This is a genomic window from Enterobacter sp. H2G27 (genome assembly GCF_054403075.1).
Genome location: NZ_JBSVSI010000001.1, coordinates 2,873,065 through 3,784,748 on the forward strand (window position 1 = coordinate 2,873,065; position 911,684 = coordinate 3,784,748).

General features: G+C 55.9%; 864 protein-coding genes, 21 tRNA genes, 3 rRNA genes, 3 other RNA genes, 3 pseudogenes, 1 riboswitch and 1 other annotated feature (2 of these 896 only partly in view). Of the genes and pseudogenes, 354 read left to right on the forward strand and 540 right to left on the reverse strand.

What is annotated here, in order from left to right; genetic code table 11:
* The 14 genes from nuoN to lrhA form a co-directional block, all read right to left on the reverse strand.
* Positions 1–734, reverse strand: the 5' portion of a protein-coding gene (gene nuoN, locus ACW9E7_RS13550) for an NADH-quinone oxidoreductase subunit NuoN (RefSeq protein ID WP_023312531.1). The gene continues 724 nt to the left of window position 1, outside the view; only the first 734 of its 1,458 coding nucleotides appear in the window; it begins with the start codon at positions 732–734; its stop codon lies beyond the left edge, outside the window.
* A 6-nt stretch (positions 735–740) separates the two neighbouring features.
* The gene (nuoM, locus tag ACW9E7_RS13555; protein ID WP_023312532.1) at positions 741–2,270 is read right to left on the reverse strand and encodes an NADH-quinone oxidoreductase subunit M; all 1,530 of its coding nucleotides are present in this window, start codon (positions 2,268–2,270) and stop codon (positions 741–743) included.
* A 76-nt stretch (positions 2,271–2,346) separates the two neighbouring features.
* Positions 2,347–4,188, reverse strand: coding sequence for an NADH-quinone oxidoreductase subunit L (nuoL, locus tag ACW9E7_RS13560; RefSeq protein ID WP_333017316.1), 1,842 nt, complete (start codon positions 4,186–4,188; stop codon positions 2,347–2,349).
* Complete coding sequence (nuoK, locus tag ACW9E7_RS13565) at positions 4,185–4,487, reverse strand: NADH-quinone oxidoreductase subunit NuoK (RefSeq protein ID WP_003861496.1); 303 nt, start codon at positions 4,485–4,487, stop codon at positions 4,185–4,187. Before nuoK ends, nuoL begins: the two co-directional genes overlap by 4 nt.
* Positions 4,484–5,038, reverse strand: a complete 555-nt coding sequence (gene nuoJ / locus ACW9E7_RS13570) for an NADH-quinone oxidoreductase subunit J (RefSeq protein ID WP_008500212.1) — start codon at positions 5,036–5,038, stop codon at positions 4,484–4,486. The genes nuoK and nuoJ overlap by 4 nt, the downstream gene beginning before the upstream one ends.
* A gap of 10 nt (positions 5,039–5,048) precedes the next feature.
* On the reverse strand, positions 5,049–5,591 hold the full coding sequence (gene nuoI / locus ACW9E7_RS13575; protein WP_003861491.1) for an NADH-quinone oxidoreductase subunit NuoI: 543 nt from the start codon (positions 5,589–5,591) through the stop codon (positions 5,049–5,051).
* 13 nt (positions 5,592–5,604) lie between these two features.
* On the reverse strand, positions 5,605–6,582 hold the full coding sequence (gene nuoH, locus ACW9E7_RS13580; RefSeq protein WP_008500211.1) for an NADH-quinone oxidoreductase subunit NuoH: 978 nt from the start codon (positions 6,580–6,582) through the stop codon (positions 5,605–5,607).
* Positions 6,579–9,302 (reverse strand): NADH-quinone oxidoreductase subunit NuoG, encoded by a 2,724-nt coding sequence (nuoG, locus tag ACW9E7_RS13585; RefSeq protein WP_458727924.1) that lies wholly within the window; start codon positions 9,300–9,302, stop codon positions 6,579–6,581. The genes nuoH and nuoG overlap by 4 nt, the downstream gene beginning before the upstream one ends.
* Before the next feature lie 55 nt (positions 9,303–9,357).
* On the reverse strand, positions 9,358–10,695 hold the full coding sequence (gene nuoF, locus ACW9E7_RS13590) for an NADH-quinone oxidoreductase subunit NuoF (protein WP_008500209.1): 1,338 nt from the start codon (positions 10,693–10,695) through the stop codon (positions 9,358–9,360).
* Positions 10,692–11,192, reverse strand: a complete 501-nt coding sequence (gene nuoE, locus ACW9E7_RS13595) for an NADH-quinone oxidoreductase subunit NuoE (protein WP_006176513.1) — start codon at positions 11,190–11,192, stop codon at positions 10,692–10,694. Before nuoE ends, nuoF begins: the two co-directional genes overlap by 4 nt.
* A gap of 2 nt (positions 11,193–11,194) precedes the next feature.
* Complete coding sequence (gene nuoC / locus ACW9E7_RS13600; protein WP_023312537.1) at positions 11,195–12,997, reverse strand: NADH-quinone oxidoreductase subunit C/D; 1,803 nt, start codon at positions 12,995–12,997, stop codon at positions 11,195–11,197.
* Between the two features lie 89 nt (positions 12,998–13,086).
* Entirely contained in the window at positions 13,087–13,761 is a 675-nt protein-coding gene (nuoB, locus tag ACW9E7_RS13605) for an NADH-quinone oxidoreductase subunit NuoB (protein WP_003861482.1), read from the reverse strand.
* Between the two features lie 15 nt (positions 13,762–13,776).
* The gene (gene nuoA, locus ACW9E7_RS13610) at positions 13,777–14,217 is read right to left on the reverse strand and encodes an NADH-quinone oxidoreductase subunit NuoA (RefSeq protein ID WP_014171000.1); all 441 of its coding nucleotides are present in this window, start codon (positions 14,215–14,217) and stop codon (positions 13,777–13,779) included.
* Between the two features lie 630 nt (positions 14,218–14,847).
* The gene (gene lrhA / locus ACW9E7_RS13615) at positions 14,848–15,786 is read right to left on the reverse strand and encodes a transcriptional regulator LrhA (RefSeq protein ID WP_111965271.1); all 939 of its coding nucleotides are present in this window, start codon (positions 15,784–15,786) and stop codon (positions 14,848–14,850) included.
* Positions 15,787–16,723: 937 nt separating this feature from the next.
* Here lrhA and alaA point away from each other — a divergent pair.
* Complete coding sequence (gene alaA / locus ACW9E7_RS13620) at positions 16,724–17,938, forward strand: alanine transaminase AlaA (RefSeq protein ID WP_008500204.1); 1,215 nt, start codon at positions 16,724–16,726, stop codon at positions 17,936–17,938.
* Positions 17,939–18,032: 94 nt separating this feature from the next.
* Positions 18,033–18,632: a 5'-deoxynucleotidase gene (gene yfbR / locus ACW9E7_RS13625; protein ID WP_010433329.1), complete on the forward strand. Its 600-nt coding sequence runs from the start codon at positions 18,033–18,035 to the stop codon at positions 18,630–18,632.
* A gap of 54 nt (positions 18,633–18,686) precedes the next feature.
* Here the strand turns inward: yfbR and ACW9E7_RS13630 are convergent, their stop codons facing one another.
* The 4 genes from ACW9E7_RS13630 to yfbV form a co-directional block, all read right to left on the reverse strand.
* The gene (locus tag ACW9E7_RS13630; protein ID WP_271368591.1) at positions 18,687–20,519 is read right to left on the reverse strand and encodes an SLC13 family permease; all 1,833 of its coding nucleotides are present in this window, start codon (positions 20,517–20,519) and stop codon (positions 18,687–18,689) included.
* 75 nt (positions 20,520–20,594) lie between these two features.
* Positions 20,595–21,254, reverse strand: coding sequence for a sugar phosphatase (locus tag ACW9E7_RS13635; protein WP_115875897.1), 660 nt, complete (start codon positions 21,252–21,254; stop codon positions 20,595–20,597).
* A gap of 11 nt (positions 21,255–21,265) precedes the next feature.
* Positions 21,266–21,760 (reverse strand): YfbU family protein, encoded by a 495-nt coding sequence (locus ACW9E7_RS13640; RefSeq protein WP_023617380.1) that lies wholly within the window; start codon positions 21,758–21,760, stop codon positions 21,266–21,268.
* A 91-nt stretch (positions 21,761–21,851) separates the two neighbouring features.
* A complete protein-coding gene (gene yfbV / locus ACW9E7_RS13645; RefSeq protein WP_023312543.1) occupies positions 21,852–22,307 on the reverse strand; it encodes a terminus macrodomain insulation protein YfbV in 456 nt (151 codons plus the stop codon).
* A 337-nt stretch (positions 22,308–22,644) separates the two neighbouring features.
* On the opposite strand from yfbV, the gene ackA reads away from it, so the two are divergent.
* Positions 22,645–23,847 (forward strand): acetate kinase, encoded by a 1,203-nt coding sequence (gene ackA, locus ACW9E7_RS13650; protein ID WP_023312544.1) that lies wholly within the window; start codon positions 22,645–22,647, stop codon positions 23,845–23,847.
* A gap of 76 nt (positions 23,848–23,923) precedes the next feature.
* Positions 23,924–26,065 (forward strand): phosphate acetyltransferase, encoded by a 2,142-nt coding sequence (pta, locus tag ACW9E7_RS13655; RefSeq protein ID WP_045327913.1) that lies wholly within the window; start codon positions 23,924–23,926, stop codon positions 26,063–26,065.
* A gap of 72 nt (positions 26,066–26,137) precedes the next feature.
* Here the strand turns inward: pta and ACW9E7_RS13660 are convergent, their stop codons facing one another.
* From ACW9E7_RS13660 to ACW9E7_RS13680, 5 genes are all read right to left on the reverse strand, one after another.
* Positions 26,138–27,091, reverse strand: a complete 954-nt coding sequence (locus tag ACW9E7_RS13660) for a transketolase family protein (RefSeq protein ID WP_458727925.1) — start codon at positions 27,089–27,091, stop codon at positions 26,138–26,140.
* The gene (locus ACW9E7_RS13665; RefSeq protein WP_458727926.1) at positions 27,084–27,914 is read right to left on the reverse strand and encodes a transketolase; all 831 of its coding nucleotides are present in this window, start codon (positions 27,912–27,914) and stop codon (positions 27,084–27,086) included. The genes ACW9E7_RS13660 and ACW9E7_RS13665 overlap by 8 nt, the downstream gene beginning before the upstream one ends.
* Complete coding sequence (locus ACW9E7_RS13670) at positions 27,911–29,302, reverse strand: PTS ascorbate transporter subunit IIC (protein ID WP_115875900.1); 1,392 nt, start codon at positions 29,300–29,302, stop codon at positions 27,911–27,913. The genes ACW9E7_RS13665 and ACW9E7_RS13670 overlap by 4 nt, the downstream gene beginning before the upstream one ends.
* 21 nt (positions 29,303–29,323) lie before the next feature.
* Positions 29,324–29,596 (reverse strand): PTS sugar transporter subunit IIB, encoded by a 273-nt coding sequence (locus ACW9E7_RS13675; RefSeq protein ID WP_003861447.1) that lies wholly within the window; start codon positions 29,594–29,596, stop codon positions 29,324–29,326.
* A gap of 80 nt (positions 29,597–29,676) precedes the next feature.
* The gene (locus ACW9E7_RS13680) at positions 29,677–30,120 is read right to left on the reverse strand and encodes a PTS sugar transporter subunit IIA (RefSeq protein ID WP_111965265.1); all 444 of its coding nucleotides are present in this window, start codon (positions 30,118–30,120) and stop codon (positions 29,677–29,679) included.
* Positions 30,121–30,354: 234 nt separating this feature from the next.
* Between ACW9E7_RS13680 and ACW9E7_RS13685 the strand changes: the two genes are divergently transcribed.
* Entirely contained in the window at positions 30,355–31,374 is a 1,020-nt protein-coding gene (locus tag ACW9E7_RS13685) for a LacI family DNA-binding transcriptional regulator (RefSeq protein ID WP_127731794.1), read from the forward strand.
* Positions 31,375–31,377: 3 nt separating this feature from the next.
* Here the strand turns inward: ACW9E7_RS13685 and yfcD are convergent, their stop codons facing one another.
* The 3 genes from yfcD to yfcF are packed head-to-tail and all read right to left on the reverse strand — an operon-like array spanning position 31,378 to position 33,240.
* A complete protein-coding gene (gene yfcD / locus ACW9E7_RS13690) occupies positions 31,378–31,932 on the reverse strand; it encodes an NUDIX hydrolase YfcD (RefSeq protein WP_127731796.1) in 555 nt (184 codons plus the stop codon).
* A 55-nt stretch (positions 31,933–31,987) separates the two neighbouring features.
* The gene (yfcE, locus tag ACW9E7_RS13695; protein WP_458727927.1) at positions 31,988–32,539 is read right to left on the reverse strand and encodes a phosphodiesterase; all 552 of its coding nucleotides are present in this window, start codon (positions 32,537–32,539) and stop codon (positions 31,988–31,990) included.
* Between the two features lie 56 nt (positions 32,540–32,595).
* Positions 32,596–33,240, reverse strand: a complete 645-nt coding sequence (yfcF, locus tag ACW9E7_RS13700) for a glutathione transferase (protein ID WP_458727928.1) — start codon at positions 33,238–33,240, stop codon at positions 32,596–32,598.
* A gap of 140 nt (positions 33,241–33,380) precedes the next feature.
* Here yfcF and yfcG point away from each other — a divergent pair, with 140 nt between their 5' ends.
* The 4 genes from yfcG (at position 33,381) to ACW9E7_RS13720 (ending at position 35,915) form a co-directional block, all read left to right on the forward strand.
* Positions 33,381–34,010, forward strand: coding sequence for a GSH-dependent disulfide bond oxidoreductase (gene yfcG / locus ACW9E7_RS13705; protein WP_023312554.1), 630 nt, complete (start codon positions 33,381–33,383; stop codon positions 34,008–34,010).
* Positions 34,011–34,085: 75 nt separating this feature from the next.
* The gene (gene folX, locus ACW9E7_RS13710) at positions 34,086–34,454 is read left to right on the forward strand and encodes a dihydroneopterin triphosphate 2'-epimerase (protein WP_023312555.1); all 369 of its coding nucleotides are present in this window, start codon (positions 34,086–34,088) and stop codon (positions 34,452–34,454) included.
* A gap of 13 nt (positions 34,455–34,467) precedes the next feature.
* Positions 34,468–35,361 carry a TIGR01777 family oxidoreductase gene (locus tag ACW9E7_RS13715; protein ID WP_127731804.1) on the forward strand — a complete coding sequence of 298 codons (894 nt, stop codon included), beginning with the start codon at positions 34,468–34,470 and terminating at the stop codon, positions 35,359–35,361.
* A gap of 44 nt (positions 35,362–35,405) precedes the next feature.
* Positions 35,406–35,915: a GNAT family N-acetyltransferase gene (locus ACW9E7_RS13720; protein ID WP_133294862.1), complete on the forward strand. Its 510-nt coding sequence runs from the start codon at positions 35,406–35,408 to the stop codon at positions 35,913–35,915.
* Positions 35,916–35,962: 47 nt separating this feature from the next.
* Here the strand turns inward: ACW9E7_RS13720 and hisP are convergent, their stop codons facing one another.
* From hisP to pdxB, 15 genes are all read right to left on the reverse strand, one after another.
* On the reverse strand, positions 35,963–36,736 hold the full coding sequence (hisP, locus tag ACW9E7_RS13725) for a histidine ABC transporter ATP-binding protein HisP (RefSeq protein ID WP_458728395.1): 774 nt from the start codon (positions 36,734–36,736) through the stop codon (positions 35,963–35,965).
* A gap of 8 nt (positions 36,737–36,744) precedes the next feature.
* Positions 36,745–37,461: an ABC transporter permease gene (locus ACW9E7_RS13730; RefSeq protein ID WP_008502590.1), complete on the reverse strand. Its 717-nt coding sequence runs from the start codon at positions 37,459–37,461 to the stop codon at positions 36,745–36,747.
* Entirely contained in the window at positions 37,458–38,144 is a 687-nt protein-coding gene (locus ACW9E7_RS13735; protein WP_014832782.1) for a histidine ABC transporter permease HisQ, read from the reverse strand. The genes ACW9E7_RS13730 and ACW9E7_RS13735 overlap by 4 nt, the downstream gene beginning before the upstream one ends.
* Before the next feature lie 88 nt (positions 38,145–38,232).
* Positions 38,233–39,015, reverse strand: coding sequence for a histidine ABC transporter substrate-binding protein HisJ (gene hisJ, locus ACW9E7_RS13740; protein ID WP_023336423.1), 783 nt, complete (start codon positions 39,013–39,015; stop codon positions 38,233–38,235).
* Positions 39,016–39,241: 226 nt separating this feature from the next.
* On the reverse strand, positions 39,242–40,024 hold the full coding sequence (gene argT / locus ACW9E7_RS13745) for a lysine/arginine/ornithine ABC transporter substrate-binding protein ArgT (RefSeq protein WP_023616063.1): 783 nt from the start codon (positions 40,022–40,024) through the stop codon (positions 39,242–39,244).
* 291 nt (positions 40,025–40,315) lie between these two features.
* The gene (locus ACW9E7_RS13750; RefSeq protein ID WP_136195498.1) at positions 40,316–40,885 is read right to left on the reverse strand and encodes a UbiX family flavin prenyltransferase; all 570 of its coding nucleotides are present in this window, start codon (positions 40,883–40,885) and stop codon (positions 40,316–40,318) included.
* An 89-nt stretch (positions 40,886–40,974) separates the two neighbouring features.
* A complete protein-coding gene (gene purF, locus ACW9E7_RS13755; RefSeq protein ID WP_021241570.1) occupies positions 40,975–42,492 on the reverse strand; it encodes an amidophosphoribosyltransferase in 1,518 nt (505 codons plus the stop codon).
* Between the two features lie 33 nt (positions 42,493–42,525).
* A complete protein-coding gene (gene cvpA / locus ACW9E7_RS13760; RefSeq protein WP_000262116.1) occupies positions 42,526–43,014 on the reverse strand; it encodes a colicin V production protein in 489 nt (162 codons plus the stop codon).
* 165 nt (positions 43,015–43,179) lie between these two features.
* Positions 43,180–43,878, reverse strand: a complete 699-nt coding sequence (gene dedD / locus ACW9E7_RS13765; protein WP_045402682.1) for a cell division protein DedD — start codon at positions 43,876–43,878, stop codon at positions 43,180–43,182.
* Positions 43,868–45,136, reverse strand: coding sequence for a bifunctional tetrahydrofolate synthase/dihydrofolate synthase (folC, locus tag ACW9E7_RS13770; RefSeq protein WP_271368491.1), 1,269 nt, complete (start codon positions 45,134–45,136; stop codon positions 43,868–43,870). Before folC ends, dedD begins: the two co-directional genes overlap by 11 nt.
* 70 nt (positions 45,137–45,206) lie before the next feature.
* Positions 45,207–46,112 (reverse strand): acetyl-CoA carboxylase, carboxyltransferase subunit beta, encoded by a 906-nt coding sequence (gene accD / locus ACW9E7_RS13775; RefSeq protein WP_111965256.1) that lies wholly within the window; start codon positions 46,110–46,112, stop codon positions 45,207–45,209.
* 154 nt (positions 46,113–46,266) lie between these two features.
* A complete protein-coding gene (locus ACW9E7_RS13780; RefSeq protein WP_008502599.1) occupies positions 46,267–46,926 on the reverse strand; it encodes a DedA family protein in 660 nt (219 codons plus the stop codon).
* Positions 46,927–46,954: 28 nt separating this feature from the next.
* A complete protein-coding gene (gene truA / locus ACW9E7_RS13785; protein ID WP_111965254.1) occupies positions 46,955–47,767 on the reverse strand; it encodes a tRNA pseudouridine(38-40) synthase TruA in 813 nt (270 codons plus the stop codon).
* On the reverse strand, positions 47,767–48,780 hold the full coding sequence (locus ACW9E7_RS13790; RefSeq protein ID WP_458727929.1) for an aspartate-semialdehyde dehydrogenase: 1,014 nt from the start codon (positions 48,778–48,780) through the stop codon (positions 47,767–47,769). Before ACW9E7_RS13790 ends, truA begins: the two co-directional genes overlap by 1 nt.
* Before the next feature lie 67 nt (positions 48,781–48,847).
* Positions 48,848–49,984: a 4-phosphoerythronate dehydrogenase PdxB gene (gene pdxB, locus ACW9E7_RS13795; RefSeq protein ID WP_111965253.1), complete on the reverse strand. Its 1,137-nt coding sequence runs from the start codon at positions 49,982–49,984 to the stop codon at positions 48,848–48,850.
* Positions 49,985–50,097: 113 nt separating this feature from the next.
* On the opposite strand from pdxB, the gene flk reads away from it, so the two are divergent.
* A complete protein-coding gene (flk, locus tag ACW9E7_RS13800) occupies positions 50,098–51,102 on the forward strand; it encodes a flagella biosynthesis regulator Flk (protein WP_458727930.1) in 1,005 nt (334 codons plus the stop codon).
* 42 nt (positions 51,103–51,144) lie between these two features.
* Here flk and ACW9E7_RS13805 read toward each other — a convergent pair whose 3' ends face one another.
* Positions 51,145–52,323 (reverse strand): MFS transporter, encoded by a 1,179-nt coding sequence (locus tag ACW9E7_RS13805; protein ID WP_032659215.1) that lies wholly within the window; start codon positions 52,321–52,323, stop codon positions 51,145–51,147.
* 207 nt (positions 52,324–52,530) lie between these two features.
* A complete protein-coding gene (gene fabB / locus ACW9E7_RS13810) occupies positions 52,531–53,748 on the reverse strand; it encodes a beta-ketoacyl-ACP synthase I (RefSeq protein ID WP_014832795.1) in 1,218 nt (405 codons plus the stop codon).
* 158 nt (positions 53,749–53,906) lie between these two features.
* Between fabB and mnmC the strand changes: the two genes are divergently transcribed.
* Positions 53,907–55,904 (forward strand): bifunctional tRNA (5-methylaminomethyl-2-thiouridine)(34)-methyltransferase MnmD/FAD-dependent 5-carboxymethylaminomethyl-2-thiouridine(34) oxidoreductase MnmC, encoded by a 1,998-nt coding sequence (gene mnmC / locus ACW9E7_RS13815; RefSeq protein WP_458727931.1) that lies wholly within the window; start codon positions 53,907–53,909, stop codon positions 55,902–55,904.
* Between the two features lie 58 nt (positions 55,905–55,962).
* Here the strand turns inward: mnmC and ACW9E7_RS13820 are convergent, their stop codons facing one another.
* Genes ACW9E7_RS13820 through prmB form a run of 6 tightly spaced genes read right to left on the reverse strand, consistent with a single transcriptional unit; the run spans position 55,963 to position 60,514 of the window.
* Entirely contained in the window at positions 55,963–56,241 is a 279-nt protein-coding gene (locus ACW9E7_RS13820; RefSeq protein WP_048029667.1) for a YfcL family protein, read from the reverse strand.
* A gap of 13 nt (positions 56,242–56,254) precedes the next feature.
* Positions 56,255–56,800: an elongation factor P hydroxylase gene (locus ACW9E7_RS13825; RefSeq protein ID WP_111965248.1), complete on the reverse strand. Its 546-nt coding sequence runs from the start codon at positions 56,798–56,800 to the stop codon at positions 56,255–56,257.
* Positions 56,800–57,609 (reverse strand): sulfite exporter TauE/SafE family protein, encoded by an 810-nt coding sequence (locus tag ACW9E7_RS13830; protein ID WP_136195504.1) that lies wholly within the window; start codon positions 57,607–57,609, stop codon positions 56,800–56,802. Before ACW9E7_RS13830 ends, ACW9E7_RS13825 begins: the two co-directional genes overlap by 1 nt.
* Complete coding sequence (gene mepA, locus ACW9E7_RS13835) at positions 57,609–58,433, reverse strand: penicillin-insensitive murein endopeptidase (RefSeq protein WP_458727932.1); 825 nt, start codon at positions 58,431–58,433, stop codon at positions 57,609–57,611. Before mepA ends, ACW9E7_RS13830 begins: the two co-directional genes overlap by 1 nt.
* Before the next feature lie 2 nt (positions 58,434–58,435).
* Positions 58,436–59,521 carry a chorismate synthase gene (aroC, locus tag ACW9E7_RS13840; protein WP_115875913.1) on the reverse strand — a complete coding sequence of 362 codons (1,086 nt, stop codon included), beginning with the start codon at positions 59,519–59,521 and terminating at the stop codon, positions 58,436–58,438.
* A 60-nt stretch (positions 59,522–59,581) separates the two neighbouring features.
* A complete protein-coding gene (prmB, locus tag ACW9E7_RS13845; RefSeq protein ID WP_008502612.1) occupies positions 59,582–60,514 on the reverse strand; it encodes a 50S ribosomal protein L3 N(5)-glutamine methyltransferase in 933 nt (310 codons plus the stop codon).
* Between the two features lie 145 nt (positions 60,515–60,659).
* Here prmB and smrB point away from each other — a divergent pair, with 145 nt between their 5' ends.
* Positions 60,660–61,211 (forward strand): endonuclease SmrB, encoded by a 552-nt coding sequence (gene smrB / locus ACW9E7_RS13850; RefSeq protein WP_008502613.1) that lies wholly within the window; start codon positions 60,660–60,662, stop codon positions 61,209–61,211.
* 46 nt (positions 61,212–61,257) lie between these two features.
* On the opposite strand, the gene sixA is transcribed toward smrB, so the two are convergent.
* From sixA to ACW9E7_RS13870, 4 genes are all read right to left on the reverse strand, one after another.
* A complete protein-coding gene (gene sixA / locus ACW9E7_RS13855; RefSeq protein WP_260659200.1) occupies positions 61,258–61,743 on the reverse strand; it encodes a phosphohistidine phosphatase SixA in 486 nt (161 codons plus the stop codon).
* A 209-nt stretch (positions 61,744–61,952) separates the two neighbouring features.
* Positions 61,953–64,100 (reverse strand): fatty acid oxidation complex subunit alpha FadJ, encoded by a 2,148-nt coding sequence (fadJ, locus tag ACW9E7_RS13860; protein ID WP_133294869.1) that lies wholly within the window; start codon positions 64,098–64,100, stop codon positions 61,953–61,955.
* Positions 64,100–65,410, reverse strand: a complete 1,311-nt coding sequence (gene fadI, locus ACW9E7_RS13865) for an acetyl-CoA C-acyltransferase FadI (RefSeq protein WP_458727933.1) — start codon at positions 65,408–65,410, stop codon at positions 64,100–64,102. Before fadI ends, fadJ begins: the two co-directional genes overlap by 1 nt.
* A gap of 246 nt (positions 65,411–65,656) precedes the next feature.
* Positions 65,657–65,941: a YfcZ/YiiS family protein gene (locus tag ACW9E7_RS13870; RefSeq protein ID WP_023294142.1), complete on the reverse strand. Its 285-nt coding sequence runs from the start codon at positions 65,939–65,941 to the stop codon at positions 65,657–65,659.
* Positions 65,942–66,313: 372 nt separating this feature from the next.
* Here ACW9E7_RS13870 and fadL point away from each other — a divergent pair, with 372 nt between their 5' ends.
* Positions 66,314–67,597: a long-chain fatty acid transporter FadL gene (gene fadL, locus ACW9E7_RS13875; protein WP_115875916.1), complete on the forward strand. Its 1,284-nt coding sequence runs from the start codon at positions 66,314–66,316 to the stop codon at positions 67,595–67,597.
* A 44-nt stretch (positions 67,598–67,641) separates the two neighbouring features.
* On the opposite strand, the gene mlaA is transcribed toward fadL, so the two are convergent.
* On the reverse strand, positions 67,642–68,394 hold the full coding sequence (gene mlaA, locus ACW9E7_RS13880) for a phospholipid-binding lipoprotein MlaA (protein WP_115875917.1): 753 nt from the start codon (positions 68,392–68,394) through the stop codon (positions 67,642–67,644).
* 313 nt (positions 68,395–68,707) lie between these two features.
* Here mlaA and ACW9E7_RS13885 point away from each other — a divergent pair, with 313 nt between their 5' ends.
* Positions 68,708–69,637 carry a formate/nitrite transporter family protein gene (locus ACW9E7_RS13885; protein WP_133294871.1) on the forward strand — a complete coding sequence of 310 codons (930 nt, stop codon included), beginning with the start codon at positions 68,708–68,710 and terminating at the stop codon, positions 69,635–69,637.
* A gap of 75 nt (positions 69,638–69,712) precedes the next feature.
* Positions 69,713–69,784, forward strand: a tRNA-Arg gene (locus tag ACW9E7_RS13890).
* A gap of 47 nt (positions 69,785–69,831) precedes the next feature.
* On the opposite strand, the gene ACW9E7_RS13895 is transcribed toward ACW9E7_RS13890, so the two are convergent.
* From ACW9E7_RS13895 to tssF, 6 genes are all read right to left on the reverse strand, one after another.
* Positions 69,832–71,163 carry a VasL domain-containing protein gene (locus ACW9E7_RS13895; RefSeq protein WP_458727934.1) on the reverse strand — a complete coding sequence of 444 codons (1,332 nt, stop codon included), beginning with the start codon at positions 71,161–71,163 and terminating at the stop codon, positions 69,832–69,834.
* Between the two features lie 103 nt (positions 71,164–71,266).
* Entirely contained in the window at positions 71,267–71,737 is a 471-nt protein-coding gene (locus ACW9E7_RS13900; protein WP_252093272.1) for a hypothetical protein, read from the reverse strand.
* Positions 71,738–71,751: 14 nt separating this feature from the next.
* Positions 71,752–72,207, reverse strand: coding sequence for a type VI secretion system baseplate subunit TssE (tssE, locus tag ACW9E7_RS13905; protein ID WP_059355594.1), 456 nt, complete (start codon positions 72,205–72,207; stop codon positions 71,752–71,754).
* Positions 72,207–72,752 carry a type VI secretion system lipoprotein TssJ gene (tssJ, locus tag ACW9E7_RS13910; RefSeq protein ID WP_143345366.1) on the reverse strand — a complete coding sequence of 182 codons (546 nt, stop codon included), beginning with the start codon at positions 72,750–72,752 and terminating at the stop codon, positions 72,207–72,209. Before tssJ ends, tssE begins: the two co-directional genes overlap by 1 nt.
* A complete protein-coding gene (gene tssG, locus ACW9E7_RS13915) occupies positions 72,730–73,815 on the reverse strand; it encodes a type VI secretion system baseplate subunit TssG (RefSeq protein WP_458727935.1) in 1,086 nt (361 codons plus the stop codon). Before tssG ends, tssJ begins: the two co-directional genes overlap by 23 nt.
* A complete protein-coding gene (gene tssF / locus ACW9E7_RS13920; RefSeq protein ID WP_458727936.1) occupies positions 73,779–75,533 on the reverse strand; it encodes a type VI secretion system baseplate subunit TssF in 1,755 nt (584 codons plus the stop codon). Before tssF ends, tssG begins: the two co-directional genes overlap by 37 nt.
* Before the next feature lie 258 nt (positions 75,534–75,791).
* On the opposite strand from tssF, the gene ACW9E7_RS13925 reads away from it, so the two are divergent.
* Positions 75,792–75,977, forward strand: coding sequence for a hypothetical protein (locus tag ACW9E7_RS13925; RefSeq protein WP_458727937.1), 186 nt, complete (start codon positions 75,792–75,794; stop codon positions 75,975–75,977).
* 77 nt (positions 75,978–76,054) lie between these two features.
* Here the strand turns inward: ACW9E7_RS13925 and ACW9E7_RS13930 are convergent, their stop codons facing one another.
* The 22 genes from ACW9E7_RS13930 to ACW9E7_RS14035 all read right to left on the reverse strand — a co-directional run bounded on the left by ACW9E7_RS13930 (position 76,055) and on the right by ACW9E7_RS14035 (position 106,654).
* Complete coding sequence (locus ACW9E7_RS13930) at positions 76,055–76,483, reverse strand: DUF1240 domain-containing protein (RefSeq protein ID WP_229226194.1); 429 nt, start codon at positions 76,481–76,483, stop codon at positions 76,055–76,057.
* A gap of 137 nt (positions 76,484–76,620) precedes the next feature.
* Entirely contained in the window at positions 76,621–77,055 is a 435-nt protein-coding gene (locus ACW9E7_RS13935) for a hypothetical protein (protein WP_229226195.1), read from the reverse strand.
* Positions 77,055–78,329, reverse strand: coding sequence for a PAAR domain-containing protein (locus ACW9E7_RS13940; RefSeq protein ID WP_458727938.1), 1,275 nt, complete (start codon positions 78,327–78,329; stop codon positions 77,055–77,057). The genes ACW9E7_RS13935 and ACW9E7_RS13940 overlap by 1 nt, the downstream gene beginning before the upstream one ends.
* Positions 78,330–78,359: 30 nt before the next feature.
* Positions 78,360–79,961, reverse strand: coding sequence for a type VI secretion system protein TssA (gene tssA, locus ACW9E7_RS13945; RefSeq protein ID WP_458727939.1), 1,602 nt, complete (start codon positions 79,959–79,961; stop codon positions 78,360–78,362).
* On the reverse strand, positions 79,961–83,428 hold the full coding sequence (locus tag ACW9E7_RS13950) for an ImcF-related family protein (protein WP_458727940.1): 3,468 nt from the start codon (positions 83,426–83,428) through the stop codon (positions 79,961–79,963). Before ACW9E7_RS13950 ends, tssA begins: the two co-directional genes overlap by 1 nt.
* Positions 83,425–84,633, reverse strand: a complete 1,209-nt coding sequence (locus ACW9E7_RS13955; RefSeq protein ID WP_458727941.1) for a hypothetical protein — start codon at positions 84,631–84,633, stop codon at positions 83,425–83,427. The genes ACW9E7_RS13950 and ACW9E7_RS13955 overlap by 4 nt, the downstream gene beginning before the upstream one ends.
* A gap of 96 nt (positions 84,634–84,729) precedes the next feature.
* On the reverse strand, positions 84,730–85,287 hold the full coding sequence (locus tag ACW9E7_RS13960) for a hypothetical protein (RefSeq protein WP_458727942.1): 558 nt from the start codon (positions 85,285–85,287) through the stop codon (positions 84,730–84,732).
* A gap of 49 nt (positions 85,288–85,336) precedes the next feature.
* On the reverse strand, positions 85,337–86,041 hold the full coding sequence (locus ACW9E7_RS13965; protein ID WP_458727943.1) for a hypothetical protein: 705 nt from the start codon (positions 86,039–86,041) through the stop codon (positions 85,337–85,339).
* A 3-nt stretch (positions 86,042–86,044) separates the two neighbouring features.
* The gene (locus ACW9E7_RS13970; RefSeq protein ID WP_458727944.1) at positions 86,045–88,333 is read right to left on the reverse strand and encodes a M23 family peptidase; all 2,289 of its coding nucleotides are present in this window, start codon (positions 88,331–88,333) and stop codon (positions 86,045–86,047) included.
* Between the two features lie 14 nt (positions 88,334–88,347).
* Positions 88,348–90,699, reverse strand: a complete 2,352-nt coding sequence (locus ACW9E7_RS13975; RefSeq protein WP_458727945.1) for a type VI secretion system Vgr family protein — start codon at positions 90,697–90,699, stop codon at positions 88,348–88,350.
* A gap of 703 nt (positions 90,700–91,402) precedes the next feature.
* A complete protein-coding gene (locus tag ACW9E7_RS13980) occupies positions 91,403–91,762 on the reverse strand; it encodes a hypothetical protein (RefSeq protein WP_458727946.1) in 360 nt (119 codons plus the stop codon).
* 71 nt (positions 91,763–91,833) lie between these two features.
* On the reverse strand, positions 91,834–92,307 hold the full coding sequence (locus ACW9E7_RS13985) for a hypothetical protein (protein WP_458727947.1): 474 nt from the start codon (positions 92,305–92,307) through the stop codon (positions 91,834–91,836).
* A 3-nt stretch (positions 92,308–92,310) separates the two neighbouring features.
* Positions 92,311–94,386, reverse strand: a complete 2,076-nt coding sequence (locus ACW9E7_RS13990; RefSeq protein WP_458727948.1) for a kinase — start codon at positions 94,384–94,386, stop codon at positions 92,311–92,313.
* A gap of 11 nt (positions 94,387–94,397) precedes the next feature.
* Positions 94,398–96,749, reverse strand: coding sequence for a type VI secretion system Vgr family protein (locus ACW9E7_RS13995; protein ID WP_458727949.1), 2,352 nt, complete (start codon positions 96,747–96,749; stop codon positions 94,398–94,400).
* Entirely contained in the window at positions 96,746–99,400 is a 2,655-nt protein-coding gene (tssH, locus tag ACW9E7_RS14000; protein ID WP_458727950.1) for a type VI secretion system ATPase TssH, read from the reverse strand. Before tssH ends, ACW9E7_RS13995 begins: the two co-directional genes overlap by 4 nt.
* A 158-nt stretch (positions 99,401–99,558) precedes the next feature.
* A complete protein-coding gene (gene hcp / locus ACW9E7_RS14005) occupies positions 99,559–100,050 on the reverse strand; it encodes a type VI secretion system effector Hcp (protein ID WP_023325816.1) in 492 nt (163 codons plus the stop codon).
* 4 nt (positions 100,051–100,054) lie between these two features.
* Complete coding sequence (locus ACW9E7_RS14010) at positions 100,055–101,761, reverse strand: OmpA family protein (RefSeq protein WP_458727951.1); 1,707 nt, start codon at positions 101,759–101,761, stop codon at positions 100,055–100,057.
* A complete protein-coding gene (tssL, locus tag ACW9E7_RS14015) occupies positions 101,758–102,447 on the reverse strand; it encodes a type VI secretion system protein TssL, short form (RefSeq protein ID WP_458727952.1) in 690 nt (229 codons plus the stop codon). Before tssL ends, ACW9E7_RS14010 begins: the two co-directional genes overlap by 4 nt.
* On the reverse strand, positions 102,444–103,784 hold the full coding sequence (gene tssK, locus ACW9E7_RS14020; protein WP_032652888.1) for a type VI secretion system baseplate subunit TssK: 1,341 nt from the start codon (positions 103,782–103,784) through the stop codon (positions 102,444–102,446). The genes tssL and tssK overlap by 4 nt, the downstream gene beginning before the upstream one ends.
* Before the next feature lie 17 nt (positions 103,785–103,801).
* The gene (tssC, locus tag ACW9E7_RS14025; protein ID WP_045909385.1) at positions 103,802–105,346 is read right to left on the reverse strand and encodes a type VI secretion system contractile sheath large subunit; all 1,545 of its coding nucleotides are present in this window, start codon (positions 105,344–105,346) and stop codon (positions 103,802–103,804) included.
* Positions 105,347–105,378: 32 nt separating this feature from the next.
* On the reverse strand, positions 105,379–105,876 hold the full coding sequence (tssB, locus tag ACW9E7_RS14030; protein ID WP_045909386.1) for a type VI secretion system contractile sheath small subunit: 498 nt from the start codon (positions 105,874–105,876) through the stop codon (positions 105,379–105,381).
* A gap of 640 nt (positions 105,877–106,516) precedes the next feature.
* Positions 106,517–106,654, reverse strand: coding sequence for a hypothetical protein (locus tag ACW9E7_RS14035; protein WP_159427010.1), 138 nt, complete (start codon positions 106,652–106,654; stop codon positions 106,517–106,519).
* Positions 106,655–106,666: 12 nt separating this feature from the next.
* Here ACW9E7_RS14035 and lpxP point away from each other — a divergent pair, with 12 nt between their 5' ends.
* Complete coding sequence (lpxP, locus tag ACW9E7_RS14040) at positions 106,667–107,587, forward strand: kdo(2)-lipid IV(A) palmitoleoyltransferase (RefSeq protein ID WP_458728396.1); 921 nt, start codon at positions 106,667–106,669, stop codon at positions 107,585–107,587.
* A 358-nt stretch (positions 107,588–107,945) separates the two neighbouring features.
* On the forward strand, positions 107,946–108,017 hold the full coding sequence (gene ypdK, locus ACW9E7_RS14045; RefSeq protein WP_099458937.1) for a membrane protein YpdK: 72 nt from the start codon (positions 107,946–107,948) through the stop codon (positions 108,015–108,017).
* Between the two features lie 52 nt (positions 108,018–108,069).
* On the opposite strand, the gene alaC is transcribed toward ypdK, so the two are convergent.
* Positions 108,070–109,308, reverse strand: a complete 1,239-nt coding sequence (gene alaC / locus ACW9E7_RS14050) for an alanine transaminase (protein WP_023308710.1) — start codon at positions 109,306–109,308, stop codon at positions 108,070–108,072.
* Positions 109,309–109,694: 386 nt separating this feature from the next.
* On the opposite strand from alaC, the gene ACW9E7_RS14055 reads away from it, so the two are divergent.
* Positions 109,695–111,401, forward strand: coding sequence for a LytS/YhcK type 5TM receptor domain-containing protein (locus ACW9E7_RS14055; RefSeq protein WP_458727953.1), 1,707 nt, complete (start codon positions 109,695–109,697; stop codon positions 111,399–111,401).
* Positions 111,402–111,404: 3 nt separating this feature from the next.
* The gene (locus tag ACW9E7_RS14060) at positions 111,405–112,136 is read left to right on the forward strand and encodes a LytR/AlgR family response regulator transcription factor (protein WP_458727954.1); all 732 of its coding nucleotides are present in this window, start codon (positions 111,405–111,407) and stop codon (positions 112,134–112,136) included.
* A gap of 35 nt (positions 112,137–112,171) precedes the next feature.
* Here the strand turns inward: ACW9E7_RS14060 and glk are convergent, their stop codons facing one another.
* On the reverse strand, positions 112,172–113,137 hold the full coding sequence (glk, locus tag ACW9E7_RS14065; protein ID WP_115875942.1) for a glucokinase: 966 nt from the start codon (positions 113,135–113,137) through the stop codon (positions 112,172–112,174).
* 205 nt (positions 113,138–113,342) lie between these two features.
* Between glk and ACW9E7_RS14070 the strand changes: the two genes are divergently transcribed.
* Positions 113,343–114,578, forward strand: a complete 1,236-nt coding sequence (locus ACW9E7_RS14070; RefSeq protein ID WP_133294874.1) for an ion channel protein — start codon at positions 113,343–113,345, stop codon at positions 114,576–114,578.
* Here ACW9E7_RS14070 and ipdC read toward each other — a convergent pair whose 3' ends face one another.
* The gene (gene ipdC / locus ACW9E7_RS14075) at positions 114,579–116,237 is read right to left on the reverse strand and encodes an indolepyruvate decarboxylase (RefSeq protein ID WP_458727955.1); all 1,659 of its coding nucleotides are present in this window, start codon (positions 116,235–116,237) and stop codon (positions 114,579–114,581) included. It lies immediately after the preceding gene.
* A 185-nt stretch (positions 116,238–116,422) separates the two neighbouring features.
* On the opposite strand from ipdC, the gene mgrA reads away from it, so the two are divergent.
* Positions 116,423–117,421 carry an L-glyceraldehyde 3-phosphate reductase gene (mgrA, locus tag ACW9E7_RS14080; protein WP_458727956.1) on the forward strand — a complete coding sequence of 333 codons (999 nt, stop codon included), beginning with the start codon at positions 116,423–116,425 and terminating at the stop codon, positions 117,419–117,421.
* A gap of 127 nt (positions 117,422–117,548) precedes the next feature.
* Complete coding sequence (locus tag ACW9E7_RS14085; RefSeq protein WP_111965213.1) at positions 117,549–117,890, forward strand: DUF2502 domain-containing protein; 342 nt, start codon at positions 117,549–117,551, stop codon at positions 117,888–117,890.
* 32 nt (positions 117,891–117,922) lie between these two features.
* Here the strand turns inward: ACW9E7_RS14085 and ACW9E7_RS14090 are convergent, their stop codons facing one another.
* The gene (locus ACW9E7_RS14090; RefSeq protein WP_143345377.1) at positions 117,923–119,161 is read right to left on the reverse strand and encodes an Nramp family divalent metal transporter; all 1,239 of its coding nucleotides are present in this window, start codon (positions 119,159–119,161) and stop codon (positions 117,923–117,925) included.
* A 348-nt stretch (positions 119,162–119,509) separates the two neighbouring features.
* Between ACW9E7_RS14090 and nupC the strand changes: the two genes are divergently transcribed.
* Positions 119,510–120,697: a nucleoside permease NupC gene (gene nupC, locus ACW9E7_RS14095; RefSeq protein ID WP_059386333.1), complete on the forward strand. Its 1,188-nt coding sequence runs from the start codon at positions 119,510–119,512 to the stop codon at positions 120,695–120,697.
* A gap of 44 nt (positions 120,698–120,741) precedes the next feature.
* On the opposite strand, the gene ACW9E7_RS14100 is transcribed toward nupC, so the two are convergent.
* The 3 genes from ACW9E7_RS14100 to ACW9E7_RS14110 all read right to left on the reverse strand — a co-directional run bounded on the left by ACW9E7_RS14100 (position 120,742) and on the right by ACW9E7_RS14110 (position 123,339).
* Positions 120,742–122,931 (reverse strand): sensor domain-containing phosphodiesterase, encoded by a 2,190-nt coding sequence (locus ACW9E7_RS14100; RefSeq protein ID WP_458727957.1) that lies wholly within the window; start codon positions 122,929–122,931, stop codon positions 120,742–120,744.
* Positions 122,932–123,146: 215 nt separating this feature from the next.
* Positions 123,147–123,222, reverse strand: a tRNA-Ala gene (locus ACW9E7_RS14105).
* A gap of 41 nt (positions 123,223–123,263) precedes the next feature.
* Positions 123,264–123,339: transfer RNA gene (locus ACW9E7_RS14110), tRNA-Ala, on the reverse strand.
* A 217-nt stretch (positions 123,340–123,556) separates the two neighbouring features.
* Between ACW9E7_RS14110 and ACW9E7_RS14115 the strand changes: the two genes are divergently transcribed.
* Both ACW9E7_RS14115 and ACW9E7_RS14120 read left to right on the forward strand, forming a co-directional pair.
* On the forward strand, positions 123,557–123,919 hold the full coding sequence (locus ACW9E7_RS14115) for a YfeC-like transcriptional regulator (protein WP_115875947.1): 363 nt from the start codon (positions 123,557–123,559) through the stop codon (positions 123,917–123,919).
* 1 nt (position 123,920) lies between these two features.
* Positions 123,921–124,313: a YfeC-like transcriptional regulator gene (locus ACW9E7_RS14120; protein WP_111965210.1), complete on the forward strand. Its 393-nt coding sequence runs from the start codon at positions 123,921–123,923 to the stop codon at positions 124,311–124,313.
* A gap of 44 nt (positions 124,314–124,357) precedes the next feature.
* On the opposite strand, the gene gltX is transcribed toward ACW9E7_RS14120, so the two are convergent.
* Complete coding sequence (gltX, locus tag ACW9E7_RS14125) at positions 124,358–125,773, reverse strand: glutamate--tRNA ligase (RefSeq protein WP_458727958.1); 1,416 nt, start codon at positions 125,771–125,773, stop codon at positions 124,358–124,360.
* A 258-nt stretch (positions 125,774–126,031) separates the two neighbouring features.
* Between gltX and ACW9E7_RS14130 the strand changes: the two genes are divergently transcribed.
* The 5 genes from ACW9E7_RS14130 to ACW9E7_RS14150 all read left to right on the forward strand — a co-directional run bounded on the left by ACW9E7_RS14130 (position 126,032) and on the right by ACW9E7_RS14150 (position 126,936).
* Positions 126,032–126,107: transfer RNA gene (locus ACW9E7_RS14130), tRNA-Val, on the forward strand.
* A 41-nt stretch (positions 126,108–126,148) separates the two neighbouring features.
* Positions 126,149–126,224 (forward strand) — tRNA-Val (locus ACW9E7_RS14135).
* 29 nt (positions 126,225–126,253) lie between these two features.
* Positions 126,254–126,329 (forward strand) — tRNA-Val (locus ACW9E7_RS14140).
* A gap of 4 nt (positions 126,330–126,333) precedes the next feature.
* Positions 126,334–126,409, forward strand: a tRNA-Lys gene (locus ACW9E7_RS14145).
* A gap of 188 nt (positions 126,410–126,597) precedes the next feature.
* Positions 126,598–126,936, forward strand: a complete 339-nt coding sequence (locus tag ACW9E7_RS14150) for a FlxA-like family protein (protein WP_458727959.1) — start codon at positions 126,598–126,600, stop codon at positions 126,934–126,936.
* Here the strand turns inward: ACW9E7_RS14150 and ACW9E7_RS14155 are convergent.
* Entirely contained in the window at positions 126,933–127,868 is a 936-nt protein-coding gene (locus ACW9E7_RS14155) for a LysR family transcriptional regulator (RefSeq protein ID WP_458727960.1), read from the reverse strand. The two genes, ACW9E7_RS14150 and ACW9E7_RS14155, sit on opposite strands and share 4 nt — an antisense overlap.
* Positions 127,869–127,957: 89 nt before the next feature.
* Here ACW9E7_RS14155 and ACW9E7_RS14160 point away from each other — a divergent pair, with 89 nt between their 5' ends.
* On the forward strand, positions 127,958–128,953 hold the full coding sequence (locus tag ACW9E7_RS14160; protein WP_111965206.1) for a bile acid:sodium symporter family protein: 996 nt from the start codon (positions 127,958–127,960) through the stop codon (positions 128,951–128,953).
* A gap of 1 nt (position 128,954) precedes the next feature.
* Here ACW9E7_RS14160 and ACW9E7_RS14165 read toward each other — a convergent pair whose 3' ends face one another.
* The 3 genes from ACW9E7_RS14165 to zipA form a co-directional block, all read right to left on the reverse strand.
* Complete coding sequence (locus tag ACW9E7_RS14165) at positions 128,955–129,170, reverse strand: DUF3820 family protein (RefSeq protein WP_003861328.1); 216 nt, start codon at positions 129,168–129,170, stop codon at positions 128,955–128,957.
* Position 129,171: 1 nt separating this feature from the next.
* Complete coding sequence (gene ligA, locus ACW9E7_RS14170) at positions 129,172–131,187, reverse strand: NAD-dependent DNA ligase LigA (RefSeq protein ID WP_271368396.1); 2,016 nt, start codon at positions 131,185–131,187, stop codon at positions 129,172–129,174.
* A gap of 69 nt (positions 131,188–131,256) precedes the next feature.
* The gene (zipA, locus tag ACW9E7_RS14175; RefSeq protein WP_458727961.1) at positions 131,257–132,252 is read right to left on the reverse strand and encodes a cell division protein ZipA; all 996 of its coding nucleotides are present in this window, start codon (positions 132,250–132,252) and stop codon (positions 131,257–131,259) included.
* Positions 132,253–132,482: 230 nt separating this feature from the next.
* Between zipA and cysZ the strand changes: the two genes are divergently transcribed.
* From cysZ to crr, 5 genes are all read left to right on the forward strand, one after another.
* Entirely contained in the window at positions 132,483–133,244 is a 762-nt protein-coding gene (cysZ, locus tag ACW9E7_RS14180; RefSeq protein WP_111965203.1) for a sulfate transporter CysZ, read from the forward strand.
* 163 nt (positions 133,245–133,407) lie between these two features.
* Complete coding sequence (gene cysK, locus ACW9E7_RS14185) at positions 133,408–134,379, forward strand: cysteine synthase A (protein ID WP_014884739.1); 972 nt, start codon at positions 133,408–133,410, stop codon at positions 134,377–134,379.
* Positions 134,380–134,696: 317 nt separating this feature from the next.
* Entirely contained in the window at positions 134,697–134,954 is a 258-nt protein-coding gene (gene ptsH / locus ACW9E7_RS14190) for a phosphocarrier protein Hpr (RefSeq protein WP_045909449.1), read from the forward strand.
* 44 nt (positions 134,955–134,998) lie between these two features.
* Positions 134,999–136,726 (forward strand): phosphoenolpyruvate-protein phosphotransferase PtsI, encoded by a 1,728-nt coding sequence (ptsI, locus tag ACW9E7_RS14195; protein ID WP_023332954.1) that lies wholly within the window; start codon positions 134,999–135,001, stop codon positions 136,724–136,726.
* 40 nt (positions 136,727–136,766) lie between these two features.
* A complete protein-coding gene (gene crr, locus ACW9E7_RS14200) occupies positions 136,767–137,276 on the forward strand; it encodes a PTS glucose transporter subunit IIA (RefSeq protein WP_003861316.1) in 510 nt (169 codons plus the stop codon).
* A gap of 44 nt (positions 137,277–137,320) precedes the next feature.
* Here the strand turns inward: crr and pdxK are convergent, their stop codons facing one another.
* The 10 genes from pdxK to ACW9E7_RS14250 form a co-directional block, all read right to left on the reverse strand.
* The gene (pdxK, locus tag ACW9E7_RS14205) at positions 137,321–138,157 is read right to left on the reverse strand and encodes a pyridoxine/pyridoxal/pyridoxamine kinase (protein ID WP_133294881.1); all 837 of its coding nucleotides are present in this window, start codon (positions 138,155–138,157) and stop codon (positions 137,321–137,323) included.
* Between the two features lie 5 nt (positions 138,158–138,162).
* Positions 138,163–139,074 (reverse strand): cysteine synthase CysM, encoded by a 912-nt coding sequence (cysM, locus tag ACW9E7_RS14210; protein WP_458727962.1) that lies wholly within the window; start codon positions 139,072–139,074, stop codon positions 138,163–138,165.
* A gap of 118 nt (positions 139,075–139,192) precedes the next feature.
* Entirely contained in the window at positions 139,193–140,287 is a 1,095-nt protein-coding gene (gene cysA / locus ACW9E7_RS14215; RefSeq protein ID WP_008501607.1) for a sulfate/thiosulfate ABC transporter ATP-binding protein CysA, read from the reverse strand.
* Entirely contained in the window at positions 140,277–141,152 is an 876-nt protein-coding gene (gene cysW / locus ACW9E7_RS14220; protein ID WP_045325891.1) for a sulfate/thiosulfate ABC transporter permease CysW, read from the reverse strand. The genes cysA and cysW overlap by 11 nt, the downstream gene beginning before the upstream one ends.
* Positions 141,152–141,985, reverse strand: a complete 834-nt coding sequence (gene cysT, locus ACW9E7_RS14225; RefSeq protein WP_115875956.1) for a sulfate/thiosulfate ABC transporter permease CysT — start codon at positions 141,983–141,985, stop codon at positions 141,152–141,154. Before cysT ends, cysW begins: the two co-directional genes overlap by 1 nt.
* A complete protein-coding gene (locus ACW9E7_RS14230) occupies positions 141,985–142,998 on the reverse strand; it encodes a sulfate ABC transporter substrate-binding protein (RefSeq protein ID WP_458727963.1) in 1,014 nt (337 codons plus the stop codon). The genes cysT and ACW9E7_RS14230 overlap by 1 nt, the downstream gene beginning before the upstream one ends.
* A gap of 171 nt (positions 142,999–143,169) precedes the next feature.
* Positions 143,170–144,069, reverse strand: a complete 900-nt coding sequence (locus ACW9E7_RS14235; protein WP_111965199.1) for a Dyp-type peroxidase — start codon at positions 144,067–144,069, stop codon at positions 143,170–143,172.
* Positions 144,070–144,161: 92 nt separating this feature from the next.
* The gene (locus ACW9E7_RS14240) at positions 144,162–144,737 is read right to left on the reverse strand and encodes an RpoE-regulated lipoprotein (protein ID WP_458727964.1); all 576 of its coding nucleotides are present in this window, start codon (positions 144,735–144,737) and stop codon (positions 144,162–144,164) included.
* A 63-nt stretch (positions 144,738–144,800) separates the two neighbouring features.
* Entirely contained in the window at positions 144,801–145,250 is a 450-nt protein-coding gene (locus ACW9E7_RS14245) for a DUF2919 domain-containing protein (protein WP_115875958.1), read from the reverse strand.
* Entirely contained in the window at positions 145,237–145,662 is a 426-nt protein-coding gene (locus ACW9E7_RS14250) for a GNAT family acetyltransferase (RefSeq protein WP_014884750.1), read from the reverse strand. The genes ACW9E7_RS14245 and ACW9E7_RS14250 overlap by 14 nt, the downstream gene beginning before the upstream one ends.
* Before the next feature lie 212 nt (positions 145,663–145,874).
* On the opposite strand from ACW9E7_RS14250, the gene amiA reads away from it, so the two are divergent.
* Complete coding sequence (gene amiA, locus ACW9E7_RS14255; RefSeq protein WP_023308739.1) at positions 145,875–146,750, forward strand: N-acetylmuramoyl-L-alanine amidase AmiA; 876 nt, start codon at positions 145,875–145,877, stop codon at positions 146,748–146,750.
* On the forward strand, positions 146,750–147,649 hold the full coding sequence (hemF, locus tag ACW9E7_RS14260) for an oxygen-dependent coproporphyrinogen oxidase (protein ID WP_133294884.1): 900 nt from the start codon (positions 146,750–146,752) through the stop codon (positions 147,647–147,649). Before amiA ends, hemF begins: the two co-directional genes overlap by 1 nt.
* A gap of 56 nt (positions 147,650–147,705) precedes the next feature.
* Here hemF and maeB read toward each other — a convergent pair whose 3' ends face one another.
* Positions 147,706–149,985, reverse strand: coding sequence for an NADP-dependent oxaloacetate-decarboxylating malate dehydrogenase (gene maeB, locus ACW9E7_RS14265; protein ID WP_133294885.1), 2,280 nt, complete (start codon positions 149,983–149,985; stop codon positions 147,706–147,708).
* A 289-nt stretch (positions 149,986–150,274) separates the two neighbouring features.
* Between maeB and tal the strand changes: the two genes are divergently transcribed.
* Together tal and tkt (ACW9E7_RS14275) are read left to right on the forward strand one after the other, a co-directional pair.
* Positions 150,275–151,225: a transaldolase gene (tal, locus tag ACW9E7_RS14270; protein ID WP_458727965.1), complete on the forward strand. Its 951-nt coding sequence runs from the start codon at positions 150,275–150,277 to the stop codon at positions 151,223–151,225.
* Positions 151,226–151,244: 19 nt separating this feature from the next.
* A complete protein-coding gene (tkt, locus tag ACW9E7_RS14275) occupies positions 151,245–153,233 on the forward strand; it encodes a transketolase (protein ID WP_458727966.1) in 1,989 nt (662 codons plus the stop codon).
* A 42-nt stretch (positions 153,234–153,275) separates the two neighbouring features.
* Here the strand turns inward: tkt (ACW9E7_RS14275) and ACW9E7_RS14280 are convergent, their stop codons facing one another.
* From ACW9E7_RS14280 to aegA, 3 genes are all read right to left on the reverse strand, one after another.
* Positions 153,276–154,319 (reverse strand): DUF1176 domain-containing protein, encoded by a 1,044-nt coding sequence (locus tag ACW9E7_RS14280; protein WP_458727967.1) that lies wholly within the window; start codon positions 154,317–154,319, stop codon positions 153,276–153,278.
* A gap of 101 nt (positions 154,320–154,420) precedes the next feature.
* Positions 154,421–155,014 (reverse strand): GDP-mannose pyrophosphatase NudK, encoded by a 594-nt coding sequence (nudK, locus tag ACW9E7_RS14285; RefSeq protein WP_252093286.1) that lies wholly within the window; start codon positions 155,012–155,014, stop codon positions 154,421–154,423.
* 66 nt (positions 155,015–155,080) lie between these two features.
* Complete coding sequence (aegA, locus tag ACW9E7_RS14290) at positions 155,081–157,045, reverse strand: formate-dependent uric acid utilization protein AegA (RefSeq protein ID WP_458727968.1); 1,965 nt, start codon at positions 157,043–157,045, stop codon at positions 155,081–155,083.
* Between the two features lie 152 nt (positions 157,046–157,197).
* Here aegA and narQ point away from each other — a divergent pair, with 152 nt between their 5' ends.
* Positions 157,198–158,892, forward strand: a complete 1,695-nt coding sequence (gene narQ / locus ACW9E7_RS14295) for a nitrate/nitrite two-component system sensor histidine kinase NarQ (RefSeq protein ID WP_458727969.1) — start codon at positions 157,198–157,200, stop codon at positions 158,890–158,892.
* Between the two features lie 142 nt (positions 158,893–159,034).
* Positions 159,035–162,148 (forward strand): multidrug efflux RND transporter permease AcrD, encoded by a 3,114-nt coding sequence (gene acrD / locus ACW9E7_RS14300; RefSeq protein ID WP_127731904.1) that lies wholly within the window; start codon positions 159,035–159,037, stop codon positions 162,146–162,148.
* 109 nt (positions 162,149–162,257) lie between these two features.
* Here the strand turns inward: acrD and ypfM are convergent, their stop codons facing one another.
* Positions 162,258–162,317 carry a protein YpfM gene (ypfM, locus tag ACW9E7_RS14305; protein ID WP_015572204.1) on the reverse strand — a complete coding sequence of 20 codons (60 nt, stop codon included), beginning with the start codon at positions 162,315–162,317 and terminating at the stop codon, positions 162,258–162,260.
* Positions 162,318–162,704: 387 nt separating this feature from the next.
* Here ypfM and ACW9E7_RS14310 point away from each other — a divergent pair, with 387 nt between their 5' ends.
* Genes ACW9E7_RS14310 through ACW9E7_RS14320 form a run of 3 tightly spaced genes read left to right on the forward strand, consistent with a single transcriptional unit; the run spans position 162,705 to position 164,415 of the window.
* Positions 162,705–163,055 carry an ArsC family reductase gene (locus ACW9E7_RS14310; RefSeq protein ID WP_458727970.1) on the forward strand — a complete coding sequence of 117 codons (351 nt, stop codon included), beginning with the start codon at positions 162,705–162,707 and terminating at the stop codon, positions 163,053–163,055.
* A 10-nt stretch (positions 163,056–163,065) separates the two neighbouring features.
* Positions 163,066–164,193 carry a succinyl-diaminopimelate desuccinylase gene (gene dapE / locus ACW9E7_RS14315; protein WP_458727971.1) on the forward strand — a complete coding sequence of 376 codons (1,128 nt, stop codon included), beginning with the start codon at positions 163,066–163,068 and terminating at the stop codon, positions 164,191–164,193.
* Positions 164,194–164,217: 24 nt separating this feature from the next.
* Positions 164,218–164,415 (forward strand): YpfN family protein, encoded by a 198-nt coding sequence (locus ACW9E7_RS14320; RefSeq protein ID WP_008501627.1) that lies wholly within the window; start codon positions 164,218–164,220, stop codon positions 164,413–164,415.
* 38 nt (positions 164,416–164,453) lie between these two features.
* On the opposite strand, the gene ypfH is transcribed toward ACW9E7_RS14320, so the two are convergent.
* From ypfH to dapA, 6 genes are all read right to left on the reverse strand, one after another.
* Complete coding sequence (gene ypfH / locus ACW9E7_RS14325; RefSeq protein ID WP_023615683.1) at positions 164,454–165,149, reverse strand: esterase; 696 nt, start codon at positions 165,147–165,149, stop codon at positions 164,454–164,456.
* Between the two features lie 73 nt (positions 165,150–165,222).
* Positions 165,223–167,169, reverse strand: a complete 1,947-nt coding sequence (locus ACW9E7_RS14330; protein ID WP_458727972.1) for a tRNA(Met) cytidine acetyltransferase TmcA — start codon at positions 167,167–167,169, stop codon at positions 165,223–165,225.
* Positions 167,169–168,035, reverse strand: a complete 867-nt coding sequence (gene ypfJ / locus ACW9E7_RS14335) for a KPN_02809 family neutral zinc metallopeptidase (RefSeq protein WP_458727973.1) — start codon at positions 168,033–168,035, stop codon at positions 167,169–167,171. The genes ACW9E7_RS14330 and ypfJ overlap by 1 nt, the downstream gene beginning before the upstream one ends.
* A 120-nt stretch (positions 168,036–168,155) precedes the next feature.
* Positions 168,156–168,869 carry a phosphoribosylaminoimidazolesuccinocarboxamide synthase gene (gene purC, locus ACW9E7_RS14340; RefSeq protein WP_008501631.1) on the reverse strand — a complete coding sequence of 238 codons (714 nt, stop codon included), beginning with the start codon at positions 168,867–168,869 and terminating at the stop codon, positions 168,156–168,158.
* Between the two features lie 109 nt (positions 168,870–168,978).
* Positions 168,979–170,013, reverse strand: coding sequence for an outer membrane protein assembly factor BamC (gene bamC / locus ACW9E7_RS14345; RefSeq protein ID WP_111965182.1), 1,035 nt, complete (start codon positions 170,011–170,013; stop codon positions 168,979–168,981).
* A gap of 16 nt (positions 170,014–170,029) precedes the next feature.
* Entirely contained in the window at positions 170,030–170,908 is an 879-nt protein-coding gene (gene dapA, locus ACW9E7_RS14350; protein WP_458727974.1) for a 4-hydroxy-tetrahydrodipicolinate synthase, read from the reverse strand.
* 145 nt (positions 170,909–171,053) lie between these two features.
* Between dapA and ACW9E7_RS14355 the strand changes: the two genes are divergently transcribed.
* Entirely contained in the window at positions 171,054–171,623 is a 570-nt protein-coding gene (locus ACW9E7_RS14355; protein ID WP_023308758.1) for a glycine cleavage system transcriptional repressor, read from the forward strand.
* Positions 171,623–172,093, forward strand: coding sequence for a thioredoxin-dependent thiol peroxidase (bcp, locus tag ACW9E7_RS14360; RefSeq protein WP_014171119.1), 471 nt, complete (start codon positions 171,623–171,625; stop codon positions 172,091–172,093). The genes ACW9E7_RS14355 and bcp overlap by 1 nt, the downstream gene beginning before the upstream one ends.
* 95 nt (positions 172,094–172,188) lie before the next feature.
* Here the strand turns inward: bcp and ACW9E7_RS14365 are convergent, their stop codons facing one another.
* A complete protein-coding gene (locus ACW9E7_RS14365; RefSeq protein ID WP_033146172.1) occupies positions 172,189–173,253 on the reverse strand; it encodes an AI-2E family transporter in 1,065 nt (354 codons plus the stop codon).
* Positions 173,254–173,474: 221 nt separating this feature from the next.
* Between ACW9E7_RS14365 and bepA the strand changes: the two genes are divergently transcribed.
* Positions 173,475–174,938, forward strand: coding sequence for a beta-barrel assembly-enhancing protease (gene bepA, locus ACW9E7_RS14370; protein ID WP_111965181.1), 1,464 nt, complete (start codon positions 173,475–173,477; stop codon positions 174,936–174,938).
* Between the two features lie 18 nt (positions 174,939–174,956).
* Positions 174,957–175,313: an arsenate reductase (glutaredoxin) gene (gene arsC, locus ACW9E7_RS14375; protein WP_127731910.1), complete on the forward strand. Its 357-nt coding sequence runs from the start codon at positions 174,957–174,959 to the stop codon at positions 175,311–175,313.
* Here arsC and ACW9E7_RS14380 read toward each other — a convergent pair.
* Positions 175,310–176,134 (reverse strand): transposase family protein, encoded by an 825-nt coding sequence (locus ACW9E7_RS14380; protein ID WP_458727975.1) that lies wholly within the window; start codon positions 176,132–176,134, stop codon positions 175,310–175,312. The two genes, arsC and ACW9E7_RS14380, sit on opposite strands and share 4 nt — an antisense overlap.
* Before the next feature lie 145 nt (positions 176,135–176,279).
* Between ACW9E7_RS14380 and celB the strand changes: the two genes are divergently transcribed.
* The 3 genes from celB to ACW9E7_RS14395 are packed head-to-tail and all read left to right on the forward strand — an operon-like array spanning position 176,280 to position 179,980.
* A complete protein-coding gene (gene celB, locus ACW9E7_RS14385) occupies positions 176,280–177,599 on the forward strand; it encodes a PTS cellobiose transporter subunit IIC (RefSeq protein ID WP_115875973.1) in 1,320 nt (439 codons plus the stop codon).
* Positions 177,600–177,602: 3 nt separating this feature from the next.
* The gene (locus ACW9E7_RS14390; RefSeq protein WP_248174853.1) at positions 177,603–178,559 is read left to right on the forward strand and encodes a N(4)-(beta-N-acetylglucosaminyl)-L-asparaginase; all 957 of its coding nucleotides are present in this window, start codon (positions 177,603–177,605) and stop codon (positions 178,557–178,559) included.
* Entirely contained in the window at positions 178,559–179,980 is a 1,422-nt protein-coding gene (locus ACW9E7_RS14395) for a leucyl aminopeptidase family protein (RefSeq protein WP_458728397.1), read from the forward strand. The genes ACW9E7_RS14390 and ACW9E7_RS14395 overlap by 1 nt, the downstream gene beginning before the upstream one ends.
* 20 nt (positions 179,981–180,000) lie before the next feature.
* Here the strand turns inward: ACW9E7_RS14395 and ACW9E7_RS14400 are convergent, their stop codons facing one another.
* The 4 genes from ACW9E7_RS14400 to ACW9E7_RS14415 all read right to left on the reverse strand — a co-directional run bounded on the left by ACW9E7_RS14400 (position 180,001) and on the right by ACW9E7_RS14415 (position 184,459).
* Positions 180,001–180,702, reverse strand: coding sequence for a DnaA inactivator Hda (locus tag ACW9E7_RS14400; RefSeq protein ID WP_211438414.1), 702 nt, complete (start codon positions 180,700–180,702; stop codon positions 180,001–180,003).
* 96 nt (positions 180,703–180,798) lie between these two features.
* Positions 180,799–182,088, reverse strand: a complete 1,290-nt coding sequence (uraA, locus tag ACW9E7_RS14405) for a uracil permease (protein ID WP_045399708.1) — start codon at positions 182,086–182,088, stop codon at positions 180,799–180,801.
* A gap of 86 nt (positions 182,089–182,174) precedes the next feature.
* Complete coding sequence (gene upp, locus ACW9E7_RS14410) at positions 182,175–182,801, reverse strand: uracil phosphoribosyltransferase (RefSeq protein ID WP_111965178.1); 627 nt, start codon at positions 182,799–182,801, stop codon at positions 182,175–182,177.
* A 227-nt stretch (positions 182,802–183,028) separates the two neighbouring features.
* Positions 183,029–184,459: a 6-phospho-beta-glucosidase gene (locus ACW9E7_RS14415; protein WP_252093292.1), complete on the reverse strand. Its 1,431-nt coding sequence runs from the start codon at positions 184,457–184,459 to the stop codon at positions 183,029–183,031.
* Positions 184,460–184,725: 266 nt separating this feature from the next.
* Between ACW9E7_RS14415 and purM the strand changes: the two genes are divergently transcribed.
* The 4 genes from purM to ppx all read left to right on the forward strand — a co-directional run bounded on the left by purM (position 184,726) and on the right by ppx (position 190,211).
* Entirely contained in the window at positions 184,726–185,763 is a 1,038-nt protein-coding gene (purM, locus tag ACW9E7_RS14420) for a phosphoribosylformylglycinamidine cyclo-ligase (RefSeq protein WP_008501643.1), read from the forward strand.
* A complete protein-coding gene (gene purN, locus ACW9E7_RS14425) occupies positions 185,760–186,401 on the forward strand; it encodes a phosphoribosylglycinamide formyltransferase (protein WP_271368344.1) in 642 nt (213 codons plus the stop codon). Before purM ends, purN begins: the two co-directional genes overlap by 4 nt.
* A gap of 207 nt (positions 186,402–186,608) precedes the next feature.
* The gene (gene ppk1 / locus ACW9E7_RS14430; RefSeq protein WP_111965176.1) at positions 186,609–188,669 is read left to right on the forward strand and encodes a polyphosphate kinase 1; all 2,061 of its coding nucleotides are present in this window, start codon (positions 186,609–186,611) and stop codon (positions 188,667–188,669) included.
* Between the two features lie 3 nt (positions 188,670–188,672).
* Positions 188,673–190,211: an exopolyphosphatase gene (gene ppx, locus ACW9E7_RS14435; protein ID WP_023308773.1), complete on the forward strand. Its 1,539-nt coding sequence runs from the start codon at positions 188,673–188,675 to the stop codon at positions 190,209–190,211.
* A 4-nt stretch (positions 190,212–190,215) separates the two neighbouring features.
* Here ppx and ACW9E7_RS14440 read toward each other — a convergent pair whose 3' ends face one another.
* Entirely contained in the window at positions 190,216–192,456 is a 2,241-nt protein-coding gene (locus tag ACW9E7_RS14440) for an EAL domain-containing protein (RefSeq protein WP_458727976.1), read from the reverse strand.
* A 371-nt stretch (positions 192,457–192,827) separates the two neighbouring features.
* On the opposite strand from ACW9E7_RS14440, the gene ACW9E7_RS14445 reads away from it, so the two are divergent.
* The gene (locus ACW9E7_RS14445; RefSeq protein WP_008501648.1) at positions 192,828–192,998 is read left to right on the forward strand and encodes a YfgG family protein; all 171 of its coding nucleotides are present in this window, start codon (positions 192,828–192,830) and stop codon (positions 192,996–192,998) included.
* Here the strand turns inward: ACW9E7_RS14445 and ACW9E7_RS14450 are convergent.
* A complete protein-coding gene (locus ACW9E7_RS14450; protein ID WP_458727977.1) occupies positions 192,995–193,885 on the reverse strand; it encodes a LysR family transcriptional regulator in 891 nt (296 codons plus the stop codon). The two genes, ACW9E7_RS14445 and ACW9E7_RS14450, sit on opposite strands and share 4 nt — an antisense overlap.
* Before the next feature lie 97 nt (positions 193,886–193,982).
* Here ACW9E7_RS14450 and ACW9E7_RS14455 point away from each other — a divergent pair, with 97 nt between their 5' ends.
* From ACW9E7_RS14455 to ACW9E7_RS14465, 3 genes are read left to right on the forward strand one after another with little or no spacing between them, the layout of a single operon-like run.
* Entirely contained in the window at positions 193,983–195,212 is a 1,230-nt protein-coding gene (locus ACW9E7_RS14455) for an MFS transporter (protein WP_458727978.1), read from the forward strand.
* A gap of 51 nt (positions 195,213–195,263) precedes the next feature.
* Complete coding sequence (locus ACW9E7_RS14460; RefSeq protein WP_458727979.1) at positions 195,264–195,731, forward strand: DUF6130 family protein; 468 nt, start codon at positions 195,264–195,266, stop codon at positions 195,729–195,731.
* Positions 195,732–195,742: 11 nt separating this feature from the next.
* Entirely contained in the window at positions 195,743–196,486 is a 744-nt protein-coding gene (locus tag ACW9E7_RS14465) for an alpha/beta fold hydrolase (protein ID WP_458727980.1), read from the forward strand.
* A gap of 54 nt (positions 196,487–196,540) precedes the next feature.
* Here ACW9E7_RS14465 and iolB read toward each other — a convergent pair whose 3' ends face one another.
* The 10 genes from iolB to ACW9E7_RS14515 all read right to left on the reverse strand — a co-directional run bounded on the left by iolB (position 196,541) and on the right by ACW9E7_RS14515 (position 209,668).
* Positions 196,541–197,365, reverse strand: a complete 825-nt coding sequence (iolB, locus tag ACW9E7_RS14470; protein WP_143345391.1) for a 5-deoxy-glucuronate isomerase — start codon at positions 197,363–197,365, stop codon at positions 196,541–196,543.
* 9 nt (positions 197,366–197,374) lie between these two features.
* On the reverse strand, positions 197,375–198,265 hold the full coding sequence (gene iolE, locus ACW9E7_RS14475) for a myo-inosose-2 dehydratase (protein ID WP_133294903.1): 891 nt from the start codon (positions 198,263–198,265) through the stop codon (positions 197,375–197,377).
* 11 nt (positions 198,266–198,276) lie between these two features.
* Positions 198,277–200,181: a bifunctional 5-dehydro-2-deoxygluconokinase/5-dehydro-2-deoxyphosphogluconate aldolase gene (locus ACW9E7_RS14480; RefSeq protein ID WP_133294904.1), complete on the reverse strand. Its 1,905-nt coding sequence runs from the start codon at positions 200,179–200,181 to the stop codon at positions 198,277–198,279.
* Positions 200,182–200,193: 12 nt separating this feature from the next.
* Positions 200,194–201,327 (reverse strand): Gfo/Idh/MocA family protein, encoded by a 1,134-nt coding sequence (locus ACW9E7_RS14485; protein ID WP_458727981.1) that lies wholly within the window; start codon positions 201,325–201,327, stop codon positions 200,194–200,196.
* A gap of 8 nt (positions 201,328–201,335) precedes the next feature.
* Complete coding sequence (locus ACW9E7_RS14490) at positions 201,336–202,364, reverse strand: ABC transporter permease (protein WP_008502116.1); 1,029 nt, start codon at positions 202,362–202,364, stop codon at positions 201,336–201,338.
* 11 nt (positions 202,365–202,375) lie between these two features.
* On the reverse strand, positions 202,376–203,923 hold the full coding sequence (locus ACW9E7_RS14495; protein WP_021241823.1) for a sugar ABC transporter ATP-binding protein: 1,548 nt from the start codon (positions 203,921–203,923) through the stop codon (positions 202,376–202,378).
* Positions 203,924–203,977: 54 nt separating this feature from the next.
* Positions 203,978–204,907: a sugar ABC transporter substrate-binding protein gene (locus ACW9E7_RS14500; protein WP_008502118.1), complete on the reverse strand. Its 930-nt coding sequence runs from the start codon at positions 204,905–204,907 to the stop codon at positions 203,978–203,980.
* Positions 204,908–204,938: 31 nt separating this feature from the next.
* A complete protein-coding gene (iolG, locus tag ACW9E7_RS14505) occupies positions 204,939–205,925 on the reverse strand; it encodes an inositol 2-dehydrogenase (protein WP_127731936.1) in 987 nt (328 codons plus the stop codon).
* Between the two features lie 300 nt (positions 205,926–206,225).
* Complete coding sequence (gene iolD, locus ACW9E7_RS14510) at positions 206,226–208,151, reverse strand: 3D-(3,5/4)-trihydroxycyclohexane-1,2-dione acylhydrolase (decyclizing) (RefSeq protein WP_458727982.1); 1,926 nt, start codon at positions 208,149–208,151, stop codon at positions 206,226–206,228.
* 11 nt (positions 208,152–208,162) lie between these two features.
* On the reverse strand, positions 208,163–209,668 hold the full coding sequence (locus tag ACW9E7_RS14515; RefSeq protein ID WP_325813827.1) for a CoA-acylating methylmalonate-semialdehyde dehydrogenase: 1,506 nt from the start codon (positions 209,666–209,668) through the stop codon (positions 208,163–208,165).
* A 292-nt stretch (positions 209,669–209,960) separates the two neighbouring features.
* On the opposite strand from ACW9E7_RS14515, the gene ACW9E7_RS14520 reads away from it, so the two are divergent.
* Complete coding sequence (locus ACW9E7_RS14520; protein WP_325813828.1) at positions 209,961–210,791, forward strand: MurR/RpiR family transcriptional regulator; 831 nt, start codon at positions 209,961–209,963, stop codon at positions 210,789–210,791.
* Between the two features lie 56 nt (positions 210,792–210,847).
* On the opposite strand, the gene guaA is transcribed toward ACW9E7_RS14520, so the two are convergent.
* Positions 210,848–212,425, reverse strand: coding sequence for a glutamine-hydrolyzing GMP synthase (gene guaA, locus ACW9E7_RS14525; protein ID WP_325813830.1), 1,578 nt, complete (start codon positions 212,423–212,425; stop codon positions 210,848–210,850).
* Positions 212,426–212,492: 67 nt separating this feature from the next.
* Positions 212,493–213,959, reverse strand: a complete 1,467-nt coding sequence (gene guaB, locus ACW9E7_RS14530) for an IMP dehydrogenase (protein ID WP_008502128.1) — start codon at positions 213,957–213,959, stop codon at positions 212,493–212,495.
* Between the two features lie 158 nt (positions 213,960–214,117).
* On the opposite strand from guaB, the gene xseA reads away from it, so the two are divergent.
* The 3 genes from xseA to ACW9E7_RS14545 are packed head-to-tail and all read left to right on the forward strand — an operon-like array spanning position 214,118 to position 216,920.
* Entirely contained in the window at positions 214,118–215,491 is a 1,374-nt protein-coding gene (gene xseA, locus ACW9E7_RS14535) for an exodeoxyribonuclease VII large subunit (protein ID WP_367896862.1), read from the forward strand.
* Between the two features lie 58 nt (positions 215,492–215,549).
* Positions 215,550–216,569 (forward strand): M4 family metallopeptidase, encoded by a 1,020-nt coding sequence (locus ACW9E7_RS14540; RefSeq protein WP_111965157.1) that lies wholly within the window; start codon positions 215,550–215,552, stop codon positions 216,567–216,569.
* Positions 216,570–216,920, forward strand: coding sequence for a protealysin inhibitor emfourin (locus ACW9E7_RS14545; RefSeq protein WP_024908659.1), 351 nt, complete (start codon positions 216,570–216,572; stop codon positions 216,918–216,920).
* Here ACW9E7_RS14545 and ACW9E7_RS14550 read toward each other — a convergent pair.
* The 12 genes from ACW9E7_RS14550 to ACW9E7_RS14605 all read right to left on the reverse strand — a co-directional run bounded on the left by ACW9E7_RS14550 (position 216,917) and on the right by ACW9E7_RS14605 (position 235,455).
* Positions 216,917–217,138, reverse strand: coding sequence for a zinc ribbon domain-containing protein (locus ACW9E7_RS14550; protein ID WP_115875994.1), 222 nt, complete (start codon positions 217,136–217,138; stop codon positions 216,917–216,919). The genes ACW9E7_RS14545 and ACW9E7_RS14550 overlap by 4 nt on opposite strands.
* A 58-nt stretch (positions 217,139–217,196) precedes the next feature.
* The gene (locus tag ACW9E7_RS14555) at positions 217,197–218,738 is read right to left on the reverse strand and encodes a peptide MFS transporter (RefSeq protein WP_458727983.1); all 1,542 of its coding nucleotides are present in this window, start codon (positions 218,736–218,738) and stop codon (positions 217,197–217,199) included.
* Positions 218,739–219,038: 300 nt separating this feature from the next.
* A complete protein-coding gene (gene der / locus ACW9E7_RS14560; RefSeq protein ID WP_115875996.1) occupies positions 219,039–220,511 on the reverse strand; it encodes a ribosome biogenesis GTPase Der in 1,473 nt (490 codons plus the stop codon).
* Positions 220,512–220,623: 112 nt separating this feature from the next.
* Positions 220,624–221,802 (reverse strand): outer membrane protein assembly factor BamB, encoded by a 1,179-nt coding sequence (gene bamB / locus ACW9E7_RS14565; RefSeq protein WP_008502135.1) that lies wholly within the window; start codon positions 221,800–221,802, stop codon positions 220,624–220,626.
* Between the two features lie 10 nt (positions 221,803–221,812).
* The gene (locus ACW9E7_RS14570) at positions 221,813–222,433 is read right to left on the reverse strand and encodes a YfgM family protein (RefSeq protein WP_115875997.1); all 621 of its coding nucleotides are present in this window, start codon (positions 222,431–222,433) and stop codon (positions 221,813–221,815) included.
* A gap of 13 nt (positions 222,434–222,446) precedes the next feature.
* Positions 222,447–223,721 carry a histidine--tRNA ligase gene (gene hisS / locus ACW9E7_RS14575; protein ID WP_032622984.1) on the reverse strand — a complete coding sequence of 425 codons (1,275 nt, stop codon included), beginning with the start codon at positions 223,719–223,721 and terminating at the stop codon, positions 222,447–222,449.
* Between the two features lie 80 nt (positions 223,722–223,801).
* Positions 223,802–224,920 (reverse strand): flavodoxin-dependent (E)-4-hydroxy-3-methylbut-2-enyl-diphosphate synthase, encoded by a 1,119-nt coding sequence (gene ispG, locus ACW9E7_RS14580; protein ID WP_133294915.1) that lies wholly within the window; start codon positions 224,918–224,920, stop codon positions 223,802–223,804.
* Positions 224,921–224,946: 26 nt separating this feature from the next.
* Positions 224,947–225,960 (reverse strand): cytoskeleton protein RodZ, encoded by a 1,014-nt coding sequence (rodZ, locus tag ACW9E7_RS14585; protein WP_111965151.1) that lies wholly within the window; start codon positions 225,958–225,960, stop codon positions 224,947–224,949.
* A 292-nt stretch (positions 225,961–226,252) separates the two neighbouring features.
* Entirely contained in the window at positions 226,253–227,419 is a 1,167-nt protein-coding gene (locus tag ACW9E7_RS14590) for a bifunctional tRNA (adenosine(37)-C2)-methyltransferase TrmG/ribosomal RNA large subunit methyltransferase RlmN (RefSeq protein WP_014171168.1), read from the reverse strand.
* 169 nt (positions 227,420–227,588) lie between these two features.
* Complete coding sequence (gene ndk / locus ACW9E7_RS14595; protein ID WP_003860625.1) at positions 227,589–228,020, reverse strand: nucleoside-diphosphate kinase; 432 nt, start codon at positions 228,018–228,020, stop codon at positions 227,589–227,591.
* A gap of 156 nt (positions 228,021–228,176) precedes the next feature.
* Positions 228,177–230,501 carry a peptidoglycan glycosyltransferase PbpC gene (gene pbpC / locus ACW9E7_RS14600; protein ID WP_458727984.1) on the reverse strand — a complete coding sequence of 775 codons (2,325 nt, stop codon included), beginning with the start codon at positions 230,499–230,501 and terminating at the stop codon, positions 228,177–228,179.
* Position 230,502: 1 nt separating this feature from the next.
* Positions 230,503–235,455, reverse strand: coding sequence for an alpha-2-macroglobulin family protein (locus ACW9E7_RS14605; RefSeq protein WP_458727985.1), 4,953 nt, complete (start codon positions 235,453–235,455; stop codon positions 230,503–230,505).
* 286 nt (positions 235,456–235,741) lie between these two features.
* Here ACW9E7_RS14605 and ACW9E7_RS14610 point away from each other — a divergent pair, with 286 nt between their 5' ends.
* The 4 genes from ACW9E7_RS14610 (at position 235,742) to ACW9E7_RS14625 (ending at position 240,372) form a co-directional block, all read left to right on the forward strand.
* Positions 235,742–237,286, forward strand: coding sequence for a PTS transporter subunit EIIC (locus ACW9E7_RS14610; RefSeq protein WP_458727986.1), 1,545 nt, complete (start codon positions 235,742–235,744; stop codon positions 237,284–237,286).
* Positions 237,287–237,298: 12 nt separating this feature from the next.
* Entirely contained in the window at positions 237,299–238,666 is a 1,368-nt protein-coding gene (locus ACW9E7_RS14615; RefSeq protein WP_458727987.1) for a 6-phospho-alpha-glucosidase, read from the forward strand.
* Between the two features lie 90 nt (positions 238,667–238,756).
* Positions 238,757–239,602: a 3-mercaptopyruvate sulfurtransferase gene (sseA, locus tag ACW9E7_RS14620; RefSeq protein WP_458727988.1), complete on the forward strand. Its 846-nt coding sequence runs from the start codon at positions 238,757–238,759 to the stop codon at positions 239,600–239,602.
* A complete protein-coding gene (locus ACW9E7_RS14625) occupies positions 239,602–240,372 on the forward strand; it encodes a MurR/RpiR family transcriptional regulator (protein ID WP_271368298.1) in 771 nt (256 codons plus the stop codon). Before sseA ends, ACW9E7_RS14625 begins: the two co-directional genes overlap by 1 nt.
* 17 nt (positions 240,373–240,389) lie before the next feature.
* Here ACW9E7_RS14625 and sseB read toward each other — a convergent pair whose 3' ends face one another.
* The 11 genes from sseB to trmJ all read right to left on the reverse strand — a co-directional run bounded on the left by sseB (position 240,390) and on the right by trmJ (position 249,106).
* Positions 240,390–241,166, reverse strand: coding sequence for an enhanced serine sensitivity protein SseB (gene sseB, locus ACW9E7_RS14630; protein ID WP_271368297.1), 777 nt, complete (start codon positions 241,164–241,166; stop codon positions 240,390–240,392).
* Positions 241,167–241,244: 78 nt separating this feature from the next.
* Complete coding sequence (gene pepB / locus ACW9E7_RS14635; protein ID WP_149366375.1) at positions 241,245–242,531, reverse strand: aminopeptidase PepB; 1,287 nt, start codon at positions 242,529–242,531, stop codon at positions 241,245–241,247.
* A 60-nt stretch (positions 242,532–242,591) separates the two neighbouring features.
* Positions 242,592–242,792, reverse strand: a complete 201-nt coding sequence (gene iscX / locus ACW9E7_RS14640) for a Fe-S cluster assembly protein IscX (protein ID WP_003860650.1) — start codon at positions 242,790–242,792, stop codon at positions 242,592–242,594.
* 1 nt (position 242,793) lies between these two features.
* Positions 242,794–243,129: an ISC system 2Fe-2S type ferredoxin gene (fdx, locus tag ACW9E7_RS14645; RefSeq protein WP_003860652.1), complete on the reverse strand. Its 336-nt coding sequence runs from the start codon at positions 243,127–243,129 to the stop codon at positions 242,794–242,796.
* 1 nt (position 243,130) lies between these two features.
* Positions 243,131–244,981, reverse strand: coding sequence for a Fe-S protein assembly chaperone HscA (hscA, locus tag ACW9E7_RS14650; protein ID WP_458727989.1), 1,851 nt, complete (start codon positions 244,979–244,981; stop codon positions 243,131–243,133).
* A 14-nt stretch (positions 244,982–244,995) separates the two neighbouring features.
* Entirely contained in the window at positions 244,996–245,511 is a 516-nt protein-coding gene (gene hscB, locus ACW9E7_RS14655; protein WP_115876009.1) for a co-chaperone HscB, read from the reverse strand.
* 79 nt (positions 245,512–245,590) lie between these two features.
* Positions 245,591–245,914 carry an iron-sulfur cluster assembly protein IscA gene (gene iscA / locus ACW9E7_RS14660; protein ID WP_003860659.1) on the reverse strand — a complete coding sequence of 108 codons (324 nt, stop codon included), beginning with the start codon at positions 245,912–245,914 and terminating at the stop codon, positions 245,591–245,593.
* A gap of 13 nt (positions 245,915–245,927) precedes the next feature.
* Positions 245,928–246,314 carry a Fe-S cluster assembly scaffold IscU gene (iscU, locus tag ACW9E7_RS14665; protein WP_003860661.1) on the reverse strand — a complete coding sequence of 129 codons (387 nt, stop codon included), beginning with the start codon at positions 246,312–246,314 and terminating at the stop codon, positions 245,928–245,930.
* Positions 246,315–246,338: 24 nt separating this feature from the next.
* Positions 246,339–247,553, reverse strand: a complete 1,215-nt coding sequence (gene iscS / locus ACW9E7_RS14670) for a cysteine desulfurase (protein ID WP_008502157.1) — start codon at positions 247,551–247,553, stop codon at positions 246,339–246,341.
* A gap of 119 nt (positions 247,554–247,672) precedes the next feature.
* Positions 247,673–248,164: a Fe-S cluster assembly transcriptional regulator IscR gene (gene iscR, locus ACW9E7_RS14675; protein WP_045399615.1), complete on the reverse strand. Its 492-nt coding sequence runs from the start codon at positions 248,162–248,164 to the stop codon at positions 247,673–247,675.
* Between the two features lie 216 nt (positions 248,165–248,380).
* A complete protein-coding gene (gene trmJ / locus ACW9E7_RS14680; RefSeq protein ID WP_111965142.1) occupies positions 248,381–249,106 on the reverse strand; it encodes a tRNA (cytosine(32)/uridine(32)-2'-O)-methyltransferase TrmJ in 726 nt (241 codons plus the stop codon).
* A 131-nt stretch (positions 249,107–249,237) separates the two neighbouring features.
* Between trmJ and suhB the strand changes: the two genes are divergently transcribed.
* Positions 249,238–250,041, forward strand: a complete 804-nt coding sequence (gene suhB, locus ACW9E7_RS14685; protein ID WP_003860668.1) for an inositol-1-monophosphatase — start codon at positions 249,238–249,240, stop codon at positions 250,039–250,041.
* A gap of 40 nt (positions 250,042–250,081) precedes the next feature.
* Here the strand turns inward: suhB and ACW9E7_RS14690 are convergent, their stop codons facing one another.
* Both ACW9E7_RS14690 and ACW9E7_RS14695 read right to left on the reverse strand, forming a co-directional pair.
* Positions 250,082–251,062 (reverse strand): nickel/cobalt transporter, encoded by a 981-nt coding sequence (locus tag ACW9E7_RS14690; protein WP_458727990.1) that lies wholly within the window; start codon positions 251,060–251,062, stop codon positions 250,082–250,084.
* Positions 251,053–251,691, reverse strand: coding sequence for a DUF1007 family protein (locus tag ACW9E7_RS14695; RefSeq protein ID WP_458727991.1), 639 nt, complete (start codon positions 251,689–251,691; stop codon positions 251,053–251,055). Before ACW9E7_RS14695 ends, ACW9E7_RS14690 begins: the two co-directional genes overlap by 10 nt.
* Positions 251,692–251,816: 125 nt before the next feature.
* Here ACW9E7_RS14695 and csiE point away from each other — a divergent pair, with 125 nt between their 5' ends.
* The gene (csiE, locus tag ACW9E7_RS14700; RefSeq protein ID WP_133294930.1) at positions 251,817–253,094 is read left to right on the forward strand and encodes a stationary phase inducible protein CsiE; all 1,278 of its coding nucleotides are present in this window, start codon (positions 251,817–251,819) and stop codon (positions 253,092–253,094) included.
* Here the strand turns inward: csiE and ACW9E7_RS14705 are convergent, their stop codons facing one another.
* Positions 253,095–254,234 carry a 3-phenylpropionate MFS transporter gene (locus ACW9E7_RS14705; RefSeq protein WP_045908544.1) on the reverse strand — a complete coding sequence of 380 codons (1,140 nt, stop codon included), beginning with the start codon at positions 254,232–254,234 and terminating at the stop codon, positions 253,095–253,097.
* 173 nt (positions 254,235–254,407) lie between these two features.
* Between ACW9E7_RS14705 and ACW9E7_RS14710 the strand changes: the two genes are divergently transcribed.
* Positions 254,408–254,830: a DoxX family protein gene (locus ACW9E7_RS14710; protein WP_023615984.1), complete on the forward strand. Its 423-nt coding sequence runs from the start codon at positions 254,408–254,410 to the stop codon at positions 254,828–254,830.
* Positions 254,831–254,883: 53 nt separating this feature from the next.
* On the opposite strand, the gene glyA is transcribed toward ACW9E7_RS14710, so the two are convergent.
* The gene (glyA, locus tag ACW9E7_RS14715) at positions 254,884–256,137 is read right to left on the reverse strand and encodes a serine hydroxymethyltransferase (RefSeq protein WP_008502165.1); all 1,254 of its coding nucleotides are present in this window, start codon (positions 256,135–256,137) and stop codon (positions 254,884–254,886) included.
* A gap of 304 nt (positions 256,138–256,441) precedes the next feature.
* On the opposite strand from glyA, the gene hmpA reads away from it, so the two are divergent.
* Complete coding sequence (gene hmpA, locus ACW9E7_RS14720) at positions 256,442–257,632, forward strand: NO-inducible flavohemoprotein (RefSeq protein WP_458727992.1); 1,191 nt, start codon at positions 256,442–256,444, stop codon at positions 257,630–257,632.
* Between the two features lie 72 nt (positions 257,633–257,704).
* Here hmpA and glnB read toward each other — a convergent pair whose 3' ends face one another.
* The 5 genes from glnB to purL all read right to left on the reverse strand — a co-directional run bounded on the left by glnB (position 257,705) and on the right by purL (position 266,036).
* Positions 257,705–258,043 (reverse strand): nitrogen regulatory protein P-II, encoded by a 339-nt coding sequence (gene glnB, locus ACW9E7_RS14725; RefSeq protein WP_003860685.1) that lies wholly within the window; start codon positions 258,041–258,043, stop codon positions 257,705–257,707.
* Positions 258,044–258,123: 80 nt separating this feature from the next.
* The gene (gene glrR / locus ACW9E7_RS14730; RefSeq protein ID WP_021241871.1) at positions 258,124–259,461 is read right to left on the reverse strand and encodes a two-component system response regulator GlrR; all 1,338 of its coding nucleotides are present in this window, start codon (positions 259,459–259,461) and stop codon (positions 258,124–258,126) included.
* A complete protein-coding gene (qseG, locus tag ACW9E7_RS14735) occupies positions 259,448–260,185 on the reverse strand; it encodes a two-component system QseEF-associated lipoprotein QseG (RefSeq protein WP_143345405.1) in 738 nt (245 codons plus the stop codon). Before qseG ends, glrR begins: the two co-directional genes overlap by 14 nt.
* Before the next feature lies 1 nt (position 260,186).
* Complete coding sequence (gene qseE, locus ACW9E7_RS14740) at positions 260,187–261,614, reverse strand: two component system sensor histidine kinase QseE/GlrK (protein ID WP_136195571.1); 1,428 nt, start codon at positions 261,612–261,614, stop codon at positions 260,187–260,189.
* A gap of 534 nt (positions 261,615–262,148) precedes the next feature.
* Entirely contained in the window at positions 262,149–266,036 is a 3,888-nt protein-coding gene (gene purL, locus ACW9E7_RS14745; protein WP_458727993.1) for a phosphoribosylformylglycinamidine synthase, read from the reverse strand.
* Positions 266,037–266,303: 267 nt separating this feature from the next.
* On the opposite strand from purL, the gene mltF reads away from it, so the two are divergent.
* A complete protein-coding gene (mltF, locus tag ACW9E7_RS14750; RefSeq protein ID WP_271368273.1) occupies positions 266,304–267,854 on the forward strand; it encodes a membrane-bound lytic murein transglycosylase MltF in 1,551 nt (516 codons plus the stop codon).
* Here mltF and tadA read toward each other — a convergent pair.
* Genes tadA through murQ form a run of 4 tightly spaced genes read right to left on the reverse strand, consistent with a single transcriptional unit; the run spans position 267,742 to position 271,210 of the window.
* The gene (gene tadA, locus ACW9E7_RS14755) at positions 267,742–268,248 is read right to left on the reverse strand and encodes a tRNA adenosine(34) deaminase TadA (protein WP_325849382.1); all 507 of its coding nucleotides are present in this window, start codon (positions 268,246–268,248) and stop codon (positions 267,742–267,744) included. The two genes, mltF and tadA, sit on opposite strands and share 113 nt — an antisense overlap.
* Positions 268,249–268,304: 56 nt before the next feature.
* Positions 268,305–268,940: a phosphatidylglycerophosphatase C gene (gene yfhb, locus ACW9E7_RS14760; RefSeq protein WP_133294939.1), complete on the reverse strand. Its 636-nt coding sequence runs from the start codon at positions 268,938–268,940 to the stop codon at positions 268,305–268,307.
* Between the two features lie 3 nt (positions 268,941–268,943).
* Positions 268,944–270,305: a PTS transporter subunit EIIC gene (locus ACW9E7_RS14765; RefSeq protein WP_133294940.1), complete on the reverse strand. Its 1,362-nt coding sequence runs from the start codon at positions 270,303–270,305 to the stop codon at positions 268,944–268,946.
* An 11-nt stretch (positions 270,306–270,316) separates the two neighbouring features.
* Positions 270,317–271,210 (reverse strand): N-acetylmuramic acid 6-phosphate etherase, encoded by an 894-nt coding sequence (gene murQ / locus ACW9E7_RS14770; RefSeq protein ID WP_367896869.1) that lies wholly within the window; start codon positions 271,208–271,210, stop codon positions 270,317–270,319.
* Positions 271,211–271,327: 117 nt separating this feature from the next.
* Between murQ and ACW9E7_RS14775 the strand changes: the two genes are divergently transcribed.
* Together ACW9E7_RS14775 and ACW9E7_RS14780 are read left to right on the forward strand one after the other, a co-directional pair.
* Positions 271,328–272,176 (forward strand): MurR/RpiR family transcriptional regulator, encoded by an 849-nt coding sequence (locus ACW9E7_RS14775; RefSeq protein ID WP_136195575.1) that lies wholly within the window; start codon positions 271,328–271,330, stop codon positions 272,174–272,176.
* A 46-nt stretch (positions 272,177–272,222) separates the two neighbouring features.
* Complete coding sequence (locus ACW9E7_RS14780; RefSeq protein WP_008502177.1) at positions 272,223–272,483, forward strand: YfhL family 4Fe-4S dicluster ferredoxin; 261 nt, start codon at positions 272,223–272,225, stop codon at positions 272,481–272,483.
* Here the strand turns inward: ACW9E7_RS14780 and acpS are convergent.
* The 12 genes from acpS to rseD form a co-directional block, all read right to left on the reverse strand.
* A complete protein-coding gene (acpS, locus tag ACW9E7_RS14785; protein ID WP_023294331.1) occupies positions 272,480–272,860 on the reverse strand; it encodes a holo-ACP synthase in 381 nt (126 codons plus the stop codon). The genes ACW9E7_RS14780 and acpS overlap by 4 nt on opposite strands.
* Positions 272,860–273,591, reverse strand: coding sequence for a pyridoxine 5'-phosphate synthase (gene pdxJ, locus ACW9E7_RS14790; protein ID WP_143345406.1), 732 nt, complete (start codon positions 273,589–273,591; stop codon positions 272,860–272,862). Before pdxJ ends, acpS begins: the two co-directional genes overlap by 1 nt.
* A 33-nt stretch (positions 273,592–273,624) precedes the next feature.
* Entirely contained in the window at positions 273,625–274,332 is a 708-nt protein-coding gene (gene recO / locus ACW9E7_RS14795; protein ID WP_133295452.1) for a DNA repair protein RecO, read from the reverse strand.
* An 18-nt stretch (positions 274,333–274,350) separates the two neighbouring features.
* Positions 274,351–275,256 (reverse strand): GTPase Era, encoded by a 906-nt coding sequence (gene era, locus ACW9E7_RS14800; RefSeq protein ID WP_087449597.1) that lies wholly within the window; start codon positions 275,254–275,256, stop codon positions 274,351–274,353.
* Positions 275,253–275,933 carry a ribonuclease III gene (rnc, locus tag ACW9E7_RS14805; protein WP_003860711.1) on the reverse strand — a complete coding sequence of 227 codons (681 nt, stop codon included), beginning with the start codon at positions 275,931–275,933 and terminating at the stop codon, positions 275,253–275,255. The genes era and rnc overlap by 4 nt, the downstream gene beginning before the upstream one ends.
* Positions 275,934–276,155: 222 nt before the next feature.
* Positions 276,156–277,130: a signal peptidase I gene (gene lepB, locus ACW9E7_RS14810; protein WP_048978831.1), complete on the reverse strand. Its 975-nt coding sequence runs from the start codon at positions 277,128–277,130 to the stop codon at positions 276,156–276,158.
* A gap of 15 nt (positions 277,131–277,145) precedes the next feature.
* The gene (gene lepA, locus ACW9E7_RS14815) at positions 277,146–278,945 is read right to left on the reverse strand and encodes a translation elongation factor 4 (RefSeq protein ID WP_008502183.1); all 1,800 of its coding nucleotides are present in this window, start codon (positions 278,943–278,945) and stop codon (positions 277,146–277,148) included.
* A gap of 185 nt (positions 278,946–279,130) precedes the next feature.
* Positions 279,131–279,607 carry a SoxR-reducing system protein RseC gene (rseC, locus tag ACW9E7_RS14820; RefSeq protein WP_023308850.1) on the reverse strand — a complete coding sequence of 159 codons (477 nt, stop codon included), beginning with the start codon at positions 279,605–279,607 and terminating at the stop codon, positions 279,131–279,133.
* Complete coding sequence (rseB, locus tag ACW9E7_RS14825; RefSeq protein ID WP_023308851.1) at positions 279,604–280,557, reverse strand: sigma-E factor regulatory protein RseB; 954 nt, start codon at positions 280,555–280,557, stop codon at positions 279,604–279,606. Before rseB ends, rseC begins: the two co-directional genes overlap by 4 nt.
* Positions 280,557–281,207: an anti-sigma-E factor RseA gene (rseA, locus tag ACW9E7_RS14830; protein ID WP_008502186.1), complete on the reverse strand. Its 651-nt coding sequence runs from the start codon at positions 281,205–281,207 to the stop codon at positions 280,557–280,559. The genes rseB and rseA overlap by 1 nt, the downstream gene beginning before the upstream one ends.
* Before the next feature lie 31 nt (positions 281,208–281,238).
* The gene (rpoE, locus tag ACW9E7_RS14835; RefSeq protein WP_006176728.1) at positions 281,239–281,814 is read right to left on the reverse strand and encodes an RNA polymerase sigma factor RpoE; all 576 of its coding nucleotides are present in this window, start codon (positions 281,812–281,814) and stop codon (positions 281,239–281,241) included.
* Positions 281,811–281,894, reverse strand: coding sequence for a rpoE leader peptide RseD (gene rseD / locus ACW9E7_RS14840; RefSeq protein WP_223605340.1), 84 nt, complete (start codon positions 281,892–281,894; stop codon positions 281,811–281,813). Before rseD ends, rpoE begins: the two co-directional genes overlap by 4 nt.
* 343 nt (positions 281,895–282,237) lie before the next feature.
* Between rseD and nadB the strand changes: the two genes are divergently transcribed.
* Positions 282,238–283,857, forward strand: a complete 1,620-nt coding sequence (nadB, locus tag ACW9E7_RS14845) for an L-aspartate oxidase (protein ID WP_143345407.1) — start codon at positions 282,238–282,240, stop codon at positions 283,855–283,857.
* Here nadB and trmN read toward each other — a convergent pair.
* Positions 283,842–284,579, reverse strand: coding sequence for a tRNA(1)(Val) (adenine(37)-N(6))-methyltransferase TrmN (gene trmN, locus ACW9E7_RS14850; protein WP_458727994.1), 738 nt, complete (start codon positions 284,577–284,579; stop codon positions 283,842–283,844). The two genes, nadB and trmN, sit on opposite strands and share 16 nt — an antisense overlap.
* A gap of 132 nt (positions 284,580–284,711) precedes the next feature.
* On the opposite strand from trmN, the gene srmB reads away from it, so the two are divergent.
* Positions 284,712–286,040 carry an ATP-dependent RNA helicase SrmB gene (srmB, locus tag ACW9E7_RS14855; RefSeq protein ID WP_023344704.1) on the forward strand — a complete coding sequence of 443 codons (1,329 nt, stop codon included), beginning with the start codon at positions 284,712–284,714 and terminating at the stop codon, positions 286,038–286,040.
* Between the two features lie 51 nt (positions 286,041–286,091).
* Here the strand turns inward: srmB and grcA are convergent, their stop codons facing one another.
* Positions 286,092–286,475 carry an autonomous glycyl radical cofactor GrcA gene (gene grcA, locus ACW9E7_RS14860; RefSeq protein WP_008502190.1) on the reverse strand — a complete coding sequence of 128 codons (384 nt, stop codon included), beginning with the start codon at positions 286,473–286,475 and terminating at the stop codon, positions 286,092–286,094.
* A gap of 314 nt (positions 286,476–286,789) precedes the next feature.
* Between grcA and ung the strand changes: the two genes are divergently transcribed.
* Positions 286,790–287,479 carry a uracil-DNA glycosylase gene (gene ung, locus ACW9E7_RS14865; protein WP_111965122.1) on the forward strand — a complete coding sequence of 230 codons (690 nt, stop codon included), beginning with the start codon at positions 286,790–286,792 and terminating at the stop codon, positions 287,477–287,479.
* A gap of 40 nt (positions 287,480–287,519) precedes the next feature.
* Here the strand turns inward: ung and ACW9E7_RS14870 are convergent, their stop codons facing one another.
* Positions 287,520–288,653 (reverse strand): tRNA/rRNA methyltransferase, encoded by a 1,134-nt coding sequence (locus ACW9E7_RS14870; protein ID WP_248174888.1) that lies wholly within the window; start codon positions 288,651–288,653, stop codon positions 287,520–287,522.
* Positions 288,654–288,857: 204 nt separating this feature from the next.
* Between ACW9E7_RS14870 and trxC the strand changes: the two genes are divergently transcribed.
* The 5 genes from trxC to ACW9E7_RS14895 all read left to right on the forward strand — a co-directional run bounded on the left by trxC (position 288,858) and on the right by ACW9E7_RS14895 (position 294,579).
* Positions 288,858–289,277 carry a thioredoxin TrxC gene (gene trxC, locus ACW9E7_RS14875; RefSeq protein ID WP_111965120.1) on the forward strand — a complete coding sequence of 140 codons (420 nt, stop codon included), beginning with the start codon at positions 288,858–288,860 and terminating at the stop codon, positions 289,275–289,277.
* 69 nt (positions 289,278–289,346) lie between these two features.
* Positions 289,347–290,045, forward strand: coding sequence for a tRNA-uridine aminocarboxypropyltransferase (gene tapT, locus ACW9E7_RS14880; protein ID WP_458727995.1), 699 nt, complete (start codon positions 289,347–289,349; stop codon positions 290,043–290,045).
* A gap of 35 nt (positions 290,046–290,080) precedes the next feature.
* Positions 290,081–292,744, forward strand: a complete 2,664-nt coding sequence (locus ACW9E7_RS14885) for a bifunctional acetate--CoA ligase family protein/GNAT family N-acetyltransferase (RefSeq protein WP_458727996.1) — start codon at positions 290,081–290,083, stop codon at positions 292,742–292,744.
* A gap of 110 nt (positions 292,745–292,854) precedes the next feature.
* A complete protein-coding gene (gene pssA / locus ACW9E7_RS14890; RefSeq protein WP_115876029.1) occupies positions 292,855–294,210 on the forward strand; it encodes a CDP-diacylglycerol--serine O-phosphatidyltransferase in 1,356 nt (451 codons plus the stop codon).
* Positions 294,211–294,255: 45 nt separating this feature from the next.
* Positions 294,256–294,579, forward strand: a complete 324-nt coding sequence (locus ACW9E7_RS14895; protein ID WP_032643716.1) for a YfiM family lipoprotein — start codon at positions 294,256–294,258, stop codon at positions 294,577–294,579.
* Here the strand turns inward: ACW9E7_RS14895 and ACW9E7_RS14900 are convergent.
* The 8 genes from ACW9E7_RS14900 to rluD form a co-directional block, all read right to left on the reverse strand.
* Positions 294,576–295,871, reverse strand: a complete 1,296-nt coding sequence (locus ACW9E7_RS14900; RefSeq protein WP_115876030.1) for an MFS transporter — start codon at positions 295,869–295,871, stop codon at positions 294,576–294,578. The two genes, ACW9E7_RS14895 and ACW9E7_RS14900, sit on opposite strands and share 4 nt — an antisense overlap.
* A 209-nt stretch (positions 295,872–296,080) precedes the next feature.
* Positions 296,081–296,196: ribosomal RNA gene (rrf, locus tag ACW9E7_RS14905) — 5S ribosomal RNA — on the reverse strand.
* 69 nt (positions 296,197–296,265) lie between these two features.
* Positions 296,266–299,170, reverse strand: a 23S ribosomal RNA gene (locus ACW9E7_RS14910).
* 183 nt (positions 299,171–299,353) lie between these two features.
* Positions 299,354–299,429 (reverse strand) — tRNA-Glu (locus ACW9E7_RS14915).
* 85 nt (positions 299,430–299,514) lie between these two features.
* Positions 299,515–301,056 (reverse strand): 16S ribosomal RNA (locus ACW9E7_RS14920).
* Together the 16S, 23S and 5S rRNA genes with 1 tRNA gene alongside form the textbook arrangement of a ribosomal RNA operon.
* Before the next feature lie 427 nt (positions 301,057–301,483).
* Positions 301,484–304,057 (reverse strand): ATP-dependent chaperone ClpB, encoded by a 2,574-nt coding sequence (gene clpB / locus ACW9E7_RS14925; protein WP_045909253.1) that lies wholly within the window; start codon positions 304,055–304,057, stop codon positions 301,484–301,486.
* A 129-nt stretch (positions 304,058–304,186) separates the two neighbouring features.
* On the reverse strand, positions 304,187–304,918 hold the full coding sequence (gene yfiH, locus ACW9E7_RS14930) for a purine nucleoside phosphorylase YfiH (RefSeq protein ID WP_458727997.1): 732 nt from the start codon (positions 304,916–304,918) through the stop codon (positions 304,187–304,189).
* Positions 304,915–305,895, reverse strand: a complete 981-nt coding sequence (gene rluD / locus ACW9E7_RS14935) for a 23S rRNA pseudouridine(1911/1915/1917) synthase RluD (RefSeq protein ID WP_111964900.1) — start codon at positions 305,893–305,895, stop codon at positions 304,915–304,917. The genes yfiH and rluD overlap by 4 nt, the downstream gene beginning before the upstream one ends.
* Before the next feature lie 131 nt (positions 305,896–306,026).
* Here rluD and bamD point away from each other — a divergent pair, with 131 nt between their 5' ends.
* The 4 genes from bamD to pheA all read left to right on the forward strand — a co-directional run bounded on the left by bamD (position 306,027) and on the right by pheA (position 308,801).
* Complete coding sequence (gene bamD, locus ACW9E7_RS14940; protein WP_023308867.1) at positions 306,027–306,764, forward strand: outer membrane protein assembly factor BamD; 738 nt, start codon at positions 306,027–306,029, stop codon at positions 306,762–306,764.
* A gap of 268 nt (positions 306,765–307,032) precedes the next feature.
* A complete protein-coding gene (gene raiA / locus ACW9E7_RS14945; protein WP_003863162.1) occupies positions 307,033–307,374 on the forward strand; it encodes a ribosome-associated translation inhibitor RaiA in 342 nt (113 codons plus the stop codon).
* Between the two features lie 110 nt (positions 307,375–307,484).
* Positions 307,485–307,610 (forward strand) — a sequence feature (Phe leader region).
* Entirely contained in the window at positions 307,486–307,533 is a 48-nt protein-coding gene (pheL, locus tag ACW9E7_RS14950) for a pheA operon leader peptide PheL (protein ID WP_100249759.1), read from the forward strand. (Overlaps the previous feature by 48 nt.)
* 30 nt (positions 307,611–307,640) lie before the next feature.
* Positions 307,641–308,801, forward strand: a complete 1,161-nt coding sequence (pheA, locus tag ACW9E7_RS14955) for a bifunctional chorismate mutase/prephenate dehydratase (protein WP_021242003.1) — start codon at positions 307,641–307,643, stop codon at positions 308,799–308,801.
* Here pheA and ACW9E7_RS14960 read toward each other — a convergent pair.
* Genes ACW9E7_RS14960 through aroF form a run of 3 tightly spaced genes read right to left on the reverse strand, consistent with a single transcriptional unit; the run spans position 308,798 to position 311,933 of the window.
* Positions 308,798–309,670 (reverse strand): SMP-30/gluconolactonase/LRE family protein, encoded by an 873-nt coding sequence (locus ACW9E7_RS14960; protein ID WP_133294953.1) that lies wholly within the window; start codon positions 309,668–309,670, stop codon positions 308,798–308,800. The genes pheA and ACW9E7_RS14960 overlap by 4 nt on opposite strands.
* 60 nt (positions 309,671–309,730) lie before the next feature.
* Positions 309,731–310,852: a bifunctional chorismate mutase/prephenate dehydrogenase gene (tyrA, locus tag ACW9E7_RS14965; RefSeq protein WP_133294954.1), complete on the reverse strand. Its 1,122-nt coding sequence runs from the start codon at positions 310,850–310,852 to the stop codon at positions 309,731–309,733.
* Positions 310,853–310,862: 10 nt separating this feature from the next.
* Complete coding sequence (aroF, locus tag ACW9E7_RS14970) at positions 310,863–311,933, reverse strand: 3-deoxy-7-phosphoheptulonate synthase AroF (RefSeq protein ID WP_111964897.1); 1,071 nt, start codon at positions 311,931–311,933, stop codon at positions 310,863–310,865.
* A 214-nt stretch (positions 311,934–312,147) separates the two neighbouring features.
* Here aroF and ACW9E7_RS14975 point away from each other — a divergent pair, with 214 nt between their 5' ends.
* From ACW9E7_RS14975 to ACW9E7_RS14990, 4 genes are all read left to right on the forward strand, one after another.
* Positions 312,148–312,522, forward strand: a complete 375-nt coding sequence (locus tag ACW9E7_RS14975; protein ID WP_115876094.1) for a DUF2799 domain-containing protein — start codon at positions 312,148–312,150, stop codon at positions 312,520–312,522.
* A 138-nt stretch (positions 312,523–312,660) separates the two neighbouring features.
* Positions 312,661–313,212: a YfiR family protein gene (locus tag ACW9E7_RS14980; protein ID WP_458727998.1), complete on the forward strand. Its 552-nt coding sequence runs from the start codon at positions 312,661–312,663 to the stop codon at positions 313,210–313,212.
* Positions 313,205–314,425, forward strand: coding sequence for a diguanylate cyclase DgcN (dgcN, locus tag ACW9E7_RS14985; RefSeq protein WP_288460791.1), 1,221 nt, complete (start codon positions 313,205–313,207; stop codon positions 314,423–314,425). The genes ACW9E7_RS14980 and dgcN overlap by 8 nt, the downstream gene beginning before the upstream one ends.
* A gap of 12 nt (positions 314,426–314,437) precedes the next feature.
* Entirely contained in the window at positions 314,438–314,923 is a 486-nt protein-coding gene (locus tag ACW9E7_RS14990; RefSeq protein ID WP_115876096.1) for an OmpA family protein, read from the forward strand.
* Between the two features lie 2 nt (positions 314,924–314,925).
* Here the strand turns inward: ACW9E7_RS14990 and ACW9E7_RS14995 are convergent, their stop codons facing one another.
* From ACW9E7_RS14995 to ffh, 7 genes are all read right to left on the reverse strand, one after another.
* The gene (locus ACW9E7_RS14995) at positions 314,926–316,296 is read right to left on the reverse strand and encodes a PepSY-associated TM helix domain-containing protein (protein ID WP_458727999.1); all 1,371 of its coding nucleotides are present in this window, start codon (positions 316,294–316,296) and stop codon (positions 314,926–314,928) included.
* A 39-nt stretch (positions 316,297–316,335) separates the two neighbouring features.
* Entirely contained in the window at positions 316,336–316,740 is a 405-nt protein-coding gene (locus tag ACW9E7_RS15000; protein ID WP_111964891.1) for a DUF2946 domain-containing protein, read from the reverse strand.
* Positions 316,741–316,872: 132 nt separating this feature from the next.
* Positions 316,873–317,220, reverse strand: coding sequence for a 50S ribosomal protein L19 (rplS, locus tag ACW9E7_RS15005; RefSeq protein ID WP_002914145.1), 348 nt, complete (start codon positions 317,218–317,220; stop codon positions 316,873–316,875).
* Between the two features lie 43 nt (positions 317,221–317,263).
* The gene (gene trmD / locus ACW9E7_RS15010; protein WP_014832949.1) at positions 317,264–318,031 is read right to left on the reverse strand and encodes a tRNA (guanosine(37)-N1)-methyltransferase TrmD; all 768 of its coding nucleotides are present in this window, start codon (positions 318,029–318,031) and stop codon (positions 317,264–317,266) included.
* A 31-nt stretch (positions 318,032–318,062) separates the two neighbouring features.
* Entirely contained in the window at positions 318,063–318,602 is a 540-nt protein-coding gene (gene rimM / locus ACW9E7_RS15015; RefSeq protein ID WP_164850638.1) for a ribosome maturation factor RimM, read from the reverse strand.
* Between the two features lie 15 nt (positions 318,603–318,617).
* Entirely contained in the window at positions 318,618–318,866 is a 249-nt protein-coding gene (rpsP, locus tag ACW9E7_RS15020) for a 30S ribosomal protein S16 (protein WP_003863133.1), read from the reverse strand.
* A 116-nt stretch (positions 318,867–318,982) separates the two neighbouring features.
* The gene (ffh, locus tag ACW9E7_RS15025; RefSeq protein WP_458728000.1) at positions 318,983–320,344 is read right to left on the reverse strand and encodes a signal recognition particle protein; all 1,362 of its coding nucleotides are present in this window, start codon (positions 320,342–320,344) and stop codon (positions 318,983–318,985) included.
* Between the two features lie 166 nt (positions 320,345–320,510).
* On the opposite strand from ffh, the gene ACW9E7_RS15030 reads away from it, so the two are divergent.
* Positions 320,511–321,302, forward strand: a complete 792-nt coding sequence (locus ACW9E7_RS15030) for a cytochrome C assembly family protein (protein ID WP_014884879.1) — start codon at positions 320,511–320,513, stop codon at positions 321,300–321,302.
* A gap of 18 nt (positions 321,303–321,320) precedes the next feature.
* Positions 321,321–322,607, forward strand: a complete 1,287-nt coding sequence (locus ACW9E7_RS15035) for an HlyC/CorC family transporter (protein ID WP_039263458.1) — start codon at positions 321,321–321,323, stop codon at positions 322,605–322,607.
* A gap of 52 nt (positions 322,608–322,659) precedes the next feature.
* Here ACW9E7_RS15035 and grpE read toward each other — a convergent pair whose 3' ends face one another.
* Positions 322,660–323,253, reverse strand: coding sequence for a nucleotide exchange factor GrpE (gene grpE, locus ACW9E7_RS15040; protein WP_136195203.1), 594 nt, complete (start codon positions 323,251–323,253; stop codon positions 322,660–322,662).
* A 122-nt stretch (positions 323,254–323,375) separates the two neighbouring features.
* Here grpE and nadK point away from each other — a divergent pair, with 122 nt between their 5' ends.
* The 3 genes from nadK (at position 323,376) to bamE (ending at position 326,478) form a co-directional block, all read left to right on the forward strand.
* The gene (gene nadK / locus ACW9E7_RS15045) at positions 323,376–324,254 is read left to right on the forward strand and encodes an NAD(+) kinase (RefSeq protein WP_008502500.1); all 879 of its coding nucleotides are present in this window, start codon (positions 323,376–323,378) and stop codon (positions 324,252–324,254) included.
* Between the two features lie 85 nt (positions 324,255–324,339).
* Positions 324,340–326,001, forward strand: coding sequence for a DNA repair protein RecN (gene recN, locus ACW9E7_RS15050; protein WP_023616819.1), 1,662 nt, complete (start codon positions 324,340–324,342; stop codon positions 325,999–326,001).
* 138 nt (positions 326,002–326,139) lie between these two features.
* On the forward strand, positions 326,140–326,478 hold the full coding sequence (gene bamE / locus ACW9E7_RS15055; protein WP_008502502.1) for an outer membrane protein assembly factor BamE: 339 nt from the start codon (positions 326,140–326,142) through the stop codon (positions 326,476–326,478).
* A gap of 98 nt (positions 326,479–326,576) precedes the next feature.
* Here the strand turns inward: bamE and ACW9E7_RS15060 are convergent, their stop codons facing one another.
* Together ACW9E7_RS15060 and ACW9E7_RS15065 are read right to left on the reverse strand one after the other, a co-directional pair.
* Positions 326,577–326,864, reverse strand: coding sequence for an RnfH family protein (locus tag ACW9E7_RS15060; RefSeq protein WP_023325903.1), 288 nt, complete (start codon positions 326,862–326,864; stop codon positions 326,577–326,579).
* Complete coding sequence (locus tag ACW9E7_RS15065) at positions 326,854–327,291, reverse strand: type II toxin-antitoxin system RatA family toxin (protein WP_458728001.1); 438 nt, start codon at positions 327,289–327,291, stop codon at positions 326,854–326,856. The genes ACW9E7_RS15060 and ACW9E7_RS15065 overlap by 11 nt, the downstream gene beginning before the upstream one ends.
* A gap of 156 nt (positions 327,292–327,447) precedes the next feature.
* On the opposite strand from ACW9E7_RS15065, the gene smpB reads away from it, so the two are divergent.
* The 4 genes from smpB (at position 327,448) to ACW9E7_RS15085 (ending at position 330,618) form a co-directional block, all read left to right on the forward strand.
* Positions 327,448–327,930 carry an SsrA-binding protein SmpB gene (gene smpB, locus ACW9E7_RS15070; protein WP_458728002.1) on the forward strand — a complete coding sequence of 161 codons (483 nt, stop codon included), beginning with the start codon at positions 327,448–327,450 and terminating at the stop codon, positions 327,928–327,930.
* 89 nt (positions 327,931–328,019) lie between these two features.
* Positions 328,020–328,383, forward strand: a transfer-messenger RNA (tmRNA) gene (gene ssrA / locus ACW9E7_RS15075).
* A gap of 204 nt (positions 328,384–328,587) precedes the next feature.
* Positions 328,588–329,829, forward strand: coding sequence for an integrase (locus ACW9E7_RS15080; RefSeq protein WP_348850692.1), 1,242 nt, complete (start codon positions 328,588–328,590; stop codon positions 329,827–329,829).
* A gap of 246 nt (positions 329,830–330,075) precedes the next feature.
* On the forward strand, positions 330,076–330,618 hold the full coding sequence (locus ACW9E7_RS15085; protein WP_458728003.1) for a 3'-5' exonuclease: 543 nt from the start codon (positions 330,076–330,078) through the stop codon (positions 330,616–330,618).
* Positions 330,619–330,631: 13 nt separating this feature from the next.
* On the opposite strand, the gene ACW9E7_RS15090 is transcribed toward ACW9E7_RS15085, so the two are convergent.
* The 6 genes from ACW9E7_RS15090 to ACW9E7_RS15115 form a co-directional block, all read right to left on the reverse strand.
* Positions 330,632–331,129, reverse strand: coding sequence for a Mov34/MPN/PAD-1 family protein (locus tag ACW9E7_RS15090; protein ID WP_267695344.1), 498 nt, complete (start codon positions 331,127–331,129; stop codon positions 330,632–330,634).
* The gene (locus ACW9E7_RS15095; RefSeq protein WP_458728004.1) at positions 331,126–332,889 is read right to left on the reverse strand and encodes a HesA/MoeB/ThiF family protein; all 1,764 of its coding nucleotides are present in this window, start codon (positions 332,887–332,889) and stop codon (positions 331,126–331,128) included. Before ACW9E7_RS15095 ends, ACW9E7_RS15090 begins: the two co-directional genes overlap by 4 nt.
* A gap of 1 nt (position 332,890) precedes the next feature.
* Positions 332,891–334,138, reverse strand: coding sequence for a nucleotidyltransferase domain-containing protein (locus ACW9E7_RS15100; protein ID WP_088498139.1), 1,248 nt, complete (start codon positions 334,136–334,138; stop codon positions 332,891–332,893).
* Positions 334,135–335,310 (reverse strand): HNH endonuclease, encoded by a 1,176-nt coding sequence (locus tag ACW9E7_RS15105; protein ID WP_251893910.1) that lies wholly within the window; start codon positions 335,308–335,310, stop codon positions 334,135–334,137. Before ACW9E7_RS15105 ends, ACW9E7_RS15100 begins: the two co-directional genes overlap by 4 nt.
* 217 nt (positions 335,311–335,527) lie before the next feature.
* The gene (locus ACW9E7_RS15110) at positions 335,528–336,406 is read right to left on the reverse strand and encodes a restriction endonuclease (RefSeq protein WP_458728005.1); all 879 of its coding nucleotides are present in this window, start codon (positions 336,404–336,406) and stop codon (positions 335,528–335,530) included.
* A 453-nt stretch (positions 336,407–336,859) separates the two neighbouring features.
* Positions 336,860–337,477 (reverse strand): hypothetical protein, encoded by a 618-nt coding sequence (locus ACW9E7_RS15115; protein ID WP_458728006.1) that lies wholly within the window; start codon positions 337,475–337,477, stop codon positions 336,860–336,862.
* Between the two features lie 124 nt (positions 337,478–337,601).
* Between ACW9E7_RS15115 and ACW9E7_RS15120 the strand changes: the two genes are divergently transcribed.
* The 3 genes from ACW9E7_RS15120 (at position 337,602) to ACW9E7_RS15130 (ending at position 339,440) form a co-directional block, all read left to right on the forward strand.
* Positions 337,602–337,814, forward strand: coding sequence for an AlpA family phage regulatory protein (locus tag ACW9E7_RS15120; RefSeq protein ID WP_071602232.1), 213 nt, complete (start codon positions 337,602–337,604; stop codon positions 337,812–337,814).
* A 154-nt stretch (positions 337,815–337,968) separates the two neighbouring features.
* Positions 337,969–338,541: a recombinase family protein gene (locus ACW9E7_RS15125; protein WP_458728007.1), complete on the forward strand. Its 573-nt coding sequence runs from the start codon at positions 337,969–337,971 to the stop codon at positions 338,539–338,541.
* Between the two features lie 296 nt (positions 338,542–338,837).
* Positions 338,838–339,440, forward strand: a complete 603-nt coding sequence (locus tag ACW9E7_RS15130) for an inovirus Gp2 family protein (RefSeq protein WP_214577146.1) — start codon at positions 338,838–338,840, stop codon at positions 339,438–339,440.
* Positions 339,441–339,481: 41 nt separating this feature from the next.
* Here the strand turns inward: ACW9E7_RS15130 and ACW9E7_RS15135 are convergent, their stop codons facing one another.
* From ACW9E7_RS15135 to ACW9E7_RS15170, 8 genes are all read right to left on the reverse strand, one after another.
* Positions 339,482–340,396 carry a hypothetical protein gene (locus tag ACW9E7_RS15135; protein WP_458728008.1) on the reverse strand — a complete coding sequence of 305 codons (915 nt, stop codon included), beginning with the start codon at positions 340,394–340,396 and terminating at the stop codon, positions 339,482–339,484.
* 28 nt (positions 340,397–340,424) lie between these two features.
* The gene (locus ACW9E7_RS15140) at positions 340,425–343,097 is read right to left on the reverse strand and encodes a hypothetical protein (protein ID WP_458728009.1); all 2,673 of its coding nucleotides are present in this window, start codon (positions 343,095–343,097) and stop codon (positions 340,425–340,427) included.
* Between the two features lie 3 nt (positions 343,098–343,100).
* Positions 343,101–344,279, reverse strand: a complete 1,179-nt coding sequence (locus ACW9E7_RS15145) for a hypothetical protein (RefSeq protein WP_458728010.1) — start codon at positions 344,277–344,279, stop codon at positions 343,101–343,103.
* A 40-nt stretch (positions 344,280–344,319) separates the two neighbouring features.
* On the reverse strand, positions 344,320–345,291 hold the full coding sequence (locus ACW9E7_RS15150; RefSeq protein WP_458728011.1) for a reverse transcriptase family protein: 972 nt from the start codon (positions 345,289–345,291) through the stop codon (positions 344,320–344,322).
* Positions 345,272–345,562, reverse strand: a complete 291-nt coding sequence (locus tag ACW9E7_RS15155; protein ID WP_004104673.1) for a helix-turn-helix domain-containing protein — start codon at positions 345,560–345,562, stop codon at positions 345,272–345,274. The genes ACW9E7_RS15150 and ACW9E7_RS15155 overlap by 20 nt, the downstream gene beginning before the upstream one ends.
* Positions 345,563–345,613: 51 nt before the next feature.
* Positions 345,614–345,853 (reverse strand): hypothetical protein, encoded by a 240-nt coding sequence (locus ACW9E7_RS15160; protein ID WP_144839644.1) that lies wholly within the window; start codon positions 345,851–345,853, stop codon positions 345,614–345,616.
* Positions 345,854–346,639: 786 nt separating this feature from the next.
* On the reverse strand, positions 346,640–347,881 hold the full coding sequence (locus tag ACW9E7_RS15165) for an RES family NAD+ phosphorylase (protein WP_144839646.1): 1,242 nt from the start codon (positions 347,879–347,881) through the stop codon (positions 346,640–346,642).
* A 38-nt stretch (positions 347,882–347,919) separates the two neighbouring features.
* Positions 347,920–348,042 (reverse strand): hypothetical protein, encoded by a 123-nt coding sequence (locus tag ACW9E7_RS15170; protein ID WP_260985654.1) that lies wholly within the window; start codon positions 348,040–348,042, stop codon positions 347,920–347,922.
* A 536-nt stretch (positions 348,043–348,578) separates the two neighbouring features.
* Here ACW9E7_RS15170 and ACW9E7_RS15175 point away from each other — a divergent pair.
* The 12 genes from ACW9E7_RS15175 (at position 348,579) to ACW9E7_RS15230 (ending at position 357,641) form a co-directional block, all read left to right on the forward strand.
* Entirely contained in the window at positions 348,579–349,871 is a 1,293-nt protein-coding gene (locus ACW9E7_RS15175) for an AAA family ATPase (RefSeq protein WP_144839648.1), read from the forward strand.
* Positions 349,872–349,874: 3 nt separating this feature from the next.
* Positions 349,875–350,612 carry an HNH endonuclease gene (locus ACW9E7_RS15180; RefSeq protein ID WP_144839650.1) on the forward strand — a complete coding sequence of 246 codons (738 nt, stop codon included), beginning with the start codon at positions 349,875–349,877 and terminating at the stop codon, positions 350,610–350,612.
* Between the two features lie 258 nt (positions 350,613–350,870).
* On the forward strand, positions 350,871–351,740 hold the full coding sequence (locus ACW9E7_RS15185) for a GTPase family protein (RefSeq protein WP_458728012.1): 870 nt from the start codon (positions 350,871–350,873) through the stop codon (positions 351,738–351,740).
* 260 nt (positions 351,741–352,000) lie between these two features.
* Entirely contained in the window at positions 352,001–352,690 is a 690-nt protein-coding gene (locus ACW9E7_RS15190; RefSeq protein WP_458728013.1) for a WYL domain-containing transcriptional factor, read from the forward strand.
* Positions 352,691–352,712: 22 nt separating this feature from the next.
* Positions 352,713–353,342 (forward strand): hypothetical protein, encoded by a 630-nt coding sequence (locus ACW9E7_RS15195; RefSeq protein WP_248260977.1) that lies wholly within the window; start codon positions 352,713–352,715, stop codon positions 353,340–353,342.
* Positions 353,318–353,839, forward strand: coding sequence for an IrmA family protein (locus ACW9E7_RS15200; RefSeq protein ID WP_248260976.1), 522 nt, complete (start codon positions 353,318–353,320; stop codon positions 353,837–353,839). The genes ACW9E7_RS15195 and ACW9E7_RS15200 overlap by 25 nt, the downstream gene beginning before the upstream one ends.
* A gap of 130 nt (positions 353,840–353,969) precedes the next feature.
* Positions 353,970–354,389 carry an antirestriction protein gene (locus tag ACW9E7_RS15205; protein WP_144839658.1) on the forward strand — a complete coding sequence of 140 codons (420 nt, stop codon included), beginning with the start codon at positions 353,970–353,972 and terminating at the stop codon, positions 354,387–354,389.
* A gap of 14 nt (positions 354,390–354,403) precedes the next feature.
* Positions 354,404–354,871, forward strand: coding sequence for a RadC family protein (gene radC, locus ACW9E7_RS15210; protein WP_458728014.1), 468 nt, complete (start codon positions 354,404–354,406; stop codon positions 354,869–354,871).
* A gap of 10 nt (positions 354,872–354,881) precedes the next feature.
* Positions 354,882–355,208, forward strand: a complete 327-nt coding sequence (locus ACW9E7_RS15215; protein WP_144839661.1) for a type IV toxin-antitoxin system YeeU family antitoxin — start codon at positions 354,882–354,884, stop codon at positions 355,206–355,208.
* A 31-nt stretch (positions 355,209–355,239) separates the two neighbouring features.
* Entirely contained in the window at positions 355,240–355,620 is a 381-nt protein-coding gene (locus ACW9E7_RS15220; RefSeq protein ID WP_144839663.1) for a TA system toxin CbtA family protein, read from the forward strand.
* Positions 355,617–355,826 (forward strand): DUF5983 family protein, encoded by a 210-nt coding sequence (locus ACW9E7_RS15225; protein WP_458728015.1) that lies wholly within the window; start codon positions 355,617–355,619, stop codon positions 355,824–355,826. The genes ACW9E7_RS15220 and ACW9E7_RS15225 overlap by 4 nt, the downstream gene beginning before the upstream one ends.
* 519 nt (positions 355,827–356,345) lie before the next feature.
* Positions 356,346–357,641, forward strand: coding sequence for an HsdR (locus ACW9E7_RS15230; protein WP_458728016.1), 1,296 nt, complete (start codon positions 356,346–356,348; stop codon positions 357,639–357,641).
* Positions 357,642–357,760: 119 nt separating this feature from the next.
* Here the strand turns inward: ACW9E7_RS15230 and ACW9E7_RS15235 are convergent.
* Both ACW9E7_RS15235 and ACW9E7_RS15240 read right to left on the reverse strand, forming a co-directional pair.
* Positions 357,761–358,077: pseudogene (locus ACW9E7_RS15235) on the reverse strand (hypothetical protein).
* A complete protein-coding gene (locus ACW9E7_RS15240) occupies positions 358,077–358,316 on the reverse strand; it encodes a hypothetical protein (RefSeq protein ID WP_458728017.1) in 240 nt (79 codons plus the stop codon). The pseudogene ACW9E7_RS15235 and the gene ACW9E7_RS15240 overlap by 1 nt, the downstream one beginning before the upstream one ends.
* A 200-nt stretch (positions 358,317–358,516) precedes the next feature.
* On the opposite strand from ACW9E7_RS15240, the gene ACW9E7_RS15245 reads away from it, so the two are divergent.
* Positions 358,517–359,524 carry an acyltransferase family protein gene (locus ACW9E7_RS15245; protein WP_458728018.1) on the forward strand — a complete coding sequence of 336 codons (1,008 nt, stop codon included), beginning with the start codon at positions 358,517–358,519 and terminating at the stop codon, positions 359,522–359,524.
* 48 nt (positions 359,525–359,572) lie between these two features.
* Here the strand turns inward: ACW9E7_RS15245 and ACW9E7_RS15250 are convergent, their stop codons facing one another.
* The 3 genes and pseudogenes from ACW9E7_RS15250 to ACW9E7_RS15260 all read right to left on the reverse strand — a co-directional run.
* Positions 359,573–359,890 carry a tail fiber assembly protein gene (locus tag ACW9E7_RS15250; RefSeq protein WP_458728019.1) on the reverse strand — a complete coding sequence of 106 codons (318 nt, stop codon included), beginning with the start codon at positions 359,888–359,890 and terminating at the stop codon, positions 359,573–359,575.
* Between the two features lie 348 nt (positions 359,891–360,238).
* Positions 360,239–360,565 (reverse strand): annotated as a pseudogene (locus ACW9E7_RS15255) (hypothetical protein); the annotation flags it as partial.
* An 11-nt stretch (positions 360,566–360,576) separates the two neighbouring features.
* A pseudogene (locus tag ACW9E7_RS15260) lies at positions 360,577–360,720 on the reverse strand (YmfQ family protein); the annotation flags it as partial.
* A 26-nt stretch (positions 360,721–360,746) separates the two neighbouring features.
* On the opposite strand from ACW9E7_RS15260, the gene ACW9E7_RS15265 reads away from it, so the two are divergent.
* Together ACW9E7_RS15265 and ACW9E7_RS15270 are read left to right on the forward strand one after the other, a co-directional pair.
* Entirely contained in the window at positions 360,747–361,055 is a 309-nt protein-coding gene (locus ACW9E7_RS15265; RefSeq protein WP_239689085.1) for a helix-turn-helix domain-containing protein, read from the forward strand.
* A 101-nt stretch (positions 361,056–361,156) separates the two neighbouring features.
* Positions 361,157–361,903 (forward strand): SDR family oxidoreductase, encoded by a 747-nt coding sequence (locus ACW9E7_RS15270; protein ID WP_458728020.1) that lies wholly within the window; start codon positions 361,157–361,159, stop codon positions 361,901–361,903.
* Between the two features lie 53 nt (positions 361,904–361,956).
* On the opposite strand, the gene ACW9E7_RS15275 is transcribed toward ACW9E7_RS15270, so the two are convergent.
* A complete protein-coding gene (locus ACW9E7_RS15275; RefSeq protein ID WP_458728021.1) occupies positions 361,957–362,679 on the reverse strand; it encodes an SDR family oxidoreductase in 723 nt (240 codons plus the stop codon).
* A gap of 98 nt (positions 362,680–362,777) precedes the next feature.
* Between ACW9E7_RS15275 and ACW9E7_RS15280 the strand changes: the two genes are divergently transcribed.
* The 3 genes from ACW9E7_RS15280 to ACW9E7_RS15290 all read left to right on the forward strand — a co-directional run bounded on the left by ACW9E7_RS15280 (position 362,778) and on the right by ACW9E7_RS15290 (position 365,008).
* Complete coding sequence (locus ACW9E7_RS15280; RefSeq protein ID WP_458728022.1) at positions 362,778–363,695, forward strand: LysR family transcriptional regulator; 918 nt, start codon at positions 362,778–362,780, stop codon at positions 363,693–363,695.
* 203 nt (positions 363,696–363,898) lie between these two features.
* On the forward strand, positions 363,899–364,255 hold the full coding sequence (locus ACW9E7_RS15285) for a hypothetical protein (RefSeq protein ID WP_008502540.1): 357 nt from the start codon (positions 363,899–363,901) through the stop codon (positions 364,253–364,255).
* Positions 364,256–364,450: 195 nt separating this feature from the next.
* Complete coding sequence (locus ACW9E7_RS15290) at positions 364,451–365,008, forward strand: YceI family protein (protein ID WP_458728023.1); 558 nt, start codon at positions 364,451–364,453, stop codon at positions 365,006–365,008.
* Here the strand turns inward: ACW9E7_RS15290 and ACW9E7_RS15295 are convergent.
* The 3 genes from ACW9E7_RS15295 to ACW9E7_RS15305 are packed head-to-tail and all read right to left on the reverse strand — an operon-like array spanning position 365,000 to position 366,853.
* Positions 365,000–365,791 (reverse strand): anti-sigma factor family protein, encoded by a 792-nt coding sequence (locus ACW9E7_RS15295; RefSeq protein WP_458728024.1) that lies wholly within the window; start codon positions 365,789–365,791, stop codon positions 365,000–365,002. The two genes, ACW9E7_RS15290 and ACW9E7_RS15295, sit on opposite strands and share 9 nt — an antisense overlap.
* The gene (locus tag ACW9E7_RS15300; protein ID WP_458728025.1) at positions 365,788–366,318 is read right to left on the reverse strand and encodes a sigma-70 family RNA polymerase sigma factor; all 531 of its coding nucleotides are present in this window, start codon (positions 366,316–366,318) and stop codon (positions 365,788–365,790) included. The genes ACW9E7_RS15295 and ACW9E7_RS15300 overlap by 4 nt, the downstream gene beginning before the upstream one ends.
* Positions 366,319–366,325: 7 nt before the next feature.
* On the reverse strand, positions 366,326–366,853 hold the full coding sequence (locus tag ACW9E7_RS15305; RefSeq protein ID WP_023294382.1) for a tetratricopeptide repeat protein: 528 nt from the start codon (positions 366,851–366,853) through the stop codon (positions 366,326–366,328).
* A 760-nt stretch (positions 366,854–367,613) separates the two neighbouring features.
* Here ACW9E7_RS15305 and ACW9E7_RS15310 point away from each other — a divergent pair.
* The 6 genes from ACW9E7_RS15310 to ACW9E7_RS15335 all read left to right on the forward strand — a co-directional run bounded on the left by ACW9E7_RS15310 (position 367,614) and on the right by ACW9E7_RS15335 (position 383,436).
* Positions 367,614–377,681: a BapA/Bap/LapF family large adhesin gene (locus ACW9E7_RS15310; RefSeq protein WP_458728026.1), complete on the forward strand. Its 10,068-nt coding sequence runs from the start codon at positions 367,614–367,616 to the stop codon at positions 377,679–377,681.
* A gap of 79 nt (positions 377,682–377,760) precedes the next feature.
* The gene (locus ACW9E7_RS15315; RefSeq protein ID WP_458728027.1) at positions 377,761–379,164 is read left to right on the forward strand and encodes a TolC family outer membrane protein; all 1,404 of its coding nucleotides are present in this window, start codon (positions 377,761–377,763) and stop codon (positions 379,162–379,164) included.
* Entirely contained in the window at positions 379,161–381,359 is a 2,199-nt protein-coding gene (locus tag ACW9E7_RS15320; protein WP_133295003.1) for a type I secretion system permease/ATPase, read from the forward strand. The genes ACW9E7_RS15315 and ACW9E7_RS15320 overlap by 4 nt, the downstream gene beginning before the upstream one ends.
* 10 nt (positions 381,360–381,369) lie before the next feature.
* Positions 381,370–382,539, forward strand: coding sequence for an HlyD family efflux transporter periplasmic adaptor subunit (locus tag ACW9E7_RS15325; RefSeq protein WP_086374946.1), 1,170 nt, complete (start codon positions 381,370–381,372; stop codon positions 382,537–382,539).
* 239 nt (positions 382,540–382,778) lie between these two features.
* Positions 382,779–383,078, forward strand: a complete 300-nt coding sequence (locus ACW9E7_RS15330; protein ID WP_136195161.1) for a type II toxin-antitoxin system RelE/ParE family toxin — start codon at positions 382,779–382,781, stop codon at positions 383,076–383,078.
* A 10-nt stretch (positions 383,079–383,088) separates the two neighbouring features.
* Positions 383,089–383,436 carry a HigA family addiction module antitoxin gene (locus ACW9E7_RS15335; RefSeq protein ID WP_063408808.1) on the forward strand — a complete coding sequence of 116 codons (348 nt, stop codon included), beginning with the start codon at positions 383,089–383,091 and terminating at the stop codon, positions 383,434–383,436.
* Positions 383,437–383,456: 20 nt separating this feature from the next.
* Here ACW9E7_RS15335 and ACW9E7_RS15340 read toward each other — a convergent pair whose 3' ends face one another.
* From ACW9E7_RS15340 to ACW9E7_RS15350, 3 genes are all read right to left on the reverse strand, one after another.
* Positions 383,457–383,975 carry a DUF6622 family protein gene (locus tag ACW9E7_RS15340; RefSeq protein WP_271369187.1) on the reverse strand — a complete coding sequence of 173 codons (519 nt, stop codon included), beginning with the start codon at positions 383,973–383,975 and terminating at the stop codon, positions 383,457–383,459.
* An 85-nt stretch (positions 383,976–384,060) separates the two neighbouring features.
* On the reverse strand, positions 384,061–385,242 hold the full coding sequence (locus ACW9E7_RS15345) for an aminotransferase-like domain-containing protein (RefSeq protein WP_115876109.1): 1,182 nt from the start codon (positions 385,240–385,242) through the stop codon (positions 384,061–384,063).
* 20 nt (positions 385,243–385,262) lie between these two features.
* Positions 385,263–386,150 (reverse strand): LysR family transcriptional regulator, encoded by an 888-nt coding sequence (locus ACW9E7_RS15350; protein WP_458728028.1) that lies wholly within the window; start codon positions 386,148–386,150, stop codon positions 385,263–385,265.
* A gap of 97 nt (positions 386,151–386,247) precedes the next feature.
* On the opposite strand from ACW9E7_RS15350, the gene ACW9E7_RS15355 reads away from it, so the two are divergent.
* Positions 386,248–386,850 (forward strand): short chain dehydrogenase, encoded by a 603-nt coding sequence (locus tag ACW9E7_RS15355; RefSeq protein ID WP_023308908.1) that lies wholly within the window; start codon positions 386,248–386,250, stop codon positions 386,848–386,850.
* 116 nt (positions 386,851–386,966) lie between these two features.
* Here ACW9E7_RS15355 and ACW9E7_RS15360 read toward each other — a convergent pair whose 3' ends face one another.
* The 6 genes from ACW9E7_RS15360 to ACW9E7_RS15385 all read right to left on the reverse strand — a co-directional run bounded on the left by ACW9E7_RS15360 (position 386,967) and on the right by ACW9E7_RS15385 (position 394,536).
* The gene (locus ACW9E7_RS15360; RefSeq protein ID WP_458728029.1) at positions 386,967–388,346 is read right to left on the reverse strand and encodes an amidohydrolase family protein; all 1,380 of its coding nucleotides are present in this window, start codon (positions 388,344–388,346) and stop codon (positions 386,967–386,969) included.
* 1 nt (position 388,347) lies between these two features.
* A complete protein-coding gene (locus tag ACW9E7_RS15365; RefSeq protein WP_458728030.1) occupies positions 388,348–389,304 on the reverse strand; it encodes a carbamate kinase family protein in 957 nt (318 codons plus the stop codon).
* A complete protein-coding gene (locus tag ACW9E7_RS15370) occupies positions 389,301–390,854 on the reverse strand; it encodes a xanthine permease (RefSeq protein WP_458728031.1) in 1,554 nt (517 codons plus the stop codon). The genes ACW9E7_RS15365 and ACW9E7_RS15370 overlap by 4 nt, the downstream gene beginning before the upstream one ends.
* Positions 390,855–390,865: 11 nt before the next feature.
* Positions 390,866–392,281, reverse strand: coding sequence for a YlbE family protein (locus ACW9E7_RS15375; protein ID WP_458728032.1), 1,416 nt, complete (start codon positions 392,279–392,281; stop codon positions 390,866–390,868).
* The gene (gene fdrA, locus ACW9E7_RS15380) at positions 392,281–393,822 is read right to left on the reverse strand and encodes an acyl-CoA synthetase FdrA (protein ID WP_271369192.1); all 1,542 of its coding nucleotides are present in this window, start codon (positions 393,820–393,822) and stop codon (positions 392,281–392,283) included. The genes ACW9E7_RS15375 and fdrA overlap by 1 nt, the downstream gene beginning before the upstream one ends.
* A gap of 108 nt (positions 393,823–393,930) precedes the next feature.
* On the reverse strand, positions 393,931–394,536 hold the full coding sequence (locus ACW9E7_RS15385; RefSeq protein WP_458728033.1) for an ankyrin repeat domain-containing protein: 606 nt from the start codon (positions 394,534–394,536) through the stop codon (positions 393,931–393,933).
* Positions 394,537–394,856: 320 nt separating this feature from the next.
* On the opposite strand from ACW9E7_RS15385, the gene ACW9E7_RS15390 reads away from it, so the two are divergent.
* Positions 394,857–395,786, forward strand: a complete 930-nt coding sequence (locus ACW9E7_RS15390; protein ID WP_115876116.1) for a LysR substrate-binding domain-containing protein — start codon at positions 394,857–394,859, stop codon at positions 395,784–395,786.
* Here ACW9E7_RS15390 and ACW9E7_RS15395 read toward each other — a convergent pair.
* On the reverse strand, positions 395,783–395,941 hold the full coding sequence (locus tag ACW9E7_RS15395; RefSeq protein ID WP_115876117.1) for a YqaE/Pmp3 family membrane protein: 159 nt from the start codon (positions 395,939–395,941) through the stop codon (positions 395,783–395,785). The genes ACW9E7_RS15390 and ACW9E7_RS15395 overlap by 4 nt on opposite strands.
* Positions 395,942–396,122: 181 nt before the next feature.
* Here ACW9E7_RS15395 and ACW9E7_RS15400 point away from each other — a divergent pair, with 181 nt between their 5' ends.
* The 3 genes from ACW9E7_RS15400 (at position 396,123) to ACW9E7_RS15410 (ending at position 397,212) form a co-directional block, all read left to right on the forward strand.
* Positions 396,123–396,422, forward strand: coding sequence for an ArsR/SmtB family transcription factor (locus ACW9E7_RS15400; RefSeq protein WP_115876118.1), 300 nt, complete (start codon positions 396,123–396,125; stop codon positions 396,420–396,422).
* Between the two features lie 9 nt (positions 396,423–396,431).
* Positions 396,432–396,953 carry a rhodanese family protein gene (locus ACW9E7_RS15405; RefSeq protein ID WP_111965891.1) on the forward strand — a complete coding sequence of 174 codons (522 nt, stop codon included), beginning with the start codon at positions 396,432–396,434 and terminating at the stop codon, positions 396,951–396,953.
* Between the two features lie 79 nt (positions 396,954–397,032).
* Positions 397,033–397,212, forward strand: coding sequence for a YodC family protein (locus tag ACW9E7_RS15410; protein ID WP_133295013.1), 180 nt, complete (start codon positions 397,033–397,035; stop codon positions 397,210–397,212).
* 38 nt (positions 397,213–397,250) lie between these two features.
* Here ACW9E7_RS15410 and stpA read toward each other — a convergent pair whose 3' ends face one another.
* Positions 397,251–397,655, reverse strand: coding sequence for a DNA-binding protein StpA (gene stpA, locus ACW9E7_RS15415; RefSeq protein WP_127732086.1), 405 nt, complete (start codon positions 397,653–397,655; stop codon positions 397,251–397,253).
* A 495-nt stretch (positions 397,656–398,150) separates the two neighbouring features.
* Between stpA and alaE the strand changes: the two genes are divergently transcribed.
* Complete coding sequence (alaE, locus tag ACW9E7_RS15420; RefSeq protein WP_458728034.1) at positions 398,151–398,600, forward strand: L-alanine exporter AlaE; 450 nt, start codon at positions 398,151–398,153, stop codon at positions 398,598–398,600.
* A 35-nt stretch (positions 398,601–398,635) separates the two neighbouring features.
* Here alaE and ACW9E7_RS15425 read toward each other — a convergent pair whose 3' ends face one another.
* Entirely contained in the window at positions 398,636–398,977 is a 342-nt protein-coding gene (locus tag ACW9E7_RS15425) for a DUF2002 family protein (protein ID WP_458728035.1), read from the reverse strand.
* Positions 398,978–399,137: 160 nt separating this feature from the next.
* Between ACW9E7_RS15425 and ACW9E7_RS15430 the strand changes: the two genes are divergently transcribed.
* The 13 genes from ACW9E7_RS15430 to leuA all read left to right on the forward strand — a co-directional run bounded on the left by ACW9E7_RS15430 (position 399,138) and on the right by leuA (position 413,891).
* Positions 399,138–399,464: a DUF883 domain-containing protein gene (locus ACW9E7_RS15430; RefSeq protein WP_008502569.1), complete on the forward strand. Its 327-nt coding sequence runs from the start codon at positions 399,138–399,140 to the stop codon at positions 399,462–399,464.
* 252 nt (positions 399,465–399,716) lie between these two features.
* The gene (gene nrdH, locus ACW9E7_RS15435; RefSeq protein WP_249576864.1) at positions 399,717–399,956 is read left to right on the forward strand and encodes a glutaredoxin-like protein NrdH; all 240 of its coding nucleotides are present in this window, start codon (positions 399,717–399,719) and stop codon (positions 399,954–399,956) included.
* Entirely contained in the window at positions 399,953–400,363 is a 411-nt protein-coding gene (gene nrdI / locus ACW9E7_RS15440; protein WP_133295016.1) for a class Ib ribonucleoside-diphosphate reductase assembly flavoprotein NrdI, read from the forward strand. The genes nrdH and nrdI overlap by 4 nt, the downstream gene beginning before the upstream one ends.
* The gene (gene nrdE / locus ACW9E7_RS15445) at positions 400,336–402,480 is read left to right on the forward strand and encodes a class 1b ribonucleoside-diphosphate reductase subunit alpha (RefSeq protein ID WP_458728036.1); all 2,145 of its coding nucleotides are present in this window, start codon (positions 400,336–400,338) and stop codon (positions 402,478–402,480) included. Before nrdI ends, nrdE begins: the two co-directional genes overlap by 28 nt.
* Before the next feature lie 9 nt (positions 402,481–402,489).
* The gene (gene nrdF / locus ACW9E7_RS15450; protein WP_133295018.1) at positions 402,490–403,449 is read left to right on the forward strand and encodes a class 1b ribonucleoside-diphosphate reductase subunit beta; all 960 of its coding nucleotides are present in this window, start codon (positions 402,490–402,492) and stop codon (positions 403,447–403,449) included.
* Positions 403,450–403,780: 331 nt separating this feature from the next.
* Complete coding sequence (proV, locus tag ACW9E7_RS15455; RefSeq protein ID WP_458728037.1) at positions 403,781–404,983, forward strand: glycine betaine/L-proline ABC transporter ATP-binding protein ProV; 1,203 nt, start codon at positions 403,781–403,783, stop codon at positions 404,981–404,983.
* The gene (gene proW, locus ACW9E7_RS15460) at positions 404,976–406,040 is read left to right on the forward strand and encodes a glycine betaine/L-proline ABC transporter permease ProW (protein WP_458728038.1); all 1,065 of its coding nucleotides are present in this window, start codon (positions 404,976–404,978) and stop codon (positions 406,038–406,040) included. The genes proV and proW overlap by 8 nt, the downstream gene beginning before the upstream one ends.
* A gap of 9 nt (positions 406,041–406,049) precedes the next feature.
* Positions 406,050–407,045, forward strand: coding sequence for a glycine betaine/L-proline ABC transporter substrate-binding protein ProX (proX, locus tag ACW9E7_RS15465; protein ID WP_458728039.1), 996 nt, complete (start codon positions 406,050–406,052; stop codon positions 407,043–407,045).
* A 170-nt stretch (positions 407,046–407,215) separates the two neighbouring features.
* On the forward strand, positions 407,216–408,400 hold the full coding sequence (locus ACW9E7_RS15470) for an MFS transporter (protein ID WP_458728040.1): 1,185 nt from the start codon (positions 407,216–407,218) through the stop codon (positions 408,398–408,400).
* Positions 408,401–408,713: 313 nt separating this feature from the next.
* On the forward strand, positions 408,714–409,244 hold the full coding sequence (mprA, locus tag ACW9E7_RS15475; RefSeq protein ID WP_023333174.1) for a transcriptional repressor MprA: 531 nt from the start codon (positions 408,714–408,716) through the stop codon (positions 409,242–409,244).
* A 125-nt stretch (positions 409,245–409,369) separates the two neighbouring features.
* Positions 409,370–410,542 (forward strand): multidrug efflux MFS transporter periplasmic adaptor subunit EmrA, encoded by a 1,173-nt coding sequence (gene emrA / locus ACW9E7_RS15480; protein WP_045909303.1) that lies wholly within the window; start codon positions 409,370–409,372, stop codon positions 410,540–410,542.
* A gap of 16 nt (positions 410,543–410,558) precedes the next feature.
* Positions 410,559–412,106 (forward strand): multidrug efflux MFS transporter permease subunit EmrB, encoded by a 1,548-nt coding sequence (gene emrB / locus ACW9E7_RS15485; protein WP_115876129.1) that lies wholly within the window; start codon positions 410,559–410,561, stop codon positions 412,104–412,106.
* Between the two features lie 129 nt (positions 412,107–412,235).
* Complete coding sequence (gene leuA, locus ACW9E7_RS15490) at positions 412,236–413,891, forward strand: 2-isopropylmalate synthase (RefSeq protein ID WP_458728041.1); 1,656 nt, start codon at positions 412,236–412,238, stop codon at positions 413,889–413,891.
* On the opposite strand, the gene ACW9E7_RS15495 is transcribed toward leuA, so the two are convergent.
* The 19 genes from ACW9E7_RS15495 to mltB form a co-directional block, all read right to left on the reverse strand.
* The gene (locus ACW9E7_RS15495) at positions 413,878–414,642 is read right to left on the reverse strand and encodes an AraC family transcriptional regulator (RefSeq protein WP_115876131.1); all 765 of its coding nucleotides are present in this window, start codon (positions 414,640–414,642) and stop codon (positions 413,878–413,880) included. The genes leuA and ACW9E7_RS15495 overlap by 14 nt on opposite strands.
* A 42-nt stretch (positions 414,643–414,684) precedes the next feature.
* Positions 414,685–415,200: an S-ribosylhomocysteine lyase gene (gene luxS, locus ACW9E7_RS15500; protein ID WP_014833019.1), complete on the reverse strand. Its 516-nt coding sequence runs from the start codon at positions 415,198–415,200 to the stop codon at positions 414,685–414,687.
* Positions 415,201–415,353: 153 nt separating this feature from the next.
* A complete protein-coding gene (gshA, locus tag ACW9E7_RS15505; RefSeq protein ID WP_115876132.1) occupies positions 415,354–416,898 on the reverse strand; it encodes a glutamate--cysteine ligase in 1,545 nt (514 codons plus the stop codon).
* Between the two features lie 83 nt (positions 416,899–416,981).
* Positions 416,982–417,410 carry a YqaA family protein gene (locus ACW9E7_RS15510; RefSeq protein WP_008499541.1) on the reverse strand — a complete coding sequence of 143 codons (429 nt, stop codon included), beginning with the start codon at positions 417,408–417,410 and terminating at the stop codon, positions 416,982–416,984.
* Positions 417,407–417,973 carry a fructose-1-phosphate/6-phosphogluconate phosphatase gene (yqaB, locus tag ACW9E7_RS15515; protein ID WP_032648006.1) on the reverse strand — a complete coding sequence of 189 codons (567 nt, stop codon included), beginning with the start codon at positions 417,971–417,973 and terminating at the stop codon, positions 417,407–417,409. The genes ACW9E7_RS15510 and yqaB overlap by 4 nt, the downstream gene beginning before the upstream one ends.
* A gap of 117 nt (positions 417,974–418,090) precedes the next feature.
* Positions 418,091–418,167 (reverse strand) — tRNA-Arg (locus tag ACW9E7_RS15520).
* 28 nt (positions 418,168–418,195) lie between these two features.
* Positions 418,196–418,272, reverse strand: a tRNA-Arg gene (locus tag ACW9E7_RS15525).
* Positions 418,273–418,301: 29 nt separating this feature from the next.
* A tRNA-Arg gene (locus ACW9E7_RS15530) sits at positions 418,302–418,378 on the reverse strand.
* 64 nt (positions 418,379–418,442) lie between these two features.
* Positions 418,443–418,519, reverse strand: a tRNA-Arg gene (locus tag ACW9E7_RS15535).
* Positions 418,520–418,523: 4 nt separating this feature from the next.
* Positions 418,524–418,616 (reverse strand) — tRNA-Ser (locus ACW9E7_RS15540).
* A 342-nt stretch (positions 418,617–418,958) separates the two neighbouring features.
* The gene (gene csrA, locus ACW9E7_RS15545) at positions 418,959–419,144 is read right to left on the reverse strand and encodes a carbon storage regulator CsrA (RefSeq protein WP_000906486.1); all 186 of its coding nucleotides are present in this window, start codon (positions 419,142–419,144) and stop codon (positions 418,959–418,961) included.
* 241 nt (positions 419,145–419,385) lie between these two features.
* On the reverse strand, positions 419,386–422,013 hold the full coding sequence (gene alaS, locus ACW9E7_RS15550; protein WP_127732104.1) for an alanine--tRNA ligase: 2,628 nt from the start codon (positions 422,011–422,013) through the stop codon (positions 419,386–419,388).
* A gap of 131 nt (positions 422,014–422,144) precedes the next feature.
* Entirely contained in the window at positions 422,145–422,645 is a 501-nt protein-coding gene (gene recX / locus ACW9E7_RS15555) for a recombination regulator RecX (protein WP_111965498.1), read from the reverse strand.
* Between the two features lie 69 nt (positions 422,646–422,714).
* Positions 422,715–423,773 (reverse strand): recombinase RecA, encoded by a 1,059-nt coding sequence (recA, locus tag ACW9E7_RS15560; protein WP_024907698.1) that lies wholly within the window; start codon positions 423,771–423,773, stop codon positions 422,715–422,717.
* An 89-nt stretch (positions 423,774–423,862) separates the two neighbouring features.
* A complete protein-coding gene (pncC, locus tag ACW9E7_RS15565; RefSeq protein WP_032643004.1) occupies positions 423,863–424,360 on the reverse strand; it encodes a nicotinamide-nucleotide amidase in 498 nt (165 codons plus the stop codon).
* Positions 424,361–424,489: 129 nt separating this feature from the next.
* Positions 424,490–425,368, reverse strand: a complete 879-nt coding sequence (locus tag ACW9E7_RS15570; protein ID WP_111965497.1) for a metal ABC transporter substrate-binding protein — start codon at positions 425,366–425,368, stop codon at positions 424,490–424,492.
* A gap of 14 nt (positions 425,369–425,382) precedes the next feature.
* Positions 425,383–426,243 (reverse strand): metal ABC transporter permease, encoded by an 861-nt coding sequence (locus ACW9E7_RS15575; protein ID WP_032660373.1) that lies wholly within the window; start codon positions 426,241–426,243, stop codon positions 425,383–425,385.
* Complete coding sequence (locus tag ACW9E7_RS15580) at positions 426,240–426,893, reverse strand: metal ABC transporter ATP-binding protein (protein ID WP_115876137.1); 654 nt, start codon at positions 426,891–426,893, stop codon at positions 426,240–426,242. Before ACW9E7_RS15580 ends, ACW9E7_RS15575 begins: the two co-directional genes overlap by 4 nt.
* Before the next feature lie 269 nt (positions 426,894–427,162).
* A complete protein-coding gene (mltB, locus tag ACW9E7_RS15585) occupies positions 427,163–428,263 on the reverse strand; it encodes a lytic murein transglycosylase B (RefSeq protein WP_458728042.1) in 1,101 nt (366 codons plus the stop codon).
* 252 nt (positions 428,264–428,515) lie between these two features.
* On the opposite strand from mltB, the gene srlA reads away from it, so the two are divergent.
* The 7 genes from srlA (at position 428,516) to gutQ (ending at position 433,425) form a co-directional block, all read left to right on the forward strand.
* Positions 428,516–429,079: a PTS glucitol/sorbitol transporter subunit IIC gene (gene srlA / locus ACW9E7_RS15590; protein ID WP_003862164.1), complete on the forward strand. Its 564-nt coding sequence runs from the start codon at positions 428,516–428,518 to the stop codon at positions 429,077–429,079.
* Positions 429,076–430,035, forward strand: coding sequence for a PTS glucitol/sorbitol transporter subunit IIB (gene srlE, locus ACW9E7_RS15595; protein ID WP_458728043.1), 960 nt, complete (start codon positions 429,076–429,078; stop codon positions 430,033–430,035). Before srlA ends, srlE begins: the two co-directional genes overlap by 4 nt.
* A gap of 12 nt (positions 430,036–430,047) precedes the next feature.
* Positions 430,048–430,410, forward strand: coding sequence for a PTS glucitol/sorbitol transporter subunit IIA (srlB, locus tag ACW9E7_RS15600; RefSeq protein ID WP_367896894.1), 363 nt, complete (start codon positions 430,048–430,050; stop codon positions 430,408–430,410).
* Between the two features lie 14 nt (positions 430,411–430,424).
* Positions 430,425–431,204, forward strand: coding sequence for a sorbitol-6-phosphate dehydrogenase (gene srlD / locus ACW9E7_RS15605; protein ID WP_248260409.1), 780 nt, complete (start codon positions 430,425–430,427; stop codon positions 431,202–431,204).
* Positions 431,205–431,270: 66 nt separating this feature from the next.
* A complete protein-coding gene (gene gutM, locus ACW9E7_RS15610; protein WP_045908515.1) occupies positions 431,271–431,630 on the forward strand; it encodes a transcriptional regulator GutM in 360 nt (119 codons plus the stop codon).
* 63 nt (positions 431,631–431,693) lie between these two features.
* Complete coding sequence (gene srlR, locus ACW9E7_RS15615) at positions 431,694–432,467, forward strand: glucitol operon DNA-binding transcriptional repressor SrlR (protein ID WP_458728044.1); 774 nt, start codon at positions 431,694–431,696, stop codon at positions 432,465–432,467.
* Positions 432,460–433,425, forward strand: coding sequence for an arabinose-5-phosphate isomerase GutQ (gene gutQ / locus ACW9E7_RS15620; protein ID WP_111965491.1), 966 nt, complete (start codon positions 432,460–432,462; stop codon positions 433,423–433,425). The genes srlR and gutQ overlap by 8 nt, the downstream gene beginning before the upstream one ends.
* Here gutQ and norR read toward each other — a convergent pair.
* Positions 433,422–434,936, reverse strand: coding sequence for a nitric oxide reductase transcriptional regulator NorR (gene norR, locus ACW9E7_RS15625; RefSeq protein WP_136195147.1), 1,515 nt, complete (start codon positions 434,934–434,936; stop codon positions 433,422–433,424). The two genes, gutQ and norR, sit on opposite strands and share 4 nt — an antisense overlap.
* Positions 434,937–435,122: 186 nt before the next feature.
* Between norR and norV the strand changes: the two genes are divergently transcribed.
* Positions 435,123–436,568 (forward strand): anaerobic nitric oxide reductase flavorubredoxin, encoded by a 1,446-nt coding sequence (gene norV, locus ACW9E7_RS15630; protein WP_133295033.1) that lies wholly within the window; start codon positions 435,123–435,125, stop codon positions 436,566–436,568.
* Complete coding sequence (gene norW, locus ACW9E7_RS15635; RefSeq protein ID WP_458728045.1) at positions 436,565–437,698, forward strand: NADH:flavorubredoxin reductase NorW; 1,134 nt, start codon at positions 436,565–436,567, stop codon at positions 437,696–437,698. The genes norV and norW overlap by 4 nt, the downstream gene beginning before the upstream one ends.
* Before the next feature lie 449 nt (positions 437,699–438,147).
* Here the strand turns inward: norW and ACW9E7_RS15640 are convergent, their stop codons facing one another.
* The 4 genes from ACW9E7_RS15640 to ACW9E7_RS15655 all read right to left on the reverse strand — a co-directional run bounded on the left by ACW9E7_RS15640 (position 438,148) and on the right by ACW9E7_RS15655 (position 443,087).
* A complete protein-coding gene (locus tag ACW9E7_RS15640) occupies positions 438,148–439,170 on the reverse strand; it encodes a HoxN/HupN/NixA family nickel/cobalt transporter (protein WP_133295035.1) in 1,023 nt (340 codons plus the stop codon).
* Positions 439,148–441,388, reverse strand: a complete 2,241-nt coding sequence (gene hypF, locus ACW9E7_RS15645) for a carbamoyltransferase HypF (RefSeq protein ID WP_458728046.1) — start codon at positions 441,386–441,388, stop codon at positions 439,148–439,150. The genes ACW9E7_RS15640 and hypF overlap by 23 nt, the downstream gene beginning before the upstream one ends.
* Positions 441,389–441,393: 5 nt before the next feature.
* Positions 441,394–441,939 (reverse strand): electron transport protein HydN, encoded by a 546-nt coding sequence (gene hydN, locus ACW9E7_RS15650; RefSeq protein ID WP_023308960.1) that lies wholly within the window; start codon positions 441,937–441,939, stop codon positions 441,394–441,396.
* 134 nt (positions 441,940–442,073) lie between these two features.
* The gene (locus ACW9E7_RS15655) at positions 442,074–443,087 is read right to left on the reverse strand and encodes a LacI family DNA-binding transcriptional regulator (RefSeq protein ID WP_458728047.1); all 1,014 of its coding nucleotides are present in this window, start codon (positions 443,085–443,087) and stop codon (positions 442,074–442,076) included.
* Between the two features lie 214 nt (positions 443,088–443,301).
* On the opposite strand from ACW9E7_RS15655, the gene ascF reads away from it, so the two are divergent.
* Positions 443,302–444,753, forward strand: a complete 1,452-nt coding sequence (gene ascF, locus ACW9E7_RS15660; protein ID WP_458728048.1) for a PTS cellobiose/arbutin/salicin transporter subunit IIBC — start codon at positions 443,302–443,304, stop codon at positions 444,751–444,753.
* A gap of 18 nt (positions 444,754–444,771) precedes the next feature.
* On the forward strand, positions 444,772–446,196 hold the full coding sequence (locus ACW9E7_RS15665) for a 6-phospho-beta-glucosidase (protein ID WP_023618131.1): 1,425 nt from the start codon (positions 444,772–444,774) through the stop codon (positions 446,194–446,196).
* 67 nt (positions 446,197–446,263) lie between these two features.
* Here ACW9E7_RS15665 and hycI read toward each other — a convergent pair whose 3' ends face one another.
* From hycI to hycA, 9 genes are all read right to left on the reverse strand, one after another.
* Positions 446,264–446,719, reverse strand: a complete 456-nt coding sequence (hycI, locus tag ACW9E7_RS15670; protein WP_133295040.1) for a hydrogenase maturation peptidase HycI — start codon at positions 446,717–446,719, stop codon at positions 446,264–446,266.
* Positions 446,712–447,122 (reverse strand): formate hydrogenlyase maturation HycH family protein, encoded by a 411-nt coding sequence (locus tag ACW9E7_RS15675; RefSeq protein WP_111965483.1) that lies wholly within the window; start codon positions 447,120–447,122, stop codon positions 446,712–446,714. Before ACW9E7_RS15675 ends, hycI begins: the two co-directional genes overlap by 8 nt.
* Positions 447,119–447,886: an NADH-quinone oxidoreductase subunit B family protein gene (locus tag ACW9E7_RS15680; RefSeq protein ID WP_021241938.1), complete on the reverse strand. Its 768-nt coding sequence runs from the start codon at positions 447,884–447,886 to the stop codon at positions 447,119–447,121. Before ACW9E7_RS15680 ends, ACW9E7_RS15675 begins: the two co-directional genes overlap by 4 nt.
* Positions 447,886–448,428: a formate hydrogenlyase complex iron-sulfur subunit gene (locus tag ACW9E7_RS15685; protein ID WP_458728049.1), complete on the reverse strand. Its 543-nt coding sequence runs from the start codon at positions 448,426–448,428 to the stop codon at positions 447,886–447,888. The genes ACW9E7_RS15680 and ACW9E7_RS15685 overlap by 1 nt, the downstream gene beginning before the upstream one ends.
* A 9-nt stretch (positions 448,429–448,437) precedes the next feature.
* Positions 448,438–450,147, reverse strand: a complete 1,710-nt coding sequence (hycE, locus tag ACW9E7_RS15690) for a formate hydrogenlyase subunit HycE (protein WP_115876151.1) — start codon at positions 450,145–450,147, stop codon at positions 448,438–448,440.
* Positions 450,148–450,162: 15 nt separating this feature from the next.
* On the reverse strand, positions 450,163–451,086 hold the full coding sequence (locus tag ACW9E7_RS15695) for a respiratory chain complex I subunit 1 family protein (RefSeq protein ID WP_248175194.1): 924 nt from the start codon (positions 451,084–451,086) through the stop codon (positions 450,163–450,165).
* A gap of 1 nt (position 451,087) precedes the next feature.
* Positions 451,088–452,902 carry a formate hydrogenlyase subunit 3 gene (gene hycC / locus ACW9E7_RS15700; RefSeq protein ID WP_458728050.1) on the reverse strand — a complete coding sequence of 605 codons (1,815 nt, stop codon included), beginning with the start codon at positions 452,900–452,902 and terminating at the stop codon, positions 451,088–451,090.
* On the reverse strand, positions 452,899–453,507 hold the full coding sequence (locus ACW9E7_RS15705) for a 4Fe-4S dicluster domain-containing protein (RefSeq protein WP_115876154.1): 609 nt from the start codon (positions 453,505–453,507) through the stop codon (positions 452,899–452,901). The genes hycC and ACW9E7_RS15705 overlap by 4 nt, the downstream gene beginning before the upstream one ends.
* A gap of 70 nt (positions 453,508–453,577) precedes the next feature.
* Positions 453,578–454,042: a formate hydrogenlyase regulator HycA gene (hycA, locus tag ACW9E7_RS15710; protein ID WP_252077788.1), complete on the reverse strand. Its 465-nt coding sequence runs from the start codon at positions 454,040–454,042 to the stop codon at positions 453,578–453,580.
* Between the two features lie 210 nt (positions 454,043–454,252).
* On the opposite strand from hycA, the gene hypA reads away from it, so the two are divergent.
* From hypA to ACW9E7_RS15760, 10 genes are all read left to right on the forward strand, one after another.
* Entirely contained in the window at positions 454,253–454,603 is a 351-nt protein-coding gene (gene hypA, locus ACW9E7_RS15715; RefSeq protein ID WP_039265546.1) for a hydrogenase maturation nickel metallochaperone HypA, read from the forward strand.
* Between the two features lie 3 nt (positions 454,604–454,606).
* A complete protein-coding gene (hypB, locus tag ACW9E7_RS15720) occupies positions 454,607–455,470 on the forward strand; it encodes a hydrogenase nickel incorporation protein HypB (RefSeq protein ID WP_234085030.1) in 864 nt (287 codons plus the stop codon).
* Positions 455,461–455,733, forward strand: coding sequence for a HypC/HybG/HupF family hydrogenase formation chaperone (locus tag ACW9E7_RS15725; RefSeq protein ID WP_047650282.1), 273 nt, complete (start codon positions 455,461–455,463; stop codon positions 455,731–455,733). The genes hypB and ACW9E7_RS15725 overlap by 10 nt, the downstream gene beginning before the upstream one ends.
* Before the next feature lie 2 nt (positions 455,734–455,735).
* Complete coding sequence (hypD, locus tag ACW9E7_RS15730; protein WP_458728051.1) at positions 455,736–456,857, forward strand: hydrogenase formation protein HypD; 1,122 nt, start codon at positions 455,736–455,738, stop codon at positions 456,855–456,857.
* Positions 456,854–457,864 carry a hydrogenase expression/formation protein HypE gene (gene hypE, locus ACW9E7_RS15735; RefSeq protein ID WP_111965473.1) on the forward strand — a complete coding sequence of 337 codons (1,011 nt, stop codon included), beginning with the start codon at positions 456,854–456,856 and terminating at the stop codon, positions 457,862–457,864. Before hypD ends, hypE begins: the two co-directional genes overlap by 4 nt.
* Before the next feature lie 56 nt (positions 457,865–457,920).
* A complete protein-coding gene (gene flhA, locus ACW9E7_RS15740; RefSeq protein ID WP_458728052.1) occupies positions 457,921–459,993 on the forward strand; it encodes a formate hydrogenlyase transcriptional activator FlhA in 2,073 nt (690 codons plus the stop codon).
* Between the two features lie 153 nt (positions 459,994–460,146).
* Positions 460,147–461,145, forward strand: coding sequence for a siderophore ABC transporter substrate-binding protein EitA (gene eitA / locus ACW9E7_RS15745; RefSeq protein ID WP_458728053.1), 999 nt, complete (start codon positions 460,147–460,149; stop codon positions 461,143–461,145).
* Complete coding sequence (locus tag ACW9E7_RS15750; RefSeq protein WP_111965470.1) at positions 461,145–462,182, forward strand: FecCD family ABC transporter permease; 1,038 nt, start codon at positions 461,145–461,147, stop codon at positions 462,180–462,182. Before eitA ends, ACW9E7_RS15750 begins: the two co-directional genes overlap by 1 nt.
* On the forward strand, positions 462,182–462,943 hold the full coding sequence (eitC, locus tag ACW9E7_RS15755; RefSeq protein ID WP_111965469.1) for a siderophore ABC transporter ATP-binding protein EitC: 762 nt from the start codon (positions 462,182–462,184) through the stop codon (positions 462,941–462,943). Before ACW9E7_RS15750 ends, eitC begins: the two co-directional genes overlap by 1 nt.
* A 16-nt stretch (positions 462,944–462,959) precedes the next feature.
* Positions 462,960–464,180, forward strand: coding sequence for an MDR family MFS transporter (locus tag ACW9E7_RS15760; protein ID WP_458728054.1), 1,221 nt, complete (start codon positions 462,960–462,962; stop codon positions 464,178–464,180).
* A 5-nt stretch (positions 464,181–464,185) separates the two neighbouring features.
* On the opposite strand, the gene ACW9E7_RS15765 is transcribed toward ACW9E7_RS15760, so the two are convergent.
* Positions 464,186–464,530, reverse strand: coding sequence for a nitrous oxide-stimulated promoter family protein (locus ACW9E7_RS15765; RefSeq protein WP_458728055.1), 345 nt, complete (start codon positions 464,528–464,530; stop codon positions 464,186–464,188).
* Between the two features lie 175 nt (positions 464,531–464,705).
* Between ACW9E7_RS15765 and ACW9E7_RS15770 the strand changes: the two genes are divergently transcribed.
* Positions 464,706–464,936: a SymE family type I addiction module toxin gene (locus ACW9E7_RS15770; RefSeq protein ID WP_008499591.1), complete on the forward strand. Its 231-nt coding sequence runs from the start codon at positions 464,706–464,708 to the stop codon at positions 464,934–464,936.
* 113 nt (positions 464,937–465,049) lie between these two features.
* A complete protein-coding gene (gene mutS, locus ACW9E7_RS15775; protein ID WP_458728056.1) occupies positions 465,050–467,611 on the forward strand; it encodes a DNA mismatch repair protein MutS in 2,562 nt (853 codons plus the stop codon).
* A gap of 45 nt (positions 467,612–467,656) precedes the next feature.
* Here the strand turns inward: mutS and ACW9E7_RS15780 are convergent, their stop codons facing one another.
* Genes ACW9E7_RS15780 through ACW9E7_RS15790 form a run of 3 tightly spaced genes read right to left on the reverse strand, consistent with a single transcriptional unit; the run spans position 467,657 to position 469,908 of the window.
* Positions 467,657–467,878, reverse strand: a complete 222-nt coding sequence (locus ACW9E7_RS15780; RefSeq protein WP_003862116.1) for a non-oxidative hydroxyarylic acid decarboxylases subunit D — start codon at positions 467,876–467,878, stop codon at positions 467,657–467,659.
* 10 nt (positions 467,879–467,888) lie between these two features.
* Positions 467,889–469,316 carry a non-oxidative hydroxyarylic acid decarboxylases subunit C gene (locus ACW9E7_RS15785; protein ID WP_458728057.1) on the reverse strand — a complete coding sequence of 476 codons (1,428 nt, stop codon included), beginning with the start codon at positions 469,314–469,316 and terminating at the stop codon, positions 467,889–467,891.
* The gene (locus tag ACW9E7_RS15790) at positions 469,306–469,908 is read right to left on the reverse strand and encodes a non-oxidative hydroxyarylic acid decarboxylases subunit B (protein WP_458728058.1); all 603 of its coding nucleotides are present in this window, start codon (positions 469,906–469,908) and stop codon (positions 469,306–469,308) included. Before ACW9E7_RS15790 ends, ACW9E7_RS15785 begins: the two co-directional genes overlap by 11 nt.
* Positions 469,909–470,080: 172 nt before the next feature.
* Between ACW9E7_RS15790 and ACW9E7_RS15795 the strand changes: the two genes are divergently transcribed.
* Positions 470,081–470,488, forward strand: a complete 408-nt coding sequence (locus ACW9E7_RS15795; protein ID WP_008499596.1) for a MarR family winged helix-turn-helix transcriptional regulator — start codon at positions 470,081–470,083, stop codon at positions 470,486–470,488.
* Here ACW9E7_RS15795 and ACW9E7_RS15800 read toward each other — a convergent pair.
* Positions 470,485–471,372 carry a LysR family transcriptional regulator gene (locus tag ACW9E7_RS15800; protein ID WP_458728059.1) on the reverse strand — a complete coding sequence of 296 codons (888 nt, stop codon included), beginning with the start codon at positions 471,370–471,372 and terminating at the stop codon, positions 470,485–470,487. The two genes, ACW9E7_RS15795 and ACW9E7_RS15800, sit on opposite strands and share 4 nt — an antisense overlap.
* A gap of 108 nt (positions 471,373–471,480) precedes the next feature.
* Here ACW9E7_RS15800 and ACW9E7_RS15805 point away from each other — a divergent pair, with 108 nt between their 5' ends.
* Positions 471,481–472,683: an MFS transporter gene (locus ACW9E7_RS15805; protein WP_458728060.1), complete on the forward strand. Its 1,203-nt coding sequence runs from the start codon at positions 471,481–471,483 to the stop codon at positions 472,681–472,683.
* On the forward strand, positions 472,680–473,057 hold the full coding sequence (locus ACW9E7_RS15810; protein WP_115876167.1) for a DUF4440 domain-containing protein: 378 nt from the start codon (positions 472,680–472,682) through the stop codon (positions 473,055–473,057). Before ACW9E7_RS15805 ends, ACW9E7_RS15810 begins: the two co-directional genes overlap by 4 nt.
* Positions 473,058–473,109: 52 nt before the next feature.
* Here the strand turns inward: ACW9E7_RS15810 and rpoS are convergent, their stop codons facing one another.
* The 13 genes from rpoS to cysG form a co-directional block, all read right to left on the reverse strand.
* The gene (gene rpoS, locus ACW9E7_RS15815) at positions 473,110–474,102 is read right to left on the reverse strand and encodes an RNA polymerase sigma factor RpoS (protein WP_008499600.1); all 993 of its coding nucleotides are present in this window, start codon (positions 474,100–474,102) and stop codon (positions 473,110–473,112) included.
* A gap of 59 nt (positions 474,103–474,161) precedes the next feature.
* On the reverse strand, positions 474,162–475,286 hold the full coding sequence (nlpD, locus tag ACW9E7_RS15820) for a murein hydrolase activator NlpD (protein WP_039024138.1): 1,125 nt from the start codon (positions 475,284–475,286) through the stop codon (positions 474,162–474,164).
* Between the two features lie 116 nt (positions 475,287–475,402).
* A complete protein-coding gene (locus tag ACW9E7_RS15825; protein ID WP_458728061.1) occupies positions 475,403–476,029 on the reverse strand; it encodes a protein-L-isoaspartate(D-aspartate) O-methyltransferase in 627 nt (208 codons plus the stop codon).
* Positions 476,023–476,784 (reverse strand): 5'/3'-nucleotidase SurE, encoded by a 762-nt coding sequence (gene surE / locus ACW9E7_RS15830; protein ID WP_458728062.1) that lies wholly within the window; start codon positions 476,782–476,784, stop codon positions 476,023–476,025. The genes ACW9E7_RS15825 and surE overlap by 7 nt, the downstream gene beginning before the upstream one ends.
* Positions 476,765–477,814, reverse strand: a complete 1,050-nt coding sequence (gene truD, locus ACW9E7_RS15835; RefSeq protein ID WP_133295057.1) for a tRNA pseudouridine(13) synthase TruD — start codon at positions 477,812–477,814, stop codon at positions 476,765–476,767. The genes surE and truD overlap by 20 nt, the downstream gene beginning before the upstream one ends.
* Positions 477,811–478,290 (reverse strand): 2-C-methyl-D-erythritol 2,4-cyclodiphosphate synthase, encoded by a 480-nt coding sequence (gene ispF / locus ACW9E7_RS15840; protein WP_008499607.1) that lies wholly within the window; start codon positions 478,288–478,290, stop codon positions 477,811–477,813. Before ispF ends, truD begins: the two co-directional genes overlap by 4 nt.
* Positions 478,290–479,000 (reverse strand): 2-C-methyl-D-erythritol 4-phosphate cytidylyltransferase, encoded by a 711-nt coding sequence (gene ispD / locus ACW9E7_RS15845; RefSeq protein ID WP_458728063.1) that lies wholly within the window; start codon positions 478,998–479,000, stop codon positions 478,290–478,292. Before ispD ends, ispF begins: the two co-directional genes overlap by 1 nt.
* 19 nt (positions 479,001–479,019) lie before the next feature.
* Positions 479,020–479,331, reverse strand: coding sequence for a cell division protein FtsB (gene ftsB / locus ACW9E7_RS15850; protein WP_008499609.1), 312 nt, complete (start codon positions 479,329–479,331; stop codon positions 479,020–479,022).
* Between the two features lie 166 nt (positions 479,332–479,497).
* On the reverse strand, positions 479,498–479,824 hold the full coding sequence (locus tag ACW9E7_RS15855) for a DUF3561 family protein (protein ID WP_008499610.1): 327 nt from the start codon (positions 479,822–479,824) through the stop codon (positions 479,498–479,500).
* Positions 479,825–479,882: 58 nt separating this feature from the next.
* Positions 479,883–480,488 carry an adenylyl-sulfate kinase gene (cysC, locus tag ACW9E7_RS15860; RefSeq protein ID WP_021241908.1) on the reverse strand — a complete coding sequence of 202 codons (606 nt, stop codon included), beginning with the start codon at positions 480,486–480,488 and terminating at the stop codon, positions 479,883–479,885.
* Positions 480,488–481,912, reverse strand: a complete 1,425-nt coding sequence (gene cysN / locus ACW9E7_RS15865) for a sulfate adenylyltransferase subunit CysN (protein WP_458728064.1) — start codon at positions 481,910–481,912, stop codon at positions 480,488–480,490. The genes cysC and cysN overlap by 1 nt, the downstream gene beginning before the upstream one ends.
* 9 nt (positions 481,913–481,921) lie before the next feature.
* Entirely contained in the window at positions 481,922–482,830 is a 909-nt protein-coding gene (cysD, locus tag ACW9E7_RS15870; RefSeq protein WP_006811770.1) for a sulfate adenylyltransferase subunit CysD, read from the reverse strand.
* Between the two features lie 9 nt (positions 482,831–482,839).
* Positions 482,840–484,189 carry a siroheme synthase CysG gene (gene cysG, locus ACW9E7_RS15875; protein ID WP_458728398.1) on the reverse strand — a complete coding sequence of 450 codons (1,350 nt, stop codon included), beginning with the start codon at positions 484,187–484,189 and terminating at the stop codon, positions 482,840–482,842.
* Between the two features lie 246 nt (positions 484,190–484,435).
* On the opposite strand from cysG, the gene ACW9E7_RS15880 reads away from it, so the two are divergent.
* Positions 484,436–485,479, forward strand: a complete 1,044-nt coding sequence (locus tag ACW9E7_RS15880; protein ID WP_458728065.1) for an aminopeptidase — start codon at positions 484,436–484,438, stop codon at positions 485,477–485,479.
* A gap of 47 nt (positions 485,480–485,526) precedes the next feature.
* Here ACW9E7_RS15880 and cysH read toward each other — a convergent pair whose 3' ends face one another.
* The 3 genes from cysH to cysJ are packed head-to-tail and all read right to left on the reverse strand — an operon-like array spanning position 485,527 to position 489,794.
* The gene (gene cysH / locus ACW9E7_RS15885) at positions 485,527–486,261 is read right to left on the reverse strand and encodes a phosphoadenosine phosphosulfate reductase (protein WP_023344813.1); all 735 of its coding nucleotides are present in this window, start codon (positions 486,259–486,261) and stop codon (positions 485,527–485,529) included.
* Positions 486,262–486,276: 15 nt separating this feature from the next.
* Complete coding sequence (gene cysI / locus ACW9E7_RS15890) at positions 486,277–487,989, reverse strand: assimilatory sulfite reductase (NADPH) hemoprotein subunit (protein ID WP_008499617.1); 1,713 nt, start codon at positions 487,987–487,989, stop codon at positions 486,277–486,279.
* Complete coding sequence (cysJ, locus tag ACW9E7_RS15895; protein ID WP_458728066.1) at positions 487,989–489,794, reverse strand: NADPH-dependent assimilatory sulfite reductase flavoprotein subunit; 1,806 nt, start codon at positions 489,792–489,794, stop codon at positions 487,989–487,991. Before cysJ ends, cysI begins: the two co-directional genes overlap by 1 nt.
* A gap of 306 nt (positions 489,795–490,100) precedes the next feature.
* Here cysJ and queD point away from each other — a divergent pair, with 306 nt between their 5' ends.
* Positions 490,101–490,463: a 6-carboxytetrahydropterin synthase QueD gene (gene queD / locus ACW9E7_RS15900; protein ID WP_111965448.1), complete on the forward strand. Its 363-nt coding sequence runs from the start codon at positions 490,101–490,103 to the stop codon at positions 490,461–490,463.
* Here queD and ACW9E7_RS15905 read toward each other — a convergent pair.
* Positions 490,448–492,796, reverse strand: a complete 2,349-nt coding sequence (locus ACW9E7_RS15905; RefSeq protein WP_458728067.1) for a helix-turn-helix domain-containing protein — start codon at positions 492,794–492,796, stop codon at positions 490,448–490,450. The genes queD and ACW9E7_RS15905 overlap by 16 nt on opposite strands.
* Positions 492,797–492,967: 171 nt before the next feature.
* Here ACW9E7_RS15905 and ACW9E7_RS15910 point away from each other — a divergent pair, with 171 nt between their 5' ends.
* Together ACW9E7_RS15910 and ACW9E7_RS15915 are read left to right on the forward strand one after the other, a co-directional pair.
* The gene (locus ACW9E7_RS15910) at positions 492,968–494,137 is read left to right on the forward strand and encodes a M20 aminoacylase family protein (protein ID WP_458728068.1); all 1,170 of its coding nucleotides are present in this window, start codon (positions 492,968–492,970) and stop codon (positions 494,135–494,137) included.
* Between the two features lie 27 nt (positions 494,138–494,164).
* Positions 494,165–495,562 carry an MFS transporter gene (locus ACW9E7_RS15915; RefSeq protein ID WP_136195128.1) on the forward strand — a complete coding sequence of 466 codons (1,398 nt, stop codon included), beginning with the start codon at positions 494,165–494,167 and terminating at the stop codon, positions 495,560–495,562.
* A gap of 17 nt (positions 495,563–495,579) precedes the next feature.
* Here ACW9E7_RS15915 and queE read toward each other — a convergent pair whose 3' ends face one another.
* Genes queE through ACW9E7_RS15930 form a run of 3 tightly spaced genes read right to left on the reverse strand, consistent with a single transcriptional unit; the run spans position 495,580 to position 498,572 of the window.
* Positions 495,580–496,251: a 7-carboxy-7-deazaguanine synthase QueE gene (gene queE / locus ACW9E7_RS15920; RefSeq protein ID WP_023333236.1), complete on the reverse strand. Its 672-nt coding sequence runs from the start codon at positions 496,249–496,251 to the stop codon at positions 495,580–495,582.
* A 54-nt stretch (positions 496,252–496,305) separates the two neighbouring features.
* Entirely contained in the window at positions 496,306–497,013 is a 708-nt protein-coding gene (locus ACW9E7_RS15925; protein ID WP_115876178.1) for an N-acetylmannosamine-6-phosphate 2-epimerase, read from the reverse strand.
* Positions 497,013–498,572, reverse strand: coding sequence for a PTS transporter subunit EIIC (locus ACW9E7_RS15930; protein WP_458728069.1), 1,560 nt, complete (start codon positions 498,570–498,572; stop codon positions 497,013–497,015). The genes ACW9E7_RS15925 and ACW9E7_RS15930 overlap by 1 nt, the downstream gene beginning before the upstream one ends.
* A gap of 165 nt (positions 498,573–498,737) precedes the next feature.
* Between ACW9E7_RS15930 and ACW9E7_RS15935 the strand changes: the two genes are divergently transcribed.
* Positions 498,738–499,562: a MurR/RpiR family transcriptional regulator gene (locus tag ACW9E7_RS15935; RefSeq protein ID WP_024909265.1), complete on the forward strand. Its 825-nt coding sequence runs from the start codon at positions 498,738–498,740 to the stop codon at positions 499,560–499,562.
* 358 nt (positions 499,563–499,920) lie between these two features.
* A complete protein-coding gene (locus ACW9E7_RS15940; protein ID WP_115876180.1) occupies positions 499,921–501,030 on the forward strand; it encodes an SDR family oxidoreductase in 1,110 nt (369 codons plus the stop codon).
* Between the two features lie 52 nt (positions 501,031–501,082).
* Here ACW9E7_RS15940 and eno read toward each other — a convergent pair whose 3' ends face one another.
* From eno to rlmD, 5 genes are all read right to left on the reverse strand, one after another.
* Positions 501,083–502,381, reverse strand: a complete 1,299-nt coding sequence (eno, locus tag ACW9E7_RS15945) for a phosphopyruvate hydratase (protein WP_024909267.1) — start codon at positions 502,379–502,381, stop codon at positions 501,083–501,085.
* An 82-nt stretch (positions 502,382–502,463) separates the two neighbouring features.
* The gene (pyrG, locus tag ACW9E7_RS15950; protein WP_032648095.1) at positions 502,464–504,101 is read right to left on the reverse strand and encodes a glutamine hydrolyzing CTP synthase; all 1,638 of its coding nucleotides are present in this window, start codon (positions 504,099–504,101) and stop codon (positions 502,464–502,466) included.
* Positions 504,102–504,324: 223 nt separating this feature from the next.
* Positions 504,325–505,116 carry a nucleoside triphosphate pyrophosphohydrolase gene (mazG, locus tag ACW9E7_RS15955; RefSeq protein WP_115876181.1) on the reverse strand — a complete coding sequence of 264 codons (792 nt, stop codon included), beginning with the start codon at positions 505,114–505,116 and terminating at the stop codon, positions 504,325–504,327.
* A 66-nt stretch (positions 505,117–505,182) separates the two neighbouring features.
* On the reverse strand, positions 505,183–507,414 hold the full coding sequence (gene relA, locus ACW9E7_RS15960) for a GTP diphosphokinase (RefSeq protein WP_008499628.1): 2,232 nt from the start codon (positions 507,412–507,414) through the stop codon (positions 505,183–505,185).
* A gap of 51 nt (positions 507,415–507,465) precedes the next feature.
* Entirely contained in the window at positions 507,466–508,764 is a 1,299-nt protein-coding gene (gene rlmD, locus ACW9E7_RS15965; RefSeq protein WP_458728070.1) for a 23S rRNA (uracil(1939)-C(5))-methyltransferase RlmD, read from the reverse strand.
* A 57-nt stretch (positions 508,765–508,821) separates the two neighbouring features.
* On the opposite strand from rlmD, the gene barA reads away from it, so the two are divergent.
* Positions 508,822–511,581 carry a two-component sensor histidine kinase BarA gene (barA, locus tag ACW9E7_RS15970; RefSeq protein ID WP_143345464.1) on the forward strand — a complete coding sequence of 920 codons (2,760 nt, stop codon included), beginning with the start codon at positions 508,822–508,824 and terminating at the stop codon, positions 511,579–511,581.
* An 89-nt stretch (positions 511,582–511,670) separates the two neighbouring features.
* Here barA and ACW9E7_RS15975 read toward each other — a convergent pair whose 3' ends face one another.
* From ACW9E7_RS15975 to syd, 8 genes are all read right to left on the reverse strand, one after another.
* Positions 511,671–512,810 carry a glycerate kinase gene (locus ACW9E7_RS15975; RefSeq protein WP_458728071.1) on the reverse strand — a complete coding sequence of 380 codons (1,140 nt, stop codon included), beginning with the start codon at positions 512,808–512,810 and terminating at the stop codon, positions 511,671–511,673.
* Between the two features lie 77 nt (positions 512,811–512,887).
* A complete protein-coding gene (gene gudD / locus ACW9E7_RS15980; protein ID WP_458728072.1) occupies positions 512,888–514,225 on the reverse strand; it encodes a glucarate dehydratase in 1,338 nt (445 codons plus the stop codon).
* A 15-nt stretch (positions 514,226–514,240) separates the two neighbouring features.
* Positions 514,241–515,581, reverse strand: a complete 1,341-nt coding sequence (locus ACW9E7_RS15985) for an enolase C-terminal domain-like protein (protein WP_274243295.1) — start codon at positions 515,579–515,581, stop codon at positions 514,241–514,243.
* Entirely contained in the window at positions 515,581–516,936 is a 1,356-nt protein-coding gene (gene gudP, locus ACW9E7_RS15990; RefSeq protein ID WP_090418491.1) for a galactarate/glucarate/glycerate transporter GudP, read from the reverse strand. Before gudP ends, ACW9E7_RS15985 begins: the two co-directional genes overlap by 1 nt.
* A gap of 294 nt (positions 516,937–517,230) precedes the next feature.
* Positions 517,231–517,680 carry a flavodoxin gene (locus tag ACW9E7_RS15995; RefSeq protein WP_029741558.1) on the reverse strand — a complete coding sequence of 150 codons (450 nt, stop codon included), beginning with the start codon at positions 517,678–517,680 and terminating at the stop codon, positions 517,231–517,233.
* A 24-nt stretch (positions 517,681–517,704) separates the two neighbouring features.
* Entirely contained in the window at positions 517,705–518,481 is a 777-nt protein-coding gene (gene truC / locus ACW9E7_RS16000) for a tRNA pseudouridine(65) synthase TruC (protein ID WP_458728073.1), read from the reverse strand.
* On the reverse strand, positions 518,478–518,807 hold the full coding sequence (locus tag ACW9E7_RS16005; RefSeq protein WP_023309024.1) for a YqcC family protein: 330 nt from the start codon (positions 518,805–518,807) through the stop codon (positions 518,478–518,480). The genes truC and ACW9E7_RS16005 overlap by 4 nt, the downstream gene beginning before the upstream one ends.
* 632 nt (positions 518,808–519,439) lie before the next feature.
* The gene (gene syd / locus ACW9E7_RS16010; RefSeq protein WP_458728074.1) at positions 519,440–519,985 is read right to left on the reverse strand and encodes a SecY-interacting protein; all 546 of its coding nucleotides are present in this window, start codon (positions 519,983–519,985) and stop codon (positions 519,440–519,442) included.
* A 69-nt stretch (positions 519,986–520,054) separates the two neighbouring features.
* On the opposite strand from syd, the gene queF reads away from it, so the two are divergent.
* From queF to xni, 5 genes are all read left to right on the forward strand, one after another.
* Positions 520,055–520,897: an NADPH-dependent 7-cyano-7-deazaguanine reductase QueF gene (queF, locus tag ACW9E7_RS16015; RefSeq protein WP_458728075.1), complete on the forward strand. Its 843-nt coding sequence runs from the start codon at positions 520,055–520,057 to the stop codon at positions 520,895–520,897.
* A 116-nt stretch (positions 520,898–521,013) separates the two neighbouring features.
* The gene (gene ppnN, locus ACW9E7_RS16020) at positions 521,014–522,378 is read left to right on the forward strand and encodes a nucleotide 5'-monophosphate nucleosidase PpnN (protein WP_023309027.1); all 1,365 of its coding nucleotides are present in this window, start codon (positions 521,014–521,016) and stop codon (positions 522,376–522,378) included.
* A gap of 514 nt (positions 522,379–522,892) precedes the next feature.
* Entirely contained in the window at positions 522,893–524,188 is a 1,296-nt protein-coding gene (locus ACW9E7_RS16025) for an HAAAP family serine/threonine permease (protein WP_111965430.1), read from the forward strand.
* A gap of 65 nt (positions 524,189–524,253) precedes the next feature.
* Complete coding sequence (locus ACW9E7_RS16030; RefSeq protein WP_111965429.1) at positions 524,254–525,621, forward strand: L-serine ammonia-lyase; 1,368 nt, start codon at positions 524,254–524,256, stop codon at positions 525,619–525,621.
* Positions 525,622–525,733: 112 nt separating this feature from the next.
* Positions 525,734–526,489, forward strand: a complete 756-nt coding sequence (xni, locus tag ACW9E7_RS16035) for a flap endonuclease Xni (RefSeq protein ID WP_458728076.1) — start codon at positions 525,734–525,736, stop codon at positions 526,487–526,489.
* Positions 526,490–526,551: 62 nt separating this feature from the next.
* On the opposite strand, the gene rlmM is transcribed toward xni, so the two are convergent.
* From rlmM to ACW9E7_RS16055, 4 genes are all read right to left on the reverse strand, one after another.
* A complete protein-coding gene (rlmM, locus tag ACW9E7_RS16040) occupies positions 526,552–527,652 on the reverse strand; it encodes a 23S rRNA (cytidine(2498)-2'-O)-methyltransferase RlmM (RefSeq protein WP_111965427.1) in 1,101 nt (366 codons plus the stop codon).
* Positions 527,645–528,040, reverse strand: coding sequence for a DUF423 domain-containing protein (locus ACW9E7_RS16045; protein WP_023309031.1), 396 nt, complete (start codon positions 528,038–528,040; stop codon positions 527,645–527,647). The genes rlmM and ACW9E7_RS16045 overlap by 8 nt, the downstream gene beginning before the upstream one ends.
* 39 nt (positions 528,041–528,079) lie before the next feature.
* Entirely contained in the window at positions 528,080–528,997 is a 918-nt protein-coding gene (gene gcvA, locus ACW9E7_RS16050; protein ID WP_032643156.1) for a glycine cleavage system transcriptional regulator GcvA, read from the reverse strand.
* Positions 528,998–529,346: 349 nt separating this feature from the next.
* The gene (locus ACW9E7_RS16055) at positions 529,347–529,574 is read right to left on the reverse strand and encodes a YgdI/YgdR family lipoprotein (RefSeq protein ID WP_115876192.1); all 228 of its coding nucleotides are present in this window, start codon (positions 529,572–529,574) and stop codon (positions 529,347–529,349) included.
* A 192-nt stretch (positions 529,575–529,766) separates the two neighbouring features.
* Here ACW9E7_RS16055 and csdA point away from each other — a divergent pair, with 192 nt between their 5' ends.
* On the forward strand, positions 529,767–530,972 hold the full coding sequence (csdA, locus tag ACW9E7_RS16060; protein WP_458728077.1) for a cysteine desulfurase CsdA: 1,206 nt from the start codon (positions 529,767–529,769) through the stop codon (positions 530,970–530,972).
* The gene (gene csdE / locus ACW9E7_RS16065) at positions 530,972–531,418 is read left to right on the forward strand and encodes a cysteine desulfurase sulfur acceptor subunit CsdE (protein ID WP_115876194.1); all 447 of its coding nucleotides are present in this window, start codon (positions 530,972–530,974) and stop codon (positions 531,416–531,418) included. Before csdA ends, csdE begins: the two co-directional genes overlap by 1 nt.
* Here csdE and tcdA read toward each other — a convergent pair.
* Both tcdA and mltA read right to left on the reverse strand, forming a co-directional pair.
* On the reverse strand, positions 531,409–532,215 hold the full coding sequence (tcdA, locus tag ACW9E7_RS16070) for a tRNA cyclic N6-threonylcarbamoyladenosine(37) synthase TcdA (protein ID WP_003862764.1): 807 nt from the start codon (positions 532,213–532,215) through the stop codon (positions 531,409–531,411). The genes csdE and tcdA overlap by 10 nt on opposite strands.
* Positions 532,216–532,290: 75 nt before the next feature.
* Positions 532,291–533,388, reverse strand: a complete 1,098-nt coding sequence (mltA, locus tag ACW9E7_RS16075; protein WP_111965423.1) for a murein transglycosylase A — start codon at positions 533,386–533,388, stop codon at positions 532,291–532,293.
* Positions 533,389–533,596: 208 nt separating this feature from the next.
* Between mltA and ACW9E7_RS16080 the strand changes: the two genes are divergently transcribed.
* From ACW9E7_RS16080 to ACW9E7_RS16090, 3 genes are all read left to right on the forward strand, one after another.
* Positions 533,597–533,673 (forward strand) — tRNA-Met (locus tag ACW9E7_RS16080).
* A gap of 45 nt (positions 533,674–533,718) precedes the next feature.
* A tRNA-Met gene (locus ACW9E7_RS16085) sits at positions 533,719–533,795 on the forward strand.
* Between the two features lie 44 nt (positions 533,796–533,839).
* Positions 533,840–533,916, forward strand: a tRNA-Met gene (locus tag ACW9E7_RS16090).
* 88 nt (positions 533,917–534,004) lie between these two features.
* On the opposite strand, the gene amiC is transcribed toward ACW9E7_RS16090, so the two are convergent.
* A complete protein-coding gene (gene amiC, locus ACW9E7_RS16095) occupies positions 534,005–535,258 on the reverse strand; it encodes an N-acetylmuramoyl-L-alanine amidase AmiC (protein ID WP_023309036.1) in 1,254 nt (417 codons plus the stop codon).
* A 227-nt stretch (positions 535,259–535,485) separates the two neighbouring features.
* Between amiC and argA the strand changes: the two genes are divergently transcribed.
* The gene (argA, locus tag ACW9E7_RS16100) at positions 535,486–536,817 is read left to right on the forward strand and encodes an amino-acid N-acetyltransferase (protein ID WP_023294467.1); all 1,332 of its coding nucleotides are present in this window, start codon (positions 535,486–535,488) and stop codon (positions 536,815–536,817) included.
* A gap of 34 nt (positions 536,818–536,851) precedes the next feature.
* Here argA and recD read toward each other — a convergent pair whose 3' ends face one another.
* The 12 genes from recD to rppH form a co-directional block, all read right to left on the reverse strand.
* Positions 536,852–538,672: an exodeoxyribonuclease V subunit alpha gene (recD, locus tag ACW9E7_RS16105; RefSeq protein ID WP_458728078.1), complete on the reverse strand. Its 1,821-nt coding sequence runs from the start codon at positions 538,670–538,672 to the stop codon at positions 536,852–536,854.
* Complete coding sequence (recB, locus tag ACW9E7_RS16110; RefSeq protein WP_458728079.1) at positions 538,669–542,211, reverse strand: exodeoxyribonuclease V subunit beta; 3,543 nt, start codon at positions 542,209–542,211, stop codon at positions 538,669–538,671. The genes recD and recB overlap by 4 nt, the downstream gene beginning before the upstream one ends.
* Entirely contained in the window at positions 542,208–545,090 is a 2,883-nt protein-coding gene (ptrA, locus tag ACW9E7_RS16115) for a pitrilysin (protein ID WP_458728080.1), read from the reverse strand. Before ptrA ends, recB begins: the two co-directional genes overlap by 4 nt.
* A gap of 139 nt (positions 545,091–545,229) precedes the next feature.
* Positions 545,230–548,604: an exodeoxyribonuclease V subunit gamma gene (gene recC, locus ACW9E7_RS16120; protein ID WP_458728081.1), complete on the reverse strand. Its 3,375-nt coding sequence runs from the start codon at positions 548,602–548,604 to the stop codon at positions 545,230–545,232.
* Positions 548,605–548,616: 12 nt separating this feature from the next.
* On the reverse strand, positions 548,617–548,940 hold the full coding sequence (locus tag ACW9E7_RS16125) for a prepilin-type N-terminal cleavage/methylation domain-containing protein (protein WP_133295081.1): 324 nt from the start codon (positions 548,938–548,940) through the stop codon (positions 548,617–548,619).
* Positions 548,925–549,326 carry a DUF2509 family protein gene (locus tag ACW9E7_RS16130; protein ID WP_458728082.1) on the reverse strand — a complete coding sequence of 134 codons (402 nt, stop codon included), beginning with the start codon at positions 549,324–549,326 and terminating at the stop codon, positions 548,925–548,927. The genes ACW9E7_RS16125 and ACW9E7_RS16130 overlap by 16 nt, the downstream gene beginning before the upstream one ends.
* Complete coding sequence (locus ACW9E7_RS16135; RefSeq protein WP_458728083.1) at positions 549,323–549,883, reverse strand: prepilin peptidase-dependent protein; 561 nt, start codon at positions 549,881–549,883, stop codon at positions 549,323–549,325. The genes ACW9E7_RS16130 and ACW9E7_RS16135 overlap by 4 nt, the downstream gene beginning before the upstream one ends.
* Positions 549,874–550,338: a prepilin peptidase-dependent protein gene (locus ACW9E7_RS16140; RefSeq protein ID WP_111966104.1), complete on the reverse strand. Its 465-nt coding sequence runs from the start codon at positions 550,336–550,338 to the stop codon at positions 549,874–549,876. The genes ACW9E7_RS16135 and ACW9E7_RS16140 overlap by 10 nt, the downstream gene beginning before the upstream one ends.
* 184 nt (positions 550,339–550,522) lie before the next feature.
* A complete protein-coding gene (gene thyA, locus ACW9E7_RS16145) occupies positions 550,523–551,317 on the reverse strand; it encodes a thymidylate synthase (RefSeq protein WP_111966081.1) in 795 nt (264 codons plus the stop codon).
* A 6-nt stretch (positions 551,318–551,323) separates the two neighbouring features.
* On the reverse strand, positions 551,324–552,196 hold the full coding sequence (lgt, locus tag ACW9E7_RS16150) for a prolipoprotein diacylglyceryl transferase (protein WP_458728084.1): 873 nt from the start codon (positions 552,194–552,196) through the stop codon (positions 551,324–551,326).
* Between the two features lie 193 nt (positions 552,197–552,389).
* On the reverse strand, positions 552,390–554,636 hold the full coding sequence (ptsP, locus tag ACW9E7_RS16155) for a phosphoenolpyruvate--protein phosphotransferase (RefSeq protein ID WP_458728085.1): 2,247 nt from the start codon (positions 554,634–554,636) through the stop codon (positions 552,390–552,392).
* Between the two features lie 12 nt (positions 554,637–554,648).
* On the reverse strand, positions 554,649–555,179 hold the full coding sequence (gene rppH, locus ACW9E7_RS16160) for an RNA pyrophosphohydrolase (RefSeq protein WP_013098553.1): 531 nt from the start codon (positions 555,177–555,179) through the stop codon (positions 554,649–554,651).
* 683 nt (positions 555,180–555,862) lie between these two features.
* Here rppH and mutH point away from each other — a divergent pair.
* From mutH to ACW9E7_RS16175, 3 genes are all read left to right on the forward strand, one after another.
* A complete protein-coding gene (mutH, locus tag ACW9E7_RS16165; protein ID WP_111966083.1) occupies positions 555,863–556,555 on the forward strand; it encodes a DNA mismatch repair endonuclease MutH in 693 nt (230 codons plus the stop codon).
* A 128-nt stretch (positions 556,556–556,683) separates the two neighbouring features.
* The gene (locus ACW9E7_RS16170; protein WP_008499668.1) at positions 556,684–556,902 is read left to right on the forward strand and encodes a YgdI/YgdR family lipoprotein; all 219 of its coding nucleotides are present in this window, start codon (positions 556,684–556,686) and stop codon (positions 556,900–556,902) included.
* Between the two features lie 131 nt (positions 556,903–557,033).
* Entirely contained in the window at positions 557,034–558,074 is a 1,041-nt protein-coding gene (locus ACW9E7_RS16175) for an NADP(H)-dependent aldo-keto reductase (protein ID WP_115876203.1), read from the forward strand.
* 92 nt (positions 558,075–558,166) lie between these two features.
* On the opposite strand, the gene lplT is transcribed toward ACW9E7_RS16175, so the two are convergent.
* Both lplT and aas read right to left on the reverse strand, forming a co-directional pair.
* Positions 558,167–559,360 carry a lysophospholipid transporter LplT gene (lplT, locus tag ACW9E7_RS16180; protein ID WP_111966085.1) on the reverse strand — a complete coding sequence of 398 codons (1,194 nt, stop codon included), beginning with the start codon at positions 559,358–559,360 and terminating at the stop codon, positions 558,167–558,169.
* A complete protein-coding gene (gene aas / locus ACW9E7_RS16185; RefSeq protein WP_133295087.1) occupies positions 559,353–561,512 on the reverse strand; it encodes a bifunctional acyl-ACP--phospholipid O-acyltransferase/long-chain-fatty-acid--ACP ligase in 2,160 nt (719 codons plus the stop codon). The genes lplT and aas overlap by 8 nt, the downstream gene beginning before the upstream one ends.
* A gap of 425 nt (positions 561,513–561,937) precedes the next feature.
* Here aas and galR point away from each other — a divergent pair, with 425 nt between their 5' ends.
* Positions 561,938–562,954: an HTH-type transcriptional regulator GalR gene (gene galR, locus ACW9E7_RS16190; protein ID WP_458728086.1), complete on the forward strand. Its 1,017-nt coding sequence runs from the start codon at positions 561,938–561,940 to the stop codon at positions 562,952–562,954.
* Here galR and ACW9E7_RS16195 read toward each other — a convergent pair.
* Positions 562,915–563,400 carry a GNAT family N-acetyltransferase gene (locus tag ACW9E7_RS16195; protein ID WP_458728087.1) on the reverse strand — a complete coding sequence of 162 codons (486 nt, stop codon included), beginning with the start codon at positions 563,398–563,400 and terminating at the stop codon, positions 562,915–562,917. The two genes, galR and ACW9E7_RS16195, sit on opposite strands and share 40 nt — an antisense overlap.
* A 220-nt stretch (positions 563,401–563,620) precedes the next feature.
* On the opposite strand from ACW9E7_RS16195, the gene ACW9E7_RS16200 reads away from it, so the two are divergent.
* Positions 563,621–564,658, forward strand: coding sequence for a LacI family DNA-binding transcriptional regulator (locus ACW9E7_RS16200; protein ID WP_127732220.1), 1,038 nt, complete (start codon positions 563,621–563,623; stop codon positions 564,656–564,658).
* Here the strand turns inward: ACW9E7_RS16200 and lysA are convergent.
* Positions 564,628–565,890, reverse strand: coding sequence for a diaminopimelate decarboxylase (lysA, locus tag ACW9E7_RS16205; protein ID WP_458728088.1), 1,263 nt, complete (start codon positions 565,888–565,890; stop codon positions 564,628–564,630). The two genes, ACW9E7_RS16200 and lysA, sit on opposite strands and share 31 nt — an antisense overlap.
* A gap of 121 nt (positions 565,891–566,011) precedes the next feature.
* Between lysA and ACW9E7_RS16210 the strand changes: the two genes are divergently transcribed.
* Positions 566,012–566,944 (forward strand): LysR family transcriptional regulator, encoded by a 933-nt coding sequence (locus ACW9E7_RS16210; protein ID WP_458728089.1) that lies wholly within the window; start codon positions 566,012–566,014, stop codon positions 566,942–566,944.
* Between the two features lie 19 nt (positions 566,945–566,963).
* Here the strand turns inward: ACW9E7_RS16210 and ACW9E7_RS16215 are convergent, their stop codons facing one another.
* Entirely contained in the window at positions 566,964–567,512 is a 549-nt protein-coding gene (locus ACW9E7_RS16215; RefSeq protein ID WP_143345483.1) for a flavodoxin family protein, read from the reverse strand.
* 190 nt (positions 567,513–567,702) lie between these two features.
* On the opposite strand from ACW9E7_RS16215, the gene ACW9E7_RS16220 reads away from it, so the two are divergent.
* Positions 567,703–568,095 carry a winged helix-turn-helix transcriptional regulator gene (locus tag ACW9E7_RS16220; protein ID WP_458728090.1) on the forward strand — a complete coding sequence of 131 codons (393 nt, stop codon included), beginning with the start codon at positions 567,703–567,705 and terminating at the stop codon, positions 568,093–568,095.
* A 14-nt stretch (positions 568,096–568,109) separates the two neighbouring features.
* On the opposite strand, the gene ACW9E7_RS16225 is transcribed toward ACW9E7_RS16220, so the two are convergent.
* The 6 genes from ACW9E7_RS16225 to ACW9E7_RS16250 form a co-directional block, all read right to left on the reverse strand.
* Positions 568,110–568,802 carry an aspartate/glutamate racemase gene (locus ACW9E7_RS16225; RefSeq protein WP_458728399.1) on the reverse strand — a complete coding sequence of 231 codons (693 nt, stop codon included), beginning with the start codon at positions 568,800–568,802 and terminating at the stop codon, positions 568,110–568,112.
* A gap of 132 nt (positions 568,803–568,934) precedes the next feature.
* On the reverse strand, positions 568,935–570,350 hold the full coding sequence (gene araE / locus ACW9E7_RS16230; RefSeq protein WP_458728091.1) for an arabinose-proton symporter AraE: 1,416 nt from the start codon (positions 570,348–570,350) through the stop codon (positions 568,935–568,937).
* 312 nt (positions 570,351–570,662) lie between these two features.
* Positions 570,663–571,424 (reverse strand): 2-dehydro-3-deoxy-D-gluconate 5-dehydrogenase KduD, encoded by a 762-nt coding sequence (gene kduD / locus ACW9E7_RS16235; RefSeq protein ID WP_136195110.1) that lies wholly within the window; start codon positions 571,422–571,424, stop codon positions 570,663–570,665.
* Between the two features lie 63 nt (positions 571,425–571,487).
* A complete protein-coding gene (gene kduI / locus ACW9E7_RS16240; RefSeq protein ID WP_458728092.1) occupies positions 571,488–572,324 on the reverse strand; it encodes a 5-dehydro-4-deoxy-D-glucuronate isomerase in 837 nt (278 codons plus the stop codon).
* A gap of 232 nt (positions 572,325–572,556) precedes the next feature.
* Entirely contained in the window at positions 572,557–573,735 is a 1,179-nt protein-coding gene (locus ACW9E7_RS16245; protein WP_111966096.1) for an acetyl-CoA C-acetyltransferase, read from the reverse strand.
* A 93-nt stretch (positions 573,736–573,828) separates the two neighbouring features.
* Positions 573,829–574,695, reverse strand: a complete 867-nt coding sequence (locus ACW9E7_RS16250; RefSeq protein ID WP_115876213.1) for a LysR family transcriptional regulator — start codon at positions 574,693–574,695, stop codon at positions 573,829–573,831.
* A 105-nt stretch (positions 574,696–574,800) separates the two neighbouring features.
* Between ACW9E7_RS16250 and ACW9E7_RS16255 the strand changes: the two genes are divergently transcribed.
* A complete protein-coding gene (locus tag ACW9E7_RS16255) occupies positions 574,801–575,262 on the forward strand; it encodes a multidrug/biocide efflux PACE transporter (protein ID WP_115876214.1) in 462 nt (153 codons plus the stop codon).
* A gap of 119 nt (positions 575,263–575,381) precedes the next feature.
* Positions 575,382–576,611, forward strand: a complete 1,230-nt coding sequence (locus ACW9E7_RS16260) for an amino acid permease (protein WP_458728093.1) — start codon at positions 575,382–575,384, stop codon at positions 576,609–576,611.
* A 38-nt stretch (positions 576,612–576,649) separates the two neighbouring features.
* On the opposite strand, the gene ACW9E7_RS16265 is transcribed toward ACW9E7_RS16260, so the two are convergent.
* Positions 576,650–577,120 (reverse strand): Lrp/AsnC family transcriptional regulator, encoded by a 471-nt coding sequence (locus tag ACW9E7_RS16265; RefSeq protein ID WP_127732234.1) that lies wholly within the window; start codon positions 577,118–577,120, stop codon positions 576,650–576,652.
* A gap of 115 nt (positions 577,121–577,235) precedes the next feature.
* Between ACW9E7_RS16265 and ACW9E7_RS16270 the strand changes: the two genes are divergently transcribed.
* Positions 577,236–577,847, forward strand: coding sequence for a LysE family translocator (locus ACW9E7_RS16270; RefSeq protein ID WP_458728094.1), 612 nt, complete (start codon positions 577,236–577,238; stop codon positions 577,845–577,847).
* A 28-nt stretch (positions 577,848–577,875) separates the two neighbouring features.
* Here ACW9E7_RS16270 and ACW9E7_RS16275 read toward each other — a convergent pair whose 3' ends face one another.
* On the reverse strand, positions 577,876–578,148 hold the full coding sequence (locus ACW9E7_RS16275; protein WP_008499687.1) for a GNAT family N-acetyltransferase: 273 nt from the start codon (positions 578,146–578,148) through the stop codon (positions 577,876–577,878).
* Between the two features lie 10 nt (positions 578,149–578,158).
* On the reverse strand, positions 578,159–578,389 hold the full coding sequence (gene yjdI, locus ACW9E7_RS16280; protein ID WP_008499689.1) for a 4Fe-4S mono-cluster protein YjdI: 231 nt from the start codon (positions 578,387–578,389) through the stop codon (positions 578,159–578,161).
* Positions 578,390–578,565: 176 nt separating this feature from the next.
* Between yjdI and ACW9E7_RS16285 the strand changes: the two genes are divergently transcribed.
* From ACW9E7_RS16285 to ACW9E7_RS16305, 5 genes are all read left to right on the forward strand, one after another.
* Positions 578,566–580,206, forward strand: a complete 1,641-nt coding sequence (locus tag ACW9E7_RS16285) for an ATP-binding protein (protein ID WP_133295097.1) — start codon at positions 578,566–578,568, stop codon at positions 580,204–580,206.
* A complete protein-coding gene (locus tag ACW9E7_RS16290) occupies positions 580,190–580,885 on the forward strand; it encodes a response regulator (protein WP_032638033.1) in 696 nt (231 codons plus the stop codon). Before ACW9E7_RS16285 ends, ACW9E7_RS16290 begins: the two co-directional genes overlap by 17 nt.
* Positions 580,886–581,053: 168 nt before the next feature.
* The gene (locus ACW9E7_RS16295; RefSeq protein WP_045909906.1) at positions 581,054–582,142 is read left to right on the forward strand and encodes an ABC transporter substrate-binding protein; all 1,089 of its coding nucleotides are present in this window, start codon (positions 581,054–581,056) and stop codon (positions 582,140–582,142) included.
* Between the two features lie 80 nt (positions 582,143–582,222).
* Entirely contained in the window at positions 582,223–583,992 is a 1,770-nt protein-coding gene (locus ACW9E7_RS16300; RefSeq protein ID WP_023333293.1) for an ABC transporter permease, read from the forward strand.
* A complete protein-coding gene (locus ACW9E7_RS16305; protein WP_248207285.1) occupies positions 583,985–585,055 on the forward strand; it encodes an ABC transporter ATP-binding protein in 1,071 nt (356 codons plus the stop codon). The genes ACW9E7_RS16300 and ACW9E7_RS16305 overlap by 8 nt, the downstream gene beginning before the upstream one ends.
* Positions 585,056–585,265: 210 nt before the next feature.
* Here ACW9E7_RS16305 and ACW9E7_RS16310 read toward each other — a convergent pair whose 3' ends face one another.
* The gene (locus ACW9E7_RS16310; protein ID WP_136195108.1) at positions 585,266–585,718 is read right to left on the reverse strand and encodes a hypothetical protein; all 453 of its coding nucleotides are present in this window, start codon (positions 585,716–585,718) and stop codon (positions 585,266–585,268) included.
* Positions 585,718–588,285: a hemagglutinin repeat-containing protein gene (locus tag ACW9E7_RS16315; protein WP_458728095.1), complete on the reverse strand. Its 2,568-nt coding sequence runs from the start codon at positions 588,283–588,285 to the stop codon at positions 585,718–585,720. Before ACW9E7_RS16315 ends, ACW9E7_RS16310 begins: the two co-directional genes overlap by 1 nt.
* 298 nt (positions 588,286–588,583) lie before the next feature.
* On the opposite strand from ACW9E7_RS16315, the gene ACW9E7_RS16320 reads away from it, so the two are divergent.
* The 4 genes from ACW9E7_RS16320 (at position 588,584) to ACW9E7_RS16335 (ending at position 591,327) form a co-directional block, all read left to right on the forward strand.
* Positions 588,584–589,144 carry a tyrosine-type recombinase/integrase gene (locus tag ACW9E7_RS16320; protein ID WP_032937054.1) on the forward strand — a complete coding sequence of 187 codons (561 nt, stop codon included), beginning with the start codon at positions 588,584–588,586 and terminating at the stop codon, positions 589,142–589,144.
* Positions 589,145–589,468: 324 nt separating this feature from the next.
* Entirely contained in the window at positions 589,469–589,930 is a 462-nt protein-coding gene (locus ACW9E7_RS16325; RefSeq protein ID WP_455507775.1) for a hypothetical protein, read from the forward strand.
* A 10-nt stretch (positions 589,931–589,940) separates the two neighbouring features.
* Positions 589,941–591,074, forward strand: a complete 1,134-nt coding sequence (locus ACW9E7_RS16330; protein ID WP_458728096.1) for a PAAR domain-containing protein — start codon at positions 589,941–589,943, stop codon at positions 591,072–591,074.
* Positions 591,064–591,327 (forward strand): hypothetical protein, encoded by a 264-nt coding sequence (locus tag ACW9E7_RS16335; RefSeq protein WP_458728097.1) that lies wholly within the window; start codon positions 591,064–591,066, stop codon positions 591,325–591,327. Before ACW9E7_RS16330 ends, ACW9E7_RS16335 begins: the two co-directional genes overlap by 11 nt.
* Before the next feature lie 526 nt (positions 591,328–591,853).
* Here the strand turns inward: ACW9E7_RS16335 and ACW9E7_RS16340 are convergent.
* Both ACW9E7_RS16340 and actS read right to left on the reverse strand, forming a co-directional pair.
* Positions 591,854–591,927, reverse strand: a tRNA-Gly gene (locus ACW9E7_RS16340).
* 80 nt (positions 591,928–592,007) lie between these two features.
* On the reverse strand, positions 592,008–592,751 hold the full coding sequence (actS, locus tag ACW9E7_RS16345; RefSeq protein ID WP_115876225.1) for an amidase activator ActS: 744 nt from the start codon (positions 592,749–592,751) through the stop codon (positions 592,008–592,010).
* A 163-nt stretch (positions 592,752–592,914) separates the two neighbouring features.
* Between actS and idi the strand changes: the two genes are divergently transcribed.
* Complete coding sequence (gene idi, locus ACW9E7_RS16350) at positions 592,915–593,457, forward strand: isopentenyl-diphosphate Delta-isomerase (RefSeq protein WP_133295107.1); 543 nt, start codon at positions 592,915–592,917, stop codon at positions 593,455–593,457.
* Between the two features lie 38 nt (positions 593,458–593,495).
* Here idi and lysS read toward each other — a convergent pair whose 3' ends face one another.
* The 5 genes from lysS to xerD all read right to left on the reverse strand — a co-directional run bounded on the left by lysS (position 593,496) and on the right by xerD (position 599,589).
* On the reverse strand, positions 593,496–595,013 hold the full coding sequence (gene lysS, locus ACW9E7_RS16355) for a lysine--tRNA ligase (protein ID WP_458728098.1): 1,518 nt from the start codon (positions 595,011–595,013) through the stop codon (positions 593,496–593,498).
* Between the two features lie 9 nt (positions 595,014–595,022).
* A protein-coding gene (gene prfB, locus ACW9E7_RS16360; protein ID WP_096151315.1) for a peptide chain release factor 2 occupies positions 595,023–596,121 on the reverse strand; the annotation gives its coding sequence in 2 pieces (ribosomal slippage) (positions 595,023–596,045 and positions 596,047–596,121; 1,098 coding nt in all).
* Between the two features lie 90 nt (positions 596,122–596,211).
* On the reverse strand, positions 596,212–597,945 hold the full coding sequence (recJ, locus tag ACW9E7_RS16365; protein WP_248175088.1) for a single-stranded-DNA-specific exonuclease RecJ: 1,734 nt from the start codon (positions 597,943–597,945) through the stop codon (positions 596,212–596,214).
* 5 nt (positions 597,946–597,950) lie between these two features.
* On the reverse strand, positions 597,951–598,664 hold the full coding sequence (dsbC, locus tag ACW9E7_RS16370; RefSeq protein ID WP_458728099.1) for a bifunctional protein-disulfide isomerase/oxidoreductase DsbC: 714 nt from the start codon (positions 598,662–598,664) through the stop codon (positions 597,951–597,953).
* A 28-nt stretch (positions 598,665–598,692) separates the two neighbouring features.
* Positions 598,693–599,589, reverse strand: a complete 897-nt coding sequence (xerD, locus tag ACW9E7_RS16375; protein WP_115876228.1) for a site-specific tyrosine recombinase XerD — start codon at positions 599,587–599,589, stop codon at positions 598,693–598,695.
* A gap of 101 nt (positions 599,590–599,690) precedes the next feature.
* On the opposite strand from xerD, the gene fldB reads away from it, so the two are divergent.
* Entirely contained in the window at positions 599,691–600,212 is a 522-nt protein-coding gene (gene fldB / locus ACW9E7_RS16380) for a flavodoxin FldB (RefSeq protein ID WP_458728100.1), read from the forward strand.
* 6 nt (positions 600,213–600,218) lie between these two features.
* On the opposite strand, the gene ACW9E7_RS16385 is transcribed toward fldB, so the two are convergent.
* Together ACW9E7_RS16385 and sdhE are read right to left on the reverse strand one after the other, a co-directional pair.
* A complete protein-coding gene (locus ACW9E7_RS16385) occupies positions 600,219–600,629 on the reverse strand; it encodes a protein YgfX (RefSeq protein ID WP_021242050.1) in 411 nt (136 codons plus the stop codon).
* Entirely contained in the window at positions 600,610–600,876 is a 267-nt protein-coding gene (gene sdhE / locus ACW9E7_RS16390; protein ID WP_006178375.1) for an FAD assembly factor SdhE, read from the reverse strand. Before sdhE ends, ACW9E7_RS16385 begins: the two co-directional genes overlap by 20 nt.
* A 294-nt stretch (positions 600,877–601,170) precedes the next feature.
* Between sdhE and ygfZ the strand changes: the two genes are divergently transcribed.
* Entirely contained in the window at positions 601,171–602,151 is a 981-nt protein-coding gene (ygfZ, locus tag ACW9E7_RS16395; protein WP_274240739.1) for a tRNA-modifying protein YgfZ, read from the forward strand.
* 110 nt (positions 602,152–602,261) lie between these two features.
* Here ygfZ and trhA read toward each other — a convergent pair whose 3' ends face one another.
* Together trhA and yqfB are read right to left on the reverse strand one after the other, a co-directional pair.
* The gene (gene trhA, locus ACW9E7_RS16400; protein WP_127732244.1) at positions 602,262–602,921 is read right to left on the reverse strand and encodes a PAQR family membrane homeostasis protein TrhA; all 660 of its coding nucleotides are present in this window, start codon (positions 602,919–602,921) and stop codon (positions 602,262–602,264) included.
* 165 nt (positions 602,922–603,086) lie between these two features.
* The gene (yqfB, locus tag ACW9E7_RS16405) at positions 603,087–603,398 is read right to left on the reverse strand and encodes a N(4)-acetylcytidine aminohydrolase (RefSeq protein WP_458728101.1); all 312 of its coding nucleotides are present in this window, start codon (positions 603,396–603,398) and stop codon (positions 603,087–603,089) included.
* A gap of 51 nt (positions 603,399–603,449) precedes the next feature.
* Here yqfB and ACW9E7_RS16410 point away from each other — a divergent pair, with 51 nt between their 5' ends.
* Positions 603,450–604,181 carry a MurR/RpiR family transcriptional regulator gene (locus ACW9E7_RS16410; protein ID WP_032660101.1) on the forward strand — a complete coding sequence of 244 codons (732 nt, stop codon included), beginning with the start codon at positions 603,450–603,452 and terminating at the stop codon, positions 604,179–604,181.
* Between the two features lie 116 nt (positions 604,182–604,297).
* Entirely contained in the window at positions 604,298–605,731 is a 1,434-nt protein-coding gene (gene bglA / locus ACW9E7_RS16415) for a 6-phospho-beta-glucosidase BglA (protein WP_458728102.1), read from the forward strand.
* Positions 605,732–605,792: 61 nt separating this feature from the next.
* Here the strand turns inward: bglA and ACW9E7_RS16420 are convergent, their stop codons facing one another.
* From ACW9E7_RS16420 to ACW9E7_RS16455, 8 genes are all read right to left on the reverse strand, one after another.
* A complete protein-coding gene (locus ACW9E7_RS16420; RefSeq protein ID WP_115876234.1) occupies positions 605,793–606,536 on the reverse strand; it encodes an SDR family oxidoreductase in 744 nt (247 codons plus the stop codon).
* Between the two features lie 70 nt (positions 606,537–606,606).
* Positions 606,607–609,480, reverse strand: coding sequence for an aminomethyl-transferring glycine dehydrogenase (gene gcvP, locus ACW9E7_RS16425; protein ID WP_458728103.1), 2,874 nt, complete (start codon positions 609,478–609,480; stop codon positions 606,607–606,609).
* Between the two features lie 126 nt (positions 609,481–609,606).
* The gene (gene gcvH / locus ACW9E7_RS16430; RefSeq protein ID WP_008499718.1) at positions 609,607–609,996 is read right to left on the reverse strand and encodes a glycine cleavage system protein GcvH; all 390 of its coding nucleotides are present in this window, start codon (positions 609,994–609,996) and stop codon (positions 609,607–609,609) included.
* A 23-nt stretch (positions 609,997–610,019) separates the two neighbouring features.
* A complete protein-coding gene (gene gcvT / locus ACW9E7_RS16435; RefSeq protein ID WP_133295114.1) occupies positions 610,020–611,114 on the reverse strand; it encodes a glycine cleavage system aminomethyltransferase GcvT in 1,095 nt (364 codons plus the stop codon).
* 519 nt (positions 611,115–611,633) lie between these two features.
* Positions 611,634–612,836, reverse strand: a complete 1,203-nt coding sequence (gene ubiI / locus ACW9E7_RS16440; RefSeq protein ID WP_458728104.1) for an FAD-dependent 2-octaprenylphenol hydroxylase — start codon at positions 612,834–612,836, stop codon at positions 611,634–611,636.
* A gap of 12 nt (positions 612,837–612,848) precedes the next feature.
* Complete coding sequence (gene ubiH / locus ACW9E7_RS16445) at positions 612,849–614,027, reverse strand: 2-octaprenyl-6-methoxyphenyl hydroxylase (protein WP_458728105.1); 1,179 nt, start codon at positions 614,025–614,027, stop codon at positions 612,849–612,851.
* On the reverse strand, positions 614,024–615,337 hold the full coding sequence (gene pepP, locus ACW9E7_RS16450) for a Xaa-Pro aminopeptidase (RefSeq protein ID WP_136195215.1): 1,314 nt from the start codon (positions 615,335–615,337) through the stop codon (positions 614,024–614,026). The genes ubiH and pepP overlap by 4 nt, the downstream gene beginning before the upstream one ends.
* A gap of 31 nt (positions 615,338–615,368) precedes the next feature.
* Positions 615,369–615,947 carry a YecA/YgfB family protein gene (locus tag ACW9E7_RS16455; protein ID WP_029739212.1) on the reverse strand — a complete coding sequence of 193 codons (579 nt, stop codon included), beginning with the start codon at positions 615,945–615,947 and terminating at the stop codon, positions 615,369–615,371.
* Positions 615,948–616,115: 168 nt separating this feature from the next.
* Between ACW9E7_RS16455 and zapA the strand changes: the two genes are divergently transcribed.
* From zapA to ACW9E7_RS16470, 3 genes are all read left to right on the forward strand, one after another.
* Complete coding sequence (gene zapA / locus ACW9E7_RS16460; protein ID WP_006811891.1) at positions 616,116–616,445, forward strand: cell division protein ZapA; 330 nt, start codon at positions 616,116–616,118, stop codon at positions 616,443–616,445.
* A gap of 41 nt (positions 616,446–616,486) precedes the next feature.
* A non-coding RNA gene (gene ssrS, locus ACW9E7_RS16465) (6S RNA) lies at positions 616,487–616,670 on the forward strand.
* Between the two features lie 24 nt (positions 616,671–616,694).
* Positions 616,695–617,291 carry a 5-formyltetrahydrofolate cyclo-ligase gene (locus tag ACW9E7_RS16470; RefSeq protein ID WP_458728106.1) on the forward strand — a complete coding sequence of 199 codons (597 nt, stop codon included), beginning with the start codon at positions 616,695–616,697 and terminating at the stop codon, positions 617,289–617,291.
* A gap of 96 nt (positions 617,292–617,387) precedes the next feature.
* Here ACW9E7_RS16470 and serA read toward each other — a convergent pair whose 3' ends face one another.
* Entirely contained in the window at positions 617,388–618,620 is a 1,233-nt protein-coding gene (gene serA, locus ACW9E7_RS16475) for a phosphoglycerate dehydrogenase (protein ID WP_127732258.1), read from the reverse strand.
* 266 nt (positions 618,621–618,886) lie between these two features.
* On the reverse strand, positions 618,887–619,546 hold the full coding sequence (rpiA, locus tag ACW9E7_RS16480) for a ribose-5-phosphate isomerase RpiA (RefSeq protein ID WP_003860091.1): 660 nt from the start codon (positions 619,544–619,546) through the stop codon (positions 618,887–618,889).
* Positions 619,547–619,673: 127 nt separating this feature from the next.
* Between rpiA and argP the strand changes: the two genes are divergently transcribed.
* Positions 619,674–620,567: a DNA-binding transcriptional regulator ArgP gene (gene argP / locus ACW9E7_RS16485; RefSeq protein ID WP_008499727.1), complete on the forward strand. Its 894-nt coding sequence runs from the start codon at positions 619,674–619,676 to the stop codon at positions 620,565–620,567.
* Between the two features lie 43 nt (positions 620,568–620,610).
* Here argP and ACW9E7_RS16490 read toward each other — a convergent pair whose 3' ends face one another.
* The 7 genes from ACW9E7_RS16490 to tkt (ACW9E7_RS16520) form a co-directional block, all read right to left on the reverse strand.
* Complete coding sequence (locus tag ACW9E7_RS16490) at positions 620,611–621,342, reverse strand: oxidative stress defense protein (RefSeq protein ID WP_008499728.1); 732 nt, start codon at positions 621,340–621,342, stop codon at positions 620,611–620,613.
* 91 nt (positions 621,343–621,433) lie between these two features.
* Complete coding sequence (gene argO, locus ACW9E7_RS16495; protein ID WP_136195098.1) at positions 621,434–622,069, reverse strand: arginine exporter ArgO; 636 nt, start codon at positions 622,067–622,069, stop codon at positions 621,434–621,436.
* Between the two features lie 145 nt (positions 622,070–622,214).
* The gene (locus ACW9E7_RS16500) at positions 622,215–623,069 is read right to left on the reverse strand and encodes a small-conductance mechanosensitive channel MscS (protein WP_111963216.1); all 855 of its coding nucleotides are present in this window, start codon (positions 623,067–623,069) and stop codon (positions 622,215–622,217) included.
* A 186-nt stretch (positions 623,070–623,255) separates the two neighbouring features.
* Positions 623,256–624,335: a class II fructose-bisphosphate aldolase gene (gene fbaA, locus ACW9E7_RS16505; protein ID WP_008499731.1), complete on the reverse strand. Its 1,080-nt coding sequence runs from the start codon at positions 624,333–624,335 to the stop codon at positions 623,256–623,258.
* Positions 624,336–624,427: 92 nt separating this feature from the next.
* Positions 624,428–625,591 (reverse strand): phosphoglycerate kinase, encoded by a 1,164-nt coding sequence (pgk, locus tag ACW9E7_RS16510; protein ID WP_023309116.1) that lies wholly within the window; start codon positions 625,589–625,591, stop codon positions 624,428–624,430.
* Between the two features lie 49 nt (positions 625,592–625,640).
* On the reverse strand, positions 625,641–626,660 hold the full coding sequence (gene epd, locus ACW9E7_RS16515) for an erythrose-4-phosphate dehydrogenase (protein ID WP_127732263.1): 1,020 nt from the start codon (positions 626,658–626,660) through the stop codon (positions 625,641–625,643).
* Between the two features lie 325 nt (positions 626,661–626,985).
* Positions 626,986–628,977 (reverse strand): transketolase, encoded by a 1,992-nt coding sequence (gene tkt, locus ACW9E7_RS16520; RefSeq protein ID WP_045355615.1) that lies wholly within the window; start codon positions 628,975–628,977, stop codon positions 626,986–626,988.
* A 272-nt stretch (positions 628,978–629,249) separates the two neighbouring features.
* Between tkt (ACW9E7_RS16520) and loiP the strand changes: the two genes are divergently transcribed.
* Together loiP and ACW9E7_RS16530 are read left to right on the forward strand one after the other, a co-directional pair.
* On the forward strand, positions 629,250–630,008 hold the full coding sequence (loiP, locus tag ACW9E7_RS16525; RefSeq protein ID WP_021242066.1) for a metalloprotease LoiP: 759 nt from the start codon (positions 629,250–629,252) through the stop codon (positions 630,006–630,008).
* 210 nt (positions 630,009–630,218) lie between these two features.
* The gene (locus ACW9E7_RS16530; protein ID WP_458728107.1) at positions 630,219–631,487 is read left to right on the forward strand and encodes an OprD family outer membrane porin; all 1,269 of its coding nucleotides are present in this window, start codon (positions 630,219–630,221) and stop codon (positions 631,485–631,487) included.
* 52 nt (positions 631,488–631,539) lie between these two features.
* Here ACW9E7_RS16530 and speB read toward each other — a convergent pair whose 3' ends face one another.
* From speB to ACW9E7_RS16550, 4 genes are all read right to left on the reverse strand, one after another.
* Positions 631,540–632,460, reverse strand: a complete 921-nt coding sequence (gene speB, locus ACW9E7_RS16535) for an agmatinase (protein WP_008499737.1) — start codon at positions 632,458–632,460, stop codon at positions 631,540–631,542.
* A 286-nt stretch (positions 632,461–632,746) separates the two neighbouring features.
* Entirely contained in the window at positions 632,747–634,723 is a 1,977-nt protein-coding gene (gene speA / locus ACW9E7_RS16540; protein WP_008499744.1) for a biosynthetic arginine decarboxylase, read from the reverse strand.
* 8 nt (positions 634,724–634,731) lie between these two features.
* A complete protein-coding gene (gene yqgB / locus ACW9E7_RS16545) occupies positions 634,732–634,863 on the reverse strand; it encodes an acid stress response protein YqgB (protein WP_127312443.1) in 132 nt (43 codons plus the stop codon).
* A 94-nt stretch (positions 634,864–634,957) separates the two neighbouring features.
* Complete coding sequence (locus ACW9E7_RS16550) at positions 634,958–635,101, reverse strand: hypothetical protein (protein ID WP_420314984.1); 144 nt, start codon at positions 635,099–635,101, stop codon at positions 634,958–634,960.
* A gap of 425 nt (positions 635,102–635,526) precedes the next feature.
* Between ACW9E7_RS16550 and metK the strand changes: the two genes are divergently transcribed.
* From metK to ruvX, 8 genes are all read left to right on the forward strand, one after another.
* Positions 635,527–636,681 (forward strand): methionine adenosyltransferase, encoded by a 1,155-nt coding sequence (gene metK, locus ACW9E7_RS16555; protein WP_014885184.1) that lies wholly within the window; start codon positions 635,527–635,529, stop codon positions 636,679–636,681.
* Between the two features lie 346 nt (positions 636,682–637,027).
* Positions 637,028–638,425: a galactose/proton symporter gene (galP, locus tag ACW9E7_RS16560; RefSeq protein WP_111963220.1), complete on the forward strand. Its 1,398-nt coding sequence runs from the start codon at positions 637,028–637,030 to the stop codon at positions 638,423–638,425.
* A gap of 58 nt (positions 638,426–638,483) precedes the next feature.
* A complete protein-coding gene (locus ACW9E7_RS16565; protein ID WP_021242073.1) occupies positions 638,484–638,981 on the forward strand; it encodes a SprT family zinc-dependent metalloprotease in 498 nt (165 codons plus the stop codon).
* A gap of 94 nt (positions 638,982–639,075) precedes the next feature.
* The gene (gene endA / locus ACW9E7_RS16570; protein ID WP_111963221.1) at positions 639,076–639,783 is read left to right on the forward strand and encodes a deoxyribonuclease I; all 708 of its coding nucleotides are present in this window, start codon (positions 639,076–639,078) and stop codon (positions 639,781–639,783) included.
* 51 nt (positions 639,784–639,834) lie between these two features.
* Positions 639,835–640,566: a 16S rRNA (uracil(1498)-N(3))-methyltransferase gene (gene rsmE, locus ACW9E7_RS16575; protein WP_136195093.1), complete on the forward strand. Its 732-nt coding sequence runs from the start codon at positions 639,835–639,837 to the stop codon at positions 640,564–640,566.
* A gap of 19 nt (positions 640,567–640,585) precedes the next feature.
* Positions 640,586–641,533 carry a glutathione synthase gene (gene gshB / locus ACW9E7_RS16580; protein ID WP_047173570.1) on the forward strand — a complete coding sequence of 316 codons (948 nt, stop codon included), beginning with the start codon at positions 640,586–640,588 and terminating at the stop codon, positions 641,531–641,533.
* An 87-nt stretch (positions 641,534–641,620) separates the two neighbouring features.
* Positions 641,621–642,181, forward strand: coding sequence for a YqgE/AlgH family protein (locus tag ACW9E7_RS16585; RefSeq protein WP_020883695.1), 561 nt, complete (start codon positions 641,621–641,623; stop codon positions 642,179–642,181).
* On the forward strand, positions 642,181–642,597 hold the full coding sequence (gene ruvX / locus ACW9E7_RS16590) for a Holliday junction resolvase RuvX (protein ID WP_021242076.1): 417 nt from the start codon (positions 642,181–642,183) through the stop codon (positions 642,595–642,597). Before ACW9E7_RS16585 ends, ruvX begins: the two co-directional genes overlap by 1 nt.
* Before the next feature lie 9 nt (positions 642,598–642,606).
* Here ruvX and ACW9E7_RS16595 read toward each other — a convergent pair whose 3' ends face one another.
* Positions 642,607–643,587 (reverse strand): type IV pilus twitching motility protein PilT, encoded by a 981-nt coding sequence (locus ACW9E7_RS16595; RefSeq protein WP_111963224.1) that lies wholly within the window; start codon positions 643,585–643,587, stop codon positions 642,607–642,609.
* A gap of 17 nt (positions 643,588–643,604) precedes the next feature.
* Between ACW9E7_RS16595 and ACW9E7_RS16600 the strand changes: the two genes are divergently transcribed.
* The 5 genes from ACW9E7_RS16600 to hemW are packed head-to-tail and all read left to right on the forward strand — an operon-like array spanning position 643,605 to position 646,919.
* On the forward strand, positions 643,605–644,306 hold the full coding sequence (locus tag ACW9E7_RS16600) for a YggS family pyridoxal phosphate-dependent enzyme (protein WP_115876245.1): 702 nt from the start codon (positions 643,605–643,607) through the stop codon (positions 644,304–644,306).
* Positions 644,307–644,327: 21 nt separating this feature from the next.
* On the forward strand, positions 644,328–644,894 hold the full coding sequence (locus tag ACW9E7_RS16605; protein WP_111963226.1) for a YggT family protein: 567 nt from the start codon (positions 644,328–644,330) through the stop codon (positions 644,892–644,894).
* Positions 644,891–645,187 carry a DUF167 family protein YggU gene (yggU, locus tag ACW9E7_RS16610; RefSeq protein ID WP_023309131.1) on the forward strand — a complete coding sequence of 99 codons (297 nt, stop codon included), beginning with the start codon at positions 644,891–644,893 and terminating at the stop codon, positions 645,185–645,187. The genes ACW9E7_RS16605 and yggU overlap by 4 nt, the downstream gene beginning before the upstream one ends.
* Before the next feature lie 3 nt (positions 645,188–645,190).
* A complete protein-coding gene (locus ACW9E7_RS16615; protein WP_458728108.1) occupies positions 645,191–645,784 on the forward strand; it encodes an XTP/dITP diphosphatase in 594 nt (197 codons plus the stop codon).
* Positions 645,777–646,919, forward strand: coding sequence for a radical SAM family heme chaperone HemW (gene hemW / locus ACW9E7_RS16620; RefSeq protein WP_458728109.1), 1,143 nt, complete (start codon positions 645,777–645,779; stop codon positions 646,917–646,919). The genes ACW9E7_RS16615 and hemW overlap by 8 nt, the downstream gene beginning before the upstream one ends.
* 208 nt (positions 646,920–647,127) lie before the next feature.
* Here hemW and ACW9E7_RS16625 read toward each other — a convergent pair whose 3' ends face one another.
* The 3 genes from ACW9E7_RS16625 to trmB are packed head-to-tail and all read right to left on the reverse strand — an operon-like array spanning position 647,128 to position 648,946.
* A complete protein-coding gene (locus ACW9E7_RS16625) occupies positions 647,128–647,844 on the reverse strand; it encodes a YggN family protein (protein WP_008499762.1) in 717 nt (238 codons plus the stop codon).
* Positions 647,845–647,900: 56 nt separating this feature from the next.
* Complete coding sequence (locus ACW9E7_RS16630; protein WP_003862421.1) at positions 647,901–648,227, reverse strand: YggL family protein; 327 nt, start codon at positions 648,225–648,227, stop codon at positions 647,901–647,903.
* Entirely contained in the window at positions 648,227–648,946 is a 720-nt protein-coding gene (trmB, locus tag ACW9E7_RS16635) for a tRNA (guanosine(46)-N7)-methyltransferase TrmB (RefSeq protein WP_127732277.1), read from the reverse strand. Before trmB ends, ACW9E7_RS16630 begins: the two co-directional genes overlap by 1 nt.
* A gap of 144 nt (positions 648,947–649,090) precedes the next feature.
* Here trmB and mutY point away from each other — a divergent pair, with 144 nt between their 5' ends.
* From mutY to ACW9E7_RS16655, 4 genes are all read left to right on the forward strand, one after another.
* On the forward strand, positions 649,091–650,143 hold the full coding sequence (gene mutY, locus ACW9E7_RS16640; protein ID WP_458728110.1) for an A/G-specific adenine glycosylase: 1,053 nt from the start codon (positions 649,091–649,093) through the stop codon (positions 650,141–650,143).
* Positions 650,144–650,169: 26 nt separating this feature from the next.
* Complete coding sequence (locus ACW9E7_RS16645; protein ID WP_023309138.1) at positions 650,170–650,442, forward strand: oxidative damage protection protein; 273 nt, start codon at positions 650,170–650,172, stop codon at positions 650,440–650,442.
* Positions 650,443–650,498: 56 nt separating this feature from the next.
* Positions 650,499–651,575, forward strand: a complete 1,077-nt coding sequence (gene mltC, locus ACW9E7_RS16650) for a membrane-bound lytic murein transglycosylase MltC (protein ID WP_111963230.1) — start codon at positions 650,499–650,501, stop codon at positions 651,573–651,575.
* Between the two features lie 237 nt (positions 651,576–651,812).
* Positions 651,813–653,069, forward strand: a complete 1,257-nt coding sequence (locus tag ACW9E7_RS16655) for a nucleoside permease (RefSeq protein WP_115876247.1) — start codon at positions 651,813–651,815, stop codon at positions 653,067–653,069.
* A gap of 79 nt (positions 653,070–653,148) precedes the next feature.
* Here the strand turns inward: ACW9E7_RS16655 and citG are convergent, their stop codons facing one another.
* From citG to ACW9E7_RS16695, 8 genes are read right to left on the reverse strand one after another with little or no spacing between them, the layout of a single operon-like run.
* Positions 653,149–653,952: a triphosphoribosyl-dephospho-CoA synthase CitG gene (gene citG / locus ACW9E7_RS16660; protein ID WP_458728111.1), complete on the reverse strand. Its 804-nt coding sequence runs from the start codon at positions 653,950–653,952 to the stop codon at positions 653,149–653,151.
* Positions 653,930–654,469, reverse strand: a complete 540-nt coding sequence (gene citX, locus ACW9E7_RS16665; RefSeq protein WP_111963233.1) for a citrate lyase holo-[acyl-carrier protein] synthase — start codon at positions 654,467–654,469, stop codon at positions 653,930–653,932. Before citX ends, citG begins: the two co-directional genes overlap by 23 nt.
* Before the next feature lie 2 nt (positions 654,470–654,471).
* Positions 654,472–655,989, reverse strand: a complete 1,518-nt coding sequence (gene citF / locus ACW9E7_RS16670; protein ID WP_458728112.1) for a citrate lyase subunit alpha — start codon at positions 655,987–655,989, stop codon at positions 654,472–654,474.
* 10 nt (positions 655,990–655,999) lie between these two features.
* Positions 656,000–656,875, reverse strand: coding sequence for a citrate (pro-3S)-lyase subunit beta (gene citE, locus ACW9E7_RS16675; RefSeq protein WP_039269783.1), 876 nt, complete (start codon positions 656,873–656,875; stop codon positions 656,000–656,002).
* Complete coding sequence (gene citD / locus ACW9E7_RS16680; RefSeq protein ID WP_008499773.1) at positions 656,872–657,165, reverse strand: citrate lyase acyl carrier protein; 294 nt, start codon at positions 657,163–657,165, stop codon at positions 656,872–656,874. The genes citE and citD overlap by 4 nt, the downstream gene beginning before the upstream one ends.
* Positions 657,166–657,181: 16 nt before the next feature.
* A complete protein-coding gene (citC, locus tag ACW9E7_RS16685; RefSeq protein WP_458728113.1) occupies positions 657,182–658,204 on the reverse strand; it encodes a [citrate (pro-3S)-lyase] ligase in 1,023 nt (340 codons plus the stop codon).
* 10 nt (positions 658,205–658,214) lie between these two features.
* Positions 658,215–659,078 (reverse strand): fumarylacetoacetate hydrolase family protein, encoded by an 864-nt coding sequence (locus ACW9E7_RS16690; protein WP_458728114.1) that lies wholly within the window; start codon positions 659,076–659,078, stop codon positions 658,215–658,217.
* Between the two features lie 17 nt (positions 659,079–659,095).
* Positions 659,096–660,457, reverse strand: coding sequence for a 2-hydroxycarboxylate transporter family protein (locus ACW9E7_RS16695; protein ID WP_115876255.1), 1,362 nt, complete (start codon positions 660,455–660,457; stop codon positions 659,096–659,098).
* Positions 660,458–660,802: 345 nt separating this feature from the next.
* Here ACW9E7_RS16695 and ACW9E7_RS16700 point away from each other — a divergent pair, with 345 nt between their 5' ends.
* Together ACW9E7_RS16700 and ACW9E7_RS16705 are read left to right on the forward strand one after the other, a co-directional pair.
* The gene (locus tag ACW9E7_RS16700) at positions 660,803–662,428 is read left to right on the forward strand and encodes an ATP-binding protein (RefSeq protein ID WP_164850639.1); all 1,626 of its coding nucleotides are present in this window, start codon (positions 660,803–660,805) and stop codon (positions 662,426–662,428) included.
* Positions 662,418–663,110: a response regulator gene (locus ACW9E7_RS16705; protein ID WP_458728115.1), complete on the forward strand. Its 693-nt coding sequence runs from the start codon at positions 662,418–662,420 to the stop codon at positions 663,108–663,110. Before ACW9E7_RS16700 ends, ACW9E7_RS16705 begins: the two co-directional genes overlap by 11 nt.
* 54 nt (positions 663,111–663,164) lie before the next feature.
* Here ACW9E7_RS16705 and ACW9E7_RS16710 read toward each other — a convergent pair whose 3' ends face one another.
* Positions 663,165–665,300: an ornithine decarboxylase gene (locus tag ACW9E7_RS16710; protein ID WP_458728116.1), complete on the reverse strand. Its 2,136-nt coding sequence runs from the start codon at positions 665,298–665,300 to the stop codon at positions 663,165–663,167.
* A 181-nt stretch (positions 665,301–665,481) separates the two neighbouring features.
* On the opposite strand from ACW9E7_RS16710, the gene ACW9E7_RS16715 reads away from it, so the two are divergent.
* Together ACW9E7_RS16715 and ACW9E7_RS16720 are read left to right on the forward strand one after the other, a co-directional pair.
* Complete coding sequence (locus ACW9E7_RS16715) at positions 665,482–666,195, forward strand: DUF554 domain-containing protein (RefSeq protein ID WP_047173584.1); 714 nt, start codon at positions 665,482–665,484, stop codon at positions 666,193–666,195.
* Between the two features lie 95 nt (positions 666,196–666,290).
* Positions 666,291–666,366: transfer RNA gene (locus tag ACW9E7_RS16720), tRNA-Phe, on the forward strand.
* Positions 666,367–666,506: 140 nt separating this feature from the next.
* Here the strand turns inward: ACW9E7_RS16720 and ACW9E7_RS16725 are convergent.
* Both ACW9E7_RS16725 and ACW9E7_RS16730 read right to left on the reverse strand, forming a co-directional pair.
* The gene (locus ACW9E7_RS16725; RefSeq protein WP_458728117.1) at positions 666,507–666,929 is read right to left on the reverse strand and encodes a hypothetical protein; all 423 of its coding nucleotides are present in this window, start codon (positions 666,927–666,929) and stop codon (positions 666,507–666,509) included.
* A gap of 262 nt (positions 666,930–667,191) precedes the next feature.
* The gene (locus ACW9E7_RS16730) at positions 667,192–667,719 is read right to left on the reverse strand and encodes a helix-turn-helix domain-containing protein (RefSeq protein WP_164850663.1); all 528 of its coding nucleotides are present in this window, start codon (positions 667,717–667,719) and stop codon (positions 667,192–667,194) included.
* Between the two features lie 278 nt (positions 667,720–667,997).
* Here ACW9E7_RS16730 and ACW9E7_RS16735 point away from each other — a divergent pair, with 278 nt between their 5' ends.
* From ACW9E7_RS16735 to pgaD, 5 genes are all read left to right on the forward strand, one after another.
* Complete coding sequence (locus ACW9E7_RS16735; protein ID WP_458728118.1) at positions 667,998–668,246, forward strand: hypothetical protein; 249 nt, start codon at positions 667,998–668,000, stop codon at positions 668,244–668,246.
* A gap of 145 nt (positions 668,247–668,391) precedes the next feature.
* Complete coding sequence (gene pgaA, locus ACW9E7_RS16740; protein WP_458728119.1) at positions 668,392–670,830, forward strand: poly-beta-1,6 N-acetyl-D-glucosamine export porin PgaA; 2,439 nt, start codon at positions 668,392–668,394, stop codon at positions 670,828–670,830.
* 8 nt (positions 670,831–670,838) lie between these two features.
* Positions 670,839–672,776, forward strand: a complete 1,938-nt coding sequence (pgaB, locus tag ACW9E7_RS16745) for a poly-beta-1,6-N-acetyl-D-glucosamine N-deacetylase PgaB (protein ID WP_458728120.1) — start codon at positions 670,839–670,841, stop codon at positions 672,774–672,776.
* Positions 672,769–674,100, forward strand: coding sequence for a poly-beta-1,6-N-acetyl-D-glucosamine synthase (gene pgaC / locus ACW9E7_RS16750; protein ID WP_458728121.1), 1,332 nt, complete (start codon positions 672,769–672,771; stop codon positions 674,098–674,100). Before pgaB ends, pgaC begins: the two co-directional genes overlap by 8 nt.
* Positions 674,097–674,528: a poly-beta-1,6-N-acetyl-D-glucosamine biosynthesis protein PgaD gene (gene pgaD, locus ACW9E7_RS16755; protein ID WP_458728122.1), complete on the forward strand. Its 432-nt coding sequence runs from the start codon at positions 674,097–674,099 to the stop codon at positions 674,526–674,528. The genes pgaC and pgaD overlap by 4 nt, the downstream gene beginning before the upstream one ends.
* Before the next feature lie 52 nt (positions 674,529–674,580).
* Here pgaD and gss read toward each other — a convergent pair whose 3' ends face one another.
* The 6 genes from gss to ACW9E7_RS16785 all read right to left on the reverse strand — a co-directional run bounded on the left by gss (position 674,581) and on the right by ACW9E7_RS16785 (position 681,937).
* Positions 674,581–676,443, reverse strand: a complete 1,863-nt coding sequence (gene gss, locus ACW9E7_RS16760; RefSeq protein WP_325795042.1) for a bifunctional glutathionylspermidine amidase/synthase — start codon at positions 676,441–676,443, stop codon at positions 674,581–674,583.
* Positions 676,444–676,553: 110 nt separating this feature from the next.
* Positions 676,554–677,531, reverse strand: a complete 978-nt coding sequence (locus ACW9E7_RS16765; protein ID WP_115876265.1) for an ABC transporter ATP-binding protein — start codon at positions 677,529–677,531, stop codon at positions 676,554–676,556.
* Positions 677,528–678,505, reverse strand: coding sequence for an ABC transporter ATP-binding protein (locus ACW9E7_RS16770; RefSeq protein WP_458728123.1), 978 nt, complete (start codon positions 678,503–678,505; stop codon positions 677,528–677,530). Before ACW9E7_RS16770 ends, ACW9E7_RS16765 begins: the two co-directional genes overlap by 4 nt.
* Positions 678,498–679,343 carry an ABC transporter permease gene (locus ACW9E7_RS16775; RefSeq protein ID WP_115876267.1) on the reverse strand — a complete coding sequence of 282 codons (846 nt, stop codon included), beginning with the start codon at positions 679,341–679,343 and terminating at the stop codon, positions 678,498–678,500. The genes ACW9E7_RS16770 and ACW9E7_RS16775 overlap by 8 nt, the downstream gene beginning before the upstream one ends.
* A 5-nt stretch (positions 679,344–679,348) precedes the next feature.
* Positions 679,349–680,302 carry an ABC transporter permease gene (locus ACW9E7_RS16780; RefSeq protein ID WP_111963259.1) on the reverse strand — a complete coding sequence of 318 codons (954 nt, stop codon included), beginning with the start codon at positions 680,300–680,302 and terminating at the stop codon, positions 679,349–679,351.
* A 45-nt stretch (positions 680,303–680,347) separates the two neighbouring features.
* Positions 680,348–681,937 carry an ABC transporter substrate-binding protein gene (locus ACW9E7_RS16785; RefSeq protein ID WP_458728124.1) on the reverse strand — a complete coding sequence of 530 codons (1,590 nt, stop codon included), beginning with the start codon at positions 681,935–681,937 and terminating at the stop codon, positions 680,348–680,350.
* A gap of 245 nt (positions 681,938–682,182) precedes the next feature.
* On the opposite strand from ACW9E7_RS16785, the gene yghU reads away from it, so the two are divergent.
* The gene (gene yghU, locus ACW9E7_RS16790; protein ID WP_458728125.1) at positions 682,183–683,049 is read left to right on the forward strand and encodes a glutathione-dependent disulfide-bond oxidoreductase; all 867 of its coding nucleotides are present in this window, start codon (positions 682,183–682,185) and stop codon (positions 683,047–683,049) included.
* A 160-nt stretch (positions 683,050–683,209) separates the two neighbouring features.
* Positions 683,210–683,542 (forward strand): hypothetical protein, encoded by a 333-nt coding sequence (locus ACW9E7_RS16795; protein WP_029740720.1) that lies wholly within the window; start codon positions 683,210–683,212, stop codon positions 683,540–683,542.
* A 105-nt stretch (positions 683,543–683,647) separates the two neighbouring features.
* Here ACW9E7_RS16795 and ACW9E7_RS16800 read toward each other — a convergent pair whose 3' ends face one another.
* Both ACW9E7_RS16800 and ACW9E7_RS16805 read right to left on the reverse strand, forming a co-directional pair.
* Positions 683,648–683,902, reverse strand: a complete 255-nt coding sequence (locus tag ACW9E7_RS16800; RefSeq protein ID WP_115876271.1) for a hypothetical protein — start codon at positions 683,900–683,902, stop codon at positions 683,648–683,650.
* Positions 683,903–684,029: 127 nt separating this feature from the next.
* Entirely contained in the window at positions 684,030–685,577 is a 1,548-nt protein-coding gene (locus tag ACW9E7_RS16805; RefSeq protein WP_127732308.1) for a methyl-accepting chemotaxis protein, read from the reverse strand.
* A 231-nt stretch (positions 685,578–685,808) separates the two neighbouring features.
* Between ACW9E7_RS16805 and ACW9E7_RS16810 the strand changes: the two genes are divergently transcribed.
* On the forward strand, positions 685,809–686,849 hold the full coding sequence (locus tag ACW9E7_RS16810; protein ID WP_133295141.1) for an aldo/keto reductase: 1,041 nt from the start codon (positions 685,809–685,811) through the stop codon (positions 686,847–686,849).
* Positions 686,850–686,913: 64 nt separating this feature from the next.
* On the opposite strand, the gene ACW9E7_RS16815 is transcribed toward ACW9E7_RS16810, so the two are convergent.
* Both ACW9E7_RS16815 and ACW9E7_RS16820 read right to left on the reverse strand, forming a co-directional pair.
* Complete coding sequence (locus ACW9E7_RS16815; RefSeq protein ID WP_008499805.1) at positions 686,914–687,402, reverse strand: TIGR00645 family protein; 489 nt, start codon at positions 687,400–687,402, stop codon at positions 686,914–686,916.
* An 81-nt stretch (positions 687,403–687,483) separates the two neighbouring features.
* On the reverse strand, positions 687,484–687,987 hold the full coding sequence (locus tag ACW9E7_RS16820) for an ESA_00282 family adhesion-associated protein (protein ID WP_111963268.1): 504 nt from the start codon (positions 687,985–687,987) through the stop codon (positions 687,484–687,486).
* Positions 687,988–688,090: 103 nt separating this feature from the next.
* On the opposite strand from ACW9E7_RS16820, the gene ACW9E7_RS16825 reads away from it, so the two are divergent.
* Both ACW9E7_RS16825 and ACW9E7_RS16830 read left to right on the forward strand, forming a co-directional pair.
* Positions 688,091–688,495: a hypothetical protein gene (locus tag ACW9E7_RS16825; protein ID WP_032659974.1), complete on the forward strand. Its 405-nt coding sequence runs from the start codon at positions 688,091–688,093 to the stop codon at positions 688,493–688,495.
* Between the two features lies 1 nt (position 688,496).
* Complete coding sequence (locus tag ACW9E7_RS16830) at positions 688,497–688,946, forward strand: cytoplasmic protein (RefSeq protein WP_143345546.1); 450 nt, start codon at positions 688,497–688,499, stop codon at positions 688,944–688,946.
* A 41-nt stretch (positions 688,947–688,987) separates the two neighbouring features.
* On the opposite strand, the gene exbD is transcribed toward ACW9E7_RS16830, so the two are convergent.
* Together exbD and exbB are read right to left on the reverse strand one after the other, a co-directional pair.
* Positions 688,988–689,413: a TonB system transport protein ExbD gene (gene exbD / locus ACW9E7_RS16835; protein WP_023309173.1), complete on the reverse strand. Its 426-nt coding sequence runs from the start codon at positions 689,411–689,413 to the stop codon at positions 688,988–688,990.
* 4 nt (positions 689,414–689,417) lie between these two features.
* Positions 689,418–690,149, reverse strand: coding sequence for a tol-pal system-associated acyl-CoA thioesterase (gene exbB / locus ACW9E7_RS16840; protein WP_023333405.1), 732 nt, complete (start codon positions 690,147–690,149; stop codon positions 689,418–689,420).
* Positions 690,150–690,400: 251 nt separating this feature from the next.
* On the opposite strand from exbB, the gene metC reads away from it, so the two are divergent.
* Together metC and yghB are read left to right on the forward strand one after the other, a co-directional pair.
* Entirely contained in the window at positions 690,401–691,588 is a 1,188-nt protein-coding gene (metC, locus tag ACW9E7_RS16845) for a cystathionine beta-lyase (protein ID WP_458728126.1), read from the forward strand.
* A gap of 143 nt (positions 691,589–691,731) precedes the next feature.
* Positions 691,732–692,391, forward strand: a complete 660-nt coding sequence (yghB, locus tag ACW9E7_RS16850; protein ID WP_023309176.1) for a DedA family general envelope maintenance protein YghB — start codon at positions 691,732–691,734, stop codon at positions 692,389–692,391.
* Positions 692,392–692,439: 48 nt separating this feature from the next.
* Here yghB and ACW9E7_RS16855 read toward each other — a convergent pair whose 3' ends face one another.
* On the reverse strand, positions 692,440–693,339 hold the full coding sequence (locus tag ACW9E7_RS16855; RefSeq protein ID WP_325795033.1) for an AraC family transcriptional regulator: 900 nt from the start codon (positions 693,337–693,339) through the stop codon (positions 692,440–692,442).
* Between the two features lie 194 nt (positions 693,340–693,533).
* Here ACW9E7_RS16855 and yqhD point away from each other — a divergent pair, with 194 nt between their 5' ends.
* Both yqhD and dkgA read left to right on the forward strand, forming a co-directional pair.
* Complete coding sequence (yqhD, locus tag ACW9E7_RS16860) at positions 693,534–694,697, forward strand: alcohol dehydrogenase (RefSeq protein ID WP_458728127.1); 1,164 nt, start codon at positions 693,534–693,536, stop codon at positions 694,695–694,697.
* A 105-nt stretch (positions 694,698–694,802) separates the two neighbouring features.
* Positions 694,803–695,630: a 2,5-didehydrogluconate reductase DkgA gene (gene dkgA, locus ACW9E7_RS16865; protein WP_021242117.1), complete on the forward strand. Its 828-nt coding sequence runs from the start codon at positions 694,803–694,805 to the stop codon at positions 695,628–695,630.
* An 83-nt stretch (positions 695,631–695,713) separates the two neighbouring features.
* Here the strand turns inward: dkgA and ACW9E7_RS16870 are convergent, their stop codons facing one another.
* Positions 695,714–697,885, reverse strand: coding sequence for a YgiQ family radical SAM protein (locus ACW9E7_RS16870; RefSeq protein ID WP_458728128.1), 2,172 nt, complete (start codon positions 697,883–697,885; stop codon positions 695,714–695,716).
* A 198-nt stretch (positions 697,886–698,083) separates the two neighbouring features.
* Here ACW9E7_RS16870 and ACW9E7_RS16875 point away from each other — a divergent pair, with 198 nt between their 5' ends.
* On the forward strand, positions 698,084–699,559 hold the full coding sequence (locus tag ACW9E7_RS16875; RefSeq protein ID WP_458728129.1) for a TrkH family potassium uptake protein: 1,476 nt from the start codon (positions 698,084–698,086) through the stop codon (positions 699,557–699,559).
* 30 nt (positions 699,560–699,589) lie between these two features.
* On the opposite strand, the gene ftsP is transcribed toward ACW9E7_RS16875, so the two are convergent.
* The 4 genes from ftsP to ACW9E7_RS16895 all read right to left on the reverse strand — a co-directional run bounded on the left by ftsP (position 699,590) and on the right by ACW9E7_RS16895 (position 704,741).
* Entirely contained in the window at positions 699,590–701,002 is a 1,413-nt protein-coding gene (gene ftsP / locus ACW9E7_RS16880) for a cell division protein FtsP (protein WP_023309186.1), read from the reverse strand.
* Positions 701,003–701,060: 58 nt separating this feature from the next.
* Positions 701,061–701,798 (reverse strand): 1-acylglycerol-3-phosphate O-acyltransferase, encoded by a 738-nt coding sequence (gene plsC, locus ACW9E7_RS16885; RefSeq protein WP_045404006.1) that lies wholly within the window; start codon positions 701,796–701,798, stop codon positions 701,061–701,063.
* A gap of 164 nt (positions 701,799–701,962) precedes the next feature.
* Entirely contained in the window at positions 701,963–704,221 is a 2,259-nt protein-coding gene (gene parC, locus ACW9E7_RS16890; RefSeq protein ID WP_111963276.1) for a DNA topoisomerase IV subunit A, read from the reverse strand.
* Between the two features lie 118 nt (positions 704,222–704,339).
* Complete coding sequence (locus ACW9E7_RS16895; RefSeq protein ID WP_111963277.1) at positions 704,340–704,741, reverse strand: YgiW/YdeI family stress tolerance OB fold protein; 402 nt, start codon at positions 704,739–704,741, stop codon at positions 704,340–704,342.
* A 138-nt stretch (positions 704,742–704,879) separates the two neighbouring features.
* Here ACW9E7_RS16895 and qseB point away from each other — a divergent pair, with 138 nt between their 5' ends.
* From qseB to ACW9E7_RS16915, 4 genes are all read left to right on the forward strand, one after another.
* Entirely contained in the window at positions 704,880–705,539 is a 660-nt protein-coding gene (gene qseB, locus ACW9E7_RS16900) for a quorum sensing response regulator transcription factor QseB (protein ID WP_458728130.1), read from the forward strand.
* Positions 705,536–706,885, forward strand: a complete 1,350-nt coding sequence (gene qseC, locus ACW9E7_RS16905; RefSeq protein WP_288462694.1) for a quorum sensing histidine kinase QseC — start codon at positions 705,536–705,538, stop codon at positions 706,883–706,885. The genes qseB and qseC overlap by 4 nt, the downstream gene beginning before the upstream one ends.
* A 104-nt stretch (positions 706,886–706,989) precedes the next feature.
* Positions 706,990–707,571: an NAD(P)H-dependent oxidoreductase gene (locus tag ACW9E7_RS16910; protein WP_023333418.1), complete on the forward strand. Its 582-nt coding sequence runs from the start codon at positions 706,990–706,992 to the stop codon at positions 707,569–707,571.
* Between the two features lie 31 nt (positions 707,572–707,602).
* A complete protein-coding gene (locus ACW9E7_RS16915; protein WP_008502984.1) occupies positions 707,603–707,917 on the forward strand; it encodes a putative quinol monooxygenase in 315 nt (104 codons plus the stop codon).
* Positions 707,918–708,005: 88 nt separating this feature from the next.
* Here ACW9E7_RS16915 and ACW9E7_RS16920 read toward each other — a convergent pair whose 3' ends face one another.
* From ACW9E7_RS16920 to ACW9E7_RS16940, 5 genes are read right to left on the reverse strand one after another with little or no spacing between them, the layout of a single operon-like run.
* Positions 708,006–708,893, reverse strand: a complete 888-nt coding sequence (locus ACW9E7_RS16920; protein WP_039025548.1) for a MurR/RpiR family transcriptional regulator — start codon at positions 708,891–708,893, stop codon at positions 708,006–708,008.
* Positions 708,890–709,840, reverse strand: a complete 951-nt coding sequence (locus ACW9E7_RS16925; protein WP_458728400.1) for an iron-siderophore ABC transporter substrate-binding protein — start codon at positions 709,838–709,840, stop codon at positions 708,890–708,892. Before ACW9E7_RS16925 ends, ACW9E7_RS16920 begins: the two co-directional genes overlap by 4 nt.
* 9 nt (positions 709,841–709,849) lie before the next feature.
* Positions 709,850–710,890 (reverse strand): FecCD family ABC transporter permease, encoded by a 1,041-nt coding sequence (locus tag ACW9E7_RS16930; RefSeq protein WP_458728131.1) that lies wholly within the window; start codon positions 710,888–710,890, stop codon positions 709,850–709,852.
* Entirely contained in the window at positions 710,887–711,870 is a 984-nt protein-coding gene (locus ACW9E7_RS16935) for a FecCD family ABC transporter permease (protein ID WP_458728132.1), read from the reverse strand. The genes ACW9E7_RS16930 and ACW9E7_RS16935 overlap by 4 nt, the downstream gene beginning before the upstream one ends.
* The gene (locus ACW9E7_RS16940; protein ID WP_458728133.1) at positions 711,867–712,679 is read right to left on the reverse strand and encodes an ABC transporter ATP-binding protein; all 813 of its coding nucleotides are present in this window, start codon (positions 712,677–712,679) and stop codon (positions 711,867–711,869) included. The genes ACW9E7_RS16935 and ACW9E7_RS16940 overlap by 4 nt, the downstream gene beginning before the upstream one ends.
* 384 nt (positions 712,680–713,063) lie before the next feature.
* Here ACW9E7_RS16940 and ACW9E7_RS16945 point away from each other — a divergent pair, with 384 nt between their 5' ends.
* On the forward strand, positions 713,064–715,205 hold the full coding sequence (locus ACW9E7_RS16945; protein WP_274240865.1) for a TonB-dependent siderophore receptor: 2,142 nt from the start codon (positions 713,064–713,066) through the stop codon (positions 715,203–715,205).
* A gap of 83 nt (positions 715,206–715,288) precedes the next feature.
* Here ACW9E7_RS16945 and parE read toward each other — a convergent pair whose 3' ends face one another.
* The 5 genes from parE to nudF are packed head-to-tail and all read right to left on the reverse strand — an operon-like array spanning position 715,289 to position 719,697.
* Positions 715,289–717,181: a DNA topoisomerase IV subunit B gene (gene parE, locus ACW9E7_RS16950; RefSeq protein ID WP_111963285.1), complete on the reverse strand. Its 1,893-nt coding sequence runs from the start codon at positions 717,179–717,181 to the stop codon at positions 715,289–715,291.
* Positions 717,182–717,209: 28 nt separating this feature from the next.
* Complete coding sequence (gene yqiA, locus ACW9E7_RS16955) at positions 717,210–717,791, reverse strand: esterase YqiA (RefSeq protein ID WP_047173609.1); 582 nt, start codon at positions 717,789–717,791, stop codon at positions 717,210–717,212.
* Entirely contained in the window at positions 717,791–718,618 is an 828-nt protein-coding gene (gene cpdA, locus ACW9E7_RS16960; protein ID WP_458728134.1) for a 3',5'-cyclic-AMP phosphodiesterase, read from the reverse strand. The genes yqiA and cpdA overlap by 1 nt, the downstream gene beginning before the upstream one ends.
* A gap of 27 nt (positions 718,619–718,645) precedes the next feature.
* Positions 718,646–719,068 carry a DUF1249 family protein gene (locus ACW9E7_RS16965; RefSeq protein ID WP_014833293.1) on the reverse strand — a complete coding sequence of 141 codons (423 nt, stop codon included), beginning with the start codon at positions 719,066–719,068 and terminating at the stop codon, positions 718,646–718,648.
* Positions 719,065–719,697, reverse strand: coding sequence for an ADP-ribose diphosphatase (nudF, locus tag ACW9E7_RS16970; protein WP_008502974.1), 633 nt, complete (start codon positions 719,695–719,697; stop codon positions 719,065–719,067). The genes ACW9E7_RS16965 and nudF overlap by 4 nt, the downstream gene beginning before the upstream one ends.
* Positions 719,698–719,901: 204 nt before the next feature.
* Between nudF and tolC the strand changes: the two genes are divergently transcribed.
* The 3 genes from tolC to ACW9E7_RS16985 all read left to right on the forward strand — a co-directional run bounded on the left by tolC (position 719,902) and on the right by ACW9E7_RS16985 (position 723,402).
* Positions 719,902–721,380, forward strand: a complete 1,479-nt coding sequence (gene tolC, locus ACW9E7_RS16975) for an outer membrane channel protein TolC (protein ID WP_111963287.1) — start codon at positions 719,902–719,904, stop codon at positions 721,378–721,380.
* Between the two features lie 190 nt (positions 721,381–721,570).
* Positions 721,571–722,239, forward strand: a complete 669-nt coding sequence (locus ACW9E7_RS16980; RefSeq protein ID WP_048028997.1) for a DUF1190 family protein — start codon at positions 721,571–721,573, stop codon at positions 722,237–722,239.
* Between the two features lie 2 nt (positions 722,240–722,241).
* Positions 722,242–723,402 (forward strand): glutathionylspermidine synthase family protein, encoded by a 1,161-nt coding sequence (locus ACW9E7_RS16985; RefSeq protein ID WP_136195072.1) that lies wholly within the window; start codon positions 722,242–722,244, stop codon positions 723,400–723,402.
* Positions 723,403–723,495: 93 nt separating this feature from the next.
* Here ACW9E7_RS16985 and ygiD read toward each other — a convergent pair whose 3' ends face one another.
* On the reverse strand, positions 723,496–724,284 hold the full coding sequence (gene ygiD / locus ACW9E7_RS16990; protein ID WP_458728135.1) for a 4,5-DOPA-extradiol-dioxygenase: 789 nt from the start codon (positions 724,282–724,284) through the stop codon (positions 723,496–723,498).
* Between the two features lie 196 nt (positions 724,285–724,480).
* Between ygiD and zupT the strand changes: the two genes are divergently transcribed.
* Entirely contained in the window at positions 724,481–725,254 is a 774-nt protein-coding gene (gene zupT / locus ACW9E7_RS16995; protein ID WP_024906487.1) for a zinc transporter ZupT, read from the forward strand.
* A 32-nt stretch (positions 725,255–725,286) separates the two neighbouring features.
* On the opposite strand, the gene ribB is transcribed toward zupT, so the two are convergent.
* Positions 725,287–725,940: a 3,4-dihydroxy-2-butanone-4-phosphate synthase gene (gene ribB / locus ACW9E7_RS17000; RefSeq protein ID WP_028017147.1), complete on the reverse strand. Its 654-nt coding sequence runs from the start codon at positions 725,938–725,940 to the stop codon at positions 725,287–725,289.
* A gap of 106 nt (positions 725,941–726,046) precedes the next feature.
* Positions 726,047–726,197: riboswitch (FMN riboswitch) on the reverse strand.
* A 119-nt stretch (positions 726,198–726,316) separates the two neighbouring features.
* On the opposite strand from ribB, the gene ubiK reads away from it, so the two are divergent.
* Positions 726,317–726,613: a ubiquinone biosynthesis accessory factor UbiK gene (gene ubiK / locus ACW9E7_RS17005; protein ID WP_014071796.1), complete on the forward strand. Its 297-nt coding sequence runs from the start codon at positions 726,317–726,319 to the stop codon at positions 726,611–726,613.
* Between the two features lie 78 nt (positions 726,614–726,691).
* Here ubiK and hldE read toward each other — a convergent pair whose 3' ends face one another.
* The 3 genes from hldE to ACW9E7_RS17020 are packed head-to-tail and all read right to left on the reverse strand — an operon-like array spanning position 726,692 to position 732,341.
* Positions 726,692–728,122, reverse strand: coding sequence for a bifunctional D-glycero-beta-D-manno-heptose-7-phosphate kinase/D-glycero-beta-D-manno-heptose 1-phosphate adenylyltransferase HldE (gene hldE, locus ACW9E7_RS17010; RefSeq protein WP_032642099.1), 1,431 nt, complete (start codon positions 728,120–728,122; stop codon positions 726,692–726,694).
* 40 nt (positions 728,123–728,162) lie between these two features.
* Positions 728,163–731,018, reverse strand: a complete 2,856-nt coding sequence (gene glnE / locus ACW9E7_RS17015; protein ID WP_458728136.1) for a bifunctional [glutamate--ammonia ligase]-adenylyl-L-tyrosine phosphorylase/[glutamate--ammonia-ligase] adenylyltransferase — start codon at positions 731,016–731,018, stop codon at positions 728,163–728,165.
* Between the two features lie 21 nt (positions 731,019–731,039).
* Complete coding sequence (locus tag ACW9E7_RS17020; RefSeq protein ID WP_458728137.1) at positions 731,040–732,341, reverse strand: CYTH domain-containing protein; 1,302 nt, start codon at positions 732,339–732,341, stop codon at positions 731,040–731,042.
* 229 nt (positions 732,342–732,570) lie between these two features.
* On the opposite strand from ACW9E7_RS17020, the gene ACW9E7_RS17025 reads away from it, so the two are divergent.
* Together ACW9E7_RS17025 and ACW9E7_RS17030 are read left to right on the forward strand one after the other, a co-directional pair.
* Positions 732,571–733,191 (forward strand): TIGR04211 family SH3 domain-containing protein, encoded by a 621-nt coding sequence (locus tag ACW9E7_RS17025; RefSeq protein ID WP_024906484.1) that lies wholly within the window; start codon positions 732,571–732,573, stop codon positions 733,189–733,191.
* A gap of 60 nt (positions 733,192–733,251) precedes the next feature.
* Positions 733,252–734,493 carry a multifunctional CCA addition/repair protein gene (locus ACW9E7_RS17030; protein WP_458728138.1) on the forward strand — a complete coding sequence of 414 codons (1,242 nt, stop codon included), beginning with the start codon at positions 733,252–733,254 and terminating at the stop codon, positions 734,491–734,493.
* 10 nt (positions 734,494–734,503) lie between these two features.
* Here the strand turns inward: ACW9E7_RS17030 and bacA are convergent, their stop codons facing one another.
* Positions 734,504–735,325 (reverse strand): undecaprenyl-diphosphate phosphatase, encoded by an 822-nt coding sequence (bacA, locus tag ACW9E7_RS17035; protein ID WP_115876294.1) that lies wholly within the window; start codon positions 735,323–735,325, stop codon positions 734,504–734,506.
* Positions 735,326–735,430: 105 nt separating this feature from the next.
* Positions 735,431–735,799 (reverse strand): bifunctional dihydroneopterin aldolase/7,8-dihydroneopterin epimerase, encoded by a 369-nt coding sequence (folB, locus tag ACW9E7_RS17040; protein WP_023333447.1) that lies wholly within the window; start codon positions 735,797–735,799, stop codon positions 735,431–735,433.
* A 107-nt stretch (positions 735,800–735,906) separates the two neighbouring features.
* On the opposite strand from folB, the gene plsY reads away from it, so the two are divergent.
* Both plsY and ACW9E7_RS17050 read left to right on the forward strand, forming a co-directional pair.
* Positions 735,907–736,521, forward strand: coding sequence for a glycerol-3-phosphate 1-O-acyltransferase PlsY (gene plsY / locus ACW9E7_RS17045; RefSeq protein WP_111963295.1), 615 nt, complete (start codon positions 735,907–735,909; stop codon positions 736,519–736,521).
* A gap of 91 nt (positions 736,522–736,612) precedes the next feature.
* Complete coding sequence (locus ACW9E7_RS17050; protein ID WP_458728139.1) at positions 736,613–738,079, forward strand: MFS transporter; 1,467 nt, start codon at positions 736,613–736,615, stop codon at positions 738,077–738,079.
* A gap of 42 nt (positions 738,080–738,121) precedes the next feature.
* Here ACW9E7_RS17050 and ACW9E7_RS17055 read toward each other — a convergent pair whose 3' ends face one another.
* Complete coding sequence (locus tag ACW9E7_RS17055) at positions 738,122–738,544, reverse strand: MarR family winged helix-turn-helix transcriptional regulator (protein WP_458728140.1); 423 nt, start codon at positions 738,542–738,544, stop codon at positions 738,122–738,124.
* 147 nt (positions 738,545–738,691) lie between these two features.
* Between ACW9E7_RS17055 and ACW9E7_RS17060 the strand changes: the two genes are divergently transcribed.
* The 9 genes from ACW9E7_RS17060 (at position 738,692) to ureG (ending at position 745,333) form a co-directional block, all read left to right on the forward strand.
* Positions 738,692–739,705 carry an alpha/beta hydrolase gene (locus tag ACW9E7_RS17060; RefSeq protein WP_458728141.1) on the forward strand — a complete coding sequence of 338 codons (1,014 nt, stop codon included), beginning with the start codon at positions 738,692–738,694 and terminating at the stop codon, positions 739,703–739,705.
* 148 nt (positions 739,706–739,853) lie between these two features.
* Positions 739,854–740,681: an urease accessory protein UreD gene (locus tag ACW9E7_RS17065; protein ID WP_458728142.1), complete on the forward strand. Its 828-nt coding sequence runs from the start codon at positions 739,854–739,856 to the stop codon at positions 740,679–740,681.
* Positions 740,682–740,691: 10 nt separating this feature from the next.
* On the forward strand, positions 740,692–740,994 hold the full coding sequence (locus ACW9E7_RS17070; RefSeq protein WP_003862556.1) for an urease subunit gamma: 303 nt from the start codon (positions 740,692–740,694) through the stop codon (positions 740,992–740,994).
* 10 nt (positions 740,995–741,004) lie between these two features.
* A complete protein-coding gene (locus ACW9E7_RS17075) occupies positions 741,005–741,319 on the forward strand; it encodes an urease subunit beta (protein WP_136195067.1) in 315 nt (104 codons plus the stop codon).
* On the forward strand, positions 741,312–743,015 hold the full coding sequence (gene ureC, locus ACW9E7_RS17080) for an urease subunit alpha (RefSeq protein WP_288462731.1): 1,704 nt from the start codon (positions 741,312–741,314) through the stop codon (positions 743,013–743,015). The genes ACW9E7_RS17075 and ureC overlap by 8 nt, the downstream gene beginning before the upstream one ends.
* Positions 743,016–743,024: 9 nt before the next feature.
* Positions 743,025–743,483: an urease accessory protein UreE gene (ureE, locus tag ACW9E7_RS17085; RefSeq protein ID WP_458728401.1), complete on the forward strand. Its 459-nt coding sequence runs from the start codon at positions 743,025–743,027 to the stop codon at positions 743,481–743,483.
* A gap of 9 nt (positions 743,484–743,492) precedes the next feature.
* The gene (locus tag ACW9E7_RS17090) at positions 743,493–744,032 is read left to right on the forward strand and encodes a HupE/UreJ family protein (RefSeq protein WP_143345560.1); all 540 of its coding nucleotides are present in this window, start codon (positions 743,493–743,495) and stop codon (positions 744,030–744,032) included.
* Complete coding sequence (locus ACW9E7_RS17095; protein ID WP_458728143.1) at positions 744,032–744,706, forward strand: urease accessory protein UreF; 675 nt, start codon at positions 744,032–744,034, stop codon at positions 744,704–744,706. The genes ACW9E7_RS17090 and ACW9E7_RS17095 overlap by 1 nt, the downstream gene beginning before the upstream one ends.
* 9 nt (positions 744,707–744,715) lie before the next feature.
* Positions 744,716–745,333 (forward strand): urease accessory protein UreG, encoded by a 618-nt coding sequence (ureG, locus tag ACW9E7_RS17100; RefSeq protein WP_008503187.1) that lies wholly within the window; start codon positions 744,716–744,718, stop codon positions 745,331–745,333.
* A 44-nt stretch (positions 745,334–745,377) separates the two neighbouring features.
* Here ureG and tsaD read toward each other — a convergent pair whose 3' ends face one another.
* Complete coding sequence (tsaD, locus tag ACW9E7_RS17105) at positions 745,378–746,391, reverse strand: tRNA (adenosine(37)-N6)-threonylcarbamoyltransferase complex transferase subunit TsaD (RefSeq protein ID WP_136195065.1); 1,014 nt, start codon at positions 746,389–746,391, stop codon at positions 745,378–745,380.
* Positions 746,392–746,627: 236 nt separating this feature from the next.
* On the opposite strand from tsaD, the gene rpsU reads away from it, so the two are divergent.
* The 3 genes from rpsU to rpoD all read left to right on the forward strand — a co-directional run bounded on the left by rpsU (position 746,628) and on the right by rpoD (position 750,717).
* Positions 746,628–746,843 carry a 30S ribosomal protein S21 gene (gene rpsU / locus ACW9E7_RS17110; protein ID WP_001144069.1) on the forward strand — a complete coding sequence of 72 codons (216 nt, stop codon included), beginning with the start codon at positions 746,628–746,630 and terminating at the stop codon, positions 746,841–746,843.
* A gap of 115 nt (positions 746,844–746,958) precedes the next feature.
* Positions 746,959–748,704 carry a DNA primase gene (dnaG, locus tag ACW9E7_RS17115; RefSeq protein ID WP_003862574.1) on the forward strand — a complete coding sequence of 582 codons (1,746 nt, stop codon included), beginning with the start codon at positions 746,959–746,961 and terminating at the stop codon, positions 748,702–748,704.
* Between the two features lie 165 nt (positions 748,705–748,869).
* Positions 748,870–750,717, forward strand: coding sequence for an RNA polymerase sigma factor RpoD (gene rpoD, locus ACW9E7_RS17120; RefSeq protein ID WP_023309228.1), 1,848 nt, complete (start codon positions 748,870–748,872; stop codon positions 750,715–750,717).
* Between the two features lie 102 nt (positions 750,718–750,819).
* On the opposite strand, the gene mug is transcribed toward rpoD, so the two are convergent.
* The gene (mug, locus tag ACW9E7_RS17125; protein ID WP_006812011.1) at positions 750,820–751,326 is read right to left on the reverse strand and encodes a G/U mismatch-specific DNA glycosylase; all 507 of its coding nucleotides are present in this window, start codon (positions 751,324–751,326) and stop codon (positions 750,820–750,822) included.
* A 124-nt stretch (positions 751,327–751,450) separates the two neighbouring features.
* Between mug and ACW9E7_RS17130 the strand changes: the two genes are divergently transcribed.
* A tRNA-Ile gene (locus ACW9E7_RS17130) sits at positions 751,451–751,526 on the forward strand.
* A 120-nt stretch (positions 751,527–751,646) separates the two neighbouring features.
* Here the strand turns inward: ACW9E7_RS17130 and ACW9E7_RS17135 are convergent.
* The 9 genes from ACW9E7_RS17135 to ACW9E7_RS17175 all read right to left on the reverse strand — a co-directional run bounded on the left by ACW9E7_RS17135 (position 751,647) and on the right by ACW9E7_RS17175 (position 759,775).
* The gene (locus ACW9E7_RS17135) at positions 751,647–751,862 is read right to left on the reverse strand and encodes an ogr/Delta-like zinc finger family protein (protein ID WP_032681944.1); all 216 of its coding nucleotides are present in this window, start codon (positions 751,860–751,862) and stop codon (positions 751,647–751,649) included.
* Between the two features lie 68 nt (positions 751,863–751,930).
* The gene (locus ACW9E7_RS17140) at positions 751,931–753,031 is read right to left on the reverse strand and encodes a phage late control D family protein (protein ID WP_058682974.1); all 1,101 of its coding nucleotides are present in this window, start codon (positions 753,029–753,031) and stop codon (positions 751,931–751,933) included.
* Positions 753,028–753,513, reverse strand: a complete 486-nt coding sequence (locus ACW9E7_RS17145; protein WP_017441048.1) for a phage tail protein — start codon at positions 753,511–753,513, stop codon at positions 753,028–753,030. Before ACW9E7_RS17145 ends, ACW9E7_RS17140 begins: the two co-directional genes overlap by 4 nt.
* Positions 753,513–756,956 (reverse strand): phage tail tape measure protein, encoded by a 3,444-nt coding sequence (locus tag ACW9E7_RS17150; protein WP_058682975.1) that lies wholly within the window; start codon positions 756,954–756,956, stop codon positions 753,513–753,515. The genes ACW9E7_RS17145 and ACW9E7_RS17150 overlap by 1 nt, the downstream gene beginning before the upstream one ends.
* On the reverse strand, positions 756,949–757,068 hold the full coding sequence (locus tag ACW9E7_RS17155; protein ID WP_058682976.1) for a GpE family phage tail protein: 120 nt from the start codon (positions 757,066–757,068) through the stop codon (positions 756,949–756,951). The genes ACW9E7_RS17150 and ACW9E7_RS17155 overlap by 8 nt, the downstream gene beginning before the upstream one ends.
* Before the next feature lie 14 nt (positions 757,069–757,082).
* Positions 757,083–757,385 carry a phage tail assembly protein gene (locus ACW9E7_RS17160; RefSeq protein WP_007848877.1) on the reverse strand — a complete coding sequence of 101 codons (303 nt, stop codon included), beginning with the start codon at positions 757,383–757,385 and terminating at the stop codon, positions 757,083–757,085.
* Between the two features lie 54 nt (positions 757,386–757,439).
* Entirely contained in the window at positions 757,440–757,955 is a 516-nt protein-coding gene (locus ACW9E7_RS17165) for a phage major tail tube protein (RefSeq protein ID WP_007848874.1), read from the reverse strand.
* A gap of 9 nt (positions 757,956–757,964) precedes the next feature.
* Positions 757,965–759,137 (reverse strand): phage tail sheath protein, encoded by a 1,173-nt coding sequence (locus tag ACW9E7_RS17170; RefSeq protein WP_007848866.1) that lies wholly within the window; start codon positions 759,135–759,137, stop codon positions 757,965–757,967.
* An 80-nt stretch (positions 759,138–759,217) separates the two neighbouring features.
* Positions 759,218–759,775 carry a recombinase family protein gene (locus tag ACW9E7_RS17175; RefSeq protein WP_058682977.1) on the reverse strand — a complete coding sequence of 186 codons (558 nt, stop codon included), beginning with the start codon at positions 759,773–759,775 and terminating at the stop codon, positions 759,218–759,220.
* 209 nt (positions 759,776–759,984) lie between these two features.
* On the opposite strand from ACW9E7_RS17175, the gene ACW9E7_RS17180 reads away from it, so the two are divergent.
* Positions 759,985–760,242, forward strand: coding sequence for a hypothetical protein (locus ACW9E7_RS17180; protein WP_223998064.1), 258 nt, complete (start codon positions 759,985–759,987; stop codon positions 760,240–760,242).
* A complete protein-coding gene (locus ACW9E7_RS17185) occupies positions 760,229–760,423 on the forward strand; it encodes a hypothetical protein (RefSeq protein WP_063408912.1) in 195 nt (64 codons plus the stop codon). Before ACW9E7_RS17180 ends, ACW9E7_RS17185 begins: the two co-directional genes overlap by 14 nt.
* 86 nt (positions 760,424–760,509) lie before the next feature.
* On the opposite strand, the gene ACW9E7_RS17190 is transcribed toward ACW9E7_RS17185, so the two are convergent.
* The 18 genes from ACW9E7_RS17190 to ACW9E7_RS17275 all read right to left on the reverse strand — a co-directional run bounded on the left by ACW9E7_RS17190 (position 760,510) and on the right by ACW9E7_RS17275 (position 770,918).
* Positions 760,510–761,109, reverse strand: coding sequence for a tail fiber assembly protein (locus ACW9E7_RS17190; protein ID WP_063408911.1), 600 nt, complete (start codon positions 761,107–761,109; stop codon positions 760,510–760,512).
* Entirely contained in the window at positions 761,109–762,617 is a 1,509-nt protein-coding gene (locus ACW9E7_RS17195; protein WP_458728144.1) for a phage tail-collar fiber domain-containing protein, read from the reverse strand. Before ACW9E7_RS17195 ends, ACW9E7_RS17190 begins: the two co-directional genes overlap by 1 nt.
* Entirely contained in the window at positions 762,614–763,219 is a 606-nt protein-coding gene (locus ACW9E7_RS17200; RefSeq protein WP_014884893.1) for a phage tail protein I, read from the reverse strand. The genes ACW9E7_RS17195 and ACW9E7_RS17200 overlap by 4 nt, the downstream gene beginning before the upstream one ends.
* Positions 763,212–764,120, reverse strand: a complete 909-nt coding sequence (locus ACW9E7_RS17205; RefSeq protein ID WP_458728145.1) for a baseplate assembly protein — start codon at positions 764,118–764,120, stop codon at positions 763,212–763,214. Before ACW9E7_RS17205 ends, ACW9E7_RS17200 begins: the two co-directional genes overlap by 8 nt.
* Complete coding sequence (locus tag ACW9E7_RS17210) at positions 764,107–764,466, reverse strand: GPW/gp25 family protein (RefSeq protein ID WP_033487477.1); 360 nt, start codon at positions 764,464–764,466, stop codon at positions 764,107–764,109. The genes ACW9E7_RS17205 and ACW9E7_RS17210 overlap by 14 nt, the downstream gene beginning before the upstream one ends.
* The gene (locus ACW9E7_RS17215) at positions 764,463–765,041 is read right to left on the reverse strand and encodes a phage baseplate assembly protein V (protein WP_458728146.1); all 579 of its coding nucleotides are present in this window, start codon (positions 765,039–765,041) and stop codon (positions 764,463–764,465) included. The genes ACW9E7_RS17210 and ACW9E7_RS17215 overlap by 4 nt, the downstream gene beginning before the upstream one ends.
* A 68-nt stretch (positions 765,042–765,109) precedes the next feature.
* Positions 765,110–765,556 (reverse strand): phage virion morphogenesis protein, encoded by a 447-nt coding sequence (locus ACW9E7_RS17220; RefSeq protein WP_100170900.1) that lies wholly within the window; start codon positions 765,554–765,556, stop codon positions 765,110–765,112.
* Positions 765,549–765,980: a phage tail protein gene (locus tag ACW9E7_RS17225; protein WP_232964248.1), complete on the reverse strand. Its 432-nt coding sequence runs from the start codon at positions 765,978–765,980 to the stop codon at positions 765,549–765,551. The genes ACW9E7_RS17220 and ACW9E7_RS17225 overlap by 8 nt, the downstream gene beginning before the upstream one ends.
* Positions 765,943–766,191 carry an Rz1-like lysis system protein LysC gene (lysC, locus tag ACW9E7_RS17230; RefSeq protein WP_232964263.1) on the reverse strand — a complete coding sequence of 83 codons (249 nt, stop codon included), beginning with the start codon at positions 766,189–766,191 and terminating at the stop codon, positions 765,943–765,945. The genes ACW9E7_RS17225 and lysC overlap by 38 nt, the downstream gene beginning before the upstream one ends.
* Entirely contained in the window at positions 766,076–766,504 is a 429-nt protein-coding gene (gene lysB, locus ACW9E7_RS17235) for an Rz-like lysis system protein LysB (protein ID WP_232964264.1), read from the reverse strand. The genes lysC and lysB overlap by 116 nt, the downstream gene beginning before the upstream one ends.
* A complete protein-coding gene (locus tag ACW9E7_RS17240; RefSeq protein ID WP_232964249.1) occupies positions 766,501–766,878 on the reverse strand; it encodes a DNZ54_00345 family protein in 378 nt (125 codons plus the stop codon). The genes lysB and ACW9E7_RS17240 overlap by 4 nt, the downstream gene beginning before the upstream one ends.
* Positions 766,879–766,882: 4 nt before the next feature.
* Positions 766,883–767,392: a lysozyme gene (locus ACW9E7_RS17245; RefSeq protein ID WP_336243031.1), complete on the reverse strand. Its 510-nt coding sequence runs from the start codon at positions 767,390–767,392 to the stop codon at positions 766,883–766,885.
* On the reverse strand, positions 767,373–767,588 hold the full coding sequence (locus ACW9E7_RS17250) for an HP1 family phage holin (protein WP_039029573.1): 216 nt from the start codon (positions 767,586–767,588) through the stop codon (positions 767,373–767,375). The genes ACW9E7_RS17245 and ACW9E7_RS17250 overlap by 20 nt, the downstream gene beginning before the upstream one ends.
* Positions 767,589–767,591: 3 nt before the next feature.
* Positions 767,592–767,795 (reverse strand): tail protein X, encoded by a 204-nt coding sequence (locus tag ACW9E7_RS17255; RefSeq protein ID WP_039029574.1) that lies wholly within the window; start codon positions 767,793–767,795, stop codon positions 767,592–767,594.
* Entirely contained in the window at positions 767,795–768,259 is a 465-nt protein-coding gene (locus tag ACW9E7_RS17260) for a head completion/stabilization protein (protein ID WP_336243032.1), read from the reverse strand. Before ACW9E7_RS17260 ends, ACW9E7_RS17255 begins: the two co-directional genes overlap by 1 nt.
* Positions 768,260–768,352: 93 nt before the next feature.
* Entirely contained in the window at positions 768,353–769,003 is a 651-nt protein-coding gene (gene gpM, locus ACW9E7_RS17265; RefSeq protein ID WP_325802150.1) for a phage terminase small subunit, read from the reverse strand.
* 3 nt (positions 769,004–769,006) lie between these two features.
* Complete coding sequence (locus ACW9E7_RS17270) at positions 769,007–770,068, reverse strand: phage major capsid protein, P2 family (protein ID WP_458728147.1); 1,062 nt, start codon at positions 770,066–770,068, stop codon at positions 769,007–769,009.
* Positions 770,069–770,084: 16 nt separating this feature from the next.
* A complete protein-coding gene (locus ACW9E7_RS17275) occupies positions 770,085–770,918 on the reverse strand; it encodes a GPO family capsid scaffolding protein (protein WP_336243033.1) in 834 nt (277 codons plus the stop codon).
* Positions 770,919–771,060: 142 nt separating this feature from the next.
* Here ACW9E7_RS17275 and ACW9E7_RS17280 point away from each other — a divergent pair, with 142 nt between their 5' ends.
* Together ACW9E7_RS17280 and ACW9E7_RS17285 are read left to right on the forward strand one after the other, a co-directional pair.
* Positions 771,061–772,827, forward strand: coding sequence for a terminase ATPase subunit family protein (locus tag ACW9E7_RS17280; RefSeq protein ID WP_336243034.1), 1,767 nt, complete (start codon positions 771,061–771,063; stop codon positions 772,825–772,827).
* Positions 772,827–773,864 carry a phage portal protein gene (locus ACW9E7_RS17285; protein ID WP_309264428.1) on the forward strand — a complete coding sequence of 346 codons (1,038 nt, stop codon included), beginning with the start codon at positions 772,827–772,829 and terminating at the stop codon, positions 773,862–773,864. Before ACW9E7_RS17280 ends, ACW9E7_RS17285 begins: the two co-directional genes overlap by 1 nt.
* Positions 773,865–773,911: 47 nt before the next feature.
* Here ACW9E7_RS17285 and ACW9E7_RS17290 read toward each other — a convergent pair whose 3' ends face one another.
* Genes ACW9E7_RS17290 through ACW9E7_RS17300 form a run of 3 tightly spaced genes read right to left on the reverse strand, consistent with a single transcriptional unit; the run spans position 773,912 to position 776,752 of the window.
* Positions 773,912–774,607 (reverse strand): hypothetical protein, encoded by a 696-nt coding sequence (locus tag ACW9E7_RS17290; protein ID WP_309264429.1) that lies wholly within the window; start codon positions 774,605–774,607, stop codon positions 773,912–773,914.
* Between the two features lie 19 nt (positions 774,608–774,626).
* Positions 774,627–775,691, reverse strand: a complete 1,065-nt coding sequence (locus tag ACW9E7_RS17295; RefSeq protein ID WP_309264430.1) for a hypothetical protein — start codon at positions 775,689–775,691, stop codon at positions 774,627–774,629.
* A complete protein-coding gene (locus ACW9E7_RS17300) occupies positions 775,688–776,752 on the reverse strand; it encodes a hypothetical protein (RefSeq protein WP_309264431.1) in 1,065 nt (354 codons plus the stop codon). Before ACW9E7_RS17300 ends, ACW9E7_RS17295 begins: the two co-directional genes overlap by 4 nt.
* A 392-nt stretch (positions 776,753–777,144) precedes the next feature.
* Here ACW9E7_RS17300 and ACW9E7_RS17305 point away from each other — a divergent pair, with 392 nt between their 5' ends.
* Positions 777,145–777,726, forward strand: a complete 582-nt coding sequence (locus ACW9E7_RS17305) for a ComF family protein (protein WP_126814935.1) — start codon at positions 777,145–777,147, stop codon at positions 777,724–777,726.
* A 2-nt stretch (positions 777,727–777,728) separates the two neighbouring features.
* A complete protein-coding gene (locus ACW9E7_RS17310; RefSeq protein ID WP_126814937.1) occupies positions 777,729–778,286 on the forward strand; it encodes a hypothetical protein in 558 nt (185 codons plus the stop codon).
* An 89-nt stretch (positions 778,287–778,375) separates the two neighbouring features.
* Here the strand turns inward: ACW9E7_RS17310 and ACW9E7_RS17315 are convergent, their stop codons facing one another.
* From ACW9E7_RS17315 to ACW9E7_RS17365, 11 genes are all read right to left on the reverse strand, one after another.
* Positions 778,376–778,609 (reverse strand): DinI family protein, encoded by a 234-nt coding sequence (locus tag ACW9E7_RS17315; protein ID WP_048702820.1) that lies wholly within the window; start codon positions 778,607–778,609, stop codon positions 778,376–778,378.
* Positions 778,610–778,619: 10 nt separating this feature from the next.
* Positions 778,620–778,808, reverse strand: coding sequence for a hypothetical protein (locus ACW9E7_RS17320; protein ID WP_014884914.1), 189 nt, complete (start codon positions 778,806–778,808; stop codon positions 778,620–778,622).
* A gap of 159 nt (positions 778,809–778,967) precedes the next feature.
* The gene (locus ACW9E7_RS17325; RefSeq protein WP_309264432.1) at positions 778,968–779,663 is read right to left on the reverse strand and encodes a DNA adenine methylase; all 696 of its coding nucleotides are present in this window, start codon (positions 779,661–779,663) and stop codon (positions 778,968–778,970) included.
* 151 nt (positions 779,664–779,814) lie between these two features.
* Positions 779,815–782,109: a replication endonuclease gene (locus ACW9E7_RS17330; protein ID WP_458728148.1), complete on the reverse strand. Its 2,295-nt coding sequence runs from the start codon at positions 782,107–782,109 to the stop codon at positions 779,815–779,817.
* Between the two features lie 42 nt (positions 782,110–782,151).
* Positions 782,152–783,009, reverse strand: coding sequence for a DNA adenine methylase (locus tag ACW9E7_RS17335; RefSeq protein WP_458728149.1), 858 nt, complete (start codon positions 783,007–783,009; stop codon positions 782,152–782,154).
* A complete protein-coding gene (locus ACW9E7_RS17340; RefSeq protein ID WP_252093475.1) occupies positions 783,006–783,233 on the reverse strand; it encodes a TraR/DksA family transcriptional regulator in 228 nt (75 codons plus the stop codon). Before ACW9E7_RS17340 ends, ACW9E7_RS17335 begins: the two co-directional genes overlap by 4 nt.
* A complete protein-coding gene (locus ACW9E7_RS17345) occupies positions 783,233–783,466 on the reverse strand; it encodes a DUF2732 family protein (RefSeq protein ID WP_017382389.1) in 234 nt (77 codons plus the stop codon). Before ACW9E7_RS17345 ends, ACW9E7_RS17340 begins: the two co-directional genes overlap by 1 nt.
* Before the next feature lie 69 nt (positions 783,467–783,535).
* Positions 783,536–783,736 carry a hypothetical protein gene (locus tag ACW9E7_RS17350; protein WP_032678740.1) on the reverse strand — a complete coding sequence of 67 codons (201 nt, stop codon included), beginning with the start codon at positions 783,734–783,736 and terminating at the stop codon, positions 783,536–783,538.
* A complete protein-coding gene (locus ACW9E7_RS17355; RefSeq protein ID WP_252093476.1) occupies positions 783,723–783,950 on the reverse strand; it encodes a phage filamentation protein Fil family protein in 228 nt (75 codons plus the stop codon). Before ACW9E7_RS17355 ends, ACW9E7_RS17350 begins: the two co-directional genes overlap by 14 nt.
* A gap of 7 nt (positions 783,951–783,957) precedes the next feature.
* Entirely contained in the window at positions 783,958–784,467 is a 510-nt protein-coding gene (locus ACW9E7_RS17360; RefSeq protein WP_252093477.1) for a phage regulatory CII family protein, read from the reverse strand.
* Between the two features lie 34 nt (positions 784,468–784,501).
* Positions 784,502–784,738 carry a regulator gene (locus tag ACW9E7_RS17365; RefSeq protein WP_252093478.1) on the reverse strand — a complete coding sequence of 79 codons (237 nt, stop codon included), beginning with the start codon at positions 784,736–784,738 and terminating at the stop codon, positions 784,502–784,504.
* A 94-nt stretch (positions 784,739–784,832) separates the two neighbouring features.
* Here ACW9E7_RS17365 and ACW9E7_RS17370 point away from each other — a divergent pair, with 94 nt between their 5' ends.
* The gene (locus ACW9E7_RS17370) at positions 784,833–785,459 is read left to right on the forward strand and encodes a phage repressor protein CI (protein WP_252054868.1); all 627 of its coding nucleotides are present in this window, start codon (positions 784,833–784,835) and stop codon (positions 785,457–785,459) included.
* A gap of 3 nt (positions 785,460–785,462) precedes the next feature.
* A complete protein-coding gene (locus tag ACW9E7_RS17375; protein WP_252093479.1) occupies positions 785,463–786,482 on the forward strand; it encodes a phage integrase in 1,020 nt (339 codons plus the stop codon).
* Positions 786,483–786,519: 37 nt separating this feature from the next.
* On the opposite strand, the gene ACW9E7_RS17380 is transcribed toward ACW9E7_RS17375, so the two are convergent.
* Complete coding sequence (locus ACW9E7_RS17380; RefSeq protein WP_252093480.1) at positions 786,520–787,869, reverse strand: hypothetical protein; 1,350 nt, start codon at positions 787,867–787,869, stop codon at positions 786,520–786,522.
* A 482-nt stretch (positions 787,870–788,351) separates the two neighbouring features.
* The gene (locus ACW9E7_RS17385) at positions 788,352–788,606 is read right to left on the reverse strand and encodes a hypothetical protein (protein WP_223580538.1); all 255 of its coding nucleotides are present in this window, start codon (positions 788,604–788,606) and stop codon (positions 788,352–788,354) included.
* A 71-nt stretch (positions 788,607–788,677) separates the two neighbouring features.
* Here ACW9E7_RS17385 and ACW9E7_RS17390 point away from each other — a divergent pair, with 71 nt between their 5' ends.
* Positions 788,678–789,388 (forward strand): hypothetical protein, encoded by a 711-nt coding sequence (locus ACW9E7_RS17390; RefSeq protein ID WP_252093481.1) that lies wholly within the window; start codon positions 788,678–788,680, stop codon positions 789,386–789,388.
* 803 nt (positions 789,389–790,191) lie between these two features.
* On the forward strand, positions 790,192–791,361 hold the full coding sequence (locus tag ACW9E7_RS17395; protein ID WP_111964916.1) for a coiled-coil domain-containing protein: 1,170 nt from the start codon (positions 790,192–790,194) through the stop codon (positions 791,359–791,361).
* On the opposite strand, the gene ACW9E7_RS17400 is transcribed toward ACW9E7_RS17395, so the two are convergent.
* Positions 791,362–792,126 (reverse strand): siderophore-interacting protein, encoded by a 765-nt coding sequence (locus ACW9E7_RS17400; RefSeq protein ID WP_458728150.1) that lies wholly within the window; start codon positions 792,124–792,126, stop codon positions 791,362–791,364.
* A 147-nt stretch (positions 792,127–792,273) separates the two neighbouring features.
* On the opposite strand from ACW9E7_RS17400, the gene ACW9E7_RS17405 reads away from it, so the two are divergent.
* Positions 792,274–792,768 (forward strand): PadR family transcriptional regulator, encoded by a 495-nt coding sequence (locus ACW9E7_RS17405; protein WP_133295165.1) that lies wholly within the window; start codon positions 792,274–792,276, stop codon positions 792,766–792,768.
* On the opposite strand, the gene ACW9E7_RS17410 is transcribed toward ACW9E7_RS17405, so the two are convergent.
* Together ACW9E7_RS17410 and ACW9E7_RS17415 are read right to left on the reverse strand one after the other, a co-directional pair.
* Complete coding sequence (locus ACW9E7_RS17410; protein ID WP_136195059.1) at positions 792,765–794,324, reverse strand: methyl-accepting chemotaxis protein; 1,560 nt, start codon at positions 794,322–794,324, stop codon at positions 792,765–792,767. The genes ACW9E7_RS17405 and ACW9E7_RS17410 overlap by 4 nt on opposite strands.
* Positions 794,325–794,661: 337 nt before the next feature.
* On the reverse strand, positions 794,662–796,182 hold the full coding sequence (locus tag ACW9E7_RS17415; protein WP_458728151.1) for a methyl-accepting chemotaxis protein: 1,521 nt from the start codon (positions 796,180–796,182) through the stop codon (positions 794,662–794,664).
* A gap of 436 nt (positions 796,183–796,618) precedes the next feature.
* Here ACW9E7_RS17415 and ygjG point away from each other — a divergent pair, with 436 nt between their 5' ends.
* Positions 796,619–797,998: a putrescine aminotransferase gene (ygjG, locus tag ACW9E7_RS17420; protein WP_458728152.1), complete on the forward strand. Its 1,380-nt coding sequence runs from the start codon at positions 796,619–796,621 to the stop codon at positions 797,996–797,998.
* Positions 797,999–798,037: 39 nt separating this feature from the next.
* Here the strand turns inward: ygjG and ACW9E7_RS17425 are convergent, their stop codons facing one another.
* Positions 798,038–798,640, reverse strand: coding sequence for a helix-turn-helix domain-containing protein (locus ACW9E7_RS17425; protein ID WP_136195057.1), 603 nt, complete (start codon positions 798,638–798,640; stop codon positions 798,038–798,040).
* A 42-nt stretch (positions 798,641–798,682) separates the two neighbouring features.
* Between ACW9E7_RS17425 and ACW9E7_RS17430 the strand changes: the two genes are divergently transcribed.
* Positions 798,683–799,369, forward strand: a complete 687-nt coding sequence (locus tag ACW9E7_RS17430) for a B3/B4 domain-containing protein (protein ID WP_458728153.1) — start codon at positions 798,683–798,685, stop codon at positions 799,367–799,369.
* A 12-nt stretch (positions 799,370–799,381) separates the two neighbouring features.
* Entirely contained in the window at positions 799,382–800,230 is an 849-nt protein-coding gene (locus ACW9E7_RS17435; protein WP_143345569.1) for a dihydrodipicolinate synthase family protein, read from the forward strand.
* Positions 800,231–800,284: 54 nt separating this feature from the next.
* Here the strand turns inward: ACW9E7_RS17435 and lsrG are convergent, their stop codons facing one another.
* The 6 genes from lsrG to lsrA are packed head-to-tail and all read right to left on the reverse strand — an operon-like array spanning position 800,285 to position 805,970.
* Complete coding sequence (lsrG, locus tag ACW9E7_RS17440) at positions 800,285–800,578, reverse strand: (4S)-4-hydroxy-5-phosphonooxypentane-2,3-dione isomerase (RefSeq protein ID WP_111964924.1); 294 nt, start codon at positions 800,576–800,578, stop codon at positions 800,285–800,287.
* Positions 800,575–801,462, reverse strand: coding sequence for a 3-hydroxy-5-phosphonooxypentane-2,4-dione thiolase (gene lsrF, locus ACW9E7_RS17445; protein ID WP_248174996.1), 888 nt, complete (start codon positions 801,460–801,462; stop codon positions 800,575–800,577). Before lsrF ends, lsrG begins: the two co-directional genes overlap by 4 nt.
* Before the next feature lie 11 nt (positions 801,463–801,473).
* A complete protein-coding gene (gene lsrB, locus ACW9E7_RS17450) occupies positions 801,474–802,475 on the reverse strand; it encodes an autoinducer 2 ABC transporter substrate-binding protein LsrB (RefSeq protein ID WP_367896930.1) in 1,002 nt (333 codons plus the stop codon).
* A 1-nt stretch (position 802,476) separates the two neighbouring features.
* Positions 802,477–803,454: an autoinducer 2 ABC transporter permease LsrD gene (lsrD, locus tag ACW9E7_RS17455; protein WP_133295170.1), complete on the reverse strand. Its 978-nt coding sequence runs from the start codon at positions 803,452–803,454 to the stop codon at positions 802,477–802,479.
* Positions 803,455–804,486 carry an autoinducer 2 ABC transporter permease LsrC gene (gene lsrC, locus ACW9E7_RS17460; protein WP_367896931.1) on the reverse strand — a complete coding sequence of 344 codons (1,032 nt, stop codon included), beginning with the start codon at positions 804,484–804,486 and terminating at the stop codon, positions 803,455–803,457.
* Complete coding sequence (lsrA, locus tag ACW9E7_RS17465) at positions 804,483–805,970, reverse strand: autoinducer 2 ABC transporter ATP-binding protein LsrA (protein ID WP_367897315.1); 1,488 nt, start codon at positions 805,968–805,970, stop codon at positions 804,483–804,485. The genes lsrC and lsrA overlap by 4 nt, the downstream gene beginning before the upstream one ends.
* A gap of 215 nt (positions 805,971–806,185) precedes the next feature.
* Here lsrA and lsrR point away from each other — a divergent pair, with 215 nt between their 5' ends.
* The 3 genes from lsrR (at position 806,186) to ACW9E7_RS17480 (ending at position 811,016) form a co-directional block, all read left to right on the forward strand.
* Positions 806,186–807,157: a transcriptional regulator LsrR gene (gene lsrR / locus ACW9E7_RS17470; protein ID WP_008503156.1), complete on the forward strand. Its 972-nt coding sequence runs from the start codon at positions 806,186–806,188 to the stop codon at positions 807,155–807,157.
* 33 nt (positions 807,158–807,190) lie between these two features.
* Positions 807,191–808,819, forward strand: a complete 1,629-nt coding sequence (gene lsrK, locus ACW9E7_RS17475) for an autoinducer-2 kinase (RefSeq protein ID WP_458728154.1) — start codon at positions 807,191–807,193, stop codon at positions 808,817–808,819.
* A 175-nt stretch (positions 808,820–808,994) separates the two neighbouring features.
* Positions 808,995–811,016, forward strand: coding sequence for an oxidoreductase (locus ACW9E7_RS17480; RefSeq protein ID WP_458728155.1), 2,022 nt, complete (start codon positions 808,995–808,997; stop codon positions 811,014–811,016).
* Positions 811,017–811,098: 82 nt separating this feature from the next.
* Here ACW9E7_RS17480 and rlmG read toward each other — a convergent pair whose 3' ends face one another.
* Positions 811,099–812,235, reverse strand: coding sequence for a 23S rRNA (guanine(1835)-N(2))-methyltransferase RlmG (rlmG, locus tag ACW9E7_RS17485; protein WP_133295174.1), 1,137 nt, complete (start codon positions 812,233–812,235; stop codon positions 811,099–811,101).
* Between the two features lie 208 nt (positions 812,236–812,443).
* On the opposite strand from rlmG, the gene ACW9E7_RS17490 reads away from it, so the two are divergent.
* From ACW9E7_RS17490 to sstT, 4 genes are all read left to right on the forward strand, one after another.
* Complete coding sequence (locus ACW9E7_RS17490) at positions 812,444–812,947, forward strand: YgjP-like metallopeptidase domain-containing protein (protein WP_458728156.1); 504 nt, start codon at positions 812,444–812,446, stop codon at positions 812,945–812,947.
* A gap of 70 nt (positions 812,948–813,017) precedes the next feature.
* Positions 813,018–814,016: a Gfo/Idh/MocA family protein gene (locus ACW9E7_RS17495; protein ID WP_458728157.1), complete on the forward strand. Its 999-nt coding sequence runs from the start codon at positions 813,018–813,020 to the stop codon at positions 814,014–814,016.
* 251 nt (positions 814,017–814,267) lie between these two features.
* Complete coding sequence (locus ACW9E7_RS17500; RefSeq protein WP_023309283.1) at positions 814,268–815,236, forward strand: TerC family protein; 969 nt, start codon at positions 814,268–814,270, stop codon at positions 815,234–815,236.
* A 218-nt stretch (positions 815,237–815,454) separates the two neighbouring features.
* Positions 815,455–816,696 (forward strand): serine/threonine transporter SstT, encoded by a 1,242-nt coding sequence (gene sstT, locus ACW9E7_RS17505; RefSeq protein ID WP_115876320.1) that lies wholly within the window; start codon positions 815,455–815,457, stop codon positions 816,694–816,696.
* A gap of 94 nt (positions 816,697–816,790) precedes the next feature.
* Here sstT and ACW9E7_RS17510 read toward each other — a convergent pair whose 3' ends face one another.
* Together ACW9E7_RS17510 and uxaC are read right to left on the reverse strand one after the other, a co-directional pair.
* Positions 816,791–818,278 carry a UxaA family hydrolase gene (locus ACW9E7_RS17510; protein ID WP_458728158.1) on the reverse strand — a complete coding sequence of 496 codons (1,488 nt, stop codon included), beginning with the start codon at positions 818,276–818,278 and terminating at the stop codon, positions 816,791–816,793.
* A gap of 17 nt (positions 818,279–818,295) precedes the next feature.
* Complete coding sequence (gene uxaC / locus ACW9E7_RS17515) at positions 818,296–819,708, reverse strand: glucuronate isomerase (protein ID WP_458728159.1); 1,413 nt, start codon at positions 819,706–819,708, stop codon at positions 818,296–818,298.
* Positions 819,709–820,183: 475 nt separating this feature from the next.
* On the opposite strand from uxaC, the gene ACW9E7_RS17520 reads away from it, so the two are divergent.
* From ACW9E7_RS17520 to ACW9E7_RS17570, 11 genes are all read left to right on the forward strand, one after another.
* Entirely contained in the window at positions 820,184–821,482 is a 1,299-nt protein-coding gene (locus tag ACW9E7_RS17520) for an MFS transporter (RefSeq protein ID WP_024906406.1), read from the forward strand.
* A 115-nt stretch (positions 821,483–821,597) separates the two neighbouring features.
* Positions 821,598–822,374: a transcriptional regulator ExuR gene (exuR, locus tag ACW9E7_RS17525; protein ID WP_023615584.1), complete on the forward strand. Its 777-nt coding sequence runs from the start codon at positions 821,598–821,600 to the stop codon at positions 822,372–822,374.
* A 344-nt stretch (positions 822,375–822,718) separates the two neighbouring features.
* Positions 822,719–823,381 (forward strand): DedA family general envelope maintenance protein YqjA, encoded by a 663-nt coding sequence (gene yqjA, locus ACW9E7_RS17530; protein WP_008503144.1) that lies wholly within the window; start codon positions 822,719–822,721, stop codon positions 823,379–823,381.
* A 2-nt stretch (positions 823,382–823,383) separates the two neighbouring features.
* The gene (mzrA, locus tag ACW9E7_RS17535) at positions 823,384–823,767 is read left to right on the forward strand and encodes an EnvZ/OmpR regulon moderator MzrA (protein ID WP_458728160.1); all 384 of its coding nucleotides are present in this window, start codon (positions 823,384–823,386) and stop codon (positions 823,765–823,767) included.
* 143 nt (positions 823,768–823,910) lie between these two features.
* Positions 823,911–824,279, forward strand: a complete 369-nt coding sequence (locus ACW9E7_RS17540) for a DUF1090 domain-containing protein (protein ID WP_149367590.1) — start codon at positions 823,911–823,913, stop codon at positions 824,277–824,279.
* A gap of 31 nt (positions 824,280–824,310) precedes the next feature.
* Complete coding sequence (locus ACW9E7_RS17545; RefSeq protein WP_008503141.1) at positions 824,311–824,616, forward strand: DUF883 family protein; 306 nt, start codon at positions 824,311–824,313, stop codon at positions 824,614–824,616.
* Between the two features lies 1 nt (position 824,617).
* Positions 824,618–825,016 (forward strand): phage holin family protein, encoded by a 399-nt coding sequence (locus ACW9E7_RS17550; protein WP_014885329.1) that lies wholly within the window; start codon positions 824,618–824,620, stop codon positions 825,014–825,016.
* Positions 825,013–825,309 (forward strand): YqjK-like family protein, encoded by a 297-nt coding sequence (locus ACW9E7_RS17555; protein WP_111964937.1) that lies wholly within the window; start codon positions 825,013–825,015, stop codon positions 825,307–825,309. The genes ACW9E7_RS17550 and ACW9E7_RS17555 overlap by 4 nt, the downstream gene beginning before the upstream one ends.
* Positions 825,310–825,516: 207 nt before the next feature.
* Positions 825,517–825,909, forward strand: coding sequence for a DoxX family protein (locus tag ACW9E7_RS17560; RefSeq protein ID WP_023309292.1), 393 nt, complete (start codon positions 825,517–825,519; stop codon positions 825,907–825,909).
* Between the two features lie 71 nt (positions 825,910–825,980).
* A complete protein-coding gene (locus ACW9E7_RS17565) occupies positions 825,981–826,967 on the forward strand; it encodes a glutathione S-transferase family protein (protein WP_136195046.1) in 987 nt (328 codons plus the stop codon).
* Between the two features lie 106 nt (positions 826,968–827,073).
* Positions 827,074–827,439 (forward strand): DUF805 domain-containing protein, encoded by a 366-nt coding sequence (locus tag ACW9E7_RS17570; protein ID WP_023294635.1) that lies wholly within the window; start codon positions 827,074–827,076, stop codon positions 827,437–827,439.
* Positions 827,440–827,480: 41 nt separating this feature from the next.
* Here ACW9E7_RS17570 and yhaJ read toward each other — a convergent pair whose 3' ends face one another.
* On the reverse strand, positions 827,481–828,383 hold the full coding sequence (yhaJ, locus tag ACW9E7_RS17575) for a DNA-binding transcriptional regulator YhaJ (RefSeq protein ID WP_008503135.1): 903 nt from the start codon (positions 828,381–828,383) through the stop codon (positions 827,481–827,483).
* A gap of 104 nt (positions 828,384–828,487) precedes the next feature.
* On the opposite strand from yhaJ, the gene ACW9E7_RS17580 reads away from it, so the two are divergent.
* Positions 828,488–829,189 (forward strand): pirin family protein, encoded by a 702-nt coding sequence (locus ACW9E7_RS17580; protein WP_115876325.1) that lies wholly within the window; start codon positions 828,488–828,490, stop codon positions 829,187–829,189.
* An 89-nt stretch (positions 829,190–829,278) separates the two neighbouring features.
* Here ACW9E7_RS17580 and ACW9E7_RS17585 read toward each other — a convergent pair whose 3' ends face one another.
* The 9 genes from ACW9E7_RS17585 to garL form a co-directional block, all read right to left on the reverse strand.
* The gene (locus ACW9E7_RS17585) at positions 829,279–829,689 is read right to left on the reverse strand and encodes a Spy/CpxP family protein refolding chaperone (protein ID WP_115876326.1); all 411 of its coding nucleotides are present in this window, start codon (positions 829,687–829,689) and stop codon (positions 829,279–829,281) included.
* Between the two features lie 146 nt (positions 829,690–829,835).
* Positions 829,836–832,130, reverse strand: coding sequence for a formate C-acetyltransferase (gene pflB, locus ACW9E7_RS17590; protein WP_458728161.1), 2,295 nt, complete (start codon positions 832,128–832,130; stop codon positions 829,836–829,838).
* Between the two features lie 15 nt (positions 832,131–832,145).
* Complete coding sequence (gene tdcD / locus ACW9E7_RS17595) at positions 832,146–833,354, reverse strand: propionate kinase (protein ID WP_458728402.1); 1,209 nt, start codon at positions 833,352–833,354, stop codon at positions 832,146–832,148.
* A 30-nt stretch (positions 833,355–833,384) separates the two neighbouring features.
* Positions 833,385–834,716, reverse strand: a complete 1,332-nt coding sequence (gene tdcC, locus ACW9E7_RS17600; RefSeq protein ID WP_143345576.1) for a threonine/serine transporter TdcC — start codon at positions 834,714–834,716, stop codon at positions 833,385–833,387.
* Positions 834,717–834,725: 9 nt separating this feature from the next.
* Entirely contained in the window at positions 834,726–835,715 is a 990-nt protein-coding gene (tdcB, locus tag ACW9E7_RS17605; RefSeq protein ID WP_133295183.1) for a bifunctional threonine ammonia-lyase/L-serine ammonia-lyase TdcB, read from the reverse strand.
* 101 nt (positions 835,716–835,816) lie between these two features.
* Positions 835,817–836,737 (reverse strand): transcriptional regulator TdcA, encoded by a 921-nt coding sequence (gene tdcA / locus ACW9E7_RS17610; protein WP_008501504.1) that lies wholly within the window; start codon positions 836,735–836,737, stop codon positions 835,817–835,819.
* Positions 836,738–837,424: 687 nt separating this feature from the next.
* An RNA gene (gene rnpB, locus ACW9E7_RS17615) (RNase P RNA component class A) lies at positions 837,425–837,801 on the reverse strand.
* A gap of 59 nt (positions 837,802–837,860) precedes the next feature.
* Positions 837,861–838,751: a 2-hydroxy-3-oxopropionate reductase gene (gene garR / locus ACW9E7_RS17620; protein WP_127732385.1), complete on the reverse strand. Its 891-nt coding sequence runs from the start codon at positions 838,749–838,751 to the stop codon at positions 837,861–837,863.
* Between the two features lie 21 nt (positions 838,752–838,772).
* Positions 838,773–839,543 carry a 2-dehydro-3-deoxyglucarate aldolase gene (gene garL / locus ACW9E7_RS17625; protein ID WP_458728162.1) on the reverse strand — a complete coding sequence of 257 codons (771 nt, stop codon included), beginning with the start codon at positions 839,541–839,543 and terminating at the stop codon, positions 838,773–838,775.
* A 374-nt stretch (positions 839,544–839,917) separates the two neighbouring features.
* On the opposite strand from garL, the gene garD reads away from it, so the two are divergent.
* Positions 839,918–841,489 carry a galactarate dehydratase gene (gene garD / locus ACW9E7_RS17630; protein ID WP_458728163.1) on the forward strand — a complete coding sequence of 524 codons (1,572 nt, stop codon included), beginning with the start codon at positions 839,918–839,920 and terminating at the stop codon, positions 841,487–841,489.
* Positions 841,490–841,561: 72 nt separating this feature from the next.
* Here the strand turns inward: garD and ACW9E7_RS17635 are convergent, their stop codons facing one another.
* Positions 841,562–842,365 carry a DeoR family transcriptional regulator gene (locus tag ACW9E7_RS17635; protein WP_133295187.1) on the reverse strand — a complete coding sequence of 268 codons (804 nt, stop codon included), beginning with the start codon at positions 842,363–842,365 and terminating at the stop codon, positions 841,562–841,564.
* Between the two features lie 251 nt (positions 842,366–842,616).
* Here ACW9E7_RS17635 and kbaZ point away from each other — a divergent pair, with 251 nt between their 5' ends.
* From kbaZ to ACW9E7_RS17680, 9 genes are all read left to right on the forward strand, one after another.
* The gene (kbaZ, locus tag ACW9E7_RS17640; protein WP_458728164.1) at positions 842,617–843,912 is read left to right on the forward strand and encodes a tagatose-bisphosphate aldolase subunit KbaZ; all 1,296 of its coding nucleotides are present in this window, start codon (positions 842,617–842,619) and stop codon (positions 843,910–843,912) included.
* A 20-nt stretch (positions 843,913–843,932) separates the two neighbouring features.
* On the forward strand, positions 843,933–844,406 hold the full coding sequence (agaV, locus tag ACW9E7_RS17645) for a PTS N-acetylgalactosamine transporter subunit IIB (protein WP_458728165.1): 474 nt from the start codon (positions 843,933–843,935) through the stop codon (positions 844,404–844,406).
* Positions 844,407–844,416: 10 nt separating this feature from the next.
* On the forward strand, positions 844,417–845,196 hold the full coding sequence (gene agaW / locus ACW9E7_RS17650) for a PTS N-acetylgalactosamine transporter subunit IIC (protein WP_023309308.1): 780 nt from the start codon (positions 844,417–844,419) through the stop codon (positions 845,194–845,196).
* Positions 845,186–846,064: a PTS N-acetylgalactosamine transporter subunit IID gene (agaE, locus tag ACW9E7_RS17655; RefSeq protein ID WP_458728166.1), complete on the forward strand. Its 879-nt coding sequence runs from the start codon at positions 845,186–845,188 to the stop codon at positions 846,062–846,064. Before agaW ends, agaE begins: the two co-directional genes overlap by 11 nt.
* A gap of 16 nt (positions 846,065–846,080) precedes the next feature.
* On the forward strand, positions 846,081–846,515 hold the full coding sequence (agaF, locus tag ACW9E7_RS17660; RefSeq protein ID WP_045355421.1) for a PTS galactosamine/N-acetylgalactosamine transporter subunit IIA: 435 nt from the start codon (positions 846,081–846,083) through the stop codon (positions 846,513–846,515).
* Positions 846,512–847,645, forward strand: a complete 1,134-nt coding sequence (nagA, locus tag ACW9E7_RS17665; RefSeq protein ID WP_458728167.1) for an N-acetylglucosamine-6-phosphate deacetylase — start codon at positions 846,512–846,514, stop codon at positions 847,643–847,645. The genes agaF and nagA overlap by 4 nt, the downstream gene beginning before the upstream one ends.
* Positions 847,646–847,891: 246 nt before the next feature.
* Positions 847,892–849,040 carry an SIS domain-containing protein gene (locus ACW9E7_RS17670; RefSeq protein ID WP_133295189.1) on the forward strand — a complete coding sequence of 383 codons (1,149 nt, stop codon included), beginning with the start codon at positions 847,892–847,894 and terminating at the stop codon, positions 849,038–849,040.
* A gap of 12 nt (positions 849,041–849,052) precedes the next feature.
* Positions 849,053–849,925: a tagatose-bisphosphate aldolase subunit KbaY gene (kbaY, locus tag ACW9E7_RS17675; RefSeq protein WP_023309313.1), complete on the forward strand. Its 873-nt coding sequence runs from the start codon at positions 849,053–849,055 to the stop codon at positions 849,923–849,925.
* A gap of 20 nt (positions 849,926–849,945) precedes the next feature.
* Positions 849,946–851,835 carry an alpha-galactosidase gene (locus tag ACW9E7_RS17680; RefSeq protein ID WP_458728168.1) on the forward strand — a complete coding sequence of 630 codons (1,890 nt, stop codon included), beginning with the start codon at positions 849,946–849,948 and terminating at the stop codon, positions 851,833–851,835.
* Positions 851,836–851,902: 67 nt separating this feature from the next.
* Here the strand turns inward: ACW9E7_RS17680 and rsmI are convergent, their stop codons facing one another.
* Positions 851,903–852,766 (reverse strand): 16S rRNA (cytidine(1402)-2'-O)-methyltransferase, encoded by an 864-nt coding sequence (rsmI, locus tag ACW9E7_RS17685; RefSeq protein WP_133295191.1) that lies wholly within the window; start codon positions 852,764–852,766, stop codon positions 851,903–851,905.
* A 62-nt stretch (positions 852,767–852,828) separates the two neighbouring features.
* Between rsmI and ACW9E7_RS17690 the strand changes: the two genes are divergently transcribed.
* The 4 genes from ACW9E7_RS17690 to dolP are packed head-to-tail and all read left to right on the forward strand — an operon-like array spanning position 852,829 to position 856,556.
* A complete protein-coding gene (locus ACW9E7_RS17690; protein ID WP_458728169.1) occupies positions 852,829–855,006 on the forward strand; it encodes a penicillin-binding protein activator in 2,178 nt (725 codons plus the stop codon).
* On the forward strand, positions 854,964–855,359 hold the full coding sequence (locus ACW9E7_RS17695) for a YraN family protein (protein WP_111964949.1): 396 nt from the start codon (positions 854,964–854,966) through the stop codon (positions 855,357–855,359). The genes ACW9E7_RS17690 and ACW9E7_RS17695 overlap by 43 nt, the downstream gene beginning before the upstream one ends.
* A 21-nt stretch (positions 855,360–855,380) precedes the next feature.
* On the forward strand, positions 855,381–855,971 hold the full coding sequence (gene diaA, locus ACW9E7_RS17700) for a DnaA initiator-associating protein DiaA (RefSeq protein WP_003861754.1): 591 nt from the start codon (positions 855,381–855,383) through the stop codon (positions 855,969–855,971).
* A 9-nt stretch (positions 855,972–855,980) separates the two neighbouring features.
* Positions 855,981–856,556, forward strand: coding sequence for a division/outer membrane stress-associated lipid-binding lipoprotein (gene dolP, locus ACW9E7_RS17705; protein WP_111964950.1), 576 nt, complete (start codon positions 855,981–855,983; stop codon positions 856,554–856,556).
* 50 nt (positions 856,557–856,606) lie between these two features.
* Here the strand turns inward: dolP and ACW9E7_RS17710 are convergent, their stop codons facing one another.
* Together ACW9E7_RS17710 and ACW9E7_RS17715 are read right to left on the reverse strand one after the other, a co-directional pair.
* Complete coding sequence (locus ACW9E7_RS17710) at positions 856,607–857,644, reverse strand: permease (protein ID WP_115876339.1); 1,038 nt, start codon at positions 857,642–857,644, stop codon at positions 856,607–856,609.
* Between the two features lie 39 nt (positions 857,645–857,683).
* On the reverse strand, positions 857,684–858,328 hold the full coding sequence (locus ACW9E7_RS17715) for an NAD(P)H-binding protein (protein WP_127732393.1): 645 nt from the start codon (positions 858,326–858,328) through the stop codon (positions 857,684–857,686).
* 128 nt (positions 858,329–858,456) lie between these two features.
* Here ACW9E7_RS17715 and ACW9E7_RS17720 point away from each other — a divergent pair, with 128 nt between their 5' ends.
* A complete protein-coding gene (locus ACW9E7_RS17720; RefSeq protein ID WP_115876340.1) occupies positions 858,457–858,975 on the forward strand; it encodes a type 1 glutamine amidotransferase domain-containing protein in 519 nt (172 codons plus the stop codon).
* Here ACW9E7_RS17720 and ACW9E7_RS17725 read toward each other — a convergent pair.
* The gene (locus ACW9E7_RS17725) at positions 858,955–859,389 is read right to left on the reverse strand and encodes a YhbP family protein (protein WP_008501485.1); all 435 of its coding nucleotides are present in this window, start codon (positions 859,387–859,389) and stop codon (positions 858,955–858,957) included. The two genes, ACW9E7_RS17720 and ACW9E7_RS17725, sit on opposite strands and share 21 nt — an antisense overlap.
* Before the next feature lie 14 nt (positions 859,390–859,403).
* On the opposite strand from ACW9E7_RS17725, the gene ACW9E7_RS17730 reads away from it, so the two are divergent.
* Positions 859,404–859,733 (forward strand): GIY-YIG nuclease family protein, encoded by a 330-nt coding sequence (locus ACW9E7_RS17730; RefSeq protein ID WP_325814179.1) that lies wholly within the window; start codon positions 859,404–859,406, stop codon positions 859,731–859,733.
* On the opposite strand, the gene ACW9E7_RS17735 is transcribed toward ACW9E7_RS17730, so the two are convergent.
* Positions 859,720–860,223 carry a GNAT family N-acetyltransferase gene (locus ACW9E7_RS17735; RefSeq protein WP_111964955.1) on the reverse strand — a complete coding sequence of 168 codons (504 nt, stop codon included), beginning with the start codon at positions 860,221–860,223 and terminating at the stop codon, positions 859,720–859,722. The two genes, ACW9E7_RS17730 and ACW9E7_RS17735, sit on opposite strands and share 14 nt — an antisense overlap.
* Entirely contained in the window at positions 860,217–860,741 is a 525-nt protein-coding gene (ubiT, locus tag ACW9E7_RS17740) for a ubiquinone anaerobic biosynthesis accessory factor UbiT (RefSeq protein WP_458728170.1), read from the reverse strand. Before ubiT ends, ACW9E7_RS17735 begins: the two co-directional genes overlap by 7 nt.
* Before the next feature lie 211 nt (positions 860,742–860,952).
* Here ubiT and ubiU point away from each other — a divergent pair, with 211 nt between their 5' ends.
* The 3 genes from ubiU to ACW9E7_RS17755 all read left to right on the forward strand — a co-directional run bounded on the left by ubiU (position 860,953) and on the right by ACW9E7_RS17755 (position 863,920).
* Entirely contained in the window at positions 860,953–861,948 is a 996-nt protein-coding gene (gene ubiU / locus ACW9E7_RS17745; protein ID WP_111964956.1) for a ubiquinone anaerobic biosynthesis protein UbiU, read from the forward strand.
* Positions 861,949–861,955: 7 nt separating this feature from the next.
* Entirely contained in the window at positions 861,956–862,834 is an 879-nt protein-coding gene (locus tag ACW9E7_RS17750) for a U32 family peptidase (protein WP_111964957.1), read from the forward strand.
* 78 nt (positions 862,835–862,912) lie between these two features.
* Positions 862,913–863,920 (forward strand): luciferase-like monooxygenase, encoded by a 1,008-nt coding sequence (locus ACW9E7_RS17755; RefSeq protein WP_143345582.1) that lies wholly within the window; start codon positions 862,913–862,915, stop codon positions 863,918–863,920.
* 62 nt (positions 863,921–863,982) lie between these two features.
* Here the strand turns inward: ACW9E7_RS17755 and mtr are convergent, their stop codons facing one another.
* The 12 genes from mtr to ACW9E7_RS17815 form a co-directional block, all read right to left on the reverse strand.
* The gene (gene mtr, locus ACW9E7_RS17760; RefSeq protein WP_458728171.1) at positions 863,983–865,227 is read right to left on the reverse strand and encodes a tryptophan permease; all 1,245 of its coding nucleotides are present in this window, start codon (positions 865,225–865,227) and stop codon (positions 863,983–863,985) included.
* 142 nt (positions 865,228–865,369) lie between these two features.
* Positions 865,370–867,265 carry a DEAD/DEAH family ATP-dependent RNA helicase gene (locus tag ACW9E7_RS17765; protein WP_021242253.1) on the reverse strand — a complete coding sequence of 632 codons (1,896 nt, stop codon included), beginning with the start codon at positions 867,263–867,265 and terminating at the stop codon, positions 865,370–865,372.
* Entirely contained in the window at positions 867,258–867,338 is an 81-nt protein-coding gene (gene yrbN / locus ACW9E7_RS17770) for a protein YrbN (RefSeq protein ID WP_100122156.1), read from the reverse strand. The genes ACW9E7_RS17765 and yrbN overlap by 8 nt, the downstream gene beginning before the upstream one ends.
* A gap of 107 nt (positions 867,339–867,445) precedes the next feature.
* Complete coding sequence (nlpI, locus tag ACW9E7_RS17775; protein ID WP_023309331.1) at positions 867,446–868,330, reverse strand: lipoprotein NlpI; 885 nt, start codon at positions 868,328–868,330, stop codon at positions 867,446–867,448.
* Between the two features lie 108 nt (positions 868,331–868,438).
* Positions 868,439–870,577, reverse strand: a complete 2,139-nt coding sequence (gene pnp, locus ACW9E7_RS17780) for a polyribonucleotide nucleotidyltransferase (protein WP_458728172.1) — start codon at positions 870,575–870,577, stop codon at positions 868,439–868,441.
* Between the two features lie 242 nt (positions 870,578–870,819).
* On the reverse strand, positions 870,820–871,089 hold the full coding sequence (gene rpsO, locus ACW9E7_RS17785; protein ID WP_003861789.1) for a 30S ribosomal protein S15: 270 nt from the start codon (positions 871,087–871,089) through the stop codon (positions 870,820–870,822).
* Between the two features lie 154 nt (positions 871,090–871,243).
* A complete protein-coding gene (gene truB, locus ACW9E7_RS17790; protein WP_458728173.1) occupies positions 871,244–872,209 on the reverse strand; it encodes a tRNA pseudouridine(55) synthase TruB in 966 nt (321 codons plus the stop codon).
* Entirely contained in the window at positions 872,209–872,613 is a 405-nt protein-coding gene (rbfA, locus tag ACW9E7_RS17795) for a 30S ribosome-binding factor RbfA (protein ID WP_003024988.1), read from the reverse strand. The genes truB and rbfA overlap by 1 nt, the downstream gene beginning before the upstream one ends.
* An 89-nt stretch (positions 872,614–872,702) precedes the next feature.
* Positions 872,703–875,390 carry a translation initiation factor IF-2 gene (gene infB / locus ACW9E7_RS17800; RefSeq protein ID WP_133295203.1) on the reverse strand — a complete coding sequence of 896 codons (2,688 nt, stop codon included), beginning with the start codon at positions 875,388–875,390 and terminating at the stop codon, positions 872,703–872,705.
* Between the two features lie 24 nt (positions 875,391–875,414).
* Complete coding sequence (gene nusA / locus ACW9E7_RS17805; protein ID WP_003861798.1) at positions 875,415–876,917, reverse strand: transcription termination factor NusA; 1,503 nt, start codon at positions 876,915–876,917, stop codon at positions 875,415–875,417.
* 28 nt (positions 876,918–876,945) lie between these two features.
* Positions 876,946–877,398: a ribosome maturation factor RimP gene (gene rimP / locus ACW9E7_RS17810; protein ID WP_014833432.1), complete on the reverse strand. Its 453-nt coding sequence runs from the start codon at positions 877,396–877,398 to the stop codon at positions 876,946–876,948.
* Between the two features lie 207 nt (positions 877,399–877,605).
* Positions 877,606–877,682, reverse strand: a tRNA-Met gene (locus tag ACW9E7_RS17815).
* A gap of 287 nt (positions 877,683–877,969) precedes the next feature.
* Here ACW9E7_RS17815 and argG point away from each other — a divergent pair.
* Positions 877,970–879,316: an argininosuccinate synthase gene (argG, locus tag ACW9E7_RS17820; protein WP_023309336.1), complete on the forward strand. Its 1,347-nt coding sequence runs from the start codon at positions 877,970–877,972 to the stop codon at positions 879,314–879,316.
* A 185-nt stretch (positions 879,317–879,501) separates the two neighbouring features.
* Here argG and ACW9E7_RS17825 read toward each other — a convergent pair.
* From ACW9E7_RS17825 to rlmE, 6 genes are all read right to left on the reverse strand, one after another.
* Positions 879,502–879,588: transfer RNA gene (locus ACW9E7_RS17825), tRNA-Leu, on the reverse strand.
* Between the two features lie 9 nt (positions 879,589–879,597).
* A complete protein-coding gene (gene secG, locus ACW9E7_RS17830; protein ID WP_023309338.1) occupies positions 879,598–879,930 on the reverse strand; it encodes a preprotein translocase subunit SecG in 333 nt (110 codons plus the stop codon).
* Between the two features lie 223 nt (positions 879,931–880,153).
* Positions 880,154–881,491, reverse strand: coding sequence for a phosphoglucosamine mutase (gene glmM, locus ACW9E7_RS17835; RefSeq protein WP_023309339.1), 1,338 nt, complete (start codon positions 881,489–881,491; stop codon positions 880,154–880,156).
* Positions 881,484–882,332: a dihydropteroate synthase gene (folP, locus tag ACW9E7_RS17840; RefSeq protein WP_458728174.1), complete on the reverse strand. Its 849-nt coding sequence runs from the start codon at positions 882,330–882,332 to the stop codon at positions 881,484–881,486. Before folP ends, glmM begins: the two co-directional genes overlap by 8 nt.
* A 98-nt stretch (positions 882,333–882,430) precedes the next feature.
* On the reverse strand, positions 882,431–884,365 hold the full coding sequence (gene ftsH / locus ACW9E7_RS17845; RefSeq protein WP_029739626.1) for an ATP-dependent zinc metalloprotease FtsH: 1,935 nt from the start codon (positions 884,363–884,365) through the stop codon (positions 882,431–882,433).
* Positions 884,366–884,467: 102 nt separating this feature from the next.
* Positions 884,468–885,094, reverse strand: a complete 627-nt coding sequence (gene rlmE, locus ACW9E7_RS17850) for a 23S rRNA (uridine(2552)-2'-O)-methyltransferase RlmE (protein WP_003861812.1) — start codon at positions 885,092–885,094, stop codon at positions 884,468–884,470.
* Between the two features lie 127 nt (positions 885,095–885,221).
* On the opposite strand from rlmE, the gene yhbY reads away from it, so the two are divergent.
* Positions 885,222–885,515 carry a ribosome assembly RNA-binding protein YhbY gene (gene yhbY, locus ACW9E7_RS17855; RefSeq protein ID WP_003861814.1) on the forward strand — a complete coding sequence of 98 codons (294 nt, stop codon included), beginning with the start codon at positions 885,222–885,224 and terminating at the stop codon, positions 885,513–885,515.
* Positions 885,516–885,666: 151 nt separating this feature from the next.
* Here the strand turns inward: yhbY and greA are convergent, their stop codons facing one another.
* Complete coding sequence (greA, locus tag ACW9E7_RS17860; protein ID WP_014171793.1) at positions 885,667–886,143, reverse strand: transcription elongation factor GreA; 477 nt, start codon at positions 886,141–886,143, stop codon at positions 885,667–885,669.
* Positions 886,144–886,371: 228 nt separating this feature from the next.
* On the opposite strand from greA, the gene dacB reads away from it, so the two are divergent.
* From dacB to pmrB, 3 genes are read left to right on the forward strand one after another with little or no spacing between them, the layout of a single operon-like run.
* Positions 886,372–887,805, forward strand: a complete 1,434-nt coding sequence (dacB, locus tag ACW9E7_RS17865; RefSeq protein WP_033146743.1) for a serine-type D-Ala-D-Ala carboxypeptidase — start codon at positions 886,372–886,374, stop codon at positions 887,803–887,805.
* 2 nt (positions 887,806–887,807) lie between these two features.
* The gene (gene pmrA / locus ACW9E7_RS17870; protein WP_115876349.1) at positions 887,808–888,470 is read left to right on the forward strand and encodes a two-component system response regulator PmrA; all 663 of its coding nucleotides are present in this window, start codon (positions 887,808–887,810) and stop codon (positions 888,468–888,470) included.
* The gene (gene pmrB / locus ACW9E7_RS17875) at positions 888,467–889,510 is read left to right on the forward strand and encodes a two-component system sensor histidine kinase PmrB (RefSeq protein ID WP_111964966.1); all 1,044 of its coding nucleotides are present in this window, start codon (positions 888,467–888,469) and stop codon (positions 889,508–889,510) included. Before pmrA ends, pmrB begins: the two co-directional genes overlap by 4 nt.
* A 33-nt stretch (positions 889,511–889,543) precedes the next feature.
* Here pmrB and cgtA read toward each other — a convergent pair whose 3' ends face one another.
* The 4 genes from cgtA to rplU all read right to left on the reverse strand — a co-directional run bounded on the left by cgtA (position 889,544) and on the right by rplU (position 892,385).
* Positions 889,544–890,719 (reverse strand): Obg family GTPase CgtA, encoded by a 1,176-nt coding sequence (gene cgtA, locus ACW9E7_RS17880; protein WP_021242261.1) that lies wholly within the window; start codon positions 890,717–890,719, stop codon positions 889,544–889,546.
* 15 nt (positions 890,720–890,734) lie between these two features.
* Positions 890,735–891,700, reverse strand: coding sequence for a DMT family transporter (locus tag ACW9E7_RS17885; RefSeq protein ID WP_023309346.1), 966 nt, complete (start codon positions 891,698–891,700; stop codon positions 890,735–890,737).
* A gap of 96 nt (positions 891,701–891,796) precedes the next feature.
* Positions 891,797–892,054: a 50S ribosomal protein L27 gene (gene rpmA / locus ACW9E7_RS17890; protein ID WP_004385076.1), complete on the reverse strand. Its 258-nt coding sequence runs from the start codon at positions 892,052–892,054 to the stop codon at positions 891,797–891,799.
* Between the two features lie 19 nt (positions 892,055–892,073).
* Entirely contained in the window at positions 892,074–892,385 is a 312-nt protein-coding gene (gene rplU / locus ACW9E7_RS17895; RefSeq protein ID WP_003025032.1) for a 50S ribosomal protein L21, read from the reverse strand.
* A 257-nt stretch (positions 892,386–892,642) separates the two neighbouring features.
* On the opposite strand from rplU, the gene ispB reads away from it, so the two are divergent.
* Together ispB and sfsB are read left to right on the forward strand one after the other, a co-directional pair.
* On the forward strand, positions 892,643–893,614 hold the full coding sequence (gene ispB, locus ACW9E7_RS17900) for an octaprenyl diphosphate synthase (RefSeq protein ID WP_024906360.1): 972 nt from the start codon (positions 892,643–892,645) through the stop codon (positions 893,612–893,614).
* 229 nt (positions 893,615–893,843) lie between these two features.
* The gene (gene sfsB, locus ACW9E7_RS17905) at positions 893,844–894,131 is read left to right on the forward strand and encodes a DNA-binding transcriptional regulator SfsB (RefSeq protein ID WP_111964968.1); all 288 of its coding nucleotides are present in this window, start codon (positions 893,844–893,846) and stop codon (positions 894,129–894,131) included.
* A 61-nt stretch (positions 894,132–894,192) separates the two neighbouring features.
* On the opposite strand, the gene murA is transcribed toward sfsB, so the two are convergent.
* From murA to mlaF, 7 genes are all read right to left on the reverse strand, one after another.
* Entirely contained in the window at positions 894,193–895,452 is a 1,260-nt protein-coding gene (gene murA / locus ACW9E7_RS17910) for a UDP-N-acetylglucosamine 1-carboxyvinyltransferase (protein WP_115876352.1), read from the reverse strand.
* A 50-nt stretch (positions 895,453–895,502) separates the two neighbouring features.
* Positions 895,503–895,757, reverse strand: a complete 255-nt coding sequence (gene ibaG / locus ACW9E7_RS17915; RefSeq protein WP_008501458.1) for a BolA family iron metabolism protein IbaG — start codon at positions 895,755–895,757, stop codon at positions 895,503–895,505.
* 126 nt (positions 895,758–895,883) lie between these two features.
* Positions 895,884–896,177 (reverse strand): lipid asymmetry maintenance protein MlaB, encoded by a 294-nt coding sequence (mlaB, locus tag ACW9E7_RS17920; RefSeq protein ID WP_127732410.1) that lies wholly within the window; start codon positions 896,175–896,177, stop codon positions 895,884–895,886.
* Complete coding sequence (mlaC, locus tag ACW9E7_RS17925; RefSeq protein ID WP_045403542.1) at positions 896,177–896,812, reverse strand: phospholipid-binding protein MlaC; 636 nt, start codon at positions 896,810–896,812, stop codon at positions 896,177–896,179. The genes mlaB and mlaC overlap by 1 nt, the downstream gene beginning before the upstream one ends.
* 18 nt (positions 896,813–896,830) lie before the next feature.
* On the reverse strand, positions 896,831–897,379 hold the full coding sequence (gene mlaD / locus ACW9E7_RS17930) for an outer membrane lipid asymmetry maintenance protein MlaD (protein WP_111965012.1): 549 nt from the start codon (positions 897,377–897,379) through the stop codon (positions 896,831–896,833).
* Between the two features lie 4 nt (positions 897,380–897,383).
* The gene (gene mlaE, locus ACW9E7_RS17935; protein ID WP_115876354.1) at positions 897,384–898,166 is read right to left on the reverse strand and encodes a lipid asymmetry maintenance ABC transporter permease subunit MlaE; all 783 of its coding nucleotides are present in this window, start codon (positions 898,164–898,166) and stop codon (positions 897,384–897,386) included.
* Positions 898,167–898,173: 7 nt separating this feature from the next.
* Positions 898,174–898,986, reverse strand: coding sequence for a phospholipid ABC transporter ATP-binding protein MlaF (gene mlaF, locus ACW9E7_RS17940; protein ID WP_024906354.1), 813 nt, complete (start codon positions 898,984–898,986; stop codon positions 898,174–898,176).
* Between the two features lie 227 nt (positions 898,987–899,213).
* Here mlaF and ACW9E7_RS17945 point away from each other — a divergent pair, with 227 nt between their 5' ends.
* The 11 genes from ACW9E7_RS17945 (at position 899,214) to npr (ending at position 907,133) form a co-directional block, all read left to right on the forward strand.
* Positions 899,214–900,191, forward strand: coding sequence for a calcium/sodium antiporter (locus ACW9E7_RS17945; RefSeq protein WP_039260412.1), 978 nt, complete (start codon positions 899,214–899,216; stop codon positions 900,189–900,191).
* 13 nt (positions 900,192–900,204) lie between these two features.
* Positions 900,205–901,191, forward strand: coding sequence for an arabinose-5-phosphate isomerase KdsD (gene kdsD / locus ACW9E7_RS17950; RefSeq protein WP_032659705.1), 987 nt, complete (start codon positions 900,205–900,207; stop codon positions 901,189–901,191).
* A 14-nt stretch (positions 901,192–901,205) separates the two neighbouring features.
* Entirely contained in the window at positions 901,206–901,772 is a 567-nt protein-coding gene (gene kdsC / locus ACW9E7_RS17955) for a 3-deoxy-manno-octulosonate-8-phosphatase KdsC (protein ID WP_048981180.1), read from the forward strand.
* Positions 901,769–902,344 (forward strand): LPS export ABC transporter periplasmic protein LptC, encoded by a 576-nt coding sequence (gene lptC, locus ACW9E7_RS17960; RefSeq protein ID WP_115876356.1) that lies wholly within the window; start codon positions 901,769–901,771, stop codon positions 902,342–902,344. The genes kdsC and lptC overlap by 4 nt, the downstream gene beginning before the upstream one ends.
* Positions 902,313–902,867: a lipopolysaccharide ABC transporter substrate-binding protein LptA gene (gene lptA, locus ACW9E7_RS17965; protein WP_033146750.1), complete on the forward strand. Its 555-nt coding sequence runs from the start codon at positions 902,313–902,315 to the stop codon at positions 902,865–902,867. Before lptC ends, lptA begins: the two co-directional genes overlap by 32 nt.
* Before the next feature lie 6 nt (positions 902,868–902,873).
* A complete protein-coding gene (gene lptB, locus ACW9E7_RS17970; protein ID WP_023309359.1) occupies positions 902,874–903,599 on the forward strand; it encodes an LPS export ABC transporter ATP-binding protein in 726 nt (241 codons plus the stop codon).
* A 47-nt stretch (positions 903,600–903,646) separates the two neighbouring features.
* A complete protein-coding gene (rpoN, locus tag ACW9E7_RS17975) occupies positions 903,647–905,080 on the forward strand; it encodes an RNA polymerase factor sigma-54 (protein WP_458728175.1) in 1,434 nt (477 codons plus the stop codon).
* Positions 905,081–905,102: 22 nt separating this feature from the next.
* On the forward strand, positions 905,103–905,390 hold the full coding sequence (gene hpf / locus ACW9E7_RS17980; RefSeq protein WP_111964975.1) for a ribosome hibernation promoting factor: 288 nt from the start codon (positions 905,103–905,105) through the stop codon (positions 905,388–905,390).
* 82 nt (positions 905,391–905,472) lie between these two features.
* Positions 905,473–905,964 carry a PTS IIA-like nitrogen regulatory protein PtsN gene (ptsN, locus tag ACW9E7_RS17985; protein WP_008501443.1) on the forward strand — a complete coding sequence of 164 codons (492 nt, stop codon included), beginning with the start codon at positions 905,473–905,475 and terminating at the stop codon, positions 905,962–905,964.
* A gap of 45 nt (positions 905,965–906,009) precedes the next feature.
* Positions 906,010–906,864: an RNase adapter RapZ gene (rapZ, locus tag ACW9E7_RS17990; protein ID WP_008501442.1), complete on the forward strand. Its 855-nt coding sequence runs from the start codon at positions 906,010–906,012 to the stop codon at positions 906,862–906,864.
* Entirely contained in the window at positions 906,861–907,133 is a 273-nt protein-coding gene (gene npr / locus ACW9E7_RS17995) for a PTS phosphocarrier protein NPr (RefSeq protein ID WP_003861872.1), read from the forward strand. The genes rapZ and npr overlap by 4 nt, the downstream gene beginning before the upstream one ends.
* Before the next feature lie 39 nt (positions 907,134–907,172).
* On the opposite strand, the gene mtgA is transcribed toward npr, so the two are convergent.
* The 4 genes from mtgA to lptG all read right to left on the reverse strand — a co-directional run.
* On the reverse strand, positions 907,173–907,898 hold the full coding sequence (gene mtgA / locus ACW9E7_RS18000; RefSeq protein ID WP_115876357.1) for a monofunctional biosynthetic peptidoglycan transglycosylase: 726 nt from the start codon (positions 907,896–907,898) through the stop codon (positions 907,173–907,175).
* Positions 907,895–908,548 (reverse strand): isoprenoid biosynthesis glyoxalase ElbB, encoded by a 654-nt coding sequence (gene elbB / locus ACW9E7_RS18005; RefSeq protein WP_458728403.1) that lies wholly within the window; start codon positions 908,546–908,548, stop codon positions 907,895–907,897. The genes mtgA and elbB overlap by 4 nt, the downstream gene beginning before the upstream one ends.
* 233 nt (positions 908,549–908,781) lie before the next feature.
* Positions 908,782–911,115: an aerobic respiration two-component sensor histidine kinase ArcB gene (arcB, locus tag ACW9E7_RS18010; protein ID WP_111964978.1), complete on the reverse strand. Its 2,334-nt coding sequence runs from the start codon at positions 911,113–911,115 to the stop codon at positions 908,782–908,784.
* A gap of 135 nt (positions 911,116–911,250) precedes the next feature.
* Positions 911,251–911,684, reverse strand: the end of a protein-coding gene (gene lptG / locus ACW9E7_RS18015; RefSeq protein WP_115876359.1) for an LPS export ABC transporter permease LptG. 649 nt of this gene lie beyond the right edge of the window; 434 of the gene's 1,083 nt are visible here — the last part of the coding sequence; the start codon falls outside the window, past its right edge — the gene reads right to left on this strand; it ends in the stop codon at positions 911,251–911,253.

Below are 911,684 nucleotides of genomic sequence, written 5' to 3' on the forward strand. Positions count from 1 at the left end.
GCCGTCGCCAGGAAGGTCGACACCGGAGCCGGAGCGCCCTGGTATACGTCTGGCGTCCACAGGTGGAACGGCACCAGAGAGAGTTTGAAGCCGAGGCCAACAATCATCATGCCCAGACCCGCCAGCAGCAGCGGCTCATGCAGCATGCCGTCGCCTAGGCTCTTGCCGAGCGCCATGAAGGAGAGATTACCGGACTGTGCGTACAGCAGCGCAATACCAAACAGCAGGAACGAGGATGCAGCAGCAGACAGAATAGTGTACTTGATGCTTGCTTCCAGGGAGCGCTTCTGACGGAAGGCGTAACCAATCAGGCCGAACAGCGGCAGAGATATCAGCTCAATGCCGAGGAACAGCGCGGCCAGGTGGTTCGCATTCGCCAGCAGAATGCCGCCCAGCGCGGCAATCAGAACCAGCAGGTAAAACTCTTCTTTATTGTCGTTGTAGCCTTCGAGCCACGGATACGCAAAGGTACAGGTTGCCAGGCTTGCCAGCAGCACCAGTCCGGTATACAGCATGGCGTAACCGTCAACGCGCATCAGCGGGGTGACGTCCATCGCACCCCCCTGGCCAACAAACCAGAGAGAGACTAACGCGGCGTTCAGGCCGATGACCGACAGCGTGGCATTCAGGAAGTGATTGCGTCGCCACGCAATGGAGAGCATCACAACCACCACCGTCAATCCGACGATCAGCAGCGGTAGCAGCGCGATCAGTTGTTGTGGAGTTATTGTCATGGCGAATTACGGCCTTGTAGTAGAAGCAGAATTAACAAACCACTGCTGGATGTTACCCATCGCGCTGTGCGAGGTATCCAGAATCGGCTGCGGGAAGAAGCCCAGCAGCACCAGCAGTACGACCAGCAGCAGGATGATGAACAGCTCACGCAGCGACATCCCCGGCAGTTCTTGTGCAGCAATTTCGCTCTTCGCTTTACCGAAGTAAGCGCGATGCAGCATCGCCAGCGAGTATACGGAAGCGAACACCAGACCAAACGTGGAGATCACGGTAATCACCGGTACCACTTTGAAGCTGCCGAACAGAATCATAAATTCGCCGACGAAGTTACCGGTACCCGGCATCCCCAGGGTAGCCACCGCGAAGAACATGGACAGCGCTGGCAGCCACTTAATTTTGCTCCACAGACCGCCCATCATACGCATATCGCGGGTATGCAGACGTTCGTACAGCTGACCGCACAGGATGAAGAGGCCGGCTGCAGACAGACCGTGCGCAATCATCTGGATCACCGCGCCCTGGTACGCCAGCTGGCTGCCGGTGTAGATAGCAATCAGCACGAAGCCCATGTGGGAAACGGAGGTGTAGGCAATCAGGCGCTTGATGTCGTACTGCGTGAAGGCCATCCAGGCACCGTAGAAGATACCGATCACACCCAGCCACATGGCAATCGGTGCGAACTCTGCGGAGGCGTTCGGGAACAGCGGCAGAGCGAAACGCAGCAGACCGTAGGCCGCCGTTTTCAGCAAGATGCCCGCCAGGTCGACGGAACCCGCCGTTGGTGCCTGAGAGTGCGCGTCTGGCAGCCAGCCGTGCAGCGGAACGACCGGCATTTTCACTGCGAACGCGATGAAGAAGCCCAGCATCAGCAGATATTCCACACCGTGCGACATTGGGGTCTTCAGCAGGTCTTCGTAGTTGAAGGTCCAGGTGCCGGTCGCGTTGTGGTGAACAAACACCAGCGCCAGAATGGCAATCAACATCACCAGACCACTCGCCTGGGTATAGATGAAGAACTTGGTTGCCGCCGTGATACGCGTTTTACCGTCGGACGCCTTGTGGCCCCACAGCGCGATCAGGAAGTACATCGGCACCAGCATCATCTCCCAGAAGAAGAAGAACAGGAACATGTCGATGGCAAGGAACACGCCGATTACGCCGCCCAGGATCCACATCAGGTTCAGGTGGAAGAAGCCCTGGTATTTTTCGATTTCTCGCCAGGAGCAGAGTACCGCCAGAACGCCGAGCAGACCGGTCAGCACCACCATCAGCAGTGAGAGACCGTCAATCGCCAGGTGGATCGTAATGCCGAAACGCGGGATCCACGGCAGGATGAACTCAGACTGCCACTGCGGAATGCCCGCAGACTGGGTCAGTGAGTAACCGCCCTGCAACCACAGTTGCAGGCCAAGCGCGAGCGTCAATCCCATGGTGATCAGCGCAATCCAGCGCGGCATCTTCACGCCAAAGCGTTCAGTCTGCCAGCACAGGAAGCCGCCGATGAAGGGAATTAATATTAGCCAGGGTAGTAACATGGCGATTTACATTCCTTTTTAAGGCCCCCAGCAGGGGCCTGATTTTCAACGAATTCGAATAAAATTCACTTAACGATCAACGCAACACCATCAGCAGCGCAAGCACGACAACCGCACCGATGCTCATGGACGCCACATACCAGCGCAGGTAACCGTTCTCGCTGTACAGCAGGCCTTTACCTGCAAAGCGTGAAAGGATCGCCGGGATGTTCATCAGGCTGTTCAGCGGGTCGCGCTTCAGCAGCCACGCGATGCCCAAGAACGACTTAACGAAGATCATGTCGTACAGCCAGTCGAAGCCCCACGCGTTGTACCACCAGGTGCCCAGCAGACGGCCCGGCGCGCTGTTGGCCACGGCAGTGACCAGCGTACGTTTGCCCAGCCACAGCCATGCAGCGATCAGGATGCCCGCGATAGCGACCACACCGGAGGTGATTTCAAGCGTCAGAACGCGACCGTGCTCAAGCTCGGTGGTGTCTGGCAATACGCCCTGCAGCGGTGGCACAATCATCGCGCCAACGAAGGTGGACAGTACCAGCAGCACAATCAGCGGCAGGTGATGGGTAATCCCCTTCCCTGCGTGAGCGTGAATTTGTTCTTTACCGTGGAATACGATGAAAATCATACGGAAGGTATACAGGGAGGTCATGAACGCGCCGACCAGACCCGCAACCATCAGATTGATATGACCATTCGCCATGGCACCCGCAAGGATTTCGTCCTTACTGAAGAAGCCCGCGGTGATCAGCGGCAGTGCCGCCAGCGCCGCGCCGCCCACCAGGAAGCAGACATAAACCAGCGGAATGGACTTACGCAGTCCGCCCATTTTGAAGATGTTCTGCTCGTGGTGGCAGGCCAGAATCACGGAACCGGATGAGAGGAACAGCAGCGCTTTAAAGAACGCGTGCGTCATCAGGTGGAAAATGGCCGCGTCCCACGCCTGAACGCCCAGCGCCAGGAACATGTAACCAATCTGGCTCATGGTGGAATACGCGAGAACGCGTTTGATGTCGGTCTGCACCAGCGCGGCAAAGCCTGCCAGCACCAGCGTGACCGCACCGACGATACCCACCAGATGCAGAATTTCCGGGGTCATCAGGAACAGGCCATGGGTACGCGCAATCAGGTAAACACCGGCGGTTACCATGGTCGCAGCGTGGATCAGCGCGGAGACAGGGGTTGGACCCGCCATCGCGTCGGCCAGCCACGTCTGCAACGGCAGCTGCGCGGATTTACCCACGGCACCACCCAGCAGCATCAGCGTTGCCCACCACAGCATGTTGTTGCCTGCCGCGAAGTGCGCCGGCGCTAGTTCCACCATTTCGCGGAAGTTCAGCGTGCCCAGTTCGTTGTAAAGAATGAACAGCGCGAAAGCGAGGAAGACGTCACCCACGCGGGTCACGACGAATGCTTTCATGGCCGCTGCGCCATTCTTCGGATCGGTATAGTAGAAACCGATCAGCAGGTAAGAACACAGACCTACGCCTTCCCAGCCCAGATACATCAGCAGCAGGTTATCGGCCAGCACCAGAACCACCATGCTGGCGATAAACAGGTTGGTGTAGGCGAAGAAGCGGGAGTACCCCTCTTCACCGCGCATATACCAGGAGGCGAACATGTGGATCAGGAAGCCGACGCCAGTGACCACGGAGAGCATGGTCAGCGAGAGGCCGTCCAGCACCAGGTTGAAGCCGATGTTGAAATCACCGACCGACATCCAGGTCCACAGCGGTACGCTGAAAGGCTGACGCCCGTTGTTAAAGAAGTCGATACCCGCATACGCTGTCACCAGCGCGGCCAGGCCAACAGAGCCCATGCCGACGGTCGCAGACAGATTCTCAGACCAGCGGCCGCGAGAAAACGCCAGCAGCACGAAGCCAATCAGCGGAAAAATAATGGTTAAGGCAAGCATGTTCATCCACGCAACTCACTTACTGAATCGATGTTCAGATTCTGGCGGCGACGATGGAGCTGCAGCAACAGCGCCAGGCCAATACTCGCTTCGGCAGCCGCGAGGCTGATGGCGAGAATGTACATCACCTGACCATCGGTCTGGCCCCAGTAGCTTCCGGCGACCACGAAGGCCAGCGCGGAGGCGTTAATCATGATTTCCAGCCCGATCAGCATAAACAGCAGATTGCGGCGGATAACCAGACCGGTCAGACCCAGAACGAATAAAATCGCAGCGAGGATCAGTCCATGTGTTAAGGGGATCATGCGCGCTCCTCCGTTTTTCTTTTCGCGCGGTCGTCAGTGCGGTTGCTCAGCACCTCGCCAGCACGCTCTTCGCGGCCAACGTGGAAAGCCACAACCAGACCTGCCAGCAGCAGCATTGAGGCCAGTTCAACCGCCAGAACGTATGGGCCAAAGAGCGTGATACCTACCTCTTTCGCGCCAATCGGCGTGCCGTCGATGCCCTGATCGTTAACACCCAGAATGGCGTACACGATCACCACCAGCATGATGGCCGACAAAATTGCCGGGCCGATCCACACCTGCGGTTTTAACCACTGACGTTCCTGCTCAATTTCAGAGCCGCCCAGGTTCAGCATCATCACCACGAACACGAAGAGCACCATGATGGCCCCGGCGTAGACGATGATTTCCAGCGCACCGGCGAAGTGCGCGCCCAATGCGAAGAACACCCCGGAAATGGCCAGCAGCGAGATGATTAAGTACAGCAGCGCATGCACCGGGTTGGTGTGCGTGATCACTCGCAGCGTAGCCAGGATGGCGATAAGGCCACAGATATAAAAAGCGAATTCCATTGCCCTCTCCTTACGGTAACAGGCTCTTGACGTCGATAGGCTTAGCTTCGTTCTCTGCTTCACCCTTATCTTTGCCGTCGATTGCCATACCCGCCATCCGGTAGAAGTTATATTCCGGGTATTTGCCCGGACCGGAAATCAGCAGATCCTCTTTCTCGTACACCAGGTCCTGACGCTTGTACTCACCCAGCTCGAAGTCTGGAGTCAGCTGAATCGCCGTGGTTGGGCACGCTTCTTCACACAGACCGCAGAAAATGCAGCGTGAGAAGTTGATGCGGAAGAACTCAGGGTACCAGCGGCCGTCTACCGTCTCTGCTTTCTGCAGAGAGATACAGCCTACCGGACACGCTACCGCACACAGGTTACAGGCAACGCAGCGCTCGGAACCGTCCGGGTCGCGCGTCAGCACGATACGGCCACGGTAGCGCGGCGGCAGATATACCGGCTCTTCCGGGTACATCCGGGTTTCGCGTTTGGCAAACGCGTGCAGGCCGATCATCCAGATACTGCGTACCTGGGTACCAAAGCCTACCAGTAATTCTTTTAAGGTCATGGTCTATAGCCCCTTATGGCTGCTGCCAGAGAATGACAGCCGCCGTTACCAACAAGTTGACGAGCGTCAGCGGCAGGCACACTTTCCAGCCGAAGGACATTACCTGGTCATAACGCGGACGCGGTAACGCTGCGCGAATCAAAATGAACATCATCATGAAGAACGCGGTTTTCAGCGCGAACCAGATGAACGGCGGTAAGAACGGGCCATGCCAGCCACCGAAGAACAGCGTTACCATCAACGCGGAAATGGTGACGATACCGATGTACTCGCCCACGAAGAACAGACCGAATTTCATACCGGAATATTCGATGTGGTAACCGTCGGCCAGTTCCTGTTCGGCTTCAGGCTGGTCAAACGGGTGACGGTGACACACTGCCACGCCCGCGATGGCAAAGGTAATAAACCCAAAGAACTGCGGAATAACGTTCCAGATGTCGGCCTGGTTGTTGACGATGTCGGTCATGTTGAATGAACCGGCCTGCGCCACCACGCCCATCAGGGAAAGACCCAGGAACACTTCGTAGCTCAGGGTCTGCGCGGAAGCACGCATCGCACCCAGAAGCGAGTATTTGTTGTTACTGGACCAGCCTGCGAACAGGACCGCGTAAACCGCGAGGCCTGCCATCATCAGGAAGAACAGAATGCCGATGTTCAGGTCAGCGACCACCCAGGTCGGGCTGACCGGAACGATAGCAAACGCCAGCAGCAGCGAGGTGAAGGCGATCATCGGTGCCAGAGTAAAGATCACGCGATCCGAGAAGCGCGGGATCCAGTCCTCTTTAAAGAACATCTTGATCATATCCGCGACCAGCTGGAGTGAACCACCCCAGCCCACGCGGTTCGGTCCGTAACGGTTCTGGAACAGACCGAGCAGACGACGTTCACCAAAGCTCATGAACGCGCCGCAGGTGACCACCACCAGCAGGATAACAATCGCTTTCAGAATGCTCAGCAGGATGTCGATAAGATCCGGCGTTAACCAACTCATGCTTTTGCCTCCTGCAGATTATCAAGACGCGCACCTGCCAGAACCGGCGCGATGCCTGGCATACCCATCGGCAGACCCACCTGCCCTGCTGTCAGACTTTCAGAAATAATCAGCGGCAGGCTGATGGTCTGGCCGTCATAGCTAAAGGCGATGTTTGCACCCGCGTTAACGCCAAGCTTCGCGGCATCAGCCGGGTTAAGCTTGATGTACGGCTGCGGCATACGGGTCTGGAAGACCGGTGAACGCTGGGACAGCTCGTCGCTACCGAACAGGTGGTAGTACGGGGCAATACGCCAGCTACCGTCCTGCGCCTGGAAGCGCGCCGGTACGGTGGTGAAGAAGTCCAGACCGGTTTCGGAGGCTTCAATCAGACGCACGCCCGGATCGCCGTGGCGCAGGGAGCCGCCCACTTCAGCCTGGAACTTGTTCCATGCCTGCGGGGAGTTCCAGCCCGGTGCCCATGCGAACGGGATTTGCGAACGCGGCGCAGACGGCTGGTTGTTCCCTTCCATCGAGAAGGCGAACATGGTGTCTTTATCCTGCGGCTGGCGCGGTTCGTGCACGCTGATGTTGGCACGCATCGCAGTACGGCCACTGTAACGGTGCGGTTCACGCGCCAGTTTCTGGCCGCGAATGCGGAAGCTTGCTTCAGGCGCGGCATCTTTAATGCCTGCCAGCTGAGGCAGTTTTTCGACTACCGCGTCGATAACGTGGTCGAGCTGCGTCCAGTCCACTTCACGGCTCTGCACGGTGCTGTGCAGGGAGTGCAGCCAGCGCCAGCTTTCCAGCATCACGGTGTTGCTGTCGTAGTACGCCGGGTCGTAAACCTGGAAGAAACGCTGCGCGCGGCCTTCGTTGTTGATAACGGTACCGTCGCTTTCTGCGAAGCTTGCCGCAGAGAGCACCAGGTGCGCTTTGTCCATAATCGCGGTGCGCTGATGGTCAATCACCATCACCAGCGGCGCTTTGGAGAGCGCAGTGTCAACGCGAGCGGCAGAGGCGTGGCGATGCAGATCGTTTTCCAGCACCACAACGGCGTCAGCGGCACCGGACTCCAGTTCGCTTAACGCTGCTTCCAGCGAGCCGCCGCCAATCATGCCCAGACCAATGCTGTTCACCGCACGGGCAATCATGGTCACACCGACGTCAGCACCGCGGCCTTTCAGAGCTTTGGCCACGTTGGCTGCTGCCTGAATGATCTCTGCGCTACCGGCGTTGGTACCGGAAATAATCAGCGGTTTCTTCGCACCGGCCAGGGCCTGAACAATCACGTCGACCTTGTTTTGCAGGTCGCGATCCAGCTCAACGGCCGGTGAGTTGTTGTCCAGCGCGTGGGCAATGGCAAAGCCAAGACGCGCCTGATCTTCAACCGGTGCGCAGTAGGTCCACGCCGCAATATCGTCCAGACGGGTATTGTCGACGTTGGTCACAAACAGAGGATGCTTCGCGCGCTGACCGATGTTCAGGATCGCCGCAATCTGCCAGTCAGCCACTTTTTGCGCCGCTGCCATTTCACGTGCTTTACCCTTCACCGCCTGGCGAACCGCCAGAGCCGCGCGTGCGCCGGTCTGCGTCAGGTCTTCACCCAGCACCAGGACCGCATCATAGGATTCGATTTCGCGCAGCGCCGGGGTATGGATACCGCCTTCACGCAGCACTTTCAGTACCAGCTGCAGACGTTCCTGCTCGCCCTGGGCGATACCGGTATAGAAGTTTTCCGCCCCGACCAGCTCGCGCAGCGCGAAGTTGCTTTCGATGCTGGCACGCGGGGAGCCAATACCAATCACTTTCTTCGACTGGCGCAGAATGTCTGCCGCACCCTGCATCGCCTGTTCAGCGTTTAGGGTAATGAAGTCGTCGCCACGGCGCTGAACCGGCTGACGCGGACGGTCCTTCAGGTTCACATAGCCATAGCCGAAACGACCGCGGTCGCAAAGGAAGTAGTGGTTAACGGTGCCGTTGTAACGGTTTTCGATACGACGCAGCTCGCCGTAACGCTCACCCGGGCTGGTGTTACAGCCGAGGGAACACTGCTGGCAGATGCTTGGCGCAAACTGCATGTCCCATTTACGGTTGTAACGCTCGGAGTGAGTTTTATCCGTGAATACGCCGGTCGGGCAGATTTCTACCAGGTTACCAGAGAATTCGCTTTCCAGCGTACCGTCTTCCGGACGACCGAAGTAGACGTTATCGTGCGCGCCATATACGCCCAGATCCTGACCGTCTGCGTAGTCTTTGTAGTAACGCACGCAGCGGTAGCAGGCGATGCAGCGGTTCATTTCGTGAGAGATGAACGGCCCCAGGTCCTGGTTACGGTGGGTACGCTTGGTAAAGCGATAGCGACGGAAGCTGTGGCCGGTCATCACGGTCATATCCTGAAGGTGGCAGTTACCGCCCTCTTCACAGACCGGACAGTCGTGCGGGTGGTTGGTCATCAACCATTCCACAACGCTTTCGCGGAACTGTTTGGCTTCTTCGTCATCAATCGAAATAAAAGTGCCTTCGGTGGCTGGCGTCATACAGGACATCACCAGGCGACCACGCGTGTCTTCCGCGTTTTGATATTGCTTCACCGCACACTGGCGGCAAGCACCGACGCTGCCCAGCGCCGGATGCCAGCAAAAGTACGGAATATCGAGGCCAAGAGACAGACAAGCTTCCAGCAGGTTGTCCGCCCCGTTGACTTCGTATTCTTTGCCGTCTACATGAATCGTAGCCATTAGCATGCTTCCAGTTGGCTCGGTCGAAACCGAGCGTTAATCAAAATTCTTGTCGTTACCAGCGCGCTTTTAGCAGGTTCGGCTGAATCCCATTGATGGCATGGGTATTGCTGAACGGCTGCTTGATGCCTGCTTCGAACTCGTCGCGGAAATATTTGATCGCGCTCTGCAGAGGTTCGACGGCACCCGGTGCGTGGGCACAGAAGGTTTTACCCGGGCCTAAGAATCGACACAGTTGCTCAAGCGTCTCGATATCGCCAGGCTGGCCTTCGCCACGTTCGATTGCACGCAGGATCTTCACGCTCCACGGCAGACCATCACGGCACGGTGTGCACCAGCCGCAGGACTCGCGGGCGAAGAACTCTTCCAGGTTACGCACCAGCGAGACCATGCCGATCTCGTGGTCGACGGCCATCGCCAGCGCCGTACCCAGACGGCTGCCTGCTTTACCAATGCTTTCGAATTCCATCGGCAGGTCAAGGTGGGCTTCGGTCAGGAAGTCTGTCCCTGCCCCACCCGGCTGCCAGGCTTTGAATTTCAGGCCATCGCGCATGCCGCCAGCGTAGTCTTCAAGAATTTCACGTGCGGTGGTACCGAACGGCAGCTCCCATACGCCAGGGTTTTTAACGCGACCGGAGAAGCCCATCAGCTTGGTACCGGCATCTTTGCTTGAGGAGATGCCCTGATACCACTCCACGCCGTTGGCGAGGATAGCCGGAACGTTACACAGGGTTTCGACGTTGTTTACGCAGGTCGGTTTACCCCATACGCCGGAGCTTGCCGGGAACGGTGGCTTGGAACGCGGGTTCGCGCGGCGGCCTTCCAGGGAGTTAATCAGCGCGGTTTCTTCACCGCAGATATAACGCCCGGCGCCGGTGTGCACGAACAGTTCGAAGTCAAACCCGGTGCCCAGGATGTTTTTACCCAACAGGCCCGCTTCGGTGGCTTCGGCAATCGCGCGACGCAGGTTTTCTGCCGCTTCGATGTACTCACCGCGCAGGAAGATGTAGCCACGGTAGGCTTTCAGCGCAAACGCGGAGATCAGCATGCCTTCCACCAGCAGGTGCGGCAGCTGCTCCATCAGCAGACGGTCTTTATACGTACCCGGCTCCATTTCATCGGCGTTACACAGCAGGTAACGGATGTTCATGGATTCGTCTTTTGGCATCAGGCTCCACTTCAGACCGGTGGAGAAGCCCGCGCCGCCGCGGCCTTTCAGGCCAGACTCTTTTACCGCGTTAACGATGTCGTCCGGCGCCATGCCGCCCAGGGCTTTACGCGCACCGGCATAGCCGTTTTTGCTCTGATATTCGTCGAGCCATACCGGCTGTTTGTCATCACGCAGACGCCAGGTCAGCGGATGCGTCTCAGCAGTACGAATTACAGTTTTCATTTGTACTGCTCCAGCAGGTCAGGAATCGCTTCCGGCGTCAGATGGCTGTGAGTGTCCTCATCAATCATCATGGTCGGCCCCTTGTCGCAGTTACCCAGGCAGCAGGTTGGCAGCAGAGTAAAGCGTCCATCGAACGTGGTCTGGCCCGGCTTGATATTGAGCTTCTTCTCAATCGCAGCCTGGATGCCCTGATAACCGGTGATATGGCAGACAACGCTGTCACAGTAGCGGATCACATGGCGGCCAACCGGCTGACGGAAGATCTGGCTGTAGAACGTGGCTACGCCTTCTACGTCGCTTGCCGGAATACCCAGCACTTTCGCGATCTCATAGATCGCCCCATCCGGCACCCAACCACGCTGTTTCTGTACGATTTTCAGCGCTTCAATGGACGCCGCACGCGGGTCTTCGTAGTGGTGCATCTCGTGCTCAATGGCGGCACGTTCTGCTTCACTCAGCTCAAAAGCCTCGGTTTGTGGTTGTTGATTCTCGTGCATAATTAGCGGTCCACATCTGACATAACAAAATCGATACTACCCAGATACACAATCAGGTCGGAGACCAGACTGCCGCGGATGGCGGACGGGATCTGCTGCAGGTGCGCAAAGCTCGGCGTACGCACGCGGGTACGGTAGCTCATGGTGCTGCCGTCACTGGTCAGGTAGTAACTGTTAATACCCTTGGTCGCTTCAATCATCTGGAAGGATTCTTGCGCCGGCATGACCGGACCCCAGGAAACCTGCAGGAAGTGGGTGATCAGGGTTTCGATATGTTGCAGCGTGCGCTCTTTCGGCGGCGGCGTCGTCAGCGGGTGATCCGCCTTGAACGGGCCTTCCGGCATGTTGTTGAGGCACTGCTCAAGGATGCGCAGACTCTGGCGCAGCTCTTCCACTTTCAGCATCACGCGGGTGTAGCAGTCGGAAACACCGCCGCCCACCGGGACTTCAAAGTCGAAGTTCTCGTAGCCAGAGTAAGGACGGGCTTTACGCACGTCGAAATCAATACCGGTCGCACGCAGACCTGCACCTGTTGTCCCCCACTCCAGCGCTTCTTTCGCGCCGTAGGCAGCAACGCCCTGGGAACGGCCTTTCAGGATGGTGTTACGCAGCGCGGCTTTCTCGTAAGACGCCAGACGTTTTGGCATCCAGTCGAGGAATTCACGCAGCAAACGGTCCCAGCCGCGCGGCAGATCGTGTGCCACACCGCCGATACGGAACCAGGCCGGGTGCATACGGAAACCGGTAATCGCTTCCACCAGATCGTAGATTTTCTGACGGTCGGTAAAGGCGAAGAAGACCGGGGTCATCGCGCCGACGTCCTGAATGAACGTGGAGATGTACAGCAGGTGGCTGTTGATACGGAACAGTTCTGACAGCATAACGCGAATCACGTTAACGCGATCCGGCGTAACGATACCCGCCAGTTTCTCAACGGCCAGCACGTATGGCATCTCGTTGACGCAGCCGCCGAGGTACTCGATACGGTCCGTATACGGAATGTAGCTGTGCCAGGACTGACGCTCGCCCATCTTCTCAGCACCACGGTGGTGGTAACCAATGTCAGGCACGCAGTCGACAATCTCTTCGCCATCGAGCTGAAGAATAATACGGAATGCACCGTGCGCAGACGGGTGGTTTGGACCGAGGTTGAGGAACATGAAGTCCTCGTTGTCGGTACCGCGCTTCATGCCCCAGTCTTCCGGTTTGAAGGTCAGCGCTTCCATTTCCAGATCCTGCTTGGCTTTAGTCAGCTCAAACGGATCGAATTCGGTTGCACGTGCCGGGTAGTCTTTACGCAGCGGGTGGCCGGTCCAGGTCTGTGGCATCATGATGCGCGTCAGATGCGGGTGGCCGTCGAAGGTCATGCCGAACATTTCCCAGGTTTCACGCTCATACCAGTTGGCGTTCGGGAAAAGTTTGGTGATCGTCGGCAAATGCATGTCGTTTTCAGACAATGCCACCTTGAGCATGATATCCGTATTACGGTCTATTGAGATCAGGTGGTAGAAAACGGAAAAGTCCGCAGCAGGGAGACCCTGGCGGTGGGTACGCAGACGTTCATCCATGCCGTGTAAGTCAAACAGCATGACGTACGGTTTTGGCAATTTCTTGAGGAAATCGACAACTTCCAGCAATTGCTCACGCTTCACCCAAACAACGGGTACCCCGGTGCGGGTAGCCTGAACAGTAAAGGCATCCGGCCCAAAACGGTTGCGCAGTTCGCCAATGACTGGGTCATCCAGATGATCCCGGGTCTGCCAGGCGGCTTCTTGCGCGGTTAAGTCGGTCATATTGTTCACCATTGCAAATGGTCCGTGGTGACTGTTGAGCCTGGCTTCGCGCTATTTGAGTAGTGATATGCGAAGGTGTTCTCCAGGCCTACAGGCGCAATTTAAATTTCGTCAGGCGTGCGCAGATTGGTGACGGCAATACGTTCACCACGTTTACGCTCGCGCTCAGACTGCATGTTCGCGCGATACACACCCTGATCGCCAACAACCCACGACAGTGGGCGACGTTCTTTACCGATAGACTCCTGCAGCAGCATCAATGCCTGCATGTAAGCTTCCGGACGTGGCGGGCAACCCGGGATGTACACATCCACTGGGATAAATTTATCTACGCCCTGTACGACGGAATAGATGTCGTACATACCGCCAGAGTTAGCACATGCCCCCATGGAGATAACCCATTTAGGCTCCAGCATCTGGTCATAAAGACGCTGAATAACAGGTGCCATTTTGGTAAAACACGTACCGGCTACCACCATCAGGTCAGCCTGACGTGGGGAAGCACGCAGTACCTCTGCCCCAAAACGCGCAACGTCATGCACCGCAGTGAATGACGTCACCATTTCAACGTAGCAGCAAGAAAGGCCAAAGTTGTAAGGCCAGATGGAGTTCTTACGACCCCAGTTGACCATATCGTGCATGGCATGTTCGAGCTTGCCCATGTACACGCTTTTATTGACTTCTTGCTCCAGGGGGTCGGTTACGATCTCCTGTTTTTGCAGGGGGTAACGGTCATTCTCACCGTTAGGATCTATGCGGGTGAGCGTATAATCCATCTTATTGCCTCGCTGTTACTGCTGACGATTAGAGATACTGTTTTCCGGGTTGATGTGTTCACGACGTGAACGCGCAGGCGTCCAGTCAAGCGCGCCAATACGCACCAGATAAACCAGACCGGCCAGTAGCACTAAAATGAAAATTGCGGCCTCGACAAAGCCCACCCAACCACTTTCGCGGATGGACGTCGACCATGCGAAAAGGTAAAGCGCTTCCACGTCGAAGATGACGAAGAACATGGCTACCAGATAGAACTTGGCAGACAGGCGTAAGCGAGCGGAACCTACTGAATCAATACCTGATTCGAAAGGTGTGTTTTTGTGCCTTGCACGGGCGCGACCGCCCAGGAACCAGCCGCCGACTAACATCAGGCAGCACAGGCCAATGGCTACAATAAGAAAGATTGCGAATGCCCAGTGATGAGCGATGACTTCTGTGGATGTTGACATACTCATTGCTTACTCATCAAAAGTGATACCAACGACACTGCTCTTGCTGGCAGATGGGCATCACATCGATTCATGGGGAGGAACAAATAACCTTACACTAACTGTCAGAAATGAGACGTAGACAGCAAAATGATGGGTTTTTTTACTCCTTTCTATAACCTATTGTCAACTTTAACAAAGGTTTCTTCACATTAAATTACATCGAGCGATTCTCATTAACATTTGGTGCCCTTTAACCCTGGTGGGTGCATGACTTTCCGTCAAATGTATGTTGTTGAATCGTGTCCGTTTCGGAAGTAAAAAAAATAACCCTCCTATTTTGACAGGATTTGCCAACGATTCCTCCCCCCAAATAGGAGTATTTTCTTGATCTGTGACACGCTTTTGTTAATTCAACCAGGAAAACGGCAACATATTTCCTGTTTTTTTAACATGAGAGGGATATGGATGAAGTTAGAACGGAAAACGGACAATATGTAAGCAAAATCATTTAGCTTATTGATAAATAGAGAGTATCCTGAAAATCCATATGCTATAAGCGGATATTATTGCTAAAAAAAAGCCACTGCATGCGAAAATCACACGAGTGGCTTTTTTTTACACTTACATTTTGTTACCAGAATTTTGAGCTGGCGATCACTCAAAATCCCCTTCAACGATCAGGGAATCATCCCCCCCTTCGGAGGTAACGCGCTCGAACTGCCACGGGTTATGGTAGTTTTCCATCGCGTCGAACACCACCTTTGCCAGCTCGTTATGGCTGGACGAATTGTGGCAGAGCAGATATTCCGTATCCGGCAGCGCAGGCAGGCCATCGGACTTCCCCAGAACGCGCAGATCGGGGCTCATCATCTCTACCGGACGCGCCGTTACACCCAGACCGGCCTTCACGGCTGCACGGACCGCTGGTAACGTGGAAGCCACATACGCCAGACGCCACGGAATGTTGGCCTCATTCAGCGCCGTGAGCACCATATCGCGAAACGGGCTCGGGTCATCCAGTAAGACCAGTGGCACCGGTTCCCCTTTTTGCAGCACGTATTCGGCTGCACAATACCAGTGCGTAGGCGATGTACGCAGCGTCAGGCAATCAAACTGCCCGGGACGATGCGTAGTCACCACCAGGTCGACTTTATTCTCATTTAACATCTCAACCATAAAAGCATTACGCTTTACGCTAACGTCCAGTGCAAGCTTCGGATAAACCGAACTGATACGATTGAGAAGAAACGGCAATATTGTATCCGCTGACTCATCAGATGCGCCTAACGTTAGCACCCCTTGTAGGTTGCTAAACATTAATGACATACATGCTTCATCATTAAAGCGAAGAATTTTCCTGGCATAACCCAGAAGCTGAATACCGTGTTCCGTTAAGAGCTTATTACGCCCATGACGCGCAAAAAGCTCTTTACCAACCAGCTGCTCCAGCCGCTGCATTTGCTGGCTGACGGCGGACTGAGTTCGGCAAACGGCGGCAGCAGCTGCTGCAAAAGTGTTGAGATCGGCGACCGCAACAAACGTTCTCAGCAGATCGAGGTCGAGATTCATTATCGGACGATTTGCATTTATCATATCTATTCACTTTCAGGTTGCTCGTGCGGAGCTGCCCGGGTTGAAGCTGTGTGTAACAGTTAAGCAATTCCCTCTGAAGGTTTTCCCTCGCATCCCGGCCCGGCAGACTGCCTGACAGATAGTTATTGTGCTGCTTTATATCAACAGTCAGAAAGCACGTTTCATGACGTTATTTTTATTCTCTTAAACGTTCAGGATATTTAGATGTTCGCAGGTTTATGTAAATTACATTAAAGGTATAACACCTTTTCTGCCATCTTTATCGCAGCGCTGTCAACGTAGCAGGAGATGTTCGACACATTCCAGCCAGAGATAACTCCAACAATAACAATCAATTAATTCGGAAAATCAGTTGCAGATATACAAAAACCGTGTATCTGCCCCCTGCTTTCCTGTAAGACATCTTAACCCAAATCCACTTTATTTATAAGTCTTATTGCAATATTGAGGATTAAAGAAGAATGTTAAGCTTCTAAACTAATTTTATTAAAATTAACTAAAGTTGCATTTTATAGGTTAATAATAAATAAATTTTAATTTAGATTAAGACCATTCATTAATGGCACTTAACATTAATTTCACATGAGTAACTTTTAGCCACATTATGCTTTTACAGGAACATTCCTCAAGCATTCAGGATTTACGAAAAGTCACTCAGGGTGATTGCTACCGTCGTCCGGCTCACCACTTATTTTATTCAGCACAATATACAGGATTTTGAAAAATTAATAGCACATTCGACCCATCTTGGTACCGTAAGTGCAACTTTAAGCCAGTATAAAAGCGAATGTGCAGCGAAAAAGATTTATCAATTTTTTGCTGCTGGCACAAAATCTTCTACTGCACACCCTTCAAAACGAAGCGAGGGGGGAGTACATTATTCCGTGCTGACTTCCACGGCAGGGAGCGGCAATAATAGCGAAAAGGTTAAAGGTTCATGTCCCCTATCGAAAAATCCAGCAAGCTAGATAACGTCTGTTATGACATCCGCGGCCCGGTTCTGAAAGAGGCAAAACGCCTTGAAGAGGAAGGCAACAAGGTTCTGAAACTCAACATTGGTAACCCTGCGCCATTTGGTTTTGAAGCGCCGGATGAAATTCTGGTTGATGTGATCCGCAACCTTCCTACTGCACAAGGCTATTGCGATTCAAAAGGACTTTACTCCGCACGTAAAGCCATCATGCAGCACTACCAGGCACGCGGCATGCGTGATGTTACCGTTGAAGATATTTATATTGGCAACGGCGTCTCCGAACTGATCGTGCAGGCGATGCAGGCGCTGCTGAACAGCGGGGACGAAATGCTGGTTCCCGCACCGGACTATCCGCTGTGGACGGCTGCAGTATCCTTGTCCAGCGGTAAGGCCGTGCACTATCTTTGCGACGAGTCCTCCGACTGGTTCCCGGACCTCGATGATATTCGCGCAAAAATCACGCCCCGCACGCGCGGCATCGTGATCATTAACCCGAACAATCCAACGGGTGCGGTATACTCAAAAGAGCTGCTGATGGAGATCGTCGAGCTCGCCCGCCAGCACAACCTGATCATCTTTGCCGACGAAATTTACGACAAGATCCTGTACGACGCGGCACAGCACCACTCAATCGCAGCGCTGGCCCCGGATCTGCTGACCGTCACCTTTAACGGCCTGTCTAAAACCTACCGCGTGGCCGGTTTCCGTCAGGGCTGGATGGTATTAAACGGTCCGAAAAAGCACGCCAAAGGCTATATTGAAGGGCTGGAGATGCTGGCCTCCATGCGTTTATGTGCCAACGTTCCGGCGCAGCACGCAATCCAGACGGCGCTGGGTGGTTATCAGAGCATTAGCGAGTTCATCGTGCCCGGTGGACGCCTGTACGAACAGCGTAACCGCGCGTGGGAGCTGATCAACGATATTCCGGGGGTTTCCTGCGTGAAGCCGAATGGGGCGCTCTATATGTTCCCGAAAATTGACGCGAAGCGCTTCAATATTCACGATGATCAGAAAATGGTGCTTGATTTCCTGCTGCAGGAAAAAGTGCTGCTGGTCCAGGGCACGGCGTTTAACTGGCCGTGGCCGGATCATGTGCGTATCGTGACGCTGCCGCGCGAAGATGACCTCGAAATGGCCATCAGCCGCTTTGGTCGCTTCCTCTCTGGATACCATCAGTAATCTTAAAATCAGGCTACTTCGGTAGCCTGATTTGCATCTTCCCTCCCCTCCCCGCACAATGAACGCCTGTCGCAGTGAAGACAAAAGGTATCCTATGAGTCAGAGTCATTTCTTTGCCCACCTCTCCCGCCTGAAACTCATCAACCGCTGGCCGCTGATGCGCAACGTGCGCACAGAGAACGTGTCAGAGCACAGCCTGCAGGTTGCCATGGTCGCTCACGCGCTGGCCGCCATTAAAAACCGCAAATTCAACGGTCAGGTCAATGCAGAGCGCATTGCCCTGCTGGCGATGTACCACGATGCGTCAGAAGTGCTGACCGGCGACCTGCCTACGCCGGTGAAATATTTCAACTCGCAAATTGCGCAGGAATATAAGGCCATCGAGAAGATTGCCCAGCAGAAGCTGATCGACATGGTGCCGGATGAGTTGCGCGACATCTTTGAGCCGCTCATCGATGAGCATCAGTACACGGAAGATGAAAAGTCGCTGGTCAAACAGGCCGACGCGCTCTGCGCCTATCTGAAGTGTCTTGAAGAGTTGTCCGCAGGGAATAACGAATTTTTACTGGCAAAAACGCGCCTGGAAAAAACGCTGGAATCCCGCCGCAGCGAAGAGATGGATTATTTTATGCAGGTGTTCGTACCGAGCTTCCATTTATCGTTGGATGAGATCAGTCAGGATTCGCCGTTGTAATTTTTCGCCGGGTGGCGGCTTCGCCTTACCCGGCCTACGTTTCTGCGCTCACGCTTAAAACGGGAACAGGACCGGTATCAATACCACGCACACCACCATCACCAGCACGGTGAACGGCACGCCCAGCTTCACGAAATCGCTGAACTTATAATTCCCGGGCCCCAGCACCAGCGTGTTCACCGGTGAAGAGACCGGCGTCATAAATGCCGCGGAAGCGGCCATCGCCACCATCATCGCAAACGGGTACGGCGATACGCCCATGGACTTTGCCATCGCCAGCGCGATAGGCGCCATCAGTACCGCCGTCGCGGTGTTGGAGATAAACAGACCGATGGTGGCGCACATGATAAACAGGCAGACCATCATCATGTACGGCCCATACCCGCCGCCGACGTCCATTAAGCCTTTAACGATCAGATCCACGCCACCGGTTTTTTGCAACGCCAGGGCGAAAGGCATCATCCCGACGATGAGAATAATGCTCGGCCAGTGAACGGCTTTATAGGCGCTTTCGGCGTCAATACAGCGGAATTTACCCATCAACAGGCAAGCGATGATTGCCGCGACCGGATTGGGAATTTCATCGGTCAGCATCAGTGCCACCATCAGCACCAGACAAAAAATAGCGTGAGGCGCCTGGCTGTGCGCAGGCGACGCGTCGCTCTCCTCAACAGGCATGTTGAGCACCACAAAATCACGCCCTTTTTGCCCGAGCTGGCTTATCAGCTTCCAGTTACCGACAACCAGGAAGATGTCGCCCAGCAGGATCGGCTCATCAACTACCGCCCCTTCCATCGCCACGCCATCACGCTTCAGCCCCACGACGTTCAGGCCATAGCGGGTACGGAATCCCATTTCCCGCACGGTTTTACCCAACAGTTCTGACTCCGGGATCAGCGACACCTCGGCCATGCCGACATCCAGCGCCTGATCGGAGAAATACTCCCCGCGAAGCACCATAGGTTCCAGCAGCTGTTCGCTGCAAAAATCGCGCAGATCCACGTCCGCGGTGGACATATCAATCAGCAGGACGTCACGCGCGCGGAATTCCGACACCCCGTTGACGTTAACAATCACCCGACGAAAACGACGCCAGCGCTCTACGCCAATCACATTCGCGCCATAGCGCTCACGCAGTTTCAGATCATCAAGCCGCTGCCCAACCATCGGCGAGCCGGGGCGAATAGCCAGACGGCGCGCGCGCCCGGTAAGGCGGTACTCTTTAATCAAATCGCGGAAGGTGCGTCGCTTCCATCCTTCTTTATTTTTGTCCTGTTTTTCACCGTTAAGGGCAAAACGGGTCATCAGCATGTAGACCACGCCCATTACAAGAATAACCAGCCCAAGCGGGGTGACGCTGAAAAAACTGAAGCCCTCAAATCCTTCCCGGATCAGCTCGCTGTTGACGACCAGGTTCGGCGGCGTTGCCACCAGCGTCATCATTCCGCTGATCAAACCGGCGAAACTCAGGGGCATCATCAGGCGCGACGGCGAGCTCTGCATCCGCATGGAAACGCTCAACACCACTGGGATGAAGATGGCGACCACGCCCGTGGAGCTCATAAACGCCCCCAGTCCGGCGACGGTCACCATCAGGTAGATCAGCATTTTGGTTTCGCTGCTGCCCGCCACTTTCACTAGCCACGACCCCACAATGGTCGCCACGCCGGTGCGCACCAGCCCATCACCAATAATAAACAGGGCTGCAATCAGGATAACGTTGGGATCGCTAAACCCGGAGAAGGCTTCCGGCAGCGTGAGCGTACCGCTCAGCACAAACGCGACGATGACAAACAAGGCGACGGCGTCCATGCGTACCTTGCCCGTTGCAAAAAGAAGGATGGCGATTAAAAGCAGGCTCAGGACCCAAATCAGTTCACCGTTCACAACATGTCCTTGTCAGTGGGAGATGAGAGATTTTGCCATAAAAAAGCCCCATCAGCGTGGGGCTATATCATGGGTTTACATTTTTAGCGAGACGGTTACAACACCATCAGAGGCTTTCGAAACAGCCAGTGCCGTCAGGGAATCGAGCACCAAATCTGCCTCCTCCAGGCGGGGAGATCCCGCCGGAACGTTAACGGCGATGACGTGGCTCCCTGCGTTCAGCCCGGCCAGTACGCCAGCCGCCGCATCTTCCACCACCACGCACTCTGCCGGGTCGAGGCCCAGCAGTTCAGCGCCCAGTAAAAATGCATCAGGCTCCGGTTTACCCCGCTTCACGCGCTCCGCCGTAATAAACACGTCAGGCGTCGGCAACCCTGCCGCCTTGTGTCGGGCGTGGGCAACCGGTACGGAACCGGAGGTGACGATAGCCCACGGGATCTGCGCCTCGTTCAAATGCTCAAGCAGTTCGCGCGCGCCCGGTAATGCGGTGATACCGTCAGTATCGGTGGCTTCAATATGCTCCAGGTATTTGAACTCCGCCTGAATTTCGTCCTCAGTGCGTCCGGCCAGGAAGTGCCGTAGCGAGGTAATGGCCTGTTTGCCATGGATAAAATTCAGCACGTCCTGATGGTCGATGCCATGTCTGTCAGCCCAATGGCACCATGAACGCTCAACAACCGGCAGCGAGTCCACCAGCGTACCGTCCAGATCAAACAGAAAACCTCTACACTGCACACGCACCTCCGTCAGGCATTAATGATTTGTTGAATTTCGTTGCTGCTTAAATGGTACTGACGCGGACAGGCATGCCACGCGCTCAGCATGCGCTGATACTTATCCCACATCGGGGTCTGCGCGTTGAAGCCGTGGGTGCCCGCGTCAAAGTGGGTATAACGCCCTTCCGTATTCACCATAAAACGAACATAGCTCAGATAACGCGCTTCCGTTGCGGCATCAAAGCCTAAAAAGGTCACGCGGCGCTCGTCAATGGACTGCCGATCTTTGAGATTCGTCCAGGACACGTGCAGAGCGTGATACATCTCCATAATATCGATCACGATGCGGCAGGTTTCTTCTTTTAGCTCGCCAAACTCGCGGTCCAGTTCACGCATTTGCAAACCAAAGCCGCGTTCGACGATGGTTTGCAGGCGGCTGTAGCGCGCAGCGTTATCGGGATCAAGCATAGTCATCATCTTGTACTGGTTAGACAAAATCAGACGTTGAGCATGGGTCATTTCCATCTTTCGACTCCTGTAGCGCATTGCACTTAAAAAAAAGACACGGTAACTGATTGTTACTGTGCCTTCTTTTCGTCGTCGTTTCGATGATCAATCACAAATCATCGAGGAATGTTTTATCCAGTTGCTTAAAAGCACGCTTTAACGTGTCCGCCAGCGCCTGGTAATCCGGCTTGCCTTCAACCGGAGCGAGCGCCTGCCCGGCCTCTTCCAGCTTACCGCGCACTTCATAAAACCAGTGTAAAATAGAAGGTGGAAGTGGGGTGATGGACCGTTTACCTAACCACCACAGGCCCTGCATCGGCAGGCTTAATGCGAAGAGCGCCGTGGCGACGGCAGGTCCAAGCTGCCCACCCAGCGCAATCTGCCAGCACAGCGTAAAGACAGCGACAGGCGGCATAAAGCGAATCGCATAGCGCGTGGCACGGATGGTGCGATTCTCAATAAACATCGGCGCAAGGCGCTTTTCCATTGGCCACGTCTTTGCATAATGCTGTCCCCGACGAAACAGACTGAAGAAATTTACGGACGGGTTCTCTGGTGTCGACATGGCTGTACCTCAACTTCACATATAAAAATTAAAATTTTCGTGCAAAACCACAACAAGCTATGACAACGTTCAAAATATTTTGTCATCTCTACCCCGTATCGGGTATCCTGTGCCAGCCTGATAGGGCCATAGACGAGAATCATTAGCTCGTCAAATTATTGCATATTATGCCATTGGCTGAAAATTGTGCAAAATGGCATAAAATCATAGTTATTTCTTCCATCATGCCACAATGTTCGTTTGGCATGATGTTAATCATAAATGTCCGAGTCATCATGCGTTACGCTGTTAGACTCACTGACGTTTTTTTAGCCACGTATCAATAATAGGTACTTCCATGTCGAGTAAGTTAGTACTGGTTCTGAACTGCGGTAGCTCCTCACTGAAATTCGCCATCATCGATGCGCTCAACGGTGACGAATACCTCTCTGGTTTGGCCGAATGTTTCCATCTGCCTGAAGCACGTATCAAGTGGAAGATGGACGGCAGCAAACAAGAAGCGGCTTTAGGTGCAGGCGCCGCTCACAGTGAAGCGCTGAACTTTATCGTTAACACTATTCTGGCACAAAAACCAGAACTGTCTGCTCAGCTGACTGCGATTGGTCACCGTATCGTCCACGGCGGCGAAAAATACACCAGCTCCGTGGTGATCGACGAATCTGTGATCCAGGGCATCAAGGACTCTGCGTCCTTCGCACCGCTGCACAACCCGGCTCACCTGATCGGTATCGCTGAAGCACTGAAATCCTTCCCGAATCTGAAAGACAAAAACGTGGCCGTATTCGATACCGCGTTCCATCAGACCATGCCGGAAGAGTCTTACCTCTATGCCCTGCCATACAGCCTGTACAAAGAACATGGCGTACGTCGTTACGGCGCGCACGGCACCAGCCACTTCTATGTGACTCAGGAAGCGGCAAAAGTGCTGAACAAGCCGGTTGAAGAACTGAACATCATCACCTGCCACCTGGGCAACGGTGGTTCTGTTTCGGCTATCCGCAACGGTAAATGTGTTGATACCTCCATGGGTCTGACCCCGCTGGAAGGTCTGGTGATGGGTACCCGTTCCGGTGACATCGACCCGGCGATCATCTTCCACCTGCACGACACCCTGGGCATGAGCGTTGACCAGATCAACAAAATGCTGACGAAAGAGTCTGGCCTGCTGGGTCTGACCGAAGTCACCAGCGACTGCCGTTACGTTGAAGACAACTACGCAGAGAAAGAAGACGCTAAACGTGCAATGGACGTTTATTGCCACCGTCTGGCGAAGTACATCGGCTCTTACACTGCGCTGATGGAAGGCCGTCTGGACGCGGTTATCTTCACCGGTGGTATCGGTGAGAACGCGGCAATGGTTCGTGAACTGTCCCTGGGCAAACTGGGCGTTCTGGGCTTCGACGTTGATCACGAGCGTAACCTGGCTGCCCGCTTCGGCAAGTCTGGCTTCATCAACAAAGAAGGCACCCGCCCTGCTCTCGTTATCCCAACTAACGAAGAACTGGTCATTGCGCAAGACGCGCACCGCCTGACTGCCTGATTCCACACCGCCAGCAATGCTGGCGGTGCTGTTTTGTAACCCGCCCAATTGCGGCGGTAACGAAAGAGGATAAACCGTGTCCCGTACTATTATGCTGATCCCTACCGGAACCAGCGTCGGCCTGACCAGCGTCAGCCTTGGTGTGATCCGTGCTATGGAACGCAAAGGCGTTCGTCTGAGCGTCTTTAAGCCAATCGCCCAGCCACGTGCCGGGGGCGATGCGCCAGACCAGACCACCACCATCGTGCGCAAAAACTCCAATCTGCCAGCGGCCGAACCGCTGAAGATGAGCCACGTTGAATCTCTCCTCTCCAGCAACCAGAAAGACGTGCTGATGGAAGAGATCATCGCCAACTACCATGCTAACGCGCAAGACGCGGAAGTGGTGCTGGTTGAAGGTCTGGTGCCAACCCGCAAACACCAGTTTGCGCAGTCTCTGAACTTCGAAATCGCGAAAACCCTGAACGCAGAGATCGTTTTCGTGATGTCTCAGGGCACTGATACCCCAGAGCAGCTGAACGAGCGTATCGAGCTGACGCGCAGCAGCTTCGGCGGCGCGAAAAACACCAACATCACCGGCGTGATCGTCAACAAGCTGAACGCGCCAGTGGATGAGCAGGGCCGTACTCGCCCTGACCTGTCCGAGATCTTCGACGACTCGTCCAAAGCGAAAGTCATCAAAGTTGACCCGGCTAAGCTGCAGGAATCCAGCCCGCTTCCGGTTCTGGGCGCGGTGCCATGGAGCTTCGATCTGATTGCCACCCGTGCAATCGATATGGCGCGCCACCTTAACGCCACCATCGTTAACGAAGGTGACATCAACACTCGCCGCGTGAAGTCCGTAACCTTCTGTGCGCGCAGCATTCCGCACATGCTGGAACACTTCCGCGCAGGTTCCCTGCTGGTGACCTCCGCAGACCGTCCAGACGTGCTGGTTGCAGCGTGCCTGGCCGCGATGAACGGTGTGGAAATCGGTGCGATCCTGCTGACCGGTGCCTACGAGATGGACCCGCGCGTGAGCAAGCTGTGCGAACGCGCGTTCGCCACCGGTCTGCCGGTCTTCATGGTGAACACCAACACCTGGCAGACCTCCCTGAGCCTGCAGAGCTTCAACCTGGAAGTGCCGGTTGATGATCACGAGCGTATCGAGAAAGTTCAGGAATACGTTGCTGGCTACATCAACGCAGACTGGATCGAATCCCTGACCGCGACCTCCGAGCGCAGCCGTCGTCTGTCTCCTCCAGCATTCCGTTACCAGCTGACCGAGCTGGCGCGCAAAGCGGGCAAACGCGTTGTTCTGCCAGAAGGCGATGAACCACGTACCGTTAAAGCAGCGGCTATCTGTGCAGAGCGCGGCATCGCGACCTGTGTGCTGCTGGGTAACCCGGATGAGATCAACCGCGTAGCGGCCTCTCAGGGCGTTGAGCTGGGTGCTGGCATCGAAATCGTTGACCCAGAAGTGGTTCGCGAAAGCTACGTGGCCCGTCTGGTTGAGCTGCGTAAGAGCAAGGGCATGACCGAAGCCGTTGCGCGCGAGCAGCTGGAAGACAACGTAGTGCTGGGCACGCTGATGCTGGAGCAGGACGAAGTTGACGGTCTGGTTTCCGGTGCGGTTCACACCACGGCGAACACCATCCGTCCACCGCTGCAGCTGATCAAAACCGCGCCAGGCAGCTCTCTGGTTTCTTCCGTGTTCTTCATGCTGCTGCCTGAACAGGTTTACGTTTACGGCGACTGCGCGATCAACCCGGATCCAACTGCAGAACAGCTGGCCGAGATCGCTATCCAGTCCGCAGACTCCGCGACCGCTTTCGGTATCGAGCCGCGCGTGGCTATGCTCTCCTACTCCACCGGCACCTCAGGTGCAGGTAGCGATGTAGAGAAAGTGCGTGAAGCGACCCGTATTGCGCAGGAAAAACGTCCTGATCTGATGATCGACGGCCCGCTGCAGTACGACGCCGCGGTTATGGCTGACGTTGCAAAATCTAAAGCGCCGAACTCGCCGGTTGCAGGCCGCGCTACCGTGTTCATCTTCCCGGATCTGAACACCGGTAACACCACTTACAAAGCGGTACAGCGTTCTGCCGACCTGATCTCCATCGGGCCAATGCTGCAGGGCATGCGTAAACCTGTGAACGACCTGTCTCGTGGCGCACTGGTAGACGATATCGTTTACACCATCGCGCTGACGGCGATCCAGTCTTCGCAGCAGCAGTAATGTTAAAAAGCCCGGTGGCGCTAGCGCTTACCGGGCAAGAAAGGCGACCACTTAACCGGTCGCCTTTTTTATTTACAGCAGCTCGCGCGCCGCCGATAAAATGTCATGTGCCGTCAGGCCATACTCTTTCTGCAGAAAATCCTGCGTCCCCACCTGGCCGTAACGCTCCTTAACGCCCACCCGCCGCATCGGCACCGGGCAGGTTTCCACCAGCACTTCCGCCACCGCCGACCCGAGGCCGTTGTGAATGCTGTGGTTTTCACAGGTGACGATGCGCCCGGTCTTCTCGGCGTAGTTTTTCACCAGCATCCGGTCGATAGGCTTCAGGGTAAACATGTCGATGACCGCCGCGCTGACGCCCTCCTGCTCAAGCTGGCGCGCGGCTTCCAGCGCTTCCGACACCATGATGCCGTTGGCAATCAGGGTAATATCGGTTCCTTCGCGCAGCACGTTGCCTTTGCCAATGGTGAAGGTCGAGCCAGGCGCATACACGCTCGGTGCCTGCTTACGGATGGTCCGCACCCAGAAGAAGCCGTCGAGATCGATAAGCTGTCGCAGCACGTCCTCGAACATCACCGCGTCGGTCACCTCCAGCACCACCGAATGCGCCAGCCCGCGCACGATGCCCATATCCTCAAACGACATATGCGTTCCGCCGTTGTGGCAGGCCGTCACGCCCGCATCCGACGCTATCACCTTCACGTTGTTGCGCTGATAGTCCAGGGACATAAACAGCTGGTCAAAACAGCGGCGGCTGGCAAAGGCGGTGAAGGTGTGAACGAACGGCTTGCGTCCGGTAAGCGACAGCCCCGCCGCCGTGCCGATGACGTTGGCCTCCATAATGCCGCAGTTAATCACGTGCTGCGGATAATCGCGCGCCACGCCGTCCATCGCCATCGAGCTCATCAGATCTGCTTCGAGCGCAATGATGTCACTTCCGGCCTCAATCTGTTTTGCCACGAAGCCAGCGTAAACTTTACGCATCTCAACGGCGTCTTTCTGTCCTGCCGGTGCAACCTTAATCATGTGAAGCCTCCAGTTGGCGAATCGTCTCGTTGAGGGCCGCTTTGCTCTCCGCGGTCAATCGCAGGTGGTGCGAGTTGCTGAGCTGCTCCAGATACGGCACCCCCTGGCCTTTGATGCTGTCGAGGATGACGACTAACGGACGCGCATCGGCTGCCAGGATCCGCGACGTCACTGCCAGCAGACCCGGAATGTCGTCCCCCTTCACCGTCGCCACGTCAAAGCCAAAGGCGCGGAATTTCCCCTCCAGGTCGAACGCGCTGATGATCTCGTCCAGCTCGCCGTCGAGCTGCTGTTTGTTCCAGTCGACAAATACCGTCAGGTTGTTCAGGCGATGGTGAGCAATAAACTGGAATGCTTCCCAGCACTGCCCCTCGTTCAGCTCGCCGTCGCCGACGATGCAGAAGACCCGATTCGGTCGCCCGGCCAGCCTGTGCGACAGCGCCATACCGCCGGCGATGGAAATCCCCTGTCCCAGCGAACCGGTAGTAGCATCTACGCCACGCGTTTTCAGGCGGTCCGGGTGGCTCGGCAGGCGCGTGCCGTTCTGGTTCAGCGTGCTTAGCTCTTCCACCGGGAAGTAGCCCTTGATTGCCAGCGTGCTGTAGAGCGCCGGGCCCGCATGGCCTTTCGACAGGACAAAATAGTCTCGCTCCGGCCAGTCCGGATCCGCCGGGTCGATTTTCATCACCGCGCCGTAGAGCACGGCCAGCGTTTCAATCACCGACATGCTGCCGCCATAGTGTCCAAAGCCCAGCTGCGTCAGCGACTTCAGCGTCTCAAGACGGATCTGACGCGCGAGTTCGGTTATCTCTTTCTCATTCATGATTTGGCTCCGGTGTTTTCCTGCGCGTTACCGCCTGCAGGTTTGTTTTTCGCGAAGATGTTGTACGCCACCAGCAGCGCAAACAGCGCCACGACCAGCCCGGTGATGGCCAGCGGCGACAGGAAGCGCGCCAGGTTGCCGAGCACAATCCCGACCGCGCCGAAGTCGGCGTCCGAGAAGGTGGTGTTGGCAAAACCAATGGCGCCCAGTACCGGCAGCAACAGGACCGGCAGGAAGGTAATCAGCAGGCCGTTGGCAAACGCACCGATCATCGCCCCGCGACGTCCACCGGTGGCGTTACCGAACACGCCCGCCGTTGCGCCGGTGAAGAAGTGCGGCACCACGCCCGGGAGGATCAGCACCCAGCTAAACTGACCGCAGATGAACAACCCCACAATCCCGCCGAGGAAGCTAAACAGGAAACCAATCAGCACCGCGTTTGGCGCATAGGGGTACACCACCGGGCAGTCCAGCGCAGGACGCGCGTTCGGCACCAGTTTCTCCGAGAAGCCGGTAAAGGCCGGAACGATCTCAGCCAGAATCAGGCGCACGCCCTGCAGGATGATGAACACGCCCGCCGCAAAGGTGATTGCCATGATGATGGCGTAGACGAGGTAGTTCTGGCCGGCACTGAAGGTAGCCTCGACGTACTCGCGCCCGGCGCTCACCGCCATGATCAGGTAGATAATCATCATGGTCAGGGAAATGGAGATCGAGCTGTCGCGCAGGAAGCTCAGATTCTTCGGCAGGTTCATCTCTTCGGTTGAGCGGGAGCCTTTGCCGACCTTGCTGCCAATCCAGCCTGAAAGCACGTAGCCCAGCGTGCCGAAGTGGCCGAAGGCAATCTCATCGTTGCCGGTAATGCGCTTCATGTAGCGCTGCGCAATCGCCGGGAAGAAAGCCATGATCAGGCCGAGGATCAGCGAGCCGGTAAAGACCAGTCCTACGCCTTCAAAGCCCGCCACCGTCAGGATCACGCCAATCATGCACGCCATGTAAAACGTGTGGTGCCCGGTCAGGAAGATGTACTTCAGGCGAGTAAAGCGCGCGACGATAATATTTGCCACCATGCCGAAGGCCATAATCAGCGCGGTCGCTGCACCGTATTTTTCCAACGCAATGGACACAATGGCTTCATTGTTTGGAATAATGCCCTGAATCGTAAAGGCGTGTTCGAACATACCGCCTAACGGATTTAATGACCCGACCAGCACCGTGGCGCCGCCGCCCAGCACAATAAAGCCCAGAATAGTTTTAATGGTTCCTTTCACCACGTCCGAAAACGCTTTTTTCTGCGCAACCAGACCAATAAGCGCAATTAAACCGACCAGCACCGAAGGGACTTTTAAAATATCAACAACGAAATTCAGCGTTTCAAGGATAAACATATCCACCTCGCCTTATCAGGGTTATTGTCTTTCGAACCAGGCGCGCAGCTGCGCTTCAAGTTCATTGATGTCGATGATGTTGTTGATCACCACCAGCTGGCTTTCCGGCACGCTGGCGCTGGCCGCAATGTCTTTTGCCATCACGAACAGATCGGCCGCGCCCGGCGTGGCCGAGGAGAGATCGGAATGTTCAACCTCAGCCTCAATCTCCAGCTTTTTGAGCACCTTTTTTATATTCATTTCGACCATAAAACTGCTGCCCAGGCCAGAACCGCAAATAGCCATGATTTTCATTGTTGTCCCCTTATTTTGAGTAGAGTACGCCCCATCACGCTGACGCATAATGTTGTGAAAAACCGGATTACAGAATTAAATCAGAAGCGGTTAATAATTGTTTTAATTTCCTCCCGCGTATTCGCCTGATGCAGTTTCTCCATATCCTCGTCGCTGGAAAATAATTCCGCGAGTGCGGATATCATTTCAATATGGCTATGTTTGTCCGGTGCCGCGAGCATGATAATCACATCGACAGGGTCAAACTCACCGGCACCAAACGAGACGCCCTGTTTTAGTTTTAATAACGACAACCCCAGTCCTTTGGCGCCTTCCTCCGGCCGCGCATGCGGCATCGCCAGCCCTGGTGCCAGCACATAATAAGGTCCTAACGTGTGGTGCTGCTGAATGATGGCCGTGACGTATTCAGGCTCAATCACCTGCAAATCCAGCAGCGGCTTCGCGCACAGCTCCAGCGCCTGCGGCCAGTTTTCCACGCTATCCTGCAGCGTGATGGTTGTATCATATATCCATTTTTTGAGCACTTTTTACTCCCGCGACACGCTAAAGATGAGCAAACTTTATTCAACACATCGCTGGATGACTGCGATCGGGATCACAAAGATAGCGCTACCAATCGTTAACATGCAGAAATGTGATAGCGCTATCAAATTACATTCACGGCGCTAAATCACAGCAAAAAAAGGGATTTAAGGCGTATACTGCCTGTCACGTGAAGCGAAGGAAATGAAGAACGCGTCTGGTCAGCAGGAAGGTGTATGTCTCTAACCCGAAAACGGCGCAGTACTGGTAAAGTGACACTCGCCGATGTCGCACAGCTTGCCGGTGTGGGCACGATGACCGTGTCCCGTGCACTCCGCACGCCCGAACAGGTTTCCGATAAATTACGAGAAAAAATTGAAGCTGCCGTGCAGGAGCTGGGTTATATGCCTAATCTTGCCGCCAGCGCGCTTGCCTCGGCGTCGTCGTGGACGATAGCCATGGTGGTGCCCAACCTCTCCGAAGCCGGCTGCTCGGAGATGTTCGCCGGGCTACAGCAGGTGCTGCAGCCTGCCGGGTATCAGATCATGCTGGCAGAATCCCAGCATCGCCTGGAGCAGGAGGAGAAACTGCTGGAGACGCTGCTGGCGTCGAACATTGCCGCCGCTATCCTGCTCAGCGTTGAACATACCGATACCGTTCGCCACTGGCTGAAAAACGCCTCTATTCCGGTGATGGAGATGGGCGCCATGCGCGCCGACCCGATTGATATGAATATCGGGATTGATAACGTAGCGGCCATGTATGAGCTCACGGAAATGGTGATTAAGCGCGGCTACCAAAATATTGGCCTCCTGTGCGCCAACCAGGAGCAGTGGATTTTCCAGCAGCATCTGCAGGGCTGGTACAAGGCCATGCTTCGCCACCATATGTCGCCGAACCGGGTCATTAACGCGGCGATGCCGCCGAGCTTCTCGACCGGCGCGGCGCAGCTGCCTGAATTCCTGCTGGCGTGGCCGGAGCTGGATGCGCTGGTGTGCGTCTCTGACGAGCTGGCCTGCGGCGCGCTGTACGAGTGTCAGCGCAGGCGAATCAAGGTGCCGGACGATCTGGCGGTGGTAGGGTTTGGCGATAGCGACGTGAGCCGCGTCTGTCAGCCGCCGCTGACGACGATGGCGGTACCGCATCGTAAGATTGGAGTTGAAGCCGGGAAAGCACTACTGGAGCGACTGAATGGCGGCGACTGGCGCGATCAAAAGCCCATCGCGTCCAGTCTGTGTCTGAGAGAGAGTTGCTGAAGCTTACTCAGCCTCTTCCTCTTTCTCTGATTTGGTCGATTCGTTTTTGGCGTTGCGGGTCATCCACAGCGCCAGCGCTTTTAATGAATCCGGCGTAAACTCGTCGCAACGCGCGGTAATTTCTTCCGGTGTCATCCAGCAGACTTCACTCACCTCTTCTTCCTGCAGGGCAAACGGGCCGTGAGAAACGCAGCTAAACAGCCCGCCCCAGACGCGGCAGTTTTCGTCTTCGAAATAGAACTGACCGTGCTCGGCAAACGGCACACCGGCGATGCCTAACTCTTCTTCTGCTTCGCGACGCGCGGAATCCAGCAGCACTTCATCTGCCTGGACAACACCGCCTGCGGTGGCATCCAGCATACCCGGGAGAAAATCTTTGGTGTTCGTGCGGCGCTGGACCAGAATTTTGCCCATACCGTCATGCACAACGATGTACGTTGCACGGTGACGCAGACGCTCCGCACGCATTTGTTCGCGACTGGCCTGCGCGATCACTTCATTCTCTTCGCTGACAATGTCAACCCACTCTGTACTTGCCAAATGACTCTGCTCCACCATCGGGAAACCTTCTCTTCTAAGCGCTCTTTCGGCGCGTTTGCAGTTGAGGTGTAACTTACGGATTAATCGCTACCTGCGCAATAACTTGCTGATCATTAAGTGCGATAACGCTCAAGGTATTTCCTTCCAGCATGCCGTAGCTCGCAGGATATCCGCCTTTTGGGATGCTGACCGAGCCCGGATTAAAGTGATAAATCTCACCGCGTTTTTCCGCAACCGGAATATGAGTATGACCGTAAACCAGGACATCGCCAGCCGCGAGAGCCGGGAGATTATCCGGGCTGAAAAGATGTCCGTGGGTCAGGAACAGGCGGTGTTGTTCGAGCAGCACCTGCTGCCACGGCGCGGTAATGGGAAAATGCAGCAGCATCTGGTCCACTTCGCTGTCGCAGTTGCCGCGAACGGCAATGATGCGCGAGGCGAACTGGTTGAGTTTTTCCGCGACCTGCGCAGGGGCATAGCCCTCCGGCAGCGCGTTGCGCGGGCCGTGATTCAGCACGTCGCCCAAAATAATCAGCCACTGCGCACCGCTTTGTGCAAACAGGGAAAGGACACGCTCGGTTGCGGGCAGCGATCCATGGATATCCGACGCAAACATCAGTTTCATCAGTCACTCCTCGGTAAAACAGACTGCCCCAATCATACCTTAAGCGTCGGGGCTTATCAGCCCGCGCGCTTAGCCGAGAGTGCCACATAGCGCTGCACGGAGGCACGCTGCCACTGAAACGCAGCATAATCCACCAGCAGCTGCGGCACCTCATCACCGTTGAGGATCAGGCGGTTTAGCATCAACGCCAGATCGGCGTCGGCAATGCACCACTCGCCAAAAAGATTCGGGTTGCCATGGGCAAGCAGCGAGGTGGCGGTTTCAATGAGTTTTTGCGCGCTTTCTACACCTTCTGCGCTCAGCGCTGGCTTTTTCACCCCGGCGAACACGACGTCCGTTGAGCGTTCCACGCGAATTGGCACCAGATCGCTACGCAGCCACGCCTGGATCTGCCGCGCCCGCGCGCGCTTTTGCAGATCGTGAGGATAGATACGTTCCCACTCCGGGGGGGCGAACCGATCTTCCAGATACTCATCGATCGCCGACGATTCGCTCAGGGCAAAACCGTCAATCTCCAGCACCGGCACGCGTCGGGTCAGGTCGTAACCCTGCCACTGTGGTTTGAGATGTTCACCGCCGTCGAGATCAACGGTCTTCAGCGTAAAGGTGAGCCCTTTTTCGGCCAGCGCAACGTATACGCTCATAACATAGGGAGAAAAGAAATTCGCATCGGACCACAACGTGATGACAGGCTGGTTCATAACATCCTCATAGGCTGATCGGTTTTTACTCAACATATAATCTCTTTGCCTCGCTGTCACTTGATGAAAACTCACGATTTACAACAACCACCTATACTCATTTGTCATGGCACCACTATTCGCATGGACAGGAGTTGAGAATGATCGACCTTTATTACGCCCCTACCCCAAACGGCCATAAGATCACCCTCTTTCTTGAAGAAGCCGAGCTGGATTACAGGATCATTCGCGTGGATATCAGCAAAGGCGAACAGTTCAGCCCTCTCTTTCTGGCTATTTCGCCGAATAATAAAATCCCGGCCATTATTGATAACCAGCCGGCGGACGGGGGCAGACCATTGAGCCTGTTTGAATCCGGTGAAATTTTGCTCTATCTGGCGGAGAAAACCGGCAAGCTGCTGAGCGGCGAACTGCGCGAGCGTCACCATACCCTGCAATGGCTTTTCTGGCAGGCAAGCGGGCTGGGCCCCATGCTGGGACAAAATCATCATTTTACCGCTTACGCCCCGCAGCCTATTCCTTACGCGATAGAACGCTATCAGGTTGAGACTCAACGGCTCTATGACGTTCTGAACCGTCGGCTGAAGAAAACGCCGTGGCTCGGGGGCGATCATTACAGTATTGCCGATATCGCCTGCTGGCCGTGGGTGAATACGCATGAAAAACATCGCATTGACCTGGCCGCTTACCCGGCGGTGAACAACTGGTTTGAGCGCATCCGGACCCGCCCGGCGACCGAGCGGGCGATGCAAAAAATCCAGCAAATTTAACCCGGTATGAGGCTGGGTGCCTGTGAAGCTCTCATGTATTATGGGCAGGAAATACTGACACGGAGAAGACCTGCAATGTCACAGCCAGACGCTATTATTCGCATAAAAAATTTACGCCTGCGTACCTTCATCGGCATCAAAGAGGAAGAGATCGCCAACCGTCAGGATATTGTCATTAACGTGGTAATTCACTACCCCGCAGACAAAGCGCGGGCCAGCGAAGACATCAACGACGCGCTGAACTACCGCACAATCACCAAGAACATCATTCAGTACGTTGAGAATAATCGCTTCTCTCTGCTGGAAAAATTAACTCAGGATGTGCTCGATATCGCACGCGAACATCACTGGGTCACTTATGCTGAAGTTGAGATCGATAAACTTCACGCCCTGCGCTATGCCGACTCCGTCTCCATGACGTTAAGCTGGCGGCGCCAGGCGTAAACCTGGAGGTTGTATGAAGATTTTGCTGACCGGCGGTACAGGCCTGATTGGTCGTCACCTCATTGCGCGTCTGCAGGCCTTGCATCACGACATTACCGTGGTCACGCGCAGCCCGGAGAAAGCGCGCCAGGTGCTGGGGGCAGGTGTTGATATCTGGAAAAATCTGGCCGAGCAGCAAAATCTGGACGGCTTCGACGCCGTCATTAACCTCGCGGGTGAACCCATCGCCGATAAGCGCTGGACGGAAGAGCAAAAACAGCTGTTATGCAGCAGCCGGTGGAACATTACCGAAAAGCTGGTCGAGCTGATCCGCAATAGCCACACGCCGCCTTCGGTGCTGATTTCGGGTTCCGCAGTGGGCTACTACGGCGATCTTGGCGAGGTGGTGGTGACCGAGGAAGAGCCGCCCCATAACGAGTTTACCCATAAGCTCTGCGCCCAGTGGGAGCGTATCGCCTGCGCGGCGCAGAGCGAGCGGACCCGCGTCTGCCTGCTGCGGACCGGTGTCGTTCTCGCGCCGAAAGGCGGCATTCTGGCTAAGATGCTTCCCCCTTTCCGGCTCGGACTCGGTGGCCCCATCGGTAATGGTCGTCAGTACCTGGCCTGGATCCATATCGACGATATGGTCAACGGGATTCTCTGGCTGCTGGATAACGATCTGCGCGGGCCGTTCAATATGGTTGCGCCGTATCCGGTGCGTAATGAACAGTTTGCCCACGCGCTGGGGCATGCCCTGCACCGTCCGGCAATTTTGCGCGTGCCTGCGACGGTTATTCGCCTGATGATGGGTGAAGCGTCTGTTCTGGTATTAGGCGGGCAGCGGGCACTGCCCAAACGGCTGGAAGCGGCCGGGTTTGCGTTCCGCTGGTATGAATTAGAAGAGGCGCTGGGGGATGTGGTGCGGTGAATATGGTACAGTGACAGGCCGTGTTCCGAAGATATGGCGTAACAATGGCAACCATCACCACACCCCGGCTTTACCTCACCCCTTTCGAACCCACTGACTGGGCCTTCTTCCGCTCGCTACGAGAAGATCGCAGTATCATGCGCTACATGGCCGCCATCGCGCCGGAAAAAGAGAATCGACGCGTGTTTGCCGCGCGACTCGCTGCTGCTCATGTGTTTGTCATTCGCTCCCGGAATGATGATACGCCGCTGGGCGATATCGGCCTGCAAATCAGCGCAGAGAATCGTGAAGAGGCGGATATCGGCTATACGGTTGTACCTGCCGCGCAAGGGAAAGGTATCGCCAGCGAGGCGCTGCGCGCGGTGTGTGATTATGCGTTCAACCAGACCGGCGTGAAAGCGATTAACGCGTATGTCCTGGCGGACAACGGCGGGTCGGTGCGGGTGCTGGAGAAAGTCGGGTTCGTGCGTACGCAGGTGCTGGAAAAGGCGTATGAGATTGACGGCGTGCGCTATGACGACTGGGTGTACAGGTTGGAGTGCGGTGCGGCCTGATGCCCTCACCTCGCCCCTCTCCCACAGGGAGAGGGGAAAGACAAAATCTACTTCAACGACCCCTTCAGGAACTGTTGCAAACGCGGGCTTTGTGGGTTCGCCAGCACTTCGTCCGGGTGCCCCTGCTCTTCAATTTTCCCCTGATGCAGGAAGATAACGTGGTTCGAGACGTTACGGGCGAAGCTCATCTCGTGCGTCACCACCACCATCGTTTTGCCCTCTTCGGCCAGCTTCTGCATGATGCGCAGCACTTCGCCAACGAGTTCGGGGTCCAGCGCGGAGGTCGGTTCGTCGAACAGCAGCACCTCGGGTTCCATCGCCAGCGCGCGTGCGATGGAGACACGCTGCTGCTGACCGCCGGAGAGATGCACCGGGTATTTCATCTGCTGGCGCTCGTCGATGCCCACTTTCGCCAGGTATTTCACCGCGCGCTCGCGAGCTTCATGCTTGCTCAGGCCCAGCACCTGAACCGGCGCTTCCATCACGTTCTCCAGCACCGTCATGTGGCTCCAGAGGTTGAAGTGCTGAAAAACCATCGTCAGGCGGGTACGCAGCAGGCGTAGCTGATTTTTATCCGCAACCTTCAGCTGTCCGTCTTTGTCACGGACCAGGTTAATATTCTGCCCGCTCACCACAATCGAGCCTTCGCTCGGCTTTTCGAGGAAGTTAATGCAGCGCAGGAAGGTACTTTTCCCCGAGCCGGATGAGCCGATGATACTGATTACGTCGCCAGCATTTGCCTGCAGCGACACCCCTTTCAGCACTTCATGTTCGCCGTAGCGTTTGTGCAAATCAATAACGTTTAATTTGTTCTCAGCCATCATCTTTCTCAGTGCGTCGAAGAAGGTTTTATATGCTGCAACCAGCGTTTTTCAGCCTTACGGAACAGGCTAATCAGAACATAAGAGATAATTAAATAGAGCACCGCCGCAATGCCAAACGCGGTAAACGGCTGATAGGTCGCGGAGTTAATATCGCGCGCGATTTTGAGCAGATCCGGCACCGTCGCGGTAAAAGCGAGCGCGGTGGAGTGCAGCATCAAAATCACTTCATTACTGTACGCCGGTAACGCAATACGCAGGGCCGACGGCAGAATGATGCAGCGGTAGAGTTTCACCGACGAGAAGCCGTAGGCCCGCGCAGCTTCTATCTCACCGTAAGGGACAGAACGAATCGCCCCCGCGAAAATCTCGGTGGTGTAGGCGCAGGTGTTGAGCGTCAACGCCAGCACCGTACAGTTCAGACCGCTGCGGAAGAACGCATTCAGCATCTCAGTGCCTTTTACGATCTCAAGCGTATACATCCCCGAATAGAACACCAGCAGCTGCACGTACAGCGGCGTACCGCGAAATACGTAGGTGAACAGCCAGATCGGGAACTGGATGAATTTATTGTTCGACACGCGGCCAATGGCGAGAAACACCGCCAGAATACCGCCCATCACCACGGAGGAGATCAGCAGCCAGAGGGTAATCGCCACGCCGGTAAAGCGGTAGCCATCTGTCCACAGCAGCGATTTCCAGTATTCCTGAATAATCTCAATCACAGGTCAGCCCTCTTCACACCCACGGAGTAGCGACGCTCGAGAAGAAGCAGCACACCATTGGAGACGGTCGTAAAGACCAGATAGATCACGCCGCAGACCACCGCAAAGTAGAACGGCTCCCAGGTGCTCTTGCCGGCCAGCTGAGTCGCTTTCACGACGTCTTCCAGACCGAGCAGCGAGACCAGCGCCGTGGCTTTAAGGATAACCTGCCAGTTGTTGCCTATGCCCGGGAGCGCATAGCGCATCATGGCCGGGAACATAATCCGACGAAACGTTTGTGAAGAGGTAAAACCAAATGCGGTTGCCGCCTCAATGTGGCCTTTCGGCACGGCCATGTAGGCGCCGCGGAAGGTTTCGGTGAAGTAGGCGCCGTAGATAAAACCGAGGGTAATAATACCGGCCACCATCGGATCGATATCAATTTGTCCCATGCCCATCGCGTCCGTTACGCTGTTCAGCGCAATCTGCAGACCGTAAAAGATAAGCAGCATCAGCACCAGATCGGGAACGCCGCGAATAAGCGTGGTGTAGCCTTCAAAAATCAGCGCCAGCGGTTTGTTAGCCGAAAGCTTCGCCCCTGCGCCTGCCAGACCTATCAGCACCGCCAGCACCACGGAGCTGATAGCCAGCTCAAGGGTGACAAGCGCGCCCTGTAAAATAACGCCAGAAAATCCGTACAGCATACCGCGAGCCCTGTCGTATCGTGAGTGGTGGAACCGTGTCTTTTCCCCTCCCGCAGCGGGAGGGGCCGCACGTTATTTGACGGGGCGATTAGCCGCCGTAAACATTAAAATCAAAGTACTTTTTCGCCAGCTTGTCGTAGGTACCGTCAGCACGCATTTCAGCGAACGCTTTGTTCAGCGCCTCACGCAGCTCGTTGTCTTCTTTGCGCAGGCCCATACCGGTGCCCACACCAAACAACTTCACGTCCTTAATGGACGGGCCGCCAAACTTGTAATCTTTACCCACCGGCGTTTTCAGGAAGCCTTCGCTTGCCGCGACTTCATCCTGGAATGCCGCATCAATTCGGCCTGCCGTCAGGTCAGCGTAGATATTTTCCTGGCCCTGATAGGAGACGATTTCAATCCCCTTCGGCGCCCAGTGTTCGTTGCCGTAGGTTTCCTGCGTGGTGCCCTGCAGCACGCCGACGCGTTTGCCTTTTAGCGACTCCAGCGTTGGCTGAATGTCAGAAGCTTTAGCTACCACCAGACGTGAATCGGCCGCATAGAGTTTGTCGGTGAAGGCAATCTCCTGCTGGCGTTTTTCGGTGATGGAGAGCGAGGACATGATTACGTCGATTTTTTTCGCTTTCAGGGACGGGATCAGCGCATCCAGCGGGTTCTCAACGTAGGTACACTGTGCTTTGATGCGTTTGCACAGCTCGTTGGCCAGATCGATGTCAAAACCGACCAGTTCACCCTTTGAATTCTTCGATTCGAACGGCGCATAGGTTGGATCGGTACCAATTCGGATTTTCTGCGGAATGGCTGCGAATGCCGCGGTGGCGCTGGAAAAGGCCAGTACCAGAGATAGTGACAACACGAGTTTTTTCATATTTATCCTCAACAAACTGTCTTCATACGGGATTTTTACGACGACGGGGTGGTGCTAATGTGCCATTAATCCCCTCTGCCAGGCAAAGACTAATGCCCTTCAGGCGGGAATTTTTGCATTATAAATGCGTAAGTATGCACAAAGCGATCCAATACAGTGCATTTAACGCACTGTATTGGGTCAACCGCTCCCGCAACGCACCTCTCCGGTGCGTTACAGCCAGGTGTTATTCACCGTATACGTTGAAGTCGAAGTATTTCTTCGCCAGTTTGTCGTAAGTACCGTCTTTACGCAGCTCTGCAAAGGCTTTGTCGAAGGCGGCTTTCAGCTCGGTATCATCCTTACGCAGGCCAATACCGGTGCCGTCACCAAAGTACTTTTTGTCTTTTACAGACGGGCCAGCAAACGCGAATTCTTTGCCCGCAGGCTGCTTCAGGAAGCCTTCGCTCGCGGCGACTTCATCCTGGAATGCAGCATCCAGACGGCCTGCCGCCAGGTCAGAGTAAATCAGATCCTGGTTCTGGTAAGCCACCACGTCTACGCCCTTCTCACGCCAGTTAGCATTGGCATAGCCTTCCTGCGTCGAGCCCTGAAGCACGCCGACGTGTTTGCCCTTCAGAGAGTCGATGGTGGGCTTAATCGGGGAGCCTTTCGGCGCAATCAGGCGAGAATCCGCGGCGTAGAGCTTGTCAGAGAAGGCAATCTCCTGCTGACGTTTTTCGGTGATGGAGAGAGAAGAGATAATGGCGTCAATTTTCTTGGCTTTCAGCGACGGGATTAACGCGTCAAAGTCGCTGCCCACCCATGTGCATTTCACCGCAATGCGCTTGCACATTTCATTACCCAGATCGATATCAAACCCTACGAAATCACCTTTCGCATCCTTGGAAGAGAATGGCGCGTAGGTTGCGTCTGTACCGATACGAACCGTCTGTGGAAGCGCTGCGTAGCTACCTGCTGCCGCACTTAACCCCACGAGCAAAGACAGAGCCAGAACCGTCTTCTTCATACATTTACCCTCAAGTACCGTGATTTTATTATGTATTGTGTTGTGTGTTGTGTTGCAGGCTTCATCTTGCAGGTCTTATGCCACATTGCCGTCTGGTCAAAACTTCGACGTTAAATATGTTAATAAAACGTTGCGATATTGCCTTAATGGTGAAAGATAGCAGGTCTGCCGAACGAACCGGAAAGAGAAAAAGGGAAAAAACGAATTAAATGTCGAGGATATGATCGCCGTTGCATAATTGCCCTGAAACAGGGCAACTTGTCTTTTCATGCACCTGTTTTGTGCACAGATTCAGGCTCCCTGCCAGCGGCTGAAGAGATCTTCGGGCAGGTCGATGTCAAACTGATCCAGCACGCGGTTAACGGTCTGATTAATCACGTCATTCAGCGAGGTCGGGCGATGATAGAACGCGGGTACCGGCGGCATGATGACAGCCCCCAGCTCCGCAGCCTGCGTCATTAAGCGCAGATGGCCCAGGTGCAGCGGCGTTTCCCGCACGCACAGCACCAGGGGACGCCGCTCCTTCAGCACCACATCCGCCGCGCGCGTCACCAGGGTGTCCGTATAGCTGTTCACAATGCCGGAGAGCGTTTTAATTGAACAGGGCAGGATAACCATGCCGGCCGTTTTAAACGAGCCTGAGGAGATGCTGGCAGCGATATCACGGGCATCGTGAACGACATCCGCCAGCGCCTGAACATCGCGCAGGGAGAGATCGGTTTCCAGAGAGAGGGTCTGCCGCGCCGCCTGGCTCATCACCAGATGGGTTTCGACGTCCGCCACGCTACGCAGAACCTGTAACAAACGTACGCCGTAAATCGCGCCGCTGGCGCCGCTGAGCCCAACAATGAGTCGTTTCATGATTTTTGCCCTTACTGATTTCAGGGCAGACTGTGCAGGATTTTGCGGGGAGTTGCAAGTGAGGGCATTCGCCCTCACCTGCCGGAGCATCAACCTTCGTTGTGCATCTCTAAGCTTTCGAGATCGTTCTGCAGCTGGACGGCTTTGGCGTCGTCGTTGCGCAGTGAATCAAGATAGTCGAGGTACTGCTGGTCAACGTCTTTGGTCACGTAAATACCGTTAAACACGGAGCATTCAAACTGCTGAATTTCCGGATTCTCGGCACGCACCGCGTCGATGAGATCGTTCAGATCCTGGAAAATCAGGCCGTCGGCACCGATGATCTGGCGAATTTCATCCACTTCACGACCGTGAGCGATCAGCTCGTTGGCGGTTGGCATATCAATACCGTACACGTTCGGGAAGCGAATCTCCGGCGCAGCAGAGGCCAGGTAGACTTTCTTCGCACCCGCTTCGCGCGCCATCTCGATAATCTGCTCAGAGGTGGTGCCGCGAACGATGGAGTCATCCACCAGCAGAACGTTCTTGTCGCGGAACTCCGCGCGGTTGGCGTTCAGCTTGCGGCGCACGGACTTACGGCGCAGATGCTGCCCCGGCATGATAAACGTGCGGCCAACGTAGCGGTTCTTCACGAAGCCCTGACGGTATGGCTTGTCCAGAATGCGGGCGATCTCCAGCGCGATATCGCAGGAAGTTTCCGGGATAGGAATAACCACGTCGATGTCGAGATCGTCCCACTCACGGGCAATCTTCTCGCCCAGCTTGGTGCCCATGTTGACGCGCGCGCTGTAGACGGAAATCTTGTCGATGAAGGAATCCGGACGGGCAAAGTAAACGTATTCAAACAGGCACGGGTTGCTGACCGGGTTATCGGCACACTGGCGGGTAAACAGCTGACCCTTCTCGGTGATGTAGACCGCTTCGCCCGGCGCAACGTCGCGCAGGAATTCGAAGCCCAGGGTATCCAGCGCCACGCTTTCAGAGGCAACCATATATTCAGTACGGCCATCGCCAAGGTCGCGCTTACCGAGCACCAGCGGACGAATGCCGTTTGGATCGCGGAAGGCGACCATACCGTGACCGATGATCATCGCAACGCAGGCGTACGCGCCGCGGATCTGACGGTTTGTCGCGGCAATCGCGGCAAAGATGTTGTCTGCTTCCAGCGGGTAGTGACGGAAGTTATCCAGCTCGCTGGCAAACACATTGAGCAGGATTTCAGAATCAGAGGTGGTGTTAATGTGGCGACGTTTCTCTTCGAACAGCTTTTTACGCAGCTCATGTGCGTTCGTCAGGTTGCCGTTATGGGCAAGGGTGATGCCATACGGTGAGTTGACGTAGAAAGGCTGTGCCTCGGAGGCGCTGGAACTGCCAGCAGTAGGATAACGAACGTGACCGATCCCCATATTACCTTGCAGACGCTGCATATGGCGGGCTTCAAACACATCGTTTACCAGGCCATTCGCCTTGCGTAAACGGAAGCAGTTGTTTGCATCAATGGTGATGATACCCGCAGCATCCTGCCCACGGTGCTGAAGCACCGTTAACGCGTCATAAATCGACTGGTTTACCGGCATGAAACCGGCGATACCGACAATACCGCACATTCGTCTTTTCCTCGTTAAGCCACATCTCAGGGTTTATGCCCTGGGCAAAAAACTCGACGAGCTTTGCAGATAGTCAAAGAACCATCTGATGATGAAGCTGAACTCTGGAATGAGCTGCGATTTCTGCCAGTCTTCGCTTTTGGAGAACCCGGTGAAGGTATCCAGGAAGAACAGGATCGCGGCCACAATCAGCACGCCTCGCAACGCTCCGAAACAGATCCCGAGCACCCTGTCCGTTCCTGACAGACCGGTTTTCTCGACCAGCTGACCTATCACGTAATTCACGATAGCGCCGACAATCAGCGTTGCGATAAACAGCACCGCGATGGCAATTCCGTTTCGGACCAGTTCATCTTCAAAGCCCGTGAACCAGACAGACAGGTAAGTGTAGTAATGACTGGCGACAAAGAAAGCACAACCCCAAGTCACCAGCGATAACGCTTCACGAACAAAGCCACGGATCAGGCTAACCAGACAGGAAAAACCAATCACCGCTATGATGGCGTAATCAATCCAGACCATATGTGTCCCACGATTAAACGCCCTGTCATCCAGTTCGGGGCGAATTCTAACAGAAAAAGAAAACGTTTGCGTAGGGATTTCCTTCCCGCGCGTAAATAAAAAAGGCGCTGAAAAAATGTTCAACGCCGTGGCTTATCGCCTCTCTCTTAAAGGAGCAGGTCGTACTTAGTTTGCGCTGTAGCCCATCACCACACCGCTCAGACCGGAGATCTGCTTCAGCTCACCCAGCGACCCTTTCAGTTTGTCTTTAGACGCTTCTGGCCCCACGAGGATACGGGTAATTTTACCCTGCACCGGCGTGGAAGGTGAAGTGTAAACACGGTATCCCGCACTTCTCAGTTTGCTCACGACCTCGTTGACTTTGTCGGCGTTTTTCAGCGCACCGAGCTGCACCACGTAGGCTTTACCCGTTGGGGCAGCAGCTTCCTGCTGCGCCGGTTTTGCTGGCGGTGGGGTTTCTGACGCCGCGGCGAGCTGTTCTGCCGTTTTATCGCGCTGCGGTTTCGGCTGCGGCTTCTCAACCGGCTTCGGTTTTTCAACCGGTTTAGGCTGCTCTACCGGCACCGGATCGATATCGCTGCTGCTCGCTGCCGCCAGGCGAGACGGATCGAGCGACGGTGCTGCGGCATCGCCCGCGCGCACCTCTTCCGCCGCGCCTTCCGGTGGCTGAGCAGGCAGCGCCTGCGTCGCCGCGGGCAGCATATCCGGCTCATCGCGGTCACCCGGTTTAGGCACCAGCGGAATAGCGGCAAACTCATCCTGATAATGCTTTTTCTGCCCGTCGAGCAGCCCGGGAAGAATAATCACCCCGAGCGCGACCAGCACAATGGTTCCTGTTAAACGGTTCTGAAACTTACTCGCCACCGGTTCTCCCCGCGTCCATCACTTCCATGACATGTGCCACCGTGTGGAATGAACCACACACCAGCACGGTATCTTCTGGTTTAGCATCCGCCATCGCGGCATGCCAGGCCTGAGCCACGCTACTGTAGATTGCGCCTTTGCCGAGATGTTCCATCAACTGCTCGGCCGTCGCGCCGCGCGGCCCTTCCAGAGGAGCACAATACCAGCTATCGACCACACTCTCCATGCAGGCCAGCGTCCCGCCGATATCTTTATCATGAAGCATACCGATAACCGCCAGCACGCGCCCGGTTTTTGGTAACGATTTGAGACGTCCCGCGAGATACGCCGCCGCATGCGGGTTATGCGCCACGTCCAGAATCAGGCGCGGTGACTCGCTGACAATCTGGAAACGCCCGGGCAGAATTGCGCTCTGAATGCCGTTGCGGATTGCCTGCTCGCTCACCACCAATCCGCTGGCGCGCAGTGCCGCCAGCGCGGTGGCCGCGTTCGGCTGCGGAACCTGCGGCAACGGCAAGTTATCCAGTGCCCCCTGCGCGTCGCTAAAGCGCCAGCCGTTGTTCTGAACCTCATACTGCCAGTCAACGCCGCGGCGCAGCAGACGCGCGCCCTTCTCGTTTGCTACGTCAGCAATGGTGTGTGGCATATCCGGCTCGCCGACCACGGCGGGTTTATTTGCGCGGAAAATACCGGCCTTCTCGCGGCCAATGCTTTCACGATCCGGACCCAGCCAGTCGATATGATCCAGCGCGATGCTGGTGACCACCGCCACATCTGCATCCACGATATTGGTTGCATCAAGACGTCCCCCGAGGCCAACCTCAAGGATCACCACATCCATCTGCGCCTGTTTAAACAGCCACAGGGCCGACAGGGTGCCGTATTCAAAATAGGTTAATGAGATCTCACCGCGCGCGGCTTCAATTTCCGCGAACGACGCCGTATGCGCGGATTCCGGTAGTTCGCGATTTTGCACGCGAACCCGCTCGGTGTAGCGGACCAGATGTGGAGAGCTATAAACGCCTACCCTGTAACCGGCCGACATCAGGACGGACTCCAGCGTGCGGCAGGTCGTGCCTTTACCGTTGGTCCCTGCGACGGTGAACACGAAAGGTGCCGGTTTGAGCACATCAAGACGCGCGGCAACCTGGCTCACCCGTTCAAGCCCCATATCGATGGTTTTACTGTGCAGGTTTTCCAGATAAGAAAGCCACGCGGCCAGGGGCGACGTGGCTTGGGGAATGCTTTTATTTTCCATAATGCCCGGTTGTCATTAACAGATTAGAAAGCAAAAGGGCAGCGCCAACCGGCCCTGCCCTTTTCAGTTATCAGGCCTCGGGTTCCTGATCCGGTACCACCACGCCTTCGCGCGGCTCATCCGGGTTTGGCGCTGGCAGATTCATCAGCTTCGCCAGGATGCTCGCCAGCTTCAGGCGCATTTCCGGACGGCGGACGATCATGTCGATGGCGCCTTTCTCGATGAGGAACTCACTGCGCTGGAAGCCCGGCGGCAGTTTTTCACGAACGGTCTGCTCGATAACGCGAGGACCCGCAAAGCCGATCAGCGCTTTTGGCTCAGCGACGTTCAGGTCGCCCAGCATCGCGAAGCTCGCGGAGACGCCTCCCATGGTTGGGTCGGTCAGCACGGAGATGTACGGCAGACCGCGCTCCTGCATCTTCGCCAGCGCTGCAGAGGTTTTAGCCATCTGCATCAGGGACATCAGCGCTTCCTGCATACGTGCTCCGCCGGAGGCAGAGAAACAGATCAGCGGACAGTTGTCTTCCAGCGCCTGCTCAACGGCACGCACGAAGCGCGCACCAACCACGGAGCCCATTGAGCCGCCCATAAAGGAGAACTCAAACGCAGCGGCAACAACCGGCATCCCATGCAGGGTGCCTTTCATGACGACCAGCGCGTCTTTCTCGCCGGTCTCTTTCTGTGCGGAGGCCAGACGATCTTTATATTTCTTGGAATCGCGGAACTTCAGCACGTCTTTTGGCTCAAGCTCGCTGCCCAGTTCTACCAGAGAACCTTCGTCCAGCAGGCTATGCAGGCGGTTGCGCGCCGACATACGCATATGGTGGTCACACTTCGGACACACCTCAAGGTTGCGTTCCAGCTCTGCGCGATACAGAACCTGACCGCAGCTATCACACTTCGTCCATACCCCTTCAGGAATGCTCGCTTTGCGCGTTGGGGTAATGTTGCTTTTAATTCGTTCAATCCAGCTCATTGATAACCTTTCTGCCTGAACCTGGTCGTATGCCAGTTTTGCTATAAGAGGCGAATAATGCCATTTTTGCCTCCAACAGACCATGAATGTTGCACATTAAAACATAACAGCCCGAAACTTTGGATAAAAAAGTGGTCGAACCGCCAGCGTGCATTTACTTCGCTTGTTTTGCCGCCGCACGTTTGTGACGAATAATTTCGATAACGCCAGGCAGTACGGAAAGCACAATAATCGCTACAATCAGTAACTTAAGGTTTTCCTGAACCACAGGGAGATCGCCAAACAGGTAGCCTGCGTAGGTAAACAGCAGTACCCACAGCAGCGCCCCCACGACGTTATACATGGCAAAATGACGATAGGACATATGTCCCATTCCCGCCACAAACGGTGCAAATGTGCGCACAATAGGCACAAAACGCGCAAGGATAATGGTTTTACCGCCATGGCGTTCATAAAACGCATGGGTTTTATCTAAATAGCTGCGACGGAAAATTTTCGAATCCGGATTGCTGAAAAGCCGCTCACCGAATACGCGACCAATCGTATAGTTGACCGCATCACCGACAATGGCGGCAATTACCATCAGCACAACCATAAGATGCACGTTCAGGTCATTGGTGGGTAACGCCGATAACGCCCCGGCAACGAACAGCAGTGAATCCCCTGGCAGGAATGGGGTAACGACCAGACCGGTTTCACAAAACAGAATGAGGAACAGAATGGCGTAAACCCAGACGCCGTACTGCGCGACCAGCTCCGCCAGGTGAACATCAATATGCAAAATGAAATCAATCAGAAAACGTATTACGTCCATATTGTCTAAGCCCTTATTGCACCTTTGTTTAGTCCGCTAAAAACAGCGGGCCCATTGGCGGTTTCGGCAGGTCAAATCGTTCCGGATAGTCTACTGAGACCAGATACAATCCTTCCGCTTTCGCCGTGGCTGCCGCAAGCGTTCTGTCCTTCGCTGCCAGCAGGTCTGCAATCCAGCTCTCCGGCTGGTGTCCGGCACCTACTTCCATCAGGCTGCCCACAATATTCCGAACCATATGATGTACAAAGGCATTGGCTTTGATATCCACCACCACATACGCGCCAAAACGGCTGACGTTGATGTGCATGACGTTGCGCCACGGCGTACGGGATTGACACTGCACCGCACGAAACGACGTAAAGTCATTTTCACCAATCAGACACTGCGCCGCGCGATGCATACGTTCTGCGTCGAGCGGTTCATAAAAATGCGTCACGCCCTGGCTTAACACAGCCGGACGCAGGCGCTGATTGTAGATGACGTAGCGGTAACGGCGCGCCGTGGCGCTGAAGCGCGCGTGAAAATCATCCGGCACAGCTTTCACCCAGCGCACCGCAATGTCACCAGGTAAATTCGCATTTACGCCCAGCGTCCAGGCGGCATCCTTACGCACGGCGGTGGTTTCAAAGTGAACCACCTGCCCCGTGCCGTGAACGCCGGCATCCGTACGGCCTGCGCACAGGACGTTAATCGGCTCGTTTGCCACCTGAGAGAGCGCTTTCTCCAGCTTCTCCTGAACGCTGCGCACCTCATTTTGACGCTGCCATCCATAATATTTACTGCCGTCGTATTCAATACCGAGGGCAATTTTATGAACCGGCGTTTGTTCCACGTCTGACATCAGTACAGGTACTCCTGCACCAGTTTTTCAGCGATCTTGACCGCCATCAGCGCGCCGCCGAAGCGAACGTTGTCGGCAACGGACCAGAACTGGACCTGCTCCGGCATACCGTAGTCGTTACGCACGCAGCCAACGGAAAGATGCGCGCTACCGGTAGCATCGCCTACCTGGGTCGGGAACTCGCTCTCTTCAGAGAGGACGATGTCTTCCCCGCGGCCAAACGCATCGCTCGCCTCTTCTGCAGCCAGCGGACGCAGCGCTTCAAAGCCGACCATCTGCGCATGACCGTAGAAGACCGGGGACTGTACGACGCTTGCGGAGATCATCAGGCCATCGTCCTGCAGAATTTTACGCACCTCATCGACGATACGGCGCTCTTCGCGCACGGAGCCCTCGCGATCCGGCAATAGCGGCAGCATGTTGAACGCCAGCTGGCGGCCAAAGAAATCATCTTCATCAATTGGAATGCCGTTCAGCAGCTTCGCGCTCTGCCCGGCCAGCGCGTCAACGGCCTTTTTGCCGTTTGCGGACGCCGACAGCAGGCTGGTGACGGTAATGCGCGACAGGCCGCCGTCGTCGATCAGCGGTTTCAGTGCAGTCAGCAGCTGGCTGGTCAGGCTGTTCGGCACCGCAATGACGTTACGGTTGCGGTAGTCAGCCAGCACAAACGTGTTCACGTCCGGCACCACCAGCGGCACATCCGGCTCCATGGAGAACAGGCCGCTCAGGTCAATCACCAGGCAGCCTGCGTTGGTCGCCTCTTCAACGTACGCCGCAGTGGCTTCAGCACCTGCAGCGAAAAACGCCAGCTGCGCCTGCGTCCAGTCGAACGCCGCCGCATCCTGAACCATGACGGATTTACTGTTAAAACGCAGATGCTCACCCGCGCTATCGGTACGCGCCAGCGCATAGATATCGCCCACCGGGAACTGACGCTCAGCAAGCGTTTCGAGCAGGGCTTCGCCCACGGCACCCGTGGCACCTAAAATGGCAATGTTCCAGCCTTCAGACATGGTGGTTTACTCCAGAAATAAAAAAGCGTCCCTGTCGGAGTATCCGACAGGGAGCATTAAGAAGACATTAATGCGCCGGGTGATGAACGGCGTTAAACCCCAGCTTGTGCAGCAGCGTCGCCGCCGGGGCGTCGTCGCACATCACATACAGGGAAGACCACTCGCGGCGCTCAACGTAGTTCTTGCGCAGCTTATCAAACTCGCCCGGGATCCCCGCCACTTTACGCAGCAGCGCATCATCGCGGCGCACATCATACACCAAATGCACCAGCCTTTTCAGCGTTGCCTGATCGAGCGGGCCGTGGAGAGTAATGCGGCCAAATTCAGGTGCGGGGAGTAAGGTATCCAGCGCCACCTGCTGCGGATGGCCGATAAACGCGCTGTAGGCCTCGAAGACCTGCGTCGTGCCGCGGGCTTTCCCTTCGAGGGTATAACCGGCGATATGCGCGGTGCCCACGTCCACCTTGTTAAGCAGCTCAACGTTGAGGTCCGGCTCCGGCTCCCAGACGTCCAGCACCACGCTGAGATCTTGTCCTTCGTTCAGACACGTCAGCAAGGCGGCGTTATCGACTACCGGACCACGACAGGCATTTATCAGAATAGTGCCAGCCTTCAGACGGCGAATGAGCGCCTCATCGGCAAGATGCAGCGACTTATACGGACCCTCTTTAAACAGCGGCGTGTGGAACGTCAGCACGTCACACTGTTCAACCAGCTCGTCCAGCGAGCGGAAATCCCCGTCCTCGCCGTTGTCTTTGCGCGGCGGATCGCACAGCAGCGTGCGGATCCCTAACGCTTCCAGGCGCTTTTGCAGGCGCCCGCCGACGTTACCCACGCCGACAATCCCCACGGTGCGGTCTTTCAGCGCAAAACCGTCGCGCTCGGCCAGCATCAGCAGCGAGGAGAAAACGTATTCCACGACTGCAATGGCGTTGCAGCCCGGTGCGGCGGAAAAACCGATTCCGGCCTGCTTCAGCCATTTATCATCCACATGATCGGTCCCTGCCGTTGCGGTCCCAACGAACTTAATCGCCTTACCGGCGAGCAACGCCTCATTTACTTTGGTCACCGAGCGCACCATCAGGGCGTCGGCATCGTCCAGTTCGTTGACCGGGATCGGGCGACCAGGAACAGCCTTTACGTTACCCAGGCGGCTAAATAGCTCACGGGCGTAAGGCATATTTTCATCAACGAGGATTTTCACGTCTGAGTACCTGTTTGAGAGGAAGAAAACCTGCCAAGTGTGCCATAATCTGGCCGCCAGGCATATACGTCTGCCAGGTTTACGCTGAGTTTTGACTTTAAGGATTTTTGACGATGCAGCCCATTTCAGGTACGCCGCCACGCCCTCCGGGTGAAGGCCCGGTCACGCCAAACGTTGCCGGTGAACAACCGCTATCCACGCAACAGCGCACCGTGCTGGAGCGACTGATCACGCGCCTGATTGCGCTGACTTCGCAGCAGAACGCGGAAGTCTGGGCCGGGGTAAAGCATGATTTAGGCGTGAGAAACGACGCACCGCTGCAGTCGCGCCATTTCCCGGCGGCCGAACAAAATCTGAACCAGCGTATTACGACCGCGCAGCAGAACCACACCACCCGCCAGATTGTTTCTCAGCTGACGGAGCTGCTGGGTCAGGGAAATAACCGCCAGGCGGTAAGTGATTTTATTCGCCAGCAGTATGGTCAGACCGCGCTGGGCCAGCTGACGCCCGACCAGCTCAAAACCGTGCTGACCCTGCTGCAGAATAACGAGCTGTCTATTCCGCAGCCACAGGTGCGCCCGGCGACCGAGCGTCCTCTGCTGCCCGCCGAGCACAATACGCTCAAGCAGATGGTGACGAAGCTGGCCGCGGCCACCGGCGAGCCGACGAAGCTTATCTGGCAATCCATGCTGGAGCTGTCCGGCGTGAAGGCGGGTGAGTTAATCCCGGCCAAACAGTTTACTCATCTGGTGACCTGGCTTCAGGCGCGCCAGACGCTCAGCACCCAGAGCGCCCCTACCCTGCATACCGTCCAGGCCGCGCTGAAACAGCCGCTTGAGCCGCACGAGTTCGAGGTGATTCGGGATTACGCCCAGCAAAACTGGCAGGCCACGCCGCAGACGGTACTGACCACCGCGCAGGTGCAGGATCTGCTCAACCAGATCTTCGTTCGCCGCGCAGAGCGTGAAGGCGGCGTGCCGGAGGTAAGAAACATTCAGCCGATCTACAGCCCGCTGTTTGCGCCGGTCGTGGAAACCTTCAGAACGCTCTCCGCGCGTCCGGGGTTGATGTTTATTGCGCTACTGACTGCACTGGCGATTTTCTGGCTGGTTGTCTGAGGTTTGGCCCGGTGGCGCTGCGCTTACCGGGCCTACAACGGCTCAAGTCCTGCGAAACGCCACCAGCGTCACCACAATCCCAACCACCGCGGAAACCGCACCTGCCAGGAAGACGGACGGATAGCCAAACGAGGTGGCTAACACCCCGGCCAGCGGTCCGGTTACCCCGTATGAGATATCCTGAAACGCCGCATAGCCGCCCAGCGCCGTACCGCGCACCTGCGGGGCCACGCGCTTCACCACTTCAACACCCAGCGCCGGGAAGATCAGTGAACAGCCGCAGCCGGTCAGCGCCGCACCAAGCAACGCAACGGAAGCCACGGGAGCATTCCACAGCAGCAGCAGACCGATGGTCTCAATCACCAGCGACGCCACCGCCACCTTCACGCCGCCAAAGCGATCCGGCATCCAGCCGAAGAAGACGCGCATTAGCACAAACGCGCCGCCAAAAGCGGTGAGCGTAAAACCGGCCATCGCCCAGCCACGGCTCATAAAATAGAGCGAAACGAACGTCCCAATCACCGCAAAACCCACGCCCTGCAGCGCCAGGCCAAGACCCGGCTGCCAGATTTGGCCTACCACGCTCCACAGGGAAGGACGCTCGCCTTTGTGCGCGGGCACCTTACGCACCGAGCCGTTAAACGCCCACGCCAGCAGAGGTAAAACCATGGTGGTTGCGGCCAATGCCGCAAATCCAAACTGGCTATTGATAAGCAGCCCAAGCGGCGCACCGGCAGCCAGCGCGCCATAGATGGCCATACCGTTCCAGGACATCACCTTACCGGAACGAGCAGGCCCCACCAGCCCCATTCCCCAGGTCAGGGTGCCGGTCAGCAGCTGGCTTTCACCGAAGCCAAGAATTAAACGGCCCAGCACCAGCAGCGCAAATTTATACGCGGCATCGACCGGCAGTAGAGCCGCCAGCAGCCAGGCGCCGCCCGCCAGCCCGCAGGCAAACATGCCCTGCAGCGCCGAGCGCTTGGCACCGTGCTGATCCGCCAGCCGTCCGGCGTAGCCGCGGGTTAATACCGTGGCTAAAAACTGAATGCCCACGGCAATGCCGACCATGGTGTTGCCATAGCCCAGCTCCTGATGAACGAAAAGCGGGATCACCGGCAGCGGCAGGCCAACGGTCATGTAGGTCAGGAATACCGCAAAGGCGATACGGAACAGCGAAACGTTCGCTGAAGGGGTTGTTTCTGTTTGAGTTACTGCAGTCATGCTTTACTCCGAAATGAAGAGTAAGGCGGGAAAATGCCACGCCCCCTCTACCTGGTTATCAGGATTAAGGCGCGTTGGTTGACGTTAAACGCTTACGCATTATCGTGAGGATAATGTTGAGGGGGGAAGTTTGCCTGTGAGATCAGCCGCTTGTCAATGCATAAAAAAGGGAGCCTTATGGCTCCCTTTCGGAATCAAACTTAAAACTTATGCTTTCAGCTTACGCATAACCAGCGTGGCGTTGGTACCACCGAAGCCGAAGCTGTTTGACATGACGGTAGTCAGCGTCGCTTCCGTTGGTTTGGTCACGATGTTCAGGCCGGCAGCCTGCTCGTCCATCTCTTCAATGTTGATGCTTGGCGCGATAAAGCCGTTTTCCAGCATCAGCAGAGAGTAGATCGCTTCCTGCACGCCAGCCGCACCCAGAGAGTGACCGGTCATGGCTTTGGTCGCGGAGATTGCCGGGCTGTTGTCGCCGAAGACTTCACGGATCGCACCCAGCTCTTTCACGTCGCCTACAGGAGTAGAGGTACCGTGGGAGTTCAGGTAGTCGATTGGGGTGTCAACGCCGTGCATCGCCATCTTCATGCAGCGCACCGCGCCTTCGCCGGATGGCGCAACCATGTCGGCGCCGTCAGACGTTGCACCGTAGCCCACGATCTCAGCGTAGATATGCGCGCCACGTGCCAGGGCGTGCTCCAGCTCTTCAACCACAACCATACCGCCGCCGCCCGCGATAACGAAACCGTCACGGTGCGCATCGTAGGTACGGGAAGCTTTGTCCGGAGTCTCATTATACTTGGTAGACAGTGCGCCCATCGCGTCGAATTCACAGGCCATTTCCCAGCCCAGCTCTTCGCCGCCGCCAGCAAATACGATGTCCTGTTTACCCAGTTGGATCTGCTCAACAGCATTACCGATGCAGTGCGCGGAAGTCGCACACGCGGAGCTGATGGAGTAGTTCACACCGTGGATTTTGAACGGGGTCGCCAGGCATGCGGAAACCGCAGAACCCATGGCTTTAGTCACCACGTACGGACCTACCGCTTTCAGACCACGCGGGCTACGCATTGCGTCAGCACCGAATACCTGCGCTTTAGATGAGCCGCCGGAACCGGCGATCAAACCCACGCGCGGGTTGTTCTGATAAACCTCTTCACTCAGGCCGGAATCTTTGATCGCTTCCTGCATGGAGAGATAAGCATAAATAGAGGCATCGTTCATGAAACGAACCACTTTGCGGTCAATCAAACCGGTGGTGTCCAGTTTGACGTTACCCCATACGTGGCTACGCATACCTGAATCTTTAAACTCTTCAGAGAAAGTGATCCCGGAGCGTCCTTCACGCAGAGATGCCAGGACTTCCTGCTGGTTATTACCGATGCTGGAAACAATGCCCAGGCCAGTAATCACTGCACGTTTCATTCAATACCTCTGTAAGTCGCACTATAGTAAGTTTCGAGTCGCACAATAGCGTACACTTGTACGCCGAACAAGTCCGATCAGACATTTTCTGCGGAAATTTGCACCGATGGACTCACATCGTTAAGATCGTGCCACTGCCTGTCAGACGAGTAACTTACGTGAAACAAAACGCTATACAACCCGCAAACCTCGAATTCAACGCTGAGGGTACACCTGTTTCCCGAGATTTTGATGACGTCTATTTTTCTAATGATAACGGACTCGAAGAAACTCGCTATGTTTTCCTCGACGGAAACCAGCTCAGCACCCGCTTCCCGGCGCACCCGCGGAGCCTGTTTGTGGTCGCGGAAAGTGGATTCGGCACCGGGCTGAATTTTTTAACCCTCTGGCAGGCGTTTAACCAGTTCCACGCTGCTCACCCCGAGGCTACGCTACAAAGATTACATTTCATCAGTTTCGAAAAATTCCCGCTCACCGCGCACGATCTGCGGCTTGCCCACCAGCGCTGGCCGGAGCTTGCGCCCTGGACAGAACAGCTTCAGGCGCAGTGGCCGGCCCACACCGGCGGCTGTCACCGTCTGATTCTGGACGGTGGACGCGTCACGCTGGACTTATGGCTCGGCGACATCAACGACCTGACCGACAGGCTCGATGATTCGATGAATCAGAAGGTCGACGCGTGGTTCCTGGACGGTTTTGCCCCTGCCAAAAACCCGGACATGTGGAGCCAGCATCTGTTTAACGCGATGGCGCGGCTGGCGCGCCCTGGGGCTACCCTTGCCACCTTCACCTCGGCGGGCTTTGTCCGCCGTGGGCTGCAGGAGGCGGGCTTTACCATGCAGAAGACCAAAGGCTTTGGCCGCAAGCGCGACATGCTGGTCGGCAGGATGGAGCAGACGCTGGACATCCCCGCTCAGACGCCCTGGTTTGCGCGCCGCGCCAGCGCATCGCGCGACGTAGCAATCGTTGGCGGCGGGATCGCCAGCGCCCTGCTCTCGCTCGCCCTTCTCCAGCGCGGCTGGCAGGTCACGCTCTACTGTGCTGACGACGCGCCCGCCAGCGGCGCGTCCGGCAACCGTCAGGGGGCGCTCTATCCGCTTTTAAGCGCGCACGACCCGGCTCTGTTCCAGTTTTTCCCGGCAGCGTTTACCTTCGCTCGTCGCCTTTATGACGCGCTTCCGGTGGCCTTCGACCATGACTGGTGCGGCGTCACGCAGCTCGGCTGGGATGAGAAGAGCCAGCAGAAGATCGCGCAGATGCTGTCTCTGGGCCTGCCCGAAGAGATTGCCCGCGCGGTAAGTGCGCAAGAGGTGGAAGACACCGCTGGCGTGGAAACCGGGTGTGGGGGCATTCAGTATCCGCTCGGCGGCTGGCTGTGCCCGGCTGAACTGACCGCGGCGGTCATTGCCCTGGCGCAGTCGCGCGGGCTGACGGTGCAGTATGCCTACAAGGTTGAATCGCTGAGCCGGACAGAATGCTGGGATCTGCGTTTTGCTAATGGCAAAGAGGCACGCCATGCCAGCGTTGTGCTGGCAAACGGACATCACATCAGCCAGTTTGCCCAGACGGAGTCGTTGCCGGTTTATCCTGTTGGCGGCCAGGTAAGCCATATTCCCACCGCGCCTGAGCTCGGCAAACTGCGCCAGGTGCTGTGCTATGACGGCTATCTGACGCCGCAAAATCCGTCTAACGGCCATCACTGCATCGGGGCCAGCTATCATCGTGGCGAAACGGATATGCGCTACAGCGAAGTGGATCAGGCGCAGAACCGCCAGCGTCTGATTGACTGCTTCCCGGATGCGGCGTGGGCGAAAGAAGTCGACGTCAGCGCCGCAGACGCGCGCTGCGGCGTGCGCTGCGCCACCCGCGATCATCTGCCGATGGCGGGCAATGTGCCGGACTATGAGGCAACGCTTGAGGTTTATCAGAACCTTGCTGATAACCGGGATAAAGCGGTGAGCGCTCCGGTTTATCCGGAACTGTATATACTCGGCGGGCTGGGTTCTCGCGGGCTGTGTTCTGCGCCGCTTCTGGCCGAAGTCTTAGCCTCGCAAATGAGCGGAGAGCCGATTCCGCTGGACAGAATTACGCTTGCGGGCCTGAATCCGAATCGATTGTGGGTGCGGAAACTGCTGAAGGGGAAGAAGATTAAATAGGGTGCGTTCCGGGGCCCTCACCCCGCCCCTCTCCCACAGGGAGAGGGTGGTGAAACACTTACTTCGCTTTTGCCTGCTGGAACAGGTTGTCCCACATGCCCAGCACCAGAGACTGGTCGCGCGGAGAGAGTTCCCCGGCCTGAATGGCTTTCTCCAGACTGCGGGTCACTTCTTCGTGAACGGCGTCGGCAGAGTGATCGTCCCCCGCTTCAAGCTCGGCTACCGCGAGCGTCAGGTGACCACGCAGATAACCGCTGGCGAACAGCTCATCATCGCTGGCGTGTTCCACCATGTCATCAATTAACGCCAGAATGCGTGATTCAAATTCTGCGATCATCTTCTTTCCTCTGTTAAAGATCTTCCGGCCAAGGGAAGCATTCCGCCGCGATCGCCGGCGTGTGGTAATAATTCTGTAAGGCCTCGATCAGGCGCGCCGGACGTTCCGGGATGCCTTTCTCAAGATATTCCATCACCTGCGCATGCACGCGGCGCTGGAAGACGATACGGTCTGGCTCGAAGTCGCCTTCGAGGTTGTCACAGCTGACGTTGAACGGGAAACCCGCCGCGACGCAGAACAGCCATTCCAGCGCCTGCGGTTTGACTTCCACATCTTCAAACTGCCCCTGCGTCGCGGCGTCACGTCCGTCCGGGCAGTACCAGTAACCAAAGTCTACCAGCTCGCGCCGCGCTTTTCCGGCGATGCACCAGTGCGAAATCTCGTGCAAGCCGCTGGCGTAAAAGCCGTGGGCAAAGACGATGCGGTTATACGGAACCTCGTCATCTGCAGGAAGATAGATCGGTTCGTCGTCGCCTTTAATCAGACGGGTATTAAAATCGTCAGCAAAACAGCCGTCGAAAATCTCAATCAGCTGTTCGTATTTATGCGTACTGTTCATTAGTGTATCCCCAACCAGGTGAGGATCTCCTGTCCATGGCTGTCATAAAGTAGTTTGGCGCTCATCACGGCCGAGACGATGACGATCATCGGGCGAATCAGTTTTTGCCCTTTGCTTAATACCAGGCGCGAGCCCGCGCGCGCGCCCAGGAACTGCCCTGCCATCATCACAAACCCGGTTGCCCAGATAACCTTGCCACCAATGATAAACAGCAGCAGGCCGCCGACGTTCGAGGTGGCGTTGAGCACTTTGGCATGGGCGGTGGATTTGGCGAGGTTAAACCCGGCCAGCGTCACGAACGCCAGCGCGTAAAACGAGCCTGCCCCCGGGCCGAAGAAACCGTCGTAAAAACCGACGCAGCCCCCGGCAATCAGGGCAAACGGCAGGCCGTGAAGACGACGCTGGCGGTCTTCCTCGCCGAGCTTTGGCATCAGCAGGAAGTAGAGACCGATGCAGATAACCAGAACCGGCAGGATCTGGCGCAAAATATCCGACTGCACGTGCTGCACCAGCAGCGCGCCCGACGTGGAACCAATAAAGGTCATCAGGATATTGAGCTTCTGATCGGCCAGGCTCACCACCTTGCGGCGGATAAAATAGAGCGACGCCGAGAGCGAGCCGCCGCAGGCCTGAAGCTTGTTGGTGGCAAGCGCCTGCGCCGGGCTCATGCCCGCCGCCAGCAGCGCGGGTACGGTTAATAACCCGCCGCCGCCCGCAAGGGCATCAATAAAACCGGCCAGCATGGCCACGAAGAACAGCACCACCAGCAGCAGCGGTGACACCATAAACAGATCGACGAAATTATCCATTAAAGTACATGCTCATCCAGTAGCGCCTGGCAGGAAGGCGGCAGCGGAGGCGGTGTCTTCTTCTCAGGCTTAGAGGTTCCAGGTTTTGCCGGTTCAAACCAGCTTTGCAGTTCCGCACCGCAGCCATCGCCCGGCGGAGGTAGCGGCTGATCTTCACATTCCAGGCTATTCGCCGGGCAGCGCAGACGAACGTGCATGTGCGCGCGATGCTGGAACCACGGCCGCACTTTGCGCAGCCAGTCGCGATCGGTTCCGGCATCCAGGCAGAGCTGCTGCTTGATGGCCGGGTTAACGAAAATCCGCGTGACGTCGTTATCTTCTGCCGCCAGCTTGATCATGCTGGATACGTCCCGCGTCCACAGGGACGGCACAACGCGCTTGCCGTCGCTCGCCACCAGATCCAGCGCCTGCGGTTTCAGCAGTTGGGCGGCGGTCCAGCGGTCTTTCGGCAGCTGCAGGAAGATATCCACATCCAGTCCGGTCTGGTGACTGGCGTGTCCACCGTTAAAACGACCGCCGGCAGGCATCCCCATATCGCCGATCAGCATCGTGCCCAGCCCCAGGTTATGAACCTGGTTTCCCAGTCGCTGAATGAACAGCACCAGATCCGGGTGGCCGAAGTAACGACGCTGGTCGGTACGCATCACCTGATAGGTCTCCGATTGCAGCGGAAGTTCCTGCGCGCCCACGATACAGCCGTTGGAAAAAGCGCCGATCGACTGCGCGCTCCCCGCCACCGGATGGGTGATTTTTTGCCACGGTGTGGCGGCCAGACTGGCTCCACTGGCCAGCAGCGCCAGCAGAGCAATTGCGGTTTTTTTCATGTTTACCAGCGTGGAATGGTGGTCGTCACATCCGCATTCTGCGCGCGCTGGCGCAGGAAGTGATCCATCAGCACGATCGCCAGCATCGCTTCTGCGATCGGCACCGCGCGGATCCCCACGCACGGATCGTGACGTCCTTTGGTGATCATTTCAACTTCTTCGCCATCGCGGTTAATCGTGTGGCCCGGCACGGTAATGCTGGAGGTTGGCTTCAGCGCGATGTTGGCAACAATCTGCTGCCCGCTGCTGATCCCGCCCAGGATGCCGCCCGCGTGGTTGCTCTGGAAGCCCGCTTTCGTGATTTCGTCGCGGTTCTGGCTGCCGCGCAGGGATACCACGTCAAAACCGTCGCCAATCTCAACGCCCTTCACCGCGTTGATGCTCATCAGCGCGTGGGCGATGTCGGCGTCGAGACGGTCAAATACCGGCTCGCCCCAGCCTGGCGGGACGCCATCGGCCACCACGGTCACTTTCGCCCCGATGGAGTCGCCCTCTTTTTTCAGGCCGCGCATCAGTTCGTCCAGCGCGTCCAGCTTGTCGGCATCGGCACAGAAGAACGGGTTTTGCTCGACCAGATCCCAGTCTTTGATCGCCAGCGGAATGTCGCCCATCTGGGTCAGACAGCCGCGGATAACGATGCCAAATTTCTGCTGCAGGTATTTTTTGGCAATGGCGCCAGCCGCCACGCGCATTGCGGTTTCACGGGCGGAAGAGCGTCCGCCGCCGCGATAGTCGCGGAACCCGTACTTTTGTTCGTAGGTATAGTCGGCGTGGCCCGGACGGAACACGTCTTTGATGGCGCCGTAGTCCTGGGAGCGCTGATCGGTGTTTTCAATCAGCAGACCAATGCTGGTGCCGGTGGTGCGGCCTTCAAAGACGCCGGAGAGAATTTTGACCTGGTCCGGCTCGCGACGCTGCGTGGTGTAGCGAGAGGTGCCCGGACGACGACGGTCGAGGTCGTGCTGTAAATCGGCTTCGGTCAGTTCGATGCCTGGCGGTACGCCATCAACGATACAGCCCAGCGCCAGCCCGTGTGACTCGCCAAAGGTGGTCACGCGGAATAACTGTCCAATAGTGTTTCCTGCCATCACGGCTCCGATGTTGTTGTTTGTGTTTGAGCGTTGTGAAACGGGCCGAAGCCCGCTGGATTAATCTTTATAGATGCTGAAGTGTTCGCGCGCGTCGAGCAGCTGCGCTTTGGTCAGCATAAAGACGCCGTCACCGCCGTTGTCGAACTCAAGCCAGGTGAACGGCACATCCGGGTACTGCTCTATCAGATGTACCATGCTGTTGCCCACTTCACAAATCAGAACGCCGTCGTCGGTCAGATAATCCGGCGCGCAGGCCAGAATGCGGCGGGTCAGCTTCAGGCCGTCAGAGCCAGAAGCCAGACCCAGCTCAGGCTCGTGGCGGTATTCGTTCGGCAGATCGGACATATCTTCCGCATCGACGTACGGCGGGTTGGTGACGATCAGATCGTACTGCAGCGTCGGCAGATCGCGGAACAGATCGGAGCGAATTGGCGTAACGTGATGGATCAGGCCGTGCTCTTCGATGTTGTGCTCGGTCACGGCCAGCGCGTCGGTGGAGATATCGACGGCATCGACTTCCGCTTCCGGGAAGGCGTAAGCGCAGGCGATGGCGATGCAGCCGCTGCCGGTACACATATCGAGAATGTGCTGCGGCTGATGGCCGATCAGGCCTTCAAAGTGGTTGTTAATCAGCTCACCAATCGGCGAGCGCGGCACCAGCACGCGTTCATCGACATAGAACTCGTGGCCGCAGAACCAGGCTTTGTTGGTCAGATAGGCGACCGGAATGCGTTCGTTCACGCGGCGGATCACGCGCTCAACGATGCGGTGTTTTTCGCTGGAGGTCAGGCGCGCGGTGCGCATGTCTTCCGGGATATCCAGCGGCAGGTAGAGTGACGGCAGCACCAGCTGCACGGCTTCATCCCACGGGTTATCGGTACCGTGTCCGTACCAGATATTGGCGGCGCTGAAGCGGCTAACCGACCAGCGCAACATGTCCTGTATGGTATGCAGCTCGTTTACTGCTTCATCGACAAATATTTTATCCACTCTTTCCTCCAGGGCATGCTCGCATAATTTTCGGCGGCTAGTTTGCCATGAAGACGGCGATAAATCAGCAATGACGCGTACCGCTTGAGGTTAAAAAATGCGTTTAGTCGGGTACACTATCGGAAATACGAGATGAGAATGACGAATGAAAAAGAAAACATCGCTCAGCGAGGAGGATCAGGCGCTCTTCCGACAGCTGATGACCGGGACGCGGAAAATCGCTCAGGACACCATCGTTCATCGCCCGCAGCGTAAAAAAATCAGCGAAGTCCCGGTCAAACGCCTGCTGCAGGAGCAGGCCGATAACAGCCACTATTTTTCAGATGAATTTCAGCCGCTGCTTAATACGCAAGGGGCTGTTAAGTATGTACGCGAAGACGTCAGCCATTTTGAGCTGAAAAAATTACGCCGCGGGGATTATTCGCCGGAGCTGTTTCTCGATCTCCACGGCTTAACGCAGATGCAGGCGAAACAGGAGTTGGGGGCATTGATCGCCGCCTGCCGTCGCGAACATGTTTTTTGCGCCTGCGTAATGCATGGCCACGGTAAACATATTCTCAAGCAACAGACGCCCCTGTGGCTGGCGCAGCACCCGCACGTGATGGCTTTTCATCAGGCACCGAAAGAGTACGGCGGAGATGCCGCGTTGCTGGTGTTGATTGAAGTGGAAGAGTGGCAACCGCCAGAGTTGCCCTGACAGAATGGCGGGAAGCACATTGCACCCCGCCATATCGCACGTCACGTCAGATCGCTTTTGCCATCTTCAGGTTGCACGGGCTCATTTGCCAGTTGAAGACCCCTTTGCCGGTTTCGTCGAGGGTGACGTTGGCAATCGCGGAAGTGGTGAACATAGGCGGCGTTTCGCCCGGGCACAGCTCAGATACCAGATAGCCGACCAGCGGCAGGTGGGAAATGACCAGTGCGGAAGCGACACCTTCATTGCATAGCGCCTGAAGATAAGCGCTGACAAGGCCGACATCACCGCATGGTGTCAGTTCGGGGAGAACATCCACACTGGACGGCAGGTTCATACACTCCCCTACCACATCCAGCGTCTGTTCTGCACGCAGGAACGGACTCACAAGAACGCGTTCGATGTCCACTTTTTGACCGTTAAGCCAGGTCGCCATCAGACGAGATTCGTCGCAGCCACAGACGGTCAAAGGACGTACTGAGTCACTGGCGGCATCGAGTGCCGCGTCGCCGTGACGCATGATAAAAACTTGCATATTGCACCGCTTTTGTTAACCAGAATCACCGGCGTTAACTACCCGCGATAAATGCTGAGAGGTAGAAAACCCGATGGCCGGGCATTGTGCCTGATCCATTCGGTGAATGAAACGCTGTTTTTTACCTCAATGGCGTAAGTATAGTCAATCTCTGTTTACAAAATCGCCAGAACAGGTTCCTTCACTTCAGGATTTACCCTTCTTTGACCTCAGCTTACGAGGACAGTTTCCCTTGCTGGCCAAAATGTCTGGCCCCTTTCCGCCATCTGCAATAATTGGTCACACGGTGTAAACCGTGGACCATACTGCGAAGCCAGACGCTGCAGGATTGCAACCACTTCACCCGCGCCGAGCGTATCCATGTAACGGAACGGGCCGCCAAGGAACGGCGGAAAACCAATGCCAAATACCGCGCCGATGTCGCCATCGCGCGCGCTTTTGATTACCTGTTCACCAAAGCAGCGCGCCGCTTCATTGAGCATCATCATCACGCAGCGCTCAGCGCACTGAACGGCGGAGAGTTTTCCCTGACCAGAAGTCGTAATAAGTCCATAAACCGAAGGGTCGACCTGTTTCCTGCTTTTACGCCCTTTCGCGCCGTAAAGATAGAAACCGCGTTCATTTTTTCTGCCTTTGCGATCGTCCTTCAAAATCGCAGAAACAATGTTTGCAGGTGGGCTGAAACGATCGCCATATGCGGCTTCCAGCACTGGTATAATTTTAGTGCCGGTGTCTATTCCCACCTCATCCAAAAGTTGGATGGGACCTACGGGGAAACCAAACTTTACCAGCGCCTCGTCGACGTGCTCGATCTTCTCCCCCTCCGTCAGCAACCGCATGGCTTCATTAATATAGGGAGCCAGAATGCGGTTGACGTAGAAGCCGGCCTTATCTGCTACTACGATCGGCGTTTTCCCCTGCTTCTTCGCAAGCTTGACTACCGTGGCGATGGTTTGCGGACTGGTCGTCGCGTGTGGAATAACTTCCACCAGCGGCATTTTTTCGACCGGGCTAAAGAAGTGCAGCCCAATCACCTGCTCCGGACGCGCGGCTTTCGCCGCGATATCGCCAATCGGCAATGACGACGTATTGGAGGCAAAAATGGTATGCGGGGCGCAATGCTGCTCAACGTCTGCCACCATCTGCTGCTTAAGCGCCAGATCTTCAAACACGGCTTCAATCACCAGATCGCGGTGCGCAAAACCGCTGTAATCCGTCGTGCCGGAGATCATCGCCAGGGTTTTATCACGCTCGCTTGCCTTGATATGGCGGCGCTTGACCTTTTGATCAAGGTTCTGCCAGCTGTACTGCAGCGCGTGGTTGATACCCTTCGGATTGATGTCTTTGATTCGTACAGGTAATTTGCCTTTGCTGGCGGTAACAAAAGCGATACCGCCGCCCATGAGCCCCCCACCCAGTACGCCAATGGCACGCAACGGTGCAGGCTCAGCCTCGCTGCCAGGATCTTTTTTCACGTCCGTGCTGGCGAAGAAGATGCTGCGCAGAGCCTGTGACTGCGGCGTCATCGCCAGTTCGCCGAAGGCTTTGGCCTCCGCGGCATAGCCGCTGCTGCTTCCCTGCGACAGCCCGGTTTCGATCACGTCCAGGATCCGCTTTGCCGCCGGGTAGTTGCCTTTGGTTTTTTGTTCAGTCTTTTTGCCCACCATGTTGAACAGAAGCGTTCTTCCCAGCGGAGCAGCCAGAACGCGCTCGCGGACCGGCAGAGGTCGTTTTGCCTGACGCCCTTTCAGCGCAAGCTCGACGGCGGCTTCCAGTAAAATAGACTGCGGCACGACGTCATCGACCAGACCGGCTTTCAGCGCCTGACGGGCACGCAGCTGTTTACCGGTTAAGATCATCTCCAGCGCCGTGCTGACGCCCACGAGGCGCGGCAGTCGTTGCGTTCCGCCGGAGCCAGGCAGCAGGCCCAGCTGCACTTCCGGCAGGCCCAGAATGGTTTTTGCATCGTCAGTACAAATCCTGCTGTGACATGCCAGCGCCAGCTCAAGCCCGCCGCCCAGACAGGCGCCGTGGATCGCTGCGATAACCGGGATCGGCAGGCTGTTGATCTCCGACATTACCTGCTGGCCCTGACGCGCCAGCTCTTCGGCTTCCAGTGCGTTTTGCGCCCGGTCGATCATGTTGATATCCGCCCCGGCGATAAAGTTGTCGGGTTTGGCAGAGATAAACACCAGGCCGCGAATGGCTTTGTTTTCGCGGATCTGCTTTAGCATCGCGCGCACCTGAACACCAAATTCGGCCTTCAGGGTATTCATCTTTTCATCAGGCACATCAATAGTGATAACGGCCACGTTATCGAGGCGAACCGTCAGATTAAATGCAGATGGCATATCCATTATTCAGCCTCCAGAACCATTGCTGCGCCAAGGCCACCCGCCGCACAGGCGGTAACGAGGCCAAACCCGCCGCCCCGGCGACGGAGTTCATGTAATGTTTGCGTGATCATTCGCGCACCGGTGGCGGCAAACGGATGACCGTAGGCGATAGAACCACCCAGCACGTTGAACTTACTCTGATCCACTTCGCCTGTGGCATGGGCGCGGCCCAGCACATCGCGCGCGAAACGCTCGCTTGCCAGTAGCTGAACGTTTGCCAGAGTCTGCGCGGCAAACGCTTCATGCATATCAATCAGGGTTAAATTAGCCATCGTCAGCCCCGCGCGCTCCAGCGCCAGCGGCGTCGACCATGCCGGACCTAACAACATGTCTTGCCAGACATCAATGGCGGTGAAGGCATAGCTGCGTAAATAGCCCAGGGGAGTGATGCCCAGCTCTTTCGCGCGGGATTCGGTCATCAGGATCACGGCGGCGGCCCCGTCCGTCAGCGGCGTACTGTTCGCCGCCGTCACCGTGCCGTGCTTGCGGTCAAACGCCGGGCGCAGCTTTGCGTAATCCGCCAGCGTCGAGGTGCCGCGAATATTGTTATCTTCCGCAAGCGGTTCGCGATAGGGCGGAATGTAGGCGGTCATGACCTCGTCGGTCAGCTTGCCTTCCGACCAGGCTTTTGCCGCAAGCTGATGCGAGCGATGCGCCAGCGCATCCTGCTTTTCACGGGTAATGCCGTAGGTTTTCGCCATCTGCTCGGCGGTATCGCCCATGCGCAGGCCAGTGGAGTATTCCGCTACGGCAGGTGGCACGGGCATCAGATCGCGCAGACGTAAACGCGAGAAGAGTTTGAGTTTCTGACCCGTCGTACGGGCTTTGTTGGCATCGACCAGGATACGCGCCAGCTTTTTACTGACCCCAATCGGCAGCACCGAAGAGGAGTCTGCCCCGCCCGCAATCCCGGCGCGGATAGTCCCCGCCATCAGGCTTTCGGCGACGTTCGCCACGGCCTGGAAACTGGTTGCGCAGGCGCGACTGACGCTGTAGGCATCGGTGTGCACATTCATCCCGGTACCAAGGACGATTTCCCGCGCAATGTTGGGGGCTTCAGGCATCTGCACGACCTGACCGAACACCAGCTGTTCGATGACCTCAGGCGGAATTTCGCTGCGAGCCAGCATCTCCCCCACTACCATTTTCCCCAGGTCAACGGCCGGTATGCCATGAAACGCCGTTGCCTGACGCGCAAATGGCGTTCGCAATCCACTGACTATGGCAATGCGATCGCCCTGACGGGTAATTAGCGGTAATGCCTGACTCATAACACTCCCCTGTAAAAAATTTTTCGCAAACATAAAGTGGTCTGACCTGATAATAGTCTTAACCATTTTTTTACATTCAGCCAATCGGGGAAACGAAAAAGTGCGAGCTAAAACACAGAGAAGAAAAAGAAAATGCCCCTGCATGGCAGGGGCATTTGTGCGGTTTGTTGCCGGGTGGCGGCGTTGCCTTACTCGGCCTACACAATCGTAGGCCCATGCAAGCGAAGCGCCGCCGGGCAAAAAGGATTAACGCAGACCCAGCTGGAAAATCAGCGTTTCTGCTTCGCAGGCGAAAACAAAGTCGATGTCCAGCTTCACGCCGCCTTCCACTTCGGTGAAGGTCGACTTGATTTCACACGGATCGGATTCAACATCACGCGCACGCTTGCTCAGCGCGGCCAGGGTCTCTTCCGCTTCGGCACGGTTAGTGAACACACGGCTGTAAGACGCGGTGCAATCGGAGTTGTCCATGATGGTCCCAACATCCATACAGCAGCAAACCGGGGTTTCATCAGCACTGCATTTACTCATAGCTCAATTTCCTCTGTATTCGCGCAGCGCGCGAGATAAACACGATGCTGATATTTTACGCCCCGGCGCGGGCTCTCTCCAGCCGTTAATGGTGCAAAAACGGATAAGTGACCAATATCACACTAAAAAATGATCCAGAACAAAAACCACCCTTTTGGGTGAGTCGCGATGGTCACAATTTTGCCAACCAGATCTCGTTTCGCGAAACATGTTTGAAAATATTAATAAACAAACTTGCAACATTCTGGCTGGTCAGACCTATACTCTGGCCACTGGTCTGATTTGTCTGTCATACCTCAGACCCTACACTTCGCGCTCCTGTTACGGTATGTAACAATTATTGAATAAAAATAACTCAATGAGGTTATGGTCATGAGCCAGAAAACCCTGTTCAACAAGACTGCGCTGGCAGTCGCAGTGGCACTCGTCTCCACTTCCGCCTGGTCAGCGGGCTTTCAGTTAAACGAATTTTCTTCCTCTGGCCTTGGCCGTGCGTATTCCGGGGAAGGCGCTATTGCTGATGATGCGGGTAACGCGAGTCGTAACCCCGCGTTGATCATGATGTTCGATCGTCCGACTTTCTCTGCCGGTGCGGTTTATATCGACCCTGATGTCAACGTTTCTGGTAAGTCGCCTTATACGGGTGCGAGCCTTAAAGCGGACAACATTGCCCCAACAGCATGGATCCCCAACCTGCACTTCGTTGCGCCTATTAACGAACAGTTTGGCTGGGGTGCATCCGTAACGTCTAACTACGGCCTGGCTACCGAGTTCAATAACAACTACCCGGCTGGTGAATACGGCGGTAAAACAGACCTTACTACGCTGAACCTCAACCTGAGCGGTGCGTATCGCCTGAACGATAACTGGAGCTTTGGTCTGGGCTTTGATGCCGTCTACGCCGATGCCAAAATCGAACGTTATTCCGGGGAACAGACTGCGCGCCTGCCTAAAAACAGCAATAAAATTGCCAGTCTTGAAGGTGATGAATGGGGCTATGGCTGGAACGCCGGTATCCTGTACGAGCTGGACAAAAACAACCGTTGGGGCCTGACCTATCGTTCCGAAGTGAAAATTGACTTCGACGGCGATTACAAGAGCGGCATCCTGACGCCTGTGAACAACCTGGTTCCTGGTGCGGGTACAACCATTCCTTGGGGAACGTCCAACCAGACCGTTCCAGGTTCACTGTCACTGCATTTGCCAGAAATGTGGGAAGTGTCCGGTTACAACCGTGTTGCGCCGCAATGGGCTATCCACTATAGCCTGGCCTATACCAGCTGGAGCCAGTTCCAGGAGCTGAAAGCGACCGGAACCAATGGCCAGACGCTGTTCTATAAGGACGAAAGCTTCCACGACGCCTATCGTATTGCGTTGGGTACCACCTACTACTACGATAAAAACTGGACATTCCGCTCCGGTATCGCATTTGACGACAGCCCGGTTCCGGCAGACAAACGTTCCATTTCCATTCCGGATCAGGACCGTTTCTGGTTAAGCGCGGGCGCGACGTATGCGTTCAACGAGAATGCATCCATCGATGCGGGCGTATCTTATATGCACGGTCAGAAAGTGACGTTCCAGGAAGGCCCTTACGAGTTTACCTCTGAAGGTAAAGCCTGGCTGTTCGGTACGAACTTCAACTACGCGTTCTAATCGCGACAGAATCAAAAAAGGTGAGCATTGCTCACCTTTTTTATTTACTCAGAATCGATATCTTTTAGTTCGTTCTCGATCGCCTTCGCGTTTGGATTCTCTTCCGGCTTCAGCTTACCGCCGTTGGCAATAAAGTCATGATTCTGGAAGTACGCTTCACGTACCATAATGTACGGGTCAGAAGACTGGCGCAGCAGGCCATCAGAGTCGAGCAATTGCGCGCGGGTTTCAATCCCTTCTACCGTCCATTTACCCACCGACAGCGGCCAGGTCAGCCATGACAGAACCGGATACAGCGTATCGACCATATCACCGCCGTCATCACGCACGGTGAAGCTGCCATAGAACGGCAGATGAACGTAAGGGCCGTAACCGACACCATAATGCCCCAGCGTACTACCAAAACGGTGCGGCTGTTCACGCTGAAGTTTCGGGTTCGCCATGCCTGCGACGTCAATAAAGCCGCCCATCCCCAGAATGGAGTTCAGGAAGAAGCGGGTAAAGTGGACCATCCCCTGGTAGGGGTCGCCCTGCAGGAAGTAGTTCACCATTACCGCAGGCTCTTCGAGGTTGCTGGTAAAGTTACTTAACCCGTTACGCGCGGGCTGTGGAACATAATCGCGCCATGCCACTGCCACCGGGCGAACCACATACGGGTCCAGCACGTTGTAGTTTAAGCTATACATGGAGCGGTTAAATCCTTCGAGAGGATCGGAGCGGCCCGTTTGCTCCCCAGAGCTGGCGCAGCCCACAAGCATCGTCGCGCCCAGCGCAAGCGCCGACAGCCGAAGTTTCATAAATATCTCCCTGTTCAGTATGGCTATCGTTGATTGCCATCCGTAACGGAGCCTGATGCTCCGTCTGTAAACGTGCAAGCGATTGTAACAGCACGTTTACCGATGTCTATGAGCACAATTACGGGCAGTAACCAGCGTGACTCTGATCTCAGCATAGCCTGGCTTTTAGAATTCGTTTCGCTGGCAATTTTATAATGCCTTTGAAAGAGATGTATCACCTTTGTTGTCATTGCTGCCAATTTAAGAGCATCCCCACAGGCATCCCGACAAAAGCCGCTACGCTTAACAGAAAGATCAATCTCCGGGAGCATATATGAAAGAAGTGGGCGAAGAAAAAATTGGCGAGAGCAATGAGGAACTTGAAATTGAAAGCGAGGAGAAAGCGCGCGGCGAGAAAATAGAAATTGACGAAGATCGCCTCCCTTCCCGCGCGATGGCCATTCACGAGCATATCCGCCAGGACGGTGAAAAAGAGATGGAGCGCGACGCGATGGCTCTCTTCTGGTCAGCCATCGCTGCAGGGCTCTCAATGGGAGCATCTCTGCTTGCGAAAGGGATATTTCATGTGCAGCTGGAGGGCGTACCCGGCGGTTTTTTACTCGAGAACCTCGGTTATACCTTCGGCTTTATTATCGTCATCATGGCCCGCCAGCAGCTATTTACTGAAAACACGGTGACCGCGGTTCTGCCGGTGATGCAAAACCCCACACTCGGGAATTTCGGTTTATTGATGCGGCTCTGGGGCGTGGTCCTGCTGGGAAATATCATCGGCACGGGCATCGCGGCCTGGGCGTTTGAATATATGCCGATATTTGATGAACCCACACGGGATGCGTTTGTAAAAATCGGCATGGATGTAATGAAAAACACGCCGGTCGAGATGTTCTCGAATGCCATCATCTCCGGCTGGATTATCGCCACGATGGTGTGGATGTTCCCTTCAGCAGGCAGCGCCAAAATTGTCGTGATCATACTGATGACCTGGCTGATTGCGCTGGCGGACACCACGCATATTGTGGTCGGGACCGTTGAAATCCTCTATCTGGTCTTTAACGGTACGCTTCACTGGAGCGATTTCTTCTGGCCGTTTGCCCTTCCGACGCTGGCGGGAAACATCTGCGGCGGAACGTTTATCTTCGCGCTGTTAAGCCACGCCCAAATCCGTAACGACATGTCGAACAAACGCAAAGCTGAGCTTAAGGCACGGGAAAATGATGATAAATCGACAAAAAAATCGACCTGAATGGTGACTCTTTGAGCAGTCAGGCGGCGATGCGCTTAACGCAAAGTGTAAATAAGGCTATACTCGTGCCGCCTCGTCCCCTTAGTTAAATGGATATAACGAGCCCCTCCTAAGGGCTAGTTGCAGGTTCGATTCCTGCAGGGGACACTTTACCCTCCCGCTTATTTCTGCACATCGTTTCTCCACACCCGCATTCACTGAGCAGAAAAATCCTGTTTGATTTGAGCATAACGCGTTGCCAGCTGTCTTAGACGCAACTCCAGCTGGGTTTTTTCGGCTTCAGGAAGCGCACTTTCAGCACTATGCTCTGACAGGCGCCGGAGTTGTTCTTCAGCCGGTATGGTTTGGTTAAAGGACTGTATTGTCGAAAAAACCACCGATTTAAGCTCACTTACCGTGATATATTTTCCTTTTTGCTTATCCAGACTACTCAGCCTATGGCTCAGTTGCTGAAGCTTCATCATTCCCTGATACCAGCTGTTCATGGAATCGACAGGTAACGCTGCCGCGTTAATTTTTTGCTTCCACTGCACGGTGAGCGACTTCGCTTCCTCCGGCTGCAATGTCTGGAGTTGCGCTAACAACTGAAGGCTGTAGGAAATATTCCAGTCAGGTGGCAGCTTATCCAGTCGGGCAAGCTGCTGCTGCGTTTCGGTGATAAACGTGGACGGAATGGTGCCTCGCTGCGCTAACGCGTCTTGCTGAACAGGAGTAAGCACTTCAGGTAACGGCGCCAGCGAGGCAATGGCCTGAGTCGTTAAGGGATCCGGTCTCGACAGAAAGCCCCCTCCCCACGCCACGGCGAGGCTGACCATCAGCACAGAACACATCCCGGCAACAAAGGGTTTCCATGGTCTGACAGACCCGTGCGCAGTCGGACGATCCTTTGTATCCGGCTGATTTTCCTGCTGCACAACGTAGACCCATTTCACTTCGTCAATCGGTTCAGCCCTCTCTTGAGGTAACTCGCTACCGGGCATTATGATCGCATTCAAATCTGATGCGTCATTACCGCTTTCCAGCCGTGCAGCACTTGAACGTATCAACGTTCGTAACGTATCGAACTGGCTAAGGTGTTTGAGTTCGAGACGCTGGAACACCGCGCTCAGGCTGGTAAGCAACGCTTCAGCACTATAAAGCTCACGTAGATGGCTGTTGTTCAATGCAAGCATGCGCATGCGCTGCTGCAGGCGCTGGCTCAGGCCACTAAGGATTTCCAGACGAGCGTGTAGCGTCTTCGGCCAGAAAACGTCCCACTGGCGGCTAATCAGGGCCTCCAGAATTGCCAACCCTTCGTTCAGGCCAGCTAATCCAGACAGGTGAGTACGGGCAAGGGTGTACCAGGCCGCAGTCTGCAACTCCACACCGTTTTGTTCAAACAGAGAGAGACCGAGTTTTTCGACATATTGCCAGTTCACATCCGGGCGAGCAGGATGCGTAAGCTTACTGAGTTCATCGCGAAGGGCGGCGTAATCTGGCAGCGTACGCGGGTCGCCGCCGGTTTTTAACGTTATATGTGTGGTCATCCTGAAGGGCCTGCATATCCGTGTAGTTAATTTCGTCAGTTGAGATGTAAGGCTATTTTGCGATTAAAAATGCAGTGACTAATAAAAGGAATGAATGTTATCGCTATGGCAGCAGCGCTAAAATCAGGCTGTAAAAAATGCCTTCATCAAATAGTTGTCCTGAACGGGATGAGATATCAGGGGGCGTAAAGATCCAGCCATTTACGCTCCCCACACGCATGAACAGGCGTCCCTGAGAAATCACCTTATCCCCGGAACAGAAAGTCACCTCGACACAACCAGCTACGCCCTGTCCATACAGAAAGATCGGCATAAATCTGACCGCTCGGCTGCCATAATGCAGAACGATACCGGAAATCTCAAAAGCCCCGCCCTCCACCAGCAGATCCGGAACGGATACCGTCAGTGGCTCCACATTCAGTCCCGTATCTGTCAGCCACGCGTTCATCTCATCCTGAAGCTCAGCCATTCGCTGGCGAAACTCTGCAATATCAGCCTGACTCCTGCTGATTGCAGGAACAGGTGCAGGTTGTCTTGCCTGCAACTTCTTCAGGAACTGTGATTTTACGGACATGATGTTATCGGACCTTATATACGGAGAGTGGTGTCGAGATACTGCTGTTGCCTGAGATGCCTTAACAGGACCCGCCCTTCGGGCATAAATTCAGTCCCGTAGCGCACCAGGCCAATCCCTTTAAGTTCAGCGTCAATGGCATAGCGCAGTTCACCGGGGACATTCTGTTCCAGCAGGACAACGGTTATTTTTTTCAGGCGTGGTTCATATTTGAGCAGGACAGCAGACAATGTTCCCATAAGCTCATGGGCCGTTCCCGGCATGCCCTGCAGGATTTTGGTCATGTCCGGAAGGCCGTAGTCAGGCAGATGCGCCAGCGTGCCGGCGCGGCAGTTAAGGATACGCTGCATGTTATCAAGTACCGAGAGGATGACCTGATTTTCCTCACTGACCTGGTTGAGGTTGAGGCCGCCTGTAAAATTTCCGGTCAGCATTTCATACAGCGAAGGCGTGTTATGTCCGTAGGGCATCAGTCGTCCTTAAGCGGTTGCAGCGTCAGAGAGTTATCGCCTGCTTCCAGAATTCGCGGTTTATCCGGATCCAGGTCACTGCGTTTAATAACCTGCTTCCAGGCGTTGTTGTCCATATCCGGATGGCGGAACAGCCCTACCACCGCGACAAACTGCGTCTCTTCTTCCATTGGCATATCAAGGTTTGCATCGCCACCCGGTTTCACCACGACATCACGACTGGCCAGCATGTCGTCTTTCAGGATGGTGGCATCATCCTGAAGCAACTGCTGATATACCACCTTATCAAAGGTTTTGCGGTCTTTGAGCTGATAAACCCTTACCACCACCGGCTGAGACAGCGAGTTACTTTCACGGGAGTCGGTGTTCAGCGCCTCGCGCGCGGTGAAATCCAGATGCAGGATTTTAATTTTTTTATAGAACACTGAATTGAACGCCGATTTGGTACCGTCGGTGACGCTCTGCGTTACCCCACAGCCAGTCAGAGTGAGTGCTATCAGCGGCATCAGCCAGCGCGTAGTCTTAATTAAACTTGTACGTAACACGTCGGTTTCCTTGTTGTGGTTTTGCAGGCTCCAGACCGCTGTAATAACCCAGCTCTGTCGTAAAGGTCTCAGGAAAATCATCCGGAAGGCTATCACCGTCAGCGCCCAGCACGCCGTTCAACCCCAGCCAGAAAGGATTTTCTCCAAGCGGTGGAACGGCCAGCAGACGAACTGAAGTGGTCAGGGTAATTCTGGCTTTAAACCGCCAGCCCAGATATACCCGCAGCATTACCAGGAAATCCAGGTACAACTGACCATCCGGTTTCCAGCCCTGCGCTTCCTGTTCGTTGTCCGTCGCGAGAGCAACCAGCAGTTGGCTGCCGGCATCCATCGCTTCGTCACCCAGAGGCGTATTGCCATCAAGCAGAAACTCTTCGTCACCGTAAAAACCCAGCGGCCTGTCAATCTCCAGAGGCCGGAGGCAATACGGACTCACCTGCACCGTCGTCTCGGGCGCCAGCAGGCGCACCAGTGCCTGCATCCCTTCCTGAGTTTTACCCGGCTGCTGCAAAACCCCCAGCAGAGCCAGAAAGCGCGACACTGGCGTGGCAATATGATTTGCCGTGCCCGGTATCCCCAGCCCCACCAGTCCCAATAACGACTGCGAAATGCTGTCGGTCCCTCCAGGCTCAAACGTGGCCGGATACGAGTATTTACGCCAGACGCGATAAAACTGCGTCAGGATGCGGTGACTGAAAATATCCAGAAAGCCCTGCAGCGCCTCGTGCCCTTCCCGGCGCTGGGTGATGTCATCGAGGTAGGCCGTTGGTAAAGGCGAATCAACGCCGTACATCCCCATAAAGGTTGTGCGGATGAGCGGTGGCCTGCTGTCATCATCCTCGTCATACTCGACAGCCTTCAGCTCGCTCGCCGGGAACCCCATCCCCGGATGCGGCGCAAACCGCACCGGGTCATCCGCCGGATGGCTGGTAGAGCCCATCAGCGGCCTGCCCGGATTACGCTTCTCCAGTAGCTGGCATAAACGATAAAAGTTGATGCGGTGAAGATCGGCCTCCAGCCGCGGGGTCAGCCGGGAATACGGCGATTGTGCTTCTCTTCCCATTCCAGGCGCTCTCCGGTCGGTTGCAGAATAATAATCAGGCGGTTAAACAGATAGATATCGGTGTAGAGCGCGAAGAAGCGGCTCAGCATCTCGCCAAACAGACAGATATCGCCGCGCCCGGCAAAGCCGTTGCTCTCAAGCGTCACCTCAATCTGCACGCCGCGTACCAGGTAGCCCTGCTCAAAGCGTTCCGTTTCACTGTGCTTCACATCGATAATCGCCTCCAGACGACGGCGGTTCATCTCGCTGTCAGTCCACTCGTAAAGCGCCAGCGTGCCGCGCAGCACGTCGGCATTGTCCATCATCGACAGGAAACCGCTGCCGAGATGGCTCAGCACGCGCCAGTGAAAGCGATCCTGTGCCGGGGGATAACAAGGCAGCGTCGGCGCACACAGGTTACGCAGGGCGATACTGGCTGAAGTGGTTTTCATCACTGTATCAAGCACGGTACTTTGCAACGCTCTGCGAGGCAGTTGGCCATTGGTGCCGGTTAGCGTCAGCGACAGGCTTTCATCCTCCGGCACCGTGTGGTTATCAAACGCTTCCCCCCCCAGGATAAGCCAGGTGTTATGCAGTCCGGAGGGACCTCGGCGCACGCGGGTGTGGTAGTAATATTCCGGGGCTTCATGGCGCATCATTCCGCCTTTGTGACGGAAGCTGGAGAAAGGCACGTAGGTATGCTGGCTCGATGACATCACAGAATCGACCGCGTATATCTCGGTATGGCCATCCTGCACGCGCATCGGGCGCAGCATGTATTCGGTCTGCAGGGAGTTGAGCGTCAGCGGGTCAGATTCCAGCGGGAACAGGTTGATCACCGGCACACAGTTCAGGCGCAGATGCTTTTCGGTAAAGCTGAAATCATGCTCCCAGCGTTCTGCCAGCACCACGTCGATTTCAAACCAGGGGAGCTCGGCCGGAAAAGCTACGGTCTCCAGCCCACGCAGCCCCGTGAACATGAATTTCTCACGGAAGGTGAAATACTCCAGCAGCAGCTGATAGCCGCTAAAGCTGCTGCTGCCTTTCGGCCAAAGGTCATCATCATCACCGAAGCCCAGCGCGGTGAAATACCCGTCGAGCGGTCTTCTGTCCATGTCGCCCGGCATCCGCAGCCAGAGGCGCGCTGTGTTCATGGTAAAGGCTTCATGCATGGCGCAGGCCAGCGGTGCATCAGCGTTGAAGTAGAGCGGGATCTGGCTGAGATCGATACGACTCCAGTCGGCAAGATGGCTACAGTTAAAGCGCAGGCTGATAACCGAACGCCCGTCAGGGTCAGTCGACAGGCGGGCTTGCTCCAGCGACAACGGCAGGAGCGTGATCTCTTTGGTTGTGGTGTACCGACAACGCGTGGCCTTCTCGCCGATCGGCCGCGAGTTCACTTCGAAACCTTTGGCGATGCGCATCTGCTCTTTCATCTCGCGCCAGTCAGAGGTGAACTCCACCACCGACATCGACGGTATGGTGCGCAGATAATGCGGCCACAGCAGGCTGACCAGCCCTTCGGTCAGTTCAGGCAGGTCGTCATCGAGCTTTTCACGCAAGCGCCCCATCAGGAAGGCAAAGCCCTCGAACAGGCGTTCAACATACGGGTCGCGCGCTCCGGCTTTATCAAGGTTGAGCATTGCTGCCTGCTCGGGGTGAGCACGGGCAAACTCTTCGCCGGCTTCCAGCAGATAGCGCATTTCAGCGTCATAATAACGCAGGGTTAAATCATCCATATTTATTCTGCTCAGTAAATTGCTGCGTGTTAAACACTGAAGCAGACTCCGGGAGTCTGGCACAGGTAATCATAGAGTTAAGAGAACCATCAATGCTGAGTACAAAGGGATGGTTCTATGGAATATTTTTTTGCCATGCCAGGCATTCAACCCGAAGGGATCCCCTGGCATTCTGTGTAACCTTTATGCATTAAAGATGTTGTGTATTTTTCTTGAAAGATAAACATTCCCAGGGCAGTTAACCCTAAGATGATAAACGTGGTTTTCAGTAATTTTTTACCTGATGCAATGGTTATCTGCTTCCCGGTAAAAATAACAGGAAAAATCATCGCCAATAACGGTGAAAAAAAAGAAAAATGCGGCAGCAAAAGTTACCCAAAAAGAGAAATTAACGACATCGGGGTAAGAAAGGTATTCACGCAACTTAAAAATACCGAGATATGAAATCCCGATAGAAATCACCAGGAAGAATACCACCCCGAGAAATGCGATGACTCGTTGTTTAAAAGGATACATTGTATTTACTTGTCACTTACATTGCACAAAGACGAATCACGGACATAACGAGTTGCCGTTCCAGGCATCCATCCTGACGGGATGCCACTACACCGAAGATATCCTTTTTTTACCAGAACTGTTGGGTAAAAAACTGAATACATAACCCCAATAATTACTAAAGCAATACAGCCCCACTTTAAATATACCACATACACATCCATCGTTTTGAATGCATATTCTTTACCTTTTAATAAAAGCAAAATGAAATATATAAATGGAAAGATCATTACCACAGGTAAAGCGATAAAAGAAACCGTCAACCACGAAAAAACGATGTTATCACCAAACGAAAAATACTCATTAAATGTATCGTTCCCAAGGTAAACACTAAAACTACACAACCCCAGTATGAGCAATATGGCTAAAACAGGCCGAACCTTTGTTTCAAACATCAATACAACCTCCGCTGGATACTCATTAGATATTTTCTGATATAGCGTTGAGTTTTTCCACAACAACTTCCTTACCGTTTTCAAGAAACTCCCTTTAAGTACATTAAACTCACATTGCGAAATGCACTTCTATAAAATCACTTATCACAAGTCACAGGAGGCATTACATATTTTGTTGCCATCCCAAAAAACCAAGCATTAGGAGTGGTTTGACAGGCAACATATCCTTTAGCCTCAAGCTTATTTGAAAAATAAACTTTAAATCCAATCTGAAAGGCGACAGTAATAATAAACATCGCAATCATGTATTTGGTTAAATATCTTTGTATTTCAATTGAAACTCTGCGCCCAAAAAAAATAGGCCATAAAGAAAAAAATGCGACAGGAGTCAAGATGAATGCAGCAGAAAAACCATAAACAAAAAAAGATGAGAATGATAATTCAGATGGAAATGCAAAATATTCTTTAAGCGTAGTTAAGGAAAGCAACCCACCGCCCAAGATCAGAGGCACATAGAGACACAGCATCCCCAAAAACATTCCAACCCTGCGTTTAAATGGAAAGTTCTGCATTAAAACCACTCCTTTGAGAAATTGTCTAATGATTGTCTAATGTATTTTTTTACCTCGTATTCAACAACCATTTTCCCACGAGTAAGCATACCATCAACATACATTGCTCCCAAATCCCATATGCCTTTCTCCATTTCTTTTGCTTTCTCAACAAATTCCTGCTGCGCCGATTCAATGAGAGAAATCACTTTGTCTGTAATTTTATACTCATCATCTAATTTATTGAGTGCCCATGCGGATAACGCACCAGCAACCAGTACAACAACTATTGGCGCTGCAATTGTTGAGAACACCCCTATAGCATACGCCCCAGCCCCCCAAGTAATCGCTGACGAAATACCAACTTTAACCACATCAACAGCCCACTTTCCTATAAACTTTGCCAACGTAGTCTCATCATTAAAAATAAAGTCTACGGAATCAGCCACTGATACATAAATCAGACCAAAAAGAAAACCTTCTTTTATAGCATTATTCAACCCATATTTCCCTATTCCATATTTGATGATTTTAGGATTTTTTGCAGCGAATACTGGAGCATTTAATATCTTCCGAATTCCCGCATAACCACTTATTTTTATTAGCTCTGTTCCCTTGTGGTTAACATACACAGTTGCAGTTATACCAAGGCTACCTAACTGATATAATACTTTCGAGGTGGAATACGCATCTTTTATACTTGCGCCATAGTTAACAACAAATTCACCGGGTTTGCTTTGGGAAATAAATGACCACCCTGACTTATAGAATCCCATAGATGTCAAATACTCAAACACTTCCCCCAACGTAAGTAACATGACGTTATTGTTATTCGCATTCAACATTGCCCTCAAATTGCCGTCAGGTAGATCATGTGTATTCCTTAATACAGGATAATCAGGCACAAACCCTGTCAGCTTTTGCTCACCGGTCAGATAACCAGGCAGCTCAGGAGAAGTCTGCGTCGGAGCCGCTGTAAAGCCTGCTGCCGATTCTCCAGAGGAAGCACCACTGCTCTTCTCATACGTATCATCCATCATCGACGGAATAAACTTAGCCTTACAGGGGCATGTACTGTAGCTGTCGAGGGTTCCGGCCATTCGCCGGCCATGAATGGTATCGTTGTCGATGCCACCGGCTATCTTGAAAAGCCCGGCATGTTTACCGCAGGTCACGCTGTCCTGTTCCCGGGCAACCGGTTTATCAAACAGAGTGTGATCCTCTGCGCCCGTGGTGATTTTCCCGCCGCAGGTCGTCTTGTCGCCCTGCACCAGGTAAAAGCCTTCTGCTGCCATATTTTTCCCTCTAGCTGAATTCAGTCCGGATTATCCGCAAAGCACTGCACTGCTTGCCGGATCGAGCGCAATCAGACCGGACAGAAGTAAATCCATCTCGGGCTGAAGTCGTGATTTATCGGTTTCACTGCGTGTGGCTTTCATGCGCAGCAGTCTGAGGCGACGCGATTTCACTTCAAACAGCAGTGCCGGTGTCCACTGCGTGAGGGTGATTGACTGTGCGGCACTGTCGAGCTCACCCAGCAAATGCAGCGCCAGTTCATTTTTGCCCTTCTGCTCGGCTATGCGGGCCATCAGCAGGCGCAGCAGCCATTTGTCTTTTGTAGAGTCGCAACCAGGACGGTTCTGGAGCCAGTGAAGTGTGGCATCCAGACCGTCAGTGTCCGCTTTATCCAGCGCTTCCGGCTCGAGGAGCAGGATATCGTTATCTGTCTCACCAGCAGCACTGACCGGCTCATCCCGCCAGTTGGACAAATCGTCCAGCACGCTCTGATTTATCCAGTTGAGCGTGACCTCATCGGCAAACGGCGTTCCGTCATTAAAGGCCAGCGTTTCAAGTCCTGTGAGACGGCTCAGCAGCCCTTTCAGATCGGCGATGATGATATCGGCCAGCACATCGTCCCCCAATTTCACCAGAGCCTGGTGGATATACCACTGCAAATCCAGCCAGAGGTGATTAGCGCCACGCGAGAAGGTGCTGTCCGCCTGCTCCAGTATCTCCAGCCAGCTCTGTTGCAGGTACAACCGTTTAAGCATGGCCCGCTGGTCAGCCCGCGGTGGTTCGATACGTGTTTTCCCTTCGGCATCCGGTGCAGGGATCGCTCTCAGCGTGTCATGGCGCAAGCTTTTCATCAGCCGATGTGCGGCTAGCCAGCCATCAGGCTGCTCGCGCAGATATCCCGTCAGGGTACGGGCCTGGGCCAGCAAATCCTGACCGGAGGTGATGCGGTTCAGAACCGGCGTATCTGACTCGGTCGCATGCGTAAAGGGCTGTGACTGCGCCTTATTCCCTGCGTTCTGCGGTACCACGGCATCCACACCACCTGCCTTCATCAGGCGAGACTCCAGCCCGCTGTACAGGGCATTCAGCTCTGGCCGCGATGCTTCCGGCTCGGTCTCCAGACGGGTACTGATGAGCAGCAAGGCCCCGGCGGTACGCTGTGCATCCTCGCGTATGACTTCCGGGAACAGTGACAGACTGTCCAGGACACGGCTACCGGCAAGCCATTCCAGTGCAGCCTTGCGGCTTCGGTCCCGCTGCGGATGAAGCTGCATGCCGTAGCGCTGCAATAATCCGGCAAGCAGTTCAAGCCCTTCGGCAAAGCCAGCTTCGCCATCCTGGTGCAGTCGCGCCCAGCAGTAATAGGTCGCAATACGGATGTCTTTGGCCGTGGTGGTCAGTAACTTTTCAGCAAGCATGCATATCAGTTCGGTATCAATCCCGGAGAGCTTATTAACCTCTTCGCGGATACGCTGAAAATCATCGTCATATCCCGGGTCTTCCCCAGTCGGACAGGCTACGCTTACCGGAGCAAGCCAGGGCTGCCAGTTATCCGTGCGCGTCTGCGCCTGTTCACGCAGCTGAGCATCGTCAGCCTGACAGGCGGTAACCAAATTCTGCAATGTGCTCATTATTCGACGCCCTCCATGTCATTGTTTTCCGTATTAGTCATCAGCGCCTGAGCGGTGGCCGCGCTGTCGACACTGAATATGTGATCCGGCAGCGTGAAACCACGCAGATCCAACAGCGCCAGCGGGCCTTTTCCGAGTTGTGAGCGCAGCACCCACTGCAGGGTGCGACCGTCCGGTGCGGTAAAGCTCATCATCCACTGGCTGCGGTCAAGCTGCTGACGCTTGCTCAAGTCCAGCCAGCGGATAAAGCCCCAGGTCCCGCTGTAATCCCCGAACAGGCGCGCACCGGCGTTGACCGTGGTCCATGTCAGCATCGTTCCCGGCTTGTAAGTCTCTCCCGGCCAGCGGAAGCTTTGCCAGTCGGCCATCTGGTTGAAGTAGTGCAGCTTTTGTCCATCAATGGTTAGCTGCGTCTCCACCACCTGTGGCACAGGACGCGCCTGCAGCTCAAAGCTGATGCCCTGACTGCCATCGGTGAACAGGATGTCTGACAGCTGGCTCAGTTGGTTAATGGCCCGCAGGAAGGCCGGGTTAAAGTTCAGTCCCTGGCTGTTGACCTTATCCGGTACCCACTGGCTGCCCTCTTTGTGCAGCACGCCGTTGAGCTCTGTCGACAAGAAGCGCTCTATCCGTCCACTGTCCTTACGCACAAATTCAGCCAGCATCGGTAAAGAGGCATCGCTTTTGCTGGCAGCAAACGGGAAACGACCGTCAAAGGCAGTTTGCCAGTTCGCGACAACCGAACGGCTCCATTTGTCATTCAGACTGGCTGCCGACGGCTGAAGTACAGTCTCCCAGGCCTGGGTCAGCGGCTGAACAAACATTGTGCTGCCAAACCCGCTCCACTCCTCGCCAAGACTTGCCGAAATCAGGCTGCCGTATTGCTGAGTGTCGGTGAGGTCCACGCTTTTGCCCTGGAATACGGTCTGCGCCAGAGTCTGCATCATTGCCTGCGGGTCAGAAGCGCTGGCCACCTGCTGCAGTCGCAGACGCACGCGGGTGATACGGGTCAGATACGTCTGCAGACTCAGGGAGTTGTCCGCCGACATGACGTTACCGCCTTTGTTTTTACCCAGAAGCTGCAGCAGCGGACCAAAGGTATCGTCCAGCGGCCCCTGCGGCCCTGACGCAGACTGATCAATGGCAGGTTTATCTTTTCCACCGACGAGATCTTTCGCTGATTTGATGATGGAGTCCGAAAGACCTTCGCTTTGCTGGCCTGTCTGTCCCTGCCAGGCGAGGGTATTCATCAGGGCAATCAGTGGCGACTGGCGGACATCGCTCATCAGCGTAAGCTGGTCGGTAACGTCCGCAATATTGTTTGCCGGATTAAGTCGCAGGCTGTTAAGGAAGCTCAGCCAGCTGCCGGCAAAGTCGGTGAAGTAGCGTTGCGTCAAACGCGCTTTCAGAGCTTCCGGCGACAGGTCTGAGGAAACGGCTTTCCGGCTGTCACTCAGCACCCAGTCAATTTCATCGCGGCGCGACGTTGCCGCCTTCTCAATGGCCTGCTGAATGCCCCCTTCCCAGGCCTGGCGGGTAAACATGCCCGGCACCACTTCGTCGGTAGTGAACAGCCGACGCGCATCGGTACCGCTGGTCATATCCTCCAGGGAGACATCGGCGAAGTTACGACGCACTGACTTGAGCATATTTTCATACAGTGTGCTTTCAGCGTTACGACGCCCGATTTGCTGCAGCAGCACCTGTCGACTCTGGCTGACCAGCTGCGCATCCGGTGTGATTTTCCACTGCGGCTGCTCAGGCAGTTCGGTGATGTAGAAGGCCCACAAATCCGGCGCCAGGCTTTGCCACAGACCGGTAGAAATACCCATTCGTGTCGGCTGCACGGTTTTCAGGGTCTGCGCATAAAACGCGCCGTCGACTTTATCCGGACGGGCCATCATCAGCCAGGCTTTAAGCTGGTCATAACCTGGCTTCGCCAGCTGTGCACGCTGGTCGCTGTTGGGGGCAGAGTTTGCCAATGCGCTGAGTTTTTGTGTCAGCGCCTGATTCGCCGGGTCGCGTATCAGGCGGTTGTTTGCCACGCCGTACCAGGGCAGCAACGCATCGAGCAGCTGCTGGTTATGGTCCAGACCGAAGCGCTGGTACCAGGGCGCTCCATCCTGAATACGGTGCTGCAGGCGGCCAGCGTCATTACGCAGGGTATGCAGAGCCGTGAGCTGGTAATCCGATACGGAAGGATGCTCCACCAGCGCATGCGCCTGCTCGGCAACAGAGACTATCTGCATGCGGTTGACCGCGAACGACAGCAGTGTACCCGCTCCCCAGATACCGATGATGGTCATCAGCGTCCAGGCCAGCGTCTGTTCCCAGGCCATACCGACACGGCGGCCACGCACACGGATGCAGTCATCAACGATACCCTGCCAGGTTACCGGCAGGGTCAGCGCATGGCGTTGTGATTCGGGGATATATTTCTCAGGTTCGGCTGTCCCCTCAGTAGTATGAACAGGGTAACTGTCCGGCAGGCTGAACATCAGACCACGCAGCGGAACACGCTGCTGGGAGGCAGCCAACCATGGAACCAGTTGTTGATTCCAGCGGACAATACCGCCGTCTTGGAGATGCTGGCTCAGGCGCAGCAGGAAGTCGTGGTCATTGTTCTCAATGACCTGACTCACACCCTGCGTCCGCAATTCAGGCAGCATCAGTTCAAGCTGACGGGTAATATCGTCTGCAATGGCACGCAGCGGGAAAATGGCCCCTACCGCCTGTTCAGTGCGTTTCTCCTGCGGCCATTTGCTGTCACACAGTTTCCACAGCCAGACCGGCGGGGAATAACGCAGCAGATCGCTGATTTTTTCCAGTCCACGTAAATCGCTATCGCTAATCTGAGGGGTGAGGTTAAGCGACTGCGGTATGACGCGAATTATTCCGTCCAGAGGACGACCGCGACGCAGTTTACGCAGCGCGGCGTATTTCTCCTTATCTGGTTCAGCAGTCAGACTGCCACCGTAAATCAGAACGGTACGGTTACCTTCAAGCCACTGGTTTTCCTGCAGGCCAGGTACCAGCTGTTCGATTGCCACCTCATCCCCAGTGATTAACAACAGACGGGTTTTACGACGCCAGTACAGGCCAACACGGGAGCGAAGATGTCCCCGAATCTTGTTACACATGGCCACCGCAGGGTGAACAGGCGCTTTTTCACTTTCCCGTTTCTTTTTCTCATCATCACCGTTGGTGTTGTCGACAAGCGCATTAAACTCCTGCTTACCGGCACTGCGTACCGCTGCCAGGAGAACTAAGGATACGATAAGGGCACAGCCTGAAATACATCCGCCGGCGATAAGCCAGTAAATTTGCTGCTGACTTCCGTCTTCAATCCCGGCTATATCCGGATGCTTCCAGACCATGAAAGTCATAACGGCTAACAGCAAAAAGAAAATCAATGCGACAGCAAGATAGCGGCCTTCCGTAGTCTTCGGTGCTAAAGGTAGCTTCACGGATCCATCTCCTGTCGGGAAGCAATCGGGGTAATGAGCGTGCTCCAAAGCACATTCTGTGTGGTATCACCGCAGATAATCATCTGTGGCGACTGAGTTTGTCGGGCGATTTCGGTGGCGGCAGCAATAGCCAGCCAAGGGGCCGCGGCGCCGGCATGTCCCATGGATATATCGAGCGAAACGACCGCTTCGTCCTCTACAGACTGTGCAGGGTGTGCATTCTGGCACTCGATAACTTCTGCGCGCTGCTCACCCGTCAGCCCGGCAAGCCATAAATTTTTTACGATGTTTTCTTTGAGCGGGACGTTCCAGGCGGCCATTTTCATCCCCTCACTCAGTTCGCCTGATGGAGCAGCATCTGGCCGATGCAGCAGCGCGAGAGGTTCGAGTGCCTCCTGCGTCAGGCGGTTGCCAAGAAGCAGAGCAACGGCTGCTTCAGCAGTATTGTTTGAAACAACCGGATCAATCTGGAGGCCTACAATCAATAACATCGCATCATCTTTAATGCGGTGATCCAGCCAGTGGTTGACTACCCCAAGCCCATTGCTGTCTGTGTACTCAAGCGCGCAGGTTATGCCACTCTCCTGCCAGGCTTCCTGCCAGATATCCCTGACCGCTGGAAATGACAGAGATGACGAGACATCTAAGATGACAACAAGCGAAGCGGTCTCCGGAAACTGGTGAACTGGAAGTTCAGCAATCAGCTCGGAAAACAGACGTGAGATGACCAATCCAGGAGTATCTTCTGGTTCAGCCAGGATACGGCTCAGCCTCCTGCTTTCTTCGCCTTTCCAGTCCGACTGCGAAATGATAATGCTATGGTTATTGAGCATTCCAACAGCGACAGAATGCTGTTTGTCTTCCTGATGGGGCGTAATAAATGTCATATTCAGCACCTGAAGCGCACGACGAGCCCTACGGGTCTCACTCAAGATCCATTGCTCCCGACGCCGGTCAAAACCATTCGCTTTACTGTCCTGTAATGACCAGGTCCACATGCGAATAGTGAAACTCACAATCCATATAACGACGGGTGTGCCTATGGCAATTAACCAAAAGTGCCGGGTATCAATGTAACGTCCGAATATGCGCATGAGGATCACGCTAATGACCAACATTGCTGCCAGGACGGCAAACCAGCGCAATACTTTTGGTTGATCTGGACGTGGATAACAATCAGGAAGATGTTTAAGGGAATACAACATTAATTATCTCGATATGAAAATACCACAAACGAATTTTTTGATTATGAGGAATTCTCATCGCAATAAAGCTTGGTCAATAATGAGTTACCAAAGCTTCTACTCAGTAGAAATATTGGACAAAACACTTTTAGGGAAGTGGCTCAGGCATTCAGGGCTTACAGTTACATTAAAATGGCTAACGTGACCTGCATCACTAATATACATAACACTTACATCAGACGATCCATCTTTAGCAATGTTACGATAAAACATCCCTCCAACCCCGCGATTAGATTTGCTTAAATATATAACTTCGTCAGTTGGGTTGCCATTTTCCATACTATATATAATCAAGGAGTCTAATTTTAAAAGAGTTTCACTTAAAATATATGCATACCCATCGATAGCTAACCTGTCGTCACCCCAAGAATAATTAGCTTCACTGACACTCGTAAGAAGAAGGTATGAATTATCTTTACTGGTTTTAGTACTCATACTTTCATAAACATCAGAAATGGCATTAGTGGGAATCATAGCACATATTGAAATAGATTCTTTGTCGATGTTATCATTTGCAAGGCAATAAGTTGTCGGAAAAATAATGCATAGACCACAGAATATTAAATTTGATACCAACCCACTAAATATTGAAGAAAAATTGATTATCAATTTCATTATTCACACCCTTCCAATTAACAGTAGAACGACATAATCGGCAATACCCCTAATTGACCTTTTGCTTGCTACTGTCATTCAATATTTTTTCATTTGCTTTATTATCCAAGCCTATTTCCATACTTTCAAAAGTCTTTAGAATGTAGGGGATTTGACTACTATCTGAGGCAAGGCTACCTGAACCGCAAAGTGCACTATAAGTAGACTTTTGAACTAAGCAAAAACTAACCAGCTCTTTTGCATTCTTATAGATTTCTTTATCATCCTTTGTAATATTCTCATCAAATACAACATATCCCTCAGCATTCTTTGCTTTGATATTGTATAATTTCAGCGACTTGTAAGGTCCATCTTGATCTGAAGGAATAATGTCAGATTTTTTGTTGTTTGCTTTAACCCATAAAGATTTGCTTCTCGAATACACAATTTTTTCACTCATACTTCTGTCATACCCGTTACTGTAAACAGTATCTGACGATAAACAGACCCAAGTATTGACAGGGAATGTGTTAGCGGGGTTATTTTCTTCGTCGCTTACTTTATTTTTAGGTGATACCCTATACTCTTTAAATCTTATAATGCTGCAACCGCTAGACTCTACAGTATTATAAGAAACTGACGAATTATTATTAATTTCTCTTGCTATGAAATTATCACCATTAAAATCAGCGGGCATGTTTATTTCAGGATTGATATCTGCAAAAGTGAACTTACAAATTGAAAACATGAACAAAGCAAAACATTTCGTTTTCATCTCTTATCTCCTTAACACAATGCCTTCAGGCTTATCTAAAGTAAACGCATTATTTTCATCTGGGAATTTGATTTCTGTCAACACAGCCAAGGCACAAGTATATGCGCAGCAACGTTCTATAAATCCATTTATCCCTTGATAATTTCGTCTGCTGATAGCTCCTGGCAAATTCACAGTTGCACTCGCCCGCCAGAAAGCTGGGCTACGATAATAGATCTTAATATCATGCCCTGCAGTCACTGCCTGTCTCTGTATCTCATGAGCTTCATCGGCATATTTTGCCATGCCGGTTAATGACCAATAAAACCCTGCGCTATCAGATGGGTCGAATAGTCCAACATCGACATCTTCACGCCAAGACACCACATCTTGCTCAAGCCCAGGATGTTGTCCATCATATAGAATCCTGTTATCTAATTTTTTTTCCCGTTCCCTGAGAGCACGGTCACCTTGGACCCTTCTATAGTCACTGACCAATTCGTCTCGAACATCTTTATTAAATGTTCTTCCCCGATATGTAAAATATTTATAGAAATTATCAGGATTAGTTAATTGCAAGAATCCCCTGCCGTACCACGGAAAATACCAGATGTTATAATGGTATCTATGCCCATGCTCGTCTGTAGCGGAATATCGATAATCCTCTCTAGTTACATTCAGCCATTTAGTTTCCTGTACCGAATTCCCTAAAAAACTCACTAATCTGGAAGGTGTGTTAATGCAATACTTCCTAAACATCTTATTCAGCATTGGATAATGTCTGGAGAAGACAGATGTATCACTTTCATGAAACGTGACTGGCTCCCAACTATAGCGAGAACCCGAAGGCCTTATTATATTATGTGGTACAACTTGTTTAAATTCTTCTCGACTGAGCCAGTTACATTTACGAAAGTGAGAAATAAATACTCTAGGTTCTATATGCCACAATTTTCCGCTGCCGAGCGCCCCTGAATCAAAACACAGCGCTTCTGCGTGCTGTTTGAACTTGCCATAATCTGCCTCATTCATCAGAACGCGGTCCTTTTTTTCCTGCGTCCCCGGGACCGTCCATATGGCCGTTTTTTCCGGCGTACATTGCTCCCAGGGCAGACCGGTCATCAACCATTTATACCTGGCATCTATTGTGCTTTTTTCCCACTCGAATGGTAAACAGCAGATAAGCCTGTTGCTTTGAGTTCCGTAACTGCCTTCTTCCTGCAACTTTCTTATGATCGCCGAATTACACTGACTGTGTATATCGTTGTCATCATCAACCAGCAGCCATCCTGTCCAGTGCGGGAAATCTGCATCGCTAAACTTTTTGATATCGGGAGCGGCAAGATTTACCACCCCTGTTCCACCTGGATACCTGACTGTCATCCATAATGGCGCATCTGCTGGCACCAGCGTTTCATTTTCCGTATTGATAACCCGGCCAAAACGAAGCAACTCAAATCCGGCACTGGGGCTCTCCTTATAATTCCGCATAGCGGTTTTATAAAGATTGTATTCATAATCTTCACCATCGGCGTTAACCAGCGACTCGCCCAGCAGATCATACTTCCCGTCAGTCTGCGTATTCTGCTGTCGGGTCACCATCGTACAGTTGCCTTGTGTCAGAGTCATGCTGACATACAGAGGCGCACTGCTGGTATACAGCTCAGAAAGCCCGGCCAGGGAAGTACTGTTATCTGCCGGCGCCTTGTCGTAAAACGTTGTTCCTGCTGGCAGATAAAAATGAATATCACCGTAAACCGCATCAGTGCGACCATCTTTCGAAATATCCAGTTCCTTCGTTTTTCGTCCCGTCAGTTTACTGATGTTGTCATCATCGCAGAAAACCTGGAAGTGAAATTCATTCTGGCCGTCAGTCATTCCGGAAGAACCAAGCGGGTCTTTCCGGTAAATTTTGGCGTCAGCTTTTATCTCTGCTTCCAGAAACTTCAGATGCATATACAAAGAGTAAAAAACGACCTTACCGTCCTCTCCGGAACCTATTTCTGTCTCATGTTTCAATAAAACATAGCCATCATCCGTTCCCCTGACAGGGGCATACTTCAGCGGGAACTGATCTCTTTTCTCTGGCGGAGAGGGCTTGCGGAATGATACGACCGTCCCGTCAGCGATTGCCCTCACCTTCTCCGGCATTGTGCCTGTATCCGTATGTGATATATGGATGCCTCCATGCCAGGACTCTGATGCATTGAGAGGATATCCCCGGCGAGCATTGACAGGCATCATCGCTTCAATCCAGTCTGCTTCAGACTGAGTCGCCTCTTTATCTCTCAGAAACGGAGGACTGATAATCATGTGTTGACTCCTTGTCAGGAAAAGCTGAAGTTACTGGAAGGTTCGGTCGTTTCAGGTGCCACATTCGGGAAGTCTTTTGGCTCATTGGCCCTATCTTTTCGCCCGTAATGCCCGGCTTTGGTCCGGTACTCCCCCTGAGTGGCAGACTCAATGCCATTGGCATCAAGCGTGATATAACTTCCGCCCCCGTTGATCGTGACTTTTTTCTTCGCAGTAAGATGGATTTCATCCTCCGTGCTAACAATGCTGATTTCTTTACGTGCCAGCAATTCCATCAGGTCGTTCTGCGCCTGTACCTGCACCGGTCCCTGGTTTGCTATCAGCTTTATGCCCTGCTTACGAACAAACACGCTCAGGGCATTGCCCACCCCGATGAACAGATTTTTCACCACGCTGACGTCGGCATTTTTACCGGCCGTGGCTATAAGGTTCTGCCCGGCAGATACCTGCAGATGTTGTCCGCTGGTCAGTGCCATTCCATCCGGCGCGCTGAGCAGCAGCACTGATTTTTTGAGGTCTGTCAGCTGCTGTTCCAGCAGTTTGATTTGCGCCTGGAGATCGGCCGGGTTCGCGGTCGCCTTCTGCGCATCACCGGAGATGGACGTCATCTGCTCCCGGGCATCACCCAGATTGCTGACCGCTGGCTGCATCTCCAGCACCAGGCCCTGTGCTTTCGTCTGGCCATCAGCGCTGATGAACATCCCTTTCTGTGCCCGGATGGCCCCCCAGCTATCAGTCCTGAGTTCAAACCCCTCACCGCGCTGCTGTTTCTCACTGTCGACCAGATGCCCGAGATTGAGCTGGCTCTTGCCGCCGTACTCCGTGCTGACCTTGATATGCTCTTTTCCGCGCTCGTCATCGAGGCGGATTTTGTTGTTCGCCGGGGTACGCAGGACGTTGCGTTTGTAGTTGCGGATGGTGACGTGGTCGCCGTGCGCCGAGTCGTGCAGCACGCCGGCAATGTACGGCCGGTCCGGGTTACCATCCTCAAAGCCAATCGCCACTTCGGTGCCCGCCAGCAGCGGCAGGTGCAGGCCATAGGTGTCCCCTGCATACGGACGGGACTGACGCACCCACAGGCTCTCGAACCCCGTTTCCCAGTTATCACGGTCAAACAGCATGTTGACGCGGTAACGACCGTCTTTATCGATATGCCCGTAGGTGTCGTTCTCGGTGGTGCTGGTGACGCGGGCCGGTAAGGTGCCAGCCATCACCGGGCGTGAGCCAGGTTCCGGGCGGAAACCAAAATCGGTGCTGTCCGGGATGCCGTCAAAATCAACCGCAAAGTCCTTATCACGGCGGGCATACGTATGCATCGCCGTGATGACCACGCCCTGCGCAAACACATCGGCCACTTCATACCCGCCGGTGACTTTCAGTACCTGACCCGGCGAGAGGGTCGGACAGCTGGTGATGCCCTGCGCCCGGGTCTGACCATTCAGGTAGCGTTCGTGACGAAGGCGGGCATAAAACGCCCCGGACTCCGGGGCCGGATTGCGGTCATAGGTGCTGCCCGGCGTCAGGTAGTTATCCGCCCAGTGATAGGCATCACCGTACGTGGTGACATCCCCGCGGGTCGCATCCACCAGGGTGTTCATGTCCTGCGTGGCCTGACGGTAGTTGTAGTCCCGGGTGCTGACCTGCTTCTGCACCACGTTGTGATGGCATTCCATTCCCCAGACTGAATCCACGCCTTTTGAATGCTGGCCCGATGGCGGTACCGACGGCAGCGTCAGCCCTTTTTCATACCCCTGCTGGCTGTCGTAAAACTCCACCACGTCAATGTTGAGGCGCGTGTCGGTGGTGAAGCGAAACCAGATACCGACCTCACCCAGCAGGCGGGTGATAAAGTGCAGGTCGTCCTCATCGTACTGCATCACCTGTTCACGGCGTGGATATTCTTTTGACAGCGAGAACAGAAAATCCTGACCGCGCATACCGTGGCGCTCGCGCAGGATTTTTTCCACGATTTGCGGAACCGACATGTCCTGGTAAATGGCGTTCTGGTGCGAGCGATCGAGCAGCGCCAGACGTGGCCGGAGCGTCAGGGCGTAGCGGGTTTCATCTTTTGACGTGCTGAGGCGTTCAAAACCGGTCACCACACCCTGAAGGGTGCGCACGGCCTGCTGCACTTTAATGCCGTAACCCTGGTCTACCGGGGCCTGCAGCGTCAGCGAACCGGGCTTCATCAGCATCGCCTCTCTGGCGATAGCGTGGTCGCTGCTGGTGAATTCAATACGGTAGCGGAACGGCGTGCTCAGGGCTTCATCGCCTTCAAACGCCAGCACGTCGAGCGCGGACCCACAGTCTTTCACCGCCAGCAGGTGGTGGTTATGGCTGAATCTTATAGGAGGATTGCTGCTCATTGTATTCCTTCACATCGGCAGAGAAATTATGTTCTGAAAGACCAGACATGCATTAAGTAGTTAATTACTACTTGATCTTTATTGTATATTTTCTATAAAAGTCTTTACCAGAATGCATAGTGCCAAGAGTAAACCCAGAAAAAGTTACGCTATAATCATCGGATTTTTCGCGATATCAGATTCCATTTTCTCCATCAAAAGTGGATTTTACTTCTTCCGGATTCCATACCAACCCTGAATCGTTCGGGGTTATACTTACCGATACGCTGGATTCATTAACAGCTCCACCTTTTATTTCAACAAAATCCTGGCACTTGTGATTAACCGTTGCAACTTTAAGAATATTTTTTCAGGAAGGACTGTTGGGTCAGTACCGGTGTAGCCAGACGCAATAAGAATTAAAACATAAATTAAATATTTTATTTCGCTCAATGGCTTGAATACCTCGTCTCAAAAAAACGCCTAGCAAAGTAGTTGAGACTGCTATAATTTTTATTTACCAATCAACTCTTACCCAAGAGGCAAGCTTCAACTCAGTTGGAGCATCACTATCGATATTTCTGCATTACCTATAAAATTTCACCTTAGACTTCCCAGTAATTCTTTGGCAACGAATCATTTTTTTCTCAATGACCTTTTAACGCTCATGAAGATAAAATACATGACTCATTAAAATTGCTTAACATACCAAATCAAGATTTTATTATTTCTGAACATTAATCTCATATTGTTTTTCAAAACATTGCCCCGCACTAGCAACAATCCCGCCCCTAATACTAATTGTTACAATCCCTTGTAACTGTGGCTTACCTTCTATAGCAAAATTATTATATATATTTTGTGTAATATTTTTTTCAGCGAATACTAGTTTCAGCCCAGAATGTGATGGATGAATTTCATAACTCAGATCAACAACTGGTCCTGTACCTCCAGAGATGGTGATTGGAACATAATATTCCTGATCTATATATCCATCTGGTAACTTATTGGGCTCAAATACAATGTGATTGCCACATCCAGTCAGAAACAAAGAAATTACAAAAGCAGTTAGATAGTGATTCATTTTTAATCATGGTATTTTTGTAAATACCATCCCCCCAAAAGTATGGCTTAACGAAATACTCTCAAGCAATTTCAAGGATATCTATTAAACTCCCATGAGCTATTTTTTTCGCAATTCTCAAAATTATTATAATCCGTAGGATCAAATTGCGGCCCTACTGATTTCAAATTCCCATTTGCAAGATTTAAAAACAACCCCTGACTGGTTCCGATATAGGCGAGATCCTTCCCTTTTATAAAATCAATGCTAAAAACACCTTCACTCACACTCTTTTCAATCTTTTTATATCCGTGCGCCAAATCTACAAGAATCACATTTGTATCCTGAGGATTGCCTTCATTAATTACTTTCGGCTTACCCCAGAGAATTATTTTATCACCACTACATTTAACACTAAAGCCATTGATAACAATATCAAACTTAAGAGTCTTTGTATGATTGTTAATGTCAACGGTTATCGAGTCAGTACTATTTAATGTAACTCCTGATGCATATGCATTAAATGAAATAAAAAAACCGGCAATTATTGAAATAATAAGATTCATCTGTTAGTCCATCAAAATATGAGAGATTCTAGTTGTTTCTTTCCATCGGCGCTCTTCGTCAGTATACGCACCATTAATAGCTTTAGTTATAACCTTTGAGTGTTCATGTGAAACATCCAACTCCACAATTTTTGCATTTATTGGACGAAAACCGGCGGTACGAGCACCGGCAATCCAGTACCACGCCCCTGCGTCAATACAATTGTATGGGGAAATGGATAGAAGCTGTGGGTCGTCAATGGCAGGAGCTTTGCTCAAATTAACAGGTCTCCACCATCCATTTATAAATCCTTTGTAGTTCATAGGGTATTTTTCTAAGTCAATCCATCCCCTGTAACCCCAGTATTTACTGTAGTTTTCGCGGCCTGTAAGCTGTTTCATCCCCCGGCCTCTAAATTTCGGACCATCTCCTGGCTCAATGTTTCCAAGTCGCCCATTAAGATAATCAAGATAGCCTCCAGGCGGAGGGTTATAGTACCCATTTATCTCAGAAGCAAAACTTGAATGGGTAGGGTTTCGCGAAAAACTTGCAGCCCCTTCAATCATTAGCGATAACATCCCTGACTCAATTGCACCCTGCCCAAAAAAATGTGATTTTCTTGTTGGCGTGGTAATGAAGTATTTTTCAAGGCAGCGGTTGATAATCTCTCTATATTTTTCTCTAACCTCCTTTGGAGACGAGCCTATCTTTTGCAACGCATTAAGAGGATAGAGGTTATCTGGATAGACTTTTTCAAATTCTTCTGCTGAAAGCCAATTACATTTCCGAAACAATGTAATAAATGCTCTGGGGTCAAAATGCCATACCCTATTTTTAGGGACATCTCCACTTATGCATAGAGCTCGGGCATGAGCTAGTAATTTAGCCCAAGAGTCATTATCTAATGGAGGATCAACAGTTTCGTTTCTCTCCTGCAACCATCCAAGTCGCTGCTCTAACGTATTTTGATCCCATTCAAAGGGGAATCGACAAATTAATCGGCTTCTGCATTCATTTTTTGAATTGAGTACAATATTTGAATTGCACTGGCTATCCATATCTGAATCATCTGTTACTAAAATCCAACCCAACCAATGGGGAAAATCCGCATCACTATATTTTTTTACTAAATCTGATGCTATATTTATGAAACCGCACCCACCAGGATAATTCACCTTTAACCAGTAGTTATTGCTTTTATCGGACAAAGGTTTATTTTCAGAATTTAGAACACGGCCAAACCTGAGCAATTCATAACCTGATGAAATGGAATCTGGATGCCATTTAAGGGCATATTCATACATATTATTTTCATTCAAACCACTGGCATCATTAATAGGCTCGCCAACGATATCAAACTGCCAATCTTCTTTCCCATTCTGCCTAGTGGTTATTACACGCACATCTCCTTTAGTTTCGATAGTTACAAATAATTCAGAACTATTAGTGTATATTGGTGTACTTTCGTCAACGACAATAACACCATCTATGCTTTTACCATTATAAAAAGAGGTACCTGACGGAATGTAGAAATGAATATCACCAAAACATACATCAACCCTTCCGTTTTTGGATGTATCAAGGTGCGGTTGTGATCTCCCAGTGATTTTTTCTATATACTGGTCTTCACAGTATATTTGCACGTGTGTAGCATTCACACCATCGACCATGCCGGTTGTGCCTAATGAATCTTTTCTTCTGACCGCTCTCCCAACAGAAAGCGTGTTCGATATGAAATTCAAATGCATATACATTGAAAAAAACGTAATTTTACCGTTTTCTCCAGAACCGATTTCAGTTTCATGTTTTATAACAATACAACCATTATCCGTATAACCATTATAATTCAAAGGTTCTTTCTTTGTTTTTTCTTTTTCGGCAGGTTCTCTAATGAACACTATAGTCCCATCAGCTATCGCACGTAACATTTCTGGAGGATAGCTCGAATCATTATGCTTTATATGTACGCCGCCGTGCCATGATTCCTTCCCATTAATCGGAAACCCACGACTAACATCAACGGGCATCATTTTGCCCACCCATTCTTCATCAGTTTCATTTTTTGAATGAGGCCTTAAATATGGAGGACTAATAATCATGTTTAAATCCTTTATGAAAATGTAAACTTGCCAGATGGTGTATTTTGCTCTGGAGTTAATGCCGGCACAGCTTCTTTATTATTGGCTTTATTCTTTCGTCCATAATGCCCTGCTTTTGTTCTGTACTCACCCAACGTGGCTGATTCAATAGCATTACCATCTAAAGTAATGTAGCTTCCCCCACCGTTCAGGGTCAGCTTCTTCTTCGCGATGATTTTGATTTCATCTTCTGTACTTACGATACTAATTTCCTTACGAGCAAGCAGAGCCATCAGCTCGTTCTGCGCCTGTACCTGTACCGGTCCCTGGTTTGCTATCAGCTTTATGCCCTGCTTACGAACAAACACGCTCAGGGCATTGCCCACCCCGATGAACAGATTTTTCACCACGCTGACGTCGGCATTTTTACCGGCCGTGGCTATAAGGTTCTGCCCGGCAGATACCTGCAGATGTTGTCCGCTGGTCAGTGCCATTCCATCCGGCGCGCTGAGCAGCAGCACTGATTTTTTGAGGTCTGTCAGCTGCTGTTCCAGCAGTTTGATTTGCGCCTGGAGATCGGCCGGGTTCGCGGTCGCCTTCTGCGCATCACCGGAGATGGACGTCATCTGCTCCCGGGCATCACCCAGATTGCTGACCGCTGGCTGCATCTCCAGCACCAGGCCCTGTGCTTTCGTCTGGCCATCAGCGCTGATGAACATCCCTTTCTGTGCCCGGATGGCCCCCCAGCTATCAGTCCTGAGTTCAAACCCCTCACCGCGCTGCTGTTTCTCACTGTCGACCAGATGCCCGAGATTGAGCTGGCTCTTGCCGCCGTACTCCGTGCTGACCTTGATATGCTCTTTTCCGCGCTCGTCATCGAGGCGGATTTTGTTGTTCGCCGGGGTACGCAGGACGTTGCGTTTGTAGTTGCGGATGGTGACGTGGTCGCCGTGCGCCGAGTCGTGCAGCACGCCGGCAATGTACGGCCGGTCCGGGTTACCATCCTCAAAGCCAATCGCCACTTCGGTGCCCGCCAGCAGCGGCAGGTGCAGGCCATAGGTGTCCCCTGCATACGGACGGGACTGACGCACCCACAGGCTCTCGAACCCCGTTTCCCAGTTATCACGGTCAAACAGCATGTTGACGCGGTAACGACCGTCTTTATCGATATGCCCGTAGGTGTCGTTCTCGGTGGTGCTGGTGACGCGGGCCGGTAAGGTGCCAGCCATCACCGGGCGTGAGCCAGGTTCCGGGCGGAAACCAAAATCGGTGCTGTCCGGGATGCCGTCAAAATCAACCGCAAAGTCCTTATCACGGCGGGCATACGTATGCATCGCCGTGATGACCACGCCCTGCGCAAACACATCGGCCACTTCATACCCGCCGGTGACTTTCAGTACCTGACCCGGCGAGAGGGTCGGACAGCTGGTGATGCCCTGCGCCCGGGTCTGACCATTCAGGTAGCGTTCGTGACGAAGGCGGGCATAAAACGCCCCGGACTCCGGGGCCGGATTGCGGTCATAGGTGCTGCCCGGCGTCAGGTAGTTATCCGCCCAGTGATAGGCATCACCGTACGTGGTGACATCCCCGCGGGTCGCATCCACCAGGGTGTTCATGTCCTGCGTGGCCTGACGGTAGTTGTAGTCCCGGGTGCTGACCTGCTTCTGCACCACGTTGTGATGGCATTCCATTCCCCAGACTGAATCCACGCCTTTTGAATGCTGGCCCGATGGCGGTACCGACGGCAGCGTCAGCCCTTTTTCATACCCCTGCTGGCTGTCGTAAAACTCCACCACGTCAATGTTGAGGCGCGTGTCGGTGGTGAAGCGAAACCAGATACCGACCTCACCCAGCAGGCGGGTGATAAAGTGCAGGTCGTCCTCATCGTACTGCATCACCTGTTCACGGCGTGGATATTCTTTTGACAGCGAGAACAGAAAATCCTGACCGCGCATACCGTGGCGCTCGCGCAGGATTTTTTCCACGATTTGCGGAACCGACATGTCCTGGTAAATGGCGTTCTGGTGCGAGCGATCGAGCAGCGCCAGACGTGGCCGGAGCGTCAGGGCGTAGCGGGTTTCATCTTTTGACGTGCTGAGGCGTTCAAAACCGGTCACCACACCCTGAAGGGTGCGCACGGCCTGCTGCACTTTAATGCCGTAACCCTGGTCTACCGGGGCCTGCAGCGTCAGCGAACCGGGCTTCATCAGCATCGCCTCTCTGGCGATAGCGTGGTCACTGCTGGTGAATTCAATACGGTAGCGGAACGGCGTGCTAAGAGCCTCATCACCTTCGAAAGACAGCACGTCGAGCGCGGACTCACAGCCTTTCACCGCCAGCAGGTGGTGGCTATGACTGTATCTTAATGGAGGATTATTACTCATGCGTCCACTCCCTGTTTCACATCAAATTCCAGCCCGATCCCCTCTTCCTCACTCCAGCTAAAGCGTAATGACTGTGGTTTCAGTTTTGCGGCCATATGGGTCAACAGTTGCTGACTGAGCACCGGCAGAATTTGCTGATTGAGCAGGCTATCGACGTTACGCGCACCGGTATCTGGCAGCAGGCAGGCTGAAGTCAGCGCATCATAAAGACTTTCATCAATCTGCGTGCTCAGGCCGTAGTGTCGATGCAGGCGCTTGCTGACCTGTGAGAGTTTCATTTCCACGATGGTACGCATGGCTGCTTCCGAGAGGGGGCGGTAAATCACGGTCTGGAAGCGGGCCAGCAGCGCTGGCTGGAAGTGATCGCGCAGTATCGGACGCAGCAGTTCGTGCAGGTCGCCTTCGGTGGATTCTGGTTGTTCGTCCAGCAACTGCATCAGGTGATCGCTGCCGAGATTAGAGGTCATCAGAATGACGGTGTTACGGAAGTCGATTTCACGCCCTTCGCCGTCGCGCATAAAGCCGCGGTCAAAGACCTGATAGAACAGGTTCATCACGTCGCGATGGGCTTTTTCGACTTCATCGAGCAAAACCACGCTGTACGGACGCTTGCGCACGGCTTCGGTCAGGATCCCTCCCTGGCCATAACCGACGTAACCCGGAGGGGAGCCCTTCAGCTGGGAAACCGTATGCGGCTCCTGGTATTCGGAGAGGTTAATCGTAATGAGTGACTTCTCACCGCCGTACATGACATCGGCCAGCGCAAGCGCGGTTTCGGTTTTCCCCACCCCGCTCGGTCCTACCAGCAGAAACACGCCCTGCGGACCATTCTCGGAGGTGAGACCCGTTTTTGCCGCACGCAGACGCTGGGCAATGGCCTCGAGCGCCACATCCTGCCCGACCACACGTTTACCCATTTCATTTTCCAGGGTCAGCAGTTCGGTCTGCTCATCTTTCATCAGCGATGACAGCGGAACGCCTGTCCAGTCAGCAATCACGTTGGCAACGGTGCGTACGTCAACATCCAGAGAGAGCAGCGGGTTGCTGTGCTGCATGCCGTTCAGTTCCTGCTGCAGCGTGCGCGTCTCGCTTTGACGGGAGATGTCCTGGCGGCTTTCCAGCAGTTGTTCGGTGAGTTTCAGTTCCTGCCCGTACTGCGTTTCAAGCTCGTCGAGAGCAACGATAAGAGCGTTCTCTTCCTGCTCAATGACGGTCAGGCGTTCACCATGGCTCTGATTGCCGACAGCAATATCTTCCAGCAGCGCCTGCTTCTCCATTTCAAGAGAGGTAATCTGCGAGCGAATGCAGGTCAGCTGTTCCGGTACCGTGTCGAGGCTCATTCGGACACGCGCTGCGGCGGTGTCGAGCAGATCAACCGCCTTATCCGGCAACTGGCGGCCCGTGAGGTAGCGGCGGGAAAGCGTAACAGCAGCGCGCACCGCATCGTCGGTAATGTGCACGTTATGGTGCTCGGCGTAACGGGATTTCAAACCACGGAGCATCAGGCAGGCGGTGTCATCGTCAGGCTCATCGACTTTTACCATCTGGAAACGACGCTCCAGGGCCGCGTCGCGTTCGAAGTACTGCTTGTACTCGCTCCAGGTAGTGGCCGCAATGGTACGCAGTTCACCACGCGCCAGCGCCGGTTTTAGCAGGTTCGCTGCATCGGCACCTCCCGCCTGGTTGCCCGCGCCGATGATGGTATGCGCTTCATCAATAAATAGCAGGACCGGGGACGGGGATTGCTGCACCGCATCGATGACGTTTTTCAGCCGCTGTTCGAACTCGCCTTTTACGCCTGCACCGGCCTGCAGCAGGCCCAGGTCAAGGGTACGCAGAGTGACCGTTTTCAGTGATTCAGGCACATTACCCTCGGCAATACGCAATGCCAGACCTTCAACCAGTGCGGTTTTCCCTACGCCCGGCTCACCGACCAGAATCGGGTTGTTTTTGCGGCGACGAGAGAGGATATCCACCATCTGACGGATTTCTGTGTCACGGCCAAACACCGGATCGATCTTCCCTTCCTTCGCTTTGGCGGTGACATCGAGGGTGAATTTATCCAGCGTGTTCTGCAGCGCAGGGCTCAGTTCCCCCTCTTTCATTTCCACACCAGCCGGACGCCCGACAAACTCCACCTCACCACCATGGTTCTGTGCCAACTCGGCTTCGCGCTGCATTTCCGGACGCTCATCCGATTGCGCATCCAGCAACGGTCGCAGGCGCTCCAGCTGGCTCTGAGCAAGCGTTAAAAACGGCCAAAGGCCGTCACAACGTGCCAGTTTTGGTTTTTCCACCAGGGCCATCAGCAGATGGATGCTGCGAATGTGCTCTTCGCCATTGAGTGAGGCAAGTAGCCAGGCTTGCTGCATCAGAGTCTGGATGTCATCAGAGAGCTGGGGCCGATGGCGCACGGATCGAGGTTGTCTGTCGAGCCAGCCAAGTAAATCCTGCCAGATGCCATCCATATCCCATTCATAGCGACGCGCCAACACCGTCAGGTCACCTTCCCCCTGCTCCAGCAGCTTCAGCAGCCAGTGCTCCGGCAGAATTTCGGCATGGGCACGGGTCTGACAGAGCGAAGCTGCGCCTTCCATCGCTCGGGCACAGTAAGGGTTCAGACGACGTAACAGGATGGCTGGATTTTCCATGAGATTCTCTCTTTGTCGGTTCCTGGACACGCTACCGCCCCTCGCTGTTCACCAAAGCGCATAAGGTCAGGCAGGCAGATTGTTTTTTCTTTGCTGAGTGCCCGCATCTCAGGCACTCAGCAAAAAACTGCGGACAGGAAAACCTGCCCGCATCAGGATTACGCCGTGGCGCGTTCGTTCCAGGAATCGGAATGAATGATGTTGCCGTCTTTGTAGGTCCAGGTGATTTTTTCGTAACGCAGTTCAACGCGCTCAAGGTGGTTGTGTTTCTCTTTAGAAGGATCCTTGATGTCATACATTTCAGGATTCACTTTCACTACCTTCACGTTTTCCAGTTTGGTGTTGAAGTACTCCACTTCCTGGCCCGCGTCGTTGATTTTGTACCACTTGAATTCAGCGGATTTCAGGGTCTGACCGGTTGTCACCGCCTTGTACAGATACGGGCTGGAGGAATCGATTTCCTTCGTGAACAGGAACGGCGTGTGGATACGGGTGCCGGTCAGCTTGCCGGTGTTGTTGTCGGTTGGGATGTACAGGTTATGCTCCTGTGCAACCACTTCGATGCTGCCTTCACGATCCTGAACGTCAACAGACCCTTTGATGTCCGCGCCGCCGTCGTCCTTCAGCCAAAGATAAACAGGAATTGCCATGGAATTACTCTCCATTGTGTAGTGAAGCGCCATCATCCTGCGATGGCGCCGGGTGTTTGCCGGGTATCTGACAGGCGTTGGCCTGCGGTACCAGACTGATTTCGACACGGCGGTTGAGCGCACGCCCTTCCAGGGTGTCGTTGGTTGCGACAGGACGGCTTTCGCCATAGCCCTGCACCGCAAAACAGCTTTCGGGCACGTCGCCCGTGTCCCGCATCCAGTTGCGCACCGCTTCGGCGCGTTTCAGAGACAGCGTCTGGTTCAGCTGCGGATTGCCGGTGTTATCGGTATGCCCAGACACGACAATCAGCCAGCCCGGTTTCGCTTTGATGCCAACCAGTGAATTCACCAGCATCCTGGTGGAACCCGCTTTCAGCACGGACTTGCCGGAATCGAACAGCGACATGCTGTCGAGCCTCACTATTTTCGGTACTGGTTTTGGGGTTGGCTGCGGTTTAGGAGGCGGCGGCATATACGAGCGGATCGCTTCCAGTAGGGGTATCCGTAGACGTTCCCCCTGATAAAGCCCCAGGCTCAGCCGGACCGGTACGCCGTTACGTGCATAGTCATCCAGCAGTGCCGCATTCTCACGAAGGGCCGCAACGGCGCCAGCTTTCGGGCCGTAGTCATCCATGGAGAGATTGTCGTAACGGGCTATATCGAAGCTCACGCGATGCAGCAACTGGCGATTGTTCCAGCCACTGCTGAGCAACGCGGCGATGGCCGCTAGGGTGAAAAGACCAAGGGCACAGCGCCAGGTGCGGGCGCGGGGAGTAAGTCCACTTCCTTCCGGTAGCAGCGGCAGGATGAAATCCGGTAAGGGTGAGATCACCGTGCTGTCCGTCCCTACCGGTTGCCAGCCGGCTACCTGCTGCATGGCAGTATGACGCGACAACCATGCCGTCCAGGCAGAGGACGCAAGGCTTCCGGCAAGAATCGGTCCCATTCCCCACAGCAGCGCTGCAGGTGCAATGACCGGAACATCAGGATTCTCATCGATGAATACCGCCTGGACATGCTGATGGAACCAGCTCATCAGGCTGTTCATCAGCACCTGCTGCTGCATCACAGGCCCACCGCCAGTGGTGACCCACGCGGCGATCGAACAAGGCGCATTCGACTCACGCCAGACAGTCCACCCTTCACCCGGAATAGCGGCCTGCCAGAGCATGTCATCCGTCATCGCGCTGCCAATCTGACCATTCAGAATGAGTGGCACAGACTGTCCCGTTTCTTTACGCAACTGGCTGATTTGCCAGCGCAGAGACAGCAGACGACTTGTCAGGGCTTCGCTGTCGACATGTTTCTGCGGGCAGACACTGACCATCACCGACAGCTGACGCCCCCAGTCCGGGCGCTGCCACAGAATCTGACGGGCAACCTGCTCCAGATCCTGATGGTCCTCAACGCGGATCCAGCATCCCTGCGTGACGATCAGTACTGGTGACTGCTGCGGCCAGGTCAGAGGCATATCGCCACAAACCAGCACCACAGGTTGACGGTAAGTGGTTTCAGGAAGGTCATCCAGACGCAGGTTGACGTCATGCTCCGCACGAGGTCTGGCGATATACCAGAACGCGACGATAAACCCGATCATCGCCAGCAGAACGAGCACTGAAGCCAGCCGGGATAACGGCAGAAAAGCCAGGCAGACCACAGCACTCAGCAGGGCAGCCCACAGCGCAAGCCCGCGCTGTTGTACAGGACTCATTTTACGACTCCCGGCAACAGGGTCAGCAGCATCTGATCGAGCCAGCGATCCAGTCCCCACCAGAGTGCGGCAAGAACAATCACGCTCAGGCCGATACGCGCGGGCCATGACGCCAGCCAGCCTCCCGCTCCTCGTCCGCTGCGGCTCTCTGCCAGAACGGGATGGGTCTGCGGGTAGCTGAACGGTGTAACGCGCTCATTGAGGGCGCTGACCAGCTTCTGGCGTTCCGGATCGTTTAGCGCACGAAAATCTCCCAGGAATCCGAGCATCATTACCCTCTGGAAGCAGGTCAGTACGGCATTATCTGGTGCAGGTTCACGCAGCACATCGCGCATCCTGTCACACAAAGTGTCACCCGCGTCCATTGTGCCGAGGAAGTATCCCTGCAGAGGAATGTCATACCACTGCACACAGGCATCATCCTCTACACCGCGCCCTTTGACTGCCTCATCAAGCAATGCACATTGTGCAGTGAGGATATGCTTACAGCTGGCTTCATCAAGTTCACTCGCTTTCAGTTCACGCTGAACGCGTTCCACATCAGCGATACAGTGTTCCCACAAGACCCGACCTTCTCCTTCCTGAAACTGCGGGCCATAGCGAAGGCTGATGACCTGAAGCCAGGTATCCTGCAGCAGTGCGTCAATATCAACAGACACGACAGCGCCGTGTTTACGTTCACTCATGTTCTCAATACCGCAAAGAGTTCAAGTTCAGGCTCGCCGAGCATGCCCGGGACGTAAAACATACATGTCCCACTCTGGAGCATTTCAGTCGCCAGAGGATGGGAGAGATCGAGACTGAAATACTGATTTTCCAGGCGCAGTGGAATAGCTGCTGGCACATGGCGCAGCGGCGTCAGCGGCACGCCCACGCGGGAAGAGTTGACGATCCCCCGCACATGGTCAGGGCTGCCCACCTTACACTGGCGCGGAAACTGCTCCTGCAGTTGCGCCACCGGGATCGGTGAGCGCACAGAAAGATAGTAATCAGCCCCTTCGCGCAGACGCGGGTCATGCAGGCGAGCCTGCCAGAAGTGCAGCCGTGGGTCATAGTCGAGTGCCAGGGCCACCACGCGTGACGGCAGGCTGGCTTCAAGCAGATCGCCAAGCAAATCAAACAGCGGTGGAAATACCGCATTGAGTTGCTCGTGATGCCAGGCAGGTATGGCGCTCACCTGATGTTCCAGGGAAAAGGTCAGCAGGCTCCCCGCAAGGCGAGAAAGTTCCGGATACAGACGTTCCGGTGGGCTTTGAAGATTACGCTGGAACTGACCCAGCACGGGCTCGGCGCTGTTCAGCGCGTTGAGCAGCCAGAACAGTGATACATCTGCCACGGCGAAATCAGCCATGCGCTCATTGCTTTCACGCCGCATTGCCATCAGACGGCACAGTCGCGCCCGCAGTTGTGTCAGTAGTTGTTCCAGTTGGGTAACCAGCCAACGGCTGCCCTGGAGGGTCAACAGCGGAGGAAGAAATGTTTCATCCAATAGCCATGTACCCTGCGAGTCTTGCTGCAGCCGGGCGACCGGACAAGTCAGATAATCGCTGTTGTTCTGATGGGCAAAACGCAGCGTCAGTTCAGGCTGCATCACGGCAATCTGACGAGTGTCTTCCCCAAAGGTATTGCGTACATCCCGCCAGCGCTGACGATATCGCACCGGACGCTCGGCCACCTCATCGGGTTTCAGGCAGTTGCCGCCGTTCGCCCGCAGTAGCGGGAGTGCCAGCACCACCGTCACCTCCTGCGATTCGCTTTCAAGCGACAGTACCGGTGGCAGCGAATCAGCATTGTCTGTATCAATCAGCGTACCGTCCTGAAAACGGACATGCAGATGACGGGCCTGAAGACGTCCAAGCCTGAGAGCTTCCGGCTCGAAGGTAGCATTTATCACCCCCCACGGGCAGGAGAGGCCCAGCCGGGCTATACACTCGGCAGACCAGGCCGCATACGCGACCTGTTGCTGAAAATGCTGGGGAGCGACCATAATGCCCCTACCCCATAACGGTTGTTCCGTTTTCATCGGCTTCCTGCCTGTTATTACGATTTCGCTTTCGGCATCTGGGAAACCAGCGACAGGTTGACGTCCATCCCTTCCACCTGGAAGTGCGGAATCGCATACAATTTCACGCGGAAGAAGCCCGGGTTATCCTCAATATCTTCCACCACCACTTTTGCATCACGCAGTGGATGAGATGCCTGAAGTTCGTCGCCCGGATCGGTCATTTCGGTCACCAGACTGCGGACCCAGGTGTTCAGCTCAAGCTCCAGCAGTCGGCGATCCTTGGTGGTACCGATGTTCTCGCGCTGAATCAGCTTCAGGTAGTGGGCAATACGCGACAGCAGGAAGATGTACGGCAGACGTGCGTTGATGCGGCTGTTGGCCGTTGCATCTGCGGTGTCATACAGCGCCGGTTTCTGGGCGGAGTTGGCTGAGAAGAAGCAGGCATAGTCGCGGTTTTTATAGTAGGACAAAGGAATAAAGCCCAGATTCGCGAACTCGAATTCACGCGTTTCAGGGATCATGACCTCAGACGGGATTTTTACCTGATTGCCGGTACCCAGGTCATACAGATGGATAGGCAGATCCTGAACCGCCCCCCCGGCCTGCGGGCCACGGATTTGTACACACCAGCCATTATTGATGAAGCTACGCACCATGTTGGACGCGAAGGCAAACGACGCATTCGTCCACAGATATTTGTCGTGATCCGGACCTTTGACTTCTTCAACATAGTTAAAGCTGCGAACCGGAACGGTATCCGGGCCATACGGTAAACGTCCCAGTACGCGGGGCATCACCAGACCGATGTAGCGAGCGTCGTCCGTATCGCGGAACGATTTCCACTTGATGTACTCCGCGCGGTCAAAATAGTTACCAATATCTTTAATCGCCGCGACGTCTTCCATGGACTCCTTGAGGAAGAATTTCGGGCCTGCCGAGCCGATAAATGGCATATGTGCAGCCGCAGATACTTTAGAGATGTTGCGCAGCAGAGCGACATCCTGCGCTGAAGCATCGAACTCATAAGCGGAAATCAGCGCCGCAATCGGCTCGCCGCCCGGGGTATCGTATTCATCAATGTAGGCGTGTTTATAGAGACCACTCTGGATGATTTCCGGGCTGTCTTCAAAGTCCTGGCGCAGGTCTTCTTTAGACATGCTCAGAAGCTCAATTTTTACGTTCTGGCGAAAATCCGTTTTATCAACCAGCGACTTCACGCCGCGCCACAGGCTCTCAACCGCCTGAAATTCTTCATGGTGCATAACGGCGTCGAGCTGGCGGCTTATCTGGTAATCGAGCTCAGCGATGTGGTGATCGATCAGGCTTTTATCCAGTTTTTCGACCTTCGAGCCTGCCTTGGTCAGGCATTCCAGAAAGACCTGCATACCTGCGGTGAGACGCTCGTCAGCGGTCGCATCCGACATCGCCTGCGCATCTTGCCAGATATCCAGCGCGCTCAGTTCGGAGACCGGGTTCAGATTGATTTTCTCAAACAGTGAAGCGTATACCCCACCCACAGCAGGGCGTTCCAGCACCACGCTTTCCCCGCCAGCAGTATTATTTTGTACAGACATGAGCATTCCTTGATTAATCCGTTAAAACAGCATGATGGTTAAGGTTTTTTTGAAGCCAGTGCGGATAGTTCATTTCGCAACTCAGCACTAAGTGACTGGTCAAGAACGATTTTCTCCAGCTCTTTTCGGAAAGTCTGGTTATCCAGCAGGTTGGCTTTCAGATCGCGGAGCAAGTTGCGCATTGCCAGCATCGCCTTCAGCTGTGGAATTTGGGCAGCCACCTGCTCTGGCGTGAAATCTTTCATGCTCTGGAAAGTCAGCTGAATGTTGTCCTCACCACCATCGTCAGACAGCGTATTTTTAACGGCCAGGTTAACTTTTGGGGAATATTCGGAAAGAACGCTGTCAAAATTATTTTTGGTGATGTTAATCTTTTCGCGCTCAGATATTGTCGCAGATTCCTGCCCATTACTGAAATCACCCGCAACAAGCAATTTCAAGGGTAATTCCATTTTCTTGCTTGCTCCGCCAGTATGCAGGTCAAGCTTCAGGTTAATACGTGCCTTAGGCACCTCATTCTGAAAACTGTCAGCCATCTAATCATCCCTCTTTGTTTTGCTATGCCAACTTCACGGTATCGTTCTTGATGCGCAATAATAGAATAATGATCGGAACAAAATCAAATACACAGATCATTAATCCGATACAAGAATTTTCTTAAGAATTTTCCACTAAGACATTATCGTAAATAGGACAACTAAATCAGGAAAAGAAACTGCTCTTTTCGCACAAATCGAATATTTGTATCGCAGAAGGGGTTGTAGCCAGAGAGATGTTTATAAAAACATCATGTTTTGATTTGCATCACAGCATAACGTCAAAAAGCGCGAAAGAACGACAATATCTTATTGCGGCACGATTAAAAGAAGACAGGAATGGATGAAAGCAGATGGCTATTCCATTGATGGTATGAATAACGCTTAAGAATTTTCACGAAGAAATTTCTTATTTATTATGCGGAGGAATAAATAAAGGCGTAAATGTTTAATTTGGCGCAAATCAACAATACCGTTTTTTTTCTTTACGCCTTCCCTATGAGCGCTAACGCTTTTGCCTTCCGCTCAGGCAGGAAAGGCGCTTTCATGCGACTGCCTATAAAATCTGTAAAATCAATCACCTTCCGAACTGCCGCTTTTTTAATCAAAAACGAGTAATAGCACATATCGTATAACGGTGCTACATTACGCCGCCCGCCCAAATCAGCAGTGGCCAGGCAACGCCGTAAAGTTCGGTAAAGCCTGCAACCATCACCTTGAAGAACGGTCTTATCGGCACGTCGTATCGCAAACTCTGCGCTACCTTTACAGGCTTCACATAGGTTTCACTATTTTGTCTCAATCCAAATTTCAACGCGCGTTTTTACACCCGCGTTACTGGTTTACATGGTTTGGTCTTGGCGTTCTCTGGCTGCTGGTTCAACTTCCGTACCCTGTACTGCGTTTGCTGGGGTCGAAACTGGGCAGCGCTTCGCGCGTCTTCCTGAAACGTCGCGAATCTATCGCGCGGAAAAATATTGAGCTTTGCTTTCCTCAGTACAATGCCGAAGAGCGCGAGAAGCTCATCGCTGAAAACTTTAAGTCTATCGGCATGGCGCTGCTTGAAACCGGCATGGCCTGGTTCTGGCCGGATGAGCGTGTCCGTAAGTGGTTTGATGTAGAAGGACTGGATAATCTGAAACGCGCGCAGATGCAAAATCGCGGCGTGATGGTCGTCGGCGTTCACTTTATGTCGCTGGAGTTGGGTGGGCGCGTGATGGGGCTTTGTCAGCCAATGATGGCAACTTACAGACCGCACAATAGCGCTCTGATGGAGTGGGTGCAAACGCGTGGCCGCATGCGTTCCAATAAGGCGATGATCAGTCGTAATAACCTGCGCGGTATGGTCGGCGCTCTCAAGAAAGGAGAGGCCGTCTGGTTTGCACCCGATCAGGATTATGGACGTAAAGGCAGCAGCTTTGCCCCCTTCTTTGCGGTGAAAGACGTTGCGACGACTAACGGTACCTTTGTCATTTCTCGATTATCGGGCGCCTCCATGCTGACCGTGACGATGGTGAGAAAAGCAGATAAATCAGGCTACCGTCTGCACATCTCCCCTGAAATGGCTAACTATCCGGAAAACGAGTGCGAAGCCGCAGCGTTTATCAATAAAGTCATCGAAATTGAAATCATGCGTGCTCCAGAGCAGTATCTGTGGATGCATCGTCGTTTCAAAACACGCCCTCTTGGCGAAGCCTCGCTCTATATTTAAGCTCTTCATGAAGGTTAGTTTCGCTAAGAAACTAACCTTTTCAATCACCTGTCTTCCCGCTGAAAACCCGTCACTCATTGCGTCGCTCAAAGTGAATTTATTGCGTTGTGAAATCAAACTGTCGCCGTTCCACGACACTCGTAAGTAGCGGAAATTATTTAAAAAAATCCCTCTTGTCACCCTTCATTTTTAGGCGTACATTAGCGCCGTCTGGCAACAGGAAAGCACAGAATTCTGAGCTGGAGTCGGCGGCGTAACGGGAAAATTCTCATTTTCGTTTTGACCGGATTTCAGCTCTCTATAATCAGGTGGACTCTGTTTTTATATGCGTACCACAAGATACGCGGAGCGATGAAACGTGAAATATTTCTTTATGGGCATTTCGGTGATTGTTTTAGTCTGGGCCGGAACCTTTGCCCTGATGATTTAGTGAAGAACATGCAGTCAAAAAAACAGGAGCCATCGGCTCCTGTTTTTTTATGTCATGACGATGCGGGATGTTCTGCGACGCTCTTTGAGGTGAGAAGACCATCGGCACGGAACATACTCTTGATGCCCCTCACCGCCTGACGAATACGGTCGCTGTTTTCAATCAGGGCAAATCGCACATGGGTGTCGCCATAATCACCGAATCCAATGCCAGGCGAGACACACACTTTTGCATCCTGGAGCAGTTTTTTGGCAAACTCCAGCGATCCCATCGCCGCGTACGGTTCCGGAATTTTTGCCCAGACGTACATAGACGCCTTCGGCATTTCCACCATCCAGCCCGCTTCATGCAAGCCTTTTACCAGCACGTCACGGCGGCGCTTATACTGGGCGGCAATCTCGTGAACGCACTGCTGGTCGCCCTCCAGGGCAGCGATAGCCGCGACCTGCAGCGGCGTGAAGGTGCCGTAATCGTGGTAACTCTTAATGCGCGCCAGTGCGCTCACCAGCGTTTTGTTACCCACCATAAAGCCAATACGCCAGCCCGCCATGTTGTAGCTTTTCGACAGGGTAAAGAACTCTACCGCCACGTCACGCGCGCCCGGGACCTGCATAATCGACGGGGCTTTCCAGCCGTCATAGACGATGTCAGCATAGGCTAAATCGTGAACCACCAGCACGTCATAACGCTTAGCCAGCGCAACAACTTTCTCGAAGAAATCAAGCTCCACGCACTGCGCCGTTGGGTTCGACGGGAAGCCGAGGATCATCATCTTCGGTTTCGGATAACTTTCACGAATCGCACGTTCCAGTTCGTTAAAGAAATCGACACCTTCCACCAGCGGCACAGAGCGGACCTGGGCGCCGGCAATCACCGCGCCGTAGATATGGATCGGATAGCTTGGATTAGGCACCAGCACCGTATCGCCATGATCCAGCGTAGCCAGCATCAGGTGTGCCAGCCCCTCTTTCGAGCCGATGGTGACAATCGCTTCACTTTCCGGATCGATATCAACCTGATAGCGATCCTGATACCAGCGCGAGATCGCGCGACGTAACCTGGGAATACCGCGAGAGGTTGAGTAGCCGTGCGTATCCGGACGCTGGGCAACCGTGCAGAGCTTCTCAACGATATGCGGTGGCGTTGGGCCGTCAGGGTTACCCATGCTGAAATCAATAATATCTTCGCCGCGCCGACGCGCAGCCATTTTCAGTTCAGCAGTGATATTGAAAACATAAGGGGGGAGACGATCGATACGCGTAAAACGGCGTTCAGGACTGAATTCAGCCATAGATTCCTCAGATTAACGTTAGCGCCCGGACCGTCCGAGCGACGCTGCCACCGATGTGGCATGCTTAGAAAATAACCTGAAAAAAATGATGCTGTCGAGAGGGAAGTGAAAAAAAAGCGATCGACTAAAAACCGGAACCCGGCTGCGCCTAAAAGCGGAAGCCCCTGTTTCAGGATCGGCTGTCTGATAGCCGTTATTTAACAGGATGATATCAAAACAGTTACCTGACGATACGCAGGCTATAAAAAATCAGGACGTGTCCGTTACCGACAGACAATCCCCTTTAGAAATTATGGTTTTTCCTCATTTGATAAACCTGTCGGATAGCTGGTCAATACGCGTCAGGTTTTTTATCATGGCTCTTTCCCGTTTTCCCAGGTCTACTCGTGCACGAAATATTTACTATGCTGCTGGCGGTTTTTGACCGTGCGGCATTAATGCTGATTTGCCTGTTCTTCCTCATTCGCATTCGCCTGTTTCGCGAGCTGTTGCACAAATCCGCACACTCGCCAAAAGAGCTGCTGGCCGTTACCGCTATCTTTTCCCTGTTCGCCCTGTTCAGCACCTGGTCAGGCGTGCCGGTAGAGGGTTCGCTGGTTAACGTGCGCATTATAGCCGTGATGTCCGGCGGAATTTTGTTTGGCCCGTGGGTGGGCGTCATCACCGGCGTGATTGCCGGAACCCATCGCTATCTGATTGATATCGGCGGCGTGACGGCGGTACCCTGCTTTATCACCAGCATTATCGCCGGGGTGCTATCCGGCTGGATCAGCCGCAAAATCCCGAAAAAACAGCGCTGGCGCGCCGGGATCGTGGCGGGCATGGTGTGCGAAACGCTGACCATGATCCTGGTCGTCGTCTGGGCCCCCACCACCGCGCTGGGGCTGGATATCGTCTCGAAAATCGGTATTCCGATGATCCTGGGCAGCGTGTGCATCGGCTTTATCGTGCTGCTGGTGCAAAGCGTTGAAGGCGAAAAAGAAGCAAGCGCCGCACGTCAGGCCAAGCTGGCGCTGGATATCGCCAATAAAACGCTGCCGCTTTTCCGTCACGTTAACGCGGAATCATTGCGTCAGGTCTGCGAGATCATTCGCCACGACATTCATGCTGACGCTGTCGCCATCACCAATATTGACCACGTGCTGGCCTACGTCGGCGTGGGGGAACACAACTATCGCGACAACGATGACACCATTAGCCCGACCACCAGACAGGCGATTAACTACGGTAAAATCATTATTAAAAACAATGATGAAGCCCACCGAACGCCGGAAATCCACTCCATGCTGGTGATCCCGCTGTGGGAGAAAGGCGTCGTGACGGGCACGCTGAAAATTTATTACTGCCACGCGCATCAGATCACCTCCACGCTGCAGGAGATGGCCATCGGCCTGTCGCAGATTATCTCCACCCAGCTGGAGGTTTCGCGGGCAGAACAGCTGCGTGAGATGGCAAATAAGGCAGAGCTTCGCGCGCTGCAGAGCAAAATCAATCCCCATTTCCTGTTTAACGCGCTGAACGCGATCTCCTCGTCCATTCGTCTTAATCCGGACACCGCGCGCCAGCTGATTTTTAACCTGTCGCGCTATCTGCGCTACAACATCGAGCTGAAAGATGACGAGCAGATCGACATCAAAAAAGAGCTGTATCAGATAAAAGATTACATCGCGATTGAGCAGGCGCGCTTTGGCGACAAGCTCACGGTCATTTACGATATTGATGAAGAGGTCAACTGCGTGATCCCGAGCCTGCTTATCCAGCCGCTGGTCGAAAACGCGATTGTTCACGGCATTCAGCCCTGCAAAGGCAAAGGCGTCGTCACCATCAGCATCACCGAAAGCGGCAACCGGGTGCGAATTGCCGTGCGCGATACCGGCCACGGAATTGATCCTAAAGTCATTGAGCGCGTCGAGTCTAACGAGATGCCCGGAAATAAAATCGGCCTCCTGAACGTGCACCACCGGGTCAAGCTGCTTTACGGCGATGGACTGCACATTCAGCGTCTTGAACCGGGTACCGAAATTGCTTTTTACGTCCCGAATGAGCGCTCTCCGGTCCATTCGACAACATCACTGTTGCCCCAGGTTGAGTAACCCATGAAAGTAATTATTGTCGAAGATGAAATTCTGGCTCAACAGGAGCTAACCTGGCTTATCAACACCCACAGCCAGATGGACATTGTGGGTACGTTTGATGACGGTCTGGACGTGCTGAAGTTTCTGCAGCATAACCGGGTCGACGCCATCTTCCTGGATATCAACATTCCGTCGCTGGATGGCGTACTGCTGGCGCAAAACATCAATCAGTTTGCCCATAAGCCGTTTATTGTGTTCGTTACCGCATGGAAGGAGCACGCCGTAGAGGCCTTCGAGCTGGAGGCGTTTGACTACATCCTTAAGCCTTACCAGGAATCGCGGATTGTCAGCATGCTGCAAAAGCTGGAGGCTGCATGGCAGCAGCAGACCGCTCCCGCTAACGCCAGCCCAACGGTAAGGGACAACGACACCATCAATCTGGTCAAAGATGAGCGCATCATCGTGACGCCGGTCAATGATATCTACTATGCCGAAGCTCATGAAAAGATGACGTTTGTCTATACGCGGCGGGAATCTTACGTGATGGCGATGAACATCACCGAATTTTGCAGCAAGCTGCCGGCTACCCACTTTTTCCGCTGCCACCGCTCGTTCTGCGTGAATTTAAACAAGATCCGCGAGATCGAACCGTGGTTTAACAATACCTATATCTTGCGCCTGAAGGATCTGGATTTTCAGGTGCCGGTGAGCCGCAGCAAGGTGAAAGAGTTCCGCCAGCTTATGCACCTGTAAAGAAAAAGCCCTCTCCCGCGGGAGAGGGCCATGCATCAGAGAATCTGACCGAGAACCTGACGCAGGTGGGCGCCCGAACCCAGCAGACCCGGGTTATCATGCACGATCAGATAAACCGGGATGTCCTGCACGTAGCTTCTGAAGCGCCCTTTATCCTCAAACCCGCCGCGGAAGCCGGAAGCTTTGAAGAACTCCAGGAAGCGCGGCACAATTCCGCCCGCGATATAAACGCCCCCGAAGGTGCCCAGCGTCAGCGCCAGATTGCCGCCGAAGCGTCCCATAATCACGCAGAACAGCGACAGGGCACGACGGCAGTCAATGCAGCTGTCCGCCAGCGCGCGTTCGGTAACGTCTTTTGGCTGCAGATTTTCCGGCAGACGACCGTCTGATTTCACAATCGCCCGGTACAGGTTCACCAGTCCCGGACCTGAAAGGACGCGCTCGGCGGAGACGTGGCCGATCTCAGCGCGCAATTCTTCGAGGATAATGCCCTCTTCTTCGCTGTTAGGCGCAAAGTCCACGTGACCACCTTCACCCGGCAGGCTCACCCAGCGCTGAGCGACATGCACCAGATGTGAAACGCCCAGGCCGGTACCGGCCCCGTAGACCGCAATCGGCTTACCCTCGACCGGTTCAGCGCCGCCAAACTGGATCAGATGCTCCGGCTTCAGCATCGGGATCGCCATGGACACCGCGGTGAAGTCATTGATGATTTCAAGATGCGCAAAGCCGAGGTTTTTTCTCATTTCGGCGATGGAGAATGCCCAGGTATGGTTGGTCATGGCGACCCAGTCGCCGGTTATCGGGCAGGCAATTGCGATGCAGCCATCTTCAACGCTCACCTGATGTTCTTCCAGATAGACGCGGACAACGGCCTCAAGGCTTGGATAATCCAGCCCGGAATAGGTTTTCGCCCGGGAAATTTCACCACTACTTACATCGCATAATGCGAGGCGCGCGTTCGTGCCGCCCACATCACCTACCAACGCATACTTTGTCATTCTTCAACTGCTCCGCTAAAGTCAAAATAAATCTTTGGGACACTGTAAATTCAAGGCGTGATAACAACAACGACCGGAAGGTGAATGCCCATGGATTATCGATCTTCGTCACAGAATAACTTTACCGTTTCAGCACCTTTTGCACTATTGCCATAAGGCTTAATGTGCAAAGTAACGTAATACCGTTTTGTACAAGGAAATCATCATGCTCCACCCGCGAGCCAGAACCATGCTGTTGCTGGCCATTCCGGCGCTCATCATTGGCGTGGTTTCAAGTCTGGTGCTCATCGTCGTGATGAAAGTCGCGTCGGTGCTGCAAACACTATTATGGAACGCGCTTCCTGCAGGACTGGGCGTCCCCGTTGATTCTCCTGCCTGGATCGTTGGAATGCTGACGTTAACCGGTATAGCGGTGGGTCTGGTGATCCGTTTCAGTCCCGGCCATGCCGGCCCCGATCCGGCACAGGAACCGTTGATTGGTGCCCCGGTTGCGCCCTCGGCGTTGCCAGGGCTAATCATTGCGTTGATTCTGGGCCTTGCCGGCGGCGTCAGCCTGGGGCCAGAGCATCCGATTATGGCCGTGAATATTGGCCTGGCGGTTTTTCTCGGTTCACGCATTTTGCCTCGCGTCGGCGCGCTGGACTGGACCATTCTCGCCTCCGCAGGCACCATCGGGGCGCTATTCGGCACGCCCGTTGCGGCAGCACTGATCTTTTCGCAGACGCTCAGTAGCAATAACGATGTCCCGCTGTGGGATAAGCTGTTTGCGCCACTGATGGCCGCCGCCGCCGGGGCGTTGACCACCAGCCTGTTTTTCCATCCCCATTTTTCACTCTCCCTGCCCCACTACGGCCAGATGCAAATCGCTGATATTTTCAGCGGCGCCATCGTCGTCGCCATCGCCATTGCGCTGGGCATGGTGGCGGTATGGTGTCTTCCACGTCTGCACCGGCTAATGCACAGACTCAAACACCCGGTGTTGATTCTGGGAGCCGGCGGTTTGATCCTCGGTATCTTAGGGGCAATCGGTGGGCCGGTGACGTTGTTCAAAGGTCTGGACGAGATGCAGCAGCTGGCCTTCAGCCAGGTATTTAGCGTCTCCGACTATCTGCTGTTTGCCGTAATCAAGCTGGCAGCGCTGGTGGTGGCCGCCGCCTGTGGTTTCCGCGGTGGACGCATCTTCCCGGCGGTCTTTGTCGGCGTCGCGCTGGGGCTGATGCTGCACGAGCATGTCGATGCGGTCCCTGCGGCGATTACCGTCTCTTGTTCTATTCTGGGGCTGGTTCTGGTGGTCACGCGCGACGCCTGGCTAAGCCTGTTTATGGCGGCGGTAGTCGTACCGGATTCGACGCTTTTCCCTCTGCTTTGTATCGTGATGTTGCCCGCCTGGCTCCTGCTGGCGGGCAAACCGATGATGATGGCCTGGCGAAACGACAAATAATCAGGCGCTATTGCGCGCCTCCAGCGCTTTGGTAATCGCCCCCAGCAGCGGCGGAATATCCGCTTTCGGCAGCATCACCTCAATCAGCGAGAGCCGCTCGTGGTGCGCTACTTTTTCAAGGACGTCCACCAGCTGCTCCGCTTCACTGACCCGCCAGCACTGGGCCTGAGGATCAAGGCTGAGTGCCTGCGGGATTTGCGTCCAGTTCCATAGCGCAATGTCGTTATAACGTTGCTCAGGCCCATGGATCGCTCTTTCCACCGTATATCCTTCGTTGTTAAGAACCAGAATGATGGGGTGTTGTTTATCCCGCAGCATCGAGCCGAGCTCCTGGATGGTGAGCTGCGCCGCGCCATCCCCCGTCAGAACAATCACGCGCCGGTTCGGGCAGGCCGTCTGTGCGCCAAATGCCGCCGCCAGCGTGTAACCGATCGATCCCCACAGCGGCTGGACGATAAAATTCACGTCCGCCGGCAGACGAAGGTCGATCGCACCGAAGGCCGAGGTGCCCTGATCCGCAAGAATGATGTCTCCCGGACGAATAAACGTCTGCAGCGTTTGCCAGAAATTCGCCTGCGTCAGCGAGCCATCCGGCTGCGGGTAGGCCATCGAGCTTTGAGAGGACGGTACCGGCGTACCGTGCACGTGCTGTTTACACAGCTCCACCAGCGTTTCGATTGCCTGAAGCATGGGGATGCCGGTAAACCAGATATCACCAACGCGTGAAGCATGAGGCTGAACTTCTATCGTTTGTGCCGGGGTGAGCTGATGCGTGAAGCCGGCGGTAAGGGTATCGGTAAATCGCGTCCCGATGCACAGCACGATATCAGCCCCTTCAATCGCCTCTTTTACCGCGCCGGCGCTCGCCGAGCCGCTGTAGGTGCCGTAAAAACCAGCGTGACGTTCGTCAAATATTCCTTTGCCCATCAGCATGGTGGCATGTGCCATCGGCACGTCTTTAACCCATTTCTGTAGCGCATGCTTCAGGCCATGGCGCAGGACAAGGAAATCGGCCAGCAGCGCAGTACGCTTGCTTCTGGCAAGCTTGTTCTCAGCGGCCTCCCGGAACGCTTTCAGGCAGGCGCTATCGGCATGCGCATGGCGGAGCGTGAGAGCGCTTACAGGAGGCGTGGCGGCCTTTTTTGCCACGTCGGCAGGCAACATCAGATAGCCGGGGCGACGCTCCCGGAGCATAGTGGTTAACACCCGGTCGATTTCATAGCAGGCGTTTTGTTCGGTCAGGATCGCCTGTGCAGCAGTAATCGGCTCGCTCATATGATAAAAATGACGAAACTCACCGTCGCCCAGCGTGTGGTGCAGTAGCTCCCCTCTTTGCTGTGACGCCATACCCGGCGCCCCCACAATATGCAGTACCGGAACATGTTCGGCATAGCTGCCCGCAATGCCGTTCATGGCGCTTAACTCTCCTACGCCAAATGTCGTCAGCAGCGCGGCGAAGCCCTTACATCGGGCATATCCGTCCGCGGCATAAGAGGCGTTTAACTCGTTGGCACAGCCCACCCAGCAGATATCGGGGCTGTCTATCACGTGGTCGAGAAACTGCAGGTTATAGTCGCCCGGCACGCCAAACAGATGATCGGCTCCACAATCTGTAAGACGGTCCAGCAGGTAATCGGCGACGCAGTATGGGGTACGCATGAACAGGTATCCTTCTAATGTTGACCTCACCTTGAGTATTAAATAAGCGTGATGGCTGTCCAGAATTGGCGATAAGAAGGGCATGGAAAGAATGCTTTACAAAAAAGGCTGCGCTATGCTGCTTTTTTTCACGTAAATGTAAACGCATACACTGATTTTACACTTCAGCGCCAGAGGTTACGAAAATGGGTTATCAGCCGGACAAAAATCGTTACGGGACAATGGAGTATCGCCGCTGTGGGCAAAGCGGGCTCAGGTTGCCCGCCATCTCGCTCGGGCTGTGGCATAACTTCGGTGATACCACCCTTATCGAAAACAGCCGTCAACTTTTACAGCGTGCGTTCGATCTGGGCATTACGCATTTCGACCTTGCCAACAACTATGGCCCGCCACCGGGATCGGCCGAACGTAATTTCGGCCGTATTTTACAGGAGGACTTCCTGCCCTGGCGCGACGAGCTAATCATCTCAACCAAAGCGGGCTATACCATGTGGGAGGGTCCTTACGGCGACTGGGGGTCACGCAAATACCTGCTGGCAAGCCTCGATCAAAGCCTGAAGAGGATGGGGCTGGAGTATGTGGATATCTTCTATCATCACCGTCCTGACCCACAGACGCCGCTGCTGGAAACCATGAAAGCGCTTGACCATGCGGTGCGTCAGGGGAAGGCTCTGTATGTTGGATTATCCAACTACCCCGCTGACCTGGCCCGCAAGGCGATTGATATCCTTGACGATCTCGGTACGCCCTGCCTGATCCACCAGCCGAAATATTCCCTGTTTGAGCGTGCGCCGGAAGAAGAATTGCTGGACGTGCTGCAGGAAAAAGGAGTCGGCTGTATTCCCTTCTCGCCGCTGGCCGGTGGGCAACTGACCAACCGCTATCTGAATGGCATTCCCACAGACTCACGCGCGGCAAGCGGCAGTCAGTTCCTTAACCCCGACCAGCTCACCGAAGAGAAGCTGGAGAAGATTAGAAAGCTGAACGCCATGGCGGAAGAGCGCGGCCAGAAGCTGTCCCAGATGGCGCTGGCCTGGGTATCGCGTCATGAGAGTGTGACCTCAGTGCTGATAGGGGCGAGTAAAGCGGCTCAAATTGATGACGCCGTGGGGATGCTGGCAAACCGCCATTTCTCTGTGGATGACTTGGCCCGTATAGACGCGATCCTGAGCAGTTCAATATAAAACCGTTTTTAGCAAAAAGTGCTCTCCCCCAGGAATTCGGAGTTGAGGCGATGATACGAAGCTTTACCAACTCGTAAAATTGCGTTAACAGGCCCACCTAAGGCCCCGATCGTGAAGGAGAAAGAGTATGTTCAGGTCACTGATTCTTGCAGCGGTATTACTGGCTTCGGCGCCGCTGATCGCCACTGCGGGCGAAATCACCCTGTTGCCATCAGTAAAATTACAAATTGGCGATCGTGACGACTACGGCAGATACTGGGACGGCGGCTACTGGCGCGACCGTGACTACTGGCACCGTCATTATGAATGGCGCGGCGATCGCTGGTGGAAACATGATAACGGCAGACACCGCGGCTGGTATAAAGACAACGCGTATGAGCGCGGCTACCGTGAAGGCTGGAACGATCGTGACGACCGTCGCGGCGGCTGGGGTCGCGGGAAAGGTCATGGTCACGGCCATCACCACTAATAAAAAAGGAGCCATGGAGGCTCCTTTTTTTGTTAAAGACCCAGTGCGGTTCCCACCAACAACCACAGGTTCAGCGCAACGACCACCACCACGATGGCCCATCCGGTTCGTTTTACCAGCGTTGAGTTAGCCAGCTCGCCCATCAGAGTTTTGTTGCTGGTAAAGATCAGCAGCGGCACCAGCGCCAGCGCGATACCAAAACTCAGCAGAACCTGGCTCATGACCAGAATTCGCGTTGGGTCGAGACCCATCAGAATCACCACAAATGACGGCAGCATGGTGACGGAGCGACGAACCCACAGCGGAATGTGGAAGCGGACAAACCCCTGCATCACAACCTGGCCTGCCAGCGTGCCCACCACCGTAGAAGAGAGGCCGGCAGCTACCAGGCTGAGACCAAATATCGTGGCGGCAGCATGGCTCAGTAACGGCTCCAGCGTGAGATACGCCTGGTCGAGATCGGCAATACCGGTATGACCGTTAAAGTGGAAAGCCGCGGCTGCAGTCGCCATCATCGCCAGGTTTACAAACCCTGCGATGGTCATAGCGATCGCGACGTCCCACTTGGTAGCGGAGTAACGCTCTTTACGCGTCCCACCGTGGAGATGCTGCGTCAGCGAGGAGTGCAAATAAATCACGTGCGGCATGATGGTCGCCCCGAGCACCCCGGCGGCCAGGAACACCGCTTCCGACGTTGGCAGGCTTGGGATCGCCATCCCTTTACCGAGCTGTGCCAGATTCGGCTGTGAGAAAATCAGCTCGACAATGTAGGCCGCCGCCACAAAAAGCAGCAGACCACCAATCACCTTCTCCAGCGGCTTTTGACCCCGACGCTGCAGCATCAGGATGAGGAAAGTGGCAATCCCGGTCAGCACCGCCCCTTGCAACAGCGACACGCCCAGAATCAGCTTAAAGCCGATCGCTGCACCGATAAACTCAGCGAGGTCAGTGGCCATGGCGATGATTTCAGCCTGAACCCAGTAGAGCCAGACGGCGGGACGCGGGTAATGGTCGCGAATTTGCTCCGCCAGGTTTTTACCCGTCGCAATCCCCAGCTTTGCGGAGAGCATCTGAATCAGCATCGCCATCAGGTTAGCCCAGACCACCACCCACAGCAGCTTATAGCCGAAGCTGGCCCCGGCCTGAATATTGGTCGCAAAGTTTCCTGGATCGATATAGCCAATGGCAGCGATGAACGCAGGTCCCATTAATGCGAACCGCAACTTGCGCGCGGCTCTGCCACTGCTACCCTCTACGCGACTGTTTGTCATTTCTGCCTCTGAAATATAGCCTTTGCTATGTTTAATGCTATCAAAATGAGAATGATTATCAAGATCATTTATAAAGTTTGCAGTGATTTCTCTGATAGCTTTGAACGATAGACGGGCGGGTAAGTGGGGCGATCTAACCGAAACTGAAATCGCGCATGCTTTTGTGAAGACTAGCACACAAACTTAACTTTTCACGCATTTACCGAACATAACAAAAATGTATTGTGGATCACTATTTTTGAGACTCGTCACAGGATGTAACTATAGTGTGTCCTCGATCTCGTTTTCTTTTCGGTTGTTACATAGAATGTGCACGAAAATTAAACCTGCCTCATATTTGGAGCAAATATGGACCGCGTCCTTCATTTTGTCCTGGCACTTGTTGTCGTTACTGCACTTGCATTGCTGGTCAGCACAGACCGCAAAAAAATTCGTATCCGTTATGTTGTTCAACTGCTGGTCATTGAAGTTTTACTTGCGTGGTTCTTCCTGAACTCCAACGTAGGCCTCGGCTTCGTGAAAGGCTTCTCCGAAATGTTCGAAAAACTGCTCGGATTCGCCAACGAAGGGACCAACTTTGTCTTCGGTAAAATGAACGACGAAGGTCTGGCGTTCTTCTTCCTGAAGGTTCTCTGCCCTATCGTCTTCATCTCCGCGCTGATCGGTATTCTGCAGCACATCCGCGTTCTGCCGTTCGTGATTCGTGGAATTGGCTTCCTGTTATCCAAAGTGAACGGTATGGGCAAGCTGGAATCCTTCAACGCCGTCAGTTCCCTGATCCTCGGTCAGTCTGAGAACTTCATCGCGTATAAAGATATTCTCGGCAAGATGTCCCGCAACCGCATGTACACCATGGCGGCAACCGCAATGTCTACCGTTTCCATGTCTATCGTGGGCGCGTATATGACCATGCTGGAACCAAAATACGTGGTTGCTGCGCTGGTTCTGAACATGTTCAGCACCTTTATCGTTCTGTCGCTGATCAACCCGTACCGCGTTGACGCAAGCGAAGAGAACATTCAGATGTCAAACCTGCACGAAGGCCAGAGCTTCTTCGAAATGCTGGGTGAGTACATTCTGGCCGGTTTCAAAGTCGCGATTATCGTTGCCGCCATGCTGATCGGCTTCATTGCGCTGATTTCTGCGCTGAACGCCCTGTTCGCTGCGGTGCTGGGTATCTCCTTCCAGGGGATTCTCGGCTACATCTTCTATCCGATTGCATGGGTGATGGGTGTTCCGGCTCACGAAGCGCTGCAGGTGGGCAGTATCATGGCAACCAAGCTGGTTTCTAACGAATTCGTTGCAATGATGGATCTGCAGAAAATTGCCAGTACGCTTTCTCCGCGTGCGGAAGGCATTCTCTCCGTGTTCCTGGTCTCCTTCGCGAACTTCTCGTCCATCGGGATTATCGCGGGTGCGATTAAAGGTCTGAACGAAGAACAGGGTAACGTGGTATCTCGCTTCGGCCTGAAGCTGGTTTACGGCTCTACGCTGGTGAGCGTCCTGTCAGCGTCCATTGCGGCACTGGTCCTGTAACGTTTACCGTGAAACAAAAACCGGGAGCCTGGCTCCCGGTTTTTTTATGTCCGTAATTCTTCCAGCGGTTTGGGTTTGCCTATCAGGTAGCCCTGCAGGTAATCCACACCGAAGCGGAGCAGCATCTCCCGCTGCGCCGGTGTTTCCACATATTCCGCGACGACGCAGAGCGATTTTGTCTTTGCCAGATTACACATCGACTGCACAATCATTGCATCCATGTCGTCTGTACAAATGTCTTTCACAAAGCAGCCGTCGATTTTAATGATGTCCGCCTGCAGGCGTCTGAGACGCTCATAGTTAGCGTAGCCAGTACCAAAATCATCGATGGCGATCCGGAAACCATACTCCCGCAATTGCTGAATATTATTGATACTCGTGCCTGAATTTGAGAAAGCCTGCTCTTCAGTAATCTCGATCACGACGGCCTGCGGTGCCACGCCGTACCGTTCAAACAGCGCGCAAATCTCGGTCGCCACCTCTTTTTGCATCAGCGTCAGCGGCATCAGATTGACGGAAAAACGGGCGCCAGCGTGCGTTGCAGGGTTATCTCGCAGCCATACCAGTAATTTTTCCATGACGCACATATCAAACCGGTGGCTGAGGTTGAACTGCGCAATCAGCGGAATAAAGCGGTCAGGGGTAATAATCTCCCCCTCGCTCTCCATTCGCGTCAGGATTTCATAGTACCCGCTCCCGTCAGCCTTCTGGATCGGCTGCGCATACAAATGGAACTGCCCCGCCTCAAGCGCATGCTTAATCCGGGCCAGCATCAGGACACGCTCTGTCGTTTGCCCTGATGCCACCTCAAGACTATTCGTGAGCGCGAGTACGTTTTGCTCTCCGCAGGCCTGTTCTGCCAGCCAGCTTAGCTGCCCCAGCGTGTGATGCAGTTTCTCACCGTCTTCGACCATTCCCCATGACGCGCCAAACTCAATATCCAGCCCGGTGTTGTTCCAGAAAATCTTATTGCTGTTGAGCCGATCGACCATATGCTGGAGACGTTCAGCAATTTCCGGCCCGAGCAAGACCAGCACCAACTCGCTTCCGGGCAGCTGGAAGAGCAGCTCATCTTTTTGCAGGAGCGGCTGAAGCGACGTGGCGATCGTTCGTTTGCAGTGGACCCGCATGATAATCCCGTAGTGGCGGCTCAAAAACTCCAGATTATCCATGCGCAAAATGCACACTTTGGCATCCGGATGAATTTCAAGGTAATCCTCCAGCGCACGAATATTAGGCAGACCGGTAAGAGGATCGGTCAGCGCCCTGTCCTGCCAGCCCCGCTTCAGCCACTCGCTGCGCTGGTAAATGCGAGACATGTAAAGCAAGCAGATGGCGAAAGAAATCAGCACGGAGAGGATAAAGGAGAGCGAATGTCCCGATTCCACCCCGTTAAGGAAATTATAGTTGTATGTCAGCAGCAGGAGCGCTGAGGTGGCCCACAGCAGAGAAATCAACGCATAGGTCAGGCGGCTTATCGCTAAGGTAAAAAGAATAAATATCAGCGGCATCAAATAGCCCGCAATGACCGGTGACTCAAAAGGACCACATAAAATGACAAGAATGAAGCTTAAAAGCGCTAACCAGACAAAAATATATAATGGATTCTTGTGATAAAACATGGGCTTCACGCTTCGCCGCCAGAAGGTGACGGCATAACGAGGATTAATTATCATTCTTAGCGGGTAATAGAACATCATGGTAAAAATCAGCGCCGCGCATATCAGGCTTTGTATATCCACTACGTTATAAATTACCGTGCCTTCGCCGAAATAGGTCGAAATTGTCACCGGAAAATCAAAGAAATAGCCTGCCATATACATCGACAGCTTAATACCTAATGGCACGACAAAACCGAGCCAGAATATACGAAGCCCGATGTGTTTGTTAGGGATACTGTAGCGCCAGCGCTTGCCCAGCATAAGGCGTAGCAGACCGCATCCTGCGAACAACGCAAAGGTCTGACAGAACAGTAAAACTGGATATTGTAGCGGCGCTAAATTAATATAGAATAAATTAGTGACAGTAAAACCTAACAGAATGGGAAGAATTGCTCTGCGCCCAAATATCAGAATGACCGCCAGCATAACGCTGAGTGGCAACCATGCTAAATAAACGTCGTGACCATTAACAATTGCGCGTGGAGAAAGATAACGGGAGACAGGCACCGCAATCAGGCAAAGTGCCAGGGCAATCATAAATATCTTTACATTATCATACGTTTTTTTATTCATTAATCAGGAACGTTATTTTCCAGGAGAATCATTGACCGGATGGATAATAGGTTTATTAATTGCGCGAATCAAGTTCAAGTCTATTTATAGACCGGTTTATTGATTACGATTGAGGTGAGGTACAGAAATACCTTCTTTTTGATAACAAAATGCGGTAAAGGGCGTTACAAACAGATAAAAAAAAACCCCCGTCATTCGACGAGGGTTTACAATTTTGGTGGAGCTAAGCGGGATCGAACCGCTGACCTCTTGCATGCCATGCAAGCGCTCTCCCAGCTGAGCTATAGCCCCACATATGACTTTACTGACCGCACTCTGTTGGGTTCAGAGTTTGGTGGAGCTAAGCGGGATCGAACCGCTGACCTCTTGCATGCCATGCAAGCGCTCTCCCAGCTGAGCTATAGCCCCATCGTAAAGCTGTCATGTTGACGGGCGGCATAATATGAATTCCGCTGCGGAGTGTCAACGGCAAAATCAATTCCAGCTATTCAATCGCCGAAAAATCATGCAAATGAATCACTTTGCGAGCCTGCTCGCAGTCAGGAGTTAAGCCTGTCACGTTTTCACGTTAAAGGGTGCTATAAAATGAGCCGCTAATTAACCCCACAGATATTCAGGAAATTGCATGATCAAGGAACGAATGACGCCAGAAGAGTTAGCCCTCCTCACTGGCTATAGCCGACAGACCATCAATAAATGGGTACGCAAAGAGGGTTGGATTACGTCACCAAAGCCAGGCGTCCAGGGCGGGAAAGCGCGTCTGGTACATGTGAACGAAAAAGTCCGTGAATTTATCCGCAGTGCACGTCGGGCAAGCGAAACGTCCGAACTGCCAGAAGGCGTGAGTCATGATAGTTCACTTCACACCCTGCTCCTGACGCTAGCCAATGAAATGACGCCGGAAGAGCAGAAGCAGATGACATCGCTATTACTGCGGGAAGGGATCACCGGATTATTGCAACGTTTAGGGATTCGCGATCGGGACTGATATGAAAAGATTACGGAGCAAAATGACCACGGAAGAGCTGGCGGAGAGTTTGGGCGTCGCCAGGCAAACGGTTAATCGTTGGATACGCCAGCAGGGATGGAAAACCGAAGGGCTCAACGGCGTGAAAGGCGGTCGCGCGCGACTCATTCATGTCGATGCGCGCGTGAAGGAACATATTATGAGCCTCCCGGCAATTCGCACCCCTCACGAGGTTTACCATCTCGCGGAGGCCACGTCTTCCTACAATACCCCCTCTTCAAACCTGTATCCGGGCATTATTGAGACGCTGGAGAGTATGACTAAGCCGGAGCAGAAGCGTCTGGATGCGTTATTGAAGCGCGAAGGCATACACGGATTTCTTAAGCGTCTGGGTATTGCAGAAGAAGAAGCATAAAAAAACGGCAGGTTCCCCTGCCGTTTGTTTTATCTGAGACGTTATTACTGCTGATTTTCTCGTTCAGCGATAAAGTCCAGCGCCTTGTTAATGCGCGAAACGCTGCGTGATTTGCCGATGGCATGAACCGTTACGTCCAGCGCCGGAGACTGACCCGCACCGGTCACCGCAACGCGCAGTGGCATACCGACTTTACCCATGCCGACTTCCAGCTCGTCTGCCGTCGCCTGAATGGCGTGATGCACATTCTCAGCGGTCCATTCGGTGAGCGCAGCCAGCTTGTCACGCACCACTTCCAGCGGCTGACGCGCAACCGGACGGAGGTGTTTCTTCGCGGCGTCCGCGTCGAACTCAGCAAACTCTTCATAGAAGTAGCGGCAGCTTTCAGCAATCTCTTTCAGAGTTTTGCAGCGCTCGCCGAGCAGTTTCACCAGATCCGCCAGCTCAGGGCCAGTGCGGGTATCAATATTTGCCTGCTCAATGTGCCACTGCAGGTAAGTCGCTACATATTCTGGCTGCATGGTATTGATGTAGTGATGGTTCAGCCACAGGAGCTTGTCGGTATTAAACGCGCTCGCTGATTTGCTGACAGAGCTCAGAGAGAACAGTTCGATCATCTCTTCGCGGCTGAAGATCTCCTGGTCACCGTGAGCCCAGCCCAGACGCACCAGATAGTTCAGCAGCGCTTCTGGCAGATAACCGTCGTCGCGATACTGCATGACGCTAACCGCGCCGTGACGTTTAGACAGTTTTTTCCCGTCGTCGCCGTTGATCATGGAGACGTGCGCATAAACAGGCACAGGGGCGTTCAGCGCCTTCAGGATGTTGATCTGACGTGGCGTGTTGTTGATGTGGTCTTCACCACGGACAACGTGAGTAATTTCCATATCCCAGTCGTCAACCACCACGCAGAAGTTGTAGGTTGGGGAACCATCGGTGCGGCGGATGATCAGATCGTCCAGCTCATGGTTGCTGAATTCGATCGGGCCACGGATCTGGTCGTCAAAGATCACAGACCCCTCTTGCGGGTTAGCAAAACGCACAACGCAAGGCTCATCAGCAGCGTGCTCGCTGTGGTCATGGCGGCAGCGGCCGTCATAACGCGGCTTTTCACCATTCGCCATCTGCTCTTCGCGCAGCGCATCCAGACGCTCTTTAGAGCAGTAGCATTTATACGCCGTGCCCGCGACCAGCATCTCATCAATGACAGCGTTATAGCGGTCAAAGCGTTTGGTCTGGAAGTAAGGACCTTCATCCCATTCCAGATTCAGCCAGTTCATCCCATCCATAATGGCTTCAATTGCTTCTGGCGTGGAGCGCTCAAGATCGGTGTCTTCAATACGCAGTACGAACTCACCTTTGTTGTGGCGTGCGAAAAGCCAGGAATAGAGAGCGGTACGTGCACCACCGACGTGCAGATAGCCTGTCGGGCTCGGCGCGAAGCGAGTTTTGATTTTCATGAAATGGCCTTACGTTATAAAGATGCCGGCAATCGGCAAATCCTGGGGAAAAAACGATGGGCAATATTCTATCACTGTGCGGCGATTCCTCAATGTTGATCCCTTTATCGTGACCGAGTTTGCGATTTTTGTTTAGAAATCATGCGCCATTGCCCGTTTCGCGATCGTTTTGTTTAATTTTACGACGAACGAATAAAAACTTTAGAAAATGCGTTGACTCATTTTCAACTCTCCCTATAATGCGACTCCACACAGCGGGGGTGATTAGCTCAGTTGGTAGAGCATCTCCTTTACACGGAGGGGGTCGGCGGTTCGAGCCCGTCATCACCCACCATCTACTTCGGTAGACTCGCAGTGTAGATAAGAATTGAGATTGGGCGATTAGCTCAGTTGGTAGAGCATCTCCTTTACACGGAGGGGGTCGGCGGTTCGAGCCCGTCATCGCCCACCATTCTCACCTTATCGCAGCAGTTCCGAAATGGGCGATTAGCTCAGTTGGTAGAGCATCTCCTTTACACGGAGGGGGTCGGCGGTTCGAGCCCGTCATCGCCCACCATTTCGGGTCGTTAGCTCAGTTGGTAGAGCAGTTGACTTTTAATCAATTGGTCGCAGGTTCGAATCCTGCACGACCCACCAATGTAGAAAGGCGCCCTAAAGGCGCCTTTTTGCTATCTGCAGTTTGTCTACTTCCGCCTTCCAGTACACTTTCACCGCATCATCAATACTGATTGTGTATCGATGTAACTCCCTGCCAGATATGGCAGTTTTGCTCAAGCTAATCCCGTTGGTGCCGATACCTCTGTTTTATAACGCGAGGAAAAAGTATGACGACCATTCAGGCTTCAACCCAACAGATTCAAACCAGCGGCGCGAGTGGCACTTCGAGCAGTAACGATATCTCTGCGCAAATCACCCGCATTCTCGATAAGATCAAAAAGCTGACTCAGCAGTTAAAAGAGCTGGCGAACAGCACCGGCAGCGCTGATGAGAAGAAGAAGCAGCAGGAACTTATTCAGACCCAGATCAAAGTGCTTCAGGCGCAGCTCGCCTCACTGCAGCGCCAGCAGGCCGAAGAGGCCCAAAAGAAGCAGGATCAAAAGCTGGGCAAAGTGGAAGGTGTGAATAACCCTTCAGACAATAATCAGATTGATATCTACATCTAATCTTCTGATGCGTTAAACAGTGGGTCGCGTATGCGGGCTTCGGTTAATCGTTGTGCCTGAATACGCACCACTTCCCAGATAGCCTGCGCCGCCCCCGAGAGTGAGCGATTTTTTCGCCGCACCAGCATCAACTTTCGCTCAACAACGGGCGCTAATCGCCTGACGGCCAGCCGGCTTCCCTGCGGTAGGGGAAGCGCCAGGGCGGGCAACACGCTGATGCCAATGCCGGCTTCCACCATGGGAAACAGCGTCGCCGGGTGACCAATCTCCTGCACGATTGTTGCCTTTACGCCCTGATTCATCAGCGCGGAATCAATCAACGGACGGCTGCCCGAGGCATAATCCTGTAATACCAGATTCGCGCCCTGCAGGGACTGCCAGCTGACCTCCGGCAACGAGGCCAGCGGATCGTCGTCACGGCAGAGCAGCAAAAAAGGCTCAGAAAGTACGCTTTCGCACGCCAGATCGCTTGCCTGACCGGGATCGATAACAATACCAAAATCGACATCCCCCTGGCGGATGCTCTCCAGCACCCACTGTTGCGGCCTGTCATGCAGCACAAAATCAATGTCCGGGTAGCGATGGCTTCCCTCGGCAATACACTGAGGTATAAGGTGTGCGGATATCGTCTGGCTGGCCGCGACCCGCACGGTACCCGAAAGCTGCTGGCCCAGCCTTCCCACGTCTCTGAGCGTGCTGTTGAGCTCATCCAGCAACCGTTCAAGGCGCAGAGCCAGCTGCTGCCCGGCTTCGGTCAGCACCACTTCGCGCGTGGTGCGGTCAAGCAACCGGACGCCAGTCTGATTTTCCAGCTCTTTCACGCTGTGGCTAACCGCCGACTGGCTCAGGCCAATCATCTCTCCTGCCCGGCTAAAGCTACGAGCCTGCGCCACGGTGACAAAAACACGAAGCTGACGGAGTGAATAATTCATCTGTTTAATTCATGAATGGATGCAATAAATCAATTTTATTTCTCAAATGGAAAAAAGCACAATAGCGTCATCTGTTTTCAGGAGTCATTATGAAACTATTTCGTATTGTTGATCCGTTTACGCTCACCCTGGTAGTTACCGTTTTACTGGCCTCTTTCTTCCCCGCTCGCGGCGGTTTCGTTCCGTTTTTTGAAGGGCTGACGACGGCCGCCATCGCGCTACTGTTCTTTATGCACGGCGCAAAGCTCTCCCGCGAAGCCATTATCGCGGGCGGTAGCCACTGGCGACTACACCTGTGGGTGATGTGCAGCACGTTCATTCTGTTTCCGATCCTCGGGGTGCTGTTTGCCTGGTGGGCGCCGGTTAACGTCGACCCGGCGCTTTACACCGGTTTCCTGTATCTCTGTATTCTTCCGGCCACGGTGCAGTCCGCGATTGCCTTTACCTCTCTCGCGGGAGGGAACGTGGCGGCCGCGGTCTGCTCGGCATCGGCATCCAGCCTGTTAGGGATTTTCGTTTCGCCGCTGCTGGTAGGCCTGCTGATGAACATGCACGGTGCGGAAGGTAACCTTGAGCAGGTCGGCAAAATCTGTCTGCAGCTGCTGCTGCCGTTTGTGCTGGGGCATCTTTCCCGACCGTGGACCGGCGCGTTTGTGGCGAAGCATAAAAAATGGATTTCAAAAACCGACCAGACCTCGATTCTGCTGGTGGTTTACTCCGCCTTCAGCGAAGCGGTCGTAAACGGGATCTGGCACAAGGTGGGGGCAGGCTCGCTGCTGTTTATCGTGGTGGTCAGCATCGTCCTGCTGGCGATTGTTATTGCCGTTAACGTCTTTGTGGCACGCAAATGCGGCTTCAACAAAGCGGATGAAATTACGATCGTATTCTGCGGTTCGAAAAAGAGCCTGGCGAACGGCATCCCGATGGCCAACATTCTGTTCCCGACCTCGGTGATTGGGATGATGGTGCTGCCGCTGATGATTTTCCACCAGATCCAACTGATGGTCTGCGCGGTGCTGGCGCGTCGCTACAAGCGCCAGACCGAAAAGCTGGCACAGGAAGAGACCCGCGCCGCGAAGGCTTAAGTTAAGGACGTTTCAGGGGCTGCACCAGCTGAGTCAGCCCCTCGGTTTTGATCAGTAACGTGATAGCCATCAGCTCGCCCAGTCGCCCTGCCGGGAATTCATCCTTACGGGCAAACCACAGCAGATACTCCTCCGGCAAATCAATCAGCCTGCGGCCCTTGTATTTACCGAACGGCATCTCGGTATTGGCGATCTCAACGAGCTGCTCTTTCTCCACGTTACTCTCCTAACAGACGCATCATTTCCACTTCGTCGATAACCTCAATGCCGAGCTCCTGGGCTTTCGCCAGCTTCGAACCCGCCGCTTCACCGGCGATCACCAGGTCGGTTTTCTTCGACACGCTGCCCGCCACTTTTGCCCCCAGCGCCACCAGACGCGCTTTTGCATCGTCGCGTGAAAGCTGGCTCAGGCTGCCGGTCAGCACCACCGTTTTACCGGCGAACGGGCTGTCGATCTCTTCAGCGTTAACCACCACCGGCGCGGGCCATTTAATGCCCTCTTCCAGCAGTTCGCCGATGACGTTACGGTTGCTCTCTTCGGCGAAGAAGTTAAAGACGTGCGTGGCGACGACAATACCTACGTCCGGGACTTTCTGCAGCTCCTCGATGCTCGCCTTTTCCAGCGCCTCCAGCGTACCAAAGTATGCTGCCAGACCTGCTGCGGTTGCTTCACCCACTTCACGAATGCCCAGCGCGTAGAGGAAACGGGCGAAAGTCGTCTCTTTTGCGGCTTCCAGCGCGTTAACCACATTCTGGGCAGACTTTGGTCCCATGCGGTCCAGACCGGTCAGTTTACCAGCGGTCAACCTGAAGAGGTCCGCTGGCGTGTGGACGTACTCTTTCTCAACCAGCTGATCGATAATCTTGTCGCCCATGCCGTCAACGTCCATTGCGCGACGGGAGACGAAGTGCTTCAGTGACTCTTTACGCTGCGCGCCACAGATTAAGCCACCCGTACAGCGCGCCACCGCTTCACCTTCTACGCGCTCAACGTCCGAGCCGCACACCGGACAATGGGTCGGGAAGACAACTTCGCGCGTATCGTCAGGACGTTCTGACTCAACGACGTTAACCACCTGCGGGATCACGTCCCCTGCGCGGCGAATCACCACTTTGTCACCAATGCGCAGGCCCAGGCGTTCGATTTCATCGGCGTTGTGCAGCGTGGCGTTACTCACCAGCACGCCCGCCACCTGCACTGGTTCCAGACGGGCGACCGGTGTAATAGCCCCCGTTCGACCGACCTGGAACTCCACGTCGCGAACGAAGGTCATCTGCTCCTGAGCCGGGAACTTAAACGCCACCGCCCAGCGCGGCGCGCGCGCCACAAAGCCCAGCTGCTCCTGCAGCGCCAGTGAATTCACCTTGATGACGACACCATCAATATCAAAACCGAGCGTCGGACGGTCCTCTTCCACCTTGTGGTAGAACGCCAGCACCGCTTCCGGCGAGTCGCAGAGCTGAACGCGGTTGCTCACCGGCAGGCCCCACGCTTTAAACTGCAGCAGGCGTCCAAGGTGCGTATCCGGCAGCTCGCCGCCCTCAAGAATACCCACACCGTAGCAGAAGAAAGTAAGCGGTCGCTTCGCGGTAATACGTGGGTCAAGCTGGCGCAGCGAGCCCGCCGCCGCATTACGCGGGTTAGCAAACACTTTCCCGCCGGTACGACGAGCCTCTTCGTTAATTTTCTCGAAGCCCGCCTGCGGCAGGAACACTTCGCCGCGCACTTCCAGACGCGCAGGAATGTTGTCACCCTGCAGCCTCAGAGGGATCGCGCGGATGGTACGCACGTTGGTGGTGATGTCTTCGCCCGTCGTGCCGTCGCCACGCGTCGCGGCACGCACCAGCACGCCGTTTTCATAGAGAAGACTGACCGCCAGGCCATCCAGCTTGAGCTCGCAGCACCAGGTGAGAGAGTCGCTGCTTTTCAGGCGATCCTGCACGCGCTTGTTAAACGCGAGGAAGCTCTCTTCATCGAAGACGTTATCCAGCGACAGCATCGGCACTTCATGACGCACCTGGCTGAAAGCGCCCAGCGGCTCAGCGCCGACGCGCTGGGTGGGGGAATCCGGCGTGATGAGTTCAGGATGCTGCGCCTCTAGTTCGCGCAGCTCGCGCATCAGGCGGTCATACTCCGCATCCGGCACTTCCGGCGCGTCCATAACATGATAGAGGTATTCATGATGGCGAAGCGTGGTTCGCAGTTCAGTGAGTTGTTGTTCGATTGAGTCCATATCGCACCATCAATGAGAAAAAACCCCCGACATGCGGGGGTTGAGGAGGAGTTGAAGTCAACGCGGCGATTACGCGTTAGCTTCCTTAACTTCGCGGATGCGGTCTTGATACTCGCGCAATTTCTGCGGGGTCATCATTCGACGCTGATCGTCGAGCACCACGCCACCGACTTCGTCAGCGATGTGCTGAGCGGACTGCAGCATCAGCTTAAAGTTTTGCAGTTCATCACCGTAGGACGGCACCTGCATAAAGATAGTGACGCCCGGGGTCACGAAATCACCGGTCATTTCCGGATCGAAGGTGCCAGGGTTAACCATGTTGGCCAGGCTGAACAGCGCCGGACCGCTACCGTCAGGGCTCAGGTGGCGATGGAAAATATTCATATCGCCAAACTGGAAGCCTGCCTGTTGAATACTGTTAAGCAGCACATCGCCATTGAGATGGCTACCGTGATGCGCGGCCACGTTCATGATGATCACCGCTTCTTTACGCTGCGGTTTTTCAACAACCGGCTCTGGCTCTGCAACGGGCTCAGGCTCAACGTGCGGGGCCGGAGCAGGCTGAGGCGCAGGCTGTACGTGAACAGGCTGCTGCGGTTGTTGTACTGGCTGAGCAGGTTGTTGATGCACGGGCTGCTGAACCGGTTGCTGTACCGGTTGCTGTTGAACCGGCTGTGGCGCAGCAGGCTGCTGATAGACAGGCTGTTGCGGCGGCTGGCGCACCGGCTCTTCCACAGGCTGCGGCGCTGGCTGGCGCGGCTGTGCAGAAGCATACGGCGGTTGATACTGGTGCTGCGAAGGACGAGGCGCTTCATGCTCCCCATGGCCTGCGCCGGGCGCAGTATTGACCCGATGAACACGAACTTCACCCACGCCGTCGTCATCGCTACCGTCGATGTCATCTTCACTGTCATCGTCGTCACGACTGGACTTCATGCGCTTCAGTGGGCGATCGCGAAACATCGAGGAACGCTCTTTACGGCTGGTCCAGAAACCATGTACCAGTAAAGCGATTATGGCGATCGCGCCAACAATGATTAATATCAGACGCAAATCCTGCATCATTATATTCTCTGTTGTTCTAACACCTTGCCACCACGGCAAACATTTACTCACTAAGAGTATTTGCCGTTTACGTCAAGTGCAAGTGTGTGCAGAGCATTCACAGCATAAAGATGAAGGAAATCGTGCTTTTTGCTGGTTTTTCGAACATTTCCGAACTGGTCATTGCTCAGTAAGTGGATAATATAGGCGGGCAATTCCACTGGTTGTGTAAAAAGGAGTACAGCCTGGCTATGGTTTCAACATCTTCTTCCCCCCCGCGCAGCGGCGTCTGGTATTTTTCTCAGGGCTGGAAACTGGTCTCCCTGCCGGGGATTCGACGCTTCGTCATTCTGCCGCTGTTGATCAACATTATTCTTATGGGCGGCGCGTTCTGGTGGCTGTTTACAAAGCTGGAGAGCTGGATCCCGTCGCTGATGAGTTACGTGCCGGACTGGCTGCAGTGGCTTAACTACCTGCTCTGGCCGGTGGCGGTGATCTCCGTGCTGCTGGTGTTTGGCTACTTCTTCTCGACAATTGCAAACTGGATAGCCGCACCGTTTAACGGTCTGCTGGCGGAACAGCTGGAAGCGCGGCTTACCGGTGCGACGCCGCCGGACACAGGGATATGGGGGATCATGAAAGACCTCCCTCGCATTATGAAGCGCGAATGGCAGAAGTTTGCCTGGTACCTGCCCCGCGCGCTCGTGCTGCTTATCCTCTATTTTGTGCCAGGCATTGGCCAGACCGTGGCACCAGTGCTGTGGTTCCTGTTCAGCGCCTGGATGCTGGCCATTCAGTACTGCGACTATCCTTTCGATAACCACAAGGTACCGTTTAAAGAGATGCGCACCGCCCTGCGCAGCCAGAAGGTCGCCAATATGCAGTTTGGCGCACTGACCAGCCTGTTCACCATGATTCCCTTCCTGAATCTGTTCATCATGCCCGTCGCCGTTTGCGGCGCGACGGCGATGTGGGTCGACTGCTACCGTGCTAAGCACGCGTTATGGAAATAATGCAAAAATGTGTAAAGCAGGGGTGGCTTATGCCGCCCCTTATTCCATACTGATCCCCATTATTTCCTTGCAGTATATAGATATGCGAATTCCTTACTTCCCCCTACCTGCTCAACAGGTATGCTGGGTCGGTATCCCAATTTCATACAGTTAAGGACAGGCCATGAGTAAGATTTATGAAGACAACTCGCTGACTATCGGTCATACGCCCCTGGTTCGACTGAACCGTATCGGTAATGGACGCATCCTGGCGAAGGTCGAATCACGTAACCCGAGCTTCAGCGTTAAATGCCGTATCGGTGCAAACATGATTTGGGATGCTGAAAAACGTGGCGTACTGAAGCCTGGCGTTGAGCTGGTGGAACCAACCAGCGGTAACACCGGTATTGCTCTGGCCTATGTTGCTGCTGCGCGCGGCTACAAGCTGACGCTGACTATGCCAGAAACGATGAGCATCGAGCGTCGTAAGCTGCTTAAAGCGCTGGGCGCGAACCTGGTGCTGACCGAAGGCGCGAAGGGCATGAAGGGCGCCATTCAGAAAGCCGAAGAGATTGTGGCCAGCGATCCGGCGAAATATCTGCTGCTGCAGCAGTTCAGCAACCCGGCAAATCCGGAAATTCACGAGAAGACCACCGGTCCGGAAATCTGGGAAGATACCGACGGCCAGGTTGACGTCTTTATCTCCGGCGTGGGTACCGGCGGTACGCTGACCGGCGTGTCACGCTATATTAAAGGCACAAAGGGTAAAAAAGACCTGATCACCGTTGCCGTTGAGCCGACTGACTCACCGGTTATCACCCAGGCCCTGGCCGGTGAAGAGCTCAAACCAGGCCCGCATAAAATCCAGGGTATTGGCGCAGGCTTCATTCCGGGCAACCTGGATTTGAAGCTGATCGATAAAGTGGTCACCATCACTAACGAAGAGGCCATCTCTACCGCGCGTCGCCTGATGGATGAAGAAGGCATTCTGGCGGGTATCTCTTCCGGTGCGGCCGTTGCGGCAGCGCTCAAGCTGCAGGAAGACGAAGCCTTTACCAATAAGAATATTGTGGTTATCCTTCCGTCCTCGGGTGAGCGTTACTTGAGCACCGCACTGTTTGCCGATCTGTTTACCGAAAAAGAGCTGCAACAGTAGTGCCAGCATGTTAATAACGCGTAAAAAAGCACCTTTTCAGGTGCTTTTTTGTGGCCTGCTTCAAACTTTTACCCCTCCTGGCATTGCTTCACCCCGTTGGGTCTGGTATTTAAACCAGCAATTATTTTGATGCGTGAAATTAATCGGTGAATGAAATAGCCTTGCTGAATCGATTTTATGATTTGGTTCAAGTCTTGCTTTCGCTGCATAATGTTTAATGACGATCGAAACGTCAGCGCTAACAATACAGGCTAAAGTTCAGTCGCCAGGCTAGACTTTAGTTCCACAACACTAAACCTATAAGTTGGGGAAATACAATGTTCCAGCAAGAAGTTACCATTACCGCTCCGAACGGTCTGCACACCCGCCCTGCTGCTCAGTTTGTTAAAGAAGCAAAAGGCTTTTCTTCTGAAATCACTGTGACTTCCAACGGCAAAAGCGCGAGCGCAAAAAGCCTGTTCAAACTGCAGACTCTGGGCCTGACTCAGGGCACCGTTGTCACCATCTCTGCGGAAGGTGAAGACGAGCAGAAAGCAGTTGAGCATCTGGTAAAACTGATGGCTGAGCTCGAGTAAGTTTCCGGGTTCTTTTAAATATCAGTCACAAGTAAGGTAGGGTTATGATTTCAGGCATTTTAGCATCCCCGGGTATCGCTTTCGGCAAAGCACTGCTGCTGAAAGAAGACGAGATCGTCATCGACCGGAAAAAAATTTCTGCCGACAAGGTTGATCAGGAAGTTGAACGTTTTCTGAGCGGTCGTGCCAAGGCATCTGCGCAACTGGAAGCAATCAAAACTAAAGCTGGCGAAACTTTCGGTGAAGAAAAAGAAGCCATCTTCGAAGGGCACATCATGCTGCTCGAAGATGAGGAGCTGGAGCAGGAAATCATAGCCCTGATTAAAGATAAAGGCATGACGGCCGACGCGGCTGCGCATGAAGTTATCGAAGGTCAGGCAACTGCCCTGGAAGAACTGGATGATGAATACCTGAAAGAACGTGCGGCTGACGTACGTGACATCGGTAAGCGCCTGCTGCGCAACATCCTGGGTCTGGCCATTATCGACCTGAGCGCAATTCAGGATGAAGTGATCCTGGTTGCCGCGGACCTCACCCCGTCTGAAACCGCACAGCTGAACCTGAAAAAGGTCCTCGGTTTCATCACCGACGCGGGTGGCCGTACCTCCCACACCTCTATCATGGCGCGCTCTCTGGAACTGCCTGCCATCGTGGGTACCGGTAGCGTCACCTCTCAGGTGAAAAATGGCGACTATCTGATTCTGGATGCCGTAAACAATCTGGTTTACGTCAACCCAACTAATGAAGAGATCGATAAACTGCGCGCGGTTCAGGAGCAGGTTGCGACTGAAAAAGCGGAACTCGCTAAGCTGAAAGACCTGCCAGCTATCACCCTTGACGGCCATCAGGTAGAAGTATGCGCAAACATCGGTACCGTTCGCGACGTTGATGGCGCTGAGCGCAACGGTGCGGAAGGCGTAGGTCTCTATCGTACAGAATTCCTGTTCATGGACCGCGACGCGCTGCCAACGGAAGAAGAGCAGTTTGCTGCCTATAAAGCCGTGGCTGAAGCGTGTGGCTCTCAGGCGGTTATCGTCCGTACTATGGACATTGGTGGCGACAAAGAGCTGCCGTACATGAACTTCCCGAAAGAAGAGAACCCGTTCCTGGGCTGGCGTGCGATTCGTATCGCGATGGATCGTAAAGAGATCCTGCGTGACCAGGTTCGCGCGATCCTGCGTGCCTCTGCTTTCGGTAAACTGCGCATCATGTTCCCGATGATCATCTCTGTTGAAGAAGTGCGTGCACTGAAGAAAGAGATCGAAATTTACAAGCAGGAACTGCGCGACGAAGGTAAAGCGTTTGACGAGTCAATCGAGATCGGCGTAATGGTGGAAACACCTGCGGCGGCGACTATTGCTCGTCATTTAGCCAAAGAAGTTGATTTCTTTAGTATCGGCACCAATGATTTAACGCAGTACACCCTGGCAGTTGACCGTGGTAATGATATGATTTCACATCTCTACCAGCCAATGTCACCGTCCGTACTGAACTTGATCAAGCAAGTTATTGATGCTTCTCATGCAGAAGGTAAATGGACTGGCATGTGTGGTGAGCTTGCAGGCGACGAACGTGCTACACTTCTGTTGCTGGGTATGGGTCTGGACGAATTCTCTATGAGCGCCATTTCCATCCCGCGCATTAAGAAGATTATCCGTAACACGAACTTCGAAGATGCGAAGGTGTTAGCAGAGCAGGCTCTTGCTCAACCGACAACGGACGAGTTAATGACGCTGGTTAACAAGTTCATTGAAGAAAAAACAATCTGCTAATCCACGAGATGCGGCCCAAATTACTGCTTAGGAGAAGATCATGGGTTTGTTCGATAAACTGAAATCTCTGGTTTCTGATGATAAGAAAGACTCCGGAACTATTGAGATTGTTGCTCCGCTCTCCGGCGAGATCGTCAACATCGAAGACGTGCCGGATGTAGTGTTTGCTGAGAAAATCGTTGGTGATGGCATTGCTATCAAACCAACTGGCAACAAAATGGTTGCTCCAGTTGACGGCACCATCGGTAAAATTTTTGAAACCAACCATGCGTTCTCTATCGAATCTGATAGCGGTATCGAACTGTTCGTTCACTTCGGTATCGACACCGTTGAACTGAAAGGCGAAGGCTTCAAACGTATCGCGGAAGAAGGCCAGCGTGTTAAAGTTGGCGACCCGGTAATTGAATTCGATCTGCCACTGCTGGAAGAAAAAGCCAAGTCTACCCTGACGCCGGTTGTTATCTCCAACATGGACGAAATCAAAGAACTGATCAAACTGTCTGGCAGCGTCACCGTGGGTGAAACCCCGGTTATCCGCATCAAGAAGTAATTCTTGCCGCACAGAAAAATGGCGCCTTCGGGCGCCATTTTTGTTTATGCCGGTAGGATAAGCTCGTCGTAGCCTTTCGACTGGGTATAGAGCATCACATCAGTCACCCGATCGCCCGCCATGCGAATGGCGTCGGCAACGGTTTTCCCCTCAACAATTCCGCTCACCAGTTCTGAACAAAACAGGTCTCCCGTCCCTTTCAGATCGGTTTCTACCCGTGGATGCGCGCTGACGGTCACGCCCTCATTCGTCACCAGCACCACGTGGATATTCTGCGGATCATCGGCCACCGGCGCGCTGGTAATCGCCACCCATTTCAGGCTGTCAGAGAGCAGTCCCTGTGCCGCCGCGATGGCGCTTTCCGGCGTGCGGCACGGTTTGCCGCTTAACACTTCCAGCTCGTAGACGTTTGGCGTAATCCCCTGCGCCAGCGGCAGCAGGTGCTCCCGATACGCCTGCGGGATATCCGGCTTCACGTACATCCCGCTGTCGATATCTCCGATAACCGGGTCGACCAGCACCAGCAGATCAGGATGCTGAGCTTTGACCGCCTTCAGCCACTGCGCCAGCAGGACGATCTGGCTGGCATTTCCCATATAGCCGGTGGTAACCGCCTTAAGCTCGCGCAGGATCTCGCGCTCTTCCAGCGCCTTCAGGTAGCCGCTGAACCACTCATCGGGGATCACGCCACCATAGAAGGTGTCATAGTGTGGCGTGTTGCTGAACAGTACCGTTGGCACGGCGGTGACGTTCAGCCTGTGGGTTCGAATATTAGGAACCGCAATGCTGTTACCCACGCTGCCGTACACCACCTGCGACTGTACCGCGACAATATCAGTTTGCTGCGCCCGGGTATTATCCCGGAATAGAATCATCTCCATGACGCTTAAATCCCCGCCCCCTGCGAATAACTCTCTTCACCAAAGACGCCGGTAGACAGATAGCGATCGCCTCGATCGCAAATAATCGCCACCACCACAGCACCCGGGTTTGCCTGCGCTACCCGAATCGCGCCCGCTGCCGCGCCGCCCGAGCTGACGCCGCAGAAGATACCTTCGCGTACGGCCAGCTCACGCATGGTATTTTCCGCCTCGCGCTGGTGAAGATCCAGCACCTGGTCCACCAGCTGCGCATTAAAGATGCCGGGCATATACTCCGCCGGCCAGCGGCGAATGCCCGGAATGCTGCTCCCCTCTTCCGGCTGCAGGCCCACAATGGTGACGGCTTTGTCCTGCTCGCGCAGAAAACGCGATACGCCGGTAATGGTGCCGGTGGTGCCCATGCTGGAGACAAAATGGGTGATTCGCCCGTCGGTTTGCTGCCAGATTTCCGGGCCGGTGGTGGTGTAGTGCGCGTACGGGTTGTCCGGGTTATTAAACTGATCGAGCAGTTTACCTTCGCCGCGCTCGGCCATTTCTAACGCCAGGTCGCGCGCGCCTTCCATCCCCTGCTCTTTGGTCACCAGAATCAGCTCGGCCCCGTAGGCACGCATCGCGGCGCGGCGCTCCTGGCTCATATTGTCCGGCATCAGCAGCTTCATGCGGTAGCCTTTCAGCGCCGCAATCATCGCCAGGGCGATACCGGTGTTGCCGCTGGTGGCCTCTATGAGCACGTCGCCTGGCTTAATTTCTCTGCGTTTTTCGGCCTGGACAATCATCGACAGCGCCGCGCGGTCTTTCACCGACCCCGCCGGGTTATTGCCTTCGAGTTTGACCCAGATTTCACTGCCGTTGTCCGGCCCCATGCGCTGAAGCTTGACCAGAGGAGTGTTGCCGATGGTGTGTTCGAGTGTATTCACGATTTTTACTCAATAAAAAAGCCGGCGCGCGCGCAGCGATCCCGGCCTACAAGACGCAGTGATAACTGTAGGCCCGGTCAGCGCAGCGCCACCGGGCGATAAACATCCTAATAACCTATCAGGCTGACTCCGCCAGAGCAATATCCTCGCGCGTCTCGATGCGCTCCTTCCCGTGATAAATCCGGGCATGCTGCAGCCCGACAAACAGACGCTCACCCCGGTGCGGCGGCACGTCGTCGCGCATGACCACGGTCAGCGGCTCGGTATACCAGCCCAGCGGCTGTACCACCAGTTGGGTGTAGTGACCTTTAGGGCTAGCTTCCAGCACCTGCACCGGCAGCGGTGAATCCAGGCTGGTTCGGCGGCTCACGTCCACTTCCCACGGACGCAGGAACAGATCGACCGGCCCCTGATGCGCGGAGGTATAGCCCAGCGGCCAGCGGTGCGCGCCCACGTGGAACTGTCCACCGCGAATAGTACCCTGAAGACGGTTTACCTCGCCCATAAACTCCAGCACGAAGCGGGTCGCCGGTTCACGCCAGAGCTGCTCCGGCTCGTCAACCTGCTCAATGTTGCCCTGGCTCATGACCACCACGCGATCCGCAACTTCCATCGCCTCTTCCTGATCGTGGGTCACGAAGACGCTGGTGAATTTCAGCTCTTCATGGAGCTGACGCAGCCAGCGGCGCAGCTCTTTACGCACCTGCGCATCCAGCGCGCCGAAGGGCTCATCCAGCAGCAGAATTTGCGGTTCAACGGCCAGCGCGCGAGCCAGCGCCACGCGCTGTTTCTGCCCGCCGGACAGCTGGGCCGGAAAACGATCCGCCAGGTGAGCCAGCTGCACCATCTCCAGCAGTTTGGTCACCTTCGCCTTAATGGTTGCCGCATCCGGGCGCTCGCGACGCGGCAGCACGGTAAGCCCAAACGCGATGTTGTCAAACACGGTCATGTGGCGGAACAGCGCGTAATGCTGGAACACAAAACCCACTTTACGATCGCGGGCGTGCAGGCGGCTCACGTCGGTGCCGTGGAAGCGGATGTGCCCGCTGGTCTGGTGCTCAAGCCCGGCGATAATACGCAGCAGCGTGGTTTTGCCCGAGCCGGACGGCCCCAGCAGCGCCACCATTTGTCCGGAAGGGATATCCAGCGAGATATCATTCAGCACCTGGGTGCGACCAAAAGACTTCTTAATATTGGCAATCTCAATGCTCATGATTTCCCTCCTGATGCTGACGTTTTTCCTGATTTTCTAAACGCCACTGCACCACACTCTTCAAAAACAGGGTCAAAATGGCCATCAGCGTCAATAACGCTGCGGCAGTAAACGAGCCGATGGTGTTGTAGTCCTGCTGCAGCAGTTCAATCTGCAGCGGCAGCGACAGGGTTTCACCCCGGATAGAGCCGGAAACAACGGAAACGGCACCGAACTCGCCAATCGCGCGGGCGTTGGTCAGCACCACGCCATAAAGCAACGCCCAGCGGATGTTCGGCAGCGTCACGCGGCGGAACATTTGCCAGCCCGAAGCACCCAGCAGCACCGCCGCTTCGTCTTCGTTGCTCCCCTGGCTTAACATCACCGGCACCAGCTCGCGCACCACAAACGGGCAGGTCACGAAGATGGTGACCAGCACCATGCCCGGCCAGGCGAACATGATCTGCAGGTTATGCGCATCCAGCCAGCCGCCCAGTGGGCCGTTGGAGCCGTAAAAGAGCAGGTACACCAGGCCCGCCACCACCGGCGACACGGCAAACGGAATATCCAGCAGGGTCAGCAGCAGCTGACGTCCGGGGAAGTTAAAGCGCGTCACCAGCCACGCCAGCAGGGTCCCGAACACCAGGTTCACCGGGACGGTGATCAGGGCAATCAGCACGGTGAGCCAGATGGCATGGAGCATATCCGGGTTCGCCAGGTTTTCCAGCGCGGGCATCAGACCCTTGCTGAACGCCTGAACGAAAATATAAATCGTCGGCACGACGAGAATGAGGGCGGAAACCAGCACGCCCGCCCCAATCAGAAACCATTTACCCCAGTTGATGCGGGGCGCATCGTATCGCTTCAATTGCGTAACTTCCGCCATCAGTGACCTACCACACGTCGACCAAAGCGACTTTGCAGAGTGTTAATCGAGTACAGCAGCAGCAGCGAGGCGGCGAGGATCACCGAAGCAATCGCGCTCGCCGCCGGATAATCAAACTCCTGCAGGCGGATGAAAATCATCAGCGAGGTCACTTCCGTTTTCCAGGCGATGTTCCCGGCGATAAAAATCACCGCGCCGAACTCACCGAGGCTGCGGGTAAACGACAGCGCGACACCTGCCATCAGCGCTGGAGAGAGCTCCGGCAGCACCACCTTGCGGAAGCTCTGCCAGCGCGTGGCGCCCAGCGTTTCCGCCGCTTCTTCGTATTCCGGACCCAACTCTTCCAGCACCGGCTGCACGGTACGTACCACAAACGGGATGCTGGTGAAGGCCATCGCCACCGCGATACCGAGCCAGGTATAGGTTACTTTGATATCAAATCTCGCCAGCCACTCGCCGTACAGCCCGTTTACAGAGAAGAGCGACGCGAGGGTTAAGCCTGCCACCGCCGTCGGCAGCGCAAACGGCAGATCCATCAGGGCGTCAAGCAGCGTGCGACCCGGGAAGCGATAGCGGGTCAGGATCCACGCCATCAGCAGGCCAAACACGCCGTTAAAAATGGAGGCGACAAACGCCGACAGCAGCGTCACCTTATAGGCCGCCACCACCTGCGGGTTGGTGACCACGTCCCAGTACTGCGCCCAGCTCATCTGAGCAAGCTGCATCACCAGCGCGCTGAGCGGCAACAGCAGGATCAGGCAGACGAACAGCAGGCTGGTCCCGAGGCTTAAGGTAAAGCCCGGCAGGACGCGTTTTGTCGAGACAGCAAACATTACTTATGCCCCGCCGCCAGCAGTTTGTCTAACTCACCGCCGCTGGCAAAATGCGTTTTCATCACATCAGGCCAGGAGCCAAAATGGTCTTCCACGCGGAACAGCGCGGTCTGCGGGAATTTATCTTTCAGCTTGTTCATCACGTCCGGGTTGTTCACGCGGTAGTAGTAATCGGTAATGATGGTCTGCGCCTGAGGGCTGTAGAGGTAGTTGAGATAGGCTTTTGCCGCTTTCTCGGTACCGTTCGCCTGCACGTTTTTATCCACCCATGCGACCGGGAACTCGGCCAGAACGTTGGTTTTCGGGATAACCACCTCAAAGCCCTGCGCTTCATACTGCTTGCGGATGTTATTCACTTCCGATTCAAAGCTGATCAGAACATCGCCGAGACCTCGCTCCGCGAAGGTCGTTGTCGCCCCGCGGCCGCCGGTATCAAATACTTCGACGTTTTTCAGGAACTGGGTCATGAACTGCTCGGTTTTGGCTTTATCGTTACCGTCAGCCTTGTCCGCCGCGCCCCACGCGGCTAAATAGGTATAACGCGCGTTACCGGAGGTTTTTGGGTTCGGGAAAATCAGCTTCACGTCGGAACGCACCAGGTCCCTCCAGTCGTGGATATTCTTAGGGTTGCCCTTACGCACCAGGAAGCCCATGGTGGAGTAGAACGGCGAGCTGTTGTTCGGCAGTCGGCTCTGCCAGTCCGCCGGGATGAGCTTGCCTTTGTCGTGCAGGATCTGCACGTCAGTCACCTGGTTGTAGGTCACGACGTCCGCTTTCAGTCCCTGAAGAATGGCCAGCGCCTGCTTGGACGAGCCGGCGTGGGACTGCTTGATGGTGAGCTTATCGCTGTTATTGTCTTTCGCCCACTGCTGTTCGAACGGGGGATTAAGGGCGGCAAACAGCTCGCGGGAGACGTCATACGAACTGTTCAACAGTTCAGTCGCCTGCGCCTGTGCCACCAGCAGTAAACCTGCCAGCGCCAGAGTTCCTTTTTTCAGTACAGTAACGGCCATTGCGCACCCTTATAAATGTGATGACTATCTTATAGTCATAATATTTATAACGGGGATGAAAGGAGTAACGGTTTTATATACCGTTTGGTGATTTAGAAGCAGAAAAGGGAATAAGGGTGAGGCCTGGTGCCCTCACCCCGCCCTCTCCCGCAGGGAGAGGGAGAAATGCCATTACAGCGCCAGCAGACGCTCAACGGACGGCGCAAAGTAGTAGCCGCCGGTCACCGGTTTGGTGAAGCGCAGCATGGCGTCGCGCTTGCCGTCGGTATCGCCGAACATGCTCAGCAGCTGCTGCTCGATGTTATACAGGCGCGCGCAGTAGGCGCAGAAGTAAAGGCCGTGCGTTCCGCTTGCCGTACCGTACGGCAGGCTCTGGCGGACAATCTTCAGCCCTTTGCCGTCTTCTTTGAGGTCAACGCGGGTCAGGTGCGAGGTAACGGGACGGTCGTCGCCGTCGATCTCTTCGTTAGCCTCTTTCGTACGGCCAATCATCATCTCCTGGTCGTGCACGCTCATGCGGTTAAGCTGCTTGAGGTTGTGCTCCCAGCGCTGCACGAACACGTAGCTGCCGCCCGCGTCCACGCCGTCTTTAATCACCGCCACCTCACGACGCGTCTCTTCCCCCGCCGGGTTTTCGGTACCGTCGACGAAGCCGCTCAGATCGCGCTCTTCGACCCAGCGGAAGCCGTGAACCTCTTCCTGCACATCAATGCTGTCGCCAAAAGCCGCTACCGCCGCCTGGGCAACGGAAAAGTTCACATCGTGACGCAGGGAGAGAATGTGGATCAGCACGTCGTATTGGGTTGCCGGAGCCAGACCTTTGCCGTATGGGATGAAGTCTTTCAGCTCTTCCGCCCCTTCGCCACCGCTCAGCTGACGCCAGACGTTATTGCCAAAGGCGACAACGGCGCCGAGGTGCGCTTCCGGGAATTTGGCCTGGAAGGTCGCCAGTTTATCAATAAACGCTTTGCTGGCCGCACGCAGGGCATCCACGTCCCCTTTAACATTGGCTTCAATCCAAATCGCCGCGCGGCAATGTTCTGGCAAAATGCCACTCTGAACCTGAGACATCGCTCCTCCTGAAATAAAGATGCCACGTCAGCGTGGCATTGATGGCGGGTATTATACCCGGATTTCAGCGAGGCGGTTTGCTCAGGCGCAAATTACTGCTTCCAGAGTATTTTGCTCACTTTCCAGCTCTTAAGCGTGTCGTCAGACGGCATCAGTCCTTCCGGGCCGCTCCAGGTGCCGGTGAAGACATAGCTGATGTGCTGGCTGCCTTCAGCCTTACATTCCACCGCAACCTTGTCGTCAGACGGCACGCTGGCGCAGTTGCCAAAGGCCTGCTTATAAAGATCGCTAAACGGGGTCCCCACCTTCACACCGCTCGCCGTCGGAATATCTTCATCCATCACCGCAATTCGGTTGACCGTGCCTTTGTCACCGTTGATCACCAGCGCCAGCTTGTCGCCGTTCAGCGCCTCGTAGTAGCGAACAATATTGCCATTCTCGGTTTTCATGCCGCTGCGCAGGCGGTAATCACTGCTGAGCGCATCCTGGATAGCATTCTGATCCAGCGCCGTCGCGGCGGTAATGTTCCCCACGCCCTGCTCGGTTACTTCCGTTGATGAGCCAAACCAGTTCCACGGATACGCAGCGGACCAGTTAATGGAGGAGAGCGTCGAACAGCCGGTCAATGCCAGCGGGAGAGCGCATAAGAGTAAACGCAGCGATTTCATTGAAACGTCCTTACTTGTTAAATCAACGCTTGTTGGAGTGCGACATCGGCAAAAAGTGCCGGATTAATCATCCTGAGGCGCAAAACAGGCGCGAAGACGCGGGTTGGTCATCAGCCACAGCAGCGCCACAATATCAGCAACCACCAGCGCAACGCCGGAGCCCGTCAGCGGTTCACCGTACCACCAGAGAACCGGCTGCCATAAGAGCAGCGCAGTCTGGGCAAGGATTAGCAGCCAGCGAAGCGTGCGCCAAAAACGAGGGATCAGGTGCCGTCGTCCGCTACACAAAAAAGCCACCACCGCCGGTACGCCCGGCAGTAAGCCGAGCCAGAAAGCATCGTGATCGGGATAAAAAAGATTCAGCAGCGTATCGCCCTGCCCGCGCGACGCGGCGGCCATCACAAACAGCACCCAGGTACGGGCCTGGAGCAGCAGAACGCACCAGAATAAAAAGGGCAGCCTGACGCGGCCCTGCGCGTCATAGTCTGCCGGATGAATCTCAGTACTCTTCATCTTCGATCAGACGCTTTCCCAGATTCAGCACGTCAGAATGCTCGTAGCCCAGACGCTCATACATGCCCAGCACCACATCGTTATCTTCCCGAACCATAATCTGGATTTTCGGGCAGCCGCGGGCGATCAGCTTCTTCTCGAGCCGGTTAAGCAGCGCATTGGCAATGCCGCGACCACGGTATTCCGGATGGACGCCCAGATAATAGGCCGAGCCGCGGTGGCCGTCGTAACCGCCCATTACCGTCCCCACAACCTCACCGTTGACTTCCGCGACCAGGAACAGACTGACGTCGTGATTCACCTTACGTTCGATATCCATTTCCGGATCGTTCCACGGACGCAGCAGATCGCAGCGCTCCCAAAGGGTAATCACCTCTTCGAAATCTTCCTGGCGAAAAACGCGTATCTCCATGGTATTAACCGCCTTTTCGGGTTTAAAAACTGTGATTATGGCGCGAAGCTCGCCTTTAGCCAATAACCGGGGAAAATCTCGCCAAAATTTGGCATAATGTCACTTTGTCACGTATTGAAATGAAAAGTAAAACAATTCTCAACATGGACTGTCGTAACGGGAAACACGATACGATATAACACCAGGACCCCATTTTTTAGTATTCAGGCCGCATGAGCACATTCAAACCATTAAAAGCACTCACATCGCGTCGTCAGGTTCTCAAAGCGGGGCTGGCGGCCTTAACGTTAACGGGTATCGCAAAGCAGGCTCAGGCGAAAGACGAGAGCACGCTTAAAACCAGTAACGGACACAGCAAACCGAAAACCAAAAAGCCGGGCGCGAAGCGTCTGGTGATGCTCGACCCTGGGCACGGCGGCATTGATACCGGCGCCATCGGCAAAAACGGGTCGAAAGAAAAACACGTCGTGCTGGCGATTGCAAAAAATGTGCGGGCGATTTTACGCAGTAACGGCATTGACGCCCGTCTGACGCGCTCTGGCGATACCTTTATTCCGCTGTATGACCGCGTAGAGATCGCCCACCAGCACGGTGCGGATCTGTTTATGTCGATTCACGCGGACGGCTTTACCAACCCTTCTGCGGCAGGTGCCTCGGTATTTGCGCTTTCCAACCGCGGCGCCAGTAGCGCCATGGCGAAATACCTCTCCGACCGCGAAAACCGGGCGGATGAAGTCGCCGGGAAAAAAGCCACCGACAAAGACCACCTGCTACAGCAGGTGCTGTTCGACCTCGTGCAGACGGATACGATCAAAAACAGCCTGACGCTTGGCTCGCACATCCTGAAGAAGATTAAGCCGGTGCATCGCCTGCACAGCAAAGGCACCGAGCAGGCGGCGTTCGTGGTCCTGAAATCACCGTCCATCCCGTCCGTGCTGGTGGAAACCTCCTTCATCACGAACCCGGAAGAGGAGCGACTCCTTGGCACCACGGCATTTCGTCAGAAGATCGCCAACGCTATCGCCTCCGGCATTATCAGTTATTTCAACTGGTTCGATAACCAAAAAGCGCACTCCAGGAAACGTTGATGAAACCCGATGCACAACTGGTCAAAACTTTCCTGCTGCAGCTGCAGGATGAGATTTGCCAGAAACTGGCCGCCGCAGACGGCGGAGAATTTCAGGAAGATACCTGGCAGCGCGAGGCCGGCGGCGGCGGGCGCAGTCGCGTGCTGCGTAACGGCGGCATCTTCGAACAGGCTGGCGTGAATTTTTCCCACGTTCACGGCGACGCCATGCCCGCGTCTGCGACGGCACATCGTCCTGAGCTGGCGGGCCGCAGCTTCGAAGCGATGGGCGTCTCGCTGGTGGTGCACCCGCACAACCCGTTCGTGCCAACCAGCCACGCCAACGTGCGCTTTTTCATTGCGGAAAAGCAGGGGGCCGATCCGGTCTGGTGGTTTGGCGGCGGTTTCGACATGACGCCCTACTACGGCTTCGAAGAGGATGCCGTACACTGGCACACCACCGCGCGGGATCTTTGCCTGCCGTTTGGCGAAGACATTTACCCGAAATATAAAAAGTGGTGCGACGACTACTTTTACCTGAAGCATCGCGACGAGCAGCGCGGCATCGGCGGACTGTTCTTTGACGATCTCAACACGCCTGATTTTGATACCGCGTTCAGCTTTATGCGCGCGGTGGGTGAAGGCTATACCGACGCCTATCTGCCCATCGTCGAACGCCGTAAAAACACCGACTACGGCGTGCGCGAACGCGAGTTCCAGCTCTACCGCCGCGGGCGCTACGTGGAGTTCAACCTGGTGTGGGATCGCGGGACGCTGTTCGGCCTGCAGACCGGCGGGCGCACGGAGTCAATTCTGATGTCGATGCCGCCGCTGGTGCGCTGGGAGTACTGCTACGAGCCAAAAGAAGGCAGCCCGGAGGCTGCCTTAAAAGAGTTTATTCAGGTTCGGGACTGGGTGTAACCCTCCCCTCACCCCGGCCCTCTCCCTTTGGGAGAGGGTTAGGGTGAGGGTAAAAATTACAGCGGCTGCGTCTGCGCCTCAACCACCGCCAGCGCCACCATGTTCACGATACGACGCACGGAGGCAATCGGCGTTAACACGTGCACCGGCTTCGCCACGCCCATCAGCACCGGTCCTACGGTCACCCCTTCAGAGCTGGAGACGCGCAGCAGGTTATAGCTGATACGCGCCGCTTCCACGTTCGGCATAATCAGGATGTTTGCCGATCCTTTCAGCGGGCTGTCCGGCATACGTTCGTTACGGATGCTCTCCACCAGCGCGGCATCGCCGTGCATTTCCCCGTCAATCATCAGCTCCGGCGCACGCTCGCGCACCAGCGCCAGCGTCTCACGCATTTTGCACGCCGCCGCTGATTTGGACGAACCGAAGTTAGAGTGCGACAGCAGTGCCACCTTCGGCTCGATACCGAAGCGGCGCACGGTCTCGGCGGCCATCACGGTGATCTCCGCCAGCTCGTCCGGGCTCGGATCGTCGTTAACATAGGTGTCAGCGATAAAGGTGTTCCCGCTCGGCAACAGCAGGGCGTTCATCGCCCCGGCGGTATGGACGCCGTCGCGATAGCCGAAGATCTCCTGCACCACGCTAAAGTGCTCGTGATAATCCCCGATGGTACCGCAGATCAGCGCATCCGCCTCGCCGCGATGGACCATGATCGCGCCGATCACCGTCGTGTTGCTGATGACGGCTTTCTGCGCCTGCTCCTGGGTGATCCCCCGACGCTTCATGATCGCGTAGTATTCGCTCCAGTACTCTTTGAAGCGCGGATCGGATTCGTTGTTGACGATCTCGAAGTCGACGCCCGGCTTAATCTGCAGGCCCAGCTTCTGGATACGCATTTCAATCACGCTCGGACGACCAATCAGGATCGGTTTCGCCAGGCCTAATGTGATCAGCTCCTGGGTGGCGTGCAGCACGCGCGCCTCTTCCCCTTCCGCCAGCACCACGCGCTTCGCGTCGGCGCGCGCCTGAGAGAAGATCGGCTTCATGAACAGGTTGGTTTTATAGACAAACTCGGTGAGCTTATCGACGTAAGCGTCGAAGTCTTGAATCGGACGCGTCGCCACGCCGGAGTCCATTGCCGCTTTGGCAACCGCAGGGGCAATTTTGACAATCAGACGCGGGTCAAACGGTTTTGGAATGATGTAGTCAGGGCCAAAGCTCAGATCCTGATCGCCATAGGCTGAGGCAACCACTTCGCTCTGCTCGGCGTGGGCCAGCTCCGCGATGGCGTGAACGGCTGCAAGCTTCATCTCTTCGTTGATCGCCGTTGCGCCGACGTCCAGCGCGCCGCGGAAGATGAAAGGGAAGCAGAGCACGTTGTTGACCTGGTTCGGGTAGTCCGAACGGCCGGTACAGATGATGGCGTCTTCACGCACCGCTTTCGCCAGCGGCGGCAGAATTTCCGGTTCCGGGTTGGCCAGGGCCAGGATCATTGGCGCACGCGCCATCTTCTTCACCATCTCCTGGGTCAGCACCTTCGGACCCGAGCAGCCGAGGAAGATATCCGCGCCGTCAATGACGTCCTCAAGCGTGCGCTTGCCGTCGTCTTCTACCGCATACGCCGCTTTGGTTTCCGCCATGTTCGGCTCGCGGTCTTTATAAATAACGCCCTTGGAGTCGCAGACCACAATGTTGTGTTTCTGCATACCCAGCGCCACCAGCAGGTTCATACAGGCGATGGCCGCGGCGCCGGCGCCGGAGACCACCATGCGCACGTCGGAGAGGTTTTTCTCTACCACGCGCAGGCCGTTGAGAATCGCAGCGGTGCTGATAATGGCCGTACCGTGCTGGTCATCATGGAACACGGGAATGTTCATACGCTCGCGCAGCTTCTGCTCGATATAGAAACATTCCGGCGCTTTGATGTCTTCCAGGTTGATCCCGCCGAAAGTCGGCTCCAGCGCGGCCACTACGTTGATGAACTTGTCAGGATCGAGTTCATCCACCTCGATATCGAACACGTCGATACCGGCGAATTTCTTGAACAGCACCCCCTTGCCTTCCATCACCGGCTTACCGGCCAGCGCGCCGATGTTGCCCAGCCCCAGCACCGCCGTGCCGTTAGAGATCACGGCGACAAGATTGCCGCGCGCGGTGTATTTGTAGGCCGCCAGCGGGTCTTTTTCGATTTCCAGACACGGGGCAGCTACGCCCGGGGAATAGGCCAGCGCCAGATCGCGCTGGGTTGCCAGCGGCTTGGTTGGGGAGACCTGGATTTTGCCCGGGACAGGGAACTCGTGAAAATCGAGGGCACTCTGTTTCAACTGCTCATCCATCTTATTTTTCCTTTCACGTATCGGTCAAAAGGGTGACGTAAGCGATCCTGATGCACACCCTGGTGTGCCACCTAGTATCGCCTCAGGCCGCCTCCTAAACTTTGAAGGCAGCCAAACTCTCACCATCACACATTAAAAATTGTTATCAATTTATAACAGCCATGTTACCCGTCTCAAAAGCAATGCCTCCCCCGTCTGCTATGCTTTTTTGTTAAGTCCATCATGATTTTTCCAGAAGTGTGAACTAACGCACTCATCTAACTCTTTTATTTCCAAGGAGTAATCATTTATGAACCAGCTAGACGGCATCAAACAATTCACCACGGTGGTGGCAGACAGCGGCGATATCGAGTCGATTCGCCACTATCAGCCGGAGGATGCGACCACCAACCCTTCGCTACTGCTCAAGGCAGCCGGGCTTACCTATTTTAGTCATCTGATTGATGACGCCATTGCCTACGGTAAAAAGCGCGGGAAGACGCAGGAGCAGCAGGTCGCCGAAGCCAGCGACAAGCTGGCGGTTAATTTTGGTGCGGAAATTCTTAAAAGCATCCCGGGCCGCGTCTCGACCGAAGTCGACGCCCGCCTCTCTTTCGATAAAGAAAAGAGCATTAACAAGGCGCGTCGCCTCGTGGAACTGTACGAGGAACAGGGGATCGATAAATCACGCATTCTGATCAAGCTCGCCTCCACCTGGGAAGGCATCCGCGCGGCAGAGGTACTGGAAAAAGAGGGCATCCACTGCAACCTGACGCTGCTGTTCTCCTTTGCCCAGGCGCGCGCCTGTGCCGAAGCGGGCGTGTTCCTGGTGTCACCGTTTGTCGGGCGCATCTACGACTGGTACCAGGCGAAACAGCCGATGGATCCGTACGTGGTGGATGAGGATCCGGGCGTGAAATCGGTCCGTAATATCTACGACTACTACAAGCAGCACCGCTACGAAACCATCGTGATGGGTGCCAGCTTCCGCCGTACCGAGCAGATCCTCGCCCTGGCAGGCTGCGACCGCCTGACAATTTCACCCAACCTGCTCCAGGAGCTACAGGACAAAGAAGAAACGGTGATCCGCAAGCTGGTGCCGACCTCCACCGTTCTGCCAAAACCGAAAGCCATGACCGAAGCGGAGTTCCGCTGGGAGCACAACCAGGACGCCATGGCCGTGGAAAAACTGGCGGACGGTATCCGCCAGTTCGCCGTCGACCAGCGCAAACTAGAAGATCTTCTCGCCGCCAAACTTTAACCTTGCCACGGAGTGAACTATGTCCCGTAAAGAGCTAGCCAATGCCATCCGCGCCCTCAGCATGGATGCCGTGCAGAAAGCCAATTCCGGCCACCCCGGCGCGCCGATGGGCATGGCTGATATAGCCGAAGTACTGTGGAACGACTTTCTGAAGCACAACCCCAATGACCCCACCTGGTACGATCGCGACCGCTTTATTCTCTCCAACGGTCACGCCTCAATGCTGCTCTACAGCCTGTTGCACCTTTCCGGCTACGATCTGCCGCTTGAGGAGCTGAAAAACTTCCGCCAGCTGCACTCCAAAACGCCGGGGCACCCGGAGATCGGCTATACGCCGGGCGTGGAGACCACCACCGGGCCGCTCGGCCAGGGGCTGGCAAATGCGGTCGGGCTGGCGATTGCCGAACGCACGCTGGCGGCACAGTTCAACCAGCCGGACCACGAGATTGTCGATCACTACACCTACGTGTTTATGGGTGACGGCTGTCTGATGGAGGGGATCTCCCATGAGGTCTGCTCCCTGGCGGGCACGCTGGGGCTCGGCAAGCTGATCGGGTTCTACGATCACAACGGCATCTCCATCGACGGGGAAACCGAAGGCTGGTTTACCGACGACACGGCAAAACGCTTCGAAGCCTACCACTGGCACGTGGTGCATGAAATCGACGGTCACGACCCGGAGGCGGTGAAAAAAGCGATTCAGGAAGCGCAGAGCGTGAAGGATAAACCGTCCCTGATTATCTGCCGCACCACGATCGGCTTCGGCTCGCCGAACAAGGCGGGCAAAGAGGAGGCGCACGGCGCGGCGCTGGGCGAGGAAGAAGTCGCGCTGACCCGGCAGAAGCTGGGCTGGAAACATCCGCCGTTTGAGATCCCGAAAGAGATCTACCGGGCATGGGATGCACGCGAAAAGGGTGAAAAAGCGCAGCACGCATGGAACGATAAATTTGCCGCCTACAAAAAAGCGCATCCTGAACTGGCGGCCGAGTTTTCCCGCCGCATGAGCGGCGGCCTGCCGGAAGACTGGGACGATAAAACCCAGGCGCTGATTGAAAATCTGCAGTCCAACCCGGCGAAAATTGCCACCCGTAAGGCGTCGCAAAATACCCTGAATGCAATCGGCCCTCTTCTGCCCGAACTGCTTGGCGGCTCGGCGGATCTGGCGCCGAGTAACCTGACCATCTGGTCGGGATCGAAATCGCTGAAGGAGGACATCGCCGGGAATTACATCCATTACGGCGTGCGCGAGTTCGGGATGACCGCGATTGCCAACGGCATCGCCCATCACGGCGGCTTCGTGCCCTACACCGCCACCTTCCTGATGTTCGTCGAGTACGCCCGTAACGCGGCGCGCATGGCAGCGCTGATGAAGGCGCGGCAGATTATGGTCTATACCCACGACTCCATCGGTCTGGGAGAAGACGGCCCCACCCACCAGGCGGTTGAACAGCTGGCGAGCCTGCGTCTGACGCCGAACTTCAGCACGTGGCGCCCTTGCGATCAGGTCGAAGCGGCGGTGGGCTGGAAGCTGGCGGTAGAACGCCATAACGGCCCGACGGCCCTGATTCTGTCACGCCAGAACCTGGCGCAGATTGAGCGTACGCCGGAGCAGGTGAAAAACATCGCCCGGGGCGGTTACATCCTCAAGGACAGCGGCGGCAAGCCGGACGTGATCCTGATTGCGACCGGGTCCGAGGTGGAAATCACGGTGAAAGCGGCGGAGAAACTGACCGCCGAAGGTCACGCTGTGCGCGTGGTGTCCCTGCCTTCTACGGATATTTTCGATGCCCAGGACGAGGCGTACCGCGAATCGGTACTGCCTTCAAACGTCGCAGCGCGCGTGGCGGTGGAAGCCGGTATTGCCGACTACTGGTACAAATATGTGGGTCTGAAAGGGGCGATTGTCGGCATGAGGGGCTACGGTGAGTCCGCCCCTGCCGACAAGCTGTTCCCGTACTTCGGCTTTACCGTTGAGAACGTGGTTGAGAAGGCGTTAAGCGTGCTGTAGCGCGGTCTGCGTGCCCGGTGGCGCTACGCTTACCGGGCAAAACTAGCGCGTGATCCACAGCGTGGGCCAGGCATCTGGCCCGTTCCAGTTATCACAGCTGGGCTCCTCGGCGTAGCGCACCAGGCGGAATCGCTGTCCGTCAAAACGCCAGCGCGTCTGGACTCCGCAATCGCCCAAACCGCGCCCCAGCGCCAGCGTTGTCAGCTCGCGCGTCTTTTCATCGAAGCTGGCATTCATCAACTCCATTTCGCTCCCGTCGCCTGACGGCGTAAACGGCAGACGAAGCCTGACGCTGCGTGCGGTGAACGGTTTTTTACGTGATACCAGCCACGCCAGATCGACCGTGTTATAGGCCCCCGCCTCGCAGCTGACGATCAGCAGCGCTTTCTCATCGGTTAACGCGGTGACGCGCACTTCCCGGCGGTTAGGATCCAGCGAGCACTGGCTGCTGTTCATCCGTCCGGTACCATAGTCCAGCAGGTCGTTCAGTTCGGCGTGGGAGAGTGGCGTCGGGGTCGGATTGACGACCGCCACCTTTTTTAAGGCGGGTGCAGGCGGAACGCTTAACGGCGGATCGTCACCTTTCTTGATCCACGCGGTTTCGCTGCCGACGCGCTTTTGCTGCGCATCAATGAACAGTAGCGCGGCCTTAAGCCCGGTCAGTGAAATGACCTGCTTACCGCCGCGCAGAGTCATGGCCTTCCCTTCCTGGATATTTTTCAGAAAGGCGGTGATGGTGGCCGCATCGTCCGTTTTCAGATGCCATGGCGTGAGCTGCCAGCGCTGTTTGTCCAGCTTCAGAGGAACGCTATCCAGCAGCAGCCGGGGGGCAATCTCTGGCTCTTTGATCGAGGGTGTATCAAGACCGCCAAGATCGATACGCAGCGTGGCATCCGTTTTCGCCCCGGCGCTACGGGTGAGCGTCATGACCAGACCACGGTGTTCACCCGTGTTGCGTGCAAGGCAAAAATTCTGGTTATTGCAGGTTACCTGCCAGTCGGAGAAGGCTTGCTGGGCAGGTGCAGCCCGCACCTGCGGCGCGAGGAGCACACAAAACAGGTAAAACAAAAAGACGCTGTAGCGCATGAATGACACAATCCCGGAACGAAAACGCTTAACTGGGCAGTATCTTCGTGTTCCCGGCGGGGTTGCTCAATCGGATTTATCAGATATACCCGAAAAATGCACTACATCCGCTCGAAAGCAGCGTTCATCAACCCGGTCGTCTGTAAATACTGCAGTAATATCACTGCCTTACCATCCCTGATTTCGCCTGAACGCATCATCTCCAGCGCCCGGGCAAAAGGAAGCTCCAGCACTTCAATATCTTCATCCTCTACGCCACCGCCCCGGTGCGTGCGCTGGGCGTCGCTGTATTCGGCAATGAAGAAATGCACAATTTCCGTTACGCCGCCCGGCGACATAAACAGCTCGAAGACCTTTTTGACCTCACCCACTTCGAAGCCGGTTTCTTCCACGGCCTCTTTGCGGATACAAACTTCCGGCTCATCGTCATCGAGCAGGCCCGCGCAGGTTTCAATCAAACGTCCATCAGGGTTGCCATTAACCCATGTCGCCACCCTGAACTGACGGATTAGCACCACGCTCTGCTTGTCACGGTTATAGAGCAGAATGGTCGCTCCGTTGCCGCGGTCGTAGACCTCGCGTTTGTGGCGGATAACCTCACCATTGCTACGTGTAAGATCATAGGTGATGTTACGCAGGACAAAGTAGTTTTCAGAGAGAATTTTGTCTTTGATAACGTCAATTTTCAGGGTCATACGGGCTCCACAACACAATGAGTCGTCCTATACTACGCCGTGAATCCCGCTTTGTCGCCCGCCGGTTTAATGATGTTTTGGCGCGTTAACTCCAAGCCAGTCGAGTATCCCCTGCGCCGCATGACGTCCTTCCGCCATTGCGGTCACCACCAGATCCGCACCGCGTACCGCATCGCCTCCGGCGAAGATCTGTGGGTTAGTCGTCTGATAACGGTAGCGGCTCTCAACCGAAGCAACGATCCGCCCCCGGTCATCCGTTTCGACACCCTGCGCCTGCAGCCACGGCATCGCGTGCGGGTTAAAACCAAACGCCATGATGACCGCATCCGCGGCCATCACAAACTCGCTGCCCGCCACCGGAACCGGTCGCCGCCGTCCCTGCGCATCCGGCTCTCCGAGCTCGGTTCGCAGCATTCGGATACCGTTGACCTTTCCGTTCGGATCCAGCGTCAGCTCAACCGGCTGGACGTTAAATTCAAACGCCGCCCCCTCTTCACTGGCGTTCTTCACCTCTTTCTTCGAGCCCGGCATGTTGGCCTCATCCCGACGATAGGCGCAGGTCACCTTCGCCGCCCCGTGGCGTAACGCGGTTCGGACGCAGTCCATCGCGGTATCGCCCCCACCAAGCACCACCACGTTCAGGCCATGGGCGTCGATGAACGGTTCGCTGGCCGTTGCCTCCAGCCCCATAACATGGCGCGTGTTGCCCACCAGGAAAGGCAGCGCGTCGTAGACACCTGGCGCGTCTTCATGTGGGATACCCGCCTTCATCGAGCGATAGGTTCCCACGCCAATAAACAGGGCGTCGTAATCGTGCTTTAACTGCGACATCGACACGTCCTGGCCCACCTCGCAGTTAAGCTCGAAGCGGATCCCCATCGCGGTAAATATCTCTCTGCGCCGCGCGAGCAGCGATTTGTCCAGCTTGAACGCCGGGATGCCAAAGGTCAGCAATCCGCCAATTTCCGGGTGCCGGTCATAGACCGTCACGCTCACGCCGCGGCGCGCCAGCACGTCGGCGCACGCCAGCCCGGCAGGCCCCGCGCCGACGATCGCGACGCGTTTACCTGACGGCGTGACGGCGGACATATCCGGCCGCCAGCCCATCGCCAGCGCCCGATCGGAGATATAGCGCTCGATGTTGCCGATGGTCACGGATCCTGCCTCTTCACGTATTGTGCAGGCACCCTCGCATAATCGATCCTGCGGGCAGACGCGGCCGGTAATTTCAGGTAAACAGTTAGTCTGATGAGAAAGCTCGGCCGCGCCGGCGATATCTCCCGCGTTGAGGCGCTCGATCCATTGCGGAATGTGGTTGTGCAGCGGGCAGGTCCACTCGCAAATGCTATGCTCTCCGCACTTCAGGCAGCGCGACGCCTCGCGGGCGGCCTGTTCGGCCCGGAATGGCAGGTAAATTTCGTTAAAATGGCCCACGCGTTCTGCGGTAGCCAGCTTGTCGGGCTCGCCGCGTGGCACCGTCGCCTGCATCTGCTGCAGTTTGGTGCGCGGAGCATCTTCTCCGACGACCTCCGCATGCCAGGGCTGCGCCTCCAGGCAGGCCGTGCGCTGTCGGCGTGATTTCGTCAGATTGTCCAGCACGGCAGACGTCGCCAGGGAGAGGACATCCGCCGGGCAATTTTCGATACAGGCCGGGCCGTGTGGACGCGTCAGACAGAGATCGCATTTATTCGCCGAAGCCTTCACGCTGCCGTTGTCGAGCGGGGTGACGATAATCTCCATCGTGCCAAACGGGCAGGCCTTACAGCCGATGCATTTTTGTTGATTCACCTGTACGCTGTCATCGCATTTGCTGATGGCGCCGTTCGGGCAGCTTTGCGCGCAGGGCGCGTTTTCGCAATGATGACAGGTCACGGGGCGGCTCCTCTCGCCAGCTCTCAGGACCGTGATACGCGGATGAAAATGGCGCTCGCTCACGACATGCTGCTCATCGTTGTGCGCCATCACGCAGGCCACTTCGCAGGCGTGACACCCAATGCACTGCTGGCTGTTAGCCATAATAAAACGATTCATAACCACACCTGTTTTTGGTTCAATAACCTTTCTCTTTATAAGAGTATGGTATTTACGCATCACGGTGCGATCGGGCAACGTTCACATGACTGAAGCGCCCAATTATTTCCAGTGAACCTGTGGCAGATCAATTTTATTCAGAGAGCCGTTCTGTGACCGTTAAACGACCCGTTTCCGGAAGCCTTGCCTGGGCTTTCTTTTCGATCATAGCCCTGTCCGTGCTGACCAGCACCGTCGCGCTGCTGACGCTGGCAAGCAGCCAGCGCGATGCCGAAGCCATTAATATCGCCGGTTCGCTGCGCATGCAGAGCTATCGTCTGGGCTACGAAATGCAGCGCAACAGCCCTTCCCTTGCGGCACATCGCGAGAGCTGGCAACAGACGCTCGGCGCGCCTGCCCTGCAGAAGCTGAACCGCTGGTACGTCCCGGACAATGTGAAAGCACGCTATCAGCAGCTGCATGTGGCCTGGCAGGAGATGGATGCGCGCATCGCCCGCGGCGACAGCGCGTGGTATCAACGCAATATTGAAGATTTTGTCGGCCGCATTGATGCCTTTGTGCTCGCCCTGCAGCACTACACTGAACATAAAATTCAGACGGTCACCCTGCTCTCGCTGGCTGGCGCACTCGGGATCCTGCTGCTGACGCTGTTTACCCTGCGACGCATCCGCCGCCAGGTGGTGCTACCGCTGAATAACCTGGTAGCGGCCAGCGAACGCATTGAGCGCGGCGAGTTTGCCACGCCTGCGCCGGATAGCGCCCTGCCGAACGAGCTGGGCCAGCTTTCGCGCGCCTTTAACCACATGTCAGCCGAGCTGGATACGCTCTACCGTTCTCTCGAAGCCTCGGTCGCGGAAAAGACGCGACATTTGCATGAAGCCCACCAGCAGCTCGACATGTTGTTTAAGTGCTCTCAGGCGCTGAATACCGGCCAGATAGACAGCCACTGCTTCCGGCATATCCTGCAGATTGTCCATGACTATACGCAGATGAATTATCTGGAACTGCGCACCAGCGACGACTGGCGGCTGTGCGAAGGGACGGAGGCACATGGCACTCCTCTGCAAAACCTGCCGGTACTGATGCAGGATACCCTTTACGGCGAGCTGCGCTGGCAAAGCGAGGCGGACAGCGTCCCCCTTCCGCTGATGAGAAGCGTGGCGACTATGCTCGGGCGCGGACTGTACTTTAACCAGGCGCAAAAGCATTACCAGCAGCTGCTGCTGATGGAAGAGCGCGCCACCATTGCCCGCGAGCTGCACGATTCGCTGGCGCAGGTGCTGTCGTATCTACGCATTCAGCTTGCGCTGCTCAAACGCGCCGTGCCCGAGGAAAATACCCCGGCGCAGACCATCATCACCGACTTCTCCCGCGAGCTGAACAATGCCTGGCAGCAGCTGCGCGAGTTGCTGACCACCTTCCGCCTGACGCTGAACCACGCGAACTTACCCGCGGCGCTGCAGGAGTCCCTCGACGTGCTGCAGAGCCAGACGCAGGCCAAACTGCATCTGGACTGTCGTCTGTCCTCGCTGGCGCTCGATGCGCAAAAGCAGGTGCATTTGCTGCAGATCGTCCGCGAGGCGGTGTTGAATGCCATTAAGCACGCGCAGGCCAGGGAGATCACCGTAAGCTGCGTGACCTCAGTGGACGGGACGCACAGCGTCAGCATTCGTGATAACGGCATTGGGATTGGCGAGGCCAGCGAGCCGCCGGGACATTACGGCCTGAATATTATGCGCGAACGCGCGCAACGGCTCGGCGGGATGCTGCACTTCTCGCAGCCGCAAAACGGCGGCACGCTGGTCAGCGTGACGTTCCCGGCACCCACGCCGATAACGGGTAAATAACGGTAAAGAGGGAGGCGCAGGGAAAAGCGCATGATAATTTACATTATCTCCTTTATTTCTCCACGTTTGACCTGGGCCTTACCGCTAAAGTTATGCGGGCAATAAACAATAATGACGTGCAGCAAAACGAGGTCACACTTTCATGGCGAATTTTTTTATCGATCGCCCCATTTTTGCCTGGGTGCTTGCCATCCTGTTGTGTCTGACAGGCGTCCTGGCGATTACTTCACTTCCCGTTGAGCAATACCCCGACCTGGCACCGCCGAACGTGCGCGTCACCGCAAACTACCCCGGCGCTTCCGCACAGACGCTGGAAAATACCGTCACGCAGGTTATCGAGCAGAACATGACGGGTCTGGATAACCTGATGTACATGTCCTCGCAGAGTAGCGCCACGGGACAGGCGACGGTGACCCTGAGCTTCAAGGCGGGCACCGACCCGGACGAAGCGGTGCAGCAGGTCCAAAACCAGCTGCAGTCGGCCATGCGCAAGCTGCCCCAGGCGGTGCAGAACCAGGGCGTAACCGTGCGTAAAACCGGTGATACCAACATATTGACCATCGCGTTTGTCTCGACAGATGGCTCAATGGATAAACAGGACATCGCGGACTACGTCGCCAGTAATATTCAGGATCCCATCAGCCGTATTAACGGCGTCGGGGATATTGACGCCTACGGCTCACAATACTCCATGCGCATCTGGCTCGATCCCAACAAGCTCAACAGCTATCAGATGACGGCGACCGACGTGACGAATGCCATCAAAGCCCAGAACGCCCAGATTGCGGTGGGACAGCTGGGGGGAACACCTTCCGTTGATAAGCAAGCCCTGAACGCCACCATCAATTCGCAATCCCTGCTGCAGACGCCGGACCAGTTCCGCAACATCACCCTGCGCGTGAATCAGGACGGGTCGGAAGTGCGTCTGGGCGATGTCGCCACGGTGGAAATGGGGGCCGAAAAATACGACTACCTGAGCCGCTTTAACGGCAATCAGGCCTCCGGTCTGGGGATAAAGCTTGCCTCGGGCGCAAACGAAATGGCCACGGCGAAACTGGTGCTGGACCGTCTGGATGAGCTGTCACAGTATTTCCCGCACGGGCTGGAGTACAAAGTCGCCTATGAAACCACCTCCTTCGTTAAAGCGTCGATCGAGGACGTGGTGAAGACCCTGCTGGAAGCCATCGCGCTGGTGTTCCTGGTCATGTACCTGTTCCTGCAAAACTTCCGCGCGACGCTGATCCCCACCATTGCAGTCCCCGTGGTGCTGCTTGGGACCTTTGCGGTGCTTTACGCGTTCGGGTACAGCATTAATACCCTGACGATGTTTGCGATGGTGCTGGCAATCGGCCTGCTGGTGGATGATGCCATCGTAGTGGTTGAAAACGTCGAGCGCATCATGAGCGAAGAAGGGCTCTCTCCGCGCCAGGCGACGCGTAAATCCATGGGTCAAATTCAGGGGGCGCTAGTCGGTATCGCGATGGTACTGTCGGCTGTCTTTATCCCGATGGCCTTCTTTGGCGGCACCACCGGGGCGATTTATCGCCAGTTCTCGATCACCATCGTCTCGGCGATGGTACTCTCCGTGCTGGTCGCGCTGATCCTCACCCCCGCGCTGTGCGCCACCCTGCTGAAACCGCTGCATAAAGGAGAGCATCACGGGCAGAAAGGGTTCTTCGGCTGGTTTAACCGCATGTTCGACCGCAACGCCGCGCGATATGAATCTGCCGTTGGGCGTGTACTCCACCGCAGCCTGCGCTGGATGATGGTTTACGTCGTGCTGCTGGGCGGGATGGTGTGGCTGTTCCTGCACCTGCCCACCTCGTTCCTGCCGATGGAAGACCGGGGGATGTTCACCACCTCGGTGCAGCTGCCGAGCGGCGCAACGCAGCAGCAGACGCTGAAAGTCGTCCAGAAAGTGGAGCAGTATTTCTTTACTAAAGAGAAAGATAACGTCGTATCCGTCTTCTCTACCGTCGGCTCCGGGCCGGGCGGGAACGGGCAGAACGTCGCCCGCATGTTCGTCCGCCTGAAGGACTGGGACGAGCGCGATACCAGAACGGGAACATCATTTGCCATCATTGAACGCGCGACCAAAGCCTTCGCGCACATCAAAGAGGCGCGCGTCTTTGCCAGCAGCCCGCCGGCAATCAGCGGCCTTGGCAGTTCCGCCGGGTTTGACATGGAGCTGCAGGATCACGCCGGTGCGGGACACACGGCGCTGATGGCGGCACGCGATAAGCTGTTAGCGCTGGCGGGCAACGATCCCGGCCTGACCCGCGTTCGCCATAACGGTCTGGATGACAGCCCGCAGCTTCAGGTAGATATCGATCAGCGTAAGGCGCAGGCGCTGGGCGTGTCGATCAACGATATCAACGATACCCTGCAAACGGCGTGGGGCTCGAGCTATGTGAATGACTTTATGGATCGTGGCCGCGTGAAAAAAGTCTATGTCCAGTCCGCCGCGCCGTTCCGCATGCTGCCGGATGATATTAACCGCTGGTTTGTGAGGAATAACGCTGGCGGCATGGTGCCGTTTTCTGCCTTTGCGACTTCGCACTGGGAGAGCGGTTCGCCACGCCTGGAGCGCTATAACGGCTACTCTGCGGTTGAAATCGTCGGGGAAGCCGCGCCGGGCGTCAGCACCGGTACCGCCATGGACACTATGGAAAAACTTGTGCAACAGCTGCCCGCCGGCTTTGGTCTGGAGTGGACGGCCATGTCTTACCAGGAGCGTCTCTCCGGAGCGCAGGCTCCCGCACTTTACGCACTCTCTCTGCTGGTGGTCTTCCTCTGCCTTGCCGCCCTGTATGAAAGCTGGTCGGTCCCGTTCTCCGTCATGCTGGTCGTGCCCCTTGGCGTCATTGGTGCCCTGCTCGCGACCTGGATGCGCGGTCTGGAGAACGATGTTTACTTCCAGGTGGGTCTGCTCACCGTGATTGGGCTGTCGGCGAAAAACGCCATTCTGATCGTTGAGTTTGCCAACGAGATGAATGCCAAAGGCCACGAGCTGATGGCGGCCACGCTGCACGCCTGCCGTCAGCGCCTGCGCCCGATCCTGATGACGTCACTGGCGTTTGTCTTTGGCGTACTGCCGATGGCAACCAGTACGGGAGCAGGCTCCAGCAGCCAGCATGCCGTCGGGACGGGGGTCATGGGCGGCATGATTTCGGCCACCATTCTGGCCATTTATTTCGTTCCGCTGTTCTTTGTGCTGGTGCGTCGTCGCTTCCCGCTAAAGGAACGTGCTGAGTAAGTGATTGAAATAAAAAAAGGCGGCTTTATCGGCCGCCTTTTTACTGTGTGATTAATTCACACTATGGTTATTTTACTTATTTTAGTGCTCTTGCAATTCTTACTGAATGTCATTTACGAAGCATGCCTTCGATAAAATCTTTCCAGTTCCCCAGTTCACGTTCAATCATAACTACCTCTCTTATTATTATGCGCATTCTACAAAAACGGGCCATCATTGTGAAGACTATTTAACCAATTGCTGTGATTGTACCCCACGTCCTGCGGGGATTTATGATAAATATGAACGGTGAGACCTCAATTTTTTGTGACGGCCAGCAATATTTTGAAATAACCCTACGGATGGGTGAGTTTTATTTTATTTGCTGAGTTTATTGGGTTTTTAAAGTTTATGGACATCTATGCTTAAATGGTGAAAGAATATTCAGCGTACAGATGTGAGTTGAATTAATATAAAGTGTAAATCCAGACGATTCCTGAATGTGTTATATTCCACTTAAGGATATATCTTCGAATTTACTGAACATTTAATCATCATAAGGTCAAAAGGATTCACCATGGTTGTGATGTACGGCATTAAAAATTGCGACACCATCAAAAAAGCCCGTCGATGGCTGGAAGCGAACGGCGTGGAGTACCGTTTCCACGATTACCGCGCCGATGGGCTTGATGCAGAATTTCTGCATAGCGCTATCCGCGAAGTGGGCTGGGAAGCTCTGCTGAACACTCGCGGTACCACCTGGCGTAAACTGGACGAATCTCTGCGCGCCAGCATCACCGATGCCGACAGCGCGGCAAAACTGATGCTCGAGATGCCGGCAATTATCAAACGCCCATTGCTCTGCGCGCCAGGGCAGCCTATGCTGCTGGGTTTCAGTGAAACCCTTTATTCCGACTTTTTTCGTTGAGGTGTAGTTTATGTCATGCCCGGTCATTGAGCTGACTCAGCAGCTTATTCGCCGTCCTTCCCTTAGCCCGGACGACGCAGGTTGTCAGGCTCTTATGATTGAACGCCTGCGCGCCATCGGTTTTACCATTGAACGCATGGATTTTGGCGATACCCAGAACTTCTGGGCGTGGCGCGGACAGGGCGAAACGCTGGCCTTCGCCGGGCATACTGACGTTGTTCCCGCCGGTGACGCGGACCGCTGGATTAACCCACCGTTTGAACCGACCATTCGCGACGGCATGCTGTTTGGTCGCGGCGCGGCAGACATGAAAGGCTCTCTGGCGGCGATGGTCGTGGCGGCAGAGCGCTTTGTGGCGCAGCATCCGAACCACAAAAACCGTCTCGCGTTTTTGGTAACCTCCGACGAAGAAGCCAGCGCGCACAACGGTACCGTGAAGGTTGTTGAAGCGCTGATGGCACGCAACGAGCGTCTCGACTACTGCCTGGTCGGTGAGCCGTCCAGCACCGAAGTGGTGGGTGACGTCGTCAAAAACGGACGCCGTGGCTCGCTGACCTGTAACCTGACCATTCACGGCGTTCAGGGGCACGTTGCGTATCCGCATCTGGCCGATAACCCGGTCCACCGCGCCGCGCCAATGCTGAGCGAGCTGGTGGCGATTGAGTGGGATAAGGGCAACGAGTTCTTCCCGCCGACCAGCATGCAGATTGCGAACGTCAAGGCCGGGACCGGAAGCAATAACGTGATCCCGGGGGATTACTTCGTCCAGTTCAACTTCCGCTTCAGCACGGAACTGACCGATGAGATGATCAAGGCACGCGTTGTTGCCCTGCTGGAAAAATATCAACTGCGCTACACCGTGGAGTGGTGGCTTTCCGGCCAGCCGTTCCTGACGCAGTGCGGCAAACTGGTGGATGCGGTGGTGAACGCCATCGAGCACTATAATGAAATTAAGCCACAGCTGCTGACAACGGGTGGCACCTCAGACGGACGCTTTATCGCCCGTATGGGTGCTCAGGTTGTCGAACTGGGGCCAGTGAACGCAACCATTCATAAAATAAATGAGTGTGTCAATGCGGCAGATTTGCAACTGCTGGCCCGTATGTATCAACGTATTATGGAGCAACTCGTCGCCTGACGAACGCTCTGAGAGGAATAGCGAATGGATTGGCTTTCAAAGTACTGGTGGGTTCTGGTGTTGGTTTTTCTGGTCGGCGTACTGCTTAACGTGATTAAAGACCTTAAGCGCGTGGACCATAAAAAATTTCTCGCCAACAAACCGGATCTTCCCCCGCACCGTGATTTCAACGACAAGTGGGACGATGACGACGACTGGCCGAAGAAAGACCAGAAGAAGTAACCGGTCCGTATCCCCTCTCCTGTGGAGAGGGGATAACCTCACATAAACTCAACAATATCATCGTTATCCGGCTTACCGCCGCTGAGCGCTTCATCAAAGTAGTGCTTCGGTACGGTATAGCGTAAACGATCGAGCGCAAACTGCATGCTGCGGTCGTCAATGGCGTGGCCCAGATCGTCAACGATATCCAGCGTCACATCCCCACCTTCCCGAATCAGCGCTTCCTGGGCAGCAACCGCATGCGAGAGTTCAATCACCCGGTCTTCACCGCCGTGGATTAAGTGGATCGTGGTCTGCGTGGTTGCGCTTGTTGGTAACGTCGCAAAACGACCGTTAAACGCGATCACCCGTGAAACCAGACCCGGGTGCGCCTTTACGCTTTCCAGCGACATGATTGACCCCTGCGAGAAGCCAATCAGCGCGGTGGCATCGGCTCCTACACCGCTCTGCTGCTGCCAGTAGCGGACGACCTCGATAAAGGTCGGCATGATGGCATCAATGCGCGCCTGACGGTTCTCTTCCGTCACGCCCTGAACCGAGAACCACTGGCGTCCGTTCGGGCCGCATGGCTCTACGCCACCGATGCTGACAATCAGCGCTTCGGGGAAAACGGGCGCAAACCAGCTGCCAATCTGCCCCATATTGACGGCATTATCGCCAACCCCATGAAACAGAAGCAGTAACTGTTTAGCCGGTTTGTCAGGGCTTTGAACAACAAAATGATCGTGTTTCATGGTGGTCTCCTTAATAGATGACCTGGATTCTACGCCTCCCGACGTGAATGACCATGCCACTTTACTGAAGAAGTCATTGAAAAAATTGCCATTGCAAAATGTCTTCCTTCAACTGCTGGCAGCGGGGATAATCAAGGCTTTCAAGCGCTTGCGCGGTTTCACTGCGCAGCTTTGCCAGCAACGCTTTTCGACCGACGTCTTCCGTTTTTCCAGCCATTTTCCCACGCAGGGCCGGAAGCGGCATGTCCACGGCTAACAACAGCCGCGTCAGCGCGGCAGCCGAGGTTGAAAACGCACGGTGTGCAAACGCAAACCCCGCCAGCTCCAGCCAGTCGTCACTATTAAGGGTAGCTTCCCATCGGTCTTCCACGGGGATCTTTTCACCGTTCCAGGCAGACAGGACGCGCATATCCCGGCACAAACGCTGATGTTCCTGCGCGCACAGCCGACGCCCTGCCTCGCTAAGCGGCAGCAGCGCCATCGCCGTGTAGCAGCCGCTGCTGGCTTCACGATGGCTGCCCATCCGCACCAGCACAAAGCCGCACTGCTGCCAGAAATGCCACAGCTCATCGGTATAACCAAAGCTCACCGACAGATAATCTTCGCCGCGGGCGCTACGGATAAGCTGTTGCCCGATGCCTTCCCGCTGGCGCAGGGGGTGAACCGCAATGCGGCTAACCCGTCGCCCTTTCAACGTCGCCGCGAGCGGAGAGCCGCCGTGCGCCGCCAGGGACTGCGCCACGAGATTCCCGCGCGGACGCCGGTATCCCGCCCACACGGCGCGGCTAAGTTCAGGGGACAACCCGCCCTCTTCCACCAGCCAGAGCGCGCCTGCAATCTCTGCCTCCGTCCCGGCAACAGCAAAGTGCTGGCCGGGCGCGTCCATCATCCGGCGTAAATCGAGCGGTGAAGTACGGTAGTGTGCAGCACACAGCAGTTCATAAACGCTTGCCACGCGTGCCGGGTCGCTCTCCCACATCCGCGGCGCCAGCGGCGTTATACGCACGTCGCCTTCCGGTTTGCGGTCGATAAGCGCATCATCAAATAACAGAGCATTCGCCACGAACCGCTCAAGCGGACATCCGGCAGCCCAGCGAATGGGGGTCGATAAGGCATAATGCCGCAGTCCGCTGAAACGGGCGCAAAACTTCAGCAGGAACCCCCTGCCCGTCCCTTCATAGCCCTGCACCGTGGTGGTTAACACTACGCGCGGAAAGCGCGTGACCAGCTTCTCCAGCAGCGGGCCCGGGATGGCAGCCGCTTCATCGACAATCAGCCAGTCGGCCTGCAGCGTGGAGGCCAGCAGCGCATCCGGGGCCATAAAGCGGAAATGCTCGCCCGCAAAGCGCGCTATGACATCCGTTGCCCCTTTAGCCGGTGCCGTGACCACCGCACTCCCCTGAATGCTACTGAGCAGCATCCCCGCCAGCGCTGACTTTCCGCGCCCGCGCGGTGCCGTTACCGCGGCAATGCCCGCAGGCATGGTCAGAAGCGCGTCGAGGATCTCCGCCTGCTCACGCTGCGGTGCGCCACTGGCAGGCTGCCAGGACGGTAAATCCGCCGCAACGGAAACGGACAAGGGACGATGCTGTTGCCAGACAATCGCATCCGAATCGGCGGCAAGCGTCCGGCAGAAGTGGAGCACAAAGTGTGGAGTGGCGATCGGCTCCGCGCTGTCGCTCCAGCGCAGTGAATCTATGTCTGGCAACCTGGCCCACGCGTCGAGTGGCGGAACCCGCAGCACCAGAAGGCTTCCGGCGCTCAGCGTTCCGCTCAGGGCGGCAAACGCGGCGACATCAAACCCGGCGCTGGCGTCAAAAACAGCATGCCGGAACTCGCGTCCCAGCAGGCCGCTGATGGCTTTTGAAGGGTGTTCGTCAAGCCTTACCCAGTCTCCGGGCAAGGCGTCACGCAGAGCAACCGCCTGGGTTAGCGTCCACTGCGCCTCGCCGCTGAGCACCACCAGCCGACGATAGCCGGTGCGTTCAAGCTCGCGTATCAGCTGTTCAAACGCCAGCATTACATCGCTTTGCCGAAGGTATTGCACTGCGCCGGGTCGCCGCTGTCGAAGCCGCGTTTAAACCAGCTGTAGCGCTGCTGTGAGGTACCGTGAGTGAAGCTGTCCGGCACGACGCGCCCCTGGCTCTGCTGCTGAAGACGGTCGTCACCGATCGCCTGAGCGGCATTTAACGCCTCTTCAAGATCGCCGGATTCCAGAACGCCCTGCTGCTGCATGCTGTGGCCCCAGACGCCCGCGAAGCAGTCCGCCTGCAGCTCCATTTTGACTGACAGTCGGTTCACTTCAGTCTGAGAAGCATTTTGCTGAAGCTGGCGTACCTTAGGCTCAATCCCCAGCAGCTTTTGCACGTGATGGCCGACTTCATGCGCGATCACGTAACCCTGGGCAAAATCACCGTCAGCGCCAAGCTTGCGTTTCATGTCATCGTAAAAGGAGAGATCGATATAGACGGTGCCGTCTGCCGGGCAGTAGAACGGCCCCATCACGGACTGTCCGGTGCCGCATCCGGTGCGGGTTGCGCCCCGGTACATCACCAGCTTCGGCTGCTGGTAGGTACGCCCCATCTTCTCAAACAGCTGACCCCAGGTGTCTTCCGTTGTGGCGAGAATAACGGAGGTAAATTTGGCCGCTTCATCTTCATTCGGACTGATGGAGCGTTGAGAATGCTCCTGCTGTTGCAGCGGCTGACCGGTCATCAACCCTGTGAGGTCAACGCCGTAATAACCCGCGACTAAAACCACAATCAGCAGGATGATGCCGCCCTTACCGCTGGGTAACCGGAAGCCGGGTCCACCCATTGAAGGACCGCCGCCATCACTGCGTCTGTCTTCTACATTGTCACTTTCACGACGCCCTTGCCAGCGCATAACCACCTCTAACTATTCCATTTATAATAGCTATGATCGTAGGCGGTTAACGGCAAGATTACCATAGGAAACAAAGGTAAGACGCCAAAGGATGCGAACATCCTTTGGCAAGTGAGGGAGTTAGTCGAGCTTAACGCCTAAACGGTGAGCAACCGCTTCGTACGCTTCAATCAGGCCACCCAGGCTCTGACGGAAACGGTCTTTGTCCATTTTATCCAGCGTTTCTTTATCCCACAGGCGGCTACCGTCTGGTGAGAACTCATCGCCCAGCACCACTTCGCCTTTGAACAGACCAAACTCCAGCTTGAAGTCGACGAGGATCAGGCCCGCGTCATCAAACAGTTTTTTCAGCACGTCGTTGGCTTTGTAGGTCAGCTCTTTCATGCGTGCCAGGTTCTCTTTGTTCACCCAGCCGAAGGTTTCGCAGTAGGAATCATTGACCATCGGATCGTGCATGGCATCGTTTTTCAGGAACAGGTCGAACAGCGGTGGATTCAGTTCGATACCTTCTTCAATGCCGAGACGCTTCACCAGGGAGCCCGCCGCACGGTTACGAATAACGCACTCAACCGGAACCATATCCAGTTTTTTCACCAGACATTCCGTATCGGACAGCAACGCTTCCATCTGGGTCGGGATACCCGCTTCGGCCAGTTTGGTCATAATGAAGTGGTTGAACTTGTTGTTCACCATGCCTTTACGATCGAACTGCTCAATGCGTGCGCCATCCCCTGCTGACGTATCATTGCGGAACTCGAGCACCAACAGATCCGGGTTTTCCGTGCTGTATACGGTCTTCGCTTTGCCACGATACAACTCAGCTTGCTTCTGCATCTTCATTACTCCTGGTGTGATGATTTGTGTTCAAAACTGGGGATATTATGCCACGCACACGTTTGCGTGGCACTAAAATAAAAAGGGCTGGATTCACCAGCCCTCGTATTTATTTGCTGAATGCTGCCTGGAAGACAGCGACCAGCGCATCGTTCTGCGACTGGGTCAGCGTGTGACCTTTTGGATCGATAAACTGCAGACTGCTGCGGTTATCTAGGTCGCCTACCTGAATCTTATAGTCACCGGAGGCAAGCTGAGGATCTTTCGCACCCAGTTCCTGCCACGCGCTGTCGGAGAGCGGCTTATAGGTTGCCGTCATGCTGCCGGTTGAACGCGTGCTGTCGGTCACTTTCATGCCCACTTTTTCCAGCGTCGCTGGCAGACGTTGCCAGGTCTGGTTAAACGGTGCACGCACCACCAGCATTGGCAGGCCGGTATCATCCGCGCCGCTCTGAACATCGAAGGTTACACCGTTACGGCTCTGCGCAGCGTTGGCGGCATCGGTAGCGGTCTTATCCAGACCTGCGGCAATCACGTTCAACATTTCGGTACTGTAACGCTGCAGGGACGCGGCATCCGCAACCGGTTTACCCGCCTGCTCCAGGTTCAACAGCTTAACGTTGACCGCCTGCTGATAACCCTGTGGTTTAACGGAGACTTGATAGCGACCGCGGTACTGCTGGTCTTCATCCAGACGGTTCCATTCGATCCAGTCGGTGGTTAACGTCTGGCTGGCGTCATCGCGTTTATCGATGGTGTAGTTCTTCGACTGAATGACGCTGACAACCTGCGGCCAAAGATTGCTACCGCGCGCGCTCTCAACCATCAGAGACGCCGTATCACCGGTGAACTGGGTACGCGCCCCGCTAACCAGCGCCAGAGGCTGTGCTGGCGGACGAATATCAAGCGCTTTACCGACCAGGCCGCTGCCGTTGGTCACGGGAATATTATAATCGCCGTTCTGAATCGGCAGGATCATACCAGCCGGTGCGTGAAGTTCAGCAAGCGGGGTTGCATCCAGATAGGATTCATCACCGCTCACCTGGCGCTTGTAGCGCGAGTCTGAACTACAGGCAGCGAGCAGCATAACAAGCGAAACACTCGCAACCTTCGCCAGGCGCGACTTCTGTACTGAATAAGCCATCAAATCTCCCTAAACTCTACAGCAAACCGGCATGCTTCAGCGCAGCCCTGACGATATCACGACCGTGGTCGGTGATCGGTGTCATTGGCAGACGCAGCGTATCGGTTGCTACAAGACCCAACTCCTTGCATGCCCATTTCACTGGGATCGGATTGGGTTCGACAAATAATTTATTGTGCAGCGGCATCAGACGCTGATTAATGACGCGCGCTTCATCAAAATGACCTGCTGCGGCCAGTTTGCACATTTCAGCCATGTCGCGTGCCGCAACGTTTGCCGTTACGGAGATCACGCCATGGCCACCGAGCTGCATAAAGTCCAGCGCGGTCGCGTCATCACCACTCAACAGGATAAAGTCGTCTAAAACCAGCTCTTTGATCTGATGAACGCGGCTTAAGTTCCCTGTCGCCTCTTTAATACCGATAATATTTTTTACTTCCGAGAGACGACCAACGGTTTCCGGCAGCATATCGCAACCGGTACGGGACGGCACATTATACAGAATTTGTGGCAAGTCAGTATGTTCAGCGATGGCTTTGAAGTGCTGGAACAAACCTTCCTGAGTAGGACGGTTGTAGTAAGGAGTCACCGTCAGACAGCCAACGATGCCGCTGTCGTTAAAACGTTTGGTCAGGCTGATAGCTTCTGCGGTTGCATTAGCCCCTGTGCCCGCGATGACCGGAATACGTCCGTCAGCCAGTTCCAGGGTCAGCATCACCACATCGCCGTGCTCGTCGTGGCTCAGCGTTGCGGATTCACCGGTAGTCCCTACCGAAACGATCGCCGAGGTTCCGTTGGCGACATGGTAATCAATGAGCTTCTTCATGCTTGACCGGCAGACATTACCTTTTTCATCCATCGGTGTAACAAGCGCGACAATACTTCCCGTGAACATGAGCCATCCTCTGTGCGAACAAGAGCCTCAATGTTACGTTTGGAACTGTAATAAAAGCAAGCGACCTGAGGCTGTCAGGCGGTTGTATGCATGTTTTTTTTATGCTTTCCTTAGGAAGACTTAACCATGCAAAGGAAGAACAGGTTTGACAACCTCATCACAACATTACCTGGTTATCACTGCGCTGGGTGCCGACAGGCCGGGTATCGTGAACACCATCACCCGCCACGTAAGCAGCTGCGGCTGTAATATCGAAGACAGCCGTCTGGCGATGCTCGGCGAAGAGTTCACATTTATTATGTTACTTTCCGGGACATGGAACGCCATCACGTTGATTGAATCGACCCTGCCGCTGAAAGGGGCCGAACTGGATTTGCTGATTGTCATGAAGCGCACCACTGCGCGTCCGCGTCCGGCACTGCCTTCTACCGTCTGGGTACAGGTTGAAGTGCCTGATTCTCCGCATCTGATTGAGCGTTTCACGGCGCTTTTTGACAGTCATCAGATGAATATTGCCGAACTGGTTTCCCGTACGCAGACAAGCGATGACCATGGTCTTCCGGTGCTGTTTATTCAAATTACCGCGCACAGCCCTGCCTCACAGGATGCGTCAAATATCGAGCAAGCGTTCAAAGCCCTCTGTACAGAATTAAACGCGCAGGGCAGTATAAGCGTCGTCAATTATTCGCAGCACGAACAGGATGGAGTTGAGTAATGAACCCACTGAAAGCCGGTGACATCGCACCGAAATTTAGCTTACCGGATCAAGACGGCGAGCAAGTAAATTTGACCGACTTCCAGGGACAGCGTGTTCTGGTCTATTTCTACCCGAAAGCCATGACCCCCGGCTGCACCGTACAGGCCTGCGGCTTACGCGACAACATGGACGAGTTGAAAAAAGTCGGCGTGGAAGTGCTGGGTATCAGCACCGATAAACCAGAAAAGCTGTCACGATTTGCTGAAAAAGAGCTGCTGAACTTCACGCTGCTTTCTGATGAAGATCATCAGGTATGCGAGCAGTTCGGCGTCTGGGGCGAGAAGACGTTTATGGGTAAAACCTACGACGGCATCCACCGCATCAGCTTCCTGATTGACGCTGACGGTAAAGTTGAACACGTGTTTGACGACTTCAAAACCAGCAACCACCACGACGTGGTGTTGAACTGGCTGAAACAAAGCGCCTGATAAACAGCAAAACGGCAACCCAGGTTGCCGTTTTTCATGTTTTCTCCCTCTCCCCGTGTGAAGGGGTCGGGGTGAGGGCATCAGGCCGCCCCCCTCTACTTCTCTTCCACCGCCGGCACATCCGGCCACGCGTGGACGACCGCTTTAATCAGCGTAGCCAGCGGAATAGCGAAGAACACGCCCCAGAATCCCCACAGCCCGCCGAAAATCACCACGGATAAGATAATCACCAGCGGATGCAGGTTCACCGCTTCGGAGAACAGCACCGGCACCAGCAGGTTACCGTCCAGGCCCTGAATAATCAGGTACACCGCGAAGCAGCTCCAGAACTCAGTCCCCAGCCCAAACTGGAACAACGCGACCCCAACAACCGGAATGGTCACCACAAACGCGCCTATGTACGGGATCAGAACCGACAGCCCCACCAGCACCGCCAGCAGCAGCGAGTAGTTCAGGCCGAAAATCAGGAAGCCAATCCAGGTCGCTACCCCCACGACAATCATCTCCAGCACCTTGCCGCGAATGTAGTTGGTGATCTGCTGGTTCATCTCTTCCCAGACCTGCCCTGCCAGCCCGCGGTTGCGCGGCAGAATACGGCGCACGGCGTTGAGCATTTGATCTTTATCTTTCACCAGGAAGAAGACCATCAGCGGCACGAGCACAAGGTAAACCGCCAGCGTCAGCAGTCCTACCAGCGAGGCCAGAGAGTATTTCACCACCGAATCACCCATCGTCATGATGCGGGCGCGCATATTTTCGGCCATCGCGTCGATAATTCCGGCATCCATCAGGGCCGGATAACGGCGCGGCAGCGTGGCGGCAAAATCAGACAGCTTGTTCAGCATGCCGGGCATGTCGCGGATCAGGTTAATTCCCTGCTGCCAGGCGACCGGCATCACCACAAATGCCATTAACAGCAGGATGCCGACAAACAGCACCAGCACGATGCTGGTCGCCCAGCGGCGGGAACAGCCGATATGTTCCAGACGCGCCGTGGGCCACTCCAGCAGATACGCCAGCACAATCGCCACCAGCAGAGGGGCGAGCAGGCCGCTGAAGAAGAACAGAATACCGAACCCGGCAACCAGAATAACCAACAAAGCAATGGCTTCCGGGTCGCTGAACCGACGCCGGTACCACTGCATTAACATTTCGAGCATACAACCCTTCCCTGAATCGAATGGCGGGAGTGAGACGGTGAATTGTATCTAACTGTCACAAAAAAGACTTTCGCTTTTTGTATCCCGATCGCAATCCGCAAAACCCTGATGAATGGGATTTTCTTCATGCTACAACACGGCTACACTCGCAGGGCAGCAGAGATGAACGATATGCCGGTTCATCGGTCAAATTAGCACATCCAACATACAGGACAGTGGTTATGTTCAGGCAATTGAGAAAAACACTGGTTGCAACACTGATTGCCGCGGTGACGGTCGGTCAGGTGTTGCCCGCTTTTGCTGACTCGTCCGATTCATTGCCGGACATGGGCACCACAGCAGGAAGCACGCTCTCTATTGGGCAAGAGATGCAAATGGGGGATTACTATGTTCGCCAGCTGCGCGGCAGCGCCCCGCTGATCAACGACCCTTTGCTGGTGCAGTACATAAACGGGCTGGGGATGCGTCTGGTAGCACACGCCGACTCGGTAAAGACCCCCTTCCATTTCTATTTAATCAATAATGACGAAATCAACGCCTTCGCCTTCTTTGGCGGTAACGTGGTGCTGCATTCGGCGTTATTCCGATATTCAGACAACGAAAGCCAGCTGGCCTCGGTAATGGCGCACGAAATTTCGCACGTCACACAGCGTCACCTGGCGCGTGCGATGGAAGACCAGAAACGTAACGCTCCCCTCACCTGGGTGGGTGCACTGGGATCGATTCTGCTGGCGATGGCCAGCCCGCAGGCCGGGATGGCAGCCCTGACCGGTACGCTGGCGGGAACACGTCAGGGGATGATCAGCTTTACCCAACAAAACGAGCAGGAAGCGGACCGCATCGGGATTCAGGTGCTGCAGCGCTCGGGCTTTGACCCGCAGGCCATGCCGAGCTTCCTGGAAAAACTGCTCGATCAGGCGCGTTACTCTTCCCGTCCGCCGGAAATCCTGCTGACGCACCCGCTGCCTGAAAGCCGACTATCGGACGCGCGTAACCGTGCAAACCAGATGCGTCCTGTGGTGGTCCAGTCTTCGCAGGATTTCTACATGGCGAAAGTGAGAACCCTGGGAATGTACAATTCCGGGCGTAACCAGCTCACCAGTGACCTGCTGGATACCCTGGCGAAAGGCAACGTGCGTGAGAAAAACGCGGCGCAGTATGGTCAGGCGCTTCAGGCGATGGAAGCCAGCAAATACGACGAGGCGCGTAAAGCGCTGCAGCCGCTTCTTGCTGCCGACCCGAACAACCCGTGGTATCTCGATCTGTCGACGGATATCGATCTGGGGCAGAAGAAAACCGCCGATGCGATTAACCGTCTGAAAGGGGCGAAAGACGTCCGTACCAACCCGGTGCTGCAGCTTAACCTGGCGAACGCTTATCTGCAGGGCGGCCAGCCGGGTGAAGCGGCGACTATCCTGAACCGCTACACCTTTAATAATAAAGACGATCAAAACGGCTGGGATCTGCTCGCTCAGGCGGAAGCCCAGCTCGGCAACCGCGATCAGGAGCTTGCGGCGCGTGCCGAAGGCTTTGCCCTGGTGGGCCGCCTCGATCAGGCGATTTCCGCTCTCAGCAGCGCCAGCTCGCAGGTCAAGCTCGGTAGCCTACAGCAGGCCCGTTACGATGCGCGTATCGATCAGCTGCGCGGCCTGCAGCAGCGCTTTAAGCCGTACGAGAAGATGTAATAAAGGAGAATTCACGTCATGACAGACGCCGTAAAAATTTATCACAACCCTCGCTGCTCCAAGAGCCGCGATACCCTGAGCCTGCTGAAGTCTAACGGCGTTGAGCCGGAAGTGGTGCTTTACCTTGATACACCACCTGACGCGCAAACCCTCCGCCAGCTGCTGCGCATGCTGGGAATGGGCAGTGCTAGAGAGCTGATGCGTCAGAAAGAAGATCTGTATAAGTCGCTCAACCTGGATGATAGCCGTCTCACCGAGGCTGAGCTGATCCAGGCGATGGTTGAAAATCCAAAGCTGATTGAGCGCCCGATTGTGGTGGCGAACGGCCAGGCGCGCATTGGACGTCCGCCGGAAGACGTGCTCGAGATCCTCTAATCGTTACGCCGCAGCGCTTCAAGAAAGGCCTGCGGCGTACTCTCTCCTAACTTTTTCTGCGCTTTTCCCCGGTTGTAAAATTCGCACAGCTGGATCAACAGCTCGCCTGCCGGCTCACTGTTCAGGCGTGGAATGATTTCACAGAGCGGCTGAGCAACCTGAACGGCGGAGTATTGCTGTGGATGCACCGTAACGGTGGCATTACGCTCCTCTGGCTTCACTTCGAAACCAAAAGTCTCAATAGATTGAATATCAGCCGGACAGGCTTCCAGCGCGTCGTGCGCCCAGCGGGCCAGCAGTTGCGGAGAAGTGCCCGCGTACAGCCGGGCGTAGCACCAGCCGCTCACCGGTTCACGCGCCCAAAGCAGATGCTGTTCTCCGCCATCGTCCATATGCAGAGACAGAGGCTGATGATGTAACAGAAGTTTTTGCGGCACGATACCTGCCTTGAGCGCCTTTTTCCCCTGCAACGGAGCCCCTTTTTGTTGCGCAGAGGTCGGTTTGAGGTAGCGGTTCAATGTCGCCCGGGATACGGGGATCCCCAGCACGCCGTTTACAATCTGCAGCAGTTCATCAAGCGGCGCTCCCGAGACGTCACGCAGGACATTCACCAGTGCGATCTGCTCTTGTCTCAACGCTTTGTGTATCACTTTTGGCGTTGTGTGGTTGTCCGAAATCTGCTCGCGGTTGCGCCAGCGCCTGACGGTAGTGACCGAAATGCCCAGCTCAGCGGCAAGCTCTCTGTCGCTTTTATCTGACTGCTGAAGATAGCGACGGATGCGCGGCGTCGTGGTGGCATTAGCATGCAGTTTAATTTCCATCGCAAATCCTCAGAACTAATCTTATGAGATTTATACTACAGCAGCGATTGCTTTGTGACCGATTTCACCTTTCGCTCGCCACGCTTCACTGATAATTCCCAGACATAACACAACCAACACCCCTCAATCTTGTACGGAGTTCACAATGAACAATGTTCTGGGATTTCTTGAAGCAAAACTGATGCCGCTGGCGGCCAAAACGGCCCAGCAGCGTCATCTCGGGGCCATTCGCGGCGCCTACGTATCCTTCATGCCGTTTATCATCGTCGGCTCCGTTCTGCTGGTGATCTCGTCATTCCCGAATCAAGCCTATCAGCAGTTTATGTCTCAGGCCTTTGGTGAGAGCTGGAGCGCCATTATTGAAATTCCGTTCAACGCGGTGTTCTCCACCATGTCGCTGTTCATCAGCTTCCTGGTGGCCTTCCGCCTGGCGGAACACTACGGCGAGGATCGCATCTCCTGCGGCATCCTGGCGCTGGTCGCCTTTCTCATCCTGACGCCCTTTATCAAAGTGGCGGAAAACGGCGGTATTACCGTCATTCCGGTGGAGTGGATTGGCAGCAAAGGGCTGTTCGTGGCGATGATTGGTTCTCTGCTGTGGACGGAACTGTTCTGCTGGCTCAAGCGCAAAAAACTGGTCATCAAAATGCCGGACGGCGTGCCGCCGGCGGTGCAGGAGTCGTTCGCGGCATTAATCCCGGCCCTGCTGGTGATGATTCTGGTGCTGGGTATCCGTATCGTGTTTGAAAACACCCACTACAACACTATCCACCAGTTTATTTACGAAGTAGTGGCCACGCCGGTGCGCCACTACGGTACCTCTTACTTTGGCGCGCTGATGACGGTCTTCAGCATCACCATTCTCTGGTCAGTGGGCATTAACTCCGGCTCGATGATTAACGGCATCATTCGCCCGCTGTGGATGGAGAACCAGACCGACAACATCGCGGCCATTCAGGCTGGCGCCACGCCGCCGCACATTATCACCGAACAGTTTTTTGACATGATCTGGATGGGCGGCGCGGGGGCCACGCTGTCGCTGGTCATTGCGATGCTGATTTTCGCCCGCAGCAAAAACATGCGGGAAGTGGCGCGCCTCGGCGCCGGGGCGTCAGTGTTTAACATCAACGAACCGATCCTGTTTGGCCTGCCGGTGATCATGAACCCAATCATGCTTATCCCGTTCAATCTGGTGCCGCTGGTGCTGGTTACCGTGCAGTATGCAGCGATGAAGATTGGCGCGGTTGCCGTCACCACCGGGGTGTTTATTCCCTGGACGCTGCCACCCGTTATCAGCGGTTTTATCGTTACCGGGCACCTGAGCGGCAGCGTGATGCAGCTTATCAACCTGCTAATTGGCGCCATGCTGTACCTACCTTTCATGCGTATCGTGGACAAACAGTACCGCGCGGCGGAAATGGTCACCGTTACGCAAACCGACACCACCCTTGCAAAACAGGAGTAAAGCATGTGGGGAATTATCGCGACCTGGAGAATGGCGCTTGAAGGCGTCACCGAGTCTGCATCTGCGCTGGCTGCGGGGAAACCGGTCTCGGCAGCGGTGGTGGATGCCGTCGCCGCCGTCGAAGATTTTCCGTTTTATAAATCCGTCGGCTACGGCGGGCTGCCCACCGAAAATGGCGAAGTGGAGCTGGACGCCGCCTACATGGACGGCGATACGCTGGCGTTTGGTGCCGTGGGCAACCTGGTGGATATCGCCAACCCGGTGCGGGTGGCGCATGCGTTAAGCCGCCAGCGCTACAACAGCCTGCTGGTGGGCCAGGGCGCGCGCGAATGGGCGCTGAGCCAGGGCTTTGCCGACAAAACCATGCTCACTGACCGCGCCTTGCAGCACTACCGCAAACGCTGCCGTGAAACGCTGGATAAGGGCTTAAGCCCTTACGACGGGCATGACACCGTCGGCATTATCGGCCTCGATAAGCAGGGCTCGATGAGCGTCGCCACGTCCACCAGCGGCCTGTTCATGAAAAAGCGCGGTCGACTCGGGGATTCGCCCATTATTGGTTCCGGATTTTACTGCGACAGTGAAACCGGCGCTGCCACCGCCACGGGCGTCGGTGAAGATCTGATGAAAGGCTGCACCAGCTACGAAATCGTCCGCCGCATGGCGCAGGGCATGACGCCCCAGCAGGCTGCCGATTCGGTAGTGTTCGAACTGGAAGACAAGCTGATGTCGCGCTTTGGGCGCGCGGGCGATCTCTCAGTGGTGTGCATGAACAACAAAGGCGAATTTGGTGCCGCCACCAACATCAAAACCTTCTCGTTTGTGGTGGCGACGGCTCGCCAGCCTCTCACCGTTTTTCGTACCGAACGCCTGCGGGAGAAAACGCATTATCACGCGGTAGACGATGAGTGGATGCAGGCCTATGCCGCGCGGATCCGCGCGCCGATTGAGGAGTCATGATGATTACGTATCAGTTTATCAACGCGCTTTCTGACGCGGCTCCGCAGAGCCATTTGATTGCGTCCGCCTCCTGTACGCATTTGCCCGAAACGGCGCTGGTCGCAGAAATGCGCGAGTCTGCCAGCATCGCTGACACCCGCTTTGGCTGCGCCCCGTTTGCCCGGATCACTCTGCTGCCAGATGCCCTCTGGCAGGATAGCCTGACCGAAGGATTGCTGACGGCGCTGCGCCCGCTGCTGGCCTCGCCCGTCAGCCCCGAGCTGATACTGGACGTTACCAATATCGACGATGTGGTGCTGGCGCAGGTGCTGCGTTTTCTTTTTAATCAGGCGCACAGGCTAAGCGATCTGAAGCTGAAGAAAACGGATGAATCGACGGTGCGCCTTACGCACATTACTGCCCTTTGCCTGCCGGAACAGCAGGCAAAACTGGAGGGAATCTTCCGCCAGCAGCAGGCCATCGCCCACGGAATGGTCGCTGCGCGACGGCTGGCGGATATCCCGTCCGACCGATGCACGCCGCAGTTTGTGGTGGAAGAGGCGCAAAAACTGTGTGCCGCCTTCCCTTTTCTGCGCTGCGAGGTGTTGGATGAAAAGCAAATCGTTGAGCAGAGTCTGGGGCTGCTGCACGCCGTTGGCAAAGGGGCGACCTGTCCGCCGCGCCTGCTGGCGATCCATTATGACGGCGTCAACGACGGCCCGGTGCGCTGCTATGTGGGAAAAGGCATAACCTTTGATACAGGCGGCCTGTGGCTGAAGGAAGGCGCGGGCATGTATACCATGAAATACGACATGTGCGGTGCGGCTAACGTGCTGGGCCTGATGCTGACCGCCGCAGAGCTGGCGCTGCCCGTACGCATTATGGGCGTGCTGGCACTGGCGGAAAACGCCATTGGCCCGGACGCCATGCAGCCCGGAACGGTGGCGACGGCCTGCAACGGCACCACGGTTGAAATCAACAATACCGATGCCGAAGGCCGACTGGTGCTGGCAGACGCCATCGCCTGGGCCAGCCAGCGGCACCCACAGGCTCAATATATTATTGATATAGCAACGCTAACCGGTGCAGTGGTTAAAGCGCTGGGGTATGAATTCAGTGGTTTAATGACGCAAAATGAGTTGATGCGCGATTTTCTCACCCGAGCAGGGAAAAGAAGCGGTGACGAAGTGTGGTCTTTACCCCTGGATGCCCGCTTGAAAAAGCAGACCGAGAGTACCATCGCCGATCTGTGCAACACGCCGACCAATAATGCAGCAATCAGTGCTTCGGCAGCGTGGCTGCTGCACCACTTCTGCCCGCCAGCCATTCCGTGGGCGCATCTGGACATCAGCGGTACGGCGCTGTGGCGCGAAAACGGACGGAGCGTGGCATCGGGAAGACCGATTCCACTTCTGGTTGAGCATCTAATTGGGGATATTTAGCCGCCACCGGGCGAGAAAATTCAAAGCTTGAGAATATCTTTCACAAACGGAATGGTCAGCTTGCGCTGGGCGGTAATGGAGGCGCGATCGAGCTGATCGAGCGTGTCAAACAGCGTACGCATTTCGCGATCCAGCCGCTTGAGCAGAAAGCGGCCCACGTCTTCCGGCAGCTCAAATCCGCGCTGTTTTGCGCGCAGCTGTAACGCCTGAAGCTTATCTTCATCCGACAGCGGCTGGAGCTTGTAGATTTGCCCCCAGTCCAGACGAGACGCCAGATCCGGCAGCCCCAGATTCAGCTGTCGCGGTGGACGATCGCCGGTGATCAGCAGCCGGGTTTTGCCCGACTCCAGGATGCGGTTGTAGAGGTTGAAGATCGCCATTTCCCACGGCTCGTCCCCCGCCACGCACTCGATATTATCGATGCAGACCAGCGAGAGATGTTCCATTCCCTCCAGCACCTCAGGCACGAACCACGTACGTTTATCCAGCGGCACGTAGCCTACTGCATCACCGCGCGCTGAAAGCTCCGCGCAGGCGGCATGCAGCAGATGGCTGCGCCCCGCGCCTTCGCGTGACCAGATATAGATGTATCCGCTGTGATCCTGGCGCAGCACGTTTTGCAGTGCAGCCAGTAAAGAGGGGTTATCACCCGGCCAGAAACTCGCGAAAGTTTCGTCGTCAGGGAGATAAAGTGGCAGAGAGAGCTGTGCCGGTCCGTTCAGAAATACCTCAACCAGAGATCCTACGTAAAATCGGAAAGGAGTTTAACACGGAACCTGCAAGGAGAGAACCGGGCGATCCCTCGCCCGACTTTTCGATCAATGTGACGCTTTTTCGCTTTCGTCAGCGTCCAGTACCACCTCTTCAGGGCGGATCACCGAGATCAGCTTGAAGATCAGGCTCAGGCCAACGCCGACGATGGTCGCCAGCGCCATGCCCTTCAGCTCGGCCGCACCGATGTGCACCTTCGCGCCGCTCACGCCGATAATCAGGATTACTGAGGTCAGGATCAGGTTCTGCGCCTTGCTGTAATCCACTTTGGATTCAATCAGCACGCGAATACCGGATGCCCCAATTACCCCGTACAGCAGCAGAGACACGCCGCCCATCACCGGCACCGGGATAATCTGAATCGCTGCCGCCAGCTTGCCGACGCAGGAGAGCAGAATGGCGATGATCGCCGCGCCGCCGATAACCCAGGTACTGTAGACACGGGTAATCGCCATCACGCCGATGTTCTCACCGTAGGTGGTGTTTGGCGTGGAGCCAAAGAAACCGGAGATGATGGTGGAGAAACCGTTCGCAAACATGGAACGGTGTAGACCCGGGTCACGGATTAAATCGCGCTTAACGATGTTCGCCGTCACCACCAGGTGGCCGACGTGCTCCGCAATCACCACCAGCGCCGCAGGCAGAATGGTGAAAATCGCAAACCATTCGAAGCGAGGGGTGTAGAAGGTTGGCAGCGCGAACCAGTGCGCCTCGGCAATCGGAGTGGTGTCCACCACGCCCATCGCGAAGGAGAGCGCGTAGCCCGCCAGCACGCCGATCAGGATCGGGATGATCGCCATAAAGCCGCGGAACAGGACGGAGCCAAACACCGTTACGCCCAGCGTAACCAGCGAGATGATAATGGTTTTGGAATCCGGTGACTGGCCGTCAGCAGGCAGCAGACCGGCCATATTCGCCGCCACACCCGCCAGTTCAAGACCGATGACCGCAACGATGGCGCCCATCGCCGCAGGCGGGAACATGACGTCCAGCCAGCCGGTACCGGCTTTCTTCACAATGAAGGACACTACGCAGAACAGGACGCCACACATGATAAAGCCGCCCAGCGCGACTTCATAACCCAGCGGCAGCAGCAGCAAAACCGGCGAGATAAACGCGAAGCTCGACCCGAGATACGCCGGGATTTTGCCTTTACAGATAAAGAGGTACAACAACGTACCGATGCCGTTGAACAACAGCACGGTTGCCGGGTTAATGTGGAACAGGATTGGCACCAGCACGGTTGCGCCAAACATGGCGAACAGGTGCTGCAAACTAAGCGGGATAGTCTGTAAAAGCGGCGGTCTTTCACTCACCCCGATAGCACGGCGCGTCATAGTGTTTTCCTCTGAGTAGTATTGTTGTTGGTGTTTTATTCAAAAAAAAGCCGACTATCAAAGTCGGCTTATTTATCGTTATTCGATTATTTCGTACCAAAGATCTTATCGCCGGCATCGCCGAGCCCCGGAATGATGTATCCGTGCTCGTTCAGGCCCTGGTCGATAGAGGCGGTATACAGCTCAACGTCCGGGTGCGCTTTTTCCAGCGCCGCGATCCCTTCCGGTGCCGCAACCAGCACCAGCACCTTAATGCTGCTACAGCCCGCGTTTTTCAGCAGGTCGATGGTGGCGATCATCGAACCACCGGTCGCCAGCATCGGATCAACCACCAGCGCCATACGCTCGTCGATGTTAGAGACCAGCTTCTGGAAGTAAGGAACCGGCTCAAGGGTTTCTTCGTTACGGTAGATACCCACCACGCTGATACGCGCGCTTGGCACGTGCTCCAGCACGCCTTCCATCATGCCGAGACCGGCACGCAGAATTGGCACCACGGTAATTTTCTTACCTTTGATCTGCTCAACCTGCACCGGGCCGTTCCAGCCTTCGATGGTGACTTTTTCCGTTTCCAGATCGGAGGTCGCTTCGTATGTCAGCAGGCTGCCGACTTCAGATGCCAGTTCGCGAAAACGCTTCGTGCTGATGTCATGCTCACGCATCAGGCCCAACTTGTGTTTAACGAGTGGGTGTTTCACTTCCACAATCTTCATTCTCTTTCTCCTCTGAGGCGGCGTCCGCAAAAAAATCGCGGGATTATACCGCTTTTTTCGGATTAGGCCATACCCATCTTGCTTGACGTATATCAAGCAAAGTGATTTAGAGACAAAAAAAACCGGAGGCGAGACTCCGGCTTGGGTGCGGGTTCTGCCCGGTGGCGCTGCGCTTACGCGGACCTACGTGTAGTGTAGGTCGGGTAAGCGTTAGCGCCACCCGGCAATTACAGGCTATCGCCGTTGCTCGCAATTACCTGCTTATACCAGTCGAACGATTTCTTCTTGCTGCGGTTCAGCGTGCCGTTGCCTTCATTGTCTTTGTCGACAAAGATAAAGCCGTAGCGTTTTTTCATTTCGCCCGTACCGGCAGAAACGAGGTCGATACAGCCCCACGGGGTGTAACCCATCAGATCCACGCCATCTTCCTCCACCGCTTTTTTCATCTCGCGGATGTGGGCGGACAGGTAGTCAATGCGGTACTGGTCGTTCACCGTGCCGTCGCTCTCCTGCACGTCGATCGCGCCAAAGCCGTTTTCAACGATAAACAGCGGCAGCTGATAGTGATCCCAGAACCAGTTGAGGGAGTAGCGCAGCCCCACCGGGTCAATCTGCCAGCCCCAGTCCGATTTCTGCACGTACGGGTTAGTGACCAGGCTCTTGCTCTCGTCGTAATCCAGCTGCGGGTTATCCGCCGTCGCCTTGGTGGCGAAGGACATATAGTAGCTGAAGCCGATGTAATCGACGCAGCCCTGCTTCAGCGCGGCTTTATCTTCTTCGGTAATATCCAGCGTGAAGCCGCGACGCGCAAAGTAGTTGAGCAGATGCTGCGGGTACCTGCCGCGCACGTGCACGTCGGTGAACCAGTAGCGGCGGTGCATGGCATTCATCGCCATCATCATATCGTCCGGCGCGCAGGTGAGCGGGTAGATAGGACACATGGCAATCATGCAGCCAATCTGCAGCGACGGGTTAATCTCGCGCCCCGCCTTCACCGCCAGGGCGCTGGCCACCAGCTCATAGTGCGCCGCCTGGAACATCACCGGCTCACGGTCTTCACCCGGCGCGTACTTCAGCCCGGAGTTAGTGAACGGCGCAAAATCTTCGTGGAAGTTGGCCTGGTTGTTGATCTCGTTGAAGGTCATCCAGTACTTCACTTTATGCTGATAGCGCTGGAATACCACTTTTGCAAAACGAACGAAGAAGTCGATCAGCTTACGGTTGCGCCAGCCGCCGTATTCCGTGACCAGATGGAAAGGCATCTCGAAGTGAGACAGGGTGATAACCGGTTCGATGCCGTACTTCAGGCATTCGTCGAACAGGTTGTCATAGAATTTCAGGCCAGCCTCGTTAGGCTCAAGCTCGTCGCCTTTCGGGAAGATCCGCGTCCAGGCAATAGAGGTGCGGAAGCATTTGAACCCCATCTCAGCAAAGAGTTTGATGTCTTCTTTATAGCGGTGGTAGAAATCAATGGCTTCATGGTTAGGGTAATTTTTCCCTTCCAGCACGCCGTTGGTGATTTCACGCGGCACGCCGTGCGCGCCCGCGGTCATGACGTCGGCCACGCTCACGCCTTTTCCGCCCTCTTTCCAGCCGCCTTCCAGCTGATGCGCCGCAACGGCCCCACCCCACAGAAAATCTGCTTTAAATCCTGACATTCGCTTTCCCTCATTCTGCGTTATTATCTGCAAAAACAATTACAGAAACCGGTTTCAGTTCGATGATGTGCAAAGGGAATAACCGTTGCAAGCAGTTCTCAGAAACCGGTTTCATTTTCGTGAACAGAGTCAAGTTTGGCTGCATTCACGGGGTGCACAGAAAAAAAGATCTCCACGTCCAGAATAGGCTCGCAAACGTTTGCCTGGACTGTTAGAATTGCGCCGATTTTTCTTACTAGCTATGCAATCGCGTGGGGATTTAAGCCGTGACCAACAAAACTTCTCTCAGCTACAAAGATGCCGGTGTTGATATTGACGCAGGTAATGCGCTGGTTGACCGAATCAAAGGTGTGGTGAAAAAAACCCGCCGCCCGGAAGTGATGGGTGGTCTGGGTGGATTCGGCGCACTGTGCGCGCTGCCGCAAAAATATCGTGAACCTGTTCTGGTCTCGGGTACTGACGGTGTAGGCACCAAGCTGCGCCTGGCGATGGATTTAAAACGTCACGACACGATCGGTATCGATCTGGTCGCGATGTGCGTGAATGACCTGGTGGTTCAGGGCGCAGAGCCGCTGTTCTTCCTCGATTACTACGCGACTGGCAAACTGGACGTGGATACCGCGGCAAGCGTGATCAACGGTATCGCCGAAGGCTGTCTGCAGTCTGGCTGCGCGCTGGTCGGTGGCGAAACCGCAGAAATGCCGGGCATGTATCACGGCGAAGATTATGACGTCGCGGGCTTCTGCGTCGGCGTAGTAGAAAAATCAGAAATTATCGACGGCAGCAAAGTGGCCGATGGCGATGTGCTGATCGCGCTGGCCTCCAGCGGCCCGCACTCTAACGGCTACTCCCTGGTGCGTAAAATCCTCGAAGTGAGCGGCTGTGATCCGCTGACCACCGAGCTTGACGGTAAACCACTGGCTGACCATCTGCTTGCGCCAACACGTATCTACGTGAAGAACGTGCTCGAGCTTATCGAGAACGTCGACGTTCACGCCATTGCCCACCTGACCGGCGGCGGCTTCTGGGAAAATATTCCGCGCGTTCTGCCGGACAACACCCAGGCGGTGATCGACGAATCCTCATGGCAGTGGCCAGCCGTGTTTAACTGGCTGCAGACCGCGGGCAACGTGAGCTCTCACGAAATGTACCGCACCTTTAACTGCGGCGTGGGCATGGTTATCGCCCTGCCAGCGAGCGAAGCGGATAAAGCAGTGAAGCTGCTGACGGAGAAAGGTGAAAACGCGTGGAAAATCGGTACGATTAAAGCCTCCGATTCCGAACAGCGTGTGGTCATTGAATGAAAAACATCGTGGTGCTCATTTCCGGCAACGGAAGCAATTTGCAGGCCATCATAGACGCCTGCAAGCAGAAGAAAATCAACGGCACCATTCGGGCAGTATTCAGCAACAAGGCCGACGCGTTCGGCCTTGAGCGCGCGCGGGAAGCCAACATTCCCGCGCACGCGCTGGAAGCCAGCCAGTTCGCCGGACGTGAAGCCTTTGACCGCGAGCTGGTGCATGAGATTGATGCCTACGCGCCGGACGTAGTCGTGCTGGCAGGCTATATGCGTATTCTGAGCCCGGCCTTCGTCGAACACTTCGCCGGACGTCTGCTGAATATCCACCCTTCTCTTCTGCCGAAATATCCCGGCCTGCATACCCATCGTCAGGTTCTGGAAAATGGCGATGAGGAGCACGGCACCTCCGTGCATTTCGTTACCGACGAGCTGGACGGCGGTCCGGTTATCCTGCAGGCGAAAGTCCCGGTCTTTGACGGCGATAGCGAAGAAGACGTGACCGAACGCGTGCAGACCCAGGAACACGCCATTTACCCGCTGGTGGTAAGCTGGTTTGTCGACGGACGTCTCGAGATGCGCGACGGCGCTGCCTGGCTGGACGGCGTTAAGTTACCTCTGCAAGGTCATGCGGCGGAAGAGTAGTTTATTATGTCGGGTGGCGCTTCTGCGCTTACCCGACCTGCCTGATGCATTACCCGAATATCCCCTCCCCAACCCTTTAAATTCCCCAACAAAAAAAATAACTGTCATACTTTTCTGGCACTGTTGGACATATCGTGGAAATGCTCGCCATAATAAGGACGAGACGGATTTACCACGTCCTGTGATTGAACTGGAGTGTGAGCTGTAATGGGTCAGGAAAAGTTATATATCGAGAAAGAGCTAAGCTGGTTAGCATTCAACGAACGTGTACTCCAGGAAGCGGCAGACAAAAGTAACCCGCTGATCGAGCGCATGCGTTTTTTGGGTATTTATTCGAACAACCTGGATGAGTTCTACAAGGTTCGCTTTGCCGAGCTGAAAAGACGCATCATCATCAGCGAAGAACAGGGCTTAAACTCGCACTCGCGGCATCTGCTGGGCAAAATCCAGTCCCGCGTGCTGAAAGCCGATCAGGAATTTGACGGCCTGTATAACGAACTGCTGCTGGAGATGGCGCGCAATCAAATCTTCCTGATTAACGAACGCCAGCTTTCCGTTAACCAACAAAACTGGCTGCGCCACTACTTCAAACACTATCTGCGCCAGCACATTACCCCGATTCTGATCAACCGCGAAACCGATCTGGTGCAGTTTTTGAAAGATGACTACACCTACCTTGCGGTGGAAATTATTCGCGGTGAATCTATCCGTTACGCGCTGCTGGAGATCCCATCCGACAAGGTGCCGCGCTTTGTGAACCTGCCGCCGGAAACCCCGCGCAGACGCAAACCAATGATCCTGCTGGATAACATCCTGCGCTACTGTCTGGACGACATCTTCAAAGGCTTCTTCGATTACGATGCGTTAAACGCCTACTCGATGAAAATGACTCGTGACGCCGAATATGACCTGGTGCACGAGATGGAAGCCAGCCTGATGGAGCTGATGTCATCCAGCCTGAAACAGCGCCTGACGGCTGAACCGGTGCGCTTCGTCTATCAGCGCGATATGCCGGACGCCATGGTGGAGATGCTGCGTGAGAAACTGACCATTTCGCGCTATGACTCCATCGTTCCGGGTGGTCGTTACCACAACTTTAAAGATTTTATTGGCTTCCCGAACGTCGGCAAAGCCAACCTGGTGAACAAGCCGCTGCCGCGCCTGCGCCATCTCTGGTTCGATAAATTCCGCAACGGATTCGACGCCATCCGCGAACGCGATGTCCTGCTCTACTATCCGTACCACACCTTCGAGCACGTGCTGGAACTGCTGCGTCAGGCCTCGTTCGACCCGAGCGTGCTGGCGATCAAAATCAACATCTACCGCGTGGCAAAAGATTCCCGCATCATCGATGCGATGATCCACGCGGCGCACAACGCCAAAAAAGTCACCGTGGTGGTTGAGCTGCAGGCGCGCTTCGACGAAGAGGCGAACATTCACTGGGCGCGTCGTCTGACGGAAGCCGGTGTGCACGTCATTTTCTCCGCGCCAGGGCTGAAAATTCACGCCAAGCTGTTCCTCATCTCTCGTAAAGAGGGCGATGAGGTGGTGCGTTATGCCCACATCGGTACCGGGAACTTTAACGAGAAAACCGCGCGAATTTATACCGACTACTCGCTCTTAACTGCCGATGCCCGCATCACTAATGAAGTGCGCCGGGTCTTTAACTTTATCGAAAACCCGTACCGTCCGGTGAGCTTCGACTATCTGCTGGTCTCGCCGCAGAACTCGCGCCGTCTGCTGTACGATATGATCGATAAAGAGATCGCCAATGCCCAGAAAGGGCTGTCGTCCGGCATCACGCTGAAGCTTAACAACCTGGTCGATAAAGGGCTGGTGGACAGGCTGTATGCGGCGTCCAGCTCCGGCGTACCGGTTAATCTTCTGATCCGCGGCATGTGCTCGCTGATCCCGGAACTGGAAGGCATCAGCGACAATATTCGCGTGATCAGCATTGTTGACCGCTACCTGGAGCACGATCGGGTCTATATTTTCGATAATGCGGGTGATAAGCAGGTCTATCTCTCTTCGGCAGACTGGATGACGCGCAATATTGACTACCGAATTGAAGTCGCGGCACCGCTGCTGGATCCGCGCCTGAAGCAGCAGATCCTCGACATCATCGAGATTCTGTTCAGCGATACCGTGAAAGCACGCTATATCGACAAAGAACTCAGTAACCGCTATGTACCGCGCGGCAACCGCCGTAAAGTGCGGTCGCAACTGGCGATTTACGACTATATCAAATCACTCGAGCAACCCGATTAACCTATGCCGATAAATGATAAGACCCCACGCCCGCAGGAATTCGCCGCGGTCGATCTTGGCTCTAACAGTTTCCACATGGTCATCGCCCGTGAGGTGGATGGCGCGTTGCAGATCATCGGTCGTCTGAAGCAGCGCGTACACCTGGCGGATGGTCTTGATGAACGCAGCATGCTCAGCGAAGAGGCGATGGAGCGCGGGTTAAACTGCCTGTCGCTGTTTGCTGAGCGCCTGCAGGGCTTCTCGCCCTCCAGCGTGTGCATCGTGGGTACCCACACCCTGCGCCAGGCCCTGAACGCACCTGAGTTTCTCAAGCGGGCCGAAAAGGTGATCCCCTACCCGATTGAGATCATCTCCGGCAACGAGGAAGCGCGTCTGATCTTCATGGGCGTTGAGCACACCCAGCCGGAAAAAGGCCGCAAGCTGGTTATCGATATCGGCGGTGGCTCAACGGAGCTGGTGATCGGCGAAGACTTTGAGCCGCGCCTGGTGGAAAGCCGCCGTATGGGCTGCGTCAGCTTCGCGCAGATGTATTTCCCGGGCGGCACCATCACCCGCGAGAACTTCCAGCGCGCGCGTATGGCGGCTGTCCAGAAGCTGGAAAACCTGGCCTGGCAGTACCGTATTCAGGGCTGGAACGTGGCGCTGGGCGCGTCGGGCACCATCAAGGCGGCGCATGAAGTGCTGCTGGCGATGGGTGAAAAAGACGGGTTTATCACGCCCGAACGCCTGACGTTGCTGACCGAAGAAGTGCTGAAGCATAAAAGTTTTGACGCCTTAAGCCTGCCGGGTCTTTCCGACGAGCGTAAAGCGGTATTCGTGCCGGGGCTTGCTATTCTCTGCGGCGTGTTTGATGCCCTCGCCATAAAAGAGCTGCGTCTGTCGGACGGCGCGCTGCGTGAAGGCGTGCTGTATGAGATGGAAGGCCGCTTCCGCCATCAGGATATTCGCAGCCGCACCGCGCAAAGCCTGGCCAACCAGTACAACATCGACCGTGAACAGGCGAAGCGCGTGCTGGACACCACGGTACAGATGTACGAACAGTGGCAGGAGCAGAATCCGAAGCTCGCGCACCCGCAGCTTGCCGCGCTGTTGAAATGGGCCGCGATGCTGCACGAGGTGGGGCTGAACATCAACCACAGCGGGATGCACCGCCATTCGGCCTATATTCTGCAAAACAGCGATCTGCCTGGCTTCAACCAGGAGCAGCAAACCATGATGGCGACCCTGGTGCGTTATCACCGCAAAGCCATCAAGCTCGACGACCTGCCGCGCTTTACGCTGTTCAAGAAAAAACAGTTCCTGCCGCTTATACAGCTGCTGCGTCTGGGCGTACTGCTCAATAACCAGCGCCAGGCCACCACCACGCCGCCCACGCTGAAGCTTAAAACCGACGACCATCACTGGACGCTGAGCTTCCCGCACGACTGGTTCAGCCAGAACGCGCTGGTCCTGCTGGACCTGGAAAAAGAGCAGCAGTACTGGGAAGCCGTCACCGGCTGGCTGCTTAAAATTGAAGAAGAGAGCGCCGACGTCGCCGCGTAACGGCTCAGGCGTCCGCGGTGGACGCCTCTGCTTCCAGCAGTGACTCAAGCGGTGCCGGTCTGCCAATCAGATAACCCTGCACATAATCGATGCCTAGCGCGTGAACCGCGCTACGTATCTCTTCGCTTTCAACATACTCCGCCACCACCAGCATTTTCTTCATGCGCGCAAGATGGCAGATAGACGCCACAATCTGATAATCCAGGCTGTTGTTGACGATATTACGAATAAAGCTGCCGTCAATCTTGAGAATATCCGCGTCCACGCTTTTCAGCCGCGCATAGCTCGCATAGCCGGTGCCAAAATCATCAATCGCAATACGTACCCCCATTTTCTGCAGCTGCCGGAGGATGTGTTGCGCCTGCTCCGCATTGCAAAAGGTGCTGCACTCCGTCACTTCAAAGATTAGCTGCCACGGCTCAATGGCGTATTTCGCCAGCAGGCGGCTCACCTCAAGCGGAAACTGCACCCGACACACGGTCGACGGGGCCAGATTAATGGCAAAGCGCTGGCCGGGCAGTCTTTCGCGATGCGCGGCGAGAAAGCGCAGGGTGTGCTCCAGCACCCACAAATCTACCCGGGAAGAGAGACCAAACTCCTGCGCGACGGGCAGGAACTGGTCGGGGGAGATCAATAGCCCGTTTATATCCGACATCCGGAGCAGGACTTCGTGATAGCAATCGCCACGCATGCCGCGAACGGGTTGAACCAGCAGGGTGAATTCGTCGTTATCAAGCGCCTTTTGCAGGCGGCTCATCATCGCGACCTTATCCTTCAGGTTGCGCTGCAAATGGACGGCACCCCGCTGCTGAAGATTTTCCGGATGGTTGGAGGAGAGCGAAAGGTCGGCAACCACGCCCAGCTCGCCCAGCACCAGGTAAAGATGGTTAACCGGGGACCGGACATAGCAATAGCTCACGCCCACCTGCGGCTGCAGCGGCATGCCGTCCCAGACAAAGCGGAACTGCTTGATATGCTCGTCCAGGGCTTCAATCCGCTGCTGGTGCGATTCCGCGTTGAGCCGTACCGCCAGGTCATACCCGGTCAGGTGATACACCAGCTCATTGGGCTGGAGAATGCCATTCACCCACTGCGCCAGCTGCTGCTTGTACTGAATCCGCAGCAACACGCCGTAATTTCGGCCCAGAATTTCCAGCTCCGGAATGCGCAGCAGACAGAGCGCCGACCACGGGTTTTTCGCCAGATCGCGCGACAGCGCCCGCAGGTTAGGCATATGGACGACCGGATCGAGCAGCGCCAGCCTGCGCGAGCGTTTGTTCACCGCGCGCTGCCGGGTTGCCAGCATCGACATATAAATCACCACGAACGAGAAGACCAGGTAACTGGAAGAGGTGATCGCCAGCTGAATGTCATACCCCGGGTTCACCGGGATATAGCGGTAAAAATAGTGAATAGATACCAGCAGTATCGGCGTCCAGATTAGCGAAATCAGCTTATAGCCAAAACGCATCGCGCCCCAGAGCATCACCGGCATGAGCAGCGACAGGGTGTAGTTCGTGGTGAAAATGGAGCTGTTTTCATTCATCGGGAGCAGCAGCAGCGTAAGCAGCCCGCCTAGCGCAATCGCCCACATTAGAAACTCAATGACCGTCACCTTTTTATCTATCTGGGAACGGATCTGCGAGAAAAGGCTTTTGAGATAGCGCGGATGGCGAATCAGGCGGATCAGCAGATAGCTCAGCGGCACGCCCGTCAGCCCGCTGACCAGCAGCGTCTGATAGTTGATGAGCGAGCGAATATTAAGAGGGTTTAATCCCGCAAGGCTCTGCCGGCTCTCATACACGCCTAAATACACCGCAAACTGAAACAGCACCAGGAATAGCGTCGCGGGGCAGAAGACCTGCCAGAAGATGCGCTGCGCCATCAGCCGGATGTCGCCGTATGCGGTCATATTCCGTCTGGGCGCAAACACCCGGTAGCCGCCCCAGCTCAGCACTAAAGGGACGACAAAATGGAGCATACCAGCGACCGTTTCGAACATGCCGACCGAGGGGTAATAGCGGATAAACAGCGACAATACGATCCCGGGCAGCGCTTCCAGCCCAAAGAACATCATCAGCGAAAGCAAAAATGAGAGGGGTAAATAATAGAGTGCCGCAATACCGTCTCCCAGCTGCGTGAAGGTATTCGCGATGCTCAGCACGGGAAGTAAAACCACAGGCAAAATAAGCGGCAATGCCCACCAGCGGTTTTCATTTTTTTTCAGGAAAGCGAGAATGTTCATAGATGCCCGGTTAAACCCCTTTCGCTCCAGAGGGAAAATAAAGACAGGCATCCAACCTGACGTACGCGCCGCCCGGCGGCGTGCGGGGCGAACTGTGTGGAGGAAGGATTTTAAATATAAGGGCCGGGAATCCGTTGACTTAAATCAAACTACTTTACGCAAATTACTCTTTGTGGCGTTTTTTTTGAAATAATTTTCTTCATATTATCAATATGGTAAATGCATTAATTAAATTCAATAACATTAATTAATGTATACATTGACGGTTATTTACACACTGCAGAATTGACCCCTTCTTCCCGCTGTGCCTTAATATCCTTATCGCCCAAAAGGGCTTACCCAGGATAAACAGAGTGAGTCAGGTCACGCGTATGCGCAAACGACATCGATTTAACACCCGAATGACCCGCATCATACTGCTCATCAGCTTTCTGTTTTTCTTTGGCCGCTTCGTTTACTCCTCGATTGGCGCCTGGTACCACCATCAGGACAAAACCCAGTCGCAGCAATCCAGCCTCACCGTCGACACCGCTGACCGCTAAACCGCCGAAGGATGCTGCACGAGCCGAATAATGGCCGCTATCCCTTTGCTGAGGATTTTATCCTGTCGCATCACCACCGCCAGCTGCCGCTGCAGCATGGGCGTAAGCGACATCACGCATAGCCCTTCGCGATCGGCATCCTGTTCGACCGCCATTCGAGGCACGATGCTGTAGCCCAGCCCCGCGCGAACCATGCGTTTGATCGCCTCGATGCTGCCAAGCTGCATCACCGGTGCGATCGTTAATCCATTAGCCGCAAACCAGCCATCGATCAGCGTCCGGGTTCCGCTACCTGATTCAAAGGCAATCAGCGGCTGAGCGTGCAGCGCCTCCGGGGTAAAGTCTCTGAAAACATCCTTCAGCTCCGGCGAGGCGATAAAAACAAACTCTTCGTCCATCACCGGCATGACGTCCAACGCCTTGCCACTCACCGGCAGCGTGACCAGCCCCATATCGAGACGGTTCTCTTCGATGGCCCTGACGATATCGCGGGTGTTGCCCGTCGTCACCCCCACGTTCAGGAGCGGATAGTCGCGTCGTAGCTGCTCCAGCAGAGGCGGCAGAAAATGAATGCAGGCCGTTGCCCCCGTGCCAAGCGTAATAGTGCCGCTCACATCGTGGCTGAATGCGCTCACCGACCGAATGGCGTCATCCACCACCTGCTGAATACGCTCCCCATGCGCCAGCAATGCCTCTCCGGCTGCCGTCGCCTTTATCCCTCGCCCAGTACGCTCCACCAGCCGCGTTTGCAGAAACTGCTCCAGCTGGCGTATTTGCAGGCTGACGGCGGGCTGGGAGATACCCAGCACATCCGCTGCCGCTGAAAAGCTGCCGCGCTGGATCACCAGACGGAAGGTGGCGAGATAGCCCAGATTAAGCGTCGTCATTCAAAGTTTCTCTTATACCGCGCATAAGGTTGCTGCCCTGCCAGCACAATACCGCGCCCGTTATGCTCAGGACAACTGCATAGCGGAATGAAAAATAATGGAAACACCTGCCCTGCCACGCCGCCTCGCCCTCACAGCCGGATGTAATCAACTCATCAACTGGGGGATCTCGTTTTATATGCCGGGCACCTTTGCGCTGGCCATTTCAGCCGACCGGGGATGGTCTTCACCGCAGATTTACCTCGGCCTGACGCTGGCGATGCTGGTGATGGCGGCGGTATCCCCTTTTGTCGCCCGCCTGCTGGCACGCTTTGGCGGTCAGACGGTGGTGATGAGCGGAACGTTGCTGATCGCCGCAAGCTGCGCAGGGATGGCGTATACCCAGACGCTTTTTGGCTGGTACTGTGCCTGGCTGGTCGCCGGCACAGGCATGCGCCTGTCGCTTTACGATGCGCTGTTCGCCGCGCTGGTGAACCTCTACGGGCAGCAGGCGCGCAGAATAATCTCACGCGTCACGCTGGCGGGCGGACTGGCCTCCGCCGTCTTCTGGCCGCTGGGCGATGCTCTGCTTCAGGTTATGCGCTGGCAGGACGCGCTGCGCGTCTATGCTCTGTTCGGCCTGCTGAGCGCGGCGCTGATAAGAACGCTTCCCCGTCAGCGGCTAACGGTGACGACAAAGGTCACCGCGCCGCCTTTGAGCAGCGAGCGGCGTAACGGCTGGCTTTATGCCATCTTCATTGCCCTCATTACCTTTGTTTCGAACGGCACGTCCACCCATCTGCCGGAGTTTATTGCCCACTTCGGTCTGCCTGTCGCCATCGGCATGCTGTGGGGGATCGGCCAGACGGGTGCTCGCTCGCTGGAAGTGCTGGCGGGCGCCCGCTTAACCCCCTTCAAACTCACGCTTTTTACCGCGCTCGCCATGCCGCTCTGCTTTCTGGTTGGGCTAAGCAGTTCCCAGTTTGTCTGGTGCGCGGCCGGATTTGTGTTGGGTTACGGTGCCATCAACGGGCTGGTCACCATCGTGAAAGCCACGCTGCCGCTGGAACTGTTTAACACCGAAAGCTATGCCCGCCGTACGGGCATGCTGCTTATCCCGGGCCAACTTATGGCCGCAGCCTCACCGTTTGCCTATGCGTGGCTAAATAAAACGCTGGGGATCGCTGGCGCAATGGGGGTGTCGACGGGGCTGACGCTGGTGATTGCCGGGCTGGCGATAGCGATCGTGCGCTGTCCCGGGAAGCAAACTGTATCGCACTGTATCCAGAGCGCCACGCTGACAAACGGGTACAAAACGCCGCCTCCGGCAAATATCTCCGATACATAAAAATGGTTTTCTTTCCCTGTCGCCATTCAGAACCGATGAGGAGAGAGACCGATGACCCGTCGTTATGCACTTATCACCCTGCTTATCCTGGCATCTGTAGCCCATGCCCAGGCCACGCCGCTGGACAACCTGAGCGCCGGGGACGTTAACGGCCCCGCCGCCGTTGCCCCGCTGGCGCAGCCGCAACCACCCGCAAAGCTGATCGTCGATCCCCCGCTTGCCGGGCCGCTGAGCAAAGGCGCGGTATTTATCCAGTACCGTGCCGAAAACCTGCGCATCGAGCCGGTATTCGGACCTGAAGCGCTCAAGGTCACCCCGCGCATCGGACACATTCACGTGGTGGTGGATGACGCGCCCTGGCACTGGGCTGACGCCAGCGGAGAGCCGGTGATTCTGGTGGGACTCCCCGCCGGTAAACACAAGGTGACGATTATTCTGGCCGACCCGACACACAAGCCGCTCGACCACAAAACCATTGAATTCACCGTACCGCCCCACGCGGCGGTCCACCATTTTTAAGGAGTCTCAAGATGAAAGCACTGACTGTACTAACGGCAGGCCTGCTGGCGCTTTCCGCCAGCGCCTTTGCACAGGGTAAAACCAGCGTCGTGCTGGTTCACGGCGCGTTTGCCGACGGCAGCAGCTGGAATAAGGTGATTGCCCTGTTGCAGAAGCAGCACGCCGAGGTCATTGCCGTCCAGCTCCCGCTCACGTCGCTCAACGATGACGTTGTCGCCACAAAGCGGGCCATCGCCCGTGCGCAGGGTGACGTGGTGCTGGTGGGCCACTCCTGGGGCGGCACCGTGATTAGCGAGGCGGGAAACGATGCGCGGGTAAAATCGCTGGTGTACGTGGCGGCGTTCGCCCCGGATTCCGGCCAGTCGACGGCGGACCTGGCAGGAAGCTACCCTGCACCGCCGGGTAGCGCGGGCATTGCCAAAACGGCGGACGGCTATTTATACCTGCCGACGGAAGCCGTCAGGAAGGATTTCGCGCCTGACGTGAAGCCAGCCATTCAAGATACGATTGCAGCCACGCAGGGGCCAATTAAGGCAGAGGCGTTTGGTGAAAAAGTCGTCCACGCGGCGTGGCATGACAAACCGAGCTGGTATGTGGTCAGCAAGAATGACCGAATGATCAACCCCGATCTTGAACGGGCGATGGCGAAGACGATCCACGCGAAAACCACCGAGGTGGCGGCAAGCCACGTATCGATGGTGAGCCAGCCGCAGATCGTTGCCCGGACGATTGAGCAGGCGATTGAAGCAAAATAATATTTTGTAAATTGTAGGCCGGGTAAGCGCAGCGCCACCCGGCAAATAATAGCCTCAGTGCCCGCTATCCCCGGGATAATCGCGATTAATCCACGCGTGGTCCTCCTCCCAGGTGAACATCCATTTGCGCACCGGCCCGGCCATCACGTTGAGGTAGTAGCTGTCATACCCGGCCATCGTCGCCACCGGGTGGTAGCCCTTCGGCACCATCACCACGTCACGGTTATAGACCGCCATACACTCATCCAGCGTTCTGTCGTCGGTGTAGACGCGCTGCATGCAGAACCCCTGCTCCGGGTTGAGGCGATGGTAGTAGGTCTCCTCCAGATAGGTTTCCTGCGGCGGGTTATCCGTGTCATGCTTGTGGCTCGGGTACGAGCTGGTGCAGCCCTCGTTAGTCCAGACCTCCACCACCAGCAGGCTATCGGCGGGCCTGTCTTCCGGCAAAATGTTGTGCACATAGCGCTGGTTGTGACCTTTGCCGCGCGCTTCACCGTCGATATCCTGCGGCGCAATCAGCCGCGTCGGATACGTGCCCTTGCCAGGCGCGGCGCAGACCGCCAGCTCAAGCTTCGTCAGCGCCTTCACCTGCACCGTCTCCTGCGGGGTGACGTACACCGCCCACGGCTTGATGCGCTCGAACAGGCTCATTCGCCCGCCAATGTCGGTAAACTGCGCGGAGGGCGTGCTGATGGAGGCGCGTCCGGCGACCAGCACCAGACAGCGCTCTTCGCTGACGGCGGGCAGCGTCAGCGTCTGCCCCTCCTGCAGCTCATACGCCTCAAAGCCGACGTACCCCCACCCTGCGCTTTCCGGCGTGACGGACTGGGTGCGTCCCTCCGCGTTCGGCTGTTGCCAGCGTGATAGCAAACGTGACATGTCGCCTCCTCAGATAAGCCCGGCGTCGCGCGCCAGGCGGCTCAGGTTGTTGTACCCCAGACGGGCGTAGGTAAGCGGATGGGCAATGGCCGGATCCTGCTCCGCCTCGACCACCAGCCAGCCGTGATAGTCCTGCGCCTTCAGCAGCTGCATAATCGGCGGATAATCCACGCAGCCGTCGCCCGGCACCGTAAACACGCCGCTCAGTACCGCATCAAGGAAGCTGGTTTTACGGTTTTTCACGTCCGCCAGCACGTCGGCACGCACGTCTTTGCAGTGAACGTGGTTGATACGCGACGCCCAGCGCTGCGCCACCGCCAGCGGATCGGCCCCGGCAAAGGTCAGATGGCCGGTATCGAGCAGTAGCCCCACCGCGTCGCCGGTGTGGGTCATCAGGTTGTCCACGTCGTCGGCGGACTCAATCACCGTGCCCATATGGTGATGGTAGGCAATCTGCACGCCCTGCTGCTGGGTGTAGCGGGCAAATTCGGTAAGCTTCTCGCCGTACTCCTTCCAGCGTGACTGCGGGAAGCGCGGGCGCAGATGCACCGGCGTCTGCTGCTCGCCGTGAATGCAGCCGCTCACTTCCGCAAAGACCAGCACCTTCGCCCCCAGCTCGCGCAGCAGCGTCAGGTGGGACTGCACGGCGGCGATCTCCTCCTCCACGCTGCGATCCAGCAGGCGGCCGGAGTACCATCCGGAGACCAGCTGCAGGTCATGGCGCTGAAGGATGGGGCCGAGCAGGCGCGCTTCGCGCGGGAACTTATTGCCCAGCTCGAAGCCGGCGAAACCGGCCTCTTTACCTTCGCTCAGGCAGGTCTCCAGCGACGTCTCTGCGCCAAGAGAAGGCAGATCGTCGTTCGTCCACGTCAGCGGGTTAATGCCCAGTTGTACACTCATTGTCGTCTCCATTATGCGTGTCCGCGCTCGCGCCACCAGGCGATAAGCTGCAGGTAGTTGTCCCTGATGCGCGCCACCAGCTGCGCATCGTCAATATCGTGTTTCAGCCACGCGCGGGAGGCATCGCCAAACAGCGTGCGCCCTACGGCGAAGCCTTTCACCAGCGTCTGACCCGCTGCGGCTTTAAAGTCAGCGCGCAGCTGTTCCGCCGGGGCGTCCAGGCCGAGGATCACTACCCCGCGGCAGTGCGGATCCCGGCGTTCGATAATCTCGCTCAGCGCCGTCCAGCCGTCGGCGGAGAGCGGCGGCAGCTTCCACCAGTCCGGGTAAATGCCGAGGTTGTAGAAGCGGGAGATAGCGCGCAGGTAGAGCTCGTCGCTGCGCGGCATGGTCGCGGGCAGGATCACCTCCAGCAGCAGCTCGTGCCCGGACCGGCAGCAGGCGTGGTACACCTCGGCAATTTTCTGCTCCTGCTCCAGGCGCAGGCCGTGGGCGTCTTCCGGATGGAAAAAGACCAGGCATTTCACCACGTGCTCCTGCGGCCAGCTGATGAGCTGGGTGCCGATGTTGCCATGCTCCATCTCCAGCGGACGCGAGCCCGGCAGCTCAATGGGGCGGCCAATCCACCACCCTTCGCCGGTAATGGCGTTCAGCGCGTCCTGACCAAAGGTGCCGTCGCACAGCAGACCGGCTTTGCCCTCCAGCCCGGCGCGGCTCGCCGCCTCGCGGCTGGCCTGCAGGATCAGCTGCTTCAGCGCCGGAATGCGCTTAAGCGACGCGCCGCACTGCATCGCCATATCCTCAAGCTGGCTGCGGTGGTCGAAGGCCATCACGCACAGCTCCGGCCACTCGCGGCGTCGGGTGGTCACCCGGTGGAGATGGTTAAGACGCGGGTCGAGATCCGGGCGCGGCACATCTGCAGCGCGCGACAGATAGTCATCCAGCTCGATTTTGCTCGGCATCGCCGGGGCGCAGCCGTGGCGCGAGACCACCAGCGCGCCGCAGGCGTTGGCGTAGCGGCACGCCTGCTCCCAGCCCTCGTCGTTCAGATAGCCGCGCAGCAGGCCGGACATAAACGCGTCCCCCGCGCCGAGGACGTTCAGCACCTCCACGCGCACGCCGGTCACCGTCAGGCCGTCGTCCAGCCGGGACGGAATGGCGTCGGTGTAGACCGAGCAGCCGAGCGCGCCGCGTTTGCAGACCAGCGCTGCTTCACTGACGGCGCGCACCTGCTCCAGCGCCTGCAGGGTATCCGTGCTGCCGCCCGCAATGTGAAACTCCTCTTCGGTGCCGACAATAACGTCGAAGAGGTGAAGCACCTCCTGCAACTCGCGGGTGACCTTATCGGCGGCGATAAAGCGCGTTTCCCCGTCGCCTAAGGCGGTCAGCCCCCACAGCACCGGACGGTAGTCGATGTCCAGCACCGTGCGCACGCCGTGACGGCGGGCATAGCCCAGCGCCGTCAGCACCGCCTCGCGGGTCTGCGGATGAGAAAGGTGGGTCCCGGTGATGGCAAGACAACGTGCGGAGGCAATGTAGCTTTCGTCCACATCGCTGGCGGTAATCGCCATGTCCGCGCAGTTATCGCGATAAAAAATCAGTGGAAAGGTGTCCCGGTCTTTAATGCCGAGTAGCACCAGCGCCGTTAGGCGTTGTTTATCGGTAATCAGATGGCTGGTATCGCAGCCCACCTGGTTGAGCTCTTCGCGCAGGAAGCGGCCCATATGTTCATCGCCGACGCGCGCCAGCATCGACGAGCGTAAACCCTGACGGGCGGTGCCGTACGCCACGTTGCCGGACGACCCGCCGAGATATTTGGCGAAGCTCGACACATCCTCCAGACGGGCACCAATCTGCTGGCTGTAGAGGTCTACCGCCACGCGGCCCATGCATATCACATCAAACTGCTTTTCCACGTTGATACCTCATCAGACAATGTCGTTCACGTTCAGCCAGCGGCCTTCCCGGTGCGAGAGCGCAATCGCGTCCAGCACGCGCGACACCTTCCAGCCCTCTTCGAAGTCCGGCCACATCGGCGCGTCGGCGGCAATCCCGTCCACCAGATCGCGCACCTCCACCGTTTTTTGATCGTTAAAGCCAATCCCGTGTCCTGCGCCCATGCAGAACGCGGCGTAGTCCGGGTGCGCCGGGCCGACGAGCAAGGTGCGGAACCCCTGACGGTTAACCGGATCGTCATGCAGATAGAGCTTCAGCTCCGCCATGCGCTCCTGGGTGAAGCTGATAGCGCCTTTCGTTCCGGTTATCACATATGACAACCCCATTTTGCGGCCGCAGGCGACACGGGAGGTTTCAATCACCCCCTGCGCCCCGCCCGCGAAGCGCACCATTGCGTGGGCCTGATCCTCGTTTTCGACGGCAATCATGTCCGACGCTCCAGCCTTCGCCGGGCGCTCCGGGACCACGATCTTCAGATCGCCGCAGACCTGCTCGATATCCCCCACCAGGTACTGGGCCATGTTGACGATGTGCGCCGCGAGGTCGCCCAGCGCCCCCAGCCCGGCGGTCTCTTTAAAGCAGTGCCAGTGAATAGGCGACAACGGGTCGGCCATATAGTCTTCGTTGTGGGTGCCGTAGAAGTGGATCACCTCGCCTATCTCGCCGCGGGCGATAATCTCCTTCGCCAGCTGCGCCGTCGGGTTCTTCATGTAGTTGAACCCCACCAGCGTTTTCACCCCGGCCTGCTTCGCGGCGTCAACCATCTCCCGCGCGTCGTGGGCGTTCAGCGCCAGCGGCTTCTCCGAGTAGACGTGCTTGCCGTGGCGGATCGCCTCCAGCGCCATCTCTTTATGCAGATGGTTGGGTGAGCAAATATCCACCACGTCAATAGCCGGGTCGGCCACCAGCGCCCGCCAGTCGCCGGTGGAGCGGTTGAAGCCAAACGCCTGCGCGCGCTCTGACGCCAGCTCCGGCGTGACTTCAGCCACCATCTCGCGCACCAGCCTGCCGCGCAGGTTGAACACCGTTGGGGCCTGGGCATAGGCGATAGCGTGCGCCTTGCCGATATACCCGGTGCCAATTAATCCAATACGAACCTCTTTCATCGTGATCCTCACAGTGCGCCGCGACGGCTCTTGGCGTAGGTATCAAACGCCACCGCCAGAACGATAATTAATCCGGTGATAATCTGCTGGTAGTAGGCCGAGACGTTCATCAGCACCAGGCCGTTAATCAGAATCCCCATGATGATGGAGCCGATAATGGTGCCGCCGATGCGCCCGTAGCCGCCCATCAGCGAGGTACCGCCGATCACCACCGAGGCGATGACGCGCAGCTCAAAGGAGATCCCGGCCACCGCCTCGGCGCTCCCCAGACGCGCGCTCAGGATGAAGCCCGCCAGTCCCGCCAGACAGCCGATCAGCACATAGACGCTGACCAGCACGCGCTTGACGTTCACCCCCGCCAGGCGCGCCGCCTCCGGGTTACCGCCGATGGCGTAGACGAAGCGGCCCCAGCGGGTTTTATGCAGCGCCAGATAGCCGCCGAGGGCGACGATGGCGAAGATCCAGATCGGAATGGAGATGCCGAGCAGCTCCCCGCGCCCCCACCAGCGGTAGCCCTGATCGAAACCGGCAATCGGCGCGCCGTCGTTGATCACCAGCGTCAGGCCGCGCCAGATGGTCATCCCGCCGAGGGTCACGATGAACGGCGGCAGGCGCAGGCGTGTTACGCCCAGACCGTGCAGGAATCCAATCGCCGTGCCCATCGCCAGACAAATCCCCAGACCAATCAGCCAGCTCATGCCGCCCCAGGCGTTCGGGTCGACGGTGGTGAAGTTGTCGCCCTTAATCACGTACGCCGCGGTCATGGCGCAGACCGCCAGAATGGAGCCGACGGAAAGGTCGATCCCGGCGGTCAGGATGACAAAGGTCATCCCCACGGCCATGATCCCGTAGATGGAGACTTCGGTCAGGATGTTGAAAATATTGCGTTCAGAGAAAAAATTACTGTTCTGCGACTGGAAGAAGATCAGCAGCAGGATCATGAAAATCAGCACCCCGAAGCGCTCGAAGAAGGCGATGGGATCGATGCGTCCGGCGCGTTTGACCGGGGCCTGCGTTTTAGAAATCATCTGCGTCATGAGAAACTCCGTTATGCCGCGTTCAGGGCGTTGTGGTTGATGGCCATCATCGTCATCAGCCGTTCTTCGTTAGCGTCGTCACCGTGGATCTCGCCGGTCACTCGCCCTTCGCTCAGGGTGATGATCCGGTCTGACACCGCCATCACTTCAGGCAGATCGGAGGAGATCACGATCACCGCCACGCCCTTTTTCGCCATGTCAAACAGCACCTGGTGCACTTCTGATTTGGTCCCCACGTCAATGCCGCGCGTCGGCTCATCTACGATCAGCACCCGCGGGTTGAGCGCCATGCAGCGCGCGAGGATCACCTTTTGCTGGTTACCGCCGGAGAGCTTGCGCACCTCCTGCGCGCTGTTGACCATTTTGATCTGCAGCGCCTTGCGATAGGACTCGATCAGATCGTCCTCTTTGCGGGTGTTCACGAACCAGCGCCACTGCAGCAGCGAGGAGAGGCAGGAGAGCGACAGGTTGTCGCGAATCGACAGCCCCAGCACCGCCCCCTCTTTTTTGCGGTCTTCCGGCACCAGCGCCACGCCCTGATCGAGCGCATAGAGCGGGTCGCGCGGCTGGTACGGTACGCCGTCCAGTTCAAAGCTGCCCGAGGTAAAGGCATCTGCGCCAAACAGGCAGCGGGCCACTTCGGTGCGCCCGGCGCCCACCAGTCCGGCAATGCCTAAGACCTCCCCGGCGTGGACGTGGAAGCTGATGTCGTGCAGGGCGATGCCGTGCGGATCCAGCGGCGGCTTTTCGCGGCTCAGCCCCTTCACCGCCAGGCGGACGGGTTTGTCCTCATGATGGGTTTCGCTGGCGGGACGGCGATTAAAGGCCACGTCGCGCCCGACCATCAGGCGGATCAGCTGTTCGACGTTGGTCTCCGCCACCGCGCCGGTGCCGGTGAAACGGCCGTCCTGGAAAACGGTGAAGCGATCGCAGAGCTGGAAAACTTCGTGCAGACGGTGGGTGACATAGATAATGCTCACGCCACGGTTTTTAAGCTCGCGCACCACGCGGTGCAGGCTTTCCACCTCGCTGTCGCTCAGCGCGGCGGAAGGTTCGTCCATAATGATTAGCCGGGCGTTGAGGGTCAGCGCCCGGGCGATCTCCACCATCTGCTGCTGGGCCACGCTCAGGCGGGCGACCGGGGTGGTCGGCGCAACGTTCAGCTGCAGATAGTCGAGAATGACCTGCGCCTCCTGATTGACCGCCTTTTCGTCGACGATCAGGTTACGTTTACGCGGCTCGCGCCCGAGAAACATGTTTTCCGCGACGGTCATGTTGGGCAGCAGGTTGAATTCCTGATAGATGGTGATAATGCCCTTGTTCTGCCGTTCCACCGGGGAGTCGTCCACCGGCAGCGTTTCGCCGTTGAACCAGATCTCCCCGCGGGTTTGCGGCTGCGCCCCCGCGAGCGCCTTCAGCAGCGTGGATTTACCCGCCCCGTTTTCCCCCAGCAGGGCGTGGATCTCGCCCGCGCCGACGGTCAGCTGGGCGCTGCTTAACGCCCAGACGCCGGAAAAGCTTTTTGCCAGGTCGGTCACTTTCAGTAAGGGTTGCGACATCGGTCTGCTCCTCCTTTAGAGTGAGCCGCCGCGCCAGCGGCGGCTGCGGATAAATCAGTTACCGGCCTCACCGATACGCTCAGCCTGCTGCAGGTTTTCTTTGGTGATCAGCGTCGGCGGGTAGTCGGCCCCGGTGATGGCTTTTTTCTCGCGCACGTTGGCCACCAGCTGGCTCATCGCCGTCTGCACCGCAAAGCCCGGACGCTGATCCGCCGTCACCGCCAGCCAGCCGTCGCGCACGCGGGCCAGCGCTTCCGGTACCGCATCAAAGCCGGTGACCAGAATTTCGCCCGGCTTCACGCCCTGGCTCTGCAGCGCTTCGATCGCCCCCAGCGCCATGTCGTCGTTGGCGGAGAGGATCACCTGAGGACGCTTCGGCAGCGAGGGCAGCACGCTTTCCACGATGCGCATCCCTTCAGAACGCATCCAGTTGCCGGTCTGATCGGCGACGATCTTGTACTTATCCCCGCCTGCCTTCAGGCTGTCGCGGATCCCTTTGGTGCGTTCGATGTTGGAGGAGGAGCCCGGCTGGCCGGTCAGCAGAATGATCTCCGCCCCGTCGGGGAATTTGGTTTTGACGAAGTCGCCAATCGCCTGGCCGCCTTTGTAGTTGTTGGCGCCAAAGTGCGGCACCTTCTTCTGGCTGTCGACGGAGCGGTCAAGGGTGACCACCGGCAGCTTCGCATCCTGAATTTCATCCACCGCGCTGGAGACCGCGTTCACGTCGTTCGGGGAGACGATAAAGCCCTGCGCGCCGCGGGTGATGGCGTTTTCCAGGTCAGCCACCTGCTTCGGTGAACTGCCCTGCCCGTCCAGTACCTGAAGCTTCACGCCCATCTCTTTTGCGGCTTTTACCGCCGTGCGCTGCATGTGAACTTCAAACGGCATGGCCAGGTTTGGCGTACTGAAAACGATTTGCTCGTTTTCGGCGAGGGCGGCCCCGGACGTCATGGCGATGAGGGCGGCTACGATCAGTTTTTTCATTATTATGTCTCTCTGTGTAGGGTTGTGGTGTTTAGAGGACGATCTCGCGCTGGCTGCGCAGTGACTCCAGCGCTTTATCCGCGAGGTACAGCGCACGTTCACCATCATCGCCGCTGCAGTCAGGCACCGCTTCGCCGCGCAGGACCGCGACAAAGTGTTCCCATTCCGCGGCGTAAGCGGATTTGTAGCGCTGCAGGAAGAAGTGTTCCGGCAGCGCGCTGGTGCAGCCCTGTTTGCCGTAGTGCTGCACCTGGTTTTCCAGAATGTTGCCCGCGCACAGCAGCCCTTCAGAGCCGTGCAGCTCCAGGCGCTGGTCGTAGCCGTAAGATGAGCGGCGGCTGTTGACGATGGTCGCCATCGCGCCGGAAGCGTATTTCAGGACGATAAACGCAGTATCGATGTCCCCCGCCTCGCCAATCGCCGGATCCACCAGGTTACTGCCCTGGGCATACACCGACACCGGCTCTTCGCCCATGATGAAGCGGGCCATGTCAAAGTCGTGAATGGTCATATCGCGGAACATGCCGCCGGAAACGCGCACGTACTCCGCAGGCGGCGGAGACGGGTCGCGGGAGATGATGAGCAACGATTCCGGTTTGCCGATGCACCCGGCCTGCGCGTCGGTTTTCACGCGGCGGAACTGCGGATCAAAGCGGCGGTTAAAGCCGATAAACAGCGGCACGTCATACTCTTTTACCACCTTCAGGCAGTCGCGCACGCGGGCGAGGTCGAGGTGTACCGGCTTTTCACAGAAGATGGCCTTGCCGTGGCGGGCGGCCATTTCAATCAGGTCCGCGTGGGTATCGGTGGCGGAGGCGATCAGCACGGCGTGAACGTTAGGGTCGGTCATCGCTTCATCCAGGCTCTGCTGGCGGGCCTGATACTGCGTGGCGAGGCGGGTGGCAAATTCCTGATTCGGGTCAACCACGGACCAGAGCGTGGTCGCGCCGTGGCTGGCGATGTTAGCTGCATGTACCTGGCCAATTCGGCCAGCGCCCAGTAAAGCAATGTTAAACATAACGGCTCCCGGTGTTGGTGAATGCTGTGAACTAACGACCCTATAAATAAAACATTTATTTCATTTTTATAAATAGTGAAAATTATGTTTTTGAGTGCAGGTTAACACTTTTGAGATGAATGAGATAAATTTTGTTATCAATCTCACAACATGGAAGAAGGTGCTGCTAGCCCCTCACCCCGGCCCTCTCCCCAAAGGGGCGAGGGGGAAAAGAGCGCACCGACCCTAACCCTCTCCACATTGGGGAGAGGGTTAGGGTGAGTGGAAAATGAAATGAAAATTTCGTTACTTCGGGAAAACTCAATACTGACGGGCTTTTTTCACCTGCGCCTGCGTTTGCTCCGCGGCTTCACGCACGGCAGACGATTCTGCCACCTGCGCATCACCGGTTCGCCACCAGGAGGCGTAGTCGTGGGTCATGGTCTTCGGTAGCACCTTGATGTCCAGCAGCGTTGGGCCGGGATGCGCCCGCGATGCCTCGAGCGCCGCCAGCAGGCTTTGCTCATCGTTCACCCGCCACGCGCGGCAGCCGTAGCTCTCCGCATTTTGCGCAAAATCGACCTTCACCAGCGGACCGTCAAGGCGTCCGGTTTCCGGGTTGCGGTGGCGGTTTTCCGTGCCAAAGCTGCCCATGCCGTGCCCCATCTGCAGGTTGTTAATGCAGCCGAAGCCGGCGTTATCAAACAGCAGAACGGTGACCTTAATGCCCTCCTGCACCGCGGTTTGCAGCTCGGAGTGCAGCATCATGTAGGAGCCATCCCCCACCATGGCGTATACCGGCTGCTCGGGTCGGGCAAGCTTCGCGCCGATGGCTGCCGCAATCTCGTAACCCATGCAGGAGTAGCCGTACTCCAGGTGATAGCTGTCCGGCGTTTTGACCTGCCAGAGGCGCTGTAAATCGCCCGGCAGCGAACCGGCCGCGCCCACCACGATGGCGTTATCTTCAACATGCTGGTTGATCAGCCCCAGCACCCGCGTCTGGGTCAGGCGGGTATTGAGCGCCTCGCCGTACTCCGCCAACTGCGCGTCCAGGTGCCCCGCCACTTCGGGCGCGTCGTCAGGACGCCACTGGCGATCCCACAGGCGGCGGCACTCGTCGCGCCAGGCGGATTTCGCCTCAGCGATCGCCTCTCCCCAGCCGCTGCGGTAATCACCGAGCGCGTGGGTCAATGCCTCGAGCCCGGTTTGAGCGTCGGCAATCAGCGCCGTAGCGTCCAGCTTCAGAGCGTCAAACTCGGCCACGTTCAGCAGCAGAAATTCGACGTCCGGATGGGAAAAGAGCGCCTTGGAGCCGGTGATAAAGTCGGTCAGGCGCGTGCCGATGCCAATCACCAGGTCAGCCTGCGGCGCGAGCTGGTTGGCCGCCATTCCGCCCGTCACCCCTACGCCACCGAGGTTAAGCGGGTGGTCACTTACCAGCGCCCCCTTTCCGGCCTGAGTTTCGGCAAACGGCAGCTGCAGCGTCTCGACAAAATCGCGAAACGCCTCATGCGCGCCGGAATAACGCACCCCGCCGCCGCACACCACCAGAGGGCGACGCTTGCGGGCGATCAGCGCCCGCGCCTGCGCCAGACGCTGCGGATCGGGTGGACGACGCTCGATGTGGTGCACGCGACGCGCAAAGAAGCTTAGCGGGTAATCCCACGCTTCCCCCTGCACGTCCTGCGGCAGGCAAATCGTAACCGCACCGGTATCTGCCGGGTCAGTAAGCGTTCGCATCGCGCTAAGCATTGCGCTCATCAGCTGCTCGGGACGGTTGATGCGGTCCCAGTAGCGGGAGACCGGGCGGAAGCAGTCGTTGGTGCTGATGCTGAGATCGTGATACAGCTCGATCTGCTGCAGTACCGGGTCCGGCTGGCGGCTGGCGTAGATATCGCCCGGGAGCAGCAGCAGCGGGATGCGGTTCGCCGTGGCGGTTGCCGCCGCCGTGACCATATTGGCGGCACCCGGCCCGACGGAGGAGGTGACGGCAAAAATGCGCTGACGGCGGTGCTGTTTGGCGAATCCCGTCGCCATATGGGCGATGCCCTGCTCGTTGCAGCCCTGCATCACCTGCAGATGGCCGGGATCCTGCTCCAGCGCCTGGCCAATGCCCAGCACGTTGCCGTGCCCAAAGATCGTGGCGACGCCCTCCACGAAGGGAGTTTCGTTGCCGTCCACGCTGACGTACTGTTGATTAAGGAACCGGACCAGCGCCTGGGCCATGGTCATACGTTCGGTTTGCATAAAACCTCCTGTCAGCCCAGCGTTGGCATAGAGAACGCAGCGCCTGTCTCCTGCTGCATTTCCGGCCAGCGCGCGGTGATGGTTTTCATTCGGGTGTAGAAGCGCACGCCGTCGCTGCCGTGAACGTTGAGCGCGCCGAAGATGGAACGCTTCCAGCCGCCGAAACTGTGGAATGCCATCGGCACCGGAATCGGCACGTTGACCCCCACCATGCCCGCCTGCACCTCTTCGCAGAAGCGGCGCGCGCAGCCGCCGTCGCGGGTGAAGATCGCCGAACCATTACCATATTCATGGCGGTTAATCAGATCCACCGCGCTGGCGTAATCTGCTACGCGCACCACAGAAAGCACCGGGCCAAAAATCTCTTCTTTATAGATGGTCATCTCAGGAGTGACGTTATCGAACAGCGTCGGCCCGACAAAATAGCCCTGCTCGTGGCCCTTCACGCTGAAGCCGCGGCCGTCCGCGCGAAGCGTCGCCCCCTGCGCTTCCCCGCTGTCGATGTAGCCCAGCACCTTGCTGCGGTGCGCGGAGGAGATGAGCGGTCCCATTTCGTTTTCCGGCGACTGGTCCAGGCCCGGCCCGACGCGCAGCGCGGCAATCTGTTTTTCCAGCCGGGTGCAGAGCTCATCGGCAGTTTTATCCCCCACCGCCAGCACCACCGAGAGTGCCATGCAGCGTTCGCCCGCCGCGCCGTAGGCCGCGCCCATGATGGCGTTGGTCGCCATCTCCATGTCGGCATCCGGCATTAAAATGCAGTGGTTTTTCGCGCCGCCCAGCGCCTGGCAGCGCTTACCGTGGGCGGACGCGGTCTGGTAAATGTATTCCGCAATTGGCGTGGAGCCGACAAAGCTCACCGCCTGCACGCGCGGGTCGGTCAGGAGTACGTCAACGGACTCTTTATCGCCCTGCACCACGTTGAACACGCCGTCCGGCAGGCCGGCCTCTTTAAGCAGCTGCGCCAGCGCCAGCGCCAGGGAAGGATCTTTTTCCGACGGCTTCAGCACGAAGGTGTTGCCGGTCGCCAGCGCAATCGGGAACATCCACATCGGCACCATCGCCGGGAAGTTAAACGGGGTGATCCCGGCGCAGACGCCGAGCGGCTGCATCAGCGAGTGGCTGTCGACGCCGGTACCGACGTTCGCAGAATGTTCACCCTTTTGCAGATGCGGAATACCGCAGGCAAACTCCACCACTTCCAGGCCGCGGGTCAGTTCGCCCACCGCGTCGGAGAAGACCTTACCGTGCTCTTCGCTGATGAGGCGGGCCAGGCGATCCATGTTCTCTTCAAGCAGCGCTTTGAAGCGGAACATCACGCGCGCGCGCTTAAGCGGAGCATGACGCGCCCACGCCGGAAACGCCTGCTGCGCGGCGGCAATGGCCTGCTCCGTTTCCTGTGCCGTACTCATCACCACCTGGCGGATCTGCTCGCCGGTGGCCGGGTTGAAGATCGCCTGAACGCGCTGGCCTGAACCGGTGACACATTCGCCGTGAATAAAATTCGCTACCGTCTCCATCCTTAACCTCTCGCTGTTGATACGTGACTGTTACCTGAACACTCGGTACTGAACACTATATATGAAACAAATATTCCATTTTAAGTTGAAATAAAATAAATGATGATTATTGTGATCAAGGATGGATTTTTATGTTAACAGGCAACAACACTGACGCAGCGTGCGCTATTAAGGGATTTCGGGCGAGGAAATGACTGAAGTTTCTGTTTCATTTTTGCTGCCAGATGGATGGCCGACATTTAAAAGACGCGGTTTTGCGTTTAGAATCATAAGACTGTATTTGGGGGATAAGATGACGACAGCAACCAGCCTGAACGAACTGCAGCAGCAAATCCGCGATCGCTACGATAGCCTGAGCAAGAGGCTGCAGCAGGTCTCCCGCTACGTGCTGGACAACACCAACAGCGTGGCCTTTGATACGGTTGCCGTCATTGCAGAACGCGCCGACGTGCCGCCCTCGACGCTGATCCGCTTTGCCAACGCCTTTGACTTCACCGGCTTCAACGAAATGAAACAGCTGTTTCGCATGAACCTGGTGGAGGAGACCGCCAGCTACAGCGACCGCGCCCGGCTGTTCCGCGAGATGGAGAGCGAGGCCGTGCCGGAAACGCCGCTCGATATCCTGCAGGAGTTTGCCCGCTCGAACGCGCAGGCGCTGCAGCAGCTGGCCGCCCGCGCCGAGCCGGAGATGCTGGAGCGCGCAGTACAGCTGCTGGCCGAGGCCGACACCATCTACATCGCCGGGCTGCGCCGCTCCTTTAGCGTCGCGGCCTACCTCACCTACGCTCTAAGCCATCTGGAGTGCCGCCCTATCCTGCTCGACGGTATGGGCGGCATGCTGCGCGAGCAGATCAGCCGCATTAAGGCGCGCGACATCGTGGTGTCGATCAGCTTCTCGCCGTACGCGGAAGAGACGGTGATGGTCAGCGAAACCGCCGCCAGCGTCGGCGCACGGCAGATCGTGATTACGGACAGCCAGATTAGCCCGCTGGCGACGTTCAGCGATCTCTGCTTTGTGGTGAAGGAGGCTCAGGTGGATGCGTTTCGCTCGCAGTCGGCGACGCTGTGCCTGGTGCAGTCGCTGGTGGTGGCGCTGGCGTATCGGCTGGGAGAGGGGAAGTAAGGCAATAAAAAAACCCCCTGCACAGGCAGAGGGTTTTGGGTTAATTCAGAGGGACATTATTCCCACTCAATCGTAGCCGGTGGTTTACCGCTAATGTCATACACCACGCGGGAAATACCGTTCACTTCGTTGATGATGCGGTTAGACACGCGGCCTAAGAAGTCATACGGCAGATGCGCCCAGTGCGCGGTCATGAAGTCAATGGTTTCCACCGCACGCAGGGAAACAACCCAGTCGTACTTACGGCCATCGCCCATCACGCCGACGGAGCGAACCGGCAGGAACACGGTGAACGCCTGGCTTACCTTGTTGTACAGGTCAGCTTTGTGCAGCTCTTCGATGAAGATAGCGTCCGCGCGACGCAGCAGGTCGCAGTACTCTTTCTTCACTTCACCCAGCACGCGCACGCCCAGACCCGGGCCCGGGAACGGGTGACGGTAGAGCATGTCGTACGGCAGACCCAGTTCCAGACCGATCTTACGCACTTCGTCTTTGAACAGCTCGCGCAGCGGTTCAACCAGGCCCATCTTCATCTCTTTCGGCAGGCCGCCCACGTTGTGGTGAGATTTGATGACGTGTGCTTTACCGGTGGCGGAAGCCGCAGACTCGATCACGTCAGGGTAGATGGTACCCTGCGCCAGCCACTTCACGTCGTCCAGCTTCAGCGCTTCTTCGTCGAACACTTCCACGAACACGCGGCCGATGATCTTACGTTTTGCTTCCGGATCGTTCTCGCCTTTCAGCGCGGCCAGGAAGCGCTGCTCGCCTTCCACGTGAACGATGTTCAGACCGAAGTGGTCACCGAACATGTCCATAACCTGCTGGGCTTCGTTCAGACGCAGCAGACCGTTGTCCACGAAGACGCAGGTCAGGTTTTTGCCGATGGCGCGGTGCAGCAGCATCGCGGTCACGGAGGAGTCCACGCCGCCGGAGAGGCCGAGGATCACTTTGTCATCGCCAACCTGCTGGCGGATACGCTCAACGGCGTCGTCGATGATTTTTGCCGGGGTCCACAGAGCTTCACACTGGCAGATGTCGCGCACGAAGCGCTCCAGCATGCGCATACCCTGACGGGTGTGGGTCACTTCCGGGTGGAACTGCACGCCGTAGAAGCGCTTTTCTTCGTTCGCCATGATGGCAAACGGGCAGCTTTCGGTGCTGGCAACGGTCACGAAGTCAGACGGGATGGCGGTAACTTTGTCGCCGTGGCTCATCCATACGTCCAGCAGCGGTTTGCCGTCTGCGGTCAGGGAGTCTTCGATACCGCGCACCAGCGCGCTGTCGTTAACCACTTCAACCTGCGCATAGCCGAACTCGCGCTCGCTGGAGCCTTCTACGTGGCCGCCCAGCTGCATTGCCATGGTCTGCATACCGTAGCAGACGCCAAATACCGGCACGCCAGCTTCGAACACGTACTGCGGCGCGCGCGGGCTGTTCTCTTCGGTGGTACTTTCCGGGCCGCCGGACAGGATGATGCCGCTTGGATTGAATTCGCGAATCTGTGCTTCCGTGACATCCCACGCCCACAGCTCACAGTAAACGCCCAGTTCACGCACGCGACGCGCCACCAGCTGAGTGTACTGAGAACCAAAGTCCAGGATGAGAATGCGATGTTTATGAATGTTTTCCGTCATTGACGCTAATTCCGAGGCAAGTGAAACAAAAACAGAGCGCCCGGCAGAAGCCGGGCGCGGAAACTTATCAGGAGCCCAGACGGTAGTTCGGGGACTCTTTGGTGATCGTCACGTCGTGAACGTGGCTCTCCTGGATACCCGCACCGCTGATGCGTACGAATTCCGCTTTAGTACGCAGCAGGTCAATGGTACCACAGCCGGTCAGACCCATACAGGAGCGCAGGCCGCCCATCTGCTGGTGAATAATTTCTTTCAGACGGCCTTTATAGGCAACGCGACCTTCGATACCTTCTGGCACCAGTTTGTCTGCGGCGTTATCGGTCTGGAAGTAACGGTCAGAGGAGCCTTTGGACATCGCGCCCAGGGAGCCCATACCGCGGTAAGATTTGTAAGAACGGCCCTGGTAGAGTTCGATTTCACCCGGGGATTCTTCGGTACCGGCCAGCATGGAGCCTACCATTACGGCAGCTGCGCCCGCTGCGATCGCTTTCGCGATGTCGCCAGAGAAGCGGATACCGCCGTCAGCGATAACCGGAATACCGGTGCCTTCCAGCGCTTCAACCGCGTCAGACACCGCGGTGATCTGCGGAACGCCCACGCCGGTCACGATACGGGTAGTACAGATAGAGCCAGGGCCGATACCCACTTTCACCGCGCTGCAGCCGGCGTCAGCCAGCGCGCGAGCACCTGCGCCCGTCGCCACGTTACCGCCGATGATCTGCAGGTCAGGGTATTTGGCACGGGTGTCACGGATACGCTGCAGAACGCCTTCGGAGTGGCCGTGAGAGGAGTCAATCAGCAGGACGTCAACGCCCGCTGCAACCAGCGCGTCAACGCGCTCTTCGTTACCGGCACCTGCGCCTACCGCAGCGCCAACGCGCAGACGGCCATGCTCGTCTTTACAGGCGTTAGGCTTACGTTCTGCTTTCTGGAAATCTTTAACGGTGATCATGCCGCGCAGGTGGAAGTTGCTGTCAACAACCAGCGCTTTTTCAACGCGTTTTTCGTGCATTTTTGCCAGCACCACATCGCGGGTTTCACCTTCGCGAACGGTGACCAGACGCTCTTTTGGCGTCATGTACACGCTAACAGGCTGGTTCAGGTCAGTCACGAAACGCACGTCACGACCGGTAATAATACCGACCAGCTCGTTCTCTTCGGTCACCACCGGGTAACCGGCGAAGCCGTTACGTTCGGTCAGGGCTTTCACTTCGTGCAGCGTGGTGGTTGGCAGAACGGTCTGTGGGTCAGACACGATGCCGGATTCATGCTTCTTCACGCGGCGAACTTCTTCTGCCTGACGTTCGATGGACATGTTTTTGTGGATAAAGCCAATGCCGCCTTCCTGTGCCAGGGCAATAGCCAGGCGCGCTTCAGTCACGGTGTCCATTGCCGCAGAGAGCATAGGAATGTTCAGGCGAATGGTTTTCGTCAACTGCGTGCTGAGATCGGCAGTATTCGGCAGAACGGTGGAGTGAGCGGGAACGAGGAGGACGTCGTCAAACGTCAGTGCTTCTTTAGCGATACGTAGCATGGGCAATATCTCTGACCTGGGTGGTTAAATATTGCCGTGGCATTATACAGAGCGTAACCGATTGCATCTACACTTTTTTATAAAAAAGCTTGCGATTGCCTCTCAGCAGGTTACTATCGACTGAATAACTTGCTGATTTAGAATTTGATCCCGCTCACATGTTATCCTCTCAATCCCCCTCAATTTATACCGTCAGCCGCCTGAATCAGACGGTGCGTTTGCTGCTTGAACAGGAAATGGGGCAGGTCTGGATCAGCGGTGAGATCTCTAACTTCACGCAGCCGTCCTCCGGTCACTGGTACTTTACCTTAAAAGACGACACCGCCCAGGTGCGCTGCGCGATGTTCCGCAATAGCAACCGTCGCGTGACGTTTCGCCCTCAGCACGGCCAGCAGGTTCTGGTTCGCGCCAATATCACCCTGTATGAGCCGCGCGGCGACTATCAGATTATCGTCGAGAGCATGCAGCCTGCGGGCGAAGGCCTGCTGCAGCAGAAGTATGAACAGTTAAAAGCACGGCTTTCTGCCGAGGGGCTGTTCGACAAGCAGTACAAAAAGACGCTGCCCTCCCCCGCCCACTGCGTTGGGGTCATCACCTCGAAAACCGGTGCGGCACTGCACGATATTTTGCACGTCCTGAAGCGTCGCGACCCTTCCCTGCCCGTCATCATCTACCCGACCGCCGTGCAGGGTGAAGATGCGCCGGGCCAGATTGTGCGCGCCATTGAGCTGGCGAACGCGCGTCAGGAGTGCGACGTCTTAATCGTCGGACGCGGCGGCGGCTCGCTGGAAGACTTGTGGAGCTTTAACGACGAGCGCGTGGCGCGGGCAATCTTTGCAAGTCAGATCCCCGTGGTGAGCGCCGTCGGCCACGAAACGGACGTAACGATCGCCGATTTTGTCGCGGATCTCCGCGCGCCTACACCGTCCGCGGCGGCGGAAGTGGTCAGCCGCAACCAGCTTGAGCTGCTGCGTCAGATTCAGAACGGCCAGCAGCGTCTTGAGATGGCGATGGACTACTACCTCGCCAACCGGACCCGGCGCTTTACCCAGCTTCACCACCGTCTACAGCAGCAGCACCCGCAGCTGCGTCTGGCGCGTCAGCAGACCGTTCTGGAACGTCTGCGTCAGCGCATGAACGTTGCGGTGGACGCGCAGCTTAAGCGCGCGATATCGCGCCAGCAGCGCGCGACCCAGCGCCTGAACCAGCAGAACCCGCAGCCGAAAATTTATCGCGCGCAAACGCGAATTCAGCAGCTGGAGTATCGTCTGGCGGAAACTATCCGTGCGCGACTGAGCACCACCCGCGAACGCTTTGGCAATGCGGTGACCCACCTTGAAGCGGTTAGCCCCCTCTCCACGCTGGCGCGCGGCTATAGCGTGACGACGGCGACGGACGGCAAAGTGCTGAAGCAAACCAAACAGGTGAGTACAGGCGATATGCTGACGACGCGCCTGTCAGACGGCTGGGTAGAAAGCGAAGTGAAATCAATTAAACCGGTGAAAAAAACGCGTCAGCGTAAAACCGGATAATTCTTCGCCGGTTACTTACTATACTGCTGCTATTCCCTTTTTTAATAAGGAGAGCAGCATGACCCATCTTAATAGCGTTATTCCGCCGTATATTCTTCGTCGTATTATCGAAAGCGGTTCCGAACCGCAGCAGCGCTGTGCCCGCCAGACCTTAACCCATGTCCAGACGCTGATGGCCCATATGCCGGGGAAACCCGCCGCGCCGCACGTGAATAAAGCCGGACAGCTCGAGCGTGATATTTACGACGCGAAGCAGACTCAGGAACTACCGGGCACGCAGGTGCGTTACGAAGGCCAGCCGTCGAACGGCGATATAGCGGTGGATGAGGCCTACGAGTATTTAGGTATTACCCATGATTTCTTCTGGAAAGAATATCAGCGCGATTCGCTCGATAATAAAGGACTTATTTTGACCGGCACCGTTCACTATGGCCGGGAATATCAGAACGCCTTCTGGAACGGTCAGCAGATGGTATTCGGCGACGGTGACGGAGAAATATTTAACCGCTTTACCATCGCCATAGACGTCGTGGCGCACGAGCTGAGCCACGGCGTAACCGAGACCGAAGCCGGGCTTATCTATTTTGAGCAATCCGGCGCGCTGAACGAGTCGCTGTCGGACGTGTTTGGCTCACTGGTGAAGCAATACCATCTGAAGCAAACCGCCGATAAAGCGGACTGGCTGATTGGTGAGGGATTACTGGCAAAAGGTATCAACGGCAAAGGGCTGCGCTCGATGTCTGAACCGGGCACTGCCTACAACGATCCGCTGCTTGGCAAAGACCCGCAGCCCGCGCACATGAAAGATTTCATTAAAACGCGCGAGGATAACGGCGGCGTGCACTTGAACTCCGGCATCCCCAACCGGGCATTTTATCTGGCGGCAACGGCGATCGGCGGCTACGCCTGGAAAAAAGCGGGTTATGCCTGGTACGATACGGTTTGCGATCGCAATCTGGCGCAGGATGCGGATTTTGAGGCCTTCGCAAAACTGACGATCGCGCACGGAGAGAAACGTTCCGGCGGCGACGTGGGGGCGGCCATTAAACAAGCCTGGGAACAGGTGGGAGTGTTGTAAATGCAGGTTCCGGAACTGACGGATGACGCCGTTGTTGAGCTGGCCCGGGAAGGCGGCGTCGCTTTTATTCCCAAGCTGAGCGGACAGCGCACCATCGCGCTCTCCTCGCTCAATGAGGCCCAGCGCCAGCGCCTGGTAAGCATCCTGGAGCAGGCCTTTCCGCGCGGTCAGCCGCCGGGACAGGCCTCGTCACCCGGCAGCGGCGACCAGCGCTATTTCCGCATCCAGATTATCTGGACCGGGCAAAATCAGGCGCACTACGCCGATATCATCGTGCTGGTACCGGAGCAGGAAGCGCCCGAGTCGCTGGTCGAGCTGTGGAAGAAAGGCGAAGGCTGCGTGTGCGATTAACCTTCGGCCCGAACGAACTCCACGCGTTTTTTGGAGATAAGACCGTGGCCGTTCTGGCAGAAATAATCCACCGCCCCACAGGCTTTTAAGACCTGGAGTGGCTGATGGCACTCCGGGCAGCGGGCTTCAAGCGCAATATCCTTATTACAGCTCTCGCAGTGTGCCACCCCATTCAGAGGCTCAAGCGGTGCCCGGCAATCCGGGCAGGTAATCGTCATATTCTCTCCTGTTGGGTTTTATCGGGGCAAGATAACTGCCCCGCCAGGGTGAATTTTATCAGGCTTCAGCCGCCGGTTTAGTCTGCGCATTTTCCAGCATGCGGCGTACCGGAACAATGAGGACGATCAGTATCGCTGCACAAATCAGCAGCGCGATGGAGCAACGCGCAAAGAGATCCGGCAGCATATCAAGCTGGTCGGCCTTCACGTGGCCGCCAATAAGACCCGCCGCCAGGTTACCCAGCGCGCTCGCACAGAACCACAGCCCCATCATCTGGCCACGCATTCTTTCGGGCGCAAGCAGCGTCATGGTCGCCAGGCCAATCGGGCTGAGACACAGTTCGCCGAGCGTCAGCATCAGGATGCTGCCCACCAGCCAGAACGGCGATACGCCCGCCCCACCGCTGCTCAGCACGTTCTGTGCCGCCAGCATCATCAGGCCAAAGCCCGCTGCGGCACACAGGATACCGATAACAAACTTGGTGATACTGCTCGGACGAATGTTCATGCTCGCCAGCTTTGGCCACGCCCAGCTGAACACCGGTGCCAGCAGGATGATGAACAGGGCGTTGATTGACTGGAACCACACCGCCGGAATTTCGAAATCGCCGATCATGCGGTTAGTGTAGTCGTTGGCAAACAGGTTGAACGAGGTTGGCTTCTGTTCAAACGCGGACCAGAAGAACGCCGCGGAGATCAGCAGAATAAAGCAGACCAGCAGCCTGGCGCGCTCTGTACGGTTCAGGCCTGCAAAAACAAACAGATAAATAAAGTAGAGGGCAACGGATGCAGCAATCACGTAGACCAGCACGCTGGCTACCGCGACCGGGTTAATTACAATCACGCCCTGCGCAATGAGCGTCACGAGCGTTGCCACGCCTGCCGCCAGCGCCAGCAGCCAAACGCCCACGCCGTTACGCTTCACAACCGGGCTGTTCCAGGTGGAGTCGAGGCCAACTTCGCCGTCATAGCGTTTCATGGCCGGAACGGCAAACACGCGGAAGATAATCAGCGCTACCAGCATCCCGATACCGCCAATGCCAAAGCCCCAGTGCCAGCCGTGGGTTTTAATCAGCCAGCCGGAAATCAGCGGCGCGATGAACGAGCCCATGTTGATGCCCATGTAGAACAGCGAGAAACCGCCGTCACGACGCGCGTCGCCTTTTTTATATAGGGTACCGACCATGACCGAGATACAGGTCTTAAACAGCCCGGAGCCGAGCACGATGAACATCAGGCCGATAAAGAACAGGTTGTTCCCCATCACCGCCGAGAGCGCAATCGACAGGTGACCGAGCGCAATCAGAATCGAACCGTACCAGACGGCTCTCTGCTGACCGAGCCAGTTATCCGCCAGCCAGCCGCCCGGCAGCGCGGCCAGGTACATGGTACCGGCAAAGATACCGACAATCGCCGAGGCGTTTTCTCGCGCCAGGCCCATCCCGCCGTCATAGACTGTGGCGGCCATAAACAGGATCAGTAACGGACGAATGCCGTAAAACGAGAAACGCTCCCACATCTCGGTGAAGAACAACGAACCGAGCGGATACGGGTGGCCGAAGAACGTTCGGCTCTCTTTTTGATTAACAGTGGATTGCATAATTCTCCCGAAAGGTATGTCGTCGTGCTTGTAAACACCAGCAGGTACGCCGGCCAGTTACGTATCTGGCCGATTTTTTACATGCGGCGAAAAGTTAGTTAACCATTTGATAACCAGGCGCTAGTTTTGTCTAGTACCGGATCCTGGACTTTAAGATGAAAATTCGACGATTGTCTACTTTCTTAGATTTAAACTTGGTTAAAAGTGAATAGTGATTGACTTCACACAGAGAAAACCGGCGGTATGATTGGGCAAAAAAAAGCCCGCGATAGTCGCGGGCTTTTGTGTGTTCAGCAAAGCTTATTTGCTTTTCTTAATGTGCTTAATCAGACGCTTACGCTTGCGCATCTGGTTTGGCGTCAGGGTGTTGCGCTTGTTGGCGAACGGGTTTTCCCCTTCCTTAAACTGGATACGGATAGGCGTGCCCATCACGTCCAGCGATTTACGGAAGTAGTTCATCAGGTAACGCTTGTAGGAGTCCGGCAGGTCTTTCACCTGGTTGCCGTGGATCACCACGATTGGCGGGTTATAACCACCGGCGTGGGCGTATTTCAGCTTCACGCGACGACCGCGCACCAGCGGCGGCTGATGGTCTTCCGCAGCCATGTTCATGATACGGGTCAGCATGGCGGTGCTCTGACGACGGGTGGAGCTGTCGTAAGCTTCACGCACGGATTCGAACAGGTTACCCACACCGCTGCCGTGCAGCGCAGAGATGAAGTGTACGCGGGCAAAGTCGATAAAGCCCAGACGGAAGTCGAGGGTCTCTTTCACCTGCTCACGCACTTCGTTGCTCAGGCCATCCCACTTGTTGACCACGATAACCAGTGAGCGCCCACTATTGAGGATAAAGCCGAGCAGAGAGAGGTCCTGATCGGAGATACCCTCGCGTGCGTCGATGACGAGCAGCACTACGTTAGCATCTTCGATCGCCTGCAGGGTTTTGATAACGGAGAATTTCTCCACCACATCGGTGATTTTCCCGCGCTTACGCACCCCGGCGGTGTCGATGAGGACATATTCACGCTCATCGCGCTGCATCGGGATGTAGATGCTGTCGCGGGTGGTCCCCGGCATATCGTAAACGACCACGCGCTCTTCACCCAGAATACGGTTAGTAAGCGTAGACTTACCTACGTTTGGACGACCCACGATGGCCAGCTTGATCGGCAGGTCCTGCGGGTTGAAGTCGTCTTCAGGCTCTTCTTCGCCCTCTTCTCCGTCTTCGAACTGCGCCCAGTATTCAGCGTCTTCGTCTACTTCTTCCGGCGGGTTTACTTCGTCCACCCACGGCAGCAGAACGGTTTCCAGCAGGCTGGTAACGCCACGGCCATGCGATGCCGCGATAGGATAGATTTCACCCAGGCCCAGAGACCAGAAATCCGCGATGGCCTGATCGGCATCGATGCCGTCGGTTTTGTTCGCCACCAGGAAGGTTGGTTTTTCGCGTGAACGCAGGTGTTTAGCGATAGCGGAGTCCGCCGGCATCAGGCCAGCGCGTGCATCCACCATGAACAGCACCACGTCCGCTTCTTCAATCGCCAGCAGCGACTGTTCCGCCATGCGGGTTTCCACGCCGTCTTCCGTGCCGTCAATACCGCCGGTATCAATACAGATGAACTCGCGTCCTTCCACCTCTGCACGACCGTACTTACGGTCACGCGTCAGCCCCGGGAAATCCGCAACCAGCGCATCACGGGTGCGTGTTAAACGGTTAAAAAGAGTGGATTTTCCAACGTTAGGGCGCCCGACAAGCGCGACCACAGGTACCATGTTTGAAGCCTCATAAAATTCAAAATAACGTCGCTTTCGCGGCGTTTTTAAAAATGTCAAAACGGCTCCTGAGTGAACAGGAGCCGTTTAGTATACTACAACCGCCGGGTAATTAACGCGTGATCGCGTACAGCGTGCCGTCTTTTGCCTGAATCAGCAGTTTGCCGTCGGCCACAACCGGGTCGGTCAGGAAACCAGAGCTGTCGACTTTTTGCTGCGCAACAAAGCGGCCGTTATCCGGATCGATCCAGTGCATATACCCTTCGCTGTCGCCGACAACCAGGCTACCGTTGTACAGCGCCGGTGCGGTCAGCAGACGGTGCAGCAGGTCGCTTTGCGTCCACAGCGTTACGCCGCCTTCGGTGCTCAGGGCCAGCAGACGGTCGTTCTGGTCTACCATATAGATACGGTTACCCTCAACGATGAAATCGTTCACCGAGCCCAGCTCACGTTTCCACATGATCTGGCCGCTGCGCAGATCCAGCGCGGTCAGGTTGCCGTTGTAGGCCAGCGCGTAAACCACACCGTTAACGATAACAGGCGTTGTATCCACGTCGCTCAGACGGTCAATTTCCGTTGAGCCAGTGGCCTGAGAGATACGCTGCTGCCAGATCATCTGGCCCTGCTGCATCAGCACTGCGCTCACGCGACCGTTATCACCGCCCACAATGGCAGCACCAAATGCGGTAGCCGGGGCAGATTCGCCGCGCAGAGAGAGCGCAGGCATATCCAGGTTAACGGTCCATTTCACCAGGCCGTCCGCTTCGTTCAGCGCCTGCAGCTGGCCGTTGCTGGTATGAATCAGTACCAGGCCGTCGCTCACCACCGGACGAGACAGGGATTCACCCGCCACGGTTGTTTGCCAGGCAATGGAGCCGTCGCTGCTGTTCAGCGCATACACCTGCGCCTTTTCGCTGCCCACGTAAACATGGCCACCGGCAACGGTCAGACCGCCAGACAGCAGTGCAGGCTTACGGGAGAACCAGCCGTCTTTTTCCGCCAGGTTAACGGACCACACTTCTTTCCCGTCATCGGCGTTCACCGCTTTCACGGTACCTTTGCGGTCAGCGGCATAGACAACGCTGTCTGCATACGCTGGATGAAGGTTGGAATAGAAATCACCAATCCCATTGCCCACGGAGACATCCCACGCGGTGGATGGGGTAAACTGGTTTTCAACCGTCGGCAGTGGGGACATTTTCACAACGTCTTCTTCGCCACTGAACAGTGAACAACCACTCAATAACGTAACAGAAAGCAGTCCTGGCAGAAGTAATTTACGCAATTGCATCGGGTCCCTCTCAGACGGACAAATTATTTATTTTCATCTGCATCATTTCGCTCAGCGCAGGTGAAGCATTGCTCTCTACGCCAGCTTGCCACGCTTTACGCGCGCCCGCTTTGTCACCTTTGCTCAGCAGTGCTTCACCGCGCAGATCGGCAACGATGGCAGCAAAGCCTTCGCCTTTGATGGTATCGAGCGTTTTCAGCGCATCGTCAGCTTTCTTCTGCTGAACCTGAATACGTGCCAGGCGCAGATTGATCACCGCTTTCAGGTTTTCATCACTGGCGGCAGCAAGGCCCTGAGACAGCTGTGCAGCGGCTTTATCCAGTTCGTTCTTATCAACGTACTGCTGAGCCACTTCCAGCGCAGCCAGTGCACCGTAGGTGTTTTTGTTGTCAGCCGCAAACTTTTCTGCCGCCGTCAGCGTTTGAGGCTGATCGGCACGAATTGCGCTCACGGTATTTTCATAGGACAGAGACGCGCCGCGCGCGGAATCTGCCTGATGATTGTTCCAGTAACGCCAGCCCACCAGCGCACCGATACCTAAAACAACCCCAACAACCAGCGCTTTGCCGTTTTCAACAAAGAAGCGCTTAATCGCGTCGACCTGATCGTGTTCGTTCTCGTAAATTTCCACGCAGTCCTTCTCCTTAGCCCAATAGAGTGCGCAAGTGCGCCGCAACGCCGTCCTGCGTTACCGTTGTCTGCTCACCAGAGCGCAGGTCCTTCACCACCACTTCGCCGTTAGCCACTTCGGACTCGCCCAGCACCAGTGCAATACTTGCGCCCCACTTATCGGCACGAGCAAACTGTTTTTTAAAGTTGCCGCCGCCATGGTTGGTCATCAGCTTAACGCCCGGCAGCGCATCGCGCACGCGTTCGGCAAGCTGCATCGCCGCAGACTGCGTTTCCGCGCCTGAGGCCACCAGGTATATATCGACAACGGAATCTGCTTTAAATTCCGGATTAACTGCCTGAACCAGCAAAACAAGTCGCTCAAGACCCATCGCGAAGCCAACAGCAGGTGCTGCGCGACCGCCAAGTTGCTCTACCAGACCGTCATAACGACCGCCCGCGCACACGGTGCCCTGAGAGCCGAGGCTCGTGGTCACCCACTCAAACACGGTACGGTTGTAGTAGTCCAGACCGCGTACCAAACGCTGGTTTACGGTGTAGGCGATGCCAGCCGCTTCAAGGAGCTTGCACAGGCCCGCGAAGTGTTCGCGAGATTCTTCATCCAGATAGTCACCCAGCGCAGGCGCATCGTTCAGCAGAGCCTGAACATCGGCGTTTTTGGAATCCAGAACGCGCAGCGGGTTGCTGTACATGCGACGTTTGCAGTCTTCGTCCAGCTTCTCTTTATGCTGTTCCAGGAACGCCACCAGCGCATCGCGGTAGTTAGCGCGGGCTTCCAGAGAACCGATAGAGTTCAGCTCAAGGGAAACGTGATCGGCGATACCGAGGGCGCGCCACCAGCGGGCGGTCAGCATAATCAGTTCGGCGTCGATGTCCGGGCCCTGCAGACCAAAGACTTCCACACCCAGCTGATTGAACTGGCGATAACGACCTTTCTGAGGACGTTCGTGGCGGAACATCGGGCCGATATACCACAGGCGCTGCTCCTGATTGTACAGAAGACCATGTTCGATGCCGGCGCGTACGCAGCCCGCCGTACCTTCCGGACGCAGGGTCAGGCTGTCGCCGTTGCGGTCCTCAAAGGTGTACATCTCTTTTTCAACCACGTCGGTGACTTCACCGATCGCGCGTTTGAATAACGGGGTCTGCTCTACAATCGGCAAACGGATTTCGCTGTAACCGTAGCTGCCGAGCACCTGCTTCAGCGTGCCTTCAATGCGCTGCCAGATGGCGGTTTCGCCAGGCAGATAATCGTTCATTCCGCGGATGGCTTGAATGTTTTTTGCCACGTTTATTCTCTTTCTATATACAAAAAAAACCCAAAGAATGGGTTCAATCATACATGGGAAGCGGCACGCTTCCCATCACGTTATTTTTCAACCTGCTGGATGCTGATACGCTGTGTCTCGTCCATCATGGCGGCTTTGGCGCGGATGCGGGCTTCAAGCTGGTCGATCATGTCGCTATTATCCAGACGATCTTTACGAACGCCATCTTCATAGAGACCACTTTTCTTGTTACCGCCGGTCACGCCCAGGGTTGACACCAGCGCTTCACCCGGACCGTTTACCACACAGCCGATGATGGAGACGTCCATCGGGGTGATAATGTCTTCCAGACGTTGCTCCAGGGCATTCACCGTCCCGATCACATCAAACTCCTGACGTGAGCAGGTTGGGCAGGCAATGAAGTTGATCCCACGCGCGCGAATACGCAGCGACTTCAGGATATCGAAACCGACCTTGATCTCTTCGACCGGATCGGCCGCCAGCGAGACGCGCAGGGTGTCACCAATCCCTTCTGAGAGCAGTAGCCCAAGACCGATCGCGGATTTTACCGAGCCGCTGCGCAGGCCGCCCGCTTCGGTGATCCCGAGATGCAGAGGCTGGTCGATCTGCTTTGCCAGCAGGCGATAAGACTCTACCGCCAGGAACACGTCGGACGCTTTTACGCTGACTTTGAACCGATCGAAGTTAAGACGATCGAGATGATCGACGTGACGCATAGCGGATTCGAGCAGCGCCTGTGGCGTAGGCTCGCCGTATTTTTCCTGCAGGTCTTTTTCCAGGGAACCGGCGTTAACGCCAATACGGATAGGGATATTTTTATCGCGGGCGCAGTCCACGACCATGCGGATACGCTCTTCGTTACCGATGTTGCCCGGGTTAATACGCAGGCAATCGACGCCGTATTCGGCCACTTTCAGTGCGATGCGGTAGTCGAAGTGAATATCCGCCACCAACGGAACGCTGACCTGCTGTTTGATCAGTTTGAACGCCTCAGCGGCATCCATGGTCGGGACGGAGACGCGAACAATGTCCGCGCCTACACGTTCTAATGCTTTGATTTGGTTGACCGTCGCTTCCACATCGGTGGTGCGCGTGTTGGTCATCGACTGAACGGCGATAGGTGCCCCATCGCCGATTGGCACATTCCCAACGTAAATCCGTTTCGATTTTCTACGTTGAATCGGAGCCTGGTTATGCATGAAAAATCTCCCGCGTTGCCCGTCTGTTACTGTGCTGCTGATTGTTCGGCATTAACGGTAAGACGTGCAACCTGGTTAGTTCTGATAAAGCGGCTCAGGTCGACAGGTTTTCCTTGATACTGGATCTGTACCGCTGCCGGAGCGCCGATTTTAAGTTTATAAGGAGCCTGGCCGATTAGATTTAACGTGCCATCTTTACGCTGCAGGCCGCTGAACAGTTTTTTACCTGTCGCGTCAGTAACTTCCAGCCAGCAGTCGGCGCTGAAATTCATCACCAGTGCGTTAGGATCGGCTGCTGTCGCAGTATCCGCCGGGCTGGTTGGCAGAGACGCTGCGGTATTGTCTGCAGGCTGAGTAGCCGCAGGCGCGTTCGCCGCCGTATCAACATTTGCCTGAGAAGGGGCAACAACCGCGTTTTGATCCTGAGCCTGCGGCGCAGTGGTGTCAGCCGTTGCTGCAGGAGCCTGTGCCGCACCGGTTGCAGACGCGTCTGGCGCTGCGGTCTGTGGTTCGCTGGAGGACGCCGCACCGTCGGTATTCAGCGGCACGCTCTGGGCGTTATCATTTCCGGCCTGGTTGAGTTCAGCAGACGATTGATCGGCCATGGTGGTGATCTCTTCCTGCTGCGCCTTGTGGTTTTGCCACCACCATGCACCGGTCAGACCGATCACCACAAACAGCACCAGCCAGGTAAAGCTCATCAGCCAGCCATCACGTTTTTTACGACGTTTCCCCAGAGAGAAGGTCTGCATCGGCGCAACTTTTGCTGCACGGACCGGCGCCTGCTTCTCCATCATTGGCAGTAATTCGTTTTCGGGGATATGCACCAGTTTTGCGTAAGAGCGGATATAACCGCGCAAGAACGTTGAAGCCAGATCGGCAGGTGCCTTATCTTCTTCAATATCGCGAACCGTGGAAACCTTCAGGCACAAGCGTTCCGCAACGGCTTGCTGGCTGAGTCCGAGTTGTTCACGGGCGTTGCGAAGACGAACGCCAGTGGAGAGTGCTTCATGTTGGTCGTGAGTGGCTTCAGTATTCATTCGCTACAACTACTGGTACGTGAAAAATAAGGGTTCAGGTGCCGGTGAGTCACAATGCTACCCGCACCGCGAAACTTCTGGTCAGTTAACCTTGAACAGAGAGTATAAGACTGTCAGCCCGGAGATGACAGTACAGCCCTGCCCGTACGGCTAAACTGTTGTTACGTCGTTACATACTGCCCGAAACTCGGATGAAACGCACCGTAATTATTGTTCAGTCATCACGAATCTGACTGATTATTCATAAGACTATGCCTCACGGCGCAGATAATGCGCCGTGAGTGCATAATAATCAAACAGCTTTAACCGCGATCGTCTCGCCCTGCATGCGTTTACGCAGGGTACGTTTGGTACGGTCAATAACATCGCCCGCCAGCTGTCCGCATGCGGCATCAATGTCATCACCACGGGTTTTACGCACGATGGTGGTGAAACCATATTCCATCAGCACCTTGGAGAAACGGTCGATACGGCTGTTCGAGCTACGGCCATACGGCGCGCCCGGGAACGGGTTCCATGGAATCAGGTTGATTTTGCATGGCGTATCTTTCAGCAATTCAGCCAGCTGATGCGCATGTTCAGTACCGTCGTTGACGTGGTCAAGCATCACGTACTCGATAGTGACGCGGCCCTGGTTGGCGTTGGATTTCTCCAGGTAGCGACGCACCGCAGCGAGGAAGGTTTCGATATTGTACTTTTTGTTGATCGGCACAATTTCGTCACGAATTTCATCGTTTGGCGCGTGCAGGGAGATCGCCAGCGCGACGTCAATCATGTCGCCAAGCTTGTCCAGCGCAGGCACAACGCCAGAAGTAGACAGCGTGACGCGACGCTTGGACAGACCAAAACCGAAGTCATCCAGCATGATTTCCATCGCCGGAACGACGTTGGTCAGGTTCAGCAGCGGCTCACCCATCCCCATCATCACCACGTTGGTGATAGGACGCGTACCGGTTACTTTTGCCGCGCCCACGATTTTCGCGGCACGCCAGACCTGGCCAATAATTTCTGAAACGCGCAGGTTACGGTTAAAGCCTTGCTGCGCGGTTGAGCAGAATTTGCACTCCAGCGCGCAGCCAACCTGGGAGGAGACGCACAGCGTAGCGCGGTCTTCTTCCGGGATGTAGACGGTTTCAACGCGCTGATCGCCAACCGCAATCGCCCATTTGATGGTGCCATCCGCGGAGCGCTGCTCTTCCACCACTTCCGGCGCGCGGATTTCAGCCACTTCTTTGAGCTTGTTGCGCAGGACCTTGTTGATGTCAGTCATGTCATCAAAATTGTCGCTGCAGTAATGGTACATCCACTTCATGACCTGATCGGCACGAAACGGCTTTTCGCCCATCTCTTTAAAGAACTCGCGCATCTGCTGACGGTTCAGATCCAGCAGGTTGATTTTTCCATTTTTATTGGGAACCGCAGGAATGGCGACTTCGGAGGTATTCACTAATTCAGACATAATATTTACCGGCCTCGTTGTTACACGTTATGGCCCATGGAGGGTTGAATAGAAACGCCCCGGAAAGCGGTCTGCTCGTCCGGGGCGTTGCATTGTACAAAGTCTGGCGCAGGGATGCCACGTCTGGACGCGGCATTTACGAAAATAATGTGTAAACGAAACCGTTAAATTAACGGGTACGTGGACACACTTCGCCTTCAGCGAAGAAGAAAGCGATTTCGCGTGCAGCAGATTCAACAGAGTCAGAACCGTGGGTGCCGTTCTCGGTGAAGCTGTCTGCATAATCAGCGCGCAGAGTACCAGCCAGCGCGTTGTCCGGGTTGGTTGCGCCCAGCAGATCGCGGTGACGCTGCACTGCGTTTTCGCCTTCCAGCACGGAGACCACGATTGGACCGGAGGTCATGAACTCAACCAGGCCGTCAAAGAATGGGCGACCTTCGTGCTCAGCGTAGAAGCCGCGAGCCTGCTCAACGGTCAGGTGCAGCATTTTGGTGCCAACAATTTTGAACCCTGCAGATTCAAAGCGAGCGAAGATGCTGCCAATAACGTTTTTTGCCACCGCGTTTGGTTTGATGATGGAAAAAGTACGTTCAATAGCCATGATAACCTCTGTCAATGTTCTGTTGTTTTGCATACCTGAGTATGGTGTGGCGCGGATTATAATGAGCAATGGCGCCATTGCCTATGGATTCAGGTAACATTTTTTTAAAATAAGACGAGTTTTAGCAACAGCTCACATCAGAAAGCTATTTTCAGGTCACTGCAGCGTAAAATTCACCGTCGCGACCTGCCCGGTCTCATCCATAACGAGTAACTGATAATCGCCCGGTTTATCAAGCTGTAATGTGTAAACTCTTCCCTTCACATTCAACGGTTCACCGTTCAAAAACCACCAGCGCTCACCGCTATTGCCGGTCGCCTGAAGCGGCAGCGAAACGCGGGGTTCCCCCGGCAGACGTTTGATGACGGCCCCTTCGCGCACGCCGGTCAGAATGAGTGGCGCAGGTGCGTCCTGCGACAGCGGAGGGCAGGTTGTTGATGAAGGAGGGACCCGTACCGCACGACGCTCGGTTGCAGGCAGCCACGGCTCCAGCGGCAGCGGCCAGACATCCAGGACCTTCTCTGTAGCATCCGGGCAATCTGCCGCCACGCGTTTACCTGATTTATCCAGCCAGACCGGGAAACGGATCCCGCGTATGCCTTCCTGTTCGGGCAAGAGCAGCGTGGGCGGTTCACTCCCATCCAGCAGCCAGGTCGACAGGCGACGTCGACAGTTTTCACTGCCTTCAGGCAGCGACTGGCCGCCCGGCCAGCAGATCACGCCCCGCCCGACGCTTGCCGGACGCGGATCGCGCGGCAGGCGGGCTTCGTCTACCGTTGAGCGCGACTGAAGCAGGTTATTGACCTGGTTTAATAGCGGCACCGCACTGGCAAACCCAAACTGTCCCGCCACGGGCGTGCCGTCCGGTCGCCCGGTCCAGATGCCTATCACGTAACGGGCATTCAGACCGATGGCCCAGGCATCACGATAGCCGTAGCTGGTGCCGGTTTTCCACGCCAGCGGCGCAAGCTGCGGTAGCGCATTATCCGGCAGCGGCTGCGCTTCATTGGCCAGAATACGGCGAATAATCCACGCCGAGCCCGGTGATAACAGCGGACGTTCAGTCAGCGGATCGCCCGGCTGCAGGCGCAGCCTTCCCGCCTTACCGTGTCGGGCAAAGGCGCTGTAGGCAGCGGCGATATCTGCCAGCCGCGCGCCTGCCCCGCCGAGGATCAGAGACAGATTCGGCTGCGCCCCCGCGGGCAGGATCAGCGGCAAGCCTGCATTGCTCAGCATCCCGGCAAATCGTTTTGGTCCGTAGGCTTCCAGCACCTGTACGGCCGGCAGGTTGAGGGAGCGCACCAGCGCTTCACTCATGCTGACCGGTCCGTGGAAACCGCTGTCAAAATTTCCCGGGCGATAATCACCGGTTTTTCTGGGAACGTCCTGAAGCAGCGAGGCGGGATGGATCAGGCCATCATCCAGCGCCATGCCGTAGATAAAGGGTTTTAACACCGATCCCGGTGATCGGATCGCATTGACCATATCTACGTGGCTAAAACGCGTGTCATCGTTGATATCCATCGATCCTACCCAGCCGCGCACTTTCATATCGGTATGATCGACCACGATCATCGCCAGCGAGCTGCGTGCCGGCAGGCGGGATTTCCAGTTCATTGCCAGCTCTTCCAGCTGCCGCTGCAGTCCGGCATCCAGCGTGGTGACAATTTTCGTGTCGCGACTTTTGCCGAGCATCATCCGTGCAAAGAGCGGCGCCAGCTGCGGCATCTGCCGGGGCGCCAGCCATACTGATTCTTCACGGGATTCTTTGACCTGCTTTGCGGACCAGACGCCCTGCGTCGCCATGCGGTCGAGCACTTTGTTGCGCGCCGCTTCGGCCCGTTCAGGCCAGCGGTCCGGGCGTAAACGACTCGGTGCCTGCGGCAGCACCGCCAGCAGCGCCGCGTCGGAATAGCTGAGCTGCGACGGCGGCTTGCCCAGATACGTCCAGCTTGCAGCCCCCACGCCCTGCAGCGTACCGCCAAACGGGGCGCGGTTGAGATAGAGCGTGAGGATCTCACACTTGGAAAGATGCCACTCCAGCTGCATGGCACGCCAGAGCTGGCGAATTTTGCCGCCAACGGTGCGCGGATGCGGGTCCAGCAGTCGCGCGACCTGCATGGTGAGCGTGCTGCCGCCAGAAACCACTCTTCCGGAAGTGAGATCCTGCCAGGCAGCGCGCAGAACAGAAAGCGGGTTTACGCCGGGGTGATCCCAGAACCAGCGATCTTCATACTGGATCAGCGCCTCAAGATAACGGGGAGATACCTCTTCGATCGTCACCGGATAGCGCCAGATCCCATCGCTATCGGCAAAACGCCAGAGCGGCGTGCCCTTCTCATCCACCACCACCCGGGCAGGGTTAACCTCTTTCAGAGGCAACGGCCACAGGCGGTCGGCGGCGACAATTAGCCCCCATAAAACGAGAAGCGCTCCCGCCAGCCAGAGCCAGCGGGAGCGTGTCAAACGTGCCATTCGCATATTACGGAACAACAATCAGCGGGCCACTGGCCGCCCCCGTTGCCCGCCACTGCGGCACATACATGGACTCGACCATCGGAGCCGGCACCTGGTAGGTTCCCGGCGTCACGGCGCGCGCCAGATAGACCAGCGTGACTGGCTGACCTTCATTTACCGGCACGGCGGCCACAAAGCGGTCGTCGCGGAATTCCATATGCTGAATGTCCGCCTGCTGCATCTGGCTGAGCAGGTTCTGTACTTCGCTACCGCTGTCCTGCAGGCTGGCGCTGCTGCTTGCCAGGTTCTGGTTTTCCAGCTCCAGACCCGCAGGGAGGAGATCCACCACCAGCGCATCCGGCACGTTCTGGCTGGCTTTAACTTCCAGCCACACCAGCACCAGCTCACCGCTCTTCAGGGAAGAGAGTGATTTAGTGCTGCCGTCGGTTGCCAGGATATGACGTTCAACCTGCAGCACGTTCGCGCTCGGCAGAGGGGCGTATTCCGGATAGCCGATGCTGTCCAGACGCACCCACAGCGGAGTCGTGCCGGTATTGGTCACCTGCAGCGCGCCAAGCTGGTCGCCGCTCACGTTTTGTACCAGTGACTTATCGCCGCCTGATGCGGTCTCAGACAGAGAGGTTTTCGCCTGCCATGTACCGGACAAGGTTTGCAGCGAACGTCCGGCCAGGAACAGCGCGTTGCTCTCCTGCGTTGACAGCCAGCGCTGGCTGAAGGCCTGTTCAGACAGAGCATTCAGCAGCGTATTCTGCGCATCCGGCAGCAGCTTGTACTCCTCCAGCAGGGAGAGCATCAGCGCGTTATCGCGAAGCTGGCTGCCGTAATCGGCCATCCAAGTTTTGCTGTCCTTACGCGGTGTTTTGAGCGCCAGATCCAGCGCCTGCTGGCTGCGCGGCGCATCGCCCATCAGCTTGAGCGCCATGCCCAGCTGCATCAGCGGTAGCCCGGACGCCGCCTGAGCGTGACGTTCCCAGATTTCACGCAGAGCTCCCAGCGGTGCTTTTTGCTGACGTGCCAGCACCAGAGCGGCATAGGCCTGCACGGCAAATTTACTGGCCTGAGTATCGTCGCTGTAGCGAATGGACATCATGCCCGGATCCTGCAGGTAGCGCAGCAGGCGGCTATTGGCGTTATTCACCGCATCGGCAGGTACGCTGTAACCCTGCTCGCCCGCGCGCACCAGGAAGTCGGTCACGTAGGCCGTCAGCCAGTACTCTTCCGGACCGTTTTTATCCCACAGCGCGAACCCGCCGTCTTCACGCTGCATCTGCAGCAGACGGGAAATACCGATATCAATGGCGGCACGGCGTTTATCGTCCGTATCACCTTTGATGCCAAGCGCCGTAAGCTGCGCCGCGTTGGTGTAGAGCGACGGGAACAGGCCGCTTGCGGTCTGCTCCAGGCAGCCATACGGATAGGCCTGCAGCTCACGAATGTAGCGCGCCAGGTTGAGCGGTGGTTTTCCGCTCAGCAGCAGTTGCCCCTGCAGGGTGGCAGGAGAGAAACCGTTACTGTGCTGCGCCGGTGCGGTCCAGGATTCGCCAGGGTTCAGCATGGCACCGGTATTGACCGTCTGCGCCGGGACCGCCGGACGCACGCCGATTTTCCAGCTCTTCTGCTGTGGCGCAAAGGTCTCGCCCGGAAGCTGCAGGCCGGTAACCTGTGCTGTCACCTCACCGTCACCATAGCCTTCCAGCGCACGCACCGGAATAAAGAGGGTGGTTCGTGCCCCCGGAGGCAGTTGCACCGGCTGCGGCTGCCCGCCTTCCAGCGATAGTTTGCCTGTTGCGGTCAGGGCAACGTCCAGCGTTTGCGGCTGGTCGGTCAGGTTGGTTAGATCCAGCGTCAGCCGCGAGGTGTCTCCGCTTGCCAGGAAGCGTGGGGTATTCAGCTCGGTAATAACCGGCGCAGCTACAATAATCTTGCTTTCACTGCTGCCGAAATCGTCCTCCGTCCAGGCCTGCGCCATCAGACGCAGCTCACCGTTGAAGTCTCCAATCGGCAGCGTAATCGTGCCTTCCCCGTTGGCATCCAGCGTGACCGGCTGTGCCTGCTGGGCAATGATGGTGACGTGGTTCACCGGCGGTTTGCCGCCGCGCTTCAGTTCATCCCCATCGCCACCGAAGCGCAGCGCGGCCAGGCGGCCCTGCCCTTCAATGACCTGGCCATAAATGTCGTAGATATCCGCGCCGTAGCGCTTCTGACCAAAGAAAGCCTGCCAGGGATCAGGCGTCACGTAATCGGTAATGTTCAGCACGCCGCTGTCCACCGCCGATACCAGGACGTTCACCTTCTGCGGCACGGCCCCCTCTTTCACGCTGGCTTTCACCTTCACCGAGAGCGTCTGGTTTGGACGCATTTTCTGTGGGTTATCGAGCGCAATATTCAGGCGACGGTTTTCGTCGCCCATCGGCAGATGTAGCAGGCCGACCGCGCGTTTCGGCGTAGCGGATTTTGATTTATCCCCAGGACGCACCACCAGCGTACTCAGATAAAGATCGTGACGTTTCCAGGCTTTGTCGACCGGGATAGCGAGATCAAGCCCGTTTGCCGGTACGTCGATCTCCTTCCACCACAGCGGCCCTTCACTGGACTCGATCATCGCATAGCCCTTGCCTGCGGCTGGCGCGGCAATGTGCAGGTTGATGGTGTCGCCTGGCTGATAGGCTGGCTTATCCAGTTTCAAGGTCACGCGGTCAGGGCGTGCAGCGCCGGTGCCGTCGCTGTTATCCTGCCAGCTGTACCCCGCCCAGAAGCGCACGCTGCTGACCATCTCATCAGGTGCTTTCACCTCGAGACGATAAGAGCCCCACTCCACCGGGAAGGTGACTTTACCCGTCTCATCTGCCTTAAGCGTCAGCTCCTGCTCGCCTTCAACCAGGTCTTTCTGATCGAACTGAGACTGCCAGCCCTCGCTCTCAGACCAGTTCCAGAAGTAGTCGCGGCGCTCGCGGATCAGGCGAACCTGCAAACCGGACACCGGTTTTTTCGCGCCGCTGGCATCGGCGTAAACGATATCGAAGCTGGCGTTGCCGTTCTCATCAACAATCGGCTGGTTGACGGTGGTATCGGTGCGGTAATCGTAAACCGCCTTGCTGGCGAACTGAGGACGGATACCCGGCAATTCCGCTGCGGGCCAGATGGCCTGCTCAGCACGACGCGTCACTGGGCGACCGCCCGACTCCAGCAGGCTGGCCTGCAGGATAAGCTGCAGCGGAGAGTGCACCTCTTTCCACTGGCTTTCGGTAGAAACCTGCCCACGCCCCTGCTCATCAAGCGTAAGCTGCACTTCATCCAGACTGCGGCTCAGGTTCTCTTCGGCGATATCGCCAAACTGGAAGCCCGGCAGCGCAGACACCGCGTCACGCAGCGGACGCAGGAAAAGCTGGCCCTGCAGAGAATTACCGTTGGCCGGTGCGCCATACAGGTAATAGCCCACCACGTTAAAGTCGACGTTATCCTGCGGTGATAGCGGCGTTTTTTGTCCGCTCAGGTTGAGCGCCATGCGCTCTGGCATGAAGTCTTCGACATGGAAGTCCCACAGACGCTGCAGGTTATCGCCCGTGTTGGCGCGTATATGCCACATGCCGGTCTGCGCTCCGCTGTCCAGCGTATAGTTAAAGCGATAGAGCCCGTTCTCTGGCTTGACGACAATGGTACGCGCGACCTGTCCATCCGGACGCAGCACGTCAAGCTTCACGGGCTGATCGGGAAGTGGCTTACCGTCACTGTCGCGCAGCAGGCCGTTGAGGATCACCGTTTCACCCGGGCGGTAGAGATCGCGCGGGCCAAACATAAAGAACTGCTTGCTGTAGCCGGGGCTACCGGCAATATCGAACTCCGCCAGATCGAGCGCCGGCAGCTTGAGGTCAAGCAGCGTGGTCTGGCCGTCTTTGCTGGCCAGAATCAGCGCGGCCTCTTTGTCGGTTTCAAGCTTCGCATGGCCGTCGGCATCGCTGTTTGCTTCGGCAAGGGTCTGCCCTTTGTCATTCAGCAGGGTAACGGTAACCCCGGACTGCGCCGCCCCGTTTTCCAGGCTCTGGGTGAAGATGTCCAGGCGGTTATGATAACGGTGAGCGGACAGTCCAATATCGCTTAAGGTAAAGAGCGTCGCGGCGTTGCTGTAGTTGTAGTGCCCGGCCTGGTTCATGACCGCGATATAAACGCCAGACTGCTGGAGCGGTTTAATATCCTTCAGAGGCAATAGCAATTTTTCGCGCGTGTTGCGCGCCGGATTAAGATCGAATCGACCGGTGTAAACCAGTTCCGCCATCTTCAGCAGGTTGTCGGATTCCCAGTTGGTCAGCGAGTTACGGTACTCCCACTGACTAACAAGGGAGGCCAACGATTCAGGCTTCACGCGGTAAAAGTTGACATCGACATTGTTGACGTTGAGCGCCATAACCGGCAGCCCTTCCACCACTTTACCCGGCAGCAGCGAGCCGCGGCTGGCAAAACCGACGGTGGGTTCAACGTCCCGGGTGGTCAGGGCTTTCTCATAATCAGTACCAAACGTCGCTTTGTTCAGCGCCTGCAGGCCAGGTTCAACGGTGACGACCAGGTTGCGGTTAGGCTCCAGATGGCGCAGGCGAAGCTCTTTCAGGTTAGGCGCAAGTTCCCACGCCCCGTCAACCTTGCCGCTTTTCTTATCCACGACATGCACTGTTCTCGCGAAATCCTGTTCAGGATTCAGCGGAACAGAAAAGGTCAGCACCAGCGTGGCAGCACCGTCTAGCTGGACTTCAGAGGCATCCAGCAAGGTCAGCGCTTTTCCCTGACTCTGGGCAGCCAGTTTAGCCAGCGTTTCAGCATTGGGCTTTTCCGCGGCTTTTGGTGTGGATGCGGTGGATGCCGCGGGAGCCGCAGCCTGAGGTTTATCGTCGCTGTTATCACAGCCGACAAGCGTAAACGTGGTAAGCAGCGCAAGAGAGAGCGCGGCTAAGCGAAACGGTTTCATCCTTTGTCCCTGGCCCAGGGGGCCTGTTGGTCGTCGTCCGGATAAGTATTATCCGCAAGTTTCATTAATTCAAAAAGTCCAATTTTAGAGTCTGGAAAGCGCCTCGCAGAGTGGCATCACGCCGCTACGCCGCGATGGAACCGCGATCACAAGACATAACGTCACATGTTACCTTCCAAGTCATTTGTTTTTAAAACAATAAGATAGCTGGATAAACGTGCCTGAAGACTGCTAGTTTTATGACCATGACGCACCCCGAGTGCGCGGTTCAATAAGAGAGAAAGCCATGAAACGAGCCGTGAACGCCCTACAAAATTTCGGAAAATCATTGTACGGACCGGTACTTATCTTACCGATCGTCGGTCTGTTTATCGCCTTTGGTAACGTGCTGGGTAACGGTAATCTCGCGGAGTACCTGCCGTTTCTTGGACATCCTCTGATTCAGCATACTGGTCAGCTTATCGCGAAATCTGCCGTGTCGGTGCTGGTTAACCTGGCGCTGGTGTTTGGCGTCGGTATTCCGATTGGTCTGGCGACGCGTGATAAAGGCTATGCCGCACTGATTGGCCTGGTCACCTTTATCGTGTTCATCAACGCCATGAACGTCACGCTGCAGCTGCAGGGCGCGCTGGCGCCAGTTGCCCAGATGAAAGCGGCCGGACAGACAATGGTGCTGGGCGTGCAGGTGCTAGAGATGGGGGTCTTTGCCGGGATCCTGACCGGAGCGCTCTCCGGATATCTGTACAATAAATACTCCGGCGTACAGTTTAACGGCGCGATGGCGATTTACTCCGGCCACTGTTTTGTCGCCATTGTAATGCTTCCGGTCTCCATGCTGCTCGGCGTGGTGATGAGTGAACTGTGGCCCTTTGCCCAGCACGGCATCAGCGCCCTGGCGCTTGCCATCAAAGGCTCCGGGCCGTTTGGCGTGGCCATCTACGGCTTCCTGGAACGCATTCTGGTTCCCACTGGCCTGCACCATCTGGTTTATACGCCGTTTCTCTATACCGAGCTGGGCGGTACGCAGGAGGTGTGCGGCGCAACATATCAGGGCGCGCGCAATATCTACTTCGCCGAGATGGCTTGCCCGAACGTGAAGCAGCTCAGCAGCACGGTGGTGTGGGACGCGCGCGGCATCAGCAAAATGTTCGGCCTGCCTGCCGCCGCGCTGGCGATGTATATGACCGCAAAGCCGGAGCGTAAAGTCATTGCGAAAGCCATTCTTATCCCCGCGGCGCTGACCTCGCTGCTGGTCGGCGTGACCGAGCCGATTGAGTTTTCATTCCTCTTCGTCGCCCCGCTGCTGTTCGTGGTGCACGCGGTGCTGACCGGCATCGGCATGATGCTGTTCTCGCTGCTGGGCGTTCACGCCATCGGCGCCAACGGGATTATCGACTTCATCCTTTACAACCTGCCGCTCGGCACGGAGAAGTCCAACTGGCCGATGTACATCGTGGTGGGGCTGGTCGTGTTTGCCCTCTACTTCGTGGTGTTCCGCTTCCTGATCCTGCGCTTCAACATGAAAACGCCGGGCCGTGAGGATGACGACAAGGAAACGCGTCTTTACAGCAAGCAGGAGTACCAGGCGAAGGGGAATAACGACGGGCTCGGCGAATCCATCGTGGTAGGTCTCGGAGGCCGGGAAAATATTCAGGTCGTGGATAACTGCTACACCCGCTTACGCGTCACGGTGAAGGACGTCGCCATTATCGACGAGCCGCGGCTGAAGGCGACCGGCGCGAAAGGGATTATCAAACAAGGTAACAACGTTCAGGTGGTCTACGGGCTGCACGTCAAAAAAATGCGAGAAGCCGTTGAGACGTTTCTCTGAAAGGAGCTAAAGATGTTTACACCCCCATTCATTCTGTCGATTGCCGGCGGCGGCAGCACCTACACGCCGGGTATTGTGAAAAGCCTGATGGTGCGCCTGCAGGATTTCCCTCTGGCCGAAATCCGCCTTTATGACATCGACGAGGCGCGTCAAAACACCATTGCGCCCGTCGTCGAGAAAGTGATTCGCGACCACAGTCAGAGCATCAAATTTACCGTCACCAGCGATCCGGAAGTGGCCTTCAGCGGCGCGCATTTCGTCTTCGCCCAGATGCGCGTCGGCCAGTACAAAATGCGCGAGCAGGATGAGAAGATCCCGCTGCGTCACGGCGTGGTGGGCCAGGAAACGTGCGGACCCGGCGGGCTTGCCTACGGCCTGCGCACGATCCTGCCGATGGTGGAGCTTATCGATCTGGTCGATCGCTACGCGCATGAAAAAGCCTGGATCGTGAACTATTCCAACCCGGCGGCGATCGTCGCGGAGGGCGTGCGGCGTCTGCGCCCGAACGCGAGGGTGCTGAATATCTGCGATATGCCGGTGGCCGCGATGCGCAATATGGGGGCAATTCTGGGTGTCGATCGCCACAAGCTGGAGGTCGACTACTTCGGCCTGAACCACTTCGGCTGGTTTACCCGCGTGCTGGTGGACGGCGAAGACAAGCTGCCCGAGCTGCGTAAGCATATCGCAAAGTTTGGCCTGCTGACGGAAGACGCGGCTAAAACCGATCCGCAGCATTCCGATCCTTCATGGGTGAAGACCTGGCGCAATATCAAGCCGATCATGGACAACTTCCCGGAGTATCTGCCGAACCCGTATCTGCAGTACTACCTGATGCCGAACCAGATTGTGGAGCATCAGAACCCGGACTATACCCGCGCCAATGAAGTGATGGACGGGCGTGAGAAAAAGCTGTTCGCCGCTGCCGAAGAATATAAGCGAACCGGGATCCTACCGGATGCCTTCCACGTGGGCGTCCACGGCGAGTTTATTGTTGATGTCGCCTGCTCGCTGGCCTTTAACCTGCGCAGCCGACATCTGGTAATGGTGGAAAACCGCGGGGCGATCGCCAACCTGCCGTACGATGCCGTGGTGGAAGTGCCCGCTTATATCACCGCCGAAGGCCCGGAACCGATTCGCGTCGGTCAGGTGCCGCTGTTCCATCAGACCCTGCTGCAACAGCAGCTCGCCTCGGAACAGCTTCTGGTGGAGGCGACCATCGAGGGCAGCTATGAGAAAGCCCTGCAGGCGTTCACCCTCAACCGCACCGTGCCGACCATGGAACATGCGAAAGCGATTCTCGACGAGATGATCGAGGCCAACCGCGACTACTGGCCTGCGCTGCAAAAAGCCTGGCAGGACGGCGAACCGGTGAAAAAATAGGGGCTTGCTCGCGAGTTGAACGTGGTTTGCTTGTCGGTGTCAGAAAAAACACCGACAATCCTTTTTTACGGAAAAGAATGGAGGCAACCCATGTCCACCTCATATTTTGTCGCTGCCGACTGGCTGATTGAGCACGGCGACGATCCGGAAGTTCAGATTATTGACGCGCGTATGGCCCCTCCGGGACAAGAGCATCGTGACGTGCCCGGTGAATACCGTGCCGGGCATCTGCCTGGCGCGGTATTTTTTGATATCGAAGCCCTTTCCGATCGCAACTCTACCCTGCCGCACATGCTGCCGCGCCCGGAAGCGTTTTCCGTGGCGATGCGCGAGCTGGGCATCAGCAAAGATAAGCACCTCGTTGTGTATGATGAAGGTAACCTCTTCTCCGCACCGCGCGCGTGGTGGATGCTGAAAAACTTCGGCGTAGAAAAAGTCTCGATTCTGGCGGGCGGGCTGGCGGGCTGGAAACGTGACGAACTGCCGCTTCAGCAGGGTGACGTCACGCTGCCGGAAGGCGAATTCGACGCGACCTTTGACGCCCACGTGGTAAAACGCCTGACCGACGTGCTGGTCGTGAGCCATGAAAAAACGGCGCAAATCGTTGATGCCCGTCCTGCTCCGCGCTTCAATGCCCAAGCGGATGAACCACGTCCGGGGCTGAAGCGCGGACATATTCCGGGCGCGCTGAACGTGCCGTGGGGCGATCTGGTGTTTGAGGGCGAGCTGAAAACCACCGACGAGCTGCGCGCTATTTTTGACCAGTCAGGGGTTGATTTACATCGTCCGATTATTGCCAGCTGCGGTTCCGGCGTGACGGCCTGCGTAGTGATTCTGGCGCTCGCCACGCTCGGCGTAAGCGACGTCACGCTCTACGACGGCGCCTGGAGCGAATGGGGTGCGCGAGACGATCTGCCTGTCGAACCGGAAAAATAATGGATAACCGCCTGGCCACGCTGTTAACGCGCGGGACGTCTCTGACCCGCGCGGAGTATCGCGTCCTCGCCCACCTCACGGAGCATCCGCTGCTGGTGGGCAACACCACGGTTCGCGAGCTGGCGCAGGCGACGTTCGTTTCTACCGCCACCATTATGCGGCTGTGTCAGAAGCTGGGGTTCAGCGGCTTTAGCGAGTTTATCTGGCACTGCAAGCAGCTGCTCTCCGACACGCCGCATATTGCCGCTCAGGCGCAGTCGCGTCCTGAACTCCCGGTGCTGTTTAATCAGTTTATAGCCAACTATCAGCATACCTTTCAGTGGGTTACCCAGGAGAAACGCCAGCAGTTTGCTAACCTGCTGCGCCAGAAAGAGAGTTTCTTTCTCTACGGCGCCGGGTTTTCTTATCTGTTTGCGGAGTACCTGACCAAGAAGCTGCAGGTACTGGGCAAAACGGCGTTTATCTCCGGGCCGGGTGACAGCCGGAATATTTTCCTCAGTAACGCCGCCCGCTATCAGGTGTTTATTGCCGTCTCGCGCAGCGGCGAAACGGAACAGGTGCTGGATAAAGCGAGGATAGCCAAAAACGTCGGTATGACGATCGTCGCGTTTACCCGCGCCTCAGCCAATACGCTGGCGGGAATGGCGGACGTGCATTTTGCTCTCTATGACGAAGCGGTACACTTCGCCGCCGAAGCGGCAGGGGTGACGTCGTTTGAGTCGAATCTGGTGCTGCTGATGGATTTACTGCTGCTGGAAGCAACGGGGTGATATTCACCCCGCCGTAATCAGATGATGCGGTTAGTTTTAAGATCGCGCAGGAAACCGCCCCAGCGACGCTCGTAGAACGGGGTGATGTGCTCGGTAATAAAGTGGCTGATACCCTTCTCACCGTTTTTCACCTGGCAGATATCAATCGGCTCATCGCCCGGTAGCGTGTCGGTCGCCACGCTGCCCGCCGCCTGAATGATTTCGTCGATACCGCCATCGGCTTCAATACCGATCAACAGCACCGGCTGTTCGTCCGCACGCTCTTTAATGGAGCAGAGAAACGCGCGCCGGACGGGCTTGAGCGTTTTGAACAGCGTCGTCAGGGAATCAATCATCTGCGCGGGCGGCTCGGCCACCTCAGAGAGCAGCAGCGTTTCGCCCCCTTCCAGCACTTCCTGCGTGCTGAGCGGGTTGCCCTCTTCGCCAATCAGGTGGCTGATTTCACGCGGCGTAAACTCTTTCCCGGTCGGCAGCTTCGCGTTGAGGAATAGCGTCTGGCCGAGCGTCATTTCAAACAGGGTACGCACCGGCATCACCACGAACGCCTGTTCGTCTTCTACCGCTTTCTGAAGCGCTTCCAGCGAGGTGAAGAACGGGATCACCGACGTGCCGTCGTCTTTCTCCCAGTGCAGCAGATCCAGCGCGCTGTCTTCTACGACCTGCTCACCTTCCGCGGCGGTACCCGGCACCCAGACGGTGGATTCCAGCAGGGTGCGGAAAAATGCCGGACGGTGGGCGGGCTCGGTCGCCGCCTGCTCCAGCAGGGTTTCTAATTCGTTTTTGGTTTCGGACATAGCAATTCCAGATGATGCATTTCCCCCTCCCCCCGGCCCTCTCCCCGTGGGAGAGGGTTAGGGTGAGGGCAATGAAGATTACTCAGCCGTCAGCAGGTTCGCCACGGTACGCACGCCCAGACCGGTCGCGCCCGCGGACCACTGCTCCACCGCCGCTTTACGGTAGGTTGCGGAGCAGTCAATGTGCAGCCAGCCTTCGTGATAATTCTCAACGAAGTGGGACAGGAAGCCTGCCGCCGTACTTGCACCCGCCGGGTACGCCGCGCTCGCGGTGTTGTTCAGCTCGGCAAAGTTGGACGGCAGCTGGCTGCGGTGGAACTCGGCCAGCGGCAGACGCCAGAACGGTTCGTTTTCCGCAGCGGCGCTTGCCAGCAGGCGAGCAGCCAGCTTGTCGTCGAAGCTGAACAGCGCATGGTAATCGTTGCCCAGGGCGGTTTTCGCCGCGCCGGTCAGGGTCGCCATGTCGATGATCAGCTCAGGCTTCTGGGCAGACGCGTCGATCAGGCCATCGGCCAGCACCAGACGGCCTTCGGCGTCGGTGTTCATCACCTCAACGTTTTTACCGTTGCGGTAGCGAATAATGTCGCCCAGCTTGAAGGCGTTACCGCTCACCATGTTGTCCGCGCAGCACAGATACAGCTTCACGCGCTTTTTCAGACCGCGGGTAATCGCAAACGCCAGCGCGCCGGTGATGGTTGCCGCGCCGCCCATGTCGGACTTCATGGAGTCCATGAACGCGCTCTGCTTCAGGCTGTAGCCGCCGGTGTCGAAGGTGATGCCTTTACCTACCAGGCAGGCAAAGACCGGCGCTGCTTTATCGCCGGTTGGGTTGTAGTCCAGCGCCAGCAGGACCGGAGGACGCTCGGAGCCGCGGCCCACGGTGTGGATACCCATGTAGTTCTGCTCGCGCAGGTCTTCACCCTTGGTGATGCGGTAGGACATTTTGTCTCCCGCCACGCCGCACAGCAGGTCAACCGCGCGCTGCGCCAGCTGCTCAGGGCCTAACTCTTCCGCCGGAGCGTTAATGGTGTCGCGTACCCAGTCGATGATTTGCAGGCGGCTTTCCAGCTCTTTCTGACCGGCTTCGTCGAGGTTCGCCCACTCAATTTTGCGGCTGCCTTTCGGCCCTTTGTAACCCGCCCAGAATGCCCAGCTGCGGTCGGTGTCCCAGCCTTCGCCTTCCAGAGAAACATGCTTAATGCCCAGACCGTCGATTTTGCGGGCAGCACGCTGGATCAGGCCCAAATCATCGTTGCCCGTCAGGTGCAGGGTAATACCGTCGTTGTTGATGCTGTAGGTGGCTTTTTCGCCCCAGCGCGCGTCGGCGGGCTGCGTAGAGAGCGTAATCTTCATCGCTTCGGTCATTTTATTTTTCCTTATTAGCAACTAGCAAACGGGCCGCCTGAAGGCAGCCCGTTTTGTTATTTATTCTGCTTCATCTAACCAGACTAACAGAATCGCCTCCAGAATTTTTTCATTCGATGCGTTTGGATCGTCGTCGAAATCCTCTAAATCGCAGATCCACTGATGCATATCGGTGAATCGTACGGTCTTCGGATCGAGATCCGGGTTCGCGTCGTAGAGCGCTTCGCCGATTTCACGGCTGTCTGTCCACTTCAGTCCCATATTAATGCTCGCGTGCGTGGTTGATGGTGTAGCGTGGGAATTCCACGACCAGATCTTCATCGGTCACCGCGGCCTGGCAGCTCAAGCGACTGTCTGGCTCCAGACCCCATGCTTTATCCAGCATGTCGTCTTCATCTTCGGTGCTCTCGGCGAGAGAGTCGAAACCTTCACGCACGATGCAGTGGCAGGTGGTGCAGGCACAGGATTTTTCACAGGCGTGTTCCACTTCGATACCTGCACGCAGGGCTACATCGAGAATGGTTTCACCGGTCTTCGCTTCCAGAACAGCGCCATCCGGACAGAGGTCCGCATGAGGCAAAATAACAATCTTTGGCATATTAAACCTCGTCCACGGACTGGCCTTTCAGCGCGACGCGGACAGATTTGTCCATGCGGCGAGCAGCGAAGTCCTGGGTTTGTTTATCAACGTTTTTAATGGCTTCTTCTATTGCGTCAGCGTCATTGCCTTCGGCCACGGCGCTTAAGCGCGCGGCGGCTTCGTCAATCACCTGGCGCTCAGCGGCACTGAGCAGCGCGGCGTCGGCAGCGAGCGCGCCGTTCAGGCTCTCCAGCACGCGTGCGGCTTCCACTTTTTGTTCAGCCAGCATACGCGCCTTCACATCCTGCTCGGCGTAGCTCATTGAGTCCTGAATCATGGAGGCGATTTCGCCATCGGTCAGGCCGTAGGATGGCTTGACCTGAATGGACGATTCCACGCCGGTGGATTTTTCCATCGCCGTGACGCTCAGCAGACCGTCGGCGTCCACCTGGAAGGTGACGCGAATGTGCGCCCCGCCCGCAGGCAGCGCAGGGATACCGCGCAGCGCAAAGCGCGCCAGAGAGCGGCAGTCCTGCACCAGCTCGCGCTCGCCCTGCATTACGTGGATGGACATCGCGGTCTGGCCGTCTTTGAAGGTGGTAAACTCCTGCGCGCGCGCCACCGGAATGGTGGTATTACGCGGGATCACTTTCTCCACCAGGCCGCCCATGGTTTCTAAGCCCAGCGACAGCGGGATGACGTCCAGCAGCAGCATTTCGCTGTCCGGCTTGTTGCCGACCAGAATATCGGCCTGGATCGCTGCGCCCACGGCAACCACTTTGTCCGGGTCGATGGAGGTCAGCGGCGTGCGGCCAAAGAATTCGCCCACGCGCTCGCGCACCAGCGGCACGCGGGTCGAACCGCCCACCATGACCACTTCCAGCACCTCGTTCGCCTCAACGCCCGCATCTTTCAGTGCGCGACGGCAGGCCAGCAGGGTGCGTTTAACTAAAGGCGCAATAAGTTCGTTGAACTGGTCGCGGGTGATCTCTCCCTGCCAGCCCGCAACGTTCACACTTACGGACTGCGCATCGCTCAGGGCGATTTTGGCGTCAATGGCCGCATCCAGCAGTTCACGCTGTACGCGCGCATCGCTGCGATCGCTGATGCCCGCCTGCTCGCGGATGTAGTCCGCCAGCAGGTGGTCGAAGTCATCGCCGCCCAGCGCGGAATCCCCGCCGGTCGCCAGTACTTCAAACACCCCGCGGCTCAGGCGCAGGATAGAGATATCAAACGTCCCGCCGCCGAGATCGTAAACCGCGATCACCCCTTCCTGACCGGAATCGAGGCCGTAGGCAATCGCAGCCGCCGTCGGTTCGTTCAGCAAACGCAGCACGTGCAGGCCCGCCAGACGCGCGGCGTCTTTGGTGCCCTGGCGCTGTGCGTCGTCAAAGTAGGCAGGAACGGTGATCACCACGCCGTCCAGATCGCCGCCGAGCGTCGCCGTGGCACGCGCCGCCAGCGCTTTGAGGATGTCAGCAGAAACACGAATCGGGTTCAGCAGACCGGCCGCGGTCGCAATCATCGGCAGGCCGTTTTCACTGGCCTGCAGCTGATACGGCAGATGCGGGTAGCGGGTCTGAATATCGGCCAGCGAGCGGCCCATCATGCGCTTGACGGAGCTGATGGTGTTGGCCGGATCGCGCGCGGCGTTAGCGCGGGCGTCATAGCCTACCGCGTGACCCTGCTGCTGGTAGTGGACCACGGAAGGCAGCAGATGGCGGCCCTGCTCGTCAGCCAGCGTTTCCGCCTGGCCGCTGCGCACGGTCGCCACGAGGGAATTGGTGGTGCCCAGATCGATACCCACCGCCAGACGACGCTGGTGCGGTGCGGCACTTAAGCCAGGCTCACTAATTTGTAATAAGGCCATAATTGCTTCCGAAATTAAAAATCGAGCAGCTTTTCTTCGAGTTGTTCAGCACTGCTTCGCAGTTTATCGAGAAAACGGAGTTTGCGCACAGTATCTGCCGCCACGTCCCAGGTCTCGTTGTTCAGTTGCTCCACCATCTGCTGATGGCGGGTATCGAACATGCCCTTCACGCGCGTAATAAAGCTTTCCAGACGCACTTCGTCTTTGGCCTGTTCAATCTCATCGAGCTCTTCGCGAAGCTCCAGCTGCTCCATCAGAAACGCCGTGTCGCGCACGGTGTGCTGTTCGCTCGCCAGATCAAAACCGTGGAGCGAGAGCAGATATTCAGCGCGCGCCAGCGGGTGGCGCAGCGTCTGCCAGGCCTGGTTGATGGTGGCAGAGTGGGAAACCGCCGCCAGCTGCTCTGCCTGAGTACCGCTCGCGAATTTGTCCGGATGGTACTGACGCTGCAGATCCTGAAAACGGATCGTCAACGCCTGGAGATCGATCGGGTATTGAGCGGGTAGTCCGAAGAGAGTGAAGTAATCCATAACAATCTCAGGGGTAGCCTGTTAGAACAAACCCCACGCGCAGCGGGTACGCCACGGTGGGGTTTCGGATGACGCGCGGTTAAACGTGGAAGCTTTCGCCGCAACCACACTCGTCTTTGACGTTCGGGTTCGTGAATTTAAACCCTTCGTTCAGGCCTTCTTTAACGAAGTCCAGCTGAGTGCCGTTGAGGAATTGCAGGCTTTTGCCATCGACCACCACCTTCACGCCCTTGTCTTCAAACACGGTGTCGTCAGACGCCGGTTCATCAACAAACTCCAGTACGTAAGCCATACCAGAACAGCCGGAGGTACGTACGCCCAGTCGCAGGCCAAAGCCTTTACCACGGTTCGCCAGAAAAGAGCTTACTCGCGCGGCAGCGCTGTCGCTAAGGGTAATCGACATACTCAAACCTCAATTATTTTGCTTCACGTTTGCTTTTGTAATCCGCAATGGCGGCTTTGATCGCGTCTTCTGCCAGAATTGAGCAGTGAATTTTCACCGGTGGCAGTTCGAGTTCTTCAGCAATATCCGTGTTCTTAATTGCCTGTGCTTCGTCCAGAGACTTGCCCTTCACCCATTCGGTAACCAGGGAGCTGGACGCAATTGCAGAACCGCAGCCGTAGGTCTTGAAGCGCGCGTCTTCAATGATACCTTCATTGTTGACTTTAATCTGCAACTTCATCACGTCGCCACACGCTGGCGCACCGACCATGCCGCTTCCAACAGATTCGTCGCTGTTGTCAAAAGAGCCAACGTTGCGTGGGTTTTCGTAATGATCGATGACTTTTTCGCTGTATGCCATGATTGAATTCTCCTTATGTACCGATTAGTGATGTGACCATTCAATGCTGTTCAGATCCACGCCCTGCTTGAACATTTCCCACAGTGGAGAAAGGTCGCGCAGACGGCCAATGGAGTTGCGAACCAGCTTGATGGTGTAGTCAATCTCTTCTTCGGTAGTGAAACGACCTAAAGAGAAACGGATAGAACTGTGTGCCAGCTCGTCAGTCATACCCAGCGCACGCAGCACGTAGGATGGCTCAAGGCTTGCAGACGTACAGGCAGAACCGGAAGAAACCGCCAGGTCTTTCAGCGCCATGATCAGCGATTCGCCTTCAACATAGTTGAAGCTGACGTTGAGGATGTTCGGAGCACCCTGCTCGAGATCGCCGTTCAGATACACTTCTTCCATATCTTTCACGCCGTCCCACAGACGGTTACGCAGCGTGCGCAGGCGTGCCATCTCAGTTTCCATCTCTTCTTTTGCAATGCGGTAGGCTTCGCCCATGCCCACGATCTGATGAACAGGCAGCGTACCGGAACGCATGCCGCGCTCGTGACCGCCGCCGTGCATCTGTGCTTCGATGCGGATACGTGGTTTACGACGAACGTACAGCGCGCCGATCCCTTTCGGGCCATAGATTTTGTGGCCGGAGAAGGACATCAGGTCCACTTTCAGCTGGCTCAGGTCGATAGGCAGTTTGCCCACGCTCTGAGTCGCGTCCACATGATAGATGATACCGCGCGCGCGGCACATTTCGCCGATGGTCGCGATGTCCTGAACGACGCCGATTTCGTTGTTAACGTGCATGATGGAGACCAGAATGGTGTCATCACGCATGGCCGCTTCGAGCTCTTTCAGATCGATAATGCCGTTGCTCTGTGGCGCCAGATAGGTGACTTCGTACCCTTCACGCTCCAGTTGACGGCAGGTGTCCAGCACGGCTTTGTGTTCGGTTTTGCTGGTGATGATGTGCTTGCCTTTTTTCTGATAAAAGTTGGCTGCACCTTTGATCGCCAGGTTGTCGGATTCGGTCGCGCCGGAGGTGAAAACAATTTCACGCGGGTCGGCACCGACCAGGTCAGCAATCTGATTACGGGCGATATCAACCGCCTCTTCAGCATGCCAGCCAAAACGGTGTGAACGGGAAGCTGGGTTACCAAAGTTTCCGTCCAGGGTCAGACACTGCATCATTTTCTCGGCAACACGCGGGTCCACCGGCGTGGTTGCGGAGTAGTCGAGATAAATCGGTAATTTCATTGCTCTATAAACTCCGTACATCGCTTCAATGCAAGGAATCAGGCAACCGGCTGGATGTACGACCGAGTACACGGGGCGAGTCTTCGCCCCGGCCTGATTCTGAAATACTTATCGTTTTATTACGCGCGCAGTTTGACGTCGATAGCGTCCTGCGCGCGGGTGCTGCGTTGGGAATCATGGCCGTGCTGACGGCCCGATACGTCCAGAACTTCCTGGTTATTCACCAGCTCACCGAGGGTGATGTTGTTGAGGAAGCCGGTCAAACGGTCGCTCAGATCGCGCCACAGCGCGTGGGTCAGGCATTTGTCGCCGCCCTGACAGCCGCCTTTACCCTGGCAACGGGTCGCGTCAACGGATTCGTCAACTGCGCTGATCACTTCGCCAACTGCAATACTGCCCGCGTCTTTACCCAGCAGATAACCGCCGCCTGGGCCACGAACGCTGGAAACCAGTCCATTTTTACGCAGTCTGGAGAACAGCTGTTCCAGGTAAGAGAGGGAGATCCCTTGTCGTTCAGAAATATCAGCCAACGGAACCGGGCCCGCTTCGGAGTTGAGCGCAACGTCCAGCATCGCGGTCACGGCATAACGCCCTTTAGATGTCAGTCTCATGTCTTACTTAACCTCAAACTCGCCCCTGCCCGGGGTTTTTTATTGTAAAATGGGGGTATTGCATAGCAGGGCCAAGTCTGACATTCCTGACTAAAATGGTCAACTATTTACTTGACTGTTTTAGTCAGGTATTTAACCTTCTGTGCCTTCAAAACCCAGGTGCGGGCTGATGCCCTCATCCCGGCCCTCTCACACAGGGAGAGGGGGAAATCGACACTACTCTTTATTCTTCTGCTCAATCGACGCCAGAATCCCGCGCAGGATGTTCAGCTCCTGGCTTTCCGGACGCGCGCGGGTAAACAGACGGCGCAGCTTGTTCATCACCTGCCCCGGGTGGCCTTCGCGAATAAAGCCGGTTGAGAGCAGCGTCTGCTCCAGATGACCGTAGAAGCGCTCAAGGTCATCCACCAGCGGGTAAGCCGTCTCTTCTTTTGGCTCGACCTCTTTCTCCTGCGTCGCCAGCCACGCCATTCGTACTTCGTAAGCGATAACCTGCACCGCCATCGCCAGGTTCAGCGAGCTGTACTCCGGGTTTGCCGCAATCGCGACGTGATAATGACACTTCTGCAGCTCGTCGTTAGTCAGGCCTACGCGCTCGCGGCCAAACACCAGCGCAACCGGTGCCTGTGCTGCTTCCGAGACACTTTTCAGGCCGCATTCACGCGGATCGAGCATTGGCCACGGCAGCGTGCGTGAACGCGCGCTGGTCCCGACAACGAGGCTGCAGCCGGCCAGCGCTTCGTCAAGGGTATCGACGATCTGGGCATTGCCGATTACGTCGCTGGCACCTGCCGCCAGCGCGATAGCCTGCGAGTCAGGCTTCACCAGCGGGTTAACCAGCCACAGGTTCGTTAAGCCCATGGTTTTCATAGCGCGGGCAACGGAGCCCATGTTGCCGGTATGCGATGTTTCAACCAGCACAATTCGAATGTTTTGCAGCATAATTTTTAATGTCTGAATTCAGTGTCTGAAGAATATTCGGGCATATTATCATAAACGGGAGACATAATCCGATCCCGCTGCTATACTCTGCGCCGATTTTCCTGTTCTTTAACATCCAGTGAGAGAGACCGATGCATCCGATGCTGACCATCGCCGTGCGCGCAGCGCGCAAGGCGGGTAATGTAATTGCCAAACACTACGAAACGCCAGACTCCGTAGAAACCAGCCAGAAAGGCAGCAATGATTTCGTGACTAACGTCGATAAAGCCGCAGAAGCGATTATTATCGAAACGATCCGCAAATCTTACCCACAGCACACCATCATCACCGAAGAAAGCGGTGAACATGAAGGTACCGATCAGGATGTTCAATGGGTTATCGATCCACTGGATGGCACCACCAACTTCGTTAAACGCCTGCCACACTTCTCTGTGTCTATCGCAGTACGCATTAAAGGCCGTACTGAAGTCGCCGTTGTGTACGATCCAATGCGTAACGAACTGTTCACCGCGACCCGTGGTCAGGGCGCACAGCTGAACGGCTACCGTCTGCGCTGCAGCAACGCACGCGATCTGGACGGCACCATTCTGGCGACCGGTTTCCCGTTCAAGGCGAAACAGCACGCGACCACCTACATGAATATCCTGGGCAAACTGTTCACCGAATGCGCGGACTTCCGTCGCACCGGTTCTGCTGCGCTGGATCTGGCCTACGTGGCAACCGGCCGCGTTGACGGTTACTTCGAACTCTCACTGAAGCCATGGGATTTTGCAGCGGGCGAGCTGATCGCACGTGAAGCAGGCGCCATTGTGTGTGACTTCACCGGCGGCCATAACTATATGTCTACCGGCAACATCGTTGCGGGTAACCCACGCGTTGTTAAAGCCATGCTGGCAAACATGCGTGATGAACTGAGCGATGCGCTGAAGCGTTAATCCCGGTAATTCCCTCTCCCTGTGGGAGAGGGGATCCCAACTAAAACGGCCGTAATCCCCTTCCCACCGGCACCGCACTCATCCACATTGTTACCGCCGCCACCAGCAGAATGACCCCGCCCGCCAGCGCAAGCGTGGTCCACCCTACCTGTCGCCACAGCACCGGCGTTTTATTGCCGCTGAGTTTGACCGCCAGCTGACGGAAGCTGTGTACCAGCAGCGCTAACGACGAAATAGTGAGAGAGGTTCCTGCCGCCATCGCCAGCGCGGACAGCATGCCCCAGCCGAACACGCCAATCACCTTACTGAACAGCAGCACCATGATGGCACCCGAGCACGGGCGCATACCCATCGAGAGAACAATCATCAACCGCGCGCGCCAGTCGTCGCCGTTCTGCAACTGTTCCTGCGTGGGCAAATGCTGATGTCCGCAGCCGCAGTGTGCATCATGAACGTGGTGCGGCGTAAAGGTTTTGAATTTCGGTTTTTGCAGCAGCACGCGCAGCTTTTTCAGCGCCCGCCAGCACAGGATCAGCCCCAGCACGCCCACCAGCGCGTAGCTGCCCTTCTCAAGCCAGAAACTGCTCATGTGCAGCTGGCGCGCGGGAAGCTGTAACAGCGAAAGGACGACCACGACCAGCGCAATCGCCACGCCGCCCTGAAGCAGCGAGGAGGCCAGCGTCAGGCCGATACTTGATTTCAGCTTTGACGGATGCGTGGCGAGCCAGGTTGTGATGACAATTTTGCCGTGCCCCGGCCCCAGCGCGTGCAGCACGCCATAGATAAAGCTGAACGCCAGCAGGGAACCGCCCGCCTTTGTCGGATTCTCCGCCACCGCCTTCAGCAGACCACTCATCTGCTGGTTGACCTCACGCTGCCAGATAATGCTTTTCATCATGACCTGCGGCCAGGCCTGCCAAAGCCACATCGCGCCGCAAAGGGCGAACAGCAAAAAGATCGCCAGCGGCCAGAGGTGAAGCCAGCGGCGCTGTTTTCGAACCGGAGAGGAGATCACTGACATTGTAACGTCACCTCCTGCGCGAACTGTTTACCCAATTCCATGTCCTCAGGCGGGGCATCTTCCTTGTCGAGAGAGACCGCAAAGTTCAGCGTCTCTTCGCTGGGTTTGGGAGTATGCACGCCGATTTTGCAGCTTTTTTGCAGCGCGTCCGGCAGCCGCACGTCGCTGTCTTTGTGATAGCGCATGTCGACATAATAGGTAGGGTCAAAGGTGGAAAAGCGATACGTTTGCCCCGCCAGCGGCTGAGGGTGCGCCAGCGGGAGCACGAACGTCAGCACCGCCCGGTGCCCGTCGCGCGTCATCCCGTATTCCGTGGGTCGATTCAGAAATTTGACCTTTTGCCCGTTATGCCAGAACTCGGTGAAATAGTGCTGGCCGAGCACGTTGGCCATCACTTCTGCCGCCAGCTTTTTCCATATTTCGTCACCGGGCTTCGCGTTTCCCGCATCATAGAGCAGATCGGCCGAGGTGATTTCATCCATCGTCCAGCGCATTTTCAGGCCGCTGAGCTGCGTGCCGTCGGTGACCAGCTCGGTCTGGAGGTCAATAAAACTGTGAGGATGTGCGCTGGCGGTGAAGCTGATAACCGCCAAAAATAACGCCATCGCACTTTGTTTAACTGTTTGCATCAATTCCTCACGTCAAAAATTCTGTGATGTTCCCCAGCAATCCTGAATGAAAGGCCTGCCGGCGCGCTTTTCAGCGTTCATCCTTTAGCTATTCTTATCAAACATTCACACTGGATACCCGACAGATGATGACGACGCTTGAAATTCCATCTGTGCTTTCCAGTTCGCAGCGCCGCTGCCAGGTGCTTTTGATGCTTTACCTGCCCGATGCTGCCGTCACCGCACAGAGCATAATTGCTGCCAACGGCGTGGACGACGCGATGGCACGGCAAGATATAGCCGAGACGCGCGATGAAATCCAGCGCTATCACCGGCTGGATATCGTCACGCACCACGACGGCAGCTACCGGATTGAAGGTACAGCCCTGAATCAGCGTTTATGCCTGCTGCACTGGCTGCGCCGGGCGCTGCGGCTTTGCCCGCAGTTTGTCTCGCACCAGTTTACCCCCGCATTAAAAACCGCGCTTAAACAACACGGCATCGCGCGTCCGCTTTACGACGATGCGAACCTGCGGGCGCTGATCGGCTTCTGCTCTCGCAAGCTTCAGCGCCAGTTTGAATGCCGCGACGTCCAGTTTTTACAGCTCTATCTGCAATACTGCCTTATTCAGCACCAGCTCGGGAATACGCCGCAGTTTTCCCACGTTCAGCGCAGCTGGACCCAGTCGAGAGGGGAGTATTTTACGGCGCAGGAGATCGTGCGCCACTGGAGACGGCGCGTCCCGCAGGGTGCCCACGGGGATGAACAGCTGTTTCTGGCGCTGCTGTTTATGATGCTCCGCACGCCCGACCCGGTGCTCGATAAACACCAGCAGGATCAGCGATTGCGCCGGGCCATCGTACGCATGGTCGCCCGCTTTCGCTCGCAGACCGGGATGAACTTCAGCGATGAGCAAGGGCTCACCGATCAGCTGTATATCCACCTTGCTCAGGCGCTGGACCGCTCGCTGTTTGAGATCGGCATCGATAATAGCCTGCCGGAGGAGATCCACCGTCTCTATCCCCGGCTGTTACGCACCACGAAGGAAGCGCTGTTTGAGCTGGAAGCGGAGTTTGGGCTGCGTTTTTCCGATGAAGAGATGAGCCTCGTGGCGGTGATTTTCGGCGCCTGGCTGATGCAGGAGACCGATCTGCACGAAAAACAGGTGATCCTGCTGACGGGAGAGGATAAAGCCAGTGAGGACCTGATTGAACAGCAGCTTCGCGAGCTGACGCTGTTGCCGCTCAACATTCGCTATCTGACGCTACAGGCTTTCCAGAAAGAGGGGGCACCCCGCGAAGCCGCGCTGGTTATCACCCCCTACCCTACGGCCCTGCCGCTGTTCTCACCGCCGTTGATTCATGCCGTTGAGACATTAAACGCGCAGCAGCAAGAACATATTCGCGCCATGCTGGAATCGTAGTTACGCGCGTGCGGCCACTTTCGGTCGAACAAACATTGCCGGTAGCGCCACCAGCGCCATTACCCAGAACACGCCGTGCCCCAGATGCTGATAGAGGAACCCCGCAAACACCGTCATGATCGCGATACTGCCCCCCATTGCCACTGCCGAATAGACGGCCTGCAGGCGAATCACGTCCCCACCCTCGCGCGCAGCGATATAGCGCATGGCCGCCAGATGGCACACGGTAAAGGTGCCGCAGTGAAGGATTTGCGCCACAATCAGCCACGGCAGATCGGTCGTCCAGCCCATAATCCCCCAGCGCGCCACGCCGCACACGGCGGAAAGCAGCAGCAGGTCACGTGCGCCAAAGCGTCTAAACAGCTTCTTGCTCAGGGCGAAAATAATGACTTCGGCCACCACACCCAGCGACCAAAGATAGCCCACTGCAGAAGCAGAATATCCCGCTCCCTGCCAGTAGATGGCGCTGAAGCCATAGTACGCCGCATGTGCCCCCTGAAGCAGACAGACACACGCCAGAAAACGCCAGCTCTGTGCAACCAGGCTCCGCCACGCGGGCCAGCCCGCGCTCTCCTGATGGCGACTTTCCCCTTGCGGCATCACCGACGGTCGCAGCAGCATGCCCAGCAGCATTGAGGCAATACCGATACTCAGCAGGGCAAGAATGGCGCGGTAATCGTAAAGGCTGACCAGTTTCCCCACCAGCGCAGAGCCAATCACAAAGGCGATAGAGCCCCACAGGCGCACGCGACCGTAGTCCATGGTGATCTGCTTTTGCCAGGTGTTCGCAAGGGCATCCGTCAGCGGTACCAGGGGTGAGAAGAAAAGGTTAAAGCCAACCATCACCACCATCAGCCAGGCAAACTGGTGGCTGACCCAGAAGCAGGCCACAAAGACCAGGGTCAGCAGAGCAAGAATGCGCACGGCCTTGATCAGTAAGGAGGGATCGCTGACGCGCGGGGCAATCAGCAGGCTGCCCAGGAAACGCGCCACCAGCCCGGCCCCGAGCAGGACGCCGATGGTCTCGGGCGTCAGGCCGATACCCTTAAGCCAGACGCTCCAGAAAGGCAGAAAAATGCCGTAGCTAAAGAAATAGGTGAAATAACTGAGCGCCAGCCAGCGCGTGGAATGCAAGACCATGAATCCCTCCCGAAATCGAGGCCATAGTCTGGCGAGAATATAAAAATTAAGCAAGTAGATAGCCTGCTATAAATTAACGAAAATTTAACATCTTGTGCAATCGTCTGGCTTATGGCAGGGAATGAAAATATGTATTACGTTTAAATTACTCCACTTGCAGAGGTTTTTCTGCCATGAACTCACTACGTTATCTCGATTTCGGCCAGTCACGTCACCTGCTGCTGCTCATTGGCCGCATCGCACTTGTCGTGCTGTTTATTATCTTTGGTTATCCAAAACTGACGGGGTTTAGCGGCACCGTACAATACATGACCTCGCTGGGAACGCCGATGCCCATGCTGGCGGCCATTATTGCGGTAGTGATGGAAGTGCCTGCCGCCATTCTGATCGTACTGGGCTTTTTCACCCGTCCTCTCGCGGTACTGTTTGTGTTCTATACCCTGGGCACGGCGATTATCGGTCACCATTACTGGGATATGACCGGTGATGCGGTCGTGCCGAATATGATTAACTTCTATAAGAACGTCAGTATTGCTGGCGCCTTTATTTTGCTCGCCATTGTTGGGCCGGGAGCTATTTCCCTGGACCGGCGTTAAGCCATAAAAAAGGCCGCAAGCGCGGCCTTTTTTATTTCTGGAGGGCAGAGGAATTATGCGTAGACCGGGAAGCGTGCGCAGATATCCAGAACTTTACCTTTGACGCGCTCGATAACCGCTTCGTCATTGATGTTGTCCAGAACGTCACACATCCAGCCAGCCAGCTCTTTCACTTCCGCTTCTTTAAAGCCGCGGCGAGTTACGGCCGGAGAACCGATACGAATACCGGAGGTCACGAACGGGCTCTTCGGATCGTTTGGCACGCTGTTTTTGTTCACGGTGATGTTGGCGCGGCCCAGGGCAGCGTCAGCTTCTTTACCGGTCAGGTTCTTATCAACCAGATCCAACAGGAACAGGTGGTTTTCAGTACCGCCGGATACCACTTTGTAGCCACGGTTCAGGAACACTTCCACCATCGCTTTGGCGTTCTTAGCAACCTGCTGCTGGTAAACCTTAAACTCTGGCTCCATCGCTTCTTTCAGCGCTACCGCTTTTGCCGCGATAACGTGCATCAGCGGGCCACCCTGCGCGCTTGGGAACACCGCGGAGTTCAGTTTTTTGTACAGCTCTTCGTCACCGCCTTTCGCCAGGATCAGGCCACCGCGTGGACCCGCCAGGGTTTTGTGGGTGGTGGTGGTCACAACGTGAGCGTGTGGAACCGGGTTCGGGTAAACGCCTGCGGCGATCAGACCCGCAACGTGCGCCATGTCAACGAACAGGTAAGCACCGATGCTGTCTGCGATTTCGCGCATTTTTGCCCAGTCAACGATACCGGAGTAAGCAGAGAAGCCACCGATGATCATCTTCGGCTTGTGCTCTTTAGCCTGCTTCGCCATGTCTTCGTAGTCAATTTTACCGGACTCATCAATACCGTAAGGGATGATGTTGTACAGTTTGCCGGAGAAGTTAACCGGGGAGCCGTGAGTCAGGTGGCCGCCCTGCGCCAGGTTCATCCCCAGAACGGTATCGCCCGGCTGCAGCAGCGCGGTGTAGACCGCGAAGTTAGCCTGAGAGCCAGAGTGCGGCTGCACGTTTGCGTAGTCAGCGCCAAAAAGTTCTTTCGCACGGTCGATAGCCAGCTGCTCAACGATATCAACATACTCGCAACCGCCGTAATAGCGTTTGCCCGGGTAACCTTCAGCGTATTTATTGGTCAGCTGAGAACCCTGCGCCTGCATAACGCGCGGGCTGGTGTAGTTTTCGGAGGCGATCAGTTCGATGTGCTCTTCCTGACGTACTTTTTCCTGCTCCATAGCCTGCCACAGTTCGGCATCATAATCGGCAATGTTCATTTCACGCTTTAACATCCGCATCTCCTGACTCAGCTAACAAGTAAATTTTGGCCTGAAAAGGCAGTCCTGTTGGACGACGGGCAACAGTATAACTGATTAGTTCTGTGATAACAGGTCTTGACAAACGATTTTACGCAAACGTTTTCCTACCCGCCACGCAAGGGTTTGAGGAATAAAGCTCTCGCCCTTTCCAGCGGATTTCTTTTCAGGTTTGTGATGCATATTTTTCATCTTGCAAAGAACCATTTACAACGCAGGGGTATTTTTTATAAGATGCATTTAAAATACATCATTAAAGTCACATCGGAAGGAAGCAGCTATGCTCGACGCTCAAACCATCGCTACCGTAAAGGCCACCATTCCCCTGCTGGTGGAAACCGGCCCTAAACTCACCGCCCATTTCTACGATCGCATGTTCACGCACAACCCGGAGCTCAAAGAAATTTTCAACATGAGCAACCAGCGTAACGGCGATCAGCGTGAAGCGCTGTTCAACGCCATCGCGGCCTACGCCAGCAATATTGAAAACCTGCCAGCATTGCTGCCTGCGGTGGAAAAAATCGCGCAGAAACATACCAGCTTCCAGATCCAACCTGAACAGTACAACATTGTGGGCGGACACCTGCTGGCAACCCTGGACGAGATGTTCAGCCCGGGTCAGGAGGTGCTGGACGCCTGGGGTAAAGCCTACGGGGTACTGGCAAACGTGTTTATCAACCGTGAAGCGCAGATCTACAGCGAAAACGCCAGCAAGAACGGCGGCTGGAAAGGCACGCGCGCGTTCCGCATCGTTGAGAAAACGCCGCGCAGCGCGTTAATCACCAGCTTCGAATTTGAGCCGGTGGACGGTCAACCGGTGGCCGATTACCAGCCAGGGCAGTATCTGGGCGTGTGGCTGAAGCCTGAAGGATTCCCGCATCAGGAGATCCGCCAGTATTCCCTTACCCGCAAGCCAAACGGCAAAGGCTACCGCATTGCGGTGAAGCGTGAGGACGGCGGTCAGGTTTCCAGCTGGCTGCACAACGAAGCTAACGTGGGCGACGTGGTGCATCTGGCCGCGCCGGCGGGCGATTTCTTTATGGCCGTTGACACCAATACGCCGGTCACGCTGATCTCTGCGGGCGTCGGCCAAACGCCGATGCTGGCGATGCTCGATACGCTGGCAAGATCACACCACGGGGCGCAGGTTAATTGGTTCCATGCAGCCGAAAACGGCGACGTGCACGCTTTTGCGGATGAGGTGAAAACGCTCGGGGCCTCCCTGCCGCGCTTCACCGCGCACACCTGGTATCGCCTGCCGACGGAAGCTGACCGCGTAGCTGCCCGCTTTGACAGCGAAGGTCTGATGAATCTTAGCCAGCACGAAGGCCTATTCAGCGCACCGGAGATGCAGTTCTACGTCTGTGGACCGGTGGCGTTTATGCAGTATGCCGCGAAGCAGCTGGTTGAGCTGGGCGTGAACAAGGACAACATTCATTACGAATGCTTCGGCCCGCATAAGGTGCTGTAATGCAAAAAGCCCCTCGTTTGAGGGGCTTTTTTCGTCGGATGGCGGCTGCGCCTTACCCGGCCTGGAAAATATTTAAATCGCCGCGTCGTCTTCTTCGCCGGTACGGATACGGATCACGCGCGCCACGTCGAAGACGAAGATTTTACCATCGCCAATCTTGCCGGTCTGCGCCGTGCGGATAATGGTGTCCACACAGGTATCGACGATATCGTCGCTGACCACGATTTCAATTTTCACTTTCGGCAGAAAGTCGACCATGTACTCTGCGCCACGGTAAAGCTCGGTGTGGCCCTTCTGACGACCAAAACCTTTCACTTCCGTCACGGTCATCCCGGTGATGCCGACTTCCGCCAGCGCTTCACGCACATCATCCAGTTTGAAAGGTTTAATAATCGCATCAATCTTTTTCATGGTGGGTCCTTAAACTCTTGCCTGTAAGCTGCCTCGTAATCGATTGCTCACAGTATCATATTCAAGCGAATTTTGCGGTACTACTCTTTAAAATCGTTCGCTTCAAGCTCATGACGTGACAGCAGCTTGTAGAATTCGGTGCGGTTGCGTCCGGCCATGCGCGCCGCGTGGGTCACGTTGCCTTTAGTGATCTGCAATAGCTTGCGCAGATAGTTCAGTTCGAACTGATTGCGCGCTTCTGCAAACGTCGGCAGAGCCGTGTTTTCCCCTTCCAGCGCCTGCTCCACCAGCGCGTCGCTGATCACCGGTGACGAGGTCAGCGCCACGCACTGCTCAATCACGTTCACCAGCTGACGCACGTTACCCGGCCAGCTTGCGGCCATCAGCCGCTTCATCGCATCGGTGGAAAATGCGCGCACGAACGGTTTATGGCGGTCGGCCGCCTGGCGCAAAAGATGGTTCGCCAGCAGCGGAATGTCTTCCGCACGTTCCGCAAGCGCAGGGATCTTCAGATTAACCACGTTCAGACGGTAGTAGAGATCTTCGCGAAACTCGTTGCGGGCCATCACTTTTGGCAGATCGCGATGGGTCGCCGAAATAATTCGCACGTTAATATCGATATCGCGGTTGCTGCCCAGCGGGCGCACTTTGCGCTCCTGCAGCACGCGCAGCAGCTTGACCTGCAGCGGCGCGGGCATGTCACCAATCTCGTCCAGGAACAGCGTGCCACCTTCCGCGGCCTGGAATAGCCCTTCCCGGCTGCTTACCGCCCCGGTGAATGCGCCGCGGGCGTGACCAAACAGTTCGGATTCAAGCAGCTGCTCCGGGAGCGCGCCACAGTTAATCGCAATAAAAGCGTTCTTGCTGCGCGGGCTGGCGTTATGGATCGCCTGCGCCAGGATCTCTTTCCCGGTTCCGCTCTGGCCGTTGATGAGCACGCTGACGTCAGACTGCGCCACCATCCTCGCCTGCTCTAGCAGGCGCAGCATCACGGGGCTGCGGGTGACGATAGACTCCCGCCACGCTTCATCCCCCGCCGGGGCGGCATGTTCCAGCGCGCTGTCGATAGCCTTATACAGCGCGTCTTTGTCCACTGGCTTGGTCAGAAAGCTGAATACCCCCTGCTGCGTCGCGGCAACCGCATCCGGGATAGACCCGTGCGCGGTCAGGATAATCACGGGCATACCCGGCTGCTGCTTCTGGATCTCCGCGAACAGCTGCAGGCCGTCCATTTCATCCATCCGCAGGTCGCTTATCACCAGATCGATTTTCTCGCGGCTGAGAATTTTCAGCCCCTCCAGCCCGCTTTCCGCGGTCACGACGCTGTAGCCCTCACTCACCAGACGCATCCCCAGCAGCTTTAATAGCCCGGGATCGTCATCCACCAGTAAGAGATGGGCTGGTTTACGGCTCGTCATGCTTCACGTCCTCTTGTTTCGGCGTATCGCTGTCCGGCGCAGCGGATGAACTCCCCGGCTGATATTTACGCGACGAGAGCTGTCTTTCGATATCGGTCAGGTTCTCCAGCTTACGCGTCGTGGTATCCAGCTGGGTACGTAAATGTTGCTGCTGCTGACGCAGCGTATCAAGCTCGCTGTCGGTTGACTGTTGCAGCTTGCTGTAGCGGGAGCGCTCTTCAGAAAGCTGAAGCTGTAGCGTCTGGCCATCGCGCCAGAGCTGGTATACCGGGCGTACCTGTACGGGTAGATTGACCACAAACGTGTCCAGTCGGGTTACATTGACGCGGCGTTCGACGGGGGTGATTTTGGCATCAGCCAGCAAAATGCCGCGCTTGAAAGCGTCCTGCCAGGTGTCGTCGTCCAGCATCGCCGCCTTCGAGCGGGCGTCTACCGGCGCCAGACGCTGGGCGCAATCTATTCCACGCAGCCAGAACAGCGGGTTGCTTTCGACGTCATGCCCTGACAGGTTCCAGATGTCTTCGCAGCGGGTCGAGAGGAAATCGGCCAGCTGGTTATCGGGCCATTTATCTTCTTGTTTATCGCTAATGGCACTTTGCGGCACATGGGAAACACACCCTGCCAGAAATAAACAGGGCAGGCTCAGGCGAAGCGTGCTGCGGGAAAACACCGCGCGTACGGCGCGGGAAAAGACGTGTGACATACTCACCAGACATAGATTCATTTTATTGATTTTTCCGGCTCAGGGGCAGTTCAATACGGAAGCAAACATCCGAACGTTCGTCCGTGGCAATGTTTAGCTCACCCTGCATGCGTCGTATGCAGTCCCGGGCAATGCTCAAGCCCAGACCGCTTCCTTTCACCGCACCTTTCCGCTGATGACTCCCCTGGAAAAAGGGCTCGAAGATCATGGTTTTTTCGTCATCGGGGATCGGGGTGCCGGTGTTAGCGACGTCGATAAACACCCGGGAACCCTTCGTATAGCTTCGGATATAAATGTTACCGGATTCAGTACCATAGTGCACCGCATTGGAATAAAGATTATCCAGCACGCTCATTAGCAGCATGGGTTCAGCCAGACAGGTCGGCGCATTCAGCTCTACACCGGTATGCATCATTTTAGCTCTTGCTGGCAAGCTATGGGCGGATAACACCATATCCACCAGCGGTTCAATTTCGACGTTTTCCAGTACGACCGCCCCGTCAGCCAGCTTGCGGTTGTAATCCAGCAGTTGCTCAATCAGCTTCTGTAGATTCCGGCTGCTGTTATCCAGGATCTCGACAATTTCTTTCTGTTCGGGCGTAAGTGGCCCTGCCACTTCATCCGCCAGCAGCTCCGTTCCTTCGCGCATGCTGGCCAGGGGCGTTTTAAGCTCATGGGAGATATGGCGCAGGAACTGATGGCGCTGTGATTCGAGCCATGCCAGGCGCTCGGACAGCCAGATAATGCGCTGGCCTACGGATCGCAGCTCGCGGGGACCTTTAAAGGCGACCGTATCCCCGAGCGATTTCCCCTCCCCCAGGCGGTTGATCATCCGCTGGATACCCTTCACCGGGCCGATGATCATGCGGGTAAAGAGCAGAACCAGCCCGAGGCTCACCAGGAACAGCACCAGCGCCTGCCAGCCGAAGAACTGGCCGCGCTCGGCAATCTCCTGCTGAAGCTGCTGACCGCGGGAGAAAATCACCGTACGCGTTGACTGCACCATCTCGGTGTTGGCACTGGCAAAAGCTTCGAGGCGTGCGGCGGCCGCCGCATCCGGGCCGCTGTTACTGCATTGCAGTTGCGCGAGATCGTTCAGATCCTGACGTAACGCCTGATACAGCCTGTCGTCAGGCAAAACCCCCGCATGAGCGTCCAGCATTTCGCTGTAGCGTTTGCGCTGACTCTGATAAACCTTTTCCAGCGTTCGATCGTCAAGCACGCAATACTGACGATAGCTACGCTCCATCTCCAGGGCGGCGTTGGTCATCGCTTCACTGCGTCTGGCGTCGATGAGCGTCGTGCGGTTGGTCAATGCCGCCTGCGCGCTCAGCGCGTTCAGACTTTGCCACGCCTGCCAGGCAAGGATCAGCAGCGGCAGCAGAATCAGCAGGAAGGCCATCATGACGAGCTGCCGCAGGGAGCGGGGGAAAACGGGCCAGCGTTTCAACGCATTACTCTCTTAATGGGGGTTTACGCAGAGCGTAACTGAGTCTGCCCTTCAGATACAACAAAGCCGGGTAAAAACCCGGCTTTGTCATGGAATGAGGCGGTGCCTAACTCGACGTTTCGCCCTGGCCTGATAAAGCATCGCTATGATCAGTAGTTGGACGGCAGGCACCTTTTTGTGCGTCATTCGAAGTTTATGTAGCGCTTCCCGAAGGGGCTGACATAAGAAGGTGAATGAGCCACTGGCTAATATTATGCAACACCCGTGCCAGAATGCAAAACAAAATATTAACATATTGAAATATATGATTTTTACTCGTTGAACTTGTTAATTATCGGTTGAATGATTTTCAGGCTAAGTGTCGCTATTAAGCAACACCTTAACGGAAACCTTTCCTGCCATATATAAATCAATAGTTTAAGTGTCTCTTTTTGGAGACACTAAAATTGCCGGTCTGTCGCAATTATGCGACACAAATAAAAAAGCCCGGTTGAGCTTTCGCTTACCGGGCCTGGAAGAATGTGGGACTAAAACTTAACCCAATTGCTTACGCGCATTGCGGAAGATACGCATCCATGGGCTGTCCTCGCCCCAGTTTTCCGGGTGCCAGGAGTTGCTCACGGTGCGGAACACGCGTTCCGGGTGCGGCATCATGATGGTCGCGCGACCGCTTTCGCTGGTCACCGCCGTAATACCGTTGGCGGAGCCGTTCGGGTTAGCCGGGTAGGTTTCCGTGACTTTGCCGAAGTTATCGACAAAGCGCAGTGCCACCAGGCCTTTGCTCTCCAGCTGAGCCAGATGCGCAGCATCACGCACTTCTACCTGACCTTCGCCATGGGAAACGGCGATTGGCATCTGTGAACCGACCATTCCCTGCAGCAGCAGAGACGGGCTCTGGGTCACTTCCACCAGGCTAAAGCGCGCTTCGAAGCGGTCAGACTGGTTACGCACAAAGCGCGGCCAGGCTTCGCTGCCCGGGATCAGTTCACGCAGGTTAGACATCATCTGGCAGCCGTTACACACGCCCAGCGCCAGGGTCTGCGGACGGTGGAAGAAGGTTTCGAACTCGTCGCGCACGCGGCTGTTAAACAGGATGGACTTCGCCCAGCCTTCGCCTGCGCCCAGCACGTCGCCGTAGGAGAAGCCGCCGCACGCCACCAGCGCCTGGAAATCTTCCAGACCGGTACGTCCGGCCAGCAGATCGCTCATGTGGACGTCGATAGCGTCAAAGCCCGCGCGGTGGAAGGCCGCAGCCATCTCAACGTGGGAGTTAACGCCCTGCTCGCGCAGCACCGCCACTTTTGGACGCGCACCGGTCGCAATGTACGGCGCAGCGATGTCTTCGTTAATATCGAAGGAGAGCTTCACGTTCAGGCCTGGATCCTGGTCATTGGCCTTCGCGTTGTGCTCCTGATCGGCACATTCAGGGTTATCACGCAGGCGCTGCATCTGCCAGGTGGTTTCCGCCCACCACATGCGCAGCGTGGTGCGGCTTTCGCTGAACACGGCGTGACCGTCAGCTTCAATGACGAAGCGGTCGCCCTGAACGGCTTTACCCAGATAGTGCACGCAGTCTGCCAGACCGTGCTTCGCCAGAATCGCTTCAACCACATCGCGATCCGCCGCACGCACCTGAATCACGGCGCCCAGCTCTTCGTTGAACAGCGCAGCCAGACGGTCTTCGCCAAGCGTCGCAATGTTCGCTTCCACGCCGCAGTGGCCGGTGAAGGCCATCTCAGCCAGGGTCACCAGCAGGCCGCCGTCGGAACGGTCATGGTAGGCCAGCAGCTTACGCTGCGCCACCAGCGCCTGAATCGCGTCGTAGAAGCCTTTCAGCTGCGCCACGTCGCGCACGTCGGCTGGCTTATCGCCAAGCTGACGGTAAACCTGCGCCAGCGCGGTAGCGCCCAGCGCGTTGTGGCCTTTACCCAGGTCAATCAGCAGCAGGGCGTTGTCTTCGGTCGCAAGCTGCGGCGTAACGGTGTGACGCACGTCTTCCACGCGGGCAAACGCGGTGATCACCAGCGACAGTGGAGAGGTCATCTCGCGCTGCTCGTTACCTTCCTGCCAGCGGGTTTTCATCGACATGGAGTCTTTACCCACCGGAATGGTCAGGCCGAGGGCTGGACACAGCTCCTCACCCACCGCCTTCACGGCTTCATACAGGCCAGCATCTTCGCCAGGGTGGCCGGCTGCGGCCATCCAGTTTGCGGAGAGCTTGATACGTTTAATGTCGCCAATCTGCGTCGCGGCGATGTTGGTCAGCGCTTCACCGACCGCCAGACGGGCAGATGCGGCGAAGTCCAGCAGCGCCACCGGGGTGCGTTCGCCCAGCGCCATCGCTTCGCCGTAGTAGCTGTCGAGGCTCGCGGTGGTCACGGCGCAGTTCGCCACCGGGATCTGCCAAGGGCCGACCATCTGGTCGCGGGATACCATACCGGTCACGGTACGGTCGCCGATGGTCACCAGGAAGGTTTTCTCTGCCACAGCAGGCAGGTGCAGCACGCGGTTAACCGCTTCTGCCACGGTGATGCCCTGGCGATCCAGCGCTTTTCCCGCAGCCTTGCGGGTCTGCACGTCGCGGGTCATCTTCGGCGTTTTACCGAGCAGGACGTCGAGCGGCAGATCGATCGGCTGGTTGTCGAAATGTGTATCGCTCAAGGAGAGATGCTGCTCTTCGGTCGCTTCACCGATGACGGCATACGGCGCGCGCTCGCGGCGGCACAGCTCGTCAAACAGCGGCAGCTGGTCCGCCGCAACGGCCAGCACGTAGCGCTCCTGGGATTCGTTACACCAAATTTCCAGCGGGCTCATGCCCGGTTCATCGCTCAGGATGTCGCGCAGGTTGAAGCGACCGCCGCGGCCGCCGTCGCTCACCAGCTCCGGCATGGCGTTGGACAAGCCGCCCGCGCCCACGTCGTGGATGAAGAGGATTGGGTTGGCATCACCCAGCTGCCAGCAGCGGTCGATCACTTCCTGGCAGCGGCGCTCCATCTCAGGGTTGTCACGCTGCACGGACGCGAAGTCGAGATCCGCATCAGACTGGCCGGAGGCCATCGAAGAGGCCGCACCGCCGCCCAGACCGATGTTCATCGCCGGGCCGCCGAGTACGATCAGCTTCGCGCCGACGACGATCTCGCCTTTCTGCACGTGATCGGCACGGATGTTGCCGATCCCGCCTGCCAGCATGATCGGTTTGTGGTAGCCGCGCAGCTCTTCGCCGTTGTGGCTGTCCACTTTCTCTTCATAGGTACGGAAGTAACCGTTCAGCGCCGGACGGCCAAACTCGTTGTTAAACGCCGCGCCGCCCAGCGGACCTTCGGTCATGATATCCAGGGCGGTTACAATGCGCTCTGGCTTGCCGAAATCTTCTTCCCACGGCTGTTCAAAGCCCGGGATACGCAGGTTGGAGACGGAGAAACCGACCAGACCCGCTTTTGGTTTTGCACCACGACCAGTCGCCCCTTCGTCACGGATTTCACCGCCGGAGCCGGTAGCCGCACCCGGCCACGGGGAGATTGCCGTCGGGTGGTTGTGAGTTTCAACCTTCATCAGGATATGCGCGGGCTCCTGATGGAAGTCATAGCGCCCTGCTTCGCGATCGGCGAAGAAGCGGCCCACCTCGGAGCCTTCCATCACCGCGGCATTGTCTTTATAGGCAGACAGCACGTGGTCAGGGGTTTGCTCCATGGTGTTTTTGATCATTTTGAACAGCGACTTCGGCTGCTGTTCGCCGTCAATAATCCAGTCGGCGTTGAAAATCTTATGGCGGCAGTGCTCAGAGTTAGCCTGCGCGAACATGTAAAGTTCGATGTCGTTCGGGTTACGGTTGAGCTTAACGAACGCATCCTGCAGGTAGTCGATTTCGTCTTCTGCCAGCGCCAGGCCGAGACGCAGGTTGGCGTCGATCAGTGCCTGACGGCCCTGCCCCAGCAGGTCCACGCTCTGTACCGGCGCAGGCTGATGGTGGGAGAAAAGCTTCTGCGCGTCATCAAGAGAGGCAAATACGCTCTCCATCATGCGGTCGTGCAGCTCAGCCGCAACCGCCTGCCACTGCGCGTCGCTCAGGGTAGAGGCTTCCACGTAGTACGCTACGCCGCGCTCCAGACGGTTAATCTGGCTCAGGCCACAGTTGTGGGCGATGTCGGTGGCTTTGGAAGACCAGGGGGAGATGGTGCCCGGACGCGGCGTCGCAAGGATCAGTTTGCCGGTTGGCGTATGGCTGCTGAGGCTTGGGCCATACTTGAGCAGGCGTTCCAGCTGTACGCGCTCCTCTGCATTCAGGGGGGCATTCAGGTCAGCAAAATGGACATACTCAGCGTAAATATTGCTTACCGGAAGGTCGGCCGCCTGAAAACGTGCCAGCAGTTTAGTGATACGGAAGGCAGACAGTGCAGGCGAACCACGCAGAATTTCCATCATAAGTCTCTCGTCTTCGAAGCGCCGGGGCGCTTACAGTGTGCGCAAGGGGGGAAAACGGGCGTCATTATAGAGAATCCTGAGCGCCGACGAAACCGTTTGCGTCGAAATAAAATTTGCCCAGAGGTTTAACAATAGATGTGACCTGTCTCTCTAATTGGTTGCCAAGTGGCGCAAGTTTACGCAAAATGCCGCTCATTCAATGGCAAACCTTATTATTAACATGGCTACAGCAAACTGAGGCAACCGGCGTCGCAGAGAATTAACTAATTGAAAAAATTAAAGATTAATTATCTGCTCATCGGCATTGTAACGTTGCTGTTGGCAGTGGCCCTCTGGCCTTCTATCCCCTGGTTCGGCAAAGCCGAAAACCGTATCGCCGCCATTCAGGAGCGGGGGGAATTGCGCGTCAGTACCCTCAACTCCCCGCTCATTTACAGCGACATCAACGGCAAAATCATTGGTCTGGATTATGAGCTGGCACAACAGTTCGCCGATTATCTTGGCGTGAAGCTTAAAATCACCGTCCGCCAGAATATCAATCAGCTTTTTGACGACCTCGATAACGACGATGCCGATATGCTTGCCGCCGGGCTGGTGTATAACAGCGAGCGCAGCAAGAACTACCAGCCGGGCCCGACCTACTACTCCGTTTCGCAGCAGATGGTTTACCGCGTCGGGAGCCTGCGCCCGCGCTCGCTGGCTTCGATTAACGACCGGCAGCTGACGATTGCGCCCGGCCACGTGGTGATTGACGACCTGCGTGAGCTCAAGGAGAAAAAATATCCCGACCTGAGCTGGACGGTGGATCCGAAACTCGGCACGACGGAGCTGCTTGAGCAGGTAAAAGACCAGAAAGTGCCCTACACCATTGCCGATTCGGTCGCAATCAGCCTGTTCCAGCGCGTGCACCCTGAAATCGCCGTGGCGCTGGACGTCACCGACGAGCAGCCCGTGACCTGGTTTAGCCAGCTTGATGACGATCAGACCTTCTCTGCCGCGATGCTTGATTTTTTCAACACCATCAATGAAGACGGTACCCTGGCGCGTCTGGAGGAGAAGTACCTCGGGCACGGCGATGACTTTGACTACGTTGACACCCGCAGCTTCCTGCGCGCGGTAGACAGCGTCCTGCCGGACCTGCAGCCGCTGTTCGAAAAATACGCCCAGGAAATTGACTGGAAACTGCTGGCGGCCATTTCGTATCAGGAATCCCACTGGGATACCCAGGCCACGTCCCCGACTGGCGTACGTGGTTTGATGATGTTAACCAAAAATACCGCGCTGAGCCTGGGCGTGAATGACCGTACCGATGCCGAACAAAGCATCAGCGGCGGTGCGCGTTATCTGCAGGATATGATGGCCAAAGTACCGGAAACGGTGCCGGAAGAGGAGCGGATCTGGTTCGCGCTGGCGGCCTACAATATGGGCTATGCGCATATGCTGGATGCGCGAGCATTGACGGCCAAAACGAAAGGCAACCCGGACAGCTGGTCAGACGTAAAACAGCGCCTGCCGCTGCTGAGCCAGAAGCCATGGTATAACAAACTGACCTACGGCTACGCGCGCGGGCATGAAGCCTACGCCTACGTGGAAAATATCCGTAAATATCAGATTAGCCTGGTCGGGTATCTGCTGGAGAAAGAGAAAGAGGCGACGGAGGCCAAACGGCTGGCTCAAAGCTACCCTGTCGTGGCGCCGGACGAACTTAATCGCCCGACAGCTTCAATTCTGCCTTTTGCTGCTTTTTCTGCTGACGGCGCATTCGAAAGAAATCACTTAATAGCCCCGAACACTCTGGTGCAAGCACCCCGCCGATAGTCTTCACCTGGTGGTTCATCCCCGGGTGACCCAGCACGTCCATCAGTGAACCGGCCGCGCCGGTTTTTTCATCCCGCGCCCCGAAAACCAGAGTCCCGATCCGGCTGTGCACCATCGCCCCGGAACACATCACGCACGGCTCCAGCGTCACATACAGCGTGGTATCAAGCAGGCGATAGTTTTGCAGCACCAGACCGCCCTGACGAAGCGCCATAATTTCGGCGTGCGCGGTAGGATCGTGGCGGCCAATGGGACGGTTCCACCCTTCACCAATCACCAGGTTATTGTGGACCAGCACGGCGCCTACGGGCACTTCGCCCTCGTCCCAGGCACGCTGAGCGAGCGTTAGCGCGTGGCGCATCCAGTATTCATGATTGTATTCAGGGTTGGACAACGGTTGATACTCCAGTCGAAAAGCGGCGGCATTATACACACCCCTTATGGATAAGACTATTCGAGTTGCTGGAGTTCACCTGACGGCGTGACGCGCCAGCGATGCTGGCAAAAATAGAGCAGCGGGTTGTCCTGTTTGCTGTCGCTGTAGCCGCTGTACAGGCGCAGCGGCGTACCGATGCGTTTCTCCAGCTGGACCACTTTTTCATGCCCCAGACAGCGCAGGGTTAGCACCCAGCCGCCGTAACCGCGGGCAATTTGCGTGGCGATAAGATTCACGCGCGGAAGCCAGGGGGTATCAAAGTAGACATGCTCCACAAGCGTCTGCGGGGAACCTGTAATCAGCCAGATGTCGGCATCGTTCGCGTCGAGGTAGCTGGTCAGGCGCGCCTGTACAACAGGAAAGGCCGCAACGTGACCGCGAAACCAGTGCGCAAAATCCTTTTCGAGCTGTTTGAGCCGCGCTTCGCTGTGCCCAAAGGTACATCCCCACAGCAGCAGACTCATCGGCCATCGCGCCGCACGGCCTTTCACCAGCAGCGCGATACCGATAACCGGTAAGAGCGGTAGCACGAGCAGCGCATTCAGAGGCTGACGCCGCAGCAGGTAACGCATAAACGTACCAAACATATCCTGCTGATGCAGCGTTCCATCCAGATCGAAAAAGACAACGCGACGCGCGTGATTTGCCAAACCTTACTCCTCTGGGTCGTTGAATCCTAATAGCCAGGTAAAAAGGAACCCGGCGATCACCGCTACTAAATAGCCTAACAGATAGAGCATCACTTTTCCGGTCACGATGGTTAATGCCAGCGGTAAACCGGAAAGCCCAAAGGTGATCACGGTGGCGACTTTCCAGTAGCTGATCAGCGCCCCGCCTACCGCGCCCCCCAGACAGGCCGCGAGGAACGGTTTACCCAGCGGCAGCGTAACGCCGAAAATCAGCGGCTCGCCGATGCCGAGCAGGCCGACCGGGAGCGCGCCTTTAATCATTTTCTTCAGACGCGCGTTGCGGGTTTTCATCAGGACGGCAATCGCCGCGCCGACCTGCCCCACGCCCGCCATCGACAGGATAGGCAGCAGCGCGTTATAGCCGTGCGCCTGCACCAGCTCGACGTGGATCGGCACCAGCCCCTGGTGCAGGCCGGTCAGTACCAGCGGCAGGAAGGTACCCGACAGCACCGCGCCAACCAGCAGCCCGCCGCGGTCAATCGCCAGAGACGCACCGTGAGCGATGGCTTCAGAGATCCACCCGCCTAACGGCTGGAGGGCCACAATCGCTACGCTACCGGTAATCAGGGTGGTCAGCAGCGGGTTGAGGATAAGCTCAATCGAGCCGGGCAAAATCGCTCGCAGCCTTTTCTCGATCCAGCACATCAGGATGACCACCAGCAGCACCGCAATCACCCCGCCGCGGCCAGGCTGAAGCGCCTCACCAAACAGCGTGATCTGCGCCAGCTGCGGGCTGGACAAGATGCCCGCCATCACGCCGCCCATCGCCAGCGATCCGCCAAACACCTTCGCGGTATTCACCCCAACCAGAATGTTCATGATGGCGAAAACAGCGCTGCCGAAGATCCCGAGAATCCCCAGCAGGTTCGGATACTGCGTGGCGAAATCCCCCACGATATCCGGTCGCTTGAGGATATTGATGATCCCGGTGATCAGGCCCGAGGCAATAAACGCCGGGATCAGCGGAATAAAGACGTTGGCCAGCTGTCGCAGCGCATCGCTCATCGGGGCTTTGTATTTGGCTTTCGCCTGCGCTTTAGTGCGCTCAGTATCGTCAATCGACACGCTCGCGCTAACGCCCATCAGCGCGCGCATGGCGTCAACAACCTGCGCCGCTTTCCCCGGCCCGACGATCAGCTGATGCTGCTGGCCCTGTTTCACGTAGCCGCTGACCCCAGACAATTGCTTCAGACGCGACACGTCAAGCTGGTCGTCGTCATGCACCTCGACGCGCACGCGCGTCATGCAGTTTTCGAGACGCTGAATATTTTTTTCCCCGCCGATCCCCTGCAGGATATCGCTGGCGAGCGCTGCTGTTTTGTCCATAGACGCCTCTGTTAGTTTTCTAATGCCGCCCGTAAGAAACCGTTATGCGCATCGAGTTTGGCTCTTGCGGTCGCCGCATCCAGCCCGCTTAAGATCATCAGAATGGCAGGTTTAACATCATGATCGGTTTGTTTGAGTACCGCTTCGGCCTCTTCACGGCCTGCGCCCGTCGCCTCCATCACCATGCGGCAGGCTCTGTCCACCAGCTTGACGTTGGTGGCCTGCATATCCACCATCAGGTTCTGATACACCTTACCGAACTTCACCATCGCGCCGGTGGAAATCATATTGAGCACCAGCTTTTGCGCGGTCCCGGACTTGAGGCGCGTGGAGCCGGTGAGCGCTTCCGGCCCGACCACCGGAGAGATAGCGATAGCGGCCACCTGCGCAATCGGGGAGCCCGGATTACAGGAGATGGCCACCGTCGTGCAGCCGGTCTGGTTGGCGTATTCCAGGCCGCCAATGACGTACGGCGTGCGCCCGGATGCCGCCAGACCGACCACCAGATCCTTCTCCGTCAGATTCAGCGCCTTCAGGTCATCCTCGCCCAGCTGTTTGTTATCTTCCGCCCCTTCAACGGCTTTCAGCAGCGCACCGGGTCCACCGGCAATTAACCCAACGACCAGACCATGCGGCACCCCAAAGGTGGGCGGACATTCTGACGCGTCCAGAACTCCAAGACGCCCGCTGGTCCCCGCGCCCATGTAAATAATGCGTCCACCGGCCTTGAGGGCTTCCGCCGCCGCATCGACCGCTTTCGCCACATCGGGTAATGTCCCTTTCACTGCCTGCGCGACCAGCGTATCCTGTTGATTAAAGCGGTTAACCAGCTCCAGGGTGGAGAGCGCATCCAGATCCATGGTTTGCGGGTTACGCGTTTCAGAAACAAGTGAGCCAAGATTCATTTTTGTACCTCAAGAATTTTTAATTCATAATAATCACACTATAATGGAATATAAAATTCATTCAGGCGAGCAAAATTCGTATTTGCGCAGATAATCACATTTTCGCCAGGAGACCGTATGAACTGTTTAATTCGCATTCGCCAGCGCTACGCAGGCTTTGCCCAAAGCGACAAGAAGCTGGCGGATTTTCTGCTTTCTCAACCCGATCGCGCGCGCCACCTCAGCTCGCAGCAGCTGGCGAGTGAAGCCGGCGTGAGCCAGTCCAGCGTGGTGAAATTTGCCCAGAAGATTGGCTTTAAGGGCTTCCCCGCCCTCAAGCTGGCGATCAGTGAAGCGCTGGTCAGTAACCCTAACCCGCAGTCCATGCCGGTGCATAATCAGATCCGCGGCGATGACCCGATGCGGCTGGTTGGAGAAAAGCTGATCAAAGAGAACGTGGCGGCCATGCATGCGACGCTTGATGTGAATACCGAAGAGAAGCTGCTGGAGAGCGTGGCGATGCTGCGCGGCGCGCGGCGAATCATTCTGACCGGCATCGGCGCGTCCGGACTTGTGGCGCGTAACTTTGGCTGGAAGCTGACGAAAATTGGCCTTAACGCCATCGTCGAACAGGATATGCACGCCCTGCTGGCGACCGTACAGGCGATGGATCCTGACGATCTGCTGCTGGCCATCTCCTATTCCGGCGAGCGCCGCGAGATCAACATGGCCACCGACGAAGTCCTGCGCGTCGGCGGTAAAATTCTGGCGATCACCGGTTTTACGCCAAATGCCCTGCAGCAGCGGGCCACGCGCTGTTTATATACCATTGCCGAGGAGCAGGCCACGCGCAGCGCGGCTATCTCGTCCACCAGCGCACAAATGATGCTGACGGACCTGCTGTTTATGGCGCTGGTGCAGCAGGATCTGGAGCGAGCGCCAGAGCGCATTCGCCACAGCGAAGAACTGGTAAAGAAACTGGTTTGACGCGTATAATGCCCGCCCAGTTTGTGTTGTTTCTGAGAATTTCCTGATGGCGCTGTTAATTACCAAAAAATGCATTAATTGCGATATGTGCGAGCCCGAATGCCCGAACCAGGCCATTTCGATGGGCGACAGCATTTATGAGATTAACAGCGACCGCTGCACCGAATGCATCGGCCACTATGAAACGCCGACCTGCCAGAAGGTGTGCCCGATCCCGAATACCATTCTGAAGGATCCGGCGCACGTCGAGAGCGAAGAGCAGCTGTGGGATAAGTTTGTCCTGATGCACCACGCGGACAAACTTTAACTTTCGATGATCACCGTTGCGCTGGCATAGTGGCGTTCATCCGCGATCGTCACGTGCATGTGATTCACGCCCAGCTTCTCTGCAAGCTTTTGCGCCTCGCCCCATAAACGCAGGCTTGGCTTACCCAGCTCATCGTTAAACACTTCAAACTGGTTGAACGCCAGACCGTTACGAATGCCGGTCCCGAAGGCTTTGGCCGCCGCCTCTTTTACCGCAAAGCGCTTTGCCAGAAAACGCACCGGCTGCTGATGCGCTTCCCAGATGGCCCATTCGTTATCGCTCAGCACGCGCCTTGCGAGGCGATCGCCGCTGCGGGCGATCACCGCTTCAATGCGGGCTATTTCAACGATATCGGTACCCAAGCCCAGAATGGCCATTACTGACGCGCTTCCTGCATCAGGCGTTTCATTTCTGAAACCGCCTCTTTCAGGCCGCTCATCACCGCGCGGCCAATGATCGCGTGACCGATGTTCAGCTCGTGCATTTCCGGAATGGCGGCAATGGCCTTCACGTTATGGTAGGTCAGGCCGTGACCGGCATTGACCTTCAGGCCCAGGCTCGCCGCGTAGGTGGACGCTTTAGCAATACGCTCCAGCTCTTTCGCCTGCTCGGCATCGTTTTTGGCATCAGCATAGCAGCCGGTGTGAATTTCGATATACGGCGCGCCCACGTCGGCTGCCGCTTTAATCTGGGCGAAATCAGCGTCAATAAACAGAGAAACCAGGATACCGGCATCCGCCAGGCGCTTGCAGGCATCGCGCATTTTGTCGAGCTGGCCGGCCACATCCAGACCGCCTTCGGTGGTCACTTCCTGGCGTTTTTCCGGCACCAGGCAGCAGAAGTGCGGCTGAGTCTCACAGGCAATGGTCAGCATCTCTTCGGTGACCGCCATCTCCAGATTCATACGGGTGTCCAGCGTCTGGCGCAGAATGCGCACGTCGCGGTCAGTGATGTGGCGGCGGTCTTCGCGCAGATGAACGGTAATGCCGTCGGCGCCAGCCTGTTCAGCGATAAATGCCGCCTGAACCGGATCGGGATACGCCGTGCCGCGCGCATTACGCAGCGTGGCGATATGATCGATGTTGACGCCTAACAGTAATTCAGCCATGACAATCCTCGGTTTTCTTTTCGATTCTGTGGTCTAACGTTTCGGCACAAACTGCCTGAATAATTCGCGGCTCTTTAAGGGCTTGCCGCCAAGATACGGCTTGAGGGCAATCCGGGTAAAGCGTTTTGCTGCGCGCAGGGTATCCTGATCGGGAAATTCGCGCTCATACAGCGCCCGGAGCTGGCGCCCGGTAAAGGTGCTGTTGTCGATCACGACGCTGGCAATAAAGCCTTTTTCTTCGCGGTAGCGGTAGGTCATGGAGTCTTCCACTTCGTCACCGCTGCCCGCACAGTGCAGAAAATCGACCCCGTACCCAAGATGACCCAGCAGCGCCAGCTCAAAACGCCGCAGCGCAGGCTCGGGCGTGCCGGTTGCGCCAGCTAGCGCCTGGATACAGTGCAGATAATCAAAGAAAAGTTCAGAGAAGCGAGTCTCATGTTCAAGAACGCGAGAGATGAGTTCATTGACATACAGACCGCTGTAGAGCGTGATGCCGGAGAGAGGAAGCGCCAGGGAGACGGCTTCGGCGCTGCGCAGGGTTTTAACTTCCCCTCGCCCACCAAAGCGAACCAGCAGCGGCGTGAAAGGCTGTAGGGCGCCTTTCAGGTTAGAACGTTTGGAACGTGCGCCTTTGGCAACAAGGCGCACGCGGCCCGACTCTTCCGTGAAGACGTCCAGCATCAGGCTGGTTTCGCTCCAGGGACGACTATGCAGAACGAAGGCGCGCTGCCATCCTTCCATCATACTCGTCGTCTTGAGTTACTGGTCTTCGCCGTAACCGAGGCTGCGCAGAGCACGCTCATCATCGGCCCAGCCAGATTTCACTTTCACCCACAGTTCGAGGTGAACCGGCGCTTCGAACATCTCCATCATGTCCTTACGGGCTTCAATGCCGATGGTTTTGATCTTGGCGCCTTTATTGCCGATCACCATCTTCTTCTGCCCTTCACGCTCAACGAGGATCAGGCCGTTGATGTCGTAGCCGCCACGCTCGTTGCTCTGGAAACGCTCGATCTCCACCGTCACAGAATACGGCAGTTCAGCGCCCAGGAAACGCATCAGCTTTTCACGAATGATTTCAGACGCCATAAAGCGCTGAGAGCGATCGGTGATGTACTCTTCCGGGAAGTGATGAATCGCTTCCGGCAGATGCTTACGCACGATGCCCGCGATGGTGTCCACGTTCAGACCCGTCTCCGCAGACAGCGGAACGATGTCGAGGAAGTTCATCTGGCTACCCAGCCACTGCAGATGCGGCAGCAGATCGGCTTTTTCCTGCACGTTGTCCACTTTGTTGACCGCGAGGATGACCGGCGTTTTGCCGTCACGCAGCTTGTTCAGCACCATCTCGTCGTCCGGCGTCCAGCGGGTGCCTTCCACAACGAAGATCACCAGCTCCACGTCGCCAATTGAGCTGCTCGCCGCCTTGTTCATCAGACGGTTGATGGCACGCTTCTCTTCCATGTGCAGGCCCGGGGTATCGACGTAGATCGCCTGATACGCACCTTCAGTATGGATACCGACGATGCGGTGACGCGTGGTCTGCGCCTTACGCGAGGTGATAGAAATCTTCTGCCCAAGCAGATTATTCAGCAGAGTGGATTTGCCAACGTTCGGACGTCCGACGATGGCAATAAATCCGCAATAGGTCTTTTCTTCGCTCATTCCAGCTCCAGCATTTTTAACGCCTGTTCGGCGGCAGCCTGTTCAGCCTTACGACGGCTTGAACCTGTGCCCACCACCGGTTCACTCAGGCCACTGACCTGGCAATGGATGGTAAATTCCTGATCGTGCGCTTCACCACGAACCTGCACCACCAGATAAGACGGCAGCGGCAGATGACGGCCCTGCAAATATTCCTGCAGACGCGTTTTCGGATCTTTTTGTTTATCGCCCGGGCTGATTTCGTCCAGACGGGTCTGATACCAGTTAAGGATCAGCTTTTCTACGGTCTGGATATCGCTGTCCAGGAACACACCACCAATTAATGCTTCGACCGTATCGGCAAGAATAGATTCACGACGGAAGCCGCCGCTTTTCAGTTCACCCGGCCCAAGACGCAGACATTCGCCCAGTTCAAATTCGCGCGCGATTTCCGCAAGGGTATTACCCCGAACCAGCGTGGCGCGCATGCGGCTCATATCCCCTTCATCCACACGCGGGAAACGATGATAAAGCGCATTCGCAATCACGAAACTTAAAATAGAGTCGCCTAAAAACTCGAGACGCTCATTATGTTTGCTGCTGGCACTGCGGTGGGTTAATGCCTGTTGCAACAACTCCTGATGATGAAAAGTGTAGCCCAGCTTCCGTTGAAGCCGATTAATTACGATGGGGTTCATGCGATACCAATAAATGAATGCGTCAAAAATGCAGCACACGAAACCGACCTGAGAAAACCAACGCGGTTTCGTGTGCCGTGGCACCCTTGCAGGGCCAACCTTAAACTTCGGGGGAATATTCTATACACAACGACAGGGGATGTCGTTAGTTCGAAGAGATTTATCGTGGAAATAATTCACGTAGCCGCTAATTAAAGCGGCTACGCGTTCATTTATTGAGAATTAATGGATTCCGCCGATACGATTCAGGCGTACACCGGTCGGCCATTCGCCTTCCTGCTTCTCAAAACTCATCCAGATGGCGGTAGCTTTACCGACCAGATTCGCTTCCGGCACAAAGCCCCAGTAACGGCTGTCCGCTGAGTTATCGCGGTTGTCACCCATCATGAAGTAATGCCCTGGCGGTACAATCCAGCTCGCGAGCTGCTGGCCCGGCTGACGATAGTACATACCCAGCTGATCCTGCGCGATCGGCACGGTGAGGATTCGGTGCGTCACATCGCCCAGCGTCTCTTTACGCTCAACCAGACGAATGCCGTCCTCTTTGGTTTCACCTTTCGGTACCTGGAAGAATCCGCTGGTCGCTTCGCCGCCGTTACGACGAGCAAAGGTCTGCACAAAATCACTTGGCTCAACGTTTGAGTAGGTGATTGGCAGCGCGTTTTCGCATGCGGTACCGGAGCTGCAGCCCGGCTGAACGGTGACTTCTTTCGCAACCGGATCGTAAGTCACTTTATCACCCGGAAGACCTACCGCGCGCTTGATGTAGTCCAGGCGCGGATCTTCCGGATATTTGAACACCACGATGTCGCCGCGTTTCGGATGACCCGTTTCGATCAGCGTTTTCTGGTAGATCGGATCTTTAATGCCGTAGGCAAACTTCTCTACCAGAATAAAATCACCGATCAGCAGCGTTGGCATCATTGAACCTGATGGGATCTGGAACGGCTCGTAAATAAACGAACGTACGACCAGCACAATCGCCAGCACCGGAAATACCGAGGCGCCCGTTTCCAGCCAGCCCGGTTTCGGGCCGACTTTCTTCAGGGTTTTCGCGTCAATCTCATCGCCAGTGGCTGCCTGTGCGGCAGCCTGACGTTCGCGACGTTTTGGGGCGAAGATAAACTTATCCAGACACCACAGCAGACCTGTCACCAGGGTAGCAATGACCAGGATCAGGGCAAACATGTTCGCCATGCCAACTCCTTAAGGTTATTTGCCGTCTTTACCAACATGAAGGATGGCAAGGAATGCTTCCTGCGGCAGCTCGACGTTACCGACCTGCTTCATACGCTTCTTACCTTCTTTCTGCTTCTGCAGCAGCTTTTTCTTACGGCTGACGTCACCGCCATAGCACTTCGCCAGAACGTTTTTACGCAGCTGTTTCACGGTGGAACGCGCGATAATATGGTTGCCAATGGCCGCCTGAATCGCGATATCGAACTGTTGACGCGGGATCAGATCTTTCATCTTCTCAACCAGCTCGCGGCCACGGTATGGCGCATTGTCGTTGTGGGTGATCAGCGCCAGCGCATCCACACGCTCGCCGTTGATCAGCACGTCCACACGCACCATGTTGGAGGCCTGGAAGCGTTTGAAGTTGTAATCCAGTGACGCATAGCCACGGGAGGTCGACTTCAGACGGTCGAAGAAGTCGAGTACCACTTCCGCCATCGGGATTTCGTAGGTCAGCGCCACCTGGTTACCGTGGTAAACCATGTTGGTCTGCACACCGCGCTTCTCAATACACAGCGTAATGACGTTGCCCAGGAACTCCTGCGGCAGCAGCATGTGACATTCGGCAATCGGCTCACGCAGCTCGTGAATATTGTTCAACGGCGGCAGCTTGGATGGGCTGTCGACGTAGATCACTTCTTTCGAGGTGGTTTCAACTTCATACACTACCGTCGGCGCGGTGGTGATCAGGTCCAGATCGTATTCACGCTCCAGACGCTCCTGAATGATCTCCATGTGCAGCAGACCAAGGAAGCCGCAGCGGAAGCCGAAGCCCAGCGCCGTTGAGCTTTCTGGCTCATAGAACAGGGAGGCATCGTTCAGGCTCAGCTTGCCAAGGGCATCACGGAAGTTTTCGTAGTCGTCAGAGCTGACCGGGAACAGGCCCGCGTAAACCTGCGGCTTCACCTTTTTAAAGCCTGGCAGCGCTTTTTCTGCCGGATTACGCGCACCGGTCAGGGTATCGCCCACCGGCGCGCCGAGGATGTCTTTGATGGCGCAGACCAGCCAGCCTACCTCGCCGCATGTCAGCTCGGTGCGATCAACCTGTTTTGGCGTGAAGATACCCAGACGGTCGGCATTGTAGACCTGTCCGGTACTCATTACCTTGATTTTGTCGCCTTTGCGCATGGTGCCGTTTTTAATACGCACAAGGGAGACAACGCCCAGATAGTTATCGAACCAGGAGTCGATAATCAGCGCCTGCAGCGGGGCATCCGGATCGCCTTCCGGGGCCGGAATATCACGCACCAGGCGCTCCAGCACGTCGGTGACGCCGACACCAGTTTTCGCGGAGCAGCGCACGGCATCGGTCGCGTCAATACCGACAATATCTTCAATCTCTTCCGCTACGCGCTCAGGATCGGCGGCTGGCAGGTCGATCTTGTTCAGAACCGGCACAACTTCGAGATCCATTTCCATCGCGGTGTAGCAGTTTGCCAGGGTCTGGGCTTCAACGCCCTGCCCGGCATCCACCACCAGCAGCGCGCCTTCACAGGCCGCGAGCGAGCGTGAAACTTCATAGGAGAAGTCAACGTGGCCTGGGGTGTCGATAAAGTTCAGTTGATAGGTTTCACCATCAGCCGCTTTGTAATCAAGCGTAACGCTCTGCGCTTTAATGGTGATACCGCGTTCGCGTTCCAGGTCCATGGAGTCCAGAACCTGGGCTTCCATTTCACGATCAGACAGGCCACCGCAAATCTGGATAATACGGTCAGACAGCGTCGACTTACCGTGGTCAATGTGAGCAATGATCGAAAAGTTACGTATGTTCTTCATATAGTTAAATAATTATGCCTTACGAATTCCTGGAGGCCGCTGTTCTTAGCCTGACGTTTTTCAGTGCGAAAACGCAGCATTCTACACTACATCCTCGCTACCTGGAAATGCACTTAGAGACTGGTATAGCGTGAAGAAAGGACGTTTTCTGTTTTAGGGTGTAAAAAAAGATAAAGCCCGATGGATCACCGGGCCTCAGAAGAGAGCGTTTCAACACGAAGCTGGTCTGGCGCCAGCCCAACGCTGAGAATGACAGGCTGCCACTCCTCGCGCGCGGCGAGTGTTGGGGAGAGACCTTTGGCAAGCCAGAATCCCCCTACGCCACCCAATGCGGCACCGCACATAGCGGCCACATCGGTACCAAACAGCATCTGAAACAGACCACCCATGATAAACAGACCGACCAGCGGAGAGAGATACACCAGCATAGCGGAGCTGAGCAGGCTGCCTTCCGCGATGCCCAGTTCCACCTTCTGCCCGGCCATCAGCGGCTGTTCGCTTGGCACTGAAATCGTGTGCGATGTTTGTGGCCCGAGCTTGTTCAGCACGCGGCTGCCACAGCCAGCGCGGGATGCACAGCTATTACATGAGGCTTTAACATCGCAGCTCACCAGCGCAATGCCGTTCTGCCATGAGACAACTGTCGCCCACTCTTTGATCATTGTGCAGCCCTGAATTTAATGCTGTCGGAAATACGCTTCGCCGTTTGCGGAGGGAGTTCTCCCACAATGGTGATCTCTGCATTATCGCGTACCGTTGTACTCACCGTACGGCGCCCGGTACGCAGCATTTGTTCAGCGCTGTTTGCCGTTGCGCGATTGATATTCACCGAGAAGCTAAACAAACCATCTGAATAGAGGCGCGATTCCACCGGCGTTTCAATCGTTGGCAGCTGACGACGGCTGCTGGACACTTCGCTAAACCCTTGTGGGATCCAGGCAGGTACCCAGTTGAAATTAACGGAATCCCCGGCAGGAACAGAAAGCAGCGGCGGCAGGCTGGCCTTAGCCAGATTCTGCATGCTGTTGCCAACCTGATTGTTCACGCTGAAGGAGATAACCCGGAACTGTTCCAGCGTTTCACCGTCACGGTCAAGCAGGTCTACACGCATCGGGAGTTTAGTTTCAGCGTCGATCCAGACAATATAGCTGTAACGCGTTCCATCCCGGGCGACAACGCGGATCACCTCGCAAAGTCTGTCCGCAATACGCGTACGCCCTACCGAAATAAAATCGTAGTAAGGGGCAAGCCGTTTGAAGTCGGTGTAAATGAGTGACGGCAGGGAATCAACGATATAGTCGCCATTCAGCGTGAAAGGTTCCAGGCCGGGCTCGAAATAGCTGATTTCGTTACCACGCTGGACAACTTCCCGACGCGGACCATCCATCTGTAAAAGCTGGGCGAGCGGCTGGTTATCAAGACGGGCATGGCGATAGCGTAACGACTCGACGCCCTGCTTGTTGATGCTGATAAATGCCAACTCGTAATTGAGTGACTGGCTGGCCAGATTCATTTGCTGCAACAACGCCCCGGATGATACATCAGCCGAGGCGTTGGCAGAGAAGAACAGGCTACCCGCCATCAGAGACATGGCGAACCAAAGTTGCTTCATTACTGCGATTGCGTTCCTAAAGTTTGGTTTCCGGGCACCTGCACAGCAGCTTGCTGTGTCTGCGCCTGCTCAAACTGAAGCTGTTCAGAGTGCAGACGACGCTGCAACTCATAATCCTGCAACATCGCATTAATGCGACGGCGCTGCTCCTGAACCTGCTGTTGCTGGCCGCCGCTGGCGGAAGCATCAGCCGGTACGCCCAGGCTTACCGGGCTGGCTTTGCCCATCATCGGCAGTGTGTTAAACACTGGCGCTTCTGGCTGCTGATTAGTTTCAGACTGAGTATTATAGTGCTGGACGCCAACAATAACTGCAAGCGATACGCATGCAGCCACACCCATTTGGGTAAGCTGGCTGGCCCACGGGCGCACCTTTTGCCAGAATGGCATTTTCTGCCACTGGTGAGGTGCGGGTTGAGCTTCAGGAATCAGCGGAGTGGTCTGATGAACAGGCTCATTCTCAATCGCCGCCATGACGCGGGCTGAGATATCGAAATGGAGAACCTCGCCGGTGTCACCGCGAAGGGTGTCACGGATGAGATGGTAACTCTCCCAGGTCTCTTGCATTTCGGGAGAATGAGACAGCTCGTTGAGCAGCTCACTATCTACCGTTTCACCATCCATTAAAGCGGAAAGTTTTTCTTTCTGCATGCCTAATACCTTTTCCAGTATCCCGCTATCGTCAACGCCTGATAAGCGGTTGAACTTTATTATCAATAGCTTCTCGCGCACGGAAAATTCGTGAACGTACCGTGCCGACCGGACAATCCATGATAGCGGCTATCTCTTCATAGCTCAGACCATCAAGCTCCCGTAACGTAATTGCCATGCGTAAATCTTCCGGGAGCGACTCGATCGTGCGAAAAACGATTTGTCTCAGTTCTTCTGACAACATTAAGTTCTCAGGGTTCGAAATTTCTTTCAATGCGCCGCCACTTTCGAAGTTTTCGGCGTCAATTGCGTCCACATCACTTGAAGGCGGACGACGACCCTGAGCGACCAGATAATTCTTTGCCGTATTGACCGCAATACGGTACAGCCAGGTATAAAAAGCACTATCTCCCCGGAAAGAATCCAGCGCGCGATAGGCCTTAATAAAAGACTCTTGCACCACATCAGGCACATCGCCTGACGGTACATAGCGGGAAACCAGGCTCGCCACCTTATGCTGGTAGCGCACCACCAGTAAGTTAAAGGCTTTCTGATCTCCCTTCTGGACCCGTTCAACCAGGACCTGGTCCGTTAACTGCTCGCTCATCCGAGGTAATGTCTCCCCAAACCTAAATTCCACGCGTTATCGAAACGCCACTCTAAAAATACCGCACTTTGAGCAAGCACAAATTAGAGTGTCTGATCTTTAATAAGTTCCGTAACGCCTTTGTTTTTGTTCATCGCGCCGCAGACTGTTCATTTTCTCTCATTATAAGTCTGTTCACGATACGCACCAGTTTCTGACAAGAAACATCTTTTTCCCGCCAGAAGAGTAACGCAACACAGGCTTTATTTCACCACAAAATCTGACGCTAACGATCTGCTTCGCAAAATAATTTCACTCATTTACCCTCCGTTTACCTCAACTTAAGCGTTTAGCCATTGCAACAGTCGCTAAAAAAATACGTGCGATAAATCGCATTCGAGTGCTATTCTGACTCAACACTGTTTAGTAAATTAAACAACAATCATGAACACAACACCTGAACTCCATTGTGATGTACTGATCATCGGCAGCGGTGCTGCCGGTCTCTCTCTGGCGCTGCGCCTGGCCGAGCATCAAAACGTTATCGTTCTGAGTAAAGGGCCGATAAGTGAGGGTTCCACGTTTTATGCCCAGGGTGGCATTGCCGCGGTGTTTGATGAGACAGACAGCATTGCATCCCACGTTGAAGATACGCTGATTGCCGGGGCTGGGATCGTGGATGCACACGCCGCTGAGTTTGTCGCCAGCAATGCCCGTCATTGCGTGCAGTGGCTCATCGACCAGGGCGTCTTATTCGATACGCAGGTTCAACCCAACGGTGAAGAGAGCTACCACCTGACGCGCGAAGGCGGCCATAGCCACCGCCGCATCCTGCACGCAGCAGATGCCACCGGAAAAGAAGTGGAAACCACGCTGGTCGGTAAAGCGCTGAACCATCCTAATATTCGGGTTCTTGAGCGGAGTAATGCCGTTGACCTGATTATCTCTGACAAGATTGGCCTGCCCGGCACGCGTCGCGTGGTGGGCGCCTGGGTCTGGAACCGTAATAAAGAGAAGGTTGAAACCTGTCAGGCAAAGGCTGTGGTACTGGCTACGGGCGGCGCCTCCAAAGTGTATCAGTACACCACGAACCCGGACATTGCCTCCGGAGACGGTATCGCTATGGCCTGGCGCGCCGGCTGCCGGGTGGCGAATCTTGAGTTCAATCAGTTTCACCCAACCGCCCTGTTCCACCCTCAGGCGCGCAACTTCCTGTTGACGGAAGCCCTGCGCGGCGAAGGCGCCTATCTGAAACGCCCTGACGGCACCCGCTTTATGCCGGACTTTGACGCCCGTGGCGAACTGGCCCCCCGCGATATCGTTGCTCGCGCCATCGATCATGAAATGAAGCGCCTTGGCGTGGACTGCATGTATCTTGATATCAGCCATAAGCCAGCAGCGTTTATTCGCCAGCATTTTCCGATGATTTATGAAAAGCTGCTCAATCTTGGCATTGATTTAACGCGCGATCCGGTGCCGATTGTGCCAGCCGCCCACTATACCTGCGGTGGCGTAATGGTTGACGATCATGGGCGTACCGATGTGGACGGTCTGTATGCTATCGGTGAGGTCAGCTATACCGGGCTTCACGGCGCGAACCGTATGGCTTCTAACTCGCTGCTTGAATGTCTGGTGTACGGCTGGTCGGCCGCAGAAGACATCACGAAGCGCATGCCCTACGCCCGTGAGACTGAGCACCTGCCAGCCTGGGATGAAAGCCGCGTGGATAACCCGGACGAGCTGGTCGTGATCCAGCATAACTGGCATGAGCTACGGCTGTTTATGTGGGACTACGTCGGAATTGTGCGCACCACGAAACGTCTTGAACGCGCATTGCGCCGCATCACTATGCTGCAGCAGGAAATTGATGAGTATTATGCCAATTTCCGCGTATCGAATAATCTGCTGGAGCTGCGCAATCTGGTGCAGGTTGCCGAGCTGATTGTTCGCTGCGCGATGATGCGTAAAGAGAGCCGCGGGCTGCACTACACCCTGGACTACCCGAATCAGCTTGCTGAGTCCGGCCCGTCGATACTCGCCCCGCAGGTTTACATAAACAGATAAAACGCCTGGGTCAGGGCAGTGTAATCTTCGGAATAACGCTGGTCTGGCCCACGGATCACCATTCGATCGTTAAAGCATTCCCCCTCTTTCGGCGAGAGCGCCAGCAGCACGCGGTGCGGCAGTCGTCCTTCCGTATCCGAAATATCGGTACGCAGGCGTAACGTCCAGCCGATCTCCTGCGCGATACCGATGAACGTGTTGCCGGTACTCTCAGGCAGGACCACGCAGAAAAAACCTTCTTCGGAGATAAGCTCGGCAGCACTGGTGAGCAGGGCCTTGTGATCGAGGGAACCGGTATAACGCGCCTGCTCACGCTCGGGGGTACCGCACTCAACGCCGGGCTCGTAGTAAGGAGGGTTGCTGACGATCAGATCGTAACGCGCGGTTTGTTCAGGCGCCCAGGCGAGCACATCTGCGCATTCCACTTTCATGCGGGCAGCCCAGGGGGATTCGGCCATATTTTCATTCGCCTGCTCTGCCGCCTGCGCATCCAGCTCGACGGCATCGATGGTGACATGCTCTTCCGTGCGCTGCGCCAGCATTAACGCCACCAGCCCGCTGCCGGTACCGATATCAAGAATACGCTTAACCCCTGCGACAGGCGCCCATGCACCCAGTAAAATACCGTCCGTACCGACCTTCATGGCACAGCGATCGTGAGCGACAAAAAATTGTTTAAACGTAAAACCATCGCGGCGCAGCTGCGCTTTGAGTTGAGACATGTCGGAGCAACCTTCTAAGTGAAACTGGAGTAGCATAGGGGAAAGCGAAGTGGCCGAAAAGCGATATCCATACAAACAGATGAAGATTACAGCCGTAACGTCTATAATCAGCGCCCCACACAGAGGTAGAACATGACTGTAACGACTTTTTCCGAACTTGAACTCGATGAAAGCCTGCTCAATGCACTTGAGAGCAAAGGCTTTACACGCCCGACCGCCATTCAGGCAGCGGCCATTCCGCCTGCGCTTGAGGGCCGCGATGTGCTCGGTTCTGCCCCAACCGGCACGGGGAAGACAGCAGCCTATTTGCTGCCTGTGTTGCAGCATCTGCTCGACTTTCCGCGTAAAAAATCTGGCCCGCCGCGTATTTTGATCCTGACGCCGACGCGCGAACTGGCTATGCAGGTGGCCGATCACGCGCGTGAACTCGCGGCAAATACCCATCTGGATATCGCGACCATCACCGGCGGCGTTGCGTATATGAACCACGCCGAAGTGTTCAGCGAAAACCAGGACATCGTCGTTGCGACGACGGGCCGCCTGCTGCAGTACATTAAAGAAGAGAACTTCGACTGCCGCGCGGTTGAAACGCTGATCCTCGACGAAGCCGACCGTATGCTGGACATGGGCTTCGCACAGGATATCGAGCATATTGCGGGTGAAACGCGCTGGCGTAACCAGACGATGCTGTTCTCTGCCACCCTCGAAGGTGAAGCGATTAAAGACTTCGCAGAGCGTCTGCTGGAAGATCCGGTAGAAGTGTCGGCGACGCCGTCCACCCGTGAGCGTAAGAAGATCCACCAGTGGTACTACCGCGCGGACAACCTTGAGCACAAGGTTGAATTGCTGAAACACCTGCTGAAGCAGGAAGATGCGCTGCGCACAATCGTGTTTGTGCGTAAGCGCGAGCGCGTGCACGAGCTGGCAGAAATGCTGCGTAACGCCGGGATCAATAACTGCTATCTTGAAGGCGAGATGGCGCAGATCAAGCGTACCGAAGGCATTAAGCGCCTGACCGATGGCCGCGTTAACGTGCTGGTTGCCACAGACGTGGCCGCTCGCGGGATCGACATTCCGGACGTCAGCCACGTGATTAACTTCGATATGCCGCGCAGCGGCGATACCTATCTGCACCGTATTGGCCGTACCGGTCGCGCGGGCCGCAAAGGTATTGCTATCTCACTGGTTGAAGCGCATGACTACCTGCTGCTGCAGAAAATTGGCCGCTATGTTGACGAGCCGCTGAAAGCGCGCGTTATTGATGGCCTGCGCCCAACCACGCGTGCGCCGAGTGAAAAAATGACGGGTAAACCGTCAAAGAAAGCGCTCGCGAAACGTGCTGAGAGAAAAGAGAAAGAAAAAGAGAAACCGCGCGTGAAGCAGCGCCACCGCGATACCAAGAATATTGGTAAGCGACGTAAGCCAAGCTCTGCCGCACCAGAGACGAAAACTGAAGAGTAAAAAAAAGCCGGGGAAATCCCCGGCTTTTTTATTCCCCCCCTGCAGAAGCCGTTACAGGCTTTCAGTAAAGGTACGGGCGATGACGTCGCGCTGCTGTTCTGGAGTCAGTGAGTTAAAGCGGACCGCATAGCCGGACACGCGAATCGTCAGCTGTGGATATTTTTCTGGGTGCTCTACCGCGTCCATCAGCGTTTCGCGACGCAGTACGTTTACGTTCAGGTGCTGACCACCTTCCACACGCACTTCCGGTTTTACTTCCATTGGAATTTCACGGTATTCGATTTCGCCCAGTTTGCTCACCGGCACGATTTCATCTTCAGCAAAACCCGCTTTCGCAACGACACAGCGCGCTTCGTTTTTCTCACTGTCCAGCAGCCAGAAAGAGTTGAGCAGATCGTCATTTGCAGCTTTAGTAATCTGGATACCTGTAATCATGTGTTGCCTCCCTTAGGCTACATTAGCTGATGTCGGCCTCTCGCGGCCAATTGGTAAAACCATTGTTTCTTGTGTGTATATATATCATTCACACCACGGTGATTTATTGATTTAAATCAACAAAAACACCAACCACATAAAGAGTGTGGTTTGAATTTATTGCTTTAGATCAATTTCACGACCTTACCAATTCAATTTTACCTGCACATTTTCAACATAAATTTAGCCACTTAGCGCGCATTTCAGCGTGTAATTTTGCTCACCGGGCTTTAGAAGGTAAGCTAGTAAGAGATTGAGATTCGCAGGAGAGCGAGATGACGACACCTTTAACCTGGCATGACGTGCTGGCAGAAGAAAAGCAGCAGCCATATTTTATCAATACGCTCAGCACCGTTGCCGCTGAGCGTCAGTCCGGACAGACGATTTACCCGCCGCAGAAAGACGTGTTCAACGCCTTTCGCTACACCGAACTGAGCGATGTGAAAGTGGTTATTCTGGGCCAGGATCCCTATCACGGCCCGGGCCAGGCGCATGGGCTGGCATTTTCCGTACGTCCGGGCGTGGCGATCCCTCCTTCTCTGCTCAACATGTATAAAGAGCTTGAAGGAACCGTGCCCGGGTTTACCCGGCCAAACCACGGCTACCTGGAAAGCTGGGCGCGTCAGGGAGTGCTGTTACTGAATACGGTACTCACCGTACGGGCGGGCCAGGCGCACTCGCACGCCAGCCTGGGCTGGGAGACGTTCACCGATAAAGTCATCAGCCTGATCAACGAGCATCGTGAAGGGGTCGTGTTTTTACTCTGGGGATCGCATGCGCAGAAGAAAGGGGCGATTATTGACCGTCAGCGCCATCACGTATTGAAAGCGCCACACCCGTCACCGCTGTCTGCGCATCGCGGTTTCTTTGGCTGTAATCATTTTGTTCTGGCGAATGAATGGCTGGAAAAACGTGGCGAAACGCCAATTGACTGGATGCCCGTGCTACCGGCTGAGAGCGAGTAATAATTGAATGTGCCGGGTATGACCCGGCACATGAAGAGGCTTATGCCTTATTCTGACGCCACCACTCGGCCAGCAGTACGCCGGTCGCAACGGATACATTCAGACTTTCCACATTGCCTGTCCCATCAATAGAGACGCTCAGATCCGCACTGGAGAGCGCCGCGTCAGACAGACCATCGCGTTCCTGACCCAGCACCAGCACCATTTTACGCGGCAGCGTCGCTTTAAACAGCGGCGTACCGGCATGGCTTGAGGTGGTCACGATGGAATAGCCCGCTTTACGGAACTGCTCAAGAGCATCCAGCACGCTGTCGCCGGTGATCGGCTGCACGTGCTCGGCTCCGCCTTCCGCAGTACGGATCGCGGCACCGGATTCCAGCAGTGCAGCATCCTGCAACAGCACGCCTTTCACGCCAAAGTGCGCGCAGCTGCGCATCATTGCGCCCAGGTTATGCGGGTTGCCCACATCTTCCAGCGCCAGCACGCAGTCATCGGCATCCGCCTGACTGACCCACTGCTGAACGGTGGTGCCGTTACGTTTTTTGATCAGGAAGCAAACGCCGCCGTGGTGTTCAGTACCGGAGGCTTTGGTCAGCTCAGCATCATCAACCACGTGGTAAGCTTTACGGTTCGCGGCCATCCAGCGCAGCGCTTCTTTAAAGCGCGGGGTTACGCTCTGAATAAACCAGGCGCGGACGATACATTCAGGACGGCTCAGGAACAGCGCCTGGCAGGCGTTTTCACCATACACGCGGGTCTCTTCCGCACGCTGACGGCGCAGCACTTCCGGGTCGATAAAGCTTTTACCGCTGATACCGCCGTGATCGGCTTTTTCCGGCGTCTCATCGCCAGGGGCGCGAGAAACGGTACGCCACGGGGAGGCATTATCACGTGAGAAGTCTTCCCGCGGACGGTCATCGCGTGGACGGTCACTACGTGGGCGGTCGGAACGCGGACGGTCATCGCGTTTGCGATCGTCACGTTTGCGGTCATCACCGCGGTTATTTCTGTCATCGCGGGCGGGGCGACGGCCACCGTCAGCACGAGAAGAAGACGCCGGACGCCCGCCACCTTTTCCGGTACGCGGATTTTGGGTGCGTTTATCAGAGTCATCATCACTGCGGACATACATCACTTTGACCTTGCCGCTTTTGTTTTTCATTTCGTCGTTCATGCTTTTCTCCACCAGCGCTGCGCGAAGCGCGCAGATTACCCGATGTGCCAGCGCATAGCCATAATTTCGTACAAAAGCCTGTGACTATTGTTCTCATTGAATAAAACGCATTGTTGTTTCAAACAGGCTCATTGATAATATGTAACATATTAGAAACATTATCGGCGTTCCGCCGCTGTCCCGCGGCTCTATCAGAGGTTAGTTATGAATACCGTATGTGCCAACTGTCAGGCTCTTAACCGCATTCCGGACGATCGGATGGAAGATGGTGCGAAATGCGGACGTTGCGGCCATGAATTGTTTGATGGCGACGTCATTAACGCAACGGGTGCTACGCTGGACAAACTCCTCAAGGACGATCTTCCTGTCGTGGTCGATTTCTGGGCGCCATGGTGCGGCCCTTGCCGTAGCTTCGCGCCAATCTTCGAAGATGTGGCCGAAGAGCGAAACGGAAAAATGCGGTTCGTTAAGGTCAACACTGAAGCTGAGCCCGAACTAAGCGCCCGTTTTCGCATCCGCAGCATCCCGACCATTATGATTTTTAAAAATGGTGAGGTGATCGATATGCTCAACGGTGCAGTTCCAAAAGCACCTTTTGAAAGCTGGTTAAACGAGTCGCTGTAACATTCACGGGGCACATCTTGTGCCCCGCTGCCGCCTCTGCGAAAATAGGGTTTTTCCTGCATTTCGCCCATGACTGATAACGCTGTTCTTCAACTACGCGCCGAACGCCTTGCGCGCGCCACTCGACCGTTCCTTGCCCGAGGCAACCGTATTCGCCGCTGCCAGCGCTGCCTGCTGCCGCTGAAGGTTTGCCTGTGCGAGACGCTGGCCCCGAGTTCGGCACAGAGCCGTTTTTGTCTGGTCATGTTCGATACCGAGCCGATGAAACCCAGCAATACGGGACGCCTTATCGCCGATATTCTCCCGGATACCGCGGCGTTTCAGTGGTCCCGCACGGAGCCCCCTCAGGCCCTGCTCGACTTAGTGGCTAGCCCGGACTATCAGCCGATGGTCGTTTTCCCCGCCTCTTATGCAGGCGTGGATCGCCACGTGCTTTCGACGCCGCCCCCCGGTAAACCGCCGCTATTTATTATGCTGGACGGCACCTGGACCGAAGCACGAAAAATGTTTCGCAAAAGCCCGTATCTCGACGCGCTGCCGGTAATTTCTGTCGACCTTTCCCGCGTCTCCGCCTACCGCCTGCGAGAGGCGCATGCTGACGGGCAATACTGCACCGCCGAAGTGGCAATTGCGCTTCTGGATCTGGCGGGTGATACCGCTGCGGCTGGCGCCCTGGGCAACCATTTCTCCTGTTTCCGGGAACGCTATCTGGCGGGAAAAACCGTTCATAAGGGCAGCGTCACAGCAGCCGAGACGGAAAGCGTTTAAAATCATCAGGTCGCTTGCATTCACAGGAGGCCTGCATGAGCCAGCGAGGGTTAGAAGCGCTACTTCGTCCTAAATCCATTGCCGTCATTGGCGCATCAATGAAACCGGATCGTGCTGGCTATCTGATGATGCGCAACCTGCTGGCCGGGGGATTTAATGGCCCCGTCATGCCCGTCACACCGGCGTATAAGGCCGTTCAGGGAGTCCTTGCATGGCCTGATGTACAGAGCCTGCCTTTCGTACCGGATCTTGCCGTACTTTGTACAAACGCGAAGCGTAACCCGGAACTGCTGGAATCACTCGGTAAGAAGGGATGTAAAACCTGCATTATTCTCTCGTCTCCGCCTGAACAGAAAGCCGAGCTTCTGGCCTGCGCCAGCCGCTATCAAATGCGTATTCTTGGGCCAAACAGCCTGGGTCTGCTCGCTCCCTGGCAGGGCTTAAATGCCAGTTTCTCTCCGGTTCCGATCCGCAAAGGTAAACTCGCGTTTATCTCGCAGTCGGCTGCGGTATCGAACACTATCCTCGACTGGGCGCAGCAGCGTGAAATGGGATTCTCCTACTTCATTGCTCTCGGCGACAGTCTGGATATCGATGTTGATGAGCTGCTGGATTTTCTGGCGCGCGACGGTAAAACCAGTGCGATCCTGCTTTATCTTGAGCACCTCAGCGACGCGCGTCGTTTTGTCTCGGCTTCTCGAAGCGCTTCGCGCAATAAGCCGATCCTGGTGATCAAAAGCGGGCGAAGCCCTGCGGCACAGCGCCTGCTGCATTCGCATTCCGGCATGGATCCCGCCTGGGACGCCGCCATCCAGCGCGCGGGGTTGCTGCGGGTGCAGGATACACACGAACTTTTTTCCGCCGTTGAGACGTTAAGCCATATGCGCCCGTTGCGCGGCGAGAAGCTAATGATCGTCAGTAACGGTGCCGCCCCCGCCGCACTCGCCCTGGATGAGCTATGGCGGCGCTTCGGCAAGCTGGCAACGCTAAGTGAAGAGACGCTGCAGCGCCTGAAAGAAGCGCTTCCGACCAGCGTGACGCCCGGCAATCCGCTTGATTTGCGCGATGACGCCAGCAGCGATCGCTACATCAAGGCGATCTCCATTTTGCTGGATAGCCAGGATTTCGATGCGCTGATGATTATCCACTCACCCAGCGCGGTCGCGCCGGGCAGTGAAAGCGCGCGCGCGCTCATTGAGGCCGTACGCAACCATCCGCGAGGCAAATATGTCACCCTGCTCACCAACTGGTGCGGTGAGTTTTCTTCTCAGGAGGCGCGGCGCTTGTTCAGCGAGGCCGGGCTGCCAACCTACCGCACGCCGGAAGGCACCATCACCGCGTTTATGCATATGGTGGAATATCGCCGTAACCAGAAACAGCTCCGCGAGACGCCGGCGTTGCCCGGGAATTTGACGGCCAATACCGTTGACGTTCACAGGCTGTTGCAGCAGGCCATTGAAGAAGGCGCGACCTCGCTGGATACACATGAGGTCCAGCCGATTCTGGGCAGCTACGGGATGCAAACCCTGCCGACCTGGATCGCCAGCGACAGCGCTGAGGCCGTGCATATTGCCGAGCAGATTGGCTATCCGGTTGCCCTGAAGCTGCGCTCCCCGGATATCCCGCATAAGTCGGATGTGCAGGGGGTCATGTTGTACCTGCGCACGGCAACGGAGGTGCAGCAGGCAGCTGATGCCATCTTCGATCGTGTGAAAATGGCCTGGCCGCAGGCGAGGATCCACGGATTGCTGGTGCAAAGTATGGCCAACCGCGCTGGTGCTCAGGAATTACGGGTGGTGGTTGAACACGATCCCGTCTTCGGTCCGCTCATCATGCTGGGAGAAGGCGGCGTTGAGTGGCGCCCGGAAGAGCAGGCCGTGGTGGCGTTGCCGCCTCTGAACATGAATCTGGCGCGTTATCTGATCATTCAGGCGATTAAAAGTAAAAAAATCCGCGGCCGGAGTGCGCTGCGTCCGCTCGATATTGCCGGGCTAAGTCAGTTCCTGGTGCAGGTCTCTAACCTGATTGTGGATTGTGCCGAGATCCAGCGGCTGGATATTCATCCGCTGCTCGCCTCCGGCAATGAGTTTACGGCGCTGGACGTGACCCTGGATATCGCACCATTCGAAGGAGACAGCGAGAGCCGTCTGGCGATCCGCCCGTATCCTCTGCAGCTGGAGGAGTGGGTTGAGATGAAAAATAGTGAACGCGCCTTGTTCCGCCCTATTCTGCCGGAAGATGAGCCCCAGCTGCGAGCCTTTATCTCTCAGGTCACGAAAGAGGATCTTTATTATCGCTATTTTAGCGAAATCAACGAATTTACCCACGATGATTTAGCCAATATGACCCAGATCGACTACGATCGAGAAATGGCGTTTGTTGCCGTTCGTCGCGCCGATAAGGGTGATGAGATCCTCGGCGTCACGCGTGCGATTTCTGACCCGGATAACGTCGATGCGGAGTTTGCGGTGCTGGTGCGCTCCGATCTTAAAGGCCTGGGTCTGGGAAGACGACTGCTGGAAAAACTCATCAGTTATACGCGAGATCACGGATTGTTACGCCTTAATGGCATTACTATGCCTAACAATCGCGGTATGGTGACCCTGGCGCGAAAACTTGGGTTTGACGTTGATATTCAGCTTGACGAAGGTATTGCTGCCTTATCCCTTAGTCTGACATCAGCAAGCAAACGCGAGTAAGCTACTGGAAATGTTACCCACTTTGGACGGGACTGGTGGTATCATTGTCCGCTTATGTTGTTTGCATGGTACAGACAACCCTTCAATGAACAGAGAAGATACGCACTGTGATGTTGTCAAAATTTAAGCGTAATAAACATCAACAACACCTTGCTCAACTACCGAAGATTTCTCAGTCAGTTGATGATGTAGAGTTCTTTTACGCTCCCGCTCATTTTCGGGAGACGCTTCTGGAAAAGATTGCCAGCGCCACACGACGCATTTGCATTGTGGCACTGTATCTTGAACAGGATGAAGGCGGGCGCGCGATCCTGAACGCGCTCTATGATGCGAAACGTCAGCGCCCGGAACTTGATGTTCGCGTGCTGGTAGACTGGCATCGAGCTCAGCGTGGCCGTATTGGCGCTGCCGCGTCAAACACCAATGCTGACTGGTATTGCCGTACGGCGCAGGAAAATCCTGGCGTCGATGTGCCTGTTTATGGCGTCCCGGTTAATACCCGTGAAGCGCTCGGCGTCCTTCATTTCAAGGGATTTATCATTGATGACAGCGTGCTGTACAGCGGCGCCAGCCTCAATGATGTCTACCTTCATCAGCTCGATAAATATCGCTACGACCGCTACCATCTGATCCGTAATCCGCAGATGGCCGATATCATGTTTAACTGGGTTGATAAAAATCTGGTCCACGGCCGTGGCGTTAACCGCCTTGACGATCCCGAGCGTCCTAAAAGCCCGGAAATCAAAAACGATGTTCGCGCCTTCCGCCAGGAGCTGCGTGATGCGGTCTATCATTTCCAGGGCGATGCGAACAACGAAGAGCTATCCGTTACACCGCTGGTAGGACTCGGCAAATCAAGCCAGCTGAACAAAACGATCTTCCATCTGATGCCGTGTGCGGAGCAGAAACTCACCATCTGTACGCCGTACTTCAACCTTCCTGCCGTGCTGGTGCGTAATATCATTCAGCTGCTGCGCGACGGTAAAAAAGTGGAAATTATCGTTGGTGATAAAACGGCAAACGACTTCTTCATTCCTGAAGATCAGCCGTTCAAAATCATCGGTGCGCTGCCTTATCTCTATGAGATTAACCTGCGTCGTTTCCTGAGCCGCTTACAGTATTACGTCAACACTGACCAGCTGGTTGTGCGTCTCTGGAAAGATGAAGACAATAGTTACCATCTGAAAGGCATGTGGGTCGACGATGAGTGGATGCTGCTGACCGGTAACAACCTGAACCCGCGCGCGTGGCGACTGGATCTGGAAAACGCTATCCTGATTCATGACCCGCAGCATGAGTTAGCCGCCCAACGTGAACGCGAGCTGGAGCTGATTCGCACCCATACGACCGTGGTGAATCACTACCGCGAACTGCAGAGCATTGCCGATTATCCGGTAAAAGTTCGCAAGCTTATTCGCCGCTTACGTCGTATCCGTATCGACCGACTTATCAGCCGTATTCTGTAATATCCAGGCCCTGTCACCCGCAGGGCTTTTTTATGGAGCCCGTTGATGCGTATTCCTCTGTTACTGAGCGTCCTTTTCCTGAGTGGCTGTAGCCATATGGCCAACGATAGCTGGTCCGGACAGGATAAAGCACAGCATTTCCTCGCTTCCGCGATGTTGTCCGCAGCCGGTAATGAATATGCCCAGCATCAGGGATACAGCCGGGACCGTAGCGCGGCGATCGGGCTGATGTTCTCAGTAGGTCTTGGGGCATCAAAAGAACTGTGGGATAGCCGCCCCGCAGGGAGCGGCTGGAGCTGGAAAGATTTCGCCTGGGATGTTGCCGGCGCAACGACCGGCTACGCCGTGTGGCAAATGGCGCGCTATTAAAGTCGGATACCTTTCCCTTTGCGATGCAGCATCAGGGAAACAATAAAAGCCAGAGCCCCCATACCCGTTACGTACCAGAAGAATGTCGTTTCGCTTCCCCATGACTTAAGCGACAACGCAACGTACTCCGCCGATCCGCCAAACACCGCGTTGGCTACCGCATAAGAAAGCCCTACTCCTAACGCACGAACCTGCGCCGGGAACATCTCGGCTTTCAGTATCCCGCTGATTGAGGTATAGAAACTGACAATCACCATCGCCACCATCACCAGCGCAAAGGCGGCATACGGTGAAGAGACATGCTGAAGCGCAGTCAGAATAGGAACGGTACATAACGCCGACAGCCCGCCAAAAATCAGCATCGACGTACGTCGACCAATTTTATCCGAGAGCGCACCGACGATCGGCTGTATGAGCATAAAGACAAACAGCGCCACGGTCATGACCACGCTGGCGACGTTGGCGTGCATACCGGTGGTGTTCACCAGGTACTTTTGCATATAGGTGGTGAACGTGTAGAAACTAAGAGAACCGCCCGCGGTGAAGCCCAGCACCATCAGGAAAGCTTTGCGGTTACGCCACAACCCTTTGAATGTTCCCGCCTCCTTCAGCATCCGGACCTCTTTCTGAGAGGTTTCATCTAGCTGACGGCGTAGCCAAAGTGCAACGACCGCCAGTACTGCGCCCATTGCGAAAGGGATCCGCCATCCCCAGGCATGAAGCTGTTCGTCCGTCAGAATTTGCTGCAGGATCACCACCACAAGAATGGCCAGCAGCTGACCGCCAATCAGCGTGACGTACTGGAATGACGCGTAAAAACCTTTACGACCTTCCAGTGCAATTTCACTCATGTAGGTTGCACTGGTACCGTATTCACCGCCCACCGATAATCCCTGGAATAAGCGGGCCAGCAAAAGTAGCGCCGGTGCCCAGGTACCAATCGATGCATATCCCGGTAAGCAGGCGATCACCAGCGAGCCAAAGCACATCATGCACACCGAGATCAGCATAGAGGCCTTACGCCCGCGACGATCCGCAATGCGGCCAAACAGCCAGCCCCCGATGGGTCGCATCAAGAATCCTGCGGCAAATACCCCTGCCGTTTGAAGCAGCTGCGTTGTGGTGTTGCCGGAGGGGAAGAAGATATGTGCGAAGTAGAGTGAACAGAATGAGTAGACGTAAAAGTCGAACCATTCAACCAGATTCCCTGAAGAGGCGCTGACGATTGCCCATACCCTTCTTCGGGTATCACTGTGACCCAGCGTCCCGTTTGATGTCATGCTTTCTGTCATTGTGATTATGCTCCTGCCATAAACTGCGGCGTATTGAGCCAGGAGACTCAATAACCTCGTAAATGAAATGTTATAATTTTGTTATAAATCACATTGAGACAGAGATCACACATTCCATTAGCAGGATAAGGGATTAAGAGAAAGGCCAGAGTGGGAAAACAAAAGCAAAAAACCCCGCACCTTTCGGTACGGGGTTCTTCTATTTTGATGCCTGGCAGTTCCCTACTCTCACATGGGGAGACCCCACACTACCATCGGCGCTACGGCGTTTCACTTCTGAGTTCGGCATGGGGTCAGGTGGGACCACCGCGCTAAAGCCGCCAGGCAAATTCTGTTAAATCTGTATCAAAGCTAAAAATATCGCGTCTCTTCGCCAAAACACCTTCGGCGTTGTAAGGTTAAGCCTCACGGTTCATTAGTATCGGTTAGCTCAACGCATCGCTGCGCTTACACACCCGACCTATCAACGTCATAGTCTTTAACGTTCCTTCAGGAGACTTAAAGTCTCAGGGAGAACTCATCTCGGGGCAAGTTTCGTGCTTAGATGCTTTCAGCACTTATCTTTTCCGCATTTAGCTACCGGGCAGTGCCATTGGCATGACAACCCGAACACCAGTGATGCGTCCACTCCGGTCCTCTCGTACTAGGAGCAGCCCCCCTCAATTCTCCAGCGCCCACGGCAGATAGGGACCGAACTGTCTCACGACGTTCTAAACCCAGCTCGCGTACCACTTTAAATGGCGAACAGCCATACCCTTGGGACCTACTTCAGCCCCAGGATGTGATGAGCCGACATCGAGGTGCCAAACACCGCCGTCGATATGAACTCTTGGGCGGTATCAGCCTGTTATCCCCGGAGTACCTTTTATCCGTTGAGCGATGGCCCTTCCATTCAGAACCACCGGATCACTATGACCTGCTTTCGCACCTGCTCGAGCCGTCACTCTCGCAGTCAAGCTAGCTTATGCCATTGCACTAACCTCCTGATGTCCGACCAGGATTAGCTAACCTTCGTGCTCCTCCGTTACTCTTTGGGAGGAGACCGCCCCAGTCAAACTACCCACCAGACACTGTCCGCAACCCGGATCACGGGTCTACGTTAGAACACCAGCCATTAAAGGGTGGTATTTCAAGGACGGCTCCACGCAGACTGGCGTCCACGCTTCAAAGCCTCCCACCTATCCTACACATCAAGGACCAGTGTTCAGTGTCAAGCTATAGTAAAGGTTCACGGGGTCTTTCCGTCTTGCCGCGGGTACACTGCATCTTCACAGCGAGTTCAATTTCACTGAGTCTCGGGTGGAGACAGCCTGGCCATCATTACGCCATTCGTGCAGGTCGGAACTTACCCGACAAGGAATTTCGCTACCTTAGGACCGTTATAGTTACGGCCGCCGTTTACCGGGGCTTCGATCAAGAGCTTCGCGTTGCCGCTAACCCCATCAATTAACCTTCCGGCACCGGGCAGGCGTCACACCGTATACGTCCACTTTCGTGTTTGCACAGTGCTGTGTTTTTAATAAACAGTTGCAGCCAGCTGGTATCTTCGACTGATTTCAGCTCCACCCGCAGGGGCTTCACCTACATATCAGCGTGCCTTCTCCCGAAGTTACGGCACCATTTTGCCTAGTTCCTTCACCCGAGTTCTCTCAAGCGCCTTGGTATTCTCTACCTGACCACCTGTGTCGGTTTGGGGTACGATTTCGTGTTACCTGATGCTTAGAGGCTTTTCCTGGAAGCAGGGCATTTGTTACTTCAGCACCGTAGTGCCTCGTCATCACACCTCAGCGTTAATAAGGTACCGGATTTACCTGGAACCTCCGCCTACATGCTTAAACCGGGACAACCGTCGCCCGGCTAACATAGCCTTCTCCGTCCCCCCTTCGCAGTAACACCAAGTACAGGAATATTAACCTGTTTCCCATCGACTACGCCTTTCGGCCTCGCCTTAGGGGTCGACTCACCCTGCCCCGATTAACGTTGGACAGGAACCCTTGGTCTTCCGGCGAGCGGGCTTTTCACCCGCTTTATCGTTACTTATGTCAGCATTCGCACTTCTGATACCTCCAGCATGCCTCACAGCACACCTTCAACGGCTTACAGAACGCTCCCCTACCCAACAACACATAGTGTCGCTGCCGCAGCTTCGGTGCATGGTTTAGCCCCGTTACATCTTCCGCGCAGGCCGACTCGACCAGTGAGCTATTACGCTTTCTTTAAATGATGGCTGCTTCTAAGCCAACATCCTGGCTGTCTGTGCCTTCCCACATCGTTTCCCACTTAACCATGACTTTGGGACCTTAGCTGGCGGTCTGGGTTGTTTCCCTCTTCACGACGGACGTTAGCACCCGCCGTGTGTCTCCCGTGATAACATTCTTCGGTATTCGTAGTTTGCATCGGGTTGGTAAGCCGGGATGGCCCCCTAGCCGAAACAGTGCTCTACCCCCGAAGATGAGTTCACGAGGCGCTACCTAAATAGCTTTCGGGGAGAACCAGCTATCTCCCGGTTTGATTGGCCTTTCACCCCCAGCCACAAGTCATCCGCTAATTTTTCAACATTAGTCGGTTCGGTCCTCCAGTTAGTGTTACCCAACCTTCAACCTGCCCATGGCTAGATCACCGGGTTTCGGGTCTATACCCTGCAACTTAACGCCCAGTTAAGACTCGGTTTCCCTTCGGCTCCCCTATACGGTTAACCTTGCTACAGAATATAAGTCGCTGACCCATTATACAAAAGGTACGCAGTCACACCACGAAGGTGCTCCCACTGCTTGTACGTACACGGTTTCAGGTTCTTTTTCACTCCCCTCGCCGGGGTTCTTTTCGCCTTTCCCTCACGGTACTGGTTCACTATCGGTCAGTCAGGAGTATTTAGCCTTGGAGGATGGTCCCCCCATATTCAGACAGGATACCACGTGTCCCGCCCTACTCTTCGAGTTCACAACCTGTGTGCTTTCGTGTACGGGACTGTCACCCTGTACCGTGCGACTTTCCAGACGCTTCCACTAACACACAAGCTGATTCAGACTCTGGGCTGCTCCCCGTTCGCTCGCCGCTACTGGGGGAATCTCGGTTGATTTCTTTTCCTCGGGGTACTTAGATGTTTCAGTTCCCCCGGTTCGCCTCGTTAACCTATGTATTCAGTTAACGATAGTGCAACGAATTGCACTGGGTTTCCCCATTCGGACATCGCCGGGTCAAAGGTTCATATCACCTCGCCGGCGCTTTTCGCAGATTAGCACGTCCTTCATCGCCTCTGACTGCCAGGGCATCCACCGTGTACGCTTAGTCGCTTAACCTCACAACCCGAAGATGTTTCACTTCTGATTGCGAAAATTTGAGAGACTCGAACACACCATTAAAGATGTGTCGTTTCAATTTTCAGCTTGATCCAGATTTTTAAAGAGCAAATATCTCAAACGTGACTCGTAAGTCAGTTTTGAGATATGACGGCAGGTGACTTTCACTCACGAACCAGCAAGTGGCGTCCCCTAGGGGATTCGAACCCCTGTTACCGCCGTGAAAGGGCGGTGTCCTGGGCCTCTAGACGAAGGGGACACTGAAGTCTCAATCGCAAGACGCCTTGCTATTTACTTTTCATCAGACAATCTGTGTGAGCACTACAAAGGCAGGTTCTTTAAGGTAAGGAGGTGATCCAACCGCAGGTTCCCCTACGGTTACCTTGTTACGACTTCACCCCAGTCATGAATCACAAAGTGGTAAGCGCCCTCCCGAAGGTTAAGCTACCTACTTCTTTTGCAACCCACTCCCATGGTGTGACGGGCGGTGTGTACAAGGCCCGGGAACGTATTCACCGTAGCATTCTGATCTACGATTACTAGCGATTCCGACTTCATGGAGTCGAGTTGCAGACTCCAATCCGGACTACGACGCACTTTATGAGGTCCGCTTGCTCTCGCGAGGTCGCTTCTCTTTGTATGCGCCATTGTAGCACGTGTGTAGCCCTACTCGTAAGGGCCATGATGACTTGACGTCATCCCCACCTTCCTCCAGTTTATCACTGGCAGTCTCCTTTGAGTTCCCGGCCTAACCGCTGGCAACAAAGGATAAGGGTTGCGCTCGTTGCGGGACTTAACCCAACATTTCACAACACGAGCTGACGACAGCCATGCAGCACCTGTCTCAGAGTTCCCGAAGGCACCAATCCATCTCTGGAAAGTTCTCTGGATGTCAAGAGTAGGTAAGGTTCTTCGCGTTGCATCGAATTAAACCACATGCTCCACCGCTTGTGCGGGCCCCCGTCAATTCATTTGAGTTTTAACCTTGCGGCCGTACTCCCCAGGCGGTCGACTTAACGCGTTAGCTCCGGAAGCCACGCCTCAAGGGCACAACCTCCAAGTCGACATCGTTTACGGCGTGGACTACCAGGGTATCTAATCCTGTTTGCTCCCCACGCTTTCGCACCTGAGCGTCAGTCTTTGTCCAGGGGGCCGCCTTCGCCACCGGTATTCCTCCAGATCTCTACGCATTTCACCGCTACACCTGGAATTCTACCCCCCTCTACAAGACTCTAGCCTGCCAGTTTCGAATGCAGTTCCCAGGTTGAGCCCGGGGATTTCACATCCGACTTGACAGACCGCCTGCGTGCGCTTTACGCCCAGTAATTCCGATTAACGCTTGCACCCTCCGTATTACCGCGGCTGCTGGCACGGAGTTAGCCGGTGCTTCTTCTGCGGGTAACGTCAATCGACAAGGTTATTAACCTTATCGCCTTCCTCCCCGCTGAAAGTACTTTACAACCCGAAGGCCTTCTTCATACACGCGGCATGGCTGCATCAGGCTTGCGCCCATTGTGCAATATTCCCCACTGCTGCCTCCCGTAGGAGTCTGGACCGTGTCTCAGTTCCAGTGTGGCTGGTCATCCTCTCAGACCAGCTAGGGATCGTCGCCTAGGTGAGCCATTACCCCACCTACTAGCTAATCCCATCTGGGCACATCTGATGGCAAGAGGCCCGAAGGTCCCCCTCTTTGGTCTTGCGACGTTATGCGGTATTAGCTACCGTTTCCAGTAGTTATCCCCCTCCATCAGGCAGTTTCCCAGACATTACTCACCCGTCCGCCGCTCGCCGGCAAAGTAGCAAGCTACTTTCCGCTGCCGCTCGACTTGCATGTGTTAGGCCTGCCGCCAGCGTTCAATCTGAGCCATGATCAAACTCTTCAATTTAAGTTTGATGCTCGTGAATTAAACTTCGTAATGAATTACGTATGTTCACTCAGAGACTTGGTATTCATTTATTGTCCGAAGACATTAAGAATCCATGTCACTTTGAGTGCCCACACAGATTGTCTGATAAATTGTTAAAGAGCAGTGCCGCTTCGTTTTCGCTGCGGCGCGGGGTGTGCATATTACGCTTTCCCGCTTCAGAGTCAAGCGTTTATTTTCGCTATTCTCTGCTGACCCGGCGGCGTGTGCGCCGTTGTTCCGTGTCAGTGGAGGCGCATTATAGGGAGTAATTCTGAACCTGCAAGGATAAAGTGAAATTTATTTACTGACTGCTCACTTTCCAGGCAAAACCGACTCCAGACCTCAATTTTCGCCTGGTTTTTAAACAAAAACGAGCCGCAAGCGGCTCGTTTTTGCGTTTTGTGACTTACTGCACTGCCACAATGCGATCGTCGTTGGCTTCCAGACGGATAACTTTGCCAGGAACCAGCTCCCCGGAGAGGATCTGCTGCGCCAGCGGGTTTTCGATCTGCTGCTGGATAGCGCGTTTCAATGGACGCGCACCGTACACCGGATCGTAACCGTTCTTACTCAGCAGCTTCAGCGCATCGTCGGAGATGTGAATTTCATATCCACGCTCTTCCAGACGTTTGTACAGACGCTGCAGCTGGATCTGCGCAATCGACGCAATGTGTTTCTCACCCAGAGGATGGAATACCACCACTTCATCAATACGGTTGATGAACTCCGGACGGAAGTTATGGCTTACCACACCCAGCACCAGATCCTTCATGTGGCTGTAGTCCAGTTCACCGAAACGTTCCTGAATCAAATCGGAACCCAGGTTCGAGGTCATAATGACAACCGTATTACGGAAGTCGACCGTTCTCCCCTGCCCGTCGGTCAGACGACCATCATCCAGCACCTGAAGCAGGATGTTGAACACATCCGGATGCGCTTTTTCCACCTCATCCAGCAGGATGACGGAGTAAGGACGACGGCGCACCGCTTCCGTCAGGTACCCACCTTCTTCATAACCCACATATCCCGGAGGCGCCCCGACCAGACGCGAGACGGAGTGTTTCTCCATAAACTCGGACATGTCGATACGCACCATCGCATCGTCGCTGTCGAACATAAAGTTAGCCAGCGCTTTGCACAGCTCGGTTTTACCGACACCGGTCGGCCCCAGGAACAGGAACGAACCAATCGGACGGTTTGGATCGGACAGCCCTGCACGGCTACGACGAATAGCATTCGATACCGCTTCAACCGCTTCGTTTTGACCAATCACACGATTGTGGAGATCGTTCTCCATGCGCAGCAGTTTTTCACGCTCGCCTTCCAGCATGCGCGCCACGGGAATACCGGTCCAGCGCGCCAGGACTTCCGCGATCTCGGCATCCGTCACTTTATTACGCAACAGACGCATCGTTTTACCTTCTGACTGCGTCGCTATCTCAAGCTGTTTTTCCAGCTCAGGAATTTTGCCGTACTGCAGTTCTGACATTCGCGCCAGGTCGCCCACGCGTCGCGCCTGCTCAATGGCAATTTTTGCCTGTTCGAGTTCAGCTTTAATGGTCTGCGTACCGGAAAGGGAGGCTTTCTCGGCTTTCCACTCTTCCTCCAGCTCAGAATACTGGCGCTCTTTATCGTCCAGCTCTTCATTGAGCATATCGAGGCGTTTCTTACTGGCTTCATCAGACTCTTTCTTCAGCGCCTGCTGTTCCAGCTTGAGCTGAATGATGCGTCGGTCGAGTCGGTCCAGCTCTTCCGGCTTCGAGTCAATCTGCATACGAATGCTCGACGCCGCTTCATCAATCAGGTCGATCGCTTTATCCGGCAGCTGACGGTCAGCAATATAACGATGCGAAAGCGTCGCCGCCGCAACGATGGCCGGGTCAGTGATCTGTACATGGTGGTGCAGTTCATAGCGCTCTTTCAGACCACGCAGGATCGCGATGGTATCTTCAACGCTTGGCTCGGCAACAAACACTTTCTGGAAACGACGTTCCAGCGCAGCATCTTTCTCAATATACTGACGGTACTCATCCAGCGTAGTGGCACCGACGCAGTGAAGTTCACCGCGCGCCAGCGCAGGTTTCAGCATGTTCCCGGCATCCATCGCGCCATCCGCTTTACCCGCGCCGACCATGGTGTGCAGTTCATCGATAAACAGAATGACGTTGCCTTCCTGCTTCGCCAGGTCGTTAAGCACGCCTTTAAGGCGCTCTTCGAACTCGCCGCGGTATTTCGCACCGGCCACCAGCGCGCCCATATCCAGCGCCAGTACGCGACGGCCTTTCAGGCCTTCCGGCACTTCACCGTTGACAATACGCTGCGCCAGCCCTTCAACAATCGCAGTTTTACCGACACCCGGTTCACCTATCAGCACCGGGTTGTTCTTGGTACGACGTTGCAGTACCTGAATGGTACGACGAATTTCTTCATCACGGCCGATCACCGGATCAAGTTTGCCCTGTTCAGCACGCTCGGTCAGATCGACCGTAAATTTCTTCAAAGCCTGACGTTGGTCTTCGGCTCCCTGATCGTTCACGCTTTCACCTCCGCGCATGTTCTCAATCGCCTGAGTCACGTTGGCGGTGGTCGCACCGGCAGATTTCAGCAGGTCGGTCAAGGTACCGCGTGATTCAAGCGCCGCCAGAACAAACAGCTCTGACGAAATAAAGTTGTCCCCACGTTTTTGCGCCAGCTTGTCGCAAAGGTTCAGGACGCGCACCAGATCCTGCGACGGCTGAACGTCGCCGCCGGTCCCTTCGACCTGCGGTAAACGGCTCAGCGCCTGATCGATAGCGGTGCGTAACTGGCCAGCATTAATGCCAGCGGACGTTAATAAAGGACGTACCGATCCCCCTTCCTGATTCAGCAAGGCGCTCATTAAATGAAGAGGTTCGATAAATTGGTTGTCGTGCCCCAGTGCGAGGGACTGGGCATCGGCGAGAGCAAGCTGGAATTTATTAGTAAGACGATCCAGACGCATAACTCCTCCCATAACAGGTCAAATTTGCTACTGGAGATTAAATGAGGTCATCCCTCAATTATTCAAGGTTAATGACCTGAATTATGTGAAAAGAAAACGGCACGTGCCGGATCGTCTTGATTCTTTAGGTTATATCAGCCAAATGAAACTTGCCATACGGCCCGTCGTCTTGTCGCGGCGATAAGAGAAAAAATCATCCTTTTCGGTGAATGTACAGCGATCGCCGCCGAAGATCTGCGTTATGCCGACGCTGTTCAGCCGCTGACGAGCAAGCTGGTAAATATCGGCCAGATATTTATCTCCGGAAGGCAGGAAGGCGTCCACCGCTTGCGGATCTTTAACCATAAAGGCTTCGCGAACCTCCGGCCCCACTTCAAAAGCGCGAGGACCAATGGCCGGGCCAAGCCAGGCCATAATATTGGCGGGCTCATCCTTAAAGCAGGCGACGGTTTCTTCCAGCACGCCTTCACACAGTCCACGCCAGCCCGCGTGTGCTGCAGCCACCTCGGTGCCTGAACGGTTACAGAAAAGCACCGGCAGACAATCGGCGGTCATTACGGCACAAACGGTTCCCGGAGTATTGCTGTAAGAGGCATCAGCACGTTTAGAAGCATAGGGTTCTCCCGACAACTTCAGCACCGCCTTGCCATGAACCTGTTCCAGCCAGACCGGTTTTGAAGGCAGGTTCCCCGCAGCAAACAGACGCCTGCGGTTCTCTTCCACGTGTTCCAGGTTATCGCCACAGTGTGCGCCGAGGTTCAACGACTCCCACGCGCCCTGGCTAACACCGCCAGTGCGGGTTGAACTGCAGGCAGCCACGCCGGCAGGCAATGGCCACTCCGGGACAATCAGTTTGGTCATAACCAGTCCACTTGATCCTTATGTTCTTCGAAATCAACACGCATCGCGTCAATAAGGTCCACCATATCCTGCGGGATAGGCGCATGCCACTCCATCTGAATGCCGGTGATCGGATGGTAAAGGCGCAGCATGGTCGCGTGTAGCGCCTGACGGTCGAATTTACGCAATACGCTGATGAACTCATCCGACGCGCCCTTAGGCGGACGTGGACGACCACCGTAGACCTGATCCCCCACCAGCGGATGGGTGATGTGGGCCATATGCACACGAATCTGGTGAGTACGCCCGGTCTCCAGACGCAGACGCAGACGCGTATGAATGCGGAAATGCTCCATAATGCGATAGTGCGTCACCGCCGGTTTACCCATCGGATGCACCGACATATGGGTTCGCTTGGTCGGGTGACGGCTGATAGGCTCTTCTACCGTCCCGCCAGAGGTCATATGCCCAATGGCTACCGCCTCATACTCACGGGTGATTTCGCGCAGCTGCAGCGATTCTACCAGACGGGTCTGCGCAGGAACGGTCTTCGCCACCACCATCAGACCGGTAGTGTCTTTATCCAGACGGTGCACGATGCCCGCGCGCGGAACATCCGCGATCGGCGGATAGTAATGGAGAAGTGCGTTAAGTACCGTACCGTCAGGGTTCCCCGCGCCCGGATGAACAACCAGGTCGCGCGGCTTGTTGATCACCAGAATGTCATCATCTTCATAGACGATGTCCAGTGGGATATCCTGCGGCTCGAAGCGGATTTCCTCTTCGATTTCAGCATTGATGGCGACAGCTTCCCCACCTAACACTTTCTCTTTTGGTTTGTCCCAGATTTTGCCGTTTACCATCACGCGCTGGTCAAGGATCCATTCTTTTATGCGTGAACGCGAATAATCAGGGAACAATTCGGCCAATGCCTGATCTAAGCGTTGACCGAGCTGATTTTCGGAGACTGTTGCGGTGAGTTCTACTCGTTGTGCCATAAACTGCTTCTTCGTTTAACGTTGGGTTTTACGGCTTTGCCGTTTAATATAGTGTGCTATTGTAGCTGGTCTTAATCGGGAGCAGGAACAGAGTTTCTCCCGGACAAACATTTGAGGAAAGTCAAAACGTCATGACGCGCATGAAATATCTGGTGGCAGCGGCCACGTTGAGCCTGGCTTTGGTGGGCTGCTCCGGTTCAAATGAACAGGTCCCTGACAATCCGCCGAATGAAATCTATGCGACTGCACAACAAAAGTTGCAGGACGGTAACTGGAAACAGGCGATAACGCAACTGGAAGCGTTGGATAATCGCTATCCATTTGGTCCGTATTCGCAGCAGGTACAGTTAGATCTCATCTACGCATACTATAAAAATGCCGATCTGCCGCTGGCTCAGGCAACCATCGATCGTTTCATGCGTCTGAACCCGACTCATCCTAACATCGACTACGTGATGTACATGCGCGGCCTCACCAACATGGCGCTGGACGACAGTGCGCTGCAGGGCTTCTTCGGCGTGGATCGTTCCGACCGTGACCCGCAGCATGCGCGTGATGCCTTCAATGACTTCTCCAAGCTGGTGCGCGGCTATCCAAACAGCCAGTACGTGACTGACGCCACCAAACGTCTGGTGTTCCTGAAAGATCGTCTGGCGAAATATGAATACTCCGTGGCGGAATATTATACCCGCCGTGGCGCATGGGTTGCCGTGGTTAACCGCGTAGAAGGTATGCTGCGCGATTACCCGGATACTCAGGCAACGCGCGACGGCCTGAAGCTGATGGAAAATGCTTACCGTCAGATGCAGATGACCGCTCAGGCTGAAAAAGTGGCGAAAATCATCGCCGCGAACAGCAGCAACACCTGATTTTGCCTCAATGCAAAACGGCAGCCCGCAGGCTGCCGTTTTTTTATTCGTTTCTGAGCATTGCTGAAGCGCCTTAGCCTCAACACATCCTGTCAACTATGGCCCCAATTTATGCCTTCTACAAGGTAAATCTCACCTCTTCCTGCCCTGCCTCACAAAAAAGATTCCCTGACAAAAACCGACAAAATAACGTGATATAAATCACACATTTTGACATTGGGTCGGGTATGCTGGAATCACCAAGACGGAAAGACAAGAGGTAAAATTTATGACAATGAACATTACCAGTAAACAAATGGAAATTACTCCGGCAATTCGCCAGCACGTCGCAGACCGTCTCGCCAAACTGGATAAATGGCAAACTCATTTGATTAATCCACATATCATCCTGTCCAAGGAGCCGCAGGGTTTCATCGCTGACGCAACTATCAATACTCCAAACGGCCATCTGGTCGCCAGCGCAAAACACGAGGATATGTACACAGCTATTAACGATTTGATCAACAAGCTGGAACGGCAGCTCAATAAAGTGCAACACAAAGGTGAAGCCCGTCGCGCCGCAACGTCGGTGAAAGACGCCAGCTTCGCGGAAGAAGTTGAAGAAGAGTAATCCTTTAAATTGAGTGTACCGCCAACGCGCCTTCGGGCGCGTTTTTTGTTTTTTATTGACAGGGTGAAAACAGTACAGGTACTTTAACGGTATCAATCGCAGGATGACTTTATGAAACTTACGCCGTTCTTCTTCGCATTCTTTTTTACCTTCCCCTGAACGGGAGGCGTTTCGTCGTGTGATAAAGAATGCGAAGACGAACAACAAGGCCTCCCACACCGGGGGGCCTTTTTTATTGATAACGATAAGATGAGACAGGCAACACTATGACACCGGAAAACCCGTTACTGGATCTGCGAGTAAAAATCAGCGCGCTGGATGAGAAACTGCTGGCGCTGCTGGCCGAACGCCGCGCCCTTGCCGTTGAAGTAGGCAAAGCCAAGCTGGACTCCCATCGTCCGGTCCGTGATATCGACCGCGAGCGGGATCTTCTGGAACGTCTCATTCAGCTCGGCAAAGCGCATCACCTCGATGCCCACTACATAACCCGGTTGTTCCAGCTCATCATTGAAGACTCCGTTCTGACCCAGCAAGCGTTACTCCAGCAGCACCTCAATAAAACCAATCCACACTCTGCGCGTATCGCCTTCCTGGGACCGAAGGGCTCTTATTCTCACCTGGCCGCACGTCAGTACGCTGCACGCCATTTCGAAGAATTTATTGAGAGCGGCTGCGCGAAGTTTGCCGACATTTTTAACCAGGTCGAGACCGGCCAGGCGGATTACGCCGTGGTGCCGATTGAAAACACCAGCTCCGGCGCCATCAACGACGTCTACGATTTGCTGCAGCACACCAGCCTGTCGCTGGTCGGCGAGCTGACGATCCCTATCGATCACTGCGTACTGGTCTCCGGCTCAACGGACCTGAACACGATCGAAACGGTTTACAGTCATCCGCAGCCGTTCCAGCAGTGCAGCCAGTTCCTGAACCGCTATCCGAACTGGAAAATTGAGTACACCGAAAGCACCTCGGCGGCGATGGAAAAAGTGGCGCAGGCTAATTCCCCCACCGTCGCGGCGCTCGGCAGCGAAGCGGGCGGCGCGCTGTATGGCCTGCAGGTGCTGGAACGCAACCTGGCAAACCAGACGCAAAACATTACCCGCTTCGTGGTGCTGGCCCGCAAGGCAATCAATGTGTCTGACCAGGTACCGGCCAAAACCACGCTGCTGATGGCAACCGGCCAACAGGCCGGTGCGCTGGTTGAAGCCCTGCTGGTGCTGCGTAATCACAACCTGATCATGACCAGGCTGGAATCACGCCCAATCCACGGTAACCCGTGGGAAGAGATGTTTTACCTCGACATCCAGGCCAACCTGGAGTCCGCTTCCATGCAGAAAGCTCTCCGCGAGCTGGGCGAGATCACGCGTTCCATGAAGGTGCTGGGCTGCTACCCGAGCGAAAACGTCGTGCCGGTCGATCCAATCTAACGTTCGATAAAGCGGCTTTTCTTCATCCCTGCCACGCTCACCGGCAGGGTGAAGATAGCTCCGGAGAGAGGATATCTCGCCACCTCCTCCGCATCCATATTTTCCCGTGTGGTAGTAATAAACAGCGTTTTCATGTCATCGCCGCCAAAGCAGACCATCGTCGGGCAACGTACCGGCATGCGATACTCTTCCAGCTGCTCCCCTTGCGGTGAAAAACGCGCGATGCGCCAGCCGTCAAACAGCGCGCTCCAGTAGCAGCCTTCCACATCCATCGCCGCGCCGTCAGGTATCCCCTCGCCCTCTTTAAACTGACGAAACACCTCTCGCTTACCCGGCTCGCCCTGCTCATCAAGCGGGGTACGGTAAATAACACCGTTGGGCGTGTCTGAGGTAAACATCCACTGCTTATCAGGGCTAAACGCTAAGCCATTGTGACCGTGAATATCGCACTGGATCACCTTCGGCGTCAGGTCGTTGTCGATGCGCATCAGCAGGGCGCCGTTGTAATCTCCCGGTCCCCAGAACGTACCCGCATAGAACCGGCCCTGGTGATCGGTACCTCCATCGTTAAAACGCGCCAGCTGCGGGTTAGAGGGGTTATCACACACCTTGCGGCGCAGCAGGCCGTGTTTATCGGTCAGCCAGATACCCGTTCTCATCGCAACGATAAAACCACCCTGCTCGCGCAACGCGAAACAGCCCACCTCCTCGTGGAAAGAGAGTACGGTATGTTCCGCCGTCGGCAGATGGTAGCGGTGGATCTCTCCTTCCAGAATATCGGCCCAGTAGAGCGCCTGCTCTTCGGCGCTCCAAGTCGGGCATTCAGGCAAATGCCCGGTGTAATTCAACAGCAGCTGCGGTTCGGCCATGACAGTTCCCCAAAATGAAAAAAGCCAGCATTGCTGGCTTTCAGTATATACATCATCGCATTACTGGCGACTGTCATTTGCCTGGCGCAATAAAGTCCGACTCTCATTCTGGAAACGCTGCGCGTAATCGCCAAACCAGTGTTCGACCTTGCGGAAGCTATCGATAAACGCCTGCTTATCTCCGTGCTCCAGCAGCGTAATGGCTTCACCAAAGCGCTGATAGTAGCGCTTGATCAGCGCCAGGTTGTTTTCAGAGGACATAATAATGTCCGCGTACAGCTGTGGATCCTGCGCAAAGAGACGCCCGACCATCGCCAGCTCAAGACGATAGATAGGTGAAGAGAGCGCCAGAAGCTGTTCAAGCTGTACGTTCTCTTCCGCCAGATGCAGACCGTAGGCAAACGTGGCAAAGTGGCGCAGCGCCTGAATGAACGCCATGTTCTGGTCGTGCTCAACCGCGCTGATGCGGTGCAGTCGTGCCCCCCATACCTGAATCTGTTCCAAGAACCACTGATAGGCTTCCGGCTGACGACCGTCGCAGTAAACCACCACCTGCTTAGCAAGGCTGCCGCTGTCCGGGCCAAACATCGGGTGCAGACCCAGCACCGGACCCGTATGAGCAGCCAGCATTGCCTGCAGCGGACCATTTTTGACGGAGGCCAGATCCACCAGGATGCAATCTTTCGGTAAAGGAGGCAGCTTCCCGATGATTTGCTCCGTCACGTGGATCGGCACGCTGACGATAACCATCCCGGCATCTTTCATGAGTTCCGGAGCATGCGCCCAGTCCTCTTTTTCCAGAATGCGCACCTGATAGCCAGAAAGCGTAAGCATCTTTTCAAACAGGCGCCCCATCTGCCCAGCACCGCCGACAATCACGACCGGACGCAGGGTCGGACAGAGGGTTTTGAAGCCCTTGTCGTTTTCACTGGAATAGGACTCCCGCATCACGCGACGCAGAACATCTTCAATCAAATCCGGCGAAACGCCCAGCGCCTGCGCCTCTTTACGGCGGGAGGCGAGCATAGAGGCTTCGCGCTCCGGGACGTAAATCGGCAGGCCGTATTTGCTTTTCACCTCACCGACTTCGGCAACCAGCGACATGCGTCGCGCCAGCAGATCCAGCAGCGCCTTATCCACTTCATCAATTTGATCGCGCAGTGCGGTCAATTCAGCAACCATAACTACCCTCTTAAGCCAGACGCGTCGCCAGCTGGCCGTTTAAATCTTTATGGATCTCACGCAGCAGTGCATCGGTAGTCTCCCAGCTGATGCAGGCATCCGTCACGGAGACGCCGTGCTTCATGGCACTGCGCGGTTGTTCAGATGACTGATTGCCTTCATGAATGTTGCTCTCAATCATCAGACCGATAATCGAACGATTGCCATCTTTGATCTGTGCGACCACGGATTCCGCAACCGCAGGCTGGCGACGGTAATCTTTATTCGAGTTACCATGACTGCAATCTACCATCAGTGCCGGGCGCAGTCCCGCCTGCTCCATCTCTTTTTCACACTGGGCCACGTCCGCCGGGCTGTAGTTAGGGGCTTTACCGCCGCGCAGGATCACGTGGCCGTCCGGGTTACCCTGCGTTTGCAGGAGGCATACCTGGCCTGCCTGGTTGATACCGACGAAACGGTGCGGCATGGCGGCAGCGCGCATGGCATTAATCGCCGTCGCCAGGCTGCCATCGGTACCGTTTTTAAAGCCAACCGGCATCGACAGGCCAGACGCCATCTCGCGGTGGGTTTGCGATTCCGTGGTACGCGCGCCAATCGCGGACCAGCTGAACAGATCGCCCAGGTACTGCGGGCTGTTCGGATCCAGCGCTTCGGTTGCCAGCGGCAGCCCCATGCTGACCAGCTCCACCAGCAGGCGACGCGCAATCTTCAGGCCTGCTTCCACATCAAACGAGCCATCCATGTGCGGATCGTTAATCAGCCCTTTCCAGCCGACGGTAGTACGTGGCTTCTCAAAATAGACGCGCATCACCAGATAGAGGCTATCGCTGACCTCCTCCGCTAATGCTTTAAATCGACGAGCGTACTCAATGGCGGTTTCAGGATCGTGAATGGAGCAAGGACCACACACCACCAGCAGGCGCGGATCGCGGCCGGCGATGATATTTGAGATGGTCTGACGCGAGTGCTCAATCTGAGCCTCCTGCGCGACGCTCAGCGGAAATTCTGCTTTCAGTTGATCCGGGGTAATTAAAACCTGTTCGTCAGTGATATGTACGTTGTTCAGCGCGTCTTTTTGCATGATGGCGATCCTGTAAAGCTCATTTGCGATAGTTGTTTTCCTCAATGAGGTGAAACCACGATACCATAAAAAGTAAACATTTCAATCCAAAATACGTACACATTACTTTACACGAGCCAATTTATTGCAAAAATCAGACGTCAAAAACGTAAAGTTTAAATTACAGACATATATTCTTAAGCCAGGCTATGCTGAAGAAAAAAGGAGAATGGCTATGCGTTCAATTGCTCTCATGCTGTTGTCGCTGTTTTTAACGGGCTGCCAGATCAATCCTTATACCTTCCAGCCCGACTGGACCAGTCCCTCCTGGTTTGATGCAGGTAAAGAAGACGCCATGAATGGCCTGCCGGTTAAAGATAACCAGACCCTGGCCGATAGTTTTAACGACACCCACGTTGATCGTAGTGAATATCTTCGCGGCTACGCTGACGGCCAAAAGAAAGTCTGCGAAGAAGGGTTTATTCATGCCTGGGGATTAGCGGGCAAATCTTTCCCTGCCAGTTGCGATACTGCCGAAAACGCGACAAAACTGCGTGCGTCATGGCAGGAAGGGATGGATGAAAGTATGCGTTCCAGCAGACTTAATTAAGTCTATTTTTATCCACCGAAAAATAAACAACTGTAGGATTTAGCTTAGGTTGGCCTGATGCTATTTCTGACATAATGACGGCTCTGATAAACAATGGTATTCTGCCCGCAACTCTCAAGGACATCTATTTCCGGAGCGATGTGGCGGATTCTGGTGAGAAATTTATTCTTGATCTCTTTTTTCCGACTCACTCTGGTGTTAATGCTGTTCCTTATGGTGGGCCCTGCGGCGGCAGGCACGCTTACGGAAACGGATAAATCGGTACGCTCGATTGTCTCAGGCATTGTGAGCTATACGCGATGGCCGTCACTTTCCGGGCAGCCTAAACTTTGCGTCTATGCCACTTCTCACTATACGCACGCGCTCAGCGGCGACGAAGGGCACAACGAGTTACCCTATACTCCCGTTATTGTACGTAACGATCGGGAAGCCCTGGCCGCGACGTGTGATGCGATTTATTTCGGGTCTGAATCACCGGCAAAACAACTTGAATTAATAAGTCAATATCAGGGCAGAGCGTTGCTATTAATCTCAGAGCAAAATCCGGAATGTGTAATTGGCAGTGCCTTTTGCCTGATGATCGATCGCGGCCAGGTACGGTTTTCCGTCAACCTGGATGCGTTGACGCGCAGTGGCGTAAGAGTCAATCCGGATGTATTAATGCTGGCACGGAATAAGCAGCATGGATAAAGATTTCACTTCAACGCCACGTCCGACGTTTAAAAGAACGTTGAGGCGAAACAGCATGATAAGCGTCATTATCACAATGACGTTAATATGGCTGTTGCTCTGTTTTGCTTCCGTCGTGACGTTAAAACAATATGCGCAAAAGAACCTCGAATTAACCGGCGCCACAATGAGCCACAGCCTGGAAGCTTCGCTGGTTTTCAACGACTCGCTGGCGGCCAACGAAACGCTTGCAGCCCTGGGCAAACAGGGGCAGTTTGCCGCGGCGGAGGTGATTAACGCGCATAAAAAGCGGTTTGCCTACTGGTCATGGAACCCGGAAGATAACAACGACACGCTGGGCGCACTGGTCAGCCGCTGGCTTTTCCCCGTACCGGTTGCGCAGCCCATCATGCATAACGGCTTAAGGATCGGCGAAATCCGCCTTACCGCGCGTGACAGTTTGATCAGCCACTTCATCTGGACGTCGTTTGCCGTACTTACCGGCTGCATTCTCTTTGCCGCCGTCGTCGCGCTTATCATTACCCAGTCTTTGCATCGTGGGATGGTTATGGCCCTGCAGAACATTACCGACGTCGTGCATGACGTACGCACAAACCGCAACTTCTCCCGCCGGGTGAAAGACGGGCGTATCGAAGAGTTTCACCAGTTTGGCGAAGACTTCAACAGTCTTCTGGATGAAATGGAAGAGTGGCAGCTGAAACTCCAGGCGAAAAACGCCCAGCTGTTGCGGACCGCCATGCACGACCCGCTCACCGGTCTTGCCAACCGCGCAGCGTTTCGTAACAGCATTGCGGCCTTAATGAACGACCCTTCAGCCAGAACAAACTCGGCCTTGCTCTTCCTCGACGGTGATAACTTTAAGTTTATTAACGACACCTGGGGCCACGCGGCAGGAGACTGCGTGCTGATCGAAGTCGCCAGCAGGATGATGGAGTTTGGCGACAAACGTCATCAGTCTTACCGTCTTGGCGGTGACGAATTTGCCATGGTGCTGTACGGCGTTCACTCTGAGCTTGAGGTTCAACACATTTGTGCTGCGCTTTCGCAGCAGTTTATTCGTCCGTTTGATCTTCATAACGGGCAAAAAGCATCGATGTCATTCAGCATTGGCTTTGCTCTGGCGTGGGAAAATGCTTCCGTGGAAGCATTACTGGAGAGGGCTGACCGCAATATGTACCAGGTTAAAAACCAGCGTACGAAAACAATAAGTTAGAAAGGATACACTATGTTAAAACGTTACTTCGCGCCGTTAGTACTGGCCTCACTGGTTCTGGCAGGCTGTCAGTCGCCGCCGGAAGGAAAATTCACTCCTGAGCAAATTGCGGCGATGAAGTCTTACGGTTTTAACGAACTGAACGGTGACTGGTCGCTTGGCATGTCGGACACCATCCTGTTTGATAAAAATGACGCCAGACTGCGTTCTGAGAGTGAAACGCAGATCCAGTCCATGGCCTCTCGCCTGGCTGAAACCGGCCTGACCCATGCGCGAATGGACGGTCACACGGATAACTACGGGGAAGAAAGCTACAACGAAGCGCTGTCGTTAAAACGCGCCAACGCCGTGGCCGATGCCTGGGCAAAGGGGGCAAATATCCCGCGCAGCAATCTCACCACGCGAGGATTAGGTCAAAAATACCCGGTGGCGAGCAACAGTACCCCGCAAGGGCGCGCTGAAAACCGCCGCGTCGCAGTGGTGATCAGCACGCCATAGGGTTATTTAGCGGATGATTCGGCGAGCGTCACCCTGGTTGCCGCTCGCCAGCGCAGCCAGTCCACCAGAATAAACAGCGCCAGACTCACGCCCATCACCGGCAGGGCCAGCCCCAGCAGTACGCTGATTATCAGCGTAACCCCTCTTCCCCATCCTGACAGCGCAAGCCAGCTCTGACAAAGCGTCTGTACCGGACTCACTGCCGATTGCGCAGGACGACGCATCCACCACATCCGGTATCCCCAGATAATGAGCACGCACAGGGCGAGGCCGAACGCCACGAGCAGCAGCTGATTTGCCAGGCCGAATAAGATCCCCATATGGAAATCCACGCCCCAGCGGGTCAGTTTTGCCATTAACGGGAAATCCTCGAATCGGGTTCTGTCCATGACCTGCATCGTATGGGGATCTACCGCAACGGCGTCCACCTGGGTCGGCCAGCTGCGATCGATTTCCGTCACGGTCCAGGCACGATCCATTGTTTTCGCCGGGCGGATCTCCAGCTTGCTGGCATTAATCCCCGCGTTACGCGCCGCGCTTAATACCCCGTCAAACTGCGTCAAATCCATCGCCATTTCCGGCATCATCATCCCACCGTGATGACCGCGATGTTCGGCATGTTCATCCATAACCTCATGTTGGCCGGATAGCGTCGTGTTCACCTGCGGGGTGAGCCAGTTCATCTCTGCACGCAGCTTATCCACGTTCCCGCCAGCCCACTGGGACCACGTCAGGCCGGTTGCGGAGAACAGCAGCATTCCACCCAGCAGAACCCAGCCCAGCGTCACGTGCACCCGACGCCGGTTCTGGAAGTGATTGTTGATCCGCCGTTTGGGTCGGGTATAAAACCACAGGGCAACACCGCCCAGCGCTGCAACCCACATCCACGAGGCCGCAAGCTCGCTGTAGAGGCGCCCAATGTCGCCCAGCATCAGGGACGTATGCAGGTAATCAATAGTCTGACGCAGCGGTAAAATCCCGCTGGTGCCGTATACCGTCATATCTCCCAGTACCGTCAGGCTTACCGGATCCACGAAGATAGCGCGGTTCTCCGATGACCCAAGTTTCGGGTCAGCGAACATCACGCGGGTGGTTTCGCCTTCAGCCAGCCCCGGACGAACGGCGTGCAAACGTAAATCTGATCCAACGGTTTTTTCCGCCACGGCGATTTGTTCGGCCAGAGGCTGCGGCTCGCCAACGGAATCCGCGTGGAGCGCGTGTCGGTAGAGCGCATTCTCCAGCTGCGGGGTCGCCACATACAGCGTCCCGGTCAGCGCGGCGAAGAAGATAAACGGGCCGACAAACAGCCCAACGTAGAAATGAAGGCGACGCAGCAGGTTTCCCCATGCCGCGCGCGAGGTGCAGGTAGTCATACTTTTCCTTTTTAAGGCAAAAAGTTATCGATTTTGTTTTTAAAGGGAAAAAGCAGACTGCCGCGGCGGCGCGCGGGTATCCGGGTAAAGCCAGGGGAAGAAGTGCCAGTGGTTGACCGCCTGACGCGGCGGCTTAACGCGAAGCCTCTGCAGCACCACGCTGAGCAGGACGATCAGCGCCAGCATCACGCCAGGGACATGCGCTAACAGCACGCAGTAGCCGCACGCTTCCGCATGGTCGACAGGCATCGAGTGCGGCATATCGCCGTGATGCTCGTCCATCGACATCATGCTCATGTCATGATGCATGCCCGGCATGGCGCTCATGGGATCTTTCTGCAACGAGACGGAGATCAGCGGCGCCACCACGATCAGCAGGATCGCAAACAGCGCGATCAATGCCGCTGCGCGTTTCCGGTCAGGCTGATGCAGTACGTTATCCACTTCCCCTCCACTCAAGAGGCAAGCATTGTAAATGATTTATGACGAAAGGGTTAACTCGAGAGGTGCGATGGGATAAAAAAAGGGCCAGCCTTTCGGCCAGCCCTTTCTAACAGGATGTCGCTTAAGCGAATCTTAGTTCAGACGCTCTTTAATACGAGCAGACTTACCAGTACGCTCACGCAGGTAGTACAGTTTAGCTTTACGTACAGCACCACGACGTTTAACAGCAATGCTGTCAACTACCGGAGAGTGAGTCTGGAAGACACGCTCAACGCCTTCGCCGTTGGAAATTTTACGAACAGTGAATGCAGAGTGCAGACCGCGGTTACGAATAGCGATAACCACGCCCTCGAATGCCTGCAGACGTTTTTTGGAACCTTCAACAACCCATACTTTCACTTCCACGGTGTCACCTGGACGGAAGGAAGGTACGTCCTGCTTCATCTGCTCTTGTTCAAGTTGCTTAATAATGTTGCTCATAATTTAATCTCTTATCCTGGGTAAACTGATATTCGGGAGCGTATTACGCATTCCCATCATGTTCATGCTGCTGGTGCGCGTGTTCAGTTTTGAACTCGGCCAGCAACTTTGCTTGCTCTTCAGTCAGAGCCAGGTTTTCCAGAAGTTCAGGTCTTCTAAGCCAGGTTCGGCCCAGCGACTGCTTCAAACGCCAGCGACGTATCTCGGCATGGTTTCCAGACAGTAACACTGCCGGGACTTCCATCCCTTCTAACACTTCAGGACGAGTATAGTGTGGACAGTCCAGCAACCCATCGGCAAAGGAATCTTCCGTTGCCGAAGCTTCATGGCCCAGAACCCCCGGAATAAACCGGGCGACGGAGTCAATCAGCGTCATTGCCGGTAACTCACCACCGCTGAGAACGTAATCGCCGATAGACCATTCTTCGTCAATCTCGGTTTGAATTACGCGCTCATCTATCCCTTCGTAGCGCCCACAGACCAGAATCAGCTTTTGATTCGTCGCCAGTTCGCTCACGCCCGCTTGATCAAGCTTGCGTCCCTGAGGTGACAGATAAATCACCTTTGCGCCTTCACCTGCCGCGGCTTTTGCTGTGTGAATGGCGTCCCGTAAGGGTTGCACCATCATTAGCATCCCCGGTCCGCCGCCGTAAGGACGATCGTCCACGGTACGGTGCCGGTCATGAGTAAAGTCACGAGGACTCCAGCTCTGGATGCTCAGCAGGCCATTCTTTACTGCCCGGCCAGTTACCCCGTAATCGGTAATCGCGCGGAACATTTCAGGAAACAGGCTAATTATGCCAATCCACATAGCGCCGTCTTTTACCGTTTATCCGGAGAATTTAAAAACCAGGATCCCAATCTACTTCAATGGTTTGAGTAGTGAGATCGACTTTCTTGATAACCTGTCCATCGAGGAACGGGACCAACCGCTCCTTGATGCCAAATGCATCTTTCAGGTTTGCCTTAATGACGAGAACGTCATTTGACCCGGTTTCCATCATATCGATGACTTTCCCCAGGCTGTAGCCTTCGGTAGTGACCACCTGGCAACCCATAAGGTCTTTCCAGTAGTAGTCGCCCTCTTCCAGCTTTGGCAACTGCGACGAATCCACGACAATTTCACAATTAGTCAGCGCATTCGCGGCATCACGATCGTCAACGCCTTTCAGCTTGATGATGATGTCCTGATTGTGGTGACGCCAGCTTTCCAGCTCGACCTCTTCCCACTTACCGCCTTTCTGGATAAACCAGGGCTGGTAATCAAAAATGCTATCAGCGTCTTCAGTGGAGGAAAACACTCTGAGCCAACCACGGATACCGTAGCAAGAACCCATTTTTCCCAATACGATCGGTTCAACAGGTGCTTTACTGCTCATCATGACCACCGTGACAGATTAAGCTGCTTTGTTTGCTGCTTTGATCAGCGTAGCAACGCGATCGGAAACAGTAGCGCCCTGGCCAACCCAGTGAGCGATACGATCCAGATCCAGACGAGTTTCTTCTTCCGCGCCAGCGGCCAGTGGGTTGAAGAAACCAACGCGCTCGATGAAGCGACCGTTGCGTGCATTACGGCTGTCAGTCACAACAACCTGGTAGAACGGACGCTTTTTAGCGCCGTGACGTGCTAAACGAATAGTTACCATAACATCCTCTTGTGTGAATAAAACAACCGGGCCCCATCGAGGAACGGAGCCCGGGTGTCATATTAAAAGCCCGAAAATTTTACTCATTTTCGGGCAAAAAGCAATCTCAAAAGCGATTAACGCCCTGGAAAACCGGGAGGCATCATGCCTTTCATCCCGCGCATCATCTTCGCCATGCCGCCTTTCTTCATTTTCTTCATCATGCGCTGCATGTCGTCGAACTGTTTCAGAAGGCGGTTAACGTCCTGCACCTGCATGCCGCAACCGGCTGCGATACGGCGTTTACGGGAACCTTTGATGATGTCCGGGTTAGCGCGCTCTTTCAGCGTCATCGAGTTGATGATCGCCTCCATACGCACCAGCACCTTGTCATCCATCTGCGCTTTCACGTTGTCAGGGATCTGGCCCATGCCCGGCAGTTTGCCCATCAGGCTGGCCATGCCGCCCATGTTTTTCATCTGACGCAGCTGCTCAAGGAAGTCGGTGAGATCGAACCCGTCGCCTTTTTTCAGCTTACTGGCGAGTTTCTCAGCCTGCGCGCGGTCAACCTTGCTCTCGATATCTTCGATCAGCGACAGCACGTCGCCCATGCCGAGGATACGGGAGGCAATACGGTCCGGGTGGAACGGCTCGAGCGCTTCGGTTTTCTCGCCCACGCCGAGGAATTTGATCGGCTTGCCGGTGATGTGGCGAATCGAGAGGGCCGCACCGCCGCGGGCGTCACCGTCCACTTTGGTCAGCACTACGCCGGTTAACGGCAGCGCTTCGTTAAATGCTTTCGCGGTATTCGCCGCATCCTGACCGGTCATGGCGTCGACAACAAACAGGGTCTCTACCGGGTTGATAGAGGCGTGCACCTGCTTGATCTCGTCCATCATCGCTTCGTCAACGTGCAGACGACCGGCGGTATCCACCAGCAGCACGTCGTAGAATTTCAGCTTCGCCTCTTTCAGCGCCGCATTAACGATGTCGACAGGCTTCTGCGCCACGTCGGACGGGAAGAAATCCACGCCAACCTGCTCGGCCAGAGTTTCCAGCTGCTTGATCGCCGCCGGGCGATAGACGTCCGCAGAGACCACCAGCACTTTCTTCTTGTACTTTTCGCGCAGGAATTTACCCAGCTTACCGACGCTGGTGGTTTTACCCGCACCCTGCAGGCCCGCCATCAGCACCACGGCCGGAGGCTGAGCGGCCAGGTTAAGCACCTGGTTCTCTTCGCCCATCGCCGAAACCAGTTCATTACGAACGATTTTGACGAACTCCTGACCCGGGGTCAGGCTCTTGTTAACTTCATGACCAACCGCCTTCTCTTTTACGCGGTTGATAAAATCACGAACAACCGGCAACGCGACGTCTGCTTCCAGCAGCGCCATGCGCACTTCGCGCAGCGTTTCCTTGATGTTCTCTTCAGTAAGGCGTCCGCGGCCGCTGATGTTGCGCAGCGTGCGCGACAAACGATCGGTTAAATTATCAAACATTGTCTCTCGCCTGAGTAGAAACGTTGGGTCGCATTGAGCGACACATACACAGAATTTTGCCGGAGTATAACATGAAGGCGCCTTTGTTGTTATGCAACGGTTGGAGCAGGCGTCACGTAACGTTATACTGCTTCTCTTTCTTATTAAGACAACTGTCGATGCCTATATGCCTGTTTTCGCACTGATCGCCCTTGTTGCCTACTCTGTCAGCCTCGCGCTGATCGTTCCCGGACTGCTGCAAAAAAACAGCGGCTGGCGGCGCATGGCTATTCTTTCTGCGGTCATCGCACTGATTAGCCACGCCTTTGCGCTGGAATCACGCATCATCCCCGGCGACGGCAGCGTGCAAAACCTGAGCGTCCTCAACGTCGGCTCGCTGGTCAGCCTGATGATCTGTACGGTAATGACCATCGTCGCGTCTAAAAATCGCGGCTGGCTGCTGCTGCCGATTGTCTACACCTTCGCGCTGATCAATCTGGCCCTCGCCACCTTTATGCCTAATGAGTTCATTACGCATCTGGAGGCGACGCCGGGGATGCTTGTGCATATCGGCCTGTCGCTCTTTGCCTACGCGACGCTGATTATCGCCGCGCTTTACGCCATGCAGCTCGCCTGGATTGACTACCAGCTGAAAAACAAAAAGCTGGCGTTTAACCATGAAATGCCGCCGCTGATGGTCATTGAGCGTAAGATGTTCCACATCACCCAGGTGGGTGTGGTGCTGCTGACGCTCACGCTCTGCACGGGGCTGTTTTACATGAAGAACCTGTTCAGCGTGGAGAATATCGATAAAGCGGTGCTCTCCATCATCGCGTGGTTTGTCTATATTGTCCTGTTATGGGGCCATTATCATGAAGGCTGGCGCGGTCGTCGCGTGGTCTGGTTCAACGTCGCGGGTGCGGGCATTCTCACCCTTGCCTATTTTGGCAGCCGCTTCATACAGCAATTTGCTGGCTAAGAAACAAAGGAGTTCCCCCTGGAACACATCTCTACCACCACGCTGATCGTTATCCTGATCGTCATGGTGGTCATCTCCGCCTATTTCTCCGGCTCGGAAACCGGCATGATGACCTTAAACCGCTACCGGTTACGTCATCGTGCTAAACAGGGTAACCGTGCCGCACGTCGCGTTGAAAAGCTGCTCCGCAAGCCGGATCGCCTGATAAGCCTGGTGCTCATCGGCAACAACCTCGTCAACATTCTGGCCTCTGCCCTCGGCACCATCGTCGGGATGCGCCTCTACGGCAACGCCGGGGTGGCGATTGCCACTGGCGTGTTGACGTTCGTGGTGCTGGTGTTTGCCGAAGTGCTGCCGAAAACCATCGCCGCGCTTTATCCTGAGAAAGTTGCCTACCCGAGCAGCTTCCTGCTGGCACCGCTGCTGATCCTGATGATGCCGCTGGTCTGGCTGCTGAACATGGTGACGCGCGTCCTGATGCGGATGGTGGGAATCAAAGCCGACGTCACCATCAGCAGCGCACTCAGCAAAGAGGAGCTGCGCACCATTGTGAATGAATCCCGCTCGCAGATCTCCCGGCGCAATCAGGACATGCTCCTGTCGGTGCTGGATCTGGAAAAGGTGAGCGTGAACGACATCATGGTGCCGCGTAACGAAATCGTCGGTATCGACATCAATGACGACTGGAAAGCCATCGTTCGCCAGCTGACGCACTCCCCGCACGGGCGCATTGTGCTCTATCGTGATTCACTGGATGACGCCATCAGCATGCTCCGCGTGCGCGAAGCCTACCGTCTGATGACCGAGAAAAAAGAGTTCACCAAAGAGGTGATGCTGCGCGCCGCCGACGAAATTTACTACGTGCCGGAAGGAACGCCGCTCAGCACGCAGCTGGTAAAATTCCAGCGAAACAAGAAGAAGGTCGGCCTGGTGGTCAACGAGTACGGCGATATCCAGGGGCTGGTGACGGTTGAAGATATTCTGGAAGAGATTGTCGGGGACTTTACCACCTCAATGTCGCCTTCCCTCGCGGAAGAGGTCACCCCGCAAAACGATGGCTCGGTGCTGATTGACGGCAGCGCGAACATTCGTGAACTCAACAAAGCCTTTAACTGGCATTTACCGGAAGATGAGGCTCGCACCATTAACGGGATGATTCTGGAAGCGCTGGAAGAGATACCGGCAGCGGGCACGCGGGTGCGCATTGAGCAGTACGATATTGATATCCTGGACGTGCAGGACAATATGATTAAGCAGGTGAAAGTCCTGCCCGTAAAACCCCTGCGCGAAAGTATCGCGGAGTAAGGTTGTAGGCCGGGTAAGGCGAACGCCGCTACCCGGCACTACGGATTGCGAATTACGCTTTCGCTTTCGCCACGGTCACCATCGCCGCGCGGATGGTACGGCCGTTCAGGGTGTAACCTTTCTGCATTACGCCCAGCACTTTACCGGCTTCAATCTCTTCAGATTCAACCATCGCAATCGCCTGGTGAACGTTTGGATCCAGCGGAACGTCGGTATCGGCAATCACTTCCACGCCAAACTTACGCACCACGTCGAGCATGGATTTCAGCGTCAGCTCGATACCTTCGATCATCGCCGCGTTGTCCGGATTCGCTTTGTCAGCCACTTCCAGCGCGCGATCGAGGCTATCGATCACCGGCAGCAGTTCGTTGACGAATTTCTCCAGCGCGAACTTGTGCGCCTTCTCAACGTCCTGCTCGGTACGACGACGCAGGTTTTCCATTTCCGCCTTGATGCGCAGAACACTCTCGCGTTCGCGATTCTGTGCTTCTACCAGCTGGGCTTCCAGATTCGCAATTTTTTCATCGCGCGGGTCCACCTGCTCAGCAGATGCGTCTGGCTCTACAGCCTCAACTTCATCGTGCTGTTCCGTGATAATTTCTTCAGGGGCTTGCCCCTCAGGCGTTTTCTGTTCTTTACTACTCATGAATTTCTCCGCGTTTTTCTGCATTCATCTCGCTAACTTCGCTTATTATGGGGATCAGTTTCCGGGATTCAAGGGAACAAGACAGATTGTCATCATTCATCAGGCACAAGGACCTCCAGAAAATGAATAATCATTTCAGGTGTATTGGGATCGTCGGGCATCCGCGTCACCCTACCGCACTAACGACACATGAAATGTTGTATCGCTGGTTGTGTAGCAAAGGCTATGAAGTGATGGTCGAGCAGCAGATTGCTCAGGAGCTGCAGCTGAAGAGCGTCAAAACCGGCACGCTGGCGGAAATTGGCCAACAGGCCGATCTCGCCGTGGTGGTGGGCGGCGACGGCAACATGCTAGGCGCGGCACGCACGCTGGCGCGTTATGACATCAAGGTCATAGGCATCAACCGTGGCAATCTCGGTTTTTTAACCGATCTCGACCCGGACAATGCCCAGCAGCAGCTGGCCGACGTGCTGGAAGGCCACTATATCAGTGAAAAACGTTTTTTACTGGAGGCACAGGTGTGCCAGCAGGACTGTCAGAAGCGCATCAGCACCGCGATTAACGAGGTCGTGCTTCATCCCGGAAAAGTGGCGCACATGATCGAGTTTGAAGTCTATATCGACGAGATCTTTGCCTTCTCCCAGCGTTCTGACGGGCTGATTATCTCCACCCCGACCGGCTCAACCGCCTACTCGCTGTCTGCCGGCGGCCCGATCCTGACGCCATCGCTGGACGCCATTACCCTGGTGCCGATGTTTCCGCACACGCTCTCCGCCCGCCCGCTGGTCATCAACGGCGACAGCACGATTCGTCTGCGCTTCTCGCACCGCCGTAACGACCTGGAGATCAGCTGCGACAGCCAGATAGCGCTGCCAATTCAGGAAGGTGAAGATGTGCTTATTCGCAGGTGTGATTACCACCTGAACTTGATTCATCCGAAAGATTACAGCTATTTCAATACATTAAGTTCAAAGCTAGGCTGGTCAAAAAAATTGTTCTGATTTTGCATCCAGGACTTTACTGTATATAAAACCAGTTTATACTGTATGAAAACACAGTTATGGTTTTTCATACAGGAAAACAATTATGCTGGCACAACTGACCATCAGCAACTTTGCCATTGTTCGTGAGCTTGAGATCGATTTCCACAGCGGCATGACGGCGATCACCGGGGAAACCGGTGCAGGTAAATCCATTGCCATTGATGCCCTCGGCTTGTGCCTTGGCGGCCGCGCCGAGGGGGACATGGTGCGCATGGGCGCAAACCGTGCCGACCTGTGCGCCCGCTTCTCCCTGAAAGACACCCCTGCCGCCCAGCGCTGGCTGGAACAGAACCAGCTTGAAGATGGACGTGAGTGTTTACTTCGCCGCGTGATCAGCAGCGACGGTCGCTCCCGCGGCTTTATCAACGGCACGGCGGTCCCGCTCTCCCAGCTTCGTGAACTCGGCCAGCTGCTTATTCAGATCCACGGTCAGCACGCGCATCAGCAACTCGTCAAACCCGAACAGCAGAAAGCGCTGCTGGATGGCTATGCGGGTGAGTACGCGCTTACTCAGCTTATGGCCGAGCACTATCGCCAGTGGCATCAGAGCTGCCGCGAGCTCGCTCAGCACCAGCAGCAAAGCCAGGAGCGTGCCGCCCGCGCGGAGCTGCTGGAATACCAGCTCAAAGAGCTGAATGAATTTAACCCGCAGGCGGGTGAGTTTGAGCAAATCGACGAAGAGTACAAACGCCTGGCGAACAGCGGGCATCTGCTCTCAACCAGTCAGAATGCGCTCAACCTTCTGGCCGATGGCGAAGACGTGAACCTGCAGAGCCAGCTGTATAACGTCCGCCAGCTGCTTACCGAACTGGTCGGTATGGATAGCAAACTGTCTGGCGTCCTGGACATGCTGGAAGAGGCGGCCATTCAGATCTCTGAAGCCGGTGACGAACTGCGCCACTACTGTGAGCGTCTGGATCTCGACCCGAACCGTCTGTTTGAGCTGGAACAGCGTATCTCCCGTCAGATCTCGCTGGCGCGCAAGCACCACGTTACGCCGGAAGAGCTGCCGGGCTACTATCAGTCTCTGCTGGAAGAACAGCAGCAGCTCGACGATCAGGCTGACTCGCTGGAAACCCTCTCCCTGGCGGTGAGCCTGCACCATGAACAGGCGCTGGCCACAGCGCAAAAGCTGCATGAAATCCGTCAGCACTATGCTCAGGAGTTAAGCCAGCATATTACCGATAGCATGCACACGCTGGCGATGCCGCACGGCGTCTTCACCATTGACGTTCGCTTTGAAGAGAATCACCTGACGGCGGAAGGTGCGGATCGCATCGAATTCCGCGTCACCACCAACCCGGGGCAGCCGCTGCAGGCGATTTCCAAAGTGGCCTCCGGCGGTGAACTGTCGCGTATTGCGCTGGCGATTCAGGTGATCACCGCGCGTAAAATGGACACCCCGGCGCTGATTTTCGATGAAGTGGATGTCGGCATCAGCGGCCCGACGGCGGCGGTGGTGGGTAAACTGCTACGCCAGCTCGGCGAATCCACGCAGGTGATGTGTGTCACCCACCTGCCGCAGGTCGCGGGCTGTGGCCATCATCACTTTATCGTCAGCAAAGAAACCGACGGTGAAATGACCGAAACGCACATGAAGCCGCTGGATAAACGTGCGCGTCTGCAGGAGCTGGCACGCTTGCTCGGCGGCAGCGAAGTCACGCGTAATACGCTTGCGAACGCGAAAGAACTGCTGGCGGCATAAACTTTTTCGGGATCTCAGGGTCATAGAGAACAACAAAAACGCCGCCAGACCGGTTTCAAAGTGGGGCAAGGTCTATTATCATCGGCATATTACATATGAGCCGCGTTCTGCTCGGGCCCGAAAAGGAATCAAATCACTATGCGTTGTAAAATGCTGACCGCTGCCGCAGCGGTTCTTCTGATGTTGACCGCAGGCTGTTCCACTCTGGAGAAAGTGGTTTACCGTCCTGACATCAACCAGGGGAACTACCTTACCCCTAACGATGTGTCCAAAATCCGCGTGGGGATGACACAACAGCAGGTCGCTTATGCACTGGGAACCCCGATGATGTCCGATCCGTTCGGCACTAACACCTGGTTCTATGTATTCCGTCAGAAGCCGGGGCATGAAGATGCGACCCAGCAGACCCTGACGCTGACCTTCAGCAGCGCCGGTGTGTTGACCAACATCGACAACAAGCCTGCCCTGACCAAATAATCCGGTGTCAGAAATGCAAAAAGGTGCTCATTGAGCACCTTTTTTGTTTTGTGTTGATCCCCTCGCCCCTTTGGGGAGAGGGTCAGGGGAAGAAAGCGCTACTTACTGGCCTTCTCCGCGCGCTGACGACGCAGCTCTTTCGGGTCGGCAATCAGCGGACGATAAATCTCCACCCGGTCGCCCTCTTTCAGCACATCGCCCAGCTTCACCGGACGGCTGTAAATCCCGACCTTGTTCTTCGCCAGGTCGATATCGCTGCGAAGCTCAAGTATGCCGGAAGCGCGGATGGCCTCTTCTACGGTTGCACCCTCTTCCAGCGTCACGCGCTGCAGATACTGCTTCTCCGGCAGCGCGTAGACCACTTCTACAGCAATCTTATGCGACACTGTAAACCTCTTTGGCGCGGGAGGTGAACGCCTGAACCATATTGGACGCCAGCTCTTTAAAGATGCGGCCAAACGCCAGCTCAATCAGCTTATTGGTAAATTCAAAGTCCAGCTGGAACTCGATGCGACAGGCGTCAGCGCTCAGCGGCGTAAACTTCCAGCCCCCCATCAGGGTTTTAAACGGACCATCCACCAGATGCATCAAAATACTCTGATTGCTGGTCAGCGTATTGCGGGTGGTGAACGTCTTGCTGATCCCCGCTTTGGAGACATCCACCGCCGCGGTCATCTGCGTCGGGCCAGACTCCAGAACGCGGCTCCCGGTGCATCCCGGAATAAACTCTGGATAAGACTGAACGTCGTTCACTAACTGATACATTTGTTCCGCGCTGTAAGGCACAAGCGCAGTACGGCTAATCTGAGGCATAGCATTTCCCATGGTCACACAACGGACAAATAATAACATTTATCACCTGTTAAAAAAACGCTAAGCCTCATCTCGTGCTAAGATAGCGCGTTAGACCTCACAGGACGCAATGAGGTGACTTTTTGAAATCAGATTACCGACGGCTTTACGACACTTATGACGAAGAAAAAAGCACATAAACCAGGCTCGGCGACCATTGCGCTCAACAAGCGTGCTCGCCACGAGTATTTCATTGAAGAAGAATTCGAAGCTGGCCTTGCGTTGCAGGGCTGGGAAGTAAAATCGCTGCGTGCCGGGAAAGCCAACATCGGCGATAGCTACGTGCTCCTGAAAGATGGCGAAGCCTTCCTGTTCGGCGCAAACTTTACACCGCTGACCGTCGCCTCCTCACACTACGTGTGTGACCCAACGCGCACCCGCAAGCTGCTGCTGAACAAGCGTGAGCTGGAATCCCTCTACGGACGCATCAACCGTGAAGGTTTCACCGTGGTAGCCCTGTCGCTGTACTGGAAAAACGCATGGTGCAAAGTGAAAGTTGGCGTCGCGAAAGGTAAAAAACAGCACGACAAACGTACTGACCTGAAAGAGCGCGAGTGGCAGCTTGATAAAGCGCGCATTATGAAAAACGCAGGACGTTGATTCTGCACACTTATTGTACTATTCAATAAGTTAGCGTTCCGGGCTGGTATCCAGGAAGTGAAATCTGGTATACTTAGTTCAACACTATTGGGGCTGATTCTGGATTCGACGGGATTTGCGAAACCCAAGGTGCATGCCGAGGGGCGGTTTGCCTCGTTAAAAGCCGCAAAAAAATAGTCGCAAACGACGAAAACTACGCTTTAGCAGCTTAATAACCTGCTCTGAGCCCTCTCTCCCTAGCTTCCGCTCTTAAGACGGGGATCAAAGAGAGGTCAAACCCAAAAGAGATCGCGTGGAAGCCCTGCCTGGGGTTGAAGCGTTAAAACTAATCAGGCTAGTTCGTTAGTGGCGTGTCTGTCCGCAGCTGGCGTGCGAATGTAAAGACAAACTAAGCATGTAGTACCGAGGATGTAGAAATTTCGGACGCGGGTTCAACTCCCGCCAGCTCCACCAAAATTCTCCATCGGTGATTACCAGAGTCATCCGATGAAGTCCTAAGAGCCCGCACGGCGCAAGCCTTGCGGGCTTTTTTGTGCCCTCAGTTTGTCCCCCGAAGTCTGAACTCGACTAATTAAATCCGAACCTTTTAGGCACCTTGTTAGGCACCTCATAAAGCTTTATTGTTTTTGAGGTGCCTAAAACTATGGAAACCCGGCAATGGCAAGACAAACTAAACCTCTCTCCGTTAAGGAAATCGAATCTGCCAAACCTAAGGAAGTAGACTATGTGCTCTATGATGGCGATGGCCTTGAGCTACTGATCAAATCCAGCGGAAGTAAAATCTGGCAATTTCGCTACATTCGCCCTGTCACTAAGAAACGAGCGAAGAAGAGCATTGGTCCCTACCCGTCAGTTACCCTTGCCGATGCCAGAAACTACAGAGCAGAGTCTCGCTCACTCCTGGCGAAACAAATCGATCCACAGGAACATCAGCAGGAACAACTTCGCAGTTCGCTGGAAGCCAAAACCAATACTTTCCAGCTCGTGGCTGAACGTTGGTGGAATGTGAAGAAGGCCAGTGTGACAGAGGACTATGCGGAAGATATCTGGCGCTCTCTTGAAAGAGATGTCTTTCCTGCGATTGGCGACGTTAGCGTTACAGATATCAAAGCTCATACACTGGTTCAGGCCGTGCAACCGGTTCAGGCCAGAGGCGCACTGGAAACCGTCCGTCGCCTTTGCCAACGTATCAATGAAGTCATGATATATGCTCAGAATACAGGCCTGATTGATGCTGTTCCCAGCGTTAATATCGGTAAAGCCTTCGAGAAGCCTCAGAAAAAGAACATGCCCAGCATTCGACCGGATCAGCTACCTCAACTGATGCAGACAATGCGAACAGCCAGCATTAGCCTTTCCACACGCTGCCTGTTCATGTGGCAACTTCTTACTATTACCCGCCCTGCTGAAGCGGCTGAAGCTCGCTGGGAAGAGGTAGACATAGAAGCGCGAGAGTGGAAGATTCCTGCAGCACGCATGAAAATGAACCGCGACCATACTGTTCCATTGTCAGATGAAGCCATTGCTGTTCTGGAAATGATGAAACCGTTAAGTGGCAATCGGGAATTCATTTTCCCAAGTCGTTTGAAGCCTACTCAGTCAATGAATAGCCAAACGGTAAATGCTTCGCTTAAGAGAGCAGGATTCGGCGGTATCCTCGTGTCACATGGTCTGCGATCTATTGCAAGCACAGCTCTTAATGAGCAAGGCTTTCCACCCGATGTGATTGAGGCTGCGCTTGCCCATGTTGACAAGAATGAAGTACGTCGAGCCTATAACCGAAGCGATTACCTTGAGCAGCGCCGCCCGATGATGCAGTGGTGGGCTGATTTTGTAATGGCTGCGGATCGTGGAAATATGATTGGAGATGGTATTCGAGGTATAAGGCTCGTCGGATGACATAGTTACAAGCGCCAGCCATAGGCGCTTTATCTGTATTAGCTCAGACTTGACCTGACAGTTTTATTTGGCAGCAGACTATCAAATCTGACAGTCTGCTTTGAGCGAACAGCGGAAGTTCGCATATGGTTTAAGTCTGATAAAGGCATTAGTTAAAGGGTGGTGTGGTAGATACTTACCACCCGTAATAGCGTATCGTTTTCTTTTACAAGCCAAATAGCAGTGCCCTCAATCGCAGGAGTGATTATGAATGCTAGCGAGATTTTCGTTTCAGTCGATATTGAAACATCCGGCCCGGTCCCGGGATTATTTAGTCTGCTTTCCATTGGGGCCTGTCTGGTGCATGCGCCCGACGTGCGTTTTTATGCCGAGTTGAAGCCTGACTGCACTGGCTTTGATCCTGAGGCGCTGGCAGTGACGGGATTTAACCTTCAGGCACTGGCTACCACCGGCATAGCCCCCGCGGACGCCATGCTTCAGTTATCCACATGGCTCACAACCCACCTTCAACCGAGCCAGAAGCCGGTCTTTACGGGACTGAATGCCCCCTTTGACTGGTCATTCATCAATTACTACTTCCATAAATATACGGGGAACAACCCATTTGGCTTCAGTGCATTAGATATTAAAGCTTACTTTATGGGGGCAACAGGCTGTACGTGGTCTGAGGCCAAATCATCAATGATGACACAGCGTTTATCTGCCAAAGGAAGACCCAGCCATAATGCTCTGGATGATGCATTATTTCAGGCAGAGCTTTTTGCGATGATGCAAAATAAAGGGTCTTGATGAGTTGGGTCCGTTAAGGCCGCGACAAGGATGCTGTATACACTGCCTCCTGATACCTGCCCTCCCGAAATATCCAGGCTTTAATGCCTGTGCTCGATGGTGACGTGCCGACAATCACCGCCACGGGATGTGGAAGATCACGTGCATTTTGCCTCGCGAATCGCGCAAAACTGGCAATGTCAGTCCCTGAGATGTGAGGAACTGCCTGCGGATGCGTATGCCAGTATCCAACCAAGCGTAATCCCTTCCTGTTTGCGTTCTCGATTTCAGTGCGGCAGCGATCGTTGTTCAGTTCGAGCCACGTTCTGCCAGCGCGGTCCGCAGGATGTGGCGCTGAAGCATGACACAGTACAATGCCGACGGGATCGGCGGGATCGACAAACAGCTGCCCGCCTCGCTCATTTTCTCCCTGTGACTGCCGGTAGTGACCGAACATCTCAGAGACCTGCCGCCCAACCTGCAGCTCCGCATTCATATCTGGCCAGGCCCAGCGCCATGCTATTTCATTCATGCGTTTTGCCCGGGTTTCGGCCAGTTACGTTCAAAAACACTCTGGACAACTCCTTCAGGAAGTACAGGTCCCGTATAGCGTCCCCCCAACACTCCGGCCTCATCAGGGCGATACACACTGGAATGCCATTGAGTGACATCCCCTACAGTCGTCAGGTAACGTATTGCGGCCTGAGTGACCATTGTTGCAACACCATTCATTCCCGCCGAGCCTCCCGGTATAAAACTTTCACCACAGGCAGGAAGAGGCACAACGCCCCCATCCGGCCAGTCGGTAAACTGGTGCCTGAAGTCACCTCTATCGCTAAAAAGATATCTTGCATCAAAGCGGCCTTCAGGTGCGATCAGTGCATGCCCGACAAGTGTATGCGGCTCACTCCAGGCCTGTATCAGCCCCCATTTCGCTCCGGAGGCTTTCTTTTCCCAGAGGGCAGACTCTGATTCCCAGTCCGCTGTCGTGATAATAACCAGATCAACATCCTCGAAAATATCGGGTTTTTGACCCATAACCCATTCGATGTATGTATCCAGCGCGGTGACATCAAGCACAGGCAGATCCTGAAGCAGTCTATGGCGCATGGCCTGAGACTTAAATTTGCCTAAATCCTCAGCACCCAGCATATGCCGCCCCAGATTGGGTGACTCCAGTCTGTCAGGATCGATAAGGGTCAGCCTGCCCAGACCGGCCCTGGCGAGTTGAATACTTACAGCAGATCCCAGCGACCCTACACCGACAAAGACAACATGCGAGTTCTCAAGTATTTTTGCTGTGTTACTTCGATCCCGTGAAAAAAATGCTCCACGATCAATAATGTTCACACGCGATGACAGAATACTGGCCGGAGGTCCTTCTTTCTTTAACCCGGACTGACGGCGTGAGGATCTCAGGCCGTAAAAATGTGTACGGTCTGTTTCCTTCTTTCTGGTGCACAGGTTAACAGTAAATCTTGCCGCCCCGTCCCCACCCGGTAATGCCATGACAACCCATCGGGAAAGCAAAGCACTACTCTTTTCTGACCATTCAGACATCGCGGCCAGGGATTCTTCAGAAATATGGGGAGCAAGCCATTCGAGAAACGCGTGAGGTTCAGGCACCTTAATGCCAGGGAAAGACGTCAGTTTGACAAAGAAACCTGCTTCATGGGGGCTTCTTATCACAACCGAACGGCCAGTGGCACGTCTGAAATGCTGGCGGATAGCGTTCTTGTCAGACGAAACCCATACCGGGTTGAGGCCAGTATGACCGGTATACCTCGGATCGCTTACAACATACAAAACTGAATCCGATTCAGGCTCCCCCAAAAGAATCAGGTTACGTGCCGATCGTTTAAGCTGCCAGAGCCAGTAAGTGGAAATTTCATTCTGAAACTCCGTTTCCCGCCGTGCAGGATCTGCGTTTTCCAGAGAAAAAGACACAATGCTCGCAAAACGGGATAAGCTGTCCTGAACAATTTTCTCAGGCGAGCCCGTAACGGGCTTTTCCCTGAATCCATGGAGACACAACCCGGACGCCATGGCATGGGGCCAGACTAACCACGGTGAAGGTTCAACCTGAAGGCTAGGGGATTCAGACGGGAAATTGTTGGGAAAACCAATCCGTAGTCTTCGCTCAAGGCCGGTGTAATCAACGGGTAAAGGAAAATAAAAGGCGGCCGCCTCACCGACCCGCAGTTCAGCGGGCCTGAGTAGAGCCGAAGCATTGTCCGCGCCCAGACAGTCTTTAAGGGCGGAAATGCCGCGTTGTATCATCTCATCCTTCATATCAGCCGAGTCGCCCGACAGGTGCAACATTTGCCTGAGACTGGTTACTGCTGACTGAACTCCCGAACAGAGCCCCCATTGCGACAGAGTTTCGTGTCACACCATCTTGCCGCCCGGGCATCGTCCAGTTTGCCGGAATGCTCTCGTTAACTTCGCGAACGAATGTCGGACCAATACCGAACTGCTCCTGGACCGCCTTCGCAAAGGTTTCTGTCGACGCGTGGCTGTCGAGCCCCAGCGTCAGCGCCGAACGGGCACTCGCATGCCATTTATTAAAGGCATCAACGTATTTATAACCTTCATCCGGACGATTCCATTTTTCCGCAAAATTCTCGCCGTTATCTTCAGGATTGCAGACGTAATACTCATTACTGTAACGATGAATATGGTCAGGCATCCTGTTCACGATTGCCAGGATAGCCTGAAGCGGGGTGAAGGCGGTATATTCTGACTGCGCGACAACATCCAGATAAGCGTGAGTCGCAAGCGTGGTGATAACTGCCGAAATAGGCCGGTATCTTTCATTTTTCGTCCTGATCGCCCATTCATCCCTGTGCCTTTTCATCAGTTTAATGCTCGCACGTAACGGATCATCTTTTTGATATTCTTTATATTCAGGCAGCGGGGCCTGGGTCGCAGAGTCCATTACTGCATGACTTTTATTAAACTCAACAACATGTTCAAGCATAATGTCCTGCTTTGACGCATCATGCAGCCAGTCTGCATAAGGAATGGGACTGCTTGCCTTCCAGCCGTGCTCCCTGTCGGGTACTTCGAGCATGCCCAGTCCGTCGCTTTGCTCATTATGATGGCAGGGACGTGCAGGTGTGACATCAATGTGGAAACCCGGATTTTCATCGGCGTAAACAATCCTGACACCGCGACGAAGTTGTTGAATATCCTCCTGAACCCTACTGCCCTCCTGGAAGCGACGTTCAATGACCTCTAATACAGTCCGGGCATCGATCCCTCTGGCATGGGGCAACCAGACAATCGCATCAGCATCAATTGTCCCGAGATCTGCTGGCGCCCCAGGCACCGGGTTAATCGTTGTCTGAAGACGCATAGAACCCTGGGGAAAAATATGGGCATCCGCCAGCAGGGGATCATCGGCAGCAGAAAGAATTTTTTCCAGCTGAGAGTAGCGAGCATCAATAACACTGTACTGAGCTGCTGATAACGAAATTTTTCGGGCTGCACGGAGAAGAAAATACTCCCAGCTGCGGTGTTTAGTCTGTTCGTTACTCATGGACGTTGCTCCTCTGTACATCCGATGCTAAGCATGGGGCGAAACTGGTTTGCGTTATTTTTGTCACGGTCAAAGATGATGTAGGGATGCTGATGCTGAGTCGTCAGCAAAGCCCCAAATTCAATGGCCAGCGCAGCAGGCACCGCGGCAAAAACATGAATGGCCTGGGTCGTGGTGGCTTCTAACTGACTGAGCAGCTTCTGTAGCTCATCTCTGAACGCATGGATGACCCTGCGGTTTGTCACCATGGCGTAGCTGGGTTCAGGTACAGTGAATTCTACAATTCGGGCACCCGGCAGTGCGGCGGTAACATCGCCTCGCGGTACCGCTGCGGAAAGAGACAGCACCAGAGCAACTGGCCCCTCACCTTGCGGAAGTTCAGAAGAGATAAACACCGGCGGCAGGGCATCTGTATCCGGCCAGCGCAATATATGTTCCCTGTTAAATGAATACTGAAAGCGTTTATAGCGGTCGCCAATGGTCTGGCCGAGGAAAAACAACGCCGGAATATCCGCAAGCCCAACCATGGCCAGAGCCGGCTTATCGCCAAATTGCCCCCCGCGGCGGGCAAGCCCGGCCTCGAGTTTTTCAGTGATTAAATCCTTAATCGCCTGCCAGTAACCCGCATCCCTTCCCCGTGAACTGGGCTCAGGGAACACAACCGTAACCGGATGGCACTGTGCCGTAAGCCCTTCTGCAGACATGGCGGTGAGAAGGGCCTGCGCCGGAATTGCAACCAGAGTCTGATGATGCTGGCTTTGAACGATAACCGGTATGGCGCGTTCCTCCCCGGGCGTGGAAGCCGCTAAGCGAATTCTGGTCAGGCAGGCAGAGTGAAGTCCGCTAAGATCGTCTTCAGGATAATTATCGCCGTCACGATCAACCCGGTCATGGCATCCCGGACACAGTAGCATAAGATTCTCGCTGTCATTCGTCAGTGCCAGGGCCTCTTCTTCGCTGTGTGTGGCGTTTCCCCTGGGGCCTTTCGGGCTGGCAGGAAGAATATGGGCCACTTCTCCCCATTTCATCGGCGTACCGATACGAAAATCATGGGTCAGATCGGTTCCGCAGAGTTCACAATGACCCGCTGCACGGATCCAGACCAGAATTTTCACTTCAGGGCTAGTGTTAAAACGCCCACTCGAATCATCCGCCTTTTTTTTCGCATTCACGTAAGGGTACTCCTGAAAAGGAAAAACCATTAACACGGGAAATACTGAAATAGGTGCTGTTCATCTTTTTTCAATACGCAACCGCGAAAAATATAACTCGCGAAACAAAATACGGAGCGGACCGCCTATAGCGCTGCCAGGTTTTCATTGAGCGATATGCGGACATTACTAACAGCATTCTGTGTGAAACGGGGAGAAGTCACCGCTTTCCAACCCATTATTTCAGCGTGCCGAACTGTTTGTTCTTCAGTGCATATAGTCGGTCGAACTCAGCATAGGGCTCTCCCGTTTCAGCGGCGTGCCGGGTTTTAGCGTCCAGAAGGTCGGGCAAAGGGATCCCATGACTCAATGAGTGGTAAAGATCATAACCACTGACACAGATAACCCGCTTCCCTTTACCAAAAGCCGTCAGACCTTCAGGCGTAAATCCCATCCAACTGATAAAAATGCCGCGTGTCCAAGTTGCCTTGGTACTGAGCTTTCCTTCAAATACATGGAGATCGGCAGCCGACGTTCTTTTCTGATGCCATTTTGCCTCCATCAGGTAAAATTCATCATTCAGTCGGAAACTTCCGTCAATCTGTTCGCCTGTATTTCGGAAAGACGAACGGGGAGCAAGCTTAAAGATACTGAACAGTTCAGCAAGCCAAGTTTCAAACCGAAAACCACGTAGTTGTGGCGGCAGAGATTTCATCTCGTTCATTTCAGCGATAAGTGAAGGCCAGTCAACACCATGCCATGCCTGGACAGGCTTTACGCCTTTGGCTTCATTGGTGTCAGCGTTTTCTAAGCGGGAAATCAGTGCAAGATAGTCATTACGGCTTTGTTCAGCCTGTTCAGGCATGGATTCTGTTTTATACTGCCAGAGAGCGCCAAGAACCCGCAGAGCGGTCTCACGATCAGTCTGTTTCAGCAAGCATCTAACTCGTTTGGCTTTTGATGTCCCCTCTTCCTGATAACGTTTATCATCAATATCAATGTTCAGTTCTTCATCAAAAAAAGCAGACAAGGTGCGGTTAGAGAAATCAAGTATCCAGCCAGGATCGCTCTCAAACACGAGATTAAACAGCCTCAAATCCTGCATTTTCAGTTTCACACCTACCTCCTTTTTTTCACAGTATAACGGGATGAAAGTGGAGGAGGAAATGAGTCAGCACCTGTACACCAGCATTAGCGTGTTCCGCTATTGGCACTGAGCGGACTGTCAGTTTAGGTTAAGCCCTGTGCAGCAACAGTGCCAGTCAAGTTTGAGCTAATTCACTTTATCTAAATTACAAAGCAGAGCTTCAGCTACGAGGTGATTATTTTTTTCTGTGTACATGAGAATCGAATGCTAGTCTGACACTCTCAACGTTTCGTGACCAATTTTTTAGAATAGTATCCGCTAATGCATCTTGGCTTGCATTTGCTAATCGGTATTTTTTACTTTGATTGTTAATCACAAAATCTGATTCTTCAACATATTCCCATAAGGGGTCAATAAGGTCATTCACTGCCGCAGCTTTACTTTTCCAACCACCTTGTGGTGCAAGTTCATTTATAAGGTCTACTAATTTCCTCTGAATAACAATGTATACCTCTGTTTTCTTCTCCCCCCCTTCTTTCCAGCCTTAACTCTAACGCCTGATAGTTCTGATTGTTTATCAATGTAAACCTTGAACCAAACCATTCCGATACACTTATCAAATAGACTAAAAGAGGTATTTAATGCCCTTAGCGCGATGCATTCATTTTCCGATGCTACCGACTGCCCCCATTGATACAACATTGAAGCATTAAAAAGATGCGCAAAAAATATGTCATCAATTCTGATGGGCTCGATAATTAATGGAAAAAAAGTCTCCCGATAAATACGACTCTGTAAGTCTCGCCAGCACTCCTGTACAGGATCATATAATTCTGTGTACTCCTCTTTGAGCTGTAACATCCCATTAACAGTGTGACTTTGATAATCCCGAAGATGAGGTTCTGAGTACAACCTTACACGCGTACCCACTTTTGCAGATTTCCAGTACTGTTCTCTCATTCTGGCTAGTTCTTCTTGCATTACCGAGTAGCTTTCATCAAGTATTTCAGCATATCTCTCCCACTTGCAGTGTGACATCTCCTCAGAGACTTCCTTTCTTTTCTGGCTAATTTCTTCACAAATTTCAGATACAGAAAACATTAATCCACCATATATCAACAAGTTAAGTCTTGTAAAAAATGTCTTTTTGCTACCCGGATTTTTTGCAAAATCCTTTGATCATACTCTTACACAACCAAACTGAACTAATGCAAGGTAACTTAACATGAACACATCCAACGTCAGAATCCTTCGTTTAACCGACGTCGTCAGCAAAATGGGCATAAGCCGCTCCACCATCTATGATTGGCTCAATCCAAAATCTTCGCGCTACGATGCATCGTTTCCCAAACAGCGTCGACTGGGTAAGCAATCTATCGGCTGGCTGGAAGCTGAGTTAGACGAGTGGCTTTTACTCCGTAGTCAAGTGGGTTACTGAGTCTTAATGAATTGCAAGTAAAGGCCATTAAATTTTTGGTCTTAGACTGATAACACTGTGAGGATGCCAATTGTCATCAAATGCTTTTTTGCGCCCTCAAAGCCAGAGGCGTCTGACGTGTCAAAAAATAATTAATGATACCGGATTCAAATCAATGAAATTTTTTGCTTACTTCGCTTGTGTTGACTCTGCTGGAGCAAAAGGAGTTAGAGAGCATACTGTTTTTCAAGAAATATGCGATTTTTTCCATGTAGACTCAGAGAATATTGTTATTGAAATTGTTGACATTAAACGACCATTTTCAGAACAACGGCTTTTAAAGGAGCTCATTAATACAAAAATGAACCGTGGTGACACCATTGTAATTACTGATTTAAGCTGTCTGGGAAGAAATGTTGAGGACATAGAGGAGGCTTTATTTTTATTTTTTCGAAAGGAGATAAATGTCTACTGTTACCATCCTCGCACTAGAATTGAGCCAGCAATTGAATGCTGCATGTCATTTCTGATAACAGTCCAAAAAAAAGTCGACATTCATAATCTTAAGTCAACAAGGAGTCGGCATCGGACAATGAAAAAAGCGTTAGGAAGAAAAAAGGGAAGTAAATATAAGATGGAAATATTAAAACTTAAGCTAAAAGGACATACACAGATACAAACAGCTAAAACTCTAGGAATCAGTATTTCAACAGTCAAACGCCACTGGAAAAAAACATTTATTACTTAGCAAAAACAAGCTAATTAGAGAGTAACTTTAATATAGCCACCACAGGCCAGGACTGTCTTTGTCTAAAATTTAGATGTTGGAAAGGTATTATAATGGCAATCTACTCTTAGCTATGACTAATAGTCATCTAAGAGCAGTATTATTAATCAAGTAATTATCAGATCACAACAGTATGGGGATACGATGCTCTGATGCCTGAATATATCTGAATCAAAGACAATGTACAGTCTTATCTGTGTGGCAATCATTAATATGGTCTTTAAAGACCGTAGGACTAACCACATAGGAATTCTGATATGAGTTATGTTGAACTTTACCGATCAATAATCAATCAATCATTGAATTTGATTACGAACAGGCACCAAAGAGTTGTTGCATTCAGAGTTGATACTCATTTTCCGGGGATAGTTGACAACGGTGATAACATTTGCTGCTTTCATAACCTGAAACCTGGTGAAATTAGCCGTATGTGCAAATCAATGGAGGCTAAGCTCATAGCCGATATTCAGAGAAAAGAGCGAGAAGGGAAACGTGTACACCGAGGAACAGTAATTATTATATGGGCGAGAGAATTTTCATTATCGGGTAAATGCCATTACCACCTTTGCCTGCTGTTTAACAAAGATGCCTATTACCATCTCGGGGATTATGAGCAAGAAAATACGCTAAGAGCAATGATCACCGGATCTTGGTATAGCGCGATGGGCCTACATCTGGACGATTATCGAGGCTTGGTGCATTTTCCAGAGAACTGCCGTTATGTACTAAACTCTAATCATCCAGACTTCCAATGCCACTATCAGGAGCTGCTGAACCGCCTTGATTATCTCGCTAAAATAGAGACCAAGATTTTTGGTGAAGGATATCGTAATTTCGGTTCTTACCAAATCGATCTTTAATTTCAATGTGGCCTTCCTGTTTAGGGAAGGCCTTTTTCACATCAGGGATAAGTGATGTGCCCTACAATCGCGCAGATGAGTCGATAATCGCTAACGTAAAAGATCTCCGGATTTTCTGCATTTTGCTCGCCGATAAAAAAGATCCAAGCTTTATCTTTCAGCCCTTTACCTTTAGCTTCGATAGCCTCTGTGCGAGCTGCTTCCAGCTCTTTACGAACCACGGTACGCTTGGCTTTAGACCAGCTAGCCCATTCGATGTAGATCTGGTAGCTTCGGGTAGGTTTAGGTTTACCTTCCTCATCTTTTCCCCATTCACCAGACAGCGGAATGATTAGGTTTTCATCATTTTCAGTAAATTTATTCCAGAGCAGTGATGCATAAAAGATCTTCGGCTCAGGGTAAGGTTGAACCTCATTCCGGAGCTTTTTAAATGCCGTCATGTAGATTTGACCACTGATTCCGGGAACGTTAAGCGACATTCCCCGGTCATGCGGGAAACGGATGAAGGCACGGCAAATATTGCGAATAGCATTCACTTGACGCCGGGATTGTCGTTCGGGTGAATTACCTTCACCAGATTGTGAGGATGCTGAACGTGTCGAACTGGATTTACTTTCATCACCAGAGAAACTTGATTCAACAACTGGGCGTTTTTCGATCAACTTTAGCCCCGAGGGCATTAACCCCGGAGCACTGTCCAGTATGTTGCGGACACTGGCCTTCTGGCCTTGGCGAATTACTGTGCTTTCAGCATCAGCATCACATTCTGGATGATGCTGAATATGGCGTTTCTTTTTAAAATAGGCTCTGACTTTTTTATCTTTTTCCCATGCAGCAGGATGCATGGTTATACCACACCCCCAGCACACGTAACCTTCAGTATCAACGCTATCAAGTAGCCACAGATCCTCTGCTTCTACAATCTCACGGGTATGTTTATCACGTGCAGACTCCATTACTTTCTCCTTGTTAGGCTTTTAACCGTCATTCAAACTTCTGTTCCCTCTCACTATCTTCCCGTAACTCGCGTTCTTTTTGACGTTCCACCCACTTCTTCATTTTTTCGCAAACTACTTTCGCAGCCTCGGCGATATCTGGACGCTCATGTTGGCTCAGTGTACTGATAGTCCTTGATCTAGCTTGCATTATGTTCGCAAGGCTACCAGTCCAGGATGATGGAGTAATGCGCTCAGCAAAAGACTCCAGTACAGCTAGTGGCTCAGGTGACGCCTCTAGAAGTTCTATAGCCGTTTCGTGTATGGTCAGTGCACTCTGCTCACCATTTTTTGACCAAAGATTTATTCCACCAGCTACAACGGGCCAAACAAAGGGATCATTTCTGGCGCGGCACCATGCAATTAGAACGCTTGTATTTATTTTTGCTAGGGGATAAGTGCGTAAGCCACCACGATTAATAAAGAATTGTCTTCTTTGCCGCTGTTCCTCAGTACCTTCAAAAATGCGATTGAGAAATGCTTCTGTCATCGATGCAGCAGTTGTAGCTATAGTTTTATGAAATCCAGACACATATCCATAATGTTCATCAATGACGCTGAATATGGTGTCCAACCACTCTATTTTTCTTGAGTCATTACCATCGAAACGCAATGCAGCATGGATAACTTGTTCCATGCGATAATCGATTGCCCCCCCTTGGTCTCTGTCGCTGTTTTGAATCCTCTGGATAGCTGCTGCGAGACCGATTAATCGAAAGTCTGCACCGAGCGTATCTGCAGATTCATCTTTACCATGAAGCTTCATGGATAGTGCATCCAAAATAACATCGTCGCCGCTAACTTTATTTAGGAGGCGCTTAGCAAGATCAAGTAAACGGACTCTCGGTAAATTGGCGTATTGGTCTCGCCAGAGAATTGGCTCATACATAAAAGGGCTAATGTCTGGATCATCCAAATGCTTCATGCAGCGATCCAAATCATTTACTGTAAATTTCCCCCAAGGATGCAAGCCAACCAATACCTGTCGCAGTTCAGGATGCTGCGCACATTGGTCGAGAAACTTCTGTGCTAATGATGGATCGACAGAGTCAACTTCTTCGATGAATCCCCCAATAACTCCAAAGTCTTTGTTAGCATCTGGCTGTTTTTCAATTTGTTCAACAAGTCGCTGCCAGCCAATACGTAGATCATGTGCCCCTCGAGCAAGTCCTCGACCAAAGCCAGCACGATAAGGCATTCCACCGATGGAGAACAGATCTGCTCCTAACTCCTCAAGTACATGATTTGATGAGGCAAAGTTTTGTCCCAATTGAAGTGCTTTAGCTTCAAGTCGTTTTCCAGCTGCGGTATATTTATCGGAGTCCTCATGATCAAAATCCGCATCCAGTGCCCAATAATCATGATTTTTACTCAACACGTATGTCTTTATTGTTGGAATTAACGCAATGGGCTCCAACTCCTTCTCTAAGGCAGCAAGATTATCCGGCAACTGCTCAACATCATCTCCATCGCTACGCTTGGTATAGTCAAAATAAACCGTTGAACGAACGGCTTTCCAACCTTCCCCCCAAGGACTTAAAACATTTAATGTACGGGCAGCATCGATGAGTTTGTCTCGCATTGCTTCTTGAAACCAAATTCCCCTGAATTTGTCAGCCAGGATTGATCTTGCAGGCTTTTCAAGCTCAGGATCTCCGGATGCCGCTAATTGGATAATGACGTCAATAAAGGCGCTGCGCCATTCAACAAGTTCATCATAGTTGGGTTCGTATCCATAGTCTCTTGGTCGAGCTCCAAACTCACTAACTCCAAACCCTGACCACGGAGGGCCATCCAAGGCGGTTGACAGCATCTTGAAGCCCAAAGATCTACGCGTAAGAGTGCTTGATGCAATGCATTCGTTCATTAAAGCAATACGCTGGCTCAGGGATGCATGAGTACCAGACAGATACGCCTGGAAAAACCTTGGGACCATGTTTAGAGCAGAATCCAGATTATTATTATCGGCTTCGTCCTCTGCCATTTGGATAAGAAGCCTGGCGCATCGCTCAAAGGCATTCGGTTCGTATGCCATCAATTGTAAAAGACGCAGAATACTACGTCGCTGCGGATTGTAGCCCGGCTCCATACCTTTGAAATCAGATGATGAGAGTACGGCAGCCTCAATTCTGTTGAGCAATGCTTCAGGTGCAACCGGTCCGATATACCCAAGTATTCGTAACGAAATATCATTTAACTCGGCTATTCTTCCTAACATCCCTTCAGGCTGAAGCCAGGCTTCTACAATTTCTTTCGCAACAGGATGGTCATGCAACAACCCCAAGCGATGCGAAAAAGACATTAATAAACGCTCACAATCCGGAGCTTCAAAAGTCGCCCTAAGTTGATCAACGGGAATACTGTCGAGTGCGGATGCTGCCAATCTGTTAGCAATGGCATGAGGTAAGATAGCTCTCCAGTGAGATCTTTTCTGAACGATATGACGTTCCATCAACTTCGTAACGGCTTTAAATAACTGGGTTCTGGAATACTCAAAGAGCGCCCCTAATATTTCCAGTTCATCGGTAGCAGCATCTTGACTAGATACCGAGAATGAATACACCAGTGACAATATTTCAGCTTGCTCCCGTAAATTACCGTCGGGTTGATTACGCTGTTCAAACAAACGATTAAACAACTGCGCATCAGAAAGTAGAGCCAAACTCTAGCCTTCCTCCCCTCTCTCCGCTATAGCCAAAGCAACTCTTGCATTCCCATCTGCGAACTCAGCAATACGACGGGCATTATTCTGACCAATAGATGGGAAGCGACGGATAAGAAGTTGCTCAGCCACCTCTGGACCATCTGTCTCAATATGGATGACCTCAGTTGTCTGTGGTTTGTCATCCCTAATGTCGTACTCGATCGTGATGAGACTTACTTCTTTTCCTGCAGCTGATACCTTGCTAGCAAGTGAAGCATGGAGTTCTGATGGGCAATTATCAAGGATCATAATTGCTCGTCGGTCCTCAGCGATCAGCTTATCAAGCATTGCTGTCGCCGACGGTACTGGCTCAGAGCCAGTATCAACATAAATAGCTACTGTCCGGTCAAGCGCATCTGTTCCAATAGATTCATCAAAGAGTGCCTGAACGATTCGAGTCTTCCCAACCCCAGACAATCCTGTAATACGAACCGCCTTATTCGTCGAGCGGATAAGTGCTCGCATTGGGCTAATTGCTTCATCAATTTTGAGTTTTTGTCCCCTTCCCGACGGTAAAGTAATGGTTACGCCTGGGGCTGAGATTAGAGTGTCTGTAACACCTTGTGGCGGATTGCTCCAAGCTCCGTAGGGTTGCCAGCCGGAATACCCTTGCCCAAGCTTCCCTTTTACCCACAGCATGACTGATGGATATTGGCGCAACCATTGAATGAGTTTGGAACGGTCGTAGAAATCAAGATGAAGAGTGCTTTTATTAGGATCATCTTTTACTGCATCCCTCATCGCTTTGAGACGATCCGCCTTTCCTGACGGCGAGCAATCATCACCTAGGCTGACAATTATGTAGCTGCCTTGTTTTCTGGCTTGTTCAGATATGATGGGTGAAAGCGCTTCGCCGATGCCCATTTCCTTCTCAATTGCAGCCTTTGGCATCTTATATTTCTTTGCCTGAAAGACCGTATCAGGCCTAACAAGAAAGCCAGCCTTCAGCTGATCAACTGGAATCTGAACATGGATGTCAATTCCTCCGTCAGGGGCTGTAATTGAACCAGACCAATTTACACATGCTGGGCTATGACCATGTATTGCCACTTCAGCTTCCGCTAGCCGAGCTATCAGCTCTTCTAGCTGAGTATCGGAGAGCCGAAGTAATTCGTCCTTTTCAATGTCAAAGATTGCCACGCCTTCACCTTAGTAAAAAATATCTGTCATTGTTCTTACACTATGGATACATATTCGTGCGCCCCGCACTCTTAAGAGCAAGCAAGCGCTGTTTAAGTTTTTTTGCTTTGCCAGGATGGAATCTGGCCAATAAATGAACTAGCCCCAATGTTTGTGCATAAGGGCCCTTATCGAACTCGATAATTTCCCCCCTAAGAATGGCTTGCTCCAAATGATGGACTGCCGATCGTATCTGACTTTGCTTAGCGGAAGAGAGACCGGGTTTTGAATTCACCGAAAGCTTGGTAACTTCCATCCGTTGCCCAGATGTTCTGATTTCGTGTTTAGCTCGTTTAGGCTGGTAGCCGTGCCTAGAAAGCATGCCATAAATCGAGGCTATCACATTCGTTTTATCCGGTTTATCAAGAAAGTTTACTGACGAGACGGCGATATCATCAACGTAGCGGGAATAAATTATTCCTCTTGCCCGAAAACTGGCTTGCAGTGCCGGTTCATCTTTCCAAAACGCCAGGTTAGCCAGAAATGAACTAGTGATGGCACCCTGAGGTAGCTCCCCTTGTCGGGTCGTCAGCCAGGTCAAACATTCAGCTACTTCATTACCGAAGCCAAAGAAATGTTGCCATATGTTATGCACTATTGTGTCTGAAGTTGACGGGAAAAAACGCGTGATATCTTCATTAATAACAATCGAAGAACCAGCGTGTAAAGTTGCATTGGTTTTATAATCACAGCCTTTCAGACTACCTGTCAAATATGCTGGATAAACAACGTAATCAAGAATATTGCGCCTGATATTGCGTTGTACTTTTTTTAGAGGTGCATATGCATCCCAAGTCTGGCGCGTACTTCCGTCAGGCTTAGTGATCGAGCTGGCGAGTCGGTACATATGGTCCGCACGATTGGCTAGATTAAGGAGTTCGATAGGAGAGATGTTCAGCGCTTTTGATAGCGCTGTCATACTGCTGATGCGTCGTTTGCTATAGAAGGGCGAGTCAGACGGAGTGTGAATCATTAAGCAGCTCCAACGCAGTACGCGCAAGTTCTCCTTGGAGTCCTTTATCAATACCGTTAAGATCACCGGCCTCTGCTGCAATAAAGAAAATAATGCTGACAGGAATGTTGAGAGCAGAAGCAATGCTGTTAAGGGTTGAAAGCGTCGGATCTCGTTTATTGTTTTCGAGCATGGAAAGATAAGAAACAGAACATTCTGCCTTCCGAGCTAAATCCGTCTGTGATATTCCCCTTCTGGTTCGGCATAACTTGATAGCCTGTCCGATATTCATAATTAACTCCGCAAATAAATATTGGGCCTGCTGCGTCTTGGCTCTGCTGCATTATTTCATCCAATCATCAATGTTTGTGATCAGACGAACCACAACGTCAATAATACGCAGTGCCCGGAAGACGATATCGTCAAACCGGAACCCGCTTCTTACCGGGCTGTCACGATGTATGCGTAACTGATGCAATACATCTTCCAGCTCTGCCAGAGCGCCAGCATCGAGTTGGCTGCAGTGAGCATCGCGCAGCTTTTCAAGCGTTGCGATGGTGTTCTTTAAAGTATCGTGTTTCATATTGCTCTCCTTTGAATCGGCAAAACGCCGAAGCCCCGTAACAAGGCGATGGCCGAAAGGAGCCAACCCGATGCGCAAGCCCAACACCAGTCTTCGCGACGATGAAGCCCCGTTTATTCCGATAGCGCACTAGCCCAGTAGCCGCATATCGCGACTGGCTACGAATCACCATCATTACGAACGTGCTTCAGACTGACCGATGACGCTGGTCTGCCCGTCAAAATCTCCAACACCGGATGAAGGAGCGGCCTGATAAACAGGCAATTACGCTAGACCTTCGCTGTTACGATGAGAACAATCATTTTAAAGAACACAGCTCAGGCGGAACGCCTGACCTGTGATGATTAGACCATACACTTCGACTAAAAGCAATTAAATTTCACTGTCAGTGAAATTTAATTGCTTATTAAATACACCTTATACACACAATTTCATGTTGGATAGACAGCTCCCTATAATTGATTGCAATTGATACAGAGCTATTTCTTCAATTAGCTTACACCGCAAGTTGAACTGGCGCAGACAAGATTCTCACCGTTTCAATTGGCTCGGTCTGCACTACCTATGAAGCTTCAAGCAACAGGGATATAGGTATGTAATTGTCAACTAGAATGTGCCATCACGTCCGCAATGTCAGCTTATTGTCCAAAGCTGGCCGCCATTTAGGGCATATGGGTATGTTGCCGGTATACCCGTTTATCTCATTTCTCGGCGCAGCCGAAAAGCCACAAACTTGGCAGAAATCAGGTTTTAAATGACGAAAGGACGCAACATCAGCCTCATGTTTCATGAGAAAATCGGGTGCGAATGCGGCACTACTTCTGCCTGAGCGCGCATTTCTTTTATACAGTACAGCCTCACGCCTTGCTCATGGTTAAACTCAACGTGATGCTTATTATTTTTTCCATTCTGGCCGTCAGTGACTGTACTTTCCCCGAAAATGACATAGTTACGTCCATCAGTTCTCTGTGTTGAACCAAAAATGATGCCATCATATTTCTCACGCGGGTAGCAACGAATGAGTTCAGCAAAGACCTGCGTCTCAATATAACTGATGTCATTCGCGCGCAAGGGCCTTGAGATCAAGCGATGAAGTGTATTCACCAAGTATCTGTTCTTGAAAGTTTTATCCATTACCGGCTTGTCGAGAATATGGGCGTCAGCGTAAGAAACATTATCCAGAAGCGTAAAATCAAAAAAACGCAGCTCTCGGGTGGTAACAAACTGCCCTATGGCAACGATGTCATTGATAAACGGATGGAGTTCTGCGATGGCGGTTTCAGCGTCGCCTGCGGTATATAAAAAAGAGATGCCCGGAGGGCTCATGCGGCTATTGGTGGCCAAGTGACTCGGCGGTGCGGATAGTTCCTTAACCGGATCTGAAAGGAAAGCCATTTTTTGTTCATTATCCCTAGCGATACGCCCTCGATACAATACCTCTCCTTTTTGAAGGACCGTCAATGCGGTGTTGAAGTCTTCCTGCTCCTTCTCAACACTGTGGAAACATGAATCAATGAGGTCAGTATAATATTTGTATGCCCCTGAATGGCTAAAACGCCGGACATGCTTCAGTTCATAGGCCATATCTTCCCATCCCCGGATTGCGTTGTCTCTGCACGTGGCTATAAAAGCCTCATCGACGATATTTCTGTACCAAGCGCCCTCCCGGAAGAAGGTATCGCCTGGCTGACAGAGTAATGCGGCAAGCAGCCCCAGGAAGTCCTCATTATCATAAGTAAATCGTTTCAGTACGTCCTTCAGCGGGAGTGTGTCTGTCGAATGACAGTCCGCAAGGGCATAGTGGTCACGTAGATGGCCCCTCAGGGTGAACTCGAAATCTTCCACCAGAATGCCATCAGACCGGCTTTCTGAACATATCAGACATTGTTTACCGGAATTCAGCTGACTGTTTTTTTTATTGAAGTAGTAGGCACTGCGATTGCATTCAGCACATATATAACCACAGGATGACTGAATTTCATGCTCTCGCATTTCTGCGAACATATTTTTAATTAATCGATTTACCATCTGTCACTATTCCTAAGTCTTGAGTTGGGTCGGAAATGTCAGCATTTCCGGTCGGCGGCGTCGACAAACAGGGTGCAGGTCAGAGAGATCCCCTGTGGCAGCAGCGTGCCCCCTGTGTCCAGTTGCTGCACACGCATCGTCAGCAAGGATACGTCAGCCATCAGGATACACTGCAGACCTGCATTGAGAGAGTCCTAGTTATTCTGCAACAGATGAAGGCTTGCTAACGTAGTACGTTGTTCTGGGGAAACAGGTCAACTTAGTGTCTCACCCAGAACTGCAATTATCTCTCTCGCTAAATATCCGCATGATGTTAACGATTTGGCCTTATCACTTATCAACACTGCAATTTCAAGATGTGGTACCTAAAATTTTGATGTTGACGCCGTTGTGGCGGGTGTACTTATTGTTGTTCGTCCCACTCGTGCACTACTGCTAACAATGGTGCTGACGCTGCTTGCGGGCCATCTGCTCCGGTTCGCCATGAAGCTTCATTCAGCCGTATTGAGCCAGATGCGAGACTGTGAACGCTTCGCTACCGTGTGCAGGTTTTGATGAAGTGCACACATCACAGAATCTGTGCTCTCTATCACCAATACCACTTTGAGCGTTCACCAGACGTTGAGATTGCATTCTTTCTGAAATGCAATGACAGATAAGATATAATTGCATTTCGCTCAAAGTGGAGGGCAACCATTTGAAAATAAATACTCTGGCTGTACAGAACTTTCGTTGTTACCACGAGAAGTCTTTTCGGTTCCACCCGAGTGTTAATCTGATTGTAGGGCAGAACGCTACAGGTAAAACAGCACTGCTGGATGCTGTGTCTGTTGCCATCGCATCATGGTTACTCGGATTCAAAAAGAAAAATGATAAAAAGGGCATTGAACTCTCTGATGCGACGCTGTCATTTGTGGAAAAGGAGGGAGAGCCTCAGTTTACTGAGTCCTGGCCTGTTATTGTCACTGCTACAGGTGTGGTAGAGAACGAGAACGTTACCTGGGAACGCTCTAAAGCCAGTCAGGGTGGAAATACCCGTTACGGTAATGCCAGTGAGTTGATCGCGCTCGCAAAGCGGTGTGACGCCGATTTAACAGCGGATATTTCACTGCCGTTGATCAGCTATTATGGAACGATGCGTTTGTGGCAGGACCCGAAAGCTTCCAGAACTAATCCTGTACAAACACGTTCTGCAGGTAAACCGTCCAGGCTGGATGGCTATAAACATTGCGTTGATCCCCGAATAGGACTTAAAGAATTAGTCGCATGGTTTGCTCGTCAGGAATGGCAAGCTTATCAGGCAGGAAAAGACTCAACGATGCTGACAGTCGTGCGTCAGGCTGTTGTAAGTTGTATCGAAAACGCAGTTCACCTTCGATACGATCCCAAAAGAGAAGAGTTAATTCTGACATTAAAAGGGGGGGAATCTTTACCCTTCAGTTTACTCAGTGATGGCCAGCGATGTGTGTTAGCACTCATTGCGGATATTGCACAAAAGGCTGCTTTATTAAATCCTCACCTTGGGGAAGATGTACTTGTAAAAACGCAGGGCGTCGTGCTGATTGATGAACTGGATCTTCACCTCCATCCCAAATGGCAACGTCATGTAATTGAAGATTTGCGCACTACATTTCCAAGCTTACAATTTATTTGTACGTCTCATTCACCGTTCCTGATCCAGTCTCTGCGATCAAGCGAAGAACTTATCATGCTTGATGGCCTGGCACCTGCTCAGCTTGCGAACAAAACCCTAGAGGATATTGCTGCAGGCATCATGAGTGTTAACACTCCACAGGTCAGTAACAGGTATGCGGAAATGAAAGGCGTCGCAACAGAATATTTGAAAACGCTTAATGAAGCGAATACGGCGCCCGTGGAAAAATTACAACAGTACAAAGATAGACTAGCCGATTCGCTGGCTCCTTACGCGGATAATCCCGCTTTCCAGGCATTTCTGGAGATGCAGCGGGCGGCAAAACTTGGGGAATAATGGATGAGACCCGTAAAAAAAGGCACCTCTCCGGTTCATGGAGACTTTGCAAAATATGAAGATGCTAAAACAGATTTAGTCGGACGGTTGGGAAGCTATTGCAGTTATTGTGAGCGCAGGATACCGACTCTGCTGGCCGTTGAGCACATTGAGCCGAAGAAGGGACTTTGGGGAAAGCCCGAACTTGAGAAGCGATGGTCTAATTTTTTGCTTGCCTGCACGAACTGCAATTCCTGTAAAGGCGATAACAGGGTCAATCTGAGACGGCTGATATTTCCTGATCGTGACAACACGTTTGATGCGTATCGCTATGAAGCCGACGGAAATGTTCATCTTTCCTCTCACCTAACTAAGCGGCAAAAAGTCATGGCCAGAAATACACTCCGGTTAGTGGGACTGGATAAGCCCGTTCAGATTTACCTTGATTCAAATGACGAACAGGTAGCACTGGATCGCGTCGCTCAGCGAATGGAGGCTTTTGGTGTTGCCCATGAAGCATTGACCTTGTTTGAAGCGGAGCCCGATAGCATGGGTTTAAAGACAAGTATCAAGCGAACTGCATTAGCCACGGGTTTTTTCAGCATCTGGATGAAGGTCTTTGAAACTATTCCAGAGATGAAGTTGATCTTCATTCAGTCTTTTGCAGGAACAGAATTAAGTGGCTGTTTCGATATGGGCTCAGGCAACGTTCTGACTCCGGCTCCAAATCCTGATGGCATGGACCTTGGCGGTAAAATCTAGCGGGTCACCGTTGAGCAACATCGAATGTTGTGAGCTAGTTTCGCCATTGTCACAAAGCAGTCCATCAGAATCTCGATGAGATGCACATTTTTCAAATTGCACTCAACAGCAGTATAAACTGAGTGCAAGATAAAATTGATCATGTCCTCCGTCTAGCTATTATACATTTCAAATAATTTCAGATAGATATCATCTCAGTGAGTCCCCCGCATCCTTACCGGAGCGCGGGGGTTTTTATTTTCACGCTGAGATCTCTGTATGAGCAAATCTGAAGGCCTTCAGGCCATTGAGAAACCGCTGGCTTCACTTCCTGCCACTGTTCGAAATCTTATCCTCGACCACTTTCACACACTTACCAAATACGAACCCGTGATTGGCATCATGGGGAAAACAGGTGCAGGCAAAAGCAGTGTCTGTAACGCGCTATTTGCTGGCAACGTTACTTCAGTAAGCGATGTCAGCGCATGCACCCGGGAGGCATTGCATTTTCGTCTTTACAGCGGCGACCACAGCCTGGTACTGGTAGATTTGCCGGGCGTTGGCGAGAGTGAAATGCGCGATGAGGAGTACGAAGCCCTGTACCGCAATATTCTTCCTGAGCTAGATCTGATCCTGTGGGTTATCAAAGCTGATGATCGCGCTTTCTCGATTGATGAGCGTTTTTATCAGCAGGTGATGGCTGGCTATCAACACAGGGTGCTGTTTGTCGTTAATCAGGCCGATAAAATCGAGCCCAGCAATGAATGGGACGCCACCAGCAATACACCATCATCGAATCAGTCGGCTAATATTGATGCAAAAAAGGAATCCATTCGTCACCTGTTCTCCCCCTTTAACCCAGTATGCAGCATCTCTGCCAGAACGGAATGGAACCTTCCGATGCTGGTCGAAACCATGATGCGTTGTCTCCCGGATCGAGCGACCAGCCCTCTGGCAACGCAACTGCACGAGAGGTTGTGCAGTGAATCCGTAAAAAAGCAGGCGCGTGAAGATTTCGGTCGTGCGACAGGCGCAGTGTTTGATTCTGTGACAACGACTCTGCCTCAGTCATTCAAAGCCGTGATTAATAGTATCCGGGATGCCGTAGTGTCGATGGCGCGTGCCGTCTGGGACTGGATTTTCTTCTGACGAAATGAAACATCATCATGTCGATGGTGAATTATTTCGTTTATCCATAGGTTTACAGACAATTCCAGCATCACCGACACAACCTGTCGGCACCACAAGAAGATAATACCAGCTGTAAACTTGTACCCCCTCCCTATCTCGCACCCAGAGTACCAATCCGCACTAACCATGTGGCCACGCGTCACCGACATAACCTGTCCACCGCGCACATTACAGTAACGCCATCTTTATTAATTTCTTACTTGTTTTGGAGATCATAAATGTCTCAGGCTGAGCGTCGCTCTGATCGCTTGTCTGTCCGGCTGTCGCTGATTATCAGCCGCTTGATCGCTGGTGAAACGCTGAATGTGCGTTTGCTTGCGGCAGAGTTTAGTGTTTCGGAACGCACGCTGCAGCGTGATTTTCGCGAACGGTTGATTTACCTCGATCTCGAATATCAGAACGGCTGCTGCCGTCTGTTAACGGGAGGGCGACATGAACTCAGGGAAGAAGCTGCGATGCAATTTGCCCGGCAGTCAGGTATTGGCACGCTGTTTCCGGATATGGACAGCCATCTGGTCAGCTCACTTCTCAATCGTCAGGGCTCGCCGCCGTGCCTTGTCTGGCATCAGGAATCGCCAGCTTCCCCACCTCGTCCAGGTATTTTTACTCGCCTCGTCAGAGCAGCGACTGAACAACGCCTTATTACCCTGCTGGCCGACGGATGCCGTTGTGATGGCCTTGCACCTTACCGGTTAATTTTCAGTGCCGGTGACTGGTTCCTGGTGGGGGAGCACCTTGGGCAAATAACCGTTTTCCCGCTGCATATCATCCATTCCGTCACGTGTCATTCAGAAATGTTTACACCGAAAAGAGAGTTCACCAGCGTGCTTTCCCGCCCGGAATTTCTCCAGGCATTACCTCATTTTCGCTTTTTCCATTCACTGCTCGTCGCACCAGCGGTGGGTTGATACCTCAAAAGGAATAATCACTATGAAACTGCTTACTACTACAGCGCTGGTCGCCAGCATTTGCCTTGGGGCTGTTTTTGCAGCTGAAGCTGGAAATATTGTCGGCACTGTTAAGGCCTGGCAATACATGCAGGCTGAAGGCTGGAAATCAGCCGATGGCTTGGATGACAACACACTTCACAACATGCTCTATCAGGCCAGTGTTGTTGATAACTACCCGTGGACAAAACAGTTTCTGATACGTGTGCGTGGTGGTGGTGCACTGTTTCTTGCCGATAAGAAGACTCACACGATTCGACAACTGAAAGTGGAGCCTGTAGGTGAAACCTTCAATGACATTGAAACGGTTTATCAGGGAGAAGACAAAGGTGAAGGATGCTATTTCGCTATTATCGACAATCAATCTTCAGCACGGCAAAAAGCGATTGATGACCTTCTTAGTTACCCGCCCGTTGATGATGTCGATGCTAAAGCAAAAAAGATCAGACAGCAGATGACCCCGAAAGTCGTTATGGTCATGCCGGATAATTGTGTGAATAAGCAGCAACAGGCTGCTCTGGCAGCTAAACGTTCGGAAGAGGATCGGAAGTTACAGCAGTGGGTAGCACAGCAAAGTCTGGCGGAATTATGTCGTCGTACGGGCAACTGCTGAAGTCCTTCCAGCAACAGCAAAGCGACCCTTTATCAAAATCAGGAGCATCATTTTTGAACCGATTTGTTAAAGCCTTACCTTTTATTGCAGGTTTTACGTGGTGCCATTTGCAACCCGCACAGGCCTACGAACAAAGCTACATCAGTATCCGTAACACCGATACCGTCTGGGCTCCCGGCAATATGTGCGTTTATCAGTTTCGCCTTGATAACGGAGGAAGCGGTACAGGCTTCGGCCAACTGAATGTGTCACTGCGTTTGAAAGACGAAGCTGGCAAAACACTCGCACAAGGCGTCATGGAAGTGGCTCCCTTTGGAGAAAGTGACGCAACACGTTCACAAGACGCTTTTCTGGAACACGAATGTGTTGAAGGTGTCAGTGCTGTTGAAATTCTGAAGGTAACAGAATTGCATGCAGGTCATCAGACCGTTCTGCCACTGACCATATTCGATCCGCAGTATTACCAGCCATTGTCAGTATCAGTTGCCTTGAATTAACCGTCACGACTGGCTGAGAGGCGCAACTGCCACACCCCACCTTATCAGCACCCACTTAAAAAACTTCAGGCCATGCCTCCTCCGGGAAGCATGGCCTTTTTTGTTTTCAAACCACTAATACGGAATCAACATGGATCAAATCACTTCACACATCACCGCGTCACCCGTACCGGACAGGCAGCGCCTTGACTTCTGGCCGAAGCACTTCGGCAAAATCCCCCAGTGGATGCTGCTGGAGCCTCGTGCTTTCGCCTGGATGGATCGCCTGTGCGATGCCTACAACGGCGGATACTGGAATTATTACACGCTCAGCAACGGCGGTGCCTTCATCGCACCTGACAGCGAAGATAGCTGGGCCATTTTCAACAAACTGAATGGCAACAGTGCGGAGATGGGCAGCGAAGCCGCTGGCATTACCGTTTGCCTGCTGAACTGGAGCCACCATGCCTGCAGAACCGGAAGCCCCGCCATGAGTGAGCACTACTATCAGCTTCGTGAGTTTGCGCTGAGCCATCCTGAAAGCAGCGCCATCATGCACATCATCGACTGACAGCGGAGAACACTATGGAAAATACCGTATTGCCTCACCCGCTCACTTCACACCGCACCATAAAACGCGCCCTGACACTGCTGGAAAATTATCTGCGTGAACCGGGCGTGGCGTTTGCCTCAGCAAACGCTACCCGCGACTGGCTGCGGCTGAACCTTGCCAGACTGGAGCGGGAAGTGTTTATGGTGGTGTTTCTGGATAATCAGAACCGGCTACTGGCACACGAAACGCTGTTTTGCGGCTCCATCACCAGCACGGAAATTCATCCACGCGAGGTGGTGAAAGCCGCATTGCGGCATAACGCCGCCGCAGCCATCTTTGCCCACAACCATCCATCCGGATATGCCGAACCCAGCGATGCGGACCGGCGCATTACCGAGCGGCTGAAAAAAGCGCTGGCGCTGGTTGAGGTGCGCGTGCTGGATCACCTGATTGTCGGCAGCAAAGAGATTGTTTCGTTTGCCGAACGTGGCTGGTCATAAAGGAGGACATATGCATTCTGAACAATGGGGACTGACGTGCGGTAAAACGCCGTGTTTCAGTGCCAGGCTAGTGCAGGAAGGCAACCGGCTGCACTTTCTGGCTGACCGGGCAGGGTTTACCGGCGAATTCAGCAACGATGAGGCACTGCGCCTTGACCAGGCTTTTCCGCTGATAATGAAGCAGCTGGAACAAATGCTGTCAGCCGGTGAGCTGAATCCCCGCCATCAGCAGCGCGTCACTCTGCAGCACAATGGACTGGCCTGTGAAGCCGACACGCTCGGTTCGCACGGTTATGTTTACATCGCGATTTATCCCTCTTCGACTGTAACCGGCTGACCGGCCACCTCCCAAAAACAGGACACGCCCCATGCAAACTTTACCCTTACCCGAACCACGGGCGGCTGAGCCATGCCCGTCGCCCGTGCAGGTCTGGCAGCTGCTGCTCACGCATCTGCTGGATAAACATTATGGCCTCACGCTTAACGACACGCCGTTTGGCGACGACAGCGTGATTCAGGCGCACATCAACGCCGGTATCTCCCTGTGCGATGCTGTCAATTTCATTGTGGAAAGGTATGAACTGGTGCGCACCGACCATAGCTGTTTCAGCCTCACCGAACGCTCTTCACTGATTGGTGCCATCGACATTCTGCGTGCCCGTCGTGCGACCGGACTGATAGTAAGCAGCGGCTACAGCACCATTACCCGCATCACAACGGGCCGGTATCAGGGAGGAGAAGCACAGTGAAAATCCGCCTGAACCTTAACGCTGACAGCATCAATGTGCTGGCGCTGAACATGGGGAAAATCACGGTCGATGTTGACGGTATTGAGATCGCGGAGCTGATAGCTGCCGTTAATGCTCAAGGGCTTACGCTGCGTATCGCGGAGGAACCCGGCGAGGTGATTGTGGAAACCAGCTCTAACCTTCTCCTAAGTAGCCTTGTAAGATAAGGCCAAGCGGACCGATAAAATGAAAATTAGTTTTAGGCACCATCTTAGGCACCAAAGAATAATTGAATTGAAGAATTAGCATTTTAATTCAGGTGGTTAGCGGACTAATTCAGACTCCGCCAGCCCTCCAATCATGATTGGACAGTGATAGGACATCACTAGCAATAACAGGTAGTTAGCAGTCTCAGCAGGACACCGACCAGACGGTGAGGGGACAAAAAAGGATACGCAAAGGAGCCGCGGTTCCCGAGTGATAAGAAGCCCGCTGATGCGGGCTTTTTTTTATGAGCAGTAATCTTGTTAGCCAACTACCGCTGGCTGCTTTGTGCCAAGAGCGGATATTGAGTGTTTTGGAGGGCGCTATCTAATATGGTATCCAAGGTGAGCGCATTACCAGCCGGGAAATGATGCGAACAACGGTGTTTAATTTTATCGAGTGCGATTACAATCGGTGGCGATATCACTGTGCTGTGGCGAACTTAGCTCGGAATTTATTGAAACCAGAATCTCGCTAGGGTCGTGCCCACATTGGGTAATATCAGTTTTGTAATGCACCAGTTATATGGCCTTGCTCATCCGAAGATCCTGCAATGCTTGATGGTGTATGAGAAGTTTGAGAGCAATGAGGCCTACAACAAAGTCTTTACCCTCGATGTGGGATTGCCAGCAACTAAGATCTATTCTCTATACCCACTAATCTCTGCGGCAGCTGCCGGCCCACCCGTGATAACGGAGAACAGGATGCATACACGGACAAAATTACCTGCCCCCCTCGCAGCTGATGTGGCGTCTCTCATCAAGAATGGCATGGATTTTCTGGACAAGGCTCGTGAAGAGTTCGAAGCCAAACAGTACAAACACTCGGTAGTTAGTTTCTGGACAGCCGTAGAAATCTTGCTCAAGGTCCCCCTTGCCAACGAACACTGGACACTGGTCTGTAGTGGTAAAAAAGTATCGCGTAAAAACTACCTTGCCGGTGATTTTCAATCGGTGTCCTTTGATGATGTCTGTATCCGGTTGAGAGATATCCTTGAAAAGCCCCTCCCTAAAGAAACCGAAGCTGCGTTCAATACCATTCGCAATCACCGAAACCGCGTTGTTCATTTCTTTCATACGGCTTTTAGTGATTCTGAGGTGGAAACCATTCTGGCTGAACAGGCTCAGGCTTGGTTTGCACTGAACCGACTAATGCGTGAAGATTGGCAACAGCATTTTGCTTCACCACACAACCGGGCACTGGCATTAGGTGAAACGCAACTCCTGCGAGGTAACGAGTTTTATGCTGAAGCCCGTCTGAAACATATCCAACCCGAGCTTGAGCACCTTGCAGCTGAGGGCACTGAAATTCATCCCTGCACCATTTGCCACCAGCCAGCAGCCATCAAGGAAATTCTCGCCGTCGGCAAGAACGGCCCCACTGTATATGAGCAAACCTGTTACGTCTGTTTTCACACAGAGCGCCATGTGAAGTTTACCTGTCCTGAGTGCGATGCAGACCAAGTTTTGCCGGTGGAAGAAGAAGATGGCGATACCTTCACCTGCCGCGCCTGTAGCGCGGAACTCTCAAGGTATAACTTGCTTGATGATGAGAATTTTCGTCATGTGGACGAAATGATGTATGCCGATGGCCTAGCAAATTGCGCTCACTGCGATGGCCATGAAACGGTCTGTGTTTTTGGCGAGAACTTCCTGTGTACACGATGTCTTGAGATCCATACAGGCTATGATACTTGTGAAATTTGTGGAACTCCCTGTGAAGCAATGGGAGAGAAAATTAGGTATGCGGGCTGCCCACATTGTGCGGATGAGGACTGAAACACCACAAATTTAGTAGTCTTTTTATAGCCTTTAACGTCTGCTCCTCGCTCAAAGCAGGCATCAAACCTGCCAAGGGAAGACCTCAGGCCTTCCCCTTTACCAACGCGCACCACTTCTTACACCGGAATGCCATCAACATCAGTGCTATTGATGAAGAACGTCACCCGCCCCAGCACTTCAACTTCTTCCGCCGCCTCCCCCTCAATCGCTTCGCCATCATCCGTGATTAATGCCCTCCCCTGAGTTTCGCAAACTGCGTTCGACCACCCAACAGAATCAGCAGAGTCTGACCCTGCACTAACCGGGTGACCGGCTCGATTAATGCGAAACCTGATGATGTTTCCAGGATGCGAGTATCGATGCCGACGCCGCAGATAAGCTCCGGGGTCATCTGCTGAGAAACGTAATCTGCTGCCGGCGAAGGAAATCCCATCAGTGAACCCTCCCCATGTTGCGCAGGATCCAGTAGTGATTGTCGGTTCCGTCAGTTGTCTTATCCGTGAAATCTGGCTGGTAGTACTTTATCCACTCGTTGGCGTCGGTCCGGCTGAAATGCCAGTGGACCTTTGCCAGCTCGCGGATAAAGTCTTCTGTGCGTAAGCACCGGTAGCCCTTGGGGTTTAGCTGTATTGCGGCCACAAATGCGGCGTGAATGTCGGAACGGCGGGGCATGATTCGCACTCCTTTTACTGTTTTTATACACAGTAGTTTTAAAGGGCGTGTAGATCAATGTTGTGACGCTTATCAATACATGGCACTGATACGTAGATAGGCGCACAGATGAGCGGTTAATGTAACTGAGCTTGTTTTGTCAGTTAATGTAAAGTGGTAGTATTGAACAAAATCATAACGTAAGAGCCCTAAAAAATCTCATGACCACCAACGTTTCACATAAAGATAATTGCTTTGATTTATTGCGTTTAATTGCTGCTTCAATGGTTATATTCTTCCATCAAAACATGTTCACTGGTGGAGGATTCGTTACGGACCCAAGCGACTGGTTTCCGATGGATTCCATATGGGTTCAGATATTCATTTCTCTTTCAGGCTTCTTGGTTTCCATGAGCTTTATGAGATCCAAGAGCTTTAATGACTTCATGTGGAAGCGCATTAAACGACTGTTCCCCGCGTTAGTTTTTTGTAATTTTGTTGTTGTGTTCCTGATAGCTCCTTTTTGGCAGGAACACGCGCTTCAGTACATTATTTCGTTATCGACAATTAAGTCTTTCATAAAGATGAGTATATTGTTTAGTTATGGAAATGATATACCCCATCTGTGGACCGACTATGGCTGGTTACAGGCAGCAAACGCCCCAATTTGGACATTAACCCATGAGTTCTTCCTCTATATACTGGGATCTCTGGCTTTTGGATTAAGCAGAACGTGGAAAGCACCCACTGCTCTTCTTATAATATTTATGCTGTGCCAGATATTTATTGCACCTTACCTGGCGGAAAAGTCATTCTACTCAATGAACGCACATCATTTTACTGAGTTAGGTACTAATTTTTCCATCGGCGCTTTAATGTACGTTACGATAAACTCATGGAACAGTAAAAACACGAAGATTTTTCTAGCAGCAATATCAGTGATTATTTTGTTCGCATTAAGACAAGAGCAAGGTATAACCATTGCAGGCAGGGTTTGTATAAGCGTTCTCACTATTATAATAGGTGTAAGCTTCAAAGATTTAATTTTAAAAGGCAAAATGGACATATCTTATGGTATGTATATATGGGCATTCCCTATACAGGCAATTGTCATCAACATTTTGCATTTAGGTTTCTATTATGGAACGGTAGCAACCTTTATTATTACAGGTATCGTAGCTGCAATATCAAGAAAATATATTGAAGAACCTTTTATGAGAAGGAAATAAAGTGTAACAGGCCGCTTCGGCGGCCTTGTTTTAGTCGCTAAATCAGTGTCATACCGGCTTCGCTGGCCAGGCAGGATTTCCCACATCAACTTGTGTTAGTTCATAGCGATATTTTTGCCATGAGACCAATTTATCCTTATCTGCATCAGAGATATAACCTCCATCAAGCGCATCTTTTAGAGGTCCGATAATAAAATCTGCCTGCGCGCGTAAGGCATTCATTTCGACTTGTGCTGCATCCTTCAACTCTGCTTCTGTTGGTGGAGGGATTACAGACCATGCAGGAAGACCGTCAGTGCCTGCTATACGTATAAGTCCTTCTGCCGCGCGATCAGTTGTAAACTCCAAGAACTGGTCAATGGTCACCTCCTAAGGTCCGATAAATCCCAGCCAGCTTCTCCATAGCGCCATAACTCTTCTTCAGGGAAGAAAGCATTATGCATTGCACTGTATAAATAATTGATCATATTAGTATCCTATTGCCACATATTTGACGCGTTCCGCAGCAGTCTGAGGGGTCGTTACGCCGCTATAGCACATGTGAATGAACTCAAAGCCGGTCTTTGTCAGCGTCCCTGATTTATATCCTGGGGAGAACACCCAGTTATTATTTCCATACTCAACACCAAAAGCGATTGCAAAACACGAGTTTGCAAATGGAGTAGTAAACGTCTTCGCACCAGCAACACTTACTTCACCTTATCTGATTTGAGCCCCGTTTGGCATATTAATCCCTCCGGACGGAGCCCCCCAGAAAGACATATCGGGAATCTGATTGGAACCAACACCGACATCACGTAATGCCGCTGTTTTAATTCCCAGGAAAATTGGCAACGCTGTTCTTAACTGGTTTCGCTTGGTTTTATCGAGCGCTATACCAGCCCCTTCTACGATCCCAACCAGCTCCTCCTGCAGCATGTCAAAATAATCATCATCAAGGTCGGTTGCTGGCGTCCCTGTCTGCGGGTTGCCTCGGGTAAAGCCGTTCTTGCCCGCGCCAAATTTATCTTTCTGCGCAGTAGGTGTGTCAATGCGATGCATAGTTTCTCCGGTTACGGATATTTGAAAAGTACGTATGTATGGGATGGGCAGAGTTTGTTGATCACGCATTCTGCGACCGTATCGCCCCAGTAACGAACCGGGGTGTCGCAGTCGTCTGTGCATGTCATCCAGGTGGCATCTGTTGCGGCAGGCATTTAAACTGCACCGGGTCTTTACGGCAATGCGTGAAGGGTTGGCCCAGCCGTTTGACCTGGCACGGCTGGCTAAGCTGACCGATCTCAGCGAATACCATTTTAGCCGCGCCTTCAAACAGTCGACCGGGCTTTCGCCCTCCCACTATTTTATCCGGCTACGCATGGAGGAAGCGCGCCGCATGCTGTCGGAAACCAGTGATTCCATTATCAATATTGCCCTGAACGTGGGATACACCAGCCCCAGCCATTTTGCTGCCGTCTTCCTCAGGCATAACGGCGTGACGCCCTCGCACTATCGCAGCGATATCGTTCGCAGCAAAAGTCCGACAGTTTGAGCAAAAGCCCGCGCGAAGCGACCGCCTGAAACATCCATTATTGACCCGTACTTCAGACGTTCTTTCTGAAGCGTTGAAATTAACTCTCACGAGGATCAGTTATGGAACTTAAAGATAAAGTCGCTCTCATCACCGGTGCTTCAAGCGGGATTGGTGCCGCCACGGCAAAAAAATTAGCGGAACAGGGCGTCAGGGTCGGTCTCGCCGCCCGCCGCCTGGATCGCCTGCAGGCGCTGGTCTCTGAAATTGAGGCTGCCGGCGGTGAAGCCATTGCGCTGGTTATGGACGTCACTGACCCGGCCTCGGTTAATGAAGGGGTCGCGACACTGCATAAACGCTATGGCCACATTGATATCGCCTTCAATAACGCCGGGCTGATGCCGATCTCGGATATTGCCAGCCTCAAAGTCGATGAATGGCACCAAATGGTAGACGTGAACGTAAAAGGCCTGTTTAACACCGTAGCGGCCGAACTGCCGATTATGCAGTCGCAGCGGTCTGGTCACATCATCAATACCTCGTCGATCGCCGGGCGCAAAACGTTCCCCGGGCTTGGGGTGTACTGTGCAACGAAGCACGCCGTTGCCGCCTTCTCGGATATTTTGCGTATGGAAGTGGCGCCGCAGTTCAACATTCGCGTCACCTCACTCCAGCCGGGTGCCGTAGAAAGTGAATTATTCGAGCATATCAGTGACGACAATTATCGTGCGCAGATGGAACAGCTGAAGGAGAAGATGACGTTCCTGAAAGCCGATGATATCGCCGACTCGATTGTTTACGTGCTGCAGGCACCGGAACATGTGGATGTGGCAGAGCTGTTTATTATGCCGACCGAGCAGCCGTGGTAAGAAAGTAAAGCGGGTCAGGCAACGGCCTGACCCGCTAATTTTCATCCGCAACGTTAGTTCGCAGATGCCGTCGGTCTGATCGTAATTTCTGTTGTATCGACACTCTCAGGCGCCTCGATGATGTGGTGCACAGCGCGGGCGATATCAGCAGGTTTGAGGGCAATAGCACGGTACGCGTCCATCGCCGCCATGGTTTCCGGGTGCGTAATGGTCGAGGCCAGTTCGCTTTCCACTACCCCAGGGTTAACGCAGGTCACGCGGATGTTCGAACTTTCCTGACGTAAACCATCCGAAATCGCCCGTACGGCGAATTTGGTGGCACAGTAGACGGCAGCCGTGGGCACCACGGACAAGGCACCAATCGAGCCGATATTAATGATTTGTCCCGAGCCCTGGGCTTCCATAATCGGCAGAACGGCGCCTATTCCCCACAGCACGCCCTTGATATTCACGTCAATGGTGCGCTCCCACTCATCCTGCTTGCCTGCCGAAAGCGGAGAAAGGGGCATGATGCCCGCGTTGTTAATCAGCACGTCAATGCGGCCCCACTTTTCACGCGCTGCCTGTACGAAGTCAGCCATCGACTGGCGGCTGGTAACGTCTAAGACTGCGGCCTCTGCTTCCCCCCCTGCACTGCGGATTTCAGCAGCTAGGGCGTTGATGCGATCCAGCCTGCGAGCGCCCAGGAAAACGTTCGCGCCTGCCTTGCCTAACTCTCTGGCAATACCTTCTCCGATACCGCTTGATGCACCGGTAATTAAGATAACTTTGTTCATGTTTTGCTCCTTACGTTGAGTTCAACGTGATAATAGATACTCACCATTGTTTCTTGTATCCTGCATTTAATGGACTCACTAGTTAGCAATGTTAAACAATGAAAATCGATCTCAATCTGTTACCCGTTTTTCTTGCGGTCGCCGAGGAGCGCAGCTTTAGCGCTGCCGCAGCGCAGCTGGGCATAACCCGCTCCGCTGTCAGTCAGGGGATTAGGCGCCTTGAAGATGGTTTTCAAACCCTGCTGGTAATGCGCACCACGCGCTCGGTAAGCCTCACTGAAGCAGGTGAACGGCTGCGTAAATCGTTGCAGGCCCCCATCGCCAATATTGAAGCGGCATTTGAAGACGTCGCGTCGGACAGCACACCGCGCGGCCAGCTCAGAATCGCGGTCACCTCAATCGCGGAAGCGTTTCTCTCTGGCCCGCTGCTCGCGTCGTTTGCGGCAGCTCATCCTGCGGTATCGCTTGATATCTTCGTGTCGGATGAGGAGTTCGATATCGTGGCGGCGGGCTATGACGCCGGGGTAAGGCTGGGTGAAGTTATTGAAAAAGACATGATCGCCGTTCCCCTTACGGGTCAGCAGCGTGAGAGGGTGGTGGCTTCACCGTCCTATCTGGCGACTCATGGCGTACCTGAGCACCCCCGCGAGCTGGTGGCTCACCGGTGTATCGGCTGGCGCCCGGCCCCGGACTTTGCCCCCTATCGCTGGGAGTTTGAGGAGGCGGGCGTTCCTTTCGATGTGGCGATTGAACCGCAGATCACCACAAACGATCTGCGCCTTATGCTCAGCCTGGCACTGGCCGGCGGCGGCATAACCTTAGCCACGGAGGATACATTCACTCCGTATATTGAAACGGGGCAGCTTGTTGCCCTGCTGGATACGTTTCTTCCCTCTTTTCCCGGCTTTTATCTCTATTTCCCCCAGCGTCACAATATGGCGCCCAAGCTAAGAGCCCTGATCGAGCACGTCCGCCAGTGGCGACAGCCAGCCGCAACGCAAACTGTTCAACGCTAGCAGAGCGCAGACCCTGTCATGCAGATTTTCCTTTCCCTGCCGCCGCCCTTTGATAAACATCAACGATACCGCCTTCCTACCATGGAAAGTAAAAACGGACACAAGATACTTTGATCTCATTACAGTTTTTTCCTAAAGCCACCCCGCTTCGTCTGTGCCATGCTGAATCACGCTCATAACCGATAACGTTAAATGAGGATATTATGAAAAAAACAATTATCGCATTATCTGCCGTTCTGCTGGCTTCCCCAGTATTTGCTGCGACCACACATGCAACTGACGATACCGTCGCGGCGGCGAACGCAAACGCCAACGAGGCGAAGCAAAAACTGCACGAAGAGCAGAACAAAGGTGAAGAGCTGAAGCTGAAACAGAAGCATGCTGCGGAAGGTAAAAGCGAAAGCTTTGGCAGCAAGGTCAGCGAAGATTCCCAGAAAGCCTGGCATAAAACCAAAGAAGGTACCGAAAAAGGGTGGGATGCCACCAAAGAAGGTGCTGAGAAAGGCTGGAACAAAACCAAAGAAGGTGCCAGCGAGCTGGAAAAGAAAGTCACTGAATAATCCCTTGGAAAGGCCGCGCACGCGGCCTTTTTTATTACCCACCGCTCTGCTTTCCGACGTCTACACTTCTCACAAGGCTCACCCGATGGCGATTCCACCGTCGCGATCAAAAGATGTCACAGCCCGACACACAAAAGCCGAATAGATCCCGGGTGTGACGCGTTTACTCCCTACTCCCCTAAAAGAGATCCTGAGATGCTGCGATGCCTGGTAATAGTACTTGTTTTAGCTTGTCCGTGGGCGATGGCTGCCCCGAAGAGCTACCTTATCGACACCGATAACACCGCCATTCGGCTCTCGTGGCATGCCTTCGGCGGCATCCTCTCCTGGGCGACATTCAGCGGCGTGACGGGAGCCGTAACGCTCAATCCGGATAACGACGTCGACGATCATATTCACGTCACCATTCCCGTAGCGACTCTCGTAGCTTCAAACAAGCTGCTCACCTGGCAGCTCAAAAGCGACATGTTTTTTGAATCCGAGCGTTACCCGACTATCGAGTTCATCAGCTCTCGCGTGGTCGCCCAGGGCGACGGGCGGTTCAGGGTGTTCGGCACGCTGACCGTGCGAAACATTGCCCGTCCGGTGATCCTGGAGGCGGTGGTGAAAAACCCGCAGGCGCAGGCCCTCACGCTGGATGCCACCACCGCGATCTCGCGCGCGTCCTACGGAATGGATAAGTTTGCTCTGGTCGTGGACGATCGAATTGCCATTGCCATTGCGATTCAGACGAATGAAGTGCCGTCATCCTGAGATCAGGCGCTGTAGCTGCTCCGCGTTTTCCCGCAAATGAGACGGCGGGTTGCGGCCAATCAGGACAAACTGGTAGCCCGCATTCTGCCACCACGCCAGGTTCATGCTGTGCCGCTTCTCCTGGCGAAGAGAGGCCGTCGCCTTTTCATCAACAGGAGAGATACAAAGCGCCATCGGGCCGTAGTCGGCGTTGATCCAGGCAACCTGCGCGATCGAGGTGGTTTCATAGCGCAGCATTCGCACCATTTTAAGCTCTGCCCCCTGAAGGACAAGCTGCGACATGTTCAGCTTCAGGCCGATGTCCTGCGTAGCCCGTTCCAGCCCGCGCTGCAGGACCGGCGTCGCGCTGTCCATATCCAGCAGCGTCTCGACGCTGTACAGGGACATATATTGCGCTTCGAGGTCGCGGATATGGGCATTCTCATCCGCAGGCGCAGCTGCGGGACGCAGCAGGTAGCCCAGCCCGGATCCAACCATCAAAAAGCTGACCGACGCGGCAATCAGCGCCCGCCTGCTGACGCCTACCGGTGAGGAGGATTGTGGATCGGGAAGAGCTGCCAGACGCGCCTGCATTGTCTCAAGAGGCGCGTCATCCAGCAGGGAGGCAAACGCCCCGGCGTAATCCTGGCTGCTTTTCATCAGTTCGTCGGTTCGCCCGGCGAGGCGTTCGTCACGCTTTAACTGTTCTTCAAACTGCTGCGCGTCGGCGCGGCACATCTCGCCATCTATCCAGGCCACAATGGCGTCGTCGTGATAGGGCGGTACAAAACGGTGCGCGTTCAAGAGCGTTTCTCCTTTACCGGAGGCAGTGCGTCAGCGGATCTGGCAAGCCGAGCCCGTGCCGTCGCCAGCCGGCTCATCACGGTTCCGATCGGCACCGCCAGAGTGTCCGCCGCCTCCTGGTAGGTAAAGCCTTCGACATAAACCAAAAATACCGCGTTGCGCTGGGCTTCAGGCAGCGCGTTGACGCGCTGCATCACCTTAAGGTAATGCAGGCGTGTCTCATCCTGTTCACGGGTGTCCGGTGCGATAAGCTCGTCGCTGGCCACAAATCCCTGCCCCTGACGCACGTGTCGTGCCCGAAGTTCAGAGATCCAGATGGAGTGAAGGATCGCGAACAGCCACCTGTCTATGCGTGTGCCCGGCGTATACTGGCTGCTTCTTTCAAGCGCACGCACGCAGGTGGACTGAACCAGCTCTTCGGCGATATCCCTGTTTCGCGACAGCACCAGCCCATACCGCCAGAGGCGCGGCAGGTGTGCGGCTAACTGTTGACGAACCTCACGGGTAGCGATGTGTTTTCCCTCCACGAGAAAATCAGGATTCCGGATGTCCGTTGATAGCGGCCTGCAGGTCGCGATACTCCTCACAGGACTGGCCACAAATACCGGCAATCACCTTCAGCTGTTCTTTCGCGAGGTCCGGGCGTCCTTTTACCATCCACGCTTCACCGAGATATTCCCGTGCTTTGGCATAATCCGGGGCGATAGCCAGTGCGCGCTGGTAATAGCCAATCCCTTCGTCCGTGCGGCCCAGTTTGCGCGTGGCGAACCCGCGATAGTTCCACGCTTCAGCCGTATTGCCATTTTTAAGCGAATCAAGCAGGTTCAGCGCCGCCTGGTATTCTCCTTTCTTCGCGAGATGGTACGCATAGTTGGTTTTGTCCTGGTCGCTGAGGCTGCTGCTCTTGTCCGGCACGCATTTCTGTGTGGCGCTGTCATATACCTGTCCGGAAGGACAATCGGGCGTTTTGCTCTCGGTACTATTATTGCCCATGGCCAGCGCCAGTGGGGACAGCAGGGAAAAAATCAGCACCGGGATCAAACGAAACGAGGTCGTGTTCATACAAAGCTCCAGGGTAAGAAGGTAGTGACGTCAGTTAACGCCCGACTGACGATTTTTATTCATTCTCCCCCTATTTTTGTTGTTGTTGTAAAATCATGCTGCCGTCGTTGCCCCAATGGAAATAACGCAGGTTATTTTACCCTTTCCTTAACGCTATTCATTTCTCGGGATAGCATAACTTTAACCCCGCACAAGAATATATTTCATTGTCGAGTGATATAATATATTTTATATCAAAAATGTTACCCTAACTTAAATGCATATTAAGCACACTTAAAAAATAACGTTAATCATTATATTGAAAATGTCCCCTACCAATTATCACACTGCGTTAATCACATTTAGAGATAGCATCGAAATAAAAAAACAAAGCCATATAAAACAATATGTTATTCATTGTAAATTATTAGTCACCCCCATGTATTAATGCCCTCCTCATTGTTTTGGCACTTGTTTACGAAAGCTTAAGTTGCACAACTATCTTTTTCTGTCTATATCATTTTTATATTCCGAAAAATAATTCCTTTATTAAATACAGGGTTTTATAAGACACAAAACACCCATAAAAACTGTTCTCTTTTATAAGTCATTAGATTCGCTCTGATGTTGCCACTCTGAATTCTGGCGGGCATCGTGCGCGCTAAAAACGACGGTGAGTGCTGCGTTATAACAGCGACTGCGCCGGGGGCGCCCTTTACCTTCTGCAGAGATGGCTCGTCTTGCTCGCCGTTCATGACACATCTGCTGGAGTAATACCTAAATGAGCCAAATCTCTGTTATTTCAAAACTTACTGGCGTGGAAACGACCACGGAAGGCACACAGGTTACGCTGAGCCATTCCTCTGTCGTTGAGCTCCATGTCGAGCGAGCGAGCGTCTCCCACTTCGCGCGAAATGGTAACGATCTGCTGGTTACGCTCCACTCCGGCGAGGTGATCACCCTTAAAAATTTCTACGTCGCGGACGCGCAGGGCGTGAGCCAGCTGGTGCTGCAGGACAGCCAGGGCGCATTATGGTGGATTGAAGATCCAACCGGAGCCGCCACGTACGAATCTATCGCGTCCACGGACGTGCTGCTTGCGGCCTCCGGGAGCGATGCCGGTGGTGCCGCCATCTGGCCATGGGCCCTGGGCGGCATTGTCGCAGCGGGCGGCATCGCGGCGGCGGCAAGCACCGGAGGCGGCGGTGGTGATAATGGCAGCAGTAACAATTCGGCCGATCCGGATACGACTGCGCCGAACGCGCCTTCCGGCCTTAAGTTTTCTCCAGATGGCAAAACGGTCACCGGTACCGCAGAACCCGGCAGTACCATCACGCTGAAAGACGCGAACGGTAACGTCATTGGCACAGGAAAAACGGGCAGCGATGGCAATTTTACCGTCTCTCTCGACACGCCGTTGACCAACGGCGAGCAGGTGACCGCCACCGCGACGGATAACGCCGGGAATACCAGCCCGGGCACGAATCTTACCGCCCCGGACACCACTGCGCCCGATGCGCCAGCCATCACCAGCGTAACTGACGATACGGCTCCACAGACGGGGGCAGTCAGCAACGGTGGCAGCACCAACGATCAGCGTCCGCAGCTTACCGGCACCGGTGAAGCGGGTTCGACCGTGACGATTTATGACGGCGGGATCGCCATTGGTACGGCGGTCGTCGCCAGCAACGGCACCTGGACCTTTACCCCTTCAGTTGATCTGAGCGAAAGCACTCACCAGATTACCGTGCGGGCAACCGACGCTGCCGGCAACACCGGGCCTGCCTCGCCGGTGTTTACCCTGACGGTGGATCTTACTCCGCCGGACGCCCCGACCGCGATTGTGCTGACCGACGATACGGGCGTTATCAAGGGAACCATCACGTCGGGCGCGCCTACCGATGCTTCACTGCCGATTCTGGCGGGAACGGGCGAGCCCGGCGGAACCATCACTATTTACGATAACGGCGTGGTGGTTGGCACAACGACGGTACTGCCCAACGGCACCTGGAGCGTAACGCCGAACGGTCCGCTTCCGGACGGGACGCACTCCATAACCGTCACTGAAACCGATGCCGCCGGAAACCTGAGCGTGACCTCAGAGCCTGTCATCTTCACCGTGGACACCACGCCGCCGTTAGCCCCTGGAAACCTCGTGGTTTCAAATGATGGCGGCACCATCAGCGGTACAGCAGAGCCGGGCAGCACGGTGACCATCCGTGAAGGCGGCGCACTCGTTGGCACTCCAGTTGTTGCCGATAGTCAGGGTAACTTCAGCCTGACGCTGACCCCGCCGAAGCTCAACGGCGAAATCCTGACCGCTGACGCCACCGACACGGCTGGCAACACGAGTCCTACCACCTCCGCGGCGGCACCGGATATTACTCCACCGCAGACGCCAGTTATCGTGTCGGTTGTTGATGACGTACAGACCTCCACCGGCCCCGTGGGCCCGAACGGGATCACCAACGACCGGGCGCCGACCGTGAACGGGACGGGCGAAGCGGGCTCGACCATCACGATTTATAACGGCAGCGATGTCCTCGGTACGGTGGTTGTTCCCTCTTCCGGCCTGTGGAGCTTTACGCCGCCCGCACCGCTAACCGATGGCACGTACGTGCTGACGGCGAAGGCGACGGACCCCGCCGGTAACCCGAGCGGGTTATCAGACTCCTGGACAATTGACGTCGACGGGACGGCACCTGGCGCCCCGGTGATTTCACAAGTCGTGGACGATGTCCCCGGGCGCACCGGCGCGATCGACCTGAATGGGACCACTAACGACACCACCCCGACGCTCAGCGGTACCGCCGAAGCAAACGCGACTGTCACCGTGCGCGTGGACGGTGTTGCTGTTGGTACGACCGTCGCCAATGGCCTTGGCGTATGGATCTTTACCCCTTCCACCCCGATCGGTGAAGGCCCCCATGATCTTACCGCCGTCTCGACCGATGCGGCAGGCAACACTAGCGGCGTCTCCAACACCTGGACTCTGACGGTTGACAGCGTGGCGCCTGCTGCCCCAATCATCACCCAGGTGGTGGATGATGTGCCGGAACGCCTCGGCGCGCTCAACCCTAACGACAGCACTAACGACACCACGCCGACGCTCAACGGCACGGCTGAACCCGGCTCAACCGTCACCATCCGCCTCGATGGCACCGATCTTGTCACGGTTCCGGTCGACAACAATGGCGCGTGGACCTATACCCTCACGACGCCTCTTGTCAGCGGGCCTCATACCTTTACCGTTGTCGCCACCGATACGGCGGGTAACACCAGCCAGCCGTCAGGCGGCTTCACCCTGACCGTCGATACCACGCCACCAGTGGCGGCAACCATCGGCACCGTGACCGATGACGTCGGCGGCGTTCAGGGTCCGCTCAGCAGCGGCGATACCACGGATGACACCAAACCGCAGCTGCAGGGCACCGCTCCGGCCGATGCGACGATCACCATTTATGACGGCACCACCCTGCTCGGCACCGCCACCCTCGACGGCAACGGCGGCTGGAGCTTTACGCCCGTTACCCCGCTCACCGACGGCCCGCATTCGCTGACGGTTCACGCCACCGATGCCGCGGGCAATACCACCATCTCCAGCCCGTTTGTGTTGACGGTAGATACCGTCGCGCCTGTCACGCCGGACGTGCCGGCCATCACCGTCAATCCTGACGGAACAGAAACAACGCTGAACCCTGGCGAAACCACCCGCGACACCACGCCAACCCTGAGCGGTACCGGCACGGCCGGCGATACCGTGACGATCTACAACAACGGCGTCAAAATCGGCGATGCTGTCGTGGACAATACCGGCAGCTGGTCGTGGACACCATCAACCCCGCTGCCCGGCGGTACCTATGACATCACCCTGACCGTCACCAACGTGGACGGCACGGGCAACGAAAGCGCCCCGTCTCAGCCGGTTACCATCACCATTGATACCGAGGCGCCGGCTACGCCTGCGGCACCGACCGTCACCGACAGCGTCACCCAGATCACCGGCCCCGTACCCGAAGGCGGAACCACCAACGATTCGCGCCCGGTCCTGAGCGGCACCGGGACGCCGAACGATGTCATCAACATCACTGACACCGTCAACGGCATATCGACCGTCGTGGGCACCGTCACGGTAGACAGCAGCGGCAACTGGAGCTGGCGTCCTGGCAGCGACATTGCCGAGGGCAGCCACGCCTTTACCGCCACCGCCACCGATGAAGCGGGCAATATCTCTGACCCGTCGTCAGCGATTACGATCGTCGTGGATACAGTGGCACCGGCTACACCAGCGATCAGCGCCGTGGGCGGTGAGCCGAACGGAGGCTACATTACGGATACCACGCCGACAGTGGGAGGAACCGGCGTTAACGGTGAGACGGTGATCGTCTACAACAACGGCGTCGAGCTGGGTCGTGTCGTGGTGGCTAATGGAGAATGGAGCCTGACGCTCCCCACGCAAACGGACGGCCCGCTCAACATTACCGTAGCGGGAGTGGACGCAGCGGGTAACCTCAGCGCGCCGAGTTCAGTCTTTACCGTCACGCTCGATACCGTTGCGCCTGAGATCCCCGTCATTAGTGCGGTAGCCGACAGCCAGCTGTCCAGTAACGTGCTCTACACGAAGGACGGCACGCCAACTCTTACCGGGACCGGTGAACCCGGCACCACCGTTATCGTTTCCGTAGACGGCACACCGTCTACAGTGCTTGTGACGGTCCAGCCGGGCGGCACCTGGAGCTGGACCGCCGACACGACGCTGCCGGATGGCCCTCATACGTTCACCGTCTCTTCCAGCGATCCAGCGGGTAATTCCTCCGGTGATTCAGTACCGCTGAGCGTGACGGTGGATACTGCCGCGCCTGCCGACCCGGTCAACATGGCTCTGGCTCAGGAAGGAACGCCGCTGACCGGTACAGGTGAAATAGGAAGTACTATTACCGTGAAAGATAGCGGTGGCACGGTCATTGGTACCGGCGTTGTCGGCAGCGACGGCAGCTTCTCGATTGCGCTGAGTCCGGCGCAGCTGGATCCGACCACGCTGACCGTGAACGCTACGGACGCCGCAGGGAATGCCAGCGCGGGCGTGCCTTTTGTCGTCACCGACTCGTCGCTTGAGCTGCCGCAGGTGCCCGTCATCACGGCGATCGTCGATGACGCGGATCCGATAACTGGCGATGTGAAAGGCAAAACGACCAACGACACCACGCCAACGCTTACCGGCACGGCCGAAGCGGGCAGCCTGATTACCATCTATCAGGACGGTAGCACGACGCCATTGACGACGGTGACCGCCGACGGCAGCGGTAACTGGAGCTATACGCCGGCGGCGCTTGGCGAGGGGCTGCACACCTTTGAAGTGACTGCGACCCTCAACGGCCAGACCAGCGGCCGCTCTCCGGCGGCCAGCGTCACCGTCGACCTCACCGCACCGGGCACGCCAACTATCGGCGCGGTGATTGACGACGTCGGTCCGGGCACCGGCCCGCTGACCAGCGGCCAGACCACCAACGACAACCAGCCGACCCTCACCGGCACCGGCGCGGTGGGCGATACCATCTCCATCTACAACAACGGGACGCTGCTGGGCAGCGTGCTGGTAGGCAGCACCGGCACCTGGAGCTACACCACGCCCACCCTGGCAGAGGGCAACCATGTCCTGACCATCCGCGCGACCGATCCTGCGGGGAATCAGAGCGGCCCTTCGGCGGGCTTCACCGTCGTGGTGGACTCCGTTTCCGCCACGCCGGTCATCACCAACGTCACGGATAATGTCGGCAACGCCGCCACCACGGTGGTCAGCGGCAGCGAAACGAACGACGCCACGCCAACCCTTTCGGGGACAGCGGACGCAAACAGCGTGGTGACCATTTTCGACGGCGGCACCCAGATTGCCGTGGTAACGGCTGACGGCACCGGCGCATGGACGTTTACCCCTGACACCGCGCTCGGCGAAGGCTCGCACAGCTTCACCGTCCGGGCGACCGACCCGCTGGGCAACGTCAGCGCGGTCTCTGCTCCCTGGAGCGTGGTGGTTGACCTGACCGCTCCGACGGTTCCGACGCTGGATAATGTGAACGACGACGTCCCTGGCGGCGTCCAGGGTAACCTCACCAGCGGCCAGGTAACCAACGACAGCACCCCAACCATCAGCGGCACCGGGCTGGCGGGCAGCACTATCCACATCATGAATAACGGCACGCAGATTGGTACAACGACCGTTGACGGAAGCGGGAACTGGTCCTTTACGCCGACCGCGCCGCTGAGCGACGGCAGCTACTCCCTGCGCGCGTATGCAACGGATACCGCAGGCAACGCCTCGGCGAACTCATCGGTCTTCGCTTTTACCATTGATACCGCAGCCCCCGGCGTACCGGTGGTGACCAGCGTGATTGACGATGTCGGTCCGGTCACCGGGACGCTCACGTCGGGTAACAGCACCAACGACGCGCGTCCAACCTTCAACGGCACGGGCGAAGTGGGTTCTACCGTGCACGTGATCGTTGATGGCAACGAAATTGGCACTGCGGTGGTCAATGCCCAGGGCAGCTGGACCTTTACCCCGGGTACCGATCTGGGCGAAGGGCCACACGCCATCACCTTCAACGCCACCGATGCGGCAGGCAATACCGGCGGCACGACGACGCCGTTTACCCTGACGGTGGATACGGGCGTGCCGTCGGCGCCGATCATTTCGACCGCGGGTGACAACGTGGGCAGCATTCAAACCCCGCTCTCTTCGGGGCAGAGCACCGACGACACCACGCCGACGCTGAACGGCACCGCGACCGCCAACGCCACGGTCACCGTTTATGAGAACGGGCAGCCGGTCGGCACCGTTCAGGCGGACGGTACAGGAGCATGGAGCTTTACGCCATCAGCACCGCTTGGCAACGGCAGCCATACCTGGACCGCCACGGTCACCGATGCAGCGGGCAACGTCAGCCCGACCTCGCCGGGCTTTACCCTGATTGTTGATACCGCGGCACCAAACGCGCCGGTTATCAGCCAGGCGGTAGACGACGTGGGCAGCATCACCGGCCCGCTAACGTCCGGGCAAACAACCGACGATACCGTTCCGCGCCTTGTCGGGACCAGCGAACCGTTTGCCACCGTGAAAATATATGAGGGAACTACGCTTGTCGGAACAGGCACTGCGGATAACAACGGGAGCTGGAGTATCTTGCTCAACACCACGCTGACCGCGGGCGCGCACAGCTTCACCGCGCAGGCGACGGATGCGGCGGGCAATACCAGCCTGTCGTCCACCAGCTTCAACCTCACCGTTGACACCACGCCGCCTGCGCTGCCGGTGCTGACCAGCATTCTGGATGACGTGGGCAATGCGGCGACGCCGGTTGCAAACGGCGGGTTCACCAACGACGCGCAGCCAACCCTCAGCGGCACGGCGGAAGCCGGGTCGACGGTGAAAATCTTTGATAACGGCGTACAGATCGGCAGCGTGACGGCGACCGGCGGCGCGTGGAGCTTTACGCCATCTCCGGCGCTGAGCAACGGCGCGCACACGTTGACCTTTACCGCCACCGATGCGGTGGGCAACGCCAGCGCACCTACCGCCGGGTATGTGATTAACGTCGATACCCTCGCGCCGGGCGCGCCGGTCATCAGTTCGGTGATTGATGATGTCGGCAGCGTTATCGGTCCGGTGACTGGTACGAATCCGACCAACGATACGCGCCCAACGCTAAGCGGGACAGCCGAAGCGAATGCCACGGTCAGGATCTACGATGGTATTACGCTGGTCGGCACGGTGACCGCCGATGGCAACGGCAACTGGACCCTGCCGCAAACCACCACGCTGACGCAGGGCACGCATAACTTCACCGCCACGGCCACCGATGCGGCAGGCAACACCAGCGCGGCGTCAGGCGTGACGACGATTATCGTCGATACGACCGCCCCAACGGCGCCGACCGGGACCCTCAACGCCGACGGTAGCGTCCTGACCGGGAGCGCGGAGGCGGGCAGTACCGTCACAATCCGCCTTGCGGACGGCTCGACGGTGACCGCCATTGCGGGCAACAACGGCACCTACAGCTACACCTTCATTAACAAACAGATCGAAGGCCAGACGCTGCAGATCACCGCTACCGACGCCGCGGGCAACACCTCCCTGCCGGGCTCCGTCCTTGCGCCGGTGTTGCCGCTCTCCGCCAGCAATAACGTTGAAGAGCTGAACCTCAGCACCACGGCGACCGTGACCAACAGCCAGTACAGCGACTACGGCTTCCTGCTGGTCGGCGCCGTGGGCAACGTCCTGACGCTGCTGGGCAATGACACGGCTCAGGTGAACTTCACGGTGGGCAACGGCGGCAGCGCGGATATCGTGGTGAATGCTAACGCTACGGGGGCGGTGCTCTCTCTGCTCAACACTCTTGAGCTGGTAGTTCAGCACTACGTCAACGGCGTCTGGACTACCGTGGTGGATACCGGCCAACCGCAGTTTGCCGATCTCCTGACCCTCGGCGCTACCGGCGTCTCACTGAACCTGACCGGGCTGGCCGACGGTAACTACCGCGTGCTTAGCTATAACACCAACCTGCTGGCAACCGGCTCCTACACCAGCCTCGACGTGGCGGTGAAAGAGACCGGTCCGGGTACGGTTACCGGCGATACCAGTCTCAACGGCAACGTGATCCTCGATACGGATCCGACCGCCGGCAGCGACAACGCGCCGGCCGGAACCACTATCTCCACGGTGACTAACGCGCAGGGCGTTACCACCAGCGTGAACGCCGACGGCACGGTGATCCAGGGCAAATACGGTACGCTGACCATCAACCGCGACGGCAGCTATACCTATAACCTGACCGACACCAGCGCCGCGGTCGTTGGCCGGACGGAGAGCTTCACCTACACCATCACCCATAACGGCGTCAGCGCGTCGGCGAACCTGGTGCTGTCTCTGGGTGCCGGTACGGTAATCAACGGCATTGTGGCAGTGGACGACACGGCCTCGCTGACCTTTGACACCACCGTGAGTGAGGTGAATAACGGCGCCTCGTCTCAGAACGGTTTTACCCTGGTGGGCATTAATCTCGGCAGCACGCTGGGGCTTAACCTGCTGGACGACATGACCAACCCGATCATCTACAACGTGGAGGAAGGGACGACCCGCACCATGACCATCCAGGCCTCCGTGGGCGGCGTGGCGCTGGCGTCGGTGTTCGACCTGTACGTCTATAAGTTCAACAATGCGACCCAGACCTTCGAGCAGGTTCGCGTCGAGTCGGGGTGGCTGCGCGCCCCGGTGTTGGGGGGAACGTCACCGCAGCTGACGCTGAACCTGCCTGCCGGGGAGTATCTATTCCTGCTGAATACCGCATCCGGGATCGCCGTACTGACGGCCTACACGCTTAACGTTCTGCAGGACCATGTCTACAGCGTGGCGAGCATCAGCGAAACCACCACGGGCGACGTGCTGGCGAATGATCCGGTTCCAGCGGGCACGCTGGTTACCGAAGTGAACGGCGTGGCGGTCAACAGCAGTGGAACCACCACCATTCAGGGAGAATACGGCACGCTGACCATCAATTCGTCCGGTCAGTACACCTATACCCTGAGAAGCGGCGTGGGGGCGGACCATATCAGCACGCCGGATACCTTCGTCTACACCGTTACCGCGCCTGACGGCTCGAAGGATACGGCATCGCTCAACATCACCCCAACCGCGCAGGCGATGAATGCGGTGAACGATGTCAGCGCCACGATGGACCTTACCTCGGTACATCACACGTCGGTCTACTCGGATACGACCGTGGGCACCGCCAGCTGGACGACGGCCCTGCTCTCGTCAACCCAGGGCAGCGGCAGCGGAACCTTCGTGGTCGACGCGAACACCGCGCTGCACAACGCGTCGCTGCATTTTAACGTGGCATCGCTGCTGTCGCTGACCGGGTTGACGGTGAACTGGTCCATCAGCGACGGCTCGGGCGTGATCCGCAGCGGCTCCTTCAGCGGGGCCTCGCTGCTGGGCGGCAGTATCGACGTCGCGCTGACCGGGCTGGATCTCAACGCCGGAACCTATACGCTGAACTTTACCGGTAGCGTCCCGGGGCTCAGCGTCGGAAATATCACCATTACCCCAAGCGTGAACGGCACCACCTACTCGCTGAGTAATTTCGACGTCACCGGCAGCCACACCGTCAACGGCAATATCTTTGACGGCACCGACTCCGGCGGCGTGCTGGATCAGCTCCACTCGGTGGATACCCGTCTGAGCGTGACCGGCTACAACGGCGTGACCACCACGCTGGATCCGTATACCGGCAGCGCAACGGTGAACATTGTCGGCCACTACGGCACGCTGGCGATCGGCGCTGACGGCCATTACACCTATACCCTCAACAGCGGGGTATCGCTCTCAACCATGACATCGAAGGAGACCTTCAACTACACCCTGACCGACTCTGCAGGAAGAACGGACAGCGCCACGCTGACCATCAATATGGCGCCGCAGTTCATCAGCTCTGAGCATAACGACGCCATCACCGGTACGGCCTACGGCGATACGCTGATTTACCAGGTGCTGAACAGCACGGTGGGCAACGGTACGGGAGGTAACACCAGCAGTGCCGCGGGCGATCACTGGACCGGCTTCTCGCTGGCACAGGGCGACAAGATCGACATCGGCGATCTGCTGGTGGGCTGGAACGGTAGCGCCGCGACGCTCGGGAATTATCTCCATGTCACTAATAGTAATGGCAATACCGTGATCTCCATCGACCGTGATGGTGCAGGGGGCACCTACACTAATTCCACGCTCGTTACGCTTGATGGCGTTCAGACCACCTACGACGAGCTTGTTAACCAGCAGCACATCATTACCTGATACAACCTGCAAGAGATGACCCGGGCGCGCAGCGCCCGGGCATAAATAATAAAGCCGTATTTTTTTATAGGGACATGACATGGGAATGAAGATGCCTTACTGGTGGCTCTCGTGCTGCCTGATATCTGTGCCCGCTTTCTGCGCAAATCCGGCGGCCACCATCAATACCGGACAGCTTCGCGAAACGCAGGAACTCCCCTCGCTCAACGGCCGCGTCGCACCTGCGGCTGGCAAAGCCGCCCCCGGTTCATTGCAGATTGGCGATGCCGTTAACCGCGCCGTCACCTGGCACCCGGCCATCAGCGAAGCCGTGGGAAAACTCTACCAGCAGAGCGAAGAGGTAGACGTCGCTAAGTCAAAATACTATCCGCAGATTAATGCCGGCGTGGACAACGGTTATTCCCACGACGGCGACCAGAACGGCTTTACGCCGTCGCTGGTGCTTTCTCTCTCACAGATGCTCTACGACTTTGGCAAAGTGGCAAGCCAGGTACGCGCCGAGAGCGCCGGCGTTGCCCAGCAGCAGGCCAACGTGCTGGTGAGTATCGACACTATCGCCCACGATACCGCCGTCGCCATGGTGCAGGTGCAAACCTGGCAGCAGATGGTTGAGACCGCTAAAGAGCAGCTCGACGCCCTCTCCTCCATCGGCACGCTGACCCGCCAGCGTAACGACGAGGGGGCTACGTCGCTCTCTGACGTGGTGCAGACCGATGCCCGAATCGAAGGCGCGCGAGCCCAGCTGATGCAGTACCAGGCCAGCCTGGACAGCGCCCGCGCCACGCTGATGAGCTTTCTCGGCTGGAACAGCCTGAACGCGATAAGCAATGACTTTCCGCAAAAGCTGGGCCGGAGCTGCGACATCGCCGAGCCGGACGACCGTCTGGTTCCCGCCGTTCTCGCCGCCTGGGCGCAGGCTAACGTCGCCCAGGCTAACCTGGACTATGCCGACGCGCAGATGACGCCAACCGTCTCGCTGGAGCCGGAGGTGCGCCACTACATGAACGATCGCTACGCGGGCAGCGACACGCGGGATCGCACCCAGTATTCCGCATGGGTGAAAGTTCAGATGCCGCTTTATCAGGGCGGCGGCCTCACCGCACGGCGTAACGCTGCCGGACACGCGGTGGAGGCGGCGCAGTCCACCATTCAGCGCACGCGTCTTGATGTCCGCCAGAAACTGCTGGAAGCCCGCAGCCAGGTGATGAGCCTGCAAAGCACGCTGCAAATTCAGGGGCGCCAGGAGGCGCTCAGCGCCCGCACCCGCGAACTGTACCAGCAGCAGTATCTTGACCTCGGCTCGCGCCCGCTGCTCGACGTGCTCAACGCCGAACAGGAGGTTTATCAGGCGCGCTTCACCCAGCAGCAGACCCTCGGTCAGCTGCACCAGCTGCAGCTCAACTGCCTGTATAACACCGGACAGCTGCGCCACGCGTTCGATCTTGATAACCGCACCATCCAGACCGTGGAGATCCAGCCATGAAGCAGCGTGATATCCCGCAAGGTGAAAACATGACGGATGAGGCGCTGGCGCAGTGGGCACAGGCCTTTGGTTTTGTTGCCACGCGCTATCGCGTCGCCTGCTCGCCCGGCGCGCTGATTGCAGGCGCACCCTGGCTGAAAGGCAAACCGATGGTGCCCGCCCTCACCCAGCTGGCCCGCGAAGCAGGGCTGTCGTTTCAGCTCCTTACCGACGATCGACAGGCGATCAACAGCTGGCGTCTGCCGGTTGTCGTAGCGATGAATGACGACAGGATCGGCGTGATCGAGCATTTCGACGGGGACGATACGCTGGAAGTCAGCTTTTTCGACGACGAGACCTACACCAACCGGCTGTCGATGACGGCGATGCTGCCCGCTATACGCCACGTTATTGCCCTGCGTCCACTCGCCGCGCTGAAGGACAGCCGCGTGGATGCCTATATCTCCAAATATCGTCCGGACTGGCTCTACCGGCTGGTGATGCGCGATCTCCGCCCCTACAGCTGGGTGATGCTCGCCGCGCTGTTTATCAACGTGCTGTCGCTTTCCGGGATCGTCTTTTCCATGCAGGTCTATGACCGGGTGATCCCCGCCCAATCCTACCCGACGCTGTACGTCCTGACCATCGGGGTGCTGATTGCCACCCTGTTTGGTTTTGTGCTGCGCGTGGCGCGCGGGCACATTATGGATCTGCTGGGCAAGCGCTCGGACATGCGCGTTTCGGATCGCGTCTTCGGCCACGCTCTGCGGCTGCGCAACAGCGCGATCCCCCGCTCCACCGGCAGCTTTATCTCACAGCTGCGCGAGCTGGAGCAGATCCGTGAGATGGTGACCTCGTCCACCATCTCGACGATTGTCGACCTGCCCTTCTTTTTACTGTTCGTGGTGGTGCTGGCGATCATCGCCCCGCAGCTGGCGTGGATCGCCCCGGTCGCGGCGGTGATCATGGTCCTGCCCGGCCTGCTGCTGCAGAAGAAGCTGGCGGAGCTGGCAAAGCAGTCGGCCCATGAATCAACCCTGCGCAACGCGGTGCTGGTGGAGAGCGTGCAGGGCCTGGAGGACATCAAGCTGATGCAGGCGGAAAACCGCTTTTTGCAGCAGTGGAACAGCTATATCCAGATCACCGCAGAATCCGGCCTGCGCACTCGCGAGCTGACGCAGAACCTGATCAGCTGGGGGATGACCATTCAGAGCCTGGTCTACGCCGGGGTGATTGTGGTCGGCGCGCCGATGGTGATCGACGGTACCCTGACCACCGGCTCGGTGGTCGCCGCGTCGATGCTGGCTTCCCGCATGATCGCCCCAATGGCGACGCTGTGCGGCGTGCTGGCGCGCTGGCAGCAGGTCAAAGCCGCAAAAGAGGGGCTGGACAGCATCATGCAGCTTCCCACCGAAAACCAGCGCGAGGAGACGCCGATCCGCCAGGACGTCCTGCGCGGACACTATCTTTTCGAGCAGGCGCAGTTCCGCTATCAGCCGGACGATCCGCGCATGGCGCTGCGCATTAATCGCCTGGAGATAAGGCCGGGAGAAAAAGTGGCGATCCTCGGGCGCAACGGCGCGGGCAAATCAACCCTGCTGCAGGCGATGGCGGGCGGGATGGACCTGGCGGCGGGCGAACTGCGGCTCGACGGCTTCAGCCTGCCGCATCTCGACGTGGCGGACGTGCGGCGCAACGTCGGCTTTATGACCCAGAACGCGCGGCTGTTTTACGGCACCCTGCGCGAAAACATCACCCTCGGCATGCCGCGCGCCACCGACGAAGAAATTTTCGAGGCGCTGGAGCTGACCGGCGCGGCGGGCTTCGTCCAGAAGCTGCCCAAGGGGCTGGACTATCCGATCATGGAAAACGGCGTAGGGCTCTCCGGCGGGCAGCGCCAGTCGATTCTGCTGGCGCGAATGCTCCTGCGCGATCCGAATATTGTGCTGATGGATGAACCCACCGCGTCGCTGGATGAGCACACCGAGCGGGAATTCATCCAGCGCCTGGGCGACTGGCTCGGGCATCGCACCCTGATCGTCGCCACGCACCGCGTACCGGTTCTGGAACTGGTGGAGCGCGTCGTGGTGTTAAAAGAAGGCATGCTGGTGATGGACGCGCCAAAAGCCCAGGCGTTGAGCAACAGCCGTATGCAGCAGCAACAGCAGCAGGCAGCAACCGGACGGGAGTGGAAAAATGAAAATCAGTCAGCGTGACGTGGCGGCAATGGACGATCTGGATAACGCCCTCGACTCCGAAAGCGGCTACACCGGCGCGCGCCGGATCGTGATCTTCTCGCTGCTGATGTTTGTAGTGCTGGGCGTCTGGGCATGGTTTGGCGTGCTGGATGAGGTGTCAACCGGTTCGGGTAAAGTGATCCCCAGCTCGCGCGAGCAGGTCTTACAGTCTCTCGACGGCGGGATCCTCACCGAGCTGAACGTCCACGAAGGCGATCAGGTGCAGGCCGGACAGGTGCTGGCGCGGCTTGACCCGACGCGTTCTGAGTCGAACGTCGGCGAAAGCGCGGCGCGCTACCGGGCCTCACTGGCCTCCAGCGCCCGCCTGTACGCCGAGGTAAACGATCTGCCGCTGAAATTCCCGCCTTCGCTGGCGAAATGGCCGGATCTGATTGCCGACGAAACCCGGCTTTACAACTCGCGCCGCGCGCAGCTGGAGGATACCCAGCGGGAGCTTCGCGCCGCGTTAGATCTCGCCAATAAAGAGCTGGCCATTACCCAGCGGCTGGTGAAAACCGGGGCCGCCAGCCACGTGGAGGTGCTGCGCCTGCAGCGGCAGAAAAGCGATCTGGAGCTGAAGCTCACCGACGTGCGTTCGCAGTATTACGTCCAGGCGCGCGAGGCGTTATCCAAAGCCAACGCTGAGGTGGATATGGTTTCAGCCATCCTCAAGGGCCGCCAGGATTCCGTCACCCGTCTGACGGTAAAATCCCCGGTGCGCGGGATCGTGAAAAATATCAAGGTGACCACCATCGGCGGGGTGATCCCGCCCAACGGCGAGCTGATGGAGATTGTGCCGGTGGACGATCACCTGCTGATCGAAACTCGCCTGTCGCCGCGCGATATCGCCTTTATCCACCCGAACCAGGAGGCACTGGTCAAAATCACCGCCTACGATTACGCCATTTACGGCGGCCTGCACGGGGTCGTTGAGACGATTTCCCCGGATACCATTCAGGATGAGGCCAAGCCGGAGGTGTTCTATTACAGGGTGTTTATCCGCACCAGTCAGGATTACCTGGTCAATAAGGCGGGCAGGCACTTCTCGATTGTACCGGGGATGATTGCGACGGTGGACATTAAGACCGGAGAGAAAACGGTGCTGGATTATCTGATTAAACCGTTCAACCGGGCGAAAGAGGCGCTAAGGGAGCGATAGCCAATCGCCGGGTGGTACCCGGCCTACATCCCCCCAGGCCCTTGCAAGCGCAGCGCCGCCGGGCATTAAACCGCACGCCAGAACTGGAACCTGCCTCGGAGGATTAATCTTTAGTCATGCATCCCACTTCCCTTCAGCCATCGCCCAGGTAATATTAACCGCAGACTAAACGCACTTGCGCACAGTGCAGGAGTGCATTACTATTCAGTCAGCTTCACGGACTGGAGCTCGCCAGCATTATGATTAGTTATTTTCGGGATCATTGGCTTGAGGATTTTTTTCTTTACGGCAGATCGAGCAATGTTATCCCTTCAAATCTGGAAACAGCGCTTGCGAGAAAGCTCGATATCATCAGGGCAGCAACCTCGCACAGGGATTTGCGATCGCCACCGGGTAATATGTATGAAGCATTGAATCCTCCGCTGAAGGGCTATTCCTCCATCCGGGTAAACAGGCAATACAGGCTCGTATTTCGCTGGACAGAGGGCAAAGCAGAAGATCTGTACCTCTCTCCACACAAGTACACGCAACACAAGTGAGGCATCATCTATGACACTTCAACAGGCACTCCGCAAACCCACCACGCCGGGCGACGTGTTGCAGTATGAGTATCTTGAACCGCTCAATCTGAAAATCAGCGATCTGGCGGAGATGCTCAATGTTCACCGCAACACCATCAGCGCGCTGGTCAATAACAATCGCAAGCTTACTGCCGATATGGCGATCAAGCTGGCAAAAGCCTTTGATACCACGATTGAATTCTGGCTGAACTTACAGCTGAACGTCGATATCTGGGAAGCGCAATCTAACGCCAGGACGCAGGAGGAACTAAGCCGTATAAAGACCGTTGCGGACGTCATGGCTAAGCGAAAATCTGGCCAACCGGATGTAGCCTGACCCGAACAGGCGCGGAGATCTTACTCCGCCGGGCGAGGTGCGGCGCTGTTATACACGCCAATATAACGCGCAAATTTCCCAATAAACACACCGGCAAACACGCCGCCGGAGACGATCGCCAGCGCGCTCATGGCAGGCTGCTGCATCGTCTGGGGAGAGACTGCGCTCATCACGCCCAGCACATACTTCACCCCGAACGCCAGCATCATAAACGGCAGCGCGGTGTAGTCCGCCTGGCGGTAAATGCTTCTCGGCGCCTCTGCGCGGGTGATAACCGCCTGCTTAATCAGAACATACCCCAGCGCGGCCCCGGCGAGGATCCCCGCCGTCCACAATGCGACTGTCCCGGGGGTTAACGTGCGGTAAACCACCAGATCGTAGATATCCCAGATTAGAAATATTGCCGGAATGATGGCAAGCCTCTCCAGCGTCACGGTGGCGGGCCGTCGGGCTTTAAGGCCGCGAGAGATGAGGAAGATAAACAGCACCCACACCCAGACGGGCGTGTGCGTCACAACACCGATCAGAAATTCAAACATGGAGTTCTCCATGGACGATTGCGGCCAGTGCCGCCCTGAACGCGTATTGCGCATAACGGCAAAACCACCGTTATGCGCAGGTCTTTTACAGCGATTTTTTCAGGCGTTGAACCGCTTCCTTCAGCTCTTCATCCGTTGGCGTGACAAATGACATACGCAGCGTTGAATGGTCTGGCTCATTGCAGTAGAAAAATTCGCCCGGCACAAATACTACGCCGTTACTTAACGTTTTTTCCAGCCAGCGGGTGGTATTACTACCATTTTTCATATTCGCCCACAGGAACATGCCGCCCTTCGGCTTGTGGAAAGACATCACGTCGCCAAGCTCGGCCTCCAGCTCGGTTGCGAACGTCTGGTATTTCTGGCGATAGGCTTCGCGGATCGTTTTAATCTGAGCGGGCAGACGACCGGTTTTCAGGTACTCATACGTCATCAGCTGCGACAGCGTGCTGGTGTGCAGATCGGTGGTTTGCTTAAGGTTGACCACCGCACGCTTCAGCCACTCCGGTACCAGCACCCAGCCCACGCGGGTTCCGGGAGCGAGAATTTTGGAGAAGGTGGAGGTATACACCACGTTCTCTTCATTACCGATATCTTTGGCGTGAGCAATCAACGGGCGGAACACTTCGTCGGTGTAATTAATTTCGCTGTACGGATCGTCTTCAATAATCACGAAGTCATAGCGCTTCGAGAGTTCCACCAGCTGTTTACGACGCGCCTCAGAAAGCGTCACGCCGCCAGGATTACCAAAGGTTGGAACGATATAGACCGCTTTGATGGTTTTCTTTGCCACCAACGCCTCAAGTTCATCAACCTTCATGCCGTCGCCGTCGGTGCCAACGGATTCAAAATTCGCCTGCGCCAGGCCGAATACCTGCAGCGCAGCAAGATAGGTTGGACGCTCGACGACGACAATATCGCCCGGATTAATCAAAGCACGCGCCAGCACGTCGAGGGACTGCTGTGAACCAGAGGTCACGACCACGTCATCCGCCTTACAGCGAATGCCTCGCCCCTCGCAAATACGCTGAATCTCTTCCCGCAGTCCCGGCACGCCTTCGGTCAGGCCGTACTGGAATGCCTCGCCAAAATGCTGAGATAACACGGCATCAGCGGCAATTTTCAGGCCTTCGTGATCGAACAAGGCCGGATTCGGAATCCCCCCACCGAGCGAAATGACGCCGGCCATTTTGCTATGTTTTAATAATTCACGGATGGCAGATGATTGCAGGCCCTGCGCGCTGCTGGCGAGTTTACTCACAGACATTCTTTGCTTACCTTCTTTTTTTATAGTGTGCCCAATCTTAGCAGAATATGGGCGATAAATTCCGTAAGCTTAGGCAGTTGACGTAAATCCTGACGCCACAATAAATGCACGGGTCTCGGCGCCGGAATATACTCTTCCAGCACCCGCACCAGCCTGCCGCTTTCCAGATCTTCCGCCACCAGCACCTCCGGCTGCAGCAGCAGTCCCGCTCCGGCTCTCGCGGCCATCCGGAGCCCGTAGCCGTCATTACATTTTAAGACCGCATCCCGCTTCCAGCGCACCTCGCCCTCGACGCCCGGCAGCCGCCACTCGTTGCGCGCGGTCCACACGCTGTGGGACAGGCAGAGATGATCCACCAGATCGGCAGGGGTTTGCGGCGTACCGTAGCGTGCCAGGTAGTCCGGCGCGGCGCAGATCACCATCCGGTAAGGGCAGAGGTATTTCGCCACCAGATCGTCTTTGTGAATGTCGCCAATACGAATGGCCAGATCGATACCCTCCTCCACCAGATCCACCATCCGGTTGGTGAGATCCAGCTCGATGCGCACTTCCGGGTAGCATTGTAAAAAAGAGGCCGTAAGCGGCGCGATCGCGCTGCCGCCAAACGAGGTGGGCGCCGTCACGCGCAGGGTGCCTGACGGTGCGGCGCGCAGGCGTTCCACGGCGCTTTCGGCGATCGCGACCTGCTCCAGCACCCGCTTCGCCTCGTCGAAATAGACCCGTCCGGCGTCGGTCAGGCTCTGGCGCCGCGTGTTACGCTCCAGCAGACGGGTGCCAAGCTGGGATTCCAGCAGCGCAACATACTTCCCCACCATCACCGCCGACATCTCGAGCCGTGCTGCCGCGCCGGTGAAGCTGCCGCTTTCAACCACCGCAATAAAGGTCTCCATGCTGCGAAGCTTATCCATATTCCAAACCTCTGGTTAGCAATCTTCTAACTTTAGCCTAGTTTATCCGTATTTTAATTTATTAAAGAATGAAGGCTCACAACAGAAGGAGTCGGCTATGAAAATCGTCATTATTGGTGCCAGCGGTACGGTTGGTCGTGCGGTAACGGAAGAGCTGAGTCGTCGCCACGAGGTCATCCGCGTCGGCCGCACGCAGGGCGACGAGCAGGTAGATATCACCTCTCAGGCGAGCGTTCAGGCGCTGTTCGAGAAAATCGGTCCGGTGGATGCCATTGTGTCCGCCAGCGGTGGCCTCTACTTTGGCCCGCTCGCGACCATGAAAGATAGCGACTTTAACCAGGGGCTACAGGATAAGCTGCTAGGACAGGTGCGCCTGGCGCTGACCGGCCAGCACTACCTGAACGAAGGCGGCTCGATTACGCTGATAAGCGGAATTGTGGCGCACGAGCCGATTGCGCAGGGCGTAAATGCCACCACGGTGAATGCGGCGCTGGAAGGGTTTGTTCGCGCCGCAGCCTGCGAATTGCCGCGCGGGATCCGCATCAACCTGATTAGCCCGACGGTTCTCACCGAATCCGTCGAAACGTACGATGGCTTCTTCCCGGGCTTCGAAAGCGTGCCTGCCGCGACGGTGGCGCAAGCCTATCGCCGCAGCGTGGAAGGCGTGCAGAGCGGGCGGGTATACAAGGTCGGCTACTAAGCCGTGCGCGCGGCGATCGGCACCAGCATCGGGCGTGGAAGCTGCGCTTGCCCGGCCTACAGAAGTGCGGCCTGATGCCATCCCCCCTCTCCCACAGGGAGAGGGAGAAATGCACATCAACCCACAACGCCCCAGACGAGGTTGCCCTTGTGGAACGTTGCGGTACGCGGGGAAATGCGCGCCACGGCTTCGGCGGAACAGGAGGCGTCCACCAGCACAAAGCTGGCGTCATCCTGCACTTTCGGCCACACGCGCTCCCCTTTGTCGTTCAGGGGCAGCACGTCGCCGGTCGCGATACCTAATGCGCGGGAGAGCGTCTGCTCGTTCGGGCGGATGTAGAGCTGGGCGTAGAGATTAGCTTTTTCCAGCATGTCCCCCAGACCGTACGGCGACCAGTGGTCGATCACGCTGTCGGTTCCCGTGATCACAAACACGCCCTTGTCCCGCAGCTGCTTCAGCGGCATATGCAGGGTACCAATCGGCACGGTGGAGGCGATGGTCACCTGCTGCGCCGCCATGCGGGTGGCGATCTCATCCACCTGCTTTTCGTTAAGCGTCGCCAGCGCAAAGGCGTGGCTGATGGTCAGCTTCCCCTTCAGCTCCGGCGTTTTCTCCACGGTTTCGACCATGTAGTTCACCGCCGCCACCCCCGCCGGGCTGGTCTCGTGCAGGTGAATATCCACTCCTTTGTCGTAGTCCAGCGCAATCTGGAACATCAGGTCGAGAGATTTCTCCATCGCGCCGTCGACGTTGGTCGGGTCCAGCCCGCCCACGTAGTGCGCCCCGGCCTGCATAGCCTCACGCATCAGCTTTTCGGAATGGGACAGCAGCAGCCCGTGCTGTGGGAAGGCGACGATTTCACAGTCAAAGCCGGGCTTACGGCGCGATAAAACCGCCTGCAGGTTTTCAAGATTCTTCAGGCCGGAGGTCGGCTCGATATTGCAGTGGCTGCGGGCTATGGTGGAGCCTTTCGACTGGATCAGATCGATCAGCTTTTCCGCACGCTCCTGGGTGAAGGGCTGAAGCTCCGGCAGCAGCTTCTGTTCCAGGCGGATCATATCCTGAATGGTGGTACCTGCCGGGCGGTTGAGGGAACGCCACGGGCCGCCGTAAAAGGTTTTATCCAGGTGAATGTGCATGTCGCGCATTGCCGGGAGCATCAGCTTGTTGCCCGCGTCGTAGTGCGGCAGCGTGGCGTCGGCGTGGCGCTTGTTATCGCGCAGGCCGACGATCTTCCCGTCTTGAATCTCCAGCGTCTTCAGCTCGGTGCGGGTGCTCGTCGCCACGTTGCCGTCAAAATTAAACCCGGCTTCGAGCAACACGTTGTCCAGATAGTAATGTTTCGCGGTGATATTCACAGGCTTACCGGTCTCGCAGAGTGGCTTTGCGGAGTCAGCAGCATACGCGACGGATCCGGTCGCGCCAAACAGCGCGCAGGCGGTAACCATTTTGCCGCTCTGGCTGATGAATTCACGGCGGCTTTTATTTTCACTCATCTTATCTTCCTTCATTCACAATATGGGTACCGGTTTCTCCGCGCAGCGCGGCGGGCAGGCAGTCCGGCGAGGTGATGATCACGCGCTTGCCGCCGTGATGTAAAAACGCCAGCGAGGCGACGATTTTGGGCAGCATGCTGCCCGCCGGGAAATGACCTTCTTCCATGTAGTGCGTCATCTCCGCTACGTCGACGGTCTCCAGCGCCTGCTGGTTTGGCTTACCGAAGTTGACACACACCTTTTCCACGCCGGTGGTAATCACCAGCACGTCGGCGCCGATCTCGCGCGCCAGCAGCGCGGTGGAGAGATCTTTATCAATCACCGCGTCGACGCTCTGGTAATCGCCCTGCGCCGAGCGCACCACGGGAATACCGCCGCCGCCCGCGCCGATCACCACGAAGCCTTTTTGCGTCAGTGTCTTGATCGCGTCGGCCTCGACAATGCGCAGCGGCTGCGGGGAGGCCACCACGCGACGATATCCCCGGCCCGAATCTTCTACAAAGTGCCAGTCCGGGTGCGCGCGCTGCAGCTCGTCGCGCTGCGCCTTGCTGAAGAACGCGCCGATCGGCTTCGTGGGGTGCGCAAAGCCGGGATCGTTTTTATCCACTTCCACCTGCGTGACGACCGTGACCGCCTTTTGCTCGCCGCGCGCGGCAAGGCGGTTGTTCAGCGCCTGCTGGATCAGGTAGCCAATACCGCCCTGGGTGTCCGCCACGCAGTTTGCCAGCGGCGTCAGAGGGAGCCCTTCCCGCTCGTGGGCGATTTCGGCACGGCGCAGATCCAGCCCCACCTGAGGGCCGTTGCCGTGGGTGAGCACGATGTCATAGTCGGAGGCCAGCATTTCCAGCACCGACTCTGCCACCGCTTTCACCGCCTGCGCCTGATGTTCAACCGACTGGCTGGCGTTGTCTTTGATAATGCTGTTGCCGCCGATGGCAACGACCATAAGCTCTTTCATACGTGTTCCTTCGCAACATTACCCGACGCAGCGCTCGCAACTTCCCGGCTGTCGAGAAAATGCTTCACCACAAACATGCCGCCCATCATCAGATACGCGGTGACGAACATCAGCGAACTGCCTTCGGCAAAGCCCACCACCGGGGCGTGGATCACCCCGAACAGCGCCAGCAGTGCCCCGCCCGCCGCAGCCACGGCACCGCGCAGCGGTTTGTTGATGATGGCAAAAATGGCGATACAGCCCCACAGCATGCTGGCGAGCGGTGCCCCGTTCCCCAGATGGACTAATCCTTCGTAGTAGATCCCTTTGCTGTGCAGCACGTCGGTACCGATTTTGGCGGCATTCGTGCCCGCCGCTCCCATCACGCTGTTCATCATGGTCAGCGCCCAGTTGGCGATCCACGGGAACAGGCAGATGAAGATCACCGGCACTTCCACTTTCGGCGTTTCCCTCACCACCTGGTTGGCGGTAACCACGCCGATAAACACCAGAATCGGCACGATGGCGGTCATCGGAATGATGGCGAGCATAAACGCCCCCAGCCCGAACAGCGGCACGATGAACATGGTCACGCCGGAGGCCAGCGTGTAGCCGATGCTGGCCCCCATCGCTTTCCAGCCGGGATGGCCGACGTAAACCGTCACCGGGAATGGGTTCCCCATCAGGCAGCCGAGCATGGAGGCCAGACCGTTCGCCAGCATGACTTTACGCGTCGGGTATTCATCCCCCGCCGCGTGGGCGCTTTCGATGTTCTCCAGGTCAAAGATGTAGTTCGCCAGCCCCAGCGGTACGGCAGAGGCAAGATACGGCAGCGCGTGCGGCAGGCCCTGCAGGAAGCCCTCCACATGCACCTGCGGCGGGTTAAAGCCGAAGGATGACATGGACGCTTTAATCGCTTCCGGGCTCTGCAGGCCGGAGATCCACGCCAGTGCGGTACCGGCTATCAGCAACAGCAGGCCGGTAGGAATTCTGGCGAAAATCGGCTTTTTGCCGAACCAGTTGATGAAGATCAGCAGCAGGACGATGAACGATACGGTCGGCGCTTCAAACGCCTGCAGCATCGGGTTCATCGCCAGCAGCAGCAGGCCTAAACCGGACAGGCATGACAGCAGCACGGTGCGCGGGATCATCTTGCGGATGGTTTCGCCCAGGAATGAACCGCCCGCAAGAATCATCGCCTCAACGAAGCACCAGACCAGGCCAATCTGAATAGCGAACTCCGCATTGCCCGTTTGCTGATACACCGGCATCAGCACCAGGAAGGTCACGGTAAAAATTGACGGCGCGCTGGGGCCGGACGGCAGCGCGGTGACGTCCGTGCGCCCGGTCTGGCGCGCCATCTGCATGCCGAACCACGCGTAGCAGATACTCGCGGCCAGCACCGCCAGCCCGAAGGCCGGCGCGATGCGTCCATAAACAATCTCCTTCGGGATGCCGACGACAAAAATGAGCAACCCCATCATGGTCAGCAAATTGGTCAGGTTGTTGGTCATCAACCCGAAATAAGCCGCCCAGTCACCTCTTTTCCACTCCAGCTTCATGTTTTTCATGGATGCATGCCTTATAAAAAGTAGCGATCGCGGAAGGTCAACAGCGCCTTTTCAAAACAGCTAAACGGCGGGTGAACGATGCCCGCCCCAATCATGCCGATGCCCGCGTCTTTGTGCGCAATGGCGGTATTGATGACCGGCAGAATGCCGCTGCCAGCGACCTTCGTGATGTCGATGGCGGTCGGAATGCCCATAAACGAGAGCAGTGGAATGGTGACGTTCGGATTTTCGCCGAGGGTGATTTCGCGCATCTGGCGGGAGAAGTCGATGGCTTCCTCCACCGTCCCGCCCACCAGGGCGACAATCGCCGGGGCCGTCGCCATCGCAAAGCCGCCGATGCCGTAGGTTTCGGTGATCGCGCTGTCGCCGATGTCCAGCCCGGAATCTTCCGGCTTATAGCCCGCGAACATCGGGCCGATCACCTGCTGCGCCGGGCCGGTGAACCACTGCCCCGGAAGCCCCGAAACGCGCAGGCCGAATTCGTAGCCGTTGCGCGCCATGGTGGTAACCACGGTGCTGTATTCAATGCCGTGGGCGGCGTCCAGCGCGGCTTTACACATCGCCATCCACGTCGGGCCGGAGAAGTAGTCGCTGCTGGCAACAAACTCGAACACCTCGCGCTGCTGCTCCACCGGATAGCCCGCCTGAATTAGCCCCGGCGTCAGAGCCTGGATCAGCAGCGTCGTGCCCGCGTTATTGCGGTTGTGGCACTCGTCGCCCATGTGCAGCGCCTGGGCCAGCATCAGGCGCAGGTCGATTTCGCCGATAATCTTCATCGCGTCGCGCAGCATCGGGCCGAGCACGTCGCGCATCCAGTTCAGGCGGTCGATCACGCTCTGGTCGTTAGCCCCCATGCGCAGGATCTTCGCCATCTGCTCGCTGAGGTTGGTGAACGCGCGGTTGCCGTAGGTTTTGTTCTCAACGATGTGCATAAACATCGACGCGGAGGTGACACCCGCCATGGAGCCCACGCAGTCGTGCTCGTGGCACGGCGAGAAGGCGATCTCCCCGGAGGCGGCAAGTCGCGCCGCGTCGTCCAGATCCTTCGCCAGCCCTTCAAACACCAGCGCCCCGGTGACCGCGCCCTTCATCGCGCCGCACATGTTTTCCCAGGAGACAGGCGGACCGGCGTGCAGAATGGTGGTGCGGGTCATCCCCGGCACAACGTTAATCGCCTGGTCATAGCCCACCAGCACCGGATGAGACTGAATAATGCGCTCAAGGGCGATTTGGTTGGCGGCGGCGATTTTATCCGCCAGCGGTTTTTCCGCCAGCTGGTCGAGCGCTTCAACGACCTGCATATTGCCCTGCCCCGGCGGCGTCCAGTCGAGCTGGGTCACGGGAACGTGCTGTTTTTTGAGATCGTCGCTGAACATCGCGAGACCCACGTTAATGACGTTCAGCGGCTGGTTAAATAAGGTAGTCATTATGCGTTCTCCCCTTTGCAGACAAATTCGCGTGCCAGTAATCCGGTATTGGTGCTGCTGCTGGCCCAGATGACGCCTGCGTCGGTCAGCAGCTGACACTGCTGCGCCAGCGACTGCGGATCCTGGTCGGTGCCGAGCACGTAGCCGAGGATCTCCAGCGGACGGTTATCGGCCTTCGCGATCGCCTGTGCTTCTTTAATGGCGTCGATCATCACGCCGACCGGATCCTCGTGGGCGCCGAAGCCGAGCACAAAGTCCATCACAATCACCCCGACTTCCGGGTCGCGAGCCTCCTGCAGCAGGCGGCTGATGCGGTTGGTCGGGTCAATCATCGGGTGCGGCTTGCCGTTGGTGAAATCGTCATCGCCAAAATCGAGGAAAGTGTGGGCTTTACTGACGCTGATGTCGCTCAGGCGCTTAGCCGGATCCGGCTGGATGTTGCTGTAAACGTCGTCGAATTTCGCAAGCGCGGCAAACATCGCCTCGTCGCACAGGGTGCCGCCGCAGAACAGGCCGCGAATGTACTTCTGCTGCGGGGTCAGGCGAGCGCGCACCTCTTCAATTAATGGCCAGTTGAGCGGGTGCAGATCGAGGGACTCTTTTTTGATGCCGGTGAGCAGGACGGCCTTCAGCGCCGCCTCTTTGGTGCCGCGCGCAAACTGAAGTCCGTCCTCATCGGCGGGCGGTTCATTGCGACCGAGGAAGCACGCGATCACGGGCTTACGACAGGCGCGCGCGCGGGCCAGCACTTTCTCCGCCACCGCTGGCGCGGGCGGCTTGGAGATCAGCGCAATCACTTCTGTACCCTCGTCGGCTTCCAGCATTTCAATGGCGTCAAGCATCATCAGGCCGCCGATCTTCTCGCTGAGATCGCGTCCGCCGGTGCCGATCAGCTGCGACACGCCGCCGCCGAATTCGTGAATACGCACGCTCAGCTCCTGGCTGCCGGTGCCGGATGCGCCGACGATACCAATCGGTCCGCGACGCACCGCGTTGGCGAAGCACAGTCCCGCGCCGTTGATGATGGCGGTGCCGCAGTCCGGCCCCATCATCAGCAGCCCTTTCCGGTGCGCGAGCTTCTTCAGCGCCAGCTCGTCGTCAAGCGACACGTTATCGGAAAACAGCATCACGTTGAGATCGTTTTCCAGCGCCTGACGCGCTTCGCGGGCGGCGAAGGTACCGTTGACGGAAATGACCGCGAGGTTACTGTCCGGGCGATGGGTTTTGGCGCTGGCAATCGTCGCGTAGCGCGCTTCATGGGAGCCCGCGCTCTCTTTACGCGTGAACAGCGCTTCAATAGCGGCCAGCGTTTCTTCATTCGCCGCGTCGCCTTTAATGACGATCATCAGGTCACCGTTTTTCGCCTCATTTAATTCCGGCGTTAAAAGCCCGAGGTTTTTTAAAACGCCCTTATTCATTTCCGTTGCCATGGCGACAAAGGCCTGTTCGACGCCCGGCAATTTATTGGCTTTAGTGGAAACGGACATTAATGATACGGAGTCAAAATAGGTGTTCTTTTTAATCACGATTTTCGTTGGCATTATTTGCACCTGTTCGCGGATAAAAGGGGGCCGCCGTCGTGCAAAATGCACGTCGGTAAAAATGTTTTATTTAATTAGCGGCCAGCCGGAACGGGCTGACCGACCGTCTTACGCGCCCGCCGCCGCCAGCAGGTCTGCAATCTCAGTGAAGCCTTTCTCCCGCGCCAGTTCGAGCGGGGTTTTGCCGTATTTGTCGGTCATATGCGGGTTCGCGCCGTGCTCCAGCAGCAGCTTCACGATCTCCTGCTGCTTTGTGCCGCCGTCGTTGAGTACGATGGCTTCCAGCAGCGGCGTCCAGCCGACAAAATTGGTGTGGTTAACGTTGATATCGGTTTTTTCAAGCAGCTCGCGGACGATCTCCACGTGCCCTTTTTCACTGGCTGGCGTAATGCCTACGCCGCCGAAGCGCGTCAGGCGGTCGAGATCCGGGTTCGCGGGTAATACCAGCCGCAGGAGAGTTAAATCGTTCGTCAGGCAGCTAATCAGGAAGGGGTTAAAGCAGGTCTGATCCTGTTTATCAATATCCGCCCCGGCGGCAATTAAGAAATCCACGCAGGCATAATGTTTTTTCAGGCTGGCAATAATAACGGCGGTTCTTTTCTGACGGTTCGTGGCGTTAATATCCACGCCCTTCTCCAGACAGGCTTTTAGCGCATCGCTATTGCCCTCTTCTGCCGCCAGCAAAAATTCCGTAACCAGTTCAGTTGCAGACATATTAAGACTCCCGATGTTTTTATTTCTGTTGACCTGAGAATAGCAACAGCCTGGTCATAAAAGAATCCGCTTAAAAATGATTCATCGACAGACAATTCATTGTTGAGTTAAATTCAATAAACCGGTCAAAACGTGCGTCTGTGCAACCTTTTTCTTATGTTTAACCGCTTTTTAGCGCGTCAAAACGCATTATGCTTATGTCTGGAAAAGCCTTGTATGGCGCGGCATTGATGAAATAGCCAGAACTGTGATCGGCTTCAAATGCGTTGTAACGACGCTGTTAAAATATGTTCAAAACTGATGGCTGAAGGGAGTGAGATATGAATTCCATCTTTACCGAGGAGAACCTGCTGGCCTTTACCACCGCCGCACGCTTCGGCAGCTTCAGCAAAGCCGCCGCCGAACTGGGTGTAACGACCTCCGCCATCAGTTACACCATTAAGCGCATGGAGACCGGGCTGGACGTGGTGCTGTTCGTCCGCAGCACGCGCAGCATTGAGCTGACCGAATCCGGCTTTTACTTTTACCGCAAAGCCACCGACCTGCTTAACGATTTTCACGCCATCAAGCGCGGGATTGATACCATTTCACAGGGCATCGAGGCGCGTGTACGCATCTGTATCAACCAGCTGTTGTATACGCCGCGCCATACCGCGCGGCTGCTACAGGTGCTAAAAAAGCAGTTCCCCACCTGTCAGATTACCGTCACCACCGAAGTCTATAACGGCGTGTGGGACTCTATCATCAACAACCAGGCCAATATCGCCATTGGCGCGCCGGACACGCTGCTCGACGGCGGCGGAATTGACTACACCGAAATCGGCGCCATTCGCTGGGTGTTTGCCATCGCGCCGGAGCACCCGCTGGCGTTCGTTCCGGAACCGATCGCGGAAAGCCAGCTGCGCCTGTATCCCAACATCATGGTGGAAGATACCGCGCACACCATTAACAAAAAGGTCGGCTGGCTGCTGCACGGGCAGGAGGCGATTCTGGTGCCGGACTTTAACACCAAGTGTCAGTGTCAGATCCTGGGAGAAGGGATAGGTTTTTTGCCGGAGTATATGGCGCGGGAAGCGGTGGAAGACGGGCTGCTGGTGACGCGGCGTATCAATAACCCGCGTCAGGATTCGCGCATGCTGCTCGCCACGCAGCATGCCGCAACCGGTCAGGTCACGCGCTGGATCAAACAGCAGTTTGGCCCCCAGGGCGTGCTGACCGGGATCTACAGCGACTTACTCTGGCGTGCTTAGTTCTTACTCTGAATCCAGAAGGCATGGATAAGACCCGGGATGTAGCCCAGCAGCGTCAGAATAATGTTGATAATAAACGCCCAGCCAAACCCTTTGCCTAACAGCACGCCCAGCGGCGGCAACAGGATGGTAAAAACAATACGCCAAAAACCCATATCAAAACTCCGTGCAAGCTAATCCATTGAAAATAATAAAGAGAACCCTTTGTAAGCATAGCCAGCTTACCTGTCTGCGCCAGTTTTCTGCCCCGCGTTTACCCTCTTTTACGCTTGTGACGCTGGTTTAATATACCGGATTAGTTTAGCATTACCTTAATTAAGAAAACACTAAACTAATATGACTGAACTCGAACAGCTTCAGGCCAGCGCCGAGCAGGCCGCCACACTTTTAAAAGCGATGAGCAACCCGCGTAGGCTGCTGATCCTCTGCACCCTGTGCGGAGCGCCCGGCACCAGCGCGGGAGAACTGGCGCGAGCCACGGGGCTTAGTCCTTCCGCCACGTCGCAGCATCTGGCGCGCATGCGTGAGGAAGGTCTGATCGACAGTACCCGCGACGCGCAGCGCATTCTCTATTTCATTAAAAACGATGCGGTGCATCAGCTCATCAGCACCCTGAAAAAGCTTTATTGCCCGTAAGGAGCCGCTATGTCACTTCCCCTTATTTCGCCGCGCGAGGCCAGTGCCCGCATCGCTGAAGGCGCAAAACTGATTGATATTCGTGATGCCGATGAGTACGCCCGCGAGCATATTCCCGCCGCGCGGTCCGTGCCGCTGGGTACTTTACCCGGTGGACTTAAAACGCAGGCGGGTGAAACGGTGATTTTTCACTGCCAGTCCGGCGCCCGTACCTCAGGCAATGCCGATCGCCTGGCGCAGGCTGCCGTTGCCGCTCAGGCATTTGTGGTCGAGGGTGGCATTCAGGGCTGGAAGCAGGCCGGGCTGCCGACTGTCGAAGACAAATCCCAGCCGCTTCCGCTGATGCGTCAGGTGCAAATTGCCGCCGGGCTGCTAATACTCTGTGGCGTGGTTCTGGGCTATAGCGTCTCCAGCGGCTTTTTCCTGCTCAGCGGCTTTGTAGGTGCCGGGCTGCTGTTTGCCGGTGTGACGGGCTTTTGCGGCATGGCGCGGCTGCTTAAGGTGATGCCCTGGAACCGTCGTACCTCATAAGCAGTAATCGGTGAAATACGCTGTACCCGGCGTCATACGTGGGCTAATGTGAAGATCGCTAAAACGATGAGGAGGTAATATGTTTTCTGTCGGTGATTATGTGCAACCGCGTAAAGGCGGCCCGAAACTGAAAGTGCTCGAAGTGAACGGTGACAGCATTGTGGCGGTCCAGGCCAGCAATGAGCAAGGTGAGAAATATACGCTGAAAGCCGCCGATGTGGCGCCGTATAGCGAAGAAGGTGATTTCGGCGTCTGCTGAACAGATAACCGGGCGGCATGTTCCGCCCGGTCAACGCATTAGATTAGAAAATCATCCAGTGATTTACCGTTTTCCAGCGCGCTGGCGATAGGCTTCGGCGTGCGGCCCTGACCGGTCCACGTTTTCTCTTCACCGTTCTGGTCAATAAAGCGATATTTTGCTTCACGCGGCTTACGCTTTTTCGCTTGCTTACCCGCCAGCGCCAGTTCAGAGCCCAGCAGATCGGTCGGTGAAATACCATCGGCTTTCATCAGTTCCAGCAGGGCATTAATTTTTTCCTGCTGCTCGGCGCGCTGCTGCTCTAATTCCGTCAGTTCACTCCGTTTCTCTTCAGTAACGACCCTGACCTTTTCCAGCATTTCCTCAAGAACGTCCAGGGATAATTCACGCGCCATGGCGCGCAGGGTTCGGATATTATTAAGATTCTGTAACGTCAAAGACATATTATTTGAAAACCTTTTCTTTGGGGTAAATAGATAAATCGCCGACAGAATAATTCATTTGAGTTGAAATATCTACCCAAGGGTCCGTATGGGCATCAGTGTAAATATATTAAAATCTCATTGCGAATAATAGCGCACGGGGCTGCCAGGAAACAGGGGTATCTAATCACCGCATTAATATAAATGGTCAACTTTACTCCAAATCACAGCATACTGCGCCGCTGTCATGAGGCGGATTCGTCGCCTGCGCCATCAATAAAACCAAGCTATTGATTTTCATATAAAAAAAGCCAAACGAGAGAGATTATAACGATCGGAGCAAAAAACGAACAACTTTAGAGAATATTGTGGACAAAAGGCGCTTAAATAAAAATTAATCACTAGTTGTCTGTTCAAACTCAGAGATATACGCTATACAAGTCAAACAAACCAACCTAAAGCACTATGCGCCGAAGGGAAATCGTTTCTTTTGTGTTCTTCTCAAGGAGTTCAGACATGTTCTCGCCGCAATCTCGCCTGCGCCACGCGGTGGCGGATACCTTCGCGATGGTTGTTTACTGTTCCGTCGTGAACATGCTGATCGAAATATTCCTCTCCGGAATGTCCTTCGAGCAGTCACTTTCTTCTCGTCTGGTGGCGATCCCGGTCAATATTATGATTGCATGGCCTTACGGTTTATACCGCGATGCGGTAATGCGTTTCGCGCGTCGAATTAGTCCTGCAGGCTGGGTGAAAAACCTGGCAGACGTCCTGGCGTATGTAACGTTCCAGTCGCCGGTTTACGTGGCCATTCTTCTGACAGTCGGTGCAGACTGGCACCAGATCGCTGCGGCAGTGAGTTCGAATATTGTCATTTCGATGCTGATGGGAGCCGTTTACGGCTATTTCCTCGACTACTGCCGCCGCCTGTTTAAGGTCAGCCAGTACAGCCAGGCTAAAGCGTGATGTGAAGCGACTGGCGCACGCCAGTCGCGGATTTACTATACGTCGCCAAACAATCCCTTCAAAAATCGCTCCAGCGCCATACGTGAACTGAAACCGTGCGGAATACCATAATGCTCATGCCGTTCACCGCCTAAATAGAGCGGAAATTGCTGATAATGATCGCAGGTTTTAATATCCGAGGCAGGCTCAGCAAATGACAGGCTTCTGTCTTTCAGCGTCGGGTGAATAATGAGAGCGGTACGTCCCATTCTTGCTTCGCGATTAACATAAACATAATTCTCGCCGCGGCGATATCCATACGCTTTTGGCGTCACCTCATCCATGGTGAATCCCTCTTTTTCAAGAACGCGTGCCACCTCGTCAGGTCGTAAATACATATCTTTTCCTCGTTATCTTTTCCTGCCCGGCAACCTTACAGTATTCAGCAATAGCAGGGCTTTCAGAATAGTCCATAAACTGCCGGATAACGCGTGATGCGCTTCAGATATTAAATTTCTGAACTAAACTGAACGGGAACACAAAATTACGGAGGATCGTATGTTTAACAGACCGAACCGAAACGATATTAACGACGACGCTCAGGATATTCGTAATGATGTCAGCCAATTAGCGGACACGCTGGAAGAGGTGCTGAAGTCCTGGGGAAGTGACGCGAAGGACGAAGCGGATGCCGCAAAGCGTAAGGCTCAGTCTCTGCTCCGTGAAACCCGCGCACGTTTAAACGGCCGCACGCGTACGACACAGGCTGCCTGCGATGCGGTCAGCTGCGCAACGACCTTCGTACGCGAGAAACCGCTCTGTACGCTCGGCACGGTAGCGGCAGTCGGTATCTTCGTGGGCGCTCTGCTTAGCCTGCGTAAATAACCCGATCGCGCACCGTTATCTGCCCCGGTGGTCAGTGGCTGCCGGGGCTTTTCTTTATCTTCTCGCCTGTAAAACCCGTATAGCCTGCCCTGCCCCGCTGGGCTCATCATCGGGACATCATCAATCTAAATTTCCCATATCCTGTATGGTTGAAACTTAAGACAACTACATCTAGTATTCCTTTTAGCAAGACACACACAACCTGACGCGATGATTCGCGCCGTTCTCTCATTTTAAATGGAAATACGAATCATGAGCATTATTATTTACACTCGTAACAATTGTGTTCAGTGCCACGCGACTAAACGGGCGATGGAAAGCCGCGGCGTGGCGTTTGAGATGGTGAATATTGACCAGCAGCCCGAGGCCGCAGACACCCTTCGCGCGCAGGGTTTCCGCCAGCTTCCGGTGGTGGTAGCCGGGGAGACCAGCTGGTCTGGCTTTCGCCCGGACATGATCAACCGCCTCGCCTCGCAGGCCGCACGGGCATGAGCAGACTGGTGTTCTTCTCCAGCAGCTCGGAAAACACGCTCCGTTTTATTGAGCGCGTCGGGCTGCCTGCGGTGCGCATTCCGCTCAACGAGCGGGAGCGGATCCGAGTAGAGGAACCGTACATTCTGGTGGTGCCCAGCTATGGCGGAGGCGGTACGGCGGGCGCGGTACCTCGCCAGGTGATCCGCTTTCTGAACGATCCTCATAATCGCGGGCTAATCCGCGGCGTGATCGCGGCGGGGAATCGTAATTTCGGCGATGCCTTTTGCCGTGCCGGGGATGTCATCTCTCAAAAATGCGGCGTGCCGTATCTCTATCGCTTTGAGCTGATGGGGACGCAGCAGGACGTCGAAAACGTGCGTAAAGGAGTGAACGAATTTTGGCAACGACAACCGCAGAACGGGTGATCCAGGCGACGCCGGATTACCACGCATTAAACGCGATGCTTAACCTCTATGACCGGGAGGGACGCATTCAGTTTGATAAAGACCGTGAGGCGGTGGACGCCTTTTTTGCCGCCCATGTGCGGCCCAACAGCGTGACTTTTGCAAGCCAGAATGAACGTCTCGACCACCTGGTTAACGAGGGTTACTACGACGCGCGCGTACTCACCCGCTACGACCGTGCCTTTGTGGTGAAGCTGTTTGAACGCGCCCACGCCAGCGGTTTTCGTTTCCAGACTTTCCTCGGCGCGTGGAAGTACTACACCAGCTATACGCTGAAGACTTTCGACGGCAAACGCTACTTAGAGAGCTTTGAAGATCGCGTGGTGATGGTCGCACTGACCCTGGCGCAGGGCGATGAAGCGCTGGCGCAACAGCTCACCGACGAGATCCTCTCCGGCCGCTTCCAGCCAGCCACGCCGACCTTCCTCAACTGCGGTAAAGCCCAGCGCGGCGAGCTGGTTTCCTGCTTCCTGCTACGTATCGAAGATAACATGGAGTCGATTGGCCGCGCGGTGAACTCGGCGCTGCAGCTTTCCAAACGCGGCGGCGGCGTGGCGTTTCTGCTGTCTAACCTGCGTGAAGCGGGCGCGCCGATCAAGCGCATCGAAAACCAGTCTTCCGGCGTGATCCCGGTGATGAAGATGCTGGAGGATGCGTTCTCTTATGCTAACCAGCTTGGCGCGCGCCAGGGTGCGGGAGCGGTTTACCTGCACGCGCATCATCCGGACATTCTGCGTTTTCTCGATACCAAACGCGAAAACGCCGACGAAAAAATCCGCATCAAAACCCTGTCGCTGGGCGTGGTGATCCCGGATATCACCTTTAAACTGGCCAAAGAGAATGCCGGGATGGCGCTCTTCTCGCCGTATGACGTTGAGCGTATTTACGGCAAAGCGTTTGGTGACGTGGCGATAAGCGAGCTGTATAACGAGCTGGTAGCCGACGAGCGCATTCGCAAAAAATATATCAACGCCCGCGATTTCTTCCAGACGCTTGCGGAGATCCAGTTTGAGTCCGGCTATCCGTACATCATGTATGAAGATACGGTGAACCGCGCGAACCCGATTGCCGGGCGCATCAACATGAGCAACCTGTGCTCGGAGATCTTGCAGGTCAACAGCGCATCGACCTACGACGAAAACCTCGACTATGCTGACATCGGCAAAGATATCTCCTGCAACCTCGGCTCGCTGAATATCGCCCACACCATGGATTCTCCCGACTTTGGCCGCACGGTGGAGACCGCCATTCGCGGGCTGACGGCGGTGTCGGACATGAGCCACCTCCGCAGCGTGCCGTCCATCAAGGCGGGCAACGCCGCATCGCACGCCATCGGGCTGGGGCAGATGAACCTGCACGGCTACCTGGCGCGGGAGGGCATCGCCTATGGCAGTCCGGAAGGGCTGGACTTCACCAACCTCTATTTTTACACCATCACCTGGCACGCGCTGCACACCTCGATGATGCTGGCGCGCGAGCGCAACCAGCGGTTCGCGGGCTTTGAGCAGTCCCGCTACGCCAGCGGGGAGTATTTTAGCCAGTATCTTGAAGGCGACTGGCAGCCGAAAACCGAAAAAGTGCGCGAACTGTTTGCTCTCTCCGGAATCGAGTTGCCGACGCGCGAAATGTGGCAGCAATTGCGGAATGACGTGATGCGCTACGGCATCTACAACCAGAACCTGCAGGCGGTGCCGCCAACCGGTTCGATCTCCTATATCAATCACGCCACGTCGAGCATTCACCCGATCGTGTCGAAAATCGAGATTCGCAAAGAAGGCAAAACCGGGCGCGTTTACTACCCTGCCCCGTTTATGACCAATGAGAACCTGGCGCTCTATCAGGACGCGTATGAGATCGGCCCGGAAAAAATCATCGATACCTACGCGGAGGCGACAAAACACGTGGATCAGGGGCTCTCGCTGACGCTGTTCTTCCCGGATACCGCCACCACGCGGGATATCAACAGGGCGCAGATCTACGCCTGGAAGAAAGGTATCAAGACGCTTTACTACATTCGCCTGCGCCAGCTTGCGCTGGAAGGCACCGAAATTGAAGGCTGCGTGTCCTGCGCGCTGTAAGGAGAAAGGATGAAACTGTCACGCGTGAGTGCCGTTAACTGGAACAAAATCCAGGACGATAAAGATCTGGAGGTCTGGAACCGTCTGACCAGCAACTTCTGGCTGCCGGAAAAGGTCCCGCTCTCCAACGATATTCCGGCCTGGCAAACCCTGAGCTACGCCGAACAGCAGCTGACGATCCGCGTCTTTACCGGCCTGACGCTGCTGGACACCATTCAGAATACCGTCGGCGCACCGGCTCTGATGAGCGACGCGCTGACGCCGCACGAAGAGGCGGTGATGTCGAACATCAGCTTTATGGAGGCGGTGCACGCCCGCTCTTACAGCTCGATTTTCTCCACGCTGTGCCAGACCAAAGACGTGGACGCAGCCTATACCTGGAGTGAAGAGAGTGAGTCATTACAGAGAAAGGCGGAGCTGGTACTGACGTATTATCGGGCCGACGAGCCGCTGAAAAAGAAAATCGCCAGCGTATTCCTGGAATCGTTCCTCTTCTATTCCGGCTTCTGGCTGCCCATGTACTGGTCGAGCCGGGGCAAGCTCACCAACACCGCCGATTTGATTCGGCTTATCATTCGGGATGAAGCGGTACACGGCTATTACATCGGCTATAAGTACCAGAAAGGGCTGGAGAAAGTCAGCGAGGCAAAGCGCGAGGAGCTTAAAGGCTTTGCGCTCGATTTGCTGATGGATCTGTACGACAACGAGCTGAGCTATACCGAGGAACTCTACGCCGGTACCGGCTGGGAGGAAGACGTTAAGGCCTTCCTCTGCTACAACGCCAACAAGGCGCTGATGAACCTGGGCTACGAGGCGCTTTTCCCACCGGAGATGGCGGAGGTGAACCCGGCCATTCTGGCTGCGCTGTCGCCCAACGCCGACGAAAACCACGATTTCTTCTCGGGATCGGGCTCATCGTACGTGATGGGCAAAGCGGTGGAAACCGAGGATGAAGACTGGGATTTTTAATGAACGCTAACGTTCGTTAATTTAATATAAACCCAACAATTCCCTCTCTAATATTTACAAAACAACTACACTGTAATTTCCACGTCATATTCGCCTGAATCATTCCAATTCAGGCGAAATTTCCCGATGCAGCAGCAAAAAATTGAGAAAAATTCAGATCACGCTCAGCCCTTTACTCATGGGAAATTCAGCCGTTTCGCTTCCCTGAAAATTCATGCCAAAAGTAAACCCAGGGTTGTCTCAGATTCTCAGTATGTTAGGGTTATGCCCGTTAACAATTTACCATGGTAATCATATCGGCATAAACAAATAACAGGACACTCTCTATTGCATGGCAATTAAATTAGAAGTGAAAAATCTTTATAAAGTATTTGGCGAGCACCCGCAGCGCGCATTCAAATATATTGAGAAAGGCCTCACAAAAGAGCAAATTCTGGAAAAAACCGGGCTATCGCTTGGCGTTAAAGACGCCAGTCTGGCCATTGAAGAAGGCGAGATTTTTGTCATCATGGGATTATCCGGTTCGGGTAAATCCACTATGGTTCGCCTTCTCAATCGCCTGATTGAACCCACCCGCGGACAGGTGCTGATTGACGGCGTGGATATCGCCAGAATATCAGACGCCGAGCTTCGCGAGGTGCGCAGAAAGAAGATCGCAATGGTGTTTCAGTCATTCGCGCTAATGCCGCACATGACGGTACTGAATAATACCGCCTTCGGCATGGAATTAGCCGGCACGCCGGCTCAGGAACGTCAGGAAAAAGCTCTGGATGCACTGCGTCAGGTTGGGCTGGAAAATTATGCGCATGCGTACCCGGATGAACTTTCCGGCGGTATGCGCCAGCGCGTGGGATTAGCCCGTGCATTAGCCATTAATCCAGACATATTATTAATGGATGAAGCCTTCTCCGCCCTCGATCCGTTAATTCGTACCGAGATGCAGGACGAGCTGGTAAAATTACAGGCTAAACATCAGCGAACCATTGTGTTTATTTCCCACGACCTGGATGAAGCCATGCGTATTGGCGACCGTATTGCCATTATGCAAAACGGTGAAGTGGTGCAGGTCGGCACGCCGGATGAAATTCTCAATAATCCCGCGAATGATTATGTACGCACCTTCTTCCGCGGCGTGGATATTAGCCAGGTCTTTAGCGCCAAAGATATTGCCCGTCGAACGCCAAACGGCATTATTCGTAAAACCCCAGGTTTCGGCCCACGCTCGGCGCTTAAGCTGCTGCAGGACGAAGACCGTGAATACGGTTATCTGGTTGAACGCGGCAATAAATTTGTCGGCGTTGTTTCCATCGATTCTCTGAAAACCGCGCTCAGCGAAAACCAGGGCATCGATGCGGCGTTAATTGACGCTCCGCTTGCCGTGGACGCCGAAACGCCGCTCAGCGAGCTGCTCTCTCACGTGGGGCAGGCGCCTTGCGCCGTACCGGTCGTGGGTGAGGAACAACAGTACGTCGGTATCATCTCCAAACGGATGCTGCTGCAGGCTTTAGATCGCGAGGGGGCAAATAATGGCTGATCAAACTAACCCGTGGGGCACCGCTGAAGCGGCGGACAACGCTGCACAATCCGCCGACGCGTGGGGTTCCACGCCAGCACCCGCCGACGATGGCGGTGCGGCGGACTGGCTCAATAGCGCACCCGCGCCTGCGCCAGAGCATTTCAACATCATGGATCCGTTCCATAAAACGCTGATCCCGCTGGACAGCTGGGTCACGGAGGGGATCGACTGGGTGGTGACGCACTTCCGCCCGGTTTTCCAGGGGATCCGCATTCCGGTGGATTACATCCTGAACGGCTTCCAGCAGCTGATGCTGGGCATGCCGGCGCCGGTGGCGATTATTCTGTTCTCCCTGATCGCCTGGCAGTTTGGCAGCGCCGGGATGGGGATCGCCACGCTGATTTCGCTGATTGCCATCGGCGCGATTGGGGCCTGGTCGCAGGCGATGATCACCCTGGCGCTGGTGCTGACTGCCCTGCTCTTCTGCATCGTCATCGGCCTGCCGATGGGGATCTGGCTGGCGCGCAGCCCGCGGGCGGCGAAGATTATCCGTCCGCTGCTGGATGCAATGCAGACTACCCCGGCATTCGTCTATCTGGTGCCGATTGTGATGCTGTTCGGCATCGGCAACGTGCCGGGCGTGGTGGTCACCATTATCTTCGCGCTGCCGCCGATTATTCGTCTGACCATCCTCGGGATCAACCAGGTGCCTGCGGACCTGATCGAAGCGTCACGCTCGTTCGGCGCCAGCCCGCGCCAGATGCTGTTTAAGGTTCAGCTCCCGCTGGCCATGCCAACCATCATGGCGGGCGTTAACCAGACGCTGATGCTGGCCCTTTCGATGGTGGTGATTGCCTCGATGATCGCCGTTGGCGGTCTGGGTCAGATGGTGCTGCGCGGCATTGGCCGTCTCGACATGGGGCTGGCTACCGTTGGCGGCGTCGGGATTGTGATCCTCGCCATTATTCTTGACCGCCTGACCCAGGCCGTCGGTCGCGATTCACGCAGTCGCGGCAACCGTCGCTGGTATTCCACCGGCCCTGTCGGGTTACTCACCCGCCCCTTTATAAAATAAGGAACAACGATGCGACATAACGTACTTTTTGCCACAGCGTTTGCCACCCTTGTCTCCACCAGCACGTTTGCGGCAGACCTGCCGGGTAAAGGCATTACCGTGCAGCCGGTGCAGAGCACCATTTCGGAAGAGAGCTTCCAGACCCTGATCGTCAGCCGCGCGCTGGAAAAACTGGGCTATACGGTTAACACGCCGAGCGAAGTGGATTACAACGTGGGCTACACCTCGATTGCCTCCGGTGACGCCACCTTTACCGCCGTCAACTGGCAGCCGCTGCACGACGACATGTATGCCGCCGCCGGTGGCGACAAGAAATTCTATCGCGAGGGTACCTTCGTGACGGGCGCGGCGCAGGGTTATCTGATCGACAAGAAAACCGCCGATAAGTACCACATCACCAATATTGAACAGCTGAAAGATCCGAAGATCGCCAAACTGTTTGACACCAACGGTGACGGCAAGGCCGACATGATGGGCTGCTCGCCTGGCTGGGGCTGTGAAGCGGTGATTAACCACCAGAACCAAGCTTTCGATCTGGCGAAAACGGTCGACGTGAGCCACGGCAACTATTCAGCGATGATGGCCGACACCATTGCCCGCTTCAAAGAGGGTAAACCGGTGATCTACTACACCTGGACGCCGTACTGGGTGAGCGACGTGCTGAAGCCGGGTAAAGACGTGGTGTGGCTGCAGGTGCCGTTCTCTTCCCTGCCGGGCGAGCAGAAAGATATCGACACCAGGCTGCCGAACGGCATGAACTACGGCTTTCCGGTGAACACCATGCATATCGTGGCGAACAAAGCCTGGGCGGAGAAAAACCCGGCGGCGGCGAAGCTGTTTTCGGTAATGAAGCTGCCGCTGGCTGACATCAACGCCCAGAACGCGATGATGCACGCGGGCAAATCGTCTGAAGCGGATGTCAAAGGCCACGTCGACGGCTGGATCAAAGCCCACCAGCAGCAGTTTGACGGCTGGGTGAAAGAGGCGCTTGAGGCGCAGAAGTAAAAACAAAACCCTACCCCTCACCCTCTCCCCTTTGGGGAGAGGGTGAGGGGATCAAACCGCACCCAACCTAAACCGCACAATCCATCACCCAACAATCCCCCAACTTTCACAATCATTAGCTATTATGGTTTCCGGAAAAATAATCACTCAACTAACGATTCCTGAAACTAATGACAAAAACAGCTCAAGGGCTTAGCCCCGCACTCATCCTTTTAATGTCCGTGGCAACGGGTCTGGCCGTCGCCAGCAACTATTACGCGCAGCCTCTTCTCGACACCATCGCCCGCGCGTTCAATCTCTCCGCCAGCTCCGCAGGCTTTATCGTCACCGCAGCACAGCTAGGCTATGCCGCCGGGCTGCTGTTTCTGGTGCCGCTGGGCGATATGTTTGAACGCCGAATGCTGATCGTCTCCATGACCCTGCTGGCCGCCGGTGGGATGCTGATCACCGCCAGCAGCCAGTCGCTGACGATGATGATCGTCGGAACCGCGCTAACGGGACTGTTCTCCGTGGTGGCGCAAATTCTGGTCCCGCTCGCCGCTACCCTCGCCTCGCCGGAAAAACGCGGCAAGGTGGTGGGTACCATCATGAGCGGCCTGCTGCTGGGGATTTTGCTGGCGCGTACCGTTGCTGGGCTACTGGCAAGCCTCGGCGGCTGGCGCACCGTATACTGGGTGGCGAGCGTGCTGATGGTTGTTATGGCGCTGGCGCTGTGGCGCGGGCTGCCAAAAGTGAAGCAGGAAAACCACCTGAACTACCCGCAGCTGCTGGCCTCCGTTTTCAGCCTGTTCACCCAGGATAAGCTTCTGCGCACTCGCGCCCTGCTGGGCTGCTTCACCTTCGCTAACTTCAGCATTCTGTGGACGTCGATGGCGTTTCTGCTGGCCGCACCGCCGTTCAATTATTCCGAAGGGGTGATTGGCCTGTTCGGCCTGGCCGGTGCCGCAGGCGCACTGGGCGCGCGTCCCGCAGGCGGGCTGGCCGACAAGGGCAAATCCCACTTGACCACCTCCGCAGGACTGATTTTACTTCTGCTCTCCTGGGCGGCGATCTGGTACGGACACATTTCGGTGCTGGCGCTGATCGTCGGTATCCTGGTACTCGATCTCACCGTACAGGGCGTTCACATTACCAATCAGACCGTCATCTATCGCGTGAAGCCAGAGGCGCGTAACCGCCTGACGGCCGGTTACATGACCAGCTACTTCATCGGCGGCGCTGCGGGTTCGCTAATTTCAGCGTCAGCGTGGCAGCATGCGGGCTGGTCGGGGGTGTGTGCGATTGGGGCCATCGTCGCTACCATCAACCTGCTAGTATGGTGGCGCGGTTACCACCGTCAGGATGCAATTAACTAACATTTACATTGAGTTGGCCTCTTAGGGTGTTAAGAGGCCCTTCACTCTGTTAATGTAAACGTAATCATTTATCCCAGAAATTTTAATGTGGGTGACATATTTACAATTGGCATGAATAGTTCAGACCCCCGTCCTCACATCCTTTCCTCAGCGGGTTCATACCCTACGCTTTCTGTGCTCACCGGGTCACGGACTTACCCGGCGCTTTCTGATGGTGACATAAGTTTGGCGGATATAACCGCACAAATAATTCATTTACATTATTTGTCACCGTCGTTACTATATCGGCTGTAATTAATGAGGTTATGCCCAAATGGATAGTTCGTTTACGCCCATTGAACAAATGCTTAAATTCCGCGCCAGTCGCCATGAGGACTTTCCGTACCAGGAAATCCTGCTGACTCGCCTGTGCATGCACATGCAGGGTAAGCTGCTGGAAAACCGTAATAAAATGCTGAAAGCTCAAGGGATTAACGAGACATTGTTTATGGCGTTGATCACGCTGGAGTCTCAGGAAAATCACAGCATTCAGCCTTCCGAACTGAGCTGCGCGCTGGGCTCCTCCCGTACCAATGCGACCCGTATTGCCGATGAACTCGAAAAGCGTGGCTGGATTGAGCGCCGCGAAAGCGACAACGATCGCCGCTGCCTGCATCTGCAACTGACCGATAAAGGTCACCAGTTCCTGCGCGAGGTGCTGCCACCGCAGCACAATTGCCTGCACAAACTCTGGTCTGTCCTCAGCACCGCCGAGCGCGACCAGCTTGAGCACATCACTCGCAAGCTGCTCACCCGTCTGGACCAGATGGATGAAGACGGCGCCGTTCTTGAGGCGCTGCGCTAACGCGACGACACGCTCACCATTCCAGATTCATAAAAAACCGACAGGCCAGCACGTCACACTGCTGGCCTTTCTGACAACAGGTCGGCTCAGCCGATGTGAAAATAAGAAGATCGTGGAGAACAACAATGAGCGCAAATGCGGAGAGCACTACCCCGCAGCAACCGGCCAACAAGAAAGGCAAACGTAAGAGCGCCCTTCTTCTGTTGACCTTGCTCTTTATCATTATTGCCGTGGCATATGGGATCTATTGGTTTTTAGTACTGCGTCATGCTGAAGAGACTGACGACGCGTACGTGGCAGGGAACCAGGTACAAATTATGGCGCAGGTGTCGGGCAGCGTGACGAAAGTCTGGGCTGACAATACCGACTTTGTGCAAAAAGGCGATGTGTTGGTGACCCTCGATCCAACCGACGCCCAGCAGGCTTTTGAAAAAGCACAGACCGCGCTGGCCTCCAGCGTCCGTCAGACCCGCCAGCTGATGATCAACAGCAAACAGCTGCAGGCCAACATCGACGTGCAGAAAACAGCGCTGGCGCAGGCGCAGAGCGACCTGAACCGCCGCGTGCCGCTCGGCACCGCCAACCTGATTGGCCGTGAAGAGCTGCAGCACGCCCGCGATGCCGTTGCCAGCGCTCAGGCACAGCTGGATGTGGCCATTCAACAGTACAACGCCAACCAGGCGATGGTGCTGGGCACCAGTCTGGAAAACCAGCCCGCCGTACAGCAGGCGGCGACCGAAGTGCGCAACGCGTGGCTTGCCCTGCAGCGTACCAAAATCGTCAGCCCGATGACCGGCTATGTCTCCCGTCGTTCCGTCCAGCCAGGAGCGCAGATTAGCCCAACCACGCCGCTGATGGCGGTCGTGCCGGCAGACAATCTTTGGGTCGACGCCAACTTTAAAGAGACGCAGCTTGCCCATATGCGTATCGGCCAGACCGCGACGGTTGTCAGCGACATTTACGGCGATGACGTGAAGTACACCGGTAAAGTGGTCGGCCTGGATATGGGGACCGGCAGCGCCTTCTCCCTGCTGCCTGCGCAGAACGCCACCGGTAACTGGATCAAAGTGGTTCAGCGTCTGCCCGTGCGTATCGAACTGGATGCCAAACAGCTGGCGGATCACCCGCTGCGTATCGGCCTCTCTACGCTGGTGACCGTTGACACCGCCAACCGCGACGGTCAGATCCTGGCAAGCCAGGTGCGCAGCAGCCCGGCTTATGAAAGTAACGCCCGTGAAATTAGCCTCGATCCGGTCAACAAGCTGATCGATGACATCGTGAAGGCAAACGCCGGTTAATCCGAAGGTGAGCGTTATGCAACAGCAAAAGCCGCAAAAACCGCTGGAAGGGGCGCAGCTGGTCATTATGACCATAGCGCTGTCGCTGGCGACATTCATGCAGGTGCTGGACTCCACCATCGCAAACGTGGCGATCCCGACCATTGCCGGTAACCTTGGCTCGTCGCTGAGCCAGGGGACCTGGGTCATTACCTCGTTTGGGGTGGCAAACGCCATCTCCATTCCGATTACCGGCTGGCTGGCAAAGCGCGTCGGTGAGGTGAAGCTGTTCCTCTGGTCCACGGTGGCGTTTGTACTGGCCTCGTGGGCGTGCGGCATGTCCAGCAGCCTGACGATGCTGATTTTCTTCCGCGTCATTCAGGGGATTGTCGCCGGGCCGCTGATCCCGCTTTCCCAGAGTTTGCTGCTGAGCAACTACCCTCCCGCAAAACGTTCCGTCGCGCTGGCGCTCTGGTCGATGACCGTTATCGTCGCGCCTATCTGCGGACCGATTCTGGGCGGGTACATCAGCGATAACTACCACTGGGGCTGGATCTTCTTCATCAACGTACCGATTGGCGCGGTCGTGGTATTAATGACGCTGCAGTCGCTGCGGGGACGTGAGACCCGCACCGAACAGCGGCGAATCGACAGCATCGGGCTGGCGCTGCTGATCCTGGGTATCGGCAGTCTGCAGATCATGCTCGACCGCGGTAAAGAGCTCGACTGGTTCAACTCGCAGGAAATTATCATCCTGACCATTGTCGCGGTGGTGTCGATAAGCTTCCTGATCGTCTGGGAGCTGACGGACGACAACCCGATAGTCGATCTCTCGCTGTTTAAGTCGCGAAACTTTACCATTGGCTGTCTGTGTATCAGCCTCGCCTATATGCTCTACTTCGGCGCGATTGTTCTGCTGCCGCAGCTATTGCAGGAGGTGTATGGCTATACCGCAACCTGGGCGGGTCTGGCCTCAGCGCCGGTCGGGGTGATCCCGGTCCTGCTGTCACCGATAATTGGCCGCTTCGCCCATAAGCTCGACATGCGCCGTCTGGTGACGTTCAGCTTCATCATGTATGCGGTGTGCTTCTACTGGCGTGCGTATACCTTTGAGCCAGGAATGGACTTTGGCGCCTCTGCGTGGCCGCAGTTCATTCAGGGCTTCGCGGTCGCGTGCTTCTTTATGCCGCTGACTACCATCACGCTCTCTGGCTTACCGCCCGAGCGTCTGGCGGCCGCGTCTAGCCTGTCGAACTTCACCCGTACGCTGGCGGGCTCCATCGGTACGTCGATCACCACCACCCTGTGGACGAACCGTGAATCGATGCACCACGCCCAGCTGACCGAAGCGGTGAACCCGTACAACCCGAATGCTCAGCAGATGTATAGCCAGCTTCAGGGGATGGGAATGACGGAGCAGCAGGCGTCCGGCTGGATTGCCCAGCAGATCACCAACCAGGGGCTAATTATCTCGGCCAACGAGATTTTCTGGATATCGGCAGGGATCTTTATCATCCTGCTGGGGCTGGTGTGGTTTGCCAGACCGCCGTTTGGTGCCGGCGGCGGCGGCGGCGGTGCGCATTAATCCTCTGCGCTGGTAGCCGCCACAGGGCAACCGCCCCGGTTGTCCAGAACGCGACAGCGATTGTCAGTTTCGATAAAGCAGCGCTCCTGTAATCAATTCACGATAGTGAAAAGACAACAGGAGCGCATCATGCTGAACACACCCGCCGACAAGTACCAACCCTATCCGACCCTTTCCCTGCCCGACCGCCGCTGGCCGGAGCAACGCATCACCCGCGCGCCGCGCTGGCTCTCAACCGACCTGCGCGACGGCAACCAGGCCCTTGCCGAGCCGATGGACAGCACCCGCAAGCTGCAGTTCTGGGATTTGCTGCTGGGCTGCGGATTCAAAGAAATTGAGGTGGCTTTTCCTTCAGCCTCGCAGACGGATTTCAACTTCGTTCGCCAGCTGATTGAAGAGAACCGCATCCCGGATGACGTGACGATTCAGGTATTAACCCAGGCGCGGGAAGATCTCATCCATCGCACTTTTGAATCCCTGCGCGGCGCAAAGCAGGCAACCGTACATCTGTATAACGCCACCGCCCTGCTGTTCCGCCGCCTGGTCTTCGGCATGGAGAAAGCGCAAATCGTTGAGCTGGCGACGCGCGCGACGCGGCTTATTCGCCAGCTGTGTGAGGAAAATCCCGACACCCGCTGGCAGTATGAATACTCTCCGGAAACCTTCTGCTTTACCGAGCCGGAGTTTGCGCTGGAGATTTGTGAAGCCGTGGCGGAGATCTGGCAGCCGTGCGACGAACGGCTTTTGGTGATCAACTTACCCGCCACCGTCGAAGTGAGCACGCCGAACGTCTATGCCGACCAGATCGAGTACTTCTGTCGCCACTTTAGCCGCCGCCGCGACGTCTGCATCAGCGTGCATCCGCATAACGACCGCGGTACCGGCGTCGCCTGCGCGGAGCTGGCCGTAATGGCGGGGGCTGACCGCGTGGAGGGCTGTCTGTTTGGTAACGGGGAACGTACGGGCAACGTCTGCCTGGTAACGCTGGCGATGAACCTCTACAGCCAGGGGGTTAGCCCGAATCTGGACTTTAGCGATATGAATCGGGTGGTGGAAGTGGTGGAAACCTGCAACCAGCTGCCGGTGCACCCGCGCCATCCGTGGGCAGGACGGCTGGCCTATACCGCCTTCTCCGGCTCGCATCAGGACGCGATCAAAAAAGGCTTTGATGCCCGCAGGCCAGGCGATCGCTGGGAGATGCCTTACCTTCCCGTCGATCCCCAGGACATCGGCTGCACCTACGAAGCGGTGATCCGCGTAAACAGCCAGTCAGGAAAAAGCGGCAGCGCATGGCTCATCGAACAGAATCATGGCCTGAAATTACCTCGCGCCCTTCAGCAGGATTTCAGCCTGCACGTGCAGCAGGAAACCGATCGCCACGGAAAAGAGATGACGCATAATGCGCTGTGGCAGCTGTTCCGCGCCCGCTACGGCCTGGTAGCATCGCCGCACTATGCGCTGCAATCCTACCGCAGCGACAGCCAGCAGGACGGCCAGCTGCGTCTGACGGCCAGCGTCGCCACACAGGGAGGAACGCGCCAGCTGGAGGGTCAGGGTAACGGTCTGCTCTCCGCCGCCGCTCACGGCTTAAGCCGCTGGGTCAACGCCCCGTTCGTGATAAAGGATTACCACGAGCATACGTTAGGCGAACGCAGCGACAGCCGCTCGGTGGCCTACATCCGCTGCCTGTTCCAGGACGGCAGCAGCCGCTGGGGCGTAGGCATTGACAGCGACGTGGCGCGCGCGTCGCTTCAGGCGCTGTTTAACGCCGTCAGTCGTTCTTAAAGTAATCGCTGGGAGAGACGCCCATCACCCGACGGAACATGGCCGTAAAGGCGCTGTGACTGCCGTACCCCAGATCCAGCGCCACGCGTAATACCGGCTGGCCCTGCGCCAGCCGCACTAAGGCTTCCAGCAGGCGCGCCCTTCTCAGCCACTCGACGTAGCTTAATCCCGTCTGCTGCTGAAAATGGCGGTTCAGGGTGCGCTCGCTCACGTTCATCATGCTCGCCGCCTGCGCGCTGGTCCAGCTTTCCCCCGGGTTTTGCCGGATTTGCAGACACAGGCGACGTAGCGCCTCACTTTCCGGCTCCGGCAGGTGAAACGGCAGCACCGGCATAGTGCGGATTTCATCGAGAATGAGCTCATAGACGCGCTCATCCCGGCTTCCGGGTGAGTACGATTCAGGTAAAGCAAGGCAGACGAGGATCAGCTCGCGCAGCAGCGGCGTTATCTGCACGATCTGGCAGGTGGCCGGGAGATCGGCCCGCGCCAGCGGATCGATAAACAGCGTTCGCGCCGCCACGTTGCCGGTGATGCGAAGCGAGTGGCGAGTCCCCGCAGGCAGCCAGACGCCGCGACCGGGAGGCACAACCCAACAGCCAGATGCGGTATCCACCCGTACCACGCCGCTCAGGGTGTGCAGCAGCTGCGCGCAGTCGTGCTTGTGCCAGGGTTCGCTGTCACCATGAATGTAATCATGGGCAAACGGAACGAGGGGACGGTGGATAAAGGAAAAAGTCGAGGTTGTGGTCATGGGTTAAACAACCCTCTCCCTGAGGGAGAGGGAAAAGGTGCACTAGATGTGCAGTTCCTGCAGTTTTTCTTTCGGCAGGGCCAGCTCTTCGTTGCTGTTCACGCGCACATCACGCTCGATGATATGACGCGCGATTTCCTGCGCTTCTTCCAGAGAGTGCATCTGGTAGGTGCCGCACTGGTAAACGTTCAGCTCTGGGATCTGGTTCTGCTCTTTCACCTTCAGCACGTCCTGCATGGCCGCTTTCCAGGCATCTGCCACACGTTTCTCTTCAGGCTGACCAATCAGGCTCATGTAGAAACCGGTACGGCAGCCCATCGGAGAGATATCGATGATCTCAACGCCGTTGCCGTTCAGGTGGTCACGCATGAAGCCAGCGAACAGGTGTTCCAGCGTATGAATGCCTTTCTCCGGCATCACTTCTTTGTTTGGCACGCAGAAACGCAGATCGAAAACGGTGATCGTGTCGCCGTGCGGGGTGTGCATGGTCTTCGCCACGCGGACTGCAGGTGCTTCCATACGGGTATGGTCGACAGTAAAGCTATCTAATAACGGCATACGTCACCTCCGACAGTGATTTTTTTTAAAATAAACTGAACTCTTCTACAGAATGCGCGTCTGAGTATATGAAAGACGCGCATTTGTTATCATCATCCCTGAATTCAGAGATGTATATTTTGGCCACAGCGATGTGGCCTTTTTCTTTTCTGCTTAAGCCTGCTTAGCCAGAAACGCCTCAAACGACTCGGTATCCGCCGCTTCAACCTCTTTCTGACGCACCACGGACGCTTCGCGTTCCGCGACAAAATCTGATTCGCTCAGGATTTCTAACGGCTCCTGTATCAGCATTTCACGGTACTCCGCCGAAAGTGAGCGACCCGTACCACCAATGCCCTGATCGATCATAGAACGCAGAATACGCGCTGAGAATGTCAGTTCCGGGTTATCAAAGCACGCTACCAGCTGGTCGCAAATCTGTTGATATGCGTCGCCACCGTCGATGCTGTCCATCGTCCGGGCAACTCGCTTCAGATCGCGGAACAGATCTTTACCGACTTTCGTCAGCGGGAACTGTGCCGTTTCGCAGCCGATACCCAGCGTCAGACCCGGTTTACGTCCTTCCAGAATAACGCGGTTCCAGTTTGTTCGGGTACAGAGCAGTTCGTCTGAACTCATTTCCGGCGCATCCGCCAGCACGCACCAGACCATAAACAGATCCAGGAAGCGAACCTGCTGCTCATCAACGCCAATCGGTGAGAACGGGTTGATATCCAGCGAACGCACTTCAATGTATTCGATCCCGCCGCGCTGCAGCGCATCCGACGGGGTTTCACCGCTGCGCGTTACGCGCTTAGGCCGAATAGGCGCATACAGCTCGTTCTCAATCTGCAGCACATTGCTGTTGATTTGCAGGCGCTTGCCGTCTTTTTCGAGGCCGATTTTCTCGTACTCTTCCGACGGGGTTTTGATCGCCCGCTTCAATCCTGCCACATATTCGTGCAATTCGTTAAACGTAATACCGAGATTGCTTTGCGATTTATTGGTATAGCCGAGATCGCTCAGCCGCAGAGAGGTGGCGTACGGAAGATAGTACATTCCGCACTCGGTCTTCTCGAACGGCAGCGTGGTCGGTTTCCCCTGCAGGAACGAAGAACAGATCGCCGGGGAGGCACCAAACAGATACGGGATCACCCAGCCGAAACGGTAATAGTTGCGGATGAGGCGGAAATAGCCCTCCGAGATCGCGTCTTTATCCGTTTCACCGCATTTCGCCTGCCAGAATGCCATTGGCAGCGAGAAGTTGTAATGCACACCCGAGATCGTCTGCATCAACGCGCCGTAGCGGTTTTTCAGCCCTTCACGATAGAGCGTTTTCAGCCGGCCGATATTTGACGTGCCGTACTGCGCCAGCTCAATCTCCTGGCCCTGCTCGATATAGCACGGCATGCTGAGGGGCCACATACGTTCGTCGCCCAGGTTGCGCGCGGTATAACGATGGATATCGCGCATGATCGTCAGCATATGATCAATATCACCCTCTACTGGGGTGATGAACTCCAGCAGCGCTTCAGCGAAATCGGTTGTGATCCATTTATGTGTCAGCGCCGAGCCTAACGCCTTCGGGTGACCCGTCGTCGCTAAACTGCCGTCTGCGTTAACGCGCAGCGTTTCACGCTCAAGACCACGCTGAATACCCTTCAATGCCTGAGGGTGGTTTTCCAGCCAGGCCAGCGCCTGAGATACGTCCGGGATCAAATTGACCTCCCGCCTGTCAAAGTAATGTTACTCAGCATAATTGTAATGGTTGACGATTGAAGGTCGCGTATTCATTCCACCAATTAGTGCCACCACGTCATACCCTGTAGTGTTGCCCACGCCACGAGAACATAGCGCAACGCCTTGCCAAGGCACAAAAAAAAGAGCACCGGTCCCCAGGAGATGCGCATCCATCCCGCCAGCAGACACAGTAAATCGCCTATTACAGGCATCCAGCTTAATAACAGCGTGGCAGCGCCATAGCGTTTTAGCCAGCCGACTGCCTTTTCCTGCCAGCGCGATTTTTCACGCAGCGGAAAGAAACGCCCAAGAATAACGTTAGTCAGCCCTCCAAGGCTATTACCCATTGTTGCTATTAATACAAGCAGCCAGGGCTGACTCACGCCGGACAACAGCATCGCCACCAGCACCACTTCCGAATTTCCCGGTAACAGCGTGGCGCTTAAAAAACTGCTGGCGAATAATGAGGCAAGTGACAGCGCGTCACTCACAGTAAGCGTACATCCACCGCATCCATTCCGGCATCACGCGCGGCCTGGATGCCGAAATCGGCATCTTCAAACACGACGCATTTTGCGGCCGGGACGCCCATTAATTCTGCGCAAAGCAGGAAGGTGTCCGGTGCGGGCTTGTGATGTTTAACATGATCGGCGGCGACCACGGCAGAAAAATAGTGGCGCAGGCCAAGATGATTGAGCAAAGCTTCTGCAATCGCACTTTCGCTGCCTGTTCCTACCGACATCGGGCGACGCCCGTGCCACTCTTTTACCACATCAATCAGCGGCAGAGGGCGTACGGTATCTAAAAGCATGGCTTTTACTGCATCGGTTTTTTCGCGCGCGAGCAGGTGCGGGTCGAGATCGGCCTGATTCAGTTCAATCACGGCCTGTGCAATACGCCAGGTGGGAGATCCGTTGAGGGCAATCATCGCCTGAAGATCGAAACGCATACCGTAGCGGCCCAGGACGTCTGTCCAGGCTTGACGATGCGTGGGTTCGGTATCCAGGAGAGTGCCATCCATATCGAAGATCAAACCGTCATACTGTGCGTACATCGTGCTCTCGCTAAACGATTAACAAAGCATTACTTTATCGTAAATGGTGGTTTTTGTCGCTGACTGAGAGTGTGATTGCTGACGGAACGTCGAAGGAATAAACAAAGAAGGAGAAGATGGTGCATCCGGGAGGATTCGAACCTCCGACCGCTCGGTTCGTAGCCGAGTACTCTATCCAGCTGAGCTACGGATGCATCGGGAAATGCTTTCAGAAACAGTAAATGGTGCATCCGGGAGGATTCGAACCTCCGACCGCTCGGTTCGTAGCCGAGTACTCTATCCAGCTGAGCTACGGATGCATCAGGGTACTGCTTTCAGAAATAGTAAATGGTGCATCCGGGAGGATTCGAACCTCCGACCGCTCGGTTCGTAGCCGAGTACTCTATCCAGCTGAGCTACGGATGCATCGGGATTTACTACTGTACTGCTCGATATTCATATCACTTCTAAAGCAATATGAAGTAATAGATGGTGCATCCGGGAGGATTCGAACCTCCGACCGCTCGGTTCGTAGCCGAGTACTCTATCCAGCTGAGCTACGGATGCAAAATGGCGGTGAGGCGGGGATTCGAACCCCGGATGCAGCTTTTGACCGCATACTCCCTTAGCAGGGGAGCGCCTTCAGCCTCTCGGCCACCTCACCACTCAACGCCTCTTTCGAGTGCTTCGAGCAACTCGTTAAGAGCTTCTCGTCGCTGCGTGGCGCATATATTACTTTCTGGGACTTATAAGTCAAACAATTTTCCAAAAGCTTTTATCGTTTGCACAAATCACACGCAATTCGCATGTAAAAGCCGCAAAGAGGGTGTTTTATAAGCGGATTTTGCAGGATTCTTCACAGAAAACCTATGCAGAAAAGGCGGCGATAGGACGAGTTAAGGGTTATGGAGCGGTTAAAAAGAGAGCGATTGAAATTAAACGGTAACTTTGAGCAGGAAAAATGACAGGAGGGTTGCGTCTCGCCCGACAGCGAGACGCGACAATATCAGTAACTGGACTGCTGGGATTTTTCAGCCTGGATACGCTGGTAGATCTCTTCACGGTGGACAGATACTTCTTTAGGAGCGTTAACACCAATACGTACCTGGTTACCCTTTACCCCTAAAACTGTCACGGTGACCTCATCCCCAATCATGAGGGTCTCACCAACTCGACGAGTCAGAATCAGCATTCTTTGCTCCTTGAAAGATTAAAAGAGTCGGGTCTCTTGTATCCCGGCATTATCCATCATATAACGCCAAAAAGTAAGCGATGACAAACACGTAAAGTGTAAGCAGTCACGGCATCACATTCTGTTAAACGTAAGTTTAGCCGATATACACAAACTCAACCTGACTTTATCGTTATCGATAGCACAGTGAACAAGACGCCATAACGTTACCGCTATGGCGTCTGCTTGTGCTTTGTAGTTATTACAGTTTCGCGCTTACCCAGCTTTCAACGCTGGCCAATGCTGCAGGGAGTGCCGCCGCATCCGTACCACCGGCTTGCGCCATGTCCGGACGACCGCCCCCCTTGCCGCCCACCTGCTGAGCGACCATACCAATCAGTTCCCCTGCTTTTACGCGGTCGGTCACATCCTTAGATACGCCCGCAATCAGAGAAACCTTACCTTCTGCCACTGTCGCCAGCACGATGACGGTAGAACCAAGCTGGTTCTTGAGATCGTCGACCATAGTACGCAGCATCTTAGGCTCAACGCCCGCCAGATCGCTGACCAGCAGTTTGACGCCCTTAATGTCTACAGCCTTGCTGGAGAGGTTTGCACTCTCCTGCGCCGCAGCCTGCTCTTTCAGCTGCTGCAGCTCTTTTTCCAGCTGACGCGTGCGATCCAGCGCAACGCGCACTTTCTCGCCCAGGTTCTGGCTATCGCCTTTCAGCAGTTGCGCGATATCGTGCAGCTGATCGCTCTGCGCATGCAGGCTGGCAATCGCACCTTCACCGGTCACCGCTTCAATACGACGCACGCCTGCCGCCGTACCCGACTCGGAAACAATACGGAACAGGCCGATGTCACCGGTGCGCGAGGCGTGTGTACCACCGCACAGCTCGGTAGAGAAGTCGCCCATGCTCAACACGCGAACACGATCGTCATATTTCTCACCAAACAGCGCCATCGCACCTTTTTTCTTCGCGTCCTCAAGATCCATGATATGAGTCTCGATTGGCAGGTTACGACGGATCTGCGCGTTTACCAGATCTTCCACCGCACGGATTTCAGATGGTTTCATCGCTTCAAAATGCGAGAAGTCGAAGCGCAGCACTTTGTCGTTAACCAGAGAACCTTTCTGTGCAACGTGGGTACCGAGCACATCGCGCAGGGCCGCGTGCATCAGGTGGGTTGCCGAGTGGTTCAGACGAATGCGCGCGCGGCGAGCTTCATCAACGTTAGCCTGGACGCCCTCGCCCACTTTCAGAGAACCGGAAACCAGTTTGCCCTGGTGACCAATCGCCTGACCGTATTTTTGGGTGTCGCTGACGCTGAAGCTAAAGCCATTGCCCTTCAGTTCGCCTTTATCACCAACCTGGCCGCCGGATTCGGCGTAGAACGGCGTTTTGTCCAGAATGACAACCGCATCCTGACCCGCACTGATGCTGTCCACGGCTTTGCCGTCAACAAACAGGGCGGTCACTTTGCCGGTCAGTTCCAGCGCCTCATAACCTTTGAATTCAGACGCGCTATCAACGCGGATCATCGCGTTGTAGTCTGCACCGAAACCGCTGGACTCACGCGCACGACGGCGCTGCTCTTCCATCGCGGCTTCGAAGCCCGCTTCGTCAACTTTGATGTTGCGCTCGCGGCAAACGTCCGCTGTCAGGTCAACCGGGAAGCCGTAGGTGTCGTACAGGCGGAAAGCGGTTTCGCCATCCAGCGTGTCGCCCTTGAGCTTCGCCAGCTCTTCGTCCAGCAGCGCCAGACCGCGCTCCAGAGTACGGGCAAACTGCTCTTCTTCGGTTTTCAGAACCTGCTCAACCTGCGCCTGCTGGCGTTTCAGCTCGTCACCGGCTGAACCCATCACGCCGATCAGTGGCCCAACGAGTTTGTAGAAGAAGGTGTCCTTCGCGCCCAGCATGTTGCCGTGACGAATAGCACGACGAATGATACGACGCAGCACGTAGCCACGGTTTTCATTCGACGGGATAACGCCGTCTGCAATCAGGAACGCGCAGGAGCGAATGTGGTCCGCGATAACGCGCAGCGATTTGTTGTTCAGATCGGTCGCGCCGGTGACTTCGGCAACGGCTTTGATCAGGGTGCTAAACAGGTCAATCTCATAGTTGGAGTTAACGTGCTGCAGAACCGCGGCAATACGCTCCAGGCCCATACCGGTATCAACGGAAGGCTTCGGCAGCGGCTCCATCGTACCGTCGGCCTGACGGTTGAACTGCATGAAGACGATGTTCCAGATCTCAATGTAGCGATCGCCGTCTTCTTCCGGGCTTCCTGGAGGGCCGCCCCAGATGTGGTCGCCGTGATCGTAGAAGATCTCGGTGCACGGACCGCAAGGGCCGGTGTCACCCATCTGCCAGAAGTTGTCGGACGCGTAAGGCGCGCCTTTGTTATCGCCGATGCGAATAATACGCTCGCGCGGGATCCCGACTTCTTTTTCCCAGATTTCGTAGGCTTCGTCATCGGTTTCATAGACGGTAACCCACAGACGCTCTTTCGGCAGGTTGAACCAGTTTTCACCGGTCAGCAGTTCCCACGCATACTGAATGGCATCGTGTTTGAAGTAGTCGCCGAAGCTGAAGTTACCCAGCATTTCGAAGAAGGTGTGGTGACGCGCGGTGTAACCGACGTTTTCCAGGTCGTTGTGTTTACCGCCCGCACGCACGCAACGCTGTGAGGTTGTGGCGCGGGAATAATTACGCTTGTCGAGACCAAGGAACACATCCTTGAACTGGTTCATCCCGGCGTTGGTAAACAGCAGAGTCGGATCGTTGTTCGGTACCAGGGAGCTGCTGGCAACAACCTGGTGTCCCTTACTATGGAAAAAATCGAGAAACGCCTGACGGATCTCAGCGGTGCTCTTGCTCATAATTATCCTGAAATCAAGCTAACGAAATGTCGTAGCCAGCCTGTATCGGTAAACCGTTGGACAGACCAGCTACTGGAAAAAGTGGGAATAAGATAAGTTTTCTTTAGTGGGAAGTAAAATCCCGCATGCGTTCAATCGGCAAAATTACGCCAGATATCCTGAATATCTTCCATCAGAAAGCCGCGGTAGAGCAAAAAGCGCTGGATTTTAACTTTTTCTGAAAATTCACGCGGCAGCGGCTCGCCGTACTTGCGAATCGCCTGTTCTCTTGCCAGTTCGCACCAGTCAATATCGCATTCGCGCATCGCTTTTTCGATGGACTCCCGGGCTACCCCTTTCTGGTTTAGCTCCTGCCGGATGCGCGCGGGCCCGTATCCTTTACGGCCACGGCTGGCGAGAAACCGCGAGGCAAAACGCTCGTCATCAAGATAGCGATGCTCATAGCACCAGGCGATGACGCGGTCATAATCTTCCGCGGCGGCATCAATCTCTTCCGGGCCGTTTTTACTCATCACCGGCGCCGACAGTTTTCGCCGCAGCTCCTGTTCACTGTGGTCACGGACGGCCAGGATGCGCACCGCGCGATCAAGTAAGCGTGCATACGCGGGTCGACGTGTTGTCGGTTCACTCATAAAAAAACCTGCTGGTTCAGAAATGCAAAAAGGGCCGCATCAGCAGCCCTTCATTGTTAAACGAGAGAATTAAAAGTCTTCGTTAGTTTCTTCAGCATCCGCGCTATCAACCGCGAAATCAGGCGTGGAGTCCTGGTTGTTCAGCAGAAGCTCACGCACTTTCTTCTCGATCTCTTTCGCCGCAGCCGGGTTCTCTTTCAGCCAGGAGATGGCATTCGCTTTACCCTGACCAATCTTGTCACCGTTGTAGCTGTACCAGGCGCCCGCTTTTTCAATCAGCTTCTCTTTCACGCCCAGGTCAACCAGCTCACCGAAGAAGTTAATACCTTCGCCGTAGAGGATCTGGAACTCAGCCTGCTTGAACGGCGCAGCGATTTTGTTCTTCACAACCTTGACGCGGGTTTCGCTACCGACGACGTTCTCACCCTCTTTCACCGCGCCGATACGGCGGATATCCAGACGGACAGAGGCGTAGAATTTCAGGGCGTTCCCCCCGGTCGTGGTTTCCGGGTTACCGAACATCACGCCGATTTTCATACGGATCTGGTTGATGAAGATCAGCAGCGTGTTGGACTGCTTCAGGTTACCCGCCAGCTTACGCATCGCCTGGCTCATCATACGAGCCGCAAGGCCCATATGAGAGTCGCCGATTTCGCCTTCGATTTCGGCTTTTGGCGTCAGTGCGGCAACGGAGTCGACCACGATAACGTCAACAGCACCAGAACGCGCCAGCGCGTCACAAATTTCCAGTGCCTGCTCACCGGTGTCCGGCTGAGAACACAGCAGGTTGTCGATATCGACGCCCAGCTTACGGGCATACACAGGGTCCAGCGCGTGCTCGGCATCGATAAACGCACAGGTTTTACCTTCGCGCTGTGCCGCGGCAATGACCTGCAGCGTCAGGGTGGTTTTACCGGAGGACTCTGGCCCGTAGATTTCTACGATACGGCCCATAGGCAGGCCGCCAGCGCCCAGCGCGATATCCAGAGAAAGCGAACCGGTGGAGATAGTTTCCACATCCATGGAACGGTCTTCACCCAGGCGCATGATGGAGCCTTTACCGAATTGCTTTTCGATCTGGCCCAGTGCTGCCGCCAACGCTTTCTGTTTGTTTTCGTCGATAGCCATTATTACTCCTGTCATGCCGGGAGAAGCGACTGTGCTTCACCGTGGATTTCTGTTCTGTTGGTGCAATTATACTGTATGGTCATACAGTATCAAGTGTTTTGTAGAAATTGTTGCCAGAGCGTTTTTAACGCATATTCCGTTGCCTGACGACGCACGCTTTCGCGATCGCCGCTGAAGCACTCCCGGCGGGTGATGCCTTCGCCTTTAGAAGTAGCAAACCCAAACCAGACTGTGCCGACAGGCTTCACGTCGCTACCGCCGTCCGGGCCCGCAATGCCGCTAATGGAAATTGCGTAATCTGCGCGCGCCTCTTTGAGCGCACCAATGGCCATCTCGATCACCACCGGTTCGCTGACCGCGCCATGCTGTTCAAGCGTGGATTCGCGCACGCCAATCATCTGTGCTTTAGCTTCGTTACTGTAGGTCACAAATCCGCGTTCAAACCAGGCGGAACTGCCGGCAATATCGGTAATCGCTTTCGCCACCCAGCCGCCGGTGCAGGATTCCGCGGTGGTGATTGTCGCGCCACGCTGCTTCAGCGCAAGGCCAACAATCTCGCTAAGCTGCATCAATTCATGGTCAGTCATTCTCGCTCCAGGCATCAGAAAAACGTGCTGCACAAGATAGCACTTTCTCGTCAGATGTGGGGATGCACTTCAGGTTTTACGAGGGAGCTTCAGAAAAAAGCCGATGCGGGCGCACCGGCCGTGGAAATGTTATTTCATGCTGTCGGCGAGGGTGTTCACATTGTGGCGAAATGCCTTAACGTAGGTGTCTGCCACCCCGCCTTTTGCCGACAGAGCTTCCGGATACAGTTCGCCCCCCGGCTGTGCGCCCGTCGCCGACGCTATCTGCTTCACCAGACGCGGATCGAGCTGATTTTCCATAAACCAGGTTTTGACGCCGTCGGCTTTGATCTGATTGATAATCTCAGCAACCTGCGACGCGCTGGCCTCGCTCTCGGACGACAGTCCCTGCGGCGCCATAAACGTCACGCCGTAGGCGCGGCTGAAATAGCCAAACGCGTCATGGCTGGTCAACACGTTACGCTTCGCCTGCGGGATCTGGCTAAAGCGCGTTTTGGCCCAGCTATCCAGCTGGTTAAGCTGCGCGATATACGGTTTACCGGAGGCTTCCAGCGCGGCTTTGTCCTGCGGATCGGCTTTCACCAGCCCGTTCAGAATATTTTGTGCATACAGCGCCCCGTTCGCCGCGCTGTTCCACGCGTGCGGATCGGTCACGGTCTTTCCATCTTCCTCAAGCGTGTGAGTTTTCACCCCGGCTGAGGCGACGACCAGCTGTCCTTTGAACCCGGAGGCCTTCACCAGCCGATCGAGCCAGCCCTCCAGCCCCAGGCCGTTCACCACCACCACATCGGCCTTGCTCAGCGCCGCGCTGTCTTTCGGCGACGGTTCAAACGTATGCGGATCGCCGTCCGGCCCGACCAGCGTCGTCACGTTCACATGGTCACCGCCCACCTCCTGCGTGATATCCCCCAGTATCGAAAAGCTGGTGACCACATTCAGCGTTTTCGCCATCACGCCGTGCGACATCATCCCCAGCGCGAGCGCCACTACTAATCCTGTTCGTTTCATCGTTTCCCCTTGCGTTAAAAAAGCGCGCGCAGGCTGCCAGCGAGCCTGCTTCGCGTGCCCAGTAAAATGGAAATAAAGAACAGCGCGCTGGCGGTGAGCACGATGGATGGCCCGGCAGGCAAACTCATTGCCCAGGAGAGGCTCAGCCCCAGCCATGCGCAGAAAATACCGCTGATGCCCGCCATCAGGAGTAACGCAGGCAGCGTGCGCACCCAGCAGCGGGCCGCCACGGCTGGCAGCATCATCAGCCCGACGGCCATCAGCGTGCCGAGCACCTGAAAACCAGCCACCAGGTTAAGAACCAGCAGCGCCAGAAACAGTCCGTGCAGCAGGCCGGGCAGCCAGCGGGCGTTCACCTGTAGCCAGGCGGTATCAAACGCTTCTGTGACCAGACCGCGATAGAACAGCGCCAGCGTGATAAGGGTGAACATACACACGCCCGTAACAAACAGCGCGGCGTCGTTGTCCACGGCGAGGATGGAGCCAAACAGCAGATGCAGCAGATCGACATTCGACCCGCGCAGCGACACCAGCGTGACGCCCAGCGCCAGTGAGCCAAGGTAAAACCCCGCGAAGCTGGCATCTTCCTTAAGCGGCGTGCGTCGGCTGACCAGACCGGCCAGCAGCGCCACGGTAATGCCCGCGATAAAACCGCCAATACTCATCGCCAGCAGCGACATACCGCTGAGCAAATACCCCACGGCGACACCCGGCAAAATCGCGTGAGAAAGGGCGTCGCCCATCAGGCTCATCCGACGCAGCTGAAGAAACACGCCGAGCGCGGTGGTGCTGACCGAGAGCGCCAGGCAAACCACCAGCGCGCGACGCATAAAGCCGTACTCAATAAACGGCTGAAAAAAGAGATGCCAGATCATGCCACCCTCACCCGCTCGGTTTTCCACTGGGGCACGTCAGCATCCAGCCGCAGCGTTTGCGGGAAATGGCGCGACACGCGCTCGCTGTCGTGCAGTACCGCGAGCAGCGTTTGCCCCTGCATATACATCTCCAGCATCACGTCCATCAGCACGTTGCAGGTGGCTTCATCGACGCCGGTAAAGGGCTCATCCAGCATCACCAGCGGCGCCTGCTGTACCAGAACGCGGGCAAACAGCATGCGCTGGAACTGCCCGCCGGAGAGCTCATCGATGGTGGATAAGGCCATGGTTTCCAGTCCGACGCGCTCAAGAGCGCTGGCAAGGCGCAGCCGCGCTTCGCGACGAAACCCGGAAAACAGCGAAATGCCCGGCCAGCAGCCCATGCTTACCACGTCCTGTACGGTCAGCGGAAACTGCGCCTCAAGCGCGTGGCGCTGTGCCAGCCATCCGATTACCGGGCGCTTCCCCTGCCAGCGAAAGCCGCCGCTGACGGGAGGAATAAACCCCGCCAGCGTTTTCAGCAGCGTGGATTTCCCGCAGCCGTTAGCGCCGATAATGGCGGTCATGCTTCCGCGCTCAATCGTGCCCGAAAGGGGCCGCGTAATGGGCTGGCGTTCATAACCCGCGACCAGTTCATTCATTACAATCATGGCAATGCCACCGCCCAGGACACGGCCAGCCCAATAAAGACAACCAGCACCAGCGCCAGCAAAAGCCGAACCGGAGCAGACAGAGAGAAAAGGGACGTTGACATCTCGACACCACATTAAACGTTATAACATAACAATAATAAAAGGTAGTTAAGATGTAAATGGCGGGTTTGCAGAGGGAGTGTGGCGAAATGTTTCTGAGGGAAATAGGTGCGCGCGGGTGCCCTCACCCCAGCCCTCTCCCACAGGGAGAGGGGGAATAAGGTGACTTACTGACTAAACGGTGACGCCGCCGGCACGCGGGCCTGCGATACCGCCAGCCCCAGCTGCCATACAGCCATCGCATAGTGGGTGCTGTGGTTATAGCGGGTAATGGTGTAGAAATTCGGCAGACCGTACCAGTACTGATAGCCCGTCCCGACATCCAGACGCAGCAGACTCACCTGTTGCGCGTTGCCCAGCGGCTGGGTTGGCGTTAAGCCTGCCGCCGTCAGCTGTGCAACGCTATATTTGGTTTTAAAGCCGTTTTCCAGCCCAAACGCCTCGCCGTTCGCCTGCACCGCAACTTGCCCGCCCGGCACCCAGCCGTGCGCCTTGAAGTAGTTCGCCACGCTGCCGATGGCATCCACCGGATCCCACAGGTTGATATGGCCATCTCCGTTAAAGTCGACGGCATACTGTTTATAGGACGACGGCATAAACTGCCCGTAGCCCATCGCGCCGGCAAACGACCCTTTCAGATCGAGCGGATCGTCCTGCTCGTTGCGCGCCATCAGCAGGAAGGTCTCCAGCTCGGAGGAGAAATACTCCGCGCGGCGCGGATAGTTAAAGGAGAGCGTCGCCAGCGCATCCAGGATGCGGGTTTTCCCCATCACGCGGCCCCAGCGGGTTTCCACGCCGATAATCCCGACGATGATTTCAGGCGGTACGCCGTACACCTGCCACGCGCGGTTGAGCGCCTCTTCATACTGATTCCAGAACGCCACGCCGTTTTGCACGTTGTCCGGAGTAATAAACTGCTTGCGATAGCGCAGCCACGCGCCGTTCGGCCCGCTCGGCACCTGGGCCGTCGGCGCCTGTCTGTCCATCAGACGCAGCACGTAGTCCAGACGCTTCGCCTGAGACAAAATTTCGTGCAGCTGCTGTCTGTCAAAGCCGTGTTTGCTCACCATTTTATCGATGAACTGCTCGGCCGCCGGGTTATCCGCGAAGTCGCCCCCCATCTGCATCATATTGTGCTGCGGCTCCAGCAGGAATCCTCCGGAAGGCGCGCCCGCCGTTTGCTGAACGGCTTCGGTCTTAGGTTTGCTACTACAGGCAGACAGCAGAATAAGCGCAGGCAACAGCGCTGCATAACGACGCTTGAACATGAGACATCCATTTAACGGGTTCGATAAGAACCCAGTATGGTAAAGCATCCGCAACACCTCAAGGAAGCGGTACGCACCTTCCCTACGCAAATCCGCGCTTTTTTCCATCGAAAATCATTATCCCCACCAATAAACTTTCAAAATAATCCGTTTTTCTTTCATTGTGAGATCTAACTAACACTTTAAAACCTTTCAAAGTGATTATTATTAGCCCAGTCAGACAAAAACAAAAAAGCCCCACAGGAGAGAAGAATGATAGAAACCATCACCCACGGCGCCGAGTGGTTCATCGGGCTGTTTCAGAAAGGCGGAGAAGTGTTCACCGGCATGGTGACCGGGATCCTGCCCCTGCTGATCAGCCTGCTGGTGATCATGAACGCGCTGATTAACTTTATCGGCCAGCAGCGTATTGAGCGCTTCGCCCAGCGCTGCGCCGGAAACCCGCTGTCCCGCTACCTGATACTGCCCTTTATCGGCACCTTCGTGTTCTGCAACCCGATGACCTTAAGCCTCGGCCGCTTTATGCCTGAGAAGTACAAGCCGAGCTATTACGCCGCCGCCTCCTACAGCTGCCATTCGATGAACGGCCTGTTCCCGCACATCAACCCCGGCGAGCTGTTCGTTTATCTCGGGATCGCCAGCGGCCTTACCACGCTTGGCCTGCCGCTCGGCCCGCTGGCGGTGAGCTACCTGCTGGTCGGTCTGGTCACCAACTTCTTCCGCGGCTGGGTGACAGATCTCACCACCGCCATTTTTGAGAAAAAAATGGGCATCCAGCTTGAACAGAAGGTCCATCTTTCAGGAGCCACAGCATGAACCGGATCCGCATTGAGAAAGGCACGGGCGGCTGGGGCGGCCCGCTGGAGTTCAACGCCACCGAAGGCAAAAAGATTGTGTACATCACCGCGGGCACGCGCCCGGCGATCGTCGACAGGCTGCGCGAGCTGACGGGCTGGGAAGCGGTCGACGGCTTCAAGGAAGGCGAGCCGCCGGAAGCGGAAATCGGCGTGGCGGTGATCGACTGCGGCGGCACGCTGCGCTGCGGTATCTATCCGAAGCGCAGTATTCCGACGGTAAATATTCACTCCACCGGAAAATCCGGCCCGCTGGCGCAGTACATCCTCGAGGACATTTATGTCTCGGGCGTAAAGGAAGACAACATCACCCTGGTGAAGGGGACGTCTGCACCGCAAAAAGCGGCTCCGCGCGAGTACGACACCAGCAAGAAAATTACCGAGCAGAGCGATGGCCTGCTGGCGAAAGTCGGGATGGGCATGGGTTCCGCCGTGGCGGTGCTGTTCCAGTCCGGGCGCGACACCATCGACACGGTGCTGAAGACCATTCTGCCGTTTATGGCGTTCGTCTCGGCGCTGATCGGCATCATCATGGCCTCCGGCCTGGGCGACTGGATTGCCCATGGCCTCGCCCCGCTCGCCAGCCACCCGCTTGGGCTGGTGACGCTGGCGCTGATCTGCTCCTTCCCGCTGCTGTCGCCGTTCCTCGGCCCGGGCGCGGTGATCGCTCAGGTCATCGGCGTGCTGATTGGCGTGCAGATTGGTCTGGGGAACATTCCCCCGCACCTCGCCCTGCCCGCCCTGTTTGCCATTAACGCCCAGGCGGCGTGCGATTTCATCCCCGTTGGGCTGTCGCTGGCCGAAGCGCGCCAGGACACCGTGCGCGTGGGCGTGCCGTCCGTGCTGGTCAGCCGCTTCCTGACGGGCGCGCCCACGGTGCTGATTGCCTGGTTTGTCTCCGGCTTTATTTATCAATAAGAGGTTCCTGCAATGATCGTGATTTACCAGACCACCATTACCCGCATCGGCCAGAGCGCCGCCGACGCGCTGAGCGACCAGATGCTGATCACCTTCCGCGAAGGGGCGCCTGCGGATATCGAAGAGTTTTGCTTTATCCACTGCCACGGCGAGCTGAACGGTGAGCTGAAGGCCGGTAGCCAGCTTGAGCTGGGCGAGGCGCGCTATGCCGTGACCGCCGTCGGCGACGTGGCCGAGCAAAACCTGCGCGAGCTGGGCCACATCACCCTGCGTTTCGACGGCCAGCCGCAGGCCGAGTATCCCGGTACGGTTCACGTGGCGGGCCCGGTTCCGCAGGCTGTCACCCCAGGCTGCACGTTAAAATTTGTTGCGTAATTAAGGAGAAACACATGAGTCAGGTTGCCGTTGTCATTGGTGGAGGACAAACCTTAGGCGAGTTCCTCTGCCGTGGGCTTGCCGCAGAGGGCTACCGCGTGGCGGTAGTGGATATTCAGAATGAAAAAGCCGCCCGCGTGGCGGACACCATTAACACCGAGTTTGGCGAAGGAATGGCTTACGGGTTTGGCGCAGACGCCACCAGCGAGCAGAGCGTGATGGCGCTGGCCCGCGGCGTGGACGAGATTTTTGGGCGTACCGATCTGCTGGTCTACAGTGCGGGAATTGCGAAAGCGGCCTTTATCAGCGATTTCGAACTGGGGGATTTTGACCGTTCGCTGCAGGTGAATCTGGTGGGCTATTTCCTCTGCGCCCGCGAGTTTTCCCGTCTGATGATCCGCGACGGCATTCAGGGGCGCATCATTCAGATCAACTCCAAATCAGGGAAAGTGGGCAGCAAGCATAACTCCGGCTACAGCGCGGCGAAGTTTGGCGGCGTGGGGCTAACGCAGTCTCTGGCGCTGGATCTGGCCGAATACGGCATTACCGTACATTCGCTGATGCTGGGTAACCTGCTGAAATCGCCGATGTTCCAGTCCCTGCTGCCGCAGTATGCCACCAAGCTCGGCATCAAGGCGGAAGAAGTGGAGCAGTACTACATCGATAAAGTGCCGCTGAAGCGCGGGTGCGATTATCAGGACGTGCTGAACATGCTGCTGTTTTACGCCAGCCCGAAAGCCTCGTACTGCACCGGGCAGTCGATTAACGTCACCGGCGGGCAGGTAATGTTCTGATCGAGCGGCCTGATGCCTTCACCCTACCCCTCTCCACCGGGAGAGGGAACACAATAAGGAGCCGATATGGTCACCGCACTCATCACCGTCGCCGCCCTCGCCTGGCTCTGCCAGATGGCGTTCGGCGGCTGGCAAATTCACCAGTTTAACCGCGCGTTTGATGCCCTGTGCCAGAAAGGCCGCGTGGGCGTCGGGCGTTCCGGCGGACGCTTTAAACCGCGAGTCGTCGTGGCTATTGCGCTGGACGAAAACAATAACGTCTGCGATTCCCTCATCATGCGAGGCATGACCGTCTTTGCCCGTCCGGTGAAAATCCAGGCAATCAACGGCATTTCGCTGCAGGAATTGCAGCCTGATGTGATCTTTCCCCATGATCCACTCTGTCAGAATGCACTATCATTAGCGCTTAATCTGAAACATGGATAATTTCGTTGTGAAAGCTATAGACTTGCGAAATTATCATTTCGCAACCTAAGGAACGAAGCGCCTATGAAACCTCGTCAGCGGCAGGCGGCCATTCTCGAGCATCTGCAAAAGCAGGGAAAATGTTCGGTAGAGGATCTGGCCCACTACTTTGACACCACCGGCACGACGATACGCAAGGACCTGGTATTGCTCGAAAACTCTGGCGCCGTCATTCGAACCTACGGCGGCGTGGTGCTCAATAAGGACGAAGCCGACCCGCCTATCGATCACAAAACGCTGATCAATACCCACCAGAAAGCGCTAATTGCCGAAGCCGCCGTAAAATTTATCCACGATGGCGACTCCATCATTCTGGATGCAGGCAGTACCGTCCTGCAGATGATCCCGCTGCTCAGCCGCTTTAACAACATCACGGTGATGACCAACAGCCTGCACATCGTCAACGCGCTGTCGGAGAACGACTGCGAGCAGACCGTCCTGATGCCCGGCGGCACCTTCCGCAAAAAATCCGCCTCATTTCACGGACAGCTGGCGGAGAACGCCTTCGACCACTTCAGCTTTGATAAACTGTTCATGGGCACCGACGGCATCGACCTGGACGCAGGCGTTACGACGTTCAACGAGGTGTTCAGCGTCAGTAAAGCCATGTGCAACGCCGCGCGAGAAGTGATTTTAATGGCCGATTCGTCGAAGTTTGGCCGTAAAAGCCCCAACATTGTCTGTAGCCTGGAGAGCGTCGATAAGCTGATTACCGACGCGGGTATCGACCCGGCGTTCAAAAAAGCGCTGGAAGAGAAAGGCATCGACGTGATCGTAACCGGAGAGAGAGATGAGTGATTTTCTGTTAGAAACGGGCCGCCAGACGCTGATGCTGGAGCTGCAGGAAGCCAGCCGCCTGCCGGAACGTCTCGGCGAGGATTTTGTCCGCGCGGCCAACACCATTATCCACTGCGAAGGCAAAGTGATCGTGGCGGGCATCGGTAAATCCGGCCATATCGGCAAAAAAATTGCTGCGACGCTCGCCAGCACCGGCACCCCAGCCTTCTTCGTGCATCCGGCAGAGGCGCTGCACGGCGATCTGGGGATGATTGAGAGCCGCGACGTGATGCTGTTTATCTCCTACTCCGGTTCGGCGAAAGAGCTGGATCTCATTATTCCGCGCCTGCAGGAAAAATCGGTCGCCCTGCTGGCGATGACCGGGAAATCCCGCTCGCCGCTGGCGCTGGCCGCCAAAGCGACGCTGGATATTTCCGTTGAGCGTGAAGCCTGTCCGATGCACCTCGCCCCGACCTCCAGCACCGTGAATACCCTGATGATGGGCGACGCGCTGGCGATGGCGGTGATGCAGGCGCGCGGCTTTAACGAAGAAGATTTCGCCCGCTCGCATCCGGCGGGGGCGCTCGGGGCACGCCTGCTCAACAAGGTTCACCACCTGATGCGCACCGACGATGCTATTCCGCAGGTCAAACTCAATACCAGCGTCATGGACGCGATGCTGGAGCTCAGCCGCACCGGTCTGGGGCTGGTGGCGGTGTGCGATGACGACGGGTACGTCAAAGGCGTGTTCACCGACGGCGACCTGCGCCGCTGGCTGGTGGGCGGCGGCAGGCTGGAAACCCAAGTGTCGGACGCCATGACCAAAGGGGGGCTGACGCTGAACGCCGAGAGCCGCGCCATTGAAGCCAAAGAGGTGCTGATGAAGCGCAAAATCACCGCCGCACCGGTGGTGGATGACACCGGCAGGCTGTGCGGCGCCATCAACCTTCAGGATTTCTATCAGGCCGGCATTATCTAACCCTTCAGTCCCAGACGCTTCGCCAGCCGGTGCAGGTTAGCGACGTCCATCTCCAGCGCCCGCGCGCACGCCGCCCAGCTGCGGTTATTCTGCTCCAGCGCGCGGGTAATCATCCGACGCTGGAATTCTTCCGTCGCCTCGCGCAGATTCTCGTTTGCGCTCTCAGGCGCAGCAGCCTTCACGGTCGGGGCAGTTTCCTCATGCAGTGCAAAATGCCGCGCATGAATTACCACCTCATCTCCCGAACGCGTCGCCCGCGCCAGCACCACCGCGCGGTGGATCGCATGCTCCAGCTCGCGCACGTTGCCCGGCCAGCCGTAGCTTAGCAGATGCGACCTCGCACCCGGGCTCAGCACCACGCGGGAAAGCCCCATCCTGAGACGGCACTGCTCGCAGAAAAAGCCCGCCAGCAGCACCACGTCGTCCCCGCGCTCGCGCAGCGGCGGCACGGTAAGCGGGAACACGCTCAGGCGATGGAACAGGTCGGCGCGGAACTGCCCTGCCAGCACCGCTTCACGCAGGTCACGGTTGGTGGCCGCCAGCACGCGAACGTCCACTCTGTGGCTGCGGTCATCCCCCACGCGCTGGATGTCGCCGTACTGCAGCACGCGCAGCAGCTTGGCCTGCAGCGACAGGGAGAGCTCGCCGATTTCGTCCAGAAACAGCGTGCCGTTATCGGCCATTTCGAACTTGCCGCTGCGGTTGCTGATGGCCCCGGTAAACGCCCCTTTAACGTGACCAAACAGCTCGCTTTCCGCCACGCTTTCCGGCAGCGCGGCGCAGTTGAGGTACACCAGCGGGTTCACCGCGCGCGGCGACGCTTCGTGAATGGACTTCGCCACCAGCTCCTTGCCAGTGCCGGTCTCCCCGAAGATCAGCACGTTCAAATCGGAAGCGGCAACGATCTCAATCTCTTTTTTGAGCTGCGCCATGCCCGGAGAGAGGCCAATCATCTCCGTATGCGTGACCTGCTCAAACGCCGCCGGGCTGCCGGGAAGGATATTCTGGATCTCAAGCTGTTCAATCAGCAGCGCGTTGTTAAGCGCCCCGGCGGCCAGGGCGGCAATCAGGCGCAGCTCTTCGTCGCTAAAGGCATCGAACTGGTCCGGCGAAAGGCCGTCGAGGGTCAACGCGCCAATCAGATTTTGTCCGGCAAATAAAGGCAGGCCGATACAGGCGTGCACCTTCAGGCTCTCCTGGCCGGGAATAAGCCCATCGTACGGGTCGGGCAGATCGCTGTCCGCCGGAAAGCGCACCACGTCACCCGCGCGGGCGATAGTTTCCAGACGCGGATGGCCCTCAAGGGTAAAACGCCGTCCGAGCACGTCCTTCGCCAGCCCGTCGATAGCCAGCGGAATAAACTGCCGCCCCTCGTAGCGCAGCAGTGCGGACGCATCGCACTCAAGCACGTGGCGCAGCGTGGAGATCAGCCGCTGAAAGCGGTCCTGATGGCCGATACCGGTCTGCAGCTCAATGGCGATCTTCGCCAGCACGTCTACGGAAAAGCTCATAGTGACCTCGCTGTCATTTTGACAATGCATGTTGTCATATTGACACTTCTTTTGATAGTCATAATGACTACCCACTACGAGGCACGGCAACATTAATTCATTAAAATCAAAGAATTAAAAACTGGCACGCAACTTGATATAAGCAAATCATCTTATTTGAAAATGCTGTATTACGTAGAGGTTGCTATGTCTATTCTGGTTAAAAATAACATTCATTGGGTGGGTCAACGTGACTGGGAAGTGCGCGATTTCCACGGGACGGAATACAAAACGCTGCGCGGCAGCAGCTACAATAGCTATCTCATCCGCGAAGAAAAAAACGTGCTGATCGATACCGTCGATCACAAGTTCAGCCGCGAGTTCGTGCAGAACCTGCGCAGCGAAATCGACCTGGACGCCATCGACTACATCATCATCAACCACGCGGAAGAAGATCACGCCGGCGCGCTGACCGAGCTGATGTCTTACATCCCGAACACGCCGATCTACTGCACCACCAACGCCATCGACTCGATCAACGGCCACCACCACCATCCGGAGTGGAATTTCCACACCGTGAAAACCGGCGACGCGCTGGATATCGGCAACGGCAAGCAGCTGATCTTCGTGGAAACGCCGATGCTGCACTGGCCGGACAGCATGATGACCTACATGACCGGCGACGCGGTGCTGTTCAGCAACGATGCCTTCGGCCAGCACTACTGCGACGAACGCCTGTTTAATGACGAAGTGGATCAGACCGAACTGTTCGAACAGTGCCAGCGGTACTACGCCAACATCCTTACCCCGTTCAGCCGCCTGGTGACGCCTAAAATCACCGAGATCCTCGGCTTTAATCTGCCGGTGGAGATGATTGCTACCTCTCACGGCGTGGTGTGGCGTGAAAATCCCACCCAGATTGTGGAGCTGTACCTGAAATGGGCGGCGGACTATCAGGAAGACCGCATTACGATTTTCTACGACACCATGTCCAACAACACCCGCATGATGGCGGACGCCATTGCCCAGGGCATCAACGAAGTGGACCCGAACGTGGCGGTGAAAATCTTCAACGTGGCGCGCAGCGATAAGAACGAGGTATTGACCAACGTGTTCCGCTCTAAGGGCGTGCTGGTGGGCACCTCCACCATGAACAACGTAATGATGCCGAAAGTTGCCGGTCTGGTGGAAGAGATGACCGGCCTGCGCTTCCGTAACAAGCGCGCCAGCGCCTTTGGCTCCCACGGCTGGAGCGGCGGCGCGGTAGACCGCCTTTCCACCCGTTTACAGGATGCCGGTTTTGAGATGTCCCTCAGCCTTAAAGCCAAATGGCGACCGGATATCGACGCCCTGGAGATCTGCCGCCAGCACGGCCGCGACATTGCGCGGCAGTGGGCGCTTGCACCGCTTCCGCAAGCAGCGAAACCGGTCGAACAGCAGGGCACCTGTGCCTGCGCCGCTGCGGCTGCCGCCGACCTCGGCCCGCGCATGCAGTGCAGCGTCTGCCAGTGGATCTACGACCCTGAGCTGGGCGAGCCGCTGCAGGACGTTGCGCCGGGTACGCCGTGGAGTGACGTGCCGGACAACTTCCTCTGCCCGGAATGTTCCCTCGGGAAAGACGTTTTTGATGAACTGGCAACGGAGGCAAAATGAGCCACGGCATCGTCATCATCGGCTCGGGCTTTGCCGCCCGTCAGCTGGTGAAAAACATCCGCAAACAGGACGCCAGGGTGCCGCTGACGGTGATTGCCGCCGACAGCATGGACGAGTACAACAAGCCTGACTTAAGCCACGTGATTAGTCAGAATCAGCGCGCCGAAGATCTCACCCGCCAGACGGCGGGGGAGTTCGCCGAGCGGTTTAACCTGCGCATGTTCCCGTACACCTGGGTCACCGACATCGACGCCGCCGCTCACGTTGTGAAAGCGACAGAGAAAACCTGGCAGTACGACAGGCTGGTGCTTGCCACGGGTGCCTCTGCGTTTGTGCCGCCGATTGAGGGCCGCGAGCTGATAATCACCCTCAACAGCCAGCAGGAGTATCAGGCCAGCGAAACGGGGCTTCGCGACGCGCAGCGCGTGATGATTGTCGGCGGCGGGCTGATAGGCACCGAGCTGGCGATGGATTTCTGCCGGGCGGGAAAATCCGTGACTCTGGTCGACCATGCGGCGAGCATTCTGTCGTCGCTGATGCCCGTAGAAGTAAGCAGTCGCTTACAGCATCATCTGACCGCCATGGGGGTACATCTGCTGTTGAAATCGCAGCTGCAAAGCCTGAGTAAAACCGAAGGCGGCATTCGTGCCATGCTCGACCGCAACCGCAGCGTTGAGGTCGATGCGGTTATCGCGGCGACGGGCCTGCGCCCGGAAACCGCGCTGGCGCATCGCGCAGGCGCCGAAATACAGCGTGGCGTGAAGGTAAATAGCTATCTGCAAACCACGCAACCTGATATTTACGCGTTAGGAGACTGCGCTGAAATTAATGGTCAGGTACTTCCCTTTTTACAGCCAATCCAATTAAGCGCGATGTATCTTGCTAAAAACCTGCTCGGCGGCAGCGCGCCGCTGAAATTAAACGCCATGCTAATTAAAGTAAAAACGCCGGAATTACCGCTGCATCTCGCAGGTGAAACGCAGCGTCAGGATCTGAGCTGGAAAATAACCCTCGAACAGCAGGGAATGGTCGCGCATGGCGTAGACAACGAGGGTCAACTACGCGCTTTTGTGGTCAGTGAAGATCGGATGAAGGAGGCTTTCGCTCTGCTGAAATTGCTACCTGCTTAACCCTGTTTTTGCCGGGTGGCGCTTCGCCTACCCGGCCTGCAAAAGGGTCATGCTTACTTAACCTTTGGATATTATTATTCACCGCCCCGATATCCCGGAGCTTTTTTTTACGAATCCTATTCATAAAATAAATGCAAAGCAGATATATCATCGCTATCAATCCCTTATTTATTATTTTCGTAAATACTCTAATCTGAAACAGATTAAAAACATCATTCTGTTTTATTATTCGCAGCCAACTCAGTCTAAAAAGACATGATCGGCCGGAGGCAAATCATGGCGAATTTTTATAAATAACTCAATTATCTTTCTCGCTATTTCACACAAGCGAAGAATGCGGAATATATTTTATTCCGCAAAAGTCCTATATTTTCAGCATTTTTTATCGGTATGCCGCTATGCGCCAGCAATTGAGGAAGTCGCGGAGGTTACGCTGTGCAGGAGCCGGATCAGGAACGCACCACCAGCGCGTCGTAGCCGCGCCAGCGGTAGTTGACCATGGAGATCAGCCAGCAGGCAACGAACAGCCCGACCACCACAAACCCGGCGTTGCCCAGGTTGTCGTTTACCGTGCCAATCAGATCCCACACGCCGCCGCTGAGGGCAAATTTATCCATCAGCAGACCCAGCGCTTCCAGCCCGCCGATAAACAGCGCCACCACCACGGAGGTGCCGGTGATGGTCATGTTGTAGTAGAGCTTGCGCTGCGGCTTGTTAAACGCCCAGCCGTAGGCGCCGACCATCAGCAGGTTATCGAGGGTATCCACCAGCGCCATGCCGCTGGCGAAGAGTGCAGGAAAGATCATGATTGACCACACCGACATCCCGCTGGAGGCGCTGGCGGCAGAGATCCCCAGCACGCCAATCTCGGTGGCCGTGTCAAAGCCGAGACCGAACAGGAAACCCACCAGATACATCTGCCAGCTTTTATTGACGAGGCGGAAGGTTTTGCCAAACAGCCAGTTCATGACGCCGCCCTGGGCAGGCAGCGTGATGTCGCCCTGCACCGGCTGGCCTTTTTTCAGCGCCTGAAAACTGCGCCAGACTCCGCGCAGGATCACCATGTTCACCAGCGCCATCGCCAGCAGGAAGGAGGCGGAAACGGCGGTGCCAATCAGGCTGCCGGTTTCGTGGAACCATTCCATGTTTTTCTGAAACGCCGTGGCGGTGGCGGCAATAGCAATGGAGGCCAGCACCACGATGGTGGAGTGTCCCAGCGAGAACCACGCCCCTACGCCGGACGGGCGTTTGCCCTGCTGCATCATCTTACGCGTCACGGTATCAATGGCGGCAATGTGGTCGGCGTCCACCGCGTGACGCAGCCCGTAGCACCACGCCAGCAGGCTGGCGGCCATCAGCGCCGTGCTGCCGCTAAAGGTCTGCCATGCCCATCCCCAGGCCAGCAGGTTTGCCATTACCAGAGCCAGCAGCAGAAGCGCGGCGCGAGGTTCATTGCGTAACAGTCGTAACATTTTTAGTCCTTTGTAAACATGACCGGGCAGCGGCGACCACCGCCTGCCCGAAGGAGATCGCTCCGTCACCTGCGGGCAGGTGCGAAGGAAAAAGAAGCGTAAAGTCAGAAAGATAATGACGCAGGCGCGCGCGCAGCAGACGGTTGTGCAGCACGCCGCCGCTGAGACAGATTGTCGACAGCGACAGGCGTCTGGCATGGAACGCGGCAAGATGCGCCAGCCCTTTTGCCAGCGCGTCGTGAAATGCCCACGCGCGCTCGCAGGGCTCCGCCTGCCAGCTCAGCCACTGCAGCCAGAATTGCGCGAGGTTATCCACTTCCAGCGTCACCGGATGGTCAACACCCGTGCACTGCGATGCCAGGGCTTCCAGCCGGCAGGCCGCTTCCCCTTCGTAACGCTGCGTGTCGATGCCGAGCGCACAGGCAACCGCGTCAAACAGGCGACCACAGGACGAGGCCTGCGGCGCGTTGATGCCGCGCCGGATCGCCGTTGCCAGCAGCGGCCAGTTTTGACGCTGAACCGCGCGCGTTTCCGGGTACTGCTGCCAGTCAGGGACAAACGCCAGGCAGTGGGCGAGCAGATTGCGCCACGGCTGCCGCGCCGCCAGATCGCCCCCCGGCAGCGCAACGGCAGGCAGCCCGCCCAGACGCTCGCACGCGAGATAGTTCACCCGCAGGCACTCCCCGCCCCACAGCGCGCCGTTCTCGCCCATGCCGATCCCGTCCAGCGTCAGGGCAATCGCGTCTCCGCCGTCGAGAGGCCAGCCGTTCTCCGCCAGGCACGCCGCCGCGTGGGCGTGATGATGCAGGACAGTTTCAACGGGCAGCCCCTGTACCTGCGCCCACTGACGCGCGCGGTACCCCGGATGGGCATCGCATACAATGCGCTCCGGCTGAAAGCCGTAAATTTCCTGCATCGTCGAGAGCGCGCTGCGCCACTGCGCTTCGACACCCTCGTCACCGAGATCGCCAAAATGCTGGCTCAATACCGCCTGGTTCCCACGCGCCAGGCAGAAGGTGTTTTTCATCTCCGCGCCGGTGCATAGCATGGCGGGGATATTCTCGAAACCCGCAGGCAACGTGATGGCATCGGGCACAAAACCGCGCGCCCGGCGCAGCATCGCCCCGTCTCGATCCATCACCGAGTCGTCCATCCGCTGCAGGATATCGCGGTTATGCAGCAGGAAACCGTCCGCGATGCCGCTGAGCTCCTCCAGCGCCTGCCGGTTGGTGATGGCTGGCGGTCTGCCGCTGAGGTTACCTGAAGTCATCACCAGCGGGCGCTGGCAGTCCATCATCAAAAGATGCTGCAGCGGGTTCGCAGGAAGCATGATGCCCACGGAATCCAGACCGGGCGCGATACCTTCCGGTAACGCGGGCAGCCAGGCTTTTGGCGTGAGCACAATGGGTGCGGCGGGTGAGCGCAGCAGCGTCTGAACCGTCTCCGGCAGGTCATCCGCATGCGGGATCATCACCGCCAGCGGCTTCGCGGGCCGCTGCTTGCGTGACCGAAGCGTCGCGACCGCCTGCGGATTATACGCATCGCAGACGAGGTGAAAGCCGCCCAGCCCTTTAACCGCGACAATACCGCCGCTTTTCAGCATCGCCACCGCCGCGCGCAGCGCAGCTTCACGGTCAGCAGTTATGTCGCCCGCACGCCACATAAGCGCGGGCCCGCAGTCCGGGCAGGCTACCGGCTGAGCGTGAAAACGGCGGTCGGCAGGATTGCGGTACTCTGCTTCACACGGCACACAGAGCGGGAACGGTGCCATTGCCGTGGCCGGGCGGTCGTAGGGCATCGCGCGGATAATGGTAAACCGCGGCCCGCAGTGCGTGCAGTTGATGAACGGATAGCGATAGCGGCGCTCGCCGGGGTCGCGCATTTCAGCCAGGCACGCCGGACAGGTCGCGGCGTCGGGGACGATCTGCGTGTCCATCGCCCCGCCCGCGCTGTGGCGGATGCTGAAGTCCTCCGGCACGTGCGCCCAGGTAAACGGCTGCGTTTCCACGTGGTCAATGCGTGCCAGCGGCGGGCAGTCCTGATGCAGCCTCGCGGTAAAGGCCCCCCCATTACCCGCGAGGCGCACCAGCACGCCCTCTCCGTCATTGCAGACGTCACCGGTCAACTGAAGCGCCTGCGCCAGCTGCCAGACGAAGGGACGAAACCCCACGCCCTGCACTTTGCCGCGCACGCGCAGCTGAACGCCGTTGCTGCTCATACGGTTCAGAACAGCAGTGATGACGAGGTGTCGAACGCCGCGCGACGGCGCTTTTCGGCGCTCATCTGCTCAAGCTTGTCGCGATCCACGCAGACCAGCGCGTGCGTCGGGCAGGCTTCCATGCAGGCCGGACCGGCGTCGCGGTGGTAGCACAGGTCGCACTTGTTGGCTTCGGCTTTCTCCGCCCGCACGCTCAGCCCCATACCGCTGTTGCGCACCACCGGACGGACCACCACCTCCATCGCGCCATACGGGCAGGCGACCACGCAGGTTTTGCAGCCAATGCAGCGCTCCTGCATCACGTGCACAAAGCCTTTCTCGCGTTTAATCGCCCCGTTCGGGCAGACGTTCGCGCACGGTGCGTCTTCGCACTGGCGACAGATGGCGGCGGTGGAAATATTCACGCCTTTGATGACGTGGATGCGCGGCAGGAAGGTGTCAGGGGTAAGCGACGCGCAGTCCTGCTCCGCCTGATGGGAAACCACGCACGCCACTTCACAGGTACGGCAACCAATACACTTACTGGCATCGGCCATAATAAAACGGTTCATCTGCTTCTCCAGCATTACAGTTATGCGCGGAGATATTCATAAACCGTGCCAATAATTAACTTATTGATTTTATTTTATTTTAAAAATTAAAGCGGTGCCGTCATCGTCACTTATGACGATGACGGATGTCGACATCAGCGGTGTGGGCCGTCAATTACAGAGTCACGCAGGACAAGCTCGCCGGAGAAGGTTTGTTGATACTTAAACTCGCCGCCGTCGAGCATGAAGATCAGGCGGCTGATGGTTTCTTTAATCATCTCCGTCACCGGAATACGCACGCTGGAAAGCGACGGCACGATGTAGGGCGCGATGGCCACGTCGTCGAAACCGATCACCGACACCGCGTCCGGTGCGGTCACGCCGCTGTCGTGCAGCTGCTTTATGGCGCCGATCGCCATGTCGTCATTACTCGCCACCAGCGCCGTAAAGCGTTCACCGCGAGCAAGCAGTTCGGCAACCGCCGCCGCGCCGCTGGCGGGGTTCCACTTCCCCTGCGCAATCAGACCCTCGCGCAGCGGAATACCGTGCTGCGCCAGCGCGTCCTTGTAGCCGGAGAGACGCTCAACCCCGGTGGGAGAATCCAGCGAGCCGGTGATAAACGCGATTTCCCGGTGCCCTTTCGCAATCAGCTGCGACACCGCGTCCTGGCTGGAGGCTTTATGATCTGACCAGACGCTGTGGCTGCTGTTTTTCCGCAGGCGACGGTTGAGCACCATTATGGGTTGCTCGCACTTTTCAACGATCTCATCCATCTCTTCCACGCTCAGGAAACGCGGATAGATGATCACCGCATCGCAGCGCATATCGAGCAGGTACTGGATCGCCTCGCGCTCTTCATCCGCGCTGTGCTTGCCGTCCGCGAGGATCAGCTGCCGCCCCTTTTCTTCCGTCATGCGCGCGGCGTGAAACAGCAGTTCGCTAAAGTAGACGCCGTGATAAAGGGTGTTCGTCACCACCAGGCCCAGCGTCTGGGTACGTTTGGTCGCCAGGTTTCGCGCCAGCAAATTCGGGCGATAGCCGCTCTCTTCAATGGCCTGAAACACCCGATCTTTGGTTTCCTGGCTAACGTAGCCATTTCCCGACAGCACCCGGGATACCGTGGCTTTCGAAACGCCTGCCCGCTTCGCCACTTCCAGCATCGTGGTCATGTTGTTATTCCGTCTGAATCTGATGGAACGCAGTTTACTGCACTGCAAAAAAATTGTCGCAGCGATGAAATCACGCTTTCGATACCCCATTGCGATCTGCATCACGAAACGAAAAAATGGTCAAAAATCGATCTTGTTTCATTCATAGAAACTAATGATGATTATGTGGAACCGGTTTCCTACATGTCTCACAACAATAACAGGATCACATCCGATGGCCAAAAATTACGCTGCGCTGGCGAACGACGTCATCAGCGCGCTGGGCGGCAAAGAGAACATCGTCGCCGTCACCCACTGCATGACGCGACTGCGTTTCGTTCTGAAAGATGAAACCCTCACCGATGCCGCACGCCTGAAAAGCATCAGCGGCGTCCTTGGCGTAGTGCGCAACGACAACCAGTGCCAGGTGATTATTGGCAACACGGTGTCACAGGCGTACCGCGAAGTGGTAAGCCTGCTGCCCACGGAACTGCAGCCCGCGGTGCCGGAAGGACCGCAGAAGCTGACGCTGCGCCGCATTGGCGCCGGGATCCTCGACGCGCTGATCGGCACCATGTCCCCGCTGATCCCGGCGATCATCGGCGGCTCGATGGTCAAGCTGCTGGCGATGATCCTTGAGATGACCGGCGTGCTGCCAAAAGGCGCGCCGACGCTGACTATTCTGACCGTCATCGGCGACGGCGCGTTCTTCTTCCTGCCGCTGATGGTGGCAGCCTCGGCGGCGGTGAAATTCAAAACCAACATGTCGCTGGCCATCGCCATTGCTGGCGTGCTGGTGCACCCGAGCTTTATCGAGCTGATGGCAAAAGCCGCGCAGGGTGAGCACGTTGAGTTCGCCTTTATCCCGGTGACGGCGGTGAAATACACCTACACCGTCATCCCGGCGCTGGTGATGACCTGGTGCCTGTCATACATCGAACGCTGGGTGGATCGTATTACCCCGGCGGTGACGAAAAACTTCCTCAAGCCGATGCTGATCGTGCTGATTGCCGCCCCGCTCGCCATCGTGCTGATTGGCCCGCTGGGGATCTGGATCGGTAGCGCCATCTCCGCGCTGGTCTACACCATTCACGGCTACCTGGGCTGGCTCTCCGTCGCCATCATGGGCGCGCTCTGGCCGCTGCTGGTCATGACCGGCATGCACCGCGTGTTTACGCCAACCATCATTCAGACCATTGCCGAAACGGGCAAGGAAGGGATGGTGATGCCGTCGGAAATTGGCGCCAACCTGTCGCTCGGCGGTTCGTCGCTGGCGGTGGCGTGGAAAACCAAAAACCCGGAGCTGCGCCAGACGGCGCTGGCAGCGGCGGCCTCCGCCATCATGGCGGGGATCTCTGAACCGGCCCTGTACGGCGTCGCAATACGTCTGAAACGCCCGCTGATTGCAAGCTTGATCAGCGGCTTTATCTGCGGCGCGGTGGCCGGTATCGCGGGTCTTGCCAGCCACTCGATGGCGGCACCGGGGCTGTTTACCAGCGTGCAGTTCTTCGATCCGGCCAACCCGATGACCATCGTCTGGGTGTTTGGCGTGATGGGTCTGGCAGTGGTGCTGTCGTTTGTTCTGACCCTGATACTGGGCTTTGAGGATATTCCTGTCGAAGACGACGCCGAAAAAGCGCGCGCCCTGCAGACCGCACCGGTACAGAACAACGCAGCAAAAGCATAAATTGAAAGCGAGGTAAGAATGTCTGTTTTTCCACAAGGATTTTTATGGGGCGGCGCGCTTGCCGCCAACCAGAGTGAAGGCGCTTACCGTGAGGGCGGCAAAGGGCTGACGACGGTCGATATGATCCCCCACGGCGCGAACCGCCTGGCGGTGAAGCTCGGTAAGGAAAAGCGTTTTTCGCTGCGTGACGACGAATTCTACCCGAGCCACGAGGCGATTGATTTTTACCATCGCTATAAAGAGGACATCGCCCTGATGGCGGAGATGGGCTTTACGGTGTTCCGCACCTCGATCGCCTGGAGCCGCCTCTATCCGAACGGCGACGAACCGCTGCCGAATAAAGAGGGTATTGCCTTTTACCGCGCGGTATTCGAAGAGTGCAAAAAATACAACATCGAGCCGCTGGTGACGCTCTGCCACTTCGACGTGCCGATGCACCTGGTGACGGAGTACGGCTCCTGGCGCAACCGCAAGATGGTGGATTTCTTCGCCCGCTACGCCCGCACCTGCTTTGAGGAATTTAACGGGCTGGTGAAATACTGGCTGACCTTCAACGAAATCAACATCATGCTGCACAGCCCGTTCTCCGGGGCGGGACTGGTGTTTGAGGAAGGCGAAAACGAAGACCAGGTGAAATACCAGGCCGCGCACCACGAGCTGGTGGCGAGCGCGCTGGCGACCAAAATTGCCCACGAGGTGAACCCGGAAAACCAGGTCGGCTGCATGCTGGCGGGCGGGAATTTCTATCCGTACTCCTGCAAGCCGGAAGACGTGTGGATGGCGCTGGAGAAAGACCGCGAGAATCTGTTCTTTATCGACGTGCAGGCGCGCGGCAGCTATCCGGCTTACTCCGCCCGCGTGTTCCGCGAGAAAGGCGTGGTGATTGTGAAAGATCCCGGCGACGACGAACTGCTGAAAAATACCGTCGACTTTGTCTCGTTCAGCTATTACGCCTCGCGCTGCGCCTCGGCGGATATGAATGCGAACAATACCAATGCGGCGAACATCGTCAAATCCCTGCGCAACCCACACATTCAGGTGAGCGAATGGGGCTGGGGCATCGACCCGCTCGGCCTGCGCATCACCATGAACATGATGTACGACCGCTACCAGAAGCCGCTGTTCCTGGTAGAAAACGGCCTCGGGGCGAAAGATGTCGTTGATGAAAACGGCGAGATTAACGACGACTACCGCATCAGCTATCTGCGCGAGCATATTCGCGCGATGGGCGATGCGATTGAGGACGGCGTGCCGCTGATGGGCTACACCACCTGGGGCTGCATTGACCTGGTTTCGGCCTCAACAGGCGAGATGAGCAAGCGCTACGGGTTTGTGTACGTCGACCGCGACGACGCCGGGAACGGCACGCTGGAGCGGAAACGTAAGAAATCGTTCGGATGGTATAAGAAGGTGATTGCGAGTAACGGGGCGGATCTGGAGTAGACTGTTTTGCCGGGTGGCGGCTTCGCCTTACCCGGCCTACAAAACCGTAGGCCCGGTAAGCCGCTGCTCAGAGCTGAGAAAACCCTCCGTCTCCAGCCCACCCGGCTAGTCGTGAATACACCACCTCCACCGCCCCCTTCACCGGCGGCGTCATCGGGTAATAAAACCCAACGATGTCCGGCTGAATGCCCAAAAACAGCACCTCGCCCACGTCACCTTTGATCTGATCCACAAGGTAGTTCAGCGGCATATTGTGGGTGGTCATCATAAACATCTCGGCGATGTCGTCCGGGTCAATCAGGCGGATCTCGCCGGGGTTGAGCCCCATATCGGTGGCATCGACGATTAACAGCCTGTCCGGACGCAGTTCGCGAATGGCGACCACGTCGTTTTCCGGCGCGCTGCCGCCGTCAATCACCAGCCAACTGCCCTGCGGGTTGGCGGCACACATCTCTGCGAGCAGCGGACCCGCGCCGTCGTCGCCCATCATGCTGTTGCCGACACACAGTAAAACGTCAGTCACGTAATCTCCTCACCATCAGGTAGATGGCGCTCTCCTGATGAATATCGTGCAGCATGCCGAGCAGCGTTTTGCTCCACGCCTGCTGCGCCGGGGTTTGCCTGCCGAGCGCCGCGTCAAAGGCGTTGGCGAGCATCGCAATGTGGTTTACATCGATCACGATCTCGCCGTACTTCGGCACGCCTTCCATCTTGCGCCGCGCCGTACTGCCCTCCTCCAGCGTGGCAATCCACGCCAGGTATTCCGGCCAGGGGCAGCTCAGCGCGGCCTCCAGGCAGTCAATCACCCCGAGGTGATGCCCAATCGCCAGGCTGTAATAGACCACCTGCTGCGCCGCATCCGGCGTGGCATCGTTCTCATCAATAAACTTACGGCTCAGCTGACTGAACACCACCGTTTCACTCATCGGATTCGCGCCTCATCGACGATGCTGTTCAGGTTCGCCACGATCTCATTGAGGCGCGGATCGTTTTCCGCCTCCAGCCAGCGCGCCACCTGATGGTCGCCCTGGCTCAGCAGGCGCAGATAGTCATCGGCAATCTGACGGCCGTAGCGATAGCCCGCCAGCCTGCGCGCCGTGCGGTCGACCTTCACCCGCAGCGGTTGCACCATGTCCGGGTGCAGAATGGCGGCAGGCTGGTTGTCCAGCTCGCCCGGCTCGCGGGCGTGGATTTTCTGCTCCAGCAGGCCGAGCGCCATCGCGAAGCCGTACAGCGTGGCGGCGGGCGTCGGCGGACAGCCCGGAATGTAGACGTCCACCGGCACGATTTTGTCGGTGCCGCCCCAGACGCAGTAGAGGTCATGGAAGATGCCGCCGCTGTTGCCGCAGGCGCCGTACGAGATGCAGATTTTCGGGTCCGGCGCGGACTGCCAGGCGCGCAGCGCGGGCGAGCGCATGGCGCGGGTGACGGCCCCGGTAAACAGCAGGATGTCCGCATGACGCGGGGACGGTACCACCTTGATGCCGAAGCGCTCGGCGTCAAACAGCGGCGACAGCGTAGCGAAGATCTCGATCTCGCAGCCGTTGCAGCCGCCGCAGTCCACGCGGTAGACGTAGGCCGAGCGTTTGATTTTTTTCAGCAGCGACGCCTTCATGCTGGCGATGGATTCGTCCACCGTCATCGGCACCGGAATGCCGTTAGCGTCGCGCGGGCCCAGTAAGTTTTCCATCAGCTGGCCTCTCTCATGTGGCGGGTGATATCAATGCGGTCGGACGGCAGCAGGCACTTCTGACGCTTGCACGCCGGGCAGGTTTCAAAGCTTTCGCGGTGATGCTCCGCGCGGGCGTCGCCATTGTGCTGCAGCAGCGCGATGGCGTAGTCGATCTCTTTCTGCACGGCGAACGGACGCCTGCAGACGCGGCAGTTGCACAGCTCAAAGCGCGACTGCTGCAGAAAATCCTCTTTCTTCCACACCGCCAGCTCGTACTCCTGCGACAGGCGAATGGCGACCGTCGGGCAGACCTCCTCGCAGCGGCCGCAGAAGATGCAGCGCCCGAGGTTAAACTGCCAGACCAGCTCGCCGGTTTTGAGATCCGTTTCCATCGTTAAGGCGTTCGACGGACAGGCGTTGACGCAGGCCGCGCAGCCGATGCACTGCTGCGGATTGTGCTCCGGCTTGCCGCGAAAGTTTTTATCCACCGGCATCGGCTCCAGCGGATAGCTGCTGGTTTGCGTGCCGGTTTTGATCGCTTTTTTGATAAAGGTAAACATGACTAATCCTTATTTCAGCGGCGAGTTCTTACGCTCGATGCTGTAGCGCTCAAGCTCTTTGTACGGCACCACCTGGCTTTTCTTCTTGCGCACGTCGACGACGGTCATGCGGTCGGTGCAGGAGTAGCACGGGTCGAGGCTGCCGATGATCAGCGGCGCATCGGAAACCGTGTTGCCGCGCAGCATGTAGCGCAGGGTTGGCCAGTTGGCGTAGGTGGCCGCGCGGCAGCGCCAGCGGTAAAGCTTCTGGTTGTCGCCGGTCATGCTCCAGTGAATGTCGTCCCCGCGCGGCGCTTCGGCAAAGCCGAGGGCAAAGCGGTTCGGGATGTAGGTGAAGCCCTCCACCATCAGCGGGCCGCCCGGCAGGTTATCAAGGCCGTAGTCGATCATGTTCAGCGCCGTGAACACCTCGTTGATACGCACCTTGAGGCGAGAGATGACGTCGCAGCCCTGCTCGCTGTGCACGGTCATCGGCAGCAGGCCGTAGCCGACGAACGGGTGATCGGCACGGGTGTCGCGGGCGTGACCGCTGGCGCGCACCATCGGGCCGACGTTGCTGAAGTCGCGGGCAATTTCCGGGTCAAGACGGCCGATGCCGACGGTGCGCTGCTCGATGTTTGGCGTGCTGAGCAGCATATCCACCAGCTCCTGCACGTCGCGGCGCATCTGCTGCGCCAGCTGGCGGGTCTGGATCATATCGTTTTTCAGCAGGTCGCGGCGGATCCCGCCGATCAGGTTCAGACCGTAAGTTTTGCGCGCCCCGGTGAGGATCTCCGCCATCTTCATCGACGCTTCGCGCACGCGGAAGAACTGCATAAACCCGGAGTCAAAGCCGACGAAGTGGCAGGCCAGTCCGAGGTTCAGCAGGTGCGAGTGCAGACGCTCCACCTCCAGCAGAATGGCGCGGATCATCTGCGCGCGCTCCGGCACCACGATCCCCATGCCGTTTTCCACCGAGGTGGTGTAGGCGGTGCTGTGGGCGAAGCCGCAGATGCCGCACACGCGGTCAGAGAGGAAGGTCACTTCGTTGTAGCCCATGCGGGTTTCCGCCAGCTTTTCCATGCCGCGGTGGACGTAGAACAGGCGGTAGTCGGCGTCAATAATGTTTTCGCCGTCGACGAACAGGCGGAAGTGGCCCGGCTCGTCAGAAGTGACGTGCAGCGGGCCGATCGGCACCACGTTGTTGTTCTTGCTGCCCAGCTCGTTGATGAACTCGTAGGTTTCGCTGTCGGTAGTTGGGGCCGGGCGCTGGCGGTAGTCCATGCTGTCTTTGCGCAGCGGATAGAGCTCGTCCGGCCAGTCGTCAGGCAGCACAAGGCGGCGCTCGTCCGGCAGCCCGACCGGCACCAGACCGTACATGTCGCGCACTTCACGCTCGCCCCAGACGGCAGCGGGCACGCGGGGCGTGACGGACGGGTATTCTGGCTTAGCCGGGTCGACCTCGACGCGCACGGTGATCCAGCACTTTTCGCCCTGCTCCATAGACATCACGTAGTACACCGCATAGTTGCCGCACAGCTGGCGCTCGTCGTTACCGAACAGCACCGACAGCCAGCCGCCCTGCTGGTAGTAGAGAAACTCCACCACTTCCGGCAGATAGTTCACCTTTACGGTGACGGTTATCTGGTCTTTGGTTTGCCAGGACTCCTCCAGCACCACGCCGGGGAAAGCCTGATGCAATGCGGCGAGATACTGCTGACCTTTCTTTTCTTCAGACATAAATACTCTCTTTAATCACGCCACCAGCAAGGAGACGAACGCTAAAAATGCAAAACCAAACCCGGCCCAGGTGATGCGGGACGTTTCCACAAAACGCAGACGCGCCATGCTGTTTTCGAACAGGGCAATCACCAGCACGCCGACCAGCAGCTTGAGGGCGGCAACCACGACGGCCAGCAGCAGACCGCCCGCGGAGAAGTGCGTCATCTGCCCCCACGGGAAGAAGACGCCGACAAACATCTGCAGCACCACCAGCTGTTTGAGGCTAATGCCCCACTTCAGCACCGCAAAACCGTAGCCGCTGTACTCGGTGAGCGGCCCTTCCTGAAGTTCCTGCTCGGCTTCAGCCAGATCGAACGGCAGTTTGCCCATCTCGATAAAGGTGGCGAACGCGCAGGCGCACAGCGCCAGCACCAGCGGAATGGAGCGGGCAACCGGCCAGTGGTAGACGGCGTGGGTGATAAAGCTGATGTGGGTGGAGCCCGCAACCTGCGCGGCAACCCACAGCCCCAGCAGCAGGATCGGCTCAACCAGCACGCCGAGCATCGCCTCGCGGCTGGCACCGATGCCGGTAAACGGGCTCCCGGTGTCCAGGCCCGCAATGGCAAAGAAGAAGCGGGCGATAGCGAAGAGGTAGATAAGCGTGATCAGATCGCCGAGCGCCGGCAGCGGCGACGCCACCGTCACCACCGGCAGCGCGGTGGCGATGGTCAGCATCACGCCCACCATCACAAACGGCGTCAGACGGAAGACCCAGCCTGCGGCATTCGGCACCACGCTCTGGCGAGAAAACAGCTTGAAGAGATCGCGATACTCCTGGAGCACACCAGGGCCGCGACGGTTGTGCATCCGGGCGCGCGCCACGCGCGTGATGCCCGACAGCAGCGGCGCCACGGCGAACAACACCAGCGCCTGAAGAATTGCCAGTAACAGATTCATGTCAGGCTCCTCGTGAAATCACAATGACCACCAGCACCGCCAGTTCGATGACCGCCAGACGGCGGAACAGCGCGGGTGCGGCAGCGCTCTGCCAGCCGGGTACCCAGCCGACCGGGTTCAGCCAGTGGCGCAGCTTCAGCACGGCGGCAAAGTTTTCTTTTACCGGCATGGCGAAGCCGTGGGCGGTAATGACCATCGACTGTTCGTGTTCGTAGCCACAGGCCCACGCCGCACCGCGCGAGCGGGAGGCGAGCCGGTCGCGTTTGAAGAACATCATCAGGATGAGCGGTAGCAGCGGTGCGCCAATCAGCAGCAGCGCAATCATTGGCTGAGAGACGGTGGTATTCGCCACGGTCAGCGGCAACGGAATGGCGTTGCCCAGCAGCGGTAGCAGCCACGGTGCAGCGACGCCGCCCGCAATGCAGCACAGCGCCAGCGCGACCACGCTCACGCCCATCAACAACGATGCGCAGCAGGCGTTTTCCGCTTCGCGGGTGCGCGGCGCACCGAGGAAGGTCACGCCGTAGACTTTCGCCATGCACATCACCGCCAGCGCCCCGGTAATCGCCAGCCCGACCGCCAGCAGCGGCCCCAGCAGACGAGCGATAAACGCATTGCTCTGACCGAGGGCGAAGAAGGACTGATAGATCACCCACTCCCCGGCAAAGCCGTTCAGCGGCGGCAGTGCGGCCATCGCCATCAGCCCGACCAGCATCGCCAGTGAAATCGCCGGCATCTTTTTGCCAATACCACCGAGCTTTTCGATATCCCGATGGCCGGTGCGGAACCAGACGCTTCCCGCGCCGAGGAACAGCGTGCTTTTAAACAGGCTGTGGTTGACGAGGTGATAAAGACCGCCGATAAAACCGGCCGCAATCAGCGCCGGCTGGTTGAGCGCCAGCCCGGTCACGCCCGCGCCCATGCCAAGCAGGATGATGCCGATATTCTCCAGCGTGTGGTACGCCAGAAGACGCTGGATATTGTGCTCCATCAGCGCGTACAGGCCGCCGACGAACGCCGTAATCATGCCGGCGACCAGCAGCACAACTCCCCACCACAGCGGCGGCTGGCCGCCGGTCAGCGTAATCGCCAGGATCCCGAACAGACCGACCTTCATCACCACCACAGAAAACAGCGCGGCGGCGGGCGCGGAGGCATTCGCATGCGCCTGCGGCACCCAGCCGTGCAGCGGAATGATTCCGGCGAGCAGGCCAAAGCCGAGCACGCCCAGCAGCCAGACGTCATTGCCCAGCGGATGCCCGTTGAGCACAGCGAAATCCAGCGTGCCGAAGCGCTGCCACACCAGCCAGCAGGCCAGCGCCAGCAGCAGCGTTCCGAGGCGTCCCAGCGCAAACCACAGCTTGCCGGAGGCGCTACAGCCCGTCAGGAACACGCCGCACAGCGCCATGATCTCCGCCATCACCACCAGCGCGCCGAGGTTGCTGGCGGTCACGGTGCAGACCGCCGTCGCCATCAGGAGATTGACCAGCAGGCCGTTGGCTTTAGCGTGCGGGTGGCGGTGCCAGTCGATATTGAACAGGCTGATAAACAGCCCGCACAGGCCAAACGTCACCAGCCAGATGGCGTTCAGGGGAGTGATCTCAACCGTGTGGTGAATCAGCGGCATCACGGTCTCTGCCGACTGGCCGCCGAGCAGAACAACGCCGCCTGCCGCCAGCGTCATCAGGCTAGCGACCGCCCCGCCGAGCCCGGCGATCGCGCCGCTCAGGGTTTTATGGAATGAGAAGATCGGCGCCAGAACGGCGGCGGCCGCAAAACAGGCTACCGCGCCGGTAATCATCATCACCGCATTCATTTCGCCCCCTCGTTAAGCGCCTGTAGCAGAGAAAGGTCGCCAAAATCACTGTTGATGGTCAGCTCGCGTTTGCGCTTGCTGGTACGGGCGATGTCGCGAATGTTAACCAGAATCAGCGCTTTCGTCGGGCAGGTCCGCACGCAGGCCGGGCCCTGATCATCGAAGCTGCACAGGTCGCATTTCACCGCAACGGCACGGATGCCGGGCACCCAGTCCAAAAGCGAGCTTACGCGCGCAGGCGCCGGCGGCGCGGGCGGGGCTTTTGGCGAGTTGGCATTCGCCGGGATATGCAGCGGTCGGCTGCCGGAAAATTCAATCGCGCCGAACGGGCAGGCAATGCCGCACAGCTTGCAGCTTACGCACAGGCTTTCGTTCAGCTGGACTGCGCCATCCACGCGGGTGATGGCATTTACAGGACAGACACCCGCGCACGGGGCATCCTCACAGTGATGGCAGAGCTGCGGGGCAGACTCTTTTTCATTACGCATGACGTGCAGGCGCGGCATGGACTGCAGCCCATGCAGGCGATGCGTTTCCGAACACGCCGCCTCACAGGTTCGACAGCCAATACAGACCGTCGAGTCAGCAATTACAAAACGGTTCACCGGGTTATCCTCTGGTGATAGTCATTTTTGTCGAAAAACTGTCTTGTCGACACTTCTCGACACGCATGGGTCAGGCCACGTTCGCTGAGGCATTTCCACCCATCAGCTGCTTCAGGTTGACCGGAAGATCGTGCTCAACGGCGGCGTACAGGCCGTTATAAACCGGCGCGATTTTTTCCAGATAATGCTCCAGCACCTGCTGGCGATCGCGGTTGCTGACGTGGCCGTCCACCATGCCGTCGGCCATCAGCTGCGCCTTCGCAATACACTGTTTTTCGCCGTCTTTTGTCTCGAGGTAGTACTCAATGGTGTGGCTGTTGAAGTTATCCGCCAGGGTCACGTTGATGGTGAAATGGCCGAAGAGGACAAAGCGCATATCCCCCTGCGCCGCGCAGCTCATCGCGTGGTGAAGACGCGCTTTCGACAAGGTAATGCCCTGAACCAGCGAGTTGCAGTAAAGGTGCCACTGGTCCTGTAACTGTTGATGACGCTGCGCGATGTAATCTGCTTTTTCGCTGATTTCCCAAATAGTCATAGAAGGTATCCGTTTAATGGAGATAGCGGCTGTTAAGCAGATTCCATGCCAGTTTTTATTTTGCTGATTTTAAAGGGATTAAACTGAAAAACCGCTGTCAACACCGCGGTGTCGACGTGTCATTTCGACAGCGTTGACATCGTCACGCCTTAACAAAAATCAAGCTGGCACTGTTATTGCATTACCGGGGCAATTCATTGAGGAGGCGTCATGCACGAAATCACCCTCTGCCAGCGGGCTCTGGAACTTATCGAACAGCAGGCAGTGCAAAACCACGCGAAGCGCGTCACCGGCGTCTGGCTGAAGGTCGGAGCGTTTTCCTGCGTCGAGACCAGCGCCCTGACCTTCTGTTTTGAGCTGGTCTGCCGCGGCACGCTGGCGGAAGGCTGCGAACTGCATATTGAAGAACAGCAGGCGGAGTGCTGGTGCGAGCAGTGTCAGCAGTACGTCACCCTGCTGTCATCGAAGGTACAGCGCTGCCCGCAGTGTCAGAGCGGCGGTCTGCGCATCGTGGCGGATGACGGCATGCAGATCCAACGCCTCGAAATCGAGAAGGAGTAAAGTATGTGTAGTACCTGCGGTTGCGCCGAAGGCAACCTGTATATAGAAGGGGATGAACACCGCCCCCACTCCGCGTTTCGCTCCGCGCCCTTTTCACCCGCCCCACGCCCTGCGGCAGCCCTGACCGGCATTACCTTTGCGCCGCAACGCTCCGATGCGGGCGACCTGCATTACGGCCACGGCGAAGCAGGCACCCACGCGCCGGGCATGAGCCAGCGCCAGATGCTGGAGGTGGAAATCAACGTGCTGGACAAAAATAACCAGCTCGCCGCCCGCAACCGCGCCCGCTTTGCCACCCGCAAACAGCTGGTGCTGAACCTGGTCTCCAGCCCTGGTTCCGGTAAAACCACGCTGCTGACCGAAACGCTCAAGCGCCTGAACGGGCGCGTCTCCTGTGCGGTGATCGAAGGCGACCAGCAAACCGTTAACGACGCGGCGCGCATTCGCGAAACCGGCACCCCGGCGATTCAGGTCAACACCGGCAAAGGCTGCCACCTGGATGCGCAGATGATTGCCGACGCCGCCCCGCGCCTGCCGCTGGCAGATAACGGCATCCTGTTTATTGAAAACGTTGGCAACCTCGTCTGCCCGGCGAGCTTCGACCTCGGCGAACGACACAAGGTGGCGGTGCTTTCAGTGACCGAAGGCGAAGACAAGCCGCTGAAGTACCCGCACATGTTTGCCGCCGCGTCCATCATGCTGCTGAACAAAGTCGACCTGCTGCCGTACCTGAATTTCGACGTGGATAAGTGCCTGGCGTATGCCCGCGAGGTGAACCCGGAGATTGAGATCCTGCTGGTCTCCGCCACGCGCGGCGACGGCATGGACGGCTGGCTACACTGGCTGGAGAGCGAACGATGTGCATAGGCGTACCGGGACAAATTCACGCCATCGACGGTAATCAGGCCAAAGTCGAGGTTTGCGGCATCCTGCGCGACGTCGACCTGACGCTGGTGGGCAGCACCGATGAAAGCGGCGCTTCGCGTCTCGGACAGTGGGTGCTGGTCCACGTGGGGTTTGCCATGAGCGTGATTAACGAAGCGGAAGCCCGCGACACGCTCGACGCCCTGCAAAATATGTTCGACGTGGAGCCTGACGTGGGCGCGCTGCTGTACGGCGAGGAGCGGTAATCATGCGTTACGTTGATGAATACCGCGCGCCGGAGCAGGTGCTGCAGCTTATCGGCCTCCTGAAAACGCGAGCAGCGCGGCTGGACTACACGAAAGAAAGGCCGCTGCGGATCATGGAGGTGTGCGGCGGGCACACGCACGCGATCTTCAAATTTGGCCTCGACCAGCTGCTGCCGGAGAACATTGAGTTTATCCACGGCCCCGGCTGCCCGGTCTGCGTGCTGCCGATGGGGCGCATCGACAGCTGTATTGAAATTGCCAGCCAGCCCGACGTCATTTTCTGCACCTTTGGCGACGCGATGCGCGTGCCGGGGAAAAATGGTTCGCTGCTGCAGGCGAAAGCGCGCGGCGCAGACATCCGGATCGTCTATTCGCCGATGGATGCCCTGACGCTGGCAGCGGATAACCCCGCGCGCAAGGTGGTGTTTTTTGGCCTGGGGTTTGAAACCACCATGCCCGCCACCGCCATCACGCTGCAGCAGGCGAAAGCGCGCGGCGTCGATAACTTTTTCTTCTTCTGCCAGCACATTACGCTCATCCCCACCCTGCGCAGCCTGCTGGAAGAGCCAGGCAACGGCATTGACGCCTTTCTGGCACCGGGCCACGTCAGCATGGTGATTGGCACAGACGCCTACGGTTTTATCGCTGAACAGTACAATCGTCCGTTAGTGGTCGCTGGTTTCGAACCACTTGATCTACTGCAAGGTGTCACCATGCTGGTTGAGCAGAAAATAGCGTCCCTGAGTACCGTGGAAAATCAGTACCGCCGCGTGGTGCCGGATGCGGGAAATGAACGGGCGCAGCAGGCGATAGCCGACGTGTTTAGCGTTGAGGGCGACAGCGAATGGCGCGGCCTGGGGCTGATTGCTGAATCCGGCGTGCGCCTGACGCCAGCCTATCGCGCGTTCGACGCCGAAGCGCATTTCCGCCCGCAGCCGCAGCAGGTTTGCGACGATCCCCGGGCACGCTGTGGCGAGGTGCTCACCGGCAAATGCAAACCGCACCAGTGTCCGTTATTTGGCAATACCTGTAACCCGCAAACGGCGTTTGGCGCGCTGATGGTCTCCTCCGAAGGGGCGTGTGCCGCGTGGTATCAGTATCGCAACCAGGAGAGTGAAGCATGAATACGGTTGAAATGGCGCACGGCAGCGGCGGACAGGCGATGCAGCAGCTGATTAACCGGCTGTTTATGGAGGCCTTTAACAACCCCTGGCTCGCCGAACAGGAAGACCAGGCGCGCATTGACCTCGCCACCCTCACCGCCCAGGGCGACAGGCTGGCCTTCTCCACCGACAGCTACGTGATTGACCCGCTGTTCTTCCCGGGCGGCGATATCGGCAAGCTCGCCGTCTGCGGCACGGCAAACGACGTGGCCGTCAGCGGCGCCGTTCCGCGCTACCTCTCCTGCGGGTTTATCCTCGAAGAGGGCTTACCGATGGAGACGCTCGCGGCCGTGGTCAACAGCATGGCGCAGACCGCGCGCGAGGCGGGGATAGCTATCGTCACTGGCGACACCAAAGTGGTGCAGCGCGGCGCGGCCGACAAGCTGTTTATCAACACCGCCGGAATGGGCGCGATCCCCCCCGATATTCACTGGGGCGCGCAGCGCCTCAGCGTGGGCGACGTGCTGATCGTGACCGGCACGCTGGGCTGCCACGGGGCGACCATCCTGAACCTGCGCGAAGGCCTGGGGCTGGACGGCGAACTGCGCAGCGACTGCGCGGTACTCACCCCGCTGATTCAGACGCTGCGCGGTATTCCCGGCGTGAAGGCCCTGCGTGACGCCACGCGAGGCGGTGTCAACGCCGTGGTTCACGAGTTTGCGGCAAGCTGCGGGTACGGGATTGAACTCACCGAGCGCAGCCTGCCCGTTAAGCCCGCCGTTCGCGGGCTTTGCGAACTGCTGGGTCTGGACCCGCTCAACTTTGCAAACGAAGGCAAGCTGGTGATTGGCGTTGAACGGGCCGCGGCACAAGCTGTTCTTGAACAGCTGCAGGCTCATCCGTCAGGAAAAGAGGCGGCGATGATTGGTGAAGTGGTTGAGCGCAAAGGGGTGCGCCTGACCGGACTTTATGGCGTGAAGCGCACGCTGGATCTGCCGCACGCTGAACCCTTACCCCGTATTTGCTAGGCCGCGCCACAAGCGGCCAGCATGGATTTTTTTGCTCGTTTCTACTGGAAAGCACTATGCCGTATACACCGATGAGCGATCTTGGACAGCAGGGTCTGTTTGACATTACGCGCACACTTTTACAGCAACCCGATCTCGGCGCGCTGAGCGATGCCCTGACGCGGCTGGTCAGGCAATCAGCGCTGGCGGACAGCGCCGCGATTGTGCTCTGGCATAGCGGAACGCAGCGCGCGAGCTACTTCTCAACGCGTGATAATGGCAAAACGTTTGAATACGAAGACGAAACGTATCTCGCGCATGGCCCGGTGCGCCGCATTCTCTCCAGACCTGAAGTGCTGCACTGCAACTTTGCGGAATTTCAACAGGCGTGGCCGCGGCTCGCGGAGAGCAACCTCTATCAGCCGTTCGGGCATTACTGCATGCTGCCGCTGGCTGCAGAGGGCCAGATTTTTGGCGGATGCGAGTTTATCCGCACGACCGACCAGCCGTGGAGCGAGGCGGAATACGAGCGCCTGCACACCTTTACCCAGATAGTGGCCGTCGTCGCGGAGCAGATCCAAAGCCGAGTGACGAATAACGTGGATTACGACCTGCTCAGCCGCGAACGCGACAACTTCCGCATTCTGGTCGCCATCACCAACGCCGTACTCTCCCGCCTGGACATGGATGAGCTGGTCAGCGAAGTCTCGAAAGAGATCCACCACTATTTCAAAATCGATGCCATCAGCATTGCGCTTCGCGGGTATCGCAAGGGCAAGCTGAACATCTACTCCACGCATTATCTTGATGAAGCCAACCCGGCGCACGAGCAGAGCGAAGTGGATGAAGCGGGCACTCTTTCTGAACGGGTCTTCAAAAGCAAAGAGATCCTCCTGATCAACCTCAACGAGCAGGATCCGGTCGCGCCGTACGAGCGGATGCTGTTCAACACCTGGGGCAACAAAATCCAGACCCTGTGCCTGCTGCCCCTGATGTCCGGCAACACCATGCTGGGCGTGCTGAAGCTGGCACAGTGCGAGGAAGGCGTGTTCACCACCGCCAACCTGAAGCTGCTGCGTCAGATCGCCGAGCGTATCTCCATCGCGCTCGATAACGCCCTCGCCTATCAGGAAATTCATCGTCTGAAGGAGCGGCTGGTGGATGAGAACCTGGCCCTGACCGAACAGCTCAACAACGTGGACAGCGAGTTTGGTGAAATCATCGGACGCAGCGACGCCATGTACAGCGTGCTCAAGCAGGTTGAGATGGTGGCGCAAAGCGACAGCACGGTGCTGATACTGGGCGAAACCGGTACGGGTAAAGAGCTGATTGCCCGCGCCATCCACAACCTGAGCAACCGCAACAGCCGTCGGATGGTGAAGATGAACTGCGCGGCGATGCCCGCAGGGCTGCTGGAAAGCGACCTGTTCGGCCACGAACGGGGTGCCTTCACCGGGGCCAGCAGCCAGAGGCTGGGTCGTTTTGAGCTGGCAGACAAAAGCTCGCTGTTCCTTGACGAAGTGGGCGATATGCCGCTGGAGCTACAGCCGAAACTGCTGCGCGTCCTGCAGGAGCAGGAGTTTGAACGTCTTGGCAGCAACAAGCTTATCCAGACCGACGTGCGGCTGATTGCCGCCACCAACCGCGACCTGAAAAAAATGGTCGCCGACCGAGAGTTCCGCAGCGATCTCTACTATCGCCTGAACGTCTTCCCGATCTTCCTGCCGCCGCTGCGCGAGCGCCCGGAAGATATCCCCCTGCTGGTCAAAGCCTTTACCGCCAAGATCGCGCGTCGGATGGGGCGAAACATCGACAGCATTCCTGCCGAGACGTTGCGTACCCTTTCATCGATGGAATGGCCCGGCAACGTGCGCGAACTGGAAAACGTCATTGAACGCGCGGTGCTGCTGACGCGCGGCAATGTGCTGCAGCTCTCCCTGCCTGAAGTGACGCTGCCTGACGCGATCGCGCCCGCCACCGAGACGGCGAAAGAGGGAGAAGATGAATATCAGCTCATTATGCGCGTGCTGAAAGAGACCAACGGCGTGGTCGCCGGGCCAAAAGGTGCCGCCCAGCGCCTGGGGTTAAAACGCACCACCCTGCTGTCACGCATGAAGCGTCTCGGTATTGATAAAGAGAGCCTCATTTAAGGCCTTATTCCGGCGGTGTTTTTCTGACACCGCCTTTTGTTACCCTGCGCGATTGTCCCTCATTGACACAAAATCGTTTCCTCTGTATAAAATTCCGCCTTAATAATGAGTTTCATTTGCATCAAAAATAATTTTAATGAAGGGTAGCGTTTCATGAAGAAGGTCATCTGCGCGTTAGGACTGGCGCTTGCGTCGGTCAGTTCTGCTCTGGCAACCACATATCCTCTGACGATTGAAAACTGTGGCTATAAAGAGACATTCACCAAAGCGCCGGAACGCGTCGTGGCCCTGGGCCAGAACACCGTCGAAATCTTGCTCCTGCTGGGGCTGGAAGATAAGGTGAAGGCCAGCGCCTTCTGGCCGACGAAAGTGTTGCCGCAGCTCGCTGAACAGAACGCAAAAATCAAAACCCTGACGGTCGAAATCCCTACCCTTGAATCCGTGCTTGCGCAAAATCCCGACTTTGTCCCCGCCCAGACGCCACTGCTGCTGGGGCCGGAAAGCAAGGTCGCAAAACGCGACGATCTGATGACCCTGGGCGTGAACAGCTACGTGTCGCCGGGCATGTGCGCGACCAAAAAAGCCACCGGCGATATGTACGGCAGCCGCCAGAAGCTGTGGGATATGACGTATCTCTATCAGGAGATTGAGGACTTCGCCAAAATCTTTAACGTTGAAGACCGCGGTCAGGCCGTGATTGCCGATTTCAAAAAACGCGAGGCCGACCTGCGTAAGGAATTCGGCAAGAGCAAAAAAGACCTCTCGTTTGTCTTCTGGTTCTCCAGCTCCTCCCCCTCTGCGGACGCCTACGTCGGCGGTAAAAATAGCCCCTCCGGGTTTATTGCGAGCCTGATGGGCGGGCATAACGCCATCACCTCCGAGACCGAATGGCCAACCGTGGGCTGGGAGAGCATTATTGCCGCCAATCCGGATGTGATTGTGGTCTCCAGCCTCGATCGCAACCGCTGGGCGCTGGATAACGCGGAAGAGAAAATCAAATTCCTGAAAAGCGATCCGGCCGTCAGCCAGCTGGACGCGGTGAAAAAAGGTCATATCGTGGTGATGGACGGTCAGGCCATGAACCCGACGATTCGCACGATTTACGGGGCTGAGCAGGTCGGCGAACAGCTCAGAAAGCTGGGGCTGAACTGATGACCACCGCCGTTCTTCAGGCCCGGCAGAGCCTGGTTCTGACGACCTCGTGTTTGCTCGCCTTCGTCCTGCTATTTCTGGTTATCGCGCTGAGCGTCAGCGTCGGCGAACTGTCCATCCCGCTGGATAACGTGTTTTACGCTATCAGCAATAAAATGGGGCTCACCGATATTCCGCTCACTCGTATCTATGAGAGCGTGATCTGGGACTTTCGCCTGAGCCGCGCGCTGGTTGCGGCCTGCTGCGGCGCGGGGCTGGCCATCTGTGGTGCCGTATTGCAGAGCCTGCTGAAGAACGCGCTGGCGGAACCCTACGTGCTCGGCGTGTCCGCGGGCGCGTCGACCGGGGCGGTTTCTGTTGTCGTATTGGGGATCGGCACCGGTGCGGTGTCGCTCTCTGCCGGGGCCTTTGCCGGGGCGTTCGCCGCGTTTGCGTTTGTCGCATTTCTGACGAACGGCGCGCGCGGCGGGAATGAACGTACTATTCTGGCAGGCGTTGCCGCCTCGCAGCTTTTCAACGCCATTACCGCCTATACCATCAGCACCTCCGCCAGCGCCCAGCAGGCGCGCGACGTGATGTTCTGGCTGCTGGGCAGCTTCAGCGGCGTACGCTGGCCCGAGTTCCAGCTGGCACTTGTCGTGGTGCTGATTGGATTAGCCATTTGCCTCTACTACTCCCGTGCGCTGGATGCCTTTACGTTCGGTGACGACGCCGCGGCGTCGCTTGGCATTGCTGTTCCCTGGGTGCGCCTGGCGCTCTTTACCACTACCGCACTTATCACCGCGACCATCGTCAGCATGGCGGGGTCAATCGGCTTTGTCGGGCTGGTGGTGCCGCACGTCATGCGCTTCCTGTTCGGGCCGCTGCACCGCACGCTGCTGATTGCCAGCGCGCTGGCAGGCGCGATCCTGATGGTGCTGGCAGACATTGCCTCACGCATGCTGATTGCGCCGCAAAGCCTGCCCGTCGGCGTGGTCACCGCGCTGGTTGGCGTCCCCTTCTTTGCCGTGATTATCTACCGTTCAAGGAATAAGTGATGAGCATCTGCGCGGAAAATATTACCTGGAAGGTCGGCAAAAAAGTCATCGTTAATGACGTCTCGCTGAAGGTGTCACGGGGCGAAACGGTAGGGCTGCTTGGCCCTAACGGCTGCGGTAAATCGTCTCTTTTACGTATCCTCGCGGGTCTGCGTCGCCCGGATGCTGGCCGCGTTACCCTGGACGGTCAGGACATCTGCAGCATCGCCAAAAAGCAGCTGGCGCGACGGGTGGCCTTCGTCGAGCAGCACGGTATGACGGACGCCAACATGCGCGTGCGCGACGTGGTGAAACTCGGGCGGATTCCGCACCACTCCGCCTTTTCCAACTGGAGCACGCACGATGACGAGACCGTCACCGCCGCTCTGCAGCGCGTGGATATGCTGGATAAAAGCGACCAGGGCTGGCTGAGCCTCTCCGGCGGCGAGCGCCAGCGCGTCCACATTGCCCGCGCGCTGGCCCAGACCCCGACGGAAATCCTGCTGGATGAACCGACCAACCACCTGGACATTCATCATCAGATGCAGCTGATGCAGTTGATCAGCGAATTACCGGTCACCAGCATTGTCGCTATACACGATCTCAACCACGCCTCGATGTTCTGCGACTCGCTGATAGTCATGCAGAAAGGGCAAATTGTGGCGACGGGGACACCGCAGGATATCTTATCCGAGTCGTTGCTCTGGGACGTCTTCCGGGTCAAAACCAAAATCGAGATCTCACCGTTCCATGGCAAAAAGCACATTCATTTTATCGTTTAGGGGCGAGTGACCAACGATGCCCCTTCGCCCTGCCACCATGCTCTGGCCGCCCGTTTTACTGGGTAGCCAGTTTGTTTTTAACATCGGCTTTTACGCCGTTGTCCCCTTCCTGGCGATATTCCTGCGCGACAATATGCTGCTCTCCGGCGGGCTGATCGGGCTGATCCTCGGCCTGCGCACGTTCTCTCAGCAGGGGATGTTTATCGTCGGCGGCGCGCTCTCGGACCGGTTTGGCGCGAAAATCGTTATCCTGAGCGGGTGCATTATTCGCGTCGCGGGCTATCTGCTGCTGGCGTTCGGGCACGCACTCTGGCCCATCATTCTTGGGGCGTGCCTGACCGGTATTGGCGGCGCATTGTTCTCCCCCTCGATTGAGGCACTGCTGGCAAAAGCAGGCACGCAAAGCGAGGCGAGAGGCAAGCGTAGCCGGGCGGAGTGGTTTGCCCTCTTTGCCGTCTGCGGTGAACTCGGCGCGGTGCTGGGCCCGGTTGCCGGTGCCCTGCTGACGGGGCTTGGCTTCCGCCAGGTGGCGATGGCGGGTGCAGGGGTTTTCATTATTGCCTTACTGGTGCTGCACTTCTGTCTTCCGGCTTCCCCCCGCCTTTCACAGACCCTAAACATACAGCCCTGGTGGACGACGTTCCGCCAGCCGCGCTTTGTCGCCTTTATCATTGCCTACAGCTCGTGGCTGTTAAGCTATAACCAGCTCTATCTGGCGCTGCCGGTAGAGATCCAGCGCTCCGGTGGTAACGAGAAAGATCTTGGCCCGCTGTTTATGCTGGCCTCGGTGCTGATCATCACTTTGCAGCTTCCGCTGGCCCGCTTCGCCCGACGCGTGGGGGCAGTGAGAATTCTGCCGGTGGGCTTTTTGCTGCTTTCCGCCGCCTTTGCAAGCGTGGCAATCTTTGCGCCGACGGCACCGCCTGAGGGCTGGCAGCGCCTGCTGCCGTCGGTCTGTTTCGTGACGCTGTTGACGCTGGGACAGATGCTGCTGGTACCCTCGGCAAAGGATCTGATCCCGAGGTTTGCCGAGGAGTCCACGCTGGGGGCGCACTATGGCGCACTCGCCACCGCTGGCGGCATTGCGGTACTGGCAGGAAACTTGTTGTTTGGTAGCCTGCTGGATCGCGCGCTGGTGCCCTCAACGCAGGCAATGTATCCCTGGCTGCTGCTGGCCCTTTTCCCACTCTGCAGCGCGCTGGCCCTGAACGTTATTTGCCGCCCGCTCAGAAGCTGAACCGGTCACTTTTTCGGACGATACTTTTCCGGCAGCTCCGGCACGGGACGACGGTCATCAATCAGATGGCGGACGGTCAGAATGGGGTGACGCCATAACATACGCGGGCCTGCCCAGCGCATAATCAGCTTCATCTCTTCGCGTTTTGCAGGCTGGTAGCAGTGGACCGGACATTGCTTACAGGCAGGCTTTTCCTCACCAAAAACGCACTTATCCAGGCGCTTATCGGCATAGGCATTCAGCGCCTGATAGTGCCCGTCTTCCACAGAGGCCTGAGGACACTGCTTCTGATACAGCGCGATCATTTTCGAGATGGTCTCTTTTTCGCGAGAAATTCGTTTACCGGACATAGCGACTTACCAAACAATAAAGTGCAAAAATAATACACCTTTCAATGCGGGATTTCAGTTGTTGCATGCGGTTTTCTGAAGCCTGATTCCAGTTTTATCCCTGCACCGCCCGACAATCACTGGTATTTTATACAGTAATTAGTGATGACTTTTATCCGTGTTGTCGGGAGACACTATGCAAGAACTCGCTATCAACAAACCCTATCGCCATTTAACAGTGGGATATTTCAGAAAGCGCCATGAAGACCGCAATACCAAGATACCGAAGCGCTACAGCGTGCATGCGGCGCTGAGCTTAAAAGGTGACTGGCTTGAAAAGGCGGGATTTACGACCCATTCCCGAGTCAGGGTGGGCGTGGAGCATGGAAAAATAGTCATTGAGTTAATGTCGGAAGATGCCTCGTAAAGCGACGACATTTTTCTGCGCCGTACCTTTTTTTCATGCGACAATAGAAGGAACAAACGGCCTCTGAGCCGCTCAAAACGGTTTATTTTCAAAGAAATGGACATCATAACTCCATGAGCACACTCGACAATTTCGACGCACATACGCCGATGATGCAGCAGTATCTGAAGCTGAAGGCACAGCATCCGGAAATCCTGCTGTTCTATCGTATGGGCGATTTTTACGAGCTGTTTTATGACGATGCTAAGCGCGCATCGCAGCTGCTCGACATCTCGCTGACCAAACGGGGCGCATCGGCTGGTGAACCCATCCCAATGGCCGGTATTCCGCACCACGCGGTAGAAAACTACCTGGCGAAACTGGTGAATCAGGGTGAGTCTGTCGCCATCTGCGAACAGATCGGCGACCCCGCGACCTCAAAAGGTCCGGTGGAACGCAAGGTCGTGCGCATCGTCACACCTGGCACCATCAGTGATGAAGCTCTGTTACAGGAGCGCCAGGATAACCTGCTGGCCGCGCTGTGGCAGGACGGTAAAGGCTTTGGCTACGCGACGCTGGACATCAGCTCCGGGCGTTTTCGTCTGAGTGAACCGGCCGATCGTGAAACGATGGCTGCCGAACTACAGCGCACCAACCCGGCAGAATTGCTCTACGCCGAAGATTTCGCCGAAATGGCGCTGATTGAAGGTCGTCGCGGGTTGCGCCGTCGTCCGCTGTGGGAATTCGAAATTGATACCGCGCGCCAGCAGCTGAATCTGCAGTTTGGCACCCGCGATCTGATTGGCTTTGGCGTTGAAAACGCTCCGCGCGGGCTGTGTGCGGCAGGCTGCCTCCTGCAGTACGTTAAAGATACCCAACGCACTGCCCTGCCGCACATTCGCTCTATCACCATGGAGCGCCAGCAGGACAGCATCATCATGGATGCCGCCACTCGGCGTAACCTGGAGATCACGCAGAACCTCGCGGGCGGTGTAGAAAATACGCTGGCGTCGGTCCTCGACAATACGGTAACGCCAATGGGCAGCCGAATGCTGAAACGCTGGCTGCATATGCCGATTCGCGATACCGCAACGCTGGTTTGCCGTCAGCAGACGATTGCCGCCCTGCAGGATCGCTATACCGAGCTGCAGCCGGTCCTGCGTCAGGTGGGCGATCTGGAACGTATCCTGGCCCGTCTGGCGCTGCGCACGGCGCGACCGCGCGATCTGGCGCGGATGCGTCATGCTTTCCAGCAGCTGCCGGAACTTCGTGCGCAGCTGAGCGACGTTGACAGCGCGCCGGTACAGAAACTCCGCGAAACCATGGGCGAATTTACCGAACTCCGCGAGCTGCTTGAACGCGCCATTATTGATGCGCCTCCGGTTCTCGTGCGTGATGGCGGCGTGATTGCCCCTGGCTACAACGAGGAGCTGGACGAATGGCGCGCGCTGGCCGACGGCGCGACGGACTACCTTGATAAGCTGGAGATCCGCGAGCGCGAGCGACTTGGTCTCGACACCCTGAAGGTGGGGTATAACGCGGTTCACGGTTACTACATTCAAATCAGCCGCGGGCAGAGCCACCTGGCGCCGATTCACTACGTGCGCCGCCAGACGTTGAAAAACGCTGAACGCTACATCATTCCCGAGCTGAAAGAGTACGAGGACAAAGTTCTCACCTCGAAAGGGAAAGCCCTGGCGCTGGAAAAACAGCTCTATGAAGAGCTGTTTGACATGCTGATGCCGCACCTGGCCGACCTGCAGCTGAGCGCCAGCGCGCTGGCGGAACTGGACGTGCTGGTGAATCTGGCAGAGCGCGCGGAAACGCTGAACTACACCTGCCCGACCTTTACCGACAAGCCCGGCATTCGCATCACTGAAGGCCGTCACCCGGTGGTGGAGCGGGTGCTGAACGAACCGTTCATCGCCAACCCGCTGAGCCTGTCGCCGCAGCGAAGAATGCTGATCATTACCGGTCCGAACATGGGTGGTAAGAGTACCTATATGCGTCAGACGGCGCTGATTGCCCTGCTTGCCTACATCGGCAGCTACGTTCCGGCGCAAAACGTGGAGATCGGCCCCATCGACCGTATCTTTACCCGCGTCGGGGCTGCGGACGATCTGGCGAGCGGTCGCTCAACCTTCATGGTCGAAATGACTGAAACGGCAAACATTCTGCATAACGCGACGGAGTACAGCCTGGTGCTGATGGACGAAGTCGGACGCGGAACGTCAACCTACGATGGTCTGTCGCTGGCATGGGCCTGTGCGGAAAGCCTCGCGAATAAAATCAAGGCCATGACGCTCTTCGCCACCCACTACTTCGAACTGACGCAGCTGCCGGAGAAAATGGAAGGCGTGGCTAACGTCCACCTTGATGCGCTGGAGCACGGCGACACCATCGCCTTTATGCACACGGTGCAGGATGGCGCGGCAAGCAAAAGCTATGGTCTGGCCGTTGCGGCGCTGGCTGGCGTACCGAAAGAGGTGATCAAGCGCGCGCGTCAGAAACTGCGTGAGCTGGAAAGCCTGTCACCGAATGCGGCGGCGACGCAGATTGATGGTACGCAGATGTCGCTGCTGGTACCGGCGGAAGAGACATCGCCTGCTGTGGAAGCGCTGGAAAACCTCGATCCGGATTCACTGACGCCGCGTCAGGCGCTGGAGTGGATTTATCGCCTGAAGAGTCTGGTTTAGTTTTCTGCGGTCTTTGCCCGGTGGCGCAGCGCCACCGGGCTGTCTTTACAGCAGCGGCGGGATCGTTGGCACCTGCGGCGCCTCGTCAATATCCTTCTGCGTCATGCGGAACGCTTCAGGGTAATGCTCGCGGCTGGTACGACGCAACGGTTCGGTATCTCGCCAGGTATACAGACAATGCTGGCACTGGTAAACGGTCCAGACCCCTTTCACCGGCGACGTCGCCATCACTTCAATATGCTCATCGGCACAACGTGGACAAATCATCTTTTCCTCCTTATTGACGTGAAGCCAGCATCGCGGTCAGTTTTTCAGCCCAGGCTTTGGTTTCAGGCAGATCCTGTACCGGCTGGCTATAGTGGCCACGGGTGTCCGGCGCGACAGGCGTGGTGGCATCGATAATCAGTTTGTCGGTAATGCCCGCCGGACTGGATCCAGGATCGAGTTCCAGCACCGACATGTTCGGCAACTGCACCAGATCGCCTGCCGGGTTGACCTTCGATGACAGCGCCCACATCACCTGCGGGAGGTTGAACGGGTCGACATCCTCATCCACCATGATCACCATCTTCACGTAGCCCAGGCCGTGCGGCGTGGTCATGGCGCGCAAGCCGACCGCGCGGGCAAAACCGCCGTAGCGTTTTTTGGTGGAGATAATCGCCAGCAGACCGTGGGTATACATCGCATTCACCGCCTGCACTTCCGGGAATTCCGCTTTCAGCTGCTGGTAGAGCGGCACGCAGGTGGCTGGCCCCATCAGATAATCAATCTCGGTCCACGGCATACCGAGATAAAGGCATTCGAAAATCGGTTTGGTGCGGTAAGAAACTTTGTCGATACGCACAACCGTCATGTTACGACCACCGGAGTAGTGCCCAGTAAACTCGCCGAACGGCCCTTCAATTTCGCGCTTACGGCCTTCAATCACCCCTTCCAGGATCACTTCAGAACCCCATGGCACGTCGAAGCCGGTCAGCGGCGCGGTGGCAATCGGATATGGGCTTTCACGCAGCGCGCCGGCCATTTCATACTCTGACTGATCGTATTTCAGCGGCGTCGCGCCCATCAGCGTAATGATCGGATCGTTGCCGAGGGTAATGGCAATCGGCAGGTCTTCGCCACGCTCTTCGGCTTTGTGCAGATGCAGAGCAATATCGTGCATCGGTACCGGCTGCAGGCCGAGCTTGCGCTTGCCCTTCACTTCCATGCGGTAGATGCCAACGTTCTGCTTGCCGAAGTTATCCGGGTCAAGCGGATCGCGCGAGACGACGCACGCTTTATCGAGATAAAAACCCCCGTCTCCGTCGTTCAGACGGAACAGCGGCAGAATATCGAACAGGTTAATGTCTTCGCCGTCCACCGTATTCTGCGCCCAGGCCGGATTGGCGCGGCGTTCTGGCGCAATAGGAAATTTATCCCAGCGACGGATAAACTCGTCGATCTGCTTTTTCACCGGCGTGTTCGCCGGCAGCCCCATCGAAATGGCATGGTTCTGCCAGGAGCCGATGGTGTTCATCACCACGCGGGCATCGGTAAACCCGCGAATATTGTCGAACCACAGCGCGGGGGCGCCGTCACCGATGCGGCCGGTCGCGTTGGCTGCCGCCGCCAGATCGGGCTCGGCGTTAACCTCTTCCTCAATTTTCAGCAGTTGCCCTTGCTCATCGAGCGCCTGCAGGAAGCTTCTCAAATCATCAAATGCCATCTTTATTCTCCTGTGAAAAATGTTTCGCCTCCCGCAACCCGTTCCAGCGGCGCGCCTTTTTATGCTCCAGGCCAAACTGGTCAAGCACGCGGGTCACAATATGCTGGGTGATGTCATCGGCGGTTTGCGGATGGTTGTAATACGCAGGCATAGGCGGCACCATCGCCACGCCCATGCGGGAGAGCGCAAGCATATTCTCCAGATGAATGGTGCTGAGCGGCGTTTCACGGGGCACCAGCACCAGCTTACGCCCCTCTTTCAGCACCACATCCGCCGCACGGCCCACCAGCCCTTCGGCATAGCCCGCGCGGATCCCGGCCAGCGTTTTCATGCTGCAGGGAATGACGATCATGCCGTCGGTACAAAACGAACCGGAGGAGATGGTGGCGGCCTGGTCAGCCGGGCTATGGACAACGTCAGCCAGCGCAGCAACGTCCTGGGCGGCGTAAGGCGTTTCCAGCTCAATGGTGGTTTTTGCCCACTTCGACATCACCAGATGCGTCTCTACTTCCGGCATTTCCCGCAGCACCTGCAGCAGCGCCACGCCCAGCGGAGCACCCGTTGCCCCCGTCATTCCCACGATCAATCTCATTCATCACCTCAATCATTTTGTTCGTGTACGAACATTATCAATAAACTACCCCCGAATACTTTTTCTGACAATATCGTTCGCATACGATCACACTAAATGCTAAAAAATGCCGCATTATCATCCCGGGCTTTAGCAGCTATCATAGGGGGTGATTTTTTCTGTCGGAGTGTTCATGGAACTAAGACAAGAGGCGTTCCACCTGTTACGTCAGCTTTTTCAACAGCATACCGCGAAGTGGCAACATGCCCTGCCGGAGCTGACCAAGCCGCAGTATGCGGTGATGCGCTCTATTGCCGAGCATCCGGGCATCGAACAGGTGGCATTGACTGAAGTCGCGGTCAGCACCAAAGCGACCCTGGCGGAAATGCTCAGCCGCATGGAGGCGCGCGGGCTGGTCAAACGCGAGCACGACCCTGCGGATAAGCGCCGTCGCTTTGTCTTCCTCACGCCAGAAGGTGAGGCCCTGCTTGCAGACTGTAAGCCGGTAGGCAATGAGGTTGATGAGGCCTTTTTAGGCCGTCTTAACAAGGCCGAGCGGGAGCAGTTCTCGGCTCTCATCAAAAAGATGATGCACGATTAATTCACGCTGGTGCGCATAAAATCGATAAAGGTGCGCACTTTCGCTGGCACATGCCGGGCATCAGGATAGACCGCATAGATCCCTTGCCGCGCAAAGGTATACTCCGGTAAAACCGTCACCAGCGTTCCCGCACCAAGCGCATCGCGCACCAGCCATTCCGGCAGTAACGCCACCCCACCGCCTGCGAGCGCAAAAGCCATAAGGGCCTGAGCGCTGTCGGCAAACAGGCGCGGCGCCTTTTTTATCTCGAGCGTTTCAGGCGCGCCGCTGGCATTTTTCACCTGCCAGCGCAGCGGTGAGGCCAGGCGCTCGTGGATAATCCAGTCGGCCTGCGCCAGCTGCGCAAGAGATTCGATCGGGTTTCTCACAAGCCACTCGGGCGTTGCGACGGGGAGAATAGAAAAGTGAGAAATCAGTGCGGCGTGGTTGCGCGAATCGACAAGCGTGCCCAGCCGGATGGCCACGTCAAAACGCTCCGAGATAAGATCAGCAGGCAGTGACGACGAAGCATGTCGTACGCGAAGATCCGGGTGTTGGTGGCTAAATCTTGCCAGCAACGGCACCACGACCCGGGAGCCAAACTCAGGCGTGGTCGTGATCCGCAGTTCGCCGGTGAGCCCCGCATGGTTCGCGCGGACATCATCCTGCAGCCGTTCGGCGTCCTTCAGAAGCGCCACGCTGCGCTGATGAAAAAGCGCGCCCGCCTCGGTTAGCGTCAGGCGGCGGGTGGAGCGCAGCAGCAGCGTAACGCCCAGATCATCTTCAAGCTGGCGGATATTGAAGCTAACCACCGCTTTTGTCAGCCCCATCGCCTCGGCGGCCGCCGTAAAACTGCCGGTGTCGGCCACTGCGACAAACATCTGCGTCCGCTGTAGGTTAATCATCGTCACGCCCTATACTGTCAAAATATTTTTGACAGTATATCGCGCTTTGTCAGGTTTATCCGTGATTCCCGAGCCGATACGATACGCCACCTCACCGGAGGATCCACCATGACGTATCGCAGCAAAGTTGCCGTTGTCTATCTGCTGGGCTTTTTTCTTGATTTGATCAACATGTTTATTGCCAGCGTCGCCTTTCCGGCGATGGCTCACGCCTTTAACACCACGCCTTCTGCCCTTGCCTGGGTCAGTAACGGGTATATTGCCGGTCTGACGCTGGCGATCCCGTTCAGCAGCTTGCTCACGCGCCGCATCGGGCCAAAGCGCGTCATCCTGCTTTCGCTTTTTCTGTTCAGCGCAACCTCAGCTGCAGCGGGCATGTCTGCAACGCTGGAAACTCTGATTGCCTGGCGAGTGCTTCAGGGCGTGGGAGGAGGCTTACTGATCCCCGTCGGACAGGCGCTGACCTGGCAACAGTTCAGGCCTCACGAGCGGGCCCGACTCTCCTCGGTAGTGATGCTGGTTGCGTTGCTTGCCCCGGCCTGCTCCCCGGCTATCGGCGGCGTGCTGGTTCAGACGCTGGGCTGGCGATGGATCTTTTTCGCCACGCTCCCGGTGGCTATCGTGACCTTTGTTCTGGCCTGTCTGTGGCTTAAACACGAAAAACCCACGATGAACGCGGCCAGATTGCTAAACCTGCCCTTGCTCGCGGACCCGCTTTTGCGTTTTTCCATGCTTGTCTATTTATGCGTCCCCGGCATATTTATTGGGGTGAACGTCACGGCCATGTTTTATCTTCAGCACGAGGCGAACATGAGCCCAGCCGCAACGGGAATGCTCATGCTGCCGTGGTCTGTGGCATCGTTTCTCGCCATCACGGCGACGGGACGTTATTTTAACCGTATCGGCCCCCAACCGCCGATCGTCATCGGCTGCCTGTTGCAGGCGGCGGGTATTCTGCTTTTGATTGACGTCAGCTCGTCAACGCTGTTGCCTGCCGTCGCGTTTGCCCTGATGGGCGCGGGGGGAAGCCTGTGCAGCAGTACGGCTCAGAGCAGCGCGTTTCTGACAACGCGCCGGGACGAGATGCCGGATGCCAGCGCGCTGTGGAATCTCAATCGTCAGCTGAGTTTTTTTGCCGGTGCCCTGCTGCTTGCGCAGGTGCTGAACCTGGCGCAGGCGTGGCTGACACCACTCGCCGCCTGGCACGGGATGTTTATTTTTGCTGCAGGCATGACCTTGCTGCCTGTACCGTACGTTTTTCGTCTTAACAATACGCAGGTGCTAAATCAGCTGCGACAGGAGAATTCATGACGCCTTTCGAACACGACATTATCGACCTCCACATTGCGCTTGAAGACTGGTTAGGCAAAGGTGAAGGCGATCCCGACGCCCTGCTCGCCCGCTTCAGCCCAGATTTTCTGATGATCCCACCGGGCGGTGTTCAGATCGACTATATCGGCCTGGCCAGTTTTCTGGAAAAACAGCGTGGAAGCCGTCCCGGACTGAAGATCGTCATTGACGAATTATCCACGATCCAGCGTTGGGATCGTGGCGCGGTGCTCCACTACCGGGAGACGCAAACCCGGACGGACCTGCCCGTCAACGTGCGCTGGTCAACTGCGGTGCTTAATCAGGAAGGCGATCGGATAGTGTGGCGTCTGCTGCACGAAACGGCTAAGCCGTAGCGCAAAAGAAAAAGGCCCGTCTCACGACGGGCCTTTTTTGACGAAAGGTTGCTTATTCGCGGAACAGCGCTTCGATGTTCAGACCTTGCCCCTGCAGGATTTCACGCAGGCGGCGCAGACCTTCAACCTGAATCTGACGAACACGTTCACGGGTCAGGCCAATTTCGCGGCCGACGTCTTCCAGTGTCGCAGCTTCATACCCCAGTAAACCGAAACGACGTGCCAGCACTTCACGCTGTTTGGCGTTCAGTTCGAACAGCCATTTGACGATGCTCTGTTTCATGTCATCGTCCTGCGTGGTGTCTTCCGGACCGTTATCTTTTTCATCGGCCAGGATGTCCAGCAGCGCTTTTTCGGAGTCGCCACCCAGCGGGGTGTCAACGGAGGTAATGCGCTCGTTGAGACGCAGCATACGGCTTACGTCATCAACCGGTTTATCGAGTTGTTCGGCAATCTCTTCTGCGCTTGGCTCGTGGTCCAGCTTATGGGACAACTCGCGCGCGGTGCGCAGATAAACGTTCAACTCTTTGACGATGTGAATCGGCAGGCGGATCGTACGGGTCTGGTTCATAATAGCCCGTTCGATGGTCTGACGAATCCACCAGGTCGCGTAGGTTGAGAAACGGAACCCGCGTTCCGGGTCAAACTTCTCAACTGCGCGGATGAGACCTAAGTTGCCCTCTTCAATCAGATCCAGCAGAGCCAGACCACGATTGCCGTAACGGCGGGCAATTTTCACGACCAGTCGCAGGTTACTTTCAATCATGCGACGACGCGAGGCAACATCACCACGCAAAGCACGACGTGCGAAATAGACTTCTTCTTCGGCCGTTAGCAGTGGGGAGTAACCAATCTCCCCAAGGTAAAGCTGAGTCGCGTCCAGTACACGCTGTGTGGCACCCTGCGATAACAGCTCTTCTTCAGCCAAATCGTTATCACTGGGTTCCTCTTCTACTAAGGCTTTTTCGTCAAAAGCCTCTACTCCGTTCTCATCAAATTCCGCGTCTTCATTTAAATCATGAACTTTCAGCGTATTCTGACTCATAAGGTGGCTCCTACCCGTGATCCCTGAACGAGACACCCTGGCTGGCATGCCCCGTCAAATTATCGCTGCGGCAAGTACTGCAGCGGGTTTACGGATTTCCCCTTGTAACGAATTTCAAAATGCAAGCGTGTAGAACTGGTTCCGGTGCTACCCATGGTAGCGATTTTTTGCCCCGCCTTAACTTCTTGTTGTTCCCGGACCAGCATTGTGTCGTTATGGGCGTAGGCACTCAGGTAATCATCGTTATGTTTGATGATAATAAGATTACCGTAACCGCGCAGAGCGTTACCGGCATACACAACGCGTCCATCTGCGGTCGCGATGATAGCCTGTCCTTTACTCCCTGCGATATCGATCCCTTTATTTCCCCCTTCGGAGGAAGAGAAGTTCTCGATAACCTTGCCGTCAGTCGGCCAGCGCCATGCAGAAATCGGCGAACTGGAGGTCATACTGCTGGCAGTCGGTTCAGTAGAGCTAACCACAGGTGCCGTAACCGGTGCTGTGACAGCAGTCGCAGTCCCTTTATTATTCGGCAACATTTTGTTAGCAGTCTGATCACCTGAATCCTCAGAATACGTAATTACAGGTTGTGAAGCAACCACCGTGGTGGATTTTTGTGCAGGCTTAACGCTGTTATTTTGAGCTGTTACATCGGCCGCTGAAACGGTGTTGCCAGGCGTAAGCGGCGTGCCCGTCGCGTTGCCCACCTGGAGCGTTTGCCCGACTTCCAGACCATATGGGGCCTGGACGTTATTGCGCTGCGCGAGGTCACGGAAATCGTTCCCGGTGATCCACGCAATGTAGAACAGCGTATCGCCGCGTTTCACGGTATAGGTGCTGCCACCGGTGTAGCTGCCTTTCGGAATGTTCCCATACTGGCGGTTATAGACTATGCGGCCATTTTGGGTCTGAACAGGTTGTTCAACTGGCTGAACCTGTACTGGCTGTGTAACAGGATGTTGCACAGGCTGAATTTGTGGTGTTTGCTGCGGTGCAGCCGTCCCCATTTTAGGTGGCGGCGTGATTAACATTCCGCTGGACGTGTTACCGGAGCCGCTGTTTCCGCCGACGGAACTCACGGGCGCAGGCGCGTTGTTTGAACTTGTACAGCCTGCCAGCCAGAGCGAAACCAGTGATAATGCCGCAACACGGCTGATGGTGAATTTAGGGCTTCCCGCGCTCATTTATCCCCCAGGAATGTGTTAACTACCAGTGACTTAAAATTTACCGTGATGGCACGAATCTTTCGCGCCACACCATACGCTGAATTTGCCTTAATAACCCTGGATAATTCCGAGTCTCAGGCCAACTCCCCCTTCACCAGAGGCACAAAGCGCACGGCTTCCACGGTGTCGATAATAAACTCGCCGCCGCGCCGACGAACGCGCTTCAACAGCTGCTGCTCGTCCCCAACGGGCAGAACCAGAATGCCCCCCTCATCCAGCTGCGACAACAGGGCCGCAGGAATTTCAGGCGGGGCCGCCGTCACGATGATCGCGTCAAACGGGGCGCGCGCCTTCCAACCCTGCCATCCATCACCGTGTCGTGTCGAAACATTATGTAAATCAAGTTGTTTCAGGCGACGACGCGCCAGCCACTGTAAACCTTTGATCCGCTCAACGGAGCATACGTGATGAACCAGATGCGCCAGGATCGCGGTCTGATACCCCGACCCGGTGCCAATCTCCAGCACGCGGGAGTCGGGCGTGAGCTCCAGCAGCTCCGTCATGCGAGCCACCATGTAAGGCTGCGAAATCGTCTGGCCCTGTCCGATGGGCAGCGCCACGTTTTCCCACGCTTTGTGTTCAAACGCCTCGTCTACAAATTTTTCACGCGGAACCAGGGCGAGCGCTTCGAGCACGTGCTCGTCGCGGATCCCCTGCGCGCGGAGTTGTTCCAGAAGAGTTTGTACACGTTTGTTTACCATTGCGCGTTCACTCCTGCGCGATCCAGCCAGCCCGACACCACATCATGCGCGCTATACGCGGTTAAATCTACGTGCAGCGGAGTAACCGAAACATAGCCTTCCTCTACGGCGGCAAAGTCGGTATCCGGACCCGCATCGCACTTGTCGCCGGGAGGGCCAATCCAGTAAAGCGTGTTGCCGCGAGGATCCTGCTGCGGGATCACCTGATCGGCAGGATGTCGGCTCCCGCAACGGGTGACGCGGATGCCTTTAATTTCATCGAGAGGAAGATCCGGCACGTTGATGTTGAGGATGCGCCCGGTACGCAACGGCTCGCGGCCGAGCGCCCGCAGGATCGAACAGGTCACCGCGGCGGCCGTGTCGTAGTGCGTGTAGCCGTTCAACGAGACCGCCAGCGCCGGGAATCCCAGATGGCGGCCTTCCATTGCGGCCGCCACGGTGCCGGAGTAAATCACGTCATCGCCGAGGTTAGGCCCGGCGTTAATGCCGGAGACGACGATATCTGGACGCGGCCGCATCAGCGCGTTCACGCCCAGAAAAACGCAGTCGGTTGGCGTTCCCATCTGCACGGCAATATCGCCATTATCAAAGGTAAAGGTGCGAAGCGACGACTCCAGCGTCAGAGAGTTAGACGCTCCACTGCGGTTACGATCGGGCGCCACGACCTGCACGTCCGCAAATTCGCGGAGGTGTTTCGCCAGGGTCTGAATGCCTGGCGCGTGGATCCCGTCATCGTTACTCAGCAATATTCGCATAATCACCCGAGGTGTTGATAAGTTCCCTGACAACACTGGTGGCAAAGCTGCCTGCCGGCAGCCAGAAGCGTAACTCGACGGTCACGTCATCCCACCAGTTCCAGCTTAACTGCTGCGGATAGAGCAGCATCGCGCGGCGTGCCGCGTCGACTTTTTCCCGCACCAGCAAGGACTGCAATTCTGGCGCATCCGCCACGGCTGACTGCTCGGCGGCCAGGGCCTCCCCCTGGGTTCCCCAGTCGCCCGTACCGGGCAACGCGGCGGTAATCATCAGCGCTTTTGCGTCCACGCGCGACTGCACATCAGCCATCTCTTCGGCCGTTGCCACAAACCAGCTTCCGCGTCCCGCTAATTGTAGCGCATCGCCAACAACAACTTGATTCGCGTCCGGTTTTTTCAGCCTTTCGCTCACAATCTGATTAAACAACGCGCTGCGGGCCGCCGACAACCAAAAACTGCGTTTATTCCTGTCACGCACCGGTGCATCGCTTTGCGCCCAGCGCAGCGCGCCCTGCAGGTTGCTGCCGCCGATGCCAAAGCGCTGCGCGCCAAAGTAGTTCGGTACGCCGCGGTCGCTGATGGCGTTCAGGCGTTTTTCAACGTCTTCTCGGTCAGTCACTTCGCGCAGCACCAGCGTAAACGCGTTGCCTTTCAACGCCCCCAGACGCAGTTTGCGCTTGTGGCGGGCATATTCCAGTACCTTACAGCCCTCAAGCTCAAATTTGCTTAAATCAGGCATCGCATTGCCGGGAACGCGCGCGCAGAGCCACTGTTCCGTAACGGCGTGTTTATCTTTCTGCCCGGCAAAGCTCACTTCGCGGGCATGAATTTTGAGGAATTTTGCCAGCGCGTCGGCCACAAAGCGGGTATTGCAGCCATTTTTCAGAATACGCACCAGGATATGTTCGCCTTCGCCATCCGGCTCAAAGCCCAGATCCTCGACCACGAGGAAATCTTCCGGGCTGGCTTTCAGCACCCCGTTCCCCTGCGGTTTACCGTGCAGGTATGTCAGGTTGTCGAAGTCTGTCATTTGCTCGCCTTCACCAGCAGCGCCACGGCTTCACAGGCAATCCCTTCGCCACGACCGGTGAAGCCCAGCTTCTCGGTCGTCGTCGCTTTGACGTTCACGTCGTCCATATGGCAACCCAGATCTTCCGCAATAAACACGCGCATCTGCGGTATGTGCGGCAGCATTTTCGGGGCCTGGGCAATAATCGTCACGTCGACGTTGCCAAGGGTGTAGCCTTTCGCCTGGATGCGGCGCCACGCTTCGCGCAGCAGTTCACGGCTGTCTGCCCCTTTAAACGCCGGGTCGGTGTCCGGGAACAGCTTGCCGATATCACCCAGTGCGGCCGCGCCCAACAGCGCGTCGGTCAGCGCATGCAGCGCCACGTCGCCATCAGAATGCGCCAGCAGCCCTTTTTCATAAGGAATGCGCACGCCGCCAATGATAATTGGGCCTTCGCCGCCAAAGGCGTGTACATCAAAACCGTGTCCAATTCGCATTATGCCTTCTCCTGATGGGTCAAACGGGTAAGATAAAATTCCGCGAGCTGTAAATCTTCCGGACGCGTCACTTTAATATTATCAGCACGTCCTTCAACAAGCTCAGGATGGAAACCGCAGTACTCCAGCGCAGAGGCTTCGTCCGTAATGGTCGCACCTTCGTTAAGCGCGCGCGTTAAGCAGTCGTGGAGTAATTCGCGGGGGAAAAATTGCGGCGTCAGCGCGTGCCATAGATCGACGCGATCGACGGTGTGGGCGATAGCCCGTTTGCCCGGCTCGGCGCGCTTCATGGTGTCGCGCACGGGGGCGGCCAGAATGCCACCCACTTTGCTGGTTTCGCTCAGCGACAGCAGGCGCGCAAGGTCGTCCTGGTGCAGGCAGGGACGCGCCGCGTCATGAACCAGTACCCACGGGGCGTTTCCGGCAGCCTGAATGCCTGCCAGCACGGAATCGGCGCGCTCGGCGCCACCGTCAACGACGGTAATCTGTGGATGATTTGCCAGCGGCAGCTGCGCGAAGCGCGCATCGCCAGGGCTGATAGCGATGATCACACGCGTCACTCGCGGGTGCGCCAGCAGCGCGGCCACGGCGTGCTCGAGGATCGTTTTATCGCCAATGGAGAGGTACTGCTTGGGACATTCTGTCTGCATGCGCCGGCCAAAACCTGCGGCCGGCACCACGGCGCATACGTCCGAAAAAGTTACTGCCATGTCGTAATCCTGGGCCTGATTATCGATTATTTTGTGCTGAGCCCTGATTGCGTTTAGACGCATCCGGAACCAGACGATAAAAGGTTTCGCCCGGCTTAGTCATACTGAGTTCATTGCGTGCGCGTTCCTCAATCGCCTCTTGCCCGCCATTGAGGTCATCAATTTCAGCAAAGAGTTGATCGTTTCGCGCCTTAAGTTTGGCGTTTGTTGCCTGCTGAGCCGCGACGTCATCGCTTACCCGGCTATAGTCGTGCAGTCCGTTCTTACCGAACCACAGCGAATATTGCAGCCAGATTAGCAAAGCCAGCAACAGCAGCGTTAGTTTACCCATCCTGCCCCCTGAAAAACGGCATCATCATCCCAAGACTTCCCCAGAGCACTACGCCGGGGTAACAGAGATGCCGCAACATCGCGGGCAAATGTACCACATTTTTTCCGCAGAATCGTCCTGCACAATATCGTTACACAGTTGGTTACGGTTTGAATTATGGCTGAAGTTAGCCCATGAGCCACAAAAATAACAGACCAAACATCAGAACCACCGTCACAATCGTGACCACGGTGCTGTACAGGAGCTTACCGTTGAGCAACGAGTGCAGCGCAATGCCGACGACAACCGCCACGGGCATCAGCGCCAGAAAGAAAGGCCAGGTGTAGAGAAAGAAGAACAGCGTGTTGCCGCCGTAGATGAGAAACGGAATACCCAGCGCCAGCAGCCATGAGACGAAGCCAATGATGGCCCCAGGAAATGACCAGGTCGTTTCGTCGTCGGTCGCAAGCGGCTCCGACCCGGTGGTGGTGATGTAATGTTCACTGTTGCGCATAGCTAGTCCTGTGACCGTGACTCATCGTTCGGGAAGACAGCTCCCGAACGATACCGTCTCAGGATCTGATAATATCGTCCCGTCTGAGCAGGTCTAATAATTGGCTTACTAAATTTGTTACCAATTGTTGACCTTCCAGGTGAATTTCAGGCGATTCAGGCGCTTCGTATACAGCGTCAATTCCGGTGAAGTTGCGCAATTCTCCGGCACGCGCTTTTTTGTACAGCCCTTTCGGGTCGCGCGCTTCGCAGACCTCCAGTGGCGTATCCACAAACACCTCGATAAAGCGATCCTGGCCGACGCGTTCGCGCACCATCTGGCGCTCGGCGCGGTGCGGAGAGATAAACGCGGTCAGCACCACCAGCCCGGCGTCGGCCATCAGGCTGGCGACTTCCCCGACCCGGCGAATGTTCTCTTTGCGGTCGTCGTCGCTGAACCCTAAATCGCTGCACAGGCCATGGCGCACGTTGTCGCCATCCAGCAGGTACGTGCTTACGCCCTGCTGATGCAATGCCTCTTCCAGCGCGCCCGCCACCGTCGATTTACCCGAGCCGGACAGCCCGGTAAACCACAGCACAACCCCACGGTGACCGTGGAGCTGTTCGCGCTGGGCGACGGTGACCGGATGAGGATGCCAGACGACGTTCTCATCATGGGCAGCCATTACTTGCCTCCCAGCAGATCGCGCGCGCCCCAGTGCGGGAAGTGTTTACGCACCAGCGCGTTCAGCTCCAGCTCAAAGGCGCTGAATTCTGAAGCCGCGGACGCCTGTTCGTTTGGCTCACGGACCATCCCCGCGCCGACGGTGACGTTCGTCAGGCGGTCAATAAAGATAAGCCCGCCCGTCACCGGATTTTGCTGATACGGATCCAAAACCAGCGGTTCGTCGAAGGTCAGATCGACCAGACCAATGCCGTTCAGCGGCAGCTCGGTGACGTCACGCTGGGTCAGGTTGTTGATATCCACCTGGAACTGAATGCCGTCCACGCGGGCGCGGGTTTTCTTGCCGGCAATTTTGATGTCATAGCTCTGGCCAGCGGTCAGCGGCTGTTCGGCCATCCACACCACATCCACGGACGCGCCCTGTACCGCCGCCAGCGTTTCCTGCGCGTCTACCAGAAGATCGCCCCGGCTGATATCAATTTCGTCTTTCAGCACCAGCGTTACGGCTTCACCGGCCCCCGCGTCCTGCAGGTCACCGTCAAAGGTGACGATGCGGGCGATGGTCGATTCCACACCGGATGGCAGCACCTTGACGCGCTGGCCAACCTGTACGGAGCCTGACGCTAGGGTGCCGGAGAAACCGCGGAAATCGAGATTTGGACGGTTCACGTACTGCACCGGGAAGCGCATCGGCTGGGTGTCGACCACGCGCTGAATTTCAACCGTTTCCAGCACCTCCAGCAGCGTCGGGCCGCTGTACCACGGCATGTTCGCGCTTTGGGACGCGACGTTATCCCCTTCCAGCGCCGAGAGCGGCACAAAGCGGATATCCAGGTTGCCCGGCAGCTGTTCAGCAAAGGTCAGATAGCTCTGGCGGATCTCCTCGAATTTTTCTTCGCTGAAGTTCACCAGATCCATCTTGTTGACCGCCACCACCAGGTGTTTGATCCCCAGCAGCGTCGAGATAAAGCTGTGGCGACGGGTCTGATCCAGCACGCCTTTACGCGCGTCCATCAGCAGGATCGCCAGGTCGCAGGTCGACGCGCCGGTCGCCATATTGCGGGTGTACTGTTCGTGCCCCGGGGTGTCGGCGATAATAAATTTGCGCTTCTCGGTAGAGAAGTAGCGGTAGGCCACGTCAATCGTGATGCCCTGCTCGCGCTCCGCCTGCAGGCCATCCACCAGCAGCGCCAGGTCGAGTTTTTCACCCTGGGTGCCGTGACGTTTACTGTCGTTATGCAGGGAAGAGAGCTGATCTTCGTAAATCTGGCGCGTATCGTGCAGCAGGCGGCCAATCAGGGTACTTTTCCCGTCATCCACGCTGCCGCAGGTCAGAAAACGCAGCAGGCTTTTGTGTTGTTGCGCGTGCAGATACGCTTCCACGCCGCCTTCGTTGGCAATTTGTTGAGCAATAGTGGTGTTCATGGCGGCTCCTTAGAAATAACCCTGACGTTTCTTCAGCTCCATGGAGCCTGCCTGGTCGCGGTCAATCACGCGGCCCTGTCGCTCGCTGGTGGTCGACACCAGCATCTCTTCGATGATCTCCGGCAGCGTCTGCGCGCTGGATTCCACCGCGCCAGTCAGCGGCCAGCAGCCAAGGGTGCGGAAACGCACCATCTGTTTTTTAATCACTTCGCCCGGCTGCAGGTCGATGCGATCGTCGTCGATCATCATCAGCATGCCGTCGCGCTCCAGCACCGGACGCTCGGCGGCCAGATACAGCGGAACGATCTCGATATTTTCCAGATAGATGTACTGCCAGATATCCAGCTCGGTCCAGTTGGAGAGCGGGAAGACGCGAATGCTTTCGCCTTTGTTGATCTGACCGTTGTAGTTGTGCCACAGCTCCGGACGCTGGTTTTTCGGATCCCAGCGGTGGAAGCGGTCGCGGAAGGAGTAGATACGCTCTTTGGCGCGGGATTTCTCCTCGTCACGGCGCGCGCCGCCGAAGGCCGCGTCAAAACCGTATTTGTTCAGCGCCTGCTTCAGCCCTTCGGTTTTCATGATATCGGTGTGCTTGGCGCTGCCGTGCACGAACGGGTTAATGCCCATCGCCACCCCTTCCGGGTTTTTATGCACCAGCAGCTCGCAGCCGTAGGCTTTCGCGGTACGGTCGCGGAACTCGTACATTTCGCGGAATTTCCAGCCGGTATCCACGTGCAGCAGCGGGAACGGCAGCGTGCCCGGATAAAACGCTTTACGCGCCAGATGCAGCATGACGCTGGAATCTTTACCGATGGAGTACATCATCACCGGGTTAGAAAACTCGGCGGCCACTTCGCGGATGATATGGATACTTTCCGCTTCGAGCTGCCGCAGGTGTGTAAGACGTTTTTGGTCCATAACCGTTCCTTAAGCCAAATTTACGACAGAAGAACCAAAGCCTTCTGTATCGGTTGTGTGTTGGAACCAGGCGAGCGTGCTGTGCAGCTGCACCACTTCCCCCACCACGATCAGGGCGGGCATAGGGGCGTCTTTCGCCAGGGTTGCAAGATGTTCCAGCGTGCCCGTCGCAACGTGCTGATCGACGCGCGTGCCGCGAGAAATGACGGCAACGGGCGTCGTCGCCTCGCGACCGTGCTGAATAAGCTGTTCGCTGATGTCCGCCGCCTTCATCGTGCCCATGTATATCGCCAGCGTCTGGCGGCTCTGGGCGAGATGCGACCAGTCGAACGGCGTGCTGTCCGCCTTGTAGTGGCCGGTCACAAAGGTGACGCTCTGGGCGTAATCGCGGTGGGTCAACGGGATACCGGCGTAGGCCGTTACCGCAGAGGCCGCCGTGATGCCGGGCACCACCTGGAACGGTACGCCCGCTTCGGCTGCCGCCTGCAGCTCTTCGCCGCCGCGTCCGAAAATGAACGGATCGCCCCCCTTCAGGCGCACCACGGTTTTGCCCGCTTTGGCGGCGTCAACCAGCATCTGGTTGGTGTCGTGCTGCGGCACAGAGTGCTCGCCTGCCCGTTTGCCGACGCAGATTTGCTCCGCGTCACGACGGATCAGCTCGCGCACGCCGTCGGTGACCAGATGGTCGTAGAACACGACGTCCGCGTCCTGCAGCACCTGCAGGCCGCGCAGCGTCAGGAGCCCGGCATCGCCAGGCCCCGCGCCCACCAGGATGATCTCCCCGCCCGTGCTGCCGGGGTTATCCAGTTCATCCTCGAGGATTTTTTGCGCAGCCGTTTCATTGCCGGCATGCATCAGGCTGGCGAAGCGGCCGCGAAACACGCGTTCCCAGAAGCGACGGCGTTCCGTCACGCTGGTCAGGCGGGTTTTCAGGTGGTTACGCCAGTAGCTGGCTTTCTCCGCCATGCGCCCGAGGCTGGTCGGCAGCAGCGCTTCGATTTTTTCACGCAGCACACGCGCCAGCACCGGTGCGGTACCGCCGGAGGAGATCGCCACCAGCAGCGGCGAGCGGTCAACGATCGACGGGAAAATAAACGAGCATAAAGGCTGGTCGTCCACCACGTTCACCAGGCGGTAACGGGCCTGCGCGGCGTCGGAGATCCGCTGGTTCAGTTCACGATCTCCGGTCGCCGCAATTACCAGCACCACGCTGTCGATTTGTGACTCGTCGAAATCCGCCTCTGCAACGACCTGCACCTGGGCCCCTGCGCGCTGTAGAAACGCGATTTTGCGATCGGCGATTTCACCCGTGCCAACAACCAGCACCGGTTTCTCTTTAATCGCAGCAAATAAGGGCAGATAGTCCACAGGCAACAACTCACTAACAACGAGGAATAGAGGGACTATAGGGGGCGGCTTAGACCGAATGAAATTACGAATTGGAATGAGTAGTTACTCAATGGAATAACGCCATGAAAATGCTAATACCAAAAAGTGCTTAACGCGCGAAATTTCGGGCATTTAAGAGCAATTCAAATTGTGTATGGACGATCACAGTTTCATACTAGGCGGGTTATTATTTTGCTCTGTTTTTAAGGACTCACTATGTTTTCCGCAACGCGCCACCGTATTGCTGCCCTGGCGCTCGGCGTTTGCTTTATTCTTCCTGCTCAGGCAAAAAACCAACCTTATGGTGAAATCGCCAATATGCAGGCGCGGCATATTGCCACCGTCTTTCCTGGCCGCATGACCGGCTCGCCTGCGGAGATGCTCTCCGCGGACTATCTTCGCCAGCAGTTTGCCGGGATGGGCTATCAGAGCGATATCAGGTCGTTTCACAGCCGCTACGTCTATACCTCGCGAAATAAAACGAAAAACTGGCATAACGTGACCGGCAGTACGGTGATTGCGGCCCACGAAGGCAGCGCAAAAGAGCAAATTATTATTATGGCGCATCTTGATACCTACGCTCCGATGAGCGATGCCGACACGGATAACAATCTTGGCGGGCTGACGCTGCAGGGCATGGACGACAACGCTGCAGGCCTGGGCGTGATGCTCGAACTGGCCGAGCGGATGAAAGATATTCCAACCCAGTATGGCATTCGTTTTGTTGCCACCAGCGGTGAAGAAGAGGGCAAACTCGGCGCTGAGAATCTCCTTAAACGCATGAGCACCGAGGAGAAGAAAAATACGCTGCTGGTGATCAACCTCGACAATCTGATCGTCGGCGACAAGCTCTATTTCAACAGCGGGCAGAGTACGCCGGGTACCGTGCGAAAACTGACGCGCGACCGTGCGCTGGCCATTGCCCGCAGCCATGGCGTTTATGCCACCAGCAATCCCGGCGGTAACCCGGATTATCCGCGAGGCACAGGCTGCTGCAACGACGGGGAAGTGTTTGATAAGGCGGGCATTCCGGTGCTGTATGTGGAAGCGACAAACTGGGCGCTGGGCAAAAAAGATGGCTACCAGCAGCGGGCTAAATCGAAAGCCTTCCCGGACGGGACAAGCTGGCACAACGTGATGCTGGATAATCAGCAGCACATCGATCGCGTGCTGCCGCAGCGGATTGAGCACCGCAGTCGTGATGTGGTGAAGGTGATGCTGCCGCTGGTGAAGGAGCTGGCGAAAGCGGGGAAAGCCTGAGGCCGTTAAGCCCGGTGGCGGCTACGCCTTACCGGGCAAAAAGGTTATCACCCTTCGTGCAACCCGCACTCGCGCTTCAGCCCGAAGAATCGCGTCTCTTCTTCCGCCATTCCCGGTTCCCACTTACGCGTGGTGTGGGTGTCTCCCACCGACAGATAGCCCTGATCCCACAGCGGATGGTACTTCAGCCCGTGTTTTTGCAGATACTGGTACACCGTCCGGTTATCCCAGTCGATAATCGGCAGCACTTTAAACACCCCGCGCTGCACCGCCAGCACCGGTAAGGTTGCCCGGCTGCCGGACTGCTCGCGGCGCAGGCCCGCAAACCACGTCTGCGCATTAAGCTCTTTCAGCGCCCGGTTCATCGGCTCGACCTTGTTGATCTCATTGTATTTCTCAATGCCCTCAACGCCCTGTTCCCACAGCTTACCGTAGCGCGCCTCCTGCCAGGCCGCGCTTTCCGTCGCGCGGTAGACCTTGAGGTTCAGCCTGAGCTTGTCCGTCAGCTCGTCAATAAACTGATAGGTTTCCGGGAACAGGTAGCCGGTATCGGTGAGGATCACCGGAATGTCCGGACGGATCTGATTCACCAGATGCAGGCTGACCGCCGCCTGAATACCAAAGCTCGACGAGAGCACATATTCTCCCGGCAGGTTTTCCAGCGCCCACGCCACGCGCCCTTCGGCGTCCAGCTTTTCAAGGTGGGCATTGGTTTCTGCCAGCGCCAGAATACGTTCGACTTTTGGCAGGTCATTAAGGGCGTTTAGATCGAGTTCGGACATAGTTACCTCTCGTGGTTACTCCCAGAAATCCCTTGCGGGATCGAGCACCGGGCGAATGATGCCCGCACGCACCGTAAAGTCGCCGAAGCCTTCACCCGCTTCGCGCTCTTTCGCCCAGCGCCCGACAAGCTCGTCGATGGAATCAAGAATTTCCGGCTCGGTGATGTTCTCGCGGAACATGCGCGGAATGCGCGTGCCGATACGGTTACCGCCCAGATGCAGGTTATAGCGCCCCGGCGCTTTCCCCACCAGACCGAGCTCGGCCAGCATCGCGCGACCACAGCCGTTCGGACAACCGGTGACGCGCATAACAATATGCTCGTCCGGAATGCCGTGTTTTTCCAGAATCGCTTCCACTTTGTCGGTAAACGACGGCAGGAAACGTTCCGCTTCGGCCATCGCCAGCGGGCAGGTCGGGAACGATACGCAGGCCATCGAGTTTTCACGCTGCGGCTTAACAGCATCCATTAACCCGTGTTCGCGCGCCAGCTTCTCGATCTTCGCCTTCTGGCTTTCCGGCACGCCGGCAATAATCAGGTTCTGGTTAGCGGTAATGCGGAACTCACCTTTGTGGATCTTCGCAATTTCCAGCAGACCGGTTTTCAGCGGACGTCCCGGATAATCCAGAATACGGCCGTTTTCAATAAACAGCGTCAGGTGCCATTTATTATCGATGCCTTTTACCCAGCCAATGCGATCGCCGCGACCGGTGAATTCGTAAGGGCGGATCGGCTCAAATTTGATGCCCGCACGACGCTCCACCTCCGCTTTGAACGTCTCCACGCCCACGCGCTCCAGGGTGTATTTGGTTTTCGCGTTTTTACGATCGGTACGGTTACCCCAGTCGCGCTGGGTCGTCACCACCGCTTCCGCCACGGCCAGCGTATGCTCGAGCGGCAGGAAGCCGAACTCGCTCGCGGTACGGGCGTAGGTTTTCTTGTTACCATGTTCGATGGACAGGCCGCCGCCCACCAGCAGGTTAAAGCCCACCAGCTTGCCGTTTTCGGCTATCGCCACGAAGTTCATGTCGTTGGCGTGCAGGTCGATATCGTTCTGCGGCGGGATCACCACCGTGGTTTTGAACTTACGCGGCAGGTAGGTCTGGCCAAGGATCGGCTCTTCGTCGGTGGTCGCGACTTTTTCCTGATCGAGCCAAATCTCGGCATAGGCGCGCGTACGCGGCAGCAGGTGCTCAGAGATCTTCTTCGCCCACTCGTAGGCTTCGGCGTGCAGCTCGGACTCATACGGGTTCGAGGTGCAGAGCACGTTACGGTTCATGTCGTTGGCGGTCGCCAGCGCGTCCAGCCCGACCGAGTGCAGCATCTGGTGCACCGGCTTGACGTTCTTCTTCAGAATGCCGTGGAACTGGAAGGTCTGACGGTTGGTCAGACGAATGCTGCCATAAATCGTGTTTTCACCGGCAAACTTGTCGATCGCCTGCCACTGTTTGGTGGTAATCACCCCACCCGGCAGACGGCAGCGCAGCAGCATCGCGTGACGCGGCTCCAGCTTCTGCTCGGCACGCTCGGCACGGATGTCGCGGTCGTCCTGCTGGTACATGCCGTGGAAGCGGATCAGCAGGAAGTTGTCGCCTTTGAAACCGCCGGTGAGACCGTCATTCAGATCTTCAGCAATGGTGCCGCGCAGATAGTTGCTTTCCAGCTTCATGCGCTCGGCGTCTGTCAGTTTACCTTCGACCACCAGTGGCCCTGGATGTTTTTCGCTCATTAGTAGACATCTCGCTGATAACGGCGCTCAACGCGCAGCTCACTTAAAAATTCATCCGCCGTTTCGGCATCCATACCGCCGAATTCGGCAATCACTTCCAGCAGTGCCTGCTCAACGTCTTTCGCCATGCGATTGGCGTCGCCGCAGACATAAATGTGGGCACCGTCATTGATCCAGCGCCACAGCTCTGCGCCCTGTTCGCGCAGTTTGTCTTGTACGTATACTTTTTCTTTCTGGTCGCGGGACCAGGCCAGATCGATGCGGGTCAGTACGCCTTCTTTCACATAGCGCTGCCACTCAACCTGGTAGAGGAAATCTTCGGTAAAGTGCGGATTGCCGAAGAACAGCCAGTTCTTACCCGACGCGCCGTCTGCCGCGCGCTGCTGCATGAAGGCGCGGAACGGCGCAATGCCGGTGCCCGGGCCAATCATGATGACCGGTGTTTCCGGGTTTGCCGGCAGGCGGAAGTTGTCGTTGTGCTCGATAAAGACGCGCACTTCGCCCTCTTCTTCCACGCGATCGGCCAGGAAGCTCGACGCCCCACCCGCGCGCGCGCGGCCTTCGATGTCGTAGCGCACCACGCCGACGGTAACATGCACTTCACTCTCCACTTCGGCCTGCGAAGAGGCGATGGAGTAGAGGCGCGGGGTTAGCGGACGCAGCAGGCCGATCAGCTCATCGGCATCCAGCTGAGCCGGAGAGAAACGCACCATATCGACAATCGGCGTCGTCGCGGCGTAATGCTGCAGTTTCGCCTTGTCGCCCACCAGCGACAGCAGGGATTCGCTGCGCGTTAAGGTGGCATAATTTTCGACGATATTCGGGGTGTTCACCGTCAGTTCAAAATGCCACTGCAGCGCCTCGGATAACGGCAGCGATTTGCCGTCAACGGTCACAGGCTCGTCGCCTTTCAGCCACAGCAGCTCAACCAGCTCTTTCACCAGCGCCGGATCGTTCTGATACCAGACGCCCAGCGCATCGCCAGGCTGATAGCGCAGCCCCGAGTCGCCTAAATCGATTTCGATATGACGCACGTCTTTTTCTGAGTCGCGGCCGGTAATTTTCTGGTTCACCGACAGGCTCGCCGTCAGCGGCGCCTCTTTGGTGTACGGGCTGGTGTGGATGTCGTTGACAGCACCCGTCGCGGTGAACGCGGCCTGTGCCGACGTCTCTTTCGGCACGCGCGCTTTTAGCACTTCAACGATGCGGGCGCGCCATTCAGCGGCGGCGGTCTGGTATTCGACATCCGCATCAACGCGGTCCAGCAGACGCTCCGCGCCCAGCTCCGCCAGCCTGCTGTCGAAGTCTTTGCCGGACTGGCAGAAGAATTCATAGGAGGTATCGCCCAGGCCAAAGACGGCAAACGCCGTCCCATCCAGCTTCGGCGCTTTTTTCGAGAACAGGAACTTATGCAGCGCCACCGCTTCTTCAGCAGGTTCACCTTCACCTTGCGTAGAGGCGACCACCACCAGCAGTTTTTCCGACGCGATTTGCTTGAATTTATAATCCCCGGCGTTGACCAGGTTCACGTTCAGTTTAGCGGCCAGCAGGTCGTCGCGCAGCGCTTCGGCCACGCGGCGGGCGTTGCCCGTCTGCGAGGCGGAAATCAGGGTAATGGCCGGAATCTCAACGGCCGTAGCCGGTGCACCCGCCACAGCGCCAGGCTGCTGATTGAGCATTCCCCAGAAATAACCGGAGACCCAGGCAAGCTGAGTGGGAGAAAAATCAGAGGTGGCAGCCTGAAGGCGCGCCAGTTGCTCCGGGTTCAGGGGAAGCAAATTTGAAGGTGGGGCCTGTGTTGTCATGCGTCGTTATGTTCCAGTAGCCAAGCGGACTTTAAGCGAATAAATCCAAACTGAAGATAAGGTTAACGGCGAGGATAATAACAATTAAAGAAGGGATGGAAATAATAAATAACCAAATGGACTAACCTGTTTTGGTTGTCATGCTTAGCGATAAAACAGATTAAATAATTATTTGAAATATAAGAATAAATAGCGATAAACACCCCGAATACGAGGCGGTGGACGCTCAGAGCCGTTTTAGTTAATGCTAAAAATTGTGCTTTCCGGTACTATGCGGCGGTTTTTTCCGCATTACTGAGAGCGATCATGTCCACCACACTGTTTAAAGATTTCACCTTCGAAGCCGCCCACCACCTTCCGCATGTCCCTGAAGGACATAAATGTGGCCGTCTGCACGGGCATTCGTTCATGGTGCGTCTTGAGATCACCGGTGAAGTTGATCCGCATACCGGTTGGATCATGGATTTTGCCGAGCTGAAGGCGGCGTTTAAGCCGACCTACGATCGTCTGGATCACTACTACCTGAATGAGATCCCGGGCCTTGAAAACCCGACCAGCGAAGTGCTGGCAAAATGGATTTGGGATCAGATGAAGCCGCTGGTACCGCTGCTGAGCGCGGTGATGATCAAAGAGACCTGCACCGCGGGCTGCATTTATCGCGGGGAGTGATTCTCCTCTTCCCCACGCACGTTTAGCGGCGTGAACTCATAGAGCACAAGCGCGTTACTTTCCAGCGATTCAGTAATTTGCCAGCCGTCATAAAGCCGTTCATCGCGTAAGGAAAGCGTTGGGCGCGCTTTGTGCGCAATCCAGCGCCACATCTCCTCATCAGGCCCGCTGTCGCTGTGTACTCCTTCCAGCAACGGATAGAGCGCACCGTTGTGCCGATCGAACAAATGTCTCTTTATGCGCCAGAGACCGCGCATTCCTCGCAGCTCAAGATGATACTGCTGGCGAAAACGCTGAATAAAGGCCTCCTCGCTGGAGAGCAGAGGATTGAAGACCACCACGTTACGCAACAGCAGCTGATATCGCCCCTGATGGCGGAGCAGCAGCACGCTCTTGTCGTTAACGAGCACCTCTCCCCGCAGACGCTGCCACAGCCAGAGTACCCAGTAGATGGGCCGTGGAAGGCCGTGATTATATTGAAGCGCAAGGCTTGATGTATCGAGGGTGTTGTTCGCCCTCGCTTCCCCCTGTAAACCAGAATTAAGCCAGAATCCCGCCAGCCATACCTGTTCTGAAAGCCCGAGGAGATTCTGCATCAACAGCGCACCGCGAAAAAACCAGCCGTTGGTCGCCCGCGTATTCCCCGTAAGAGTGTTCCATGAGAGTAACCATACCGGCAGCGTCCGCTGCCGCTGGCGAAGGGCGGCGAGGATCTGGCGGACCTTTAGCACCGGGTAATTTTCAGAAGAGGAAAGATGCGCGGGATCCAGCTGCGCCAGATCGAGCAGCTCGTTGGCATCTGCCGGACATGCGAGGAAATCAGCCTCGTCCAGAATGTCAGAACGGAACAGCGCGTCACCGCTCAGCTCGCTACCAACGGGAGAGAAGCGATGCCACACCCCCAATTTTGCCTGCGGAAGGTAGGCCCTCAGCGCCGCCCGCTGCGCCCGCCAGGCGTGCTCCTGGGTTTCCGCGTTAGCCTGGGGAGACCAGTGCATGACGACGTGCCAGCCAGCGGTAATGTCGGGCAAAAATCGGTTAACCGAAAGCTGCAAAAAGCGCGTCAGGAGATCGCATCGGGTAGTGACCCCCGTGTGCAGCAGGACCGTCCAGCCTTTTTTCGCCACCCAGGTAAACAATTGCTGCAGATGATACCAACAGGCGTAGCCCGCCATTTGGGGATCGTCCCATCCCGTAGCGAACAGACGGCTGCTGAGAAAAGGTTCGGCGATATCAATACCCTCAATCGGGATCGCCTCGTGTAGCGCCTCCAGATGCCGACGAACATCCTCTCGCAGCAAATCGTCTAGCTCGCGCAGGGTGATGACCAGCCGCGTGCGGCGCAGCGCGGAAGAGAGCGGATAAAGCTGCTGCACATCCAGTATCCGCTCCTGACACGGGGAGTAGGTTAGCGGCGAGGGTTCCCAACCGCGGGTCTCAGCGTCGTTAAGCAGGCTAAATAACGTATCCACCGCAACAGGTAAACGCTGTTCATCCACGGTCGTGCGCGGGCGGAACGCAAGGGGACGATGACGCCCGGCCTTACGAAACTCACCTGGAGACATATTGTGATAGCGCTGGAAACTATCGGTCATCATACGTGTGCTGGCAAATCCATTCTCCAGCGCAATCTGATGCAGAGGGCGGCTGGTGAGACACAGGGCGTCAGCCGCTTTTTCCAGCCGCAGGGCAGTGATGTACTGCATAAAACTAGCTCCCGTCTCTTTTCTAAAGAGACGAGAGAGCCACGCTTCTGAGACGAACTCACTCTCTGCGATTTCGGCCAACGTAATGCGGCGGGTGTAGCTGGCGTCGATCCGCTCCAGTACACGGGCGATGCGCTTGCTTACGTTGGCGTGCTGGTTCCGGGGTTTCTGGCGGACGGGCTGCTGAAAGCGACCAATCAGCAGCAGCAGGATCTCGCTCAGCCAGCGATTCGCCTCCAGCCGGTAGCGATGCGGATCGTTGACGAGCGTCACCACCAGCAGCTGGCGCAGCAGGTGCCGAAGCTCGTCACACTGCGGCCAGCGCCCGCCTGACTCCTCCGGAACCGCGTAATCATGGGCAAAAAAATCATTGTACAGCTGGATTACCCAGCGTCCGGATAGAACGACACGCAGAGTCACATTCGCGTTCTGGCTGATAAGCCTCCATCGCTGATGGCGGTTTATCACTACAAGGCCATTTGTCGGAACCCTTTCTAGTCCCGCCTCGGTTTGCAGTTCAGCTTGCCCTTCCAGCACCCACAGTATCGTCAGCAAATCGCCTTCATCCTGCGCGAACAGGCGAATGTCCTCAACGGCTATCGCAAACTCATTTCCACGATGTTCCATTCGCCCCCTCCACGAAGACAAAAAATGACGCACTCTTTTTTGTCATAACCGAATCGTATGAAAAACAATCAGAAAAAAGGCGTCGATTTACAACAAAAAAGGACATTTTCCGGCAATGCGATCGACATAAACTCGAAACTAACACCATTTGGCAGGAAAAGGATAACAAAAATGACACATCCAATTGTTGACGCGCTGCGAGGCTCCGAGGCTCAGTTCACTGAATTACGCCGAGAGTTTCACCGACATCCCGAAACAGGCTTCGAGGAGCACAAAACCAGCGACCGCGTCGCGTCACTCCTGGGGCAGTGGGGCTATGAGGTCCACCGGGGAATGGCCAAAACCGGGGTGGTCGGCACCCTTAAGGTAGGAAACGGCAGCAAACGTCTGGGTCTGCGCGCCGATATGGATGCGCTGCCGATGCAGGAAAATAGCGGCAAAGCGTGGAGCAGCACGGTTGAAGGTAAATTTCACGGCTGCGGGCACGATGGCCACACCACTACCCTGCTTTATGCCGCAGAGTATCTGGCCCGAACCCGCAACTTTAGCGGCACGCTGCATCTGATTTTTCAGCCAGCCGAAGAGCTGCTGTATGGCGGGCGCGTCATGGTTGAAGATGGCCTGTTTGAACAATTCCCCTGCGACCATATTTTTGGCCTGCACAACATGCCCTCCCAGCCGCTTGGGAAAATTGGCCTGCGCGATGGCGCCATGATGGCCTCCTCTGACACCGTTCATATTGAGGTGAACGGCGTAGGGGGTCACGGCGCCGTTCCGGAACACACCGTTGATGCCACGCTGGTTGCCTGCCATATCACCCTCGCCCTGCAGTCGATTGTGTCGAGGAATATCACCCCATTCCAGCCGGTCGTCGTAACCGTGGGCAGCATCCAGGCGGGACATGCCCCGAATATTATCAACGATAAGGTATTAATGAAGCTGACCGTGCGCACGCTGGACGAAGCGGTGCGTCAAACCGTCCTGCAGCGAATCCACGACATTGCCGTGGCACAGGCTGAAAGCTTCAACGCCACGGCCACGATTCGTCACGTCAACGGCAGCCCGGTGCTGCGCAATAGCCCGCAGGCCAATGACATGGTGCGCACGGTGGCGACCGACCTGTTCGGTCAGGATGCCGTCACGTCGGTGAATGCCTTTATGGGAAGCGAAGATTTTGCGTTCATGCTCGAGAAAAACCCCAACGGCTGTTACTTCACCCTCGGCGCTGGCGATGAGCCGGACCGCTGCATGGTGCATAACCCAGGCTACGACTTTAACGACAAGCTTCTGCTTACCGGCGCGGCACTCTGGAGTGCGTTGACCGAGCACTATCTGCGCTGATTCGCACCAACCCCGGAGGGCCGCACGATGAGTACCGTACCCCTGACAGGCACACCGTCCTACGCCGGTAACGATCGGCTGCTGGCCGGTATTGTGATGAGCGTTCTGACCTTCTGGTTATTTGCGCAGTCGGTGATAAACGTTGTCCCGGCAATGAAAAACAGCCTCGCTATCTCCCTTGAAACCCTCACGCTGGCGGTCAGCCTTAGCGCCTTGTTCAGCGGCTGTTTTGTCGTTGCCTGCGGCGGCTTTGCCGATAAGTTTGGCCGCGTGCGTATGACCTACATTGGCCTCGCGCTGAGCATCATCGGCAGCGCCCTGCTTTTTTTCTCGTGGGAGCCGGTTCTGTTTCTGCTGGGGAGAGCGATACAGGGGCTGTCAGCGGCCTGCATCATGCCCGCCACCCTGGCGCTGATTAAAACCTGGTATCAAGGCAACGCTCGCCAGCGGGCAATCAGCTTTTGGGTGATTGGTTCATGGGGCGGCAGCGGGCTGAGCTCGTTTGTCGGCGGCGCCATCGCCACCACGCTCGGCTGGCGATGGATCTTTATTTTTTCCATGCTGGTGGCGGCGATGGCACTCCTGCTGATCCGCGGCACGCCGGAAAGCCGAAGCGACGGCGCACGTCGCCATAAGCTGGATATTGGCGGCCTGGTGAGTTTTGTCCTTATGCTGGTGCTGCTGAACCTGTTTATCAGCAAAGGCCACGGCTGGGGCTGGAGCAGCAGCCTGTCGCTGCTGGTGCTGGGGGGCTCCACGCTGGCAGCGGCCTGCTTTGTGCTCACAGGGCGACGCAAGGGTGACGCGGCGCTGATTGATTTTGCCCTGTTTAAAAACCGGGCCTACAGCGCCTCGGTATTCTCTAACTTTTTGCTCAACGGCTGCATTGGCACCATGATGATCGCCAGCATCTGGCTGCAGCAGGGCCACCGTCTGTCGCCATTGCAAACCGGCATGATGACGCTGGGGTATCTGATTACCGTGCTGGCGATGATCCGGGTAGGGGAAAAGCTGCTTCAGCGCTACGGCGCGCGCCTGCCGATGATGACCGGGCCGCTGCTGACCGCAACGGGCATCACGCTCATCTCCTGCACATTTTTAAGCAAGGAGATCTACATCGTCACCGTCTTTCTCAGTAACATTTTATTTGGTCTGGGGCTGGGATGTTACGCCACGCCGTCAACAGATACGGCGGTGATGAACGCGCCAGAAAACAAAGTCGGGGTGGCCTCGGGGGTGTACAAAATGGGCAGCTCGCTGGGGGGAGCGATGGGGATCGCGGTTACCGCGTCGCTCTATGCGCTGCTGCTGCCGCTGGGCATGGCCAGCGCCGCACAGTATGCCCTCCTTTTCAACAGCGCGATGTGTCTCGCTTCGGTGGGAGTGACCTGGGCGTTACTCCCTTCAGGTCGGGCCCCGCGATAGGCGGGGCCACGAAAGGGTCAGGCAATATTCAGGTACTTGTGCGTCTGCATCGACAGGCGCCAGTTGCGCGCAATACAGGTTTCAATGCACAGGCGCGTCGCGTCGTCTTTCTGGCTAATCGGCTGTAGCGCAATGACGCGCTGCTTTTCATCCGTCAGCGTTGCCAGCAGTTCATCCAGCGCTTCGATATCACGCACGCGCCCAACCGGGTGCTTAATCTCATCCGCGCGTTCCAGCGCCTGAGACAGCACGTCATACCCGCCGCGCATATTCACTTTTGGCGATACCGTCACCCAGGTGGTGTGTGAACAGCGCACTTCATGGGTGCCGCTGGTTTCAATCTGGCAGCTGTAGCCGTTCTTTTCGAGCAGCTCGGTCAGCGGCGTCAGATCGTGGATGCAGGGTTCACCGCCGGTGATCACCACGTGACGCGCCGTCCAGCCCTGACGACCAATAATGGCCAGCAGATCTTCTGAACTGCCCGCGCCCCACTTATCGCTCTCTTTGGTTTTCGCCAGAATGCTAAACAGCGACACTTCCCGATCTGCGAGCTTATCCCACGTATGTTTGGTATCACACCAGGCACAGCCAACCGGGCATCCCTGTAAACGAATGAAAATAGCGGGAACGCCGGTAAAGTAACCCTCGCCTTGCAGGGTCTGGAACATCTCGTTAATCGGGTACTGCATAGTCATCTCAGTAAAGGGGATAAACGATAAGTATCGCAGATCCCCGCCGGATGGTCATGCTCCATCGGTGCTTTGCGCGCCAATCGCCGCCATAAAACGCTCGGTAATTTGCTGTGGACGGGTGATCGCACCGCCGACAACGACAGTATGCGCGCCCAGCGCCAGGCATCTGGCCGCGCGTTCAGGCGTATCCACGTTGCCTTCGGCAACCACGGGAACCGTCACGGCGGCCAGCACGGCCTTCAGGAACGCGCAGTCGTTCTCCGGAAGCGAATGGCCCACCGTTTCCGCCGTGTAGCCGTAAAGCGTGGTGCCGACGCAGTCGAAGCCCAGCGCCTGCGCCGTCACGGCTTCGTCCACGGAGGAGATATCCGCCATCAGCAGCACCGCGGGATAGCGTGAGCGGATGCGCGTGACCAGCGTTTCCAGTAATTCCCCACCAGGACGCTCCCGCGCCGTCGCATCAAGCGCAATGATTTCCGGAGAGACGGCCATGAGCTCATCCACCTCTTTCATTGTCGCGGTGATAAATACCTCACTTTCCGGGTAATCCCGTTTGATGATGCCGATAACAGGCAAAGAGACCTGCTGCTTAATGGCCTCGATATCCACCACGCTGTTGGCACGAATTGCGGCGGCCCCGCCCTGTGCCGCTGCCAGCGCCATTCGCGACATAATAAACGGGCTATGCAGCGGTTCATTTTCCAGCGCCTGACAGGAGACGACCAGTTTTCCCTTCAGAGTATCCAGTACAGTTTTCATTACGATAAGATCTCTTCCACTTCGTTTTTGATAATCGTGACGTGCGGGCCATAAATGACCTGAACGCCGTTGCCGCGCACGATAACGCCGCGCGCCCCGGTGGCTTTCAGCGCCGAGTCATTCACTTTGCTGCCGTCCTTGACCGTAACGCGAAGACGCGTGGCGCAGCAGTCCACCTCTTCCAGATTGTCTTTTCCGCCTAATCCGGCGATCACCGCAGCGGCGCGTTCGTTTTGCGGCAGGCTGACCTCGTCAGCCATCGCCTCCTTTTCCCGACCCGGCGTGACGAAATCAAAACGGTTAATCAGATAGCGGAAGGTAAAGTAGTAAAGGAAGAACCACGGTACGCCGACCAGCGGAACGAACATCCAGTTGGTTTTGGCCTCTCCCTGTAAAATGCCGAACAGCACGAAGTCGATGAAGCCGCCGGAGAAGGTTTGCCCGATGGTGATATGCAGCATGTGCGCGAGCATGAACGCCAGCCCGTCAAACAGCGCATGGATGACGTAAAGCACCGGCGCAATAAACAGGAAGGAGAACTCAATAGGCTCGGTAATCCCCGTCAGGAACGAGGTTAACGCCGCAGAAAGCAGCAGCCCGGCAACGCGCTTTTTGTTCTCGGGTTTTGCCGTGTGGTACATCGCCAGACACGCGCCGAGCAGGCCAAACATCATCGTAATAAAGCGCCCGGACATGAAACGCGACGTGCCCTCATAGAAATGCTGCGTGTTCGGGTCGGCCAGCTGGGCGAAGAAGATCCGCTGTGTGCCTTCAACCAGATGGCCGTTGACGATTTCACTCCCGCCAAGCGCGGTAGTCCAGAAAGGCAGATAGAAGATGTGGTGCAAACCAAACGGGCCCAGCATGCGGAGAATAAAGCCGTACAGCAGGGTGCCCAGATAACCCGTAGCATCCACCAGCCCGCCCAGACCAAAAATCAGCTTCTGGAAATGCGGCCAGACCACGGTCATGAGCGCACCGACGAGTATCGCCGCCAGGGAGCTGATAATGGGGACAAAGCGCGAGCCGCCAAAAAAGCCCAGGAACTGCGGAAGCGCAATTTTATTAAACCGATGATGGAGCGCGCAGGTCACCAGTCCAATCACCACGCCGCCAAACACGCCGGTTTCCAGCGTCTGAATACCCAGCGTCATGCCCTGCCCCACGGCCCCCGGGTTCTCATGCGCCAGTTTGCCGGTGAGGATCAGCAGCGCGTTGATGGTGGCATTCATCACCAGAAACGCGAGTAATGCCGCCAGCCCGGCCGTGCCCTTATCGCTTTTTGCCAGCCCGACGGCCACCCCAACGGCAAACAGCACCGAGAGGTTCGCAAACACGATGGATCCAGCGCTGCTCATGATGGTGAAAATGGCCTGCAGCCAGCTCACGTCTAAAAACGGATAGGCTGCCAGCGTGTTGGGATTCGATAGCGCGCCGCCTATCCCCAGCAGCAGACCCGCCGCAGGCAACACGGCAATCGGCAACATAAAGGATTTGCCAAAGCGCTGCGCTTTTTCAAACCATCCTCCTGAAGAAGCCCCACTGAATATTTGCATCATTTTTTCATCCCCTCATTAAACGATGAAAATTTTTACCATATAAATATTTAATAGTGAAAATTATCATCACAAACCAGGACGACGATCATACTTTTTCAAAATGACTGGCATCTTTCCCCCGCTTTCCGCCACACTAGTCGCAGAGAAACGCATTAAGGATCGAGCATGTCAGACCATGAAAACCTGCTGCTGAAGCTACGCCAGGAGGCTTCCGGGTACAGCCCAACACAACAAAAACTCGGCGAGTTTGTCCTCAGCGATCCTGCCCGGGTGCTCTACCTGACGATCACCGAGCTGGCGCGCGAGAGCCACACCAGCGAGGCCAGCGTCACGCGTCTTTGCCGGACGCTGGGCTGCAAGGGCTATAACGAATTTAAAATGGCGCTTGCGCTGGATATTCAGCAGGGCCAGCCCGCGCGTCAGGCGGGCGATGAGATTGATAACGTCGTGGATGAGTCGGTGCAAGCTTTGCAGGATACCGCCCGGCTCCTTGACCGCACGCTGCTTGAAAAGGCCGCACTGGCGCTGCACCAGGCGCAGTCCGTGCAGATTTATGGCGTTGCGGCCAGCGCGATCCTCGGGGAGTATCTGCACTACAAGCTGTTGCGGTTGGGCAAACCCGCGCAGCTGTTCAGCGATATGCACCGCGCGGCCATGAATGCGACAACGCTTTCAAAAGAGACCCTGGTCGTGGCTATCTCCAGTTCGGGTTCAACGCGGGATTTACTCCACGTGGTGAAGCTTGCCCGCAAGCGCGGCGTTAAGGTTCTGGCACTCAGCAATACGCCACGCAGCCCGCTGGCATCCCTGAGCGACATGCTGCTGGTTGCGGCCAAACCAGAGGGTCCCCTGAGCGCGGGCGCACTCAATGCTAAGGTTGGGGTGATGCTGCTGGTCGAGCTGCTGACCACGTCCATGATTGCGCTGGATGGTCATTACGGCGACGTTAGCCAGCAAACAGCCAGCGCCACGCTTCCCCTTTTGCTCTGAAAATCATTCGCAGGCTAAATAAATCGGCCTGCGCCTTATATTGTCTGATTTTCGTTAAGTGGGGTTTTCATCATTTATCCGGCAAATGTTTGGTGTAACAAAGTATTATATTTATTACATTTTGAATTAAGTCCACCATTCGGCACAGACCTTATATAATCAATTAAATTCAACGAGTTAAAATTTAAATTTTAATAGATTGAATTTTTACCATTGCGATAATGTCCAATATCTTCACCTGATTTCCTTTCCTTAAAATAAGCTTAAGACGCCACTGATTTCGGCGTTTTATTATTTAAATGCCGTTTACTTTTGCCCGCCTACAATCCGCCTCATCAATCATAATGAGACGGTATTAATGAAGATGTTATTGATTACAGGCGTGACCGGATTTCTGGGCGGTGCAGTTCTTGAAAAAATTCTGACCAACGATCAATCCATAGAACTCCTTTTGCTTGCGCGCGCCAGCGATCCGCAGAGCGGGCTGGAGCGCGTACTGGAGAATATGCGCAAGTTCAACGTTCCTGAGGACAAACTGGCCTCCCTGAATGTGGACAATATCCTGATTGGCGACCTCAGCCAGCCAGAAGCCTTCCTGAACGATCCCCGTCTGGATCGGGTCACGCATGTCGTGAACTGTGCGGCCGTCGCCTCATTTGGTAACAACCCGCTGATCTGGAAGGTCAACGTTGAAGGTACGCTCGCGCTGGCGCGTCGTATGGAGCAGGTCACAGGACTGCAGCGTTTCCTCCACGTCGGCACCGCGATGTCATGCACGCCGGAGCAGGATTCCCTGGTCGCCGAAAGCGCCGAATTCAGAGAGAATGCTGAACACCTGGTGGAATACACGTTTTCGAAGTCAACCATCGAACAGCTGATGCGCCAGGAGTGCCCTAACCTTCCCCTGCTCATCGCCCGTCCGTCCATCGTCGTTGGCCATACCCGTCACGGCTGCACGCCGTCGAGCAGCATTTTCTGGGTCTTTAGCATGGGCCTGATGCTGCAGAAGTTCATGTGCTCCATGGAAGACCGGATTGACGTTGTGCCGGTGGATTACTGCGCCGACGCGCTGTTAATGTTGCTTAACAGCAACGCGCGTCCGGGGGAAGTGGTGCACATTTCTGCGGGTGAAGAGAACAGCGTTCGCTTTGCGGATATCGATCAGGCGATGGCGCAGGCGCTGGAGAAAGCCCCCGTCGGAGATAAATATGCCCAGGTCAGCTACGAAACGCTGGTCCGAATGCGCCGCGAGCTGAAACATATTTTTGGCCCGTGCAACGAACGTCTGATGCTGAAAGCCATGCGGTTATACGGTGCGTTTGCCACGCTTAACGTGCGTTTCAGCAACGATAAGCTGCTGAGTATGGGAATGCCCAAGCCGCCCCGGTTTACGGATTATATCGCCCGCTGCGTGCAAACTACCCAGGGGCTGACCATTCCGGAGCAAATGGCGGTCGATTTTAAATAGCCAAAAAAATGCCAGTCATTCGACTGGCATTTTCATTTTAAGACTTAAGCAATTATGCCTGGCCTTTGATCTCTTTACGACCGTTGTATGGTGCTTTTTCACCCAGCGCTTCTTCGATACGAATCAGCTGGTTGTATTTAGCAACACGGTCAGAACGGCTCATAGAACCGGTTTTGATCTGGCCTGCAGCGGTACCCACAGCCAGGTCGGCAATGGTAGCGTCTTCAGTTTCACCAGAACGGTGAGAGATAACCGCGGTGTAGCCAGCGTCTTTCGCCATTTTGATCGCAGCCAGAGTTTCGGTCAGAGAACCGATCTGGTTGAATTTGATCAGGATGGAGTTAACGATGCCTTTCTCGATGCCTTCTTTCAGGATCTTGGTGTTGGTTACGAACAGGTCGTCACCAACCAGCTGGATTTTGTCGCCCAGTACTTTAGTCTGGTATGCGAAGCCAGCCCAGTCAGACTCGTCCAGACCGTCTTCGATAGACACGATTGGGTACTGTTTGGTCAGGTCTTCCAGGAAGTGAGTGAACTCTTCGGAGGTGAACGCTTTGTTGCCTTCGCCAGCCAGAACGTATTTACCGTCTTTGTAGAATTCAGATGCTGCACAGTCCATCGCCAGGGTGATGTCTTTGCCCAGCTCGTAGCCAGCAGCTTTAACTGCTTCTGCGATAACAGCCAGTGCTTCTGCGTTAGAACCCAGGTTTGGCGCATAGCCACCTTCGTCACCAACAGCAGTGTTCATGCCTTTAGCTTTCAGAACTTTAGCCAGGTTGTGGAACACTTCAGAACCCATACGTACCGCTTCTTTCAGGGATTTCGCGCCAACTGGCTGAATCATGAATTCCTGAATATCAACGTTGTTATCTGCGTGCTCACCACCGTTGATGATGTTCATCATTGGTACAGGCATGGAGTATTTGCCTGGGGTGCCGTTCAGTTCAGCGATGTGCTCGAACAGTGGCATACCTTTAGCAGCCGCAGCCGCTTTGGCGTTCGCCAGGGAAACAGCCAGGATTGCGTTCGCACCGAAGTTAGATTTGTTTTCAGTACCGTCCAGATCGATCATGATCTTGTCGATGCCAGCCTGGTCTTTAGCGTCTTTGCCAATGATTGCCTGAGCAATAGGACCGTTTACAGCGCCAACCGCTTTCAGTACGCCTTTACCCAGGAAGCGAGATTTGTCGCCATCGCGCAGTTCCAGCGCTTCGCGAGAACCGGTAGAAGCACCTGATGGAGCAGCAGCCATACCAACGAAACCACCTTCCAGGTGAACTTCGGCTTCAACGGTCGGGTTACCACGGGAGTCGATGATTTCACGACCGATGACTTTAACGATTTTGGACATTAGATTTTCCTCAGTACAAGTTAAACTAAAACTCCAGACAAACAACGCGTACCAAAGGTACGCGTTGCCGTTCTAACTTTTTTTACTTCGCCTGACGCTTCTGGTAGTCGCTGGCGGCCTTCACGAAGCCTGCAAACAGCGGATGCCCGTCACGTGGCGTTGAAGTAAATTCCGGGTGGAACTGGCAGGCGACAAACCACGGATGGTTTGGCACTTCAATGATCTCGACTAACTGATCATCCCCGGAGCGTCCCGCAACACGCAGGCCCGCGGCTTCAATAGGTTTCAACAACATGTTGTTGACTTCATAGCGGTGACGATGGCGCTCGGTGATGACCGGCTCGCCATACAGCTTGCGAACCACGCTATCGTCAGTCAGCTGGCAGGCCTGTGCGCCAAGACGCATGGTGCCACCCAGATCGCTCTTCTCGGTACGGACTTCGACGTTACCTTCTTCGTCACGCCATTCGGTGATAAGCGCCACAACAGGGTACTTACAGTCTGGCACAAATTCCGTAGAGTTCGCGTTTTCCATTCCCGCTACGTTGCGCGCAAATTCGATCAGCGCAACCTGCATACCCAGACAGATGCCGAGGTATGGAATATTGTTTTCACGCGCATAGCGCGCGGTGGCGATCTTGCCTTCTACACCACGGTAGCCGAAGCCGCCAGGTATAAGGATAGCATCCAGATCTTTCAGGATTTCAACGCCACGCGTTTCAACATCCTGCGAATCAATCAGCTTGATGTTCACGGAGACACGGTTCTTCAGACCACCGTGTTTCAGCGCTTCGATCACTGACTTATAGGCATCCGGCAGCTCGATGTACTTGCCGACCATACCGATAGTCACTTCGCCTGCCGGATTGGCTTCTTCGTAAATAACCTGTTCCCATTCAGACAGGTTAGCTTCCGGACAGTTCAAGCTGAATCGTTTACAAATATAATCGTCCAGGCCCTGAGATTTCAACAGGCCCGGGATTTTATAAATGGAATCGACATCTTTCATTGAAATAACGGCTTTTTCAGGCACGTTACAAAACAATGCAATTTTCGCACGTTCGTTCGCCGGAACCGCGCGATCGGAACGGCAAACCAGGATGTCTGGCTGAATACCAATAGAAAGCAGCTCTTTAACAGAGTGCTGAGTCGGTTTGGTTTTCACTTCACCTGCAGCGGCCATGTACGGCACCAGCGTCAGGTGCATGAACAGCGCGTGTTCACGGCCAATGTCTACCGCCAGCTGACGAATCGCTTCCAGGAATGGCAGGGATTCGATATCACCCACGGTACCGCCGATTTCAACCAGCACTACGTCGTGGCCTTCGCCACCCGCAACAATGCGTTCTTTGATGGCGTTAGTAATGTGCGGAATAACCTGAACGGTGGCACCCAGGTAGTCACCACGGCGCTCTTTACGCAGAACGTCGGAGTAGATGCGGCCGGTCGTGAAGTTGTTACGACGGGTCATTTTGGTGCGGATGAAACGCTCGTAGTGGCCAAGATCCAGATCGGTTTCAGCGCCGTCTTCAGTAACGAACACTTCCCCGTGTTGGATTGGGCTCATGGTGCCCGGATCGACGTTGATGTACGGATCCAGTTTCATCATGGTCACATTAAGGCCACGGGCTTCAAGAATGGCTGCGAGGGAGGCTGCGGCAATGCCTTTACCCAGAGAGGATACGACCCCGCCGGTCACAAAAATATAGTTCGTTGTCATGCTGAACCTGAGAAGTTAGGGTGAAACGATGGAATAACCAGGACGGGAAAGTAGTATACCCGAACACGGCGAGCGCCACAAACTTTCATTCTCCGTCTCCATTCCAGGCCATGACAAACATAAGGAGTGAGAAAATAGCCCCTTTTGGGTAAATGTTTTTGACGCAAATCAAGCGCTTGTCATTTAAAAAATCACACAAATTGCGCTTGATCGCAAAATTTCGTTAGAGATCAGATTCCTGGCGCTTTACTTCCTGCCAGACCTCTTCCATCGCGTCGAGGTCAATACCGCTCATTTCCAGGCCGCGCGATGCGACAATCCGCTCTACTTCGCGAAAGCGGCGTTCGAATTTCAGGTTGGCTTTTTGCAGCGCCGTTTCCGCTTTTACACCCAGGTGGCGAGAAAGGTTGACGGTCGCAAACAGCAGATCGCCCATCTCTTCCTCAAGCTTTGCTTCATCCACCACCGCCTGCTGCGCTTCATGCATGACCTCGTCAATCTCTTCGTGCACTTTATCCAGCACCGGGCCGAGAGAGGTCCAGTCAAACCCCACCGCGGAGCAGCGTTTCTGGATTTTGTGCGCACGCATCAGTGCGGGCAGGCTCAGCGGAATGTCGTCCAGCGCGGAGTGCTGGGATTTTTCTGCCCGCTCGGCGCTTTTGATCTGCTCCCAGCGGGCCAGGACTTCGGTGCTGTTTCCTGCGGTAGCGTCACCGAAAATATGAGGATGACGGCGCTCAAGCTTGTCGCTGATTGCTGCGCAGATATCGTCAAAGTTAAAGCGCCCTTCTTCCTGCGCCATTTGTGCATAGAACACCACCTGGAACAGCAGATCGCCCAGCTCGCCGCGCAGGTCGTCAAAGTCTTCGCGGGAAATGGCGTCCAGCACCTCATAGGTCTCTTCAAGGGTGTACGGGGCAATGGTAGCGAAAGTCTGCTCTTTGTCCCACGGGCAGCCGTTTTCCGGGTCGCGCAGGCGTTTCATGATGCCGAGCAGGCGGTCGATTTGAGTCATGGTTATGTCCTGATAAAAAAATGCCGGGTGGCGGCGTTGCCTAACCCGGCCTACGGAAGAGGATGTTTAGCCGCCGTGCAGACGACGCGCGTCAATCACATCCGGCACCTGATTCAGCTTGCCAAGCACGCGGCCCAGCACCTGCAGGTTGTAGATTTCGATAGTCATATCGATGGTGGCAAGCTGCTCGCGGGTATCGCTGCGGCTGGCGACGCCCAGCACGTTGACCTTCTCGTTGGCAAGAATGGTCGTGATGTCGCGCAGCAGGCCGCTGCGGTCGTTGGCGGTAACGCGCACCACCAGCGAGTAGCCAGCGGAATAGCTTTCCCCCCAGACCGCTTCCACGATGCGCTCAGGCGCATGGGACTGAAGCTCGGCAAGCTGGTCGCAGTCGGAACGGTGAATTGAAATCCCGCGCCCCTGGGTGATAAAGCCGACGATATCGTCTCCTGGAATTGGCTGACAGCAGCGGGCAATGTGGTGCATCAGGTTACCTACACCCTCGACCACCACGCGGCCGTTGTCTTTACTGCGCTGCTGCGGCGCGTAGGTTTTCTGCTGCAGCTGCTTCAGCGCCGCCGCATCCTGCTCTTCCGCGCTTGGCTTATTGAACTGCGCCTGCAGGAAATTCACCATCTGATTCAGACGAATATCACCGCCGCCAATGGCCGCTAACAGCTCGTCAAGCTCGTTGAAGTTGTAGCGCGGCAGCAGGAATTTTTCCGCCTCTTTCAGGCTTATCCCGATATGCTCCAGCTCGTCGTCGAGGATCTGGCGACCGGCAAGGATGTTCTTGTCACGATCCTGCTTACGGAACCAGGCGTGAATCTTCGAGCGCCCGCGGCTGGTGGTAACATACCCCAGGTTCGGGTTAAGCCAGTCCCGGCTCGGGTTGGGCTGCTTCTGGGTAATGATTTCAATCTGGTCACCCATCTGCAGCTGATAGGTGAACGGTACAATACGCCCGCCGATTTTCGCCCCGATGCATCGGTGTCCCACATCGCTGTGGATGTGGTAGGCAAAATCGAGCGGCGTAGAGCCGGCCGGCAGGTCGACAACGTCCCCTTTCGGCGTAAAGACATACACCCGATCGTCAAAGACCTGGCTGCGCACTTCGTCGAGCATCTCGCCGGAATCGGCCATCTCTTCCTGCCACGCAATCAGCTTGCGCAGCCAGGCAATGCGGTCTTCGTGGCCAGAACGCGCCCCACCGGAGGTGCCTTCTTTGTATTTCCAGTGCGCGGCAACGCCCAGCTCGGCGTCTTCATGCATCTGTTTGGTGCGGATCTGAATCTCAACCGTTTTACCGCCAGGGCCAAGCACCACGGTATGGATAGACTGGTAGCCGTTCGGTTTTGGGTTGGCGACATAGTCGTCGAACTCATCGGGCAGATGACGGAAGTGAGTGTGTACTATCCCCAGCGCGGCGTAGCAATCCTGCAGACGCTCCGCCACGATACGCACGGCGCGCACGTCAAACAGCTCGTCAAAGGCGAGGTGTTTCTTCTGCATTTTGCGCCAGATGCTGTAGATATGCTTAGGCCGACCGTAGACTTCGGCGCGCACGTTCTCTTCTTTCATCGCCTGGCGCAGGCCGCCGACAAACTCCTCGATATAGTGCTCGCGGTCGATACGGCGCTCGTGCAGAAGTTTGGCAATCCGTTTATATTCCGCCGGGTGCAGATAGCGGAAGCAGTAATCTTCCAGCTCCCACTTCAGCTGACCAATCCCTAAGCGGTTCGCCAGCGGCGCATAGATGTTCGTACACTCTTTGGCGGCCAGCACGCGCTCGTCTTCCGGCGCATCCTTTACCTCTCGCAGGTGGGCAATACGCTCGGCCAGCTTGATGACCACGCAGCGGAAATCATCCACCATGGCCAGCAGCATCCGGCGAACGTTATCGACCTGCTCTGAGGAGACGGAATCGGTATGCGCGGCTTTAAGCTGACGAATGGCCGCCATATCGCGCACGCCGTGGATCAGCGCGACGACGGATTTCCCGACGCTGTCGCGCAGCACGTCTTCGCTGACCACGTCCGCATCCGCGAGGGGGAAGAGCAGCGCGGCCTGCAGCGTTTCGATGTCCATGTTCAGCATGGACAGGATTTCAACCATCTCCACGCCGCGCCACAGGAGAAGATCGGCGTCGGGATGCCCCTGCGTGGTGCGCAGACAATAGGCCCAGGTTTCGGTTAAGCGTTCACACGACTGCTGGCTGGAAATTCCCAGACTTGCGATCCATTTTTGTGGGTCAAACTCCCCAGCTTTATTGAGATGTGCACTTCTTACCGCAACCATTGTCCTCTCCTTTAGGGACCAGGGCCTGTCGAAGTCGACAAGCCAAACAAATTAGATGTGCTCGAACAACACCATCGATTCCAGATGCCCAGTGTGCGGGAACATGTCCAGCATTGCCAGACGCTGAATCTGGTAACCCGCGCTGAGTAATGCCTCGCTGTCCCGGGCAAGCGTTGCCGGGTTACAGGAAACATAGACCACACGCTTCGGCGCGAGTTTAATAATATGTGCCATCACGCCCGGGGCACCGGCACGTGCCGGGTCGAGCAAGATTTTATCAAAGCCCTGCTTTGCCCACGGCTGTTGGGTGACATCGTCCTCAAGATTTTGATGAAAGAATGTCACATTTTGCAAGCCGTTCTGCCGGGCGTTCTCCTGCCCTTTCGCCACCAGAGCCTCAACGCCTTCCACGCCGACGACGCTGCCCGCTTCTCGCGCCAGCGGCAGCGTGAAGTTGCCCATTCCGCAGAACAGATCGAGCACCCGATCGCTTTTCTGGACATCCAGCCACGCCAGCGCTTTCGCCACCATCTGCTGGTTAACGCCATCATTGACCTGAATGAAATCTCGCGGGCTAAACGTTAAGCGTAGCCCGTTTGACGCATACCAGGGCGCCTCACCGGTAACCTGCTCAAGTATCTCGCTTTGTGGTGCCAGGAAAAGCGCCAGGTCGTGGGAATGCGAAAAGCGTTCCAGTTTTTCGCGATCTTTTTTCGACAGCGGTGCGGTGTGGCGCAGCACCATCAGCGGGCCATTGTTTGCCATGACCAGTTCGACGTGCCCGAGATGGCGTACGCCGTCCAGCCCGGAGAGGCAGATGCGCACTTCCGGAAGCAATGCCTCAAGATGGGGCACCAAAATGGGGCACTGCTTCACGTCAACGATGTCGCTGGAGCCGGCCTTGCGAAACCCCATCTCCAGACGATCCGTTTTTGGCTGATAGCTGAGGCTCAGGCGCGCGCGACGACGATAGCCCCAGGGCTCATAGGCAAGAATTTCGTTAACGTCATGTTTGAGCAGACGCGCCAGCGCGCGGCTTTTACTTTTTTGCTGTAATTCTGTGCTCGCATGCTGTTGCTGGCAGCCGCCGCAAACGCCAAAATGCGGGCAGCGGGGCTTCACGCGCTCCGGGCTATCGTTGAGACGACGCTTAACCTGTCCGCGCGCGAACTGGCGTTTATCTTCCGTCAGCGTAATTTCTGCTCGTTCTGCTGGCAGTAAACCTGTTATAAACAGAGCCTTACCATTGTGACGTGCTACTCCCTGACCAAACGGATCGAGGTCCGTGGCTTCAACAGTAATGATTTCACGCGTCGTCACGCGTCGCTTTGCAGAGTAGAATTGCGCCATCGCCGAGATTTTTCTCACATAAACATAATTATCTTAATTGTCCCATAACGGAACGCCATGACCAACTACAGCCTGCGCGCGCGCATGATGATTTTGATCCTCGCCCCCACCGTTCTTATCGGTTTGCTGCTGAGTATCTTCTTTGTGGTGCACCGCTATAACGATTTGCAGCGGCAGCTGGAGGATGCAGGCGCCAGCATCATCGAACCGCTGGCCGTATCCAGCGAGTACGGCATGAACCTGCAAAACCGCGAATCCATTGGGCAGTTAATCAGCGTACTCCACCGCCGCCACTCGGACATCGTACGCGCCATTTCCGTGTACGACGAACATAACCGGCTGTTTGTCACCTCGAACTTTCATCTCGATCCGGCGGCCCTGAAGATCCCGGACGGTACGCCGTTCCCGCGCCACCTCACCGTATTGCGGCGCGGCGATATCATGATCCTGCGCACGCCGATCGTGTCGGAAAGCTATTCCCCCGATGAGTCCGCGCAATCCGACGCCAAATCCAGCAATAATATGCTGGGATATGTGGCGCTGGAGCTGGATCTCAAGTCGGTACGGCTACAGCAGTACAAAGAAATCTTCATCTCTGGCGTGATGATGCTGTTCTGCATTGGCATTGCGCTGATCTTCGGCTGGCGCCTGATGCGCGACGTGACGGGCCCCATCCGCAACATGGTTAACACGGTTGACCGCATCCGCCGGGGACAGCTCGACAGCCGTGTGGAAGGGTTTATGCTGGGCGAGCTGGACATGCTGAAAAACGGCATCAACTCGATGGCGATGTCGCTGGCGGCCTATCACGAAGAGATGCAGCACAACGTTGACCAGGCGACGTCCGACCTGCGCGAAACGCTGGAGCAGATGGAGATCCAGAACGTTGAGCTGGATCTGGCGAAAAAGCGCGCCCAGGAAGCGGCGCGTATCAAGTCGGAATTCCTTGCCAATATGTCGCATGAGCTGCGCACGCCGCTCAATGGCGTGATCGGCTTTACCCGCCTGACGCTCAAAAGCGAGCTCAACCCCACTCAGCGCGATCACCTGCACACCATTGAACGCTCGGCCAACAACCTGCTGGCGATCATCAACGACGTGCTGGACTTCTCCAAGCTGGAAGCGGGCAAGCTGATCCTGGAAAGCATTCCCTTCCCGCTGCGCAGCACGCTTGATGAAGTGGTGACGCTGCTAGCGCACTCGTCGCACGATAAAGGCCTGGAGCTGACGCTTAATATTAAAAACGACGTGCCGGATAACGTTATTGGCGATCCGCTGCGCCTGCAGCAGGTCATTACCAACCTTGTCGGGAATGCCATTAAATTCACCGAAAGCGGTAATATCGACGTCCTGGTAGAGAAACGCTCGATCAGCAGCAATAAGGTTCAGATTGAAGTCCAGATCCGCGATACCGGCATCGGTATTCCGGAGCGCGACCAGTCGCGTCTGTTCCAGGCGTTCCGTCAGGCGGACGCCAGTATCTCCCGCCGTCATGGCGGCACCGGTCTGGGGCTGGTGATCACCCAGCGTCTGGTGAACGAGATGGGCGGCGATATCTCTTTCCACAGCCAGCCGAACCGCGGTTCAACCTTCTGGTTCCACATTAATCTGGACCTTAATCCGAACGTGCTGACCGACGGTCCGATGACGGACTGCCTGAAGGGCAAGCGACTGGCCTATGTTGAGCCTAACGCCGCGGCGGCGCAGTGTACGCTCGACATATTAAGCACCACGCCGCTGGAGGTGGTCTACAGCCCAACCTTCTCCGCCCTGGCCGTTGAGCATTACGACATCCTGCTGATGGGGATCCCGGTCACCTTTACCGGCGAGCTGACCATGCAGCAGGAGCGGCTGGCGAAAGCCGCGTCGATGACCGACTATCTGCTGCTGGCGCTGCCTTGCCACGCTCAGCTGAATGCAGAAGAGTTAAAAAATGACGGAGCCGCCGCGTGTCTGCTAAAACCGCTCACCGCGACCCGTCTCCTGCCCGCGCTCACGGAGTATTGCCGTCTTAGCCAGCATGCCCTTCCGCTGATTTACGATGAGCAAAAATTGCCGATGAGCGTGATGGCGGTGGATGATAATCCGGCCAACCTGAAGCTGATAGGCGCATTGCTTGAGGACCAGGTTCAGCATGTTGAGCTGTGCACCAGCGGCGCGCAGGCGGTTGAACAGGCTAAGCAGATGCAGTTCGATTTAATCCTGATGGATATTCAGATGCCGGGCATGGACGGCATCCGGGCCTGCGAGCTGATCCACCAGCTGCCGCATCAGCAGCAAACGCCGGTCATTGCGGTCACCGCCCATGCGATGGCTGGCCAGAAGGAGAAGCTGCTGAGCGCCGGGATGAACGATTACCTGGCAAAGCCCATCGATGAAGAGAAACTTCATAGCCTGCTGCTGCGCTACAAGCCGGGTCATATCGTCGGGACGTACACGGTTTCCAGCGAGCAGGCTGAGGTAAGCGTTAATCAGAACGCTACCTTTGACTGGCAGCTTGCGCTGCGCCAGGCGGCAGGTAAACCCGATCTCGCCCGCGACATGCTGCAAATGCTGGTCGCGTTTCTGCCGGAGATCCGCAATAAGGTGGAAGAGCAGCTGGTGGGTGAAAATCCGGAAGATCTGCTGGACGCGATCCACAAGCTACACGGCAGCTGCGGGTACAGCGGCGTGCCGCGGCTGAAAAACCTCTGCCAGCTGCTGGAGCAGCAGCTGCGTGCCGGTACGCCGGAATCGGAGCTTGAACCGGAGTTCCTGGAGCTGCTGGATGAAATGGATAATGTGACGCGGGAAGCGATGAAGGTGTTGGGAAGCTGAGGTAAATGCCCGGTGGCGCTACGCTTACCGGGCCTACAGGTGCACTAACGTAGGCCGGGTAAAGCGAAGCCGCCACCCGGCAACCACAGCTAAAATGCCTGCCCCACTTTCAGCACCGCAGCGATATTCCTTGCGGTCATCCTGACGTTCTCGCTGGCATTTTCCAGCGCGTCTTCCAGGGAGCAGATGGTGTAGATCACGCTAAACACTGCATCAATGCCGTGATCGTGTACTACGCCAACGTCCGCCGTCAGGCTGCCAGCAATGCCAATAACGGGTTTGTTAAAGCGTTTCGCCACCTTCGCCACCCCCACCGGGACTTTGCCGTGGATCGTCTGGCTGTCAATGCGGCCTTCCCCGGTGATCACCAAATCCGCATCGGCCACCTGGTCGGCCAGGTGTAGCGCATCGGTCACGATCTCAATGCCCTGGCGCAGCTGCGCGCCGCAAAAGGCGTACAGCCCAGCCCCCATGCCACCTGCCGCTCCGCCGCCAGCAAGGTTTAGCACGTCGATATCCAGATCCCGGGCAATGACTCTCGCATACTGCGCCAGCGCGTTGTCCAGGGTGACGATCATCTCGGGTGTGGCACCCTTTTGCGGTCCAAATACGGCTGACGCACCGTCCTTTCCGGTGAGTGGATTCGTGACATCACAGGCGACTTCTATCCGACACTCCGCCAGACGTCTGTCCAGCCCGCTCAGGTCGATACGCGCGAGTTTTCCCAGTTCGCCTCCGCCCTGCCCAAGAGGTTGTTCGCTCGCGTCGAGCAATTTAGCGCCCAGCGCCTGCACCATCCCTGCTCCGCCGTCATTGGTGGCGCTGCCGCCAATGCCAATGATGATATGCTTAACGCCCGCATCCAGCGCATGCCGAATCAGTTCGCCCGTGCCCCAGGAGGTGGTTTTCAGGGGATTACGCTGTGAAGGGACGACCAGCTCCAGGCCGCTTGCCGCCGCCATTTCAATAAAGGCGCTCTGCTCGTCACCGGATAAGCCATAAAACCCGTCCACCCGCTCACCCAGCGGGCCGGTCACCGGAACATGCACAATGCGTCCCTGCGTTGCCGCGATCATCGCCTCAACCGTCCCTTCGCCGCCGTCCGCAACCGGCAGTTTGACGTAAACCGCCTCGGGAAAGATCTCGCGAAAACCACGCTCTATCGCTGTCGCAACCTCAAGCGCACTCAAACTTTCCTTATACGAGTCCGGTGCGATAACAATTTTCATAAGCCATCCTTACGCATAGTCGTTACGTTAAGCATACACCACGTAAAAGACCGCTCATGGGAGCGGTCCCAATGCGTTTATCGTACCATGCACGGGCGTTTATTGTCGAATGTCCAGTCGGGGATCAGATACTGCATCGCCATCGCGTCATCGCGCGCGCCCAAACCGTGTTTCTGGTACAGCTCATGGGCCTTCATCACCTGGTCCATATCCAGCTCAACCCCCAGCCCCGGAGTGGAAGGCACCTGAACCATGCCACCTTTGATTTCAAACGGCTGCTTAGTCAGATGCTGATTACCCTCCTGCCAGATCCAGTGCGTGTCGATAGCGGTAATCCTCCCCGGAGCGGCAGCGGCAACGTGCGTGAACATTGCCAGCGACACGTCGAAGTGGTTGTTAGAGTGCGAGCCCCAGGTCAGGCCAAACTCATGACACATCTGCGCCACGCGCACCGAGCCCTGCATCGTCCAGAAGTGCGGGTCCGCCAGCGGAATGTCGACAGACTGCAATGACAGCGTGTGTCCCATCTGACGCCAGTCGGTAGCAATCATATTGGTCGCGGTTGGTAGCCCCGTTGCTCGGCGGAATTCCGCCATCACTTCACGACCCGAGAAGCCTTGTTCAGCCCCGCACGGATCTTCCGCATACGCCAGCACGCCTTTCAGCTGTTTACCAATTTTGATCGCTTCATCAAGCGACCATGCTCCGTTAGGATCCAGCGTCACGCGCGCCTGTGGGAAACGTTTTGCCAGTGCGGTAACGGCTTCCGCCTCTTGTTCCCCGGCCAGCACGCCGCCCTTCAGTTTGAAATCATTAAAGCCATATTTTTCGTACGCGGCTTCCGCCAGGCGCACCACCGCATCCGGGGTCATCGCCTCGTCGTGGCGGAGTCGGTACCAGTCGCATTGTTCATCCGGCTGGCTCTGATACGGCAGCGGTGTCAGCCTGCGGTCGCCGACAAAGAACAGATAGCCCAGCATTTCCACTTCGCTGCGCTGCTGTCCTTCACCCAACAGCGACGCGACGTTGACGCCCAGATGCTGACCCAACAGATCCAGCATCGCGGATTCAATCCCGGTCACCACGTGAATGGTGGTACGCAGATCGAAGGTCTGCAGGCCACGTCCCCCGGCATCGCGATCGGCAAAGGTGTTGCGCACGGTGTTCAGGACATTTTTGTACTCACCCAGCGTTTTGCCCACGACCAGCGGAATGGCATCTTCCAGCGTCTGGCGGATCTTCTCCCCGCCCGGAATTTCGCCCACGCCCGTATGGCCGGAATTGTCTTTGATAATGACAATATTGCGGGTAAAGAATGGCGCATGCGCGCCGCTCAGGTTCATCAGCATGCTGTCATGGCCCGCAACCGGAATGATTTGCATGGAAGTGACGACAGGGGTCGTAAAGGTACTCATCGTGTAATCCTTTTATCAGTGACGTCCAAAAACAGGGCGCTTACGGTCAAATGTCCAGCCGGGGATAAGGTACTGCATCGGGCCCGCGTCGTTACGCGCGCCGCCCGGTAGCTTTTTATACGCCTCATGGGCTTTATGGATCCGATCCCAGTCCAGCTCCACGCCCAGACCCGGCGCATCCGGTACGGCAATTTTGCCATCTATGATTTCCAGCGGATTTTTCGTCAGTCGGGCTTCACCTTCCTGCCAAATCCAGTGGGTATCGATGGCGGTCGGGTTACCCGGCGCCGCCGCGCCAACGTGGGTAAACATCGCCAGCGAAATATCAAAGTGATTGTTCGAGTGACAGCCCCAGGTGAGCCCCCACTCATCGCACAGCTGGGCCACGCGTACTGCGCCTGAGAGCGTCCAGAAGTGCGGGTCCGCCAGCGGTATGTCGACGGCGTTAAGCATCACCGCGTGACCCATTTCGCGCCAGTTGGTGGCGATCATATTGGTCGCGACCGGCAGCCCGGTGGCGCGACGGAACTCGGCCATGACTTCACGACCCGAGAATCCTTGCTCCGCGCCGCAGGGGTCTTCCGCATAGGTCAGGACATCCCCCAGCCCTTTGCACAGGCTAATGGCTTCATCCAGCAGCCATGCGGCGTTGGGATCGACGGTGATCCGTGCATCAGGGAAGCGCTTTTTCAGCGCCCGGGCCGTTTCGATCTCCTGCTCGCCGGGCAGCACGCCGCCCTTCAGCTTGAAATCCTTAAAGCCGTAGCGATCCTGCGCCGCCTCGGCCAGCCGCACCACCGCGTCGCTGGAGAGCGCTTCCTGATGGCGCAGCTGATACCAGTCGTGGTCGCCCGCGGTTCGGGCCAGATAGGGGAGATCGGTCTTATTGCGATCGCCAACGTAGAACAGATAGCCCAGCACGGTGACCGCATCGCGCTGTTTGCCGGGCCCCAGCAGCTCGCAGACCGGAACATTGAGCGCCTTACCCAGTAAATCGAGCAGGGCGGCCTCCAGGGCGGCAACGGCGTTGACCCGCAGTTCAAACGTCCAGGCACCTTTACCGAACGTATCAAAATCCGCCGACTGATTGCCCTTATGCACCCGCTGAACCACCTTGTTCAGACGGGCGATCTCCTGGCCCACGACCTGCGGAATGGCATCGACCAGCGTCTGGTAAATCACCTCTCCGCCAGGGGCCTCGCCCACGCCGGTATTCCCTGCGCTGTCTTTCAGCACGACGATATTACGGGTAAACCAGGCGTTATGCGCACCGCCAATATTGAGCAGCATGCTGTCCTGTCCGGCCACCGGGATGACCTTCATCTCCGTGATGGTTGGACTCGATTGCGTTGTCATCATCCACGCTCCGCTACAGGTTTAAGTTCGACGCGTTTGATATCCCCCACCAGCACCAGGTAACTCAGCACCGCCACCAGCGCATGCACACCTACGTAAATCAGCGCACCGTTAAAGGAGCCGGTGGTGCCGACGATGTAGCCGATAGCGATGGGCGTAACAATCCCGGAGATGTTGCCGAACATGTTGAACAGACCGCCGCTCAGGCCGCTGATCTCTTTCGGTGCCGTATCCGCCATCACCGCCCAGCCCAGCGCGCCAATGCCTTTGCCGAAGAAGGCCATCGCCATAAAGCCGATAATCATCCACTCGGCATTAACATAGTTACAAAACACCATGGTCATGGAGAGCAGCATGCCGAGCACGATAGGCGTTTTACGCGCGATGTTCAGGGAACCGGTGCGGCGCATCAGCCAGTCGGAAATCACCCCGCCGAGCACGCCCCCCACGAAGCCACAGATGGCCGGGACCGAGGCAACAAATCCCGCTTTCAGAATCGACATGCCGCGTGCCTGCACCAGGTATACCGGGAACCAGGTGATGAAAAAGTAGGTCAAGGCGTTGATACAGTACTGGCCCAGATAGATCCCGATCATCATGCGCGAGCCGACGAGCTGCCTGATCTGCGCCCATTTCTGGCTGAACGGCACTTTCGCCGTCGAGGATTTCTGATCCATGTTGATCAGCGCACCGCCTTCCGCGATGTACTCCAGCTCTTTTTTGTTTACGCCTGGATGCTGGTTGGGTTCGTGGATCACTTTCAGCCAGATAAAGCTGATGACGATCCCAAGCCCGCCCATGAAGAAGAAGACGTGTGACCAGCCCACCTCATGGGTCAGCCAGCCCATAATGGGCGCAAAGATCACCGTCGCGAAGTACTGTGCGGAGTTGAAAATCGCCACCGCCGTTCCCCTCTCCTGCGCCGGGAACCAGGCCGCCACAATGCGGCTGTTGCCCGGGAAGGAAGGTGCTTCCGCCAGCCCCACCAGGAAGCGCAGCGTGAAGAGCGCCACGATAATGCCGAAGCCGCTGAAGATATCGACGAAGCCCTGCAGCAGGGTAAAGGCAGACCAGATGAAGATGGACCAGAAATAGACGCGTTTCGAGCCAAAACGGTCCAGCAGCCAGCCGCCAGGAATTTGCCCGATGACGTAGGCCCATGAGAATGCGGAGAAAACGTAACCCATCCCCACCGGATCAAGGCCGATATCTTTTGCCATTTCCGAACCGGCAATCGACAGCGTGGCGCGGTCACCATAGTTAAAGGACGTGACGATAAACAGCATCACCACTATCCAGTAGCGGGCATTGGTGCGCTTTTCAGCGCTGCTCGCTGCGTGGCTTAATGTACTCATTGTTGCACTCCTGAAACATAGCTTTCGCCTGGTTCATTCTGTACAGCACCGGTAGGGTAATCAGAATGAGATTGGTTTTTGTCGTTTTAGTACGGCCTGAAGCCGTTTTATAGTGACCGGGAAAGTATATGAAGGAGAGCCTCTTCTCCTCACCGTGCAAAAACACAACATTGAAAGGAGTAGGGAACGTGGTTTGGGGCATAAGCCCAAAGCAGTGGAAGATGCTTCACGGAATCGAGGATTTGGTGTGGCTTCGTTGCCGGGTGGCGGTTAAGCCTTACCCGGCCTGGAGAACTATTTAAGCAGCGTTGCCCAGTGTTCGACCCACGGGTTTGATTCGCTTTCTGGCTCCGGGTGCTCACCCGCGTCAATCAGCAGCATCTCGCCGACGCGCTGGGCGCTCTGTTCCTGCAGGAGCGCATCGAACTGCTTGCCGCCGCCGCAGAAGTTGGCGTAAGAGCTGTCGCCGAGGGCGATGATGCCGTAGTGAACATCTGGCTGATAGCCAAGCTGGTCTTTAATGCCCTGGAACAGCGGCACGATGCTGTCCGGCAGGTCGCCCTGCCCGGTGGTGGAGGTCACCACCAGAATGTATTTATCTTTATACTTTTCCCAGTCCGCCAGCTCCGGATCTTCATAGACCGTGGCTTTATGGCCCTGGCTGGCGAGTATTGCCTCAGCCTCTTCCGCTACCAGCAGCGAGTTGCCGTACATTGTGCCGACAAAAATGCCTACTTCAGCCATGTTATTTTCCCATATTGAATGCGTTTACTGTTCATCCTGAACGTTGCCCGATACAAACTCAACCCTTTCATTTTCGGGGAGTTGTCCCAGCCAGCCAAACTGTGACAGCGCCTGCATCCAGACGTCGTCCAGCCGCGCACGGATAGTCAGCGGCTCGCCGGTAAACGGGTGCGTCAGGCTGAGCTCGCTCGCGTGCAGCATCAGACGATGGCAGCCAAAGTGTTCGGCCGCGCTGCGGTTCTGGCGCAAATCACCGTGTTTGCTGTCGCCAATAATCGGATGGCGCAGGTGCGCAAGATGGCGTCGCAGCTGGTGCTTACGCCCGGTTTTAGGCAGAAGCTCAACCAGGCTGTAGCGTGTGGTCGGGAATTTGCTGGTTGCCACCGGCATTTCCGTCGTCGCCATACCGCGATAATCCGTCACGGCGGGCTGCGGGCCTTTGTCATCGCGGGCAAATTTATCGGCGATTTTGTCCTGCTCCTCCACCAGCGGGTAGTCCAGCGTGGCGGACTCGGTCAACCAGCCCCGCACGATCGCGTGGTAGCGCTTCTGGATCTGATGTTGTTCAAACTGCTGCGCCAGCAGACGCCCCGCCTCGCTGGAAAGCCCCATCAGCAGCACGCCGGAGGTCGGCCGGTCGAGACGATGGGCGGTAAAAACATGCTGACCAATCTGATCGCGAACGGTCTGCATCACCACCACTTTCTCATCACGATCGAGCCAGCTGCGGTGTACCAGCCAGCCGGACGGTTTATTCACCGCCACCAGCCACTCGTCCTGATAGAGGATCTCAAGCGTCATGCATCTTCACCGGCAAACAGGGCATCCAGTTTTTCCAGTTCGACCAGCATGACGTCGCGCGCAGGGTGCGTCGCTTCGAGCGCCATTTCATAATAGGGAGAGACAGCAAACGCCTGCGGCAGCGGATGACCGCCCTCAAGCAGGGCGTGCATGCGCGGAATTAACACCCACTGCAGCCACTCAAACGGGGCCAGCGTATCCAGGCAGAAAGGCTGGGTGCTCGCGAACGCTTCTGGCTGCGGCGCGGTCTCCTGCCACAGCTGATGTTGGCGCAAAAGGGCTTCGATGGCGTGCAACTGAGCACGAACGCTATCGTGTTGCGTCATAGTAACCTCAACTGAAAAAGTGAACGGCGCGCAGCATAGCATTGCGGAAGGCAGAAATAAAAAAAGGGAGCACTGTAAAAACAGTGCTCCCGGTTCGTTTCGCAGCATTCCAGCTACAATTCGTGCTCCCTGCTCATCCGTGACAACTTTTCCTGAAGCCCGAAGGCCTGGTCATCCGTCTACCTTTTGCATCCTTCACACATCTTCCTGACGTGTTTGTTTCATCCTGAAACGTCCTGGCCTTCCTGACCCACCGACCATCCTGACCGGCTCTCATTCTCCTTCCTGGAGGTGTCCCTTACGCATCCTGCGTTATCCGATTCGCTTCATCCTGAAGCCTTCCTGCAGCGCCATCCTGACGAGTCCTGAGTGAGAAACGCCATCATCCTGATGTTCGTTTCTCGTGTCGGCTTCCTGCCGACGAAGATAGAATCCGCTATTCCGCTTCGTCTTACAACCCACTCAGCCAGCGTTGTAAGACGCGAGGACTCCCTAAAAATAATAGGCCGAACAACTAATCCGTTGAAAAATAGAGTGATATTAATCTGAATTTAATGAGGTAATACTGAATGTTCCAGCGATCTCTCACAAACGTTGTAAGAGATCTCTCACACGCGATATAGCATCAGGGATTACAGAAGTGGCTCAAGTCGGGTGAGGAAATCCGCAAGAGAGGGGGCGAGAGTCTCGCGATTGCGGGTACCGATAGTCTCTTTAACCACTTCACCTGACAGGTTACAGACGGATAACACATCCAGTTCGCTGTCCAGCGTGGCAATAAAGAGCGTCGGAGAAAGCTTAAGGCGTTTTTGCGTGACAAGATGACCAATCAGGTTTTCCTGAACACGCTGCAGATCGTCTTCGCTCCAGGTCTGCAACAGCGTCAGCGTGATATCGGCAAAGCGCGCGGGCATATCCCCTGCAAACTGTGCGGTATAAAATGCGTGAACCGCTGGTTGTACCACAATGTCCATTGCCCGCTCAACCGCATTTACATTTTGCTCGCCGTCAAAAGGTTTTGGTTGCCAGATAACGTAACCGCCGAGCGAAGAGATAATACACGGTGAAGGTACGCCATATAAATCAGAACTTTGCGGCCACGAGCCCTGCTTTTCATGCCATGCGTCGCAGTAGCGGGTCGTAAAGGTAGTGAGGGCATTTGCAGTTTCGATGTCCACCGATTTCTCTCTTCTTGTCAGACAGGATAAACTCAGGCCATAAGTGTACCTGTAAAGTGGCTATGAAACATGTCTTACGAAAATCATCAGGCGTTAACCGGCTTAACGCTGGGTAAATCGACCGATTACCGCGATACCTACGATGCAAGCCTGCTGCAGGGCGTGCCGCGCAGCCTGAACCGCGATCCTCTGGGTCTGCACGCAGACGCGCTGCCGTTCGTGGGTGGCGATATCTGGACGCTGTACGAACTCTCGTGGCTCAACGCACGCGGCCTGCCGCAGGTGGCGGTGGGCCACGTTGAGCTGGACTATGCCAGCGTGAATCTCGTCGAGTCTAAAAGCTTTAAGCTCTATCTCAACAGCTTTAACCAGACAAACTTTAACAGCTGGGACGACGTTCAGCACACGCTGGAACGTGATTTAAGCGCCTGCGCGCAGGGAAAGGTGAGCGTTTCACTGTATCGCCTGCACGAGCTGGAAGGGCAGCCAGTCGCCCACTTCAACGGAACCTGCATCGACGATCAGGATATTGAGGTGAAGAATTATGAATTTAGCGCCGATTACCTCGAAAACGCGGCGAGTGGCAAGGTGGTCGAAGAGACGCTGGTCAGCCATCTGCTGAAATCCAACTGCCTGATCACCCACCAGCCGGACTGGGGCTCGGTGCAGATCCAGTACCGCGGCCCGAAAATTGACCGGGAAAAATTGCTGCGCTACCTGGTGTCATTCCGACATCACAACGAATTCCACGAGCAGTGCGTGGAGCGCATCTTTAGCGATATTCAGCGCTTCTGCCAGCCAGAAAAACTGAGCGTTTATGCGCGCTATACCCGCCGCGGCGGTCTGGACATCAACCCGTGGCGCACCAACACCGATTTTGTGCCGGCGACCGGACGGCTGGTGCGTCAATAATATAAATATTTTCACAATATGCGCGGTATCTTCCGCGCTTTAGGTTGTGAAACGTCACGCGCCAGGGCTATTGTAATCAACAGGGAAAGACGATAATCGTCCCGTAAGGAGCTCACTTGATTACACATATTAGCCCGCTTGGCTCAATGGATATGTTGTCGCAGCTGGAAGTGGACATGCTTAAGCGCACGGCCAGCAGCGATCTTTATCAACTGTTTCGTAACTGTTCACTTGCCGTACTGAACTCCGGAAGCCTGACAGATAACAGTAAAGAACTGCTGTCCCGCTTCGAAAGCTTTGATATCAACGTGCTTCGCCGCGAGCGTGGCGTGAAGCTTGAAGTCATCAACCCGCCGGAAGAGGCCTTTGTTGACGGGCGTATCATTCGTTCACTTCAGGCTAACCTGTTTGCCGTGCTGCGTGACATCCTGTTTGTTAACGGGCAGATCCACAACGCAGGTCGTTTCCAGCATCTCGATCTGGAAAGCTCGGTCCATATCACCAACCTGGTGTTCTCCATTTTGCGTAACGCCCGTGCCCTGCACGTCGGCGAAGCGCCGAACATGGTTGTCTGCTGGGGCGGCCACTCCATTAACGAAACCGAATACCTTTATGCCCGTCGGGTTGGAACGCAACTCGGCCTGCGTGAGCTGAATATCTGTACCGGCTGCGGTCCGGGTGCGATGGAAGCACCAATGAAAGGAGCGGCGGTTGGGCATGCGCAGCAGCGCTACAAAGAGGGACGGTTTATCGGCATGACCGAACCGTCCATCATCGCCGCTGAGCCACCTAACCCGCTGGTTAATGAGCTGATTATCATGCCGGATATTGAGAAGCGTCTTGAAGCGTTTGTCCGTATCGCCCACGGCATTATCATCTTCCCGGGCGGCGTGGGGACAGCGGAAGAGCTGCTCTATCTGCTGGGTATTCTGATGAACCCGGCCAACAAGGATCAGGTTCTGCCGCTGATCCTGACCGGGCCAAAAGAGAGCGCCGACTACTTCCGCGTGCTGGACGAGTTTATCGTGCACACGCTGGGTGAAGCCGCGCGTCGTCACTATCGCATCATCATTGACGATGCCGCGGAAGTGGCGCGCCAGATGAAAAAAGCGATGCCGCTGGTGAAGGAGAACCGTCGCGATACCGGCGATGCGTACAGCTTTAACTGGTCAATCCGTATTGCGCCAGACCTGCAGATCCCGTTCGAGCCAACGCACGAAAATATGGCAAACCTGAAACTCTACCCGGACCAGCCGGTGGAAGTGCTGGCTGCCGATCTGCGTCGCGCCTTCTCCGGTATTGTCGCGGGCAACGTGAAAGAGATGGGCATCCGCGCCATTGAACAGTACGGTCCGTACAAGATCCACGGCGACCCGGAGATGATGCGCCGCATGGACGACATGCTGCAGGGCTTTGTCGCCCAGCACCGCATGAAGCTGCCAGGCTCAGCCTATATTCCTTGCTACGAAATCTGCACATAACGCTTAGCGATATCTCATCCAAGCCGGGTCGCCCTGTTGCGCGTTCCGGCTTTTTTATTCCTGATGTAATTCATACGAATCACTTATGTCTTTAACAAACTATGCCCAAACGCAAACGATTACCTTGTTTTCTCAACCGTAAATTATCAGCCTTAATCTAAATTACCCGTCAGAAAATACTAAAAACCCCTTTCTTTACAGCTAAAGACACCTATATCACGGGCCAGTCTTTCAGCTCACGTGTCGTTGGTGGTAGCCTTCGCGCCCGTAAATTCTCTTTGGTGTTTTTTTAACAGATAAATGGTCTAAAGATGCCCACATCATAAGTGGATTATTGCATTTGGGATCAGGATCACTGATAGATTCATAACTAGAATGTATCTTTCCGCCCGCCAATAGTTACGGGCAAAAATTATTAAAAAACCGTCACTGAACGAATTTCATATTACCGTCAGGCACTTTTTCATCGGATTTGACTAAAAACCTGACAATTCGCTTCCTCCAGGAGATACAGATGGAAACCACTCAAACCAGCACCGTTGCTTCGATTGAATCCCGAAGTGGTTGGCGCAAAACGGATACCATGTGGATGCTTGGCCTTTACGGCACGGCAATCGGCGCTGGTGTACTGTTCCTTCCTATCAACGCAGGCGTCGGCGGTCTGATTCCGCTGATCATTATGGCTATCATTGCTTTCCCGATGACCTTCTTTGCACACCGCGGTTTGACCCGCTTCGTGCTGTCCGGTAAAAACCCGGGCGAAGACATCACTGAAGTGGTTGAAGAGCATTTCGGCGTGGGCGCAGGTAAGCTGATTACCCTGCTCTACTTCTTCGCGATTTACCCTATCCTGCTGGTTTACAGCGTGGCGATTACCAACACCGTTGAAAGCTTCATGCTGCACCAGCTGCACATGACGCCGCCTCCGCGTGCCATCCTGTCTCTGATCCTGATTGTCGGCATGATGACCATCGTGCGCTTCGGTGAGCAGATGATTGTGAAGGCGATGAGCGTGCTGGTGTTCCCGTTTGTGGCTGCTCTGATGCTGCTGGCCTGCTACCTGATCCCACAGTGGAACGGTGCAGCGCTGGAAACCCTGTCCCTGAGCAGCGCATCGGCGACCGGTAACGGCCTGCTGATGACCCTCTGGCTGGCGATTCCGGTAATGGTCTTCTCCTTCAACCACTCTCCAATCATCTCTTCCTTCGCCGTTGCGAAACGTGAAGAGTACGGTAACGGCGCAGAGAAGAAGTGCTCCAGCATCCTGGCACGCGCTCACATCATGATGGTTCTGACCGTTATGTTCTTCGTCTTCAGCTGCGTACTGAGCCTTTCCCCGGCGGATCTGGCTGCAGCGAAAGAGCAGAACATCTCTATCCTGTCTTACCTGGCGAACCACTTTAACGCACCGCTGATTGCGTGGATGGCACCGATCATCGCGATTATCGCCATCACCAAATCCTTCCTGGGCCACTACCTCGGCGCACGTGAAGGCTTCAACGGTATGGTGATAAAATCTCTGCGCGGTAAAGGCAAGAGCATTGAAATCAACAAGCTGAACAAAATCACCGCGCTGTTCATGCTGCTCACCACCTGGGCAGTAGCGACCCTGAACCCAAGCATCCTGGGCATGATTGAAACCCTGGGCGGCCCGGTCATCGCGATGATTCTGTTCCTGATGCCGATGTACGCGATTCAGAAAGTCCCTGCTATGCGTAAGTACAGCGGTCATGTGAGCAACGTGTTTGTGGTTATCATGGGTCTTATCGCAATCTCTGCGATCTTCTACTCCCTGTACACCATGTTCTGATTACCACCCGCGCCGTTTTCGGACGGCGCACTCCTCCCTCTCTGACTGAAAGCAATGGACGCATCATGATTAGCGTATTCGATATCTTCAAAATCGGTATTGGTCCTTCCAGCTCTCATACCGTCGGACCGATGAAAGCCGGTAAGCAGTTCACGGATGACTTGATTGCACGCGGCATCTTGCACGACATTACGCGCGTGGTTGTAGATGTGTACGGCTCGCTTTCCCTGACCGGGAAAGGCCACCATACCGATATCGCGATTATCATGGGCCTGGCGGGAAACCTGCCGGATACCGTTGATATTGATGCGATCCCTGGTTTCATCCAGGACGTTAATACCCACGGGCGCCTGCTGCTGGCGAACGGCGAGCACGAGGTTGAATTCCCGGTTGACCACTGCATGAATTTCCATGCGGACAACCTGTCGCTGCACGAAAACGGCATGCGCATTACCGCGCTGGCCGGCGAAAAAGCGGTATACAGCCAGACGTATTACTCAATCGGCGGCGGCTTTATCGTCGACGAAGACCACTTTGGTCAAACCAGTACTTCCTCTGTCGAGGTGCCGTATCCGTACAAAACGGCGGCAGACCTCCAGCGCCACTGCCAGGAGACGGGCCTTTCCCTCTCCGGCCTGATGATGAAAAACGAGCTGGCACTTCACAGCAAAGAGGAGCTCGAACAGCACTTCACTAACGTCTGGGAAGTGATGCGCGGCGGTATTGAGCGCGGGATCACCACCGAAGGCGTTCTGCCGGGCAAACTTCGCGTGCCGCGTCGTGCTGCAGCGCTGCGCCGTATGCTGGTGAGCACCGACAAAACGACCACGGACCCGATGGCCGTGGTGGACTGGATCAACATGTTCGCCCTGGCGGTAAACGAAGAGAACGCCGCAGGGGGCCGTGTGGTCACCGCGCCGACCAACGGTGCCTGCGGTATCGTTCCGGCGGTGCTGGCGTACTACGACAAGTTTATCCGTGAAGTGAACGCGAACTCGCTGGCGCGCTACCTGCTGGTGGCCAGTGCAATTGGTTCGCTGTATAAGATGAACGCGTCTATTTCCGGTGCGGAAGTGGGCTGTCAGGGTGAAGTCGGCGTGGCGTGCTCTATGGCGGCGGCGGGTCTGGCGGAACTCTTGGGCGCAAGCCCGGCGCAGGTGTGCATCGCAGCGGAAATCGGCATGGAACATAACCTGGGGCTGACCTGTGACCCGGTTGCCGGCCAGGTACAGGTGCCGTGCATCGAGCGTAACGCGATTGCCTCCGTGAAGGCGGTTAACGCGGCGCGAATGGCGCTGCGCCGCACCAGCGAGCCTCGCGTCTGTCTCGATAAGGTTATCGAAACCATGTACGAAACCGGTAAAGATATGAACGCCAAATACCGCGAAACCTCTCGCGGCGGCCTGGCGATGAAGATCGTAACCTGCGATTAAGCCTCTCAGGAAGCCTCGTTTTGCGAGGCTTCTTCCTGTTTTCCCCACCATTCATAGTTTCACGCTGCTGACAGTGTTACCCTTCACATATGAGATAGAAGGGAGATTATCTGTGGCCGTTCATTTACTTATCGTCGATGCACTAAACCTGATTCGCCGTATCCATGCGGTACAGGGGACGCCTTGTAAAGACACCTGCCTGCACGCGCTGGAACAGCTTATCCGCCACAGCGAGCCCACCCATGCGGTCGCGGTTTTTGATGACGAAGACCGCAACACGGGCTGGCGACACCAGCGTTTGCCCGACTACAAAGCCGGACGCGCACCGATGCCGGACGATCTTCACGCTGAATTGCCCATGCTGCGCGCTGCATTTGAACTGCGGGGCGTCCCCTGCTGGGGCGCACAGGGAAATGAAGCCGACGATCTCGCAGCCACTCTGGCCGTAAAGGTAGCCAGCGCCGGGCATCAGGCCACTATCGTTTCAACTGACAAAGGCTACTGTCAGCTGCTCTCCCCAACTATCCGCATTCGCGACTATTTTCAAAAACGCTGGCTGGACGCGCCATTTATTGCCAGCGAGTTCGGCGTCTCGCCTGGACAACTGCCTGATTACTGGGGGCTGGCAGGCATCAGCAGCTCTAAGGTTCCGGGTGTCGCCGGTATTGGGCCGAAAAGCGCCGCGCAGCTGCTGGCCGATTTTCAGAGTCTGGAAGGGATTTACGCCCGTCTGGATGAGGTGCCGGAAAAGTGGCGCAAGAAGCTGGAGGCGCATAAAGAGATGGCGTTTATCTGCCGGGAAATCGCAACGCTACAGACGGATTTACAGCTCGACGGGAATTTACAGCAGCTGCGTTTAGAACGTTAAAACCACTACACAGTTTTTTTTGCCCGGTAAGCGCAGCGCCACCGGGCAAAGCAAAGCACGCACTATCGCTCGTCGCGACGTCCGCCGACCGCTGCCCACCAGCGACGAATGTGCACCGTCACCTCTTCGCGGTCGTGATACAGCTGACGCGCCTGGATCTCCACGTTAATACCGTGTTCATCCATCTGCTCCTGAATGTAGGCCAGGTTCTGCGACACTTCCTCATAGCGCTTTTTCATCGGCAGCTTGAGGTTGAAAATGGTCTCACGACACCAGCCGTTGACAAGCCAGGAGGCCATCAGCGCGGCGACTTTTGCCGGCTTCTCAACCATATCGCACACCATCCACGAGATGTTGTTACGGTTCGGGCGATAGCGGAAACCGTCTTCACGCAGCCAGGTGACCTGCCCGGTGTCCATCAGGCTTTGCGCCATTGGGCCGTTATCAACGGACGATACCCACATGTTGCGTTTCACCAGCTGATAGGTCCAGCCGCCCGGGCACGCGCCAAGGTCGACGGCGTACATGCCGTTTGCCAGACGCTCATCCCACTCATCCGCCGGGATAAAGACGTGGAACGCCTCTTCCAGCTTGAGCGTGGAACGGCTTGGCGCATCGGCCGGGAAGCGCAAACGCGGGATGCCCATAAAGAAGGGAGAGTTGTTGGTGGTGTACGAATAGCCTGCATAGCAGCAGCCCGGTGCGATAAAGAAGATATGCACCACCGGACGCTTCGGCGTTTCGTAGTTCGTCAGCACGCCCGCATCACGCAGTGCCGCACGCAGCGGCACGGTGAACTTACGGCAGAACTTCATCAGCTCTTTACTTTCGTTGGTATCCGCCACTTCAACGCGCAGATCGCCGCCCTTTTCAACCACGCCCTGCAGCATGCCGACAATTGGCGTAATGCGGTCCTCCGGCGGAAGATCCTTCAGCAGCTCACCCGCAACAAACATCTGGCGAGCAAAGATCAGCGAGCTGAACGGCAGCTCGCGTGCCAGCTTGTCTGCGTCTTCGGGCTGGTAGCACTCGAATACCACATAGCCCGCGTTCTCTTTTACGCGGGCAAAGCCGAAGACTTCGCGCTTCGCCGCTTTATCGGTAATTTCCGCGGCGCACTCTTTCTCAAACCCCGGGCGACAATATAAAACAACCTTATTCATGAACAACGCCCTTGCGTTTCAGACGGATAGCTCCGATAAACATTAATACCCAACCCGCCAGGAAGCTGAAGCCACCGACGGGTGTAACGAACGCCCACAGGCGTAGATGTGAGAGTGCAAGGCAGTACAGGCTACCGCTGAATAACACGGTACCCAGCGCCATAAACACGCTGCTCCAGTAAAACCAGATACTGATACGACGCTGCATCGCCACCGCCAGCCCAAAAATAGCCAGCGTGTGGAATGCCTGATATTCAAGGCCGGTCTGGATCCAGCCCATCTCTACAGCGCCCAAAGACTTGCTTAATACATGTGCGCCAAAGGCGCCCAGTGCAACAAAAATAAAGCCACTCACCGCGGCAAAAATCAGCATGAATCGGCTGGTCATGTTTAAGTCCTGAGTTGATGCGTGCCCGGCACACAAACGTTATTGTTCATACCTGAAGCGGAATTTTTCTTGCTCGGTTGCCGCTTTCGCCAGTATCCACTGCCGGAAGGCGGCTATTTTACCCAGTTCTGCCTGACTGTCATGACAAACCAGATAAAATGCATTCTTGCTGACCAGTACATCATTAAAAGGGCAGACCAGGCGGCCTGCCTCAATTTCAGACTGCGCCATGACGTTGTTCGCCAACGCCACGCCTTGTCCGTGAATGGCAGCCTGTAACACCATCGCACTGTGGCTAAAGATGGGTCCCTGCTGCACGTTTATATGAGTAAGACCTAATTGACGGGTATAAGTTTGCCAGTCGCGGCGAGAGGCATCATGCAAAAGCGTATGCTGCGCCAGATCAGCGGGAGACTTCAGCGCCTTGTCGCCCGTTAACAGCAGGGGAGAACAGACCGGCAGGAGATATTCTGCGTATAATTTCTCAACACGCAAGCCCGGCCAGTTACCGCGACCATAAAAAATGGCGACATCCACGTCATCGGCCAGCTTGTCCTCCTGACGATCTACCGCCTGGATTCGAACGTCGATCCCCGGATAAGCTGAGTTAAAGCTTGAGAGTCTGGGCACCAGCCATTGAATCGCAAAACTGGGCAATAAACTGACAGTCAGGGCACCTTTTGCACTGCGAGCCTGCAGCTTACGCGTGGCTTCCGTAAGCTGAGAAAAAATCTCTTTAATATCCTGAAAATAGCTCTGCCCCTCTTCGGTCAACAGCAACGAACGGTTGCGTCGACGAAACAGCTTAAGGCCCAGAAAATCCTCCAGAGACTTGATTTGGTGACTTACTGCGGCCTGTGTCACAAAAAGCTCATCTGCTGCGCGGGTAAAGCTCAGGTGACGTGCTGCTGCATCAAAAACACGTAATGCATTAAGAGGTGGCAATCGCTTTGACATGGTTATCTGGCTTAGATGTTAACGGATTTTAACAAACAGGAAACAACGTTTAACCTATTAGTTTTTTTTATCTGAGCCATTATAATTTGTCCGTTGAGGAACTACCAGCAAATACCTATAGTGGCGGCACTTCCTGAGCCGGAACGAAGAGCTTTTTTCGGAATGCGTGTTCTGAAGGGCTTTTGGCTTACGGTTGTGATGTTGTGTTGTTGTGTTTGCAATTGGTCTGCGATTCAGACCACGGTAGCAACGCTACCAATTTTTCACTTCCTGTACATTTACCCTGTCTGTCCATAGTGATTAATGTAGCACCGCCAATTTGCGGTGCTTTTTTTTCGCTTGCGATCTGTTAATGCTCGATCTCTTTCATCTCTTTCACGTCCGTGCGGTTGATCTGCTGCTTGTTCCCGTTAGCATCTTTGTACGAAATCATCCCGGTATCATTATCGGTAGTCGGTTTCCCTTCCGAAACGATAGAACGACCATCGTTGGTGTGCATCACGTAGTTATTACCAGAACAGGCGCTCAGGGCAAAAGAAAACGCACAGGCAGAAATGATTGCAGCTGTCTTATTCATGATTATTCTCCTTTAGCAATTAATGCTATTCAAACCTCGATTTATAACAGGCTAAAACATCAACCTAACACTATTTAGCATAACCTGCTTTTATAGGGTCATCAGGATAAGCAGACAATTCTGATAGATATCAACCTCCTTGCCCTGCAGCTGAAATTGCGCGACGATCGCTATATTGAAATGAGGAATCCCATGAACGCTTTCAGCCCTGCGCAGTTCCGCGCACAGTTTCCAGCCCTGGCCGATGCCGGTATTTATCTGGATAGCGCCGCCACCGCCCTTAAGCCCCAGGCGGTGATTGAGGCCACTCAGCAGTTCTACAGCCTGAGCGCCGGGAACGTACATCGCAGCCAGTTTGCCGAAGCGCAGCGGTTAACCGCGCGCTATGAAGCGGCACGCGATCAGGTCGCTCGCCTGATCAATGCCGAAAGCGGGAAAAACATCGTCTGGACGCGCGGCACGACCGAGGCCATCAACATGGTGGCCCAGTGCTACGCGCGCCCGCTGCTTCAGCCGGGCGATGAGATCGTCGTCAGCGAGGCGGAACATCACGCCAACCTGGTGCCGTGGCTGATGGTGGCCAAGCAGACGGGCGCACGCGTGGTGAAGCTTCCGCTGGGTGCAGACCTTCTGCCCAATGTGGCCCGCCTCCCCGAGCTGATTACCTCCCGCAGTCGCATTCTGGCGCTCGGACAGATGTCGAACGTCACGGGAGGTTGCCCGGATCTGGCTCAGGCCATTCGCATAGCCCATGCCTGCGGGATGGTGGTGATGGTTGACGGCGCTCAGGGCGTGGTGCACTTCCCCGCCGACGTGCAGGCGCTGGATATCGATTTCTATGCCTTCTCAGGACATAAACTTTATGGGCCAACCGGTATTGGGGCGTTGTACGGCAAGCCAGAACTGCTGGCAAAAATGACGCCGTGGCTTGGTGGCGGCAAAATGATTACCGAAGTGTCGTTCGAGGGCTTCAAAACGCAGGACATCCCCTATCGTCTGGAAGCCGGTACGCCGAACGTGGCGGGGGTGATTGGCTTAAGCGCGGCGCTGGAGTGGCTGGCTGAAATCGACATTGTTCAGGCTGAAAGCTGGAGCCGGGGGCTGGCGACGCTGGCAGAGGAAGAACTCAAAAAGCGCCCGGGTTTCCGCTCGTTCCGCGTTCAGGACTCAAGCCTGCTCGCCTTTGATTTTGCGGGCGTACATCACAGCGACATGGTGACGCTGCTGGCCGGGTATGGCATTGCCCTGCGTGCCGGACAGCACTGCGCCCAGCCGCTGCTGGCGGCGCTTGGCGTTAACGGTACGCTGCGCGCCTCGTTTGCGCCGTATAATACCCAAAGCGATGTCGACGCGCTGGTTGCCGCCGTTGACCGTGCCCTTGAAATACTGGTGGATTAATGACTAGCGCTGCTTTAGCCGGACACCCGTTTGGCACCGTCATCACAGAAGAGACCTTGAAACAGACCTTCGCCCCGCTCCAGCAGTGGGAAGATAAATATCGACAGCTGATCCTGCTGGGTAAACAGCTCCCTGCCCTTTCAGACGATCTCAAAGCGCAGGCGAAAGAGATTGCGGGCTGTGAGAATCGAGTCTGGCTGGGCGTGAGCGTCTCCGGTGAGAAGCTGCACTTCTTCGGCGACAGCGAAGGCCGCATCGTCCGGGGCCTGCTGGCCGTATTGTTGACCGCTGTGGAAGGGAAAAGCGCGGCGGAACTGCTGGCGCATTCGCCGCTGGCATTATTTGATGAGCTGGGACTGCGCGCGCAGCTCAGCGCCTCGCGCGGTCAGGGGCTGATCGCGCTAAGCGAAGCCGTGCAGGACGCCGCACGCCAGGCTCAGGCCTGACGCTCCGCTTTCGCCATCATCTTCTTCAGGGCGTGTGACACCGCCACAAAGCCAAAGGAAGCGGTCACCATCGTGGCCGCGCCAAAGCCTGAGGCGCAATCCATCCTCTTTGGTCCTTCCGCCGTGCTTTTCATCGCGCACACGGAGCCGTCCGCCTGCGGGTAAACCAGCGCTTCGGTCGAGAACACGCAGTCAACGCCCAGCTTGCCTTTGCTGTTCTTCACCACGTTAAAGTCGCTCTTCAGGCGCTCACGCAGCTTAGCCGCCAGCGGATCCTGAATGGTTTTCGCCAGATCGGCTACCTGGATCTGCGTAGGGTCGATTTGCCCGCCCGCGCCGCCCGTCGTCACCAGGGGAACCTTGTAACGACGACAATAGGCGATCAGCGCCGCTTTTGGCCGCACGCTGTCGATGGCGTCAATCACATAGCTGTAGCCTTTGCTCATATACTCCGCGACGTTATCTGCCGTCACAAAGTCGTCGATCACCGTGACCTGACATTCCGGGTTGATCAGGCGGATACGCTCCGCCATGACCTCAGACTTCGCCAGACCAACGTTATCGCGCAGGGCGTGGATTTGACGGTTGGTGTTGGTGACGCAAACGTCATCCATGTCAATCAGCGTGATTGCGCCAATACCGGTTCTCGCCAGCGCTTCTGCCGCCCACGACCCCACACCACCAATGCCCACGACGCAGACATGCGCATCCGCAAACAGCTGCAGGGCTTTTTCACCATATAAACGTGCCGTCCCGCCAAAACGCTGGCGCCAGGCGTCGCTGATTACCACAGACATAAAACCTCAGATGTAAAAAGGGTGAGGTTATCCTCACCCTGAACAGTAATCCGTATTGCGCTCAGAATACCACAATCAGCCGCTGAATACGTTTCCGGCACCTGGTGCCGCCTTCAGTACCCACACGCGTCCGTAGTGATTATACCAGCCCGCACGATGACCTGCGTCAGGGCCAATACCCTGATAGATGTCGAAGTGCTGGCCTTTAATCGCCCCGCCGACGTCCAGCGCCACCATCAGACGCAGCTCATACTGGCCGTTGAACTTGCCGTTGTTGTCCAGCAGCGGGACCTCAGCAAGCAGCGTGGTGCCTGCAGGAATAATCGAACGATCGGATGCTACCGACGCGCGGCCAATCAGCGGAACTGCGCTCGCCCCTTTCACCGGCGCGAAGTTTTGCGGTTTGAAGAAGACGAACGACGGGTTCTGCTCAAGCAGCTCGCGCACCTCGGCTTCGCTGTGTTTCTCGCCCCACTCGCGGATCGCCTGCATCGACATATCTTCTTTCTTCACTTCGCCGCGGTCGATCAGCACCTTGCCGATACTGCGATAGGCGTGGCCGTTTTTACCGGAATAGCTGAAGAAGTTAAGTGGCGAACCGTCGCCAAAATCAATGTAGCCGCTGCCCTGAACGTCCATGATGAAGTTATCCATCAGGGAGTTGCTGTAGGCCAGGACGTAGTTTTCGCTCAGCGCACCGGCGTAGATCTCGGCGCGCGACGGGAGGCGACCGCGTTTTGGCGGCATACGGTAGATAGGATACTGGAACTCGCCCTGACGCGAGTGTCGTGCCTGGATAACTGGGGTATAATAGCCGGTAAACTGGACGTTGCCGTAGTTATCGGCCCCTTCCATCTGCCAGGCGTCGATACCAAACTGGCGCATATTGCGCGTATCGCCGCCTGCTTTCAGCCAGTCCTGGACCGCGTTATATACGCTACTCTGGGCGCCATACAGACGCGGCGACGCGTTGCGGATCTGGTAGACCTGCTCGGAGAAATCACCGGCATTAATCGGTGCGCCGACAGCATCAGGCTGATTAACTAAAGAGAAAGGCTGGGATAACTTCCCGTCTTTATACTGTTGACCGCGATCGGTCGGTTTGGAAGAACAGGCCGCAAGAATCGCTACCATTGCGCCCGTCATCAGATACTTCGCCCAACGTCCTTTCATTATATCTCGTCTTTAAGTTGCCCATTTCCGCGTGATGAAGATAACAAACCGCCAGGGCTAATGAAATGCGATCGCATGCCCTTTGGCAAATTTTGCGCAAAAAATAGTCCAAACAACGCCATGTCGTTCAATTTGCATACAAAATCATGATAAATGTGAAAAAGGGGTTGCATCACAAGTCTATCCGAGTATAGTGCGCATCCACGGACGCGGGGTGGAGCAGCCTGGTAGCTCGTCGGGCTCATAACCCGAAGGTCGTCGGTTCAAATCCGGCCCCCGCAACCAATTAAAATTTGATGAAGTATCTTCTACGACCAGTAGAAAGACGGACGCGGGGTGGAGCAGCCTGGTAGCTCGTCGGGCTCATAACCCGAAGGTCGTCGGTTCAAATCCGGCCCCCGCAACCAATCAAATTTGAAGAAGTAAGCTTCTACAAGAGTAGAAAGACGGACGCGGGGTGGAGCAGCCTGGTAGCTCGTCGGGCTCATAACCCGAAGGTCGTCGGTTCAAATCCGGCCCCCGCAACCAACACTTCTAAAACAATAAACACCCTGAAGGGTGTTTTTTTGTATCTTGTCGTTTGTGAATTTGCCGGGCGTGTACCCGGCTGAAAGCGTTATCCGCGCCGCGCCAGCGTCGCCCCGTCAGAGAAATACGCACGAATCCCTGCCAGAATCGACTCCGCAACCTCCTGCTGGAATTTTGCCGTCTTGAGCTTACGCTCCTCTTCCACGTTACTGATAAACGCGGTTTCAACCAGGATGGACGGAATATCCGGCGCCTTGAGTACCGCAAATCCGGCCTGTTCAACGCTGTTCTTATGCAGCTTATTGATGTTCCCCAGCTTGCCCAGCACCGCTTTACCAAACTTCAGGCTGTCGTTAATGGTCAGCGACTGCACCATATCGAACATGGTGTGGTCGACGTAGCGATCGCCGCTTTTGCTCACGCCACCAATCAGGTCCGAGGCGTTCTGGGTGTCCGCAAGGTATCTCGCGGCGGTACTGGTCGCGCCTTTGGTTGAGAGCGCGAACACGGACGAACCGCTTGGCTGGCGGCTGGTAAACGCATCCGCATGGATCGACACGAACAAATCTGCGCGCTGCTTCTGTGCTTTCGCCACCCGGACCTTCAGCGGAATAAAGATATCTTCATTGCGCGTCATATAGGCGCGCATATTGCCTTCTTTATCAATCAACGCCTTCAGGCGACGGGCAATTTGCAGCACCACGTCTTTTTCACGCGTACGGTATTTTCCCACCGCGCCGGAGTCTTCGCCGCCGTGGCCAGGATCGAGCATGATCACAATCGGACGATCGCGCCCTGCTTTCCCCGGCTGCGGACCACTTTGCGCGGGCGGCACCTGACGCTGAAGATCGCCTTTGTTGTAATCCTCCAGCAGGGCGAGAAGCGGATCCTGAATATCCGTCGCATTGGCCGGGTAGAGATCCATGACCAGTCGCTCTTTAAACGTCGCGACGGGCGCCAGGGCGAACAGCTGCGGCTTCACGTTCTGCTTAAGCTCAAACACCATGCGCACGGTTTGCGGGTCGAACTGCCCGACGCGCGCCGATTTAATAAACGGATCGTCGCCGCGGATCTGCGCCGCCATCCCTTTCAGCACGGAGTTGAGGTTAACGCCTTCGAGATCCACCACCACGCGTTCCGGGTTGCTGAGGGCAAATTGCTTATATTTCAGCACGCGATTGGATTCGACCGTCACGCGCGTATAGGTCGACGATGGCCAGACGCGGACCGCTACCACCTGACTGGTTGCGGCAAGACCGACCTGACTGACGCTAAGCAACCACATTGCCCCGGCCCCTTTTAACAAACGGCGGCGGCTTATTGCTGAATTGGATCCCGACATGCTTCTCCCGAGCAAGAACACTGACTGATATACAAAATGTCCAGATTGACCGAAAACTTTAACGAATGACGCATAAACTGTCATCTATAAAAGGGTAAACAATCATACGCTAACGCACGGATTACTTACCAAATTCTGTGGGTCGCGGAAAATTTGCGCTTGCACACGCGGTCACAATCGAATAAAAATACATAAATTACGAATAAACATTCATTAAGGGTTGTGCCATGGTGAAGGAACGTAGAACCGAACTGGTCCAGGGATTCCGCCATTCTGTTCCCTATATCAACGCTCATCGGGGAAAAACGTTTGTCATCATGCTTGGCGGCGAAGCCATTGAGCATGAAAATTTTTCCAGCATCGTCAATGACATTGGCCTGCTGCACAGCCTCGGGATCCGCCTGGTGGTGGTTTATGGCGCCCGTCCGCAGATCGACGCCAACCTGGCCGCTCATCACCACGAGCCGATTTACCACAAACATACCCGCGTCACGGATGCCAAAACCCTTGAGCTGGTGAAACAGGCGGCAGGTCTGCTGCAGCTGGATATTACCGCTCGCCTGTCCATGAGCCTGAACAACACGCCGCTGCAGGGCGCGCATATCAACGTCGTGAGCGGCAACTTTATCATTGCCCAGCCGCTCGGCGTGGACGATGGCGTGGATTACTGCCACAGCGGTCGCATTCGTCGTATTGATGAAGAAGCTATTCACCGCCAGCTGGACAGCGGAGCCATCGTCCTGATGGGCCCGGTCGCCGTTTCCGTGACTGGCGAAAGCTTTAACCTCACCTCAGAAGAGATTGCCACGCAGCTGGCAATCAAGCTGAAGGCCGAAAAAATGATTGGGTTCTGCTCCTCCCAGGGCGTCGTGAACGATGAGGGAACGATCGTGCCGGAACTCTTCCCGAATGAAGCCCAGGCTCGCGTGGAAGCGCTGGAAGCCGAAGGCGATTACTACTCCGGCACCGTCCGCTTCCTGCGTGGCGCCGTGAAGGCCTGCCGCAGCGGCGTGCGCCGCAGCCACCTTATCAGCTATCAGGAAGACGGGGCCCTGCTGCAGGAGCTGTTCTCCCGCGACGGTATTGGTACACAGATTGTGATGGAGAGTGCGGAGCAGATCCGCCGCGCCACCATCAACGACATCGGCGGTATTCTGGAGCTGATTCGCCCGCTGGAACAGCAGGGTATCCTGGTGCGTCGTTCACGCGAGCAGCTGGAGATGGAGATCGACAAATTCACCATTATTCAGCGCGATAACCTGACCATCGCCTGCGCCGCGCTCTATCCGTTCCCGGAAGAGAAGATCGGTGAAATGGCCTGCGTGGCGGTGCATCCTGATTACCGTAGCTCTTCACGCGGTGAAATGCTGCTTGAGCGCGTGGCGGCACAGGCGCGCCAGATGGGGCTGAGCAAGCTGTTCGTCCTGACGACGCGCAGCATTCACTGGTTCCAGGAGCGCGGGTTCACGCCGGTGGATATCGATTCTCTACCGGAAACAAAGAAAGAAATGTACAACTATCAGCGTCGTTCAAAAGTGCTGATGGCGGACCTGGGATGATACTAGGCCCTCACCGTCCGGCGAGGGCTTTCGTTCAGAGGGACTCAAATATCGCGCTCAGCCCGCTTCGGCGTTCCGTACGGGTGGCGATCGCCTGCACCAGCACCCGTTCATCGGCATAAAGCGACAGGCGCTGACGCGCGCGCGTAATGGCGGTATAGATCAGCTCGCGGGTAATGACGGGAGAAAGCTGCGTAGGCAGGATCAGCGCCGCATGGTTAAATTCGGAGCCCTGGGATTTATGCACCGTCATCGCCCAGGCGGTTTCATGCTCGGGTAAACGGCTGGGCTGGAAGGACTTCACGCTCCCGTCCGGCATCTGGAACCAGACGCGCAGGCCCTGACCGCAGTCGAGCGCAATCCCGATATCCCCGTTAAACAACCCCAGCGCGCTGTCGTTACGGGAGATCATCACCGGTCGCCCTTCATACCAGCGCGAATGCGGGGTACGGTTAATTTTGCGTTTTTGCGCCAGCAGCTGTTCCAGCCTGTCGTTGAGACCCCGGACGCCAAAGGGGCCTTCCCTCAGCGCACAGAGCAGCTGGTATTCGCCAAACGCGGCAATGATCTGCTCAGGCGTACTCTGCTGTTGTACGCTTGTCAGAAAGTGCTGGTACCCCTGCAGAGCGTCGTCCAGCATCGCCTGATACTCTTCCCCGTTTTGCAGCGATTTTTTCTCAATATCCGTAAAGGTTCCGGCAAACACCGCTGAGGTGGCGTGTCTGTCTCCCCGGTTTACGGCCGCCGCAAGCTGGCCGATGCCGGAATCGCTGCCGAAACGGTAGCTTTTCTGCAGTAGACACAGGCTGTCGCGCAACGCCCCTGCAAGCGAGTGGCTTTCAGAGGTGAGCGTACATCCGGTGAGACGGGCTAACTCCTGAGCGCGTTCAGCGGTATATCCCAGACTGGCATAGGTGCAAATATCGCCCAGCACGGCCCCCGCTTCTACGGAGGCAAGCTGGTCACGATCGCCGAGGAAAATGACGCGCGCATGCAGCGGTAGCGCATCAATCAAACGCGACATCATCGTCAGATCAATCATTGAGGCTTCATCCACCACCAGCACATCCAGGTGCAGCGGGTTACCGGCATGGTAGCGCAAACGCTGGCTGCCAGGCTGTGCGCCAAGCAAACGGTGCAGCGTGCTGGCTTCATTGGGAAAAAGCGCAAGCTGCTCCCCGGTAAGCGGCAGCTTTTGCAGCGCGCCGCCTAACGACTCCGTCAGACGCGCAGCGGCTTTACCGGTGGGGGCCGCCAGGCGAATACGGCACTTTTGCTCCCCCGATAACTGAATCAGCGCGGCGAGCAGTTTTGCCACGGTGGTCGTTTTCCCGGTGCCCGGACCGCCAGAAATGACCGAGATCCGACGCGTTAACGCCACGGCAGCTGCCACTTTCTGCCAGTCTGTCGCATCGTCAGATATAAACAGCGTATCCAGCGTTTGCCGGAGCTGCGTTTCATCGCAGGGAAGCGGGGCGTTACTCTCACTGAAGAAGCGCGCCACCGTCAGTTCGTTACGCCACAGACGGTTAAGATACAAACGTTCGCCGACAAGGATCATCGGCGTCCCGGTATCGGCTCCGCTTACGGCAGGCGAGCCGAGTAATATCTCCTGCCAGTCCACGGCGTCACCGAGCTGCGCGAAACACGCCTGTAAAGCTGGCGGCATTTTCTCATCCACCGCCAGACGCGACAGCGGCAGGCACACGTGCCCTTCCCCCGCGTCTTTGCTAAGAATGGCTGCGGCAAGCATGACGGCAGGCTCCTCACCTGCCACCATCATGGCAAACTGCACGTCCAGGTGGCGCAGTAATCGTTGTTCAATCGCATCCAGCAGTAGCGCCTGCATCGTCATGCCACCTCCCCCGTGCTCGCAGCAAACAGGTTATCCATTTTTTCAATCAGTTCCTCAGCCGGACGCGTACTAAAGATGCCGGAACGCGGGTCGTTAGCATCCACGCCGCGCAGGAACAGGTAAATCACGCCGCCAAAATGCGCTTCGTAACGGTAATTGGCCATGCGATGGCGCAGGTAACGGTGCAGCGCCAGGGTGTAAAGCTGGTACTGCAGATCGTAGCGATGCAGCTGCATTGCCGACGCCATCGCCTGTTGGGTATAGGCTTCGCTGCTGTCACCGAGCCAGTTCGATTTGTAATCCAGCAGGTAGTAGCGTCCTTCGTGGCGGAAAACCAGATCGATAAAGCCTTTGAGCATCCCCTGCACCTGGCGGAAATTCAGCGGCGGGCATCCGGCAGATAGCGGATCGTACTCGCGGATCAGCGCATCAAGCGCCTCGGCCCTGAGCGGGCTGGCTATGGGGAGATAAAACTCCATCTCCACCTGCTTATCTTTGGCGGTCAACTGATTCAGCGAAATCCCCTGCGTCGTGAGCGGCGCGTGCAGAACCGCGCGGATCCAGTCGGTGAGAACCGGCTGCCACTGTGCGTCGTAACCACCGCTCTGTAACATCTTCAGCACCCACTCTTCGGAAACCGGCTGGGTGAAATCTAGCTCTTCAAACAGGCTGTGCAAAAACGTGCCCGGAGAAGCGCCGCGAGGGAACTGGTGCGGCGTCAGCACAGGCTCAGCCGGCACGCTACCGGCGCCTGCGGCATCCACGTCCAGTTTTGGCATCAGATCCTGCGCAATACTCTGCCCGTGCTGCTGTAAGCCGGAGTAGCTGGTAACGCGCCAGTCGTCGGCAATGGTACGTACCACCTGACGGGCATGGAGATCTGACTCGTGCGGATCCGGCATGTGCCAGCGGCTGTTATCGGGCAGCGATGGAATATGCAGGGCAACATGCTCAGTGCAAAGCGATTCGATGCACTGGCGCAGGCCCGCCGCGTCTTTGGGCTCACCCTGTTGAATAAGCCGCCCCAGCGCGCTCAGATGAAAATCGCTCTCCCCGGTCTTTTCACCACGGCGACGGAACAGCGGCGCAACGCCCAGGCTGCAGTGCCATACCGAACGGGTCAGCGCCACGTAAAGCAGGCGCAGGTCTTCCGCCAGACGCTCGGCTTCGGCCAGCTCAACGCTGGACTCCGCGTTGCTGAGATCGAGCACCGCCTCGAACGACTCGCGATCGTGGTAAAAAGCCTGATCCTGCACGCGGTAATTGGCGATAAACGGCAGCCAGACCAGCGGATATTCCAGGCCTTTCGACTTGTGAATGGTGACGATCTGCACCAGATGTTTATCACTCTCGAGGCGCATCTGCTGGCTGGATGAATTGCTGTTCGGATCGGCAATCTGCTGCGCCAGCCAGCGCACCAGGGCGTGCTCGCTCTCCAGCTGCGTACCCGCTTCCTGCAAGAGTTCGCTGATGTGCAAAATATCGGTCAAACGGCGCTCGCCGCCTCCGGTAGCCAGCATATTCTCCGCAATGTGGCGCTGTGCCATGAGCTCGCGCACCATCGCCATGACTCCACGCTTCTGCCATTTTTCGCGGTAGCGCACAAACTCCTCTACCACAGCATCCCACGCGGCTTCGTCATTGTTGAGCGCATCTATATCCCGCGCGTTCAGTCCGAGCATCGCGCTGGCTAATGCGCTACGCAATGTACTTTCCCGCTCCGGGGCCAGCACGGCCTGGAGCAGCCATAACATCTCCTGCGCTTCCAGCGTTTCAAAGACGCTGTCACGGTTCGATAGATAGACGGAGGGGATATTCAGTAACGTCAGGGCGTCTCGGATTAATGCGGCCTCCTGACGGCTGCGCACCAGCACCGTAATATCCGATGCCTTTACCGGGGTGGGGTTATCCCCCTTCCACAGCAGCGCCTCGCCCCGCGCCCCGGCACTGAGCCAGTCACGGATTTGCGCAGCACAGTGTTGGGCCATGGCATTTTGATAGTCGGCAACGCCGCAGCCTTCCCCATCCAGCAGCCAGAAGTTCATGGCAGGCTGCGTCACGCCGTTAAACTCGAAGCGCAGCGAGGCATTTTTCGGGGCAAATTTTACCGGCTGAAACGGGATCTCCCGAAACATAAACGCCGTATCCACGCGGCTAAAGAGCGCGTTGACGCTTTCCACCATGCCGGGAGAGGAGCGCCAGTTGGTATCGAGCGTGTAGTGCGCGTCAACCTCGCTGCGGGCTTTCATATAGGTGAAAATATCCGCCCCGCGGAAGGCGTAGATGGCCTGTTTCGGATCGCCGATTAACAACAGCGCGGTACCGGGCTGCTGGCGCCAGATACGGCGGAAAATGCGGTACTGCTGAGGGTCGGTGTCCTGAAATTCGTCTATCATCGCAACCGGGAAGCGGGTGCGAATCGCGGCGGCAAGCGCTTCGCCGTTTTCACTGCACAGCGCCGCATCAAGGCGGCTCAGCATATCGTCGAAACCCAGTTCACCCCGGCGGCGTTTCTCGCGCGCCACGGCTTCGCGAATTTCGGTCATGGCGCGAGCGATCATCAGATCGTTGAGCGTAAGGTTATCCGCCAGCAGGGTTTCTATTGCCACAAACAGGGGATGCTCAGGCACAATGCCGTCGGCTTTGGTCCGCTCAGCCAGGAAACGCTGGGAGAATTTCTCCAGCGCGTCCGGGAGCTGATAGCCCCGCGTCTCTTCCTGCGCCCAGGCGCTGATCTTGTCGATCCATTTCCCCTGATTGCCGCGGTTGAACTTGCGACGATCGATGCCGGAATTTTCGATGATGGCGTCAATCTCACCGACTGACTCCATCCATTTTTGCTTGATGTCCGCAATTTTCGCGATGATTTTTTCATGCCGCGAGGCCAGGGTTTCATCTGCCGGCGGCGGGGATTTGATTATCGGCGCTTCCCCCTGGAGATAACGATCGATCGCGCGCAGCAGCGCCTCCGGGCCTTTCCAGAGCGCGTGTACCGCTTCGGCAATATCACGCTGTAAGGGGTAGCAGTGGCGACGCCAGAAATCCGCGCAGGCCTGATAGCGAAGCACGGATTCATCTTCAATGAGCTGCTGTTCGAACAGCATTCCGGACTCGAACGCATTCAGGCTCAGCATACGCTGGCAAAAACCGTGAATGGTAAAGACGGACGCTTCGTCCATCTGCCGTTCAGCGAGCAGCAGCCACTGGGCTGCCTGCTGCTTATCGGCAATCTCTTCCAGAAGGCTCGCGTAGAGAGGGTTATCCGTGCTCTGACGCAGACAGGCAATGCGAAGCTCGTGGATATTGGTTCGAATACGGCCCCGCAGCTCCGCGGTAGCGGCCTCGGTGAAGGTGACCACCAGCAGCTCTTCCACGCTTAAAGGGCGTGGAAAAGCAGCGTTGCCGCCAAGCCCTAACAGCAGGCGCAGATAGAGGGCGGCAATGGTGAAGGTTTTTCCCGTTCCCGCTGAGGCTTCAATCAATCGTTCACCCTGCAGAGGTAAACGTAAGGGATCAAGGGACTCAGCGGTATCGGTCATTCTTTCTTACTCCAGGGCATAGATTGCTGCAGCGCGCTGACGCTCTTCCAGACTTTCCAGCCTTTCGGGTTCACGTACTCCGTTTTCCCGTTCTGGCTACCGGAAACCTGAGACAGGATGGTGATTCCCTGCGGCTTAATGACCGCCTGATGGAAGAAGTCGGCAACCTTCTGCGGCGTCAGCTGTTTTATCTCGGCCACTACTTTATCACGCGAATCAAATTTCAGATTACCGCGATCGAAATCTTTGCTCAGCTGAGAGGCTTCTTCACCCAGCGTCTGCGGCGGCTGCATCACCTGCGCGATGACGGCCTGCTGGATCTGAGCAAACTCTTCCGGCTTCATGGCACGCAGTTTTGCTTCCACCTGCGGGAAGAAGGCCTGATAACGCTTCCAGAGATACGCCGGTTGTTTGTCGCTGCTTTGCAGCAGGAAGCCCAGCCCCCACTGACGCCCGACGTTCATGGAGAAGGCAAACACCGCGTAGCCAAGCTGCTCCTCGGTGCGTAACTGGTTATAGAACCACGGCTGAATAATCTGCCCCAGCACGGCACTCTGCGCCGAGCTGGCGAATTCATCATAGCCCGTTGGCACAAATACCGCGGCCAGCGCGGAGTCCGTGCTGTTACCCGCCTTTTCAAAAATCACATTTTGCTTTTTCTCAACCAGCACGTCCTGGTTGCGGCACCATTCGTCACCTTTAGAGCCGAGCTGAGTGCGAACATTCTGCGCCAGGGTTTTAGCCTGCTCCTCACTCATGTTGCCGACAATCAGGAACTCCGGACGCGTATTGGTTTTCAGCGCGTCACGGTACGCCAGCACGTCTTTTAAGGAGATGGAAGGCAGCAGCGCGCGGCGCTCCTCTCGCTGGAAATAAGGAACCTGCGACAGCATTTGCGCCGGCATAAGCGCAAGATCGTAGGCCTTGCCCTTCTCGGCAGAATCCATCATCTGGGCATACCAGGATTTAGCCTGCTCAAGCTGCTCTTCCGTCGGCGTGTAGCTGAAGTAGCCCTCCAGCAAGGCCTGGAACAGCTGAGGCAAGCGCTGGGTATAGCCGTTTGCATTAAGCATCAAACCGTTATTGGCGTTGGTGGAGAAGCTGATCCCGCCCACGGCGGCCTGGTTGCTGAGCTGATCGAGAGCGATACCGGCGAGATAGTCATTGAGTGCGAACATCACCTGATTTTTGGCGCTGTTCATTGCTTTCGGGTTACGCAGCACCACGCTGACATCGGCTTTTGGCTCACTGGCAAAATAGCGGCTTGGGGTATACACAACGCGCAGCGTTGGCTCATCAATGATGAGTTCTGGATGCGGATAATCTTTCGTCGTTTTGATAAGCGAAAAATCATCCGGAATATAGGGGTTCAGCTCCGGCAGCTTCAACGCAATCTCCCCGGCCTTCTTCTGCCAGTCGGCGAAGGTCTGAGCGCTGACTTTATCCACCTGATAAGGGGCATCGACAAAATACGCCGTCTTGTTATGCGGTTCGTTCGGGCTGATGTACCAGATGCGGGCATTCTCCGGCGTCATCATCGCCAGGCGGGCTTTTACCGCCCCGGCATCATACTGGTCGGCAATATTTACCGCGTCGAGGGTATGTTCCACCGGCACGCGGATCATGGTATCCGCCAGCCACTCCACATAGTCCATGTCGCGGGTTATGGATGGGTAGCGGAAGTCGAGATCCAGCACGTGCGCGAGTTCATCAAAATAGCGCTTATCGACGCCTCTCTCGCGCAGCAAAGCGAGGTAGCTAAAGATAGCCGCCACGACTTCATCGCGGTTGGCCAGCCCTTTGTCGGTCAGGGTGGCGGAGATCGCCAGTACGCCGCTATTACCGTTCACTACCGGATCGGAATCGGCGCGAATACCTTCCGCCAGCCCCTGCTTTTGCAGCCAGTCAGACAGCGTACCCAGGCTACGGTTACCTATCAGGTAGGTCACCAGCTCATCGGTTTTACTGCGAAACTGAGCCGTGTTGTTATCAATGCGGAATTCGACGCGCAGCACTTTGCGCGGCATGGCAGGAACGTAGTGGATCACGATACCTTTTTGCGCGTCCGTGACCACCGGAACGGTTATTTGCGGCAGGTCGATATTTTTATTCGGCACCCGGCCAAACGTTTTGGCCGCCATGTCTGCCAGCTCAGGCAAAGGTTTATTGCTGTAGATGACCGCTTTCATCAGGTTGGCGGAGTAGTATTTATCGCGAAACGCGTGCAGGGCATCCAGCACCGGGCTATTCGGTTTGTCGCTCAAGGTTTCGAGGTTACCGCCGGAGAAGCGCGAACCCGGGTGCGCCGGGTTGATGGTCTCAGCGCTGACCTGCGCCATGCGCATACCGTCTCGCGTGCGGGCCATGGTCAGCTCGGCATTCACCGCATTGCGTTCACGATCGGCGTATTTTTTATCCAGCAACGGCGCGGCGATGGAATCAGCCAGACGGTCGACTGCCCCTTCCAGCGCATCATTTTCGACTTCGAGATAAAAGGCCGTGCGGTACGGTGCCGTACTGGCATTGTGGCTACCGCCATGCATCTTGAGAAATTCGGACAGGCTATCTGGCTGTGGGTATTTTTTTGACCCCATCAGCGTCATATGTTCCAGATAGTGTGCAAGTCCAGGATGAGCGTCAGGATCTTCCAGCGACCCAACCGGCACCACTAATGCCGACAGGGATTTCACCGCCTGCGGGTCGGAAACCAGCAGCACGGTCATGCCGTTATCAAGACGAATAGCCTGATATTGACGGGTATCTTTTTCGCTCTTACGGATAGTTTCCTGAACGGGTTGCCAACCGGAGTCTGCGTGAGTGACGGGCGCCCAAAGGGCAATAAACAAAACAAACGCTTTAAACAAGGTGCTGCCTGGCATTACGACCTCTTTATCACGGCTACATCATTAACAAACTGCGTGCTGGACACGCCAACATCTCTTTCTTTGGGTACATCAGTCCGTGATAAGAAGTGCATCATAAATGAACACCCTTAGCTGCGCAATTTTTATACAGCGCTCAGGACTGATTAAATTTAAACAACGGCAGCAGGTAGCGCTGCGCCTCTTCCGTAATAGCCTCAAAGTACTCTGGCTCAAGCGTTCGCCATAAGCGCTGATACCAGACATCTTCACCTTCGCCACGCACCATCATGTTACCTTCGTAGGCCTGCATAAACTTACTGCGGGCTTTCTGCAGCGAAGCCTCATCCGTTAACATCGCATCATTCTGCGCGTCATAACAGGCTTTTATCCAGGCGCCGCCACTTTCCGGCAGTAGCAGGAGGGGTTTGTTCATTCCCTGGCGGTAGCCATCAATGTACAAAGACAGATACCGTAACGCCTGATCAGACTCCATCGGCGGGAAGCGCCATTCGCCCTCTTTGCGCACGAAAATGCGGCTTTCGCCTTTATGCCCACCCGCACTGTAGACAAGATGTTCCAGCCAGAGTTGCAAACCCTGTGAAACGCTAAGCATTGAAGGCCGCCAGCGAAGCAGCCCATCCTGCTGAACCTGGGTTAACCAGCCCGTGAGCTGTACCCCGTTGCAGTTGAGATCGATTTCAATACTATTCCCTGGCTGTCGGCACGCTCTTACGCGCTCTGCCAGGGCGGTCATCTCCTGACACTGCGCCTCCCAGACGATCTCCCCGAACGCCCCATAAGGCAACTGTCCCGCAGCGCGGTAGCGGCGGTAAAGTTTTTCAGCATCTTCCTCTTCAACCAGCGCATTCAACAGCTGCAGGTTTAACTGGTAGCGCTCCAGACCTTCCAGCGTAAACGGCTCTGCATCAGGAATTTCACTCTCTTCAGAACGGAAGTTAACCTGTAGTCGCTGCTGGAAGAAAGCGCGCACCGGATGCGCCCAAAACCGCTGAAGCTGCTCGAAGGTCAGGGTGTCGACAGGGCGAGGGTCGAGTTCCTGAATAAAATCGGTATGCGCATTCCCCTCTTTTTTCGCCGCTGGCAGCCACTCCTGCGCATAGCTCTGGCGCTCGCTGGCCGTATAGTTCACCGGGTCAAACGGCATGCGGCTGTGGAAACAGGTGATATGGTCTTTCACCCTCTTCTCGCTTTCATCGCAGTTGCGCTCTTCATCCCCCGGCAGGTAGTGGCTCTGACCGATATAATCCACCAGTTCCTGCACCAGAACGGAGGGGAAACGCTCGCTGTTGTCCTGAATCGAACGGCCGATATAGCTGATATAGAGCTTACTCTGGGCGGAAATAAGCGCCTCAAGGAAGAGATATCGGTCATCATCACGGCGGCTACGGTCGCCCCGTTTTGGATTTGCGCTCATCAAATCGAACCCCAACGGCGCGAGCGCGCGAGGATAAACGCCGTCGTTCATGCCAAGTAAACAGACCACTTTAAACGGGATAGAACGCATTGGCATCAGGGTGCAAATATTGATGGGGCCTGCCAGGAAACGCTGGCTGATTCGCTCCTGGTCAAGCCGCTGCGCCAACTCATCCCTCAACAGCGACAGCGGAATGGCCTCCTGATAGTGGGAATTGACGCCTTCGTCGATGATAGCCTGCCACTGCGTTTCAATGAGCGCCATCGCCGCTTCGGTGTCATTGTCCGGCAGGAAGAAATCATTAAGCAACGCTCTGCAAACCGGGAGCCATTCTTCAAGTGGACGCGGCTGCAGCAGCTCGTGTCGCCAGCGGTTAAGCTGCATCAGGAGCGATGCTAAATGCCCCACCAGTTCAGCAATTAACCCGCTGGACTCATCGTAAGGCAGCACCTCATTCCACTCGCCCTGACTGCTCTCCATGGCATAGCCCAGCAGCATACGCGTCAGGCCAAATCGCCAGGTGTGCTGCCCGGTTGGAGGAAGTTCGAACTCCTGAACGTTATCGTCATCGATACCCCAGCGAACGCCAGACTCATTCACCCACTGGCGAAGGTAGCGAAGCCCCTCTTCATTGATGTTGAAGCGTGCAGACAGAACGGGGACATCCAGTAACGCCAGGACATCTTCGGAGATAAAGCGGCTATCCGGCAGTGAGAGTAAAGTGATAAACGCCTGCAATGCCGGATGCGACTGACGGGCACGACGGTCAGAAATAGCATAAGGAAGATATCGCTCGCCCGTCGCGCTGCCAAAGACGGCCTGAATAAAGGGGCTGTAGCTGTCGATATCCGCCACCATTACCACGATATCACGTGGCGTCAGTTCGGGATCGTCCTGCAGCATCGCCAGCAGCTGGTCGTGAAGCACTTCGACCTCACGCTGAGGGCTATGGCAAACATGGATCGTGATGCTGCGATCGTCAGCGTCCAGCTTACGCTTGCTGTCGCTGCGTTCGAACTCGTTCGCCGTCACGCCCATGACGGCACGGTTTTCCAGATCCAGAATATCTAACTGAATATTATGCAGCAGGCTGTCCGGAGCGATCTCGACAAAGGCATCCACGTCACCTTCGCCTGAGGAAGTGATGTCTGAAAGCATGTGAATGTAGTCACGCCCCAGCTTCCCCCATGAGGCAAGCAGCGGATTGGGCAGGTTCTGGATACCATCTTCGTCAAAAAGCTGCCCGGCAGTCGAGCCGTCCTTAAACAGCGGGACGGACCGTTCTTCAAAAAGGCGCTTTCGTTGGCGAGTTACCAGACGCGCAAGCCAGCGTTCATCGAGGATATCCCCCCAATACTGTCGGCAAGGGTTGGTGAACAAAATATGAATATCAATATGTTTACCCAGCGCATTCAACGCCTTTAGATAGACAGGGGGTAAAGCGGAGATTCCGCAGATAAAAACGCGTGACGGTAGTCTTGCTGGACGCTCTGTCGCATTTTCGAGTATTGAAATAAACCGATCGTACAGGTTGGCACGGTGCCACTTAGGCTGCCCAAGTTTCTCCGTATGCTCTACCAGCGCTTTCCACAGCGGTGCCTGCCATATTTGCGCCTCCGGCAGACCTTCAACCAGCTCGCCCGCTTCCCAACGAATTAACCAGTCAGAACGGTAAACAAGGTATTGGTCGTAGAGATCGGCAGTACGCGACGCCAGCTGGAACAGCTTGCGCTTGTCGGTATCGTCATTGAGGTAGTGGCGCAGCATGGCGAATTCATCATGCTGCAGCATTTCCGGCAGCAGCGCCATGAGCTTCCAGCTCATGGCCTGCTTGTTGAAGGCGCTCTGCTCCGGGATGTCCGGCAACACGCGCACAAACATCTCCCAGATAAAGCTCGCGGGCAGCGGGAAATCAATATTTGCGGCTATGCCAAATTTACGGGAAAGCGACATTTGCAGCCACTGTGCCATACCGGTGCTCTGCACCAGCACCATTTCAGGCTCAAAAGGATCGTCAAGCCGCTCGCGCTCAACGATAAACTCCATCAGCGCTTCCAGCACATCCAGACGATTTGAGTGGTAGACCCTTAACATAGACGCTCCCGACTACTGGCTAACCGGGCAATGCAGACGCGTTAACTCACCGCGCCGCCCCAGAGGAGAAATAAGTGTAACCGTGATGCTGACACATCCTGCGTGCGTTGTCTGCCCCCGACTGGCCTGCCAGCCTGCAGGGAGAACATTTGTTGAGAGCTGAGACTGATTCCAGGCATGGTGCCAGAGCTGGCGATACTGGTTAAACAGGGTAAACCGCGCCGCCAGCGCCCGGTGATAACCCGACAAAGCCGTCACGACGATCACCAGCAGCATCATCGCCAGCAGGACTTCCACCATGCTAAACCCTTTTTCTTTGCTCACGGCAGCTGGCATAACGCGCTCTCCTTAAGGGGACAAAAATCACTCCAGCCGTGAGGCGAAAAACGAACTTTCCCGTCGACAATCTCTGCTGCGCGCCAGAGCAGCAGGCCGCTGTCTCCGGCAATCAGTAACGCGCGCCCCTCACTCAGCTGGCGCAAACACACTCGCCACGCAGGTGTCTTTTTGCACTGAATCTGGGGCTCTGACGACCAGCTCTGAACCCGTCCCCACTCAAGCGCTGACTGTACCGTCGCCTGCTGCTGAAGCGAGCGGCTCTCGCCGCCAACGAGCGCGCTAAACGTTATGAGCTGCTGATTGAGACCCGTGAGGATCAGTGTCCCGAGCACCAGTAAAAGCAGAACCAGCGCCAGCGAAGATATGCCGCGTTGACGATTCACAGGTTGTATCCCGTGACCGTATACATCGCCTGCCAGGGCTCCCCCTTCTCGCCTTTGCGAATCGCCGCCATTTCGATATTCACCTCTGGCGCAAAACCGGCATGCTCCACTGTTCTTACTACAAAATGCGCGATCGTAAGCCTGCTCGGGTCAGTAAGCTTTTCCCATCCTTTTCCTTCACATGAGGTCGCTCCACGCAGGGTTTCCAGCGCCCCCGACTCCAGACGAAAACCGGTGCTGTCATTTTCTGATGCGCTGTTATCCCAGCTGCCGTTACTGTTGGCGTCCGACCGCACAATGACGCAACTTCCAAGCCTCGCGGTCACCAGCGCCTGCCCCTGACAGTTTCCCGCGCAGTACCCCGCACGCTGAAGCTGTTTGCCCACGGAAAACAGATGATGCCAGACCTCTTCCTCTAGTTCTCTCTGGCCGGATTGCACTAAGACCGCTCGCTGCAAGCCGGGTAAAAATCGCGATGCGCTTATCAGCAAAAGACTGCTAATCGCCGTAGCAATCAGAACTTCAGTCAGCGAGAAACCACGCTGCCTCATCGACATGAACCTCCCCCAATGACCTTACACATCCTGATGCGTCCTCCATTTGAGACAATAATCAGCCACTCTCCTGCACGGCTTTGGACGCGTATCCGCCCTGCCCACGCCGTATCCCTTAATCCATAGAAAGCGAGCGACGGCGTTACCTCGCCGATCGCGACTTCAGGCCAGAGTGGTATCAGCACAAAGGGACTGCCCTTCTCACAGCCTTGGGCGGCAGAGCTCACCAGACAGTCCCGGCCTCCCACCCGCTGATGGGTAATTTGATGGTCGCGGTTGTAGCGGTTGGCATGATTGCGTAGAAAAAGCAGGTAATCTCGCACCTGACTGGCGGTTTGCCACAGCCGCTGCTGCCGCTGCCAGCTGTCCCATCCGTACAGCCCTGAGGCGCTAAGAATAACGACAAGCGATATGGCGACCAGCGTTTCGATAAGCGTAAAACCGTTCTCTTTTTTCATACCGGGAGTGTGGCGAAGCGCCGTGAACATGACGAGCATCGAAATATCGTTTTACGAGGCGTTATCCGGAGAATTGGAAGAGTTGCAGCGCGTTGCACGCTTTCTGGATAGCGCTTCGGGAAACGGGATATAGGCGAAAAAAAACCGGCGCTAAACAGCACCGGTTGTGTCACGCTTTATCGCATCAGATAGCGACGGGCGCTTTGATGCCCGGATGTGGGTCGTAGCCCTCAATTTCGAAATCATCAAAGCGGTAATCGAAGATTGATGCCGGTTTGCGCTTGATAACCAGCTTCGGCAGCGCACGCGGTTCGCGCGTCAGCTGGAGATGCGTCTGTTCCATATGGTTGCTGTAAAGATGGGTATCCCCTCCGGTCCAGACAAAATCACCCACTTCCAGATCGCACTGCTGCGCCATCATGTGGACCAACAGCGCATAGCTGGCAATGTTAAACGGCAGGCCGAGGAACACGTCACAGGAGCGCTGGTAGAGCTGGCAGGAGAGCTTCCCATCCGCCACATAGAACTGGAAGAACGCATGGCACGGTGCCAGCGCCATTTTATCCAGCTCGCCGACGTTCCAGGCGGAAACGATGATGCGCCGCGAGTCCGGATCGTTTTTCAACTGGTTCATCACGGTGGTGATCTGGTCAATATGGCGGCCATCAGGCGTTGGCCATGCGCGCCACTGCTTGCCGTAAACCGGGCCCAGGTTGCCATTTTCATCTGCCCATTCGTCCCAGATTGAGACGTTATTTTCGTGCAGATACGCTATGTTGGTATCGCCTTGCAGGAACCAGAGCAGTTCATGAATGATCGAGCGCAGGTGGCAGCGCTTTGTCGTCACCAGTGGGAAGCCTTCTTGCAGGTTGAAGCGCATCTGGTGGCCAAAAATGGAGAGCGTACCGGTGCCGGTGCGGTCGTTTTTCGGCGTGCCCTCGTCGAGCACTTTTTTCATCAATTCAAGATACTGTTTCATGGTTCCTCAGGAATTTTGTTGCTGTGGACGACGATACGCCCAAATCATCATAATGGCACCCGCGACAATCATCGGTATGGAGAGGATCTGCCCCATGCTGATGTACTGTACCCATTCGCCGGTAAACTGTGCGTCTGGCTGACGGAAGAACTCGACGATAATACGGAATGCGCCGTAGCCAATAAGGAACAGGCCGGAGACAGCGCCCATCGGACGCGGTTTGCGGATAAACAGGTTGAGAATGATAAATAGCACAACGCCTTCCAGCGCCAGCTCGTACAGCTGAGACATATGGCGCGGCAGAACGCCGTAGGTATCGAAAATGGACTGCCACTCCGGATGTGATGGCAGCAGCGCGATATCTTCCGCGCGGGAGCCCGGGAACAGCATCGTATAAGGCACGCTCGGGTCGACGCGGCCCCACAGCTCACCGTTGATAAAGTTACCCAGACGACCGGCACCCAGACCAAACGGGATCAGCGGCGCGATAAAATCCGAAACCTGGAAGAAGTTGCGTTTGGTGCGTTTGGCAAAAATTACCATCACCAGGATCACCCCAATCAGGCCGCCGTGGAAGGACATGCCGCCGTCCCAGACGCGGAACAGGTAGAGGGGATCGTTCAGGAATACAGGGAAGTTATAGAACAGCACGTACCCAATACGGCCACCGAGGAACACGCCGAGGAAGCCCGCATAGAGCAGGTTTTCAACTTCGTTTTTCGTCCAGCCGCTGCCGGGACGACTGGCGCGACGGCCAGCGAGCCACATGGCAAAAATGAAGCCCACCAGGTACATCAGACCGTACCAGTGAAGCGAAACAGGTCCTACTGAGAAAATGACCGGATCAAATTCCGGAAAATGCAGATAACCACTGTTCATCTGTCACCACAAGATGTTGTTATTCCGCTGAAAGTGGACAGCGGTAGAAATGCGATTCTGCCGTAAGCAGAGGCTCCAAAGTTGCGAATCATAGCATAAGGCGGGCGCGGAGGATGCGCCCGAGATGTAAAAGATGTGTATAGGGTGTTATGCCCGCTGGTGCCCTCTCCCACCGGGAGAGGGAGAAAGACGATTAGCGGCCGCCGCGGATTAGGCCGCCCATACCGCGTCGTTCCATAAACGCCGCGACCTGGTGACGGACCTCAGCAGCCAGCTGCGCCTCAAGGCTGCGTTCTGCGAGTTCGCGAGCATCATTGATGTCGATATGTCGCAGCAGGTATTTCACGCGGGCGACGGCGCGACCGTTCATCGACAGATGGCGGTATCCCAGACCAATCAGGATCGCAACGCACATGGAATCCCCTGCCATTTCACCACACAGGCGTAAATCAATGCCGTACTGCTCCGCTTCTCGGGCAATCATCGCTAAGGCGCGAATGATCGCCGGATGCAGGCTGTCATAGATACTGGCGACGCGGGTATTGTTGCGGTCGACGGCCAGAATATATTGCGTCAGGTCGTTCGTGCCGACAGAGATAAAATCAACGCGGTTTGCCAGCTGCGGCAGCATAAAGACCATAGACGGCACTTCCAGCATCACGCCGATCCGCGGTTTCGGGATCGCATAGCCGATCATCTCTTCCACTTCACGCCCGGCACGTTCGATTAGCCGCCGCGACTCGTCTATCTCATCAATGCTGGTGACCATCGGCAGCAGGATGCTGAGATTGCCCGTCGCCGCGTTGGCGCGCAGCATCGCGCGCACCTGGATCAGGAAGATCTCCGGCTGATCGAGCGTAATGCGGATCCCACGCCAGCCCAGGCACGGGTTTTCTTCGCTGATCGGCATGTAGGGGAGCTGTTTATCCGCGCCGACATCCAGGGTTCGCAGGGTGACAGGTTTGTCGTTAAACATCTGCAGCATCCCCTGATACTGCGCCACCTGCTCCTCTTCGGAGGGGAAACCGCTCTGCAGCATGAACGGGATTTCAGTACGGTATAGGCCAATGCCGTCGATGCGGCTGCCAAGCTTTTCTTCATGTTCAGGGCTTAAACCGGCGTTGAGCATGACTTTGATCCGCTCACCGCTCTTAAGCTGTGCGGGCAGGTTAACGTCATCTTCCGCCAGCTTGCTTAATTCATTCTCTTCGCTGATAAGACGCTGGTATTCCTGGAGCAGAACCGGCTCAGGATCGACCAGCAGCTCACCGCGATAGCCGTCGACCACCAGCGTACGTCGGTGCAGTACCGACGGCTGAATGTCCGCCCCCATAACGGTAGGGATACCCAGCGCGCGCACCATAATGGCGGCGTGTGAGTTGGCGGCACCATCGCGCACCACGACACCGGCCAGCCTGTCCTGCGGCAGTTCAGCCAGCGTGGTTGCCGACAGTTCATCGGCGACCAGAACAAACCGTTGAGGCCAGGCATTCGGCCCCTGAATGGTGTCATCAAGATGGAACAGCAGACGTTGTCCCAGGGCCCGGAGATCTCCAGCCCGCTCTTTCAGGTAACCGTCGGTCAATGCCGCAAATTGGTCGGCAAATTTCTCGATAACCTTCTTAACGGCCCACTCCGCGACCGAGCCTTTATCCACTTCAGCAAAAAGCTCACGACGCAGACGCGCATCGGAAAGCAGGTGCGAATAGAGGTCGAAAATGGCCGCCGTCTCTTTTTGCGCACCTGCGGCAAAACGTTTGCTGTAACGACGAAATTCATTCGCCGACTCTTCCAGCGCGGCGGTAAGACGCTCGCGCTCAAGCGCTTCATCAAGCGTTGAGGCTTCGTAAACCTGCTCCATTAACGGCAGCGTGGCGTCCATCCAGCCTTCAGCAATCGCTACGCCTGGCGATGCCGGAAGGGCACGAATGCGCGTATGGCGATACTGGCCAAAGAGCGCGGCAAGCTGAGACTGAGAGAGGATCGCCGCCATCTGCGTGGCCAGCGTGACGAGGAAAGACTCCTCGCTTTCGTCATACTGACGTAGCTCACGCTGCTGGACGACCAGTACGCCGAGCAGCTGGCGACGCTGGATAATCGGTACGCCAAGGAAAGCGCGGAAGCGCTCTTCTTTTACGGAAGGGATGTATTTAAAGCTGGGGTGTTTTTGCGCGTCAGCAAGGTTGATGGGTTCAGCCAGCCGCCCAACCAGACCGACGATACCCTCATCAAATGCGAGCGTTACGGTGCGTCCACGTGGCTTCTTCAAACCACGGGTCGCCATCAGGTAATAGCAGCGCCGATCGTGGTCGGCCAGATATACCGAACAGACCTCGGTCTCCATCGCAAGACAGATGTCGGTGACCAGAATATTCAGCGCCTCGTTCAGACGCGGAGCGCTGGCCACCTTCTCGACTATTTCTCGCAAGCGGGTGAGCATGATTTGCGTAGCTTAACCTCTTTTACGTCGCCAGGCAGGTGCGCTCTGCGGCTTAGGCGGGATCTCCTGAAGCTGCATTACCACACTTGCAAACTCTTTCATCACCCTACGGTAAACATCGCGTTTAAATGACACGACCTGACGAACAGGATACCAATAGCTCACCCAGCGCCAGCCATCGAACTCCGGCGTACTGCTGGTTTGCATATTGATGTCTGAATCGTTGCCCACCAACTGCAACAGAAACCACTTCTGTTTCTGGCCGATACAAACCGGCTTTGTGTCCCAACGCACCAAACGTTTCGGTAACTTGTAACGCAACCAGTTGCGGGTCGAAGCCAGGATGCGAACATCTTTCCGGCTCAAACCGACCTCTTCAAAAAGCTCCCGGTACATCGCTTGTTCTGGGGACTCTCCCGGATTAATCCCGCCTTGCGGGAACTGCCAGGAGTGCTGACCATATCGCCGGGCCCACATTACCTGGCCCTGACGATTACAAATTACTATTCCTACGTTCGGGCGGTAGCCATCGTCATCAATCACCGGACTACCCCAAACTAAACCTTATATATGAATGATTGTTTCACACTACAGGGAGGCGGTAAACCACTCTCTTACAGGGCTGCAGCCTAATAACATTTGAATAACTCACAAATAAGTGCTGAGTTATAAACAGATGAGAGCCATTAAAAGGAATTTTATTCACCTTTTCTGTGGATATAGTTGTGAAGAAGTGTCTAATTACCGATGAACAACCTCAAACAATGCCGTCCCCCCCTTTTTAGCTTAATTCAATAATACAATTATTTTCATATAGTTAAATGCATTTCCATGAACACAAAACAGAATAGCGTGACGATCGTCACATCAGGGATCGTCGTGCTGATGAAAGATCGAACAGCGTCGGTTTTATCCACAGATTGTGCCAATAAGTTAGTCACAATTTGTTTGAAAATTCGATTTTCCTCGCACGTCAAGGCTGTAGATTGAAACAGTAGTCAGGGTTATGCCCAGTTATCCCATTTTTCTGTGGATAACATGGTGTAAGATCCTGTTCATTGTCAGTGACCAGATTTGAACAACCCGTTTTCCGACTCTGGTGAAACGATTTCAAACCAGTAAAAAAACATATAAATCATGTACATGGAATATTCGTACAGAAATAGTTAAACTCTATCCACAGGGGACAATTTCTTCGTTTATTTTTTAATCAAAAGGTTACCATCATGCATCCGCTTACACCCTTGCTCTCACCGCCGTCCAGCGAGGGCCAGTTGCTACAGCAGGCACAGCGTCTTGCAGGCTTTTCGCTTGGCGAGCTGGCGGCAATGGCAGGGCTTCAGATCCCGAAGGATCTTAAGCGGGATAAAGGCTGGATCGGCATGCTGCTTGAACTATGGCTGGGTGCCAGCGCAGGGAGCAAACCCGAGCAGGATTTTGCTGCACTTGGCGTGGAGTTAAAAACTATCCCTGTAGACAGCCAGGGCAAGCCGCTTGAGACCACCTTTGTCTGCGTTGCGCCATTAACCGGCAATACCGGCGTGACGTGGGAAACCAGTCACGTTCGCCACAAGCTGAAGCGCGTATTATGGGTACCGGTTGAAGGTGAGCGTCAGATCCCCCTGGCTGACCGTCGCGTTGGCGCACCGCTGCTCTGGAGCCCGGACGAGGATGAAGAGCATCAGCTGCGCCTGGACTGGGAAGAGCTGATGGACATGATTGTGCTTGGGCAGGTAGAGCGCATCACCGCCCGACACGGAGAAGTGTTACAGCTGCGTCCGAAAGCGGCCAACAGTAAAGCACTTACCGAGGCAATCGGCGCGCAGGGTGAACCGATACTGACGTTGCCGCGCGGTTTTTATCTCAAAAAGAATTTCACTGGCGCACTCCTGGCACGTCATTTCCTGTTAAAAACATAGTTTTTTACTTATTTTGCGAGCTCTCAAACATAATCGACTGCTTTTTAAGATTTTACCGCTTCCTCAAGTCGCCATATCGGGTTAATACTAGATTATGATTTGATACAAGCCAGATGAGGACGATAACGATGAAAAAATGGGCAGTATTAGTGTCAGCAGTCGGTTTAGCGTTTGCCGTATCGGGCTGTAGCAGCGATTACGTCATGGCGACAAAAGATGGTCGAATGATCCTGACCGATGGCAAACCCGAAGTTGACGATGATACCGGTCTGGTCAGCTACCGCGACCAGGAAGGCAATAAAATGCAGATCAATCGCGACGAAGTATCGCAAATTATCGAGCGATAATCAGAGAGAGGTCAGCCGCTTGCTGGCCTTTTTGATTTTTTTCTTCCCCTTTTGCTTCCCCTCTGCCATGTTTATATTCCTTTGTCGGGCACGCCCTGACGCGGTCTATAAGTCTACTGAGGAAGCCGGCTATGCATTATCACCGTATCCCCCACAGCGCTCTGGAAATAAGCCAACTGGGGTTGGGCACGATGACATTTGGTGAACAAAACAGCGAAGCCGATGCCCATGCACAACTCGATTACGCCGTCAGCCAGGGCATTAACCTGATTGATGTTGCAGAGATGTACCCTGTTCCGCCACGCCCTGAAACGCAGGGACTTACCGAAACCTACGTCGGTAACTGGTTGGCAAAGCGCGGCAACCGTGAAAAGCTGGTGATTGCCTCAAAAGTCAGTGGCCCCGCACGCAATAACGATACCGGGATCCGCCCGAACCAGATCCTCGATCGCAAGAATATCCGCGCCGCTCTGGATGCCAGCCTGAAGCGCCTGCAAACCGACTATCTCGACCTCTACCAGGTGCACTGGCCGCAGCGACCAACCAACTGCTTTGGCAAGCTCGGATACAGCTGGAATGAGAGCGCCCCCGCCGTGACGCTGCTGGAAACGCTGGAAGCGCTGACCGAGTGCCAGCGCGCGGGAAAAATCCGCTACATTGGCGTATCTAACGAAACGGCCTTTGGGGTCATGCGCTATCTGCACCTGGCGGATAAGCACGATCTGCCGCGTATTGTGACTATCCAGAACCCGTACAGCTTGCTTAACCGCAGCTATGAGGTGGGTCTGGCCGAAGTGACACAGTATGAAGAGGTAGAGCTGCTCGCCTATTCCTGTCTCGGCTTCGGCACGCTGACGGGGAAATACCTGAACGGCGCGAAGCCGGCGGGGGCGCGAAATACCCTCTTTAGCCGCTTCACCCGCTACAGCGGTGAGCAGACGCAGAAAGCCGTTGCTGCCTATGTAGATATCGCAAAGCGTCACGGTCTTGACCCTGCACAGATGGCGCTGGCCTTCGTGCGTCGTCAGCCGTTTGTTGCCAGCACCCTGCTGGGCGCGACAACGATGGAACAGCTGAAAACCAATATTGAGAGTTTCCACCTGAACCTGAGTGAAGACGTGTTAGCAGAGATTGAAGCGGTGCATCAGGTTTATACTTATCCTGCACCATAGCCTGACGCTTTTGCCCGGTGGCGCTACGCTTACCGGGCCTACAGGTGCTCAAACGCAGGCCCGGTAAGGCGAAGCCACCACCCGGCTAGATATCAACGCCGACGCTGCCAAATCCACAAGCCCGCGATCGCAATCGCAAACAGCCCACCAAACCCGACGCCGATCCCCACCACCGGCACACCCACTTTTACCGCCAGCGAGTAGAGCCCCAGCATTAACAGCATTGCCAGGTTTTCACCCAGGTTTTGTACCGCGATAGCATTTCCCGCCCCGACAGTCTGCTTACCCCGTTCCTGCAGCAACGCGTTCAGCGGCACCACGAAGAAGCCCCCCAGAATACCAATCAGGATGAGGAGGACATACGCGGGCAATAACGCATGCTGCAGCGAGAAGATAAGCACCACGACGCCAATCAGGATCCCTGCGGGCATGCAGCGCGCTACCGTCTCGAGCGTCACCAGCTTCGCCGCCGCACCCGCCCCAACCACAATGCCGATGGCCACCATCGCATTAAGATAGGTCGGCGTCGCATTGTCCGTAATGCCCAGCGCCACCGGCACCCACAGGACCAGCAGGAAGCGCAGCGTGACGCCCGCCCCCCAGAACATACTGGTCCCCATCAGGGAGAAACGCGTTTCCCCGTTACGCCACAGCACGCGGCACGCGTTGAAGAAACTGCCGGTCATCGGTTTGAAGCGCCAGGATTGCCCCGGGCGAGCCACTGGCAGCTTCGGAATAAAGAGGTTTGCCACGACCGCCCCGCCATACACCACCGCGCAGATGCCCAGTGCCGCCAGGACATGCCAGTCGGCCAGTACGCCGCCCGCGACGGATCCGAGCAGAATAGCAGCAATGGTTGACGACTCCATCAGGCCGTTGGCTTTCACCAGCTTATCGCCCGTGGTCAGCTCTCCGAGGATGCCATACTTTGCCGGGGAGTAGGCGGCAGCGCCAATGCCCACCAGCGTGTAGCCAATAAACGGATTGAAGCCAAAGCAAATGCTGGCGGCACCCAGCAGCTTGAGACCGTTGGCAAACATCATCACCCGGCCTTTCGGGAAGCTGTCCGCTACCTGCCCGACGAACGGAGCAAAGATAATGTAAGCGCCCACAAACACCATCTGCAGGATCGGCTGACTCCAGTCGGGGTAAAACTCGGCTTTCAGCAGCGCCAGCGTGGCGAACAGCAGCGCATTATCACCGAACGCAGAGAGGAACTGCGCGGCAATGACCGCCATCATGCCTTTTGAACGCAGTGAGGTGTTAGTGTGTACTGACTCACGCATTTTGCTGTTCCGCCTCTTCAACCATGCCTTTCAGGGTCACGAAATCGGGCTTCCCGCTACCCAGCACCGGGAGCTGCTTCAGGTAGCGAATGTCGCGCGGCACGGCCAGTTCAGGGATACCGTGTTCACGCGCATAGCTCAGTAACCTGTCGCGCTTAAGTTCAGCGTCGGTCGTAAACAGCACCAGCGCCTCGCCTTTGCTGGCATCACTCTTCACCACCGTAGCATGCATCTTATCCGCAGACACGGCCGTTGCCAGCTGTTCGACCATTTCCAGAGAGACCATTTCACCGGCGATTTTAGCGAAGCGTTTCGCGCGTCCCTGAATCTGTACAAAGCCCTGCTCATCGAAACGGACGATATCGCCGGTGTCGTACCAGCCGGTTTCAACCTCGCCGCTGACGTTTTCCGCCGTCGGCGCTTCCAGCACGCCCGGGTTTTCCACGCGCAGATAACCGTTCATCACGTTTGGCCCTTTCAGCTGCAGACGGCCACCGTCCTCAATGCCCGGCACCGCCAGCAGACGCGCATCCATTCCCGGCAGGATTCGGCCAACCGTACCTGGTTTTGCCGCCATCGGCACGTTAATCGAGACCACGGGCGCACACTCGGTAACGCCATAGCCTTCAAGAATGCGCAGGCCAAACTTGTCCTGCCAGATCTGGCGCGTGCTCTCCTGCAGTTTTTCCGCACCGGCCACCACATACCGCACGCGATAGAAGTCATACGGATTGGCGAAACGCGCATAGTTGCCCAGGAAGGTTGAGGTTCCGAACAGGACGGTGCAGTTACGGTCATAGACCAGCTCCGGCACAATGCGGTAATGCAGCGGGCTCGGGTAGAGGAACACTTCTGCGCCGGTCAGGAGCGGCGTGAACAGCCCCACCGTCAGGCCAAATGAGTGGAACAGCGGCAGCGCCGACATAAAGCGGTCGTTTGCGGTAAAGTCGGCGATGCTTTTAATCTGCTCAACGTTCGCCAGAATGCTCTTGTGGCTGTGGACGACGCCTTTAGGGTTGCCCTCCGATCCCGACGTGAAGAGGATAATCGCGTCATCTTCCGGCTGCTGTTTGACCTGCGCCAGACGCGGCACCAGCAGATGCGCAAAAATCCACAGCTTGTCGCCGGTGGTCACGTCCGCTTTCAGATCCTCCAGGAAGACCCAGCGCACCTGGGTGAGCTGCTCGGGAAGATGCCAGAGCTTGCCTTTGTCCAGGAACTGTCGGGAGGTAAAGACGGTATTAATCTGGGCTGCGGTGATGGCGCTGGTCAACCCCTTCACGCCCGCCGTGTAGTTCATCATTGCCGGGATACGGCCCCGGGAAACCGCACCGAAAATCACCGCCGCGCTGATGCCCGCATTAGGCAGCATCAGGCCAATCTTTTCGCCTTTTTTGCTGTACTTCTCCAGAATACGGCCCACAAACAGGGTTTTGGTCAGCAGTTTGCGATAGGTGTCCGGGGTAAAGTTGATGTCTTCGATGCAGTTTTTCTTCGCGCCATAGCGGTACTGCGCGGATAGCAGAGATTCGTACAGCGTTTCGCGCGGGCGCACGGCCATGCGCGCTTCCATCATAATCTGGTGCAGCATTTCCCCGGCGATTTTACGGCGATCGCGGGCACGCGGCGCTTCTGGCATCGGTAACGACGTTGGCGGCAGAATATGCAGGGTTATTTTAGGGAACAGACGCTGCTTCACCAGCCCCTTCAGGCGGCTGAAATGGGTTAGCTCTGCGCCTTCAATGCGCAGCGGTACCACGGTCGCTTTTGACTTCGCCGCGACAAACCCCGCGCCGTCGTAGATTTTCATCAGCGAACCGGTCACTGAAATACGCCCTTCAGGGAAAATAACCACCGGACGCCCTTGCTCAACCAGACGCACCAGATGCTTAATCATCATCGGCTTGGTCGGGTCGAGCGGCACAAAATCAATCAGCGGCGTCAGCCAGCGCATGTACCACTGCTGGCTGATAGAGGTATAGACCGCAAACACCGGGCGCACGGGTAAAAACAGCGCCAGCAGGATGCCATCTATAAAGGAAACATGATTTGGTGTGATAAGAACGCGTTCGCCGCGAAGCGCCTGGGCATCGCCAGTGACGTGGATGCGAAAAAGAATACGGAACAGTGTACGGAAGAACCCAAATAGCATCTCAACTCCCTTTGCCAGCCAGTGTGGAGGGTTGATAGTAAATGGTGGCAGATTACACGAGAAGTGATACGGGAGCGACAGCAAAAGTGGAGGCGAAAAAAAACCTGCGCATCCGCGCAGGTTGGTGCAAGAGATGAGTACGAAATCGTACTAAGAATTCTCACCAATCAATACCTCTGGGATCTCAACTGTATCAATCTCATTAACATCCTCGCCATCGGACAATCGCAACAGCCTGAGGCAAAGTGTAACCAAAGGTTCAGATTGACATTCTTCAGACATGACTGCGCGTGTAACGATTACACCACCAGGGTTGTCCTGCGTCACGTTTGTGGAGAGCGGAAATCCGCTCCCCTTGAATGCGCGCCGCTTTTCCGCAACACTATTTGGTGTGTAAACGCTTACCCCCAATAAGAAGGTAATGAATGGCGACAATAAAGGATGTGGCCCGTCTGGCAGGCGTGTCGGTGGCAACCGTCTCCCGCGTGATTAACGACTCCCCAAAAGCCAGTGACGCATCGCGCCAGGCGGTACAAAATGCCATGGAATCCCTGAACTATCATCCCAATGCCAATGCCCGCGCGCTCGCCCAGCAGTCCACCGAAACCATTGGGCTGGTGGTGGGTGATGTTTCCGATCCCTTTTTCGGCGCCATGGTTAAAGCGGTTGAACAGGTTTCTTATCAGACAGGTAATTTTTTGCTGATCGGCAATGGCTATCATAATGAACAAAAAGAACGCCAGGCCATTGAACAGCTGATCCGCCACCGCTGCGCGGCGCTGGTGGTTCACGCCAAAATGATCCCGGACGCCGAGCTGATTCACCTGATGAAGCAGATGCCCGGAATGGTGATCATCAACCGCATTATTCCCGGATTTGAAAAACGCTGCGTGGCCCTCGATGACCGCTACGGTGCCAGGCTTGCAACGCGGCACCTTATTCAGCAGGGCCATACCCGAATTGGCTATCTCTGTTCAAATCATCCGATTTCTGATGCAGAGGACCGCCTGCAGGGCTACTACGATGCCCTTCGTGAAAACGGGCTGCCGTGTAATGACCGCCTGGTGGCCTACGGTGAACCGGATGAGAGCGGCGGTGAACAGGCCATGACCGAGCTGCTGGGTCGCGGACGGAATTTCACGGCGGTTGCCAGCTATAACGACTCAATGGCCGCAGGGGCGATGGGGGTGTTGAATGACAACGGAATTGAGGTACCGGCAGAAATTTCGCTGATTGGCTTCGACGACGTGCTGGTCTCCCGCTACGTTCGCCCGCGTCTGACCACCGTGCGCTACCCAATCATCACCATGGCAACGCAGGCCGCCGAGCTGGCGCTAGCGCTAGCTGAACAGCGCCAGCCGCCGGAAATTACGCATCTGTTTAGCCCGACGCTGGTTCGCCGTCACTCCGTTGCGTCACCTGCGGAAGCGCAGAGCGAATAACGGTAGAGGTGAACCCGCGTGTTGGGGTATTCCAGACCATCACCGATGTACTGCCAGCCGTAACGTTCGTAGAAGTCGCGGCAGGCAGAGCAGAGATGGAGCTCCTCATACCCGGACTGCGCTGCGTAAGCGATAACATGCTGCTGAAGTTGTCCCGCCAGCCCCTTACCTCGCGCCGCCTCATCAACGTACAGCGCCGCCAGCCACGGAAAGAGATCCTGTCGGGTGATCAAATCGCAGCGCCAGAGCCCTACCGTGCCAAGAAGCTGTTCGCCTTCAAGGGCAATAAACGTCAACGGTAATGCCCCCGGTGTCTGGCTGTGCTCAACAATACTGTGGAAAAATTCCCGAGAAAGCCCTTCGCCAAAGGCCTGCCAGAGCCAGTCGGTAACCTGCTCTGCGAAGTGTGGAGCCTTGTAAAGCGGGAGGATGACAGCCTTATTCATGTTTCACCTGCATTTTCTCATGTATTTACTGGCCTGATGCTCCAGCCCGGTTCGGTGATTATCTTACCAGAGTCAGGCTATTGAGTTTGACTTCAGGCTGGCCGGACGAATCGTTACCAAAAAGCGTGATCGTGGCAGAGTTTTTGCGCTTCCCGCATCGCTTATACGGCATAAGCTCTGTGGTAAACTGCAGATCGTTACGTGGAAGCAGGAATGTAGAATGGCAACAATGCTGGATGTATCACTGCGCGCGGGCGTGTCGAAGGCCACGGTATCGCGCGTGCTGAACGGCACAGGTCAGGTAAAAGAGAGTACGCGTCAGCAGGTGTTTGCTGCGATGGAAGAGCTGGGCTATCGCCCGAACTTTCTCGCGCGCTCGCTGGCTAACCAGACCAGCAACAGCATTGGTCTGGTCGTCTCGACCTTTGACGGCTTTTATTTTGGCCGCCTTCTCCAGCAGGCGTCGCGGCAGACCGAAACTCACGGGAAACAGCTGATCGTCACCGACGGTCACGATGCGCCGGAACAGGAAGAACAGGCGGTGCAGATGCTGGCCGATCGCCAGTGCGATGCCATCGTGCTTTACACGCGCTACATGAGCGAAAAAGCGATCGTCAAACTGATGAACACCGTGAAAACGCCACTGGTGGTCATTAACCGTGAAGTGAGCCAGGCGCCGGATCGCTGCGTGTTCTTCGAACAGCAGGATGCCGCATTCAAGGCCGTGGATTATCTGATCGGCCAGGGCCATCGGGAGATCGCCTGTATCACCGTCCCGATCCACACTCCCACGGGTAAAGCGCGGCTGATGGGCTATCGCAAGGCGCTGGAAAAGCATGGTATCCGTCTGGACGAGCGTCGGATAAAGTACGGCGATGCGGGAATGACGCGGGGATACGAGCTTTGCAAGGAATTGATTGCCGACGGAGTACCGTTTAGCGCCCTGTTTGCCTGTAACGACGATATGGCGCTGGGTGCGTCCAAAGCGTTGCACCAGGCGGGGCTTAAAATCCCGCAGGATATTTCACTGTTCGGCTTTGACGATGCCCCAAGCGCGAAATGGCTGGAGCCTGCGCTCTCATCGGTTTATCTGCCCATCGACAATATGATTGTCACGGCCATCGATCAGGCGATCCGGCTGGCAAAAAACCAGCCGGTCGATGCCATCCCGCCGTTTACCGGCACGCTGGTCTTACGCGATTCGGTCACAACGGGGCCGTACTTTCATCAGATGAGTTCTAAAGCCAGCAGTTCCTGAATAGTCTGGCGACGGCGGATCAGCCGCGCTTTACCGTTATCAAACAGCACTTCCGGCAGCAGCGGACGGCTGTTGTAGTTAGATGACATAGATGCCCCGTAGGCACCGGTGTCATGCAGCACAAGATAATCGCCCGGTTTGACCTCTGGCAGCGCGCGGGTTTCCACTTTGCCGCCTTCCTGCTGGGTAAACACGTCGCCCGATTCGCACAGCGGCCCCGCAACGACCGTCTCAACGCGCGGCGCCTGCGTTAAATCACGGCCGTCAGCAGCCAGGGCGGTAATGTGGTGATAGCTGCCGTACATGGACGGACGCATCAAATCGTTAAAGCCTGCATCAATCAAGACGAAGTGGCGAGACCCCATCTCTTTCACGCTGCGCACCTGCGAAACCAGCACGCCGGCTTCCGCCACCAGGAAACGACCCGGCTCAATTTCCAGCTTCACCGCATGGCCCAGATGCGCGGCGATTTGGTCACGCGCGGCGCTCCACAGACCGTAATAGTGATCGGTATCGATCGCCTCTTCGCCTTCGCGATATGGAATGGAGAGACCGCCGCCCGCAGAGATCGCCTCCAGATCCTGACCGAAGTCGACAACCTGGCGCACCATCGCGCCGCACACCTGCTCCAGGTGGCCGTAATCCACGCCAGAGCCAATATGCATATGAATACCCACCAGCTTCAGGCCGTAGCGCTGTAATACCGCCAGCGCGGCAGGCATATCGGCATACCAGATCCCGTGCTTGCTGTTTTCGCCGCCGGTATTGGTTTTTTGGCTGTGGCCGTGACCAAAGCCCGGATTCACCCGCAGCCAGACGCGATGGCCGGGAGATACCTGACCCAGCTGCTCCAGCATATCCACAGAACCGGCATTCACCGGGATCTGCAGCTCGTGAACACGCGCCAGCGTCGCGTCGTCGATCACATCGGCGGTAAAGACGATCGCGTCGCCGTCAGCTTTCGGATCGTATCCGGCCGCCAGCGCGCGTTCGATTTCGCCAAGCGAGACGGAGTCGACCTTCACGCCCTGCTCACGCATCAGGCGCAGAATATGGATATTGGAGCAGGCCTTCTGGGCAAAACGCACCACGTCAAACTGATGCAGGGCGGCGATCTTCTCGCGGACAATCTGCGCGTCGTAGACCCACACCGGACAGCCAAATTCGGCAGGCAGGCGCAGCAGGTTGTCGGCGTTCAAATCGGTATCAGTCTGGTTCAGCGGGCGTGGCATGGTCTTCTCCGGATAAATGCGTTTTGATGATTACGCCACAGCGCAAAGAGAATAAAAAATATCGTTTTATCGCGAGTCTATGCAAAAATGATATGGACAGTTCTCTGCTTTCAGGTGCCCTATGCCCGCCGTCAATTTACGCCACATCGAGATTTTTCACGCCGTGATGACCACCGGCAATCTCACCGAAGCCGCACAGATGCTGCATACCTCGCAGCCGACGGTGAGCCGCGAGCTGGCCCGCTTCGAGAAAGTGCTGGGGCTGAAGCTGTTCGAACGCACCCGGGGCAGGCTTCACCCTACGGTGCAGGGACTACGCCTGTTCGAGGAAGTTCAGCGCTCCTGGTACGGGCTGGACAGAATAGTGAGTGCAGCCGAAAGCCTGCGCGAGTTTCGCCAGGGCGAGCTGTCGATCGTCTGCCTGCCCGTCTTCTCGCAATCTTTTTTACCGATGCTGCTGCAGCCCTTTCTGGCGCGATACCCGGAGGTCAGCCTCACCATCGTGCCTCAGGAATCTCCCCTGCTTGAAGAGTGGCTTTCGGCTCAGCGCCATGATTTAGGCCTAACCGAAAACCTCTCAACGCCAGCAGGCACGGCGCGCACGGAGTTACTTTCGTTAGATGAAGTGTGCGTTCTGCCCGCCGGGCATCGGCTTGCCGGTAAGGCGGTGCTCACGCCAGAGGACTTCCACGGGGAAAACTACATTAGCCTGTCGCAGACCGACAGCTACAGACAGCTACTGGATACCCTGTTTGCCGAGCATCAGGTCAAACGGCGAATGGTGGTGGAAACGCACAGCGCGGCTTCAATTTGCGCGATGGTGCGAGCGGGCATCGGCGTCGCGGTGGTGAATCCGCTTACGGCGCTGGATTATGCGGAAAGTGGAATTGTTGTGCGTCGGTTTAGCGTCTCAGTTCCTTTTACCGTTAGCCTAATCCGCCCATTGCATCGTCCGGCGTCGGCGCTGGTGGAGGCGTTTAGCGAACATCTGCAGGGAGGGCTAAGTATATTGGCGGGCCAGCTAAATAAGATGTTGAATCAGACGCCCCGCTGAACAGCGGGCGTCTGAAAACTCAGTTGAAACGTTTCGCAATGGCCGCAACACGCTCGCCGAATTTAACCGCGGTTTGCAGATCGCCGCTGGCAATGGCGCCAGCATCAGCATCCGATGGAGACTGCACCAGCAAACCTACTGAACCGCCCAGATTATTAATGTCCTGACGGGTTGCCGCGAGAGTATTTGACGGCGGCAGCCCCAGGCTCACCCAGATCCCACCGTGCTGAGAGGCTAGCGTTTGCAGATATTGCAACGATACCTGCTTATCACCGTTCAGGCTGGCGCTGTTGCTGAATCCCGCGAACACTTTGTCCTGCCAGCTACGTACGAACCAGGCTTTAGAGGTCGCGTCAGCGAATTTCTTAAACTGCCACGGTACGCTTCCCATGTAGGTTGGCGCGCCAAAAATAATCGCTTTGGCATCGTTGAGTTTTTGCCAGTCGCTTTCCTGAATATCGCCATTATTGTCAATGGCGATAAGCTCAGCCTGCGCGCCCTCGGCGACAGTTTCAGCAACGCGTTTGGTATGGCCGTAGCCAGAATAATAGATAACTACAACGCTCATGATAGATCTCCTGATGCAATATTGCCTTGTGAGTCAAACGATTAAGACGACTTTAAAATTGCTCTGCGAGCCCGTTGCCATTTTCGGTTCCCTGGTATCAAATAGAAACCTTACGTCGTTTTATACACGCAAACATTCACGGGCGTAAGAAGGCACCTTTACCTCACCTGGTTACCTCGAGGGAACCACCATGACCCATACAGCAGTTCTGAAAAAGGAGATGCCTCCTTACAACGTGTTCGATGAGCGCTGCCCGACCCGAGGCGTGCTGACGCGTATCGCCGATAAGTGGGCACTGTTAATCCTTGCGCGTCTGGAGAAGGGACCGATGCGCTTTAGTCATCTTCAACGCGATATTCAGCGAATCACCAAAAAGGTGCTGACCCAGTCTTTACGCAAGCTGGAACGTGATGGGCTGGTGTCGCGAAAGATATTCGCCACGGTACCTGTAACAGTCGAGTACAGCCTGACACCGCTTGGCCAGACATTAACCAAAACGGTGACGGTGCTGGCGCACTGGGTGGAAAATAATATTGATGCCATTGTGGCGGCGCAATCCGCCTATGACGCCGCCAACATGTAAACCAGAACGGGTGCTCAGGACAGCATAAACGCCACGGCATCCGCAGCGTGGATGGCGGTGGTATCGAATACCGGAATCGGGCTTTGCGCTACGGGGACCAGCAAACCAATTTCCGTGCAGCCGAAAATCACCCCTTCGGCCCCCTGCTGCGCGAGTTTATCGATAACGCTGACGTAATACGCGCGGGAAGATTCGCTAAAGGTACCGAGGCAGAGCTCGTCAAAGATAATCTGATTGATGCACGCCCGGTCGTCTTCATCCGGGATCAGGCTCTCGATCCCAAATTCACTGTGCAAACGTCCGCGATAAAAATCCTGCTCCATGGTGTAGCGTGTACCCAAAAGCGCTACGCGGCGCATCCCGGATGCCGCAATCACACGCCCGGTCGCGTCCGCAATATGCAAAAACGGCAGCGAGCAGCGGTCCTCAATATGCGACGCCACTTTGTGCATGGTATTGGTACAAAGCACTATACCCTCGGCGCCAGCACGCTCCAGCCCAAGCGCCGCCTGGGCCAGAATCTCCCCGGCTTTATCCCACTCGCCGCTCGACTGGCAGGCTTCGATTTCATGAAAGTCAACGCTGTGCAGGAGCAGGCTTGCGGAATGCAGACCACCCAAACGCTGCTTCACCCCTTCGTTAATCAGGCGATAATAAGGGATTGTCGATTCCCAGCTCATTCCACCTAACAGGCCGATCGTTTTCATCATCCCTCCTTTTCGTTGGTTTCTTCTTTTAACACATCCGGTGCCAATAAAAAAAGGCGCTGCATTCAGCGCCTTTTAAACAAACATTGGTTATCCCCTGCATACGTTGGGCCAGGTAAACGGGCAATACGATCACACGCCGATGTTTCGCAGTTTCTCTCCGGCCATCAGCTTGCGCTCGATGTGTTCCAGCGTCACACCTTTGGTTTCCGGGATCAGCCAGAACGTGACGCCAATAAACGCCACGTTCAGCACGGTATAGAGCCAGAACGTTCCCGCTGCGCCAATCGCGTCCAGCAGCGTCAGGAACGTCGCGCCGATGATCATGTTCGATACCCAGTTGGTGGTCGTGGAACAGGTGATGCCAAAGTCACGGCATTTGAGCGGCTGAATTTCGGAGCACAGGATCCAGACCACCGGCGCGGCGCTCATCGCGTAGCCTGCGATACACATCATGGTCATCCCGACAGAAAGCCAGGAAAGTCCGCTTGAGGCCGTACCGTTATCAAACTGCATCAGGCAGTAGCCCAGGATCAGCGTGCCGAGCGCCATCACGCTGAAGCCAATTTTCAGCGCAGGTTTACGGCCCGCCTTGTCCACGGTGAAAACGGCAATAAAGGTGGCGAACATGAAGGTCAGCCCGACCACCAGGGTCGCGATCATCTGCTGTTCCGTGGTGGTAAACCCGGCCATTTTGAAAATCCGCGGAGCGTAGTACATGATGATGTTCATGCCGGTGAACTGCTGCATCGCCTGCAGCAGCATGCCGAGGAAGACCGCCCGGCGCACGTTGCGGTTGATTTTAAACAGCGCCCAGCCCCCCTGCTTGAGCTTCAGGCTTTCGCGGATCTCGTTCAGCTCTTCGCGGGCTTTTTCTGAGGTATCGCGCAGCATGCGAAGCACCTCTTCCGCCTCCACGTGGCGCCCTTTTTGCGCCAGCCAGCGCGGGCTGTTTGGCAGGAAAATCACCAGGACGATCAGCACCAGCGCCGGTAAGGCCAGCACGCCCAGCATCGCGCGCCAGTTGCCGCTGTAGCTGAAGTAGGTGTCAGACAGGAACGCCAGCACAATACCCAGCGTGACCATCAGCTGATACATGCTGATCATCTTGCCGCGCACGTTTTCGCTCGCCATTTCGGAGAGATAAAGCGGCGCGGTGTAGGACGCAATCCCCACCGCCACGCCCAGCATCACGCGGGAAAGCAGCAGGATTTCAACGTTAGCGGCAAACGCCGAGCCAATGGAGCCGGCAACGAACAGAATTGCCCCGACCATCAGGCTGTATTTGCGCCCCAGACGAAACGACAGCCAGCCGTTGAACAGCGCGCCGATGGCCGCACCGAGCATCATGCTGCTCACCACCCACTCCTGCAGGCGACTGCTGAGGGTAAAGTGATCGGTAATAAAGGGCAATGCGCCGGCAATAACGCCGATATCCAGTCCAAATAACAGGCCCGCCACGGCGGCGGCAATGGAGACAAACTGGTTCATGCGGCGAGTATCACGCAGCGCAGCGGGCATTAGGGTAGAGTCATTTATCGATGTCATATTTTTCCTGCCTCAACAGCAAAATTCGTTAAATGAAATTACGAGAAAGCGAGGAAAAGTGTCAGGTGGGAAAAGGTGAAGATATGGATTATTTAGCTGCGACATAGCGATCTGTGATGGACATTACAATTTCAACTAACGCTTAATAATCACGTTATTTTACTAATGCATTAATTTTTCAGAATTAAAAGTGTGATGAATGTCGTTCATGATTTTTTAGTATGGATTTTTCGTGTTTACCAATATGGACTTTGACAATTTTTGAGCAAAAAAAACCTCCGCCCGAAAGCAGAGGTCCAGACCCGATGCGGGTTATCGCGCCAGCCAGCCGCCATCAACCGCCACGGTGTAGCCGTTGATATAGTCCGATGCCGACGAGGCCAGAAACACTACCGGCCCCATCAGATCGCCCGGCAGCCCCCAGCGCCCCGCCGGAATACGTTCAAGTATTTCCGCGCTGCGCTGCTCGTCTGCGCGCAGCTGCTGCGTGTTGTTGGTCGCCATGTAACCCGGCGCAATGGCATTCACATTGATATTATGTTTCGCCCACTCGTTTGCCAGCAGGCGGGTCACGCCCATCACGGCGCTTTTGGACGCGGTGTAAGACGGCACGCGGATTCCCCCCTGGAACGAGAGCATAGAGGCAATATTCACGATCTTGCCGCCGTTCCCCTGCGCAATAAAATGCTTCGCCGCCGCCTGGGACATGAAAAATACGCTCTTGATGTTCAGGTCCATCACGTCGTCCCAGTCGCGTTCGCTGAAGTTGATCGCATCTTCACGGCGAATCAGCCCGGCGTTGTTGACCAGAATGTCGATATGGCCGAATTCCGCTACCGCGCGATCCAGCAGTTCAGGAATGGTATCGATTTTACGCAGGTCGGCGGTCAGGCTCAGGAAACGGCGTCCCAGAGCCGTCACGCGCTCGATGGTTTCTGTAGGCTCAACGATATTAATCCCGACGATATCGCAGCCCGCTTCCGCCAGGCCTAACGCCATCCCCTGACCCAGCCCGGTATCACATCCGGAAACCACCGCCACTTTCCCCTGCAGGGAGAATGCATCCAGAATCATGTTTATTCCTTACTCTTTCAGAGCCTGTCACTCACAGGCAGGTTTATGCTTCACTGCCCGCGACTAGCGCAGATCGCTGACCGCAACATGGTCCATATCATCAAAGACCTGGTTTTCGCCCACCATTCCCCAGATAAAGGTGTAGGCTTTTGTCCCAACGCCGGAGTGAATAGACCAGCTCGGTGAAATCACCGCCTGCTCGTTGTGCATCACGATATGGCGCGTTTCCTGCGGCTGCCCCATCATGTGGAACACGCAGGCGTCCGCATCCATGTTGAAGTAGAAGTAGACTTCCATGCGGCGCTCGTGGGTATGGCACGGCATGGTATTCCACAGGTTGCCCGGCGCAAGTTCGGTCAACCCCATGCTGAGCTGGCAGGTCTCCAGCACGTCCGGCACGAAGTATTTATTAATGGTGCGGCGGTTGCTGGTGAGGTTGTCGCCCAGCGTCACGGGTGCGACGTCTGCCGGGGTCACCTTTTTGGTTGGACAGGTGGCGTGGGCCGGCGCGCAGTTGTAGTAGAACTTCGCAGGCCTGCTGGCGTCGATGCTGGCAAAGACCACGTCTTTCGCCCCTTTACCCACGTACAGCGCCTCGCGATGGCCAATCTCATAGCACTGTCCGTCTACGGTGATGGTGCCCGGCCCGCCGATGTTAATCACCCCCAGCTCGCGACGTTCGAGGAAATAATTTACGCCCAGCTGTTTACCGACCTCGCCGCCAACGGAGACGGTTTTCGTGACGGGCATAATTCCGCCCACAATAATGCGGTCGATATGGCTGTAAACCATGGTGTACCTGTCGGCCTCGAATACCTGCTCGACTAAAAACGCATTGCGCAGCCCCTGAGTATCCAGCGTTTTGGCGTGCGCGCTGTGGATGCTTTCTCTGACGTCCACGGTAACCTCCAGATGTGGTCATGCCCGAAGGCGGAAATAAACGAAACAGCGTTCCGTTTTTCATAATGAGCACATACTATCGGCATAAAGTGGGCTTTTCAATGAAATTTAAAACAACGTTTCATTTTAATTTTTGTTTATAACGGAAATGGTGTTCGGATCACAATTAAGCCGCCAGGAGAAAAAGGGCGCGAAAAAAACCTCCCGGAGGAGGTTTTTTAATAAGAAGAGTTTAGCGTTCGATGGCCAGCGCCACCCCTTGCCCGCCGCCTATACAAAGCGTGGCAATCCCTTTGCGGGCATTGCGCTTTTTCATTTCGTGGACCAGAGAAACCAGGATCCGGCAGCCGGACGCCCCGATAGGATGACCCAGCGCGATCGCCCCACCGTTAACGTTGACCCGCAGCGGATCCCACTCAAGCATTTTTCCGACGGAGATCGCCTGAGCGGCATAGGCTTCGTTCACTTCAATCAGATCCACATCCGAAAGCTGCCACCCCGCACGCTCCAGGCAGCGGCGGGTCGCGTAGACCGGTGCGATCCCCATTAACGCAGGATCAACCCCCACGCTCGCGAACGCCTTAATGCGGGCCAGGACGGGGAGATCGAGCTCAAGAGCTTTGCTTTCGCTCATCATCATAACGGCGGCAGCGCCGTCGTTAATGGAAGAGGCATTTCCTGCCGTCACTGAGCCCTGCATTTCAAACGCGGGGTTCAGCCTGGCCAGGCCTTCAGCACTGGCGTCAGTGCGCGGCTGTTCATCGGTATCTACGACGACATGCTCGCCGCTCTGACGCTGCGTGCTGACCGGGACAATTTCGTCGCGAAAACGACCGGAATCGATCGCCGCACGCGCTTTTTGCTGCGAGCTCAGCGCATAGGCATCCTGCACCTCACGGCTGATACCGTACTCGCGCGCCAGATTTTCCGCCGTCACGCCCATATGATAATCGTTGAATGCGTCCCACAGCCCGTCATGCACCAGGCTGTCGAGCAGCTGACTGTTGCCCAGCTGTGCGCCGGTCCGGCTGTCGGTCAACACGTGCGGCGCGCGGCTCATATTCTCTTGTCCGCCAGCAATGATCACGTCCGCCTCACCACACTGAATGGCCTGCGTCGCGAGATGCAGCGCTTTTAATCCTGAACCACAGACGTCGTTGATGGTGATGGCAGAGACGGTATTGGGCAGCCCGCCCTTCAGCGCCGCCTGACGCGCAGGGTTTTGCCCGGCACCGGCCGTGAGAACCTGTCCCAGGATCACCTCATCAACTTCATGTGCTGCGATCCCGCTACGTTCCACCAGCGCTTTCACCACCACGCTGCCCAGGTCAACCGCCGAGTGACGCGCGAGCGATCCCTGAAAACAGCCGATAGCTGTACGCAACGCACCCACTATTACGACATCTTTCATCACGACCTCTGTGTTAAATGACATGACGATAGTAGAGGATTGTTACTGGCAATTATCTTAATTGTTTAAAAATAGTGAGATTAATCACAAGGATCAGCGCGCATCCTGCAGATACTGCCGCAGCCAGCTTCCGGCAATGCCGGGAGGGGATCGTTTATTCCACAGCAGATCGATGCCGATCGCCCGCGGCCAGCCGGGAACATTGAGCTGTACCAGGGATTTCGCGGCGGCAAATTCATCCACCAGCGCGCACGGCAACACGCACCAGCCAAATCCCTGTACCGCCATACTCAAGAGTAACAGGTAATTCGGGGCTGACCAGACGGGCCCGCGCGCGATCTCCGCCTCGCGCTCAAGATAGGTGCTCAGCCGCAGCTCTCGCCAGCCGTGCAGCTCGTCACGCTGAACGTCATGTTGTCCGGCGAGCGGATGCGTGGTCGCGACATAGATCGCCATGCGGGTCTGCATCGGCAGCCGGATAGCGCCGATATCCGTAGGATAACCGTCTCGCGCCTCGGTGAGGCCAATCTGCGCGCGCTCCTTTTGCAGGAGATCGATCACGTCCTCCTCCTCGCCAATCAGACATTCGAATTCCGTATGGGGAAAGCGCGCGTCAAACTGTTTCATCATCTCTTCCAGCACGTCCGGGTTGAGGGTATCGGAAAGGACAAACGTCAGACGCGCCTCCGTTTGCGCCGATAGCGACACCGCCAGCTCATCCAGCCGCGTGCTGGCGGCGAGAATCGCCTGCACGTAGCCCAGCACCTGTTCCCCCTGGGCCGTCAACACCGGCTGGCGCGCAGAGCGGTCAAACAGCTCGAAGCCCAGATCGGCTTCAAGATTGGCAATGGACGTGCTGATCGTCGACTGGCTTTTACGCAGCCGGCGTGCGGCCGCAGAGAAAGAGCCAGCCGCAACGGTCTCAACAAACGCGGTAAGGGCTTCGGGTGAATAGCGCATAACCTATCTACTTTAGCGATGGATACTATCTTTAATATATCAGCTTTAGCGATGAAAATAGGCCACATCAACGCCCATACCGGCGAATTAACGAGGTCTATCGCTATGCAACATCAGGATGCACTCCAACGTAAACTGCCGGAGCGGATCTTTCATGCTGTCTGTTTTGAAGGGATTGCGACGGCGATCCTCGCCCCTACCGCGGCGTGGCTTATGCAGCGTTCCGTGGTGGAAATGGGCGGGTTGACCATTGTTCTGGCGACCACCGCCATGCTGTGGAACATTATTTATAACTTCGGCTTCGACCGCTTCTGGCCCGTTCAGCGCGTCAAACGTACGGCAAAAGTGCGTGCGCTGCATGCGCTTGGGTTTGAATGCGGGTTTATTGTGATTGGCGTGTCGATTGTCGCCGCCGTGCTGGGCGTTACCCTGCTGCAGGCATTCACACTGGAAATAGGTTTCTTCCTGTTCTTCCTGCCGTACACCATGTTCTATAACTGGGCGTACGATTGCCTTCGCGAGAAATTTCTTAAGCGTCGCCAGCAACGGCGCGCCCTGGCAGGCTAAACACCTTCTGGCCGGACGCCCGCTCCGGCCATTCACCTTCGAAGCAACTGCGCTCTCGGTGCATAACTATGGTAAATTGCACTCCATTCCGATGGTTTGATAGTTGAAACGTTGCTCTAATGTCGAAAATTTGGTCAAAAGATGAGACTCTCTGGAGTTTCGCTCTCTACGGCACGGCCGTGGGCGCAGGAACGCTGTTCCTGCCCATTCAGCTGGGCTCCGCAGGCGCAATTGTCCTGTTTATTACCGCCCTCGTGGCCTACCCCTTAACCTACTGGCCGCACAGAGCGCTGGCGCAATTTATTCTGTCGTCGAAAACGAAAGGCAACGAGGGGATCACCGGCGCCGTCTCGCACTATTACGGCAGGAAGATTGGCAACCTGATTACCACGCTCTATTTCATCGCCTTCTTTGTGGTGGTGCAGATTTATGCAGTGGCCATCACCAACTCGCTCACGGAGCAGCTGGCGAAACACCTGACGGTTGATACCGCCGTTCGCGTGCTGGTCAGCCTGGGCGTGGTGCTGGTCCTGAATCTGATCTTCCTGATGGGACGGCATATCACGATAAAAGTGATGGGCTTCCTGGTGTTTCCGCTGATTGCCTATTTCCTGTTTGTCTCGCTCTATCTGATCGGCAGCTGGCAGCCCTCGCTGCTGACCAGCCAGATGGCCGTCGATCGCCACACGCTGCACCAGGTCTGGATTTCGATTCCGGTGATGGTATTTGCGTTCAGCCATACCCCGATTATCTCCACGTTTGCCGTTGACCGTCGCGAGAAGTTTGCCGATGGCGCCATGGATAAATGTAAGAAGATCATGAAGGTGGCGTACCTGATTATCTGCCTGAGCGTGCTGTTCTTTGTCTTCAGCTGCCTGCTCTCTATTCCGCCGTCGTACATTGTGGCCGCCAAAGAGGAAGGGGTGACGATCCTGTCCGCGCTGTCGATGATGCCTTCATCACGGGCATGGCTGGGCATCTCCGGGATTGTCGTGGCGATAATTGCGATGTCGAAATCGTTCCTCGGTACCTATTTTGGGGTGATTGAAGGGGCGACAGAGATCGTGAAGTCGTCGCTCAGTCAGGTGGGGGTGAAAAAGAGCCGCGCCTTTAACCGCGCGATTTCCATTATGGGGGTGTCGTTAATCACCTTTGCCGTCTGCTGCATTAACCCGAACGCCATTTCGATGATTTACGCCATCAGCGGCCCGCTTATCGCCATGATCCTGTTTATCATGCCGACGCTGTCGACGTATCTAATCCCCTCCCTGAAACCGTACCGTTCCATTGGCAACCTGCTGACGCTAATCGTCGGAGTGCTGTGCGTGTCGGTGATGTTTGTCGGCTAACCCCCCTTTGATGCCCGGCGTACTGCCGGGCATGCCTCTCAGTCTCGCCCAGCTAATTCCAGCGGAAAAGGCCTGTCCTGCACCACCGTTTTCATGACAAGCGTTGAGCGAAGATGCTGCACGCCGGGCATGGCGGAGAGCTTCTCGTCGTAGAGCTTCTGGAAAGCGGAGAGGTCGCGGGTCACGACGTGCATCAGGTAATCGGGATCGCCAAACAGACGCTGCGCCAGCACGATCTGCGGGATCTCCTCCACCGCCGCTTCAAACGCGCTAACCGCCTTTCGGTCCCCCTCCTTTAGCGTCGCAAACACTATTGCCAGGAAGTTGAATCCCATTTTGGCGGGGTCGAGGCTGGCACGGTATCCCGTTATCGCCCCGCTTTGCTCCAGCGCCCGCACGCGACGATGGCACGGCGATAGGCTCAGATTCACACGCTCAGCGAGCTCGGTAAGGGATAAGCGGCCATCAGACTGTAGCTCCGCAAGAATTTTTCGATCGATGCTATCCATGTGGAAGATTTTCTCAATTTAACCGTGTTACGAGCATAACATTGAAAGCCTATTTCGCAGAGTTAGCGATATTCTTTTTCTCAACGTTTGACGCACTGCGGGAGTCTTCAGGACGATGGAAATGAGTATTGTGGCCGGCTTTTGGGTGGTTTCTTTTCTGCTCATCATGACGCCAGGCGCCGACTGGGCCTACGCCATAAGCGCCGGGATTAACGGACGACGCGTGGTACCGGCGGTGCTGGGGCTGATGTCCGGGCATCTGTTAGCCACGCTCATTGTCGTGGCTGGCGTGGGGGTCGTGATTGCTCAACATCCGCTGGCGTTAACCGGGCTGACCCTCGCGGGGGCCGCGTATCTCCTGTGGCTCGGCATCGGACTGTTGCGTCACCCTGCCGCACCGGAAAAGGCCACCCACCACGCGGGAAGCTGGCGACAGTGGGCGGTGAAAGGGCTCTGCATTAGCGGCCTAAACCCGAAAGTGTTTTTGCTGTTCCTGGCCCTGCTTCCGCAGTTTACGGACCCGACCGGAAGCTGGTCGATAGCAATGCAGATGTCCACGCTTGGGATGATGCACCTTATCACCTGTACGCTGGTCTATCTGCTGGTGGGGTATGGTTCGAAAGCGGTACTGGCGACCCGGCCACAGGCGGCGCGTCTGGTAAGCATGGCATCAGGAGGGATCATGGTGCTGATCGCGTTGATATTGCTATTTGAGCAGGCGAGATGAAAAAAACACCGGCCATCGCCGGTGTTATTTACGCCCGAATATCGTCATATTCCCGCGTTTTATCAAACTCATGTTTCGCGAACGGGCACAGCGGGATAATTTTACGGTTCTCACCGCGCATCTTCTCCACCACTTTCGCTACCAGCTGTTTACCGACGCCCTGCCCTTTCAGGCTCTCATCCACGTCGGTGTGCTCGATAATGCTCAGATGCTCGCCGGTCGGTACGAAGACAATCTCCGCGACCTGATTGCCGTTCGCATCATTCACGTAAAACTTGTTATGGCCTTCCAGAATATCCATGGTTCCTCGCTTATTTTTGGCGATACTTCAGCGCACCGCTCGGGCAGGTATCAATCACGCGGACAACCGTTTCAACGTCCACTTCATCGGGAATGATCCACGGTTTACGTTTGAGATTAAACAGCTTTGCGCTGCCACGCACGCAGTTACCGGAGTGTTTGCAAATCCCGGTATTGAAGTAAACGTCAATTTTCTCGCCGGTATAGGCCCGGTAACCCGCATCCAGTAGCTCTTTATCCATGACATTGCCTCTGTAATTATTATCGTGCTGAATGAAGAATAGCCTGACGGGATCCTGATGGCTATCACGCCGAAAACGAAAAGCCAGGTCACAACTCTTTTCTTGCCAGATTGCGTCCGCTATTTGCCCATGTCAGGCTCGGGAAATGTCACTTTTACATAACATCCGCAGGTTGAATGAAACGCAGACTCTCTTTTCAGGTAAAGCTATTTTTAGCGCTGGTGTGCTTCTCCTGCCTGCTGTTAGTTCTGCTGGGAACGATCCTGTTCCATTTTATTGACCGACAGCTCCATCACGATCTCGGCCAGCGCGCCCGGGTTCAGGCCAGCCAGATCGCGCTGATGCCGGGTCTGGCTGCAATGGTTGCGGCCAGAGATATCCCCGGCATCGCCCGGTTAATTCAGCCGCTGCGCGCCCAAAGCGATGCCAGCTATATTGTGATTGGCGATACGCAGGAGCAGCACCTTTATCATTCGGAATCCCCGGAGCGCATAAATTTACCGATGATCGGCGGGGATAACGCGGAGGTATTAAAGGGCAAAACTATTATTTCCGTGCGTCAGGGCGGTATTGGAGTCTCACTGCGCAGCAAAGCGCCGATCTTTAACGCGCAGCATCAGGTGATTGGTATTGTCTCGGTCGGCTATCTGACCTCCTATATTGCCAATATTAACGCCCGTATTCTCTGGCAGTCCGGGCTGTACGGCGCGGCTCTTCTGCTGCTGCTGTTTATGTTCTCCTGGCTGTTTACCCGCAATCTCAAAAAACAGATGTTCCGACTGGAGCCGAAAGATATCGCTCAGCTGGTTTTGCAGCAGCGCGCGCTATTAGAAGCCATGTATGAGGGGGTATTTGCCGTCAATGAAGAGAAGCAGCTGATCTTAATTAACCGCGCCGCACGAGAAATGCTGGATATTCGGCAAAGTGAGAAAGACCTTATCGGTAAACCGCTGGAAGACGTTCTGCAGACGTCGCCGGGCTTTTTATCCCAGCGCTACGCCTCGGTCAGCGCTGGCAGCCACGACCAGATTGCGGTGCTGAACCAGCGCGAGGTGATCGTCAACCGCGTGGCGATTGAGGTCGAACCCGGCGTTGAAAGCGGCTGGGTCTACAGCTTTCGCGACAAAAATGACATCAACACCCTCAGCAGCCAGCTCAGTCAGATCAAGCGCTATGCGGATAACCTGCGCATTATGCGCCACGAGCAGCTGAACTGGACCGCCACGCTGGTGGGCTTGCTGCAGATGAAACACTATGACGAGGCGATTCGTTACATTCAGGTGCAGTCCGAAGGCGCGCAGCGGGTGCTGGACTTTGTCTCCGCCCGTTTTTCCTCTCCCGCGCTATGTGGGCTGCTGTTAGGAAAATACGTCAGCGCGCGCGAAAAAGGCATCGAGCTGCTGTTTGATCCCGCCTGCCAGCTCACCCGCATGCCCGCCACGCTCAACGAAACGGAGCTGATGTCGGTTATTGGAAATCTGCTGGACAACGCGGTGGACGCAACCCTTAAAGCACCGGTCCCCGCGCCGGTAGAGCTTTACATTTCAGACCGTAACCAGGAGCTGCTGATCGAGGTGGCCGACAGGGGCTGCGGGGTGGAGGATGCGATGAAGCCGCATATTTTCCGCCAGGGATTCAGCAGCAAGCCGGACAGCGAAAACGACATTGTGGGCACCGAGCACGGTATTGGCCTGTATCTGGTGGCAGGATATATCGACAAGGCTGGCGGCACTATTGAGATTGCCGACAACACGCCACAAGGGACTATTTTTTCTGTGTTTATTCCGAATGGGCAAAAGCATGACCCGAGCACTTGATGTTGTGATCGTTGAAGATGAGCCGCACCTGGCGGAGCTGCATCGCGAGTATATCGAGCAAAATTTTCATTTGCGCGTGGTGGGCATCGCCGCGTCGATTGAGCAGGCATGCCGCCTGATTCGTCAGCATCAGCCGCGGCTTATCCTGCTGGACAACTATCTCCCGGACGGTAAAGGCGTGGAGCTCATCGATAATCCGCTGCTGAAAAGCTATGAGTGCTCGGTGATCTTCATCACTGCCGCCAGCGATATGCAGACTTGCAGCCACGCCATGCGCAGCGGCGCGTTTGACTACCTCATCAAGCCCGTCTTTTTCCAGCGCCTGCACGCCTCGCTGGAGCGTTTTATGCGCTTCATCCACACCGTGCAGCAGGTGAAGGTGGTCGACCAGCATGCGCTGGATCGCCTGTTTCATCTGCCTGCCGCGGAAGCCTCCGTTACGCCGTCCACAAAGGGCATTGAACCCCAGACGCTGGAGCGGATTAAACGCCTGTTCGCCGAGCATCCCGACAGCGCGATGTCGGTTGAAGAGGTGGTGGAAAACGTAGGGATCAGCAAAACCACGGGGCGCCGCTACCTTGAATACTGCGTGGAGAGCGGGTTAATCAGCGTCGAAATGCTGTATGGCAATATTGGTCATCCTCGCCGGTTATACCGCAAAGCCCCCGATAAACCGTAATCCAGAACCGTTCGTAAGCTAACGTTCGCGGATTTTATGGTGTTAATTGCTGAAACGACGGCGACAATCACACTTCGGAATCATTGCCCTCGCCTCCCTATTGTCGGAGGCGCGCTTTACGCTATGTTGACAATTAGTTCCTCAAATGTAACTAAAAGGTTAACTATAATGTCGAACACGTTCCGAATTTCTCTGCTTACCGCTACCGTACTGTTCTCTGCTTCTGCACTGTCTGCCCTGCCGCAGGGTTATCCTGCTGAGTATCAAAAAGTGGTTGATGCCGCCACGAAAGAGGGCAAGGTTGTTATTTACTCCACCACCGACATCAAAGCTGCCGGACCGCTGATCCAGGGCTTCGAAAAAACCTATCCAGGCATTAAAGTCGAATACAACGACATGAACAGCACCGAGCTGTACAACCGTTTCATCAGCGAACAGGCCTCCGGCGGCGTGAGCGGCGACGTGGTCTGGAGCTCCTCGATGGACACCGGCCTGAAGCTCGCCACCGACTACGCCATGGAGTATAAATCGCCGGAGCAAAGCCAGCTGCCGAAATGGGCGGTCTGGAAGGATAAGGCATACGGCACTACCTATGAGCCGGTGGTCTTTATCTACAACAAGCGTCTGATCCCGGCCGGCGACGTGCCGGACTCTCACGCCGCACTGGCGAAGCTGATTGCCAGCCAGACGGACAAATTCAAGAACAAAGTCACCACCTACGACATCGAAAAATCGGGTCTGGGCTTTATGCTTTCGGTGCAGGATCACAACGCCGATCCTAACTACTTCAAGACCCTGGCCGACGTCGCCAAAGGAGGCCTGTCGGTGCAGTCGTCTACCGGCACCATGATGGAGCGCGTCTCCTCCGGTGAAAACCTGATCGGCTTCAACATCCTCGGTTCCTACGCGGAAGCGCGCGCGAAGAACGATCCGTCGCTCGGCATTGCCTATCCAAAAGATTACACCCTGGTGCTGTCGCGCGTGTCGTTCATCAGCCAGCAATCGCAAAACAGCAACGCCGCGAAGCTGTGGCTGGACTACGTGCTGTCTGAACAAGGGCAAAACATTCTGGCCAATCAGGCGGACATCCCCTCCATTCGTAACGATATCGAAGGCAAGAATGATATCGACGGCCTGACCAAAATCCTCGGCAACGCGCTGAAGCCAATTCCGGTTGATGAAACGCTGCTGGAATACCTGCAGCCGAAAAAACGCCTGGAGTACATCAAAGAGTGGCGTACCGCCGCCGGTAAATAAGCGTCTGAGCGCGGCGCAGGCCGCCGCGCTCCCTTATCGACTGAGTTCGTTTTTCTGGGCTGCAACACCAGGGATACCCCATGAATACATTACGCAGAAAGTGGCAAAGCCTGCCGCGAGGCATCGTCGTGCTGATAACCGCCCTGGTTATCTACACGCCGCTGTCGTTTATCGTGATACAGAGCTTCCTGTCCGCCCCGTTCTTTTCGCCGTCAAAAGAGTGGAGCTTTGAATCATTTGAATTTATTTTCACCGACCCTGATTTTTATAAGGCCCTGAAAAGCGGCTTTATTCTTGCTTTCGGGCTAGTCTTTATCTCAATCCCGCTGGGCGGCGTGCTGGCGTTTCTGATGGTACGCACCGACCTGCCCGGTCGCCGGTTGATTGAGCCGCTGATCCTGGTCCCGATTTTCGTTTCACCGATGGTGCTGGGCTTTGGCTACGTGGTGGCTGCCGGTCCGGTGGGCTTTCTCTCCCAGTGGGCTCAGGCGCTGATTGGCTTTGTGCCGTGGAACATCTACGACATGTCGAGCATTGTGGTCATCGCCGGCCTGACGCACGTCCCGCACGCCTATCTGTATATCTCGTCAGCGCTGCGCAGCGTGGGCTCCGATGTGGAAGAAGCCGCGCGCACAGCGGGCGCGTCGCCCTGGCAGGTGATGACCTCCGTCAGCCTGCCGATGGTGCGCCCGTCCATTCTGTACGCCACCGTGCTGCTGTTCTTCCTGGGGCTGGAGGTGTTCGGCCTGATGCTGGTACTCGGCGACCCGGAAGGCAATATGGTGCTGGCGACCTATCTCTATAAGCTGACGAACAAGATGGGCACCCCATCCTATAACCTGATGGCGGCGGTTGCCGTGGTGCTGATCTGCATCACCATCCCGCTGGTGATGCTCCAGCGTCGCCTGATGCGCACCGCCAACCGCTTCGTCACCATGAAGGGCAAGGCCTCGCAGGCCCGCGCGCTGCCGCTGGGTAAATGGCGCTGGGTGGCTGGCGCGGTGATTGCCTTCTGGCTCACCGTCACCATCGGCGTTCCGCTGCTCGGCGTGGTGCTGCGCGCGTTTATCTCAAACTGGGGCGTGGGCGTTTCGCTGTGGGACGAGCTTTCTCTGAACACCTTCCGCACCATCTGGGCGCAGCCCAACCTGCTGCGCGCCATCGTCAACTCCATGGCGATTGGCGTCATTGGCGGCGCGCTGGCCGTGGTGTGCTACCTGTTTGTCGGCATTGCCATGCACCGCAAGCCGGACAACACCACGCGTTTTCTGGACTACAGCGTGCTGGTGCCGCGCGCCGTGCCTGGCCTGCTGGCGGGTCTGGCGTTCCTGTGGGTGTTCCTGTTCCTGCCGATGTGGCTCGATAACTCGCTGAAATCCGGCTGGCTTTCCGGGTTCGCCTGGACCGACTGGATGCGCGAAAACGTCATCGTCTGGCTGCGTTCGCTGCGCAGCACCATTTTCAGCGTCTGGCTGGCCTATACCGTGGTGTGGATGGCTTACGGGCTGAGGCTGATCTCTTCCACGCTGCTGCAGGTGGGGCCGGAGCTTGAAGAAGCGGCGCGCAGCACCGGAGCGACGCGCGGGCAGATCACCCGCCACGTCACCATCCCGCTCTCCCGCTACGGTCTTATCGGTTCGTGGCTGCTGATGTTCCTGATCTTTGAGCGCGAATATTCAACGGGTGTGTACCTGCTTTCACCCGGCACGGAAACCATCGGATCGATGCTGGTTTCCCTCTGGGCCGCGGGTGCCATTGATATCGTGGCGGCGCTCTCTTTCATTAACATCCTGCTGGTCGTGGTAGGTCTGGGCATTGCCCTTCGTTTCGGAGTGAAAATACATGATTGAATTAGCGGTTGACGATCTGCACTTAACCTACGGCGACAATCCTGTTTTAAAAGGTGTCTCCATGAACCTGAAGCGCGGCGAAGTGGTCTCCCTGTTAGGCCCCTCCGGCAGCGGCAAAACCACCCTGCTCCGCGCCGTCGCGGGTCTGGAAAAACCGACCCAGGGGTCGATTGTGATTGGCAACAATAAAGTTTACGACGGCACGCCGCGCAGCGAGGTCCCGGCGGAAGAGCGTAACCTGGGGCTGGTGTTCCAGTCCTATGCTCTGTGGCCGCACAAAACCGTGTTTGAGAACGTGGCCTATCCGCTCAAGCTGCGCAAAGTCCCGGCCAAAGAGATCCAGCAGCGCGTGCAGGACGTGCTGGACCAGCTGGGTCTGGGCCATCTTGGCAAACGTCACCCGCACCAGCTCTCCGGTGGACAGCAGCAGCGCGTGGCGATCGGCCGGGCGCTGGTGTACAACCCGCCGGTGATTTTGCTGGACGAACCGCTCTCTAACCTCGACGCCAAGCTGCGCGAAGAGGCCCGCGTGTTCCTGCGCGAGCTGATTATCAAGCTCGGGCTATCGGCACTGATGGTGACGCACGACCAGAACGAAGCGATGTCCATATCCGACCGCATCCTGCTGCTCAACAACGGCAAAATTGAGCAACAGGGCACGCCGCAGGAGATGTACGGCTCGCCGAAAACGCTGTTTACCGCCGAGTTTATGGGCAGCAACAACCGCCTGCACGGCAAGGTCACCGAAGTGCGGGACGGCAAAGCGCGTATCGAAGGAAAAGGCTGGGTGCTGTGGGGTCAGGCCGGTGAAGGGGTGCAGAGCGGTGATGAAGCCACGGCGGTGATCCGCGTCGAGCGCGTGGCGGTAGTCGAGGGGCCAGGGGAAAATCAGCTTGAGCTGCCGCTGCTTACCAGCATGTATCTCGGCGACCGCTGGGAGTACCTGTTCCGCACGGTGGGAGATGATTTTGTCATTCGTGCGTATGGGCATGAGGTTCGGGATCCGCAGCACTGCCATCTTTCGTTGCCTGAGAAGCATGTTTGGGTGTTTCCGAAAGGGTGATGAGTCAATAATTAATCTGCCATGGCCCGGTAGCGATTCGCTTACCGGGTCTACAAAACAAAGAAATGCGCAGATGCAAGGATAGATGGCGCTAGCCATTATTGTTAAGGCATTCGGACTAAAATAGCCACCTGACACTTTTTTCCGTCCGTACGTATAACGGTTTAAGACTCCATATCAAAATGTTATTACAGAGCATATAAAGAAAATTTATGCGCCATATCCAGCATTTTTGAAAACTAATTGAACATGCTCCGTCAGTCCAACAAGATCTTCATAGGCGATTGGGCCAAAATCAGGATAATGGTTTTCAATATACTCGTTAACATCTTCCATACCTTCACTCGCTCTGAGATTTTTAACAAATGTAGGCAAAATACGATGATTAACACCAGTACCATACTCTTTCGGATGATGGGTCATACACCACTCAACTTTACCTTTATATGATTGAATCGCATCTTCCAGTAAGGTGATAACTTCTGGAACCTCTTTTTCAAAACGAAAACTGGTATAAGGAGGGTACTTAGAGCGATCAATTTTTTCAAAATGGTCATTTATCCATTCATCTTCAATACGGCTCTGATAATGTAACCACTCCAGTTTTCCAAGAGAACCAATGAAGTCCAACAAGATTGTTTCTTTCTTACCTATCGGAAACATTATTTTAACCCCTGTAATTTATCAGAGATCGTAACACTTCCCTGATTTATAGATTTGATATGTTTTTCCCAATCTCCTTTAGGAATCGGTTTTAAGGACACTCTTGGATCGTAAACATACTGACCATCGGTATAAACCTGATGGAAAGCTTGTTCATGTACAATTTTTCCATTTTCATACACATTTAAGTTGTACGGAGTCGTCGGCCTTGCTTCAATAATTTTCCCGTGCCCGCCAGCTGCATCGAGAAGCTTAGGTGCGATATCTGAGCAATCCGTACAATCTGTATTGCCTATCCAGGCAATAAACTTAGGTTCGTTCATTTTTTCAATAACACTCTGATTGGCTGGATAACCGGGATTTTCAGGGCGAACATTTTCAAGGCCGGGGATCTTCTCGTTCTGATAGAAAAGATCATCCAGTGAAGGAGAATCCGGAACAGGCGTAGTTGTCGTCCAGCCACTATTGTTTGACGCTCCATCACCGTTGGTATTACCAGTATGATTTATCCCTCCGGTTGCTACACTATTATTCCCTGTGTTGGAGGGCGTATTTCCGGTTACAGTCTGGTCTCCACCAGTATTTGATGGTCCCGGGTTAATGACCTGCGTACCACCAGTACTGGTGATTGTCTTACCTGTCAGGGACTCATAGGCCGCTTTCTGAGCATCATTTAACTGACTGAGCTGGGAAGGATCATTGAGCGAGGCCACATAGATCAGATGTAACTGCTCATCTTGTGACAATGTATCCATTGCTGATGTGGATGCACCAATCCCCAGTAAAGCACCCAGACCACTGGCAACCAGGCGATCACGGCAAGCAGAAATTTTCAGACATCCCTGTGCAGCCAGTTTACCGCCCTGTATAACGACACCCAGCGAGTTATTCTCAACCTCCACCTTCGCCGTTTCCGACGCCATCGCCGCCATGGAGACACTGCCATCCGTCACCGCAGCGCCCGCCAGACCTCCCGCGATACTCACGAGGCTACTGACCAGCCGTTTTTCCTCTGGCGTCAGGTCACTGGATTTTTTATCTCCATACAGCGCACTGACCAGATGGTCGGTCATCGCCGAGGCCGTAATGGCTCCAATGGCACCAGCCTTCAGGCCATCCGCAGTGCTCCCGCCACTCAGCTGCGTCAGCGCTGCAGCTACAATACCGTGTAGCGCGGCACGGGCTGTCGGGTCTTTCTGCTCCTTGACCAGGGACGCCAGCAGAGGGGCCGCCCCCGCTGCCGCACCTGCCTTCAGGTTACCGCCAAGCGCACCTGCCAGTAATCCCGCCGCTGCGCTACCCTTCGTCCAGAAGTCACTCCCCGGACCGTATTCGGTATTCTGATATCCAGGCAGTGTTTTCAGGAATGCTTCCTGCTCCTGCGGGGTATCGCCCTGTAGTTTTCCTTCTGACGCCAGCTTCGCGCCCAGCGCCGCATTGGACTCCCGCGCTTTCTGCTCCGCATACTTGCCGTAAGCATCCAGCGCAGAGGTGGCCAGCGCCGCGCCTTCGCTCTGGACCGCCAGGTTATCCCTGACCTTTTGCACATCACCGCTCACGTCCACGCCGTGGTGGGCATCAGTCGTATCACGGCTCAGGTCAGCAATATCCTGTTTCTGTCCCGCCGGGTTGCGAATGACAATGCTACCGCCACTCACCGCTGATGAGGTCGTGCCTGTGTGGCTCTCTTCTGCCTGGCCCGTACCGATGGCTGGTGCCAGGTTGCGGTTTTCACCGTTTCCGCTGCCGCCCGCGCTGCCGGAAAGCGCCACCGTGTAGCCGTTGCCGCTGGTCTGGCTCTCGTTGTGGAGATTACTGAAACCCAGCGTACCCGTGTCGAGGCTATTTTTATCTGCAGACGCCGTGGATGCAATCACCGCGCCGTCAAGCTGGGTATGATTTCCGGTGGTGACGGCAAAGCCGCCCTTGCCTGCGAATATCCCGCTCTGTTCAGCAACGCTCTTACCATTTTGGGTGATATTCTCACCCGATGCACTGACGCTACCGGAAGAGGCACCATAACACAGTGGCGGTATGCACAGACTAAGGGACGCGCCTGACGAAGACTGCTTGCTGTCATAACTGGCCGTATCCTGCACGCTGCTGATGGTGAGATCGCGTCCGGTGTTGACCACTACACGGTTACCTTCCAGCTCCGCACCTTTCAGGATGGTGTCGCGTCCGCTGTTCACCGTAAGCTGTTCATCAGCATGGACAACGCTGTTCGTATTGCGCTGCGACTGGCTGTTTTCCTTACCCTTATGCTGTGACGCTCCCAGCTCCACCGAGATACCGTTTTGCGCACCAATCAGGCTCACACCGACACCGACGCTGAACTGGCTGCCGCTGTTTTTACTCTCAGAGTGGGTTGTGTTCCGGGAGGCAGACAGCAGAATATCCCGCCCCGCATCCAGCGCCACGTGTTTACCCGCGATCTGTACCCCCATACCGGCAATGTCATTTCCGGCACGAACAGAGACATTCTCGCCGGCATTAATGGTGGTGCCCTGCGTGTCGGTACTGTGGTAACGACTGTCCTGAGATGACGTCCCCGCCGTTAAAGACACTTTAGCCTTGTAGTGTGATGTTCCGCTGTTGCCGCCGTTCTTCGTGCAGAGTTGAGGATTTGGCAATGTTCAAACACATGTTTATAAATGCCAACATTATGATTTTGTTGGAAATATTTAAAAATCATGCAGATTTCGATCTGGGTGTGCCTGATCTTCGCATTCAGCACTGGACACAATCGCGCCATTTACCACACATAACGAAGTTCGATTTTTGATCATTTATATTGCAACTTACTGAAATTGATCATATTGTTTATTTAATAAGTTTAGATATGTGACCTTGCAGGAGGGTAAATTGAACAGAGCAGTCGTGTTAGACGAACAGCAAGCCAAAGCGATTAGGGAGTGGCTAAACGCTCATAACAAGAGCCTAATAGCTGACGTTACGTTAATGATGCAAGCCGCCGTACTGCGTGTGGGGGATGCCGTCGCGTTACGCTTTGACGAAGTGATCAACGGTGAGATAGACATAGAAGAACAGAAGACAGGGAAGCGTAAAGCCCTCACCCTTCCGGCTCCAGTGGTGCAGATGATAGCTCGTCGCCGTGCTGAGTATCCGCATGATGTGCATGTGTTCAGAAGCCAGCGTAACCGCTCGATGAACAAGCAAGCACCAGTACGACGCGAAGAAGTGAGCAAGCAAATCGCAGAAGCCGCAAAAGCTATCGGCATTCATGGCACTGTATCGGCTCACAGCTTCCGCAAAGCTGGCGGGAATGCCATCTATAAGCGTTCAGCAAACAACATCGCTTTAGCTATGACCGTGCTTAATCACAGCAACATCACTGACACCAGGCGCTATCTGGATTTAGACAAGCAAGCCGTTAGCCGTGTGATCAATGAGATGGACTTATAAGGGGGACACATGAAACACTTGCTTGTGCTGGCGTTGGCATTATTACCAGCCCTAGCGAATGCCGGACAGATAACCCTGATTCTCAGTGACGAACAGGAGACAGACAACGCGAGGGTGTGCATATATGAAAATGCCACCAGAACAGAGACAGTGACGATCAGACCGTCCGAGCAGTGCAAATACACCAGGACATTCGAGGAGGACTAACTCCCTTTACTGGTTGTAACGAAACATAATTTCGCTTAAGTCTAATACTTGTTGCGCATGTGGTTATTGTTTGTAAAATGACCTCGATGATTTTTTCCATAACAAGTAGAGGGACTTATGCAGCAATACACCAATGAACTTACCGCAGAAATGCTGGCAGCTTTTGACAAATCACCATTTACAGCCAAACAACTCGCCGGAATGAACGATGACGCCCGTTCTCTCATCGAAAAACAGAATGCCTACAATCTCGCTCATCCAGTTACAGCAGCTTATCTGATTGCGACAGAGGGCAGCTTGACACGTAATGGTGGGAAAGTTTTCAGTAAATATAACGGACAACAGATCAAACTTGATGACGGCACAATGCTAAACGTGTCTCGTGTTGGCGATGAAGTGCGTTACCCAGATGGAACGACCGCGGAGATCGCCAATGGTGCGGGAAACATACCAGGCGAATCTCTCGCCCTGGTTGGTAGCTCGCTTGATAACGGCGATGTAATTATTAGCTGCCCACAAAATGCCGGAAGAAGAGTAGTCCGAGCAGGGGAATCGTTGCCAGAAAACTTTCTGAAATAAGGCGGTCACTATGGCATCGGTTAACAGGGGCTGCACGGTTCACGGTAAGAACGTTGGTCTACACGGAGATAAAACCTCTACAGGCGCACAATGTATTGCTGCCCGCCCCGGTATGTCTGTTATGGGCTTGTGGAAACTCTATATCGGCGATAAGACCACTCCTTGCCCGAAATGCGGGAAAGTGGGGGTAATTGTGAGCGGTGATCCTCGCTGCTCAAATAGCGCCGCGATCGCCGTGGATGGTGCGGAAATCCTCTGCGGTTGTCCACAGGGTACTAATTTTCTTATCGCGCCTGGCACCGTTGAGGTGAATACCCCTTCCTGGGCGACAGCGCCTGAAGAGCCAGTGCAACATGCACAGGCAGCGAAGAAGCAAAACACCTTTGCTAATACCTGCAAACCAGAAGATAACCAGCTATTGAACGGCGTTTACCTCAGGACTGAAACGACAAGTGCAGGTCATGCTTTCGTTTCGGTGCATGAGAATAACAACATCTATCTCTACACCTATGGACGCTATGGACGCACTGATAAAAGCACCTTCACTGGGGATGGGATTTTAGACTTTTTCCAAGACGAAGATGCGCGTAAGTATTACCGATACGAACTTTATGAAATGGGTGCTCGCGCTTTCCGCATTGATGATGCAGATCCTAAAATCACCCGTAAATTCTTCGAAAACCTTTGGAATGGCGGTGTAGCACCAATTCAAACGCCAAACATGCAAGACGGTACAAAGCGAAGAGGCCGCACGATTGATAAGTATGATGTGACTGGTAGCAACTGTACCACTCACTCAGTTGAGGGGATCAAGTTTGCTGGTTCAAAGTTATTCGATCACGGTTACACATCCACGACAACACAGCTACCAATCGACATAGAAGAAGATTTCACTATTCCGGTATCACTGCAAAGTTATCTTGAATCAAAGAGTGCAGACATCTCCTCAATGCTCGTTGTCGAAATGACTAATACATTCAAACAGCAGTACCCTAACACCGAGAACAAAAGCCCTCAACCAATGGGAGGGAGTGCAAAAATTCAACAAGCTGCTGCCGATTCCGCTGCCGTTGCTGGCTCAACATCCCCATACTCAGGCGGTACAGTAGGCGGTTCATTGGGAAGCACTTACGATGATGAATAAGAAGTTCTGGATCAGGTGGGTGAGTATCGCGCTGATCTGCGTAGCATATTACGTTATCGTGCTTTATTTCGATCTGGTCTTCGCTCTTAACTTTTCAGAGACAATGAGCCAAGGCGGAGAATTTACCCCCTCTCAATGCACCTGGTTTGTTAAGGAGCTATCGCAAAATCACTCTGATTCGGCTTTAGTCTCTATCATTGGTTTCGCTGTCTGCGTCCCTCTGATCCTGCTTATCTTCAAAAAAGTGAGATGACCGCCAAAGGCTGGAGAGATCCAGACTTTCCCCTTTTCCCTAATTTTAGACAATAGAAGCCATAAAGCCCCGTTGGTGATACAGCAACAAGCGGAGCCGTTAGGCGACAACATCAGACTGTCAGAGGGATCACACCTTATCAGGATAACCGTGTACCCTTGCGGGAGCGTGGCTGAAACGCTGATAGAGCCTACATGTCGTTTGTAGGTACGTTATCACCATAAACCTGTTTACGTGGCTCATAGGGCCACACATCGGGCTTGAATGCGTGTGATCAGTCTGGTGTAAGAGACAATGCCCGGATCAGGCTTTTCCTTCACGTTGTGCTATCGCGGTGTGAGGGCTACAACTGCCGCCGCCGAATAGTTATACTCTTACTTCCATAGTAACTATCCGTGACAACTAACAGTGTACCTTGTGTTGGTAAATCGTCGTTCAATGGTAGAACGAACACGACAACTTATGTTAAGTAAGTTGTTGAAAGCAAAAAGAGTTTTATCGAAGTTTTGCCACAAGGGGAGAGATCTGGAGCGGGCGAAGGGAATCGAACCCTCGTATAGAGCTTGGGAAGCTCTCGTTCTACCATTGAACTACGCCCGCTTTGAGGTGCGTAAGGCATTATAGACCTTACACACCTTCATACAAGCCTCTTCACAACTAAACGGCGATTAAATAATCACTTAGCACTTCGGCTTACTGCCGGGCGCAGGCAGATAGCGCTGCGGATCGATGGCCGTCGCCTTATAGCGGATCTGGAAATGCAGCTTCACTGAATCCGTACCGGTGCTGCCCATGGTGGCAATCTTCTGCCCTGCTTTGACGTTCTGCCCGTTGTTGACCAGCATCGTGTCGTTGTGCGCATAGGCCGTGATGTAGTCTTCCCCATGCTTAATCATGATCAGGTTACCGTAGCCGCGCAGCTGGTTACCGACGTAAACCACCTTCCCGGCCCCGGAGGCATAAACCGGCGTACCGCGCGCAGCGGCGATATCAATACCCTTGTTGCCACCTTCCGAGAGTGAGTAAGGGGCGACCACTTTACCGCTGGCAGGCCAAATCCAGCAGCGCTGTCCAACCGGCGGCCATGACGATTGTGGCACCTGATAGGACGGCGTTACTTTAGCGGTTTTGCCTTTCGAAGAGGATTTTTTGCCCGAGGACGATCCGCCGCTAACCTTCAGCTGCTGCCCTACCTCGATGGTGTAAGGCGGCGAAAGATTATTCAGCCGCGCCAGATCCTTCACGCTGGTCCCCGTTGCGCGCGAAATCCGGTACAGGGTGTCCCCGCGCTTAACGGTGTAGACCGAACCGGAATAGCTTCCCGTATCCGAAGATTTGCTCCCTGAACAGCCCGCCAGTAATAGCGTCAGCGTCAGGCAAAAAATTGCGGTAATGGGGTTTCTCGTCAGGCTTCCTGCAAACAAAACAGATCCTCGGTCAGCGTGAATGGCGCACTATGATAACAGCCAAAACGAATAAGGGTCATGCCCTTTTCCGCTCTACGAGCCAAACCGTTCGTATAAGAATGCAGTATAATGCTTCGGCTGATGGTGCTGAACCACTCGGCATTTTGGCACTGGAGCATCAATGAGTATTCAAGAACACGTTATTTTGGTAAACGACCAGGGAATGGTGATTGGCACTCAGGAAAAATATGCCGCTCACACGTTACATACCCCGCTGCATCTGGCGTTCTCTTCCTGGCTTTTTAACGCAAAAGGTGAATGTCTGATCACCCGACGCGCCTTAAGCAAAAAAGCCTGGCCCGGTGTCTGGACCAACTCCGTTTGCGGCCACCCGCAGTCGGGCGAAGAGACAGTCCAGGCGATAATCCGCCGCTGCCGCTTTGAAGTGGGCGCTGAACTGACCGATATCACCGCCGTCGCCCCTGAATTTCGCTATCGGGAAACCGACCCGTCCGGGATCGTGGAAAATGAAATTTGCCCGGTATTCGCCGCCCGTATCACCAATGACGTGACGATAAACGAAGATGAAGTGATGGACTATCAGTGGGTTGAGCTGGAGGCGTTATTCCGCGCGCTGGACGCGACGCCCTGGGCCTTTAGCCCGTGGATGGTCATGGAAGCGACTACCGCCCGCGAAGAACTTAAAGCCTTCGCGGCGCAATAAAAAAGCCCCTTTCGGGGCTTTTTTTACATCTTAACGTCTTACTTCACCGGGCGCATCGCCGGGAACAGGATCACGTCGCGGATGGTGTGGCTGTTGGTGAACAGCATAACCATACGGTCGATACCAATGCCCAGACCCGCCGTTGGTGGCAGACCGTGTTCCAGCGCGGTCACGTAGTCTTCGTCGAAGAACATCGCTTCGTCGTCGCCTGCCGCTTTCGCGTCAACCTGGTCCTGGAAGCGCTGAGCCTGGTCTTCCGCATCGTTCAGCTCGCTGAAGCCGTTACCGATTTCACGGCCGCCGATGAAGAATTCGAAGCGGTCAGTGATTTCCGGGTTCTGGTCATTACGACGCGCCAGAGGAGAGACTTCCGCCGGGTATTCGGTGATAAAGGTCGGCTGAATCAGGTGCGCTTCGGCCACTTCTTCGAAGATCTCGGTCACGATACGGCCCAGACCCCAGCTCTTCTCAACCTTGATACCGATGCTTTCCGCGATCGCTTTCGCAGAATCGAAGTTATCCAGATCCGCCATGTTGGTTTCCGGACGGTACTTCTTGATCGCTTCGCGCATGGTCAGTTTTTCGAACGGCTTGCCGAAGTCGAAGACTTCTTCACCGTAAGGGACCTGCGTGGTGCCCAGAATATCCTGCGCAAGGGTACGGAACAGAGATTCAGTCAGCTCGATCAGATCTTTGTAATCCGCATACGCCATGTAGAGTTCCATCATGGTGAACTCTGGGTTATGACGAACGGAGATACCTTCGTTACGGAAGTTACGGTTGATCTCGAACACGCGGTCAAAACCACCGACCACCAGGCGCTTCAGGTACAGTTCCGGCGCGATACGCAGGTACATGTCCAGGTCCAGGGCGTTGTGATGGGTGATGAACGGACGCGCAGACGCGCCGCCAGGGATCACCTGCATCATCGGGGTTTCCACTTCCATAAAGTCGCGGTTGACCATGAACTGGCGGATACCGGCCATGATCTGGGAGCGAATTTTAAAGGTCTTGCGGGATTCATCGTTAGAGATGAGATCCAGGTAGCGCTGACGGTAGCGCGCTTCCTGATCCTGCAGGCCGTGGAATTTGTCCGGCAGCGGGCGCAGGGCTTTGGTCAACAGACGCAGCTCGGTGCAGTGGATAGAAAGTTCACCGGTCTTGGTTTTGAACAGTTTACCTTTCGCGCCCAGGATATCGCCCAGATCCCACTTCTTGAACTGCTCGTTGTAGATGCCTTCCGGAAGATCGTCACGGGAAACGTACAGCTGAATGCGGCCGCCAACGTCCTGCAGGGTCACGAAGGAGGCTTTACCCATGATACGACGGGTCATCATGCGGCCTGCAACGGCCACTTCAACGTTCAGCGCTTCCAGCTCTTCGTTCTCTTTCGCGTCGAAGGCAGCGTGCAGTTGGTCTGAGGTATGGTCACGACGAAAATCGTTCGGGAACGGCACGCCCTGCTCGCGCAGCGCTGCCAGCTTCTCGCGGCGGGTTTTCAGTTCGTTGTTAAGATCGACTACCGCGTCAGCGCCCTGTGCTTGTTGTTCAGACATGTTGGTTCCTCATAACCCTGCTTTCAAACTTGCTTCGATAAATTGGTCCAGGCTGCCGTCCAGCACCGCCTGCGTGTTGCGGGTTTCAACCCCGGTACGCAGGTCTTTGATGCGGGAGTCATCAAGGACGTAAGAACGGATCTGGCTGCCCCAGCCGATGTCAGACTTGTTGTCTTCCATCGCCTGTTTCTCAGCATTTTTCTTCTGCATCTCCAGCTCATAAAGCTTCGCTTTCATCTGCTTCATGGCCTGGTCTTTGTTCTTATGCTGGGAACGGTCGTTCTGGCATTGCGTGACCAGCCCGGTTGGAATGTGGGTAATACGCACCGCCGATTCCGTACGGTTAACGTGCTGACCGCCCGCGCCGGATGCGCGGTAAACGTCGATACGCAGGTCCGCCGGGTTAATTTCGATATCAATATCTTCGTCAACTTCCGGGTAAACAAACGCGGAGCTGAAGGAGGTATGACGGCGGCCGCCGGAGTCGAACGGGCTCTTACGTACCAGGCGGTGAACGCCGGTTTCGGTACGCAGCCAGCCGTAGGCGTAATCGCCAATGATCTTGATGGTGACGGATTTCAGACCCGCTACTTCACCTTCAGACTCTTCGATAATTTCGGTTTTGAAGCCGCGCGCTTCTGCCCAACGCAGGTACATACGCGTCAGCATGCTGGCCCAGTCCTGCGCTTCGGTACCGCCGGAACCTGCCTGAATATCGAGATAGCAGTCAGCGCTGTCGTATTCGCCGGAGAACATGCGACGGAATTCAAGCTGCGCCAGCTTCTCTTCCAGCACGTCGAGTTCTGCCACGGCTTCGTTAAAGGTTTCTTCGTCGTCAGCTTCGACGGCCAGCTCCAGCAAACCGGAAACATCTTCCAGCCCCTGGGCCATTTGATCCAGCGTATCTACGATAGCTTCGAGAGAGGAACGCTCTTTACCCAGCGCCTGGGCGCGTTCAGGTTCGTTCCAGACGTCCGGCTGTTCCAGCTCGGCGTTTACTTCTTCAAGACGCTCTTTCTTGGCATCGTAGTCAAAGATACCCCCTAAGAACGTCAGAGCGCTCCGTGAGGTCCTGAATACGGTTTTTTACCGGATTAATTTCAAACATGGTCTGTTTTCTTTTATGGACTTGTCAAAATGCGGTGATAAGAGCGGGATTGTACCGAATCCACGCCCTTTTTTATAGAGATTACTGCCGCTAAATTGGCCAGATATTGTCGATGATGATCTGAAGGGTGCGGTTACCGCGAAACTCGTTGATGTCCAGTTTGTACGCCAGCTCGACCTCGCGCACGCCGTTGTCCGGCCAGATGGAGGTATCGACGTTAAAAGCAATGCCGTCCAGAAGCGGTCCACCGCCCACGGGCTCGACCATCACTTTCAGATGACGTTCGCCGACAATGCGCTGCTGCAGCAGGCGGAATCGCCCGTCAAACAGCGGTTCCGGGAACATCTGCCCCCACGGGCCGGCATCGCGCAGCATTTGCGCCACGTCCATCGTCATCTCAAGCGGTGAAAGCTCGCCATCGGACACCACTTCCCCCTGCAGCAGGGCCGGGTCAATCCAGTCGGTGACCAGCTCGCCGAACAGGCGCTGGAACTCGTCGAATTTCGCCTCTTCCAGCGACAGTCCAGCCGCCATCGCATGGCCGCCGAACTTGATCATCAGACCCGGGTACAGTGTATCGAGACGCTCCAGAGCATCACGCATGTGCAACCCCTGAATTGAGCGGCCAGAGCCTTTCAGCGTGCCGTCGCCCGCGGGTGCGAACGCGATCACCGGGCGGTGGAAGCGCTCTTTAATTCGTGACGCCAGAATGCCGACCACGCCCTGATGCCACTCGGGATGGTACATCGCCAGGCCGCCCGGCAGCGTATCGCCGCTGCGCTCCAGTTTTTCACACAGGGTCAGCGCTTCGGCCTGCATCCCCTGCTCAATCTCTTTACGTGTCTGGTTCAGGGCGTCCAGCTCGTTGGCCAGCACGCGGGCTTCACCGATGTTGTCGCACAGCAGCAGCGCCACGCCGACGGACATATCGTCCAGTCTTCCGGCCGCGTTCAGGCGCGGCCCGAGGGCAAAGCCCAAATCGCTTGCCGCCAGCTTGAGCGGGTCGCGGTTAGCAATTTCCAGCAGCGCCTTGATCCCCGGACGGCACTTGCCTGCCCGGATGCGGCTTAGGCCCTGCCAGGTCAGGATACGGTTATTGGTATCGAGCGGGACCACGTCGGCGACGGTACCCAGCGCCACCAGATCGAGATATTCGGCCAGGTTTGGCACGGCAATACCGCGGGATTCGAACCAGCCCTTATCGCGCAGCAGGGTCCGTAACGCCAGCATCAGATAAAACGCCACGCCCACGCCTGCGAGGGATTTCGATGGGAAATCGCAGTCGCGCAGGTTGGGGTTAATAATCGCTTCCGCTGCGGGCAGCGTTTCTCCCGGCAGGTGGTGATCGGTAACCAGCACCGGGATCCCTAACGCGTGGGCATGATCGACCCCAGCATGGGAAGAGATCCCGTTATCGACGGTCATGATCATCTGCGCACCGCGGGCATGGGCCTGATCGACCACTTCCGGGCTGAGTCCATAGCCGTCTTCAAAACGGTTCGGCACCAGATACGTGACGTTATCGCAGCCCAGCGCGCGCAGGCTGAGCACGCTCAGCGCGGTGCTGGTTGCGCCGTCGGCGTCGAAGTCCCCTACCACCACAATCCGCGTTCCTTCACGAAGGGCGTTGTAGAGCATCTCAGTGGCTTTTTCGATACCACTCAGCTGCTGCCAGGGCAGCATCCCTTTCACGCTGCGTTCAAGGTCTTCAGCGCTACGCACGCCGCGACTGGCGTAGAGGCGCTTAAGCAGCGCCGGGAGATCGTCCGGCAAATCAACCGGTTCAACCGCCTCGCGGCGGCGCAATTTTATCGGGGCTTTCACGCGGATTATTTACCACCAAACTGTTTCTGGTGCGCGTCGAGGAACTGTTTCATCTCTTTCGGTCCCTGATAGCCCGGAACGACATAGCCGTTGCTCAGGACAATCGCTGGCGTCCCGCTCACGCCAAACTGCACGCCCAGCGCGTAGTGGTTAGCAATGTCGATATCGCAGGAGGCTGGCTTAACTTCTTTTCCGCTCATCGCATCATCAAAGGCTTTGTTGCGGTCTTTCGCACACCAGATGGCCTTCATGTCCTGCTCTGGCTGGCTCTGCACACCCGCGCGAGGGAAGGCAAGATAGCGCACGGTAATGCCCAGCGCGTTGTAGTCTTTCATCTCTTCATGCAGCTTGTGGCAGTAGCCGCAGGTGATGTCGGTGAAGACGGTAATGACGTGTTTTTCCTGCGCCGCCTTATAGACGATCATCTCTTTTTCGAGCGCGTTCAGGTTTTTCATCAGCAGCTGGTTGGTCACGTTGACCGGCTGCGCGCCGCTCACGTCGTACATTGGCCCCTGAATAATGTGTTTGCCGTCTTCAGTGACGTACAGCACGCCGCTGTTGGTCAGTACTGTTTTCATGCCAGCGACCGGCGCAGGCTGAATATCGCTTCCGGTGACGCCGAGCTTAGCCAGCGACTGCTTGATGGCGGCGTCGTCCGCATGGGCGAAACCGGTAAAGGAGGCTGCCAGCAGGGTGAACAGCGCGAAAGTCTTTTTCATATGTGATCCTGTTACAATTCGTCGGCACTCACGCTCGAGGGTGGTGCTGTTGGTGTAGCTGCCGCAGGCGTTCCGTCGCGACATGGGTGTAAATTTGCGTCGTGGAAAGATCGCTGTGTCCCAGCAGCATCTGCACCACGCGTAAATCAGCGCCGTGGTTGAGCAGATGCGTCGCGAAGGCGTGACGCAATACGTGCGGCGAAAGCTTTTCACTGTCGATACCCGCCAGTGTGGCGTAATGCTTGATGCGATGCCAGAACGTTTGTCGCGTCATCTGCTGTGCGCGCTGGCTCGGAAACAGGACATCGATAGACACGCCGTTGAGCAACCACGGACGGCCATGCTCCAGATACGTTTCCAGCCAGTAAACCGCCTCTTCGCCCAGCGGAACCAGCCTTTCCTTATTGCCTTTACCGATGACGCGCACCACGCCCTGACGCAGGCTGATGTCGCTCATCGTCAGGCCAACCAGTTCCGAAACGCGCAGGCCGGTAGCATACAATAGCTCAAGCATGGCTTTATCGCGTAACTCCAGCGGCAGGTCAACTGCCGGTGACTGTAATAATCTCTCAACTTGTGCTTCGCTGAGATCTTTCGGCAGCCGCTGCGGGAGCTTAGGGGATGCCAGCAGCGCGCTGGGATCGTCCTGGCGAATCTTCTCACGGTAGAGATGCTGGAAAAGCCGACGCATGGCGCTGAGCAAACGAGCGGAACTGGTGGCTTTATACCCCCCTTGTACACGTTCACCGAGCAGCGCCTGCAGGTCATCGCTTTGCGCGCTCGCCAGCGAGAGCTGCCGACGGGCCAGCCACTCCACCAGCATGGTAAGATCGCGCCGGTAGGCGCTGAGCGTATTCTCGGCCAGGTTTTTTTCCAGCCACAGCGCGTCGAGAAACTGTTCAACGAGTGCGAGATCCTTTTCCACATCAGCCCCTTTGATTTTGCAGTCAGGCCATTATGCCTGATTGTGACCGGTTTCTGGTACACTACGCGCAAAGTCAACGCAAGAATTGAGATAGTTACGCGATGAATATTGGTCTGTTCTATGGTTCCAGCACCTGCTACACCGAAATGGCGGCAGAGAAAATTCGCGACATCATTGGCCCGGAACTGGTGACGTTGCATAACCTGAAAGATGACGCGGTCGCGCTGATGGAACAGTACGATGTACTGATCCTCGGCATCCCAACCTGGGATTTTGGTGAGATACAGGAAGACTGGGAAGCCATCTGGGATCAACTCGATTCAGTCAATCTCGACGGCAAAATCATTGCCATGTACGGCATGGGAGATCAGCTGGGTTACGGGGAGTGGTTCCTGGACGCGCTTGGCATGCTGCACGACAAACTGGCGCCGAAAGGGGTGTCGTTCATCGGCTACTGGCCAACCGAAGGTTACGAGTTCACCAGTAAAAAGCCGATTATTGCCGACGGCGAGCTGTTTGTTGGACTCGCGCTGGATGAAACCAACCAGTACGATCTCAGCGATGAGCGCCTGCAAATCTGGTGCGAGCAGATTTTGGGCGAAATGGCTGAAAAGTTTAGCTAACGCATATTATCCCTGCGTCGTCTGTTGCAATAGCATCCGGCGCAGATCTCGCCACTCGGCAGCATCCATACTGTCAGCCGCCAGCCAAAGATGCTGGCAACGCCCGCCGTCCACCTTGCGTAACCGTAACATCATGCCGCAGTTGAGCATCCAGGGCATACCGAGGATATCCCACTCTTTACCCTGCCAGCGCAGGCGGGAATCCATCAGTAATTTGATCTCTCCCTGACGGGCATTAATTCGACGCTGGCTGCGTACGCTGTCAAAAACGACAAACGAGAGTAACAGCAGCCACAGCGGCGTATAGCTTAGCGGCCACGGCATCAGTAACACAAAGGCCGCAACCAGGCCGTGGAGCAATAAAGACATCCACTGCGAGCGCCACGAGACGCGAAGATCAGATTGCCACAGGACCACGTTCCCGATTCCGTGTTTGAATTAATTGCACCATCCGTTGCAACTCGGTATCGGCGGGTTTGCCGTGGTTCATCAGCCAGTTGAATAAATCCGGATCGTCAGACTCAAGCAGGCGAACAAACAGACGCTTATCATCGTCGCTTAAGGTGTCATACTCATATTCGAAGAAAGGCATGATGGAAATATCAAGTTCACGCATTCCGCGACGGCACGCCCAGTGAATACGGGCCTTGTTGTTAATATCCATGTTCAGTTTCCTGCATTACGTTTGGCACAGTCGGTGCCCCGTTCAGTGTTCTTTATTTCTCTACGGGGACACCAGCTAGTGTAACGTGTTTTTGACCGTTTCATTACTGGAATATTGCGATCAACGAGCAGGCTTCCAGAATAATCCCTACAAAGACAGCGGATTACATTATTTTGCGTAGCGTTACGCATAACCGGTTTAGGGCACAAATGGCCTGTTGAAAGCGCTTGCATTGCCTGCAGGCTCTTTTACCATTAGGCATTATCAAAGCGTTAAGCAATTCAGGATATCGTTATGGCATTTACACCATTTTCTCCTCGCCAGCCCGCCGCCTCTGCGCGTCTGCCGCTGACGCTTATTTCTCTTGATGACTGGGCGCTGGCGACGCTCACCGGTGCCGACGCCGAAAAATATCTGCAGGGCCAGGTGACCGCCGACGTCAGTCAGATGACCGAACACCAGCACCTGCTGGCCGCCCATTGCGACCCAAAAGGCAAAATGTGGAGCAACCTGCGTCTGTTCCGCCGTCAGGATGGCTTTGCCTTTATTGAGCGCCGCAGCCTGCAGGAGGCCCAGCTCAAAGAGTTGAAAAAGTACGCGGTCTTTTCCAAAGTCACTATCGCCCCGGACGACGAACATGTCCTGCTGGGTGTGGCCGGCTTCCAGGCACGTGCGGCGCTGAAAAATCTCTTCAGCGAACTGCCGGATGCCGAAAAGCAGCTCGTCAGCGAAGGCGCCACCTCCATCCTGTGGTTTGAACACCCGGCAGAGCGTTTTCTGTTAGTCACGGATGCCGAAACCGCCGAGCGCATCACCGAGGCGCTGCGCGGCGAAGCGCAGCTTAATAACAGTCAGCAGTGGCTGGCGCTGAACATCGAAGCGGGTCTGCCGGTAATTGACGCAGCAAACAGCGCACAGTTTATTCCTCAGGCAACCAACCTGCAGGCACTGGGCGGCATCAGCTTTAAAAAAGGCTGTTACACCGGCCAGGAGATGGTCGCGCGTGCAAAATTCCGCGGGGCAAACAAACGTGCGCTGTGGACGCTGGCGGGCCATGCCAGCCGTGTACCTGAAGCGGGTGAAGATTTAGAGCTGAAGATGGGTGAAAACTGGCGCCGTACCGGCACCGTATTAGCCGCCGTACAGCTGGATGATGGACGTCTTTTGGTTCAAGCCGTCATGAACAACGACATGGAAGCCGACAGCGTGTTCCGCGTGCGTGACGATGCAAATACGCTGAGTATTGAGCCGCTGCCGTATTCTCTGGAAGAGTGATGCTGTATCGCCCGGTGGCGCTACGCTTACCGGGCCTACGGTTTTGATGTCCTCCCTCTCCCTGTGGGAGAGGACCGGGGTGAGGGCAACCGCCCGCACGGCGTAAAAAACTACGCCTGCCCCACGTACAAATAGATCGCCAAAAAGTGGCATACGCTGCCGCCCAGCACAAAGCCGTGCCAGATGGCATGGTTGTAAGGAATGCGCTTGCAGACGTAGAAAATCACGCCGAGCGAGTATACCACGCCGCCTAAGGCCAGAAGCGTCACGCCCCCTATCGACAGTTTGATTGCCAGTTGATACACCACAATTAGCGACAGCCAGCCCATGGTCAGATAGGTTACCAGCGACAGCACCTTAAAGCGGTGCGCGATGGTCAGCTTAAACAGGATCCCCAGCAGTGCCAGGCTCCAGATAACAATCATCAGGCCACGCGACAGCGGCGAGTTGAGCCCCACCAGCAAAAACGGCGTGTAGGTGCCTGCAATAAGAAGATAGATAGCGCAGTGGTCAAATTTCTTGAGCCATATCTTGGCCCGCTGATGCGGGATAGCGTGATAAAGCGTCGACGCCAGAAACAGCAGGATCATACTCCCGCCATACAGGCTGTAGCTGGTAATGGCCATCGCGCTGGCATTAGCGTCCACCGCCTGCACCAGCAATAAGACTAAACCGACAATCCCAAACACCAGGCCAATGCCGTGGCTGATGCTGTTGGCTACTTCCTCAGCCAGCGAATATCCCTGTGCGATTAATGGTCTGCTCACCATACAAAACTCCGGGAAAACAAAAGATGATTATTCATCGCATCACTATGCTAACTGAGAATGATTCCAGTGAACACATGTTAGCTAAAATAAAGTTAAACATAACGTTTCTAAATTACAATCAGACAGTTACGGTTTAATTTCAGCGAACGCGCGTTTCGATTTAAATTATAGACGTTTAAAATCAATCACATAAAACTGGTTCTGCCTGGGGTAGATCTCTGCGATCACGCTTTTCAGCGTATCCAGGGTCATATTCTCCTGTTCAGCATGTTTTTGCGTCAATGTGTCGAACGTAACGGTTGACGTCCCTGTTACTTCGATGGTGCAAAAATAACCATCATCCTCATAACGCCCCACCCGCAGGATATCGCCGGTTTTGAAATGGGATTCACTTTGATCCCGGATAGTGATGGTTTTACGCCCGGCCAGAATGTCGTCCTGAAAGCGCTGAAAAAAAGTGATGTCGTTTGGCTGCATGTTATTATTCCCTGAAGAAAAGTCTGATGAGTGAGTGTAGCCATTGTGAGCATGTTCTCCCATTCCGCCATTGCCAGTCTCAATAACCTGGAGATGATGGTCTACAACTATGTCATAAAAAATCGTGACAAAGTGATGTACATGACCATTCGCGAGCTGGCGGATGCTGCAGACGTCTCGACGACCACAATCCTGCGCTTTTGCCGCAAGCTTAACTGCGAAGGGTATTCTGAATTCCGCGTGCGCTTTAAGCTGTACCTTGAGCAGAACGAGCCCCAGCAGGCGAACTTCGGCGCCAGCGAAATAATCAGCTTTTTTAAAAGCGTGAATAATGAAGAGTTCGACGCGTTATTGGATAAGGCGGTCGATATTATTTTATCTTCCGAGCGAATTATATTTGTCGGTGCCGGGACATCAGGTTCGCTGGCAAAATATGGCGCACGTTTCTTTTCTAATATTGGGAAATTCAGTAACCATATTGATGACCCTTATTTCCCGGTCACGAATGACATGGCAAAAAATGCGCTGGCGATTGTGCTCTCCGTCTCGGGCGAGACCGAGGAGATCCTGCGCTTCGCCAGCCAGTTCAGCCTGCATCACTGTAAGGTGCTCTCCATTACCAGCCACGAGCACTCGCGCCTGGCAAAACTGGCGGACTTTAATCTCTCCTGGCACGTTCCTCAGACTCGAATTGCAGGCGTCTACGATATAACCACGCAAATTCCCGTCATCTATATTCTGGAATCTCTCGGCCGTAAGCTGGCGAAGAAACTTACAGAATAAAACACCCTGTTTTTTTGATGTGACAAATCACATTTACCGTAAATTGTTATATCGTGACATTTAATTTCGCTTTGCTAGACTCGATGCCAATAAGTCATTTATTGAGAATAGCAGCGATGAAAAAATTGACCTTACCAAAAGATTTTTTATGGGGTGGCGCTGTTGCCGCTCATCAGGTTGAAGGCGGCTGGAACAAAGGCGGCAAAGGGCCAAGCATTTGCGACGTATTGACCGGCGGCGCGCACGGCGTACCGCGCGAAATCACGCAGGAGGTGGTACCGGGGAAATACTACCCCAACCATGAAGCTATCGATTTCCACGGCCACTACAAAGAAGACATCAAGCTGTTTGCCGAGATGGGCTTCAAGTGTTTCCGTACCTCCATCGCCTGGACGCGCATCTTCCCGAAAGGTGATGAAACGCAGCCAAACGAAGAGGGGCTGAAGTTTTACGACGACATGTTCGATGAGCTGCTGAAGTACAACATCGAACCGGTGATCACCCTCTCCCACTTCGAAATGCCGCTGCACCTGGTGCAGGAATACGGTAGCTGGACCAACCGTAAAGTGGTTGATTTCTTTGTGCGCTTCGCGGAAGTGGTTTTTGAGCGCTACAAAAACAAGGTCAAATACTGGATGACCTTCAACGAAATCAATAACCAGCGCAACTGGCGCGCACCGCTGTTCGGCTACTGCTGCTCCGGTGTGGTCTATACCGAACACGAAAATCCCGAAGAGACCATGTATCAGGTGCTTCACCACCAGTTTGTGGCCAGCGCCCTGGCGGTGAAAGCCGCGCGCCGCATCAATCCGGAGATGAAAGTCGGCTGCATGCTGGCCATGGTGGCGCTCTATCCATTCTCCTGCAAGCCGGAAGACGTGATGTTCGCCCAGGAATCGATGCGCGAGCGCTACGTCTTTACCGACGTCCAGCTGCGGGGTTACTACCCGTCTTACGTCCTGAACGAGTGGGAGCGCCGCGGGTTCTCCATCAAGATGGAGCAAGGTGACGAGCAGATCCTGCGTGAAGGTACCTGCGACTACCTGGGCTTCAGCTACTACATGACCAACGCGGTGAAAGCGGAAGGCGGCACCGGGGACGCGATTTCCGGTTTCGAAGGCAGCGTGCCGAACCCGCACGTTAAGGCTTCCGACTGGGGCTGGCAGATTGACCCGGTAGGGTTACGCTATTCCCTGTGCGAACTGTTCGAGCGTTACCAGAAACCGCTGTTTATCGTTGAAAACGGCTTCGGCGCCTACGACAAGGTTGAAGAAGACGGCAGCATCAACGATGACTATCGTATCGACTATCTGCGTGCCCACGTGGAGGAGATGATCAAAGCCGTTACCCACGATGGCGTGGATCTGATGGGCTATACGCCATGGGGCTGTATCGACTGCGTGTCGTTCACCACCGGCCAGTACAGCAAACGCTACGGCTTTATCTACGTGAATAAACACGACGACGGTACGGGCGACATGTCGCGTTCACGCAAGAAAAGCTTCGAGTGGTATAAGGGCGTGATTGCCAGCAACGGCGAGAAACTTTAACGCCGGGCGCCGTTACGCTTGTTCCCCTCTCCCCTAGGGGGAGAGGGTTAGGGTGAGGGGTTTACTTCCCACCCGCCAGCTCAATAAAGCTCCCCGTTACGTACGACGCCTTCTCGCTCAGCAGCCAGACAATCGCCTGGGCGACCTCTTCCGGCTGACCGCCGCGCTGCATCGGCAGCAACGATTTCACGCGATCCACTCGCCCCGGCTCTCCGCCGGAAGCATGGATATCGGTATAGATCAGACCCGGACGGACGCAGTTGACGCGAATGCCCTGCGCCGCTACCTCCAGCGATAAACCCGTTGTCAGCGAATCCACCGCCCCCTTGGACGCGGCATAATCCACATATTCACCCGGCGCGCCCAGACGCGACGCTGCAGAAGAGACATTCACTATCGCCCCACCCTTGCCACCATGCCTGAAGGACATTCGTTTTACCGCTTCCCGGCAGCAGAGGAAGTAGCCCGTGACGTTGGTTGCCAGGACGCGGTTAATGCGCTCAGCGGAGAGATTCTCGATGGTGGATTGCTCAAACAGAATTCCCGCATTATTGACCAGCGCGGTAAGCGGCTCGCCTTCACGATCGATGCTGTCAAACATCGCCAGCACCTGAGCTTCATCACTGATATCTGCGCGGACGGCAAAGGCTTTACCGCCAGCTTCAACGATCTGGTTTATCACGTCCGTCGCGGCTTTAATGTTGTGATGATAGTTCACCGCCACGGTGTAGCCTTCGCGTGCCAGCTGCAGCGCGGTGGCTTTCCCAATGCCTCGACTGGCGCCGGTCACAAGTGCAATGCCCATTTTCTTCTCCCAATAAAAAAGCCGGGTGGCGGCTTCGCCTTACCCGGACTGGATTACTGCACCAGCGCGATTACTGGTATTCGCTCATCGGTACGCAGGAGCAGAACAGGTTACGGTCGCCGTAAACGTCATCGAGACGCTTCACGGTCGGCCAGTATTTGTTCGCCACGCCTGCCGGGAAGACCGCCAGCTCGCGGGAGTAACCGTGGTTCCACTCAGCCACCATCTCGTGCTGGGTGTGCGGAGCGTTGACCAGCGGGTTATCTTCCAGCGTCCACTCGCCGTCCTGCACGCGGTCGATCTCCATGCGGATGGCCAGCATCGCGTCGATAAAGCGGTCCAGCTCTGCTTTGCTTTCAGACTCCGTTGGCTCAACCATCAGCGTACCCGCAACCGGGAACGACATGGTTGGCGCGTGGAAGCCGTAGTCGATCAGACGCTTGGCGATATCCAGCTCGCTAATGCCGGTCTGCTCTTTCAGCGGACGAATATCGAGGATGCACTCGTGCGCCACGCGACCGTCGCGGCCGGTATAGAGCACCGGGAAGGCAGACTTCAGGCGCGTCGCAATATAGTTGGCATTCAGAATTGCCACCTGGCTCGCCTGCTTCAGCCCTTCCGCGCCCATCATGCGGATGTACATCCAGCTGATTGGCAGGATAGAGGCGCTACCGAACGGTGCCGCAGAGACCGCGCCCTGACGGGTCAGCATGCCTTCGATCTGCACCACGCTGTGGCCTGGGACAAACGGTGCCAGGTGCGCTTTCACGCCGATAGGACCCATGCCCGGGCCGCCACCGCCGTGCGGGATGCAGAAGGTTTTGTGCAGGTTCAGGTGCGACACGTCCGCGCCGATAAAGCCCGGAGAGGTAATGCCCACCTGCGCGTTCATGTTTGCGCCATCGAGATAAACCTGACCGCCGAACTGGTGCACCACTTCGCACACTTCACGGATAGTCTCTTCGTACACGCCGTGGGTGGACGGATAGGTCACCATGATGCAGGAGAGCTTGTCGCCCGCCTGTTCGGCTTTCGCGCGCAGGTCGGCCAGATCGATGTTGCCGTTCTTATCGCACGCCACCACCACGACTTCCATGCCCGCCATCTGGGCTGAGGCCGGGTTGGTGCCGTGGGCGGAGCTTGGGATCAGGCAGATATCGCGGTGACCTTCGTTACGGCTTTCGTGATAGTGACGGATCGCCAGCAGGCCCGCATATTCACCCTGCGCGCCGGAGTTCGGCTGCATGCAGAGCGCGTCATAACCGGTCAGCTTCACCAGCCAGTCGGAAAGCTGGTTGATCATCATATGATAACCTTCTGCCTGCTCCGGCGGGCAGAACGGGTGCAGCTCGGAGAATTCAGGCCAGGTGATCGGGATCATCTCTGCTGCAGCATTCAGCTTCATGGTGCAGGATCCCAGCGGGATCATCGCCTGGTTCAGCGCCAGATCCTTGCGCTCCAGAGAGTGCATGTAACGCATCATCTCGGTTTCGCTGTGGTAGCGATTGAAGACCGGATGCGTCAGGATCGCATCATTACGCAGCATGCTGTCCTGAATGGAGCGGCTGTCGAGCGCGACCTCTTTGTCGAGCGCATCAATGTCCAGACCGTGCGCGTCACCCAGTAGCACGCTGAACAGGTTCAGGATATCGTCGCGGGTGGTGCTTTCATCGAGCGTAATGCCGACGGCGTTGTGGATGTCGCTGCGCAGGTTGATCTTTGCCGCGTCCGCGCGGGCCAGCACGGCCGCTTTGTCCGCCACGTCCACGCACAGGGTGTCGAAGTAGTGGGCATGGCGCAGCTTAAGACCTTTTTGCTGCAGGCCGCAGGCCAGGATATCGGCCAGGCGGTGAATGCGGCTGGCAATGCGTTTCAGGCCAGCCGGGCCGTGGAACACGGCGTACAGGCTGGCGATGTTAGCCAGCAGCACCTGTGAGGTACAGATGTTGGAGTTCGCTTTTTCGCGGCGGATATGCTGCTCGCGGGTCTGCATCGCCATGCGCAGCGCGGTGTTACCGGCAGCGTCTTTGGAGACGCCGATAATACGGCCAGGCATGGAACGTTTGAATTCATCTTTCGCGCCGAAGAACGCCGCGTGCGGGCCGCCGTAGCCCATCGGTACGCCGAAGCGTTGCGCAGAGCCGAATACGATATCCGCGCCCTGTTTGCCCGGTGCCGTCAGCAGCACCAGCGCCATAAAATCGGCGGCAACGCTGACAACCACCTTGCGGGATTTCAGCTCGGCAATCAGAGGGCCGTAGTCGTGAGCTTCGCCGGTGGTGCCCACCTGCTGCAGCAGAACGCCGAAAACGTCCTGATGATCCAGCACTTTGTCAGCGTCATCGACGATCACGTCAAAGCCGAAGGTTTCCGCACGGGTGCGCACCACGTCCAGCGTCTGCGGATGCACGTCCGCCGCGACGAAGAAGCGGTTGGCATTTTTCAGCTTGCTCACGCGCTTAGCCATTGCCATCGCTTCGGCGGCGGCGGTCGCTTCGTCCAGCAGAGAAGCAGAGGCGATATCCATGCCGGTAAGGTCCAGCGTCACCTGCTGGAAGTTCAGCAGTGCTTCCAGGCGGCCCTGGGAGACTTCTGGCTGATAGGGGGTGTAAGCGGTGTACCAGCCCGGGTTTTCCAGCATGTTGCGCAGGATCACCGGCGGCAACTGCACGTTGGTGTAGCCCATGCCAATGTAAGACTTATAGCGCTTGTTCAGGCCGGCGATGGCCTTCAGCTCCGCCAGCGCGGCGAATTCCGTGGTGGCTTCCCCCACCTGAGGCGGCGTGGCAAGCTGGATGTCTTTTGGCACAATCTGGCCGATCAGTGCGTCTAATGAATCCGCGCCAACCGTCTTCAGCATCTCCTGCTGTTGCTGAGCATCCGGCCCAATGTGACGTTCGATGAAGGCGCCACGGTTTTCAAGCTGGCTTAAAGTCTGTGTCATGAGCGATGGTTCCTGAAACGTGCAGTGAATGTGTTTTCTCCCTCTCCCTGAGGGAGAGGGCTGGGGTGATGGTGTCGTCTGTTCCCCTCACCCTACCCTCTCCGCAAAGGGGAGAGGGATAATGGCTTACTCGTCTTCTAACAGTGCTTCGTACGCGGTCGCATCCAGCAGCGCGGCAACCTGGGATTCGTCGCTGGCTTTGATCTTGAAGATCCAGCCGCCTTCATAAGGCTCGCTGTTGACCAGCTCCGGCGAATCGCTCAGCGCATCGTTGACGGCGACAATCTCACCGCTTACAGGGGCATAGATGTCAGATGCTGCTTTTACGGACTCTGCTACGGCGCAGTCGTCGCCCGCGCTAACGGTCGTGCCCACGTCAGGCAGGTCAACAAACACCATGTCGCCCAGCAGCTCTTGCGCGTGCTCGGTGATCCCTACGGTGTAAGTGCCGTCCGCCTCTTTGCGCAGCCACTCGTGTTCTTTGCTGTATTTCAGTTCTGCTGGCACATTGCTCATTGAAGTTCTCCTGATAAAAATGATTAGGCGACCGGCTTACCGGCGCGAACAAAAATCGGTTTGGTCACGTTGACCGGCATTTCGCGGTTGCGGATTTGCACCACCGCCGTTTCGCCAATGCCCGCCGGCACGCGTGCCAGTGCAATACTGTAGCCCAGCGTCGGTGAGAAGGTTCCGCTGGTGATCACGCCTTCGCGATGATTGCCGTCAGCATCGGTAAAGCGCACCGGCAGCTCGCCGCGCAGCACGCCTTTTTCCTTCATCACCAGTCCCACCAGCTGTTCGGTGCCCTTCTCGCGCTGCATCTCCAGCGCTTCACGGCCAATAAACTCACGGTCAGCCGGTTCCCACGCGATGGTCCAGCCCATGTTGGCGGCCAGCGGAGAGACGCCTTCATCCATCTCCTGACCGTAAAGGTTCATTCCCGCTTCCAGACGCAGCGTATCGCGCGCGCCCAGACCCGCAGGCTTCACGCCCGCTTCCACCAGCGCACGCCAGAAATCAGCGGCCTTCTCGTTCGGCATCGCAATTTCGTAGCCGGCTTCACCGGTGTAGCCGGTGGTGGCGATAAACAGATCGCCCGCCTGCACGCCGAAGAACGGCTTCATGCCTTCGGTTGCTTTGCGCTGCTCGTCGTTAAACAGAGAGGCGGCTTTCGCCTGCGCGTTTGGTCCCTGCACGGCGATCAGCGACAGATCGTCACGGACGGTGATGTCGATGGCATAAGGTTCGGCGTGTTGGGTGATCCAGGAGAGGTCTTTTTCGCGGGTGGCGGAGTTTACAACGAGGCGGAAGAAATCTTCAGTGAAGTAATAAACGATAAGGTCATCAATCACGCCGCCCGAGGCATTCAGCATGCCGGTATAGAGCGCTTTGCCCGGCGTCTTCAGTTTGGCGACGTCGTTTGCCAGCAGATAACGCAAAAACTCCCGGGTGCGGCTACCGCGCAGATCGACAATCGTCATATGGGACACGTCGAACATACCGGCATCGGTGCGCACCGCGTGGTGCTCATCAATCTGAGAGCCGTAGTGCAGCGGCATCATCCAGCCATGGAAGTCCACCATGCGGGCGCCGCATAACACGTGTTGTTCGTACAAAGGAGTCTGTTGAGCCATCTTGTCCTCGTTGAAAAATTCACCGTGAAACCCGGTATCGGCCCCGCGTTCGGGCACCGACGCAAACGTTCTCTTTTACCTGAACTTACCACCGAAACCGGCGGTTAACCATAAGGCAAAATGGGTCATCACATTAGCTTATGACCAAAAAACGCTAAAAAGCCTACAGAGTTATTCACTGGAAAAATGCGATTAACCCCGCACAAAATTAACAATGATCTAACATGATTTAGCACATGGTGATATTTCGTGCGGAAAATCGGGCCTAATTTCCGTAACGAGAAAAACGCGACATTAGATTATCTAATGCGAAAAATGACGTGAAATTAGAATATTTCAAACGAGGGAATTTCCCCGGCCAGAGGCCGGGAAAAGAAAGTGTGACAGGGGTCAATACACAAAATCATTCAAGTTGCATCAAGGCGGCAAGTCTGAGAGTCCCCAGGAGCTTACACAAGTAAGTGACTGGGGTGAGCAGACGCGGCCAACGCAGAGGCAGCTTGAAGGATGACGTGTATTTTAACGTAGCCAGTCCGGCAGGTCGTTAAGACCCATCGCCTGACGAAGGAGTTGGGGCTTAACGCCCGGAAGGGTGTCAGCAAGCTTGAGGCCAATGTCGCGCAGCAGTTTTTTTGCCGGATTCGCCCCGGCAAACAGCTCGCGGAAGCCCTGCATGCCCGCCAGCATCATCGCCGCGCTGTGCTTGCGGCTGCGCTCGTAGCGGCGCAGATAGAGATGCTGCCCGATGTCCTTCCCTTCGCGATGCAGGCGACGCAGCTCTTCTACCAGCTCCGCCGCGTCCATAAAGCCGAGGTTAACGCCCTGTCCGGCCAGGGGATGAATGGTATGCGCCGCATCCCCCACCAGCGCCAGACGGTGCGCCGCAAACTGGCGCGCGTAGCGGCCGGTTAACGGGAATACCTGACGCTCGCTTTCAAGCGTGCACAGGCCAAGGCGGTTATCAAAGGCCACGCACAGCGCCTGGTTAAAGGCCTCCGGCGTCGCCTCATGCATCTGCTGGGCTTTTTCCGGCACCAGGGACCAGACAATCGAGCACAGGTGCGGATCGGCAAGCGGCAGGAACGCCAGAATGCCGTCGTTGTGGAAAATCTGGCGCGCCACGCCGCCGTGCGGCTCTTCGGTACGGATCGTCGCGACCAGCGCGTGATGACGATAGTCCCAGAAGGTCAGCGGGATGTCGGCTTTATTCCGCAGCCAGGAGTTGGCGCCGTCAGCACCGACCACCAGACGCGCGGTCAGCATGTCGCCGCTCTGCAGGGTGATAAACGCCTCGTTTTCGCCCCATGCCACCTGCTGGATCTGCGCAGGCGCAATCAGCGTCACGTCGCTGCAATGCTGTGCTTTCTGCCACAGCGCGTGGTGGATCACCGCGTTTTCAACGATGTGCCCCAGATGGCTATAGCCCATGCTTTCATCATCAAAAGCAATATGACCAAAGCTGTCCTTATCCCACACTTCCATGCCGTGATAGCAGCTGGCTCGGTGCGCCACAATATCTGACCAGACGCCAAGATGCGTCAGCAATTTTTCACTGGCAGCATTGATCGCCGAGACGCGGAGTTCCGGCGGGGCATCCGGGGCAACGGGCTGAGGCTGCTTTTGCTCCAGCACCGCCACGCGCAGGCCGCTGCCCTGTAATCCACAGGCCAATGCCAGTCCGACCATTCCGCCGCCAACGATGGCGACATCAACATTTTGCACGATGATAACTCCTTAACGCGCGACCCAACCCAGGGTCCGCTGCGCCAGCACGTCACGTGCCGGAATGAATAGTTCCATCGCCATCAGCCCGAGGTTGCGGCCCGCAACCAGCGGTGCCCAGCGATTGGCAAAGAGATGGACTAAGCCGTCGGTAACGCCGATTGTCGCCTCTTTATCCGCCTGACGGCGCTTCTGGTAATGACTCAGCACCGAATACGCCCCGCAGTCTTTTTGCTCGCCCCATGCCTGCGCCAGTGATTCGGCCAGGCTCATGACGTCGCGTAAGCCCAGGTTAAAGCCTTGCCCCGCGATGGGGTGCAGCGTCTGTGCGGCATTACCGACAAGCGCCAGACGATGGGAGACAGACTGAGACGCCGTGGTCAGCGAAAGCGGGTAGACCGTCCGCTTGCCTGCGTGGGTAATACGCCCCAGCCGCCAGCCAAAGGCTTTCTGCAGCTCGGTACAAAAACGTTCGTCGGACCAGCCCTTAACCTCTTCCGCCTTATCCTGAGGATGACACCACACCAGGGAACAGCGCCCGTCCGACATCGGCAGCATCGCCAGCGGACCATGCTGCGTAAAGCGTTCAAACGCCCTGCCGTGGTGTTCAGCTGCGGTAGAGACGTTCGCAATGACCGCCACCTGCCCGTAAGGCTGCTGGCGCCACTCCACGCCACACTGGCTGCCGAGCGACGAGCGCGAACCGTCCGCGGCGACCAGAAGCTGGCCTTCAAGAACGGTGCCGTTTTCCAGCGTCACGCTAACCGACGCCTCACTACGGCTCACGCTGGCCACGCGCGCCGGACAATGCAGCGTGACGCCCGGCGCGTCCTGGAGCAGGCGGAACAGTCCCAATCCGACGTCGTGCAGCTCAACGACCTGACCCAGGGCATCAATCCGGTAGTCCTGCGCGTCCAGCGTGACAAAGCCAGCATGGCCGCGATCGCTGACGTGCACGGTACCGATCGCCGTGGCGCGGTCGGCTATCGCCTGCCAGATACCAATGCGCGAAAGCTGCTGGCAGGTGCCCTGCGCCAGCGCAATGGCGCGCGCATCAAAACCGGGGTGGTTTGACGCCTCTGGCGCAACAGCTTCCACCAGGTGCACCGGAAGCTGGCCCTGCGTCAAATGCGAAATGGCCAGCGCCAGCGTGGCCCCGGTCATGCCGCCGCCAACGATAATCACGCTCATGCGCGTGCCGCTGCCATCAGCGCCTCGATATCGTCAGCGTTTTTCACGACGCTGGCGGTCAGGTTTTCGTTACCGGTTTCGGTAATCACGATGTCATCTTCAATACGAATGCCAATCCCGCGGTACTCTTCAGGCACGTCGGCATCCGGCGCGATATACAGGCCCGGCTCCACGGTTAACACCATGCCCGGCTCCAGCACGCGCGAACGGTCGGTGCCGTACGCGCCAACGTCATGCACGTCCAGCCCCAGCCAGTGGCTCAGGCCGTGCATGAAATACGGTCGATGCGCGTTTTCAGCAATCAGGGTGTCTACATCCCCTTTCAGGATCCCGAGCCTGACCAGACCGGTAATCATGATGCGCACCACTTCGCCGGTCACTTCCTGCATGGAGGTACCGGGACGATACAGCCTGAGCGCCGTCTCAAGAGACTCGAGAACGATGTCGTAAATGGCGCGCTGTGCCGGTGAGAACTTACCGTTCACCGGGAAGGTACGGGTGATGTCCCCCGCATAGCCCTGATATTCGCAACCGGCGTCAATCAGCACCAGATCGCCGTCGCGCAGCGCGCTTTCGTTCTCGGTGTAGTGCAGAATGCAGCCGTTTTCCCCGCCGCCGACAATGGTGTTGTAAGAGGGATAGCGCGCGCCGTGGCGGTTAAATTCGTGGTGAATTTCGCCTTCCAGCTGGTATTCGAACATCCCGGGACGGCATTTCTCCATCGCGCGGGTGTGCGCCAGGGCGCTGATTTCACCCGCACGGCGCATCACGTTAAGCTCCTCTTCAGACTTGAACAGGCGCATCTCATGCACCACCGGACGCCAGTCCGTCAGCGTGGCCGGTGCGGACAGGTTCTGGCGCGAGCCTTTGCGCAGCTTATCCAGCGCGGTGAAAACAATCTCATCTGCGTACGCATATTCGCCCTGCGCGTGATAGAGCACGTCGAGGCCGTTAAGCAGCTGATAGAGCTGCTGGTTGATTTCGCTAAACGCCAGCGCGCGGTCAACGCCCAGCTTCGCCGGTGCGGCCTCTTGCCCCAGGCGGCGGCCAAACCATATTTCAGCAGTTAAGTCACGTACGCGGTTGAAAATCACGCTGTGGTTGTGGGTGTCATTGCTCTTAATCAGCACCAGCACCGCTTCCGGCTCGTTAAAGCCGGTGAAGTACCAGAAATCGCTGCTCTGGCGATAGGGATATTCGCTGTCGGCGCTGCGCGTCACTTCGGGCGCAGCAAAAATTAGCGCAGCGCTGCCCGGCTGCATTTTCGCCAGCAGCGCCTGACGGCGGCGCGAATACTCTTGACTCGAGATAACCATGACACCCTCCTGTGCGTTATTTTTCTTAATGTAAGGTTGGCTTGCGGACTTCCGGCGCGGTCGGCTGTGAGCGCGTAAAGTTGTCGTGGCACAGCAGTGCCGCCACGCGCACGTACTCGATGATCTCTTCGAGAGACATTTCCAGCTCTTCCTGGTCTTCGTCTTCATCGTAGCCGAGCTGAGCGATATTACGCAGATCGTCGATCGCCTCACCCGCTTCGCCGGTCACTTTATCCAGTTTAGGCTGCGTCACGCCCAGCCCCAGCAGATAGTGGTTTACCCAGCCGGCCAGCGCATCGGCGCGATCGAACACGCTAACGTCGTCGCCTTCAGGCAGATAAAGCTGAAAAAGGAAGCCATCGTCTTCCAGAGAATCGCTGGTGGCGGCGTGCATTTTACGCAGCGCTTCCGCCAGCTCGTGACCAAACGCCAGCCCTTCATTCGTGAGGTCGTGGATCAGCGGCTGCCATGAGCTGTCGCTGTTTCCGCCGCACAGCATGCCACTGATCAGACCGTGCATTTCGGCAGGGGTTAAACCGACTCCCTGCTGGTTCAGTAACTGGTTTAAATCCTTGTAACCAGGCATTTCGTTCTGTATAGACATGAGCATTCGTCGTCAAAGGGGGGAAGTTTCATGATATGCTACCACTTTGGACCCTGGTGATACCAGAAAAGGGCTTGTATCTTCACATCAGGGTAGCTATAGTGTCGCCCCTTCGCAGCCCCCGGGGCCGTAAGCGAAGGCAGCGCAGTCAATCAGCAGGAAGGTGGCATGTCTGCACAACCCGTCGATCTCCAGATTTTTGGCCGTTCACTGCGAGTGAATTGTCCGCCTGAACAAAGGGATGCTTTGAATCAGGCTGCGGACGATTTGAATCAGCGGTTGCAAGATCTAAAAGAACGCACTAGAGTCACAAATACTGAGCAGCTGGTTTTCATCGCCGCGTTGAACATCAGCTATGAACTGACTCAGGAAAAAGCGAAGACCCGCGACTACGCGGCAAGCATGGAGCAGCGCATTAAAATGCTCCAGCAGACCATAGAACAGGCATTGCTTGATCAAGGTCGCAATCCCGAAAGACCGGGACCCAAGTTTGAATAACACTTCTCAGTTGACTATGGTAGAGTAACTGTGAAGACAAAATTTCTCTGAGATGTTCGCAAGCGGGCCAGTCCCCTGAGCCGATATTTCATACCACAAGAATGTGGCGCTCCATGGTTGGTGAGCATGCTCGGTCCGTCCGAGAAGCCTTAAAACTATGACGACACATTCACCTTGAACCAAGGGTTCAAGGGTTACAGCCTGCGGCGGCATCTCGGAGATTCCCTCTCTTTTCTTCTACCGACTACCATGACTCAATTCCCTGAAGTTTCTGCTTCACGCCAGGACATCCGTCAGCTAATTCGTCAGCGCCGCCGTGCGTTAACCTCCGATCAGCAAGCGCATTTTGCCCAGCAGGCCGCCGCCCGTATGATGGCGTATCCCCCTGTCCTGATGGCGCATACCGTTGCGCTGTTTCTGTCGTTTGACGGCGAGCTGGACACCCAACCGCTGATAGAGCAACTCTGGCGCGTCGGGAAGAAGGTCTATCTGCCGGTGCTGCACCCGTTTAGCGAGGGGAATCTGCTGTTTCTGCACTACCATCCGCACAGCGAGCTGGTGGTGAATCGCCTGAAAATCACCGAACCGAAACTCGACGTGCGCGACGTGCTGCCGCTGTCACAGCTGGATGTACTGATCACGCCGCTGGTGGCGTTTGATGAACAGGGCCAGCGTTTAGGGATGGGCGGCGGTTTTTATGACCGGACGCTGCAAAACTGGCAGCAGTACGGGTTGCAGCCGGTGGGCTATGCGCATGATTGTCAGGGCGTGGAGGCGTTACCGGTGGAGAAATGGGATGTGCCGTTGCCGGCGGTGGTGACGCCCAGCAAAATCTGGGTCTGGTAGAATAAAGCCGGGTGGCGCTTACGCTTACCCGGCCTACAAATGCTCAGAGTAGGTCGGGTAAGGCGCAGCCGCCACCCGACACCACAAACCGCACTATCAGTACAGCAGACGCGCGCGAATCGTCCCCGGGATGGCCTTCATGCTCAGCAGCGCTTTCTCGGCCACATCATCATCCGCTTCGATATCAATAACCACGTAGCCCATCTGCGAGTTCGTCTGCAGATACTGCGCGGCAATGTTGACGCCCTGCTCGGCAAAGATCTGGTTGATCGCGGTCAGCACGCCTGGACGGTTTTCGTGGATGTGCAGCAGACGACGACCACCGTGCAGCGGCAGAGACACTTCCGGGAAGTTCACGGCAGAGAGCGTAGAACCGTTGTCGGAGTATTTGCTCAGTTTACCCGCCACTTCCAGACCGATGTTCTCCTGCGCTTCCTGGGTGGAACCGCCAATGTGAGGCGTCAGGATCACGTTGTCGAACTCGCACAGCGGAGAGGTAAACGGATCGCTGTTGGTCGCAGGCTCCGTCGGGAAGACGTCGATGGCGGCGCCCGCCAGGTGCTTACGCTTCAGCGCATCGCACAGCGCAGGGATATCGACAACCGTGCCGCGCGCGGCGTTAATCAGCAGTGAGCCCGGCTTCATCAGCGCCAGCTCTTCCGCGCCCATCATGTTTTTGGTGGACGCATTTTCCGGCACGTGCAGGCTCACCACGTCACTCATGTTCAGCAGGTCAGACAGGTGTTGAACCTGGGTGGCATTGCCCAGCGGCAGCTTGCTTTCGATATCGTAAAAATAGACATGCATACCGAGAGATTCCGCCAGAATCCCCAGTTGGGTACCGATGTGGCCATAGCCGATAATCCCCAGCTTTTTACCACGCGCTTCATATGAGCCAGACGCCAGTTTGTTCCACACGCCGCGGTGCGCCTTGGCGTTAGCTTCAGGAATGCCGCGCAGCAGAAGCAGCAGTTCGCCAATCACCAGCTCCGCCACGGAACGGGTGTTAGAGAACGGGGCATTGAAGACGGGAATACCGCGTTTCGCTGCAGCATTCAGGTCAACCTGGTTGGTACCAATGCAGAAGCAGCCGATAGCCACCAGCTTTTCCGCCGCGGCAATAACCTCTTCAGTCAGGTGAGTACGGGATCGCAGGCCAATGAAGTGGGCATCACGGATGGACGCTTTCAGCTCTTCGGTATCGAGCGCGCCTTTGTGAAATTCGATGTTGGTGTAACCTGCCGCACGAAGGCTATCGATTGCTTTTTGATGTACGCCCTCGACCAGCAGGAATTTAATCTTGTCTTTCTCCAGTGATACCTTTGCCATTTACCCGACCCTGTTTTTGTCTGAACTGATGTTGTGCTGGATATGAATCCGCCGTAGCCAACATATCAAAAAAAACTATTGCAGCAATATGAACGTTTGCGTCGGCACTCTGAAGAAAAGTCATACAGAGCAAAATGTCAGAGGAAAATGCTATGGAAATTTACAAACGCGGAAGGATCGGCAAAAGAGGCGTAAAAACGTGACACAAGTCACCGAATTTAGCTTTTCAAAAATTTTTTAGCGGGGGGAGGACTCCCCCCATCAGATCATTTTACGATGGTTTTCACGCCGTCAGCGGTGCCAATCAGCGCCACATCCGCGCCACGGTTGGCGAATAGCCCTACGGTCACTACGCCCGGAATGCCGTTGATGGCATTTTCCAGCGCAATCGCATCAAGAATTTCCAGACCGTGAACGTCGAGGATCACGTTACCGTTATCGGTGACTACACCCTGACGGTATTCCGGACGACCGCCAAGCTTCACCAGCTGACGGGCAACCGCGCTACGGGCCATTGGGATCACTTCGACCGGCAGCGGGAAATTACCCAGAATGTCGACCTGCTTGGAGGCGTCCGCAATGCAGATAAACTTGTCCGCAACGGAGGCGATGATTTTTTCGCGCGTCAGCGCCGCGCCGCCGCCTTTGATCATCTGCATGTGGCCGTTGATTTCATCCGCGCCGTCAACGTAAATCCCCAGACGATCCACTTCGTTGAGATCGAAAACGGTAATGCCGAGGCTTTTCAGCTTTTCCGTGGAAGCATCAGAGCTGGAAACCGCGCCCTCGATTTGCCCCTTCATCGTGCCCAGCGCATCGATAAAGTGTGCCGCGGTTGATCCCGTACCGACACCAACAATGGTACCCGGCTGTACGTACTGGAGAGCGGCCCATCCTACTGCTTTTTTCAGTTCATCCTGCGTCATGATCGTTTTGCCTGTGGTGTGAAAACTCAGGGCGCATTATAGAACACGTCGAATGGAATTCGTCTGCCACAAAGGGAAAATTGTGTCATAGTGCAGAATAAGCAAAATTAAGGAGCCAGCCAGAGCAATGAAACGTCCGGACTACAGAACACTACAGGCACTTGATGCAGTTATTCGTGAACGCGGTTTTGAGCGCGCGGCGCAAAAGCTTTGCATCACCCAGTCCGCCGTATCACAGCGTATAAAACAGCTTGAAAACATGTTCGGCCAGCCGCTGCTGGTGCGTACCGTGCCGCCACGTCCAACCGAGCAAGGGCAAAAACTCCTCGCCCTGCTGCGCCAGGTTGAACTGCTGGAAGACGAGTGGCTGGGTGACGAACAAACGGGCTCTACGCCGCTGCTGCTCTCTCTGGCGGTCAACGCCGACAGTCTGGCAACCTGGCTGCTGCCGGCTCTTGCGCCGGTATTAGCAGATTCCCCTATTCGCCTGAACTTACAGGTTGAAGATGAAACCCGAACCCAGGAGCGCCTGCGTCGCGGTGAAGTGGTTGGGGCCGTCAGTATTCAGCCTCAGGCGCTGCCAAGCTGTCTTGTCGATCAGCTGGGCGCACTGGACTACCTGTTTGTGGGGTCAAAAGCCTTTGCCGAGCGCTACTTCCCCAACGGCGTCACCCGCGCCGCGCTGCTGAAAGCCCCTGCCGTGGCGTTCGACCATCTGGACGATATGCATCAGGCGTTCCTGCAGCAAAACTTCGATCTGCCGCCTGGCAGCGTGCCGTGCCATATCGTCAACTCGTCTGAAGCCTTCGTGCAGCTTGCGCGCCAGGGCACCACCTGCTGCATGATCCCACACCTGCAGATTGAGAAAGAGTTGAAAAGCGGTGAGCTGATTGACCTGACGCCGGGGCTGTATCAGCGCCGGATGCTCTACTGGCACCGTTTTGCGCCGGAAAGCCGTATGATGCGCAACGTCACCGACGCGCTGCTGGCATACGGGCATAAGGTGTTGAGACAGGATTAAAAAGAAAAGCCGGGTGGAGGCTACGCCTTACCCGGCCTACAGATTACTGAGCAGGTTTCGGCTGTGCTGCAACTGGTTCCAGCTGGAACACCACATCTACCTGATCGTCGAACTGAATGGTTGGCTGCTCGTAAGTTTCCTGAGCGGATACCGGCGCTGCATCAGCCTTCATCATACGAACCATCGGGCTTGGCTGGTAGTTAGAGACGTGGTAACGCACGCTATAAACCGGGCCGAGCTTGCTCTTAAAGCCAGAAGCCAGCTGTTCCGCCTGGTGAATGGCATCATCAATAGCCGCTTTACGCGCTTCGTCTTTATATTTTTCCGGTTGCGCAACGCCCAGCGACACGGAACGAATTTCGTTCAGACCTGCCTTTAACGCACCGTCCAGCAGCGAGTTAAGCTTATCCAGCTGACGCACGGTCACTTCGACGGTACGCACGGCGCGGTAGCCCTTCAGGATGCTTTTGCCATTCTGATAGTCATAATCGGGTTGAGTACGCAGGTTCGCAGAGTTGATATCTTTTTTACCGACACCGTTCTGCTCGAGGAAAGAGAGATATTGCGCAACGCGATCGTCAGCCTGCTTCTTAGCCGTCGCCGCATCTTTCGCCGCCACATTCACCTCAATTGCCAGGGTTGCAACATCGGGTACCGCGTCCACGCTTGCGGTGCCTGAAGTGACGATGTGCGGGCCATCCGGCAGTTCACTTGCCTGCACCGACACCGCACCGAAACTTACTAATGCCGCCAGGGCCATCACTTTAAACTTCACTGTCATTCCTCCATGTTGCGAAGAGTGCCCATTAACAGGGCGCATGCCAGCAAGCTTAGCGGGTCTTGTTCAGTTGTCCATAAGACAAGGATTAGTTGAACAATTCCTGGACATGATGAATCCCCTCTTTCGCCAGTTGGAAAGCGATAAACCACATCACCAGGCCGACCAGGGTATTAATGATGCGCTGGGCTTTGGCCGTACGCAGGCGGGGCGCCAGCCATGCCGCCAGAATGGCGAGACCGAAGAACCACAGGAAAGAGGCGCTGATCGTACCGAGCGCAAACCAGCGCTTTGGCTCAACGTCCAGCTGTCCGCCCAGGCTGCCCAGCACCACAAAGGTGTCGAGATAGACATGAGGGTTTAGCCAGGTGACCGCCAGCATGGTGACGATAATCTTCCAGCGGCCCTGCTTCATGACCTCCGCGCTCGCCAGCTCGAGGTTGCTGCTCATCGCCGTTTTCAGGGCGCCGAATCCGTACCAGAGCAGAAACGCCACGCCGCCCCAGGTAACCAGCGCCAGCAGCCACGGAGACTGCATCAGAAGCGCGCTACCGCCAAAAATCCCGGCGCAGATCAGCAGTAAATCACTTACCGCGCACAGCAGGGCAATCATCAGATGGTACTGACGGCGGATGCCCTGATTCATCACGAATGCATTTTGCGGGCCGAGCGGAAGGATCATGGCCGCACCTAAGGCAAGCCCTTGAAAATAATAAGATAGCATGACGATTTTCTCGCAGTGTTGTTCTGGAGGCTGACTATACTGCGCGAATCACATTAGAGGAAATGGATAATATTAATTGGGTATTAGCGGAGCTTATGAAAGCAAAGCCCGGTGGCGCGAGCACTTACCGGGCCTACGGGTGACGTTATTCTGCTTCTTTAACTTTTTTGACGTTTACGTCCATCTGCGGGTACGGGAAGCTGATGCCGTTGGCATCGAAGTCGCGCTTAATGCGTTCCAGCACGTCCCAGTACACGTTTTGCAGATCGCTGCTTTTGCTCCAGATGCGCACCACAAAGTTAATGGAGGAAGCACCCAGTTCGTTCAGGCGAACCGTCTGCTCTTTGTCTTTCAGAATGCGATCGTCTGAAGCAATGATATTAGTAATCAGCGACTTCACCTGATCGATATCGGAGTCATACGCCACGCTGATAATCAGTTCGTTACGACGCACCGGTTCACGGGAGAAGTTAATAATGTTGCCTGCAATGATTTTCCCGTTCGGCACGACCACAATGCGGCCATCAACGGTACGCATAGTGGTTGAGAAAATCTGCACCTGCAGCACGGTTCCGGCAATGCCGCCCAGGTCAACGTATTCGCCGGAGCGGAACGGACGGAAGGTGACCAGCAGCACGCCTGCCGCCAGGTTTGAAAGCGAGCCCTGCAGCGCCAGACCAATGGCCAGACCGGCGGCACCGAGAACGGCGATGACGGAGGCGGTCTGCACGCCCACACGGCCCAGCGCCGCAATCAGCGTAAAGGCGATAACGCCGTAGCGCACCAGTGCGGAGAGGAAGTCAGCCACCGTGGCGTCAATGTGACGGGCCAGCATCACGCGGTTGACCGCGTTCGATACGATACGCGCCACGATCATCCCGACGATGATGATGGCAATCGCCGCGACGATGTTCACGGCATAGCTCAGCAATAGCGCCTGGTTGCGTACCAGCCAGTTACCGGCGTTATTGATGCTGTCTACAACATCGAGTTGTTCCATTTATTCTTCCTTTTGTTAAACCAAAACACAAAATCCATCCCCCATGGAGACAGGCAGGTTCGTAAAGGGTAAACAAAAAGCGCCGGGTTTGCCAAACAGATCACAAAAACAGGTCTGGCAGGGTATTGAAAAAGCATAAAAAAAGGCCCGCATTTGCGGGCCTTCTGATGCTGTTAGCTGCTCAAATTACAGAACGTCGATCGCGTTCAGTTCTTTGAAAGCCTGCTCCAGACGGGTCACCATGGACGTCTGAGCAGCGCGCAGCCATACGCGTGGATCGTAGTATTTCTTGTTCGGCTGGTCTTCGCCTTTCGGGTTGCCCAGCTGGCCCTGCAGGTAAGCTTCGTTCGCTTTGTAGTACTGCAGGATACCGTCCCAGGTTGCCCACTGGGTATCGGTATCGATGTTCATTTTCACAACGCCGTAGCTTACGGAGTCTTTGATTTCCTGAGCAGAAGAACCGGAACCGCCGTGGAAGACGAAGTTCAGGCTGTTGTGCGGCAGGTTGTGTTTCTTAGACACGTATTCCTGAGAATCACGCAGGATGGTCGGGGTCAGAACCACGTTACCTGGTTTGTAAACGCCGTGTACGTTACCGAAGGACGCTGCAATAGTGAAGCGTGGGCTGATTTTGCTCAGCTCGGTGTAAGCGTAATCAACGTCTTCTGGCTGGGTGTACAGGGCAGAAGCGTCCATGTGGCTGTTGTCCACGCCGTCTTCTTCACCACCGGTGCAGCCCAGTTCGATTTCCAGGGTCATGTCCATTTTGGCCATGCGCGCCAGGTACTTAGAGCAGATTTCGATGTTTTCGTGCAGTGACTCTTCAGACAGGTCGATCATGTGAGAAGAGAACAGTGGCTTACCGGTTGCCGCGAAGTGTTTTTCACCCGCGTCCAGCAGACCGTCGATCCACGGCAGCAGTTTCTTCGCGCAGTGGTCAGTGTGCAGGATAACTGGAACACCATAGTGTTCAGCCATCTGGTGAACGTGGTGCGCACCAGAGATAGCGCCCAGGATTGCAGCACCCTGAGGAATGTCAGTTTTCACGCCTTTACCTGCGATGAACGCAGCGCCGCCGTTAGAGAACTGAACGATAACTGGAGCTTTAACTTTAGCAGCAGTTTCCAGTACGGCGTTGATGGAGTCAGTACCCACGCAGTTAACTGCTGGCAGAGCGAAGTTGTTTTCTTTAGCTACCTGGAACACTTTCTGTACGTCATCACCAGTGATAACGCCAGGTTTTACGAAATCAAAAATTTTAGACATGTTGCTTAGTCCTGTATCTTCGGCCGTTAGAAAAGGTGCGAGCTCTTTAAAGCGCGCTGAAAATTGGGCAGGTTTCCCTGCCCTTGAATGGCTTACTTCTTAGCGCGCTCTTCGAGCATTGCTACTGCTGGCAGTACTTTGCCTTCCACGAATTCGAGGAATGCACCGCCACCAGTGGAGATGTAGGAGATCTTGTCAGCGATACCGAACAGGTCGATTGCTGCCAGGGTGTCACCACCGCCTGCGATAGAGAACGCTTCGCTGTCTGCGATAGCGTTAGCAACGATTTCAGTACCTTTGCGGAAGTTCGGGAATTCGAACACGCCAACAGGACCGTTCCACAGGATAGTTTTTGCGTTTTTGAGGATTTCAGCCAGTTTCTGTGCAGAAACGTCGCCCAGGTCCAGAATCTGCTCTTCGTCTTTGATGTCGTTTACAGATTTCAGGGTCGCGGTTGCGGTTTCGGAGAACTCGGTCGCGACGCGAACGTCAGTTGGAACCGGGATATCACAGGTACCCAGCAGGCGTTTGGCTTCGTCAACCAGGTCTGCTTCGTACAGGGATTTACCGACGTTGTGGCCCTGAGCGGCAACAAAGGTATTCGCGATACCACCGCCAACGATCAGCTGGTCAGCGATTTTAGACAGGGAATCCAGAACGGTCAGTTTGGTAGAAACTTTAGAACCACCAACGATAGCCACCATCGGACGAGCTGGTTCTTTCAGTGCTTTACCCAGCGCTTCCAGTTCGTCAGCCAGCAGAGGACCGGCACACGCTACGTCTGCGAATTTACCGATACCGTGGGTTGACGCCTGTGCACGGTGAGCAGTACCGAAGGCATCCATCACGAATACGTCGCACAGTGCAGCGTATTTTTTGGACAGGGTTTCGTCGTCTTTCTTCTCGCCTTTGTTGAAGCGAACGTTTTCCAGAACAACCAGTTCACCGGCAGCCACTTCAACGCCGTCCAGGTAATCTTTTACCAGGCGAACCGGGTTGGACAGTTTGTCTTTCAGGTAATTAACCACTGGCAGCAGAGAGAACTCTTCGTTGTACTCGCCTTCAGTTGGACGACCCAGGTGGGAGGTGACCATCACTTTCGCGCCCTGCTTCAGAGCCAGTTCGATGGTTGGCAGAGATGCACGGATACGCGCGTCGCTGGTCACTTTGCCATCTTTAACCGGTACGTTCAGATCGGCACGGATGAAAACGCGTTTACCAGCCAGATCCAGATCGGTCATCTTAATTACAGACATGGTGAATCCTCTCGTTGATTCTTAAAGTTTTGCAGACGCACGATGCGTCTTACCTGAAACCTTGAGCGGCCATTGCTAACGTGGTGTCGAGCATTCGGTTAGCAAAGCCCCATTCGTTATCACACCAGACCAGCGTCTTGATAAGGTGTGCCCCACTGACTCTCGTTTGCGTACCATCGACGATGGCGCTGTGCGGGTCGTGGTTAAAATCTACTGAGACCAACGGTAATTCCGTATAGTCAACTATACCATGAAATGCCCCCTGTGCCGCTTTTTGCAGCAACAGGTTGACTTCACAGGCTTTTACCGGTTTTTTCACCGTCACGCTAAGGTCAATTGCAGTGACGTTAATCGTCGGGACACGCACGGCAATCGCTTCAAACCGGTCATTAAACTGCGGAAAAATACGGGTGATCCCTGCCGCCAGTTTCGTATCCACCGGAATGATTGACTGGCTCGCCGCGCGAGTGCGTCGTAAATCCGGATGGTAGGCGTCGATAACCTGCTGATCGTGCATGGCGGAATGAATCGTGGTCACGGTGCCGGATTCAATGCCATACGCATCGTCTAACAGTTTGATGACCGGAATAATGCAGTTGGTGGTACAGGAGGCGTTGGAAACAATGCGGTGTTCGGCCTGCAGCTCATGCTGGTTGACGCCAAACACGACTGTCGCGTCGAGGTCATTACTGCCGGGATGAGAAAACAGGACTTTTTTCGCGCCTGCAGCCAGATGCGCTTCGCCGTGTTCGCGGTTGCCATAAACACCGGTACAGTCAAGCACGACATCCACACCCAGTTCACGCCAGGGTAGCCCGGAAATGCTGTTCTCATGCAGAACACGAATAGCGTCATCACCCACAAAGAGCTGATCTCTTTCCTGGCGCACATCCCAGGCGAAACGTCCGTGGCTGGTGTCATACTTCAATAAATGCGCCATGCCCGCAGCATCCGCCAGTTCATTGATTGCCACCACGGTTATTTCCGCCCGACGTCCGGATTCATACAAAGCACGAACCACGTTACGCCCGATGCGACCGAAGCCATTAATCGCTACGCGTACGGTCATAGATCTCCTGCAAAGCAATCCCTGAGTTTGAGGTGGCTGAAAGAGTAATCCAGCTACGCCCGAAGGGGAATCCTTGCTGTCACAAACTGCGATTGATTGGTCAATTGTCGAACATTTAATCGACTGAAACGCTTCAGCAAGAATAAGCGAATCGGGGAATAAAAGGAATGTCTGTCCAGATGAATAAGCGAGCTATATGACTTGCGTCACATTTTAGGTGGAATAATGACGCAAAAAAAGCCGGGTGGCGCGCTAGCGCTTACCCGGCCTACTTTCGAGCCATTTGTAGACCCGGTAAGCGTAGCGCCACCGGGCAAAACGGCGATTACAGCAGTTCTTTCGCTTTCGCGACAACGTTCTCAACGGTGAAGCCGAACTCTTCGAACAGCTGCTCTGCCGGAGCAGACTCACCGAAGGTGGTCATACCGACGATGGCACCGTTCAGGCCCACGTATTTGAACCAGTAGTCAGCGATACCCGCTTCCACTGCCACACGCGCGGAAACCGCTTTAGGCAGAACGGATTCACGGTAAGCGGCATCCTGCTTGTCAAACGCATCGGTAGACGGCATGGAGACCACGCGCGCCTTCACGCCTTCGGCAGTCAGTTTTTCCCATGCGGCAACAGCCAGCTCAACTTCAGAACCGGTAGCGATGAAGATCAGCTCAGGCTGGCCCGCGCAATCTTTCAGCACGTAACCACCGCGAGCGATGTTCGCCAGCTGCTCAGGGGTACGCTCCTGCTGCGCCAGGTTCTGACGGGAGAGGATCAGCGCGGTTGGACCGTCCTGACGCTCAACGCCGTATTTCCACGCCACCGCGGATTCAACCTGGTCACATGGACGCCATGTGCTCATGTTCGGGGTCACGCGCAGGGAAGCCACCTGCTCTACCGGCTGGTGAGTTGGGCCGTCTTCGCCCAGACCGATGGAGTCGTGGGTGTAGACCATCACCTGACGCTGTTTCATCAGCGCCGCCATACGCACGGCGTTACGGGCATATTCAACGAACATCAGGAAGGTAGAGGTGTACGGCAGGAAACCACCGTGCAGGGAGATACCGTTGGCAATCGCGGTCATACCGAATTCACGTACACCGTAATGGATGTAGTTACCGGCAGTATCTTCGTTGATTGGCTTAGAACCAGACCACAGGGTCAGGTTAGATGGCGCCAGGTCAGCGGAGCCGCCCAGGAATTCTGGCAGCCATGGGCCAAACGCTTCAATCGCATTCTGAGACGCTTTACGGCTCGCGATTTTAGACGGGTTCGCCTGCAGCTTAGCGATAAATTCGTTCGCTTTCGCGTCGAAGTCAGACGGCATGTCACCTTTCATACGACGGGTGAATTCAGCCGCTTCCTGCGGGAAGGCTTTCGCGTAAGCAGCGAACTTCTCGTTCCAGGCCGCTTCTTTCGCCTGGCCTACTTCTTTTGCATCCCACTGAGCGTAAATCTCTGATGGGATTTCGAATGCAGGGTGTTTCCAGCCCAGCGCTTCGCGGGTCAGTGCGATTTCTGCATCGCCCAGCGGCGCGCCGTGGGAGTCGTGCGTACCCGCTTTGTTCGGTGAACCGAAGCCGATGATGGTTTTGCACATCAGCAGGGACGGTTTGTCCGTCACAGCGCGCGCTTCTTCCACTGCACGTTTAATCGAGTCAGCATCGTGGCCATCAACGCCACGCACAACGTGCCAGCCGTAGGCTTCGAAACGTGCTGCGGTGTCGTCGGTGAACCAGCCTTCAACGTGACCGTCGATGGAGATACCGTTGTCGTCATAGAACGCAACCAGTTTACCCAGCTTCAGGGTACCTGCCAGGGAGCACACTTCATGAGAAATGCCTTCCATCATGCAGCCGTCGCCCATGAAAGCGTAGGTGAAGTGGTCAACGATGTCGTGACCAGGACGGTTGAACTGCGCCGCCAGGGTCTTCTCAGCAATCGCCATACCCACAGCGTTAGCAATACCCTGACCCAGCGGACCGGTGGTGGTTTCTACGCCAGCGGTGTAGCCCACTTCCGGGTGACCTGGAGTTTTGGAGTGCAGCTGACGGAAGTTTTTCAGCTCTTCAATTGGCAGATCGTAGCCGGTGAGGTGCAGCAGGCTATAGATCAGCATAGAGCCGTGGCCGTTGGACAGCACGAAGCGGTCGCGGTCAGCCCATGACGGGTTCTGCGGGTTGTGGTTCAGGAAATCACGCCACAGGACTTCGGCGATATCAGCCATACCCATAGGAGCCCCTGGGTGGCCGGATTTGGCTTTCTGAACTGCGTCCATGCTCAGCGCACGAATAGCATTAGCAAGCTCTTTACGTGAGGACATTTTAACTCCAGATCGGACTGTTAAAGGCCATGCCCTTGACGACAGCGCGTTTTGGGCTACGCCGGAAAAAAGTGCCAACAATGTAACCCAAGCGGCATGCCATGTACATGGACCATTCTTTTGCAGCTTAAGAAATCTCTGGATCATGCTCGCATGTTGCGCAATCTACTCGCCCGGCCCTGTAGATATTCCTTATACTTATCCCGACACCGGCTTCGCTGACGGTGACCTTTTCGGATTTTATTCAGATTAACGAGTACGGAAGCAACCTCATGAAAATGCGTGCAATAGTGCTGGCCCTGGGTACAACGCTCCTGCTGAGCGGCTGTCAGAATATGGATTCTAACGGTCTGATGACGTCAGGGGCAGAGGCCTTTCAGGCCTATTCCCTGAGCGATGCGCAGGTGAAAGCGCTGAGCGACCAGGCCTGTAAAGATATGGACGGAAAAGCCACGCTTGCGCCGGCCAACAGTACCTACACGCAGCGTCTGAATAAGATTGCTTCCGCGCTGGGCGACAACATCAACGGCCAGCCGGTGAACTACAAGGTGTACATGGCGAAAGACGTCAACGCCTTCGCGATGGCGAACGGCTGTATCCGCGTTTACAGCGGACTGATGGACATGATGACCGACAACGAAGTGGAAGCGGTCATCGGCCATGAAATGGGCCACGTTGCCCTGGGCCACGTGAAGAAAGGGATGCAGGTTGCCCTGGGCACCAATGCCATCCGCGCAGCGGCGGCCTCTGCAGGCGGTATCGTTGGCAGCCTGTCGCAGTCACAGCTTGGGGACGTGGGTGAAAAGCTGGTTAACTCTCAGTTCTCACAGCGTCAGGAGTCCGAGGCGGATGACTACTCCTACGATCTGTTGCGCAAACGCGGCATTAATCCATCAGGCTTAGCCACCAGCTTCGAAAAACTGGCCAAGCTGGAAGCCGGACGCCAAAGCTCCATGTTTGACGATCACCCGGCCTCAGAAGAACGCGCACAGCATATTCGCGACCGTATGGCCGCAGACGGAATTAAATAATTTCAGAAGGAGGCAGTTTTGCCTCCTTTTTATTTCGCATGAATTGTTAACTTAACAGCACGTATCGATAACACCCCTGAAAGCCCCGCCAAATCTGCCTTATGGCATTGAAATGTCTGGTCACATAATTATTGCAAAGGTCACTTTTTCCGGTAATTATCACCTCCGCAGTTATTCAAATTAATATATCCAGACAGAGACGTTCCCTCCGTGAAAAAAGAATTATCATTAGTTGCTTTAAGCTTATTTGCCGCATTACCTGCCGCTGCAAGCCTGCAATCCGACAGCCAGGGTTTTATTGACGACAGCCGTCTGGACCTGTTTTTCCGCAATGCGTATATCAGCCGCGACTATCATCAGGGTCAGCAGGACAAAGCCGAATGGGGTCAGGGGATCATCGCCACGTTTGCATCCGGCTATACTGAAGGGCTGGTGGGCTTTGGTGTGGACGGTATTGCTCAATATGGCGTGCGCCTGGACGGCGGCCGCGGCAAAAGCGGCGCAGGCGGCATCGACTTCTTTAAACAGGAAGACGACGGCCGGGCAAAATCCGATCTGGCAAAGTTTGGCGCGACCGCCAAAATGCGCATCTCCAATACCGTACTGAGCTACGGGAATCAGCGCCCTGAATTGCCTATCGTCAATGCCGACAGCTCCCGCCTGCTGTTTGAAAGCTACACCGGCGCTATGCTGACCTCGAAAGAGATCGACGGTCTGGAAGTTAACGTCGGCTACTTCACCGACGAGCAGCGCAAAAGCGATGACCGCCACGACAGCGGGCTGAAGAGCCTCTCCTTCGGCGGCGCAAGCTACCAGTTCAACGACCAGTTCAGCGGCGCGCTGTACGCTTCTCATAATGAAGAGGTGATGAACAAGCAGTATCTGGGCCTGAACTTCAAACAGCCGTTCAGCACCGGGCAGCAGCTGGTGCTCGACTTCAACGGCTATAACTCCCGTCTCGACCAGGGTTACGCGGACAGCCTCGATACGGGCCGCAGCAACGCTATCTGGAGCCTGGCGGCGAGCTACATCTGGGATATTCACACGTTCAAAGTAGCGTACCAGCAGAGCAGCGGCAGTACCGGCTACAACTACGGCGGCTACCGCGACCAGGGCGGCGTGGGTGACGGCGGTAACACCATCTGGCTGGCGAACTCCTACTGGTCTGATTTTAACGGCGAAGATGAACGTTCATGGCAGGCATCCTACGGTCTGGACTTTGGCGGTCTTGGCTTACCGGGCCTGAGCTGGACCACTGCCTACGTACGTGGGGATAATATTAAAACCTCTGAAACCAGCAACGGCAAAGAGCACGAGTGGTTTAACCAGATCCAGTACCAGGTGCAGGATGGCCCGGCGAAGGATCTGAAACTGAAACTGCGCTATTCCGTGCTGCGCGTCTCCAGCAACGCCAGCGATTACAACGTGGGCGGGGACGAGATCCGCGCTTACGTGGAATACCCGTTTAACGTGTTCTAAAGGCAATAAAAAACCTCTCAATAGAGAGGTTTTTTTTCACGCCAGGCGAGGCTTATTCGCCTTTTTTAGCTGCCTGAATGTAGAGCATTTCCAGTGCCAGAGTCGCTGCGGCCAGCGCAGTGATCTCGGACTGGTCATAGGCAGGCGCCACTTCCACCACATCCATCCCGACAATGTTCAGATCCTTCAGGCCGCGCACCAGCTTGATGGCGCGGTCTGAGGTCAGGCCGCCGATGACCGGCGTACCGGTACCCGGTGCAAAAGCCGGATCCAGGCAGTCGATGTCGAAGGTCAGATACACGGGCATATCACCCACAATCTGCTTCACCTGAGCGAGGATGTCATCAACGCCGCGATCGTTAACCTGGCCCGCATCCAGCACGGTGAAGCCGTTATCTTTGTCGAACTCGGTGCGAATACCGATCTGCACGGAGTGGTTCGGGTCGATCAGACCTTCGTTCGGCGCGGTAAAGAACATGGTGCCGTGGTCAAACTCACAGCCGTTCGCGTAGGTGTCGGTATGCGCATCAAAGTGTACCAGCGCCATTTTACCGAAGTGCTTCGCGTGGGCGCGCAGCAGCGGCAGGGTCACGAAGTGGTCGCCGCCGAAGGAGAGCATGCGCTTACCGGCAGCCAGCAGCTTCTCGGCGTGCGCCTGCAGCTTTTCGCTCATCTCACGCGCGTCGCCGAAGGCATACACCAGGTCACCGCAGTCCACCACGTTCAGGCGCTCGCGCATGTCGAAGTTCCACGGGAAGCGGTTGTGCTCCCAGGCCAGGTTAGTGGAAACCTGACGGATCGCCGCCGGGCCGTGACGACCACCCGCGCGGCCAGATGTCGCCATATCGAACGGCACACCGGTGATCACCCAGTCAGCGTCGCTATCGTACGGCTGGAAGTTCATCGGAAGGCGTAAAAAACCAAACGCGTTAGATACCAGAGAGTTATCGTACTGATGACCTAAAGTGCTCATGTCCTGACCTCTTTTAAAGTCGATACATTAAAAACAGATGAAAAAAAATCCCCTCCGCGTCGTTAAACCCGACGAGGAAGGGATTGATTCGTAAATCGCTTATTAGGGCGAATTATCGCCGGTAATGCATACGGGTTCAAGTGAGTATAGCATTCTGCCGGATGGCGGCTTCGCCTTATCCGGCCTACATTCGTAGGCCCGGTAAGCGCAGCGCCACCGGGCATTGGCGGCACAGCAGCCTGATGCCCTCACCCCAACCCTCTCCCACGGGGAGAGGGAGTTTTACTTACTCGTCTTCCAGATACGTATATCCGTACAGACCCGCTTCAAACTCTTCCAGGAACTGCTGCTGGAGCGCGTCGTCCAGACCGGTGTTTTTCACCTGATCGCGGAACTGCGTCAGCAGGGTTTTCGGATCCAGCTGAACGTATTCCAGCATGTCCGCCACGGTGTCCCCTTCATCGGACAGCTCAACTTCCACGCTGCCGTCAGGGAAGACAAACACGTCAACAGCCTCGGTATCACCGAACAGGTTGTGCATGTTGCCGAGGATCTCCTGATACGCGCCGACCATAAAGAAGCCCAGCATCGGCGGGTTCTCCGGGTCGTATTCCGGCATTGGCATTGTCGTTGCGATGCCGTCGCCGTCAACGTAGTGGTCGATAGCACCGTCGGAATCGCAGGTAATGTCTAGCAGCACCGCGCGACGTTCCGGGGCGTGGTTCAGCCCTTCCAGCGGCAGAACCGGGAACAGCTGATCGATACCCCAGGCATCCGGCATCGACTGGAACAGCGAGAAGTTGACGTAAATCTTATCCGCCATACGCTCCTGCAGCTCGTCGATAATCGGACGGTGCGCGCGGTTGCTTGGGTCGAGCTGTTTCTGCACTTCATGGCACATGTTCAGATAGAGCTGCTCCGCCCACGCGCGCTCCTGCAGGCTGAAGGTGCCTGAAGAATAGCCCACGTGAATATCGTGCAGGTCCATCTGGCTGTCGTGCAGCCATTCGCGCAGGGAACGACGCGTGCCCGGCTCGTGCATCTCCTGCCAGGTTTCCCACATGCTCTGCAGGGAACGCGGCGCATCGTCTGCCGGCGGCGTCGCTTCGGTGGTTTCGCTGCGCTCAACGCCGATGATGTTCGAGACCAGCACCGTATGGTGCGCGGTCACCGCGCGACCGGATTCGGTGATCACCGTCGGGTGCGGCAGGCCGTTCTCTTCACAGGCATCGCCGATAGCCCAGATGATGTTGTTCGCATATTCGTTCAGGCCGTAGTTCACGGAGCAGTCAGACTGCGAGCGGGTCCCTTCGTAGTCCACGCCCAGGCCGCCGCCCACGTCGAAGCACTGAATATTTACGCCAAGCTTATGCAGCTCAACGTAGAAACGCGCTGACTCACGCACGCCGGTCGCAATATCGCGAATGTTGGCCATCTGCGAGCCGAGGTGGAAGTGCAGCAGCTGAATGCTGTCCAGTCGACCGCGCTCGCGCAGGATTTCCACCAGCTGCAGTACCTGGTTTGCCGCCAGGCCGAACTTGGATTTTTCGCCGCCGGAGGACTGCCATTTGCCGGAACCCTGCGACGCCAGACGCGCACGCACGCCAAGGCGTGGCACCACGTTCAAACGCTCGGCTTCTTCCAGCACGATGGCGATTTCGGTCATCTTTTCGATAACCAGATAGACCTTGTGGCCCATCTTCTCGCCAATCAGCGCCAGACGAATGTATTCACGGTCTTTATAGCCGTTACAGACGATCACTGAACGGGTCATGCCCGCATGCGCCAGAACTGCCATCAGTTCAGCTTTGGAACCCGCTTCCAGACCCAGCGGCTCGCCGGAGTGGATCAGAGATTCAATTACGCGGCGGTGCTGGTTCACCTTGATCGGGTAAACCAGGAAGTAGTCACCTTTATAACCGTAGGATTCACGCGCGCGCTTAAACGCGGCGTTAATCGAACGCAGGCGATGTTGCAGGATCTGCGGGAAGCAGAACAGTGCAGGCAAACGCTGGCCCTGAGCTTCACGGGCTTTAACCAGCTTCGCGAGATCCACGCGCGCTTCAGGAACGTCCGGATCCGGGCAGACGCTGATGTGGCCCAGTTCGTTGACGTCGTAATAGTTATTGCCCCACCAGGCAATATTGTAAGTGCGCAGCATCTTGCTGGCTTCCTCGGAGCTCATCGCAACCTCCTGCATAGAACGTAGTACACCCTGTTCGCCCGCTGACGAAGGCGAAAAAGAAGACATGTCGTCAGACATAGCGAACCTCAACTCTTTGTATTAAGTGTAAAACAGTTGACTACTATCGCAGCGTTATACGGCGATAACAACCCATAAACGGCTCCATTTCCCAGCAGAGTATGCTGAAATCCAGACCGTGCGACCGGTTTCTTATTCATATCATTGTAAAACACGTATCCGAACTCTGTATGACAAGGTTCGGCGAAACCACGAGAAAACTCTTGTATTAACAAGAGCGCCCTTGTTCAGTTTTCACAAAGCGCGACCGGCCCTGGAATCCTGAGAAGCGCCGAGATGGGTATAACATCGGCAGGTTTGCAGACTAAAAATGCGGGTTGCGGGAATCAAATGCGCGCCAGAACGGCTGCGCTGAATTAGCGGAAAACGATGGTTCATTATCTCGTATCACCTCCACGGCCGCTTCTGCTGAAACGGACCCCAAGCCAAAGCTAAAAGTTCACTGCTTAACCCGGCTGGAAGTGGCGACACGATGAGTTCATCGAGCGCTTATTTTATATGAGCCGCGCGCCGCGTTTTATACCGAGAAGGGGGCTAAAAAGCAAAACAAAAATGCGCGTGTTGCCGGGGCCGTCAGGAATTATTGCCAGCAGCAATTTCAACTGAGTGAGAGGTTAGTCAAAAAAAACTGGAAATCGGGCGAAGAAGTGACCTAAAATAGCCATCCAGATGTTAATCCATCTATACTGATTAACACTCATACTGCCAGTGTCAAAAACCTGCAGGCCTTGGTAGAATTATCTCCTTTGGCTATTCCACACAGCAGCTTGAGCTAACCAAATTCCTCTTAGGTGAAATAAAACATGGCAAAACACCTGTTTACGTCCGAGTCCGTATCAGAAGGACATCCTGATAAAATTGCTGACCAAATCTCCGATGCGGTGCTGGATGCGATCCTGGCGCAGGATCCTAAAGCACGCGTAGCGTGCGAAACCTATGTCAAAACCGGCATGGTTCTGGTTGGCGGTGAGATCACCACCAGCGCATGGGTTGATATCGAAGAGATCACCCGTAACACGGTGCGTGAGATCGGCTATGTGCATTCTGATATGGGTTTTGATGCCAACTCCTGCGCGGTACTGAGCGCAATTGGCAAACAGTCTCCGGATATCAACCAGGGCGTTGACCGTGCCGATCCGCTGGAACAGGGCGCGGGCGACCAGGGTCTGATGTTCGGCTATGCAACCAACGAAACCGACGTGCTGATGCCAGCACCGGTCACCTACGCACACCGTCTGGTGCAGCGTCAGGCAGAAGTGCGTAAAAACGGCACCCTGCCGTGGCTGCGCCCGGATGCGAAAAGCCAGGTCACCTTCCAGTATGACGACGGCAAAATCGTCGGTATTGACGCGGTGGTTCTGTCTACCCAGCATTCCGAAGAAATCGATCAGAAATCCCTGCAGGAAGCAGTGATGGAAGAGATCATCAAGCCGGTTCTGCCTACCGAATGGCTGAGCTCTGCGACCAAATTCTTCATCAACCCAACCGGACGCTTTGTTATCGGCGGCCCAATGGGTGACTGCGGTCTGACAGGTCGTAAAATCATCGTTGATACCTACGGCGGCATGGCGCGTCACGGTGGCGGTGCGTTCTCCGGTAAAGATCCGTCTAAAGTTGACCGTTCTGCGGCGTACGCGGCACGTTATGTGGCGAAAAACATCGTTGCTGCCGGCCTGGCTGACCGCTGTGAGATTCAGGTCTCCTACGCAATCGGCGTGGCTGAACCCACCTCCATCATGGTTGAAACCTTTGGTACCGAGAAAGTGCCTTCAGAACAGCTGACGCTGCTGGTACGCGAGTTCTTTGACCTGCGTCCATACGGCCTGATTCAGATGCTGGATCTGCTGCACCCTATCTACAAAGAAACCGCTGCATACGGTCACTTTGGTCGTGAACATTTCCCATGGGAAAAAACCGACAAAGCCGCTCTGCTGCGTGAAGCTGCCGGTCTGAAGTAATCGACTGACATCGCTTTTAAAAGGCCAGCCTTCGGGCTGGCCTTTTTTTGTCGGGTGGCGATATTTGGAACCGATTACACCGCACCGGACATCCCCCGCTTTCAGAATATTCTCTTTGCACGATCGACTTTCTTCTGCTGTTACATTCCCTTTCAGTTAAGTCTGAAATGTGTCCTTTCGCGATGCATATCACCTCATTTACCTCTATATTTTCAAAGCTTTAATTTTATTTACGGTTGCAAAGCTGTGTAATCGATTACACCTATGTGATTAATCTCACATATTTTTGTGGGTCGCTCACCTACCCTTAACATCAATAAAACTGATAACCCAACTGGAGGGCATAATGCCTGACAATAAAAAACAGGGGCGTACGTCCAACAAGGCGATGACATTCTTCGTCTGTTTCCTCGCCGCCCTGGCAGGATTACTTTTTGGCCTGGATATCGGCGTGATTGCCGGTGCATTACCTTTCATTACAGAAGAGTTCCAGATCAGCGCTCACACCCAGGAGTGGGTGGTTAGCTCAATGATGTTTGGCGCGGCCGTCGGGGCCGTCGGCAGCGGCTGGCTCTCCTTTAAGCTCGGACGTAAAAAGAGCCTGATGATCGGCGCGATCCTGTTCGTTGCCGGCTCACTCTTCTCTGCCGCAGCGCCTAACGTTGAGGTCCTGCTGGTTTCCCGCGTGCTGCTTGGTCTGGCCGTGGGCGTGGCGTCCTATACCGCCCCGCTTTACCTGTCTGAAATTGCGCCGGAGAAAATCCGCGGCAGTATGATTTCCATGTACCAGCTGATGATCACCATTGGTATCCTGGGCGCGTACCTTTCAGATACGGCGTTTAGCTACAGCGGCGCATGGCGCTGGATGCTCGGCGTGATCATCATCCCTGCGGTTCTGCTGCTGATTGGCGTCTTCTTCCTGCCGGACAGCCCTCGCTGGTTTGCTGCAAAACGTCGATTCCACGATGCAGAACGCGTGCTGATGCGCCTGCGCGATACCAGCGCGGAAGCGAAAAACGAGCTGGAAGAGATCCGCGAAAGCCTGAAGGTCAAACAGTCCGGCTGGGCGCTGTTTAAAGAGAACAGCAACTTCCGTCGCGCCGTTTTCCTCGGCGTACTGCTGCAGGTGATGCAGCAGTTCACGGGGATGAACGTCATCATGTACTACGCGCCCAAAATCTTTGAGCTGGCGGGTTATACCAACACCACCGAGCAGATGTGGGGGACCGTCATCGTGGGTCTGACCAACGTGCTGGCGACCTTTATCGCCATCGGTCTGGTGGACCGCTGGGGACGTAAGCCAACCCTGACGCTGGGCTTCCTGGTGATGGCGGCCGGTATGGGCGTCCTCGGTACCATGATGCATGTGGGCATTCACTCCCCAACCGCCCAGTACTTTGCGGTAGGCATGCTGCTGATGTTTATCGTCGGGTTTGCGATGAGCGCCGGTCCGCTGATCTGGGTGCTGTGCTCTGAGATCCAGCCGCTGAAAGGACGTGATTTTGGCATCACCTGCTCTACCGCAACCAACTGGATTGCCAACATGATCGTCGGCGCAACGTTCCTGACCATGCTCAATACCCTGGGCAACGCGAACACCTTCTGGGTCTACGCCGGTCTGAACATCTTCTTTATTGTGCTGACCATCTGGCTGGTTCCAGAAACCAAACATGTGTCCCTGGAACATATTGAACGTAATCTGATGAAAGGTCGTCCTCTGCGCGAAATCGGCGCCCACGACTAATCCTCACTCGGGAGGTGCCTCTTGCACCTCCCCGCTTCGCGCTTTATGCTCTGCCCCTATGAAAGCACCCCGTCTCCCCATCGCCATTCAGCAGGCCGTTATGCGCAGCCTGCGGGAAAAGCTCGCCCAGGCGAACCTGAAGCTCGGGCGCAACTACCCTGAACCCAAACTCGTCTACCAGCAGCGTGGCACCTCGGCCGGTACCGCCTGGCTCGAGTCGTATGAGATCCGCCTTAACCCGGTGCTGATGATGGAAAACCAGCAGGCGTTTATCGATGAAGTGGTGCCGCACGAGCTGGCGCATCTGCTGGTGTGGAAGCACTTCGGGCGCGTCGCCCCCCACGGAAAAGAGTGGAAGTGGATGATGGAGGCGGTGCTCGGCGTTCCGGCGCGCCGTACCCACCAGTTCGAGCTGGAGTCGGTGCGCCGCAATACCTTCCCCTACCGCTGTCAGTGCCAGCAGCACCAGCTTACCGTCCGTCGCCATAATCGCGTGGTGCGCGGCGAGGCGACCTACCGCTGCGTCAAATGCGGCGAGCCGCTGGTTGCGGAATAATCATCTGAACTTTCAGGAACTTTCCTGATCTGACTGATTGCATACAGGAACAACATTCGTTACGTTGCGGGCTCGTTTTGACACGGAGTGTAAGATGTCCCGTAATTTTTCTCTCGCGGTCGCCTTTCTGACGACGGCGCTCTCAGGCCATGCTCTGGCCGACGGTATCAACAGTTTTTCCCAGGCCAAGGCCGCAGGCGTGAAGGTGAACGCCGATGTGCCGGGCGATTTCTACTGCGGCTGTAAAATTAACTGGCAGGGTAAAAAAGGGGTCGTTGACCTTGAGTCCTGCGGCTACAAGGTGCGTAAAAACGAAAACCGCGCCAGCCGTATTGAATGGGAACATGTCGTTCCGGCATGGCAGTTTGGCCACCAGCGCCAGTGCTGGCAGGATGGCGGACGTAAAAACTGTGCCAAAGACCCGGTTTACCGCCAGATGGAAAGCGACATGCATAACCTGCAGCCCGCGGTGGGCGAAGTGAACGGCGACCGGGGTAACTTCATGTACAGCCAGTGGAACGGTGGCGAAGGCCAGTACGGCCAGTGCGGTATGAAGATTGATTTTAAAGAGAAAGTCGCCGAGCCCCCTGCCCGCGCGCGCGGCAGCATTGCCCGCACCTACTTCTATATGCGTGACCGTTACGATCTCACTCTCTCCCGCCAGCAGACGCAGCTGTTCAACGCCTGGGACAAGCAGTATCCGGTGACGGAGTGGGAATGCCAGCGCGACGACCGTATCGCCAGAGTCCAGGGGAATCACAACCCTTACGTCCAGCGAGCTTGCCAGGCGCAAAAGAGCTAACCTACACTACGGCAATTCGCTTATATCGCATGACACATGGAATTTCTGACTATGCGCATTCCCCGCATTTACCACCCTGAACTGATTACCGCAGGACGCGAAATCGCCCTGTCTGATGACGCCGCCAACCACGTTGGCCGCGTGCTGCGCATGGCCGCCGGTCAGGCAATCCAGCTGTTCGACGGCTCGAACCAGGTGTTCGACGCCGAAATTACGCGGGCAGATAAAAAAAGCGTACACGTGAACGTCCTGCGCGGTGAAGTGGATGACCGGGAATCACCGCTGCACATTCATCTGGGCCAGGTCATGTCGCGCGGTGAGAAAATGGAGTTCACCATTCAGAAATCCATTGAACTGGGTGTAAGCCTCATTACGCCACTTTTTTCTGAGCGCTGTGGCGTTAAACTGGATGCGGAACGTCTGAACAAAAAGATCCAGCAGTGGCAGAAAATTGCCATCGCGGCTTGCGAACAGAGTGGCCGGAACCGTATTCCGGAGATCCGCCCGGCGATGGATCTGGAGGAGTGGTGTGCTGAAGAGGACAGTGGGCTGAAGCTCAATCTTCATCCGCGCGCCAGCGCCAGCATCAATACGCTACCGCTGCCCGTTGAGCGCGTTCGCCTGCTGATTGGCCCCGAAGGCGGCCTGTCGGCGGACGAAATTGCGATGACGGCACGTTACCAGTTTACTGATATTCTGTTGGGACCTCGCGTTCTGCGCACTGAGACAACGGCACTCACGGCCATTACCGCGCTACAGGTACGGTTTGGCGATCTGGGTTGAAGCATTAACGGAGAAGAACATGATCAAGCTCGGCATCGTGATGGACCCCATCGCAAACATTAACATTAAGAAAGATTCCAGCTTCGCCATGCTGCTGGAAGCGCAGCGTCGCGGCTATGAACTCCACTATATGGAGATGAACGATCTTTACCTGATCAACGGTGAAGCCCGCGCCCGCACCCGCATCGTTAACGTCGAGCAGAACTACGACAAATGGTACGAATTCGGCACCGAACAGGACATTGCGCTTGCCGATCTCAACGTCATCCTGATGCGTAAAGATCCGCCATTCGACACTGAATACATCTACTGCACCTATATTCTCGAACGCGCAGAAGAGAAAGGAACGCTGATCGTCAACAAGCCGCAGAGCCTGCGCGACTGCAACGAGAAGCTCTACACCGCCTGGTTCTCTGACCTGACGCCGGAAACGCTGGTGACCCGCAGCAAAGCGCAGCTGAAGGAATTCTGGCAGAAGCACGGCGACATCATCATGAAGCCGCTGGACGGCATGGGCGGTGCGTCGATTTTCCGCGTGAAAGAGAGCGACCCGAACATTGGCGTGATTGCCGAGACCCTGACCGAACTGGGCACGCGTTACTGCATGGCGCAGAACTATATTCCGGCGATCAAAGACGGCGACAAACGCGTTCTGGTCGTGGATGGCGAACCGGTTCCTTACTGCCTGGCGCGTATCCCGCAGGGTGGTGAAACCCGCGGTAATCTGGCCGCCGGTGGCCGCGGCGAACCGCGTCCGCTGACCGAAAGCGACTGGGAAATTGCCCGCCGCGTTGGCCCGACGCTGAAAGCCAAAGGCCTGATCTTCGTTGGCCTGGATATCATCGGCGATCGTCTGACCGAAGTGAACGTCACCAGCCCGACCTGCATTCGTGAAATTGAGGCTGAATTCCCGATTTCGATCACCGGAATGCTGATGGACGCTATCGAAAAACGTTTACAGAAATAACCTAACAATACTATTAGTGACAGCGCCTGTGTTTGTCCCCATACTGGGCGCTGTCGCTTTTTAAACCAGGAAACAGTACCTCTGACAATGAATTTACAGCATCACTTTCTTATTGCCATGCCTGCTCTCCAGGACCCGATTTTTCGCCGCGCCGTGGTTTATATTTGTGAATACAATGAAGACGGCGCGATGGGTATTATCATTAATAAACCGCTGGAAAATCTTCAGGTTGAAGGAATTCTGGACAAGCTGAAAATCTCGGCTGAAGAGCGCCTGCCGGAAATACGGCTTGATAAACCTGTGATGCTGGGCGGACCTCTTGCAGAAGATCGCGGTTTTATCCTGCATACGCCGCCGGTGTTCTCTTCCAGTATTCGAATTTCGGATAACACCGTCATCACCACCTCGCGTGACGTGCTCGAAACGCTGGGTACCGCAGAGCAGCCTTCTGAAGTGCTGGTGGCGTTGGGCTATTCGTCCTGGGAGAAAGGCCAGCTTGAGCAGGAGATCCTCGATAACGCATGGCTTACCGCGCCTGCGGACATGAATATCCTGTTTAAAACCCCCATCGCCGATCGCTGGCGTGACGCGGCGAAGCTGATTGGTATTGATATCCTGACCATGCCTGGCGTAGCGGGGCACGCCTGATGAGCGGAACGCTTCTGGCCTTCGATTTTGGCACCAAAAGCATTGGCGTCGCCGTGGGGCAGCGCATCACCGGTACCGCGCGTCCGCTTACTGCCCTGAAGGCCAACGACGGTACGCCGGACTGGAATCTTATTGAGCGTCTGCTCAAGGAGTGGCAGCCGGATGACGTTATTGTTGGGCTGCCGCTGAACATGGACGGTACCGAACAGCCGCTTACCGCCCGGGCGCGAAAGTTCGCCAATAAAATCCATGGCCGCTTTGGCGTCTCCGTTAAGCTTCACGACGAGCGTCTTAGCACCGTCGAAGCGCGTGCGGGTCTGTTTGAGCACGGCGGCTTCCGGGCGCTCAACAAAGGCAGCGTGGACTCCGCTTCTGCCGTGATTATCCTCGAAAGCTATTTCGAACAGGGCTTTTAAGCACGGGGCCTACAGCCGCCCCTGCGCCCGTCTCTCCGCCAGGCTCTGGTCAAAGTTCTGCATTCCTGCCTGCAGACCGGTTTGGATGATGCCGGGCAGTTGCCACGTTTTCCCTTCACGAATAAGATTTGCCGCCGCAGCGGTGTTCACCAGCAGTTCATACAGCGCGACGCGGCCGTCCTGCAGATCGGGAAGCAGCTTCTGCGCCAGCACTGCCCGGAGGCTGCCGGCCAGCTGGTTACGCACCGGATCTTTCTCCTGCGCCGGGAACGTATCGACCAGCCGTTCAATCGCCTGCGATGCCCCGCGCGTATGCAGCGTCGCCAGCACCAGATGTCCGGTTTCCGCCGCCGTTAGCGCCAGGCGGATCGTTTCGCTGTCGCGCAGCTCCCCCAGCAAAATAACGTCCGGATCCTGGCGTAAGGCGCTGCGCAGCGCGTCGGCAAATGACGGACTGTGCTGGCCAATCTCCCGCTGCTGGATCAGGCAACGCTCGCTCTGATAGATAAACTCCACCGGATCTTCAAGCGTGAGGATATGGCCGTCAGTATGGTGGTTGAGAAAATCGACCATCGCCGCCAGCGTAGTGGATTTGCCGCTGCCGGTCGCCCCCGTGACCAGAATCAGCCCGGCGTCATTGGATAACAGTTCCGGGATTGCCCGCGGCGCGCCCAGCGTAGCGAGCTGCGGACAGGTACGCGGCAACAGCCGCAGCGTCACAGAGACACCGCGCATCTGCTTAAAGGCACTCCCGCGCAGACGCTGGCCTCCCGTTACCGTCGCGGCAAAATCCACCTGTCCATTTGCCCACCATGTTCCCTGCTGCTCATCGTTGAGCCACGCTTTTAACAACGCCCCGACGTCAGGAGGAGGAAACGGTGCCGGTTCAAGGCGGCCCGTTCTGCGCCAGCGGGGTGGCGAATCACTGCACAGGTGTAGATCGGAGACGTTATGCTTTACACTAAGGGCCACAATTTCTTCCACATCCATAGACTACTCCTCGGAAAATGAACGACATTGCGCATAACCTGGCACAGGTCCGGGACAAAATCTCAGCCGCCGCAACGCGTTGCGGCCGGGCTTCAGAAGAAATTACGCTGCTTGCAGTCAGCAAAACCAAGCCTGCGAGCGCCATCGCAGAAGCTATTGACGCAGGCCAACGCGCGTTTGGTGAAAACTACGTCCAGGAAGGCGTGGATAAAATTCGTTCCTTCCAGGAACAGGGGAATACGGATCTGCAGTGGCACTTTATTGGTCCACTGCAGTCGAACAAAAGCCGTCTGGTGGCGGAGCACTTTGACTGGTGCCATACCGTTGACCGTCTGCGCATTGCGACACGCCTGAACGACCAGCGTCCGTCAGAGATGCAAGCGCTTAACGTGCTGATTCAAATCAACATCAGCGATGAAAACAGCAAGTCCGGCATTGCGCTGAGCGAGCTGGATGCGCTGGCAGCCGAAGTGGCCGCCCTGCCGCGCCTAACCCTGCGCGGGCTGATGGCAATTCCGGCGCCTGAGTCAAGTTATGAAAGGCAGTTTGCCGTGGCACAGCAAATGGCTGTAGCATTTGAGGCGCTTAAAGCGCGCTATAACACGGTAGACACGCTTTCTCTGGGCATGTCGGACGATATGGAAGCCGCCATCGCGGCAGGCAGCACTATGGTGCGCATCGGCACGGCAATTTTCGGTGCGCGCGACTACTCAAAATAATAAGGAAACCTGAGGAACGCCATGAAGACGTTGACTTTCCTGCTCTCAACTGTGCTTGAGCTGTATACGATGGCGCTTTTGCTGCGCGTCTGGATGCAGTGGGCCCGCTGTGATTTTTACAATCCGTTCTCGCAGTTTGTCGTGAAAATCACGCAGCCTGTTGTCGGACCGCTGCGTCGTATTATCCCGGCGATGGGCCCCATCGACAGTTCGTCTCTGCTGGTGGCGTTTATTCTGAGCGTTATCAAAGCGATCGTGCTGTTTATGGTCATCACCTTCCAGCCGATTATCTGGATTGCTGCGGTCCTGATTTTAATCAAGACCGTCGGTCTGCTGATTTTTTGGGTGCTGCTGGTCATGGCCATCATGAGCTGGGTAAGCCAGGGCCGTAGTCCGGTAGAATATGCGCTGATCCAACTGGCCGAACCGCTGCTGCGCCCGATTCGCAACCTGCTGCCTTCGATGGGCGGTATTGATTTCTCGCCGATGATCCTGGTACTGCTGCTCTATGTGGTCAACATGGGGATCGCTGAGCTGCTGCAGTCCACGGGCAATATGCTGCTGCCGGGGCTGTGGATGGCGCTATGAGTGCAGTAAGCACCTGCGCTGACGGGCTGGTTTTGCGGCTGTATATTCAGCCCAAAGCCAGCCGTGACGGTATTGTTGGGCTGCATGGCGACGAGTTAAAAGTCGCCATCACCGCCCCGCCGGTTGACGGCCAGGCGAACGCGCATCTGACCAAATATCTGGCAAAACAGTTTCGCGTCGCCAAAAGCCAGGTCATCATTGAAAAAGGTGAACTTGGGCGACATAAACAGGTAAAAATCCTTAATCCGCAATCTATCCCGACGGAAGTCGCGGCTCTGAAAGAACAGGACTAAACCATGCAGAAAGTTGTTCTCGCGACCGGCAACGCCGGTAAAGTGCGCGAGCTGGCCTCGCTATTAAATGATTTTGGTCTGGACGTGGTCGCCCAGACCGATCTTGGCGTGGATTCCGCCGAAGAGACGGGGCTGACGTTTATCGAAAACGCGATCCTGAAAGCGCGTCACGCCGCGCAGATTACCGGCCTGCCCGCGATTGCTGACGACTCCGGCCTGGCCGTGGATTTTCTCGGCGGCGCACCGGGGATTTACTCCGCGCGCTATTCCGGCGTTGACGCCACCGACCAGCAGAATCTGGAAAAGCTGCTTGTCACCCTGAAAGACGTACCGGACGAACAGCGCTCCGCGCAGTTCCACTGCGTACTGGTCTATATGCGCCACGCGGAAGACCCTACGCCGATCGTCTGCCACGGCAGCTGGCCGGGCGTGATTACTCGTGAAGCGGCTGGCAACGGCGGCTTTGGCTACGATCCGATTTTCTTTGTCCCGACCGAGGGCAAAACCGCTGCGGAACTGACCCGCGAAGAGAAAAGCGCGATATCCCACCGTGGACGCGCGCTGAAACTGTTACTGGAAGCACTGCGTAATGGCTAATTTGCCGCCTCTGAGTCTTTATATTCACATCCCGTGGTGCGTGCAGAAATGCCCGTACTGCGATTTCAACTCGCACGCGCTGAAGGGCGAAGTGCCGCACGATGACTACGTTGCGCATCTGCTGGCCGACCTGGACGCCGATGTACCTTACGCACAGGGACGTGAAGTTAAGACCATTTTCATAGGTGGCGGTACGCCGAGCCTGCTGTCAGGCCCGGCGATGCAAACGCTGCTGGACGGCGTGCGTGCGCGCCTGAACCTGGCAGCGGATGCTGAAATCACGATGGAAGCCAACCCCGGTACCGTTGAGGCCGACCGTTTTGTCGACTATCAGCGCGCGGGCGTGAACCGCATCTCCATCGGCGTGCAGAGCTTTAGCGAGCCGAAACTGAAGCGCCTGGGGCGTATTCACGGCCCGGAAGAGGCGAAGCGCGCGGCAAACCTGGCGACCGGTCTGGGCCTGCGCAGCTTTAACCTGGATTTGATGCACGGCCTGCCGGATCAATCGCTGGAAGAGGCGCTGGACGACCTGCGCCAGGCGATCGAACTGAACCCGCCGCACCTGTCGTGGTACCAGCTCACCATCGAGCCCAACACCCTGTTTGGCTCGCGTCCGCCGGTGCTGCCGGATGACGACGCGCTGTGGGATATCTTCGAGCAGGGTCACAGGCTTTTAACCGCTGCGGGCTATCAGCAGTACGAAACGTCGGCGTATGCAAAGCCGGGCTACCAGTGTCAGCACAACCTGAACTACTGGCGTTTTGGTGACTATCTCGGGATTGGCTGCGGCGCGCACGGCAAGGTGACCTTCCCGGACGGGCGGATTCTGCGTACTGCCAAAACCCGCCACCCGCGCGGGTATATGGAAGGCCGCTACCTGGAGCGCCAGCACGACGTCGAAGCGGCGGATAAGCCGTTTGAGTTCTTTATGAACCGCTTCCGTCTGCTGGAAGCCGCGCCGCGCGCGGAGTTTGCGCTGTACACAGGGCTGGCGGAATCGGTGATTCGCCCGCAGATTGACGAAGCGCTGGCGCAGGGGTATCTCACCGAGAGTGAGGAATACTGGCAGATCACCGAGCACGGCAAGCTGTTCTTAAACTCCCTTCTTGAGCTGTTCCTCGCCGAAGAATCCTGAAGGCGGATTCAGGATTTTGCATCCCGTTCTGCCGGCTGAGGGAAAGGTTGGCAGAGTGTGGGGATGATCGACCTGAAGAGATAGGCGATCACCATGGGTAAAGGATGTTAAAAATTGTTCGCCATGTCCCCGGACCGTACACCCTGAAAGGGAGAGGGAGCAAACCATCCCCTCGCCCCTTTGGGGAGAGGGATAGGGTGAGGGGAACTTACTTCAGCGTCCCCACCAGCGCCTTACGGCTGTCTTCCAGCGACACCACGCGCTTACACACGTCTTTGCCGAACTGCTGGAAATCATCTTCCTGGTTCTTCCACTCGTTCTGAATGGAGGTCTGCAGGCCACCCAGACTGCCCAGCACGCCCTGCAGCGGGTTACCGCCGCCTTTCAGCACCGCTTTGGCGCCCATCTCGTTGATGCTGTCCTGCAGGATGCCGCCCATCGCCTGGTTCACCAGCTGCTGCCCGTCGGCACGGACCTGATCGATCGCCTTATAGTGGAACGTCAGGCCGTCGGAGCGCGTCTCGATAATACGGTTCATCTGCTCTTTAAGCTGCTTGTCCAGCTTCGTCAGGCGGGTGCGCATGTTGCTGCTCTCCCCCACCTCTTTGGTGATGATCTTATCCAGCGCCACGCGGCTCTTTTCGACGCGCGTCAGGGCACCTTCATTAATCCACGGCAGCGCGGTACGCAATTCGGACTGGTAGTCTTTCGCCTGCTCGCGCTGTGCGGCAGTCAGGTTGTACTGCTTGCCGTTATAGGTGACGTTCCCTTCTGGCGTAATCACCAGATTGCCGTTCTCGCCTTTGACCTGCACGGTTTGCGGGCTTAACACCACGTCATCACGCGGGGTGACGCTACATTGATAATCCGCATGGGCGGTGAATCCGGTTGCCATCAAAGCAACTGCCAGCAACGTTTTGCGCATCTTAAACACTCCCTCAGACAAAACGGGCCAGCTAATGCTGGCCCCTTACTGCTTAATTAGTCCCACCAAACGTCGAAAAGTTCGCTGACGCGGACATCTTCGAGCTTGTGGTCTTCAAGCCACTTACGTACCAGAGCCTGATGTTCTTCGGTGCATTTACCCACTTCCTGGGTGCAGATCAGACCTTCCCAGGCCAGATAGCCGCTACCGTCGAAGGCCAGTTTGTTTGGCTCGATCACCTCGTTGATGAACGCATCCACGTCCTGATCGATCTGTTCAACGCTGGTGCCTTCTGGGAAACGCCACGCAACGGAGAAGCCCACTTCCTGGAATTCTTCGATGTGCATCTTTTTACGCAGACGACGGCTACGATTCTTTGCCATTATTTCACCCTCTCGAACATTAAGTCCCATACACCGTGACCAAGACGATGGCCACGCTGTTCAAATTTCGTTACCGGACGCGATTCCGGACGCGGTACATAGTCGTTGCTCGCAGACTGGTTTTTGTAACCGTCCAGCGACGACATCACTTCCAGCATATGTTCCGCATACGGTTCCCAGTCGGTCGCCATATGGAAGACACCGCCCAGCTTCAGCTTGCTTTTTACCAGCTCGGCAAACGGCGCCTGAACGATACGGCGTTTATTATGACGCGCTTTGTGCCACGGGTCAGGGAAAAAGAGCTGAACCATGGTTAAAGAATTGTCAGGAATCATTTTGTGCAGCACTTCCACCGCGTCGTGACACATCACGCGCAGGTTCTCAACGCCCTCTTCGTGGGCCGTTGCCAGACACGCGCCCACGCCCGGCGAATGCACTTCGATACCGAGGAAGTTCTGCTCCGGGCGAGCTTTCGCCATGGTCACCAGCGAGGCGCCCATACCGAAGCCAATTTCCAGCGTGACCGACGCGTCGCGGCCAAACAGCTCGGCAAAATCCAGAGGCTGCTCGCTGAACTCAACGCCCATCACCGGCCAGTAGTTGTCCAGCGCGTGTTGCTGACCTTTTGTCAGGCGGCCCTGACGACGGACAAAGCTGCGAATACGGCGCAGCGGGCGACCGTTTTCATCAAATTCCGGTGAAATGACGTCGTTTTTCATAAAAGAGTTGTCTGCTTGTGAGAATGTTCGGGAAACGGGCATTATCCAAAGTTAAGGCTTCTATGCAAGCATGGGAAAGATCCGGTTTACAGCAGATTGACGCTGTGCTGCAATCTGCGTCCCTGATTATGCGAATCGATGACCATGCAAGCCTCTCAATTTTCAGCCCAGGTGCTGGACTGGTACGACAAATACGGGCGTAAAACCCTGCCCTGGCAAATTGAAAAAACGCCTTACAAAGTATGGCTCTCCGAGGTGATGTTGCAACAAACGCAGGTCGCCACGGTGATCCCTTACTTCGAGCGTTTTATGGCGCGCTTCCCGACGGTGACCGATCTGGCCAACGCGCCGCTGGACGAGGTCCTGCACCTGTGGACCGGTCTTGGCTATTACGCCCGCGCGCGTAACCTTCACAAGGCCGCACAGCAGGTCGCCACGCGCCACAGCGGGAAGTTCCCGGAAACCTTCGATGAGGTGGCCGATCTCCCCGGCGTTGGACGTTCAACCGCAGGTGCTATTCTCTCCCTGTCTTTAGGCAAGCATTTCCCTATCCTCGACGGCAACGTGAAGCGCGTGCTGGCGCGCTGCTATGCCGTCGACGGCTGGCCGGGGAAGAAGGACGTTGAAAAACGTCTTTGGGAAATAAGTGAGGCGGTTACTCCGGCTAACGGCGTCGAGCGTTTCAACCAGGCGATGATGGATCTCGGCGCCATGGTCTGCACGCGCTCAAAACCAAAATGCGAACTCTGCCCGGTGAATAATCTCTGCGTGGCGTATGCCAACCATTCATGGGCGCAGTATCCGGGTAAGAAACCCAAGCAGACGCTGCCGGAGCGCACCGGCTATATGCTGCTGATGCAGCACGGTGACGAGGTCTTCCTCGCCCAGCGTCCGCCGAGCGGTCTGTGGGGGGGTCTATACTGCTTCCCACAGTTTGAAGATGAAGACTTGCTGCGTGAATGGCTTAAAAAGCGCGGGATTGCTGCCGATAACCTGACGCAGTTGACCGCGTTTCGCCACACCTTCAGCCATTTCCATCTGGATATTGTGCCGATGTGGCTTCCCGTGTCCTCCTTCGCCTCGTGCATGGATGAAGGCACCGCTCTCTGGTATAACTTAACGCAACCGCCATCAGTCGGACTGGCGGCTCCCGTGGAGCGCCTGTTACAGCAATTACGTGCCGGTGCAATGGTTTAGCATCGACAAGAAAAAGAGGAATGAGTATGGCCAGAACGATTTTTTGTACTTTCCTGCAGCGTGACGCTGAAGGCCAGGATTTCCAGCTTTATCCGGGCGACCTGGGTAAACGCATCTACAATGAAATCTCCAAAGAAGCCTGGGGACAGTGGCAGAAAAAGCAGACCATGCTGATCAACGAGAAGAAACTCAGCATGATGAACCCGGAACACCGCAAGCTGCTTGAGCAGGAGATGGTGAGCTTCCTGTTCGAAGGAAAAGACGTGCACATCGAAGGCTATACGCCACCGGAAAAATAACAGCGTGCGGGGGAAACCCCGCCGTTAAAGCAAACACAACACGCACTCCCGGAATGATGAAAAAACTTTTAGCGCTAGCCCTTGTTGCGCCGTTGCTTGTCTCGTGTTCGTCAAAAAAAGGCGAAGATTACAACGAAGCCTGGATCAAGGACACCAACGGTTTTGACATTTTGATGGGGCAGTTTGCCCACAACATCGAGAATATATGGGGATTTAACGAAGTTCTTATTGCCGGACCTAAGGACTACGTTAAGTACACCGACGCCTATCTGACCCGTAGCCACATCAACTTTGATGAGGGGACGATCACGATTGAGACCATTGCAGGCACGGACCCTGCGGCACGACTCCGTCAGGCGATAATCAAAACCCTGCTGATGGGTGACGATCCTGGCTCTATCGATCTCTACTCCGATGCCGACGATATCACCATCTCGAAAGAGCCGTTCCTGTACGGTCAGGTCGTCGATCAGACCGGTCAGCCGATCCGCTGGGAAGGCCGCGCCACGAAATTTGCCGACTACCTGCTGCAGACGCGCCTGAAGAGCCGCTCTAACGGTCTGAAGATCATCTATAGCGTCACCATCAACCTCGTCCCGAACCACCTCGACAAGCGTGCGCATAAGTATCTGGGCATGGTTCGTCAGGCCTCGCGTAAATACGGCGTGGATGAGTCGCTGATCCTGGCGATTATGCAGACCGAATCCTCGTTTAACCCGTATGCGGTAAGCCGTTCCGATGCCCTGGGGCTGATGCAGGTTGTGCAGCACAGCGCCGGTAAAGACGTCTTCCGCGCGCAGGGTAAATCCGGCACGCCGAGCCGCAGCTATCTGTTCGACCCGCAGAGCAACATTGATACCGGCACGGCCTATCTGGCGATGCTGAACAATGTCTACCTCGGCGGCATAGACAACCCGACGTCACGCCGCTATGCGGTGATCACCGCCTATAACGGCGGCGCGGGCAGCGTGCTGCGCGTCTTCTCAAATGACAAAGTGCAGGCCGCGAACATCATCAACAGCATGGCGCCGGGGGATGTCTACTCTACCCTCACCACCCGCCACCCGTCTGCGGAATCCCGTCGCTATCTGTATAAGGTGAATACGGCGCAGAAGAACTACCGTCGTCGCTAAAAAACGGCCACTCACCCTGCCCTCTCCCCTTTGGGGTGAGGGCATCAGGCCGCCCCCATCACCCACCCATACGAAAATGTTATTTGCATCACAATCCAAACTGCAAATTAATGTGGATTGCATTTTTTTGCGGGAGGTAACAAAACATATCGTTGCCAACTGATAGAATTGCATCAAATAACAACCCTGAATGTTCCCAAAACAACATATCTCCCGCTCACTTGTGAGGAAAGTAACATGAACCTTAAGCTGCAGCTTAAAATATTGTCGTTTCTGCAGTTCTGCCTGTGGGGTAGCTGGCTGACTACACTCGGCTCCTATATGTTTGTGACGCTCAAGTTCGATGGTGCGTCAATCGGTGCCGTCTACAGCTCGCTCGGTATTGCGGCTGTCTTCATGCCAACGCTGCTGGGCATCGTGGCGGATAAATGGCTAAGCGCAAAATGGCTGTACATGCTTTGTCATCTGGTGGGTGCGGGGACGCTGTTTATGGCAGCCCAGGTGACCACGCCGGGGGCAATGTTCATGGTGATCCTGCTTAACTCGCTGGCCTATATGCCAACGCTTGGGCTGATCAACACCATCTCCTACTACCGCCTGAAGTCTGCGGATATGGATATCGTGACCGATTTCCCGCCAATCCGTATCTGGGGCACCATCGGCTTTATCATGGCGATGTGGGGCGTGAGCTTCGCGGGCTTCGAACTGAGCCATATGCAGCTCTATATCGGTGCGGCGCTCTCCGTGGTGCTGGCGATCTTCACCCTGACGCTGCCGACCATTCCGGTTTCTAACCAGCAGAAAAACCAGAGCTGGAGCACCATGCTCGGCCTGGACGCCTTCGCGCTGTTCAAAAACAAACGCATGGCGATCTTCTTTATCTTCTCCATGCTGCTGGGCGCGGAGCTGCAGATCACCAACATGTTCGGCAACACCTTCCTGCACAGCTTCGATAACAACCCGCTGTTCTCCGGCAGTTTTATCGTTGAACATGCGTCGGTCATGATGTCCATCTCTCAGATCTCTGAGACGCTGTTCATCCTGACCATCCCGTTCTTCCTGAGCCGCTACGGCATCAAGAACGTCATGCTGATCAGTATCGCGGCGTGGATGTTGCGCTTCGGCCTGTTCGCCTACGGCGATCCAAGTCCGTTCGGCACCGTGCTGCTGGTGCTGTCGATGATTGTTTACGGCTGCGCCTTCGACTTCTTCAACATCTCCGGTTCGGTGTTTGTGGAAAAAGAAGTGAAGCCTGAAATCCGCGCCAGCGCGCAGGGTATGTTCCTGATGATGACCAACGGCTTCGGCTGTATTCTGGGCGGCGTGGTTAGCGGTAAAGTGGTTGAGATGTACACCACTAACGGCATCACCAACTGGCAGCCGGTGTGGCTGATCTTCGCGGCGTACTCGCTGGTGCTGTTCTTCGCGTTCATCGCGCTGTTCAAGTACAAGCACGTGCGCGAGCCGCACGGTGCGCAGCCGATCGCGCATTGATTGTTGTGCCCGGTGGCGCTGCGCTTGCCGGGCCTACAAAACAAGACCGTAGGCCGGGTAAGGCGAAGCTGCCACCCGGCTATTTTATTCCAGACAGCACCCAACCCACCGACAGCAAATCCGCGCTGCCGCCCGGGCTCAGGTTCCGTTCAATCAGTGCGTTATCCATCTTAAGCAACGCCTCGCGGTCCCAGCCAGTGGCCAGTAATTCCCGCGCATAGCCCTGAACGTAGCGCAGCCCTTCCATGCCGCCGCGTGAAACCAGATTACTGTCCTGATTAACCGCCATCAGGCGTAACAGCAGGCCGTGAAGTGAATGTCCGTTCCACTGCGCCAGCGCCTTACGGACCGTCGCAAAGCCGCTCTCAGCCTCGCCGCGCGCCCCGGTTAAGCCGTACTGCTGAAACTGCCGCTCGCCCGCCGTCGCCTGCCCGCTGCGTGCGGCCAGCTCCCGCGACACCAGCCCGCGGCAGATGTTACTCACCTCACAGCAGAGGCTATCTGCGGAGATCTTTTTCACACGACCGGCGGCGAAGCACAGTAAACCCAGGGCAAAAATCCCGCCCTTGTGGGTATTCACTCCGTTCGTCGCGGCGTACATCGCCTGCTCGCAGGCCATCCCCATCGGGCGGAGAAGCCTTAGCTGTTCGCCAGCGGGTTTATCCGCATGCGCGCTGCCCAACTCGGCAAAACGCGTAAACCACGGCGTAATCGCCATAATGCTGCGAACGAACAGCGCATGGTCCATATCGCGATGGGAACCGTTATTGAGCTTGTCCACCAGCCCCGGCTTGGGCGTCAGCTCCAGCTCCTGCCACAGCGCCGCTTCGGCAAGCGCAGGCACGTCAATCGGGCGCGGTTTAGTCGCGAGCAAACCAGTCATCGATCATTTTCTCCACGCGGGAAACCACCTGCTCCACAGGATGAGCGCGCGAACGGGAACAGGCATGAGCGGGCTCGTCGCAGATCAGACAACGCCTTAGATTTGCGCCCAGCGACTGACGCCCGACGTGGCCGTGCTGAGGGCAGATCACGTCCAGGTCCCACAGTCTGCCGAGCGGGTGCGTCTGCTCCAGATCCGCACAGTGCGCTTTGATTTCCGCCGCCGGATGGGCAACGCACCACAGGGCTTCTGGCCCGGTCGGGAGCCATAGAACCTGGCGGTCCAGCACCTGCCAGCGTTTTTCCCACAGCAGCTGGTCGCACATCTGCAGCGCCACGCCCATGGTATTGCGATAGCGCAGGCTGTCCTTGATTTCCCCCGGCGTGACCAGCGTGAGGGAAATCACCGGCTGTTGATAGTGCTCGAGCATGTCAGCCTGGCGCGCTGCGCGGCGCTCTTTCGCCGCCAGCAGTTCGTCCAGGCTGACACCCGTCCGCACGGGTGTCGCTGAAATCATACTTACTCCTTCACCTGTCGCACGGTGTCGATCACGCTGCCGTCGCGGTAGCGGATCACCCCGACGATTTTGTCGGTAAACTCTATCGGTTTAGGGACGCCGGTCAGGGAGATCGCCCGCTCGTACAGCGCGTTGATATCCACAACCTTCAGCCCGGCTTCCAGCAGCCGCTCGCGGATTTCCGGACGCGCCGGGTTAACCGCGATGCCGTGGTCGGTGACCAGCACGTCGATGCTTTCGCCCGGCGTGAGGCGCGTGGTAACCCGCTTCACGACCGTGGGAATGCGGCTGCGCAGCAGCGGCGCGACGACGATGGTCAGATTCGCCGCGGCGGCCACGTCGCAGTGCCCGCCGGACGCGCCTCGCATCACCCCGTCGGAGCCGGTGATGACGTTGACGTTGAAATCAACGTCGATTTCAAGCGCGCTGAGGATCACCACGTCGAGCTGGTCGCAGCTTGCCGCCTTGCTGCCGGGGTTGGCGTAGACGTTGGTGGAGATCTCCACGTGGTTCGGGTTGCGCGCCAGCGAAGCCGCCGCCTGGCCGTCAAAGCACTGGGTATCGAGCAGCTTTTCGATCAGCCCCTTCTCGTGCAGGTCCACCAGGCTGCCGGTGATGCCGCCAAGCGCAAAGCGTGCCTTCACGCCGCTGCGCTCCATCTTCTCTTCCATAAAGCGGGTGCAAGCCGTGGCCGCCGCGCCGGAGCCGGTCTGCATCGAGAAGCCCGGTTTGAAGTAGCCGGAATGCTCAATCACGTCCGCCGCATAGCGGGCGATCATCAGCTCGCGCGGGTTGCTGGTGACGCGCGCCGCGCCGACGCTGATTTTCGCCGGGTCGCCTACGCTTTCAACCTGCACGATGTAGTCCACCTGGTCCTGCACCAGGCTGGCGGGCATATTAGGAAACGGCACCAGTTCTTCGGTCAGCAGCACCACCTTGCGGGCAAAGTGCGCGTCCACCATGGCGTACCCCAGCGAGCCGCAGCACGATTTGCCGTGCATGCCGTTGGCGTTGCCAAACTCATCGCTGCACGGCACGCCGAGAAACGCCACGTCGATATTAAGCTCGCCGTCCTGGAGCAGCTTCACGCGACCGCCGTGGGAGTGGATTTGCACCGGCTCGTCCATCAGCCCGTGGGAGATGGCATCTGCCAGCCTGCCGCGCATGCCCGAGGTGTAAATCCGGGTGATGACGCCGCTTTCGATATGCTCGATCAGCGCGTCGTTGCAGGTCATCAGCGAGCTGGAGGCCAGCGTCAGGTTTTTAAAGCCCATGCGCGCCAGCAGCGCCACAACGGTGTTGATCACCCGGTCGCCTTCGCGAAACGCGTGGTGGAAGGAGATGGTCATGCCGTCCTGCAGGCTGCAGCGCTTAACCGCCTCTTCAACAGAGGCGCAGAGCTTGCGGCTGTGTTTCGCGTCGCTGTCCGCCAGCCACGGCGTGGCGCTGTGGGCGGTATCAAACGGTTTTAGGTCCCGCAGATGGGGAAAATTCACGTGAAGAAGTTCTGTCTGATTCATTATTTCATCCTTACCGACGCACGCCGGAGGCCGCCGCGCGCTCCAGCACCACCTGCGCGTGGTTAATAATCGGTGCATCCACCATTTTGCCGTTAAGCGAAACCACGCCCAGGCCGTTACGCTCGCCCTCTTCTGCAGCCTCAATCACCCTTCTGGCGTGATCCACCTCTTCCTGCGTCGGGGCGTAGGCGTTGTGCAGCAGGTCAATCTGGCGCGGGTTGATCAGCGATTTGCCGTTAAAGCCCATCTTGCGGATCAGATCGACCTCACGCAGGAACCCGGCCTCGTCGTTAACGTCTGACCACACCACGTCGAAGGCGTCGATACCCGCCGCGCGGGCGGCGTGCAGCACGGCGCAGCGGGCGTAGAACAGCTCGGTGCCGTCGCCGCGCTCGGTCTGCATGTCCATCACGTAGTCAAAGGCGGCCAGCGCAATGCCGATAAGGCGCGGAGAGCTGCGGGCAATCGCCACGGCGTTGATGACGCCAATGGCCGACTCAATCGCCGCCATTACGCGGGTGGAGCCGACCTCGCGGCCACACTCCTGCTCGATGCGCTCAAGGTGGCCTTCCAGCTCGTAGATGTCGTCCGGCGTGTCGGTTTTCGGCAGTCGGATCACGTCCACGCCTGCCCGCACGGCGGCTTCCAGATCCAGCAGGCCAAACGGCGTGCTCAGCGGGTTAATGCGCACCACGGTTTCGATATCCTGATACATCGGGTGCTGCAGGGCATGGAACACCAGCATGCGCGCGGTATCCTTCTCGCGCAGGGCAACGGCGTCCTCAAGGTCAAACATGATGGAGTCGGGACGGTAGATAAAGGCTGTGGAGAGCATGGCGGCATTAGCGCCCGGCAGGAACAGCATACTGCGGCGGAGTTTGCTCATTTCAGCGCCCCCCAGTTGATGGCCTGTTCATCGGCGGCACGCATCAGCGCGCTTTGCAGGCGGGCGCGGATCACACAGTCCAGCGCCCCTTTGTCTTCAATAATTATTAATCCCTGGTGCACGTTCATGGCGCGCAACGTGTCGTTGACCACCTGGCGAATTTGCTCGCCAAACTGCTTAATCACTTCACTGTGGATGACTATCTCCAGCTCGCCGTGAGCGGGAGCGATTTTCACCATCAGGTCGCTGGACTCCTGCGTTCCGGCCAGCGCCTCCCTTACAATTTTCATGATAAATTCCTGGTAGTTAAGCGACTTCCGCACTCGCACGGTAATGCGTTTCGAGATGCGCGAAGGTGGAGTCCGGGACAATCTCCCGGATCCGGGAAAACTGCTGTGTCTTCAGTAATCGACGCACTTCGGACGCCGATATGGCGTTACCGGTGGCCTTGATGCGCGGCATTTCCACCACCTCAATATGCGAGGCCAGCAGGTCGTGCAGCGTCTGGTTGTACTGGCGGGTGATATCGCAGAACGGCTCCGAGCCGATGAAGCGGTGCGTGATGCCCAGCGCCGGGGCGATAAAGTCCCGGAAGATCAGCACGTCGATCTCGCTCCACGCCTGCTGCACTTTGCCGGTCTCCTTCAGGAAGTAGGCCGGAAACGTGGCGCGAGAGATGATGTACTGCGAGCCTTCATGCACCACGACGTTCGGCAGATGCGCCACGCCCGCGCGCACCATCTCCAGACGCGCGCTGAACGGGAAGAACGAGGCGTCTTCACGCACTACAAAAAGATGCAGGGCATCGCACCGCTGCGCCGCCTGCTCCACCAGATGGCGGTGGCCGAGGGTGAACGGATTGGCGTTCATCACGATGGCGCCAATGTTCTTCCCGCACTTGCGCTTCGCGCTCAGGGAACGGCAGTAGCGATCGATCCCCTGCGGGGTGTTCTCCATCAGCACCGCGTTGTTCCCGCTCTGGGCAATCGGCCAGAAGCCGCTGCGGGCAAAGCGCTCCCGGTTGCACGGACGGGTGCAGAGGAAGAGGTGAAAATGGCCGCACTCCAGCGCCGCATTTTCCACCTCTGCCAGCAGCCGCGCGCTGAGGTTCTCGCCGCGAAGCTGCTCGTTGACCGCCACGCATTTGATGACGTTGGCAGCAAGCCCTGCGCAACCCACCAGCTGCGAGCCGGACCAGGCTTCGACGAACAGCGTGATGTCGTTGTCCAGGCCAAGGCCGCTGTCTGCCAGCAGGTAGCGGATCTGGCTTAAGCGTTCCGGGTGTTTCGCCACGAGGGTGTGGCGAAAATCGATGGGTTGACTGTTCATGCCGCCTTACTCAGTGTGCTGCCGCAAGCCCGACGGCTGGCGCTTCCACGATCACGTTGCTGAGATGACCGATATGCTCGATCTCCACCTCAATGCGATCGCCCTCTTTCATAAACAGCGGCGGATTGCGCTTTTTACCCACCCCGCCCGGGGATCCGGTGATGATCACATCGCCAGGACTTAAGCGGGTGAAGGTGCTGATGTACTCGATCAGCTCCGCAACCTTGTGGATCATGCTGCTGGTGTTGTCTTCCTGCACCATGCGGCCGTTGAGCCAGGTGCGGATTGCAAGCCTGTGCGGATCGGGGATCTCATCTGCCGTGGCCATCCACGGGCCAAACGCGCCGGTTTTGCGCCAGTTTTTACCGGCGGTAAACCAGGTGTGCTGCCAGTCGCGGGCGGAGCCGTCCATGTAGCAGCTGTAGCCCGCCACGTGACGCAGGGCGTCGTCACGGCTGATGTTTTCCCCACCTTTACCGATGATCACCGCCAGCTCTCCTTCGTAGTCGAATTCGCTGGAGTGGCGCGGCTTCAGCACCGGTTCGTTGTGGCCGGTCTGTGAATCCGGAAAACGGACAAACAGGGTTGGGGCCGGGTTGTGCTGGTCAAACTCCTTGCGCTTTTCGGCGTAGTTCATGCCCACGCAGAGGATTTTTTCCGGCTGCTCAATCACCGGTAAGAAGGTGATGGCGCTCATCGGCACGTCCACGGCATCGTTCAGGTAGCGGGTGGCCTGTGCCAGCCCGTTACCCTGCAGCAGCGCTTTAAGGTCGCTGTAGCGGTCGCCAAGACGGCGGCCTAAATCAATCACGCCGTCGGCCTGGACGATGCCGTAGCTGCGTTTTCCCTGGTATAAAAAGCTTGCGAGTTTCATTGTTCTTTCCTGAAAACTTAAACGAGGAAGTTGCCCAGAATCAGCAGTGAGACAGAGACGTTAATCGCCCCGCCGATACGGGTAGCAATCTGGGCGAATGGCATCAGGCTCATGCGGTTGCCTGCGGTCAGGATCGCCACGTCGCCGGTACCGCCCTGACCGCTCTGGCAGCAGGAGACGATGGCGACATCAATCGGGTGCATACCAATCTTTTTGCCGACGAAGAAGCCGGTCGCCACGAGCGCGGAGACGGTGCTGATAATCACCAGCAGGTTGGTCAGCGTGAAGGCGGCCACCAGTTCATGCCACGGGGTGATAGCCACGCCAACGGCAAAGAGAATCGGATAGGTCACAGAGGTCTGGAAGAATTTGTACACCACCTGAGAGCCTTCCAGCAGGCGTGGAGAGGCACCGTTACAGAGCTTCACCAGAACCGCCATAAACAGCATGCCGACCGGAGCAGGCAGGCCAATCAGCTTGTGGCCGAGCATGCCCAGCATGTAGAGCAGCACCGCCAGCAGCGCGCCGGAGGCGATAGTGGTCACGTCCGCCTTGCCGGAGAATGCAGGCTGAGAGACGGTGGCATCGGCATTGGCGCGGTTAGGCATCAGCTGGCCTTCACCGGTCAGGTGCGGGTAGCGTTTACCGAGCTGGTTCAGGCAGCCGGAGATGATGATTGCCGTCAGCCCGCCGAGCATGACCATCGGCAGCACGCGGCCGAGCGCCACGCCCTGATCCATATGCAGCAGGGTGGCATAGCCGATGGAGAGCGGGATTGCACCTTCGCCCACGCCGCCCGCCATAATCGGCAGAATGATAAAGAAGAAGATCTGGAACGGCTCAAGACCCAGCGCCAGGCCGACGCCCATCCCTACCAGCATGCCGACGATTTCACCGCACAGCATCGGGAAGAAGATGCGCAAGAAGCCCTGGATCAGCACCGTGCGGTTCATGCTCATGATGCTGCCGACGATAATGCAGCAGATGTAGAGATAGAGAATGTTGGTGGATTTGTAGAACTTGGTTGTGGACTCGACCACCACGTCCGGCAGCAGGCCGTAATAGACCAGCGCGGAAGGGATAAACGTGGCGCAAATCGCCGCCGCGCCGAGCTTGCCGACAATCGGCAGGCGTTTGCCAAACTCGCCGCAGGCAAAGCCAAAGAAGGCCAGCGTGGCGACCATCACCACGATATCGCTCGGCAGTTTTCCGCCCAGGCAATCAATGGCAATCAGCGCGCCCGCCAGAACGAACAGCGGCAGAGGAATAATCCCGATTTTCCAGGTATCCATAATATGCCACCAGCGCTCTTTGAGCGAAGGTCGCTGAATTTCAATCGGGTCGTGGGTAACAGAGAAAGAATCGTCAGTTGTGCTCATAATAAGCCCCTTGGTTATTTTGTGCGTTCAGCTTAGAGTCACAAAGGCTTACTTTATGTGAGGGATGGCATATTAAAAGCGAAGTTTTAATGGCAGCTATGGTTTTAATGGTTTCTTTTATTTAATGTGATTTATACCTTATTTATTGCCGTGGTTTTTATGGTTTCTTTTCTAAATTGAACAAACAAATAACATTTGTTCATGCAGCCCAAAGCACGTTAGCCTTTTGGATAACGCTTTTACAGCGCCCGCTGTGCAAGGGATCACAAGTTTTCGGCAAAGCGGGCGTACGCGCAAAAAAAGATGATATATTGGCGATCTTTGTCGCTACCTTACGTGATAGTTATGAAAGTCTCTTTCCAGATCAAGCTGTTTATTTCGCTGGTTGCCTTTTTCTCAGTGCTTTTTGCGTTACTGGGCGGATATTATTATGCCGACGTAGGGAAACAGCTTTATCAGGAAATGAGTACGCGAGCCAAAATACAGGCTGAAGAGATTGCACTTATTCCGACATTGCGTAATGAAGTTGAACAAAAGAATATCAACGCCATCCATGATTTTATGCAGAAGATTTCTGCGCATAGCGACGCCAGCTTTATTGTGATTGGTGATAATAAAGGCCAGCATCTTTTTCACTCCGTCTTTGCCGACAGAGTGGGCACCACGCTGGTAGGCGGTGACAACGAAGCCGTATTGCAGGGTAAAAGCATCACCACCATCCGCAAAGGCGGGCTGGGCATTTCGCTGCGCAGTAAAGCCCCCATCTTCAACGCTGCAGGACAGGTGGTCGGCATCGTTTCGGTCGGCTATCTCACCAGCTACCTGGACACCATTACCGTCAGTAAGGTGGTCAACATTCTGATTGCCGCCGTGCTGCTGCTGATTGCTCTCTTTATCTTCTCCTGGTTCTTTACCCGCAGTATTAAGAAGCAGATCTTCTCCCTTGAGCCGCGCGAGATCGGCCTGCTGGTGCGTCAGCAGAAGGCCATGATGGAGTCTATTTATGAAGGGGTGATTGCCATTGACGATCAAAGGCGGATTGAAGTCATCAACCAGGCGGCGCGCAAGCTGCTGGGCCTGAGCCAGCCGGCCCGTGAACTGCGCGGACAGCTGATAAGCCAGGTGATCGATCCGGTCCCGTTCTTCGACACGCAGACGATGCTGGCGAAAGATACCCATGACGAGATTTGCCGTTTTAACGATCTCACGGTGATTGCCAGCCGGGTACACATCATGCTTGAGGGGTCGCTGCAGGGCTGGGTGATCACCTTCCGCGATCGCAACGAGATCGACTCGCTGAGCGCCCAGCTCAGCCAGGTCAAACGCTATGTCGATAACCTCCGCATTATGCGCCACGAGCAGTTAAACCGGATGACCACCCTCTCCGGCCTGCTGCATATGGGCCGCTATGAGGAGGCGATTGGCTACATTCAGGCGCAGTCTGAACACGCCCAGGAGCTGCTGGACTTTATCTCTTCGCGCTTCAGCTCACCGACCCTGTGCGGTCTGCTGCTGGGGAAAGCCGCCCGCGCGCGGGAGAAAGGCGTTGAATTGTGCTTCGATCCGGCCTGTCGGCTGGATAAATCATTCCTCCCCCTCGGGGAGCAGGAACTGATTTCAATTATTGGCAACCTGCTGGATAACGCCATCGAAGCGACGCAGCGGTCGCCGCTTCCCCACGCGCCGGTGGAGGTGCTGATAAAGCTCAGCGAACAGGAGCTGATTATTGAAGTCGCCGACCAGGGCGTTGGCATTACACCGGAGATCCGTGAGCGGATCTTTGAACGCGGCATCACCACCAAGACGCGCGGCGATCATGGGATTGGTCTGTATCTGATCGAAAGCTATGTCACACAGGCTGGCGGCGCAATAGAAGTTGCCGATAATACCCCGCGCGGCGCCATTTTCTCCCTGTTTATCCCGGCCACGGGAACCGCCCGGCAACTGGAAGACACCGACTATGCAACATGAACTTATCGACGTACTGATTGTTGAAGACGAGAACGAACTGGCGCAACTGCACGCGGAGCTGATAGGCAAACATCCGCGTCTGAGGCTGGTGGGCATTGCCTCGTCGCTGGCTGCGGCCCAGGCAGAGCTTGCAAATAAACAGCCGCAGCTGGTGCTGCTGGATAACTACCTGCCGGACGGCAAAGGGATCTCGCTTATCAATAACCCCATGCTGGCCCGCGCCAACTGCTCGGTGATTTTTATTACTGCCGCCAGCGATATGGACACCTGCAGCCAGGCCATCCGCAACGGCGCGTTCGACTACATCCTCAAACCCGTCTCCTGGAAGCGGCTCAGCCAGTCGCTGGAGCGGTTTGTACAGTTTGCCGAACAGCAGCGGGTCTGGAAGATTGTCGACCAGCAAAACGTCGATTCGCTGTATCAGCTGCAGGCGAAAAACTACCGCCTGGACAACGGCAGCAAAGGCATTGAGGAAAATACGCTGGCGCGGGTGCAGTCGCTGTTTAACGACAAGGCAACGCACTGCTTTACCGTGGATGAGGTGGTGAGCAAGACGGGGTTGAGTAAAACCACCACCCGTCGCTATCTGGAACACTGCGTCGAGGCGGGTTTTCTGACGGTGGAGATGCTGTACGGTAAGATTGGGCATCCAAGGAGGATGTACAAGCGTAGTGCGGTTTGATGAGACGTTCCCTCTCCCTGGGGGAGAGGGTTAGGGTGAGGGCAGCAACCCGCACTATCTCAGCACATACCCATATAGCCGCTTAATCCCGTCGGCATCCTTCTCGCTGTAAACGCCCTGCAGTTCCGGCGAGAAGCCCGGCAGCAGGTTGATGCCCTCCTCCAGCGCCAGGAAGTAACGCTGTACCGCCCCGCCCCAGACTTCACCCGGCACCACGCACAGCACGCCTGGCGGATAGGGCAGCGCCCCTTCGGCAGCAATCCGCCCTTCGGCATCCCGTATGCGAACCAGCTCCACGTCGCCTCGAATATAGGCCCGGTTCGCATCCTGCGGGTTCATCACCACCTCAGGCAGGCTCTCCTTGCGGAACATCGCCTTCTGCAAATCCTTCACGTCGAAGCTGACGTAGAGATCGTGCATCTCCTGACACAGCTGGCGAAGGGTGTAATCCCGGTAGCGCACCGGGTATTTCTGAAAAATCGTCGGCAGCACGTCCGCCAGCGGCGTGTCGTCTTCAATATGCTGTTCAAACTGGCCCAGCATCGCCACCAGCTGTGCCAGCTTCTCGCTGCTTTCGGCAGGGGTCAGCAGGAACAGGATCGAGTTAAGGTCGCATTTCTCCGGCACAATGCCGTTTTCACGCAGATAGTGCGCCAGAATCGTTGCCGGGATCCCGAAATCCGTGTACTCGCCGGTTTCGGCATCGATGCCCGGCGTGGTCAGCAGGAGCTTGCACGGGTCGACAAAGTACTGCTCGCTTGCATAGCCCTCAAAGCCGTGCCATTTGGCCCCCGGCTCGAAGCTGAAGAAGCGCAGCTCGCTGGCAATGGCGTGCGTCGGATGATCCTGCCACGGCCGCCCCGCTACCACCGGTGGGATAAACGGTTTGATCATATGACAGTTGGCAATGATTGCCTTGCGCGCTTCAATCCCCAGCTCGAGGCACTCCGCCCACAGCCTGCGTCCGCTTTCCCCTTCGTGGATCTTGGCATTCACATCCAGCGCTGCGAACAGCGGATAAAACGGGCTGGTGGAGGCATGCAGCATAAACGCGTTGTTCAGCCGCTTGTGCGGGCAAAAACGCGCCTGACCGCGAATGTGGTTATCCTTTTTATGGATCTGCGAGGTTTGCGAGAACCCGGCCTGCTGTTTGTGCACCGACTGGGTCACGAAAATCCCCGGATCGTTCTCGTTCAGCTCCAGCAACAGCGGGGACGTTTCCGCCATCATCGGAATAAACTGCTCGTAGCCCACCCAGGCGGAGTCAAAGAGAATGTAGTCGCACAGATGGCCGATCTTATCGATCACCTGACGGGCGTTGTAGATCGTCCCGTCGTAGGTGCCAAGCTGAATGATCGCCAGGCGGAACGGACGTGCCTCATCGGCCTTCTCCGGTGCCGCCTCGCGGATAAGATCCCGCAGATACGCATCGTCAAAGCAGTGGTCGTCAATTCCGCCAATAAAGCCAAACGGGTTACGCGCGGCCTCAAGATAAACCGGCGTGGCGCCCGCCTGGATCAGCGCCCCGTGGTGGTTAGATTTATGGTTGTTGCGGTCAAACAGCACCAGATCGCCGCGGGTCAGCAGCGCGTTGGTCACCACCTTGTTGGCCGCCGACGTGCCGTTCAGCACGAAGTAGGTTTTATCCGCGTTAAACACTTTCGCCGCGAACTTTTGCGCGTGCTTGGCGGAGCCTTCGTGGATCAGCAGATCGCCCAGCTTCACGTCGGCGTTGCACATGTCGGCGCGAAACACGTTCTCACCGAAGAAATCATAGAACTGTCGCCCTGCCGGGTGCTTTTTGAAAAAGGCGCCATGCTGGTGGCCCGGACAGGCAAAAGTGCTGTTGCCCATCTCCACATACTGGCTCAGGGTGTCGAAAAAAGGCGGCAGCAGATTCTCTTCATAACGGCTGGCAGCGCTCTCCAGTTCCAGAAACTCCTGAGCTTTACCCGAGATGACCGCGGTGGCGCCGTCGGGCACCTCCGTTGGCTCCGGAGAGAAAATAAACACCGGCAGCTGAAAGCCCGTGCGTTTCAGCAGTGCAAGGATACCGCTGCGGCTTTCAGCCGTTGTGATGACGACAGCCGCCACATCGGTAAAATCAGTGCTGTCCAGCGTCACCTTTTCGCGGTGCGTAGACACAGTGGAGAGCAGCTCGCGGCTGACGGCAATTTTCATGGTTTTCATAGGCGCAGTTACCCTCACCGGACGGTGAGACAGGGAGGAGAAAATTCGCGCAATAATGTCACCTTTTATTTTGAGGTGCAAGAAGGAATCAGTATGCACGAAATCAGCCAAAGCTAAGGCCCGCGAAGCCCTGCCGTGCCATAATAATGCAATATCAATGATTAAATAACAGGAGTTAACTTTGGTTATCGGGCCATTTATTAACGCAGGAGCCGTATTGCTGGGCGGCGTACTCGGCGCCGTGCTGAGCCAGCGGCTGCCGGAGCGGATTCGCACCTCCATGCCCTCAATATTCGGCCTGGCATCGTTAGGGATTGGTATTCTGCTGGTGATCAAATGCGCCAACCTGCCGGTGATGGTGTTGGCCACCCTGCTCGGCGCGCTGATTGGCGAATTTTGCTATCTGGAAAAAGGCATTAACAGCGCGGTGAGTAAAGCCAAAAACCTGATTGCCCGACCGGGCAAGGCGAAACACGGCACGCACGAGACGTTTATTCAGAACTATGTCGCCATCATTATTCTGTTTTGCGCCAGCGGCACCGGGATTTTCGGTTCGATGCAGGAAGGGATGACGGGCGACCCGAGCATTTTGATTGCAAAAGCATTTCTTGATTTCTTCACCGCCACTATTTTTGCCACCACGCTCGGCATTGCCGTGGCGGCGATTTGCGTCCCGATGCTGCTTATCCAGCTGGCACTGGCTACCTGCGCCACGCTAATTCTCCCGCTAACCACGCCCGCAATGATGGCAGACTTTACCGCCGTCGGCGGCCTGCTGCTGCTGGCTACCGGGCTGCGCATCTGTGGGATCAAGATGTTTGCCGTGGTGAATATGCTGCCCGCACTGCTGCTCGCCATGCCGCTCTCCGCGCTCTGGACGCACTTTTTCGCTTAAGGATGCGGCGAAATGGTGAGAGATTGCGCAGTCCGTAACGAAAACAACATTTTTCGTTGACGCCACCGGGCAGATCGGGTTTAATGCGCCCCGTTGCCCGGATAGCTCAGTCGGTAGAGCAGGGGATTGAAAATCCCCGTGTCCTTGGTTCGATTCCGAGTCCGGGCACCACTATTTAAAGAACCCGCCCAAAAGGCGGGTTTTTGCTATATGGCTACGGCCGATTTCTGGGCGCTGAGAAGCGTGGCTTTAATGCAGGCACGCTTACGCTAATAGCCCGGTAAGTTAATACAGGCGGTGGCTCTTTTTTATCACTTAATTTTGCCGGATAAATTGCTGACCTGATTTGAAAGGTTGTCGTTGCTCCGCTTCATGTCATCAAGGCTTCTTTGCAATCGCTCGATCTTACTCTCCTGCTCAGAATTCTTTCTCTCAAGCTGTAAAACCTTCTGAGTTAGCTCATCGACTTTGCGGTTGTCGGACTTCATCTTCCTCAGGCTATCCTGCATCTCCTTTAGATCCTCCCCCCTGAAATTAGAAGGCTCGATTTCATCTGCACCATAAATTACCGGGATATATCCACTATTAAAGTTGCTGGGTTCGATACTAACCTGAACTTTATTTAGACCCGCAGAGTGCGCGTAACCTATTGAAGAAAAACAAAAAAAAGAAACAACACACAGACCAGACAGATATTTATTCATTTCTAACGTCCTTTTTAATTTTTCAATCACTTCCAGGAGTCTCCTTCTGGTATCACCCGCTCAGGATAAAACACTTGGCTTAGCCTCTGGCATTTCATAAACAGGGTTAAAGAGCAGAAGATACTTTTCGTTTTTCATTATAATACGCGTTTCCTCTCCCCCAAAATCCAACCGCCACCCGCTCATTTTCTGCCACCTTACATCCGCCGGCATCGAGAAAAGTGCGTTACCACGCACCTTATTAACGAACCCGCCCTCGTGGCAGTTTTTTGCTTTTGAATTCCTGACAACTTTAGGGATCGTTCCCACCTGTGCCCAGCAGTTTATTTTTGAAGATAAACAGACACGCCTCATTGAAGTTCTCCGCCCCCAGGCGTTCCGAGAGCGCCGTACGTTTGCGGTAGAGACTTTTCACTGACGTATTCAGTTCGCCTGCAATCTCCTCCATTGACATGCCTGCCCTCAGCAACCGCAACATGATCGTTTCATGCGTGCTCAGCCGTAAATTCAGCAGCCACTTCGTGGTCAGGCGCCTGCCCTTCATATTGAGCACCAGGTTAAACAGCGAGGCCATGTCCGGCGCCGTCAGCGATGTGTTCATAAACAGCTTCATACTGAGCAGATTCTCCTCGCGATGGCGCATATCAAGCATAACGCAGCAAATCGTTTTTCTCGTTCTGGCCGGATGGCGTATCAGGTAATCATATAAACGAAGCGGCGCACGACTATCAATCAATACAGAATATTCATCTGCACCGTTATCAAATATGTTTCTGTCAATCGAATCGAGCAGGATAATATCCGGAAAAAATATCCGCATGCCCCTGACAAGGTAGCGATCCTGAGTCACTAACACTATTGAAGTTGCCACTAACCATCCCTTTTAGATTAAAGCAAGAACGATCCTGCGAAAAGAAGACCGCCTTCGTTTTATAGCGCTGTTATATTAACGATAAATGTATTCTGGCTTTGGACATCCCTCAATACACACATTGATGAGTAAGACTTCCTGTAGACTATCATTCAATGTCTGCCTTTAATTATAAATAAAAAACAACCCCAGAAAAGTCACTTCTCTAAACATTAAGAATTTTTGTCATGAAACTTCCCAAACATGCACCAGAAAGTACTTTAATTGAGGCAAATATGCGTCATTTAAAATATATACAAAACTGTCACAATAAAAATAAAACCACTATATTTCAATGCATTACAATTAATGACTCAATTCAAAATAAACACAAAAAACTGCTCATTACAGAATTATCTCAAAACTACATAGCAGCTTTTCAGCATATTTATCCGGCAACATATCAGGTGTACATTACCTCCCATCAAGACCACTGAGATGAGGTTTCATAATTACCTTTAAGTAAGTACCCCATAACGTTACTGCATTCAGATTTAATGTTCCCATTTATGGCCTTTAACGCAGAGTTAAAAGGCGGCCGTGTTATGCAATGGATTCATGATAAACAAATGGCAAATAGATATGGAAAGATCGCTTCGCTTAAGTACATTATTCTTTTATCGCACCCCAACATTATTGTTTCTGTTATTACTCTTTCCTGTTCTGGTTCAGGGTTCGGAATCCGTTTATGAGCAACAGATTCAACAGGCGCGTAACGGTAATTACACGTCGTTTCTCGATTATCTTCAGCGTTATCAGCAGCAGCATGCCCTGACGCCTGAACACGTTGCGGACTGGTTACAGGTGGCGGCCTGGGCAGGTCATGATGACGAGGTTATTCAGGTCTGGCAGCGCTACAGCATTTATATGCCGCTGCCCGCCCGTGGCGTTGCGGCTGTCGCACAGGCCAGGAGAAATCAGAAAGCGTGGCAGCCAGCTCTGGCGCTCTGGAAAGAAGCGCTGAGCCTTGCGCCGGATAACGACGATTATCGTATCGGCTATATCAAAACCCTGGCAGATGCCCGTAAAGATACGCTTGCCCTCAAGGAAGCCCGACAGCTGGTGGCGGAGGATCCCTCTCAGGCGCATCTTCAGACGCTGGGGTATGTCTGGTTACGCCAGGGAAAAAGCTGGGATCGGCTTTTAGCAGACACGCGCGCGCTGAATATCGCGCCAGAAAATCACGCGCTTCTTCGCGAGCTGATCGACGCGCTAACGGATAACCGGGTCAATACTCCCGCTCTCCAGCTTTCAAAAAAGGTGGCGCTGTCCCCAGCGGAGCGTCGTCGTCTAGAGCTGAATGCCGCAGCCGAAAGCGTTCGCCTTGCAGATGTGCCAGGCAGAACAGAAAAGGAGCGCCTGCAGCTTGCGCAATCTGCGCTGAATCGTTACGACGCGCTGCTGTCTCGCTGGAAAAGCGAGCCGCAGGCGGCCGAAGACATTATCTTTGCGCGTATCGACCGACTCGGCGCGCTGTATGCCCATGCTGAGTACCCGCGGGTCATCAGTGAATATCAGGATCTGACGGCAGCCCGGCATCCGCTGCCGGGCTGGGCAATCGGCTGGGCGATCTCGTCCTACCTCCAGGAGAAAAATACCGCTGCCGCCTTCGCGCTTCTGCAGCGCTATCCGCAATACGCTTCCGATCCGCAGGACGAGGAACACGCGCTTTTCTACGCCTGGCTGGATACGGGAGAGTATCAGGCCGCCCGCCAGTACGTTGAGCGCCAGACCCGCAACGTCCCCTGGACCCGTTACGATTTCGGCTCCCCTACCCCTCAGCCGAACGATCGGTGGCTTGCCGGCCAGTCGCTCCGTTTTAACTATTTGCTGGCGACGAATGCCCTGCCGGAAGCCGAAAAGCTGGCGCGACGTCTGGCGACAACCGCGCCGGGCAATCAGGGATTGCAGATTGACTACGCCACGCTGCTTCAGACGCGAGGCCTGCCGCGCGCGGCCGAGCAAACGCTGAAAATGGCGGAGGCGCTGGAGCCCTCGAATCTCGAACTTGAGCAGCAGCAGGCTTACGTCGCCATGGATATGCAGGAATGGCGGCAGATGGATTTACTGGCCGACGACGTAGTCGCCCGCGCGCCGCGCGATCGCAGCGCAAGGCGTCTGGACAGGCTCCGCACCGTCCACCATATGTCCGAGCTGCGCCTCAACGCGAGCAAGGGTTTGCACTCCGATAACCCCGTCAGCGGGACGCACGACCTCAACTGGGACGCCACGCTCTATGGCCCACCCGTGGCGGATAGCTGGCGGCTGTTTGCCGGCACCCGCTATGCAGAGGGTAATTTCGATGAAGGCAAAGGCTCCAGCCGTCACCTGTTGGGCGGCGTCGAATGGCGGCCACGCAACCTCCAGCTCGAAGCCGAACTCTCCAGCAACCGCTATCACGGGGCAAACAAGCCGGGCGCTCGACTCTCAACAACTTACTTTGTCACCGATAACTGGCAGGTCAGCGGCAGCCTTGAGCGCCTGTCGCGCACCACGCCCCTGCGGGCGTTACGCAACGGGATCAACGCCAACCGGGGGGAAGGCGGCGTGCGCTGGTATCAAAACGAGCGTCGTGAGTACCAGTTCAGCGCCGCCCTCAGCCGCTTCTCGGATCATAACCGCCGCCAGGAATACACCCTCACGGGCAAGGAGCGTCTCTGGCAGACCCCGTCACTGACGCTGGATCTCGAACCGGGGATCGCCGCCAGTAAAAATAGCCTGCGGGACACGCTCTACTACAACCCGGCGCGGGATCTCTCCGTGACGGCGGCCCTGGCCGTTGACCATGAGATGTACCGCCATTACGACACCCTCTGGAGCCAGCAGTTCGTGGCGGGAGGCGGCAGCTACTGGCAGAAAAATCAGTCCGCGGGCGCCATCGCCCTGCTGGGTTACGGACAGCGCGTTCAGTGGAACAACGTTATTGATACCGGCGTGATGCTGAACTGGGATAAACGCCCTTACGACGGCAAACGCGAGAGCAACCTCTCCGTCACATTAGACGCGACTTTACGCTTTTAAGGATGATTATGCTTAACACACGTTTTTCCGCGAGCCTGATACTTCTCGGCTGGCTCTGCCTCAGCGCGAGCGTCTGCGCGCAGGCATTTTCATTTATTGCGCCCAAAGCGCGGCCACAGCTGGAGGCGAGCAAACCCTGGCCGCAGAACCAGTTTCTGGTGCTGGCCTACCACGATGTAGAAGACGATGCCGCCGATCAGCGCTACCTCTCCGTGCGTACCAGCGCGCTAAACGAGCAGATAAGCTGGCTGCTGCACAACGGTTATCACATCATCAGCGTGCAGGACATTCTGGATGCCCATGACGGAAAAAAAACGCTGCCGCCGAAAGCCGTTCTGCTCAGCTTTGACGACGGCTACAGCAGCTTTTACACCCGCGTCTGGCCGCTGCTTCAGGCATGGAACGTCCCTGCGCTCTGGGCGCCGGTGGGCAGCTGGGTGGATACGCCGGAAAATCAAAAAGTTAACTTCGGCGGTCTGATGACGCCCCGCGATCGCTTCGCGACGTGGGACATGGTGCGCGAGCTCAGCCGGTCCCCGCTGATTGAGATCGGATCGCACACCTGGGCCTCGCATTACGGCATTCCGGCCAACCCGCAGGGCAGCCGCGAACCTGCCATCGCCAACCGCTTTTATGATAAAGCCACGGGCCGCTATGAAACCGATCGGCAGTTCAACCAGCGGATCGGCGATGACGTTCGTAAAGTGACTGAAAAAATCACGCAGGTAACGGGCAAGGCACCGCGCGCCTGGGTCTGGCCCTACGGCGCCGCCAACGGCACGTCGCTCGCGATCGCCAGACAGCAGGGTTATCAGCTGGCCTTTACCCTTGAGGACGGGCTGGGGAACGTGCAGGAGCTGGGGAACATCCCTCGTCTGCTGATCTCAGGAAACCCCTCGCTCAAGGCGTTTGCCAGTACGGTAAGCCAGGTTCAGGAGCACGATCCCGTTCGCGTCATGCACGTCGATCTCGACTACGTTTACGATCCCGATCCGGCCCAGCAGACCCAAAACATCAACAAGCTGATCCAGCGGGTCTACGACATGAAAATCAGCCATGTTTTTCTGCAGGCGTTTGCCGACCCGCAGGGCGACGGCAGGATCAAGGCGCTCTATTTCCCCAACCGTCGTCTGCCGGTCCGGGCCGATCTCTTTAATTTTGTCTCCTGGCAGCTGCAAACCCGCGCGGGGGTGAAAGTCTTCGCGTGGATGCCGGTGCTCTCGTTCGATCTCGATCCTGCCCTGCCGCGCGTGCAGCGCCGGGATCGTCAAACCGGCCAGCTGCGCGAAGCCACCGAGCCCTATATCCGGCTCTCCCCGTGGGACCCGCAGGTGCGCAAGCAGGTAACGGACATCTACGAAGATCTGGCCCGCTATGCCAGCTTCAACGGGATTTTGTTCCATGACGATGCGGTGCTGACGGACGTGGACGATGGCGGACAGGACACGACTCGCCAGAAGAGCCAACTGCTTATGGGGTTTACCCACGCCCTGAGCCTGGCGGTGAAGCATATCCGTGGCCCGCAGATAAAAACCGCGCGCAACATGTTCGCCTTACCCATTCTTCAGCCGGAAAGCGAAGCGTGGTTCGCGCAGAATCTTGACGATTTTCTGGCGGAGTATGACTGGACGGTGCCGATGGCCATGCCGCTGATGGAGTCCATTTCGGCTGACGAGAGCGATGCCTGGCTGACGCGTCTGGTTAAAGCGGTCGCCACACGTCCCGGCGCGATCGATAAAACCATTTTTGAACTGCAGGCCAGGGACTGGGATAAGAAACCGCAGCGCGCCGTTTCTGATAGCCAGCTTGCGCAGTGGATGCGCGTGCTCCAGCTGAACGGCGTCAAAAACTACGGTTACTACCCCGATGATTTCATCAACAACCAACCTGATATCTCACGCATCAGGCCTGTATTTTCTTCGTACTGGTACCCTGACAATGACTGATCGCATTATCGCCTTTTCTATTTTATGTCTGGTATTCGGGTTGCCGTTAGGCGTGGCCGCCCTCTTTACCGGCGAGCTGATTCTGGATTTTGTGTTCTTCTGGCCGCTGTTCATGTCCGTGCTCTGGATAACCGGCGGGCTCTATTTCTGGTTTCAGCTTGAACGCCACTGGTCGTGGGATAAAGACACGCCCGCCCCGACGCTCGCCGGTGAGCCGCTCATCTCCATTCTGATCCCCTGCTTTAACGAGGGACGAAATGCCCGGGAGACCATCAGCGCCGCGCTGGATCAGCGGTATGAAAATATAGAAGTTATCGCCATCAACGACGGCTCGTCTGACAACACGGCGCAGGTGCTGCAGGCGCTGGCGCAGGAGCAGCCGCGCCTGCGGGTGATTAATCTCGCGGAAAACCAGGGGAAAGCGCTGGCGCTCAAAGCCGGGGCAGCGGCGGCACGGGGCGATCTGCTGGTCTGCATTGACGGTGACGCCCTGCTCGATCGCGATACGGCAGCGTATCTGGTGGCACCGCTGATTCAGTATCCCCACGTCGGGGCGGTCACCGGGAACCCGCGTATTCGCACGCGCTCCACGCTGATCGGCCGCATCCAGGTGGGCGAGTTCTCATCGATTATCGGGCTCATCAAGCGGACGCAGCGGATCTATGGCCGGGTCTTTACCGTCTCGGGCGTCATCGCCGCCTTTCGCCGACAGGCGCTGGCGGACGTCGGGTACTGGAGCCCGGACATGATCACCGAAGACATCGACATCAGCTGGAAGCTCCAGCTGCGCCACTGGGATATCTTTTTCGAGCCGCGGGCGCTGTGCTGGATCCTGATGCCGGAGACGCTCAAGGGCCTGTGGAAACAGCGTTTGCGCTGGGCCCAGGGCGGCGCGGAGGTGTTTCTGGTCAACCTTCGCAGGATTGTGCGCTGGGAGCATCACCGCATGTGGCCCCTTTTTATCGAGTACGCCCTGTCAACGCTGTGGGCCTTCGCGTACGCCATGACGGTGCTGTTATTTATTCTCAGCCATATCGCCCCTGTTCCTGCCAGGCTGACAGTGGAGAGCCTCTTTCCACCGGAGTTTACCGGGCTACTGCTGGGCGTGATGTGCCTCCTGCAGTTCCTGGTCAGCCTGTTCATCGAGCGGCGCTATGAACGTAAGGTGGCCAGCTCGCTTTTCTGGGTGATCTGGTTCCCGATGGTGTACTGGATGATCGGCCTGTTCACCACCCTCGTCGCCTTTCCAAAAGTCATGCTTAAACGCCAGCGCGCCCGCGCGCGCTGGATCAGTCCGGACCGGGGAAAAGGAAGCCTTCAATGAACGAAAATACCTTAATACTGACCGAACATCGGCTGTTGCCACGTCTTTTCGATGCCGCGTTAACGCTGGTGGCGTGGGGAGGCTTTCTGTTTTTCCTGTATGCCCGGCTCTGGATGCATCTAACCGAGGAGAGAGACCACAGCTGGGACGTGATTATTGCGTCCTTTAATACGGTATTGCTCTACCTGCTGTTCGCCGCACTCAACGGCTGGCTGCTGATTTTGTGGTATCAGTACAATCGCCGCCGCGCCCACGTCAGGCGGCGCCAGCCGGGTTATTTGCAGGAGGAGGAGCTGGCCCGCAGCTTTAATGTCTCACCGCAGATCATCTCAGAGATGAGCCAGTACAACCTGCTGACGGTCTATCATGACCAGATTGGCCGCATCATCGATCTGAAGATCAACGGGCAGGAAGAGGAAAAACAGTAACGAAAAGCCCCCGCAGGATATCCTGCGGGGGCTTTTTTATTGCGGGTAAGAACTACTTATCTTTAACCACGATCAGCGGCTCAATATCGCTCTCTTTCTTCACCACCAGCGAGTCATCGCCGCGCAGACAGGTCCCACCGTAGTTCCCGCCCACGGTAAAGGTACAGACCTGAATGTACTTGCCGTCGACGTTTGGCAGACACCACAGCTGCTGGTAGATATTCTTGCGGTCGACAAACTTGCCGCTGGATTTATCCAAAAGCTCGTCCTGGGCGCTGATCAGGTCGATATTGCTGCCGCAGCGTCCGGCAATCGGCTTAACGGCGTATCCGGTCTGCTTCAGCAGATCGTTGACCTCAAAATCGGTGTCGAGCAGGTAACGGTGATTCGGGAACAGTTGCCACAGCACCGGAAGAATCGCCTTGTTGCCTGGAATAACGGTCCACAAAGGTTCAAAGACCAGCACCTCCGGGCGCAGCAGAACGTCAATCAGGCGCACTTCGCCTTCAGGATGTCCGGTGCGGATCGGCACGGCGGCGTATTCGGTTTCGCTGACCTCGCGGATCTGCTCTATCGCCGTTTCCCACGCCCAGGTTTTCCACACGCAGTTGACGTGGCGACCTTCGTCGTCAATCAGCTGCCCGGCGGCATCCCAGCTGAGCGCCCCCAGCCCGTGGAGGATTTTGGTCTCAAACCCGGCCTGCATCAGCGAACGCTGAATAAAGAGCGCGTGATAGTCCTCTTCGACATCGTTGTCCTGCATGATGTGGACGAACGGCCGCGCGTGGCTGTGCTTCCAGGCGCCGGTCAGCTCTTCCAGCAGGCCTTCCGCCGGGTTATGCCCGTTGCCGCGATAGCCGTTTTTCACCCACTCTTCGAGAATCAGCCCGCCCTCGGTATGGCAGGAGGCGGAGTCGGCGTTGTACTCGTAGACCTTGATGCCGCGCTCATCCATGCAGAAATCCATACGACCGGTGATCATATGGTGACGACGCCACTGCCAGGAGAGGCGCAGGCGCGGCCAGAGGATTTTCGGGATGTCGAAAAGCGCCAGCAGGCTGTCGTCTTTCAGCACCTTGTCCGTGGCGTGCAGGTACATCAGATGCAGTTCGTTGGTGGCCTTGATCAGCTCCTGTTCGGCGCTTTCGGTAATGGTGAAGTACTGGCAGGGATCTTTGTTGATCACGTGGCCGTTGGCGCGGATATACGCCTGCTGCAGCGCGTCATTTTCGTTGAGCCACTTGCCGTCGAACTGACGTTTGTTTTTCAGCCGCGCGCCGCTGATTTTCAGCAGTTCACCGTCGATTTCCGGCTGGGGAATGCTGTGTTCCGTATCCTCGGTCTGGATCATCCAGCCGAGAATTTCCGTGTCGCTGAAGGTGTCGTGGAGGGTGTAACACCCGTTCTCCACGCTCAGGCGCAGCTCGCGCGTCCACTGCTGCCCGAGCGGCAGCGGGGAGTGAATCACGTTCTGCTCCGCAATACGCACCCTATCGTCCAGAAGCTGGGTGATCACCGCCACGTGGCCGGTCTCGTGAAACTCGCCGCCCTTTTGCCAGATCAGCAGCGCTCCGGCGCGCGGGGCGCGTTTTGAACCGTTGGCAAAGGCCTGAAGGGGCAGAATGTTATCGTTCACCACCTGACGCAAAAAGCGCAGAGAGAAGATCTCCCACGCCATACCGACGTCGGTAAACACAAAGCCATAGTTGAGGAACAGGAAACGGCGGGCAAACTCAACGCACTGCCACTTGTGGCCCATGTATTCGTTGCCGATGTAGCTGCGAAAATCCGCGTCTTCCGGGTATTTTCGCGGGTCCAGACTGCCGTAATTTGAAGAGTAAATCGCCACGCCACCGGGCGCATAGCCTAACAATGTCCCGAATGGCGCATCACTGCTTAACTTTCCTTTACGCATGTATCCAACCTAAAACAGGCAGGCGGCAATTTTTTATGGGTTGTCGTCGTCTGCACGTTGTAATTAACCTGACAGAGGGACATTTATCATACACCTGCGCGGCGCATTAACTACATGTTAAACAGCCAGCACGCCGCGAAATGCCCTGGCGCGATCTCCTGCATCGCAGGCTCCTGCGTCTGGCAAACCGGCATGGCGTGCGGGCATCGGCTGCAAAACTTACAGCCCGGCAGCGCGGACGTAGGGCCGGGCATTTCACCGCGCAGGGTCGCGTCTTCAAGGTTGCGAATCCGCGGGTCGGGCTGGGGAACCGCCGCCAGCAGCGCGCGGGTATAAGGGTGCGCCGGACGCTGATACAGCTCATTCGCCGGGGCCACCTCCACCAGCTTACCGAGATACATCACCCCAATGCGGCTGGAGATATGGCGCACCATGGAGAGATCGTGGGCGATAAACAGATAGGTTAGCCCCAGCTCCTGCTGTAGATCCTGCAGAATATTCACCACCTGCGCCTGCACCGAAACGTCCAGCGCCGAGAGCGGCTCATCGCACAGCACAAATTCGGGACGCACGGACAACGCGCGGGCAATACTGATGCGCTGACGCTGCCCGCCGCTAAACTCATGCGGGAACCGATCAAGGTGTTCCTGCTTCAGCCCCACTTTGTAGAGCAGCGTTTCCGTCCGTTCCCGCTGTTCTTCACGGCTGTAGCCGTGGATCTGCATCGGCTCGGCCACCAGCTGTCGCACCGTCATGCCTGGGTTGAGCGAGGAGTAAGGATCCTGAAAAATCGCCTGCATCCGCTTGCGCAGCGGCTTGAGTTCTTTTTCGCGGGCGTGGGCAATCGCCTGCCCGGCGAAGTGGATCTCGCCCGCGGTAATATCGAAAAGGCGCAGGATGGCGCGTCCGAGCGTGGATTTCCCGCAGCCGGACTCTCCCACCAGGCCAAACGTCTCGCCGGGCTGGATATCAAAGCTCACGCCATCAACCGCCTTCACGGCCGCGCCTTTACGCAGCAGACCGCCGTTAAGCTGATAGTGCTTGCGCAGATCGCGCACGCTCACTAATGGTGCCTGTTGTTCACTCATGCATGAGTCTCCTTATCGGCCCATAGCCAGCAGGCGGCGCGATGGCCCTCTCCGGCGGTGTAAAATGCGGGCTGCCGTTCACACTGGGGCATGCGTTTTGGGCAGCGTTCGGCGAACGGGCAGCCCGGCGGCGGGTTAAGCAGGCCAGGCGGCGAACCTTCAATAGGCGATAGACGCTGATTGACCTCATCCGGGCGCGGCAGCGAGGCCAGCAGCCCTTGGGTGTAAGGATGCGCGGGGCGATAAAAAATGTCCTCTACGCAGCCCTCCTCCATCACCAGCCCGCCGTACATCACCACTACGCGGCTGCAGACCTGCGCCACCACGCCGAGATCGTGGGTGATCAGCAGAATCGCGGTTTGGGTCTGCTGCTGCAGGCTTTTCAGCAGTCGCAGGATCTGCGCCTGAATGGTGACGTCCAGCGCGGTGGTCGGCTCATCGGCGATAAGCAGCTTCGGGTTGCAGGAGAGCGCAATGGCGATCATCACCCGCTGGCGCATCCCGCCGCTGAACTCGTGAGGAAACTGGTCGTATCGGCGTTCCGCCTCGGCAATCCCCACCTGTTCCAGCATGGCGATCGCCGCCGCTTTGGCCGCTTTTTTCGACAGCTTTTTATTTCGCACCAGGATCTCAGACATCTGCTTGCCGATAGTGAGCACCGGGTTCAGGGCGGTCATCGGATCCTGAAAAATCATCGCGATCTCGTTGCCGCGAATAGCGCGCATCTGCGCAGGGGTTTTCTGCGCCAGATCGTCATTCTGGAAGCGAATGCTGCCGCCGGTGATCCGTCCGTTGCTCCCCAGAAGCTGGATAATCGACTTACAGGTGACGCTTTTTCCGCAGCCCGACTCGCCAACAATGCCGACAAGTTCTCCCGGCTGCACCTTAAAGCTTACGCCGCGCACCGCGTGAACTTCACCCTCGCGGGTGCGGAAAGTAGTTTGCAGGTTATCAAGCGCTAATAAGCTACTCATCGCGATTCGCTCCCGGCTCAAAGGCGGTACGGAAGACATCGCCGAGCACGTTAAAGCTGAACACCGTCAGCAGGATCAGGATGCCGGGGAACATCGCCAGCCACGACGCTTCGCCAATATAAGACTGGGCGTTGTTGAGCATGCTTCCCCACGACGCCGCCGGCGCCTGCACACCCAGCCCTAAGAAGCTGAGCGTCGACTCCATCAGAATGGCCGAGGCGATATTGAGCGTGGCGGCCACGATAATGGTCGGCAGCACGCCGGGAATAATGTGGCGCACGATAATACGCAGCGGGTTTTCCCCCGACGCGCGGGCATAAAGCACATACTCGCGCTCTTTCACCGACAGGGTTTCTGCGCGCACCAGCCGCGACATGTTCATCCACGTCAGCAGGCTGATGATCAGAATGATGTTATCCACGCCCGGCTTGAGGTAAGCATTCACCACCAGCAGCAGGAAGAAGGCCGGAATGGCCATCAGGATATCCACGGCGCGCATCATCAGGTTATCCAGCCAGCCGCCAAAATAGCCGCTCACCGTGCCCACCACCGTGCCGATAAGCGTGGAAAAGAGCATGGCGAGAAAACCGACCATCAGGGAGATCTGGCCGCCATACAGCGCGCGGGTGAAGTAGTCGCGTCCGTACTCGTCGGTGCCGAACCAGTGTGCGGCATCCGGCGGTAACGTGCGTGCGCCGAGCGCCATCCGATCCGGATCGTACGGACTTAACCCCGCACAGAGCGCGGCGACAATGAAAATAAAAAGCACAAACAGGGAGAACTGCGCCGGACGGTTGCGGCGCAGCTGGTGACGAACCTGCTGCCAGCGTCTGCTCATCCGGGTTACCTCAGCGTACGAATGCGTGGATCGGCGAAGCGATAAAGCAGATCGGCGATCAGGTTACCGACGATCAGCATCATCGAAGAGAGCATGATGATCGCCATGATCAGCGGGTAGTCCAGCGAGGCGATCGACTGGATCCCGAGCAGCCCCATCCCCGGCCAGGAGAAGACGCTTTCCGTCACGTAGGCCCCCACAATCAGCTCACCGAACGACAGTCCGAACAGGGTGATCACCGGCAGCAGCACGTTTTTCAGCACGTGCCTAAACAGAATGCTGGAACGCGTGGCGCCGTAGGCAAGCTGGGTTTGCACGTAGTCGGCCGAGAGCTGCGAGATGGTGTTGGAGCGGATGTAGCGCACATAGCTGGAGAGGTTGTAGAACGTGAGGGCAATACACGGCAGTACGCCGTGACGCAGCACGTCCAGCGCGTTATCTTCCACGCCGATGGTGCGCATCCCCATGCTGGGGAACCAGCTAAGCTGCACGGCAAAGACCGTAATGAGCAAGATGCCGAACCAGAAAATCGGCACCGAGATGCCGATATAGGCGAACAGGTTAAGCAGGTGATCCAGCCAGCGATGCTTGAATGCCCCCGCCAGCAGGCCCAGCGGGATCGCCAGCACGATCGCCAGCAGCAGCGACGCGCCCATCAGCCCCAGCGTGGCCGGAATGCGTTCGCCGATCATCTCCAGCACCGGGCGGTGGTAGATCAGCGAATAGCCGAGATCGCCCTGCAGGACATTTTTCAGCCACAGGACGTACTGCGTCACCAGCGGCTTATCCAGCCCCAGGCTCTGGCGAATACGTTCGATATCTTCCGGAGCCATACGCGGCGTAATGTACGCCGCCACCGGATCGCCGGGCGCCAGTTTGACCAGCAAAAACGCCACCAGCGAAATAAAGAACAGCATCGGCAGCAGCTGCAGCAGCCGACGCGTGAGAAGTGTGTTCACGACGTGCCCTTACCAAGGCCCCGACCCGACGGCCGGGGCAATTACTTATTTCTGATAGATTTTTGACAGATCCTGGAACAGATAGACCGGTTTCGGCTCCGCTTCCTCGGTGCCGCCAAAACGCTTGTCCACCGCGACGGTCGCATTGGTATAGGCGATTGGGTAGTACGTCATGTCGTTCGCCACGGTCTGCTGAATTTGCTTGTAGATATCGGCACGTTTTGCGGCGTCGGTTTCCACGGCGCCTTTATCCCACAGGGCATCAAACTGCGGATTTTTGTAGTGCGCGTAGTTATAGGCCTCGTTGCTCATGAACAGCGATTTGTAGCCGTCCGGCTCTGAGCCCATGATGTAGCCGCCCAGGTTCAGCTCCCACGCGGTGTTGTTCATATCGAGGCTGCGCTGGGACATGGCGTTGGAGTCCAGCGGCATCAGCTCCACGTTCACCCCAATGCCCTTCAGCGCCTGCTGAATGTAGAGCGCCATGCTCTCCTGGGTTTTATTGGTGTTCACATACGCCAGGCGCAGCTTGAGGTTGTCCGGCGCGCCGGACGCTTTAAGCAGCTCTTTGGCTTTTTGCAGGTCGAATTTGTATTGCTCGACGTCATCCGTCTTGTAAAGCGTATCGGGCGTCAGGAAGGACGTCGCCGGTTTGGCGTAGTCCAGCGAGGTAAAGGCGGTTTGGGTCAGCTCGTCTTTGTTGATGGCGTAAGCAATGGCCTGACGCAATTCTTTGCTCTTCATTACCGGCACGTTCTGGTTGAACGTCATATAGGCCAGGCGGCCTTCCGGATAGACCACGAAGTCAAACTTACCGGTATTTTTCAGGCGGTTCACATCCTGCGGGTCAACCATCTTGAGGTTGATTTCACCGTTTTGCAGCGCCAGGTTGGCGGCGTTACTGTCTTTGGCGAAACGGTAGGTCACCGAATCTAGCTTCGCTTTGCCGTTCCAGTAATCGTCAAAACGGGTCAGGGCGTAATACTGCCCGGCGCGGTACTCTTTAAACTTGAACGGCCCGGAGCCGACCGGCGCATCGTTTTTGCTGCTCTTTTCCAGGTCGCCTTCGCCGGCGAACACGTGCTGCGGGATCGGGTAGATCTGTACCAGGGTGCCGGTAAAGGCGGCGCTGACCTGCGGTAAGGTGAACTTAACGGTGCGGTCGTCAACCTTGCTTACCTCAACAGGCTTGCCGCCCCAGGTAAACATGCTGCGGAAGAAGCTGTGCTGTTTGGCATCCAGCAGCTTATTGAAGGTGAAGACCACGTCGTCCGCCGTCAGCGGCTGTCCGTCCTGCCATTTCAGGTTGGGTTTTAACGTCAGGGTGTAGCTCAGGTTGTCGGCGGAGGGCGTGAGGCTTTCCGCCAGGCCCCACTCAATCTTGCCGTTATTAAAGCTGTACAGCGGGGCATACAACGCCTGCATGATGGTTAACGTTGTGCGGTCGCTGGCATAAAGCGGATTAACGGCTAACGGGTCGCCGGAGGTAATTCCAATAATTAGCGAACCGCCCTCTTTTGGCGCGTCGCTTTTTGCCGCAGGGGGCGTATTGGTCTCTTTATTTTTCGCATCATCACAGCCCGCCAGGCCTAACGCGAGCGAAACGACCACTGCCGATAACAGAAGCTTGCGCATCTCACTAACTCCTTGCCTAATAAAGTGTTTATAACTGCATCTTTTATTTATGTTGAAGCATCATAGGCAGCTTTATCCATTAACGCATTAGTTATGAAAATGCGATTTTCGATTAAGCTTATGCCGGATTTGATATATATAAGCAGCAGAAGGAATAGCGGTTAATTGATTGCGCTCGCAACGTTAAACGGTTCACAAATCTCCTGCTACACTGCCTCAACACATCACTCAAAAGGCAGGCCAACATGTCAGACAACACGTATCAGCCACCCAAAGTGTGGGAATGGAAAAAGAACAACGGCGGCGCGTTCGCCAACATTAACCGTCCGATTTCCGGAGCAACGCATGAGAAAGATCTGCCCGTGGGCTCCCACCCGCTGCAGCTTTACTCTCTCGGGACACCGAACGGCCAGAAAGTGACGATCATGCTCGAAGAGCTGCTGGCGCTGGGCGTGACGGGCGCGGAGTACGACGCGTGGTTGATCCGCATCGGCGAGGGCGATCAGTTCTCCAGCGGCTTCGTTGAGGTGAACCCGAACTCGAAAATACCGGCGCTGCGTGACCACTCCACGAACCCGCCAACCCGTGTCTTTGAATCCGGCAATATCCTGCTCTACCTGGCAGAGAAATTCGGCCACTTCCTGCCGAAAGATCCGGCGAGGCGCACCGAGACGCTGAACTGGCTGTTCTGGCTGCAGGGCGCGGCGCCGTTCCTCGGCGGCGGTTTTGGCCACTTCTACAACTACGCGCCGGTAAAAATTGAGTACGCCATTGACCGCTTTACCATGGAAGCCAAACGCCTGTTCGACGTGCTGGATAAACAGCTGGCGCGTGGTCGCTACGTGGCGGGTGAGGAGTACACCATCGCGGATATGGCAATCTGGCCATGGTTCGGCTGCGTGGCGCTGGGCAGCGTGTACAACGCCGCCGAGTTCCTGGATGCAGAGAAGTACACCAACGTCCAGCGCTGGGCGAAAGACGTGGCGAATCGCCATGCCGTTAAGCGCGGACGTATCGTTAACCGCACCAGCGGCGAGCTGAACGAGCAGCTCCACGAGCGCCATGCGGCGAGCGACTTCGAGACCAATACGGAAGATAAGCGTCAGGCGTAATGTTCCGCCGGGCGGATCCCCGCCCGGCAGCTGAGATCCTTGCCCAGGGCATGATTAGCTTAAAGGTTGAACCGGTATTGCTGGCACTATCTGGACGTTTTTCTCGCGTCAGAGAGTGAGAAATGACGTATCAACCGACAGCAGTCACAAAGGATCTGTTATGAAACTTATTAAAACAACGCTGGTTATCAGCGCCCTCATTTTCTCCACCTCGGGAATGGCCATCGACAAAACTGCAGCTGGCGCGGTAGCAGGCGCGGCGATTGGCGCGGCCACTGGCAAAGATCTGAAATCGACCGTTGGCGGCGCCGTTGTTGGCGCAGGCACGGGTGCTATGTTCAAAAACGGCGGCAAAGGTAAAGCCGCGCGTAAAGGCGGTGCGGTAGGTGCTGCCGTGGGCGCAGGTGCCGCGGCGGTGACCGGCAAGAGCGTGCTGAAAGGTGCAGCCGTTGGTGCGGGCACGGGTGCGCTGATTGGTGAGGCGACGCACTGATACATACAGCCGGGCAGCGCTGCGTTTGCCCGGTATTAATCACATCCCCGATGACGCTTTCCGCTTATTGTCCGTGTCTCATTCCTAATATTTTTCATTACCACATTAATACTTAATATCCCGCGCTTTTTGCCGTCCGGCCTGTTTCATCTGACGTTTATCCTGGCGGCAGTCGTGATTACTCTGGTTATTGTTCGCCACGCAGGTCTGCTTCACCTGCCGTGACGCGTCGCGGGTTTCCTGCCTGACATCACGCGCCACGCGCCGTTCCTGCGCCTGTTGGGTCGCATCGGCAAAAACCGAGAACATCATCAGAAAAATGAAAGAGAGAACAGGGATGAGAGATAACGATCTGTTCATAGCAACACCTCACAGAAGAGAGCCCAGAACGTCAGGGGGTTAGCAAAAGAATAGCAGTTTCAACGCGAGCTAAATGGGGAAGGCGTTAATAATACAAGGCCGCATCCGGCGGCCTTGTAACGTTGCGTTATGCCGTCAGGCGGAACTTTTGCACCGAGCGCTGAAGCTCTTCGGTCTGACGCTCCAGCGCCGCCGCCGCCGCGGAAACTTCTTCAACCAGCGAGGCGTTTTGCTGGGTAACGCCGTCCATCTGGGTAATGGCAATCCCGACCTGCGAAATGCCCTTGCTTTGCTCCTCAGAGGCGGAAGCGATTTGCTTCATAATGGTCGTCACTTCCGTCACGTCCCGCAGAATCGCATCCATGGTGGTGCCGGTGTCGCCCACCAGCTTCGCCCCCTGCTCTACGCGGGACACGGAGTCGGTAATCAGCCCTTCAATCTCTTTTGCCGCGTTGGCGCTGCGGCTTGCCAGGTTGCGAACTTCTCCTGCCACTACCGCGAAACCACGCCCCTGTTCACCCGCGCGCGCCGCTTCAACCGCCGCATTGAGCGCCAGAATATTGGTCTGGAAGGCAATGCTGTTGATAACGTTAGTGATTTCAGCGATTTTCTTCGAGCTTTCCGAAATACCGCTCATGGTGGTCACCACCTCTTCCACCAGCGAACCGCCGCGGCTGGCGGTAGTTGAGGCCACATCGGCCAGCTGGCTGGCCTGACGCGCGCTTTCCGCATTTAGTTTCACCGTGGCGGTCAGCTGTTCCATGCTGGCTGCCGTCTCTTCCAGCGCAGCCGCCTGCTCTTCGGTACGGGAAGAGAGATCGTTGTTACCGCTGGAGATTTCCGTCGCGCCGCGCCAGATATTTTCACTGCCGGAGCGGATCGTGCTGACCGCTTCGCGCAGGCTGTCCTGCATGGCGCTCAGCAGCGGCACCAGCTGGCCCACGCAGTTGCGGCCGAACGGCTCAATGGGCTGGCTGAGATCGCCCTGGGCAATCTGGCGGAACTGCTGGCGAATGCGATCCAGCGGTTTGACCAGCATCGCCACCAGGTAACGGTCGGTGAAGAGCAGGATCAGCAGGCCGATAATCGTGGCAACGATAATCACCGTGCGGGTCATGCTTGTCAGGCCGTCCACCACCACGCGGGTGCTGTCGAGCGACTTCGCGGCGGCATTGTTGAACTCCTCAGCGGCCGCACCAAACGCGCGGCTCAGCGGCGGCGTGACGTTGTTGGCCTGCTGGCGATACCCCTCCAGAGCCCCCTGCTTCGCCTGCTGCATTTGCGGCGTTACGCCCTGTTCAAGCAGCGCCTGCCAGGTGCCAATCACCCTGGAAGAGATCTGCTCATCCATCGGGCCTGGGGAGATCGCCTTCATCTCGGCCAGTTTCTTGCCCATGTTATCCAGCGCCTGTTGGGCAGAGGACAGATCCGGCGTGCCGCCTGCGGCTTTGACTTCCATTGCGCGGCTCAGACGGGTCACAAAGCGGAAATATTGATCGTTACCCTGGCTGAGTACCGTCATCTGTTTAACCAGCTGGCGATCGACTTCGTTGCCGTCTGAAACGCGAGAAAGGGACCAGGTGCTGTACAAGCCAACACCCGCCCACATTAAACAAAAGATCCCGAGAATCGTCAGCATGACGAAGCGGATCGTGAAATTACGGAGCATATTCATAAGTCTTCCTTGCCGTGAGGGTGAGTTCGCCCAGAGGCGAGTACTACTCTCGTTATCGGCAGGAAAGAGGGAAATTATAACGTTTTGTGATCATTTTTAATTAGCGTGGCTTCACTGGTCACACAGCAGTTGTTAACCATCAGGCCCGAGCTTAGTGATGTAATTTGTGATGTGATAAGTTCAGAATGAAAACGTTGTTTCGAAAATTTCATCAATAAGAAAGGAGACATCATGTCCTGGCACCCTTACCCCGGCCGCTATGAGAATATGCAATACCGTTATTGCGGCAAAAGTGGCCTGCGCCTGCCCGCGCTGTCGCTGGGACTGTGGCATAGCTTCGGCCACGTCCAGCCTCTTGATGCCCAACGCGCGCTGCTGCGAAAAGCCTTCGACCTCGGCATCACTCATTTCGATCTTGCCAATAACTACGGACCACCGCCGGGTAGCGCGGAAGAAAATTTCGGCCGCCTGCTGCAGGAAGATTTTGCCGCATACCGCGACGAACTGATTATCTCCACCAAGGCGGGTTATGACATGTGGCCTGGGCCTTACGGTTCCGGCGGTTCACGCAAATATCTGCTCGCCAGCCTCGACCAGAGCCTGAAGCGTCTGGGCGTCGAGTACGTCGATATTTTCTACTCCCACCGCGTGGATGAAAACACCCCGATGGAAGAGACGGCATCCGCGCTGGCCCATGCCGTGCAGAGCGGAAAAGCGCTGTATGTGGGGATTTCCTCCTACTCGACAGATCGCACACAAAAAATGGCCGAGCTGCTGCGCGAGTGGAAGATCCCCCTGCTGATCCATCAGCCGTCCTATAACCTGCTTAACCGCTGGGTCGATAAGACCGGCTTGCTGGATGCGCTGGAAGCAAACGGTACGGGCTGTATTGCCTTCACCCCGCTGGCGCAGGGGCTGCTGACCGGGAAATACCTGAACGGTATCCCTGAAGGATCACGCATGCAGCGCGAAGGGAATAAAGTGCGCGGCCTGACGCAAAAGATGCTCACCGACGCCAACCTGAGCAGCCTTCGCCTGCTGAATGAGATGGCGCAGGCGCGCGGACAAACCATGGCGCAGATGGCGTTGAGCTGGCTGCTGAAAGATGCGCGCGTGACGTCCGTGCTGATTGGCGCAAGCCGCCCGGAACAGCTGGAAGAGAATGTACAGGCGCTGGAAAACCTGCGCTTTACGGAGGACGAACTCAAGCGGATTGACCAGCATGTTGCGGATGGGGAGTTGAATCTGTGGCAGGCGTCGTCTGATAAATAATGCCGCACCGAGCAGTCCCCTCTCCCCTTTGGGGAGAGGGTTAGGGTGAGGGGTAAGGCGTACTTTACTTCTTACTGATCTTATCCAGATACCCCATCACAAACGCAGACAGCACAAACGTCAGATGGATAATGACGTACCACATCAGTTTGTTATCCGGCACGTTCTTCGCGTCCATAAATACGCGTAGCAGGTGGATAGAAGAGATCGCCACAATCGACGCGGCCACTTTATTCTTCAGCGACGAGGCATCCATTTTGCCCAGCCAGCTGAGCTTCTCTTTACGCTCGTCGATATCAAGCTGGGAGACGAAATTCTCGTAGCCGGAGAACATCACCATCACCAGCAGCCCACCCACCAGGGTCATATCCACCAGCGAGAGCAGAACCAGAATCAAATCCGCTTCGGCAATGGAAAAGATATTCGGCAGAACGTGCAGGATTTCCTGAAAGAACTTAATCGTCAGCGCGATAAGCGCCAGCGAAAGGCCAAAATAGACGGGGGCCAGTATCCAGCGAGAGGCGTACATGGCATTTTCAAAAAAGCGTTCCATAGAGTCCTGTTTGCAAAAGAAACCAGCGCCCAGTATATCTCAACGGCGCTGACTGTTTGCAATAACTCAACGGTACGTCACTCAGACGTTGTCTGGATTAACTTCCGGACGTGCGTACTCCGGCCAGACAAGCGCCACCAGTTCAGGATAGGCTTCCAGACTGAACTCGCGAAAACACTGCCGCAAATTCAATACGTCCAGATCGGAATAAGATACCTTTTCTCCGTTAAGACAGCGCTTTTTGATATTGTCATAATATTTATAGACTGCTGAATTCAGATCGCTACAGCGACGCTGCGCCTCAAACAGTCCGGGCGTGTCATTAATTTCCGACATTTTCATGCGCTTAATTGTCGCATGTAAAAAGTCGATATATTCGTGGTTCACCCGCCAGTACCAGACAGGCGTAACGGAGTTCATCAATACAGAGAAATGGTCTTCACCTTCCTCTTTTGTCATCAGTTCAGGTTGTGGGGGCTCACTGGCGTCTTTCGACACTTTCGTTTTATTGAACTCTTGCATCAATAAAAGCACACCAGCGGTCAATAATAGTAATGTGATGACCGTAAAAAAGATGCTGTTCATGGGTAGGCTCCATTTTTTTTGATTTTAAATTTGCCTCATGATATTGTCAACGAATCTCACGCCTTTACCAACCCCACCCTGTTGAAATTAAAGGAAATTAAAAATGCTGCCCGACTATCTCGTCCCGGCTAAGTACCACATTACGCCTGTGGAACAGCAACCGACGGAAGCAGAAAAAGAGGCCAGTTTCACTCAGGGGAAAAGAAAGCTCTCTGATTTCGAGCCCGATATATTAATTGGTGTTTCCCGAACTGGCAAATCGCGAAATATGTTGCTGGAAGAGCACGATCGTCATATAAAAGACCGCTTATTTCGCGCTATAAAAATTGAAGCCTTTGTCCACCTGCTGAATGACCTGCAGGCCGAGGGAGAAATAGATGCCCAGAAACTAAGTCAAATAATAGCCGAGAAAACCGAAGAAATTAATGAAGCGGGCAATGAAATTTGGCTTAATTTAATTACGCGCGAAAAAAACAACCCAATTTTTTATAGCCTGGGGGAAGATTAACGTGAAAGAAGTTAAAAATAACGACGTTTATTTGACTTTAGATGATAAAAAAAGTGATGAATTTATCTTAAAGCAAAATCTCGACGCACTACGAAACACAAAAAATGACGAGATGACGCGCATTACACAAGACCTGGTATCGATCCCGGCGACGCTGGTGCGGCTTAAATGGCAGAATCGCCGTGAAATTTATCCGCTGCAGGTCAAAGAAGAAATTTACGGTGCCGTGATGAATGCCATCATTGAACAGCGGCCAGAGCTGAAAGAGAAGCTTCTGGGGCGCCTCGAGGCCAATTATCAGTATCTGCTCGCCAGAGAAATCGCCACCCTGCGTCTGACGCGCAAGCTGTCAGACGGTGAGTACCGTACCTCAAACGTCACCTGCGTTGCGCTTGATGAGGACGCGCTGGCAAATCCTTCTGCCGCACCAACGAATAACAAAAGCGCATAACCGACAGGCATAAAAAAAGCCGGCTTTCGCCAGCTTCTTTATCACTTCGAGGCCGCCTTTTCTTCGCCGACCAGTCCAATCTTCAGGTAACCCGCCTGATGCAGCGTGTCCATTACCTTCATCATGGTTTCATAATCAACGGTTTTATCCGCACGGAAGAAGACCGTAGTGTCTTTCTTTCCGCCCGTAAGCTGCTCCAGCGCCGGGATGACTGAGTCGGCCGTCACCGGGTCGTTCCCGAGGAACATGGATTTATCCGCTTTCACCGACAGGTAAATAGGCTTCTCCGGGCGCGGCTGGGGCTGGCTGGAAGATGCCGGCAGATTCACCTTCACATCCACCGTCGCCAGCGGTGCAGCTACCATGAAGATAATCAGCAGAACCAGCATGACGTCGATAAACGGCGTCACGTTGATTTCATGCATTTCGCCGTTATCGTCCAGATTTTCGTTTAGACGCATCGCCATACTATTAACCTGCGCGCAGTTTAGACGCCGCATGCACCGGCTTAACCGAGCTGGCATTCAGATCGAGATCGCGACTTTGCAGCAGCAGAACCTGCGCGGCAACGTCTCCAAGAGTCGCTTTATAGCTGCCAATCATACGCGCGAAGATATTATAGATGACCACCGCCGGGATAGCGGCAACCAGACCGATTGCTGTCGCCAGCAGCGCTTCTGCGATACCCGGCGCCACGACCGCCAGGTTGGTAGTTTGGGTCTGCGCGATACCGATAAAGCTATTCATGATGCCCCAGACCGTGCCGAAAAGACCGATGAACGGTGAGATCGCGCCGATGGTAGCCAGATAACCATTGCCGCGCCCCATGTGTCGGCCAACGGCCGCAACGCGGCGCTCCAGGCGGAAACCGGTACGCTCTTTGATGCCTTCGTTATCTTCACTGCCTGCGGAGAGTTCCAGCTCGTTCTGCGCTTCATTCACGAGCAGGGTAGTCAGGCTTTTCGCGTGGAAAGATGAGGTCATATCTGAAGCCTGATCCAGAGAGCGGGCTTCAGCCAGCTGCTGCTGTTCCCGCTTCAGGCGACGCTTCTGCGAAAGCAACTCGGCACTTTTGCTGAAGAAGATAGCCCAGGTGACAACGGACGCCAGAATCAGGCCGATCATCACAATCTTAACCACGATGTCAGCATGCTGATACATGCCCCAAACGGAGAGATCCGTCTGCATCAAATTATTACCCACTCTGTATCTCCAGGACGCAAATCACAAAATCTGAGCGTAATAATATCAAAACGTCGTCGAATTGATAGTAGTTCTCATTAGTATTTGCATGGTGCCGTAATTTTCGCTCACTTTCCTTGCGCTTACGCAGTAAAAATTTCTTATGCGGTTTTTTGCTAATATTTTCTGCTTATTCGATAAGCCTCGGGGTGCAGTTTTTTCCAATCGTGGTAGTCTGGACGTCCAGACGTATAAAAACAGGGTTAGCGAACATGACAAAGAAGCATCTTGATACCACGCTGGTACAGGCAGGACGCAGCAAAAAATATACTCAGGGATCGGTCAACAGCGTGATTCAACGAGCCTCCTCGCTGGTGTTTGACACCGTTGAGGAGAAAAAAAACGCCACGCGTAACCGCGCGAAAGGCGGGCTGTTTTATGGCCGTCGCGGCACGCTAACCCATTTTTCTCTGCAGGAAGCGATGTGCGAGCTGGAAGGCGGCGCGGGCTGTGCGCTCTTCCCGTGCGGGGCGGCGGCGGTCGCCAACACCATTCTGGCGTTTGTGGAACAGGGCGACCATATCCTGATGACCAACACCGCCTATGAACCCAGCCAGGACTTCTGCACCAAAATCCTCAGCAAACTCGGGGTAACGACCGGCTGGTTCGACCCGCTGATTGGTGAAGGCATTGCCGAACTTATTCAGCCAAACACGCGCATTGTGTTCCTGGAATCTCCGGGGTCGCTCACCATGGAAGTTCACGACGTGCCGGCTATCGTGAAGGCCGTACGCAGCAAAGCGCCAGAGGCGATCGTTATGATTGACAACACCTGGGCGGCAGGCGTGCTGTTCAAAGCGCTGGAATTCGACATTGATATTTCGATTCAGGCGGCAACGAAATACCTGATAGGCCACTCTGACGGCATGATTGGTACTGCGGTCTCCAACTCGCGCTGCTGGGATCAGCTGCGTGAAAATGCCTACCTGATGGGCCAGATGGTGGATGCCGACACGGCCTACATGACCAGCCGCGGTATCCGCACGCTGGGCGTTCGTCTGCGTCAGCACCATGAAAGCAGCCTGAAGGTCGCCGAATGGCTGGCGCAGCATCCGCTGGTTGAGCGCGTGAATCATCCCGCATTACCGGGTAGTAAAGGCCATGAGTTCTGGCAACGTGACTTTACGGGCAGCAGCGGGTTGTTCTCATTCGTACTGAAAAAGCGGCTGAATAACGACGAACTGGCGAGCTATCTGGATAATTTTACCCTTTTCAGCATGGCCTACTCCTGGGGCGGTTTTGAATCCTTGATCCTAGCTAACCAGCCGGAACAGATCGCGGCCCTTCGCCCCGGGGGTGAAGTAGACTTCAGCGGTACCCTGATACGACTGCATATCGGTTTAGAAAATGTTGACGATCTGATTGCCGATTTAGCAGCAGGGTTCGAGCGTATCGTGTAGAGTGCTGGCTGAAAATGTACTCTCTGGACGCTTTTGTGGACACGGCAATGAGAAAAGTCTGCATGAGTTGCGCCCGGGATCAAACCCGACGGGCGAATAAGGGAGTACAATAGCGCTATATCTGCTGTTCCACAGGAAAGTCCATGGCTGTTATTCAAGATATTATCGCGGCGCTCTGGCAACACGACTTTGCCGCGCTGGCGGATCCTCACGTCGTCGGTATCGTTTACCTCGTGATGTTCGCAACTCTGTTTCTGGAAAATGGATTACTGCCAGCCTCGTTTTTACCCGGTGATAGCCTGCTTTTACTTGCCGGGGCGTTAATCGGGAAAGGCGTCATGGACTTCACGCCAACGATGGTTATTCTCACCTCCGCAGCCAGCCTGGGCTGCTGGCTGAGCTATCTTCAGGGCCGCTGGCTCGGGAATACCCGCGTCGTAAAAGGCTGGCTGGCGCAGTTACCGCATAAATATCATCAGCGTGCGACCTGCATGTTCGATCGCCACGGCCTGCTGGCATTGCTGGCGGGGCGTTTCCTGGCGTTTGTTCGCACCCTTCTGCCGACGATGGCGGGCATTTCCGGTCTGTCGAACCGCCGCTTCCAGTTCTTCAACTGGCTGAGCGCCCTGCTGTGGGTGGGTGTAGTCACCACGCTTGGCTATGCGCTGAATATGATCCCTTTTGTGAAACACCACGAAGATCAGGTGATGACCTTCCTGATGGTGCTGCCGATGTTCCTGCTGGTGGCGGGTCTGGTGGGAACCATCGCGGTGGTGATTAAGAAGAAGTACTGCAGCGCATAATTCAACAAAGCCGGGTGGCGCTGTCGCTTACCCGGCCTGTGTTTCACCTCAGGCTCCCTGCATCGTTCTGATACGTGACGCATCCTCTCCCGGCGTGACGCCGAAATAGCGCTTAAACTCCCGACTGAACTGCGACGCACTTTCATAGCCCACCCGCATCGCCGCCGCGCTGGCCTTCATGCCGTCGTGGATCATCAACATCCGCGCCTTATGCAGCCGGTAGGTTTTGAGGTACTGCAGCGGAGAGGTGCTGGTCACCGACTTAAAGTTATGGTGAAACGCCGAAACGCTCATATTGGCTTCCGCCGCCAGCTGGTCGACGCTGAGGTTTTCCGTGTACTGGCTTTCGATACGCTTGAGCACGCGGCTTATCAGGCTGAAGTGGGTCTGTCGGCTCACCAGAGCAAGTAACGCGCCGCCGCCCGGGCCCAGCAGCACGTGGTAGAGAATCTCGCGGACGATCTGCTTGCCCAGAATACGCGCGTCCAGCGGCCTCTCCATTACGTCCAGCAGACGCTCAATGGCGCAGAGGATCTCTTCAGACAGCGTCGCCGAATTAATCCCGCTCGAGGCCATCGAAGGCTGGAAGAGTTCATCTTCGCCAATCTCCATCAGCAGCTCCTGCAGCTGGAGGATGTCGACATTGACGCGAATACCCGCCAGCGGAACCGCCTCCGTCGCGAAGGTTTCACATTCAAAGGGTAAAGGTACCGTCAGGAGAAGATATTCATTGGTGTCGTAGCGGAACACGCGCTCGTTGATATAGCCAATTTTATGGCCTGAAAAGAGAAAAACGATGCCCGGCTGGTACATGACCGGCGTGCGCGTCCCCGGCTGCGTGCCATAGAGCAGGCGAATATCCGGCAGCAGATCGCTGGCACGATTCTCATTATCTATCAATCTCTTAATCTTCACAGTGAGCTGCTGGCAGATAGCCTCACGGTTCATCTTGCGTTACTCCGGGTACGGTTTTCGACGCTAACAGTGTGCGTCGTTTTCCGCGCTTTCTCCAGCGCTTTGTAGAAATGGGCAAGACATCGGCAGGAATGTGCATTGAGGGGATAGCCCCGGACGGCCACAATGTGCAGCATCAGGTCGCCCTCTGCGCACCACGGTTTTTCACCCACTAAAGGGAACGAGCAATGAACAACTTTAATCTTCACACCCCAACCCGCATTCTGTTTGGTAAAGACGCTATCGCTGACCTGCGCGCGCAGATCCCTGCTGACGCCCGCGTACTGATCACCTACGGTGGCGGCAGCGTGAAAAAAACCGGCGTACTGGATCAGGTTTATAGCGCGCTGGACGATCTGGACGTGCGTGAGTTCGGCGGTATCGAACCAAACCCGTCTTACGAAACGCTGATGAACGCGGTGAAAATCGCCCGCGAAGAAAACGTCACCTTCCTGCTGGCCGTCGGCGGCGGCTCCGTACTGGACGGCACCAAATTCATCGCTGCGGCAGCGCACTACGCTGACGGCATCGATCCGTGGCACATTCTGGAAACCCGCGGCAGCGACATTAAAAGCGCCATCCCGATGGGCTCCGTGCTGACCCTGCCAGCCACCGGTTCTGAATCCAACAAGGGCGCGGTGATCTCCCGTAAAACCACCGGTGACAAGCAGGCCTTCATGAACGAACACGTTCAGCCTGTGTTCGCTATCCTGGACCCGGTTTACACCTACACCCTGCCTGCGCGTCAGGTGGCGAACGGCGTGGTCGATGCCTTTGTTCATACCGTTGAGCAGTACGTCACGTACCCGGTGAATGCCAAAATTCAGGATCGCTTCGCGGAAGGCATTCTTCTGACGCTGATTGAAGAAGGTCCGAAAGCGCTGAAAGAGCCTGAAAACTACGACGTTCGTGCCAACGTGATGTGGGCCGCCACACAGGCGCTGAATGGCCTGATCGGCGCTGGCGTGCCGCAGGACTGGGCGACCCACATGCTGGGCCACGAGCTGACGGCGATGCACGGTCTGGACCACGCGCAAACGCTGGCCGTTGTGCTGCCTGCGCTGTGGAACGAAAAGCGGGACACCAAACGCGCCAAGCTGCTGCAGTACGCTGAGCGCGTGTGGAACATCACCGAGGGTTCTGACGACGCGCGCATTGATGCCGCCATCGAAGCGACCCGCAGCTTCTTTGAAGGTCTGGGCGTGCCAACGCGTCTGTCCGGCTACGGGCTGGACGGCAGCTCCATCCCTGCCCTGCTGGCGAAACTCGAAGAGCACGGCATGACCCATCTGGGCGAGCACGGCGACATCACCCTGGACGTCAGCCGTCGTATTTACGAGGCGGCACGCTAAGCGTTTTTGTCCCCCCGACTTTCGTTTTTTGACATTTCGTCCAGACTTAATGCACACCCCATCGCCGGAGTCTCCCTCCGGCGATGCGCACCTGAAGGAGGAAAAATGGCAAACCAAACCGTAATCAAGCTGCAGGACGGCAACGTGATGCCCCAGCTGGGGCTAGGTGTATGGAAAGCCGGTAACGACGAGGTCGTCTCCGCCATTCATAAAGCCCTGGAAGTCGGCTATCGGTCGATTGACACCGCCGCCGCGTACAAAAACGAGGACGGCGTGGGGACCGCACTGGCCAGCGCCGGTGTCCCCCGCGATGAGTTATTCATCACCACGAAACTGTGGAATGACGATCAAAAGCGTCCCCGCGAGGCCCTGCAGGAGAGCCTGGAGAAGCTCCAGCTCGACTTCGTCGATCTTTATCTGATGCACTGGCCGGTCCCGGCTATCGACCATTACGTTGATGCCTGGAAAGGAATGATTGAACTGCAGAAAGAGGGGCTGGTGAAAAGTATCGGCGTCTGCAACTTCCAGGTTCATCACCTGCAGCGGCTGATTGACGAGACGGGCGTCGCGCCTGTCATTAACCAGATCGAACTGCACCCGCTGCTGCAGCAGCGTCAGCTTCACGCCTGGAACGCCACGCATAAAATCCAGACCGAGTCCTGGAGCCCGCTGGCACAGGGTGGCGAAGGCGTGTTCGATCAGAAAATTATTCGCGACCTGGCGGATAAATACGGCAAAACCCCGGCGCAGATCGTCATTCGCTGGCATCTGGACAACGGCCTGGTGGTGATCCCGAAATCGGTCACGCCATCGCGCATCGCCGAGAACTTCGACGTCTGGGATTTCCGTCTGGACAAAGATGAGCTGGGGGAAATTGCGAAGCTGGATAAGGGCAAGCGGCTTGGGCCGGACCCGGATCAGTTTGGCGGGTAATTGCGTAAAAAAGCCGGGTGGCGGCTTCGCCTTACCCGGCCTGCGTTTCTACATAAAAACCCCGGCTTGCCGGGGTTTTTTATTTACGCTTTGCGCTTCACGGGCTTCTTAAAACTCGAATTACCATTCGAACGCTGATGCACAATCGGCGTGTGCTTGGTCAGCGCCGGACGCGTATTGCGATTCTGGCGACGCGCTTCGCGCATCTCCTCCAGCGTCGGGGCCGGAACCAGGCAGTCGCGGCGGGAGCCGATCAGGTGTTTTTTACCCATCTCTTCCAGCGCCTGGCGGATCAGCGGCCAGTTTTTCGGATCGTGGTAACGCAGCAGCGCCTTGTGCAGACGACGCTGTTTATCCCCTTTCGGCACCACCACCTCTTCACTCTTGTAGCCAATCTTACTCAGCGGGTTCTTGCCGGTGTAATACATGGTCGTCGAGTTGGCGAGCGGTGACGGATAGAAGTTCTGCACCTGATCCAGGCGGAAGCGGCGCTGCTTCAGCCACAACGCCAGGTTCACCATGTCCTCATCGCGCGTGCCCGGGTGCGCAGAGATGAAGTACGGGATCAGATACTGCTCTTTGCCCGCCTGCTTCGAGTAGGTGTCGAACAGCTCTTTAAAGCGATCGTAGCTACCCATGCCCGGCTTCATCATCTTCGACAGCGGGCCTTCTTCGGTGTGCTCCGGCGCAATCTTCAGGTAGCCACCGACGTGGTGCGTCGCCAGCTCTTTGATGTAGCGCGGATCTTCCACGGCGATGTCGTAACGTACCCCGGACGCGATCAGGATCTTTTTGATGCCCTTCAGGTCGCGCGCGCGGCGGTAGAGGTTGATCGTCGGCTCATGGTTAGTGTCCATGTGCTCGCAAATGCTTGGATAGACGCAGGAGAGGCGACGACAGGTTTGCTCTGCGCGCGGCGACTTGCAGCGCAGCATGTACATGTTCGCGGTTGGACCGCCGAGGTCGGAAATCACGCCGGTAAATCCAGGTACCGAGTCGCGAATCGCTTCGATCTCATTGATGATCGAATCTTCAGAGCGGCTCTGAATAATGCGCCCTTCGTGCTCGGTAATCGAGCAGAAGGAACAGCCGCCGAAGCAGCCGCGCATGATGTTGATCGAGAAGCGGATCATCTCATACGCCGGGATACGGGCGTTGCCGTACGCCGGGTGCGGCACGCGCTTGTACGGCAGCGCAAAAACGCTGTCCATCTCTTCGGTGGAAAGCGGGATCGCCGGCGGGTTGATCCAGATAAAGCGCTCGCCGTGCTTCTGCATCAACGCGCGGGCGCAGCCAGGGTTGGTTTCATGGTGCAAAATACGGGACGCGTGCGCGTAGAGCACCTTGTCGGCTTTCACCTTCTCATAGGAGGGCAGCAGCACGTAGGTCTTTTCCCACGGCTTCGGGCGCGGAGGCTGCACGACGATAGCCTTCGCTTCCGCTTTTTTCGGCTCAACCGGCTTGTTATCGGCACACGGCAGATCTTCGCCGTACGGATGTGGGATCGGGTCGATTTTACCCGGCATATCAATGATGCGGGAATCCACTCCGCGCCAGCCCGGCAGCGCCTCTTTCACCATGATGGCGGTATTGCGCACGTCGCGGATGCTGCTCACCGGCTCGCCCTGCGACAGACGGTGCGCCACTTCCACCAGCGGACGCTCGCCGTTTCCGTAAATCAGCATGTCGGCTTTGGAATCCACCAGCACCGAGCGGCGCACGGTATCAGACCAGTAATCGTAGTGCGCGGTACGGCGCAGGCTCGCCTCGATGCCGCCCAGGATCACCGGCACGTCTTTCCAGGCTTCTTTGCAGCGCTGGGTATAGACGAGGGTTGCGCGGTCCGGGCGTTTACCCGCCACGTTATCCGGCGTGTAGGCGTCGTCATGACGAAGCTTACGGTCGGCGGTATAGCGGTTGATCATCGAGTCCATGTTGCCTGCAGTCACACCGAAGAACAGGTTCGGTTTACCCAGACGCATAAAGTCGTCTTTGCTGTTCCAGTCAGGCTGGGAGATGATCCCCACGCGGAAGCCCTGCGCCTCAAGCATACGTCCACAGATGGCCATGCCGAAGCTCGGGTGGTCAACGTAGGCATCGCCCGTGACCAGAATGATGTCGCAGCTGTCCCAGCCCAGCTGGTCCATCTCTTCCCGGGACATCGGCAGGAATGGCGCCGGTCCAAAGCAGGCCGCCCAGTACTGGGGCCAGGAGAAGAGGTCACGATCCGGCTGGATCAGGGAAATTGCGCTCATAATGCTTCCGAAGAAAAAATAAACAAAAGGAGCGGGATTATACGCTGTTCATCCGCCGGATTTGAAGAAAAGGATGCAGGAAGCAGGCAGATATTCACGGAACTCGTTAAAATACAGCGCCCTGATAATTTGGATCATAATATTCACTATATTTTCCGGTGATTTGCCCCGGAACGTGTTATTGCGCGGAGCTCTGTCGTGAAGCCCAACGATTCGTTACATGTATCCCAGCTGCGGGTTGTCCTTCACCTCTGCGGTTTTCTGGTTCTGCTGTACAGCCTTTCCATGCTGCCGCCGATGGTTATCGCCCTGCTGAATAAAGAGCGGACCTACTTTGCCTTTCTGACCACCTTTTTAACCTTTTTTACTCTCGGAGGGTTAACCTGGCGGGCAACCCGTCACGCCGGCATACAGCTGCGCACCCGCGACGGGTTTGTGATTATCGTGCTGTTCTGGCTGCTGTTTTCATTCATTAGCGCCATGCCGCTCTGGATGGATGACGGGCTACGGCTCTCCTTTGCCGACGCGCTCTTTGAAGGGGTTTCCGGGATCACCACCACCGGGGCAACGGTGATCGGGGACGTCAGCGCCCTGCCTAAATCGTACCTTTATTACCGCGCTCAGCTGAATTTCATTGGCGGGTTAGGCGTCATCGTGCTGGCCGTCGCGGTCCTCCCGCTGCTGGGCATCGGTGGCATGAAGCTCTATCAGTCAGAGATGCCGGGACCGTTCAAGGAGGAGCGTCTGACTCCCCGCCTTGCCGATACCGCGCGCACGCTGTGGGTGACCTACTTCGCGCTGGGCGTGGCCTGCACCCTGGCCTACTGGCTGGCGGGAATGTCATTTTTTGACGCCCTCTGTCACGGGCTGTCGACCGTGTCGCTGGGCGGGTTCTCCACCCGCAGCGAAAGCATTGGGTTTTATGACAGCCACGCGATTGAGCTGGTCGCCGGGGCGTTTTCACTGCTCTCCGCGTTCAACTTCACCCTCTGGTACGTCGCCATTGTCAGACGCACCCTGAAACCGATTCGCCGCAGCCCGGAGGTTAAATTCTTTCTGAGCGCCGCCGCGGTGATTATCGTCATCACCGCCTGGCAGGTCTGGCATGCCGGGATGTACAACGCCACTGATAGCCTGGTGCATGCCTTCTTCCTTGCCAGTTCGATGATGACCGATAACGGCCTTTCGACAGCCGACTATGCCCAGTGGCCAGCACATACCATCTTCCTGCTGTTGAGCGCCAGCTTTTTTGGCGGCTGCGTAGGCTCGACCTGCGGCGGGATCAAAGCGCTGCGTTTTCTCATTATGTTCAAGCAGAGTATTCAGGAGATGAACCAGCTGGCGCATCCGAGAGCGCTGCTGAGCATTAAGGTGGGCAAAAGCGTGGTGAATGAACGCGTCCTGCGCTCGGTCTGGAGCTTCTTTTTTCTCTACGTGATGATTACGGGCTTTTTTGTCTGGTCGCTCAATCTGATGGGCTACGACCTGTTTACGTCATTCGCAACGGTTGCCGCCTGCATCAACAACATGGGGCTGGGGTTTGGCGAGACGGCGTCGACGTTCGGCACGTTAACAGAGGGGGCAAAACTGCTGATGTGCGCGGCGATGATCTTAGGGCGTCTTGAAATTTATCCGGTGCTGATACTGTTCTCGCGCTTTTTCTGGCGGGCATAAAACATTCCCGGCGAACCGGGAATGTCAGGATTATGGGGCAGGGTTGATCAGCATCTGCCCTACGGAGCCCCTGTCCATCATCTCCAGCGTCTGGCTGTGGAACAGGAACGGGAAGTGCGGCCACGAGGGCTGACCGTAGTAGACAAGCAGCTCAACCTGGCCGTCCACCCAGACGGTATCTTTCCAGCCGCGGTCTTCCGGGAACGGCATGGCACCGTTGACGTTGCGGATCAGGAATGCCACCCCTTCAATATGGAACGACTGCGGCATATCTGAACGCACCGTCCAGCGCTCCCAGGTACCCTGCTGCGCGGTAATGTCAATGCGGTTGACGTCCCACAGCGCGCCGTTGATGCCCGGGTCGTCGCCGAGGCTGATATCACGGCTGCGCACCGGCGAGCCGCTCATGATCTCCTGCGGCAGCAGGCGCATGGGCAGGCTATCGGTCACCAGCGGCAGCAGACCGGTTGGACGCAGGGTCAGCACCAGGGTCGAGACCAGAATGCTCGACGGTTCAAAGAACCCGCGAATACGGTCGACAATGCTGGCCGCTTCACCGCAGGTGACAGACACTTCATCCCCATTGGTCATATCAATGAGAACTTCGCGACGTTCGCCCGGCGAGAGCGCAAGCTGTTTGACGGACACCGGCGCCGGTAAAAAGCCCTGATCGCCGGAGATCACGTGCAGCGGACGGCCATCGCTCATTTGCAGCTGATAGCGGCGCGAGTTGGACGCGTTGAGCAGGCGCAGGCGCACCCAGCCGCGAGACACTTCGACATACGGGCTTTGCGCGCCGTTGACCAGCAGCGTATCACCGACGAAGCCACCGCTGCCCGGCTCGCTGTATTCAGGCGTGCCGAAGTTATCCAGACGTTTGTCCTGGATGATAATCGGGAAGTCATCCACGCCGTAGTGATTCGGGATCGGCAGAGATTTGCTGACTTCATCTTCCACAAGCCACATGCCGGCCAGGCCGTTATAGACCTGCTGCGCCGTGCGGTTAGGGGTGTTGGCGTGATACCACAGGGTTGCCGCGCTCTGGCGAATCGGCAGAACGGGCGCCCAGTCGGCGCTGGGTGACATCATTCGCGCCGCGCCGCCAATCAGCGGGCCAGGTACCTGCAGGCCGCTGATGGTCATAGCGACATTTTCAGGGGTGCGGTTACTGTAGATGAGCTTTACGTCATCGCCATTCCACACGCGTATGGTCGGCCCGAGGTAACGTCCGTTAATGCCCCAGACGGGCGCACGCGTCCCCTGGGTAAAGGACCAGTGGCTACGCTGCAGCGTCAGGAAAAGCGGCTGACCGCGACGGGATTCAATTAATGGCGGTATAGGCAGCGGCTGTTGCTGCCCGGCGGCGCTGGCTGTCAGCGGCATCGCACCCGCACAAAGGGCGATCCCCGAAGCCTGAATAAACTGACGCCGACTGAGTGACATATAAGCTCCATCTGAAACGACTAACAACGCGGGAATTCGTTTTCCCTTCAACGCCGGGTTAAATCTTACCGGCGGCTTCTCTCTCTGCGACTTCTTTGTCGAGCTGCGCAATATGCTGAGCCATTAGCTCACGGCAGTGTGCTGCCAATTCGCGCACCTGATCTTTACCGTATTTGCTGGTATCGACAGGTGGCAGCATTTCGACAATCACCAGCCCATTATTCAGGCGGTTAAGATTAATCTTATTCGAAGTATTGGAAACGCACACGGGAATAATTGGAACACCTGCCGCAATTGCAGCATGAAACGCACCGGTTTTAAACGGCAGCAGGCCGCGACCGCGGCTGCGCGTTCCTTCCGGGAACATCCAGATTGAGATTTTGCGCTTTTTAAAATGATTCACCACTTCGGCAATGGTGCTGTGCGCTTTTGCACGGTTATTACGGTCGATCAGCAGGTTACCGGTAAGCCAGTACAGCTGACCAAAAAACGGGATCCACAGCAGGCTTTTTTTGCCCACCGTCACGGTCGGTGGAAGCACGATATTAGAGGCCGTCACCATATCGTAGTTGTTCTGATGGTTGGCAATATAGATGGCGTTACCGAAATTCTCCGCCCCTTCCGGCAGACGTTTTTCAACCTTCAGGCCAAACAGCGGAGCAAGGCGCCCAAACATATGGCCAAAGGTGGCGACATGCTTCGGATTACGCGGGCTGAACAGGCAATAAATAGAGCCGAAAATACAGACCAGAATACAGTAGATGACGGTAAGAATAAGACGAACAATATATAGCATAGCGACCTCTGAAGCCCCAACAGCTGACAATTATACTTCACCTGTGGCCAGGTAAGGACTTTATTACGAGCGCGTATTGTTAATCGCAACGCACGAATTAACAACGATTTTACGGGAAATTTTATTGAAATTCCCCCTCCGGACAGAGGGGGGATATCACGACATTACTCTTCGCTGTCGCCCGCAGCGCTGCGTGCAGGAGAGTCAATCTCCACGCGATCGATACGCTGCAGACCGCGCATCAGCGAGCCGCGGCGACCGCGCTCACCCACCACCTTCTGCAGCTCTTCCGGACGAAGCTTGATTTTGCGCTTGCCGACGTGAATGGTCAGCGTGCTCTGCGGCGGCAGAAGGAAGAGGTGCGCCAGGCCATCTTCGCCTTTCGCGGCCTCCGCCGACGGGATGTTGATGATCTTGTTGCCCTTGCCTTTTGACAGCTCCGGCAGATCGCTGACCGGGAACATCAGCATACGTCCGGCGGTAGTGATCGCCAGCAGCATGTCGCTTTCGTTCTCAATCACCAGCGGTGCCATCACGTGAGCGTTGTCCGGCAGGCTAATCAGCGCCTTACCGGCACGGTTGCGGGAAACCAGATCGTTGAAGGTACAGATAAAGCCGTAGCCCGCATCGGACGCCAGCAGCAGCTTCTGGTCATCGGCTTCCATCAGCATATGGTCAACCGTCGCGCCCGGCGGCAGCGTCAGCTTGCCGGTGAGCGGCTCGCCCTGCCCGCGCGCGGAAGGCAGCGTGATCGGGTCAATGGCGTAGCTGCGACCGGTGGAGTCGATAAACGCCACCGGCTGGTTGCTCTTGCCTTTCACCGCCGCTTTGAAGCTGTCGCCCGCTTTATAGCTGAGCCCCGGCGCGTCGATATCGTGGCCTTTGGCGCTGCGTACCCAGCCGCTCTGCGACAGGACAATAGTCACAGGCTCGGACGGCTGCATGTCGTGCTCGTTCATCGCCTTCGCTTCTTCACGCTCGTGCAGCGGAGAACGACGGTCGTCACCGAAGGCATCGGCATCGGCCTGCAGCTCTTTTTTCAGCAGGTTATTCATCTTGCGTTCGGACGCGAGGATCGCCTGCAGCTGATCGCGCTCTTTTTCAAGCTCGTTCTGCTCGCCGCGGATCTTCATCTCTTCCAGTTTGGCGAGATGGCGCAGCTTCAGCTCGAGGATCGCTTCGGCCTGGGTTTCGCTGATGCCAAAGCGCGACATCAGGGCGGGCTTCGGCTCGTCCTCGGTGCGGATGATCTCAATCACCTCGTCGATATTGAGGAACGCCACCAGCAAACCTTCAAGGATATGCAGGCGCTTAAGCACTTTCTCGAGACGATGGTTCAGACGACGGCGTACCGTATCGCGGCGGAACGTCAGCCATTCGGTGAGGATCTCCAGCAGGTTTTTCACCGCCGGGCGTCCGTCGAGGCCGATCATGTTCAGGTTGATGCGGTAGCTTTTTTCCAGATCGGTGGTGGCAAACAGGTGGTTCATCACCTGCTCCATGTCCACGCGGTTGGAGCGCGGCACGATCACCAGACGGGTCGGGTTCTCGTGGTCCGATTCATCGCGCAGGTCGTCGACCATCGGCAGCTTTTTATTGCGCATCTGGGAGGCGATCTGCTCCAGCACTTTGGCGCCGGAAACCTGATGCGGCAGCGCGGTGATCACCACGGCGCCGTCCTCTTTATTCCACACCGCGCGCATGCGCACGGAGCCGCGCCCGTTCTGGTAGATTTTGCGAATTTCCGCGCGAGAGGTGATGATCTCAGCTTCGGTTGGGAAATCTGGCCCCTGCACGATATCCAGCAGATCGTCGAGCGAGGCTTTAGGCTGCTCGATCAGGGTAATGGCGGCTTTCGCCACTTCACGCAGGTTGTGCGGCGGAATGTCCGTCGCCATACCGACCGCAATCCCGGTGGTACCGTTCAGCAGGATGTTCGGCAGACGCGCAGGCAGCATCTTTGGCTCCTGCATCGTACCGTCGAAATTTGGCACCCAGTCGACGGTTCCCTGACCCAGCTCGCCCAGCAGCACTTCGGCATATTTAGAGAGACGGGATTCGGTATAACGCATTGCCGCGAAGGATTTTGGATCGTCCGGCGCCCCCCAGTTCCCCTGACCATCCACCAGCGGGTAGCGGTAAGAGAACGGCTGAGCCATCAGCACCATCGCTTCATAGCAGGCGCTGTCGCCGTGCGGATGGTATTTACCCAGCACGTCACCGACGGTACGGGCGGATTTCTTGAACTTGGCGGTGGCGTTCAGCCCCAGTTCGGACATCGCATACACGATGCGGCGCTGAACGGGCTTCAGGCCATCCCCGATAAACGGCAACGCCCTGTCCATGATGACGTACATGGAATAGTTCAGGTATGCGTTTTCCGTGAATTCATGTAGCGCGAGGCGCTCTGCCATATCGCTCATTACGTGTGATTCCTCAACTCAGAAACCGAAGGGTTTCAGGCAATATTGCCGCAGATACTACCCTATCTGACGAGTTGAGTCACAAAGAAAAAGGGCCGCTTATGCGGCCCTTTCCGGGTTATTTGTTCAGCTTAATGACCTGCTTCACGTCGATTTCAAAATCGTTCCACTCTTTATCGACCTTGCCCTGGATTTCCACTTTATCCTGAGGGGTGACAGTCACGCCGTTCCAGCGCTTGTGGTCAATCTCCACGTTGACCGTGCCGGTCTCATCGCGGAAGGTGTAGCGGTCATCGGACAGGCGCTGGGTAATGTTCCCACGCAGCTTCACCCAGCTGTCGTCCTTCATCTCTTTCACCTTCACCGCGGTGGTGAGGTTAGCGTCGTTATCAACAAAACCTCCCGTCTGCGTCTGGGTCTGGGTTTGCGTGGCCGACGGGCCGTTAAATCCGCCCTGCGCGGCAAAAACGGGGGCAGTGGTCATCATCATGATGGCGGCAATGGCAGCGAATTTTTTCATATTAACTCTCCCTTTAATCTGGTTTCGCAGTCCATTAAACAGGGTAATCCTTAACAACTTCTTAAGGGAAAAATTTATTTATTATTGCTGTACAGCAGGCGCTTGCAGAGGGTTTACTGACGGCATCAAGGAGGGAACATGCGCATTTTACTGGTAGAAGACGACGCGTTAATCGGCGACGGTATCAGGGCGGGTTTAAGCAAAATGGGCTTTAGCGTGGACTGGTTTACCGACGGTAAAACCGGTCATGCCGCGCTTGCTTCTGCGCCCTATGATGCCGTGGTGCTGGATCTGACGCTGCCGGAAATCGACGGTCTGGACATCCTGCGCGCGTGGCGCGAAAGCGGGCGCAGCGAGCCGGTATTGATCCTGACCGCGCGGGATGCGCTCAACCAGCGCGTGGAAGGGCTGCGTCTTGGCGCGGATGATTATCTCTGCAAGCCGTTCGCGCTGATTGAAGTCGGCGCCCGCCTCGAGGCGCTGGTCCGCCGCAGTCACGGCCAGACGCATAGCGAGCTACGCCACGGCAAGGTCACGCTCGATCCGACCCGTCTCGTCGCCACGCTGGACGGTGAACCGCTGACGCTGAAGCCGAAAGAGTTCGCGCTGCTGGAACTACTGATGCGCAATGCAGGCCGCGTGCTCCCTCGCAAGACGATTGAAGAAAAACTGTATACCTGGGATGACGACGTCTCCAGCAACGCGGTAGAAGTCCACGTTCATCACCTGCGCCGCAAGCTTGGCAGCGAGTTTATCCGCACCGTGCACGGCATCGGCTATACCCTGGGTGACGCATGAAGCTGACGCAACGCCTGAGCCTGAAGCTGCGCCTGACGCTCCTCTTTTTAGCGCTCTCCCTGACGGCATGGTTTGCCGCCAGCCTGGTGGCCTGGCAGCAGACCACCCACAAGCTGGATAAGCTCTTCGACACGCAGCAGATGCTGTTTGCCAAACGGCTGCTGACGATGGATCTTGACGAGATCCGCGCCCCCGAACGGATGCGCGAGATCCCGAAAAAAGTGAAGCATGGCCGTCTCGATGACGACGCGCTGGCTTTCGCCATTTACGCCGTTGACGGCAAAATGCTGCTGAACGATGGCGAGAACGGGCGCGATATTCCGTACCACTATCGCCGCGACGGGTTTGCTAACGGGCAGCTCCAGGACGACAACGACGAATGGCGTTTCCTGTGGCTGACCTCACCCGACGGGAAGTACCGCGTGGTGGTCGGCCAGGAGTGGGAGTATCGCCAGGAGATGGCGCTGGACGTGGTCAGCTCGCAGCTCACGCCCTGGCTGGTGGCGCTGCCCGTCATGCTGCTGTTGCTGGTTCTGCTCCTGAGTCGGGAGCTAAAGCCGCTGAAAAAGCTGGCGCAGACCCTGCGCTCCCGCTCGCCGGATGCTACCGATAAACTGCCGACGGAGGGCGTCCCTACGGAAGTGCGCCCCCTTCTTGATTCGCTGAATCATCTCTTCGCGCGTACCCAGGAAATGATGACCCGCGAGCGGCGCTTTACGTCCGACGCCGCCCACGAGCTGCGCAGCCCGCTGGCGGCCCTGAAGGTGCAAACTGACGTGGCGCAGCTCTCGCAGGACGATCCGCAGGCGAGGGAAAAAGCGCTGGCGCAGCTGCATGCGGGCATCGACCGCGCTTCCCGGCTGGTGGACCAGCTCCTCACGCTCTCGCGTCTGGACTCGCTGGATAATCTTGACGACGTCGAACCGATAACGCTTGCCGATTTACTTCAGTCGGCGGTGCTGGATATCTGGCATCCGGCGCAGCAGGCGGGGATTGATATTCGCCTCAACAACCACGCCCCGCAGATCAAACGTCAGGGACAGCCCCTGCTGCTAGGCCTGCTGGTGCGCAACCTGCTGGACAACGCCATCCGCTACAGCCCGCGCGGCAGCGTGGTGGACGTCACCCTGGACGCGCGTAATTTTACCGTGCGCGACAACGGCCCAGGCATTTCACCTGACGCGCTGGCGCGCATCGGCGAGCGCTTTTATCGTCCGCCGGGTCAGGATGCCACGGGCAGCGGGCTGGGGTTATCCATCGTAAAACGCATCGCCGCGCTGCACGGTATGCGCGTCTCGTTGAGCAATGCGCCTGAAGGCGGTTTTGAAGTGAAGGTCAGCTGGTAGAGATTATTGCGTTTAATGCAAAAGACTTTGCACATTTTGCTCATTTTTCCGCTCCGTCCTCGCGCGTAGAATACTCGCCATACTCTCATCGTCGAGGACAAATAATGAGCAACATCCTGATTATCAACGGTGCAAAAGAATTTGCGCACTCTAAAGGCCAGCTGAATGACACCCTGACCGAGGTCGCGGACGGTTTCCTGCGCGACGCCGGGCATGATGTTAAGGTCGTACGCGCGGACAGCAACTACGACGTGAAAGCCGAAGTACAGAACTTCCTGTGGGCTGACGTGGTGATCTGGCAGATGCCAGGCTGGTGGATGGGCGCGCCGTGGACCGTAAAAAAATACATGGACGACGTGTTCACCGAAGGTCATGGCTCACTGTATGCCAGCGATGGCCGCACCCGCTCTGACGCGTCCAAAAAATACGGGTCAGGCGGTCTGATTCAGGGCAAAAAATATATGCTCTCTCTGACCTGGAACGCCCCGCTGGAAGCCTTCACCGACAAAGATCAGTTCTTCGAAGGTGTGGGCGTTGACGGCGCGTACCTGCCGTTCCACAAGGCTAACCAGTTCCTGGGCATGGATCCTCTGCCGACGTTTATCGTCAACGACGTGATTAAAATGCCTGATGTCCCGAGCTATATCGCAGAATATCGCAAGCATCTCGCGGAAATTTTTGCTTAACTGGTAGCCTGGAATTAAAGGAGTAGTAAACATGCTTACCGTTATCGCAGAAATCCGTACTCGTCCAGGTCAACATCACCGTCAGGCGGTGCTGGATCAGTTCGCGAAAATTATCCCGACCGTACTGAAAGAAGAAGGCTGCCACGGCTACGCGCCGATGGTGGATGCCGCCACTGACGCCAGCTTCCAGGCGACCGCGCCGGACTCGATCATCATGGTTGAGCAGTGGGAAACCGTCGCGCACCTCGAAGCACACCTGCAGACCGCGCACATGAAAGCGTGGAGTGACGCGGTGAAGGGTGACGTGCTGGAAACCCACATCCGCATTCTGGAGCAAGGGGTTTAAGTTTTCCCTCACCCCAGCCCTCTCCTGACGGGATTGGGAGAACAGGTCCAGGCCCGGTGAGCGTCAGCGCAACCGGGCTTTGTTTTTTTTAGCTGCTTTTCTTCCCCGGTTTTAACCCGCGATGTAGCTCGTTGATGCGCTTCATCGACTTGATAGTGCGCTGCGGCTCGGTGGAGGCTACGGATAAAATAATCATCTCCAGACACAGCAGCACCGTGCCGTGGAGCGGGATTTTGCCCTTTTCGCCGCCGCGCGGAACGTGGATCACCACGCTGGCCTCCTTGCTGAAACGCGAATCAAGGGCGTTGGTCAGCAGGATCGTTGGAATGCCCAGACGTTTTGCTTCACGCAGGGTGGTTTGCCCCTCCCGGTGCGCGGACTTCTGCGCCATCATCACCAGCACGTCGCCGCGCTGAAGCGCAATCAGCTGCTCGGCAAGCCCTATTCCGGTACGGTTAAGCGGCGTGGCGGGTAACCCCATGCGGCTGAACAGCCTGGCGGTATACTCGGCCAGAATACCGGATGCCCCAATGCCAAATATGGCAACCTGCCTCGCCTGCGCCAGCAGAGAGACCGCCTGGGCCATCGCGTATCGGTTGTGGGGCTCGGACAACACCTCGCAGGTGTGTTGATGCCCCTCCAGCACAAAATCAATGCTCGCGTTGACGTCGCTGGCAAGCGTGTTCACCGTAGTGGACATCTTTTCGCTGGAGGTGACCACCGGACCAAACCACTGCTCAAGCGTTTGCTTGAGATCGCGCAGCCCGGCGAAACCCAGCGCCTGAATGGCGCGGACCACCGTGGCATCGGAGGTTTTCACTACGGCAGCAATCTCCATGGCGGTCTGTTCCATCACCGCTTCGCGATTGTCATGAATATAGCGTGCAACCTGCAGCAGACGCGGCGTCAGCTGATGCGCCCGCGCGCGAAAACGGTCGCCATAGACATCCACGCGCCCTTTCTCTTTGCGGATCACCGTGATGCCTCCGGCAGCGGACGCCCGGCAATCTGAGACTGCACCTGCGCGACCATCAGCCCTAAAGACGCGAACGAATTCGAGATCGCCTCTTCACGCGAGATCAGCACGTAATGCCCGGTTCGGCAGGCATTGAGGAACTGACACCAGCCCGGCATGACCGCATCCATCGCCGCCAGCTCGTCCTGCGGTTTACCGCCCGTATCCCCGCGCCAGGTGGCGAAGACGAAATCGGCATCCAGCTCCGGCAGGCGCTCGGCGCTGACGTCAATCCGTCCCCCTTCCGGGATGGACTCAATCAGCGGCGGGAACTTGAATCCTGCGTCGCGCAGCACGCGGCCCAGCGAGTGGTAGCTGTGCATGGCGTTAATCTTCCCCTGATTCGCCTGAATCACCGACACGGTCACCTTGCTGGTATCAATAGTCGCCTTCAGCGCCTTAATCTGCTCCTGATAGCGCCGCTCCAGAACCTTAAGCCGCGCCTGCGTTCCCGTCAGCTGAGCCAGCTTGCGGTAGATCTCCGGCGCGCCGCCGTCGAGATGATCGATGCTCACCGTCGGGGCAATTTTCGCCAGCTGTTCCACAGGAGTGTTGCGGGTCGGCTCGGTAATAATGAGGTCAGGCTTTGCGGCGGCGATGGCTTCGATGTCGATATCGGCCGTGCCGATAAATTTAATGTCGGAATTATCGAAGTCGACGCCGGTCAACATGCCGCTGGAGCGCAGAAAGTGGCTACCGTCCGGCCGCGTGCGGCCATGGCTCGCCACCGGCGGTACGCCAAGCTCAATCAGAGGAATGGTGATATCCAGATCGTGTAAGGAAACAATCCGCTTCGGATAAACCGGCACAACGACCTTGCGCCCTAAATCGTCGGTAAAGACCTGCGTCGGCTCCGCCGCGCTCACCGCGAACCCCACCAGCAACAGCATCGAAAACAGTACGCGCATCATAATCCCCTAAAATCTGTCCCGACGCTGCCAGAGCAGCAGCAGGAAAAACGGTCCGCCAATCAATGAAATGACAATTCCCGCCGGCAGCTGCAGCGGGAGGAATGCCAGACGCCCGACGTTATCCGCCAGCAGCACCAGCAGCGCGCCCAGCACGGCGCTTCCCGTCAGGAGCGCGGTTTGCCCACCGCGCAGCAGCAGGCGCGCCATATGCGGGGCAATCAGCCCCACGAAACCTATACTGCCCACGCACGAGACGCAGGCCGCCGTCAGCACCACCGGGGCGAGAACCCTCAGCAGCGCCAGCCGCGTTATGCGAACGCCAAGGCCCGTAGCGGCCTGATTGCCGAGCAACGCCACGTCCGCGGCCCGGGCGGTAAACAGCAGCAGCGCAAACGCGGGGGCGGCCCAGAGCGCAGCCAGGCCTACCAGCGTCCAGTTTGCCGCATGCAGGCTTCCCGCCAGCCACAGCATCGCCGTCTGTACGTCACGCACGTCGGCGGTGGTCATAAAGACGCCCATCGCCGCGGCAAACGCCCACGACACGCCGATGCCGATCAGGATGAACCGCGGGCGCGAGATATCGCGCGCCAGGACGATCACCAGCAGCGCGGTAAGCAGCCCACCGGCCATGCCGACCAGCGGACGCCAGGCCAGGCTCAGCGCCGGGAACTGAAAAATCAGCAGCAGTACCGCCGCGCTACAGCCCTCCTTCACGCCGATAAGCCCCGGGTCAGCCAGACCGTTGCGGGTGATGGACTGCATCGCCGCCCCCGCCATGCCGAGCATCGCGCCGCACAGCACCGCCATCATCAGGCGCGGCAGGCGGATATCCATCACGACGTAACGCGTCTCCGCCGTCAGACTTTCAGGCGAAAACAGCGCGCGCCCGATGGCGGAGGTTGGAATAGGCAGAGAACCGTGCGTCAGGCCAAAGCCCAGCAGGCTTAACGCCGCCAGCGCAATAAGCGACAGGTACGCCAGCACTTTCGGGCGAACCAGCGCCGATATACGGCCAATTCGGATCGCGCGGAATCCGGCCCGGTTCATTTGAACATCCTCGACGCCATAAAGATGAATACGGGCGCGCCGACCAGGGCCGTCATGATGCCGGTTGCCAGCTCCCAGGGGGTAAACAGCGTGCGGGCGGCGATATCCGCCAGCAGCAGCACCAGCGCGCCGCACAGGGCCGACAGCGGCACCATCACGCGTAAATCGACTGACACCAGACGGCGAATGAGCTGCGGCACGACCAGGCCAATAAAACCAATCGGCCCGGCGATAGAGACGGCCGCGCCGCAGAGTAGCGCGATGGCCAGCAGGGCGAGCAGGCGGGTTTTCAGCAGGGACACGCCAAGCCCCTGCGCCATTCTGTCGCCCAGCGCCAGCATGTTGAGCGAGGGCGACAGCCCGATAGCAAGAACAAAACCGGCTGCTGCAGCCCACAGGGCGCTCTGGAGCATCTGCGCGTTGAACCCGGCGATATCACCCGCCAGCCAGGTGCGCAGGTCGAGCAGCGTCTGTTCATCCAGGATTAACACCGCGGCGGTAATCGACGAGGCAAACGCCGACATCGCCACGCCGCACAGGGTGACCTTCATCGGCGTGAGCCCGGTGCGACCGGAAGAGGAAAACATCAGCACCAGCAGAAACAGCGCGGCGGCACCGGCGGCGGCAATCAGCGGGCGACCAAACGGCAGCGACAGGCCAAGCGCGCTGACGCTCGCCACTGCCAGCGCAGCCCCGGCGTTGAGCCCCAGAATATGCGGTTCGCCGAGCGGGTTGCGGATCACAGACTGCAGCAGCACGCCCGCCACGCCGAGCGCGGCGCCCGTCACCATCGCGGCGCAGAGGCGCAGCAGTCGTAATTTGATAATGACGTTATGGTCGAAATTGCGCGGGTCGAAGTGGATGAATGCCTCCACTACCGTCTGCGGGGCGATAAAGCGTGCACCGATGCCAAGATGCGTAATCGCGCCCAGCGCCAGCAGTAATGTAAAAATCAGGAAGGCGAGAGAAGTGCGCATCATGGCTGTTCAAGGCTCTGGCGAAACGGCATAAAGAACGGTTTGCCGGTCAAGGGGTTGATGGACATATGCACGTCCACATCAAACACCGCTTTGATCAGCGCTGGGGTGCAGACGTCGCCCTCGTGCAATACGCCCTCCACTTTTCCCTGGCGTAAAAAAACCAGCGAATCACCGTAGTTCACGGCAAAGTTAAGATCGTGCAGCACCACCACCACGGTACGCCCGTGCTCACGCGTCAGCGTATGCAGAAGCTCAAGGATCTCCACCTGGTAGCGGAGATCGAGATACGTCGTCGGCTCGTCAAGCAGGATATACGGAGTTTGCTGCGCCAGCGCCATGGCGATCCAGCAGCGCTGACGCTGGCCGCCGGATAAGCTTTCCACCGGCATATGGGCAAACTCTGCCGTGCCGGTCAGGCGCAGAGCCTCTTCCACCGCCCGCTCGTCCTCGTCGCTCCACTGACGCATAAAGTTCTGCCAGGGAAAACGCCCGCGCGAGACCAGCTCAAAAACGGTTAACCCTTCCGGCAGCAGCGGCGACTGAGGGAGAATGCCAAGCTGACGGGCGACCGCTTTGGTGGGCTGCTCATGAATGGCTTTACCGTCCAGCAGCGCGGTTCCCCCAAGCGGCTGCAGCAGCCGCGCGATAGTGCTCAACAGCGTGGATTTTCCACAGCCGTTCGCCCCTACCAGCACGGTCATTTTCTGCTGTGGGATCGCAAGGGAGATATCATCAACGATGATTTTTTTCTGATAGCCCGCAGAGAGGTTCTCCAGAACCAGACCCGGTTTGTGTGTGTTGTGAGCCACGTGAACGCCAACGTAATGAAAAACCAATAAATAAAAATAAAACTCATTCTCTTTTGAGAGTTTGACGCCGCGCCATGTAGTAGTCAAGCGAAGAAACACCCTGATAAAGCCAGGGATAAACCTGAGTAAAAGTGAAAACTCGACGGCTTGTAAAAACATCTATTTCAATAAGTTAATTATGATCCCGCTGCGCTTGTACGCACGGTTAAACGCTGTAGTCGATTTTTTCTTTTTTCCATTTACTACTACATTCACGCATGATTGAATGATTCTCAATTACATGTCCGATGCCACTTCCGGCTAACGGACAGACCGTAAAGGGCAATGACTCACACAGTTTGCCGCGAAACGTCATTCGCGGGATATTTCGGGATAACAGATGTAATGGCTACGTTCACACCTTCACTCTCTGGGGTAAAAGGGCGCGCGCTCTTTTCCCTGCTGTTTATGGCGCCGCTGGTTCAGGCAGCAGATAACACCGCGGCTAAAGATGGCGAAACGCTTACCGTCACCGCCGATCCAAATACGACGGCGGAGGCCACCAACGGCTATCAGCCGCTGAACACCTCCACCGCGACGTTAACCAACATGCCGATGCTGGACATCCCGCAGGTGGTCAATACCGTCAGCGACAAAGTGCTGGAGGATCAAAATGCCACCACGCTGGATGAAGCTCTGTACAACGTCAGCAACGTGGTGCAGACCAACACCCTGGGCGGTACGCAGGATGCCTTCGTGCGCCGCGGATTTGGCGCGAACCGCGACGGGTCAATCATGACTAACGGCCTGCGCACCGTCCTGCCGCGCAGCTTTAATGCCGCAACCGAGCGCGTGGAGGTGTTGAAAGGCCCGGCCTCCACGCTGTACGGCATTCTCGATCCGGGCGGCCTGATTAACGTCGTCACCAAACGCCCTGAGAAGACCTTCGGCGGTTCAATTTCTGCCACCTCTTCCAGCTTTGGCGGCGGCACCGGACAGATCGATGTTACTGGCCCGATTGACGGCACGCGCCTGGCGTATCGCCTGACGGGTGAGTATCAGGACGAGGATTACTGGCGTAATTTTGGCAACGAACGCAGCACCTTTATCGCCCCGTCGCTCACCTGGTTCGGCGACGACGCCACCGTGACCGTGCTCTATTCGCATCGCGACTATAAAACGCCGTTCGATCGCGGAACGATCTTCGATCTCAACACTAAAAAAGCCGTCGACGTCGATCGCAAAACCCGCTTTGATGAACCGTTTAACGTGACCGACGGGCAGTCCGATCTCGCTCAGCTCAATGCGGAATATCGCCTCAACAGCCAGTGGACCGCGAAGTTTGACTACAGCTACAGCCAGGATAAATACAGCGATAACCAGGCGCGCGTGATGGCCTACGATTCAAAAACCGGCAACCTGACCCGCCGCGTGGATGCGACCCAGGGCTCGACACAGCGTATGCACACGACGCGCGCGGATCTGCAGGGAAACGTGGACATCGCGGGCTTTTACAATGAGATCCTGACCGGCGTGTCGTATGAGAATTACGATCTGCTGCGCACCGACATGATCCGCTGTAAGAACGTTAAGGATTTCAATATCTATCATCCGACGTATGGCAAACTCGGCAAATGCACCACCGTGTCGGCGTCCGACAGCGACCAGACGCTGAAGCAGGAAAGCTACTCTGCCTATGCGCAGGACGCGCTGTACCTGACCGATAAGTGGATTGCCGTCGCAGGCATGCGCTACCAGTATTACACCCAGTACGCGGGGAAAGGCCGCCCGTTCAACGTCAACACCGACAGCCGCGACGAACAGTGGACGCCGAAGCTGGGGCTGGTTTATAAGCTCACGCCAGCGGTCTCGCTGTTTGCCAACTACTCGCAGACGTTTATGCCGCAGTCGTCCATTGCGAGCTACATCGGCGATCTGCCGCCGGAAACGTCGAATGCTTACGAAGTGGGCGCAAAGTTCGACCTGTTCGATGGGGTTACCGCCAATATCGCGCTGTTTGATATTCACAAACGCAACGTGTTGTACAACGAAAGCGTGGGAGGGGAAACCATCGCCAAAACGGCGGGCCGCGTGCGCTCCCAGGGCGTGGAGGTTGATCTGGCCGGTTCATTGACCGAGAACACCAATATTATCGCCAGCTATGGCTATACCGACGCGAAGGTGCTGGAAGATCCGGACTACGCGGGCAAACCGCTGCCGAACGTGCCGCGCCATACCGGCTCCCTGTTCCTGACCTACGATATTCACAATGCGTTTGCCGGGAATACCCTGACGCTGGGCGGCGGCGGGCACGGCGTAAGCCGTCGTTCCGCAACCAACGGTGCGGATTATTATCTGCCGGGGTATTTCGTGGCGGATGCGTTTGCGGCGTACAAGATGAAGCTACAGTATCCGGTGACGCTGCAGGTGAACGTGAAGAACCTGTTTGATAAAACCTACTACACCTCATCTATCGCCACCAACAATCTGGGTAATCAGATTGGCGACCCGCGCGAAGTGCAGTTTACGGTGAAGATGGAGTTTTGATGTAAAAAAGCCCGGTGGCGCTAACGCTTACCGGGCCTACGATCCATTCCCTCTCGCTGTGGGAGAGGGTTAGGGTGAGGGCATCAGGCCTCAATATCCGCCATATCGCCTTTCTCCTGCAGCCAGTTACGACGGTCTTCCGAACGTTTCTTGGCAAGGAGCATATCCATCATGGCGTTGGTCTGCTGTTCGTCTTCGTCGCTGATCGTCAGCTGCACCAGACGGCGCGTGTTCGGATCCAGCGTCGTTTCGCGCAGCTGCATCGGGTTCATCTCGCCCAGCCCTTTAAAGCGCTGAACGTTAGGTTTGCCCTTCTTGCGCTTCAGCTGTTCCAGCACGCCCGCTTTTTCTTCTTCCGTCAGCGCGTAGTAAACCTCTTTGCCGAGGTCGATACGATAAAGCGGCGGCAGCGCCACGTGGACGTGACCATTTTTAACCAGCGTGCGGAAGTGCTTCACAAACAGCGCGCACAGCAGCGTGGCGATGTGCAGACCATCGGAGTCCGCATCCGCGAGGATACAGATCTTGCCGTAGCGCAGCTGGCTCAGATCGTCGCTGTCCGGATCGATACCGATCGCCACCGAGATATCGTGGACTTCCTGCGAGGCCAGCACTTCGTCTGAAGAGACCTCCCAGGTGTTCAGGATTTTCCCCTTGAGCGGCATGATCGCCTGATATTCACGGTCGCGCGCCTGCTTGGCCGATCCGCCCGCCGAGTCTCCTTCCACGAGGAACAGCTCGGTACGGTTGAGATCCTGTGCGGTACAGTCCGCCAGCTTGCCCGGCAGCGCAGGGCCGCTGGTCAGCTTTTTACGCACCACTTTCTTCGCGGCACGCAGACGACGCTGGGCGCTGGAAATCGCCATTTCAGCCAGCATCTCTGCTGCCTGAACGTTCTGGTTCAGCCACAGGGTAAACGCATCTTTCACCACGCCGGAGACAAACGCCGCGCACTGGCGTGACGACAGACGCTCTTTGGTCTGACCGGCAAACTGCGGATCCTGCATCTTCACGGAGAGCACGTAGGCGCAGCGGTCCCAGATATCTTCCGCCGACAGCTTCACGCCGCGCGGCAGGATATTGCGGTATTCGCAAAATTCGCGCATCGCGTCCAGCAGTCCCTGACGCAGCCCGTTGACGTGGGTACCGCCGAGCATGGTTGGGATCAGGTTGACGTAGCTTTCGGTCAGCAGTTCGCCGCCTTCCGGCAGCCACAGCAGCGCCCAGTCGACCGCTTCGGTATCGCCGCTAAAGTTACCGACGAACGGTTTTTCCGGCAGCGTCGGCAGGCCGTTTACCGCTTCGCACAGGTAGTCGTTCAGGCCATCGGCGTAGCACCAGGTCTGCTCGGTATTGTTGACGTTATCCTTAAAGGTAATTTCCACACCCGGACACAGCACCGCTTTGGCTTTCAGCAGGTGCGTCAGGCGGGATACGGAAAAGCGCGGGCTGTCGAAGAAGCTTTCGTCAGGCCAGAAGTGGACGCTGGTGCCGGTGTTGCGTTTGCCGCACGTGCCGACAACCTGCAGATCCTGCACCTTCTCGCCGTTTTCAAACGCGATGTTATAAATCTGGCCGTCGCGACGGACGTTTACTTCCACGCGCTTGGACAGGGCGTTCACGACGGAAATCCCCACGCCATGCAGGCCGCCGGAGAACTGGTAGTTCTTGTTGGAGAACTTACCGCCCGCGTGCAGACGACAGAGGATCAGCTCAACGGCAGGCACGCCCTCTTCCGGATGGATATCCACCGGCATGCCGCGCCCGTCGTCGATGACTTCCAGCGACTGATCGGCATGCAGGATAACGTCAACGCGTTTGGCATGGCCCGCCAGCGCTTCGTCCACACTGTTATCAATAACTTCCTGGCCCAGATGGTTTGGGCGCGTTGTATCGGTGTACATCCCCGGGCGGCGGCGAACCGGCTCAAGCCCGGTGAGGACCTCAATGGCATCAGCGTTATAGGTTTGCGTCATGATTTAAACTAGCAATTCGCATTGATTGTCAGTGGCTGTGCAGTCCAAGAAAATCGACAATCTGGGTGAAATGATTCTCAAAGCCCGTGAAAGCATGGTTTCCGCCCTCTTCTATAGTCTGGCGGCAGGAGGCGTAATACGCCACTGCCTGGCGGTAATCCAGCACTTCATCACCCGTCTGTTGCAACAGCCAGATGAGATCCGGCGCCTCAAGCGGGTCGACCTGCATAACTTTGAGATCGTAAATATGGCGTGACTCTAGCACATATTGCTGCCCGGTGTAGGGGTTCTCGTTTTCGCCAAGAAAGTCCCTCAGCAGCTCAAATGGCCGAACCGCCGGATTAACCACAACGGCAGGTAGCATGAAGCATTGTGAGAGCCAGGTGGCGTAATACCCGCCCAGCGAGGAACCGACCACACCAAAGGTTTCGCCGCCGTGCGCAAGCACAATCGATTCCAGCATCTCCGCGGCCTCTGCCGGGTAAGGCGGCAGCTGCGGGATAATCATCTCAACGTCGGGGTGATGCTCGCTCAGCCACTGGCGAAACAGAGTCGCTTTTGCGGAGCGCGGCGAGCTGTTGAATCCGTGCAGATAAAGGAGCGTAGACATCAATAGCCTTCTGAAGCGGTATCCGGGCGGAATTTTGCACCGGTCAAACGGCAGACTTCCGTGGTCAGCGTGCCGTCGGCATGCAGTTCCAGCCAGCGCCAGCCTGGCGCAATGGTATCCAGCGTAAAGTTGGCGCAGTGCGGCTTAAACTGAACGCAGGTCGACGGCGTCGCCAGCATGCGGCGCCCGTTCCAGTCGAGATCCTGTTCCTGGTGAATATGTCCACACAGCAGGTTTTTCACTCGCGGGAACTTCGCCAGCACGCGATCCAACGATGCGGAGTTGCGCAGACTGTGCTGATCGAGCCAGCTACAGCCCGCCGGCAGAGGGTGATGATGAAGCAACAGCAGCGTGTGACGTTCAGGTTCAGCAGCCAGTTTGGTCTCCAGCCAGTCGAGCTGAAACTCGCTTAACTCACCGTGCGGGACGCCAAACACCTGGCTATCCAGCAGCAGGATCTGCCACTGGTCACCCGCAAAAACACATTTCGCCGGAGAAATACCCGCATCCTGGAGAGAACTGTACATAGCGGGCTGGAAGTCATGATTTCCTGGCAGCCAGACGCAAGGCACGCTAAAGCTCGCGATGCCTTCAGCAAAATGCTGGTAGGCCGCGGAAGATTGGTCCTGCGCCAGATCGCCCGTTGCGACAATCAGATCGCATGCACGGTTTTCGGCGTGAATCGCGCTAAGTACCGCCTGATAACTCTCCCAGGTATTCACCCCCAGCAGCGTTTCATGCTTTTCGGCAAAAAGGTGGGTATCGGTGATTTGTAATATCCTGACTGGCGCCCCACCAGCAACAGTCAGGTTCAACAGGCTTTCCAAATGGTGTCCTTAGGTAGGTTTATGACGCTAACAAACCGGAATCGCCATTGCTCCATGTGCTAAACAATATCTTAGCCAGTCGGCTAAAAACTGGTTAATTTGATGCTTTTCGTCGCGTTGATGCAACTTTTTATTCGGGTAATCATACCGCGCCTTGAAGCGAAAGATCTGCTGGCTTGAACACACTTCAGCGACCATCGCGTCGTGATAGAGGCGTACCGTCATCGACGGCAGGCTCCAGTAGCTAATGCTGGGTGCCGTTTGCTCAATTTCCACCAGCGTAGTGTAGCGCGTTGATTCTGTTATCGTTAAACGATACTGCGCGTTGCTCACCTGATAGCTTACCGTTTCGCCGGGTGCGTCGTTTTTCGGCAGCAGGCGGCGCAATTGTGCGAAATTGGTTTCGCACAGGCGCATCATTTCTGGGAAGTCAGGCGTATAGCGCTTCATTTTTTCCACTCGTTTCGTAATGTCTGATAATGCAGCTGCAGCCATTGCAGGGCGATGACAGACGCTGCGTTGTCGATTTTCCCCTCTTCTACCCACTGATAAGCCTGTTCCCGGCTCACCACATGAACCCGAATATCTTCGTTTTCATCTGCCAGACCGTGGATCCCTTCCGCCGTCGTGGCGTCCACTTCACCCACCATAATGGACAAGCGCTCGCTGGTACCTCCCGGGCTTGCCAGATAGCTCAGCACCGGTTTTGTGCGGCCCACCACCAGCCCGGCCTCTTCCAGCGCCTCGCGTCGGGCGACGTCTTCAACCGTCTCACCCTCTTCGATCATCCCGGCCACCATTTCCAGCAGCCACGGGCTCTCACTGACGTCATAAGCGGCGATGCGGATCTGCTCCACCAGCACAACTTCGTCACGCACTGGGTCAAAGGGTAGCAAGACTGCCGCATGCCCGCGCTCAAAAATTTCGCGTCTGATTTCGCCGCTCATTTCCCCGTTAAACAGACGATGCCTGAAACGGTAAAGATCCATTGAAAAAAAACCGCTATAAAGCGTTTCTCGTGCAATAATTTCTACATCGTTTTTGGCGAATGTCACGGGCAACTTTTCTGGTTTTTGCATGAGTCGAGTCCTGGTAGCAATGGTGATGAAATTGTGAATTTCAAGGCTGTTTGGCTGCCGTTTGTAAGGCTATATGGTAGATTGGTGCAAATTACCGCCAGATGGCACGTAACGCCAACCTTTTGGTGTGGATGATTCTGTTAGAATCGGCAATTATTTTTTAATTAGATCAGCGCTAATACTGCTTCACAACAAGGAATGCAAATGAAGAAATTGCTCCCCATCCTTATCGGCCTGAGCCTGACGGGCTTCAGTGCAATGAGCCAGGCGGAAAACCTGTTACAGGTCTACCAGCAGGCACGTCTGGGCAACCCTGATTTACGTAAATCAGCGGCCGATCGTGATGCTGCGTTTGAAAAGATTAACGAAGCTCGTAGCCCCTTGCTGCCACAGTTAGGTTTAGGTGCAGATTATACCTACAGCAACGGTTTCCGCGACGCTAACGGCGTAAACTCCAATGCTACCAGCGCCTCACTGCAATTAACACAGACGCTGTTTGATATGTCCAAATGGCGTGCCCTGACACTGCAGGAAAAGAGCGCAGGCATCCAGGATGTGACCTATCAGACCGACCAGCAGACGCTGATCCTGAATACTGCCACGGCGTACTTTAACGTGCTGAGCGCGATTGACGCACTCTCCTACACCGAAGCGCAGAAACAGGCCATTTACCGTCAGTTAGATCAAACCACCCAGCGCTTCAACGTGGGCCTGGTCGCGATCACCGACGTGCAGAACGCCCGTTCACAGTACGACACCGTGCTGGCTAACGAAGTGACCGCGCGTAACAACCTCGACAACGCGCTGGAATCCCTGCGTCAGGTCACCGGCAATTACTATCCTGAGCTGGCCTCCCTGAACGTCGACAGCTTCAAAACGGATAAGCCGCAGGCCGTTAACGCCCTGCTGAAAGAGGCGGAAAACCGCAACCTGACGCTGCTGCAGGCGCGTTTGAGCCAGGACCTGGCCCGCGAGCAAATTCGTCAGGCGCAGGACGGCCATCTGCCAACCCTGAGCCTGAGCGCGTCTACCGGTGTCTCTGATACAACCTACAGCGGCTCTAAAACCAATACGTCCCAGTATGACGACAGCAATATGGGCCAGAACAAGGTGGGCCTGAGCTTCTCCCTGCCGCTGTATCAGGGCGGTCAGGTCAACTCCCAGGTGAAACAGGCGCAGTACAACTTTGTTGGCGCGAGCGAGCAGCTGGAAAGCGCCCACCGCAACGTGGTGCAGACCGTGCGTTCCTCCTTCAACAACGTGAACGCCTCAATCAGCAGCATCAACGCCTATAAACAGGCCGTTGTGTCTGCACAGAGCTCCCTGGACGCGATGGAAGCAGGTTACTCGGTCGGTACACGTACTATTGTGGACGTGCTCGATGCGACCACCACGCTGTACAACGCGAAACAGCAGCTCTCCAGCGCGCGTTACCAGTACCTGATTAACCAGCTGAACATCAAACAGGCTCTGGGTACGCTGAACGAGCAAGACCTGCAGATGCTGAACAGCGCGTTGGGCAAACCGGTCTCCACCTCTCCGGACAGCGTTGCACCGGAGAACCCGGAGCAGGTTGCCGCGGTTGATAACTTCAACGCTAACGGCACTACCCCTGCTGCACAGCCTGCTGCCGCGCGAACCACAGCGCCTGCCAGCAAGAGCAATAATCCGTTCCGTAACTAAGAGTGTCATCAGGCCCACTGCGGCCTGATGCCTTCACTCCAGCCCTCTTCCACAGGGAGAGGGCGCATCTGAATCACATCCGAACGTAAGTCAACGTAAAGATCCCCCTGATTCCGCCCCTCTTCGCTTCATTTTCAACCACTCATCCTCTATCCTGAGCGTTATTACCACTGGGTCCTGGAAGACAAAGATGAAACGGACAAAAACGATCAATCACGCGTCGTTCCGCAAGAGCTGGAACGCGCGTCACCTCACCCCTGTTGCGCTGGCGGTCACGGCTGTCTTTATGCTGGCAGGCTGTGAGAAAAATGACGAAACGGTTTCGCTGTATCAAAACGCGGACGACTGTTCTGCCGCAACCGGCAAAGCCGCCGAATGTAAAACGGCTTACACCAGCGCGCTGAAAGAAGCGGAACGTACCGCGCCGAAATATGCCTCACGCGAAGACTGCGTGGCGGAGTTTGGTGAAGGTCAGTGCCAGCAGGCACCGGCTCAGGCAGGCACCGCACCTGAAAATCAGGCGCAGGCGCAGTCCAGCGGCAGCTTCTGGATGCCGCTGATGGCAGGCTACATGATGGGCCGCCTGATGGGCGGTGGTGCAGGTTACCAGCAGCAGCCGCTGTTTAGCTCGAAAAACCCGGCCAGCCCGGCTTACGGTCAATATACCGATGCCAGCGGCAAAGGCTACGGCGCAGCGACCCCTGGCCGCACCGTGACCGTACCGAAAACGGCGATGGCGCCGAAGCCTGCGACCACCAGCACCATCACCCGTGGCGGGTTCGGTGAGTCTGTGGCGAAGCAGACCAGCATGCAGCGCAGCGCGACAGGCACCTCCTCTACTCGCTCAATGGGCGGCTGATCATGGAAAGAGTCAGTATCACCGAGCGCCCGGACTGGCGCGAAAAAGCCACCGAGTACGGTTTTAACTTCCACACCATGTACGGCGAGCCGTACTGGTGTGAAGACGCCTATTACAAGCTCACGCTGGCCCAGGTTGAGAAGCTGGAAGAGGTAACGGCCGAGCTGCACCAGATGTGCCTGAAGGTGGTGGAAAAAGTCATCGACAGCGACGAGCTGATGGCAAAGTTCCGCATTCCAAAGCACACCTGGAGCTTTGTCCGCCAGTCGTGGAAAACGAATCAGCCTTCGCTTTACTCTCGCCTGGATCTGGCATGGGACGGCAAAGGCGAGCCTAAGCTGCTGGAAAACAACGCCGATACCCCAACGTCCCTGTACGAAGCGGCGTTCTTTCAGTGGATCTGGCTGGAAGACCAGGCCAATGCCGGAAACCTGCCGGAAGGCAGCGACCAGTTCAACAGCCTGCAGGAGAAGCTGATCGAGCGCTTCGCCGAGCTGCGCGAGCAGTTTGGCTTCAACCTGCTGCATCTCGCCTGCTGCCGCGACACGGAAGAAGACCGTGGCACGGTTCAGTATCTGCAGGATTGCGCCGCTGAAGCGGAGGTGGCGACCGAGTTCCTCTATATCGAGGATATCGGCTTGGGTGAAAAAGGTCAGTTCACGGACATGCAGGACCAGGTGATCAGCAACCTGTTCAAGCTCTACCCGTGGGAATACATGCTGCGCGAGATGTTCTCCACCAAGCTGGAAGATGCTGGCGTGCGCTGGCTTGAGCCGGCCTGGAAGAGCATTATCTCCAACAAAGCCCTGCTGCCGATGCTGTGGGAGATGTTCCCGAACCATCCGAACCTGCTGCCGGCGTACTTTGCAGAAGATGATTACCCGCAAATGGAGAAGTACGTCGTCAAGCCGATCTTCTCACGCGAAGGCGCAAACGTGTCGATTATCGAAAACGGCAAGACGCTGGAAGCGGTTGAAGGGCCGTACGGCGAAGAAGGGATGATCGTCCAGGAGTTCTATCAACTTCCAAAATTTGGCGACAGCTATACGCTGATTGGCAGCTGGCTCATCAACGATCAGCCTGCCGGAATTGGAATTCGCGAAGATCGCGCGCTGATCACGCAGGATCTGTCGCGGTTCTATCCGCACATTTTCGTGGAGTAAGACTGCGGCCTGATGCCCTCACCCCGCCCCTCTCCCACAGGGAGAGGGGGCAAACACTAAAAACGGCAACCTGAGGTTGCCGTTTTGCTTTTATTATCCCACCTGCACCGACAGCATACTCAGACTCCCCATCTCGATACCGTCGACCGGGATCGTCACCGGCTCCTGACCATCCCACGCGCCAAGAACGTACAGCAGCGGCAGGAAGTGTTCCGGTGTCGGGTTAGAGAGCGAACCACCTTCGTGATCCAGATAGTTCACCAGCGGATGCTCCTCAGCCGGGCCTTGCCAGGTCAGGTTCGCTTTAACGTAGTCGTTAAAGGCGGTCGCCCACGGGTACGGCGTGTTCTCACCGTGCCAGCGTGCGGTACGCAGGTTATGCACCACGTTGCCGCTCGCCACCAGCATGATGCCTTCATCACGCAGGGTCGCCAGCTTACGCCCCATCTCAAGATGCCAGGCGGCCGGTTTGGTGCTGTCGATGCTCAACTGCACCATCGGGATATCCGCATCAGGATACATTTTAATAAGCACGCCCCAGGAGCCGTGGTCAAAGCCCCAGGCTTCTTTATCCAGCGTCACAGGGACAGGCGCCAGCAAATCCACCAGCCTTTGTGCCAGCTCGGGCGAGCCGGGGGCCGGATAATGCGTGTCGTATAGCGCCTGCGGGAAGCCGCCAAAATCATGAATGGTTTTTGGCGCTTCCATGGCGGTCACGCCTGTACCACGGGTAAACCAGTGCGCAGACACCACCACGATCGCTTTCGGACGCGGCAACGTCTCGCCCAGATGACGCCAGGCGCGGGTATAGACGTTGTCTTCCAGAACGTTCATTGGGCTACCGTGGCCTAAAAACAGGGCTGGCATACGGGAAGAAGTCATGGTGATATCCTTACAGAAGGTGTCAATTTAATGGTGCTACATTACGCGCAATCCGGCAAAGATGAACGCAGATAAGCGTGAAGATCATCATCAGGAAATTTGAATGTAAGGAATGTGTAAAGCCGGGTTTTCACCCTCGCTTTGCCAGAAATGAATCATTTATATTAATGAGAATGATTATCATAAGGAGCAATGCATGTCAGTCCCCTTGATCCTGACCATACTGGCGGGCGCCGCGACCTTCATCGGTGCGATCCTCGGCGTGCTCGGCCAAAAGCCCTCTAACCGCGTACTGGCCTTTTCACTGGGCTTTGCTGCCGGGATCATGCTGCTCATCTCCCTGATGGAGATGCTGCCTGCCGCGTTGGGCACAGAAGGCATGTCTCCGCTGCTGGGCTACGGCATGTTTGTCTTTGGCCTGCTGGGATACTTTGCCCTCGATCGGATGCTACCACACGCGCATCCGCAGGATTTAATGCAGAAAAACGTGACGCCTATGCCGCGCAATATCAAGCGTACCGCCGTGCTGTTAACGCTTGGCATCAGCCTGCACAACTTCCCTGAAGGGGTCGCTACCTACGTGACGGCCAGCAGCAATCTTGAGATGGGTTTTGGCATCGCGCTGGCGGTCGCCTTACACAATATTCCTGAAGGACTGGCCGTCGCCGGACCCGTGTATGCCGCAACGGGATCGAAACGCACCGCTGTGTTCTGGGCGGGTATTTCCGGGATGGCCGAAATCCTTGGCGGCGTGCTGGCCTGGCTCATCCTCGGTAGCCTGGTCTCTCCGGTAGTGATGGCAGCGATTATGGCAGCGGTAGCCGGGATCATGGTTGCGCTTTCGGTGGATGAACTGATGCCGCTGGCGAAGGAGATCGATCCTAACAACAACCCCAGCTATGGCGTGCTGTGCGGAATGTCGGTGATGGGATTAAGTCTGGTTCTGCTGCAGACCGCAGGAATCGGGTAAAAAAACGCCGGGACATCCCGGCGTTTTTATTATCAGCTGGCTTTGCGCTCGTGCGCCTGGCGATACTCGACCAGATCTTCAATCGTTACCACCGGCATATTGTGCAGACGGGCAAAGGTGATGCACTCCGGCGCGCGCGCCATGGTGCCGTCATCGTTGGTCAGTTCACACAGCACACCGGCAGGTTTGAAGCCCGCCAGCGTCACCAGGTCGATCGTCGCTTCGGTGTGACCGCCGCGGGTCAACACGCCGCCCGCCTGCGCGCGCAGCGGGAAGACGTGGCCTGGACGGTGCAGATCGGATGGCTTCGCATCATCAGCAATGGCGGCACGTACGGTAGTCAGACGGTCAGCCGCAGACACACCGGTGGTCACGCCATGCGCCGCTTCAATGGTCACGGTAAAACCGGTACCAAAGGCGCTGGTGTTGTTTTCGACCATCATCGGCAGCTCGAGCTGCTTACGACGATCTTCGGTAATACACAGGCATACGATGCCGCTGCCGTGACGGATGGTCAGCGCCATCTGTTCAACGGTCATGTTTTCGGCGGCGAAAATCATGTCGCCTTCGTTTTCACGGTTTTCATCGTCAAGCACCATCACACCGCGGCCTTCGCGCAGTGCATCCAGTGCATGTTCAACACGTTGAGTTGAAGTGCCAAAAGAGGAAAGTAGCGTCTGATTCATGGTAAAAAAACCTCATTAACATTATGGTTACCAGAATCAGGGCAGTCTTAGGAGCGCCGTATAAGCGGCAAAAAGATAACGTGAGCGGGCCCATGCCCGACTTGATCGTTACTCTCTCCCATCCGGACTCTAACCGTCGGCCCCGGAATTACACCGGATCTGCTGACCTTTGAGTTTTCACCCAAAGCGCTCGCGGGCTTTCAGCGTCACGCTGATTTACCGCCGGTGGGGAATTTCGCCCCGCCCTGAGAATAAGCGAGATAACTATAACGCTATTGATTATCCTGGGCAATGCATAAGCATCAAACAATTTTGTTTACCCCGGGCATGACGCGCTACAATGGACACTAACACCTTTCCATCAAGGGAAACGACAATGATTGACCCGAAAAAAATTGAGCAGATCGCGCGTCAGGTTCATGAATCTATGCCAAAAGGCATTCGTGAATTTGGTGATGACGTAGAAAAGAAAATCCGCCAGACGCTGCAGGCGCAGTTGGTTCGCCTTGATTTAGTCAGCCGCGAAGAGTTCGACGTGCAGACCCAGGTTCTGCTGCGCACCCGCGAGAAGCTGGCGCTGCTGGAACAGCGTCTGACCGAGCTGGAAAACCGCAATGCGCCGGAAGAAGTGAAGCCGGCACCGGCCATTCCGCCGGTGGATGACCAGGAGTAAGTGCGGCCTGATGCCCTCACCCCAGCCCTCTCCCACAGGGAGAGGGTGAAAAAAAACGGGCCAACTGGCCCGTTTTTTTTACTGACTGTCTTTCTGGATCTTCTTGATGATGTTGGTGGTTGAGCACCCGTCCTCAAAGTTGAGCACCATCACCTCGCCGCCGTTGGCCCAAACCTCTTCGCTGCCCGCGATTTGCTCCGGCTTGTAATCCCCGCCTTTTACCAGCAGGTCCGGCAGAATACCGGCAATCAGGCGCTGCGGGGTATCTTCTTCAAACGACACCACCCAGTCCACCGCTTCCAGCGCGCCGAGCACAATCATACGCTGCTCGAGCGGGTTCACCGGACGCGTTTCACCCTTCAGGCGTTTGGTCGACGCATCGCTGTTGACCGCCACAATCAGGCGATCGCCCAGCTTGCGCGCATTCGCCAGATACGAAACGTGGCCAGCGTGCAGAATGTCGAACACGCCGTTGGTCATCACCACCTTTTCACCACGCTTGCGCGCGGCGGCGACGGCTACCTTCAGCTCGTCTTCTGTCATGACGCCAAAACCAGTATCCGCGCGACCACGCACCGCGTTTTCCAGCTCGATTGGCGAAACGGTTGAGGTCCCGAGTTTACCCACGACCACGCCCGCCGCGGCGTTAGCGAAGTAGCACGCCTCTTCCAGAGAATTACCCGCTGCCAGCGTCGCCGCCAGCACGCCGATCACCGTGTCACCGGCACCGGTCACGTCGTACACTTCCTGCGCCTGGGTTGGCATATGCAGCGGCGCTTTGCCCGGCTGCAGCAGCGTCATCCCCTGCTCGGAGCGGGTCACCAGAAGCGCAGATAATTCGAAGTCAGCAATGATCTTCATGCCGCGCTCAACCAGCTCTTCCTCGGTTTTGCATTTGCCCGCCACCGCTTCAAATTCGGAGAGGTTTGGCGTCAGCAGGGTTGCGCCGCGATAGCGCTCAAAATCGGTTCCTTTCGGGTCGATCAGCACCGGTACGTTGGCTTTACGCGCCAGCTGAATCATCGTCTGCACGCTCGCCAGCGCGCCTTTGGCGTAATCGGACAGCACCAGCGCGCCGATATTGCCCAGCGCCTGGTTGATACGCTCGTGCAGCGGCTCGGGATCAACGCCTTCGAACCCTTCTTCAAAGTCGAGGCGGATCAGCTGCTGGTTGCGCGACAGCACGCGCAGTTTCGTAATCGTTGGGTGGGTCGGAACAGAAACGAAGTCGCACTTCACGTTCACGTCCGCCAGCGACTTGCTCAGCGCGCGCGCCGCATCGTCGATGCCGGTCAGGCCCACCAGACGCGACTGCGCGCCCAGAGAGGCAATGTTCATCGCCACGTTTGCCGCGCCGCCGGGACGCTCTTCAATGGTGTCGACCTTAACCACCGGTACCGGTGCTTCCGGAGAGATGCGGCTGGTCGGTCCATACCAGTAGCGATCCAGCATCACATCCCCAACAACCATAACTCCAGCACGTTCAAACTCTGGCAGTGTTACTTTCATTCCTGACTCCAGAAAGATTCACAATTTGCGCGCGATAATATCACACTTGATTTGTTACGCACGGTTCCACCAGCCACTTCTGCCAGCTGGCCGTTACCTGAGCGCGTTCTGCGACAAAACAGTCCAGCGCCACGTGCCCCGGCTGCTCCTGCAGCGCCAGGTGATGAAGCTCGTCGCGAAGCGTCGTGTAGGCGCGGGTTAAAGCCTGCGCTTCCTGCTCGTCCATGATGTCGTTTTGCGCCAGCAGTTCCAGAATGCGCACGTTATCCGACCAGCGGGTGAGCTTAGGCTTGTCGTGCGCGTGCAGCAGCACCAGATACTGGGTAATGAATTCAATATCGGTGATCCCGCCCTCGTCGGCTTTAATATCAAAGCGATCGCGATGTTTATTGCCGAGATGCGCGCGCATTTTCTCGCGCATCTCGCGCACTTCCGTTTGCAGCGTGCTGCCCTCGCGCGGGGTGGTCATGACATCCTTACGGATGGCATCGAACTGCGTTTTGAGCTGCGGATCGCCATACACCACGCGAGCGCGCACCAGCGCCTGATGCTCCCACGTCCAGGCTTCGTTCTTCTGGTAATCGGCGAAGGATTCCGTTGAAGTGACCAGCATGCCCGCCGCGCCGGACGGACGCAGGCGCGCATCAACTTCATACAAAATGCCCGACGAGGTGCGGGTGCTGAACAGGTGCATGATGCGCTGCGCCAGGCGCAGGTAGAACTGACGCCCGTCAATTTCACGCTCGCCGTCGGTCATTACGTCAACCGGGCAGTCGTGCAGGAAGATTAAATCCAGATCGGAGCTATAGCCCAGCTCCCAGCCGCCAAGCTTGCCGTACCCCACGACCGCGAATCCGCGTCCTTCACGTTCGGCCAGGTGTTTCGGCTGGCCGTAGCGCGCCACCATCTGCACCCACGCCTGATGGACCACCGCGTCGATGATCGCCTCTGCCAGCCAGGTTAAGTGATCGCTCACTTTCATCACCGGCAGCGTTCCGGCGATGTCCGCCGCCGCCACGCGCAGCATCTGAGCCTGCTTAAACTGGCGCAGCGCCTCCAGCTGTTGCTCTTCGTCCTCTTCCGGCACGCGCAGCAGATACTGACGCAGCTCGTCCCGGTAGGCATCCGTCGCCGTGGGCTGATACAGCGTGTTCGGATCGAGCAGCTCATCCAGCAGCAGCGGATATCGCGCCAGCTTATTCGCCACCATCGGCGAGGCGGCGCAGAGCGTAATCAGATGCTTCAGCGCCCCCGGGAACTCGCTCAGAAGCTCCAGATACGTGGTGCGCGTAATAATCCCGCTCAGCAGCGGCATCATGCGCGACAGCGGCACCGGCGCGTCCGCCCGCGAGCAGACCTCGCTCAGCAGATGCGGCATCAGGTGATCCAGCACCTGACGACCGCGCGGGCCGATGGCGCGTTTGTTCAGTTCGAGACGGAAATCCGCGATCAGCGCCACCACGCGATGGCGGGCGTCGTCACTCAGGTGCGCCAGCACGGGGGTCGTGTCATCTTCCTGAAGCGCATCCTGCCACAGCTCGCGCCAGTGCTCGGAAAGCGCGTCGTCCTGCGATTCACTTTCGTCATCACCAATCAGCTCGTTAAAGATGCGGCGCACGCCCGCCATGTGAGCGTCCAGCCGTTCGGTCAGCGTAGACCAGTCATCCACGCGCATCCCCCAGGCCAGACGCGCCCGATTAAGGTCATCCCCCGGCAGGGTCTGGGTCTGTTCGTCGTTGATGCTTTGCAGCAGGTTTTCCAGACGTCGCAGAAAAAGATAGGCCTCGCGCAGGGTTTGCGCGTCGCCGTCCGGCAGCAGATGAAGCTGCTCGATGGCGCTCAGCGTCGGCAATAGCGAGCGGGACTGTAACGACGGCTCACGCCCGCCGCGAATAAGCTGGAAGACCTGAACGATAAATTCGATTTCGCGAATGCCGCCCGCGCCGAGCTTGATGTTGTCCTTCAGCCCGCGACGGCGAACCTCACGGGCGATCATCCCTTTCATATTACGCAGGGACTGGATGACGCTGAAGTCGATATAGCGACGGAACACGAACGGGCGCAGCATGGCGCGCAGTTCGTTAGCGTAAGCGTCGTCGCTGTCGCCCATGATCCGCGCTTTAACCATCGCATAGCGCTCCCAGTCGCGCCCCTGCTCCTGGTAGTAATCCTCCAGCGCGGCAAAGCTCAGCACCAGCGGTCCGCTGTCGCCAAACGGACGCAGGCGCATGTCCACGCGGTAAACAAAGCCGTCCTGCGTCGGCTGATCCAGCGCCTTAATCAGACGCTGACCGAGGCGGGTAAAGAACTGGGCGTTGTCCAGCTCGCGACGACCGCCGCGCGTGGAGCCGTTCTCGGGCCACGCGAAAATCAGGTCGATATCGGAGGAGAAGTTCAGTTCGCAGCCGCCCAGCTTGCCCATCCCCAGAATCAGCAGCGGCTGAGGAACCCCTTCCTCGCTGCACGGCGTGCCCCACTCTTTACAGCAGGCGGCGTAGAGCCAGTCGCGCGCCGCGACAATCAGCGTCTGCGCCAGCTCGCTTAACTGCTGCAGCGTACTCTCTTCGCCCACGAGCTCCAGCGCCTGAGCCCAGGCAATGCGCACCATCACCCGACGGCGGAACTGGCGCAGGACGCGCATCAGCGTCGCTTCATCCGCTACGTCTTCGAGTGCGGCCTGCAGCCAGCCGGCATAGTGCCGCCACTCGTCCGCCTGCGGCGGTGCGTTTTCAAGCTCCGCCAGCCAGTCCGGGTAGACGGCGATGCTTTCCTGCACAAAATCACTGAAGGCGAGCACGCTCTTCGCCTGCTCGCTTAACGATGACGCCGGTAATGACTCAGGCAGACGTTCGCAAACGGTCTGCCACTGCTGCTGTAACGCTGAAGAAAGCGGCATTCTTGGGGTTCCTTGCCAGAGTTAACGTTTTCCGCTGTGCAGCCAGTACGGCTCCTGCGAAATGGCCTCGTTACGGAAATGCTCTATCTCGATATGCTGACGGGTTTCAATGGCATGCTTCAGCCCCTGCCAGTTTTCCAGCCACGCCTGCGCCTGTGGCCCGTCGTAGGCACCGGAAAGGAGCAGCATGCTGTCGATGTTGCGCGAAAGACGGGGAAGCTGATCGCCATACTTATCGCCGAGCGGATACGCAAAGGTGCTCTTCAGTTCAGCGGCATGACGGGAAAGATGAATGTCCGCGAAACGCTTAAAGTTTTCCGCGATTTTGGCCTCGGCTTTCGCATCCAGGAAGGCGCACCAGCCGCGCGTCACCAGAAACTCGGTCAGCGCCAGTTTTGCCGAAGCGGCTTGCGGGCTGTAAATCGCCGTTTGCGCTGAGACGTCGGAGAGCATCAGCGTTTCGGTTTGCGTCAGCAGATCACGTAAGTGAGCGCTCGCTTTGCGAGGAACGATGCCGCCGAATAGCGTCAGGGTGTGGCGCACCAGGGCAATGGCCGCCAGCACGTGGGATTTCGCGTTTTTCACATTTCGCACCCACAGCTCTTCGTGGTACTGCCACTGCGAAAGCGCCAGCTCCAGCGCGGCTTCCAGCCCCTGCTCAACGCTGGCTTTCGGCGCAACGCGCAAAATGGTCGTCTCTTTCAGCACGCGCGGCGCATTTCCGGCCGCCAGATGGTAACCCCGCGCGGCTTTACTCAGGCTTCCCTGACGCAGTCCGGACTGACTCACCAGCCTGCGCGCCAGCTTCAGCACGTCATTTGCGTCCCCTTCCAGCAGCTCAAGCTCCAGTTCGCAAATCGGTTCCTGGAATTCCCCTGCCTTCACCTCACCCAGATCGAGGGCGATTTCGATGCGGCTTTTGCCTTCCGTCACCAGCCATTTCTCGCGCCAGAAATCGGTGCTGAACAGCGGCTGTACCTGCTCCGCCAGCGCGGAAGGCAGCTCGCCTTCCGGCCAGACTTCCGCCGGGAAACGCTCCAGCTCAAGTTCTGGCTTACTGATGTCGATATTGTATTCCGGGCGCTGATGTAAACCGCCGACCACGCGGCCGGCAATTTTCATCGTCATCTCGTAGCGCCCGCTCGCGCCACGGATGCGCAGCCCCATATCGTGGCGGCGCAGCCAGTTGTCTGGCGTTTCGTAATAGATATTAAGCAGTTGTACCGGTGCATGGTGTTCGCCGGAAAGCGTATGCAGATGCTGGCGGAGTGCGTCAACGCTGTCTTTTTCGACGATAAATTTTAATTCGATTTCCTGAGCCATAGCCTTGTACTTTTGCGGGCGTCACAGACGCGTCAATGAGGGCGAACTTCCTCGCCATTTGTTTGTCAGTACATAGTATTTTGCGCCAAATTGCCATGCAATGAGCAATTTGTCGGGCGTAAATGTGTAGAGTCGTGACACAGATGATTCTGATTGCTGACGAATGCTTTGCGTAGAGACACTGTTGCCACTACTATCGTTCCACTATTTATGAAAATAACGACTAATGATGCTTAAATTACGCCTGATTGGACTTACTTTACTCGCTTTTAGCGCCGCAACCGCAGTGCACGCTGAAGAAAAGCGTTACGTTTCTGACGAACTGAACACCTGGGTACGCAGTGGCCCCGGAGATAATTATCGCCTCGTGGGTACGGTAAATGCCGGCGAGGAAGTCACCCTGTTACAGACCAACGCGGACACCAATTACGGTCAGGTTCGCGACAGTACCGGCCGTACGTCCTGGATCCCGCTGAAAGAGCTGAGCACCGTGCCAAGCCTGCGCACGCGCGTTCCCGATCTGGAAAACCAGGTGAAGACCCTGACCGACAAGCTGAACAACATCGACGGCACCTGGAACCAGCGCACCGCTGAAATGCAGCAGAAAGTAGCGCAAAGCGACGGTGTGATTAACGGTCTGAAAGAAGAGAACCAGAAACTGAAAAACGAGCTGATTGTCGCGCAGAAGAAAGTGAATGCCGCCAATCTGCAGCTCGACGATAAACAGCGCACCATCATCATGCAGTGGTTTATGTATGGCGGCGGCGTACTGGGCGTCGGTCTGGTGCTGGGCCTGGTTCTGCCGCACCTGATCCCGAGCCGTAAGCGTAAAGACCGCTGGATGAACTAATTCGTCTTCTCTGCCAGACTTACGTATCATTCTGGAAAAGAGAAAACGGGAGAGTTGGGCGTGAAAAGTTATCTGGTCGGTGGTGCGGTACGTGATGCGTTGTTAGGTCTGCCGGTCAAAGATAAAGACTGGGTGGTGGTTGGCGCCACCCCGGAAGAGATGCTCGACGCGGGCTACCAGCAGGTAGGCCGCGATTTTCCCGTCTTCCTCCACCCGAAAAGTCGTGAAGAGTATGCCCTGGCGCGTACCGAGCGGAAATCAGGTTCGGGCTATACGGGCTTCACCTGCTATGCCGCGCCGGACGTGACGCTGGAGGAAGATCTTCTGCGCCGCGATCTCACCATCAACGCGCTGGCGCAGGACGAGAACGGCCAGATCGTTGACGCTTATGGCGGCCAGGACGATCTGCGCAACCGTCTTTTACGTCACGTCTCCCCGGCGTTTTCTGAAGATCCGCTCCGCGTCCTGCGCGTGGCGCGCTTTGCCGCACGCTACGCCCATCTCAGCTTTCGTATTGCCGATGAAACCATGGCGCTGATGACCGCCATGACCGAGGCGGGCGAGCTTGAACACCTGACGCCAGAGCGCGTCTGGAAAGAAACGGAAAATGCTCTCACAACGCGCAACCCGCAGGTCTTTTTCCAGGTCCTTCGCGACTGCGGCGCGCTGAAGGTGCTCTTCCCGGAAATAGACGCGCTGTTTGGCGTGCCTGCTCCGGCGAAATGGCACCCGGAAATTGATACCGGCGTGCACACGCTGATGACCCTGAGCATGGCGGCCATGCTCAGCCCTGACGTGGACGTGCGCTTTTCCACCCTGTGCCACGATCTCGGCAAAGGCCTAACGCCAAAAGAATTCTGGCCTCGCCACCACGGGCACGGCCCGGCAGGGGTGAGGCTAGTCGAAGGGCTGTGCCAGCGTCTGCGCGTGCCGAACGAGATCCGCGATCTGGCGAAACTGGTGGCCGAATTCCACGATTTGATCCACACCTTCCCCATCCTCAAACCGGCCACCATCGTTAAGCTTTTCGATAACATCGACGCATGGCGTAAACCGCAGCGCGTGGAGCAAATCGCGCTGACCAGCGAAGCTGACGTGCGCGGGCGTACCGGGTTTGAAGCGTGCGATTATCCGCAGGGGCGTTTACTGCGTAAAGCCTGGGAGGTAGCGAAAGCGGTGCCGACGAAGGACGTTGTCGAGGCGGGATTCAAAGGTCCGGAAATTCGCGAAGAACTCACGAAACGGCGAATTCAGGCGGTGTCTGACTGGAAGGAAAAACACTGCCCTCAGCCAAAAGACTGAGGGCTATCGGTTAGAAGAAGACTACGTACACCGCAGCGGCAACGATAAAGCGATAGATCGCGAACGGAATGAACGAGATACGCTTAATCAACTGCAGGAAGGTTTTGATGGCAATCAGCGCCACGATAAACGCGGTGATGAAGCCAACGGCGAACATTGGAATATCGCCAGTCGTCAGGAAGTGATAGCTCTTATAGACGTCGAGTACAGTGGCCCCCATCATCATTGGCACCGCCAGCAGGAATGAGAACTCTGACGCGGCGTAACGGCTTACGCCCATCAGCATCCCGCCGGAGATGGTTGCGCCTGAACGCGAGAAGCCCGGCCACAGCGCCAGACACTGGAAGCAGCCAATGATAAACGCCTGACGATACGTCATATCGTCCAGACCTTCCGCGCGCGGCGTTTTTGGCTTCAGCACTTCCGCGGCGATCAGCAGGAAGCCGCCCACCACCAGCGCGTACATCACGTTAATCGGGTTAAACAGCGATTTGATGGCGTCGTGGAAAACCAGACCCAGCACCACCGCCGGGATCATCCCGAGCAAAATATGGATCAGCGACAGGCGACCTTTACTCATCCCTTCGTGCTGCGGCGGACGGCCAAAATGGATACCGATCAGGCCAAACAGACGGCGCCAGAACATCACCACCACCGCCAGAATCGAACCCAGCTGGATAACCACTTCAAACGTTTTGGCGGTATCGCCTTCAAAGCCCAGCAGATGGCCAACGATAATCATATGGCCGGTACTGGAAACCGGTAAAAACTCCGTCAATCCTTCGACCACACCCAGTATTGCCGCCACCAGCAGCGAGTGCATATCGCTCATCTATAAACCCCTAAAAAGATATAAAAAAACGGTCGCCCCAACGGCTACCGTGAAAGATACAGCTTTAAGACCGGTATAACCTAAATTGGTTTAGCAATTATGACGTTAATTCTTGCCTTTCAGATTTGTGCCACGCTCAATGATGACGCCAACGTTGGCGGCTCGCGCCACCGCGCCCGGCTTGCTCAGCTTGATGCGTACCCACGGTGAGTTGAATTTTTTCAGCAGCAATTCTGCGACTTCTTCCGCCACCCGTTCGACCAGCGCAAAACGTTGCCCTTCAACGTGGGCAATGACCGTTTCACTGATGTCGGCATAGCTGAGACAGTCGTTCACGTCATCGCTTTTTGCCGATTTGCGGTTATCCCATCCCATTTCGATATCGAACACCAGCTTCTGCTCGATGGTCTGTTCCCAGTCGTAAACACCAATTGTGGTGATTACCGAAAGTTGCTCTATAAATACAATATCCATCACGACCTGCCTGCTTTTTGGCTAAACCGGATACCACTTCCGGCGAATTATGCGTATTATCCACAGATGCTGAGAATACAGATACATTTTCAAAACGGAACAGCGTTATGAGTGCAATCGCGCCTGGAATGATCCTCCTCGCCTATCTTTGCGGCTCAATCTCCAGCGCCATTCTGGTCTGCCGCATCGCCGGGTTACCCGACCCGCGTGAAAATGGTTCCGGGAATCCGGGGGCGACCAACGTACTACGAATTGGTGGCAAGGGAGCAGCCGTAGCGGTTTTGATTTTTGATGTTCTGAAAGGGATGCTGCCCGTCTGGGGCGCGTATGCGCTGGGCGTCACGCCGTTCTGGCTGGGGCTTATTGCTATTGCGGCCTGTGTCGGCCACATCTGGCCCGTATTCTTCGGTTTTAAAGGTGGCAAAGGTGTGGCGACCGCCTTTGGTGCCATTGCGCCTATCGGCTGGGACCTAACCGGCGTGATGGCCGGGACCTGGCTATTGACCATTCTGCTGAGCGGCTATTCCTCGCTGGGCGCCATCGTCAGCGCGCTGATCGCCCCGTTCTACGTCTGGTGGTTTAAACCTCAGTTCACCTTCCCGGTGTCGATGCTCTCCTGCCTTATCCTGCTGCGTCATCACGATAATATTCAGCGCCTGTGGCGTCGTCAGGAGACCAAAATCTGGACGAAGCTCAAGAGGAAGAAAAAAGACGCGCCGTAAGGGTTAGTTATGCCTTATAGCCAAATGTGATTTTGGTCACCTTCTGCCTGTGGTAACTGTTAATGACACAACACAACCACATTAGAAGAAAATGGCTGAAATCACAGAAACAACTCCCCTTTCAACGGCAGGAAAACACACCGATGGCGACATCCAGTGGGTGCACAGCGCTTCGGATGTATCACGCCTCGTTAATGACGGTTCACAGGGCCGGGCCAATGCCCGCATCGTGGTCGGTATCGCGCTGGGCGGGATTTTCCTCGATGCTTACGATCTGGGCGCGCTGGCCTTCGGCATAAAAGATATCACCCGCGAATTTAACCTGACGCCCGCCGGGACCGGTATGGTGGCCTCGGCAATTACCTTTGGCGCGATTGTCGGGGCGCTGCTCGGCGGTTACCTCACGGATAAAATCGGGCGCTACCGCGTTTTTATGGCTGATATGGTGTTCTTCGTGGTGGCCGCCATCGCCTGTGCGCTGGCCCCGAACGAATATGTGCTGGCGGGCGCCCGCTTTGTGATGGGGCTTGGGGTCGGGATCGACCTTCCCGTGGCGATGGCGTTTTTAAGCGAGTTCGCCAGGCTGAAAGGTCCGGGAAACAAAGCCTCCAGCGTCGCGATGTGGTGCCCTACCTGGTATGCCGCCATCAGCGTCTCCTACCTGCTGGTGCTGTTCTTCTACGCCGTGCTGCCGGAAAGCCACAGCGACTGGCTGTGGCGTTTAATTCTCGGCTTTGGTGCAGTGCCAGCGCTGGTGATTATCGCCATCCGCAGCCGCTATATGAGCGAATCGCCGGTATGGGCGGCGAATCAGGGCAATCTGAAGGAGGCGGCGTCGATTTTGCGGCAGTCGTACAATATTAACGCCCACGTCCCGCAGGATGCGCTCGGCCAGCCTGCCCCCGTCGTGAATAAAGCGAAATGGTCAAACTATCTGAATCTGTTTCGCGGCGTCTATTTACGCCGCACGACGCTCGCCACGCTGCTGTCCGTCGTCTCCTCGTTCGCCTACAACGCCGTGGCGTTTGGTCTGCCGGTGATCATCTCCAGCTTCTTTGTTCAGTCGATGCTCACCACCATTCTCATTTCTCTGGTGCTTAACCTGCTGTTTGCCTTCGTCGGCGGACTGCTGGCGGTACGCTACGTGCCGCGCTTCGGCGCATGGCGAATGTCGCTTGCGGGTTATGCCTGCCAGCTTGTCGCGCTGCTGGGCCTCGCGCTGATTGGCCGACCGGAAGGTGCCTCTGAAGGCGTGCTTGCCGTGGCGATGCTGGCGCTATTCCTTTTCGGTCAGGGCTTTGGCCCGGGCGCCCATACCATGACGTTCGCCTCGCTGAGCTACCCGACCTCGCTGCGCGGCGTGGGCGTGGGTCTCAACCAGACGCTGATGCGCAGTAGTTCTACGCTGTCGCTGTTCCTGTTCCCGCTGCTGGTGGCGTCGCTCGACACCGCCGTGTTCTGGGTGATTGCGCTGGCACCGTTTATCGGCCTGGCATCGCTGCTGGCGATCCGCTGGGAGCCCTCCGGGTATGATGTGGATGCGGAGGACTATCGGTAACGACACATCGCTTCGGTGGGTTCCCCACCCACCGAAGGGTTCTTACAAATCGTCCAGCAGCGTTCGGGAAAGTTTTTTTAGCATATCAAGCTCATCATCGTTCATCCGCATGCTGCAGCGAATCTGGTCCGGCAATGCCATCACCCGTTTCTTCAGGTCTTTGGCTTTGTCGGTCAGTACAACATTTTTCATCCTTTCATCACCCACAACCGCGATACGGTTGAGGAATCCTTTTGCCTCAAGCTTTTGTACAAGCGGCGTCAATGTGCCCGAATCAAAAAACGTCTTATCGCTGAGATCGCGAAGTGGAATGTTGTCTTTCTCATAAAGCGCCATCAAAACAACGAATTGCGGGTAGGTCAAATCCATCTCTTGCAGTAAGGGACGATACTGGCGAACAAACGCATTGGTGACCGAGTACAGCGAGAAGCAAAGTAAATCATCTAGCGTTTTGTTTTCTTTCATTTTTCTATCAACTCCGAATCTGTTGCCTAAAAAAATTATAAATAATGTTTGACTAAAAGTATCTTGCACGCAAGTATTATACCAGCAACTAAGTAGCACACTATTTAGTTATCTCATCCGTTCAAATGCGCTTAAAGAGGTACCACCATGAAAACACTAACCGCCATCCTGGTTTCTTCCGTCTTCGCGTCAGCTGCTGCATCCGCTCAAACCACCAATACCCCAGCTCCGACCGCAGGCGTACAGGCGTTTCTTAATATTCTGAATTCCGGCAAGGGTAAGCCAATGGAACAGATGACCCCGCAGGAGGCCCGCCAGGTACTGATCGGCGCGCAGCAAGGCGCAAAACTGCCGCCCGCTCAGGTTTCAGAAAAAACGATCCAGGTAAATGGTCAGGCGATCAAACTGAAAATAGTGAAACCTGAAAACGCGACCGGCACGCTCCCGGCATTTATGTTCTTCCACGGCGGCGGTTGGGTGCTGGGCGATTACCCAACCCATGAACGCTTAATCCGCGATCTGGTTCGCGCATCAGGCGCCGCAGCGGTTTACATTGATTACACGCCGTCACCTGAGGCCCATTTCCCGGTGGCCATCAATCAGGCCTATGAAGCGACAAAATGGGTAGCCGAACACGGTCAGGAAATTGGCGTGGACGGTAGCCGTCTGGGTCTGGTCGGTAACAGCGTGGGCGGCAATATGGTGGCTTCCGTTGCGCTGCAGGCAAAACAGTTCAATGGGCCCAAAATTCGCTACAACGTGATGCTCTGGCCTGTGACCGATGCGAATTTTGATACTGCCTCGTATAACCAGTTCGAGAACGGCTATTTCCTGTCGAAAAACATGATGAAATGGTTCTGGGATAACTACACCACCAGCGCTGCCGACCGCAACAATATCCTTGCCTCTCCGCTTCGCGCCAGCGCCGCGCAGTTGAAAGGCTTCCCGGAGACGCTGATTCAGACAGCAGAGCTGGACGTTCTGCGGGATGAAGGTGAAGCATTCGGGCGTAAGCTGGATGCGGCTGGCGTCCCGGTGACCGTCACGCGCTATAACGGCATGATCCACGATTACGGCCTGCTTAACCCGCTGAGCCAGGAGCCAACGGTTAAAGTTGCCCTGGAGCAGGCAGGCGCAGCGCTGCATGAGCACCTGAAATAACGGCATCGCGATGTTTGTCAGACAGCACGCCCCCGGGGCGTGCTTTTTTGTTTCGTCTTAACCGCCATCCATAAGCGACTCATATGACAGCCTTCATTTCTGCCAGGGCATACTGAAACGACCCCGATGATGAGCAGATGGATGCAGCATGTTAGCAGCTCAGGTCACTGATAATTCGTACAAAGGCTGGCAGGCGTCGCTTGCCCTGCAGTTTTGTCACACCCCTGAGAAAACCCTCCTGCACTCCGCTCATCACGTCGGGCCGCTTACCGTTCAGCGTCCATTTTATCCCGAAGGAGAAGCCTGCCACCTTTATCTGCTGCATCCGCCTGGCGGGATTGTGGGCGGCGATACGCTGGACATTTCCGTTCGGCTGGACGCCAAAAGCCATGCGCTTATCACAATGCCCGGCGCCAGCAAGTTCTATCGCAGCAGCGGCCCGCAGGCTCGCCTGAATCAGCACTTTTATCTCGATGATGAATCCACGCTGGAGTGGCTACCGCAGGACACTATTATCTTCCCGGGTGCGAACGCCGCGCTGCGCTCCGTCTTCCACCTGAAGACCTCCAGCACGCTGCTGGCGTGGGAGCTGTACTGCCTGGGGCGCCCGGTGATCAATGAGACCTTCAGCCACGGCACGCTGGAGAGCCGCCTTGAAGTCTGGGTTGAGGATGAACCGCGCCTGATTGAGCGTCAGCACCTTGCCGACGGCGATCTCACGCCCGTCGCCGGATATCCATGGCTCGGCACGCTGCTGTTCTATCCGGCCAATGAAGAACATCTCGACACGGTACGCGAACGGCTCGCGCCGCTGGAACACTTTGCGGGGGCAACGCTCACCGACGATCTGCTTTCGGTGCGTTTTCTCTCCGATGACAACCTGATTTGCCAGCGGGTGATGCGTGACGTCTGGCAGTCGCTTCGCCCGCTTCTCACCACCAAAACCGCCTGTTCGCCGCGTATCTGGCAGACATAAGAGAAACATTATGGAACTGACCCCCAGAGAAAAAGACAAGCTGTTGCTGTTCACCGCCGCGCTGGTTGCCGAACGCCGCCTTGCGCGCGGGGTAAAGCTTAATTACCCGGAATCGGTCGCGCTGATCAGCGCCTTCATCATGGAGGGCGCGCGCGATGGCGAAACCGTCGCCTCGCTGATGGAGGCGGGCCGCCACGTCCTGACGCGCGATCAGGTAATGGAAGGCGTGCCGGAGATGATCCCGGATATTCAGGTCGAAGCCACCTTCCCGGACGGATCGAAGCTCGTCACCGTCCATAACCCGATCGTCTAAGGAGCGCGCGATGATCCCAGGTGAATACCAGATCCAGCCCGGAACGATTGCGATCAACGTCGGGCGTGAAACCCAAAGCGTGGTTGTCGAAAATCACGGCGACAGGCCGATCCAGGTCGGATCGCATTACCACTTTTACGAGGTCAACCCGGCCCTGAAGTTCGAGCGGGAAGCCACCAAAGGCTACCGGCTGAATATCCCGGCGGGCACCGCCGTGCGCTTCGAGCCCGGCCAGAAGCGTGAGGTGACGCTGGTTCAGGTCACGGGCGCGCAGCGCATTTTCGGCTTTCGCGGCGAGGTGATGGGCGAGGTGAAACATGGCTGAGATTTCACGCCGGGCATATGCCGATATGTTCGGCCCCACCACCGGCGATAAAGTGCGGCTGGCCGACAGCGAGCTGTGGATCGAAGTGGAAGACGATCTCACGGTCTACGGCGAAGAGGTCAAATTCGGCGGCGGAAAGGTGATCCGCGACGGCATGGGTCAGGGGCAGATGACCGCAGACGACTGCGTGGATCTGGTTCTCACCAACGCGCTGATCGTCGATCACTGGGGGATCGTAAAAGCCGATATCGGCGTAAAGAACGGGCGGATCTTCGCCGTCGGCAAAGCCGGTAATCCGGACATTCAGCCCGGCGTGACGATCCCGATTGGCGCGGCAACGGAAGTGATTGCCGCCGAGGGGAAGATCGTCACCGCGGGCGGGATCGACACCCACATCCACTGGATCTGCCCGCAGCAGGCTGAAGAGGCGCTGGTCTCCGGCGTCACCACCATGATCGGCGGCGGCACCGGCCCCGCAGCGGGCACCAACGCCACCACCTGCACGCCGGGGCCGTGGTATATCGCCCGCATGCTGCAGGCTGCGGATACGCTGCCGGTGAATATCGGCCTGCTCGGCAAAGGTAACGGCTCCAACCCGGACGCCCTGCGCGAGCAGATTGCCGCCGGTGCTATCGGGCTGAAGATCCACGAAGACTGGGGCGCGACGCCTGCGGCGATCAACTGCTCGCTGGAGGTGGCGGAAGAGATGGATATTCAGGTGGCGCTGCACAGCGACACGCTGAACGAGTCCGGGTTTGTCGAAGACACGCTGGCGGCCATCGCAGGGCGCACCATCCACACTTTCCATACCGAAGGCGCAGGCGGCGGCCACGCGCCGGATATCATCACCGCCTGCGCGCACCCGAATATTCTGCCCTCCTCCACCAACCCGACGCTGCCCTACACGGTCAATACCATCGACGAGCATCTCGACATGCTGATGGTCTGCCACCACCTTGACCCGGATATCGCCGAGGACGTGGCGTTTGCGGAATCCCGCATTCGTCGTGAAACCATCGCCGCTGAAGACGTGCTGCACGACATCGGCGCATTCTCGCTCACCTCGTCAGATTCGCAGGCCATGGGCCGCGTCGGAGAAGTGATTATCCGCACCTGGCAGGTGGCGCACCGCATGAAGGTCCAGCGCGGCGCGCTGCCGGAAGAGACCGGCGATAACGACAACTTCCGCGTGAAGCGCTACGTCGCCAAATACACCATTAACCCGGCGCTCACCCACGGCATTGCCCACGAAGTCGGTTCGATTGAGGCGGGCAAGCTGGCGGATCTGGTGGTCTGGTCCCCGGCGTTCTTCGGCGTCAAGCCCGCCACCATCGTCAAGGGCGGGATGATTGCCTGCGCGCCGATGGGCGATATCAACGCCTCGATCCCCACGCCGCAGCCGGTGCATTACCGCCCGATGTTTGGATCGCTGGGTGCCGCGCGCCACGCCACCCGGCTGACGTTTATCTCGCAGGCCGCCAGTGCCAACGGCATCCCGCAGCAGCTCAACCTGCAGAGCGCTACCGCGGTGGTGAAAGGCTGCCGGACGGTGAAAAAGGCGGACATGATCCACAACGGCCTGCAGCCGAATATCACCGTCGACTCACAAACCTACGAGGTGCGCGTCGACGGTGAACTGATAACCAGCGAACCGGCTGACGTTCTGCCGATGGCGCAACGCTATTTCCTGTTTTGAGGAGTGATGATGATCTATTTAACCCAACGCCTGGACCATGCCCACCCCGCCACCGCCAGCGTCACGCTGCCGATTGACGTACGGGTGAAAAGCCGCGCCCGCGTATCGCTGAACGACGGGCGCGAGGCCGGGCTAATGCTGCCGCGCGGCCTGCTGCTGCGCGGGGGCGACCTGCTGACTACCGACGACGGCAGCGAGGTTGTCGAGGTGATCGCCGCGCCGGAGTCGGTCTCCGTGGTGCACTGCGCCGATCCGTTCCTGCTCGCCCGCGCCTGCTACCACCTGGGCAACCGCCACGTGCCGCTGCAGGTCATGCCCGGCGAGCTGCGCTATCACCACGACCACGTTCTCGACGACATGCTGCGCCAGTTCGGGCTGGAAGTGGCCTACGCCAGCCTGCCGTTTGAACCGGAAGCGGGCGCTTATACCAGCGATGCCCACAGCCACTCTCACGCTCATTCACATTAAGGATTAATCATGCGTAAGTATTTACCTCTGCTGCTTCTGGCCTTTTCCGTTCCCGCGCTCGCGCATCCCGGCCACGGCGCCGACAGCTTCCAGGCCGGTTTTCTCCATCCGCTGACCGGACTCGATCACCTGCTGATGCTGGCGGGTGCAGGCGTGCTCTCGGCACTGAGCGGCCGCAAGCTCCTGCTGCCGTTTGCCACCCTCGGCATGATGCTCGTTGGCGCTATTGCGGGCAGCCTGCTCGGCGGCTTTAGCGGCATGGAGATGCTGATTATCGCCTCGCTGGCGGTCTGCGGCGTGATGATGTTTAAAACTGAAAATCGCTTGCTGCTGGCAGTGCCTGTCCTGGCGATGTTCCACGGCTGGGCGCACGGCGTGGAGATGTCCGGCCACAGCTTCTGGCTCTTCACCAGCGGCTTTATGCTCGCCAGCGCCACGGTCCTGTGCGCCAGCTTTGCCGCAGGGCTGCTGCTGCGCCGTCACGACGGGCTGCGTAAAACCTTTGGCGGCGGGCTGATTGTGTCCGCCCTGCTGGCGCTGATGAGCTGATGGAGCACGCCCGTCAGAGGCTGCGCCTGATGCAGCTCTCCAGCAGCAGCCTGCCGGTCGGGTCGTTTACCTGGTCGCAGGGGCTGGAGTGGGCCGTTGAGGCGGGCTGGGTCACGGACGCCGACGCCTTTAAACGCTGGCAGATCCAGCAGATGGAGCAGAGTTTTTTCTGCGTCGATCTGCCGCTGTTTCACCGTCTCTGCCAGGCCTGCGATCGGCACGATCTGGCAACGGCCAAACGCTGGACGGCATACCTGCTCGCCTGCCGGGAAACGCGAGAGCTGCGTGAAGAAGAACGCAACCGCGGGGCTGCCTTTACGCGCCTGATTAAAAGCTGGGAGCCGGACTGCCCGGCAGAATGGCTGGCGCTGTGCAGGCAAAGCCAGCTCTGCGGCATGGCGTGGCTCGGCGTGCGATGGGGCATTGACGTGCGCGAGCTGGTGTTGAGCCTGGGATACAGCTGGATGGAGAGCGCGGTCATGGCGGGCGTCAAGCTGGTGCCGTTTGGGCAGCAGGCCGCGCAGCAGCTGATTATCGAACTGAGCGACCATTTTGCCGCCGGGCTTGAACAGGCCTTTTTACGTCGCGACAACGCGCTGGGCGCAGCAACGCCGCTGTCCGCCATCGCCTCCGCGCGCCACGAAACCCAATATTCACGACTATTCCGTTCCTGAGGAGTCAACATGGCTGATTACAAACATCCCCTGCGCGTGGGCGTGGGTGGCCCGGTAGGGTCGGGCAAAACCGCTCTGCTGGAAGCGCTCTGCAAGGCGATGCGCGACACGTATCACCTGGCGGTGGTAACCAACGATATCTACACCAAAGAGGATCAGCGCATCCTGACCGAAGCGGGCGCGCTGGCGCCGGAGCGCATTGTAGGCGTGGAGACCGGCGGCTGCCCGCATACCGCCATCCGCGAAGATGCCTCAATGAACCTGGCGGCGGTGGAAGCGCTCAGCGAGAAATTCGGTAATCTGGACCTGATCTTCGTGGAAAGCGGCGGGGACAACCTGAGCGCGACGTTCAGCCCGGAGCTGGCGGATCTGACCATCTACGTGATCGACGTGGCCGAAGGGGAAAAAATTCCGCGCAAGGGCGGACCGGGGATCACCAAATCCGATTTTCTGGTGATCAACAAAACCGATCTCGCGCCCTACGTCGGCGCCTCGCTGGAGGTGATGGAGCGCGATACCAACCGCATGCGCGGCGAGCGTCCATGGACCTTTACCAACCTGAAGGCGGGGGACGGCCTGGGGACGATTATTGCGTTTCTGGAAGAGAAAGGGATGCTGCGGGTGTAATCAAACGATCCCCTCTCCCTGTGGGAGAGGGTTAGGGTGAGGGATTACGCCTCCGGCAGTTCCGCCAGCGGCCAGCGCGGACGCACGGACACGCTCAGGTCGGACGTTGCCCCCGCATTAAGGCGCACCATCCCGGCGTAGGCGATCATCGCCCCGTTATCGGTACAGAATTCCGGACGGGCATAGAACACTTCCCCGCGACGCTTTTGCATCATCTCGGCGAGCTTCGCGCGAAGCGTGCGGTTAGCGCTCACGCCGCCCGCCATCACCAGACGCTTAAAGCCGGTCTGTTCCAGCGCGCGCTTGCACTTGATCATCAGCGTGTCCACTACCGCATCTTCGAACGCGCGGGCGATATCGGCGCGGGTTTGCTCGCTGTCATCGTTATTACGGATCGTATTCGCCGCGAAGGTTTTCAGCCCGGAGAAGCTGAAGTCCAGCCCCGGACGGTCGGTCATTGGGCGCGGGAAGACAAAGCGCCCTTCCGTTCCCTGCGACGCCATTTTTGACAGCATCGGGCCGCCCGGGTAATCCAGACCCAGCAGCTTGGCGGTTTTATCGAACGCTTCACCGGCGGCGTCGTCGATCGACTCGCCCAGCAGCTCGTACTTGCCAATGCCCGTTACGCTAATCAGCTGCGTATGGCCGCCGGAAACCAGCAGCGCAACAAACGGGAATTCAGGCGGATTCTCTTCCAGCATCGGTGCCAGAAGGTGCCCTTCCATATGGTGAACCGGGATGGCCGGCACGTCCCACGCGAAGGCCAGCGAACGACCAACGGTTGCGCCAACCAGCAGCGCACCGACCAGGCCCGGGCCTGCGGTATAGGCCACGGCATCAATATCGGTTGAGCTCAACCCGGCCTCTTTCAGCGCCGCCTGAATCAGGGGAACTGTTTTACGCACGTGGTCACGAGAGGCCAGTTCAGGTACGACGCCGCCGTAGTCAGCGTGCAATTTCACCTGACTATACAGCTGGTTGGCCAGAAGTCCTTTTTCGTCGTCGTAAATGGCGATGCCGGTTTCATCGCAGGATGTTTCAATACCCAGTACACGCATGACTTGTTTTACCTCGTTTCAATACCGCGCAGTGTAGAGCCTGGGCGGGTTGATGTAAAACTTTGTTCGCCCCAGGAAGAAGGCTCGTGTATACTCCTCACCCTTATTAAAGTCCCTTTCAAAATCGCATCGGTGCTTTACAAAGCAGCAGCATTTGCAGTAAAATTCCGCACCATTTTGAAATAAGCTGGCGTTGATGCCAGCGGCAAACCGAATTTATTAAAGGTGAGAGTTACATGCCGGTAATTAAAGTACGTGAAAACGAGCCGTTCGACGTAGCACTGCGTCGCTTCAAACGTTCATGCGAGAAAGCAGGTGTTCTGGCTGAAGTTCGTCGTCGTGAGTTTTATGAAAAACCAACGACCGAACGTAAGCGCGCTAAAGCTTCCGCTGTGAAACGTCACGCGAAGAAACTGGCTCGCGAAAACGCACGCCGTACTCGTCTGTACTAATTGGTTGAGGGCCTCAGCCCTCAATTGACAGACAGAGTAATAGTCGTAAGGCCGTGCTTCCGGAAGGAATGCGCGGCTTGTTTTCGTTTATAAGTCGCTTAAATTTTTGGGGCATATGGCCGGAAGAATCCCACGCGTTTTCATCAATGACCTGCTTGCCAGAACCGACATCGTCGATCTCATCGACGCGCGGGTAAAGCTGAAAAAACAGGGCAAGAACTACCATGCGTGCTGTCCGTTCCATAACGAAAAAACCCCCTCCTTCACCGTAAACGGTGAAAAGCAGTTTTACCATTGCTTCGGCTGTGGTGCTCACGGTAATGCCGTTGATTTTTTAATGAACTACGACAAGCTCGAGTTCGTTGAAACCGTCGAAGAGCTGGCGGCGATGCATAACCTTGAAGTGCCGTATGAAGCAGGCAGTGGGCCAAGTCAGATCGAGCGCCATCAACGACAAACGCTGTATCAACTGATGGATGGCCTGAATTCGTTTTACCAACAGTCTCTTAAGCACTCTGCGGCTGAGCCTGCGCGCCAGTATCTGAACAAGCGCGGACTGAGCGACGATGTCATTGCGCGTTTCGCTATTGGTTACGCCCCGCCCGGCTGGGACAACGTGTTAAAGCGTTTTGGCGGCAATAGCGAAGATCGTAAATCTCTCATCGATGCAGGCATGCTGGTCACCAACGACCAGGGACGAAGCTACGACCGCTTCCGCGAACGGGTGATGTTTCCGATCCGCGACAAGCGAGGCCGGGTAATTGGTTTTGGTGGTCGCGTGCTGGGTGATGCCCTGCCGAAATACCTTAACTCCCCGGAAACCGATATTTTCCATAAGGGCCGCCAGCTTTACGGTCTTTATGAGGCGCAGCAGGATAACGCGGAACCTCCGCGTCTTCTGGTCGTCGAAGGCTATATGGACGTCGTTGCGCTGGCGCAGTACGACATTAACTACGCGGTTGCGTCGTTAGGTACGTCCACCACCGCCGATCATATTCAACTGCTGTTCAGGGTGACCAATAACGTCATCTGCTGTTACGACGGTGACCGTGCAGGACGCGACGCCGCCTGGCGTGCGCTGGAAACCGCGCTACCCTATATGACCGACGGGCGTCAGCTACGCTTTATGTTCCTGCCCGACGGTGAAGACCCGGATACGCTGGTGCGTAAAGAGGGCAAAGCGGCGTTTGAAGCGCGGATGGAGCAGGCTCAGCCGCTCTCCACGTTTTTGTTTAACAGCCTGATGCCGCAGGTCGATTTGAGTACCCCTGACGGGCGCGCGCAGCTCAGCACGCTGGCGCTGCCGTTAATCAGTCAGGTGCCCGGCGAAACGCTGCGCATCTACCTGCGTCAGGAGTTAGGCAACAAGCTCGGCATTCTGGATGACAGCCAGCTTGAACGTTTAATGCCTAAACAGGCTGAAAACGGCACGGTTCGCCCCGCGCCTCAGCTAAAACGCACAACCATGCGTATACTGATAGGGTTACTGGTCCAAAACCCCGAGCTTGCGCCGCAGGTGCCGTCGCTGGCGGGTTTGAACCACGAAAAATTGCCCGGACTTGGCTTATTTTCAGAACTGGTCAACACGTGTTTGTCACAACCAGGTCTGACCACCGGACAACTTTTAGAGCATTATCGCGGCACAAAAGAGGCCGCTACCCTTGAAAAATTGTCGATGTGGGACGATATAGCAGATAAGGACATTGCAGAAAAAACGTTCACCGACTCACTCAACCATATGTTTGATTCGATGCTTGAGCTGCGCCAGGAAGAGTTGATAGCTCGCGAGCGCACACACGGTTTGAGCAGCGAAGAACGCCGGGAGCTCTGGATGATTAACCAGGAACTGGCGAAGAAATAAGTCAAAAACAAAAGTATTTAACGGCTTAAGTGCCGAATATCGATCGGGAAGCCCCCGGCAGCCGCACTGAGAGGCAGCGGCAAAAATATAAGTACGCCCTCGCTTTAAAGGTTGGCAGCCCCATCGCCGACACCAATCAAACGAATTAAGTGTGGATACCGTCTTATGGAGCAAAACCCGCAGTCACAGCTGAAACTTCTTGTCCAACGTGGTAAGGAGCAAGGCTATCTGACCTATGCCGAGGTCAATGACCATCTGCCGGAAGATATCGTCGATTCAGATCAAATCGAAGATATCATCCAAATGATCAATGACATGGGCATTCAGGTGATGGAAGAAGCACCGGATGCCGATGATCTGTTGCTGGCTGAAACCTCCAACAACACTGACGAAGATGCGGAAGAAGCTGCTGCACAGGTACTGTCCAGCGTGGAATCTGAAATCGGGCGTACCACCGACCCGGTCCGCATGTACATGCGTGAAATGGGTACCGTTGAACTGTTGACCCGCGAAGGCGAAATTGACATCGCAAAACGCATCGAAGACGGGATCAACCAGGTTCAGTGCTCTGTCGCCGAGTACCCGGAAGCGATCACCTATCTGCTGGAGCAGTACGATCGCGTTGAAGCAGAAGAAGCGCGCCTGTCCGACCTGATCACCGGTTTTGTCGACCCGAACGCTGAAGAAGATATGGCACCTACCGCCACTCACGTCGGTTCTGAACTGTCTCAGGAAGAGATGGATGATGACGAAGACGAAGATGAGGAAGAGAGCGACGACGACACCGCGGACGATGACAACAGCATCGACCCGGAGCTGGCGCGTGAGAAGTTTGCCGAGCTGCGTACCCAGTACGAAGTGACGCGCGACACCATCAAAGCGAAAGGCCGCAGCCATGCCGCCGCTCAGGAAGAGATCCTGAAACTGTCTGAGGTATTCAAACAGTTCCGCCTGGTGCCAAAACAGTTCGACTACCTGGTAAACAGCATGCGCGTGATGATGGATCGCGTACGTACCCAGGAACGCATCATCATGAAGCTGTGCGTTGAGCAATGCAAAATGCCGAAGAAGAACTTCATCACCCTCTTCACCGGCAACGAAACCAGCGAAACCTGGTTCAACGCGGCTATCGCGATGAACAAGCCGTGGTCTGAAAAACTGCACGACGTGAAGGACGACGTACATCGCGGCCTGCAGAAACTGCATCAGATTGAAGAAGAGACCGGCCTGACCATCGAGCAGGTTAAAGACATCAACCGTCGTATGTCCATCGGTGAAGCGAAAGCCCGCCGCGCGAAGAAAGAGATGGTTGAAGCGAACTTGCGTCTGGTTATCTCTATCGCCAAGAAATACACCAACCGTGGTCTGCAGTTCCTGGATCTGATTCAGGAAGGCAACATCGGTCTGATGAAAGCGGTAGATAAGTTTGAATACCGTCGTGGTTACAAGTTCTCCACCTACGCAACCTGGTGGATCCGTCAGGCTATCACCCGCTCTATCGCGGATCAGGCGCGCACCATCCGTATTCCGGTGCATATGATTGAGACCATCAACAAGCTCAACCGTATCTCCCGCCAGATGCTGCAGGAGATGGGCCGCGAGCCGACGCCGGAAGAGCTGGCCGAGCGCATGCTGATGCCGGAAGACAAGATCCGTAAAGTGCTGAAGATCGCCAAAGAGCCAATCTCCATGGAAACACCAATCGGTGATGATGAAGATTCGCATCTGGGTGATTTCATCGAGGATACCACCCTCGAGCTGCCGCTGGACTCTGCCACCACCGAGAGCCTGCGTGCCGCGACACACGACGTTCTGGCTGGCCTGACCGCTCGTGAAGCGAAGGTCCTGCGTATGCGTTTCGGTATCGATATGAACACCGACCACACGCTGGAAGAAGTGGGTAAACAGTTCGACGTTACCCGCGAACGTATCCGTCAGATCGAAGCGAAGGCGCTGCGTAAGCTGCGTCATCCAAGCCGCTCTGAAGTGCTGCGTAGCTTCCTGGACGACTAATCTGTCCTGACAGTGAAAAAGCTCCCAATCGGGAGCTTTTTTTTGTTTATTCCCTCTCCCTTTGGAAGAAAGTTAGGGGTGAGAGCATCAGGCAGCAGGGGATTAAAGCCCCCGCACCATCAGCGCCTCATCAAGCTCCCTGTAGGCCTCCACCAGCTTATCCAGCGTCGCCCTGTTGAGCCCGCTCGGATTCGGCAGCACCCAGACCTGCGTCACACCGATAGTAATGTTCTGCTTACCCCACTTAGCGCCACGCTGGCTGAAAGCCTGCTCGTAGGCCTGCTTGCCGAGGATCGCCAGCGCGGCCGGCTGATAGTCTTCTATTTTCTTCACCAGCTCACGCCCGCCGCTTCGCAGCTCATGGAGGTTGACCTCACTTGCCTGTACAGTCGGGCGTTCGACCAGCATGGTAATTCCGCAGCGCGTGTCCAGCAGGTGCTGCTCCTCTTCGGGCTTGAGTAGCCTGTCGGTAAACCCGGCCTGGTAAATCACCTTCCAGAAGCGATTCCCCGGATGGGCGAAGTGAAAACCGGTGTGCGCCGAGGACTTGCCCGGGTTAATTCCGCAGAACACCACCCGCAGGCCAGGGGCCAGAATATCGTTGATCATCTTTACTCCCGCTGATACATCGTTATGGAAGTATAAAGGATTGATTATGCGTTGTTTATAAAAACAGCAGGCAGGTGCGAATGGCTGGATTGCTGCGGGGAGTTACTTTATAATTCACCGCCACGGCCCCTTAGCTCAGTGGTTAGAGCAGGCGACTCATAATCGCTTGGTCGCTGGTTCAAGTCCAGCAGGGGCCACCAAATTTTAGAAGCAAAAACATATAGTTAGGCCACTCTCGCGAGTGGCCTTTTTGTTTATTTAAAACCCATTGGCAGCAAAATGGCAGCAGGCGTTTCATAAAAAAACCCGCTAGCAGCGGGTTAGTAAGAAAGTTGTTGCTGCAGACCCTTCGGATGCGGAGGTGCAGAACTGATTTTTTGAGGGCGGCAAACAGACCTGACGAACGTTTCATGAGTAACAAAAGTGTGCCCACATTCAATATTTGTGCACTGGTTATAACGCTCTTTGGTTTGGCGGGAAACTTCAAAGCTGCTGCGTGTATGTGCGGCCTGACCACACAACGGACAATTCATCATTTTAGTCTTTTCCCCACTTTTGCTGTAATCGCAATAATGATACAACATAATTCCATTTTGTGAAGTAATCATTCCATTTCTAAATCATTAATTCTCACCTCAAGTTCTAGAGTGGTCATGAAACCGCTATCCGCGCTGACATTATGCGTCAGTGTGGTAATGGTCCACTCCGCATCATCAATGGGCTGCTTAAAGCCGCTAACCTTCACTGGCATTTCGGTGTAGAGATCGGCACGCCCTTCTGCGAGTTGCAGGGAAAAGGTTGCAACCCCGCGCTGCAGGCGCTCCCACTGCATCTTAGCGGCGCGCTCCGCATTGCTGCGGTTAGCATAGGTCCGGTTGAGGACCAGCACGTTTTCATCCGTTCCAACCAGGTAATCACCCTGCTTTGCTTCCGGCTCCTTTGTCACAGTGTTTTTTTTTCGACGGCGCTTAACCTTTGCCGTCTCTTTTTTCTTTGGCTCACGAGTATGCAGCCAGCTGGCAATTACCCCCGTATAGGCATCGCGATCGGCCAGGGTAAAACGATGACCGTCACCGGCCTGACGGGTTATGGTGATAACCGGCAGCGGCTTACCGCTTGCCGTTCTGCCCTGCCCCTGGCGGATAAACAACAGATTGCCGTCCTTAACGGAGGCTATCGCCCCATACTGCCGCGCCAGCTTCATCAAAAAGCTGGCGTCGCTTTCATTTGTCTGGTCAAGATGATCCACAGGCTTGTCCATCAGGTCCTGCCCCAGCGCCATCTTTAATTTATGCCTGGCGGCGATTTCCTTCACGACTTCGCCCACCGTTGTCTGGTGCCAGGACTTTTCACGCCGCGTGTTCAGGGTTTCACGGAAATCTGCACTACGCGCGCGAATTGTGAGACGGTCAGGCGCGCCGCTGTGCTCAATCTCATCGACAGTAAAGGCCCCTTTTGGAAAAAGCGGCTGACCTTTCCACCCCAGCGCAAACTGAATAATGGCCCCCCGACGCGGCAGAACGATTTGCCCGTCCGAGTCGTCCAGTTCCAGATCAAGCTGGTCCGCTTCAAAGCCCCGGTTATCCGTCAGCGTCAGACTCATCAGGCGCGCATCCAGCACGGTAGTCACATCTTTACCTTCAATGGTGATGCTGAAACCGGGGGTTTTGCTGTTCAGGTTCAGGAGTTCAGAGCTGAAATTCACTGCAGTAACCCCCCAACCGTATTTTTCATATTGCCTATCGCAGAGGTGGCGGAGTCCTGCAAATTACTGAGCTGATCGCTGAGGCTGCCAAACATATCAGACAGCGATTCATCCACCCGTTTCAGGCTCAGCGAAAATTCGATACGCCGGGGCATACCGCTCTCAAAAAATTCTGTTTTTGTCTGGCTCAGACTCTCGATCACAAACATGCCGTAAATCGTCCCGCTCCCCTCAATCAGAGGCCAGGCTTTCCCCAGCTCCGCCATCTGCTCCAGCGCCAGCAAAGACAGCCTGCCGCCGGTTATCTCCGGTAGCAGGACGCCGGACAGAGTAAGCGAATCGTTATCCGGCCCAAGAAACTGCGTTGACGGGCGCCGGTTAACCCGGCTGTTGGCTGCGTGCCGCCAGCTGCGCTGATACTGCAGCTCCTGATAGGGCACGGTTCGCAGCATGAATACGTACAACCCCAGCACCATCATCATTATTCGTAACCCCCTCGATCACTGAAATTACTGCGTGTTTTTGCCCTGGCCCTGCGCTCACGCTCATCAAGCTGCCGGGCCACCTCGCGGGCGATATCCTGCGCGCTTTGCCCTGGCTGGGCGACAATATGAATTGGCGCGCTTATCTCGTACTTAATGACCTGCGGCTGTCTCTCTTCCTTCGCCGACGGCGCCGGTTGCGTCCTGACAGGTACACTGTACGGATGAAGTGGTGCGGCTTCTGCCGGGGCCGCCGCCAGGCCCATCACGCCAGCGACGACGGAAGCGAACACCTTCTGGCGCATAGCCATCGGGTCAGCCCTCTTATCCGTGATTTCCGTAATGGCCGGTGCTGGCATGACGGCAGCAGCGATATCAGCCAGCTCCGCAGCCCGTTCCCGACCAGGAAGATTTACCGGGGCGTTAACAATCTCAGGTGGCAGTATTAACCTGCTTTCAGGCCGTTGCTCCGGGCTGGCTGTTACATCACGAACGGGGCTTACTGTTGCCGCCAGTTTCACCAGCTCAGTTGTGCGATTGATTACGGGAAGATTTGCCGGGCCGTTCACACTATCAGGCGGCAGAACCATCCCGCGTTCAGGACGTTGTTTAGCGCTGGCCGGTTCCGTCCGCGAAGGATTGAGCGTTGCCGCCACCCTTGCCAGATCAGCAGTCCGTTTCCTGCCGGTGACATTGGCGGGCCCGTTAACAATCTCAGGGCCATTCTCACCCACGATGCCGAACTGGCCGCGCGGAATGGTACCGCCGCTGTCGTACATGCCAGCAAAACCCATCGGCGGAAATCCGCCAGGCGGCAGCATCACTTTACCGTCTGTGTTTACCGTGGCTGGTTGCTGCCGCGTGACCTGCTCAGGAAGCTTCGCTTTGGCCGCCTCCTTGCTGACGATGCCGAGTTTTTCAAGCAGCCAGGACACGCCCGATTTAAGCGAATCCAGCGGGTGCATGACCATGTTTAGCCCTGCCGCCAGCGCTTCCCCAAACTGCCGTCCCATCGACGCCGCGCTTTGCAGTTCTGCAGAGGTGGATTTAACCGGCGTCAGAAGATCAGTAAACCAGCCCCACAATGCCTGGACCTTATCACCTATCCACTGGAAAACAGGCTGCAGTGGCTCAAACGCCGCACTGATAGGCGCAGCTGCAGCTTTGAATCCTTCAACCACTCCGCCTAAAAATGCGCTTATCGGCTGCCAGTATTTCCAGACAACCAGCGCCACGCCAGCCAGCGCCGCCACAACGAGCCCTATCGGACTAAGCAGGGCGCCCAGCAATCCAGAAATCCCGTACAGCGCAACGCGAAGGAGGGCCAGCGGGCCGGACGCCAGAAAACGCAGCACGCCACCGGCTGCGGATAATCCCCCGCGCAACGCGGCCAGCGGATTCATTACCATGCCGAGAATGTTGCGAATACCAGACATTCCGCCGCGAAGGAGAGCAAGCGGCGCACCGGCCAGCGCTTTCAGCGCATTGCCAGCCAGCCCGGCAGAACGGCGCAGGGAGTTAAGGGGAGACGCCAGCAATCCGGCGCTGCTGCCGGATGCAGCCAGGCCACGGCGCAACAGGGAAAGCGGCGCATTTGCCAGCCAGGACAGCGCGCCGCCGGTGCGGGTCACTGCAGACATAACGGAGGGGAGTGTTTTTACACCCAGCACGGACAGGCCAAAACGGATCACCGCCAGCGGCCCCAGCACGGCAGCCACGGCCACCGCCAGCGTGCCGAGCACAACGGTGATCGCAGCTGTGGCTGCAGCCACTTTCATCAGTGTGCCCGCCAGCTGCGGGTTAGCCTCAACCCATCGACGTAGTGCCCCGGTAACGTTTTTGACGTATCCCATGATATCCATCAGCGGCTGGCGCAGGGTTTCACCCAGGCTACTGAAAGCGTTCTGCGCGCCCGTTTTCACAAGCAACCACTGTGCGGAAAGTGAATCCTTATTGATATCGGATTCTTTCTGCATGGAGCCGTTAGCCTCAGTGCCTGAGGTGAGTTTCAGCTGTCGCTGCAGCTCCGGCAGGTTGTTTGCAAGCTTCGCCGCATCATCGCCAAACTCCTTGCCAAATATCATCGTCATGGCGGACAGGCGTTTATCCTGCGGCAGCTTGTTGACCTTCTCCAGCACACGCTGAATGGTCCCCATTGCGTCCTTTGTCATCTGCTTTTCAATCTCTTCTGGATTGAGTTTCAGCAGATCCATACCTTCCATGAACCGCTTGCTCTGCATGGTCGCAATAGACAGTTCGCGCACCATCGCATTTGATGCGCTGGCGGCAATTTCAGGCGCGGCGCCCAGAGACAGGAAGGTGGAACCCAGCGCGGCCGCTTTTCGGAAATCAAGCCGGTCGGCCACGCCCCCCATGCGCTGCAGCACATTGATGATATCGCCGCCCTTAGACATGGCGTTATCGTCCAGGTAGTTCAGGGCATCGCCAAGCTGTTCAATATTGCGGGTCGGCACTTTATACAGCTGCGCGATTTTCCCCAGCCCTTCCGCCAGCTCATCAGCGGGCAGCTCGAATGCCGTTGCGGCCTTTGCTGCAGTGGATGCAAAGGCCAGCAGGTCACGCTTCTGATCTTCGTAAGAATCGTTCTGGTTTGTCACGCCCATGCGGGCGCCACCTTCAACCAGCGCGGCATAGTCAATAGCGCCATTCTCCATCGGCAGCTGTTCACTGGCGGCCTTAATGGCATCCTGCATGTCGTAAAACTGTTTTGTGCGGTTGCCGTTGTCGTCCCGCAGCCCGTTAACCTGCTTCGCCACGCCTTTCATCGCATCTTCCATGCTGGCATAGCTTTTAACGGCAGCCATCACCGGCGCGCCCATCGCCAGCCCGGCGGCAGTAGTTGTTGCTCCGGCACCCGCGATACGATCCCGCACCTCAAGGCGTCGCGAATACTGATCGCGGACGGCGTTCATACGGGCCTGCTGCTCGCCCAGGCGTTTAAGGGATTTCTGCTGTCGGTCCAGCGCCTGCCGGGTTTCGTCGGCATTCTGCCGCAGCTCACGCTGCGCACTGCTCAGCTTTTTGGTGTCCAGTCCGGCCTCATTGAGCGCAAGACGCTGACGCTGCACCGACTGACGCAGACCGTTGTATTTGCTCTGCAGCTCGTTAACGCGGTTTTTTGCCTGCTCCAGCAGACGAGCCTGCGCCGCCGTCGGGCGGTTAGTGGCCGAGAACTGTGTGGCAAGCTTCGCCGCTTCTTCGCGTGCGGCCTTAAGACTGTTGCCGGTGACGGCCAGCTGCGCGCTTGCCTTGCGGAAACCATCAATACGGCCCGCCTGGGCGTCCAGTTCTTTTAATCTTGCGCGGCTTTGCTGAATGGCGGTAGCCAGCTCTTTAGAGCTGGCCTGCGCTGATCGGAATGGGCGGGTGAGCTTATCAACCGCATTTAGAATTACCTGCAAACGCAGGTTAGTATCACTCATCGCTGACCCCGCTTCTCTGAATCGCTTTATGCCTCCACTCCAGCACTTCGGTCAGCGGCATAACGTCAGTGACGGACGGCGGCCAGTGAAAAATGGTGGCGATATCAGCCACCAGGTCTTCTACCGTCAGGCTGTCGGCAAACCGGCAAGCACCGATTTCTTCAACAAAAAAGTGACCACCTCAACCGACAGCGCGGTGAGATCGGCGGGGTCCATTTCGGCCATTTCCTGAGCGGTCAGCGCGGGCGTGGAGATGCGGGGAATAATCGTCATCATCGCGCCGACGTCCATATCCATGATCGCCTGCAGACGGGTGCCACGCAGCGCGCCGGACTGCGGCTTGCGCAGCACAATTTCGGCAATTTCGGTTTTACCGCGTTTGATTGGGGTGTCCAGCTGTACGGTTTTTTCAGTCAGTTGTTCGCTCATTGTCATTTCCTGTTAATAAGGTACTGGCGCGGCTGCCCGCGCCGTTAAAGTAGATCAGAGGCCCAGGGCGTTGCGGTGCTCTTCCATCAGGTCCACGCCATCAACGATTTCAATCATGTTGATCACATCAACCTCATAGAGCACCTCGCCGTTAATGGTCAGCTTCGCGTAGCTGTTGGTGCTGCTGACTTTTGTGGTGTTGCTCTCGCCGGTTTTCCATTCGCCGGAATCGACTTCTTTATGTCGACCGCGCACAACCAGCTCAACGGCCTGCACTTCGCCGGTATCGTCACGTTGAATGGAGCCGGTGAAACGCAGCTGGATGCCGTCAACGGTGGCTTTGCCCATCTGCTTGAATAACAGCAGTTCGGTGCCACCGATTGAAAATTCCGTATCCAGCGCGCCATCATCCAGCCCCAGATCAACATCAGCCGAACCGGGCATACCGCCGCCGCGATACTTTTCAAACTTGCGGCCGAATTTTGGCAGGGTCAGGGACTCAACGATCCCCTGATAGTTATTCCCGTCGTTAAACAGGTTCAGGTGTTTTAACTTGCGTGGTAAAGCCATATTGTCCCCTTACGCGCTGACCTGGCTGGAGAAATCCAGCAGATACTGATCGGTGATGCGCTGGCGCAGCATCAGGTTTTCCAGAGGCGGTACCGGCGTATAGTCGTAATCGATAGTGAGCTTCCCGGCTTTCAGGGAATCTTTATCGTTTACGGACTCATCCAGCCAGCAGTCGGCGCCGATGATGTAGCCCTGCGTTTTCAGGTTGCGCAGTTTGGCGCGAATACCTTCGATAATGTCGCGGGCCAGCGACGGGTTAAGCACGCCATCCACCGCCCACATGTGCGCTTCGGCGATTGTGTCAGCCAGTACCTGCGCGGTGCGGGTGTAGTTTTCAAAGGCAAACAGAGGATCGTCACTGAGGCAGCGGGAGCCCCAGAAGCGGAAACCGTCTTTGCGGATCAGCGTGGTGACATCGTTCTGGTTCAGCAGCCCCGCATCGGTTGCAGGATCCTGCAAATCCCAGAACACATCAGCAGAAATGCCGGTGACGCCGTTCACACCCACGTTGGACAGCGATTTGTGCCAGCCGGTCTGCTCATCAATTTTGGCACGCAGGCCAAGCGCGCGGGCTGAGGCGTAAGCCGTCGCGTCTGCATTCAGCACGGTGTCAAAACTGATGAAATCAGGCCAGATCAGCATCCCCTCGCGCTGGCTGAAATTAGCGCGGTAGGCAATGGCCTCCTCTACCGTTTTGCAGCCGTAGGCTGACAGATAGGCGAACCCGCGCAGACTCTGCGCCACGCTCAGCAGCTCAGTGGCAACTGCCTGCGTGTCGTGCCCCGGCACGCCAAGAATGCGCGGCTTAACGCCGAGCTGGGACTGCGCAGATAACAGCGCTTTCATCCCCGTTTTTTTACCGTCGGCTGTCACGCCGCCGATAATGTTGGAGGTTGTTTCCGCTTCGGTTTCACCCTGTGCAACGCGCACAACGACGGTCACGGGTTTGGCCTGGTCGGCAATTGCATCCAGCGAGCGGGCCAGCGTGCCGGACTCGCCTGCTTTACCGCTGGCCGTCAGCACGTCGGTAAGCAGGACCGGTTTATTGAGGGGGAACACGGACGCATCTGCATCATCGCCGGTACAGACCATACCGACAATTGCCGTGCTTACTGTTGAAATAGGGCGGGTGCCATCGTTGACCTCAACGACACGCACACCGTGGTGATAATCCTGAGCCATACGGCGAACCCTCCGGTGTTTAGGTTTCGCCCTATGGTGAAGTGAATCAACTTTGTAGACAGCTTCGCTGCATTGTCCTGTTATCCATACAATGCCGCAGGGAATTTCCGGTAGAGTGTAGACATACCCACATCAAAAATTAATGCGACACGTTGCCGCGACTCTCCTGCTTCCAGCAGTCTCCCCGCCTGCGCCCATTGTTCCGCTGTGAGTTTTGGCCGCCTGCCACCAATACGTCCTTGCTGCCTGGCCGCTGCCAACCCGGCCCGGGTGCGCTCAACGATTAGCTCACGTTCCATTTCAGCAAGGGCTCCCATAACATGGAAAAAGAAACGCCCCATAGGAGTTGATGTGTCAATGCTATCGGTCAGGCTGCGGAAATTTATCCCTCTCCCGCGCAGTTCTTCAATCAGAGTAACAAGATGTCGCATGCTCCTGCCTAATCTGTCCAGCTTCCAGACTACCAGCGTGTCACCGTCTGAGAGTGTGCGCAGGACCTTTTTTAGCCCTGGCCGATCTGAGGTTTTTCCGCTCATTTTGTCCTCAAATATCAGCTCACATCCTGCGCACTCAAGCGCATTTCGTTGTAAAGCTGTATTCTGGTCATTTGTTGACACCCTCACGTAACCGATTTGCATGATTTTTCGCCCATAAAAAAGTGGTGAATGATGCCACCATTTTATCGAGCATGGTCATTTCTGACTGTACTGCAGAGAATGGCCAACACGGACAATCATGACCGTGGTGGATAAAAAACCTTGGTTTGGGAGGAGCTAAATACGTAACCAGTCGAGGAAGTAACGCAAATGGAGCTTGGGTAATATGGTCGGATGGAGCCATTGAGGTTATGGGGTATGGTGTAATCCTTGATAACGGCCTGGCAACGGTTAATTACCCAATTGCGCTGCCAGGTATAAGCCGCTATATCAGCATTGCCGAACGTCTTTCTGCTGATCCCGGCACTACGCCAAACTATGCTCATTCATCAATGATCATTGATGCTTTAACAACAAATGTCGGTTTCAAAGCTCGTTGCACAATGGCCGCAACGGGTGCCCCATCAAATAATGGTTTTTCGTGGAGAGTTTACTATGCGCCTATTTAATCCGATCACAATGACGGAGGTCATTCATGGTTTCCACGATACTGGAGGTGCTATTCAACTCCCTGAGGATAACTGGTTTTTCAGAATACAAGAAATACCGGAGGGAATGCGGCTTGCAGTTAATGAAAAAGGCGAACCAATCCTTGTGGAAATTGAATCTGATGTCTCTGGCAACGAATAAATGAATACGTTTTCTGGCTGAGTGCTGAAAATATCAGGTGCTGCTGATGATTATTGACACATCAAAAGCACCCGATATTGAATGACCTATACCTCGGGTTTCGGTGGAAGGTTAAGATTCGGAGCGGTATCGGTATCAACCTTAGTTAGCTTATAACGATACCGCTGCCATTCAGTCAGTCGTGGGATATCTTTATCATCAATATAGCCTCCAGCCTGAGCATCTACCAATGGTGCGATAATTGCAGACGCTTCCGCTAGCAATGCAGTTTTCTGCTGTTCAGCCTTTGCCACATCCGCAGAGTGTTTCGCTTTTGCGTCGGTTATCCACTCGCTGCCATTCCACTTATCATATGGCGTTCCAGGGGCTTGTGTCGTCGTATCTTTCGGATAATCACCCGGTAGTGAAATCGTGACTTTCTCACCTGACTTTGTGCTATATACAGTTTTACCGCGATGATCAGCGATGTACTCCCATCCGTTTAAGTCAAAGGTGCGGCAAATAGTAAAACCTTCTTTAATTTCACCAGGCGCATCAATGCATGACAAGGCTGGAATACCTACACCTTCCGCTAAATATTCAACCGATGAGGAAAGATATTCGCGCGTCTCACCATCGTAGTTAAACACAGTTATATCACCGGTCACTGTAGCAATAAGCTCATTGTTTAATTTTGCCTTCGCCATTATGCGGCCCTCACGATGTAGTTAAATGCGATGTTACGGGGGCGGGCTGAAACATAAGCCCACCAATCGTAGCGTTGCGAATTTGCCGAACTACCGATCCATTTTTTTCCTTTGATCTTTTCCCATTGTGCTGCGGTTATTACATCGCCAAACCCATAGTCGGATGACCCGATTGAACTTATATCCCCCGTATCATTGTCATCAAAGCCCGAAACAATAGTACCTTCCTGGAATGACAGCAGCCCGCGACCAGCGTCAACCCCACGCCCGTCATCCCAGCCTCGGATAAACTCACCGCGTAAATCAGGTAATCTGAGTGCAGGATAAGCCAGAGCCAATTTCGGATATTGGGAAGCCGCGAACGCCGCACCGTTGCATTTGAGCCACCCCGTCGGTGGAGTTGCTGACGGCCACGGAACGGGGACGCCAATCGGCAAAGCAGAGCCTTCTCCCAAACCAAGGTATTCGATAATCCCATCCGCTGTCTTTCCAGACAAAGTTGTCAGCGTGCTATCAAGAGGCTGTTTACCTGCCAGAGCATTTGTCATGGTGGTTGCAAAGTTAGGATCGTTTCCTAATGCCGCCGCCAGCTCGTTCAGGGTATCAAGCGCCGCAGGTGATGAGCCAACAAGCGCAGCCAGAGCTGATTTTACGAAAGCAGTAGTGGCAATTTGCGTATTGTTGACAGTCTGCGCAGCCGTGGGCGCTGTCGGCGTCCCGGTCAGGGCAGGGCTTGCCAGTGGGGCTTTGAGTGCAAGCGCATTATTAATGGTGGTGCTGAAATTAGGATCGTTGTTGATAGCCGCAGCAATTTCTTTCAGAGTGTCCAGCGTAGCCGGGGCACCATTCACCAGGGCGATCAGAGCCGCCTGCACAAACGCAGTTGTGGCAAGCTGAGTGGTATTGTTACCTGCAGCTGCAGTCGGGGCTTTTGGGGTGCCGGTAAAGGTCGGGCTGGCTTTTGGCGCATATTGCGTATGCGGATCAGCTGCAGCAAGATGCGCCGCCATCAGCTCATCTACATACACCTTTAGTTCCAGCACCTTGTCATCCACATATTTTCGGGTAGCCAGCACTACGGACGGATCAATTTTCAGCGTAATGTTATCTGTGCTGCTGGTAATCAGTACCATGCGCACTGTCTGCGTGCGGCCGCTTCCCTCTGCCAGCTGCGGCTTATAGCTCTCCGGGCAGTTCCCCACTGCGATCAGCGCGCCCGTTTCATCAAACAGCCCAACCTCACGAATCCACCAACCGCCCTCAGTTTCAGGAATCACCTGCTCAGCAATAATCTGGCTGCTGTTCTGCGGATCGATGTAAAGCATGTTCAGGTCAGCGCGCCGCTTTTCGGAAACCAGCTTCGTCTGCTGTGCGCTGGGAGTTGGAAGCACGCCGCCGCCATCCCCCACCGCCATCTGGGTAATTTTCAGCGGCACACCGAGCGCGGCAGCGCTTGCCAGTTTCGCCGCGCCAATATCCGTCAGCAGGGTATAAAATTTTGCGCTCATGGGTTCACTCTCATTGTGTCAATAACATGGACGGCGCCGCCCTCGTAGGCAGTGCCACCGGAAATGATGGTTTCGTTGATATACGGGTAAATCGTGATTTCTTCGCCGGTGTAAGTGGCAGCCCCAACAAAATATGGTCCGCTCGTCTGCAGATTTATGGACATGCCGATCAGATGCCGACTGCAGGGTTTGGCGTCACCAATCAGGCGCTCCAGCTCCAGATAAGTTTCCTCTGTTATGCCCTGGTCCTGCACCCCAATATCCAGACGAAACGTGCCCGGCGCCTCGCCGGTCTGCCACCATTCAATGATGCGGATCAGAAAGCCGAACGGCTCCACCACACGCCGCACAGCGCTGGTTGTGCCCTTGTGCTGATGGATATAGAAAGCATCCTGCACCACACGGCGCTTCACGCTCTCAGCCCATCCTTCGTCCCAGCGATCAACCGAAAAGGCCCACGCCAGATACGGCAGAAACTTGACCGGGCATGTTGCCGGGTTCCATAAATCCCGCAGCGGCACCTGCAGATCGGAAATGCCGCTGCAGGTCTGAGCAAGTCGACGCTCAAGCGGCGATGAGCCAGGAGGAAGCAAACTATTCATCCGTTCCCCCGTTGGTTACGCTCCATTCCGTACATGAAGCGGCTTGTGTCTTATCCAGCACCACATCAGCGAGCGGCGAGGCCAGCTCAACACGCTGCACACCTTCAACATGCAGCGCGGCATAAATAGCACTGCGGCGAATATCACGCCCCAGCCTCGTCTGGCTGGCGATATATTTCTGCAGGCTGGCTTTTGCCGCCTCCATCACCGGCTCAGCTTCTGGCCCCGGGTAAAGAAAAATCGTCGCATCCACGCGGTACGGAATAATTTCAGCGCTGCGCACCGTCAGACGGTCAGCAATCGGCCGCACGTTCTCACTGTTAAGCGCCTGTTCAACCACTGCCAGCAGATCCGCCGCTGCCGTTCCGTCGCCCTCACGGCTCAGCACGGTAAGCACCACATCCGCCGGTGCCGGGCTGGTTGCGCTGGCGTCAGCCACTCGCCCGTCAGCGCTTTTAGCGTGAAACTCATAGGCAGCCGTTGGCCCCGCCACGGACAGCCCCTCAAATGCAGCAGGAACACGCAGGCGCAGCGCCTCATCACTTTCCATCACCGCTGCGACCGGCGGCACCGCGTCGTTATCCGCAGGTGTAACCGTCAGCCGTTTCACGTTGTAGTTGGCCGCCATCTGATCGAGATCGCCGCCAATTGCATAAGCCACCATGACCGCCTGCGCCGCCTCGTTAATGCGCTGGCGCAGGAGGATTTCACGATACGCATTTTCCTGCAGGAGCTTGGTCACGGGTTCAGACTCCAGCTCAAGCGTGCGCCTTACCGCGTCCTGCTCGTCTGCCGGATAAAGGGTCATAAACGCGGCTTTCCGTTCGTTTAGCAGCGTTTCAAAATCCGGCACATCCACTATCTGCGGGGCGGGCAGCTGGGAAAGGTCAATGACTGCCATTGTCTGCTCCTGTTGATACCGAAAGTGAAACCGGTGCACCGTTATCACGCTGCCCGGTAAGCTCAACCACCATCGAACCATCAAAACTGCTGTTTATGGTGATAGAATCCAGGGTAAGCCGTGGTTCCCAACGACTCAGAGCCACATAGACCGCAGACATTACCTGCAGGCGCAGCGCCGGGTTCTGCGGCTGGTCTATCAGTTCAGACAGAAGCGAGCCGTATTCCCGGCGGGCAATGCGGCTCCCCTGCGGGGTCAGCAGAATATCCCGGACCGACTGGCGCAGGTGGTCCGTGTCGGTAATGGTCCTGCCGTTGCCCTGACTCATGCCGATATAAAGCGTCATACCGGGCCTCCTGATGTATCACCGCCGGACTTAACGCCGGTATGACCGTGTTTATCGACTACGATCCCGTTAGAACTCATGGCGCCGCCGCCCTGGGTGACGCCACCATTGATCACCACCTCGCTGTTTATGCGCGTGTTGCTTGCTTCCACCACAAATTCCCCCGTTTTCAGGGTTATGTTATCTGCAGCCTCGATCACCATGGATTTGATGCCCCGCACATGCCAGCGGCCGGTCGCAGATTCATATTCAAACCAGCCACCGTCCGGGTATTCCGTTACGCAGCCGTCCACTGAGTCCGACGGCGGCGCGAACTGGTTGGAATAGATCGCAGGTAAGGCAAAAGCGGTTTCCAGATTGCCGCCCATACTCAGCACCACCACCTGCTCATCCGGCGACGGGCACCACCATGTACGGGCACCACCTGCGCGCAATGTCAGCCAGTTAATCCAGTTGGTTTCAAGCTCGCCCACTTTCACCCGGCACAGCCAGTTTTCCCGGTCCACTTCGGTTACGGTGCCGGTGCGGATCAGGTTGGTGATAAGACGCATGATTTCGGTTAGTTGTGCGTTCATAACGAAAGGTTGCCATCAGAGGGAAAAGGGAGGCAGCGTTGGGTTTTGTGCCGTCCGTGACACAAATTTCACTCCGACAGCCAGCGCAACAGCGTGTCACGGGTGATGGTTTCCACCTCATCATTCACGCCCAAAAGACGGCGTGCCGGGTACCGGGCCTCCGGGCCGTTGCGTCTGACTCGATCACGCAGACCATAATGGTGAACACGGGCGATGCGCTGGACTTTCCCATCAAACTGCACGCTGGCAGAGTCCGCAGTGGCTGCGGTTTTCAGGTATTTAGTGGTGCGCAATTTGGCGAACATCTGGCGCTTGATGCGCCCCTTTTTACTTCTGGCCGTCACCCGGCGCGGCTCAAAGGCGGTGCCGTCTGGATTGCGCTGCAGCCTTATATTTTGCTGCTGCGACCGGCGCAGCTCCTGCGCCAGTTGTCGCATCATACGGTTGCGGGCTGCCGGTTCCAGATTCGCCAGCAGGGCCGCCAGCCAGTCATCCACCCTCTGCAGGTCATCCACGTTTCACCGTCCACATTTCTTCGGGTACGTCGGGTTCCGGCACCGCTTCAACGCTCGATACGGTGCCATCTGTGCTGACAATCACGCGCTCCGTGAGCTGCAGATTGAGGCTGATATCACACAGATCGTTGCTCAGGATATCGACGTCAAAGGTAAAAAGTTTTTCGCGCAGCTCCGGGTTGTTGATAGCGTCCGGTTGATTGTTCACCAACCAGAGCAATACGGGCGCCATCACTAGATTCTGGTTGCCGCTAAAGTCTTCAATCACCACGTTCAGGGTGTAGCGATATTCCCATGACATTGAACGGGCGCCGGTTGCGACCAGCGAACCGTTATCAACAAAAAGGTGCAGTTTGTCCGGGTTGTCACGGACATACGCCACCGATTTATTCAGGGCGTTGCGTAAGGACTGCGGCTTGTTCACGATCTCGCTCCTGACACGCTATGATCGTGTCCACTTTGTCAGCACATACTGCCCAGGCGGCCTCAGTCTCATCCAGCACCTGGTTCAAATCCCCATTACTGCGCGGCGCTGACCTGTCCAGGCGGCATTGCGTCACTTTTGGACAACCACTCACGGTAAGCTGCACCTCCGGCGAGAGCCGGGCGCTCCCGCAGCCGGATAATGTCAGCAGGCAAAGGAGTGTCAGCCCAGCGGCGTAAATCCTCTTTTTCACGTTTTAGCTCCTCGATCCGGCGCTGGCGACTCCGCAACAATGCGGAAGTCTCCTCCGCTGCAGCATAAAGTTGCATCTGCGCCCGGCTGTTGGTTTCGGTAAGAATGGACAGGCTGATGAGCTGGCTGTTTTTCTTCGCCAGCTCCTGCTTGTTCTTTTTAAGCGCCTCAGCCTGCGTCCCGATGGTGTGACCGGCATTGTTAAGCTGCCATGACTGCCAGCCCAGCAATGCCAGCACCAGAGCCAGCACTACCGCCAGCGCCCGCATCAGGCTGCTGCCGTCTTTGACAGCTGAGAACGGGCAACCCGGTAAACCAACAGCGTCAGTAAATAAAACACCAGGGTGATGACCCAGCCGGACCACGCAAGGCAGACAACAATCAGGATTTTCATCAGCCAGCTGAGCAACGGCTTATCCGGCGCGGTAAAGAATTTCCTGAGCGACTCGTTGAGGGATTGTTTTGCTGTACCTCCGGCAATTGCGCCAAGCACGCCGCATAAGGTCAGCGCCCAGGTTAAAAGACTCATAACCCAGACAGCGGCGGCAACGAGGACCGGGGCGCTGCTGCGTGGATAAAACAGCGCGGCCATCAACAGCACCACCCATGTGATCTGAAAAAACACGTTCATGATTTTCTTTTTCATTGCGTTACGCTCCTTTTAAGCACCAGGCCAGCTCCCGCGCGCGGCGGTTCTCCAGCCCTTTATTTTTCTTGCCATTGACGTAAACCCAGCGCGGCAGCTCGTTGCATGCCTGCCACCACTGCTGGCGGTTGATGTAGGACACCATGGTGGATCGGCATATTGCGCCGGTGCCGACGTTGAAGCCTATGCTTACCAGCGCATCGTAAACATGCTGCGGTGGCCTGACCTTCAGGCACGCATCCAGCCTTTTTTCCGTCAGCATCACATTGCTGATTAATCCCTGCGCCGCCTGCCGTTCCGTGATGGTTTTGCCTGGCACCACGCCTGACGTATTGCCGATCCCGTCAGTCCAGACACCCGCGCTGCATTGGTAAGGCTGCAGGCGGCACCCCTCAAAATCGGCTAACAGCTTCAGCCCCTCGACGGAGGTATTCAGCGACTGGAAACCGGGCAGCGTGGTGGCGATAGCCAGCACCACCCCGACAAGGCAGCGTTTAACGATTGAAGGATTCATATTCCCCCCGCGTGATTTGCCCGTCCCGCAGCAGCTGGTAGGTTTTGTGCTTGTAGTACCAGTTGATAGCCAGCATCAGCACACCAATCAGCACGCCACCAACCGTTGAAGCATCCTTAAGCGACAGATCGCCCAGCCATGCCAGCAAAACAGCGATGCAGTACGTGATAAAGGCGCTGATTCGTTCAAGCGTCATAATTCAGTCCCATAGCTGGACGGTCTGCGCCGTGGTTGTCGCCGGAATATCCGGCAGCTCCACCTGCAGCCCGTGCGGTAAAAAAGGGCCATACTCAGCCAGCCCCGGATTTGCCTGCAGAACCTGCTCGGTGACACCCTGCGTGCGCCCGTAATGACGCCAGCAAAGCGCGTCCACCGTGTCATACTGGTGCGCACGCACTTTCATCAGATAAGTTCCACCGTGCAGTGCGGTGCATCCTGCACCCGGCTGATAGCCCATCGGGCATCACGCCACAGATCGCCGCTGGCCTCCTCCAGCTCCTCCCCTCGCTTTACCCCGGACGCCGTGGCGTCATAATCCTGGTAACGCTCATTGAGCACGGCGCGCGCCCAGCAATACACGGCGTTAAGGTAGTGCTGGATGCGCTCACTTTTGCCGTCCAGCATTTCCGCCGGCACGTCAGCCAGATCCCGGTAGCCCAGCATCTGCTGGCGGTTGCGGAAGTCGTACAGCTCAGCGTTCACTTCGGAAATGGCTGTCAGCGCAACCTGCCTCAGACGGGGCTGCGTCACCGTGCCGTCAGTGCGCATCACACTGCGAAATTCCGACAGGTCCACATCAGGCCAGAACGGCGTATTTTTAATAACGTCCGCCTGTTCCGGTGCCTGTTCTGGCGCAACAAACTGCATGCGGCTTTCTCCTGAAATAGTGGGCGGTGGACGGGGTTTTGATGTGGCAGTGCCTTTCGCCACCCCGTGCCGCCCGTGCGCGGGGCACGCTCGTTAGCGGCTGTCACTGCGCAATCTGCGCTCCAGCTGCTGCTTTTCTTTTTTCACGCCGCAGCGGGGATCGAGCTGCAGCGCATGGGTAAGGTGATTCAGGGCACAAGCCGGGTTGCTTTCGGTCAGTACCGCGCCGATGGCTTTGTGCAGGCGTGCCCGGGACTGGTCCGGCATATCCAGATCGGTAGTCAGTTCCAGCGTCTGCAGGAGCAGATCGGCATCAAAACCGGCGGCGGCCAGCAGGGCGCCTTGTGCGGCGTCCGCCATTTCTTCCGCCAGAACGGTCTGCACGTTGCGGTTGCCCAGCGGCATCACCCAGCTATGGCGCAGCGCATGACGCCCGATCTCCAGCGCACCGGCATAATCACCGGCATCGATACGCCACAGCATCACGTACATCAGCACGTCATCCTGCTGCGCACCTCCGGCAGCCAGCACGCCCTCCGCCCAGGCGGCATACTTCGGCAGAAGCTCCACCTTGATTGCCGCCTTTTTCACGGTGGACTGGACACCCTTAAGGCGGCGGCGGTCTTCTGCCAGCTGCAACAGCATCAGGTCATAGCCGGACGCATGGCGAACACTGCCGCCCTCCCGGGCGGCCTGTTCGGCCTGAATGCGCAGGCGGTGCTGCCGTGCGGGACTCAGGCTCATGCGTTACTCCCCACCTTCCGGCGCAGCTGGCGCGCTGAAATCACCGATTTCGATATTTTCGACCAGGGCCGCGCAGCGGTAGTCTTCAATCACGTACGCTTCGTTGACGGATTCGAAGTTTTCAATCCGGTCACGTTTCGGGTTGTCGATAACAGAACGGCGGCGGGTGTCCTCCTGCCAGTAGATGGACAGGTTATCCAGACGGGTGATCAGCAGGGCATTGGCCGGGAAGAACGGCGCACGCACCGCCTGCAGGCCGCCCATGCGTTTCTGGCTGATAATCAGATCGGCGGCGATTTTCTCGCTGTTTTCCTGCTCTTTGTTAACCAACGGGAAATACTTGTCAGACAGCAGCTCGCGGCCGCAGATAACAACCAGCTCGTCATCATCCTGGTAAACCACGTCGATCAGCTCGTTAACCGCATCCATCACCACGGCGTCCAGGTTGGCATAGTCGCCGCCCTTGCCCACCTTCACCGCGCCTGCCGTGGTGGTGCCGTCCTGGGTGGTGCTGCCCATAACGTGGTCCGGCGCGTCTTCGCGGATTTTCTGCAGCCAGCCCTTATTCACGTCCTGCAGCAACGGATTTTCTGCGCGGTTGGAGGTTTTGGCGCGCTTCACGCCGTTAAAGCCGATCATGATACGGTCCAGCGCCTGGCGCTTGACGATGGCGTTACGGATACGCACCTGGAAGTCCTGGAATTTCGCCCACAGGTCCAGCTTTGCGTAGGTTAGCACCGTGTCAAAGTTGGTCTGTTCGCATTTATATTCCACGTCCTCCATCAGCATCGGATCGGTAGGTTCGCGCTCTTTGGTGGTGGTGTCGGTGGTTCCGGCAATGGTGGAGCCAACGCCCAGGCCAAGCAGCTGGCCGGACTGCTCCGCAACCGGCGTGATGTTAATCAGCGTCAGAAAAGCGGCGGACTGCTGGATCTGGTCTTCCAGCTTCTGCTGCACGGACGGGTCCACGGTGAACTTGCTGGAAAGTTCTTCCACTTCCACGTTGTTCAGGCGTGCCAGCTGCTGCAGGTAGGCGTTAAAGGCAAAGCGGGTATTCTTTTTCATCGGATTTTATGCTCCATCAGCAATTGGTCAGGGTGCCTGCCGGTGCGTCACCGCCCGGCGCGCGCTGGCGGTAATCTTTACGGCTGTCTTCACGGCTCAGCTGCTGCTCAAGCTCGGCAAAGGCGGCCTGCTGCTCCTGCAGCGAGGATTCAAGCTCAGAAATGCGCGCGTTCTGGTCGGACAGGGATTTATCGGTGCGCTCGCTCAGGTTCTGCTGCTCGGTGGCGACCAGCTCGACGGCTTTGTGCACATCTGAGAAACGCGCATCATCGGTCTGCTCTTTTTTGGTAAACAGGGCGGTGACGCGGGCAAAGAGGGACGGCTTTTCGTCCTGGGTTTCTTCCAGTTCGATCAGCGTTTCTTCGGCGGCGGTAAACAGGTTTTCAGGACTCTGCTTGCGGTTTGCCAGCGGGTTGTGCGCGGCGCTGGCGCTGAAGGTCAGCATCTCAGTGCCCAGGCTCGCCGGATCGTCAGTGGCGGCCAGCCCCACAAGGTAGGCTTTGCCGGTGTCGGCAAACTTCGGGCTGACTTCCATGGAGGTGAAAAGCTTCTGGCCTTTCTTGACCAGTTCAACCAGTGCGCTGGTTGGTTCTACGTCGGCATACAGTGCCATTTTGCCCTTCAGCGGGCCGTCCAGAATTTCTTCAGCAACCAGCGCCGTCACCCTGCCGTATCGGTTGAAGGTGCTTTCCGGCAGATAAGACTTGATGTGCTCAAGGTTAATCTGCGCGGTGTAGACCTCCGGGTTGTAGCTGGCCGCCATCTGCTCCAGCCATTCGCGCTGGATTTCGCGTCCGTCGGTGGTGGCACCTTCCACCCCGATGCGGAAACGCTTTGCTTTCACTGTCATGAGCCGTGCTCCGTTAGAAAAAACTTACTGGAGCCTTATGTTTGCGGCGATGGGGGGAGTGAAACAACGCGCGGCGCTTGTACGGTCCGCCACACAAACCGCAGCCGGGGAAAGCCGCCGGGCAAGGCCGTATGTTTGGGCCATGAACACGACAATGACCCCCGCAGACCTCGATCCCCGTCGGCAGGCCATGCTGCTGTACTTTCAGGGATACCGCGTAGCCCGCATTGCTGAAATGCTGGGCGAGAAAGTTGCAACCGTTCACAGCTGGAAGAAGCGCGATAAGTGGGGCGAGTATGGGCCGCTGGATCAGATGCAGCTCACCACCGCCGCGCGCTACTGCCAGCTCATTATGAAGGAGCAGAAAGAAGGGAAAGACTTCAAGGAAATTGACCTGCTGGCGCGCCAGTCAGAGCGCCACGCCCGGATCGGTAAATTTAACGATGGCGGCAACGAGGCAGATTTAAATCCGAAGGTTGCCAACCGCAACAAAGGCCCGCGCCGCCAGCCCGAAAAGAACGTTTTCACCGACGAACAGATCGAGAAGCTGCAGGAGGTTTTCCACGGCTCGATGTTCGCCTACCAGCGCCACTGGTACGAGGCAGGCAACCGCCACCGTATCCGCAACCTGCTTAAATCGCGCCAGATCGGGGCGACCTTCTTTTTTGCCCGGGAGGCGCTGATTGATGCCATCACTACCGGCCGCAACCAGATTTTTCTCTCAGCCAGTAAGGCGCAGGCGCACGTCTTCAAGCAGTACATCATCGACTTTGCTAAAGAGGTGGATGTTGAGCTGAAGGGCGACCCGATGACGCTCAGCAACGGCGCGTGCCTGTACTTCCTCGGCACCAACGCCCGCACGGCGCAGAGCTACCACGGCAACCTTTACCTGGATGAATATTTCTGGATCCCGAAATTCCAGGAGCTGCGCAAGGTAGCCTCCGGTATGGCCATTCACAAAAAGTGGCGGCAGACCTACTTTTCAACCCCGTCCAGCCTGACCCACAGCGCCTATCCGTTCTGGTCCGGCGCCCTGTTCAACCGGGGCCGTGCCAAAGCGGACAAGGTGGATATTGACCTGACCCACGGCAATCTGGCCCCGGGCCTCCTTTGCCCGGACGGTCAGTACCGCCAAATCGTCACCGTGGAGGATGCGGTGCGCGGCGGCTGTAACCTGTTCGACCTGGGCCAGCTGCGCATGGAGTACAGCCCGGACGAATACCAGAACCTGCTGATGTGCGAATTCATTGACGATCTGGCGTCAGTGTTCCCGCTGAGCGAGCTGCAGGCGTGCATGGTGGACAGCTGGGAAGTCTGGTCCGACTTTCAGGCGCTGGCGCTGCGTCCGTTTGGCTGGCGTGAAGTCTGGATCGGCTATGACCCGGCGAAAGGTACGCAGAACGGCGACAGCGCGGGCTGCGTGGTCATGGCTCCGCCTGCAGTGCCAGGTGGAAAGTTCCGCATTCTGGAGCGTCACCAGTGGCGCGGGATGGACTTCCGCGCCCAGGCGGACGCCATTAAAAAGCTGACCCAGCAGTACAACGTGACCTATATCGGCATCGACTCCACCGGCGTCGGCCACGGCGTCTATGAGAACGTTAAGGCGTTCTTCCCGGCTGTGCGGGAGTTTGTCTACAACCCCAACGTAAAAAACGCACTGGTGCTCAAGGCATACGACATTATCAGCCACCGGCGCCTGGAGTTTGACGCCGGACACACCGACATCGCGCAGTCATTCATGGCTATCCGCCGCGCCACCACCGCCAGCGGCAACCGCCCTACCTATGAAGCCAGCCGCAGTGAAGAAGCCAGCCATGCCGATCTGGCCTGGGCGACGATGCACGCATTGTTTAACGAACCGCTGCAGGGCGAATCCGCCAATACCAGCAACATTGTGGAGATTTTTTGATGGGCAAGAGTAAGAAAAACCGCGCTGTAGCTAAACAAAGCGCTCAGCAGAGCGGCGGCGTATCGGCAGAAGCATTCAGCTTTGGCGACCCGATCCCGGTACTTGACCGCCGGGAATTGCTGGATTATGTGGAGTGCGTGCAGATGGACCGCTGGTATGAACCGCCGGTGAGTTTTGACGGGCTGGCGCGCACCTACCGCGCCGCCGTGCATCACAGCTCACCGATTGCCGTTAAGCGTGACATTCTCAGCAGCACCTATATCCCGCACCGTCTGCTCAGCCAGCAGGCCTTTTCCCGTTTCGTTCAGGACTACCTTGTATTCGGCAACGCCTACCTTGAAAAACGCACCAACCGGCTCGGCGGCGTTCTCTCGCTGGAGCCAACCCTGGCGAAATATACCCGCCGCGGCGTTGACCTGGACACCTACTGGTTTGTGCAATATGGATTCACCACGCATCCCTACGAATTCACGCCTGGAAGCATTTTCCATCTTCTTGAACCTGATATTAACCAGGAAATTTACGGGCTCCCCGGCTACCTTTCAGCCATTCCGTCCGCCCTGCTCAACGAGTCTGCCACGCTTTTCCGCCGCAAGTATTACATCAACGGCAGCCATGCGGGCTTTATTATGTATATGACCGACGCCGCGCAGAACCAGGAGGATGTGAACAATATCCGTCAGGCCATGAAAAGCGCCAAGGGCCCTGGCAACTTCCGAAACCTGTTCATGTACTCGCCCAACGGCAAAAAAGACGGGATTCAAATCATCCCGCTGTCAGAGGTGGCGGCGAAGGATGAATTTTTAAATATCAAGAATGTGAGCCGTGATGACATGATGGCCGCGCACCGCGTACCGCCGCAGATGATGGGCATCATTCCCAACAATACCGGCGGCTTTGGTGATGTAGAAAAGGCCAGCCGCGTGTTTGTACGAAATGAATTAATACCCCTTCAAGAAAGGATTAAAGAACTCAATGAATGGTTAGGGGATGAAGTCGTTAGATTTGCAAAATATACACTTGACGACATAAGCTAATTTTTTATAAAAGATGGTGTCATCATATAACGATGACACCATCGTACTTAAAGCTTATCAAGTTCCATACATGATATGGCATCATTGAAAATCGAAAAATACTCGTCAGGAACCACTGCAGAAGCCCCACTGGTTAATTCAAAGCTAATCTTTGAATCAAGGTAAAACCCTCCAGCTTTTATTTTATCGAGCTTGAATTCGCCATCTCCAACAAAACTCTTCAAATCATGCAAAGCATCGCCACTAGAATTCAGCTCCAAACATGCCCTTGTTTTTTCAGTGACTGGAAGATTTGACACCTTCACTTTTGAAATACCAAACACTTTCACGCCGAAATTTTCGCGAATGACCTTCATGAAACCTTTAAGATCTACGGTTAAATTTCCGTAAGCAACATTTAACCCTTCGACCTGAGACAAAAAATCGATAAAAGGTTTAACTGTTTTTGGAGGATTGTAAAAAGTTAACAAACATATCTTATTGCTGAGGGTTTGGATAGAAAAACTAATCTGATCAAACACAACCCTTTCGAATTCCAGCACCTCACCAAATGGATCGGCAACCGGTTCTAAAACTAAAGATTTTTTATTGAAAGTTGCAGCCATACCATTATGAATGGTTTCATACTTAGTAAAACCAGCACCAATAGCATCTGAATAAGGCGTGTTTTTGATAAAATCAAAGACAGCCTCAGGGCTGGTCCTGATTTTCAATCTCATCCACTTCAATCTTAATTGTGACATAGCCACTCCTTATGATGTATTAGCTGATTTCCATTATAATTGAATAAGCTCTATTTTCAATTAATTTATTGAATCTCTCAGCTTCTCTACCAGAAAGCTTTTGCGGCTTGCTAAAATATTGTCCATTAGCCTTATACTTTCTGACTCCTTTAACCAAATAAGAGAAATTAGTACAATTGAGAGGATCACCAAATTGCGCCTCAAGCTCAAATATATCTGGATCTGCCAAGTTCTCCTTAACCTTCCATTTTATTTTCCAGATATAGAATCCTCTATCATAAAGATCGCTTAATTCATCAGATTTAAGTACCCCCTCCCCCTTAAGTGATGCCCTGGACACGTGTACTCCAGTTTCGGTATTTCCATCTTCAGCCTCTATAGTTTCAGGCTTAGGGTGATATACATAAGCATCAGTAACATCCAGCAACTCATAACCATCAAGTGTACGGATTAATTTATCGAAGAATAAAGTTCTAACATCTGGAGATGTATTGTGAGAAAGAGAAATTTCGTTCAATTTTAAATCAAGGTTACTGTCATCCGCTTGCTCGTTCTGAATAGCGCTGATGTGCCCCAGTAAGAGTCCCTCATAATCTTCAAGGTTTTCATTATCTGGACGACGGATACTGTAACCATCATCTAGAGGCTCAATTTCAATTAACGCTTCTTTATTAATCGCCTGTTTGAAGTCGCTTTTGCCATAATTAGTTGAAAGATACCTAATATTAATCAGCACCCGTGGTCCATCCACGATTATTTTACAATAATCATCCTGCTCGGTAATTTCCTTCTTAAGTTTTTCTGCCGCGTCTATAATACCTTTCTTATCTATATCAGTCTCAATTCTTACACATGTAAATTTTTCGGTCCTTGTCTGACCACCTAAAAGGGTTGCAATTTTTTGATGCTCGTAATAATCATGAGTCATTCGCGAATAGTTTCTTGCCAATTCTTTTCGAGGAGTTTTTTTACATATTATCGTCCCCCGTTCTAAGAAAAGGTCTTGAATTTCATTTAGAGTGATTTGCTTTTGGTTTAAAGCATCATACAAAGCTTTATCAGTTACGCTGTGAATATTTTTCATTTCGGCTCCCAAGATATAACTTCTGCTGAAAAGAATTCTTTTACTGTTGACACAACTTTAACGTCTAAATCTTCAAGCCTCTTTTTAGCTTCTTCATCTAACCCATACTCATGTGCATATTTTTCAACTCCACGTTGAAAGTGTGAGAGAATCCTCTCATCTTTCTCTCGATAAGCAAGCCTTATCCTAATCTTATTTATACCATCAAGAATTTGATAATTTGACAAAATATCTAGCAAATAAAAGAATTCATTGTCGCTATTACCTTTTTTATTGTAATACACTACAAACCCTTCTGGATAAACTTCCTCTTCAATACCTTTAGCTCTGTTAAATTTATAAACAGCACCATGCTTGATAATCATGAAAGGTGATGACAAGACTTCTATAGTAGCTGGAAGATATTTTTCAGTCACAGCAACCTTATGAAAAGTCAATTGAGGATAAAAGAATCCATATTCTTCATCAGGAAACTCTTTCTTAGCAATCAAATCGTTCATATCATTCGTTACTGCCAACATATAATTAATCAGAAACGGATCAATTATATGAATTTGCTGACCTGAGGATAAAGGAATCTTTTCTAAGCTGACAGCCTTATCTCTTCTTCCTTTAGCGGGTTTAGGAGGATTAAAAAACTCATAAAAATCATGCTGCAACTGATTATCATGATTAAAAACAAACAACAAACCACGAACTTCACAGTCGATTTGTGAAAAATTATACTTTTCTGACCATTCAGGACTATAGCGAGCACATTCAATAGTTTCTGCTAATGACTCCAGTGCAGATTCTATTTTTGATGCATTTATTGAACCTGCTTTATAACTTTTTAAATCAGTATTTAAATAAATGACTTTGTTTAAATATGGATCTTTATAACTAAATACAACATCTACAGGATGCGTGTGCTTCTGCCTCTTACCTTCAGGCTTATGTTTAGCCTCATCATCACAAAGGAAATCTCGGTCACAGGGGCCATGCTGCTGCCACTTAAATCGACTCAATAGATCCTCAGATATGCGTTTTGCCAAATCTTCAATAGGGCCGTTCTCTGCCATTTGATTTCCTTACTTTTTGCAGATAAATCCAATTGAAAGATAAAGGGAAGCTTTTTTGCTTGCAAGGACTTTGGACCTAACGTGAGACGCTGAGCGCGCGCTCGTAGCCCCGCCACGCCTGCCCGCTTTACGCAGTGGTTTTCATGCACCTGCATGATTTAAGCAAAAGCCCGCCATTCCTGGCGGTCCTCGGCTAAAACGATCCTCAAACGATCATGCGGATTCATGCGGCATAGACATGCAATGATTACGTCACTAAACATTAATTACTTTCACTTCGAAAAAAACTTCGATGAGTAACACTTGATCTCCCCAACAAAAACCAAAACTCACACTTCCACCAAATATAACAATATGTAATCTTTAGATTTTTACACAGCCAATGGTGCACTATGAAAGTCAACATAAAGCAGATTGATGGTAATTGGGAATTAGGCTTTGCGATGGATAAACACAGCATCCGCAGCGTACCTGTAGGATATGACGAATGGGGGCATATGAGATTTGAAACCGAACGAACAGAAGTTGGCGAGTCGCTATTCCAGCTTAAATATCGTGATGATTGGTCACAGGTACAGCCTTTAGCCCAATGCCTCGCAGTAAATGCCTTTCCTCACTTTAGTAATGTCGGTTTTATTGTTCCAATGGCTGCATCTAATCCACGTGCTCGACAGCCAGTTACTGAAATTGCTCAAGAACTAGCCAGAATCGTCGGTAAACCATGCTTCGACAATCTCTTATTGAAAGCTCCCGGAGGCGCTTCATTAAAAAATCTGAATACCAAAGAAGAAAAAATCGCGGCTATCGCTAATTCATTCTCCGTTCATGACGCGATTGGTAACAATGGTAACTGGAACGTTCTCATCATTGATGATCTGTACCACACGGGCGCATCTATGGAGGCTGCTTGTGCTGTGCTGAACGATTATACTAAGGTTAAAAACATCTATGTTGCAGCTTTGACTTGGAGATAGTGATGACTACGGTATTTGTTGCTGGTTCAATAACCATCAAACACCTTGACACACTCATCGTGGAACGTCTGAAAAAAATTGTTAATTCTCGGTTTCGCGTTGTAGTTGGTGATGCCAATGGTGTTGATTCATCTGTTCAACGAGTTTTGTTAGAACTGGGATGTGAACAAGCCACAGTATTCAGTAGCTCAGAAAAGCCACGCAATAATCTTGGTTCATGGCCTGTGCGTGTTGTAAGCACAAGTCATGCTGCTGGGACTCGTGCTTTCTTTACCGCAAAAGACCTTAAAATGGCGGAGGAAGCCGACTATGGATTAATGGTGTGGGATACGAAAAGCACTGGCACTCTGAGTAATGTGATTGAGCTACTTAAACGTAAAAAATGCTCTGTTGTTTTTGTTAATAAATCCAAAAAGTTTTTTATTATCAAGTCCCCAGAGCATCTTGATGCCTTGATTGACTGCATGTCACCAGCATCTTTAGAGAAAGCCGATGAGAAAATCAAGTTACGCGAGAAAATTAGCCAACTCAAAAACGAGCAGATCCAGCTAATTATGTGACGCTTTGTCATAAAAACCCTAACGCCTCGCCCAGCTCGTTGTTCAACCTTGCAGACGGCAGAATCAAATGCTGCCGCCTGCAACGTTTCTTAATGCAGCCAGCTGTCGTCTTCCCAGACCTGCTGCATAATTTCCATCACTCGCTTTTTATCTTCGTCCAACTTCATCCCGCTCAACTCAACACCATTTGCGGAACCTTTGCGGATGCGGATCGCTGTCTTTGGATAGATGGGCTGCAGGTTGCGGTAAAGTTCAGACTCCAGTGCATCTAGGGTTGCCTGGCTTATCTTCTGCTCTTTATCAATCATTATTTCAATGCGCATAACGCCCCCCTTAGTTAATAACGTCCATCGCCTGGCCGTAATCATGGTTACGAATTTTCGCCATCAGCTCGTCTGTCAGTTCCGACACCCACTGGATCGCAAGGCGTTTCTCTTCTTCGCTACACTCACTAGCCGCTACAAGCTTGATAAAGAAATCAATACGCTGGAGTTTCAACGACTCCAAAAGATAGTCCTGCATTTTCCCTCCTATCCTCACTACGGGATAAACCAGCCAGCATCCCCAGGAAGAGACGCCGACAGCTGTATATATATCCACTGTTTATAAATACAGTATAGGAGGATTTTGAGGTTGTAAAATATTTTTTATCAATCAATCAGATGAGTCTGTTTGCTGAGGTTAATCATTAACTTCACTGAGCGCTGTCATTATTGCCAGTCGCTCAGCATGGGGCAGAGCTGCGAACTTTTCGCGCCAGCGCTTTGCCTTGCGTTTGATGCGCTCCCTGTCGTTGTAATCCTTACCCGCAAAAATGTGCGAGTAGGCTCTTCCCTCCGGGTAATTCATCCAGATTTTCTCTGTGCGCACACCGCCGCGCGTCATGGCCTGAAATTCTTTCTGGCGCCAGCCCGTTAACAGATCGTCATAAAACGCTGATGGGTAGCCGGACAAAATCACACTGGCATTTTTTGGGAGGCTTTTAAGACAGGCCAGCAGTCGCTCATGATCGGCAACGGTATATTCATTACGATAACGAGCGGCACTGGTGCGCGTTTCATGAAGATAAGGAGGGTCAGCATAGACCAGCACGCGACCGGCGGAGGAAAAGTCGAAGCCCTTTAAAAACTGCACCGCATCGGCAACATCTATAAAAAGGTTATCGCCAACGGCATCAAGAAAATAAGCATTGCCCTGGCAGAACGCCTCAACCGTCAGGGGATCAATATCAATGCCCCAATTACGGCTGGCCGGTGGCTTACGCAACATGACAGCACCACCGCCCAGGTGTGTCTCAATGTAGGTGTCATGCGGCGGCATTTCCGCAATAATCTTTTGAAAAACACCGCTTGCGGCTTTGCTTCCCAGATAAGTCATTTCTGTTTCCCTCAACTCCTGATTTCGTTTTAATCCACCTGCAGCACAGTCAGAAATGACGTTGCTCGATGAATGGCCAGCACAGTCATTTTTGACGGTGAAGCGCTCAATTCGGTACCTCACCGTCAGAACTGACCATGTTGATCGCGGGCTATTTCCGCCCTGAAAACGCACGCTTCATTCGGTTCAAAAGGTCACCCGCCTGCTGTTTAATCTCCACAATCTGGGACGGCAGACGTTGGACACCTGCCGCAGTTCGGTTTCGGACAGTAAGGCGCCCTTCTTCAACCGTTAACACCTGATCGCCAAAGGCCACCACCGCGCCAGAAATCAACGAACGGACCATTCCGGCACTGGCATTCACACCACGCAGAACCAGAAGCTCACTAATTTGCTTTTCCTGCTCCGTCATAGGGCTGGCTTTTGGCCTCACTTTTACGCGCTTGTTAGTTACCTTTGCCGCTTCGCTCAGCCGCTGCGCTATCACCCGTTTTTCTTTCCGGGATAAAGAGCCAATATCCGCCCAGCTGGCACAGTCATTCATGACCGTGCCGCCAGGATCGGCGCGTTTTTCAACCTCCCGCGTACAGTTATTGACAGAACTCCGAGGGGCGGCGGGGCCGCCTGAAAAATCAAGGTCAAAACCTGAAACGCCGTCGGCCTGACGTTTCGGCACGATTTTGTATTTGGTAGTGCGCGTATGAATCAGTGATTCCGGCCCACGGATCGGGGAATAAACGCCGGAAATTTTGGAAACGTCATCCCCGTAGAGGTTGCCGTTTTCGGTGACTTCATAGCTGAGGCGCACGCGCAGGAGATCACGGGGAACCAGCGGGCCACCCTGCGCACTTACGTACAAATCCCACGCGCTGCTGTCGGCAGCCTGACGCACTGGTTCAATTTCGGGGTGCAGGACCAGCTCACGATCACCGAGGCGACGTAATTCACGCCAAACAGTTACCGGTGCGCCGCCTATTTGCTGGAACTGGCGGATCGCCCAGCGAGACGCCCAGGCACTTACGCGGCGGGCCATTTCTTTCAGAGGCTTGCCGGTTTCATCATCTAGATCGTCATCAAGCTGATAGCCATCAATATTTTTTGAAATGTATTTGGCGATATAGCCCGTTGCGCTGCCCTTCTCTTTCTCGATGGGTTTCATTTCGAAGCGGTTTTCAGCGGCGCCGGGCTCATTCCCATCCTCACGCATGGCGTGCTTACGAAAGATTGCCGTTGCCGGTTCGATATGCTCTAGGCGCATGAAAAGCAGGAGGTGCCAGTGCGGGGTTTCGTCGTGGTGAGGCTCAACAACGCGAAAGCCAAACACGCGAATACCATTGCGCAGCCAGGCCGCACGCGTGCGCGCCCATACTTTGCAAAGATATTTCTGCGTTTCACGCGGTGACGCGCCGCTGTATTTGTTGTTCCGGCGCCCGTCGTACTGCATTGAGTGATATTTGGATGGAGCGGTAAGCGTGAAGAACGCCCCGGCCAGCCCGGCCTCATCCGCTAAATCTTCGAAACCACGCATGCGCGCCATCAGCTCACGACGACGGTTAGCTGGGTTGGCAACGCTGCCGGCCACTTTATCAATCAGCGATACACGTTCTCCGGTGTCCTCATCTTCCAGCTCCATCGCTTTCAGAAATTCGCGATTGGCTTTCTTTTGAGCCGTCCACTCCTGCAAGCATGGATCACTGCAGTACGGTGCAGATTTCTTGTGTACGTATCCAGCCGCAACCATCAGATGTTCACGCCAGCGAGCGTGCATACGACGCAGACGATTAAGCCACCACTGCGGAGATTGCAGGCGGGCCACTGCTTTCAGTGCGTCTTCCGCCTCCAGTTCTTCTTTGCAATAGGCCGTCCAGCACGGGACCGGTGTTTTGAGGTGATTGGCAAGAAACCCCATGCGGCCATAACCTGACAGGGTGGCGAATTGGGGATCGGACGTGCGGGCCATCTGGAAATCAAACTCGCGGTTAAACTCGCTACCCAACAGATCAGCAAGGTTATGCGCCAGCCGTTTCAGCTCTTTTTTTCCAGCCCAAAGCAGGCGCCAGAATTGTTCACGCAGAGGCAACAAAGCCGCAGGCATCCCCCCCTGCGGCAGATATTGCTCATTGACCTGATCTATGCGACTCAGAACGAATCGTTCAAAGGTATTGATAAGCCAGGCATCAGCCGCTTGTTTGCCTTTACGGTCTACCTGTTCAAGTTTTTGAGCATACATACGACGGACAAAATGAGGCAGCGAAGCCAGGCGACGACGAACCGCCCGGCCCCGGTCTGGTGCTTCATCCGTTTCTGCCAGTTCGGCAATCGACAAACGCTTGCGATTGCCGTCCGGCGTCAGATACATGATCCCCGGCGCCGCATCGGCTTGCTTAAAACCACCGATTGCAGGGCGCGAGGCATTCCATGCGTAGGGGAAAACGGTGTCAGACATTCTGACACCCCATAATGTAAGTACGAATAAACGCCGTTGCCCTCACACCTGCACCTCATAATTCACGCTGCAGTCAGGTCCGGTTGCAGGATCAAATTCAAGCCAGTGACACGATTTTAAGGTTGCAATGATTTCCACGGCAGACTTACCGTCACCAGCCGCAACGCCCATACTGCGGTTTGCGGTAAGGCGGTGATGGGTGAAATTCCGATAAAGGGAGCGAGTAAGTGAGGTGTCACTGTTTGAAACTATGACCGGATGGCCTTCTGACGCGCGGCGCTCAAGAATAGACGCCAGGCGATACTGATCGTCCTCTGTAAAACCGGCAGTGTGGTAATTGCTAAAAGTCCCGTCATAAGGAGGGTCGCAATAAATCACATCGCCCGTCTGCAACAAAGACAACGTTTCTTCGTAGTTAGCGCAAACAAAGGTGGCTCGCTTCGCTTTCTCAGCAAATGCGCGGATTTCACTCTCAGGAAAATACGGCTTTTTATAATTACCGAAAGGGACGTTGAATACACCGCTTAGGTTGTAGCGGCATAACCCACGATAACAATGGCGGTTTAGATAAAGAAAATATACAGCACGGTGCAGTCGGTCTAATTGCGGATCGTGATTAAACGCTTCACGCACACGATAATAACTTTCAGCGACAATAAAACTTTCAAAAACCGCCTTAGCAAGATTAATAAAGTTTTCTGTATCTTCTGCAATAGAACGATACAGATTAATTAAATCTGGATTGATATCTGCGACAAGATAATGAGGATAGTCTGTTGCCATCATCACAGCGCAGGAACCCGCGAAAGGTTCAACCAATCGCGGGCCAGCTGGGAGATATTTTTTCAGTTCGGACATAATGGCGGTTTTGTTTCCCGCCCATTTCAGGATAGTGCTCATACAACGCCTCCGTTGTAGTGCTTGCCTTTTAACTCTGCGATTTCCTGACAGGTCACACAGCACTGCACGCCGGGAATAGCGCGGCGGCGAGCTGGCGGGATCGGAGCATCACACTCCGCACAGAGAACACGGGAAACGCCCGGCACTTTGGCGCGGGCATTGTTGATATGGCGCTCACGCTCTTCCTGTTCGCGCTGCTGGGCGAGGTCCATTGAATCAGCCATTAATGCAGCTCCTGCGCTTCGTTCTGGATGCGTACCGCTTCAACGCGAAGCAGTTCGGCCGCCTCGATATGGCTCAGCTGACGGGAAACGATGCGCACGGCCAGACTATCCAGACGAGCCGCCATTGCATCAGCGCGGCAACGGCGCTCATCCAAGCGCGTTTCATTTAACAAAGCGAACAGACCAGCATCGTCTGGGCCTGTTTTCGTTGAGTGGGTTTTAGTATTTTTCATATTCATTTCCTCAGAATTCGGGCAAAAAAATGCCCGGCGGGTTTACGCCATATAAAACGGGTTAATTACTTAGATATAACCAGAAACAGGGACGGGCTTACTTTTAATTTGGTTGATAATTTCAGCCTGCAAACCTTCTTTAAATTCTTTGCAGCATTCCCATTCAGGATCGACACGCAAGACAGCACCATCACGGGTTTTAATTTCAAAACCATCTGCCATATTTGGGATGATCACACCTAGAATAATTCTCAGCTCATTGCGAGACATGTTTCACTCCTTTAACAATCAAGCGAACAATGCGAATAATTAAAAAAGCTGACGGCTTAGCTGATTCAGATTTCAGCCCGTTTAATAATTCGGACTGATCACGGCACGGGTGCCAGCGTTTACCGTTTTCCCCAATAATCCATCCATGACCGTAGTGCATTGCCGGGCTTTGCTTTACCAGCAGCGAAGCGAATGAAGGTTCTTTATTAAGCATAAGCACCTCAGATCAGACCAAATGAAGCGCTGAGGCCCGTCACTGTATCAACAGCGCTTGCCATAGCTGGGTTGTACTGTAGGCGCGCGTGCATGGAGACAGCTGTAAGTGCCATCAAACGAGTGACAGAATTAATGCTTTCGATAACCTGACGGCGCTCCGTTGTTGTCTGGTGTTCGCCAGAAACAGCGCTTGCTGCAACACGACCAATCTCTGCTGTAGCATTCAAAACGTAATGAGGCATTTTCTCGCTGGCTACTTCGTTCAGCGGCACACATGGCAGGCAATGGATTTGCGCCAGAAAACCATCAACCAGTGTTGAATCCTCTGTAATATCGGTAAGCATCCAAATTTCCGACGCCGTGAGTTGATGCGGTTGCTCCGGGTTCAGTTTGTTGCGCAGAGTCTGGACATTCATTCCTGCGCGGTCTGCCAGCTTCGCCATATTGTGACGCAGTGCAAAAGCTCGGCAGGCTTCATCAAAATGAGGATGTTTGGAAATGCGAAAATCAAACATGTTCTAAATCCTTATTCATCCCAAAATGGAACTATCAGGCTTGCATTGCGATTTTGCAGCCTTGAGCCGCTTCCATCGTCAGTGCAAACATGTTTACTTCGATAAGGCTGTTTACCCCTTCTTTTTTGCGGATAGGTAAACGTCCTTCACGGATCATCTGGCGGGCATAGCTGGCCTTGTAACCGGTACGGCGGCAGAACTCATCCAAGGTAATGAATGGTTCAGACACCACAAGATTGATGCTAGGGCGCATTGATAATTGGCGATTCATGATGCAATATCCCTCAGTTTGGGTGACGAACTCACTATTCGGCACTGTTTTACATTATTCACAACATCTTGAATCGAGATATTAGGATCACCAAATGAACATGTCAACACGCAAATTAACGAATAAAGATGACATCAACCTGATTCGAGATTGCATATCACAAAACAGAGGTGGGAAAGAGGTCATTGCTCGTATCCTTGAAGCCTATGGTTTTAACACCCGTATTTCCCTCTGCAACCAGCTTGGCGTCTCACAAAGCACCATGGCTAACAGGTATGCGCGCGACACCTTTCCGGCTGATTGGGTGATTGTCTGCCATCTTGAAACGGGAGCATCATTAATCTGGCTGAGTACAGGCGTTGGAAGTAAGTTCGTTGATGGTCGCGACGATAAAACCATAAACCTTAAACGCATAGACATCACAAATGGGATCATTAAAACCCAAAACGACTTAATTGCAGATGTTTCAATAATCCCTGAAGGTCTGTCGTCACCGTTCATATTGACCGCAGACAAAACAACCTATCTGGCTGATCGCTATGACGGGGAGTTAGTTGATGGTTTTTGGTTTATTGAAATTGATGGGATTGTGAGTGTACGTGAACTTTATAGATTCCCTGGGGGGCGCGTGCGAATTGAAAATGGCAAAGCCTCTTTCGAATGCCCGCTCGATGACATCAAAATCCTAGGCAAAATTATCAATCGTACTCAGAGTCTCTAATTTATGGCCGTATCAAAACTACCAAATGGAAAGTGGCAGGCTCAGGTTTTCCCGAACGGTAGGGACGGACGGCGCATACGCCGCCAGTTCGCCACTAAAGGGGAAGCCCTGGCATATGAACGATACGTTAAAGAACAATCCGAGGAAAAGCCCTGGCTGGGCGAGAAAGCGGACAAGCGGCGCGTTAGGGATTTAGTAACCGCTTGGTATAACGCGCACGGCGTAACACTTGCAGATGGTGAAAAGCGAAAAAGCGCCATGGAGTTTGCCTGCCTAGCCATGGGTGATCCGCTCGCTATTGAATTTAACGCAAAGCTGTTCTCAACTTACCGCGAACAGCGGTTAAGCGGAAAAATAACGCGCTCTGATCGAGTGAAGACCGTAACCCCTCGAACAGTAAACCTTGAGCTGGCTTATTTCCGGGCTATGTTCAATGAACTGAAACGACTGGATGACTGGGCCGAGCCCAACCCTCTTGAAAACGTCAGAGAATTTAAAATTGCTGAGGTGGAACTGGCCTGGCTGACGGTTGAAGAGGCAACACGTTTGCTTGAGGAATGCGAAAAAAGCAAAGCGGACGATTTAACCACTATCGTTAAGATTTGCCTGGCGACCGGCGCGCGGTGGGGAGAGGCAGAGAATTTAACAGGCAAGCAGATCAGCCCGGGTAAAATCACTTTCATTAAAACGAAAGGCAAAAAAAACCGCGCGGTACCAATCAGTGATGAACTGTATGAGATTCTCCCCAAATTGAGAACATCGAAACCATTGTTTACGAAATGTTATTCTGCATTTCGAGGTGCCATTAAACGCGCTGGTATCGACTTACCAGACGGACAACTTTCGCATGTTTTAAGGCATACTTTTGCCAGCCATTTTATGATGAGAGGCGGTAACATTTTGGTGTTACAGCGAATATTGGGACACACAGATATAAAAGTCACTATGCGCTACGCTCATTTTGCGCCGGATCATCTGTCGGAAGCTGTGAGTTTGAACCCACTGAACCTTATAATTAATTAAAATCAGGGCATATAAAATGCCCTTCTTACAATTTACATCAAAAGTAATTCTTTTCGAAATCTACAGCACTCCCGAGGTCTGGCCTTATTCTTTCTATTAACTCTTGGCTGGCAGTTTCATCCTCCAAAAGAGCTTTTAGAGCCTTCTCTTTAACCTTTGGTATGTTATTAAATTTGCCTTTCATCATACCTTCAGCTCCATATGCTCCCCAAATCCCTGCGTCACATACTCTGACAATTAACTCTAAGCATTCCATATTGCTCATCAGATGGGACAAATCTTCATCATAAGCACTTGCACTTCTTGCGAATGAATTAGCTTCGTCAAAGGTTGAAGAACCTGCTTTTTCAAATATTGAGTTGATGACTTTTCTTTTAGCCCAATCTTTATTTTTTACTATTTTCATTAACAACGGACTTAGTTTATATTTTTCTAAAACATCATCGATACTTTTCTTAAAGAACTTATTAATTATCTCTTCGTCTAACTTTAGTAAACTCTTAGAAATTTGAATAGGATGTTTCAAATATGTATGTTGATCAGATGTCTTTGAGGATATAATACTATCCTCAAACATTTTATTAAGTCTTAAGTATACTATTTCATCTAACCCATTCAGCAATCGGTAGTTGGTTGCTATGCACTCCATAATAAGCTGGGCCTTGTTATTATCGGAACAACAGTCAATTATTATATGTTTTTTAATCTGTTGTAAAACATCATTATTCAAGGGCTTAAACGCTAAACCTAGTAGATACCGCTTAGCATTTGTTTTTATCTGTTCATTAGCATTATCTAAAGATTCAATCAATTTTAATAAAAGATATGAGTAGCCGTCACTATGTAGGTTTCTAACCCCATCATTTACAACCGCTGAATGATCAGTAATATTAGTTGTAGGGAATAGATAGGCATTTGTTAACTTAGAAAGGATTTGGTCTGCAACCTGCGTAGTTGAAAGTACTGGTTTAGAAAGAAATCGATTAATAGTTTCAGAATAAACATATCTCGCTTCCTCTGCAGTAGGTTTGTGTCCTGAAGGATGTGCAGCTTTATTCCTGAGAGTTTTTAATACCGTCAAAAAATCCGCATCAATTTCTGTTATTATTTTCTCAGACTTCAATTTGTTGAGCAGATCATTTTCATAGACTTTCTGCTCATCTCTTTTTTTACTAATCTCAGTAAATATGGCTCTTGCTGTTTTATTTGTTGTTGCCATCCCATCTAATTTCTTTAATAAATCCTCAAAAATAGCAATGAATGATAGCACTACACAAGCACGATGCGCTCCAGTCATGTAACATGTTAGAGCTTCACGCATATATTCCTTAAGTTCTACATCAACAATATCACTTATAAGTTCTTCCATATCTCTCAAATTTGACACAGCATCTCCTTGTTTTTACTATTAACAGCCATTTATAAACATTTATTCGAATCGGCAATGATGGTCCATAGTTTAGTGTTTTTTGGTCAAATCGAAAACCTTTGCCGTTCAGCAAGGCCCCGCCCCCTTGAGATGGCAGCAAATTGGCAGCAAACCTATCCACTATGCTGGCATATTCTCCATTATTCGACTTCGCAAGCGGTTGAAATTAAAGTAACTAATTGTTTTATCTAACTTAAGTTTCGGACTCATAATCGCTTGGTCGCTGGTTCAAGTCCAGCAGGGGCCACCAAATTTAAGCTGTAGAATCATATGATTAAGCCACTCTCGCGAGTGGCTTTTTTCTATGTTACTGACAGCTGTCCTTTATCGTCCCCCTCCTTCTTAACTGAGCCCGTTCCCAGTCCAGACCCCACTGTATGATGCAGAGCACAACAGGTTTAACTTCGCCTCGACGACCACCTTGTGGGTCAGTTTTATGTTTAGCTTTTGTAGCGAGTGAAATGCCGGTAAATTTTTTTCGTTGCCAAAATGGCGAGTACGCCCAAGAGAATTGAAGCTAAGCCCAGGAAAATTAGTAAAGAAAGGAGATGACTGAACAAGCCACCAAAGCTTGTGAAATCACTCAATCGTGCAAACTGCTCCGGAGTAAGTACACGAACGACGATCTCTGGAATAGTTAGAAAGAAAATAATTACTACCAGAACATAAATTGCCACCCTACCGCTTTTTTTCATTATCTTCCTTGCCCCCTATGACAATGATGATCAATTATTGACAGGGTCATGTTACAACAAGGGAAATTACAATGGCAGACGGCTACGCAAAAATGAAGCTGCAATCAGAAAGGAATTTAGCTCTGGCGCTAACCAAAGCATTGCGAGAAATACAAGCCACCAATATGAGCACTATCGAAAATCTGAAGCTTGGTACACAGCGTTTAATCAACTATGGCTCGTGCTTGATACCAGACGATTACTATCGCAATGCCTGTCGCGAGCTAATAAATGAGGACCGCCGTCTAACATTAGCACTTGCTGAAATCTATAATCGAAACGATGTTGCTCTTGATATGGTTGAGATTTACTTTCGGAAAACTCTTAAAAGACTTGGAGAGCAAAAGAGTAGCAATCTCGCTGTCTTTCTTAAAAAGGAATTAGGCGATAAGGCTTATGAGTACGCCGAAAAATCCAGCAAACTAGCGCTGTCCTTAACTATTGCAAAACTGATAATCAGTAGTGGTGATTTTCATGAGTCGCATATCAGAATGGTCAATTCATTATCATCTATGTATGTTAACGGCGCCATAATCTATTCGAAAGCGCAGGTAGCTGCATTAGCGGCTAATAAGCTCAAATTCCAGGATTCAGCATATTATCAGGCCTTGTACCAACAGAATCTTGAGATGCTATACTTTCTTATTGAACCACAAATGACAAAAATAATTTATCAAGTTGAATCAGGTGGAAACAATGAGGAAATAATTGGGGATGCTTTATATGAGTTATTAAAAAGATGAAACGAGCAATATTATGGTTTCTGCAGTCCTATATTTATTACATCCCTATAGCACTCATCGTTGCTGGTGCTTATATATTCGCACGTTTCCTGCCTGACTATTTTGGCATTCTTACCTTTGCATGGATCATCATTGTTACCTATTTTTATGTAAAACATAATCGTTGGTTCTGATGGGAGCAGGGAAATCAACAACCCTCACGCGCGCAAAAAAAAAAGCCAACCCTGTAATCTCCAGGGGTTGGCCCTATCTTAAAGCCGCGACAATCTCACCATTTTAAACACGCACGCATGTCCAGCATAAATTCGTTAGAAACGATATGTGCCTTCAATCGATATACAGATGCTCAACCGGTGTGTAGCTAAGCCTGGATCTAACGTGAAATCAGATAATTTTACGCAAGCCGTATTCACGGCCAGGATTGTCCTGCCTGCTGCCTGAGTATTCCTTCTCTTACCCCCACATTGCCCGCCCCCCAAGACGGGAACTTGTATCCATCTGGTACCCATCTCTTTGGCCTATTGCCTAATCTGCAGATATTTTACCGAACCGTAATGCCTTTACTTGCGTATTTTGCGTAGGGATCCGCCTTGCTTTAGAGATTATTACCTTATATTTCAATCGTTTACATTCAACCTTAAAAAGCAACTCTCTTATTCTCCTGTTAAGCCCCCATCTTCACACTCTGTAAATTCTAAAGAAATCCCCCATCGCGCCGATCATCATCCGTGTGTATTATTTCCTGTAGCTTTTACAACAACTAACCTTAACTCAAATACTTAAGCGCCAAAGCGAAAGGCATCATGAGCACACCGATCAAACGGCTAGAAATCATTAAAAATGCCATTGAGCTGGAAGATGACGACATCATCCAGAGCCAGCTGACACGCCTGAAAAATGAAGCGTTTGACGATGAGCTACAGGCAATCGTCGTGGCGCTTGAGGGAAAAAACTACACCGAGGCTATGGCGGCCATTACCGCCTGGCTGCAGGGTCAGCGCGCCGTGACCCAGTGGCGCGATCCGCAGGTGGCGGCCAGCAAGCTAGAGCTGAAGGCGCTGGAAGAGCGTCTGCGCGATCTAATTGACCGCCGCAACGCCCGCGTGCAGCAGCTTGATGAATTCAACGATCTCTATTTCTCCCGCCTCGGGCCGTTGATGCAGCAGATCCTCGCCCTGCGTAAAACCCTGGCCGAGCTTAACCTGCGTCGTCAGCAGGCGGAAGCGCGTCGTCGCGAGGAGGATTACCGTCGCTGCCAGCGCTATATGGCGCAGGCGGTAGAAGTACTGGCGACGCTTACCCAGCGCTGGCGCGATCTCCCGGCTGACTCCGTGCAGGCAGCCGAGGCGCGTAAACATCTGGAGCAGCAAAGTAATCTCATCGCCAACCTGCTGGCCGAAGCGCTGGAGCTGGAGAGCGGCTTAACGCGTGAAGAAGAGCCTGCGCGTCAGGCTCGCGACGAGGCCAACGAAGAGTACGAGAAGTATCGCGAACAGCATCACGATGCCGAAGTGCGGCTGCGTAAAGGAAAGCATCTTTCGGAAGAAGATCAGAACGAACTCAAGCGTCTCTGGCGGCAGGCGAGCAAGCTCTGCCACCCAGATCTGGTGGCAGACGATCTGAAAGAAGAAGCCAACAACATGATGGTACAGCTTAACCAGGCGAAGCAGCGCGGGGATGTGAAAGCCATTCGTTCGCTGGTGGCCCGCCTGCAGCAGGGCTTCGAGCCATTGATGGCAAGCGACAGGCTGAACGATCTGGAACGTATCCGCAAAAAAATGGCGCAGGTCCGCGAGCAGATCGACATTTTAGTGAATGAGCTGGCGGAGCTGGAGAAAGAGGAGTCCTGGCTTCTGGTCTCGTCGCTGAGCAATATGGAAGCGTACTTCGCTCAGCAGGAGAAAGCGCTGCACGAGGTCCGCGCCTCGCTCGAACATCAGGTGAGCGAAGCGCAGCTGGATTCCGCCGCGTGACTATTTGGCGTGCCAGTATGCGCTGGCACGCACCAGCTGTGGGTCAATGCCGTCGGTTTCAAACTGACGGCTCAGGCTTTTCACCACCTTCCCTTCCCCGGTCAGCCAGATAAAGTAATCGTCCCCCGGAACGGTCAGCGCAGCCAGATGATCTGCGACTGCCTGCTCGCTGTGGCCCACCACCCAGGTGATGTTGAACTCGCTCAGGTGCGCCAGATAGTCCTTATAGGATTCATCCCCAACCGTCACGACCGCGTGAACGTCCGGGCGAACCGGCAGTTGCGCAATGCTTTCTAAGCGTCGACGCAGCGCGGGCATGCCGGACTCATCGCACACGTACAGCTGCCAGGCGTAATCCTCCGGCACCACCAGCGAGCCGCGCGGGCCGCCGATGGTCAGCTTGTCTCCCGCTTTCGCCTCAATCGCCCAGCTGCTGGCAATACCGCCGTCATGAATGAAGAAATCGAGAACCAGCTCATGATTTGCCTCGTCGTAGAGCGGCGTATAGTCTCGCGCCTGCGGACGCACGCCGTCGCCCCAGTCGATGCCTTCTTCGGTAACCACCGGCGGCACGAACGTCGCCCCGGGTGCCGGGAAAAAGACTTTGGTATGGTCGTCGAAACCGCGGGAGCTAAAGCCCTCCAGCGCCTCGCCGCCTAAAACAATGCGCTGGAAACCCGCGCTGGCGCGCTCAACGCGGAGTACCATCAGCTCGCGAAAACGCAGGTCATTACGAACGCGCTGTGGGTAACGGGTAGTTGCCATTTTTAGCCCCTTCTCTGGTGAATACGATATATCTAAATCAATTTTCAAATGATAATGATTACTAATAAGTAAAAATGCAAGATCTTTTAGATTGCATCTGAATATATCTTAGATACACTTTAGATATATCAAAATGAAGGGCATACTATGCGACACGAACATGAGGGCGGCGGGCGGCGGCCGCGCTTTTTCGGCCACGGCGATCTGCGGCTGGTGATTCTGGATATCCTGACCCGTAGCGCAAGCCACGGCTACGAGCTGATCAAAGAGATTGAGAACCTGACCCAAGGGAATTACACCCCGAGCCCAGGGGTCATCTATCCAACCCTGGATTATCTTCAGGATCAGACGTTTATCACCATTACGGAAGAAGAGAACGGTCGCAAGAAGATTGCGATTACCGCTGAAGGACAACGCTGGCTGGACGAAAACCGGGAACAGCTGGAACAGATCCAGGTGCGTATCAAAGTGCGTTCCGTCGGTTTTCAGCTACGCAAAAACCCGCAGATGAAGCGGGCGCTGGATAACTTCAAAGCGGTGTTAGACTTGAAGGTGAATCAGGGAGAGCTCAGCGACGCGCAGCTTAAGCAGATTATCGGCGTAATCGACCGCGCGGCGCTGGAGATCTCCCAGCTTGATTAAGCCGGAGCGTGCTCGCTCACGCGGAAGACGCGTACCAGCTCTTTCAGGTGCATCGCCTGTTCGTTAAGCGATGCTGCCGCCGCGACGGACTCCTCCACCAGCGCGGAGTTCTGCTGGGTGGTGGCATCAATCAGGCCAATCGCGCTGTTAATCTGCGAGATACCTTCCGTCTGCTCGTGGCTAGCCTGGCGGATTTCCCTCAGAATCACGTCCATCTCTTCTACGTTGCCGACCATCCCGTTGATCAACGCACTCGCTTTTTCAACCAGGTTCATCCCGTCCTGGGTCTGGCTGGTAGAGCTCTCAATCAGCTCGCGGATTTCGCTGGCAGACGACGCGCTCTTCTGGGCAAGCTGACGCACTTCACCGGCCACCACCGCAAAACCGCGACCGTGCTCACCGGCGCGCGCCGCTTCCACAGCGGCATTCAGCGCCAGAATGTTGGTCTGGAAAGCAATGGCGTCGATCAGGTCGATAATGTCGGACATCCGGTTGGACGTCTCGTTAATCAGGCGCATTTTGCTGGTCACCTGCTTCATCATCTCACCGTTGTTTTTGACCACCGTGGCGGCATCAGCCGAGAGGTTGGTCGCTTCCCCGGTATGCGAGGCGGTATTTTTCACCGTCGCGGTGATCTGCTCCATCGAGGCGGCGGTCTGTTCAACGGAGCTGGCCTGCTCTTCCGTGCGCGCGGCCAGATCCTGATTCCCGGCGACAATCTGCGCGGCTGCGCTGGAGATATTCTCCGAGCCGGTTTGCACCTGCTGCACAATGTCCAGCAGTCGCGTTTTCATCTCCATCAGCGCGTGCAGCAGCAGACCCGTTTCGTCTTTGCCGTGCGGCGTGATGCTGCCCGTGAGATCGCCCTCTGAAATGGCTTTTGCAAAATGCACCGCCTCGCCGAGCGGACGAGTAATAGCGCGCACAATAAACCAGCCGATCAGGCTGCCTGCCCCGACGCTAAAGAGCGTGAGCAGGATCAACAGCAGGCGGTTAGACCGGAAATCCCCTTCCACCTGCGCGCCAGCGCTCTGCATCTCGCTGTTTTGAATGGTAATCAGCTCCTTCACCTTCGCTTTATAAGCCTGCTGCACGGCGAGGGTGGTGGTCATCATCTCCTGAATAGCGCCCGCACGATTGTTGTTCTGCACCGCCTGCAAAATGCGGTAGCGCGAGTCCAGATACTGCTGACGCACGCTGCGGATCTCCGCCAGCACCTGCTGAGACTTTTGATCCTGCAAAGCGGTGTTCAGCTCTCCCAGGATCACCGTGATATGCTCGCTGATCTCTTTCAGGCGCTGCTGAGATTGCCCAGTGTAGGTGCCCTGCTCGTCCAGCAGCATCAGCTGTTGAGTGCTAATAAATTCCTGGAAGTTATCAATTAACTGGTTCGCTTTTACCGTGGTCGGATAATCACTGGTAATAATGGATTGCATCCCGTTATTAGCCCGGTTCAGACTCAGCAGAGACAGGCTCGCGCTGATCGCCATCAGGACAATAAAGAACCCAAACGCCAGAAATAATTTCGTGCCGATCTTTACGTCATGTAAGAACATATTTTCTCCATCGATGTGATTATTTCTCAGACGATCGCTGTTATCGGTAACGATTTCGCTAACTTTATGAGTTTGATCGTTTTTTTATTTCATAACCCACATAATGGATAGGTAGAGGCTATTAATATTGCCCCATTGATCGTTACCAGACCACCAGAGAGGCATTTTTCAAAATAGCCTTCTGGATAATTGACTTAGGCAGGGATAAATAACTGAGGTACTTTCTTTAGTTATTTAATATTAGATTAACAATAAAATACATTAATAGTCACAAACAGAAAATAAAAAGCCGTTTATTCCTTACGAAATAAACGGCTTTTTTTGGAACATTACTGGCTCAATGAAGCACAGTCACCGCATCCTTGAGACGTCCGGCGCGATGCTTCACCATCGCAGAAATGTGTGCGCTCTCCTCGACCAGGTCGGCGTTTTTCTGCGTAATGCTGTCGAGTTCAGCCACCGCGCGGGTCAGCTCAGAGAGTCCGGTTGCCTGCTCGGAGGTCGCGTGGCTGATCTGGGCGATAAGCTGCGTCACGTTTTTCACCTGTACAACAATATCATCCATAGTACGGCCTGCGGCATGCACCTGCTCAGAGCCGGACTGCACCTTGCTGGCACTGGCATCAATGAGTTTACGAATATCATTCGCGGCACTGGCGCTGCGGCTGGCGAGATGGCGGACTTCGCCCGCGACCACGGCAAAACCTTTGCCCTGCTCGCCTGCCCTAGCCGCTTCAACCGCCGCGTTCAGCGCCAGAATATTGGTCTGGAAAGCGATGTCGTTAATCAGGGAGGTAATTGAGCCAATTCGCTGCGTGCTGTCGGCAATATCATCCATCGTTTTAACGACGGTCTGCATCGCATTGCCTCCTTTTGTCGCCGCGCTGCTCGCGGCCACGGAGAGTTTGTCCACCTCGGCGGCGGTTTCGGAGTTACTCTGAACGGACACGGCCATCTGGTTCATTGTCGCGACGGTCTGCTGCACGTTCGCCACGGTCTGACGGGTCCGATCGTTCAGATCTTCATTTCCCTGCGCCAGCCTGTCGCTGCCGTCGCGGACGCTAACCACCTGGCTCGACACGTCATTAATCAACCAGCGGCACATCAGGCCAAGCTGCCCTACCGCGCGCAGCGTCAGCCCCAGCTCGTCGCTGCGGTTCAGATGCTGCACGCTGTTGCGCTCACCGGTTGCGACCTTCAGCGCCTGTCGCGCCACATTCTCTACCGGGCGGACAATCTGTTGCTCAAAGAGCAGCGTCCCCAGCAGCATCACCACCGCAGCAGCAACGAGCGGCATCCACCCGGCGGAGGTCACCGCCAGGGTGGAGGCGAGTAGGGCAAAGAGCACCGCCATCACGCTGCGCACGCGCCAGCGCAGCGGCATAGCAGGCAGTTTGCCCAGCCAGCCTTTTCCAACCACCAGCCCCTTGTACACACGTTTCTTACAGCTCCCGTCGTTGAGCGCCCGGTAGAGCGGTTCCACGGTGGCAATCTCTTCCGCCGTGGCTTTGGTGCGAATGGACATATAGCCCGTGACCTGCCCGTGGCGCACCATCGGCACTGCGTTAGCACGCACCCAGTAGTGATCGCCGTTTTTGCGCCGGTTTTTGACAATCCCACTCCACGGTTCGCCCTGCTGCAGCGTGTACCACATATCGGCAAACGCGGCTTTTGGCATGTCGGGGTGGCGTACCAGGTTGTGCGGCTGGCCCGTCAGCTCATCAAGCTGGTAGCCGCTCACCTGCACAAAAGTGTCGTTGGCGTGAGTGATGTAGCTGTGGACGTCTGTGGTAGACATTAAGGTGGTGTCATCGTCCAGAGGATATTCATTCTGGGTGACATAGGTTGGAGAGGACATCGTGGGCATCCCTTGCAGGTTATTTGAATGTTAATTTTGTGGGTCAATGTTTTTTCGGCGGTAAACAATTTATCTTTAGTTGTTAAACTTGATGAAGATCGCAGATTTCACTTAAACCATACTTTTTGTGCGATTTTATAATTCATTGATTTCAAATACTTTCGTAAAGAAATTACCTATAAAGCATGACCAGTTAACGCCCACTTAAGTTGCACCGAATGCACTTCTTTAGTGCAGTTGCGCTTTTTCGCCCCCAATTATCCTTATCTGTCCTGTACCGCTAAATCCCGTTTCGGTTGCTTCGGCATGATTAAATATTGTGCAACATTATTTTAACCTGGCGTTTATCCCGATTTTCATTAAGGCATCTGAAGTGGCGTAATCCCTGCAATACTTAAACCAGTATCATGTGATACGCGATCCCCGGGAGCACATTTTGAACAGGTTACCTTCCAGCGCCTCGGCTCTTGCCTGTACCGCGCACGCATTGAATCTCATTGAGAAGCGAACGCTCGATCATGAGGAGATGAAACAACTTAACCGAGAGGTCATCGATTACTTTAAAGAGCACGTCAATCCAGGGTTTCTGGAGTATCGCAAATCTGTTACCGCCGGCGGGGATTACGGAGCCGTAGAGTGGCAAGCGGGGAGTCTTAACACGCTTGTCGACACCCAGGGACAGGAGTTTATCGATTGCCTTGGTGGTTTTGGTATCTTCAACGTGGGGCACCGTAATCCAGTTGTGGTTTCCGCCGTACAGAATCAACTTGCGAAACAACCTCTCCATAGCCAGGAACTGCTCGACCCGCTTCGCGCCATGCTCGCGAAAACGCTGGCGGCCTTAACGCCCGGCAAACTGAAATACAGCTTCTTTAGCAACAGCGGCACGGAATCGGTCGAAGCGGCGATAAAGCTCGCCAAAGCGTACCAGTCGCCGCGCGGGAAATTCACCTTTATCGCCACCAGCGGCGCGTTCCACGGAAAATCCCTGGGCGCACTGTCCGCTACCGCCAAATCCACCTTCCGCAAACCGTTTATGCCGCTGCTGCCGGGCTTCCGCCACGTGCCGTTCGGCGACATTAACGCCATGCGCACCGTGCTGAGTGAATGCCGTAAAACCGGCGATGACGTGGCGGCGGTGATCCTGGAGCCGATTCAGGGTGAAGGCGGCGTGATCCTCCCTCCGCAGGGCTATCTGCCTGCCGTGCGTCAGCTGTGCGATGAGTTTGGCGCGCTGCTGATCCTCGACGAAGTCCAGACCGGGATGGGGCGCACCGGCAAAATGTTTGCCTGCGAGCACGAGAACGTGCAGCCGGACATACTGTGTCTGGCGAAGGCGCTTGGCGGCGGCGTGATGCCGATTGGCGCGACGGTTGCTACGGAAGAGGTGTTCTCGGTGCTGTTCGACAACCCGTTCCTGCATACAACCACCTTTGGCGGTAACCCGCTGGCCTGCGCAGCGGCGCTGGCGACCATCAACGTGCTGCTGGAGCAAAACCTGCCCGCGCAGGCGGAGCAGAAAGGCGACATGCTGCTGGACGGCTTCCGTCAGCTAGGCCGGGAGTATCCGGATCTGGTGCAGGATGCGCGTGGTAAAGGGATGCTGCTGGCAATTGAGTTTGTCGACAACGAAATCGGCTACAGCTTTGCGAGCGAGATGTTCCGCCAGCGGGTGCTGGTGGCCGGAACGCTCAACAACTCGAAAACCATCCGCATTGAACCGCCGCTGACGCTGACGATTGAGCAGTGCGAGCAGGTGCTGAAAGCGGCGCGTAAAGCGCTGGCAGCGCTGCGGGTGAGCGTGGAAGAGGCGTAAAAAATCACCGGGCCTACAGGCGTTTGTAGGCCCGGTTTTTTAGCGGTGAAATTCCGCCACCGTCATGATGAAGCGAAGCACGGTATCGCCCTCATTGGCGTAGCCGTGCGCCGCTTCCGTTTTCGCCACAGCCGATGCGCCAGCGTTAACCTGGGTTACCGTCTCATCCACTGTCAGCGTTAAAACGCCTTCGTTCACGTGCAACAGCTCAAAGGTTCCCGCCGGGTGCCCCGGAGAGGTAAAACGCTCCCCCGGCTGCATCTCCCATTGCCATAACTCAATCATATCCGGGCCTGCCGTTCCCGCCAGCAGTCTGGCGCGTCCACCCTGTTCGCCCTGCCACAGCACCGGAATAGTCTCTTCTTCGATAACATGCACCAGCGGCTCGCTGGAGACGTTAACGATATCCGCCACTGAGATACCGAGCGCGGCAGCCAGTTTGCACAAGATGGCGATACTGGGGTTGGCTGCGCCCTTTTCGATCTCTACCAGCATGCCTTTGCTGACGCTTGCGCGGCGGGACAGCTCGTCCAGAGATAGCTTTTTCTCTTTGCGCCAGTTGCGTATGCGGTTCGCGACGGCCAGGCTTACCTGGGCAACATCGGCCCCGTGCGCAGTCATTATATTGACTTTATCAGTCATTGGTCACTACCATGGTATAAAACAGTCAATACAGGATTATTTATGTCTCTCGTTACGCCGTCAATAGACTCACGTCTTGCCGGGATTGCCCCAGGCTTTCGGGCGCTGAGCATTCTGGTTGAAGCTGCGCCAATTACCCACCCGGAGGTGGCGGCTGCCGCGCTGGCGCAGGCCTGCCAGCAGATGATTAATGATGATGTGCCCTGGGCTGATGCACACCTTTCAGGCTGGGATGAAGTGTTTAAAGCCTTCGGCGCGAAACCGAAACGCACGCCCTGCTCGGCATCCGCCCTGCGTAAGCGGGTCCTGAAAGATGGCTCGCTGCCGCCGCTGGATCCGGTGGTGGATATCTATAACGCGGTGAGTATTCGCTACGCCATTCCGGTCGGCGGAGAAAATCTCGCGGCTTATTCGGGTACGCCACGTCTGACGCTTGCCGAAGGCAGCGAGCCATTTGATACCTTCAAAGAGGGACAGCCGGTGGTGGAACATCCGGAACCGGGCGAGGTTATCTGGCGCGACGATACTGGCGTCACCTGCCGCCGCTGGAACTGGCGCCAGGGGATACGGACGCGCCTCGATAGCCAGGCGCAATCCATGTGGTTTATTCTTGAAAGCCTGCCGTCGATGCCGCTTGCGGCGCTGGAAGAGGCGGGAGATGAGCTGGTCAACAACCTGCAGCGGCTGATGCCGGGGGCCACGGCTCAGGTTCAGATGCTGACGCTGTAAGAGGACAACACGATGTTTTACGGGTTAAGCGCTTTTCCGTTAACGCCCCTGAAAGAGGGGACGTTTGACGAGCAATCCTTCATCAATCTTCTGCGCCCCGTGGTCGACGCTGGCGTGGATTCTCTGGGCATTCTCGGCTCAACGGGAAGCTATGCCTATCTGACCGTAGAAGAGCGCGGTCGGATCGCACGCTGCGCGGTGGCGCATGCTGATGATATTCCGGTCATCGTCAGCATTGGCGCACTCCGGCTGGACGATATACTGCGTCTGGCTGACGACGCGCAGGCGGCAGGTGTCTCCGGCGTGCTGATGGCCCCCGTGTCCTACCAGCGATTAACGGAAGACGAAGTGTTTAATCTCTATGAAACGGTGACCCGCCAGCTCTCCATACCGTTGTGCATTTACGATAATCCGGCCACCACCGGGTTTGCGTTTAGCGATGAATTGTTATTTTCCGTCGCGGCCCTGCCGAATGTGGGATCCATTAAGCTTGGTCGCGTGCCGGAAGACCTGTCGCAGGTACGCGCCCGTCTTCCTGAGACAGTCACGCTGGGCATCGCCGGCGACTGGCGAGCGGCCTCTGCCCTGCAGGCCGGGTTTGACGTCTGGTACTCGGTGCTCGGCGGATTGTTACCGCAAACAGCGCTGGCGATTGCCCGTTCGAAAGAGACTGCCCAATCCGAGCGGTTAGAGCCACTGTGGGAATTGTTCCGTCACTACGGCAGCTTACGGGTTATCGCGGCGGCGGCAGAGATGATGGGAAAAGTGGCTGCACCTGCGTTGCCGTTCCCGTTGCAGGCGGTTCAGGGTGAGCCGCGTGAAGCGCTCGCGAGATTACTTGCCCATCTGGAGCTGGTTTGAAAAATGCCGGGTGGCGCTGCGCTTACCCGGCCTACAACACTTTTATAACGCCTGTTACTCCGGCAACAACCCAACAAAGCTGCGCTTTTTACGCGGCTCCGACATCAGCTCCTCAAGCTTCTCCACGCACGCCAGATAGTGCGGGGTTTGCTTATGCGCCAGCACCGCCTCTTCGTCTTTATAGGCTTCGTAGATAAAGAACCGGGTTTTTACCCTCGGGTCCTGCAATACGTCAAAACGCAGGTTCCCCGGCTCCTGGATTGCGCCCTCGTGGTTGGCGCGAAACACTTCCAGAAACTCGTCTACCCGCTCGGGCTTAATGTTGATCTCTACCAGCGTCACGTTCATTTTGCTTCTCCCTGTTTCTCTTCCTGCCAGAACTGGAACGCATCGCGGGCATTCCAGCTCTCGTGAACCACTTTTTTCACCGCCTTGAGCATGGCGAGCGGCGCACTGGACTGGAAGATGTTGCGCCCCATGTCCACGCCGGATGCCCCCTGGTCGATCGCGCGCCAGCACATCTCCAGCGCCTCGTGCTCAGGAAGCTTTTTGCCCCCGGCGATGACGATCGGCACCGGGCAGCTGGCGGTCACTTTTTCAAAACCCTCATCCACGTAGTAGGTTTTGACGAACTGCGCCCCCATTTCGGCGGCGATGCGGCTGGCCAGCGAGAAATAGCGCGCGTCGCGCGCCATCTCTTTGCCGACGCCCGTCACCGCCAGCGTCGGCATGCCGTAGCGCGCCCCTGCATCGACAAGCTTGATGATGTTGTTGATCGACTGGTGCTCAAACTCGCTGCCGATGTACACCTGCGCCGCCACCGCGCAGACGTTCAGGCGCAGGGCATCTTCCATCGCCACCGCCACGCACTCGTTGGACAGTTCCCCCAGAATCGAGTTACCGCCGGAGGCGCGCAGCACCACCGGTTTGTTCGTCGCGGCGGGTACCTGGCTCCTGAGGATGCCGCGGGTACACATCAGCACGTCGGTTTCACCAAACAGCGGCGCGATGGAGAGATCGATACGCTCAAGGCCAGTGGTTGGCCCCTGAAAATAGCCGTGGTCAAAGGCCAGCATCACCGTGCGGTTGCTGTTTGGGTTAAAGATGCGCGCCAGCCGCGACTGCATACCCCAGTCCAGCGAGCCGCAGCCTTTCAGCGTGAACGGCACATTCTGCTGCGGCGTGCCGATGCCAAAATCCTTACCGTCTTTGATGTCGTCTAAATCAGCCATTTGCTCCCCCGTCAGAAATCGTATTTGCTGATGTTCTCTTTGGTGAACACCACCCGCTCCGGCAGCAGCACGATGCCGTTGCCCTTCGCCTCATACTGGTAGCCCTGCACGCTGTTCGGCTCGACCTTCAGCGCCCCGATGTTTTTTACGTCCACGCTGTCGCCGACGTTAAGATCGCCTTTTTTAAGCAAACGATCGGCGACATTGACCGCAATTTTGCCCTGTTGCACCACGTCCCACAGGCCGAAGGCCTTCACCGTGCCGCGCTCAACGTACGGGCGCATCACGTTCGGCGTGCTGAAGCCGACAATCGCCACCCCTTCCCGCTTCAGGTTTTCCGCCGCCTGCGCCGCGGCCGGCAGCGCGTTGGCGTCCGGGGCGATAATCGCATCCAGATCCGGGTAGGCTTTTAAGATCCCTTCGGCGGTTTGCAATGATTTGGTGGCGTCGTTATAGCCAAACTGGGTCGTTACGATCTGCCACTGGGGGTGATCTTTCTCGATTTTGGCCTTCGCCTCTTTCACCCACTGGTTCTGGTCGGTGACGGTGGGGCTTGAGTAGAAGAACGCCACTTTGGCATTCGGTTTGGTGACCTGCTTGCCCGCCATCTCCACCAGCAGGCCGCCCAGCTGTTCCGGCGTCCCCTGGTTGATGTAGATGCTGCGGCACTCCGGCCTGGTGTCGGAATCCCAGGTCAGGACCTTGACGCCGCGCTGCATCGCGCGCTTAAGCGCCGGACACAGCCCGTCCGGCGACACGGCGGAGACGATAATGGCGTTATAGCCCTGGTTGACGAAGTTATTGATGAGCTGCACCTGGCCGGAGACGCTCGGCTCGGTCGGGCCGTCGTAGGTCACGTCCACGCCAAGATCTTTCCCCGCCTCTTTCGCGCCGTTGCCGCCGCTGGTGAAGAAGCCAACGCCCACCAGCTTCGGGATAAAGGCAATGCGGTCCGCCGCCTGCGCCGAAGCGAAGCTGAGGGTCATTGCCAGGACGAGCAGTTTTGTTTTCATCTTACGCTCCGGATAGTTTTCTAAAGAGAGATCGCACCCATTCGCGGTGCAGACTCAGCGAACGTCCCATCACCACCACAACCAGCAGCGCCCCTGACAGCGCGCTCGACACCTGATTGGGGATACCGACCATCTGTAAACCCTGCTGGAGATACCCCACCAGCAGCGCCGCCAGCGCCGTACCGACAACCGAACCTGAACCGCCGTAGATATTGGCTCCGCCGAGCACGGCGGCGGTGAGCGCAGGCATCAGTAAATCGCGCCCCAGATCCGAACGCGCGGAGCCGAAATAGGAGACCATGACCAGCGCGGCAATCGCGGAGGCAACGCCCACCAGGCCGTACAGCGCGTAGGGCATGCCGTTCACCGACAGCGCCGCATAGCGTGCCGCACGCGGATTTTGGCCAATCAGGAACAGATGACGGCCAAAGCGCCCGCGGTGGGTAATGAGCCAGAAGAAGACGGTGATTACCGCGAACAAGACCAATGGGATCGGCAGGCCCAACACCGTGAGGTTAGCGAAGGCGGTAAAGCCGTCCGGGAAGCCGCCGATGCCCTCGTAGCCCGTGGCCCCCGCCATGCCGGAGAGCAGCAGCGCGCCGCCACCGTAGAGGTAGAGCGTGCCGAGGGTGATAACCAAAGGGCTGATGCCGGTGTAGTGGATCAGCGCCGCATTCACCAGCCCGCACAGCAGGCCGAGCAGCAGCGTCAGCGGAACGGCGACCGCCATCGGCCAGCCCGCCTGCATCATCACCCCCAACGCAATCGCGCACAGGCCGATGGTCGAGCCGAGGGAGATGTCGATCCCACCGCTGACGATCACCAGCGTAAGCGGCAGCGCCACAATGCCGATGCAGATGAAGTCGCTGGTGCTGAACAGCAGCATGTTGATATCGAGCATGCGCGGGTTGATGGCGCCAAAGAGCAGGATCTCCAGCACCAGCAAAATCAGCAGCGCGCTTTCCCAGTTAAGCCTCATTTACGCCACCTCTTTTTTACGTTTGGGAAAGGGGGTGACGTGCTTTCCCCCTTTGTTACCCGGCTGGAAACGACCGTACTTCAGCGCCCGCTGATGCCGCGCCAGCGCCTGGCGCAGACGCCCGTCGAGCACCAGCACGCCCAGCAGCACCAGCCCGGCGATAAAGTCGTTCCACCAGGCAGGAAGCCTGAACAGCACCAGCACGGTGTCGATTTGCGTCAGGAAGAACGCACCGAGCAACGCGCCGATCAGCGTGCCCGTGCCGCCCAGCAGTGAAATGCCACCGAGCACGCAGGCGGCGATGGCCTTCATCTCCAGCCCGCTGCCGGTCTGGTTGGGCACAAAGCCAATCTGCGCGGCAAAGACGATCCCGGCGCAGGCCGCCAGCATGCCGTTGAGGGTGAAGGCGATCATACGGGTGCGGTTCACCGCCACGCCCAGCTGGCGCGCGGCGGCAAGGTTATCCCCCACCGCGTAGAAATCACGCCCGAACGCGGTGCGCGACAGCGTCCACGCGCCTGTGGCCGCGATGGTCAACACCACCATGCCAAGGGGCGACACGCCGACAGCGGCAGGCTCAGAGAGGGATTTCAACCCCGGCGGCAGCCCTTCAATCCACTTTCCGCCCGTCCAGAGCAGCATCGCCCCGCGGTACAGCCCCAGCGTGCCGAGGGTCGCGACAATCGCCGGAATGCGCAGCCCCACCACCAGAAAACCGTTGAACGCCCCGGCCAGCGCCCCGATCGACAGTGCGAAGAGAATGGAAACGGGCAGGCTGTAGCCGCCGTTCAGCGCCACGCCGACGGCGATGGCGGACAGCCCGACCGTTGAACCGACGGACACGTCGATATTGCGGGTCAGCATTACCAGCGCCGCGCCGATGGCCAGCAGGATCAGGATCTGCGAGCTGGCGAAGATCATCCCCAGCGTCTGCAGGCTGAAGTAAGAGGGATTCAGCGCCACCAGCACGGCGAACAGCGCCAGAATGGCGAGAAACGCGCTCAGCTCGCGGTTTTTCAGTAAGGTCTTCATGATTGCCCTCCGAACGCCAGCGCCATCATCCTGTCGAGGCTGACGGCGTGGCGCGGCAGTTCGCCGCTGAGCACGCCCTGGTGCATCACCAGCACCCGGTCCGCGAGGCCCGGAAACTCATCGAGATCGCTTGAGATCATCAGCACCGCCACGTTCTGCGCCGCCACGCTTTTGATAAGCTGGTAGATATCGGCGCGCGCCGAGACGTCCACGCCGCGCGTCGGCTCGTCGACGATCAGCAATAACGGGTTGGCTTCCAGACAGCGTGCAAGCAGCACCTTCTGCTGGTTGCCGCCGGAGAGCGTGCGCACGGTTTGATCCGCATGGTTGAGCTTGATCCCCAGCGCTCGGTGATAGCGCTCCACCACCGCGGACTCTCTTTTCCGCTGCTGCCAGAGCGACGGCTCGTTCAGCGCCACGGTGTTCCAGCGGATCGGCGCGTCGAGGAACAGGCCGGACACCTGCCTGTCTTCCGGCAGGTAGACTAGCCCTTTTTCCAGGCGTGAACTTACCGGATCGCCGGCGATCTCCTGATTTTCCAGCCAGATGCGGCCCCCGCGCACCGGCCGCAGGCCATAAAGGGTTTCGGCAAATTCGGTGCGCCCGGATCCGACCAGCCCGGCCAGGCCGACGATCTCCCCGGCGTAGATCTCAAGGCTCAGATCGATAAACCCTTCTCCGGTCAGGTCCTCTACTCGCAGCACCGGAAAATCCTGCGGCTGGGTGCGGCGGTTGCCCGGCAGTGCCAGCCACAGCTTTTGCGTATCGCTCAGGGATTTCTCGCGGCTCACCGGCGTCATGGCGGCGATCAGTGCGCTATCGTCAAACTGCGCGGTTTCGCCGCTCAGCACCACCGCGCCGTCGCGCATCACCGAGACGTGGCTCGACAGCATGCGAATTTCCGGCAGCTTATGGGAGATAAACACGATCCCGACGCCGAGTGCCTGCAGGGCGCGGATCTGGCGGAACAGCCGTTCGGTTTCGCCCGGCGTGAGGGAGGCCGTGGGCTCGTCGAGGATCAGGATCCTGGCGTTGCGCATTAATCCGCGCAGGATCTCCACCATCTGCTGATCCGCCACTTCCAGGGTGCTGGCGGCGGCGTCGAGGTTGAACTTGCACTGCAGTTGCTCAAGCTTCTCCTCCAGCCGCTTTTCCCGATCGCGTTCGCGCGGCAGGCGGAACAGGATGTTTTCCCGCACCGTAAGGTTGGGGAACAGCAGCGGCTCCTGCGGCACCAGGTAAATGCCGAGCCTGTGCGCCTGCACGGGCGTCAGCCGCGCATATGACTGCCCCTCGACGGAAAGTTCACCGCTGTCCGGCGTCTCGACCCCGGCGATGATCTTCATCAGCGTCGATTTTCCCGCGCCGTTTCCGCCCATCAGCGCATGCACCTGGCCCACAAGCAGCGTGAAATCAATGCCTTTCAGAACCGGCACGCCTGAGAACTGCTTGCTGATATTCTTCGCGTCGAGAAGTGAGGTCATCATCGCTCCGCTATTGAACAAATGATTTTTAGATTCAATAATGTTCAAAAGCGTAGACGGTGAACTATATTTACAACCGTGCAGGGATCACAGTTTTATCGATTGAGATTCAGATAAACCAGAAACGATCGAAATGATCCGTTTTGTCGCGTGGCTCACACTTTCCCTCCGCGTCATAACGAACATATGATCTAAATTTTTATAAGAGTTCAACTATGAGCGATAAACGCACTGCGGAAGAAGGACGGTTTGCCGGGCTGGCGCTGGCGGAAGAGGAGCTGGTGGCGCGCGTAGCCTGGTGCTACTACCACGACGGGCTGACCCAGAACGATATCGGAGAGCGGCTCGGGCTGCCGCGTTTGAAGATTTCTCGCCTGCTGGAAAAAGGCCGTCAGTCAGGGGTGATCCGCGTGCAGATCAACTCCCGCTACGAGGGCTGCCTGTCGCTGGAAACCGAGCTACAGCAGCGCTTTGGTCTGAAGCTGGTGCGCGTGATGCCTGCCTTAAATACGCCGCCGATGAACGTGCGGCTGGGCATTGGCGCAGCGCAGTCGCTGATGGGCGTGCTGGAACCCGGCCAGCTGCTGGCAGTGGGGTTCGGTGAAACCACCATGAGCAGCCTGCAGCACCTGAGCGGCTTTATCAGCTCGCAGCAGATCCGCCTCGTGACGCTCTCCGGCGGCGTCGGGCCATATATGACCGGTATCGGACAGCTGGACGCGGCCTGCAGCGTCAGCATGATCCCCGCCCCGCTTCGCGTGTCATCCGCCGAGGTGGCCGGGATCTTAAAGCGCGAAACCAGCGTGCGGGACGTGATCCTCGCCGCTACCGCCGCCGACGTCGCGGTGGTTGGCATTGGTTCAGTGAACCAGCGCCGTGATGCCACCATCCTGCGCTCCGGCTACATCAGCGAAGGTGAACAGCTGATGTACGCCCGCAAAGGGGCGGTCGGCGACATTCTCGGCTATTTCCTCAATGCCGAAGGCGAATGCGTTGAGGAGCTGGAGATCCATAAAGAATTACTCGGCGTCTCGCTCGATGAGCTGGCGCAGCTGCCCACCATCGTTGGCGTGGCCGGAGGGGAAGAGAAAGCCGATGCGATTTATGCCGCACTGAAGGGTCGACGTATCAATGGCCTGGTGACGGAGGAGACGACAGCCCGCGCGGTGCTGGCTCTGGCCAAATGAGAGCCCGCCCTGCGCTAACAGCGAGGCAAGCTCATGAGTTACCTTTTAGCGTTAGATGCAGGGACAGGCAGCGTTCGCGCCGTTATTTTCGATTTACAGGGCAACCAGATTGCCGTCGGCCAGGCCGAGTGGAAGCACCTGAGCGTGGAAAACGTGCCGGGGTCGATGGAGTTCGACCTCGATACCAACTGGCAGCTGGCCTGCCGGTGCATTCATCAGGCGCTGAAGCGCGCGAATCTGGGCGCGGCGGATATTCAGTCCGTCGCCTGCTGCTCGATGCGCGAAGGGATCGTGCTGTATGACCGCAACGGCGAGGCCATCTGGGCCTGCGCTAACGTCGACGCCCGCGCCAGCCGCGAAGTGGCCGAACTCAAAGAGATCCACGATGACCGTTTTGAATCCGAAGTGTATGAGGTTTCTGGCCAGACGCTGGCGCTGAGCGCCATGCCGCGCCTGCTGTGGCTGGCGCACCATCGTCCGGATATTTACCGCAGCGCCGCGACCATCACCATGATCAGCGACTGGCTGGCGGCGAAGCTCTCCGGCGAGCTGGCGGTCGACCCGTCTAACGCGGGCACCACCGGCATGCTGGATCTGTTTTCCCGCGACTGGCGTCCGGCGCTTCTCGACATGGCCGGGCTGCGCGCCGATATCCTCTCCCCGGTGAAAGAGACCGGTACCGTACTGGGTGCCATCACCCATGAAGCCGCGCAGCAGAGCGGCCTGCGCGAAGGCACGCCGGTAGTGATGGGCGGCGGCGACGTACAGCTGGGCTGTCTGGGGCTGGGCGTGGTTCGCGCCGGACAAACGGCGGTGCTGGGCGGTACCTTCTGGCAGCAGGTGGTCAACCTGCCGCAGGTGCGCACCGATCCTGAGATGAACATCCGCGTGAACCCGCACGTCATTCCCGGCATGGCGCAGGCGGAGTCGATCAGCTTCTTTACCGGGCTGACCATGCGCTGGTTCCGCGACGCCTTCTGCGCGGAGGAAAAGCTGATTGCCGAGCGGATGGGGATGGACACCTACTCCCTGCTGGAAGAGATGGCGAGCCGCGTGCCGGCGGGTTCCCACGGGGTGATGCCGATCTTCTCCGACGCGATGCATTTTAAGCAGTGGTACCACGCCGCGCCGTCGTTTATTAACCTCTCCATCGACCCGGAAAAATGCAACAAAGCGACGCTGTTCCGCGCCCTGGAGGAGAACGCGGCGATCGTCTCGGCCTGCAACCTGGCGCAGATTTCGCGCTTCTCCGGCGTAACGTTTGAAAGCCTGGTGTTTGCGGGCGGCGGTTCCAAAGGCGCGCTGTGGAGCCAGATTTTAAGCGACGTCACCGGGCTGCCGGTGCGCGTGCCGGAAGTGAAAGAGGCGACGGCGCTCGGCTGCGCGATTGCGGCAGGTGCTGGCGCGGGGCTGTTTGCCGATATGGCCTCGACGGGCGAACGGCTTGTGAAGTGGAGCCGCGAGTTCACGCCGAACCCGCAACACCGGGAGCTGTACGACGGCATGATGCAGAAATGGCAGGCGGTGTACGCCGACCAGCTCGGGCTGGTGGACAGCGGGCTGACGACCTCGATGTGGCAGGCTCCGGGGTTAGTAAAAACCCATACCCCTCACCCTGCCCCTCTCCCCATAGGGGAGAGGGAAAAAACCAGATCGAGCTGATTCTTTAAGGCCGCACCGGCCAGTCCCCTCTCCCCTCCGGGGAGAGGGTTAGGGTGAGGGGAAGTTCTTTGAGATCTATCACAATCATTCGATCCCGCTTTTACCTTTCCGCTGCCGCTGGCTAAATTAGTAACTCATCCGACCACATAACAATAATTTTACACTGGAAGAGACTATGAGCCGCTACCCGTCGTTATTTGCCCCCCTCGATCTGGGGTTTACCACCCTTAAAAACCGCGTGTTGATGGGCTCGATGCACACCGGGCTGGAGGAGCATCCGGACGGGGCCGAGCGTCTGGCGGCCTTCTATGCCGAACGCGCCCGCCACGGGGTGGCGCTGATCGTCACCGGCGGCGTGGCTCCTGCCCCTTCCGGCGTGGGCATGGAGGGCGGCGCGGTGCTGAACGATGCGTCGCAGCTGCCGCACCACCGCATTGTGACCGACGCGGTGCACAGCGAGGGCGGTAAAATCGCCCTGCAAATCCTGCACACCGGACGCTACAGCTACCAGCCTAACCTGGTCGCACCGTCGGCCATTCAGGCGCCGATCAACCGCTTTAAACCTCACGCCCTCACCCACGACGAGATCCTGGCGCTGATCGACGACTTTGCCCGCTGCGCGGCGCTGGCGCGTGAGGCGGGCTACGACGGCGTGGAGGTAATGGGCTCAGAAGGCTATCTGATTAACGAGTTCCTCGCGGCCCGCACCAACCAGCGCGACGACGAATGGGGCGGCGACTATGCCCGCCGGATGCGCTTTGCTGTAGAAGTCGTGCGCGCCGTGCGCGAACGTGCGGGCGCGGATTTTATTATCATCTTCCGCCTGTCGATGCTCGACCTGGTGGAGGGCGGCGGCACGTTTGACGAAACCGTGCAGCTGGCGCAGGCGATTGAAGCCGCAGGTGCGACGATTATCAACACAGGGATTGGCTGGCACGAGGCGCGCATTCCGACCATCGCCACGCCGGTGCCGCGCGCGGCGTTCAGCTGGGTAACGCGCAGGCTGAAAGGGAAAGTGTCTGTTCCGCTGGTCACCACCAACCGCATTAACGATCCGCGGGTGGCGGACGATGTGATTTCGCGCGGCGATGCCGACATGGTCTCGATGGCGCGCCCGTTCCTCGCCGATGCCGAACTGCTGTCCAAAGCGCAAAGCGACCGTGCGGATGAGATCAACACCTGCATCGGCTGTAATCAGGCATGCCTGGATCAGATCTTCGTCGGGAAAGTGACCTCCTGCCTCGTCAACCCGCGCGCCTGCCACGAAACCAAAATGCCGGTGATCCCGGCGACAGCGAAAAAACGCCTGGCGGTTGTCGGCGCAGGGCCTGCGGGCCTGGCGTTTGCGGTCAATGCCGCCTCGCGCGGGCACAGCGTGACGCTGTTTGATGCGCTGGGGGAGATTGGCGGGCAGTTTAATATCGCCAAACAGATCCCCGGCAAAGAGGAGTTCTACGAAACGCTGCGCTACTACCGCCGGATGATCGAGCTGACGGGCGTCGAGCTGCGGCTTAACAAGTTTGTCCACGCGGCGGATCTGACTGATTTCGATGAGGTGATCCTGGCGAGCGGGATCGTACCGCGCATGCCTGCGATCGAGGGTATCGATCATCCAAAAGTGCTGAGCTATCTCGACGTGCTGCGTGACAAAGTACCGGTTGGCGAGAAGGTGGCGATTATCGGCTGCGGCGGGATCGGCTTTGATACCGCCATGTATTTGAGCCAGCCGGGCGAGGCGACCAGCCAGAACATTGCCGAGTTTTGCGTCGAATGGGGCATTGATACCAGCCTCAGCCAGTCCGGTGGCCTGCGCCCGGAAGGGCCGCAGCTGCCGAAAAGCCCGCGCCAGATCGTGATGCTGCAGCGTAAGGCCAGCAAGCCGGGCGAAGGGCTGGGCAAAACGACCGGCTGGATCCACCGCGCCACCCTGCTCTCGCGCGGGGTGAAGATGATCCCGGCTGTCAGCTACCACAAGATCGACGACGAGGGGCTGCACGTCACGATCGGCGGCGAGCCGCAGCTGCTGCGCGTGGATCATGTCATTTTGTGCGCCGGGCAGGAGCCAAAGCGCGATCTGGCCGATCCGCTGCGCGAAGCCGGTAAAACGGTGCATCTGATTGGCGGGTGCGACGTGGCGATGGAGCTGGACGCGCGGCGCGCGATTGCGCAGGGGACGAAATTAGCTCTGGCGATCTAGGGCATTGCCCGGTGGCGCTGCGCTTACCGGGCCTACAAAACCGTAGGCCTGTGCAAGCGAAGCGCCGCCAGGCAAAACAATCTTAACGACGACGTCCCAGCTTCACCGACTTCAGCACCACGAACTTATTGTTCGTCGCAATGGTGACGCAGTTGCCGAAAATCTTCTTCAGCTTGTGGAAGTAATCCAGGTGGCGGTTGGCCACGATGTACAGCTCGCCGTTAATCTTCAGGCAGCGGCGCGCGTGGTGGAACATCTCCCACGCGACGTTATCCGTCAGGGCGTGCTTCTGGTGGAACGGCGGGTTGCAGAACACGGCGTTAAAGCGGAACGGCTCTACGCCGGACAGCGCGTTGTTGATCATAAACTCGCAGCGGTCCAGCGCGTCCGGCATGTTGGTTTCCACGTTCAGACGGCTGGAGGCCACCGCCATCGGCGATTCGTCGCTGAACACCACGCTGGCGTCCGGGTTCTTCGCCAGCAGCGTCAGGCCAATCACGCCGTTGCCGCAGCCCAGGTCGACAATCTCTCCTTCCAGATTTTCCGGCAGATGTTCCATAAAGAAGCGCGCGCCGATATCCAGACCGGTGCGGGAGAAGACGTTCGCGTGGTTGTGGATGGTCCAGTCGGTCCCTTCCAGCTTCCAGCTCAGGGTCTCTGGCGCGTCGGCCAGCTCCGGCGCGCTGAAGGTGCAGTTGATCAGGCGCGCTTTTTTCCACGCCAGCGTGGTGGTGGTTGGGCCGAGGACCTTCTCGAACAGCTCCAGCGTCGAGGTGTGAATATCGCGCGCTTTGGCACCCGCGATGATACGGGTTTCTGGCGTCACGACCTTACGCAGCGCGCGAAGCTGTTGCTCCAGCAGCGCCATAGTTTTTGGCACTTTGATCAGCACCACGCCCGGCGCCTGCGGGTAGTCCGCGGTGCTGTCGAGGAACTTCACGCTGGACTCGTCGATGTCGTTATGGCGCAGGTTTTCACGCGTCGCCAGCTCGCTTAAGTAGGAATCGCCGATGCTGTACGGCGTGTGCTCCGCCAGGGCGCAGCCCAGCGCGCCGAAGGCGTCATTCAGGATCAAAACCGGGCCGCGGATTTCAGTCTCATCCAACTGTTGCAGCAGATATTCATCCGCCGCTTCCCACGCCTGAAGCGGGTTAACGTCGTCCGTTTCCGGGAAACGTTTAAGGTTGAGTGAACGGAAACCGTTGTCTAAGTGGCTCATCGGCCCTCCTGAATGGTAAAATTTGGCGTATCCCTGAAAAGGGTGCGTGAGTATATACCCAAAATCATTCAAGTTGTATCAAGGCGGCAAGTCTGAGAATCCCCAGGAGCTTACACAAGCAAGTGACTGGGGTGAGCAGACGCAGCCAACGCAGAGACAACGTGAAGGATGAAGGGTATACCCGTTTTCGCATTAATTTGGGCTCTTGATGAACCAACTTACTTATCTCCAGGGCTATCCGGAGCATTTACTGACTCAGGTTCGCAGCCTGATTGCCGAGCAGAAGCTCGGCGCGGTGCTGGAAAAACGCTACCCCGGCACGCACGATTTCGCGACCGATAAGGCCCTCTGGCAGTATACGCAGGATCTGAAAAACCGGTATCTGAAGAGCGCCCCGCCGATCAACAAGGTGATGTACGACAACAAGATCCACGTGCTGAAAAACGCGCTCGGCCTGCACACCGCCGTCTCCCGCGTGCAGGGGGGCAAGCTGAAGGCAAAGGCCGAAATCCGCGTCGCGACGGTTTTCCGCAACGCGCCGGAAGCGTTTCTGCGGATGATCGTCGTCCATGAGCTGGCACACCTGAAAGAGAAAGAGCACGACAAAGCGTTCTATTCCCTGTGCTGCCACATGGAGCCGCAGTACCACCAGCTGGAGTTTGATACCCGTCTGTGGCTTACGCATTTATCGTTAAATGGTAATGCGCAATAGCGCACGCGAATTGTCATGATGACGTGCTACAGTGGCTAAAGGTTCCCCGCTACGGAGTACGTAAACGTTTATGATACGTTTCGCAGTCATTGGAACGAACTGGATCACGCGCCAGTTCGTCGACGCCGCCCACGAAACCGGCAAACTGAAACTTACCGCAGTCTATTCCCGCAGCCTTGAACAGGCGCAGAGTTTTGCCAACGATTACCTCGTCGAGCATCTCTTCACCTCGCTTGATGAGATGGCGCAAAGCGATGCCATTGACGCGGTCTATATCGCCAGCCCGAACTCCCTGCACTTCCCGCAAACGAAGCTGTTCCTCAGCCATAAAAAGCATGTGATTTGCGAGAAGCCGCTGGCATCAAATATTGAGGAAGTGGAGGCGGCCATTGCGGTTGCCCGCGAAAACCAGGTGGTTCTTTTCGAAGCGTTCAAAACCGCCAGCCTGCCGAATTTCCTGCTGCTGCAGCAGTCCCTGCCGAAAATCGGCAAGGTGCGCAAAGCCTTTATTAACTACTGCCAGTACTCGTCGCGCTACCAGCGCTATCTGGACGGCGAGAACCCGAACACCTTTAACCCGGCGTTCTCGAACGGTTCGATAATGGATATCGGATTCTACTGCCTGGCCTCTGCCGTGGCCCTGTGGGGCGAACCGCACGGCGTCACGGCTACCGCCAGCCTGCTGGAGAGCGGCGTGGATGCGCACGGTGTCTCGGTGCTGGATTACGGGGATTTCAGCGTCACGCTGCAGCACTCCAAGGTGAGCGACTCTGTCCTGCCGAGCGAAATTCAAGGCGAAGCGGGCTCGCTGGTCATCGAGAAAATCTCCGAGTGCCAGAAGGTGAGCTTCGTGCCGCGCGGCGGCAAAGCCCAGGAGCTGACGCAGCCTCAGCATATTAACACTATGCTCTATGAGGCAGAGGTCTTCGCCCGTCTGGTGGAAGACAACGAAGTGAATCACCCAGGCCTTGCGGTGAGCCGCACCACGGCGAAGCTGCAAACGGAGATCCGCCGTCAGACCGGCGTGGTGTTCCCGGCAGACGGCGTAAGTGCGGAAGTTATCGCGTAAAGCTGTGTAATGAAACGGCGCAGACCATTGACGAAACCAATGGTCTGACATATTTTGTTACCTGCAAAGGGGAGTAACTTCTTCGTCGGTGGATCGTCATTACGATGCGGGCAATACCGCATCCGGTCGCCGGGCAACCCTCGTGGTTGTAAGTGAGACCTTGCCGGAAGGCGAGGTCTATGCATAAAAAGCTAACGGCTATCGTCTTCTGACCATGGCCGTTTTTGTTTTTTATGTGTAAGGAAAATAGTATGCATTCTGTCGGCACTCCAATGTTGTGGGGCGGATTCGCGGTTGTCGTGCTCATCATGCTGGCGATCGACCTCTTTTTGCAGGGACGTCGCGGCGCGCACGGCATGACCATGAAACAGGCCGCCGCCTGGTCGCTGGTGTGGGTCACCCTCTCTCTGCTCTTCTGCGCTGCCTTCTGGTGGTACCTGGCCTCGACTGAAGGCCGCGCGGTGGCTGACCCTCAGGCGCTCGCCTTCCTCACCGGCTATCTGATTGAAAAAGCCCTGGCGGTCGATAACGTCTTCGTCTGGCTGATGCTGTTCAGCTACTTCGCCGTGCCTGCTGCCCTGCAGCGTCGCGTGCTGGTGTACGGCGTGCTGGGCGCGATTATCCTGCGTACCATCATGATCTTCGCTGGCAGCTGGCTGATTACCCAGTTCGAATGGCTGCTGTACGTCTTCGGCGCGTTCCTGCTGTTCACCGGGGTCAAAATGGCGCTGGCGAAAGAGGACGGCTCTGCGATTGGCGATCGCCCGCTGGTGAAGTGGATCCGCGGCCATCTGCGCATGACCGACAAGATCGAGAGCGAGCACTTCTTCGTGCGCAAGAACGGCCTGCTGTTTGCCACCCCGCTGCTGCTGGTGCTGATTCTGGTTGAGCTGAGCGACGTGATTTTCGCCGTGGACAGCATTCCGGCGATCTTCGCGGTAACCACCGACCCGTTCATCGTCCTGACCTCTAACCTTTTCGCCATTCTCGGCCTGCGTGCCATGTATTTCCTGCTGGCAGGCGCGGCGGAGCGTTTCTCCATGCTGAAGTACGGCCTGTCGGTGATTCTGGTGTTTATCGGTATCAAAATGCTAATCGTCGATTTCTACCATATCCCGATCGCTATTTCGCTCGGCGTGGTATTTGGCATTCTGATCGTGACGCTGATTATCAATACCTGGGTTAACCGCCAGCACGATAAGAAGCAGCAGGTGGAGTAATCCCCTCACCCCGGCCCTCTCCCACAGGGAGAGGGTGAACACACTTTTGTAACGCAGTAGTTAAAAAATATGATGCAACACGTAAAATCCAGCATTTTACGCTTCCCTCCTTTGGCACATTCCCTATACTCGACCAGGCAAACATTTACTTACATCCGGACATAAATGTGACTAAGAGCACATCCGGGATGGAACGCAATTTCACTCAGGAAATATGTATGAGCATACAATCAAGCGGTCTGTTCGCGCGCCTGGCGCAGGGCAGCCTCGTTAAACAAATTCTGGTCGGGCTGGTGCTGGGTATTCTGCTGGCGATGGTGTCAAAACCTGCCGCGGAAGCCACGGGGCTGCTCGGGACGCTGTTCGTAGGTGCACTGAAAGCCGTCGCGCCGGTACTGGTTCTGATGCTGGTCATGGCGTCAATTGCCAACCACCAGCACGGACAAAAAACCAACATTCGCCCCATTCTGTTCCTTTATCTGCTGGGAACCTTCTCGGCTGCCTTAACGGCCGTGGTGTTTAGCTTCCTGTTCCCGTCCACGCTGCACCTGACCAGCGCGGCCGGTGATATCACGCCGCCGTCCGGCATTGTCGAAGTCCTGCGGGGCCTGCTGATGAGCATGGTCTCTAACCCCATCACCGCGCTGATGAGCGGAAACTACATTGGCATCCTGGTCTGGGCGATTGGTCTGGGCTTCGCGCTGCGCCACGGCAACGAGACCACGAAAAACCTGGTCAACGATTTGTCCAACGCCGTGACCTTTATGGTGAAGCTGGTGATTCGCTTTGCGCCAGTCGGTATTTTCGGGCTGGTCTCCTCCACGCTGGCAACTACCGGTTTTGACGCACTGTGGGGTTACGCGCAGCTGCTGGTTGTGCTGGTCGGCTGTATGCTGCTGGTGGCGCTGGTGATCAACCCGCTGCTGGTGTTCTGGCAGATCCGCCGCAACCCGTATCCGCTCGTGCTGACCTGCCTGCGCGAAAGCGGCGTAACCGCCTTCTTCACCCGCAGCTCGGCGGCGAACATTCCGGTTAACATGGCGCTGGCGGAGAAGCTGAACCTGGACCGCGACACCTATTCCGTTTCGATCCCGCTGGGTGCAACCGTGAATATGGCGGGTGCGGCAATCACCATTACTGTGCTGACCCTGGCGGCGGTGCATACGCTGGGCATTCCGGTGGATCTGCCAACCGCGCTGCTGTTGAGCGTCGTGGCGTCGCTGTGCGCCTGTGGCGCATCGGGCGTGGCGGGCGGTTCCCTGCTGCTGATCCCGCTGGCGTGTAATATGTTCGGTATCCCGAACGAAATCGCCATGCAGGTGGTAGCCGTCGGCTTTATCATCGGCGTGCTGCAGGACTCCTGCGAAACCGCGCTGAACTCCTCTACCGACGTGCTGTTTACCGCAGCGGCCTGTCAGGCGGAAGACGCGCGTTTAGCGAAGAACGCCCTGCGAGGTTAACAGCAAAACGGCAACCCTGAGGTTGCCGTTTTTAGTGTTTGTACCCTCTCCCTGTGGGAGAGGGTCAGGGTGAGGGCACCAGCCCGCTCCCTATTTAAAGCGTCACACCACTCTTAAAGATCGCCAGCTCGCGGAAGTCGTTCTTCTCGTTACAGGTTTGCTTGCCGTTGGCAAATTCCACAATCGCGTCCACGAATTCCGTCAGCAGCTGCGGCATCGCTTTGCCGTGAATCAGCTGGCCCGCATCAAAGTCGATCCAGTGTTTTTTCTTCGCCGCCAGCTCGCTGTTGGTGGCAATTTTCACCGTCGGCACAAAACCGCCGTACGGCGTGCCGCGACCGGTGCTGAACAGCACCATATGGCAGCCGGCGCCCGCCAGCGCGCTGGTGGCGACCGCATCGTTACCCGGTGCGCTCAGCAGGTTCAGACCGTGCGTTTTCAGGCGCTCGCCGTAGCGCAGAACGTCCACCACCTGGCTGGCGCCCGCTTTCTGGGTGCAGCCGAGAGATTTCTCTTCCAGCGTGGTGATCCCGCCCGCTTTGTTGCCCGGCGACGGGTTCTCGTAAATGGGCTGATTGTGGGCAATGAAGTACTGTTTGAAGTCGTTCACCATGGTGACGGTTTTCTCAAACGTCTCTTCGTCGCGGCAGTGGCTCATCAGAATACGTTCCGCGCCGAACATCTCCGGCACCTCGGTTAGCACCGTCGTGCCGCCGTTGGCAATGACATAATCCGAGAAGCGACCCAGCATCGGGTTGGCGGTGATGCCGGACAGGCCGTCAGACCCGCCGCACTCCAGACCAAACTTCAGCTCGCTCAGTTTGCCCGGCTCGCGCTTGTCGTGGCGCATCACGTCATACAGCTGATGAAGCTGCTCAACGCCCGCTTCCACTTCGTCGTCCTGATGCTGACACACCATAAAATGCACGCGCTCAGGATCGAACTCACCGAGCGTCTCGCGGAAGGCGTCCACCTGATTGTTCTCGCAGCCCAGGCCGATCACCAGCACCGCCCCCGCGTTCGGGTGGCGCACCATGTTTTGCAGCATGGTGCGGGTATTGATGTGGTCGTCTCCCAGCTGGGAGCAGCCGTAGGTGTGGCTGAACAGATGTACCCCGTCAGTGCCTTCGGCACTGTTGGTCTCTTTCAGAAAACGCGTCTGGATCTGCCGCGCGATGCCGTTGACGCAGCCGACGGTCGGGAGGATCCACAGCTCGTTGCGGATCCCCACCTCACCGTTAGCGCGACGGTAGATCTGTACTTCACGATCTGCCGCCTGACGCTCTTCCGCGGGTAAATCAGGTTGATAGCTGTACTCGTCCAGATCGCTCAGATTGGTGCGGGTATTGTGAGAATGAATATGTTCACCCGGCTCGATATCCGCTAACGCATGTCCAATCGGAAGACCGTACTTAATGATGTTGTCCCCTTTGGCGAGAGGCTTCACGGCAAACTTGTGTCCGCGAGCAATCGCCTGACGCAGGGTGACGCTCTGGTTATCAACGGTCACCACGTCGCCTTCATCGAGATCCGTCAGCGCGACGGCCACGTTATCCAGCGAATGGATTTTGATGTATTGCATATCAACCTCAAACGGCCCTAGTTCAGTTCAATGGCGAAGTAGTCACGCGCATTGTTAAAGCAGATGTTTTTCACCATTTCGCCCAGCAGCTGGATATCCGCTGGCGCTTCGCCTGCGTGCACCCAGCGGCCAATCATCTGGCACAGAATGCGGCGGAAATATTCATGACGGGTATAGGACAGGAAGCTGCGGCTGTCGGTCAGCATGCCGACAAAGCGGCTTAGCAGGCCAAGCTGCGCCAGCTGCGTCATCTGACGTTCCATACCGTCTTTCTGATCGTTGAACCACCAGCCGGAGCCGAACTGCATCTTGCCCGGCATCCCTTCGCCCTGGAAGTTGCCGACCATGGTACCCAGCACTTCGTTATCGCGCGGATTCAGGCAGTACAGGATGGTTTTAGGCAGCAGATTTTGTTCGTTCTGTTTGCTCAGAAGTTTGGACAGCTCTTCTGCCAGCGGACGGTCGTTGATGGAGTCGAAGCCTACATCCGCACCAAGCAGCTTAAACTGGCGCTGGTTGTTATTGCGCAGCGCACCGATATGGTACTGCTGTACCCAGCCGCGACGGGTATATTCCGCACCGAGGAACACCAGCACCGCCGTTTTAAACTGCGCCACTTCATGCTCGCGAAGCGATTCACCGGAGAGACGACGTGCCAGAATGCTGTCCAGCTCGGCCTCGTTTGATTCTGCAAACAGCACCACGTCCAGCGCGTGGTCAGAGACTTTACAGCCGTGCGCCGCGAAGTGATCCAGACGTTTGGTCAGCGCGGTTTGCAGGTCGGTGAAACGACGGATGTCGGTATCGGACACTTCCGCCAGCTTCGCCATGTAGTCGGCGAAGGTAGCCTGCTCAATGTTGAAGGCTTTGTCCGGGCGCCAGCTTGGCAGCACTTTGATATCAAAAGAGGTGTCTTTGGCGATAACCGCATGATGCTCCAGAGAGTCAATCGGATCGTCGGTGGTGCCCACCATCTTCACGTTCATCTGCTTCATGATGCCGCGCGCGGAGAAGTTATCCTGCGCCAGCAGGGCGTTGCAGCGCTCCCAGATTTCATCGGCGGTCGTTGGGGAGAGCAGTTTGCCGGTGATGCCAAACGGACGGCGAAGCTCAAGGTGCGTCCAGTGGTAAAGCGGGTTGCCGATGGTGTGCGGAACGGTCGCCGCCCAGGCGTCAAACTTCTCGCGGTCGGTCGCATCGCCGGTACACAGGCGCTCAGCCACGCCGTTGGTGCGCATGGCGCGCCATTTGTAGTGGTCACCCTTCAGCCAGATGTCATACAGGTTTTTGAAGCGATAATTTTCGGCAACCTGCTGCGGCGGTAAATGGCAGTGGTAGTCGAAAATCGGCTGGTCTTTTGCGTAGTCGTGGTACAGGCGGCGAGCAAATTCGGTATCTAACAGAAAATCGTCGGTCATAAACGGCGTCATTATCGTCTTCCTCATTACGGGAGCGCAGAAAGCGTATGTTCATATGCTGCAAAGTTATCACACCAATTTCCACCAGCCGACGTTTTTTTCGTGAGTGAGATCAATAAACGTCAACAAATAAATTACCCTCAATGGAGTAAACCCTTCTACAAGCCGCATCATTACTGGCTTTGCGCTCAGCAATTAATGCCCCCACAAAGAATCATACATTTGTGATGTCACTCACCTTTTAAAGTTGTATGACAAGTTATCTTTTCGCCGTCGCAAACTATAAGCCGACGGAATGCATTCCTGGTGTCAGATACACCAGATTTAACGGTACGGATACCGACTTATGCACGCTTACTTATGGCAAGGTTCGGGCCGTTCCGGGACATGCTCCCGGCTGCGCCCCTCCCGTTACACAACTGCTCCCGGAAACGGTCGAGAGGTTGCCGCGTTCTGGCGCGGAAATAACATAACGATGAGGTTTTAGATGCGTAAAATTAAAGGGTTACGTTGGTATATGATCGCACTGGTGACGTTAGGCACCGTGCTGGGCTACCTGACGCGTAACACCGTGGCAGCAGCAGCGCCAACGTTGATGGAAGAGCTGCATATCTCCACGCAGCAATACTCCTACATCATTGCCGCCTATTCCGCGGCTTATACCATCATGCAGCCTGTTGCTGGCTATGTGCTGGACATTCTCGGTACCAAAATCGGTTATGCCTTCTTCGCCATCGCCTGGGCGGTGTTCTGCGGAGCCACCGCGCTGGCGGGAAGCTGGGGCGGCCTGGCGCTGGCGCGCGGCGCGGTAGGTGCAGCTGAAGCCGCCATGATCCCCGCAGGGCTGAAAGCCAGCTCCGAGTGGTTCCCGGCAAAAGAGCGTTCCATTGCGGTCGGTTACTTCAACGTCGGCTCGTCCATCGGGGCGATGATTGCACCACCGCTGGTGGTGTGGGCTATCGTGATGCACAGCTGGCAGATGGCGTTCATCATCTCTGGCGTGCTGAGCTTTGCGTGGGCCATGGCGTGGCTGATTTTCTATAAACATCCGCGCGATCAGAAAAAACTGTCTGAAGAAGAACGCGAGTACATCATTGGTGGTCAGGAAGCGCAGCATCAGACCAACAACGGCAAAAAAATGACCGTCTGGCAGATCCTGGGCACCCGTCAGTTCTGGGGTATCGCCCTGCCGCGTTTCCTGGCCGAGCCGGCATGGGGTACCTTCAACGCGTGGATCCCCCTGTTCATGTTTAAAGTCTACGGCTTTAACCTGAAAGAGATCGCGATGTTCGCCTGGATGCCGATGCTGTTCGCTGACCTGGGCTGTATCGTGGGCGGATACCTGCCACCGCTGTTCCAGCGCTGGTTTGGGGTGAACCTGATTGTTTCCCGTAAAATGGTAGTGACCATGGGCGCACTGCTGATGATTGGCCCGGGCATGATCGGCCTGTTCACCAGCCCGTATGTGGCCATCGCCCTGCTGTGCATCGGCGGATTTGCTCACCAGTCCCTGTCCGGCGCGCTGATTACGCTCTCCTCTGACGTCTTTGGCCGTAACGAAGTGGCCACCGCCAACGGCCTGACAGGGATGGCCGCCTGGACCGCGAGTACGATGTTTGCGCTGGTGGTCGGCGCACTGGCGGATACCATCGGCTTCAGCCCGCTGTTCGCCGTGCTGGCTATTTTCGACCTGCTGGGCGCTGTGGTGATCTGGACGGTGCTGAAAAGCAAGTCGGCAGAGGAGCTGGCAAAAGAGTCCCTTGGGAAACCGGCTACGCAAAGTTAGCGAAAATGTGTTTCCCCTAAGCCGCCTCCAGGCGGCTTTTTTAATGGCAAAATCTGGAGAGTGGCACGCAAAAGTGGTATAACAAATCATCTGCCGTACCCTGCCTGGAGCGCATATGGAAATCACCGAACCACGTCGTTTATATCAACAACTTGCTGCCGAGCTGAAAGATCGCATCGAGCAAGGAGTCTATCTTGTCGGTGATAAACTTCCCGCCGAGCGCTTCATTGCGGATGAAAAAAGCGTCAGCCGCACCGTGGTGCGCGAAGCCATCATCATGCTGGAAGTGGAAGGCTACGTTGAGGTACGCAAAGGCTCCGGCATTCACGTGATTTCTAATCTGCCGAAACACTCTCCCGTCGCGGACGAAAGTCTGGAATTCGCCAGCTACGGTCCGTTTGAGCTGCTCCAGGCTCGCCAACTGATCGAAAGCAATATTGCTGAGTTTGCGGCGACGCAGGTGACCAAGCAGGACATCATGAAGCTGATGGAAATCCAGGAGAATGCCCGTAAGGAAAAATGTTTCCGCGATTCAGAGTGGGATCTGCAGTTTCACGTCCAGGTCGCCCTGGCAACCCAAAATACGGCGCTGGCGGCAATCGTTGAGAAAATGTGGACTCAGCGCGTTCATAACCCGTACTGGAAGAAACTGCACGACCATATCGATTCCCGTACCGTCGACAACTGGTGTGACGATCACGATCAAATCCTTAAGGCGCTGATTCGTAAAGATCCCCATGCCGCTAAGCTGGCGATGTGGCAGCATCTGGAAAACACCAAGCAGATGCTGTTCAATGAAACCAGCGACGACTTCGAATTTAACGCTGACCGCTATCTTTTCGCCGATAATCCCGTTGTTCATCTCGATACGGCCCCCAGTGCCGCAAAATAGATGACCTTCCCGCTGGCAGGCGCCTCGCTGCGCCTTCTGGCTTCAGTGGGTAAGCAAAACATATATAGTGTCAGCCTTTGTAAATCCCCTCGCTCACTTCCTGGGCTTACGCCAAAATCAACTCACGCCTGCAAATTCTGTGACGCAGAACGTTGGGCTTTGTTACAATTGGATTCACTTCGTTATTTTGTAAGTTAGTGCTTGCTAACCAGCCAATTAACAGGGAAACGTGTTGGCCACACCGCAATGTGTCCGCGAGCGACCATAATGAAATCACAACAATGTCGCCGTGCTGTTTGCCCCGGATAACAGGCGTGACGTTAACCGATTTCCAGGAACACTGAATGGAACTTTTGACCCAACTACTGCATGCCCTTTGGGCGCAGGATTTTGAAACGCTGGCCAACCCTTCCATGATTGGCATGCTCTATTTCGTCTTGTTTATGATCCTGTTCCTTGAGAACGGTTTGCTGCCTGCTGCCTTCCTGCCTGGTGACAGTTTGCTGGTGCTCGTCGGCGTGCTGTGTGCCAAAGGGGCGATGGCGTTTCCGCAAACTATTTTATTACTGACCGTCGCGGCCAGCCTCGGCTGCTGGGTGAGCTACATCCAGGGGAGATGGCTGGGCAATACCCGGATCGTCCAGAACTGGCTCTCGCACCTGCCTGCACATTATCATCAGCGGGCGCACCACCTTTTCCATAAGCACGGGCTTTCCGCACTGCTGATTGGCCGCTTTATCGCGTTTGTACGTACGCTGTTGCCGACCATTGCCGGTCTGTCGGGGCTGAGCAGCGCCCGCTTCCAGTTCTTTAACTGGATGAGCGGTCTGTTATGGGTGCTTATTCTGACAACGCTCGGCTATGCGTTGGGTAAAACGCCGGTGTTTATGAAATATGAAGACCAGCTGATGTCCTGCCTGATGCTGCTGCCTGTGGTTCTGCTGGTCTTCGGCCTGATCGGCTCTCTGGTCGTGCTGTGGAAAAAGAAATACGGAGCCAGAGGCTAACGATGGCTATCTCACCGCTTGCCCTGCGCCGTTTTGCCTGTGCCGTGATTACACTGGTGGTGCTCTGCGCCATGCTGCTGGCATGGAGCGCGCTTTCGCACCAGGAATCCACGCTTGCCATTCGCCCGGTGAACCAGGGTGCCAGCGTGCCTGACGGTTTTTCTGTCTGGCATCATCTGGATGCGAACGGGATCCGCTTTAAAAGCATCACTCCACAGGACGACGTTTTACTGATCAAGTTTGATTCCCGTGCGCAAAGTGCCGCCGCGAAAGTGGTTCTCGACCGTACGCTGCCGTACGGGTATATCATTGCCCAGCAGGAAGATGAGAGCCAGCCTGCAGCCTGGCTCTCGTTGATTCGCGATACGTCGCATCGGTTTGGATAACTTCCAGGATTCCGAATCTTTTCACTCACTTTGGTGAATCCCCCGTTTACTTACTATGCTTAAGTACGCGGAGCACCCCTCGACTGTACTCCGCATAACTTTGGATAGCGGCTTACGCCGCAACACAATGGAAGGTTTCGATAATGAAATTCCGCATGACTCTGGCTCTGGCCCTTTTTTCTTTAAGCACAGCATCCTTCGCAAACTCTCTTTGTCAGGAGAAAGAACAGGATATTCAGCGTGAGATCGGTTATGCCGAAAAGCATAACAATCAGCACCGTGTTGACGGTCTTAAAAAAGCGCTGAGCGAAGTGAAAGCGAACTGTTCAGACAGCAAGCTTCGTGCCGACCACAAGAAGAAAATCGCTGAACAGAAGGACGAGATAGCCGAGCGCCGTCGCGACCTGCAGGAAGCGAAAGAGAAAGGAGATGCGGATAAAATTGCTAAGCGCGAGAAGAAGTTGAAAGAAGCGCAGGACGACCTGAAAGCGCTGGAAGCTCGCGATTATTGAGTTAACGGAAATCTCAACAGGAGAAAGAATCATGTCAAAAGATACGACGTCTGAACATCTGCGCGCTGAACTGAAATCCCTGGCCGATACCCTTGAAGAGGTGCTGAACTCCTCTGCTGACAAGTCAAAAGAAGAGGTCAGCAAGCTGCGCAGCAAGGCGGAGCAGGCCCTGAAAGAGAGCCGCTACCGCCTGGGTGAAACCGGTGATGCACTGGCGAAACAGACCCGCGAAGCGGCTGCCCGCGCGGACGAATACGTTCGTGATAATCCATGGACGGGTGTAGGAATTGGTGCCGCAGTGGGTGTGGTACTGGGTGTCCTTCTGACGCGTCGTTGATATGGAAGATCCTCGTCACGCACAAGGGCCTGCTAACAACGTCCTCGGCATCGGCCAGCGTATTTTAACAACGCTTGTCGGGATTGCCGAAACGCGCGTCCGGCTGGCAGTGGTTGAGCTGGAGGAGGAGAAAGCCAACCTCTTCCAGATGCTGCTGATGCTCGGACTGACCATGCTCTTCGCCGCGTTTGGTCTGATGAGCCTGATGGTGTTAATCATCTGGGCCATTGACCCGCAGTATCGTCTTAACGCCATGATTGCCACCACCGTCGTTCTGCTGGTAGCAGCGTTGATTGGCGGTATCTGGACGCTGCGTAAAGCGCGGAAGTCCACGTTCCTGCGCCATACGCGTCAGGAGCTGGCTAACGACCGCGCCCTGCTGGAGGATGACAAGCCGTGAGTGGTAAAGCCGAACGTCAAAAGCGAAAAGCGTACCTGCTAAGCCAGATCCAGCAGCAACGGCTGGATCTGTCGGCCAGCCGTCGCGACTGGATTGACGCGACGCGACGGTTTGACCGAGGCTGGAACACCTTCCTGAGCCTGCGTTCATGGGCGCTGGTCGGCAGCAGCGTGATGGCTATCTGGACGGTTCGTCATCCAAATATGCTCATCCGCTGGGCGCGCCGTGGGTTTGGTGCCTGGAGCGCCTGGCGTCTGGTGAAAGCAACGTTGCGGCAGCAGCAATTACGCTAGCCTTATCGCCGGGTGGCGTAGCCGCCACCCGGCAAAATCCTCCCCCTCCCTTACTCAATATCTTTGAAGAAGATTGACAGTTTTCCTTGCTAACAATTGCCACCCGCCCCGTTTATTATCCTCTCCATCGACAGCAACGACGCGGTATCTACCCGGAATTGCAGACAAATAACGTTCAGCCGCTGATGTGGTTTCCTGGAGAGTAAAATGAAAAAATTAGAAGATGTTGGTGTACTGGTAGCGCGTATTCTGATGCCAATTCTGTTCATCGTGGCAGGTTGGGGAAAAATCACCGGTTATGCGGGTACCCAGCAGTATATGGAAGCCATGGGCGTTCCGGGATTCCTGTTGCCACTGACCATTCTTCTTGAGTTCGGCGGCGGCCTGGCAGTCCTGTTCGGCTTCCTGACCCGCACTACCGCGCTGTTTACCGCAGGCTTCACCGTGCTGACGGCTTTCATCTTCCACAGCAACTTTGCGGAAGGCGTGAACTCTCTGATGTTCATGAAAAACCTGACCATCGCGGGTGGCTTCCTGCTGCTGGCCGTCACTGGCCCGGGCGCATACAGCATCGACCGCGTTCTGAATAAGAAATGGTAAGCACGCTATACTGAATGAACTCAAAGCGAGGAGACATCTCCTCGCTTTTGCTATCTGACGGAGGAGAAAAAATGGGACAACTCGTAGACGGCGTATGGCAGGATGTCTGGTATGACACCAAATCCACCGGAGGTCGCTTCAAGCGCTCAGTTTCGGCCTTCCGTAACTGGCTGACCGCCGACGGTGCCCCCGGCCCGAGCGGCGAAGGCGGCTTCGCGGCTGAGAAAGACCGTTATCATCTTTATGTTTCCCTTGCCTGCCCGTGGGCGCACCGCACGCTAATTGTGCGCAAGCTCAAAGGTCTCGAATCCTTAATTCCGGTTTCGGTGGTCAACCCACTGATGCTGGAAAACGGCTGGACGTTCGACAGTGATTTCCCTGCGGCAACCGGCGACGAACTGTATCACCACGATTTCCTGTACCAGCTCTATCTGCACGCCGATCCGCACTACACCGGGCGCGTGACCGTGCCTGTGCTGTGGGACAAGAAAAACCAGACGATTGTCAGCAATGAGTCTGCGGAAATCATCCGCATGTTCAATACCGCATTTGATGCGCACGGCGCTCGTGCCGGAGATTATTACCCGGTTGAATTGCGCGATAAGATTGACGAGCTGAACGGCTGGATTTACGACAACGTCAACAACGGTGTCTACAAGGCCGGTTTCGCCACCAGCCAGGAAGCGTATGACGAAGCGGTCGGGAAGGTGTTTGAATCACTGGAACGCCTGGAACAGATCCTGGGCCAGCATCGCTACCTGACGGGCGATCGCCTGACGGAAGCGGACATTCGCCTGTGGACCACGCTGGTTCGCTTTGATCCGGTCTATGTCACCCACTTTAAGTGCGATAAACACCGCATCAGCGACTACCTGAACCTGTATGGTTTCCTGCGCGACATCTACCAGATGCCGGGTATCGCCGAGACGGTCGACTTCGACCATATTCGCACCCACTATTTCCGCAGCCACAAGACCATCAACCCGACGGGTATTATCTCCATCGGCCCGTGGCAGAACCTGGATGAACCGCACGGGCGCGACGTCCGATTTGGATAAATATTAAGGGCATCAATAGATGCCCTTTTTTAATTCACAATCTCCATCTATCCTTACTTTGATTGCTTAGAAAACAAGTGATTGACCGATTATTGAGGCAAGGAAAATGGACTGGTATCTGAAAGTACTGCGCAACTACATTGGATTTGGTGGCCGCGCCCGCCGCAAAGAGTACTGGATGTTCGTTCTGGTGAACTTCATCCTCATCATGGTGCTGGGTATTGTGGATAAAATTCTTGGCTGGGAGCGGGCTGGCGGTGAAGGCGTGCTGACCACCATTTATGGCCTGTTAGTCCTGCTGCCATCGTGGGCGGTACTGTTCCGTCGGCTGCACGATACCGATCGTTCGGCGTGGTGGTTATTGCTGCTGTTAATCCCGATCGTGGGCTGGATCGTGATTTTGATTTTCAACTGTCAAAGCGGGACGCCGGGCGAAAACCGCTTTGGTCCCGATCCTAAGATCGGCGCGTAAATTACTGCCCGGTGGCGCTTACGTTTACCGGGCCTGTACGCTTATTTGTTGTGGTGCGCAAAGAGCTTTGGAATTTCTCGCAGGCACCACGATTTGGCTTCGCCCATGCTGTCGCGACGCCACGCCATAATGATATCCACTTCGCTGGTGTACTCCGGGCTCACAACCCGCAGTCGTCCTTCCGCAATATCTTTTTCCACAAACGGGTACGGCATCGTCGCCACGCCCAGACCGGCCAGCAGCGCCTGCCGTTTGTCCTCCAGCGAGGTCACCGTCAGACGAGGCTGTTTATCCAGCAGCTGCACCGTCAGCACCGGACGCTCGCGCGCGGTATCCGCTACCGCTACGCCGCGATACTTCACTCGTGTGACTTCAGAGAGCGGCTCGGGCTCCTGATGAATCGGATGGTTGGGGGCGGCAACATAAACGTTCATCACACTGTAGAGCTTGCGCGAGTTGATTTCTGAAGATGAGCGGAAGTGCATGTCCGGCGCAATAACGATATCTGCCCTGCCCGTCTCCAGACGTTCCCACGCCCCTGCCAGCACCTCGGTGATGATGGACAGCTGCGTATTGGCCTTCGCCGCCAGGCGGTCCACCAGCGGGAACAGCGCTTCGGTCGGCACCAGCGCTTCGGTCACGAGCGTGAGATGGGTTTCCCAGCCGCGCGCCAGCGCTTCGGCGTCTGTCGTCAGCTTGTCCGCCGCTTCCAGCAGTACGCGGCCGCGCTCCAGCAGCATTCGGCCCACGTTGGTGAATTTTGTTCGATGACCGGAGCGGTCAAAAAGCACCACGTCCAGCTCTTCTTCCAGCTTCTGCATGGTGTAGCTCAGCGCAGACGGAACGCGCCCCAGTTCATCGGCCGCCGCCGCAAAACTGCCGCGCCGGTCAATCGCGTCCATGACGCGAAGCGCCTCAAGCGTCAATGCTCTTTCTTTAGCCATCTCGTTCTCATTCAGGAAATTTGAACATACCGGGCAGAATATCTGGCTAACAATGAAGCGTCCATACCTTTACCATTGTTTTAGTGTAAAGAGAGGTCAAGTTTATGATTACGACAAGAACAGCTAAACAGTGCGGACAAGCCGATTTCGGTTGGCTGCAGGCTCGCTACACCTTTTCCTTTGGACACTACTTTGACCCTAAACTCCTCGGTTACGCTTCACTGCGCGTGCTGAACCAGGAAGTGCTCGCCCCGGGCGCCTCCTTCCAGCCGCGTACGTACCCGAAAGTCGATATCCTGAACCTGATCCTGGAAGGCGAGGCAGAATACCGCGATAGCGAGGGCAATCATGTCCAGGCAAAGGCTGGCGAAGCGTTGTTAATTTCCACGCAGCCGGGCATCAGCTACAGCGAACATAACCTCAGCAAAGACAAAACGCTGACCCGCATGCAGCTGTGGCTCGACGCCTGCCCTGAGCGGGAAAATCCGCTGGTCCAGAAGTTAGATTTAACGGGCGATAAGCAGCAGCTGATTGCATCGCCGGACGGCAGTACAGGTAGCCTGCAGCTGCGCCAGCAGGTGTGGCTGCATCATATCGAACTGAAGAAAGGTGAACAGGCGAGCTTCCAGCTTCACGGTCCGCGCGCCTATCTGCAGTCTATTCACGGTACGGTGCATGCGGTGACGCACACGGAAGAGAAAGAAGCCCTCACCTGCGGAGACGGGGCGTTTATTCGTGATGAAGCGAATATCACGCTGGTGGCAGATACGCCGCTGCGCGCGCTGCTGATTGATTTGCCGGTTTAGAGAATGCCCTCACGTTAACCCTCTCCCAACGGGAGAGGGAACCGCTCGAGCCTCGGCAGAATTATCCGGCGCCGTACGCAACGACGAAATCACTCTGCCAGCGCGTTGGCCATATCAGTTCTAATCTGTTTACGCTGTTCCGGCGTTAATACCTGGCTGACGTCGAAGTAATATTTCACGCGGTAATAACGGGTCTGCTCTTCAATTTTGCTAAAGGCGGCAAGCTGGCTTTTGACCGTGCTTTCGTCCCATTTACCCGCCTGGAACATGTCGACCAGCGCGCCGTCCTTCACGCCCGTCATCGGGATCTTGCTGACATTTTGTTCCAGCTGCTTATGCAGATCTTCAATCTTCTTAACCTGCTCATTGCTGAGCTTCAGGTGCTGTACCAGCGGATCCTGCGATGGAGACGGAGCAGCCTCAACGTTCGCGGCCTGTGCCGTAAAACTGCACACTGCCAGCGAGGCGGCGACCAGCGCAATACGGGTCATTTTCATCATCTTACTGTCCTTACATGCTGTGATAGGAAAAGCGGGCATTGTTTTTCAAGAGCGGATGAATATGTGTGAGTAATTATATAAACAATTTTGTATGTTTCGCGGGCAAAAACATGCCCCCTGGGTTGAGGGGGCATGAGCACTTAGATTTAGATTGACTGGGTAAACGTTCGAGAAATCACGTCCTGCTGCTGTTCCCGCGTCAGCGCATTAAACCGCACCGCATAGCCCGAAACGCGGATGGTCAGGTTCGGGTAATTCTCCGGATGCGCAATGGCATCCAGCAGCATCTCCCGGTTCATCACGTTAACGTTCAGGTGCTGCCCGCCCTCAATAGATGCTTCGTGATGGAAGTACCCGTCCAGCAGCCCCACCAGGTTGGTTTTGCGCACCAGCTCGTCCTTGCCCAGCGCCTGCGGCACGATAGAGAAGGTGTAGGAGATCCCGTCTTTGGCATAGGTGAACGGCAGCTTGGCGACCGACGTTAACGAGGCCACCGCCCCTTTCCTGTCGCGCCCGTGCATCGGGTTTGCGCCTGGCGCAAACGGCGTGCCGCCGCGGCGTCCGTCCGGCGTGTTCCCGGTCTTCTGGCCGTAAACCACGTTAGAAGTGATGGTCAGGATCGACTGGGTCGGCACCGCGTTGCGGTAGGTTGGCAGCGCCTGAATTTTCTTCATAAAGCGCTCCACCAGGTCGCAGGCAATGCTGTCCACACGGTCGTCGTTGTTGCCGTACTGCGGATAGTCCCCTTCAATCACGAAATCGACCGCCAGGCCGGTATGGTCGCGCACCGGCTTCACCGAAGCGTATTTAATCGCCGACAGGGAATCCGCCGCCACCGACAGCCCGGCAATGCCGCAGGCCATGGTGCGATAGACATCCCGGTCGTGCAGCGCCATCAGCGAGGCTTCGTAGCTGTACTTATCATGCATGTAGTGAATGAGATTCAGGGCGCTGATGTACTGCACCGCCAGCCAGTCCATAAAGTGATCGAGACTCGCCATCACGGTGTCGTAATCCAGCACGTCGTCCAGCAGCGGCTCGGTTTTTGGCCCGACCTGGATCTTCAGCTTTTCGTCCACCCCACCGTTGATTGCGTACAGCAGCGTTTTGGCAAGGTTGGCGCGCGCGCCAAAGAACTGCATCTGCTTGCCGATCACCATCGGGCTGACGCAGCAGGCAATGGCATAATCGTCGCTGTTGAAGTCCGCACGCATCAGATCGTCGTTCTCATACTGCAGAGAAGAGGTGACGATCGATACCTGCGCGGCGTATTTCTTGAATGCGATCGGCAGCTGTTCTGACCAGAGGATCGTCAGGTTCGGCTCCGGCGCGGGTCCCATGGTGTGCAGGGTATGCAGATAGCGGAAGCTGTTTTTGGTCACCAGCGTGCGTCCGTCCAGCCCCATGCCGCCGATCACTTCCGTCGCCCAGATCGGATCGCCGGAGAAGAGCGTGTCGAACTCCGGCGTGCGCAGGAAGCGCACCATGCGGATCTTCATGATGAAGTGGTCGATCAGCTCCTGCGCCTGCACCTCGCTCAGCCGCCCCGCCTGCATGTCGCGTTCGATGTAGATATCGAGGAACGAGGCCGTGCGCCCCAGCGACATCGCCCCGCCGTTCTGGGATTTCACCGCTGCCAGGTAGGCAAAATAGACCCACTGCACCGCTTCCTGAGCGCCCATAGCCGGACGAGAGATATCAAACCCGTAGTTCGCCGCCATCTGCTGGATCTGCAGCAGCGCGCGCTTGTGTTCCGCCAGCTCTTCGCGCAGGCGGATCGTTGCCTCCAGATCTTCGCCGCGCTCCAGCCTGCCTTGCAGATCGGCAAACTGAAGTTCACGTTCGCGTACCAGATAGCTGATGCCGTAGAGCGCCACGCGGCGGTAATCGCCGATGATGCGTCCGCGCCCGTAGCCGTCCGGCAAACCGGTCAGCACGCCGGATTTGCGGCAGCGCATCATCTCCGGGGAGTAGACGTCAAACACACCCTGGTTATGGGTTTTGCGCAGGTCGGTAAACAGGTATTCGAACTGCGGATCCATCTCCCGGCCATAGGCTTCGAACGAGCTGCGGATCATGTTGATCCCGCCGTACGGATGCAGGGCGCGCTTGAGCGGCTTTTCGGTTTGCAGGCCGACGATCGTCTCCAGATCCTGGTCGATGTAGCCAGGCCCGTGGGCCGTAATGGTGGTGGCAATGTTGGTGTCGAAATCTACCGGGGCGTGGGTGGCATTCTCCTGGCGAATGCCGACCATTACCTTCTGCCACAGCGCCGTCGTTGCAGGCGTCGCCTGCGCGAGGAAAGCTTCATCGCCTTCATAAGGGGTGTAGTTATGCTGAATAAAATCGCGGACGTTGACGGCGTTTTTCCATTCTTCACCGCGAAACCCGGCCCATGCGTCGCTGTAGGGTGCGACGCCCGTATCGATTGTTACATTCATGTGATTCTCGCTTTATCAGGCGTAAGCCGCGGCCGGGGTAACCTTCCCAAGACGGAGGGCGTCCAGCGCGATCATTTTTTCTTCGTTGGTAGGGATAACCGCGCAGGCCACGCGGGACGATTCGGTGGAGATCACGCGCTCACCCGCGCTGCCCGGCAGGGCATTTTTAGCGTCGTCGAGGTTGATGCCGAAGACTTTCAGATGTTCCACCACCAGCGCGCGGACAAGCTTCGAATTTTCGCCAATGCCGCCGGTAAAGACCACACCATCCAGGCGGTGCAGCGACGCCGCGTGCCCGGCGATATGTCGCGCAATGCGGTGAACAAAGGTGTGTATTGCCAGCTGCGCCCGCTCATTGCCTTCGTGCCAGGCTTTCTCCAGCGCGCGTAAATCGGAGGAGATGCCGGAGATCCCAAGCAACCCCGACTCTTTATTGACCACGCGCTCCAGATCCTCTAACGACTGGCCGGTCTGCTGGGCAATCCACGCCATCGCACCGAAGTCCACGTCGCCGCAGCGCGTCCCCATTACCAGCCCTTCCAGCGGCGTCATCCCCATCGAGGTGTCGACGCTTTCACCGTTGCGCACCGCGCAGATGGATGCCCCGTTGCCGAGATGGGCAATCACCAGGCCGCTGTCATCGGGGGACAGCCCGAGAAGCGTATGCGCCTGCGCGGCCACGTAGCGGTGAGATGTGCCGTGGAAGCCGTAGCGGCGCACGCCCAGCGCTTCAAAATAGCGGTACGGCAATCCGTACAGATACGCCTGCGGCGGCAACGTCTGGTGGAAGCTGGTATCAAATACCGCCACCTGCTGCACGCCCGGGAACAGGCGCTCTGCGGCTTCCACGCCGCTCAGGTTGGCGTAGTTATGCAGCGGCGCCAGCGGGGAGACCTGGCGGATCTGCTCAATCACCTCTTCCGTGATCAGGGTCGACTCGCTGAAAAGATTGCCCCCGTGAGCAATGCGATGGCCAATTAAGGCCACGCTGCTCATCAGGTTACGCTTCTCCAGCTCCAGGGCGATGGCAGCCAGCGCCCCTTCGTAGTCCTGGTGAGCCAGTCTGGCCGGCTCACCCCCGTTCACGGAAATAATGGCCTTCTCGGTGTTGATCCCGTCTGCGATGCCCGTCATCAGGGCAGCGCAGCTGCTGGCGTCGAGCACCGAAAACTTAACAGAGGACGATCCGCAGTTAATAACCAGTACAACCGGAAACTCAATCATCATGTGACTCCGCTCTTCCTGAGCAATGGGTTAGAACAGTTTGTAAACGATATTCAGAATGGTCAGCAGGCCGACCGCGGTAACGAAGACGTTCTCGGTACGCCCTTTGTATTTCGCCAGCGCCGGTGCCTTGCGGATGGCATACATCGGCAGCAGGCACAGCAGAGAGGCGATGATTGGTGCGCCCATGGCTTCAATAAGGTCGAGAATGTTCGGGTTGGCGTAGGCCACAACCCAGGTGGAGCCCATAATGAACACCATGCTGATGGTGTTCAGTTTGCCAACAGAGACTTTCTTCTTGTCGCCCTTGTAGCCGAACTTGAGTATCAGACCATTCAGACCTTCCAGCGTGCCCAGATAGTGCCCGAAGAAGGATTTGAAGATAGCAACCAGCGCGATGATGGAGGCACCGTATTCCAGCACCGTCGCGAACGTCGATTTTGTTCCGGACATTGACGCAAAGTGGTTCGCCAGGTAAGAGAGCACCGGAATGTTCTGTGCCTTGGCGTCAGCCATGTTCTGCGGAGAGAGCGTAAACAGGCAGCTAAAGGCGAAGAACATCACCACAGCCACCATCAGCAGGCTGGCGCGACCGATGATTTTGGAACATTTCTGCTCGGTGAACTCTTTTCCGAAATCAGGCTCGTACTCTTCGCGCTTGGAGACCACGAAAGAGGAGACGATAGGCGAGAAGTTGAAGGAGAAGACCATGATGGAGATACCCAGCCACACGGTGACCAGAATGCCGTCATGGCCGGTGAAGGCGATATCACTCAGGTTGACCTGGTCAATCACCGCCGAGTTCCAGTAAGGGATCAGCGACAGGGAAATCAGCACCAGGCTGGCAATAAACGGGAACACCAGGAAGCTCATTACCTTCACCATCAGGTCTTTACCAAACCAGATAACAAAGGCCATCATCAGCAGCAGGAACAGCGCCACCACGCCGCGGTTCAACGCAGGCAGCTGGAGCTGGTTTTCCCAGAAGGTCATAAAGGTGTTGGTAATGGTGACACCGTAAATCCACAGTAGCGGGCAAATGGCGAAGAAGTAGAGGAACGTGATCACCACCCCACCGGTTTTACCGAAATGCTCTTCTACCGTTTCGGTGATGTTGCCGGAGACATTGCTGCCGGACAGGCAGAGGCGCGCCAGCGCGCGGTGACAGTAAAACGCTATCGGGAACGCGAGAACCAGCATCAGCAAGATAGGGATTAATCCGCCAAAGCCCGCGCGGATGGGGAAGAACAGCACGCCTGCGCCAATGGCGGTACCAAACAGGCCAAGCGTCCAGGTGGTATCAGACTTACGCCAGGAGGACGTTTTTGTCTGGCCAACGATAATGCTTTCTGTGTTGCTCATAGGTCACCTTTATGCGTCAACGAAGCCGGTAATTTGGGAAACACGGGAGAGATCGATATTGCCGCCGGAAATAATGCAGACGGTTTTACGACCCTGAATATAGTGATCAAGCTTGCCGCTTAATAACGCGGCGCAGGCCAGCGCGCCGGCACCTTCCGTCACCACTTTATTTCGCTGAATAAGCGCGATCATGCTGTCGCGAATGTTGTCTTCGCTCACCAGCACAATGTCATCGACCAGTTCACGAACGATCTCAAAGGTTAATTTCCCCGGGCGAGAGACGTCGCAGCCGTCGGCTAACGTGCCGGTAACGCGATGGTTGGTTATTTCTCCGGCATGCCAGGAGGCCGCCATTCCGTGCACGTTTTCAGACTGTACGCCGATGATATTAATGGTGGGATTGATGGATTTAATTGCCGTTGCAATCCCGGCAATGAGTCCACCGCCGCCGATAGGCACAATGACGTTATCCACGTCATATAAATCTTCAAGAATTTCCAGACCGATGGTGCCCTGCCCGGCGATGACTTTTGCATCGTCGTAAGGGGGAATAAAAATACGCCCTTCCATCTCGACGATTTCGCTGACTTTGGCGATGGTGTCGTTGAAGTTCTCGCCGTGCAGCACGACTTCCGCCGAGTAGTCGCGCGTCGCGGCCACTTTAGACTTCGGCGCCCCCATCGGCATCACCACTTTGCCGTCGATGCCAAGCATGGCGCAGGAGAGAGACACCCCCTGCGCGTGGTTCCCCGCGGAGCAGGCGACAACGCCTTTGCGTTTTTCAGCGTCGGTCAGTGAGCTTAATTTGTTAAACGCGCCGCGGATCTTAAACGAGCCGGTACGCTGCATGTTCTCGAACTTCAGGAATATTTCGCCCTTACAGCGTTCGCTGAGATAATTCGAGCGCGGCATACCGGTTTTATATATTTTTCCTGCCAGTCGTTTTCTGGCGTCCTGAATATCTTCAATGGTTACAGGGAGATCGTAGGTAATATGCATAATATCCTCGTTATAATAATTAATTCTTTTTCAGGCAAAGTCAGGGGGTCAGCGCGTTAACACGTTAACGCACTGGGTGTTTTAAAATAGATACTAATTATTCATCGTCGTCTTTCGATATTCATCGACGAATACTGTTTTGCCAGCTCAACTAATACTGACGCCGATTTTTTAATCCTGTAATTTTTAGACCACACGGCGGCATAACGCGCCACGGGTAATTCATCTTCCACGGGCAGCACAATAAACTGGTCGGAACCGAATGGCGCAATCATGTCGCGGGGAATCACCGTCAGATAATCGGCATTCAGGACAAGGTTATAAATGGTGACGACCGAATCGGTCTGGACGATGTTTTCGATGCTGATGTGGTTGTCTTGCAGGGTGGTCAGAAGTTCTTTGTAGTAGCCCATATCGGTTTGCGGCATCACCCACTGCTCGTGCGTGAGCGATGCCAGTGTCGTCGGGCCGGTGCACGTTCGCGTTTTACTGGCGACCAGCACAAATTCAGACTCAAACAGCGGTTCGACGTGCAAATCCTGAAGCAACATTTCATCGCTCAGGGTGCCAATAGCGAAATCCAGACGACCGTCGCGAATGGCCGGAAGGAAAGATGAGAGCTGGGCTTCATACATCGAGACGCGTGCTTTCGGGAACACTTCCTTGAATTTTTTGATCATCTCAGACAGGAAGGTAAAGCCGATCAGCGACGGGTAGCCAAAGGAGACGTCCATAACGGTGCTGAAGCTCAGGCTGTTAATTTCACTCACCATGTTTTTCATTTCGCGGGTGATCGACTCTGAGTACGAGAGCAGAACCTGGCCCGCGGCAGTGAGTTTTACGCCTGTGTTTTTACGCACCATCACTTCCACGCCGAAGTAGGACTCAATATCGCTGATGATTTTGCTGACTGCAGGTTGCGTCAGGCCCAGCTGCCTTGCTGCAGAACCTATGGAGCCACTTTTAATGACTTCCTGAAATACCACGAGGTGCTGTGTTTTCGGTAGAATAATAGTGTTCATAATATTCTGCGCTTATTTCCCTATGACGGGGTGAATTCTACTCAATAATGTTTAAAGGGGTATGTGCTGTTACTCACAATTTGCTTTCCCGGCCCTTTATCCCACACACCAAAAACAAAATAAAATCGTTATATTTCATTAACATATAACGATATAAATATGCCACTACGCTGACATTGATCAATAAAAATAGCGGTAATAAATTAATTTTATGGCGATAACCCGGATAAATTTTACCGTCCGGAAAAAATCAATAAAGACGATATTTCAGGCAATTAAAGGACAATAAATAACCGCTATTTGTTTGAAACATTCTTTCAATTTATCAATTTTTTCTAACGCGAATTTTCAGGCTTGCGGAAAAGAGTGGAATACGTCACATATTCACGGGATAAATGTATTTAATTTCAATATATGCATATCAAACAAGAAAAATTTTGCGATCATTAAGATAACAATATTAACAAATTACCAATACTGTAAATCTTCTGTTTTTTAGCGTGAAATTTTGTGATGACGATCGTCAACAGATGCAGGAGCGATACTGAAGGAGCAAAAACAGTGAAATGTGCTTAATGTCGCAAATATGAGAATTGATGTCGTTTGTTCGGGTGCCGGGCGGCGCAGCGCTTACCCGACCAGCAACATTCAGAAAGCAAAAACCCCGCCGAAGCGGGGTTTTTTAAGAAGTGAAACTGACCGATAAGCCGGGTTCTGTCGTGGACAGTCATTCATCTAGGCCAGCAATCGCTCACTGGCTCAAGCAGCCTACCCGGGTTCAGTACGGGCCGTACCATGTGAACCCCTATTTGGCCTTGCTCCGGGTGGAGTTTACCGTGCCACGGACTGTTACCAGCCGCGCGGTGCGCTCTTACCGCACCCTTTCACCCTTACCTGATCCCGCTTGCGCGGGCCATCGGCGGTTTGCTCTCTGTTGCACTGGTCGTGGGTTTCCCCCCCAGGCGTTACCTGGCACCCTGCCCTATGGAGCCCGGACTTTCCTCCCCTCCGCCCGTCTCCCCCGAAAGGGACGACGACGAAGCGGCGACTGTCTGGTCAGCTTCGGCGCGCAGTATAGAGGGTTTGCACGCCGCTGTCACCCTCAGGTATGGGAAAGCCGTGATTAACGCGCCACTTCCACCTTCGCCAGTTTTTCGTAATAGCATGCAATCGCGCTGTGATCTGCCGTGCCCAGGCCATCGGCACGCAGCGCCTGCATCATCTCCATAACTGCTGCGGTCAGCGGCAGCTGTGCGCCCACGCCGTGTGACGTATCCAGCGCGTTCGCCAGATCTTTGATATGCAGGTCGATGCGGAAACCGGGTTTGAAATTACGCTCCATGACCATCGGCGCTTTGGCATCCAGCACGGTGCTACCCGCCAGACCGCCGCGAATAGCCTGGTAGACCAAGTCCGGATTGACGCCCGCTTTGGTTGCCAGCGTCAGCGCTTCAGACATGGCGGCAATGTTGAGTGCCACAATCACCTGGTTTGCCAGCTTGGTCACGTTACCCGCCCCAATCTCTCCGGTGTGTACCACGGAGCCCGCCATCGCTTTCATCAGGTCGTAGTATCTATCGAAAACGGCTTTATCACCGCCGACCATCACCGACAACGTGCCGTCGATCGCTTTCGGCTCACCGCCGCTGACCGGCGCATCCAGCATATTGACGCCCTTTGCCTTTAGCGCCTCGCTGATTTCACGGCTTGCAAGCGGTGCGATAGAGCTCATATCGATAAGCACCAGGCCAGGCTTCGCGCCGTCGATAATGCCGTTTTCACCCAGCGCAACCTCTTTGACATGCGGGGAGTTAGGCAGCATGGTGATGATGACATCGCACTGCTCGGCAATGGCTTTCGCGGTGGTGGCGGCTTCTGCGCCAGCCGCTATCACCTCAGCCACGGCCTGTGGATTATGATCGGAGACCACCAGCGAGTAACCTGCTTTGATGAGGTTCTTACTCATTGGTTTACCCATGATCCCCAGGCCAATAAAACCCACTTTCAGCGTCATAATCTGTTTCCTCAATGATGGTTATTTTTTAAAAGCGTCCGCTAATTTCTGCGTGGCCGAGCGGAATACGCCGAGGTCGCTGCCGACGGCAACAAACGTGGCTCCCCACTCCAGATAGCGACGGGCGTCAGCCTCAACCGGTGCCAGAATGCCGCACGGTTTGCCGTGTGCTTTAGCGCGGGCAAAAATGTGCTGGATCGCGCGCTGCACGTCAGGGTGGCTGGCATTACCCAGATGGCCAAAGGCGGCAGCCAGATCGCTTGGGCCAACGAAGATACCGTCCACGCCGTTGGTGCCTGCAATCGCATCGACGTTATCAACGCCCTGCTGGCTCTCAATCTGAACCAGAATGGTGATGTTGCTGTTGGACTGCGCGAAGTAGTCCGGCACGGTGCCAAACATATTGGCGCGATGCGAAACGGAAACGCCGCGGATCCCTTCTGGCGGATAGCGCGTAGAGGCTACGGCCAGTGCCGCTTGTTCTTCCGTCTCCACAAACGGGATCAGGAAGTTATAGAAGCCGATATCCAGCAGGCGCTTGATAATCACCGGCTCGTTGGTGGGGACACGCACTACAGGGGCGCTGTGGCTGCCTTTAAGCGCCATCAGCTGCGGAATAAAGGTGCTGATATCGTTCGGCGCATGTTCGCCGTCCAGCACCAGCCAGTCGAAACCAGCCAGGCCCAGCACTTCGGTGCTGATAGGATTTGCCAGCGCGGACCAGCAGCCAATCTGAATCTGGTGCGCCGCAAGAGCCGCTTTAAATTTATTCGGGAAGATATCGTTATTCATCGTATTTACCTTTTTAATTCCGCAGCCTTTTTCAGCATCATTTTATTTATTCAGACACCGCGCCAGCATGATATTTATTATTCTGCCGTATTCTGGCGTGATAAAAACGTCATTCAGTATAAGGCGCAATCCGCGACCGCACATTGTTTTAATGCTCAGGTATTACGGTATATTTTGATAAAAATTTTTGCATATGCACAAAGCACTGGGCGCTAATGCACAGAATCAAGGATTACGGGTTCTGAAGCGATCGCGATCACATTTTAATATCTCCTATGCTGACATGCTTTATTTCTGAAAGCCGCGTATTTATTTCTACCATTTGAAAATTGGCTGAATTTATTATCAGACACTTTGCTGGAGAATACTGAACAATGGCCGACATTGAAATTCGACAGGCATCGCCGACGGCGTTTTATATAAAAGTCCACGACACCGATAATGTGGCGATTATTGTCAACGACAATGGCTTAAAAGCGGGCACCCGCTTCCCGGACGGGCTGGAACTGATTGAGCATATTCCGCAGGGACATAAAGTCGCCCTGGTGGATATCCCTGTTAACAGCGAAATCATACGTTACGGTGAAGTCATCGGCTATGCCGTTCGTTCGATACCTCAGGGAAGCTGGGTGGAGGAGTCGCTGGTGGCGCTGCCGGAAGCACCACCGCTGAATACGCTGCCCCTGGCAACCCGCGTGCCGGAGCCGCTTCCTCCGCTGGAAGGCTATACCTTTGAAGGCTACCGCAACGCGGACGGCAGCGTCGGCACTAAAAATCTGCTCGGCATTACCACCAGCGTGCACTGCGTGGCGGGCGTAGTGGACTACGTGGTGAAAATCATCGAACGCGATCTGCTGCCGAAATACCCGAACGTCGACGGCGTGGTGGGCCTGAACCACCTCTACGGCTGCGGCGTGGCGATTAACGCCCCTGCTGCCGTGGTGCCTATCCGGACTATCCACAATATCGCCCTGAACCCCAACTTTGGCGGCGAGGTGATGGTCATCGGTCTGGGGTGTGAAAAATTGCAGCCAGAACGCCTGCTGCAGGGGACCGAGGATGTCAAAGCCATCCCGGCAGACGAGGCCAGCATCGTGCGCCTGCAGGACGAACGTCACGTTGGTTTCCGCTCAATGGTCGACGATATTTTGCAGGTTGCAGAACGCCATCTGGACAAGCTCAACCGCCGCCAGCGCGAAACGTGTCCGGCGTCGGAGCTGGTGGTCGGAACCCAGTGCGGCGGCAGCGATGCCTTCTCCGGCGTGACGGCTAACCCGGCGGTGGGCTATGCGTCCGATCTGCTTGTTCGCTGCGGCGCCACGGTGATGTTCTCCGAGGTGACCGAAGTGCGTGACGCCATCCATCTGCTGACGCCGCGCGCCGTTAATGAAGAGGTCGGCAAGCGTCTGCTTGAGGAGATGGCCTGGTACGATAGCTATCTCGATATGGGCAAAACCGACCGCAGCGCCAACCCGTCTCCAGGCAACAAGAAAGGCGGCCTGGCAAACGTGGTGGAAAAAGCCCTTGGTTCGATTGCCAAATCCGGGCAGAGCGCGATTGTGGAAGTGCTCTCTCCGGGCCAGCGCCCGACGAAACGCGGCCTGATTTACGCGGCAACGCCGGCCAGCGATTTCGTTTGCGGCACGCAGCAGGTCGCGTCCGGCATTACGGTGCAGGTCTTTACCACCGGGCGCGGCACGCCGTACGGCCTGATGGCGGTACCGGTGATCAAGATGGCGACACGCACCGAGCTGGCAAACCGCTGGTATGACTTAATGGATATCAACGCGGGCACTATCGCCACCGGGGAAGAGAGCATTGAGGACGTGGGCTGGAAACTGTTCCACTTCATTCTGGATGTCGCCAGCGGGCGGAAGAAAACCTTCTCGGATCAATGGGGATTACATAATCAGCTGGCGGTGTTCAACCCGGCACCGGTGACGTGATTCATATTCCCAACCGCACCGAACGGTCCCCTCTCCCCTATGGGGAGAGGGTTAGGAAGAGGGGAAGGCCCCTTAAACCAGCACCACCTCAATCCCGCTTTTTCGGAGCCCTTCCAGACTCTCCGCCGGAATGCCTTCATCGACAATAATCATATCAATCCTTTGCGTATCAATGATTTTATGCAGACTTGAGCGGTTAAATTTGCTGGAGTCCGTGACAACGATAATACGCTCCGCCACCTCGCACATTTTGCGGTTAAGGCGGGCTTCGTCTTCGTTATGCGTACTTACGCCGCGGTCGAGATCGATGGCGTCAACGCCGAGGAACAGCAGGTCAAAATGGTAATTCTGTAGCGACTGTTCTGCCTGGTCACCGTAGAAGGATTGCGACTGACGGCGCAGGTGCCCGCCGGTCATCAGCAATTCCACCCCTTCCGCTTCCAGCAACGCATTCGCCACGTTCATCCCGTTGGTCATCGCAATCACGTCCGTGTGCTGGCGCAGCATGCGGGCGATTTCATACGTCGTGGTGCCGGAGTCCAGAATAATACGGTGCCCGGGTTTGACCAGCGCGGCAGCGGCCTGCGCGATACTGCGCTTCACCGCCGTATTCAGCGAGCTTTTATCCTCCACGGAAGGCTCAGCGCCCGGTACATTGCCTTCGCAAATCAAAGCCCCGCCGTAAGCGCGAACGGCAATACCCTGCTTCTCCAGAAACGCCAGGTCGTTGCGGATCGTCACCGTCGATACGCCGTACAGATGAGACAGATCGTTAACCTGCACGCTTCCCTGCGCCCGCAACCGCTGAATGATCTGCTCTCGCCTTTCACTGGTGCCGGTGATGCGCTTTTCCGCGGATGAATCGGTGCTGCTCATACGAGCTCCTTAATAAATAGTCTTTCGTTTCATTTCGTTTTGCCTATTAAGGCCTTTCTTTTTTGGGAATGCAAGTCCCGCCTTACGTACAGACGCAAGCCAACACTGCGCTGAAACCTTTCATTATGTTTCTTTTGTGAAACAGATCGGAAAACTATTATCTTTCGTTTTATTTTTATATCACCATGATGCAGGATTAAATGAAACAAAACGAAAGACAAGTGTCATTGCCATCCGAAATGGAGAGGAAAGTGAAACATCTGACAGAAATGGTGGAACAACATAAACGAGGGAATTCGAACGGGATCTATGCCGTCTGCTCCGCACATCCGCTGGTACTTGAAGCTGCAATTCGTTACGCGCATTCGCATCAGACGCCGCTGCTGATCGAGGCGACCTCCAACCAGGTGGATCAATTTGGCGGCTATACCGGCATGACGCCTGCGGATTTTCACGCGTTTGTCTGCCGGCTGGCCGAGTCGCTCGGTTTTCCGACATCACAGCTGATACTCGGCGGCGATCATCTGGGCCCTAACCGCTGGCAAAATCTCCCTGCGGAACAGGCGATGGCAAATGCCGACGATCTGATCAAAAGCTATGTTTCCGCCGGATTCAAAAAGATCCACCTGGACTGCAGCATGTCCTGCGAGGACGACCCGGTTCCCCTGACCGACGCGATCGTCGCCGGACGCGCCGCACGCCTGGCGAAGATTGCCGAAGCGACCTGTCGCGAGCAGTTTGGTGAATCCGATCTGGTCTACGTTATCGGCACGGAAGTGCCGGTTCCCGGTGGCGCGCACGAGACGCTCACCGAACTTGCCGTCACCACGCCGGACGCGGCCCGCGCCACGCTTGAAGCGCACCGCCACGCGTTCGAAAAGGAAGGCTTAAGCGACATCTGGCCGCGCATTATTGGCCTGGTGGTCCAGCCTGGCGTGGAGTTCGACCACGCGCACGTCTGCGACTATCAGCCGCAGAAGGCCGTGGCCCTGAGCAAAATGGTTGAAGCCTACGATACGCTGGTGTTTGAAGCGCATTCCACCGACTACCAGACGCCGCAGGCGCTGCGCCAGCTGGTTAACGATCACTTTGCCATTCTGAAAGTTGGCCCCGCCCTGACCTTCGCCCTGCGCGAGGCGCTGTTCTCGCTGGCCGCCATTGAAGAGGAGCTGCTGCCGGCAAAAGCCAGCTCCGGCCTGCGTCACGTGCTGGAAAACGTCATGCTCGACCGCCCGGAATACTGGCAAAGCCATTACCACGGTGACGGCAACGCGCGTCGCCTGGCGCGCGGCTACAGCTACTCAGACCGCGTGCGCTACTACTGGCCGGACAGCCAAATTGACGACGCCTTTGCACGGCTGGTGCGTAACCTGGCAGACGAGCCTGTTCCTCTGCCGCTGATCAGCCAGTACCTGCCGCTGCAGTACAGCAAAGTTCGCGAGGGCGCTCTCAAGTCAACGCCACGGGAACTCATCATCGACCACATTCAGGACATACTCCAGCAGTACCACGCCGCCTGCGAAGGCGTAACGACTCAAAACGCATAATTAAAAAAGAGGAAAACGCTATGCCAAACATTGTTTTATGCCGCATCGACGAACGCCTGATCCACGGTCAGGTGGGCGTGCAGTGGGTGGGGTTTGCGGGGGCAAACCTGGTGCTGGTCGCTAACGATGAGGTCGCTGAGGATCCGGTTCAACAGAACCTGATGGAAATGGTGCTCGCAGAAGGGATCGCCGTGCGCTTCTGGTCGCTGCAAAAGGTGATCGACAACATTCACCGCGCCGCTGACCGCCAGAAAATCCTGCTGGTCTGCAAATCACCCGCCGATTTTCTGAAGCTGGTCGAGGGCGGCGTGCCCATCACCCGTATCAACGTCGGAAACATGCACTACGCCAGTGGCAAACAACAAATTGCCAAAACGGTCTCTGTCGACGCGAACGATATTGACGCGTTCAACGGCCTGAAAGCGGCCGGTGTGGAATGCTTCGTTCAGGGCGTTACAACAGAAACTGCTTTGGATCTCTTTAAACTGCTCTGAGGGATTCACAATGGAAATCAGTCTGTTGCAGGCGCTGGGGTTGGGCATACTCGCCTTTATCGCCGGTCTGGATATGTTTAACGGGTTAACGCACATGCACCGCCCGGTGGTGCTCGGGCCGCTGGTCGGCCTGATTCTGGGCGATCTGCACACCGGCATCTTGACCGGCGGTACGTTAGAGCTGGTCTGGATGGGGCTGGCCCCGCTCGCCGGTGCCCAGCCGCCTAACGTCATTATCGGCACCATCGTGGGGACCGCGTTTGCCATCAGCACCGGCGTGAAGCCAGAAGTCGCGGTTGGCGTCGCCGTGCCGTTTGCCGTTGCGGTACAGATGGGGATTACGTTCCTCTTCTCGGTGATGTCCGGCGTCATGTCGCGCTGCGATCGCATGGCGGCCAATGCAGACACCAACGGAATTGAACGGGTTAACTATCTTGCGCTGCTGGCGCTCGGCATCTTCTATTTTCTGTGCGCGTTCCTGCCAATCTACTTCGGTGCGGAACATGCGAAAACCGCCATTGACGTTCTGCCAGCGCGTCTGATTGACGGCCTCGGCGTCGCGGGCGGCATCATGCCAGCCATCGGCTTCGCCGTGCTGCTGAAGATCATGATGAAAAACGTCTACATCCCTTACTTCATTATCGGTTTTGTCGCCGCTGCCTGGCTCAAGCTTCCGGTGCTGGCAATTGCGGCGGCCGCGCTGGCGATGGCGCTGATCGACCTGATGCGTAAATCACCTGAACCGACGGCTCCCGCCGCTCAGAAAGAGGAATTCGAAGATGGCATCTAACCACACCACCCTGCCGGGCGTGTCTGAAAGCGAAGAGACGCTGCTGACCGGCGTGAATGAAAACGTCTACGAAGACCAGAACATCGGTGCCGAGCTGACGAAAAAGGATATCAACCGCGTGGCCTGGCGTTCTATGCTGCTGCAGGCCTCGTTTAACTACGAACGTATGCAGGCCTCCGGCTGGCTGTACGGGCTGCTGCCCGCGTTGAAAAAGATCCACACCAACAAGCGGGACCTGGCGCGGGCGATGAAAGGCCATATGGGCTTCTTTAACACCCACCCGTTCCTGGTGACCTTTGTTATCGGCATCATTCTGGCGATGGAGCGCTCCAAGCAGGATGTGAACAGCATCCAGAGCACCAAAATTGCCGTCGGCGCGCCGCTTGGCGGTATTGGCGACGCCATGTTCTGGCTGACCCTGCTGCCCATCTGCGGCGGTATTGGTGCCAGCCTGGCGCTGCAGGGTTCGATTCTGGGCGCGGTGGTCTTTATCGTGCTGTTTAACGTGGTACACCTCGGCCTGCGCTTTGGCCTGGCGCACTACGCTTACCGGATGGGCGTCGCGGCCATTCCGCTGATTAAAGCCAACACCAAAAAGGTCGGCCACGCGGCGTCTATCGTCGGGATGACGGTGATCGGCGCGCTGGTGGCAACCTACGTCCGCCTCAATACCACGCTCGAAATCAAGGCGGGTGATGCGGTCGTCAAACTGCAGGCCGACGTCATCGACAAGCTGATGCCCGCGTTCCTGCCGCTGGTCTACACCCTGACCATGTTCTGGCTGGTACGCCGCGGCTGGAGCCCGCTGCGGCTGATCGGTATCACCGTGCTGCTGGGCATTGTCGGTAAATTCTGTCACTTCCTGTAAAAGCAAAGAGGTTGCGATGTTAGGCATTATTTTGACGGGTCACGGCGGTTTTGCCAGCGGACTTGAGCAGGCGATGAAGCAGATCCTGGGCGAACAGCCGCAGTTTATTGCCATCGATTTTCCGGAAACCTCCACCACCGCGCGGCTGACCGCTCAGCTTGAGCAGGCAGTGAGTGAACTCGATGCAGAGCACGATATTGTGTTTCTCACCGACCTGCTCGGCGGCACGCCGTTTCGCGTGGCATCGACGCTCGCCATGCAACGGCCGGGCAGTGAAGTCATCACCGGCACCAACCTGCAGCTGCTGCTGGAGATGGTGCTGGAGCGCGACGGATTAAGCAGCGAGGCGTTTCGTCTGCAGGCGCTGGAGTGCGGGCACCGCGGCCTGACGAGCCTGGTCGACGAGCTGGGGCGCTGTCGCGAGGAAGCTCCGGCTGAGGAAGGGATATGAGCCAGCTGCTGCGCGCGCGACGGATCCTTACCGAACAGGGCTGGCTGGACGACCACCAGCTACGCATTGAAAGCGGCGCGGTTGCGGCGATTGAACCCATCCCGGCGGGCGTTACGGCGCGCGATGCGGAGCTGCTTTGCCCGGCGTATATCGATACGCACGTCCACGGCGGCGCGGGCGTGGACGTCATGGATGATGCGCCTGACGTGCTGGACACTCTGGCGATGCATAAAGCGCGTGAAGGCGTGGGCGCATTTCTGCCCACCACCGTGACCGCGCCGATGGAAGCCATCCACAGCGCACTGATGCGTATCGCCCGGCGCAATCAGTCCGGCGGACCCGGCGCGCAGATCCTGGGCAGTTATCTGGAAGGACCGTACTTTACGCCCCAGAACAAAGGGGCGCATCCGCCCGAGCTATTCCGGGAACTGGATATCGCCGAGCTGGACAGATTGATTGACGTTTCACAGAGCACGCTACGCGTGGTGGCGCTCGCGCCGGAAAAACCCGGCGCGCTGCAGGCGATTCATCATCTTAAACAGCGCGGTATCCGCGTCATGCTGGGCCACAGCGCTGCTACGTACCGGCAAACTCTCGCCGCGTTTGATGCGGGTGCCGACGGGCTGGTGCACTGCTACAACGGTATGACGGGTTTGCACCACAGAGAGCCCGGCATGGTCGGCGCAGGGCTGACGGACAAACGGGCGTGGCTGGAGCTGATTGCCGACGGCCACCACGTCCATCCGGGAGCGATGCGTTTATGCTGCTGCTGCGCTCAGGATCGCGTGGTGCTGATTACCGATGCCATGCAGGCGGCAGGTATGCCGGACGGTCGGTATACCCTGTGCGGTGAAGAGGTCACGATGCAAAACGGCGTGGTTCGAACCGGCTCCGGCGGGCTGGCGGGCAGCACGCTGTCGCTGGATGCCGCGGTCAGGAATATGGTGGAGTACGCGGGCGTCACCGCCGAAGACGCTATCCATATGGCCTCGCTGCACCCTGCCCGGCTGCTGGGCGTTGACGATCAGCTTGGATCCTTAGCCCCGGGCAAACGCGCCAATATTATTGCGTTGGACGGAGGTTTACACCTCCAGCGGATCTGGATTCAGGGCCAGGCTCTCCCCCTTTAGCCCTTTCATTGTGTCTCCTTTTGGCTTTACGGCCTGAAACCGTAAGGCCTTTCTTTTCCTTTCCTTAAATTTTCCCTTTCCTTTCACGATCACACTTTTCGTTTTATTTCTTTTCTTTCATTGAAGTTTCGATTTCTTTTCTATAGATTTTATTTAACTGCTTAAGTGAACAAGTGAAACGAAACGAAAGATAGCGACACGATTGCCAGCGTCTGATGTGGAATTCACACGACTAAGGACTGAGTTATGCAACAAACCACTACCGCCACCACAACCGGCACCTGGACCGAGGAAGAGATCCGCCAGCAGCCTGCCAGCTGGATCCGCTCGCTCAACAACATCGATAACCTGCGTGCTTCGATCGACAGTTTCCTGACGCCGCTGCTGCGCAAGCGCGATCTGCGGATCGTCCTGACCGGCGCGGGCACGTCCGCCTTTATCGGCGATATCATTGCGCCATGGCTTTCAAGCCACACCGGGAAAAACTTCACCGCCGTCCCGACAACCGATCTGGTCACGAACCCGATGGACTACTTCAGCCCTGGGCACCCGCTGCTGCTGGTTTCGTTTGCCCGCTCCGGCAACAGTCCGGAAAGCGTCGCGGCCGTTGAGCTGGCAAACCAGTTCGTGCCGGAGTGCTATCACCTGTCCATTACCTGCAACGAGGCGGGGAGCCTGTACCAGAACGCCGTCGACAGCGATAACGCCTTTGCCCTGCTGATGCCTGCCGAAACGCACGATCGCGGGTTCGCGATGACCAGCAGCATCACCACCATGATGGCGAGCTGTCTGGCCGTGTTCGCCCCGGAAACGATCAATACCCACACCTTCGGCGACGTCGCCGATCGCTGTCAGGCGATCCTCGCCTCGCTCGGGGATTTCAGCCACGGCGTCTTTGGCAGCGAACCGTGGAAACGGATCGTGTATCTGGGAAGCGGCGGCCTGCAGGGCGCGGCGCGCGAATCGGCGCTGAAGGTGCTGGAGCTGACGGCGGGCAAGCTGGCGGCATTTTACGACTCCCCTACGGGCTTCCGTCACGGGCCGAAGTCGCTGGTAGACAATGAAACGCTGGTGGTGGTGTTCATCTCCAGCCATCCATATACGCGTCAGTACGATCTGGATCTGCTGGCCGAGCTGCGCCGCGATCGCCAGGCCCTGCGCGTCGTCGCCATCGCCGCTGAAAACGATCCGGTCATTGAAGCGGGTCCGCACATTCTGCTGCCGCCTTCACGTCCGTTTATCGATATGGAACAGGCGTTCTGCTTCCTGATGTATGCCCAGGTCTTTGCGCTCACCCAGTCGCTTAGCGCAGGCATTACGCCCGATACGCCATCGGCCAGCGGGACGGTCAACCGCGTGGTGCAGGGCGTCGTTATTCATCCGTGGCAGGCTTAAGAGGATCTGATTATGAGTATTATCTCGACGAAATATCTTCTGCAGGACGCGCAGGCAAAAGGCTACGCCGTTCCGGCGTTCAACATCCACAACGCGGAGACGATCCAGGCGATCCTCGAAGCGTGCAGCGAAATGCGATCGCCGGTGATCCTAGCGGGCACGCCGGGCACCTTTAAGCATATTGCGCTGGAAGAGATCTACGCCCTGTGCAGCGCCTACTCCCACACCTACGACATGCCGCTGGCGCTGCACCTCGATCACCACGAATCACTGGACGATATTCGCCGCAAGGTCAACGCGGGCGTGCGCAGCGCGATGATCGACGGCAGCCACTACCCGTTTGAACAAAACGTGAAGCTGGTGAAGTCGGTGGTCGATTTCTGCCACCTCAACGACTGCAGCGTCGAGGCCGAGCTGGGCCGTCTGGGCGGCATGGAAGATGACATGAGCGTGGACGCGGAAAGCGCATTCCTCACCGATCCGCAGGAGGCGAAACGCTTCGTCGAACTGACCGGCGTAGACAGCCTCGCCGTCGCCATCGGCACCGCCCACGGCCTGTATACCAAGCGCCCGAAAATCGACTTCCAGCGGCTGGCAGAAATCCGCGAAGTGGTCACCGTGCCGCTGGTGCTGCACGGCGCGAGCGATGTGCCGGATGAGTTTGTTCGCCGCACCATCGAGCTGGGCGTGTGCAAAGTCAACGTGGCGACCGAGCTGAAAATTGCTTTCTCTGACGCGGTTAAGGCCTGGTTTGCCGAAAACCCGCAGGGCAACGATCCGCGCTTCTATATGCGGGTCGGCATGGACGCCATGAAAGAGGTGGTCAGAAGCAAGATCGCCGTTTGCGGATCGGCAAACCGATTGCTGCTTCCGGCAGAAGCCTGATTAAAAAGGAGCTTACGCTGATGAAAAAAATCCTCGCACTCTCAGTGCTGGCCATGTGCGTTTCCCATAGCGCGGTGGCCGCGAACTACGCGCTCGGTAACGACAATATTGCTCTGTCATTTGATGATGCAAACTCAACGATAGTGGTTAAGGACACCAGGGCTAACCATCCGCTCACGCCGCAGGAGCTGTTCTTTCTGACGCTGCCGGACGAGACGAAAATCCACACCGCTGATTTTAAAATCAAGCATGTCGAAAAGCAGGACAGCGGCTTGGTCATCGATTTCACCCATCCGGACTTTAACGTAACGGTGAAGCTGAACCTGGTGAAGGGGAAATACGCCAGCATCGACTACACCGTTGCCGCCGTTGGTCAGCCGCGAGACGTGGCAAAAATTACCTTCTTCCCGACCAAAAAGCAGGCTCAGGCACCTTACGTAGACGGGGCGATTAACAGCTCGCCGATCGTCGCAGACTCGTTCTTCATTCTGCCGGACAAGCCCATCGTTAACACTTACGCCTATGAAGCGACAACCAATCTCAACGTAGAGCTGAAAACGCCGATTCAGCCAGAGTCGCCGGTCAGCTTTACCACCTGGTTCGGCACCTTCCCGGAGACCAGCCAGCTGCGCCGCAGCGTAAACCAGTTTATTGATGCCGTCCGCCCGCGTCCGTATAAGCCTTATTTACACTACAACAGCTGGATGGATATCGGCTTCTTTACCCCGTACTCCGAGCAGGACGTGCTGGGGCGGATGGATGAATGGAATAAGGAATTTATCACCGGGCGCGGCGTGGCGCTGGATGCGTTCCTGCTTGACGATGGCTGGGATGACCTGACCGGACGCTGGCTGTTTGGCCCGGCATTCAGCAACGGTTTTAGCAAAGTTCGGGAAAAAGCCGACAGCATGCACAGCTCCGTTGGACTGTGGCTCTCGCCGTGGGGTGGATATAACAAACCGCGCGACACTCGCGTCTCGCATGCAAAAGAGTACGGTTTCGAAACGGTAGACGGGAAGCTGGCGCTGTCAGGCCCAAACTATTTTAAAAACTTCAATGAGCAGATCGTTAAGCTAATTAAAAACGAGCACATTACCTCGTTCAAGCTGGACGGGATGGGTAATGCCAATTCGCATATTAAGGGCAGCCCGTTCGCCTCGGATTTTGACGCCTCTATCGCTCTGCTGCACAACATGCGCAGCGCCAACCCGAATCTGTTTATTAACCTGACGACAGGTACCAACGCCAGCCCGTCCTGGCTGTTCTACGCTGATTCCATCTGGCGCCAGGGCGATGACATCAACCTGTACGGTCCCGGCACGCCGGTGCAGCAGTGGATGACCTACCGCGATGCGGAAACGTACCGCTCCATTGTTCGCAAAGGGCCGCTGTTCCCGTTGAACTCGCTGATGTACCACGGGATCGTTAGCGCGGAAAACGCCTATTACGGGCTGGAGAAGGTGCAAACGGACAGCGACTTTGCCGACCAGGTCTGGAGCTACTTCGCCACCGGAACCCAGCTGCAGGAGCTGTATATCACCCCTTCAATGCTGAATAAGGCGAAGTGGGACACCCTGGCGCGGGCCGCGAAGTGGTCGCGGGAAAACGCCGGCGTGCTGATGGATACCCACTGGATTGGTGGCGATCCAACCGCGCTGCAGGTTTACGGCTGGGCATCCTGGAGCAAGGACAAAGCGATTCTCGGCTTGCGTAACCCGTCGGATAAGCCGCAAAGCTACTACCTGGATTTAACAAAAGATTTTGAAATCCCGACAGGAAACGCGGCGCAGTTTCGTCTGAAAGCGGTGTACGGCAGTAATTCAACCGTACCGGAGGAGTATAAAAACGCGGTGGTGATTACGCTGCAGCCGCTGGAAACGCTGGTGTTTGAGGCGGTACCAGTTAGCTAAAAGACGCATAACGATCTGCAGGCCGGGTTAGGCGCAGCCGCCACCCGGCAAAACAGGCGGCAGGGGCTTACTCCCCCTGCTGCTCCAGCGCATGCTTATACAGCGCATTTTTCTTCACGCCGTGAATTTCCGCCGCCAGCGCAGCGGCCTTCTTCAGCGGCAGTTCCGCCTGCAGCAGCGCCAGCGTGCGCAGCGCGTCGGCTGGTAGCGCGTCTTCCTGCGCCTTATGCCCTTCGACAATCAGCACCATTTCGCCCTTGCGGCGGTTTTCGTCTTCCTTCACCCACGCCAGCAGTTCACCCACTGGGGCGCCGTGAATGGTTTCCCAGGTTTTGGTCAGCTCGCGCGCCAGCACCACGTAGCGGCCTTCCCCCCAGACGGTCACCATATCTTCCAGGCTCTCCAGCAGGCGGTGCGTGGATTCGTAGAAAATCAGGGTGCGCGGTTCCGCTTCCAGGTCTTTTAAGACGTCGCGGCGGCCTTTGGATTTGGCAGGCAGGAAGCCTTCATAGCAGAAACGGTCAGACGGCAGACCTGCAGCGCTTAATGCAGCAATCGCGGCGCACGGGCCGGGCAGCGGCACAACGCGAATACCGGCTTCGCGACAGGTACGCACCAGGTGATAGCCGGGATCGTTGATCAGCGGCGTACCGGCGTCGGAGACCAGAGCAATGTTCTGCCCCTCTTTCAGCTTCGCCACCAGCGTTTCGGCTTTTTGTTGCTCATTGTGATCGTGCAGAGCAAACAAACGGGCGTTAATCGCGAAATGTTGCAGCAGCAGGCCGGTGTGGCGGGTATCTTCAGCAGCAATTAAATCAACAGCTTGCAGTACGGTGAGCGCACGTTGGGTAATATCAGACAAATTCCCGATAGGAGTAGGTACAATATAAAGCTGGCCTTGAGAATTATCTGCCGTTTCGTGTTGTTTCATTGTTTCGTCCGTATTGCCGATTTAATATTGAGCATTGCGTAAAAAAAATCACTGGATACAGTATGGTACCGTTAACGTTTCTTCGAAAAAAAGCCACGCGCAGCGTGCCGCTTCTGCTGGCAGCCCTGATCTTTGCAGGCTGTGGCACCCAGGCACCTGACCAGAGCACCGCCCATCTTCAGGGTTCTGCTCAGGCTGATTCTGGCTTTTATCTGCAGCAAATGTCGCAGAGTTCAAATGATACCAAGACCAACTGGCAATTACTCGCCATTCGTGCACTGCTGAAAGAGGGTAAAACCCAGCGGGCTGCCGAACTGTTTAACCAGTTGCCGAAAGATCTTAACGACGCCCAGCATCGCGAGCAGAGCCTGCTCTCTGCCGAGCTGAAGGTCGCGCTGAAAGATTACGCCGCCGCGAAGAAGATCCTCGGGGACATTGACGTGAGCGCGCTGGATAAAAACCAGCAGGCTCGCTTCTGGCAGGCGGGCATTACCGCTGAGCAGGGGCGCCCTTCCCTGACGCTGCTCCGCGCCCTCATCGCGCAAGAGCCGCTGCTCGGCGGTGCCGAAAAGCAGAAAAATATTGATGCCACCTGGCAAGCGCTGGCTTCGATGACGCAGGAACAGGCGCAGGCTCTGGTCATCAACGCCGATGAAAACGTTCTTCAGGGCTGGCTGGATCTGCAGCAGATGTGGTTTAACAACCGCAGCGATCCAAAGATGCTGAAAGCCGGTATTACGGACTGGCAGACACGCTACCCGCAAAACCCGGGTGCGAAAATGCTGCCAACCCAGCTGGTGAACGTACAGAACTTTAAGCCAGCGTCCACCAGCAAAATCGCCCTGCTTCTGCCGCTCAACGGCCAGGCGGCGGTGTTTGGCCGTACCATTCAGCAGGGCTTTGAAGCAGCGAAAAACGGTACTACGTCGGTAACCGGCAGCGCAGTTCCCGCTCAGGCAGCCCAGGCGGCTAACGTGAGTGATGTTGTCAGCCCATCCGCCGCCGAGACCAGCGACCTGACCACAGCGCAAGCTCCGGCGCAGGGCACGATGCAAAACCCGGTGACGGCCCCGACGACGCCTCAGGCTACAGCTGCACCGGCTACAACAACACCAGCTACGGCAGCACCTGCGACCCAGGCTCCGGCCGAGACCCAAGCGGCACCAGCACCTGACGCAACGGCAGAACAGCCTCAGCAGCAGACTGCACAACCCGCGGCCCAGCCTGCCGATCAGCCGCAGGCCGTAGCAACCACCAGCGCCAACCCGGGCGCTGAGGTGAAAATTTACGACACCAGCTCGCAGCCGCTTGACCAGGTTCTGGCTCAGGTTCAACAGGACGGGGCGAGCATCGTTGTCGGTCCGCTGCTGAAAAACAACGTGGAAGAGCTGATGAAGAGCAATACCACGCTGAACGTGCTGGCGCTCAACCAGCCTGAGCAGGTTCAGAACCGGGCCAATATCTGCTACTTCGCGCTTTCCCCTGAAGATGAAGCCCGCGATGCGGCGCGTCATATTCACGAGCAGGGTAAGCAGGCTCCGCTGCTGCTCATCCCACGCAGCGCGCTGGGCGATCGCGTGGCCAATGCCTTTGCCGATGAGTGGCAGAAGCTGGGCGGCGGCGTCGTGCTGCAGCAGAAATTCGGCTCCGTCTCTGAACTGCGTGCGGGCGTAAACGGTGGAGCGGGTATCGCGCTTAACGGCAGTCCTGTCACCGCGAGCCTGCCGCAGCAACAGGGCGTGACGATTGGCGGCCTGACGATCCCGGCCCCGCCTACCGACGCGCAGATTAGCGGTGGCGGTAAAGTGGATGCGGCCTATATCGTTGCCACGCCGCAGGAGATCGCCTTTATCAAACCGATGATCGCGATGCGTAACGGCAGCCAGAGCGGCGCAACGCTCTACGCCAGCTCACGCAGCGCGCAGGGCACCGCCGGCCCGGATTTCCGTCTGGAAATGGACGGTCTGCAGTACAGCGAAATCCCGATGCTGGCTGGCAGCAATCCGGCGCTGATGCAGCAGGCGCTGAGTGCCGTACGTAACGATTATTCTCTGGCGCGTCTGTATGCGATGGGTGTCGATGCATGGGCGCTGGCGAACCACTTTACCCAGATGCGCCAGGTGCCGGGCTTTGAGCTTAACGGCAATACCGGCGATCTGACCGCCACCCAGGACTGCGTGATCAACAGGAAGTTATCATGGCTCAAATACCAGCAGGGGCAGATCGTCCCGGCCAGTTAAGCCGAAAAGAGACCGGCGATGCGTGGGAGTTAAAGGCACGTCGCTGGCTTGAAGGCAAAGGACTGCGTTTCATCGCCGCTAACGTCCGCGGGCGCGGCGGCGAAATCGACCTGATCATGAAAGACGGTCAGGTCACCGTGTTTGTAGAAGTCCGCTTTCGACAGTCCTCTCGTTTTGGCGGTGCTGCCGCCAGCGTGACGCTCGCCAAACAACATAAATTATTACAGACTGCCCACTTGTGGCTTGCCCGCCATAATGGGAGTTTTGATACTGTGGATTGCCGGTTCGATGTGATAGCCTTCACCGGAAATGAGATCGAATGGCTTAAAAACGCTTTTGGCGAAGACGCATAATTAAGATTTAAAAGGGATAACGTGCTCGAAAGAATTAAAGTGTGCTTCACAGAAAGCATCCAGACTCAGATTGCCGCGGCGGAAGCCCTTCCGGATGCTATCTCGCGTGCCGCAATGACGCTGGTGCAATCCCTGCTAAACGGCAACAAAATCCTCTGTTGTGGCAACGGCACGTCAGCCGCCAACGCACAGCATTTTGCTGCCAGCATGATCAATCGCTTTGAAACAGAACGCCCAAGTTTACCTGCCATTGCACTTAATACCGATAATGTGGTCTTAACGGCGATTGCTAACGATCGTCTGCATGACGAAATTTACGCAAAGCAGGTGCGAGCTCTGGGTCATGCCGGAGATGTGCTGCTGGCCATCTCCACGCGCGGCAATAGCCGGGATATTGTCAAAGCCGTTGAAGCCGCCGTCACCCGCGACATGACCATCGTGGCCTTAACCGGCTATGACGGGGGTGAGCTGGCGGGTCTGCTTGGGCCGCAGGATGTGGAAATCCGCATTCCTTCTCACCGGAGCGCACGTATTCAGGAGATGCATATGCTCACGGTGAACTGCTTATGTGACTTGATCGATAACACGCTTTTCCCTCACCAGGATGATTAAGGAGTTCTTATGAAGGCTTTATCGACCCTCGCAGTCCTTATGTCTGCATTACTGCTTCAGGGATGTATCGCTGCAGCCGTTGTGGGTACCGCCGCGGTAGGCACCAAAGCGGCAACCGATCCGCGCACCGTGGGAACGCAGGTGGATGACGGTACGCTGGAGCTGCGCGTCAACAGTGCGCTGTCGAAAGACGAACAAATCAAGAAAGAAGCGCGTATCAACGTGACGGCTTATCAGGGCAAAGTGCTGCTGGCAGGTCAGGCACCGAATCTGGAGCTCGCCTCTCGTGCGAAACAGATTGCGATGGGCGTAGAAGGGACCACTGAGGTGTTTAACGAAGTGCGTCAGGGCAAGCCAATTGGCCTGGGTGATGCCTCTTCCGATACCTGGATCACCACCAAAGTACGCTCCCAGCTGCTGGGCTCGGACCAGGTGAAATCCTCCAACGTGAAGGTGACGACAGAAAACGGTGAAGTGTTCCTGCTAGGTCTGGTGACCGAACGTGAAGGGAAAGCGGCGGCCGATATCGCCAGCCGGGTGAGCGGCGTGAAGCACGTCACTACTGCGTTTACTTACATCAAGTAAGCTACACCCGACTGTAAGCCCGGTGAGCGCTCGCGCCACCGGGCTTTTTTTCACATCAACGCAATACTCCCCACTATCACCCCGCTCAACGCCACCAGCCCTGCGGTCAGCCACAGCGCTTTCGCCGGGAATGACTTACGCAGCATAATCAGCGACGGCAGGCTGATGGCAGGCAGCGTGATGAGCAATGCCAGCGCCGGCGCGGTGCCCATACCGGCCAGCATCATGGTCTGAACAATGGGAATTTCTGCGGCTGTAGGGATCACAAACAGGCAGCCTGCAACGGCCATCGCAATGACCCACAACAGCGTGTTATCGATAGCGCCATCCGCATGCGGGAAGAGCCAGACGCGCGCCGCCCCGAGAACCAGTACCGCCAGGATATAGACCGGGATGGTGCTCCAGAAAAGCTGCCATAGCGCCTTGCCCCAGCGTGCGAAGAAACCGCCCTGCGGCTCGCTAACGTCCAGCTCAACAGACGCGGACTCTGGCGCCTTATCCTTCACCAGATTCTGCACCAGCGTCGCCACCACCAGCACGGTCAGCAGTCCGGCCACCAGACGAATGAACGCAAAATGCCAGCCCAGTACAAAGCCCATAAACACCAGCGTTGCCGGGTTGAGCAGCGGGTTGCCCATCCAGAACGCCAGCGCGCCGCCCATCGACACGCGCTGGCGACGCATTCCGGCAGCCACAGGCGCGGCGCAACAGGAGCACATCATCCCCGGCAGGGAGAAGATCGTTCCCAGCAGCGTACCCTGAAAGCGCGGCTGTCCAAGGGTTTTCACCAGCCAGTTGCGCGGGATCAGCACCTGAATCAGTGAGCCCAGGATCACGCCTAAGACCGCGGCCTTCCAGACGGCAAGAAAGTAGACCATGGCATAGTCCCACGCCGCCTGAAGCGGGCTGGCATCAGCCTGAGCGAGAATAGATTTACCGATGCTGTGCGTTTCGGCGGCGGTGAAGGCTTTACCGTAGTACGGCTGCCATTTCACGTACCAGAGGCCAACAATGACCACGAGAAAGAAGAGTGCGGGCTTCCACCATTGAACAGGTGTTGCCGCCTGAGATGAAGACTGACCAGTCATAGCATTCCCCGGAGAGTATGAGTAATTAGCCGGGGGAGTTTACGCCTCGCCCTGCGCGATTTCACGCAGTTTTGCCGAAGGGATAATGTTTACGCCCGCTTTCGACGGGGCCAGTCCCTCTTTTAACAGCACACGCGCGACGTCCCGCGCCTCGATGGCTTTCCAGTTGCCGGGAAGGATGCGAAACAGCGGGGCCATGATCGACTCGTTAAAGCGGCGCTCGTCCCGGTGGCCGATCAGCATTGAGGGGCGCACAATCGTCAGTTGCTCCCATTTCTGCGCAATCAGCGCATCCTCCATCTTGCCCTTCACCTTGTTGTAGAAGAAAGGCGATCCGGCACTGGCGCCCAGCGCGCTGACCACCAGAAAATGTCTGGCCCCCAGCTTTTTCGCCGTGAGCGCGGTGTCCACCACCAGCGTGTAGTCGGCGTGGATAAATGCCTCTTTGCTCCCCGCCTCCCGCCGCGTGGTGCCCAGACAGCAAAAGGCGATATCAATCGGGTCCTGCACCTGCGCCAGCGCATCCGTCAGCTGAGGATCGTGCGGGTTAAAGACGCCGGAGATGTCCGCCAGCGGTCGACGCGTCGGGGCAGCGATGTAGTTCACGCGGCGATCCTGAATCAGCAGCCGCAGCAGGTGATCGCCCACTAGCCCGGTAGCACCCGTAATCAATACCTGACTCATCTTATCCCCTTTACAGAATTGTCCGTTTGCGAACTCAGCCTCGTCGACCACACTTAGAAGTCTGTTACAGGTAAGTATTTACCACAAGCGGAGAAAAATCAGTCTGAAGCCAAAACAACGGAGGAAGCATGGGCAAGAAAATCGCAGTCTTGATTACCGACGAGTTTGAAGATTCAGAATTCACCTCTCCTGCAGAGGCGTTCCGCAAGGCGGGACATGAGGTCATCACCATTGAAAAAGAGGCGGGCAAAACGGTGACAGGCCATAAGGGCGAGGCCAGCGTGACCATCGACGAGACCATCGATAACGTTAGCCCCTCAGATTTCGACGCCCTGCTGTTACCCGGCGGCCATTCACCGGATTCCCTGCGCGGGGACGAGCGTTTCGTGACCTTTACCCGGGACTTTGTTTCTACCGGCAAACCGGTCTTTGCCATCTGCCACGGCCCGCAGCTGCTCATCAGCGCAGAAGTGGTCCGCGGGCGTAAGCTCACGGCGGTGAAACCGATCGTTATCGATCTCAAAAACGCGGGTGCTGAGTTTTACGATCAGGAGGTGGTCAACGACAAAGACCAGCTGATCACCAGCCGGACCCCGGACGATCTCCCGGCGTTTAACCGCGAAGCGCTACGCCTGCTCGGCGCGTAGCCAGTGCAGCTTCTTGCCAAAGCCCAGGGTGTTGTCGGTAAATTTCAGCTCATCGAGGCGGATTTCCCACACCGGGGCTTTTAGCGCAGCGGCAACCGGAAAGCGGCGCGTGTAGTGCTTACGACGCGCGTCGCTCTCTTCTCCGTCCAGACGACGGATCTCCCCTTTAAACTGCACGCCGCGGATCAGCGCGACCGTTTTCGGCTGGCCGTTCACCGTGCCCGCGACCTTAGCCTGCTGGCCGGTCATCTGCGCATGACGCGTTTTGTCTTCACTCATAACATAAAACGCGACGCGCTCCGGATCGTAGTAGTAAAACGCGTTTGCGCACCACATCTCACCCTCGCTGTAGACGCACCAGGTGACGACGTGCTGCTTCGCCAGCCAGCGGTTGATGGCTGCCAGTGTTTCCATTTTCGTTCTCTCTCATGCTATGGTGCGTTCACCTTAACATACTGAATCTGTTTACCGTGTGCTGGTTTCTCTATCTTGTCCGAACCGCTGATAACGCACTCTACACCGGGATAACCACCGATGTGGCGCGGCGTTTTTTACAACATCAAACGGGGAAAGGGGCAAAAGCGCTGCGGGGGAAAGGGGAATTACAGCTCGCCTTCTCAGCAGCGGTCGGCGACCGATCGCTGGCCCTCAGGCTGGAATACCGCATCAAGCAGCTGACGAAGCGCCAGAAAGAGCGCCTCGTGACCGGAGACGGCTCCTTTGAGGCGCTACGCGAGAGCCTGATTAAAAGCGGTTGAAATGGTCGTGGTACTCGACCAGCCCATTGACGCCGTTAAGCGCGTCGTCCGCCAGACGGTGTACCTGGAAAGCGGATTCCGTACCCGGCCAGCGGCAGCGCAGATCGTAACGCGCGGCCTGCTCGAAGCCTAAACGGCCATAGAACGCCGGATCGCCCAGCGTTACAACGGCCGCATAGCCGAACTCATTGAGCGAATCCAGCCCTTCATAGACCAGCTGACGCGCCAGCCCTTGCCCGCGATAGTTTTCATCCACCGCCAGCGGCGCCATGCCTACCCACTGCAGCTCTTCGCCCTGAACGGTTACCGGACTGAAGGCTACATAGCCCACCACCTGACCTTCATCATCGGTGGCAACCAGCCCCAGCGTAATCAGGCCGTCTTCGCGAAGATCGTGGACCAGTTGGGCTTCGGCATCGCTCGTAAAGGCCCGGCGCAACAACGCATCGATCCCCGGCGCATCAATCCCAATTTCGACTCGAATCAGCATGGCTCACCTACTGAAGTGTGTTTACCGTCCGGCGGGGTTTTCAGCCCGGCCTCAACGAAATCTGCCATTTGCATTAGCATCACGCGCAGCGCTTTCGGCATCTGCTCCAGCTCAATGGCATCCATTAAATTCTTCACGTACAGGCCCAGCTCCGTGTCGCCTTCAATCACCAGACGGCGCTGGAAGAAGAGCGTATCCGGATCCTGCTTGCGCGCGGCGATCATCAGCAGATCGCTGGCGTTGGCGCTAAAGCTCACGTCCGCCTCGGCGGTTTCGCGGACGGTGAGCTGGTCATTCTCAACGGAGGTAAACCAGCGCAGCCCGATGTCACGCACCTCAATGCTTAACCAGCGGCCTTCCAGGAACTCCAGCTCGCCATCCTGCAGCGCCTGGCGGAACTGCCAGCTCAGGACCTGCTCCAGCACCTGGCGTTTAAGCGCGAACGGCGCCAGCTTGACCGGCACGCTCAGCATTGATGGACCAAATTGTACGAGACGTGAACGCAGTTTATCCAGCACGAGCTTTACTCCCTGATATCTATAGTCCTGCTATTTTGCCATATCCGAAGCGCAACATAGCGGCGTAAATCAACAAACCATCGTCCGTCGTACCTCATTATTGGTGCCATCAATACGCCATTAGCTGCCTTAAATCAAAAATTGTCGCGTATGGGTTAATTAAAATCCCAGCTCGTTAACATTTTTGCGATCGACAACATCAGGATAAATTATGGAGCTGCTCTGCCCAGCCGGAAATCTTCCGGCGCTTAAGGCGGCCATCGAAAATGGGGCCGATGCGGTCTATATCGGGCTGAAAGATGACACCAACGCCCGCCATTTTGCCGGCCTCAACTTTACGGAGAAAAAGCTTCAGGAAGCCGTTAACTTCGTTCACCAGCACCGCCGCAAGCTGCATATCGCCATCAATACCTTTGCTCATCCTGACGGCTACGCCCGCTGGCAGCGCGCGGTGGATATGGCGGCACAGCTGGGTGCCGATGCGCTGATTCTGGCCGACCTCGCCATGCTTGAGTATGCGGCAGAACGCTATCCCCATATTGAGCGCCACGTCTCTGTTCAGGCATCTGCCACCAACGAAGAGGCCGTACGTTTTTATCACCGAAACTTTGACGTAGCCCGCGTGGTGCTGCCGCGCGTGCTCTCTATTCATCAGGTTAAGCAACTCGCGCGCGTCACGCCAGTGCCGCTGGAAGTTTTTGCCTTTGGCAGCCTGTGCATTATGGCCGAAGGCCGTTGCTATCTTTCCTCGTACTTGACAGGGGAGTCACCGAATACAGTCGGGGCCTGCTCCCCTGCCCGCTTCGTTCGCTGGCAGCAAACGCCGCAGGGGCTGGAATCTCGTCTGAATGAGGTGCTGATTGACCGCTATCAGGATGGTGAAAACGCCGGTTATCCGACGCTGTGTAAAGGCCGCTATCTGGTCGACGGCGAGCGCTACCACGCGCTCGAAGAGCCTACCAGCCTTAATACGCTCGAGCTGCTGCCTGAACTGCTGGCGGCCAATATTGCCTCGGTGAAAATTGAAGGTCGCCAGCGCAGCCCGGCCTACGTGAGCCAGGTGGCGAAAGTGTGGCGTCAGGCCATCGACCGCTGCATAGCGGACCCGCAGAACTACGCCCCGCAGCAGGCCTGGATGGAAACGCTCGGATCGATGTCCGAAGGCACGCAAACCACGCTGGGCGCGTATCACCGTAAATGGCAGTGAGAAAATCATGAAATATTCATTAGGGCCGGTGCTTTATTACTGGCCAAAAGAGACGCTGGAAGATTTTTACCAACAGGCCGCCTCCAGCAGCGCCGATGTGATTTACCTCGGCGAAGCGGTGTGTAGCAAACGCCGCGCCACCAAAGTGGGCGACTGGCTTGATATGGCGAAAAACCTGGCCGGCAGCGGCAAACAGGTCGTGCTCTCCACGCTCGCGCTGGTGCAGGCCTCTTCTGAACTGGGCGAGCTGAAACGCTACGTAGAGAACGGCGAGTTCCTGCTGGAGGCGAGCGATCTCGGCGTGGTGAACATGTGCGCCGAACGCAGGCTGCCGTTTGTCGCGGGCCATGCCCTGAACTGTTATAACGCCGTGACCCTGCGCCTGCTGCTCAAACAGGGGATGACGCGCTGGTGTATGCCTGTTGAGCTCTCACGCGACTGGCTGGCAAACCTGCTGACCCAGTGCGAAGAGTTGGGCATTCGTAACAAGTTTGAAGTGGAAGTGCTGAGCTACGGGCATCTGCCGCTGGCCTATTCCGCCCGCTGCTTTACCGCACGCTCGGAAGACCGTCCAAAAGACGAGTGCGAAACCTGCTGTATTAAGTACCCGAACGGACGCAGCATGCTGTCCCAGGAGAACCAGCAGGTGTTTGTTCTCAACGGCATTCAGACCATGAGCGGCTATGTCTATAACCTCGGCAACGAGCTGGCGTCTATGGACGGGCTGGTGGATATGGTGCGCCTGTCACCGCTTGATAACGGCGTGTTTGCGATGCTGGATGCCTTCCGCGCCAACGAAAACGGTGCTGCTCCGCTGCCGCTTACGGCAAACAGCGACTGTAACGGCTACTGGCGACGGCTCGCAGGACTGGAACTTCAGGCCTAAAAAAGGCTCACTTTGTTAACAACGGTTATCATTTTTTAATGCAGTATTAAAGATTCACCGTCGACAAAGTGAGCTGTTATGACTGACAAAACCATTCCGTTTTCGGTGCTGGATCTGGCGCCGATCCCACAAGGCTCCTCGGCAAGAGAAGCCTTTTCGCACTCTCTGGATCTGGCTCAGCTGGCCGAAAAGCGTGGCTATCACCGCTACTGGCTGGCCGAACACCACAACATGGTGGGCATCGCCAGCGCCGCCACCTCGGTACTGATTGGTTATCTGGCGGCAAACACCACCACACTGCACCTGGGATCCGGCGGCGTGATGCTGCCAAACCACGCTCCTCTGGTGATCGCCGAGCAGTTTGGCACCCTGAATACCCTCTATCCGGGCCGTATCGATTTAGGGCTTGGCCGTGCGCCGGGCAGCGACCAGCCGACTATGCGTGCCCTGCGTCGCCATATGAGCGGCGATATCGACAACTTCCCGCGCGACGTGGCCGAACTGGTGGACTGGTTCGACGCACGCGATCCGAACCCGCACGTGCGTCCGGTACCGGGCTACGGCGAGAAGATCCCGGTGTGGCTGCTGGGCTCGAGCCTCTACAGCGCGCAGCTTGCCGCCCAACTGGGGCTACCGTTTGCATTTGCCTCGCACTTCGCGCCGGATATGCTGCATCAGGCGCTGCATCTCTACCGCACGAACTTCAAACCGTCCGAGCGTCTGGAGAAGCCGTACGCGATGGTGTGTATCAACATCGTTGCCGCCGACAGCAATCGCGACGCGGAATTCCTGTTTACCTCCATGCAGCAGGCGTTTGTGAAGCTGCGTCGCGGTGAAACGGGCCAGCTTCCGCCACCGGTGGAGAATATGCATCAGCTGTGGTCAGCCTCCGAACAGTATGGCGTGCAGCAGGCGCTGAGCATGTCGCTGGTAGGCGATAGAGCGAAAGTGCGTCACGGGCTGGAGGCGGTACTGCGCGAAACGCAGGCGGATGAAATTATGGTTAACGGCCAGATTTTCGATCACCAGGCGCGTTTGCACTCGTTTGAGCTGGCGATGCAGGTGAAAGAGGAGTTGGTGGGGTAGTTTTTTGCTTTTCTCCCTCTCCCTATGGGAGAGGGCCGGGGTGAGGGGGTCAACCCCTCGTTTTACTGATAAACGGGCAACAGGTTAAAACTCGACAGCACGTGTACCAGTGCGTTACCAACGCCGAATACCAGAATCAGCGCAATCATCGGCTTACCGCCCCAGACGCGGAATTTTGGGCTGCCGAAGCGTTTACGTGATTTGCGCGCCAACAGCGCCGGCACAATCGCCGCCCAGATAGTTGCCGCCAGCCCTGCATAACCGATGGCGTACAGGAAGCCGTTCGGCCACAGCAGGCCGCCCACAATCGGCGGCAGGAAGGTCAGCAGCGCGGTTTTGAAGCGCCCCATCGCAGAATCATCAAAGCCAAACAGATCCGCCAGGTAGTCAAACAGGCCCAGCGTCACGCCGAGGAAAGAGCTCGCCACCGCAAAGTTAGAGAAGATAACCAGCAGCAGATCCAGGCTGCGGCTGTTCAGCACGCCGCTCAGCGCCTGCACCAGCACGTCAATGTTACCGCCCTTCTGGGCAATGCCGATAAATTCCGGACGCGGGATGTTGCCCATCGTCCCTAGCAGCCAAATCACATACAGCCCCAGCGCCAGCAGCGTGCCGTAGACCAGACACTTCACAATGGTGCGCGGATCTTTGCCGTAGTACTTCATCAGGCTCGGCACGTTACCGTGGTAGCCGAACGACGCCAGACAGAACGGCAGGGTCATCAGCAGGTAAGGCGTGTAGGAGGTGTTCACTTCGGCGACGTTAAACAGCGTGGCGGGCGTCACGTGCCCCAACAGACTGCCGAAGGTCAGGAAGAAGGTGATGACCTTCGCGCCCAGTACGATTGCCGTCATACGACTCACCGCTTTGGTACTCATCCAGACGATAAACGCCACAGCCAGCGCAAAACATAGCCCCGCCAGACGCGCCGGAACGTTCAGCGACATCTCCGAGAAGGTGTGATGCAGAATCGAGCCGCTCGCTGAAATATACGCGTAGGTGAGGATATACAGCACAAACGCGATGGACAGCCCGTTCACCAGATTCCAGCCTTTGCCCAGCAGATCTTTGGTAATGGTGTCGAAACTGGAGCCAATCCTGTAGTTCAGGTTCGCCTCGAGGATCATCAGCCCGGAATGGAGCATACAGAACCAGGTAAAGACCAGCGCGGCCAGCGACCAGAAGAACCACGCACCGGACATGACCACGGGCAGGGAGAACATCCCGGCACCTATAATGGTTCCGCCGATGATCACCACGCCGCCAAGCAGCGAAGGTGACGTTTGGGTGGTGATTAGTGTCGCCATACAGCCTTTTCTCCAGTCAATCATACGGTTCTGCATTTTAATGTGACGCACTGTACCAGTACAAGAGTACAAAAGGAATAAAAAAAGCCCCGATCGCATGAATCGGGGCTGTATATTTTACTTTACGTCAGAAGCGTAAGGCTTACGCGTCACCGAAACGACGACGGCTGGTGCCTTCTTCACGACGCGGGCCACGGCTTTCGCGGCGCTCGCCGGAGAAACGACGACCTTCACCACCGCGACCTTCGCTGCGACCGCCTTCACGACGCTCGCCGCCGAAACCGCGACCACCGCCACGACGTTCGCCGCCACGGTCAGGACGTGGCTGTGCATCGCCCAGCAGCTGCATGTTCATCGGCTTGTTCAGGATGCGGGTACGCGTAAAGTGCTGCAGTACTTCACCCGGCATGCCTTTTGGCAGCTCGATGGTAGAGTGGGATGCGAACAGCTTGATGTTACCGATGTAACGGCTGCTGATGTCGCCTTCGTTGGCGATCGCGCCAACGATGTGACGAACTTCAACGCCATCATCACGGCCCACTTCAATGCGGTACAGTTCCATGTCACCTGCGTCGCGACGTTCACGACGTGGGCGGTCTTCACCACCACGCTCTGGACGGTCGCCACGTGGGCCACGATCGTTACGGTCGCCACGACGTTCGAAGCGATCGTCACGGTCACGGAATTCACGCTTAGGACGCATCGGTGCATCTGGTGGCACGATCAGGCTACGTTCGCCCTGAGCCATTTTCAGCAGTGCTGCGGCCAGGGTTTCCATGTCCAGCTCTTCGCCTTCAGCAACAGGCTGAATCTGCGACAGCAGCGCACGGTACTGATCCAGATCGCTGCTTTCCAGCTGCTGCTGTACTTTAGCGGCGAATTTTTCCAGACGGCGTTTGCCAAGCAGCTCTGCGTTTGGCAGGTCCGCTTCTGGAATGGTCAGCTTCATGGTGCGTTCGATGTTACGCAGCAGACGACGCTCGCGGTTCTCAACGAACAGCAGCGCACGGCCAGCACGACCCGCACGACCGGTACGACCGATACGGTGAACGTAAGACTCGGAATCCATCGGGATGTCATAGTTAACAACCAGGCTGATACGCTCAACGTCCAGACCACGTGCTGCCACGTCGGTTGCAATCAGGATATCCAGACGACCGTCTTTCAGACGCTCCAGAGTCTGCTCACGCAGAGCCTGGTTCATGTCGCCGTTCAGCGCTGCGCTGTTGTAGCCGCTACGCTCCAGGGCTTCAGCCACTTCCAGGGTCGCATTTTTGGTACGAACGAAAATAATCGCCGCATCAAAATCTTCCGCTTCCAGGAAACGTACCAGCGCTTCGTTTTTACGCATGCCGTACACAGACCAGTAGCTCTGGCTGATGTCCGGGCGAGTGGTTACGCTGGACTGAATACGCACTTCCTGAGGTTCTTTCATGAAGCGTTTGGTGATACGACGAATCGCTTCCGGCATGGTGGCAGAGAACAGCGCGGTCTGATGACCGTCCGGGATCTGCGCCATGATGGTTTCAACGTCTTCGATGAAGCCCATACGCAGCATTTCATCTGCTTCATCCAGTACCAGACCGCTCAGTTTAGAGAGGTCCAGGGTACCGCGCTTCAGGTGATCCAGCAGACGGCCCGGCGTACCGACAACAATCTGTGGGCCCTGGCGCAGGGCGCGTAACTGCACGTCATAACGCTGGCCGCCGTAAAGGGCAACCACGTTTACGCCGCGCATATGTTTAGAGAATTCCGTCATGGCTTCTGCAACCTGAACAGCCAGTTCACGGGTTGGAGCCAGGACGAGGATCTGCGGTGCACGCAGGTCCGGATCAATGTTGTTCAGCAGCGGCAGCGAGAATGCTGCAGTTTTACCGCTACCAGTCTGGGCCATGCCCAGCACGTCACGACCAGAAAGCAGGTGTGGGATACACTCAGCCTGGATCGGAGATGGTTTTTCGTAACCCAGATCGTTAAGGGCTTCAAGGATAGGAGCCTTCAGGCCCAGATCTGCAAAAGTGGTTTCGAATTCAGCCATGTAGTACGAGTGCCTCAATGTCAATGGCGGCCAGTCTACTTAGCTCATCGTGAAAATGATTAGCAATTTTCATTGAAAAGTGTGAACCGGCTCAAAGTAGGTGTATTGACGAACAACAACGCCCTCACCAGTTAAGGTGATGGCAATCAAAAGATTACGGGCTGATGTTTATGTCGTCAGCTATTGCTGGTCCGATTCTGCCAGGTCGTCATGCTCCTGGCCCAAGAGCGATAATTCCAACAATGCATAACGGTGCTCAACGAAGTTGTGTACGTTGTTAGCAACCGCTAATTTGAACAGTGCCGTAGCGCTGTCCATATCCCCCAGACTTAGGTAGTACTTACCTAAATAGAAGTTGGTTTCACTGAGATGCTCAGCGAGCGAGGTGTTATCCGTTGCGTCCGCCTTGAGGCGTTCCATCAGCGTTGCTTCGCTAATGTTGCCCAGGTAGAACTCGACAATGTTCCATCCCCACTGTTCCTTGTCCGATTTATCGAAGCGCTGTTTCAGTGCCTCTTTTGCCTGCTTCTCATCGAGCTTCCGCTCAACGATGTAAAGCCACAGGCTACGGAAAGGATCATTAGGATCGTCTTGATAAAACGCCAGCAGATCATCTTGCGCTAACTTATCACGACCGCCGTAATACAATGCGATACCGCGATTCAAGTGCGCGTAGTTGTAAGTTGGATCAAGCTCAAGTACAGAATCAAACGCTTCATAGGCAGCATCAAAATTGCCTGCCTGCGTTAAATAAATGCCTAAGTAATTGAATACTTCAGGCATATCAGGTCGGATAGCCAGCGCTTGTGAAAAATCATTTCGCGCCAGTGCCCTCAGACCGAGACTATCATACAACACTCCGCGCTCATATAAAAGCTGTGCGCGTTCTTCATCGGTTAAAGCCCGACTGGCAAGTATTTGTTCCATGCGTGCCAGAATCACTTCCTGCTGCAAAGTCGGTTGCAATGGCACTGCGAGGACTTCGCTCTTACGCCAGGCAGAGTTGCTGCATCCTGCCAGCGTTAAAGCTGTCGCAACGAAACACCAGCGCAAAAAAGGCTTCATTTCCCACTCCCGAAGACAACTATTGGATGAACGTCCTGTCCCCCGGCGGCTTAACAAGGCGTCCTGCCTGATAATAGGCCCTCCGCAAAGCGGAGGGCAAATGGCAACTTACTCGCCTTGCTGTTCTGCTGCCTGTGCTTCAGGCGCAGCAGCTGGCTGAGACTGCTCGGTTGCTTCTTTAATGCTCAGACGGATACGGCCCTGGCGATCAACTTCCAGAACTTTCACCGGTACTTCCTGACCCATCTGCAGGTAATCGGTCACTTTCTCAACGCGCTTGTCAGCGATCTGAGAGATGTGAACCAGACCTTCTTTACCGCCACCGATGGCAACAAACGCGCCAAAGTCAACGATACGGGTCACTTTACCTGCATAGACGCGGCCCACTTCGATTTCTGCAGTGATTTCTTCGATGCGACGGATCGCGAATTTCGCTTTCTCGCCGTCGGTAGCTGCGATCTTCACAGTACCGTCATCTTCGATTTCGATGGTGGTGCCGGTCTCTTCGGTCAGTGCACGGATAACGGAACCGCCCTTACCGATAACATCTTTGATCTTGTCTGGATTGATCTTGATGGTGTGAATACGCGGTGCGAATTCAGAGATATCACCGCGTGGCGCGTTGATAGCCTGTTCCATCACACCCAGGATGTGCAGACGTGCACCTTTAGCCTGGTTCAGCGCAACCTGCATGATCTCTTTGGTGATACCTTCAATTTTGATATCCATCTGCAGCGCAGAGATACCGTCGCGGGAGCCCGCCACTTTGAAGTCCATATCACCCAGGTGGTCTTCGTCACCCAGAATGTCAGACAGAACAACGAAGTTGTCGCCTTCTTTCACCAGGCCCATTGCGATACCCGCAACGGCGGCTTTGATTGGCACGCCTGCATCCATCAGCGCCAGAGAAGCACCACATACGGAAGCCATGGAAGAAGAACCGTTAGATTCGGTGATTTCAGAAACCACACGAACGGTGTACGGGAATTTGTCAGCTTCTGGCATTACTGCCAGCACGCCGCGCTTCGCCAGACGACCGTGACCAATTTCACGACGCTTTGGCGAGCCAACCATACCGGTTTCGCCTACGGAGTACGGAGGGAAGTTGTAGTGGAACAGGAAGCTGTCAGTGCGCTCGCCCATCAGTTCGTCGATGATCTGTGCGTCACGTGCTGTACCCAGAGTCGCGGTAACCAGTGCCTGCGTTTCGCCACGGGTAAACAGCGCGGAACCGTGAGTACGAGGCAGAACACCAGTACGCACATCCAGGCCGCGGATCATGTCTTTTTCACGGCCATCGATACGCGGCTCGCCTGCCAGAACGCGGCTACGAACAACATTTTTTTCGATGGCGTGCAGGATTTCGCCAATTTCGTTAGCGTCCAGCGTTTCGTCTTCGGCAACCAGGGTCGCGGTTACTTCAGATTTGATCACGTCAACCTGAGCGTAACGCTCCTGCTTGTCAGTGATGCGGTACGCATCGCTCAGACGAGATTCTGCCAGTGCTGCAACGCGTGCGTTCAGCGCGTCGTTTGCCGCTTCTGGCTGCCAGTCCCAACGTGGTTTACCGGCTTCTTTCACCAGATCGTTGATGTTCTGGATAACGATCTGCTGCTGGTCATGGCCGAAGACCACAGCACCCAGCATCTGGTCTTCGCTCAGCAGTTCAGCTTCGGATTCAACCATCAGCACAGCCGCTTCAGTACCCGCAACAACCAGGTCCAGCTTACTTTCTTTCAGCTCTTCCTGAGTTGGGTTCAGCACGTACTGGTCGTTGATGTAGCCAACGCGCGCGGCACCGATTGGGCCATTGAATGGAATACCAGACAGTGACAGGGCAGCGGATGCGCCAATCATGGCAACGATGTCCGGGTTAACCTGTGGGTTAACGGAAACAACGGTTGCGATAACCTGTACTTCGTTAACAAAGCCTTCCGGGAACAGCGGACGAACCGGGCGGTCAATCAGACGCGCGATCAGGGTTTCGCCTTCGCTTGGACGGCCTTCACGACGGAAGAAGCCACCCGGGATTTTACCGGCAGCGTAGGTACGCTCCTGGTAGTTAACGGTCAGGGGGAAGAAGTCCTGACCTGGTTTAGCTTTTTTCTGGCCAACCACGGTAACGAATACCGCAGTGTCATCCATGCTTACCATAACGGCAGCAGTAGCCTGACGAGCCATCATGCCGGTTTCCAGCGTGACGGTATGTTGACCATACTGGAATTTACGAACGATCGGATTCAGCAAAGTTCTGTCCTTTCTTAAATGTTTGAAAGCACACCACCGGTGTGCTGTCGATTTAACCCGACCTTCTTCGCATCCTCGCGACTAATGACAACCAACACCCCCATGGGTGAAGCCTCTCATTAGCCGCGCGAACCTCTGCAATGAAGATCATTAATAGCAACAATACAATAGTTTCCAGTGAATTGCTGCCGTCTGGTTGAAAAAAGGGGCCATCAGGCCCCCTTTTCTGAAACTCGCAAGAATTAGCGACGCAGACCCAGACGCTCGATCAGCGCGGTGTAGCGTGCAACATCTTTACGTTTCAGGTAGTCGAGCAGTTTACGACGCTGAGAAACCATACGCAGCAGACCACGACGGCTGTGGTGATCTTTTTTGTGCTCTGCAAAGTGACCCTGCAGGTGGTTAATCTGTGCAGTCAGCAGTGCAACCTGAACTTCGGTAGAACCGCTGTCGTTAGTACCACGACCAAACTCAGAAACGATTTTAGCTTTAGCTTCAACGCTTAGAGACATTTTCAAACTCCAAAGTATAAAGAATGTAAGGATGCCGATCTCTAATTCAGCAATCCCATGTACGCCCCGCAGATTGTTAAACAATTTACCAGGCGTTAAGCGGCGATATTCTACTCGTCTCCCCTGCTTATCGCAAGGTGAGCCGTTATCACCGTCACGCGTCGACCGGATATTCGACGACCGGATATTCGACGACCAGACGACGCGGCGCAACGCGCCCTTCGCCATCCATTTCGCCCATACCGATGAATTTCCCTTCGTCACCTTCGGTCACACGTACCAGGCCTTCCAGCGGAGCTTCCGCCGTACGAACCGGGTTGCCGTTCTTAAAGTAAACGGACGATGTTAAAGGAAGATTAACGACCGGGAAGTCCGCTGCCGGACTGTCCATCGGCATTAGCAGCGGATCCAGCAAATCTGCCGGCGCAATCCCCTGCGCTTCCGCCTGTTCTACCAGCTCGCGCAGATGTTCCAGGGTCACCATCCGCTCCACCGGGTACTTGCTCACCGCCAGACGGCGCAGGTAAATCACATGCGCGCCGCAGCCCAGCTTTTCACCGAGGTCGTCAATGATGGTGCGAATATAGGTCCCTTTCGAACAGTGTACTTCCAGCTCCAGCTCATCACCTTCGTGGCGAATAAACAGCAGCTCATACACGGTAATCGGACGGGCTTCACGCGGGACTTCAATGCCCTGGCGCGCATATTCGTAGAGTTTTTTTCCCTGATACTTCAGCGCCGAATACATCGAAGGCACCTGCATCGTGTCACCACGGAAACTCTCCAGCGCAGCATCAAGCTGTTCCGCGCTGAACGTCACCGGGCGCTCTTCCACCACCTGACCATCCGCGTCGGAGGTATCCGTGCGCTGGCCCAGCTTAGCGATAACGCGGTAACGCTTATCGGAGTCGAGCAGGTACTGGGAAAACTTTGTCGCCTCTCCCAGGCAGACCGGCAGCATGCCGGTTGCCAGCGGATCGAGCGCGCCGGTGTGGCCCGCACGGTTGGCGTTATAAATACGCTTAACTTTTTGCAGCACGTCGTTGCTGGAAGCGCCCTGGGGTTTATCCAGCAGCAGCACACCATGCACGTCGCGACCACGACGACGAGGACGACTCATCAGTCCTCCTTGCTGTCGTCCGCCGGGTTAACACGACGCTCATCGTCATGTTTAACCACGCTGGTCACCAGGTTGGACATACGCATACCTTCAACCAGCGAGTTGTCGTAGAAGAAGGTCAGTTCAGGCACGATACGCAGGCGCATCGCCTTGCCGAGCAGAGAGCGGATGAAACCAGACGCTTCCTGCAGCGCTTTAATGCCGTTTTTCACTGCCGCTTCGTCCTGATCGTTCAGGAAAGTAACGAACACTTTTGCATAGGCCAAATCGCGGGACATTTCGACACCGGAAACGGTGGTCATCATGCCGACGCGCGGGTCTTTGATTTCACGTTGCAGAATGAGCGCGATCTCTTTCTGCATTTCCTGCGCTACGCGCTGAGGGCGACCAAATTCTTTCGCCATAATAAATTCTCCAGACAAAAAAGGGGCTAAAGCCCCTTTTTGAAATTATTGCCGGGTGGCGCGAGGCGATCCCGGCTTACAATCGAAAATTAAGCGATGGTACGCTGAATTTCGATGATCTCGAACACTTCGATCATATCGCCAACGCGAACGTCGTTGTAGTTCTTCACGCCGATACCACATTCCATGCCGTTACGGACTTCGTTAACGTCATCTTTGAAGCGGCGCAGGGATTCCAGCTCGCCTTCGTAGATAACCACGTTGTCACGCAGTACGCGGATTGGGTTGTGACGCTTGATGTTACCTTCGGTAACCATACAGCCCGCGATTGCACCGAATTTCGGTGATTTGAACACGTCACGTACTTCAGCCAGACCGATGATCTGCTGTTTCAGCTCAGGAGACAGCATGCCGCTCATCGCTGCTTTCACTTCGTCGATCAGGTTATAGATGACGGAGTAGTAACGCAGATCCAGGCTTTCGGCTTCAATCACTTTACGCGCAGACGCATCCGCACGAACGTTGAAACCAACCAGGATAGCGTTGGACGCAGCAGCCAGGGTCGCGTCGGTTTCGGTGATACCACCTACGCCAGAACCGATGATCTTCACTTTCACTTCGTCGGTAGACAGTTTCAGCAAGGAGTCGGAGATCGCTTCCACAGAACCCTGAACATCGGCTTTCAGAACGATGTTCACTTCGTGAACTTCGCCATCGGTCATGTTGGCAAACATGTTCTCGAGTTTAGATTTCTGCTGACGAGCCAGTTTAACTTCACGGAATTTACCCTGACGATAAAGTGCCACTTCACGCGCTTTCTTCTCGTCACGCACCACGGTCACTTCGTCACCAGCAGCCGGAACACCGGACAGACCCAGGATTTCAACTGGAATGGACGGACCTGCTTCCAGCACTTCCCGACCCAGTTCGTTACGCATTGCACGAACGCGACCGTATTCGAAACCGCACAGAACGATATCGCCTTTATGCAGCGTACCTTCGCGAACCAGAACGGTAGCAACCGGGCCACGTCCTTTATCCAAGAAGGATTCGATAACCGCACCGCTCGCCATACCGTTACGGATGGCTTTCAGCTCCAGAACTTCGGCCTGCAGCAGGATCGCGTCCAGCAGTTCGTCGATACCGGTACCCGCTTTCGCAGACACGTGTACGAACTGGCTTTCGCCGCCCCACTCTTCCGGCAGAATACCGTACTGGGAAAGTTCGTTTTTAACACGATCGGGATCCGCTTCTGGCTTATCGATCTTGTTCACTGCAACCACAACCGGCACACCCGCTGCTTTCGCGTGCTGGATAGCTTCGATGGTCTGCGGCATGACGCCGTCGTCTGCAGCAACAACCAGAACAACGATATCCGTCGCCTGAGCACCACGAGCACGCATTGAGGTAAACGCGGCGTGACCCGGGGTATCCAGGAAGGTGATCATACCGTTGTCAGTTTCTACGTGGTATGCACCGATGTGCTGGGTAATACCACCCGCTTCGCCAGAGGCAACCTTGGTAGAGCGAATGTAGTCAAGCAGAGAGGTTTTACCGTGGTCAACGTGACCCATGATGGTCACTACCGGTGCGCGCGGTTCTGCCGCAGCACCTGTGTCACGGTCGCTCATTACCGCTTCTTCCAGCTCGTTTTCACGACGCAGGATAACTTTGTGACCCATTTCTTCCGCAACCAGCTGTGCAGTTTCCTGATCGATCACCTGGTTGATGGTTGCCATAGCGCCCAGCTTCATCATCGCTTTGATGACCTGAGAGCCTTTAACCGCCATCTTGTTCGCCAGTTCGCCAACGGTAATGGTTTCGCCGATCACAACGTCACGGTTAACGGCCTGAGCTGGCTTCTGGAAGCCCTGCTGCAGAGCGGAACCTTTACGCTTGCCGCCTTTACCACCGCGAACAGCCGCGCGTGCTTCTTCACGGTCAGCTTTAGATTCAGCGTGCTTGTTGCCTTTTTTCGCCGGACGCGCTGCTTTTGCATTACGACCACGGCCACGACCGCCTTCAACTTCACGATCGTTATCATCTTCAGCCTGACGCGCGTGCTGAGAAGTGGTCACGTGATAGTCGCTGGTGTCTTCAGACTGCTCAACGGTATCAACACCGTTCTTCTCATTTTCTTCAGCCATACGACGCGCTTCTTCGGCGACGCGGCGAGCTTCTTCTTCCAGCTTACGGCGGGCTTCTTCTTCCGCTTTACGCTTCAGCTCGGCAGCTTCATTTTCACGGCGGGCTTTTTCAGCCTGGGCGGTTTTGGTCATTTCGTCTGTCTGTTGATTGCTCACTTTGTCTTTTTCCGCAGCGTCACGCTTCACTTTATCACTTGCGTCGCGTTTCGCTTTTTCTGCGGCCTCACGTTCAGCTTTTAATTCTGCTTCACGTTTGGCGGCTGCTTCCGCCTCACGCTGAGCTTGTTCTTCCGCTTCACGCTGTGCCTGCTCTTCCGCGGCAAGGCGTTCTGCCTCTTGCGGATCACGTTTTACAAAGGTGCGCGTCTTGCGGACTTCAATTTGTACCGATTTGCTTTTACCACCGGTACCAGGGATGTTTAACGTGCTACGCGTTTTGCGCTGCAGCGTTAACTTGTCAGGCGTAGAACCGTGTTCACGGTTCAGGTGCGTTAACAAGGTTTGTTTTTCTTGCGCGGTCACCGAGTCATCAGCGGACTTCGGGATCCCTGCATCAGCAAATTGCTGTACCAGGCGGTCCACGGAGGTCTGAATCTCAGCAGCCAGCGATTTTACAGTTACATCAGTCATGCTGTTCCTTCCTGCTACAGTTTATTACGCTTCGTCGCCGAACCAGCAAATATTACGTGCGGCCATGATGAGCTCGCCGGCTTTCTCGTCGGTTAAACCTTCGATATCAGCCAGGTCATCAACGCCTTGCTCAGCGAGATCTTCCAGCGTACAAACACCACGGGCAGCCAGCTTGAACGCAATCGCACGATCAAGACCTTCCAGATTCAGCAGGTCATCAGCCGGCTTCTTATCGCCAAGGCTTTCTTCCTGAGCCAGTGCCAGGGTGGTCAGTGCGTTTTTAGCGCGTTCACGCAGGGCTTCAACGGTTGGTTCATCCAGACCGTCAATTTCCAGCAGCTCTTTCATTGGCACATAGGCCAGTTCTTCCAGCGTAGAGAAACCTTCTTCTACCAGAACAGTGGCGAAATCTTCGTCAATATCCAGGTATTTGGTGAAGGTATCGATCGCCGCATGGGCTTCAGCCTGATGCTTAGCCTGCAGGTCATCAACGGTCATGACGTTGAGTTCCCAGCCGCTCAGCTGTGACGCCAGGCGTACGTTCTGACCGTTACGGCCGATTGCCTGCGCCAGGTTGCCCGCTTCAACAGCGATATCCATGGTGTGTTTGTCTTCGTCAACAACGATAGACGCCACATCAGCTGGAGCCATTGCGTTGATCACGAACTGCGCCGGGTTGTCATCCCACAGAACGATATCAATTCGTTCACCGCCCAGCTCAGTAGAAACAGCCTGGACGCGCGCACCGCGCATACCGACGCAAGCACCGACCGGGTCGATACGCTTGTCGTTGGTTTTCACCGCAATTTTCGCACGGGAGCCCGGATCGCGAGCCGCCGCTTTAATCTCAATAACTTCTTCACCGATTTCCGGTACTTCAATACGGAACAGTTCTACCAGCATTTCTGGTTTAGAACGGGTCACGAAGAGCTGTGCACCACGCGCTTCAGGGCGAACGGCGTACAGAACACCGCGAATACGGTCGCCTGGACGGAAGTTTTCACGCGGCAGCATATCTTCACGCAGGATCACGGCTTCAGCGTTACCCGGCAACCCTTCGGATTTGATCTCCAGGGAGATGTTGTCGCGGTTCACTTTCTTCACCACACCGGTGATGATCTCGCCTTCCTGATCGCGGAACTGATCGACAACCAGCGCGCGCTCGGCTTCGCGCACTTTCTGCACGATAACCTGTTTAGCGGTCTGGGTGGTGATACGGTCGAAGGTCACAGATTCAATCTGATCTTCAACGTAGTCACCCACGTTCAGACTTTCGTCTTCGAAACGGGCGGCTTCCAGCGTGATCTCTTTGGTCGGCTGGGTCACTTCTTCAACGATTACCCAACGACGGAATGTATCGAAGTCACCGCTTTTACGATCGATTTCTACGCGAACATCGATCTCTTGTTCGTATTTTTTCTTGGTTGCTGTAGCCAGTGCACTTTCCAGCGCTTCGAAAATCTTCTCACGCGGCAGTGATTTCTCATTGGAGACGGCTTCAACAACAGCCAAAATTTCTTTGTTCATCGCGGGCTTTTCACCTCAATCCAGACTGTTAAAAGTGGGGAACCAGGTTCGCCTTCTGGATATTACTCAGCGCGAACACTTCATCTTTGCCTTCGACTGTTACCGTGATCATTTCACCATCAACGGCTTTGATAATTCCCTGCCATTTACGGCGGTTCTGTACGGCCATACGCAGAACGAGAGCCACTTCTTCACCGGTAAAGCGCACATAGTGCTCGGCCGTGAACATCGGGCGATCGAGGCCAGGTGAGGAAACTTCCAGGTTGTACGCAACGGTAATTGGGTCTTCAACATCAAGAACCGCACTCACCTGGTGGCTGACATCAGCACAATCATCAACATTGATGCCATCTTCACTATCAATATAGATGCGCAGCGTCGATGTACGGCCGCGAACGAATTCGATGCCGACCAGTTCGTAGCCCAGTGCTTCGACCGGTGCAGTAATCATCTCTGTTAATTTTTGCTCTAATGTGGACAAGCCCACCCCCAAGACATAAAAAAAGGGCGTAAAGCCCAGTTATTCTGTAGTCAGATAACAAAAAACCCCGATAAATCGGGGCTTTAGATAACTGAACCCTATAGCCACAACTGTGGCCTGGAGCACTTTCCTAAAGAATTTTTTCAAATCCAGCTACGAAGGCTCTAAGTCTTCACAGTATATTTGAAAAAGAACTTTATGGGAAAGTGGTTGCGGGGGCCGGATTTGAACCGACGACCTTCGGGTTATGAGCCCGACGAGCTACCAGGCTGCTCCACCCCGCGCCTGAAACGTGGCAAATTCTACGCGTTTTGGACAGAATTTGCAAATAATGCTGGGATTTGGTACCGAAGACGGGACGTAAAATCGGCGTTTAGTATATTGATAGTTGACCCCACCTGTCAAGGCGACTTCCGCCAGATCGATCGGACCAAAATTTTTACAAAAAACGCACGAGTCTCTTTCGGTCTTCGCCAAAAGATGATTAAATGAATACTCACTTATTTTGCATAAAAATGCACAAGAGAGCGAAAGCGGTCTCTAATCAGTCAATCAAGCAGGGTTTTATTCTATGACGACGATTCTCAAGCATCTTCCGGTAGGACAACGTATTGGCATCGCTTTCTCAGGCGGCCTGGATACCAGCGCTGCACTGCTGTGGATGCGCCAGAAGGGAGCGGTTCCGTATGCTTATACTGCGAACCTGGGTCAGCCGGATGAGGACGACTATGATGCCATTCCTCGTCGCGCTAAAGAGTATGGTGCAGAGAACGCGCGCCTGATTGACTGCCGTAAGCAACTGGTCGCGGAAGGTATCGCAGCTATTCAGTGTGGTGCATTCCATAACACAACCGGCGGTCTGACCTATTTCAACACCACTCCGCTGGGCCGTGCGGTTACCGGCACCATGCTGGTTGCGGCGATGAAAGAAGACGGCGTCAACATCTGGGGTGACGGCAGTACCTATAAAGGCAACGATATTGAGCGTTTCTATCGTTATGGCCTGCTGACCAACGCCGAACTGCAGATCTACAAGCCGTGGCTGGATACCGACTTCATCGACGAGCTGGGTGGCCGTCATGAGATGTCCGAGTTTATGATCGCCTGCGGTTTCGACTATAAGATGTCTGTCGAGAAAGCTTACTCCACTGACTCCAACATGCTGGGTGCGACGCACGAAGCGAAAGACCTGGAATTCCTGAACTCAAGCGTGAAGATCGTTAACCCGATCATGGGCGTGAAGTTCTGGGACGAGAACGTCAAAATCCAGGCTGAAGAAGTGACAGTACGTTTCGAACGTGGTCATCCGGTTGCGCTGAACGGCAAAACCTTCTCTGATGATGTTGAGCTGATGCTGGAAGCGAACCGTATTGGCGGTCGTCACGGCCTGGGCATGAGCGATCAGATTGAAAACCGCATCATCGAAGCGAAAAGCCGCGGCATCTATGAAGCCCCGGGAATGGCGCTGCTGCACATCGCTTACGAGCGTCTGCTGACCGGCATTCACAACGAAGACACCATTGAGCAGTATCACTCTCATGGCCGTCAGCTGGGTAAACTGCTGTATCAGGGCCGCTGGTTCGATCCACAGGCGCTGATGCTGCGCGATGCGCTGCAGCGTTGGGTGGCAAGCGCAATCACCGGTGAAGTAACGCTGGAACTGCGTCGCGGTAACGACTACTCCATCCTGAACACCGTGTCTGACAACCTGACCTATAAAGCAGAGCGTCTGACCATGGAGAAAGGTGAATCCGTGTTCTCGCCGGACGATCGTATCGGTCAGCTGACTATGCGTAACCTGGACATCACCGATACCCGCGAGAAGCTGTTCAACTATGTTGAGAATGGCCTGCTCTCCGCGAATTCCGGTAACGGTCTGCCGCAGGTTGAAAACCTGGAGCACAGCGATAAGAAGTAATCGCTGATATAACGTGCAAAAGGCGTCCTATGGACGCCTTTTTTGTGGACTTTCGTAGGGCGGGTAAGCGCAGCGTCACCCGCCATTTTGCCCGGTGGCGCTGCGCTTACCGGGCCTACAAAACCACACCTCAGAATATGCAGACGAAAAAAAAGACGTCTTTCGACGTCTTTCTTCTCGAATATTGGTACCGAGGATGGGACTCGAACCCACAAGCCCGTTAGGGCACTACCACCTCAAGGTAGCGTGTCTACCAATTCCACCACCTCGGTACAGAATACTTAGTGCGGGATATCGCTGGTCGGCTTAGCCGGTGCAGCTGGCTGAGTCTGCTCAGTTTTCGCTGGCGCGCTCAGATTTTCCCACTCGCTTCCTTTGCTGGTCTTGTTGCTGTTGATATTGCCAAGCACAAGGCTGATGATGAAGAACAGCGTAGCCAGAATCGCCGTTGTGCGGGTCATGAAGTTCGCAGAACCACTTGAACCGAACAGCGTACCGGAAGCGCCTGCTCCGAAGGAGGCTCCCATATCAGCGCCTTTACCTTGCTGCAGCATAATCAGCGCTACGAGAGCGATGGCTACAATAAGGAAAACAACTAAAAGAGCTTCGTACATAATCAACCTGTTCCTTGCGGATTTGCCGCATACCAATGCTTCGACCAATTAGCAGGATTTTTGTTTCCCACTGAAGCGGGTGTGAATACTAACCAAAGCGAATGACCTTCGCAAGGGCATTTTTGACGCATTGTATCAACTGCGGAAAAAAACAGCAAAAAGCCATTAATTGCTTAAAACAAAGGCGACAAAAGCCGCCTTTTTATACATTTAGCTTGCACAATTATGCAGCTTTCACAGCATCCGCAATACGGTGTGCAAATTCGGTTACCTGCGCTTCGTCTTCACCTTCCACCATCACGCGGATCAGCGGTTCAGTACCGGACTTACGCAGCAGCACTCGACCACGATTGCCCAGAGCCGCTTCAACGTCAGCCATCACCGCTTTAACGTTCTCGTTTTCCAGCGGATCGCCTTTACCGGCAGTGAAGCGTACGTTAACCAGGATCTGTGGGAACATTTTCATCCCGCTGCACAGATCGTGCAGGCTCATATGGTTGCGCGCCATTGCAGCAACCACCTGCAGCGCGGCCACGATACCGTCACCGGTGGTGGTTTTATCGAGCAGGATCACGTGACCCGAGTTTTCTGCACCGATGCGCCAGCCCTTCTCCTGCAATTTTTCCAGCACATAGCGGTCACCCACTTTCGCGCGGACAAACGGAATACCGAGCTGTTTCAGCGCCAGTTCCAGGCCCATGTTACTCATCAGCGTGCCCACCGCACCGCCGCGCAGCTGGCCCTGACGCAGGCCCTCACGGGCAATGATGTAGAGGATCTGATCGCCGTCGACCTTGTTACCTTCGTGGTCGACCATGATCACGCGGTCACCGTCGCCGTCCAGCGCAATGCCCAGGTCGGCTTTCTCTGCCAGAACACGCGCCTGCAGGGCACGAACGTCAGTTGCCCCCACCTGCTCGTTAATGTTCAGACCATCCGGCTCGCAGCCAATGGTGATGACTTTCGCACCCAGTTCGCGGAAGACATTCGGGGCGATGTGATAGGTCGCGCCATTAGCACAGTCCACCACAATTTTGAGGTGAGCCAGGCTCAGCTCATTCGGGAAGGTGCCTTTACAGAATTCGATATAACGGCCCGCCGCATCAACGATACGGTTCGCTTTACCCAGCTCTGCGGAATCAACGCAGGTGATCTCTTTTTCCATTTCGGCTTCAATGGCTTCTTCCACGTCATCCGGGAGCTTGGTGCCGTCAATAGAGAAGAATTTAATGCCGTTGTCGTAGAACGGGTTGTGAGAAGCTGAGATAACAATCCCCGCTTCCGCACGGAAGGTACGCGTCAGATACGCGACTGCAGGCGTTGGCATTGGGCCCGTAAAGGACGCGGACAGCCCAGCCGCCGCCAGACCCGCTTCCAGCGCTGACTCCAGCATATAGCCGGAAATACGGGTGTCTTTACCGATAATGATCTTACGGGAACCATGACGCGCCAGCACTTTGCCAGCAGCCCAGCCGAGCTTCAGGACAAAATCAGGGGTAATGGGAGCATCGCCTACACGCCCACGGATACCATCGGTACCAAAATACTTACGATTACTCATAGCGTTTGTTTTCCTTCGCTGCCAGTGTGGCTTCCACCACACGCATGGTTTCTACTGTTTCTTTGACGTCATGGACACGAATAATGTGCGCGCCCTGCATCGCCGCAATCACCGCGCAGGCCAGGCTGCCGCTCAGGCGTTCGCTCGGCCCCACGTTCAGCAACTGCCCAATCATCGACTTTCTCGACATCCCCACCAGCAGCGGCAGGTCAAAGTGATGGAATTCCGATAAGCGCGCGAGCAACGCATAATTGTGGGAGAGATTTTTACCGAAACCGAACCCCGGGTCGAGCAACAATTTCTCTTTTGGGATACCTGCACGTTCGCAGCGCGCAATATGTTCAATAAAGAAGCGATTCACGTCGGCAAAGACATCATCATACTTCGGTGCTTCCTGCATGGTTTTCGGCTGACCCTGCATATGCATCAGGCATACCGGTAACCCGGTCTCTGCCGCGGCTTCCAGTGCGCCAGGCTCGGTGAGTGAACGAATATCATTGATAATGTGAGCGCCCACTCTCGCCACTTCACGAATCACTTCGGGTTTAGAGGTATCAACGGAGATCCATACTTCAAACCGCTGCGCGATAGCTTCAACCACCGGCACCACGCGCGCCAGCTCTTCTTCCACAGACACGTCCGCCGCACCAGGACGCGTCGATTCGCCGCCCACGTCAATAATGGTGGCGCCCGCATTAATCATTAAATTCGCGTGCTTAACCGCCTCGATAAGCGTGTTATGCGTGCCGCCGTCTGAGAAAGAGTCAGGGGTAACATTCAGGATCCCCATCACATGGGGATGTGAAAGATCGAGATGCGAGTCCTGAGCGAATAATTTCATGGCGAAATCCCTGGTATCTATATCGTTAAACAGAAATGAAAAACCCCGGAGCAAGCTCCAGGGTTTGAGTTACAGACAAACGCTTCAACAGCAGTGGCTTACTTATCGCCCAACTGTTCTGACATGGTGTTGCCCGGGTTTGGCGTACGCGGTTCATCAACCGGACGCGGCGCACGCGGGGTGCCATTGTTGTCAGAATTATTGGAAGCGCCTGGGTCTTCCCAGCCCGCTGGCGGACGCACTTCACGGCGCGCCATCAGGTCGTCAATCTGCGGTGCATCGATGGTCTCATATTTCATGAGCGCATCTTTCATCGAATGCAGGATGTCCATATTGTCGGTCAGGATCTGGCGTGCACGTGCGTAGTTACGCTCTACCAGAGATTTTACTTCCTGATCGATGATACGAGCCGTCTCATCGGACATATGTTTCGCTTTAGCCACAGAACGGCCCAGGAATACTTCGCCCTCTTCCTCTGCATACAGCAGCGGACCGAGTTTGTCGGAGAAGCCCCACTGCGTCACCATGTTACGCGCCAGGTTTGTCGCAACTTTAATGTCGTTGGACGCACCGGTAGAAACATGTTCCACACCGTAGATAATCTCTTCTGCCAGACGACCGCCGTACAGGGTCGAAATCTGGCTTTCCAGCTTCTGACGGCTGGCGCTGATCGCGTCGCCTTCAGGCAGGAAGAAAGTCACACCCAGCGCACGACCGCGCGGAATAATCGTCACTTTATGCACCGGATCGTGTTCCGGCACGAGGCGACCGATAATCGCGTGACCCGCTTCGTGGTATGCCGTGGACTCTTTCTGCGCTTCCGTCATCACCATGGAGCGACGTTCCGCGCCCATCATGATTTTGTCTTTCGCTTTCTCAAACTCCACCATAGATACGACGCGCTTGTTACCGCGAGCGGCAAACAGAGCAGCTTCGTTGACCAGGTTCGCCAGGTCCGCACCGGAGAAGCCAGGAGTACCGCGCGCAATGATTGCCGCGTCGATATCTGGCGCCAGCGGTACGCGACGCATGTGAACTTTCAGAATCTGTTCACGACCGCGAACGTCCGGCAGACCCACAACAACCTGACGGTCGAAACGGCCTGGACGCAGCAGCGCAGGGTCAAGTACGTCCGGACGGTTAGTCGCCGCGATAACGATGATACCTTCGTTACCTTCGAAGCCGTCCATCTCAACCAGCATCTGGTTCAGCGTCTGTTCACGTTCATCATGACCACCGCCCAGGCCTGCGCCACGCTGGCGGCCCACGGCGTCGATTTCATCGATGAAGATAATGCACGGTGCTGCCTTCTTGGCCTGCTCGAACATGTCACGCACACGAGATGCACCGACACCCACGAACATTTCGACGAAGTCAGAACCTGAAATAGTAAAGAACGGCACCTTCGCTTCACCTGCGATGGCTTTCGCCAGCAGGGTTTTACCGGTACCCGGAGGGCCAACCATCAGCACGCCTTTCGGGATCTTACCGCCCAGCTTCTGGAAACGGCTCGGTTCACGCAGGTATTCAACCAGTTCACCCACCTCTTCTTTCGCTTCGTCACAACCGGCGACGTCAGCGAAAGTAGTCTTGATCTGGTCTTCCGTCAGCATACGCGCCTTGCTCTTACCGAACGACATGGCACCTTTGCCACCGCCGCCCTGCATCTGACGCATAAAGAAGATCCAGACGCCAATAAGAAGCAGCATCGGGAACCAGGAAATGAAGATAGAAGCCAGCAGGCTTGGTTCTTCTGGCGGCTCACCTACCACCTTGACGTTTTTGGTCAGAAGGTTATCAAGCAGCTTAGGATCGTTCACCGGGATGTAAGTCGTGTAACGGTTACTATCTTTCTTGGTAACGTTGATCTCACGTCCGTTGATACGCGCTTCGCGAACCTGGTCCTGATTGACCTCCTGCAGGAAGGTAGAATAATCCACCTTGCGGCCATTCGACTCGCTGGGCCCAAAGCTCTGGAATACTGACATCAGCACAACGGCAATGACCAGCCAGAGTATTAGGTTTTTCGCCATGTCACTCAAGGGATTAACCTCATATTACAACTGTGTTAAAAACAGCGTCAGGATACTCTATATCCAGTTTCATTCAAACTTTCGCCTGAAATCTACCGGTTATCATTTTCGCCCGGTCGCTACAATATACACTTCTCGGGAACGGGCCCGGGAAGAGTCCGGCTTACGAACTTTAACCTTCGCAAACAGGGAGCGAATTTCCTTAAGATACTCCTCGAAACCTTCGCCCTGAAACACCTTCACAACAAAACTACCACCAGGCGCTAGTACATCACGACACATTTCTAACGCTAGCTCCACCAGATACATGGCGCGGGGGATATCCACCGCCGGTGTTCCGCACATATTTGGTGCCATATCTGACATGACAACCTGGACCTTACTGTCACCTACACGATCAAGTAACGCTTTCAGCACTAATTCATCACGAAAGTCGCCCTGAAGGAAGTCGACACCGACGATGGGATCCATTGGTAAAAGATCGCACGCAATGATTCGGCCCGTTCCGCCGATCTGCGTTACCGCATACTGGGACCATCCGCCAGGTGCCGCACCGAGGTCTACAACCGTCATCCCCGGCTTAAAAAGTTTGTCACTTTGCTGTATTTCATCAAGTTTAAACCAGGCACGGGAACGCAACCCCTTTTTCTGTGCCTGTTGAACATATTTATCGCTAAAGTGTTCCTGAAGCCAGCGACTGGAGCTGGCAGAACGCTTTTTACCTGTCATTTAACATTTCCGTCCTGGTTCATCGTTACCTGCCTGTGACGTAAATTTCTACGCAGCTATTTGGCGATATAAGGGAGATGGCGGTAGAATGAACCGTTTTCAATCCCAACGTAAGCAAAAATATACGATGAATCTTAGTACTAAACAAAAACAGCACCTTAAAGGTCTGGCACATCCGCTCAAGCCTGTAGTGATGCTTGGCAACAATGGTTTGACCGAAGGGGTGCTTGCCGAGATTGAACAAGCGCTGGAACACCACGAGCTGATCAAGGTGAAAATCGCCTCTGAAGACAGAGACACTAAAAACCTGATCGTGGAAGCCATCGTGCGCGAAACCGGCGCCTGTAATGTACAGGTCATCGGTAAAACGCTGGTGCTCTACCGCCCATCTAAAGAGCGTAAAATCTCGCTGCCACGCTAAGGATATCCTGAATTAAACACATTTTCTGTGTGAAACGAGGGATTTCTGTCAGCAGGCGAGCAAAATGCCATGCTCCTTGAGTTGATAAAAGGCCGCTATGCGGCCTTTTTCTTTTCTTTACAATGTATCAACATCTTAGTAGAGAAGCGAATTACAGGTATTCAACCTTAATAATTTCGTATTCCACTTCACCGCCAGGGGTGCGGATGGTGACAACATCGTCCTGCTCTTTGCCAATCAGGCCGCGAGCAATCGGAGAGTTCACTGAAATCAGGTTCTGTTTGAAGTCTGCTTCATCATCACCCACGATGCGATAGGTCTGCTCTTCGTCGTTGTCCAGGTTCAGCACGGTCACGGTAGAACCAAAGATCACACGCCCGTTGTTAGGCATTTTGGTAATATCAATGACCTGTGCATTGGACAGTTTTGCCTCGATATCTTTAATACGCCCTTCACAGAAACCCTGCTGCTCACGAGCGGCGTGGTATTCAGCGTTCTCTTTCAGGTCGCCATGCTCGCGCGCATCCGCGATAGCGGCGATGATTTCAGGACGACGCACGGATTTCAGGAAATCCAGCTCTTCGCGCAGTTTTTCGGCACCACGTAAGGTCATCGGAATAGCTTGCATTTGTTATACCTCTTAAACATTCCTGTTGGGAGCAGTGTTCCCTGCTCCTGCCCCCCTAAGCGGGCAAGAAGCAAAAAGAAAACCGACCCGGGAGCAATGCCCCAGGTCAGCAGCAATTTTTCAGTTTGATACGCATTTTACCGCGAAGTTCACTATGGGTCATCGTTTACTTTGCAGTGCCATGCACCGTAGTATGACGGTTTGTTTTCGGGTTGTTAGCGCGAGATTATGCGATTTTCCAGATTTATCATCGGATTGACTACCAGTATAACGTTCACCGCCCAGGCCGCGAATGTTGATGAGTACATTAATCAGCTCCCCGCAGGCGCGAACCTCGCCCTGATGGTGCAGAAGGTTGGCGCACAGGCTCCCGAGATTGACTATCACAGTCAACAGATGGCGCTGCCTGCCAGTACCCAAAAGGTGATCACCGCCCTCGCCGCCCTGCTCCAGCTCGGCCCTGATTTCCGTTTTACGACCACACTCGAGACCAAAGGTAACGTCGAGGGTGGCGCACTGAAAGGCGATCTTATCGCCCGTTTTGGCGGCGATCCGACCTTTAAGCGTCAGGATATCCGCAATATGGTTGCGGTACTGAAAAAATCTGGCGTACAGAAAATTGATGGCAATGTGCTGATCGACACATCCATCTTTGCCAGCCACGATAAAGCCCCGGGCTGGCCGTGGAACGACATGACACAATGCTTTAGCGCCCCGCCCGCCGCAGCAATCGTTGACCGTAACTGCTTCTCGGTTTCGCTTTACAGCGCACCAAAGCCGGATGATTTAGCGTTTATCCGCATAGCGTCCTACTACCCGGTCACCATGTTCAGCCAGGTCCGCACGCTGGCGAAAGGCTCCCCGGATGCGCAATATTGTGAGCTGGACGTCGTGCCAGGGGATCTTAACCGCTTCACGCTTACCGGCTGCCTGACGCAGCGCGCCGATCCGCTGCCGCTGGCCTTTGCGATACAGGATGGTGCAAGCTATGCGGGTGCCATTCTGAAAGATGAACTGAAACAAGCGGGCATAACCTACACCGGCACGCTGCTTCGCCAGACGCAGGTCAACCAGCCCGGCACGGTCATCGCCAGCAAACAGTCTCCGCCGCTGCACGATTTACTGCGAATCATGCTGAAAAAGTCTGACAACATGATTGCCGACACCGTGTTCCGCATGATTGGCCACGCGCGTTTCGGCGTGCCGGGCACCTGGCGCGCGGGTTCAGACGCCGTTCGTCAGATCCTGCGCCAGCAGGCCGGGATCGAGCTGGGCAATACCATCGCCGTCGATGGCTCCGGATTATCGCGTCATAATTTGATCTCTCCGGCCACGATGATGCAGGTGCTTCAGTACATTGCACAGCACGACACTGAGCTAAACTTTATTTCAATGCTGCCGCTGGCCGGGCATGACGGTTCTCTGCAGTACCGTGCCGGGCTTCACGCTGCCGGTGTGGATGGTAAAGTCTCCGCGAAAACAGGCTCACTGCAGGGGGTTTACAACCTTGCAGGCTTCATCACTACCGCCAGCGGACAACGCATGGCATTCGTGCAGTATCTTTCCGGCTATGCCGTCGAACCGACCGACCAGCGCAATCGTCGTATTCCGCTTGTTCGCTTCGAAAGCAGGCTTTATAAGGACATCTATCAGAATAACTAGCGATGAAACTACTCATAGTTGAAGACGATCTGTTATTGCAGGAGGGGCTGGCGCTAGGTCTGGCCAATGAAGGGTACGCCCTCGACTGTGCTGGCACCGCAGCGGAGGCGGACTCTCTGATTCAGAGCGGCGAATACAGCCTGGTGATCCTCGATTTGGGCTTGCCTGATAAAGACGGCGCCACGCTGCTCGGCCAGTGGCGACGTCGCGGCATCGCCAACCCGGTATTGATCCTGACGGCACGAGATGCCCTTGAAGACCGTATCGCTGGCCTCGATGCAGGCGCTGATGATTACCTGGTGAAGCCTTTTGCGCTCGCGGAGCTGCAGGCTCGGGTGCGAGCGTTGATTCGCCGCTATCAGGGCCATAGTGATAACTTACTGACCGACGGCGATATTACGCTGAATTTGCAAACCCAGCAGGTGCTGCGCCAGGATCAGGCTGTAGAGGTGACGCCAAAAGAGTTCGCCTTGCTTACGCGTCTGATCATGCGGAGCGGGCAAACGGTACACAGAGAAACGCTCCAGCAGGATATTTACTCCTGGCAGGACGATCCCGGCTCAAATACCCTTGAGGTCCACATCCATAACCTGCGGCGTAAACTCGGCAAAGACAGGATCAAAACCGTTCGCGGCGTCGGCTATCGTCTGGAGAGCCAGAAATGAACAGCATGCGTCGGCGTTTGATGGTGCTGCTGGCGGTGATTCTCCTGTTTTTCCAGCTGATAAGCGTTATCTGGCTATGGCATGAAAGCCGTGAACAGATTGGTTTTCTGGTCAACGAAACGCTGTCAGCAAAAGCGCGCAATAATCACGTTGAGAAAGAGATCCGCGAAGCGATTGCCTCGCTGCTGGTTCCTTCCCTGGTGATGGTCGGCTTTACCCTGCTCTTCTCCTTCTGGGCGGTCACCTGGATAACCCGACCGCTGAATAAACTCCGCGACAGTCTCGCTAACCGTTCGGCCGATAACTTAACCCCGCTTCCTATGTATTCCGACATGGAAGAAATTGGCGCGGTGACGACCTCCCTGAACCAGCTGCTGGCACGACTGGATAGCACCATTCAGCAGGAGCGTCTCTTCACCGCAGACGCCGCACACGAGCTGAGAACGCCTCTGGCCGGCATCCGGCTCCATCTTGAGCTCATGGCGCAGTCAGGCGCGCCACAGGCAGCGACGTTAATTAGCCGTATCGATCAGCTCATGCATACCGTCGAACAGCTGCTAATGCTGGCCCGTGCCGGACAGGCAATGGCGAGCGGGCACTACGAAACCGTGAACTGGACGGAAAATATCATTGAACCTCTCGGCCTGGGGCATGAAGCCAAAGAGCATACGGTGATTTGGCCCGCTAAAAGCGCGCTCACGGTTCAGGGAGATGCCGTGCTCCTGCGCCTGATGCTGCGCAACCTGCTGGAGAATGCAGGGCGCTACAGCCCGGCAGGGACAACGATTACAGTGACATTAACCGAGGTCGACGGGGGGACGCAGATCAGCGTTATCGATCAGGGTCCAGGGATTGATGAAGCGCACCGAGTGTCAATCACCGAGCCATTCCGCCGTCTTGACCAGCGCTACGGAGGGAGCGGTCTGGGCCTGAGTATCGTGCAGCGCATCGTCCAGCTACACCACGGCAGGCTGACCCTTGAAAATGGCGCTGAAGGCGGTTTAATCGCCAGCTGCTGGCTGCCCACAACGCTTCAATAAAAAAGCCCCCATAATGGGGGCTTTGAACAGATATTAATGCTTGTAGATGAACTCGACGCCTTCTTCGTCGTCTTCATCCCAGTCATCGTCCCAGTCTTCATCGTCTTCTTCCGCTTCCAGCTCTTCGAGCTGCTGGCGGTGGTAGTCATCCCACATGAATTCGACTTTTTCAGGCTGTTTGACTTCTTCCGCCTGAACAATTGGGTTCTCAATGATGAAGGTCATCACATCCCAGCATAGATCCTTCACGCCGACCTGGCTTGCCGCAGAGATCAGGTAGTACTTATCTTCCCAACCCATCGCTTCAGCAATGGCTTTCGCTTTCGCTTCCGCTTCGGCTTTGTCCATCAGGTCGATCTTGTTGAAGACCAGCCAGCGTGGTTTATTCGCCAGTTTTTCGCTGTATTTTTCCAGCTCGCCCACGATGATACGGGCGTTTTCAACCGGATCGGAACCGTCGATAGGATCGATATCAATGAGGTGCAGCAGCACGCGGCAGCGCTCAAGGTGCTTCAGGAAGCGAATCCCCAGACCGGCCCCTTCCGCGGCGCCTTCAATCAGACCCGGGATATCGGCAACCACGAAGCTCTTCTCGTTATCCATACGGACAACACCCAGGCTTGGTACCAGCGTGGTAAACGGATAGTCTGCTACTTTTGGCTTGGCCGCAGAGACGGCGCGAATGAACGTCGATTTACCGGCGTTTGGCATACCCAGCATGCCCACGTCAGCCAGAAGCATCAGCTCCAGCTGCAGGTCGCGCTTATCGCCCGGCGTACCCATCGTTTTCTGACGCGGCGTACGGTTAACGGAAGATTTGAAACGGCTGTTACCCAGACCGTGCCAGCCGCCTTTCGCCACCATCAGGCGCTGACCGTGTTTGGTCATGTCACCCATGGTTTCACCGGTCCCCTGGTCAATCACGCGCGTACCGACCGGAACTTTAATGGTGACGTCTTTACCGCGTTTCCCGGTACAGTCACGGCTCTGGCCGTTTTGGCCACGTTCAGCGCGGAAGGATTTTTCGAAACGGTAGTCGATCAGCGTGTTGAGGTTCTCATCCGCCTCCAGCCACACGTCACCACCATCCCCGCCGTCGCCGCCATCAGGACCGCCACGTGGGATATACTTTTCACGGCGGAAGCTCACGCAACCGTTGCCGCCATCACCAGCCACGACCAGGATCGTCGCTTCATCAACAAACTTCATTTTACTCTCCGTAACTCATTCGCCTGAGCGGGGGACTACTACAACCGCTTCATTTTTGCGCCAACGTCCCCAAAGACGATGACCAATGGCGGAATACATCGCGCCCGCAACCACGACAAACGCACCGAGATAACCCAACAGGTTGAGCATCGGTCTGACGAAGACATCGGGCCAGGCCATTGATAACAAATCTGAAAATAACAGCGTAAACAGCGGAGTAAGCGTAATTAACGCGCTCACCTGTGCTGCCTGCCAGCGCGCCATCGCTTCGGCCAGCGCGCCATAACCGACCAGCGTGTTCAGCCCACAAAAAATGAGGCACGCCAGTTGCCAGTCGCTAAGCTGGGAAATCACTCCCGGCTTTGCTAATGGCAGCAATGCTATTGTACACAAAGTGTACAGCAAAAAGAGGATCTGCTGTGAGGCAAGACGACGCAATAACACCTTTTGTGCGACGCCATAGCTCACCCAGACCGTTGCTGCCCCCACACCGAAAATTACACCCCATGTGTAATCCGTCAGGCGAGTGAAAATCTCAATCAGACTGGTGTTGAAGAACATCACCAGACCGCACAGCAGCATGCTCGCCCCGATAATCTGCGTACCGCGCATCTTTTCCTTGAGGATAAAGACGCTGGCGACCATCATGCCAACCGGTGAAAGCTGACCTATCACCTGCGACGCCGTGGGGCTGAGGTATTGCAGGGAAGAGCTGAACAGGATGAAGTTACCGAACAGACCGCCCGTCGCGATAGCCAGCAATACCAGCCAGCGCGGTTTACGGAAGAGCCGCAAGGGTGGAAGCTTACCTTTGATAGCCAGAATAGCTCCGAGGCCAATGCTTGCCATCAGAAAGCGATAAAAAACCACCGTAGGCGGCTCCATCACTTCCAGTACCTGCTTCATTGCAATTGGCAGTGCACCCCAGCACATTGCGGTAGTGAGCGCCAAAAGAATACCAATGCCGGCCTGCTGCTTCATGCCCGTTTTCCCTACAGAAAAAATTACCGGGTTTCCAATGTAAAAAGCCCCGCAACAGGTTGCGGGGCTTTAATCCGTTACCGGACCGAGAAAACCTTACTCAGCAACGATGCTGATGTATTTACGGTTGTTCGGGCCTTTAACTTCAAATTTCACTTTACCGTCTGCTTTAGCAAACAGAGTGTGGTCACGACCGCAACCTACGTTGTTGCCAGCGTGGAATTTGGTACCACGTTGACGAACAATGATGCTACCCGCCAGAACGGATTCGCCACCGAAACGCTTAACGCCCAGGCGTTTAGCTTCTGAATCGCGACCGTTACGTGTGGAGCCGCCAGCCTTTTTATGTGCCATTTAAATCTCTCCTCAGGTCTTAGGCGCTGATGCCAGTAATTTTCACATCAGTGAACCACTGACGGTGGCCCTGCTGCTTACGGTAGTGCTTACGACGACGAAACTTAACGATTTTAACTTTCTCGCCACGACCGTGTGCAACAACTTCAGCTTTGATAACGCCGCCATCAACGAAAGGAACGCCGATTTTGACTTCTTCACCGTTTGCGATCATCAGAACTTCAGCGAACTCAACAGATTCGCCAGTTGCGATGTCCAGCTTTTCCAGGCGAACGGTCTGACCTTCGCTTACTCGGTGTTGTTTACCACCACTTTGGAAAACCGCGTACATATAAACTCCGCTTCCGCGCACGTCCTCGTATGAATCAGAGTGCGCTATAAATATTCACAATAGGGCGCGAATATTACGCAAAACGCGAGCCTTTGACAAGTGCTACCGTCAATACATGAAGAAAAAAAACACAACACGTACGGTAACGTTTATCTGAGCCGTTTTTTCAGTACAATCAGCACTACTATTGATAAACCAAAACCCTTCGTTACCCCATTGAAGATGGGATCAACAGGATAAAAAGCCCGGCTTTTGCGATGAATTTAGAAAAAATCAACGAGTTAACCGCGCAAGATATGGCGGGTGTGAATGCAGCAATCCTGGAGCAACTCAACTCTGACGTTCAACTGATCAATCAGTTGGGTTATTACATCGTCAGCGGCGGCGGTAAACGCATTCGTCCGATGATTGCCATTCTGGCTGCCAGAGCCGTTGGCTATCAGGGAAATGCCCACATCACTATCGCAGCGCTCATCGAATTTATCCACACGGCGACGCTTCTGCATGACGATGTGGTGGATGAATCGGATATGCGCCGTGGCAAAGCCACGGCAAACGCCGCTTTCGGGAACGCAGCCAGCGTCCTGGTGGGGGATTTTATTTATACCCGCGCCTTCCAGATGATGACCAGTCTGGGCTCCCTTAAAGTGCTGGAAGTAATGTCCGAAGCCGTAAACGTCATTGCTGAAGGCGAAGTGCTGCAGCTGATGAATGTCAACGACCCTGACATCACCGAAGAAAACTACATGCGCGTCATCTACAGCAAAACCGCGCGCCTGTTTGAAGCGGCGGCCCAGTGTTCCGGTATTCTGGCTGACTGTACCGAAGCACAGGAAAAGGGCCTGCAGGACTATGGCCGCTATCTGGGTACGGCATTCCAGCTGATCGATGATTTACTGGACTACAGTGCAGACGGCGAGACGCTCGGCAAAAACGTGGGCGATGACCTGAACGAAGGCAAACCGACCCTGCCGCTGCTGCATGCAATGCGGAACGGAACAGCCGACCAGGCGAAAATGATCCGCGAAGCGATTGAGCAGGGAAATGGTCGCCATCTTCTGGAACCTGTACTGGAAACCATGGCTATCTGCGGATCGCTGGAATGGACGCGTCAGCGTGCGGAAGAAGAAGCCGACAAAGCCATCGAAGCGCTTCAGGTTATTCCAGACAGTCCGTGGCGCGAGGCACTGATTGGTCTTGCCCACATCGCCGTCCAGCGCGACCGTTAATCCCCTTGTTTCTCCCCGCAGCGATAGCGGGGAGTTCCTGTACACGCCTGTAAATTCCGTGTTCATGTAAATTCATCGGTTTAGAGACCGCATGAATAAAGCCCTGTCTTATTCTGAATATCCCATCAAGTAACGCGAACTTTTTAGAACAAGAAGTTGAAATGGGTATAGTAAACCCCGTCGTTTCAGAAGAAACGGCGTAGGTGAATCCGAACTTAAGGACAGCGTTATGGATACGAAATTTATCGACTGGCACACGGCTGATATTATTGCCGCACTGCGCAAAAAAGGCACTTCACTGGCAGCAGAGTCCCGCCGCCATGGACTGAGTTCTTCAACTCTGGCAAACGCCCTCACCCGCCCCTGGCCCAAAGGAGAATTAATTATCGCAACGGCGCTGGATACGCATCCGTGGGTGATTTGGCCTTCACGCTACCACGATCCCATTACCCATGAATTTATCGACAGATCGCGCATGATTCGCCAGAGAAGAGTAAAAAGAGAACCGCAGGAATAACGCGTTTTTTGACAGGAACAGCAACCCCCCGGTCATTTCTGGCAGGGGGCTGCCGGAACGATTACTCGCCCTTCACACGCTCGATGTTGGCACCCAGCGCGCGCAGTTTATCTTCGATACGCTCATAGCCACGATCGATGTGATAGATACGATCCACAATCGTTGTACCTTCCGCGATACAACCCGCCAGCACCAGGCTTGCAGACGCACGCAGATCGGTTGCCATCACCTGAGCGCCGGACAGCGTCTCAACGCCGTGGCAAATCACGGTATTACTTTCGATCTCAGCACGTGCACCCATACGGATCAGCTCCGGTACGTGCATAAAGCGGTTCTCGAAAATGGTTTCTGTGATGAAGCCAGTACCCTCGGCGACCAGGTTCAGCAGGGTGAACTGCGCCTGCATGTCAGTTGGGAACGCCGGGTGTGGCGCCGTACGCACATTGACTGCTTTTGGACGCTGGCCATGCATATCGAGGCTGATCCAGTCTTCACCGACTTCAATATCCGCACCCGCATCGCGCAATTTCGCCAGCACCGCATCCAGGGTATCTGGCTGCGCGTTACGACAAACAATCTTACCGCCAGAAATCGCCGCTGCGACCAGGAATGTACCGGTTTCGATACGGTCCGGCAGAACGCGATAGACACCACCGCCCAGACGCTCAACGCCTTCGATGGTGATACGGTCGGTACCCTGGCCGGAGATCTTCGCACCCAGCGCCACGAGGAAGTTGGCGGTATCCACAATCTCCGGTTCACGCGCGGCGTTTTCGATGATGGTGGTGCCTTCTGCCAGCGTCGCCGCAGACATAATGGTGACCGTTGCGCCCACGCTCACTTTGTCCATGACAATGTGCGCGCCTTTCAGACGACCATTAACGGACGCTTTAACGTAACCTTCTTCCAGCTTGATCTCTGCGCCCAGTTTTTCCAGACCAAAGATGTGCAGGTCAACCGGACGCGCACCGATGGCGCAACCGCCCGGCAGAGAAACCTGACCCTGACCAAAACGCGCCACCAGCGGGCCAAGCGCCCAGATGGATGCACGCATAGTTTTCACCAGATCGTAAGGTGCTGAGAAGTTGTTCACCTTGCTGGCGTCGATCCAGACGGAACCGTTACGCTCAACTTTCGTGCCCAGCTGGGTGAGTAGCTTCATGGTGGTGTCGATATCTTTCAGCTTCGGTACGTTCTGAATTTCTACCGGCTCTTCAGCCAGCAGCGCAGCAAAGAGGATTGGCAGCGCGGCGTTTTTCGCGCCAGAAATTGTGACTTCGCCCTGGAGACGCGTTGGCCCCTGTACACGAAATTTGTCCATTGTGTGCTCTCTTATAAATTCAACCGTGCTGCGGGCCTGTTGCCCTCAGCTCAAAAACCGTTTAGTTTGCGATCGCGTGCCCACTCTTGCGGGGTGAACGCTTTAATCGACAGGGCGTGGATGCGGTTATCCGCAATATATTCCATCAGCGGCGCGTACACAGCCTGCTGTTTCTTCACGCGGCTCATGCCGTCGAACATCTCACCCACAGCAATAACCTGGAAGTGACTGCCATCGCCAGTGACGTGGGCTTCCTGAAGGGAGAGTGCATTCATCAGCACTGTCTGGATTTCATGATTTTCCATGGGTTCTTAATCATCTGATAGTGAAAACAAGCCCAACATCTTAGAGCAAAGTGGCGTTGTCTTAAACAAGCAAAAAGCCCCGACGATGAAACTGTCAGGGCTTTCGGAAGTAACGCACTGAAAATATTAACGAGGCAATACGTCCTGAGGAAGATTGTAGAGCTGAGCAAGGGTCACGACATTCTCGCTCGCGCCGCGAAGCGTGACGCTAGCCCCCTGCTTTTTCCCTACAGCAATCAGATGGGCAAGCAGCGCAACCCCGGCCGTATCCACCCGCGTGACCTCGGTTAAGTCGATAAGCGTCACGCCCTGCATCACTTCATGGCGTTTGTCCCACAGTGGGTTCAGCAGATCCTGATCCAGTTCACCGGACAGCTTTAACGTCTCGCCTTCACGCGACCAGCTGAGTTGCTGTGACATTACTTCTTCTCGTCCAGCGTGATTTTCTGACGAGCAATGGACTGCAGCTGAGCGGTCAGGCCATCAATGCCTTTGGTGCGCAGCAGATCGCTCCATTCGTTCTGTTTGGTGGTGATCATGCTTACGCCTTCGGCGATCATGTCATACGCCTGCCAGTGACCGGTCTGGCTGTTTTTACGCCACTGGAAATCCAGACGAACCGGCGGACGACCGTTAGGATCGTTGATCGTCACACGGATAGGGACGATGGTCGCATCGCCCAGCGGCTGCTCGGGCGCAATCTGATAGGTCTGACCGTGGTACATCGCCAGCGCCTGGCCATAGGCCTGTTTCAGGTATTCACGGAACGCGGCAAAGTAGGCCTCACGCTGCGCAGGAGTCGCGTCTTTGTAATAGCGGCCCAGCACCAGCGCACCCGCATATTTGATCTGCACGTACGGCAGCAGCTCCTGGTCAACCACGTCACGCAGGTAATCAGGATTAGAACGAATCTTAGGCTGTTCGTTTTTAAGACGGTCGAATGTCTTCTTCGCCGCTTCGTCCATCAGTTTGTACGGGTTACTCTGATCCGCAGCGTGGGCGGCGGTAAGAGGGGCGATGACCAGCATGGCAACCATTAACAGTCGTTTAAACATGAATGACTTCTCCTGATATTAATTCGCAGCACCTGGGGTCGGCGCGGCATTGGTATGGTCTTCGCTCTGCGCAGGGGCAGCGTCAGATTTTTTCTCATCTCCTTTACTGTTGTAAAGGAACTGACCAATCATATCCTCCAGCACCATCGCGGATTTCGTATCCTGAATGACGCTACCGTCTTTAAGGATAGTCGTTCCCAGCTCGGGATCTTCAAAGCCAACGTTAAGCGCCAGATATTGTTCGCCCAGCAGACCAGAAGTCCGGATAGACAGGGAGCTGGTGTCCGGAATGTGGTTGTAACGCTCTTCGATATCCATCGCGACGCGAGGCAGATAGGTCTTCTCATCCAGCGTAATGTCGGATACGCGCCCGATCACCACGCCGCCGATACGGACCGGTGAACGCGCCTTCAGCCCGCCGATGTTATCGAAGGTGGCATAGATGCGATACGTCGGTTCTGTGCGCACAGACGTGATATCCGCCGCTCTCAGGCAGATAAACAGTGCGGCCAGCAGCGCCAGCAGCAGGAATACACCGACCCAAATTTCATTTTTTCTCGTTTGCATGAACTCAATTCCCAAACATCAGTGCGGTGAGCACAAAATCCAGACCCAGTACGGCCAGCGACGAATGAACGACTGTACGTGTAGTTGCGCGGCTAATGCCCGCCGACGTCGGGATGGCATCGTAACCATTGAACAATGCAATCCAGGTGACCGTAATGGCAAATACCACGCTTTTAATCAGGCAGTTAACCAGATCCATTCGCAGGTCAATGGCGTCCTGCATCGCGGACCAGAAGAAACCGGCATCGATGCCTTTCCAGTGCACGCCAACCAGCGAGCCGCCCCAGATACCCACGGCGACAAACAGAATAGTCAGTAACGGTAAAGAGATCACCCCAGCCCAGAAACGCGGCGAGATCACGCGACGCAGCGGATCGACCGCCATCATCTCCATGCTGGAAAGCTGCTCGGTCGCACGCATCAGGCCAATTTCAGCTGTTAATGCCGACCCCGCGCGCCCGGCGAACAACAGCGCCGCCACAACGGGCCCCAGTTCGCGCAGCAGCGAGAGCGCCACCAGCATCCCGAGGCTGGTTTCCGCACTGTAGGTTGTCAGCACCAGGTAGCCCTGCAGACCCAGCACCATCCCGATAAACAGACCGGAGACAATGATGATGAGCATCGACAGCACGCCGACATTATAAAGCTGGCGCACCAATAGCGGCGCGTGCTTACGGAATTCCGGCCTGCCAACCAGGGCGTTGAATAACATCAATCCGGCACGCCCGAACGTCCTGATGGTTTTTATGCCACGGTGTCCGAGAGCGGCCAACGCATTTAACAGCATGAGTGGCTTAACTCCCTATTCCCAGTAAATCGTCACGATAGTCGCCCGCCGGGTAGCGGAACGGCACAGGGCCATCGGCAATACCGTCGAGGAACTGTCTAACACGCGGATCGCAATTTTCCTGCAGCGCCTGAGCGCTACCGTGTGCGACGATCTTTTTGTCCGCCACGATATAGGCGTAATCGGCAATGCTCAATACTTCCGGTACATCGTGAGACACCACAATGCAGGTGACGCCAAGCGCGCTGTTCAGCTCAGAGATGAGCTTCACCAGCACGCCCATCGTAATGGGATCCTGTCCAACAAACGGTTCGTCGAACATGATTAAATCAGGTTCTAATGCAATGGCTCTCGCCAGCGCGGCGCGGCGCGCCATGCCGCCGGACAGCTCCGAAGGCATCAGCTTCGCGGCCCCCCGCAAGCCAACGGCTTCGAGCTTCATCATCACCGTGCTTTTCAGCAGTTCAGGTGGCAGACTGGTATGCTCGCGCAGCGGATAAGCCACGTTATCAAAGACGTTCATGTCGGTGAACAAGGCGCCCGACTGAAAGAGCATGCTCATGCGTTTGCGGACAGTATACAGGCGCGAGCGCGACATCTCCGGGATGTTTTCGCCATCAAAGAGGATTTCACCGCTATCCGGTGGGATCTGCCCACCAATAAGGCGAAGCAGGGTCGTTTTACCGATCCCGGACGGCCCCATAATGGCAGTGATCTTGCCACGCGGAACGGTCAACGAAATATCATCAAATATCAATCTGTTGGCGCGAGAAAAACTCACCCCGCGGACATCGACTAAATTCGCCATGGTTTGGCTCATTTATAGTTCCTTTCTTATCCTGCTCACGTTAAGGCATGTAGCCTGAATCAGCCCTAAACTCAGCATTTTTACAGAATAATAACCGTAGAGGTTAGCGAAAGCTGGCATTTGTTTTACTTTTCCGGCGCATAAAGTCAAAATTAGGAATTCGTTACGCCTCAGACTGTATGCAGTCCAGCCGTGCACGCGCGATGGACCGACGAGTATACCTGAAGAAAGGACTTTTGATGCTTTTAGCAACAGCACTGTTAATAATTGGTTTACTTTTGGTCGTCTACAGTGCTGACCGTTTAGTATTTGCTGCATCTATCCTGTGTCGCCTGACGGGCGTACCGCCTGTCGTCATCGGGATGACCGTGGTCAGTGTGGGAACGTCACTTCCTGAAATCATCGTCTCTGTCTCGGCATCGCTGCATGGTCAGTTAGACCTTGCAGTAGGCACCGCGATTGGCTCTAACATCGTCAATATACTCTTGATTTTAGGCCTGGCCGCACTGCTCCATCCATTTCGCGTGCATTCTGATGTTCTGCGCCGTGAATTGCCGCTAATGTTAATCGTAAGCCTGTTGGCAGGCTGCGTATTTTACGATGGCGTACTGAGCTACAGCGACGGTATTTTCCTGCTGGCGCTGGCCGTCATTTGGTTGCTGTATAGTGTTAAAATCGCCCGTCAGGCGGAAAAACAGGGTCAGGATAGCCTCACGCGTGAGCAGGTCGCCGAACTTCCGCGAGAAGGCACGCTGCCTGTTGCCCTGCTCTGGCTTGGCGTTGCGCTGATCATCATGCCGATGGCAACGCGCATGGTTGTGGATAACGCGACGGTACTGGCGAACTATTTCGCCATCAGTGAACTTACCATTGGTCTGACGGTGATTGCCATCGGTACCAGCCTGCCGGAACTGGCCACGGCCATTGCGGGGGCACGTAAAGGTGAAGATGACATTGCCATTGGTAATATCATCGGTTCCAACATATTTAATATCGCCATTGTGATGGGCCTTCCGGCCCTCATTACGCCAGGGCCCTTTAATCCCCTGGCATTCTCGCGTGACTACGGCGTGATGTTATTGGTCAGCGTGATATTTGCCCTGCTCTGCTGGCGGCGGCAACGACAGATCGGCAAAGGCGCAGGCGCGCTGCTGACGGGTGGATTTATCGTATGGATGGCGATGCTGTACTGGCTCTCGCCTCTTCTCTCTGGGTAATCGGAAACGCATTATGTCGCAAATAGAATTGCAGCCGGGTTTTGACTTTCAGAAAGCAGGCAAAGAGGTTCTGGAGATTGAACGTGAAGGTCTGGCGCAGTTAGATCGGTACATTAATCAGGATTTTAGTCTGGCATGTGAGAAGATGTTCTACTGTGCCGGCAAAGTCGTGGTGATGGGGATGGGTAAGTCCGGCCACATTGGACGTAAAATGGCGGCAACATTTGCCAGCACCGGAACCTCTTCCTTCTTTGTACACCCGGGGGAAGCCGCGCACGGCGACCTGGGTATGGTCACGCCGCAGGATATCGTCATCGCACTGTCTAACTCCGGTGAGTCCAATGAAATTCTGGCGCTGATCCCGGTACTGAAACGACTGCAGGTGCCGCTTATTTGCATGACCAGCCGTCCGGAAAGTAGCATGGCGCGTGCGGCGGATATTCACCTGTGCGTGAAAGTGCCTAAGGAGGCCTGTCCGCTCGGCCTGGCGCCAACGTCCAGCACCACCGCAGCGCTGGTCATGGGTGATGCGCTTGCCGTCGCACTGCTTGAAGCCCGCGGTTTTACGCCGGAAGATTTCGCGCTTTCCCATCCGGGCGGCGCGCTGGGGCGCAAGCTGCTGCTTCGGGTAAACGATATTATGCACACCGGGGATGAGATCCCTCACGTCAGCAAAGAAGCCTCCCTACGTGATGCGCTGCTGGAAATCACCCGTAAGAATCTGGGTATGACGGTCGTGTGCGACGATCTGATGAAAATTCAGGGTATCTTCACCGATGGCGACCTGCGCCGCGTGTTCGACATGGGTGTTGATGTCCGAACCCTGGGCATTGCCGACGTGATGACGCCGGGCGGTATCCGCGTGCGTCCGGGTACGCTGGCCGTGGATGTGCTGAACCTGATGCAGTCCCGCCATATTACCTCCGTTATGGTTGCCGATGGCGACCAGTTGCTGGGTGTGGTACATATGCATGATCTGCTGCGCGCAGGCGTAGTGTAATGAAGGATAAGACAATGAGTAATGCGGGTGCATCCCTTGCAACCTGTTATGGCCCGGTCAGTACCCAGATGATGGCAAAGGCGAAAAACATTCGTCTGCTCATCCTGGATGTGGATGGCGTACTCTCCGATGGCCTGATTTACATGGGCAATAATGGTGAAGAGCTGAAAGCATTTAACGTCCGCGACGGCTATGGTATCCGCTGTGCGCTCACCTCGGGTATTGAGGTGGCTATCATCACCGGGCGAAAAGCTAAACTGGTAGAAGACCGCTGTGAAACCTTAGGAATTACCCATCTGTATCAGGGGCAGTCCGATAAGATGGCGGCGTTTAAGGATTTACTGGGTAAACTGGCTATCGCACCGGAAAACGTGGCCTACGTTGGGGACGATCTGATTGACTGGCCCGTGATGGCTGAGGTCGGGCTGAGCATCGCCGTTGCCGATGCGCATCCGCTGCTGATCCCGCGCGCTGACTACGTTACCCACATCAACGGGGGCCGTGGTGCCGTCCGTGAAGTCTGCGATCTGCTCCTGCTGGCGCAGGGCAAGCTTGATGAGGCCAAAGGGCAATCGATATGAGTAAAACCAGACGCTGGATTATCATTTTGCTTTCGCTAGTCGCACTGGTATTGATTGGCGTGAACCTTGCCGATCGCGACGATACGCAAACAGAAGTGGTTAACAATAGCGATCCAACCTATAAAAGCGATCACAGCGAAACCGTGGTCTACAGCCCGGAAGGCGCGCTGAACTATCGCCTGATTGCCCAGCATGTTGAATATTTTTCAGATGACGGTATTTCGTGGTTTACCCAACCGGTGATGACCACATTCGATAAAGACAAAGTGCCGACGTGGTCAATTAAGTCAGATCGGGCCAAACTGACAAATGACCGTATGCTTTATCTGTACGGCCACGTTGAAGTCAACGCCCTGACCGCTGACTCGCAACTGCGAAAAATTACGACGGATAATGCCCAGATCAACCTGGTTACTCAGGACGTGACGTCGCAGGATCTGGTCACACTGTATGGCACAACATTTAATTCCAGCGGTTTGAGAATGCGCGGGAACTTACGCAGCAAGAACGCCGAGCTGATTGAAAAGGTTAGAACCTCCTATGAAATTCAAAACAAACAAACTCAGCCTTAAAGTAATTATCGCCAGCGCGATGCTGGCGACCAGTCTCCCCGCGCTTGCTGTAACGGGCGATACCGACCAGCCGATTCATATCGAGTCCGACACCCAGTCTCTCGATATGCAGGGTAACGTCGTCACCTTCACGGGTAACGTCGTCATGACCCAGGGCACCATCAAAATTAACGCTGACAAAGTGGTCGTTACCCGTCCGGGTGGCGAGCAGGGCAAAGAGATCATTGATGGTTATGGCAACCCGGCAACCTTTTACCAGATGCAGGACAATGGCAAGCCGGTAAAAGGCCGCGCCTCGCATATGCACTACGAGCTGGCGAAGGACCTGGTAATCCTGACCGGAAACGCGTATCTGGAACAGCTGGACAGCAACATTACCGGCGACCAAATCACCTATCTGGTGAAAGAGCAAAAAATGCAGGCCTCCAGCGAGAAAGGTAAACGCGTCACGACCGTACTGGTTCCGTCGCAGCTGCAGGACAAAGGCAAGGGCCAGGCCCCGGCACAGAAGAAGAGTAACTAATCCGTTATGGCAACATTAACTGCAAAAAACCTCGCGAAGGCCTATAAGGGCCGCCGTGTCGTAGAAGATGTCAGTTTGACCGTCAACTCTGGCGAAATCGTGGGGCTGCTTGGCCCTAACGGTGCGGGTAAAACGACAACCTTCTACATGGTCGTTGGCATTGTGCCGCGCGATGCCGGCAACATAATCATTGACGATGAAGACATCAGTCTTCTGCCGCTTCACGCGCGCGCGCGTCGCGGGATCGGCTATCTGCCGCAGGAAGCCTCCATTTTCCGTCGTCTTAGCGTTTACGACAACCTGATGGCGGTCCTGCAAATTCGTAACGATCTGACCAGCGAACAGCGTCAGGATCGTGCCAACGAGCTGATGGAAGAGTTCCACATTGAGCATCTGCGCGACAGCCTCGGTCAGGCACTCTCCGGGGGCGAACGCCGTCGCGTTGAGATCGCGCGTGCGCTGGCCGCAAACCCTAAATTTATCCTTCTGGATGAACCGTTTGCGGGTGTTGACCCGATCTCGGTTATCGACATTAAACGTATCATTGAACACCTGCGCGACAGCGGGCTTGGCGTACTGATCACCGACCACAACGTCCGTGAAACGCTGGCCGTATGTGAACGCGCGTATATTGTGAGCCAGGGCAATCTGATCGCCCACGGTACGCCACAGCAGATCCTCGAAGACGATCATGTTAAGCGCGTCTATCTTGGGGAAGACTTCAGACTCTGATAGGGTAGAGGTAACGTAACGCCGAACCGGAGAAAAATGCTCTGAACATGAAGCAAGGTTTGCAATTAAGGCTCAGCCAACAACTGGCAATGACGCCGCAGCTACAGCAGGCAATTCGCCTGTTGCAACTGTCCACGTTAGAACTTCAGCAGGAGCTCCAGCAGGCGCTGGACAGCAACCCCCTGCTGGAACAAACCGATCTTCATGACGAGGTAGATACCCAGCAGTCACAGGACACTGAAGCGCTTGATACCGCCGACGCACTCGAACAAAAAGAGATGCCCGACGAGCTTCCGCTGGATGCCAGCTGGGATGAAATCTACACCGCCGGAACGCCTTCCGGTACGCGTGCGGACTACCAGGATGATGAGCTACCGGTCTATCAGGGAGAAACCACTCAGTCGCTGCAGGATTACCTGATGTGGCAGGTGGAACTCACTCCCTTCTCCGATACCGACCGCGCAATTGCTACCTCAATTGTCGATGCCGTTGACGACACCGGCTATTTGACCGTCACGCTTGACGATATTCTGGAAAGCATGGGCGACGAAGAGATAGAGCTTGAGGAAGTTGAAGCCGTTCTGAAGCGCATCCAGCGTTTCGATCCGGTAGGCGTAGCCGCAAAAGATCTGCGCGACTGCCTGCTGATCCAGCTTTCTCAGTTCAGCAAAGAGACGCCATGGCTCGACGAGGCGCGCGTGATCATCAGCGATCACCTGGATCTGCTGGCGAACCACGATTTCCGCACCCTGATGCGCGTCACGCGCCTGAAGGAAGAGGTGCTGAAAGAAGCGGTGAATCTGATCCAGTCACTCGATCCACGCCCGGGACAGTCAATCCAGACCAGCGAGCCTGAGTACGTTATTCCGGACGTGCTGGTCAGAAAACACAATGGCCGCTGGGTCGTTGAGCTGAATTCAGACAGCATCCCTCGCCTGCAAATCAACCAGCAGTATGCCTCCATGTGCACCAGCGTGCGTAACGACTCCGACAATCAATATATTCGTAGCAATCTTCAGGAAGCGCGATGGCTGATCAAAAGTCTTGAGAGCCGAAATGATACGCTGCTACGCGTCAGCCGCTGTATTGTCGAACAGCAGCAGGCTTTCTTTGAGCAGGGCGAAGAGTATATGAAACCGATGGTGCTTGCGGATATCGCCCAGGCCGTCGAGATGCATGAATCAACCATTTCCCGTGTCACCACGCAGAAGTATCTGCACAGTCCACGCGGTATTTTTGAGCTTAAGTATTTCTTCTCCAGCCATGTGAATACCGAGGGCGGCGGCGAAGCGTCGTCAACGGCCATTCGTGCCCTGGTGAAGAAGTTGATCGCCGCGGAGAACCCCGCGAAGCCGCTAAGCGACAGTAAGTTAACCACCATGCTGTCCGATCAGGGTATTATGGTGGCACGTCGTACTGTTGCGAAGTATCGAGAGTCTTTATCCATTCCGCCGTCCAACCAGCGTAAACAGCTGGTCTGACACAACCGATAAGGAAGACACTATGCAGCTCAACATCACTGGACAAAACGTCGAAATTACTGAGGCTTTGCGCGAATTCGTGAACGCGAAGTTTGCAAAACTCGAGCAGTATTTCGAAAGGATCAATCAGGTCTATATTGTGTTGAAAGTGGAGAAAGTGACTCATATCTCGGATGCCACCCTGCATGTTAACGGGGGTGAACTGCATGCCAGTGCGGAAGGGCAAGACATGTACGCTGCTATCGACGGCTTGATTGATAAGCTTGCGCGACAGCTCAATAAACATAAAGATAAACTGAAACAACACTAATTGTCCGGGCAGTTAACGGGTGCAGGACGGCCTGTTGTGAAACACAACAGGCCATTTGTACAGTTAGCGCTTAGGTGAAATTATGATGAACAACGATTCCGCTCTTCAACTGAGCAATGTCCTTAACCAGGAATGTACCCGCAGTGCGGTTCACTGCCAGAGCAAAAAACGTGCGCTGGAGATCATCAGTGAACTGGCTGCTAAACAGCTGGGCCTGCCGCCGCAGGTGGTGTTCGAAGCGATTCTGACCCGTGAAAAAATGGGTAGTACCGGTATCGGCAACGGCATCGCGATCCCGCACGGCAAACTGGAAGAGGATACCCTGCGTGCCGTTGGTGTGTTTGTGCAGCTTGAAACACCCATCGCCTTCGATGCCATTGATAACCAGCCCGTCGATCTCCTTTTCGCGCTGCTGGTGCCTGCCGATCAGACGAAAACCCACCTGCATACGCTGTCGCTGGTCGCAAAACGTCTGGCCGATAAAACCATTTGCCGTCGACTACGCTCGGCCCAAAGTGATGAAGAGCTCTACCAAATTATCACTGAAGCAGAAGGCAATCAGGATGATGCATAACCAGGAGATGGCCTTCACATCTGTTGTCCTGAGGAGAAACGGAACATGGTGCTGATGATTGTCAGTGGCCGTTCAGGGTCGGGGAAATCCGTTGCTCTGCGCGCGCTGGAAGACATGGGTTTTTACTGCGTCGATAACCTGCCGGTCGTGTTGTTGCCCGATCTGGCCCGCACGCTGGCGGAGAGACAAACCTCTGCAGCCGTCAGTATCGACGTCCGTAACATGCCTGAATCGCCAGAGATCTTCGAACAGGCAATGAGCAACCTGCCTGACACGTTCTCGCCTCAGCTGCTGTTCCTTGATGCAGACCGCAATACGCTAATCCGTCGCTACAGCGATACCCGTCGCTTGCACCCGCTTTCCAGTAAGAACCTCTCTCTGGAGAGTGCTATCGATGAAGAGAGCGACCTGCTGGAGCCGCTGCGTTCTCGTGCCGACCTGATTGTCGACACCTCTGAGATGTCCGTTCACGAGCTGGCAGAAATGCTGCGCACCCGGTTATTGGGTAAACGCGAGCGTGAACTGACGATGGTGTTCGAATCCTTTGGCTTCAAGCACGGTATCCCGATTGATGCGGATTATGTTTTCGACGTGCGCTTCCTGCCGAACCCGCACTGGGATCCGAAGCTGCGTCCCATGACCGGCCTGGACAAACCCGTCGCGGCCTTCCTCGACCGGCACACAGAAGTACACAATTTTATCTACCAGACGCGAAGCTACCTTGAGCTATGGTTACCTATGCTGGAGACAAACAATCGTAGCTACCTGACGGTAGCGATTGGCTGTACCGGTGGTAAACATCGTTCGGTTTATATCGCCGAACAGCTGGCCGACTATTTCCGCTCGCGCGGTAAGAACGTTCAGTCCCGTCATCGCACGCTGGAAAAACGTAAAACATGACCGTAAAACAGACCGTTGAGATCACCAATAAGCTGGGCATGCATGCGCGCCCGGCGATGAAGCTGTTTGAGCTGATGCAGGGTTTCGATGCAGAGGTTCTGCTGCGAAATGACGAAGGCACCGAAGCGGAAGCGAACAGCGTGATCGCGCTGCTGATGCTGGATTCCGCCAAAGGGCGCCAGATTGAAGTCGAAGCCACCGGACCTCAGGAAGAGGAAGCGTTGGCGGCGGTGATTGCGCTGTTTAATGCAGGGTTTGACGAAGATTAAGGTCAGCTATTCAGGCGGGTAGCGCTGCGCTTACCCGCCCTACATTAATTTATTGCTCTCCATAAACCCTTCCCCTCCCAACTGACGCATCTGGCGCATGATCCACGCCTGACGGCTACGCACGTACCCTGACGGGGCACTGGCTTTAAAACGGATGGGATTAGGCAGAACAGCCGCGAGCAGCGCCGCCTCCGACATGCTCAGCTTGCTGGCGGGTTTATTAAAATAGCGTTGAGATGCAGCTTCAACACCAAATACCCCGTCGCCAAACTCGGCAACGTTGAGATACACGGTCAGAATGCGTTTTTTGCTCCAGACCGTTTCCATCCCCAGGGTCAACCCCGCTTCCAGCCCCTTTCGCACCCAGCTGCGGCCGTCCCACAGAAACAGATTTTTGGCCGTCTGCTGCGACAAGGTTGACGCACCGCGCACGCGGTTTTCATGACGTTCATTATGGGCTAGCGCCTTCTCAATGGCCGCAACGTCGAATCCCCAGTGCTCCGGGAATTTTTGATCCTCCGCCGCGATGACCGCGAGCCCCATGAGCGGTGAGATCTCGTCCATGCTCACCCAGTCAGAATGGGCAACATAGCCGAAATCACCGCTGAGCCACGCGCCGAGCTGACGCTCAACCATCACGGCAGAGAACGGGACCGGCATAATGCTGAACAGGGCGAGTCCACCGCCCCAAAACACCGCCAGCACCAGAACGATGCGCAACAGGATGCGTTTTACCCACGCGCCAGCACCGGATTGACGACTCATTCAGCCAGCACCAGCACGCGGGCGACCAGCTTTTCGATCCCCATAGCCGCTTCTGCAATATTCTGCGCCAGCATATACGCAGGCGTGGTGACTATTTTGTTATCTTCATCAACCACAATGTCATCCACCGGGCAAGGAACGTGTTCGCCCCCCATTTCCTCGACGATTTCCGCGGTATCAATATCCGTCCCGATAGTCAGTCGCAGCGGGAAATCAAAAATCCTGGGCAGCATTGCCGGCGCGATGCAGATAAAGCCCAGCGGTTTTCCTGCCGCATGCATGGCCTGCGACAGCGCTTTAAGATGAGGATCGATCTGACACTCTGCCCCCTGTGCAGCAAAGGTACTGAGATTTTTGGCCGCGCCAAACCCACCCGGCACAATGAGCGCATCAAGCTCTGCAGGGTCTGCCTGAATAAGAGGATGGATATCACCTCGCGCAATACGTGCGGCTTCAATCAGCACGTTACGGGTTTCCGCCATTGGTTCACCGGTCAGATGGTTAATCACATCCGACTGATTTTTGTCTGGTGCAAAACAAATAACCTCCGCTCCCTGCTTAGCCAGGGCCAGCAGCGTGATTACGGCTTCATGTATCTCAGAACCATCGTAAACACCGCATCCGCTCAGCACGACACCAATCTTTTTCATCATGACAATCCTTTTCTGCAACTTGCTGAAGCACATTAATAATTTTGATTAAAACGCTATGCTTCACACATTTCACTGATTCATGTAACAAATCATTTAAGATTTGCTATCTTATCTGCGTGCGGCCTAAATTTTTCAGGCAGCGCCCTTTCGAAAATAACTTTAAAAAAACAGGCGCAGCCACGATTTCCCTGGTGTTGGCGCAGTATTCGCGCACCCCGGTTAAGCCGGGGTCATTTTTTTCTGGCGTCGACCCAGGCTTTAAGCACCGCAACATCGTTTTGCCACTCTTGTTTCATCTCTTCAACCCAATCACCCACGTTATCTTCCCATGCAGGTAAATCAGGCGACTGAATCTGTTGACCCAGCTGCTGAAGATGGCGCAAACCGACCGAGCCGGCGGCACCTTTAATTTTATGTCCTTCTTCGACGATGCCTTTCTGGTCCCGGGCCGTCAGGTTTGATTCCAGAACGCTCAGATAGCCCGGCATCATTTTTTCGAAGACCGCCAGACCATCGGTAATCAGTTTCGGACCTACCAGATCGATATACTGCTCCAGCATCGCGGTATCGAGTATCGTTTGGGCTTTTGCGCTATCAACAGACGTCATGGTGCTCTCCTCTTCATCACGGGTATCCCAGAACTTCTTAATCATGGCGGTCAGAGCAGGCACCGCCAGCGGCTTGCTGAGTACATCGTCCATACCGGCATCGAGATACTCTTTTTTATCTTTCAGCACGTTCGCCGTCAGCGCCACCAGCGGCGGCAGTTCGTCGGCCGCGTACTGACGCGTCAGCTCACGCGAGATATCCAGCCCGGTCATATCCGGCAGCTGGATATCAAGCAGCACAAGGTCGTATTCGCCCGGTTTAAACATCTCCAGTGCGGCCTTACCGGTCATCGCGACATCCACGCTGTTGCCCAGTTTTTCCAGCACCGAGCGAGCCACAATCACGTTCAGCTCAATATCCTCCACCAGCAGAACGTGCAGGGCAGGCAGCGGCATATCGTCATTTTCGAAGGTATCTTCTACCTCTTCCGCCACCGCCGGCGCATGGACCGTCAGCGTGAAGGTTGACCCTTTGCCCGGCTGGCTGGCAACGGTGATATCGCCGCCCATGCTCTTCGCCAGACGTTTAGAGACCGCCAGGCCAATGCCTGTTCCGGTCGCCGGTTTTCCGCCGTTGCTGTCCTTCACCTGGTAGTACATGGCAAAGATTTTGTCCTGCTCCTCCTGCGGAATACCAATCCCGGAATCCTCCACCTCGAAGTGCAGCATATCTCCTTCGTCATAGCGTATGCGCACCGCCACCTGCCCCTTCTGGGTAAATTTCACCGCGTTGCTGATAAGGTTCCACAGGATCTGGCGCAGACGTGTGCCGTCAGTCACCACTTTATGCGGCAGCGGCAGGGTTGGCTCCATGACAAAACTCAGTCCCTTCTGCTGCGCCTGCAGGCCGGACAGGTTTTCGAGATCGGCAAGGAAGCTGGTGAAATCCACAGGCTGGTTATCAAGCTGAACTTTACGGCGCTCCATCTTATCCATATCAATAATATCGTTGAAGATATTACCCAGCGTGACCGCTGATACATGGATAGTCTTGAGGTATTTTTCCTGCTCTGCGGTCAGGTCGGTATCCAGCAGGATACGGCTCAGCCCGACAATGCCGTTAAGCGGCGTGCGCAGCTCGTGGCTGATGGTGGAGATAAAGGTGGTCTTGTCGCGACTGGCGCGCTCCAGGGCATCCTGATAGCGCTTACGCTCGGTGATATCGCGGCCAAAGCCCATCAGGCCGTGGCGTTTGCCCACGCGGTCATAGTACGGCACCTTACGGATCTCAAAACAGGCTTTGCGTCCGTCCGGGTAATCCAGCCACTGTTCATAGGTCAGCGAGACGTTATGACGGAAGACTTTTTCGTCGGTCTCCATGACCTTGGCCGCCGCCTCTTCAGAGTAAACGTCCTGCGGCTTCAGGTGAATCAGCTGCTTCTCGCTTTTCCCGGTGAGTAACTCCATCGCCCGGTTACAGCCGGAAAACTCTTTATCTTCATTGCGGTAAAACACCAGGTCCGGCGACGCATCGAGGAACGACCGCAGGAAAGAGGATTGCTGCTCAAGCTGGATCTGCGTGACCTCGCGCTCTTTCATTTCGATTTTCAGCTGCTCCAGCGTGGCCTGACGTTCGGCTTCCGCCTTCTCACGATCGGAGATCTCCTGATTCAGCTGCGCAATGTTGTCTTTGAGTTGGACGTTGAGCTTCAGGTCGCGCTCGCGCATCTCTTCCAGTTTATCGACCAGCTTAGACAAACGCTGACGGGACTCTTCCAGCTGTTCAACCACCACGGAAAGGAAATAGACCGCCCAGGGGGTAATGAGCAAGCCAAAGAAGATGGAGCGGATGACGTCGATACTCTCGACCTGACCATGCAGAACCATAGTAACGGCCATTTGCACGACAATGGCCAGAACGACCAGCGCCAGCGCAAGCAGCATGGAGAAACGCACCAGCCCAAGCTTCATCATCAGGTCGACGTAATACTGGGCAAGCATTCGAATTTGCTTCATAGAGGATCCCTTCACGACGTTATCGCTCAATAATACTCAAATTCAGGGCGAGGCGTTGAAGGTTGTGAGAAAAAGTGCGGGATGAAACAGGAGATTAGCCTCGCTCCCGGGTAACCGGAAGCGAGGAGAGGTCATTCAGGAGCGTTTCAACATCAGCCACAGGCTGATCAGGAGGAAGCTGGCGCTTGGCAACAACGCACCAATTATCGGCGGAATGCCATAAACCAGCGTCAGCGGACCGAAGATCTGATCGAGCACGTAGAACACAAAGCCGAAGCTGATGCCGGTCACGACGCGAACCCCCATCGGCACGCTGCGCAACGGACCGAAGATAAACGACAGCGCCATCAGCATCATTACCGCCACGGACATTGGCTGGAAGATTTTGCTCCACATGTTGAGCTGATAACGTCCCGCATCCTGCCCGCTCGACTTCAGATATTTCACATAGTTGTGCAGACCGCTGATGGAGAGCGCGTCAGGATCCAAGGCAACAACACCGAGCTTGTCAGGCGTCAGGTTGGTCTTCCACGTGCCGGTTACCGTCTGAGAACCCGTAATCTGTTTCG

What these genes read in the sequence shown, in the direction of transcription:
- nuoM (WP_023312532.1), bottom strand. Translation starts at nt 2,270, where the DNA reads ATGTTACTACCCTGGCTAATATTAATTCCCTTCATCGGCGGCTTCCTG.
- nuoL (WP_333017316.1), bottom strand. Translation starts at nt 4,188, where the DNA reads ATGAACATGCTTGCCTTAACCATTATTTTTCCGCTGATTGGCTTCGTG.
- nuoK (WP_003861496.1), bottom strand. Translation starts at nt 4,487, where the DNA reads ATGATCCCCTTAACACATGGACTGATCCTCGCTGCGATTTTATTCGTT.
- nuoJ (WP_008500212.1), bottom strand. Translation starts at nt 5,038, where the DNA reads ATGGAATTCGCTTTTTATATCTGTGGCCTTATCGCCATCCTGGCTACG.
- nuoI (WP_003861491.1), bottom strand. Translation starts at nt 5,591, where the DNA reads ATGACCTTAAAAGAATTACTGGTAGGCTTTGGTACCCAGGTACGCAGT.
- nuoH (WP_008500211.1), bottom strand. Translation starts at nt 6,582, where the DNA reads ATGAGTTGGTTAACGCCGGATCTTATCGACATCCTGCTGAGCATTCTG.
- nuoG (WP_458727924.1), bottom strand. Translation starts at nt 9,302, where the DNA reads ATGGCTACGATTCATGTAGACGGCAAAGAATACGAAGTCAACGGGGCG.
- nuoF (WP_008500209.1), bottom strand. Translation starts at nt 10,695, where the DNA reads ATGAAAACTGTAATTCGTACTGCTGAGACGCATCCGCTGACCTGGCGT.
- nuoE (WP_006176513.1), bottom strand. Translation starts at nt 11,192, where the DNA reads ATGCACGAGAATCAACAACCACAAACCGAGGCTTTTGAGCTGAGTGAA.
- nuoC (WP_023312537.1), bottom strand. Translation starts at nt 12,997, where the DNA reads ATGGTGAACAATATGACCGACTTAACCGCGCAAGAAGCCGCCTGGCAG.
- nuoB (WP_003861482.1), bottom strand. Translation starts at nt 13,761, where the DNA reads ATGGATTATACGCTCACCCGCATAGATCCTAACGGTGAGAATGACCGT.
- nuoA (WP_014171000.1), bottom strand. Translation starts at nt 14,217, where the DNA reads ATGAGTATGTCAACATCCACAGAAGTCATCGCTCATCACTGGGCATTC.
- lrhA (WP_111965271.1), bottom strand. Translation starts at nt 15,786, where the DNA reads ATGATAAATGCAAATCGTCCGATAATGAATCTCGACCTCGATCTGCTG.
- alaA (WP_008500204.1), top strand. Translation starts at nt 16,724, where the DNA reads ATGTCCCCTATCGAAAAATCCAGCAAGCTAGATAACGTCTGTTATGAC.
- yfbR (WP_010433329.1), top strand. Translation starts at nt 18,033, where the DNA reads ATGAGTCAGAGTCATTTCTTTGCCCACCTCTCCCGCCTGAAACTCATC.
- ACW9E7_RS13640 (WP_023617380.1), bottom strand. Translation starts at nt 21,760, where the DNA reads ATGGAAATGACCCATGCTCAACGTCTGATTTTGTCTAACCAGTACAAG.
- yfbV (WP_023312543.1), bottom strand. Translation starts at nt 22,307, where the DNA reads ATGTCGACACCAGAGAACCCGTCCGTAAATTTCTTCAGTCTGTTTCGT.
- ackA (WP_023312544.1), top strand. Translation starts at nt 22,645, where the DNA reads ATGTCGAGTAAGTTAGTACTGGTTCTGAACTGCGGTAGCTCCTCACTG.
- ACW9E7_RS13660 (WP_458727925.1), bottom strand. Translation starts at nt 27,091, where the DNA reads ATGATTAAGGTTGCACCGGCAGGACAGAAAGACGCCGTTGAGATGCGT.
- ACW9E7_RS13665 (WP_458727926.1), bottom strand. Translation starts at nt 27,914, where the DNA reads ATGAATGAGAAAGAGATAACCGAACTCGCGCGTCAGATCCGTCTTGAG.
- ACW9E7_RS13670 (WP_115875900.1), bottom strand. Translation starts at nt 29,302, where the DNA reads ATGTTTATCCTTGAAACGCTGAATTTCGTTGTTGATATTTTAAAAGTC.
- ACW9E7_RS13675 (WP_003861447.1), bottom strand. Translation starts at nt 29,596, where the DNA reads ATGAAAATCATGGCTATTTGCGGTTCTGGCCTGGGCAGCAGTTTTATG.
- ACW9E7_RS13685 (WP_127731794.1), top strand. Translation starts at nt 30,355, where the DNA reads ATGTCTCTAACCCGAAAACGGCGCAGTACTGGTAAAGTGACACTCGCC.
- yfcD (WP_127731796.1), bottom strand. Translation starts at nt 31,932, where the DNA reads ATGGTGGAGCAGAGTCATTTGGCAAGTACAGAGTGGGTTGACATTGTC.
- yfcE (WP_458727927.1), bottom strand. Translation starts at nt 32,539, where the DNA reads ATGAAACTGATGTTTGCGTCGGATATCCATGGATCGCTGCCCGCAACC.
- yfcF (WP_458727928.1), bottom strand. Translation starts at nt 33,240, where the DNA reads ATGAACCAGCCTGTCATCACGTTGTGGTCCGATGCGAATTTCTTTTCT.
- yfcG (WP_023312554.1), top strand. Translation starts at nt 33,381, where the DNA reads ATGATCGACCTTTATTACGCCCCTACCCCAAACGGCCATAAGATCACC.
- folX (WP_023312555.1), top strand. Translation starts at nt 34,086, where the DNA reads ATGTCACAGCCAGACGCTATTATTCGCATAAAAAATTTACGCCTGCGT.
- ACW9E7_RS13715 (WP_127731804.1), top strand. Translation starts at nt 34,468, where the DNA reads ATGAAGATTTTGCTGACCGGCGGTACAGGCCTGATTGGTCGTCACCTC.
- ACW9E7_RS13720 (WP_133294862.1), top strand. Translation starts at nt 35,406, where the DNA reads ATGGCAACCATCACCACACCCCGGCTTTACCTCACCCCTTTCGAACCC.
- hisP (WP_458728395.1), bottom strand. Translation starts at nt 36,736, where the DNA reads ATGGCTGAGAACAAATTAAACGTTATTGATTTGCACAAACGCTACGGC.
- ACW9E7_RS13735 (WP_014832782.1), bottom strand. Translation starts at nt 38,144, where the DNA reads ATGCTGTACGGATTTTCTGGCGTTATTTTACAGGGCGCGCTTGTCACC.
- hisJ (WP_023336423.1), bottom strand. Translation starts at nt 39,015, where the DNA reads ATGAAAAAACTCGTGTTGTCACTATCTCTGGTACTGGCCTTTTCCAGC.
- argT (WP_023616063.1), bottom strand. Translation starts at nt 40,024, where the DNA reads ATGAAGAAGACGGTTCTGGCTCTGTCTTTGCTCGTGGGGTTAAGTGCG.
- ACW9E7_RS13750 (WP_136195498.1), bottom strand. Translation starts at nt 40,885, where the DNA reads ATGAAACGACTCATTGTTGGGCTCAGCGGCGCCAGCGGCGCGATTTAC.
- purF (WP_021241570.1), bottom strand. Translation starts at nt 42,492, where the DNA reads ATGTGCGGTATTGTCGGTATCGCCGGTTTCATGCCGGTAAACCAGTCG.
- cvpA (WP_000262116.1), bottom strand. Translation starts at nt 43,014, where the DNA reads ATGGTCTGGATTGATTACGCCATCATAGCGGTGATTGGTTTTTCCTGT.
- folC (WP_271368491.1), bottom strand. Translation starts at nt 45,136, where the DNA reads ATGGAAAATAAAAGCATTCCCCAAGCCACGTCGCCCCTGGCCGCGTGG.
- accD (WP_111965256.1), bottom strand. Translation starts at nt 46,112, where the DNA reads ATGAGCTGGATTGAACGAATTAAAAGCAACATTACCCCAACGCGCAAA.
- ACW9E7_RS13780 (WP_008502599.1), bottom strand. Translation starts at nt 46,926, where the DNA reads ATGGACGTAATACGTTTTCTGATTGATTTCATTTTGCATATTGATGTT.
- truA (WP_111965254.1), bottom strand. Translation starts at nt 47,767, where the DNA reads ATGTCAGACGTGGAACAAACGCCGGTTCATAAAATTGCCCTCGGTATT.
- ACW9E7_RS13790 (WP_458727929.1), bottom strand. Translation starts at nt 48,780, where the DNA reads ATGTCTGAAGGCTGGAACATTGCCATTTTAGGTGCCACGGGTGCCGTG.
- flk (WP_458727930.1), top strand. Translation starts at nt 50,098, where the DNA reads ATGCAGCCCATTTCAGGTACGCCGCCACGCCCTCCGGGTGAAGGCCCG.
- ACW9E7_RS13805 (WP_032659215.1), bottom strand. Translation starts at nt 52,323, where the DNA reads ATGACTGCAGTAACTCAAACAGAAACAACCCCTTCAGCGAACGTTTCG.
- fabB (WP_014832795.1), bottom strand. Translation starts at nt 53,748, where the DNA reads ATGAAACGTGCAGTGATTACTGGCCTGGGCATTGTTTCCAGCATCGGT.
- ACW9E7_RS13820 (WP_048029667.1), bottom strand. Translation starts at nt 56,241, where the DNA reads ATGATCGCAGAATTTGAATCACGCATTCTGGCGTTAATTGATGACATG.
- ACW9E7_RS13825 (WP_111965248.1), bottom strand. Translation starts at nt 56,800, where the DNA reads ATGAACAGTACGCATAAATACGAACAGCTGATTGAGATTTTCGACGGC.
- ACW9E7_RS13830 (WP_136195504.1), bottom strand. Translation starts at nt 57,609, where the DNA reads ATGGATAATTTCGTCGATCTGTTTATGGTGTCACCGCTGCTGCTGGTG.
- mepA (WP_458727932.1), bottom strand. Translation starts at nt 58,433, where the DNA reads ATGAAAAAAACCGCAATTGCTCTGCTGGCGCTGCTGGCCAGTGGAGCC.
- aroC (WP_115875913.1), bottom strand. Translation starts at nt 59,521, where the DNA reads ATGGCAGGAAACACTATTGGACAGTTATTCCGCGTGACCACCTTTGGC.
- smrB (WP_008502613.1), top strand. Translation starts at nt 60,660, where the DNA reads ATGAAAAAGAAAACATCGCTCAGCGAGGAGGATCAGGCGCTCTTCCGA.
- sixA (WP_260659200.1), bottom strand. Translation starts at nt 61,743, where the DNA reads ATGCAAGTTTTTATCATGCGTCACGGCGACGCGGCACTCGATGCCGCC.
- fadJ (WP_133294869.1), bottom strand. Translation starts at nt 64,100, where the DNA reads ATGGATATGCCATCTGCATTTAATCTGACGGTTCGCCTCGATAACGTG.
- fadI (WP_458727933.1), bottom strand. Translation starts at nt 65,410, where the DNA reads ATGAGTCAGGCATTACCGCTAATTACCCGTCAGGGCGATCGCATTGCC.
- ACW9E7_RS13870 (WP_023294142.1), bottom strand. Translation starts at nt 65,941, where the DNA reads ATGAGTAAATGCAGTGCTGATGAAACCCCGGTTTGCTGCTGTATGGAT.
- fadL (WP_115875916.1), top strand. Translation starts at nt 66,314, where the DNA reads ATGAGCCAGAAAACCCTGTTCAACAAGACTGCGCTGGCAGTCGCAGTG.
- mlaA (WP_115875917.1), bottom strand. Translation starts at nt 68,394, where the DNA reads ATGAAACTTCGGCTGTCGGCGCTTGCGCTGGGCGCGACGATGCTTGTG.
- ACW9E7_RS13885 (WP_133294871.1), top strand. Translation starts at nt 68,708, where the DNA reads ATGAAAGAAGTGGGCGAAGAAAAAATTGGCGAGAGCAATGAGGAACTT.
- ACW9E7_RS13895 (WP_458727934.1), bottom strand. Translation starts at nt 71,163, where the DNA reads ATGACCACACATATAACGTTAAAAACCGGCGGCGACCCGCGTACGCTG.
- ACW9E7_RS13900 (WP_252093272.1), bottom strand. Translation starts at nt 71,737, where the DNA reads ATGTCCGTAAAATCACAGTTCCTGAAGAAGTTGCAGGCAAGACAACCT.
- tssE (WP_059355594.1), bottom strand. Translation starts at nt 72,207, where the DNA reads ATGCCCTACGGACATAACACGCCTTCGCTGTATGAAATGCTGACCGGA.
- tssG (WP_458727935.1), bottom strand. Translation starts at nt 73,815, where the DNA reads ATGGGAAGAGAAGCACAATCGCCGTATTCCCGGCTGACCCCGCGGCTG.
- tssF (WP_458727936.1), bottom strand. Translation starts at nt 75,533, where the DNA reads ATGGATGATTTAACCCTGCGTTATTATGACGCTGAAATGCGCTATCTG.
- ACW9E7_RS13930 (WP_229226194.1), bottom strand. Translation starts at nt 76,483, where the DNA reads ATGTTTGAAACAAAGGTTCGGCCTGTTTTAGCCATATTGCTCATACTG.
- ACW9E7_RS13935 (WP_229226195.1), bottom strand. Translation starts at nt 77,055, where the DNA reads ATGCAGAACTTTCCATTTAAACGCAGGGTTGGAATGTTTTTGGGGATG.
- ACW9E7_RS13940 (WP_458727938.1), bottom strand. Translation starts at nt 78,329, where the DNA reads ATGGCAGCAGAAGGCTTTTACCTGGTGCAGGGCGACAAGACGACCTGC.
- tssA (WP_458727939.1), bottom strand. Translation starts at nt 79,961, where the DNA reads ATGAGCACATTGCAGAATTTGGTTACCGCCTGTCAGGCTGACGATGCT.
- ACW9E7_RS13955 (WP_458727941.1), bottom strand. Translation starts at nt 84,633, where the DNA reads ATGTTGTATTCCCTTAAACATCTTCCTGATTGTTATCCACGTCCAGAT.
- ACW9E7_RS13960 (WP_458727942.1), bottom strand. Translation starts at nt 85,287, where the DNA reads ATGAAATTGATAATCAATTTTTCTTCAATATTTAGTGGGTTGGTATCA.
- ACW9E7_RS13965 (WP_458727943.1), bottom strand. Translation starts at nt 86,041, where the DNA reads ATGAAAACGAAATGTTTTGCTTTGTTCATGTTTTCAATTTGTAAGTTC.
- ACW9E7_RS13970 (WP_458727944.1), bottom strand. Translation starts at nt 88,333, where the DNA reads ATGATTATCAGTCCTCCGTTTCTGAGAGATAAAGAGGCGACTCAGTCT.
- ACW9E7_RS13975 (WP_458727945.1), bottom strand. Translation starts at nt 90,699, where the DNA reads ATGAGCAGCAATCCTCCTATAAGATTCAGCCATAACCACCACCTGCTG.
- ACW9E7_RS13980 (WP_458727946.1), bottom strand. Translation starts at nt 91,762, where the DNA reads ATGAATCACTATCTAACTGCTTTTGTAATTTCTTTGTTTCTGACTGGA.
- ACW9E7_RS13985 (WP_458727947.1), bottom strand. Translation starts at nt 92,307, where the DNA reads ATGAATCTTATTATTTCAATAATTGCCGGTTTTTTTATTTCATTTAAT.
- ACW9E7_RS13990 (WP_458727948.1), bottom strand. Translation starts at nt 94,386, where the DNA reads ATGATTATTAGTCCTCCATATTTAAGGCCTCATTCAAAAAATGAAACT.
- ACW9E7_RS13995 (WP_458727949.1), bottom strand. Translation starts at nt 96,749, where the DNA reads ATGAGTAATAATCCTCCATTAAGATACAGTCATAGCCACCACCTGCTG.
- tssH (WP_458727950.1), bottom strand. Translation starts at nt 99,400, where the DNA reads ATGGAAAATCCAGCCATCCTGTTACGTCGTCTGAACCCTTACTGTGCC.
- hcp (WP_023325816.1), bottom strand. Translation starts at nt 100,050, where the DNA reads ATGGCAATTCCTGTTTATCTTTGGCTGAAGGACGACGGCGGCGCGGAC.
- ACW9E7_RS14010 (WP_458727951.1), bottom strand. Translation starts at nt 101,761, where the DNA reads ATGAGTCCTGTACAACAGCGCGGGCTTGCGCTGTGGGCTGCCCTGCTG.
- tssL (WP_458727952.1), bottom strand. Translation starts at nt 102,447, where the DNA reads ATGAGTGAACGTAAACACGGCGCTGTCGTGTCTGTTGATATTGACGCA.
- tssK (WP_032652888.1), bottom strand. Translation starts at nt 103,784, where the DNA reads ATGAAAACGGAACAACCGTTATGGGGTAGGGGCATTATGGTCGCTCCC.
- tssC (WP_045909385.1), bottom strand. Translation starts at nt 105,346, where the DNA reads ATGCTCATGTCTGTACAAAATAATACTGCTGGCGGGGAAAGCGTGGTG.
- tssB (WP_045909386.1), bottom strand. Translation starts at nt 105,876, where the DNA reads ATGGCTGACAGTTTTCAGAATGAGGTGCCTAAGGCACGTATTAACCTG.
- alaC (WP_023308710.1), bottom strand. Translation starts at nt 109,308, where the DNA reads ATGGCTGAATTCAGTCCTGAACGCCGTTTTACGCGTATCGATCGTCTC.
- ACW9E7_RS14060 (WP_458727954.1), top strand. Translation starts at nt 111,405, where the DNA reads ATGAAAGTAATTATTGTCGAAGATGAAATTCTGGCTCAACAGGAGCTA.
- glk (WP_115875942.1), bottom strand. Translation starts at nt 113,137, where the DNA reads ATGACAAAGTATGCGTTGGTAGGTGATGTGGGCGGCACGAACGCGCGC.
- ACW9E7_RS14070 (WP_133294874.1), top strand. Translation starts at nt 113,343, where the DNA reads ATGCTCCACCCGCGAGCCAGAACCATGCTGTTGCTGGCCATTCCGGCG.
- ipdC (WP_458727955.1), bottom strand. Translation starts at nt 116,237, where the DNA reads ATGCGTACCCCATACTGCGTCGCCGATTACCTGCTGGACCGTCTTACA.
- mgrA (WP_458727956.1), top strand. Translation starts at nt 116,423, where the DNA reads ATGGGTTATCAGCCGGACAAAAATCGTTACGGGACAATGGAGTATCGC.
- ACW9E7_RS14085 (WP_111965213.1), top strand. Translation starts at nt 117,549, where the DNA reads ATGTTCAGGTCACTGATTCTTGCAGCGGTATTACTGGCTTCGGCGCCG.
- ACW9E7_RS14090 (WP_143345377.1), bottom strand. Translation starts at nt 119,161, where the DNA reads ATGACAAACAGTCGCGTAGAGGGTAGCAGTGGCAGAGCCGCGCGCAAG.
- nupC (WP_059386333.1), top strand. Translation starts at nt 119,510, where the DNA reads ATGGACCGCGTCCTTCATTTTGTCCTGGCACTTGTTGTCGTTACTGCA.
- ACW9E7_RS14100 (WP_458727957.1), bottom strand. Translation starts at nt 122,931, where the DNA reads ATGAATAAAAAAACGTATGATAATGTAAAGATATTTATGATTGCCCTG.
- ACW9E7_RS14115 (WP_115875947.1), top strand. Translation starts at nt 123,557, where the DNA reads ATGATCAAGGAACGAATGACGCCAGAAGAGTTAGCCCTCCTCACTGGC.
- ACW9E7_RS14120 (WP_111965210.1), top strand. Translation starts at nt 123,921, where the DNA reads ATGAAAAGATTACGGAGCAAAATGACCACGGAAGAGCTGGCGGAGAGT.
- gltX (WP_458727958.1), bottom strand. Translation starts at nt 125,773, where the DNA reads ATGAAAATCAAAACTCGCTTCGCGCCGAGCCCGACAGGCTATCTGCAC.
- ACW9E7_RS14150 (WP_458727959.1), top strand. Translation starts at nt 126,598, where the DNA reads ATGACGACCATTCAGGCTTCAACCCAACAGATTCAAACCAGCGGCGCG.
- ACW9E7_RS14155 (WP_458727960.1), bottom strand. Translation starts at nt 127,868, where the DNA reads ATGAATTATTCACTCCGTCAGCTTCGTGTTTTTGTCACCGTGGCGCAG.
- ACW9E7_RS14160 (WP_111965206.1), top strand. Translation starts at nt 127,958, where the DNA reads ATGAAACTATTTCGTATTGTTGATCCGTTTACGCTCACCCTGGTAGTT.
- ligA (WP_271368396.1), bottom strand. Translation starts at nt 131,187, where the DNA reads ATGGACTCAATCGAACAACAACTCACTGAACTGCGAACCACGCTTCGC.
- zipA (WP_458727961.1), bottom strand. Translation starts at nt 132,252, where the DNA reads ATGATGCAGGATTTGCGTCTGATATTAATCATTGTTGGCGCGATCGCC.
- cysZ (WP_111965203.1), top strand. Translation starts at nt 132,483, where the DNA reads ATGGTTTCAACATCTTCTTCCCCCCCGCGCAGCGGCGTCTGGTATTTT.
- cysK (WP_014884739.1), top strand. Translation starts at nt 133,408, where the DNA reads ATGAGTAAGATTTATGAAGACAACTCGCTGACTATCGGTCATACGCCC.
- ptsH (WP_045909449.1), top strand. Translation starts at nt 134,697, where the DNA reads ATGTTCCAGCAAGAAGTTACCATTACCGCTCCGAACGGTCTGCACACC.
- ptsI (WP_023332954.1), top strand. Translation starts at nt 134,999, where the DNA reads ATGATTTCAGGCATTTTAGCATCCCCGGGTATCGCTTTCGGCAAAGCA.
- crr (WP_003861316.1), top strand. Translation starts at nt 136,767, where the DNA reads ATGGGTTTGTTCGATAAACTGAAATCTCTGGTTTCTGATGATAAGAAA.
- pdxK (WP_133294881.1), bottom strand. Translation starts at nt 138,157, where the DNA reads ATGGAGATGATTCTATTCCGGGATAATACCCGGGCGCAGCAAACTGAT.
- cysA (WP_008501607.1), bottom strand. Translation starts at nt 140,287, where the DNA reads ATGAGCATTGAGATTGCCAATATTAAGAAGTCTTTTGGTCGCACCCAG.
- cysW (WP_045325891.1), bottom strand. Translation starts at nt 141,152, where the DNA reads ATGGCGGAAGTTACGCAATTGAAGCGATACGATGCGCCCCGCATCAAC.
- cysT (WP_115875956.1), bottom strand. Translation starts at nt 141,985, where the DNA reads ATGTTTGCTGTCTCGACAAAACGCGTCCTGCCGGGCTTTACCTTAAGC.
- ACW9E7_RS14230 (WP_458727963.1), bottom strand. Translation starts at nt 142,998, where the DNA reads ATGGCCGTTACTGTACTGAAAAAAGGAACTCTGGCGCTGGCAGGTTTA.
- ACW9E7_RS14235 (WP_111965199.1), bottom strand. Translation starts at nt 144,069, where the DNA reads ATGTCTCAGGTTCAGAGTGGCATTTTGCCAGAACATTGCCGCGCGGCG.
- ACW9E7_RS14240 (WP_458727964.1), bottom strand. Translation starts at nt 144,737, where the DNA reads ATGAAATCGCTGCGTTTACTCTTATGCGCTCTCCCGCTGGCATTGACC.
- ACW9E7_RS14245 (WP_115875958.1), bottom strand. Translation starts at nt 145,250, where the DNA reads ATGAAGAGTACTGAGATTCATCCGGCAGACTATGACGCGCAGGGCCGC.
- ACW9E7_RS14250 (WP_014884750.1), bottom strand. Translation starts at nt 145,662, where the DNA reads ATGGAGATACGCGTTTTTCGCCAGGAAGATTTCGAAGAGGTGATTACC.
- amiA (WP_023308739.1), top strand. Translation starts at nt 145,875, where the DNA reads ATGAGCACATTCAAACCATTAAAAGCACTCACATCGCGTCGTCAGGTT.
- hemF (WP_133294884.1), top strand. Translation starts at nt 146,750, where the DNA reads ATGAAACCCGATGCACAACTGGTCAAAACTTTCCTGCTGCAGCTGCAG.
- maeB (WP_133294885.1), bottom strand. Translation starts at nt 149,985, where the DNA reads ATGGATGAGCAGTTGAAACAGAGTGCCCTCGATTTTCACGAGTTCCCT.
- tal (WP_458727965.1), top strand. Translation starts at nt 150,275, where the DNA reads ATGAACCAGCTAGACGGCATCAAACAATTCACCACGGTGGTGGCAGAC.
- tkt (WP_458727966.1), top strand. Translation starts at nt 151,245, where the DNA reads ATGTCCCGTAAAGAGCTAGCCAATGCCATCCGCGCCCTCAGCATGGAT.
- ACW9E7_RS14280 (WP_458727967.1), bottom strand. Translation starts at nt 154,319, where the DNA reads ATGCGCTACAGCGTCTTTTTGTTTTACCTGTTTTGTGTGCTCCTCGCG.
- nudK (WP_252093286.1), bottom strand. Translation starts at nt 155,014, where the DNA reads ATGACCCTGAAAATTGACGTTATCAAAGACAAAATTCTCTCTGAAAAC.
- aegA (WP_458727968.1), bottom strand. Translation starts at nt 157,045, where the DNA reads ATGAATCGTTTTATTATGGCTAACAGCCAGCAGTGCATTGGGTGTCAC.
- acrD (WP_127731904.1), top strand. Translation starts at nt 159,035, where the DNA reads ATGGCGAATTTTTTTATCGATCGCCCCATTTTTGCCTGGGTGCTTGCC.
- ACW9E7_RS14310 (WP_458727970.1), top strand. Translation starts at nt 162,705, where the DNA reads ATGGTTGTGATGTACGGCATTAAAAATTGCGACACCATCAAAAAAGCC.
- dapE (WP_458727971.1), top strand. Translation starts at nt 163,066, where the DNA reads ATGTCATGCCCGGTCATTGAGCTGACTCAGCAGCTTATTCGCCGTCCT.
- ACW9E7_RS14320 (WP_008501627.1), top strand. Translation starts at nt 164,218, where the DNA reads ATGGATTGGCTTTCAAAGTACTGGTGGGTTCTGGTGTTGGTTTTTCTG.
- ypfH (WP_023615683.1), bottom strand. Translation starts at nt 165,149, where the DNA reads ATGAAACACGATCATTTTGTTGTTCAAAGCCCTGACAAACCGGCTAAA.
- ACW9E7_RS14330 (WP_458727972.1), bottom strand. Translation starts at nt 167,169, where the DNA reads ATGCTGGCGTTTGAACAGCTGATACGCGAGCTTGAACGCACCGGCTAT.
- ypfJ (WP_458727973.1), bottom strand. Translation starts at nt 168,035, where the DNA reads ATGCGCTGGCAAGGGCGTCGTGAAAGTGACAATGTAGAAGACAGACGC.
- purC (WP_008501631.1), bottom strand. Translation starts at nt 168,869, where the DNA reads ATGCAGAAGCAAGCTGAGTTGTATCGTGGCAAAGCGAAGACCGTATAC.
- bamC (WP_111965182.1), bottom strand. Translation starts at nt 170,013, where the DNA reads ATGGCTTATTCAGTACAGAAGTCGCGCCTGGCGAAGGTTGCGAGTGTT.
- dapA (WP_458727974.1), bottom strand. Translation starts at nt 170,908, where the DNA reads ATGTTCACGGGAAGTATTGTCGCGCTTGTTACACCGATGGATGAAAAA.
- bcp (WP_014171119.1), top strand. Translation starts at nt 171,623, where the DNA reads ATGAACCCACTGAAAGCCGGTGACATCGCACCGAAATTTAGCTTACCG.
- ACW9E7_RS14365 (WP_033146172.1), bottom strand. Translation starts at nt 173,253, where the DNA reads ATGCTCGAAATGTTAATGCAGTGGTACCGGCGTCGGTTCAGCGACCCG.
- bepA (WP_111965181.1), top strand. Translation starts at nt 173,475, where the DNA reads ATGTTCAGGCAATTGAGAAAAACACTGGTTGCAACACTGATTGCCGCG.
- arsC (WP_127731910.1), top strand. Translation starts at nt 174,957, where the DNA reads ATGACAGACGCCGTAAAAATTTATCACAACCCTCGCTGCTCCAAGAGC.
- ACW9E7_RS14380 (WP_458727975.1), bottom strand. Translation starts at nt 176,134, where the DNA reads ATGGAAATTAAACTGCATGCTAATGCCACCACGACGCCGCGCATCCGT.
- celB (WP_115875973.1), top strand. Translation starts at nt 176,280, where the DNA reads ATGAACAATGTTCTGGGATTTCTTGAAGCAAAACTGATGCCGCTGGCG.
- ACW9E7_RS14390 (WP_248174853.1), top strand. Translation starts at nt 177,603, where the DNA reads ATGTGGGGAATTATCGCGACCTGGAGAATGGCGCTTGAAGGCGTCACC.
- ACW9E7_RS14395 (WP_458728397.1), top strand. Translation starts at nt 178,559, where the DNA reads ATGATTACGTATCAGTTTATCAACGCGCTTTCTGACGCGGCTCCGCAG.
- uraA (WP_045399708.1), bottom strand. Translation starts at nt 182,088, where the DNA reads ATGACGCGCCGTGCTATCGGGGTGAGTGAAAGACCGCCGCTTTTACAG.
- upp (WP_111965178.1), bottom strand. Translation starts at nt 182,801, where the DNA reads ATGAAGATTGTGGAAGTGAAACACCCACTCGTTAAACACAAGTTGGGC.
- ACW9E7_RS14415 (WP_252093292.1), bottom strand. Translation starts at nt 184,459, where the DNA reads ATGTCAGGATTTAAAGCAGATTTTCTGTGGGGTGGGGCCGTTGCGGCG.
- purN (WP_271368344.1), top strand. Translation starts at nt 185,760, where the DNA reads ATGAAAAACATCGTGGTGCTCATTTCCGGCAACGGAAGCAATTTGCAG.
- ppk1 (WP_111965176.1), top strand. Translation starts at nt 186,609, where the DNA reads ATGGGTCAGGAAAAGTTATATATCGAGAAAGAGCTAAGCTGGTTAGCA.
- ppx (WP_023308773.1), top strand. Translation starts at nt 188,673, where the DNA reads ATGCCGATAAATGATAAGACCCCACGCCCGCAGGAATTCGCCGCGGTC.
- ACW9E7_RS14440 (WP_458727976.1), bottom strand. Translation starts at nt 192,456, where the DNA reads ATGAACATTCTCGCTTTCCTGAAAAAAAATGAAAACCGCTGGTGGGCA.
- ACW9E7_RS14445 (WP_008501648.1), top strand. Translation starts at nt 192,828, where the DNA reads ATGCGCAAACGACATCGATTTAACACCCGAATGACCCGCATCATACTG.
- ACW9E7_RS14450 (WP_458727977.1), bottom strand. Translation starts at nt 193,885, where the DNA reads ATGACGACGCTTAATCTGGGCTATCTCGCCACCTTCCGTCTGGTGATC.
- ACW9E7_RS14455 (WP_458727978.1), top strand. Translation starts at nt 193,983, where the DNA reads ATGGAAACACCTGCCCTGCCACGCCGCCTCGCCCTCACAGCCGGATGT.
- ACW9E7_RS14460 (WP_458727979.1), top strand. Translation starts at nt 195,264, where the DNA reads ATGACCCGTCGTTATGCACTTATCACCCTGCTTATCCTGGCATCTGTA.
- ACW9E7_RS14465 (WP_458727980.1), top strand. Translation starts at nt 195,743, where the DNA reads ATGAAAGCACTGACTGTACTAACGGCAGGCCTGCTGGCGCTTTCCGCC.
- iolB (WP_143345391.1), bottom strand. Translation starts at nt 197,365, where the DNA reads ATGTCACGTTTGCTATCACGCTGGCAACAGCCGAACGCGGAGGGACGC.
- iolE (WP_133294903.1), bottom strand. Translation starts at nt 198,265, where the DNA reads ATGAGTGTACAACTGGGCATTAACCCGCTGACGTGGACGAACGACGAT.
- ACW9E7_RS14485 (WP_458727981.1), bottom strand. Translation starts at nt 201,327, where the DNA reads ATGAAAGAGGTTCGTATTGGATTAATTGGCACCGGGTATATCGGCAAG.
- ACW9E7_RS14490 (WP_008502116.1), bottom strand. Translation starts at nt 202,364, where the DNA reads ATGACGCAGATGATTTCTAAAACGCAGGCCCCGGTCAAACGCGCCGGA.
- ACW9E7_RS14495 (WP_021241823.1), bottom strand. Translation starts at nt 203,923, where the DNA reads ATGTCGCAACCCTTACTGAAAGTGACCGACCTGGCAAAAAGCTTTTCC.
- ACW9E7_RS14500 (WP_008502118.1), bottom strand. Translation starts at nt 204,907, where the DNA reads ATGAAAAAACTGATCGTAGCCGCCCTCATCGCCATGACGTCCGGGGCC.
- iolG (WP_127731936.1), bottom strand. Translation starts at nt 205,925, where the DNA reads ATGTTTAACATTGCTTTACTGGGCGCTGGCCGAATTGGCCAGGTACAT.
- iolD (WP_458727982.1), bottom strand. Translation starts at nt 208,151, where the DNA reads ATGCAAACCGAACGTATGACCATGGCCCAGGCGCTGGTCCGGTTCCTT.
- ACW9E7_RS14515 (WP_325813827.1), bottom strand. Translation starts at nt 209,668, where the DNA reads ATGGAGACGGTAGCGAATTTTATTCACGGCGAATGTGTCACCGGTTCA.
- ACW9E7_RS14520 (WP_325813828.1), top strand. Translation starts at nt 209,961, where the DNA reads ATGACGACAGCAACCAGCCTGAACGAACTGCAGCAGCAAATCCGCGAT.
- guaA (WP_325813830.1), bottom strand. Translation starts at nt 212,425, where the DNA reads ATGACGGAAAACATTCATAAACATCGCATTCTCATCCTGGACTTTGGT.
- guaB (WP_008502128.1), bottom strand. Translation starts at nt 213,959, where the DNA reads ATGCTACGTATCGCTAAAGAAGCACTGACGTTTGACGACGTCCTCCTC.
- xseA (WP_367896862.1), top strand. Translation starts at nt 214,118, where the DNA reads ATGTTATCCTCTCAATCCCCCTCAATTTATACCGTCAGCCGCCTGAAT.
- ACW9E7_RS14540 (WP_111965157.1), top strand. Translation starts at nt 215,550, where the DNA reads ATGACCCATCTTAATAGCGTTATTCCGCCGTATATTCTTCGTCGTATT.
- ACW9E7_RS14545 (WP_024908659.1), top strand. Translation starts at nt 216,570, where the DNA reads ATGCAGGTTCCGGAACTGACGGATGACGCCGTTGTTGAGCTGGCCCGG.
- ACW9E7_RS14550 (WP_115875994.1), bottom strand. Translation starts at nt 217,138, where the DNA reads ATGACGATTACCTGCCCGGATTGCCGGGCACCGCTTGAGCCTCTGAAT.
- ACW9E7_RS14555 (WP_458727983.1), bottom strand. Translation starts at nt 218,738, where the DNA reads ATGCAATCCACTGTTAATCAAAAAGAGAGCCGAACGTTCTTCGGCCAC.
- der (WP_115875996.1), bottom strand. Translation starts at nt 220,511, where the DNA reads ATGGTACCTGTGGTCGCGCTTGTCGGGCGCCCTAACGTTGGAAAATCC.
- bamB (WP_008502135.1), bottom strand. Translation starts at nt 221,802, where the DNA reads ATGCAATTGCGTAAATTACTTCTGCCAGGACTGCTTTCTGTTACGTTA.
- ispG (WP_133294915.1), bottom strand. Translation starts at nt 224,920, where the DNA reads ATGCATAACCAGGCTCCGATTCAACGTAGAAAATCGAAACGGATTTAC.
- rodZ (WP_111965151.1), bottom strand. Translation starts at nt 225,960, where the DNA reads ATGAATACTGAAGCCACTCACGACCAACATGAAGCACTCTCCACTGGC.
- ACW9E7_RS14590 (WP_014171168.1), bottom strand. Translation starts at nt 227,419, where the DNA reads ATGTCTGAATTAGTGAATACCTCCGAAGTCGCCATTCCTGCGGTTCCC.
- ndk (WP_003860625.1), bottom strand. Translation starts at nt 228,020, where the DNA reads ATGGCTATTGAACGTACTTTTTCCATCATCAAACCAAACGCGGTGGCA.
- pbpC (WP_458727984.1), bottom strand. Translation starts at nt 230,501, where the DNA reads ATGCGAATGGCACGTTTGACACGCTCCCGCTGGCTCTGGCTGGCGGGA.
- ACW9E7_RS14605 (WP_458727985.1), bottom strand. Translation starts at nt 235,455, where the DNA reads ATGAAACCGTTTCGCTTAGCCGCGCTCTCTCTTGCGCTGCTTACCACG.
- ACW9E7_RS14610 (WP_458727986.1), top strand. Translation starts at nt 235,742, where the DNA reads ATGAAACGAGCCGTGAACGCCCTACAAAATTTCGGAAAATCATTGTAC.
- ACW9E7_RS14615 (WP_458727987.1), top strand. Translation starts at nt 237,299, where the DNA reads ATGTTTACACCCCCATTCATTCTGTCGATTGCCGGCGGCGGCAGCACC.
- sseA (WP_458727988.1), top strand. Translation starts at nt 238,757, where the DNA reads ATGTCCACCTCATATTTTGTCGCTGCCGACTGGCTGATTGAGCACGGC.
- ACW9E7_RS14625 (WP_271368298.1), top strand. Translation starts at nt 239,602, where the DNA reads ATGGATAACCGCCTGGCCACGCTGTTAACGCGCGGGACGTCTCTGACC.
- sseB (WP_271368297.1), bottom strand. Translation starts at nt 241,166, where the DNA reads ATGTCCGAAACCAAAAACGAATTAGAAACCCTGCTGGAGCAGGCGGCG.
- pepB (WP_149366375.1), bottom strand. Translation starts at nt 242,531, where the DNA reads ATGACCGAAGCGATGAAGATTACGCTCTCTACGCAGCCCGCCGACGCG.
- iscX (WP_003860650.1), bottom strand. Translation starts at nt 242,792, where the DNA reads ATGGGACTGAAGTGGACAGACAGCCGTGAAATCGGCGAAGCGCTCTAC.
- fdx (WP_003860652.1), bottom strand. Translation starts at nt 243,129, where the DNA reads ATGCCAAAGATTGTTATTTTGCCTCATGCGGACCTCTGTCCGGATGGC.
- hscA (WP_458727989.1), bottom strand. Translation starts at nt 244,981, where the DNA reads ATGGCCTTATTACAAATTAGTGAGCCTGGCTTAAGTGCCGCACCGCAC.
- hscB (WP_115876009.1), bottom strand. Translation starts at nt 245,511, where the DNA reads ATGGATTACTTCACTCTCTTCGGACTACCCGCTCAATACCCGATCGAT.
- iscA (WP_003860659.1), bottom strand. Translation starts at nt 245,914, where the DNA reads ATGTCGATTACCCTTAGCGACAGCGCTGCCGCGCGAGTAAGCTCTTTT.
- iscU (WP_003860661.1), bottom strand. Translation starts at nt 246,314, where the DNA reads ATGGCATACAGCGAAAAAGTCATCGATCATTACGAAAACCCACGCAAC.
- iscS (WP_008502157.1), bottom strand. Translation starts at nt 247,553, where the DNA reads ATGAAATTACCGATTTATCTCGACTACTCCGCAACCACGCCGGTGGAC.
- iscR (WP_045399615.1), bottom strand. Translation starts at nt 248,164, where the DNA reads ATGAGACTGACATCTAAAGGGCGTTATGCCGTGACCGCGATGCTGGAC.
- trmJ (WP_111965142.1), bottom strand. Translation starts at nt 249,106, where the DNA reads ATGCTGCAAAACATTCGAATTGTGCTGGTTGAAACATCGCATACCGGC.
- suhB (WP_003860668.1), top strand. Translation starts at nt 249,238, where the DNA reads ATGCATCCGATGCTGACCATCGCCGTGCGCGCAGCGCGCAAGGCGGGT.
- ACW9E7_RS14690 (WP_458727990.1), bottom strand. Translation starts at nt 251,062, where the DNA reads ATGTCAGTGATCTCCTCTCCGGTTCGAAAACAGCGCCGCTGGCTTCAC.
- ACW9E7_RS14695 (WP_458727991.1), bottom strand. Translation starts at nt 251,691, where the DNA reads ATGCAAACAGTTAAACAAAGTGCGATGGCGTTATTTTTGGCGGTTATC.
- csiE (WP_133294930.1), top strand. Translation starts at nt 251,817, where the DNA reads ATGATGACGACGCTTGAAATTCCATCTGTGCTTTCCAGTTCGCAGCGC.
- ACW9E7_RS14705 (WP_045908544.1), bottom strand. Translation starts at nt 254,234, where the DNA reads ATGGTCTTGCATTCCACGCGCTGGCTGGCGCTCAGTTATTTCACCTAT.
- ACW9E7_RS14710 (WP_023615984.1), top strand. Translation starts at nt 254,408, where the DNA reads ATGAACTCACTACGTTATCTCGATTTCGGCCAGTCACGTCACCTGCTG.
- glyA (WP_008502165.1), bottom strand. Translation starts at nt 256,137, where the DNA reads ATGTTAAAGCGTGAAATGAACATTGCCGATTATGATGCCGAACTGTGG.
- hmpA (WP_458727992.1), top strand. Translation starts at nt 256,442, where the DNA reads ATGCTCGACGCTCAAACCATCGCTACCGTAAAGGCCACCATTCCCCTG.
- glnB (WP_003860685.1), bottom strand. Translation starts at nt 258,043, where the DNA reads ATGAAAAAGATTGATGCGATTATTAAACCTTTCAAACTGGATGATGTG.
- glrR (WP_021241871.1), bottom strand. Translation starts at nt 259,461, where the DNA reads ATGACGAGCCGTAAACCAGCCCATCTCTTACTGGTGGATGACGATCCC.
- qseG (WP_143345405.1), bottom strand. Translation starts at nt 260,185, where the DNA reads ATGAATCTATGTCTGGTGAGTATGTCACACGTCTTTTCCCGCGCCGTA.
- purL (WP_458727993.1), bottom strand. Translation starts at nt 266,036, where the DNA reads ATGATGGAAATTCTGCGTGGTTCGCCTGCACTGTCTGCCTTCCGTATC.
- ACW9E7_RS14765 (WP_133294940.1), bottom strand. Translation starts at nt 270,305, where the DNA reads ATGGACAAAACAGCAGCGCTCGCCAGCGATATCCTGCAGGGGATCGGC.
- murQ (WP_367896869.1), bottom strand. Translation starts at nt 271,210, where the DNA reads ATGAATCTTGGCTCACTTGTTTCTGAAACGCGTAACCCGCAAACCATG.
- ACW9E7_RS14775 (WP_136195575.1), top strand. Translation starts at nt 271,328, where the DNA reads ATGAACTGTTTAATTCGCATTCGCCAGCGCTACGCAGGCTTTGCCCAA.
- ACW9E7_RS14780 (WP_008502177.1), top strand. Translation starts at nt 272,223, where the DNA reads ATGGCGCTGTTAATTACCAAAAAATGCATTAATTGCGATATGTGCGAG.
- acpS (WP_023294331.1), bottom strand. Translation starts at nt 272,860, where the DNA reads ATGGCCATTCTGGGCTTGGGTACCGATATCGTTGAAATAGCCCGCATT.
- pdxJ (WP_143345406.1), bottom strand. Translation starts at nt 273,591, where the DNA reads ATGGCTGAATTACTGTTAGGCGTCAACATCGATCATATCGCCACGCTG.
- recO (WP_133295452.1), bottom strand. Translation starts at nt 274,332, where the DNA reads ATGGAAGGATGGCAGCGCGCCTTCGTTCTGCATAGTCGTCCCTGGAGC.
- era (WP_087449597.1), bottom strand. Translation starts at nt 275,256, where the DNA reads ATGAGCGAAGAAAAGACCTATTGCGGATTTATTGCCATCGTCGGACGT.
- rnc (WP_003860711.1), bottom strand. Translation starts at nt 275,933, where the DNA reads ATGAACCCCATCGTAATTAATCGGCTTCAACGGAAGCTGGGCTACACT.
- lepB (WP_048978831.1), bottom strand. Translation starts at nt 277,130, where the DNA reads ATGGCGAACATGTTTGCCCTGATCCTGGTCATTGCTACCCTGGTGACA.
- lepA (WP_008502183.1), bottom strand. Translation starts at nt 278,945, where the DNA reads ATGAAGAACATACGTAACTTTTCGATCATTGCTCACATTGACCACGGT.
- rseC (WP_023308850.1), bottom strand. Translation starts at nt 279,607, where the DNA reads ATGATCAAAGAGTGGGCGACAGTTGTCTCATGGCAGAACGGCATTGCG.
- rseB (WP_023308851.1), bottom strand. Translation starts at nt 280,557, where the DNA reads ATGAAGCAACTTTGGTTCGCCATGTCTCTGATGGCGGGTAGCCTGTTC.
- rseA (WP_008502186.1), bottom strand. Translation starts at nt 281,207, where the DNA reads ATGCAGAAAGAAAAACTTTCCGCTTTAATGGATGGTGAAACGGTAGAT.
- rpoE (WP_006176728.1), bottom strand. Translation starts at nt 281,814, where the DNA reads ATGAGCGAGCAGTTAACGGACCAGGTCCTGGTTGAACGGGTCCAGAAG.
- nadB (WP_143345407.1), top strand. Translation starts at nt 282,238, where the DNA reads ATGAACACAACACCTGAACTCCATTGTGATGTACTGATCATCGGCAGC.
- trmN (WP_458727994.1), bottom strand. Translation starts at nt 284,579, where the DNA reads ATGTCTCAACTCAAAGCGCAGCTGCGCCGCGATGGTTTTACGTTTAAA.
- srmB (WP_023344704.1), top strand. Translation starts at nt 284,712, where the DNA reads ATGACTGTAACGACTTTTTCCGAACTTGAACTCGATGAAAGCCTGCTC.
- grcA (WP_008502190.1), bottom strand. Translation starts at nt 286,475, where the DNA reads ATGATTACAGGTATCCAGATTACTAAAGCTGCAAATGACGATCTGCTC.
- ung (WP_111965122.1), top strand. Translation starts at nt 286,790, where the DNA reads ATGACGACACCTTTAACCTGGCATGACGTGCTGGCAGAAGAAAAGCAG.
- ACW9E7_RS14870 (WP_248174888.1), bottom strand. Translation starts at nt 288,653, where the DNA reads ATGAACGACGAAATGAAAAACAAAAGCGGCAAGGTCAAAGTGATGTAT.
- trxC (WP_111965120.1), top strand. Translation starts at nt 288,858, where the DNA reads ATGAATACCGTATGTGCCAACTGTCAGGCTCTTAACCGCATTCCGGAC.
- tapT (WP_458727995.1), top strand. Translation starts at nt 289,347, where the DNA reads ATGACTGATAACGCTGTTCTTCAACTACGCGCCGAACGCCTTGCGCGC.
- ACW9E7_RS14885 (WP_458727996.1), top strand. Translation starts at nt 290,081, where the DNA reads ATGAGCCAGCGAGGGTTAGAAGCGCTACTTCGTCCTAAATCCATTGCC.
- pssA (WP_115876029.1), top strand. Translation starts at nt 292,855, where the DNA reads ATGTTGTCAAAATTTAAGCGTAATAAACATCAACAACACCTTGCTCAA.
- ACW9E7_RS14895 (WP_032643716.1), top strand. Translation starts at nt 294,256, where the DNA reads ATGCGTATTCCTCTGTTACTGAGCGTCCTTTTCCTGAGTGGCTGTAGC.
- ACW9E7_RS14900 (WP_115876030.1), bottom strand. Translation starts at nt 295,871, where the DNA reads ATGACAGAAAGCATGACATCAAACGGGACGCTGGGTCACAGTGATACC.
- clpB (WP_045909253.1), bottom strand. Translation starts at nt 304,057, where the DNA reads ATGCGTCTGGATCGTCTTACTAATAAATTCCAGCTTGCTCTCGCCGAT.
- yfiH (WP_458727997.1), bottom strand. Translation starts at nt 304,918, where the DNA reads ATGACCAAACTGATTGTCCCGGAGTGGCCATTGCCTGCCGGCGTGGCT.
- rluD (WP_111964900.1), bottom strand. Translation starts at nt 305,895, where the DNA reads ATGGCACAACGAGTAGAACTCACCGCAACAGTCTCCGAAAATCAGCTC.
- bamD (WP_023308867.1), top strand. Translation starts at nt 306,027, where the DNA reads ATGACGCGCATGAAATATCTGGTGGCAGCGGCCACGTTGAGCCTGGCT.
- raiA (WP_003863162.1), top strand. Translation starts at nt 307,033, where the DNA reads ATGACAATGAACATTACCAGTAAACAAATGGAAATTACTCCGGCAATT.
- pheA (WP_021242003.1), top strand. Translation starts at nt 307,641, where the DNA reads ATGACACCGGAAAACCCGTTACTGGATCTGCGAGTAAAAATCAGCGCG.
- ACW9E7_RS14960 (WP_133294953.1), bottom strand. Translation starts at nt 309,670, where the DNA reads ATGGCCGAACCGCAGCTGCTGTTGAATTACACCGGGCATTTGCCTGAA.
- tyrA (WP_133294954.1), bottom strand. Translation starts at nt 310,852, where the DNA reads ATGGTTGCTGAATTGACCGCACTGCGCGATCAAATTGATGAAGTGGAT.
- aroF (WP_111964897.1), bottom strand. Translation starts at nt 311,933, where the DNA reads ATGCAAAAAGACGCGCTGAACAACGTACATATCACTGACGAACAGGTT.
- ACW9E7_RS14975 (WP_115876094.1), top strand. Translation starts at nt 312,148, where the DNA reads ATGCGTTCAATTGCTCTCATGCTGTTGTCGCTGTTTTTAACGGGCTGC.
- ACW9E7_RS14980 (WP_458727998.1), top strand. Translation starts at nt 312,661, where the DNA reads ATGTGGCGGATTCTGGTGAGAAATTTATTCTTGATCTCTTTTTTCCGA.
- dgcN (WP_288460791.1), top strand. Translation starts at nt 313,205, where the DNA reads ATGGATAAAGATTTCACTTCAACGCCACGTCCGACGTTTAAAAGAACG.
- ACW9E7_RS14990 (WP_115876096.1), top strand. Translation starts at nt 314,438, where the DNA reads ATGTTAAAACGTTACTTCGCGCCGTTAGTACTGGCCTCACTGGTTCTG.
- ACW9E7_RS14995 (WP_458727999.1), bottom strand. Translation starts at nt 316,296, where the DNA reads ATGACTACCTGCACCTCGCGCGCGGCATGGGGAAACCTGCTGCGTCGC.
- rplS (WP_002914145.1), bottom strand. Translation starts at nt 317,220, where the DNA reads ATGAGCAACATTATTAAGCAACTTGAACAAGAGCAGATGAAGCAGGAC.
- trmD (WP_014832949.1), bottom strand. Translation starts at nt 318,031, where the DNA reads ATGTGGATTGGCATAATTAGCCTGTTTCCTGAAATGTTCCGCGCGATT.
- rimM (WP_164850638.1), bottom strand. Translation starts at nt 318,602, where the DNA reads ATGATGAGCAGTAAAGCACCTGTTGAACCGATCGTATTGGGAAAAATG.
- rpsP (WP_003863133.1), bottom strand. Translation starts at nt 318,866, where the DNA reads ATGGTAACTATTCGTTTAGCACGTCACGGCGCTAAAAAGCGTCCGTTC.
- ffh (WP_458728000.1), bottom strand. Translation starts at nt 320,344, where the DNA reads ATGTTTGATAATTTAACCGATCGTTTGTCGCGCACGCTGCGCAACATC.
- ACW9E7_RS15030 (WP_014884879.1), top strand. Translation starts at nt 320,511, where the DNA reads ATGCCTGTTTTCGCACTGATCGCCCTTGTTGCCTACTCTGTCAGCCTC.
- grpE (WP_136195203.1), bottom strand. Translation starts at nt 323,253, where the DNA reads ATGAGTAGTAAAGAACAGAAAACGCCTGAGGGGCAAGCCCCTGAAGAA.
- nadK (WP_008502500.1), top strand. Translation starts at nt 323,376, where the DNA reads ATGAATAATCATTTCAGGTGTATTGGGATCGTCGGGCATCCGCGTCAC.
- recN (WP_023616819.1), top strand. Translation starts at nt 324,340, where the DNA reads ATGCTGGCACAACTGACCATCAGCAACTTTGCCATTGTTCGTGAGCTT.
- bamE (WP_008502502.1), top strand. Translation starts at nt 326,140, where the DNA reads ATGCGTTGTAAAATGCTGACCGCTGCCGCAGCGGTTCTTCTGATGTTG.
- ACW9E7_RS15065 (WP_458728001.1), bottom strand. Translation starts at nt 327,291, where the DNA reads ATGCCTCAGATTAGCCGTACTGCGCTTGTGCCTTACAGCGCGGAACAA.
- smpB (WP_458728002.1), top strand. Translation starts at nt 327,448, where the DNA reads ATGACGAAGAAAAAAGCACATAAACCAGGCTCGGCGACCATTGCGCTC.
- ACW9E7_RS15080 (WP_348850692.1), top strand. Translation starts at nt 328,588, where the DNA reads ATGGCAAGACAAACTAAACCTCTCTCCGTTAAGGAAATCGAATCTGCC.
- ACW9E7_RS15085 (WP_458728003.1), top strand. Translation starts at nt 330,076, where the DNA reads ATGAATGCTAGCGAGATTTTCGTTTCAGTCGATATTGAAACATCCGGC.
- ACW9E7_RS15090 (WP_267695344.1), bottom strand. Translation starts at nt 331,129, where the DNA reads ATGAATGAAATAGCATGGCGCTGGGCCTGGCCAGATATGAATGCGGAG.
- ACW9E7_RS15095 (WP_458728004.1), bottom strand. Translation starts at nt 332,889, where the DNA reads ATGAAGGATGAGATGATACAACGCGGCATTTCCGCCCTTAAAGACTGT.
- ACW9E7_RS15100 (WP_088498139.1), bottom strand. Translation starts at nt 334,138, where the DNA reads ATGAGTAACGAACAGACTAAACACCGCAGCTGGGAGTATTTTCTTCTC.
- ACW9E7_RS15115 (WP_458728006.1), bottom strand. Translation starts at nt 337,477, where the DNA reads ATGTTTTCTGTATCTGAAATTTGTGAAGAAATTAGCCAGAAAAGAAAG.
- ACW9E7_RS15120 (WP_071602232.1), top strand. Translation starts at nt 337,602, where the DNA reads ATGAACACATCCAACGTCAGAATCCTTCGTTTAACCGACGTCGTCAGC.
- ACW9E7_RS15125 (WP_458728007.1), top strand. Translation starts at nt 337,969, where the DNA reads ATGAAATTTTTTGCTTACTTCGCTTGTGTTGACTCTGCTGGAGCAAAA.
- ACW9E7_RS15130 (WP_214577146.1), top strand. Translation starts at nt 338,838, where the DNA reads ATGAGTTATGTTGAACTTTACCGATCAATAATCAATCAATCATTGAAT.
- ACW9E7_RS15135 (WP_458728008.1), bottom strand. Translation starts at nt 340,396, where the DNA reads ATGGAGTCTGCACGTGATAAACATACCCGTGAGATTGTAGAAGCAGAG.
- ACW9E7_RS15150 (WP_458728011.1), bottom strand. Translation starts at nt 345,291, where the DNA reads ATGATTCACACTCCGTCTGACTCGCCCTTCTATAGCAAACGACGCATC.
- ACW9E7_RS15155 (WP_004104673.1), bottom strand. Translation starts at nt 345,562, where the DNA reads ATGAATATCGGACAGGCTATCAAGTTATGCCGAACCAGAAGGGGAATA.
- ACW9E7_RS15160 (WP_144839644.1), bottom strand. Translation starts at nt 345,853, where the DNA reads ATGAAACACGATACTTTAAAGAACACCATCGCAACGCTTGAAAAGCTG.
- ACW9E7_RS15165 (WP_144839646.1), bottom strand. Translation starts at nt 347,881, where the DNA reads ATGGTAAATCGATTAATTAAAAATATGTTCGCAGAAATGCGAGAGCAT.
- ACW9E7_RS15170 (WP_260985654.1), bottom strand. Translation starts at nt 348,042, where the DNA reads ATGGCTGACGTATCCTTGCTGACGATGCGTGTGCAGCAACTGGACACA.
- ACW9E7_RS15180 (WP_144839650.1), top strand. Translation starts at nt 349,875, where the DNA reads ATGAGACCCGTAAAAAAAGGCACCTCTCCGGTTCATGGAGACTTTGCA.
- ACW9E7_RS15185 (WP_458728012.1), top strand. Translation starts at nt 350,871, where the DNA reads ATGAGCAAATCTGAAGGCCTTCAGGCCATTGAGAAACCGCTGGCTTCA.
- ACW9E7_RS15190 (WP_458728013.1), top strand. Translation starts at nt 352,001, where the DNA reads ATGTCTCAGGCTGAGCGTCGCTCTGATCGCTTGTCTGTCCGGCTGTCG.
- ACW9E7_RS15195 (WP_248260977.1), top strand. Translation starts at nt 352,713, where the DNA reads ATGAAACTGCTTACTACTACAGCGCTGGTCGCCAGCATTTGCCTTGGG.
- ACW9E7_RS15200 (WP_248260976.1), top strand. Translation starts at nt 353,318, where the DNA reads ATGTCGTCGTACGGGCAACTGCTGAAGTCCTTCCAGCAACAGCAAAGC.
- ACW9E7_RS15205 (WP_144839658.1), top strand. Translation starts at nt 353,970, where the DNA reads ATGGATCAAATCACTTCACACATCACCGCGTCACCCGTACCGGACAGG.
- radC (WP_458728014.1), top strand. Translation starts at nt 354,404, where the DNA reads ATGGAAAATACCGTATTGCCTCACCCGCTCACTTCACACCGCACCATA.
- ACW9E7_RS15215 (WP_144839661.1), top strand. Translation starts at nt 354,882, where the DNA reads ATGCATTCTGAACAATGGGGACTGACGTGCGGTAAAACGCCGTGTTTC.
- ACW9E7_RS15220 (WP_144839663.1), top strand. Translation starts at nt 355,240, where the DNA reads ATGCAAACTTTACCCTTACCCGAACCACGGGCGGCTGAGCCATGCCCG.
- ACW9E7_RS15240 (WP_458728017.1), bottom strand. Translation starts at nt 358,316, where the DNA reads ATGCCCCGCCGTTCCGACATTCACGCCGCATTTGTGGCCGCAATACAG.
- ACW9E7_RS15245 (WP_458728018.1), top strand. Translation starts at nt 358,517, where the DNA reads ATGACCACCAACGTTTCACATAAAGATAATTGCTTTGATTTATTGCGT.
- ACW9E7_RS15265 (WP_239689085.1), top strand. Translation starts at nt 360,747, where the DNA reads ATGCGTGAAGGGTTGGCCCAGCCGTTTGACCTGGCACGGCTGGCTAAG.
- ACW9E7_RS15270 (WP_458728020.1), top strand. Translation starts at nt 361,157, where the DNA reads ATGGAACTTAAAGATAAAGTCGCTCTCATCACCGGTGCTTCAAGCGGG.
- ACW9E7_RS15275 (WP_458728021.1), bottom strand. Translation starts at nt 362,679, where the DNA reads ATGAACAAAGTTATCTTAATTACCGGTGCATCAAGCGGTATCGGAGAA.
- ACW9E7_RS15280 (WP_458728022.1), top strand. Translation starts at nt 362,778, where the DNA reads ATGAAAATCGATCTCAATCTGTTACCCGTTTTTCTTGCGGTCGCCGAG.
- ACW9E7_RS15285 (WP_008502540.1), top strand. Translation starts at nt 363,899, where the DNA reads ATGAAAAAAACAATTATCGCATTATCTGCCGTTCTGCTGGCTTCCCCA.
- ACW9E7_RS15290 (WP_458728023.1), top strand. Translation starts at nt 364,451, where the DNA reads ATGCTGCGATGCCTGGTAATAGTACTTGTTTTAGCTTGTCCGTGGGCG.
- ACW9E7_RS15305 (WP_023294382.1), bottom strand. Translation starts at nt 366,853, where the DNA reads ATGAACACGACCTCGTTTCGTTTGATCCCGGTGCTGATTTTTTCCCTG.
- ACW9E7_RS15310 (WP_458728026.1), top strand. Translation starts at nt 367,614, where the DNA reads ATGAGCCAAATCTCTGTTATTTCAAAACTTACTGGCGTGGAAACGACC.
- ACW9E7_RS15315 (WP_458728027.1), top strand. Translation starts at nt 377,761, where the DNA reads ATGGGAATGAAGATGCCTTACTGGTGGCTCTCGTGCTGCCTGATATCT.
- ACW9E7_RS15320 (WP_133295003.1), top strand. Translation starts at nt 379,161, where the DNA reads ATGAAGCAGCGTGATATCCCGCAAGGTGAAAACATGACGGATGAGGCG.
- ACW9E7_RS15325 (WP_086374946.1), top strand. Translation starts at nt 381,370, where the DNA reads ATGGACGATCTGGATAACGCCCTCGACTCCGAAAGCGGCTACACCGGC.
- ACW9E7_RS15330 (WP_136195161.1), top strand. Translation starts at nt 382,779, where the DNA reads ATGATTAGTTATTTTCGGGATCATTGGCTTGAGGATTTTTTTCTTTAC.
- ACW9E7_RS15335 (WP_063408808.1), top strand. Translation starts at nt 383,089, where the DNA reads ATGACACTTCAACAGGCACTCCGCAAACCCACCACGCCGGGCGACGTG.
- ACW9E7_RS15340 (WP_271369187.1), bottom strand. Translation starts at nt 383,975, where the DNA reads ATGTTTGAATTTCTGATCGGTGTTGTGACGCACACGCCCGTCTGGGTG.
- ACW9E7_RS15345 (WP_115876109.1), bottom strand. Translation starts at nt 385,242, where the DNA reads ATGTCTGTGAGTAAACTCGCCAGCAGCGCGCAGGGCCTGCAATCATCT.
- ACW9E7_RS15350 (WP_458728028.1), bottom strand. Translation starts at nt 386,150, where the DNA reads ATGGATAAGCTTCGCAGCATGGAGACCTTTATTGCGGTGGTTGAAAGC.
- ACW9E7_RS15355 (WP_023308908.1), top strand. Translation starts at nt 386,248, where the DNA reads ATGAAAATCGTCATTATTGGTGCCAGCGGTACGGTTGGTCGTGCGGTA.
- ACW9E7_RS15360 (WP_458728029.1), bottom strand. Translation starts at nt 388,346, where the DNA reads ATGAGTGAAAATAAAAGCCGCCGTGAATTCATCAGCCAGAGCGGCAAA.
- ACW9E7_RS15365 (WP_458728030.1), bottom strand. Translation starts at nt 389,304, where the DNA reads ATGAAAGAGCTTATGGTCGTTGCCATCGGCGGCAACAGCATTATCAAA.
- ACW9E7_RS15370 (WP_458728031.1), bottom strand. Translation starts at nt 390,854, where the DNA reads ATGAAAAACATGAAGCTGGAGTGGAAAAGAGGTGACTGGGCGGCTTAT.
- ACW9E7_RS15375 (WP_458728032.1), bottom strand. Translation starts at nt 392,281, where the DNA reads ATGACTACCTTATTTAACCAGCCGCTGAACGTCATTAACGTGGGTCTC.
- fdrA (WP_271369192.1), bottom strand. Translation starts at nt 393,822, where the DNA reads ATGCCAACGAAAATCGTGATTAAAAAGAACACCTATTTTGACTCCGTA.
- ACW9E7_RS15385 (WP_458728033.1), bottom strand. Translation starts at nt 394,536, where the DNA reads ATGTCTGCAACTGAACTGGTTACGGAATTTTTGCTGGCGGCAGAAGAG.
- ACW9E7_RS15390 (WP_115876116.1), top strand. Translation starts at nt 394,857, where the DNA reads ATGAATTCCATCTTTACCGAGGAGAACCTGCTGGCCTTTACCACCGCC.
- ACW9E7_RS15395 (WP_115876117.1), bottom strand. Translation starts at nt 395,941, where the DNA reads ATGGGTTTTTGGCGTATTGTTTTTACCATCCTGTTGCCGCCGCTGGGC.
- ACW9E7_RS15400 (WP_115876118.1), top strand. Translation starts at nt 396,123, where the DNA reads ATGACTGAACTCGAACAGCTTCAGGCCAGCGCCGAGCAGGCCGCCACA.
- ACW9E7_RS15405 (WP_111965891.1), top strand. Translation starts at nt 396,432, where the DNA reads ATGTCACTTCCCCTTATTTCGCCGCGCGAGGCCAGTGCCCGCATCGCT.
- ACW9E7_RS15410 (WP_133295013.1), top strand. Translation starts at nt 397,033, where the DNA reads ATGTTTTCTGTCGGTGATTATGTGCAACCGCGTAAAGGCGGCCCGAAA.
- stpA (WP_127732086.1), bottom strand. Translation starts at nt 397,655, where the DNA reads ATGTCTTTGACGTTACAGAATCTTAATAATATCCGAACCCTGCGCGCC.
- alaE (WP_458728034.1), top strand. Translation starts at nt 398,151, where the DNA reads ATGTTCTCGCCGCAATCTCGCCTGCGCCACGCGGTGGCGGATACCTTC.
- ACW9E7_RS15425 (WP_458728035.1), bottom strand. Translation starts at nt 398,977, where the DNA reads ATGTATTTACGACCTGACGAGGTGGCACGCGTTCTTGAAAAAGAGGGA.
- ACW9E7_RS15430 (WP_008502569.1), top strand. Translation starts at nt 399,138, where the DNA reads ATGTTTAACAGACCGAACCGAAACGATATTAACGACGACGCTCAGGAT.
- nrdH (WP_249576864.1), top strand. Translation starts at nt 399,717, where the DNA reads ATGAGCATTATTATTTACACTCGTAACAATTGTGTTCAGTGCCACGCG.
- nrdI (WP_133295016.1), top strand. Translation starts at nt 399,953, where the DNA reads ATGAGCAGACTGGTGTTCTTCTCCAGCAGCTCGGAAAACACGCTCCGT.
- nrdF (WP_133295018.1), top strand. Translation starts at nt 402,490, where the DNA reads ATGAAACTGTCACGCGTGAGTGCCGTTAACTGGAACAAAATCCAGGAC.
- proV (WP_458728037.1), top strand. Translation starts at nt 403,781, where the DNA reads ATGGCAATTAAATTAGAAGTGAAAAATCTTTATAAAGTATTTGGCGAG.
- proW (WP_458728038.1), top strand. Translation starts at nt 404,976, where the DNA reads ATGGCTGATCAAACTAACCCGTGGGGCACCGCTGAAGCGGCGGACAAC.
- proX (WP_458728039.1), top strand. Translation starts at nt 406,050, where the DNA reads ATGCGACATAACGTACTTTTTGCCACAGCGTTTGCCACCCTTGTCTCC.
- ACW9E7_RS15470 (WP_458728040.1), top strand. Translation starts at nt 407,216, where the DNA reads ATGACAAAAACAGCTCAAGGGCTTAGCCCCGCACTCATCCTTTTAATG.
- mprA (WP_023333174.1), top strand. Translation starts at nt 408,714, where the DNA reads ATGGATAGTTCGTTTACGCCCATTGAACAAATGCTTAAATTCCGCGCC.
- emrA (WP_045909303.1), top strand. Translation starts at nt 409,370, where the DNA reads ATGAGCGCAAATGCGGAGAGCACTACCCCGCAGCAACCGGCCAACAAG.
- emrB (WP_115876129.1), top strand. Translation starts at nt 410,559, where the DNA reads ATGCAACAGCAAAAGCCGCAAAAACCGCTGGAAGGGGCGCAGCTGGTC.
- leuA (WP_458728041.1), top strand. Translation starts at nt 412,236, where the DNA reads ATGCTGAACACACCCGCCGACAAGTACCAACCCTATCCGACCCTTTCC.
- ACW9E7_RS15495 (WP_115876131.1), bottom strand. Translation starts at nt 414,642, where the DNA reads ATGACCACAACCTCGACTTTTTCCTTTATCCACCGTCCCCTCGTTCCG.
- luxS (WP_014833019.1), bottom strand. Translation starts at nt 415,200, where the DNA reads ATGCCGTTATTAGATAGCTTTACTGTCGACCATACCCGTATGGAAGCA.
- yqaB (WP_032648006.1), bottom strand. Translation starts at nt 417,973, where the DNA reads ATGTACGCACAGTATGACGGTTTGATCTTCGATATGGATGGCACTCTC.
- csrA (WP_000906486.1), bottom strand. Translation starts at nt 419,144, where the DNA reads ATGCTGATTCTGACTCGTCGAGTTGGTGAGACCCTCATGATTGGGGAT.
- alaS (WP_127732104.1), bottom strand. Translation starts at nt 422,013, where the DNA reads ATGAGCAAGAGCACCGCTGAGATCCGTCAGGCGTTTCTCGATTTTTTC.
- recX (WP_111965498.1), bottom strand. Translation starts at nt 422,645, where the DNA reads ATGAGTGAACCGACAACACGTCGACCCGCGTATGCACGCTTACTTGAT.
- recA (WP_024907698.1), bottom strand. Translation starts at nt 423,773, where the DNA reads ATGGCTATCGACGAAAACAAACAGAAAGCGTTGGCGGCAGCACTGGGC.
- pncC (WP_032643004.1), bottom strand. Translation starts at nt 424,360, where the DNA reads ATGACTGACCATGAATTGATGCAGCTTAGCGAGATTGTTGGCCTTGCG.
- ACW9E7_RS15570 (WP_111965497.1), bottom strand. Translation starts at nt 425,368, where the DNA reads ATGAAACGAACAGGATTAGTAGTGGCGCTCGCGCTGGGGATGATGTCG.
- ACW9E7_RS15575 (WP_032660373.1), bottom strand. Translation starts at nt 426,243, where the DNA reads ATGATCTGGCATCTCTTTTTTCAGCCGTTTATTGAGTACGGCTTTATG.
- ACW9E7_RS15580 (WP_115876137.1), bottom strand. Translation starts at nt 426,893, where the DNA reads ATGATTGTAATGAATGAACTGGTCGCGGGTTATGAACGCCAGCCCATT.
- mltB (WP_458728042.1), bottom strand. Translation starts at nt 428,263, where the DNA reads ATGTTCAAGCGTCGTTATGCAGCGCTGTTGCCTGCGCTTATTCTGCTG.
- srlA (WP_003862164.1), top strand. Translation starts at nt 428,516, where the DNA reads ATGATAGAAACCATCACCCACGGCGCCGAGTGGTTCATCGGGCTGTTT.
- srlE (WP_458728043.1), top strand. Translation starts at nt 429,076, where the DNA reads ATGAACCGGATCCGCATTGAGAAAGGCACGGGCGGCTGGGGCGGCCCG.
- srlB (WP_367896894.1), top strand. Translation starts at nt 430,048, where the DNA reads ATGATCGTGATTTACCAGACCACCATTACCCGCATCGGCCAGAGCGCC.
- srlD (WP_248260409.1), top strand. Translation starts at nt 430,425, where the DNA reads ATGAGTCAGGTTGCCGTTGTCATTGGTGGAGGACAAACCTTAGGCGAG.
- gutM (WP_045908515.1), top strand. Translation starts at nt 431,271, where the DNA reads ATGGTCACCGCACTCATCACCGTCGCCGCCCTCGCCTGGCTCTGCCAG.
- srlR (WP_458728044.1), top strand. Translation starts at nt 431,694, where the DNA reads ATGAAACCTCGTCAGCGGCAGGCGGCCATTCTCGAGCATCTGCAAAAG.
- gutQ (WP_111965491.1), top strand. Translation starts at nt 432,460, where the DNA reads ATGAGTGATTTTCTGTTAGAAACGGGCCGCCAGACGCTGATGCTGGAG.
- norR (WP_136195147.1), bottom strand. Translation starts at nt 434,936, where the DNA reads ATGAGCTTTTCCGTAGACGTGCTGGCGAAGATCGCCATTGAGCTGCAG.
- norV (WP_133295033.1), top strand. Translation starts at nt 435,123, where the DNA reads ATGTCTATTCTGGTTAAAAATAACATTCATTGGGTGGGTCAACGTGAC.
- norW (WP_458728045.1), top strand. Translation starts at nt 436,565, where the DNA reads ATGAGCCACGGCATCGTCATCATCGGCTCGGGCTTTGCCGCCCGTCAG.
- ACW9E7_RS15640 (WP_133295035.1), bottom strand. Translation starts at nt 439,170, where the DNA reads ATGTTACGACTGTTACGCAATGAACCTCGCGCCGCGCTTCTGCTGCTG.
- hypF (WP_458728046.1), bottom strand. Translation starts at nt 441,388, where the DNA reads ATGAGCAGCAACGGCGTTCAGCTGCGCGTGCGCGGCAAAGTGCAGGGC.
- hydN (WP_023308960.1), bottom strand. Translation starts at nt 441,939, where the DNA reads ATGAACCGTTTTATTATGGCCGATGCCAGTAAGTGTATTGGTTGCCGT.
- ACW9E7_RS15655 (WP_458728047.1), bottom strand. Translation starts at nt 443,087, where the DNA reads ATGACCACGATGCTGGAAGTGGCGAAGCGGGCAGGCGTTTCGAAAGCC.
- ascF (WP_458728048.1), top strand. Translation starts at nt 443,302, where the DNA reads ATGGCCAAAAATTACGCTGCGCTGGCGAACGACGTCATCAGCGCGCTG.
- ACW9E7_RS15665 (WP_023618131.1), top strand. Translation starts at nt 444,772, where the DNA reads ATGTCTGTTTTTCCACAAGGATTTTTATGGGGCGGCGCGCTTGCCGCC.
- ACW9E7_RS15675 (WP_111965483.1), bottom strand. Translation starts at nt 447,122, where the DNA reads ATGAGTGAAACGGTGGTGTTCAGTCAGCTGAGCCGTAAGTTTATTGAT.
- ACW9E7_RS15680 (WP_021241938.1), bottom strand. Translation starts at nt 447,886, where the DNA reads ATGGAAAACTTACTGGGCCCGCGCGACGCTAACGGCATTCCGGTGCCG.
- ACW9E7_RS15685 (WP_458728049.1), bottom strand. Translation starts at nt 448,428, where the DNA reads ATGTTTACCTTTATCAAAAAAGCGATCAAAACCGGCACGCAAACCAGC.
- hycE (WP_115876151.1), bottom strand. Translation starts at nt 450,147, where the DNA reads ATGTCTGAAGAAAAGAAAGGTCAGCAGTATCTCGCCGCATTGCATCAG.
- ACW9E7_RS15695 (WP_248175194.1), bottom strand. Translation starts at nt 451,086, where the DNA reads ATGAATCTGTTACTGGCAATTCTTCAGGCGCTGGTGTTGTTCGCCGTG.
- hycC (WP_458728050.1), bottom strand. Translation starts at nt 452,902, where the DNA reads ATGAATGCGGTGATGATGATTACCGGCGCGGTAGCCTGTTTTGCGGCC.
- hycA (WP_252077788.1), bottom strand. Translation starts at nt 454,042, where the DNA reads ATGACTATTTGGGAAATCAGCGAAAAAGCAGATTACATCGCGCAGCGT.
- hypA (WP_039265546.1), top strand. Translation starts at nt 454,253, where the DNA reads ATGCACGAAATCACCCTCTGCCAGCGGGCTCTGGAACTTATCGAACAG.
- hypB (WP_234085030.1), top strand. Translation starts at nt 454,607, where the DNA reads ATGTGTAGTACCTGCGGTTGCGCCGAAGGCAACCTGTATATAGAAGGG.
- ACW9E7_RS15725 (WP_047650282.1), top strand. Translation starts at nt 455,461, where the DNA reads ATGTGCATAGGCGTACCGGGACAAATTCACGCCATCGACGGTAATCAG.
- hypD (WP_458728051.1), top strand. Translation starts at nt 455,736, where the DNA reads ATGCGTTACGTTGATGAATACCGCGCGCCGGAGCAGGTGCTGCAGCTT.
- hypE (WP_111965473.1), top strand. Translation starts at nt 456,854, where the DNA reads ATGAATACGGTTGAAATGGCGCACGGCAGCGGCGGACAGGCGATGCAG.
- flhA (WP_458728052.1), top strand. Translation starts at nt 457,921, where the DNA reads ATGCCGTATACACCGATGAGCGATCTTGGACAGCAGGGTCTGTTTGAC.
- eitA (WP_458728053.1), top strand. Translation starts at nt 460,147, where the DNA reads ATGAAGAAGGTCATCTGCGCGTTAGGACTGGCGCTTGCGTCGGTCAGT.
- ACW9E7_RS15750 (WP_111965470.1), top strand. Translation starts at nt 461,145, where the DNA reads ATGACCACCGCCGTTCTTCAGGCCCGGCAGAGCCTGGTTCTGACGACC.
- eitC (WP_111965469.1), top strand. Translation starts at nt 462,182, where the DNA reads ATGAGCATCTGCGCGGAAAATATTACCTGGAAGGTCGGCAAAAAAGTC.
- ACW9E7_RS15760 (WP_458728054.1), top strand. Translation starts at nt 462,960, where the DNA reads ATGCCCCTTCGCCCTGCCACCATGCTCTGGCCGCCCGTTTTACTGGGT.
- ACW9E7_RS15765 (WP_458728055.1), bottom strand. Translation starts at nt 464,530, where the DNA reads ATGTCCGGTAAACGAATTTCTCGCGAAAAAGAGACCATCTCGAAAATG.
- ACW9E7_RS15770 (WP_008499591.1), top strand. Translation starts at nt 464,706, where the DNA reads ATGCAAGAACTCGCTATCAACAAACCCTATCGCCATTTAACAGTGGGA.
- mutS (WP_458728056.1), top strand. Translation starts at nt 465,050, where the DNA reads ATGAGCACACTCGACAATTTCGACGCACATACGCCGATGATGCAGCAG.
- ACW9E7_RS15780 (WP_003862116.1), bottom strand. Translation starts at nt 467,878, where the DNA reads ATGATTTGTCCACGTTGTGCCGATGAGCATATTGAAGTGATGGCGACG.
- ACW9E7_RS15785 (WP_458728057.1), bottom strand. Translation starts at nt 469,316, where the DNA reads ATGGCATTTGATGATTTGAGAAGCTTCCTGCAGGCGCTCGATGAGCAA.
- ACW9E7_RS15790 (WP_458728058.1), bottom strand. Translation starts at nt 469,908, where the DNA reads ATGAGATTGATCGTGGGAATGACGGGGGCAACGGGTGCTCCGCTGGGC.
- ACW9E7_RS15795 (WP_008499596.1), top strand. Translation starts at nt 470,081, where the DNA reads ATGGAACTAAGACAAGAGGCGTTCCACCTGTTACGTCAGCTTTTTCAA.
- ACW9E7_RS15800 (WP_458728059.1), bottom strand. Translation starts at nt 471,372, where the DNA reads ATGATTAACCTACAGCGGACGCAGATGTTTGTCGCAGTGGCCGACACC.
- ACW9E7_RS15805 (WP_458728060.1), top strand. Translation starts at nt 471,481, where the DNA reads ATGACGTATCGCAGCAAAGTTGCCGTTGTCTATCTGCTGGGCTTTTTT.
- ACW9E7_RS15810 (WP_115876167.1), top strand. Translation starts at nt 472,680, where the DNA reads ATGACGCCTTTCGAACACGACATTATCGACCTCCACATTGCGCTTGAA.
- rpoS (WP_008499600.1), bottom strand. Translation starts at nt 474,102, where the DNA reads ATGAGTCAGAATACGCTGAAAGTTCATGATTTAAATGAAGACGCGGAA.
- nlpD (WP_039024138.1), bottom strand. Translation starts at nt 475,286, where the DNA reads ATGAGCGCGGGAAGCCCTAAATTCACCATCAGCCGTGTTGCGGCATTA.
- ACW9E7_RS15825 (WP_458728061.1), bottom strand. Translation starts at nt 476,029, where the DNA reads ATGGTAAACAAACGTGTACAAACTCTTCTGGAACAACTCCGCGCGCAG.
- surE (WP_458728062.1), bottom strand. Translation starts at nt 476,784, where the DNA reads ATGCGAATATTGCTGAGTAACGATGACGGGATCCACGCGCCAGGCATT.
- truD (WP_133295057.1), bottom strand. Translation starts at nt 477,814, where the DNA reads ATGACAGACTTCGACAACCTGACATACCTGCACGGTAAACCGCAGGGG.
- ispF (WP_008499607.1), bottom strand. Translation starts at nt 478,290, where the DNA reads ATGCGAATTGGACACGGTTTTGATGTACACGCCTTTGGCGGCGAAGGC.
- ispD (WP_458728063.1), bottom strand. Translation starts at nt 479,000, where the DNA reads ATGGCAGTAACTTTTTCGGACGTATGCGCCGTGGTGCCGGCCGCAGGT.
- ftsB (WP_008499609.1), bottom strand. Translation starts at nt 479,331, where the DNA reads ATGGGTAAACTAACGCTGCTGTTGCTGGCTTTGCTAATCTGGCTGCAA.
- ACW9E7_RS15855 (WP_008499610.1), bottom strand. Translation starts at nt 479,824, where the DNA reads ATGCGCAACAGTGAACATTACATCACCACCACCGGGTCGGAGCCGCTT.
- cysC (WP_021241908.1), bottom strand. Translation starts at nt 480,488, where the DNA reads ATGGCTGCCCATGATGAGAACGTCGTCTGGCATCCTCATCCGGTCACC.
- cysN (WP_458728064.1), bottom strand. Translation starts at nt 481,912, where the DNA reads ATGAACACCACTATTGCTCAACAAATTGCCAACGAAGGCGGCGTGGAA.
- cysD (WP_006811770.1), bottom strand. Translation starts at nt 482,830, where the DNA reads ATGGACCAAAAACGTCTTACACACCTGCGGCAGCTCGAAGCGGAAAGT.
- ACW9E7_RS15880 (WP_458728065.1), top strand. Translation starts at nt 484,436, where the DNA reads ATGTTTTCCGCAACGCGCCACCGTATTGCTGCCCTGGCGCTCGGCGTT.
- cysH (WP_023344813.1), bottom strand. Translation starts at nt 486,261, where the DNA reads ATGTCCGAACTCGATCTAAACGCCCTTAATGACCTGCCAAAAGTCGAA.
- cysI (WP_008499617.1), bottom strand. Translation starts at nt 487,989, where the DNA reads ATGAGCGAAAAACATCCAGGGCCACTGGTGGTCGAAGGTAAACTGACA.
- cysJ (WP_458728066.1), bottom strand. Translation starts at nt 489,794, where the DNA reads ATGACAACACAGGCCCCACCTTCAAATTTGCTTCCCCTGAACCCGGAG.
- queD (WP_111965448.1), top strand. Translation starts at nt 490,101, where the DNA reads ATGTCCACCACACTGTTTAAAGATTTCACCTTCGAAGCCGCCCACCAC.
- ACW9E7_RS15905 (WP_458728067.1), bottom strand. Translation starts at nt 492,796, where the DNA reads ATGGAACATCGTGGAAATGAGTTTGCGATAGCCGTTGAGGACATTCGC.
- ACW9E7_RS15910 (WP_458728068.1), top strand. Translation starts at nt 492,968, where the DNA reads ATGACACATCCAATTGTTGACGCGCTGCGAGGCTCCGAGGCTCAGTTC.
- ACW9E7_RS15915 (WP_136195128.1), top strand. Translation starts at nt 494,165, where the DNA reads ATGAGTACCGTACCCCTGACAGGCACACCGTCCTACGCCGGTAACGAT.
- queE (WP_023333236.1), bottom strand. Translation starts at nt 496,251, where the DNA reads ATGCAGTACCCGATTAACGAGATGTTCCAGACCCTGCAAGGCGAGGGT.
- ACW9E7_RS15925 (WP_115876178.1), bottom strand. Translation starts at nt 497,013, where the DNA reads ATGAAAACTGTACTGGATACTCTGAAGGGAAAACTGGTCGTCTCCTGT.
- ACW9E7_RS15930 (WP_458728069.1), bottom strand. Translation starts at nt 498,572, where the DNA reads ATGATGCAAATATTCAGTGGGGCTTCTTCAGGAGGATGGTTTGAAAAA.
- ACW9E7_RS15935 (WP_024909265.1), top strand. Translation starts at nt 498,738, where the DNA reads ATGTCAGACCATGAAAACCTGCTGCTGAAGCTACGCCAGGAGGCTTCC.
- ACW9E7_RS15940 (WP_115876180.1), top strand. Translation starts at nt 499,921, where the DNA reads ATGAAGATGTTATTGATTACAGGCGTGACCGGATTTCTGGGCGGTGCA.
- eno (WP_024909267.1), bottom strand. Translation starts at nt 502,381, where the DNA reads ATGTCCAAAATCGTTAAAGTCATCGGTCGTGAAATCATCGACTCCCGT.
- pyrG (WP_032648095.1), bottom strand. Translation starts at nt 504,101, where the DNA reads ATGACAACGAACTATATTTTTGTGACCGGCGGGGTCGTATCCTCTCTG.
- mazG (WP_115876181.1), bottom strand. Translation starts at nt 505,116, where the DNA reads ATGACTCAAATCGACCGCCTGCTCGGCATCATGAAACGCCTGCGCGAC.
- relA (WP_008499628.1), bottom strand. Translation starts at nt 507,414, where the DNA reads ATGGTTGCGGTAAGAAGTGCACATCTCAATAAAGCTGGGGAGTTTGAC.
- rlmD (WP_458728070.1), bottom strand. Translation starts at nt 508,764, where the DNA reads ATGGCGCAATTCTACTCTGCAAAGCGACGCGTGACGACGCGTGAAATC.
- barA (WP_143345464.1), top strand. Translation starts at nt 508,822, where the DNA reads ATGACCAACTACAGCCTGCGCGCGCGCATGATGATTTTGATCCTCGCC.
- ACW9E7_RS15975 (WP_458728071.1), bottom strand. Translation starts at nt 512,810, where the DNA reads ATGAAAATTGTTATCGCACCGGACTCGTATAAGGAAAGTTTGAGTGCG.
- gudD (WP_458728072.1), bottom strand. Translation starts at nt 514,225, where the DNA reads ATGAGTACCTTTACGACCCCTGTCGTCACTTCCATGCAAATCATTCCG.
- ACW9E7_RS15985 (WP_274243295.1), bottom strand. Translation starts at nt 515,581, where the DNA reads ATGACAACGCAATCGAGTCCAACCATCACGGAGATGAAGGTCATCCCG.
- gudP (WP_090418491.1), bottom strand. Translation starts at nt 516,936, where the DNA reads ATGAGTACATTAAGCCACGCAGCGAGCAGCGCTGAAAAGCGCACCAAT.
- ACW9E7_RS15995 (WP_029741558.1), bottom strand. Translation starts at nt 517,680, where the DNA reads ATGGCTGAAGTAGGCATTTTTGTCGGCACAATGTACGGCAACTCGCTG.
- truC (WP_458728073.1), bottom strand. Translation starts at nt 518,481, where the DNA reads ATGACGCTTGAGATCCTCTATCAGGACGAGTGGCTGGTGGCGGTGAAT.
- ACW9E7_RS16005 (WP_023309024.1), bottom strand. Translation starts at nt 518,807, where the DNA reads ATGACGCAACACGATAGCGTTCGTGCTCAGTTGCACGCCATCGAAGCC.
- queF (WP_458728075.1), top strand. Translation starts at nt 520,055, where the DNA reads ATGTCTTACGAAAATCATCAGGCGTTAACCGGCTTAACGCTGGGTAAA.
- ACW9E7_RS16025 (WP_111965430.1), top strand. Translation starts at nt 522,893, where the DNA reads ATGGAAACCACTCAAACCAGCACCGTTGCTTCGATTGAATCCCGAAGT.
- ACW9E7_RS16030 (WP_111965429.1), top strand. Translation starts at nt 524,254, where the DNA reads ATGATTAGCGTATTCGATATCTTCAAAATCGGTATTGGTCCTTCCAGC.
- rlmM (WP_111965427.1), bottom strand. Translation starts at nt 527,652, where the DNA reads ATGAATAAGGTTGTTTTATATTGTCGCCCGGGGTTTGAGAAAGAGTGC.
- ACW9E7_RS16045 (WP_023309031.1), bottom strand. Translation starts at nt 528,040, where the DNA reads ATGACCAGCCGATTCATGCTGATTTTTGCCGCGGTGAGTGGCTTTATT.
- gcvA (WP_032643156.1), bottom strand. Translation starts at nt 528,997, where the DNA reads ATGTCAAAGCGATTGCCACCTCTTAATGCATTACGTGTTTTTGATGCA.
- ACW9E7_RS16055 (WP_115876192.1), bottom strand. Translation starts at nt 529,574, where the DNA reads ATGAATAAGACAGCTGCAATCATTTCTGCCTGTGCGTTTTCTTTTGCC.
- csdA (WP_458728077.1), top strand. Translation starts at nt 529,767, where the DNA reads ATGAACGCTTTCAGCCCTGCGCAGTTCCGCGCACAGTTTCCAGCCCTG.
- csdE (WP_115876194.1), top strand. Translation starts at nt 530,972, where the DNA reads ATGACTAGCGCTGCTTTAGCCGGACACCCGTTTGGCACCGTCATCACA.
- tcdA (WP_003862764.1), bottom strand. Translation starts at nt 532,215, where the DNA reads ATGTCTGTGGTAATCAGCGACGCCTGGCGCCAGCGTTTTGGCGGGACG.
- mltA (WP_111965423.1), bottom strand. Translation starts at nt 533,388, where the DNA reads ATGAAAGGACGTTGGGCGAAGTATCTGATGACGGGCGCAATGGTAGCG.
- amiC (WP_023309036.1), bottom strand. Translation starts at nt 535,258, where the DNA reads ATGTCGGGATCCAATTCAGCAATAAGCCGCCGCCGTTTGTTAAAAGGG.
- argA (WP_023294467.1), top strand. Translation starts at nt 535,486, where the DNA reads ATGGTGAAGGAACGTAGAACCGAACTGGTCCAGGGATTCCGCCATTCT.
- recD (WP_458728078.1), bottom strand. Translation starts at nt 538,672, where the DNA reads ATGACGATGCAGGCGCTACTGCTGGATGCGATTGAACAACGATTACTG.
- recB (WP_458728079.1), bottom strand. Translation starts at nt 542,211, where the DNA reads ATGACCGATACCGCTGAGTCCCTTGATCCCTTACGTTTACCTCTGCAG.
- ptrA (WP_458728080.1), bottom strand. Translation starts at nt 545,090, where the DNA reads ATGCCAGGCAGCACCTTGTTTAAAGCGTTTGTTTTGTTTATTGCCCTT.
- recC (WP_458728081.1), bottom strand. Translation starts at nt 548,604, where the DNA reads ATGTTAAGGGTCTACCACTCAAATCGTCTGGATGTGCTGGAAGCGCTG.
- ACW9E7_RS16125 (WP_133295081.1), bottom strand. Translation starts at nt 548,940, where the DNA reads ATGCCAGCTGCCGTGAGCAAAGAAAAAGGGTTTAGCATGGTGGAAGTC.
- ACW9E7_RS16135 (WP_458728083.1), bottom strand. Translation starts at nt 549,883, where the DNA reads ATGTCGATGAGGCAGCGTGGTTTCTCGCTGACTGAAGTTCTGATTGCT.
- ACW9E7_RS16140 (WP_111966104.1), bottom strand. Translation starts at nt 550,338, where the DNA reads ATGAAAAAAGAGAACGGTTTTACGCTTATCGAAACGCTGGTCGCCATA.
- thyA (WP_111966081.1), bottom strand. Translation starts at nt 551,317, where the DNA reads ATGAAACAGTATCTTGAATTGATGAAAAAAGTGCTCGACGAGGGCACG.
- lgt (WP_458728084.1), bottom strand. Translation starts at nt 552,196, where the DNA reads ATGAACAGTGGTTATCTGCATTTTCCGGAATTTGATCCGGTCATTTTC.
- ptsP (WP_458728085.1), bottom strand. Translation starts at nt 554,636, where the DNA reads ATGCTCACCCGCTTGCGAGAAATAGTCGAGAAGGTGGCCAGCGCTCCG.
- mutH (WP_111966083.1), top strand. Translation starts at nt 555,863, where the DNA reads ATGCATCCGCTTACACCCTTGCTCTCACCGCCGTCCAGCGAGGGCCAG.
- ACW9E7_RS16170 (WP_008499668.1), top strand. Translation starts at nt 556,684, where the DNA reads ATGAAAAAATGGGCAGTATTAGTGTCAGCAGTCGGTTTAGCGTTTGCC.
- ACW9E7_RS16175 (WP_115876203.1), top strand. Translation starts at nt 557,034, where the DNA reads ATGCATTATCACCGTATCCCCCACAGCGCTCTGGAAATAAGCCAACTG.
- lplT (WP_111966085.1), bottom strand. Translation starts at nt 559,360, where the DNA reads ATGCGTGAGTCAGTACACACTAACACCTCACTGCGTTCAAAAGGCATG.
- aas (WP_133295087.1), bottom strand. Translation starts at nt 561,512, where the DNA reads ATGCTATTTGGGTTCTTCCGTACACTGTTCCGTATTCTTTTTCGCATC.
- galR (WP_458728086.1), top strand. Translation starts at nt 561,938, where the DNA reads ATGGCGACAATAAAGGATGTGGCCCGTCTGGCAGGCGTGTCGGTGGCA.
- ACW9E7_RS16195 (WP_458728087.1), bottom strand. Translation starts at nt 563,400, where the DNA reads ATGAATAAGGCTGTCATCCTCCCGCTTTACAAGGCTCCACACTTCGCA.
- ACW9E7_RS16200 (WP_127732220.1), top strand. Translation starts at nt 563,621, where the DNA reads ATGGCAACAATGCTGGATGTATCACTGCGCGCGGGCGTGTCGAAGGCC.
- lysA (WP_458728088.1), bottom strand. Translation starts at nt 565,890, where the DNA reads ATGCCACGCCCGCTGAACCAGACTGATACCGATTTGAACGCCGACAAC.
- ACW9E7_RS16210 (WP_458728089.1), top strand. Translation starts at nt 566,012, where the DNA reads ATGCCCGCCGTCAATTTACGCCACATCGAGATTTTTCACGCCGTGATG.
- ACW9E7_RS16215 (WP_143345483.1), bottom strand. Translation starts at nt 567,512, where the DNA reads ATGAGCGTTGTAGTTATCTATTATTCTGGCTACGGCCATACCAAACGC.
- ACW9E7_RS16220 (WP_458728090.1), top strand. Translation starts at nt 567,703, where the DNA reads ATGACCCATACAGCAGTTCTGAAAAAGGAGATGCCTCCTTACAACGTG.
- ACW9E7_RS16225 (WP_458728399.1), bottom strand. Translation starts at nt 568,802, where the DNA reads ATGAAAACGATCGGCCTGTTAGGTGGAATGAGCTGGGAATCGACAATC.
- araE (WP_458728091.1), bottom strand. Translation starts at nt 570,350, where the DNA reads ATGACATCGATAAATGACTCTACCCTAATGCCCGCTGCGCTGCGTGAT.
- kduD (WP_136195110.1), bottom strand. Translation starts at nt 571,424, where the DNA reads ATGATTCTGGATGCATTCTCCCTGCAGGGGAAAGTGGCGGTGGTTTCC.
- ACW9E7_RS16245 (WP_111966096.1), bottom strand. Translation starts at nt 573,735, where the DNA reads ATGAAAGATGTCGTAATAGTGGGTGCGTTGCGTACAGCTATCGGCTGT.
- ACW9E7_RS16250 (WP_115876213.1), bottom strand. Translation starts at nt 574,695, where the DNA reads ATGCGCTATTCACCCGAAGCCCTTACCGCGTTTGTTGAGACCGTTGCG.
- ACW9E7_RS16255 (WP_115876214.1), top strand. Translation starts at nt 574,801, where the DNA reads ATGCAACATCAGGATGCACTCCAACGTAAACTGCCGGAGCGGATCTTT.
- ACW9E7_RS16260 (WP_458728093.1), top strand. Translation starts at nt 575,382, where the DNA reads ATGTCGAAAATTTGGTCAAAAGATGAGACTCTCTGGAGTTTCGCTCTC.
- ACW9E7_RS16265 (WP_127732234.1), bottom strand. Translation starts at nt 577,120, where the DNA reads ATGGATAGCATCGATCGAAAAATTCTTGCGGAGCTACAGTCTGATGGC.
- ACW9E7_RS16270 (WP_458728094.1), top strand. Translation starts at nt 577,236, where the DNA reads ATGGAAATGAGTATTGTGGCCGGCTTTTGGGTGGTTTCTTTTCTGCTC.
- ACW9E7_RS16275 (WP_008499687.1), bottom strand. Translation starts at nt 578,148, where the DNA reads ATGGATATTCTGGAAGGCCATAACAAGTTTTACGTGAATGATGCGAAC.
- yjdI (WP_008499689.1), bottom strand. Translation starts at nt 578,389, where the DNA reads ATGGATAAAGAGCTACTGGATGCGGGTTACCGGGCCTATACCGGCGAG.
- ACW9E7_RS16285 (WP_133295097.1), top strand. Translation starts at nt 578,566, where the DNA reads ATGAAACGCAGACTCTCTTTTCAGGTAAAGCTATTTTTAGCGCTGGTG.
- ACW9E7_RS16290 (WP_032638033.1), top strand. Translation starts at nt 580,190, where the DNA reads ATGACCCGAGCACTTGATGTTGTGATCGTTGAAGATGAGCCGCACCTG.
- ACW9E7_RS16295 (WP_045909906.1), top strand. Translation starts at nt 581,054, where the DNA reads ATGTCGAACACGTTCCGAATTTCTCTGCTTACCGCTACCGTACTGTTC.
- ACW9E7_RS16300 (WP_023333293.1), top strand. Translation starts at nt 582,223, where the DNA reads ATGAATACATTACGCAGAAAGTGGCAAAGCCTGCCGCGAGGCATCGTC.
- ACW9E7_RS16305 (WP_248207285.1), top strand. Translation starts at nt 583,985, where the DNA reads ATGATTGAATTAGCGGTTGACGATCTGCACTTAACCTACGGCGACAAT.
- ACW9E7_RS16310 (WP_136195108.1), bottom strand. Translation starts at nt 585,718, where the DNA reads ATGTTTCCGATAGGTAAGAAAGAAACAATCTTGTTGGACTTCATTGGT.
- ACW9E7_RS16325 (WP_455507775.1), top strand. Translation starts at nt 589,469, where the DNA reads ATGCAGCAATACACCAATGAACTTACCGCAGAAATGCTGGCAGCTTTT.
- ACW9E7_RS16330 (WP_458728096.1), top strand. Translation starts at nt 589,941, where the DNA reads ATGGCATCGGTTAACAGGGGCTGCACGGTTCACGGTAAGAACGTTGGT.
- ACW9E7_RS16335 (WP_458728097.1), top strand. Translation starts at nt 591,064, where the DNA reads ATGATGAATAAGAAGTTCTGGATCAGGTGGGTGAGTATCGCGCTGATC.
- idi (WP_133295107.1), top strand. Translation starts at nt 592,915, where the DNA reads ATGAGTATTCAAGAACACGTTATTTTGGTAAACGACCAGGGAATGGTG.
- lysS (WP_458728098.1), bottom strand. Translation starts at nt 595,013, where the DNA reads ATGTCTGAACAACAAGCACAGGGCGCTGACGCGGTAGTCGATCTTAAC.
- dsbC (WP_458728099.1), bottom strand. Translation starts at nt 598,664, where the DNA reads ATGAAAAAGACTTTCGCGCTGTTCACCCTGCTGGCAGCCTCCTTTACC.
- fldB (WP_458728100.1), top strand. Translation starts at nt 599,691, where the DNA reads ATGAATATTGGTCTGTTCTATGGTTCCAGCACCTGCTACACCGAAATG.
- sdhE (WP_006178375.1), bottom strand. Translation starts at nt 600,876, where the DNA reads ATGGATATTAACAACAAGGCCCGTATTCACTGGGCGTGCCGTCGCGGA.
- ygfZ (WP_274240739.1), top strand. Translation starts at nt 601,171, where the DNA reads ATGGCATTTACACCATTTTCTCCTCGCCAGCCCGCCGCCTCTGCGCGT.
- trhA (WP_127732244.1), bottom strand. Translation starts at nt 602,921, where the DNA reads ATGGTGAGCAGACCATTAATCGCACAGGGATATTCGCTGGCTGAGGAA.
- yqfB (WP_458728101.1), bottom strand. Translation starts at nt 603,398, where the DNA reads ATGCAGCCAAACGACATCACTTTTTTTCAGCGCTTTCAGGACGACATT.
- ACW9E7_RS16410 (WP_032660101.1), top strand. Translation starts at nt 603,450, where the DNA reads ATGTTCTCCCATTCCGCCATTGCCAGTCTCAATAACCTGGAGATGATG.
- bglA (WP_458728102.1), top strand. Translation starts at nt 604,298, where the DNA reads ATGAAAAAATTGACCTTACCAAAAGATTTTTTATGGGGTGGCGCTGTT.
- ACW9E7_RS16420 (WP_115876234.1), bottom strand. Translation starts at nt 606,536, where the DNA reads ATGGGCATTGCACTTGTGACCGGCGCCAGTCGAGGCATTGGGAAAGCC.
- gcvP (WP_458728103.1), bottom strand. Translation starts at nt 609,480, where the DNA reads ATGACACAGACTTTAAGCCAGCTTGAAAACCGTGGCGCCTTCATCGAA.
- gcvH (WP_008499718.1), bottom strand. Translation starts at nt 609,996, where the DNA reads ATGAGCAATGTGCCAGCAGAACTGAAATACAGCAAAGAACACGAGTGG.
- gcvT (WP_133295114.1), bottom strand. Translation starts at nt 611,114, where the DNA reads ATGGCTCAACAGACTCCTTTGTACGAACAACACGTGTTATGCGGCGCC.
- ubiH (WP_458728105.1), bottom strand. Translation starts at nt 614,027, where the DNA reads ATGAGCGTGATTATCGTTGGCGGCGGCATGACCGGGGCCACGCTGGCG.
- ACW9E7_RS16455 (WP_029739212.1), bottom strand. Translation starts at nt 615,947, where the DNA reads ATGTCTATACAGAACGAAATGCCTGGTTACAAGGATTTAAACCAGTTA.
- zapA (WP_006811891.1), top strand. Translation starts at nt 616,116, where the DNA reads ATGTCTGCACAACCCGTCGATCTCCAGATTTTTGGCCGTTCACTGCGA.
- ACW9E7_RS16470 (WP_458728106.1), top strand. Translation starts at nt 616,695, where the DNA reads ATGACTCAATTCCCTGAAGTTTCTGCTTCACGCCAGGACATCCGTCAG.
- serA (WP_127732258.1), bottom strand. Translation starts at nt 618,620, where the DNA reads ATGGCAAAGGTATCACTGGAGAAAGACAAGATTAAATTCCTGCTGGTC.
- rpiA (WP_003860091.1), bottom strand. Translation starts at nt 619,546, where the DNA reads ATGACGCAGGATGAACTGAAAAAAGCAGTAGGATGGGCCGCTCTCCAG.
- argP (WP_008499727.1), top strand. Translation starts at nt 619,674, where the DNA reads ATGAAACGTCCGGACTACAGAACACTACAGGCACTTGATGCAGTTATT.
- argO (WP_136195098.1), bottom strand. Translation starts at nt 622,069, where the DNA reads ATGCTATCTTATTATTTTCAAGGGCTTGCCTTAGGTGCGGCCATGATC.
- ACW9E7_RS16500 (WP_111963216.1), bottom strand. Translation starts at nt 623,069, where the DNA reads ATGGAACAACTCGATGTTGTAGACAGCATCAATAACGCCGGTAACTGG.
- fbaA (WP_008499731.1), bottom strand. Translation starts at nt 624,335, where the DNA reads ATGTCTAAAATTTTTGATTTCGTAAAACCTGGCGTTATCACTGGTGAT.
- pgk (WP_023309116.1), bottom strand. Translation starts at nt 625,591, where the DNA reads ATGTCTGTAATTAAGATGACCGATCTGGATCTGGCTGGTAAACGCGTT.
- epd (WP_127732263.1), bottom strand. Translation starts at nt 626,660, where the DNA reads ATGACCGTACGCGTAGCGATTAATGGCTTCGGTCGCATCGGGCGTAAC.
- tkt (WP_045355615.1), bottom strand. Translation starts at nt 628,977, where the DNA reads ATGTCCTCACGTAAAGAGCTTGCTAATGCTATTCGTGCGCTGAGCATG.
- loiP (WP_021242066.1), top strand. Translation starts at nt 629,250, where the DNA reads ATGAAAATGCGTGCAATAGTGCTGGCCCTGGGTACAACGCTCCTGCTG.
- speB (WP_008499737.1), bottom strand. Translation starts at nt 632,460, where the DNA reads ATGAGCACTTTAGGTCATCAGTACGATAACTCTCTGGTATCTAACGCG.
- speA (WP_008499744.1), bottom strand. Translation starts at nt 634,723, where the DNA reads ATGTCTGACGACATGTCTTCTTTTTCGCCTTCGTCAGCGGGCGAACAG.
- yqgB (WP_127312443.1), bottom strand. Translation starts at nt 634,863, where the DNA reads ATGAATAAGAAACCGGTCGCACGGTCTGGATTTCAGCATACTCTGCTG.
- ACW9E7_RS16550 (WP_420314984.1), bottom strand. Translation starts at nt 635,101, where the DNA reads ATGAACCATCGTTTTCCGCTAATTCAGCGCAGCCGTTCTGGCGCGCAT.
- metK (WP_014885184.1), top strand. Translation starts at nt 635,527, where the DNA reads ATGGCAAAACACCTGTTTACGTCCGAGTCCGTATCAGAAGGACATCCT.
- galP (WP_111963220.1), top strand. Translation starts at nt 637,028, where the DNA reads ATGCCTGACAATAAAAAACAGGGGCGTACGTCCAACAAGGCGATGACA.
- ACW9E7_RS16565 (WP_021242073.1), top strand. Translation starts at nt 638,484, where the DNA reads ATGAAAGCACCCCGTCTCCCCATCGCCATTCAGCAGGCCGTTATGCGC.
- endA (WP_111963221.1), top strand. Translation starts at nt 639,076, where the DNA reads ATGTCCCGTAATTTTTCTCTCGCGGTCGCCTTTCTGACGACGGCGCTC.
- rsmE (WP_136195093.1), top strand. Translation starts at nt 639,835, where the DNA reads ATGCGCATTCCCCGCATTTACCACCCTGAACTGATTACCGCAGGACGC.
- gshB (WP_047173570.1), top strand. Translation starts at nt 640,586, where the DNA reads ATGATCAAGCTCGGCATCGTGATGGACCCCATCGCAAACATTAACATT.
- ACW9E7_RS16585 (WP_020883695.1), top strand. Translation starts at nt 641,621, where the DNA reads ATGAATTTACAGCATCACTTTCTTATTGCCATGCCTGCTCTCCAGGAC.
- ruvX (WP_021242076.1), top strand. Translation starts at nt 642,181, where the DNA reads ATGAGCGGAACGCTTCTGGCCTTCGATTTTGGCACCAAAAGCATTGGC.
- ACW9E7_RS16595 (WP_111963224.1), bottom strand. Translation starts at nt 643,587, where the DNA reads ATGGATGTGGAAGAAATTGTGGCCCTTAGTGTAAAGCATAACGTCTCC.
- ACW9E7_RS16600 (WP_115876245.1), top strand. Translation starts at nt 643,605, where the DNA reads ATGAACGACATTGCGCATAACCTGGCACAGGTCCGGGACAAAATCTCA.
- ACW9E7_RS16605 (WP_111963226.1), top strand. Translation starts at nt 644,328, where the DNA reads ATGAAGACGTTGACTTTCCTGCTCTCAACTGTGCTTGAGCTGTATACG.
- yggU (WP_023309131.1), top strand. Translation starts at nt 644,891, where the DNA reads ATGAGTGCAGTAAGCACCTGCGCTGACGGGCTGGTTTTGCGGCTGTAT.
- ACW9E7_RS16615 (WP_458728108.1), top strand. Translation starts at nt 645,191, where the DNA reads ATGCAGAAAGTTGTTCTCGCGACCGGCAACGCCGGTAAAGTGCGCGAG.
- hemW (WP_458728109.1), top strand. Translation starts at nt 645,777, where the DNA reads ATGGCTAATTTGCCGCCTCTGAGTCTTTATATTCACATCCCGTGGTGC.
- ACW9E7_RS16625 (WP_008499762.1), bottom strand. Translation starts at nt 647,844, where the DNA reads ATGCGCAAAACGTTGCTGGCAGTTGCTTTGATGGCAACCGGATTCACC.
- ACW9E7_RS16630 (WP_003862421.1), bottom strand. Translation starts at nt 648,227, where the DNA reads ATGGCAAAGAATCGTAGCCGTCGTCTGCGTAAAAAGATGCACATCGAA.
- trmB (WP_127732277.1), bottom strand. Translation starts at nt 648,946, where the DNA reads ATGAAAAACGACGTCATTTCACCGGAATTTGATGAAAACGGTCGCCCG.
- mutY (WP_458728110.1), top strand. Translation starts at nt 649,091, where the DNA reads ATGCAAGCCTCTCAATTTTCAGCCCAGGTGCTGGACTGGTACGACAAA.
- ACW9E7_RS16645 (WP_023309138.1), top strand. Translation starts at nt 650,170, where the DNA reads ATGGCCAGAACGATTTTTTGTACTTTCCTGCAGCGTGACGCTGAAGGC.
- mltC (WP_111963230.1), top strand. Translation starts at nt 650,499, where the DNA reads ATGAAAAAACTTTTAGCGCTAGCCCTTGTTGCGCCGTTGCTTGTCTCG.
- ACW9E7_RS16655 (WP_115876247.1), top strand. Translation starts at nt 651,813, where the DNA reads ATGAACCTTAAGCTGCAGCTTAAAATATTGTCGTTTCTGCAGTTCTGC.
- citG (WP_458728111.1), bottom strand. Translation starts at nt 653,952, where the DNA reads ATGACTGGTTTGCTCGCGACTAAACCGCGCCCGATTGACGTGCCTGCG.
- citX (WP_111963233.1), bottom strand. Translation starts at nt 654,469, where the DNA reads ATGATTTCAGCGACACCCGTGCGGACGGGTGTCAGCCTGGACGAACTG.
- citF (WP_458728112.1), bottom strand. Translation starts at nt 655,989, where the DNA reads ATGAATCAGACAGAACTTCTTCACGTGAATTTTCCCCATCTGCGGGAC.
- citE (WP_039269783.1), bottom strand. Translation starts at nt 656,875, where the DNA reads ATGAGCAAACTCCGCCGCAGTATGCTGTTCCTGCCGGGCGCTAATGCC.
- citD (WP_008499773.1), bottom strand. Translation starts at nt 657,165, where the DNA reads ATGAAAATTGTAAGGGAGGCGCTGGCCGGAACGCAGGAGTCCAGCGAC.
- citC (WP_458728113.1), bottom strand. Translation starts at nt 658,204, where the DNA reads ATGAACAGTCAACCCATCGATTTTCGCCACACCCTCGTGGCGAAACAC.
- ACW9E7_RS16690 (WP_458728114.1), bottom strand. Translation starts at nt 659,078, where the DNA reads ATGAAACTCGCAAGCTTTTTATACCAGGGAAAACGCAGCTACGGCATC.
- ACW9E7_RS16695 (WP_115876255.1), bottom strand. Translation starts at nt 660,457, where the DNA reads ATGAGCACAACTGACGATTCTTTCTCTGTTACCCACGACCCGATTGAA.
- ACW9E7_RS16700 (WP_164850639.1), top strand. Translation starts at nt 660,803, where the DNA reads ATGAAAGTCTCTTTCCAGATCAAGCTGTTTATTTCGCTGGTTGCCTTT.
- ACW9E7_RS16705 (WP_458728115.1), top strand. Translation starts at nt 662,418, where the DNA reads ATGCAACATGAACTTATCGACGTACTGATTGTTGAAGACGAGAACGAA.
- ACW9E7_RS16710 (WP_458728116.1), bottom strand. Translation starts at nt 665,300, where the DNA reads ATGAAAACCATGAAAATTGCCGTCAGCCGCGAGCTGCTCTCCACTGTG.
- ACW9E7_RS16730 (WP_164850663.1), bottom strand. Translation starts at nt 667,719, where the DNA reads ATGCGGATATTTTTTCCGGATATTATCCTGCTCGATTCGATTGACAGA.
- ACW9E7_RS16735 (WP_458728118.1), top strand. Translation starts at nt 667,998, where the DNA reads ATGAAACTTCCCAAACATGCACCAGAAAGTACTTTAATTGAGGCAAAT.
- pgaA (WP_458728119.1), top strand. Translation starts at nt 668,392, where the DNA reads ATGGAAAGATCGCTTCGCTTAAGTACATTATTCTTTTATCGCACCCCA.
- pgaB (WP_458728120.1), top strand. Translation starts at nt 670,839, where the DNA reads ATGCTTAACACACGTTTTTCCGCGAGCCTGATACTTCTCGGCTGGCTC.
- pgaC (WP_458728121.1), top strand. Translation starts at nt 672,769, where the DNA reads ATGACTGATCGCATTATCGCCTTTTCTATTTTATGTCTGGTATTCGGG.
- pgaD (WP_458728122.1), top strand. Translation starts at nt 674,097, where the DNA reads ATGAACGAAAATACCTTAATACTGACCGAACATCGGCTGTTGCCACGT.
- gss (WP_325795042.1), bottom strand. Translation starts at nt 676,443, where the DNA reads ATGCGTAAAGGAAAGTTAAGCAGTGATGCGCCATTCGGGACATTGTTA.
- ACW9E7_RS16765 (WP_115876265.1), bottom strand. Translation starts at nt 677,531, where the DNA reads ATGAGTGAACAACAGGCACCATTAGTGAGCGTGCGCGATCTGCGCAAG.
- ACW9E7_RS16770 (WP_458728123.1), bottom strand. Translation starts at nt 678,505, where the DNA reads ATGAGTAGCTTATTAGCGCTTGATAACCTGCAAACTACTTTCCGCACC.
- ACW9E7_RS16775 (WP_115876267.1), bottom strand. Translation starts at nt 679,343, where the DNA reads ATGAGCAGACGCTGGCAGCAGGTTCGTCACCAGCTGCGCCGCAACCGT.
- ACW9E7_RS16785 (WP_458728124.1), bottom strand. Translation starts at nt 681,937, where the DNA reads ATGCGCAAGCTTCTGTTATCGGCAGTGGTCGTTTCGCTCGCGTTAGGC.
- yghU (WP_458728125.1), top strand. Translation starts at nt 682,183, where the DNA reads ATGTCAGACAACACGTATCAGCCACCCAAAGTGTGGGAATGGAAAAAG.
- ACW9E7_RS16795 (WP_029740720.1), top strand. Translation starts at nt 683,210, where the DNA reads ATGAAACTTATTAAAACAACGCTGGTTATCAGCGCCCTCATTTTCTCC.
- ACW9E7_RS16800 (WP_115876271.1), bottom strand. Translation starts at nt 683,902, where the DNA reads ATGAACAGATCGTTATCTCTCATCCCTGTTCTCTCTTTCATTTTTCTG.
- ACW9E7_RS16805 (WP_127732308.1), bottom strand. Translation starts at nt 685,577, where the DNA reads ATGAATATGCTCCGTAATTTCACGATCCGCTTCGTCATGCTGACGATT.
- ACW9E7_RS16810 (WP_133295141.1), top strand. Translation starts at nt 685,809, where the DNA reads ATGTCCTGGCACCCTTACCCCGGCCGCTATGAGAATATGCAATACCGT.
- ACW9E7_RS16815 (WP_008499805.1), bottom strand. Translation starts at nt 687,402, where the DNA reads ATGGAACGCTTTTTTGAAAATGCCATGTACGCCTCTCGCTGGATACTG.
- ACW9E7_RS16820 (WP_111963268.1), bottom strand. Translation starts at nt 687,987, where the DNA reads ATGAACAGCATCTTTTTTACGGTCATCACATTACTATTATTGACCGCT.
- ACW9E7_RS16825 (WP_032659974.1), top strand. Translation starts at nt 688,091, where the DNA reads ATGCTGCCCGACTATCTCGTCCCGGCTAAGTACCACATTACGCCTGTG.
- exbD (WP_023309173.1), bottom strand. Translation starts at nt 689,413, where the DNA reads ATGGCGATGCGTCTAAACGAAAATCTGGACGATAACGGCGAAATGCAT.
- metC (WP_458728126.1), top strand. Translation starts at nt 690,401, where the DNA reads ATGACAAAGAAGCATCTTGATACCACGCTGGTACAGGCAGGACGCAGC.
- yghB (WP_023309176.1), top strand. Translation starts at nt 691,732, where the DNA reads ATGGCTGTTATTCAAGATATTATCGCGGCGCTCTGGCAACACGACTTT.
- ACW9E7_RS16855 (WP_325795033.1), bottom strand. Translation starts at nt 693,339, where the DNA reads ATGAACCGTGAGGCTATCTGCCAGCAGCTCACTGTGAAGATTAAGAGA.
- yqhD (WP_458728127.1), top strand. Translation starts at nt 693,534, where the DNA reads ATGAACAACTTTAATCTTCACACCCCAACCCGCATTCTGTTTGGTAAA.
- dkgA (WP_021242117.1), top strand. Translation starts at nt 694,803, where the DNA reads ATGGCAAACCAAACCGTAATCAAGCTGCAGGACGGCAACGTGATGCCC.
- ACW9E7_RS16870 (WP_458728128.1), bottom strand. Translation starts at nt 697,885, where the DNA reads ATGAGCGCAATTTCCCTGATCCAGCCGGATCGTGACCTCTTCTCCTGG.
- ftsP (WP_023309186.1), bottom strand. Translation starts at nt 701,002, where the DNA reads ATGTCACTCAGTCGGCGTCAGTTTATTCAGGCTTCGGGGATCGCCCTT.
- plsC (WP_045404006.1), bottom strand. Translation starts at nt 701,798, where the DNA reads ATGCTATATATTGTTCGTCTTATTCTTACCGTCATCTACTGTATTCTG.
- parC (WP_111963276.1), bottom strand. Translation starts at nt 704,221, where the DNA reads ATGAGCGATATGGCAGAGCGCCTCGCGCTACATGAATTCACGGAAAAC.
- ACW9E7_RS16895 (WP_111963277.1), bottom strand. Translation starts at nt 704,741, where the DNA reads ATGAAAAAATTCGCTGCCATTGCCGCCATCATGATGATGACCACTGCC.
- qseB (WP_458728130.1), top strand. Translation starts at nt 704,880, where the DNA reads ATGCGCATTTTACTGGTAGAAGACGACGCGTTAATCGGCGACGGTATC.
- qseC (WP_288462694.1), top strand. Translation starts at nt 705,536, where the DNA reads ATGAAGCTGACGCAACGCCTGAGCCTGAAGCTGCGCCTGACGCTCCTC.
- ACW9E7_RS16910 (WP_023333418.1), top strand. Translation starts at nt 706,990, where the DNA reads ATGAGCAACATCCTGATTATCAACGGTGCAAAAGAATTTGCGCACTCT.
- ACW9E7_RS16915 (WP_008502984.1), top strand. Translation starts at nt 707,603, where the DNA reads ATGCTTACCGTTATCGCAGAAATCCGTACTCGTCCAGGTCAACATCAC.
- ACW9E7_RS16925 (WP_458728400.1), bottom strand. Translation starts at nt 709,840, where the DNA reads ATGCGCGTACTGTTTTCGATGCTGTTGCTGGTGGGGTTCGCGGTGAGC.
- ACW9E7_RS16930 (WP_458728131.1), bottom strand. Translation starts at nt 710,890, where the DNA reads ATGAACCGGGCCGGATTCCGCGCGATCCGAATTGGCCGTATATCGGCG.
- ACW9E7_RS16935 (WP_458728132.1), bottom strand. Translation starts at nt 711,870, where the DNA reads ATGATGCGCACTTCTCTCGCCTTCCTGATTTTTACATTACTGCTGGCG.
- ACW9E7_RS16945 (WP_274240865.1), top strand. Translation starts at nt 713,064, where the DNA reads ATGGCTACGTTCACACCTTCACTCTCTGGGGTAAAAGGGCGCGCGCTC.
- parE (WP_111963285.1), bottom strand. Translation starts at nt 717,181, where the DNA reads ATGACGCAAACCTATAACGCTGATGCCATTGAGGTCCTCACCGGGCTT.
- yqiA (WP_047173609.1), bottom strand. Translation starts at nt 717,791, where the DNA reads ATGTCTACGCTCCTTTATCTGCACGGATTCAACAGCTCGCCGCGCTCC.
- ACW9E7_RS16965 (WP_014833293.1), bottom strand. Translation starts at nt 719,068, where the DNA reads ATGAAGCGCTATACGCCTGACTTCCCAGAAATGATGCGCCTGTGCGAA.
- nudF (WP_008502974.1), bottom strand. Translation starts at nt 719,697, where the DNA reads ATGCAAAAACCAGAAAAGTTGCCCGTGACATTCGCCAAAAACGATGTA.
- tolC (WP_111963287.1), top strand. Translation starts at nt 719,902, where the DNA reads ATGAAGAAATTGCTCCCCATCCTTATCGGCCTGAGCCTGACGGGCTTC.
- ACW9E7_RS16980 (WP_048028997.1), top strand. Translation starts at nt 721,571, where the DNA reads ATGAAACGGACAAAAACGATCAATCACGCGTCGTTCCGCAAGAGCTGG.
- ACW9E7_RS16985 (WP_136195072.1), top strand. Translation starts at nt 722,242, where the DNA reads ATGGAAAGAGTCAGTATCACCGAGCGCCCGGACTGGCGCGAAAAAGCC.
- ygiD (WP_458728135.1), bottom strand. Translation starts at nt 724,284, where the DNA reads ATGACTTCTTCCCGTATGCCAGCCCTGTTTTTAGGCCACGGTAGCCCA.
- zupT (WP_024906487.1), top strand. Translation starts at nt 724,481, where the DNA reads ATGTCAGTCCCCTTGATCCTGACCATACTGGCGGGCGCCGCGACCTTC.
- ribB (WP_028017147.1), bottom strand. Translation starts at nt 725,940, where the DNA reads ATGAATCAGACGCTACTTTCCTCTTTTGGCACTTCAACTCAACGTGTT.
- ubiK (WP_014071796.1), top strand. Translation starts at nt 726,317, where the DNA reads ATGATTGACCCGAAAAAAATTGAGCAGATCGCGCGTCAGGTTCATGAA.
- hldE (WP_032642099.1), bottom strand. Translation starts at nt 728,122, where the DNA reads ATGAAAGTAACACTGCCAGAGTTTGAACGTGCTGGAGTTATGGTTGTT.
- glnE (WP_458728136.1), bottom strand. Translation starts at nt 731,018, where the DNA reads ATGCCGCTTTCTTCAGCGTTACAGCAGCAGTGGCAGACCGTTTGCGAA.
- ACW9E7_RS17020 (WP_458728137.1), bottom strand. Translation starts at nt 732,341, where the DNA reads ATGGCTCAGGAAATCGAATTAAAATTTATCGTCGAAAAAGACAGCGTT.
- ACW9E7_RS17025 (WP_024906484.1), top strand. Translation starts at nt 732,571, where the DNA reads ATGCTTAAATTACGCCTGATTGGACTTACTTTACTCGCTTTTAGCGCC.
- bacA (WP_115876294.1), bottom strand. Translation starts at nt 735,325, where the DNA reads ATGAGCGATATGCACTCGCTGCTGGTGGCGGCAATACTGGGTGTGGTC.
- folB (WP_023333447.1), bottom strand. Translation starts at nt 735,799, where the DNA reads ATGGATATTGTATTTATAGAGCAACTTTCGGTAATCACCACAATTGGT.
- plsY (WP_111963295.1), top strand. Translation starts at nt 735,907, where the DNA reads ATGAGTGCAATCGCGCCTGGAATGATCCTCCTCGCCTATCTTTGCGGC.
- ACW9E7_RS17050 (WP_458728139.1), top strand. Translation starts at nt 736,613, where the DNA reads ATGGCTGAAATCACAGAAACAACTCCCCTTTCAACGGCAGGAAAACAC.
- ACW9E7_RS17055 (WP_458728140.1), bottom strand. Translation starts at nt 738,544, where the DNA reads ATGAAAGAAAACAAAACGCTAGATGATTTACTTTGCTTCTCGCTGTAC.
- ACW9E7_RS17060 (WP_458728141.1), top strand. Translation starts at nt 738,692, where the DNA reads ATGAAAACACTAACCGCCATCCTGGTTTCTTCCGTCTTCGCGTCAGCT.
- ACW9E7_RS17065 (WP_458728142.1), top strand. Translation starts at nt 739,854, where the DNA reads ATGTTAGCAGCTCAGGTCACTGATAATTCGTACAAAGGCTGGCAGGCG.
- ACW9E7_RS17070 (WP_003862556.1), top strand. Translation starts at nt 740,692, where the DNA reads ATGGAACTGACCCCCAGAGAAAAAGACAAGCTGTTGCTGTTCACCGCC.
- ACW9E7_RS17075 (WP_136195067.1), top strand. Translation starts at nt 741,005, where the DNA reads ATGATCCCAGGTGAATACCAGATCCAGCCCGGAACGATTGCGATCAAC.
- ureC (WP_288462731.1), top strand. Translation starts at nt 741,312, where the DNA reads ATGGCTGAGATTTCACGCCGGGCATATGCCGATATGTTCGGCCCCACC.
- ureE (WP_458728401.1), top strand. Translation starts at nt 743,025, where the DNA reads ATGATCTATTTAACCCAACGCCTGGACCATGCCCACCCCGCCACCGCC.
- ACW9E7_RS17090 (WP_143345560.1), top strand. Translation starts at nt 743,493, where the DNA reads ATGCGTAAGTATTTACCTCTGCTGCTTCTGGCCTTTTCCGTTCCCGCG.
- ACW9E7_RS17095 (WP_458728143.1), top strand. Translation starts at nt 744,032, where the DNA reads ATGGAGCACGCCCGTCAGAGGCTGCGCCTGATGCAGCTCTCCAGCAGC.
- ureG (WP_008503187.1), top strand. Translation starts at nt 744,716, where the DNA reads ATGGCTGATTACAAACATCCCCTGCGCGTGGGCGTGGGTGGCCCGGTA.
- tsaD (WP_136195065.1), bottom strand. Translation starts at nt 746,391, where the DNA reads ATGCGTGTACTGGGTATTGAAACATCCTGCGATGAAACCGGCATCGCC.
- rpsU (WP_001144069.1), top strand. Translation starts at nt 746,628, where the DNA reads ATGCCGGTAATTAAAGTACGTGAAAACGAGCCGTTCGACGTAGCACTG.
- dnaG (WP_003862574.1), top strand. Translation starts at nt 746,959, where the DNA reads ATGGCCGGAAGAATCCCACGCGTTTTCATCAATGACCTGCTTGCCAGA.
- rpoD (WP_023309228.1), top strand. Translation starts at nt 748,870, where the DNA reads ATGGAGCAAAACCCGCAGTCACAGCTGAAACTTCTTGTCCAACGTGGT.
- mug (WP_006812011.1), bottom strand. Translation starts at nt 751,326, where the DNA reads ATGATCAACGATATTCTGGCCCCTGGCCTGCGGGTGGTGTTCTGCGGA.
- ACW9E7_RS17135 (WP_032681944.1), bottom strand. Translation starts at nt 751,862, where the DNA reads ATGATGAATTGTCCGTTGTGTGGTCAGGCCGCACATACACGCAGCAGC.
- ACW9E7_RS17145 (WP_017441048.1), bottom strand. Translation starts at nt 753,513, where the DNA reads ATGATGATGGTGCTGGGGTTGTACGTATTCATGCTGCGAACCGTGCCC.
- ACW9E7_RS17150 (WP_058682975.1), bottom strand. Translation starts at nt 756,956, where the DNA reads ATGAGTGATACTAACCTGCGTTTGCAGGTAATTCTAAATGCGGTTGAT.
- ACW9E7_RS17160 (WP_007848877.1), bottom strand. Translation starts at nt 757,385, where the DNA reads ATGAGCGAACAACTGACTGAAAAAACCGTACAGCTGGACACCCCAATC.
- ACW9E7_RS17165 (WP_007848874.1), bottom strand. Translation starts at nt 757,955, where the DNA reads ATGGCTTTACCACGCAAGTTAAAACACCTGAACCTGTTTAACGACGGG.
- ACW9E7_RS17170 (WP_007848866.1), bottom strand. Translation starts at nt 759,137, where the DNA reads ATGGCTCAGGATTATCACCACGGTGTGCGTGTCGTTGAGGTCAACGAT.
- ACW9E7_RS17175 (WP_058682977.1), bottom strand. Translation starts at nt 759,775, where the DNA reads ATGCAAATCGGTTACGTGAGGGTGTCAACAAATGACCAGAATACAGCT.
- ACW9E7_RS17180 (WP_223998064.1), top strand. Translation starts at nt 759,985, where the DNA reads ATGGGGTATGGTGTAATCCTTGATAACGGCCTGGCAACGGTTAATTAC.
- ACW9E7_RS17185 (WP_063408912.1), top strand. Translation starts at nt 760,229, where the DNA reads ATGCGCCTATTTAATCCGATCACAATGACGGAGGTCATTCATGGTTTC.
- ACW9E7_RS17190 (WP_063408911.1), bottom strand. Translation starts at nt 761,109, where the DNA reads ATGGCGAAGGCAAAATTAAACAATGAGCTTATTGCTACAGTGACCGGT.
- ACW9E7_RS17195 (WP_458728144.1), bottom strand. Translation starts at nt 762,617, where the DNA reads ATGAGCGCAAAATTTTATACCCTGCTGACGGATATTGGCGCGGCGAAA.
- ACW9E7_RS17200 (WP_014884893.1), bottom strand. Translation starts at nt 763,219, where the DNA reads ATGAATAGTTTGCTTCCTCCTGGCTCATCGCCGCTTGAGCGTCGACTT.
- ACW9E7_RS17205 (WP_458728145.1), bottom strand. Translation starts at nt 764,120, where the DNA reads ATGGCAGTCATTGACCTTTCCCAGCTGCCCGCCCCGCAGATAGTGGAT.
- ACW9E7_RS17210 (WP_033487477.1), bottom strand. Translation starts at nt 764,466, where the DNA reads ATGACGCTTTATATCGGCATGAGTCAGGGCAACGGCAGGACCATTACC.
- ACW9E7_RS17215 (WP_458728146.1), bottom strand. Translation starts at nt 765,041, where the DNA reads ATGAACGCACAACTAACCGAAATCATGCGTCTTATCACCAACCTGATC.
- ACW9E7_RS17240 (WP_232964249.1), bottom strand. Translation starts at nt 766,878, where the DNA reads ATGAAAAAGAAAATCATGAACGTGTTTTTTCAGATCACATGGGTGGTG.
- ACW9E7_RS17245 (WP_336243031.1), bottom strand. Translation starts at nt 767,392, where the DNA reads ATGAATCCTTCAATCGTTAAACGCTGCCTTGTCGGGGTGGTGCTGGCT.
- ACW9E7_RS17250 (WP_039029573.1), bottom strand. Translation starts at nt 767,588, where the DNA reads ATGACGCTTGAACGAATCAGCGCCTTTATCACGTACTGCATCGCTGTT.
- ACW9E7_RS17255 (WP_039029574.1), bottom strand. Translation starts at nt 767,795, where the DNA reads ATGAAAGTGCGTGCGCACCAGTATGACACGGTGGACGCGCTTTGCTGG.
- ACW9E7_RS17260 (WP_336243032.1), bottom strand. Translation starts at nt 768,259, where the DNA reads ATGCAGTTTGTTGCGCCAGAACAGGCACCGGAACAGGCGGACGTTATT.
- gpM (WP_325802150.1), bottom strand. Translation starts at nt 769,003, where the DNA reads ATGAGCCTGAGTCCCGCACGGCAGCACCGCCTGCGCATTCAGGCCGAA.
- ACW9E7_RS17270 (WP_458728147.1), bottom strand. Translation starts at nt 770,068, where the DNA reads ATGAAAAAGAATACCCGCTTTGCCTTTAACGCCTACCTGCAGCAGCTG.
- ACW9E7_RS17275 (WP_336243033.1), bottom strand. Translation starts at nt 770,918, where the DNA reads ATGACAGTGAAAGCAAAGCGTTTCCGCATCGGGGTGGAAGGTGCCACC.
- ACW9E7_RS17280 (WP_336243034.1), top strand. Translation starts at nt 771,061, where the DNA reads ATGAACACGACAATGACCCCCGCAGACCTCGATCCCCGTCGGCAGGCC.
- ACW9E7_RS17285 (WP_309264428.1), top strand. Translation starts at nt 772,827, where the DNA reads ATGGGCAAGAGTAAGAAAAACCGCGCTGTAGCTAAACAAAGCGCTCAG.
- ACW9E7_RS17290 (WP_309264429.1), bottom strand. Translation starts at nt 774,607, where the DNA reads ATGTCACAATTAAGATTGAAGTGGATGAGATTGAAAATCAGGACCAGC.
- ACW9E7_RS17295 (WP_309264430.1), bottom strand. Translation starts at nt 775,691, where the DNA reads ATGAAAAATATTCACAGCGTAACTGATAAAGCTTTGTATGATGCTTTA.
- ACW9E7_RS17300 (WP_309264431.1), bottom strand. Translation starts at nt 776,752, where the DNA reads ATGGCAGAGAACGGCCCTATTGAAGATTTGGCAAAACGCATATCTGAG.
- ACW9E7_RS17305 (WP_126814935.1), top strand. Translation starts at nt 777,145, where the DNA reads ATGAAAGTCAACATAAAGCAGATTGATGGTAATTGGGAATTAGGCTTT.
- ACW9E7_RS17310 (WP_126814937.1), top strand. Translation starts at nt 777,729, where the DNA reads ATGACTACGGTATTTGTTGCTGGTTCAATAACCATCAAACACCTTGAC.
- ACW9E7_RS17315 (WP_048702820.1), bottom strand. Translation starts at nt 778,609, where the DNA reads ATGCGCATTGAAATAATGATTGATAAAGAGCAGAAGATAAGCCAGGCA.
- ACW9E7_RS17320 (WP_014884914.1), bottom strand. Translation starts at nt 778,808, where the DNA reads ATGCAGGACTATCTTTTGGAGTCGTTGAAACTCCAGCGTATTGATTTC.
- ACW9E7_RS17325 (WP_309264432.1), bottom strand. Translation starts at nt 779,663, where the DNA reads ATGACTTATCTGGGAAGCAAAGCCGCAAGCGGTGTTTTTCAAAAGATT.
- ACW9E7_RS17330 (WP_458728148.1), bottom strand. Translation starts at nt 782,109, where the DNA reads ATGTCTGACACCGTTTTCCCCTACGCATGGAATGCCTCGCGCCCTGCA.
- ACW9E7_RS17335 (WP_458728149.1), bottom strand. Translation starts at nt 783,009, where the DNA reads ATGAGCACTATCCTGAAATGGGCGGGAAACAAAACCGCCATTATGTCC.
- ACW9E7_RS17340 (WP_252093475.1), bottom strand. Translation starts at nt 783,233, where the DNA reads ATGGCTGATTCAATGGACCTCGCCCAGCAGCGCGAACAGGAAGAGCGT.
- ACW9E7_RS17345 (WP_017382389.1), bottom strand. Translation starts at nt 783,466, where the DNA reads ATGAAAAATACTAAAACCCACTCAACGAAAACAGGCCCAGACGATGCT.
- ACW9E7_RS17350 (WP_032678740.1), bottom strand. Translation starts at nt 783,736, where the DNA reads ATGTCTCGCAATGAGCTGAGAATTATTCTAGGTGTGATCATCCCAAAT.
- ACW9E7_RS17355 (WP_252093476.1), bottom strand. Translation starts at nt 783,950, where the DNA reads ATGCTTAATAAAGAACCTTCATTCGCTTCGCTGCTGGTAAAGCAAAGC.
- ACW9E7_RS17360 (WP_252093477.1), bottom strand. Translation starts at nt 784,467, where the DNA reads ATGTTTGATTTTCGCATTTCCAAACATCCTCATTTTGATGAAGCCTGC.
- ACW9E7_RS17365 (WP_252093478.1), bottom strand. Translation starts at nt 784,738, where the DNA reads ATGAATCGCCAATTATCAATGCGCCCTAGCATCAATCTTGTGGTGTCT.
- ACW9E7_RS17370 (WP_252054868.1), top strand. Translation starts at nt 784,833, where the DNA reads ATGAACATGTCAACACGCAAATTAACGAATAAAGATGACATCAACCTG.
- ACW9E7_RS17375 (WP_252093479.1), top strand. Translation starts at nt 785,463, where the DNA reads ATGGCCGTATCAAAACTACCAAATGGAAAGTGGCAGGCTCAGGTTTTC.
- ACW9E7_RS17385 (WP_223580538.1), bottom strand. Translation starts at nt 788,606, where the DNA reads ATGAAAAAAAGCGGTAGGGTGGCAATTTATGTTCTGGTAGTAATTATT.
- ACW9E7_RS17390 (WP_252093481.1), top strand. Translation starts at nt 788,678, where the DNA reads ATGGCAGACGGCTACGCAAAAATGAAGCTGCAATCAGAAAGGAATTTA.
- ACW9E7_RS17395 (WP_111964916.1), top strand. Translation starts at nt 790,192, where the DNA reads ATGAGCACACCGATCAAACGGCTAGAAATCATTAAAAATGCCATTGAG.
- ACW9E7_RS17400 (WP_458728150.1), bottom strand. Translation starts at nt 792,126, where the DNA reads ATGGCAACTACCCGTTACCCACAGCGCGTTCGTAATGACCTGCGTTTT.
- ACW9E7_RS17405 (WP_133295165.1), top strand. Translation starts at nt 792,274, where the DNA reads ATGCGACACGAACATGAGGGCGGCGGGCGGCGGCCGCGCTTTTTCGGC.
- ACW9E7_RS17410 (WP_136195059.1), bottom strand. Translation starts at nt 794,324, where the DNA reads ATGTTCTTACATGACGTAAAGATCGGCACGAAATTATTTCTGGCGTTT.
- ACW9E7_RS17415 (WP_458728151.1), bottom strand. Translation starts at nt 796,182, where the DNA reads ATGTCCTCTCCAACCTATGTCACCCAGAATGAATATCCTCTGGACGAT.
- ACW9E7_RS17425 (WP_136195057.1), bottom strand. Translation starts at nt 798,640, where the DNA reads ATGACTGATAAAGTCAATATAATGACTGCGCACGGGGCCGATGTTGCC.
- ACW9E7_RS17430 (WP_458728153.1), top strand. Translation starts at nt 798,683, where the DNA reads ATGTCTCTCGTTACGCCGTCAATAGACTCACGTCTTGCCGGGATTGCC.
- ACW9E7_RS17435 (WP_143345569.1), top strand. Translation starts at nt 799,382, where the DNA reads ATGTTTTACGGGTTAAGCGCTTTTCCGTTAACGCCCCTGAAAGAGGGG.
- lsrG (WP_111964924.1), bottom strand. Translation starts at nt 800,578, where the DNA reads ATGAACGTGACGCTGGTAGAGATCAACATTAAGCCCGAGCGGGTAGAC.
- lsrF (WP_248174996.1), bottom strand. Translation starts at nt 801,462, where the DNA reads ATGGCTGATTTAGACGACATCAAAGACGGTAAGGATTTTGGCATCGGC.
- lsrB (WP_367896930.1), bottom strand. Translation starts at nt 802,475, where the DNA reads ATGAAAACAAAACTGCTCGTCCTGGCAATGACCCTCAGCTTCGCTTCG.
- lsrD (WP_133295170.1), bottom strand. Translation starts at nt 803,454, where the DNA reads ATGAGGCTTAACTGGGAAAGCGCGCTGCTGATTTTGCTGGTGCTGGAG.
- lsrC (WP_367896931.1), bottom strand. Translation starts at nt 804,486, where the DNA reads ATGAAGACCTTACTGAAAAACCGCGAGCTGAGCGCGTTTCTCGCCATT.
- lsrA (WP_367897315.1), bottom strand. Translation starts at nt 805,970, where the DNA reads ATGACCTCACTTCTCGACGCGAAGAATATCAGCAAGCAGTTCTCAGGC.
- lsrR (WP_008503156.1), top strand. Translation starts at nt 806,186, where the DNA reads ATGAGCGATAAACGCACTGCGGAAGAAGGACGGTTTGCCGGGCTGGCG.
- lsrK (WP_458728154.1), top strand. Translation starts at nt 807,191, where the DNA reads ATGAGTTACCTTTTAGCGTTAGATGCAGGGACAGGCAGCGTTCGCGCC.
- ACW9E7_RS17480 (WP_458728155.1), top strand. Translation starts at nt 808,995, where the DNA reads ATGAGCCGCTACCCGTCGTTATTTGCCCCCCTCGATCTGGGGTTTACC.
- rlmG (WP_133295174.1), bottom strand. Translation starts at nt 812,235, where the DNA reads ATGAGCCACTTAGACAACGGTTTCCGTTCACTCAACCTTAAACGTTTC.
- ACW9E7_RS17490 (WP_458728156.1), top strand. Translation starts at nt 812,444, where the DNA reads ATGAACCAACTTACTTATCTCCAGGGCTATCCGGAGCATTTACTGACT.
- ACW9E7_RS17495 (WP_458728157.1), top strand. Translation starts at nt 813,018, where the DNA reads ATGATACGTTTCGCAGTCATTGGAACGAACTGGATCACGCGCCAGTTC.
- ACW9E7_RS17500 (WP_023309283.1), top strand. Translation starts at nt 814,268, where the DNA reads ATGCATTCTGTCGGCACTCCAATGTTGTGGGGCGGATTCGCGGTTGTC.
- sstT (WP_115876320.1), top strand. Translation starts at nt 815,455, where the DNA reads ATGAGCATACAATCAAGCGGTCTGTTCGCGCGCCTGGCGCAGGGCAGC.
- ACW9E7_RS17510 (WP_458728158.1), bottom strand. Translation starts at nt 818,278, where the DNA reads ATGCAATACATCAAAATCCATTCGCTGGATAACGTGGCCGTCGCGCTG.
- uxaC (WP_458728159.1), bottom strand. Translation starts at nt 819,708, where the DNA reads ATGACGCCGTTTATGACCGACGATTTTCTGTTAGATACCGAATTTGCT.
- ACW9E7_RS17520 (WP_024906406.1), top strand. Translation starts at nt 820,184, where the DNA reads ATGCGTAAAATTAAAGGGTTACGTTGGTATATGATCGCACTGGTGACG.
- exuR (WP_023615584.1), top strand. Translation starts at nt 821,598, where the DNA reads ATGGAAATCACCGAACCACGTCGTTTATATCAACAACTTGCTGCCGAG.
- yqjA (WP_008503144.1), top strand. Translation starts at nt 822,719, where the DNA reads ATGGAACTTTTGACCCAACTACTGCATGCCCTTTGGGCGCAGGATTTT.
- mzrA (WP_458728160.1), top strand. Translation starts at nt 823,384, where the DNA reads ATGGCTATCTCACCGCTTGCCCTGCGCCGTTTTGCCTGTGCCGTGATT.
- ACW9E7_RS17540 (WP_149367590.1), top strand. Translation starts at nt 823,911, where the DNA reads ATGAAATTCCGCATGACTCTGGCTCTGGCCCTTTTTTCTTTAAGCACA.
- ACW9E7_RS17545 (WP_008503141.1), top strand. Translation starts at nt 824,311, where the DNA reads ATGTCAAAAGATACGACGTCTGAACATCTGCGCGCTGAACTGAAATCC.
- ACW9E7_RS17550 (WP_014885329.1), top strand. Translation starts at nt 824,618, where the DNA reads ATGGAAGATCCTCGTCACGCACAAGGGCCTGCTAACAACGTCCTCGGC.
- ACW9E7_RS17560 (WP_023309292.1), top strand. Translation starts at nt 825,517, where the DNA reads ATGAAAAAATTAGAAGATGTTGGTGTACTGGTAGCGCGTATTCTGATG.
- ACW9E7_RS17565 (WP_136195046.1), top strand. Translation starts at nt 825,981, where the DNA reads ATGGGACAACTCGTAGACGGCGTATGGCAGGATGTCTGGTATGACACC.
- ACW9E7_RS17570 (WP_023294635.1), top strand. Translation starts at nt 827,074, where the DNA reads ATGGACTGGTATCTGAAAGTACTGCGCAACTACATTGGATTTGGTGGC.
- yhaJ (WP_008503135.1), bottom strand. Translation starts at nt 828,383, where the DNA reads ATGGCTAAAGAAAGAGCATTGACGCTTGAGGCGCTTCGCGTCATGGAC.
- ACW9E7_RS17580 (WP_115876325.1), top strand. Translation starts at nt 828,488, where the DNA reads ATGATTACGACAAGAACAGCTAAACAGTGCGGACAAGCCGATTTCGGT.
- ACW9E7_RS17585 (WP_115876326.1), bottom strand. Translation starts at nt 829,689, where the DNA reads ATGATGAAAATGACCCGTATTGCGCTGGTCGCCGCCTCGCTGGCAGTG.
- pflB (WP_458728161.1), bottom strand. Translation starts at nt 832,130, where the DNA reads ATGAATGTAACAATCGATACGGGCGTCGCACCCTACAGCGACGCATGG.
- tdcD (WP_458728402.1), bottom strand. Translation starts at nt 833,354, where the DNA reads ATGATTGAGTTTCCGGTTGTACTGGTTATTAACTGCGGATCGTCCTCT.
- tdcC (WP_143345576.1), bottom strand. Translation starts at nt 834,716, where the DNA reads ATGAGCAACACAGAAAGCATTATCGTTGGCCAGACAAAAACGTCCTCC.
- tdcB (WP_133295183.1), bottom strand. Translation starts at nt 835,715, where the DNA reads ATGCATATTACCTACGATCTCCCTGTAACCATTGAAGATATTCAGGAC.
- tdcA (WP_008501504.1), bottom strand. Translation starts at nt 836,737, where the DNA reads ATGAACACTATTATTCTACCGAAAACACAGCACCTCGTGGTATTTCAG.
- garR (WP_127732385.1), bottom strand. Translation starts at nt 838,751, where the DNA reads ATGACGCTGAAAGTGGGTTTTATTGGCCTGGGGATCATGGGTAAACCA.
- garL (WP_458728162.1), bottom strand. Translation starts at nt 839,543, where the DNA reads ATGAATAACGATATCTTCCCGAATAAATTTAAAGCGGCTCTTGCGGCG.
- garD (WP_458728163.1), top strand. Translation starts at nt 839,918, where the DNA reads ATGGCCGACATTGAAATTCGACAGGCATCGCCGACGGCGTTTTATATA.
- ACW9E7_RS17635 (WP_133295187.1), bottom strand. Translation starts at nt 842,365, where the DNA reads ATGAGCAGCACCGATTCATCCGCGGAAAAGCGCATCACCGGCACCAGT.
- agaV (WP_458728165.1), top strand. Translation starts at nt 843,933, where the DNA reads ATGCCAAACATTGTTTTATGCCGCATCGACGAACGCCTGATCCACGGT.
- agaW (WP_023309308.1), top strand. Translation starts at nt 844,417, where the DNA reads ATGGAAATCAGTCTGTTGCAGGCGCTGGGGTTGGGCATACTCGCCTTT.
- agaE (WP_458728166.1), top strand. Translation starts at nt 845,186, where the DNA reads ATGGCATCTAACCACACCACCCTGCCGGGCGTGTCTGAAAGCGAAGAG.
- agaF (WP_045355421.1), top strand. Translation starts at nt 846,081, where the DNA reads ATGTTAGGCATTATTTTGACGGGTCACGGCGGTTTTGCCAGCGGACTT.
- nagA (WP_458728167.1), top strand. Translation starts at nt 846,512, where the DNA reads ATGAGCCAGCTGCTGCGCGCGCGACGGATCCTTACCGAACAGGGCTGG.
- ACW9E7_RS17670 (WP_133295189.1), top strand. Translation starts at nt 847,892, where the DNA reads ATGCAACAAACCACTACCGCCACCACAACCGGCACCTGGACCGAGGAA.
- kbaY (WP_023309313.1), top strand. Translation starts at nt 849,053, where the DNA reads ATGAGTATTATCTCGACGAAATATCTTCTGCAGGACGCGCAGGCAAAA.
- ACW9E7_RS17680 (WP_458728168.1), top strand. Translation starts at nt 849,946, where the DNA reads ATGAAAAAAATCCTCGCACTCTCAGTGCTGGCCATGTGCGTTTCCCAT.
- rsmI (WP_133295191.1), bottom strand. Translation starts at nt 852,766, where the DNA reads ATGAAACAACACGAAACGGCAGATAATTCTCAAGGCCAGCTTTATATT.
- ACW9E7_RS17690 (WP_458728169.1), top strand. Translation starts at nt 852,829, where the DNA reads ATGGTACCGTTAACGTTTCTTCGAAAAAAAGCCACGCGCAGCGTGCCG.
- ACW9E7_RS17695 (WP_111964949.1), top strand. Translation starts at nt 854,964, where the DNA reads ATGGCTCAAATACCAGCAGGGGCAGATCGTCCCGGCCAGTTAAGCCGA.
- dolP (WP_111964950.1), top strand. Translation starts at nt 855,981, where the DNA reads ATGAAGGCTTTATCGACCCTCGCAGTCCTTATGTCTGCATTACTGCTT.
- ACW9E7_RS17710 (WP_115876339.1), bottom strand. Translation starts at nt 857,644, where the DNA reads ATGACTGGTCAGTCTTCATCTCAGGCGGCAACACCTGTTCAATGGTGG.
- ACW9E7_RS17715 (WP_127732393.1), bottom strand. Translation starts at nt 858,328, where the DNA reads ATGAGTCAGGTATTGATTACGGGTGCTACCGGGCTAGTGGGCGATCAC.
- ACW9E7_RS17720 (WP_115876340.1), top strand. Translation starts at nt 858,457, where the DNA reads ATGGGCAAGAAAATCGCAGTCTTGATTACCGACGAGTTTGAAGATTCA.
- ACW9E7_RS17725 (WP_008501485.1), bottom strand. Translation starts at nt 859,389, where the DNA reads ATGGAAACACTGGCAGCCATCAACCGCTGGCTGGCGAAGCAGCACGTC.
- ACW9E7_RS17730 (WP_325814179.1), top strand. Translation starts at nt 859,404, where the DNA reads ATGCTATGGTGCGTTCACCTTAACATACTGAATCTGTTTACCGTGTGC.
- ACW9E7_RS17735 (WP_111964955.1), bottom strand. Translation starts at nt 860,223, where the DNA reads ATGCTGATTCGAGTCGAAATTGGGATTGATGCGCCGGGGATCGATGCG.
- ubiU (WP_111964956.1), top strand. Translation starts at nt 860,953, where the DNA reads ATGGAGCTGCTCTGCCCAGCCGGAAATCTTCCGGCGCTTAAGGCGGCC.
- ACW9E7_RS17750 (WP_111964957.1), top strand. Translation starts at nt 861,956, where the DNA reads ATGAAATATTCATTAGGGCCGGTGCTTTATTACTGGCCAAAAGAGACG.
- ACW9E7_RS17755 (WP_143345582.1), top strand. Translation starts at nt 862,913, where the DNA reads ATGACTGACAAAACCATTCCGTTTTCGGTGCTGGATCTGGCGCCGATC.
- mtr (WP_458728171.1), bottom strand. Translation starts at nt 865,227, where the DNA reads ATGGCGACACTAATCACCACCCAAACGTCACCTTCGCTGCTTGGCGGC.
- ACW9E7_RS17765 (WP_021242253.1), bottom strand. Translation starts at nt 867,265, where the DNA reads ATGGCTGAATTCGAAACCACTTTTGCAGATCTGGGCCTGAAGGCTCCT.
- yrbN (WP_100122156.1), bottom strand. Translation starts at nt 867,338, where the DNA reads ATGAAAATTGCTAATCATTTTCACGATGAGCTAAGTAGACTGGCCGCC.
- nlpI (WP_023309331.1), bottom strand. Translation starts at nt 868,330, where the DNA reads ATGAAGCCTTTTTTGCGCTGGTGTTTCGTTGCGACAGCTTTAACGCTG.
- rpsO (WP_003861789.1), bottom strand. Translation starts at nt 871,089, where the DNA reads ATGTCTCTAAGCGTTGAAGCTAAAGCTAAAATCGTTTCTGAGTTTGGT.
- truB (WP_458728173.1), bottom strand. Translation starts at nt 872,209, where the DNA reads ATGAGTCGTCCTCGTCGTCGTGGTCGCGACGTGCATGGTGTGCTGCTG.
- rbfA (WP_003024988.1), bottom strand. Translation starts at nt 872,613, where the DNA reads ATGGCGAAAGAATTTGGTCGCCCTCAGCGCGTAGCGCAGGAAATGCAG.
- infB (WP_133295203.1), bottom strand. Translation starts at nt 875,390, where the DNA reads ATGACTGATGTAACTGTAAAATCGCTGGCTGCTGAGATTCAGACCTCC.
- nusA (WP_003861798.1), bottom strand. Translation starts at nt 876,917, where the DNA reads ATGAACAAAGAAATTTTGGCTGTTGTTGAAGCCGTCTCCAATGAGAAA.
- argG (WP_023309336.1), top strand. Translation starts at nt 877,970, where the DNA reads ATGACGACGATTCTCAAGCATCTTCCGGTAGGACAACGTATTGGCATC.
- secG (WP_023309338.1), bottom strand. Translation starts at nt 879,930, where the DNA reads ATGTACGAAGCTCTTTTAGTTGTTTTCCTTATTGTAGCCATCGCTCTC.
- glmM (WP_023309339.1), bottom strand. Translation starts at nt 881,491, where the DNA reads ATGAGTAATCGTAAGTATTTTGGTACCGATGGTATCCGTGGGCGTGTA.
- folP (WP_458728174.1), bottom strand. Translation starts at nt 882,332, where the DNA reads ATGAAATTATTCGCTCAGGACTCGCATCTCGATCTTTCACATCCCCAT.
- ftsH (WP_029739626.1), bottom strand. Translation starts at nt 884,365, where the DNA reads ATGGCGAAAAACCTAATACTCTGGCTGGTCATTGCCGTTGTGCTGATG.
- rlmE (WP_003861812.1), bottom strand. Translation starts at nt 885,094, where the DNA reads ATGACAGGTAAAAAGCGTTCTGCCAGCTCCAGTCGCTGGCTTCAGGAA.
- yhbY (WP_003861814.1), top strand. Translation starts at nt 885,222, where the DNA reads ATGAATCTTAGTACTAAACAAAAACAGCACCTTAAAGGTCTGGCACAT.
- greA (WP_014171793.1), bottom strand. Translation starts at nt 886,143, where the DNA reads ATGCAAGCTATTCCGATGACCTTACGTGGTGCCGAAAAACTGCGCGAA.
- dacB (WP_033146743.1), top strand. Translation starts at nt 886,372, where the DNA reads ATGCGATTTTCCAGATTTATCATCGGATTGACTACCAGTATAACGTTC.
- pmrA (WP_115876349.1), top strand. Translation starts at nt 887,808, where the DNA reads ATGAAACTACTCATAGTTGAAGACGATCTGTTATTGCAGGAGGGGCTG.
- pmrB (WP_111964966.1), top strand. Translation starts at nt 888,467, where the DNA reads ATGAACAGCATGCGTCGGCGTTTGATGGTGCTGCTGGCGGTGATTCTC.
- cgtA (WP_021242261.1), bottom strand. Translation starts at nt 890,719, where the DNA reads ATGAAGTTTGTTGATGAAGCGACGATCCTGGTCGTGGCTGGTGATGGC.
- ACW9E7_RS17885 (WP_023309346.1), bottom strand. Translation starts at nt 891,700, where the DNA reads ATGAAGCAGCAGGCCGGCATTGGTATTCTTTTGGCGCTCACTACCGCA.
- rpmA (WP_004385076.1), bottom strand. Translation starts at nt 892,054, where the DNA reads ATGGCACATAAAAAGGCTGGCGGCTCCACACGTAACGGTCGCGATTCA.
- rplU (WP_003025032.1), bottom strand. Translation starts at nt 892,385, where the DNA reads ATGTACGCGGTTTTCCAAAGTGGTGGTAAACAACACCGAGTAAGCGAA.
- ispB (WP_024906360.1), top strand. Translation starts at nt 892,643, where the DNA reads ATGAATTTAGAAAAAATCAACGAGTTAACCGCGCAAGATATGGCGGGT.
- sfsB (WP_111964968.1), top strand. Translation starts at nt 893,844, where the DNA reads ATGGATACGAAATTTATCGACTGGCACACGGCTGATATTATTGCCGCA.
- murA (WP_115876352.1), bottom strand. Translation starts at nt 895,452, where the DNA reads ATGGACAAATTTCGTGTACAGGGGCCAACGCGTCTCCAGGGCGAAGTC.
- ibaG (WP_008501458.1), bottom strand. Translation starts at nt 895,757, where the DNA reads ATGGAAAATCATGAAATCCAGACAGTGCTGATGAATGCACTCTCCCTT.
- mlaB (WP_127732410.1), bottom strand. Translation starts at nt 896,177, where the DNA reads ATGTCACAGCAACTCAGCTGGTCGCGTGAAGGCGAGACGTTAAAGCTG.
- mlaC (WP_045403542.1), bottom strand. Translation starts at nt 896,812, where the DNA reads ATGTTTAAACGACTGTTAATGGTTGCCATGCTGGTCATCGCCCCTCTT.
- mlaD (WP_111965012.1), bottom strand. Translation starts at nt 897,379, where the DNA reads ATGCAAACGAGAAAAAATGAAATTTGGGTCGGTGTATTCCTGCTGCTG.
- mlaE (WP_115876354.1), bottom strand. Translation starts at nt 898,166, where the DNA reads ATGCTGTTAAATGCGTTGGCCGCTCTCGGACACCGTGGCATAAAAACC.
- mlaF (WP_024906354.1), bottom strand. Translation starts at nt 898,986, where the DNA reads ATGAGCCAAACCATGGCGAATTTAGTCGATGTCCGCGGGGTGAGTTTT.
- ACW9E7_RS17945 (WP_039260412.1), top strand. Translation starts at nt 899,214, where the DNA reads ATGCTTTTAGCAACAGCACTGTTAATAATTGGTTTACTTTTGGTCGTC.
- kdsD (WP_032659705.1), top strand. Translation starts at nt 900,205, where the DNA reads ATGTCGCAAATAGAATTGCAGCCGGGTTTTGACTTTCAGAAAGCAGGC.
- kdsC (WP_048981180.1), top strand. Translation starts at nt 901,206, where the DNA reads ATGAGTAATGCGGGTGCATCCCTTGCAACCTGTTATGGCCCGGTCAGT.
- lptC (WP_115876356.1), top strand. Translation starts at nt 901,769, where the DNA reads ATGAGTAAAACCAGACGCTGGATTATCATTTTGCTTTCGCTAGTCGCA.
- lptA (WP_033146750.1), top strand. Translation starts at nt 902,313, where the DNA reads ATGAAATTCAAAACAAACAAACTCAGCCTTAAAGTAATTATCGCCAGC.
- lptB (WP_023309359.1), top strand. Translation starts at nt 902,874, where the DNA reads ATGGCAACATTAACTGCAAAAAACCTCGCGAAGGCCTATAAGGGCCGC.
- rpoN (WP_458728175.1), top strand. Translation starts at nt 903,647, where the DNA reads ATGAAGCAAGGTTTGCAATTAAGGCTCAGCCAACAACTGGCAATGACG.
- hpf (WP_111964975.1), top strand. Translation starts at nt 905,103, where the DNA reads ATGCAGCTCAACATCACTGGACAAAACGTCGAAATTACTGAGGCTTTG.
- ptsN (WP_008501443.1), top strand. Translation starts at nt 905,473, where the DNA reads ATGATGAACAACGATTCCGCTCTTCAACTGAGCAATGTCCTTAACCAG.
- rapZ (WP_008501442.1), top strand. Translation starts at nt 906,010, where the DNA reads ATGGTGCTGATGATTGTCAGTGGCCGTTCAGGGTCGGGGAAATCCGTT.
- npr (WP_003861872.1), top strand. Translation starts at nt 906,861, where the DNA reads ATGACCGTAAAACAGACCGTTGAGATCACCAATAAGCTGGGCATGCAT.
- mtgA (WP_115876357.1), bottom strand. Translation starts at nt 907,898, where the DNA reads ATGAGTCGTCAATCCGGTGCTGGCGCGTGGGTAAAACGCATCCTGTTG.
- elbB (WP_458728403.1), bottom strand. Translation starts at nt 908,548, where the DNA reads ATGAAAAAGATTGGTGTCGTGCTGAGCGGATGCGGTGTTTACGATGGT.
- arcB (WP_111964978.1), bottom strand. Translation starts at nt 911,115, where the DNA reads ATGAAGCAAATTCGAATGCTTGCCCAGTATTACGTCGACCTGATGATG.